The 922,746-nt window shown below is 41.5% G+C and carries 960 protein-coding genes, 1 tRNA gene, 3 other RNA genes, 6 pseudogenes, 6 riboswitches and 6 other annotated features (2 of these 982 only partly in view); of the genes and pseudogenes, 346 read left to right on the forward strand and 624 right to left on the reverse strand.

What is annotated here, in order from left to right; all coding sequences use genetic code 11:
- The 6 genes from NSQ72_RS07570 to spoVM form a co-directional block, all read left to right on the forward strand.
- Nucleotides 1–704, forward strand: the 3' portion of a protein-coding gene (locus NSQ72_RS07570) for a Stp1/IreP family PP2C-type Ser/Thr phosphatase (protein WP_029706534.1). The gene continues 67 nt to the left of window position 1, outside the view; the window shows 704 of its 771 coding nt (coding positions 68–771); the start codon falls outside the window, past its left edge; its stop codon occupies nt 702–704.
- Complete coding sequence (pknB, locus tag NSQ72_RS07575) at nt 698–2,653, forward strand: Stk1 family PASTA domain-containing Ser/Thr kinase (protein ID WP_341083717.1); 1,956 nt, start codon at nt 698–700, stop codon at nt 2,651–2,653. The genes NSQ72_RS07570 and pknB overlap by 7 nt, the downstream gene beginning before the upstream one ends.
- A gap of 12 nt (nt 2,654–2,665) precedes the next feature.
- Nucleotides 2,666–3,562 carry a ribosome small subunit-dependent GTPase A gene (gene rsgA / locus NSQ72_RS07580; RefSeq protein WP_341083719.1) on the forward strand — a complete coding sequence of 299 codons (897 nt, stop codon included), beginning with the start codon at nt 2,666–2,668 and terminating at the stop codon, nt 3,560–3,562.
- A 3-nt stretch (nt 3,563–3,565) separates the two neighbouring features.
- Nucleotides 3,566–4,216, forward strand: coding sequence for a ribulose-phosphate 3-epimerase (gene rpe / locus NSQ72_RS07585; RefSeq protein ID WP_341083720.1), 651 nt, complete (start codon nt 3,566–3,568; stop codon nt 4,214–4,216).
- A gap of 60 nt (nt 4,217–4,276) precedes the next feature.
- On the forward strand, nt 4,277–4,921 hold the full coding sequence (locus NSQ72_RS07590) for a thiamine diphosphokinase (RefSeq protein ID WP_144490560.1): 645 nt from the start codon (nt 4,277–4,279) through the stop codon (nt 4,919–4,921).
- A gap of 71 nt (nt 4,922–4,992) precedes the next feature.
- Complete coding sequence (gene spoVM, locus NSQ72_RS07595; protein WP_008354550.1) at nt 4,993–5,073, forward strand: stage V sporulation protein SpoVM; 81 nt, start codon at nt 4,993–4,995, stop codon at nt 5,071–5,073.
- Between the two features lie 69 nt (nt 5,074–5,142).
- Here spoVM and rpmB read toward each other — a convergent pair whose 3' ends face one another.
- Entirely contained in the window at nt 5,143–5,331 is a 189-nt protein-coding gene (rpmB, locus tag NSQ72_RS07600) for a 50S ribosomal protein L28 (RefSeq protein WP_003212514.1), read from the reverse strand.
- A 271-nt stretch (nt 5,332–5,602) separates the two neighbouring features.
- Between rpmB and NSQ72_RS07605 the strand changes: the two genes are divergently transcribed.
- The 130 genes from NSQ72_RS07605 to mutL all read left to right on the forward strand — a co-directional run bounded on the left by NSQ72_RS07605 (nt 5,603) and on the right by mutL (nt 147,199).
- Nucleotides 5,603–5,965, forward strand: a complete 363-nt coding sequence (locus NSQ72_RS07605) for an Asp23/Gls24 family envelope stress response protein (protein ID WP_008344871.1) — start codon at nt 5,603–5,605, stop codon at nt 5,963–5,965.
- 15 nt (nt 5,966–5,980) lie between these two features.
- The gene (locus NSQ72_RS07610) at nt 5,981–7,654 is read left to right on the forward strand and encodes a DAK2 domain-containing protein (protein ID WP_039178471.1); all 1,674 of its coding nucleotides are present in this window, start codon (nt 5,981–5,983) and stop codon (nt 7,652–7,654) included.
- A 148-nt stretch (nt 7,655–7,802) separates the two neighbouring features.
- The gene (gene sdaAB / locus NSQ72_RS07615) at nt 7,803–8,465 is read left to right on the forward strand and encodes an L-serine ammonia-lyase, iron-sulfur-dependent subunit beta (protein ID WP_024424201.1); all 663 of its coding nucleotides are present in this window, start codon (nt 7,803–7,805) and stop codon (nt 8,463–8,465) included.
- A 20-nt stretch (nt 8,466–8,485) separates the two neighbouring features.
- Nucleotides 8,486–9,388: an L-serine ammonia-lyase, iron-sulfur-dependent, subunit alpha gene (sdaAA, locus tag NSQ72_RS07620; RefSeq protein WP_024424200.1), complete on the forward strand. Its 903-nt coding sequence runs from the start codon at nt 8,486–8,488 to the stop codon at nt 9,386–9,388.
- Nucleotides 9,366–11,414 (forward strand): ATP-dependent DNA helicase RecG, encoded by a 2,049-nt coding sequence (gene recG / locus NSQ72_RS07625; RefSeq protein WP_247544208.1) that lies wholly within the window; start codon nt 9,366–9,368, stop codon nt 11,412–11,414. The genes sdaAA and recG overlap by 23 nt, the downstream gene beginning before the upstream one ends.
- 112 nt (nt 11,415–11,526) lie before the next feature.
- On the forward strand, nt 11,527–12,093 hold the full coding sequence (gene fapR / locus NSQ72_RS07630) for a transcription factor FapR (RefSeq protein ID WP_024424199.1): 567 nt from the start codon (nt 11,527–11,529) through the stop codon (nt 12,091–12,093).
- 15 nt (nt 12,094–12,108) lie between these two features.
- Nucleotides 12,109–13,107, forward strand: a complete 999-nt coding sequence (plsX, locus tag NSQ72_RS07635) for a phosphate acyltransferase PlsX (protein ID WP_024426965.1) — start codon at nt 12,109–12,111, stop codon at nt 13,105–13,107.
- A gap of 15 nt (nt 13,108–13,122) precedes the next feature.
- Complete coding sequence (gene fabD / locus NSQ72_RS07640; RefSeq protein WP_039178483.1) at nt 13,123–14,067, forward strand: ACP S-malonyltransferase; 945 nt, start codon at nt 13,123–13,125, stop codon at nt 14,065–14,067.
- The gene (gene fabG, locus NSQ72_RS07645; RefSeq protein WP_039178486.1) at nt 14,067–14,810 is read left to right on the forward strand and encodes a 3-oxoacyl-[acyl-carrier-protein] reductase; all 744 of its coding nucleotides are present in this window, start codon (nt 14,067–14,069) and stop codon (nt 14,808–14,810) included. The genes fabD and fabG overlap by 1 nt, the downstream gene beginning before the upstream one ends.
- A gap of 81 nt (nt 14,811–14,891) precedes the next feature.
- Nucleotides 14,892–15,125 (forward strand): acyl carrier protein, encoded by a 234-nt coding sequence (gene acpP, locus NSQ72_RS07650; protein ID WP_008344853.1) that lies wholly within the window; start codon nt 14,892–14,894, stop codon nt 15,123–15,125.
- 181 nt (nt 15,126–15,306) lie between these two features.
- Complete coding sequence (gene rnc / locus NSQ72_RS07655; protein WP_008344850.1) at nt 15,307–16,050, forward strand: ribonuclease III; 744 nt, start codon at nt 15,307–15,309, stop codon at nt 16,048–16,050.
- Nucleotides 16,051–16,155: 105 nt separating this feature from the next.
- The gene (smc, locus tag NSQ72_RS07660; RefSeq protein ID WP_341083724.1) at nt 16,156–19,716 is read left to right on the forward strand and encodes a chromosome segregation protein SMC; all 3,561 of its coding nucleotides are present in this window, start codon (nt 16,156–16,158) and stop codon (nt 19,714–19,716) included.
- A 21-nt stretch (nt 19,717–19,737) separates the two neighbouring features.
- Nucleotides 19,738–20,724: a signal recognition particle-docking protein FtsY gene (ftsY, locus tag NSQ72_RS07665; protein ID WP_024424194.1), complete on the forward strand. Its 987-nt coding sequence runs from the start codon at nt 19,738–19,740 to the stop codon at nt 20,722–20,724.
- A 143-nt stretch (nt 20,725–20,867) separates the two neighbouring features.
- The gene (locus tag NSQ72_RS07670; protein WP_012009935.1) at nt 20,868–21,200 is read left to right on the forward strand and encodes a putative DNA-binding protein; all 333 of its coding nucleotides are present in this window, start codon (nt 20,868–20,870) and stop codon (nt 21,198–21,200) included.
- 13 nt (nt 21,201–21,213) lie between these two features.
- Nucleotides 21,214–22,554, forward strand: coding sequence for a signal recognition particle protein (ffh, locus tag NSQ72_RS07675; RefSeq protein ID WP_024426967.1), 1,341 nt, complete (start codon nt 21,214–21,216; stop codon nt 22,552–22,554).
- A gap of 105 nt (nt 22,555–22,659) precedes the next feature.
- Nucleotides 22,660–22,932, forward strand: coding sequence for a 30S ribosomal protein S16 (gene rpsP / locus NSQ72_RS07680; RefSeq protein ID WP_008344841.1), 273 nt, complete (start codon nt 22,660–22,662; stop codon nt 22,930–22,932).
- Entirely contained in the window at nt 22,932–23,177 is a 246-nt protein-coding gene (locus tag NSQ72_RS07685; protein ID WP_024424192.1) for a KH domain-containing protein, read from the forward strand. The genes rpsP and NSQ72_RS07685 overlap by 1 nt, the downstream gene beginning before the upstream one ends.
- A gap of 103 nt (nt 23,178–23,280) precedes the next feature.
- Nucleotides 23,281–23,667: a YlqD family protein gene (locus NSQ72_RS07690; protein ID WP_024424191.1), complete on the forward strand. Its 387-nt coding sequence runs from the start codon at nt 23,281–23,283 to the stop codon at nt 23,665–23,667.
- An 8-nt stretch (nt 23,668–23,675) separates the two neighbouring features.
- On the forward strand, nt 23,676–24,200 hold the full coding sequence (gene rimM / locus NSQ72_RS07695; RefSeq protein WP_126681800.1) for a ribosome maturation factor RimM: 525 nt from the start codon (nt 23,676–23,678) through the stop codon (nt 24,198–24,200).
- Nucleotides 24,197–24,931: a tRNA (guanosine(37)-N1)-methyltransferase TrmD gene (trmD, locus tag NSQ72_RS07700; protein WP_212039814.1), complete on the forward strand. Its 735-nt coding sequence runs from the start codon at nt 24,197–24,199 to the stop codon at nt 24,929–24,931. The genes rimM and trmD overlap by 4 nt, the downstream gene beginning before the upstream one ends.
- A 137-nt stretch (nt 24,932–25,068) precedes the next feature.
- Nucleotides 25,069–25,416: a 50S ribosomal protein L19 gene (rplS, locus tag NSQ72_RS07705; RefSeq protein ID WP_008354510.1), complete on the forward strand. Its 348-nt coding sequence runs from the start codon at nt 25,069–25,071 to the stop codon at nt 25,414–25,416.
- 90 nt (nt 25,417–25,506) lie between these two features.
- Nucleotides 25,507–26,355, forward strand: coding sequence for a ribosome biogenesis GTPase YlqF (gene ylqF, locus NSQ72_RS07710; protein ID WP_024424188.1), 849 nt, complete (start codon nt 25,507–25,509; stop codon nt 26,353–26,355).
- Between the two features lie 76 nt (nt 26,356–26,431).
- A complete protein-coding gene (locus tag NSQ72_RS07715) occupies nt 26,432–27,196 on the forward strand; it encodes a ribonuclease HII (RefSeq protein ID WP_126681801.1) in 765 nt (254 codons plus the stop codon).
- Between the two features lie 26 nt (nt 27,197–27,222).
- Complete coding sequence (locus NSQ72_RS07720; protein ID WP_341083731.1) at nt 27,223–28,962, forward strand: glycosyltransferase; 1,740 nt, start codon at nt 27,223–27,225, stop codon at nt 28,960–28,962.
- Complete coding sequence (locus tag NSQ72_RS07725) at nt 28,959–29,234, forward strand: FlhB-like flagellar biosynthesis protein (protein WP_003211418.1); 276 nt, start codon at nt 28,959–28,961, stop codon at nt 29,232–29,234. Before NSQ72_RS07720 ends, NSQ72_RS07725 begins: the two co-directional genes overlap by 4 nt.
- 176 nt (nt 29,235–29,410) lie before the next feature.
- The gene (gene sucC, locus NSQ72_RS07730) at nt 29,411–30,571 is read left to right on the forward strand and encodes an ADP-forming succinate--CoA ligase subunit beta (protein WP_024426972.1); all 1,161 of its coding nucleotides are present in this window, start codon (nt 29,411–29,413) and stop codon (nt 30,569–30,571) included.
- A gap of 22 nt (nt 30,572–30,593) precedes the next feature.
- On the forward strand, nt 30,594–31,496 hold the full coding sequence (gene sucD / locus NSQ72_RS07735) for a succinate--CoA ligase subunit alpha (protein WP_007499624.1): 903 nt from the start codon (nt 30,594–30,596) through the stop codon (nt 31,494–31,496).
- Nucleotides 31,497–31,559: 63 nt separating this feature from the next.
- Entirely contained in the window at nt 31,560–32,462 is a 903-nt protein-coding gene (gene dprA, locus NSQ72_RS07740) for a DNA-processing protein DprA (protein WP_341083732.1), read from the forward strand.
- 193 nt (nt 32,463–32,655) lie between these two features.
- Nucleotides 32,656–34,731, forward strand: a complete 2,076-nt coding sequence (gene topA, locus NSQ72_RS07745; protein ID WP_058837708.1) for a type I DNA topoisomerase — start codon at nt 32,656–32,658, stop codon at nt 34,729–34,731.
- Nucleotides 34,732–34,801: 70 nt separating this feature from the next.
- The gene (gene trmFO, locus NSQ72_RS07750) at nt 34,802–36,106 is read left to right on the forward strand and encodes an FADH(2)-oxidizing methylenetetrahydrofolate--tRNA-(uracil(54)-C(5))-methyltransferase TrmFO (protein ID WP_034317774.1); all 1,305 of its coding nucleotides are present in this window, start codon (nt 34,802–34,804) and stop codon (nt 36,104–36,106) included.
- Between the two features lie 62 nt (nt 36,107–36,168).
- On the forward strand, nt 36,169–37,086 hold the full coding sequence (xerC, locus tag NSQ72_RS07755) for a tyrosine recombinase XerC (protein WP_058837707.1): 918 nt from the start codon (nt 36,169–36,171) through the stop codon (nt 37,084–37,086).
- A gap of 14 nt (nt 37,087–37,100) precedes the next feature.
- Entirely contained in the window at nt 37,101–37,646 is a 546-nt protein-coding gene (hslV, locus tag NSQ72_RS07760) for an ATP-dependent protease subunit HslV (protein ID WP_024424181.1), read from the forward strand.
- Nucleotides 37,647–37,662: 16 nt separating this feature from the next.
- Entirely contained in the window at nt 37,663–39,063 is a 1,401-nt protein-coding gene (hslU, locus tag NSQ72_RS07765) for an HslU--HslV peptidase ATPase subunit (protein WP_341083734.1), read from the forward strand.
- A 34-nt stretch (nt 39,064–39,097) separates the two neighbouring features.
- Nucleotides 39,098–39,877 carry a GTP-sensing pleiotropic transcriptional regulator CodY gene (gene codY / locus NSQ72_RS07770; RefSeq protein WP_007499612.1) on the forward strand — a complete coding sequence of 260 codons (780 nt, stop codon included), beginning with the start codon at nt 39,098–39,100 and terminating at the stop codon, nt 39,875–39,877.
- Between the two features lie 287 nt (nt 39,878–40,164).
- Nucleotides 40,165–40,554, forward strand: a complete 390-nt coding sequence (flgB, locus tag NSQ72_RS07775) for a flagellar basal body rod protein FlgB (RefSeq protein ID WP_039178512.1) — start codon at nt 40,165–40,167, stop codon at nt 40,552–40,554.
- A complete protein-coding gene (gene flgC, locus NSQ72_RS07780; protein ID WP_024424179.1) occupies nt 40,554–41,006 on the forward strand; it encodes a flagellar basal body rod protein FlgC in 453 nt (150 codons plus the stop codon). The genes flgB and flgC overlap by 1 nt, the downstream gene beginning before the upstream one ends.
- A gap of 11 nt (nt 41,007–41,017) precedes the next feature.
- Nucleotides 41,018–41,335, forward strand: a complete 318-nt coding sequence (gene fliE, locus NSQ72_RS07785; RefSeq protein WP_039178515.1) for a flagellar hook-basal body complex protein FliE — start codon at nt 41,018–41,020, stop codon at nt 41,333–41,335.
- Between the two features lie 49 nt (nt 41,336–41,384).
- A complete protein-coding gene (fliF, locus tag NSQ72_RS07790) occupies nt 41,385–42,977 on the forward strand; it encodes a flagellar basal-body MS-ring/collar protein FliF (RefSeq protein WP_039178517.1) in 1,593 nt (530 codons plus the stop codon).
- A gap of 11 nt (nt 42,978–42,988) precedes the next feature.
- On the forward strand, nt 42,989–44,005 hold the full coding sequence (gene fliG, locus NSQ72_RS07795) for a flagellar motor switch protein FliG (protein WP_039178520.1): 1,017 nt from the start codon (nt 42,989–42,991) through the stop codon (nt 44,003–44,005).
- Nucleotides 43,998–44,762, forward strand: coding sequence for a flagellar assembly protein FliH (gene fliH / locus NSQ72_RS07800; protein WP_039178522.1), 765 nt, complete (start codon nt 43,998–44,000; stop codon nt 44,760–44,762). Before fliG ends, fliH begins: the two co-directional genes overlap by 8 nt.
- Nucleotides 44,759–46,075 carry a flagellar protein export ATPase FliI gene (gene fliI, locus NSQ72_RS07805; RefSeq protein WP_024424174.1) on the forward strand — a complete coding sequence of 439 codons (1,317 nt, stop codon included), beginning with the start codon at nt 44,759–44,761 and terminating at the stop codon, nt 46,073–46,075. The genes fliH and fliI overlap by 4 nt, the downstream gene beginning before the upstream one ends.
- An 8-nt stretch (nt 46,076–46,083) precedes the next feature.
- A complete protein-coding gene (fliJ, locus tag NSQ72_RS07810) occupies nt 46,084–46,527 on the forward strand; it encodes a flagellar export protein FliJ (protein ID WP_024424173.1) in 444 nt (147 codons plus the stop codon).
- A 12-nt stretch (nt 46,528–46,539) separates the two neighbouring features.
- A complete protein-coding gene (locus NSQ72_RS07815; protein WP_126681804.1) occupies nt 46,540–47,241 on the forward strand; it encodes a MotE family protein in 702 nt (233 codons plus the stop codon).
- The gene (gene fliK / locus NSQ72_RS07820; RefSeq protein ID WP_144494942.1) at nt 47,242–48,567 is read left to right on the forward strand and encodes a flagellar hook-length control protein FliK; all 1,326 of its coding nucleotides are present in this window, start codon (nt 47,242–47,244) and stop codon (nt 48,565–48,567) included.
- Nucleotides 48,567–49,013: a flagellar hook assembly protein FlgD gene (flgD, locus tag NSQ72_RS07825; protein ID WP_039178531.1), complete on the forward strand. Its 447-nt coding sequence runs from the start codon at nt 48,567–48,569 to the stop codon at nt 49,011–49,013. Before fliK ends, flgD begins: the two co-directional genes overlap by 1 nt.
- 17 nt (nt 49,014–49,030) lie before the next feature.
- Nucleotides 49,031–49,825, forward strand: a complete 795-nt coding sequence (flgG, locus tag NSQ72_RS07830; RefSeq protein ID WP_039178534.1) for a flagellar basal body rod protein FlgG — start codon at nt 49,031–49,033, stop codon at nt 49,823–49,825.
- Nucleotides 49,826–49,862: 37 nt separating this feature from the next.
- Complete coding sequence (locus tag NSQ72_RS07835; RefSeq protein ID WP_008344794.1) at nt 49,863–50,078, forward strand: flagellar FlbD family protein; 216 nt, start codon at nt 49,863–49,865, stop codon at nt 50,076–50,078.
- Entirely contained in the window at nt 50,075–50,503 is a 429-nt protein-coding gene (gene fliL / locus NSQ72_RS07840) for a flagellar basal body-associated protein FliL (protein ID WP_024424168.1), read from the forward strand. Before NSQ72_RS07835 ends, fliL begins: the two co-directional genes overlap by 4 nt.
- A 32-nt stretch (nt 50,504–50,535) precedes the next feature.
- Complete coding sequence (gene fliM, locus NSQ72_RS07845) at nt 50,536–51,534, forward strand: flagellar motor switch protein FliM (protein ID WP_024424167.1); 999 nt, start codon at nt 50,536–50,538, stop codon at nt 51,532–51,534.
- Nucleotides 51,524–52,642 (forward strand): flagellar motor switch phosphatase FliY, encoded by a 1,119-nt coding sequence (gene fliY / locus NSQ72_RS07850; RefSeq protein ID WP_039178540.1) that lies wholly within the window; start codon nt 51,524–51,526, stop codon nt 52,640–52,642. The genes fliM and fliY overlap by 11 nt, the downstream gene beginning before the upstream one ends.
- A gap of 27 nt (nt 52,643–52,669) precedes the next feature.
- Nucleotides 52,670–53,032, forward strand: a complete 363-nt coding sequence (locus tag NSQ72_RS07855; RefSeq protein WP_007499584.1) for a response regulator — start codon at nt 52,670–52,672, stop codon at nt 53,030–53,032.
- An 18-nt stretch (nt 53,033–53,050) separates the two neighbouring features.
- Nucleotides 53,051–53,710, forward strand: coding sequence for a flagella biosynthesis regulatory protein FliZ (gene fliZ / locus NSQ72_RS07860; protein ID WP_039178546.1), 660 nt, complete (start codon nt 53,051–53,053; stop codon nt 53,708–53,710).
- Nucleotides 53,703–54,368 carry a flagellar type III secretion system pore protein FliP gene (gene fliP / locus NSQ72_RS07865; protein WP_008354479.1) on the forward strand — a complete coding sequence of 222 codons (666 nt, stop codon included), beginning with the start codon at nt 53,703–53,705 and terminating at the stop codon, nt 54,366–54,368. The genes fliZ and fliP overlap by 8 nt, the downstream gene beginning before the upstream one ends.
- Before the next feature lie 16 nt (nt 54,369–54,384).
- On the forward strand, nt 54,385–54,654 hold the full coding sequence (fliQ, locus tag NSQ72_RS07870) for a flagellar biosynthesis protein FliQ (RefSeq protein ID WP_003211206.1): 270 nt from the start codon (nt 54,385–54,387) through the stop codon (nt 54,652–54,654).
- 6 nt (nt 54,655–54,660) lie between these two features.
- Complete coding sequence (gene fliR / locus NSQ72_RS07875; RefSeq protein ID WP_024426982.1) at nt 54,661–55,440, forward strand: flagellar biosynthetic protein FliR; 780 nt, start codon at nt 54,661–54,663, stop codon at nt 55,438–55,440.
- Nucleotides 55,437–56,525, forward strand: coding sequence for a flagellar biosynthesis protein FlhB (gene flhB / locus NSQ72_RS07880; protein WP_039178554.1), 1,089 nt, complete (start codon nt 55,437–55,439; stop codon nt 56,523–56,525). Before fliR ends, flhB begins: the two co-directional genes overlap by 4 nt.
- 29 nt (nt 56,526–56,554) lie before the next feature.
- Entirely contained in the window at nt 56,555–58,588 is a 2,034-nt protein-coding gene (gene flhA, locus NSQ72_RS07885) for a flagellar biosynthesis protein FlhA (RefSeq protein WP_039178556.1), read from the forward strand.
- Entirely contained in the window at nt 58,588–59,712 is a 1,125-nt protein-coding gene (flhF, locus tag NSQ72_RS07890) for a flagellar biosynthesis protein FlhF (protein ID WP_247544190.1), read from the forward strand. Before flhA ends, flhF begins: the two co-directional genes overlap by 1 nt.
- The gene (locus NSQ72_RS07895; protein ID WP_126681809.1) at nt 59,706–60,611 is read left to right on the forward strand and encodes a MinD/ParA family protein; all 906 of its coding nucleotides are present in this window, start codon (nt 59,706–59,708) and stop codon (nt 60,609–60,611) included. Before flhF ends, NSQ72_RS07895 begins: the two co-directional genes overlap by 7 nt.
- Entirely contained in the window at nt 60,608–61,681 is a 1,074-nt protein-coding gene (locus tag NSQ72_RS07900; protein WP_039178562.1) for a protein-glutamate methylesterase/protein-glutamine glutaminase, read from the forward strand. The genes NSQ72_RS07895 and NSQ72_RS07900 overlap by 4 nt, the downstream gene beginning before the upstream one ends.
- Nucleotides 61,682–61,686: 5 nt before the next feature.
- The gene (locus NSQ72_RS07905; RefSeq protein WP_039178565.1) at nt 61,687–63,714 is read left to right on the forward strand and encodes a chemotaxis protein CheA; all 2,028 of its coding nucleotides are present in this window, start codon (nt 61,687–61,689) and stop codon (nt 63,712–63,714) included.
- A 24-nt stretch (nt 63,715–63,738) separates the two neighbouring features.
- On the forward strand, nt 63,739–64,200 hold the full coding sequence (locus NSQ72_RS07910) for a chemotaxis protein CheW (protein WP_024424157.1): 462 nt from the start codon (nt 63,739–63,741) through the stop codon (nt 64,198–64,200).
- Nucleotides 64,201–64,212: 12 nt separating this feature from the next.
- Nucleotides 64,213–64,839, forward strand: a complete 627-nt coding sequence (locus NSQ72_RS07915) for a chemotaxis protein CheC (RefSeq protein WP_024424156.1) — start codon at nt 64,213–64,215, stop codon at nt 64,837–64,839.
- Nucleotides 64,839–65,339 carry a chemotaxis protein CheD gene (locus NSQ72_RS07920; protein WP_039178568.1) on the forward strand — a complete coding sequence of 167 codons (501 nt, stop codon included), beginning with the start codon at nt 64,839–64,841 and terminating at the stop codon, nt 65,337–65,339. Before NSQ72_RS07915 ends, NSQ72_RS07920 begins: the two co-directional genes overlap by 1 nt.
- Before the next feature lie 24 nt (nt 65,340–65,363).
- Nucleotides 65,364–66,131, forward strand: a complete 768-nt coding sequence (locus tag NSQ72_RS07925) for a FliA/WhiG family RNA polymerase sigma factor (protein ID WP_024424154.1) — start codon at nt 65,364–65,366, stop codon at nt 66,129–66,131.
- A 21-nt stretch (nt 66,132–66,152) separates the two neighbouring features.
- Nucleotides 66,153–66,692, forward strand: a complete 540-nt coding sequence (locus NSQ72_RS07930; RefSeq protein WP_064498448.1) for a hypothetical protein — start codon at nt 66,153–66,155, stop codon at nt 66,690–66,692.
- A gap of 155 nt (nt 66,693–66,847) precedes the next feature.
- Entirely contained in the window at nt 66,848–67,582 is a 735-nt protein-coding gene (rpsB, locus tag NSQ72_RS07935) for a 30S ribosomal protein S2 (protein WP_024426991.1), read from the forward strand.
- A 91-nt stretch (nt 67,583–67,673) separates the two neighbouring features.
- On the forward strand, nt 67,674–68,555 hold the full coding sequence (gene tsf / locus NSQ72_RS07940; protein ID WP_034281801.1) for a translation elongation factor Ts: 882 nt from the start codon (nt 67,674–67,676) through the stop codon (nt 68,553–68,555).
- Nucleotides 68,556–68,690: 135 nt separating this feature from the next.
- Nucleotides 68,691–69,413, forward strand: a complete 723-nt coding sequence (pyrH, locus tag NSQ72_RS07945) for a UMP kinase (RefSeq protein WP_008344767.1) — start codon at nt 68,691–68,693, stop codon at nt 69,411–69,413.
- A gap of 1 nt (nt 69,414) precedes the next feature.
- Nucleotides 69,415–69,972: a ribosome recycling factor gene (gene frr / locus NSQ72_RS07950; RefSeq protein ID WP_024424150.1), complete on the forward strand. Its 558-nt coding sequence runs from the start codon at nt 69,415–69,417 to the stop codon at nt 69,970–69,972.
- 129 nt (nt 69,973–70,101) lie between these two features.
- Entirely contained in the window at nt 70,102–70,884 is a 783-nt protein-coding gene (locus NSQ72_RS07955; RefSeq protein WP_039178577.1) for an isoprenyl transferase, read from the forward strand.
- Between the two features lie 12 nt (nt 70,885–70,896).
- Complete coding sequence (locus NSQ72_RS07960) at nt 70,897–71,691, forward strand: phosphatidate cytidylyltransferase (RefSeq protein ID WP_024424148.1); 795 nt, start codon at nt 70,897–70,899, stop codon at nt 71,689–71,691.
- A gap of 39 nt (nt 71,692–71,730) precedes the next feature.
- A complete protein-coding gene (gene dxr / locus NSQ72_RS07965) occupies nt 71,731–72,882 on the forward strand; it encodes a 1-deoxy-D-xylulose-5-phosphate reductoisomerase (protein WP_039178581.1) in 1,152 nt (383 codons plus the stop codon).
- A 6-nt stretch (nt 72,883–72,888) separates the two neighbouring features.
- Nucleotides 72,889–74,154 carry an RIP metalloprotease RseP gene (gene rseP, locus NSQ72_RS07970; RefSeq protein ID WP_087975441.1) on the forward strand — a complete coding sequence of 422 codons (1,266 nt, stop codon included), beginning with the start codon at nt 72,889–72,891 and terminating at the stop codon, nt 74,152–74,154.
- Nucleotides 74,155–74,234: 80 nt separating this feature from the next.
- Nucleotides 74,235–75,932, forward strand: coding sequence for a proline--tRNA ligase (locus tag NSQ72_RS07975; RefSeq protein ID WP_341083739.1), 1,698 nt, complete (start codon nt 74,235–74,237; stop codon nt 75,930–75,932).
- 73 nt (nt 75,933–76,005) lie between these two features.
- The gene (locus NSQ72_RS07980) at nt 76,006–80,319 is read left to right on the forward strand and encodes a PolC-type DNA polymerase III (RefSeq protein ID WP_445285741.1); all 4,314 of its coding nucleotides are present in this window, start codon (nt 76,006–76,008) and stop codon (nt 80,317–80,319) included.
- Between the two features lie 424 nt (nt 80,320–80,743).
- Entirely contained in the window at nt 80,744–82,594 is a 1,851-nt protein-coding gene (locus NSQ72_RS07985) for a glycoside hydrolase family 9 protein (protein ID WP_064498451.1), read from the forward strand.
- A gap of 32 nt (nt 82,595–82,626) precedes the next feature.
- Entirely contained in the window at nt 82,627–84,732 is a 2,106-nt protein-coding gene (locus NSQ72_RS07990) for a glycoside hydrolase family 48 protein (protein WP_047202176.1), read from the forward strand.
- A 91-nt stretch (nt 84,733–84,823) separates the two neighbouring features.
- Complete coding sequence (locus tag NSQ72_RS07995) at nt 84,824–86,053, forward strand: endo-1,4-beta-xylanase (protein WP_039178603.1); 1,230 nt, start codon at nt 84,824–84,826, stop codon at nt 86,051–86,053.
- 24 nt (nt 86,054–86,077) lie between these two features.
- Entirely contained in the window at nt 86,078–87,211 is a 1,134-nt protein-coding gene (locus NSQ72_RS08000; protein ID WP_073979498.1) for a glycoside hydrolase 5 family protein, read from the forward strand.
- Between the two features lie 238 nt (nt 87,212–87,449).
- Nucleotides 87,450–87,923, forward strand: coding sequence for a ribosome maturation factor RimP (gene rimP, locus NSQ72_RS08005; protein WP_003211398.1), 474 nt, complete (start codon nt 87,450–87,452; stop codon nt 87,921–87,923).
- 32 nt (nt 87,924–87,955) lie between these two features.
- The gene (gene nusA / locus NSQ72_RS08010) at nt 87,956–89,071 is read left to right on the forward strand and encodes a transcription termination factor NusA (protein ID WP_024424140.1); all 1,116 of its coding nucleotides are present in this window, start codon (nt 87,956–87,958) and stop codon (nt 89,069–89,071) included.
- 15 nt (nt 89,072–89,086) lie between these two features.
- Nucleotides 89,087–89,371: an RNase P modulator RnpM gene (rnpM, locus tag NSQ72_RS08015; protein WP_024424139.1), complete on the forward strand. Its 285-nt coding sequence runs from the start codon at nt 89,087–89,089 to the stop codon at nt 89,369–89,371.
- Nucleotides 89,364–89,666 carry a YlxQ family RNA-binding protein gene (locus tag NSQ72_RS08020; protein ID WP_039178647.1) on the forward strand — a complete coding sequence of 101 codons (303 nt, stop codon included), beginning with the start codon at nt 89,364–89,366 and terminating at the stop codon, nt 89,664–89,666. Before rnpM ends, NSQ72_RS08020 begins: the two co-directional genes overlap by 8 nt.
- A 19-nt stretch (nt 89,667–89,685) precedes the next feature.
- Complete coding sequence (infB, locus tag NSQ72_RS08025) at nt 89,686–91,806, forward strand: translation initiation factor IF-2 (RefSeq protein WP_041084836.1); 2,121 nt, start codon at nt 89,686–89,688, stop codon at nt 91,804–91,806.
- Complete coding sequence (locus NSQ72_RS08030; protein WP_024424137.1) at nt 91,803–92,081, forward strand: DUF503 domain-containing protein; 279 nt, start codon at nt 91,803–91,805, stop codon at nt 92,079–92,081. The genes infB and NSQ72_RS08030 overlap by 4 nt, the downstream gene beginning before the upstream one ends.
- A gap of 17 nt (nt 92,082–92,098) precedes the next feature.
- The gene (rbfA, locus tag NSQ72_RS08035; RefSeq protein WP_007499525.1) at nt 92,099–92,449 is read left to right on the forward strand and encodes a 30S ribosome-binding factor RbfA; all 351 of its coding nucleotides are present in this window, start codon (nt 92,099–92,101) and stop codon (nt 92,447–92,449) included.
- Between the two features lie 68 nt (nt 92,450–92,517).
- Nucleotides 92,518–93,447 (forward strand): tRNA pseudouridine(55) synthase TruB, encoded by a 930-nt coding sequence (gene truB / locus NSQ72_RS08040; RefSeq protein ID WP_064498453.1) that lies wholly within the window; start codon nt 92,518–92,520, stop codon nt 93,445–93,447.
- Nucleotides 93,448–93,464: 17 nt separating this feature from the next.
- On the forward strand, nt 93,465–94,430 hold the full coding sequence (ribF, locus tag NSQ72_RS08045; protein ID WP_047202192.1) for a bifunctional riboflavin kinase/FAD synthetase: 966 nt from the start codon (nt 93,465–93,467) through the stop codon (nt 94,428–94,430).
- A 140-nt stretch (nt 94,431–94,570) separates the two neighbouring features.
- Entirely contained in the window at nt 94,571–94,840 is a 270-nt protein-coding gene (gene rpsO / locus NSQ72_RS08050; protein ID WP_008354438.1) for a 30S ribosomal protein S15, read from the forward strand.
- A 181-nt stretch (nt 94,841–95,021) separates the two neighbouring features.
- Nucleotides 95,022–97,139 carry a polyribonucleotide nucleotidyltransferase gene (pnp, locus tag NSQ72_RS08055; RefSeq protein ID WP_024424134.1) on the forward strand — a complete coding sequence of 706 codons (2,118 nt, stop codon included), beginning with the start codon at nt 95,022–95,024 and terminating at the stop codon, nt 97,137–97,139.
- 124 nt (nt 97,140–97,263) lie between these two features.
- Entirely contained in the window at nt 97,264–98,217 is a 954-nt protein-coding gene (locus NSQ72_RS08060; protein ID WP_341083743.1) for a polysaccharide deacetylase family protein, read from the forward strand.
- A 33-nt stretch (nt 98,218–98,250) separates the two neighbouring features.
- Entirely contained in the window at nt 98,251–99,480 is a 1,230-nt protein-coding gene (locus tag NSQ72_RS08065; RefSeq protein WP_039178666.1) for a M16 family metallopeptidase, read from the forward strand.
- 74 nt (nt 99,481–99,554) lie between these two features.
- On the forward strand, nt 99,555–100,481 hold the full coding sequence (locus NSQ72_RS08070) for an aminoglycoside phosphotransferase family protein (RefSeq protein ID WP_341083744.1): 927 nt from the start codon (nt 99,555–99,557) through the stop codon (nt 100,479–100,481).
- A gap of 66 nt (nt 100,482–100,547) precedes the next feature.
- Nucleotides 100,548–100,820 (forward strand): YlmC/YmxH family sporulation protein, encoded by a 273-nt coding sequence (locus tag NSQ72_RS08075; protein WP_024424130.1) that lies wholly within the window; start codon nt 100,548–100,550, stop codon nt 100,818–100,820.
- A gap of 122 nt (nt 100,821–100,942) precedes the next feature.
- On the forward strand, nt 100,943–101,845 hold the full coding sequence (dpaA, locus tag NSQ72_RS08080; RefSeq protein WP_039178673.1) for a dipicolinic acid synthetase subunit A: 903 nt from the start codon (nt 100,943–100,945) through the stop codon (nt 101,843–101,845).
- Nucleotides 101,842–102,435 (forward strand): dipicolinate synthase subunit B, encoded by a 594-nt coding sequence (dpaB, locus tag NSQ72_RS08085; RefSeq protein ID WP_039178677.1) that lies wholly within the window; start codon nt 101,842–101,844, stop codon nt 102,433–102,435. Before dpaA ends, dpaB begins: the two co-directional genes overlap by 4 nt.
- Before the next feature lie 139 nt (nt 102,436–102,574).
- Nucleotides 102,575–103,594, forward strand: coding sequence for an aspartate-semialdehyde dehydrogenase (gene asd, locus NSQ72_RS08090; RefSeq protein WP_024424127.1), 1,020 nt, complete (start codon nt 102,575–102,577; stop codon nt 103,592–103,594).
- A 92-nt stretch (nt 103,595–103,686) separates the two neighbouring features.
- Nucleotides 103,687–104,901, forward strand: coding sequence for an aspartate kinase (gene dapG, locus NSQ72_RS08095; RefSeq protein ID WP_341083746.1), 1,215 nt, complete (start codon nt 103,687–103,689; stop codon nt 104,899–104,901).
- A gap of 30 nt (nt 104,902–104,931) precedes the next feature.
- Complete coding sequence (gene dapA / locus NSQ72_RS08100; RefSeq protein ID WP_039178685.1) at nt 104,932–105,798, forward strand: 4-hydroxy-tetrahydrodipicolinate synthase; 867 nt, start codon at nt 104,932–104,934, stop codon at nt 105,796–105,798.
- Between the two features lie 171 nt (nt 105,799–105,969).
- Entirely contained in the window at nt 105,970–107,637 is a 1,668-nt protein-coding gene (gene rnjB, locus NSQ72_RS08105) for a ribonuclease J2 (protein ID WP_012010007.1), read from the forward strand.
- 292 nt (nt 107,638–107,929) lie between these two features.
- Nucleotides 107,930–108,658, forward strand: coding sequence for a ClpP family protease (locus NSQ72_RS08110; protein ID WP_064498475.1), 729 nt, complete (start codon nt 107,930–107,932; stop codon nt 108,656–108,658).
- The gene (locus NSQ72_RS08115; protein ID WP_008344712.1) at nt 108,655–108,891 is read left to right on the forward strand and encodes a YlzJ-like family protein; all 237 of its coding nucleotides are present in this window, start codon (nt 108,655–108,657) and stop codon (nt 108,889–108,891) included. The genes NSQ72_RS08110 and NSQ72_RS08115 overlap by 4 nt, the downstream gene beginning before the upstream one ends.
- Before the next feature lie 110 nt (nt 108,892–109,001).
- On the forward strand, nt 109,002–111,374 hold the full coding sequence (locus NSQ72_RS08120; RefSeq protein WP_341040554.1) for an FtsK/SpoIIIE family DNA translocase: 2,373 nt from the start codon (nt 109,002–109,004) through the stop codon (nt 111,372–111,374).
- Nucleotides 111,375–111,538: 164 nt separating this feature from the next.
- Entirely contained in the window at nt 111,539–112,264 is a 726-nt protein-coding gene (locus NSQ72_RS08125; RefSeq protein ID WP_039178693.1) for a GntR family transcriptional regulator, read from the forward strand.
- A 101-nt stretch (nt 112,265–112,365) separates the two neighbouring features.
- A complete protein-coding gene (locus NSQ72_RS08130) occupies nt 112,366–113,595 on the forward strand; it encodes an MFS transporter (protein ID WP_247544397.1) in 1,230 nt (409 codons plus the stop codon).
- Between the two features lie 311 nt (nt 113,596–113,906).
- Complete coding sequence (locus tag NSQ72_RS08135) at nt 113,907–117,023, forward strand: MMPL family transporter (RefSeq protein ID WP_341083747.1); 3,117 nt, start codon at nt 113,907–113,909, stop codon at nt 117,021–117,023.
- A gap of 145 nt (nt 117,024–117,168) precedes the next feature.
- Nucleotides 117,169–118,449: an EF-P 5-aminopentanol modification-associated protein YfmF gene (gene yfmF, locus NSQ72_RS08140; protein WP_341083748.1), complete on the forward strand. Its 1,281-nt coding sequence runs from the start codon at nt 117,169–117,171 to the stop codon at nt 118,447–118,449.
- Entirely contained in the window at nt 118,446–119,738 is a 1,293-nt protein-coding gene (yfmH, locus tag NSQ72_RS08145) for an EF-P 5-aminopentanol modification-associated protein YfmH (RefSeq protein WP_039178701.1), read from the forward strand. Before yfmF ends, yfmH begins: the two co-directional genes overlap by 4 nt.
- Before the next feature lie 151 nt (nt 119,739–119,889).
- Nucleotides 119,890–120,366, forward strand: coding sequence for a MarR family winged helix-turn-helix transcriptional regulator (locus NSQ72_RS08150; RefSeq protein ID WP_041084797.1), 477 nt, complete (start codon nt 119,890–119,892; stop codon nt 120,364–120,366).
- Nucleotides 120,344–123,463: an MMPL family transporter gene (locus NSQ72_RS08155; protein WP_341083749.1), complete on the forward strand. Its 3,120-nt coding sequence runs from the start codon at nt 120,344–120,346 to the stop codon at nt 123,461–123,463. Before NSQ72_RS08150 ends, NSQ72_RS08155 begins: the two co-directional genes overlap by 23 nt.
- 31 nt (nt 123,464–123,494) lie before the next feature.
- On the forward strand, nt 123,495–124,223 hold the full coding sequence (gene ymfI / locus NSQ72_RS08160) for an elongation factor P 5-aminopentanone reductase (protein WP_039178709.1): 729 nt from the start codon (nt 123,495–123,497) through the stop codon (nt 124,221–124,223).
- 73 nt (nt 124,224–124,296) lie between these two features.
- On the forward strand, nt 124,297–124,554 hold the full coding sequence (locus NSQ72_RS08165) for a DUF3243 domain-containing protein (protein WP_024424114.1): 258 nt from the start codon (nt 124,297–124,299) through the stop codon (nt 124,552–124,554).
- Between the two features lie 131 nt (nt 124,555–124,685).
- Nucleotides 124,686–125,477 carry a DUF3388 domain-containing protein gene (locus tag NSQ72_RS08170; RefSeq protein ID WP_003211480.1) on the forward strand — a complete coding sequence of 264 codons (792 nt, stop codon included), beginning with the start codon at nt 124,686–124,688 and terminating at the stop codon, nt 125,475–125,477.
- 23 nt (nt 125,478–125,500) lie between these two features.
- Complete coding sequence (locus NSQ72_RS08175; RefSeq protein WP_126681845.1) at nt 125,501–126,400, forward strand: helix-turn-helix domain-containing protein; 900 nt, start codon at nt 125,501–125,503, stop codon at nt 126,398–126,400.
- Nucleotides 126,401–126,475: 75 nt separating this feature from the next.
- The gene (gene pgsA, locus NSQ72_RS08180) at nt 126,476–127,057 is read left to right on the forward strand and encodes a CDP-diacylglycerol--glycerol-3-phosphate 3-phosphatidyltransferase (RefSeq protein ID WP_126681846.1); all 582 of its coding nucleotides are present in this window, start codon (nt 126,476–126,478) and stop codon (nt 127,055–127,057) included.
- A gap of 16 nt (nt 127,058–127,073) precedes the next feature.
- Nucleotides 127,074–128,324, forward strand: coding sequence for a competence/damage-inducible protein A (locus NSQ72_RS08185; protein ID WP_144491239.1), 1,251 nt, complete (start codon nt 127,074–127,076; stop codon nt 128,322–128,324).
- A gap of 179 nt (nt 128,325–128,503) precedes the next feature.
- On the forward strand, nt 128,504–129,547 hold the full coding sequence (gene recA, locus NSQ72_RS08190) for a recombinase RecA (protein ID WP_039178719.1): 1,044 nt from the start codon (nt 128,504–128,506) through the stop codon (nt 129,545–129,547).
- A gap of 142 nt (nt 129,548–129,689) precedes the next feature.
- Nucleotides 129,690–130,865 (forward strand): serine hydrolase domain-containing protein, encoded by a 1,176-nt coding sequence (locus tag NSQ72_RS08195; RefSeq protein WP_064498482.1) that lies wholly within the window; start codon nt 129,690–129,692, stop codon nt 130,863–130,865.
- A gap of 233 nt (nt 130,866–131,098) precedes the next feature.
- Entirely contained in the window at nt 131,099–132,661 is a 1,563-nt protein-coding gene (gene rny / locus NSQ72_RS08200; protein ID WP_003211958.1) for a ribonuclease Y, read from the forward strand.
- A 90-nt stretch (nt 132,662–132,751) separates the two neighbouring features.
- Entirely contained in the window at nt 132,752–133,546 is a 795-nt protein-coding gene (locus NSQ72_RS08205; RefSeq protein ID WP_047202212.1) for a TIGR00282 family metallophosphoesterase, read from the forward strand.
- Between the two features lie 201 nt (nt 133,547–133,747).
- A complete protein-coding gene (gene spoVS, locus NSQ72_RS08210) occupies nt 133,748–134,008 on the forward strand; it encodes a stage V sporulation protein SpoVS (protein WP_003211281.1) in 261 nt (86 codons plus the stop codon).
- A gap of 202 nt (nt 134,009–134,210) precedes the next feature.
- Nucleotides 134,211–137,255 carry an efflux RND transporter permease subunit gene (locus NSQ72_RS08215; protein ID WP_341083756.1) on the forward strand — a complete coding sequence of 1,015 codons (3,045 nt, stop codon included), beginning with the start codon at nt 134,211–134,213 and terminating at the stop codon, nt 137,253–137,255.
- 174 nt (nt 137,256–137,429) lie between these two features.
- Complete coding sequence (gene tdh, locus NSQ72_RS08220; RefSeq protein ID WP_039178727.1) at nt 137,430–138,494, forward strand: L-threonine 3-dehydrogenase; 1,065 nt, start codon at nt 137,430–137,432, stop codon at nt 138,492–138,494.
- Nucleotides 138,494–139,672 carry a glycine C-acetyltransferase gene (locus tag NSQ72_RS08225; RefSeq protein ID WP_341083758.1) on the forward strand — a complete coding sequence of 393 codons (1,179 nt, stop codon included), beginning with the start codon at nt 138,494–138,496 and terminating at the stop codon, nt 139,670–139,672. The genes tdh and NSQ72_RS08225 overlap by 1 nt, the downstream gene beginning before the upstream one ends.
- Nucleotides 139,673–139,821: 149 nt before the next feature.
- Nucleotides 139,822–141,348 carry a tRNA (N6-isopentenyl adenosine(37)-C2)-methylthiotransferase MiaB gene (miaB, locus tag NSQ72_RS08230; RefSeq protein ID WP_034281907.1) on the forward strand — a complete coding sequence of 509 codons (1,527 nt, stop codon included), beginning with the start codon at nt 139,822–139,824 and terminating at the stop codon, nt 141,346–141,348.
- Nucleotide 141,349: 1 nt separating this feature from the next.
- The gene (locus NSQ72_RS08235; RefSeq protein WP_268474329.1) at nt 141,350–141,784 is read left to right on the forward strand and encodes a RicAFT regulatory complex protein RicA family protein; all 435 of its coding nucleotides are present in this window, start codon (nt 141,350–141,352) and stop codon (nt 141,782–141,784) included.
- A 245-nt stretch (nt 141,785–142,029) separates the two neighbouring features.
- A complete protein-coding gene (gene cotE / locus NSQ72_RS08240; protein ID WP_039178732.1) occupies nt 142,030–142,575 on the forward strand; it encodes an outer spore coat protein CotE in 546 nt (181 codons plus the stop codon).
- A gap of 124 nt (nt 142,576–142,699) precedes the next feature.
- On the forward strand, nt 142,700–145,276 hold the full coding sequence (gene mutS, locus NSQ72_RS08245) for a DNA mismatch repair protein MutS (protein WP_341083759.1): 2,577 nt from the start codon (nt 142,700–142,702) through the stop codon (nt 145,274–145,276).
- Between the two features lie 21 nt (nt 145,277–145,297).
- Complete coding sequence (gene mutL / locus NSQ72_RS08250) at nt 145,298–147,199, forward strand: DNA mismatch repair endonuclease MutL (RefSeq protein ID WP_341083762.1); 1,902 nt, start codon at nt 145,298–145,300, stop codon at nt 147,197–147,199.
- 36 nt (nt 147,200–147,235) lie between these two features.
- Here the strand turns inward: mutL and bslA are convergent, their stop codons facing one another.
- Complete coding sequence (gene bslA / locus NSQ72_RS08255) at nt 147,236–147,763, reverse strand: biofilm surface layer hydrophobin BslA (RefSeq protein WP_058837651.1); 528 nt, start codon at nt 147,761–147,763, stop codon at nt 147,236–147,238.
- A 123-nt stretch (nt 147,764–147,886) separates the two neighbouring features.
- Entirely contained in the window at nt 147,887–148,291 is a 405-nt protein-coding gene (locus NSQ72_RS08260) for a hypothetical protein (protein ID WP_341083765.1), read from the reverse strand.
- A 68-nt stretch (nt 148,292–148,359) separates the two neighbouring features.
- On the opposite strand from NSQ72_RS08260, the gene NSQ72_RS08265 reads away from it, so the two are divergent.
- The 4 genes from NSQ72_RS08265 (at nt 148,360) to NSQ72_RS08280 (ending at nt 151,707) form a co-directional block, all read left to right on the forward strand.
- Nucleotides 148,360–148,617 carry a hypothetical protein gene (locus NSQ72_RS08265; protein WP_058837650.1) on the forward strand — a complete coding sequence of 86 codons (258 nt, stop codon included), beginning with the start codon at nt 148,360–148,362 and terminating at the stop codon, nt 148,615–148,617.
- Between the two features lie 244 nt (nt 148,618–148,861).
- Nucleotides 148,862–149,335, forward strand: coding sequence for a CarD family transcriptional regulator (locus tag NSQ72_RS08270; protein WP_039178750.1), 474 nt, complete (start codon nt 148,862–148,864; stop codon nt 149,333–149,335).
- 310 nt (nt 149,336–149,645) lie between these two features.
- The gene (locus tag NSQ72_RS08275) at nt 149,646–150,395 is read left to right on the forward strand and encodes a poly-gamma-glutamate hydrolase family protein (protein WP_039178752.1); all 750 of its coding nucleotides are present in this window, start codon (nt 149,646–149,648) and stop codon (nt 150,393–150,395) included.
- A gap of 163 nt (nt 150,396–150,558) precedes the next feature.
- On the forward strand, nt 150,559–151,707 hold the full coding sequence (locus NSQ72_RS08280) for a Rap family tetratricopeptide repeat protein (protein WP_099663276.1): 1,149 nt from the start codon (nt 150,559–150,561) through the stop codon (nt 151,705–151,707).
- Between the two features lie 90 nt (nt 151,708–151,797).
- On the opposite strand, the gene NSQ72_RS08285 is transcribed toward NSQ72_RS08280, so the two are convergent.
- Entirely contained in the window at nt 151,798–153,123 is a 1,326-nt protein-coding gene (locus NSQ72_RS08285) for a S8 family peptidase (RefSeq protein WP_341083768.1), read from the reverse strand.
- A gap of 584 nt (nt 153,124–153,707) precedes the next feature.
- On the opposite strand from NSQ72_RS08285, the gene NSQ72_RS08290 reads away from it, so the two are divergent.
- Together NSQ72_RS08290 and NSQ72_RS08295 are read left to right on the forward strand one after the other, a co-directional pair.
- A complete protein-coding gene (locus tag NSQ72_RS08290) occupies nt 153,708–154,442 on the forward strand; it encodes a poly-gamma-glutamate hydrolase family protein (RefSeq protein ID WP_039178760.1) in 735 nt (244 codons plus the stop codon).
- A 76-nt stretch (nt 154,443–154,518) separates the two neighbouring features.
- The gene (locus tag NSQ72_RS08295; RefSeq protein WP_039178763.1) at nt 154,519–154,968 is read left to right on the forward strand and encodes an OsmC family protein; all 450 of its coding nucleotides are present in this window, start codon (nt 154,519–154,521) and stop codon (nt 154,966–154,968) included.
- Nucleotides 154,969–155,014: 46 nt separating this feature from the next.
- Here the strand turns inward: NSQ72_RS08295 and erbB are convergent, their stop codons facing one another.
- The 3 genes from erbB to NSQ72_RS08310 form a co-directional block, all read right to left on the reverse strand.
- Nucleotides 155,015–155,383 carry an SMR family multidrug efflux transporter EbrB gene (erbB, locus tag NSQ72_RS08300; RefSeq protein WP_039178767.1) on the reverse strand — a complete coding sequence of 123 codons (369 nt, stop codon included), beginning with the start codon at nt 155,381–155,383 and terminating at the stop codon, nt 155,015–155,017.
- Nucleotides 155,384–155,398: 15 nt separating this feature from the next.
- On the reverse strand, nt 155,399–155,716 hold the full coding sequence (erbA, locus tag NSQ72_RS08305) for an SMR family multidrug efflux transporter EbrA (RefSeq protein WP_039178769.1): 318 nt from the start codon (nt 155,714–155,716) through the stop codon (nt 155,399–155,401).
- A 309-nt stretch (nt 155,717–156,025) separates the two neighbouring features.
- The gene (locus NSQ72_RS08310) at nt 156,026–156,277 is read right to left on the reverse strand and encodes a hypothetical protein (RefSeq protein WP_041084775.1); all 252 of its coding nucleotides are present in this window, start codon (nt 156,275–156,277) and stop codon (nt 156,026–156,028) included.
- A 104-nt stretch (nt 156,278–156,381) separates the two neighbouring features.
- Between NSQ72_RS08310 and NSQ72_RS08315 the strand changes: the two genes are divergently transcribed.
- From NSQ72_RS08315 to NSQ72_RS08355, 9 genes are all read left to right on the forward strand, one after another.
- On the forward strand, nt 156,382–156,783 hold the full coding sequence (locus NSQ72_RS08315; protein ID WP_039178775.1) for a YmaF family protein: 402 nt from the start codon (nt 156,382–156,384) through the stop codon (nt 156,781–156,783).
- Nucleotides 156,784–156,853: 70 nt separating this feature from the next.
- Nucleotides 156,854–157,810 (forward strand): tRNA (adenosine(37)-N6)-dimethylallyltransferase MiaA, encoded by a 957-nt coding sequence (gene miaA, locus NSQ72_RS08320; RefSeq protein ID WP_268499127.1) that lies wholly within the window; start codon nt 156,854–156,856, stop codon nt 157,808–157,810.
- Between the two features lie 25 nt (nt 157,811–157,835).
- Nucleotides 157,836–158,057 (forward strand): RNA chaperone Hfq, encoded by a 222-nt coding sequence (gene hfq / locus NSQ72_RS08325; RefSeq protein ID WP_024424088.1) that lies wholly within the window; start codon nt 157,836–157,838, stop codon nt 158,055–158,057.
- Between the two features lie 159 nt (nt 158,058–158,216).
- Nucleotides 158,217–158,537 (forward strand): YmzC family protein, encoded by a 321-nt coding sequence (locus NSQ72_RS08330; RefSeq protein ID WP_059375464.1) that lies wholly within the window; start codon nt 158,217–158,219, stop codon nt 158,535–158,537.
- Nucleotides 158,538–158,616: 79 nt separating this feature from the next.
- The gene (locus tag NSQ72_RS08335) at nt 158,617–158,829 is read left to right on the forward strand and encodes a hypothetical protein (RefSeq protein ID WP_341083771.1); all 213 of its coding nucleotides are present in this window, start codon (nt 158,617–158,619) and stop codon (nt 158,827–158,829) included.
- A gap of 265 nt (nt 158,830–159,094) precedes the next feature.
- A complete protein-coding gene (gene nrdI, locus NSQ72_RS08340) occupies nt 159,095–159,487 on the forward strand; it encodes a class Ib ribonucleoside-diphosphate reductase assembly flavoprotein NrdI (RefSeq protein WP_008360380.1) in 393 nt (130 codons plus the stop codon).
- A complete protein-coding gene (gene nrdE / locus NSQ72_RS08345; protein WP_058837641.1) occupies nt 159,447–161,549 on the forward strand; it encodes a class 1b ribonucleoside-diphosphate reductase subunit alpha in 2,103 nt (700 codons plus the stop codon). Before nrdI ends, nrdE begins: the two co-directional genes overlap by 41 nt.
- 17 nt (nt 161,550–161,566) lie before the next feature.
- Nucleotides 161,567–162,547, forward strand: a complete 981-nt coding sequence (gene nrdF / locus NSQ72_RS08350) for a class 1b ribonucleoside-diphosphate reductase subunit beta (RefSeq protein ID WP_003212452.1) — start codon at nt 161,567–161,569, stop codon at nt 162,545–162,547.
- Nucleotides 162,548–162,631: 84 nt separating this feature from the next.
- Nucleotides 162,632–163,249: a hypothetical protein gene (locus NSQ72_RS08355; RefSeq protein ID WP_341083774.1), complete on the forward strand. Its 618-nt coding sequence runs from the start codon at nt 162,632–162,634 to the stop codon at nt 163,247–163,249.
- A gap of 67 nt (nt 163,250–163,316) precedes the next feature.
- Here the strand turns inward: NSQ72_RS08355 and NSQ72_RS08360 are convergent, their stop codons facing one another.
- Complete coding sequence (locus NSQ72_RS08360) at nt 163,317–164,075, reverse strand: N-acetylmuramoyl-L-alanine amidase (protein WP_047203907.1); 759 nt, start codon at nt 164,073–164,075, stop codon at nt 163,317–163,319.
- 320 nt (nt 164,076–164,395) lie between these two features.
- Between NSQ72_RS08360 and spoVK the strand changes: the two genes are divergently transcribed.
- The 13 genes and pseudogenes from spoVK to NSQ72_RS08425 all read left to right on the forward strand — a co-directional run bounded on the left by spoVK (nt 164,396) and on the right by NSQ72_RS08425 (nt 177,274).
- The gene (spoVK, locus tag NSQ72_RS08365; protein ID WP_048239875.1) at nt 164,396–165,355 is read left to right on the forward strand and encodes a stage V sporulation protein K; all 960 of its coding nucleotides are present in this window, start codon (nt 164,396–164,398) and stop codon (nt 165,353–165,355) included.
- Nucleotides 165,356–165,476: 121 nt separating this feature from the next.
- Nucleotides 165,477–166,748, forward strand: coding sequence for a GTPase HflX (hflX, locus tag NSQ72_RS08370; protein ID WP_341083775.1), 1,272 nt, complete (start codon nt 165,477–165,479; stop codon nt 166,746–166,748).
- A 6-nt stretch (nt 166,749–166,754) separates the two neighbouring features.
- Nucleotides 166,755–168,035, forward strand: a complete 1,281-nt coding sequence (locus tag NSQ72_RS08375; RefSeq protein WP_341083777.1) for a methionine gamma-lyase family protein — start codon at nt 166,755–166,757, stop codon at nt 168,033–168,035.
- A 90-nt stretch (nt 168,036–168,125) separates the two neighbouring features.
- Nucleotides 168,126–168,536 carry a MerR family transcriptional regulator gene (locus NSQ72_RS08380; protein WP_039178801.1) on the forward strand — a complete coding sequence of 137 codons (411 nt, stop codon included), beginning with the start codon at nt 168,126–168,128 and terminating at the stop codon, nt 168,534–168,536.
- Between the two features lie 60 nt (nt 168,537–168,596).
- Nucleotides 168,597–169,931, forward strand: a complete 1,335-nt coding sequence (glnA, locus tag NSQ72_RS08385) for a type I glutamate--ammonia ligase (protein WP_007499421.1) — start codon at nt 168,597–168,599, stop codon at nt 169,929–169,931.
- Between the two features lie 217 nt (nt 169,932–170,148).
- Nucleotides 170,149–170,371 (forward strand): annotated as a pseudogene (locus NSQ72_RS08390) (hypothetical protein); the annotation flags it as partial.
- Between the two features lie 62 nt (nt 170,372–170,433).
- Nucleotides 170,434–171,309, forward strand: coding sequence for a hypothetical protein (locus NSQ72_RS08395; protein ID WP_341083778.1), 876 nt, complete (start codon nt 170,434–170,436; stop codon nt 171,307–171,309).
- Nucleotides 171,302–171,631, forward strand: a pseudogene (locus NSQ72_RS08400) (XkdF-like putative serine protease domain-containing protein); the annotation flags it as partial. The gene NSQ72_RS08395 and the pseudogene NSQ72_RS08400, both read left to right, overlap by 8 nt.
- Before the next feature lie 54 nt (nt 171,632–171,685).
- Nucleotides 171,686–171,861 (forward strand): annotated as a pseudogene (locus tag NSQ72_RS08405) (peptidoglycan-binding domain-containing protein); the annotation flags it as partial.
- Nucleotides 171,862–172,316: 455 nt separating this feature from the next.
- On the forward strand, nt 172,317–173,039 hold the full coding sequence (locus NSQ72_RS08410) for a hypothetical protein (RefSeq protein ID WP_341083780.1): 723 nt from the start codon (nt 172,317–172,319) through the stop codon (nt 173,037–173,039).
- A gap of 326 nt (nt 173,040–173,365) precedes the next feature.
- Nucleotides 173,366–174,499: a Rap family tetratricopeptide repeat protein gene (locus tag NSQ72_RS08415; protein ID WP_341083781.1), complete on the forward strand. Its 1,134-nt coding sequence runs from the start codon at nt 173,366–173,368 to the stop codon at nt 174,497–174,499.
- A 362-nt stretch (nt 174,500–174,861) separates the two neighbouring features.
- Complete coding sequence (locus tag NSQ72_RS08420) at nt 174,862–176,787, forward strand: T7SS effector LXG polymorphic toxin (protein ID WP_341083783.1); 1,926 nt, start codon at nt 174,862–174,864, stop codon at nt 176,785–176,787.
- 4 nt (nt 176,788–176,791) lie between these two features.
- On the forward strand, nt 176,792–177,274 hold the full coding sequence (locus NSQ72_RS08425; RefSeq protein ID WP_341083785.1) for an immunity protein YezG family protein: 483 nt from the start codon (nt 176,792–176,794) through the stop codon (nt 177,272–177,274).
- A 65-nt stretch (nt 177,275–177,339) separates the two neighbouring features.
- Here the strand turns inward: NSQ72_RS08425 and NSQ72_RS08430 are convergent, their stop codons facing one another.
- On the reverse strand, nt 177,340–177,801 hold the full coding sequence (locus NSQ72_RS08430) for a macro domain-containing protein (protein ID WP_341083787.1): 462 nt from the start codon (nt 177,799–177,801) through the stop codon (nt 177,340–177,342).
- Nucleotides 177,802–178,003: 202 nt separating this feature from the next.
- Here NSQ72_RS08430 and NSQ72_RS08435 point away from each other — a divergent pair, with 202 nt between their 5' ends.
- Together NSQ72_RS08435 and NSQ72_RS08440 are read left to right on the forward strand one after the other, a co-directional pair.
- On the forward strand, nt 178,004–178,546 hold the full coding sequence (locus NSQ72_RS08435; RefSeq protein WP_341083789.1) for a GNAT family N-acetyltransferase: 543 nt from the start codon (nt 178,004–178,006) through the stop codon (nt 178,544–178,546).
- Nucleotides 178,547–178,688: 142 nt separating this feature from the next.
- Nucleotides 178,689–179,270: an undecaprenyl-diphosphatase gene (locus tag NSQ72_RS08440; RefSeq protein WP_126681887.1), complete on the forward strand. Its 582-nt coding sequence runs from the start codon at nt 178,689–178,691 to the stop codon at nt 179,268–179,270.
- A gap of 52 nt (nt 179,271–179,322) precedes the next feature.
- On the opposite strand, the gene NSQ72_RS08445 is transcribed toward NSQ72_RS08440, so the two are convergent.
- Nucleotides 179,323–179,694, reverse strand: a complete 372-nt coding sequence (locus NSQ72_RS08445; protein WP_058837630.1) for an iron chaperone — start codon at nt 179,692–179,694, stop codon at nt 179,323–179,325.
- A 589-nt stretch (nt 179,695–180,283) separates the two neighbouring features.
- Between NSQ72_RS08445 and NSQ72_RS08450 the strand changes: the two genes are divergently transcribed.
- Nucleotides 180,284–181,396, forward strand: coding sequence for a response regulator aspartate phosphatase (locus tag NSQ72_RS08450; RefSeq protein ID WP_039178848.1), 1,113 nt, complete (start codon nt 180,284–180,286; stop codon nt 181,394–181,396).
- 729 nt (nt 181,397–182,125) lie between these two features.
- On the opposite strand, the gene NSQ72_RS08455 is transcribed toward NSQ72_RS08450, so the two are convergent.
- Nucleotides 182,126–182,821, reverse strand: coding sequence for a YoaK family protein (locus NSQ72_RS08455; protein WP_341083792.1), 696 nt, complete (start codon nt 182,819–182,821; stop codon nt 182,126–182,128).
- Between the two features lie 67 nt (nt 182,822–182,888).
- Nucleotides 182,889–184,721 (reverse strand): DNA ligase D, encoded by a 1,833-nt coding sequence (locus NSQ72_RS08460; protein WP_341083794.1) that lies wholly within the window; start codon nt 184,719–184,721, stop codon nt 182,889–182,891.
- Nucleotides 184,722–184,836: 115 nt separating this feature from the next.
- Between NSQ72_RS08460 and ku the strand changes: the two genes are divergently transcribed.
- The gene (ku, locus tag NSQ72_RS08465) at nt 184,837–185,685 is read left to right on the forward strand and encodes a non-homologous end joining protein Ku (protein WP_341083795.1); all 849 of its coding nucleotides are present in this window, start codon (nt 184,837–184,839) and stop codon (nt 185,683–185,685) included.
- 218 nt (nt 185,686–185,903) lie between these two features.
- Here ku and NSQ72_RS08470 read toward each other — a convergent pair whose 3' ends face one another.
- Nucleotides 185,904–186,347 carry a DUF2188 domain-containing protein gene (locus NSQ72_RS08470; RefSeq protein ID WP_058838212.1) on the reverse strand — a complete coding sequence of 148 codons (444 nt, stop codon included), beginning with the start codon at nt 186,345–186,347 and terminating at the stop codon, nt 185,904–185,906.
- Nucleotides 186,348–186,512: 165 nt separating this feature from the next.
- Here NSQ72_RS08470 and NSQ72_RS08475 point away from each other — a divergent pair, with 165 nt between their 5' ends.
- From NSQ72_RS08475 to NSQ72_RS08505, 7 genes are all read left to right on the forward strand, one after another.
- Nucleotides 186,513–186,986 carry a VOC family protein gene (locus NSQ72_RS08475; RefSeq protein ID WP_341083796.1) on the forward strand — a complete coding sequence of 158 codons (474 nt, stop codon included), beginning with the start codon at nt 186,513–186,515 and terminating at the stop codon, nt 186,984–186,986.
- A 48-nt stretch (nt 186,987–187,034) separates the two neighbouring features.
- Nucleotides 187,035–187,448: an Rrf2 family transcriptional regulator gene (locus tag NSQ72_RS08480; RefSeq protein ID WP_041109186.1), complete on the forward strand. Its 414-nt coding sequence runs from the start codon at nt 187,035–187,037 to the stop codon at nt 187,446–187,448.
- 100 nt (nt 187,449–187,548) lie between these two features.
- Nucleotides 187,549–188,400 carry an SDR family oxidoreductase gene (locus NSQ72_RS08485; protein ID WP_341083800.1) on the forward strand — a complete coding sequence of 284 codons (852 nt, stop codon included), beginning with the start codon at nt 187,549–187,551 and terminating at the stop codon, nt 188,398–188,400.
- Nucleotides 188,401–188,589: 189 nt separating this feature from the next.
- Nucleotides 188,590–189,312: a (Fe-S)-binding protein gene (locus NSQ72_RS08490; protein ID WP_039178870.1), complete on the forward strand. Its 723-nt coding sequence runs from the start codon at nt 188,590–188,592 to the stop codon at nt 189,310–189,312.
- Nucleotides 189,313–189,327: 15 nt separating this feature from the next.
- Nucleotides 189,328–190,749 (forward strand): LutB/LldF family L-lactate oxidation iron-sulfur protein, encoded by a 1,422-nt coding sequence (locus NSQ72_RS08495; RefSeq protein ID WP_341083802.1) that lies wholly within the window; start codon nt 189,328–189,330, stop codon nt 190,747–190,749.
- Nucleotides 190,749–191,471, forward strand: coding sequence for a LutC/YkgG family protein (locus tag NSQ72_RS08500; protein ID WP_106025119.1), 723 nt, complete (start codon nt 190,749–190,751; stop codon nt 191,469–191,471). The genes NSQ72_RS08495 and NSQ72_RS08500 overlap by 1 nt, the downstream gene beginning before the upstream one ends.
- Before the next feature lie 144 nt (nt 191,472–191,615).
- Entirely contained in the window at nt 191,616–192,524 is a 909-nt protein-coding gene (locus NSQ72_RS08505) for a DMT family transporter (protein WP_341083804.1), read from the forward strand.
- Nucleotides 192,525–192,536: 12 nt separating this feature from the next.
- Here the strand turns inward: NSQ72_RS08505 and NSQ72_RS08510 are convergent, their stop codons facing one another.
- Nucleotides 192,537–192,728 (reverse strand): TIGR00366 family protein, encoded by a 192-nt coding sequence (locus NSQ72_RS08510; protein ID WP_039178883.1) that lies wholly within the window; start codon nt 192,726–192,728, stop codon nt 192,537–192,539.
- 110 nt (nt 192,729–192,838) lie between these two features.
- On the opposite strand from NSQ72_RS08510, the gene NSQ72_RS08515 reads away from it, so the two are divergent.
- From NSQ72_RS08515 to NSQ72_RS08545, 7 genes are all read left to right on the forward strand, one after another.
- Nucleotides 192,839–195,055 (forward strand): RNA ligase, encoded by a 2,217-nt coding sequence (locus NSQ72_RS08515; protein ID WP_338594992.1) that lies wholly within the window; start codon nt 192,839–192,841, stop codon nt 195,053–195,055.
- A 64-nt stretch (nt 195,056–195,119) separates the two neighbouring features.
- Entirely contained in the window at nt 195,120–195,830 is a 711-nt protein-coding gene (locus NSQ72_RS08520; RefSeq protein WP_039178889.1) for a DUF421 domain-containing protein, read from the forward strand.
- A 227-nt stretch (nt 195,831–196,057) separates the two neighbouring features.
- Complete coding sequence (locus NSQ72_RS08525; protein ID WP_039178892.1) at nt 196,058–196,636, forward strand: TetR/AcrR family transcriptional regulator; 579 nt, start codon at nt 196,058–196,060, stop codon at nt 196,634–196,636.
- Between the two features lie 21 nt (nt 196,637–196,657).
- Nucleotides 196,658–199,801, forward strand: coding sequence for a bifunctional cytochrome P450/NADPH--P450 reductase (locus tag NSQ72_RS08530; protein WP_341083807.1), 3,144 nt, complete (start codon nt 196,658–196,660; stop codon nt 199,799–199,801).
- Between the two features lie 194 nt (nt 199,802–199,995).
- Entirely contained in the window at nt 199,996–200,904 is a 909-nt protein-coding gene (locus NSQ72_RS08535; protein WP_341083809.1) for a trypsin-like serine peptidase, read from the forward strand.
- 259 nt (nt 200,905–201,163) lie between these two features.
- Nucleotides 201,164–201,544, forward strand: a complete 381-nt coding sequence (locus NSQ72_RS08540; protein WP_228280000.1) for a NucA/NucB deoxyribonuclease domain-containing protein — start codon at nt 201,164–201,166, stop codon at nt 201,542–201,544.
- Between the two features lie 147 nt (nt 201,545–201,691).
- Complete coding sequence (locus tag NSQ72_RS08545) at nt 201,692–202,540, forward strand: STAS domain-containing protein (protein ID WP_039178899.1); 849 nt, start codon at nt 201,692–201,694, stop codon at nt 202,538–202,540.
- A 32-nt stretch (nt 202,541–202,572) separates the two neighbouring features.
- Here NSQ72_RS08545 and NSQ72_RS08550 read toward each other — a convergent pair whose 3' ends face one another.
- A complete protein-coding gene (locus tag NSQ72_RS08550) occupies nt 202,573–203,115 on the reverse strand; it encodes an IseA DL-endopeptidase inhibitor family protein (protein ID WP_341083810.1) in 543 nt (180 codons plus the stop codon).
- Between the two features lie 296 nt (nt 203,116–203,411).
- On the opposite strand from NSQ72_RS08550, the gene NSQ72_RS08555 reads away from it, so the two are divergent.
- Nucleotides 203,412–203,861, forward strand: coding sequence for a hypothetical protein (locus NSQ72_RS08555; RefSeq protein ID WP_107163737.1), 450 nt, complete (start codon nt 203,412–203,414; stop codon nt 203,859–203,861).
- A 45-nt stretch (nt 203,862–203,906) separates the two neighbouring features.
- Here NSQ72_RS08555 and lexA read toward each other — a convergent pair whose 3' ends face one another.
- The gene (gene lexA, locus NSQ72_RS08560) at nt 203,907–204,527 is read right to left on the reverse strand and encodes a transcriptional repressor LexA (RefSeq protein ID WP_024425129.1); all 621 of its coding nucleotides are present in this window, start codon (nt 204,525–204,527) and stop codon (nt 203,907–203,909) included.
- A 158-nt stretch (nt 204,528–204,685) separates the two neighbouring features.
- Between lexA and yneA the strand changes: the two genes are divergently transcribed.
- The 6 genes from yneA (at nt 204,686) to NSQ72_RS08590 (ending at nt 209,100) form a co-directional block, all read left to right on the forward strand.
- The gene (gene yneA / locus NSQ72_RS08565) at nt 204,686–204,997 is read left to right on the forward strand and encodes a cell division suppressor protein YneA (RefSeq protein ID WP_034283425.1); all 312 of its coding nucleotides are present in this window, start codon (nt 204,686–204,688) and stop codon (nt 204,995–204,997) included.
- A gap of 17 nt (nt 204,998–205,014) precedes the next feature.
- Nucleotides 205,015–205,662, forward strand: a complete 648-nt coding sequence (locus NSQ72_RS08570; protein WP_041085133.1) for a YneB family resolvase-like protein — start codon at nt 205,015–205,017, stop codon at nt 205,660–205,662.
- 69 nt (nt 205,663–205,731) lie between these two features.
- A complete protein-coding gene (locus NSQ72_RS08575; RefSeq protein ID WP_024425132.1) occupies nt 205,732–205,962 on the forward strand; it encodes a DUF896 domain-containing protein in 231 nt (76 codons plus the stop codon).
- A gap of 186 nt (nt 205,963–206,148) precedes the next feature.
- The gene (tkt, locus tag NSQ72_RS08580; RefSeq protein WP_039178912.1) at nt 206,149–208,152 is read left to right on the forward strand and encodes a transketolase; all 2,004 of its coding nucleotides are present in this window, start codon (nt 206,149–206,151) and stop codon (nt 208,150–208,152) included.
- Between the two features lie 198 nt (nt 208,153–208,350).
- Complete coding sequence (gene sirA / locus NSQ72_RS08585; protein WP_024425134.1) at nt 208,351–208,797, forward strand: sporulation inhibitor of replication protein SirA; 447 nt, start codon at nt 208,351–208,353, stop codon at nt 208,795–208,797.
- 84 nt (nt 208,798–208,881) lie between these two features.
- On the forward strand, nt 208,882–209,100 hold the full coding sequence (locus tag NSQ72_RS08590) for a YneF family protein (RefSeq protein WP_003212379.1): 219 nt from the start codon (nt 208,882–208,884) through the stop codon (nt 209,098–209,100).
- A 259-nt stretch (nt 209,101–209,359) separates the two neighbouring features.
- Here the strand turns inward: NSQ72_RS08590 and NSQ72_RS08595 are convergent, their stop codons facing one another.
- Nucleotides 209,360–209,533 carry an aspartyl-phosphate phosphatase Spo0E family protein gene (locus tag NSQ72_RS08595; protein ID WP_369810454.1) on the reverse strand — a complete coding sequence of 58 codons (174 nt, stop codon included), beginning with the start codon at nt 209,531–209,533 and terminating at the stop codon, nt 209,360–209,362.
- Nucleotides 209,534–209,742: 209 nt separating this feature from the next.
- On the opposite strand from NSQ72_RS08595, the gene NSQ72_RS08600 reads away from it, so the two are divergent.
- Both NSQ72_RS08600 and NSQ72_RS08605 read left to right on the forward strand, forming a co-directional pair.
- Complete coding sequence (locus NSQ72_RS08600) at nt 209,743–210,450, forward strand: cytochrome c biogenesis protein CcdA (RefSeq protein ID WP_341083811.1); 708 nt, start codon at nt 209,743–209,745, stop codon at nt 210,448–210,450.
- Between the two features lie 94 nt (nt 210,451–210,544).
- A complete protein-coding gene (locus NSQ72_RS08605; RefSeq protein WP_024425136.1) occupies nt 210,545–211,027 on the forward strand; it encodes a CcdC family protein in 483 nt (160 codons plus the stop codon).
- Between the two features lie 19 nt (nt 211,028–211,046).
- Here NSQ72_RS08605 and NSQ72_RS08610 read toward each other — a convergent pair whose 3' ends face one another.
- The 4 genes from NSQ72_RS08610 to sspO all read right to left on the reverse strand — a co-directional run bounded on the left by NSQ72_RS08610 (nt 211,047) and on the right by sspO (nt 212,551).
- On the reverse strand, nt 211,047–211,475 hold the full coding sequence (locus NSQ72_RS08610) for a DUF2621 domain-containing protein (protein ID WP_024427086.1): 429 nt from the start codon (nt 211,473–211,475) through the stop codon (nt 211,047–211,049).
- 262 nt (nt 211,476–211,737) lie between these two features.
- Nucleotides 211,738–212,139 (reverse strand): Hsp20/alpha crystallin family protein, encoded by a 402-nt coding sequence (locus NSQ72_RS08615; RefSeq protein WP_039178919.1) that lies wholly within the window; start codon nt 212,137–212,139, stop codon nt 211,738–211,740.
- 102 nt (nt 212,140–212,241) lie between these two features.
- Complete coding sequence (locus NSQ72_RS08620) at nt 212,242–212,388, reverse strand: small acid-soluble spore protein P (protein WP_003211331.1); 147 nt, start codon at nt 212,386–212,388, stop codon at nt 212,242–212,244.
- 16 nt (nt 212,389–212,404) lie between these two features.
- On the reverse strand, nt 212,405–212,551 hold the full coding sequence (gene sspO, locus NSQ72_RS08625; RefSeq protein ID WP_106025114.1) for a small acid-soluble spore protein O: 147 nt from the start codon (nt 212,549–212,551) through the stop codon (nt 212,405–212,407).
- A 220-nt stretch (nt 212,552–212,771) separates the two neighbouring features.
- Here sspO and acnA point away from each other — a divergent pair, with 220 nt between their 5' ends.
- The 7 genes from acnA to NSQ72_RS08660 all read left to right on the forward strand — a co-directional run bounded on the left by acnA (nt 212,772) and on the right by NSQ72_RS08660 (nt 217,568).
- The gene (gene acnA / locus NSQ72_RS08630; protein WP_039178925.1) at nt 212,772–215,501 is read left to right on the forward strand and encodes an aconitate hydratase AcnA; all 2,730 of its coding nucleotides are present in this window, start codon (nt 212,772–212,774) and stop codon (nt 215,499–215,501) included.
- A gap of 66 nt (nt 215,502–215,567) precedes the next feature.
- Nucleotides 215,568–216,071: a TlpA family protein disulfide reductase gene (locus NSQ72_RS08635; RefSeq protein ID WP_047203113.1), complete on the forward strand. Its 504-nt coding sequence runs from the start codon at nt 215,568–215,570 to the stop codon at nt 216,069–216,071.
- 74 nt (nt 216,072–216,145) lie between these two features.
- Nucleotides 216,146–216,271, forward strand: coding sequence for an FbpB family small basic protein (locus NSQ72_RS08640; RefSeq protein WP_003211002.1), 126 nt, complete (start codon nt 216,146–216,148; stop codon nt 216,269–216,271).
- 51 nt (nt 216,272–216,322) lie between these two features.
- The gene (locus NSQ72_RS08645; protein ID WP_008357830.1) at nt 216,323–216,466 is read left to right on the forward strand and encodes an acid-soluble spore protein N; all 144 of its coding nucleotides are present in this window, start codon (nt 216,323–216,325) and stop codon (nt 216,464–216,466) included.
- Between the two features lie 14 nt (nt 216,467–216,480).
- A complete protein-coding gene (gene tlp / locus NSQ72_RS08650) occupies nt 216,481–216,723 on the forward strand; it encodes a small acid-soluble spore protein Tlp (RefSeq protein WP_024427090.1) in 243 nt (80 codons plus the stop codon).
- Nucleotides 216,724–216,830: 107 nt separating this feature from the next.
- On the forward strand, nt 216,831–217,253 hold the full coding sequence (locus tag NSQ72_RS08655; RefSeq protein WP_024425143.1) for an acyl-CoA thioesterase: 423 nt from the start codon (nt 216,831–216,833) through the stop codon (nt 217,251–217,253).
- Nucleotides 217,254–217,256: 3 nt separating this feature from the next.
- Nucleotides 217,257–217,568 carry a hypothetical protein gene (locus NSQ72_RS08660; RefSeq protein WP_106025113.1) on the forward strand — a complete coding sequence of 104 codons (312 nt, stop codon included), beginning with the start codon at nt 217,257–217,259 and terminating at the stop codon, nt 217,566–217,568.
- A 39-nt stretch (nt 217,569–217,607) separates the two neighbouring features.
- Here NSQ72_RS08660 and NSQ72_RS08665 read toward each other — a convergent pair whose 3' ends face one another.
- Nucleotides 217,608–217,895 (reverse strand): HesB/YadR/YfhF family protein, encoded by a 288-nt coding sequence (locus tag NSQ72_RS08665; protein ID WP_024425145.1) that lies wholly within the window; start codon nt 217,893–217,895, stop codon nt 217,608–217,610.
- A 96-nt stretch (nt 217,896–217,991) separates the two neighbouring features.
- Nucleotides 217,992–218,573: a glycerol-3-phosphate 1-O-acyltransferase PlsY gene (plsY, locus tag NSQ72_RS08670; protein ID WP_024425146.1), complete on the reverse strand. Its 582-nt coding sequence runs from the start codon at nt 218,571–218,573 to the stop codon at nt 217,992–217,994.
- A gap of 154 nt (nt 218,574–218,727) precedes the next feature.
- Between plsY and NSQ72_RS08675 the strand changes: the two genes are divergently transcribed.
- The 3 genes from NSQ72_RS08675 to parC all read left to right on the forward strand — a co-directional run bounded on the left by NSQ72_RS08675 (nt 218,728) and on the right by parC (nt 223,967).
- Complete coding sequence (locus NSQ72_RS08675; protein ID WP_039178937.1) at nt 218,728–219,141, forward strand: CoA-binding protein; 414 nt, start codon at nt 218,728–218,730, stop codon at nt 219,139–219,141.
- Between the two features lie 417 nt (nt 219,142–219,558).
- The gene (parE, locus tag NSQ72_RS08680; RefSeq protein WP_039178939.1) at nt 219,559–221,526 is read left to right on the forward strand and encodes a DNA topoisomerase IV subunit B; all 1,968 of its coding nucleotides are present in this window, start codon (nt 219,559–219,561) and stop codon (nt 221,524–221,526) included.
- Between the two features lie 2 nt (nt 221,527–221,528).
- A complete protein-coding gene (parC, locus tag NSQ72_RS08685; protein WP_059375377.1) occupies nt 221,529–223,967 on the forward strand; it encodes a DNA topoisomerase IV subunit A in 2,439 nt (812 codons plus the stop codon).
- A 54-nt stretch (nt 223,968–224,021) separates the two neighbouring features.
- Here the strand turns inward: parC and NSQ72_RS08690 are convergent, their stop codons facing one another.
- The 4 genes from NSQ72_RS08690 to NSQ72_RS08705 form a co-directional block, all read right to left on the reverse strand.
- Nucleotides 224,022–224,147 carry a hypothetical protein gene (locus tag NSQ72_RS08690; protein WP_254966705.1) on the reverse strand — a complete coding sequence of 42 codons (126 nt, stop codon included), beginning with the start codon at nt 224,145–224,147 and terminating at the stop codon, nt 224,022–224,024.
- A 43-nt stretch (nt 224,148–224,190) separates the two neighbouring features.
- The gene (locus NSQ72_RS08695) at nt 224,191–224,526 is read right to left on the reverse strand and encodes a hypothetical protein (RefSeq protein WP_341083813.1); all 336 of its coding nucleotides are present in this window, start codon (nt 224,524–224,526) and stop codon (nt 224,191–224,193) included.
- Between the two features lie 194 nt (nt 224,527–224,720).
- Entirely contained in the window at nt 224,721–225,893 is a 1,173-nt protein-coding gene (locus tag NSQ72_RS08700) for an MFS transporter (protein WP_126681905.1), read from the reverse strand.
- Nucleotides 225,894–226,496: 603 nt separating this feature from the next.
- A complete protein-coding gene (locus NSQ72_RS08705) occupies nt 226,497–227,078 on the reverse strand; it encodes an NAD(P)H-dependent oxidoreductase (RefSeq protein WP_341083815.1) in 582 nt (193 codons plus the stop codon).
- A gap of 122 nt (nt 227,079–227,200) precedes the next feature.
- Between NSQ72_RS08705 and NSQ72_RS08710 the strand changes: the two genes are divergently transcribed.
- On the forward strand, nt 227,201–227,542 hold the full coding sequence (locus NSQ72_RS08710) for a winged helix-turn-helix transcriptional regulator (protein WP_064498515.1): 342 nt from the start codon (nt 227,201–227,203) through the stop codon (nt 227,540–227,542).
- A 129-nt stretch (nt 227,543–227,671) separates the two neighbouring features.
- On the opposite strand, the gene NSQ72_RS08715 is transcribed toward NSQ72_RS08710, so the two are convergent.
- From NSQ72_RS08715 to NSQ72_RS08740, 6 genes are all read right to left on the reverse strand, one after another.
- Nucleotides 227,672–227,794 carry a hypothetical protein gene (locus NSQ72_RS08715; RefSeq protein WP_341083818.1) on the reverse strand — a complete coding sequence of 41 codons (123 nt, stop codon included), beginning with the start codon at nt 227,792–227,794 and terminating at the stop codon, nt 227,672–227,674.
- Between the two features lie 36 nt (nt 227,795–227,830).
- Nucleotides 227,831–228,934, reverse strand: a complete 1,104-nt coding sequence (locus NSQ72_RS08720; RefSeq protein ID WP_341083819.1) for a threonine synthase — start codon at nt 228,932–228,934, stop codon at nt 227,831–227,833.
- A 72-nt stretch (nt 228,935–229,006) separates the two neighbouring features.
- Nucleotides 229,007–229,381 (reverse strand): RidA family protein, encoded by a 375-nt coding sequence (locus tag NSQ72_RS08725; protein WP_039178961.1) that lies wholly within the window; start codon nt 229,379–229,381, stop codon nt 229,007–229,009.
- The gene (locus tag NSQ72_RS08730) at nt 229,378–230,043 is read right to left on the reverse strand and encodes a helix-turn-helix transcriptional regulator (RefSeq protein ID WP_341083820.1); all 666 of its coding nucleotides are present in this window, start codon (nt 230,041–230,043) and stop codon (nt 229,378–229,380) included. The genes NSQ72_RS08725 and NSQ72_RS08730 overlap by 4 nt, the downstream gene beginning before the upstream one ends.
- A gap of 139 nt (nt 230,044–230,182) precedes the next feature.
- The gene (locus NSQ72_RS08735) at nt 230,183–230,863 is read right to left on the reverse strand and encodes a TetR/AcrR family transcriptional regulator (RefSeq protein WP_341083821.1); all 681 of its coding nucleotides are present in this window, start codon (nt 230,861–230,863) and stop codon (nt 230,183–230,185) included.
- A 42-nt stretch (nt 230,864–230,905) separates the two neighbouring features.
- Nucleotides 230,906–232,075: an FAD-dependent oxidoreductase gene (locus NSQ72_RS08740; RefSeq protein ID WP_039178969.1), complete on the reverse strand. Its 1,170-nt coding sequence runs from the start codon at nt 232,073–232,075 to the stop codon at nt 230,906–230,908.
- A 210-nt stretch (nt 232,076–232,285) separates the two neighbouring features.
- Between NSQ72_RS08740 and NSQ72_RS08745 the strand changes: the two genes are divergently transcribed.
- On the forward strand, nt 232,286–232,474 hold the full coding sequence (locus NSQ72_RS08745) for a hypothetical protein (protein WP_058838661.1): 189 nt from the start codon (nt 232,286–232,288) through the stop codon (nt 232,472–232,474).
- Between the two features lie 72 nt (nt 232,475–232,546).
- On the opposite strand, the gene NSQ72_RS08750 is transcribed toward NSQ72_RS08745, so the two are convergent.
- From NSQ72_RS08750 to NSQ72_RS08760, 3 genes are all read right to left on the reverse strand, one after another.
- Nucleotides 232,547–232,894, reverse strand: a complete 348-nt coding sequence (locus NSQ72_RS08750) for a DoxX family protein (protein ID WP_260563222.1) — start codon at nt 232,892–232,894, stop codon at nt 232,547–232,549.
- Between the two features lie 111 nt (nt 232,895–233,005).
- Nucleotides 233,006–233,431 (reverse strand): MarR family winged helix-turn-helix transcriptional regulator, encoded by a 426-nt coding sequence (locus NSQ72_RS08755; protein ID WP_041085171.1) that lies wholly within the window; start codon nt 233,429–233,431, stop codon nt 233,006–233,008.
- A 68-nt stretch (nt 233,432–233,499) separates the two neighbouring features.
- Nucleotides 233,500–234,072 (reverse strand): TetR/AcrR family transcriptional regulator, encoded by a 573-nt coding sequence (locus NSQ72_RS08760; RefSeq protein WP_341083823.1) that lies wholly within the window; start codon nt 234,070–234,072, stop codon nt 233,500–233,502.
- Nucleotides 234,073–234,254: 182 nt separating this feature from the next.
- Here NSQ72_RS08760 and NSQ72_RS08765 point away from each other — a divergent pair, with 182 nt between their 5' ends.
- Nucleotides 234,255–235,181: a DsbA family protein gene (locus tag NSQ72_RS08765; RefSeq protein ID WP_341083825.1), complete on the forward strand. Its 927-nt coding sequence runs from the start codon at nt 234,255–234,257 to the stop codon at nt 235,179–235,181.
- Between the two features lie 11 nt (nt 235,182–235,192).
- Complete coding sequence (locus NSQ72_RS08770) at nt 235,193–235,510, forward strand: monooxygenase (protein WP_039178985.1); 318 nt, start codon at nt 235,193–235,195, stop codon at nt 235,508–235,510.
- 47 nt (nt 235,511–235,557) lie between these two features.
- Here NSQ72_RS08770 and NSQ72_RS08775 read toward each other — a convergent pair whose 3' ends face one another.
- Nucleotides 235,558–236,505: a carbon-nitrogen hydrolase family protein gene (locus NSQ72_RS08775; protein ID WP_058838656.1), complete on the reverse strand. Its 948-nt coding sequence runs from the start codon at nt 236,503–236,505 to the stop codon at nt 235,558–235,560.
- Between the two features lie 100 nt (nt 236,506–236,605).
- Between NSQ72_RS08775 and NSQ72_RS08780 the strand changes: the two genes are divergently transcribed.
- A complete protein-coding gene (locus NSQ72_RS08780; RefSeq protein WP_341083828.1) occupies nt 236,606–237,502 on the forward strand; it encodes a LysR family transcriptional regulator in 897 nt (298 codons plus the stop codon).
- 25 nt (nt 237,503–237,527) lie between these two features.
- Here the strand turns inward: NSQ72_RS08780 and NSQ72_RS08785 are convergent, their stop codons facing one another.
- Nucleotides 237,528–238,673 (reverse strand): alpha/beta hydrolase, encoded by a 1,146-nt coding sequence (locus NSQ72_RS08785; protein ID WP_341083830.1) that lies wholly within the window; start codon nt 238,671–238,673, stop codon nt 237,528–237,530.
- A 196-nt stretch (nt 238,674–238,869) separates the two neighbouring features.
- On the opposite strand from NSQ72_RS08785, the gene NSQ72_RS08790 reads away from it, so the two are divergent.
- Nucleotides 238,870–239,637, forward strand: coding sequence for a pentapeptide repeat-containing protein (locus NSQ72_RS08790; protein ID WP_039178993.1), 768 nt, complete (start codon nt 238,870–238,872; stop codon nt 239,635–239,637).
- Between the two features lie 144 nt (nt 239,638–239,781).
- Here the strand turns inward: NSQ72_RS08790 and NSQ72_RS08795 are convergent, their stop codons facing one another.
- The 6 genes from NSQ72_RS08795 to NSQ72_RS08820 all read right to left on the reverse strand — a co-directional run bounded on the left by NSQ72_RS08795 (nt 239,782) and on the right by NSQ72_RS08820 (nt 246,133).
- On the reverse strand, nt 239,782–240,054 hold the full coding sequence (locus NSQ72_RS08795) for a DUF2651 family protein (RefSeq protein ID WP_025093220.1): 273 nt from the start codon (nt 240,052–240,054) through the stop codon (nt 239,782–239,784).
- Between the two features lie 219 nt (nt 240,055–240,273).
- Nucleotides 240,274–241,194: an alpha/beta hydrolase fold domain-containing protein gene (locus NSQ72_RS08800; RefSeq protein ID WP_039178996.1), complete on the reverse strand. Its 921-nt coding sequence runs from the start codon at nt 241,192–241,194 to the stop codon at nt 240,274–240,276.
- A 29-nt stretch (nt 241,195–241,223) separates the two neighbouring features.
- A complete protein-coding gene (locus NSQ72_RS08805) occupies nt 241,224–241,625 on the reverse strand; it encodes a MerR family transcriptional regulator (RefSeq protein WP_341083833.1) in 402 nt (133 codons plus the stop codon).
- A 157-nt stretch (nt 241,626–241,782) separates the two neighbouring features.
- Nucleotides 241,783–243,246 (reverse strand): glycoside hydrolase family 1 protein, encoded by a 1,464-nt coding sequence (locus tag NSQ72_RS08810; protein WP_180272412.1) that lies wholly within the window; start codon nt 243,244–243,246, stop codon nt 241,783–241,785.
- Nucleotides 243,247–243,270: 24 nt separating this feature from the next.
- Nucleotides 243,271–245,172: a beta-glucoside-specific PTS transporter subunit IIABC gene (locus tag NSQ72_RS08815; protein ID WP_268464504.1), complete on the reverse strand. Its 1,902-nt coding sequence runs from the start codon at nt 245,170–245,172 to the stop codon at nt 243,271–243,273.
- A 118-nt stretch (nt 245,173–245,290) separates the two neighbouring features.
- A complete protein-coding gene (locus NSQ72_RS08820; RefSeq protein WP_039179007.1) occupies nt 245,291–246,133 on the reverse strand; it encodes a PRD domain-containing protein in 843 nt (280 codons plus the stop codon).
- Nucleotides 246,134–246,476: 343 nt separating this feature from the next.
- Here NSQ72_RS08820 and NSQ72_RS08825 point away from each other — a divergent pair, with 343 nt between their 5' ends.
- Nucleotides 246,477–246,785, forward strand: a complete 309-nt coding sequence (locus NSQ72_RS08825; RefSeq protein ID WP_039179010.1) for a DUF4870 domain-containing protein — start codon at nt 246,477–246,479, stop codon at nt 246,783–246,785.
- A gap of 60 nt (nt 246,786–246,845) precedes the next feature.
- On the opposite strand, the gene NSQ72_RS08830 is transcribed toward NSQ72_RS08825, so the two are convergent.
- From NSQ72_RS08830 to NSQ72_RS08910, 17 genes are all read right to left on the reverse strand, one after another.
- A complete protein-coding gene (locus NSQ72_RS08830; protein WP_341083835.1) occupies nt 246,846–248,249 on the reverse strand; it encodes a sensor histidine kinase in 1,404 nt (467 codons plus the stop codon).
- Between the two features lie 2 nt (nt 248,250–248,251).
- Entirely contained in the window at nt 248,252–248,959 is a 708-nt protein-coding gene (locus tag NSQ72_RS08835; RefSeq protein ID WP_047203160.1) for a response regulator transcription factor, read from the reverse strand.
- 140 nt (nt 248,960–249,099) lie between these two features.
- The gene (locus tag NSQ72_RS08840) at nt 249,100–250,365 is read right to left on the reverse strand and encodes a glucuronoxylanase (RefSeq protein ID WP_039179020.1); all 1,266 of its coding nucleotides are present in this window, start codon (nt 250,363–250,365) and stop codon (nt 249,100–249,102) included.
- Between the two features lie 35 nt (nt 250,366–250,400).
- Nucleotides 250,401–251,942: a glycoside hydrolase family 43 protein gene (locus tag NSQ72_RS08845; protein WP_260776001.1), complete on the reverse strand. Its 1,542-nt coding sequence runs from the start codon at nt 251,940–251,942 to the stop codon at nt 250,401–250,403.
- A 210-nt stretch (nt 251,943–252,152) separates the two neighbouring features.
- Nucleotides 252,153–253,613, reverse strand: coding sequence for a CoA-acylating methylmalonate-semialdehyde dehydrogenase (locus tag NSQ72_RS08850; protein ID WP_341083838.1), 1,461 nt, complete (start codon nt 253,611–253,613; stop codon nt 252,153–252,155).
- A 314-nt stretch (nt 253,614–253,927) separates the two neighbouring features.
- Nucleotides 253,928–255,259 carry an alpha-glucosidase/alpha-galactosidase gene (locus NSQ72_RS08855; RefSeq protein WP_341083839.1) on the reverse strand — a complete coding sequence of 444 codons (1,332 nt, stop codon included), beginning with the start codon at nt 255,257–255,259 and terminating at the stop codon, nt 253,928–253,930.
- 31 nt (nt 255,260–255,290) lie between these two features.
- Entirely contained in the window at nt 255,291–256,121 is an 831-nt protein-coding gene (locus tag NSQ72_RS08860; protein ID WP_151284333.1) for a carbohydrate ABC transporter permease, read from the reverse strand.
- Nucleotides 256,121–257,053, reverse strand: coding sequence for a carbohydrate ABC transporter permease (locus NSQ72_RS08865; RefSeq protein WP_039183131.1), 933 nt, complete (start codon nt 257,051–257,053; stop codon nt 256,121–256,123). The genes NSQ72_RS08860 and NSQ72_RS08865 overlap by 1 nt, the downstream gene beginning before the upstream one ends.
- A gap of 30 nt (nt 257,054–257,083) precedes the next feature.
- Nucleotides 257,084–258,340, reverse strand: a complete 1,257-nt coding sequence (locus NSQ72_RS08870; RefSeq protein ID WP_039179031.1) for an ABC transporter substrate-binding protein — start codon at nt 258,338–258,340, stop codon at nt 257,084–257,086.
- Nucleotides 258,341–258,558: 218 nt separating this feature from the next.
- A complete protein-coding gene (locus tag NSQ72_RS08875) occupies nt 258,559–259,599 on the reverse strand; it encodes a LacI family DNA-binding transcriptional regulator (protein ID WP_039179034.1) in 1,041 nt (346 codons plus the stop codon).
- A 185-nt stretch (nt 259,600–259,784) separates the two neighbouring features.
- Entirely contained in the window at nt 259,785–260,477 is a 693-nt protein-coding gene (alsE, locus tag NSQ72_RS08880) for a D-allulose 6-phosphate 3-epimerase (protein WP_144490453.1), read from the reverse strand.
- A gap of 17 nt (nt 260,478–260,494) precedes the next feature.
- On the reverse strand, nt 260,495–261,757 hold the full coding sequence (locus tag NSQ72_RS08885) for a PTS ascorbate transporter subunit IIC (RefSeq protein WP_341083841.1): 1,263 nt from the start codon (nt 261,755–261,757) through the stop codon (nt 260,495–260,497).
- A gap of 25 nt (nt 261,758–261,782) precedes the next feature.
- Nucleotides 261,783–262,049 (reverse strand): PTS sugar transporter subunit IIB, encoded by a 267-nt coding sequence (locus tag NSQ72_RS08890; protein ID WP_047203175.1) that lies wholly within the window; start codon nt 262,047–262,049, stop codon nt 261,783–261,785.
- 15 nt (nt 262,050–262,064) lie between these two features.
- Nucleotides 262,065–264,137, reverse strand: a complete 2,073-nt coding sequence (locus NSQ72_RS08895; RefSeq protein WP_341085016.1) for a BglG family transcription antiterminator — start codon at nt 264,135–264,137, stop codon at nt 262,065–262,067.
- A gap of 381 nt (nt 264,138–264,518) precedes the next feature.
- Nucleotides 264,519–265,391 (reverse strand): LysR family transcriptional regulator, encoded by an 873-nt coding sequence (locus tag NSQ72_RS08900; RefSeq protein WP_341083843.1) that lies wholly within the window; start codon nt 265,389–265,391, stop codon nt 264,519–264,521.
- Between the two features lie 187 nt (nt 265,392–265,578).
- Complete coding sequence (gene tcuA / locus NSQ72_RS08905) at nt 265,579–267,066, reverse strand: FAD-dependent tricarballylate dehydrogenase TcuA (protein WP_341083844.1); 1,488 nt, start codon at nt 267,064–267,066, stop codon at nt 265,579–265,581.
- A gap of 345 nt (nt 267,067–267,411) precedes the next feature.
- The gene (locus NSQ72_RS08910) at nt 267,412–268,374 is read right to left on the reverse strand and encodes a helix-turn-helix transcriptional regulator (protein ID WP_341083845.1); all 963 of its coding nucleotides are present in this window, start codon (nt 268,372–268,374) and stop codon (nt 267,412–267,414) included.
- A 104-nt stretch (nt 268,375–268,478) separates the two neighbouring features.
- Between NSQ72_RS08910 and NSQ72_RS08915 the strand changes: the two genes are divergently transcribed.
- Nucleotides 268,479–268,958: a GyrI-like domain-containing protein gene (locus tag NSQ72_RS08915; RefSeq protein WP_341083846.1), complete on the forward strand. Its 480-nt coding sequence runs from the start codon at nt 268,479–268,481 to the stop codon at nt 268,956–268,958.
- Between the two features lie 21 nt (nt 268,959–268,979).
- Nucleotides 268,980–269,444 carry a phage tail protein gene (locus tag NSQ72_RS08920; protein WP_341083847.1) on the forward strand — a complete coding sequence of 155 codons (465 nt, stop codon included), beginning with the start codon at nt 268,980–268,982 and terminating at the stop codon, nt 269,442–269,444.
- A gap of 503 nt (nt 269,445–269,947) precedes the next feature.
- Here the strand turns inward: NSQ72_RS08920 and NSQ72_RS08925 are convergent.
- From NSQ72_RS08925 to NSQ72_RS08935, 3 genes are all read right to left on the reverse strand, one after another.
- Nucleotides 269,948–270,265 (reverse strand): hypothetical protein, encoded by a 318-nt coding sequence (locus tag NSQ72_RS08925; protein ID WP_039179063.1) that lies wholly within the window; start codon nt 270,263–270,265, stop codon nt 269,948–269,950.
- A gap of 21 nt (nt 270,266–270,286) precedes the next feature.
- Complete coding sequence (locus NSQ72_RS08930) at nt 270,287–271,840, reverse strand: ribonuclease YeeF family protein (RefSeq protein WP_445285742.1); 1,554 nt, start codon at nt 271,838–271,840, stop codon at nt 270,287–270,289.
- 375 nt (nt 271,841–272,215) lie between these two features.
- Nucleotides 272,216–272,635, reverse strand: coding sequence for a MarR family winged helix-turn-helix transcriptional regulator (locus NSQ72_RS08935; protein ID WP_044335851.1), 420 nt, complete (start codon nt 272,633–272,635; stop codon nt 272,216–272,218).
- A 170-nt stretch (nt 272,636–272,805) separates the two neighbouring features.
- Between NSQ72_RS08935 and NSQ72_RS08940 the strand changes: the two genes are divergently transcribed.
- Entirely contained in the window at nt 272,806–274,326 is a 1,521-nt protein-coding gene (locus tag NSQ72_RS08940; RefSeq protein ID WP_059377354.1) for an MDR family MFS transporter, read from the forward strand.
- A 38-nt stretch (nt 274,327–274,364) separates the two neighbouring features.
- Here NSQ72_RS08940 and NSQ72_RS08945 read toward each other — a convergent pair whose 3' ends face one another.
- The 5 genes from NSQ72_RS08945 to NSQ72_RS08965 form a co-directional block, all read right to left on the reverse strand.
- Nucleotides 274,365–275,234 (reverse strand): class II fructose-bisphosphate aldolase, encoded by an 870-nt coding sequence (locus NSQ72_RS08945; RefSeq protein WP_099663324.1) that lies wholly within the window; start codon nt 275,232–275,234, stop codon nt 274,365–274,367.
- A 2-nt stretch (nt 275,235–275,236) separates the two neighbouring features.
- A complete protein-coding gene (locus NSQ72_RS08950) occupies nt 275,237–275,695 on the reverse strand; it encodes a PTS sugar transporter subunit IIA (protein WP_024427781.1) in 459 nt (152 codons plus the stop codon).
- Between the two features lie 15 nt (nt 275,696–275,710).
- Nucleotides 275,711–277,126, reverse strand: a complete 1,416-nt coding sequence (locus NSQ72_RS08955) for a PTS fructose transporter subunit IIC (protein ID WP_039179080.1) — start codon at nt 277,124–277,126, stop codon at nt 275,711–275,713.
- 12 nt (nt 277,127–277,138) lie between these two features.
- A complete protein-coding gene (pfkB, locus tag NSQ72_RS08960) occupies nt 277,139–278,053 on the reverse strand; it encodes a 1-phosphofructokinase (protein WP_058838630.1) in 915 nt (304 codons plus the stop codon).
- A gap of 130 nt (nt 278,054–278,183) precedes the next feature.
- Complete coding sequence (locus tag NSQ72_RS08965) at nt 278,184–278,960, reverse strand: MurR/RpiR family transcriptional regulator (RefSeq protein WP_024425669.1); 777 nt, start codon at nt 278,958–278,960, stop codon at nt 278,184–278,186.
- 159 nt (nt 278,961–279,119) lie between these two features.
- Between NSQ72_RS08965 and NSQ72_RS08970 the strand changes: the two genes are divergently transcribed.
- Nucleotides 279,120–280,526, forward strand: a complete 1,407-nt coding sequence (locus NSQ72_RS08970) for a phospholipase D-like domain-containing protein (RefSeq protein WP_341083849.1) — start codon at nt 279,120–279,122, stop codon at nt 280,524–280,526.
- 7 nt (nt 280,527–280,533) lie between these two features.
- Here NSQ72_RS08970 and NSQ72_RS08975 read toward each other — a convergent pair whose 3' ends face one another.
- Genes NSQ72_RS08975 through NSQ72_RS08985 form a run of 3 tightly spaced genes read right to left on the reverse strand, consistent with a single transcriptional unit; the run spans nt 280,534 to nt 282,160 of the window.
- Nucleotides 280,534–281,019: a DMT family transporter gene (locus NSQ72_RS08975; RefSeq protein WP_144464616.1), complete on the reverse strand. Its 486-nt coding sequence runs from the start codon at nt 281,017–281,019 to the stop codon at nt 280,534–280,536.
- Nucleotides 281,020–281,040: 21 nt separating this feature from the next.
- Nucleotides 281,041–281,721 carry a Crp/Fnr family transcriptional regulator gene (locus NSQ72_RS08980; protein WP_341083851.1) on the reverse strand — a complete coding sequence of 227 codons (681 nt, stop codon included), beginning with the start codon at nt 281,719–281,721 and terminating at the stop codon, nt 281,041–281,043.
- Nucleotides 281,722–281,734: 13 nt separating this feature from the next.
- Entirely contained in the window at nt 281,735–282,160 is a 426-nt protein-coding gene (locus tag NSQ72_RS08985) for a DMT family transporter (RefSeq protein ID WP_039183136.1), read from the reverse strand.
- A gap of 212 nt (nt 282,161–282,372) precedes the next feature.
- Here NSQ72_RS08985 and NSQ72_RS08990 point away from each other — a divergent pair, with 212 nt between their 5' ends.
- Nucleotides 282,373–283,800: an aldehyde dehydrogenase family protein gene (locus NSQ72_RS08990; protein WP_041085402.1), complete on the forward strand. Its 1,428-nt coding sequence runs from the start codon at nt 282,373–282,375 to the stop codon at nt 283,798–283,800.
- Nucleotides 283,801–283,869: 69 nt separating this feature from the next.
- Here the strand turns inward: NSQ72_RS08990 and NSQ72_RS08995 are convergent, their stop codons facing one another.
- Nucleotides 283,870–284,268, reverse strand: coding sequence for a DUF3221 domain-containing protein (locus NSQ72_RS08995; protein ID WP_341085018.1), 399 nt, complete (start codon nt 284,266–284,268; stop codon nt 283,870–283,872).
- A gap of 262 nt (nt 284,269–284,530) precedes the next feature.
- Here NSQ72_RS08995 and NSQ72_RS09000 point away from each other — a divergent pair, with 262 nt between their 5' ends.
- Together NSQ72_RS09000 and cysI are read left to right on the forward strand one after the other, a co-directional pair.
- Nucleotides 284,531–286,351, forward strand: coding sequence for an assimilatory sulfite reductase (NADPH) flavoprotein subunit (locus NSQ72_RS09000; protein WP_341083852.1), 1,821 nt, complete (start codon nt 284,531–284,533; stop codon nt 286,349–286,351).
- A gap of 33 nt (nt 286,352–286,384) precedes the next feature.
- Nucleotides 286,385–288,103 (forward strand): assimilatory sulfite reductase (NADPH) hemoprotein subunit, encoded by a 1,719-nt coding sequence (gene cysI / locus NSQ72_RS09005; RefSeq protein WP_059377376.1) that lies wholly within the window; start codon nt 286,385–286,387, stop codon nt 288,101–288,103.
- Between the two features lie 29 nt (nt 288,104–288,132).
- Here the strand turns inward: cysI and NSQ72_RS09010 are convergent, their stop codons facing one another.
- The 10 genes from NSQ72_RS09010 to NSQ72_RS09055 all read right to left on the reverse strand — a co-directional run bounded on the left by NSQ72_RS09010 (nt 288,133) and on the right by NSQ72_RS09055 (nt 300,248).
- Nucleotides 288,133–290,067: an AMP-binding protein gene (locus NSQ72_RS09010; RefSeq protein WP_341083855.1), complete on the reverse strand. Its 1,935-nt coding sequence runs from the start codon at nt 290,065–290,067 to the stop codon at nt 288,133–288,135.
- Nucleotides 290,068–290,081: 14 nt separating this feature from the next.
- Nucleotides 290,082–291,605 carry an acyl-CoA carboxylase subunit beta gene (locus NSQ72_RS09015; protein WP_251180819.1) on the reverse strand — a complete coding sequence of 508 codons (1,524 nt, stop codon included), beginning with the start codon at nt 291,603–291,605 and terminating at the stop codon, nt 290,082–290,084.
- Between the two features lie 18 nt (nt 291,606–291,623).
- Nucleotides 291,624–292,406 carry an enoyl-CoA hydratase gene (locus NSQ72_RS09020; RefSeq protein ID WP_341083860.1) on the reverse strand — a complete coding sequence of 261 codons (783 nt, stop codon included), beginning with the start codon at nt 292,404–292,406 and terminating at the stop codon, nt 291,624–291,626.
- 12 nt (nt 292,407–292,418) lie between these two features.
- Nucleotides 292,419–293,327 (reverse strand): hydroxymethylglutaryl-CoA lyase, encoded by a 909-nt coding sequence (locus NSQ72_RS09025; protein WP_341083862.1) that lies wholly within the window; start codon nt 293,325–293,327, stop codon nt 292,419–292,421.
- A gap of 11 nt (nt 293,328–293,338) precedes the next feature.
- A complete protein-coding gene (locus tag NSQ72_RS09030; RefSeq protein WP_039179120.1) occupies nt 293,339–293,554 on the reverse strand; it encodes an acetyl-CoA carboxylase biotin carboxyl carrier protein subunit in 216 nt (71 codons plus the stop codon).
- On the reverse strand, nt 293,551–294,900 hold the full coding sequence (locus NSQ72_RS09035; protein WP_144495934.1) for an acetyl-CoA carboxylase biotin carboxylase subunit: 1,350 nt from the start codon (nt 294,898–294,900) through the stop codon (nt 293,551–293,553). Before NSQ72_RS09035 ends, NSQ72_RS09030 begins: the two co-directional genes overlap by 4 nt.
- An 8-nt stretch (nt 294,901–294,908) precedes the next feature.
- Nucleotides 294,909–296,543: an AMP-binding protein gene (locus tag NSQ72_RS09040; protein ID WP_341083864.1), complete on the reverse strand. Its 1,635-nt coding sequence runs from the start codon at nt 296,541–296,543 to the stop codon at nt 294,909–294,911.
- Nucleotides 296,544–296,588: 45 nt separating this feature from the next.
- A complete protein-coding gene (locus NSQ72_RS09045) occupies nt 296,589–297,731 on the reverse strand; it encodes an acyl-CoA dehydrogenase family protein (RefSeq protein WP_064498554.1) in 1,143 nt (380 codons plus the stop codon).
- A 144-nt stretch (nt 297,732–297,875) separates the two neighbouring features.
- Nucleotides 297,876–299,417, reverse strand: coding sequence for a glycoside hydrolase family 10 protein (locus NSQ72_RS09050; RefSeq protein ID WP_064498555.1), 1,542 nt, complete (start codon nt 299,415–299,417; stop codon nt 297,876–297,878).
- A 24-nt stretch (nt 299,418–299,441) separates the two neighbouring features.
- Nucleotides 299,442–300,248 carry a tyrosine-protein phosphatase gene (locus NSQ72_RS09055; protein ID WP_341083865.1) on the reverse strand — a complete coding sequence of 269 codons (807 nt, stop codon included), beginning with the start codon at nt 300,246–300,248 and terminating at the stop codon, nt 299,442–299,444.
- Between the two features lie 149 nt (nt 300,249–300,397).
- Between NSQ72_RS09055 and NSQ72_RS09060 the strand changes: the two genes are divergently transcribed.
- A complete protein-coding gene (locus NSQ72_RS09060; RefSeq protein WP_064498557.1) occupies nt 300,398–301,162 on the forward strand; it encodes a DeoR family transcriptional regulator in 765 nt (254 codons plus the stop codon).
- Nucleotides 301,163–301,176: 14 nt separating this feature from the next.
- Here NSQ72_RS09060 and NSQ72_RS09065 read toward each other — a convergent pair whose 3' ends face one another.
- On the reverse strand, nt 301,177–301,755 hold the full coding sequence (locus NSQ72_RS09065; protein WP_059377399.1) for a hypothetical protein: 579 nt from the start codon (nt 301,753–301,755) through the stop codon (nt 301,177–301,179).
- A gap of 125 nt (nt 301,756–301,880) precedes the next feature.
- Here NSQ72_RS09065 and NSQ72_RS09070 point away from each other — a divergent pair, with 125 nt between their 5' ends.
- From NSQ72_RS09070 to NSQ72_RS09095, 6 genes are all read left to right on the forward strand, one after another.
- Nucleotides 301,881–303,014 (forward strand): CdaR family transcriptional regulator, encoded by a 1,134-nt coding sequence (locus tag NSQ72_RS09070; RefSeq protein ID WP_323133065.1) that lies wholly within the window; start codon nt 301,881–301,883, stop codon nt 303,012–303,014.
- Nucleotides 303,015–303,092: 78 nt separating this feature from the next.
- A complete protein-coding gene (glcD, locus tag NSQ72_RS09075) occupies nt 303,093–304,502 on the forward strand; it encodes a glycolate oxidase subunit GlcD (protein WP_039179147.1) in 1,410 nt (469 codons plus the stop codon).
- Nucleotides 304,499–305,842, forward strand: coding sequence for a (Fe-S)-binding protein (locus tag NSQ72_RS09080; protein WP_144464602.1), 1,344 nt, complete (start codon nt 304,499–304,501; stop codon nt 305,840–305,842). Before glcD ends, NSQ72_RS09080 begins: the two co-directional genes overlap by 4 nt.
- Before the next feature lie 72 nt (nt 305,843–305,914).
- Nucleotides 305,915–307,399, forward strand: coding sequence for a spore germination protein (locus tag NSQ72_RS09085; RefSeq protein WP_106025075.1), 1,485 nt, complete (start codon nt 305,915–305,917; stop codon nt 307,397–307,399).
- Nucleotides 307,400–307,411: 12 nt separating this feature from the next.
- Nucleotides 307,412–308,512, forward strand: coding sequence for a GerAB/ArcD/ProY family transporter (locus NSQ72_RS09090; RefSeq protein ID WP_058838610.1), 1,101 nt, complete (start codon nt 307,412–307,414; stop codon nt 308,510–308,512).
- Nucleotides 308,509–309,609: a Ger(x)C family spore germination protein gene (locus NSQ72_RS09095; protein ID WP_144464600.1), complete on the forward strand. Its 1,101-nt coding sequence runs from the start codon at nt 308,509–308,511 to the stop codon at nt 309,607–309,609. The genes NSQ72_RS09090 and NSQ72_RS09095 overlap by 4 nt, the downstream gene beginning before the upstream one ends.
- Before the next feature lie 6 nt (nt 309,610–309,615).
- Here NSQ72_RS09095 and NSQ72_RS09100 read toward each other — a convergent pair whose 3' ends face one another.
- The 3 genes from NSQ72_RS09100 to NSQ72_RS09110 form a co-directional block, all read right to left on the reverse strand.
- Entirely contained in the window at nt 309,616–310,311 is a 696-nt protein-coding gene (locus NSQ72_RS09100; RefSeq protein WP_341083872.1) for a hypothetical protein, read from the reverse strand.
- Nucleotides 310,312–310,458: 147 nt separating this feature from the next.
- A complete protein-coding gene (locus tag NSQ72_RS09105) occupies nt 310,459–310,605 on the reverse strand; it encodes a hypothetical protein (protein WP_341083873.1) in 147 nt (48 codons plus the stop codon).
- Between the two features lie 141 nt (nt 310,606–310,746).
- Nucleotides 310,747–310,977, reverse strand: a complete 231-nt coding sequence (locus tag NSQ72_RS09110; protein WP_039179160.1) for an excisionase family DNA-binding protein — start codon at nt 310,975–310,977, stop codon at nt 310,747–310,749.
- Between the two features lie 324 nt (nt 310,978–311,301).
- Between NSQ72_RS09110 and NSQ72_RS09115 the strand changes: the two genes are divergently transcribed.
- On the forward strand, nt 311,302–311,904 hold the full coding sequence (locus NSQ72_RS09115; RefSeq protein WP_064498563.1) for a DedA family protein: 603 nt from the start codon (nt 311,302–311,304) through the stop codon (nt 311,902–311,904).
- Nucleotides 311,905–311,942: 38 nt separating this feature from the next.
- Here NSQ72_RS09115 and NSQ72_RS09120 read toward each other — a convergent pair whose 3' ends face one another.
- Nucleotides 311,943–312,764 (reverse strand): uroporphyrinogen-III synthase, encoded by an 822-nt coding sequence (locus tag NSQ72_RS09120; protein WP_341083874.1) that lies wholly within the window; start codon nt 312,762–312,764, stop codon nt 311,943–311,945.
- Nucleotides 312,765–312,906: 142 nt separating this feature from the next.
- Here NSQ72_RS09120 and NSQ72_RS09125 point away from each other — a divergent pair, with 142 nt between their 5' ends.
- On the forward strand, nt 312,907–313,527 hold the full coding sequence (locus tag NSQ72_RS09125) for an acetate uptake transporter (RefSeq protein WP_341083875.1): 621 nt from the start codon (nt 312,907–312,909) through the stop codon (nt 313,525–313,527).
- 38 nt (nt 313,528–313,565) lie between these two features.
- Here the strand turns inward: NSQ72_RS09125 and NSQ72_RS09130 are convergent, their stop codons facing one another.
- Complete coding sequence (locus NSQ72_RS09130) at nt 313,566–314,585, reverse strand: LLM class flavin-dependent oxidoreductase (protein WP_047203393.1); 1,020 nt, start codon at nt 314,583–314,585, stop codon at nt 313,566–313,568.
- Between the two features lie 174 nt (nt 314,586–314,759).
- On the opposite strand from NSQ72_RS09130, the gene NSQ72_RS09135 reads away from it, so the two are divergent.
- Nucleotides 314,760–323,180, forward strand: coding sequence for a hypothetical protein (locus NSQ72_RS09135; protein ID WP_341083877.1), 8,421 nt, complete (start codon nt 314,760–314,762; stop codon nt 323,178–323,180).
- A 20-nt stretch (nt 323,181–323,200) separates the two neighbouring features.
- Here NSQ72_RS09135 and NSQ72_RS09140 read toward each other — a convergent pair whose 3' ends face one another.
- The 7 genes from NSQ72_RS09140 to gltB all read right to left on the reverse strand — a co-directional run bounded on the left by NSQ72_RS09140 (nt 323,201) and on the right by gltB (nt 334,842).
- Nucleotides 323,201–323,761, reverse strand: a complete 561-nt coding sequence (locus tag NSQ72_RS09140; RefSeq protein WP_341083879.1) for a CatB-related O-acetyltransferase — start codon at nt 323,759–323,761, stop codon at nt 323,201–323,203.
- 64 nt (nt 323,762–323,825) lie between these two features.
- Nucleotides 323,826–325,193 carry an MATE family efflux transporter gene (locus NSQ72_RS09145; RefSeq protein WP_029705978.1) on the reverse strand — a complete coding sequence of 456 codons (1,368 nt, stop codon included), beginning with the start codon at nt 325,191–325,193 and terminating at the stop codon, nt 323,826–323,828.
- Between the two features lie 25 nt (nt 325,194–325,218).
- Nucleotides 325,219–326,703 carry a D-alanyl-D-alanine carboxypeptidase/D-alanyl-D-alanine endopeptidase gene (dacB, locus tag NSQ72_RS09150; protein WP_341083881.1) on the reverse strand — a complete coding sequence of 495 codons (1,485 nt, stop codon included), beginning with the start codon at nt 326,701–326,703 and terminating at the stop codon, nt 325,219–325,221.
- 126 nt (nt 326,704–326,829) lie between these two features.
- Complete coding sequence (locus tag NSQ72_RS09155; protein ID WP_144490237.1) at nt 326,830–327,804, reverse strand: pectinesterase family protein; 975 nt, start codon at nt 327,802–327,804, stop codon at nt 326,830–326,832.
- Nucleotides 327,805–327,892: 88 nt separating this feature from the next.
- Nucleotides 327,893–328,594 carry a DUF421 domain-containing protein gene (locus NSQ72_RS09160; protein WP_039179181.1) on the reverse strand — a complete coding sequence of 234 codons (702 nt, stop codon included), beginning with the start codon at nt 328,592–328,594 and terminating at the stop codon, nt 327,893–327,895.
- 175 nt (nt 328,595–328,769) lie between these two features.
- A complete protein-coding gene (gene gltD / locus NSQ72_RS09165; protein WP_039179183.1) occupies nt 328,770–330,254 on the reverse strand; it encodes a glutamate synthase small subunit in 1,485 nt (494 codons plus the stop codon).
- A 16-nt stretch (nt 330,255–330,270) separates the two neighbouring features.
- The gene (gene gltB, locus NSQ72_RS09170; RefSeq protein WP_341083883.1) at nt 330,271–334,842 is read right to left on the reverse strand and encodes a glutamate synthase large subunit; all 4,572 of its coding nucleotides are present in this window, start codon (nt 334,840–334,842) and stop codon (nt 330,271–330,273) included.
- A 152-nt stretch (nt 334,843–334,994) separates the two neighbouring features.
- Here gltB and NSQ72_RS09175 point away from each other — a divergent pair, with 152 nt between their 5' ends.
- The 3 genes from NSQ72_RS09175 to NSQ72_RS09185 all read left to right on the forward strand — a co-directional run bounded on the left by NSQ72_RS09175 (nt 334,995) and on the right by NSQ72_RS09185 (nt 339,550).
- On the forward strand, nt 334,995–335,897 hold the full coding sequence (locus NSQ72_RS09175; RefSeq protein ID WP_034280677.1) for a LysR family transcriptional regulator: 903 nt from the start codon (nt 334,995–334,997) through the stop codon (nt 335,895–335,897).
- 94 nt (nt 335,898–335,991) lie between these two features.
- Nucleotides 335,992–337,728: an ABC transporter ATP-binding protein gene (locus NSQ72_RS09180; protein WP_058837894.1), complete on the forward strand. Its 1,737-nt coding sequence runs from the start codon at nt 335,992–335,994 to the stop codon at nt 337,726–337,728.
- On the forward strand, nt 337,721–339,550 hold the full coding sequence (locus tag NSQ72_RS09185) for an ABC transporter ATP-binding protein (RefSeq protein WP_058837895.1): 1,830 nt from the start codon (nt 337,721–337,723) through the stop codon (nt 339,548–339,550). The genes NSQ72_RS09180 and NSQ72_RS09185 overlap by 8 nt, the downstream gene beginning before the upstream one ends.
- Before the next feature lie 49 nt (nt 339,551–339,599).
- Here NSQ72_RS09185 and NSQ72_RS09190 read toward each other — a convergent pair whose 3' ends face one another.
- Complete coding sequence (locus tag NSQ72_RS09190) at nt 339,600–340,427, reverse strand: MerR family transcriptional regulator (RefSeq protein ID WP_268503148.1); 828 nt, start codon at nt 340,425–340,427, stop codon at nt 339,600–339,602.
- Between the two features lie 87 nt (nt 340,428–340,514).
- On the opposite strand from NSQ72_RS09190, the gene NSQ72_RS09195 reads away from it, so the two are divergent.
- A complete protein-coding gene (locus NSQ72_RS09195; protein WP_341083890.1) occupies nt 340,515–341,078 on the forward strand; it encodes a GNAT family N-acetyltransferase in 564 nt (187 codons plus the stop codon).
- Between the two features lie 68 nt (nt 341,079–341,146).
- On the opposite strand, the gene NSQ72_RS09200 is transcribed toward NSQ72_RS09195, so the two are convergent.
- From NSQ72_RS09200 to proC (NSQ72_RS09210), 3 genes are read right to left on the reverse strand one after another with little or no spacing between them, the layout of a single operon-like run.
- Complete coding sequence (locus NSQ72_RS09200) at nt 341,147–342,415, reverse strand: glutamate-5-semialdehyde dehydrogenase (protein WP_341083892.1); 1,269 nt, start codon at nt 342,413–342,415, stop codon at nt 341,147–341,149.
- Between the two features lie 18 nt (nt 342,416–342,433).
- On the reverse strand, nt 342,434–343,552 hold the full coding sequence (gene proB / locus NSQ72_RS09205; protein WP_341083894.1) for a glutamate 5-kinase: 1,119 nt from the start codon (nt 343,550–343,552) through the stop codon (nt 342,434–342,436).
- Between the two features lie 27 nt (nt 343,553–343,579).
- Nucleotides 343,580–344,425 (reverse strand): pyrroline-5-carboxylate reductase, encoded by an 846-nt coding sequence (gene proC / locus NSQ72_RS09210; protein WP_260776092.1) that lies wholly within the window; start codon nt 344,423–344,425, stop codon nt 343,580–343,582.
- A gap of 422 nt (nt 344,426–344,847) precedes the next feature.
- On the opposite strand from proC (NSQ72_RS09210), the gene NSQ72_RS09215 reads away from it, so the two are divergent.
- Both NSQ72_RS09215 and NSQ72_RS09220 read left to right on the forward strand, forming a co-directional pair.
- Nucleotides 344,848–346,044, forward strand: a complete 1,197-nt coding sequence (locus NSQ72_RS09215; RefSeq protein WP_064497459.1) for a cytochrome P450 — start codon at nt 344,848–344,850, stop codon at nt 346,042–346,044.
- Nucleotides 346,045–346,175: 131 nt separating this feature from the next.
- On the forward strand, nt 346,176–348,218 hold the full coding sequence (locus NSQ72_RS09220; RefSeq protein ID WP_064497460.1) for a molybdopterin-dependent oxidoreductase: 2,043 nt from the start codon (nt 346,176–346,178) through the stop codon (nt 348,216–348,218).
- Between the two features lie 245 nt (nt 348,219–348,463).
- Here the strand turns inward: NSQ72_RS09220 and NSQ72_RS09225 are convergent, their stop codons facing one another.
- The 3 genes from NSQ72_RS09225 to xylA all read right to left on the reverse strand — a co-directional run bounded on the left by NSQ72_RS09225 (nt 348,464) and on the right by xylA (nt 352,110).
- Nucleotides 348,464–349,150, reverse strand: a complete 687-nt coding sequence (locus NSQ72_RS09225; protein WP_064497461.1) for a glycoside hydrolase family 11 protein — start codon at nt 349,148–349,150, stop codon at nt 348,464–348,466.
- 87 nt (nt 349,151–349,237) lie between these two features.
- On the reverse strand, nt 349,238–350,737 hold the full coding sequence (xylB, locus tag NSQ72_RS09230) for a xylulokinase (RefSeq protein WP_064497462.1): 1,500 nt from the start codon (nt 350,735–350,737) through the stop codon (nt 349,238–349,240).
- A 35-nt stretch (nt 350,738–350,772) separates the two neighbouring features.
- Nucleotides 350,773–352,110 carry a xylose isomerase gene (gene xylA / locus NSQ72_RS09235; RefSeq protein ID WP_064497463.1) on the reverse strand — a complete coding sequence of 446 codons (1,338 nt, stop codon included), beginning with the start codon at nt 352,108–352,110 and terminating at the stop codon, nt 350,773–350,775.
- 210 nt (nt 352,111–352,320) lie between these two features.
- On the opposite strand from xylA, the gene xylR reads away from it, so the two are divergent.
- On the forward strand, nt 352,321–353,481 hold the full coding sequence (gene xylR, locus NSQ72_RS09240; RefSeq protein WP_064497464.1) for a transcriptional repressor XylR: 1,161 nt from the start codon (nt 352,321–352,323) through the stop codon (nt 353,479–353,481).
- A gap of 47 nt (nt 353,482–353,528) precedes the next feature.
- Here the strand turns inward: xylR and NSQ72_RS09245 are convergent, their stop codons facing one another.
- From NSQ72_RS09245 to csaA, 3 genes are all read right to left on the reverse strand, one after another.
- The gene (locus tag NSQ72_RS09245; protein WP_064497465.1) at nt 353,529–355,136 is read right to left on the reverse strand and encodes a glycoside hydrolase family 43 protein; all 1,608 of its coding nucleotides are present in this window, start codon (nt 355,134–355,136) and stop codon (nt 353,529–353,531) included.
- Nucleotides 355,137–355,160: 24 nt separating this feature from the next.
- A complete protein-coding gene (locus tag NSQ72_RS09250; protein ID WP_039179225.1) occupies nt 355,161–356,552 on the reverse strand; it encodes an MFS transporter in 1,392 nt (463 codons plus the stop codon).
- 511 nt (nt 356,553–357,063) lie between these two features.
- The gene (gene csaA / locus NSQ72_RS09255; RefSeq protein ID WP_039179228.1) at nt 357,064–357,396 is read right to left on the reverse strand and encodes a chaperone CsaA; all 333 of its coding nucleotides are present in this window, start codon (nt 357,394–357,396) and stop codon (nt 357,064–357,066) included.
- 245 nt (nt 357,397–357,641) lie between these two features.
- Here csaA and NSQ72_RS09260 point away from each other — a divergent pair, with 245 nt between their 5' ends.
- Nucleotides 357,642–358,121: a hypothetical protein gene (locus NSQ72_RS09260; RefSeq protein WP_039179231.1), complete on the forward strand. Its 480-nt coding sequence runs from the start codon at nt 357,642–357,644 to the stop codon at nt 358,119–358,121.
- Here the strand turns inward: NSQ72_RS09260 and NSQ72_RS09265 are convergent.
- The 7 genes from NSQ72_RS09265 to NSQ72_RS09295 all read right to left on the reverse strand — a co-directional run bounded on the left by NSQ72_RS09265 (nt 358,118) and on the right by NSQ72_RS09295 (nt 364,128).
- On the reverse strand, nt 358,118–359,746 hold the full coding sequence (locus NSQ72_RS09265) for a YndJ family protein (RefSeq protein ID WP_228285945.1): 1,629 nt from the start codon (nt 359,744–359,746) through the stop codon (nt 358,118–358,120). The two genes, NSQ72_RS09260 and NSQ72_RS09265, sit on opposite strands and share 4 nt — an antisense overlap.
- Nucleotides 359,736–360,344 carry a DUF4166 domain-containing protein gene (locus NSQ72_RS09270; RefSeq protein ID WP_039179234.1) on the reverse strand — a complete coding sequence of 203 codons (609 nt, stop codon included), beginning with the start codon at nt 360,342–360,344 and terminating at the stop codon, nt 359,736–359,738. The genes NSQ72_RS09265 and NSQ72_RS09270 overlap by 11 nt, the downstream gene beginning before the upstream one ends.
- Entirely contained in the window at nt 360,307–361,188 is an 882-nt protein-coding gene (locus NSQ72_RS09275) for a hypothetical protein (RefSeq protein ID WP_064497466.1), read from the reverse strand. Before NSQ72_RS09275 ends, NSQ72_RS09270 begins: the two co-directional genes overlap by 38 nt.
- Before the next feature lie 147 nt (nt 361,189–361,335).
- On the reverse strand, nt 361,336–361,908 hold the full coding sequence (locus NSQ72_RS09280) for a TetR/AcrR family transcriptional regulator (RefSeq protein WP_058837910.1): 573 nt from the start codon (nt 361,906–361,908) through the stop codon (nt 361,336–361,338).
- 3 nt (nt 361,909–361,911) lie between these two features.
- A complete protein-coding gene (locus NSQ72_RS09285) occupies nt 361,912–362,631 on the reverse strand; it encodes an MBL fold metallo-hydrolase (protein ID WP_058837911.1) in 720 nt (239 codons plus the stop codon).
- Between the two features lie 36 nt (nt 362,632–362,667).
- Complete coding sequence (locus NSQ72_RS09290) at nt 362,668–363,141, reverse strand: GyrI-like domain-containing protein (RefSeq protein ID WP_039179246.1); 474 nt, start codon at nt 363,139–363,141, stop codon at nt 362,668–362,670.
- A 54-nt stretch (nt 363,142–363,195) separates the two neighbouring features.
- Nucleotides 363,196–364,128 carry a helix-turn-helix transcriptional regulator gene (locus tag NSQ72_RS09295; protein ID WP_341083899.1) on the reverse strand — a complete coding sequence of 311 codons (933 nt, stop codon included), beginning with the start codon at nt 364,126–364,128 and terminating at the stop codon, nt 363,196–363,198.
- A gap of 118 nt (nt 364,129–364,246) precedes the next feature.
- Here NSQ72_RS09295 and NSQ72_RS09300 point away from each other — a divergent pair, with 118 nt between their 5' ends.
- On the forward strand, nt 364,247–364,771 hold the full coding sequence (locus tag NSQ72_RS09300; protein ID WP_126681691.1) for a mother cell-specific membrane sporulation protein: 525 nt from the start codon (nt 364,247–364,249) through the stop codon (nt 364,769–364,771).
- 31 nt (nt 364,772–364,802) lie between these two features.
- Here the strand turns inward: NSQ72_RS09300 and czrA are convergent, their stop codons facing one another.
- Nucleotides 364,803–365,132, reverse strand: coding sequence for a Zn(II)-responsive metalloregulatory transcriptional repressor CzrA (gene czrA, locus NSQ72_RS09305; protein ID WP_024422670.1), 330 nt, complete (start codon nt 365,130–365,132; stop codon nt 364,803–364,805).
- Between the two features lie 186 nt (nt 365,133–365,318).
- On the opposite strand from czrA, the gene NSQ72_RS09310 reads away from it, so the two are divergent.
- Together NSQ72_RS09310 and NSQ72_RS09315 are read left to right on the forward strand one after the other, a co-directional pair.
- Nucleotides 365,319–366,644 carry an APC family permease gene (locus NSQ72_RS09310; protein WP_064497471.1) on the forward strand — a complete coding sequence of 442 codons (1,326 nt, stop codon included), beginning with the start codon at nt 365,319–365,321 and terminating at the stop codon, nt 366,642–366,644.
- Nucleotides 366,645–366,741: 97 nt separating this feature from the next.
- Complete coding sequence (locus NSQ72_RS09315) at nt 366,742–367,404, forward strand: lysozyme family protein (protein ID WP_039179260.1); 663 nt, start codon at nt 366,742–366,744, stop codon at nt 367,402–367,404.
- A gap of 34 nt (nt 367,405–367,438) precedes the next feature.
- On the opposite strand, the gene prpB is transcribed toward NSQ72_RS09315, so the two are convergent.
- The 4 genes from prpB to NSQ72_RS09335 all read right to left on the reverse strand — a co-directional run bounded on the left by prpB (nt 367,439) and on the right by NSQ72_RS09335 (nt 371,658).
- Nucleotides 367,439–368,356: a methylisocitrate lyase gene (gene prpB, locus NSQ72_RS09320; RefSeq protein ID WP_335373680.1), complete on the reverse strand. Its 918-nt coding sequence runs from the start codon at nt 368,354–368,356 to the stop codon at nt 367,439–367,441.
- Nucleotides 368,357–368,368: 12 nt separating this feature from the next.
- Nucleotides 368,369–369,805 (reverse strand): bifunctional 2-methylcitrate dehydratase/aconitate hydratase, encoded by a 1,437-nt coding sequence (locus NSQ72_RS09325; protein ID WP_047203848.1) that lies wholly within the window; start codon nt 369,803–369,805, stop codon nt 368,369–368,371.
- Between the two features lie 2 nt (nt 369,806–369,807).
- A complete protein-coding gene (gene mmgD / locus NSQ72_RS09330) occupies nt 369,808–370,950 on the reverse strand; it encodes a citrate synthase (protein WP_058837917.1) in 1,143 nt (380 codons plus the stop codon).
- Between the two features lie 168 nt (nt 370,951–371,118).
- Complete coding sequence (locus NSQ72_RS09335) at nt 371,119–371,658, reverse strand: DUF420 domain-containing protein (protein WP_024422676.1); 540 nt, start codon at nt 371,656–371,658, stop codon at nt 371,119–371,121.
- Nucleotides 371,659–371,856: 198 nt separating this feature from the next.
- Between NSQ72_RS09335 and NSQ72_RS09340 the strand changes: the two genes are divergently transcribed.
- Nucleotides 371,857–372,369 carry a hypothetical protein gene (locus NSQ72_RS09340; protein ID WP_339207724.1) on the forward strand — a complete coding sequence of 171 codons (513 nt, stop codon included), beginning with the start codon at nt 371,857–371,859 and terminating at the stop codon, nt 372,367–372,369.
- Between the two features lie 154 nt (nt 372,370–372,523).
- On the opposite strand, the gene NSQ72_RS09345 is transcribed toward NSQ72_RS09340, so the two are convergent.
- From NSQ72_RS09345 to NSQ72_RS09380, 8 genes are all read right to left on the reverse strand, one after another.
- Nucleotides 372,524–373,315: a LysM peptidoglycan-binding and 3D domain-containing protein gene (locus NSQ72_RS09345; RefSeq protein ID WP_039179273.1), complete on the reverse strand. Its 792-nt coding sequence runs from the start codon at nt 373,313–373,315 to the stop codon at nt 372,524–372,526.
- A 234-nt stretch (nt 373,316–373,549) separates the two neighbouring features.
- Complete coding sequence (recQ, locus tag NSQ72_RS09350; RefSeq protein ID WP_341083905.1) at nt 373,550–375,352, reverse strand: DNA helicase RecQ; 1,803 nt, start codon at nt 375,350–375,352, stop codon at nt 373,550–373,552.
- 133 nt (nt 375,353–375,485) lie between these two features.
- A non-coding RNA gene (gene ssrS / locus NSQ72_RS09355) (6S RNA) lies at nt 375,486–375,670 on the reverse strand.
- Nucleotides 375,671–375,802: 132 nt separating this feature from the next.
- Nucleotides 375,803–376,303, reverse strand: coding sequence for a TraR/DksA family transcriptional regulator (locus tag NSQ72_RS09360; protein WP_251180388.1), 501 nt, complete (start codon nt 376,301–376,303; stop codon nt 375,803–375,805).
- A gap of 91 nt (nt 376,304–376,394) precedes the next feature.
- Nucleotides 376,395–377,042, reverse strand: coding sequence for an SDR family oxidoreductase (locus NSQ72_RS09365; protein WP_064497474.1), 648 nt, complete (start codon nt 377,040–377,042; stop codon nt 376,395–376,397).
- Nucleotides 377,043–377,217: 175 nt separating this feature from the next.
- Nucleotides 377,218–377,556, reverse strand: a complete 339-nt coding sequence (locus NSQ72_RS09370; protein WP_024422682.1) for a PH domain-containing protein — start codon at nt 377,554–377,556, stop codon at nt 377,218–377,220.
- Nucleotides 377,557–377,835: 279 nt separating this feature from the next.
- Nucleotides 377,836–377,973, reverse strand: a complete 138-nt coding sequence (locus NSQ72_RS09375; RefSeq protein WP_075611524.1) for a DUF4025 domain-containing protein — start codon at nt 377,971–377,973, stop codon at nt 377,836–377,838.
- A 49-nt stretch (nt 377,974–378,022) separates the two neighbouring features.
- Complete coding sequence (locus NSQ72_RS09380; RefSeq protein ID WP_034280596.1) at nt 378,023–378,235, reverse strand: DUF6501 family protein; 213 nt, start codon at nt 378,233–378,235, stop codon at nt 378,023–378,025.
- 212 nt (nt 378,236–378,447) lie between these two features.
- Between NSQ72_RS09380 and NSQ72_RS09385 the strand changes: the two genes are divergently transcribed.
- The 4 genes from NSQ72_RS09385 to NSQ72_RS09400 all read left to right on the forward strand — a co-directional run bounded on the left by NSQ72_RS09385 (nt 378,448) and on the right by NSQ72_RS09400 (nt 384,024).
- Nucleotides 378,448–379,932: an aldehyde dehydrogenase family protein gene (locus NSQ72_RS09385; protein ID WP_039179283.1), complete on the forward strand. Its 1,485-nt coding sequence runs from the start codon at nt 378,448–378,450 to the stop codon at nt 379,930–379,932.
- 302 nt (nt 379,933–380,234) lie between these two features.
- Nucleotides 380,235–382,109 (forward strand): terpene cyclase/mutase family protein, encoded by a 1,875-nt coding sequence (locus NSQ72_RS09390; protein WP_341083908.1) that lies wholly within the window; start codon nt 380,235–380,237, stop codon nt 382,107–382,109.
- Nucleotides 382,102–382,923 carry a superoxide dismutase gene (locus tag NSQ72_RS09395; protein ID WP_341083911.1) on the forward strand — a complete coding sequence of 274 codons (822 nt, stop codon included), beginning with the start codon at nt 382,102–382,104 and terminating at the stop codon, nt 382,921–382,923. Before NSQ72_RS09390 ends, NSQ72_RS09395 begins: the two co-directional genes overlap by 8 nt.
- A gap of 150 nt (nt 382,924–383,073) precedes the next feature.
- A complete protein-coding gene (locus NSQ72_RS09400) occupies nt 383,074–384,024 on the forward strand; it encodes a bile acid:sodium symporter family protein (RefSeq protein ID WP_341083912.1) in 951 nt (316 codons plus the stop codon).
- Between the two features lie 34 nt (nt 384,025–384,058).
- Here the strand turns inward: NSQ72_RS09400 and odhB are convergent, their stop codons facing one another.
- The 7 genes from odhB to cdaS all read right to left on the reverse strand — a co-directional run bounded on the left by odhB (nt 384,059) and on the right by cdaS (nt 394,298).
- Complete coding sequence (gene odhB / locus NSQ72_RS09405) at nt 384,059–385,315, reverse strand: 2-oxoglutarate dehydrogenase complex dihydrolipoyllysine-residue succinyltransferase (RefSeq protein ID WP_341083913.1); 1,257 nt, start codon at nt 385,313–385,315, stop codon at nt 384,059–384,061.
- Nucleotides 385,316–385,329: 14 nt separating this feature from the next.
- The gene (gene sucA, locus NSQ72_RS09410; RefSeq protein ID WP_039179296.1) at nt 385,330–388,164 is read right to left on the reverse strand and encodes a 2-oxoglutarate dehydrogenase E1 component; all 2,835 of its coding nucleotides are present in this window, start codon (nt 388,162–388,164) and stop codon (nt 385,330–385,332) included.
- 224 nt (nt 388,165–388,388) lie between these two features.
- Nucleotides 388,389–390,305, reverse strand: a complete 1,917-nt coding sequence (locus NSQ72_RS09415) for a vWA domain-containing protein (protein ID WP_341083914.1) — start codon at nt 390,303–390,305, stop codon at nt 388,389–388,391.
- Between the two features lie 11 nt (nt 390,306–390,316).
- Nucleotides 390,317–391,195 carry an ATP-binding protein gene (locus NSQ72_RS09420; protein ID WP_126681684.1) on the reverse strand — a complete coding sequence of 293 codons (879 nt, stop codon included), beginning with the start codon at nt 391,193–391,195 and terminating at the stop codon, nt 390,317–390,319.
- Nucleotides 391,196–391,284: 89 nt separating this feature from the next.
- The gene (locus NSQ72_RS09425) at nt 391,285–391,863 is read right to left on the reverse strand and encodes a superoxide dismutase family protein (protein ID WP_039179302.1); all 579 of its coding nucleotides are present in this window, start codon (nt 391,861–391,863) and stop codon (nt 391,285–391,287) included.
- A 78-nt stretch (nt 391,864–391,941) separates the two neighbouring features.
- The gene (locus NSQ72_RS09430) at nt 391,942–393,267 is read right to left on the reverse strand and encodes a C40 family peptidase (RefSeq protein WP_341083916.1); all 1,326 of its coding nucleotides are present in this window, start codon (nt 393,265–393,267) and stop codon (nt 391,942–391,944) included.
- A 404-nt stretch (nt 393,268–393,671) separates the two neighbouring features.
- Nucleotides 393,672–394,298 carry a sporulation-specific diadenylate cyclase CdaS gene (cdaS, locus tag NSQ72_RS09435; RefSeq protein WP_039179307.1) on the reverse strand — a complete coding sequence of 209 codons (627 nt, stop codon included), beginning with the start codon at nt 394,296–394,298 and terminating at the stop codon, nt 393,672–393,674.
- 82 nt (nt 394,299–394,380) lie between these two features.
- Here cdaS and NSQ72_RS09440 point away from each other — a divergent pair, with 82 nt between their 5' ends.
- Both NSQ72_RS09440 and NSQ72_RS09445 read left to right on the forward strand, forming a co-directional pair.
- Nucleotides 394,381–394,506: a hypothetical protein gene (locus tag NSQ72_RS09440; protein WP_008359993.1), complete on the forward strand. Its 126-nt coding sequence runs from the start codon at nt 394,381–394,383 to the stop codon at nt 394,504–394,506.
- Nucleotides 394,507–394,565: 59 nt separating this feature from the next.
- Nucleotides 394,566–395,921, forward strand: a complete 1,356-nt coding sequence (locus tag NSQ72_RS09445; RefSeq protein ID WP_106025058.1) for an MATE family efflux transporter — start codon at nt 394,566–394,568, stop codon at nt 395,919–395,921.
- A gap of 118 nt (nt 395,922–396,039) precedes the next feature.
- On the opposite strand, the gene NSQ72_RS09450 is transcribed toward NSQ72_RS09445, so the two are convergent.
- The 5 genes from NSQ72_RS09450 to rarD all read right to left on the reverse strand — a co-directional run bounded on the left by NSQ72_RS09450 (nt 396,040) and on the right by rarD (nt 399,900).
- On the reverse strand, nt 396,040–397,248 hold the full coding sequence (locus NSQ72_RS09450) for an MFS transporter (RefSeq protein WP_341083920.1): 1,209 nt from the start codon (nt 397,246–397,248) through the stop codon (nt 396,040–396,042).
- Nucleotides 397,249–397,597: 349 nt separating this feature from the next.
- Entirely contained in the window at nt 397,598–398,263 is a 666-nt protein-coding gene (gene bshB2 / locus NSQ72_RS09455; protein WP_039179311.1) for a bacillithiol biosynthesis deacetylase BshB2, read from the reverse strand.
- A gap of 18 nt (nt 398,264–398,281) precedes the next feature.
- Nucleotides 398,282–398,632, reverse strand: coding sequence for a YojF family protein (locus NSQ72_RS09460; RefSeq protein ID WP_008359999.1), 351 nt, complete (start codon nt 398,630–398,632; stop codon nt 398,282–398,284).
- Nucleotides 398,629–398,910 (reverse strand): hypothetical protein, encoded by a 282-nt coding sequence (locus NSQ72_RS09465; protein ID WP_024428326.1) that lies wholly within the window; start codon nt 398,908–398,910, stop codon nt 398,629–398,631. Before NSQ72_RS09465 ends, NSQ72_RS09460 begins: the two co-directional genes overlap by 4 nt.
- A gap of 78 nt (nt 398,911–398,988) precedes the next feature.
- Nucleotides 398,989–399,900 carry an EamA family transporter RarD gene (rarD, locus tag NSQ72_RS09470; RefSeq protein ID WP_039179314.1) on the reverse strand — a complete coding sequence of 304 codons (912 nt, stop codon included), beginning with the start codon at nt 399,898–399,900 and terminating at the stop codon, nt 398,989–398,991.
- Nucleotides 399,901–399,986: 86 nt separating this feature from the next.
- On the opposite strand from rarD, the gene NSQ72_RS09475 reads away from it, so the two are divergent.
- A complete protein-coding gene (locus NSQ72_RS09475) occupies nt 399,987–400,460 on the forward strand; it encodes a spore gernimation protein GerT (RefSeq protein ID WP_039179316.1) in 474 nt (157 codons plus the stop codon).
- Between the two features lie 40 nt (nt 400,461–400,500).
- On the opposite strand, the gene NSQ72_RS09480 is transcribed toward NSQ72_RS09475, so the two are convergent.
- Nucleotides 400,501–400,719 carry a hypothetical protein gene (locus tag NSQ72_RS09480; protein WP_024422697.1) on the reverse strand — a complete coding sequence of 73 codons (219 nt, stop codon included), beginning with the start codon at nt 400,717–400,719 and terminating at the stop codon, nt 400,501–400,503.
- Nucleotides 400,720–400,794: 75 nt separating this feature from the next.
- Nucleotides 400,795–401,127 (reverse strand): winged helix-turn-helix transcriptional regulator, encoded by a 333-nt coding sequence (locus NSQ72_RS09485; RefSeq protein WP_024428324.1) that lies wholly within the window; start codon nt 401,125–401,127, stop codon nt 400,795–400,797.
- A 138-nt stretch (nt 401,128–401,265) separates the two neighbouring features.
- Here NSQ72_RS09485 and NSQ72_RS09490 point away from each other — a divergent pair, with 138 nt between their 5' ends.
- The 3 genes from NSQ72_RS09490 to NSQ72_RS09500 all read left to right on the forward strand — a co-directional run bounded on the left by NSQ72_RS09490 (nt 401,266) and on the right by NSQ72_RS09500 (nt 403,811).
- Entirely contained in the window at nt 401,266–401,883 is a 618-nt protein-coding gene (locus NSQ72_RS09490) for a nitroreductase family protein (protein ID WP_041085726.1), read from the forward strand.
- Nucleotides 401,884–402,120: 237 nt separating this feature from the next.
- Entirely contained in the window at nt 402,121–402,324 is a 204-nt protein-coding gene (locus NSQ72_RS09495) for a DUF3311 domain-containing protein (protein ID WP_024422700.1), read from the forward strand.
- Nucleotides 402,324–403,811: a sodium:solute symporter family protein gene (locus NSQ72_RS09500; RefSeq protein ID WP_039179321.1), complete on the forward strand. Its 1,488-nt coding sequence runs from the start codon at nt 402,324–402,326 to the stop codon at nt 403,809–403,811. Before NSQ72_RS09495 ends, NSQ72_RS09500 begins: the two co-directional genes overlap by 1 nt.
- A gap of 94 nt (nt 403,812–403,905) precedes the next feature.
- Here the strand turns inward: NSQ72_RS09500 and NSQ72_RS09505 are convergent, their stop codons facing one another.
- A complete protein-coding gene (locus tag NSQ72_RS09505; RefSeq protein ID WP_047203286.1) occupies nt 403,906–404,820 on the reverse strand; it encodes a class I SAM-dependent methyltransferase in 915 nt (304 codons plus the stop codon).
- A gap of 304 nt (nt 404,821–405,124) precedes the next feature.
- Nucleotides 405,125–406,510: a S41 family peptidase gene (locus NSQ72_RS09510; protein ID WP_341083922.1), complete on the reverse strand. Its 1,386-nt coding sequence runs from the start codon at nt 406,508–406,510 to the stop codon at nt 405,125–405,127.
- Nucleotides 406,511–406,660: 150 nt separating this feature from the next.
- Between NSQ72_RS09510 and NSQ72_RS09515 the strand changes: the two genes are divergently transcribed.
- Nucleotides 406,661–407,359, forward strand: a complete 699-nt coding sequence (locus tag NSQ72_RS09515; RefSeq protein WP_341083923.1) for a class I SAM-dependent methyltransferase — start codon at nt 406,661–406,663, stop codon at nt 407,357–407,359.
- Nucleotides 407,360–407,451: 92 nt separating this feature from the next.
- Nucleotides 407,452–407,703 (forward strand): hypothetical protein, encoded by a 252-nt coding sequence (locus NSQ72_RS09520; RefSeq protein ID WP_024422704.1) that lies wholly within the window; start codon nt 407,452–407,454, stop codon nt 407,701–407,703.
- A gap of 50 nt (nt 407,704–407,753) precedes the next feature.
- Here the strand turns inward: NSQ72_RS09520 and NSQ72_RS09525 are convergent, their stop codons facing one another.
- From NSQ72_RS09525 to NSQ72_RS09545, 5 genes are all read right to left on the reverse strand, one after another.
- Nucleotides 407,754–408,584: a M15 family metallopeptidase gene (locus tag NSQ72_RS09525; RefSeq protein WP_048239412.1), complete on the reverse strand. Its 831-nt coding sequence runs from the start codon at nt 408,582–408,584 to the stop codon at nt 407,754–407,756.
- A 67-nt stretch (nt 408,585–408,651) separates the two neighbouring features.
- On the reverse strand, nt 408,652–409,347 hold the full coding sequence (gene deoD, locus NSQ72_RS09530; protein WP_012010274.1) for a purine-nucleoside phosphorylase: 696 nt from the start codon (nt 409,345–409,347) through the stop codon (nt 408,652–408,654).
- A 112-nt stretch (nt 409,348–409,459) separates the two neighbouring features.
- On the reverse strand, nt 409,460–409,777 hold the full coding sequence (locus NSQ72_RS09535) for a hypothetical protein (RefSeq protein WP_039179333.1): 318 nt from the start codon (nt 409,775–409,777) through the stop codon (nt 409,460–409,462).
- A 54-nt stretch (nt 409,778–409,831) separates the two neighbouring features.
- On the reverse strand, nt 409,832–410,440 hold the full coding sequence (locus NSQ72_RS09540) for a phosphatase PAP2 family protein (RefSeq protein ID WP_341083925.1): 609 nt from the start codon (nt 410,438–410,440) through the stop codon (nt 409,832–409,834).
- Between the two features lie 48 nt (nt 410,441–410,488).
- Nucleotides 410,489–410,659 (reverse strand): YozD family protein, encoded by a 171-nt coding sequence (locus tag NSQ72_RS09545; RefSeq protein ID WP_064497481.1) that lies wholly within the window; start codon nt 410,657–410,659, stop codon nt 410,489–410,491.
- Nucleotides 410,660–410,778: 119 nt separating this feature from the next.
- Here NSQ72_RS09545 and NSQ72_RS09550 point away from each other — a divergent pair, with 119 nt between their 5' ends.
- Complete coding sequence (locus tag NSQ72_RS09550; RefSeq protein WP_255290989.1) at nt 410,779–410,913, forward strand: hypothetical protein; 135 nt, start codon at nt 410,779–410,781, stop codon at nt 410,911–410,913.
- Here the strand turns inward: NSQ72_RS09550 and NSQ72_RS09555 are convergent.
- The 7 genes from NSQ72_RS09555 to cgeC form a co-directional block, all read right to left on the reverse strand.
- Nucleotides 410,910–411,590: a hypothetical protein gene (locus NSQ72_RS09555; protein ID WP_039179337.1), complete on the reverse strand. Its 681-nt coding sequence runs from the start codon at nt 411,588–411,590 to the stop codon at nt 410,910–410,912. The genes NSQ72_RS09550 and NSQ72_RS09555 overlap by 4 nt on opposite strands.
- A 144-nt stretch (nt 411,591–411,734) precedes the next feature.
- Nucleotides 411,735–411,959, reverse strand: a complete 225-nt coding sequence (locus tag NSQ72_RS09560; RefSeq protein WP_024422709.1) for a YozE family protein — start codon at nt 411,957–411,959, stop codon at nt 411,735–411,737.
- A gap of 79 nt (nt 411,960–412,038) precedes the next feature.
- On the reverse strand, nt 412,039–412,320 hold the full coding sequence (locus NSQ72_RS09565; RefSeq protein WP_039179340.1) for a YokU family protein: 282 nt from the start codon (nt 412,318–412,320) through the stop codon (nt 412,039–412,041).
- A gap of 2 nt (nt 412,321–412,322) precedes the next feature.
- Complete coding sequence (ablA, locus tag NSQ72_RS09570; protein ID WP_341083927.1) at nt 412,323–413,723, reverse strand: lysine 2,3-aminomutase; 1,401 nt, start codon at nt 413,721–413,723, stop codon at nt 412,323–412,325.
- 117 nt (nt 413,724–413,840) lie between these two features.
- Entirely contained in the window at nt 413,841–415,217 is a 1,377-nt protein-coding gene (locus NSQ72_RS09575) for a sigma-54 interaction domain-containing protein (protein WP_059377808.1), read from the reverse strand.
- 145 nt (nt 415,218–415,362) lie between these two features.
- Complete coding sequence (locus NSQ72_RS09580) at nt 415,363–416,658, reverse strand: glycosyltransferase family 2 protein (protein ID WP_341083929.1); 1,296 nt, start codon at nt 416,656–416,658, stop codon at nt 415,363–415,365.
- Between the two features lie 17 nt (nt 416,659–416,675).
- A complete protein-coding gene (gene cgeC / locus NSQ72_RS09585; RefSeq protein WP_041085753.1) occupies nt 416,676–416,996 on the reverse strand; it encodes a spore maturation protein CgeC in 321 nt (106 codons plus the stop codon).
- Nucleotides 416,997–417,203: 207 nt separating this feature from the next.
- Here cgeC and NSQ72_RS09590 point away from each other — a divergent pair, with 207 nt between their 5' ends.
- Both NSQ72_RS09590 and NSQ72_RS09595 read left to right on the forward strand, forming a co-directional pair.
- A complete protein-coding gene (locus tag NSQ72_RS09590; protein WP_039179354.1) occupies nt 417,204–417,605 on the forward strand; it encodes a hypothetical protein in 402 nt (133 codons plus the stop codon).
- Between the two features lie 15 nt (nt 417,606–417,620).
- Complete coding sequence (locus tag NSQ72_RS09595; RefSeq protein ID WP_058838904.1) at nt 417,621–418,583, forward strand: CgeB family protein; 963 nt, start codon at nt 417,621–417,623, stop codon at nt 418,581–418,583.
- Nucleotides 418,584–418,612: 29 nt separating this feature from the next.
- On the opposite strand, the gene NSQ72_RS09600 is transcribed toward NSQ72_RS09595, so the two are convergent.
- Entirely contained in the window at nt 418,613–419,335 is a 723-nt protein-coding gene (locus tag NSQ72_RS09600) for an acylneuraminate cytidylyltransferase family protein (RefSeq protein WP_064497486.1), read from the reverse strand.
- Between the two features lie 251 nt (nt 419,336–419,586).
- Here NSQ72_RS09600 and NSQ72_RS09605 point away from each other — a divergent pair, with 251 nt between their 5' ends.
- On the forward strand, nt 419,587–420,615 hold the full coding sequence (locus NSQ72_RS09605; RefSeq protein ID WP_144464554.1) for an SDR family NAD(P)-dependent oxidoreductase: 1,029 nt from the start codon (nt 419,587–419,589) through the stop codon (nt 420,613–420,615).
- Between the two features lie 51 nt (nt 420,616–420,666).
- On the opposite strand, the gene msrB is transcribed toward NSQ72_RS09605, so the two are convergent.
- Together msrB and msrA are read right to left on the reverse strand one after the other, a co-directional pair.
- Nucleotides 420,667–421,098 (reverse strand): peptide-methionine (R)-S-oxide reductase MsrB, encoded by a 432-nt coding sequence (gene msrB, locus NSQ72_RS09610; RefSeq protein WP_024422719.1) that lies wholly within the window; start codon nt 421,096–421,098, stop codon nt 420,667–420,669.
- On the reverse strand, nt 421,098–421,631 hold the full coding sequence (gene msrA, locus NSQ72_RS09615; protein WP_024422720.1) for a peptide-methionine (S)-S-oxide reductase MsrA: 534 nt from the start codon (nt 421,629–421,631) through the stop codon (nt 421,098–421,100). Before msrA ends, msrB begins: the two co-directional genes overlap by 1 nt.
- 138 nt (nt 421,632–421,769) lie before the next feature.
- Here msrA and NSQ72_RS09620 point away from each other — a divergent pair, with 138 nt between their 5' ends.
- The 3 genes from NSQ72_RS09620 to NSQ72_RS09630 all read left to right on the forward strand — a co-directional run bounded on the left by NSQ72_RS09620 (nt 421,770) and on the right by NSQ72_RS09630 (nt 423,301).
- On the forward strand, nt 421,770–422,201 hold the full coding sequence (locus tag NSQ72_RS09620) for a MarR family transcriptional regulator (RefSeq protein ID WP_007500780.1): 432 nt from the start codon (nt 421,770–421,772) through the stop codon (nt 422,199–422,201).
- Nucleotides 422,202–422,255: 54 nt separating this feature from the next.
- Nucleotides 422,256–422,516 carry a hypothetical protein gene (locus NSQ72_RS09625; RefSeq protein WP_024422721.1) on the forward strand — a complete coding sequence of 87 codons (261 nt, stop codon included), beginning with the start codon at nt 422,256–422,258 and terminating at the stop codon, nt 422,514–422,516.
- Nucleotides 422,517–422,635: 119 nt separating this feature from the next.
- Complete coding sequence (locus tag NSQ72_RS09630) at nt 422,636–423,301, forward strand: DUF4397 domain-containing protein (RefSeq protein ID WP_099663391.1); 666 nt, start codon at nt 422,636–422,638, stop codon at nt 423,299–423,301.
- A gap of 30 nt (nt 423,302–423,331) precedes the next feature.
- On the opposite strand, the gene ypmT is transcribed toward NSQ72_RS09630, so the two are convergent.
- The 7 genes from ypmT to ilvA form a co-directional block, all read right to left on the reverse strand.
- Nucleotides 423,332–423,529, reverse strand: coding sequence for a protein YpmT (gene ypmT / locus NSQ72_RS09635; protein WP_024422723.1), 198 nt, complete (start codon nt 423,527–423,529; stop codon nt 423,332–423,334).
- Nucleotides 423,530–423,553: 24 nt separating this feature from the next.
- Nucleotides 423,554–424,120 carry a YpmS family protein gene (locus NSQ72_RS09640; protein ID WP_041085768.1) on the reverse strand — a complete coding sequence of 189 codons (567 nt, stop codon included), beginning with the start codon at nt 424,118–424,120 and terminating at the stop codon, nt 423,554–423,556.
- Between the two features lie 10 nt (nt 424,121–424,130).
- Entirely contained in the window at nt 424,131–424,892 is a 762-nt protein-coding gene (locus NSQ72_RS09645; RefSeq protein WP_058838922.1) for an SGNH/GDSL hydrolase family protein, read from the reverse strand.
- A 69-nt stretch (nt 424,893–424,961) separates the two neighbouring features.
- Nucleotides 424,962–425,552, reverse strand: coding sequence for an SCO family protein (locus NSQ72_RS09650; RefSeq protein WP_445285743.1), 591 nt, complete (start codon nt 425,550–425,552; stop codon nt 424,962–424,964).
- Nucleotides 425,553–425,575: 23 nt separating this feature from the next.
- A complete protein-coding gene (locus NSQ72_RS09655; RefSeq protein WP_024428148.1) occupies nt 425,576–426,418 on the reverse strand; it encodes a DegV family protein in 843 nt (280 codons plus the stop codon).
- A gap of 187 nt (nt 426,419–426,605) precedes the next feature.
- Nucleotides 426,606–426,857: a YpmP family protein gene (locus NSQ72_RS09660; RefSeq protein ID WP_059377786.1), complete on the reverse strand. Its 252-nt coding sequence runs from the start codon at nt 426,855–426,857 to the stop codon at nt 426,606–426,608.
- A 36-nt stretch (nt 426,858–426,893) separates the two neighbouring features.
- Nucleotides 426,894–428,162, reverse strand: a complete 1,269-nt coding sequence (gene ilvA, locus NSQ72_RS09665) for a threonine ammonia-lyase IlvA (RefSeq protein ID WP_025093104.1) — start codon at nt 428,160–428,162, stop codon at nt 426,894–426,896.
- A gap of 181 nt (nt 428,163–428,343) precedes the next feature.
- Between ilvA and NSQ72_RS09670 the strand changes: the two genes are divergently transcribed.
- Both NSQ72_RS09670 and trhA read left to right on the forward strand, forming a co-directional pair.
- A complete protein-coding gene (locus NSQ72_RS09670) occupies nt 428,344–429,297 on the forward strand; it encodes a sigma 54-interacting transcriptional regulator (RefSeq protein ID WP_341083932.1) in 954 nt (317 codons plus the stop codon).
- A gap of 14 nt (nt 429,298–429,311) precedes the next feature.
- Complete coding sequence (trhA, locus tag NSQ72_RS09675) at nt 429,312–429,950, forward strand: PAQR family membrane homeostasis protein TrhA (RefSeq protein WP_024428144.1); 639 nt, start codon at nt 429,312–429,314, stop codon at nt 429,948–429,950.
- 37 nt (nt 429,951–429,987) lie between these two features.
- On the opposite strand, the gene NSQ72_RS09680 is transcribed toward trhA, so the two are convergent.
- The 12 genes from NSQ72_RS09680 to NSQ72_RS09735 form a co-directional block, all read right to left on the reverse strand.
- Entirely contained in the window at nt 429,988–430,611 is a 624-nt protein-coding gene (locus tag NSQ72_RS09680) for a lysophospholipid acyltransferase family protein (protein ID WP_341083933.1), read from the reverse strand.
- A 19-nt stretch (nt 430,612–430,630) separates the two neighbouring features.
- A complete protein-coding gene (locus NSQ72_RS09685) occupies nt 430,631–431,116 on the reverse strand; it encodes a dihydrofolate reductase (protein WP_341083934.1) in 486 nt (161 codons plus the stop codon).
- Nucleotides 431,113–431,907 carry a thymidylate synthase gene (locus tag NSQ72_RS09690; RefSeq protein ID WP_041085780.1) on the reverse strand — a complete coding sequence of 265 codons (795 nt, stop codon included), beginning with the start codon at nt 431,905–431,907 and terminating at the stop codon, nt 431,113–431,115. Before NSQ72_RS09690 ends, NSQ72_RS09685 begins: the two co-directional genes overlap by 4 nt.
- A 103-nt stretch (nt 431,908–432,010) precedes the next feature.
- A complete protein-coding gene (locus tag NSQ72_RS09695) occupies nt 432,011–432,538 on the reverse strand; it encodes a phosphatidylglycerophosphatase A family protein (RefSeq protein ID WP_047203262.1) in 528 nt (175 codons plus the stop codon).
- Nucleotides 432,539–432,556: 18 nt separating this feature from the next.
- The gene (locus NSQ72_RS09700; protein ID WP_064497498.1) at nt 432,557–433,174 is read right to left on the reverse strand and encodes a YpjP family protein; all 618 of its coding nucleotides are present in this window, start codon (nt 433,172–433,174) and stop codon (nt 432,557–432,559) included.
- A gap of 284 nt (nt 433,175–433,458) precedes the next feature.
- Complete coding sequence (locus NSQ72_RS09705) at nt 433,459–434,247, reverse strand: class I SAM-dependent methyltransferase (RefSeq protein WP_058838894.1); 789 nt, start codon at nt 434,245–434,247, stop codon at nt 433,459–433,461.
- A gap of 66 nt (nt 434,248–434,313) precedes the next feature.
- Nucleotides 434,314–434,748 (reverse strand): BrxA/BrxB family bacilliredoxin, encoded by a 435-nt coding sequence (locus tag NSQ72_RS09710; protein ID WP_039179382.1) that lies wholly within the window; start codon nt 434,746–434,748, stop codon nt 434,314–434,316.
- Between the two features lie 81 nt (nt 434,749–434,829).
- On the reverse strand, nt 434,830–436,506 hold the full coding sequence (gene ilvD, locus NSQ72_RS09715; protein WP_024422739.1) for a dihydroxy-acid dehydratase: 1,677 nt from the start codon (nt 436,504–436,506) through the stop codon (nt 434,830–434,832).
- 307 nt (nt 436,507–436,813) lie between these two features.
- Nucleotides 436,814–437,950, reverse strand: a complete 1,137-nt coding sequence (locus NSQ72_RS09720) for a conserved virulence factor C family protein (protein ID WP_323647597.1) — start codon at nt 437,948–437,950, stop codon at nt 436,814–436,816.
- Nucleotides 437,951–437,980: 30 nt separating this feature from the next.
- Entirely contained in the window at nt 437,981–438,604 is a 624-nt protein-coding gene (locus NSQ72_RS09725) for an HD domain-containing protein (protein ID WP_341083937.1), read from the reverse strand.
- A 1-nt stretch (nt 438,605) separates the two neighbouring features.
- Nucleotides 438,606–439,088: a glutathione peroxidase gene (locus NSQ72_RS09730; RefSeq protein WP_041085791.1), complete on the reverse strand. Its 483-nt coding sequence runs from the start codon at nt 439,086–439,088 to the stop codon at nt 438,606–438,608.
- A gap of 74 nt (nt 439,089–439,162) precedes the next feature.
- Nucleotides 439,163–440,845 carry a formate--tetrahydrofolate ligase gene (locus NSQ72_RS09735; protein WP_126681669.1) on the reverse strand — a complete coding sequence of 561 codons (1,683 nt, stop codon included), beginning with the start codon at nt 440,843–440,845 and terminating at the stop codon, nt 439,163–439,165.
- Nucleotides 440,846–440,984: 139 nt separating this feature from the next.
- Here NSQ72_RS09735 and metA point away from each other — a divergent pair, with 139 nt between their 5' ends.
- Both metA and NSQ72_RS09745 read left to right on the forward strand, forming a co-directional pair.
- Entirely contained in the window at nt 440,985–441,893 is a 909-nt protein-coding gene (metA, locus tag NSQ72_RS09740; RefSeq protein WP_039179396.1) for a homoserine O-acetyltransferase MetA, read from the forward strand.
- A gap of 227 nt (nt 441,894–442,120) precedes the next feature.
- Nucleotides 442,121–443,272: a diglucosyl diacylglycerol synthase gene (locus NSQ72_RS09745; RefSeq protein ID WP_024422744.1), complete on the forward strand. Its 1,152-nt coding sequence runs from the start codon at nt 442,121–442,123 to the stop codon at nt 443,270–443,272.
- A gap of 33 nt (nt 443,273–443,305) precedes the next feature.
- On the opposite strand, the gene NSQ72_RS09750 is transcribed toward NSQ72_RS09745, so the two are convergent.
- A complete protein-coding gene (locus tag NSQ72_RS09750; protein ID WP_034280509.1) occupies nt 443,306–444,007 on the reverse strand; it encodes an AIM24 family protein in 702 nt (233 codons plus the stop codon).
- Between the two features lie 263 nt (nt 444,008–444,270).
- Here NSQ72_RS09750 and cspD point away from each other — a divergent pair, with 263 nt between their 5' ends.
- Complete coding sequence (gene cspD, locus NSQ72_RS09755) at nt 444,271–444,471, forward strand: cold-shock protein CspD (protein WP_024422747.1); 201 nt, start codon at nt 444,271–444,273, stop codon at nt 444,469–444,471.
- 51 nt (nt 444,472–444,522) lie between these two features.
- Here cspD and NSQ72_RS09760 read toward each other — a convergent pair whose 3' ends face one another.
- From NSQ72_RS09760 to NSQ72_RS09770, 3 genes are all read right to left on the reverse strand, one after another.
- Complete coding sequence (locus NSQ72_RS09760; RefSeq protein ID WP_039179402.1) at nt 444,523–444,705, reverse strand: hypothetical protein; 183 nt, start codon at nt 444,703–444,705, stop codon at nt 444,523–444,525.
- A 169-nt stretch (nt 444,706–444,874) separates the two neighbouring features.
- Nucleotides 444,875–445,057 carry a zinc-finger domain-containing protein gene (locus NSQ72_RS09765; protein ID WP_024422748.1) on the reverse strand — a complete coding sequence of 61 codons (183 nt, stop codon included), beginning with the start codon at nt 445,055–445,057 and terminating at the stop codon, nt 444,875–444,877.
- 1 nt (nt 445,058) lies between these two features.
- Entirely contained in the window at nt 445,059–445,730 is a 672-nt protein-coding gene (locus NSQ72_RS09770; RefSeq protein WP_144464540.1) for a ribonuclease H family protein, read from the reverse strand.
- A gap of 94 nt (nt 445,731–445,824) precedes the next feature.
- Between NSQ72_RS09770 and NSQ72_RS09775 the strand changes: the two genes are divergently transcribed.
- The 3 genes from NSQ72_RS09775 to NSQ72_RS09785 are packed head-to-tail and all read left to right on the forward strand — an operon-like array spanning nt 445,825 to nt 447,079.
- Entirely contained in the window at nt 445,825–446,514 is a 690-nt protein-coding gene (locus NSQ72_RS09775; RefSeq protein ID WP_059377765.1) for a queuosine precursor transporter, read from the forward strand.
- 1 nt (nt 446,515) lies between these two features.
- On the forward strand, nt 446,516–446,911 hold the full coding sequence (locus NSQ72_RS09780; RefSeq protein WP_341083939.1) for a reverse transcriptase-like protein: 396 nt from the start codon (nt 446,516–446,518) through the stop codon (nt 446,909–446,911).
- Nucleotides 446,912–446,953: 42 nt separating this feature from the next.
- On the forward strand, nt 446,954–447,079 hold the full coding sequence (locus NSQ72_RS09785) for a hypothetical protein (RefSeq protein ID WP_003215584.1): 126 nt from the start codon (nt 446,954–446,956) through the stop codon (nt 447,077–447,079).
- A 204-nt stretch (nt 447,080–447,283) separates the two neighbouring features.
- On the opposite strand, the gene NSQ72_RS09790 is transcribed toward NSQ72_RS09785, so the two are convergent.
- The 7 genes and pseudogenes from NSQ72_RS09790 to NSQ72_RS09820 all read right to left on the reverse strand — a co-directional run.
- On the reverse strand, nt 447,284–448,171 hold the full coding sequence (locus tag NSQ72_RS09790; protein WP_058837920.1) for a 5'-3' exonuclease: 888 nt from the start codon (nt 448,169–448,171) through the stop codon (nt 447,284–447,286).
- A 277-nt stretch (nt 448,172–448,448) separates the two neighbouring features.
- Nucleotides 448,449–448,712, reverse strand: a complete 264-nt coding sequence (locus tag NSQ72_RS09795) for a YpbS family protein (protein WP_041085809.1) — start codon at nt 448,710–448,712, stop codon at nt 448,449–448,451.
- A gap of 41 nt (nt 448,713–448,753) precedes the next feature.
- Complete coding sequence (locus NSQ72_RS09800) at nt 448,754–452,350, reverse strand: dynamin family protein (protein ID WP_341083940.1); 3,597 nt, start codon at nt 452,348–452,350, stop codon at nt 448,754–448,756.
- Nucleotides 452,351–452,483: 133 nt separating this feature from the next.
- Nucleotides 452,484–452,591 (reverse strand): Fur-regulated basic protein FbpC, encoded by a 108-nt coding sequence (gene fbpC / locus NSQ72_RS09805; RefSeq protein WP_306299200.1) that lies wholly within the window; start codon nt 452,589–452,591, stop codon nt 452,484–452,486.
- 64 nt (nt 452,592–452,655) lie between these two features.
- The gene (locus tag NSQ72_RS09810; protein ID WP_034623498.1) at nt 452,656–453,165 is read right to left on the reverse strand and encodes an isoprenylcysteine carboxyl methyltransferase family protein; all 510 of its coding nucleotides are present in this window, start codon (nt 453,163–453,165) and stop codon (nt 452,656–452,658) included.
- The gene (locus tag NSQ72_RS09815; RefSeq protein WP_064497504.1) at nt 453,162–454,262 is read right to left on the reverse strand and encodes a type III polyketide synthase; all 1,101 of its coding nucleotides are present in this window, start codon (nt 454,260–454,262) and stop codon (nt 453,162–453,164) included. Before NSQ72_RS09815 ends, NSQ72_RS09810 begins: the two co-directional genes overlap by 4 nt.
- A gap of 287 nt (nt 454,263–454,549) precedes the next feature.
- Nucleotides 454,550–454,893: pseudogene (locus tag NSQ72_RS09820) on the reverse strand (transposase); the annotation flags it as partial.
- Between the two features lie 424 nt (nt 454,894–455,317).
- Here NSQ72_RS09820 and NSQ72_RS09825 point away from each other — a divergent pair.
- On the forward strand, nt 455,318–456,172 hold the full coding sequence (locus NSQ72_RS09825; protein ID WP_064497505.1) for a polysaccharide deacetylase family protein: 855 nt from the start codon (nt 455,318–455,320) through the stop codon (nt 456,170–456,172).
- A 180-nt stretch (nt 456,173–456,352) separates the two neighbouring features.
- On the opposite strand, the gene pbuX is transcribed toward NSQ72_RS09825, so the two are convergent.
- The 12 genes from pbuX to NSQ72_RS09885 form a co-directional block, all read right to left on the reverse strand.
- A complete protein-coding gene (pbuX, locus tag NSQ72_RS09830; protein ID WP_247544555.1) occupies nt 456,353–457,672 on the reverse strand; it encodes a xanthine permease PbuX in 1,320 nt (439 codons plus the stop codon).
- Entirely contained in the window at nt 457,669–458,253 is a 585-nt protein-coding gene (gene xpt, locus NSQ72_RS09835; RefSeq protein ID WP_251180415.1) for a xanthine phosphoribosyltransferase, read from the reverse strand. Before xpt ends, pbuX begins: the two co-directional genes overlap by 4 nt.
- Nucleotides 458,254–458,370: 117 nt before the next feature.
- A riboswitch (purine riboswitch) is annotated at nt 458,371–458,470 on the reverse strand.
- Between the two features lie 136 nt (nt 458,471–458,606).
- On the reverse strand, nt 458,607–460,112 hold the full coding sequence (locus tag NSQ72_RS09840; protein ID WP_058837925.1) for a carboxypeptidase M32: 1,506 nt from the start codon (nt 460,110–460,112) through the stop codon (nt 458,607–458,609).
- 123 nt (nt 460,113–460,235) lie between these two features.
- Nucleotides 460,236–462,173 carry an ATP-dependent DNA helicase gene (locus NSQ72_RS09845; protein ID WP_341083942.1) on the reverse strand — a complete coding sequence of 646 codons (1,938 nt, stop codon included), beginning with the start codon at nt 462,171–462,173 and terminating at the stop codon, nt 460,236–460,238.
- Nucleotides 462,174–462,248: 75 nt separating this feature from the next.
- On the reverse strand, nt 462,249–462,446 hold the full coding sequence (locus NSQ72_RS09850; protein ID WP_024422762.1) for a hypothetical protein: 198 nt from the start codon (nt 462,444–462,446) through the stop codon (nt 462,249–462,251).
- 105 nt (nt 462,447–462,551) lie between these two features.
- A complete protein-coding gene (locus NSQ72_RS09855) occupies nt 462,552–463,706 on the reverse strand; it encodes a THUMP domain-containing class I SAM-dependent RNA methyltransferase (protein WP_039179443.1) in 1,155 nt (384 codons plus the stop codon).
- A gap of 109 nt (nt 463,707–463,815) precedes the next feature.
- An RNA gene (rnpB, locus tag NSQ72_RS09860) (RNase P RNA component class B) lies at nt 463,816–464,202 on the reverse strand.
- Nucleotides 464,203–464,262: 60 nt separating this feature from the next.
- Complete coding sequence (gene gpsB / locus NSQ72_RS09865; RefSeq protein WP_012010336.1) at nt 464,263–464,568, reverse strand: cell division regulator GpsB; 306 nt, start codon at nt 464,566–464,568, stop codon at nt 464,263–464,265.
- Between the two features lie 75 nt (nt 464,569–464,643).
- A complete protein-coding gene (locus tag NSQ72_RS09870; RefSeq protein ID WP_047203245.1) occupies nt 464,644–465,186 on the reverse strand; it encodes a DUF1273 domain-containing protein in 543 nt (180 codons plus the stop codon).
- 48 nt (nt 465,187–465,234) lie between these two features.
- Nucleotides 465,235–465,474, reverse strand: coding sequence for a CotD family spore coat protein (locus NSQ72_RS09875; RefSeq protein ID WP_073206049.1), 240 nt, complete (start codon nt 465,472–465,474; stop codon nt 465,235–465,237).
- Between the two features lie 316 nt (nt 465,475–465,790).
- Nucleotides 465,791–467,038 carry a ribonuclease H-like domain-containing protein gene (locus NSQ72_RS09880; RefSeq protein ID WP_341083946.1) on the reverse strand — a complete coding sequence of 416 codons (1,248 nt, stop codon included), beginning with the start codon at nt 467,036–467,038 and terminating at the stop codon, nt 465,791–465,793.
- 24 nt (nt 467,039–467,062) lie between these two features.
- Entirely contained in the window at nt 467,063–469,309 is a 2,247-nt protein-coding gene (locus tag NSQ72_RS09885; protein WP_341083947.1) for a DEAD/DEAH box helicase, read from the reverse strand.
- Nucleotides 469,310–469,469: 160 nt separating this feature from the next.
- On the opposite strand from NSQ72_RS09885, the gene NSQ72_RS09890 reads away from it, so the two are divergent.
- The gene (locus NSQ72_RS09890; protein WP_231730903.1) at nt 469,470–470,588 is read left to right on the forward strand and encodes an NADH-dependent flavin oxidoreductase; all 1,119 of its coding nucleotides are present in this window, start codon (nt 469,470–469,472) and stop codon (nt 470,586–470,588) included.
- Nucleotides 470,589–470,641: 53 nt separating this feature from the next.
- Here the strand turns inward: NSQ72_RS09890 and NSQ72_RS09895 are convergent, their stop codons facing one another.
- Nucleotides 470,642–471,148: a PTS sugar transporter subunit IIA gene (locus tag NSQ72_RS09895; RefSeq protein ID WP_039183169.1), complete on the reverse strand. Its 507-nt coding sequence runs from the start codon at nt 471,146–471,148 to the stop codon at nt 470,642–470,644.
- A gap of 169 nt (nt 471,149–471,317) precedes the next feature.
- Here NSQ72_RS09895 and NSQ72_RS09900 point away from each other — a divergent pair, with 169 nt between their 5' ends.
- Complete coding sequence (locus NSQ72_RS09900; RefSeq protein WP_064497513.1) at nt 471,318–471,737, forward strand: Hsp20/alpha crystallin family protein; 420 nt, start codon at nt 471,318–471,320, stop codon at nt 471,735–471,737.
- Between the two features lie 20 nt (nt 471,738–471,757).
- Here NSQ72_RS09900 and NSQ72_RS09905 read toward each other — a convergent pair whose 3' ends face one another.
- The 3 genes from NSQ72_RS09905 to NSQ72_RS09915 form a co-directional block, all read right to left on the reverse strand.
- Nucleotides 471,758–472,210: a YppG family protein gene (locus NSQ72_RS09905; protein WP_341083948.1), complete on the reverse strand. Its 453-nt coding sequence runs from the start codon at nt 472,208–472,210 to the stop codon at nt 471,758–471,760.
- 108 nt (nt 472,211–472,318) lie between these two features.
- A complete protein-coding gene (locus tag NSQ72_RS09910; protein WP_235354764.1) occupies nt 472,319–472,699 on the reverse strand; it encodes a YppE family protein in 381 nt (126 codons plus the stop codon).
- A gap of 49 nt (nt 472,700–472,748) precedes the next feature.
- Entirely contained in the window at nt 472,749–472,982 is a 234-nt protein-coding gene (locus NSQ72_RS09915; protein WP_224928722.1) for a DUF5446 family protein, read from the reverse strand.
- Between the two features lie 197 nt (nt 472,983–473,179).
- Here NSQ72_RS09915 and sspM point away from each other — a divergent pair, with 197 nt between their 5' ends.
- A complete protein-coding gene (gene sspM / locus NSQ72_RS09920; RefSeq protein ID WP_039179471.1) occupies nt 473,180–473,284 on the forward strand; it encodes an acid-soluble spore protein SspM in 105 nt (34 codons plus the stop codon).
- Nucleotides 473,285–473,308: 24 nt separating this feature from the next.
- Here the strand turns inward: sspM and NSQ72_RS09925 are convergent, their stop codons facing one another.
- Nucleotides 473,309–474,265 carry a DUF2515 domain-containing protein gene (locus NSQ72_RS09925; RefSeq protein WP_059377727.1) on the reverse strand — a complete coding sequence of 319 codons (957 nt, stop codon included), beginning with the start codon at nt 474,263–474,265 and terminating at the stop codon, nt 473,309–473,311.
- A 46-nt stretch (nt 474,266–474,311) separates the two neighbouring features.
- Here NSQ72_RS09925 and recU point away from each other — a divergent pair, with 46 nt between their 5' ends.
- The gene (recU, locus tag NSQ72_RS09930) at nt 474,312–474,947 is read left to right on the forward strand and encodes a Holliday junction resolvase RecU (protein WP_058837936.1); all 636 of its coding nucleotides are present in this window, start codon (nt 474,312–474,314) and stop codon (nt 474,945–474,947) included.
- Nucleotides 474,948–474,966: 19 nt separating this feature from the next.
- The gene (locus NSQ72_RS09935) at nt 474,967–477,681 is read left to right on the forward strand and encodes a PBP1A family penicillin-binding protein (protein WP_341083951.1); all 2,715 of its coding nucleotides are present in this window, start codon (nt 474,967–474,969) and stop codon (nt 477,679–477,681) included.
- Nucleotides 477,682–477,717: 36 nt separating this feature from the next.
- Here the strand turns inward: NSQ72_RS09935 and NSQ72_RS09940 are convergent, their stop codons facing one another.
- From NSQ72_RS09940 to NSQ72_RS10020, 17 genes are all read right to left on the reverse strand, one after another.
- Nucleotides 477,718–478,227 carry a YpoC family protein gene (locus tag NSQ72_RS09940; protein ID WP_144490268.1) on the reverse strand — a complete coding sequence of 170 codons (510 nt, stop codon included), beginning with the start codon at nt 478,225–478,227 and terminating at the stop codon, nt 477,718–477,720.
- The gene (nth, locus tag NSQ72_RS09945; protein WP_341083954.1) at nt 478,224–478,886 is read right to left on the reverse strand and encodes an endonuclease III; all 663 of its coding nucleotides are present in this window, start codon (nt 478,884–478,886) and stop codon (nt 478,224–478,226) included. The genes NSQ72_RS09940 and nth overlap by 4 nt, the downstream gene beginning before the upstream one ends.
- A 17-nt stretch (nt 478,887–478,903) precedes the next feature.
- Nucleotides 478,904–479,608 (reverse strand): DnaD domain-containing protein, encoded by a 705-nt coding sequence (locus tag NSQ72_RS09950; RefSeq protein WP_041085852.1) that lies wholly within the window; start codon nt 479,606–479,608, stop codon nt 478,904–478,906.
- Between the two features lie 99 nt (nt 479,609–479,707).
- Nucleotides 479,708–481,000: an asparagine--tRNA ligase gene (gene asnS, locus NSQ72_RS09955; protein WP_087975939.1), complete on the reverse strand. Its 1,293-nt coding sequence runs from the start codon at nt 480,998–481,000 to the stop codon at nt 479,708–479,710.
- A 115-nt stretch (nt 481,001–481,115) separates the two neighbouring features.
- Complete coding sequence (tseB, locus tag NSQ72_RS09960; protein WP_039179489.1) at nt 481,116–481,601, reverse strand: cell wall elongation/penicillin-binding protein regulator TseB; 486 nt, start codon at nt 481,599–481,601, stop codon at nt 481,116–481,118.
- Between the two features lie 12 nt (nt 481,602–481,613).
- Entirely contained in the window at nt 481,614–481,784 is a 171-nt protein-coding gene (locus NSQ72_RS09965) for a YpmA family protein (RefSeq protein ID WP_064497519.1), read from the reverse strand.
- Between the two features lie 131 nt (nt 481,785–481,915).
- Nucleotides 481,916–484,708, reverse strand: a complete 2,793-nt coding sequence (gene dinG / locus NSQ72_RS09970) for an ATP-dependent DNA helicase DinG (RefSeq protein ID WP_341083956.1) — start codon at nt 484,706–484,708, stop codon at nt 481,916–481,918.
- 114 nt (nt 484,709–484,822) lie between these two features.
- Entirely contained in the window at nt 484,823–485,206 is a 384-nt protein-coding gene (gene panD / locus NSQ72_RS09975; protein ID WP_024422780.1) for an aspartate 1-decarboxylase, read from the reverse strand.
- Entirely contained in the window at nt 485,199–486,065 is an 867-nt protein-coding gene (gene panC / locus NSQ72_RS09980; protein WP_106025043.1) for a pantoate--beta-alanine ligase, read from the reverse strand. The genes panD and panC overlap by 8 nt, the downstream gene beginning before the upstream one ends.
- Nucleotides 486,062–486,901 (reverse strand): 3-methyl-2-oxobutanoate hydroxymethyltransferase, encoded by an 840-nt coding sequence (gene panB, locus NSQ72_RS09985; protein WP_024422781.1) that lies wholly within the window; start codon nt 486,899–486,901, stop codon nt 486,062–486,064. The genes panC and panB overlap by 4 nt, the downstream gene beginning before the upstream one ends.
- A gap of 197 nt (nt 486,902–487,098) precedes the next feature.
- Nucleotides 487,099–488,082 (reverse strand): biotin--[acetyl-CoA-carboxylase] ligase, encoded by a 984-nt coding sequence (locus tag NSQ72_RS09990; protein WP_341083958.1) that lies wholly within the window; start codon nt 488,080–488,082, stop codon nt 487,099–487,101.
- Nucleotides 488,055–489,257, reverse strand: a complete 1,203-nt coding sequence (locus tag NSQ72_RS09995; protein WP_341083960.1) for a CCA tRNA nucleotidyltransferase — start codon at nt 489,255–489,257, stop codon at nt 488,055–488,057. Before NSQ72_RS09995 ends, NSQ72_RS09990 begins: the two co-directional genes overlap by 28 nt.
- A complete protein-coding gene (bshA, locus tag NSQ72_RS10000) occupies nt 489,250–490,395 on the reverse strand; it encodes an N-acetyl-alpha-D-glucosaminyl L-malate synthase BshA (RefSeq protein WP_341083961.1) in 1,146 nt (381 codons plus the stop codon). Before bshA ends, NSQ72_RS09995 begins: the two co-directional genes overlap by 8 nt.
- 2 nt (nt 490,396–490,397) lie before the next feature.
- Nucleotides 490,398–491,102 carry a bacillithiol biosynthesis deacetylase BshB1 gene (gene bshB1, locus NSQ72_RS10005; protein ID WP_341083962.1) on the reverse strand — a complete coding sequence of 235 codons (705 nt, stop codon included), beginning with the start codon at nt 491,100–491,102 and terminating at the stop codon, nt 490,398–490,400.
- The gene (gene mgsA, locus NSQ72_RS10010; RefSeq protein ID WP_034280445.1) at nt 491,089–491,508 is read right to left on the reverse strand and encodes a methylglyoxal synthase; all 420 of its coding nucleotides are present in this window, start codon (nt 491,506–491,508) and stop codon (nt 491,089–491,091) included. The genes bshB1 and mgsA overlap by 14 nt, the downstream gene beginning before the upstream one ends.
- A 17-nt stretch (nt 491,509–491,525) precedes the next feature.
- Nucleotides 491,526–492,329, reverse strand: coding sequence for a 4-hydroxy-tetrahydrodipicolinate reductase (gene dapB, locus NSQ72_RS10015; protein ID WP_039179514.1), 804 nt, complete (start codon nt 492,327–492,329; stop codon nt 491,526–491,528).
- A 5-nt stretch (nt 492,330–492,334) separates the two neighbouring features.
- Nucleotides 492,335–492,670 carry a nucleotide pyrophosphohydrolase gene (locus NSQ72_RS10020; RefSeq protein WP_024422788.1) on the reverse strand — a complete coding sequence of 112 codons (336 nt, stop codon included), beginning with the start codon at nt 492,668–492,670 and terminating at the stop codon, nt 492,335–492,337.
- Between the two features lie 137 nt (nt 492,671–492,807).
- On the opposite strand from NSQ72_RS10020, the gene NSQ72_RS10025 reads away from it, so the two are divergent.
- Nucleotides 492,808–493,680 carry a YitT family protein gene (locus NSQ72_RS10025; RefSeq protein WP_024422789.1) on the forward strand — a complete coding sequence of 291 codons (873 nt, stop codon included), beginning with the start codon at nt 492,808–492,810 and terminating at the stop codon, nt 493,678–493,680.
- Nucleotides 493,681–493,710: 30 nt separating this feature from the next.
- On the opposite strand, the gene ypjB is transcribed toward NSQ72_RS10025, so the two are convergent.
- The 36 genes from ypjB to NSQ72_RS19330 form a co-directional block, all read right to left on the reverse strand.
- Complete coding sequence (gene ypjB, locus NSQ72_RS10030; RefSeq protein ID WP_034280441.1) at nt 493,711–494,514, reverse strand: sporulation protein YpjB; 804 nt, start codon at nt 494,512–494,514, stop codon at nt 493,711–493,713.
- 65 nt (nt 494,515–494,579) lie between these two features.
- Nucleotides 494,580–495,173: a DUF1405 domain-containing protein gene (locus NSQ72_RS10035; RefSeq protein WP_039179519.1), complete on the reverse strand. Its 594-nt coding sequence runs from the start codon at nt 495,171–495,173 to the stop codon at nt 494,580–494,582.
- Between the two features lie 100 nt (nt 495,174–495,273).
- Nucleotides 495,274–496,041 (reverse strand): menaquinol-cytochrome c reductase cytochrome b/c subunit, encoded by a 768-nt coding sequence (locus NSQ72_RS10040; RefSeq protein ID WP_341083963.1) that lies wholly within the window; start codon nt 496,039–496,041, stop codon nt 495,274–495,276.
- Between the two features lie 41 nt (nt 496,042–496,082).
- Nucleotides 496,083–496,757 carry a menaquinol-cytochrome c reductase cytochrome b subunit gene (gene qcrB / locus NSQ72_RS10045; protein ID WP_003215804.1) on the reverse strand — a complete coding sequence of 225 codons (675 nt, stop codon included), beginning with the start codon at nt 496,755–496,757 and terminating at the stop codon, nt 496,083–496,085.
- Nucleotides 496,758–496,759: 2 nt separating this feature from the next.
- The gene (locus NSQ72_RS10050) at nt 496,760–497,266 is read right to left on the reverse strand and encodes a ubiquinol-cytochrome c reductase iron-sulfur subunit (protein WP_007500911.1); all 507 of its coding nucleotides are present in this window, start codon (nt 497,264–497,266) and stop codon (nt 496,760–496,762) included.
- A gap of 144 nt (nt 497,267–497,410) precedes the next feature.
- Nucleotides 497,411–497,857, reverse strand: coding sequence for a YpiF family protein (locus NSQ72_RS10055; protein ID WP_059377977.1), 447 nt, complete (start codon nt 497,855–497,857; stop codon nt 497,411–497,413).
- A 61-nt stretch (nt 497,858–497,918) separates the two neighbouring features.
- On the reverse strand, nt 497,919–498,458 hold the full coding sequence (locus NSQ72_RS10060) for a ReoY family proteolytic degradation factor (protein WP_008344562.1): 540 nt from the start codon (nt 498,456–498,458) through the stop codon (nt 497,919–497,921).
- A gap of 75 nt (nt 498,459–498,533) precedes the next feature.
- Nucleotides 498,534–499,805 (reverse strand): tetratricopeptide repeat protein, encoded by a 1,272-nt coding sequence (locus tag NSQ72_RS10065; RefSeq protein WP_330545254.1) that lies wholly within the window; start codon nt 499,803–499,805, stop codon nt 498,534–498,536.
- Nucleotides 499,806–500,085: 280 nt separating this feature from the next.
- Nucleotides 500,086–501,372 (reverse strand): 3-phosphoshikimate 1-carboxyvinyltransferase, encoded by a 1,287-nt coding sequence (aroA, locus tag NSQ72_RS10070; protein ID WP_341083964.1) that lies wholly within the window; start codon nt 501,370–501,372, stop codon nt 500,086–500,088.
- A gap of 10 nt (nt 501,373–501,382) precedes the next feature.
- The gene (locus NSQ72_RS10075; protein ID WP_144490274.1) at nt 501,383–502,498 is read right to left on the reverse strand and encodes a prephenate dehydrogenase; all 1,116 of its coding nucleotides are present in this window, start codon (nt 502,496–502,498) and stop codon (nt 501,383–501,385) included.
- Between the two features lie 115 nt (nt 502,499–502,613).
- On the reverse strand, nt 502,614–503,711 hold the full coding sequence (gene hisC, locus NSQ72_RS10080) for a histidinol-phosphate transaminase (RefSeq protein ID WP_341083965.1): 1,098 nt from the start codon (nt 503,709–503,711) through the stop codon (nt 502,614–502,616).
- Between the two features lie 11 nt (nt 503,712–503,722).
- Entirely contained in the window at nt 503,723–504,526 is an 804-nt protein-coding gene (gene trpA / locus NSQ72_RS10085) for a tryptophan synthase subunit alpha (RefSeq protein ID WP_047203219.1), read from the reverse strand.
- Nucleotides 504,519–505,721: a tryptophan synthase subunit beta gene (trpB, locus tag NSQ72_RS10090; protein ID WP_047203218.1), complete on the reverse strand. Its 1,203-nt coding sequence runs from the start codon at nt 505,719–505,721 to the stop codon at nt 504,519–504,521. The genes trpA and trpB overlap by 8 nt, the downstream gene beginning before the upstream one ends.
- Entirely contained in the window at nt 505,702–506,370 is a 669-nt protein-coding gene (locus NSQ72_RS10095) for a phosphoribosylanthranilate isomerase (protein WP_341083966.1), read from the reverse strand. The genes trpB and NSQ72_RS10095 overlap by 20 nt, the downstream gene beginning before the upstream one ends.
- Nucleotides 506,367–507,119 carry an indole-3-glycerol phosphate synthase TrpC gene (trpC, locus tag NSQ72_RS10100; RefSeq protein ID WP_064497532.1) on the reverse strand — a complete coding sequence of 251 codons (753 nt, stop codon included), beginning with the start codon at nt 507,117–507,119 and terminating at the stop codon, nt 506,367–506,369. The genes NSQ72_RS10095 and trpC overlap by 4 nt, the downstream gene beginning before the upstream one ends.
- Nucleotides 507,112–508,134, reverse strand: a complete 1,023-nt coding sequence (gene trpD, locus NSQ72_RS10105) for an anthranilate phosphoribosyltransferase (RefSeq protein WP_341083969.1) — start codon at nt 508,132–508,134, stop codon at nt 507,112–507,114. Before trpD ends, trpC begins: the two co-directional genes overlap by 8 nt.
- Nucleotides 508,106–509,653 (reverse strand): anthranilate synthase component I, encoded by a 1,548-nt coding sequence (gene trpE / locus NSQ72_RS10110; RefSeq protein WP_064497534.1) that lies wholly within the window; start codon nt 509,651–509,653, stop codon nt 508,106–508,108. The genes trpD and trpE overlap by 29 nt, the downstream gene beginning before the upstream one ends.
- 231 nt (nt 509,654–509,884) lie before the next feature.
- Complete coding sequence (gene aroH / locus NSQ72_RS10115; protein ID WP_024422804.1) at nt 509,885–510,268, reverse strand: chorismate mutase; 384 nt, start codon at nt 510,266–510,268, stop codon at nt 509,885–509,887.
- Nucleotides 510,265–511,356 (reverse strand): 3-dehydroquinate synthase, encoded by a 1,092-nt coding sequence (gene aroB, locus NSQ72_RS10120; RefSeq protein ID WP_341083970.1) that lies wholly within the window; start codon nt 511,354–511,356, stop codon nt 510,265–510,267. Before aroB ends, aroH begins: the two co-directional genes overlap by 4 nt.
- On the reverse strand, nt 511,356–512,528 hold the full coding sequence (aroC, locus tag NSQ72_RS10125; protein WP_024422806.1) for a chorismate synthase: 1,173 nt from the start codon (nt 512,526–512,528) through the stop codon (nt 511,356–511,358). Before aroC ends, aroB begins: the two co-directional genes overlap by 1 nt.
- Nucleotides 512,529–512,602: 74 nt before the next feature.
- Entirely contained in the window at nt 512,603–513,382 is a 780-nt protein-coding gene (locus NSQ72_RS10130) for a CheR family methyltransferase (protein ID WP_039179563.1), read from the reverse strand.
- 145 nt (nt 513,383–513,527) lie between these two features.
- Nucleotides 513,528–513,974: a nucleoside-diphosphate kinase gene (ndk, locus tag NSQ72_RS10135; protein ID WP_024422808.1), complete on the reverse strand. Its 447-nt coding sequence runs from the start codon at nt 513,972–513,974 to the stop codon at nt 513,528–513,530.
- A 129-nt stretch (nt 513,975–514,103) separates the two neighbouring features.
- Nucleotides 514,104–515,066, reverse strand: coding sequence for a heptaprenyl diphosphate synthase component II (gene hepT / locus NSQ72_RS10140; protein ID WP_041085904.1), 963 nt, complete (start codon nt 515,064–515,066; stop codon nt 514,104–514,106).
- A gap of 24 nt (nt 515,067–515,090) precedes the next feature.
- Complete coding sequence (locus tag NSQ72_RS10145; RefSeq protein WP_024422810.1) at nt 515,091–515,795, reverse strand: demethylmenaquinone methyltransferase; 705 nt, start codon at nt 515,793–515,795, stop codon at nt 515,091–515,093.
- A 3-nt stretch (nt 515,796–515,798) separates the two neighbouring features.
- Nucleotides 515,799–516,566 (reverse strand): heptaprenyl diphosphate synthase component 1, encoded by a 768-nt coding sequence (locus tag NSQ72_RS10150; RefSeq protein WP_041085908.1) that lies wholly within the window; start codon nt 516,564–516,566, stop codon nt 515,799–515,801.
- 115 nt (nt 516,567–516,681) lie between these two features.
- Nucleotides 516,682–516,912 carry a trp RNA-binding attenuation protein MtrB gene (gene mtrB / locus NSQ72_RS10155; protein ID WP_008344541.1) on the reverse strand — a complete coding sequence of 77 codons (231 nt, stop codon included), beginning with the start codon at nt 516,910–516,912 and terminating at the stop codon, nt 516,682–516,684.
- Nucleotides 516,913–516,936: 24 nt separating this feature from the next.
- Nucleotides 516,937–517,506, reverse strand: a complete 570-nt coding sequence (gene folE, locus NSQ72_RS10160; protein WP_003215789.1) for a GTP cyclohydrolase I FolE — start codon at nt 517,504–517,506, stop codon at nt 516,937–516,939.
- A gap of 189 nt (nt 517,507–517,695) precedes the next feature.
- Nucleotides 517,696–517,974, reverse strand: a complete 279-nt coding sequence (gene hbs / locus NSQ72_RS10165; protein ID WP_003215863.1) for a non-specific DNA-binding protein Hbs — start codon at nt 517,972–517,974, stop codon at nt 517,696–517,698.
- A gap of 374 nt (nt 517,975–518,348) precedes the next feature.
- Nucleotides 518,349–519,827 carry a stage IV sporulation protein A gene (gene spoIVA, locus NSQ72_RS10170; protein ID WP_008344534.1) on the reverse strand — a complete coding sequence of 493 codons (1,479 nt, stop codon included), beginning with the start codon at nt 519,825–519,827 and terminating at the stop codon, nt 518,349–518,351.
- Between the two features lie 204 nt (nt 519,828–520,031).
- Complete coding sequence (locus NSQ72_RS10175) at nt 520,032–520,757, reverse strand: hypothetical protein (protein WP_341083971.1); 726 nt, start codon at nt 520,755–520,757, stop codon at nt 520,032–520,034.
- A gap of 17 nt (nt 520,758–520,774) precedes the next feature.
- Nucleotides 520,775–520,978: a DUF2768 domain-containing protein gene (locus NSQ72_RS10180; RefSeq protein WP_034280421.1), complete on the reverse strand. Its 204-nt coding sequence runs from the start codon at nt 520,976–520,978 to the stop codon at nt 520,775–520,777.
- A gap of 266 nt (nt 520,979–521,244) precedes the next feature.
- Nucleotides 521,245–522,282, reverse strand: coding sequence for an NAD(P)H-dependent glycerol-3-phosphate dehydrogenase (locus NSQ72_RS10185; protein WP_058837961.1), 1,038 nt, complete (start codon nt 522,280–522,282; stop codon nt 521,245–521,247).
- A 14-nt stretch (nt 522,283–522,296) separates the two neighbouring features.
- Nucleotides 522,297–523,607 carry a ribosome biogenesis GTPase Der gene (gene der, locus NSQ72_RS10190; protein WP_041085918.1) on the reverse strand — a complete coding sequence of 437 codons (1,311 nt, stop codon included), beginning with the start codon at nt 523,605–523,607 and terminating at the stop codon, nt 522,297–522,299.
- A gap of 159 nt (nt 523,608–523,766) precedes the next feature.
- Complete coding sequence (locus tag NSQ72_RS10195; RefSeq protein WP_008344527.1) at nt 523,767–523,961, reverse strand: capping complex subunit for YIEGIA; 195 nt, start codon at nt 523,959–523,961, stop codon at nt 523,767–523,769.
- Nucleotides 523,962–523,967: 6 nt separating this feature from the next.
- Nucleotides 523,968–524,852: a YIEGIA family protein gene (locus tag NSQ72_RS10200; protein ID WP_039179575.1), complete on the reverse strand. Its 885-nt coding sequence runs from the start codon at nt 524,850–524,852 to the stop codon at nt 523,968–523,970.
- Entirely contained in the window at nt 524,849–525,451 is a 603-nt protein-coding gene (locus NSQ72_RS19330) for a YphA family membrane protein (protein ID WP_445285744.1), read from the reverse strand. Before NSQ72_RS19330 ends, NSQ72_RS10200 begins: the two co-directional genes overlap by 4 nt.
- 119 nt (nt 525,452–525,570) lie before the next feature.
- On the opposite strand from NSQ72_RS19330, the gene NSQ72_RS10210 reads away from it, so the two are divergent.
- The gene (locus NSQ72_RS10210) at nt 525,571–525,702 is read left to right on the forward strand and encodes a YpzI family protein (RefSeq protein ID WP_064497540.1); all 132 of its coding nucleotides are present in this window, start codon (nt 525,571–525,573) and stop codon (nt 525,700–525,702) included.
- A gap of 16 nt (nt 525,703–525,718) precedes the next feature.
- Here the strand turns inward: NSQ72_RS10210 and fni are convergent, their stop codons facing one another.
- The 17 genes from fni to NSQ72_RS10295 form a co-directional block, all read right to left on the reverse strand.
- Nucleotides 525,719–526,774 (reverse strand): type 2 isopentenyl-diphosphate Delta-isomerase, encoded by a 1,056-nt coding sequence (gene fni, locus NSQ72_RS10215; protein WP_341083972.1) that lies wholly within the window; start codon nt 526,772–526,774, stop codon nt 525,719–525,721.
- Nucleotides 526,775–526,788: 14 nt separating this feature from the next.
- A complete protein-coding gene (gene rpsA / locus NSQ72_RS10220) occupies nt 526,789–527,940 on the reverse strand; it encodes a 30S ribosomal protein S1 (RefSeq protein WP_041085926.1) in 1,152 nt (383 codons plus the stop codon).
- A gap of 223 nt (nt 527,941–528,163) precedes the next feature.
- Nucleotides 528,164–528,841 (reverse strand): (d)CMP kinase, encoded by a 678-nt coding sequence (cmk, locus tag NSQ72_RS10225; RefSeq protein WP_039179588.1) that lies wholly within the window; start codon nt 528,839–528,841, stop codon nt 528,164–528,166.
- Between the two features lie 71 nt (nt 528,842–528,912).
- Complete coding sequence (locus NSQ72_RS10230; RefSeq protein WP_251180432.1) at nt 528,913–529,095, reverse strand: DUF5359 family protein; 183 nt, start codon at nt 529,093–529,095, stop codon at nt 528,913–528,915.
- Nucleotides 529,096–529,158: 63 nt separating this feature from the next.
- On the reverse strand, nt 529,159–529,806 hold the full coding sequence (locus NSQ72_RS10235) for a flagellar brake protein (protein WP_341083975.1): 648 nt from the start codon (nt 529,804–529,806) through the stop codon (nt 529,159–529,161).
- 102 nt (nt 529,807–529,908) lie between these two features.
- Nucleotides 529,909–531,258 carry a germination protein YpeB gene (gene ypeB / locus NSQ72_RS10240; RefSeq protein WP_039179595.1) on the reverse strand — a complete coding sequence of 450 codons (1,350 nt, stop codon included), beginning with the start codon at nt 531,256–531,258 and terminating at the stop codon, nt 529,909–529,911.
- Between the two features lie 16 nt (nt 531,259–531,274).
- A complete protein-coding gene (sleB, locus tag NSQ72_RS10245) occupies nt 531,275–532,183 on the reverse strand; it encodes a spore cortex-lytic enzyme (protein WP_039179596.1) in 909 nt (302 codons plus the stop codon).
- A 133-nt stretch (nt 532,184–532,316) separates the two neighbouring features.
- Entirely contained in the window at nt 532,317–532,973 is a 657-nt protein-coding gene (prsW, locus tag NSQ72_RS10250; protein ID WP_024422824.1) for a glutamic-type intramembrane protease PrsW, read from the reverse strand.
- 154 nt (nt 532,974–533,127) lie between these two features.
- Nucleotides 533,128–534,099: a YpdA family putative bacillithiol disulfide reductase gene (locus tag NSQ72_RS10255; protein WP_341085021.1), complete on the reverse strand. Its 972-nt coding sequence runs from the start codon at nt 534,097–534,099 to the stop codon at nt 533,128–533,130.
- Between the two features lie 124 nt (nt 534,100–534,223).
- Nucleotides 534,224–535,498 (reverse strand): Glu/Leu/Phe/Val family dehydrogenase, encoded by a 1,275-nt coding sequence (locus tag NSQ72_RS10260; protein WP_007500982.1) that lies wholly within the window; start codon nt 535,496–535,498, stop codon nt 534,224–534,226.
- A 196-nt stretch (nt 535,499–535,694) separates the two neighbouring features.
- Nucleotides 535,695–536,273 carry a genetic competence negative regulator gene (locus NSQ72_RS10265; RefSeq protein WP_024428080.1) on the reverse strand — a complete coding sequence of 193 codons (579 nt, stop codon included), beginning with the start codon at nt 536,271–536,273 and terminating at the stop codon, nt 535,695–535,697.
- 165 nt (nt 536,274–536,438) lie between these two features.
- The gene (locus NSQ72_RS10270; RefSeq protein ID WP_341083979.1) at nt 536,439–537,227 is read right to left on the reverse strand and encodes a metallophosphoesterase; all 789 of its coding nucleotides are present in this window, start codon (nt 537,225–537,227) and stop codon (nt 536,439–536,441) included.
- A gap of 87 nt (nt 537,228–537,314) precedes the next feature.
- Entirely contained in the window at nt 537,315–537,770 is a 456-nt protein-coding gene (locus NSQ72_RS10275; protein WP_341083981.1) for a DUF2663 family protein, read from the reverse strand.
- Between the two features lie 64 nt (nt 537,771–537,834).
- On the reverse strand, nt 537,835–538,620 hold the full coding sequence (locus NSQ72_RS10280) for a LysM peptidoglycan-binding domain-containing protein (RefSeq protein ID WP_039179605.1): 786 nt from the start codon (nt 538,618–538,620) through the stop codon (nt 537,835–537,837).
- The gene (locus NSQ72_RS10285) at nt 538,565–539,206 is read right to left on the reverse strand and encodes a CPBP family intramembrane glutamic endopeptidase (protein ID WP_041109653.1); all 642 of its coding nucleotides are present in this window, start codon (nt 539,204–539,206) and stop codon (nt 538,565–538,567) included. The genes NSQ72_RS10280 and NSQ72_RS10285 overlap by 56 nt, the downstream gene beginning before the upstream one ends.
- Entirely contained in the window at nt 539,203–540,711 is a 1,509-nt protein-coding gene (locus tag NSQ72_RS10290; RefSeq protein WP_341083982.1) for a RecQ family ATP-dependent DNA helicase, read from the reverse strand. Before NSQ72_RS10290 ends, NSQ72_RS10285 begins: the two co-directional genes overlap by 4 nt.
- The gene (locus tag NSQ72_RS10295; RefSeq protein ID WP_341083984.1) at nt 540,704–541,756 is read right to left on the reverse strand and encodes a helix-turn-helix domain-containing protein; all 1,053 of its coding nucleotides are present in this window, start codon (nt 541,754–541,756) and stop codon (nt 540,704–540,706) included. The genes NSQ72_RS10290 and NSQ72_RS10295 overlap by 8 nt, the downstream gene beginning before the upstream one ends.
- A 267-nt stretch (nt 541,757–542,023) precedes the next feature.
- On the opposite strand from NSQ72_RS10295, the gene NSQ72_RS10300 reads away from it, so the two are divergent.
- The gene (locus NSQ72_RS10300; protein ID WP_003215700.1) at nt 542,024–542,272 is read left to right on the forward strand and encodes a ferredoxin; all 249 of its coding nucleotides are present in this window, start codon (nt 542,024–542,026) and stop codon (nt 542,270–542,272) included.
- 231 nt (nt 542,273–542,503) lie between these two features.
- Here NSQ72_RS10300 and NSQ72_RS10305 read toward each other — a convergent pair whose 3' ends face one another.
- The gene (locus NSQ72_RS10305; protein WP_024428075.1) at nt 542,504–543,085 is read right to left on the reverse strand and encodes an ECF transporter S component; all 582 of its coding nucleotides are present in this window, start codon (nt 543,083–543,085) and stop codon (nt 542,504–542,506) included.
- Between the two features lie 144 nt (nt 543,086–543,229).
- A riboswitch (FMN riboswitch) is annotated at nt 543,230–543,360 on the reverse strand.
- A gap of 287 nt (nt 543,361–543,647) precedes the next feature.
- Here NSQ72_RS10305 and serA point away from each other — a divergent pair.
- On the forward strand, nt 543,648–545,222 hold the full coding sequence (gene serA / locus NSQ72_RS10310; RefSeq protein WP_024422834.1) for a phosphoglycerate dehydrogenase: 1,575 nt from the start codon (nt 543,648–543,650) through the stop codon (nt 545,220–545,222).
- Nucleotides 545,223–545,257: 35 nt separating this feature from the next.
- Here serA and NSQ72_RS10315 read toward each other — a convergent pair whose 3' ends face one another.
- From NSQ72_RS10315 to NSQ72_RS10385, 15 genes are all read right to left on the reverse strand, one after another.
- Nucleotides 545,258–545,905 (reverse strand): peptidoglycan DD-metalloendopeptidase family protein, encoded by a 648-nt coding sequence (locus NSQ72_RS10315; RefSeq protein ID WP_341083985.1) that lies wholly within the window; start codon nt 545,903–545,905, stop codon nt 545,258–545,260.
- Nucleotides 545,906–546,009: 104 nt separating this feature from the next.
- Entirely contained in the window at nt 546,010–547,119 is a 1,110-nt protein-coding gene (locus NSQ72_RS10320; RefSeq protein WP_047204110.1) for a hypothetical protein, read from the reverse strand.
- Nucleotides 547,031–547,639 carry an RNA polymerase sigma factor SigX gene (gene sigX, locus NSQ72_RS10325; protein ID WP_039179611.1) on the reverse strand — a complete coding sequence of 203 codons (609 nt, stop codon included), beginning with the start codon at nt 547,637–547,639 and terminating at the stop codon, nt 547,031–547,033. The genes NSQ72_RS10320 and sigX overlap by 89 nt, the downstream gene beginning before the upstream one ends.
- Nucleotides 547,640–547,841: 202 nt before the next feature.
- Nucleotides 547,842–549,623: an ATP-binding protein gene (locus NSQ72_RS10330; protein ID WP_341083987.1), complete on the reverse strand. Its 1,782-nt coding sequence runs from the start codon at nt 549,621–549,623 to the stop codon at nt 547,842–547,844.
- Nucleotides 549,620–550,342: a response regulator transcription factor gene (locus tag NSQ72_RS10335; RefSeq protein WP_003215596.1), complete on the reverse strand. Its 723-nt coding sequence runs from the start codon at nt 550,340–550,342 to the stop codon at nt 549,620–549,622. The genes NSQ72_RS10330 and NSQ72_RS10335 overlap by 4 nt, the downstream gene beginning before the upstream one ends.
- Before the next feature lie 85 nt (nt 550,343–550,427).
- Nucleotides 550,428–551,606, reverse strand: coding sequence for a c-type cytochrome biogenesis protein CcsB (gene ccsB, locus NSQ72_RS10340; protein ID WP_039179613.1), 1,179 nt, complete (start codon nt 551,604–551,606; stop codon nt 550,428–550,430).
- The gene (gene resB / locus NSQ72_RS10345; protein ID WP_341083988.1) at nt 551,590–553,269 is read right to left on the reverse strand and encodes a cytochrome c biogenesis protein ResB; all 1,680 of its coding nucleotides are present in this window, start codon (nt 553,267–553,269) and stop codon (nt 551,590–551,592) included. Before resB ends, ccsB begins: the two co-directional genes overlap by 17 nt.
- 1 nt (nt 553,270) lies before the next feature.
- Nucleotides 553,271–553,801 (reverse strand): thiol-disulfide oxidoreductase ResA, encoded by a 531-nt coding sequence (gene resA / locus NSQ72_RS10350; RefSeq protein WP_039179621.1) that lies wholly within the window; start codon nt 553,799–553,801, stop codon nt 553,271–553,273.
- A 90-nt stretch (nt 553,802–553,891) separates the two neighbouring features.
- Nucleotides 553,892–554,626 carry a 23S rRNA pseudouridine(2605) synthase RluB gene (rluB, locus tag NSQ72_RS10355; protein WP_024422842.1) on the reverse strand — a complete coding sequence of 245 codons (735 nt, stop codon included), beginning with the start codon at nt 554,624–554,626 and terminating at the stop codon, nt 553,892–553,894.
- 135 nt (nt 554,627–554,761) lie between these two features.
- Nucleotides 554,762–555,298 (reverse strand): spore maturation protein, encoded by a 537-nt coding sequence (locus NSQ72_RS10360; protein WP_024422843.1) that lies wholly within the window; start codon nt 555,296–555,298, stop codon nt 554,762–554,764.
- A gap of 4 nt (nt 555,299–555,302) precedes the next feature.
- On the reverse strand, nt 555,303–555,890 hold the full coding sequence (locus NSQ72_RS10365) for a nucleoside recognition domain-containing protein (RefSeq protein ID WP_039179626.1): 588 nt from the start codon (nt 555,888–555,890) through the stop codon (nt 555,303–555,305).
- A complete protein-coding gene (locus tag NSQ72_RS10370) occupies nt 555,878–557,029 on the reverse strand; it encodes a D-alanyl-D-alanine carboxypeptidase family protein (RefSeq protein WP_341083989.1) in 1,152 nt (383 codons plus the stop codon). Before NSQ72_RS10370 ends, NSQ72_RS10365 begins: the two co-directional genes overlap by 13 nt.
- A 113-nt stretch (nt 557,030–557,142) precedes the next feature.
- On the reverse strand, nt 557,143–557,622 hold the full coding sequence (locus tag NSQ72_RS10375; RefSeq protein ID WP_041085975.1) for a YpuI family protein: 480 nt from the start codon (nt 557,620–557,622) through the stop codon (nt 557,143–557,145).
- Between the two features lie 113 nt (nt 557,623–557,735).
- Nucleotides 557,736–558,329, reverse strand: coding sequence for an SMC-Scp complex subunit ScpB (gene scpB / locus NSQ72_RS10380; protein ID WP_024422847.1), 594 nt, complete (start codon nt 558,327–558,329; stop codon nt 557,736–557,738).
- Nucleotides 558,319–559,077 carry a segregation/condensation protein A gene (locus tag NSQ72_RS10385; RefSeq protein WP_024422848.1) on the reverse strand — a complete coding sequence of 253 codons (759 nt, stop codon included), beginning with the start codon at nt 559,075–559,077 and terminating at the stop codon, nt 558,319–558,321. Before NSQ72_RS10385 ends, scpB begins: the two co-directional genes overlap by 11 nt.
- 209 nt (nt 559,078–559,286) lie before the next feature.
- On the opposite strand from NSQ72_RS10385, the gene NSQ72_RS10390 reads away from it, so the two are divergent.
- Both NSQ72_RS10390 and NSQ72_RS10395 read left to right on the forward strand, forming a co-directional pair.
- Entirely contained in the window at nt 559,287–559,379 is a 93-nt protein-coding gene (locus NSQ72_RS10390) for a YjcZ family sporulation protein (RefSeq protein ID WP_012010430.1), read from the forward strand.
- 90 nt (nt 559,380–559,469) lie between these two features.
- Nucleotides 559,470–559,994, forward strand: a complete 525-nt coding sequence (locus tag NSQ72_RS10395; protein ID WP_341083991.1) for a DUF309 domain-containing protein — start codon at nt 559,470–559,472, stop codon at nt 559,992–559,994.
- 24 nt (nt 559,995–560,018) lie between these two features.
- Here the strand turns inward: NSQ72_RS10395 and NSQ72_RS10400 are convergent, their stop codons facing one another.
- The 7 genes and pseudogenes from NSQ72_RS10400 to NSQ72_RS10430 all read right to left on the reverse strand — a co-directional run bounded on the left by NSQ72_RS10400 (nt 560,019) and on the right by NSQ72_RS10430 (nt 564,352).
- Nucleotides 560,019–560,372 (reverse strand): GNAT family N-acetyltransferase, encoded by a 354-nt coding sequence (locus NSQ72_RS10400; protein WP_039179637.1) that lies wholly within the window; start codon nt 560,370–560,372, stop codon nt 560,019–560,021.
- Nucleotides 560,373–560,485: 113 nt separating this feature from the next.
- Entirely contained in the window at nt 560,486–560,950 is a 465-nt protein-coding gene (gene ribH / locus NSQ72_RS10405) for a 6,7-dimethyl-8-ribityllumazine synthase (RefSeq protein WP_029706184.1), read from the reverse strand.
- Between the two features lie 47 nt (nt 560,951–560,997).
- Nucleotides 560,998–561,603: pseudogene (ribB, locus tag NSQ72_RS10410) on the reverse strand (3,4-dihydroxy-2-butanone-4-phosphate synthase); the annotation flags it as partial.
- A gap of 11 nt (nt 561,604–561,614) precedes the next feature.
- Nucleotides 561,615–562,265, reverse strand: a complete 651-nt coding sequence (ribE, locus tag NSQ72_RS10415; protein WP_039179642.1) for a riboflavin synthase — start codon at nt 562,263–562,265, stop codon at nt 561,615–561,617.
- A gap of 252 nt (nt 562,266–562,517) precedes the next feature.
- Nucleotides 562,518–562,659, reverse strand: a riboswitch (FMN riboswitch).
- Nucleotides 562,660–562,764: 105 nt separating this feature from the next.
- On the reverse strand, nt 562,765–563,109 hold the full coding sequence (locus tag NSQ72_RS10420) for a hypothetical protein (RefSeq protein WP_034623431.1): 345 nt from the start codon (nt 563,107–563,109) through the stop codon (nt 562,765–562,767).
- A 230-nt stretch (nt 563,110–563,339) separates the two neighbouring features.
- A complete protein-coding gene (locus tag NSQ72_RS10425; protein ID WP_039179646.1) occupies nt 563,340–563,576 on the reverse strand; it encodes a DUF2164 domain-containing protein in 237 nt (78 codons plus the stop codon).
- 194 nt (nt 563,577–563,770) lie between these two features.
- Complete coding sequence (locus NSQ72_RS10430) at nt 563,771–564,352, reverse strand: TetR/AcrR family transcriptional regulator (protein ID WP_106025038.1); 582 nt, start codon at nt 564,350–564,352, stop codon at nt 563,771–563,773.
- A gap of 267 nt (nt 564,353–564,619) precedes the next feature.
- Here NSQ72_RS10430 and NSQ72_RS10435 point away from each other — a divergent pair, with 267 nt between their 5' ends.
- A complete protein-coding gene (locus NSQ72_RS10435) occupies nt 564,620–565,819 on the forward strand; it encodes an MFS transporter (protein WP_341083992.1) in 1,200 nt (399 codons plus the stop codon).
- A 30-nt stretch (nt 565,820–565,849) separates the two neighbouring features.
- Here NSQ72_RS10435 and NSQ72_RS10440 read toward each other — a convergent pair whose 3' ends face one another.
- Complete coding sequence (locus NSQ72_RS10440; RefSeq protein ID WP_008359679.1) at nt 565,850–566,287, reverse strand: peptidylprolyl isomerase; 438 nt, start codon at nt 566,285–566,287, stop codon at nt 565,850–565,852.
- Nucleotides 566,288–566,608: 321 nt separating this feature from the next.
- On the opposite strand from NSQ72_RS10440, the gene NSQ72_RS10445 reads away from it, so the two are divergent.
- Nucleotides 566,609–567,493 carry a DUF1002 domain-containing protein gene (locus tag NSQ72_RS10445; protein WP_024422856.1) on the forward strand — a complete coding sequence of 295 codons (885 nt, stop codon included), beginning with the start codon at nt 566,609–566,611 and terminating at the stop codon, nt 567,491–567,493.
- 38 nt (nt 567,494–567,531) lie between these two features.
- Here the strand turns inward: NSQ72_RS10445 and lysA are convergent, their stop codons facing one another.
- The 23 genes from lysA to NSQ72_RS10560 form a co-directional block, all read right to left on the reverse strand.
- Entirely contained in the window at nt 567,532–568,857 is a 1,326-nt protein-coding gene (lysA, locus tag NSQ72_RS10450; RefSeq protein ID WP_058837980.1) for a diaminopimelate decarboxylase, read from the reverse strand.
- 115 nt (nt 568,858–568,972) lie between these two features.
- Nucleotides 568,973–570,445: a spore germination protein gene (locus NSQ72_RS10455; protein WP_047204120.1), complete on the reverse strand. Its 1,473-nt coding sequence runs from the start codon at nt 570,443–570,445 to the stop codon at nt 568,973–568,975.
- Nucleotides 570,399–571,007, reverse strand: a complete 609-nt coding sequence (locus NSQ72_RS10460; protein ID WP_024422859.1) for a stage V sporulation protein AE — start codon at nt 571,005–571,007, stop codon at nt 570,399–570,401. The genes NSQ72_RS10455 and NSQ72_RS10460 overlap by 47 nt, the downstream gene beginning before the upstream one ends.
- Before the next feature lie 6 nt (nt 571,008–571,013).
- Nucleotides 571,014–571,364, reverse strand: coding sequence for a stage V sporulation protein AE (gene spoVAE, locus NSQ72_RS10465; RefSeq protein ID WP_007501045.1), 351 nt, complete (start codon nt 571,362–571,364; stop codon nt 571,014–571,016).
- A complete protein-coding gene (gene spoVAD / locus NSQ72_RS10470) occupies nt 571,364–572,380 on the reverse strand; it encodes a stage V sporulation protein AD (RefSeq protein ID WP_039179664.1) in 1,017 nt (338 codons plus the stop codon). The genes spoVAE and spoVAD overlap by 1 nt, the downstream gene beginning before the upstream one ends.
- Before the next feature lie 12 nt (nt 572,381–572,392).
- A complete protein-coding gene (gene spoVAC / locus NSQ72_RS10475; protein WP_039179667.1) occupies nt 572,393–572,845 on the reverse strand; it encodes a stage V sporulation protein AC in 453 nt (150 codons plus the stop codon).
- Nucleotides 572,846–572,865: 20 nt separating this feature from the next.
- Complete coding sequence (locus NSQ72_RS10480) at nt 572,866–573,282, reverse strand: stage V sporulation protein AB (protein WP_039179670.1); 417 nt, start codon at nt 573,280–573,282, stop codon at nt 572,866–572,868.
- Entirely contained in the window at nt 573,272–573,892 is a 621-nt protein-coding gene (locus NSQ72_RS10485) for a stage V sporulation protein AA (RefSeq protein ID WP_144464521.1), read from the reverse strand. The genes NSQ72_RS10480 and NSQ72_RS10485 overlap by 11 nt, the downstream gene beginning before the upstream one ends.
- Nucleotides 573,893–574,006: 114 nt before the next feature.
- Complete coding sequence (gene sigF, locus NSQ72_RS10490) at nt 574,007–574,774, reverse strand: RNA polymerase sporulation sigma factor SigF (RefSeq protein ID WP_024422864.1); 768 nt, start codon at nt 574,772–574,774, stop codon at nt 574,007–574,009.
- Between the two features lie 13 nt (nt 574,775–574,787).
- Nucleotides 574,788–575,228 carry an anti-sigma F factor gene (gene spoIIAB / locus NSQ72_RS10495; protein WP_024422865.1) on the reverse strand — a complete coding sequence of 147 codons (441 nt, stop codon included), beginning with the start codon at nt 575,226–575,228 and terminating at the stop codon, nt 574,788–574,790.
- On the reverse strand, nt 575,225–575,578 hold the full coding sequence (spoIIAA, locus tag NSQ72_RS10500) for an anti-sigma F factor antagonist (RefSeq protein WP_024422866.1): 354 nt from the start codon (nt 575,576–575,578) through the stop codon (nt 575,225–575,227). Before spoIIAA ends, spoIIAB begins: the two co-directional genes overlap by 4 nt.
- Nucleotides 575,579–575,739: 161 nt before the next feature.
- Nucleotides 575,740–576,894, reverse strand: a complete 1,155-nt coding sequence (locus tag NSQ72_RS10505) for a D-alanyl-D-alanine carboxypeptidase family protein (RefSeq protein WP_445285752.1) — start codon at nt 576,892–576,894, stop codon at nt 575,740–575,742.
- 159 nt (nt 576,895–577,053) lie between these two features.
- A complete protein-coding gene (locus tag NSQ72_RS10510) occupies nt 577,054–577,866 on the reverse strand; it encodes a purine-nucleoside phosphorylase (protein ID WP_047204125.1) in 813 nt (270 codons plus the stop codon).
- Nucleotides 577,867–577,877: 11 nt separating this feature from the next.
- Complete coding sequence (gene deoB, locus NSQ72_RS10515) at nt 577,878–579,062, reverse strand: phosphopentomutase (protein ID WP_039179683.1); 1,185 nt, start codon at nt 579,060–579,062, stop codon at nt 577,878–577,880.
- Between the two features lie 153 nt (nt 579,063–579,215).
- Nucleotides 579,216–580,106 carry a site-specific tyrosine recombinase XerD gene (gene xerD / locus NSQ72_RS10520; protein WP_039179686.1) on the reverse strand — a complete coding sequence of 297 codons (891 nt, stop codon included), beginning with the start codon at nt 580,104–580,106 and terminating at the stop codon, nt 579,216–579,218.
- Between the two features lie 6 nt (nt 580,107–580,112).
- Entirely contained in the window at nt 580,113–580,340 is a 228-nt protein-coding gene (locus NSQ72_RS10525; protein ID WP_024428058.1) for a YqzK family protein, read from the reverse strand.
- Nucleotides 580,341–580,457: 117 nt separating this feature from the next.
- Complete coding sequence (gene fur / locus NSQ72_RS10530; RefSeq protein ID WP_003215577.1) at nt 580,458–580,910, reverse strand: ferric iron uptake transcriptional regulator; 453 nt, start codon at nt 580,908–580,910, stop codon at nt 580,458–580,460.
- Nucleotides 580,911–581,020: 110 nt separating this feature from the next.
- Nucleotides 581,021–581,665: a stage II sporulation protein M gene (gene spoIIM, locus NSQ72_RS10535; RefSeq protein WP_047204127.1), complete on the reverse strand. Its 645-nt coding sequence runs from the start codon at nt 581,663–581,665 to the stop codon at nt 581,021–581,023.
- A 116-nt stretch (nt 581,666–581,781) separates the two neighbouring features.
- The gene (locus NSQ72_RS10540) at nt 581,782–582,912 is read right to left on the reverse strand and encodes a S8 family peptidase (protein ID WP_082672218.1); all 1,131 of its coding nucleotides are present in this window, start codon (nt 582,910–582,912) and stop codon (nt 581,782–581,784) included.
- Nucleotides 582,913–583,023: 111 nt separating this feature from the next.
- On the reverse strand, nt 583,024–583,245 hold the full coding sequence (locus NSQ72_RS10545; RefSeq protein WP_039179694.1) for a hypothetical protein: 222 nt from the start codon (nt 583,243–583,245) through the stop codon (nt 583,024–583,026).
- A gap of 267 nt (nt 583,246–583,512) precedes the next feature.
- Nucleotides 583,513–583,965 carry a GNAT family N-acetyltransferase gene (locus tag NSQ72_RS10550; protein WP_039179697.1) on the reverse strand — a complete coding sequence of 151 codons (453 nt, stop codon included), beginning with the start codon at nt 583,963–583,965 and terminating at the stop codon, nt 583,513–583,515.
- Nucleotides 583,952–585,133: a TIGR00375 family protein gene (locus NSQ72_RS10555; RefSeq protein WP_341083997.1), complete on the reverse strand. Its 1,182-nt coding sequence runs from the start codon at nt 585,131–585,133 to the stop codon at nt 583,952–583,954. The genes NSQ72_RS10550 and NSQ72_RS10555 overlap by 14 nt, the downstream gene beginning before the upstream one ends.
- Nucleotides 585,130–585,687: an NUDIX hydrolase gene (locus NSQ72_RS10560; protein ID WP_039179704.1), complete on the reverse strand. Its 558-nt coding sequence runs from the start codon at nt 585,685–585,687 to the stop codon at nt 585,130–585,132. Before NSQ72_RS10560 ends, NSQ72_RS10555 begins: the two co-directional genes overlap by 4 nt.
- A gap of 168 nt (nt 585,688–585,855) precedes the next feature.
- Here NSQ72_RS10560 and NSQ72_RS10565 point away from each other — a divergent pair, with 168 nt between their 5' ends.
- On the forward strand, nt 585,856–586,776 hold the full coding sequence (locus tag NSQ72_RS10565) for an aldo/keto reductase (protein WP_341083999.1): 921 nt from the start codon (nt 585,856–585,858) through the stop codon (nt 586,774–586,776).
- Between the two features lie 115 nt (nt 586,777–586,891).
- Here the strand turns inward: NSQ72_RS10565 and NSQ72_RS10570 are convergent, their stop codons facing one another.
- Nucleotides 586,892–587,284, reverse strand: a complete 393-nt coding sequence (locus NSQ72_RS10570) for an LCI fold-containing protein (RefSeq protein WP_235354765.1) — start codon at nt 587,282–587,284, stop codon at nt 586,892–586,894.
- Nucleotides 587,285–587,472: 188 nt separating this feature from the next.
- Nucleotides 587,473–587,697, reverse strand: coding sequence for a YqkE family protein (locus NSQ72_RS10575; RefSeq protein ID WP_039179706.1), 225 nt, complete (start codon nt 587,695–587,697; stop codon nt 587,473–587,475).
- Between the two features lie 123 nt (nt 587,698–587,820).
- Here NSQ72_RS10575 and NSQ72_RS10580 point away from each other — a divergent pair.
- A pseudogene (locus NSQ72_RS10580) lies at nt 587,821–588,746 on the forward strand (alpha/beta hydrolase).
- A 26-nt stretch (nt 588,747–588,772) separates the two neighbouring features.
- On the opposite strand, the gene NSQ72_RS10585 reads toward NSQ72_RS10580, so the two are convergent.
- The 5 genes from NSQ72_RS10585 to NSQ72_RS10605 form a co-directional block, all read right to left on the reverse strand.
- Nucleotides 588,773–590,035, reverse strand: a complete 1,263-nt coding sequence (locus tag NSQ72_RS10585; protein WP_024428051.1) for a response regulator aspartate phosphatase — start codon at nt 590,033–590,035, stop codon at nt 588,773–588,775.
- Nucleotides 590,036–590,336: 301 nt separating this feature from the next.
- Entirely contained in the window at nt 590,337–590,576 is a 240-nt protein-coding gene (locus tag NSQ72_RS10590; RefSeq protein ID WP_024422884.1) for a YqkC family protein, read from the reverse strand.
- 12 nt (nt 590,577–590,588) lie between these two features.
- The gene (locus tag NSQ72_RS10595; RefSeq protein ID WP_047202238.1) at nt 590,589–590,915 is read right to left on the reverse strand and encodes an iron-sulfur cluster biosynthesis family protein; all 327 of its coding nucleotides are present in this window, start codon (nt 590,913–590,915) and stop codon (nt 590,589–590,591) included.
- Nucleotides 590,916–590,994: 79 nt separating this feature from the next.
- A complete protein-coding gene (locus NSQ72_RS10600; RefSeq protein WP_341084000.1) occupies nt 590,995–591,969 on the reverse strand; it encodes a GNAT family N-acetyltransferase in 975 nt (324 codons plus the stop codon).
- Nucleotides 591,966–592,445 (reverse strand): GNAT family N-acetyltransferase, encoded by a 480-nt coding sequence (locus NSQ72_RS10605; protein ID WP_024428048.1) that lies wholly within the window; start codon nt 592,443–592,445, stop codon nt 591,966–591,968. Before NSQ72_RS10605 ends, NSQ72_RS10600 begins: the two co-directional genes overlap by 4 nt.
- A gap of 273 nt (nt 592,446–592,718) precedes the next feature.
- Between NSQ72_RS10605 and NSQ72_RS10610 the strand changes: the two genes are divergently transcribed.
- From NSQ72_RS10610 to NSQ72_RS10625, 4 genes are all read left to right on the forward strand, one after another.
- On the forward strand, nt 592,719–593,168 hold the full coding sequence (locus tag NSQ72_RS10610; protein WP_064497564.1) for a YfmQ family protein: 450 nt from the start codon (nt 592,719–592,721) through the stop codon (nt 593,166–593,168).
- Nucleotides 593,169–593,320: 152 nt separating this feature from the next.
- Nucleotides 593,321–594,553 carry a DNA polymerase IV gene (locus tag NSQ72_RS10615; RefSeq protein WP_039179722.1) on the forward strand — a complete coding sequence of 411 codons (1,233 nt, stop codon included), beginning with the start codon at nt 593,321–593,323 and terminating at the stop codon, nt 594,551–594,553.
- A gap of 15 nt (nt 594,554–594,568) precedes the next feature.
- Nucleotides 594,569–594,913: a YolD-like family protein gene (locus NSQ72_RS10620; protein ID WP_047202242.1), complete on the forward strand. Its 345-nt coding sequence runs from the start codon at nt 594,569–594,571 to the stop codon at nt 594,911–594,913.
- 186 nt (nt 594,914–595,099) lie between these two features.
- On the forward strand, nt 595,100–596,335 hold the full coding sequence (locus tag NSQ72_RS10625) for an MDR family MFS transporter (protein WP_039179728.1): 1,236 nt from the start codon (nt 595,100–595,102) through the stop codon (nt 596,333–596,335).
- Between the two features lie 33 nt (nt 596,336–596,368).
- Here the strand turns inward: NSQ72_RS10625 and coaA are convergent, their stop codons facing one another.
- Nucleotides 596,369–597,328: a type I pantothenate kinase gene (coaA, locus tag NSQ72_RS10630; protein WP_039179731.1), complete on the reverse strand. Its 960-nt coding sequence runs from the start codon at nt 597,326–597,328 to the stop codon at nt 596,369–596,371.
- Between the two features lie 187 nt (nt 597,329–597,515).
- Here coaA and NSQ72_RS10635 point away from each other — a divergent pair, with 187 nt between their 5' ends.
- Complete coding sequence (locus NSQ72_RS10635) at nt 597,516–598,844, forward strand: CoA-disulfide reductase (RefSeq protein ID WP_144464509.1); 1,329 nt, start codon at nt 597,516–597,518, stop codon at nt 598,842–598,844.
- A 63-nt stretch (nt 598,845–598,907) separates the two neighbouring features.
- Here the strand turns inward: NSQ72_RS10635 and NSQ72_RS10640 are convergent, their stop codons facing one another.
- Nucleotides 598,908–599,684 (reverse strand): SDR family NAD(P)-dependent oxidoreductase, encoded by a 777-nt coding sequence (locus NSQ72_RS10640; protein WP_341084001.1) that lies wholly within the window; start codon nt 599,682–599,684, stop codon nt 598,908–598,910.
- Nucleotides 599,685–599,696: 12 nt separating this feature from the next.
- Nucleotides 599,697–600,647: an MBL fold metallo-hydrolase gene (locus tag NSQ72_RS10645; protein ID WP_341084002.1), complete on the reverse strand. Its 951-nt coding sequence runs from the start codon at nt 600,645–600,647 to the stop codon at nt 599,697–599,699.
- 166 nt (nt 600,648–600,813) lie between these two features.
- Nucleotides 600,814–601,025, forward strand: a binding site (T-box leader).
- A 41-nt stretch (nt 601,026–601,066) separates the two neighbouring features.
- On the opposite strand from NSQ72_RS10645, the gene proC (NSQ72_RS10650) reads away from it, so the two are divergent.
- Nucleotides 601,067–601,894: a pyrroline-5-carboxylate reductase gene (gene proC / locus NSQ72_RS10650; RefSeq protein ID WP_341084003.1), complete on the forward strand. Its 828-nt coding sequence runs from the start codon at nt 601,067–601,069 to the stop codon at nt 601,892–601,894.
- A gap of 34 nt (nt 601,895–601,928) precedes the next feature.
- Here proC (NSQ72_RS10650) and NSQ72_RS10655 read toward each other — a convergent pair whose 3' ends face one another.
- Both NSQ72_RS10655 and NSQ72_RS10660 read right to left on the reverse strand, forming a co-directional pair.
- Nucleotides 601,929–602,408, reverse strand: coding sequence for a DinB family protein (locus NSQ72_RS10655; protein ID WP_341084004.1), 480 nt, complete (start codon nt 602,406–602,408; stop codon nt 601,929–601,931).
- A gap of 130 nt (nt 602,409–602,538) precedes the next feature.
- Nucleotides 602,539–604,152: a M20/M25/M40 family metallo-hydrolase gene (locus NSQ72_RS10660; RefSeq protein ID WP_341084005.1), complete on the reverse strand. Its 1,614-nt coding sequence runs from the start codon at nt 604,150–604,152 to the stop codon at nt 602,539–602,541.
- 140 nt (nt 604,153–604,292) lie between these two features.
- Here NSQ72_RS10660 and namA point away from each other — a divergent pair, with 140 nt between their 5' ends.
- Nucleotides 604,293–605,309, forward strand: coding sequence for an NADPH dehydrogenase NamA (namA, locus tag NSQ72_RS10665; RefSeq protein ID WP_341084006.1), 1,017 nt, complete (start codon nt 604,293–604,295; stop codon nt 605,307–605,309).
- A gap of 120 nt (nt 605,310–605,429) precedes the next feature.
- Nucleotides 605,430–606,194, forward strand: coding sequence for an alpha/beta fold hydrolase (locus NSQ72_RS10670; protein ID WP_024422899.1), 765 nt, complete (start codon nt 605,430–605,432; stop codon nt 606,192–606,194).
- Nucleotides 606,195–606,240: 46 nt separating this feature from the next.
- Here NSQ72_RS10670 and NSQ72_RS10675 read toward each other — a convergent pair whose 3' ends face one another.
- Together NSQ72_RS10675 and rnz are read right to left on the reverse strand one after the other, a co-directional pair.
- Nucleotides 606,241–607,548 carry an aminotransferase class I/II-fold pyridoxal phosphate-dependent enzyme gene (locus NSQ72_RS10675; RefSeq protein ID WP_047202251.1) on the reverse strand — a complete coding sequence of 436 codons (1,308 nt, stop codon included), beginning with the start codon at nt 607,546–607,548 and terminating at the stop codon, nt 606,241–606,243.
- Nucleotides 607,549–607,687: 139 nt separating this feature from the next.
- The gene (gene rnz, locus NSQ72_RS10680; RefSeq protein ID WP_341084007.1) at nt 607,688–608,617 is read right to left on the reverse strand and encodes a ribonuclease Z; all 930 of its coding nucleotides are present in this window, start codon (nt 608,615–608,617) and stop codon (nt 607,688–607,690) included.
- A 221-nt stretch (nt 608,618–608,838) separates the two neighbouring features.
- Between rnz and zwf the strand changes: the two genes are divergently transcribed.
- Nucleotides 608,839–610,314 (forward strand): glucose-6-phosphate dehydrogenase, encoded by a 1,476-nt coding sequence (zwf, locus tag NSQ72_RS10685; protein WP_047202253.1) that lies wholly within the window; start codon nt 608,839–608,841, stop codon nt 610,312–610,314.
- A 47-nt stretch (nt 610,315–610,361) separates the two neighbouring features.
- Here the strand turns inward: zwf and NSQ72_RS10690 are convergent, their stop codons facing one another.
- The 10 genes from NSQ72_RS10690 to NSQ72_RS10735 form a co-directional block, all read right to left on the reverse strand.
- Nucleotides 610,362–611,084 (reverse strand): GntR family transcriptional regulator, encoded by a 723-nt coding sequence (locus NSQ72_RS10690; protein WP_047202254.1) that lies wholly within the window; start codon nt 611,082–611,084, stop codon nt 610,362–610,364.
- 190 nt (nt 611,085–611,274) lie between these two features.
- Nucleotides 611,275–612,681 carry a glycoside hydrolase family 1 protein gene (locus tag NSQ72_RS10695; protein ID WP_039179761.1) on the reverse strand — a complete coding sequence of 469 codons (1,407 nt, stop codon included), beginning with the start codon at nt 612,679–612,681 and terminating at the stop codon, nt 611,275–611,277.
- Nucleotides 612,665–614,011 (reverse strand): PTS cellobiose transporter subunit IIC, encoded by a 1,347-nt coding sequence (celB, locus tag NSQ72_RS10700; protein WP_041086060.1) that lies wholly within the window; start codon nt 614,009–614,011, stop codon nt 612,665–612,667. Before celB ends, NSQ72_RS10695 begins: the two co-directional genes overlap by 17 nt.
- Nucleotides 614,012–614,036: 25 nt before the next feature.
- Nucleotides 614,037–614,369, reverse strand: a complete 333-nt coding sequence (locus NSQ72_RS10705; RefSeq protein WP_039179767.1) for a PTS lactose/cellobiose transporter subunit IIA — start codon at nt 614,367–614,369, stop codon at nt 614,037–614,039.
- Between the two features lie 3 nt (nt 614,370–614,372).
- Nucleotides 614,373–614,684, reverse strand: a complete 312-nt coding sequence (locus NSQ72_RS10710; protein ID WP_144490299.1) for a PTS sugar transporter subunit IIB — start codon at nt 614,682–614,684, stop codon at nt 614,373–614,375.
- 134 nt (nt 614,685–614,818) lie between these two features.
- Entirely contained in the window at nt 614,819–615,604 is a 786-nt protein-coding gene (locus tag NSQ72_RS10715) for an SDR family oxidoreductase (protein ID WP_341084009.1), read from the reverse strand.
- A gap of 12 nt (nt 615,605–615,616) precedes the next feature.
- Nucleotides 615,617–616,465, reverse strand: coding sequence for a GRP family sugar transporter (locus tag NSQ72_RS10720; RefSeq protein ID WP_039183192.1), 849 nt, complete (start codon nt 616,463–616,465; stop codon nt 615,617–615,619).
- 114 nt (nt 616,466–616,579) lie between these two features.
- The gene (gndA, locus tag NSQ72_RS10725) at nt 616,580–617,989 is read right to left on the reverse strand and encodes an NADP-dependent phosphogluconate dehydrogenase (protein WP_039179776.1); all 1,410 of its coding nucleotides are present in this window, start codon (nt 617,987–617,989) and stop codon (nt 616,580–616,582) included.
- A gap of 98 nt (nt 617,990–618,087) precedes the next feature.
- The gene (locus NSQ72_RS10730) at nt 618,088–619,332 is read right to left on the reverse strand and encodes a DNA polymerase IV (protein ID WP_341084010.1); all 1,245 of its coding nucleotides are present in this window, start codon (nt 619,330–619,332) and stop codon (nt 618,088–618,090) included.
- A gap of 114 nt (nt 619,333–619,446) precedes the next feature.
- A complete protein-coding gene (locus NSQ72_RS10735; RefSeq protein WP_341084011.1) occupies nt 619,447–620,454 on the reverse strand; it encodes a carbon-nitrogen hydrolase family protein in 1,008 nt (335 codons plus the stop codon).
- A gap of 164 nt (nt 620,455–620,618) precedes the next feature.
- Between NSQ72_RS10735 and NSQ72_RS10740 the strand changes: the two genes are divergently transcribed.
- Nucleotides 620,619–620,900, forward strand: coding sequence for a hypothetical protein (locus tag NSQ72_RS10740; RefSeq protein ID WP_039179781.1), 282 nt, complete (start codon nt 620,619–620,621; stop codon nt 620,898–620,900).
- 28 nt (nt 620,901–620,928) lie between these two features.
- On the forward strand, nt 620,929–621,747 hold the full coding sequence (locus tag NSQ72_RS10745; protein WP_052773100.1) for a membrane protein insertase YidC: 819 nt from the start codon (nt 620,929–620,931) through the stop codon (nt 621,745–621,747).
- Between the two features lie 36 nt (nt 621,748–621,783).
- Here the strand turns inward: NSQ72_RS10745 and NSQ72_RS10750 are convergent, their stop codons facing one another.
- From NSQ72_RS10750 to mce, 4 genes are read right to left on the reverse strand one after another with little or no spacing between them, the layout of a single operon-like run.
- Nucleotides 621,784–622,248, reverse strand: a complete 465-nt coding sequence (locus NSQ72_RS10750) for a chemotaxis protein CheW (protein WP_039179788.1) — start codon at nt 622,246–622,248, stop codon at nt 621,784–621,786.
- A 14-nt stretch (nt 622,249–622,262) separates the two neighbouring features.
- Entirely contained in the window at nt 622,263–623,384 is a 1,122-nt protein-coding gene (locus NSQ72_RS10755; RefSeq protein WP_073979640.1) for a tripeptidase T, read from the reverse strand.
- A 16-nt stretch (nt 623,385–623,400) separates the two neighbouring features.
- Complete coding sequence (locus NSQ72_RS10760; protein ID WP_341085023.1) at nt 623,401–624,864, reverse strand: acyl-CoA carboxylase subunit beta; 1,464 nt, start codon at nt 624,862–624,864, stop codon at nt 623,401–623,403.
- Nucleotides 624,857–625,279, reverse strand: coding sequence for a methylmalonyl-CoA epimerase (gene mce, locus NSQ72_RS10765; protein WP_064497576.1), 423 nt, complete (start codon nt 625,277–625,279; stop codon nt 624,857–624,859). The genes NSQ72_RS10760 and mce overlap by 8 nt, the downstream gene beginning before the upstream one ends.
- A gap of 101 nt (nt 625,280–625,380) precedes the next feature.
- Between mce and prli42 the strand changes: the two genes are divergently transcribed.
- Nucleotides 625,381–625,473, forward strand: coding sequence for a stressosome-associated protein Prli42 (gene prli42, locus NSQ72_RS10770; protein ID WP_149126490.1), 93 nt, complete (start codon nt 625,381–625,383; stop codon nt 625,471–625,473).
- A gap of 38 nt (nt 625,474–625,511) precedes the next feature.
- On the opposite strand, the gene NSQ72_RS10775 is transcribed toward prli42, so the two are convergent.
- From NSQ72_RS10775 to NSQ72_RS10800, 6 genes are all read right to left on the reverse strand, one after another.
- The gene (locus tag NSQ72_RS10775) at nt 625,512–626,021 is read right to left on the reverse strand and encodes a L,D-transpeptidase (protein ID WP_041086088.1); all 510 of its coding nucleotides are present in this window, start codon (nt 626,019–626,021) and stop codon (nt 625,512–625,514) included.
- A gap of 52 nt (nt 626,022–626,073) precedes the next feature.
- A complete protein-coding gene (locus NSQ72_RS10780; RefSeq protein WP_024422917.1) occupies nt 626,074–627,027 on the reverse strand; it encodes an aromatic acid exporter family protein in 954 nt (317 codons plus the stop codon).
- Between the two features lie 119 nt (nt 627,028–627,146).
- Nucleotides 627,147–627,869 (reverse strand): amino acid ABC transporter ATP-binding protein, encoded by a 723-nt coding sequence (locus tag NSQ72_RS10785; RefSeq protein ID WP_064497577.1) that lies wholly within the window; start codon nt 627,867–627,869, stop codon nt 627,147–627,149.
- Nucleotides 627,862–628,518, reverse strand: a complete 657-nt coding sequence (locus tag NSQ72_RS10790) for an amino acid ABC transporter permease (protein ID WP_039179807.1) — start codon at nt 628,516–628,518, stop codon at nt 627,862–627,864. Before NSQ72_RS10790 ends, NSQ72_RS10785 begins: the two co-directional genes overlap by 8 nt.
- A 114-nt stretch (nt 628,519–628,632) precedes the next feature.
- The gene (locus tag NSQ72_RS10795) at nt 628,633–629,397 is read right to left on the reverse strand and encodes a transporter substrate-binding domain-containing protein (protein WP_064497578.1); all 765 of its coding nucleotides are present in this window, start codon (nt 629,395–629,397) and stop codon (nt 628,633–628,635) included.
- 195 nt (nt 629,398–629,592) lie between these two features.
- Nucleotides 629,593–630,030, reverse strand: a complete 438-nt coding sequence (locus NSQ72_RS10800) for a BrxA/BrxB family bacilliredoxin (RefSeq protein WP_064497579.1) — start codon at nt 630,028–630,030, stop codon at nt 629,593–629,595.
- A gap of 169 nt (nt 630,031–630,199) precedes the next feature.
- Here NSQ72_RS10800 and NSQ72_RS10805 point away from each other — a divergent pair, with 169 nt between their 5' ends.
- Complete coding sequence (locus tag NSQ72_RS10805) at nt 630,200–631,093, forward strand: YegS/Rv2252/BmrU family lipid kinase (protein ID WP_064497580.1); 894 nt, start codon at nt 630,200–630,202, stop codon at nt 631,091–631,093.
- A 14-nt stretch (nt 631,094–631,107) separates the two neighbouring features.
- Here NSQ72_RS10805 and NSQ72_RS10810 read toward each other — a convergent pair whose 3' ends face one another.
- From NSQ72_RS10810 to NSQ72_RS10850, 9 genes are all read right to left on the reverse strand, one after another.
- Complete coding sequence (locus tag NSQ72_RS10810) at nt 631,108–631,401, reverse strand: YesK family protein (RefSeq protein WP_039179818.1); 294 nt, start codon at nt 631,399–631,401, stop codon at nt 631,108–631,110.
- 66 nt (nt 631,402–631,467) lie between these two features.
- Nucleotides 631,468–632,724, reverse strand: coding sequence for a dihydrolipoamide acetyltransferase family protein (locus tag NSQ72_RS10815; protein WP_064497581.1), 1,257 nt, complete (start codon nt 632,722–632,724; stop codon nt 631,468–631,470).
- Nucleotides 632,725–632,743: 19 nt separating this feature from the next.
- Nucleotides 632,744–633,727 carry an alpha-ketoacid dehydrogenase subunit beta gene (locus NSQ72_RS10820; protein ID WP_024422925.1) on the reverse strand — a complete coding sequence of 328 codons (984 nt, stop codon included), beginning with the start codon at nt 633,725–633,727 and terminating at the stop codon, nt 632,744–632,746.
- Nucleotides 633,728–633,739: 12 nt separating this feature from the next.
- Complete coding sequence (locus tag NSQ72_RS10825; RefSeq protein ID WP_039179824.1) at nt 633,740–634,732, reverse strand: thiamine pyrophosphate-dependent dehydrogenase E1 component subunit alpha; 993 nt, start codon at nt 634,730–634,732, stop codon at nt 633,740–633,742.
- 17 nt (nt 634,733–634,749) lie between these two features.
- Complete coding sequence (gene lpdA / locus NSQ72_RS10830) at nt 634,750–636,174, reverse strand: dihydrolipoyl dehydrogenase (RefSeq protein ID WP_064497582.1); 1,425 nt, start codon at nt 636,172–636,174, stop codon at nt 634,750–634,752.
- Nucleotides 636,164–637,285: a butyrate kinase gene (gene buk / locus NSQ72_RS10835; protein WP_039179830.1), complete on the reverse strand. Its 1,122-nt coding sequence runs from the start codon at nt 637,283–637,285 to the stop codon at nt 636,164–636,166. The genes lpdA and buk overlap by 11 nt, the downstream gene beginning before the upstream one ends.
- A gap of 33 nt (nt 637,286–637,318) precedes the next feature.
- On the reverse strand, nt 637,319–638,413 hold the full coding sequence (gene bcd, locus NSQ72_RS10840; RefSeq protein WP_003215658.1) for a branched-chain amino acid dehydrogenase: 1,095 nt from the start codon (nt 638,411–638,413) through the stop codon (nt 637,319–637,321).
- A 26-nt stretch (nt 638,414–638,439) separates the two neighbouring features.
- Nucleotides 638,440–639,333 carry a phosphate butyryltransferase gene (gene yqiS / locus NSQ72_RS10845; protein WP_047202267.1) on the reverse strand — a complete coding sequence of 298 codons (894 nt, stop codon included), beginning with the start codon at nt 639,331–639,333 and terminating at the stop codon, nt 638,440–638,442.
- A gap of 123 nt (nt 639,334–639,456) precedes the next feature.
- A complete protein-coding gene (locus NSQ72_RS10850; RefSeq protein WP_047202268.1) occupies nt 639,457–641,529 on the reverse strand; it encodes a sigma-54 interaction domain-containing protein in 2,073 nt (690 codons plus the stop codon).
- A gap of 149 nt (nt 641,530–641,678) precedes the next feature.
- Here NSQ72_RS10850 and NSQ72_RS10855 point away from each other — a divergent pair, with 149 nt between their 5' ends.
- Nucleotides 641,679–641,915 (forward strand): DUF2627 domain-containing protein, encoded by a 237-nt coding sequence (locus tag NSQ72_RS10855; RefSeq protein ID WP_039179838.1) that lies wholly within the window; start codon nt 641,679–641,681, stop codon nt 641,913–641,915.
- A gap of 35 nt (nt 641,916–641,950) precedes the next feature.
- Here the strand turns inward: NSQ72_RS10855 and NSQ72_RS10860 are convergent, their stop codons facing one another.
- From NSQ72_RS10860 to NSQ72_RS11000, 29 genes are all read right to left on the reverse strand, one after another.
- Complete coding sequence (locus NSQ72_RS10860) at nt 641,951–642,688, reverse strand: glycerophosphodiester phosphodiesterase (protein ID WP_064497583.1); 738 nt, start codon at nt 642,686–642,688, stop codon at nt 641,951–641,953.
- 227 nt (nt 642,689–642,915) lie between these two features.
- Nucleotides 642,916–644,016 carry a Rap family tetratricopeptide repeat protein gene (locus NSQ72_RS10865; RefSeq protein WP_048239244.1) on the reverse strand — a complete coding sequence of 367 codons (1,101 nt, stop codon included), beginning with the start codon at nt 644,014–644,016 and terminating at the stop codon, nt 642,916–642,918.
- A gap of 456 nt (nt 644,017–644,472) precedes the next feature.
- The gene (gene spo0A / locus NSQ72_RS10870) at nt 644,473–645,276 is read right to left on the reverse strand and encodes a sporulation transcription factor Spo0A (RefSeq protein WP_024422935.1); all 804 of its coding nucleotides are present in this window, start codon (nt 645,274–645,276) and stop codon (nt 644,473–644,475) included.
- Between the two features lie 285 nt (nt 645,277–645,561).
- The gene (gene spoIVB / locus NSQ72_RS10875) at nt 645,562–646,839 is read right to left on the reverse strand and encodes a SpoIVB peptidase (protein ID WP_144491422.1); all 1,278 of its coding nucleotides are present in this window, start codon (nt 646,837–646,839) and stop codon (nt 645,562–645,564) included.
- A 199-nt stretch (nt 646,840–647,038) separates the two neighbouring features.
- A complete protein-coding gene (gene recN, locus NSQ72_RS10880) occupies nt 647,039–648,772 on the reverse strand; it encodes a DNA repair protein RecN (RefSeq protein ID WP_058838022.1) in 1,734 nt (577 codons plus the stop codon).
- A gap of 33 nt (nt 648,773–648,805) precedes the next feature.
- Entirely contained in the window at nt 648,806–649,255 is a 450-nt protein-coding gene (ahrC, locus tag NSQ72_RS10885; RefSeq protein ID WP_024422938.1) for a transcriptional regulator AhrC/ArgR, read from the reverse strand.
- A gap of 162 nt (nt 649,256–649,417) precedes the next feature.
- Nucleotides 649,418–650,272, reverse strand: a complete 855-nt coding sequence (locus NSQ72_RS10890) for a TlyA family RNA methyltransferase (RefSeq protein WP_341040596.1) — start codon at nt 650,270–650,272, stop codon at nt 649,418–649,420.
- Nucleotides 650,269–652,170: a 1-deoxy-D-xylulose-5-phosphate synthase gene (gene dxs, locus NSQ72_RS10895; protein WP_144491421.1), complete on the reverse strand. Its 1,902-nt coding sequence runs from the start codon at nt 652,168–652,170 to the stop codon at nt 650,269–650,271. The genes NSQ72_RS10890 and dxs overlap by 4 nt, the downstream gene beginning before the upstream one ends.
- A gap of 150 nt (nt 652,171–652,320) precedes the next feature.
- On the reverse strand, nt 652,321–653,217 hold the full coding sequence (locus NSQ72_RS10900; protein WP_249116555.1) for a polyprenyl synthetase family protein: 897 nt from the start codon (nt 653,215–653,217) through the stop codon (nt 652,321–652,323).
- A complete protein-coding gene (locus NSQ72_RS10905) occupies nt 653,201–653,461 on the reverse strand; it encodes an exodeoxyribonuclease VII small subunit (RefSeq protein ID WP_003215880.1) in 261 nt (86 codons plus the stop codon). Before NSQ72_RS10905 ends, NSQ72_RS10900 begins: the two co-directional genes overlap by 17 nt.
- A complete protein-coding gene (gene xseA / locus NSQ72_RS10910; RefSeq protein WP_126681606.1) occupies nt 653,458–654,804 on the reverse strand; it encodes an exodeoxyribonuclease VII large subunit in 1,347 nt (448 codons plus the stop codon). Before xseA ends, NSQ72_RS10905 begins: the two co-directional genes overlap by 4 nt.
- A 70-nt stretch (nt 654,805–654,874) precedes the next feature.
- On the reverse strand, nt 654,875–655,726 hold the full coding sequence (gene folD, locus NSQ72_RS10915; RefSeq protein ID WP_039179869.1) for a bifunctional methylenetetrahydrofolate dehydrogenase/methenyltetrahydrofolate cyclohydrolase FolD: 852 nt from the start codon (nt 655,724–655,726) through the stop codon (nt 654,875–654,877).
- A gap of 11 nt (nt 655,727–655,737) precedes the next feature.
- A complete protein-coding gene (nusB, locus tag NSQ72_RS10920; RefSeq protein ID WP_012010530.1) occupies nt 655,738–656,133 on the reverse strand; it encodes a transcription antitermination factor NusB in 396 nt (131 codons plus the stop codon).
- 210 nt (nt 656,134–656,343) lie between these two features.
- Nucleotides 656,344–656,751 carry an Asp23/Gls24 family envelope stress response protein gene (locus tag NSQ72_RS10925; RefSeq protein WP_034280262.1) on the reverse strand — a complete coding sequence of 136 codons (408 nt, stop codon included), beginning with the start codon at nt 656,749–656,751 and terminating at the stop codon, nt 656,344–656,346.
- A gap of 25 nt (nt 656,752–656,776) precedes the next feature.
- Complete coding sequence (gene accC / locus NSQ72_RS10930; protein ID WP_039179872.1) at nt 656,777–658,126, reverse strand: acetyl-CoA carboxylase biotin carboxylase subunit; 1,350 nt, start codon at nt 658,124–658,126, stop codon at nt 656,777–656,779.
- A gap of 11 nt (nt 658,127–658,137) precedes the next feature.
- Complete coding sequence (gene accB, locus NSQ72_RS10935) at nt 658,138–658,620, reverse strand: acetyl-CoA carboxylase biotin carboxyl carrier protein (RefSeq protein ID WP_039179875.1); 483 nt, start codon at nt 658,618–658,620, stop codon at nt 658,138–658,140.
- 195 nt (nt 658,621–658,815) lie between these two features.
- Nucleotides 658,816–659,448, reverse strand: coding sequence for a SpoIIIAH-like family protein (locus tag NSQ72_RS10940; RefSeq protein WP_185847121.1), 633 nt, complete (start codon nt 659,446–659,448; stop codon nt 658,816–658,818).
- The gene (gene spoIIIAG, locus NSQ72_RS10945) at nt 659,448–660,119 is read right to left on the reverse strand and encodes a stage III sporulation protein AG (protein WP_039179881.1); all 672 of its coding nucleotides are present in this window, start codon (nt 660,117–660,119) and stop codon (nt 659,448–659,450) included. Before spoIIIAG ends, NSQ72_RS10940 begins: the two co-directional genes overlap by 1 nt.
- Nucleotides 660,112–660,744, reverse strand: coding sequence for a stage III sporulation protein AF (gene spoIIIAF / locus NSQ72_RS10950; RefSeq protein WP_144490304.1), 633 nt, complete (start codon nt 660,742–660,744; stop codon nt 660,112–660,114). The genes spoIIIAG and spoIIIAF overlap by 8 nt, the downstream gene beginning before the upstream one ends.
- Before the next feature lie 14 nt (nt 660,745–660,758).
- On the reverse strand, nt 660,759–661,952 hold the full coding sequence (gene spoIIIAE / locus NSQ72_RS10955) for a stage III sporulation protein AE (protein WP_144490305.1): 1,194 nt from the start codon (nt 661,950–661,952) through the stop codon (nt 660,759–660,761).
- A gap of 19 nt (nt 661,953–661,971) precedes the next feature.
- Nucleotides 661,972–662,385, reverse strand: a complete 414-nt coding sequence (spoIIIAD, locus tag NSQ72_RS10960; RefSeq protein WP_087978339.1) for a stage III sporulation protein AD — start codon at nt 662,383–662,385, stop codon at nt 661,972–661,974.
- Nucleotides 662,382–662,588, reverse strand: coding sequence for a stage III sporulation protein AC (gene spoIIIAC / locus NSQ72_RS10965; RefSeq protein WP_003153142.1), 207 nt, complete (start codon nt 662,586–662,588; stop codon nt 662,382–662,384). Before spoIIIAC ends, spoIIIAD begins: the two co-directional genes overlap by 4 nt.
- Nucleotides 662,589–662,607: 19 nt before the next feature.
- Nucleotides 662,608–663,123: a stage III sporulation protein SpoIIIAB gene (spoIIIAB, locus tag NSQ72_RS10970; protein ID WP_064497591.1), complete on the reverse strand. Its 516-nt coding sequence runs from the start codon at nt 663,121–663,123 to the stop codon at nt 662,608–662,610.
- A complete protein-coding gene (gene spoIIIAA, locus NSQ72_RS10975; RefSeq protein ID WP_024428002.1) occupies nt 663,117–664,040 on the reverse strand; it encodes a stage III sporulation protein AA in 924 nt (307 codons plus the stop codon). The genes spoIIIAB and spoIIIAA overlap by 7 nt, the downstream gene beginning before the upstream one ends.
- Nucleotides 664,041–664,106: 66 nt before the next feature.
- On the reverse strand, nt 664,107–664,388 hold the full coding sequence (locus tag NSQ72_RS10980) for a YqhV family protein (RefSeq protein WP_039179893.1): 282 nt from the start codon (nt 664,386–664,388) through the stop codon (nt 664,107–664,109).
- 169 nt (nt 664,389–664,557) lie between these two features.
- Entirely contained in the window at nt 664,558–665,115 is a 558-nt protein-coding gene (gene efp, locus NSQ72_RS10985) for an elongation factor P (RefSeq protein ID WP_024422954.1), read from the reverse strand.
- A 25-nt stretch (nt 665,116–665,140) separates the two neighbouring features.
- A complete protein-coding gene (locus NSQ72_RS10990; RefSeq protein WP_338595114.1) occupies nt 665,141–666,205 on the reverse strand; it encodes a M24 family metallopeptidase in 1,065 nt (354 codons plus the stop codon).
- On the reverse strand, nt 666,199–666,642 hold the full coding sequence (gene aroQ / locus NSQ72_RS10995; protein ID WP_034280247.1) for a type II 3-dehydroquinate dehydratase: 444 nt from the start codon (nt 666,640–666,642) through the stop codon (nt 666,199–666,201). Before aroQ ends, NSQ72_RS10990 begins: the two co-directional genes overlap by 7 nt.
- A 108-nt stretch (nt 666,643–666,750) precedes the next feature.
- A complete protein-coding gene (locus NSQ72_RS11000; RefSeq protein WP_341084019.1) occupies nt 666,751–667,278 on the reverse strand; it encodes a YqhR family membrane protein in 528 nt (175 codons plus the stop codon).
- A gap of 223 nt (nt 667,279–667,501) precedes the next feature.
- Here NSQ72_RS11000 and NSQ72_RS11005 point away from each other — a divergent pair, with 223 nt between their 5' ends.
- Together NSQ72_RS11005 and NSQ72_RS11010 are read left to right on the forward strand one after the other, a co-directional pair.
- On the forward strand, nt 667,502–668,458 hold the full coding sequence (locus NSQ72_RS11005; protein WP_039179902.1) for a DUF1385 domain-containing protein: 957 nt from the start codon (nt 667,502–667,504) through the stop codon (nt 668,456–668,458).
- Between the two features lie 38 nt (nt 668,459–668,496).
- The gene (locus NSQ72_RS11010) at nt 668,497–668,892 is read left to right on the forward strand and encodes an SA1362 family protein (RefSeq protein WP_039179905.1); all 396 of its coding nucleotides are present in this window, start codon (nt 668,497–668,499) and stop codon (nt 668,890–668,892) included.
- Here NSQ72_RS11010 and NSQ72_RS11015 read toward each other — a convergent pair.
- From NSQ72_RS11015 to NSQ72_RS11025, 3 genes are all read right to left on the reverse strand, one after another.
- Nucleotides 668,889–669,764, reverse strand: coding sequence for a patatin-like phospholipase family protein (locus NSQ72_RS11015; RefSeq protein ID WP_047202281.1), 876 nt, complete (start codon nt 669,762–669,764; stop codon nt 668,889–668,891). The genes NSQ72_RS11010 and NSQ72_RS11015 overlap by 4 nt on opposite strands.
- 104 nt (nt 669,765–669,868) lie before the next feature.
- Complete coding sequence (mntR, locus tag NSQ72_RS11020) at nt 669,869–670,303, reverse strand: transcriptional regulator MntR (RefSeq protein ID WP_003215946.1); 435 nt, start codon at nt 670,301–670,303, stop codon at nt 669,869–669,871.
- An 85-nt stretch (nt 670,304–670,388) separates the two neighbouring features.
- Nucleotides 670,389–671,225, reverse strand: coding sequence for a lipoate--protein ligase family protein (locus tag NSQ72_RS11025; protein WP_039179911.1), 837 nt, complete (start codon nt 671,223–671,225; stop codon nt 670,389–670,391).
- A gap of 219 nt (nt 671,226–671,444) precedes the next feature.
- Here NSQ72_RS11025 and NSQ72_RS11030 point away from each other — a divergent pair, with 219 nt between their 5' ends.
- On the forward strand, nt 671,445–671,825 hold the full coding sequence (locus NSQ72_RS11030) for a rhodanese-like domain-containing protein (protein WP_039183198.1): 381 nt from the start codon (nt 671,445–671,447) through the stop codon (nt 671,823–671,825).
- Nucleotides 671,826–671,869: 44 nt separating this feature from the next.
- On the opposite strand, the gene gcvPB is transcribed toward NSQ72_RS11030, so the two are convergent.
- Genes gcvPB through gcvT form a run of 3 tightly spaced genes read right to left on the reverse strand, consistent with a single transcriptional unit; the run spans nt 671,870 to nt 675,783 of the window.
- Nucleotides 671,870–673,330 (reverse strand): aminomethyl-transferring glycine dehydrogenase subunit GcvPB, encoded by a 1,461-nt coding sequence (gene gcvPB / locus NSQ72_RS11035; RefSeq protein WP_047202283.1) that lies wholly within the window; start codon nt 673,328–673,330, stop codon nt 671,870–671,872.
- A complete protein-coding gene (gene gcvPA, locus NSQ72_RS11040) occupies nt 673,323–674,669 on the reverse strand; it encodes an aminomethyl-transferring glycine dehydrogenase subunit GcvPA (RefSeq protein WP_041086157.1) in 1,347 nt (448 codons plus the stop codon). Before gcvPA ends, gcvPB begins: the two co-directional genes overlap by 8 nt.
- Before the next feature lie 16 nt (nt 674,670–674,685).
- A complete protein-coding gene (gcvT, locus tag NSQ72_RS11045) occupies nt 674,686–675,783 on the reverse strand; it encodes a glycine cleavage system aminomethyltransferase GcvT (RefSeq protein WP_058839091.1) in 1,098 nt (365 codons plus the stop codon).
- Between the two features lie 99 nt (nt 675,784–675,882).
- A riboswitch (glycine riboswitch) is annotated at nt 675,883–675,976 on the reverse strand.
- 3 nt (nt 675,977–675,979) lie between these two features.
- Nucleotides 675,980–676,086, reverse strand: a riboswitch (glycine riboswitch).
- Between the two features lie 248 nt (nt 676,087–676,334).
- Between gcvT and NSQ72_RS11050 the strand changes: the two genes are divergently transcribed.
- The 4 genes from NSQ72_RS11050 (at nt 676,335) to sinR (ending at nt 679,533) form a co-directional block, all read left to right on the forward strand.
- The gene (locus NSQ72_RS11050; protein ID WP_058839090.1) at nt 676,335–678,005 is read left to right on the forward strand and encodes a DEAD/DEAH box helicase; all 1,671 of its coding nucleotides are present in this window, start codon (nt 676,335–676,337) and stop codon (nt 678,003–678,005) included.
- Nucleotides 678,006–678,019: 14 nt separating this feature from the next.
- Nucleotides 678,020–678,817, forward strand: coding sequence for a YqhG family protein (locus NSQ72_RS11055; RefSeq protein ID WP_341084025.1), 798 nt, complete (start codon nt 678,020–678,022; stop codon nt 678,815–678,817).
- A gap of 182 nt (nt 678,818–678,999) precedes the next feature.
- Complete coding sequence (locus tag NSQ72_RS11060) at nt 679,000–679,164, forward strand: anti-repressor SinI family protein (protein WP_073206269.1); 165 nt, start codon at nt 679,000–679,002, stop codon at nt 679,162–679,164.
- A gap of 33 nt (nt 679,165–679,197) precedes the next feature.
- Nucleotides 679,198–679,533 carry a transcriptional regulator SinR gene (sinR, locus tag NSQ72_RS11065; protein ID WP_024422969.1) on the forward strand — a complete coding sequence of 112 codons (336 nt, stop codon included), beginning with the start codon at nt 679,198–679,200 and terminating at the stop codon, nt 679,531–679,533.
- 67 nt (nt 679,534–679,600) lie between these two features.
- On the opposite strand, the gene tasA is transcribed toward sinR, so the two are convergent.
- The 3 genes from tasA to tapA are packed head-to-tail and all read right to left on the reverse strand — an operon-like array spanning nt 679,601 to nt 681,610.
- A complete protein-coding gene (gene tasA, locus NSQ72_RS11070; protein ID WP_039179929.1) occupies nt 679,601–680,401 on the reverse strand; it encodes a biofilm matrix protein TasA in 801 nt (266 codons plus the stop codon).
- A gap of 57 nt (nt 680,402–680,458) precedes the next feature.
- Complete coding sequence (gene sipW, locus NSQ72_RS11075) at nt 680,459–681,031, reverse strand: signal peptidase I SipW (protein ID WP_047202287.1); 573 nt, start codon at nt 681,029–681,031, stop codon at nt 680,459–680,461.
- 51 nt (nt 681,032–681,082) lie between these two features.
- A complete protein-coding gene (tapA, locus tag NSQ72_RS11080) occupies nt 681,083–681,610 on the reverse strand; it encodes an amyloid fiber anchoring/assembly protein TapA (RefSeq protein WP_341084027.1) in 528 nt (175 codons plus the stop codon).
- A 299-nt stretch (nt 681,611–681,909) separates the two neighbouring features.
- Here tapA and NSQ72_RS11085 point away from each other — a divergent pair, with 299 nt between their 5' ends.
- Complete coding sequence (locus NSQ72_RS11085) at nt 681,910–682,188, forward strand: DUF3889 domain-containing protein (protein ID WP_064497648.1); 279 nt, start codon at nt 681,910–681,912, stop codon at nt 682,186–682,188.
- A 33-nt stretch (nt 682,189–682,221) separates the two neighbouring features.
- On the opposite strand, the gene NSQ72_RS11090 is transcribed toward NSQ72_RS11085, so the two are convergent.
- The 9 genes from NSQ72_RS11090 to NSQ72_RS11130 all read right to left on the reverse strand — a co-directional run bounded on the left by NSQ72_RS11090 (nt 682,222) and on the right by NSQ72_RS11130 (nt 687,480).
- On the reverse strand, nt 682,222–682,416 hold the full coding sequence (locus NSQ72_RS11090) for a YqzE family protein (protein ID WP_024718846.1): 195 nt from the start codon (nt 682,414–682,416) through the stop codon (nt 682,222–682,224).
- A gap of 59 nt (nt 682,417–682,475) precedes the next feature.
- Nucleotides 682,476–682,859, reverse strand: coding sequence for a competence type IV pilus minor pilin ComGG (locus NSQ72_RS11095; RefSeq protein WP_126681600.1), 384 nt, complete (start codon nt 682,857–682,859; stop codon nt 682,476–682,478).
- Nucleotides 682,856–683,308 carry a competence type IV pilus minor pilin ComGF gene (gene comGF / locus NSQ72_RS11100; RefSeq protein ID WP_341084029.1) on the reverse strand — a complete coding sequence of 151 codons (453 nt, stop codon included), beginning with the start codon at nt 683,306–683,308 and terminating at the stop codon, nt 682,856–682,858. The genes NSQ72_RS11095 and comGF overlap by 4 nt, the downstream gene beginning before the upstream one ends.
- A complete protein-coding gene (comGE, locus tag NSQ72_RS11105) occupies nt 683,295–683,603 on the reverse strand; it encodes a competence type IV pilus minor pilin ComGE (protein ID WP_126681598.1) in 309 nt (102 codons plus the stop codon). The genes comGF and comGE overlap by 14 nt, the downstream gene beginning before the upstream one ends.
- Nucleotides 683,587–684,033, reverse strand: a complete 447-nt coding sequence (comGD, locus tag NSQ72_RS11110) for a competence type IV pilus minor pilin ComGD (protein WP_341084031.1) — start codon at nt 684,031–684,033, stop codon at nt 683,587–683,589. The genes comGE and comGD overlap by 17 nt, the downstream gene beginning before the upstream one ends.
- Nucleotides 684,026–684,319 (reverse strand): competence type IV pilus major pilin ComGC, encoded by a 294-nt coding sequence (gene comGC, locus NSQ72_RS11115; protein ID WP_024422977.1) that lies wholly within the window; start codon nt 684,317–684,319, stop codon nt 684,026–684,028. Before comGC ends, comGD begins: the two co-directional genes overlap by 8 nt.
- A 16-nt stretch (nt 684,320–684,335) precedes the next feature.
- On the reverse strand, nt 684,336–685,376 hold the full coding sequence (gene comGB, locus NSQ72_RS11120) for a competence type IV pilus assembly protein ComGB (RefSeq protein WP_039179950.1): 1,041 nt from the start codon (nt 685,374–685,376) through the stop codon (nt 684,336–684,338).
- Nucleotides 685,357–686,427: a competence type IV pilus ATPase ComGA gene (comGA, locus tag NSQ72_RS11125; RefSeq protein ID WP_084096410.1), complete on the reverse strand. Its 1,071-nt coding sequence runs from the start codon at nt 686,425–686,427 to the stop codon at nt 685,357–685,359. The genes comGB and comGA overlap by 20 nt, the downstream gene beginning before the upstream one ends.
- Nucleotides 686,428–686,604: 177 nt before the next feature.
- The gene (locus NSQ72_RS11130; RefSeq protein WP_341084033.1) at nt 686,605–687,480 is read right to left on the reverse strand and encodes an STAS domain-containing protein; all 876 of its coding nucleotides are present in this window, start codon (nt 687,478–687,480) and stop codon (nt 686,605–686,607) included.
- Nucleotides 687,481–687,578: 98 nt separating this feature from the next.
- Between NSQ72_RS11130 and NSQ72_RS11135 the strand changes: the two genes are divergently transcribed.
- Nucleotides 687,579–687,649 (forward strand) — tRNA-Gln (locus tag NSQ72_RS11135).
- A gap of 55 nt (nt 687,650–687,704) precedes the next feature.
- On the opposite strand, the gene NSQ72_RS11140 is transcribed toward NSQ72_RS11135, so the two are convergent.
- Nucleotides 687,705–688,085, reverse strand: a complete 381-nt coding sequence (locus NSQ72_RS11140) for a Spx/MgsR family RNA polymerase-binding regulatory protein (protein ID WP_007501232.1) — start codon at nt 688,083–688,085, stop codon at nt 687,705–687,707.
- Between the two features lie 214 nt (nt 688,086–688,299).
- On the opposite strand from NSQ72_RS11140, the gene NSQ72_RS11145 reads away from it, so the two are divergent.
- The gene (locus tag NSQ72_RS11145; protein ID WP_003217440.1) at nt 688,300–688,542 is read left to right on the forward strand and encodes a DUF2626 domain-containing protein; all 243 of its coding nucleotides are present in this window, start codon (nt 688,300–688,302) and stop codon (nt 688,540–688,542) included.
- 47 nt (nt 688,543–688,589) lie between these two features.
- Here NSQ72_RS11145 and NSQ72_RS11150 read toward each other — a convergent pair whose 3' ends face one another.
- Nucleotides 688,590–689,228, reverse strand: a complete 639-nt coding sequence (locus NSQ72_RS11150) for an MBL fold metallo-hydrolase (protein WP_039179959.1) — start codon at nt 689,226–689,228, stop codon at nt 688,590–688,592.
- Nucleotides 689,229–689,385: 157 nt separating this feature from the next.
- Here NSQ72_RS11150 and NSQ72_RS11155 point away from each other — a divergent pair, with 157 nt between their 5' ends.
- Complete coding sequence (locus NSQ72_RS11155) at nt 689,386–689,559, forward strand: DUF2759 domain-containing protein (RefSeq protein WP_003217333.1); 174 nt, start codon at nt 689,386–689,388, stop codon at nt 689,557–689,559.
- 24 nt (nt 689,560–689,583) lie between these two features.
- Here NSQ72_RS11155 and NSQ72_RS11160 read toward each other — a convergent pair whose 3' ends face one another.
- The 11 genes from NSQ72_RS11160 to rpmG form a co-directional block, all read right to left on the reverse strand.
- A complete protein-coding gene (locus NSQ72_RS11160; RefSeq protein WP_024427984.1) occupies nt 689,584–689,898 on the reverse strand; it encodes an MTH1187 family thiamine-binding protein in 315 nt (104 codons plus the stop codon).
- A gap of 76 nt (nt 689,899–689,974) precedes the next feature.
- Nucleotides 689,975–691,228: an MFS transporter gene (locus tag NSQ72_RS11165; RefSeq protein ID WP_047202298.1), complete on the reverse strand. Its 1,254-nt coding sequence runs from the start codon at nt 691,226–691,228 to the stop codon at nt 689,975–689,977.
- A 155-nt stretch (nt 691,229–691,383) separates the two neighbouring features.
- Nucleotides 691,384–692,508: a M14 family metallopeptidase gene (locus NSQ72_RS11170; protein ID WP_059374629.1), complete on the reverse strand. Its 1,125-nt coding sequence runs from the start codon at nt 692,506–692,508 to the stop codon at nt 691,384–691,386.
- Nucleotides 692,509–692,594: 86 nt separating this feature from the next.
- The gene (locus NSQ72_RS11175; RefSeq protein WP_039179972.1) at nt 692,595–694,514 is read right to left on the reverse strand and encodes an LTA synthase family protein; all 1,920 of its coding nucleotides are present in this window, start codon (nt 694,512–694,514) and stop codon (nt 692,595–692,597) included.
- A 213-nt stretch (nt 694,515–694,727) separates the two neighbouring features.
- Nucleotides 694,728–695,681 (reverse strand): ROK family glucokinase, encoded by a 954-nt coding sequence (locus tag NSQ72_RS11180; protein WP_039179975.1) that lies wholly within the window; start codon nt 695,679–695,681, stop codon nt 694,728–694,730.
- Between the two features lie 13 nt (nt 695,682–695,694).
- The gene (locus NSQ72_RS11185) at nt 695,695–695,898 is read right to left on the reverse strand and encodes a YqgQ family protein (protein WP_008342322.1); all 204 of its coding nucleotides are present in this window, start codon (nt 695,896–695,898) and stop codon (nt 695,695–695,697) included.
- Between the two features lie 70 nt (nt 695,899–695,968).
- Nucleotides 695,969–697,507, reverse strand: a complete 1,539-nt coding sequence (locus NSQ72_RS11190; RefSeq protein ID WP_341084037.1) for a rhomboid family intramembrane serine protease — start codon at nt 697,505–697,507, stop codon at nt 695,969–695,971.
- Nucleotides 697,508–697,593: 86 nt separating this feature from the next.
- On the reverse strand, nt 697,594–697,767 hold the full coding sequence (locus NSQ72_RS11195; protein ID WP_162473402.1) for a hypothetical protein: 174 nt from the start codon (nt 697,765–697,767) through the stop codon (nt 697,594–697,596).
- An 85-nt stretch (nt 697,768–697,852) separates the two neighbouring features.
- Entirely contained in the window at nt 697,853–698,317 is a 465-nt protein-coding gene (locus NSQ72_RS11200) for a hypothetical protein (RefSeq protein ID WP_039179980.1), read from the reverse strand.
- A 131-nt stretch (nt 698,318–698,448) separates the two neighbouring features.
- Nucleotides 698,449–699,009 (reverse strand): 5-formyltetrahydrofolate cyclo-ligase, encoded by a 561-nt coding sequence (locus NSQ72_RS11205; protein WP_099663442.1) that lies wholly within the window; start codon nt 699,007–699,009, stop codon nt 698,449–698,451.
- A gap of 48 nt (nt 699,010–699,057) precedes the next feature.
- The gene (rpmG, locus tag NSQ72_RS11210; RefSeq protein WP_008360061.1) at nt 699,058–699,207 is read right to left on the reverse strand and encodes a 50S ribosomal protein L33; all 150 of its coding nucleotides are present in this window, start codon (nt 699,205–699,207) and stop codon (nt 699,058–699,060) included.
- A 413-nt stretch (nt 699,208–699,620) separates the two neighbouring features.
- Between rpmG and NSQ72_RS11215 the strand changes: the two genes are divergently transcribed.
- Nucleotides 699,621–699,968, forward strand: a complete 348-nt coding sequence (locus tag NSQ72_RS11215; protein WP_024422989.1) for a hypothetical protein — start codon at nt 699,621–699,623, stop codon at nt 699,966–699,968.
- A complete protein-coding gene (locus tag NSQ72_RS11220) occupies nt 699,965–700,465 on the forward strand; it encodes an endolytic transglycosylase MltG (RefSeq protein ID WP_039179985.1) in 501 nt (166 codons plus the stop codon). The genes NSQ72_RS11215 and NSQ72_RS11220 overlap by 4 nt, the downstream gene beginning before the upstream one ends.
- 41 nt (nt 700,466–700,506) lie before the next feature.
- Here the strand turns inward: NSQ72_RS11220 and pstB (NSQ72_RS11225) are convergent, their stop codons facing one another.
- From pstB (NSQ72_RS11225) to NSQ72_RS11265, 9 genes are all read right to left on the reverse strand, one after another.
- Nucleotides 700,507–701,289, reverse strand: a complete 783-nt coding sequence (pstB, locus tag NSQ72_RS11225; protein ID WP_341084040.1) for a phosphate ABC transporter ATP-binding protein PstB — start codon at nt 701,287–701,289, stop codon at nt 700,507–700,509.
- A 15-nt stretch (nt 701,290–701,304) separates the two neighbouring features.
- A complete protein-coding gene (gene pstB / locus NSQ72_RS11230) occupies nt 701,305–702,117 on the reverse strand; it encodes a phosphate ABC transporter ATP-binding protein PstB (RefSeq protein WP_034280171.1) in 813 nt (270 codons plus the stop codon).
- Nucleotides 702,118–702,140: 23 nt separating this feature from the next.
- Entirely contained in the window at nt 702,141–703,025 is an 885-nt protein-coding gene (gene pstA, locus NSQ72_RS11235) for a phosphate ABC transporter permease PstA (protein WP_039179988.1), read from the reverse strand.
- On the reverse strand, nt 703,025–703,951 hold the full coding sequence (pstC, locus tag NSQ72_RS11240) for a phosphate ABC transporter permease subunit PstC (protein ID WP_047202305.1): 927 nt from the start codon (nt 703,949–703,951) through the stop codon (nt 703,025–703,027). Before pstC ends, pstA begins: the two co-directional genes overlap by 1 nt.
- 79 nt (nt 703,952–704,030) lie before the next feature.
- Nucleotides 704,031–704,948 carry a phosphate ABC transporter substrate-binding protein gene (locus NSQ72_RS11245; RefSeq protein ID WP_341084042.1) on the reverse strand — a complete coding sequence of 306 codons (918 nt, stop codon included), beginning with the start codon at nt 704,946–704,948 and terminating at the stop codon, nt 704,031–704,033.
- A gap of 214 nt (nt 704,949–705,162) precedes the next feature.
- A complete protein-coding gene (locus NSQ72_RS11250; protein WP_341084044.1) occupies nt 705,163–707,298 on the reverse strand; it encodes a peptidoglycan D,D-transpeptidase FtsI family protein in 2,136 nt (711 codons plus the stop codon).
- 122 nt (nt 707,299–707,420) lie between these two features.
- Nucleotides 707,421–708,707 (reverse strand): MFS transporter, encoded by a 1,287-nt coding sequence (locus tag NSQ72_RS11255; RefSeq protein ID WP_039179998.1) that lies wholly within the window; start codon nt 708,705–708,707, stop codon nt 707,421–707,423.
- Nucleotides 708,708–708,828: 121 nt separating this feature from the next.
- Nucleotides 708,829–709,437 carry a superoxide dismutase SodA gene (gene sodA / locus NSQ72_RS11260; protein WP_007501264.1) on the reverse strand — a complete coding sequence of 203 codons (609 nt, stop codon included), beginning with the start codon at nt 709,435–709,437 and terminating at the stop codon, nt 708,829–708,831.
- A 182-nt stretch (nt 709,438–709,619) separates the two neighbouring features.
- On the reverse strand, nt 709,620–710,105 hold the full coding sequence (locus tag NSQ72_RS11265) for a DUF456 domain-containing protein (RefSeq protein WP_039180001.1): 486 nt from the start codon (nt 710,103–710,105) through the stop codon (nt 709,620–709,622).
- Between the two features lie 144 nt (nt 710,106–710,249).
- Between NSQ72_RS11265 and NSQ72_RS11270 the strand changes: the two genes are divergently transcribed.
- The gene (locus tag NSQ72_RS11270; RefSeq protein ID WP_058839076.1) at nt 710,250–711,008 is read left to right on the forward strand and encodes a DUF1189 domain-containing protein; all 759 of its coding nucleotides are present in this window, start codon (nt 710,250–710,252) and stop codon (nt 711,006–711,008) included.
- 74 nt (nt 711,009–711,082) lie between these two features.
- On the opposite strand, the gene NSQ72_RS11275 is transcribed toward NSQ72_RS11270, so the two are convergent.
- A complete protein-coding gene (locus NSQ72_RS11275) occupies nt 711,083–711,628 on the reverse strand; it encodes a GNAT family N-acetyltransferase (RefSeq protein ID WP_064497610.1) in 546 nt (181 codons plus the stop codon).
- Between the two features lie 198 nt (nt 711,629–711,826).
- Here NSQ72_RS11275 and NSQ72_RS11280 point away from each other — a divergent pair, with 198 nt between their 5' ends.
- A complete protein-coding gene (locus NSQ72_RS11280) occupies nt 711,827–712,129 on the forward strand; it encodes a hypothetical protein (protein WP_039180007.1) in 303 nt (100 codons plus the stop codon).
- A gap of 105 nt (nt 712,130–712,234) precedes the next feature.
- Nucleotides 712,235–713,350, forward strand: a complete 1,116-nt coding sequence (gene ispG, locus NSQ72_RS11285; protein ID WP_024423001.1) for a flavodoxin-dependent (E)-4-hydroxy-3-methylbut-2-enyl-diphosphate synthase — start codon at nt 712,235–712,237, stop codon at nt 713,348–713,350.
- A 43-nt stretch (nt 713,351–713,393) separates the two neighbouring features.
- On the opposite strand, the gene NSQ72_RS11290 is transcribed toward ispG, so the two are convergent.
- Entirely contained in the window at nt 713,394–713,756 is a 363-nt protein-coding gene (locus NSQ72_RS11290; protein WP_039180010.1) for a DUF308 domain-containing protein, read from the reverse strand.
- Nucleotides 713,757–713,895: 139 nt separating this feature from the next.
- On the opposite strand from NSQ72_RS11290, the gene NSQ72_RS11295 reads away from it, so the two are divergent.
- On the forward strand, nt 713,896–714,474 hold the full coding sequence (locus tag NSQ72_RS11295; protein ID WP_106025018.1) for a 5' nucleotidase, NT5C type: 579 nt from the start codon (nt 713,896–713,898) through the stop codon (nt 714,472–714,474).
- Nucleotides 714,475–714,494: 20 nt separating this feature from the next.
- Here the strand turns inward: NSQ72_RS11295 and NSQ72_RS11300 are convergent, their stop codons facing one another.
- The 5 genes from NSQ72_RS11300 to NSQ72_RS11320 all read right to left on the reverse strand — a co-directional run bounded on the left by NSQ72_RS11300 (nt 714,495) and on the right by NSQ72_RS11320 (nt 718,608).
- A complete protein-coding gene (locus NSQ72_RS11300) occupies nt 714,495–715,412 on the reverse strand; it encodes an ROK family protein (protein ID WP_341084046.1) in 918 nt (305 codons plus the stop codon).
- A gap of 136 nt (nt 715,413–715,548) precedes the next feature.
- On the reverse strand, nt 715,549–715,977 hold the full coding sequence (locus NSQ72_RS11305; RefSeq protein WP_003217433.1) for a Fur family transcriptional regulator: 429 nt from the start codon (nt 715,975–715,977) through the stop codon (nt 715,549–715,551).
- A complete protein-coding gene (locus NSQ72_RS11310; RefSeq protein WP_024423005.1) occupies nt 715,955–716,815 on the reverse strand; it encodes a metal ABC transporter permease in 861 nt (286 codons plus the stop codon). Before NSQ72_RS11310 ends, NSQ72_RS11305 begins: the two co-directional genes overlap by 23 nt.
- Nucleotides 716,815–717,591, reverse strand: a complete 777-nt coding sequence (locus tag NSQ72_RS11315; RefSeq protein WP_341084047.1) for a metal ABC transporter ATP-binding protein — start codon at nt 717,589–717,591, stop codon at nt 716,815–716,817. The genes NSQ72_RS11310 and NSQ72_RS11315 overlap by 1 nt, the downstream gene beginning before the upstream one ends.
- 135 nt (nt 717,592–717,726) lie before the next feature.
- Complete coding sequence (locus NSQ72_RS11320; RefSeq protein WP_039180016.1) at nt 717,727–718,608, reverse strand: YitT family protein; 882 nt, start codon at nt 718,606–718,608, stop codon at nt 717,727–717,729.
- 140 nt (nt 718,609–718,748) lie between these two features.
- Here NSQ72_RS11320 and NSQ72_RS11325 point away from each other — a divergent pair, with 140 nt between their 5' ends.
- Nucleotides 718,749–719,003, forward strand: coding sequence for a DUF2624 domain-containing protein (locus NSQ72_RS11325; RefSeq protein WP_024423008.1), 255 nt, complete (start codon nt 718,749–718,751; stop codon nt 719,001–719,003).
- A gap of 49 nt (nt 719,004–719,052) precedes the next feature.
- Here NSQ72_RS11325 and NSQ72_RS11330 read toward each other — a convergent pair whose 3' ends face one another.
- Nucleotides 719,053–719,946: a deoxyribonuclease IV gene (locus NSQ72_RS11330; RefSeq protein ID WP_039180018.1), complete on the reverse strand. Its 894-nt coding sequence runs from the start codon at nt 719,944–719,946 to the stop codon at nt 719,053–719,055.
- A 9-nt stretch (nt 719,947–719,955) separates the two neighbouring features.
- Nucleotides 719,956–721,275: a DEAD/DEAH box helicase gene (locus NSQ72_RS11335; protein WP_024423009.1), complete on the reverse strand. Its 1,320-nt coding sequence runs from the start codon at nt 721,273–721,275 to the stop codon at nt 719,956–719,958.
- Between the two features lie 155 nt (nt 721,276–721,430).
- On the opposite strand from NSQ72_RS11335, the gene vrrA reads away from it, so the two are divergent.
- Both vrrA and NSQ72_RS11345 read left to right on the forward strand, forming a co-directional pair.
- On the forward strand, nt 721,431–722,135 hold the full coding sequence (gene vrrA, locus NSQ72_RS11340; protein WP_058839071.1) for a VrrA/YqfQ family protein: 705 nt from the start codon (nt 721,431–721,433) through the stop codon (nt 722,133–722,135).
- A 157-nt stretch (nt 722,136–722,292) separates the two neighbouring features.
- Complete coding sequence (locus NSQ72_RS11345; protein ID WP_341084048.1) at nt 722,293–723,237, forward strand: 4-hydroxy-3-methylbut-2-enyl diphosphate reductase; 945 nt, start codon at nt 722,293–722,295, stop codon at nt 723,235–723,237.
- Nucleotides 723,238–723,274: 37 nt separating this feature from the next.
- On the opposite strand, the gene NSQ72_RS11350 is transcribed toward NSQ72_RS11345, so the two are convergent.
- From NSQ72_RS11350 to rpsU, 25 genes are all read right to left on the reverse strand, one after another.
- Nucleotides 723,275–724,396, reverse strand: a complete 1,122-nt coding sequence (locus tag NSQ72_RS11350; RefSeq protein WP_047202316.1) for a Nif3-like dinuclear metal center hexameric protein — start codon at nt 724,394–724,396, stop codon at nt 723,275–723,277.
- Complete coding sequence (locus NSQ72_RS11355; protein ID WP_073979119.1) at nt 724,389–725,105, reverse strand: tRNA (adenine(22)-N(1))-methyltransferase; 717 nt, start codon at nt 725,103–725,105, stop codon at nt 724,389–724,391. The genes NSQ72_RS11350 and NSQ72_RS11355 overlap by 8 nt, the downstream gene beginning before the upstream one ends.
- 120 nt (nt 725,106–725,225) lie before the next feature.
- Nucleotides 725,226–725,585, reverse strand: coding sequence for a cytochrome c550 (gene cccA, locus NSQ72_RS11360; protein ID WP_034280134.1), 360 nt, complete (start codon nt 725,583–725,585; stop codon nt 725,226–725,228).
- 301 nt (nt 725,586–725,886) lie between these two features.
- Nucleotides 725,887–727,008 carry an RNA polymerase sigma factor RpoD gene (gene rpoD / locus NSQ72_RS11365; RefSeq protein ID WP_008342392.1) on the reverse strand — a complete coding sequence of 374 codons (1,122 nt, stop codon included), beginning with the start codon at nt 727,006–727,008 and terminating at the stop codon, nt 725,887–725,889.
- Between the two features lie 205 nt (nt 727,009–727,213).
- Nucleotides 727,214–729,043, reverse strand: coding sequence for a DNA primase (gene dnaG, locus NSQ72_RS11370; RefSeq protein WP_024423015.1), 1,830 nt, complete (start codon nt 729,041–729,043; stop codon nt 727,214–727,216).
- A gap of 33 nt (nt 729,044–729,076) precedes the next feature.
- Nucleotides 729,077–729,577, reverse strand: coding sequence for a YaiI/YqxD family protein (locus tag NSQ72_RS11375; RefSeq protein WP_024423016.1), 501 nt, complete (start codon nt 729,575–729,577; stop codon nt 729,077–729,079).
- A gap of 261 nt (nt 729,578–729,838) precedes the next feature.
- Nucleotides 729,839–730,660, reverse strand: a complete 822-nt coding sequence (locus tag NSQ72_RS11380) for a pyruvate, water dikinase regulatory protein (RefSeq protein WP_008342399.1) — start codon at nt 730,658–730,660, stop codon at nt 729,839–729,841.
- 25 nt (nt 730,661–730,685) lie between these two features.
- Complete coding sequence (locus NSQ72_RS11385; RefSeq protein WP_039180035.1) at nt 730,686–731,324, reverse strand: helix-turn-helix transcriptional regulator; 639 nt, start codon at nt 731,322–731,324, stop codon at nt 730,686–730,688.
- A gap of 167 nt (nt 731,325–731,491) precedes the next feature.
- Nucleotides 731,492–733,537 (reverse strand): glycine--tRNA ligase subunit beta, encoded by a 2,046-nt coding sequence (glyS, locus tag NSQ72_RS11390; RefSeq protein ID WP_341084050.1) that lies wholly within the window; start codon nt 733,535–733,537, stop codon nt 731,492–731,494.
- A complete protein-coding gene (gene glyQ, locus NSQ72_RS11395; protein ID WP_012010611.1) occupies nt 733,530–734,417 on the reverse strand; it encodes a glycine--tRNA ligase subunit alpha in 888 nt (295 codons plus the stop codon). Before glyQ ends, glyS begins: the two co-directional genes overlap by 8 nt.
- Before the next feature lie 112 nt (nt 734,418–734,529).
- Nucleotides 734,530–734,707 (reverse strand) — a binding site (T-box leader).
- A gap of 39 nt (nt 734,708–734,746) precedes the next feature.
- Complete coding sequence (gene recO / locus NSQ72_RS11400; protein WP_341084051.1) at nt 734,747–735,517, reverse strand: DNA repair protein RecO; 771 nt, start codon at nt 735,515–735,517, stop codon at nt 734,747–734,749.
- A 35-nt stretch (nt 735,518–735,552) separates the two neighbouring features.
- Complete coding sequence (locus NSQ72_RS11405) at nt 735,553–735,696, reverse strand: YqzL family protein (protein ID WP_003217288.1); 144 nt, start codon at nt 735,694–735,696, stop codon at nt 735,553–735,555.
- Nucleotides 735,697–735,844: 148 nt separating this feature from the next.
- Nucleotides 735,845–736,750: a GTPase Era gene (gene era, locus NSQ72_RS11410; RefSeq protein WP_007501305.1), complete on the reverse strand. Its 906-nt coding sequence runs from the start codon at nt 736,748–736,750 to the stop codon at nt 735,845–735,847.
- The gene (locus NSQ72_RS11415; protein ID WP_008356263.1) at nt 736,743–737,141 is read right to left on the reverse strand and encodes a cytidine deaminase; all 399 of its coding nucleotides are present in this window, start codon (nt 737,139–737,141) and stop codon (nt 736,743–736,745) included. Before NSQ72_RS11415 ends, era begins: the two co-directional genes overlap by 8 nt.
- 113 nt (nt 737,142–737,254) lie before the next feature.
- Entirely contained in the window at nt 737,255–737,641 is a 387-nt protein-coding gene (locus NSQ72_RS11420) for a diacylglycerol kinase family protein (protein ID WP_024423020.1), read from the reverse strand.
- The gene (gene ybeY / locus NSQ72_RS11425) at nt 737,619–738,098 is read right to left on the reverse strand and encodes an rRNA maturation RNase YbeY (protein WP_024423021.1); all 480 of its coding nucleotides are present in this window, start codon (nt 738,096–738,098) and stop codon (nt 737,619–737,621) included. The genes NSQ72_RS11420 and ybeY overlap by 23 nt, the downstream gene beginning before the upstream one ends.
- Complete coding sequence (locus NSQ72_RS11430) at nt 738,099–740,210, reverse strand: HD family phosphohydrolase (protein WP_445285753.1); 2,112 nt, start codon at nt 740,208–740,210, stop codon at nt 738,099–738,101.
- Between the two features lie 114 nt (nt 740,211–740,324).
- Nucleotides 740,325–741,284, reverse strand: a complete 960-nt coding sequence (locus NSQ72_RS11435) for a PhoH family protein (protein ID WP_099663454.1) — start codon at nt 741,282–741,284, stop codon at nt 740,325–740,327.
- A 3-nt stretch (nt 741,285–741,287) separates the two neighbouring features.
- The gene (gene yqfD, locus NSQ72_RS11440; protein ID WP_058839064.1) at nt 741,288–742,478 is read right to left on the reverse strand and encodes a sporulation protein YqfD; all 1,191 of its coding nucleotides are present in this window, start codon (nt 742,476–742,478) and stop codon (nt 741,288–741,290) included.
- A gap of 18 nt (nt 742,479–742,496) precedes the next feature.
- A complete protein-coding gene (yqfC, locus tag NSQ72_RS11445) occupies nt 742,497–742,778 on the reverse strand; it encodes a sporulation protein YqfC (RefSeq protein ID WP_012010618.1) in 282 nt (93 codons plus the stop codon).
- 203 nt (nt 742,779–742,981) lie between these two features.
- The gene (locus NSQ72_RS11450; protein ID WP_064497619.1) at nt 742,982–743,479 is read right to left on the reverse strand and encodes a hypothetical protein; all 498 of its coding nucleotides are present in this window, start codon (nt 743,477–743,479) and stop codon (nt 742,982–742,984) included.
- Nucleotides 743,480–743,510: 31 nt separating this feature from the next.
- The gene (gene floA, locus NSQ72_RS11455; protein WP_024423026.1) at nt 743,511–744,503 is read right to left on the reverse strand and encodes a flotillin-like protein FloA; all 993 of its coding nucleotides are present in this window, start codon (nt 744,501–744,503) and stop codon (nt 743,511–743,513) included.
- A 27-nt stretch (nt 744,504–744,530) separates the two neighbouring features.
- Nucleotides 744,531–745,844 (reverse strand): NfeD family protein, encoded by a 1,314-nt coding sequence (locus tag NSQ72_RS11460; protein WP_058839062.1) that lies wholly within the window; start codon nt 745,842–745,844, stop codon nt 744,531–744,533.
- Nucleotides 745,845–745,985: 141 nt separating this feature from the next.
- Nucleotides 745,986–746,435 (reverse strand): GatB/YqeY domain-containing protein, encoded by a 450-nt coding sequence (locus NSQ72_RS11465; protein ID WP_024423028.1) that lies wholly within the window; start codon nt 746,433–746,435, stop codon nt 745,986–745,988.
- A 14-nt stretch (nt 746,436–746,449) separates the two neighbouring features.
- The gene (gene rpsU, locus NSQ72_RS11470) at nt 746,450–746,623 is read right to left on the reverse strand and encodes a 30S ribosomal protein S21 (RefSeq protein WP_003152957.1); all 174 of its coding nucleotides are present in this window, start codon (nt 746,621–746,623) and stop codon (nt 746,450–746,452) included.
- Nucleotides 746,624–746,805: 182 nt separating this feature from the next.
- On the opposite strand from rpsU, the gene NSQ72_RS11475 reads away from it, so the two are divergent.
- The gene (locus NSQ72_RS11475; RefSeq protein ID WP_341084056.1) at nt 746,806–747,735 is read left to right on the forward strand and encodes a Na/Pi symporter; all 930 of its coding nucleotides are present in this window, start codon (nt 746,806–746,808) and stop codon (nt 747,733–747,735) included.
- A gap of 42 nt (nt 747,736–747,777) precedes the next feature.
- On the opposite strand, the gene mtaB is transcribed toward NSQ72_RS11475, so the two are convergent.
- From mtaB to gpr, 12 genes are all read right to left on the reverse strand, one after another.
- A complete protein-coding gene (gene mtaB, locus NSQ72_RS11480) occupies nt 747,778–749,136 on the reverse strand; it encodes a tRNA (N(6)-L-threonylcarbamoyladenosine(37)-C(2))-methylthiotransferase MtaB (protein WP_335373622.1) in 1,359 nt (452 codons plus the stop codon).
- On the reverse strand, nt 749,136–749,906 hold the full coding sequence (locus tag NSQ72_RS11485; RefSeq protein ID WP_024427953.1) for a 16S rRNA (uracil(1498)-N(3))-methyltransferase: 771 nt from the start codon (nt 749,904–749,906) through the stop codon (nt 749,136–749,138). Before NSQ72_RS11485 ends, mtaB begins: the two co-directional genes overlap by 1 nt.
- A gap of 23 nt (nt 749,907–749,929) precedes the next feature.
- Nucleotides 749,930–750,865, reverse strand: coding sequence for a 50S ribosomal protein L11 methyltransferase (prmA, locus tag NSQ72_RS11490; protein WP_024423032.1), 936 nt, complete (start codon nt 750,863–750,865; stop codon nt 749,930–749,932).
- Nucleotides 750,866–750,887: 22 nt separating this feature from the next.
- A complete protein-coding gene (gene dnaJ / locus NSQ72_RS11495) occupies nt 750,888–752,021 on the reverse strand; it encodes a molecular chaperone DnaJ (RefSeq protein WP_024427952.1) in 1,134 nt (377 codons plus the stop codon).
- Nucleotides 752,022–752,186: 165 nt separating this feature from the next.
- On the reverse strand, nt 752,187–754,025 hold the full coding sequence (dnaK, locus tag NSQ72_RS11500; protein ID WP_048238923.1) for a molecular chaperone DnaK: 1,839 nt from the start codon (nt 754,023–754,025) through the stop codon (nt 752,187–752,189).
- Nucleotides 754,026–754,049: 24 nt separating this feature from the next.
- Entirely contained in the window at nt 754,050–754,607 is a 558-nt protein-coding gene (gene grpE / locus NSQ72_RS11505; protein WP_341084058.1) for a nucleotide exchange factor GrpE, read from the reverse strand.
- 63 nt (nt 754,608–754,670) lie between these two features.
- Nucleotides 754,671–755,702, reverse strand: coding sequence for a heat-inducible transcriptional repressor HrcA (gene hrcA, locus NSQ72_RS11510; RefSeq protein ID WP_003217350.1), 1,032 nt, complete (start codon nt 755,700–755,702; stop codon nt 754,671–754,673).
- Nucleotides 755,703–755,783: 81 nt separating this feature from the next.
- Nucleotides 755,784–756,923 (reverse strand): radical SAM family heme chaperone HemW, encoded by a 1,140-nt coding sequence (gene hemW, locus NSQ72_RS11515; protein WP_059374594.1) that lies wholly within the window; start codon nt 756,921–756,923, stop codon nt 755,784–755,786.
- A 114-nt stretch (nt 756,924–757,037) separates the two neighbouring features.
- Complete coding sequence (lepA, locus tag NSQ72_RS11520) at nt 757,038–758,876, reverse strand: translation elongation factor 4 (protein WP_024423038.1); 1,839 nt, start codon at nt 758,874–758,876, stop codon at nt 757,038–757,040.
- 141 nt (nt 758,877–759,017) lie between these two features.
- Nucleotides 759,018–759,350 carry a YqxA family protein gene (locus NSQ72_RS11525; RefSeq protein ID WP_024427951.1) on the reverse strand — a complete coding sequence of 111 codons (333 nt, stop codon included), beginning with the start codon at nt 759,348–759,350 and terminating at the stop codon, nt 759,018–759,020.
- Between the two features lie 13 nt (nt 759,351–759,363).
- Nucleotides 759,364–760,572: a stage II sporulation protein P gene (locus NSQ72_RS11530; protein WP_339207915.1), complete on the reverse strand. Its 1,209-nt coding sequence runs from the start codon at nt 760,570–760,572 to the stop codon at nt 759,364–759,366.
- Nucleotides 760,573–760,638: 66 nt separating this feature from the next.
- Nucleotides 760,639–761,754, reverse strand: a complete 1,116-nt coding sequence (gene gpr, locus NSQ72_RS11535; protein ID WP_047201920.1) for a GPR endopeptidase — start codon at nt 761,752–761,754, stop codon at nt 760,639–760,641.
- Nucleotides 761,755–761,952: 198 nt separating this feature from the next.
- Here gpr and rpsT point away from each other — a divergent pair, with 198 nt between their 5' ends.
- Nucleotides 761,953–762,219: a 30S ribosomal protein S20 gene (gene rpsT / locus NSQ72_RS11540; RefSeq protein WP_024423042.1), complete on the forward strand. Its 267-nt coding sequence runs from the start codon at nt 761,953–761,955 to the stop codon at nt 762,217–762,219.
- A 133-nt stretch (nt 762,220–762,352) separates the two neighbouring features.
- On the opposite strand, the gene holA is transcribed toward rpsT, so the two are convergent.
- Nucleotides 762,353–763,372 carry a DNA polymerase III subunit delta gene (holA, locus tag NSQ72_RS11545; RefSeq protein WP_047201921.1) on the reverse strand — a complete coding sequence of 340 codons (1,020 nt, stop codon included), beginning with the start codon at nt 763,370–763,372 and terminating at the stop codon, nt 762,353–762,355.
- Between the two features lie 237 nt (nt 763,373–763,609).
- Here holA and NSQ72_RS11550 point away from each other — a divergent pair, with 237 nt between their 5' ends.
- Nucleotides 763,610–763,744 (forward strand): YqzM family protein, encoded by a 135-nt coding sequence (locus NSQ72_RS11550; protein WP_012010638.1) that lies wholly within the window; start codon nt 763,610–763,612, stop codon nt 763,742–763,744.
- 39 nt (nt 763,745–763,783) lie between these two features.
- On the opposite strand, the gene NSQ72_RS11555 is transcribed toward NSQ72_RS11550, so the two are convergent.
- From NSQ72_RS11555 to NSQ72_RS11565, 3 genes are all read right to left on the reverse strand, one after another.
- Nucleotides 763,784–766,111 carry a DNA internalization-related competence protein ComEC/Rec2 gene (locus NSQ72_RS11555; RefSeq protein WP_341085028.1) on the reverse strand — a complete coding sequence of 776 codons (2,328 nt, stop codon included), beginning with the start codon at nt 766,109–766,111 and terminating at the stop codon, nt 763,784–763,786.
- Nucleotides 766,104–766,673, reverse strand: coding sequence for a ComE operon protein 2 (locus NSQ72_RS11560; RefSeq protein WP_058839053.1), 570 nt, complete (start codon nt 766,671–766,673; stop codon nt 766,104–766,106). The genes NSQ72_RS11555 and NSQ72_RS11560 overlap by 8 nt, the downstream gene beginning before the upstream one ends.
- A 65-nt stretch (nt 766,674–766,738) precedes the next feature.
- Nucleotides 766,739–767,368 (reverse strand): helix-hairpin-helix domain-containing protein, encoded by a 630-nt coding sequence (locus NSQ72_RS11565; protein WP_144490329.1) that lies wholly within the window; start codon nt 767,366–767,368, stop codon nt 766,739–766,741.
- Nucleotides 767,369–767,458: 90 nt separating this feature from the next.
- On the opposite strand from NSQ72_RS11565, the gene comER reads away from it, so the two are divergent.
- Complete coding sequence (comER, locus tag NSQ72_RS11570; RefSeq protein ID WP_341084060.1) at nt 767,459–768,307, forward strand: late competence protein ComER; 849 nt, start codon at nt 767,459–767,461, stop codon at nt 768,305–768,307.
- Nucleotides 768,308–768,355: 48 nt separating this feature from the next.
- On the opposite strand, the gene NSQ72_RS11575 is transcribed toward comER, so the two are convergent.
- The 8 genes from NSQ72_RS11575 to NSQ72_RS11610 are packed head-to-tail and all read right to left on the reverse strand — an operon-like array spanning nt 768,356 to nt 773,374.
- Nucleotides 768,356–769,099, reverse strand: coding sequence for a class I SAM-dependent DNA methyltransferase (locus tag NSQ72_RS11575; RefSeq protein ID WP_341084061.1), 744 nt, complete (start codon nt 769,097–769,099; stop codon nt 768,356–768,358).
- Nucleotides 769,096–769,452: a ribosome silencing factor gene (rsfS, locus tag NSQ72_RS11580; protein WP_212043217.1), complete on the reverse strand. Its 357-nt coding sequence runs from the start codon at nt 769,450–769,452 to the stop codon at nt 769,096–769,098. The genes NSQ72_RS11575 and rsfS overlap by 4 nt, the downstream gene beginning before the upstream one ends.
- Nucleotides 769,453–769,465: 13 nt before the next feature.
- Nucleotides 769,466–770,029, reverse strand: a complete 564-nt coding sequence (gene yqeK / locus NSQ72_RS11585) for a bis(5'-nucleosyl)-tetraphosphatase (symmetrical) YqeK (protein ID WP_341084063.1) — start codon at nt 770,027–770,029, stop codon at nt 769,466–769,468.
- Nucleotides 770,019–770,588 carry a nicotinate-nucleotide adenylyltransferase gene (locus tag NSQ72_RS11590; protein ID WP_341084065.1) on the reverse strand — a complete coding sequence of 190 codons (570 nt, stop codon included), beginning with the start codon at nt 770,586–770,588 and terminating at the stop codon, nt 770,019–770,021. The genes yqeK and NSQ72_RS11590 overlap by 11 nt, the downstream gene beginning before the upstream one ends.
- A 13-nt stretch (nt 770,589–770,601) precedes the next feature.
- Complete coding sequence (gene yhbY / locus NSQ72_RS11595; RefSeq protein WP_058839047.1) at nt 770,602–770,892, reverse strand: ribosome assembly RNA-binding protein YhbY; 291 nt, start codon at nt 770,890–770,892, stop codon at nt 770,602–770,604.
- Complete coding sequence (gene aroE, locus NSQ72_RS11600; protein ID WP_039180084.1) at nt 770,886–771,728, reverse strand: shikimate dehydrogenase; 843 nt, start codon at nt 771,726–771,728, stop codon at nt 770,886–770,888. The genes yhbY and aroE overlap by 7 nt, the downstream gene beginning before the upstream one ends.
- A gap of 21 nt (nt 771,729–771,749) precedes the next feature.
- Nucleotides 771,750–772,850 (reverse strand): ribosome biogenesis GTPase YqeH, encoded by a 1,101-nt coding sequence (yqeH, locus tag NSQ72_RS11605; protein WP_047201929.1) that lies wholly within the window; start codon nt 772,848–772,850, stop codon nt 771,750–771,752.
- A 2-nt stretch (nt 772,851–772,852) separates the two neighbouring features.
- Nucleotides 772,853–773,374: a YqeG family HAD IIIA-type phosphatase gene (locus NSQ72_RS11610; protein ID WP_008356191.1), complete on the reverse strand. Its 522-nt coding sequence runs from the start codon at nt 773,372–773,374 to the stop codon at nt 772,853–772,855.
- A 361-nt stretch (nt 773,375–773,735) separates the two neighbouring features.
- Here NSQ72_RS11610 and NSQ72_RS11615 point away from each other — a divergent pair, with 361 nt between their 5' ends.
- Nucleotides 773,736–773,876, forward strand: a complete 141-nt coding sequence (locus tag NSQ72_RS11615) for a sporulation histidine kinase inhibitor Sda (protein WP_003217327.1) — start codon at nt 773,736–773,738, stop codon at nt 773,874–773,876.
- Between the two features lie 135 nt (nt 773,877–774,011).
- Here the strand turns inward: NSQ72_RS11615 and NSQ72_RS11620 are convergent, their stop codons facing one another.
- From NSQ72_RS11620 to NSQ72_RS11635, 4 genes are all read right to left on the reverse strand, one after another.
- Nucleotides 774,012–774,161 carry a hypothetical protein gene (locus NSQ72_RS11620; RefSeq protein ID WP_162842499.1) on the reverse strand — a complete coding sequence of 50 codons (150 nt, stop codon included), beginning with the start codon at nt 774,159–774,161 and terminating at the stop codon, nt 774,012–774,014.
- Nucleotides 774,162–774,239: 78 nt separating this feature from the next.
- Nucleotides 774,240–774,968: an SGNH/GDSL hydrolase family protein gene (locus tag NSQ72_RS11625; protein WP_047201979.1), complete on the reverse strand. Its 729-nt coding sequence runs from the start codon at nt 774,966–774,968 to the stop codon at nt 774,240–774,242.
- 84 nt (nt 774,969–775,052) lie between these two features.
- Entirely contained in the window at nt 775,053–775,793 is a 741-nt protein-coding gene (locus NSQ72_RS11630; RefSeq protein WP_047201930.1) for a polysaccharide deacetylase family protein, read from the reverse strand.
- 171 nt (nt 775,794–775,964) lie between these two features.
- On the reverse strand, nt 775,965–777,086 hold the full coding sequence (locus tag NSQ72_RS11635; RefSeq protein ID WP_041086294.1) for a response regulator aspartate phosphatase: 1,122 nt from the start codon (nt 777,084–777,086) through the stop codon (nt 775,965–775,967).
- 218 nt (nt 777,087–777,304) lie between these two features.
- Between NSQ72_RS11635 and sigK the strand changes: the two genes are divergently transcribed.
- Nucleotides 777,305–778,033 carry an RNA polymerase sporulation sigma factor SigK gene (sigK, locus tag NSQ72_RS11640; protein WP_034738387.1) on the forward strand — a complete coding sequence of 243 codons (729 nt, stop codon included), beginning with the start codon at nt 777,305–777,307 and terminating at the stop codon, nt 778,031–778,033.
- 598 nt (nt 778,034–778,631) lie between these two features.
- Complete coding sequence (locus NSQ72_RS11645; RefSeq protein ID WP_341084069.1) at nt 778,632–779,114, forward strand: DinB family protein; 483 nt, start codon at nt 778,632–778,634, stop codon at nt 779,112–779,114.
- Nucleotides 779,115–779,136: 22 nt separating this feature from the next.
- Here the strand turns inward: NSQ72_RS11645 and NSQ72_RS11650 are convergent, their stop codons facing one another.
- The 8 genes from NSQ72_RS11650 to NSQ72_RS11685 form a co-directional block, all read right to left on the reverse strand.
- On the reverse strand, nt 779,137–779,433 hold the full coding sequence (locus tag NSQ72_RS11650; RefSeq protein ID WP_341084071.1) for a DUF3986 family protein: 297 nt from the start codon (nt 779,431–779,433) through the stop codon (nt 779,137–779,139).
- 9 nt (nt 779,434–779,442) lie between these two features.
- Nucleotides 779,443–779,859 (reverse strand): hypothetical protein, encoded by a 417-nt coding sequence (locus NSQ72_RS11655; RefSeq protein ID WP_341084072.1) that lies wholly within the window; start codon nt 779,857–779,859, stop codon nt 779,443–779,445.
- Nucleotides 779,860–779,894: 35 nt separating this feature from the next.
- Nucleotides 779,895–780,320 (reverse strand): NUDIX hydrolase, encoded by a 426-nt coding sequence (locus tag NSQ72_RS11660; protein ID WP_341084073.1) that lies wholly within the window; start codon nt 780,318–780,320, stop codon nt 779,895–779,897.
- A 283-nt stretch (nt 780,321–780,603) separates the two neighbouring features.
- Nucleotides 780,604–780,795 carry a hypothetical protein gene (locus NSQ72_RS11665; protein ID WP_039180094.1) on the reverse strand — a complete coding sequence of 64 codons (192 nt, stop codon included), beginning with the start codon at nt 780,793–780,795 and terminating at the stop codon, nt 780,604–780,606.
- 104 nt (nt 780,796–780,899) lie between these two features.
- Nucleotides 780,900–782,303: a polysaccharide deacetylase family protein gene (locus NSQ72_RS11670; protein ID WP_268502903.1), complete on the reverse strand. Its 1,404-nt coding sequence runs from the start codon at nt 782,301–782,303 to the stop codon at nt 780,900–780,902.
- 158 nt (nt 782,304–782,461) lie between these two features.
- The gene (locus tag NSQ72_RS11675; RefSeq protein WP_341084076.1) at nt 782,462–783,016 is read right to left on the reverse strand and encodes a delta-aminolevulinic acid dehydratase; all 555 of its coding nucleotides are present in this window, start codon (nt 783,014–783,016) and stop codon (nt 782,462–782,464) included.
- Nucleotides 783,017–783,114: 98 nt separating this feature from the next.
- The gene (locus NSQ72_RS11680; RefSeq protein ID WP_341084078.1) at nt 783,115–783,597 is read right to left on the reverse strand and encodes a GNAT family N-acetyltransferase; all 483 of its coding nucleotides are present in this window, start codon (nt 783,595–783,597) and stop codon (nt 783,115–783,117) included.
- A 50-nt stretch (nt 783,598–783,647) separates the two neighbouring features.
- Nucleotides 783,648–783,926, reverse strand: a complete 279-nt coding sequence (locus NSQ72_RS11685; RefSeq protein WP_039180101.1) for a spore coat protein — start codon at nt 783,924–783,926, stop codon at nt 783,648–783,650.
- A 250-nt stretch (nt 783,927–784,176) separates the two neighbouring features.
- Between NSQ72_RS11685 and NSQ72_RS11690 the strand changes: the two genes are divergently transcribed.
- The gene (locus NSQ72_RS11690) at nt 784,177–784,389 is read left to right on the forward strand and encodes a hypothetical protein (RefSeq protein WP_039180104.1); all 213 of its coding nucleotides are present in this window, start codon (nt 784,177–784,179) and stop codon (nt 784,387–784,389) included.
- A 41-nt stretch (nt 784,390–784,430) separates the two neighbouring features.
- Here NSQ72_RS11690 and NSQ72_RS11695 read toward each other — a convergent pair whose 3' ends face one another.
- The 4 genes from NSQ72_RS11695 to NSQ72_RS11710 form a co-directional block, all read right to left on the reverse strand.
- Entirely contained in the window at nt 784,431–785,771 is a 1,341-nt protein-coding gene (locus NSQ72_RS11695; RefSeq protein ID WP_251180505.1) for a sugar porter family MFS transporter, read from the reverse strand.
- A gap of 84 nt (nt 785,772–785,855) precedes the next feature.
- A complete protein-coding gene (gene araA, locus NSQ72_RS11700; RefSeq protein WP_151284441.1) occupies nt 785,856–787,277 on the reverse strand; it encodes an L-arabinose isomerase in 1,422 nt (473 codons plus the stop codon).
- A 17-nt stretch (nt 787,278–787,294) separates the two neighbouring features.
- The gene (locus NSQ72_RS11705; RefSeq protein ID WP_341084081.1) at nt 787,295–787,999 is read right to left on the reverse strand and encodes an L-ribulose-5-phosphate 4-epimerase; all 705 of its coding nucleotides are present in this window, start codon (nt 787,997–787,999) and stop codon (nt 787,295–787,297) included.
- Entirely contained in the window at nt 787,993–789,618 is a 1,626-nt protein-coding gene (locus NSQ72_RS11710; RefSeq protein ID WP_341084084.1) for a xylulokinase, read from the reverse strand. The genes NSQ72_RS11705 and NSQ72_RS11710 overlap by 7 nt, the downstream gene beginning before the upstream one ends.
- Before the next feature lie 272 nt (nt 789,619–789,890).
- Here NSQ72_RS11710 and NSQ72_RS11715 point away from each other — a divergent pair, with 272 nt between their 5' ends.
- The gene (locus NSQ72_RS11715; RefSeq protein ID WP_341084086.1) at nt 789,891–790,979 is read left to right on the forward strand and encodes a GntR family transcriptional regulator; all 1,089 of its coding nucleotides are present in this window, start codon (nt 789,891–789,893) and stop codon (nt 790,977–790,979) included.
- 149 nt (nt 790,980–791,128) lie between these two features.
- On the opposite strand, the gene NSQ72_RS11720 is transcribed toward NSQ72_RS11715, so the two are convergent.
- From NSQ72_RS11720 to NSQ72_RS11780, 13 genes are all read right to left on the reverse strand, one after another.
- On the reverse strand, nt 791,129–791,854 hold the full coding sequence (locus NSQ72_RS11720) for a DsbA family oxidoreductase (protein WP_341084088.1): 726 nt from the start codon (nt 791,852–791,854) through the stop codon (nt 791,129–791,131).
- A 138-nt stretch (nt 791,855–791,992) separates the two neighbouring features.
- Nucleotides 791,993–792,550, reverse strand: a complete 558-nt coding sequence (hxlB, locus tag NSQ72_RS11725) for a 6-phospho-3-hexuloisomerase (RefSeq protein ID WP_144516106.1) — start codon at nt 792,548–792,550, stop codon at nt 791,993–791,995.
- Nucleotides 792,547–793,179 carry a 3-hexulose-6-phosphate synthase gene (hxlA, locus tag NSQ72_RS11730; protein WP_039180128.1) on the reverse strand — a complete coding sequence of 211 codons (633 nt, stop codon included), beginning with the start codon at nt 793,177–793,179 and terminating at the stop codon, nt 792,547–792,549. The genes hxlB and hxlA overlap by 4 nt, the downstream gene beginning before the upstream one ends.
- A 235-nt stretch (nt 793,180–793,414) precedes the next feature.
- The gene (locus NSQ72_RS11735; RefSeq protein WP_012010675.1) at nt 793,415–793,771 is read right to left on the reverse strand and encodes a winged helix-turn-helix transcriptional regulator; all 357 of its coding nucleotides are present in this window, start codon (nt 793,769–793,771) and stop codon (nt 793,415–793,417) included.
- Between the two features lie 75 nt (nt 793,772–793,846).
- A complete protein-coding gene (locus NSQ72_RS11740) occupies nt 793,847–794,716 on the reverse strand; it encodes an alpha/beta hydrolase (RefSeq protein ID WP_039180131.1) in 870 nt (289 codons plus the stop codon).
- A gap of 80 nt (nt 794,717–794,796) precedes the next feature.
- On the reverse strand, nt 794,797–794,946 hold the full coding sequence (locus NSQ72_RS11745; protein ID WP_268474087.1) for a hypothetical protein: 150 nt from the start codon (nt 794,944–794,946) through the stop codon (nt 794,797–794,799).
- Between the two features lie 18 nt (nt 794,947–794,964).
- Entirely contained in the window at nt 794,965–795,312 is a 348-nt protein-coding gene (locus NSQ72_RS11750) for a YxiJ family protein (RefSeq protein ID WP_341084092.1), read from the reverse strand.
- 66 nt (nt 795,313–795,378) lie between these two features.
- A complete protein-coding gene (locus NSQ72_RS11755) occupies nt 795,379–795,807 on the reverse strand; it encodes a hypothetical protein (RefSeq protein WP_445285745.1) in 429 nt (142 codons plus the stop codon).
- A gap of 251 nt (nt 795,808–796,058) precedes the next feature.
- Nucleotides 796,059–796,673, reverse strand: coding sequence for a hypothetical protein (locus tag NSQ72_RS11760; protein WP_341084093.1), 615 nt, complete (start codon nt 796,671–796,673; stop codon nt 796,059–796,061).
- A gap of 24 nt (nt 796,674–796,697) precedes the next feature.
- Entirely contained in the window at nt 796,698–797,081 is a 384-nt protein-coding gene (locus tag NSQ72_RS11765; RefSeq protein WP_341084094.1) for a DUF2750 domain-containing protein, read from the reverse strand.
- Nucleotides 797,082–797,134: 53 nt separating this feature from the next.
- Entirely contained in the window at nt 797,135–797,272 is a 138-nt protein-coding gene (locus NSQ72_RS11770) for a hypothetical protein (RefSeq protein WP_338591841.1), read from the reverse strand.
- A gap of 71 nt (nt 797,273–797,343) precedes the next feature.
- On the reverse strand, nt 797,344–798,003 hold the full coding sequence (locus NSQ72_RS11775; protein ID WP_341084097.1) for a hypothetical protein: 660 nt from the start codon (nt 798,001–798,003) through the stop codon (nt 797,344–797,346).
- Nucleotides 798,004–798,066: 63 nt separating this feature from the next.
- A complete protein-coding gene (locus NSQ72_RS11780; RefSeq protein WP_341084098.1) occupies nt 798,067–798,669 on the reverse strand; it encodes a TetR/AcrR family transcriptional regulator in 603 nt (200 codons plus the stop codon).
- Nucleotides 798,670–798,798: 129 nt separating this feature from the next.
- Here NSQ72_RS11780 and cyoE point away from each other — a divergent pair, with 129 nt between their 5' ends.
- Nucleotides 798,799–799,704, forward strand: coding sequence for a heme o synthase (cyoE, locus tag NSQ72_RS11785; protein WP_252049628.1), 906 nt, complete (start codon nt 798,799–798,801; stop codon nt 799,702–799,704).
- A 56-nt stretch (nt 799,705–799,760) separates the two neighbouring features.
- Here cyoE and blaBPU read toward each other — a convergent pair whose 3' ends face one another.
- The gene (blaBPU, locus tag NSQ72_RS11790; protein ID WP_341084100.1) at nt 799,761–800,549 is read right to left on the reverse strand and encodes a BPU family class D beta-lactamase; all 789 of its coding nucleotides are present in this window, start codon (nt 800,547–800,549) and stop codon (nt 799,761–799,763) included.
- 125 nt (nt 800,550–800,674) lie between these two features.
- On the reverse strand, nt 800,675–801,838 hold the full coding sequence (locus NSQ72_RS11795) for an acyl-CoA dehydrogenase family protein (protein ID WP_144516112.1): 1,164 nt from the start codon (nt 801,836–801,838) through the stop codon (nt 800,675–800,677).
- 144 nt (nt 801,839–801,982) lie between these two features.
- On the opposite strand from NSQ72_RS11795, the gene NSQ72_RS11800 reads away from it, so the two are divergent.
- From NSQ72_RS11800 to NSQ72_RS11815, 4 genes are read left to right on the forward strand one after another with little or no spacing between them, the layout of a single operon-like run.
- On the forward strand, nt 801,983–802,747 hold the full coding sequence (locus NSQ72_RS11800; RefSeq protein ID WP_059374701.1) for an amino acid ABC transporter ATP-binding protein: 765 nt from the start codon (nt 801,983–801,985) through the stop codon (nt 802,745–802,747).
- Nucleotides 802,744–803,604 carry an amino acid ABC transporter substrate-binding protein gene (locus tag NSQ72_RS11805; RefSeq protein WP_341084101.1) on the forward strand — a complete coding sequence of 287 codons (861 nt, stop codon included), beginning with the start codon at nt 802,744–802,746 and terminating at the stop codon, nt 803,602–803,604. Before NSQ72_RS11800 ends, NSQ72_RS11805 begins: the two co-directional genes overlap by 4 nt.
- Entirely contained in the window at nt 803,601–804,299 is a 699-nt protein-coding gene (locus tag NSQ72_RS11810; RefSeq protein WP_341084104.1) for an amino acid ABC transporter permease, read from the forward strand. The genes NSQ72_RS11805 and NSQ72_RS11810 overlap by 4 nt, the downstream gene beginning before the upstream one ends.
- Before the next feature lie 13 nt (nt 804,300–804,312).
- Nucleotides 804,313–805,026, forward strand: a complete 714-nt coding sequence (locus tag NSQ72_RS11815) for an amino acid ABC transporter permease (RefSeq protein ID WP_144490357.1) — start codon at nt 804,313–804,315, stop codon at nt 805,024–805,026.
- A 35-nt stretch (nt 805,027–805,061) separates the two neighbouring features.
- On the opposite strand, the gene NSQ72_RS11820 is transcribed toward NSQ72_RS11815, so the two are convergent.
- From NSQ72_RS11820 to NSQ72_RS11850, 7 genes are all read right to left on the reverse strand, one after another.
- A complete protein-coding gene (locus NSQ72_RS11820) occupies nt 805,062–805,892 on the reverse strand; it encodes a manganese catalase family protein (protein ID WP_126681547.1) in 831 nt (276 codons plus the stop codon).
- A 126-nt stretch (nt 805,893–806,018) separates the two neighbouring features.
- Entirely contained in the window at nt 806,019–807,059 is a 1,041-nt protein-coding gene (locus NSQ72_RS11825) for a 2,3-butanediol dehydrogenase (RefSeq protein WP_017358082.1), read from the reverse strand.
- Nucleotides 807,060–807,129: 70 nt separating this feature from the next.
- Complete coding sequence (locus tag NSQ72_RS11830) at nt 807,130–808,350, reverse strand: MFS transporter (RefSeq protein WP_341084109.1); 1,221 nt, start codon at nt 808,348–808,350, stop codon at nt 807,130–807,132.
- Between the two features lie 372 nt (nt 808,351–808,722).
- The gene (locus tag NSQ72_RS11835; RefSeq protein ID WP_099663569.1) at nt 808,723–809,472 is read right to left on the reverse strand and encodes an SDR family oxidoreductase; all 750 of its coding nucleotides are present in this window, start codon (nt 809,470–809,472) and stop codon (nt 808,723–808,725) included.
- Between the two features lie 44 nt (nt 809,473–809,516).
- Nucleotides 809,517–810,290: a class I SAM-dependent methyltransferase gene (locus NSQ72_RS11840; protein WP_341084110.1), complete on the reverse strand. Its 774-nt coding sequence runs from the start codon at nt 810,288–810,290 to the stop codon at nt 809,517–809,519.
- Between the two features lie 86 nt (nt 810,291–810,376).
- Nucleotides 810,377–811,591: a formaldehyde dehydrogenase, glutathione-independent gene (gene fdhA, locus NSQ72_RS11845; RefSeq protein WP_024423097.1), complete on the reverse strand. Its 1,215-nt coding sequence runs from the start codon at nt 811,589–811,591 to the stop codon at nt 810,377–810,379.
- A gap of 413 nt (nt 811,592–812,004) precedes the next feature.
- On the reverse strand, nt 812,005–812,607 hold the full coding sequence (locus NSQ72_RS11850) for a class I SAM-dependent methyltransferase (protein WP_341085030.1): 603 nt from the start codon (nt 812,605–812,607) through the stop codon (nt 812,005–812,007).
- Between the two features lie 267 nt (nt 812,608–812,874).
- On the opposite strand from NSQ72_RS11850, the gene NSQ72_RS19335 reads away from it, so the two are divergent.
- Nucleotides 812,875–813,000, forward strand: coding sequence for a YjcZ family sporulation protein (locus NSQ72_RS19335; protein ID WP_008342643.1), 126 nt, complete (start codon nt 812,875–812,877; stop codon nt 812,998–813,000).
- A gap of 43 nt (nt 813,001–813,043) precedes the next feature.
- Here the strand turns inward: NSQ72_RS19335 and NSQ72_RS11860 are convergent, their stop codons facing one another.
- The 7 genes from NSQ72_RS11860 to NSQ72_RS11890 form a co-directional block, all read right to left on the reverse strand.
- Nucleotides 813,044–813,205, reverse strand: coding sequence for a hypothetical protein (locus NSQ72_RS11860; RefSeq protein WP_155267112.1), 162 nt, complete (start codon nt 813,203–813,205; stop codon nt 813,044–813,046).
- A 160-nt stretch (nt 813,206–813,365) separates the two neighbouring features.
- Nucleotides 813,366–813,500 carry a YrzI family small protein gene (locus NSQ72_RS11865; RefSeq protein WP_064497892.1) on the reverse strand — a complete coding sequence of 45 codons (135 nt, stop codon included), beginning with the start codon at nt 813,498–813,500 and terminating at the stop codon, nt 813,366–813,368.
- Nucleotides 813,501–813,951: 451 nt separating this feature from the next.
- A complete protein-coding gene (locus NSQ72_RS11870; protein ID WP_034279976.1) occupies nt 813,952–814,182 on the reverse strand; it encodes a YrhC family protein in 231 nt (76 codons plus the stop codon).
- Nucleotides 814,183–814,254: 72 nt separating this feature from the next.
- Nucleotides 814,255–815,403: a bifunctional cystathionine gamma-lyase/homocysteine desulfhydrase gene (locus tag NSQ72_RS11875; protein WP_039180222.1), complete on the reverse strand. Its 1,149-nt coding sequence runs from the start codon at nt 815,401–815,403 to the stop codon at nt 814,255–814,257.
- A gap of 1 nt (nt 815,404) precedes the next feature.
- Complete coding sequence (locus NSQ72_RS11880) at nt 815,405–816,328, reverse strand: PLP-dependent cysteine synthase family protein (protein ID WP_144490360.1); 924 nt, start codon at nt 816,326–816,328, stop codon at nt 815,405–815,407.
- A 46-nt stretch (nt 816,329–816,374) separates the two neighbouring features.
- Nucleotides 816,375–817,070 carry a 5'-methylthioadenosine/S-adenosylhomocysteine nucleosidase gene (gene mtnN / locus NSQ72_RS11885; protein ID WP_024423101.1) on the reverse strand — a complete coding sequence of 232 codons (696 nt, stop codon included), beginning with the start codon at nt 817,068–817,070 and terminating at the stop codon, nt 816,375–816,377.
- Between the two features lie 15 nt (nt 817,071–817,085).
- Nucleotides 817,086–817,727, reverse strand: coding sequence for a class I SAM-dependent DNA methyltransferase (locus NSQ72_RS11890; RefSeq protein WP_059374690.1), 642 nt, complete (start codon nt 817,725–817,727; stop codon nt 817,086–817,088).
- 186 nt (nt 817,728–817,913) lie between these two features.
- Here NSQ72_RS11890 and NSQ72_RS11895 point away from each other — a divergent pair, with 186 nt between their 5' ends.
- A complete protein-coding gene (locus NSQ72_RS11895; protein WP_024423103.1) occupies nt 817,914–818,117 on the forward strand; it encodes a YrzA family protein in 204 nt (67 codons plus the stop codon).
- A 39-nt stretch (nt 818,118–818,156) separates the two neighbouring features.
- Here NSQ72_RS11895 and NSQ72_RS11900 read toward each other — a convergent pair whose 3' ends face one another.
- From NSQ72_RS11900 to greA, 3 genes are all read right to left on the reverse strand, one after another.
- Nucleotides 818,157–818,822 carry a YrrS family protein gene (locus tag NSQ72_RS11900; protein ID WP_106025820.1) on the reverse strand — a complete coding sequence of 222 codons (666 nt, stop codon included), beginning with the start codon at nt 818,820–818,822 and terminating at the stop codon, nt 818,157–818,159.
- A gap of 67 nt (nt 818,823–818,889) precedes the next feature.
- Nucleotides 818,890–820,632 carry a peptidoglycan D,D-transpeptidase FtsI family protein gene (locus NSQ72_RS11905; RefSeq protein WP_106025819.1) on the reverse strand — a complete coding sequence of 581 codons (1,743 nt, stop codon included), beginning with the start codon at nt 820,630–820,632 and terminating at the stop codon, nt 818,890–818,892.
- A 50-nt stretch (nt 820,633–820,682) separates the two neighbouring features.
- Nucleotides 820,683–821,156: a transcription elongation factor GreA gene (greA, locus tag NSQ72_RS11910; RefSeq protein WP_047202506.1), complete on the reverse strand. Its 474-nt coding sequence runs from the start codon at nt 821,154–821,156 to the stop codon at nt 820,683–820,685.
- 624 nt (nt 821,157–821,780) lie between these two features.
- On the opposite strand from greA, the gene NSQ72_RS11915 reads away from it, so the two are divergent.
- Nucleotides 821,781–822,131 carry an Ig-like domain-containing protein gene (locus NSQ72_RS11915; protein WP_341084115.1) on the forward strand — a complete coding sequence of 117 codons (351 nt, stop codon included), beginning with the start codon at nt 821,781–821,783 and terminating at the stop codon, nt 822,129–822,131.
- Nucleotides 822,132–822,183: 52 nt separating this feature from the next.
- Here NSQ72_RS11915 and udk read toward each other — a convergent pair whose 3' ends face one another.
- The 13 genes from udk to NSQ72_RS11980 form a co-directional block, all read right to left on the reverse strand.
- Nucleotides 822,184–822,816: a uridine kinase gene (udk, locus tag NSQ72_RS11920; protein WP_024423106.1), complete on the reverse strand. Its 633-nt coding sequence runs from the start codon at nt 822,814–822,816 to the stop codon at nt 822,184–822,186.
- Between the two features lie 7 nt (nt 822,817–822,823).
- Nucleotides 822,824–824,092, reverse strand: a complete 1,269-nt coding sequence (locus NSQ72_RS11925) for a peptidase U32 family protein (RefSeq protein WP_034661487.1) — start codon at nt 824,090–824,092, stop codon at nt 822,824–822,826.
- A gap of 20 nt (nt 824,093–824,112) precedes the next feature.
- A complete protein-coding gene (locus tag NSQ72_RS11930; RefSeq protein ID WP_339207961.1) occupies nt 824,113–825,042 on the reverse strand; it encodes a peptidase U32 family protein in 930 nt (309 codons plus the stop codon).
- Nucleotides 825,039–825,704 (reverse strand): O-methyltransferase, encoded by a 666-nt coding sequence (locus tag NSQ72_RS11935; protein WP_039180249.1) that lies wholly within the window; start codon nt 825,702–825,704, stop codon nt 825,039–825,041. Before NSQ72_RS11935 ends, NSQ72_RS11930 begins: the two co-directional genes overlap by 4 nt.
- A gap of 211 nt (nt 825,705–825,915) precedes the next feature.
- Nucleotides 825,916–826,998: an endolytic transglycosylase MltG gene (gene mltG / locus NSQ72_RS11940; protein ID WP_341084116.1), complete on the reverse strand. Its 1,083-nt coding sequence runs from the start codon at nt 826,996–826,998 to the stop codon at nt 825,916–825,918.
- 73 nt (nt 826,999–827,071) lie between these two features.
- Nucleotides 827,072–828,160 carry an acetyl-CoA C-acyltransferase gene (locus tag NSQ72_RS11945; RefSeq protein WP_247544495.1) on the reverse strand — a complete coding sequence of 363 codons (1,089 nt, stop codon included), beginning with the start codon at nt 828,158–828,160 and terminating at the stop codon, nt 827,072–827,074.
- Entirely contained in the window at nt 828,148–829,611 is a 1,464-nt protein-coding gene (locus NSQ72_RS11950) for an acyl-CoA synthetase (protein ID WP_341084118.1), read from the reverse strand. The genes NSQ72_RS11945 and NSQ72_RS11950 overlap by 13 nt, the downstream gene beginning before the upstream one ends.
- Complete coding sequence (locus NSQ72_RS11955) at nt 829,608–830,174, reverse strand: biotin transporter BioY (protein ID WP_039180258.1); 567 nt, start codon at nt 830,172–830,174, stop codon at nt 829,608–829,610. Before NSQ72_RS11955 ends, NSQ72_RS11950 begins: the two co-directional genes overlap by 4 nt.
- Before the next feature lie 154 nt (nt 830,175–830,328).
- Nucleotides 830,329–830,610: a DUF1292 domain-containing protein gene (locus NSQ72_RS11960; RefSeq protein ID WP_024423112.1), complete on the reverse strand. Its 282-nt coding sequence runs from the start codon at nt 830,608–830,610 to the stop codon at nt 830,329–830,331.
- A gap of 15 nt (nt 830,611–830,625) precedes the next feature.
- Nucleotides 830,626–831,042, reverse strand: a complete 417-nt coding sequence (gene ruvX, locus NSQ72_RS11965) for a Holliday junction resolvase RuvX (RefSeq protein WP_034279935.1) — start codon at nt 831,040–831,042, stop codon at nt 830,626–830,628.
- 3 nt (nt 831,043–831,045) lie between these two features.
- Nucleotides 831,046–831,312 carry an IreB family regulatory phosphoprotein gene (locus NSQ72_RS11970; RefSeq protein ID WP_008358522.1) on the reverse strand — a complete coding sequence of 89 codons (267 nt, stop codon included), beginning with the start codon at nt 831,310–831,312 and terminating at the stop codon, nt 831,046–831,048.
- Between the two features lie 89 nt (nt 831,313–831,401).
- Nucleotides 831,402–834,038, reverse strand: coding sequence for an alanine--tRNA ligase (gene alaS, locus NSQ72_RS11975; RefSeq protein WP_059374675.1), 2,637 nt, complete (start codon nt 834,036–834,038; stop codon nt 831,402–831,404).
- 80 nt (nt 834,039–834,118) lie between these two features.
- Nucleotides 834,119–834,326, reverse strand: a binding site (T-box leader).
- A gap of 44 nt (nt 834,327–834,370) precedes the next feature.
- Nucleotides 834,371–835,435 (reverse strand): AI-2E family transporter, encoded by a 1,065-nt coding sequence (locus NSQ72_RS11980; protein WP_059374674.1) that lies wholly within the window; start codon nt 835,433–835,435, stop codon nt 834,371–834,373.
- 230 nt (nt 835,436–835,665) lie between these two features.
- On the opposite strand from NSQ72_RS11980, the gene NSQ72_RS11985 reads away from it, so the two are divergent.
- The 4 genes from NSQ72_RS11985 (at nt 835,666) to NSQ72_RS12000 (ending at nt 838,614) form a co-directional block, all read left to right on the forward strand.
- Nucleotides 835,666–836,394: an amino acid ABC transporter ATP-binding protein gene (locus NSQ72_RS11985; protein ID WP_024423116.1), complete on the forward strand. Its 729-nt coding sequence runs from the start codon at nt 835,666–835,668 to the stop codon at nt 836,392–836,394.
- Between the two features lie 13 nt (nt 836,395–836,407).
- Nucleotides 836,408–837,217 carry a transporter substrate-binding domain-containing protein gene (locus NSQ72_RS11990; RefSeq protein WP_058839006.1) on the forward strand — a complete coding sequence of 270 codons (810 nt, stop codon included), beginning with the start codon at nt 836,408–836,410 and terminating at the stop codon, nt 837,215–837,217.
- Nucleotides 837,218–837,294: 77 nt separating this feature from the next.
- The gene (locus NSQ72_RS11995) at nt 837,295–837,948 is read left to right on the forward strand and encodes an amino acid ABC transporter permease (RefSeq protein ID WP_341084120.1); all 654 of its coding nucleotides are present in this window, start codon (nt 837,295–837,297) and stop codon (nt 837,946–837,948) included.
- Nucleotides 837,949–837,963: 15 nt separating this feature from the next.
- Nucleotides 837,964–838,614 carry an amino acid ABC transporter permease gene (locus NSQ72_RS12000; RefSeq protein ID WP_024427867.1) on the forward strand — a complete coding sequence of 217 codons (651 nt, stop codon included), beginning with the start codon at nt 837,964–837,966 and terminating at the stop codon, nt 838,612–838,614.
- Between the two features lie 84 nt (nt 838,615–838,698).
- Here NSQ72_RS12000 and NSQ72_RS12005 read toward each other — a convergent pair whose 3' ends face one another.
- From NSQ72_RS12005 to cymR, 8 genes are all read right to left on the reverse strand, one after another.
- Nucleotides 838,699–838,830: a YrzQ family protein gene (locus NSQ72_RS12005; protein ID WP_064497881.1), complete on the reverse strand. Its 132-nt coding sequence runs from the start codon at nt 838,828–838,830 to the stop codon at nt 838,699–838,701.
- Nucleotides 838,831–838,850: 20 nt separating this feature from the next.
- Entirely contained in the window at nt 838,851–839,042 is a 192-nt protein-coding gene (locus NSQ72_RS12010) for a hypothetical protein (protein WP_003216308.1), read from the reverse strand.
- 13 nt (nt 839,043–839,055) lie between these two features.
- On the reverse strand, nt 839,056–839,574 hold the full coding sequence (locus NSQ72_RS12015; RefSeq protein WP_052196552.1) for a PRC-barrel domain-containing protein: 519 nt from the start codon (nt 839,572–839,574) through the stop codon (nt 839,056–839,058).
- A 268-nt stretch (nt 839,575–839,842) separates the two neighbouring features.
- Nucleotides 839,843–842,227: an SF1B family DNA helicase RecD2 gene (gene recD2, locus NSQ72_RS12020; protein WP_024423121.1), complete on the reverse strand. Its 2,385-nt coding sequence runs from the start codon at nt 842,225–842,227 to the stop codon at nt 839,843–839,845.
- A 19-nt stretch (nt 842,228–842,246) separates the two neighbouring features.
- Nucleotides 842,247–842,900 (reverse strand): tetratricopeptide repeat protein, encoded by a 654-nt coding sequence (locus NSQ72_RS12025; RefSeq protein WP_025092425.1) that lies wholly within the window; start codon nt 842,898–842,900, stop codon nt 842,247–842,249.
- A gap of 60 nt (nt 842,901–842,960) precedes the next feature.
- The gene (gene mnmA, locus NSQ72_RS12030) at nt 842,961–844,079 is read right to left on the reverse strand and encodes a tRNA 2-thiouridine(34) synthase MnmA (protein ID WP_039180282.1); all 1,119 of its coding nucleotides are present in this window, start codon (nt 844,077–844,079) and stop codon (nt 842,961–842,963) included.
- A 94-nt stretch (nt 844,080–844,173) separates the two neighbouring features.
- On the reverse strand, nt 844,174–845,316 hold the full coding sequence (locus NSQ72_RS12035) for a cysteine desulfurase family protein (protein ID WP_144490369.1): 1,143 nt from the start codon (nt 845,314–845,316) through the stop codon (nt 844,174–844,176).
- 18 nt (nt 845,317–845,334) lie between these two features.
- Complete coding sequence (cymR, locus tag NSQ72_RS12040; RefSeq protein WP_024423125.1) at nt 845,335–845,754, reverse strand: cysteine metabolism transcriptional regulator CymR; 420 nt, start codon at nt 845,752–845,754, stop codon at nt 845,335–845,337.
- Nucleotides 845,755–845,962: 208 nt separating this feature from the next.
- Between cymR and NSQ72_RS12045 the strand changes: the two genes are divergently transcribed.
- Nucleotides 845,963–847,228 carry a replication-associated recombination protein A gene (locus NSQ72_RS12045; protein ID WP_341084122.1) on the forward strand — a complete coding sequence of 422 codons (1,266 nt, stop codon included), beginning with the start codon at nt 845,963–845,965 and terminating at the stop codon, nt 847,226–847,228.
- A gap of 34 nt (nt 847,229–847,262) precedes the next feature.
- Here the strand turns inward: NSQ72_RS12045 and NSQ72_RS12050 are convergent, their stop codons facing one another.
- The 5 genes from NSQ72_RS12050 to NSQ72_RS12070 form a co-directional block, all read right to left on the reverse strand.
- Complete coding sequence (locus NSQ72_RS12050; RefSeq protein ID WP_039180291.1) at nt 847,263–848,027, reverse strand: tRNA threonylcarbamoyladenosine dehydratase; 765 nt, start codon at nt 848,025–848,027, stop codon at nt 847,263–847,265.
- 92 nt (nt 848,028–848,119) lie between these two features.
- A non-coding RNA gene (gene ssrS / locus NSQ72_RS12055) (6S RNA) lies at nt 848,120–848,300 on the reverse strand.
- Between the two features lie 77 nt (nt 848,301–848,377).
- The gene (aspS, locus tag NSQ72_RS12060) at nt 848,378–850,156 is read right to left on the reverse strand and encodes an aspartate--tRNA ligase (protein WP_099663571.1); all 1,779 of its coding nucleotides are present in this window, start codon (nt 850,154–850,156) and stop codon (nt 848,378–848,380) included.
- Nucleotides 850,157–850,174: 18 nt separating this feature from the next.
- The gene (gene hisS / locus NSQ72_RS12065; RefSeq protein WP_024423129.1) at nt 850,175–851,449 is read right to left on the reverse strand and encodes a histidine--tRNA ligase; all 1,275 of its coding nucleotides are present in this window, start codon (nt 851,447–851,449) and stop codon (nt 850,175–850,177) included.
- Between the two features lie 73 nt (nt 851,450–851,522).
- Nucleotides 851,523–851,761, reverse strand: a binding site (T-box leader).
- Nucleotides 851,762–851,819: 58 nt separating this feature from the next.
- Nucleotides 851,820–851,990 carry a YrzK family protein gene (locus NSQ72_RS12070; RefSeq protein WP_003216250.1) on the reverse strand — a complete coding sequence of 57 codons (171 nt, stop codon included), beginning with the start codon at nt 851,988–851,990 and terminating at the stop codon, nt 851,820–851,822.
- 161 nt (nt 851,991–852,151) lie between these two features.
- Between NSQ72_RS12070 and NSQ72_RS12075 the strand changes: the two genes are divergently transcribed.
- Entirely contained in the window at nt 852,152–853,708 is a 1,557-nt protein-coding gene (locus NSQ72_RS12075; protein ID WP_445285754.1) for an SH3 domain-containing protein, read from the forward strand.
- A 98-nt stretch (nt 853,709–853,806) separates the two neighbouring features.
- Here NSQ72_RS12075 and dtd read toward each other — a convergent pair whose 3' ends face one another.
- The 8 genes from dtd to NSQ72_RS12115 all read right to left on the reverse strand — a co-directional run bounded on the left by dtd (nt 853,807) and on the right by NSQ72_RS12115 (nt 863,428).
- Nucleotides 853,807–854,250, reverse strand: a complete 444-nt coding sequence (gene dtd, locus NSQ72_RS12080) for a D-aminoacyl-tRNA deacylase (protein ID WP_059374662.1) — start codon at nt 854,248–854,250, stop codon at nt 853,807–853,809.
- Nucleotides 854,251–854,268: 18 nt separating this feature from the next.
- Nucleotides 854,269–856,479, reverse strand: coding sequence for a RelA/SpoT family protein (locus NSQ72_RS12085; RefSeq protein ID WP_024427858.1), 2,211 nt, complete (start codon nt 856,477–856,479; stop codon nt 854,269–854,271).
- Between the two features lie 142 nt (nt 856,480–856,621).
- On the reverse strand, nt 856,622–857,134 hold the full coding sequence (locus NSQ72_RS12090; protein WP_024423133.1) for an adenine phosphoribosyltransferase: 513 nt from the start codon (nt 857,132–857,134) through the stop codon (nt 856,622–856,624).
- 23 nt (nt 857,135–857,157) lie between these two features.
- Entirely contained in the window at nt 857,158–859,482 is a 2,325-nt protein-coding gene (recJ, locus tag NSQ72_RS12095) for a single-stranded-DNA-specific exonuclease RecJ (protein WP_341084124.1), read from the reverse strand.
- A gap of 81 nt (nt 859,483–859,563) precedes the next feature.
- Complete coding sequence (locus NSQ72_RS12100) at nt 859,564–859,914, reverse strand: LapA family protein (RefSeq protein ID WP_058838999.1); 351 nt, start codon at nt 859,912–859,914, stop codon at nt 859,564–859,566.
- A gap of 101 nt (nt 859,915–860,015) precedes the next feature.
- Complete coding sequence (locus tag NSQ72_RS12105; RefSeq protein ID WP_144494500.1) at nt 860,016–860,504, reverse strand: cation:proton antiporter regulatory subunit; 489 nt, start codon at nt 860,502–860,504, stop codon at nt 860,016–860,018.
- Between the two features lie 357 nt (nt 860,505–860,861).
- Nucleotides 860,862–863,090, reverse strand: a complete 2,229-nt coding sequence (secDF, locus tag NSQ72_RS12110) for a protein translocase subunit SecDF (RefSeq protein ID WP_341084126.1) — start codon at nt 863,088–863,090, stop codon at nt 860,862–860,864.
- A gap of 41 nt (nt 863,091–863,131) precedes the next feature.
- Nucleotides 863,132–863,428, reverse strand: a complete 297-nt coding sequence (locus tag NSQ72_RS12115; RefSeq protein WP_003216788.1) for a post-transcriptional regulator — start codon at nt 863,426–863,428, stop codon at nt 863,132–863,134.
- A 116-nt stretch (nt 863,429–863,544) separates the two neighbouring features.
- Here NSQ72_RS12115 and spoVB point away from each other — a divergent pair, with 116 nt between their 5' ends.
- Nucleotides 863,545–865,095, forward strand: a complete 1,551-nt coding sequence (spoVB, locus tag NSQ72_RS12120; RefSeq protein WP_058838997.1) for a stage V sporulation protein B — start codon at nt 863,545–863,547, stop codon at nt 865,093–865,095.
- A gap of 15 nt (nt 865,096–865,110) precedes the next feature.
- On the opposite strand, the gene NSQ72_RS12125 is transcribed toward spoVB, so the two are convergent.
- Nucleotides 865,111–865,773 carry a DUF421 domain-containing protein gene (locus NSQ72_RS12125; RefSeq protein ID WP_039180318.1) on the reverse strand — a complete coding sequence of 221 codons (663 nt, stop codon included), beginning with the start codon at nt 865,771–865,773 and terminating at the stop codon, nt 865,111–865,113.
- A gap of 151 nt (nt 865,774–865,924) precedes the next feature.
- Between NSQ72_RS12125 and NSQ72_RS12130 the strand changes: the two genes are divergently transcribed.
- Nucleotides 865,925–866,302 (forward strand): TIGR04086 family membrane protein, encoded by a 378-nt coding sequence (locus NSQ72_RS12130; protein WP_039180321.1) that lies wholly within the window; start codon nt 865,925–865,927, stop codon nt 866,300–866,302.
- Nucleotides 866,303–866,351: 49 nt separating this feature from the next.
- Here NSQ72_RS12130 and yajC read toward each other — a convergent pair whose 3' ends face one another.
- The 7 genes from yajC to NSQ72_RS12165 form a co-directional block, all read right to left on the reverse strand.
- Nucleotides 866,352–866,618 carry a preprotein translocase subunit YajC gene (gene yajC, locus NSQ72_RS12135; protein WP_008360993.1) on the reverse strand — a complete coding sequence of 89 codons (267 nt, stop codon included), beginning with the start codon at nt 866,616–866,618 and terminating at the stop codon, nt 866,352–866,354.
- A gap of 47 nt (nt 866,619–866,665) precedes the next feature.
- Nucleotides 866,666–867,811, reverse strand: a complete 1,146-nt coding sequence (gene tgt, locus NSQ72_RS12140; protein WP_034321314.1) for a tRNA guanosine(34) transglycosylase Tgt — start codon at nt 867,809–867,811, stop codon at nt 866,666–866,668.
- 31 nt (nt 867,812–867,842) lie between these two features.
- Complete coding sequence (queA, locus tag NSQ72_RS12145) at nt 867,843–868,871, reverse strand: tRNA preQ1(34) S-adenosylmethionine ribosyltransferase-isomerase QueA (protein ID WP_064497874.1); 1,029 nt, start codon at nt 868,869–868,871, stop codon at nt 867,843–867,845.
- A 34-nt stretch (nt 868,872–868,905) separates the two neighbouring features.
- A complete protein-coding gene (locus NSQ72_RS12150) occupies nt 868,906–869,106 on the reverse strand; it encodes a DUF2905 domain-containing protein (RefSeq protein WP_012010741.1) in 201 nt (66 codons plus the stop codon).
- On the reverse strand, nt 869,099–870,103 hold the full coding sequence (gene ruvB, locus NSQ72_RS12155; protein ID WP_047203347.1) for a Holliday junction branch migration DNA helicase RuvB: 1,005 nt from the start codon (nt 870,101–870,103) through the stop codon (nt 869,099–869,101). Before ruvB ends, NSQ72_RS12150 begins: the two co-directional genes overlap by 8 nt.
- An 11-nt stretch (nt 870,104–870,114) precedes the next feature.
- Nucleotides 870,115–870,720 (reverse strand): Holliday junction branch migration protein RuvA, encoded by a 606-nt coding sequence (gene ruvA, locus NSQ72_RS12160; RefSeq protein ID WP_024423144.1) that lies wholly within the window; start codon nt 870,718–870,720, stop codon nt 870,115–870,117.
- Nucleotides 870,721–870,868: 148 nt separating this feature from the next.
- Entirely contained in the window at nt 870,869–871,369 is a 501-nt protein-coding gene (locus NSQ72_RS12165; protein WP_073979823.1) for an intercompartmental signaling factor BofC, read from the reverse strand.
- A 238-nt stretch (nt 871,370–871,607) separates the two neighbouring features.
- Between NSQ72_RS12165 and NSQ72_RS12170 the strand changes: the two genes are divergently transcribed.
- Nucleotides 871,608–872,252 carry a protein kinase family protein gene (locus NSQ72_RS12170; RefSeq protein ID WP_341084131.1) on the forward strand — a complete coding sequence of 215 codons (645 nt, stop codon included), beginning with the start codon at nt 871,608–871,610 and terminating at the stop codon, nt 872,250–872,252.
- A gap of 34 nt (nt 872,253–872,286) precedes the next feature.
- Here NSQ72_RS12170 and NSQ72_RS12175 read toward each other — a convergent pair whose 3' ends face one another.
- Entirely contained in the window at nt 872,287–872,469 is a 183-nt protein-coding gene (locus tag NSQ72_RS12175; RefSeq protein WP_008342761.1) for a hypothetical protein, read from the reverse strand.
- A 191-nt stretch (nt 872,470–872,660) separates the two neighbouring features.
- Here NSQ72_RS12175 and NSQ72_RS12180 point away from each other — a divergent pair, with 191 nt between their 5' ends.
- The gene (locus tag NSQ72_RS12180; RefSeq protein ID WP_341084133.1) at nt 872,661–872,807 is read left to right on the forward strand and encodes a hypothetical protein; all 147 of its coding nucleotides are present in this window, start codon (nt 872,661–872,663) and stop codon (nt 872,805–872,807) included.
- A 35-nt stretch (nt 872,808–872,842) separates the two neighbouring features.
- Here the strand turns inward: NSQ72_RS12180 and thiC are convergent, their stop codons facing one another.
- On the reverse strand, nt 872,843–874,603 hold the full coding sequence (gene thiC / locus NSQ72_RS12185) for a phosphomethylpyrimidine synthase ThiC (protein WP_341084134.1): 1,761 nt from the start codon (nt 874,601–874,603) through the stop codon (nt 872,843–872,845).
- 126 nt (nt 874,604–874,729) lie between these two features.
- Nucleotides 874,730–874,838: riboswitch (TPP riboswitch) on the reverse strand.
- Between the two features lie 235 nt (nt 874,839–875,073).
- Here thiC and NSQ72_RS12190 point away from each other — a divergent pair.
- Complete coding sequence (locus tag NSQ72_RS12190) at nt 875,074–875,706, forward strand: LysE family transporter (RefSeq protein WP_073979793.1); 633 nt, start codon at nt 875,074–875,076, stop codon at nt 875,704–875,706.
- Between the two features lie 46 nt (nt 875,707–875,752).
- Here NSQ72_RS12190 and NSQ72_RS12195 read toward each other — a convergent pair whose 3' ends face one another.
- The 5 genes from NSQ72_RS12195 to nadB all read right to left on the reverse strand — a co-directional run bounded on the left by NSQ72_RS12195 (nt 875,753) and on the right by nadB (nt 881,602).
- A complete protein-coding gene (locus tag NSQ72_RS12195) occupies nt 875,753–876,370 on the reverse strand; it encodes a YhcN/YlaJ family sporulation lipoprotein (protein ID WP_039180343.1) in 618 nt (205 codons plus the stop codon).
- Nucleotides 876,371–876,704: 334 nt separating this feature from the next.
- The gene (gene safA / locus NSQ72_RS12200; protein WP_059375685.1) at nt 876,705–877,955 is read right to left on the reverse strand and encodes a SafA/ExsA family spore coat assembly protein; all 1,251 of its coding nucleotides are present in this window, start codon (nt 877,953–877,955) and stop codon (nt 876,705–876,707) included.
- Nucleotides 877,956–878,086: 131 nt separating this feature from the next.
- Nucleotides 878,087–879,196 (reverse strand): quinolinate synthase NadA, encoded by a 1,110-nt coding sequence (nadA, locus tag NSQ72_RS12205; RefSeq protein ID WP_341084135.1) that lies wholly within the window; start codon nt 879,194–879,196, stop codon nt 878,087–878,089.
- Nucleotides 879,183–880,046: a carboxylating nicotinate-nucleotide diphosphorylase gene (gene nadC / locus NSQ72_RS12210; protein ID WP_341084136.1), complete on the reverse strand. Its 864-nt coding sequence runs from the start codon at nt 880,044–880,046 to the stop codon at nt 879,183–879,185. Before nadC ends, nadA begins: the two co-directional genes overlap by 14 nt.
- Complete coding sequence (gene nadB, locus NSQ72_RS12215; RefSeq protein WP_341084138.1) at nt 880,028–881,602, reverse strand: L-aspartate oxidase; 1,575 nt, start codon at nt 881,600–881,602, stop codon at nt 880,028–880,030. The genes nadC and nadB overlap by 19 nt, the downstream gene beginning before the upstream one ends.
- A gap of 94 nt (nt 881,603–881,696) precedes the next feature.
- Between nadB and NSQ72_RS12220 the strand changes: the two genes are divergently transcribed.
- On the forward strand, nt 881,697–882,839 hold the full coding sequence (locus NSQ72_RS12220; protein ID WP_268464275.1) for an IscS subfamily cysteine desulfurase: 1,143 nt from the start codon (nt 881,697–881,699) through the stop codon (nt 882,837–882,839).
- A 3-nt stretch (nt 882,840–882,842) separates the two neighbouring features.
- Nucleotides 882,843–883,385 (forward strand): transcription repressor NadR, encoded by a 543-nt coding sequence (locus NSQ72_RS12225; protein ID WP_251219678.1) that lies wholly within the window; start codon nt 882,843–882,845, stop codon nt 883,383–883,385.
- 24 nt (nt 883,386–883,409) lie between these two features.
- Here the strand turns inward: NSQ72_RS12225 and pheA are convergent, their stop codons facing one another.
- From pheA to NSQ72_RS12325, 20 genes are all read right to left on the reverse strand, one after another.
- On the reverse strand, nt 883,410–884,288 hold the full coding sequence (gene pheA, locus NSQ72_RS12230) for a prephenate dehydratase (protein ID WP_024423155.1): 879 nt from the start codon (nt 884,286–884,288) through the stop codon (nt 883,410–883,412).
- Nucleotides 884,289–884,306: 18 nt separating this feature from the next.
- A complete protein-coding gene (locus NSQ72_RS12235; protein WP_008342790.1) occupies nt 884,307–884,750 on the reverse strand; it encodes an ACT domain-containing protein in 444 nt (147 codons plus the stop codon).
- 55 nt (nt 884,751–884,805) lie between these two features.
- The gene (gene obgE, locus NSQ72_RS12240) at nt 884,806–886,092 is read right to left on the reverse strand and encodes a GTPase ObgE (protein ID WP_039180364.1); all 1,287 of its coding nucleotides are present in this window, start codon (nt 886,090–886,092) and stop codon (nt 884,806–884,808) included.
- Nucleotides 886,093–886,113: 21 nt separating this feature from the next.
- Nucleotides 886,114–886,707: a sporulation initiation phosphotransferase B gene (locus NSQ72_RS12245; protein ID WP_024423157.1), complete on the reverse strand. Its 594-nt coding sequence runs from the start codon at nt 886,705–886,707 to the stop codon at nt 886,114–886,116.
- Between the two features lie 257 nt (nt 886,708–886,964).
- Nucleotides 886,965–887,249, reverse strand: a complete 285-nt coding sequence (rpmA, locus tag NSQ72_RS12250; RefSeq protein WP_003216586.1) for a 50S ribosomal protein L27 — start codon at nt 887,247–887,249, stop codon at nt 886,965–886,967.
- A 5-nt stretch (nt 887,250–887,254) separates the two neighbouring features.
- Entirely contained in the window at nt 887,255–887,599 is a 345-nt protein-coding gene (locus NSQ72_RS12255) for a ribosomal-processing cysteine protease Prp (protein WP_260774545.1), read from the reverse strand.
- 14 nt (nt 887,600–887,613) lie between these two features.
- Entirely contained in the window at nt 887,614–887,922 is a 309-nt protein-coding gene (rplU, locus tag NSQ72_RS12260) for a 50S ribosomal protein L21 (protein ID WP_003216781.1), read from the reverse strand.
- 12 nt (nt 887,923–887,934) lie between these two features.
- Nucleotides 887,935–888,007, reverse strand: a sequence feature (ribosomal protein L21 leader region).
- Between the two features lie 66 nt (nt 888,008–888,073).
- The gene (locus tag NSQ72_RS12265; protein ID WP_047203338.1) at nt 888,074–888,943 is read right to left on the reverse strand and encodes a M50 family metallopeptidase; all 870 of its coding nucleotides are present in this window, start codon (nt 888,941–888,943) and stop codon (nt 888,074–888,076) included.
- The gene (locus tag NSQ72_RS12270) at nt 888,936–889,727 is read right to left on the reverse strand and encodes a M23 family metallopeptidase (RefSeq protein ID WP_039180373.1); all 792 of its coding nucleotides are present in this window, start codon (nt 889,725–889,727) and stop codon (nt 888,936–888,938) included. Before NSQ72_RS12270 ends, NSQ72_RS12265 begins: the two co-directional genes overlap by 8 nt.
- Before the next feature lie 180 nt (nt 889,728–889,907).
- Nucleotides 889,908–890,711: a septum site-determining protein MinD gene (gene minD, locus NSQ72_RS12275; protein ID WP_017358134.1), complete on the reverse strand. Its 804-nt coding sequence runs from the start codon at nt 890,709–890,711 to the stop codon at nt 889,908–889,910.
- Between the two features lie 2 nt (nt 890,712–890,713).
- The gene (gene minC, locus NSQ72_RS12280; RefSeq protein WP_039180377.1) at nt 890,714–891,397 is read right to left on the reverse strand and encodes a septum site-determining protein MinC; all 684 of its coding nucleotides are present in this window, start codon (nt 891,395–891,397) and stop codon (nt 890,714–890,716) included.
- 54 nt (nt 891,398–891,451) lie between these two features.
- The gene (gene mreD, locus NSQ72_RS12285) at nt 891,452–891,970 is read right to left on the reverse strand and encodes a rod shape-determining protein MreD (RefSeq protein ID WP_341084145.1); all 519 of its coding nucleotides are present in this window, start codon (nt 891,968–891,970) and stop codon (nt 891,452–891,454) included.
- A complete protein-coding gene (gene mreC / locus NSQ72_RS12290) occupies nt 891,967–892,866 on the reverse strand; it encodes a rod shape-determining protein MreC (RefSeq protein ID WP_039180383.1) in 900 nt (299 codons plus the stop codon). Before mreC ends, mreD begins: the two co-directional genes overlap by 4 nt.
- Before the next feature lie 27 nt (nt 892,867–892,893).
- Nucleotides 892,894–893,913 (reverse strand): rod shape-determining protein, encoded by a 1,020-nt coding sequence (locus NSQ72_RS12295; protein ID WP_007501538.1) that lies wholly within the window; start codon nt 893,911–893,913, stop codon nt 892,894–892,896.
- Between the two features lie 89 nt (nt 893,914–894,002).
- Complete coding sequence (radC, locus tag NSQ72_RS12300) at nt 894,003–894,677, reverse strand: RadC family protein (RefSeq protein WP_029706175.1); 675 nt, start codon at nt 894,675–894,677, stop codon at nt 894,003–894,005.
- 47 nt (nt 894,678–894,724) lie between these two features.
- Nucleotides 894,725–895,294, reverse strand: a complete 570-nt coding sequence (locus NSQ72_RS12305) for a Maf family protein (protein ID WP_039180386.1) — start codon at nt 895,292–895,294, stop codon at nt 894,725–894,727.
- 177 nt (nt 895,295–895,471) lie between these two features.
- Nucleotides 895,472–896,488 carry an SPOR domain-containing protein gene (locus NSQ72_RS12310; protein WP_341084147.1) on the reverse strand — a complete coding sequence of 339 codons (1,017 nt, stop codon included), beginning with the start codon at nt 896,486–896,488 and terminating at the stop codon, nt 895,472–895,474.
- A 156-nt stretch (nt 896,489–896,644) separates the two neighbouring features.
- On the reverse strand, nt 896,645–897,376 hold the full coding sequence (locus NSQ72_RS12315; RefSeq protein ID WP_341084148.1) for a prepilin peptidase: 732 nt from the start codon (nt 897,374–897,376) through the stop codon (nt 896,645–896,647).
- A gap of 147 nt (nt 897,377–897,523) precedes the next feature.
- Nucleotides 897,524–898,828: a bifunctional folylpolyglutamate synthase/dihydrofolate synthase gene (locus tag NSQ72_RS12320; RefSeq protein WP_341084149.1), complete on the reverse strand. Its 1,305-nt coding sequence runs from the start codon at nt 898,826–898,828 to the stop codon at nt 897,524–897,526.
- A 65-nt stretch (nt 898,829–898,893) separates the two neighbouring features.
- Nucleotides 898,894–901,536, reverse strand: a complete 2,643-nt coding sequence (locus tag NSQ72_RS12325) for a valine--tRNA ligase (RefSeq protein WP_341084151.1) — start codon at nt 901,534–901,536, stop codon at nt 898,894–898,896.
- 59 nt (nt 901,537–901,595) lie between these two features.
- Nucleotides 901,596–901,825, reverse strand: a binding site (T-box leader).
- A 168-nt stretch (nt 901,826–901,993) separates the two neighbouring features.
- Between NSQ72_RS12325 and NSQ72_RS12330 the strand changes: the two genes are divergently transcribed.
- Nucleotides 901,994–902,182 (forward strand): hypothetical protein, encoded by a 189-nt coding sequence (locus NSQ72_RS12330; RefSeq protein WP_003216497.1) that lies wholly within the window; start codon nt 901,994–901,996, stop codon nt 902,180–902,182.
- A gap of 52 nt (nt 902,183–902,234) precedes the next feature.
- On the opposite strand, the gene ysxE is transcribed toward NSQ72_RS12330, so the two are convergent.
- The 8 genes from ysxE to hemA all read right to left on the reverse strand — a co-directional run bounded on the left by ysxE (nt 902,235) and on the right by hemA (nt 911,192).
- The gene (ysxE, locus tag NSQ72_RS12335) at nt 902,235–903,266 is read right to left on the reverse strand and encodes a spore coat protein YsxE (RefSeq protein WP_106025803.1); all 1,032 of its coding nucleotides are present in this window, start codon (nt 903,264–903,266) and stop codon (nt 902,235–902,237) included.
- A gap of 37 nt (nt 903,267–903,303) precedes the next feature.
- Nucleotides 903,304–904,608, reverse strand: a complete 1,305-nt coding sequence (locus tag NSQ72_RS12340; RefSeq protein ID WP_106025802.1) for a LysM peptidoglycan-binding domain-containing protein — start codon at nt 904,606–904,608, stop codon at nt 903,304–903,306.
- 332 nt (nt 904,609–904,940) lie between these two features.
- The gene (hemL, locus tag NSQ72_RS12345) at nt 904,941–906,233 is read right to left on the reverse strand and encodes a glutamate-1-semialdehyde 2,1-aminomutase (RefSeq protein ID WP_039180405.1); all 1,293 of its coding nucleotides are present in this window, start codon (nt 906,231–906,233) and stop codon (nt 904,941–904,943) included.
- Between the two features lie 27 nt (nt 906,234–906,260).
- Complete coding sequence (hemB, locus tag NSQ72_RS12350) at nt 906,261–907,229, reverse strand: porphobilinogen synthase (RefSeq protein ID WP_029706177.1); 969 nt, start codon at nt 907,227–907,229, stop codon at nt 906,261–906,263.
- Nucleotides 907,229–908,020: a uroporphyrinogen-III synthase gene (locus tag NSQ72_RS12355; protein ID WP_106025801.1), complete on the reverse strand. Its 792-nt coding sequence runs from the start codon at nt 908,018–908,020 to the stop codon at nt 907,229–907,231. Before NSQ72_RS12355 ends, hemB begins: the two co-directional genes overlap by 1 nt.
- Nucleotides 908,017–908,949 (reverse strand): hydroxymethylbilane synthase, encoded by a 933-nt coding sequence (hemC, locus tag NSQ72_RS12360; RefSeq protein ID WP_106025800.1) that lies wholly within the window; start codon nt 908,947–908,949, stop codon nt 908,017–908,019. The genes NSQ72_RS12355 and hemC overlap by 4 nt, the downstream gene beginning before the upstream one ends.
- A 37-nt stretch (nt 908,950–908,986) precedes the next feature.
- Nucleotides 908,987–909,817 carry a cytochrome c biogenesis protein gene (locus NSQ72_RS12365; protein ID WP_039180413.1) on the reverse strand — a complete coding sequence of 277 codons (831 nt, stop codon included), beginning with the start codon at nt 909,815–909,817 and terminating at the stop codon, nt 908,987–908,989.
- Nucleotides 909,818–909,824: 7 nt separating this feature from the next.
- Entirely contained in the window at nt 909,825–911,192 is a 1,368-nt protein-coding gene (gene hemA, locus NSQ72_RS12370) for a glutamyl-tRNA reductase (protein WP_039180415.1), read from the reverse strand.
- A gap of 242 nt (nt 911,193–911,434) precedes the next feature.
- On the opposite strand from hemA, the gene NSQ72_RS12375 reads away from it, so the two are divergent.
- Entirely contained in the window at nt 911,435–911,920 is a 486-nt protein-coding gene (locus NSQ72_RS12375) for a hypothetical protein (RefSeq protein ID WP_341084153.1), read from the forward strand.
- A 209-nt stretch (nt 911,921–912,129) separates the two neighbouring features.
- Here NSQ72_RS12375 and yihA read toward each other — a convergent pair whose 3' ends face one another.
- The 8 genes from yihA to leuC form a co-directional block, all read right to left on the reverse strand.
- Nucleotides 912,130–912,717: a ribosome biogenesis GTP-binding protein YihA/YsxC gene (gene yihA, locus NSQ72_RS12380; protein WP_024423177.1), complete on the reverse strand. Its 588-nt coding sequence runs from the start codon at nt 912,715–912,717 to the stop codon at nt 912,130–912,132.
- On the reverse strand, nt 912,714–915,038 hold the full coding sequence (lon, locus tag NSQ72_RS12385; RefSeq protein ID WP_039180421.1) for an endopeptidase La: 2,325 nt from the start codon (nt 915,036–915,038) through the stop codon (nt 912,714–912,716). The genes yihA and lon overlap by 4 nt, the downstream gene beginning before the upstream one ends.
- A gap of 171 nt (nt 915,039–915,209) precedes the next feature.
- Nucleotides 915,210–916,871, reverse strand: coding sequence for an ATP-dependent protease LonB (lonB, locus tag NSQ72_RS12390; RefSeq protein ID WP_041086484.1), 1,662 nt, complete (start codon nt 916,869–916,871; stop codon nt 915,210–915,212).
- Nucleotides 916,872–917,007: 136 nt separating this feature from the next.
- Nucleotides 917,008–918,273 (reverse strand): ATP-dependent protease ATP-binding subunit ClpX, encoded by a 1,266-nt coding sequence (gene clpX / locus NSQ72_RS12395; RefSeq protein ID WP_024423180.1) that lies wholly within the window; start codon nt 918,271–918,273, stop codon nt 917,008–917,010.
- A 251-nt stretch (nt 918,274–918,524) separates the two neighbouring features.
- Nucleotides 918,525–919,799, reverse strand: coding sequence for a trigger factor (gene tig, locus NSQ72_RS12400; RefSeq protein WP_034279803.1), 1,275 nt, complete (start codon nt 919,797–919,799; stop codon nt 918,525–918,527).
- A gap of 240 nt (nt 919,800–920,039) precedes the next feature.
- On the reverse strand, nt 920,040–921,047 hold the full coding sequence (ddcA, locus tag NSQ72_RS12405) for a DNA damage checkpoint antagonist DdcA (protein WP_064497857.1): 1,008 nt from the start codon (nt 921,045–921,047) through the stop codon (nt 920,040–920,042).
- 125 nt (nt 921,048–921,172) lie between these two features.
- Nucleotides 921,173–921,772: a 3-isopropylmalate dehydratase small subunit gene (gene leuD / locus NSQ72_RS12410; protein ID WP_047202464.1), complete on the reverse strand. Its 600-nt coding sequence runs from the start codon at nt 921,770–921,772 to the stop codon at nt 921,173–921,175.
- A gap of 13 nt (nt 921,773–921,785) precedes the next feature.
- A protein-coding gene (leuC, locus tag NSQ72_RS12415) for a 3-isopropylmalate dehydratase large subunit (RefSeq protein WP_039180431.1) crosses the window boundary here: on the reverse strand, nt 921,786–922,746 show its 3' portion. 455 nt of this gene lie beyond the right edge of the window; 961 of the gene's 1,416 nt are visible here — the last part of the coding sequence; the start codon falls outside the window, past its right edge — the gene reads right to left on this strand; it ends in the stop codon at nt 921,786–921,788.

Raw genomic sequence — 922,746 nt, forward strand, 5'->3', positions numbered from 1 at the left:
GTATTTTTGAAGCAAAAGAAGACACCCTTCTAGCTGTTGTAGCTGATGGAATGGGAGGTCATCTTGCTGGTGATGTCGCCAGCAGGATGGCCGTCTCTTCTTTAAAAGAATACTGGGAAGAAACATCTTCAATCCCAGCAAAACCAGCAGAGCAAGAAAGCTGGTTAATCTCAAAAATTAGTGACATTAATGATCAAGTATATGAACATGCGAAAAACAATGAGGAGTGCCAAGGAATGGGGACAACCATTGTTTGTGCGCTCGTTCATTTGCAAACGGTCACAATTGCCCATATTGGAGACAGCCGCTGCTACTTGCTAAGAGAAGGAGCACTGACCCAGCTAACAGATGACCATTCACTTGTAAATGAGCTTGTGAAAACAGGTGAAATTTCTAAAGAGGATGCAGAATATCATCCAAGAAAAAATGTGCTTACAAAAGCATTGGGAACAGATAAACACGTTCAAATCGATGCACATACTTTTGAAGTGGACCCAGGAGATCAAATCCTGCTTTGCTCAGATGGATTATCAAATAAAGTAGAAGAAGAGAATTTGATTCATATTTTAAACCAAACGACCGCACCAGATGAAAAAGTAACAGCATTAATCCAAACAGCGAATGACAACGGCGGTGAAGATAACATTACAGCAGTATTGTTAGAAATCTCCTCCCAGCCAGAGGAGGGTGACAGCAAGTGTTGATCGGAAAACGGATCAGCGGCCGTTATCAGATTCTTCGCGTCATAGGCGGAGGCGGAATGGCAAACGTTTATTTGGCGGAGGATATGATTTTAGATCGCGAAGTCGCGATTAAAATTTTGCGCTTTGACTTTGCAAGCGATGATGATTTTATTAGACGTTTCCGGCGCGAGGCGCAATCAGCCGCAAGCTTAGATCATTCAAATATTGTCAGCATCTACGATGTAGGGGAAGAAGATGACATTTATTATATTGTCATGGAATATGTCGAGGGGATGACGCTAAAAGAATACATACACGCCAATGGCCCGCTTCATCCGAAAGAAGCCGTTCGCATTATGGAGCAAGTCGTTGCGGCGATGGAAGAAGCCCATGCGAAACAGCTCGTCCACCGGGACATTAAGCCTCACAATATATTAATAGACAACATGGGGAATATTAAAGTCACTGATTTCGGGATTGCCATAGCACTCAGCTCAGCGACCATCACCCACACAAATTCGGTCCTAGGATCCGTGCACTATTTGTCTCCAGAACAAGCACGCGGAGGTCTTGCGACGAAAAAATCAGACATCTATTCACTTGGCATTGTGCTCTATGAACTCATTTCTGGCCGCATGCCATTTGAAGGAGAATCAGCTGTCAGTGTTGCGCTGAAGCATTTGCAATCAGAGCCGCCATCTGTGAGAAGGTGGAATCCTTCTGTTCCACAAAGCGTGGAAAACATCATTTTAAAGGCGATGGCCAAAGATCCTTTTTATCGATATGAAGATGCATCTGAAATGCAAAAAGATTTACAAACTGCTTTCGACCCTTCAAGGCTAAAAGAAAAACGCTTTGTGATCGAAGAAGATCATGAAGCAACGAAAGCGATCCCAATCATTCAAGATCATCAAGTCGATCAAGACAATGAAAAAACAGCTGTCCATCCAGTGCAAAAACCGAAGAAAAAAGAGAAACAAAAGCCGAAAAAGAAACGGAAAAAATGGCCTTGGATTGTGGCATCCATCCTATTTATTCTGACTGCTGCGACTATTTTAGCCATCACTGTGTTTCCGGGACTGCTTTTTCCAAAAGATGTGGAGGTCACTGATGTATCTGGCATGACGATTGACGAAGCCGAGGACACCTTGAAGAAAGCCGGCTTTACCGTCGCCTCTGATCCTATTGAGATCGCTGATGAAAAAATTGAAAAAGGGCTTATCGTCAAAACAGACCCGAAAATCGGCACAAAGGTAAAAGAAGGAACCGAAATTCAGCTTTATCAAAGTACGGGCAAGGAAAAGACCGAATTACCTGATGTAACAGGTGAAAAGGTCGATAAAGCAAAAGAATTATTAGAGAAAAAAGGGTTTAAGCAAGTTGTTGTGGAGGAAGTAAATGATAATGACACCGAATCTGGGATTGTCATGGAACAGAAACCTTCAGCAAGTACTGAGCTTGTGGCAGCAGATGAAGAAGTGACGTTGACGGTCAGCATAGGTCCTGCCGATATTACTTTGCGGGATTTAACGACATATAGTAAACAGGCTGCATCGAATTATTTAGAGGATAACGGATTAAAGCTTGATGAAAAAGAAGCGTATTCTGATGATGTGCCAAAAGGTGAAGTGATGAAACAGGAGCCAGGAGCTGGTACTGCTGTGAAACCAGGTGATACGGTTAAGATCACCTTCTCACTCGGACCGAAGAAAAAACCGGCTAAAACGGTGACTGAGAAGATTGCCATCCCGTATGAACCAGTAACAGAAGGGCAAGAGATGACCGTTCAGATTTCCATTGACGATGCTGAGCATAGCATTTCTGATTCATATGAAACCTTTAACATCACTGCGCCCACCGAACGGACCATTAAATTTAAGATTGAACCAGGTCAAAAAGGATACTATCAAGTGACGGTTGATGATAAAGTCGTAAGCTCTAAAACGATCGAATACCCTGAAGATGAATAAAGGAGGGACTTTATGCCTGAGGGCAAAATTATTAAAGCATTAAGCGGATTTTATTATGTGCTCGATGAATCTTTAGAAACTGGAAAAGTGATTCAGTGCAGAGCGAGAGGTATTTTTCGTAAAAACAAAATCACACCTCTTGTTGGAGATTATGTCGTGTATCAAGCAGACAACGATAAAGAAGGCTACTTATTAGAAGTAAAAGAGCGGACAAACGAACTTGTTCGTCCGCCTATTAGTAACGTCGATCAAGCGGTGCTCGTTTTCTCTGCGACAGAACCAACCTTTAGCACATCGCTTTTAGACAGATTTCTAGTGCTTGTAGAAGCAAATGATATTGAGCCGATTATCTGTATCACAAAAGTGGACTTATTGAAAACAGATGAAGAGCGTGAAAGTATTCAAGGCTATGCAGAGGACTATCAGCAAATTGGATATGAAGTTCATTTAACATCCACGATCGAGGGGGACGGAATTGAAAAGCTGACCCCGCATTTTCACAATAAGATCACTGTATTTGCTGGTCAGTCTGGTGTAGGCAAGTCCTCCCTTTTAAATGCGATGAGTCCTGACCTGGCGCTGAAAACCAATGATATTTCCTCCCATCTTGGAAGAGGGAAGCATACGACAAGACATGTCGAACTCATTCGTACAGCAGAAGGGCTTATTGCAGATACACCTGGCTTTAGCTCACTCGAATTTACCGACATCGAAGCGGAAGATTTAGGTCTTTACTTTTTAGAAATCAAAGAGCGGAGTGCGGATTGTAAGTTTAGAGGCTGCCTGCACGTGAAAGAGCCAGGCTGTGCGGTAAAAGATGCGGTCGAACAAGAGCAAATCAGAGAGTATCGCTATCAGCATTATTTAGAGTTTTTAACTGAAATCAAAGACAGAAAGCCGAGGTACTAAATCATGGTTTATATTGCCCCTTCCATTTTATCAGCAGATTTCGCCAATTTGGAGAAAGATATCCGTGATGTGGAACAAGGCGGAGCGGATTACATTCATATCGATGTGATGGACGGCCATTTTGTACCGAATATCACATTTGGGCCGAATGTTGTGGAAGCAATCAGACCGCATACAAAGCTGCCGCTCGATGTTCACTTAATGATTGAGCAGCCAGACCGGTATATCTCTGCATTCGCCAAAGCAGGTGCTGACATTATTTCTGTCCATGTAGAGGCTTGTCCACACTTGCACCGAACGATACAGCACATAAAAGAACAAGGTGTAAAAGCAGGTATCGTCTTAAACCCGCACACACCTGTTTCCCACATTGAGCATGTATTAGAGGATGTAGACCTTGTCTTATTCATGACGGTGAATCCTGGTTTTGGCGGACAGGCGTTTATTCCTTCTGTCCTCACGAAGGTAAAAGAAGTGAAGACCCTTAGCGAACAAAAGGGCTTATCAGACTTACTCATAGAAATAGACGGCGGTGTCAATGTAGAGACTGCAAAAAGCTGTAAAGAGGCGGGCGCTAATTTACTTGTGGCCGGCTCAGCGGTATACGGTAAAGACAACCGTGCAGCTGCTATTCAGGCTATTCGAGAAGCGTAAAAAAAGGAACCAAAGTCACTCTGATCTTTGGTTCTTTTTACATGGAGAGGAGCGTATATCATGCACATACATATCGTAGCCGGCGGTCCTTTTGAATACATTCCGCCCCTTGAACATGAAGCATCGCAGGATGATATTCTCTGGGTTGGTGTAGACCGGGGAACGCTTTTTTTACTAGAGCGCGGCATCATGCCTGCCAAGGCTTTTGGTGATTTTGACAGTGTGACAGAAGAAGAGCTTTGTGAGCTGAAAAAGAAATTGCCTGCCCTGAATGTATTTCAGGCTGAAAAGGATGAAACCGATTTAGAGCTTGCACTGAACTGGGCCATGTGCCAGCACCCAGCGCATATTTACATCTACGGCATTACAGGAGGAAGGGCTGATCATTTTCTAGGAAATATTCACCTTCTATATCAAGGCATTCAGCACAAGCAGAACATGACTCTTGTAGATAAACAAAATATCATTCAAATGTTTGAGCCTGGTACATACGAAATCAAAGAAGACCCGGATAAAAAATATGTGTCGTTTCTGCCCTTTGGTACATCGGTTGAAAAGCTGACATTAAAAGGTTTCAAATATCCTCTGAAAAATTGTCATATTGAGCCCGGTTCCACACTATGTATTAGTAACGAACTCATCCACTCAAATGGTACTTTTTCTTTTCATAAAGGCATATTAATAATGGTAAGAAGCAAAGATTGACCAACCTATCAATGTGGATGGCTGATTAAGCTCAATTGTGCTGCAAGCGGTACTTTTAGGAGGGGGACAAAATGAAATTTTATACAATCAAACTGCCTAGATTTCTTGGCGGCATTGTCCGTGCGATGCTTGGTTCATTTAAAAAAGATTAATGAGTAATCTCCTTTATTTCCACATAAAAACGCCTGCTACAGTTTATTGTAGCAGGCGTTTACTCTTGCTTATACACGCTCAACTTTACCAGATTTCAAAGCTCGAGCTGATACATATACTCTTTTAGGCTTACCGTCCACTAGAATACGAACTTTTTGAAGGTTCGCGCCCCATGTACGTTTTGTAGAGTTCATTGCGTGAGAACGGTTGTTCCCAGCTTTTGTTTTTCTGCCTGTAATAACGCATTTACGTGCCATTTGTTTCCCTCCTAACTGCGAAAACATCATCATATTCTTCATATACGTACTTAGAGATGCCTCAAGATACTTTAATAATTTACCACAGCTTCAAGGGGTTTGCAAGGATTGTTTACTCCTCTTTCAAGAAAAATACCTTGACATCTTGATAAAAAATCAAGGCTATAGTATAAGTAGGATTGGGTCGGATTGAATGATTTCTTTTAAAAAGAAGGGTCTTATAGTAAAATAGTGATAACTCAGGGCAATTTCTCAAAAAGGGGGAACCAATGTGTCCATTGAACTTAGAACGAAATACGGACAAATTGATATATCAAATGAAGTCATTGCAATGGTGGCAGGAGGCGCTGCGATCGATTGCTATGGTATTGTTGGCATGGCGTCCAAAAATCAAATCAAGGACGGTTTGACGGATATTCTCCGCAAAGAGAACTTCAGCCGGGGTGTTCTTGTGCGTCAAAAAGAAGACCGCATTCATATTGATATGTACATCATCGTCAGCTACGGTACAAAAATATCAGAAGTCGCACATAATGTTCAAACGAAAGTCAAATACACGATTCATCACACAATTGGACTTTCTGTTGACTCGGTCAACATTTATGTACAAGGAGTAAAAGTTACGAACCCGTAGTAAGGAGGAAATATATTGTCTATTAGAAATCTTGATGGCCGCTCATTTGCAAAAATGATTCTTGCAGGTGCTCACCATCTTTCTCAAAACGCACAAATTGTGGATGCGTTAAATGTTTTTCCAGTGCCAGACGGAGACACGGGGACAAATATGAATTTGTCGATGACTTCAGGGGCAAAAGCAGTTGAAGAAACAAATACCGATCATATTGGGAAGGTCGGCGTGGCTCTCTCGAAAGGGTTATTGATGGGCGCAAGAGGAAACTCAGGCGTGATCCTGTCACAGCTCTTTAGAGGTTTCAGTAAACATATTGAACAAAAAGAAACGATTGATGCAAAAGAATTTGCTCTTGCCTTACAGGCGGGTGTTGATACAGCATATAAAGCCGTGATGAAACCGATTGAAGGAACCATCTTAACGGTTGCAAAGGATGCAGCAAAGAAAGCGGTTGCTGTTTCAGCGGCAGAAGATCAAATTGACCGCGTTCTAGAGTTAACGATTGAGGAAGCAAGAGCATCACTTGATCGAACGCCAGATCTGCTTCCTGTCTTAAAAGAAGTGGGTGTTGTCGATAGTGGAGGTAAAGGACTTCTATGCGTATATGAAGGTTTCCTTGCTTCATTAAGAGGAGAAGAGCTTCCTCCTAAAGCTGCTTCTTTACCGACGCTAAAAGAACTTGTCAGTGCAGAGCATCATAAAAGTGCGCAAAGCCATATGAACACAGAAGATATCGAATTTGGCTATTGTACTGAATTTATGGTGAAATTTGAAGAAGACAAACAGTCCTTTGATGAGAATGCCTTCAGAGAAGACTTAAGTGAATTCGGAGATTCACTTCTTGTAGTGTCTGACGATACACTTGCGAAAGTTCATATTCATGCAGAGCAGCCGGGAGATGTTTTATCATATGCCCAGCGCTACGGCAGCTTGATTAATATGAAAATTGAGAACATGAGAGAGCAGCATAGCTCAATCGTAAACGAAGAAAGAGAACATGCACCTGCTGCACCAAAAGCACCTGCTGCTGAAAAACAGCGCTTTGGCGTCGTCAGTGTCGCAATGGGAGAAGGAATTGCTGACTTGTTCAAAAGCATCGGAGCTTCCGTCGTCATTGAAGGCGGGCAGACGATGAATCCGAGCACAGAAGACATTGTCACAGCAATAGAAAGCGTACATGCCGAAACCGTCTTTATCTTACCTAATAATTCTAATATTGTCATGGCAGCTAAACAGGCGGCAACTGTCTCAAACCGTGAGGTCGTTGTCATTCCGACGAAGACCGTTCCTCAAGGAATGTCGGCACTTCTTTCTCTCAATGAAGCAGCTTCAAATGAAGATAACGAAAGAGCGATGCTAGAAGCGATTGACCATGTGAAAAGCGGGCAAATTACCTTTGCAGTGAGAGATACCCAAATTGATGGAATCGACATTGCGAAAGGTGACTATATGGGTCTGTTCAACGGGAAAATCACCTTAACAGCGAAAAATCAATTAGATGCAGCAAAAGAACTTCTTGCCAAAATGGTGACAGAAGATGATGAGATTGTCACCATCATTAAAGGGGAAGATGCATCATCTGATGAAATGGATGCGTTACAAGCCTTTATTGAAGAAACATTTGAAGATGTAGAAGTTGAAGTCCACGATGGAAAACAGCCGCTTTATTCATATATTTTGGCGGTTGAATAACGAAAGAAGGGCAAATAAAGCCCTTCTTCTTCTTTTGCAATTTTTTACTAACCATTCCACGGTGAAATGAGTTGCGGGAAACGAATGAATCCATTAGTCTAAAGAAAGAACCAAACCATACGTGAGTGGTGATGAGAGGGGAAGACCTATGAAATTTAGAAGTGTGTTTGATATTATTGGACCTGTCATGATTGGGCCATCAAGTTCGCACACAGCGGGTGCGGCTCGTATCGGGAGAGTAGCTCGCAGCTTATTTGGAAGAGAGCCGAAACGAATTGTCGTTTCATTTTATGGTTCCTTTAAAGATACGTATAAAGGGCATGGTACAGATGTCGCCATTATCGGCGGTGTTCTTGACTTTGATACATTTGATGAACGAATCAAAACAGCGATCGATATTGCTAAAAGCAAAGAGATCGATATTGAATTTAAAGAAGAAGAGGCAGTGCCGGCGCATCCAAATACAGCAAAAGTAGAGATTTCAGATGCGAACGGAAGCCTTGAATTAATCGGCATTTCCATCGGCGGAGGTAAAATTGAAATCACAGAATTAAATGGCTTTGAGCTCAGGCTTTCAGGGAATCATCCTGCCATTCTTGTGGTTCATAACGATCGCTACGGGACGATTGCGGCAGTTGCCAATGTCTTAGCGAAATTCGCCATCAACATCGGTCATATGGAAGTGGCGCGTAAAGATGTCGGGCAAGAGGCGCTGATGACGATTGAAGTGGATCAAAATATTGACCCAGCTGTCCTATCAGAGCTTGAAACGCTGCCAAACATTATTCAAGTCACACAAATAGCAGAGTAACAACAAGGAGGTTATGAATGATGTTTAAAAACGTCAAAGAACTCGTGCAGCTAACAGAAGAACGGAATACCTCCATTTCAGAAATTATGATTGTGCAAGAAATGGAAGTGACAGGGAAGTCACGTGAAGAAATTTTCTCCCAGATGTACCGCAATCTAGAAGTGATGGAGCAGGCTGTGGAAAACGGGCTGAAGGGTGTGAAATCATTATCAGGGTTAACAGGCGGAGATGCAGTCAAACTTCAAGCCTATATCGCATCAGGCAAAACGCTGTCTGGTCATACAATATTAGATGCTGTTAGTAAGGCTGTTGCAACAAATGAAGTCAATGCTGCAATGGGAACCATTTGTGCAACGCCTACAGCAGGCTCAGCAGGTGTTGTACCAGGTACGTTATTTGCAGTAAAAGAAACATTAAAGCCAACAAAGGAACAAATGGTCAGATTCCTGTTTACTTCTGGTGCATTTGGTTTTGTTGTGGCGAATAACGCCAGCATTTCTGGTGCAGCAGGCGGCTGTCAGGCAGAGGTAGGTTCTGCATCAGGTATGGCAGCAGCAGCAATTGTCGAAATGGCAGGCGGTACACCGCAGCAATCTGCAGAAGCGATGGCGATTACACTCAAAAATATGCTTGGACTTGTTTGCGATCCAGTAGCAGGACTTGTCGAAGTGCCGTGCGTGAAACGAAATGCAATGGGTGCATCTAACGCTATGATCGCAGCAGACATGGCACTTGCCGGCATCACTAGCCGCATTCCTTGTGATGAAGTCATTGATGCGATGTACAAGATCGGTCAAACGATGCCAACAGCTCTTCGTGAAACAGCACAAGGCGGACTCGCTGCGACACCGACAGCAAGAGAGCTTGAAAAGAAGATTTTCGGAGGTGTGACCTCATCTCGTGATACAGAAACTGCAAGATAATGTCTCTGTCCTGAAGGGGATTGGAGAGGAAACCGAAAAAACACTCAATGAACTTGGAATCTACACAGTAGCCGATTTACTCGGCTACTTTCCTTATCGATATGACGACTATGAGCTTCGTAACTTAGAAGAAGTAAGGCATGACGAACGAGTCACAGTTGAAGGGAAAGTACATAGTGAGCCCGTTCTCACCTATTATGGAAAAAAACGAAGCAGGCTGACATTCAGGCTGCTTGTCGGGCGTTTTCTCATTACAGCGATTTGTTTCAATCGTCCATATTTAAAACGAAGCCTTGTGTTAGGTGATACAGTTTCCGTCACAGGCAAATGGGATAAAAACCGCCAATCTATCATGGTCCAGGAATTTAAAAAAGGAACGCACGAGCAAGATGGCAGTATAGAACCCGTTTATTCAGTAAAAGAAAATGTGACCGTGAAAATGATGAGACGCTTTGTGAAACAAGCTTTGTCACTTTATGTAGACAAAGCTGAAGATCCATTGCCAAAGAAGCTTGTTTCTGCCTATAAACTTATGTCCTATCAGGAAGCATTAAAAACCATTCATCTCCCAGAGACAAGAGACTCGCTCAAACAAGCAAGACGACGTTTTGTGTACGAAGAATTTCTCATCTTTCAGCTGAAGATGCAGGCGATTAGAAAGAAAGAACGAGAGAGAACATCAGGCATCCAGCATCCGTTTTCCAAAGAGGCTGTTTTTGAGTTTGTTCACAGCCTGCCATTTCCACTGACGAAGGCACAATCAAGAGTGCTTGATGAAATCATGTCAGACATGGCGTCTCCATATCGAATGAACCGTCTGCTTCAAGGAGATGTAGGTTCAGGGAAAACAGCTGTTGCAGCCATTGCGCTTTATGCCGCTCATTTATCAGGTTTTCAAGGTGCATTAATGGTCCCAACAGAAATTTTAGCAGAACAGCATGCGGATTCGCTTTACCAGCTGTTTGAAAAATGGGGACTGAATATCGCCCTTTTGACAAGCTCTGTGAAAGGAAAGCGCCGCAGAGAATTGCTTGAACGTCTAAAAGAAGGCGAGATTGACATTTTAGTCGGTACCCACGCACTCATCCAAGACGAAGTCGAATTTCAGCAGCTCGGTCTAGTCATCACAGATGAGCAGCACCGGTTTGGCGTAGAGCAGCGGAAAAAACTGCGAAGTAAAGGGCAGGATCCGGATGTCTTGTTTATGACTGCCACACCTATTCCGCGAACACTTGCGATCACTGTTTTTGGAGAAATGGACGTCTCCGTCATTGATGAATTGCCAGCTGGCAGAAAACAAATCGAAACGTATTGGGTGAAGCATGACATGCTTGAGAGAATTCTTGCTTTTGTGGATAAAGAGCTGAGAAAAGGCAGACAGGCATATATTATTTGTCCGCTCATTGAAGAATCAGACAAGCTGGATGTCCAAAATGCGCTTGATGTTCATAGCATGCTGACTGAAGCATACCGCGGAAAGTGGTCAATCGGCTTAATGCATGGGAAACTGGCAAGTGATGAAAAAGATCAGGTCATGAGAGCCTTTACCGCAAATGAAGTACAAATTCTCGTTTCAACCACAGTCGTTGAAGTCGGGGTCAACGTGCCGAATGCAACCATCATGGTTATTTATGATGCAGACCGCTTCGGGTTGTCTCAGCTTCATCAGCTAAGAGGCCGGGTCGGCCGAGGAGAGCATCAATCATTTTGTATTTTAATGGCTGATCCAAAGTCAGAAACGGGGAAAGAGCGGATGCGGATCATGTCCGAAACAACCGATGGCTTTGAGCTGTCTGAAAAGGACTTAGAACTAAGAGGACCCGGCGACTTCTTCGGTAAAAAACAAAGCGGGATGCCCGAATTTAAGGTAGCAGATATGGTTCACGACTATAGAGCACTGGAAACGGCTAGAAAAGATGCGGCCGACCTTGTCCAATCGGACGCCTTTTGGACTGATCCCGAATACAAAGAACTCCGGCAAACGCTGATAGATAGCGGTGTGCTGGGCGGAGATAAATTAAGCTGATCAAACGCTGGAGGAATTTTCTTGTCTTTTTGAAACAAGGATTGATTTATCATCTATGAGATTATATACTACTATTAGTACCTAGTCATAAATGTACGGATGGTGTCTGCATATGAAACTAAATAAAAAAGAACGTCAAAAGCTCCTCCAGCAAACGATCAGCTCGACTCCATTCATTACTGATGAAGAATTGGCAAGTAAATTCGGTGTCAGCATACAAACGGTTCGTCTTGATCGTTTAGAGCTGTCGATCCCTGAATTACGCGAAAGAATTAAGCATGTGGCCGAAAAGACATTAGAGGATGAAGTAAAATCACTTCCACTGGATGAAGTGATTGGAGAAATGATTGATGTAGAACTTGATGACCAAGCCATTTCCATTTTAGAAGTGAGAAAAGAGCATGTATTCAGCCGAAACCAAATTGCCAGGGGACATCATCTCTTCGCCCAGGCAAATTCGCTGGCAGTTGCCGTCATTGACGATGAATTGGCTTTGACAGCAAAAGCGAATATCAGGTTTACAAGGCAGGTGAAACAAGGCGAAAGAGTCGTCTCTAAAGCCAAAGTAGCCTCACATGATAAAGAAAAAGGAAGAACCGTAGTTGAAGTAAACAGCTATGTTGGTGAGGAAGTTGTCTTCTCAGGTGACTTCGTCATGTATCGCTCAAAACAAAAGTAAAAGGTGGCACGTAATATGAGAATTGCAGTCGATGCAATGGGGGGAGATCATGCCCCTAAAGCCATTATTGACGGTGTGCAAAAAAGCTTAACAGCATTTTCAGATATCGAGATTACACTTGTCGGCGATGAAAACAAAATCAAACCATACATAACAAACAACGATCGCATCACGATTTTAGATGCAAAAGAAGTCATTGAACCGACGGATGAACCAGTGCGTGCAGTCAGACGTAAAAAGGATTCATCTATGGTGAAAATGGCGCAGGAAGTTTCCGAGGGACGAGCAGATGCCTGCATCTCAGCAGGAAATACCGGCGCGCTCATGACAGCTGGGCTGTTTATCGTAGGCAGAATTGACGGTATTGACAGACCAGCCCTTGCCCCAACTTTGCCAACACTGGATGGCAGCGGCTTCTTATTACTAGATGTTGGTGCCAACGTTGATGCAAAACCAGAGCATCTCGTGCAATATGCCATGATGGGATCCATCTACGCAGAGCGTGTCTTCCCAAAGAGCAATCCGCGTGTTGGACTGTTAAATGTAGGAACAGAAGATAAAAAAGGCAACGATTTAACGAAAAAAACCTTTGAATTATTAAAAGCATCAGACTTGAATTTCGTAGGAAATGTAGAGTCCCGTGACTTATTAGAAGGTGTTGCTGACGTTGTTGTCACAGATGGTTTCACAGGAAATATTGCGCTTAAAACAATTGAAGGTACAGCCCTTTCTGTCTTTAAAATGCTGAAAGAAACATTAACATCCAGTTTCACAGCAAAAATAGCAGCAGGCATGATGAAGCCGAAATTGATGCAGATGAAATCTAAAATGGATTACTCTGAATATGGCGGTGCCGCTTTATTTGGTTTAAAGGCACCTGTTATTAAAGCGCACGGCTCCTCTGATGAAAATGCCATTTTCCATGCAATTCGTCAGGCACGTGATATCGTAGAAAAAGACGTTTCAGCTATCATTCATCAAGAAGTCCAAAAAGAAACGACGAAAGAGTCTTAATGGAGGTAAAGCAGCATGACTAAAATTGCATTTTTATTCCCTGGCCAAGGCTCTCAAAAAATTGGCATGGGAAAAGATTTATTTGATCAAGAAGCAGTATCTAAAGCTGTATTTGAAGAAGCAGACAATACCCTCGGGTTTGATTTATCTTCTATGATTTTTGAAGGGGATGCAGAAGAACTGACGCTCACTTATAACGCGCAGCCAGCTCTTTTAACGACAAGTATCGCCATCTTAAAGAAATTTGAAGAGAGCGGAATCAAAGCCGATTATGCAGCAGGACACAGTCTTGGCGAATACACTGCCCTCGTTGCAGCAGGCGCACTTTCGTTTAAAGATGCTGTTTATGCAGTCAGAAAGCGCGGAGAATTAATGAATGAAGCTGTTCCAGCAGGAGAAGGCGCCATGGCAGCGATTCTCGGCTTAGACAAAGCGGCACTTGTCGAAGTGACAAAAGAAGTGACAGAAAGCGGTCACCTTGTAGAGCTCGCTAACTTAAACTGTCCTGGTCAAATCGTCATCTCTGGTACAGCAAAAGGGGTAGAACTTGCTTCAGAGAGAGCGAAAGAAAAAGGCGCAAAACGTGCAATTGCTCTTGAAGTGAGCGGACCTTTCCATTCTGCATTAATGAAACCAGCTGCTGAAAAATTTACAGATGTTTTGTCAAAGCTGGATATTGCGGATGCCAAAACTCCGGTCATCTCAAATGTAACAGCAGACATCGTGACATCTCGTGATGACATTGAGACAAAGCTCATTGAACAACTGTATTCTCCAGTTCGTTTTGAAGAAAGTGTGGAACGCCTCATTGATCTAGGCGTCACAACATTTATTGAAATTGGTCCTGGCAAAGTGCTTTCAGGTCTTGTGAAAAAAGTGAATCGCCGCCTGACGACGATTTCCGTTTCAGATCAAGAAACAATTGAAGCAGCCATTCAAACACTCAAGGGGGATTCTTGATGCTTACAAATAAAACAGCCGTTGTAACAGGAGCATCACGCGGTATTGGCCGTTCCATCGCGATCGATCTAGCGAAAAGTGGTGCAAATGTTGTCGTGAACTATTCTGGAAACGAAGCAAAAGCAAATGAAGTCGTAGATGAAATCAAAGCACTCGGCCAGCAGGCATTTGCAGTTAAAGCTGATGTCTCAAATGCTGAAGAAGTACAAGCTATGATGAAACAAGCGATTGATACCTTTGGTTCAATTGACATTCTTGTGAATAATGCAGGCATCACAAAGGACAACCTGCTCATGAGAATGAAAGAGAATGAATGGGATGATGTTATTAACATAAACTTAAAAGGTGTCTTTAACTGTACAAAAGCCGTGACACGTCAAATGATGAAGCAAAGAAGCGGAAGAATCATCAATTTGGCTTCAGTCGTTGGTGTGTGTGGAAACCCTGGACAAGCAAACTATGTTGCAGCAAAAGCTGGCGTCATCGGATTAACGAAAACAACAGCAAAAGAGCTGGCAACCCGCCATATTACAGTGAATGCAGTAGCACCAGGCTTTATTTCAACAGATATGACAGACAAGCTTGATGACAATGTACAGACGGAAATGCTCAAACAAATCCCGCTCGCACGCTTTGGTGCACCTGAAGATATTAGCAATGTTGTTGTCTTTTTAGCTTCAGAAGGAGCAGGTTATATTACAGGCCAAACCATCCAAGTAGATGGCGGAATGGTCATGTCCTAAGAAATATCAAAATTTCATTAGGTTTTCTCTAGTTTTTTAAAAACGAATCAACTATAATACTTTGAGGGGAGGTGAAAGGCAATGGCAGACGTATTAGAGCGTGTATCAAAAATTATTGTAGACCGCCTTGGCGTTGATGAGGCTGACGTGAAAATGGAAGCTTCATTTAAAGAAGATTTAGGCGCTGATTCCCTTGATGTAGTTGAGCTAGTTATGGAACTTGAAGATGAGTTCGATATGGAAATTTCTGACGAAGATGCTGAAAAAATTGCAACAGTCGGTGACGCTGTGAACTACATAAATAACCAGCAATAAGCGTAACAAAGTCCCGTCTACTTTCGACGGGACTTTGAAAATTTATGTTAGTTTCAACACATTCAGCTGATCAATTGTCAGCCTTTTTCAGATGCTGGGAGCAATGTTTCCCTGCATGTAGAAAGAGAGACTCCATATAATCAGTATCCTTAAAGGCGATTACGCCTACCTGGAGGTTGCTATGCCAAAACAATATAAAGACAAACAGAAACAGAGCAAAAAACTAGAGCAATTTAGAGAATTCCAGCAGCGCATTTCTGTACACTTCAAAAATGAAAAGCTTCTATATCAAGCTTTTACCCATTCCTCTTATGTGAATGAACACCGGAAAAAGCCATACGAGGACAATGAAAGACTTGAATTTTTAGGAGATGCTGTTTTAGAATTGACCATCTCTCAATTCTTATTTGCAAAATATCCAGCGATGAGCGAGGGAGATTTAACGAAACTAAGAGCGGCGATCGTATGTGAACCGTCACTTGTATCACTAGCACATGAGCTGTCCTTCGGTGACCTTGTTCTCTTAGGAAAAGGCGAAGAAATGACAGGCGGCAGAAAACGCCCAGCCCTCTTAGCGGACGTATTCGAGGCGTTTATCGGCGCACTTTATTTAGATCAGGGACTGGAGCCAGTTGAACGGTTCTTAGAAGCGTACGTTTATCCGAAAATTAATGATGGAGCGTTCTCGCACGTCATGGACTTTAAAAGCCAGCTGCAAGAATTTGTGCAGCGCGATGGAAAAGGTGTACTTGAATACCGTATCCTGCATGAAAAAGGCCCTGCACATAACCGGGAATTTGAAGCAAATGTATCCCTTCGAGGTGAAGTGCTCGGAATCGGAAATGGACGCTCTAAAAAAGAAGCAGAACAGCACGCTGCACAGGAAGCACTTGCTAAATTGCAGAAACATCATATGAACCAATAAAATCCCCCTCGTTATTCAGGGGGATTTCACTCTGTTTTCCATCATCTTTTTTCACTTCATATGGTAAGATGATAGTACTTTAAATACATAAGGAGGATCACTCTCATGTTCCTCAAACGTTTAGACGTGATAGGATTCAAATCATTTGCACAGCGAGTGACCGTGGACTTTGTCAAAGGGGTCACAGCTGTTGTTGGACCAAACGGAAGCGGCAAAAGCAATATTACCGATGCCATCCGCTGGGTACTTGGAGAACAATCAGCGAAAAGCCTCCGCGGAGGAAAAATGGAAGACATCATTTTTGCAGGAAGTGACTCAAGGAAAAGAGTCAATCTAGCAGAAGTGACTTTAACATTAGATAATGAAGACCACTTTTTACCGATCGATTTTCACGAAGTCAGTGTGACAAGAAGGGTTTATCGGTCAGGCGAAAGTGAATTTCTCATCAACAATCAATCTGTCCGCTTAAAGGATATTATTGATCTTTTCATGGATTCAGGTCTTGGAAAGGAAGCTTTTTCAATCATCAGCCAAGGAAAGGTAGAAGAAATTCTATCAAGTAAGGCAGAAGAGAGAAGAAGCATCTTTGAAGAAGCGGCTGGTGTTTTGAAATATAAAACAAGAAAGAAAAAAGCCGAGAATAAACTGTTTGAAACGCAGGACAACTTAAACCGAGTAGAAGATATTCTGCATGAACTAGAAGATCAAGTAGAACCATTAAGAATGCAAGCCTCTATTGCAAAAGACTATTTGCAAAAAAAAGAAGAGCTTGAAAATGTCGAAATCGCCCTCACTGTCCATGACATCGAAGCACTTCATGAAAAATGGACAACACTTGGTGAAGCAGTCGAGCGCTTCAAACAAGATGAAATGAAGCAGTCTACAGATATCCAAGCAAAAGAAGCCAAAATTGAAGAGTCGAGAGACCGCATTCAAGCGCTTGACGAATCAATTAATGACCTGCAAGAAGTTCTTCTTTTCACAAGTGAAGAGTTAGAAAAACTTGAAGGAAAAAAAGAAGTGCTAAAAGAACGAAAAAAAAATGCTGCCGCAAACCAAGGCCAGCTTGAAGAAACGCTCGTTCGCTTAACTGAAAAGCAGGCGCTGCTAACCGAAAAGATTGAGCAGCAGAAAATCACGCGTGACAGCCTGCAAAAAGAAGTGCAGCAGCTAAAAGATGAAGTGAAAACAAAGCAGCATCAACTGTCGCTTCATAGCGAAGATGTGGAAGGTCAAATTGAACAGCTGAAAAGTGATTATTTTGATCTGCTCAATGAACAGGCTTCCATCCGAAATGAACGTAAATTATTAGAAGAACAGCAGCGACAAGCGGCGATGCAGCTAGAGCGGCTGACGCAAAATAACCAAAAACATATCGAAGAACGAGTGTCTGTTAAAGAAAAGAAAACAGAGGCTGAGCAGCAGCTTTCAGCACTGGAAGAAGACATTCTGGCACAAGTCAAACGTTTTAGAGAAGCAGAACAAAAGCTTGAGCAAATGAAACGTCAATACGAGAAAAAAGAAACGGCTCTTTACCAAGCCTATCAATACGTACAGCAGGCAAAATCCAAAAAAGAGATGCTTGAATCCATGCAGGAAGACTTCTCAGGCTTTTTCCAAGGAGTGAAAGAGGTCTTAAAGGCAAAAGAACGGTTAGGCGGTATTCACGGTGCTATTGCAGAGCTGATTCAAACGGATCAGCAGTATGAGACAGCGATTGAAATTGCGCTAGGTGCAGCCACGCAGCACGTCGTCACAGAAAATGAAGCTGCTGCGAGACAAGCGATTGGATACTTAAAGCAGCATTCCTTTGGACGTGCAACCTTCCTGCCAATGAACGTCATCAAAGAAAGAACCATTCAGCTCAGAGATGTCCAAACAGCAGAGCAGCACGCTGCATTTATCGGTGTAGCGAGTCACCTCGTTTCCTTTGACGAAAAGTATAAAAAGGTGATTCAGAATTTACTTGGAACTGTGCTGATCGTTAGAAACTTAAAAGGCGCCAATGAATTGGCAAAAATGCTTGGACATCGTTACCGTATCGTGACCCTTGATGGTGATGTCGTAAACCCCGGCGGTTCAATGACCGGTGGCGGCGTAAAGAAAAAGAACAACTCTCTTCTTTCAAGAAACCGGGAGATCGAAACGTTAACAAAGCAGCTCGTTGAAATGGAAGAGAAAACAACGATCCTTGAAAAAGAAACAAAAGAAACGAAACAATTGATCGGAGCAAACGAAAGCCAATTAAACGAACTGCGCCAGCGCGGCGAAACGCTTCGCGAAAAGCAGCAAGAACTCAAAGGAAAGCTATACGAACTGCAAGTTGCAGAAAAAAATATCAATGCTCATCTTGAACTCTATGATCAAGAAAAAGAAGAATTGCAGCAGCGTTCTACTGAACTTGCGGATAAGGACAAAAAGCAGGTTACTCTTGAAGCCTCTATAGGTGAAAAATTGACGGCTCTTGACCAAGAGATCAATACATTAACAAAGCGTAAGCAGACGCAAAGCTCAACGAAAGAAACCATTTCTGCCGAATTAACAGAGCTGAAAATCTCGCTTGCGAAAAAAGATCAGTCCTTAGCCAATGAACAAGAAAAGCTTTCGAGCTTAATGGCTGAATTAGAAGAGGCTGAACAGACGCTGATGGAAACAAAAGAAGATCTGTCACTCTTAACAAGTGAAATGTCATCTAGTTCAAGCGGAGCCGAACAACTGGAAGAAGCGGCGAAAGAGAAGCTGGAAAACAAAAACAAAACAACCGCACTCATTTCAGAGCGGCGTAAGCAGCGTCTTGCTCTTTCTGAAACATTAGAATTCGCTGAACGTGAACTTAAAGAACAAAAGCGTTTATACAAGCAGCTCACTACAAGCTTAAAAGATGAAGAGATTAAGCTAGGCCGTATGGAAGTCGAGCTCGATAACCTGATTGCTTATTTGAACGATGAATATGCTCTTTCGTTTGAAGGAGCAAAAGAGATGTATCAGTTGACGTTATCGCCAGATGAAGCGAGAAAACGAGTGAAGCTGATCAAACTAGCGATTGAAGAGCTTGGAACAGTAAACTTAGGCAGCATTGACGAGTATGAACGTGTCAATGAACGCTATCTCTTCTTAACAGAGCAGCGAAATGATCTGACAGAAGCGAAAAATACATTATTCCAAGTCATCGAAGAAATGGATCAAGAGATGACAAAGCGCTTCTCTGAGACATTCTCTCAAATTCGCGGGCACTTTGAATCTGTATTCCAAGCATTATTTGGCGGCGGAAGAGCTGATCTTAAGCTGACAGATCCAAATGATTTGCTCAACTCTGGCGTTGATATTGTCGCGCAGCCGCCAGGGAAAAAACTGCAAAACTTAAGCCTGCTTTCAGGCGGGGAGAGAGCCTTAACAGCGATCGCTTTACTATTCTCTATTTTAAAAGTGAGACCTGTTCCATTCTGCGTATTAGATGAGGTAGAAGCGGCGCTTGATGAAGCAAATGTTTTCCGTTTTGCGCAATATTTAAAGAAATACAGCGAGGAAACACAGTTCATTGTCATTACGCACCGCAAGGGAACAATGGAAGAAGCCGATGTGCTCTACGGTGTGACCATGCAGGAATCAGGTGTTTCTAAGCTTGTATCTGTCAAACTAGAAGAAACGAAAGAGCTTGTCCAGTAATTAAAGGAGGTTTTTGAACCAATGAGCTTTTTTAAGAAATTAAAAGAAAAATTTACGCAGCAAACCGATTCAGTATCAGAAAAGTTTAAAGATGGACTCGAAAAAACGAGAAACTCCTTCCAGGGAAAAGTAAATGAACTGATTTCTCGCTACCGCAAAGTCGATGAAGACTTTTTTGAAGAGCTCGAAGAGGTTCTGATCGGCGCTGATGTTGGTTTCACAACTGTGATGGAACTGATTGATGAGCTGAAAAAAGAAGTGAAATTAAGAAACATTCAAGACCCAAGTGAAGTACAAGCGGTGATTTCTGAAAAACTGGTTGACATCTACAATAGCGGAGAGGAACAAATTTCTGCGCTGAACATTGAAGACGGGCGTTTGAATATCATTTTGTTTGTAGGCGTCAACGGTGTTGGGAAAACAACGACTATCGGTAAGCTTGCAAACAAGCTGAAAAATGAAGGGAAATCCGTCATTTTAGCAGCAGGTGATACGTTCCGTGCCGGTGCGATCGAGCAGCTTGAAGTTTGGGGAGAGCGTTCAGGTGTTCCTGTCGTCAAACAAACAGCAGGCTCTGATCCAGCAGCGGTGATCTATGATGCCGTTCAATCAGCAAAAGCGAAAAATGCAGATGTCCTCATCTGCGATACAGCAGGAAGACTTCAAAACAAAGTCAACTTGATGAAAGAGCTGGAGAAAGTCAAGAGAGTTATTGAGCGCGAGGTTCCAGATGCACCTCATGAAGTATTGCTCGCTCTTGATGCGACAACAGGTCAAAATGCCATGGCACAAGCCAAGGAATTTTCTAAAGCGACAAATGTGACAGGGATTGCTTTAACAAAGCTTGACGGTACTGCAAAAGGCGGAATTGTTCTTGCGATTCGAAATGAGCTGAACATCCCAGTAAAGCTTGTCGGTTTAGGTGAAAAGGTGGACGATCTGCAAGAGTTTGATGCAGAATCGTATGTGTATGGATTATTCTCAGACGTAATTGATCAACAAGACTAACAAAAAAATGCCGGCAAAACTGCTGGCATTTTTATTTATACGTAGCTTCATGAAGTGACAAGATAAAAACTTGACACACAGCAGAGAACCGTGTAAACTTAGTTGATGTAAAGGGAATGAACTTAACAAAGGGGAGAGAGCCCATGACGCTTGAAAAAACAACGAGAATGAATTACTTGTTTGACTTCTATCAATCGTTGTTGACCGCAAAGCAAAAGAGCTACATGTCGCTTTACTACCTAGACGATTTTTCCCTCGGTGAAATTGCGGATGAATATGAAGTATCAAGGCAGGCTGTTTATGATAATATTAAACGGACTGAAGCGATGCTTGAACAATATGAAGAAAAGCTGCTCTTGTTTAAGAAATTTAAAGAGCGTAAAGAACTTCTCAAAAAAATGAGAGAGCTTGTAGCTGATTCTGCGCAAACGGAAGAAGCAGAAGCTTTAATTGAATCGCTTGAGAAATTAGATTAGGAGGCGGCACAGTATGGCATTTGAAGGATTAGCCGACCGACTGCAGCAGACGATTTCAAAAATCCGCGGCAAAGGAAAAGTGTCAGAGCAAGATGTAAAAGAAATGATGCGCGAGGTACGCCTTGCCCTTCTTGAAGCTGACGTCAATTTTAAAGTAGTCAAAGACTTTGTGAAAAAAGTAAGTGAGCGGGCAGTTGGACAAGAGGTCATGAAAAGCCTTACCCCTGGACAACAGGTCATTAAAGTTGTAAAAGAAGAACTCACTGAATTAATGGGCGGAGAAGAGAGTAAGATCGCTGTAGCGAAAAAATCTCCAACAGTCATTATGATGGTCGGTCTTCAAGGGGCAGGTAAAACAACCACAACTGGGAAGCTTGCCAATTTACTTCGCAAAAAACATAATCGCAAGCCGATGATGGTGGCTGCTGATATTTATAGACCAGCAGCGATCCAGCAGCTTCAAACGCTTGGGAAACAGCTTGATATGCCGGTGTTTTCATTAGGTGATCAAGTCAGCCCTGTCGAAATTGCCAAACAGGCAATTGAAAAAGCGAAAGAAGAACACCATGATTATGTCATTTTAGATACAGCAGGACGTCTTCATATCGATGAAGAATTAATGGATGAACTTCAAAAAGTAAAAGAAGTAGCGAATCCAGAAGAAATTTTCCTAGTTGTTGACTCTATGACTGGTCAAGATGCTGTCAATGTCGCAAAAAGCTTTAATGAACAGCTTGGTTTAACAGGTGTTGTTCTCACAAAACTAGACGGTGATACAAGAGGCGGTGCAGCCCTTTCTATTCGAGCTGTCACCAATACGCCGATTAAATTCGCTGCACTAGGAGAAAAGCTTGATGCGATTGAACCATTCCATCCGGAGCGGATGGCATCAAGAATTCTTGGCATGGGAGATGTGCTCACGCTGATTGAAAAAGCACAGGCAAACGTCGACCAAGATAAAGCGAAAGAGCTTGAGCAAAAAATGCGGACAATGAGCTTCACGCTCGATGATTTCCTCGAGCAGCTTGGCCAAGTTCGCAATATGGGTCCTCTTGATGAACTGATCCAAATGATGCCGGGAGCCGGTAAAATGAAAGGGCTCAAAAACGTCCAAGTGGACGAAAAGCAGCTCAATCACATCGAAGCGATCATTAAATCAATGACGACTCAGGAAAAAGAACAGCCAGAGGTCATCAATGCAAGCCGAAGAAAACGGATTGCAAAAGGAAGCGGAACATCTGTACAGGAAGTCAATCGCCTTTTAAAGCAATTTGATGAAATGAAAAAGATGATGAAGCAAATGACCAACATGTCCAAAGGAAAGAAAAAGGGCTTTAAATTACCATTTATGTAATTGGTTATACATGATAAAACCGTTGTTAAGAAAAAACACTTTACAAACCCTTTTATCATTGTTAATATACTATCTTGTTGAAATATTTTCGGAGGTGCTAGTAAAATGGCAGTAAAAATTCGTTTAAAACGTATGGGAGCAAAAAAATCTCCTTTCTATCGTATTGTTGTAGCAGATTCTCGTTCACCACGTGACGGTCGTTTCATCGAAACAGTTGGAACTTACAACCCAGTGGTATCACCAGCTGAGGTGAAAATCAACGAAGAATTAGCGCTTAAATGGCTTCAAAATGGTGCGAAACCATCTGATACAGTTCGCAACCTTTTCTCAAGCCAAGGAATTCTTGAAAAATTTCATAATGCGAAAAACAGCAAATAATGAATGAGCTGTCCTTGGAAGAATTGATTGTGTCCATCGTCGAGCCACTTGTTGATTTCCCTGAAGATATTCACGTATCTTCATTAGAAAAAGATGAGCAGGTGATTTACACACTGTCTGTCAATGCTGAAGATACCGGAAAAGTGATCGGAAAGCAGGGACGTACAGCAAAAGCGATACGAACAGTCATTTTTGCAGCAAGTGCAGAGTCTTCTAAGAAAGTTCAACTTGAGATTGCTGACTAAAAAGGGAGAGGGCTTAGGACCTCCCCTTTTTTTACACGTTTAAATCTATTTTTCGTTATACTGTAGAGGACAAATGCCTTCGGATAGGGGGACAAAAAGGAAGATGCAGATCATTCAACATGTCACCGTGATGCAAGTATTAACTGAAAGCAGTAAGGACAAACTGTTAACGACTTTTTTGGAGAAAAAAGAAAGACTAGAACGTGAATGCAATCAATTATATTTTCAACTAAAAAAACATGAAAAAGAACCACATCAGCAAGAAGCCATCCCTCAATTTCAAAAAGCGATCGATAAAAGGCAAGAGAAGATCAGGCAGATTGATTTTCAAGTAGAGCAGCTTCATATTTTGCCGCTTGGAAGTGAAATGAAAGAAACAGAAGTGGATGCACTGGTTGAAGTAAAAATAGGTGATAAATGGGATGACAAAATGCAAGATAATGTCATCGTCGTGAAAGACGGCACCATTGTGGAAATACGTCAGGGGTGATTGAGAACATGGAGCTAGAATGGTTGAATGTTGGAAAGATCGTCAATACACACGGAGTGCGCGGAGAAGTACGCGTCGTGTCAAAGACGGATTTCCCAGAAGAGCGTTACAAAAAGGGAAGCGTGCTCTATATTTTTAAACAAGGTCAAAAAGAGCCGCTGAAAGTGACTGTCGCAGCACACCGCCAGCACAAACAGTTTGATTTACTCACATTTGAAGAAATCAACTCATTAAATGAAGCAGAGCTTCTGAAAGAGTCAATCTTAAAGGTAGAAAAAGAACATCTTGGGTCATTAGACGAAGGAGAATTTTATTTTCACCAAATCATTGGCTGTGAAGTATACGATGAAGAGGACAAGCTGATCGGCCAAATCAAAGAAATCCTTACGCCAGGGGCAAATGATGTGTGGGTGGTTGGAAGAAAAGGCAAAAAAGATGCCCTCATTCCATATATTCCATCTGTCGTCAAAAACATTGATATCTCATCCAAAACTGTTCGCATTGAAATGATGGAAGGACTCATTGACGAATGAAAATCGACTTTTTAACCCTTTTTCCTGAAATGTTCGAAGGTGTGCTTCACTCATCGATCTTAAAAAAAGCACAGGAGAAAGAAGCTGTTTCATTTCATGTTGTCAATTTTAGAGAGTATTCGGATCATAAGCATAAAACAGTGGATGACTATCCGTATGGCGGCGGTGCTGGTATGGTACTGAAAGCACAGCCCGTATTTGATGCGGTAGAAGATTTAACGAAGAAAGCAAGCACGAAGCCCCGAGTTATTCTTGTCTGTCCTCAAGGGGAAAGATATACACAAAAAAAGGCAGAAGAACTTGCAAAAGAAGAGCATCTTATGTTCATTTGCGGCCACTATGAAGGCTACGATGAGCGCATCAGGGAGCATCTTGTCACAGATGAGATTTCAATCGGAGATTTCGTCCTCACAGGCGGAGAGCTGCCAGCGATGATGATTGCAGACAGTGTGGTCAGGCTTTTGCCTCATGTGCTTGGAAAAGAAGCATCTCACATCGAAGATTCATTCAGTACAGGTCTGCTTGAGCACCCGCACTATACAAGGCCAGCGGATTATAAAGGACTAAAAGTGCCGGATGTGCTCCTCTCTGGAAATCATGCCAAAATAGAAGAGTGGCGGCGCAAAGAATCATTGAAGCGAACTTATACAAGACGGCCAGATTTGATCGATTCTTGCAAAACGTTAACGAGTGAAGAAAAAAGATGGCTTTGGCAGCTTCATAATGACTAGATTGTATTGCACACGGCATAGAGGTATGGTATGATACTACTTGTGACTTGGACGGCTTGCTGATCCAAGTTTGAAAACGATGTTCCGCTGCAATGAAGAAAGAGGACATGAGCATCTGTTGGAAGGAGTTGAAAACGATGCAACATTTGATTGAAGAAATCACAAAAGAACAATTACGCACTGATCTTCCTGCGTTCCGTCCTGGTGACACTTTACGTGTACACGTTAAAGTTGTCGAGGGTACTCGTGAGCGTATCCAGATCTTTGAAGGTGTTGTAATTAAGCGTCGTGGTGGTGGAATCAGCGAAACTTTCACAGTTCGTAAGATCTCTTACGGTGTAGGCGTTGAGCGTACATTCCCTGTACACACACCAAAAATCGCTAAGATCGAAGTTGTACGTCACGGTAAGGTACGTCGTGCGAAACTTTACTACCTACGTGAACTTCGCGGTAAAGCGGCTCGTATCAAAGAAATCAGACGATAATGATATCAAAGGAAAGAGCTTGTTACCTGTAACAGGCTCTTTTTTTGTACAATGTATAAAGATAACAGGTAGAAGAGAGAAGGTGCACATATGACGATTCAATGGTTTCCAGGCCATATGGCAAAAGCAAGACGTGAAGTCACAGAAAAATTAAAGCTCATCGACATCGTATTTGAATTAACCGATGCAAGAATTCCGATGTCCTCTAGAAACCCAATGATCGAAGAAATCCTTCAAAATAAACCCAAAATCATGCTATTAAACAAAGCTGATAAAGCAGATCCTCGTATGACAAAGGAGTGGCAGGCGCATTTTGAGCAGCAAGGCGTTCGGTCACTGGCTATTAACTCTGTCGATGGACAAGGGTTAAATCAGATCATCACAACTTCAAAAGAAATTTTAAAAGAAAAGTTCGACCGCATGAAAGCGAAAGGCGTCAAACCACGTGCCATTCGAGCACTGATTATCGGGATTCCCAACGTCGGAAAATCGACCTTAATCAATCGTTTAGCGAAAAAGAACATTGCCAAAACAGGAGACCGTCCTGGTATTACGACATCACAGCAATGGGTAAAGGTAGGGAAAGAACTAGAGCTGCTCGATACCCCTGGAATCCTCTGGCCGAAGTTTGAAGATGAGCAAGTAGGACTCAGACTTGCGGTGACCGGAGCGATCAAAGATTCGATCATCAACTTACAGGATGTCGCTGTGTATGCACTTCGTTTTCTAGAAGAGAACTACCCAGAGCGATTAAAAAAACGCTATGACCTAGCGGAGATACCTGAAGATACGGTTGAGCTGTTTGATGCAATTGGCACTAAGCGCGGCTGTCTAATGAGCGGGGGATTCATAAACTATGACAAAACCACCGAAATCATTATTCGGGATATTCGAACAGAAAAATTTGGTCCCCTCACTTTTGAGAAGCCTGAAAGCTAAAAGACACGCAGCTCATGCGGGTCTTTATTTTTTGCGAAAAACTGCCGATATAAAGAAGGAGGCTGCGAAAAAGCCTATGTACACGGTGAAACAAATAAAAGAACTAATAGAAAAGCATGCAGGCGATGAGTCATACATTCGTGAGCTTGTAAAAGGTGATACGAGAAAAAGTGTCCAAAAACTCATAGAAAAGTGGCACAAAGAGAGAGAAAAGCAGCAAGCACTTCGCGTGGCATGGGATGACATGCTGCAATTTGAAAACAAAGCAAAGGCGCAGGGATACACATGTATTGCTGGAATAGATGAAGCAGGAAGAGGACCGCTCGCCGGCCCAGTTGTGGCAGCAGCCGTCATATTAAAGGAAGATACAGTCCTGCTCGGTTTAAACGACTCAAAGCAATTATCTGAGAAAAAAAGATTGGCTTATTATGATTTAATTCAAAAAGAAGCACTTGATATCGGAATCGGCATTGTTGATGCGGCTACGATTGACGAAATCAATATTTACGAAGCATCAAGACTGGCGATGGTGAGAGCTGTGGAACAGTTAACTCATACACCAGATTATCTACTCATAGATGCCATGACACTCCCGCTTTCAACTCACCAAGAGAATATCATCAAAGGAGATGCAAAAAGTGCATCCATTGCAGCAGGTGCATGTATTGCGAAGGTGACAAGGGATCAGATGATGGAAGAGTATGGGCGTAAGTATCCTGAGTATCAATTTGAAAAACATAAAGGGTACGGAACGAAAGAGCACTTGGCTGCGATTCAAACATATGGTGCGGCCCCAATCCACCGATTATCGTTTGCGCCAGTAAAATCTGTTATATCATAAATTTTAATCTAAGGAGGCTGCCTGTGATGACAAGAGTTGAGGACATACATACAGCACTGAATAGCCGGCTGAATACGGCTGAATCTGTTCCATTAAACACCGAAGGGAAGGAAAATGTTCATCGGCTGATTCTCGGTAAAGTACTAAAAATGCTTGGAGATGATACCGCCCTTGTTCAAATAGGCTCAACGAAAATAAAAGCGCAGCTGGCGGCCCAGCTTAAAGCAGACGCATTTTATTGGTTCCAATTTGAACAAGAGGGCGGCGGCAGCCTCAATAAACTAAGACCCGTTCAGCAATTTGATCAAGATCCTAAGACGTTAAAGGATGCAGCAGCCAAACTATTAGAAGGACTTTCACTGAAAAATGGGCTTGAAAACATGCTGACAGCTACAGCTTTTTTAAAGGAAAAGTCCGTCATTAACGAAGGAGAGTTAAAAACGGCAGTGAAATGGATCGAACAGCTTCAAGGAGCTGATGTGAAGAAAGGGCTCCAAGCACTCCTCTTTGCTTTAAAGAAAGATTTACCAATCCAGCAAGGGGTGCTTCAATCTATTTTAGCCGTAAAATCATCCTCTGCTCTTCATCAGGATATAACAGCGCTGCTAAATCAATTAACACAGCTTCCGAAGCACACAGATGCTACACAGACCCTTACACAAGCCGTTCGGTCAGTTGTAGATGCAGAGACAGCCGTCCATGCAGAAAAGCTCTTATCAGTCCTTATAGCAACGAGAGAAGGCGAGGCGAAGCAAGGCGGTAGTTTACCAGTAACGACACTGCTCAATCCGTCTCAGCAAAAAGAAAATAGCCATGCCCCAATCGTTCAAGAGCGTCAGCCGTCCCAAGTTCTTCAGCCAAACGTGCAGCAGCAGTCAACAAGTCCAAAAGAGCTGCAAATCCCGCTTCAGCAAATTGAGCGGATACTGGCCAGCTTGATGAAACAAGGTGCAGATGGGCAGCAAGAACCCAACGTAAAACAGCTCACAGCATTGCTGCACGGACTCCAGCAGGCAGGCACTCAGCCTGACGCAAAAGCAGCTGTAGTGCAAAAAGAGTTCCCATTCCTTTCGAAACCGGAGGCGAAAGCATTGGCTCAGGCGGTGCAGCAGACTGAACCAACATTAAGCAATAAAACTGATGTGCTCGATTTACTAATGACGATGAAAAAGGCAATCGGTGTGCGTGATGAAATTGGTATGCTGAAACTGCTTGAAAAAGGCAGCCAGGATGTCAAAAGTCAGGAGCTGCACCAATTAAAGCTTACCTTAAATGATGTGAGACAGGCTGATTTACCAGAGCACGTTAAAAAAGAAGTGGATCAATTATTTCATAGATTGAATGGACAGTTATTTGTGCAGCAGGAGAACCAAACCGTCAGTCAAATGATGGTTTCCTATCCTCTTTTCTCAAAACATAGTGTTCAAGATTTAACCTTTATACTAAAGGGACATAAGAAAAAAGATGGCTCTATTGATATTTCTCAGTGCCGCCTGATGTTTTATTTAAACATGGAAAACCTTGAAGAAACCTTAATAGACTGTACGATTCAGCAAAAGGTCATGTCCATTACTGTCGAGACAGCTCATGAACTGCAAGGAACCATTAATCCGATGATTCCGGCTGTTCGGGAGAATTTAAATGCTCTAGGATACAGTTTAACGGGAATTACAGCAAAAAAGAGACAAGAGCCAGTAGATCCGTCTCAATTTCTAGATGAACACTTTCATAAAATCAGCGAGAAAGGGCTGGACTTACGAGTATGAAGGATTCAAAACCGCTTAGAAGAGCGGTCGCTCTGCATTACGATGAAGAAAAACAAAAGGCGCCAAAAGTCGTTGCAACAGGCAGCGGCTATGTGGCAGATCATATTATTGAAGAAGCAAAAAAGTCGGGAGTCCCTATCCAGGAAGACCGTAATTTAGTCGAACTCATGCGCCACTTAACGTTAGATGAGGAAATCCCTGAAGCGTTATACGATACTGTAGCAGAAATTTTTTCGTTTATCTACAGGTTAGATCAAAAAATGAAAAAATAAGGTAAAATAAGTGATTTGACTGAAAAATTTATATTTTTAATAAAATAAAAGTTTGAATGTTTAGAAGGATTTTACGATTTTACATAGAACCCTAGACATTCTCTTTTTTATTCTTTAAAATGAAAGCGCAGTCTATTTTATAATTTTTGTTTCTACATATGTTGGGAGGATGGGAAATGAATATCCATGAGTACCAAGGAAAAGAAATCCTAAGAAAATATGGGGTTTCAGTTCCAAATGGTAAAGTAGCATTTACACCTGATGAAGCAGTGAAAGCATCAGAAGAGCTAGGGAGCTCTGTATATGTCGTAAAAGCACAGATTCATGCAGGCGGACGTGGTAAAGCAGGCGGGGTAAAAATTGCAAAAACGAAAGATGAAGTGAAAGGGTTTGCAGAGGAATTGCTCGGCAAGACACTTGTCACACATCAAACAGGGCCTGAAGGGCGCGAAATAAAACGCTTACTTATTGAAGAAGGCTGCGATATTCAAAAGGAATACTATGTTGGACTAGTTTTGGACAGAGCGACATCAAGAATTGTATTGATGGCATCTGAAGAAGGCGGTACTGAAATTGAAGAAGTAGCAGAAAAAACGCCAGAAAAAATCGTGAAAGTTGTCATCGACCCAGCGATTGGCCTGCAAGGCTATCAGGCGAGAGAAGTAGCATTTAAAATTAATATTCCAACAAAATTAGTTGGCCAAGCTGTTAAGTTTATGACAAGCCTTTACAATGCGTTTATTGAAAAAGATTGTTCAATTGCTGAGATTAATCCACTGGTTGTAACAGGCGATGGAAAAGTCATGGCACTTGATGCAAAATTAAACTTTGATAGCAATGCCTTATATAGACAAAAAGATATATTAGAATACCGTGACCTTGATGAAGAGGATCCAAAAGAAATTGAAGCATCTAAATATGACTTAAGCTACATTTCTCTAGATGGAAATATTGGCTGTATGGTCAATGGAGCAGGTCTTGCGATGTCTACAATGGATATCATCAAGCATTACGGCGGGGACCCTGCAAACTTCCTAGATGTTGGCGGCGGTGCAACAGCTGAAAAAGTAACGGAAGCATTTAAAATCATCTTATCTGATCAAAATGTAAAAGGGATTTTCGTGAACATTTTTGGTGGCATCATGAAATGTGATGTCATTGCAGAAGGTGTTGTTGAAGCGACGAAACAAGTCGGCTTAACATTACCACTTGTTGTACGTCTGGAAGGAACAAACGTTGAATTAGGGAAGAAAATCCTGAGTGATTCAGGCTTAAATATCACTTCTGCTGAGTCTATGGCTGACGGGGCAGAAAAGATTGTATCTTTAGTCAAGTAGAGCAGAAAGGCAGGGAACCTAAATGAGTGTATTTATTAATAAAAATACGAGAGTAATTGTTCAGGGGATTACCGGTTCAACCGCATTGTTCCATACAAAACAAATGATTGAGTACGGAACAAATATTGTTGGCGGTGTCACACCTGGAAAAGGTGGAACTGAAGTAGAAGGAGTTCCTGTATTTAATACTGTATCTGAAGCAGTTCAGACAACTGGAGCGAACGCTTCTGTTATCTATGTACCAGCACCATTTGCGGCAGATGCCATTTTAGAGGCTGTTGACGCAGAAGTCGATCTCGTCATTTGTATCACAGAACATATTCCAGTTCTGGACATGGTCAAAGTGAAGCGTTACATGGAAGGTAAGAAAACAAGACTTGTTGGACCAAACTGCCCAGGTGTCATCACACCTGAAGAATGTAAAATTGGTATCATGCCTGGCTACATTCATAAAAAAGGTCATGTGGGTGTTGTTTCTCGTTCTGGAACGCTTACATATGAAGCGGTACATCAGCTTTCAGAAGCTGGCGTTGGTCAATCGACAGCTGTAGGAATCGGGGGGGACCCGGTAAATGGGACAAACTTTATTGATGTGTTAAAAGCATTCAATGAAGATCCTGAAACGCATGCTGTGATTATGATCGGTGAAATCGGTGGTACGGCTGAAGAAGAAGCAGCTGAATGGGTAAAAGCAAATATGACTAAACCAGTCGTAGGCTTTATTGGCGGTAAAACGGCGCCTCCAGGAAAACGTATGGGACATGCTGGTGCCATTATTTCTGGTGGTAAAGGAACAGCTGATGAAAAGGTAAAAACAATGCGTGAATGTGGAATTGAAGTGGCAGAAACACCATCTGTCATGGGAGAAACGTTGATTAAAGTATTAAAAGAGAAGAATCTCTTCGAAGCTTGTAAAACGCATTAATGACACAAGAAGACTTGTTCTTTGACAAGTCTTCTTCTTTCTATCTTAAACTGGAGGAATGGTATGTACAACGTGTCCGAAAGAATGATTTTTCACCGCTTAAAAGGCCTCATCTCACCCTCATTACTTACAAAATGGTGGAAAGTCGATCCTGAGCTATATATAAATGAAGAAACACATCATTTTAAACAGGATCGAGCATTACAAACGATCGACTTTACCAGCTTAAAACAAGCTGAAGAAAATGAATTCCCCATTTTTCAACACATCGTTCAAGCCTATTTAAAGCAAAACATTCACATGATTCCCATCACATCACCCTTATATCCAAGCACTCTAAAAAATATTTATGATCCTCCCCCTGTGTTATTCCTAAAAGGAAACGTATCATATTTAAATGAAGAAAAAAGTTTAGGTGTAGTCGGCACGCGACTTCCATCATCTTATGGAGAAGCATGTGTGAAAAAAATTGTTGGTGACCTTGTCAAAGAAGAGTGGATGATTGTTAGTGGGCTAGCTAAAGGAATCGATGGACTTGCACATAAAGAGTGCATCAGGAAAAAAGGGAAAACGATCGGCATTATAGCCGGCGGCTTTCAGCATTTATACCCAAAAGAGCATGCGCAAATGGCTCAATACATGGGCGAGCATCATTTGCTTTTGTCAGAGCATCCGCCTTATGTCAAACCAGAAAAGTGGCATTTTCCAATGAGAAATCGTTTAATTAGTGCGTTGACGAGAGGAACCATTGTCATTCAGTGCAAAGAAAAGAGCGGTTCTCTTATTACAGCCTATCAAGCACTTGAGCAAGGAAAAGAAGTATTTGCGGTTGCCGGATCCATCTTTGATCCTAATTCCACAGGGCCGGCAAGACTCATTCAGCAGGGAGCAAAGCTTGTTCATTCTACAAAGGATATTTTAGAGGAATTCTCCTTCCGCAGCGTTCAATATACTGAACTCTCATAAAAATATCGTTTGACAAAAGACATCGGAATATTTAATAATAGTGAGGATTTAAGTTTACACTTTGTTTTTCGTGTTTATAATGATGTTCATCATAAAGAATTTTTAACGATTGCCTGTTAGATAGGTGCAATTAACATAAATATGAATTGTGAAATGTATAAAGAGAGAACACCTCTTAAGGGGGATTTTGAGTATGGCTGATTATTTAGTCATCGTTGAGTCGCCAGCAAAGGCGAAAACGATTGAGCGTTATTTAGGAAAAAAGTATAAAGTAAAGGCTTCAATGGGACACGTAAGGGATTTACCGAAAAGTCAGCTCGGTGTTGACACTGAGCATGACTTCGAACCGAGATATATTACGATTCGCGGGAAAGGCCCAGTTTTAAAGGAATTAAAAACAGCGGCGAAAAAAGCAAAGAAAGTCTTTCTTGCGGCTGACCCCGATAGAGAGGGAGAAGCGATTGCTTGGCATTTAGCACATAGCCTTGACCTTGACCTCTCTTCTGACTGCCGTGTTGTTTTTAACGAGATTACAAAAGATGCGATTAAAGATTCCTTTAAGCATCCTCGTATGATCGATATGGACTTAGTTGATGCACAGCAGGCAAGACGAATTTTAGATCGTCTCGTTGGGTATAAAATCAGTCCGATTTTATGGAAGAAAGTGAAAAAGGGCTTAAGTGCTGGCCGTGTTCAATCAGTTGCACTCCGACTCATTATTGATCGCGAGAATGAAATTAATGAATTTAAACCAGAAGAATACTGGACAATTGACGGTACATTCCTCAAAGGAAAAGAAAGCTTCGAAGCAAGTTTCTTTGGCCTCAATGGCAAAAAACATCCATTGAAAACAAAAGAAGATGTAAAAGAAATCCTTTCGAAATTAAAAGGAAACAAATTCTCTGTAGAGAAAGTAACGAAAAAAGAACGGAAACGTAATCCAGCTGTTCCGTTTACGACTTCTACTTTACAGCAAGAGGCTGCAAGAAAATTAAACTTCCGTGCAAAAAAGACGATGATGATTGCACAGCAATTATATGAAGGAATTGATCTTGGTAAAGAAGGTACAGTCGGTCTCATCACTTATATGAGAACGGACTCAACACGTATTTCAAATACGGCGATTGAAGAAGTATCTGCTTTTATTGATCAGACGTACGGCAAGAATTTCTTAAATACAACAAAACGAACGGCTAAAAAGAATGAAAACGCACAAGATGCTCACGAAGCCATCCGTCCGACTTCTACGTTAAGAAAACCGGCTGATGTCAAGCATGTGCTAAGCCGTGATCAGCTTCGCCTGTACAAATTGATTTGGGAACGATTCGTGGCAAGCCAAATGGCGCCGGCTGTTCTTGATACAATGAGTGTGGATCTTGATCATAATGGTCTTACTTTCCGTGCGAATGGAAGTAAAGTGAAATTCCCTGGGTTTATGAAGGTTTATGTAGAAGGGAAGGACGACCAGCTCGAGGAAAAGGACAAAATGCTTCCTGATCTGAAAGAAGGGGATACAGTCCTTTCAAAAGATATCGAACCTGAACAGCACTTCACACAGCCGCCTCCACGCTACACAGAGGCAAGATTGGTCAAAACACTTGAAGAGCTCGGTATAGGCCGTCCATCTACGTATGCACCAACATTAGATACGATTCAAAAGCGCGGTTATGTCGCACTTGATAATAAACGATTTACTCCGACAGAGCTTGGAGAGATTGTACTCAACTTAATCATCGAATTCTTTCCTGAAATCATTAACGTTGAATTTACAGCGAAAATGGAAAAGGAACTTGATAGTGTTGAAGAAGGTACGATTGAATGGGTTCGTATTATCGACAGCTTCTACCAAGACTTTGCAAAACGGGTAGAAAAAGCTGAAGCAGAGATGCAAGAAGTTGAGATTGAGCCGGAATACGCAGGTGTTGATTGTGAAGAGTGCGGACATCCGATGGTGTACAAAATGGGTAGATACGGCAAGTTCATGGCGTGCTCGAACTTTCCTGACTGCCGTAACACAAAACCAATTGTCAAAGATATCGGTGTCAAATGCCCGTCATGTCATGAAGGAAACATTGTTGAACGAAAATCGAAGAAACGCCGCATTTTTTACGGCTGTGATCGTTTTCCAGAGTGTGAATTCGTTTCTTGGGACAAACCAATTGAAAGAAAGTGTCCAAAATGCGAAAATATGCTTGTAGAGAAAAAGCTGAAAAAAGGCGTTCAAGTTCAATGTGTGAACTGTGATTATAAAGAGGAACAACAAAAATAGCGGTGAGCAACCTTGTTCACCTGCTTTTTTATGTCATCAAACAGAACTTACGAAATAGGAGAGTTGTCCAATGAGTCAATTTGTAAATGTGATCGGAGCCGGTTTAGCTGGAAGTGAAGCTGCATGGCAAATCGCTAAACGAGGAATTAAAGTCAATTTATATGAAATGAGACCTGTTAAACAAACGCCGGCTCACCACACAGATAAATTTGCGGAGCTTGTATGCAGCAACTCACTGCGTGCGAACGCTTTGACGAATGCAGTAGGTGTATTAAAGGAAGAAATGCGTCATTTAGATTCAGCCATTATCGCAGCGGCAGATGAAAGCTCAGTTCCTGCAGGCGGCGCGCTTGCAGTAGACCGTCATGAATTTGCAGCAAACGTGACAGATCGAGTGAAAAATCATCCGAATGTTACGGTTTTTCAAGAAGAAGTGCAAAGCATTCCAGAAGGTCCGACAATTATCGCGACTGGCCCGCTGACATCAGAAGCACTTTCAAAAGAATTAAAATCGTTAACAGGAGAAGAATATCTCTATTTCTACGATGCAGCGGCACCTATTCTAGAGAAAGATAGCATTGATATGGATAAGGTGTACTTGAAATCACGCTATGACAAAGGAGAAGCCGCATATTTAAACTGTCCAATGACAGAAGAAGAATTCGATCGTTTTTATGAGGCGCTCATTTCTGCTGAAACTGTGCCATTAAAAGAATTTGAAAAAGAAATCTTCTTTGAAGGCTGCATGCCAATTGAAGTCATGGCGAAAAGAGGAAAGAAAACGATGCTGTTTGGCCCGATGAAGCCAGTAGGACTGGAAGATCCGAAAACAGGAAAAAGACCTTACGCTGTTGTTCAATTAAGACAGGATGATGCAGCAGGTACTTTATATAACATCGTTGGCTTCCAGACACATCTAAAGTGGGGCGATCAAAAGGAAGTATTCCGTTTGATTCCAGGCCTTGAAGAAGCAGAGATTGTTCGTTACGGAGTAATGCACCGTAATACATTTATTAACTCGCCAAGCCTTTTAAGACCGACTTATCAGTTTAAAAATAGAGATGATCTATTCTTTGCCGGACAAATGACAGGCGTTGAAGGGTATGTTGAGTCTGCAGCTTCCGGACTTGTAGCAGGCATTAACGCCGCTCGTTTTGTCAAAGGAGAAGAGCTTGTGACACTTCCTGAGGAAACGGCGATAGGCAGTATGGCTTATTACATCACGTCGACAAACAAGAAAAGCTTCCAGCCGATGAATGCGAATTTTGGTTTGCTGAAAGATCTAGGTGTTCGAATTAAAAACAAACAAGAACGTTATGCAGAGTACGCTAAGCGTGCAATCGAAACTATTCAAACTATTTCGAAATCTCTGTAGTAAAACATTGCACGGAAAGCAAGATATGTGATACCATTTAAAAGCCTTAAAGAGGTGTAAAAATGACGAATAAACAGCGTCTTGTCCACTTATTCATTGAATATCTGCAAATTGAAAAAAACTATTCAGCTTTAACGATCTCAGGATATACAGAAGCCATTGAAGAGTTTGTCAGATTTATGAACATTCAAGGAATAGACGGTTTTGAAGAGGTATCCTATCAAGATACGAGAATTTATTTAACAGAAGCTTATGAAAAAGGCCTGACAAGAAGAACGATTAGTAAGAAAGTCTCTGCGCTTCGCAGCTTTTATAAATTTTTATTAAGAGAACAGCTTGTGAAAGAAAATCCTTTTTTACTCGTTAGCTTACCAAAACAGGATAAGCGGATTCCTTCATTTTTGTATGAGGAGGAACTAAAAGAGCTTTTTACAGTTTCTGATGTCAGCACACCGCTTGGGCAAAGAAATCAAGCCATTTTAGAACTTCTTTATGCAACAGGTATGAGGGTCAGTGAGTTATGTTCATTAAAAGAATCTGATCTTGATTTATCGATGGATACAGTGCTTGTTCATGGGAAAGGCAGCAAGCAGCGGTATGTTCCTTTCGGGTCATATGCTCATGAAGCGCTCATTACTTATTTAGAGGATGGAAGGCAGAAGCTGAAATCTAAGGGGAAAGACCGCGCTGATGCACATGTGTTTTTGAATCAGCGCGGGGCGCCTCTTACAGACCGAGGTGTTCGATTCATTCTCACTGAATTAATGAAAAAGGCGTCAGGTACATTACATATCCATCCTCACATGTTAAGGCACACCTTTGCCACGCATCTCTTAAACGAGGGGGCGGATTTGAGAAGTGTTCAAGAACTTCTCGGTCATTCAAATTTATCATCTACACAGGTGTACACGCATGTATCAAAAGATTCTTTAAGAAACACGTACATGTCTCATCACCCAAGGGCTTTTAAACGATCCTAAAAGGAGGTTTTTTCATGTCATCATTTCATGCAACAACCATCTTTGCCGTTCAACATAAAGGAAAAAGTGCAATGGCTGGCGACGGTCAAGTTACTTTCGGGCAGGCTGTCGTGATGAAACACACAGCAAAAAAAGTGCGCCGTCTTTTCGGAGGCAAGGTGCTTGCAGGTTTTGCAGGTTCAGTAGCAGATGCGTTTACACTCTTTGAAAAGTTTGAAACAAAGCTTGAAGAATATGGTGGCAACTTAAAGCGGGCAGCCGTAGAACTAGCGAAGGAATGGCGAAGTGATAAGATGCTAAGGCAGCTTGAGGCCATGCTCATCGTCATGAACAAAGAGAGCATCCTGCTCGTCTCTGGAACTGGAGAGGTCATCGAACCAGATGATGGGATTTTGGCCATTGGCTCAGGCGGCAACTATGCGCTTAGCGCCGGGAGAGCACTCAAAACCCATGCAGGCGATCATCTCTCAGCGAGAGAAATTGCAAAGGCCGCTCTTGAAACGGCCGGAGAAATCTGTGTCTACACGAACGATCAAATCACTTTAGAAGAGCTTGAATAGAAAGGACATGAGACGTATGGAGAAAAAGCCGTTCACCCCAAGAGAGATAGTTGAAAAGCTTGATCAATACATCATTGGTCAGCTTGATGCGAAAAAAGCAGTGGCGGTGGCTTTAAGAAACCGTTACAGAAGAAGTCTTTTAAATGATAAGCTAAAGGATGAAGTCGTTCCTAAAAATATTTTAATGATTGGCCCTACAGGTGTGGGGAAAACAGAAATTGCCCGCAGAATTGCTCGAATTTCTGGTGCGCCTTTTATTAAAGTGGAAGCGACGAAATTTACTGAAGTGGGTTATGTCGGACGTGACGTAGAGTCCATGGTGAGAGATTTAGTTGAAACAGCGATAAGACTCGTCAAAGAAGAAAAAATGAAAGATGTTCAAGAAGAAGCAGAAAAACAAGCAAATAAACGTCTTGTTCATTTACTTGTTCCTGGTAAGAAAAAAAGCCAGTCTGTGAAAAATCCTTTTGAGATGCTGTTTGGCGGTTCTGATGAAGATGACCGTGATCGAGATCATTCAAATGAAGAAGTGGAACTCGAATCGACAAGAAAGCGAATTGCTCATCAGCTGGCGATGGGAGAACTTGAAGATCATTACGTCACGATCGAAGTAGAAGAACAGCAGCCTTCCATGTTTGATATGCTTCAAGGCTCGGGTATGGAGCAAATGGGTATGAACATGCAGGATGCGCTCGGCAATCTCATGCCTAAAAAGAAAAAACGCAGAAAGCTGACTGTCAGAGAAGCAAGAAAGGCGTTAACGGCTGAGGAAGCTTCAAAACTGATTGATATGGATGAAGTCAGTCAGGAAGCGGTCTACAAAGCAGAGCAGCAAGGAATTATTTTTATCGATGAAATCGACAAAATCGCCAAAAGCGGCGGTGCATCATCTGCAGATGTTTCTCGTGAAGGGGTTCAGCGTGATATTTTACCGATTGTAGAAGGTTCAACTGTGATGACGAAATATGGTGCCGTTAAAACTGATCATGTACTTTTTGTTGCAGCAGGTGCATTTCATATGGCAAAGCCATCAGATTTGATTCCCGAGCTTCAGGGGCGCTTCCCAATTCGTGTAGAATTAGATAAATTAAGTATAGAAGACTTTGTGAAAATCTTAACGGAACCAGATAATGCATTATTAAAGCAATATAAAGCTTTACTTGAAACAGAAGGTATATCTCTTGAATTTTCTGACGATGCTATTCATAAGATTGCCGAAGTGGCTTATCATGTCAATCAGGAGACAGATAACATCGGTGCAAGAAGGCTTCATACCATACTTGAGAAGCTGCTTGAAGAGCTTTCATTTGAGGCGCCTGATATTACGATGGAGACAGTGACCATTACCCCTCAGTATGTCGAAGAGAAGCTAGGAAAGATTGCAAATAACAAAGATTTAAGTCAATTTATACTTTAACAAATGAATAAAGTAATCTAGGAGGATCATTATTATGGCGTTACTACAAAAAACAAGGATTATTAACTCAATGCTGCAAGATGCAGCGGGGAAACCAGTTAATTTCAAAGAAATGGCAGAAACACTGAGAGATGTCATTGATTCAAACATTTTCGTATTAAGCAGAAGGGGAAAGCTTCTTGGTTACTCCATTAATCAACAGATCGAAAATGCACGTATGAAAAAAATGCTTGAAGATCGTCAGTTCCCTGAAGAATATACAAAGAGTCTATTCAATGTCCCAGAAACGTCTTCAAACCTTGATATTAACAGTGAATATACAGCTTTCCCGATTGAGAACCGTGACTTATTCCAATCAGGTTTAACAACAATTGTTCCAATTATCGGCGGAGGAGATCGTTTAGGTACGTTAATCCTGTCCCGCTTACAAGATACATTCACAGATGATGATTTAATTCTTGCTGAATACGGGGCAACAGTTGTTGGAATGGAGATTCTTCGCGAGAAAGCAGAGGAAATCGAAGAAGAAGCAAGAAGTAAAGCGGTTGTCCAAATGGCGATTAGCTCTCTATCATACAGTGAGCTTGAAGCGATTGAGCACATTTTTGAAGAGCTTGATGGAAACGAAGGTCTTCTTGTCGCAAGTAAAATTGCAGACCGTGTAGGGATCACTCGTTCAGTGATCGTAAACGCATTACGTAAGTTAGAAAGTGCAGGCGTAATCGAATCTCGTTCTCTTGGAATGAAGGGAACGTACATCAAAGTGTTAAACAACAAATTTTTAATTGAACTCGAAAATTTAAAATCTCATTAATCAAAAACCCTTTTTAGCCGAAATAAATGCTGAAAAGGGTTTTTTTATGTGAAAAAATGAGGATTTGTCCGAAAAATGTCACTCTTTTTTCCAAGAAACCCCTTACAAATCTGTAGTGCTTTGAATCTAGGCCTTTATACCTATTCGTAAAATAGATATATATTACGAGTTTTTTTACATATACATCATAGACTTTAATCCTATTATTTCTTACAATGAACATATGGTTTTACAAATCTCGACATGATTAAATGGAATGAAATACATATGATTGGAGGTATATGGTTTTGGATATATTTTCTGGAACGATAAGCAACCTTGAGAATGCCTTGGGTAGAGCGAATGTTAAGCAAAAAGTCATAAGCAATAATATCGCGAATATAGACACACCGAACTACAAGTCGAAAAACGTCGCATTCCATGACATGCTAAATGACGCATCGAACAAATTAGATGCTAAAAAAACATACCAAGGTCACATTGATTTTTCAAAAACAGGGTCTAATTATTCAGTTGTTTCTAGCAACCGTACTTCATATCAAGAAAACGGAAATAATGTCGATATTGATCAAGAGATGAGTGAACTCGCTAAAAACCAAATTCAGTATAATGCTTTGGTGGAAAGAATGAGCGGGAAATTTAATTCTCTTAAAACAGTTTTGACAGGAGGTAAGTGATGTCGATTTTTTCAGGAGTGAACGCTTCGGCCTCAGCATTAACGGCACAGAGGCTCAGAATGGACGTTGTATCCTCAAACCTTGCAAATATGGATACAACAAGAGCTAAACAGGTTGATGGCAACTGGGAGCCTTATAGACGTAAACTTGTCACATTACAGCCGTCAGGTGAATCATTTTCATCTATATTGAACTCAAGTATGAATTCGAGCGGCAAATTAGGAAACGGCGTCAAAGTAACAAAGATTACAGAAGACGAAACTCCATTCAACCTTCAATATGATCCTACAAATCCCGATGCCAATGAAAATGGATATGTTCAAACACCAAATGTCGATCCATTAAAAGAAATGGTCGACCTCATCAGCAGCTCAAGATCATATGAAGCGAACGTGACTGCTCTAAATGCGAACAAAAGCATGCTGATGAAAGCTTTAGAAATAGGAAAGTAAGGTGAAAAGAATTGGTTAATGCAATATCTCCTTTCCAGCTTCAAACCGCTCAGCAAGCAAGTGAATTGACGAATGCATCGTCCTTGCAGGCGGCTGCACCTAAAAGTCAAACGAATTTCTCTGATGTGCTGAAGAATTCCATTGAGGCATTAAATCAATCACAGCTGAAATCAGACCAGTATACAAATGCGCTTGCACAAGGAAAAGATGTCAATCTCGATGAAGTCATGATTGCTTCACAAAAAGCGAGTGTCACACTCACAGCTGCGACAGAGTTTCGAAATAAAGCAGTCGAAGCGTACCAAGAGATTATGAGAATGCAGATGTAGGAGGTGCTGGTGGACAAAAAAAGACTGAATGGAATGACCGGGGGTTAAGATGAATCGTACTTTAATGCAATTAAGAACAAAAACAGTTGAGTTTTGGCGAAATCGATCAAAATTACAAAAAATACTCATGATTGGCGGCGTTGCTGCCCTAGCAATCATTATTACGGTTGTTAGCATCTTTGCTTCTTCTGAAAAAATGGTTCCGCTCTTTAGAGACTTGTCTGAGGCAGAAGCTGGACAAATCAAACAGGAACTAGATGGCAAAAACGTTAAATCGGAACTTGCAAACAATGGAACAACGATTCTCGTTCCAGAAAAGCAAGCAGACTCTTTAAAAGTAACACTCGCATCTGAAGGGCTTCCTAAGACAGGCAACATTGATTATTCCTTCTTTGCAAACAATTCAGGCTTCGGTTTAACAGATAATGAATTTGATGTTCTGAAAGTAGACGCAACTCAGACAGAACTATCCAATCTGATCAACACAATTGATGGGATTAAAGATTCAAAAGTGATGATTAACCTGCCAAAAGATTCCGTTTTTGTTGGAGAAGAGCAAAGTAATGCATCAGCATCCATTGTGCTGCAAGTTGAGCCTGGCTACACGCTTACGCCGCAGCAAGTAAAAGGCCTTTATCATCTTATTTCAAAAAGTGTGCCGAATTTAAAAACAGAAAACATTGTCATTATGGACCAAGATTCCAACTACTACGACTTAAACACCAGTTCCGATTCTTATGCAAGTGGAATGGATGCACAGCAGCAGAAAAAAGAGGAAATCGAAAAGAATCTTCAAAGAAAAATTCAGCAGCTGCTCGGAACAATGATGGGTCAAGATAAAGTGGCTGTATCGGTCACAACAGACATTGATTTTACTGAAGAAAAAAGAAAAGAAGACCTTGTAGAACCTGTTGATAAAGAAAACATGCAGGGGATTGCTGTCAGCGCTGAAAAGATTGCTGAAACATATTCAGGCAATGGAGCAGCAGCTGGAGGCACCGCTGGAACAGGTGACGATGATGTCACAAATTATCAAGGTGCCGATGGAGCGAATGGAAGCGGAGATTACGAGAAGAGTGAAGATCGTATCAATTATGAAGTCAACCGCATTCATAAAGATATCAAAGAAAGCCCTTATAAAATTAGAGATGTTGGCATTCAAGCGTTGGTCGAACCACCAACTGCAAACGATGCAAACTCTTTAACAGCTGAAAGACAAGATGATATCAAAAAGATTCTTTCAACGATCATTAGCACATCGATTGATAAAGAATACACAAATGGTCAAGCGCTCACTCAAGCAGACTTAGATAACAAAATCGTTTTATCAGTATCAAAATTAGACGGTAAACAGCAAACTGCGGCAGATAACCCTTCAAATAATATTCCAATCTGGGTTTATATTGTAGGCGGTGTGCTCCTACTTGCAATTATCGCTCTTATCATTCTTCTTGTACGTAAGCGTAGAAGAGATGAGGAAGAAGAGTTTGAGTTTGATGAACGTACACCAATCGATGTTCCTGATATCGACACTGAACCAGAAACAGAAGAAATGGTGAGAAAAAATCAGCTTGAAAAAATGGCAAAAGAAAAACCAGAAGACTTTGCTAAATTGCTACGCAGCTGGCTGTCCGAGGATTAGGAGGAATACACATGTCGAGAAAAGATCCAAATCGACTAACAGGCAGACAAAAAGCAGCAATCCTAATGATTTCCTTAGGGCTAGACGTGTCAGCATCTGTATACAAACATCTGTCTGAAGACGAAATAGAAAAATTAACATTAGAAATTTCCAATGTACGAAGTGTAGATACTGCTAAAAAAGATGAAATCATCGAAGAGTTTCACAGCATTGCCATCGCGCAGGACTACATATCGCAGGGCGGTCTTATGTACGCAAGACAAGTGCTTGAAAAAGCGCTTGGTGAGGACAAAGCGGACAGCATCTTAAACCGGTTAACATCCTCTCTTCAAGTAAAACCATTTGATTTTGCTCGAAAGGCTGAACCAGAACAAATTTTAAACTTTATCCAGCATGAGCATCCACAAACGATTGCGCTCATCCTTTCCTACCTGGATCCAGTGCAGGCTGGGCAAATTTTATCTGAATTAGGCGAGGAAGTACAAACTGAGGTTGCAAGACGTATTGCCTTAATGGACCGCACATCTCCAGAGATCATCAATGAGGTGGAACGCATTCTTGAACAAAAGCTGTCTTCAACCTTTACGCAGGACTACACGCAAACAGGCGGAGTCGAAGCGGTTGTGGAAGTGCTAAATGGTGTAGACCGTGCTACGGAGAAGACCATTTTAGACACACTTGAAATTCAAGATCCTGAACTTGCTGATGAAATTAAGAAACGTATGTTTGTCTTTGAAGATATTGTCACTCTTGACAGCAGAGCGATTCAGCGCGTCATCAGAGATGTTGAAAATGATGACTTATTGCTCGCACTCAAAGTGGCAAGCGAAGAGGTCAAAGAAATTGTCTTCCGCAACATGTCACAGCGGATGGTCGAAACATTCAAAGAAGAAATGGAGTTTATGGGGCCTGTCCGGCTTAGAGATGTCGAGGAAGCACAAACCCGTATTGTCAGCATCGTAAGACGACTTGAGGAAGCTGGAGAAATCGTCATAGCTCGAGGCGGAGGAGACGATATCATTGTCTAGGATTATCAAACATGAAACATCTGTTATTCCTGAACAAGGACGGCAAACGATTCCTTTACAGCAAGTGGAGTTTAAAAGAGAACATCACGAAGAAGAGCTTGTCAATGAAACCGAAGCATCGCAGCTTGTACTTAGTGATGCAGAAGATCAGGCGAGCCGCATCTTAGACCAAGCAAACAGTGAGCTGGAAAAAACAATGGCTGAAATCAATCAGCGCAGAACTGATTTTGAAGAAGAAAGAATACAGCTCATTGAAGAAGCGAAACAAGCAGGTTATCAAGACGGCTTTCAAAAGGGCGAAGCAGATGCAAATTTGCAGTACCAAGCTATTCTTGATCAAGCAAATGACATCGCCGGTCTTGCAAGGCAGGACTACGAAGAAAAAATTGAAAGCTCTGCTGAGCAAATTGTGGAACTTGCTTTTGAACTCGCTAAACGCGTTTGGAATGCAGCTGAGGAGACGAAAGATCAATTTTTGGCTCTTGTGAAGCAGGTCATTTCAGAAGTGAAAGAATATGACGATATTTCCATCTATGTTGACCCTGAACATTACGAGCATGTGATGGAATATAAAGACGAATTGATTAGAATCCTTCAAAAGGATACACATCTTGCCATTTACTCGGATGAAAAAGCGCCAAAAGGAACTTGTTACGTAGAAACAAGTTTTGGAAAAGTGGAAGCGAGTGTTGATACCCAATTGAATCAGCTGAAAGAAAAATTATTAGAAGTCATTGATTCAGGTGATCACAAATGAAAATGGATGTGTTAAAAGAAACGATTGAAACCGCTGATCCTTATAAACGATTTGGAAAAGTCAACCGAGTGGTTGGGCTGATGATTGAATCTAAGGGGCCGGAGAGTTCGATCGGTGACGTGTGTCTCATTCATAAAAAAGGGAGCAAGCACCATCCGATCAAAGCAGAGGTCGTAGGGTTTAGAGATGAAAACATTCTGCTCATGCCTTATGTAGAAGCATCCAATATTTCACCAGGAAGTCTTGTGGAAGCGACGGGTGAGTCGCTGAAGGTCAAAGTAGGGACTGGATTAATAGGTGAAGTCGTTGATGCCTTCGGTGATCCGCTTGATGGCAGTATGCTTCCAAAGGGACTTGCACCTGTTTCGACAGATCAATCACCCCCAAATCCGATGGACAGACCGCCTATTCGAGAAAAGATGGGTGTCGGCGTTAGAGTCATTGATAGTTTGCTCACAGTTGGCACTGGTCAAAGGATCGGGATTTTTGCCGGAAGTGGTGTTGGAAAAAGTACCTTAATGGGGATGATTGCAAAGCAGACAGAAGCAGACCTCAATGTCATTGCCCTTGTTGGAGAGCGTGGCCGTGAAGTTCGTGAGTTTATTGAAAAGGATTTAGGTGCTGAAGGACTGAAGCGATCAATTGTTGTCGTCGCAACTTCTGACCAGCCTGCACTGACGAGACTGAAAGCTGCCTATACTGCAACAGCCATTGCGGAATATTTCAGAGACAGAGGCAAAAATGTCATGTTCATGATGGATTCTGTTACGAGGGTTGCCATGGCGCAAAGGGAAATAGGTCTTGCAACTGGCGAGCCGCCAACAACAAAAGGATATACACCATCAGTGTTCGCTATACTGCCAAAATTGCTCGAACGAACTGGGACAAATCAGCTTGGTTCGATCACAGCGTTTTACACAGTTCTTGTTGATGGGGACGATATGAATGAACCGATCGCTGATACAGTGAGGGGGATCCTGGATGGCCACATTGTCCTTGATCGTGCTTTAGCCAACAAAGGACAATTTCCCGCTGTTAATATTTTGAAAAGTATCAGCCGTGTCATGAGCAATATCGCAAGTCATGATCACAAGGAAGCGGCTAACCGGTTCCGCCAGCTTTTATCCACTTATCAAAACGCTGAAGACCTCATTAATATAGGAGCATATAAAAAAGGCTCCTCCAAAGATATTGATGAGGCCATGCAGGCTTACCCTCATCTGATTTCATTTTTGAAGCAGGATGTAGAAGAGGCTGTATCTATTGAAGACAGTGTGAGTTTATTGCTCAGTTTGATGAATAGAGAGGATTGACAAAAACAGTGAGATATCAATACAAATTTCAAAAGCTCTTAGAACTGAAAGAAAGTGAAAAAGACAAGTCACTTGCAGCGTACCAACAATCCGTTTCGGCATTTGAGCAAGTCGCTGAAAAACTCTATGAAAATATGAGTAAAAAAGAGCTAATGGAAAAAAGCAAAGAAGAAAAGCTGAGAAGTGGAATGAGTGTTCAAGAAATGCGTCATTACCAGCAATTTGTGACCAACTTAGATAACACCATTCAGCATTATCAGCAGCTTGTGATCATGAAACGTCATCAAATGAATGAAAAACAATCTGATTTAACTGAAAAAAACATTGAGTTTAAAAAGTTTGAAAAAATGAAAGAAAAGCAATTTGAAAAGTTTTCCCTTGAACATAAGGCAATTGAAATGAAAGAAATGGATGATATCTCTATCAGCCAATTCATGTTTCAAGGACATTAGGAGTCGAGATGAATGCCTAAGAAGGAAAAAACAAAGGAATCAGGCGGCGGGAAATTTCAATGGATCTTGTTTATTGTCATCATCCCATTGATTGTGCTTGTGATTGTCACTGGCACGATCCTTTATATGGCAGGTTTTGATCTAAAAAAACCGCTCCAAAACATTCCGGTGATCAGCAGCTTAGTTGGTTCAGATGACACCTCAAAAACGTCATCTTCACCTAATGATCAAAGCGATGCAGAGTTGAAAGAACTGAAAAAGACTATTAAAGAGCAAAAAAATGAGCTCGAAATTGCACAAAAAGATTTGAAAACAAGTGATGAAGAGATTAAAAGACTGAATCAAAAAATCAACTCACTTGAAAAAACATCTGAAAATGATGCAAAGAATACGTCAGCCAATGACAGTTCATCGAATAACAGCTCATCAAATAATACGTCAGGTAATAACTCGGCAGCGGAGTCCTCTGATGCAGCGGCATCCTCTAATCAGCAGACAAAAGGAAAGATCGCCAGCATTTATGAAAGCATGGACCCAGGGAAATCCGCCAAAATTTTATCAGAACTAAGTGATAAAGAGGCATTAAAAATCCTTGAAGAGCTGAGCAAAAATAAACTGACAGACATATTAGCAAAACTGACACCTCAGAAGGCAGCAACGTTTACAAAAGAGCTTGCCAAAAAAGAAGAACGTGAAAATGGGGGTGGACAATAAGTGAAGCTATTGGATATTGCAGCCTTACAGCAATCTTCTCAAGGTCTCTCGGGACTAAAGGGAGGCGGCGCGGCAACTGCCAGCGGTTTGTTTAAACAATTACTTAGCGGAGCAGGCGCCCAAAGCGGTCCTGTTGATGCTGAGACAGCCGCTTCTACCTCACTTTCTATCAATGATGCGATGCAGATCATTGAAAAATGGATGCAATCACCTGAAGAAGGAATGAGCGCAGATCTACTAAGTGCGCTTCAAACACTACAAGGTCAAACACTTGAAGCAACTGATCTCAAGTCACTTGAAGAATTATTTCAAAAAATGGAATCTTCCATTTACGGTGATCAAGCTGAAAAGCCAGGTTCTGAACATAGTGAACAGCTCATACAAGTCCACTTTTTCATCTATCAATTGCTTAATCAACAGCCGCTCAGCTTTGATGCGAAACTTGTGCAGGATATTGAAGGAAAAGGTCAAGACTTCATCGACTTTCTTTCGAAAAACGGGGTAGATGAGAAACTCATTCAGCAAGTAAAAGAGCAGTTCTTCTCGCAGGGTTCAGCACCAAAACTGAATTCGATGACTCAAAGTGAGCTAAAGCACTTTAATCAGTTAATCGATCATATGATGGCGAGTGCGAAAGGATCTGACAAAGAGTGGAAAATTTCATTAGGAGAGTTGAAGGAACTGGTCTCTCCAAAACAAGAATCTACTCTCGCTTCTCCGGCAAAAGGGAATGCATCTCTTGAGTGGCTCATCAAAAAAGAAGTCGTGAAAGGACAAAGCACTGCTGCGCCAGCTTCTGAAAAAATAATGACCCACTCGCTTCTGCCAGGTCATAAGCAGTTTTTCCATCTGCAGTCAGCGGCTCCTGTTCAGCAGACACAAACGACTGATGAAAAGCCAGGAACAGTTGATCAGCAAATTCTAAACACGTGGAAGCAAATGAAATTCACGCCGTTTGGCAATTCAAGCGGACGGTTTACCGTTCGATTAAATCCTGAAAATCTTGGATTTATTACCATTCAGCTAACGAAACAAAACGGTATGTATGCGAGTAAAATTACTGCCTCGACGCAAGCAGCAAAAGAGCTGTTAGAGCATCACCTTCCGCAGCTCAAGCAGGCGCTTCCGAATATGTCGGTTCAAGTGGACCGTTTCCATATACCGCTTCAATCAAATGAGCAGCCGTTATTTGGACAGTTTAGTGAAGAAAACAAGCAGCAGCAGCCAAAAGGACAAAATTTCCAGCAGACTGATGAACAGGAAGCAGAATTCCAAGATGTTCTGGATGCTCTTGTTGGGTCAGATGAAGAAGAGGAGGAGATTTAATGGCAACAGTTGATGCTACGAATAGAACAGCCGCACAAACAGACACTTCTTCAAAAGCAGAAAAGAAAACAGATACGCTCGGCAAAGATCAATTCTTGAAAATTTTGCTCACACAGCTTCAAAACCAAGATCCGACAAATCCGCTTGATGACCGTGAGTTTGTCACGCAGCTTGCCACTTTTTCATCTTTAGAACAGCAAACCAATATGAACGATTCGATCACTAAGCTGAATCAGCTCATGTCTACATTTGTTGCACACCAAGATCCGTTTACGACGTATGTAGGCTGGATTGGTAAAGAAGTATCGGGCAAGCTGGATGATAAAGAGATATCGGGCACTGTGAAGTCTGTTAAAAACATAGACAATGAATACTTGCTTATTTTGGAAGATGGAACGAAAATCAGCCCTTGGGACGTTACAGCAGTTGGAGAAAAAACGAAGTAATTCGAGGAGGAAAATAAATGTTACGCTCACTTTACTCAGGAATTAGCGGAATGAAAAACTTCCAAACAAAATTAGATGTGGTAGCCAATAACGTAGCCAACGTCAATACACACGGATACAAAAAAAGCCGTATCACGTTTAAAGATATGGTCAGTCAAACCATTTCAAGCTCAGGTGGACCGACGAACAATTCTGGTTCGATCAACTCAAAACAAGTTGGTTTAGGATCATCTTTATCTTCTATTGATAAAATCATGAAACCAGGCTCTTCTCAAAATACAGACGAACCATATGATTTCTATATTAATGGAGATGGATTTTTCCGTATTCAAAAGCAAGGTGAAATCCTATTTACAAGAACAGGGAACTTCAAACCTGATTCAAATGGGGATTTGGCAACACCTGATGGAAACTATCTACTTGGCATGGATGGACAAAGAATCAACATTCCAAGCGACAATGTGTCAAGTGTCAGTGTTGGGCCAGATGGGACCGTTTCTGTTGTTGAGAACAACGTTTCTCGTACTGTTGGGCAAATATCACTTGTGTCATTCAGTAATGCAGGAGGATTAGATAAGATTGGGGATAACCTATATCGCCAAACGCTCAGTTCCGGTGCACCAAGTAATGCCATCGCTCCTGGAACTCAAGGAACAGGTGAACTTCAAACAGGGAAACTTGAAATGTCAAACGTTGATTTAACAGACGAGTTTACCGAAATGATTATCGCGCAGCGCGGATTCCAATCGAATGCAAAGACGATCACAACTTCTGATGAAATTCTGCAAGAGCTTGTGAATCTGAAACGATAGGAGGTAGGGGGAGCGGATGATCGCTTCTCTGCTAAATATGATTGAAGTGACAAGATTAAATGGCAAAGGATTTATGCTGAACGCTCTCCATATCGAGCAAATCGAAAGTTTTCCAGACACGACCATTACTTTGGCCAATGGAAAGAAATTCGTTGTGAAAGAAGATGAAGAGCAGCTTCAAGAGAAAATCATTTCTTTCTACAGAAAAATCCAAGTCATTTCATTGAATCAAGGAATAGAGGAATTTGAATGAAGAAGAAATTAGTCGTAGTAATGCTAATCATGATTATTGCCATCGTCGGAATTGGAGCAGGCATCTTTTTTCTGCTGAATGGGTCAGACGAAGCAAAAGCTGAAAAAGAGCCAACAGCAGATGAAGTCGTAAAAGCTTCTGTTGAAATTCCTGAGATTATCACCAATTTAAAATCTGAAGGAAATGCTGTTAAACTTGTCCTGAATATTGAAACGGACTCTGAAAAGGCAAAATCAGAGCTTGAGAAAAGAAGTTTCCAAGTAAAAGATGCTGTAATCGACATTTTATCAGACACGAATGCAGATGAACTTGATGGCAAAAAAGGCAGAGAACATTTTAAAACACAAGTCAAAAACAAAGTGAATAACTATTTGCAAGATGGCAAGGTGAAAGAAGTATATATAACCTCCTTTAATCTGCAATAGAGGCGATTAATTAACGCGACGGAGGTGAAGAAATGTCAGGAGAAGTGCTTTCCCAGAATGAGATCGACGCATTATTATCCGCCATCTCAACAGGCGAAATGGATGCAGAAGAGCTGAAAAAAGAAGAAACGACGAAAAAAGTGAAAGTGTATGACTTTAAACGTGCACTGCGCTTTTCAAAAGACCAGATTCGAAGTTTAACAAGGATTCATGATAACTTCGCTAGACTGCTCACCACGCATTTTTCAGCGCAGCTAAGATCATATATTCAAATTACTGTCAGCTCGGTTGACCAAGTACCATACGAAGAATTTATTCGTTCGATTCCTAATATGACATTATTAAACTTATTTTATGTCAGCCCGCTTGAAGGAAGAATCATGCTTGAAGTGAACCCAACAATCGGCTATGCGATGATGGACAGGCTGATGGGCGGGATTGGCATTAGTCATAATAAGACAGAATCACTTACAGAAATTGAAACAAAGATTATCTCAAACATGTTTGAGGGAGCTTTGGAAAATTACAGAGAAGCGTGGCAGTCCATAACCGACATCGAGCCTGAAATGGCAGATTTCGAGGTAAATCCCCAGTTTGTTCAAATGGTGTCACCAAACGAAACAGTTGTCGTCATTTCTCTTAATACACAGATTGGCGAGGTAAGCGGGGTTATTAACCTATGTATTCCTCACGTTGTATTAGAGCCTATTATTCCGAAGCTGTCTGTACACTACTGGATGCAGTCTGAACGAAATGAACCAAAACAGCAAGAGACAAAGGCCATTGAAAAACGGATTATGAAGGCAAAAATACCGGTAGTCGCAGAGCTGGGACAATCGGAAATGACGGTGGAAGAGTTTTTGAATTTGGAAATTGGTGATTGTATTGCCTTGGACAAACCAGTAAATGCGCCTCTTACTGTTATGGTCGGAAATAAACCGAAATTCTTGGGACAGGCCGGCCGCGTGAATCGGAAACAGGCGATTCAAATTCTAGATCACGACATAAGAGGTGAAGAAGATGGAGAATAACGGAAGTAAATTATCACAAGACGAAATCGATGCGCTCCTTAAAGGAGGCAGCAATGACGATATAGAGCCTGATACAATCCTTTCTGCAATGGAGCAAGATGCTATTGGGGAAATCGGAAATATTTCATTTGGCAGCTCTGCAACAGCACTTTCAACCCTATTAAATCAAAAAGTGGAGATTACAACTCCAACAGTTACAGTGATTCAAAAAAGTAAGCTGAATGAGGAATTTCCTCATCCGTATGTCGCTATTGAAGTGAATTATACGGAAGGCTTCAGCGCAAGTAACCTGCTTGTTATCCAGCAAACAGATGCAGCAGTCATTGCGGACTTAATGATGGGCGGAGACGGGACAAATGCTGACCCTTCTTTAAGCGAAATTCATTTAAGTGCAGTGCAAGAAGCGATGAACCAAATGATGGGTTCTGCTGCGACGTCTATGTCGACAGTCTTTAATAAAAAGATTGATATTTCTCCGCCGCGCGTCGAATTACTTGATGTGAAAGAAGGAGAAGGGACAGACCGCATTCCAGCTGAAGAAATGCTTGTCAAAGTATCCTTCAGATTAACAATAGGTGAACTGATCGATTCAAATATTATGCAGCTTTATCCTATTACATTTGCGAAGGATTTAATCGCAGAATTAACAGTCCCTGCGCAAGAAGAAGAGCCTGTTCAAGAAGCTCAAGTGAGCACACCTGAACCTCAGCCGGCAGCAACGCAAACGCAGTCTGCCCCAGCGCAGCAAGCAGCACCGCCGAAAAGACAGGCGAAGCCGGCAGCACCTGTAAATGTGGCGCCAGTCGAATTTGAAGCGTTCAGTGAGCCTCAGCATACAACAAGCCAGCTTGGAAATCTTGATATGCTGATGGACATTCCGCTTTCCATTACGGTGGAACTTGGAAGAACTCAGCGCAGTGTGAAAGAAGTTCTTGAGCTTTCAGCTGGAAGTATCATTGAACTGGACAAACTTGCTGGTGAGCCAGTAGACATTCTAGTTAACAAACGAATCGTCGCCAAAGGGGAAGTCGTTGTCATTGATGAGAACTTTGGTGTTCGTGTGACTGACATTCTAAGCCAGTCAGAAAGACTTTCTAATTTAAAATAAACAAACATACAGGGAGAGAATAAGTAAATGGCTACTAAGGTATTAATCGTAGATGATGCAGCATTCATGAGAATGATGATCAAGGATATTCTTGTAAAAAACGGATTTGATGTAGTAGGAGAAGCAGAAAACGGCGCACAAGCAGTTGAAAAATACAAAGAAACATCTCCTGATCTTGTCACAATGGATATCACAATGCCAGAAATGGACGGAATCACTGCACTAAAAGAAATTAAACAAATCGATGCTTCTGCAAAAATCATCATGTGTTCTGCAATGGGACAGCAGTCAATGGTTATTGACGCGATCCAAGCAGGCGCAAAAGACTTTATCGTGAAGCCATTCCAGGCAGACCGTGTACTTGAAGCAATTAATAAAACGTTAGGCTAAAAAAGGGTGTAAGATTTGTTGAAAAAACGTTTGATATGTATAGCAATGATCAGTTTTATGCTTTTCTTGACGATGCAGCCTGCCTCGCTGTTTGCTGAAACGAAAGATCCTGAGAATGGCACAGTGAATGACTGGCTCAAAGATGAGAAAGAAAGCAAAAAGGATACAGAGAAGAAAACCACTGACAATCAAACGAATCCGGCAGAAGAAGTTCCCTCTTCTTCTGTCTCCATTATGGATTTTGTCAAAATGATTGGTGCCTTACTATTTGTCATCCTGCTTATTTATGGATTGGTGAGATTTGTTGGTAAGCAAAACCGCTTACTCAAACCATTTCGCTATGTTGAAAATATTGGCGGAACGACAGTCGGACAAAACCGTTCAGTCCAGCTGATCAAGGTGGGCAAACGAGTATTAGTTGTCGGCGTAGCAGATTCAATCCAGCTGCTAAAAGAAATTGATGATGAACAAGAATGTGAAGCAATCGTAAAACAATATGAAGAAGCGATGGAGAGTAAGACCGATTTACCAAAAATGGTTCAAAAATTCACCTCGCAGGTAAAGAAACATGATCAGCCGACCACTTCTTCTTTTTCAGCCAATTTAAAGGCGCAGCTAGCCGAATTGAAAAAGACCCAATCAGAAGTCAGAAAGAAAGGCCCGAAACAAAATGAATGAGTTTATCGATTTATTTAATTCCAGCGGTGCAGGAAATATTAGCACATCTGTCCGTCTTCTATTACTTTTAACTGTATTTTCGGTTGCACCGGGCATTCTCATTTTAATGACGTGTTTTACACGGATTGTGATTGTTCTTTCATTTGTCAGAACATCACTTGCAACCAACTCAATGCCGCCAAACCAAGTGCTTGTTGGACTTGCTTTGTTTCTCACATTTTTTATCATGGCACCCACGTTCTCACAGATTAATAAAGAGGCGCTCACGCCGCTTTTAAATGATGACATCACGTTAAATCAGGCATATGAAAAAGCCGAAGTGCCTATTAAAGAGTTTATGAGTAAACATACAAGACAGAAAGATTTGGCTTTATTTCTTAGCTACGCAAAAATGGATACACCTGAATCGATTAAAGATATTCCATTAACGGCGATGGTTCCCGCTTTTGCCATCTCAGAATTAAAGACGGCATTTCAAATTGGTTTTATGATCTTTATTCCATTTTTAATTATTGACATGGTGGTCGCAAGTGTTCTGATGTCAATGGGGATGATGATGCTTCCGCCAGTTATGATATCACTCCCTTTCAAAATATTGTTATTTGTTTTAGTCGATGGATGGTATTTGATAGTTAAATCTTTGCTGCAAAGCTTTTAGAGTAGGTGCTTAAAACATGAGTTCAGAATTTGTCATTACGATGGCTGAAAGATCAGTGTATGTAGTATTGCTTGTGAGTGGGCCGCTTCTAGCGCTCGCACTCATTGTGGGACTGATTGTCAGTGTGTTTCAGGCGACAACCCAAATTCAAGAACAGACGCTTGCGTTTATTCCTAAGATTGTTGCAGTACTCATTGGACTCGTTGTGTTTGGTCCATGGATGCTTTCAACAATTGTGTCTTTTACGACAGAACTGTTCTCGAATTTAGATCGATTTGCAGGTTAAGCAGAGATGTCAATCATAGAATTATTCCCTGCTTTTCTTTTAGTTTTTATTCGGATCACCGCTTTTTTTGTGACAGTACCGCTTTTAGCGCATAGAACGATCCCAGCTGTACACAGAGTTGGATTCTCACTGTTTTTAGCTGTCATTAGTTTTAGCACCATAAAAGAACCGCCAGCACTTGACATCGACGGTCTTTATATGATGCTTGCGGTGAAAGAAGCAATGGTCGGTCTGCTGCTTGGGCTGATTGCATACATCATGGTGTCCGCTGTTCAAATTGCCGGCTCATTCATTGATTTTCAAATGGGTTTTGCGATTGCCAATATTATCGATCCGCAAACAGGGGCGCAGACGCCGCTGATGGGACAGTTTTTTTATACGGTCACACTGCTGTTGATGCTGGCAACAAACGCACATCACCTGCTGCTTGATGGAATCTATTACAGCTTTCAATACATTGCAGTTGATCAATACGCGCTGAATTTCGGCAGTGAATCCTTTGCTTACTTTATCGCAAAGAGCTTCAACCAAATGTTTATCATTGCCTTTCAAATCTCGGCACCTGTAGTGGCAAGTCTGTTTTTAGTCGATTTGGCACTGGGGATTGTGGCACGTACAGTTCCGCAAATGAACGTTTTTGTGGTCGGACTTCCTATTAAAATGGGTGTGAGTTTTATTATGATCATCATCTGTATGGGCGTCATCTTCGGTGTTGTCCAAAATACATTTGAAACGATTGTACTCACCATGAGGAATTTCTTAGCATTGGTCGGTGGTTCGTCATGATGACAAGGCTTAGACTAGACTTGCAATTTTTCGCAGGTGAAAAAACAGAAAAAGCAACGCCGAAAAAAAGACGGGATTCACGTAAAAAAGGACAGGTTGCCAAAAGTACCGACGTCAATACAGCCATCTCATTTCTATTAATCTTTTTATCATTCTTTTTTATTGGGCCTTTTATGAAAGAGCGGATTATCGCGCTCATTGAACGTTTTTATTCAACAACTATGCTAATGAAGGTTAGCACATCTAATATTCATCAATTATTCTTGGAATTGCTTCAGGAAACAGGGATCCTCCTTATGCCAATCCTTGGTGTTGGTATGCTGGCAGGCGTTCTCAGTAACTATTTACAAGTCGGCTTTCTCTTTTCGACAGAAGTGATTCAACCGAAATTAGAAAAGCTTGACCCAATCAAAGGATTTAAACGAATATACAGTATTCGAGCCCTCGTAGAGCTATTAAAATCCATTTTGAAAATTGGCTTTGTTGGCTTTGCGACATTTATTGCTCTTTGGATGCACTTTGATGAAATTCTGCGGCTTCCTTTATTAACAGCAGAGGAAACCCTTCATTTCGTCGCAAATATGACCTTGATTATGGGGCTGTATGCTGCTGGTGCTCTTCTGATCTTGGCAGGGCTTGATTATATGTATCAGAAATTTGATTATGAAAAAAACTTGCGGATGTCCAAACAAGACATCAAAGATGAGTATAAAAAATCAGAGGGTGACCCGCTCATCAAATCAAAGATTAAACAGCGTCAGCGGGAAATGGCCATGAGACGGATGATGCAGGAAGTCCCAAAAGCGGACGTCATCATTACAAACCCAACCCACTATGCCATTGCTTTAAAGTATGACGAAGAAAAAATGGACGCGCCCTATGTTGTAGCAAAGGGAACGGATATTTTGGCTTTGAAAATTAGAACGATTGCGAAAGAACATGATGTCATGACTGTAGAGAACAGGCCGCTTGCCCGCGCGCTCTATGATCAGGTCGACATCGACCAAGCGGTGCCAGAAGAATACTTTAAGGCTATCGCAGAAATTTTAGCTTACGTCTATAAAACGAAACAAAAGATTTTATGAATTTTTGGTTTTAAAAGGAGAGAACAGGCATGTCAGCAAGAGATTTATCTGTTTTATTCAGTGTTATTTTAATTGTGGCGATGCTGGTCATACCGTTTCCGCCCGTTTTATTAAGTATTTTAATCATTATTAATATTTCTCTTGCGCTTATCGTGCTTCTCACCACAATGAACATGCAAGAACCACTGCAATTTTCAATTTTTCCATCATTGCTTTTGCTCTTAACGCTGTTTCGTTTAGGGCTTAACATCTCTACAACACGTTCTATTCTTTCAACAGGAGATGCTGGGAAAGTTGTCGAAACGTTCGGTTCATTTGTTGTTGGAGGAAATATCCTCGTTGGTCTTGTTGTTTTCCTTATCCTGATCATCATTCAGTTTATTGTTATCACAAAAGGGGCAGAGCGTGTATCAGAGGTTGCGGCAAGATTTACACTCGATGCGATGCCAGGTAAACAAATGAGTATTGACGCAGATTTAAATGCAGGAATGCTGACAGAAAGTGAAGCAAGAAATCGCCGTGAAAAAGTAGCGAGAGAAGCAGACTTTTATGGAGCGATGGATGGTGCCAGTAAGTTCGTAAAAGGGGACGCCATCGCAGGTATTATCATCGTCATCATCAATATTATATTTGGAATCATTATCGGGATGCTTCAGCAAGGCATGTCGATTCAAGAATCAGCTTCACACTTTACCCTATTAACGGTAGGAGACGGAATCGTTTCGCAAATTCCGGCACTCCTCATTTCAACGGCGACAGGGATTGTTGTGACTAGAGCAGCTTCTAATGGAAACCTTGGGTCAGACATTACAGGTCAGCTCTTCGCATTCCCAGCCATGCTTTATGTGACAGCGGGCACGATCTTCCTTCTTGGGCTGTTTACGCCAATCGGCATACTTTTGACAGGGCCGATCGCAGGTTTACTTGCACTTGGCGCATACATGATGTCGAAAAACAAACAAGACCAAGAAGAAATTGAAGAGGTACTGGAGGAACAGGCAGAGGTAGAAGAGATGAAAAGTCCAGAAAGCGTTATTCATCTCCTGCAAATGGATGCCATTGAATTTGAATTTGGCTACGGCCTCATCCCGCTCGCTGATGCAAACCAGGGCGGTGACCTGTTAGACCGAATTGTGATGATCCGAAGGCAGCTTGCCCTCGAACTGGGTCTTGTCATTCCAGTCGTCCGGATCCGGGACAATATTGCACTGAACCCAAATGAATACCGATTGAAAATTAAAGGGAACGAAGTAGCAAAAGGGGAGCTGCTACTTGATCACTACTTAGCGATGTCCCCAACGCCTGATGATGATCCAATTGAAGGGATTGAAACAATCGAACCATCCTTTGGACTGCCGGCTAAATGGATATCCGAAGCAGAAAAAGATCAGGCTGAGATGCTAGGCTATACGGTTGTGGACCCAGCATCTGTCGTGTCTACTCACATCACAGAGAAGATTAGACAAAACACACACGAACTGCTCGGACGCCAAGAAACGAAGCAATTAATCGATCATCTGAAAGAAAGTTATCCTGTCTTAGTGGATGAGGTAACGCCAAATCCGCTGGCAGTCGGTGATATTCAAAAAGTACTGGCGAAGCTGCTGAAAGAAAAGGTCTCTATCCGAAACCTTGTCACCATTTTTGAGACGCTTGCAGACTACGGAAAATTAACGACTGATACAGATTTATTAACAGAGTATGTCAGACAGGCCCTGGCAAGACAGATTACCGCACAGTATGCAAGAGAAGATGAATCACTCAAAGTCGTGACATGCTCAGGCCGAGTAGAAAAGGTGATTGCAGACAGCGTTCAGCAAACAGAGCATGGCAACTACTTATCGTTAGATCCAGAATCCTCTGAAAGTGTGATTCAATCAGTGGCGAGAGAAATTGAACAGCTTTCGCTTCGTCAGGAAACGCCGGTTCTATTATGCTCTCCTCCTATAAGAATGTACGTGAAGCAGTTGTTAGAAAGATATTTCCCAGATTTACCGGTACTATCTTATAACGAACTAGAAGCGAATGTGGAAGTACAGAGCATCGGAGTGGTGGATATCTAATGAAAATGAAAAAAATCACAGCAAATTCTATGCAGGAGGCAACGATTCAAATCAGGCAGCAGCTTGGGAAAGATGCCGTTATTTTAAATTCCAAAACCGTTGTCAAACGCAAACTGTTTGGTTTAAAGAAACAGCAAATGGTCGAAGTGATTGCAGTGCTGGATCAAGATTTCGAAGAAAGAGCTGGTAAAGGGTTAAACCCTGTGCCGCCTCTTCCAGTGTTACCAAAAAAGGAACAAGTTCAAAAGCAGCCCGAAGAGCCATCCTTTGCTCCCAAAGCGGCGAAACCAGCGCATACTCATACTCATACTCAGCCTTTAGAATATGTGAGGAATGAACGGCATGCTGGTATTCTGCCTGAACCTCTCGTAGCAATCGATCAAAAGCTAAAGGATCAAGGTCTTGATGATGCTATTCGAGACGAATGCCTGAAAGGTCTTTTAACAAAGGGCGCGGTTAAAGAAGATCACATAGAAAAAGAACTTGAACAACTGCTGACAGATATGCTACCAGCTAAAACCTCTGATGAGCCGATGATTTCTTCAAAATACATTGTACTGTTCGGTTCAACTGGAGCTGGTAAAACGACAACGATTGCAAAGCTGGCTGCTAAAACGGCCATTCAGCAGCAAAAAAAGATCGCTTTTATTACAACTGATACGTACCGGATTGCAGCGATCGAACAGCTGAAAACATATGCTGAACTGCTGAATGCACCGCTTGAGGTTTGTTATTCGAGAGAGGATTTTGTAAAAGCTCAAGAGACCTTTAAAGAGTATGATCATATTTTCATCGATACAGCAGGCCGTAACTTTAAAGAAGAAGCGTATATCAAAGAGCTGACCGACATTATTCCATTTGATGAGAGCATTCAAAGTTTTCTCGTGATGAGTGCTACATCAAAATATCAAGACATGAAAGCCATGGTCAAGCGCTTTGAACACGTTCCAATCGATCAATTCATTTTTACAAAAGTAGATGAAACGGACACGATGGGAACCATTTTTCAAATCATTGCTGACTCTCAAATCAAACTTGGTTTTTTAACAAATGGCCAAAATGTGCCTGAGGATATTCTTGAAGGTTCTCCTCGTGAACTTACAAGGATGGTTTTACAATCATGAAGCCCGACCAAGCAGAAGGGTTAAGAAAACTAGTTCAGCAGAGTCAAATGATCACACCGGCTCCTCTTAACGTCAGCGGACAGGCAAAAACCATTGCCGTTATGAGCGGCAAAGGCGGGGTAGGTAAATCGAATTTGACACTGAATATGGCACTGTCTATCGCAAGCACAGGCAAAAGAGTGTTAGTGATCGATCTTGATTTTGGGATGGGGAATATTGATATTTTACTAGGGAAAACATCGACTAGCTCTATATTAGATGTTCTCGTTAGAAAAAAATCCTTCCAAGCAGCTATGACAAAAGGGACGGACAACCTATATTACATTTCTGGCGGAAGCGGACTTGAACAGCTCTTTTCTTTAGATAAAGATCAATGGTCGTTCTTTTTGGAAGAGATGGAAAAAATGATGCAGGGCTTCGATTGTATTTTCTTTGATATGGGTGCCGGCCTGTCAAAAGATCAGCTGCCATTTGTCTTATCAGCAGGGGAAGTAGTCGTTGTGACTACGCCAGAGCCGACATCCATCATGGATGCCTACAGCGCAATTAAACACTTAGCTATTCATCAATTTGAACGGTCTGTGCAAATCATTGTCAACCGGTGTAAAACCCCGTCAGAAGGGTCTGAAACTTACCGGAAATTAGCAGGAGTGGTCACAAGTTTTCTTCACAGAAAACTTGTATTCGCTGGCGCTGTGCCTGATGATCCTGCGGTTCCTAAAGCAGTATCAGAACAGATTCCATTTTATATGAAGCAGCCTCATTCAAGGCTGAGTAAAACCATTAAGATGCTGGCAGAAACACTATATCATCAGCAGATAAGAGAGGCACGGAGAGAACAGCATACGTTTATAGATAAGTTGTCCTCTTTTTTTAAAAGGAGGAAGGTGGACTCATGATTAGAGTGCTAGTAGTAGATGACTCGGCCTTTATGAGAAAACTCATTAGTGATTTTCTAAGTGCTGAGCAAGAAATTGAAGTCGTCGGAACGGCGCGAAATGGGGAAGATGCCTTAAAACGGATCAAGGAACTGAATCCAGATGTTGTCACATTAGATGTGGAAATGCCTGTTTTAAATGGAACAGAAGCATTAAAACAAATTCTGGCTGAACACGACCTTGCCGTAATTATGGTGTCAAGCCAGACAAAGCAAGGAAAAGATTTAACCATCCATTGCTTAGAACTCGGTGCTTTCGACTTTGTGACAAAACCTTCGGGAAGTATTTCGCTCGATTTGCACAAAGTGAGAGGGCAAATTGTAGAGCGGGTACTTGCGGCAGGACTGTCAAGGAAACGCACTGAAGAGAAGGTGTCTCCTAAGCCGGTGATAAAGCCGCCAAGTCCAGTGGCTGCACCCCGTCTGCAAACAGTAAAAGGCGCCTCACTCCGAAAGATTATTTCTATTGGAACATCTACAGGAGGGCCAAGGGCACTTCAACGAGTTGTAACGAAGCTGCCTAAGGACATAGAGGCACCTATATTGATTGTGCAGCATATGCCGGCAGGATTTACGGCATCACTTGCTGCTAGGTTAGACCATTTATCACAAATTACGATTAAAGAAGCGCAAGATGGAGACATCGCGAAAAATGGAGTGGCTTACATAGCTCCTGGTGGAATGAATATGTCACTTCATGACCAAGGGGGATCACTTGTTATCAGGCTGTCCCCTGAAGACACGGAAAGCCGGCACAAACCATCTGTTAACTATTTATTTGAATCCATCAGCAATATAAAGGGTTACGAGAAAATCGCTGTCATTATGACAGGCATGGGCAGTGACGGTACGGAAGGTGTCAAAAAAATGGTCGCAAGCGGTCATACGAAAGTCATTGCAGAAAAAGAAGAATCATGTGTTGTTTTCGGAATGCCTAAATCAGTCATTAAAGCAGGCCTTGCACATGAAACAAGGCATGTGGATGACATCGCACATGCAATTATAAGCTCCATGAAAAAAGAGAGGGCGTGAACACGTTGGATGTAAACCAATACTTAGATATCTTTTTAGATGAAAGCAGAGAACACTTACAAACTTGTAATGAAAAACTTCTTGATTTAGAAAAGAACCCAACCGACTTGCAGCTAGTGAATGATATATTCAGAGCAGCTCATACATTGAAAGGCATGAGTGCAACGATGGGCTTTGATGATATGGCTCACTTAACGCATCATTTAGAAAACATGTTTGATGCTATCCGTAATGAACAAATGATTGTCACTCCTGAGTCAATGGATACGATGTTCGAAGCACTCGATCATCTTGAAGCAATGGTTCAATCGATTGCAGAAGGAGGAGACGGGAAACGTGATGTCACTGAGATTAGTAAAAAGCTAGATGTGACAGGAAGCCATGCTGAGGCAGCTTCTAGCGTTGAAACAGCAGATGCATCAGCAGCTGCTAATGACTTAGATTATAACGAATTTGAACGAACGGTTCTTGATGAAGCGAGAGAGCAAGGCTTTAAATGCTATGAACTCAACGTGACATTAAGCGAAGCGTGCTTACTAAAAGCCGTTCGTGTCTATATGATTTTTGAAAGACTAAATGAAGCAGGCGAGGTTGTCAAAACCGTTCCGAATGCAGAGCTGTTAGAATCAGAAGATTTCGAATCAGAATTCAGCATTTCTTATCTTTCTAAACTGCCGATGGACGAAGTGCAGAAAATCGTCACGGCGATCTCAGAGGTTGAGAAGGTTGAGATCTCTGAAGTCTCCGCATTTGATGAAGCAGCTCCGGCTGAAAAACAAGAGGCGCAGCCTGAACAGAAAAAAGAAGAAGTCTCCGTTCCTGCTGCGAAAGCGCCAGCAAATGATGCACCAAAAGCAAATGGCAATAACGGTGCAGCTGCCGGCGGAACAAAAACAATTCGTGTCAACATCGACCGTCTAGATTCTCTAATGAATCTATTTGAAGAACTTGTGATTGATAGAGGCCGATTAGAACAGATTGCCAAAGAACTAGAAAATAACGAACTCACAGACACAGTCGAAAGAATGACACGTATTTCTGGAGACCTGCAATCAATCATCCTGAACATGAGAATGGTACCTGTGGAAACTGTCTTTAACAGATTCCCGCGTATGATTCGTCAATTGACGAAAGAGCTTAATAAGAAAATTGAACTTATTATTGAGGGTGCTGAGACAGAGCTTGATCGAACAGTGATCGACGAGATTGGAGATCCGCTCTTGCACTTACTTAGAAACAGTCTAGATCACGGGATTGAATCACCAGAAGAACGTGTGAAAAAAGGCAAGCCGGAAAAAGGTACGGTTCTATTAAAAGCGTATCATAGCGGAAACCATGTCTTCATTGAAGTAGAGGATGATGGAGGCGGGATTAACCGTAAAAAGGTGCTTGAAAAAGCATTAGAGCGCGGAGTTATTACAGAAAGAGAAGCAGAAACACTTGAAGATCATCAAATTGATTCATTGATCTTTGCAGCAGGATTCTCTACAGCTGACACGATTTCTGACATCTCAGGCCGCGGTGTAGGTCTTGACGTTGTGAAAAACAAGCTGGAATCACTTGGCGGATCTGTGAGTATTAACTCAACAGAGGGACAGGGCTCCCTATTCTCGATCCAGCTTCCGCTGACACTATCGATTATTTCCGTTCTTCTTGTAAAACTGGAAGAGGAAACATTTGCGATTCCGATTTCTTCTATTATTGAAACGGCTGTCATTAAGAAAAGTGACATCCTGCAAACGCATGATCGTGAAGTGATTGATTTCCGCGGATTTATCGTACCGGTCGTGTACTTGAAGAAACAATTCCACGTACCAAATGCGAATGAATTAGAGGAAGAGCTGCACATCATTGTTGTTCGTAAAGGAGACAAGCTGACAGCATTTGTGGTCGATTCATTTATTGGTCAGCAAGAGGTTGTATTGAAATCACTAGGAGATTATCTGCCAAACGTATTTGCGATATCCGGCGCAACGATCCTAGGTGACGGTCAAGTTGCACTCATCGTTGACTGTAATGCACTGATCAAGTAAAAAACAATAGAGGAGCGGTCTGAAATGAGTACAGATATCAAAACTGGCGAAAAGATGATTGTGTTTATCGTAAACAAAAAAGAATACGCCATTTCAGTATCAGAAGTAAAGTCCATTGAAAAATGGCAGCAGCCGACAAGAGTTCCTGGCGTTGCCCCTTATATATGCGGTGTTATTAATTTACGCGGTGTCGTGACACCTGTCATTGACCTGAGAGTCAGACTTGGTTCTACTGACAACGAGATTACAGATGAAACAAGAATGATCATTGTACAAGTTGGTGACATTGAAGTCGGCTGGATTGTTGATGAAGCAAATGATGTCATAACCGTCCATCAGGAAGAAGTAGAATCTTCTCCTGAATCTGCTGAAAAAGAAGGACAGTCATGGGTGACAGGTATTATTAAGCATGATCAGCGTCTTTTCAATATCATTCATGCCGGTGCTGTCCTCGACAAGAGCGTTCAAGGTGCACCTGTTCATTAAGGGGGATGTGAAATGAGCATTTTCAACGAAATTAAAGATGAACAGCTAGATATTTTAGGAGAGGTTGGGAATATCGGGGCAGGCCACGCAGCGTCTGCTCTTGCCAACCTATTGGATCGCAAAATTGATATGGCTGTTCCTTTTGTTAAGGTTCTCTCGTTTGAAGATTTAATGGATTTCTTTGGCGGTGCAGACCTTCCCGTTGCAAGCATTTTCCTGCGAATGGAAGGGGATTTAACCGGGTCAATCTTTTTCATTATGCCGTTTGAGCAAGCGGAGCAATTTGTAAGAGAGCTTGTCCAAGATCCGGCATTTGATATTGATACGATTCATGAACATGAGATGGGGACGTCAGCACTTCATGAACTGGGAAATATTTTAGCGGGCTCTTATTTATCAGCCCTTGCCGATTTAACAAAATTGCAGCTTTACCCAAGTGTTCCAGATGTCACGCTCGATATGTTCGGAGCTGTCATTAGTGAAGGGTTAATGCAATTCAGTCCTCTTGGTGATCAGGCGATTGTGATTGATACATCTATTTTTGATGATCAAAATAAGCAAGAGCTGAAAGGAAATATGTTTCTATTACCAGACTTTGAATCGTTTGAAAAACTTTTCAAAGCATTAGGTAACCTATAATGAACGTGCAAATTCCGGCAGTTGTAAAGGTTGGTATTGCGGATGTTCAGCTTGTCAAAACACCGGACCGCATTCGGACATCGGGTCTTGGTTCTTGCGTAGGGCTTGTCTTGTTTGATCAAGAGAAAAAGCTGGCAGGCCTTGTCCATGTTATGCTGCCAGACTCCTCTCTTTCAAAAGGGACGGTGGAGAACTTGGCTAAATATGCAGATACAGGTGTCAAGCATACAATTGATCTGCTCCTAAAAGCAGGCGCACGCAAACATGCGCTAAAGGCAAAACTTGCTGGCGGGGCGGAAATGTTTAAGTTTAAGTCAACCAATGATCTTATGAGAATTGGACCTAGAAACGTTTCAGCTGTGAAAGAACATCTGTCTCTTCATCATATCCCGATTATTAGTGAGGATACAGGCGGAAACAGTGGCCGTACGATTGAATTCGATCCGCTTACGGCAGAGCTTGAGATCCGTACTGTGAAGCAAGGCATTATGAAGATATAACTAAGGAAGTATAGGGGGATAAAGATGCAATCCTTAAATTACGAAGATCAGGCGCTATGGGCTAGATGGAAAGAGTGGAAAGACCCTGCTGCTGGAGATGATCTTATGCGCCGCTATATGCCGCTCGTCACATATCATGTTGGAAGAATTTCCATCGGTCTCCCGAAGTCAGTGCATAAAGAAGACTTGATCAGTCTAGGGATGCTCGGTTTATATGATGCCCTTGAAAAATTTGATCCCGGAAGAGATCTGAAGTTTGATACATATGCATCCTTCAGAATCCGCGGGGCCATCATCGACGGTCTTCGTAAAGAGGACTGGCTGCCTCGTACATCAAGAGAAAAAACAAAAAAAGTAGAAGCGGCTATTGAAAAGCTTGAACAGCGTTATTTGCGTAATGTGACGCCGACAGAGGTGGCTGAGGAACTCGGCATGAGTGAACAAGATGTTGTCACAACGATGAATGAAGGATTCTTTGCAAATCTGCTCTCAATCGATGAGAAGCTGCATGATCAAGAAGACGGAGAAAATGTCCAAGTCATGATTCGCGACGAGAAGTCTGTGACTCCAGAAGAGAAAATGCTGAAAGATGAATTAATTGAACAGCTTTCTGAAAAAATCACTGAGCTTTCAGAAAAAGAAAAGCTCGTGATCAGTCTTTTCTATAAAGAAGAACTGACATTAACGGAAATCGGTCAAGTGCTCAATTTATCTACCTCGCGCATTTCGCAAATTCATTCAAAGGCCTTGTTCAAGCTTAAGCATCTGCTTGATAAAGCCATTCAATCTTAAAGAGTTAGTGAGTGAAAAAATATGTTATGGCTGATTAGCTTCATGCTTCATGCTGCACTTATTTATTTTGTGATTATTTTATATACGAGAATGAATTCGCTGAAGGCAACAGAACAAAAACAGCGAGAACTTCTAGAAGAAACGGAAAATACCCTGGCTGCATTTTTGATGGAAGTCAAAGAAGAGAATGACAAGCTAACAAAAGTGGCAGCCGCTTCCCCTGATTTTTCTGCTGAAGAGCTGAAATCGGATCTTCAGACACCAAAGCAGCCACAACCACCAATTGAATCCCAGCAATCGGTCGAAAGTGAAGATCCCGTACCAGAGCACCTGTCGGCTCTCCTTAGTGAAGTTGAGGTGCAGGAAGAGAAGGTAAACGAACCCGTTCCACCACTTGAAACAGAGGCTTCTCTGCCTTCTGAAAGTGAAATAGAAGAAACATTCGAAAATCAAGTGAAGACCCTATATGATGAAGGGCGGTCACTAGAAGAAATAGCGAAAGAAATGAAAACTGGCAAGACAGAAATCGAGCTTTTATTAAAATTTAGCGGAAAGCTGTAAAGGATTCTTGATTGTCAGTCCATCATGTGTTATATTATTTCTTGGTGTTAAATACACACGCTTAATGATTCGTATGAAGGTGCTGCCGTGGCGCAGTTTTATGTGAACATGACTTAAGCGGAGGAAAAAAAACCATTATATTAGGAGGCAACAAAATGTCAGTTATTTCTATGAAACAATTGCTAGAAGCTGGTGTTCACTTCGGTCACCAAACTCGCCGTTGGAACCCAAAAATGAAGCGTTACATCTTTACAGAGCGTAACGGTATCTACATCATCGACCTTCAAAAAACGGTGAAAAAAGTAGAGGAAGCTTACAACTTCACGAAAAACCTTGCTGCTGACGGAGGAAAAATCCTTTTCGTTGGTACGAAAAAGCAAGCACAAGATTCAGTGAAAGAAGAAGCAATCCGTTCTGGTATGTTCTATGTGAACCAACGCTGGCTTGGTGGAACTTTAACAAACTTTGAAACAATCCAAAAACGTATTAAACGTTTAAAAGATATTGAAAAAATGCAAGAAAACGGTACATTCGAAGTTCTTCCTAAGAAAGAAGTCGTTCAACTGAAAAAAGAATTAGAGCGTCTTGAAAAATTCCTAGGCGGAATCAAAGACATGAAGAGTCTTCCGGATGCACTTTTCATTATCGACCCTCGTAAAGAGCGTATTGCAGTTGCAGAAGCTCGTAAATTGAATATCCCAATCATCGGTATCGTTGACACAAACTGTGATCCAGACGAAATTGATGTTGTGATCCCTGCAAACGATGATGCAATCCGTGCTGTAAAACTTCTAACTGCTAAAATGGCAGATGCAATTCTTGAGTCTAAACAAGGCGAAGAAGAAGCTGTTGTAGAAGAAACGACAGAAACTGAAACAACAACTGCGTAACCTATTCAAAAGGTGATAAGAGGGAAATGCCTTTTATCACCTTTTTTTCACCTAGTAATCCGTGTTTTAACATAGAAGGAGGAAATGTAAAATGGCAATTACTGCTCAATTAGTTAAAGAACTGCGTCAAAAAACTGGTGCAGGTATGATGGACTGTAAAAAAGCGTTAACAGAAACTGATGGTGACATCGAGAAAGCAATCGACCTTCTAAGAGAAAAAGGAATCGCAAAAGCTGCGAAAAAAGCAGACCGTATTGCGGCAGAAGGATTAACTCTTATCAAAACTGATGGCAACACAGGCGTCATCCTAGAAGTGAACTCTGAGACTGATTTCGTTGCGAAAAACGAAGGATTCCAAGCACTTCTTAACGAACTTGCTGATCATTTGCTTGCTGCTAAACCTGCAACAATTGAAGAAGCTCATGCTTCTAAAATGGAAAATGGTTCAACAGTTGAAGAGCATATCACATCTGCAATTGCGAAAATCGGAGAGAAAATCACTCTACGCCGTTTCTCTGTCATCACAAAAGAAGATAATGCTGCATTCGGTTCTTACCTGCACATGGGCGGACGTATCGGTGTGTTAGCTGTTCTTAACGGAACAACTGACGAAGAGCTTGCAAGAGACATCGCAATGCACGTTGCAGCTGTAAACCCTAAATACATTTCTCGTGACCAAGTGTCAGAAGAAGAAGCAAACCGTGAGCGTGAAGTATTAACTCAGCAAGCGCTTCAAGAAGGAAAGCCTGAAAACATCGTAGCTAAAATGGTAGAAGGCCGTCTAAACAAATTCTTCGAAGAAATTTGCTTACTTGACCAAGCGTTCGTTAAAAACCCAGATGAAAAAGTGAAACAAGTTGTAGCTGCGAAAAACGCAACTGTTCAAACTTATGTTCGCTATGAAGTGGGCGAAGGTATCGAAAAACGTCAAGACAACTTTGCTGAAGAAGTTATGAGCCAAGTGAAAAAATAATGTTTGAAAAGCTCTCTGGGGCTTTTTTAGGGGAGCACAAGCACTGTGTTCCCTATTTTTTAGAGGATATTGATTTACAAAAGGCAGTTTCTTACGCATAATAAGAGACGGTATAGTTTACACTTGGAGGTTATCATGAGCAAACCGAAATATAATCGCATTGTACTGAAGCTAAGTGGCGAAGCACTAGCGGGTGATGCTGGAAATGGAATTAACCCAACTGTCATTCAATCCATTGCAAAGCAAGTAAAAGAAATTGCAGAGCTTGATGTTGAAGTTGCAGTCGTTGTAGGCGGAGGAAACCTTTGGCGCGGAAAGACAGGCAGTGATCTAGGAATGGACCGTGCAACAGCAGACTACATGGGGATGCTGGCAACAGTGATGAACTCACTGGCGTTACAGGACAGCCTAGAAACGCTTGGCATTCAGTCTAGAGTGCAAACCTCTATCGAAATGAGACAGGTTGCAGAACCATACATAAGAAGAAAAGCGATCCGTCATCTTGAGAAGAAACGTGTCGTCATTTTTGCTGCTGGAACAGGTAACCCTTATTTCTCTACAGATACTACGGCAGCACTTCGTGCAGCAGAAATTGAAGCAGATGTCATTTTAATGGCGAAAAATAATGTAGATGGTGTCTACAGTGCTGATCCTCGTACAGATGCGGATGCAGTAAAATATGATAAGCTTTCATATCTTGATGTACTTAAAGAAGGGCTTGCTGTAATGGATTCTACTGCGTCCTCATTATGTATGGACAATGACATTCCATTAATTGTTTTCTCCATTATGGAAGAAGGAAATATTAAACGTGCCGTAAATGGCGAATCAATCGGAACGATCGTGAGGGGGAAATAACGTGTCAAAAGAAGTGTTGAACCAAACGAAAGAAAAAATGGAAAAAGCTGTACAAGCATACGGACGTGAGCTTGCAACTGTTCGTGCAGGCCGTGCAAATGCTTCACTGCTTGATAAAGTGACAGTTGATTATTACGGTGCACAAACACCTCTTAACCAAATTGCGTCAATCACAGTGCCAGAAGCACGTATGCTGATTATCACACCTTACGATAAAACAGCAATCGGTGATATCGAAAAAGCGATCCAAAAGTCTGATCTTGGCATCACGCCAACAAGTGACGGAAATGTGATCCGCATTGCGATTCCTGCGCTGACAGAAGAAAGACGTAAAGAGCTTGTGAAAGTAGTGAAAAAATACTCAGAAGAAGCAAAAGTAGCTGTTCGTAACGTTCGTCGTGATGCAAACGATGATTTGAAAAAGCTTGAGAAAAATGGGGAGATCACTGAAGATGAATTAAGATCATCGACAGAGGATGTCCAAAAATTGACAGATGAATATGTCGCTAAAATTGATGACGTGACGAAAGATAAAGAAAAAGAAATCATGGAAGTTTAAGAAAAAACTATGTACAATAGATAATAGTGAAAAGACCCTCTTCATGTTTACAGGGGGTTTTTTTGTTAATACTGTTGATGACTATATTATTAGCGGGAACGCAACCTTTTTGGGTGATGGAGGAATCTCATGCTCAATATACTCAAAAATTGGAAGAATCAGCAAACAGCAGCTTCCAACTTAGAAAGCCTGACAAAAGAAGACATATTAAATGGAGAAATTCCTGAACATATCGCCATTATCATGGATGGGAACGGAAGATGGGCGAAAAAACGTGCTCTTCCACGGGTAGCAGGTCATCATGAAGGAATGAAAGTCGTCAAGCGCATGACAAAGCTTGCAAATGAGCTGAATGTCAAAGTGCTGACTTTGTATGCTTTCTCTACGGAAAATTGGAAACGTCCAAAACTAGAAGTAGACTTTTTAATGAAACTTCCTGAAGAATTTTTAAACATCTACCTGCCTGAACTCATCGAGGAGAATGTCCGTGTGCGTTTAACAGGTGATCCAGACGGCCTCCCGCAGCATACGAAAAAAGCGGTAGAGAATGCAGTAAAGAGTACGGCAAATAACGACGGACTCGTTTTGAATTTTGCGCTCAACTACGGGGGGCGCACAGAAATCGTCTCCGCATGCAGACAAATTTCTGAAATGGTCAAAGAAGGTAAGCTTCAAGCAGAAGACATCACAGAAGAGATGTTTTCAGCTTATTTAATGACAGAATCTCTTCAAGATCCGGATTTGCTCATTCGCACGAGTGGAGAAATTAGATTAAGCAACTTTATGCTTTGGCAAATTGCTTACAGCGAGTTTGTCTTTACGGATGTGCTTTGGCCTGACTTTTCTGATGAGCACCTTATAGGCGCTATTGGAGAGTACCAGCGCCGCGGCCGGAGGTTCGGTGGAATTTAGAGGGTGGTGCAGATGAAACAAAGAATTTTGACGGGTGTTTTGGCAGCTGCAGTCTTTTTACTTGCTGTGATATATGGACAGATGCCATTTACCCTGCTGATTTATTTAATGGGAAGTGTCGCTCTCTTTGAGCTTTTAAGAATGAAAAAAATCTCGATTTTCAGCTTTCCTGGTATTGTCAGCTTAATATTGCTTTGGCTTTTAATGGGCGGAGACAACAGTTTCTTCCCAAACGTGGACGCATCAAAAATGCAGATTGCTTTATTCGCAGTCTTAATACTTTTAACTTATACAGTTTTGAGCAAAAACTCTTTCACATTCGATGAGGTTGCTTTTGTTGTATTAGCCACATTATATATTGGCGTTAGTTTCTATTATTTTATCCAAATTAGAGGCTTATATGGCATGAGTGCGATCTTCTTCGCAGCAGTGATTATTTGGTCTACTGACTCAGGAGCCTACTTTATTGGGAAATCTATGGGGAAACGAAAGCTTTGGCCTGAAATCAGCCCAAACAAAACAGTAGAAGGATTTATCGGCGGAATCGTCACAGCGGTCGTGTTGTCACTTGTGTTTCAGGCGGTTACAGGATTTTTGCCATCATATCTGCTTGTGATGTTTATTACTCTTTTACTCAGTATCTTTGGACAGCTTGGCGACCTAGTGGAATCTGCTTTAAAGCGTCATTATCACGTGAAGGATTCAGGGACAATTCTCCCTGGCCATGGCGGAATTTTGGACAGGTTTGACAGCTTTTTATTCGTTCTGCCGTTTTTATACTTACTGCTCGCAACGTTTGCCAGCTAACCTCATAGAAACTTATTGAACGAGAGAAGGAGTGGCAATTTGAAATATATTTCGCTATTAGGCGCAACAGGATCAATTGGAGAACAAACGTTAGATGTGATCAGGCAGCACCCGGACAAATTTAAGCTGAAAGCCATGACCTTTGGCAGAAATATAGCAAAAGCGATTCCGATCATTGAGCGCTTTCAGCCTGAATTCGTTGGCTGTGTAGACGAAGAAACCTATCGCATGCTAAAAAATCATTCATTTGCATACGGTGTGAAGCTGGCTGCTGGTGATGAAGCCAACATCGAGGCAGCGACCTATGATGCAGTGGACGTAGTGGTAAATGCACTTGTAGGAAGTGTTGGACTTGTTCCAACATTAAAGGCCATTGAACAAAAAAAGACGATTGCACTCGCAAATAAGGAAACACTTGTAACAGCTGGTCATATAGTAAAAGAGTACGCTAAAACATATGATGTACCTTTACTTCCTGTCGATAGTGAGCATTCCGCTATTTTTCAATGCCTGCAAGGTGAACAAGCTAAAAATATTGAACGCTTAATCGTGACAGCTTCAGGTGGTAGTTTCCGAGATAAAAAACGAACTGAACTTGAAGGTGTTACGGTTGAAGAAGCGCTGAACCACCCGAACTGGTCGATGGGAGCGAAAATCACCATTGATTCAGCGACGATGATGAATAAAGGGCTCGAGGTGATTGAGGCACATTGGTTGTTTGATATCCCTTATGAACAAATTGATGTGCTGCTACATAAAGAGAGCATTATCCATTCGATGGTGGAATTTCACGACAAAAGCGTCATGGCTCAGTTAGGGACACCTGACATGAGAGTGCCTATTCAATATGCACTCACATACCCTGACAGGGCGCCGTTACAAGAAGCGAAATCATTGAACCTTTGGGAGATTGGACAATTGAATTTCCAAAAAGCGGATTTTGACAGGTATCGCTGCTTACATTTTGCTTATGAATCAGGTAAAATAGGAGGGACAATGCCTGCTGTACTTAATGCAGCAAATGAAATAGCAGTCGATGCATTTCTGAAAGGCAAAGTAACGTTCCTGCAAATTGAAGAATTGATTGAAAAGGCACTAATTAGACATCATGTGATTTCAACGCCTAGTTTGCAAGATATCCATGAAGTGGACAAAGATACACGAGACTTTGTTCAATCAATCCTCACATAAGGTGGTATGTTCGTGAATACAGTGATTGCGTTTATTATTATTTTTGGAACGCTCGTTTTTTTCCACGAGCTTGGCCATTTAATTATGGCGCAGCGCGCGGGGATTTTATGCCGCGAGTTCGCAATTGGTTTTGGGCCGAAGATTTTCTCCTTTAAACGAAAGGAAACCGTTTATACCATTAGACTCCTCCCTATTGGCGGATTTGTGAAAATGGCTGGAGAAGACCCAGAAGTCATCGAAATTAAACCAGGTCATACAGTGGGGCTCTTATTCAATGAGCAAAATGAAGTAGAAAAGATCATTTTAAATGATAAAGAAAAATATCCTGATGCACTTGTCATCGAAGTGGAGCAGATCGATTTAGATCATGCCATGAGAATCTCGGGATATGAAGCTGGAAATGAAGATATTCTGACTGGCTACAATGTCAGTCAAACAAGCTTCTATATTGCAGATGGTGAAGAAATTCAAATTGCACCATACAATCGTCAATTTGGTTCAAAAACAGTTTGGCAGCGAATTAAAGCCATCGCAGCTGGACCAATTATGAACTTTATCCTGGCGTATGTGATTTTGGTTGCTTTAGGCTTTATCCAAGGGGTAACCGTTGATGATCCTGTACTCGGTAAGCTGACAAAAGATGGACGAGCGGCGGAAGCTGGACTGATGCAGGGAGATCACATCGTGTCCATTAACGGCGAGAAAATGAATTCTTGGACAGACGTCGTTCAAACAGTTCAAAAGAACCCTGAGAAAAAAATGAATGTCGTCATTGACCGAGACGGCAAAGAAAGTACTGTGCAGGTTGTACCAGAAGCTGTGAAAGCTGACGGAAAAAGCATTGGCCGTTTCGGATCATATCCGCCAACGGAAAATGGATTTTTGAAAGTCATTTCATCTTCAGGCACAACTGTCATTTCAACGGCAGGTCTGATCTTAACGAACTTGCAAAAAATTGTCACAGGACAATTTTCACTAGATATGTTAGCAGGTCCTGTTGGAATTTATGACATGACAGGAGAAGTAGCCAAACAAGGTGTGTTAACATTAATGCAGTTTGCGGCGTTCCTCAGTATCAACCTAGGCATCGTGAATTTGTTACCGATTCCTGCATTAGACGGAGGACGTTTACTATTCTTATTTGTTGAAGCCATTCGCGGTAAACCAATTAATCGTGAGAAAGAAGCACTTGTTGTCTTTATTGGTGTTGCTTTCCTCATGCTGTTAATGTTAGTGGTAACGTGGAATGACATTCAGCGGTTATTTTTATAAAAACCATTCTCTCTTGTTTCTCATTCCGGGAAACAAGAGTTTTTGTGAGAAGTCCTATTTCATAAATGAGGTGTAACGACATGAGACAATCCCTGACTTTCATTCCAACTCTTCGAGAGGTGCCGGCAGATGCTGAGGCAAAAAGCCATCAACTCTTAGTAAGAGCTGGATTTATTAGACAAAATACAAGTGGAATCTATCATTATCTGCCGCTTGCGCATAAAGTCATTCAGCATATTCAATCCATCGTCCGCAAGGAAATGGAAAAGGCAGGCGCAGCTGAGCTGTTAATGCCAGTGCTTCAGCAGGCAGAAATGTGGCAAGAGTCAGGAAGATGGTATACATACGGTCCAGAACTGATGCGTATGAAGGATCGCCATGGCCGCGAATTTGCGCTTGGTCCAACCCACGAAGAAGTGATTACATCACTAGTACGCAGTGAAGTGAAATCGTATAAGAAGCTACCTTTAACTCTATATCAAATTCAATCAAAATTCCGTGATGAACAGAGACCACGCTTTGGACTGCTGCGCGGACGTGAATTTATTATGAAGGATGCATACTCATTCCATTCTTCACCAGAAAGCCTTGACGAGACATACAACAAAATGTTTACAGCTTATTCTAATGTGTTCTCAAAAGTGGGTCTCAACTTTAGACCAGTCATTGCAGATTCTGGGGCAATGGGCGGAAAAGATACACATGAGTTCATGGCACTCTCAGAGGTCGGAGAGGATACCATCGCTTATTCTGATACTTCCTCATATGCTGCAAACATTGAAATGGCTGAGGCTGTATATCACGGAGAAGAAGCAAATCCTGTGGACTTCAAAGAGCTTGAAAAAGTCCACACGCCGCAAGCGAAAACAATTCAAGATGTGGCTGGATTTTTAGAAGTTGATCCTTCTGCATGCATGAAATCTGTTTTGTTTAAAGCAGATGATGCGTATGTTCTTATCCTTACTAGAGGCGATCATGAAGTAAATGATGTGAAAGTGAAAAACTTAGTAGGAGCACAGCTTGTCGAACTAGCATCACGCGAAGAAGTGCTAGAAGTCATTGGAACTGAGCCTGGATTTGTTGGACCTGTTAAACTGGAAGCAGAAGTCGATATTTATGCGGACCTTGCTGTGAAGGGAATGACAAATGCAGTCGCTGGTGCAAATGAAGCGGATTATCACTATGTCAATGTCAACCCTGCACGTGATGTGTCAGTGAAAGAATTCACAGATCTTCGCTTGATTCAAGAAGGAGATGTTTCTCCAGACGGGGAAGGCACCATCCAGTTTGCAAAAGGGATTGAAGTAGGACAAGTCTTTAAACTCGGCACTCGTTATTCTGAGTCAATGGATGCAACGTACCTTGATGAGAATGGACGGGCGCAGCCAATGATTATGGGCTGCTATGGCATCGGCATCTCTAGAACTCTTTCAGCGATTGTTGAACAGCATCACGATGAGAAAGGAATCATTTGGCCAGAAACAGTGGCACCATATGACCTTCACCTCCTTGCATTAAATATGAAAAACGATGCGCAAAAAGAATTGGCTGAAACGTTGTACGAGCGCTTAGAAGATGAAGGCTTTGACGTACTTTTCGATGACCGCCAGGAGCGTGCAGGAGTGAAATTTGCAGACAGTGATTTAATTGGACTGCCAATTCGCATTAGCTGCGGTAAACGTTCAGAAGAAGGTATTGTTGAAGTGAAGTTTAGAAAATCAGGTGAATCACATGAAGTATCTGTTAATGATCTGATTTCATTTATACGCCAAGCATAAAACGAACAAAAAAATGAAGGTACCTCCTGTAGAAAAGAGGTACCTTTCTGATTGAAAAAAGGAGGGTCCTGTCTTGGATGAACAATTACCGATCACACGGCGGCAATTTCATATATTACTCAATCAGATTCAAATGACAGATGATGACCTCAGTCGTTACTTTGAAGAAGGGGAAATCGTCAAATTGACGGTGCACAAGGCGTCGAAAACATGGCATTTCCTTTTTAAATTTAAGGCTCTTTTGCCTTACAAAGTATACGCCATGTTTCTCAGCAGACTGACAAATGCATTTTCTCATATTGCACAAATTACTTGTACGATTGAAGTGAGTGATCCGCACATCTCTGAAGATCTCGTACAATCGTACTGGTCACATTGTGTGGAAGAACTTCAAGGAATTTCTCCCCCAATCATCAGTTTGCTTCAGCAGCAAAAGCCATCGCTGTCTGGCCATAAAATCATCATTAAAACGAAAAGCGAAACAGAGGCACTCGCTATTAAGAAGAAGTACAGCCCGATGCTCCAGGCCGCATTTAAACAAGTAGGTTTTCCAGAACTGCAATTCGATACAGAAATTTTTGTATCAGATCAAGAGATTCAGAAGTTCAGAGAACAAAAGCTTGCTGAAGATCAAGAAAGAGCCATGCAAGCCCTCACTGAGATGGAGAAGAAAGAAAGTGAGGAGCAGGATGAAGCTCCATCAGGCCCTCTGATGATTGGCTATCAAATCAAAGACAATGAAGAAATTCGTACGCTTGACAGTATCATGGACGAGGAAAGAAGAATCACCGTTCAAGGCTACGTATTCGATGCAGAAACGCGTGAGCTGAAAAGCGGGAGAACGCTTTGTATCTTTAAGATCACTGATTATACAAATAGTATATTGATCAAAATGTTTGCAAGAGAAAAAGAAGATGCTCAGCTGATGAAATCATTGAAAAAAGGCATGTGGGTGAAAGCAAGAGGAAGCATTCAAAATGATACGTTTGTCAGAGATCTTGTCATGATCGCTAATGATGTCAATGAAATGAAACCGCAGCTGAAAGAAGATACAGCACCTGAGGGTGAAAAGCGTGTGGAGCTTCATTTACATTCACCTATGAGCCAAATGGATGCTGTCACTGGCATCGGCAGGCTTGTTGAACAAGCAAAAAAATGGGGACATGAAGCCATTGCTCTGACAGATCATGCCGTTGTACAATCCTTCCCGGATGCGTATGCAGCAAGTAAAAAGCATGGCATCAAAATGATGTACGGTGTGGAAATCAACTTAGTAGACGACGGGGTACCGATTGCATATAATCCAGAGCACCGCTTGTTAGAGGATGCGACATATGTCGTATTCGACGTAGAGACAACTGGACTTTCAGCCGTTTATGACACGATCATTGAGCTGGCAGCAGTGAAAATCAAAGGCGGGGAAATCATTGACCGCTTTGAGGCATTTGCAAATCCCCATCACCCGTTATCAGCGACAACCATCGAATTAACAGGTATCACCGATGATATGGTGAGAGATGCACCAGATGTCGTCGACGTCGTACGGGATTTCAAAGAATGGATTGGACAAGATATTCTTGTTGCGCACAATGCGAGTTTTGATATGGGCTTTTTAAATGCAGCGTATAAACGCCTCTTAAAAACAGATAAAGCGTCAAACCCTGTCATTGATACACTTGAACTTGGCCGTTTCCTTTACCCAGAATTTAAAAATCACCGGCTGAACACCCTCTGTAAAAAGTTTGATATTGAACTAACGCAGCATCACCGGGCGATTTATGATGCAGAGGCGACTGGCTATCTCATGCTGAAGATGCTAAAAGATGCGGCTGAAAAAGAGATTGCCTATCACGATCAATTGAATGAAAACATGGGGCAGTCGAATGCTTACCAGCGCTCACGTCCTTACCATGCAACTTTGATTGCTCAAAATGAGACAGGTCTTAAGAATTTATTTAAGCTTGTTTCACTTTCTCATATTCATTATTTCTACCGGGTTCCGCGGATTCCGCGCTCACAGCTTGAGAAATATCGAGAAGGTTTAATTGTTGGGTCTGCTTGTGATAAGGGTGAGGTATTTGAAGGAATGATGCAAAAGTCACCTGATGAGGTGGAAGACATTGCAGCATTTTATGACTATTTAGAGGTACATCCGCCAGAAGTGTATCAGCATCTGCTGCAGCTTGAGCTAGTTCGAGATGAACGTGCGTTAAAAGAAATCATCACAAACATTGTCAAACTTGGCGAAAAGCTGAATAAACCAGTTGTGGCGACTGGGAATGTACATTACCTGCATCCAGAAGACAAAATTTATCGTAAAATCTTAATTTCATCACAGGGTGGAGCGAATCCGCTGAACCGACATGAACTGCCAAAAGTTCATTTTAGAACGACAGATGAAATGCTCGAAGCGTTCTCCTTCCTAGGAGACGAAAAAGCGAAAGAGATCGTCGTAACAAATACGCAAAAAGTATCTAAGATGGTCGAAAGCATTAAACCTATCAAAGATGATCTTTACACACCAAAAATTGAAGGTGCAGATGAAGAAATACGGGAAATGAGCTATCAAATGGCGCGCAGTATCTACGGAGATGACCTGCCGAAAATCGTAGAAGACCGCATTGAGAAAGAATTAAAAAGTATTATCGGTCATGGTTTCGCCGTTATTTACTTAATCTCTCATAAGCTCGTAAAAAAATCACTTGATGATGGATATCTTGTTGGTTCAAGGGGATCTGTCGGATCATCTCTTGTTGCGACATTAACAGAGATTACTGAAGTAAATCCACTTGCACCTCATTATGTATGCCCAAGCTGTAAGCACTCTGAGTTCTTTAATGACGGATCTGTTGGTTCAGGCTTTGACCTTCCAGATAAAGACTGTCCTGAATGTGGAACGCCTTATAAAAAAGACGGACATGATATTCCGTTTGAAACGTTCTTAGGTTTTAAAGGAGACAAAGTCCCTGATATTGATTTGAACTTCTCAGGTGAATATCAGCCGATAGCGCATAACTATACGAAAGAGTTGTTCGGAGAAGAGTATGTATACCGAGCAGGTACGATTGGTACCGTTGCAGAAAAAACAGCATACGGTTACGTGAAAGGCTATGCAGGGGATCATAACCTTCATATGAGAGGTGCTGAAATCGACCGGCTTGTACAAGGCTGTACAGGGGTAAAACGGACAACGGGCCAGCATCCAGGCGGGATTATCGTTGTGCCGGATTATATGGACATTTACGATTTCTCACCTATTCAATACCCAGCAGATGCGACAGGTTCTGATTGGAAGACGACACATTTTGATTTCCATTCGATTCACGATAACTTGCTCAAGCTGGATATTCTTGGGCACGATGATCCAACGGTCATTCGTATGCTTCAAGATTTGAGCGGAATCGATCCAAAAACGATTCCAACAGATGACCCTGAAGTCATGAAGATTTTCCAAGGGACAGAGCCGCTAGGTGTAACAGAAGAGCAAATAGGCTGTAAAACAGGTACACTCGGTATCCCGGAATTTGGAACAAGATTTGTTCGGCAAATGCTAGAGGATACAAAACCAACGACCTTCTCAGAGCTTGTTCAGATTTCTGGACTCTCACACGGTACGGATGTATGGCTCGGAAACGCACAAGAGCTCATTCACAATAAAACGTGTGAACTAAGTGAAGTAATTGGGTGTCGTGATGATATTATGGTCTATCTCATCTATCAAGGCTTAGAGCCGTCACTTGCCTTTAAAATCATGGAATCTGTTCGTAAAGGAAAGGGGCTTCCTCCTGAATGGGAAGAAGAAATGAAGAATAATAATGTACCAAACTGGTATATTGATTCTTGTAAAAAGATCAAATACATGTTCCCTAAAGCCCACGCGGCTGCATATGTATTGATGGCTGTTCGTATTGCTTATTTCAAGGTGCATCATGCACTCCTGTACTATGCGGCTTACTTTACCGTTCGTGCGGATGACTTTGATATTGAAACGATGACAAAAGGATCGAATGCGATTCGAGCCGTTATGGATGATATTAATTCAAAAGGTTTAGATGCATCACCGAAAGAAAAGAACCTATTAACTGTGCTAGAGCTTGCGCTTGAAATGTGTGAAAGAGGCTACCACTTCAAAAAAGTGGATCTCTACCGCTCAAGTGCAACAGAGTTTATCATAGATGGAGACGGATTAATTCCGCCATTCAACTCGATCCCTGGACTCGGCACAAACGTTGCATTAAATATTGTCCGCGCGCGGCAAGATGGGGAATTCCTTTCAAAAGAAGATTTACAAAAGCGTGGAAAAGTCTCAAAGACTATTCTTGAGTATTTAGATCGTCAAGGCTGTTTAGAAGCACTTCCTGATCAAAATCAGCTTTCTTTATTCTAATGTGATGAATAAGTGCGCCCTTAAAAGGGCGTTCTTTTCTATATATACAATAATATTATTATGTTAACTAATAAAGATTTTTCACCAACTGGAATTATTTTCATATCCATTCATATATCTTGATTTAGCGTGATGTTTTAAGAGAAGAGATTGTATGTCATTCTTTCTACCCAAATAGAGCTCAAAAGAGAATTTCGCCGTCTGAAATGTTCTTAAGCGACATATGATCATTCTGGGTACAGTCAGAAGGAGAATCAAGAGAAAACTTCGATGAGCGTAAAGCTGATTGCTGTTTACTATGCTTATTTTTGAAATATATTTGATTCTTTTCAAAACTGTACAGATCACGAAACGAAGTATCAAAAGGAGGCGGTGCGTCTATTGATCAATGTTTCACTAAAAAGAAGGGGTGAGCAATAGAGAAATGGCATCTTACAACTATGTAGAGGTTTTACAAAAATCCATGCTTTTTTATGAAGCGCAGCGGTCAGGCCGGCTTCCGGAAAACAATCGTCTTAACTGGCGGGGAGATTCTGGGCTAGAGGACGGGAAGGATGTTGGGCATGATTTAACCGGCGGCTGGTATGATGCAGGAGATCATGTGAAATTTGGACTTCCGATGGCTTATTCAGCAGCCGTGCTTGCATGGACAGTATATGAATACCGGGAAGCTTATGAAGAGGCGGAGCTGCTTGATGAGATACTAGATCAAATCAAGTGGGCAACGGATTATTTTTTGAAAGCACATACGGGCCCGAATGAATTTTGGGCGCAAGTAGGTGATGGAAATGCTGATCATGCTTGGTGGGGACCAGCAGAAGTGATGCCGATGAACCGGCCAGCTTTTAAAATTGATGAACATTGTCCTGGAACAGAAGTAGCTGCCCAAACTGCGGCGGCTTTAGCAGCAGGTTCTATCATTTTTAAAGAAACAGATGCGTCTTATGCGGCAAAGCTTTTGACGCACGCCAAACAGCTATATGCATTTGCTGACAAGTATCGCGGCAAATATTCAGATTGTGTCACCAATGCGCAGCCATTTTACAACTCCTGGAGCGGCTATGTTGACGAACTGATTTGGGGCGGAATCTGGCTGTACTTGGCGACAAATGAAGAAACTTATTTAAACCAAGCATTAAAAGCGGTAGAGGAATGGCCGGAGGATTGGGATTATACGTTTACCATGTCATGGGACAATACTTTTTTTGCTTCACAAATCTTACTTGCAAGAATCACGAAAGAGAACAGATTTATAGAATCCACTGAGCGCAATCTTGATTACTGGACCACAGGCCTCGTTCAAAATGGAAAAGTAGAAAGAATCACCTATACGCCTGGTGGTTTGGCATGGCTAGATCAATGGGGTTCACTTCGTTATGCCGCCAATGCAGCATTTTTAGCCTTTGTTTATGCTGATTGGGTATCTGATCAAGAAAAGAAGAATCGATACCAATCGTTTGCGATCAAGCAAACTCACTATATGTTAGGTGATAATCCTCTGAATAGAAGCTACGTCGTTGGGTTTGGCCAGAATTCGCCGAAGCACCCGCATCATCGTACTGCACATGGCTCATGGTCTAACCAGCTGACAAACCCTCCAAATCACCGGCACACACTTTATGGAGCGCTTGTTGGAGGTCCTAATGCACAGGATCAATATGACGATGACATCTCTGATTATATATCAAACGAAGTGGCGACTGATTATAATGCCGCCTTTACTGGAAATATCGCCAAAATGGTGCAGCTCTTTGGTCAAGGCCAATCAAAGCTGCCAAATTTCCCGCCTAAAGAACAGGTGGAGGATGAGTTTTTTGTAGAGGCAGCTGTGATGCATAACGATACAACATCTACTCAAGTGAAAGCAGTGCTGTACAACAGGTCCGGCTGGCCGGCAAGAACCAGTCAAACACTCTCCTTCAGATATTACGTTAATCTGAGCGAGGTCTTTGCAAAGGGATTGACTGAAAAGGATATTCAGGTGACAGCAGCCTACAATGAAGGCGCTTCCTTATCGCCTTTAAAGGTATATGACGCATCAACCCGCGTCTATTTTGCAGAAATTGATTTTACCGGCGTAGCTATTTCTCCTAGAGGAGAATCTGAGCATAAGAAGGAAATACAATTTCGAATATCTGCTCCAAATGGATCGAATATATGGGATGCCTCAAATGATTATTCCTATCAAGGATTAACATCCACTATGCAAAAAACAACGAAGATTCCTGTCTTTGACGATGGTGCTTTAGTATTTGGCACACTTCCAGACAAATAAAAATCAACGATTTTATTGAAAGGGTGAAGGACTTGTCAAATAAAGAACGGTTTTTAACGCTTTATCATCAAATCAAAAGCGATGCGAATGGATATTTTTCACCAGAAGGAATTCCGTACCATTCAATCGAGACGCTCATTTGTGAAGCGCCTGATTACGGACATATGACAACTTCGGAAGCGTATAGCTATTGGCTATGGCTTGAGGTGCTGTACGGACATTACACAGGGGATTGGAGCAAATTAGAGGCAGCTTGGGACAATATGGAGAAGTACATCATCCCAGTCAATGAAGATGGGCATGATGAGCAGCCGCATATGAATGCTTATAATCCGTCCAGTCCAGCCACATATGCAGCAGAGAAACCATTTCCGGATCAATACCCAAGCCAATTAACCGGTGCCCGTCCTGCTGGTCAAGATCCAATTGATGGTGAATTAAAATCAACCTATGGATCGAATGAAACGTATTTAATGCACTGGCTCCTTGACGTAGATAACTGGTATGGCTATGGGAACTTGCTCAACCCATCACATACAGCCGCATATGTGAACACATTCCAGCGTGGTCCACAGGAATCTGTATGGGAGTCCATCCCTCATCCATCACAAGACGATAAATCTTTTGGTAAGCCGAATGAAGGCTTTATGAGCTTGTTCACAAAAGAAAATCAAGCTCCAGCTGCTCAGTGGCGTTATACGAATGCAACAGATGCTGATGCACGTGCGATACAAGCGATGTATTGGGCGAAGGAGCTCGGCTATAATCAGTCAGCTTATCTTGATAAAGCGAAAAAAATGGGGGATTTCCTTCGTTACGGCATGTACGATAAATATTTTCAAACGATTGGAAGCGGGAAGCAGGGGAATCCGTATCCTGGAAACGGAAAGGGTGCCTGTCATTACTTAATGGCTTGGTATACCTCTTGGGGCGGAGGACTTGGGGAGTATGCAAACTGGTCATGGCGTATTGGAGCGAGCCATTGTCATCAGGGATATCAAAATCCTGTCGCTGCTTATGCTTTATCCTCAGATAAAGGAGGCTTAAAGCCATCTTCTGCTACCGGGGCAAGCGATTGGGAAAAAACTTTAAAGAGACAGCTTGAATTTTACGTATGGCTTCAATCGAAAGAAGGAGCCATAGCAGGAGGCGCAACCAATAGCTGGAATGGAGACTATAGCGCTTATCCGGCGGGAAGAAGTACTTTTTACGATATGGCATATGAAGATGCGCCTGTTTACCTTGATCCACCATCAAATAACTGGTTTGGAATGCAGGCGTGGCCAATGGAGCGCGTAGCAGAGCTTTATTATATTTTTGTCAAAGATGGCGACAAAACATCTGAAAATGTCCAAATGGCCAAATCTGCCATAACAAAATGGGTCAACTATGCATTAGATTATATTTTTATCGGCAGCCGTCCTGTGTCGGATGAAGAGGGTTATTTCTTAGATGAGCAAGGACAGAGAATTCTAGGAGGAACAAATGTTTCGGTTGCTACAACAAGTGCGCCTGGAGAGTTTTGGCTACCTGGAAATATTGCTTGGAGCGGACAGCCTGATACTTGGAATGGATTCCAGTCTGCAACAGGAAATCCAAATTTAACAGCTGTCACAAAAGATCCAACTCAGGATACAGGCGTATTAGGGAGTCTTGCCAAAGCTTTGATTTTCTTTGCTGCAGCCACAAAGCTGGAAACAGGTGATTATACAGCGCTTGGTGCAAGAGCGAAAGATGCAGCCGCGCAGCTTCTAGAGGTTGCATGGAATTACAATGATGGCGTCGGCATAGTGACCGAGGAAGATAGAGAAGACTATGACCGTTTCTTTAGAAAAGAAGTGTATTTTCCAAATGGATGGAACGGGACATTTGGTCAAGGAAATCAGATTCCTGGAGCCAGCACCGTTCCTTCTGACCCGCAGCGAGGAGGGAATGGGGTCTATACGAGTTTTGCTGACCTTCGTCCGAAGATTAAACAAGATCCAGCGTGGTCTTCACTCGAAAGTAAATATCAGTCTTCATTTAATGAAGCTACAGGCAAATGGGAGAATGGCGCACCAGTTTTCACTTATCACCGCTTCTGGTCTCAAGTGGATATGGCCACTGCCTATGCTGAATATCATCGTCTGATCAACTAAGAGATCAAAGGTCAAATTCAAGCTGTCGGCTTCTAGCCGGCAGTTTGAATAGAAAATATTAACAATCCAATGAAGATAAGGGTGAGTTTATATGGTCAAAGAAAGAAGTTTTCTTCATCATTCATTCAATAGGGGCGAAAATGGACAGGACAGTCTGATGTGGAAAAAAGAGGCGGATGATCGAATCTCAGAGCATAGACAAAGAGATCTTGTGATCAACGTAACAAACGGTGAAAAAAAGCCAATAGCAGGTATAGAGGTTGAAATAAAGCAAATCAGACATGAATTCGCCTTTGGTTCAGCGATGAATGATCAAGTGTTATTTAATCAACAATATGCTGATTTTTTCGTGAAGTATTTTAATTGGGCTGTTTTTGAAAATGAGGCAAAATGGTATGCGAATGAGCCACAAAGAGGGAGAATCACCTACGAAAAAGCAGATGCGATGCTGAATTTTGCAGATCGACATCAGCTTCCAGTGAGAGGGCACGCTTTGTTTTGGGAGGTAGAGGATGCGAATCCAAGCTGGCTAAGGTCACTGCCAAATCATGAAGTATATGAAGCCATGAAAAACCGGCTTGAGCATGCGGGCAATCACTTTAAGGGAAGGTTCCGTCATTGGGATGTAAACAATGAAATGATGCATGGTTCATTTTTTAAAGATCGCTTTGGGAAAAATATTTGGAAGTGGATGTATGAAGAAACGAAAAAAATTGACCCTCAAGCACTATTGTTTGTGAATGATTATAATGTGATCTCATATGGTGAACACCATGCCTATAAAGCGCATATCAATGAACTGCGTCAGTTAGGCGCACCTATTGAGGCGATTGGGGTTCAAGGCCATTTTGAAGAACGGGTCGATCCAGTCATTGTCAAAGAGAGACTCGATGTGCTTGCTGAGCTAGGTCTTCCAATATGGGTCACAGAGTACGATTCGGTTCACCCTGACCCTAATCGAAGAGCGGATAACCTGGAAGCTTTATATCGCGTCGCATTTAGTCATCCAGCCGTAAAAGGAGTGCTGATGTGGGGATTTTGGGCAGGTGCCCATTGGAGAGGGGAAAATGCAGCCATCGTGAATTATGATTGGTCTTTAAATGAAGCAGGAAGACGTTATGAAAAGCTTCTAAATGAGTGGACGACCCAAAGAATTGAAAAAACAGATGCTAATGGCCATGTGAGATGTCCAGCATTTCACGGAACATATGAGGTTCGAATCGGTAAAGAAAGTAAAATGTTGAAACAGCAGACGATTGAACTTGATTCAAATGAACAAACACCGTTTCAACTAGACGTGATCCTGCCTCAAGAAGGATAGAGATAGATTGTGAGGAGAATGTAAATGAAAAAGTGGGCTCAAAGAGTATCTTGCTTCATACTTGTGGCCGCTATATGGTCCGGCTGGTTTTCGCTTACGATTAAAGCGGCCGCTTATGTGCAGACGTCTGGTACACAATTTACGCTGAACAATCAACCATTTTACTTCGCCGGCACAAATAATTACTATTTCCATTACAAATCTAAAAAAATGGTAGATGCTGTGTTCGATGATATGAAAGCAATGAATTTAAAGGTCATACGGATTTGGGGCTTTCACGACGGGGCCCCTCAAGAAAACTCAGTCTTACAATCTAGTCCAGGGGTCTATGAAGAATCGGGATTTCAAAAACTAGATTATGCCATTTATAAAGCAGGAAAGGAAGGAATAAAGCTTGTCATCCCACTAGTGAACAATTGGGATGACTTCGGCGGTATGAATCAATATGTGAAGTGGTTCGGGGCAGGATCGCATGATACCTTTTATACAGATCCTCGTATTCAAAAGGCTTACAAAAATTATGTCCGCTATGTATTAGAAAGAACCAATACGTATACAGGTGTTCAATATAAAGACGACCCAGCTATTATGACGTGGGAATTAGCCAACGAGCCGCGGATGCAGTCAGATCCAACGGGAAATGGACTAGTCAAATGGGCAGATGAAATGAGTACATGGATCAAATCGCTTGATCGTCACCACCTTGTTGCAGTAGGAGATGAAGGATTCTTTCGTATACCAGGACATGAAGATTGGTTTTACGGAGGAGGGGAAGGCGTCGATTGGGACCGTCTAACATCTCTTCCTAATATCGATTATGGAACCTATCATCTGTACCCAGATCACTGGAACAAGTCTGCTGTCTGGGGAGTGAAATGGATCGAAGACCATATCACCCGCGGAAATTCAATCGGAAAACCAGTTGTGCTAGAAGAGTTTGGCTACCAAAATCAATCAGCTCGTCCAGACGTATATCAAAGCTGGCTGTCAGCGGTAGAGCGGCTTGGAGGTGCTGGCAGTCAATTTTGGATTTTAACAAGCATTCAGGACGATGACTCGCTCTATCCGGATTATGACGGATTCCGCATCATAAAAGGGAGCAGGGAGGCAGCACTTATCAGTGAACATGCGAAAAGAATGAATGAAAAAAACCGATGATGAATGCCTGCTGAATAAGGAACTTCATTTGCATAAAAAAATTGGATATGGTATAGTTTTTATGGAAATGCTAACGATTACCGAGACAAGAGTGGGGAAACCCGCTCTTTTGTATTGAACAGGCAATTTTTGTCTCGACATTATTCATCCGTTTTCTGCTCCCCCTGCTCACATAAAGCAGGGTTTTTATGCAGAATGATTGATAAGAGCGTTTATCGAAAGCACAAGGAGGAAGAGAATGAGCAAAAAAGTAGTGGATGTCGTAAGCGAAATGGTGCAGCCAATTTTAGATGGCTTACAGCTTGAACTCGTTGATGTTGAATTTGTCAAAGAGGGTCAAAACTGGTTCCTTCGCGTGTTTATTGACTCTGATAAAGGTGTCGATATCGAAGAGTGTGCCAAAGTGAGCGAAGCCTTGAGCGAAAAGCTTGATGAGGCAGATCCGATTAGCCAAAACTACTTTCTTGAAGTGTCCTCTCCTGGAGCGGAGCGCCCATTAAAGAAAAAAGCTGATTTTGAAAAAGCACTTGGAAAAAATGTTTTCATGAAAACATATGAACCAATTGATGGTGAAAAAGCATTTGAAGGTGAGCTTACAAGCTTTGATGGTGAGATTGCAACAGTGACAGTGAAGATCAAGACAAGAAAGAAAGAGATCAATATTCCATACGAAAAAATAGCTAACGCAAGATTAGCAGTTTCGTTCAATTAACCTTTTCATTGATATAAGGGGGAACCATAAAAATGAGTAGTGAGTTGTTAGATGCCCTGACTGTTCTTGAGAAAGAGAAGGGTATTAGTAAAGAAATTATAATTGAAGCGATAGAAGCTGCACTCATTTCTGCATATAAGCGTAATTTTAATCAAGCACAAAATGTTCGTGTTGATTTAAACCGCGAAACGGGAACGATTCGTGTGTTCGCAAGAAAAGATGTTGTAGATGAAGTGTATGATTCTCGCCTTGAAATCTCTGTAGATGATGCAGCCAATATTAACCCGAATTACATGGTGGGTGACGTCGTTGAGATTGAAGTCACACCAAAAGACTTCGGACGCATTGCAGCTCAGACAGCGAAACAAGTTGTGACGCAGCGAGTGAGAGAAGCAGAGCGTGGTGTGATCTACACTGAGTTTATCGACCGCGAGGAAGACATTATGACGGGAATCGTTCAGCGAATTGACAGTAAATTCATTTACGTGTCACTTGGCAAAATCGAAGCCCTTCTTCCTGTCAATGAACAAATGCCAAATGAAGAATACAAACCACATGACCGCATTAAAGTGTTCATTACAAAAGTAGAAAAAACAACAAAAGGGCCACAAATTTATGTGTCTAGAACACATCCAGGTCTTTTAAAGCGTTTATTTGAAATTGAAGTACCAGAAATTTATGATGGTACTGTAGAGCTTAAATCGGTTGCTAGAGAAGCTGGAGACCGTTCTAAAATATCTGTTCGTACAGATGATCCTGATGTTGATCCAGTTGGCTCCTGTGTTGGACCAAAAGGTCAGCGTGTACAAGCAATTGTCAATGAGCTAAAAGGCGAAAAAATTGATATTGTCCATTGGTCTAATGACCCGGTTGAATTTGTTGCCAATGCACTGAGTCCATCAAAAGTACTTGATGTCATTGTGAATGAAGAAGACAAGGCGACAACAGTCATTGTCCCTGATTATCAGCTGTCATTAGCGATTGGTAAAAGAGGTCAAAATGCTCGTCTTGCAGCGAAGCTGACCAGCTGGAAAATTGACATTAAAAGCGAAACAGATGCAAGGGAACTCGGTATTTTCCCAAGAACTGAAGACTCTGAATCTCTTTTCTTAGAGGCTGAACCAGTTGCTGAGGAATCTGACGAATAAGAGGTGATATAAAAGGTGAAAAGCCGAAAAAAAATCCCGCTTAGAAAATGCGTCGTGACGGGAGAAATGAAACCAAAGAAAGAACTGATCCGTGTTGTTCGTTCGAAAGAAGGAGAAGTGTCTGTTGACGCTACCGGAAAAATGAACGGACGCGGGGCTTACCTTTCTCTCGATAAAGAAACCATTCTTGCGGCAAAGAACAAACGCAGTTTACAGCAGCAATTTCAGACACAGATTGACGAACACATATTTGAAGAATTACTAGAACTAGCTGAAAAGGTGAAAAAACCTAATGAATGAATCTGAATGGTATCCTTTGCTTGGTCTAGCAAATCGAGCTCGTAAAGTCGTGTCAGGAGAAGATCTGGTGATCAAAGAAATTAGACATGCGCGTGCTAAGCTGGTTCTTCTTGCAGCAGATGCCTCACCTAACACAGAAAAAAAGGTATCTGACAAATGCAAATTTTATAATGTTCCGGTTAGAAAAGTTGAAGACCGTTCCGTTCTCGGACGTTCTATTGGGAAAGAAGCTCGCGTAGTTGTCGCTGTCACTGACCAAGGCTTCGCTAAGAAGCTCATAAGCTTGCTCGATTAATTTATTTGGGGGTGAACGAATGGCTAAAGTGAGAGTATATGAATACGCAAAAGCCATAGATGTTTCAAGTAAAGATATTATAGCAGCGCTTAAGGATATGAACGTGGAAGTGAACAACCACATGGCGACGCTTGAAGACGACACTGTGAAAAAGCTAGACGCTATCTATAAAAAAGCCAAAGCAAAAGAGACAACTAACGAGAAACCCGCAGAACAAAAAAAACAATCATCTAACAAAAACAATGATAGAAAGAAGAATGACGTGCAGAATAATCAATTTAATAAAAACAAAAAAAACAACAACCAAAATAAAAACAAAAATAAACGTGGTGGAAATAACAAACCGCAGCATCAGCAAGCTAGACCTGTGAAGCCTAAAAAAGAGCTTCCTGAAAAAATTGAATTTACAAATTCAATGACTGTCGGCCAGCTGGCTGATGAGCTTGGAAAAGAAACAGCTGAAATCATCAAAAAGCTGATGATGCTTGGTGTTATGGCAACGATCAACCAAGAACTTGACAAAGATACAGTTGAATTAATCGCTTCTGAATATGGTGTTCCAGTAGAGGAAGTCATTATTTTAGAAGAAACTGAACTTGAAAAGTATGAAGTTGAAGATAAAGAAGAAGATATGCAAGTACGCCCTCCAGTTGTAACGATCATGGGACACGTTGACCACGGGAAAACAACTCTTCTTGACAGCATTCGTAAGACAAAAGTCGTCGAAGGCGAAGCAGGTGGAATCACGCAGCATATCGGTGCATACCAAATCGAAGAAAATGGCAAAAAAATTACGTTCCTTGATACACCTGGACACGCAGCATTCACAACGATGCGTGCACGTGGTGCCGAAGTAACGGATACGACAATTCTGGTTGTTGCAGCAGATGATGGTGTTATGCCTCAGACAATTGAAGCGATTAACCATGCGAAAGCGGCAGAAGTGCCAATCATTGTCGCTGTCAATAAAATTGACAAACCAACAGCAAACCCTGACCGCGTGATGCAGGAATTAACTGAGCATGGTCTTGTACCAGAAGCTTGGGGCGGGGAAACGATCTTCGTGCCACTATCTGCAAAAACAGGTGAAGGCATTGACGAATTGATCGAAATGATCCTTCTTGTCAGCGAAGTAGCAGAATTGAAAGCCAACCCAAATCGTGCGGCAAAAGGGACTGTTATCGAGGCTGAGCTTGATAAAGGAAGAGGTTCTGTTGCAACCCTTCTGGTTCAAACAGGTACACTTCATGTAGGTGACCCAATCGTCGTCGGAAATACATTTGGCCGTGTACGTGCAATGGTCAATGATATCGGCCGCCGCGTGAAAACAGCAGGACCATCTACACCTGTTGAAATCACTGGTTTAAACGATGTACCAAATGCAGGGGATCAGTTCCTCGTATTCAAAGATGAAAAAACAGCTCGTCAAGTTGGTGAGGCGCGTGCTTCTAAGCAGCTGGACGAACAGCGTTCAGACAAAGCAAAATTATCTCTAGACGACCTATTTGAGCAAATCAAACAAGGTGACGTAAAAGATATCAACTTGATCGTGAAAGCAGACGTACAAGGCTCTGCTGAAGCATTAACGGCAGCTCTTCAAAAAATTGAAGTCGAAGGCGTAAAAGTGAAAATCATCCATACGGGTGTTGGAGCGATTACGGAATCAGATATCATTTTAGCAAGTGCTTCTAATGCCATCGTGATTGGCTTTAACGTACGTCCTGATGGAAATGCGAAGAGCACAGCTGAGACTGAAAACGTTGATATCCGCTTGCACCGCATTATCTATAAAGTCATCGATGAAATTGAAGCTGCGATGAAAGGAATGCTTGACCCTGAATATGAAGAAAAAGTCATCGGTCAAGTTGAAGTTCGTCAAACGTTCAAAGTATCTAAAATCGGTACAATTGCTGGCGGCTATGTAACTGAAGGAACGATTACAAGAGATAGCGGAATCCGCTTAATCCGTGACGGCGTCGTTATTTTCGAAGGCGAAGTTGACGTGTTAAAACGATTTAAAGATGATGTGAAAGAAGTTTCACAAGGCTATGAATGTGGTATTACCATTAAGAAATACAATGATATCCGTGAAGGTGATGTTATGGAATCATTCGTTATGCAAGAAATCGAAAGAAAATGATCGGTTATACCGAATGTGAGTGTATGATCTATGATGCATCCTCACTGAAGGAAAAACGTGCGGTTCTTCAGCGTATATTGACTAGAACGCGTCATAAATTCAATGTAACCATTGCTGAAATGGATTACCAGGATACATGGCAGCGTACATCAATTGGAATCGCCGTGATTTCCTCATCTCGGGTTCAAGTGGAAAAGGAGCTTCAGCGTGTATTAAGCTTTATCGATTCTTTTCCTGAAATTGAACGAACGATCACGAAAACTGAGTGGTTTTAATTAGAGGTGATAAGATCATGAGTATGAGAGCAACCCGTGTGGGTGAGCAAATGAAAAAAGAATTGGGCGACATCCTAGGCAGAAAGCTAAAAGATCCAAGAATCGGCTTTTTGACTGTAACTGATGTCGAAGTATCCGGTGATTTGCAAATTGCCAAAGTCTACATTTCTGTTCTTGGCGACGAGAAGAAAAGAGAGGAAACCTTAAAAGGCCTTGCAAAGGCTAAAGGGTACATCCGCTCTGAAATTGGCAATCGAATCAGACTTCGCAAAACACCAGAACTTCATTTTGAATTCGACGAATCCGTAGATTACGGAAACCGAATTGAAAGCCTGATTGCTGAATTAAACACAAAAGATCACGAATAAGACGTTGAAATAAGGATAGGCGATGATCGTCTGTCCTTTTTCATCGTTTATGAAAGGAGAGAACGCGGATGATAAATGGTGTTCTTTTATTACATAAAGAAAGAGGCATGACCTCTCATGACTGTGTGTTTAAGGTAAGAAAAATCTTGCACACAAAAAAAGTCGGACATACAGGCACCCTCGACCCAGAGGTTTCAGGTGTTCTGCCTATTTGTATCGGAAGAGCAACGAAGATTGTAGAATACTTAACAGATAAATCGAAAACGTATGATGCAGAAATCACGATTGGCTTTTCTACAACAACAGAAGACCAAACAGGTGAGATCGTAGAAGAAAAAAAAGTGGAAAAACCGATCTCAGAAAAAGACATTGATGCGGCGCTGAAGCAGTTTGAAGGAACTATTGAACAAATTCCTCCCATGTTTTCTGCTGTGAAAATTGGCGGGAAAAAGCTCTATGAATATGCTAGAGAAGGCATTGAAATTGAACGGCCAAGCCGTGAAATTACCATTCACCGTATCGAGCGGACTACACCTGTCACATATGAGGATGGCAGCGTGTCATTTAGATTCACCGTACTATGCTCAAAGGGAACATATGTGAGAACTTTAGCGGTTGATATCGGTAAGAAACTAGGGTTTCCAGCCCACATGTCACATCTCATTCGTACAGGATCTGGTGATTTTACACTTGATGAATGTATCACGCTGGATGAGCTGCGAGAGATAAGTGAGGAAGGAACTGTAGATGAGCACCTTGTCCCGATCGAGCGTGCGCTCAATCATTTGCCGAAATGGGAGATAAATGATACATTAGCAAGTAAAGTGGAAAACGGTGCAGTCCTGCCAATGCCTGATGAATTTGCTCATTTCGCAGAGGAGGATCGTGTCGCTGTATTTGCTCCTTCAGGTCGTTGTCTGGCGATATATATGAAGCACCCGACCAAACAGAACCTGATGAAGCCGGCGAAGATCTTATCTCAGGACAAGCAATCTTAAAGAAAAGGTGACATCTCGTGAAGACTATACATATTTCACACCCACATACATTGAATCAAAAGGATCAAGTCCCGTCTGTCATGGCTTTAGGGTACTTTGACGGTGTTCACCTCGGGCATCAAAAAGTCATTGACGAAGCGAAAAGCATTGCGAAAAAAGAAGGATTGGCCTTAGCGGTCATGACCTTTCATCCGCATCCTTCACATGTTTTGCAAAAGGCACGGGAACCAAAAGACTTAATTACACCGCTTGAGGATAAAATTGATTTTATCAAGCAGCTGGGCGCTGACTATTTATACATCGTACAATTCAGCGAGAGCTTTGCAGCTCTATCTCCTCAAGAGTTTGTGGATCAATATTTGGATGAATTGAATGTGAAGCACGCAGTAGCGGGGTTTGATTTTACGTTTGGCCGTTTTGGTGCAGGCACAATGGAAACGTTCGATGAATACGGAAAAGGGCGTATCACGGCAACTATTGTACCTAAGCTGTCCAATCAAGACCGAAAAGTCAGCTCCACTCTCATCCGTTCCGCATTAAAAAATGGGGATGTTGAATATGTGAGCGAGCTATTAGGAAAACCTTATCAGCTTCGCGGTATTGTCATCCATGGAGACAAACGCGGACGGACGATCGGTTTTCCGACAGCTAATGTCGGCTTATCTGCTGAATACATTATTCCGCCAACAGGGGTATATGCAGTAAGAGCAGAAGTGAAAGGCAAAGAATATGACGGCGTTTGTAACGTTGGCTATAAACCAACATTCTATGAAAAGCGTCCTGATCAGCCTGCCATTGAAGTAAACCTTTTTGATTTTAACGAAGAAATCTATGGCCAGCCGATTAAATTACAATGGTTCAAGCGCATTCGCAGTGAACGAAAATTTAACGGAATCCAGGAGCTGACGGCTCAAATCAGTCAAGATAAAGAAGAAGCGATTCAGTTTTTTCAAGATCAGCTCAAACAAACAAAAAAATCATAGAAAAACTGCTCTACCATTTGCAAATTCAGCATATTTTTAGTATGATTATTCCTGTAGCTTTAAAACCACTTACTTGGCAAACCGACTTCACCGACGGTTGCGAGGTAGATGGGGCTAACATGATTTGGAGGTGAAACAGGATGGCAATTACTCAAGAGCGTAAAACGCAATTAATTAATGAGTTCAAAACACACGAATCTGATACTGGATCTCCAGAAGTTCAGATCGCTGTCCTAACAGAATCAATTAACAACTTGAACGAGCATTTACGTACTCATAAGAAAGATCACCACTCACGTCGCGGTCTTTTGAAAATGGTAGGTAGACGTCGTAATCTTCTTACGTATCTACGTAATAAAGACGTAACTCGTTACCGTGAGTTAATTAACAAACTAGGCTTACGTCGATAATCGTAAAAAGCGGGAGGATTCCCGCTTTTTTATCGTATAATCACTAATATTTTATGGTTAAAATGTTGAAAGAATGGCAAAAACCCTTCTACATACAGCTTTCACATTGATATGTGAAAATCATTTTGTTCATAATAAGAACTAACTAAAACTTTACGATAAGAGAGGAGTTTATCTCAGAATGGGACAAGAGAAACATGTCTTCACCATAGACTGGGCTGGACGTCAACTGACTGTTGAAACTGGCCAGCTTGCAAAGCAAGCAAACGGAGCGGTCCTCGTACGCTACGGAGATACGGCTGTGCTTAGCTCAGCAACAGCTTCTAAAGAACCAAAACCACTTGATTTCTTCCCGCTCACTGTGAACTACGAAGAAAGACTATACGCAGTAGGTAAAATTCCTGGCGGCTTCATTAAAAGAGAAGGCCGCCCAAGTGAAAAGGCGATCCTTGCGAGCCGCTTAATTGACAGACCAATTCGTCCGCTGTTTGCAGATGGATTTAGAAACGAAGTACAAGTTATTAGTATCGTCATGAGTGTGGATCAAGATTGCTCATCTGAAATGGCTGCAATGTTTGGCTCATCTTTAGCTTTATGTGTGTCTGACATTCCATTTGAGGGACCAATCGCCGGCGTTACAGTAGGACGAGTGGATGGAAAGCTGATCATTAACCCAAATGTGGAGCAGCTTGAGCAAAGTGACATCAATCTTGTAGTTGCTGGAACAAAAGATGCGATCAACATGGTAGAAGCTGGTGCTGATGAAGTACCGGAAGAAACAATGCTTGAAGCGATCATGTACGGTCACCAAGAAATCAAACGCTTAATTGAATTCCAAGAAGAAATTGTGAAGGCAGTCGGTAAAGAAAAAATCGATATTCCTTTATATGAAGTAGATCAAACGTTAGCAGACGAAGTAAAAGCCCTTGCTGAAGCAGACCTGCTGAAAGCGATTCAAGTACATGAGAAGCATGCGCGTGAGGATGCAATCAGTGCTGTGAAAAAAGCTGTAGTCGAGAAGTTTGAAGCAGAAGAACGTGACGAAGCAACGATTAAACAAGCAAAAGATGTATTAAACAAGCTTGTCAAAAACGAAGTTCGCCGTCTGATCACTGAAGAGAAAGTACGTCCAGATGGACGCGGTGTAGATCAAATCCGCCCACTTTCTTCAGAAGTAGGACTCCTGCCAAGAACGCACGGTTCAGGCTTATTTACAAGAGGACAAACACAGGCGCTTAGTATTTGTACATTAGGTGCACTTGGCGATGTGCAAATTCTTGATGGTCTAGGTGTTGAAGAATCAAAACGCTTCATGCATCATTACAATTTCCCGCAGTTCAGTGTTGGTGAGACAGGCCCAATGCGTGGTCCAGGCCGCCGTGAGATCGGACATGGCGCACTAGGTGAACGTGCACTAGAACCGGTGATTCCATCTGAAAAAGATTTCCCTTATACGGTTCGCCTTGTTTCAGAGGTATTAGAATCAAACGGGTCTACATCACAAGCAAGTATTTGCGCAAGCACACTTGCGATGATGGATGCGGGTGTTCCAATTAAAGCACCAGTTGCAGGGATTGCAATGGGACTTGTGAAATCAGGGGAATACTACACAGTGCTGACAGACATTCAAGGAATGGAAGATGCACTTGGAGATATGGACTTTAAAGTTGCAGGTACATCAAAAGGTGTCACAGCACTTCAAATGGACATCAAAATTGATGGTCTATCAAAAGACATCTTAGAAGAGGCTCTTCAACAAGCGAAAAAAGGAAGAATGGAAATCCTAGACAGCATGTTGTCAACGATTCCTGCTTCTAGAGGAGAATTGTCTCGTTATGCACCAAAAATCTTAACGATGACAATCAATCCGGATAAAATTCGCGATGTCATTGGACCAAGCGGTAAACAAATCAATAAAATCATTGAAGATACCGGTGTAAAAATCGATATTGAACAAGATGGTACAATCTTTATTTCTTCTACAGAAGAAGATATGAACCAAAAAGCGAAGAAAATCATTGAAGATCTTGTGAGAGAAGTTGAAGTAGGACAGCTTTACCTAGGTAAAGTCAAACGCATTGAAAAATTCGGTGCCTTCCTTGAAATCTTCAGCGGAAAAGATGGACTTGTTCATATTTCTGAGCTTGCGCTTGAGCGTGTGGGCAAAGTAGAAGATGTCGTGAAACTTGGCGATGAATTACTTGTCAAAGTCACTGAAATCGATAAACAAGGCCGTGTGAACCTTTCTCGGAAAGCTGTTTTACGTGAAGAAAAGGAAAAAGAAGAAAAGCAGTCTTAATGAGATCAAATAAAATGTGTTAGAAGCCAGGTACCCGTGCCAGGCTTCTTTCTTTTCTTGCGCTAACAATAGTTCTAGCTTGTTTCTCCCCATCATAATTTGTGGTAAAGGGGAGGGACAACCATTGAAAAAAACGTTACCATTCATTGTGTTTGTATTTTTACTGCTCGTGTCATATCAAACGATGAAGCAGCCGACTGCTGTTACATATATTGAATCAATGAAAGAGCATGCCGAGGTAGCATCTGTTTCCAAAGATATTTTATATCAGGAGATTGAATCGAAGTCTTCTGACTATGAAGTAAAGGCGCAAAATGCTAAGATTGATAAAGTGTGGAAAAAGATACCTGGCTTAAATGGACAGACAGTTGATATCGATGCCTCTTATGAAAAAATGAAGAAACAGGGGTCATTCGATGAAAAGCTGCTTGTTTTGAATGAAACAAAACCATCTATTCATTTACATGAACTTGGTGCTGAGCCCATTTATAAAGGCCATCCAGATAAAAAAATGAATGCATTCCTCATCAACGTAGCTTGGGGTGACGAGCATTTGATCAACATGTTAAAGACGCTGGAAAAGCATCAAGTCAAGGCGACCTTTTTCTTAGAAGGCAAATGGGTGAAAAAAAGCACAGAGCTTGCTAAAAAAATCGTGGCAGATGGTCATGAAATTGGAAATCATTCATACAATCACCCAGATATGCGCACACTGACAAGAGAACGAGCATTAGAGCAGATAACGAAAACAAATCGCCAAATTGAAGAATCCCTTGGGAAGAAACCAAAATGGTTTGCGCCTCCAAGCGGCAGCTTTAAAGAAGAAACAGTTAAGCTTGCCAAACAAGAAGGCATGGAAACCATTATGTGGACAGTTGACACCATCGACTGGCAAAAGCCATCACCGGCTATTTTACAAAAGCGGGTGCTTGGGAAAATTCACAATGGGGCGATGATATTAATGCATCCAACAGATGCAACGGCGAAAAGTCTTGACGCACTTATCACTCAAATCAAGGAAAGAGGATATGAATTAGGGACGGTTTCTGACCTCCTAAGTGAAAAAAGACATCCGTGATGCGATCTGTTTGTTGAATAGGAGGAGCAAAACTTGGTCAAAACGTATACTTGCCAAAACGGAGTAAGAATTGTACTCGAAAACAATCCCACTGTAAGGTCTGTCGCAATTGGCGTCTGGATTGGAACAGGCTCTAGACATGAGACACCTGAAATTAATGGGATCTCACACTTTTTAGAGCATATGTTCTTTAAAGGGACAAAGACAAGATCTGCACGTGATATCGCAGAATCCTTTGACCGCATCGGTGGTCAAGTGAATGCCTTTACATCAAAAGAATACACTTGCTACTATGCAAAGGTGCTTGATTCACATGCTGGCTACGCCCTCGATGTATTAAGCGACATGTTCTTTCACTCTGCTTTTGATGAAGAAGAGCTGAAAAAAGAAAAAAATGTGGTGTATGAAGAAATTAAAATGTATGAGGATACACCTGATGACATCGTTCATGATTTATTAAGCAAAGCCATTTATGGTGAACATTCATTAGGATATCCGATTTTAGGAACAGAGGAAACACTTTCTACCTTTAACGGAGACTCACTTAGAAAATATATGGATGAATTCTACACGCCGGACCGCGTTGTGATCTCTGTTGCAGGGAACGTAGATGAGACCTTTATTCGTGAGGTTGAAAAGCTATTCGGCTCTTATGAAGGAAAAGGGAAAAAGCAGCCTGTCGAAGCTCCAGCATTTCATTATGACAAGCTCACACGCAAAAAGGAAACGGAACAAGCGCACCTATGCCTGGGCTTTAATGGCCTTCCAGCGGGAGATAAAGGCATCTATGACTTAATCGTCTTAAATAATGTTCTTGGCGGAAGCATGAGCAGCCGATTATTCCAAGATGTAAGAGAGGACAAAGGACTTGCTTATTCCGTCTTCAGCTATCACAGTTCGTTTGCAGATAATGGAATGCTCACGATTTATGGCGGAACTGGAGCGAAGCAGCTAAACCTGCTCTCTGAGACCATCTTACAAACATTAGACGTCTTAAAGCGTGAGGGAATCACGCAGAAAGAACTAGAGAACTCTAAAGAGCAAATGAAAGGCAACCTTATGCTGAGCCTTGAAAGCACAAACAGCAAAATGAGCCGAAACGGTAAAAACGAACTGCTCCTTGGCAAACATCGGACACTCGATGAAATTATTGACGAAATCAACAGCGTCACATTAGACGGCGTGAATAACTTATCAAAACGCATCTTTACAGAAGATTACGCGCTCTCGCTTATTAGTCCGACGGGTGATCAGCCATCATAATGTAAACAACACGGCAGACTCAAAAAAAGTCTGCCGTTTTTATTGTAGGTAAAGAAGAAAGGGGTTCTGCTTTCATGGAACTTGAAAAACTGAAACAGCTGTCTCCACTTCTGACACAAACTATTTCCTTCCAACGAATGACATCTGGTTTTTCGGGAGATCGTACCTTTTTGGTTACAATATCATCTAGTGAAAAGATGGTGCTTAAGTTATCGGACATTCAAACGTATTCCCGCTTTAAAAGAAAAGCATCAGTTCAGCGGAAGTTTAAAGATCGAGGGATTCTTTGTTCTGAATTGATTGAGATTGGAATAAGTGCTGAACTAAACTGTACCTATCGTATTTTCTCCTATATTGAAGGCGAGATTGGTAGAGATTCCATCCATCTACTCACGAATGAAGAGCAGTATGAGATCGGGAGGCGGGCAGGTAGAGAGCTAAGTTTGATGCATGCATGTCATGCACCTTCTCATGTTCGTCCATGGAATGAGAAGGTCATGGCAAAACATGAACGGTATGTACATGCTTATCAATCAAGTGGCTTGTCGTTTCCCAAGGATCAGTTTGTATTAGATTTTATCAAGTCGCATGCTGATGAGGTAAAAGAGAGACCTAACCAGTTCCAGCATGATGATTTTCATTTAGGGAATATCATCATACAAGGTAATCAGTATGCCGGTGTGATTGATTTCGATCAATCCGACTGGGGCGACCCGGTTCATGACTTTTATAAATTGTCCTTATTTAGTCGAGAAAGCAGCATTCCGTTTTCAGCTGGACAATTGGATCAATACGTGAGTACGCAGTCCACAAACAATTTTTGGCTTCTTTTTTCCATCTATACAGCAATGAGCTGTTTTTCCTCTATTGTCTGGACACTTTCCTATGATCCGGGACATGTAAAAGACATGTTAAACCGAGTGGAGAGAATGCTGACAGATCATAATTACTTTCATCAACTTAAGCCTATTTGGTATACCAACTCGCATCACATAACTTGAAAAGAGCAGGACGGTCTATTTCTTCCTTTTAATGCATATATGATACGGAAGGGAAGTGATGCGATTTTGAGGCTGAGTGAACTGTCAGGAAAAGAGATCGTCGATATTAAAAGAGCGGAGCGGCTTGGCGTGCTTGGACAAACCGACCTTGAAATCAATGAACAGGACGGTCAAATTACAGCACTCATTATACCTTCCGTGAAGTGGTTTGGCTTTCGAAAACAAGGAAATGACATCCGCGTCCCGTGGAATCACATTCAAAAAATAGGATCAGATATGATCATTCTCGATGTGCCTGAAGAACTTCAGCCGCACGGAGAAAAAGAGCACCCACAATAATGGGTGCTCTTTTTCTTTTCTCTCTCTGATTCGTTCACAGGCTGAATCCTCTCCTCATATGCTGAAAGGGAGATTCAGAAAATATTACAGACTTTTTTAAATAAAGAAGGTGAACGGTCAGTATGTTGAGCGGTTTAACGGTTGCGGTGATCGGGGGAGATGCAAGGCAGCTTGAAATTATTCGCAAGTTGTCACAGCAGCATGCCAAAGTGTTTTTGGTCGGATTTGATCAGCTGGATCATGGATTTATTGGTGCTGAAAAGCTGAAAATGTCTGAACTTCCATTCGAACAAGTAGACAGTATGATCCTGCCAGTATCTGGGGCAACGGATGAAGGCGCTGTTGCTACAGTTTTTTCAAACGAGCAGGTCTTGCTGGAAGCGAAATATTTAGAAAGAACCCCTGCCCATTGTACCTTGTACTCAGGTATTTCAAATACGTACTTAGACAATCTGGCAAAGCAGGTGAACCGGAAGCTTGTGAAGCTGTTTGAGCGAGATGATATTGCCATATATAACTCTATTCCAACAGTTGAAGGGATTATCATGATGGCCATTCAGCAAACGGACTATACGATTCACGGGTCACATGTCGCTGTTCTCGGACTTGGAAGAACAGGACTCACGATTGCCCGCACATTTCGGGCACTAGGGGCAGACGTAAAAGTAGGGGCGGCAGACACGGCACATTTAGCGAGGGCCTTTGAGATGGGGCTTGATCCATTTTCAATGGACCGGTTAAAAGAAGAAGTAACGGATGTTGATATTATCATCAATACCATTCCAAGTCTTGTATTAGATTCATCTGTCATCGTCAGCATGACACCAAAGACACTCATTTTGGATATCGCCTCCCGCCCAGGCGGAACAGACTTTGACTTTGCACAAAAGCACGGAGTGAAGGCACTTCTTGCACCAGGACTCCCGGGGATTGTTGCACCAAAGACAGCAGGGCAAATCATTGCAAAAGTGCTTTCCGGGCTTTTATGTGAACTTGCGGAGGAAAAAAGGGGGATGGAATCATGACAACATTAAAAGGTAAAAGAATCGGCTTTGGTTTAACAGGTTCCCACTGTACGTATGAAGCCGTTTTTCCGCAAATCGAAGCGCTTGTAAAAGAAGGGGCAGAGGTGCGTCCAGTAGTGTCGTACACGGTGCAGAGCACGAATACGAGATTTGGAGAGGGAGCTGAGTGGATCGAGCGGATTGAGAAGCTGACTGGATTTCAAGCGATTGACTCAATCGTGAAAGCAGAGCCGCTTGGCCCTAAGCTGCCGCTTGATTGTATGGTCATTGCGCCTTTAACTGGAAACTCGATGGCGAAATTTGCAAATGCCATGACAGACAGTCCTGTTTTAATGGCTGCTAAAGCGACGATTCGAAATCATCGACCTGTCGTTTTAGGTATCTCAACAAATGATGCGTTAGGCTTAAATGGTACAAATCTGATGAGACTGATGTCGACAAAGAATATTTTCTTTATTCCGTTTGGTCAGGATGATCCATTCAAAAAACCGACCTCTATGGTGGCAAATATGGATCTGCTATCTCAAACAGTAGAAGAGGCACTCCAGCATAGACAAATTCAGCCGATTTTAATTGGACCAAACGAATAATAGATTCACTAGAAAATCATGAAAGATTCAAAAAAGATGCTTCAAGCCTTGCTTTTCTATGGTAAAATAAAATGTAAAAAGTCATAGGATGGCCATCCGAAAGAAAAGAATCATGGATGGGTCGGAAGGAGTTTTACTGATGGGAAGAGGATTGCATGTAGCTGTAGTTGGAGCGACTGGAGCTGTCGGTCAACAAATGTTAAAAACACTAGCTGACAGAGATTTTGAAATGGATACACTTACTCTACTATCCTCAAAACGTTCTGCTGGAACAAAAGTGACATTCAGAGGCCAAGAGTACACTGTTCAGGAAGCAACACCTGAAAGTTTTGAAGGAGTGAATATTGCATTATTCAGTGCTGGAGGAAATGTTTCTAAAGCGCTGGCTCCTGAAGCAGTTAAACGAGGTGCGATTGTTGTAGACAACACTAGTGCTTTTCGTATGGACGAAAACATCCCTCTTGTCGTACCAGAGGTAAACGAAAAAGATTTGCATGATCATCAAGGAATCATTGCAAACCCTAACTGTTCAACGATTCAAATGGTAGCGGCATTAGAACCGCTTCGTCAGGCGTATGGAATGAAAAAAGTCATTGTCTCTACGTATCAAGCAGTATCAGGTGCGGGACATGAGGCCATTGACGAACTATACAGCCAATCACAAGCCATTTTAAATAAAGAAGATGTAAAACCAGAAGTTATGCCTTATCAAATTGCATTTAATGCGATTCCGCAAATTGATAAATTCCAAGACAATGGCTATACATTCGAAGAAATGAAAATGATCAACGAAACGAAAAAAATCATGCATATGCCAGAGCTGGAAGTAGCGGCAACATGTGTGAGACTTCCAATTGAAACGGGACATTCAGAATCTGTCTACGTCGAACTAGAATCAAATGATGCAACAGTGGAAGACCTCAAATCAATTCTAAAAGATGCACCAGGAATTACGCTGCAAGATGATCCGTCTCAGCAAATTTATCCAATGCCTGCAGATGCTGTTGGGAAAAACGACGTATTTGTCGGCCGCATTCGGAAAGATTTGGACCGTCCAAACGGGTTCCATATGTGGATTGTATCTGATAACCTGCTTAAAGGTGCTGCATGGAATTCAGTTCAAATTGCAGAAAGCTTAAAAGCATTAAAATTAGTTTAACATTTAATGGATGTTGAGGACGAACAGAAGAGAGTTAGGCATCTTTCGCCTGCTCTCTTCTGTTACGTCAGAATGAACTTGGAGTGAAAACAGTGAAAATAATTGTCCAAAAATTTGGCGGTACATCTGTCAAAGATGATCAAGGTAGAAAAAGGGCACTCGCACATATCTTATCTGCAAAAGAGAAAGGCTATAAGTCGGTTGTCGTCGTTTCTGCAATGGGACGAAAAGGTGATCCCTATGCGACAGATACGCTGCTTGGTCTGCTTTACGGCAGCGCGCAGCATATGACAAATCGAGAAAAAGATTTGCTTGTTTCCTGCGGAGAGAATATCTCAGCTGTTGTGTTTTCAAGTATGCTGAATGAAAACGGTCTAAAGGCTGTAGCGATGACTGGAGCTCAGGCGGGCTTTGTAACAGATAAGGAGCATACAAGTGCGAAAATTATTGACATGAAGTGCGAACGTCTGGAGGCAGCACTGTCTGAACATGATGTTGTCGTTGTTGCTGGATTCCAGGGAGCCGCGAAAAATGGAGACGTGACAACAATCGGACGAGGTGGCAGTGATACGTCCGCCGCTGCTTTAGGCGCTGCATTGCAGGCAGACTTTATTGATATCTTTACAGATGTAGAAGGCGTTATGACAGCAGATCCCCGTATTGTTGAAAATGCAAAACCGCTGAGAGTCGTGACATATACGGAAATTTGCAACCTCGCATATCAAGGGGCAAAAGTCATTCACCCGAGAGCTGTCGAAATTGCGATGCAAGCAAAAGTACCAATGAGGGTCCGTTCAACATATTCTGATGATGAGGGCACACTCGTTACATCACACTACTCAGATAAAATGAGCCATGATGTGTACGACCGCCTCATTACGGGTATTGCACATGTCAATGATGTGACGCAAATCAAAGTTCCAGCAAAAGAAGGTCAGTACAGCGTACAAACAGAGGTCTTCAAAGCAATGGCAAACGCACAAATCAGTGTCGACTTCTTCAACATCACACCGAGTGAAATTGTGTATACAGTAACAGGTGCAATGACTGAAAAGGCAACGTCGATCCTAAAAGATCTTGGCTATATGCCAATTGTGACAACAAATTGTGCGAAAGTATCAGCTGTTGGCGCAGGCATTATGGGTGTACCAGGTGTCACATCTAAAATTGTATCGGCACTATCCGAGCAAAACATTCCGATTTTACAATCAGCTGACAGTCATACGACCATTTGGGTGTTAGTGAACGAAGAAAACATGAGAGCGGCCGTCAATGCCCTGCATGAAGTGTTTGAACTTTCAAGATAAATGTGATTGAATCATGATGAGGTGAAAAAAATGAATTTCGGAAATATCGCAACAGCTATGATTACACCTTTTGATAAAAAGGGCAACATTGATTTCCAAAAACTATCAATTCTCATTGATTATTTATTAAAAAACGGCAGTGACTCCTTAGTCGTTGCAGGGACAACAGGCGAATCGCCAACTTTATCGAATGAAGAAAAAGTCGCTCTTTTTCAGCAATCGGTCAAATTAGCAAATGGTCGTTGTAAAATCATTGCAGGAACAGGCAGTAATAATACAAATGCGTCTATCAAACTAACGAAAAAAGCAGAAGAAGCGGGCGTTGATGCAGTGATGCTTGTCGTACCTTATTACAACAAGCCATCACAGGAAGGCATGTATGCACACTTTAAAGCCATTGCCGAGTCTACATCTCTTCCTGTCATGCTTTACAATGTACCAGGAAGAACGGTCGCTTCATTAGCACCAGAAACAACGATTAAGCTTGCGCAAATACCTAACATTGTTGCCATCAAAGAAGCAAGTGGCGATCTTGATGCCATGACAAAAATCATTGCTGAGACGCCAGAAGATTTCGATGTATATTCAGGGGATGATAGCTTGACACTTCCGGCTGTATCTGTTGGTGCAAAAGGAGTTGTCTCTGTTGCGTCTCATATCGTAGGACTGGATATGCAGCAAATGCTGAAAAGCTATGCTTCAGGCCAAACAGCGAATGCAGCATTGATCCATCAAAAGCTGCTTCCAATCATGAAACAGCTTTTCTCAGCGCCAAATCCAACGCCTGTCAAAACAGCCCTTCAGCTGAAAGGACTAGACGTCGGATCTGTTCGTCTTCCGCTTTTGCCTTTGTCAGAAGAAGAGAGACTGGATTTAAGCAGCGTTTTAAACAGCTGATCAAAACAAAAGATTTCGTAAGCGGTCATTCTCAGATGTCCCTGAGTATGACCGTTTTTTATACATAAACACTTTCTTAAAATGTGACTTCATCTTGTTTTCTAAAATTAGATTCAGTTATAATAGCATTAAGCGATGATGGACGGGCTTGAGACTAGGAGGATAAGAATTTTGAAAAAGAAAAATACAGAGAACGTAAGAATTATTGCACTCGGAGGCGTTGGAGAAATCGGGAAAAACCTATATGTCATTGAGATTGATTCGGACATATACGTGGTAGATGCAGGCTTAATGCATCCAGAAAACGAAATGCTAGGCATTGACGTCGTCATTCCTGATATCTCTTATTTAACAGAACGTGCTGATCGGGTGAAAGCAATTTTTCTTACCCACGGACATGATGAAGCAATCGGAGGCGTATTCCATTGCTTGAGCAAATTGTCTGTACCAGTCTACGGAACGAAGCTGACCCTTGCGTTACTTCGAGAAAAATTAAAGCAGTATGGCTTCAATCAAAAAGCTGATTTGCGTGAGGTACATGCAAAATCAGTCATTACTTTTGAAACAACAAAAGTATCATTCTTTAGAACGAATCACAGTATCCCTGATTCAGTTGGGATCAGCTTCAAAACCTCTCTTGGTTCAATCGTATGCACAGGTGATTTTAAATTTGATCAAACCCCAGCGCTTAACCAAGCCTGTGACATCGGAGAGATTGCGAAAATTGGAAACAATGGCGTTTTAGCACTGCTTTCAGACAGTGCAAATGCTGAAAAACCAGGTTATACACCTTCTGAGGCGCTCGTCCAAGACGAAATCTCAAATGCGATGTACAATGCTGAAAATCGTGTGATTGTTGCTGTGTCTTCATCTAATATTAACCGCGTGCAGCAGATCATTAATGCAACCAATCAAAATGGCCGTAAGCTTGCCGTTGCAGGGAAGAATATGATGACAACCCTTCAGCTGGCGATCAAGCTTGGTTATGTGACAGCAGATGAAGAATTATTTGTACCCGTTCAAGAAGTGAAGAAAATGGCGAAAAACGATGTGGTCATCCTGACTGCTGGAAGCCACGGAGAGCCGCTTGCTGCTTTAACAAAAATGGCAAAGCAAAATCACAAACAGCTTCATATTGAAAAAGATGACACTGTTGTGATTGCATCTACACCACTTCCTGGACAAGAACTCACATACTCTAAAACAGTGGATTTCCTAACAAGAAGCGGAGCACAAGTCATTTTTGCACAAAAACGTGTGCATGTATCTGGACATGGCTGCCAAGAAGAGTTAAAGCTGATGCTGAACTTACTAAAACCGAAGTATTTAATTCCGGTGAATGGCGAATATCGTATGCAAAAAGCACATTCTCGTATTGCCGAAGAAGTAGGTATGAAACGCAGCGACATTTTCTTGATTGATAAAGGAGATGTGGTTGAGTTTAGAGGACAGAACGTCAAAATCGGTGAAAAAGTTCACCAAGGGAACATTTTAATCGATGGTCTTGGCGTTGGTGATATCGGAAACATCGTGCTACGCGATAGACGCCTGTTGTCTCAAGACGGCATCTTGATCGTTGTCATTACGCTAGATAAACAAAAGAAACAATTAATTTCTGGACCTGAAATCATCACAAGAGGATTTGTCTATGTAAGAGAATCCGAAGAGCTGATTGTGAAAGCAACAGAAATGGTCAAAGGGATTGTCAAAGAGCAAACGGAAAACTCAATTGTTGAATGGTCAACATTGAAACAATCCATGCGCGATGTTCTCAATCAATTCCTATATGAAAAAACAAAACGTAAGCCGATGATCATTCCAATTATTATGGAAGTGTGATGAGAAAAGCCCAAAGAGTATAAGCTCTTTGGGCTTTAGATTATTGACAAAGTGCTAAAATGAACTTTATTTTAGCACTTTGTCTTCTTTTTAGCGTGATAGAAAACCTTTGCAGTCTAGAAAGGACGAGCACCGAAGCGCAGGACTGCGGGCGAATGCGAGGGTTTGTCTACACGCTAAGCCCAAGGAGCATAAGCTCTTTGGGCTTTTTTGATGTAGCGTGAGGAATGCGGATGGAATATGCCCTATTTGTTCATAATAGGAGAAGAGTTTGAGGAAAGGATGGAGACAAATGGACGAAAAGAATGAACAGCAGCCTGAGCGAAAGCCAGAAGAAAAAGACAGTATTATGAGCAAAATACAGCAGCTTGGTGAAACAGCCGTTCCGCAGCTGCCGCAAGATACAAATATCCATTGCCTCACCATTATTGGACAAATTGAAGGCCATATGCAGCTTCCACCACAAAATAAAACAACCAAATACGAACATGTCATTCCACAAATCGTAGCCGTTGAACAAAACCCGAAAATAGAGGGCCTTTTGATCATTTTAAATACAGTAGGGGGAGATGTTGAAGCGGGACTCGCAATTGCAGAAATGCTTGCTTCTTTATCAAAACCAACTGTTTCGATTGTGCTTGGCGGCGGCCACTCGATAGGTGTCCCGATTGCTGTATCGTGTGACTATTCGTATATTGCCGAAACAGCCACGATGACCATTCACCCTGTGCGATTAACAGGTCTTGTCATTGGTGTTCCGCAAACCTTTGAATACTTAGATAAAATGCAGGAAAGAGTTATTAACTTTGTCACAAGCCACTCCAACATTACAGAAGAGAAGTTTAAAGAGCTCATGTTCTCCAAAGGCAATTTGACAAGAGACATCGGAACAAATGTCGTTGGTCATGAGGCAGCGGAATACGGACTCATGAATGAAGTCGGCGGTGTAGGACAAGCGATTAAAAAGTTGAATGAACTTATCGGAGAAAGGGCATCTCAAAACGAGGGGCTGATCCAATGATTTTATATACGCCTATGCCATATGAAGCCATTTACGCTGAGGAACAGGGAGAACGTAAACTCCAGCAGGTAAACATTCAAGGTGTGCCAGTGATGGTTGAAATGAAAGAAGATGAAGCAGAAATCGTTCAAGTCATGAGCACCAATCCTATGGATTTTCTCAATCAAGAGCTTGCACCAGGCAAGCGATTGAAGTTACATTTAGGCACCAATCAAACCGACTCATATGAATGATTCTATGCTATAATAAAGGGAAAACTTACAACAAGATGCAGCCAAAACCAGGCTGCTTTCTTTCTGATCTTTCGGTAGGTTATATTTTCTTTCGTAGTAAGGTGATGAGTATGGCTAAAAAGAGAAAACGGAAAACGAGAAAAAAACAAAATAAACAGCTAAAACTGAAATATGAATTAAATGGGTTAGTCTGTATTGCCATAGCGATCATTGCCATTTTACAGCTGGGCGTTGTTGGACAAACCTTTGTACATCTATTCCGATTCTTTGCAGGTGAATGGTTTATTCTCTGCCTTATCGGATTATTTCTTTTTGGTGTGACGATTTTCTGGAAAAAACAAATCCCAGATATTTTGACAAGAAGAAAAGCAGGTCTCTACTGCATCATTGCGAGTATCTTGCTTTTGTCACATGTGAAGCTTTTCCAGCATCTTTCATCTGCTGGCGTCATTGGCTCTCAAAGTGTAATTAGAAATACATTTGAGCTTTTCTTGATGGATATGAAAGGTGAAACAGGGTCATCTGATTTAGGAGGCGGCATGATCGGAGCTGTATTGTTTGCTGCTTCTTATTTCTTATTTGCGCAAGCAGGCTCGCAAATCATGGCGATTGTTCTGATGCTGATTGGAATTGTTCTGATTACAAACCGATCCCTGCAGGAAATGGTGAAAAAAGTGACGATTCCTGTATCACAATTTATGGTGAAGCAGTGGAAGGCGTTTGTTGAAGATATGAAAGGAATCAGGCAGGCGAAAAAGAGCGCGTCCTCTCAGAAAACAGGTGAAAAGAAAAAACGTTCACGCATTCAAGAACAGGACGAGGATGATCTGATCTTGATCGAAGAGGAAACGCCGTCTTCTGAGAATAGCCAGCCGATTATTTCAAGCTTTGCAGACAGAGATGACATTCTCACCCCGCCCGTTCAAAAGAAGCAGGCGGCAAAAGAGACAGAGCCTCTTCAAGAGTCTGTGCAAAGTGCACCAGTTCAATCAGATACAGCTGATGAACCAAAAGAGGCACCGCCGATGACATTTACAGAACTTGAAAACAAAGATTACGAATTGCCATCACTTGATATTTTGGCAGAGCCGCAGCATTCAGGTCAGCAAACAGATAAGAAAAATATATATGAAAATGCAAGAAAGCTTGAAAAAACATTTCAAAGCTTTGGTGTGAAAGCAAAAGTCACACAGGTTCATTTAGGTCCAGCTGTGACCAAATATGAAGTATATCCAGATGTTGGCGTGAAGGTCAGCAAAATCGTCAATCTAAGTGATGATTTAGCACTCGCCCTTGCAGCAAAGGACATTCGAATTGAGGCGCCGATTCCTGGTAAATCAGCCATCGGGATTGAAGTTCCGAATGCAGAAATCGCTATGGTTTCATTAAAAGAGGTATTAGAATCGAAGCAAAATGACCGTCCAAATGCTAAGCTCCTTATTGGCTTAGGCCGCAATATCTCGGGTGAAGCCGTGCTTGCTGAAATGAACAAAATGCCGCATTTACTTGTAGCAGGTTCGACTGGAAGCGGAAAAAGTGTGTGTATCAATGGCATTATCACAAGTATTCTCATGAGAGCGAAGCCTCATGAAGTGAAAATGATGATGATTGATCCAAAAATGGTTGAATTAAATGTGTATAACGGCATTCCGCACCTTTTGGCACCTGTCGTAACAGACCCTAAGAAAGCTTCTCAAGCACTTAAAAAAGTAGTCAGCGAAATGGAACGCCGCTATGAATTGTTTTCTCATACGGGGACAAGAAATATTGAAGGATACAATGATTACATTAAACGAATGAATCAAACAGAAGATGCCAAACAGCCAGAGCTTCCTTATATTGTTGTCATTGTAGACGAGCTTGCTGATTTAATGATGGTGGCTTCCTCTGATGTGGAAGACTCCATTACAAGACTTTCTCAAATGGCTCGTGCTGCGGGAATTCATTTGATTATCGCCACACAAAGACCTTCTGTCGATGTCATTACAGGTGTCATTAAAGCCAATATCCCGTCCCGCATCGCCTTTAGCGTATCCTCCCAAACAGATTCAAGGACGATCCTTGATATGGGGGGCGCAGAAAAGTTGCTGGGCAGAGGGGACATGCTGTTTTTACCTGTTGGTGCAAACAAGCCGGTTCGTGTGCAAGGCGCCTTTTTATCAGATGAAGAAGTGGAACATGTTGTTGATCATGTGATCACACAGCAAAAAGCCCAATACCAAGAGGAAATGATTCCAAGCGAAGAAACGCAGGATCAGCTTGCAGCTGTGGAAGATGATCTATATGATGAAGCAGTTGAACTGATCATTGGCATGCAGACGGCTTCTGTCTCTATGCTGCAAAGAAGGTTCCGCATTGGTTATACCCGGGCAGCACGTCTCATTGACGCAATGGAAGAGCGAGGCGTTGTAGGCCCATATGAAGGAAGTAAACCAAGAGAGGTTCTTCTCTCAAAAGAACAATATGACGAGCTCTCTTCATAAGTTGAAGAGAGCTTTCGTGAAAATCAGTAAACGATAGTATGATTATGTTAACTGGATGTCAGACTATTTATTTATTTGCAAAAACATGATATAGTTATGTTCAACTTATCTCGGAATAGAGATTTCTCATCTTATCATTTGCATTGATTAGACGGAGGGAAAACATGTCGACCAAAACAGACAATCGCCATTTATATTTGAAAGTGATTGACCGTATTAAAGAAGATATTCAAACAGGTGTATATGCCGAAAAAGAAAAGCTGCCTTCTGAGTTTGAGCTCTCAAAGCTTTTAGGTGTGAGCAGAGCGACACTGCGTGAAGCCCTTCGTATATTAGAAGAAGAAAAGTATTTAATAAGAAGGCATGGTGTGGGGACTTTCGTCAACTCAAGACCACTTTTTTCGACAGGCATAGAACAGCTGACAAGTGTCACGAAAATGATTGAGCAGGTCAATATGACGCCTGGTACCATCTTTTTATCCTCGCAAGAAGGGGAGCCAACAGAAAATGATGTCATTCGTTTTCAGTGTGATGAATCTGATGGGATTTTTTCAATGGAACGCGTTCGAACGGCAGATGGACAGCCAGTTGTTTATTGTTTAGATAAAATTCCAGTCAAACACCTTCCCGCTTCTTTTACACATGAAGAAGAGTCTCTTTTTGAGCTGTTTGGAAGAGAACCGCACAGTGGGATTAAATATGCAGTTGCAGACATTGAACCAATTGGCTACCACGATCAGGTTTCACCGATTCTAGATTGTGACCCTGAAACGGCGTTATTATTACTCAAACAAATGCACTATGATCAGGATGATCAGCCGGTCTTATACTCCCTCAATTATTTTCGAGCGGATAAATTCAGCTTTCATGTCATACGCAAACGATTTTAAAAAGCAGTCGCTTCCATAGGCGGCTGCTTTTTGTTTGCCATACATAATACTCGTCAAACTTGCCACACTAATACGTAACAGTATATAGAATTGGGTGAATGATGTTGGGCGAGAAAACAGTCAGTAAAAAGAATATCATTGCGTTATCATCAGTCCCTCTAATCATGACACTAGGGAACTCGATGTTAATACCTGTATTGCCAGAGATAGAAAAGAAACTCTCGATCACTTCCTTTCAAGTCTCTCTCATTATTACGGTATATTCGGTTGTAGCAATCTTATGTATTCCAATCGCCGGTTATTTATCAGACCGGATTGGGCGGAAAAAGGTACTGCTGCCGTGTCTTTTAATCGCCGGACTTGGAGGGGCTGTGGCAGCAGTCGCCTCAACAATCATGAAAGAACCGTATATGTGGATCCTTCTTGGCAGGGTCCTTCAAGGTGTCGGTTCAGCTGGAGCGGCACCTGTTGTTATGCCATTTATAGGAGATTTGTTTCATGATGATGAAGAGGTCAGTGCGGGACTTGGCGCCATTGAAACCTCTAACACAGCGGGAAAGGTCCTAAGCCCGATTATTGGGGCACTTCTTGCTTCATGGTTTTGGTATGTGCCGTTTTGGTTCATTCCGTTCTTTTCGGCCATCAGCTTTCTCATGGTACTGTTCATGGTAGAGTCGGCGAAAAAAGAGGAGGACCCGCCTACATTTAAAGAGTTTTTAAAAGCAACAAAGACCATTTTTAAGCATGAGGGACGCTGGCTTTATGCCATTTTTGCTATTGGCGGTTTTATTATGTTTCTTCTTTTTGGTGTGCTTTTTTACTTATCCGATAATCTAGAGGCGGCTTATCAAATAAAAGGTGTCAAAAAAGGGTTTCTGCTGAGTATTCCGCTCCTTTTTCTATCAATCAGTTCCTTCGTTGCTGGAAAAACGATTGGAAAAGAAAAAGGCAAAATGAGGATCTTTTTAATCGCAGGTATGGCTTTGTTATCACTTTCTTATATTTTTTTATGGTGGAATCACAGCTTTTACGTATTGTTTATCTGTTTAAGCATTGGCGGTGTTGGTATCGGTATTGTGCTGCCTGCACTTGATGCGCTGATTACAGAAGGAATTGAAAAAGAACAATGCGGTACCATTACGTCATTTTATAGCAGTATGCGTTTTATCGGTGTTGCTTTAGGACCTCCGATTTTTGCCTATCTTATGGATAAAGGGGACTCCATTGTTTTTATTCTCTCGACCATTTGCAGTCTCATTTCACTATTTTTGGTCCTCTTTTTCATCCAGCCAGATGAAGAGGATGAGAGTGAACAATTGAAAACAGTTTAAATATAGAAAAAAGACGGCATTTTGCCATCTTTTTTCTTTTTTATAAATTGACATGTAAAATTTTGATAGTTAAACTAATGTATAGTAATATCTTTTAAATTATCCCAAATTGGAGGTGTTCAAAAACATTCATTTTCTGTCTTTCTTTAGGCAGAAATTGAGCTCGCGTGCTGATGATGGAGATGTGTTTCTTCAACACGTAAGGACAATTGAATAGGTCATCCTGCCATTTGAAGGAGACGCAGTCAGCACTTCAGACACGCTCAAATACAGCAAATTGATTGATGAACTAGAAGGAGCTTGAAGCAGCTATGTTGCAAATAATTAAAGCAAGATGGATTGTATTAGTGGTGTGGATGATAACAGCTGTGATTCTGTTTATTACTGCGCCCAATTTAGAGGAATTAACAAGAGAAAAAGGGCAATTAAAGGTTCCGGAGGGGACACCAACAGCTGAGGCACTTCACCTATTGGATAAGCTATCAGATAAGAACGGGAAAAAAGATACAGGTGTGCTTGTATTCTCCGAACAACATCTGTTCCCTGCGAAAGAGCAGGAATTAAAAAAGGCTTTAGCTGCACTCATGACACATGCCCCAGAACTCCACATTGACGGAATTACTTCATATTTTCATGTAGATCCGGACATTCAAAAACAACTTTTATCAAAAGATAAAAGTACACTTCTTGTTCCATTCAAATTCGACCACTACGAAACAAAAGCTGTGAAGATTAAAGAACAAATTGAGGAAGTTTTAAAGCCCTATCATGTCTCATATGAAATAACGGGTCAAAAATTTGTGGATTCAGATGTCATTAAAAGCTCTCAACAAGGTCTGAAGAAAACTGAACTTATCACGATGATTTTTATTTTCTTTATTTTAATAATTGTTTTCAGATCGATATTGGCACCTGTTGTTCCGCTCATTACGATAGGCATTTCTTACGCTGTCAGCCGGTGTATTGTGGCTTTTCTTGTAGAATATACACAATTTCCTCTATCTAATTTTACTCAGATTTTTATGGTAGCCATTATGTTCGGTATCGGAACAGATTATTGCATCCTGCTGTTAAGCCGTTTTAAAGAGGAGATCGGTCAAGGCCGTGATGTCAAAGAGTCGATTATCGTCACGTATCAATGTGCAGGGAAGACGGTATTTTTCAGCGGCTTAGCCGTGTTAGTCGGCTTCTCAAGTATTGGATTTGCTAAATTCCAATTGTATCAATCAGCCGTTAGTGTTGCCGTTGGAGTGGGCGTTCTGCTGATTGCCCTTGTTACCATCGTTCCCTTTTTTATGTCTGTTTTCGGAAAATCTCTATTCTGGCCATCTAAAAGAGAAAACATCCGGCACCCGCAAAGTAAAATGTGGGAATGGGCTGGGCGCTTTTCATTTAGAAGGCCGCTGATCAGCTTAGGTTTAGTCGCTCTTATTACGGTGCCTCCTATTCTGATGTACGACGGCACCCTATCTTATAACAGTTTAAATGAAATTGGGAATAAGTATGAGTCAGTGTCTGCATTTAATAAGATATCAGAGCAATTTGGCTTTGGTGAAGCGCTGCCTCTGAATGTGCTTGTTGAAAGTGACAATAAGCTAGATAATCAAAAAAAGATTGTGATCATTGAAAAACTGACCCGTAAATTAAATGACATTGACGAAGTCAAAACAGTCCGCAGTGTCACGCGCCCTGTTGGAGACGGACTGAGCCAGCTTTATGTCACCTCTCAAGCGAAAGAGCTAGGAGGAGAACTTGGCAAAGGACATGAAGGAATCGGGAAAATTTCTGATGGCTTGACAGAAACAAATCTGGCCCTTCTCAAACAAAAACCAAAAATTGAAGAATCCGCTCAAGGCATTGACAAGCTGATTGATGGAACGAAAGCAATCAAAAGCGGTATCGGAGAAGTCAGGGAATCCCTTATCTCTTTAGAAGATGGGGTGAGGCGCAGTAAAGATGGCGTCGGTACGATTCGAAGTAAAATCAAAGAAGCGAAAAAGGAATTAGAGCAAGAATATCGCAGCAGTGAAACGATGATTCAAGAGCTAGAGCAAGTGGTGAAAACACTGGAACGCCATGCGAAATCGAATCAGCAGCTGATGACAACCATTAAGAAAGTAAAGAAATCTTATGAAAATCTATCATTTGAAGCACTAGAAAATCGTCTTCCAGAAGTAAAAGACATGGAAGAATATAAAGAAATCAAGAAAGTATTCAAAGAAACAAAAGGAATGCTTGATCAAGCAGGGGATCAAATGAGTGTATATGAAGAGGAAGCCTCTCACTTTAAGCAAAAGATCAAGCAGGCAGATCAAGTGATTCAAACCTTATCAAGCAAGCAAAAAGAAGTAAAACGCCAAGTGCAAGCGCTCATGGATGGGCTTGATCAAATTTATGACGGTCTTGACCAAACAAATGAGGGCCAAAAACAATTGATTAAAGAAATGCCTAAAATTGAAGATGGTGCAGAGAAGTTGACAGACGGCCAAAAAGCCATCAAAAAAGGATTTGGCCAGCTTTCATCAAAACTTACATTATTAACAGATGGATTAGATGAAAGTATTGAAGGGCTTGAGCAGGTCAAAAGCGGCTTCACCGAGGCTGACGGCTACTTAAAGCAGCTTCAGCAAGCGCCAGATGAAGAAATAACAGGCTGGTTTATTCCAGAAGAAGTGCTGAAACGCCAAGAATTTAAGCAAATCTTTCATACGTATATGTCTCCAGATCGTAAATTAACGACTTTTGAAGTCATCCTAAATGTGAATCCATATAGCAATGAAGCGATGAAAGGTGTCGCAAAAATTGAGGAAACCCTCGATCAATATTTACCTGTAAGTGGACTCAAAAATGCCAAATACGGTGTATCTGGTATCTCAAGCTTAAATGTGGACTTAAAAGAAACGTCTGACGGTGACTTTATTCGAACTGTCATCTTCATGTTAATTGGTATTTTTATAATTTTAATTATTTTATTACGGTCAATCGTTATGCCGATATACTTAACACTTTCACTGATTTTAACGTATTTTACATCGATCGGGTTAACAGAATGGATCTTTAAAACATTTTTTGGCTACGATGGTGTCAGCTGGGCTGTCCCATTTTTCAGCTTTGTTATTCTTGTGACACTCGGGATCGATTATTCCATCTTCCTCATGGATCGTTTTAATGAATGGAAGGGAGAGCATGTACAAGCATCGATGATATCAGCGATGAGAAATATGGGTTCTGTCATTATTTCTGCAGTGGCCATTTTGGCAGGTACGTTCGCCGCTATGCTGCCATCGGGAGTATTATCACTTGTTGAAATTGCAACGGTCGTACTCATTGGACTTTTATTATATGCTTTTGTTGTATTGCCGCTCTTTATTCCGGTTATGGTTCGTATTTTCGGTAAATGGAATTGGTGGCCTTTTAGAATGAAATAACAACTGGCGTCTCTGCTATGAGCAGAGGCGTTTTTATTTCCTATCCTTTCCTCTGATTGATATAATGTCTATTAAATGGCTGTTTCACGTATATATCAGCTATGTTCTAATACATAATAAATAGGATGAACAAAGGAGGTTTCTCATGACGTACTTACAAGAGAAGACACTGGACACACCTGGTCTTCATACTCATATTGTCAAAACAGAAAAATTTAAAACCGTGACAATCCTTTTTAAAATGCTTGCACCGTTATCCAAAGATGACGTCACCATGCGTTCTCTTTTCCCGCATGTGTTGTTAAGAGGAACAGAAAAGATGCCGAAAACAGGTGCATTGCGTGCTTATTTTGATGAGCTCTATGGAGCAACCGTTTCGGCAGACATGGCGAAAAAAGGTGAGAATCACATTATTACCTTCCGTCTAGAAATGGCGAATGAAAAATATCTAAAGGATCAAACTCCTTTACTAGAAAAAGGGATTGCCTTACTATCTGACCTATTATTCCACCCGTATGTTGAAGAAGGGGTGTTTAGTCAATTATATGTAGATCAAGAAAAACGCACGTTAAAACAGCGAATTCAGGCAGTCTATGATGATAAAATGCGTTATTCGAATTTAAGACTCGTGCAGGAAATGTGTAAAGGTGAACCGTATGCACTGCACGTCAATGGTGAAATGGAAGACATCGACGCAATCACCGCTCACTCGCTCTTTGAAGCTTATGAGCATGCGCTTCAATCAAACCAGCTTGATCTTTATGTAGTAGGAGATGTTGACGAACAAGACATCAGCCGAATGGTCTCCCAATACTTTAAAACAAGTGAAAGAGAACCGATCAAACAACAGACTGAATCAGCAAGACCTCAAAATGAACCAAAAGAAGTCATTGATGAAGAGGACGTAAAACAAGGCAAACTGAACATCGGCTTTCGCACACATACAACGATTGCAGATAAAGATTATCCGGCGCTGCATTTGTTTAATGGCATATTCGGCGGTTTCTCGCATTCTAAGCTATTCATCAATGTTCGTGAAAAAGCAAGTCTTGCGTACTACGCTGTGTCTAGACTTGAGAGCTTTAAAGGCTTGATGATGGTCATGTCAGGGATTGAAGTTGGCAACTACCAGCAGGCAGTAGACATCATCAAAGAACAATTTGAAGCGATGCAAAAAGGTGATTTTTCTGATGAAGCAATTGATCAAACAAAAGCAGTCGTCAAAAACCAGCTGCTTGAAACGATCGATACATCATATGGGACAGCAGAATATTTGTATCAGCATGCCGTTGTGCCAACTGGGGAAACCCTTGATTCCTTTTTGGAAGCATTAGACCGAGTGACAAAAGAGGACATCATCAAAGTGGGTCAGAAAATCGAGTGGGATACGACCTATTTTCTTAAAGGAACGGAGGGTGCTTCATGACAGTGAAAACAATTCAATTCGACCAGCTGCAAGAAACGGTCTATCACGAAAAAATGGAAAGCGGACTTGACGTCTATGTGCTGCCAAAGCAAGGGTTTAACAAAACCTATGCGACCTTTACAACAAAATATGGCTCAGTTGATAATGAATTTGTGCCGCTTGGCAAAGAAGACATGATTCGAGTGCCTGACGGAATTGCCCATTTCTTAGAGCATAAGCTGTTTGAAAAAGAGGATGGAGACGTGTTTCATACTTTTAGTAAACAAGGAGCATCCGCAAACGCTTTTACAACGTTTACGAGAACGGCTTATTTATTCTCTAGCACCTCAAATGTCGAACAAAACCTTGAGACACTCATTGATTTTGTTCAAGAGCCTTATTTTACTGAAAAAACAGTCGAAAAAGAAAAAGGTATCATTGGCCAAGAGATTAACATGTATGACGATAATCCGGACTGGCGTTTATTCTTTGGTCTGATTGAAAATTTATATCAAGAACATCCTGTGAGAATAGATATTGCTGGAACAGTAGAGAGTATTGCCCCTATTACAAAAGATCATTTGTATGAATGCTATGAAACGTTCTATCACCCGAGCAATATGCTTCTATTCGTCGTTGGTCCGGTTGATCCGAAACAAATTTTAGATCAAGTCAGAGCAAATCAGGCGAAAAAGCCATTTACAGACCAGCCGGAGATCAAACGAAAAGACATCAATGAGCCTGAAGGTGTATACCGGAAAGAATACGAACTTCCAATGAACGTACAAGGCTCTAAATGTATGTTCGGGTTGAAAACAAAGAATCCGCATAAAAAAGGAAATCAACTGCTAAAGCATGAGCTTGGGATGAACCTCATTTTAGAGACGCTGTTTGGCAAAAGCTCATTACAATATGAACAGATGTATGAAAAAGGCTTAATTGATGAAACATTCAGCTACGATTATACAGAAGAAGGCGGCTTTGGCTTCACTTCAGTTGGCGGGGATACAAATGATCCTGATCAACTCGCAAAAGTATTAAAAGAAACCCTTCTTCAAGCAAAAAGCCTCATGACAGAGGAGAAAATTGAGCTTGCACGCAAGAAAAAAATCGGCAGCTTTTTAAAAGCCATGAATTCTCCAGAATACATTGCGAACCAATTTACTCGATATGCATTCTTAGACATGAGCTTATTTGATGTCGTCACAGTGCTGGAACAAATTCAATTAGCTGATATTCAGCAAATTTTAGATGAAGAAATTGATGAAGAACGGATGTCCGTTTTCAAAGTCGTCCCAAAAACAAAATAAATGTAAAAAGACAAACTCATATCGGCAGAGTTTGTCTTTTTTATGTTCATTGAAAAAACCGCTTTATTTGCGAGGATATTCATTGACAATTGTTTTGTTCGTTAGTTAAACTCTTTAATAGTTAAACACTTAAACTAAAAAGGAGCAGCGTATGGAACAAAATAAAATTGCCCAGCTCATCCAGAGGTATGCAGATGTCTATCTCATGATGGAGAAAAAAGTATCGAGTATGATCACAGAAAAGCTTGATAAAGAGCTGACGCTTGATCAATATTACTCCCTTCGATACATCAATTTACATCCGGGGTGTACCTCAACGGACCTGGCTTATGTATGTAATGTAAACAAAAGTGCTGTAACATCCATGACCAATCGTCTTTTCACGAAAAACTATATTTTTCGTGAACATGATCAAGCTGACAGAAGAAATGTTCACCTGTACGTCACGCCAGAGGGCAAAGATGTTGTCAGCCGAATGGAGAAGCAGCTTCAAGACCTAGTTCGATCTTATTTTGAAAAGCTTGAAGAAAAAGAAATGGAATCATTTATTCAAACATATGAAAAGATCTATCAAGTGATCATCGAAGAGGAGGCACAAAGTACTAATGAGAGCAATCATAAAGGGTAGATGGCTGATCACGATCCTGTGGGTCGTATTAGCGGCAGTGTTACTCATCACCGCTCCTAATATGGCGCAATTAACAAAAGAAAAAGGGCAAATTTCTGTACCAGACGGCTATCCGTCCTCATATGCCAATCAGTTATTAAAGAAAATGTCTGAAAACGGGGATACAGAAAAATCAATCGTCATTGTCTTTCAAGAAAAGAACATTGTAAAAGAAAGAGAAACCTCTTTAAAAAAGGCAATGGACATTTTAGAAAAGGATCAAGATCTCCACATAGAGGACATCACTTCTTACTTTGAAGCCAATAAAGATATTAAAAAACAAATGCTCTCTAAAGATCAAACGACACTTCTTGTTCCAGTTACATATGACTCAAACAAAATCAAAGCGTCCGATTTTAAAGAAAGAGTCAATGAAAAGCTGAAAAGCTTAAACCTGAAATTTGAAATGACAGGGCAGCCGTTAATTGATGATGATGTTATCACAAGTTCGCAGGAAGGCTTGAAGAAAACAGAATTCATTACGATTGGGTTTATTCTCGTCGTTCTTGTTCTTGTTTTTAGATCAGCTGTGGCGCCTTTCGTTCCGTTAGTCGCAGTGGCACTGTCTTACTTGGTGAGTCAATCGATCGTGGCTTATTTAGTAAAATATGTAGACTTTCCGCTCTCGACCTTTACTCAGATCTTTATGGTCGCGATCATGTTTGGAATTGGAACGGACTACTGCATACTGCTTCTCAGCCGCTTTAAGGAAGAGATCGCACACGGTAAAGATAAAATTGAGGCAATTCTCATTACGTATAAAACAGCAGGAAAGACCGTCTTATTCAGCGGAATTGCGGTTCTAATCGGTTTTACATGTATTGGTCTGGCACAATTCCAGCTTTATAAATCAGCTGTTGCAGTAGCAGTCGGGGTTGCTGTGCTCATTGTGGCCCTTCTCACGATTGTACCGTTCTTTATGGCGGTTTTAGGAAAGGTGTTGTTTTGGCCGATTAAAGGCGATATTGCTCATCCGCAGTCAAGAATGTGGGAAACAGCAGGCCGCTTTTCATTTAAGAAACCGCTTTTCAGTTTATTAATCGTAGGAATCATTACACTTCCGCCAATTCTGATGTATAAAGGAACCCTTTCTTATAACAGCTTAGATGAAATTGGTAACAAATACGAATCGGTCAACGCATTCAATACCATTTCTGACAAGTTTGGACCGGGTGAAGCACTTCCGGCAACAGTGGTCGTGAAATCAGCTGATGTTTTAGATAACAATGAAGGGCTGATTGCCATCGAAAAACTCAGCCGTGCAATTGAACAAACAGATGGTGTCAGCAAAGTCAGAAGTGCTACCCGTCCTGTCGGTAAAGGGCTGAGTGATCTGTACGTGAAATCACAAGCCAAGGAACTGAACACAGGGCTTGATAAAAGCAATAAGGGTTTGAAAAACATTCAAGATGCACTGACAACAATGAGTCAATCCATTGAGGATCAAACGCCGCAAATCAAATCATCTGGAAAAGGCATTAACAAATTGATTTCCGGTACAGAATCTGTGCAAACAGGGATTCAAAATGTTGAAAAATCCTTAAGAAAATTACAAAACGGAATCGACCAAAATAAAAAAGGTGTAGCAGCCATTAAAAATGAAATCAAAGGTGCGAAAAAGGAATTAACGGCTCAAGTCGCACAAGTGAATCAGCAAGTTTCGCTTTATAAAAGCATTTCTAAAGAACTAAAGGCGGCGTTAGCGCAAGTGGATACATCATCCTCTGCCGCAGCAGATGTAAAAGCGTTAATCAAACAAGCAAATACACAATTTAGTACACTGGAAAAGCAAATCCCACAGGTAAAAGAAAATCAATCGTATCAAGCGATCAAAGCTTCGTACAATGAACTTTCTGCGACTTTGCAAGAAGGGGCGAAACAGGCAGACAGCTATGCCAAACAAGCGAAAGAAGCTAGAAAGCAGCTTGAAGCAGCTGATGCCTTTATCGCAAAAGCTTCAGAGCAGCAAAAAGTCTTGACGAGTCAAATCGATGAACTCATTGCTGGCTTAGATGCAGTTGAAACTGGACTGGATCAAACATCTAAAGGTCAAGGACAAATAGCTGATAATATGCCAAAGCTTGCAAATGGAGCGGGCGACATCATTAATGGTCAAAAGCAAATGAAAGAAAAGATTGGCGGCTTTGGGGATGATCTGACAAAGCTGACAGATGGCCTGAACAAAAGTGTTAATGGACTGGAGAAAATTTCGAGCGGCTTAATGGGTGCAGGTGACTACTTAGATGAACTGAAAAATGCACCAGATCAAGACATGGCCGGCTGGTTTATTCCAAAAGACGTCTTAAAAAATAAAGCATTCAAACAAGTATTTGATTCATACATGTCAGATGATCGCAAGATGACAAAAATTGATGTCATTTTAGAAAAAAATCCATATGGAAATGAAGCTCTGTCAACAATAAAACAAGTGGAAGCTTCTGTTGAAAGGGCACTTCCTGAAACAAACCTAAAAGATGCGTCATTTGGCGTTTCAGGTGTATCAAGTATGAACGCTGATCTGAAACAGCTGTCAGATCAAGATTTCAATAAGACAGTGCTTTACATGATGATTGGTATTTTCCTTATTTTGGTGATTTTGTTCCGTTCGCTTGTTATGCCGTTGTACTTGGTAGGTTCACTCATATTGACTTACTTTACAGCAATCGGTATAACAGAATTTATTTTCACCCATTTCTTCGGATATCCAGGCATTAACTGGGCTGTACCATTCTTTGGATTTGTCATATTAATGGCGCTCGGAGTCGATTATTCGATTTTCTTAATGGAGCGATTCAATGAATACAAAACAAAAGACATCCAGTTTGCCATGACCGAATCAATGAAAAATATGGGGTCTGTCATTATGTCTGCTGCTGTTATTCTGGCAGGAACATTTGCCGCAATGCTTCCATCAGGTGTACTGTCTCTCTTGCAGATTGCGACACTTGTCCTCACAGGACTTTTATTATACGCACTCGTTGTGCTACCATTGTTCGTACCTGTAATGGTGAAATTGTTCGGATCAGCCAACTGGTTCCCATTTAAACGAAAAGAATAGGTATCCCATATAGAAAGAAGGAATCAATGTGATGAGTCGTTGGGCGCTGATAACAGGTGCCAGTGGCGGGATTGGGCAGGCAGCAGCCAAAAAGCTTGCCCAAGAAGGCTGCAACCTAATGCTTCATTATCATAAAAATGAACAGGCAGCTATGCGCCTCGCCGCTCATTTGGATGAGGCATATCACATTCAGACGCATGTCGTTCAAGCAGATTTAGCTATAACGGGCGGAGCAGATGAGCTTGTCAGCCGCCTGCCGCTCTGTCCAGATATACTTGTTTTAAATAGCGGCAGGAGCCATGTCGGATTGGTAACAGACACAGAAAAAGATGTATTAGCCAGTATGGTGCAGCTTCATGTCACAAGTCCATATGAGCTTACCCAATCCCTTTTACCTGCCATGATCCAAAAGAAAGCAGGCCATATCATTGCGGTCAGCTCGATATGGGGAGAAACGGGAGCATCGTGTGAAGTGCTGTACAGCATGGTCAAAGGTGCGCAAAATGCTTTTATAAAAGGATTAGCAAAAGAGCTTGCCCCAAGTGGAATTAGAGCAAATGCTGTCTCACCAGGTGCTGTCAAAACAGACATGATGAGTAGTTTTACGCAGGAAGACATCGCAATGCTGGAAGAAGAAATCCCGCTTGGCCGGCTTGCATCGCCTGAGGAAGTTGCAGATGTCATTTGGTTTCTCGCCTCAAAACAGTCAAGTTATATCACAGGTCAAATTTTATCTGTTAATGGCGGCTGGTACTGTTAAAAAACGTGTATAATTCGCCTCTCCATGACAAAAGCTATGGCTGTAATTCATCTTTTCGAATGGAGGAATCGACATGTCTGTACTTGAGAACTGGGACCATTGGAAAAACTTTTTAGGTGATCGCTTAAATCATGCGCAGGATAAAGGTTTAGAAGATGAGACCATCAATAACCTTGCATATGAAATTGGCGGATATCTAGCTAACGAAGTTGAGGCAAAGAACGAGCAGGAAAGAGTACTTGCTGACCTTTGGAGCGTTGCATCAGAAGATGAGCAGCGTGCCATTGCAAATATGATGGTCAAGTTAGTTGAAAATAATAGCTCGCACTAAACAAAAAGAGGGGTCGTTTGTGCCTCTCTTTTTATTTTAACCGTTTCACAACATTGTGCTTTCTAAAAATGTGAAAATGCTTTATGATAAAGGAAGGTAAAAATTTGCCACAATGAAGGGGGTAATATCATTTGGCAAAGCTCGAATGGTATTTTGAATATGAGATACAGGTAAACCGTCCCGGACTTTTAGGAGACATTTCTTCTCTAATGGGGATGCTTTCAATTAATATTGTGACAATCAATGGTGTTGATGTATCAAGACGCGGAATGCTTTTACGCTGTGACCACACAGATCAAATTAAGCGGCTTGAATCAATTTTAAATACAATGGAAACGATAAAAGTAACGAAATTAAGACAGCCAAAGCTTCGTGACCGCTTAGCTGTTCGTCATGGAAGATACATACAGCGTGATGCGGATGACAAAAAGACGTTCCGTTTTGAAAGAGACGAGCTCGGTCTTCTTGTTGATTTTATGGCTGAACTCTTTAAAAAAGAAGGACATAAATTGATTGGGATTCGCGGTATGCCGCGTGTCGGAAAAACAGAATCAATTGTGGCTTCAAGTGTTTGTGCAAGCAAGAGATGGCTGTTTGTATCGTCTACTCTTTTGAAACAGACGATCCGAAGTCAGCTGATCGCAGATGAATACAGCCCAGATAACGTCTTTATTATTGATGGAATTGTGTCGACAAGAAGAGGTTCTGAGAAGCATTTGCAGCTTTTAAGGGAAATTATGAGACTGCCGGCAACAAAGGTGGTCGAGCATCCAGACATCTTTATTCAAAATTCAGAATATACAATGGATGATTTCGACTATATCATTGAATTGCGTAATAGCGCAGACGAAGAGATTACATATGAACACGCTGAAGAACCACAAGTGTTTGATCATTCTGGTTTTTCTGGCTTCGATTTTTAATATGGTAATGGTAGGTGTTTGTTTTGACTGAATTGGGAAAACGGCTCGTTGAGGCCAGAGAGGAAAAAGGGATGTCGCTGGAGGATCTTCAGACGGTTACCAAGATCCAAAAGCGCTATTTGCTAGCAATCGAACAAGGAAACTATGATATTATTCCAGGTAAATTTTACGTCAGAGCGTTTATTAAACAATATGCCGAAGCCGTTGGACTGAATCCTGAACAATTGTTCGAAGAGTTTCGTAAAGATGTTCCAAGCACGTACAATGATGAAGTATCTGATAAATTATCGAATATTAAGCCGCAAAGAGAGCTGCCAAAGCCTGCCTCGAAAGTGCTTGAACTATTGCCGACAATTTTAATTATTGGAGGCATCATTGTGGTCATCGCCATCATTTATGTGATCGTGCAGGCGGTCAATCATGATAGCGGACAGAAGAATAATCAGGCGGCCCCTCAGCAATCAGAATCTAAATATGAAGTATCTGAGGATTCATCTCTTGCAAAAGATCAAAAGAAAAAAGAAAAAGCTTCATCAGATGATAAAGAAAAATCATCTAAAAAAGAAGATTCATCAAAAGACGATGAAACGGTCTCTTTAAAGGCGACGAATACAGAAGGCTCAACGACTACGTATGAAGTATCAGGTGCAGACGAAATGGAGTTAACCATTTCTGCCTCGCAAGCTTCATGGCTGCGCGTAAGAGACGAATCTGGAAAAGTGCTGAAGATGGGTGAACTAAAAGATGGCGAATCGTTTAAAACAGACCTGTCTGATCTTTCTCAGGTCGATATCCGTCTAGGCAATGCGTCTGGAATTGATATCAAGGTAAATGACGAGACACTTAAGTACGAATTAGACCCTAAGAACACCATGACACAAAACATTGTGATTGTGAATAAAGGAAAGGAAAAGTCATCTTAAGCAAGTAGATGACTTTTCTTTTGTTCCTACTATTATATATACATAAAAATTTGCATTATTGGAGGATTGGATTTCATGTTTAACTTACCGAATAAAATAACCCTTTCTAGGATCGCCTTGATCCCTGTTTTTATGATCATTATGCTTGCACCGTTTGATTGGGGTGTCGCACGCTTTGGCGACGTCAGCATCGAAGTAACGCACCTTGTTGGAGCGATTCTGTTTATTGTCGCTTCAACAACTGACTGGATTGATGGCTACTACGCACGTAAACTTAATTTAGTGACGAACTTTGGTAAATTTTTAGATCCGCTTGCAGATAAATTGCTTGTTTCAGCTGCTTTAATTATACTTGTTCAATACCACCTCACACCTGCATGGATGGCGATTGTGATCATCAGCCGTGAATTTGCTGTAACAGGTCTAAGACTTGTATTAGCTGGAGGCGGTGAAGTAGTGGCAGCGAATATGCTTGGGAAAGTGAAGACATGGGCGCAAATCATTGCGATTTCAGCACTTTTACTGCATAACCTGCCGTTTGAACTTGTATCATTCCCGTTTGGTGATCTAGCGATGTGGGTAGCGGTGTTCTTCACTGTTGTCTCAGGCTGGGATTACTTTGCAAAAAACTGGGAAGCTTTAAAGAATTCTAACTAAAAAGGACGTGTACGCTTTGAAGTCAGAGAGAAAAGCAGAAATTATTGCAGTCGGTTCCGAACTCTTGCTAGGGCAAATTACGAATACGAATGCACAATTCATCAGCAAACAACTAGCTGAAATTGGTGTGAATGTTTATTACCACACAGCAGTTGGTGACAATCCAGAGCGTTTAAAACAGGCCATTCAGGTGGCGCAGGAAAGATCTAATTTTATTATCTTCTCAGGTGGTCTTGGACCAACCAAAGATGACTTAACAAAAGAAACAATTGCGAGTACGCTCGGTAAAGAGCTTGTACTAAATGAAGAAGCATTTGAATCGATTCAAGACTACTTTCGAAAGACCGGCCGCGATATGTCACCGAACAATCGTAAGCAGGCACTCGTTCTAGAAGGATCAGATGTGCTCGTGAACCGTTTCGGGATGGCTCCAGGTATGTTTGTTCAAGAAGACGATACGTTTTATATGCTTCTTCCTGGACCGCCAAGTGAATTGCACCCGATGTTTGAAAACGAGGCAAAGCCCCTGATTTCTGAGAAGCTTGGCTTAAAGGAAAAAATTGTGTCTGTTGTTCTGCGCTTCTTCGGAATCGGTGAATCGCAGCTTGAAACAGACCTAGAAGATTTAATTGATGCTCAAACCAACCCGACGATTGCACCACTCGCATCTGACGGTGAAGTGACGCTAAGGCTGACTGCTAAGCATGAGGATGAAAAAGAAACAGGGCGTCTGTTAAAAGAAACAGAATCGCAAATTTTAGCACGGGTAGGAGAGTACTTCTACGGATATGGGGATACATCGCTTGTCCGCGAAGCGTCCAAAGCCTTGCACGAGCACGGGAAAACAGTAGCAGCAGCAGAAAGTTTGACTGGTGGAATGTTCTCCGAATGGCTGACAGATCTCGAAGGAGCATCATCCATTTTGAACGGAAGTGTGGTTTGTTATACAAACCAAGTAAAGCAGCAGGTACTTGGCTGCCGGGAAGAAACACTGTCTTCTTATGGTGCTGTCAGCAAAGAGTGCGCTTTAGAGCTTGCTGAAGGGGTTAGAAAGCTGACCGGAAGTGATATTGGCATTAGCTTTACGGGTGTAGCAGGACCTGATACCCAAGAGGGTCAGCCTGTTGGAAAAGTGTTCATTGGACTATCGACGAAAGACCAGACGGACGTGTTTGAATGGATGTTTACGGGCAGCCGGTCGGGCATTCGAAAGCGCGCTGTGAAATATGGTCTGCATCACTTACTCAACTTATTAAAAGAGAGTTAATTTTGTTTTTTGTTAGGTTTACTCCTTTATAAAAGAGCGTTTTTTTCTAATAGAAAACACTCTTTTCTTAAAAAATCGGTCGAGAAAAAAATCGAATATGTGTTCGTTTTTTTCTTGGCAAATGACGTAAAACAAGGTATAGTATAGATAGTGGAATTGATAAAGGAGGAAACAATAGAATGAGTGATCGTCAAGCAGCCTTAGATATGGCTCTTAAACAAATAGAAAAACAGTTTGGTAAAGGCTCTATTATGAAACTAGGAGAGCAAACAGATACACGTATTTCAACAGTACCGAGTGGTTCGTTAGCACTTGATACTGCGCTTGGAATAGGCGGATATCCCCGAGGCCGTATTATCGAAGTATATGGTCCAGAGAGTTCTGGTAAAACGACAGTAGCCCTTCATGCCATTGCTGAAGTTCAGCAGCAGGGAGGACAAGCTGCATTTATTGATGCAGAGCATGCACTCGATCCAGTTTACGCTCAAAAACTAGGTGTCAACATTGATGAACTGTTACTTTCTCAGCCGGATACAGGAGAGCAAGCACTTGAAATTGCAGAAGCTCTTGTCCGCAGTGGGGCAGTTGATATTGTTGTGATTGACTCTGTAGCTGCTCTTGTACCAAAAGCAGAGATTGAAGGAGACATGGGTGATTCACACGTTGGTCTTCAAGCGCGTTTGATGTCTCAAGCACTTCGTAAACTATCAGGTGCTATCAACAAATCAAAAACAATTGCCATCTTTATTAACCAAATTCGTGAAAAAGTTGGTGTCATGTTTGGTAACCCTGAAACAACGCCTGGTGGACGTGCGCTAAAGTTCTATTCATCTGTTCGTTTAGAAGTGCGCCGTGCTGAACAGCTGAAACAAGGCAATGACATTATGGGGAATAAAACGAGAATTAAAGTGGTCAAAAACAAAGTAGCACCGCCATTCCGTATTGCGGAAGTAGACATTATGTACGGTGAAGGGATTTCAAAAGAGGGAGAAATCATCGACCTTGGAAGCGAACTAGATATCGTACAAAAGAGCGGCGCTTGGTATTCTTACCAAGAGGAACGTCTTGGACAAGGCCGTGAAAATGCGAAACAGTTCCTAAAAGAAAATAAAGATATCATGCTGATGATCCAGGAGCAAATTCGTGAACATTACGGCTTGGATACTAACGGAGTAACGCAGCAAGAATCTGAAGAGGCGCTAGAACAATTAGAATTAGAATAAAAATAAAATTAGTATGAAATGATAAAAAAGGCTGAGTGAAAAACTCAGCCTTTTTTATTTTGCAAAAAACTTTCGACAACTTTTTCAGTACCTCATCCGTCTAAAGTGTACAAAATGGCATTTATTTTGGGAGGAAAAACTAATGACAAGCCCGACCCGCAGAAGAAATGCAAAACGTAGCCGGAAACAACCAAGTCAGAAGGGAAAAATTGTGTTTGTTTTTTTAGTAGCGATGATTTGCTTAACGATGTGGAATGTGCTTCATCGAAATAGTGAAGAGAAATACCCGTTTCAAAAAACGGCAGTAGCTTTAGAAAACAGCCAGAAAAAAGAAGTCAAAAGGAAAACCGCCAAAATATCAAAGGAACAAATCAAAACAGTGGACCGCAATCACAAAATCAGCAGTTATTTAAATAAGATCGGTTTCAGCGGAACAGCCATGATTGTTAGAAATGGAGAAATCATAACAAATAAAGGTTTTGGTTATGCAGACCGTAAACGAAAAATTCGAAATAATCCATCAACATCTTTTTATGTCGGTTCGTCACAAAAAGCGCTGATTGCAACCGCCATTTTACAGCTTGAGGAAAAGGGAAAACTTCAGACAAGTGATCCGGTAAGCACGTATTTACCTCATTTCCCTAACGGACATACAATTACTTTGAAAAATCTGCTGACACATACATCGGGAATAAACGGACATATTGAAGGAAACGGTGCAATTACTCCGGACGAATTAATAAAAGACATAGAACGTCAGGGAATTAATCGTCAGCCGGGCGTATGGGGCTACAAGGATTCCAACTATTCTGTTCTTGCTTATATTGTTGCTGAAGTAAGCGGTGAGTCCTATGAACAATATATAAAGAATCATATTTTTAAACCGGCGGGAATGACGCATGCAGGCTTTTACAAAACATATGAAAAAGAACCTTATCCTGCTGTCGGGTATAAGCTGAAAGGCAGCAAAGCGGTTACACCGTATATGCCCGATCTATCTCAGCTGTATGGTGCTGGAGATATTTATATGAGTGCTATAGATATGTACAAATTTGACCAAGCCCTGATTGACGGCAAACTGTATTCGCAGAAGAGCTATAAAAAGATGTTTACGCCAGGAAGCAGCTCCACATACGGAATGGGATTTTATGTTGCTCCCGGTAGCTATTCAAGCCATGGTGTCATGCCGGGCTTCAACATTTTGAACAGCTTTAGCAAATCTGGTCAAACCATTGTTGTTTTGTTCTCAAACATTCAAAATAACATTAAACTGGGACAAGTGAACAATAAAGTATATCAGCTGCTGAATCAAGAATAATTCTGATCTGCTTTTGCAAACGCTAAGATGGCACGCTTGACAAGTATTTCCGACACAATTACAATGGGAATGTATCACTTGTTTTTCTTAACATGATTGATAACTAATTTAAACTTGACAAGGGCAGTGAGGATCTCATTCCCTGTGAAGGCCCTGTATGTTGAGACACAAAACAATGTACATGCCGACACTTTATTTGTAAAACCAAGTTCATAGCAAGAGGAGGTGAAAATATGTCGCCTACGATGTTTACGATCATCTCCATTTTGCTGAGCCTAATCTGTTTAGTTGTTGGCTACTTTGTTCGTAAAACCATTGCAGAAGCAAAAATATCCGGCGCAAGAAACATGGCCGAACAAATTGTTGAGGATGCAAAGCGTGATGCGGAAGCATTGAAGAAAGAAGCGCTCTTGGAAGCGAAAGATGAAATTCATTCGTTTCGTGTAGAGGCGGAGCAAGAAGTTCGTGAAAGACGAAATGAGCTTCAAAGACAAGAAAACCGTTTACTTCAAAAAGAGGAAAATCTTGATCGCAAAGACGAATCTTTAGATAAACGGGAGTCCCTGTTGGAGAAGAGAGATCATTCTCTGAATGAACGACAACAACATATTGAAGAGATGGAAAGCAAAGTGGATGATATGATTCGTTTGCAGAAAGCCGAGTTGGAACGCATTTCAAGTCTAACTCGAGATGAAGCGAAACAAATCATTCTGGATCAAGTTGAAAATGAGCTTTCCCACGACATTGCAGTCATGACGAAAGAATCTGAAAACCGAGCGAAAGAAGAGGCTGACAAAAAGGCGAAAAACATTCTTTCACTTGCGTTACAGCGTTGCGCAGCTGATCATGTAGCTGAAACAACGGTATCTGTAGTCAATCTTCCAAATGATGAGATGAAAGGTCGTATTATCGGACGTGAAGGACGAAATATCCGTACGTTAGAAACGTTAACTGGTATTGACTTGATCATAGATGATACACCTGAAGCTGTTATCCTATCGGGCTTTGATCCGATTAGACGTGAAACAGCGAGGATAGCTCTGGACAAGCTAGTCCAGGATGGCCGCATTCATCCTGCACGAATTGAAGAAATGGTGGAAAAATCACGCCGTGAAGTCGATGATTATATCCGCGAGATGGGTGAGCAAACGACATTCGAAGTCGGAGTTCACGGTCTGCATCCGGATCTTATCAAAATTCTCGGCCGCTTGAAATTCCGTACAAGTTATGGACAAAATGTCCTGAAGCATTCAATTGAGGTTGCACATCTTGCAGGTCTCATGGCTTCAGAGCTTGGAGAAGATGCAAAGCTTGCAAAACGAGCAGGTCTTCTGCATGACATTGGAAAAGCCATTGATCATGAAGTAGAAGGAAGCCACGTAGAAATTGGCGTTGAGCTTGCGACGAAATATAAAGAGCATCCTGTTGTTATCAACAGTATTGCCTCTCACCACGGTGACCAAGAACCGACATCTATTATCGCTGTTCTTGTTGCGGCAGCTGATGCATTATCTGCAGCACGCCCTGGTGCAAGAAGTGAGACGCTTGAAAATTACATTCGGAGACTTGAGAAATTAGAAGATATCTCTGAATCTTATGAAGGTGTTGAAAAATCGTTTGCGATACAGGCTGGACGTGAAGTACGTATAATGGTGAAGCCAGATTCAATTAATGATCTTGAAGCTCACCGTCTAGCAAGGGATATTCGTAAGCGAATTGAGGACGAGCTCGATTACCCTGGTCACATTAAAGTGACAGTCATTCGAGAAACTCGCGCAGTAGAGTATGCAAAATAGAGCGGTGCGCTTAGCGCCGCTTTATTTTTTTGTGTAAATATGCAACACTGATAAGAAGATCAATTTATAAGAGAAAGGGTTCAAAAGCGCATGAAAATATTATTTGTTGGAGATATCGTCGGTTCACCTGGCAGAGACACACTGAAAGAATACTTGCCAAAGCTGAAGAAAAAATATCAGCCGCACTTTACCATTGTCAACGGGGAAAATGCTGCTCACGGGAAAGGTCTGACTGAAAAAATCTATCATGAGCTCCTGCAAGCAGGAGCTGATGTGCTCACAATGGGCAACCATACTTGGGATAAAAGAGACATTTTCGATTTCATCGATGATGCAGCCCATATGGTCCGTCCTGCTAACTTCCCAGAAGGCACACCTGGAAAAGGTCTCACGTTTATTAAAAAACAAGGAAAAGAATTGGCTGTCATTAACCTGCAAGGACGTACATTTTTGCCGCCAATTGACTGCCCATTTCAAAAAGTAGATGAATTAATTGCGGAAGCATCCAAACGGACACCGTTTATTTTTATTGATTTTCATGGTGAAGCCACAAGTGAAAAGCAAGCAATGGGCTGGTATACAGACGGACGTGCATCATGTGTCGTTGGAACGCATACACATGTTCAAACAGCAGATAACCGCGTATTGCCAAAAGGAACTGCGTATATTTCAGATGTTGGGATGACAGGACCTTATGATGGCATTTTGGGTGTTGACCGAGAAACGATTATTAAACGATTCAAAACAAGTCTTCCAGTCCGCTTTGAAATTGCAGAAGGACGCACAACGTTAAGTGCAGTCATCGTAGAAATTGACGAACAGTCGAAAAAAGCTGTCAAAATTGATCGAATTTTGATAAATGATGACCATATTTTCTTTGAATAAATGTTCACATATTTATTTCAGAAAAATATTAATCAGAAAGAAGGAATATGCGCCCTCTATCGTGAATATAGTAAAAATGGTAGGTAGCCTGCTATTTTTGAAAAACATTTTGGGGATGGATTTTCAAAAAATAGCATCATCTAACAAAGATTGTTCTAATGAACACTCACTTATCCATTGTAAATTTAAGGGGGAGCAGAAATGGAAATTTTAAAAGTTTCAGCAAAGTCAAATCCGAATTCAGTAGCAGGAGCATTAGCGGGCGTTTTACGTGAACGCGGTGCAGCAGAAATACAAGCAATCGGCGCTGGAGCACTGAATCAGGCGGTTAAGGCTGTCGCCATTGCAAGGGGATTTGTTGCGCCAAGCGGAGTGGATTTGATATGCATTCCAGCCTTTACTGACATTCTGATCGATGGAGAAGAAAGAACAGCCATCAAATTGATTGTTGAGCCACGATAATTCTAATTTTATTATTTTCAACCTGCTTACATCATGTAAGCAGGTTGTTTTTGTTTACCGCTATACATTTCTTATATAACATATTCAGTTCGTGAAATAGATAAAAATGACATATTAGAGCTTGCATTTTTTCACCATGATGATAAATTAAGATTAAGTTGAATTTACTTCATCAAAAATAAATATTTAAGTAGGTGAAATAATGTTTGAAGCTTTTTTGAAAAGAGGAAAGCTTGTTTTGATTTTATTTTTTATCGTTCTCATTGCTGGCGGCTATTTATTCACGCAGCTTCCTAAACGAGAACTGCCAGAATTCGAGGCGAATCTCGTCACGATTTCTACCGTTTTCCCTGGTGCAGATGCAAAACAGGTGGAAAGAGACGTCACCAATAAGCTGGAATCAGCTTTATCTGATATCAATGGGGTAGAGAAAACGAGCTCGGTTTCTGCCATTGGTTTCTCAAATATTGTGCTTGAAATTGAGGATCAAGCCGACTTTCAAAAGGTGGCAAGTCAAATTAAGAATGAAACGACAAGTGCTGCGTCATCTTTTCCTGACGGAGTGATGGAGCCGGATGTAAAGGATGAGTTCGGCAGCGTACCCGTTGGTTCTTATATGATTGTGTCGAGTCAATCATCGGACTTAGCAAAGAGTCAGAAATCGCTGCGTGCATTAAAGAAAAAAGTAGAGGACATCAAAGGGGTAGACAATGTCGTTATCAAAGGCTTCAATGACAAACAAGCGATATTAAACTTAGATTCAAACAAGCTGGAGGGTGAAGGGTTCAATGTAACTGATGTCACAAATGCCATCAATCAGGAATTTGATACATCTCCACTAGGCGATATTCGGGCAGGTAAAGAGAAGGTCAAGCTGTCCATCGATACATATGACCGCTTAGATCAAGTCAAAAAAATTGAGCTTTTCTCAAAAACAAAACGAGAGCCGGTCAAAATTAGTCAGCTTGGCAGCTTAAAAGAAGTAGAAAAAGAGAAAAGTGATATTGTGTCCTATAACGGAAAGCCCGCCTATTCATTTACAGTGAATATTAAACCAGGGCTTGATATTCCTAAAATGTATGACAAAGTCAATGATGTCATTGAGAAAGAAAAGCAGCTGCCAAATGGGGTGGAGTGGGTAGACTACTATTCACAAAAAAGTGAAGTGGATGCCATTTTCAATGATTTAATAAAAGAAGCCATTGTTGCAGTCATCGCGGTCATTATCGTTACTACACTTGGACTCACGATTGGCGGGGCGTTTATCGTTTCACTCGCCATTCCGCTATCCATTACAATTGGAACCATTCCGCTGCCATTTTTACAAGTGGATCTCAATCAAATTTCGATCATCGGCTTTATCATTGCCTTAGGGATACTTGTCGATGATGCGATTGTCGTCAATGATAATATTTTAAGACAAATGAAAAAATACGAAAGTCCGCTTAAAGGAACAATTGCTGGCGTAAAAGAAGTCGCAGGGTCCATTTTGACATCAACACTTGCTGTTGTATTTGCTTTCCTGCCGCTTCTTTTCTTATCAGGTGCAAACGGTTCATTTATTCGGGCACTACCGTCTGTTCTAGTAACGACTGTGCTTGCGTCCATGGTGATTTCACTGACACTTGTGCCGGTCTATCAATATACTATGAACAGGAAAAGAAAGAACAAGAAGAGTGAAAAAGAGCCGGGCTTTCTAGGAAAACCATTAAAAAAGCTGGCGGATTTCTATGCAGACCGTGTGCTGAAAAACATTGTGAAGCGGCCGCTCGTTATTGGACTAAGTGGCTTGCTTGTTGCAACGCTTGCTTTTTTACTTATTTTCGTCACACCATTTGAATTTTTCCCTGCGGCGAATAAGAAAGAAGTGGTCGTCACGGTCACGCTTCCAAGTGAAACAACATTAGACAAAACAAATGAAACACTAAAGAAAATAGAACAAGAAATTAAGCAGCAAAAAGGCATTGAAGAAACGGCGATTTTTGCAGGCGGCGGGGTGCCGAATCTGTTTAATGAAAGTATTTCAAATGCAAGTGACCACACTGGTCAGATTGTTGTAAGAGTAGACAATGATCAGATGACAAGTAAGGCATTGATAGATCGTATGACCGAGCCTTTGCGAGAGAAATTCAAAGAGGCTGATCTCTTTATGAAAACCATTGTTCAAGGACCGCCCACTGGAGCGCCAGTAACAGTAACAGTTGCAGGTGACTCTTTCACAAAGCTCATTGATGTCAAAGAAACGCTAACAAATGAAATGAAAGACAAAGGAGCAAGCTTGATTACAGATGATGTCAATAAGCCGGTAAAAACGATCTCCTTTGAATTAAACCGTGAGCGAATGGCAGAGGATGGGCTCAGTGCTCAATTTGTCAGCAGACAGCTTGGGCTTGTGACAGAAGGGATTCCATTAGGTACCTTTAAACAAGGAACAAATGATATCGATTTAGTGGTAAAACAGGATACAGGTCCACATCAAAATGGTTTAAAGCTAAAAGAATTGAAAGTGCCTGTGAAGACAAACGAGGGTGTTATGCCTCAACTTGAGCCGCTTAGCCGATATGTAACAGAAAAAGAAACAGAGCAGTATGAAAGCATTCCACATGAAAATGGAGTTCCAACCATTACGCTAAAGGCGTATCCCGGCGCATCAGATTCGTTTAAAGACGATATGAAAGAAGTCGTTAATCAAGTGGGGAAAAGCGCGGCAGCGAAGGATTTGACCATTTCACAAGGTGGAGAAAATGAAAATCAGACCCAGTTCTTTATTGAAATTAGTCTCTTATTTGCGGTTGTCCTGCTGCTCATTTACGTGACCATCGCATTCCAGTTCAATTCATTAATGCTTCCACTGTTAGTTCTAGGAACGGTTTACTTAGCCGTATCAGGAGCCATTATCGGACTGTTTGTCACACAAACGCCATTCAGCTTTATGGCAACAATGGGAATTGTCTCATTGGCTGGTATTGTCGTTCGAAATGCGGTCGTCTTATTCGAATTTATTGAACAGCGGCGCAAGCAAGGATTTGATCAACAGACAGCCGTCATTGAAGCGGGAAGAGCAAGGATTAGACCGATACTTTTAACAGCATTTACGGCATTAGTTGCATTAATGCCTGTTGCATTAAGTCATGATCCACTCTTTAAGCCGCTGGCCATCTGCATTGTATCAGGTGTCTTTTTCTCAACGATTCTGACATTATTTATTGTGCCAGCCCTATATGTTGCCGTTTCAAAGAAACGCTGACGATGAAAGTAAATCTCCTTTCAACCGGAGATTTGCTTTTTTTTTTAGAAAATATCTAAAAAAATATGTGGGGTGTTCATTTGTCTTTATCTAGTAGACAGTGGTGTTTACGACTAAAATAAGTCGTGTTAAAATCTGATTGGGAGAAGTTTTTTAACAAAGGGGTTGTACGTCATGTGTGGAACGATGAAAGCAATTGTTAAAAAAGAAAGCGCTTACGGAGCGGTGCTGACGGAGATGCCGATTCCAGAAATCAAAGATCATGAAGTATTGATAAAGGTGAAAGCCACTTCGATATGCGGAACAGACGTGCATATTTATAATTGGGATGACTGGGCTAAGGGGCGAGTCAAAGCGCCCTACATTTTTGGTCATGAATTTACAGGGGAAGTTGTCAAAGTGGGGAAGCAGGTCTCACGAGCAAAAGTAGGGGATTTTGTATCGGCTGAGACGCATGTTGTATGTAATCAATGTTATATGTGCTTAACAGGGCAGCAGCATTTGTGCAGTGAAACGAAAATTTTAGGGGTAGACATTGATGGCTGTTTTGCTGAATATGTCAAAATACCTGAACAAAATGTGTGGCATAATCCGGCTCAAATGCCAGTTGAACTTGCCTCTATACAAGAGCCGCTAGGAAATGCTGTCCATACAGTACTGCACACACCTGTTTCAGGTAAATCTGTGGCGATTTTTGGCTGCGGACCAATCGGCTTAATGGCAATCGCTGTCGCAAAAGCTTCTGGAGCTGTTCAAGTGTTCGCCGTTGATAAAAATGAATACAGGCTCGATCTAGCCCGAAAAATGGGTGCAGATCATATCGTGGATATTGGAAAAGATGATCCAGTCGCGATGATTAAGCAGCTCACGCGGATGGAAGGGGCAGACGTAATGTGTGAGATGTCAGGTCATCCAGCTGCCATTAATCAAGCACTCGAAGCTTGTGCAAATGGAGGAAAAGTCAATATACTAAGCTTGCCAGAACGGCCAGTGACAATTGATATTACGAACCAAATTGTTTTTAGGGGATTAACTGTGCAAGGGATCACGGGGAGAAAAATGTTTGAGACGTGGCGTCAAGTATCTGAGCTGTTAAGAACGAATACCATTGATGTAAAGCCAGTTGTCACTCACACACTGCCATTTGAAGAGTTCGAAAAGGGCTTTGAACTCATGCGGAATGGTACGTGCGGAAAAGTCGTACTGATGATGCCATCATATCAAAGGGGGAAGAAATGATGAAGGAATTCACGTATTTACAAGATGAATTGGAAACAATGAAGCAGCAAGGCACCCACCAAACCTTAAAAGAGATCGACTCAAAACAATCATCCACTGTTACATTAAATGAACAATCTGTTATACAACTCTCCTCAAATAACTACTTAGGCCTCACCTCGCACCCAAGGCTGATGAAAGCAGCAAAAGAGGCGATTGATGAATTCGGAGCGGGTACAGGATCCGTACGAACCATCGCCGGCACAATGACAATGCATGAACGTCTTGAAAAAAAGCTTGCTGCATTTAAAAAGACAGAGGCAGCCCTTGTGTTCCAATCAGGCTTTACGACCAACCAAGGGGTTTTATCAAGTATCCTGACAAAAGATGATATTGTCATTTCGGATGAACTGAATCATGCATCAATTATTGATGGAATCCGATTAACCAAAGCAGATAAAAAGGTATACAGTCATTCCAATATGGAAGAGCTGGAGAAGATTTTGAAAAAATCAATGAATTATCGCGTTCGTCTCATCGTAACAGACGGTGTTTTCTCAATGGATGGTGATATAGCGCCACTTCCTGAAATCGTCAGGCTAGCAGAAGCATATGATGCATTTGTCATGGTAGACGATGCGCATGCCTCGGGTGTGCTTGGCGAGAATGGCCGCGGGACGGTCAACCATTTTAAACTCGACGGCAGAGTGCACATACAGGTCGGGACCCTTAGTAAAGCTGTCGGAGTGCTCGGCGGTTACGTAGCTGGTTCAGCGGTTTTAATTGATTATTTAAAATATAAAGCAAGACCGTTTTTATTCAGCACCTCACATCCGCCGGCTGTGACTAGAGCATGTGAAGAAGCGATTGAAGTGCTGTTAGATGAACCGGAGCGAATCGATACACTTTGGGAGAACGCCGCTTATTTTAAAGAAAAGGTCATCAGCCTTGGATTTGAAGTCGCCCCAACAGAGACACCGATTATCCCAATCATGATTGGAGACGAAGCACTTACTTTTCGTTTCTCAAAAGCTTTAATAGAACGAGGCGTGTTTGCTCAAGGCATCGCCTTCCCAACTGTAGCAAAAGGCAAGGCAAGAATTAGAGCCATCATCACAGCCGAGCACACAAAAGAAGAACTAGACCGGGCACTGACAATCATTGAAGAAGAAGCAAAAAAACTAAACATACTTGATTGAGAGAGCGCAGGCTCTCTTTTTCATTTTATGAAAAATGGTTATGACTAATAGACAATTTTCATAGAAGAACCGTATATGATTTATTTTCAATTCATCACAAAATAGTCTATACTGTAGGGTGGAACTTGGTTTGAAAGGAGTACAAATTCATGAATGAAGAGCAGAGAAAAGCGAGCGGACAAGTAAGTTCATCGGACAAAAAATCCGAGAAGGACTACAGCAAATATTTTGAAGCTGTGTACATTCCGCCTTCCTTAAAAGATGCAAAAAAACGGGGTAAAGAAGAAGTCGAATACAATCAATTTCAAATTGACGAGCAGTTTCAAGGGTTAGGGAACGGCCGCAAGTTTTATATTCGCACATATGGCTGTCAAATGAATGAGCATGACACAGAAGTGATGGCTGGTATTTTTATGGCGCTTGGCTATGAACCAACAAATTCAACGGAAGATGCAAATGTCATCTTATTAAACACTTGTGCTATTCGTGAAAATGCAGAAAATAAAGTGTTTGGAGAGCTTGGTCATTTAAAAGCATTAAAACGCGAAAAGCCAGATTTAATTTTAGGTGTATGCGGATGTATGTCACAAGAAGAATCTGTCGTGAGCCGTATTTTGAAGAAACACCCATTTGTTGATTTGATTTTCGGCACGCACAACATTCACCGCCTGCCAGAGCTGTTATCTGAATGTTACCTTTCAAAAGAAATGGTGATTGAGGTTTGGTCAAAAGAAGGCGATGTGATTGAGAACCTTCCGAGAGCCCGTCAAGGTAAAATCAAGGGCTGGGTGAATATTATGTACGGCTGTGATAAATTCTGTACATACTGTATCGTGCCTTATACGCGCGGCAAGGAAAGAAGCCGCCGCCCAGATGAAATTATTCAAGAGGTCAGACGTTTAGCAGCAGAAGGATATAAGGAAATTACCCTTCTTGGTCAAAACGTGAATGCATATGGAAAAGATTTTGAAGATATGGAATATGGTCTTGGCCACCTGATGGATGAGCTGCGAAAAATTGATATTCCGCGTATCCGTTTTACAACAAGTCACCCGCGTGATTTTGATGATCACTTAATTGAAGTGCTAGCCAAGGGCGGAAATCTTCTTGATCATATTCATCTGCCAGTTCAATCGGGAAGTTCTTCTGTGCTGAAGCTTATGGCGAGAAAATATGACCGTGAGCGCTACCTTGATCTTGTGCGCAAAATCAAAGAAGCTATGCCGAATGCTTCATTAACAACGGACATTATTGTTGGGTTCCCAAATGAAACAGATGAGCAGTTTGAAGAAACACTTTCCCTCTATCGCGAGGTTGAGTTTGATGCCGCTTATACGTTCATTTATTCTCCAAGAGAAGGAACGCCGGCAGCGAAAATGAAAGACAACGTGCCAATGCGTGTGAAAAAAGAACGTCTGCAGCGTTTAAATGCACTTGTGAATGAAATTTCTGCGAAAAAAATGAAGGAATATGAAGGGCAGATTGTCGAAGTATTAGTAGAGGGTGAAAGTAAAAACAACCCTGAGATCCTAGCCGGATATACAAGTAAAAGCAAGCTTGTGAATTTTAAAGCACCAAAAGAAGCGATTGGCAACATCGTCAAAGTGAAAATCACACAAGCCAAAACTTGGTCTCTTGACGGAGAAATGGTTGGAGAAGCTATCGAGGTGAATTAAAATGACACTTTATTCAAAGAAAGACATTGTCGAGCGCGCAAGAGAGCTCGCTAAAATGATTTCTGAAACGGAAGAAGTTGATTTCTTCAAAAAAGCAGAAGCGCAAATCAATGAAAATACAAAAATTTCAACGATCATTAATCAAATTAAGGCGCTTCAAAAACAAGCTGTGAACTTAAAGCATTACGGCAAACATGAAGCCTTAAAGCAAGTCGAAGAAAAAATCGATGCCCTGCAAGAAGAACTGGATGACATCCCAGTCATTCAAGAATTCAAAGAATCACAAATGGAAGTCAATTCCCTGCTTCAGCTTGTAGCGCACACAATTTCGAATCAAGTAACAGATGAAATCATTCTTTCAACCGGCGGTGACCTCTTATTAGGAGAAACCGGTTCAAAAGTGAAAAACTCATCACCAAGTTGCTCCATTAAATGAGAAAACCCCGCAGATGCGGGGTTTTTTGCTTTCCTATTGAAATGCACTACCCATTCTTTTTCATACTTCATCATCTCCAAACCTCCCACTCTCCAACTTTTCCAATTTTCAAGGCAAGTTTATGGGCGACCATGCATACACTGAAACAGAAATGAATTTAATTGAACATGAAGTTCAAAATCGTGACACACTAGACGAATGCCCAGCATAAGATAAAACGATCAAGAACAAGGAGGCATGCCGGAATGTCTGAATACAGAGAAATTATTACAAAAGCGGTGGTTGCAAAAGGGAGGAAATTCACCCAAAGCACACACACCATTTCTCCATCGCAAAAACCAACCAGCATCCTAGGTGGTTGGATCATTAATCATAAGTATGATGCTGAAAAGGTCGGTAAAACGGTTGAAATCGAAGGAACATTTGATATTAACGTATGGTACTCTTACGCTGACAACACGAAAACAGAAGTCGTCACAGAGCGTGTGAAGTATGTAGACATCATTAAACTGAGATATAAAGATAAAAATTTCCTTGATGATGAGCACGAAGTGATTGCGAAAGTTTTGCAGCAGCCCAATTGCTTAGAAGTGACCATTTCTCCAAATGGCAATAAAATTATCGTTCAGGCAGAGCGTGAGTTCATTGCTGAGGTAGTCGGTGAAACAAAAATTGTTGTAGAGGTCAATTCAGACTGGAAAGAAAAAGATGATCACGAGTGGGAAGAGGAAGTGGATGAGGAGTTAGAGGATATTCATCCAGAGTTCCTAGCAGGTGATCCAGAAGAGTAATAAATGACTAGGGCGCATATCCCCCTAGTTTTTTTGTGCCTGAACTAGGAGAAAAAAGGTGTTTTTTTATGCTATAATTGAAGATGGTATGAATTCGAAAGTAATATAGTGAGGGATTAGAAATATGGCAAGTTATACGCCCATGATACAGCAATATTTAAAGATCAAGGCAGATTATCAAGATGCCTTTTTATTTTTTCGCTTAGGCGATTTTTATGAGATGTTTTTTGATGATGCGAAAGAAGCGGCGCAAGAACTGGAAATTACGTTAACAAGCAGAGACGGCGGCACCATTCCAATGTGCGGTGTTCCATATCATTCTGCTTCTGCATACATAGAACAGTTGATTTCAAAAGGCTACAAGGTCGCCATTTGTGAGCAGGTGGAAGACCCTAAAACGGCAAAAGGTGTAGTCAAAAGGGAAGTTGTTCAACTGATTACACCAGGTACCGTCATGGATGGTAAAGGTTTAAGTGAAAACGAGAACAACTTCATTGCGTCTGTTACTAGCTTTCAAAATGGATACGGTCTTGCGCTGTCTGATTTATCAACAGGTGAAAACATGGCGGCTTTCATCGATCGATTAGATGAAGTCGTATCAGAAATTTATTCTGTTGGTGCAAAAGAAATTGTGGTGTCAAAGCAGCTGGATGAGGAAACAATCAAAACCCTTAAAGAACGCTGCCAAGCAACTATTTCATACGAAGATAGTGTTGAACTATTAGAGGAAGCTGAACAGCTCGTTTCCCATCTTGACGACAAGTTAAAAACGGCATTTTTAACACTATATGCCTACTTAAGAAGAACGCAAAAAAGAAGCTTGGATCACCTTCAGAAAGTTCAAGTGTTTGAGCTTGAACAAACGATGAAAATTGATCTTTACTCAAAACGAAACCTTGAATTAACAGAAACGATTCGTTCAAAAAGCAAAAAAGGCTCTTTATTATGGCTGTTAGATGAAACAAAAACAGCGATGGGCGGCAGACTGCTCAAGCAATGGATCGACCGGCCGCTCATTCGTCTTTCGCAAATTAACGAGCGCCAGGAAATGGTGCAAATTCTGATGGATCATTTCTTTGAGCGCGAGGATCTGCGCGAACGATTAAAGCAAGTATATGATCTTGAGCGTCTAGCGGGCCGCGTGGCATTTGGCAACGTGAATGCCCGTGACCTCATTCAGCTCAAGGAATCTTTAAAACAAGTACCGGATATTAAACAACTCGTTCAATCATTACCAGAGGAAATGGCAAAATCAAGAGCGAATGAGATTGATCCTTGCGGCGATCTGCTTGATTTATTAGAAGATGCACTTTATGAAAATCCGCCGATAACGATAAAAGAAGGCAATTTGATTAAAGATGGCTACAATGCAAAATTAGATGAATACCGTGATGCCAGCCGAAACGGAAAGGACTGGATTGCACGTCTCGAACAGCAGGAAAGAGAATATACCGGCATTCGCTCATTAAAAGTCGGGTTTAATAAAGTGTTTGGTTATTATATCGAAGTGACACGTGCAAATACACATCTGCTTGAGGAAGGGCGTTATGAAAGAAAACAAACGCTTGCCAATGCAGAGCGGTATATCACACCTGAATTAAAAGAAAAAGAAGCACTGATTCTTGAAGCGGAATCAAATATTAACGAATTGGAATATGAACTATTTACAGCTCTCAGGGAGCAAGTAAAAGGCTATATTCCTAGATTACAGCTGCTCGCAAAACAAATGAGTGAGCTGGATGCGCTTCAATGCTTTGCGACTGTTAGTGAAAAGCGCCGTTATATCCGTCCGGAATTCTCAGAGGATGACGTGGATGTCAAAGATGGCCGTCACCCTGTCGTTGAAAAAGTGCTGGATCACCAGGAATATGTACCGAATGACTGCCATATGGGAAAAGGCAGACAAACCTTACTCATAACTGGACCGAATATGTCAGGGAAAAGTACGTATATGAGACAAATGGCTCTCATCTCGATTCTTGCGCAGATTGGCTGCTTTGTGCCTGCGTCAAAGGCGACGCTACCAATCTTCGATCAAATCTTTACCCGTATTGGTGCAGCAGATGATTTGATTTCTGGTCAAAGTACTTTTATGGTAGAGATGCTCGAAGCAAAAAATGCGATGGTGCACGCAACGAAAAACAGCTTGATTTTATTCGATGAAATTGGACGTGGGACAAGCACCTATGATGGAATGGCGCTTGCGCAGGCGATCATTGAATTTGTTCATGATCATATTGGGGCCAAAACCCTATTTTCTACACATTACCATGAGCTGACGGTTCTTGAATCTCAATTAAGCGAGCTGAAAAATGTCCATGTGCGAGCTGAAGAGCATGAAGGCACAGTCGTTTTCTTACATCAAATCAAAGAAGGTGCAGCTGATAAAAGCTATGGTATTCATGTAGCGCAGCTAGCTGAATTGCCTGATGCCATCATCAATAGAGCCCAGACTATTTTAACGGAGCTTGAGAGCGGATCACATGACGTGACCCCGAACGTATCTGCAGCACCAAAAGTAGAAAAGACTGAAGAAAAACAGCAGCTATCTTTCTTTGAAGTAGAGGAAAAACCGCAGCCAAAAGCTGTCCTAAAACAGAAAGATCAAGCGGTCATCGATGAATTAAAATCATACAACCTAATGGATATGACGCCGCTTGAAGCTATGACAAAGCTGTATGAATTGCAAAAGAAATTATAATGTAAGGTGAGGTGAGCAGAAATGGCAAAGATTATTCAGTTATCCGATGACCTATCCAATAAGATTGCTGCAGGTGAAGTGGTCGAGCGCCCAGCTTCTGTTGTAAAGGAGCTTGTGGAAAATGCGATCGATGCAAAAAGTACAGTGATTGAAATCGATGTAGAAGAAGCAGGTCTTTCTTCTATAAGGATTATTGATAATGGTGTTGGAATCGATGCTGAAGATTGTAAGCTCGCCTTCCAGCGTCATGCAACGAGCAAAATCAAAGACGAAAATGATCTGTTCCGTGTCAGAACCCTTGGATTCAGGGGAGAGGCACTGCCAAGTATTGCATCTGTCTCTCATTTAGAAATGAAAACAAGTACTGGCGAAGGAGCTGGGACACACTTAGCTTTGCAAGGCGGGAAGATTATTTCAGAGAAAAAAACCTCTGGCCGCCGCGGCACTGAGATTGTGGTCACCAATTTATTTTACAATACGCCAGCTCGCCTGAAATATATGAAAACCGTTCATACGGAGCTTGGTAATATATCGGATGTGGTCAACCGAATTGCGCTAGCTCATCCCGAAGTATCGATCCGTTTGCGTCATCAAGGGAAAGTTCTCCTCCAAACGAATGGAAACGGAGATGTGCGTCATGTACTTGCGGCCATTTACGGAACAGCCGTGGCCAAAAAAATGCTGCCGCTCCACGTACAATCACTTGATTTTGAAGTGAAAGGGTATATTTCCTTACCAGAAGTGACGAGGGCATCACGGAATTATATGTCTTCTGTTGTAAACGGCCGATATGTCAAACATTTTCCGCTCGTGAAAGCGATCCATGAAGGATATCACACACTGCTTCCGATTGGTCGTCATCCAATTACATTTATTGAGATGAAGATGGATCCAATTTTAGTAGATGTGAACGTTCATCCTTCGAAGCTTGAAGTGAGACTAAGTAAAGAACAGGAACTTCATGAGCTGATTAAACAAGGAATTAAGGAAGTATTTCAAAAGCAGCAGCTCATTCCAAGTGCCTCAGTACCAAAAAAAGCACCAATACCAGCTGTGAAAAATGAGCAACAATCCTTAACCTTTGATGCGAAACAAGGAAACCAAAGCCAACCGGAAACACCGCTAACCTATCAGCCGGAGCCGCACGAGTCGGTCATATACGAGACAAGTTATACCGATGCATATGGGATGCCTAAACAAGAGAAGACAGAAGCATCATCACCAGTATCTTATGAAGAAGTATCATCTGAGCGTATTCATTTAGAGGAATCCGCCGCTTCATTTGAAGATGAAGAGACGGTACTATATGAAGATGTGACAGAGACGATGCCTGAAAACGAACGCGTCCCTGTGATGTATCCAATTGGGCAAATGCACGGCACATATATTTTGGCTCAAAATGAACGAGGACTTTATATCATTGACCAGCATGCAGCTCAAGAGCGAATCAAGTATGAGTATTATCGTGAGAAGGTGGGAGAGATCGAACAGGAAGTGCAAGAAATGCTCGTCCCTTTAACATTTCACTACTCTAAAAACGATATGCTGATCATTGAAGAGCATAAGGATATTCTAGCGAAAGTGGGTGTCTTCTTAGAGCCCTTTGGTTCAGGAAGCTACATCGTTCGTTCGCATCCACAGTGGTTTCCGAAAGGTGAAGAGGCTGAACTGATCGAAGAGATTATAGAGCAAGTGCTTGATGAAAAGCGTGTTGATATCAAGAAACTGAGAGAAGAAGCAGCGATTATGATGAGCTGCAAAGGCTCAATCAAAGCAAATCGTCATTTGCGTCATGATGAAATCAAAGCCTTATTAGATGAACTCCGGACAACGAAGGATCCATTCACCTGTCCGCACGGCCGGCCGATCATTATTCATCACTCCACTTATGAAATGGAGAAAATGTTTAAACGGGTGATGTGATATAAAAAAAGCGCTCTTAACAGAGCGCTTTTTTCTTTAGCATCCGCAAGGATCTGGCGGTGTGACCACAACTGGCCGTGTATTAATATCAAGCGTATCTTCTGCATAAAATGTAGAACCGATGCTGAGTGCTCGATTTTCTGCGCGGAACGTATATGTACCTGCAGCAGGAAGTACTTTATGTGAAAGCTTTAATGTATACTTGGAAATTCCAAGTAAATCCAATCTGAGCGGAATACGAACGGTTTGCCCGTTGTTCAAAATGTAGCTGTCTTTTAATGCTTTACCGTTCATAATGTCTTTCGTTGTTGCTTGGAAACCCTTTGGCAATGTGAACTCTACTGTACCAAGACTTAAAACTGAATTTGGGCTGTACGTCAGCTCAATGTCAGAATAAGACCATTCCTGCTTACTAGCTCCTGTAATTTTAGCGTAAAGCGCAGCTGGCTTTACATTGGTTGATGCTTTGCTTTCGGCTCCTTCAGCAGATGCAGAAAGTGGTACTGACAGCGCCATAACCAATGTGAGCATCCCCAGCATAAGAATCGTCCATGTTTTTTTCATTTTTTCCTTCCCCCTTGTTGAATATAGGTAAATAATAGATGATTACACCCATTATTTACCTATAATGTTACCATATTACCATATGGTATTAAATGGGATATTATACCCTTATTTTGTCATTCTTTAGTAATAGCGGGGGAATAGCGCATTTGGTTGATTCATTCCGTAAAAATGGCCAGGCATTTGCTGGTTTGTTGGCATCATCATATGCATATCTTGATAACCGTATGGATGGTGCGGCATCATCCCGTACCCACCATAATGGCCTAGATGATGGTGGTCCTTCATTGGAACATGCTTTGAAAAGGTATCATGCTGATTTGGAAACGTTGAATAGGGTGAATGATGATGTGGATGGTGCGCATTATACATATCTTTTTTGCCGCTATGATAATGGTTTGGCATATTCATATGCTCATGCATGTTTGGTGCGATCATATGCTCATGATTGGCTGTATACACATTTTCAAATGTGTGATAGGGATTTTCTTGGTGATAATGATTCATTTGGCTGTTCATATCGTTCATGTATATCTCATCCTTTATGTCAGGTTGCCATATCCTATGAGACAGATTTACTTGATGAGCCTATCCATATGAAAGAAAAAAACCGGCTTTTCAGCCGGGAAAAGGAAAAGCAGGTAAAGCGTCAAGCCTTAAATTTCGTAGCGATGTCTTCTTCTACGACGCTTTTTACATCTGCTGCAGACACTTTTAGGAAAATAACAGGGATCGTAGCTTCGAGAGGTATCCCAAAAATCGCTCTCAAACCATTTATCTTTTTTATGACAATACTTTTTTTCTTTACATGGATCCTCATGGTGATGATCGTCATGCTTTTTATGACAGTTTGAGTGGGAATGTTTGCACTTGCATTTGCACATTGTCATCCCTCCTAAATGTGACTCAATGCTAGTATATGCAAGAAAGAGTCATGAGGACTGGATGCTCTCACTTCTTTTATAAAAAAGGCTTTTTCTGAAAAAACTCAAATAAAAAGAATTGACTAGTGCTAAATTAACATGATAAAATATAAATTTTTATCCTCTGATGAAATGTGTTATAATGATATTGTGAATACTTTCGGAGGTGGCGGATTTGTTTCAAATAGGTGATAAAATTGTTTATCCAATGCATGGAGCCGGTGTGATTGAAGGAATGGAAGAAAAAGAGATTTTAGGTAAGACGCAGGAATATTTTCTGATTCAAATGCCGAATATGCAGATGATGGTCCCAAAAGGCAGAATCAATCAACTAGGTATACGTCCGGTAGCAGATCAAGCAACGCTGAAAGTTGTGATGAACAATTTTGCAGAAGAAACAAACGACGACACGCTTACTTGGAAGCAAAGATATGATGAAAATCTGAAAAAGCTAAAAACAGGTGCGATCGAAGATGGTGCAGACGTTGTTAAAGATCTGATGAGACGAAATCAGAAGAAAGCATTAAATTCAAGTGAAAAGAAGATGCTTGAAGATGCAAGAGGCATGTTAGTGAGTGAGATTTCACTTGCGCAGGGACTGTCGCAAGATGAAGTGATGACAGCTTTAGAGAATGAATTAAGAATGTAATGATGATATACAGAGACTAGCTGTAAACAGAAGAGAAGACTCCTTTGTTTACAGCTTTTTTGTTTTGAAAAAAAGAGTAATATTGGCATTTTTGTAGGTGGTTTTAACTAATATTGAAATGAGGTCATACGGTTTAGTTTTTACATGCACAACAAAAATTCAAAGACCTCTGATATACCTAGATGACATTAAAAACAGGTAAGTTTTCCTGATTCATTCAAATGAGCCGGACAACCTTTGAATTTTTTAAGCCATTGATAGTAAAATATTGCGGTAAGATGACACCTAAGAGAAAAAAGGGAGCGGTGAAATGAAAAGGTTACTAATATGTGGATTCATCTTTCTTATTCTGTGTACTCTTTTAATGGTGAAATGCACCCATTCTGTTCAAGAAAAAAAAGAGCAAAAGAAGCATTATCAAGAGGTAGAAAAGTATCAAAAAGAGCGAAAACAAGGTGATCAATACGAAAGCTTTAAACAGCTCATACGACATGAAAAAGAAGGGTACGAGATAGAATTTCACGAAAAGGGCGGAAGTGATTTACTCGTATTTTCTCCTCATGGAGGTGAGATTGAACCAGGAACAAGTGAAATTGTAGAAGCCTTTCAAGAAAGCTACTCTACGTATTTGTTCGAAGGTACAAAGCAAGACAATAACCGGGACCTGCATATCACTAGTACTAATTTTGATGAACCCGTTTTGGTTCAAATGATTAAAACGTATCCTTTTTCAATTTCCATCCACGGCTATAAAAGTGATAAAAGACACACGCTCGTTGGCGGCACAAATGAAAAAATGCAAAGAGCGGTTGTGCGAGAACTAAGAGATCGAGGATTTTCCGCAGAAATGGTACAAAAAGGCGAACGGCTTTCTGGTACAGATCCTAAAAATATAAATAATCAAAATGCAAGTGGTGAAAGTGTTCAGCTAGAAATTAGTACAGCGCAAAGAGAAGCTTTTTTTGACAATTTTGATACGAGAAAAGGAAAGAAAAAAGCATTCAGACGTTATATCAATGCGTTAAAAGAAGTACTAAGAGAATTCGACCCGTCTTCGTAAAAAAAGTTTTGATGGGCAAAAGTACTCTATTTAAACTTGGTAAAAAAGATAGGAATATGCGATTTGAACATAAAATATGTAATAACTTACAATTTGCCTTAAAAACATAAATTATGTAAAATAATAGTTATCAGTTTGATATGATAGAATGGGGCTGAAGTGGATGGCACACAAAATACCATCTTCCGAAGTAGGTGTAAAGATCAATCAATGGTACACGCATATTTGCAAATTTGAAGTTGAACAGGCAAACGGCATGAAGCGCCTTGTTGAAGAAGAAATTCATGATATGGAAGAGGATCAAGATTTACTCCTATATTATTCTCTAATGGATTTTCGCCATCAAATGATGCTTCAGCACTTAGCGCCCGTCCATGCAGGGAGTGAAACGCTTCAAGCAGTGTCCTTTCCTAAAGAAATTGACGATGCAGAAGATGAGATGACAGGCTTACTAGGCTATTATTTTCATTTTTTTCATGGAATGTATGCGTTCATCCAGCGCCGGTATATCGAGGCCATTTCATATTACAAGCATGCGGAACATCAACTGATTTTAGTGACAGATGAGATCGAAAAAGCAGAATTCTACTATAAAATCGCAGAAGTATACTATCATATGAAACAAACTTATTTCTCCATGCACTATGCTAAAAAGGCGAGAGACATCTATAAGAAACATCAGCTTTATGGAAAAAGAAGCATTCAATGTGATTTTGTCATGGCAGGTAATTGGATTGATGTCAATCAGTATCAAAAAGCGCTTCCTTATTTAGAAAAAGCGTTAAAAGTCTGTGAAGCGATGGAACAAAAAGAATGTACATCTTACTTTAAAGCAATGGCTCTTAATAACTTAGGCACTTGTCATTATAGTATGGGAACGTACCATACAGCGACTGTCTTTTTTGAACAAGCCATTTCACTTTATCAGAAAGATCAAGCATCCACGATGATCAAATCGTTGTTTTCACTTGCCCTTACTTGTTTTAAACTCGGAGATATTCAGCGGGCGGGCGAGGCCATCTCTACAGGAATGAAAGAGGCTTGTGTATTGGAAGATGAAATTTATCAGTTGAAATTCCAATTTCTACAGGCGCTCTATATAGAGAAAGACGGCTGTGAGAAATTGAGGTCGGCCCTTTTTGGTCTGAGAAATAAAAAAATGTTTGCTGATTTAGAGGAATTAGCACTTGATGCGGCTAATTATTATAAGGAACGCGACATGTACAAGGAATCCTCCACTTTTTTTGAGATTGTGATCGAAGCGCGTACGCACATTCAAAAAGGAGATGAGATGTATGAGAACGAAGCATAACATGTCAGCTGCTCAAGTAGATGAAAGACTTCACACTTAAAAATGAGACAAACAAAACCCTTTACGCATAAACGTAAAGGGCTTTTTTCTTTATTCTTTGATTGCTTTTTCTGCGTCAATTGCACCTGCTCCATAAATCATCGGATCATCCCCAGACCACTTGCTTGTATTTTCTTTTAACAGGGTTTTGACTTCATCTGGCGTTAAATCTGGTGAATGCTCTAATAGTAGAGCGCAAATACCAGCACAAATCGGTGTTGCCATCGATGTGCCAGATAACGTTGTATAATCATCGTCTACTCTGCTTGATTTGTCGAGTTTATCCAGAAAGGATCTTGGTGATCTGAGAGAAACGATGTTTACTCCTGGTGCGAGGATATCAGGCTTTGCTTCTCCGTAAACAGTAGGCCCTCTGCTTGAAAACGGTGCCACGATATCGTCACTTGATTCAGGTGTATTCCTGTCATCATAGGCTCCGACCGTAATAACTTTTTGGCTGACAGCAGGGCTTGCAATCGTCTGGCTGTTAGGACCAGAGTTACCGGCAGCGACGCATACAATAATCCCTTGATCCCAAGCCGCATTGACAGCACGCACCATTGGATCGTCCTGTTCGTCATCATAACGCTGCGCAGCTCCGCCTAGCGACATGCTGATAATATGAATCGGATCATCAGGGTGGTCTTCGTTGAACTGCATACACCATTCAACACCTTCTATAATAGTAGAAAGTGATCCAGCCCCTTGTTTATTTAACACTTTCACACCAATCAGATTTGCTTTTGGGGCAGGTCCTTTGTATAAGCCGTCTGAGGCGGATCCATCTCCCGCGACATCTCCCGCGCAGTGTGTACCGTGGCCATTATCATCATAAGGCTTTGTTTTTTGTTTGACCAAATCCACAAAATCACGAATTCTTCCATCTAAATCTTCATGCGGATAAATTCCCGTGTCAATGACAGCGACCGTAATGCCTTCCCCGGTTAAAGTTGTCCCGTTTCGGATGACTTCTTCAGCATGGCTTGCTTGTGTGGCTACGTCCAGTAGCGCATGGACTTTCCGGTCTAAATAAATTTTACGAATATGCTCACCGTTTGCTAATAGCTCCTCTAAAGCAGCAGGCGTTAAATCAGCAGCGCAGCAGTCGATATGTGAAAAATGTCGTTTTATATTTGTTTTTCTGCTTTTTTTCATTAGCTGTTTTGTGCTTTGAATCCCTGCCTCGGCTGCACCTTCCTTAAATTCAATGATCACACGAAGCTTCTTTTTCTTCTTCAGTCTGCCTTCGAAAAAACGATGAAGAAAGCATGGCGTCCATTTAAAAGGTTTATAAAGGTGAAGAACGGTCTCTCTTAAAGGCTGATCTAGTTTACTAGCATGTGTTCTGACCATTTGCACCATAGAAAATCCAAACATGTGATGCCCTCCATTCCAGCTATCCATTCTCGTACACTCTTACGTTATGTGATTGAGAACTGCTTGGTTCGGATTCTTGTCCCTTCTTTTCTTCATATTGGCGGCTTGCTTATGCCTTCCAAAAAAGAAAAGCGCTTACATTTTGTAAAATAATAGAAAAAGGTGGAAATCATGTAGAATCTGCCGATGATAGGTGGGAGAGTTCTTCTAAGAGAACCAGCGAATCAAAGGATTTTGCAGAAAAAGGAGGGGTGTAGACAGGGTCAATGCTCATATAAATGTGATGCGTGACAGATGGAAAAAATCAAATCCTTATCAAAAAAAGCCGAATTAAAGAAAACAGACTGGATAGGACTAGGTCATATTAAACATAACGTCATTTCTTTGTCATACTATTCTAACTCTGTTTTCAAAGAGGAGAGGCGTTTCTGTGTATATAAATGCAATTATCTTATTTTTGAGGAATCTCATGATCTAGAGTGTTATGATCAAACGTGAAGAGAAAATGTGGAAAAAATGATAAGAAATGATGATTCAATATAAATCATAGAAACGGCTTAGAAATCTGTTAAAGGAGAACGGGAATGAAGAAGTTTTTTGCTTTGCTTCTCCTGCTTGCGATCGGATGGGGCGTTTATTATACCATGCAAGCACAGGAACATGATGAGCCAGTGTCATCAGGTGGGGAAGACGAAAGCGGTTCAAATGATATTTATCGAAATTTTAAAGAACTGGAAGAAAACGAATCAACAAGCAGCTACAACATTACAGCCAACCCAGTGCCCGGCAGCCGCCTTCTTGTGATGTCACCTCATGGCGGGAGAATTGAAGGCGGCGTGAGCGAGATTGTCCATTTTTTTGACAACGATTTTTCGACGTATTTATTTGAAGGTCTAAGAGAGAATGCATCAGAACTTCATATTACAAGTACAAACTTTGATGAGCCAATCGGCGTCGCGCAGGCAAAAGCACATGATTACGTGTTAGCAGTGCATGGATACAAAGGCGAGGAAGGAATTGACCATACTCTCGTCGGCGGAACAGATTACGACCGTGCAGAGAAAATTGTGAGCTCATTAGAGCGGAACGGGTTTTCTGCTGAACTAGCTGTCGCACACGCAACCCTGAGCGGAACAAGCAATCATAATATTAATAATCTTACAAAAACAGGGCAAAGTGTGCAGCTTGAGATTAGCAGAAGTCAGCGTGAAGCTTTATTTGACAGTTTCGACTTTCGGAGGCGGTCGAGTACAAAAAACGAGACGTTCTATCGTTATGTCAGGGCAATTCGCACAGTGCTTGATGAAGAATATACATAAGGGCCGTGCACATGTTAAGACAAGCAGGGGAATTCTTGTTACACTATGAACAGTGATAACAAAAGGAGAGACGGATATGACGCGTCATCATTTTCATCTTCAGGCAAGCTGGCCTGGTCTGCGTAACGATGTGGGTACAATCGCATGCGAACAATTAAAAACAAAGATTTCGATTCCAAAGGAAATGGACGGTCCGGGTATTGGAACCAATCCAGATGAGATGCTCTTAGGTGCAGCGGCTACGTGTTATATCATTACACTTGCAGCCATGATGGAGCGGAGTCAATTAGAGAAAGAGGATCTATCGATGAGCTCTGAAGCTGTCGTAGATGTGACAAATGGTGTGTTTACTTATGAGGAAATCATTCATCGACCTGTCATCATCCTCAAAGAGACCGCTTCCGCACAAGATATTGAGCTGGCCCGAAAGCTTGCGCATAAAGCCGAAAGCTCATGTATGATCTCAAGAGCTGTTCAGGGTAATGTGAACATTTCCTTAGAAGAAACCATTCAAGCCGGCCGTTAAAACAAAAAAGTCATTTTCTCTTGAAATATGGAGAAAATGACTTTTTTTATGACGTCCATTCGGTTTGATCGAGTTGTGCTTCGGTTTCGTTCTTTTGCTTCTTGGACTGATTTAAGACAATCACGCCGCAGATAACAAGTGCAAGGCCAATGAAGCCTTTCGTGCTGATTGTTTCGTTAAACAGGACAAGTCCTACAAGAGCAGTGAGAGCTGTTCCAACACCAGACCATGTTGCATAGGCAGATGAGAGCTCAATGGTTTTAAGTGCTAAACTGAGGAAAGTAAAGGCGCATCCAAATCCGATCAGTACCCCGATACTCGGCAGCAGCTGCGAAAAGCCTTGAGAAAGCTTCAGCATTGTACTGCCAAAAACCTCCGTTAAAATGGCTCCTGTTAAGTAGAGCATTCCTTTCATGCTCTCTCACATCCTTTATGACATATTTAATAGTACGACCCCTGAGACAAGCATCGCCATCCCAATGACTGCTTTTTGGTTCAAGGTTTCTTTGAAAAAGAGCACGCCAAAAATAGCCGTGAGGACCGTACCAACCCCAGACCATGTTGCATAAGACATGCTAAGCGGAATAATGTTCAGTGTCAATGACAGCATATAAAAAGCAAGTGAATAGCCAGCCACAACGACAGCGCTTGGCTTCCAGCGTGTAAAACCATTAGATAATTTTAACATCGCGGCGCCAATGGCTTCAGAAAAAATGGCCACTGCCAAAAAAAGATATCCGAGGATCATCATCATCCCTCCTCTAATAGGTGTAAAATCCGATGAAGTAAACGGGTTTTTATCCTCTCTTTTCAGCGGTTCAAGCTGAAATATTTCTGAAAACCAGCATGCTCTGCCATCTGATGAAGGGTGAGCTAGCTTAACCCTTCTTTTAAAATCGTGCTGGCAGCTGCATCAAAAATTTGCTCTTTTTTGGTTTTAGACATAAAAAAAACACCTACTTTACTGAACAGTCGGTAAAGTAAATGTTAACCCATGAAAAAAGAATGTGTCAATCGATTCATTTTATGAACGGATGTTTTCACTTAAACGTCATATTTAATACCAAGGGTATGGTCCGTACGGCGGGTAAGGAGGCGGGTAAGGGTATCCATAACCATATCCTGGCGCAAGCAGAGATCCAGCAAGCAAGCCTCCAGCAAAACCACCTAAAAATGGAGGTCCAAAGAATCCAGGTCTCCCAAATCCAAATCCGGGTCTCCCAAACCCAAAACCAGGACGTCCAAATCCGAAACCAAAAGGTCTTCTCATGTCTTCTTGAATAAACGGAGGTGCGTCAAAATAATTCATAATAAAAGGCTCCTTTCTCATAAAATCACTGTAACTGACATCAGTGTATTCCAGTTGCCTACATATGTTTGGGTGAACGCCTAATATAAGGAGGAATGTTAGAAATGGGCCTGTATCCATCTGATTGGGCAAAGTGTCCGCCGCATGCTCATGCGTATAAAGCACGTACGGATGTAACAGAGGGGCATTATCATTTAATAGAAGGTATTTCTCAGCCTGTGAATGGAAGCAGTACCGACCGGCATACTCATTTTTATCGCGGGATCACCTCCTTTGAAAGAGGGCATTTCCACAGGTATTACGGTATCACAGGGCCTGCAATTCCTAGAGTGGATGGAACACATTATCACGAGATTGAGGAAGTCACCTATCCTGCCTACCTCGATTCTGTTCCCATCCCATATGGAGGTGTCGTCTATAGTCCAGATGAGAATCAGCCAACACATAAGCATCGTTTAAAAGGAAAAACATATGAAGTGGTCGGAAATGAACCGCTTGGCTGGTGATGGCCAGTATATAGGAGAGTAAGAAAAGTTATGCTATACTGTAGGCAGTTTTGTAAAAGAGAGTGATGTTATGAATAAAGCGAAGCAGCCAGTAATCGTATTAGTAGGGCCGACGGCTGTCGGCAAGACCAAATTGAGCATTGATATAGCCAAAGCATTTAATGGAGAGATTATCAGCGGGGATTCTATGCAGATTTATAAAGGGATGGATATCGGAACAGCTAAAATCACTCCCGAAGAAATGAATGGTATCCCGCACCATTTAATTGATATTAAACAGCCGGACGAATCTTTTTCGACAGCTGAATTTCAGCAGCTGGTTCGTTCGAAGATCAAAGAGATTGCCGCTAGAGGGAAAACGCCAATGATTGTCGGCGGAACAGGCCTCTATATCCAATCTGTTTTATATGATTACACATTTACGGATGAGAAAAGTGATCCTGCTTTTAGAGAAGAAATGGCGCTGTTTGAACAGCAGCACGGCGCGATTTTGCTGCACGAAAAGCTAAAGGCAGTAGATCCTGATGCGGCTAATGCTATTCATCCGAATAACGTCCGCCGCGTGATCCGGGCGCTGGAAGTGATCCATACAACAGGTCAGAAAATGTCGGAAATGCAAAACGGGCATCAAGAAGTTCCTCTTTATGATACAGCCTTCATTGGGCTGAAAATGGATCGAGAGCTTTTGTACGAGCGCATTCATCAAAGAATTGATATGATGATAGATGAGGGCTTAATTGAAGAAGTGAGAGCACTTTATCAATCAGGCTTGAAGGATTGTCAGTCTGTTCAAGCCATTGGTTATAAAGAGCTGTATGCCTATTTTCAAGGTGACTGCTCACTTGATGAAGCCATCCAGCAATTAAAGCAAAATTCCCGTAGATATGCGAAGCGTCAGTTCACGTGGTTCCGTAATAAAATGGCGGTCACTTGGTTTGATATGACACCGCCTTGCCACTTTTCAGACAAAAAAGAGGAAATTTTCGCATATATAGCAGGAAAGCTTGGACTTAAAGCGAAACTGTAGTTATCAGAATCAAGGAGGACGAAACATGAAACCGATTAATATTCAGGAGCAGTTTTTGAATCAGATCCGCAAAGACAATACATTTGTCACAGTATTCTTACTGAATGGCTTTCAGCTTCGCGGTCAAGTGAAGGGATTTGACAATTTCACGGTGCTGCTTGAAACAGAAGGAAAGCAGCAGCTTATTTATAAACACGCCATTTCTACATTTGCACCTCAAAAGAATGTAAATCTGGAATTAGAATAGGATAGGTTGTATTAAATAGCCCCATGCCTCTGCGAATAAACCGGCCGAACCCGCTACGTTTTTTGTCAGTGCAGAGGGGCTATTTTGTATGCAATGAAACTTTTCTGCCAATTTTCCGTATAATTCCTTATTGGATATTAGAAGGGTGAGGGAATTCATATGGAAAATGCAGAGCTTGAATTAAGAAGGATTAGAGTGATCCTCCTATTGATTGGAATTGTAGTCTTGTTTGGATCGTGCGCTATCTCAAACATTGAAACGAGACAAGAAAGTTGGAATAACCATTCTCATGAAAATGCAGATGGAGTTTTACCATCATCTGCTGCACTAAAAAATAATCACTTTGCTGTTGTGAAAGATGATCAAGTACATGTGTACCGATTTGATGAAAAAGAGGGAGAACTGACTCTCGTTACAACGAAATACATAGATGAATGGGATGACGAAGAATATGATGATGGTCTTGATGATGAAGAGTAAGCACGTAAATTTACAAATGAATGTGAAGCCGCTACACTATAATCATGCATCAGACATCTAGACAGAAAAGGATGAGTTCATGACACATAAAATTAAAATTAATCATTGGGAACAAACTTGTGAAGACGATTCCTGTTTCGAATATGGAACAAGTGTTTCTGTAAATGGGAAAGAATTAGTGAGAGAAGCTTCAATCGTCACTGCGCTTGAAGCGGTGCTAAAAGAATTAGGTGTTGAAGTGGAAATTACAGAAGTGTCAGAAGATTTACAGTGCGATGCCTACAAAAAATAAAACAAAAAGTCTAGTCTACTAAGCGATTTTTTTTCGTGTTATGATAGATTTCGGTTTCAGTTGAATAGGGAGTAGAGCAGTCTATTTTTAGATCCTGTTCTGCTCTATTTATTTGAACGTACGAGTTCGGCTATGAAGGTTCGGCCGGGTTGGTTGATTTTTTTCGTTTCGAACATCTATATGTTGTGTTTTGAAAAAACATAGTATACTATATATAGTGAATAGCGAAATGATCAACAATACTAAAAACTAGGTCGTGATGGAATTGATTCAAATCGTATTTGATTCAAAAACAGGAAATGTTCAACGCTTTTTGGACAAGACCCCTTTTACAGACAAACGAAAATTGACTGGAGAAGAGTTTTTGGATACGCCGTTTATTCTCGTCACCTTTACGACAGGATTTGGACAAGTCCCTAGTACCACTCAGTCTTTTTTAGAAAAAAATGCTCACCTTTTACTAGGTGTTGCGGTGAGTGGCAACAAAGTGTGGGGAGATAATTTTGCAAAAAGCGCCGATACGATTTCTAAACAATATCAAGTTCCTATTTTGCACACCTTTGAACTAAGCGGAACAAAAAGGGATGTTGAATTGTTTACACAGGAGGTAGAAAGAATTGTCACAAAATCAGGTTCCAAAGTGGATACAATTAAATAACGAAATTATGATTCAAAAAGAAGGAAAGTTTCAGTTCGATAAGGACAAAGAAGCTGTACATAGTTATTTCGTAGATTACATTAATCAAAACACGGTCTTTTTTCACAATCTAGAAGAGAAGATTGATTACTTAATAGAAAACGACTACTATGAGGAAGAATTTTTAAGACAATACAGCATGGCAGATATTAAAGAAGTCTTTGAAGCTGCATATGCCAAAAAATTTAGATTCCCATCATTTATGAGTGCATTTAAGTTTTACAATGACTATGCACTGAAAACAAATGATAAAAAGAAAATCCTTGAACGCTATGAAGACCGCATTTCAGTTGTAGCACTTTTCTTTGCGGGTGGGGATAAAGAAAAAGCACTTGAGTTTGTAGAACTGATGATCAATCAAGAGTACCAGCCAAGTACACCAACTTTCTTGAACGCTGGACGTAAAAGACGCGGTGAGCTTGTGAGCTGCTTCTTGCTTGAAGTAAATGACTCACTAAACGATATTTCAAGAGCGATTGATATTTCAATGCAGCTGTCAAAACTAGGCGGCGGCGTCAGTTTGAACCTGTCAAAACTTCGTGCAAAAGGCGAAGCAATCAAAGATGTAGAAAACGCGACAAAAGGTGTCGTCGGCGTGATGAAGCTTCTTGATAATGCATTCAGATATGCAGATCAAATGGGGCAAAGACAAGGATCAGGCAGTGCCTACCTGAATATTTTCCACAGAGATATCAATGATTTCTTAGATACGAAAAAAATCTCTGCAGATGAAGATGTTCGCGTGAAAACTCTGTCCATTGGAGTCGTCATTCCGGATAAATTTATCGAGCTTGCTAGAGAAGATAAAACAGCTTACACTTTCTATCCGCACACAGTCTATAAAGAATATGGGCAGCATCTTGATGAGATGGACATGGAAGAAATGTATGACGAGCTTGTAGAAAACCCGAAAGTTAAAAAAGAAAAAGTCAATCCGAGAAAGCTTCTTGAAAAATTGGCTGTTCTACGCTCAGAATCAGGCTATCCATATATCATGTTCCAAGATAATGTAAACAGAGAGCATGCTTTGAACCATATTTCACGAGTGAAATTCTCAAACCTTTGCTCAGAAGTGCTTCAGGCGTCAGAGGTTTCTTCTTACACGGACTATGATCAAGAAGATGAAATCGGTCTTGATATTTCTTGCAACCTTGGTTCATTAAATATCATGAATGTCATGAAAAACAAATCGATCGAAAAAACGGTTAAGCTTGCAACAGACTCACTAACGCTTGTGTCTGAAACAACAGACATTCGCAATGCACCGGCTGTTCGAAAAGCGAACAAAGCGATGAAGTCAATCGGACTTGGTGCGATGAACCTTCATGGGTATTTAGCTCAAAACCAAATTGCCTATGAAAGTGAAGAAGCAAGAGATTTCGCAAATACGTTCTTTATGATGGTGAACTATTATTCAATTAAACGCTCAAGTGAGCTTGCGAAAGAAAAAGGAGAAACATTCCATCGTTATGAAGGCTCTGGCTATGCAACTGGTGAGTACTTCAATAAATACGTGGAAACTGATTTCACACCAAAAACAGAAAAAGCAGCAGCACTATTTGAAGGCATGCACATTCCAACAAAAGAAGACTGGGCAGCACTCAAAGAATTTGTAGCGGAAAATGGCATGTATCACAGCTATCGTTTATGTATTGCACCAACAGGTTCCATTTCTTATGTTCAATCGGCAACAGCCTCTGTGATGCCAATTATGGAACGTATCGAAGAAAGAACATACGGCAACAGCAAAACCTATTACCCAATGCCGGGTCTTTCAGCGCAAAACTGGTTCTTCTATAAAGAAGCGTACGATATGGACATGTTTAAAGTGGTCGATATGATCGCAACGATTCAGCAGCACGTCGATCAAGGAATCAGCTTTACACTATTCCTGAAAGATACGATGACAACGCGTGATTTAAACCGCATCGATCTTTATGCACACCATAAAGGCATTAAGACACTTTATTATGCAAGAACGAAGGATACAGGGCAGGAAGGCTGTCTTTCTTGTGTTGTTTGATTAAAGGAGAGTTTAACGTGACAAAAATTTATGATGCAGCCAACTGGTCAAAGCACGAAGACGATTTTACACAAATGTTTTACAACCAAAATGTGAAGCAGTTCTGGCTTCCAGAAGAGATTTCCTTAAACGGAGATCTCTTAACATGGAAATATTTAGGTGAAAAAGAGCGAGATACGTATATGAAGGTACTTGCTGGACTGACTTTACTTGATACAGAACAAGGAAATACAGGGATGCCGATTGTTGCTGAACATGTGGAGGGCCATCAGCGTAAAGCTGTACTCAACTTTATGGCAATGATGGAAAATGCGGTACATGCGAAATCATACTCCAATATCTTCATGACACTCGCACCAACTGAAACGATCAGTGAAGTGTTTGAATGGGTCAAGAAGAATAAATTCCTGCAAAAGAAAGCAGATATGATTGTCAGTTTATACCGTTCGATTCAAAAGGACGATCCTATTTCTCTCTTTAAAGCAATGGTGGCTTCTGTTTATTTAGAAAGCTTCCTATTTTATAGTGGTTTTTACTACCCGCTATATTTCTATGGGCAAGGAAAGCTCATGCAAAGCGGTGAAATCATCAACTTAATTTTGCGTGATGAAGCGATTCATGGTGTGTACGTTGGATTATTAGCACAAGAAATTTACAACAAACAAACACCTGACGTGCAAAAAGAGCTGTATGATTTCTCAATTGACCTCTTGAACGAGCTTTATGAAAATGAACTTCATTACACTGAAGATATTTATGACCAAGTCAATTTATCGCATGATGTGAAAAAGTTCATTCGTTACAATGCCAATAAAGCGTTAATGAACCTTGGATTTGCCCCTTATTTTGAAGAAGAAGAGATTAACCCTATTGTATTGAACGGACTCAATACAAAAACAAAGTCGCATGACTTCTTCTCAATGAAAGGGAACGGCTACAAAAAAGCAACAGTTGAGCCGTTAAAAGATGACGACTTCTTCTTTGGAGATGAATCATAAGGAAAGCGTAAAAGTCAAAACGCATCACTCGTTTTGGCTTTTTGCCATTTCTAACAATGTATTACATACTGGAGGTTACCAAACATGGGAAAAATGGACGAAATCATTTTAGTTGCACCGCGTACGCAAGTGTTCCAAAACGAAACACTTGCGTTTAATGGTGTGAACAGTGAAGAGAAAACAATCAGCACCATTATGAAAGAAATCGAAGAGCACTTCGAGCAGATGCGAAGAGGCGATGCAGAAGAAAATCCTGACTTCAAGCAGCCGATTCCTTATGTTGTGATTAAGCGTGAGGACGAAGTATATGTATACGAAAGACTTCAAGGCGGAGGAGAGACTCGCTTACATCATAAGTTGTCTCTTGGCTTTGGGGGGCATATGAATTTCGTTGAAGGAAAAAACTTTGCTGAGATTCTAAAAGAAAATACGGATCGTGAGCTGGACGAAGAACTTTCAATTCAAGAAGAAGACAAACTTGAAATGAAAACCCTTGGATTAATCAATGACGATGACAACAGTGTCGGCCGTGTGCACATTGGACTGTTATCAGCGCTTGAACTATCTCCGGGTGCTCATGTGGAAGTAAAAGAAACAGATCAAATCTCAGGAAAATGGATGAAAACAGCCGATTTGAAAAAGCCTGAGTACTTCGATCGTCTTGAAACATGGTCTCAATTTGTCGTCAATATCCTAGCGTAAATAAATACACAACAAACCGGCTCAGTAGAAGACTTGAGCCGGTTTGTTTCGTTACAACAGCTTAAAATTATTGGAAAACGAATGCGTCATGACCGGCCTGCTTCAATCTTGCGACGAGGTCATCTGCATTTTGCTTTGTACGGAAAGCCCCGGCCTGTACTCGGAACATACCTCCGTCTAATACAACAAATGCGTCAAAGCCTTTGGATTTAAGTGTGGCTGCTAATTCATCTGCATTGGCTTTCACTTTGAAAGCTCCTGCCTGCACTTTATAAAGATTACTTGCTTTTTTTTTCAATTGAAAGGCTTCTTCTAGACCAGTCGCATGAGCGCGAGCGATGCCTTGAAGGAAGGTTGCGTTGCGGAGCTTATTAGCATCAGCTGTCGTATCAATGAAACCATTCTCTGTTAAAATAGCGGGCATAGAAGTTTCTCGAAGAACGTGGAAGTTCGCAGTTTTCTTGCCGCGGTTAGCAAAATCAACTGAGCGGACAATTTCATCATGAAGGGCGTTGCGATACGTAGTGGTCGGTGCTGAAACGCCAGGATACACATAGCTTTCAAACCCTGTGCCTCCGCCAGCATTAATATGAATAGACACGAAATAGTCAGCTCCCCAGCTGTTTGCTGCATTCGTACGCTGGGACAAAGTGACGGATTGGTCAGTTGAACGACTTAAGCGGACAGAAACCCCATCATATTCACTAATCAAAATGTCTCTCAGTAATAGCGCGATTTGAAGTGTTATATTTTTCTCCAAAAGTCCATTAGCACTGGCTCCAGAATCTGTTCCTCCGTGGCCAGGATCAATAAAAATTTTCACCATCTATTCATCACCTCGTCTTTATTTTATGAGAAAATAGAAGAATTGCCTGTACAAAATGCGGAAATCATTGAGACTCTTTTCTGCATCATTTGTGATCAAAAAGCTACATTTTTCTAAGAAAAAACAAATTGTTGGTTTGTCCGCCCAAACGGGATGAATACAATGGAAATAGCACATCATTTCCTGGGAAACCGCACAAATCCCTACAATATTCGGTATCTCGGGTCATTTTGACAGCAAACTTGGGCTTAAGCGGGCGATTGTCACGATTACAGCTCCACCCGAATAGAATAAAGAGAGAAGAGCGAGAGGTGAATACGTTGGAGCGAGCTGTCACATATAAAAACAACGGCCAAATCAATATTATACTTAACGGACAAAAGCAAGTATTGGTTGATGCAGACTCAGAGGCAGAATACCTAGAAGCCTTGCAGAAAAATGAGGCAAAACACAGCATCTTACGGGAAATAGAGCGTGAAATGAACAGCCTTGTCGGTATGGATGAAATGAAACGAAACATAAAAGAGATTTATGCTTGGATTTTTGTTAATCAAAAACGGCAGGAACAAGGGTTAAAGGTAGGAAAACAAGCGCTTCATATGATGTTCAAAGGAAATCCTGGCACAGGGAAAACCACAGTTGCAAGACTTGTCGGGAAGCTTTTCTTTGAAATGAATGTGCTCTCAAAGGGTCACTTAATCGAAGCGGAACGCGGTGATCTTGTTGGAGAATACATTGGTCATACAGCGCAAAAAACAAGGGATTTAATTAAAAAATCACTAGGCGGTATTTTGTTCATTGACGAAGCCTATTCTCTTGCACGCGGAGGAGAAAAGGATTTTGGGAAAGAGGCGATTGATACCCTTGTAAAACATATGGAGGACAAACAGCACGAATTCATTCTCATTCTTGCTGGCTACTCCAAGGAAATGGAGCATTTTCTTTCTTTAAACCCCGGCCTGCAATCAAGATTTCCAATCAATATCAGCTTTCCAGATTATACTGTCGATCAGCTCATGGATATTGCAAAACGAATGATGGCAGACAGAGAATATGTATTTACACAAGAAGCCGAATGGAAGCTGCGGGATTATTTAATGCACATTAAAAGTACCACAAGCCCGGCAAAATTCAGCAATGGCCGGTTTGTGCGAAACACCATTGAAAAGGCCATACGAACCCAGGCGATGAGACTGCTTCTTGTGGATCATTATGATAAAAAAGATTTGCTGACCATTAAAAGTCACGATCTTCAAATGAAAGAGGATACGCCTTCTTGAAATGGCGTATCCTTTTTATAAAGAGTCACTAAAATAAACCATCCGAATAGTGGTATACGTGTGATCTGTTTGGTATGATGGTACTACTGAAAACTTAAGTACAGAAAGGAAACAACTGACGTTGAATGAACATGAAATGACTGAAAAAGCGATCCTTGTCGGCTGCCAATTGCCGCATGTAACGGATGAACGCTTTCAATACTCAATGGAAGAATTAGCTTCCTTAACCAAAACGGCTGGCGGTGAAGCTGTCAGCGTGATGACGCAGAAGAGAAATAGACAAGACAGCGCAACGTATATCGGGAAAGGGAAAGTAGAAGAACTTGAGGTGCTTTGCGAAGAACTCGAATGTGATGTCATTATTTTTAACGACGAGCTTTCTCCAAGCCAGCTAAAAGCTTTGGCGACTGCTTTAAATGTAAAAATTATTGATCGTACGCAATTGATCTTAGATATCTTTGCAAAAAGAGCCCGTACAAGAGAGGGGAAGCTGCAAATAGAGCTTGCCCAGCTTCAGTATGCCCTGCCGAGACTAAGTGGACAAGGGATCAGCCTCTCAAGACAGGGAGGCGGAATTGGCGCAAGAGGTCCAGGTGAAACAAAACTCGAAACAGACAGACGCCATATTCGAAACCGCATTCACGAAATTAACGGGCAGTTATCTGCAGTCAAAGAACACCGAACAAGATACCGGGAACGCCGAAAGAAAAATGGTGTGTTCCAAATTGCCATTGTCGGGTATACGAATGCCGGAAAATCAACTTTGTTTAATCAATTAACAGAAGCAGATAGTCATGAAGAGGATCTGCTGTTTGCGACACTTGACCCAATGACACGTAAGATGACATTAGAATCTGGCTACAGTGTGCTCATTTCGGATACGGTTGGCTTTATCCAAGACCTTCCGACAACACTGATCGCCGCATTTCGTTCCACACTTGAAGAGGTGAAGGAAGCCGATTATTTGCTTCATGTCATCGACTCTTCTAATGAGGATTATGAAGGGCACGAACGAACGGTTCATGAGCTTTTAGAAGAATTAGAAGCGGACCGTATTCCAATGCTGACTGTTTATAACAAGGAAGATCAAATTAGACCAGATTTCATCCCATCTTCAAAGCATCGCCACATCTTAATCAGTGCTAGACGCAAAGAAGATGTAAAAAGGTTAAAAGCGGATATTATGGCTGAGCTGAAAAAAGCCTTTTTAAAGCCATATCATGTGAAGATTCCAGCGTATGAAGGTAAGCTCATCTCCGCATTAAAATCAGAAACACTTGTGGAATCACTAGAATTTCAAAAAGAAGCAGAGATTTACGACATCACCGGATATAGTGGTGAGGATCAGACCATCTTAGGTCAAATCAAGAAGTATATGTTGGAAAGGAATTAAATTAAGATGTTTCACACATTAAAACATGGCAGTATTTTAGAAAAAGCAGCAGCAGAAACAGAACAAGAGATTTTACACGTACATCAGCAAATTGATCAAACGAGCGAACAAAATGAGTGGCGGGTGCTTGAAAGCTATCGAAAACACAAAGTCAGTGACTCTCACTTTAATCCAACAACTGGATATGGCTACGATGATATGGGGAGAGACACGTTAGAAAAGATTTATGCGGATGTCTTCGGAGGAGAAAGCGGCCTTGTCCGTCCGCAGATCATTTCCGGCACACACGCGATTTCCATTGCTTTATTTGGTGTGCTGAGGCCTGGCGATGAATTGATCTACATGACGGGAAAACCATACGATACGCTAGAAGAAATTGTCGGGATTCGCGGGAAAGAAGGGACAGGCTCATTAAAAGACTTCCAGATTGACTACAAAGCCATTGATTTGCTTCAAGATGGATCAGTCGATTACGACAAAGTAAAAGAGTCGATTTCTTCTAAAACAAAAGTCATCGGCATTCAGCGTTCAAAAGGCTATGCGTCAAGGTCATCCTTTACAATAGAAGAAATTGAGCAAATGATTTCATTTGTGAAAGAGATTAATGAAGAGATCATTGTGTTTGTAGACAACTGTTATGGTGAATTTACTGAATTACAAGAGCCGTGTCATGTCGGAGCTGATCTCATGGCCGGTTCACTTATTAAAAACCCAGGCGGAGGTCTTGCCAAAACAGGCGGCTACATCGTTGGAAAAGAAAAATGGGTCGAAGCTTGCTCTTATCGAATGACATCTCCGGGCATCGGCAGTGAAGCGGGTGCATCGCTGTATGCGCTCCAGGAAATGTATCAAGGCTTTTTCTTGGCGCCGCATGTTGTTGCTCAAAGCTTAAAAGGCGCAGTATTTACGGCTCGTTACCTTGAGAAGCTCGGATTCCAAACAAACCCAGCGTGGAATGCGAAAAGAACGGATTTGATTCAATCTGTCGAATTTGGAGATCCTAAAAAAATGATTGCGTTTTGTCAGGCAATCCAGTATGCATCTCCGATTAACAGTCACGTCACACCACATGCAAGCTATATGCCGGGCTACGAGGATGATGTCATTATGGCAGCGGGCACATTTGTACAAGGTGCCAGTATCGAATTATCAGCCGATGGTCCGATCAGACCGCCTTATACTGCCTACGTGCAAGGCGGACTCACGTATGCCCATGTGAAAAATGCGATTTGCAGTGCTGTCGATGCCTTATTGGATCAAGGTTTTATTGAAGTGCCTGCTCAATAAAAAAACCATGTTAATATTCCTAACATGTTGTTGACACATAATATAACATGACATATAATAAATTTAAGCAAAGAGGAGGAGACAGTTGAGATGAGTGATAACATTCGCCGCTCAATGCCTTTATTCCCAATTGGGATTGTCATGCAGCTAACAGAATTATCTGCAAGACAAATTCGCTATTATGAGGAAAATGGTTTAGTATTTCCAGCAAGAAGTGATGGAAACCGCCGATTATTTTCTTTTCATGATGTTGATAAATTACTAGAAATTAAAAACCTCATCGAACAAGGTGTAAACATGGCAGGAATCAAAAAGCTTTTTGCCAAAGCTGAGGCAGAAAATCCATCGTCGGATAAAAAGACGGAGGAAAAAACCACAGCTAAGCATAACTTGTCAGATGATGAACTCAGGAAGCTACTGAAGAAGGAACTCATTCAGGCTGGACGTTTCCAACAAGGAACGACCTTTAGGCAGGGGGATATGTCAAGGTTCTTCCGTTAACCAATTAGCAAAAGCATTGCTATACACATTTTACCTTTTGTAGGGGAGGAGTTTTACGAAATGGCAAAGTACACAAGAGAAGATATCGTAAAATTAGTAAATGAGGAAAACGTAAAGTACATCCGTCTGCAATTTACAGACATTCTCGGAACGATTAAAAATGTTGAGATTCCTGTGAGCCAGTTAGAAAAAGCTCTCGATAACAAATGTATGTTTGACGGTTCATCTATTGAAGGATTCGTACGTATCGAAGAATCAGATATGTACCTATACCCAGATCTAAACACATTTGTTATTTTCCCTTGGACAGCAGAAAAAGGTAAAGTTGCACGCTTTATTTGTGACATTTATAAGCCAGACGGGACACCGTTTGATGGAGACCCGCGTAACAACTTAAAGCGTATCTTAAAGGAAATGGAAGAACTAGGATTTAGTGATTTCAACCTTGGACCTGAGCCAGAATTCTTCTTATTTAAATTAGATGAAAAAGGCGAGCCAACGCTTGAACTAAACGATAAAGGTGGATACTTTGACCTTGCACCAACAGATCTAGGTGAAAACTGCCGCCGTGATATCGTTCTAGAGCTTGAAGAAATGGGCTTTGAAATTGAAGCATCTCACCACGAAGTAGCACCAGGACAGCACGAAATTGATTTCAAATATGCAGGCGCGATCCGCTCTTGTGATGACATTCAAACATTCAAACTCGTTGTCAAAACCATTGCGAGAAAGCACGGTCTTCATGCGACATTCATGCCAAAACCATTGTTCGGTGTAAACGGATCTGGTATGCACTGTAACCTATCATTATTCAAAAATGGTAAAAACGCATTCTTTGATGAAAAAGCAGATTTACAATTAAGCGAGACTGCTAGACACTTTATCGCAGGTATCGTCAAGCACGCAACAAGCTTTACAGCAGTCACAAACCCAACGGTTAACTCATACAAGCGTCTTGTACCTGGCTATGAAGCACCTTGCTATGTAGCATGGAGTGCACAAAACCGCAGCCCATTGATCCGTATCCCTGCATCACGCGGCATCAGCACACGTGTAGAAGTGCGCAGCGTAGACCCATCTGCAAACCCATACCTTGCACTAAGCGTATTACTTGCAGCAGGTCTAGACGGAATCAAAAACAAACTAGACGCACCAGCACCAATCGACAGAAACATCTATGTCATGGACAAAGAAGAGCGCCTTGAAAACGGCATCGCTGACCTACCTGCAACACTTGCAGAAGCACTCGAGCTGCTAAAATCAAACGAAGTCATGATCAACGCACTAGGCGATCACCTATTCGAGCACTTCATCGAATCAAAAGAAATCGAATGGGATATGTTCCGCACCCAGGTACACCCATGGGAACGCGATCAGTATATGTCTCAGTATTAATAATAAAAACCCCTTGGAACCAATGGTTTCAAGGGGTTTTTGTTTTGGTCAAAAAATGAACGGAATAATATTTTTGGTCTTTGGCCAAAATATGACCAAAAAAATTTGAAGTTATGAATTTAACTCCACAATTGATGATTGCTCGGATTATGAATATGATGTGAACAAAAAATAGATGACTGGTTCAACCATGATTGGGATGCGGCGATAAAAGTTCGGGAAAAAGAATCAGTACGGAGAAAGTCATGTGCAATTGGAGGGCACGATCATTCCACTTGATGAAGAATTTGAGATACCAGGTAGCGGGGAGCGGTACATGTTTCCGAGAGATACAAAGCTGTCTCTGAAAGAGCGAGTAAACTGTTATTGCGCGGTTGGTCCTGAGGTTGATCCTAGGTTTGTCAGTCGAGGAAAAAGAAGAGATTAGAAGAAAAATTTAAAGCATAACTAATTTGAAACAAATTCTCACTCTTTTCGTATAAAGAGAAAAGGAGAGAGATAAATGCAACTTATTCTTACTATTATAAAAGATTATGGAGTAATTTTAGGATCTATATTAACAGTATTTCTTACGTCTATGTTGGTAACGCAACGAAATGAAATTAAAAAAAATCGGAAAATTATAGCTGAAAGTCTTACAGGTTCTAGTGGTGCACTTTATATTTCTATGAAAAATATATTAAATAGAAGTAAGGTATCTAGTTTATCAAGAGAATTAGATGCGTTTTTTGAGAAATATGCGAATGATCACGGTTCTATTGTTAAGTTAAAAGATAAACGTATCATCATACAATTTCTTGAATTAGAAGAGCTATATTATGATTATTTGCTAAGTGAAGATAGCAAAAAGTTAGATGAATTTATGATAAAGTTCGTTGATTTAAAAAATGCAATAGAAAAAGTATTTTATGCGGAGCACAGAGTCGTTAATAAGGATATGCACTGGCATTTAATCGTTGAAAAAACAGAAAATATTTGGTTTAAGTTGTTTTTGAAATGCTATAAATTTATAAGCCATACGATTATTTTTTCTGTAACTTTAACTAGTTTTATGATGTATTTAATTATATCGGATAAGTTGCTTAAAAATCATTTCTATGAAAATATATATGGTTTTGTTGTAGATATTTTTATGATTAGTGTTTTGTTTTTTTTACCTGTTCTATTAATTAACTTAGCAATTTTCCTAAATGATGAAGAAAAATCGAATTGGATATATAAACCTTATAAATTTTTAATCCCCAATAAGTTAGTTAGGAAATTTCCGTTTTTAAGAAGGTTCACAGAAGGTGATGAAAAAGTAATCAATGAAAAAAGAGCCACAAAAGAATATGAAAATAATTACAAAGGACGCTTTAAAATGAAAGAAGGTGAATGAATTTCCACCCAAATTGATAAATGCAAAAATCACACACGTTTCATATGTAGACAAGGCTGATGATGCACAGTGTCTTGTGTATGGTATTGTATATGAACCAAACGTAGCGGATGCACGTGGAGATTACTTGACGCCGGCGGAGAACGAAAAAGTCGCTCATGGGTTCCTGAAGGATGCACTTGAGATCGACAAGCAGCACGATTTCCACGGCGGTGTCGGGGAAGTCGTTGAATCGTACATTGCTCCGTCTGATTTTGAAATGGGCGATGAAGTTATTAAGAAAGGATCGTTGGTCCTTGTGGCAAAAGCATCTGATGAAATCTAGGAACAGATTCAGTAGGGTGAGATCACCGGATATAGGTAAGCAAGAGCGTGAGCCCTAGCGGCGGTGTACTACTACCTGGATAAAGGAGTAAAAACAACGGTGTTGATGGCTACTGTGGACCAAATACAGCAAATTCAATAAAATGATTCTAATTGATGCATGGTCTTGCTGCTGACGGTATTTATGGCCCGAAGACAAAAGCAGGTCTTCAAAAAGCATTGAATTAAATATAACCCCTGTTCTTTTTGGATATGTGATTAGTAACATCAAACAAGTAAACTTACTGTATTTAAATATCTAAAGCATTTGCACCTATAAAAAACATACATATTCCTATATATATTCATGATCTTTTTTTGTTAAAATAAGGGTTAATAAACAATATCTCAATGAAATAACTTTTTTTAACAAAAAATATTTAAAATGTTCTCTTCGCCTGTGATAATCAAATAAAATGAATAGTGATAGGGGTTGTATGTTTGCCGGAAAAAGTTTGAACATCTATTTGTTTAAATCTCTTTTGATTAATTTGACCTAATGAATATATTGTATTTTATACCATAATATTCTATAATTATATATAAATGTAGAAAATAGACCTATAAGATCGTTAAAGTGTTGATTATTAAATTACGAGTCCGGGTCGTAATTTTTTAATAATACAATTCAAAGGGGAAACAAAATGAAGAGATTTATAACAAGTTTGAAAGTCTTTGTTGCTGTCTTATTATTGTTTGCGATCACACCCATTGTAGCAACCGCAGAAGAAACTAACGATCAGGATTTAACGTTTGAAAAAGCATCGGATATTTTAACAAATAAAGACATAGAAAACTACAAGGCTTTAAGTGAAGAAGAGATCATTGATCGAAAGACAGCGATTAGTGAGGGGTATGCTGAAGGTGATGTTTTATCAAAAGAAGATACCTTATTTTTACTTACTGAATCAATTGTTGAACGTCAAGATCAAAACGGAGAGCTTTCAACTCTAGCTGGTAAATCATCAAGAAGTATTAGTACCTCAAGAAAGAAATACGGAACAAAAGTAACTTTAAAAGGCACAATGTATCAAAATATTGCGTTCGTTGCAGGAACATCATCGTTTCGTGGAAATATTAAAGCAACACGAAACAGTGGGAAGCTCAAGCAGATCACCCTACTTACTTACCATGATTCATTCGGTGTCGTAGGATGGAACGGAGGGTGGCCATCTGTTGGTAAAGTATATGGTGGAAAAGTCAGTAATAAAAAAGTTGCCAATGCCAAAACATATGCAATGGATAAAACACATCGTTACAATTCCGTTTTGCCTGTATACACCACTATGTGGACAAAAGCAGCTGTGAAAACAAAGTCAGGAAATGCCTATGATGTAGCTTCTAAAACTTGGACTAGATGGCATTAATCCTTAATGAGAGGAGATAGTAAATATGCCTTGGAATACAATTATCACTGCCGGTCTATTTGTTGTGATACCTGTAGTCATTATCACAGCAGTCGTTTACTTTATTAAAAGGAAGAACACTAAAACATCTAATAGTTGATGACTTTAAAAAGAGCCGTTCATATTAATTCGGCTCTTTTTTTATATTAGCTAGTCAAAATTGCTCCCGAATAAGGCTTTACTATATCAAAACACCCTAAATTTTGCGGTTTCTTTTCGGTGTCGAAAGATTCTTAAAATGATAATATATGTCATTATAGGGAATAGCAAGGAAGGGGTAGGGTCTTATGGAGAAAGTGCTTTCTTCTCATGTCGGGTTGAAAATCAATGAATGGTATTACCATATTCAAAGATTTAACGTACCGGACGCTGAAGCATATAAAGAAGAAATAAAATCTTTGCTCGATGATATGGAAGAAAATCAAGATTTATTATTGTATTTCACTCTCATGGAGTTCCGACATAAATTAATGTTGGATTATTTGAATCCATTGGAAAATGGAAAAGAGCGTGCCAACTTTAGAGAATTAACGATGAAGATCAAAAGGGACCAAGAGAAATTAACAGGCTTACTTGATTATTATTTTAATTTTTTTTATGGAATGTATGAATTTGAAAACTATGAATACCTCAACGCCATTACCTTCTATAAACGAGCAGAAAAAAAGCTGTCCCTTGTAAGTGATGACATTGAACGTGCCGAGTTCAATTACAAGATGGCTGAAATCTATTACCACATGAAACAAAACCACATGTCCATGCACCATATAGCCCAGGCAATAGAATGTTATCGAGAAAAAGAAACTTATACAGTTAGACAGATACAGTGTTCCTTTGTCATTGGATTAAATTATATTGATATGGGTTGCCCCGAAAAAGCGAAGCCGCATTTTGAACATGCACTAGAAAAAGCAACGGAAAGCGACACTAAAAGATTAGTAGGATCAGCGCTTTATAATTTAGCGTTAAGCTATTTCCACAATAATGAAATAGCTGCTGCAATTAAATATTTAAATGATTCGATCGATGCATTTAAAGAGCGAGGATATGAGCATTTTAACAGAATACTTGATCCTTTAAGTATGCTTGTAAGGTCATATTTTCAATCTCATGAAAACGATCTAGGCATATACGCTCTCAATCAGGGCATAGAATTGGCTGAAAAATTAAATGATGACGTGATGTTTAAAGTATTCACTTTTTACAAGGCGCTTTATGTAAAGGAAGATTATGATAAAGTGTCGAGTGATACCGAATATTTAACCGAAAGAGGAATGTATGCAATTCTTGAAGAATTATCGAAAGATGCAGCAAGGAGATATAAAACAGTAGGAGATAAAGATAAGGCGTCGAACTTCTATGAGAAGGTTCTTTACTTCCAACAATTAATTAAAAGGAGCGATTGCCTTTATGAAATTTAAGTCAGTAGTAGCAACCCTCATCATTATTGGCACTTTGAGCACGCTGGGTTATTTCGCCTTTTCACAAGACCACGAAGAAGCTATTAGAGGACACACATCAAGTATCGGTTATGATAAATTCCATTAGAAAGAATCCCTTTTCGGGGGCTTCTTTTTTATTTGAACATTATTTTTCATCGTTTTAAAATCCTTAATCTACAATCCTTTTTCTTTTCCCCGTTGCTCTATCGAATGATTCAAGGATATACAAAAATGTTTTCCCTACAGTTTTAATTGGTTAAAAAACGATAAAGTGGATTAAAGTGTCAGACTCCTTATGGTATTCTAGTAAAAGAATATTCCATAAAAGGAGTCTTTTTTATATGAAAATATTAGATGCTCCATCTTTACTGTCAGCTGTCGAACAAAGGTCAAAAGTCTATCAGGAGCTTCGAGACGAAATGCAGCATGTGAAAAAAGCATTAAAAAGTGTGTCGGGATTAGGTGATGAATTTACTGGAAAAGGTGCAGACAATATCAAAGCCTTTTATGAGGATCTTGCGCTTTACACGGACACTTATCTTGACTTTATCGATATGCAAAAAGCGTTTTTAGATGGGGTAAAAGGAAAGCTTGATGATGAATCGTTAGGCGGGAGTACATTTATTGATGAGCATTTCTTAGACGCTCAACTGAAACAAGGGATTCAGAATAATAAAGATATGGTTAAGGAACAAAAAGAAGCTCTCTCCACTATTTTTGATGACATCAGTGATCTCATAGAACTGAATCTATTTTCAAGTAAAGAGGTCAATGAACATTTAGATGATGCGAACAAAAAAAGAAAAGATGCAATTGAGGCTTTACATAAAATAGATCATGAGCTAAAAACAGAATACGCAAAATCAGAAGCGGTTGAAAAACACCTCTCCACTTTTTATGCAAAAATGATGGCTGCTACAGGAAAAGGAAAAAATGCGCAGCCCATGTATTACGATGCAAAAGCATTTCATGAGACAGATGTGTACAAGAATCATGATAAAATCGATGCACAGGTGAAAGCATTTTTAAAGGTGAAAAAAGAAGAAAAAGAGAAACGAAGAATCAAAGAATTGAAAGAAAAACTCAACGATCCTTCGTGTATATCAGAAGAGAAATACTTTGAGATTGTAGACGAAATTGGATATGAGAATCTTTCTTACGATCAAAAAATGTATTACAGCCAGCTTCTCCAGTTCAAAGCGCAGGAAGAAGCATCAGAGGGGTTCGTTGATGTTGTAAAAGGAGCAGCAGTTGGTCTATATGATGTAGCCAAAGATACAGTAGTTGGCATCTATGATCTTGTGACAGATCCTGGAGGTGCCGTTGAATCGCTCGTAACGGCTGTTTCCCATCCAATTGAAACGTCGAAAGCGATTGGAAAATCGATTTCAGACTCATTCCAAAAAGAAGTCATCGATGGTGATGCATATTCTCGATCACACTGGTTTGCCTATGCAACTGGTTCTCTAGCAGAAATCGTCTTTGGCTCTAAAGGGGCGGGTGCCATTACAAAAACGGGAACAACAGCAGCCAAAACGACGGTGAAGAAAGGCCTTGAACAAGGTGCAAAATCATTAGACAGAGTCTCTATTTCGAATCTATTGCCATACTCACTAAAGTTTCAACTGGCTGGTGGAGGGAAACTTCCTTACAATGTGTTTGATGGGGAGAATCTAAAAAATAAACTTCTTTCCATGGCAAAACACTTGGACAATCAGCCTGTATATGGTATCTCTAAGACAGGTAGAAGATTACCTGCACCAAAATCACCACCGACTGTTGTCAGTTACGGAGATCACTATGTGAAATGGAAACGCAAGAAGGTATTAAAACCAAATGTAGTTTATACAACAAAACAAGGGTACTCATACACTACCGATCACTATGGACGTATTGTCAAAGTCGAAGCAAGTGATTTAAAATACGGGGAGGTCAAAAGAAACCAATATGCCCAATCCAATTCAGGAAAGCCTGATCGCCTATTAAAAGATGACGGAGGTCATTTGATTGCATCTATTTTTAAAGGGTCTGGGGATATTGATAATCTTGTGCCGATGAGTTCACAGATTAATAGAAGTGGCGGGAAATGGTATGAGATGGAGCAACGGTGGTTGAAAGCATTGAAAACCGATCCACCTAAAACTGTGACTGTTTCAATAAAAGCATTTTATGAATCAGATTCGTTAAGGCCATCTGAATTCCTAGTCAAATACAAGATAGACGGAAGAGTTTATACAGACACAATATATAACAGACCAGGAGGATGAACAAATGGAAACAAAAGAGATGGAAAACTTATATAGAGAAATAGCTAAAAATTTAAATGAAATGATCCCAGTGGAATGGGATACAATTTGGATGTATGCAGAAATGTTAGATGACTCTGCATCTGCTCTCTTTTATTTTACGGTTCCTAATAGAGAGGAATATTTTTATTCACACAATATCCCAGATCAATACCAGGTTAGTGAAGACACATATGATAGCCTGTTGATTAACTTACAAAGAAAATTAAGACAGTTGAGGGAAGAGTATACTAAAGAACAATCAGATAAATGGACAACTGTAAAAATGAAATTTACTTATTCAGGAAAAATGTCAACAAATTTTGGTTACGAAGATGTATTTTCTTTAGGTATTGACAATATACAAAGAATCGCAGTTTGGGAATATGAAACCTTTGGATTTCTCCCTGAAGATGAAGAAGATAAAGAAGCCGTATTAAATTATATAAAAAATAAAGACGATAACTAACGCAGAATACCCTCCGAATTAAGGAGGGTATTTGTTATATATTTTTCATAAGAAACTCATTTCCATTATCTAAACCGATAAACCGTCACCTCACAATCACCCAGCACCTCTTCCATCATCTCTTCAACAATCGTCCAATCGCCGCCTGCTAATCCGCAGCCAATCCCGTATGGAATGGCGATGGACGTTTGGTTTTTCTCTTCAGGTGAATGTGTCACTGTATCCTTTAAGTGTTGAAAGCAGCTGCGTAAGGCATCATAGTCTGTTTGCTTTCTTGTTCTTCCGTATCCAACTTGGGCAAATAAGTTGGCAACTGTTTTTCCATCTTTTGTTGTAATGAGTTGAATGGAGCTTAACAAGTCATCTCCATGTTCTGTACATAACTGTTTATAATCTTTGTACACATTCGGGTATTTGCTTTTGATCTGTTTTGCTAATCCAGCGCCCATGACTCCTTTACAGTTCACCTGGTGACAGATGATGTCTTCGCTTGCCTCTAAAATGTTGCCATCCACCGTTTTGATCATATGATGTAACCCCTTTTTGATAAAATGAAAACTTATGTTCTATTATAGCGGTTGTCATCATGTTATTTAAGAGCCAAAATGTTTTTGATGGGTTTATTTGTAGACACTTCAACATGATCTGATTGTCAAAGTTGATACATGCCGTCTAGAATATGGAGAGGCTGCAAACGTGAAATCAAGCAGAAACAGTGAGGGGTAACATATGAATCTATTAGAAACGAACCGGTTAATGATTAGACCGTTTTGCGATGAAGATGCGGCAGGAATGCTTGAGTACTTGGCTCATCCAAGAGTCAATTGTTTTCTCGATGATCGAGTCTCTACATTGGAGGAAGCGGCCGCTAAGGTGCAAGAGAGAAAAGAAGATCACTCATATGTAGCAGTTTGTTTAAAAGAAAGTGGGCAGTTTATTGGTGAATTGTTTCATTTAAAAGAGGAGCCTGATACGTATTCAATTGGCTGGAATTTTAATGCAGCATATGAAGGGAAGGGATATGCGCGTGAGAGTGCTGAAGCATTCTTATCCTATTTATTTTTAGAAAAGAGAGCAAGGCGTCTTTATGCCTATGTAGAGGATGATAATGTCCGTTCACAGGTATTATGTGAGCGATTAGGCATGCGGAAAGAAGGGCTTTTTCTTGAGTTTATTTCATTTACGAACCATGAAGACGGCACACCTAAATATGAAAACACATATCAATATGCTTTGCTAAAAAAGGAATGGGTGCAACATCACTCTCGTTAAACAAGTTAGTACATGATCTTCAGGTGACAGAAAAGTGACAAACCTGTCATATGATTCCATAGTTTGTTCGTTCGATCGATGGAGGCAGACATCTCATTTCAATTATCCTTATCGTAAATCAAGTAAAAAGGGATGAAATGAGATGCGGGGATTTAATGAAGATTTATTTAGGTGGGTGAATCAGCTCAGTATTGATTATGGTTCCTTGAATCCGATATTTATTGGACTAGCTGAATATACAGTGCTGCTAGCAGCGCTCATGTGTTTGTTTGTATGGTTTCAAAATCGCAGCAGGTACAATAGGGCGATGGTCGTTTCTGCTGGACTGACCTTCATATTGGCAGAGTTACTTGGGAAAATCGCAGGGGTGTTTTATTTCAATCAGCAGCCCTTTGCAGAAATGAGCCACGTCAATCTTTTGATTCAAAAAGAAGTGAATAACTCGTTTCCGAGTGATCATACCATCTTTATTTTTTCGATTTGCCTGATCTTTTGGCTGTTTCATAAACGCCATTTTTATTGGCTGATCATTGCGTGTGCTGTTGGATTTTCAAGGATTTGGGTAGGTGTTCATTATCCATTTGATGTCTTCGCAGGAGCTGCTATAGCGTGTTTAACAGCCGCTGCGGTTGTATATTTGCCGATATTTCAAAAAAGTGTTAATTCCCTCTTGTCATGCTATGAATGGCTTGAACAGAAATTGGTAGGGAAGAGAACAAAATAACATGCAGCAGTAAAATACCCCGATCTGTTAACGGCTGAGATCGGGGTACTGTTTATTTTCGCCAAAACGTTGAACAATCCGCTTTGTCTTCGATATTAAATTCAATGATTTTTTTCAGAAGAGGATAATCAACTGGCAAGCTTTCTTTCATGCGAAACATCTTTTTTCCATGATCGTACCCAGCTTGTACAATGTCAGCTGAAAATTGATCAATTCCTTTTCCTTCTGGTGCGACAGAAATGTGATGTTTTGCGACGCTAAACCCAATAATAAATGTGCCGTGATCTGTGAACATAGGCTGATTCCAAGCAATTCTTGGCTCTAATTGAGGGAATGTGTCTTCTACCCATTGTAAGATGTCTTGAGTGCGCTGCTTCAGCTCGGGGTTACCGATGTTGCTGATATATTCTTCAAACACATGCATGATGTTTATCCTCCATTTCCATCGACCTCATAAGCCTCAGACGGGATTCGAACCCGCACTCCTTTCGTAAGCATAGGCTAGGGGCAACACGCTTCCCTACGGAATTTCACCGACAGGAATTTCACCTGTCTCAGCTCTTGTGCTTTTCGGTGCTTCTGAAACCCTTGCCTTGCGACCCGCCAGCTACAATTTGTTTTACGGCGCTCTTCCCTTCTAGAGCTACTGAGGCGTGTAAGTGATTGATCATATTATATAAAGAAACTGGATAAATGAAAAGCTGCGCTGATCATTAGTTTACTGATCTTTAGATAGTCTTTGAAATGATGCGGTATTAACCATCATAAGATTAGAAAGCCCTAACAATGGGCTTTTTTCATTTCATCTCGAGATGTTTATTTTAAAAAAGGCGGAATTTTTTCGCAAATATCATTGACTAGAAGAAAGAAACGCACTTTCATTGGAAACGGTTATTGAAGATTCAAGTGATTCATATTAAAATGATGTCAAATGGACGAATTAGCAATTGCTAATAGAAGTTCCATATTTAGTGAAATCATGTGCTGCAGCTGAAGGTGATTGGGGGTGTAGAATGAGCAAAGTTCCTGTTGCGGAATTGGCATCATTATTAAATGACTGGAACATGGAAATCAAAAAAGATCATGCAGATGAGGCAGAACGGTTATTTGCCAAAGCGAAGCAAGCAGTAGAGGAAATTGACGATGCGGATATCCTCATATACTATTCTCTTCTTGAGAAAAGACATCACATTCTTATGTACAATTTAAGAGGGCAAAAGGGCAATGTTTCAACGAAAAGTATAGAGGGTCATTATGGAAAAAAAGAAGATGACCTGTCTAATCGTCTTGCCTATTATTTCGATTTCTATGAGGGTGTGTATGAGCAGCATCAAGGTAATTATGAGGTTGCATTGCAAATGTATCAAAGTGCTGAAAAGCTCTTAGATAAAATTCCAAGTGAGATAGAACGTGCTGATTTCGATTTTAAAGTGGCATGGCTTTACTACCGGCTTAGTCATATCATGCTCTCATTAAGCTATATCCGCAGAGCGCTCCACGTCTATAAGCGGCACAAGCAGTATGAAAGAAGAACGGCCCTTTCATACTCTCTTATAGCAGCGAATCTAACAGAGATCGGCCGGTATGAAGAGGCGCTTGAGAATTATCGTCTGGCAGAAGAAGTTTTGACAAGTGAGCAGGATGATTTTATGCTGGCTCAGCTTCATCACAATGTGGCCATTTTATATTCATTTTGGAACAAACCGAAGGAATCGATACGTCATCTTGAAAAAGCACTGTCCCATCAAGAGTACTATGATTCAGATTTCTTTTTCCATTCTACGTATCTGATCAGCCGGGAACTCTGTGTGATTGGTGAAAAGCAGCGTGCAAGCCAATATATAGAGGCTGCATATGCCAGAATAAAAGATGCTTCGCATGAAGTGTTTCAGCTAAAAATAGGCATCGTACATGATCTTTACTTAACGCATGCGCCACAAAGATTTCAGCAAATTGATGAGAAATTAAGAAAGTTAGAAGAGAAGAATGAATATCATGAAGTAAAAGAGCTATCACAATTTGCAGCAAAATATTGTGAAAAGCAAGCACTTTATGAGCAGTCTGTTTTTTACTTGAACAAAAGTTTAGAAGCAGATTTACATATGAAAAGAATGGGGTTGATTTAAGATGAAAACAGGACTAAAAGTATTATTTGTTGTCGGTTTAGCAGTCGCTGCGACTGTTCTATCGCAAAACGTTGCGGGTTCATTCGAAGTTGCAGAAAAAATCATTGGTGGTTAATACCATGTATCTCTCGCCCTTGTTGATATCGTCAGCAAGGGTTTTTTGTGTTTTAATAGGCTCTTCTTATTAAACGCTGCAAGAACGTTTAATAAGAAGAATTCGCAACAAAGGGGGTGTGCAAATTTATTACCTGCTCCATTATTCTAAATAAACATAGGGCAGAGCAACAAGTTAAAAAGGTCACTTTTCTTTGCTTAATTTAATTTTTTGCAGGACTTTTCATTCAAATTTTATCAAATTGGTCTAATGTACATAGAAGGAAAAGAAAAAGCAGGAGCACCGCCCCTTTTGTCATGCATATGATGAGATAAGGTCTGATATGAAGGCAGGTGATTGTATGTATCCACGGGTTTATGGTGGTTTTCATGGAGGCGGTTTTAGCGGAGGCGGGGCACATATTGGGCCAGTTGGTTCCCATATCGGCTTTGGCGGATATTATTTGAGCCCTGGTGTATTCTCTGGCTTAGGCGGTTTTCCCGGGTACGGAGGATTCGGGACATTTTCTGGATATCCATATGGTTCTACGTTCATCATGGGGCGCCCTCCTGGATTTTATGTGAGGAGTTATTAGTGTAAGATCACAATCATTGAAATAGCCTTCTAAAGAGAGGCTATTTCAATTGGTGAAAGTGCTTCAATCCAGCTGTTATCACAATGATTCCTAGGATGATGATAGGCAGCCAAATGATGATAAACGGGTCGTAACGATCTGTGTATGCAGCAATAGCCGCACCTAGGCAGTAAAAGACAATAGATCCAATTCGCAGCAAGCTCACATGCTGAATAGGGGCTTTTCTTTTTTCCCTGTATGATATGCGCTGAGCTGCATCTTCAAATAGATTAGCGAGTGTACTCGTGAGAACAGTTGTAGAAATGCCAGCAACATTCAATTTACGAGCGGCTGCTGTCTGCATGCCCATGGCCATACTTAAAAGGATGATCAGCATAAAGTAAGCACCTTGTGTATAAGGGAAAATGGTCATGAGAGCAAATAGAAGCAAAATCATCACTTCTATGATAAAAATGCGTGTCACGGCTTTTGGCCAAAACGCTTTCTCATGCTTCCCGCCTACCACAACTGCAAGTAAAACCCCTAAAACGAATCCACTTAGAGCAATGATGGAATGCAGGGCCGTTAGCTGCAAGGAGCTTCCTGCTGCAATGCCGAGCAGCACAATATTACCTGTCATATTGGCTGTAAACACATGCCCTAGGCTTAAATAGCCAATTACATCCACAATTCCTGCGGAAAGACATAAGAAAATCAAAGCTGTATTACGAAATGAATGTGCGGTCAAAATCGTCATCCCTTTCTTCCTCTCTAATGAATAAGTGTAACGCTTCATGACCGCGGATGTCCATCTGATGAGAAGGTCACATGTGTGCAAGCTGATGTAAGACTTGTCTAAAAGCATCATCGTTCACAAGGTGCCTCATGCAGCGGAACGGATCGCCTTTTTCCTTTAAACGCTCTATGACAGCTGGCATCGTAAAAAGAGTAGGATGAAGCTCATCATGATAGAGTTCGTCCCATTCCAGCGGTGTCGCAACAAGTCCAAGCTCATTTCCTCTCGGGGAATATGGAGCGATAATTGTTTTTCCAGCATCATGCTGAATGTAGTCTAAATACAAGCGATTGCCGCGTTTTTTCTTAAGACGTTCCAGAGTAAATAGATCCGGTGCTTGCTCACATAAAAATTGGCATATAAACGCAGTGAATTGTCTTGTTTCTTCGTAAGTGAAGGCATTTTTCTTTAAAGGAATATAGACTTGAAGCCCTTTGCCTCCGCTTGTTTTAATAAAGGCTGTGAGAAAAAGTCCGTCTAAAAGCGCTTTGATTCGTTTAGCAGCTTCGATAGCTAGATGAAATTCATTTACAGATGGCGGGTCCAGATCAAAGACGATTTCTGTCGGCCGATCCGTATCTCTTGTTTCAAAAGGGATATGAAACTCCATCGCCAGCTGGTTGCCAAGCCAAAGAAGCGTACGAGGATCATTACAGACCGTGTAAGAAATATCATCAACTTCATCTGTCAAAACAAAATCCGGCGCATAATCAGGAGTTGACTTTTGATAAAAGAATTCGTCTCCACTGCCATGCGGATACCGAATTAAAGTAAGACGCCTTTCACGTAAAAAGGGCAAAAGATAGGGAGCCACTTGTCTTAAATAAAGTAAGTAATCTGCCTTGTTCAGTTGAAGGGTCGGGACAATGGGTTTCTCAGGGTGAGTGACATGTATAACAGCAGGGAGTGGATACAGCTGTTTGAGCATTTGCTGAAATGTACATGCTGATGGATCCGCATCCAGTAAAAAGGAAGAAAAACGCGGCTCTCTTAACGCCGATCCATCAAAGGATATACACGCAATGCTGGCAACGATAGAAGGAGGGATTTCATATGATGATCCTCCTGTTAACTGGCCCTTTGTCTGGAATAGCGTGCGCAGTGTTTGTTCTTCTTCTTTAGAAAATCCATGCTTGAATTGGACAACTTCGATGAGAGCCGAATCTTGATAAATGGAGCCTTGGAAATAGCCATTTTCTTTGTCAAAACGGGTTACAATGACAGATACATACCGCCAGTTTTTTATTTTCAGCCATTCTTTTGAACGAGTATTGTCATGCCATTTACTCGTCTTTTTTTTCGCTACTAACCCTTCTGCTAAATACATTGTCATCAAGTTTTTCATGTATTCAGAGTCTAGGTCTGAATGAATGACCTGCAGAAGGGAAGGGTGCTCCAGCTGAACTGATGAAGGGAGTTTTGCGTCTTGGAAAACTTGCTGCAGCTGATTTTTTCTTTCCATCAACGGTAAATCAACGAGAGGTTTCCCTTTACATCTTAATAGATCAAACGCAATGAAATGACATGGAAATCGTTCAGCCTGTCTTTGGATGGCTTCTTTGTTTTTCAGCCGGCCTCTTTGCTGAACCTTCGCAAACTCACTTTGCTGTTCACTTAGTAAAAAGACCAATTCTCCGTCAAGTGTCAGTGGTAAAAAGGGAGCAAATTCGTCTCTTAATTGTTCGCACTGATCCATCACTTCAGGAAATTGCTCATTTAGCTGTTTTCCGGTCCTGCTTTCTAAACGAATCTCGTCTTCTTCCCATACAAGAATAGCCCGAAAGCCATCATATTTTAATTCATACACCCAGTCTGCACCGGCAGGTATATCATGTGCAGGTGTTAATCGCATAGGTTTCATTGTGCATGTCACTTCCTTATATCATGTGTTCTTAGAGTGGGATGAAATTTTCAATCACATACATAAGTCTGATGAAAACATTACATAGTAAGGAGAAAAGAACGGAGGAAGCGCGATGCATACAGTATGGAAAGGCGGCATTAGTTTCGGATTGGTCAATATTCCAGTCAAGCTGTTTACCGCTACAGAGAACAAAGACATTAAATTAAGACAGCTGCATAAAGAGTGTCACACGCCGATTAACTACAAGAAAGTATGTGCCAATTGCGGTGAAGAGGTAGCGCCAGAACAAATTGTGAAGGCGTATGAATATGCGAAAAATAAATTTATTGAATTGGACGATGAAGAGCTAGAAAAACTGCGAAAAGAAAATGAAGAAAAAGCCGTTGAAATCATTGATTTTGTAAAGATTGAAGAGATAGATCCAATCTATTATGAAAGAAGTTATTTCTTATCACCGGATACCGGCGGAGCGAAAGCTTATTCATTATTAAGAAAAGCTTTAGAGGAGTCGGGGAAAATTGGTGTGGCAAAAATTATGATCCGCTCAAAGGAGCAATTAGCGATCGTTAGGTGCTATGAACATATTTTGCTGATGGAAACCATTCATTTCCCTGACGAAATTAGACAAGTATCAGATGTACCGAATATTCCCCAAGAGGAGAACATTGTCAAGAAAGAGTTAGATACAGCGCTCCTTTTAATCGAGCAGCTGACCACAACATTCGATCCAGCGGCATATCAGGATGAATACAGAGAACAGCTGATGAATTTAATTGGCGATAAAATATCTGGAGAACATACCGTTCAGCCAGAAACGACAAGTAAAAAAGATCCTGCAGCCAATGTGACAGATCTAATGGCCGCACTACAGGCTTCGATCGACCGATCAAAACCAGCCAAAGCGAAAAAAGCAGCGCCTAAGAAAAGAAAAACTCCAGCGAAAAAAGAAAAGAATGCATAAAATAAGACCGCTGATGAGCGGTCTTAAATTGTTGACAAAAGACTAAAATGATCTTTATTTTAGCCTTTTGTTTTCCTTCAGCGTGATAGAAAACCTTTGCAGTCTAGGAAGAAACGAGTACCGGAGCGGAGCGAATTTAACATTCGTGAGCACCGGCACGCAGGACTGACACCGAATGCGAGGGTTTGTCTACACGCTAAGACCGCTGACGAGCGGTCTTATTGCGGCTTTAACACGTCCTGAATCGTCCCATCTTTTCGGTGAATGACAACGGATGTTCCTTTATTAGCTGAAATCTCCTTTGCCCGGTCAATTGCTTCTTGTTTTGTTTCTTTGACCTCACTTGCTCGTTTCGCTTTCTCTGTTTGAATCGCCCAGCCTTCCGTGTGCTTCACTACATGCTGCGCATGATCCATGAGCTCTGGTCTTGCGGAGCTGCTGCCCTCAGAAGGTTTGACAGAACCATGAGATGAGAAATTTTCTACCTCTTTCTCCGTTGCGTTCTTTTTCCACTCTTTCGCTTGACTGATTGCAATGGGAATGGCTCTATTTTCCTCATAGCCTTCCTGTATCATTTTATTGGCAATCTCAAGCGCTTTTTTTCGAATGACGTTGTCTAATGATTGAAATGAAGCTGGATAATCGTTCATCGTCCAAGGCATATGAACCGCTCCTTTCTGTTATTTTATTTGAACACCTTCCCCCATCTGCAATGGGTCAAACATACAATGTCTCTCAAACTAATGTTAGGGATAAAATACATCGTTTTGCTGAGGCAGAATATCATCAACTCCTGCAGAATAGAAGGTAGAAAAGGAGTGATTTTGATGATGATGAAAGGTTTATATGAAGCACATTTACCTGTGAGTGATTTGGAGGCATCTATTGCGTTTTATGAAAAATTGGAATTGACACTTGCTCATGAAAATGAACGAGTTGCTTTTTTATGGATTGAGAAAGGAAAGAGCTGGCTTGGCCTGTGGAAAGTAGATATAAATGACTTTCCATACCATCCAGCGACTCGGCATGTTGCCTTTCAAATTACAACGTCTAGTATCGAACAGATCAAGACTTGGCTGATCGAAAGAGGCATCAGCATTCACCCAATGTTTGGTTTTTCAGAAGAAAAGCAGCCTCTAGTTCTCGATAATCCGCCGCAATTTCATGCAGCGATCTATTTTCTTGACCCAGATGAGAATCTGCTTGAATGCATTGCTCCACTTGAACTTGATACAGGAGAAGACTACGATATCATGACGTATGAGGATTGGGAACGAAAGAAAAATCCGTTTATTGATTGACAAAATCACTTATTGTAACTATATTGATTACAACGGTGGTGAAAGATTGTGAAACAAATTAGCAGCAGGTATCCGATTGCTGTTCATATTGTGTCATTTATTGCAGGTGTTCCAAAAGAGTGTACTAGTGATTTTATTGCAGAGAGCGTGAATTCAAATCCAGCCATTGTTCGAAAAATGATGGCAATGCTCAAACGGGCGGGTCTCATTGAGATTCGCCGCGGAGTAGGCGGTGCTTATTTAAAAAGAGCAGCTGAAGATATTACGCTGTTAGATGTGTATCGTGCTGTGGATGTAAGCGAGGATGAAGAATTGTTTAACTTTCATCAGCCCGTCATCGCATGCCCGATTGGTCAAGCGATGGACACGAGACTTCGGCATGAACTAAAAGAAGCACAAGCTGCACTTGAGAATCACCTAAAGCAAGTGACAATTCAGCAATTATTAACAGAGGCGGAATAAAAAAGCTCGTACATTAGAGCTTTTTTTACACCTTTGTTGTAACCATTTCGATTATAACGAATGCACATCACCGTTGAACGAAAAATGAGGAGGTCAACAAATGAAATTATTAGTAACAGGCGCAACGGGACAACTTGGATCGCTCGTCGTCAAGCATTTGCTTACAAAAGTACCGGCTGAACAAATTGCAGTCAGTGTTCGAAATCCGCAAAAAGCAGCACATTTGAAGGATGCTGGGGTGGATGTACGCCGTGGAGATTTTACTCAGCCAGACACATTGACATCAGCATTTGAGGGCATTGACCGTCTGTTGATCATTTCAACGGCAGATGGAGACCGCGTGCAGCAGCATAAAGCGGCAATCGAAGCGGCAAAAGCAGCAAATGTGAGTTTTATTGCTTATACAAGTGTTGTCAATGCAAGAGAGAGTCAGCTTGTCCTTGCAAATGACCATGCCAAAACAGAAGAAGCCATTTTGGCCTCTGGCATTCCTCATGTATTTTTAAGAAACAACTGGTATGTTGAAAACGAAAAAGATACGATTCTGGCGTCAGTCAGCGGCGCACCATTTTTAAACCCTATTGGCGAAGGAAAGGTTGGCTGGGCAACAAGAAATGACTACGCAGAAGCGGCAGCAAATGCGTTAACACTTCCAGTACATGATCAGGAGATATATGAACTGTCAGGCCCGCTTCGGACACATAGTGAACTTGCACAAATTGTCAGCAAGGTGAGCGGAAAAGAAATCAAAGTAGAAAAAATAGATGTAGATACATTTGGAGAATTTTTAGCTTCAAATGGTGTACCAAAAGAAGCAGTGCCATTTGTCAAAGGCATTCAAAGCGGCATTCGCGATGGTGCATTAGCTGTCGAAAGCCAAGATTTCGAAACATTACTAGGCCGGCCGTTAACACCTATTGAAGAAAGAATTCGTGAATTGATTTCAAAATAAACATCAAAAACGCCCTATGAAAAGGGCGTTTTTTTATTTAGTCACACAGTCCATAAGTACAAATTTTAGACAAATCACTTCGTTGAAATTTCAGAAATTTGGGATTAAAATGAAATTAAGGTCTGTTATTTAATCATCAGATGATCAGAATGATGAATCAAAATGCAGCAATAGAAGGGAAGTTCGCCGATGAAAGTCCATTTATTCGTTACTTGTTTAGTTGACACGATGCAGCCAAATGTAGGAAAGGCGACAGTGGAAGTATTGGAAAGACTCGGTGTTGAAGTGGAATTTCCAGAAGCACAAGTGTGCTGCGGACAGCCAGCCTTTAACAGCGGCTATACAAAGGAGACAATCAAAGCAGCGAAAAATATGATCAAAGCCTTTGAATCAGCTGAATATGTTGTGACACCATCAGGTTCATGTAAGGCGATGTTTTTAGAATATCCTCATCTTTTAAAAGAAGACCGAGTGTGGTCGGCCAAAGCTGAGGCACTTGCCGCAAAAACATATGAATTAACAGAGTTTATTGTTGATATATTACACGTGACAGATGTAGGGGCAAGCCTGAAAGGGAACGCAGCCTATCACACCTCCTGTCATATGACGAGACTGCTGCGTATTAAGGAGGCGCCTTTTACGCTGTTGTCAAATGTCAAAGATTTGACGATGAGACCATTGCCCCGCGCAGAAAATTGCTGCGGATTTGGAGGAACCTTTTCAGTGAAAATGACCCCTATTTCTGAGCAGATGGTTGACGAAAAAGTACAAAGCATAGAGGAGACAGGCGCTGATTATATCATTGGTGCTGACTGCGGCTGCCTGCTGAATATTGGCGGGAGGCTGAACCGTCTTGAAAAACCCATCCAAGTGATGCACATCGCAGAAGTATTAAACAGCCGCGGACTTTAAGAGGAGGAACGGCACATGAGTATGAAAATTGGAGAAAAGGCCTTTAAAGAACGGATCGGGAAAGGTTTAGAAGACGCTGTCATGAGAGGTGCTGTCTCCTCAGCACAGGAACGTCTGTATAAAAGGCGGCTGACTGCAAGCGAGGAGCTTGGCAATTGGGAAAAGTGGCGTGAGCTTGGTGAGGAAATCCGGCAGCATACGCTGACGCATCTTGATGACTACTTATATCAATTAAGTGAAAGTGTAAGTGCACGCGGAGGCCATGTCTTTTTTGCGAAAACAAAGGAAGAGGCATCAGCATATATTCAAGAGGTGGCACAGAAAAAAGCAGCCAAAAAGATCGTCAAATCAAAATCAATGGTCACAGAAGAAATCGAGATGAATCAAGCGCTTGAAGAGATCGGCTGTGAGGTAGTAGAAAGCGATCTTGGCGAATATATTCTGCAAGTGGATGACCATGAACCGCCTTCACATATTGTGGCACCTGCCCTTCATATGACGAAAGAACAAATACGGGAAGTATTTCATGAGAAGCTAGGGTATGAGATGTCAGAAACACCCGAAGAAATGACGAATTTTGTAAGAGCCATCTTGCGTGAAAAATTCCTCGAAGCTGATATTGGTGTGACCGGCTGTAATTTTGCAGTGGCCAACACAGGGTCCATCTGCCTTGTAACAAATGAAGGGAATGCAGATCTTGTCACGGCTATACCGAAGACGCATATTGCCGTTATGGGAATGGAACGGCTTGTTCCAACGATGGAGGAACTGGATGTCCTTGTGGGTCTTTTGTGCAGAAGCGCAGTCGGCCAGAAATTAACTAGTTATATTTCTGTAGTGGGACCAAAAGGAGAAGGTGAAGTGGATGGACCAGAAGAATTCCACTTGGTCATTGTGGACAATGGGCGGTCAAATATATTAGGAACGGCCTTTCAGCCTGTTCTCCAATGTATCCGGTGTGCAGCCTGCATCAATGTTTGCCCCGTTTACCGGCATGTTGGTGGACATTCGTACGGTTCGATTTATCCAGGGCCAATCGGAGCTGTTCTTTCGCCGCTTCTTGGCGGCTATGATGACTATCAAGAACTCCCCTTTGCATCAAGTTTGTGCGCAGCCTGCACGGATGCTTGTCCAGTGAAGATTCCACTTCATGAGTTATTGATTAAACATAGACAGGTGATCGTTGAAAAAGAGGGGAGAGCGGCTAAAGCTGAAATGATGGCGATGAAAATGTTTGGCATGGGGGCATCGACTCCCGGGGTGTATCAATTTGGAACAAAAGCAGCCCCAGTACTGATGAATTGTATGGCTTCAAACGGACAAATTTCAAAAGGAATAGGCCCTTTAAAGAATTGGACAGATATTCGTGATCTGCCAGCTCCAAGTAAAGAAAGATTCAGGGATTGGTTTAAGAAGAGACAAAAGGAGGACGAGTGATGAAGGGGACCATTTCTCACCGAGAGTCGTTTTTATCTCATATCCAGCATCAATTAGGCAAAAACTCTTCCCCATCTGCCTCTATTCAACGGCCGGCATGGAAGCATCAAGTCCAGTGGGAAACAAACGGACGTTTGTCTAAAGATGAATTAGTCGAGCAATTGAAAAAGCAATGTCAGCAAATTCATACAAGAGTAGTCGAAACAACACCGGAGAAAGCGCCCTCGGTATTACGATTGTTGATGACAGAATATGGTGAGGGTTCTGTGATGACATCGCGTGATCGGCGTTTTGAACAATATGGATTCCGCCCTATGTTTGACAGCTTGCAACAAGAAGGAATGTCCGTCACCTGCTGGAATACAGATCTATCAAGAGAAGAAAACATAAGGCAGGCAGAACAAGCGAAATATGCAGTTGTGTTCAGTGATTATACCCTTGCAGAATCAGGTACAGTTGTCCTTTCATCCCATCAAGGTCAAGGGAGAGCGCTGCATTTTTTGCCAATGATGTATATCGTGTGTATAGAGAAAAGCTCGATTGTTCCGCGAATGATTCATGCTGTTTCGGCTCTTAATCGCTCAGTAGAAGAGGGGGAGCAGGCGAAAGGTGCCATCCATTTCATATCAGGTCCAAGTAATTCTGCCGATATTGAAATGAATTTAGTGGTAGGGGTTCATGGTCCAGTTCAGGCCATTTATCTGTTAATAGATGATGAATGAAGGCTTTCGTAATGAAAGCTTTTTTTCATCCAACAAGCGGACGCAAGTTTAAAAAATCATCTTGCCACTAGGTGAATGGACATAGTAAGATGACGACATATAAGATGAACTGCTCATCTACTGCTGATGTAAAGGAAGCTGCTAATGGAAATCAGGACAACTGCTCAAACGAAATCAATTGCATTGCCACTTGTGATTTCGATTATTGCTATTTCGTTTTCTGCAATCATTGTGAAATGGTCAAATGCACCTGCTGCTATTTTAAGTATGTATCGAATGATCTTTGCGGCGGCTTTCATGCTGCCATTTATCCTGCCAAGAAAAAAAGAATTTCTCTCAATAAAACGCAGAGACTGGTTTTTCTTATGTATGTCAGGCTTCTTTTTAGGCCTCCATTTTGTGCTGTGGTTTGGCTCACTGAAGCTGACGACAGTGGCAAGCTCTACCATTATTATCGCTCTACAACCGATGGTGTCCTTATTAGGCGGATTCCTCATTTTCCGTGAACGAACGACGATGTCTGCTCTATTGACGATGTGTGCAGCGATTGTTGGTGCCCTCATGATAGGCTGGGGAGATATTGGTCATAGCAAGGAAGCCATCTTAGGAGATATTTTATCCTTTTTGAGTGTGATCGCTGTTGTTTGTTACTTGTTAATAGGTCAACAGGCTGTAAGAAAAATATCTCATTGGATTTATAGTTTTTGTGTATTTGGTTTTGCTGGTCTTTTTTTAATTTTATTCAATCTGCTTCAGCAAACCCCTTTTATAGGTTATCCGGCTAAAGAGTGGGGAATCTTTTTATTGCTCGCTATCATTCCCACTATGTCTCATGTCATTAATAATTGGCTTTTAACTTATGTTAATGCGACAACTATTTCAATGAGTATACTAGGAGAGCCTGTTGGGGCAACGATCCTTGCTGTATGGCTGCTTGGAGAGAAAGTCACGCTGCTCCAAATGCTTGGCGGTCTGCTTGTTCTTTTAGGTGTCTTTTTCTTTTTGATGCAGCAGCGTCAAGGAATCGTGATGAAAACAAAAAAATCCGGTTAACGCCCGGATTTTTTACTCTTTTAGATCGTTTTTTTCAATCACTTTGTTTAATCTTGCCTCGATTTTTTTCAATTCCATCCGTTTTCTTCTAATCATTCGAAATGCGAGGACAATGATTGTCACAATAAAGGCAATGAATAGAAGAGAGAACACTTGAAATAGAAGATCTCCCATGTTGAATGCCATATTCTCTCCATTAAACATACGTAAAACCTCCTTTTCTATCTATATATTACCATAATCAATAAAAGATTGAGATTTATCCATAATTTATCTATAATAGGTAAAATATCACTCATTAAAGGAGAACCAATATGAGAACTTTAGTCCTTTTACGAGGTCTCCCAGGCGTAGGTAAATCAACATGGATCAAAGAACAAGGCTTAGAGCCTTACACTTTATCAGCGGATCAAATCCGGCTGTTAACCCAGCCGCCGCAGCTATCAGTCAATGGGAAACTAGACATTTCAAGCAAGCATGACCACAAAGTTTGGTCTTTATTATTCGATTTACTCACAGCCCGTATGGAGCGCGGAGACTTTACTGTGATTGATGCGACACATATTTCAAGCAAATCAATTTCTCAATATAAGTCTTTAGCAACATCGTATCGTTATAGGGTGTATGTCGTCGATTTCACGCAGGTGCCCCTTGAGACCGCTCTTTTACAAAATCGCTCACGTGAATCTCACAAAGTGGTGCGTGAATCTGTTTTGTATCAAATGAACGAGCGGTTAAAAACAGAAAAGGTCCCGTCATGGGTGACTGTTTTGAAGCCGGAGGAATATCCGCAAGTGATGACCTATCAGCCTCGATCCTTTGATCAATATGAGGCCATTCATGTTTTCGGGGATATTCACGGTTGTTACACCGCACTTACCACTTATTTGCAAGGAGATATCAAAGAAAACGAACTTTATATCTTTGCAGGTGACCTTCTTGATAGAGGAATAGAAAACAAAGAAGTATTAGAATGGATGCTTGCCCATAGAGAATGCCGGAATGTCATCGTCATTGAAGGCAATCATGATCAGCATTTATACCGGTTTGCACATGGTGAAAAAGTCAGGAGCAATATGTTTAACAGGCATACTGCGCCTGAACTTGAAGCAGCAGATTTTGATTTAAAAGAAGTACGAAAGTTTGTTAGAACCTTTCATCAGCTTACTTATTTTACGTACCATAATCAGACATTTCTTGTTACCCACGGGGGGCTTGCTCATTTGCCAGAAGAGCTTCTGCATGTCTCAACACAGCAGCTCATTCACGGCGTAGGAGAATATTCAGATGACATTGATCACTTGTTTGTTCAAAACACGGCTGGGCTGGATGTCATCCAAATTCACGGTCATCGCAATTTATACAGACTGCCAATTCACGCAGCGGAAAGATCTTATAACCTAGAAGGTCAGGTTGAATTTGGGGGGCAGCTGCGGGTGTTGAAAATCACGGCTGAAGGGATTAAGACTCATGAAATTGACAATCCAGTCTACAGAGCTTCTGAGAAAAAACAATCAGCTGCTGTTCAGCCAGATATTTCACTGGATGATTTTTTAGCCCATTTAGATCAGCATGAATATGTACAGGAATTAAAGCTTCCGCACCATATTTCATCTTTTAATTTTACGAAAAAGGCTTTTAGTGAGCGGCAGTGGGATGATGTGAATGTGAAGGCAAGAGGTTTGTTTGTCAACATGGTTTCTAAGCAGATTGTTTCTAGAAGCTACAATAAATTTTTTAACATTGATGAGCGTCCAGAGACAAGAATGCAGCATTTAGTGAACCATCTACAATTCCCTGTCACCGTATATGATAAAGCAAATGGATACTTAGGAACTGTTGGGTATAACGAAATGGAAGATGAATTGGTGTTTACGTCCAAATCGTATACATCACATGTGAAACAAAATCAGCATGCTTCCTGGGTCGAAGAGCTATTTTATAAGACCTTCGATGACGTGCAAGCTGACTACATCAAATCATACGTCCGTGACCAGCATGTATCTCTTGTGTTTGAAGTCATTTTGCCAGAAAAAGATCCGCATATTATCACATATGAACAAGATCAACTCATTTTACTCGATATAGTGAAGCGGCAGTTAAGCTACGAAAAAGCACCATTCGCTGAAGTGAAAAGATTAAGAAAGCAGCTGGGAATATCCAGCAAGCAGGAAGTGGCTGTTTTCCATGATTGGACGTCTTTTTATAAATGGTATCAAGCGGTCTCTCATGATGACACAATTGAAGAAGAGGGATATGTCATTGAGGACGCTCGCGGCTTTATGACCAAACTCAAGCTCCCTTATTATCAATTCTGGAAGCAGATGCGCGGGATCAAGCAGCGCGTTGCAGAGAAGCGTTCCTCGCAAAAATATATGCATGCTTTGCAAACAGCGGAGCAAGCTAAGTTCTATACGTGGCTTCTTGAGCAAGAAGCAGATCATGTGAGGAATAGCTCAATTATTGAACTGCGATCACAATTTGAACAAAGCAGTACTGCCCAATTGAATAATGATGAAATAAATGCATAGTCTAACAAAGAGTCTTTTCTAAGGAAAAGGCTTTTTTTGATGCAAATGAAAGGTGGACACTTGCATGTCTGAACATATTGAAGTGATTCTTCGGACAATGTTTGCTTTTGCGATTTTATTTGGAGGAGCACGTCTTTTAGGGAAACAAACCATTGCGCAAATGAATATTTTTGATTTTATAGCAGCCATCAGCTTAGGTTCAATTGCTGCAAACCTGGCGTTTAATACAACGCTGCCGCTACAGCACACAACGATTTCCTTTGTGTCACTTGTCATGATTATTTATGTGATTTCCCTGATTGCATTAAGAAGCCGGAAGATGAGAGGGCTGATGGCTGGTAAACCAACTCTTGTCATACAAAATGGGAAAATTCTTGAAGGAAATATGAAGGGAATGAGATATACCCTTGATTATTTAAATCAGCAGCTGAGAGAAAAAGACATCTTTGACATTAGTGAAGTTGAATTTGCCATGATTGAAACAGATGGGCATATGTCAGTGAAAAAATACCCTTCGTTTGAAAATGTCACACGGAAGGACCTTCAATTATTCATGAAGGCAGAGCGTTACATGCCGATTGAAGTCATCATGGACGGGAAACTCATCCAAAAAAACATACATGAAAATCATTTAACAGAGCAATGGATAGAAGAAGAGCTTAAAAAAAGGCAGCTGTCCTTAAAGGACATTGTGTATGCTGTCCGTTCAAGTAATGGAAGCTTATATATTGATACATATGACGACCACATTCAGTCACCAATCGATCAGGAATGAATGTGTAGTGCTGATGACACCTGCATGACACACATTTGACAATCTTTATAAGTCCTTTGGATGTCATCTGACTAGGTATCATTTCTCAATTATTATTATTTTCAGAAAATGTGGTGACGGAGTAAAATAAGTGTGTTTAAGTATAAATAGATGAAATTGAAATATTAATATAATATACCGTTTGCGGAATGAACGTTCATTCCTATATTTCAAAAGGAGGGGATGAAATGCCAGCAGTGACTGATAAACAAGAACAGATCATGAAAGCTTCGCTGGAACTATTTATAGAACGAGGCTTTGATGGCACCACAATGCCGATGATTTCAAAAAGAGCAAACGTCGGAGCGGGCACCATTTACCGTTATTTCGACAGCAAGGAGGCACTCGTCAATATTTTGTACCAGCGCAGCCTCTCAGCATTTATCGAAAAAATGAACACAAACAGTCCAGATCCAAAGGTAAGTATTCGGGCGTACTTTAAGCATGTATTTTATTGCTTGGTTTTGTTTACAAAGGAGAATCCAAGCGGGCTGTATTTTTTAGAGATTGATAAACGGTCCCATTACTTAGACGAAACGAGCAAAGAGAAAATGCAGCATTTGTTACATGAGCTGTTCCTTATCTTTGAAGAAGGGAAAAAGGATGGAATTCATCCAAACCTCTCTGGCAGAACCATTTTATCGATTGTATTTGGTGCTTTTGTGCAGCTGCATAAACAAATTCTTGCAGAAGAAATAGAGCCAACAATTGAATTTTTAGAGGAGATTGAGCAATGTTTATGGCGCGCCATCAGCGTTGCATCATAAAGAGATAAAGGGAGTGGGCATATGAAGCAAACATCAATCATTCCAAAACCAAAAACATACGGACCTTTTAAAAATATTCCCCATATAAAAAAGGGGGAGCTTTCTCAAACTTTTTGGCGGCTGGCAGATGAATTAGGACCGATTTTTCAGTTTGAATTTTCAAATGCAACAAGTATTTTTGTTTCCAGCCATGAGCTTGTCCAAGAAGTATTTGATGAGAGCCGTTTTGATAAATTTATTGGGACTAGTCTCAGTAAAGTAAGAGCCTTTGCAGGAGATGGGTTATTTACGAGCTGGACAGAAGAACCGAACTGGAGAAAGGCTCATCAAATCTTGATGCCAGCATTCAGCCAGCAGGCCATGAAGGGCTATCATGAAATGATGCTCGATATTGCCACACAACTCGTGCAAAAATGGCAAAGAACAGGCCGCGATGAAGAAATTGAAGTAGCTGAGGATATGACAAAGCTGACTTTAGATACGATCGGCCTTTGCGGTTTTGATTTTCGCTTTAACAGCTTTTATAAAGAAAACCAGCATCCATTCATAGAAAGCATGTTGAAAGGCTTAAATGAAGCAATGGAGCAGTCGGGCCGATTGCCGATTGCCGATAAACTCATGATCAAAAGAAGAAAAGAATTTGATCAGCATGTCGATTTTATGAAGCAATTAGTAGATGACATTATACAGGAACGAAGAAAACAAGATAAAACAGGCGATGATTTACTGTCTCTTATGCTGCATGCAGAGGATCCTGAAACAGGTGAACGTTTATCTGATGAAAATATCCGTTATCAAATCATCACCTTCTTAATTGCAGGGCACGAAACAACAAGCGGACTGCTATCCTTTGCGATTTATTTCTTACTAAAGAATCCAGAGAAATTGAAGAAAGCTGTCCAAGAAGCAGATGAGGTGCTGCAAGGCGGATTGCCGACATTTAAACAAGTGCAAAAGCTAAGCTACACTCGTATAGTGTTAAATGAAGCCCTTCGCCTCTGGCCAACCGCGCCTACGTTCTCTCTTTATGCGAAAGAGGACACAGTAATCGGGGGAAAATATCCGATTCACAAGAATCAAAGTGTCTCTGTTCTGCTCCCTAAATTACACCGTGATCCAGCGGTATGGGGCGAGGATGCTGAAGAATTTAAACCAGAGCGGTTTACGCATCCTGAGAAAATCCCGCAGCATGCTTACAAGCCTTTTGGGAATGGACAGCGTGCATGTATCGGTATGCAGTTTGCCCTGCATGAAGCTACGATGGTTCTCGCGATGGTTCTGCATAATTTAGAGTTAATTGATCACACATCTTATGAGCTTGATTTAAAAGAATCTCTGACGATTAAACCAAACGATTTCAAAATCAAGGTGCGGCCAAGGAAACAGCAATTCTTTATGGCACCACCGAAAGAAGAACCGAAAAAAAGCAACCAATCTGGTGAGTCAAAAGTGCCGAGTCACGGTACACCGCTGCTAGTTTTGTACGGATCGAATCTTGGCACAGCAAAGCAAATAGCGAACGAATTGGCGAAAGACGGGAAAGCAAAAGGATTCGATGTGACCACTGCGCCGCTTGATGAATATACACGCCAATTGCCAGATACAGGCGCTGTCCTCATCGTGACCGCTTCATACAACGGATATCCGCCTGACAATGCGAAGCAATTTGTGGATTGGCTGGCGCAGGATGAGGAGCAGGATTTATCAAACGTGACATTTTCGGTCTTTGGATGCGGAGATCGAAACTGGGCGAGCACGTACCAGCGGATCCCCCGTCTGATTGATGAGGCCCTTGAAAGAAAAGGTGCCAAACGTGTAGCTGATTTAGGAGAAGGTGATGCAGGTGGTGATATGGATGAGGATAAAGAAATTTTCCAGAAAACTGTCTTTGAACAGCTTGCAAAAGAATTTAAGCTCACCTTCCAAGAAAAGGGGAAGGAAAAACCAAACCTATCAGTTGCTTATACGAATGAGCTAGTGGAGCGTCCTGTAGCTAAAATATATGATGCCTTTTCAGCTGTTGTATTGAAAAATGAAGAATTACAATCAGAAAAAAGCACGAGGCAGACAAGACATATTGAACTGAAATTGCCAGCTGGAAAAGCATACAAAGAAGGAGATCATATTGGGATTGTACCGAAAAATAGTGATGCACTCGTTGAGCGTGTGACCCGCCGCTTTAAACTAAATCCAGAGCAGCATATCAAGCTTTCATCTGAGAAAGAGGCAAGTCATTTACCATTAGAACAGCCGATTCCAATCAAAGAATTACTCGCCTCACATGTTGAGCTTCAAGAGCCTGCGACACGTACACAGCTAAGAGAGCTCGCAGCACATACGGTATGTCCGCCTCACCGCGTGGAGCTTGAAGAAATGGCTGGTGAAGCATATCAAGAAGCCATTTTAAAGAAACGAGTAACCATGCTTGATTTATTAGATCAATATGAAGCGTGCGAGCTGCCGTTTGTACACTTTTTGGCGCTTTTACCAGGTTTGAAACCGCGTTATTATTCGATCTCTAGCTCGCCTAAGGTAGATGAAGAAAAAGTCAGTATCACAGTAGCAGTTGTAAAAGATAAAGCGTGGAGCGGTAGAGGAGAATATGCCGGAGTTGCCTCAACCTATTTATGTGGTCTAAAAGAAGGAGAAGAAGTAGCCTGCTTCCTGCATGAAGCGCAAGACGGATTCCAGCTGCCTCCTTCATCAGAAGTGCCGATGATCATGATCGGACCAGGTACAGGAATTGCTCCATTTAGAGGATTTGTTCAGGCAAGAGAAGTGTGGCAGAAGGAAGGGAAGCAGCTAGGCGAAGCCCACTTATATTTTGGCTGCCGTCACCCTGAGGAAGATGATCTATATTTTGATGAAATGCAGCTTGCCGCGCAAAAAGGAGTTATCCATATCCATCGTGCTTATTCTCGTTACGATGATCAAAAAGTATATGTCCAGCATTTGATGAAAGAAGAAGGCGGCATGCTCATCGAATTGCTTGATCAAGGTGCCTACCTTTACGTGTGCGGAGACGGAAAAGTCATGGCCCCAGATGTAGAGGCTACACTAATCGATCTCTATCAAAACGAGAAACAATGCTCGAAGGAAACAGCTGAAAATTGGCTGACAGCCCTTGCCAATGACAATAGATATGTAAAAGATGTGTGGAGCTGACAAAAGGAAAGACCGCCAATTAGGCGGTTTTTTTCTATTCTCATAGAAAGAGATCGATAGAATGAAGGGGTGGGAAGATACAAAACACCTAATTTAAAAATGAAATATTTTGTAAAAAATAAGAATATTCTCTCATTTACTCCAATATGAAACAATCGTATCATTTTTGATATAGGACATAAAGGAGGAATATGATGAAAAAGGTGAAAATGTTACTCCCTTCTCTTCTCGTTTTTGGTGCTTTAAGTGTGCCTAGTTTTGCCCAAGCCACATCGGATTCAGTACTAACGTCTGATTATGATATGGTGACTTCTGATGGAAAAGTGATTTCTTCAAGTGATTTCCACAATGATACGAAAGCCCCCTCATCCTTTGACAAAGTGGATGATCTTTCTTCTACTGTTGGCGAAAAAGTAAAACCACTATCAAAATATTTAAAAGATTTTCAAACGAAAGTCGTCATTGGAGACGATGGTAGAACCAAAGTAGCAAATACAAGAGTGGCACCATACAATTCAATTGCTTATATTACATTTGGCGGCTCCAGCTGTACAGGGACACTCATTGCTCCTAATAAAATTTTGACAAACGGACACTGCGTGTACAATACAGCATCGAGAAGCTATAGTGAAAAAGGAACCGTATATCCAGGTATGAATGATAGTACTGCGGTGAACGGTTCAGCAAAAATGACTGAGTTCTATGTGCCAAGCGGGTATATTAATACTGGTGCAAGCCAATATGACTTTGCCGTAATCAAAACCGATACGAATATTGGCAATACGGTCGGCTACCGATCCATCCGCCAGGTGACAAACTTGACTGGGACAACCATTAAAATCTCAGGATATCCTGGTGATAAAATGAGATCGACTGGCAAGGTGTCACAATGGGAGATGTCAGGTCCTGTGACGAGAGAAGATACGAATCTAGCATACTATACGATTGATACATTCAGCGGAAATTCAGGTTCTGCCATGCTAGATCAGAACCAGCAAATCGTTGGAGTTCATAACGCTGGGTATTCAAACGGAACGATGAATGGCGGTCCAAAAGCGACAGCTGCCTTTGTTGAGTTTATAAACTATGCGAAAGCGCAATAAAAAATAGAGCTTGTTTCCTTCATAGGGGACAAGCTTTTTTGTATGAATTCATTTAATAGAGGATTCATTTTTTTAACCTGTGGATTTGAGATTGAGAGCTACATCAATTTTTTCACATGTCATTCGCGAACCACTCATACATTAAAATGTCACATTTCCTTTAAGTCAAAATCATGCTTGAAATGGATGAGGAGGTCACGCGCTTTTGAAGATGAAAAGAGGCTGGATCGCTGCTGTCGCTTTATGTTTTGTGATATGGATGGGCATGTTGTTAGGTGGATTTGGAGAGAAGCAGGCAGCAAAAGGGGCTGATCGATATGATCATGTCGTTCAATTTCCAAAGGAAAGGTACCCTGAAACAGGCAGTCATATTCAAGAAGCCATTCGAAAAGGGCATTCAGATGTGTGTACCATTGACAGGAATGGAGCAGATGCCCGCAGGCAAGAATCATTAAAAGGGATTCCGACAAAACCTGGATTTGACCGGGATGAATGGCCGATGGCGGTTTGTCTTGAGGGAGGAAAAGGCGCAAGCGTTCAATATGTCAGTCCATCTGATAATAGGGGAGCAGGCTCATGGGTCGGGCACCAAATCAGCGGATTTCCTGATGGGAAAAGAATATTATTCATTGTGAAATAAATCTGAGGAAAAGGCACCCCTCGAGCGGGTGCCTTTTTTGTTTATGGCAGAGCGTATCCGAGCTGGCAGGCAAAAAAGATTCAGTGGTACAATCAATCTATAAGGTACAAAGACTGACAAGAAGAAAATGTGAAGGGACATTTGCTTATGGATAAGAACCGTGCATTATACGATTTTTTTATGCAGCATGCAGAGAAGCTGACTGAAACATGGTATGAATCAATTGAGGACGATGATCCAGAATCGATATATCGTTCAACAGATTCCAGCATCATTGCAGAGCTAAAACGGCAGAATCAAGATTATTACCAGCACTTTATACGAGCTATTATTGAAGACAAGACATATTTACATACTGAATTTAAAAAATGGTCTGAGGATTTAGCCAGTGATCCGAAGCATTTAAATACACCATTAGATTATGTCGTAAGAGAATACATGTCTAATCAAAGAGTCGTTCTGCATTACTTAAAAGAATTTATTAAACAGCGTCAAGGTGACATTGATATTGACCGCATTTTTTATTGGTATGATTTAATTTCCGAAGCGTTTAATATTTCAATTCATGTGTTTATCCAGCAATATGTGAAAAATACAACGAAGAAGCTTGTGGCTCAAAGAGATATGATTTATGAATTGAGTTCACCGGTGATTGTTTTAAAAAGCCAGATTGCGTTGTTGCCTTTAGTAGGTGATATTGACACAGCGAGAGCAAAGATTATTTTAGAAAATACGCTAAAACAGTGCTCGCAAAAAGGGGTTCAGCATTTATGTATTGATCTATCTGGTGTTGTCATTATTGATACAATGGTGGCTCATCAAATCTTTGATCTTGTCACATCACTTCGGTTAATTGGAGTAGAGACGACCATTTCAGGAATTAGACCAGAAATTGCTCAAACAGCAGTACAGCTCGGGCTTCCTTTTAATGAATTTCGCACGGCATCATCACTTGCTCACGCGCTGGACCGCATGACTGAATTTTCTCCAATATAAAAACCAGGCCGATGAGAGGCCTGGTTTTTTATTTAGATGACAGCGTCAATTTGTGTGACTTTCCAATCTTTTTGTACTTTTTCGTACGTAACAATTCGTTTTACTTTGCGTCCATCAAGTGTTGGGACAGTAAATTCATATGTGCGGACTGTTTGTTTCTTAGAAACGAGTTTAGGTGTGGCTTTTTCCCAATTGAGCATGTTGTCTCCGTCACCGACTGGAACAGCCATTTTGCCTTTATGAACAATAAACTGATAATCTTTTAAACCATGTTTGATGGCATCTTGAGTGAACACTTGAGATAGGTAGCTGTTTAATTTTTTCTTTGTATCAAATGTTTTAGAAAGATAGTTGTACGTCATATCTTTATAGGTAAATGATTTTAATTTGTAATTAGAATGTTCTTTAACTTTGTAGCCTGACATTGCACTCCAAAAATGTTCTCTTGCATCAAGGGCAATATGTAACGCTTCTTTATTTGTCAAAGCGGCTGATTTCTTGGAAGCGGCCAATGTTGTTGTTTGTAATGAGATCATAATCATAATAGCAGTTAATAAAACAAATAATTTTTTCAAGGCAATTGCCTCCTTTTCTCAATGAAAACTTCTTATGTTACAAATGTTACAATAATTACAGTGATATTACAAGTATTAAATCTAAATGTTTTTTATTTCTTTTGTTTCTAATTATATAACGTTTGAGGGAGACAAAAAGTTTTCATTTTTTTTATTTTTCTTCTTAATGATTATTTAACCGTTCTAAAGAAGAACGAAACGTCTTTTGGAAAAATTTCTATTTAGACGTTTAACACACTTTTTTTATTTATGACATATACTGTCGTGATGAATGTCTAAAGAAAGTGGTGTTTATTATGTATCATCCGTATGAAGGTGTGTGGAATGGGTACTCATATGATAGGCAGATGCAGGGGTTTCCATCTGTTGGTATTCCTTCAGGTGGAGGGTTTCCTGGATTTCCGACTGGAGGAGGAGGTACTTGGCCAGGGCAAGGTTCAGGCGGACACTCAGCCCCGCCGGCACCGCCGCAGCATATCATTTCGCAGTATCAGCAAGCACTCTCGCAGCCACAGAGTATGCAGTCGCTTATATCTGGGCACGGTGTTGGCGGAGGCCATCAAACTGTACAATTTGCAGCGGGATGTAATAGAAGATGGACAATTGTGTTTTTGAGAAACGGTCAAGTATTTTTAATGTATATCCTTTCCTCACAGCCATTTGGCCGAACTACTGGCTTTATATGGCCGAACTTTACATTTGGTTCCTTCCCAAGTTCAAGTATTCTTGCCTATTCTTGTGCATAAGAAAAAGCCGGTTCTCATCAGCAGCTGATGAAATACCGGCTTTTTTTAATGAATATTTCGAAATACGCCAATCACTTTACCTAGTATACTCACATTCTGTAAAATAATCGGTTCCATTGATGGGTTCTCTGGCTGTAATCTAAAGTGTGTATCTTCTTTATAAAAGCGTTTCACTGTCGCTTCATCTTCCTCTGTCATGGCGACCACAATATCTCCATTGTTAGCGGTGCTTTGCTGACGCACAATGACATAGTCCTTGTCCAAAATACCTGCATCAATCATACTTTCTCCCATAATTTCAAGCATAAACACTTGTTCATCTGGTGCTGCAAAAGTCTCTGGAAGAGGGAAGTATTCTTCTACATTTTCAACAGCGGTGATAGGAAGACCGGCCGTTACTTTTCCGATGACTGGAACGTTCATTACAGCACTCTTTGGAATATTCATTTCCTCTTCATCTAGTACTTCGATCGCTCTAGGTTTTGTCGGGTCTCTTCTAATTAAGCCCTTTGTTTCTAGTCTAGCTAAATGTCCATGGACCGTTGAACTAGATGCTAGACCGACAGCTTCTCCAATTTCACGGACGGATGGGGGATAGCCCTTGCTTTTTACTTCATCTTTGATGAATTTCAGGATATCGAGTTGTCTTTTTGATAGCTTCGTCATCTTTTGCACCTCAAAACGTCAATTTTAAAGAAATTATAGCATGTTTTTCCTAACAGTACAAACATAGGTTCGAAAAAACGTTTGACAGAAACGTTTGTTCGTATTTATAATGAGTGACAGAAAGAGCGAACACATATTCTATTAGGAGAGATGACATTATGAGGTTAAAAGAATCTATTATTTTTATTGGGGTATTCTCATTCATCGTTGGCATATTTCTCTCACTTATTGCAGTCACAAGCCATAATGATACAAATCAGTATGTTAAAATAGAGGTTCAATCAGGTGATACTCTTTGGGGGTTAGCTGATCAAGTAAACGATAGCAAATCAATCGACAAAAATGCATTTATTGATTGGGTTACCGAACACAATGATCTTGCTTCAACTGAAATCCAGCCTGGCGACATTCTTGTCATACCCGTCAAAAAAGAGCATCCAGTCGTATATCAGCTTGCAACAGTACAATAGAAAGGTCGATTTTAGACATGAACGCAATCATTTATGCGAGAGTAAGCACTGTCAAAGAAGAGCAGGAAACCTCGCTGAAAAGACAAGAAGAAGAACTGCTGGCGTTAGCTGCCATGCACAAGATGAATGTGGTCAAAGTCATCAAAGAAAAAGCGAGTGGATATGATCTAGATCGTGATGGTGTGTTTGAAATGCTTGCTGCACTGAAGGAAGAGTCAATCGATGCCGTTCTGATCCAGGATGAAACACGTCTTGGAAGAGGACAAGCAAAAATTGCGCTCCTTCATTGTCTATTTAAAGAGAACGTAAAGGTATACAGCGTGTTTCATAGAGGAGAGCTTGAGCTTTCAGAAGCAGATGAAATGGTCATTGAGATTGTAGGGGTCGTTGAAGAGTACCAACGGAAAATTCATAACCTGAAAATCAAGCGGGGAATGAAAAGGGCAGTTGAGCGCGGATATCAGCCTGAACTGAATTTAAGGCAGCAGGACCATGCACCTGGCCGTGAGCGTATTGAAGTGCCGATTTCAGAAATTGTTCGATTAAGAAAAAACAATATGACATTCGCCGAAATTGCCGCAACCCTTCAGGCATTAGGTTTTGACATTTCAAAAGCAACGGTGCATAGAAGGTATCAAGAATATGAAAAAGACCTTACCACCTAAAGCGTGATTTGTTGTCAAAATGATTGATATTTAGTAGTATGTAGAGAAAATGCTTTAAAGGAGTTTGTCATGATTTCTAAAGAACAGCTTGCAAGAATAAATGAGCTTTCAAAAAAGTCGAAAGAGACCGGTTTATCAGACGCTGAAAAAACAGAACAAAAGCAGTTGAGAGAAGAGTATTTGAAAGCTTTTCGTTCTTCTATGAAAAATACACTTAAAACTGTCAAGATCGTTGATCCTGAAGGAAACGATGTCACACCAGAAAAATTAAAAAGAGAAAAAGATCAGAACCTTCATTAAGCTGTGATTTCTTGAATTTTGAAAAGATGGGAAGATTATTCTCGTCTTTTTTCATATTTGCATAACTTTTTAGGTGATCGATAAACTAAATGTGACAAAATCCTTCTTTTTCAGCGTGAAATAGTTGTGAAAAAAGGACAGTAGATTTATGATAATGGTGTACACAAGATACGGAAGGGGATTTATATGGAAACGATTGAATTGAAATCTATTGCAACAATACGTACTCTCTCCATAGACGCAATTGAAAAAGCGAATTCCGGTCACCCAGGAATGCCGATGGGTGCTGCACCAATGGCGTACGCTTTATGGACGAATCACTTAAACGTAAGTCCGCAAAATCCAAATTGGTTTAACAGAGACCGCTTTGTTTTATCTGCGGGACATGGTTCTATGCTTCTATACAGCATGCTTCATTTAAGCGGATACAATCTGAGCATCGATGATCTAAAACAATTCCGCCAATGGGGAAGCAAAACACCTGGACATCCTGAATTTGGACACACAGAAGGCGTAGATGCCACAACAGGTCCTTTAGGCCAGGGTATTGCTATGGCAGTAGGGATGGCACTTGCAGAAAGACATCTTGCGGAAACGTATAACAAAGACAACTTTCAGGTTGTAGATCACTATACATACAGCATTTGCGGAGATGGAGACTTAATGGAGGGGATTTCCTCTGAGGCTGCTTCACTTGCTGGTCATTTAGGCTTAGGCCGTTTAATCGTTCTTTACGATTCAAATGACATTTCTTTAGATGGCGACTTAGATCGTTCATTCTCTGAAAATGTGAAGAATCGTTTTGAAGCGATGAACTGGGAAGTTCTTTACGTGAAAGACGGCAACAACATCGAAGAAGTAACAGCTGCTATTGAAAAGGCGAAACAAAGCACAGACAGACCTACTTTAATCGAAGTGAAAACAACAATCGGTTTCGGTTCGCCAAACCGTGCGGGAACGTCTGGTGTGCATGGTGCACCTCTTGGTAGCGAGGAAGCTAAGCTGACGAAGGATGCTTACTCTTGGACGTTTGAAGAAGATTTCCATGTACCTTCTGAAGTGTACGATCATTTCAAAGAAGCTGTCAAAGACGCTGGTCAGAAAAAAGAAGCAGCTTGGAATGAGCTGTTTGCGCAATACGAAAAAGAATATCCAGAGCTGGCAGCACAGCTGAAGCTTGCGATTGAAGGAAAGCTTCCTGAAAATTGGGACCAAGAGGTTCCTGTTTATGAAGCAGGTTCAAGCCTTGCCTCCCGCGCTTCTTCAGGCGAAGTGTTAAATGGCATTGCAAAGCAAGTACCTTTCTTTATTGGCGGGTCTGCTGACCTTGCAGGATCAAACAAAACAACGATTAAAAACACGGATGATTTCGGAAAAAATAATTATGCCGGCAAAAACATTTGGTTCGGTGTGAGAGAATTTGCAATGGGTGCGGCGCTCAACGGTATGGCACTTCACGGCGGTCTTCGTGTATTCGGCGGAACGTTCTTTGTTTTCTCAGATTACTTAAGACCAGCGATTCGTCTTGCTGCCTTAATGGGACTTCCAGTCACATACGTCTTTACTCATGATAGTATCGCTGTTGGTGAAGATGGTCCAACACATGAACCGGTTGAACAGCTTGCTTCACTGCGTGCGATGCCTAACCTTTCCGTTATTCGCCCAGCAGATGGAAATGAAACAGCTGCAGCGTGGAAACTAGCTGTATCTTCAACGGATAAACCGACTGCACTAGTTCTTACTCGTCAAAACCTTCCAACGATTGACCAGGCACCAGAGAAGGCATATGAGGGAGTAGAAAAGGGTGGATACGTTGTGGTTGAAGCAGCTGATGCACAGCCAGAAGCACTTCTACTCGCTTCAGGATCTGAGGTTGGTTTAGCCATTGAAGCGCAAAAGGCACTTGAAAAAGAGGGTATCCGCGCATCTGTTGTCAGCCTTCCTGCATGGGATCGCTTCGATCAGCAGTCAGACGAATACAAAGAATCCGTTCTTCCTAAAGCAGTACGTGCACGTATTGCGATTGAAATGGGTGCTTCACTTGGCTGGGAGCGTTACACTGGCCTTGACGGTGACGTGATTGCAATTGATAAATTTGGCGCTTCTGCACCAGGTGAAACCATTATCGAGAAATATGGATTTACTGTCAGCAATGTAGTCAGCCGTGTGAAAGCGAAGCTGAATAAATAAACGAACTCCAAGCATCATGCTTTTTTGCTATCTGTTTGCAGAGCTTTTTCATCCGCTCTGCAAACTTTTTTCTTTTTTCTTGTTTTTTTGACAAAACTAGTTTCTTCTTGCTTCATATATAGACAATTCTTTCTTTCACATTTTTGTATAATACAAGCAATAAACGAGATTGACGAAATGTGAAAGGAAGGGATAGACATGGAACGCCATTATTATATTTATTGGATTGAGGATGAATTTGCACATCACTATTTTGGCAGGGAATCTATTTTGTTTCATTTGTTTGAGTCGTTACACTGGACGAATCGCACTGACGATGAGTTAGTTATGCTTGTGAAGCAAGTGGATTATGTGACGAAACGAATCCCTGCTTTTCATATGCACCAGCGTCTCATGAATAACTTAACGAACATTCACTATACACAAATAGGCTCGATTTACAGCGCTTCCTTACCAGATGGAAAAGGAACCGCAGCATTTATTATTAAAGACCGGTATATTCAAATGTCTGCCACTGGCAGTTATGAGGCAGAAGCGGTGTTTTTTGAAGTGCTGAGAAAAATCAGCCCTTGTTTTCTTGCGATGGACTTTAGTTCAAAGAAGCACGGGTGGCTTAATCCAGTAAAAGTGAGGAATTTTGTTTAAAAAAATAAAATTGAACGTGAAATGTTGTATAATAGCCTTTTGTTTAGTACACTTTATACGAGACAACATGAAGGAGGAAGAATTATGGATTTATGGGTTGTCATCCTTGTAGGCGTTGTTGCACTGCTTGCAGGAGTTGCACTCGGATTCTTTATTGCTCGTAAGTATATGATGAGCTATTTGAAAAAGAATCCACCGATTAATGAACAAATGCTTCGAATGATGATGATGCAAATGGGCATGAAACCGTCCCAGAAGAAAATCAATCAAATGATGAAAGCCATGAACAACCAAGCGAAATAATACGTACGATATTATGATCATAGATGGAACATGGTTATAAAGAATGGACAAGCGTTGTCCTTTCTTTATTCAATTCACCTTCATCAGACGCTTAAAACCACTGTACTTGCATGAATGAAGCAGGGAAGGTGGTTTTTATTATGGCGTCAAACAGCATGAAAAACAAAAAACCCCTATATCAGAGGTTTTCGTTTCTTTTATGGTCACACATATCAACTGTTCTACAATGGTGCGGCATGTTTGATATCATGAAGTATAATTAGTTGGCTGAGTTTGAGTGTAAGTGTCGTTGATATTGTAAGAGGAGATGATCTAGCTGCTGGCTATGTTCGATGGTCACTGTTGATGTCATCCCATTATGCAAGACAACTTTCATCAGCTCTTCTCTTTTTTCTTCGATTTGAGTTAATAATGATGTTTTTACCAAAGTCATGTTCCTTTCATGCAAATCTTGATAAAAAGAATCGATTCTATTATATCCATTTTAAGGTTTATTTTCAAATTTAAAGGATTCATTATCTTGATGTCAAATTAAATTATATAAGGTTTTAAGAGAATAGACCATCTTTATTGAGGTGATGTAAAAAAAATGAAATGATTTTGTCATCTCTTATTGTATATTTGTAAGAAGGGGGTGTTCTTTTGACAGATTTGAATTACTTTTTAGCATTTGGAGCAGGATTTCTTTCTTTTATTTCACCGTGTTGTCTTCCGCTTTATCCAGCATTTTTATCGTATATTACGGGCGTTAGTATAGATGAAGTGAAATCCGAGAAGGTGATGCTGAGAAAAAGAAGTCTGCTTCATACATTATTCTTTTTAATTGGTTTCTCTATTATATTTATTGCGATTGGGTTTGGGACATCGTTTGTCGGGAAGTTTTTTAATGATTATCATCAAGCGATTCGTCAAATTGGAGCCATCCTTATTATTTTCTTTGGTTTTATGACTCTTGGCGTATTCAAGCCCTCTTTCCTCATGGGTGAAAAGAGAATACAGTTCAAAAATCGTCCTGCTGGTTTTTTTGGATCCATTCTCATCGGAATGGGCTTTGCCGCTGGATGGACACCTTGTACTGGCCCTATTTTATCCGCTGTCATCACACTGGCGAGTAACAATCCTGAGTCGGCTGTCATGTATATGATTGCGTATATATTTGGATTTGCCGTCCCGTTTTTTATTCTCTCCTTTTTCATTACGAAAATGGGGTGGATCAGAAAGCGCCAGCAGCTCATCATGCGAGTGGGCGGGGTTATCATGATTGTGGTAGGGATTTTGCTGTTCTTTGATCTTCTCACATGGATTATCATCATGTTCTCATCATTGTTTGGCGGCTTTACAGGCTTTTGAAATCGTTTTCTACAGTCGCGGCGAATGGTTTTTTTTCGTCAATTGGAGTATATTATACATAGGCTGACCTTAAAGAATAAAGGAATGATTTGATATGATGATCTTGATCTCTTCTATAATTGCGGTATGTATGGCGGTGGCCGTCATGTTTATTCGCATTAAGTCATCTGCAAAACCTGCAACGGCAAAAAAAATTATTTTACCTCCTATTTTCATGAGCACTGGCGCACTGATGTTTTTTGTTCCAATGTTTCGGGTAACTGGAGCTGAATTTCTAGAAGCGATCACAGTGGGGATGTTTTTCTCTATATTTTTAATTAAAACATCGAAGTTTGAAATTAGAGGCAATGACATTTACTTAAAGCGGTCAAAAGCATTTGTGTTTATTCTCATTGGACTTCTTGTTCTTCGTATCGGGATGAAGACCATCCTAAGTTCTTCTATTGATTATGGCTCATTAAGCGGGATGTTTTGGATTCTTGCCTTTGGCATGATCGTGCCTTGGCGGGTTGCTATGTATTTGTCGTTTAGAAAGCTGTCTAAACAATTAGATCCGCAGCAGATTCAAATGAATTAAACCTCCTTTTTAAAGGAGGTTATTTTAATAACGATTCATATGGCGAGTGATCAATGTTTTTTTCTTGAAGGCGCTTCAATAAAAATTTATGATCACGCTTTGGTGTAGCCATAATGTAGCCGCGAATGATTAAGTCTAGATTAATGCTGGCAGCCTGTTCTTTTAATGCCAGCTCACCAATTTTACCCGCAATTTTTTCTTTGGCAACATCTCTAAACAGCTCTGGAACAGGTAATACGAGTTCATTTAACAGCTGTTTGTCCTCATCCCGCCAAAGGTGAAGGCTCTTTTGAATATATTCATCCTGCCAATCAAGCTCTGATTTCCCATCTTCCTTTGGCAATCGTTTTAAAAATTTGCGAAACATAAAAAAGCCACCGATTGCGAGTAATCCGATCATCACTGTACCCCAAAATAAAATGAACCACAAAAACCAGCCGCTTAACATGTTCTCACTCCTTATACCCCTTATCTCTCTATTTTATATTACATGAAGAGAGGATAGAAGAAAATAACAAAAATGTATGTCTATTATCTCTATAAACGCCCTTTTTCATTAATAGCCGCCCATTTACTAGAATGACCCAAACCGATTAGTAGAAATAGAATACATTATCATATAGCGACTCTACTATTTGGCCATGGTGGTTCGCAAAAGGTATGGACTTGAAACGAACGGGAAGAGAGCCCACCTATATGAAGGTGGGCTCTTAATGTTTGAAGTGCGGGATTTGAAAGGAAAATGCACCGCTTGGATGGTCGGAACATTTTTTAATTTTTATCGATATGATTTGGTTTTCATAATCTGTTGCAATGTCTTTGTCGTTTAAATAAAAAGGAAGCATCACGCTTTTTTCAATTGGCTGTTCGCCTTCACCTTTTGGCTTTTGTACTGTGTAAGTCAACGTCAGCTCATGTCCAGCGAAGGTCAGCTTTACATCAGTGATCGATAAGGTGGAGACATCGATTTCAATAATATAATCACGGCTTGTTTCATAAAGATCAATTGGGAGGTGTTCATCATACCAGGCAAATGGATCATCCATTAAAACATTGAGCCAATCATCTATTTCAAGGAAATCAGAGGAATTCGATTGCTTTTCATTCTCCATAAACACTCCTCCATCACATCTCATAATAAATCATATGATGAAAATAGAAATGTGTGAAAGACCTAAAACATCCCGTGTGGTCACGGGATGAGAGGGGAATGATTACATATCATGATGAGAATTGTGCTTTTGTCTTGTATGGTTGCGGTTTTTCACTTTTTTACTGCCTGATAACGGCTCAGGCTGACCGCCTTGATGCTCCTTAGGAGAGTTTTGACGGATGTCTTTCCCTGTGTTTTTATTCGTCATGATGTTAGGCTCCTTCTTATTGATTTTTTTTGCGTTTTTTATTGTTTTGTCTTTGTTCTTCTGTTAAAACGAGTTGATCATCTTCCGTATAGCCTGCGCCATTACCTTGGCTTTTGGCTGAGTTCATGCCGTCAATGACATGATTTGCTTTGCGTTTTGTCATGTTCTTTCACCTCATTTGTAGTATGAACCCGCTGCGCTTCGTTTATGAAGAGTAAACATTTCCTAATGATAAGTTAAACTTATTGAATTTAATAAAAGCATTGTTATTTACTTATGTATGAATTTGTTTTAAGATGAAATTGTGAGAAAATTGTGGTGAAATACGACGATTTTTCTGAGAATTGAAATTGATCTTGATCATCAAAAGGGGGATTTTGGACATGTCGAAACAGCAGCAAGTCGCTAAACAAGACGCTTTTCAATCTAGAAAAACGTTTTCGACAAATGGGAAAACGTATCACTATTATTCGTTAGAAGCACTAGAGAAACAAGGAATCGGAAATGTTTCTAAGCTGCCTTATTCCATTAAGGTGCTTTTAGAATCAGTGCTTCGCCAAGTAGACGGTAGAGTGATCAAGAAGGAACACGTTGAAAACTTGGCAAAATGGGGAACTGCCGAGGTAAAAGAAATTGATGTTCCATTTAAACCTTCTCGTGTTATTTTACAAGACTTCACGGGTGTACCAGCCGTCGTTGACCTTGCTTCTTTAAGAAAAGCAATGGCAGATGTAGGCGGGGATCCGGATAAAATTAACCCTGAAATTCCAGTTGACCTTGTTATTGACCACTCAGTACAAGTTGATAAAGCTGGAACTGAAGATGCATTAAACATTAACATGGATTTAGAATTCGAACGTAACGCAGAGCGTTATAACTTCCTTAGCTGGGCAAAGAAAGCGTTTAACAACTACCAAGCTGTTCCGCCTGCAACAGGAATTGTTCACCAAGTGAACTTAGAGTATCTTGCAAGTGTTGTTCATGCGATTGAAGAAGATGGCGAGATCATCACTTACCCAGATACATTAGTTGGAACTGACTCTCATACAACGATGATTAACGGTATCGGTGTACTTGGATGGGGCGTTGGCGGTATCGAAGCGGAAGCTGGTATGCTTGGTCAGCCTTCATACTTCCCTGTACCAGAAGTGATTGGTGCTAAATTAGTTGGAGAGCTTCCAAACGGAACGACTGCAACTGACCTTGCATTAAAAGTCACACAAGTCCTTCGTGAAAAAGGCGTAGTAAACAAGTTCGTTGAGTTCTTCGGACCTGGTGTTGCCCAATTGCCATTAGCAGATCGTGCAACAATTGCGAACATGGCGCCAGAATACGGTGCTACTTGTGGATTCTTCCCAGTAGATGAAGAAGCGCTTGCTTACCTTCGCCTTACTGGACGTGATGAAGAGCAAATTAATATCGTTGAAGAATATTCTCGTGCAAATGGCTTATTCTATACGCCAGATGCAGAAGAACCAATTTTTACTGATGTTGTGGAAATTGATCTTTCTAAAATTGAGTCAAACTTATCTGGTCCTAAACGTCCACAAGATTTGATTCCACTTTCTCAAATGAAAGAGACGTTCCATAAACACATCGAAAGCCCAGCTGGTAACCAAGGGTTTGGCTTAGATAAATCAGAGCTAGATAAACAAATCGAATTTGATCTTGCAAACGGTGAAAAAGCTGTGATGAAGACAGGTGCGATTGCGATTGCAGCGATTACGAGCTGTACGAATACATCGAACCCATACGTGTTAATTGGAGCAGGTCTTGTTGCGAAGAAAGCTAGTGAGCTCGGTATGAAAGTGCCAAACTACGTGAAAACGTCACTAGCGCCGGGTTCTAAAGTTGTAACAGGATACCTTGTGAATTCAGGACTTCTTCCATATTTAAGAGACCTCGGATTTAACATTGTAGGGTATGGCTGTACAACTTGTATCGGAAACTCAGGACCGCTTGAGAAAGAAATTGAAGATGCTGTCTCTGAAAATGATCTGCTGATCACTTCTGTTTTATCAGGTAACCGTAACTTTGAAGGTCGTATCCATCCGCTTGTGAAAGGAAACTACCTTGCATCTCCACCATTAGTTGTGGCTTATGCACTTGCTGGTACGGTGAATATTGATTTAACAAAAGATCCTATCGGTGTCGATAAAAATGGCGAAAACGTTTATTTCAATGACATTTGGCCATCAATGGACGAAATCAACAGCGTCGTTAAAAGCACTGTCACACCTGAGCTATTCCGTTCAGAGTATGAAACTGTTTTTGACAACAATGACCGCTGGAATGAAATTAAAACGACGGATGATGCATTGTACAAATGGGATGAAAATTCCACATACATTGATAACCCGCCATTCTTTGAAAACCTATCAGTTGAACCTGGTAAAGTTGAACCACTTAAAGGCTTGCGCGTAGTTGCGAAGTTCGGTGACTCTGTTACAACTGACCATATTTCTCCTGCTGGAGCGATTGGTAAGGACACACCTGCGGGCAAATACTTGCAAGAAAGAGGCGTGTCGCCTAGAGACTTTAACTCATATGGATCTCGCCGTGGTAACCACCATGTCATGATGAGAGGTACTTTTGCAAACATCCGTATTAAGAACCAAATTGCACCAGGAACAGAAGGCGGCTATACAACTTACTGGCCAACTGGTGAAGTGACATCCATTTATGATGCATGCATGCGCTATAAAGAAGATGGAACAGGTCTAGCGATCTTAGCAGGTAAAGACTACGGAATGGGTTCTTCACGTGACTGGGCTGCAAAAGGAACAAACCTTCTTGGAATTAAATTTGTTCTAGCTGAAAGCTTTGAGCGTATCCACAGAAGTAACCTTGTTTTCATGGGCGTACTTCCTTTGCAGTTTAAAGACGGAGAAAGTGCAGAAACTCATGGTCTAACAGGAACAGAAACATTTGAAGTTCATGTTGACGAAACAGTTCGTCCGCGTGATCTCGTCACTGTGAAAGCAATTGACACAGATGGCAACGAGAAAACATTTGAAGTGGTCGTTCGCTTTGACAGTGAAGTTGAAATTGACTACTATCGTCATGGCGGTATCCTTCAAATGGTACTTCGCGAAAAATTGGCAAGCAACTAATACAGCAAAGAAGAGAAGGCGATTCAACAGCTTTCTCTTCTTTTTTAAAATAGTGGAGGATCAATCATGTGGAAAAAAGGAATGGCAAGCGCTGTTTTACTTGTGTTGATTGGTTTACTTGCATGGAATTTATTTGGGCCAAAAGAGCCCGCAATCGGTCTTGAAAAAGGGGATCAAGCCCCTGATTTCGAACTAAAAACCCTTGATGGCAAAACCGCCTCGTTATCTGATTACCGAGGGAAAAAGGTGCTCGTCAATTTCTGGGCGACATGGTGTAAGCCATGCAGGACAGAAATGCCGGATCTAGACGCAATTAGGAGCGAAAATGACCAAGTTGAAGTACTAGCGGTGAATTTGACAACCACTGAAAAGAGTGTAGATCATGTGGCAGCATTCACAAAAGAATTAAAGCTGAGCTTTCCTGTTTTATTGGATCAAAAAGGCATTCAAGCAAGATATCAGGTGCTTTCATACCCAACGACCTACATATTAGATGAAAAAGGACGCATCATGTCTGTGAAGCATCAAATGCTGACAAAAAAAGAAATTGAAAAAGAGCTGGATCTATAATGATTCAGCTCTTTTTGCTTATTTTCCAAATGTTTTGGCGAAAATGTAATCATACATATATGGAGGTGAGTGGAATGAGAAGAAGAAAACGACGCACATTTGAAGAGCTTGTGCTTGAAAATAAAAAAGAATTATTAAGCAATGAGGAATTTTTAAACCAGCTCGAAGAAAAGTTGGAAGAACGATTTAGACAAAAATAAGTCATGAATTATCCGTTTTCGTTCATCCTAAAGGAGAGGGAGGGATGAATAATGGGTAGAGAGCATGATAAACAAGCGCAGTTTACACCAGACCATTTAGGGACAAAACCTGTAGCATACAAACGGAATAAAGGTAAAAAGATGCATAATAAATCAAATGAACAGCCAGATGTGATACAGACAAAGGGCGAATAAGGAGGGGAATCATCATGAATAACGAGTCATATCAATCCAATCCAGATGATCGATCTGATAATGTTGAAAAGCTGCAAGATATGATCGAGAACACGCTTGACAATATCGATGAATCTGAAGCAGCGATGTCCGTTTCGACAGAGACAGAAAAGCAAATGATCAAACAAAAAAACGAAAACCGCAAAATGAGTATTGACGCGATGCGTTCTGAGATCAAGGACGAAGAAGCAGCAAGAAAGAATGGCTATACTGAATAAACCAGGGATTCCTGGTTTATTTTATTGCCTCTTTTTAGAAGAACCATTTGGAATGTGGTAAAATGGCAGAGACAGACCTTAGGTTTTGATAGGAGAGCGATGAAAACGTGTATGTATCCAAAAAAGAAATAGAAGTCCGTTATGCAGAAACAGATCAAATGGGCATCGTATATCATGCCAATTATTTAATCTGGATGGAAGTCGGCAGAACAGCATTGATTAAAGAATTAGGGTTTTCGTATGCGCAGCTAGAAGCAGATGGTGCTCTTGCACCTGTTATAGACTTGCAGGTTCAATATAAAAAACCATTGCTGTATGGTGAAACAGCAACCGTTCATACATGGATTGAAGAATATAATGGTGTCAAAACGGTGTATGGCTATGAAATTCAAAAACCTGATGGACAAACAGCGATTACAGGGACAACCTCACATATTTGTGTAGATAAAGATACCTTTAGACCTATTCAATTTAGAAAAGCCTTTCCTGCTTGGCATAAAGTATATGAACAGTCGAAGAAGCAGGTTTAATTTATGGCTTTTGGTATTAAACGAAGCGATTTAAACGCTTGGAAAACAGCTGTCCATGAAGGAAAAGTTGCTTTTTTAACACACTACTGGCTCGATGACCGTTTTCCAAATGCCAATACCGTCACAAAAGCAGCCTGTCAGGATATGAAGCGGTTAGTTGAGTGGGGAGAAAGACATGGGCTAAAAAAAGAATGGATTCATGACCGCGAAGGGTTTCCTCATTTTGACTTGATCGGTGAGCCGCAAAAAAGAATTCTGCAAAAGGAACGGTCTTTAGGAAACATTCAAGAGTATGGGCTGTATATTGAAGTGTAAAACAAAAAAGATACCCGAGGGATGAGGTATCTTTTTTGTTTATTCATAATGAAATTCTGGTTCTTTCACGGACTCGTTATAATCAATATGCAGATCATGGTTGTCAAAGTACCAAATATCACTTTCCTCAATAAAGAAAGTAATACCTTCTATTTCAGCAGTTGCGCCGGCATTTTGAGGTTCATCTTTTGCGACGCCGAGAGAAAAGCCTTTTTGAACATTACTGCACCCGCCATATCTCACAAAAAAGCGAACTTGATCACCTTTTTCTAAATCTAATTCATCCTTGTACCAATTGAGTGCATCTTCTTTTATTGTTAATTTCAATGTGATCGCCCCTTTTTGAAGTCATGCTGTTTTTAAAATGCAGGATGCAAAAACAGCTTTCTTTACTTTTACCACATATTTAAATGGATGAAACGGCTAGAGCCATTTGATTTTCGGTTCAGTTTTGTTGAGAATTCGTTTGAGGTTGGCGATGTGTCTGTAAATCACAAAGCCAGCAAGAACGGCAACAACAATGATTAAGAATAGGTCTTTGGTGAATATGCTGTAAATGAATGTATAGATCCCAGTCAGCATAGATGATAGTGAAACATATTTACTAATGTATAAAAATAAGAAAAAAGCAGCGATCATCGTGATAAATAGGAATGGGGCGTAAAATAGCAACACACCGCCTGATGTAGCGACTGCCTTTCCCCCTTTAAATTTTGCAAAGACAGGAAAGCTGTGACCGATAACAGCAGCAACTCCTGCTAATAAGGGATGGATGTCCAGCTGCATGAAAAACGGTAAAGCTGAAGCAAGCGTCCCTTTTAGGATATCAGCAGTAATCACAATAGACCCTGCTTTTACGCCAAGTGTACGAAATGCATTCGTCGCACCCAGGTTTCCGCTGCCATGTTCACGGATATCGATACCCTTTGCAGCTTTCCCGACAATGAGACCGGATGGAATACTGCCGAGAAGATAAGCCAAAATAAACATCAAAGCAATTAACATCTGCATAACTCCTTTATATTCTCCCTCTTGTCTTACATTTTAACATGATCTTGTGAAAAACATGGGGAACTTTTTTTGAAAAAATCCAAAGCAGATGGATTCAGCTTTGTTTTTAAGCAGAAATTCGCTAAAATAGAGGAAAAGGAGTGTCTTGATGAACAATCCTACGAAAGAAGAAATCGGCCGTATATTAAAGAGCAGTAAACGAATTGCTGTTGTTGGATTATCAGATCAGCCGCACCGGACGTCTTATATGGTGTCTAAAGCGATGCAGGATGCCGGGTATGAGATTATCCCAGTGAATCCAACGATCGATGAAGCACTCGGTGTGAAAGCAGTCGCTTCTTTAAAAGACATAAAAGAGCCTGTTGATATCGTCAATGTCTTTAGACGTTCAGAGTTTTTGCCAGAGGTGGCAGAAGAGTTTCTCCAAATAGACGCACCTGTTTTTTGGGCGCAGCAAGGCATATATCACGATGAAGCGAAAAGGCTGATTGAGGAAAATGGCAAGGTCGCCATCATGGATTTATGTATCAAGGTGGCTCATGCGTTGACAAAAACTCATTAATTCGTCAAAAATCCTTGGTTTTTCAAGGATTTTTGCTTTTTTGTTGCAGAAATATATTTGCGATTCTAGAAGAAAGCGATAAAATAAGGCGACAGGGACATATCGGCGGCCTTGCATATCGAGAAAAAGAGCGATAAGATAAATATAGAACATTTGTTCTGTTTTGCTAAAACCATCATATGATTGCATTTGGCTTATGAAACAGTCTTGTTTATAATGGACTTCTAGTTCTGATTGCAGAATGTAGAATGATTCTCATAGCTGTGCAAAAGAGCATGTATTGGTCAATCCCACATGCATGGTGATGATGCAGCTTATTAAAGTGGACAGTAATGAGCAGCATGATCATCATTAAAATCTAGAGAGATCATTTGATGATTAGCCGGTTATGTTTGTTAGTGAAAGGGGATTAAGCATTTGGTTAAAAAGCAGCAAGTAGATTATAACGATGATTCTATTCAGGTGCTAGAGGGGCTTGAAGCGGTCCGTAAACGTCCAGGGATGTATATTGGATCTACGGATTCCCGCGGTCTTCATCACCTTGTCTATGAGATTGTAGACAACTCTGTCGATGAAGTGCTCGCTGGCCATGGAGATCATATCATTGTCAAAATACATAAAGATAACAGCATTTCCGTCCAAGATAAAGGGCGAGGAATGCCTACTGGTATGCATAAGCTTGGAAAACCGACACCTGAGATCATTTTAACGGTCCTGCACGCAGGCGGAAAATTTGGTCAAGGTGGATATAAAACAAGTGGTGGACTTCACGGAGTTGGGGCATCGGTTGTGAACGCGCTGTCAGAATGGCTTACTGTCACGATTGAACGGGACGGATTTATTTATCATCAGCGCTTTGAAAACGGCGGTAAACCTGTCACATCACTTGAAAAAGTCGGAAAATCGAAAAAAACGGGAACACTAATTCATTTTAAGCCGGACCCAACCATGTTCAGTGTTACGACCTATAATTTCGATACATTATCAGAACGTTTAAGAGAATCTGCCTTTTTATTAAAAGGGTTAAAAATAGAGCTGATCGATGAACGGCATGATGTACAAGAAACGTTTTATTATGAGACAGGCATTGAAGCCTTTGTTGCTTATCTAAATGAAGAAAAAGATGTTCTAAGTGAAGTCGTCTCATTTGAAGGAGAGCATCAGTCCATTGAAGTAGATTTTGCTTTTCAATTTAACGATGGCTACTCGGAGAATATCCTTTCCTTTGTCAATAACGTCAGAACAAAAGATGGCGGAACACATGAGTCTGGCGCCAAAACGGCCATGACGAGAGCCTTTAACGAATATGCACGCAAAGTGGCCCTTTTAAAAGAAAAAGACAAAAATTTAGAAGGCACTGATATTCGCGAAGGACTGTCTGCTATTATTTCTGTCAGAATTCCTGAAGAGCTGCTTCAATTTGAAGGGCAGACAAAAGGAAAGCTTGGGACAAGTGAGGCTCGTTCAGCTGTTGATGCTGTTATTTCTGAAAAACTTGCGTATTTCCTTGAAGAAAACCGGGAAACAGCCACTCTTCTTGTGAAAAAAGCGATTAAAGCGCAGCAGGCAAGAGAAGCTGCTAGAAAAGCCCGTGAAGAAGCGAGGAGCGGCAAGAAGCGGAAAAAGTCTGAAGCAACGCTGAGCGGAAAATTAACACCTGCCCAATCTAGAAACCCAGCAAGAAACGAACTATATCTAGTAGAGGGTGACTCAGCGGGCGGGTCAGCAAAACAGGGACGTGACCGTAAATTCCAAGCGGTGCTGCCTCTGCGCGGAAAGGTCATCAATACTGAAAAAGCAAAGCTTGCTGATATTTTCAAAAATGAAGAAATCAACACCATTATTCATGCAATTGGTGGAGGCGTCGGTGTCGATTTTAATGTGGAAGACATCAATTATGACAAAATCGTCATCATGACAGATGCGGATACGGATGGAGCGCATATTCAAGTGCTTCTCTTAACATTCTTCTACCGCTATATGAAGCCGCTGATTGAGCATGGCAAAGTGTTTATTGCACTTCCGCCTTTATATAAAGTCAGCAAAGGCTCAGGAAAAAAAGAGATTATTGAGTACGCATGGTCTGATGAAGAAATGGATGACGTATTGAAGAAAGTTGGAAAAGGGTACACGATTCAGCGCTACAAAGGGTTAGGTGAAATGAATGCCGACCAGCTATGGGAAACGACAATGAATCCAGAATCGAGAACACTTGTCAGGGTCAAAATTGATGATGCTGCACGTGTGGAACGACGCGTCACAACTCTAATGGGTGACAAAGTTGAACCACGCCGTAAATGGATTGAAAAGAATGTCGCCTTTGGACTTGATGAGGAAAGCAACATTCTTGAAAATGAAAACTTGTCGCTAGCTGAGGAGGTTTAAACATGGCACAACAAGAACGATTTCATGATTTACCATTAGAAGAAGTAATCGGCGACCGGTTTGGGCGCTATAGTAAATATATTATCCAAGACCGTGCGCTTCCAGATGCACGTGATGGTCTAAAACCCGTACAACGAAGAATTTTATATGCGATGTACGCAGAAGGAAATACGCAGGATAAAAACTTCCGTAAAGCCGCTAAAACAGTCGGTAACGTGATTGGTAACTACCATCCGCACGGGGACTCATCTGTTTATGAAGCGATGGTAAGAATGAGTCAGGAATGGAAAGTACGAAATGTGCTGATTGAGATGCACGGAAATAACGGGAGTATTGATGGAGATCCGCCTGCTGCCATGCGTTATACGGAAGCAAGACTGTCTGCCATTGCTTCGGAGCTTTTAAAGGACCTAGACAAGGAAACGGTCGAATTTGTTGCAAACTTTGATGATACAAGCAAAGAGCCAGTTGTATTACCAGCAATGTTCCCAAATCTTCTCGTGAATGGATCAACAGGGATTTCAGCTGGTTATGCGACAGATATCCCCCCGCATCATCTTGGAGAGGTCATTGATGGCGTCATTAAGCGAATTGAACAGCCGCATTGTACGGTTGAGGATTTAATGACAGTCATCAAAGGGCCGGATTTCCCAACGGGCGGTATCATTCAAGGTGTAGACGGTATTAAGAAAGCGTATGAAACAGGAAAAGGGAAGATCATGATTCGCGGAAAAGCGGAGATTGAAACCATCCGCGGCGGACGCCAGCAAATCGTGATCACAGAAATTCCTTACGAAGTGAATAAAGCCAACCTTGTCAAAAAGATGGACGAGTTCCGAATTGAAAGAAAAGTAGAAGGTATTTCAGAGGTCCGAGATGAAACAGACCGTACTGGGCTTCGAATCGTAGTAGAGCTGAAAAAAGAAGCAGATGCAAATGGTGTGCTGAATTTCTTATATAAAAACTCAGATCTGCAAATCCCGTATAACTTTAATATGGTAGCGATACATAATCGAAGACCTACCTTAATGACGCTCACAACTGTACTAGATGCATATATTGCCCATCAAAAAGAAGTGGTGACGAACCGCTCAGCGTACGAGCTTCGAAAAGCGAAGGAACGCCACCATATTGTCGACGGTTTAATTAAGGCACTTTCCATCTTAGATGAAGTCATTGCCACAATCCGCTCCTCTAATGATAAGCGAGATGCCAAGAACAACTTGATGGCGAAATATGATTTTACAGAAGCACAATCAGAAGCGATTGTTTCACTCCAGTTATATCGTTTAACGAATACAGATATTACGCAATTAAGAGACGAAGCAAGAGAGCTTGATGTGCGCATCGCAGAGCTTGAAGACATTTTAGCGAACGAGAAAAAGCTACTGAAGGTCATTACAAACAGCCTGAAAAAGCTCAAAAAGACATATGCTGATGAGAGAAGATCCGTCATTGAGGAAAAAATCGAAGAAATTAAGATTAACCTTGAAGTGATGATCGCATCAGAGGATGTTTACGTGACAGTCACGAAAGATGGTTACATTAAACGAACAAGCCAGCGCTCTTATGCTGCCTCTAACGGTAAAGACTTTGGCATGAAAGATACTGACCGTTTGATTCATCAGTTTGAAATGAATACAACGGATGTTCTTCTGCTGTTTACGAATAAAGGAAGCTACATTTATTGCCCTGTTCACCAGCTGCCAGATATACGCTGGAAAGACATGGGGCAGCATATTACAAACATCATTTCAATTGATCGCGAGGAATCAATCCAAAAAGCCATTCCAATAAAAGAATTTGATGAAACGTCATATCTTTTATTCTTTACGAAAGGTGGAATGGTGAAGAAAACAGAGCTTCTTCAATATAAAGCGCAGCGTTATTCGAAACCGCTTGTCGCCTTGAATCTAAAAGGTGACGATGAACTCGTAGATGTTCATGTCACAACAGGACAGCAGGAATTGTTTATTGCAACGAAAAATGGTTACGGTTTATGGTTTGATGAAGAAGAAGTAAGTGTTGTTGGACCGAGAGCGGCAGGTGTCAAAGGAATCAACTTGAAGGAAGGGGACGAGGTAGTCTCTGGCCAGATCATTGATCCGAAGAACGATGTCCTTGTGCTCACAACACAAAGAGGGGCTGTAAAGCGAATGAACCTCTCTGAATTTGATAAAACATCAAGAGCGAAACGCGGAGTTCTTATGCTGAGAGAGTTAAAGAAAAACCCGCACCGTATTGTGGCTGTGATCGCTGCAGCGCTGCACGATACACTTGAGATAGATACCGAAAAAGGCACAACAATTCCACTAGATATTTCTACTTTAAGAGCGAATGACCGCTATAGTAATGGGTCATTTATTGTAGATGAGGAAGAGCAGGGAGAAGTGACTCATGTCCTTCTGACTCCTGAACGTGCACCAGATGACAATAAATAAGCAAACGAAAACCCCCTGCGATTGCCAGGGGGTTTCTTTTTATATACAGTTCAATTAGCTCTCGTGGTTGCCAAACATGCTTGTAATGGCGTGCACTACTTCAATTCCTTGGTAAACGAAAAGAGAAAGTGAAGTGACAGAGAATAGACCTAGAATGAAAATTCTTAAGAAAAATAACATCGTGTAAAACCTCCCAATTTTTGTTTTGATTTAGATGGTTGGGTTAAACACGAGCTTGTCGGAAATAAGAAGATTGATAGAACACTGCAAGTAAATGCTTCTTTTTCCGGTCAAATCGATCAGTATGAGTGATGCGCGCAAATCCAGCTGTCATACTTCCAATAATCAGCAGTGCTGTAAATGCGGCAAATACTGCGCTCACATGTTTTTGTTTCTTTTCATCGCCCATTGTCTGGACGATTTTCATTTCATGTGATTCTTGATCGGCAACCATCTTCGCATGATGGTATACCTGAACGGAATGAGGCATTGAGAACAAATGAAAACTTGCAAGTGCTATACATAAAACACCTAATTTTAATAGCATATTTTTTTTCATTTTTCTCACCCCTTCCTGGTTATTTTCATGATCTTACCACGTTTTCAGTTATTTGAAAAGTCTTATTTTTTTACTTTCCCTCTTTAAAAAAACGATAAACATCAGGACATCTATAGGACTGTTTCACTTCATGAAAGGTTTCAATTTTATTTTTTAAATTTAAAAAAAGTGCCATGATCAAGGATCAGACACGTTTAGTGAGCTTGTAATGAATGTGGTTTTGCTACAGCTTTAGTAAAGATTCCTGCAATACATATGGCAAATAGAACAAAGATAAAGGCATGAAGCAGTCCAACTTGATTAGCAAGCAGCCCTAAAATAGGAGGGCCGGAAAGGGAGGCTGTGTAACCAGATAAGGTCACAATACTGACGCGTTTGACAGCGTACCGGCTATCATCGCCAGCTGCAGAAATGGTCAGCGGAAAGCCTAAAGATGCGCCAAGTCCCCATAAAAAGATCGATATCATACATACAACAAGTGAAATCTTTAAAATGACTAAGAATAGTCCGGCAGCTGCTGATAAAATGGCCACTCTTAGCAATAACACTCTGCCAAAGCGATCAATCAATCGTCCGCTGATCAGTCTGCCGCTAATCATGCCGCACAAAAACAAAGCATAGATGACCGTACTCATGGAATGTGAAACTTGATAGCCATCCACCATTGCAAGTGGAATCCAATCATTGGCCGAGCCTTCGACAAACGCAAGACATAAGGCAATCATCGCAAGAGATATCGTACGTTTGTTCAGCCATGCTGTTTGAGCAGGTTCAACTGTATCTGACTGCTTCTCATGCTGATCTTTTCCTGTCCCATGCGGAATAAACCGTGTACAAATCAATATGCTGAGGAAGAATAGAAGGGCAATAACGAGAAGGTGTATCAATACAGAAACCCCTAGATGGATAAAAAGAATACCAGCACCTGCTCCAATTAACGTCCCAATGCTAAAGGAAGCGTGCAATATAGGCAGAATGGTTTTCTTGATGCTGTACTCAATCTCTGTTCCTTCTAAGTTCATCGCTACATTACACATGCCAGAGCCTGCTCCAAAAAGAAAAAGACCAGAAGTGACGACAAAGATAGAAGAGAGCGTGGAACCAATGGCAAGAGTAGTGAATCCAAGGAACATCAAAAAAGCACTGATCACAATCGCCACTCGGCCGCCTTTTTTGCGGACGAATACATTTGAAAGAACAAGCCCAACAATTGAGCCAACAGATAAACCGAGTAAAATAAGTCCCATTGTTCCTGTGTTTGCTTGTAATAAATCTCTAACTTCCGGTGTCCGCGAAAACCATGTAGAAATGGAGATTCCAGACATCGTAAAGATCACAATAATTGCTTTATACCACTTTAATTCCATCTAATCCCTCACATTTAAAGATATATATATGTTATTGAACAAATCTACTCGATTATAAATGAGACTTGCTGATTCGTAAATAACAGGAGGGAGGAACGTAATGAAAAAATGTTAGTCAAAAGAAATTTCTTTTGGTGAGAGGTGAAATTGATGGATACACAATGATTAATGAGCATTTTTCAAGTGTAATGTTGGACTAGATGTTTTGACATATTAGAACGAAAAAAGCATTGATTTGGTAAACACATAATCGAACATCAACTGGAGCTATAATGAACGCTTGATACAAAGCTCATAGCATCTGGCGTTGTTGTGACAAAAACGTTGCAGTGAAATGTTTATGGCCATGAAATCGTCAGAATATCATCAAAGCATTTAGATGAATCAATTTAAAATTGATTTTTTCTTTTTTGTCTCAATAAGATAAGTATACTTAGTTTTGAGACAAAGAAAATTCGTTTGTTGTTTAAACTTCCTAGAATATATATTATGTAAACTAAGAAATGAGAATACATATTTAATTTTTCACAACCTCTACCACCTTCTCAATAAATTAGATTGGTCGTAAAGGTTGTGCCTTTCCTTATTGGCTGCAACAGTAAATTAAATACTTTGGGATATTTCGTTTAAAAATATTTTTCTCTTTTCATCTGTTGTTAAGTTAACTCTTGAAAAATGAATCCATTGGGTGGCTTCATTTTTAAGTCCCAAGTCAGCAAGAGTTCTGTTAATAAAAACGCTTTGAATCGCATTCCCACCTTCAGATTCTATATAATCCTTATCTGTTGTAGATGTTGAGATCACAGTTGTTTTTTTAATATTTGTCAATAAACCTTTTAAAGCCCCAGTGTTTTTATCTTCTAAGAATGCGAAACCTCTTAACATGACTTTATCAATAAATCCTTTTAAAATTGCAGGTAAATCCCACCACCAGACAGGAAATATAAATATTAATTCAGTTGCCTGACTTAATTTCTTTTGATAATCCTTAACTAATTGATAAGGTGTTTCGCCTTTAATAAAATACTTCAATTCTTCAGCTGAAAAAACGGGATTAAACCCATCTTTATATAAATCGATCACTTGAAATGGTTCTCTCTTTGTTTCTAGATTTTCTGTAATGGAAGTCAAAATGGCATGATTATAGCTTCCGTCCCAAGGATGTGCATAGACAATCGTTTTCATTATTCATTCACCCTTTTTTGTTATTTTCATCATATTTTGATGTACATTCATTTTATTGTATGCTATAACGTACTACAAGTACGGTAATGAAAGTGCGATACTAACCTAAAGGAGAGTGTGAAATGACGAAAGAATCCTTTACAGCTAATGTTGACCTAAAAGAAACTGGATTTGGGTACACATTATCTTTAATTGGTGGGAAATATAAGATGACGGTACTGTATGCTTTATATGCAAACAATGGTCCTATTCGCTATAATCAGTTAAAAAGAATGCTCGGAACTATCTCTTTTAAAACATTAACCAATACACTAAAAGAACTTGAAGCGGATCAATTAATTAATCGTAAAGAATATCCTCAAGTGCCTCCAAAAGTAGAATATAGTTTATCGGAAAAGGGATTATCATTGATACCTGTATTAGATGCAATTTGTTATTGGGGAGAAGAACAAATGAAAAAATAGTTAAAAGTTGAGTGAAATTGTACTTTTGGGCAAAAAAGATTGCGCATTCAGGCAAGAAAAAGAGCATCTCACTTGAGATACTCTTAGAATGATAATGAAACAGCTATTTTTCGATGAAATCTGTTGGTCTTACCCGCCAAACCCCTCCATATCATCTAAATTCATACCAATACAAGCTGCTAACTTTCTTCTAAAATCATGGAAGTCACTGTATGACCAATGTGCTTCGCAATGAGTAAAATCCAATCCCATGAAGCATTCCTCCGCTTTCAAGTTGTATTCTACGGCTTATTTTGACTTAATCCCTGCCCCGCAAAGAGGTATGACGATGGTTTCTTTTGATTCCTTTTTATATTTCAAGTAGCCGGCAAAATTGACTGCAGAGGTCACTTCCACATAAAATCCTTTCTCACTTAGTTTAGAGCGTGCATTCAATATCTCATTTTCTTCAATATCTATAAATGTACCATTGGTATCTTGTACAGCTTCTAGAATTTGTTTGGAGCGCGCCGGGGCAGCGATGGCTATCCCTTCTGCTAAGGTCCCTGTATTCGTAACAAGCGATGCTGATTCCTCCCCGTTTTGATAAGCTTTCACAAGAGGTGCACAGTTTTTCGCTTGTATGGCAATGATTTTCGGTGTTTTATGAATCAAACCATTTTCAAATAACTCTTTAAAGCCATAATATGCTCCTAGAAGGAGAGTGCCGTTTCCAACCGGAATGATTACAGCATCTGGTGCTCCTTTTATTTGTTCATAGATTTCATATGCGTATGTTTTTGTTCCCTCAAAAAAATAAGGATGATATACATGGCTTGCATAAAATACGTTTTCGTCGTCTACTGCTTTTTGGGCTGCAGCAGCAATGTCCTCGCGAGTACCACGAATTTCTTTAATCGTTGCTCCATGGGCTTTTATTTGAGCGACCTTTTTAGGTGAAGTTTCATCGCTTAAATAGATGTCACATGCAATCTCGCAACGAGCTGCATAAGCGGCAATCGCTGTTCCTGCATTCCCGCTGCTATCCGCAATGACTTTTGATACCCCTAATTCCTTTGCCTTTGTCATTAAAACAGCAGCTCCTCGATCTTTAAAGGAGAGTGTAGGCATCATATAATCAACTTTTACATAAGTATTTGGCTCATTCGGATCTAAAAGGATTAACGGAGTTTGACCTTCACCCATTGTTACAGATTCCCAAGTCTTAGAACCCTTTGAAAAGGGCATGGTTTCAACATAACGCCATAATGAGTTTGGATAGTGATCCCAAGCCGCCATATCTATTTTAGGGGTATCTTTCACCAGGTTTAATACGCCGTTACAATCACATTTCCATAGGGTTGTTGTCATCTCATATACTTTCCCACAATCGTTACAAATCAATTGATTCATCGATCATCATCCCCTTCGAATAATTTTTTATACGAAATATACTTTTTTATATATCATAGGCAAAAAAATATTCTAAATATAAGAAATAGCATCAATTTCAATTTTGAAACCGAAATGTAATTCATTCGTTGGTACAACAGTACGTGCTGGTTGGTGTTCACCGAAAAATTCAGTGTAAACCGCATCTACCTTGTCCCATAGTTCAATATCAGAAATGTATAATGTCATACGCAAAATTTTTTCTTTTTTACTTCCAGCCGCTTCTACAATCATCTCGACATTTTTAAGCGCTTGTAATGTCTCTTCTTCAATGGGACCGAATTCTTTTTCTCTCGTTTCAGGATTGATGGCAAATTGTCCTGAAACATAGACCGTGTTTTGATGAACGGTTGCGAATGCATAGTGTCCGTTGGCTTTTAGATTCCCTACCTCAAAGATGCTTTTCATTTCGTTTCCCCTTCATTCGATTTATGTTTGATCTCATCCAAATAGCTATAGACGGTGACTTTAGAAATACCTAACATAGATGCGACCTTCTCAACTGAACCTTTCATTAAAAAAATTCCCTTTTCATCCATAAACCTTATTAATTCAATTTTTTCATGGCGTTTCATGACTGGGTGAACACTGTTTTCAATGATCTGTTGAATCAATTGATCTACGATTTCTTCCACATTTTCAAGATCATCATTTGTTGTTGTTTCATTCTCTTGAACTTCAACTTTTGTAGAAAGAAAAGTATCCATAAATTGCTGCATTTGATTCAATGCTTCAACATCAAAATTGATACAGAATGCACCAATTACCTTTTGCTCGGAATCACGAATTAATGAAGTCGAAGAACGAATGGTACGGTTGTCTTCGGTTTTAAATGTATACCCAGCGAGATAATCTTCTTTAAAATCTTCTGATTGTAAAACAGTCTTTACCAAATGATCAAATGATTGACCGATTTTTCTTCCCGTGACATGATGATTGACTGTAAACATGACTGATGCTTGAGGGTTCGTTAAATCATGAATCACGACTTCACAATTTGGTCCAAACATTTTTGCAGTAGATTTTGCTAAAGGAATATAGCTCTGTAATAAATTATTTATATGTTCCATGCCTAAGCACCTCATTTGTTTATTCCAATAGATTATATAATTTTTTATATATAAAAACAATATATAGATTTTTTTATACATATTGAAAAAGTGGAGAAAATATAAAAAAGCAGCCATTGACTGCTTTTTTTGCTCCTTTCTAATTGATTTTTTGCTGGATCCCAGACAAAATGACGTCAATTCCCCACCTGAACCGTTCCATCGATACGGTATCACCTGCAAACATTTCTTCTTTCAGGCTATTGATGAAAGGAAACCGCGTTTTGTCTGCATCATGAAATGTTTTTTTTGTATCTGAAATTTGCGAAGAGCCTTGTTTCTTCCAAGAGACCTTTTCGTATGCTACGGAAGATACATATAACAGTAACAGGTCTACTCCCCATGCAGCGGATGTAGATTTGATTCCGCCTTCATGCAGTGCAGCGAGAAGATGTTCGGTCAACTGTAAAAAGTTCGTTCCTTGCGGGATGGTGGAAAGAGAAATTTCAGCAAGACCTGGCTTTTCGTATAGCAGCAGGAAATAAGTATGCAATATGTCAAATAACTGTTCTTTCCATGTGCCACCCGCTGAATTTGGATAAACCATTTGGCCGAGACCATAATCTAATACGTAAGCACTTAGTTCTTGAAAATTGTTCACGTAGACATACAAGGATGCAGGTCCTGTATCTAATGCTTTAGCCACCTTACGCATACTCATGCCCTCTAACCCTTGCTCCTTAAGAAGGTCAAAGGCAGTTTTCACAATGAGTTCACGGCTTAAAGGCTCTTTAGCCGGCTGAGACCGACGACTGATAATACGACGATTTGAATTGTTCATACTCTCTTTATAACATGTCAAAGTCAAATAGTAAATTGAGCATCAATCTCCGTTTTCTTGAAAAGAATTCATCATATCTGCAAGCTTGACCGCAGCATTTTTTGAAAAACACAGTTTTAAACTTTTTTCTGATTCATGAGCTTTCTCCGATGAATATTCGTACATCATGTCTTCGTATTCTTCTATAGCCTTTTCGATATGATGAGGATTTCGGACAATCGCAAGTGCGAGTTCCATTGCATCAAACATCGCCATGTTTACGCCCTCCCCTGCGAATGGTGACATGACATGAGCTGCATCACCGATAAGCGTTACTCCTTTATGGCGGTTCCATTTAAAACCGACAGGAAGCGTATAAATCCGTCTTGGAATGATGGCATCTTCTGCATAACGAATATAATTTTTCAGCTGATCGTCCCAATCACTAAATAACTCTAATAATTGTTCTTTTGCTTCTTTCGCTTGATGAAAAGGAATACCACAAGCCTCAATCCAGTTACGTTCTACCATAAGGCTTGCATACACTTTTATTCGTCCATCCCCGTTTAACTGACCAATCAGTCCTTTATGGTCTGCTAAAGCAAACATCTTCCCGCGTTTATTAAATGCAGCTAAATCAGGGTGATTCACCTCTACGTTGAGGATATTCAGTTCCAGCATCGTGAGTCCGGCGTATTCAATATCAATATCTGTTAACAGAGGACGCACACGAGAAAAAGCACCATCTGCTCCAATTAAAAGATCAACTGTCTCGACAACTCCGTTTTCAAAATGAAGCTCCGTCATGCCGTTTTCTAGTGAAACGCAACTTTCTAGTTTATAACCATATTTGATGTTCTCAGCATCAATTTGATCTAACAGCAGTTCGCACAAAACACCACGGTCAATTTCTGGGCGGGTGCCTTTTTGATCTGGTTCCGTTTCTTCATCTAAATAAATTTTTCCTGACTTATCAAGTAATCGGAAATCTTCTCCTTCATAGCGGGCGTTCCTTTGAAATTCCTCATAAATTCCCGCTTCTTTTAAAGCTTTTTGGCCTGTTTCTTCGTGAATATCCAGTGAGCCCCCTCTTTCAAGACTCTTGTCATGCACCTCTCGTTCATAGATGGTTGTTTGTATACCGTAATTTTGCAGTATTAAGGCGAGCGTTAACCCCCCAGGTCCTCCTCCAATGATAGCGATTTGCTTTTGATCCTTAGATAATGCCGTCATCGTATGCATCTCCTCTTCTTTATGAAAATCGTTTAAAGTCACATCTCATTTATATTATAACGAACACCGTTCGTTAAGAACAGTGTTCGTTTAAAAAAGTTTATTTTACGAGTGCTTTAATGAAAAGAAAGCACTCGCCCGTCACTATATGATACACTCCAAATATGATTCTTTTCGATTGTTTTCATTATGAGTGTAAGAGGTGTTTCGATGAATAAATTACTAGCAATGTTGATATTAGGATTGAGCTTTAGTGGTGCCGCTCTCATTCTTTCTGTCCCTTTGTTATTCAAGTCCAAACTAGAACAAGCTGAGCTCGTGTTTGCTGCTGGATCAGCGGGCGCTTTTGCAGTATTTGCTGTCTCATGCTTAGTTCTTCGAAAACAATTCAATCGCTAAAAAACCTAAACATCATCCACCATTAGAATAGTGGAGATTTGTTTAGGTTTTGTGACTTACCTTGATATGAACTTAAAGAATGTGGTACAAGCTGATCCCAATACTGAGAGCGAATAACACAAGTGCCGGGATTGCTTTTTTAAAGGGATCTTTGGCCAATACGATCAGAGTAAATGCAGCTGCCAGCATCGTGCCTCCTAACAATAAGCCTGATAATATTGCGATTGTTGGCATCCATATGCCGATCAGCATTCCAGCTGCGCCTATGAGCTCAAAGGCTCCGGTTAAAACATTAAAAAAAGCAGGTAAACCAAATCGTTTGAACTCTTCTGCCATTTTCCCTGATATAATTTTCGATCCTGTTACAAAAAAGAAAGCGGCCAATATCATTTGAAGAATAAGTATGAAAATCGTGATCACATCTTTCTAAGTTATTTGACTGAAACACTCCGTCCAAATGGACAAATTTTCAGCTGATGCAATTTATATGTCATAGCATATATCGGACATAAATAGTTCAGATTAGACATCTCAAGATTCGTAGTGTGAATGAAATAATTTGTTTAAAAGTAATTTTAATTGTTGAATCTCTTCATCGTTTAATTGCTTTGTCACCGTTTGATGTGCATCCATGACAACAGGAAGAATGGCCTTTTTGACCTCGTCCCCTTTTTCTGTTAAAAGCAGATGATGTGAGCGCCGGTCTTGTTCATTATAGATCTTTTTGACAAGCCCTTTTCGTTCCATAGACTGGATCATTCTGACGACAGTGGTTTGATTTTTATCAATTCCTTCTGCCAATTCTTTTTGAGTAGTCCCCTTTTCACTACTCAGAATACTTATAATACTCCATTGTTCAGGCGTGACCCCGTAAGGCTTTAACCTGTTCGTAAAATAATTGGTCATTTTGAGATCGGTACGATGAACGAGATAGCCTATTAAATCTTGTAAATCCATGTAAACACCCTCTATGAAATTTATATGCTATAGCATTTATATTAGTGAAGCCTTTGAAAATTGTCAAATCATCCATCTGCTTGTTTAAAATCAATCCCTGACAAGATATATGGCACTGCTGATTTGATAAACTCCTCTGATGATAAGTGCGAACTATTTTTTCTCCACTCAACAGAAGCTCCGTGAATTCCCCAACTTAAAAAAACAGCTGTGACCTTCAGAATTTGCTTTTCGACATTTGCATATTGATTGATTAACAATTGATAAAAAATAATTTCAAGCTGTTCCCTCACAATAGGAGCAAGTTCAGTTTCATATTCTACTTGGCAGCGGTTATGCAGAGATTGTTGGAAATTCGTTAGTGCTTTAAAAATATTGATAATCGTATCTTCATCAAGTTTACGATGATTGAAATTTATACTTTCTAAATTAATCGATAATACTTCTGATAGTGTTTTATCCAGCAAATCGTATTTATCCTCAAAATGATAATAAAACGTCGCGCGGTTGATCAAGACTTCTGCCGTGACATCTTTGATCGTAATATCCTTAAATTCCTTTTTCGATGAAAGTTTAATAAAAGACTCCATGATTAACTTACGCGTTCTCAGAACCCGAGGATCTGTCTTTGGCTGCGTCATCTTATCCCTCCTCCTTTTTCAACACATCTATCATTCTGTTGGATAAACAACAAATTGAAGAAATTATTGGTGTTGGTCTCACTCATTGTGTCTTAAGATTTAATTGTAAAGTAAATCATTGCTTGATTCAAACAAACTGATAGGCAATAGCGTTCCTACAAAATTTGAGGAGGAAAATGAAATTGAAAAACAATGAGATGTTTTGTGATATAGAAACAGGTGTATGTGGTGTAGGTGAAGAAGAGGATATTCAGGTTATTGATTTTCAGCAACCTAAAAAAACAATAACGCTCTATTATGTAACAGATCCGATTTGTTCGCATTGCTGGGCAATTGAACCTTTGCTGCGTCGATTTAAAGAGCAATATGGACATTATTTTCATTTCCAGACTGTGTTGGGTGGACTGTTAGAGAAATGGCATGGCGGTCCAATTGATCCTGCAAACGGAATTTACAAACCTGCTGATGTGGCTGGCCACTGGAGAGAGGTTGGAGAACATTCCCGCATGCCAATTGATGGGTCCTTAATGATTGACAATCCTGTTCAATCTTCCTACCCGCCCTCTCGCGTATTCAAAGTGATTCAAAAACATCATGATGATGCACTAGCCTATACTTTTTTACGCCGTGCGAGAGAAGCGCTATTTGCATTCAATCAAAATATATCGGATATCACGGTGTTAATTGATATCGTCAACGATCTTGGACTTAACGGAGATGTGATTGTACATGAAGCGGAGCTGCCAAGCGGCCAGGAATTATTAAATCAAGATTTTACTCTAGTTCGAGACCTTGGTGCTAGAGGTTTCCCAACGATCATCTTCGTCAACGAAGAAAATAAAGGAGTCAAAATCACGGGTGGCCGCTCATTTGAAGTCTATGTTGAAGGATTAAAGCAAGCTTTAAACACTGAAGAACTTGAACCGAAAAAACGCCCAGCTGTTTCTACCCTGCTCGAAAAAGAAAAACTTCTATTTTCTAAAGAAATTGAAGTGATGTACGATGTTGACCAATCAGATGTACGGTCTTTTATGAAGAAAGAACTTCCGCAGCAGCAGTATCAAATGAAAGAAGTGCTGGGGGAACTGTATTTTACAACTTCAACATAAGGAGAATGACGATGGCACATTTATTACAGGTGGATTTTAAGATGAAAGGCCCTTTCGGTGATGAAATGGCAAAAGAGTTTGCTGATTTAGCGAAAAGTATAAATGAGGAAGACGGATTCATATGGAAAATATGGACGGAGAATCCGGAGAAGAATGAGGCTGGCGGAATCTACTTATTCGAAACAAAAGAAGCAGCTGAAAACTATCTTGAGATGCATTCTAAAAGAATCACTAGCTTTGGAATAACAGACATCAACGCTAAAATCTTTAACATAAATGCTCATCTTACTCATATCACAAAAGGTCCATTAAAAACTCATCAAGGTTGACACACGAAAAAAAGAGCGGCTGATGGCTGCTCTTTTTTCGTGTGATTTCATCGATTCATCCACTTTACATTTTCTTTTTTCTCTTCATTCACGACGAGTTGGAAGATATCAGGTCTTGAATAATGCCCGACTACATCGAAGTCGAATTGACTAGAAGAAATATCACGCAAATCAAGATCTGCCAGCAGTATCTCTTCCTGACCATAGACAGGTTCTTTTATATATTCGCCTAAAGGACCGACTATTGCACTCCCCCCTCGGCACATCTCATCAGGAGAAGATGCTAATTCATCATAGCAGGCTAAATCTTTAGGATACATCTCTTTATTCACATATTGATTACAAGATAGAACGAAGCATCGGCCTTCTGCGGCAATATGGCGAATCGTAGATTGCCATAGTTCCCTGGAATCTGCCGTAGGGGCTATATAGATTTGGACGCCTTTTGCATACATCGCTGCTCTAGCTAATGGCATATAGTTTTCCCAGCAAATTAAAGCGCCTATTTTACCGTACGGTGTATCGAAAACCGGCAGTGTGCTGCCATCCCCCTCTCCCCATATGAGTCGCTCGGAACCTGTCGGCTTTAGTTTACGGTGCTTTCCAAGTAAGGTTCCATCTGGTCCGAAAAACAATACGGAACAATATAAAGTCCCGCGACTTGATTCGTCATCTCTTTCAATGACACCGATGACGAGGTAGACACCAGCTTTGCGGGCTGCTTCTCCTAATCTGTCAGTCGTTCTACTTGGAACTGGAACTGAATTTTCTAAGTAACGAAGCCAGTCCTTTCTTCCTTCTGGAGAACGGCTTCCTACTGTGGCGCCAAAAGCTAGTCCTCTTGGATAAGCTGGTATAAAAGCTTCAGGAAACACAACAATATTGGCTCCTTTTTCTCCGGCCTCAAGTGTTAACGAAATGGCTTTTTCAGTACTTGCTTCTTTATCCATAATGACAGAAGCAGCTTGAACAACAGCAACTTTACATGTAGACATCTTAACCCCTCCTTAATCAAAGTGTAAAAATAAATATTTATAATGTACAATATATAATGATCATAATAAGTATGCCTATTTGGAATAATGGGAGGATAACATGAACATACGGGACTTTGAAATATTTAAAACGATTGCGGATTGTGGAAGTTTTTCAAGAGCAAGTGAAAAGCTTTTTATAGCCCAGCCTTCCCTCTCTAAAACCATTCAAAAATTAGAGAAAAAACTGGGTGTCATCCTTTTCGATCGGTCAAATCGAATTTTCAAGTTAACGGATGAAGGACAGCTTGTATATGAAAAAGCGATTGCGGTACTGCAGCAAATGAATGAATTGCAAATGGAGCTGGGTGATACCGACACGCATATTCGCGGCCATTTAAAGATCGGTCTGCCGCAAATAATTGGTACCTTTTTCTTTTCGAAAGTGGCAAAAGCTTTTACTCAAAAGCATCCAGATGTGACGCTCGAAATGATTGAGGAGGGCGGCTTACATGTAGAAAAACTCGTTGAGAAAGGCGAAGTAGATGCGGCCTTTATTGTCATACCTGCCCAAAGTCATGAATTAGAAGAACAACTCATTTTTGAAGCGCCGTTTGTGGCTTGTTTACCAAAAAATCACGCTTTAAAAGATGAACAACAGCTCTCGCTTGAACAGCTTAAAGAGGATAAATGGATATTGTTTGATTCTTCATTTGCGTTAAGTCAAGTGATTTTAGAAAGCTGCCGTAAGGAACATTTTGTTCCCGATGTCGCTTACAGCACAACACAATGGGATTTGCTTTTGACATTAGTTCGTGATGAATTAGGAGTTGCGATTATTCCAAGTCCTTTAACGGACATGTATAAAGAGGACATTTGTGTAAAACCAATTAGTAGTCAATATATTCCATGGAAAATTGGCATTGTCGTGAAGAAAGGTCGATATAAAACACGTGCTTTGAAGGCTTTTTTAAAAATCGTCACGAATATATACCATGTAGAAACAAAAAAAGCCTAATTCTCAAGGCTTTTTTCATTTTAGATCACTTTCTGCTCGTTTTCTTAATCAAGTTCACACGATCGTATGATAGACTTTCCACATGTACAGGCTTTTGCAGAATGTAATGATCAAAAAATGTCCTTGTATAGTTTGTGATAAGATTCCGCATCTCCATCGCATCCCGCTTTCCTCTCAGTTCTTCGTTTACACCGGTAAACACGATGTCGCAATAATCTAAATGCGCAGCATGCTCAACAGAGAAATAATAGGTTTCCATGCTATTGTTTGCGCCAATGATCGCATTCATATGATAGTTAGGCTCAGAAAAAAGCAGCATAAAGGGTTTTTTCAGGTCGCTGTCAAGAAGACCAAATGCACCGCTATCGAGGCCGATCCCGCAGGCAAATCGGTCGTCATCCCGGCAAACAATCGCTGTCGTTGGCCCTCCGTAAGAATGTCCAATTATGCCCATGCCGGCGTCAAGCTGCAATCTGCCATTGAAGATGGAATTGAGTTCTCCGGTGTCTAGTTTGTAAAGATAATCAGCTGCATACCTTACATCCTCTGCCTGTAATTTGCTATATTTCGTTAACGGATGAAGTATTGGCAGTGTAAGGACGTTACGGCATGTCTCAATGGCAGTTTCATCGTCAGGCCGCATCGTCATCTGACCAGCCAGCGCCATCATCTCTGGATCTTCAGAAAACGCTATAACGACATCTGAAAAATCCTTTGATACATTAAACAACCGCCCATCTTTACGCTTATACATCGTGCTGTTTTGATGACCGATACTGACGACAACATACCCCATGCTTGCAAGGTCTGTACAGATCACAGTTCCCCATTCTAGAGAGCCGCCCCCGCCGCAAACATAAAATAACACTGGATAGCGTTCTTCCTTCCCGGAAAGAGCGAGGTCGTCGTAACAATGCGTTTGGATATCGATAGAGAAAAAATCCTTTTCCTTCATATACTCAGTGACAAGCGGCTGGTCATGCAGCATTTCGTATACTTCAGGAAACATGTACGTTGATGGGGTCTTCCCTTCATTGCTATCAGACGGATAGTATACAAATGCGGTCAGTTCTCTTTTTGAGTGATCAGATGCCGTGTACTCAAAATCCATCTGTGTGCGTCCGGCAGTATAACCGCCGATTGGTTCTGGGAATGCGTCATATCTTTTCATTCTTTTGTCCCCCTTATGATTTAAAGTGAGTGTGAAAGACACATTGCAAGATAAGCGCTCTCAAAATGATGACCGCTCTCTTTATGTTTCGAGCTTTATGATATAATAACTTGTCAATGCCAGCCGTTGAGTGAAACAGAAATGAACTTTTGGAAGGTATTCATCCTGGTAAAAGATTAAAAGATAGGTGATCACAATGAGAAGGCTTGAGTCTGGTATGTCAGTAGACAATGAAATATTTTCTGATATTGTCAGGTATGAACACGAAACGATAAGCGGATCGACGATTAGCAACTCGAATGTTCATTCACCTATATTTTGGAGCTGTCAGCTGCGTCATCTTGTATTTAATACGTGTGATCTGACGAATGCGAGATTTTTTGCAGGTAGTACGATTGAGCATTGTACTTTTATTCGTTCCGATTTGCGCTCTGTTGGGATTGCTAAAGGCGAGGCTGTTTTTACGAATTGCGAATTTTCCTCCTGTGATATGAGAGGAATGACATTGGAGAATGCTGTGTTTATCGACTGTACATTTTATCAATGTAGGTTTAATGACCGCATTTTACAAGCAGCGAATATTGTTCACTGCACTTTTACCGGTAAGCTAGTGGATATAACGTTTGAGGGAAATGGTAAACAAAAGCTGATCGCCAACTTTGAAAACTGCATTCTTGACGGTGTTCGCTTTACAGGCTGTGACCTGTCGCAATGTATTCCGCCAGCTTCCAAAAACCATCTATATGTTGAAAAGGTCTCCGCGCGTGTCAAACAGGCATTGCTGAAGATAAATCATGACCCTCACCTTTCTGACGAGGATCGGAAAGTACTGGTACGCAGCCTGCGCAAGCTTGAGCATATGGAACAATATATTTTTAACACGGCGCATATGGAGAAAATACATGGGGCTGATTTTGTGGAGCGATTTTTCAGTTATCTGGAATGTAACAAAGAGAACGCTTGATGCGTCCCTCTTCCTGCTAAGTCTAGGTCGTACATCAACTTCTAGTATATTTGAGTGGAATCAGTTCCCCGATTTTCACTTTGACTAATTCGCCATGTATTTCTATATGGAAAAAGCTGATTTTTGTGAATATCAGCTTTTTCGTTATGCTCTTTTATAGCGGGCATACATATAGCGAATGATTTTTGTGATGACAGAGGTACACATGCATAAAAAGGTCATCACCACGACCCAATACATATTTGACATGTCAAACCCAGTATAGGCAAATATGAAAATAGTGGAGACGGCAAATGTGATGATAAGAACGATATAAACTCGCTTAAAGATGCAGTAGCCAACAATCCCCCAAATCAAAGATAACAAAGGCAATGTAAATAAGATCAGCGCCATAGGATGAAGAAAGAAAACACTCATCATGTCACTCTCCTTTATGAACCGGTGAAGAACCGAATATGTATCATATTAATAGGAAATTCGTGCGTTGTAAACAAAAATTGGAATTTAAGGAATTTTTAATCTGAGGTGAATTGACAATCTAAATGTATTTCATGTTGAATGGAAAAAGACTGCTTTCAGTAAGCAGCCTATTTTTTCGAATATTTAAGTCAGAGCATTTTGATGTGTGAAAAAGACCTAACTATTTATCACCTGAATGATTTTTTCCTGAGCATCTTGTGCCTCAGGGATTGGCATGACGACAAACACATGCAGCATTTCTGGGTAAACAAAGGTTTTCATATTAATTCCTTGTTCTGTTAGCTTTTCATCAAGCTTTAGTGCATCTGGATATAAAATATCATGTGTTCCAATAAAATGAGTGATCTTCCCAAGATCATGAAAGTCCCCGTGAATTGGACTGATTAATGGGTCAGTTACCCTTTTATCTGCTGCCCACATTTTTGTAATGACATCTATTCCTTCTGGTGCTAGGATGGGATCTTTATCGGCATATTCAGATATAAGAGGATTGCTTAAACTCATATCAACACATGCAGATAATAAAATAATATCCTTCGGCTGCGGCAGACCTTCCATCTTTAAGAGATGCGCCAAGCCAAGTGAGATATTTCCGCCCGCTGAATCTCCCATAATCGTTAATTGATCGGTACTCTCAACCGTTTTTAGTATTTCTTTATATAGATTTAAGATTTTCGGATAAGTATCTTGGTAGCTATAATGAGGTAATTTAGGATATATAGGAGCGACCACTTTGGCATTAAGGGATTGAGCCATTTTATCCATGTACCACCAATGGAAATTAAGAGGCTGGTTTACCCAAGCGCCACCATGTATATAGAGAATCACCTTTTGCTTTTTCGACATTTGGTCATTCAATGTGAAAACCTGCATTCCTTCGAAAATTTGCTCCTTTATTTCACTCACTAATTTTACATCGTCTCCGATTGCATAAGGCTTCATATTTTCTATTTGAGATAGAAAGTTTTTGGTTTTTTCGACACTAGCAAAACTCTCTTTATTACTTTGGGACGTGAATAATGTTTCAAATTGAATACTTTCTTCAGAACGTTCTCCGTTAAAAATTTCGACACTCATTGTATTTTCTCTCCTTTAAGCAGATATGTTTATTCGTCATCCTCATTCATCACACGAAATGATTTGAGATACACTTGTACTTCTTTCTCAGGAGTCTTTAATAAGTTAGATAAAAGGTCTTGAATGAGGCGCAGGCTTTTGATTTTCTTTTCAATTTCTTCATGTTTATGTTTTACAATTCTTTTTAAAGTATCTAGTTCTATGTCTTGACTCAGCATTTCCAATATTTCTTTTATTTCCTTTAGTGAATAACCTAATGACTTGGCATCTTTGATCAATTGAATTTTCACAATATAATCTTCTGTGTATAGTCTATAACCGTTCGAACGGCGTCTCGGGACAGATAAAATGTTGTGTTCTTCATAGTAACGAATTGCGGCAGGGCTTATTCCAGTTTGTTTGGCCAGTTCACCTCTAGTCATCAACTCCATTGTTACTCCTTTTTTGTGATTTTGTTTTACTATAATTACATTATAAAGGTTGAACTATACTTCAAGGTCAAGAGATGTTTTCGTGAAAAATAAAACACCATCGCATGCAGCCGGTTAAGGCGCCCTGAGATGGTGTTTTTCATCATTCAATCTGCTTTTATAGGTCTTCTCCATTTGATGCAATTACATTTTTGTACCAGAAAAATGAGTCTTTCCGGTAACGATTCAGTGTACCATTTCCTAGGTCGTCTTGATCCACATAGATCAAACCATAGCGTTTAGTCATTTGAGATGTTCCGCAGCTGATTAAGTCAATACAGCCCCAAGGTGTGTATCCCATTAAGTCAACACCTTCTTTTACTGCTTCTTTCATCTGTTCAATATGTTTTTTCAAATAATCAATTCGATAATCATCGTGGATTTTTCCATCTTGTGTCAATGTATCTCTTGCGCCAAGTCCATTTTCACAAACAAATAAAGGCTTTTGGTATCTGTCATACAGTTTAATTAATGAAATGCGCAGACCCATTGGATCGATCGGCCAATCCCATTGTGATAATTCCAAGTGTTCATTTTTAATCGGGCTGTCAAACGTACCCGCTAGCTCAGCGGCATCTTCACGCGCTTCTGCTACGTGTGACATATAGTAGCTGATTGCAACAAAGTCAACAGTGCCCTCTTTCAAAATTTGTTCATCCTGCTCTTCAATATCCAGCTTGATTTGATTATCAGCAAAATATTTCACCATGTATGTTGGATATTCGCCTCTAGCTTGAACATCAGGATAGAACATATTCAATTGATTCGATTTGACTGCCTGCAGCTGATCCTCTGGTTTTGTTGTTTTTGCATAGGCTTCGATTTGGTTAATCATACAGCCAATTTGGACATCTGGAATGATTTCCTTCGCTGCCTTCACTGTTAATGCACTTGCCACAAATTGATGGTGAGATGCTTGGTAAGCAGCCTGTAATTTATGGTCTACTAAATCCTCTAAAATGCCAGCACCTGTATAAAGACTATTGAGGTTCATATTCATTTCATTAAATGTAATCCAATATTTCACTTTGTTTTTATATCTTTCTAAAATCGCACGTGCGTATTTTTCGAACAATGGGACAAGCTCTCTACTCATCCATCCATTATATTTCTCTGTTAAAGTAATCGGCATTTCATAATGAGACATTGTTACTAGCGGTTCAATTCCATATTTCGCACATTCATCAAATACTTTATCGTAAAAAGCCAATCCTTCTTCGTTCGGCTTGTCCTCTAAACCTGTTGGAAAGATTCTTGCCCATGAGATGGACAAACGAAAGACTTTAAATCCCATTTCTGCAAACAGTGCGATATCTTCTTCATAACGATGATAAAAATCAATTCCGCGTCTTTTTGGGAAATCAAATGCATCAGGATTTTCCTTGTATTTGTTTAGTTCAGCTGAACTAACATCGAATGTAAAGTTGTTTACTTTTCCTTGTGCATAGGGATCTTTATATGCCGCGTAGTCTGAAGTTGACAGCCCTTTCCCGCCTTCTAAATATGCGCCCTCTATTTGATTGGCAGCTGTTGCGCCACCCCATAGGAAATTATCTGAAAAACCTTTTTTTAATTCTTTCATTTCAATCATCCCTTCTATTTATGATTAATGAATGAGCATTAAGAGTTTATTTTCTCCTGCGTTGACATAAGAGTCACCTGTATGGATGACAGCTAGGTACTTCGAGGAATTAGTGACGATAATAGGTGTCACAACATTTAATTCTTTTGATTGAATTCCTTCTATATCAAATGATAATAAATGATCCCCGATGTTGATTTCATCTCCTTCTTCCACCAATACCTCAAAGAATTGACCATTTAGGCTGACGGTATCAATCCCTACATGTATTAATAATTCAATCCCATCATCTGAAACCAAACCTATTGCATGTTTAGTAGGTGTAACGGTCACTACTTTTCCGGAAAACGGTGCTTGTACCACCCCCTTATCAGGCATAATCGCTACTCCCTTGCCCATCATTTCGCTTGAGAAAACGGCATCATTGACTTCAGATAAAGGAACGACCTGACCAGTTATAGGTGCTTGTACTTTATAAGGATTTACTTGTCTGGCAGCTTGTTGATTGACTGCATTCTCTGAATCTTTAGATGACTTTCCTTGTTTTAGCGGCTGACCTTCTTCTTTTGTGGCAGGTTCTTTAAAACCAAGGAACATAGTGACAAGCAGTGAGACCAAAAAGCTCAGCGCTATTCCAATTAAAGCGAGCTGGAAATTGTTTGTGCCTTTCATAATGTAGGTTGGCAGAGATGTAATACCTGGAATTGAAAATGCTGTCGTTTTGACTGAAAATAAACCATAAAAACATCCGCCAACTGCGCCGCCAATTAATGAAGCATAGAAAGGCTTTTTCAATCTCAGTGTGACTCCATAAATGGCTGGTTCTGTGATACCAAAGAAACTCGGAAGCAATGTTGATAATGCTAAAGACCTTGTTTCTACTCGTTTTGTGCGAATGATGACTCCTAAAACGGCGCCTGCTTGTGCCATATTGGCAATAAAGTTCATCGGAAGCAGCATGACATCGTATCCAACTTTTTCAAAGCTGGCAAACGTGCTTGGGAAGAATGCGTAATGCATCCCAGTTAGCACAATTAAAGGCATGAGGCCTCCCATTAATAAACCTGCAATCGGTCCAGCAAAATGGAATAAAGAAGTGAAAAAGATCTCTAAATACTGCCCGAAAACGTTTCCAATAGGCGCTATGAAAGCTAGTGTAAGAGGCGCTGTGATCATTAAGCTCAGTACCGGTGTAAATACGATGCTTAAGGATTTTGGAATGACTTTCGTTATCCACTTATCGATAAAGCTAAGCAGCAGTACTCCTAAAATAATCGGTAAAACGGAAGAAGTATAATTATTTAATGGAATACTCAATCCTAAAAAACTAAGTGGGTCTGCTCCTTTTGCTGCCCCTTCCACCATCGTGGGATACAATAAAATCCCAGCGAGTGCCATCGCGAGAGATTCTCGTGTTTTAAATTTCTTCGCTGCAGAATAAGCAATGAGGAAAGGTAAAAAGTAAAAGACAGCATTTGAAAAGATTTGTAGTACAGCATAGGTAGAGCTTTTTTCCGTCAGCCAGCCTAAACTAACGAACAAAGCCATGATCCCTTTAATCAATCCACTACCAACAATCGCCGGCAAAATCGGTGTGAAAATTCCGCTAATGACATCGAATACGACTTCGATTGGATTCATCTTTGACGTATTTTTAGCAGGAGAAGAATCATTGCTGCTGTCACCAATCAGATGGTCTATTTCCTCATAGACTTCTGCAACTTTTGCTCCAATAATGACTTGGAATTGTCCGCTTTGGAATTGCGCTCCGAGCACTCCATCTACTGTTTTCAGTTCATCTACTTTTACCTGTTTTTCATCGTTGATATTAAATCTCAGCCTCGTAATACAATGCCAGCTTTGAGATATATTGCCTGTTCCGCCGATTAATTTGATAATTTCTTGCGCCAATTCTTTGTTGTTCATGTCTTCACCCCTTCATTTTCACAAAAAAAACCTAAACAAAATCCACCATTAGAAAGACCATTCTTCTAAATGGAGATTTGTTTAGGTTAATGCTTTTTCATAACACGCCTAAAAGAAATCATGTATTCTGTTGATGTTTCTTTGTGATTCTTTCAATATGAATGACTAGAAAAACAAGTTCGTCTTCTGTGACATTCCAATTAAATTCACGCTTTAACATTTCTTTAATAATCAAACCGCATGCATAGCTCTTCATATAACGATCCTGAATTAATTCTTTTAATGAATCATCCATCTGCTGAGGCGGTTGATTTGTTTCTTGTCTGACAATAAAATATCTCAAATGAGTGATAAACCTCGAATAATCTATCGATGATTTATCTAATACCATCTCGAAAATGTTTTGAATAATCTTAACGATTTCCTTCGTGAGATGGGTCATTTTGATCGTATCTCCCATAGACTGACCATCTATTTGAGCGTTTACAAAATGAAGGGCAATAAGTGAAGCTTCTGTATCTTCAAAGGTAACCCCCATCATTTTTTGAATAATTTTAAGTGCTTTTTTCCCAATTTGATATTCTTGAAAATATAGATGTGGAATTTCCCATACGATAGGGTTTTCATATTCCATTTTTTCTTGATGCCTTTGAATTGAAAAGGTAAGATGATCAGATAGCGAAAACAGCATGCTGGAACCTAATTTTTTATTCAACATCTCTTCGCCCATATGAATGATTTTTTCAGTTAATAAAAGGATATCAGTTGGGATAGCGGCAAGTTGAGATTCTAATGGAGACGTCTGATCAGAATAAAATGTCTTACTGACAGCGCTCTCATCAAGAGTATCACCTTTTTTCTTCTTAAAGCCTATTCCTGTACCAAAAACAACTACTTCATTTTGCGTGTCTGTTAGAGCTAATACGATATTATTGTTTAAAACTTTAACGACGGTGAACATCTTCATCCCACCTTACCTAAAACTGCTAAAAAAAGCATAAAAAAACACCAAAATCTCAGCAAACAACGTACAAATGTACAACATGTTTACCTGACTTGGTGGTGCCTGATGATATCAGTAACACTCCTGCATCGGTTACGACTTTATTGTAAACACAGGATAAACCAAAGTCAACTATTTTTTTCGGTAAGATAGATTTAAATACCTATATTATAGTATGTCGTTTATAAATTATTTTAAAAGGTAAATAAGTTTAAGGTTGCTGTAAGGTTCGGATTAATACAGGTTAAGGTTCAGGTAGTACAATGGGTTTGTAGTGAATAAATCATAGAGGTGAAACGTTTTGAGAGAAAATAAAATCTTGTCTTCATTATGTTACTTTAGTATCTTTTTTGCACCATTTTTGTTCCCAATTATCGTCTATTTCTTAGGTCAGGACGACGTGAAATATCATGCGAAAAAATCATTATGGACGCATATTATTCCTTATTTGATTTTTGGTATTGGCATCCTTGGTTCAGGTTTACTTGGTATGAAAGATATCAGCCATGCGGGGCCTTTCTTAATTGCGACATATGCAGTAACATTCCTTGTTGCTATCTACTTCTTCATTTGGAACATTGTGAAAGGCATCAAAGTGTTTTCAGAATAAATAATAGATGAAAAAACGGTTCTGTTGTTGATCAGAACCGTTTTTTTTTTTTGTATGTTTTCATGCTGGTAGTTGGATGTCAATTGTTGTTCCTTTTCCTACACTGCTACGGATCGTGATATCCCCGCCGTGCTTGACGATAATATCCTTTGCAATAGCCATCCCAAGACCAGAGCCTGCATGCGAAACTCCTGTATTCGTCCCTCTGTAATAGCGGTCAAACACTTTTTCCAGCTCTGCCTCTTCTATTCCTCTGCCGTTGTCTTGAATCGTAATATGGGTTCTTTCTTTTTGTTCAAGCTGTACAATAATCGTCACATCAGGATCATTGTGAACGAGGGCATTTAAAATCAGATTGGTGACCGCTCTTCGAATGAGGATTTTATCAATATTCAGCATGAGCTTGTCTTCATTCGTTTGAAGCTCAATCGTCTGATCGGCATATCTTGAATCGTTTAAAATATCAATTAACGTTTCCCGCAACAGTGACACAATGTTGACCAGCTCTTTATTTAGCATGACGCCGTTATTTTTCAGCCTTGTTGTTAAATTCAGATCCTCCATGACATCTTTGATATACAATGATTTATTCTCAATGATGCCCGCGTAATGTCTAATGTCCTGGTTTGAAAGAGGATACTTTTGGTCTTTCATGATTTCTGCATAGCCTTGAATAGAAGCTAGCGGCGTTTTAATATCATGAGAAATATGGCTGATCCATTCTTCCCGCATTTGCTCTAGTTTGTCTTTTTCTTTTTTGCTTGAAGCGAGCTGCTCTGATAAGTGATTGACATTATAGAAGACATCTTTATAAATTCCTTTAGCAGGCAGATTTGTCGTGTAATCGCCGTTTGCCAGCCGCTGGATGCTATGAATGGCACGGGCAAGCGGTTTTGTGAGCTGCCGGCTGAATAAGTAACCAATGAGTAACGCTATGATGGCATCAATTGATAATAAAATCATCGTCCCGATATTGAATCTTGTTACTAAGTCCTTCGTGTCAAACGAGAATAGGTACTTTCCGATGGAAGGGTCTTTAAATCCGATAAAGTAGCTGTATTCTTTGCCCTTTACTTTTTTTCCGCCAGCATAAATGGTCGATAATAATTGCTTATCTTTATATTTATGTAAGTTCACGATTTCTATCGGTGTATATTTGTTCTTTAATCCTTTAGGTGCCAGCGCATGATACACGTTTTGGCCATTTTCGTCTAAAATTTGAATCCATGCATTCTGTTGTTTTAAGGCTTTCTGCCCTTCTTTGTTTACGGTAATGCCTTGATCAGAAAAAGAGACGTATTGTTCAAATGATCTTGTGAAGGTTTCGGGCGTATTTTCCTCGTTATGCTGGCTGTTTGCCTGAAGTACGAGCCAAATCATAAATCCGAATAAGTTGATAAAGACCGTGATAATGGTCACGATAATGACAGAGACCATATACCTGCCTGTTAATCGCCATTTCATCTTTACGCATCCTTTACAACAAATTTATAACCAAGCCCTTTGACGGTGACGAGAAACTCTGGTGTTGACGGGGAATCCTCTATTTTTTCCCGTAGTCTTCGGATGTGAACCATTACCGTATTGTCAGAACCGAAGAAGTCTTCCCCCCAAACGGTTTGATAAAGCGTTTCTTTACTGATGACGCGGTTCGGATGCTGCAAGAAGTAGGTCATCAGCAGAAGCTCTTTCGGCGTGAGCTCAATGACCGCTCCATTTTTAGTCAGTTCTGCTTGCTGCTCGTTTAACTCAAACGGCCCTTTTTTGATCACGGGATCGGCTTGAGTTGACTGCAAGTATGAGATCCTTCTCAGCTGCGCTTTCACCCGGTAGGCGACTTCCTTTGGACTGAATGGTTTTGTAATGTAGTCATCTCCGCCGATGGCAAGTCCTACAATTTTGTCGGATTCTTCTCCCTTTGCTGATAAAAAGATAATCGGAACATGGGAGGTCTCTCTGATTTGTCTGCAAATATCATAGCCTTCACCGTCTGGCAGCATAATATCAAGTATGACAAGATCGGGTTGTTCTTGATGAAATTTTGCAAGCCCATCACGGGCAGTTGATGCAGTGATGACGCGATCAATGCCTTCTCTTGTTAATACAGTGTTGATTAATTCCAAGATTTCTTTTTCGTCATCGATCATTAATACTTTGCTTTGAAGCTTTGGCATACATTGATCACTCTCCTGAAGTCATTGCCATTATTATACCCAATGTAAGTACATAGTGAAAAAATCAACTTCCTATTTGCATAAAAAAAGCCAATTTTCTTTTGAAATGAGAAAATTGGCTTTTGGTGATTCAATTCATTTTAGCGTTTGACCACAAATGTTGTCACACTTTGAGCCGGGAGATGAGCCCAAAATTGATTACCTGATATATTTAAGTCTGTACCAGGCTGAAGGTTGCTGTTGCTGCTTGTGATCCATCTTGACGCTTGTGAAGCAGTTCCGTTTTGCATCACAAAGTGCTGATTGACTCCTGTATTGTTTTTGTTAATCGCGACAATGACGACCTGATTGTTTCCTTTATAGGCTGATACGAAAACATTCGGTTCAGGACTTTTCGTTGCATCAATTCTGATGTATCCTGGGCGTACAAACTTGGAGAAATGCGCCATGTTGTAACCGCGTTTGCTGATTAGACCATCTTCTTTCATAGGGCCGTAGGATCTGCGGATGTACCACCAAACATATGCCTGAAAGTCCCCTTCAACCATCGAATGGTGAATATGCTCTGAAACTCCTAATGCTTCAGGCCAGCGGTCCGCTGAATTGTTATCGCTATTCGGGTAGTAGACCTCTGTCATCCAAAGCTCCTTTCCCCCTCCCTTTTGTTTGAAAAGAGGATACGGAAGCTGACTGATTTGGGTTCCGTACAAATGGGCTCCGAGAATGTCCATGTTTCCAAGCGCCTGCGGATCGTTTAGGATAGGATCTGATATATTTTTAAGGTATTGAAAGGATTCTGGTGCGATCACGCGAGCATTAATGGAGCCAGCATTTTCTCTCATGAAACGCAGGATTTCCTGAGGAGTCCACCATGTCCATTCGTGTGCATAATCGGGCTCATTTTGTACAGATATAGCATAGAGATTGACGCCATTATTTTTCATATACGTCACAAAATCGTTCAGATGCTGAGCATATGCGGCGTATTGATTGTATCTGAGTCGCTTTGCAGATGTACCATTCCGGTTGAAGGTCTCTACCATATTGCTTGGAGGATTCCAAGGTGAAGCGATCACCAAAGCTCCATGCTCTATTGCTCTTTTGGCAGTAGCGACCTCTCTGTGCCAATTATTTCTGTTCTCATCTACAAAAATTCTTAGAATGGAAAATCCTAATTGATTCTGCCCATTGCCAAAGGCGGTTTCCCTTTGAGGTGCGGTCAAATCACCAATCCAAGCCGGATGGTTCATTCCGCCAAAGCCGCGAATCACTTGTCTTTCCGCATTGATATTAATATTGGCATCTGCTGCTGAAACCTCAGTCACGCCAGGTCCGATGAACATGACAGACAGCATGGTGAAGCAGATCAATAAAGTGCAGATTGGTTTTTTGATCATTGACATCAAATTCTTCCACTCTCCTATCATCTTGTCTTTCTTCGTTACCTTTGAGTAAACTGCCAGGAATCAAATTGAAATAGGTTTGCACCTGTTCCAGTAAAAACAAAAAATACGTTGTGTACGCCTGCTGCTCCGTTTACTGCCGTTTCTACTTCTCGCCAGTTATTTGCTCCCCCTGTGGAAGGGACATTCAGTGTTCCGACGAGTCTGCCGTCAGGACTTCCGAGGCGTACTTCTATTTTCCCGCCTGCATTTGATGCTACATTGGCTTTAAATGTTCTCGCACCGTTTGATCCGAAATCGACGTTACTGGCAGCCACCCAATCTCCGTTTTGAATGTTTGTGACATGCTGGTTATTGACCGGTCCGCCTGGAGCTGAAGATGCCTCTGTCAAAATGCGTCCATTCCATGCGAATGTTTCAGCTTCTACACGCTGATAAGGATTCAGGTTGGAAAGCTGTTTAACCCCTTCAAAATTGGCTGCGACTTCTCGAAGGGAGCCGTCAGCATTATGCACAAGTTTATTAATATGCGGAGATCTGTAGCCTTTTCCTGATCCGTATAAAGCAGAGCTGACCGTTTGGGTATGATACACGACATACCACTCGTTTTTAAAATTGAACACAGCATGATGGTTATTACCGCCTCCCCCGAAAAATGCACCCGGATTTTTCAGGAAGTGCCCTCTATACGTAAAGGGACCCATCGGACTTGAGCTCGTCATATAACCGATCTCACCAGGTGGTTTATCTGCTGGGTGGGAGCCGCCAAAGTTGATGCAATAGGAATAGTAATAGGTTCCGTTATACTTATGCATCCCCGAATCTTCAAACATAAAAGGAGCATCAATGGTTGATGCGCTGCCTACCACACTTGTCATATCAGGTCCTAGTTTTAGAACTCTTGCTGTTTTAGGATTCGCCCATTGTCCCTGCGTTGGATTAGAACCGCCTGGAACACCTCCCCCGGCATATAGATAACCAGTGCCGTCATCATCTACAAAAACGGCAGGATCAAAAAGCCATACAACTCCAGCCATCCCTGGTGTATTTGGCGTGACGAGTGCTTTTCCGATAGGATCTGTCCATGGACCGATGGGGGAGTCTGCTGTCAGAACGCCAATCCCTCCGCCGCTGTTCGCGAAATAAAGGAAAAATTTATCCTTCCCATTGATTTTTTTCACCGCTGCTGATGGAGCCCAGGAAGCACCTGCCCATTTGGCAATTCCTTTGCCGCCATTTGCTCCATTTGCCCCAGCTACTGGAATCGCGCCATGATCTGTCCAGTTCACCATATCTGCTGAAGAGATGACAAAGACCCTATTCAAATTGGCAAAAGAATTATCCTTAATCGTTCCGTTGCTGTGATATTCATAGTCATCACTCGACATATAAATGTACACTCTTCCGTTATAGGTGAGCGCAAATGGATCAGCGCCCAAGTGGTGGTCTATGAGCGGGTTGGCATTTCCTACACGTTTTGCAATTGTTGTGCTTGCCGCACTCGCATCATATACCGGTAAAAAGCTCAGTACCAAAGCAAGAATCAATAAACCAACGCCGCACTTCATCCTCGTCCTCATCGTTTCATTTCCTCCTGTTTTCATCTTCCTAATATTGGGGTTTAGGCCCAATTTCAAAATATGTTGATAGGTACTGATGAAGAATGAATATAAAGAATGATTTCTAGTGTAAATCCTTGCTGGAATCACATTGAAAACCCTTACTTTTTGACTAGAAGACAACAAAAAAATGCAGTCTCCTATGGGGAGCTGCATTTTTTCTTCTTATGATCACATATAACGAGCGGTGACCATTTTCTTTCTTGTGTAAAACTCCACTCCGTCTGTTCCATTGGCATGCAAGTCTCCGTAGAAAGAATCCTTCCAGCCGGAAAACGGGAAGAATGCCATTGGTGCGGGTACACCGATGTTTACACCGAGCATGCCCGCTTCGATGTTTTCGCGAAATTCTCTTATGCTTGATGCGCTGTCCGTATACAGGCAGGCACCATTCGCAAATTTTGATTGATTGGACAGGTCGATGGCTTCTGCTAATGAAGAAACACGGACAATTGATAAGACTGGGGCGAAAATCTCGTCCTGCCAAATTTTCATTTGATTTGTGACATGATCAAAGATCGTCGGTCCGACGAAATACCCTTCTCCATTTGTTTCGTGGTCTTGCCGGCCATCACGAATGAGGCTTGCTCCTTCTTCAATCCCTGACTGGATGTATTGAAGTGTTCGTTCTTTATGTTCCTTTCGAATGACTGGCCCAAGAAAGACCTCTTCATTAATTCCGTTTCCAATGACGAGCTCGTTTGATTCATCCACTAATTTTTGAATCAACTCATCAGCCACTTCTTCTTCCACTGCGACAACGGCTGCGGCCATGCAGCGCTCTCCTGCTGATCCGAAGGCAGCCCCGATGATTTGTTTCGTTGCCGCATCTAAATCCGCATCTTTGAGGACAATAGAGTGATTCTTTGCCCCTGCAAGAGCTTGGACACGTTTGCCATGCTCCGTTCCTTTTTTATAGACATATTCAGCGACTGGCTGAGAGCCGACAAATGATATGGCTTTGACCTTTTGATGTTCAAGCAGGCCGTTGACGACATCATGAGCTCCATTAACAATGTTGAGAACACCTTTTGGAATACCCGCTTCTTCAAACAGCTCAGCTAACCGTGCCGCAAGAATAGGAGTTCGTTCTGAAGGTTTTAAAACAAACGTATTTCCGCAGGCAATGGCAAGCGGGAACATCCAGCATGGAACCATCATTGGAAAGTTAAATGGCGTAATGCCGCCGATGACGCCAATTGGATAGCGGTACATGCCTGATTCAAGTCCAGTCGCAATATCTGGCAGCTGTTTTCCCATCATTAACGTCGGTGCGCCCGCAGCAAATTCCACACATTCAATCCCGCGCTGCACTTCTCCTTTTGCTTCTGTTACACTTTTTCCGTTTTCAATCGTTACGAGTTCAGCCAGCTCATCCCAGTTCTCAACGAGTAACTGCTGGTATTTAAATAAAATGCGTGCACGTCGGGGAACAGCCGTTTTAGACCAAGTAGTAAACGCTTCCTGTGCTGCTTGTACCGCACGTTCAACATCTGTTTTTGTTGAAAGCGGCACTTCCGCGATGATTTCGCCAGTAGCAGGGTTATACACTGCCTCTGTTTGACTTGTTTCTGCCTCAATCCATTGTCCGCCAATATAATTTTTCAACGTTTGTACATCTGTTTTGGTCATGTTCCCTCTCTCCTCTTTGTTAAAGAATGTCATGCTTTAAGGGTGTGTATGTATCGTCATTGTCTCATCTAACTGGCATTCATCTGTATACACTCTTTGTCAAATCAAACGGCAGTTTTGGTTTACGTTGTGATCATCTGGTTTGTTTGTGACATATGACACGAGAATGCCAAAAATTCATGATGTATTTTTGGTTAACTGTTGGTTAACTTCAGAAAAATCATAATATGAAAATGGCCCTCAGTCAATCTTCTTTTTGCTTCATAAGAAAAACCTGATGCGCTGTGCATCAGGTAGAGGCTGGTTCATTGATATTATTTGGTTGATGCGGCATATTGATTTGGTTCTATATAATTTGGCAGCATCTCTCCATGTGCTTCAATGAGTTCATCACATAATTTAATGGTGTCATCAATTGATAGTTCAGCGCTTGTGTGTGGATCCAGTAAAGCCGCTTGATAAATGTGTTCTTTTTTACCGCTGATTGCTGCTTCAATGGTCATCAGCTGTGAGCTGATGTTCGTTCGATTGAGTCCAGCCAATTGTTCAGGTATCTCTCCGACATAGCATGGCATGATGCCGCTTCGATCTGCCACACATGGTACTTCTACACAGGCTTTTTTAGGCAGGTTATCAATGAGCCCGCCAGTGTTCAGAACATTTCCGCCAAATTTAAAGGGAACGTTCGTTTCGATCGCTTCAATGATCCGGGAACCATATTCTTTAGAGCGGGTATGTGTGATCTGTGTGTTTCCTATAAGGTCATGCTTCATTGTATTCCAATTGTTGATTTGTTCCTCGCAGCGTCTCGGGTATTCATCAAGCGGAATGTTAAACTGACCGATTAGTTCTGGGTACTGTGATTTGATGAAATATGGATGGTATTCGGCATTGTGCTCTGAGGATTCTGTGACATAATAGCCGAATTTATCCATTAGTTCAAAACGAACCATATCATGATGCCGCGATTGCTGCTTTTCTTTTGCTCGTCTTTTGATTTCTGGATACAGGTCTTTACCATCCCGTTTTACCTCTAATAACCATGCCATATGGTTAATGCCTGCGATTTTTTCTTCAATGCCTTCATGATCCATTTCAAGAGATTCAAATAGGTCCTTTGTACACACTTGCACACTATGACAAAGACCAACTGTTTGAACCTGAGTATAACGCAGCATTGCACCTGTCAATGTGGCCATAGGGTTTGTGTAATTTAACAATAAAGCACTAGGGCAAACCTCTTCCATATCCTTTGCAAAGTCAAGCATGACAGGAATCGTTCGAAGGGAACGGAAGATACCGCCGATCCCTACCGTATCTGCAATCGTTTGTCTTAATCCATATTTTTTAGGTATTTCAAAATCAATGATTGTACTTGGCCGATAGCCTCCAACTTGGATGGCATTGATGACATATTTCGCATCCTGTAAGGCTTCTTTCCGGTTTTGATAGGACTGGATGGTCACATTTGCACCGTAATTTGCTTTTAAATGCCGTAGCATCGTTTCTGATTCTTTCAGCCGGTTGAGGTCAATATCATATAATGCGAATTCAAAGCCTTCAAGGGCGGGAACAAACAAACAATCTCCTAATATATTCTTAGCAAACACAGTACTCCCTGCACCGATAAATGTAATTTTAGACATAGACGACTCTCCTTTTTACATCCATATTGGGCTAGCCTTTGACAGAGCCTTGAGAAAGCCCTGCGATAAAATATTTTTGTAAAAGTAAAAACATCGTAACCATTGGCAGCATCGCAATGAGGGCAGCTGCACCAACGAGCTGGAGCTGATGCTGATTTTGACCAAAAAAATGGGATAAGGCGACCGTGAGTGTATGCATCTCTTTATCTTGCAAAAAGAAGATAGCAAATTGATAGTCGTTCCAAATATACACGCAGGCAATGATTAATACAGAAGCGGTAATGGGCTTTAGAAGCGGAAAAACGACAGTGAAAAAAACTCTGAGTGTCCCTGCTCCATCAATACGGGCAGCTTCTTCAAGCTCCTTTGGAATGGTCGACCGGATAAAGCCCGCGTATAAGAAAATCGTCAGCGGCAAAAAAGCAGCCACATTATTTAAAATAGCAATTTGATAGGTGTTCATCATCCCGATTTGAACGACCATTTTATAGAGAGGGACAAGGGCTGTGAGCGGCGGAATGACCATAATGGCAATAAATAAAACATAGACTGCTTTATTCAGCTTGGTGTTCCTTCTTGCGAGCGGATAGGCTGCAAGAGATCCAAATATAATGAGCAATACAGCGGAGCTGAACGTAATGATCACTGTATTCAAAAAGGACTGGCCAAGCTGAGCCTCTGTCCATGCTGTGCGGAAGTTTTCAAGGTGCAGCGCTTTCGGAAACAGCCATTTTGAACTAAAATCTCCTATCCCCTTTAATGAAGTCGTCACCAAAATATAAAATGGAATGAGGTGTAGCAATGTAATCAATAGTGCGAGGAAGGAGTACCATCTTTTCTTGCGTTTATAGGCGTTATCCATCACACCTCGGTCTCCTTTCGTTTGAAATAAATCAGCGCTGCGACACTAATGATAAGGATGATGACCGCCATGAACACCCCTTGCGTCGCTGCATAGCCTGCATCCTGACGTTTGAAATACAGATCATACATAAAGGTCGACATGGATTGCGAGGAATCTCCAGGTCCGCCGCCCGTGAGTGCCACAATGACATCAAAGAGCTTGAGCCCGCCAATGACATTCAGCACAACATTAATGGTGATCGACGGCATAAGCAGCGGCAATGTAATCCGCCTGAATTGTTGAAAGCTCGATGCGCCGTCTAATTGTGCCGCTTCGTAATAATCCTTAGGGATACTTTGAAGTCCTGCTAAATAAATGATCATCGCAATCCCGACGAATTGATAGGTGTTGACAAGCACAATGATCCATGTGTTGAATTGCGGGTTGCCGAGCGCATTTATTTGATCAAATCCAAAAAGCGTCACCACATCATTTAAGGCACCGCCTTGGTAAGCAAACACAAAATACCAAATATAGCCCATCGCAATTGGGCTGATCATGACAGGTAAATAGATGACCGTTCTTGTGATGGCTTTCATCTTTAAGCTTTGATTTAATAAGAGCGCATATCCAAGTCCGATGATATTTTGTAAAATGGTGCTCCCAATTCCGTAGAGAAGCGTGTTTTTGACAACAAGCCATGTCGCTTGATCCTGAAGCAGCCGCTCATATTGCTCAAGACCAATCCATTGATAAGTTTGTGAGAAACCGTTCCAATTCGTAAAAGAAAGCTGAATGCCGTTCAAAAAAGGATAAATGATAAAGGTACTGACGACGAGAACAGCTGGCATGTACATCCACCAAAGTGATGAATTCTGGCGTTTTTGTATCTTTTGTTTTGGTAAAGAGGTGAATGCGGCTGGCTGCTTTGCTTTTGTGATGTCATTCATTGGCTTCACTCCTGTTTCAGCATCCATCGGCTATTGTTTTTTCAGACGTTTATACTCCTCTTCCATTTTCTTTGACAACTGTTCTGGTGTGATCGAGCCTGCTAATAATTCTTGACCCGTTGTTGCCATGACCGCCCACATTCCGCTTGGTAAGTATTTTCGATCGAAATACGGTTCAATCTTCACCTGTTCGTATTGATCGTAAAATGTAGAGTAATAGTTTTTCGCTTTCACTTGTTTTAGAGCTGTTTCAGAGGATGTGCCCTCTGCGATTTTTTTGGCGTTTTCAGGCTTTGCTAAAAAATCGATGAATTGCTTTGCTTCTTTTAGATGCTTAGAATCCTTCCAAGCAGCGACAGTAAACCGTTCTCCGCCAATCCAGCTTTGTTTATCTCCTTCATGAATGGCTGGAACAGGCATCGTGCCTACTTTGATCGATGGATTCAGCTCTGTTGCTTCAGGTCCTAATGATCCTCCGACAAAGGTGAAGGCGATTTTGTTTTGAGCCATGAGTTCCGGTGCTTGAGAGAGTTTCGCTGTCAGGACATCTTTGTTTAAAAGGTCTTGATCTTTCAGATCTTTCATGAATTGTGCAAGCGGTGTATAGAGAGACCAATCAAATGATCCGTTTTCAAGTTCCTTTCCGTATTGATGTTTTTGATCGGTGATTAATAAAGGCGTCGCCAGCTCATCAAAGACTTGGGCAATATTTGAGTTATCTCCTCCTGGTATCCAGAGCGGCACAACATCTCCTTTGCTTTTTTCTTTCACTGTCAGCAAAGCCGATTTTAATTCATCAAGTGTTTTAGGGGCTTCGATCCCATATTCATTTAATAGATTGGCATTAAAGCTAAGCCCGTCTTTTGCTTGATTCAGCGGATAGGCGTACACTTTGCCATCTTGGTCCTTTAAAATCTGGTCGAGTGAAGGATCAAGCTGTTTGACCCAATCCATCTCTTTTAAATCTGCCACATACTCGCTATAGCGCAGTTTGGCCCAGCCATGTGTATCAAAAAGGTCTGGCATATCGTTTGCCCCCATTTTGACACGGATCATATCTTCATAGCTGTTGCCTGGGAAATTGGCATCGATTCGAATGTGTTGATGCTCCTTTTCAAACTCACGAATCACTTCTTCAAACGCTTTTCTTTCCCCGCTGTTGCTCATCGTTGAAAATAGCGTCAAGGTGACCTTTCCATTTGCTTCAGAAGAACCGTTATTCCCGCAAGCAGACAAAATCATGGTCAAGAAAATGGCTGCAATCAGCAGCATGATTTTTTTATTCATGGTTTCCTCCTTTTGATCACTGAAAATTCAGACGATAATCGGTAGAATTCATGCAGTTGCGGAAACAAAAGAAGTCCATTATACTGGAATTCTATTCTTTTCAAAGAGATAAGAGAGCATACCGGCAGGCTGCCTTGTTCTTATCATGATCTGGCCATCATGCTAAGCAGCTTGTTTTCTGCTTTTTTGTCTCTTTTTTGTTTGCTGAAATCGATGGTTCACCCCCTTTCATGGATGAGACATGTACTGCCTCGCTCGATGAGTGTTGTTGGCACGACGACTTTTAGAGGAAGTTTTCTTCCGTTTATTCTCTCAAGCAAAAGCTTCAGACCGACTTCCCCCATTTCTTCTGTATATACTTTGACAGTCGTAAGCGGCGGGCTTGAAAATGATGCGGCTTCAATGTCATTAAATCCAACAATGGATACATCTGAAGGAACGTGTAGACCGGCTTCATGGAGAGCGCGCATTGCCCCGATGGCCATAGAGTCACTTCCAATGAAAAAGGCCTGCGGCAGTTTTCCTTTTTTGATAGCTTGCTGCATAAGCGAATAGCCTTCTTGCATGGAATATTCACCAATGTGGATGTCTTCCATATGAAGAGCGCCCGCCTCCTGCATTCTTTTCATAAACGTCGTTTGTCTTTCGTCCTCAATCACAGCGTTGCCTTCGAAATAATGCTCCCGCTCTTTCCCGCCAATATAGCCTAGATGTGTATAACCGAGTGATTGCAGATGACGAATGGCGCGATCTGCCGCTCTGACAAAATCCACATGTACACAATCATACAAATCTTCATCCGCATAATGATTGATAAAAACAATGTGTTCCATTCGATTTGTCATTTTTTCAACCGTATCGGGGCTGATTCGTCCAATGACAATCAAGCCGTCAATATCCTTTAGCATCGCCCCTTTATCCATGCTTCTTAGGCGAAAGGTATGGAGAGTAGACAGGCCTTGTTTGGCATATTCTTTTTCAATTCCTTTTCGAATCGATGAAAAAAAGGGATCATTTAATTCTTCGTCAATGGATTGAGCGACAACGATACCGATGACTGGGGATTCAGATGGGTTTTTTTCTTCTGCTTGATCGGCTTTTCTTGCTCTCACTGGGGTATAGTTTAACTTCTTAGCAATGTCGAGGATGTTTTGTCTCGTTGCATGTGAAACGGCAAGTGTTTGATCGCCATTTAACACACGGGATACAGTGGAAACGGACACTTTTGCATCATGAGCAATATCTTTGAGTGTGGTCATAGGCAAACTCCTCATCGTTATTTGACTAAATATTTACTAAAGATATTTGAAGGATAACATATTAATAAAGCGCTTTCAATTATAGATTTGCGATTTTTATTTTGTTTTTGGGTAAGTTTTGGTGAGTAAATATCATTTTAGTAAAAATTGCGTAAAAAAGAGGATGGGTTTCATCCTCTCTTTTACTAACGCGATTCGATTGAAGCTGTTTCTTTTGAAAATATTTGCTTCATTGTTTCCCAAGCAGTGTCGAGTTGTTTATGAAGTCCAAATAAACCTGAGGTGCCGATGATGTAGATCTCATTTCCAGCCTCAGCAAGCAGCCGGAACGTGCTCTCATTACAAGAGCCGTCTACTTCAATTGAAAACGAGTATCCTCCGTGTTTTTTGATATCTTTCACCTGTTTAATTTTCTGAAGCATTTCTTTAATAAATGGCTGTCCGGCAAAGCCTGGATCGATCGTCATGATCGTCACTCGGTCTATTAAATGAATAAAGGACTCTAATGCTGCAACTGGTGTGACGGGGTTTAAAACAAAGCCAACCTCACATTTTCTTTGGTGAATATGCCGTATGATTCGAAAGGCATCTTTCTGCACGACTTCTGGGTGTAAACAAATCATCGTTGCGCCTGCATCAATACATGCATCGATTAAAAATTCCTGGGGGTGTTCAGCCATTAGATGAACATCAATCGGTAAATTTGTCAGTTTCCGAAGCTGTTCAATGAAAAAGGGTGATAACGTCAAATTCTTCACATAATGCCCATCCATCACATCGACATGGTACCGGTCTGCTCTCGTGTTGAGAAAATGAATTTGTTCACGGAAGTGCGTGAGATCCATGCACATCAATGAAGGTGAAAAAGTGGCTGTCAATCTCAGTCTCCTCCTTTTTACAGCTGAAATAAAAACTTGATCAATCCAATTAAGATTCCGATGATACCAAAGTCTGTATCTCCAAACGTTGTCCCTTCAAAGCCGAGGGTTCCGAGCACAGGTAATAAACAAGCAGGTAAAAAGGAAAGAAGCAACCCATTTACAAAGGACCCAGCGACAGCACCTCCTACCCCTCCTGTTGCATTGCCATACACTCCTGCTGTAGCACCGCAAAAAAAGTGCGGGACAAGACCAGGGACAATGACAGTTAAACCAAACAAAGGTAAAAGAAAAATGGATACGATGCCTCCTGCAAAGCTGCATAAAAAACCAATAATGACCGCATTTGGCGCAAATGGAAAAACGGTTGGCGCATCAAGTGCCGGCTTTGCTCCCTTCACGAATCGATCGGCAATCCCCTTGAAAGCAGGCACGATCTCGCCAATGGCCATCCGTACCCCTGCTAAAATAATGTACACACCAGCAGCAAACGTAATCGCCTGAATGAGAATGAAGACAGCGAAGTTCGTGCCCCCGCTAATTTGTTCTATAAAAGGAATTCCTGCAAACGGTGCAATCGCAAAGAACAGCAAAGCCATCGTAATCGAAATGGCAACAGATGTATCTCTTAGAAAACCGAGTGATTTAGGCACTTGAATGGTTTCCGTTGATTTTTCAGGAGAACCAACCCATTTGCCGATCATTACCGCAGTAAAATAACCGAAAGTACTGAAGTGTCCGAGCGCGAGATCATTGCTTCCGGTGACTTTCCTCGTAAACGGCTGAAGGATTGCGGGTGCAATGACCATAGCTGCCCCTAATATCATTGAACCAGTTGAGATGAGCAGCCACCCGTGCATACCGGCTGTCGAAAGAACGACGGCGAGCATAGCCGCCATATACAACGTGTGATGCCCAGTCAAAAAGACGTATTTAAAGGGTGTGACTCTTGCAAGTAACAAATTGACCAGCATGCCAAAAATCATAATGAGTGCTGTCTGTGTACCGAATTCCTTTTGAGCAATGGCGGCCATAGCATCTGTATTTGGCACAACCCCTTGAATGTGAAAGGCTGCTTCAAACATCTTTCGAAAAACCCCGAGTGAATCAGAGACGACTGTAGCGCCCGCCCCTAATATTAAAAAGCCCATGGTTGTTTTCAAGGTGCCTGACACAGTATCTGCGGCTGATTTTTTCTGCAAAAGTAAACCGGCTAGAGCAAATAAACCGATGAGAATGGCAGGTGTGCCCAATATATCGTTCATGATCAGTTCTATCATGATGTGAATCCCCCTTTTTCATGACTTAAATGTGTTGACGAAGGACGTCCTTAATGGCTTTCTGGTCTAACAAATTATTTAAGCCAGCCACATTTCTTGTGCCGTCATTCAGCTGGTCAATAATATCAGCTGCCCCGATATAAAGATCTGCTTGTTCATTTTTACTTGTACTGAGATCGGTATGATCCACTTCAGCTATAAGACCTAATTCTTCTAATGCTTTTTTGACATTCATTTCTACAATAAAGCTGCTTCCTAACCCGTTTCCACATACAACTAGAATTTTTTTCATTCTCTTTTTCCCCCTTTATACTTGTGAAAATTGATCAATTAATTCTTGAACCGATGCTAAATCTTCTGCTTCAATCAATTGTTTCGTCCGTTTCTCTTCACTTAATAGCATGGTCAGCTGTTTGAGTGCTTTCAAGTGGCTCATGCTGTCAATAGCGGCTAACACAATGACGAGCCGCACCTGCTTTTTGCCATCCTTTGAAAACGAAATGGGCTGTTTGAATGACATGAGTGTCATGCTCAATTTGTTCACGCCATCCTCGGGCCTTGCATGTGGAATGGCCACTTGTGGTGCAATCACAATATAAGGACCATTTCGATGAACAGACTGAATCATGGCTTCTATATAACTTGATTCAATGGCATTTTGGTCAAGTAAAGGCTGCGCCGCTTTTGTAATCGCCTCTTGCCATGTGTCTGCTGTTTGGTGGAGCTTGATGGTTTGTTCTGTTAATAAATCGTTTAACACTGGGTTCCACCCTTTCTGATAGGATACATATGTGGGATGAAGCAACTCCTGAATGTCACGAAGCAGTGCTTGTTTATTTTGTACGATGGTATGCTGCTGAATGATGTTGAATAAAGCGTTTACATGCTGCTCGTCAACCTTCGTTTCTAAGACTTTCCCGTATTGAAGTAATGTTTTTTTCTCATAGGCAGTTAAAATAGGATGAACGAGATGAACTGGTTTTCCTTTAAAAGAAATAGGTGTTGTGGACACAACGAAATCTGCATCAACGGCTGCTAATTCTTCATATGCACGCTTTGATAACAGCCCGCGTACTTCGATGTAGCCGATTAATTCGAGGAGCTGAGTTTTCAGCATGTTACTTGTGCCGATTCCTTCTCCGCAGACAATGTATACAGAACGCTTAACAATGGATGAAATTCCTTCTCTTCTCATCCAACTGCCAAAATGCATGGTGAGATATGCAACTTCATGGTCACTCAACTTTGAACAGGCCGCCTTTTCTAAATGGCAGGCAACTTTTTGAGTGATTTCAAATACTTCTGGCTGTGCTTTTTTTATAGACTCCGTCAGTTCGTTGATTATACCAATGTGATAGATGAGCCTGTAATAAGCTGGAATTAAATGCATGGTTAAGTTTTGCTCCAATGCTTTTGGTTCTTGAAAGGAAATACAAGCATATCGCTGAAAGTCAAATATCATTTGTCTAGCGATGGTGCGAATGAGATGTTCTTCTGGTTTTTTAATTGATGGAAGTTTTTGTTTTTTGGCACTGAGCCATAAGGTGCTAAGAAAATAGATCTCATCATCATGAACAATGAGACTGGCCTCTTTTTGAATCTGCGCCATGAAACGAATAGCCGCCAAGCATTCCTCTGTTTCCTGCAATGTTCGCTTTTCTTCGTTTGAAATGTGTACAGCATGCCCTAGCTTCATCCGCTTGAAGTAGAAAAAGAGATCCAAAGAGAGCTGATCCAGCATCTCATCTGCAAATTCAAGCTTAAGTTCTTGTTCTGACTGCTGGAGGAGATGGTGTACCCGTTTGGACGAAATAGGTCCCTTTAACCAAAATGACGGAAACGTTTTTTCGTTTTTTATCATTGTGCGAATGAAATGTATATAAGGTTTGAGTGCCAATCGAATGGCCCTTTCGTCTCCTGAAATCACATAGCCGCTTGCTGCCTGATAGCGGAGTGTGATCTCCTGCTTTGAAAGCGCCTCTTTTAGCTGTTTCATATCCTCGAGCAATGTATTTCGGCTCACCTTTGTCATCTTCATGAAATCATCAATTCTTAGGCAATGCTCACTGCATGCTATGGATAAAAGCAAGATAGCCCTTCGTTCCTTTTTACATGGTTCATAATCGTGACCAACAAGAATGGTATCAGCTTTTTGAATAATGATTTCTTTTTCCAGAGGATTTAAATAATAGCCAAGTTGACCTTTTCGCTGCACACCACTAAGCTGATGAGTTTCCAGCCAGCTGTTCATTCGTTTGATTTCAGCGTAAACGGTTCGAGTCGAGACTTTCATCCGATTCTGTAAATCTTCTATTGATAGATAAGATGTCGTGTGAAGCAGCATAGATAGTAAAGTCGTGCCCCTTTTGGTTAAGTACAGTTGGAATTCCTCCTTTCTTCTCTTTGCTTATAAGTCTAATCAACTCACATGCATCAAAGAAGTCCAAATGTCTTCAGCACGTGCTGTGCAGCGATTGTGTGTTCTTTTCATAAGAAAAACACACAATTTGAGTGTGCTTTCAGGCAAAGAGTTTTTTGTCTTTTTTTAAGTGTTTGAGGACCAATAAACTCAAAAAACCTTGAATGATATAAAGCCAGTCAAGGTTTTTTCACTTCTTATCATCTTTTGATTTCTTTTCCCTTGGCTACTGCCCATGCCTTGCAAGTAATTCATGGAGTGGTATCTATGACTTTACCGTTGCATTGAGTGAATGCGATTTCAAAAAAAGAATGTCTTTTAAGAACAAATACAAAAATGATGTCATAATACAGATAAAACTTGTTCTCCTCTTAGGAATTCAATAAATGCTTTAACCGTTTTAGTCTCTGTAGATTTCTGATCATACATGAGCCAAGTATCTCTAGTTAATGGCTTTTTCTTAGTATCATATATTTCCATTGTATATAGTTTATCTGAATTTCTTAAGCAAATCTCGGGTGCTATTGAGTACCCAAGCCCTTGCTTTACCATTTCTTTGCATGTCTCATGTCGGTCAACTTCCATAGCTATGTTTGGCTGCAGGACTAGATTGTCGTACATCCAATCATCGAGAATAGTCTTTAAAGAATTATCAGTCTGATATTTTATAAATGGTAACAAAGGAAGCTGTCCTATATTAATGGGATCTCTAGAGATGATTAGTAATTTTTCCTTTGTAAGCCTCTCCTTCTCTCCTTTCCATCGATGGTCTCCTCTAATTATTCCAACTTGTACAATACCTGCATCTAATAACTTCATGACATCAGTGCTCCATCCAGTTTGCACATTAAATTGAACATTGGGATACATGTTGGAAAAATCTCTAAGTAATTTAGGGAGCTTATATTGTGCGAAATTGCTGGAAACGCCAAGTCTTAAGTGTCCCTGTACCTCTTTACCTAAGTTAACGATTTCATCCTTGGTATCCTGCAGTTCCTTTAACATTCTTCGTGCATAGAAAACTAAATGCTCTCCCTCAACAGTAAAGGTAATGCCCTTATGTCTTTTGTTAAACAATTTAATCTCAAAAACTTCCTCAATCTTATTTAATCTATAAGTAATTGAGGGCTGAGATGTATACAACCTTTCCGCTGTTTTTGTTAAATTTTGTTCATTGTAAAGGATATCAAGTAAAATCCAATCTTTTTCATCCATAGTGGTCATCCTTTCTAAGTTTATTATAATTATAGATGTGTTCTTGTTAAATTGAATAATACTTTATTTTGTACATCCTACACGAACCTTATAACACGAAGTATATGTACTGATTTACATGCAGAGAGCATATCAAAATAGGTAAGAGGGACTCTTAAAGAGTCCCCCTTATCCGATAGCCCTATTTCTATGCATGTTGTTTTAGAATTGATGCAGCATTGAAACCAGCAGTTTTTCCAAATACTGAACCAGACATTAAACCTGAACCACCTGGATAGTTCTCATAGAAAATACCCCCTACCATCTCACCAGCTGCGTATAAACCCTTAATAGGTTTATTCTTAGAATTTAAGACCTCGGCATTTGTATTCACTCGAAGACCGCCAAATGCAAAGGTAACACCGCATGTTACCGGATAAGCATAATAAGGTGCTTGATCTATTGTCAGCGCCCAATTTGTTTTTGGCGGCGTTATCCCTACAGTCCCCTTTCCATCCTTAATGGAAGGATTATAGTCTCCTTCTTGCACGGACAAATTATATTCTTGTATCGTATCTTTAAACACTTCTTTACTGATTTTCATTAAGCCTGCAAGTTCTTCTAAGCTATCAGCTTGATAGAAGGTAGCTTCGTCCAAAGTATATTCATCGCGTAATAATGGATGTACTTTGGCATCAAATACTTGAAATGCTTTATGACCGGGCTGCTTGAGAATTTCTCTTCCATATTTAGCGTACGTATAATTCCTAAAATCTGCTCCTTCATCTACAAATCTCTTCCCTTCCAAATTAAACATTAAGCCAAGTGGAAAAGAGGATTTCTTGTAAATATCGCCAGGCTTGTTAAAATCACCAACCGCTGGAGCATTATAATCAGTGCCTATAGAATGGCAGCTGCTCCAATCTCCATATTTAGAAGCACCAGCTTTCACTGCCATATCCAAGCCGTCTCCAGTGTTATATTCCGTACCTCTGACAATCGCATCTTCCCATTCCTTACCCAGGAATTCGATTCTCATCTTTTTATTTGCTTCAAAACTACCACATGCAAGAATGACGGTCTTAGAATGAATTTGAACTAACTCACCGCTCTTTTCGACTACTACACCCGTTACCCCATCATCACCACTCATTAAATCAACCGTTCTGGTATCATACTCCACTTTTATTCCTAATTGATCAACACACTGATAAAGTTGTTTGATGAGGCCAACACCTTTTCCAGAAGTCTTAAGAGGTAAACCACCCCAAAAATGCCGCTTTCCTTCTTTTTCATATGACTGATTATCATAATTTAATTCAAATTTTACTCCGTTTTTATACATCCACTTAATAGTTTCAAAAGATTTTGAAATGAGATGGTGGGCTAATTTGTTATCACTTTTACCAGAAGTCACTCTCATCAAATCATTCATGAAATCATCCTCTGTATAAGGAGGCATTACAATTTGTTCTGAGTCATAATCTGTTAAATCCGGAAGCACTTCTCTTAACATATCTAGTCTGTTATAGGCTACTCGAATTGCACCATCTGTGAAATATGAATTTCCTCCACGTTTTTCCATAGGTGCCCTTTCAAGAACAAGTACATTTGCCCCTCCTTCATGCGCACTAATAGCAGCACACAAAGCCGCATTACCCCCGCCAACAACGATAACATCATATGAGTTATTCACTCAGCTACTCCTCCTTGACTTTATTTTGTAACATTAAATGTGACTGTACATTAATGTTAAAGAAGAAATAGCCATAAGTGAAATATATGTTTTTTTAATTCAATTTAAAATTTTGTTTATAACTGTTGATTACTTGCAATTATTAATAGGTTTATCTATGTAAACATTTAGCTAATTAAACACAAGGACTTTTAGATAAATTCTCTAGAGATAATGGTTCAAACTAATATCAAGGAGTTAGATCCCTCTATAATATAAAAATGCCTTCCGAGATAAGGATGAGGCACTTTCTAAAAAACCCTATTTACTTATGGTACGGTTACCATGAGGTCTAACCAGCATTGATTATGGACAATATAGGAGTAGTCTCTCTTGTAAACTTTCCAAGATTTCTACAGACATTTCCCGGACCTTGATATCATCGCCTAGGAAAAATAGCCAATTTGTTATTTCGGTTATTTCTTCTGAATGATTAACATTGATAAAAGTCTTTAAAATGGCTGTAGTTTGGTAAGGATTCGTATAAGAAATTGACATTTTGAAAGGATGGTATTTTTTGAACTGTGCAATTGCCTTTGGACCAAGTTCAAGGACAAGGTTGATTACTTCCTCCTGCTTACTTAGTTTTTCTAAAATCTTTTTCCTGCTTAATCTATTTTTTGTAGAGTATGGTTCTACATCTGTGAGATTGTCGACAGGCACAATCCGTTTCTTCTCTTCCTTTACATCAAAGCCTTCAATTAACCACAGGCTTTTTTCACGATAAAGGTTCAAAAGGTAAATAGGATAGGACTTCATCACTTTCTCCTCTCTCATGGTAATCAGTAAATATCGATCCAAAATAAGCAATTGGATTAATTTTTCTAACATGGGGTGAGGGAGATCGGACAAATCAAGCAGATCAGGATTATTCGGGTTGGTCCCTTCAAATAGCAAGAGGCGATTTAACAGAACAAGGTCATCTTGCTGGGTTTCAGAGATGAGTCCTAGTAATTTTTCAGCTAAAGACTGGCGACTCTTTAAATAAGGGAGTTGTTGGTTTCTCGTGGCCATAAAGGCAATAAAAAGAGCTTTAATCTCATTATCGGTAAAGCGAACAGTTGGCAGGACAGAATTGTTCATTACAAAATATCCCCCGTCCCTTCCGACTTCTGCGACAAGCGGCATCCCCATAGCTTCAATTTCTCTGATGTCCCTAATTGCTGTCGAACGAGAGATATGAAATTCTCTCATGATTTCAGTAATTGTAAAGTTGGAGCGGTTGTTAATATACCGCATGATGGTATTAATCCGTTCAACTTTTTTCATCTGGTCCCCCTAAACAGTATCATTTTTTGACATGGTTTAAGCCTATTATATATTTATCAAGTGAAAAAAACATTTGATCAATTTACCAAAAGGAAGTGTTGAATATGGCAGAGTATATACTAGAAGAAAAAGACAGCTTTCACGTGTTAGGTATTGGAACTGAACTTCAGAGTCATTACACAGACTATGCGGGCCTAACGAAGGAAAAAGCAGACTTTTGGCAAGCAGTCACACAAGAAGGTAAGCTAGATACCTTAAAAGCCATTGCCACAAATGACTATATTTTTATCGTAAACGAAGCGGTAAATAATAAGCTGATGCATTATGTCGGGGTCATGACAGAGGAATCGTTACCAGAAGCGGACAGAGTGATTCAATTTCCTAAAGGGGAATATCTAATCGTTAAAGGGGAAGCTAAAACCGCTGATGAATTGCATCAAACGCTTACTGGCATTGCATTCGGTCAAGTCTTGCCTGAAGCAAAGAATTTCGCCTATGTTGGTGGACCGAATGCAGTGGTAGAAATGGGACAGCGAAACGACTTATTACTTGGTGAGGTGTGGATTCCTGTTGTACGGAAATAAGAAGGATATGGAGGGATAGAAATGGCTTATATCGTTGATTTTAAACATGTGTCTACAATTGGTTTAGAGTCTTCACCTGTAGCAGAAGCACTTGCTGGCTTAAGAGCGAATGAGGCTCGCTACTTTATGAACAAATATAAGCATGAATTTACAGTAATACCTGCCAGCGAAAGTCAGGAGACCCTTGATTACGTGAACCGAGTGTTAAAAGAAGAACGTGAACTAGAGTTTGCAGCCAAACCTTTAGAAACGGCAAGTTTTCAAGTGGAAAATATCAAATGGACCTACGTTTTTTATGAGGATGGTCTTGCAATTAACGTCCTGTATACAGTGGATGACCCGAAAAAACGCGCTGTTGGTTTTAAGCTTTCTGAAGGGATGGACGTACCAAAGGAATTAGAAGGAAAATTTAAATTTGCTAGGCAGAAGTCTAAACTAGCTGGAACGATTCGTGGGTCATTCTTTAAAATTAAAGGGGAATATTGAGTTGAGAAACACTTTCTTCACTCGAATTTGTGAATCTGATTGAACAAATAAAGTAAAATAATTTCCACCTTCTAAACAGAGCAGCATTCTCTATGCATTATTAGAGGATGTTATTCTGTTTATTGTACCAATTTCATCTTCTTATGATGAATTTCGCCGTTAAAGCAATTAGTCTGCTATTTCACTGTTTAACATCTATACTTTTTTCAGATCTATATTCAAAGAAAATGAGGTGAAGTATCCCTCATTAAAAAACACTCACCATAAAAGCTGTGAGTGCCTAGTTTTGCTTGTCTCTATCATACGATGACCCACTCAGGAAAAAAGATCCCCATTTTATCGGTATGAAGGCCAATAAACACAAAAACCTTGAAAGGCATATAGCCAGTCAAGGTATGATAACAATAACATTATATTTAGAAGTATCAACTACTTCACCTACTGATTTATCTGAGAGAATATCATATTTGTTTTATATTTCTTTCTAATACAATAAGGCTATTTTAAAGTAACTCCACTCCAACTTGTTTATAAAATTTAACTTTTAGCCTCTCTTCTTCGCCCACGTTCATTACCATAGCTTTGTCATCTTTTTTTATACTTGTTACATTATTAAAATCACCTGTAAATACTATAGAATCATTAAATGTAATACTTAGACTACTCGTTTGCTTATATACATCTAAAGTTAAAATCACCTTGAAATTTTGGTCATCTTTGTAAGTATAAATTAATTCTCCATCATCTATATTGCCTGTTATACTCACCGGCTCACTTTGAAAAAGTTCTAATAGATCATATTCATCATACTTGATAAACATTCGTATTCATCCTTTTATTAATTATTTTGGTATAACTGTGATAACATCGCCTGCTTCATTTATAATTACTTTGACATCCCGTGTTTCATGAACAAACGTTCCACTTCTATTACCAGGTATCTTTTTCGTATTCATTATAGCGTCTTCAATAACTGAAGGTGGAATATTTCTTGGATCAACATATTTTTTGATGAAATCACTAAATTCTTTTGTTTGTGGTTTAAATCCTAATTCTTCAGCTTTTTTAATTGCTCTACTTGTTAAAGTAGCTTTTACTTCAGGAGTATCAGGTGCCATTCTTTCCAAAGCATGGTGAGAATACATTCTTCCATTTATTTTCCCTCCGCCTTTTGACATATTCCAACCAATTTCACCCGTACCCTTAATCCCCATTTTACCATGAAAGCCTTTCACCCCGAACGGCAAAAGCATCCCCAGAGCCGCATTCATACTCGATTCCTGCTGTTCTTTCGAGACCTTATTTCCAAACATATCGCGGCCTGTGATTGCTTCGCTGAAGCCGTTTGTGGCGGTGAGGCCGTATAAGCCTTTTTGTGATGTTTTTAGGGCGTCAAAGGATTTTTGTGATGTCTTGTAGATGTCGACTGCTCTGACTGCAGCTGATGTGGCTTGAGTCGTTTTATAGACCGCCTTTCCGCCTTTAAAAATGCGGCCTGCCCAGCCGACGATTGGGATGTAGCCTGCTGCTGCCATGCCGCCTGCTGCGACTCGCTGGCCTGCGGTGAGTTCCTCGCCCGTGATTGGATCAACGCCTGTTGCGGCACGTTTTGCATCGTTCACACCTGTCAGTTCATTGACGATATTTCCACCGTAATCGAGCGCTTTTTCATACCAAGGACGGTTGGTGAGGGCTTCTTGTTCCTTTGCGATCTCGCGGGCTTCTTCTTGTTCTTTTTTGATTTTCAGATATTCAGAAGTTTGCTTTTCAATATCGCTTTTTGCCTTGTAGATGTCGCTATTTTGATACGCTTTCTTGTCAAAATTCATAGGCGAAATCGCTTTTCCGTCATTTGTCGCATTCATCATTTCAGCGTACAATGCCATTGTAGCTTGCTGCTCTGTTTCTGACAAAGCATATTCATCTTTTAAATTTTGATCAAGCTCTCTCAGATCTTTGACCGTCTTTTTTCGTTCATCTTCCGCATCTTCTATTTTTTCATCAAAGGTTTGGCTATCAAATACCTCTAGGGAAATGAGGTCATCAATGTCTTGAAAAATGGTTTTGAGTGCCTTTTTTTGATCCTTCACAATGCTTTTGGCATTCTTGATGCCCATATGTACTGCGTTGTCTAAAAAGTGTTCTTCTACAAAGGTATCGCCGCCAAAGCTCGTATCATCAAGTGTTCCAGAAACACCTTCATGAAAGGCTTTTTGCTTATCAATGAAATTGATAAACATGTCTACATTTCCGGCGAGCTCTTTGTAGAAGCTTTTAATGTTATCGGCACCTTTTCCAGTAAAATCATCACCGAGGTTGGCAACACCTTGTAATGCCTTTTTTAAATCTACCATTTGTTCGCGGAGTTCCTGATAGTGTTTTGCCCTTGTGTCCATGGCACTTGTTAGTGCTTTTGCATCAAGTATCTTCCCCAGCAGAATTCACTCCTTCCTATTCATTGACAAGGTCAATTTTACCAATACAAAGTTTGTCATTAAATAGGCATTAAGATACAAAAACAATACTGATTATGTAAATGAACATTGTTTCAATTGAAAAGCAAACTATAGAATTCATTAGCTCCACTTTTGTCATAACAATTATAATGTAGTTTTTAGAACAATCTTTTAAATAGAACATTTTTTTGAGCTACTCCATTATAAAAAAGAGTTATAGAGCATTTTATGGTAAGGAAGATGTCACTAGTCGAGGCAATCCCTACATGAATTAGGAATGCACTTAGAAAAAGCACACCCTCATCAGTGTACTTTTTACGATTTAGACTTAAGCAATTGAAGTTCTTGCTCCATGATATCTGCTGCTTCAGTTATAAATTGAATAATTAAGTCTAATTCTTCTGGTTTGTATTCATTTGTGAGTTCCTTCGTTGATGTTGATAAGGATCGAAAGAGTTCTTTCACCTGTGATTTCCCTGCCGTTAATGGAACGATGATAACTCTTCGTTTGTCCTTTGGGTCCTTTTCTCTTTTGGCGTAGCCCGCTTTTTCAAGGCGGTCAATAAGAGCTGTGACTGCACCTGAGCTAAGGCCTGTTTTTTCACTTAGTTCTCCTGCTGTAAGGGGGCCGAGTTCATTTAATAAATCAGCTGATTTGAGATCTGTTGGAAAAAGGCCGAGTGATTGGGCGGCCGCTTGGTGGAATAAAACGGTTCGTGTGGCGAGGCGCCTCATTGTATGGATGATCTGGGTTGCGCTGTCTTCAGCCTCGTTCTTTATTGACAACTTGTTCTCCTCCCTTTAAAATCAATTTATCTTGATCATCAAGATAAATGTTCTCTTACTTTATGGTTAAGTTGATCATAGCAAAAATAAGGAGAGAACGTAAGCAGGAGGTAAATGAAATGAATCATGTGGATAAAGGCAAGGCATCCACTCGCTTTGTTGTCATCGGTTTGCTGTTAGGGATTTTTATGGCAGCGATGGACAATACCATTGTTGCAACAGCGATGGGAAGTATCGTAGCAGATTTGGGCAGTTTTGATAAATTTGCTTGGGTGACGGCTTCTTATATGGTGGCAGTAATGGCGGGAATGCCTATTTACGGAAAGCTTTCTGATATGTATGGTCGAAAGCGTTTTTTTCTGTTTGGACTTATTTTCTTTTTAATTGGATCAGCGCTGTGCGGTATCGCACAAACGATGGATCAGCTCATTATTTACCGAGCCATTCAAGGGCTTGGAGGCGGTGCCCTTCTTCCAATCGCATTTACAATTATCTTTGACATCTTCCCGCCTGAAAAGCGTGGAAAAATGTCTGGTATGTTTGGAGCTGTCTTTGGTTTATCAAGTGTACTCGGACCGCTCTTAGGTGCTATTATTACGGATTCGATCGGCTGGCATTGGGTTTTCTATATTAATGTGCCGATTGGTATTGTCAGTGTCTTCTTGATCGCCAGATATTATCAGGAATCGCTTGAACATCGTAAGCAGAAAATCGACTGGTCAGGTGCTATTACGCTTGTCGTTGCGGTTGTCAGCTTAATGTTCGCCCTTGAGCTTGGCGGTAAATCTTATGCTTGGGATTCGGTGCAAATCCTCACACTTTTTGCTGTGTTTCTTGTGTTCGGTACGATCTTCTTTATTGTTGAGCGTAAAGCTGAGGAACCGATTATCTCATTTTGGATGTTTAAAAATCGATTATTTGCGACATCTCAAATTTTGGCGTTTTTATATGGTGGGACATTCATTATTCTTGCTGTCTTTATTCCTATTTTCGTGCAGGCGGTGTACGGTGAATCTGCGACAAGTGCAGGGTTTATTTTAACACCGATGATGATTGGATCAGTCATTGGCAGTATGATTGGCGGAACGATGCAGACGAAAGTGCCTTTCAGACGTCTTATGACCATCTCTGTCATTTCATTTTTCGCTGGGATGCTGCTGCTTGCCAATATGTCACCAGATACAGCAAGACTGTGGCTCACACTCTTTATGATGATATCAGGCTTTGGGGTAGGGTTCAGCTTCTCCCTTCTGCCGTCAGCTTCAATGAATGATCTTGAGCCGCGCTACCGAGGCAGTGCAAACTCGACCAATTCATTTATGAGATCACTTGGGATGACACTCGGTGTCACGATTTTCGGGACAATTCAAACCAATGTGCTGACAAATCGTTTAGCTGATGCCTTTAGTGGAATGAAAGGAGCCCCTTCTCAAATAGGCGATCCACAGGCTATTTTCCAAGAAGGTGCCCGCTCACAAATTCCGACTGATATTTTAAATAAAGTCATCGATGCAATGTCACAAAGTATTACGTATGTATTTTTGCTTGCTTTATTCCCGATTGCACTTGCGGCGATTACAGTCATATTTATGGGAAATGCACGAGTACGTACATCAAATGAAATGAAAGAAAACGAATAATGTAAAAAAGCAGAGCAATTGCAGCTCTGCTTTTTTTCTTATTGATATAGCGGATGGGCTTTGCCCTCACTGCCAACGATTCGTATTTTCGATTGGACCATGTCTTTTGCTGCTTGTTTTGCTTTTTGTAAATACATACGCGGATCTAAGCTTTCAGGTTCATTTGAGAAATGATCACGTATGGCCTCGGAGTATGCATTTTTCAATTCAGTTGAGACATTCACCTTTGCCATACCAAGTGCAACGCATCGCTTCACATCCTCATCCGGTACAGCAGAACCACCGTGGAGAACAAGTGGTACATCGACCAGGTCCGCAATTTGTTCAATGCGGGCAAAGTCAATATCCGGCACCCCTTTATAAATGCCATGGGCAGTACCAATCGCAGGTGCTAAAGTGGGCACCCCAGTTTCTTCTACAAATTGACGGCATTCTGATGGAACGGCTTTTTCAGCATCCTTTTCATCAACAACGATATCATCTTCGACACCGCCTACCTTGCCTAATTCTGCTTCGACATTTACACCCACTTTTAAGGCAAGATCCACGACTTCTTTTGAGCGACGAACATTTTCTTCATATGAATGCATAGATGCATCGATCATAACGGATGTATATCCCGCTCTGATACAGGTGAGAATCACATCAAAGTCTGTGCAATGATCGAGGTGAAGACCGATTGGGATTTGATATTGATCAGCCGCCGCCTTCACTGTATCTGCAATCGCTTTTGCGCCAAGAGATTGAACCGTTCCAACCGTTGTTTGCAATATCACAGGTGACTTTAATTCTGCAGCAGTTTCGAGCACCCAATAGATACTGTCAAAGGAGTGCACATTGAATGCCACAATTCCGTATTTTTCTTTTTTCGCAGCCTCAAGCATTGGTGTTGTTGAAAGTAAAGGCATGATCAAACATCCTCTCTAGTTAAAATATCCGTTTCTAATACAGCCAGCATGTCTTCATTTGTTCTTGTTTCCAGCAGTTTTTGACGTTTCGTTTCATCCATTAAGCCTCGTGAAAGGGCAGAAAGAGCCTTTAAATGAGTCGTCCCTGCTTCACTTTTAGGGATCAGTAAGGATAAGAAGAAAAAGCAAGGTTTCCCATCAAAAGCGTCCCATTCAATGCCTGTTTCCGTGCGGACGATCACAAGTGCTGGTTTCGTGATGGCTTCTGTTTGTGTATGCGGAATAGCAAATCCATCTTGAAATCCAGTTGTACTCAGTGCTTCTCTTTCCGCTAAGCCTTTTTTGACATCCTCTGGTGAGGTGCAAATACCTGCTTTGTAGGCAATGTCAGCAATGGCTGCGAACACGCCAGCCTGTGAAGAAGCTGTTTCGTGAAGATTCATATAGATATGTTCCATTATTTCTCTTCCTCCCTCTTAAACTGCGGGTTTGTCTATTTTTTTACGGTAAAGTCCGTATAGAATCGCACCTACAATTGATCCGATTAGTATGGAAAGCACCCATTGGAATGCACCTGTGACAACTGGAAGGACAAGGAATCCACCATGCGGAGCTGGAACCTGTACGCCAAACAAATATGTCAATATAGCAGAGATGGCGGAACCAAACATGATAATTGGCAGGACAACGACTGGGTTTTTTGCCGCAAATGGGATGGCTCCTTCTGTAATATGTGTCGCCCCCAGAATATAGTTGATTGCCCCAGCATTTCGTTCTTGTGGCGTGAAATGTTTTCGGAAAATGGTTGTAGCAATCGCAATGATAAGTGGTGGTGTGATACATGCTGCAGACACACCTGCCATAAAGTAAAGGTTGCCTTGTGCAAGTAAAGCCGTTCCTGTAACATAGGCTGCTTTGTTAAATGGTCCGCCCATATCAAATCCACACATTGCTCCCACAATTAAGCCTAAAAGCAGCGGATTTGTGGATTGTACAGATGAGAGAAAATCCATTAAGGAATTATTTAACCCTGTGATGGGAACCAATAGCGGGGTCATGACAGCCCCAATTAAGAAAATACCGATGACAGGATAGATGAAGATCGATTTTAATCCATCAAGCGATGCTGGTAATTTTTGAAGCAAGAATTGAAGCAATAAAATGATATATCCTGCTGCAAAACCTGCGATTATACCGCCTAAGAAGCCAGCACCTCCATCATTTGCAAGGAGCCCTCCTATAAAGCCGACGACCATCCCTGGGCGTCTTGCAATTGAATCAGCGATAAATGCTGCTAAAATTGGTACCATTAAGCTAAAGCCAAGTCCGCCAATGCTTTTCAAATAGGCAGCAAACGGATGATATGTTTCGTGCTGAGGATCAGCAGAGTAGATTCCGAATAGGAAGGAAATAGCTATTAAGACCCCGCCTCCAACGACAAATGGCAGCATGTGCGATACACCGTTCATTAAGTGCTTATAAATAGTGTGTATCCATTTATTTGCCGACTTTTGTTGAGAGGATGAAGGAGCAGATGGTTTCTCTGTTCCAGAAGCTCTTCCTTTCACTTGATGAACGGGAGCATCTCCATTGATAATGCTCTGAATCAGCTCAGTCGGCGTGCGAATGCCTTTGGCTACAGGCACTTCAATCAGTGGCTTGCCGTGAAAACGGTCTGTATGCACATCTTTGTCGGCTGCCACAATGACTCCATCTGCTTCCATAATGTCTTGATCAGTTAAAGCGTTTTCAATTCCTACTTGACCATGCGTTTCGACTTTGATGTCGACCCCTAGTTGCTCAGCAGCGATTTTTAATGCTTCAGCTGCCATAAATGTGTGTGCAATGCCTGTTGGACAGCCGGTTGCAGCGACAATTTTTTTACGGCTCATGTGTATTCCCCCTTATATTTTCTGTATGTGTACTTGCTCAATCAATGAATCAATGTCATGTAAATCACTTAAGCCTTTCGAAAATGCGGTAGAGGCTCCTGTTGCAATGCCGTATCGTAAGCATTCTTCAGGTGAATGTCCTTCAAGCTGTTTACTAAGAAAAGCTGCAAGCATCGCATCTCCAGAGCAAGCTGTGTTTACTACAATGCCTGTCGGTGCGTTTCCTTTTAAGACGGCGTTTTTCGTAATGAACAAAGCCCCTTCTCCCCCGCGGGAAATAAGCACTTGCTCTGCACCCATCTCAATAAGCTTTTCTCCTGATTGAATGAGTTCTTTTTCTGACAGAGGATGTGTTTTGCCGAAAAAAGCAGCAATTTCTTCTTCATTTGGTTTTAATAAATACGGCTTGTATTGAAGCGTCTCAAGAACCGCTGCAGAGCTTGTGTCTAAAATGAACTTGACCTTCTGTTGATGGCAAATAGCTGCTACTTCTGAAAAAATGCTGGCAGGAACGCCCTTTGGCAAACTGCCTGACATGATGAGGATGCCCCCCTGCGGGATAGCTGCAATTTTCTCACGAAAGGCGTGAAGCGCTCTTTCTTCAATCGCAGGGCCCTGGTTCACGAGCTTGTATTCTTCTGTCGTATTGATAAAAACATTAATGCGTGTAATTCCCTCAACCGAGATAAAATCGGTCTGAATAGAGAGATCCTTTAAGGATTGTTCAATATAAGAGCCTGAAAACCCAGCGATAAACCCTAATGCAGTGCTGGTGAAGCCATATTTCTTTAGCATAATCGACACGTTCACGCCTTTTCCATTCGGCTGATAATCTTCATCTTCCGTACGGTTGACTGCATTTGCCCGCATTTCTTTTAATGCAATATATAGGTCAATAGCAGGATTTAAGGTGCAGGTATAAATCAATTGGTTTCACCTTCTTTCTTTTCTCTAAAGAAAGTATCTCATACGATTCAGTGAAAATGTTTTCAGAATGTGTAAAGGTTTTCATGAGAAAAAGCCTTCCAGATCAAAGTCTCGAAGGCTTTCTTATTGGTTATTTCATTCGGATCACATAGGCATCGAGTAAAATGCGGGCAATGACATGGAGAGACAGGCGGGATCTGACTTCATAATCTGGAAAGAAAGATTGTTCCCCTTTATATCCGACTAGTGTCATATCTGATATTTTGCTTAATGTAGAATCTATTCTTGTCGTGACCGTAATGGTTGTGACTTGCTTCATGCTGAGGTTTTGACACGCTTCAACAAGCTCAGCTGTTTCGCCATTTAATGAAACAAAGATGGCAAGCTCACTTTTTTCAATGTCTCGTGATTTCAGCCGAATGATATTCGGATCGTCGTGTACTTCACATGTTTTCCCAATGAGCTGTAATTTGATGGTCATCTCTTTGGCGATCATTTCTGAGAAGCCTCTGCCGAAAATATAAATTTTGTCTGCATTATGTATTTTTTGAACGGCATCTTCAATTTGTCCAATACTTTGCAGCTGGATCGTCTTTAAAACCTCTTCTTCATTTTTCCGAATCGCTAGTTTGATGTCTTCATCAATATTCTTGAGCTGGTCGCTTGCATCTGTCATTTTCTTTTCTTGTTTCAATCGATATTTAAAGGATGTATAGCCATTATAACCAATTTTTTTCATCAGTCTGACAATTGTGGCTGTCGATACATTGGCTCTTTCGCTTAAAGTGACAATGGATAAGGTGGAGATATCCTCTAAATGCTGGTGAATATAATTGAGTAAATAACGCTCTGTTTCACTTAACGTTTGATATACATCGCTTGGGATGTTAAATAATGATTCGTTCAATTCGATTCCCCCTTACTCATTTCATACTATAATTAAATGCCCAATAAAAACAAGATGATTCTTTTGTCATGTATTTAGGTGAAAGGCGAAAATGAGTGAAATTTTATTTTTGACATAAACTAAGGAAAAGTTGTGTCTATGTGAAAGGAGCTGATCCGTATGCTTCATCTTTTGTTTTATCTGATCCTTCTCTATGTCGTTTATGTCTTTTTGACCGCATTTGTTTTGTTTTATTTACCGATTCAAAAAACATGCAAAGAACATTGTATCTATAAAGCCTCTTCCATCTCAGGAGACGATCAGGGCACAAATCAAGTGATGCTTCTTGACGATGGATTTGAGTCTGGCCAGGCCAGAATTCAAATGATTCGTGAGGCAAAGAGGATGATCCGTCTTAGTTATTACTCCATTCAAAAGGGAAAAACAGCCGAATGGGTACTAGGTGCTTTGATTGAAGCAGCTGATCGAGGGGTGAAAGTTCAGCTGCTTTTAGACGGCATCTGCCACAGTTTGCGTGGACCGCTGAAGCATTTAAGGTATGCCGTGGCAAATCACCCGAACATGGCCATTCGTTTTTATGAGCCCTTTCGGTTATTTAAGCCATGGACGTGGCATAACCGCCTTCATGATAAGCTGCTGCTGGCAGATGGCCGAGTAGCTGTCATGGGCGGAAGAAATATCGGTGATAAATACTTTGCAGATCAGCCGCCGAAAGACTTTGCATTTGACCGCGATGTGCTGCTTTATAACGACAAAAAAGGAAAAGTATTAGATGAAATGGAGCAATATTTCGTTTATTTATGGAATCATAACTTTACGAAAAAAACAAAAGCCGTGTTCTCCAAGCAAAAAGCAAAAAAAGGCTTAAAACTAAGAAAGAAACTGCTTAGATCCTATCAGGAGGCAGTGCGTACGAAAGAACCTTTTGTGATGTCTTCTTTTAATTGGGCAGCAGATACCACCTCAGTAAAACAGATTGCATTCTTTACAAATCCAGTGGAGCGCTTCAATAAGCGTCCTCTTGTACTGAAAAAATTAAACGATCTTGCTCACCGGGCTAAGCGTTCTGTGCTCATACAGACGCCTTATATTATCCCGACACGACCCATGAAGGACGGCCTCACTCCATTAGCTAGCGAGATTCAAACAACAGTTGTCACGAATTCTCTGACAGCGACACCAAATCCTTTAGCTTTTGCAGGCTACTTAAGCACGAAAAAGGAACTGATGAAAACAGGCGTTCATTTGTACGAATATGAAGGTCCGTATTCCATTCATGCGAAATCGATGGTCATTGATGATTATTTAAGTATTATTGGGACATATAATTTAGATGCGAGGTCTAGTTTTTTAAATACAGAGTCGATTTTGGTCATTGATAGTGCCCCGTTTGCGCTATCACTTACTCAGGCAATCGAACGTAAAATCGCCTATAGTATTCTCGTCGCGAAGGACAAAGCAGCCTATAAAGCGGACGCCTATGGGCAGAAAAAAAAGCCTTTGATGAAAAGGCTCCTTTTAAATGGTTTATCCACGATAACCGTTTTATGGCGGCGGTTGATCTAAAGGGCAGCTACTCTTGTGGCAGCCCTTTTTCTTCTGATTGCTCTTCTTCTACTGCCTCCAATTTGGTCAATTTAAACACCAAGATCCCTGCAACAATCACAATGACACCTAATAGTTTTGCGGGCGAAAATTCCACTTTCTCTAACCCAAGCCAGCCAAGCGAATCGAACAAAAGCGCGCAGCCAAGCTGTGAAATCAGGACAATTGAGATTCCATAAGTCGGACCAAGACGTTTGATTGCTTGAACGAGGCAGATGACCACACCTACTCCAATGGCTCCGCTAATCCAGTACCACGCTTCCATATGTCTTAATTGAAACATGCCGGTTCCTTCTAGCAAAAGACCCATCAAAAGTGAAGCAATAAAGCCCATACCTAGAACGAGAGTGGTTGTTGACCAAGAGCCTGTCTGCTCATTGACCTTACTGTTAAAAATGGTTTGTAAGCTGACGAGTGCGCCAGCCGCGATGGCTAATCCTATTCCTATGATCATGTCTGAATCCCTTCATTTCTTCTATTCATAAATGTTGTGCTCTGCTATTTCTAAGAGCCCTTTCCGGTCAAGAATCGTAATCTCGCCTCTTTGCCTCTCTATCAGCCCTTTTTCACAAAATTGCTGAATCACCCGGTTAATATGCCTGTAGCTTGTACCAATTAAGCTCGCCGCATCGGTAAGACGAAGTGCGCTCGCGCTGTTATCACCTGTTAACACAGACAATAAGTAGCTTGCGAGCCTGACCTCTACAGGATATAAAAGGTGGAAGCTCAAATCGTTTGATTTCGTATAAAATTTGTTTGTAATACCTTTTAATAAAAAGGCTAATATGCGGGGGTCATCCTTCGCATGACGCATGAGCGCTTGATGAGAAATCCTTAGCATATGTACTTCTGTGACAGCCTCCACTGTATTGACCATATCTGTCTGCTGAACGTATTCAATATCTCCAATCGCTTCAAGAGGATGTTTAAAACAAAGAATAAAGGTCTTCCCTTCCTTTGTGGTGGTGAAAATCTTTAATTTCCCTTTTACTAACAAGTACAAGTGCTCCCTCTGATCTCCCTTTGAACAAATCAGCTCACCTTGCTCATAGCGCCATAAGCTGACATGTGATATGAGTTTCTGATGAAAGACGTTTTCTAATTGATGTGCCTTGAGATAAGAGGAAAATAGACATTCATCATGAAGCTCTTCCATCTGACGCCCTCCTTTATAGCTTTAAAATGATTACACCCGCGATCATCAATAGAATTCCTGCATAATGCGGCCATTTCATTTTCTTCTTCTGTACACCAAACCATCCTTTTGCATCGATTGCAAAGGTAAATGCCAGCTGTGCAATGAGTAAAGCAGCGATCGTCAGTGTGACACCGATCATTTGAATCGCAGTGACTTCATTAAAAATAATAATGGCTGCAAATGCGCCTCCTACTAAATAAAGCGGCTGCACCTTTCGATATTCTCGAACGTGTCCGTCACGTACGATCAGTAAAATGATAAGTGCGATAACAAAACCTGTCAGCTGCGTGATGGTTGCCGCCTGCCATGTCCCGATATCCTGGCTGATTCTTGCGTTTGCTACGCCTTGCAGTGTAATACAAGCGCCTCCTAATAAAGCGAAAATAACACCTTTCATTCGTTCAAATGCTCCTTCTTTTTTCAGTCTAGTTCCATTAAATGATAGATGCCCTGATGTTGAAAAGGACATATGTCCCACTTTGCGTATTATATCAGAAACTTTTTCTTTTACAGTTTCATCGTTTTAGATTTTTCACAGTGGGTACAGTTTTATATCACCTGAAAACAGAATATTGAATGGAATCACATATAAAAAGGAGACATGTCAGAATGAGAAATCAAGAGAAACATTTTATTAACGGAGAATGGATCGCATCAACAGGAAACGAAACGACGGAAGTCATCAATCCTGCTACAGAGGAAGTCATTGGCACCATTAGTTTAGGTACAAAAGAAGATTTAGATAAGGCAGTCAAAGCTGCTCGTGCGGCCTTCCCTTCTTTCTCAAAAACATCTCGAAATGAACGCGTAAAGATGCTTGAAAACATTGTGCGCGGCTACGAAAAACGTAAGGATGAACTGATAGAAGTCATGACACAAGAGCTCGGTGCACCGCTGAAAGTATCAGAAGAGGTTCATTACAAAATGGGACATGAACATTTTTCTAAAGCAGCGGAAGCACTTAAATCTTATACATTTACTGAGGACCGCGGCGGGCATACCATTATAAAAGAAGCGATTGGTGTCAGCGGATTGATTACACCTTGGAATTTCCCAACGAATCAAACATCACTTAAAATCGCAGGTGCCATTGCAGCAGGTTCACCAGTTGTCTTAAAGCCTGCGGAAATTACACCTTTTGCCGCAATGATTCTTGCAGACATCATTGATGAAGCAGGCGTACCAAAAGGAGTCTTCAACCTAGTTAACGGAACTGGTGACGTCATTGGTGACGGCATTAGCTCACACCCTGATATTGACTTTGTTTCATTTACTGGATCAGGTGCTGTCGGCTCTAAAATAATGGAGAACGCTGCAGACAATATTAAGAAAGTGGCTCTTGAGCTCGGCGGGAAATCCCCTCTTATCGTCTTAGATGATGCAGATGTGGATGAGGCAGCCGAAACAGCCGTTCATCATATTGCGATGAATACAGGCCAAGTATGTTCCGCAGCCACACGTGTACTGATTCCAGAGTCAATGAAAGACGCATTTGAAAAAGCGCTGCTGAATGCCCTGCCGAAGTTTACAGTTGGTGATCCGCGAGAAGATCACGCCACTGGCCCGCTTGTCTCCAAAAAGCAATGGGATACCGTGCAGTCTTATATTGAAAAAGGTATTGAAGAAGGTGCTAATCTGCTTGCTGGGGGAACTGGGAAGCCGGACGGACTAGACAAAGGATATTTCGCCAAGCATACTATTTTCACAAATGTGAAAAATGATATGACCATTGCGCAAGAGGAAATATTCGGACCCGTCATGAGTGTGATCACATATCAAGACCTGGATCATGCCCTTGAGATTGCCAATGATACAGTGTACGGTCTTGCTGGCTATGTGGTTGGAAAAGATGAAAAAACATTAAAATATGTAGCTGAACATATTCGTGCTGGTCAAATTACTATTAACAATGCCGAAACAGATTACTTTGCCCCGTTTGGCGGCTTTAAGCAATCTGGTATCGGAAGAGAATGGGGAGACTTCGGAATCGAGGAATATTTAGAAGTGAAAGCTGTGATGGGACTTCCAACAGCATAATTTGAGAAAGGAGAAAAACCTTAGGGTTTTTCTCCTTTTTCATGATAGAAAGAATCTGCCCCTGCTCCCCTACTTATCCATTATGATGTGATATTTTTTGACCGTTGCTTTAGGAGGAGACGATTCTTGTAATTCATCAAACCAAACCTCAATCGTTTGACCCTGTGACAGCTTTTTAGAATCTACTTTCGTTAAATCCATAACGATGAGATCATTTTTATACTTTTCAATAAGAAGATGAGTTTTCAATGAATCATCGCTTTTTAGAGGCGTTCTATTATTTATAAGAAGTAAATTTGTTTCCCCTTTACTTAGCAGTACGCCTTTTTTTGAAAAAGATGTTGTTGTTTTATTCTTATTGTATGAATCCTTTATATTGCCCTTTGGAGAATTGCACGCTGCTAATAAAATGAGAACAATCAAGAAGACAAGCCGAAAATATTTTATGTTTTTAAATTTTAGCTGCATCAATTTTCATACACCCCTTTTCAATTCCTTACGATTAACTTCTTCATTCAAAACGGCCCCATTTTTCTTAAGGTGCTTTATACAGATAAGCGATTCATCTTCAAGTTCCTTCACTTTGCAAAGGTATTAGAAATCTTAATCATGACAATCAATATTATATATTTTACTTAATGGCAAACTTTCGGTAAAGTTCAAATTGAACCTATATATATAATTCCTATCGAATTAATCTATGTTTATATTCCTTGTGAGGTGGATATCGTTGCAACTTCATGTATTGAACAGTCCGTTTAGTCAGCAGCAGGCAGAACTGCTTAATCAGCTGCTTCCGACTTTAACAGATCAGCAAAAAATTTGGCTTACCGGTTATTTATCAGCACAGGCAGCTTTAACCGGATTAGAAAATACTGCCCAAACCCCTTCTCCTTCTGCTGAAGCACCAGCGCAGCCTGTCAGCAAAGATGTGACCGTGCTTTATGGCTCGCAAACAGGCAATTCTGAAGGGTTAGCAAAAAAGACAGCGCAGCATCTTGAAGAGAAAGGTTTTCAAGTGACGCTCTCTTCTATGTCAGATTTTAAACCAAATAGTCTGAAAAAAATAAACAATTTACTGATCATTGTGAGCACACATGGTGAGGGAGATCCGCCTGATAATGCCCTTTCTTTCCATGAATATGTTCACGGCAGACGTGCACCAAAGCTCGATCATTTAAGCTTTTCTGTCCTTTCACTTGGCGACAGCTCTTACGAATTCTTCTGTCAAACAGGTAAAGAATTTGATGAGCGTTTAAAAGAGCTTGGCGGAACGCGTCTTGTCGATCGAGTGGACTGTGACCTTGATTATGATGAGCCGTTTTCTGAATGGCTTCAAGGGGTGGCATCTTCACTTAGTGAAGGCGGAGCCGTAGCAACCCAGCAGGAATCAGCAGGAGTAAACACTCAAACCGCTGCATCTGAATACTCAAGAACAAATCCTTTTTATGCTGAAGTGCTTGAAAATATCAACCTAAATGGCCGCGGCTCTAACAAAGAAACACGTCATTTGGAGCTTTCTCTTGAAGGATCAGGACTTGTTTATGAGCCAGGTGACAGCCTTGGTATTTATCCAACAAATGATCCTGCGCTTGTTGATGAACTGATCACAACATGCGGATGGAATGCAGAGGAAACCGTCACCGTTCATAAAAACGGCGACACGCTTCCTTTAAAAGAAGCACTCACCTCTCATTTTGAGATTACCGTATTAACAAAATCTCTTCTTCAAAAGATGTCGTCCTTTACAAAAAGCGAAGCCTTGCAGGCCCTTTTAGAAGAAGGAAGCGAAGAAAAATTAAAAGCGTATATAGCAGGAAGAGATTTAGTAGATGCTGCTCGTGATTTCGGTCCTTTTGCAGGAACAGCGGCAGACTTCGCTGCGATTTTAAGAAAAATTCCTGCACGCCTTTATTCCATTGCAAGCAGCCTTAAAGCAAATGAAGAAGAAGTTCATTTGACGATCGGTGCAGTGAGATATGATGCTCACGGAAGAGAACGTCAAGGTGTCTGCTCAATCTTATGTGCGGAGCGCTTAGAGCCAGGTGATAAGCTGCCTGTTTATATCCAGCACAATCAAAACTTTAAGCTTCCTGAAAACCATGATGCACCGATCATTATGGTGGGACCAGGCACAGGTATCGCCCCTTTCCGTTCATTTATGCAGGAGCGTGAGGAAGTCGGTGCAGATGGAAAGTCATGGTTGTTCTTCGGTGATCAGCACTTTGTGACGGATTTCTTATATCAAACCGAATGGCAAAAGTGGTTAAAAGATGGTGTGTTAACGAAAATGGATGTGGCTTTTTCAAGAGATTCAGAGGAAAAAGTATATGTCCAGCACCAAATGAAGAAACAAAGTAAAGAATTATTCGAATGGCTGGAACAAGGTGCCTATGTATATGTCTGCGGAGATGAAAAACATATGGCGCATGATGTTCATGATACCCTTCTATCAATCATCCAAGAAGAAGGTGCGATGAGCAAAGAGAAAGCAGAAAGCTATCTAGCCAACTTGCAGCAGCAAAAACGCTATCAGCGTGACGTATATTGATTGAATGCTTGAGAGAAAGGAGCTTTTACTTACATGGTGAAGACAGCATTAACAGCGCCGGATGGACCTCCGAGCGACGTAGAAGAAATCAAAGAAAAAAGTGATTATTTACGGGGTACATTAAAAGAAGTGATGCTTGATCCGATTTCAGCGGGTATTCCTGATGATGACAACCGCCTGATGAAGCATCACGGCAGTTATTTACAGGATGATCGTGACCTGAGAAATGAACGGCAAAAACAAAAGCTTGAGCCTGCCTATCAATTTATGCTGCGCGTCCGCCTCCCTGGCGGAATCGCCACATCCAAGCAGTGGCTAGTGATGGATGAGCTTGCTCACAAATACGGAAATGGAACGTTAAAGCTGACAACGCGCGAAACCTTTCAGCTTCACGGTATTTTAAAATGGAACATGAAAAAGACCATTCAAGACATCCACTCTACTATGCTTGATACAATCGCTGCTTGCGGCGATGTGAACCGTAATGTCATGTGTACGTCAAATCCCTATCAATCAGAAGTACACCATGACGTATACGAGCTCGCCAAAAAATTAAGTGATGACCTGCTTCCGCAAACAAGAGCATATCATGAAATTTGGCTTGATGAGGAAAAAGTAGCGGCTACGCCTGATACAGAGGTTGAGCCGATGTATGGTCCGCTTTATCTGCCAAGAAAATTCAAGATTGGTGTGGCGGTCCCTCCTGCTAACGATATCGATGTCTTTTCGCAGGATTTAGGCTTCATTGCGATTATTGAAAATGATCAATTAGTCGGCTTTAATGTCGCGATTGGCGGCGGAATGGGCATGACGCATGGTGATACAGCGACCTATCCTCAGCTTGCAAAAGTGATTGGCTTTTGTACACCGGAACAAGTTGTAGAGATTGCCAAACAAGTGATCACTATTCAACGTGACTACGGAAACCGTTCGGTGAGAAAAAATGCCCGCTTTAAATATACAGTGGACCGTCTCGGTCTTGAGAATGTAAAAGAAGAGCTTGAACGCCGCCTAGGGTTTACCCTTTTAGACGCAAGAGATTACCACTTTGATCATAACGGTGACCGCTATGGCTGGGTAAAAGGCATCAATGGCAGATGGCATTATACGATGTTTGTAGAAGGCGGCCGCATCACGGATTACGATGACTACCCGCTGATGACAGGCATTCGTGAAATCGCAAAGATTCATACAGGTGACTTCCGCTTAACAGCGAATCAAAATTTAATGATTGGAAATGTCACAACGCATAAAAAGAAACAAATCGAGCAGCTCATTCAGGAGTTCGGTTTATCAGCTGGCCAGCAGCACTCGGCACTGCGCCGCAGTTCAATGGCTTGTGTTTCTCTTCCAACATGTGGTTTAGCAATGGCAGAAGCAGAACGCTACCTCCCGCGCTTAATTGACAAAATTGAAGAGATTGTCGAAGAAAACGGCTTAAGTGATAAAGAAATCACGATTCGTATGACTGGATGTCCAAATGGATGCGCCCGTCATGCACTAGGTGAAATTGGCTTTATCGGGAAATCACCTGGCAAATACAATATGTATCTTGGCGCTGCTTTCGATGGCAGCAGATTAAGTAAACTGTACCGAGAAAATGTTGGAGAAGAAGACATTTTAAACGAGCTTGGCTCTCTTCTCCCCCGCTATGCAAAAGAACGTGAAGAGGATGAACATTTCGGTGATTTTGTGATTCGGGCAGGAATTGTAAAAGCAACAACAGATGGCACGAATTTTCATGTGCAATAAAAAAGACAGGGATCTCTCCTGTCTTTTTTTTATATACTTTGTTTCCTTTTCAAGTATTCGCAAATGCATTTGTAGACATTCGGATTATCTAAAGAAGATAGATCTGGTGAAGGCTGCTGCTCATACGCGCCTTTTAATAAACGCCGGACGATTTTTCCGTTTCTTGTTTTCGGTAAAGCTGAAATGAGATGAATTTCCTTTGGAGTGAGCGCTTTCCCCGCATATGAACCAACATGAGTTTTAAGCTCTGAAATGAGTGCTGCTTCTTCGAAAGACTGTAATCTGGCTACGACGAAACAAACAAGTGCTTCTCCCTTCACCTCATCCTTGACTCCAATCACAGCAGCCTCATGTACGGCTGGATGCCCGACAAGAATGGATTCAATTTCAGCTGGACCGACGCGTTTTCCTGCTGTATTAATGACATCATCTGATCTGCCCGTGATATGGAATGCGCCATCCTCTGATTGCATCACCCAATCACCGTGTGTCCACACCCCATCAAATCGTTTGAAATATGTGTCTTCATATCGCTCCGGATCTTTCCAAAATCCACATGTCATACCGACCCATGGCTTTTTCACAACAAGCTCCCCTACCTCATTCATCATGCGCTGTCCTGCCTCATTAAACACATCTGCCGCCATTCCTAAGATTGCCGCATTAAAAAGGATCGGTTTGATTGGACGAAGCAGCGTACTTCCTACAATACCGCCAGAAACCTCTGTTCCCCCTGAGTAATTTAAGATCGGAATATGCTTTTGACCAATTGTGTCAAAAAGCCATTGCCATGGTGCTTCATTCCACGGTTCACCTGTAGAAATGATGGCTTTGACATGCGGCAGCTCAATGTCTGCAAGGTTTTGCTGCATCGCAGATCGAACAAAAGTAGGTGAAAGTCCAAAATGGGTGACTTTTTGCTCGTGGATGAATGACCAAAGGTGCTGTTCATTTGGATAATCGGGGGCGCCGTCATATAAAACAATTGCAGCTCCATTGATCAAACCGCCAAAGACGAGAAATGGCCCCATCATCCATCCCATGTCTGTGAGCCAAAACAAGCGGTCTCCTTTTGCAACATCCATACAAAGACCAGCATCAAAAGCCGCTTTTACAGGAAAGCCTGCATGGGTATGAACAGCCCCTTTTGGTGTACCGGTTGTTCCAGACGTGTATAAGATCATAAGAGGATCTTGATTTGAAAGATAAGTCGTTTCACTCATTGGTTCTTCTTTTAACAAATCGTTTAGCTTCATGTCCTCTTTATATCCAGTAGGAGAGGAAGCGTGTACAATGACTGTTTTGACGGTCTTGGTTTTGTCGATCGCTTCTGCCGCACATTCACGCATGTTGATCGTCTTTCCCCGGCGCGTCATGCTAGAGCCTGTGACGACAATGGTTGCACCCGATGCACGAATACGTACGGCAAGAGGCTCGCTTCCATAGCCAGAAAAAACTGGGCTAAAGATGACACCAATCTTTGCAAAGGCAAGCATGACGGCAGCCGTTTCCGGAAGCATCGGCATATAAATGACCGCCACATCCCCTTTTTGAATTCCCTTCTTCAAAAAACCAGCAGCGAGACGATTGACCTTTTCCTGAAGTTCGAGAAACGTCCATCTTCTTTCTTCTCCCGCTTCATTTCTCCAAATCACGGCTGGTTGATGCTGGGTTTCTTCATCTTCTGCCCATTTGTCAACAGCCGTTTCGACCACGTTGAGCCGGCCGCCTTTAAACCAATTGGGCCACATGAATGAATCTTGGCCTAAAACGGCTTCATACGGCTCCTTCCACACGGTGCCGACCGCCTTTTCAGCTTCTCTCCAAAACCAATCGGTACGCTCGATACTAGCTTGATAGAACGCATCGTAAGTAGAAAAACCAAGTGAATGCATCCATTTGTAAAGACGTGTTTGTTTCATCATCTGCTCTTCGGGAATCCACGCTGGTTTTTGGTTCATCATGAGGCCGCCCCCCTTTAGACCGGATAAACCGGGTGTTTTCGTCTTGTAAATGTCATCTCTTTTGAGGTATAGGCTTGTAATCTATGACAAAGCTCATCTCGCAAATGGTCAAATGGGATGACACCATCGACAATCATTTCTGAGGCAAGCTCATATATATTCATATCTTCCTGGTATTCCTTGCGTTTCTCTTGTATAAATGCCGCCCTCTCTTCTACAGGCAGTTCAGCAATTTTATTCGCATAGACAGCATTTACAGCGGCTTCTGGCCCCATGACAGCAATTTGTGCTGATGGAAGTGCGAGACAGCAGTCCGGTTCAAAGGCTGGTCCTGCCATTGCATATAAACCTGCACCATATGCTTTACGAACAATGACGGATATTTTCGGAACGGTTGCCTCTGACATGGCGGAGATCATTTTCGCCCCATGCCTAATAATGCCTGCTTGTTCCACTTTTGTTCCGATCATAAACCCCGGTATATCCGCAAGAAAAAGGAGTGGAATATGAAAGGCGTCACATAGCTGAATAAACTTGGCGGCTTTGTCAGCCGAGTCATGGAATAATACGCCGCCTTTTACCCTAGGCTGGTTGGCAATAAGACCAACAGGCTGACCATTCATACGGCCAAATCCTGTGATCAGCTCTGCGGCAAATAGCTTTTTAATTTCAAAAAATGATCCTTCATCAATGAGTAAATCAATAAGCTGATACATATCAAAAGGGGTATTCTGCCCTTTAGGGATGAGATCTTGAATGGTAATCTCTGATGGTTTAGGTGCTTTTGCGGCTGTTCGTTTTGGTTTTTCTGTATAATTGGCAGGCATGTAAGTTAAATAGGTGCGAGCGATTTGAATGGCTTCTTCTTCTGTTTTTGCTAAAATATCGCCGCATCCAGAAATGCTGCAATGCATTTTCGCCCCGCCCATTTCTTCAAGTGATACTTTCTCTCCAATCACCATTTCGGCCATTCGCGGTGAGCCTAAATACATTGAGGCATTCCCTTCGACCATGACGACGATGTCACAAAAAGCAGGAATGTAAGCACCTCCGGCTGCAGAAGGACCAAATAGTAAACAAATTTGCGGAATACGTCCAGATAGCTTTACCTGGTTATAAAAAATGCGGCCTGCACCTCTTCTGCCTGGAAACATGGCGATTTGATCGGTGATTCTAGCACCCGCAGAGTCGACTAAATACAGCATCGGACAGTTGAGTTTTTCGGCTGTTTCTTGGATTCTAATGATTTTTTCTACCGTTTTGACGCCCCATGATCCTGCTTTGACGGTAGAATCATTTGCCATGACGCAAACCGTCTGCCCATTCATCCGCCCCGTCCCTGTGACAACACCATCTGCTGGTAAATGTGCATCTTGACACTCGGCAAACATGGCATCCTCAATGAAAGAATCCTCATCCAATAACAACTGAAGGCGGTCACGGACGAACAATTTTCCTTTTTCTTTGTTTTTTTGATGGTATCGCTCGGCCCCGCCTTTCAGAATCTGCTGTTTTTTGAGTTCATAATCTTCAATCATACCCATTCCCCTTTCTTGCTACCTGCCTCTGTATTGAGGCGTGCGTTTTTCTTGGAAGGCTTGAAGACCTTCCGTTCGATCTTCTGTATCAATGAGCCGTAGATAGGCTTCGTATTCCTTCGTTAGACCTGTATGCAAATCGTGATCAAGGCTTGAATGAATCGCTTGCTTCGCTTCTTTTAAGGCAAGCGGACCATTTTTGATGATTTGTTTTGCAAGAGAGATAGCATCGTTCATAAGAGAATCTGCTACAGAAATATGCTCAATCAGCCCGATTTGAATGGCTTCTTCTGCTTGTAATGATGCGCCTGTGAAAATAAGTTCTTTTGCTTTACCGAGTCCAATGAGGCGCGGAAGCCGCTGCGTCCCTCCGGCTCCTGGTATGATAGCTAGTCCTGTTTCCGGCAGGCCGAGTCTGGCTCCGGCTCGTGCGATGCGGAGATCACAAGCGAGCGCGAGCTCAAGTCCTCCACCAAGTGCGTGTCCGTTCATCACTGCAATGACAGGTACAGGAATGGATTCAATCTCCATAAAGGTTTGCTGAATTGCAAGAACAGCGCCTTTTGCTTCTGCTTCTGTCATCAATCGTCGTTCTTTTAAATCTGCACCAGCGCAAAAGACTTTTGAACCGGCTCCTGTAATGAGCAGACAGCGGATGCTTTCATCGTGTTTGATTTCTTGAATGATTTGATTGATCTCCTCGAGCATTGTAGAGGATAGGGAATTCGCTTGTTCTGGCCTGTTTAAGGTCATAATGCCGATCTGTTCATCTTGTATTGAAAAATGGACCAATGATGTCATGTTATTCATCCTTTATGAAGTAGTCTGAGAGTGAAAAGCGCGTAAACAGTGACTAGGCAGGGTTCGGTCTACTTTTGCTTCAATCCATTCTGCCGCTTGAATTAATGCAGGAAGGTGAATATTTGTCTCAATTCCTAGTTTATGAAGCATATGCACCACATCTTCTGTCGCCACGTTTCCGCTGGAGCCAGGTGCATAGGGACATCCGCCAAGCCCCCCGCTGGAGGAGTCAAATATCGTGATTCCGGCTTTTAATGCCGTATAAATATTGGCAAGAGCCATCCCCTTCGTATCATGAAAATGAAGAGCGATTTTATCAGCAGGAAAACGTTCAAGTAAAATGTCTAAGCGCCTTTCTACTTGTAGCGGATGGGCTTCACCGATGGTGTCACCGAGCGATATTTCATCAATGCCATAAGAAAGCAAAATATCCGTTAATCGCAGGACTTGATCCATTGGTACTTGTTTTTCATACGGGCAGCCAAACACGGTGGAAATATACGCGCGTGTCCTTTTTCCTGCTGCTTTTAAATCATCTGTCATTTGTTTGATGACAGGAAGTGTTTCGTGGATGGATTGATTCATATTTTTCTTGTTATGTGTTTCACTCGAAGAGATAAACATAGCGCCTGTGTCAAGATTAGCTTCAAAAAAATGAGCTAAGCCTTTTTCATTGGGAATGAGTGCTGCATAGGTGATGTCGTCTTTTTGGTTTAAGGATTGGGTGAGTTCTTTGGCATCTTTTAAGGCTGGAACCCATTTAGGATGAACAAATGATGTGACTTCAATATAAGGGAGCTGGGCTGCTGCGAGCAGATCTATCCACGTTCGCTTCTCGCTTGTGTCCAGCCAGACTGCTTCATTTTGCAGTCCGTCCCGCGGGCCGACCTCCCTGATAAGCACACTCTTTGGTAATGCCATCTGGCTCCCTCCTATTCTGTTAGTTCTAAAAGAACCTCTCCTTCATCGACAAATTCCCCCTCTGCTTTATGCACTTTGCGGATGATCCCGGCCTCTTCAGCAACGATCGGAATTTCCATTTTCATTGATTCTAAGATGGCAACCTCCTGTCCTTTTTGCACTTCATCGCCTTGTTTCACAAGAAGCTTCCACAAGTTTCCGGCCATTTGAATCGTGACAGTTTTCATGAACGGTTTCCCTCCCTTTTTTTCATGAGAAAATCGGTTGTGATGCTGCCTTGTAAGAAAGCAGAAGATCCGGCCATTTCCCTTAAAAGCGGTAAGTTGGTTTTGATCCCTTCTATTTCATATGCTTGTAATGCCCCTTTTAATCGTTCTATTGCAAGTTTTCGTGTATCACCGTAAACGATCATTTTCGCAATCATTGGATCGTAAAAAGGGGTTATAATGCTTCCCTTTGTCACACTTGACTCATGACGGATATACGGAGCTTCAGGCGTAGAAAGCCGAGTGATCGTTCCTGGTGAAGGATAAAAGGTGACGGGATCTTCCGCATAAATTCTAACCTCGATGGCATGCCCGATTTGATGAATATCCTCCTGATTAAAGGAAAGCGGCTCACATGCAGCGATTTTCAGCTGCTCCTCAACAAGGTCAATACCTGTAATTTCTTCTGTGACAGGGTGCTCTACTTGTAATCTTGTGTTCATTTCTAGGAAATAAAATTGTTGATGCTGATCGACTAAGCATTCAATCGTCCCTGCATTTTCATACCCAATCGCTTTGGCTGCTTTGACGGCCATCTCCCCCATCTGACGTCTCACCGGTTCATCGAGACAGGCGGCTGGTGCTTCTTCAATGATTTTTTGATGTCTCCGCTGGAGTGAACAGTCGCGCTCAAATAAGTGAACCCCATGACCGAAGGAATCAAAAAGGACCTGGATTTCAATGTGCCGCGCGTTTTCAATGACCTTTTCCATATACAGCGTCCCATCGTTGAAAAAGCTTTGTGCTCTTTTTTGATTCCCTTCAAAAGCCCTGTACAGCTCATCGTCATTTTGCACGAGCTGCATACCAATTCCTCCACCCCCGCTTGATGCCTTGAGCATGATCGGATAACCGAGTGACTGCGCTTGACTCACTCCTTCTTCTGCATCATGCAGCGGAGCTGAAACGCCTGGTACAATGGGGATCCCTGCTTGAGCCATCGTTTTTCTTGCTTCAATTTTATTCCCCATTCGCTGAATGACTTGTGCGGATGGCCCAATAAAGGCAATACCTTCGCTGCGACAGCGTTCTGCAAAGGCCGCATTTTCTGATAAGAGGCCATATCCTGGGTGAATAGCATCTGTATTTGTCTGCTTGGCTACCCTAATGATGGCTTCCATGTTTAAATAGCTTTCAGATACTTTCGCGCCTCCAATCAGATAGGCGCTGTCTGCTTCTTGCACATGAAGTGCATGCTGATCTGCTTCTGAATAAACGGCAACGGTGTGGATCCCGAGCCTTTTACATGTTCGAATAATTCGCCTAGCAATTTCGCCTCGATTGGCAATCAGTACTTTTTGAAACATCGCTGCCTTCACTCCTTTATTAGATCAAGCGCCTGTTTTTTCAGACGAAATTTTTGAATCTTCCCTGATGCGGTCATCGGATACTCGTCAGTGATGAAAAAATATTTAGGAATTTTGTAGCGCGCCATTTGCGACTGACAATAGCTGGTGAGTGTCTCAATCGTCACCGTTCTGCCTTGCTTAAGCCGAAGGAATGCGGCGGCTTCTTCTCCATACGTCTCGTCAGGTATACCAACAACCTGTGCATCAAGAATGTCCGGATGAGTATAAAGAACGTCCTCAATCTCTTTTGGGTATACATTCTCCCCGCCTCTAATGATCATATCTTTCAGCCGTCCTGTGATTTTCACATAGCCGTCCTCATCCATCTCTGCTAAATCTCCCGTATGAAGCCAGCCGTCCTCATCAATCACTTCATTTGTGGCTTCTTCATTTTTATAGTAGCCTTTCATCACATGATAGCCTCTTGTACACAGCTCGCCTTGTTCTCCTCTTGGTACTTCCTCCGGCGTGCCTGGAACGGTGATTTTCACTTCGATGTGAGGAAGCGCCGGGCCGACGGTTTGAACCCGTCTTTCAAATGAATCATCCGTTCTTGTTTGGGTAATGACAGGAGAGCTTTCAGTCTGTCCGTAGGCAATCGTGAGCTCCTTCAGTCCCATTTGTTCAATGACGGCTTTCATCACATGGGATGGGCAAAGAGATCCTGCCATAATGCCCGTTCGTAATGTGGACAGATCGTATTGGTGAAAATTCGGATGGTCAAGCTCTGCAATGAACATTGTCGGGACGCCGTGAAGTACGGTGCACTTCTCTTTTTCCACGGTTTGAAGGACTCGCTCTGGGTGGAAGGATTCAACCGGAATAATCGTTCCTCCTTTTGTGAGGCAAGCAAGCACGCCAAGAACGGATCCAAAGCAATGAAAGAAAGGAACGGGGATACACATTCGATCCTTTTGGGTGAGCTTCATACAATCTGCGATTTGGCTGGCATTGCAGACGATGTTTGTATGGCTGAGCATGACTCCTTTTGGATAGCCGGTTGTGCCTGAAGTATATTGCATATTAATGACGTCATCTGGCGCAAGCTCATCCATTCGTTTCTCCCACTCGTGATCCTCAGTTCTTTTAGCAGCAGCTTGAATACTGTTCCAGCTGTGCATGCCTTTTGGCGTGTGCTCGCCAATATAGACGACACTTTTTAAATAAGGAAAAGATGAGGAGGTGATCTCGCCTTGATGAGCGTTTTGAAGCTCTGGTATGAGTTCTTCCAGCATTTTGACATAGGATGTCTCTTTAAAGCCGTCCACGATAAACAGCATGCAGCTATCAGAATGCTTGAGTAAATAGGCGAGTTCCTGTGCTTGAAAATTCGTATTTACGGTGACAAGAACGGCTCCGATCGACGCGCAGGCAAATTGCAGCATGAGCCATTCAGGTACATTGGGCGCCATGATGGCGATATGATCCCCTTTTTGAACCCCTAATGCCATAAGACCTTTCCCTGTTTCCTTGACTTCTCGATAAAACGCTTCATATGAATAACGTAATGAACGTTCTGGATACACAATGGCTTCATGTGCTGGATGCTGCTCCCTTCTCTCTTTTAAAAGGGAGCCGATTGTCTGTGGATGAATCGACATGATGGCTTTCCTCCTCCATTGATAGTAAGCGTTTTCATTATCGGATTACGCTAACAGTTGTCTTGCGATGACTAGACGCTGAATTTCAGAGGTCCCTTCTCCAATTTCCATGAGCTTTGCATCTCTCACTAGCCGTTCTACACCACATTCTTTCATATAGCCTGTTCCTCCGTGAATTTGGACAGCATCAAGGCTTGCTTTTGTCGCCATTTCAGAAGCGAAAAGTTTGGCATAAGCAGCTTCTTTTGTAAACGGCTTGCCGTGATCTTTCAGCCAAGCGGCTTTCCAAACCATTTGTCTCGCGAGTTCTATTTGCATCGCCATATCTGCCAGCTTAAACTGAATGGCTTGGAAGGAAGAAAGGGTTTGCCCAAATTGCTTTCTTTCCTTTGCATGCGAGAGCGAAGCATCGAGTGCAGCTTGTGCAATGCCAACTGATAACGCAGCAATTGAAATACGTCCTCCGTCTAATGTATATAAAAATTGCTTAAAGCCTTTCGCTGGGTCTCCTAAAATATTCTGGGCTGGTACACGTACACCGTCTAAAATGATTTCTGCTGTATCTGACCCACGCACGCCCATTTTGTCATATGGATTTGTAATGGACAGCCCTTTTTGCCCTTTCTCCACAATGAAGGCGGAGATGATCGGGCGGCCGTGTTCATCATGATCCGTGACAGCGGTGACAATAATGGTTCTGGCAAAATTGGCGTTTGTGATCCAGCACTTCTCCCCGTTGATGACATATTCTTGTCCGTCTTTGACTGCTTTTGTTTTCGTCCCTTTTGCATCTGATCCTGCGTTTGGTTCTGTTAAACCGAAGGAACCAAGTGCTGTCCCAGAAGCCAGCGGGACAAGGTGGTCCATCTTTTGGTCCTCTGTACCGAAGTAATAAAGCGGGCTTGCGCCTAAGGATACGGCTGCGGCATAGCTAAGACCTGTACTGGCACACTGTTTTCCGATTTCTTCTACAGCGAGTGCATACGATATCGTATCTCCTCCTGAGCCTCCGTATTTCTCTGGAAAGGGGATGCCCATAAAGCCGAGCTCCCCCATTTTTTGAAACGTTTTGGCTGGGAATACGGCCTGTTCATCAATCGTTTGAGCGTGTGGTGCAATTTCTGCTTTGGCAAAATCTTTGACCATCTGGCGGATCATTTGTTGTTCTTTCGTTAATTCAAAATCCATCTTGCTTCCCCCTTTGTCTCTTTTCTATCATATTTATTAATCAAGCAGCTGCTTCATGCCAAGCTTGATTGAATTCAGAAAATTAAAACAAGAATAATAGAAAAAAAGCATGAACGAAGAAAATCCTCATTCATGCTTTTTTCGTTATTTTACTATTTTTGTAGAAGGCTTGCTTTCGTGATGAAGACGATTAAGAGCCGTAATCTTATAAGTATCAATCGTCTTTTGATTGATTGGTAGGTCTTTAATCGTTGTGATGGCGCCTTTTTCTTTTCTAACTGTTTGCAGCAATTCATATGTTCCTTTATTTGTCAATCGATAGACTGCATAATAGGATACGGTAGAATGTGGATCATTTTTGATTTGCAAAGCCGCACCATCCGCTGTCTTTTTCACAGATTGAATGATTGGTTTTTTAGGCGCTTTCTGATGAAGCCAAGGCATTTCTGGAATGAGAGCTGGTTTGCGGTATGACTCTTCTATCAATCGATCCTTTACATTCAAAGGGTTGCGATTGAGATCCTTTAAGCTGAAATGCATGCTTCCCTGCACGAGCTGTGACTGCCTGTTCAGCTCAATCTGCCTAAAATATTCTTCCGGGTCAGACCAAGCAGGATCACTGTTTTGATTAATTTTATACGCCGCCTGACCAATATACAGGTGAACCGGCTCCCCTTTCACCTCATTTGACCACCATTTCGTCAGCACGTCATAAGCGGCAGCTTGAAAACCGATGCTCCAGTAAATTTGCGGAGTGACATAATCAATATCGTGCTGCTGAATCCACTCTCTTGTATCAGCATACAAATCATCGTAGTTGGTCATTCCAGCAGTGGTGTTTGAACCAGTCGGGTCATCTTTTATGTTGCGCCATACCCCGAATGGACTAATACCAAATTTCACATACGGCTTTTCTTTCTTAATGGTGTCATTGATCTGTTTCACCAGCTGATTCACATTATCTCTTCGCCAATCTTCTATATGTGTAAAAGCTTTTTTTCCATATGTTTCATATGTTTCTTGATCTGGAAACGGCACACCGGCTATTTTATTTGGGTAAAAATAATCATCCATATGCACTGCATCAATATCGTAGTTTTTCACAACCTCTTCTATGCCGAGGGCAATGAAGTCCTGAGCTTCAGGGATGCCAGGGTTGTAATATAGCTGATTACCGTAGGCAATGGTCCATTCAGGATGTTGTCTTGCAGGGTGATCAGCTGATAAACGGCTGAGATCAGTATGATTCATCGTGATTCGGTAAGGATTAAACCAAGCATGAAATTCAAGGCCGCGTTTATGAGCTTCTTCTATCATAAACTCAAGCGGATCATACCCAGGATCTTTCCCTTGCGTTCCAGTCAAATACTCTGACCACGGCCCGTATGCTGAAGGATAAAAAGCATCTGCTGTTGGTTTAATTTGCATAATGACGGCATTCATATTCATCGCTTTGATCTCGTCTAACAAACGAATGAACTCTTTTTTCTGCTCTGCTACGGGCAGCCCCTTCTTTGAGGGCCAATCTAAGTTATAAACCGACGCAATCCATACCGCGCGCATTTCTCTTGTGCTCTCAAGCTTCCCTTTTGGCACTGGACGAGCTGCTAGACTGCTAGAAGGAATCAATAAGAATACAAACATTAACATCAGTGTTAGAACTGTCATACTGATCTTTTTCAGCATGTTTTGCATCACCTCATATTCAGTTTATTCCGCTTTTTGTGATGGAATGCCAGCAGATGGTGTAAGCAGAATGTTTTTCATTTGATTGAGCTGAGCTTCAGGGACTTTGCAGGCTTCAATTAAATACCGCTCTACACTCCCGTATGTCTCCAGCATTTCGTGCAGCACATCTTCAAGATAATCTTGCTGCACACCGACAAGCGGCTGAATTTGTTCTTTTGATACCCGGTATAAACTCATCCATCGGACAAATCGTTCCTGCCTTCTGACAAGCATTTGCACGCCTTCATTGGACCGCATGTATTCACTTAAAACGACAGTCGGCGGTACACCTGCTGTTAACTGAATCAGGGCAGATAAAAAACCTGTACGGTCTTTGCCGCTCGTGCAGTGAAGCATCAGCGGATAATGGCTTTGATTTGAAAGCAGTGTGAACAGCTGCCGAATCTCTTCTTTACGCTCAGTGAGCATGCTTTGATATAAATCTTTCATGATCGGTGTAAATGAGAGAGACTTCCCTTCTGTTACCAGCATACGAAACATGGTCCATTTACTCGGCATCTTACTGTCAGGCTGCATCGGAATATGGACGATTTTGTCGTGTTCCTTGATCTTTGGTGGATGTGATTTACGTTCTGAGGTTGTACGGAGGTCGCAAACGGTTTGAATTCCGAGTGTTGAGAATATCTCGATGTCTTGTTTCGTCAATCGAGATAAGTCTGCGGATCGATAAATCATTCCCTCTTTGATCACCATCCCCTCTGTTGTTTGAAGTCCCCCTACTTCTCTAAAATTCGCAAGCTTTGAAAATGGGTTGTTTGATTGATTCATAGAAGTGAAAGTCCTTTCTGGTTTCGTTCTTTTTTCTATCATACGCTTTTATATCAAAGGAGAAAAGAGAATCAATTGACCTAATCCATGTAAGAGAATTTATTGGTATAATGGAAAAAGGACATTCGGATTGATTGGAGATATGAAGCATGATAAAAACAAAACGGATTCAGCAAATTAAAGAGTATGTGTTTGACCGGGAATCTGCTTCACTTGATGAGCTTGTGGCGCATTTTGGTGTCTCAAAAAACACGATACGCCGAGATGTACAGGCATTGGTCGAGTCTGGCGTGCTCAAAAAAGTGTATGGCGGAGTGGCTGTGAACCACTCAACGTTAGTGGTGTATCAAGAGCGAAAGACCCGTCAGCTCAGTAAAAAGCAATTGATCGGTCAGGCGGCTGCCGCATTTGTGGAAAATGGAGATATGATTTTTGTTGATTCTGGTACGACAACGCTTGAGATGCTCCCCTATTTGACTGAGAAACAAGTGACCGTTGTGACCAATAATGTAGATTTCATTACACAGGCGATGCCTTATGAAAATCTCACCATCTTTTCTACTGGCGGGATGCTTGAAAGAAAAACAAATTCTTTCGTAGGCTATCAAAGTGTAGAGCGCTTAAAAGCTTACAATGTGAATAAAGCCTTTATCGCATCAACTGGTTTATCTATTGATCACGGCGTCACGAATTCGTCCCCGCTTGAAACCGATATTAAAAAGACGCTCGTTCAAAAAAGTGCCAAAACGTTTTTATTAGTGGATGATAGCAAATTCGATCATTACGCCTTGACCACGTTTTGTGATTTGCACGAGATTGATGTCATCGTGACCAATCAGGAGCCACATGAACATTATCTTCAATATGGAAAAGAGCATGATGTGCGGTTTGTCACGCCTTCTTCAAATGAATAGATCAAAAAAACGGCTCAGGAATTTGAGCCGTTTTTTGATTCATTGATTTCAAGCTGCATGACCATACGGAATAAAAATCGGTACACGGCCGAGATAACGTCAATGAAAGCCGTATCTTCGTGGATGTCCTCAAGCTCAAGAAGCTGTAAATTCACATCAAATAAGCCATCTTGTCCATTAAATTGAAGCTGAGCACCATTTAATGGCGATAGCAAGTCCTTTAAAATATTCGTGTCTTTCTTAGGACGTTTGAAACCGAATAACACGGTATACGTTTGAAACACTTCGTCCCATTCAATGGCCAAGCCATCTACTTTCACGACATCAAACCACTTTGATTCGATATAAATAAATTCTTTTTGATGTTTTTTCACATATGTAAGCGGTGTGTTTAGAAATGAGGCGTCTTCTGTTTGAATCATGTCCTCTGATTCCTTGTCTACACGCTCTATATATACATCGCCAAAGCGTGCTTCTTCTTTTATCCTCGCCCCTTCTAAAGGCCAATTGCGGCTCGCCGCTTCATCATATTCGAAGTCTGTCAGCGCTTGTCCTTCTTTCAGTAAATCTTGTAAGCGATTTTGCAGTGACATGGCTATGTCTCCTTTCTTCTCCTTCATGTGCGTTTATTATTTTAGCATAACTCAGGAAAAGAAAGATATGTCCTAGCATATGATGGTATGATAGTGTCAAAAGAAACATCTCGGAGGGGTACATTTTGCTCACAATGACACTGGCAGAAAAGATCGTAGACGAAGTGAAAAAGGTGCTGACTGAGGAAATCATCATCGCACAAACGAACGGCACCATCATTGCAGCAACAGATCCAGCGCGCATTGGACAATTTCATGAAGGAGCGTATCTGACATCTTTTGAAGGACAGAAACGAATTCTCACAAAGGATGACCAGCACCACATGAAAGGCGTCAAAGCTGGCATCAATCTGCCTATTTATTTTAAGCAGGAGGTCATCGGAGTCATTGGGATGACAGGAGATCCTGTACATGTGTCTCCTTTTGGCGAAATATTAAGAAAAATGACCGAGCTGCTCATTCATGAACATGAATTTTTTCAAGAAACCGAAACGGATGAACGTCAGCTCGAAGCGTTTGTATTCGACTGGCTTCATTTGCCAGAGACAGCGATTGATCTCACTGAAAAAGCATCGCGGCTTCAGCTTGATATCAACAAGGAGCGTGCGGTTGTCCTGATCGATTGTCAGGATGAATCGTTTATGAAACAAAATCAATACAAAGAATTAAAGGAAACGCTGCATCTCACTAGTCAGGAGATCATCGTCCGCTGGGGGCATGCCCGCTTTTTGCTTATGCTGCAAACAACAGCAGATGATCGTAAAACACTGCAGAAGCGCCTATTTCACATCCATGCCTCCCTTACGGCGCAGAGCACGCCAGGGGTTTTGATTGGGGCGGGAAAACCAGCAGCTGCTCATTTGATGAAGCAATCCTTTCAACAAGCCTTTCGTGCATTAAAAATGGCACATGCTGATACGCCGATTGTATTTGATGAAGATTTAACGCTTGAACTTTTTATGGAGGAAGTGAGTCAGGAAACAAAGGAAGTGTTTCTTGATCGAACGATCGCCCCTCTTCTCCCCTATCCTGAATTAGTGAAAACATTGCGGGTACTCATGACATCAGATTGCTCATTAAAATATACCGCAGAAGCAATGCATGTTCATATCAATACACTACATTACAGGCTAAAACGAATCCAAGATTTAACGACACTTGATCCAAAGCGCATGCAAGATGCAATGCTTTTTTATTTAGCCTTCATGCTTTTAGATCATGATCCAAAAAAACGAAGCGAACAGCCCGATATTTTGTAGAATCGTCCATAGGCATGAGGCGATTCTTTTTTTATACTGAAAGAAACGATACGTCTAATCAGTAGGAGTTGAATGCGCATGTTAAATTCTGAATTTTTAAATCAATTGAAAAAGATTGTTGGTGCGCCTTACGTACAGGACAGTAAAGCCGATCGGCTTGCCTACTCTTATGATGCAACACCAAATTTTCAGCAGATGCCAGATGTCATCGTAAGCCCGCATACGGCTGAGGAAATCCAGCAAATTGTCCGGCTCTGCGCCTCATATCATATACCGATCGTGCCAAGAGGATCAGGAACGAACCTTTGTGCAGGTACATGTCCCACACAAGGCGGACTTGTGCTGCTGTTTACAAGAATGAACCAATTAATAGAAATAGATGAAGAAAACCTGACAGCAACGGTGCAGCCTGGTTTGATCACACAGGAACTCATTCGCCAAGTAGAGGCAAAAGGGCTCTTCTATCCACCTGATCCAAGCTCTATGAAAATCTCTACATTAGGCGGAAATATTAATGAAAATTCAGGTGGTCTCCGGGGCTTAAAATATGGCGTGACAAGAGATTATGTACTTGGACTTGAAGTGGTTCTGCCAAACGGTGACATTATGAAAACAGGCGGCAAACTTGCAAAGGACGTGGCCGGGTATGATATGACCCGTTTGTTCGTAGGTTCAGAAGGAACGCTCGGGATTGTCACTGAAGCCACGCTGAAGCTTTTGCCGCTTCCAGAAACAAAACAAACGATGCTTTGCTTATATGAAAGCCTAGAGGAAGCAGCCGCTTCAGTGTCGGCGATTATTGCAGAGCGTATCATCCCCGCCACATTAGAATTTATGGATCAGCCGACCCTGGAAGTCGTTGAAGACTTTGCAAAAATCGGTTTGCCGACGGACGTTCAAGCGGTGCTGTTAATCGAACAGGACGGCCATCCTGAGGCGGTTTCCCGTGATATGCAGAGCATCGCAAAAGTGTGTAAGCAGCACGGTGCAAAAGAAGTGAATATCGCTCATTCTGAAGAAGAAGCAAATGCACTTTTAACAGCGAGACGATCCGCTTTATCTGCTCTCGCCCGGTTAAGCCCAACGACCATTTTAGAAGATGCCACAGTCCCTCGGTCTGAAATTGCCAGCATGGTGCGGGCAATCGAAGATATTGCGAAGGAGTACAAAGTGAAAATCTGCACATTCGGTCATGCAGGTGATGGCAATTTGCACCCTACTTGTGCAGCAGATGCAAGAAATGAAGAAGAAATGAAACGGGTGGAGGAAGCCTTTCAGGCCATTTTTGAAAAAGCCGTCTCACTTGGCGGCACCATTACGGGTGAACATGGTGTGGGTCTTATGAAAGCCCCTTACTTGGAACTAAAGGTCAAAAAAGAAGGCATTGCAGCAATGAAAGCGATCAAACAAGCGCTAGACCCAGAAAATATGATGAACCCTGATAAAGTGTTTGGTAAAGCCGCAAGAAAGCGGGTGGTGGTCTCATGAGTTCCTCTAAACAAACAGAGATTCAGCAATCATTTCAGCAGCAAATGGACGAAAAAGAGCTGCTCAATTGCATGCGCTGCGGCTTCTGCCTTCCTTCCTGCCCTACTTATATTGAATCTGGGCAACAAGAAACACACTCTCCCCGCGGCCGAATTGCTTTAATGAAGGCGGTGAGAGACGGCGTCATTGAGCCAGATGAAGATGTCGAGCATTCACTGAATCTTTGTCTTGGCTGCCGTGCATGTGAACCGGTCTGCCCTTCCGGCGTTAAATATGGCCGGTTACTTGAGGATGCAAGAGACATCATTCAGCAGCACAAAAAACAATCCATCCCTGTCAAACTTGTGAGACGTGCAGTATTCAAAGGACTCTTTCCTTCACAAAGCCGAATGCGGCAAGCGGCAGGACTTCTTCGATTTTATCAAACATCTGGTCTGCAAACAGCCGCCCGTAAAACTGGCATGCTGAAGGTGCTTCCACCGCACTTACGCCTGATGGAACAGGCGCTTCCAACGGTGCCGCGTCAACAAAAAAGCCGTTTGTCGGAATATAAAGCCGCTGGCCCAGCAAGTAAGCGTGTCGCCTTTTTTACTGGCTGTTTAATGGATACCGTTTTTTCCAGTACAAACGAAGCGACCATCCAGCTTTTGCAGCTGGCAGGCTGTGACGTCATCGTCCCTCCTATTCAAACGTGCTGCGGAGCGCTTCATGGTCATAGCGGAGAAAAAGAGCAAGCGAAACAGCTAGCAAAGCGGAATATTGAAGCATTTGAAAAGATAGATGCAGATGCCATAGTCATGAATGCGGGCGGTTGTGGTGCTTTTTTAAGTGATTACGATCATTTGCTTCACGATGATCCGGACTTTCAAAAACGAAGTGAAATCTTCTCAAAGAAAATCACCGATATATCAGACATTTTAGTGGAGCTGGAATTTCACCGCCGTATGCCGCTTGCTTTGCCAGAGCAGGTCATCACCTATCAAGATTCCTGTCATTTGCGGAACGGAATGGGTGTACAGCATGCGCCAAGGGTGCTGATGAAGGCCATTCAAGGCATATCATTTAAAGAAATGAAGGATTCGGGCCGGTGCTGCGGCTCAGCTGGCATTTACAACATCTTGCAGCCAAAGATGTCGATGCAAATTTTAGATCATAAAATGACAGAAGCAAGGGAAACAAAGGCTGTTGTCATCGTTACGTCTAATCCAGGTTGTCAGCTGCAAATGGCAGCAGGCATCAAACGCGCGGAGCACTCGCCGACCATGCGTGCCGTCCATCTAGCTGATTTATTATTAGAAGCTGTTCAATATGGAAAAAAAGCGTCCAGCCCATCAAGCTGAACGCTTTTTTCATGCATATCTTTAGACAATCGGTTAGATAATAGAGCCAAATCGCCGAAGGAGCTGGTCCAAATGCTGAAGAAAAACAAACAACAAAAGGACCCGAATTCAGTATTTGAAGCATTGTCACGTTCTGCTGATTTTACAAATGAGCTGTCTCGAAATGGAGATTTTCTGTATAAGATTTCCTTTTTTCGATCTTTAATTAATGGACATCTTCTACATGAACAAATTCTCCCCTCTCTCAAACAAATGCACCTGACACCTACTCTTGAAGAGCTGAAAGAACAAATTCCCATTGAGCAGGCTGTCATCACGAGCGATCTTCAAAAAGTGGAAGAAGCCCTTCACCGGGGCAGCATTGCCATTAGACTAGAGACAGATTGGGGCAAAACGCTTCTTTTGCCGATTGAAGAAAAGAAAGGCAGACAAGTTGGTCCGCCTGAGATTGAATTTGGCATTATCAGTGCACAGGAAGCATTTGTGGAGGTTTTAGATACCAATTTAAATTTGGTCAGGCGGCGGCTGCCGACGCCTAACCTGAAAGTTGAGGAAAAGACGGTTGGTACGCTCTCTCAAACAAAAGTAGCCGTGTTATATATTGAAGAAATCGCTAACCCAGAAAACATCGAAACGGTTCTTCAGCGAATTGAGGACGTTGATTATGATCAGATTTTAGATGCGAATTACCTCGCTCAAATGCTTTATGATGTGTCCAATACGATTTTTCCGTTGTTTTTGAATACAGAAAGACCCGACCGTGTGTCTTCAGGTTTATCAGAAGGGAAAATTGCCATATTAGTGGATGGCTCGCCTCATGTCTTGCTTGCCCCAACTATTTTACTTGAGTATTTTTCCACTATGGAAGACTACAATATGTCGTGGATTGCGGCTTCTTGTTTTAGGCTGTTACGCATATTTGCTGTGATATTTTCCATTTTTGCGACACCTTTATATGTCGCCGTTTTAACCTTTCATTATGAGCTGATCCCAAAGGATTTATTAGAAACCATTGTATCCTCGCGCTATCTTGTTCCATTTCCTCCGATCATTGAGGCACTATTTTTAGAGACTTCGATTGAATTACTAAGAGAAGCAGGGTCAAGGCTCCCAGCTAAAGTCGGGCAGACGCTCGGGATTGTTGGAGGGATTGTCATTGGACAGGCGGCTGTAGCAGCAGGCTTAACGAGCAATATTTTACTCATTATTGTTGCCCTGTCTGCTCTCGCCTCATTTGTCACGCCTATTTACAAAATGGGTAGTACCATTCGGCTGCTGAGATTCCCTTTTTTACTCGCAGCACAGGTTTGGGGCGCATTAGGCATTGCTGTGATGGGATCTTTTCTGCTCACCCATTTAATGAAATTAACTTCAATTGGCCGCCCATATTTAGAGCCTATTTTTCCAATGCGCCTTGCTGATTTAAAGGGCAGTCTGATTCGTCCTCAGCTCCGTTTTTTGAACAAAAGGCCGGAAAATTTACGACCGCAAAATGAAACCATCCATCGCTCTAAGCCAAAGCAAGGCCGTAAGGGGAAAAATGATTTTTATGAATAAGGAAGTGAAGGCATGAGTTCTTCTTCTGTCAAAGAGAAATTTCAAGTATCTCCTTATTTTGTGTTTTTTCTCGTCAATGCCAATCAAGTCGGTGTCAGCATTTTAAACTTTCAAACAAACCTTGTTCGTTCTATCAATAATGATGGATGGATCGCTATTTTGATTTCTGGCATGAGCGTCAATGTGATGATCTTTCTCATGTACTTGATGTTTAAAAAGGCCCCTTCGGATGAATTTGGTGAAATCACGCAATATGTATTTGGCAAATGGATTGGGCAATTATTCAACATTCTTTATATCTTATATTTTGCTTCTTTGTCGCTGACCGTCCTTATCCATTACATGGATGTGATCCATGTATGGCTGTTTAAAGAAATTCCTGGTCTTTTGTTTGCGTCTGTACTGCTGCTGCTTGTGTATTACATACATACTGGTGGCTTTAGAACCATTGCTGGATGGGCATTTTTTAGTGTTGTACTGACGTATTGGATGACGTTTATCTGTTTTTATGCCATGAAGTATAGTCACCTTCGTTTCATGTTCCCAATGTTTGATCATACATTTTCGCAAATGCTTGTGGGAGTCAAAGATGCATCCTTATCCATGTTTGGTTTTGGCACCCTGCTTGTCTATTATCCCTTTATTAAACAAGCTCAGACATCTCAAAAATTTGCTCACATGGGGGTATTATTTACGACATGCTTAAACTTGCTCACTTTTCTCGTCTCTATAGCGTATTACTCAAGTGCTCAGCTCAAATTAACAAAATGGCCGACGCTAACGTTAACGAGCATTGTGAAGCTTCCGTTTATCCAGCGCTTTGAATTTATTGAAGTGTCTCTTTGGCTACTTCTGATCATTCCTAATATCACGATTCCATTATGGGCAGCGAGCCGAATGGCAAAAAAAATGCTTCATACGAACCAGCGCGTCACGTTCATCGGGCTCAGCATCCTCATTCTGATCATGTTTTCGTTTTTTGCCAGTGCAACTTCTTTTGAAACCTTTAATCAATGGGTGGAATTTAGCGGATTCATTCTGATCTATGGATTGATTATCTGTATGGTCATTGGACTGATGCTGAAAAAAAGGAGGGGGAAAAAACGAGCATGAAACGTTATATACTTACGGGCCTCATGTTGTGTAGTCTTTTGTTAACCAGCTGTGCAGAGCCCCGCCTTTTAGATGAATTAAATATCTCTCAGGCGGCAGGATTTGATTTATTGGAAGATGGAGAAATGAAGGGCTTCTTTGTCTTCCCTGTCTTTAAAAGTCAAGAGCAAGGAAGTTATCAAATATTAAGTGCAAGGTCAAACACCATTAGCAATATTCAATTTCTTGTATCAGAAAAATCGCCTTTTCCAGTCGTCATGGGCCAGGTGCTCGTTATTTTAGTCAGTGAAAAGTTAGCAAAAGAAGTCGGCATGATCGATTTAATGAATTATATTTATCGTGATCCTATCATTGGTTCACGCCAAGTGTTTGCAATTGTAGGCGGAGAAGTGGAAGAGTTATTATACACAAAAATGAATCAAACGAACTTAAATATAGGTGTATATCTCTCTGATCTGCTCACCCAAAATATGCGAAATGGCAATGAACCTGTCACCAATCAGCATATTTTTATGAATCAGATGCTGGCAAAAGGAGTCGATGCATACCTCCCTTACATCAAGAAAACAAACAATGGCATTAAGATCACAGGAGTCGCTCTGTTTGATCATGAAAAAATGGTCAGTCATATACCTGGAAAAGACACGTTCACATTTAAAGCGATGATTGAAAATCATAAAAATGGCATCTATGAGTTTCAATTGGCAGATCAAGCAAAGACCCATGTCGTCATTGAAAATATCAAATCTCATGTGTCTTACCGAATCAAACCAACGAAAAACCTAACAAAGAAGCCTCATATCATGATTGATATCAAGCTGAAAGGCGAATTAAAAGAATTCATGAAGTCCAAAAAAATTGATAAACCTTCTATATTGAACCATGTTGAAAAAGAAGTAGAAAAACGTGTCGCTCAGCAAGGACAAGACCTTGTTCAATCCTTTAAAAAGCAAAACATAGATCCTCTTGGGCTGGGCCTTAGGTATAGATCAAAAGACAAAGCAGTGACACCAGAAAAATGGAAGAACATTTATCCTGATGCAGATGTACAAGTTAAATGCCACATGAAAATTGTTCAAACGGGAGTCAGCCAATAAAAAGGCTTATTCAAATATGTCTTGTTTGTTCTCCAAGATTTTGGACACTTTCATTTTCACTCGTGGAACATGATCTTTTTGATAATATTCATTTAAAATCTTTTCTACTTCATTTTTATCAGTTTTAAGGATTTTAGGTGAATATTGTTCCACTAGAGCCGGTCTATTTCCTTTTGCACAGTTTGCCATTGTATCTAGTGCAATTAAGCTGAAAGGTCTACCTTTGTTTAGCCAAGATTTCATTCTCTCCCAGGTTGGGTAGCTGACGGCTGCCAGCCTTCCCCACTGATCGTGAAAATGGGTGCAATTTGACTCCATCCAATCCAATATTTTATTAGAACGGAAACGGTGCAGGCAAATAAAAGCCTCTAACGGCAATTCTTTTTCACTGACAGATTTCAATTTATCTAGAGTACGTTGTAATCCCTCATCTACTGGCAAACTGCTGGCGGCTGCCCACGAAAGCGGATAAAGAAATTCTTCATCAGCTTGATCCAAAAGTTCCCTCACCCACCCAGCAGCAGAGGTACCTAACACATCAGCCGTAATTTCTAACATGCGCGATTTCACTTCGACATGATGTGTTTGATCAAACCTACTTTGAACAGCATCCAAGATTCTTTGCTGATCGTGCTGTTTCAAAGCAACGATGACATCATCCTCAAGAAACCATCTAGTGATTGAAAAGTCTAATAAAGACACCAAATCACGCCTAACGGCTTGTAATGTTGGTGCTTTTTCACTTTTGGTGATGACAACATCCTCCTCTAATTGGAAAGCCTGTCCGTCCTCTCCATAAAAATCATCGTGCAGTAAAAATTGTTTAGAAGAATGGAGAACAGCTAGGTTTTACCATTCAATAGGCCGTAATGAATAGGTAAGTAGTCTTTCGTGGCATTGACGGCATAATTCATAAGGCTGTTTCGGTTCATCAGACGCTTCTAAAATGTCCATTTCGTTTTTTTGACAGGCTTCACATAAAGTAGTTGTCCCCAAAAATTCCACTTCCTTTTCCTGCAAATGAATGATCATTCTGCTTTTATCATCTTTCATTCGAGAAAGCATGAGGTGAAATAGAGATTAATCTTTCTATCATCCGCGGCCATTGATCCATGTTGATTCAATTGAAAAGATATTCTAATCTTCATCCTTTACATCGGGGTCTTCCGGAATCGGTTCATTTAAGATCTCTTGGACGAGCTCTTTATATTGTTCGAGCTGCTTTAAATGCGTTTGAAACTGCCCTTGATAAATAAGATAAGATTCCCCGTCAAATACGTAACGGATCTTTTTTTGCTGGATCAATTTTTCAATATACGCTTCTGATACTTCCAAGTATTCAGCTGTTTCTGCGATTGTTAAATACATGTTTGTGCACCACCCGTTCGTTTCATCTAACAAATTATATCATGATCTACTGAAAAAACGGATGCATCCTATTCTCTTTTATGGTGACCATTCTTCACATAGCAAGTAGATCGTCTAGATGCCGGCAAATATGGTATGATAAAATCTGCTAGATGAGAGCTTGCCAACATAGACCTGGTGAAAAAGCCAGGTTCAGTGGTGTCTGTATGAGCCGCAAACCATGCTGGCATATATAGAAAGCATACTCATGAGAAAAGCAAAACAAGCATAGGCTCTTATAAGGATGCTTGAAGAAAATTCGTATTTAAAGGCAGAGTGAAATGAATGGGAACCTTTTTTAATGAAATTTTAACCTGGCTGACAAGCCTTGGTTATGTAGGTGTAGCACTAGGGCTGATGATTGAAATCATTCCGAGTGAAATTGTACTTGCCTATGGCGGATATATGGTGTCAACAGGCACAATAGGTTTTGTTGGAGCTGTTATTGCCGGCGTCATTGGAGGTACACTCGCCCAGTGTTTTATTTACTGGATCGGTCTGTACGGCGGAAGACCTTTTTTAACAAAGTATGGAAAGTATTTATTCATCCATGAACATCATATCGCGACTGCAGAGCGCTGGTTTGACCGGTATGGAACCGGTGTAGTGTTTACCGCACGCTTTATCCCTGTTGTCCGCCATGCCATCTCGATTCCAGCGGGTATTGCTAAGATGCCTTTTTTGAAATTTGTTTTCTTGACAGGATTAGCTGCCATTCCTTGGTCCATCTTATTTATCTATCTTGGCATGCAGCTCGGGACAAAATGGGATCATATTCAAAGTGTTGCTCATACTTATACAACCCCTATTATGGTCATTGCTATCATCCTGATTGTTCTCTACTTTGTACTCAAAAAAATTCGGACGAATCGAAAACGGACAATCTAACAAAAACGCCTTTCACTGATCTGGTGAAAGGCGTTTTTTTATGAGTGTGCTGATTGTTTTTCCATATATCGGGATAACTCTATTATCATTGCACCCATTCTCTCAAGTGATGGGGCAAGAATTCGGTCTATTCCCTCTTCTTTTAAAGCTTCAGCAGTGACTTTCCCGACAGCTACTGCCAGTACGTGCTGCTCGAATAATGCTTGCAATTCTTCTTTTCTGCCCCATTCTGCGGCTAATTTGAAAAAGGCGTGAACCTGGACAGCGGTTGTAAAGCAAACGGCATGAACTTGTCCATCTATCATTTCTTGCAGCAACGTTTCAGCTGCCTCTGGGTCAGGAGGTGTGTGCTGATATGGTAAAAGCGGCAAAACATCTGCCCCCTTGTCATGTAAAAACTGAATGAGAGCTGGTGCATTTTCACCATGAAGCTGAACCATTACACGTTTGCCTTGAAACTCCTTGTCTTCAAGTTTTGAAATTAAGTCACGAACCGTACCGTCTTCATCAGAGACCTCCGGGTGAATCCCGCGTTTTTTCAGCGCAGCAAAGGTTTTGTACCCTCTTGAAGCAATATGGGCATTTGATAGAATGTTCATAAATTCATTACCAAGCTGCAGCTCTTCGGCACTCTCAATTAATGTGTCTGTACCGATGCCTGTTGTTAAGATGACCCAGTCTGCCCCTTGTTTCACAAAGGTCTCTATGCCTGGCTTTAATTCTTCTTTTGCTAAAAATACGGTTCCTTGAAGAGAGCGAATAACGGCTTGTCCTCCTTGTTTTTCGACAAGTGTACGCATTTCTTCTGTTTTTCTCGTTCCACAAATGGCAATCGTTTTCCCAGATAAGCCTTTACTCATATTATCCCTCTTTTTCTATCACATTTGATATGTATTAAATATAGATTTATTTGGAAGACGATGCAAGTGTCTACTAAAAAAGAGCTTGACGTTTCTATCGAATTCGAGTATCTTTTGTAAGTGCAAATTGTAGGAGGTCATTATGGAAAAACAGAATGTTCAAGCAATTCGATTATCAATTGCAGACCCAACACCACTTGGTTTGTTTGGTTTAGCAATGGTGACGCTCGTTGCGTCCTCACAAAAACTAGGAATCACAGATGGCACTTCCCTTATTTTACCTTGGGCTATCTTCCTTGGAGGAATCGCGCAGCTGATCGCGTCCATACAAGATTCAAAGCATCATAATATTTTTGGAGCCACTGCTTTTGGCGCATTCGGTCTTTTCTGGATGGGCGTTGGAACGACTTGGCTCATTCAAGCCAGCGTTTTTGGGAAAACGCTTGCGGGAGCAGCAGATCCAAAACAGCTAGGCTTTGCGTTTATTGGTTATTTGATTTTCAGCTTGTTTATGACGATTGGTGCAATGGAAACACATAAAGTGTTATTTTTGATTTTCGTCTTTATTGATTTCTTATTCATTGGTCTTTCCCTTAGCACTTTTGGTGTGATGTACGATGTCACTCATACCATGGCTGGTATTGCAGAATTGATCATTTCCCTGCTTTCATTTTATGGTTCTGCAGCTGTTGTCCTTAATACACATTTTGGCCGTATTGTTCTGCCAATTGGACAACCATTTCGCATTTTTACAAAAGCATAAATAAAAAAGAACTGCTCTGTGCAGTTCTTTTTTTATGTTTAATTTTCTTGTGCCTCTTGAAAGATCTCTCCGATAATTTCATACGAACGCATTCTTTCTTGATGGTCAAACATATCCGAATTAATCATCACTTCATCAGCTTGAGTAGCTTCAATAAAGGCTTCTAATTCTGTTTTCACCTTTTCTTTATCCCCAATGATAGTCGAGCTTAATTGTTCATCCACCATCGCCTTTTCATATGGACTCCAAAGACCGTCCATGCTGTCGACAGGCGCTTTCAGTTTTCCTGGTGTATTGCGAATGAGACTTAAAAACCGCTGATAATGAGAGGTTGCCAAATATTCAGCACGCTCAGTTTGATCTGCAGCAAAAACCGTCACACCAACCATGGCATAAGGCTCTTTTAACACATCAGAAGGTCTAAATGACTGTCTGTACAATTCTAACGCGGGAATTGTATTTTTAGGTGAGAAATGTGCTGCAAAGGCAAATGGCAATCCAAGTTCTCCTGCAAGTCTGGCGCTAAAACCACTTGAACCAAGGAGCCAAATTGGAATGTCCAGGCCTTCTCCTGGAACAGCTCTAACATGTTTTTTAACCTGACCGGTCGGCTTGAAATATTGCATCAGTTCTTCAAGCTGCTCAGGGAAATCTTCTCCGTTATGAAGATTACGTCTAAGCGCTCTTGCTGTTAACTGATCCGTCCCTGGTGCTCGGCCAAGACCTAAATCAATTCTCCCCGGATACAATGTCTCAAGTGTGCCAAATTGTTCGGCAATGACAAGTGAAGAATGGTTTGGCAGCATAATCCCACCAGACCCTACTCGAATTTTTTCAGTTCCTCCAGCAATATATCCAATTAAAACGGACGTTGCAGAGCTCGCAACCCCTTCCATGTTATGGTGTTCTGCCAGCCAGTATCTATGATAGCCCCACTTCTCCGCCTTTTTTGCTAAATCCATGCTACGATCAAAAGATTCTTTAATGGTGCCTCCTTCTGTCACAGAGGATAAATTTAAAACGGAATAGGCTTTGCCCTGTAAAACTGATTGACTCATAAATGATGTCCCCATTTCTGTCAAATATCATACTATTTTTATACTTTCAACACCATAACATAAATCCATGAAAGATTTAAATAATTTGATTCGATGATTTTCGAAATGATGATTTTTTAGGTTTTACTTCCAATTTAAAAATTTGCACATAGAATGAAATATCAATTCTAGGAGATGGGCAATTTGTACAATCAATTCGAACACAAATGTCCCTTTTGCGGTAAATACCATGAACAGCCTCATTACAAAAGATCACGTCATGACCGTCCTCGAAAAAGAGACTGTCCATTCATTAAACAAGAATATATAAAACAAAATATATCTCAAGGGAATCACCCCTGCCACATTGCAAAAGGAATAAAGCAATCAAAACCAAATCAAAGAGCTGGACCAAGAGGCCTGGCAGGCCCAGCAGGCCCCCCCGGACCAACCGGACCTACTGGCGGGTTAACCGGCGCCATTCCTTTTAATCCCTCACAATCACAAGATTACGATGCAGGGCAAGTGGTCACGTTTGATGGTAGTACTTACATTGCCAATGTTGACGCTCCATCAGGAATACCTGGACTCTCCCCCGACTATACCCTTTTGGCTGCTTCTGGAGAAACTGGGCCTACGGGTCCTACTGGGATCGGATTAAGTGGTGTTGAATCCTATGATCCTGTAACGGCACCAACATATTCAGTAGGGCAAGTGGTCACTTATGGTGGGGGTACTTATCTTGTGAATTCTTCACCACCTTCAGGTACGCCAGATACGTCGCCAGATTACACACTTTTAGCAGCACCAGGTGAAACTGGCCCTGCAGGTGCTACGGGTATTACTGGTTCTACTGGTTCTACCGGGGCTACAGGTATCACTGGAGTTACTGGTCCTACTGGCGTCACAGGTAGCACTGGAGATACCGGCGCTACGGGTGCCACTGGTATTACCGGTGCTACTGGCGCAACGGGTGTCACTGGAGATACCGGTCCTACTGGCGCAACGGGTGTCACTGGAGCTACTGGTCCTACTGGCGTAACGGGTATCACTGGAGTTACTGGCTCTACCGGCGCCACGGGTATCACTGGAGTTACTGGCTCTACCGGCGCCACGGGTATCACTGGAGTTACTGGCTCTACCGGCGCCACGGGTATCACCGGAGCTACTGGTTCTACTGGCGCTACGGGCAGCACCGGAGCTACTGGTCCTACCGGCGTCACAGGTAGCACTGGAGTTACTGGCTCTACCGGCGCAACGGGTGTCACTGGAGATACCGGACCTACAGGGGCAACGGGCAGCACTGGAGATACTGGTCCTACTGGCGCAACGGGTGTCACTGGAGCTACTGGTCCTACTGGCGCTACGGGTGTCACTGGAGCTACTGGTCCTACTGGCGCTACGGGTATTACTGGAGCTACTGGACCTACTGGCGCTACGGGTATCACCGGAGCCACTGGCTCTACCGGGGCAACGGGTGTCACTGGAGCTACTGGAGCTACTGGCGCAACGGGTAGCACTGGAGATACTGGTTCTACTGGTGCTACGGGTATTACCGGAGCCACTGGTATTACTGGACCTACTGGTCCTACCGGTGCTACAGGTAGCACTGGAGTTACCGGACCTACCGGTGCGACGGGTGTCACTGGAGATACCGGTCCTACTGGCGCTACGGGTATTACTGGAGCTACTGGACCTACTGGCGCTACGGGCAGCACCGGAGATACCGGTCCTACTGGCGCTACGGGTAGCACTGGAGATACTGGTTCTACTGGTGCTACGGGTATTACCGGAGCCACTGGTCCTACCGGGGCAACTGGTGTTACTGGACCAACGGGGCCTACCGGTGCTACAGGTAGCACTGGAGTTACCGGACCTACCGGTGCGACGGGTGTCACTGGAGATACCGGTCCTACTGGCGCTACGGGTATTACTGGAGCTACTGGACCTACTGGCGCTACGGGCAGCACCGGAGATACTGGTCCTACTGGCGTAACGGGTAGCACTGGAGCTACTGGTTCTACTGGTGCTACGGGTATTACCGGAGCCACTGGTCCTACCGGGGCAACTGGTATTACTGGAGATACTGGTTCTACCGGTGCGACGGGTGTCACTGGAAATACCGGTCCTACTGGCGCTACGGGTGCCACTGGTATTACCGGTGCTACTGGAGATACGGGCGTAACGGGTATCACTGGAGTTACTGGCTCTACCGGCGCCACGGGCAGCACTGGAGATACTGGTCCTACTGGCGCAACGGGTGTCACTGGAGCTACTGGTCCTACTGGCGCAACGGGTGTCACTGGAGATACTGGTCCTACTGGCGCTACGGGTAGCACTGGAGATACTGGTCCTACTGGCGCTACAGGTGTCACTGGAGATACTGGTCCTACTGGCGTCACAGGTAGCACTGGAGATACCGGTCCTACCGGGACGACGGGTGTCACTGGAAATACCGGACCTACCGGGGCAACGGGCAACACTGGAGCTACTGGCCCTACTGGCGCTACGGGTATTACCGGGGCTACTGGCCCTACCGGCGCTACGGGTATTACCGGAGCCACTGGTCCTACCGGCGCTACGGGTATTACTGGACCAACGGGTCCTACAGGTGTCACAGGCATCACCGGAGATACTGGTCCTACTGGCGTCACAGGTAGCACTGGAGATACCGGTCCTACTGGTGCTACGGGTATTACCGGAGCCACTGGTCCTACCGGGGCAACTGGTATTACTGGAGATACTGGTTCTACCGGTGCGACGGGTGTCACTGGAAATACCGGTCCTACTGGCGCTACGGGTGCCACTGGTATTACCGGTGCTACTGGAGATACGGGCGTAACGGGTATCACTGGAGTTACTGGCTCTACCGGCGCCACGGGCAGCACTGGAGATACTGGTCCTACTGGCGCAACGGGTGTCACTGGAGATACTGGACCTACTGGCGCTACGGGTATCACCGGAGCCACTGGCTCTACCGGGGCAACGGGTGTCACTGGAGATACTGGACCTACTGGCGCTACCGGTATCACCGGAGCCACTGGCTCTACCGGGGCAACGGGTGTCACTGGAGATACTGGTCCTACTGGCGCTACGGGTAGCACTGGCGTTACCGGCCCTACTGGCGCTACGGGTCCTACCGGGGCAACGGGTGTCACTGGAGATACTGGTCCTACCGGCGCAACTGGTGTCACTGGAGATACTGGTCCTACTGGCGCTACGGGTATCACCGGAGCCACTGGCTCTACCGGGGCAACGGGTGTCACTGGAGATACTGGAGCTACTGGCGCAACGGGTGTCACTGGAGATACCGGTCCTACTGGCGCTACGGGTAGCACTGGAGCTACTGGTTCTACTGGTGCGACGGGTATTACCGGAGCCACTGGTCCTACCGGGGCAACTGGTATTACTGGACCTACTGGTCCTACCGGTGCGACGGGTAGCACTGGAGTTACTGGCTCTACCGGGGCAACGGGTGTCACTGGAGTTACTGGTCCTACTGGCGCTACGGGTAGCACTGGAGTTACTGGTCCTACTGGCGCTACGGGTATCACCGGAGCTACTGGTTCTACTGGCGCTACGGGTATCACCGGAGCTACTGGTTCTACTGGCGCTACGGGTATTACCGGAGCTACTGGTTCTACCGGTCCTACTGGCGCTACGGGTGCCACTGGTATTACCGGTGCTACTGGACTTACAGGGGCAACTGGTATTACTGGACCAACGGGTCCTACTGGCGTAACGGGTAGCACTGGAGATACTGGTCCTACTGGCGCTACGGGTATTACCGGGGCTACTGGCCCTACCGGCGCTACGGGTATTACCGGGGCTACTGGCCCTACCGGCGCTACGGGTATTACCGGAGCCACTGGTCCTACCGGCGCTACGGGTATTACTGGACCAACGGGTCCTACAGGTGTCACAGGCATCACCGGAGATACTGGTCCTACTGGCGTCACAGGTAGCACTGGAGATACCGGTCCTACTGGTGCTACGGGTATTACCGGAGCCACTGGTCCTACCGGGGCAACTGGTATTACTGGAGATACTGGTTCTACCGGTGCGACGGGTGTCACTGGAAATACCGGTCCTACTGGCGCTACGGGTGGCACTGGTATTACCGGTGCTACTGGAGATACGGGCGTAACGGGTATCACTGGAGTTACTGGCTCTACCGGCGCCACGGGCAGCACTGGAGATACTGGTCCTACTGGCGCAACGGGTGTCACTGGAGATACTGGACCTACTGGCGCTACGGGTATCACCGGAGCCACTGGCTCTACCGGGGCAACGGGTGTCACTGGAGATACTGGACCTACTGGCGCTACCGGTATCACCGGAGCCACTGGCTCTACCGGGGCAACGGGTGTCACTGGAGATACTGGTCCTACTGGCGCTACGGGTAGCACTGGCGTTACCGGCCCTACTGGCGCTACGGGTCCTACCGGGGCAACGGGTGTCACTGGAGATACTGGTCCTACCGGCGCAACTGGTGTCACTGGAGATACTGGTCCTACTGGCGCTACGGGTATCACCGGAGCCACTGGCTCTACCGGGGCAACGGGTGTCACTGGAGATACTGGAGCTACTGGCGCAACGGGTGTCACTGGAGATACCGGTCCTACTGGCGCTACGGGTAGCACTGGAGCTACTGGTTCTACTGGTGCGACGGGTATTACCGGAGCCACTGGTCCTACTGGCGTAACGGGTAGCACCGGAGCTACTGGTCCTACTGGCGTAACGGGTAGCACCGGAGCTACTGGTCCTACTGGCGTAACGGGTAGCACTGGAGATACTGGTTCTACTGGTGCGACGGGTATTACCGGAGCCACTGGTCCTACCGGGGCAACTGGTATTACTGGACCAACGGGTCCTACCGGCGCTACGGGTGTCACTGGAGATACCGGTCCTACTGGCGCTACGGGTGTCACTGGAGATACCGGCCCTACTGGCGCTACGGGTAGCACTGGAGATACTGGTTCTACTGGTGCGACGGGTATTACCGGAGCCACTGGTCCTACCGGGGCAACTGGTATTACTGGACCAACGGGTCCTACCGGCGCAACGGGTAGCACTGGAGCTACTGGTCCTACTGGCGTCACAGGTAGCACTGGAGATACCGGCCCTACCGGGACGACGGGTGTCACTGGAAATACCGGACCTACCGGGGCAACGGGCAGCACTGGAGCTACTGGCGCTACGGGTAGCACTGGCGTTACCGGCCCTACTGGCGCTACGGGTATCACCGGAGCCACTGGCTCTACCGGGGCAACGGGTGTCACTGGAGATACTGGTCCTACTGGCGCTACAGGTGTCACTGGAGCTACTGGTCCTACTGGCGTCACAGGTAGCACTGGAGATACCGGACCTACCGGGACGACGGGTGTCACTGGAAATACCGGACCTACCGGGGCAACGGGTAGCACTGGCGTTACCGGCCCTACTGGCGCTACGGGTATCACCGGAGCCACTGGCTCTACCGGGGCAACGGGTGTCACTGGAGATACTGGCCCTACTGGCGCTACGGGTGTCACTGGAGATACCGGTCCTACTGGCGCTACGGGTATTACCGGAGCCACTGGTCCTACCGGCGCTACGGGTATTACTGGTCCTACTGGTCCTACCGGTGCTACAGGTAGCACTGGAGTTACTGGCTCTACCGGGGCAACGGGTGTCACTGGAGTTACTGGTCCTACTGGCGCAACAGGTATCACCGGATCAACTGGAGATACCGGCGCTACAGGCATTACAGGTGCAACGGGCATCACCGGAGATACTGGTCCTACTGGCGCTACGGGTATCACTGGACCAACAGGTCCTACCGGTGCGACGGGTATCACTGGAGATACTGGTCCTACTGGCGTAACTGGTATCACTGGACCAACAGGTCCTACCGGTGCGACGGGTATCACTGGAGATACTGGTTCTACTGGCATCACTGGAGATACTGGTCCTACTGGCGTAACGGGTATCACTGGAGATACCGGTCCTACTGGCGCTACAGGTATCACTGGAGATACTGGTTCTACTGGCGCTACAGGTATCACTGGATCAACAGGTCCTACCGGCGCAACTGGTATTACTGGACCTACCGGTGCGACGGGTGTCACTGGAGATACCGGTCCTACCGGCGCTACGGGTAGCACTGGAGATACTGGTCCTACTGGCGCTACAGGTGTCACTGGAGATACTGGTCCTACTGGCGTCACAGGTATCACTGGAGATACCGGACCTACCGGGGCAACGGGCAGCACTGGAGCTACCGGCGCTACGGGTAGCACTGGCGTTACCGGCCCTACTGGCGCTACGGGTATCACCGGAGCCACTGGCTCTACCGGGGCAACGGGTGTCACTGGAGATACTGGACCTACTGGCGCTACAGGTGTCACTGGAGATACTGGTCCTACTGGCGTCACAGGTAGCACTGGAGATACCGGAACTACCGGGACGACGGGTGTCACTGGAAATACCGGACCTACCGGGGCAACGGGCAGCACTGGAGCTACTGGCGCTACGGGTATCACTGGCGTTACCGGCCCTACTGGCGCTACGGGTATCACCGGAGCCACTGGCTCTACCGGGGCAACGGGTGTCACTGGAGATACTGGTCCTACTGGCGCTACGGGTGTCACTGGAGATACCGGTCCTACTGGCGCTACGGGTGTCACTGGAGATACCGGTCCTACTGGCGCTACGGGTATCACCGGAGCCACTGGCTCTACCGGGGCAACGGGTGTCACTGGAGATACTGGTCCTACTGGCGCTACGGGTATTACCGGAGCCACTGGTCCTACCGGCGCTACGGGTATTACTGGTCCTACTGGTCCTACCGGTGCTACAGGTAGCACTGGAGTTACTGGCTCTACCGGGGCAACGGGTGTCACTGGAGTTACTGGTCCTACTGGCGCAACAGGTATCACCGGATCAACTGGAGATACCGGCGCTACAGGCATTACAGGTGCAACGGGCATCACCGGAGATACTGGTCCTACTGGCGTAACGGGTATCACTGGAGATACCGGTCCTACTGGCGCAACGGGTATCACTGGACCAACAGGTCCTACCGGTGCGACGGGTATCACTGGAGATACTGGTCCTACTGGCGTAACGGGTATCACTGGAGATACCGGTTCTACTGGCGCCACGGGTATCACTGGACCAACAGGTCCTACTGGTGTAACTGGTACCACTGGAGATACCGGTCCTACCGGTGCGACGGGTGTCACTGGAGATACCGGTTCTACTGGCGCCACGGGCATCACTGGAGATACTGGTTCTACTGGCGCTACAGGTATCACTGGAGATACTGGTTCTACTGGCGCTACAGGTATCACTGGATCAACAGGTCCTACCGGCGCAACTGGTATCACTGGAGATACCGGACCTACCGGTGCGACGGGTGTCACTGGAGATACCGGTTCTACTGGCGCCACGGGCATCACTGGAGATACTGGTCCTACTGGCGTAACGGGTATCACTGGATCTACTGGTCCTACCGGCGCAACTGGTATTACTGGACCAACGGGTCCTACCGGCGCTACGGGTATCACCGGAGCTACTGGAGCTACCGGCGCCACAGGCATTACAGGTGCAACTGGTTCTACCGGCGCTACGGGTATTACTGGGGCTACCGGACCTACCGGTGCCACAGGTATTACTGGAGTTACTGGACCTACTGGTGCCACTGGTATTACTGGGGCTACTGGGCCTACCGGTGCCACAGGTATCACCGGAGCTACTGGAGCTACCGGCGCCACAGGCATTACAGGTGCAACTGGTTCTACCGGCGCTACGGGTATTACTGGTTCTACCGGCGCTACGGGTATTACTGGGGCTACTGGGCCTACCGGTGCCACAGGTATCACCGGAGCTACTGGAGCTACCGGCGCCACAGGCATTACAGGTGCAACTGGTTCTACCGGCGCTACGGGTATTACTGGTTCTACCGGCGCTACGGGTATTACTGGTTCTACCGGCGCTACGGGTATTACTGGGGCTACCGGACCTACCGGTGCCACAGGTATTACTGGAGCTACTGGGTCTACCGGTGCCACAGGTATCACCGGAGCCACTGGGCCTACCGGTGCCACAGGTATCACCGGAGCTACTGGAGCTACCGGCGCCACAGGCATTACAGGTGCAACTGGTCCTACTGGCGTGACAGGTGTTACTGGTGTCACTGGGGCTACTGGAACAGGTGGTTTTACAGATACTGCACTTTATGCTGCTAATAGTTCTGGACCTACCATTGTTACTGTAGCAGGTGGAACGAATATTCCTCTGCCAAACTTTCAAAACATTACTGGTTTTACGGCAAACGGCACAAGTACTGTTTTTACCGTTCTGCAAACTGGTAAATATTATATTACGTATCAAGTCAACACCACTACAGCTCTTTTGATTAGTACACGTTTGCTTTTAAATGGAGCAACTACTATTTCTGGTTCTGTTCAATCACCTGTTATCTCAACTTCATTTATCAACAACACTATTATTGTTAGTTTAACAGCTGGAAGCACCATTTCACTGCAGTTTTTTGGGGCAGTTGTCACAGCTATTTTAGTTGGAGGAGGCGGTGCTGCAGGTGCTACCTTGACCATCATTCGGCTTAGCTAAACGAAAAAAGAAAGGCTTTTTCAGCCTTTCTTTTTTATGTCTTCTATTACATTGATACACTGTTCAATATCATCAGATTGCAAAAGGTGAAAAACAGATTGGATGATTGAAAACTCTAAATTCCACCATTCTAATAACTGCAGTTTTTCGATTATTTCGGATGAAAATCGATATTTCATGAGCTGCTGGGGATTTCCTGCGGCTATTGCATATGGAGGCACATCTTTTGTGATCACACTATTTGCTCCTATCACAGCCCCGTTGCCTATACATACTCCGGACATAATCGTCGCACCATATCCAATCCATACGTCATGTCCAATATGAACATCCCCCTTCGATTTTGGGTGTCCTTTAATATGTGCAGCTTCTTTGAAAATTTGATTAAATGGATACGTTGTGACCCAATCTATACGGTGTTCCCCGCCTAGAAAAATTTTCACTTCGTTTGCGATGGAACAAAACTTCCCAATATGTAATGTCGTTCCTTCTCCCCATGTCAGCACTTGGAAATCTGGTCCGGCATAAGAAAAGTCACCGATATTGTACGAGCTTAGTTCACTTCTTTGATTTAAAAACATAGAAGATCTGACCTCCTTAAAAGTGATAGATCTTCGTATGTATATGCTGCTTTATGCCTTCACATTATGATTGAACAAGCGATACAATTTGTTTTTTCTTCCATACCAGCTGATAGTAGCTGTATTGGAGGAGTAAGTTTACAAAGAAAGCTGCAGGGTAGCCAATCCATATTCCTTTAATGCCAAGGGATGTATAGTGCGATAGCACATAAGCGACTGGTACTTCTACAAGCCAAATGGAACAAATACTAAAGATTGTTGGCCAAAGAACTGTCCCGCTTGCTCTCATTGTGGCTGCAACAATTTGGGCCGTTCCAAAAATGAGATAGCTCCATAGTGTAATGACAACCAAACTATAGGCAATGTCTATCGTCTTAGGATCTGTTAAAAAGATAGATAAAATCTGCGGTGCAAAAATATAAACGAAAATAATGATACATCCGCCTATGGCGAAGTTAAGTCCTAACCCAATTTTAATGACATCTTTCAGTCGATTCATATTCCCTGCACCAATGAATTGTGCTGCAAAGATTGAGACCGCAATGCCAAGACTCACTGCCGGCATCTGCACATAACTCACGACTTGATTGACAACACCATAGGCAGCTGTCGCCTGTGATCCATAATCGTTGACGAAAGAAATAACGGCAATTTCTGATAAAGAAATAAGGATCATATTAATGCTTGATGGGATACTGAGCTTTAATAACGTTTTTAATAGATCCCCTTTCATCAATAAATGCTTTCTCACCGATGCATCAATACGAAGTGGATGTTTTGTCTTATATAAGTAGATATGTAGAATGATAAACGTCACAATTGTTGAAATCACTGAAGCATACGCAGCGCCATATAAGCCGAACGCCGGCAGTCCCAGCCAGCCAAATAATAAAATGGGCAGCATCAGAATATTCGTTGCCGTACTAATCATTAAGAAATAAAAAGGTGTTTTCGAATCCCCTGTTCCCCGCAAGAATGTTGTATAAACAAAATAAAGAAATAAGATCGGCATTGAGATGAATAAAATTCTGGCGTAAGCCGCACTTTCCTCCACGATATTAGCAGGTGTTCCCATGAGGTTTAAGATGTCTGTTGCGAAAAAACCTCCAATGATCGCTAAAGATACGCCAATCAAAAAAGTGAATGAAAGCGTTGTGCCAATGATTTCTTTTAATTTCTGTTCATTTTTTGCTCCATACGCCTGTCCAATAAGGATCGAGCTTCCCGATCCAATTCCAATGGAAAAAGAAACGAGCAAAAAGAAAAGCGGAAAGAATGCAGAAATGGCAGCTACTGCATCCTCTCCAATCCATCTTCCGACAAGAACAATGGACACTAACTGTCCGATCGATTGCAAAATATTGCTTAGCAAAAGCGGGATGAGAAAAATGGACATGGTTTTTACTAAAGATTGATTGTTATCTAACGTCATGATGGTTCTCCTTCTCTCTCTAAATCTAAAGATTCTCAGCTAATATGCTGACAATACGGTCTTCTATCTCTTTCCCTTTTTCGTCATCAACAAGGTGATTTAACAAGATGGAAAAAGCGAGCGTTTTTCCGCCCTGCGTGTCAATATATCCAGATAGTGTGCTGACCGTTGTTAACGACCCTGTTTTTGCACGAACTTTTTCTAGTGTAGCTGGTTCTTTCAATCTGTTCCTTAACGTGCCCCCCACCATTCGTTCACTCGCCCCTGCTAAAGGGAGCGCATGTTCATAGGTTTTAAACCATTTTTCATTTTGAATGTTTGTCAAAAATAAAGTGAACTGGTTAGCAGAGACAAGGTTAATAGTTGATATCCCCGATCCGTCACGCAAAACTGCAAGCGAAGGATCGATGCCAAACGCAGGAAGCCGTTCATTCATGACGTCCAGCCCAGCTTCAAAGCTCCCTTTGTTCTTCACTTTTTTGCCTAGTTCCTTTAGCAAAATTTCTGCATGTGTATTGTTGCTTAATTTCATCATAGGAACGAGCAGCTCTGATAATGGCATCGATGTATGGGAGGCGATTTTTTTGGCTTTTTTAGGAACTTGTTTTGCTTTCAGTGGTCCTTTTACTTGAATGCCTTCCGTCTTTAACGCTCGTTTCAATAAGTCTAAAGCATAGGCGGCCGGATCCCATAAAGCTACCCATTGTTTAGATGAGCTTGCTTTAACCGGAATGGTCCCAGTCAACGTAATCTTGTTGGTTCCGTGAGAGCGCTTAAAAGAGATTTTCTTTTTTCCGCCTTCTGGAACTGTTTTCACTTGATTGATGACTTGAGCGACATCCGTCTTCGGGATCATCTCATACTCGGCTTTCTGTCCTGCTTTTTTTCCTGGTTTTACTTCGAGAATCACGGTCCCTGCATCATAATCTTGATTCGGTGAAGCCGTGAGAGCAGAAATTTGTGCCCCGTAATATTGATCCTCATCACTCCAAGGCAGATCAATGGAGTATCTCGTGTCATCAAACCAAGTGTCATCTGCTGCAAGCTGTCCGCGAATGCTATGTATTCCGGCCTTTTTGACTTGTTTGGCAAGTGCTGCAAAATCCTTCTCTAATAAAGTCGGATCGCCGGTGCCGCGAAGATAAAGGCTGCCATGTAACGTTTTCTTTTGAATGGAACCATCCATCCAGATGTCTGTAGGGAATGTGTGTGTTTCTCCAAGTATATCAAGTGCGATGGCTGATGTGAGCAGTTTCATATTAGAAGCAGGAGTAAGACGAATATCGGCTTGATGTTCATAAAGAAGAGAGTTGTCAGAAGTATCGCGGACGCTGATGCCAGAGATCGCGCCCTCTAAATCAGGTGCTGTTCGTATGAGTTCGTCTAAAGCGGTCATCCAAGCCAGTGAATCGTCACGAGCTGTGAGCTGTTCATCTTTCGCTGAAAAAGGAAGAAATAAAATCGACAGGATACATATTTGTAAAAACATGAGCTGTGAAAAACGCTTCACGTAATCCCTCCTTATTGTAGCCGCCAAATTTAGAAGAATATGTTCATTATACACAAAAGAACGTTTGTTCTCAAAGGTTTTTTAAACAGAAAAGTCAGCTTTCTTTGACGAAAACTGACAAGCCCTTTACCTCTTTTCTGGATTCCAACCATCGGCTCCTCCAAGAACTGCTTGAACCGTGATCTGACTTGCTTCGTTATTGGTTAAAATAGTTGACCATTTTACGCGGTTTGCTGGACTGCTCCCTGCTCCTGTCGATCCAAATTCTTTATACCTGGCCGTTCTTTCGTTGTCACGGTTATCCCAGTTATGCCATCCCTCTGCTTTTATATGGTCATCCATTTTTGTATGGAGGAATGTCACAGCCGAATAAGGTCTCCACGGACGTCCTAAATAAACCGATTGCGCAGCTGCCGTTCCCTTTTTCAACGTAGAATCTATGAATACGTAGCCGTACCTTTGTGCTTCTGTTGTGGATGCTGCAGTAATATACCCATTTCCAAGGCTTTTTATTTCAGCTCTTTTAAACACAGCCGTGGCTGATCCAAAAATAAAATCGACCGTGCCCTCGATATAGCAGTTTTCATAATATTGCCGCCCTGTGCCTGTTGCATAAAGTGTATCTTGATAGCCTAACACACGTATTTGTTTGAACACAGCCCGGTCGCCAGACACATACAGCGCCACCGCCTGACCAGCATGTCTGCCAGCTGTATTTTGGAAGGTAATATTTTCTGCATAAAAATCGTTTGCACGAATCATTGTGCTTGAGCTATTGGTTGTACTCCCAGTGCTTGCATTTGTGTCATCATACGTAAGGATCGTCTTGTGCTGATCTTCTCCGACAAAAGATACGTGTGGTTTATTTTGCGGAAGCAAAATTTTTTCTCTATATACGCCATTTTTAATATAGATCGTTGCCCGCTGTTGATTGTTTGCTGGAATCGCATCAATGGCAGACTGAACGGTGCGGTATGCCCCGCTTCCCTTTTGATCAACGACAAGGACGCGGTTATGCCCTGCTTCTGCTGCTTGAAGTGAAACTGGGTCATAAAGAAATAGAGACAAGACCATGATAATCCATACGTTTCTATATTTCATCACATATCTCCTCCTCATTTTGTGAACGTTTTCATCAAACATTCTTTTTGATCCTATTCCATACACGCGCAAAAAAACACCCACGTTTTTATGTTGTGGATGTTTTTTTAGATTTTTCATATTGCATTGCATAAATTCCTTCATTTTCAATCCATTCACAAAAGAGAACGTCTCGATAAGAGGAAATATGCTGCTTTTTTAATTGATCACTCAGCCAGGATTCATCAAAGCCAGCTTCTTGTAAATCATCTTTTAAAATTTCGCCGTCAATAATAAACGTTCTAGGCAATTTGACTTCTTTTCCCTTCACGTTCACATCTTCTGCTGTGGCTGGTGCGTATTTCATTTTTGGAAGAACACTGACAGATCCGTCAGTTTCCAGTATGGCATATTCAATTTCATTCAGGGCAAAATGGCCTTTTGCGCGAACCAGTGTCTGCAGCTGATTGATATCAAGCATATTCCTCTTCAACCGGTTGTAGTGAATTTTCCCCTTATCAATCACAAGCGTAGGTCTTCCTTCTAAAAACGCACGAATGGACTTAAAGCGCTGTGAAAGCCATTCAACTGTATAAATGAGAACGCCCCATACCGCAACAGCAAATAAAATGTGCTGAATCTTGACTTCTGGGTCAAAAATGGCGTTTCCGACCATTTCGCCTAAAATAAGTGCAGAAATGAAATCAAACGGTGTGATTTGTGCAAATTGTGTTTTTCCTAATAATTTTGTAATTAAAAATAAAGCAAAAAATCCAATGAAGAGTTCAGTCAAAATATTAACGAACGGCACAAAAGTTCCTTCCTTTCTTACTGCATTTATAACAGCATATACATGAAAGGAGGGATCTAAACGTGTTCGTCATTTCCATCAATGCATCATTCTTCATCTCTATCCCAATACATAAAAAGCCATGACCACACTTCGGTCATGGCTTTTCTTTATATTGTAACACCCTTTGTTTGACCTATTTTGGCAGAACCGAACTCCCCATTAAATAACGGTCTACCTCGTGCGCCACTTGTCTGCCTTCATTAATTGCCCAGACAATCAAGCTTTGCCCGCGTCTTGCATCTCCCGCTGCAAATACGCCTTCTACATTTGTTGTATATTCCCCATACTTTGCGTCAATGCGATTGTTTTTGCTGTCCACGCCAAAGTGTTTCACAAGCGGCTGTTCAGTTCCCTCAAAACCAATTGCAATAAAGACGAGCTGAGCAGGCCATACCTTCTCTGTCCCTGGAATCTCATGAAATTCAAACTTCCCTTGTTCGTTTTTCACCTTTTCCATTTGAATGGTATGAAGCTCTTTTAATTTCCCATTTTTATCTGCCACAATTTTTGTGGTTTGAATTGAATATTGACGCGGATCTTCTCCGAATTTTGCTTGTGCTTCTTCATAAGCATAATCCAGTGAGAAGACATAAGGCTGTTCTGGCCACATGTTATCCCCTACACGTGTATCTGGAAGCTTTGGATGCTTCCCGAATTGAACAACACTTTTTGCTTTTTGGCGAAGTGCAGTTGCGACGCAGTCAGCGCCTGTATCTCCTCCGCCAATCACAATCACGTCTTTTCCTTTTGCATCAATGAAGTTTTTGTCTTTGAATCCTGAATCAAGCATACTTTTCGTTGCGAGTGTTAAATAATCCATTGCAAGGTGAATCCCTTTTGCTTCCCTGCCTTCAATTAACAGGTCACGCTGCTTTTGTGCACCTGTACAAAGGATAACCGCATCAAACTGCTCTTTCAGTTCGTCGGCAGTGATATCCACGCCGATTTCTGTGTTTGTCACAAAGTCAATGCCTTCTTGTCTTAGCAGTTTGACTCTTCGCTCGACCACTTCTTTGTCGAGCTTCATATTTGGAATCCCGTAAGTCAGCAGTCCGCCAAGGCGGTCAGAACGCTCGAACACTGTAACAGCGTGTCCTGCTTGGTTTAATTGATCAGCACTTGCAAGTCCTGCTGGTCCTGAGCCAACAATGGCAATTTTCTTCCCTGTACGGCTTGAAGGGATTCTTGGCGTGATCCATCCATTTTCAAAACCTTTATCAATGATCGTGCGTTCGATATTTTTAATCGAAACAGCTGGATCATTAATAGCGACTGTACATGAACCTTCACAAGGCGCAGGACATACTCTCCCAGTAAACTCAGGGAAATTATTTGTTTTTTGCAGTCTTTCGAGCGCTTCTTTCCATCTTCCGCGATAGACCAGGTCATTCCACTCTGGAATTAAATTGTAGATCGGGCAGCCTGACACGCCGCCCCTGATCTCCATACCAATTTGACAAAACGGTGTTCCGCAATCCATACATCTAGCGCCCTGTTTCTTCAATACGTCATCTGTATAAGGAGCTGAATATTCTTTCCAGTCATTTTGACGAGTGAGAGGGTCACGTTCATTTGGCTTTTCTCTTTTATATTCCATAAAACCTGTTGCTTTGCCCATTGTCCTCTCCCCTTTCTTAATGAGCGAGGGCTGCTTTTTGCCCGTTTGCCGTTTCTTGATTTTTCGGTTTTGAATTTGCTTCAAAGGCAAACATCACCGCTTCTTCATGACTGAGGCCCGCTTGTTTTTGTTCTTCGATGCTTTGAAGCATCATTTTGTAATTTCTCGGAATGACTTTGATGAATTGATCCTTTTCTTGCTCCCAGTCTTCAAGAAGTGCTGCTGCTTTTGAGCTGTTTGTATAATCAAGGTGTTCCTTGATCATTTGCTTCACTTCTTGTTCTTCTTCATGATCTGTGAGCTTTTCAAACATGATCATTTCCATGTTGCACATTCTTTTGAACTGTTTGGCATCCGATGTATGGATGTAAGCCACACCACCAGACATACCTGCACCAAAGTTTTTCCCAACGTCTCCTAAAATGACGACACGTCCGCCAGTCATGTATTCACAGCCGTGATCTCCGATTCCTTCAACAACCACATGTACACCTGAATTACGAACAGCAAATCGTTCACCAGCACGTCCGTTAATATAAGCTTTTCCGCTAGTTGCACCGTAAAATGCGACGTTTCCTACAATGACGTTTTCATGTCCATTTTGTACAAAATGATCAGAGGTTTTAACAGCAATTTTGCCTCCTGAGAGTCCTTTGCCGATATAGTCATTTGAATCACCTGTTAAATAGAGAGACATACCCTTTGGCACAAATGCGCCAAAGCTTTGTCCAGCTGAACCAGTGAATCTTAGTGTGATCGTATCCTCTGGCAAGCCCTCTTCCCCGTAGCGCTTAGACACTTCACTGCCAGTGATGGTTCCGGCCACACGGTTGATATTGCGAATGCTCAATGATAGATCAACTGGTGTTTGATGATTCAGCGCTTCTTGTACATAAGGAAGGATTTCATTCATATCCAGCGATTCATCAATTTTATGATTTTGCGGTGTTCTGAATGTCCGCGCTCCTTCTGGCTGATAAAGCAGTGTTTCAAGGTTTAGCTGCCCTGCTTTCCAGTGAGCTTTTGCTCGTTCACTGACCGCTAGGACGTCCGTGCGACCAATTAATTCATCCATTGATGTAAAGCCGAGTTCTGCTAAGATTTCTCTTACTTCTTCTGCAATAAACATCATGAAGTTCACAATGTGATCAGGGTTACCCATGAATTTTTTGCGAAGCTCTGGATTTTGTGTGGCAACACCGACCGGGCAAGTATCTAAATGACATGCTCTCATCATTACGCAGCCCAGCACGACAAGTGGAGCTGTCGCAAAGCCATACTCTTCTGCTCCTAAAATCGCAGCCATGACAACATCGCGGCCAGTCATTAACTTTCCGTCCGTTTCAAGAACAACTCTCTCACGAAGACCGTTTAGCACAAGGGTTTGATGCGCCTCTGCCAATCCAAGCTCCCATGGAAGTCCTGTGTGTTTAATACTCGTTTTCGGTGAAGCTCCTGTACCGCCGTCATAGCCGCTAATGACAATGACGTCTGCAGTTCCTTTTGCTACACCTGCTGCGATCGTGCCAACGCCTGCTTTAGATACAAGCTTGACACTGATGCGTGCATCACGGTTTGCGTTTTTCAAATCATGAATCAGCTGTGCCAAATCCTCGATGGAATAAATATCATGATGCGGCGGTGGTGAAATTAATCCGACACCTGGCGTAGAACCACGTACATCGGCCACCCAAGGATACACTTTATTTCCTGGAAGCTGTCCGCCTTCTCCCGGCTTTGCCCCTTGCGCCATTTTAATTTGCAATTCATCTGCATTGACTAAGTAATGACTTTTCACACCAAATCGGCCAGAAGCGATTTGTTTAATGGCGCTTCTGCGATCATCACCGTGTTCATCTACTGTAAAGCGGGCAGGATCTTCTCCGCCTTCTCCGCTGTTACTTTTACCGCCAATTCGATTCATCGCAATCGCAAGTGCCTCATGCGCTTCTTTACTTAAAGATCCAAATGACATAGCACCTGTCTTAAAGCGGCGCACGATGGATTCAGCAGATTCAACCTCTTCCAGACGAACCGGCTTTTGTTTTGGCTGAAATGCAAACAAATTTCTGAGGAAGCCGATTCTTTCTTCATCCGCTGCCTTTGTATATTGTTTAAATAGGTCGTAATCTTCATTACGGCATGCCCACTGGAGCGTATGGATCGTTTTTGGATTAAAGGCATGGTGCTCTCCATTTTTTCTCCACTGGAATTCACTGCCTGATTCAAGTGTCTGGTCAGTTGCTGCTTGGTACCCTGCTTCATGACGAAGTTTTGCCTCATGAGCAATGGTGTCAAGATCAATCCCGCCAAGCTGAGAAGCTGTTCCTGTGAAATACTCTTGAATGACGTCTTCACTAATCCCGACTGCTTCAAAGATTTGCGCGCCTCTATAGCTTTGCACAGTGGAAATCCCCACTTTGGACATGACTTTGACGACACCTTCTGTCACGCTTTTACCAAACTTTGTAACAGCTTCATCAAAGCTGATCGAAATCGCTTCGTCTGCAATCAGCTGTTTGTACGTTTCATAGACAAGGTAAGGATGGATCGCATCTGCCCCGTAGCCAATCAGTGCGGCAAAATGATGAACCTCTCTCACCTCTCCAGATTCAACGATCAGACTGACCTTTGTCCGCAGACCTTGACGCACAAGGTGCTGATGAAGTGCACTTAGCGCAAGAATTGGTGGAATCGGTACTTTTTGTTCTGTCATTTCACGATCTGAAAGGATTAATAAAGAGACACCTTCTCTAATCGCTTTTTCCGCCTCTTCAAACATCGCATCCAGTCCGCGCTTTAAATCATCGGTGAAAAGTGTATGAATTGTTTTGCTTTTAAAGGCATTATGAACAATCGTTTTCAAACCGTTAAATTGGCCGCTCGTTAAGACCGGAGTATAAAGTTTAATTCTTCGGCATGAATATTCATTCGGATGTAAAATATCGCCTTCGGCACCTAACCAAGTCATGGTTGATGTCACCAGCTGCTCACGAATGGCATCAATCGGCGGGTTCGTGACTTGTGCGAACAACTGCTTAAAATAAGAAAACAGAGACTGCGCACGATCTGATAACACAGCAAGCGGTGTATCACTTCCCATTGAACCAATTGGGTCCTTGCCTTCCTCTAGTAAAGGGATTAAATACTTTTGAATGTCTTCGTACGTATAATGGAACGCACGCTGACGCGTCAACAAATCGTCCATTATACTAGAATTTTCTGAATTTTCTTCCGAGCGATTGACGTGGACCATTTCTTCATCGAGCCATTTTTGATAAGGAAGTTCATTCGCAATGGTCGATTTCACTTCTTCGTCAGAAATAATTCGTCCTTCTTCTAAATCAATGAGCAGCATTTTGCCAGGCTCAAGACGATCTTTATACTTCACATCTTCTTCATTTGTGTCAATCACGCCGACCTCAGAAGAGAAAATGATATGATCATCATTCGTGACATAGTATCTAGCCGGTCTTAATCCGTTTCGGTCTAAGATGGCCCCGATTTGTTTACCGTCCGTAAAGGAAATCGCTGTTGGTCCATCCCATGGCTCCATGAGAGAACTATGGTATTCATAAAATGCCCGTTTCTCTTTCGACATGTGCGTGTTTTCCGTCCAAGGCTCAGGAATCAGCATCATTGCTGTATGAGCAGGTGTACGGCCTGCAAGCACAAAGAATTCAAAGGCATTGTCTAAAATGGATGAATCACTTCCGTCTGCATTCAGCACTGGCAAAATCTTGTCTAAATCGTCTCCGAAGGCTTCAGATACGAATTGTTGTTCTCTTGCTCTCATCCAATTGATGTTTCCTCTTAATGTGTTGATTTCTCCGTTGTGAATTAAGTAACGGTTTGGATGGGCTCTTTCCCATGTAGGAAATGTATTTGTACTAAATCTTGAATGAACAAGTGAAAATGCAGAAACAAATGTTTCATCCTGTAGATCAAGATAAAAAGCATCGACTTGATCTGATGTTAAAAGCCCCTTATATACGATGGTTTGACTCGACAGGCTGACAAAGTAAAATTGTTTTTCCTCTTTTGTTCCCCAGTTCTCAGCCTGTTTACGGATGACATATAATTTTCTTTCAAATGACAAACGATCTGTGATGTTGTCGTTTGCTCCGATAAAGACCTGCCTCACAACCGGACAGCTCTTCGCTGCGACAGTACCAATTTTCCCAGCATCGACAGGAACCGTTCTCCAGCCAATTAATGTTTGGCCTTCCTGTTTAATGAACCCGTTGATTTTCTGTTCGATGGCTTGACGCGTTTTTTCGTCATCATCTTTTGAAAAGAAGACCATTCCTACCCCGTAACGGCCCTTTTCTGGAAGTGCAAATTCTTTGCAGTTCTTTCTAAAGAAAGCGTCTGGCAGCTGTACCATTAAACCGGCACCATCACCTGTATACGGATCACTGCCTTGCCCGCCGCGGTGATCAAGCTGGCACAGCATTTGTAATCCCTTTTTGACGATGCTATGTGTCGCCTCCCCTTTTAAATGGGCGTACAGTCCGATTCCACATGCATCATGTTCAAATTCAGGACGGTAGAGACCTTGTGGTTGTGGTAGTTGATTATAAGTCATCGTTTCTCTCCCCCGTTTAAAAGATCCGTTTTTCACAGTAATAAAATCTCACAAACTCTGTAACTTATTTTAAGTTTTCAAATTGATATAAACAATATATAATTTAGATCAAAACAATCTCTTTTTGAGATAGATGGGTGTGAAGTGCAAAAATGGAGCTTCGTCAGTTACGTTATTTTGTAGAAGTCGCAGACCGTGAACACGTGTCAGAAGCGGCTGAAAACTTACATGTTGCCCAATCTGCCATCAGCCGGCAGATTGCGAATTTAGAAGAAGAACTTGGAGTGGCCTTATTCGAACGAGAAGGACGAAATATCAAATTAACGAAGATCGGCAGACAATTTTTAGATCATGTCAGAACTGCACTCAAAGCCATTGATTACGCAAAAGAGCAAATTGATGAATACTTAGATCCGCACAAAGGGACGGTGAATATTGGCTTTCCTACAAGTCTAGCAAGCCAAGTGCTCCCTTCTGTCATCTCCGCCTTTAAGCAGGAATATCCAGAGGTCGATTTTTTACTTCGTCAAGGATCCTATAAGTTTCTCATTGAAGCCGTTAAAAATCGTGATATCGATCTTGCCTTTTTAGGACCTGTACCGACAAACGATTCTCAAATAGAAGGAAATATTTTGTTTTCTGAAAGCATTTATGCCCTTTTACCGGTTAGCCACCCCTTTAGCGGACAAAGGAGCATTCATTTAAGTGATTTAAGAAAGGATCATTTCGTGTTATTTCCTGAAGGGTATGTGCTGAGACAAATTGCGGTTGATGCTTGCAAGCAGGCAGGCTATGAGCCTACCATTTCATCTGAAGGAGAAGATTTGGATGCCATAAAAGGTCTCGTATCGGCAGGTATGGGCGTTACCTTATTACCCGAAAGTGCCTTTTATGAAACAACACCGCGATTTACAGTGAAAATTCCGATCGATTTTCCTCAAGTGAGAAGAACGGTTGGCATTATTGCATCTAAAACGCGAGAAATGTCTCCTTCTGCCCATGATTTTTATGTGTTTGTGAAGGATTTCTTTTCTAAAATTGAACAATATAAATAATTCACTAAAACAAGACATTTCATTTGTAGAAATAATCCCTCTTTGTATATGATGGGTTACAGAACAAAAGACTATATGGAAGAAAGGTATTTGTATGAAATCAATTTTATCATTTTTAAAGCCGTATCGGCTGTCCGTTGTGTCCATTGTTATTCTCACCTTTTTAAGCAGTATGCTCCAGCTGTATTTACCGACGTTAACAGCAGATATCGTTGATGTCGGAATCGTCCAGGGAGATATTGCTTACATATGGAAGGTTGGCGGTTGGATGGTGGCTTGTTCTTTACTCGCCATTTTGCTCACCATTTGGAAATCTTACTTGTCATCAAAGACAGCACTAGGCTTCGGCCGTGATATGAGAAGACAGCTGTTTGTACATGTCGAACAATTTTCATTAGAGGAATTTCAAAAGATCGGCACGTCTTCCTTTATTACAAGATCAACAAATGATGTGAAACAAGTCCAAGATGTGACGATCATGATTTTACAAATGATGACGCGGGCTCCGCTTATGCTTGTGGGAGGAATCATTTTGGCTGTTTCCAGGGATGCTGTCCTGTCTCTTATCTTTTTAGCAGCCCTCCCCCTTCTTGGCGGATTTATTTATTTGGTGTCAAGAAAAGCCATTCCGCTATTTGGCCAGCTTCAGAAAAAAACAGACCGGCTGAATTTAATTATGCGAGAATCTCTTTCAGGCATCCGGGTCATTCGTGCATTTAACCGTGTGGATGATGAAAAGGAGCGATTCCAAGAAGCTAACACCTCCTATAAGGATACTGGCCTTAGAGTCAACCGATTAATGGCTTACTTGTTTCCATTTATGCTGATCATCATGAACTTCACGAATATCGGTATTGTCTGGCTCGGGGCAAACCGAATTGATGCCGGAGAAATGGAAGTTGGGAATCTCATTGCCTTCATTCAATATGCGATGATGATTTTAATGGCACTGATTATGCTGTCGATGAGCTTTATTATGGTTCCAAGAGCACAAGCATCAGCTAAACGTATGAATGAAGTGTTAAACATGGAACCAAAGATTAAAGACAAAGAAGTGTCTATGACTGAGCTTCACGAGCCCGCGCAATCCATTCGCTTTGAGGATGTGTCATTTTATTACTCAAATGCAGAGAAACCGGCCGTTCAAAACATCACGTTTGAAGCCAAAACTGGCGAAACAACAGCCATTATCGGAAGTACGGGTTCTGGGAAAACTACCCTTCTCCAGCTGATGACGCGCTTTTATGAAGTGACAGAAGGCCGGATTACACTAGATGGTGTAGACATTAGAGAGCTGCCACAGGAGAAACTGAGAAACCAGATGGGCTATGTCTCGCAAAAAGCTGTTTTATTCAGCGGAACCATTGCCGAGAATGTGCGCTTTGGCAATCAGGATGCAAGCGATGAAGACGTCTGGCAGGCGCTGCGAACTGCGCAGGCCGAGGAATTTGTTTTGCAAAAAGATGGCGGAATTGATGCAGAAATTGATCAGGGTGGTTCAAATCTATCGGGCGGCCAAAAGCAGCGGCTTTCCATTGCAAGGGCGCTAGTGCGAAAACCATCATTCTATTTGTTTGACGATAGCTTTTCAGCACTTGATTACAAAACAGATGCAAAGCTGCGGGCATCATTAGAAGCAGAAAAAGCACATGCAGCCCTCATCATTGTCGCTCAACGAATCAGCACAGTGAAGCATAGTGATAAAATCATTGTACTTGATGAAGGGAAAATCGCAGGTATCGGAACACACGAACAATTAATAAAGGATAATCTTGTGTACCAAGAAATTGTCGCATCACAGGAAGGTCAGGAGGTGAGCGAGGATGAGTAAGAAAATGTCTTCCGGCATGGGCCATAAAGGCGCCCACCCTAAAGGGCCAGCCGCAAAACCGAAGGAATTTAAGAAAACACTGCTTCGGTTGACAGGCTATTTAAAACCAAGAAAATTTCAGCTGATCATCGTCTTTATTGCAGCAATTGGTTCAACTGTCTTTAATGTCATTAGTCCAAAGCTGCTTGGGGATGCCACCTCTTCCCTATTTGACAGCTTTACGAATGGAACAGCTGTTCAATTTGATGTCATTTCACGAATACTTTTGCTGCTTGTCGTCCTGTACGTCGTTGCTTCTCTCTTTTCATTCGTTCAGCAATATGTCATGGCCGGTGTCTCTCAACAGACCATTGCTGAATTACGCCAGGAAGCAAATGACAAGCTCACACGTCTCCCCCTTCGTTATTTTGATAAAACAACCCACGGGGACACACTAAGCCGTGTGATGAATGATATCGATAATATTAATACATCGCTTCAGCAGGCGCTCACCCAAGTGATTACATCTGTTATTACAGTCATTGGAATTGTCGTGATGATGCTCTTCATCAGTCCGCTGCTTACGCTGCTTGTTTGTTTGACGCTGCCACTCAGCCTGTTTGCGATTCGCGGCATTACGTCATTTTCACAAAAGCATTTTAAAGCGCAACAAAAAGAGCTTGGGACGATCAATGGACATATTAATGAGATGTTCACAGGTCATCAGACAGTCCGTGCGTATGGCTACGAAAAGAAAGCGATCGATACATTTGATCAATTAAACGAAAAGCTATATGAATCCTCAAGGAAAGCGCAGTTCATTTCTGGTTTAATGATGCCAATGATGACCTTTATCGGGAACCTTGGCTATGTGGCAGTCAGTGTAGCCGGCGGGATTCTTGTCATTAACGGGAATATTCGTGTCGGGGATGTGCAGGCGTTTATCCAATACACACAGCAAATGTCTCAGCCGCTTGTGCAAGCATCAAGCGTCGCAAACTTAGTTCAATCAGCGATCGCTTCTGCTGAAAGGGTCTTTGAAATTCTTGATGAGGAAGAAGAAAGTACCGAAGAAGATGAGGCAATTGATCTTGCATCACTCTCAGGTGATGTGAGCTTTGAACAAGTTCAATTCGGATATGAAAAAGATCATCCGATTATTAAAGATTTGAATTTAGATGTGCAAGAAGGACAAACGGTTGCCATTGTCGGACCAACAGGCGCAGGAAAAACAACCATCATCAATCTTTTAATGCGTTTTTACGAATTAGATCAAGGCTCCATACGCATTGGCGATGTCAAAACAACTGATCTCAGCCGTCAGCAAGTACGAGAATTATTTGCGATGGTTCTTCAGGATACGTGGCTCTTTGAAGGAACGATTTACGACAACATTGCCTACGGCAGGCAGCACGTTTCCAAAGAGGATGTCATCAAAGCCGCCAAACATGCCTATGCGGATGATTTCATCCGTACACTTCCAGATGGATATGACACACTGTTAACAGAAGATGCCGGCAACCTGTCACAAGGTCAGCGCCAGCTGTTAACCATTGCCCGTGCCATTTTATCTGATCCAAAGATCTTGATATTAGATGAAGCAACAAGCAGTGTGGATACTCGGACAGAGATGCATATTCAAAAAGCAATGAATGAATTGATGAAAGGCAGAACGAGCTTCGTGATTGCACACAGACTTTCAACAATTAAGGATGCAGACCTCATTTTAGTTATGAAGGATGGAAGCATCATAGAAAAAGGATCGCACAGCGAACTTTTAAAACAAAAAGGCTTCTATGCAGATTTATATATGAGTCAATTTGCCGAAAATCAAGTTGGTTAACATCAAAAAAGAGGGTAAACACGCATGTCACATGCTGTCTACCCTCTTTTCAATTGTTATCTGCTCGCTTCTTCACTTTTACACTGAGCTTCGTTATATACTCTGCTTCATCTTTAGACATGAGCGAATGAAGTAAATACTCCTCAAATACATCTCCATCCAGCAACATGCCCTCTTTCTCGATTTCATCTAATAAATGCGAATAAGCAGACTCAATCTCATCATATGTTCCTTGATCATACATCACCGCATAGATCCCGCCAGGTTTTTTCACTGCCCCCGGTCCATCCATTCGGCAGAACAGTTGATCTGACTGATGATAGTGGCGCTTACGAAACTGTTCTTTTTTTAAGACAGAACCATTTGCCGCAGCCCCTTTTATGCCAACTTCCTTTAAAAATTCCCCTACAATACGCGATATTTCTTCTACAGGTGTATTTAAGTCGATCGGGTTTGATGCACTTAGTATGACTGGTTCTTCTGGCAGCTCTTGAAACAGGACCTCCCCTATTTTCACAGTTGATAATTCATGCGTTGTCTCGATCACCCGCATAAGAAAAGCTTGGATATCTTGCAGCTTTTCAATCTCTTGTTTGACCTTTTCTACTTGGTCGGCCGCTAGGCTTTGCAGTCTCTCGCGAGAAGGTTCTGTGAAATATTGTTTTAACTCTTTGATTGGAAATTGAACAGCCCGCAAGGATTGAATCGCAATAAAATGGTCAAATTGCTCAAGTGTATAGTAACGGTAGCCATTTTCATGAACACCAGCCGGCTTAAATAAATCGATTTTATCATAATACAGAAGCGTATCTTTTTTTACATCAAATAGCTTGGCAAATTCTCCAGTGAAAAACGTTTTTTGCACATCATTGATCATGATGAAGGCTCCTTTCTTGACTATGGAGTTACTCCATCCTTTATCATAACATGCAGAAACACCATTACGCAGGGAAAGGATAAGAAAATGAACAAAATAACTCAACATGAAGTGACATTAGCACATGCAAATAAAGAAGATTTCCCTTCTATGAAAAAAGAGCTTCAGAAAGCTTTTACAGCTGGCGTGATCGATGCATTCGGCGATGCGCAGGATGGACCGATTCCACCAGATGAAGTGATTGATGAATCTTTTCATTCGAATGAACACATTGTTTATCATATTATGCTAAATGGTGAAAAGGCAGGCGGCGTTGTCATCAAAATCAACCAAGAGACACATCACAACTCGGTTGATTTGCTATACATCTCATCATCCTCTCACGGCCGGGGCATTGGTCAGGCCGCATGGAAAGCCATCGAGGCGCAATATCCAGAAACAATTGTATGGGAGGTTGTGACCCCATATTTTGAAAAACGCAACATTCATTTCTATGTCAACAAGTGCGGCTTTCAAATTGTTGAATTTTATCACTTACACCATCCAGACCCAAACGCACCTCGTGAAGCAGATCAGGGCAATGAGACTCTAGCACCTGAGGAATTTGAATTTTTTAAATTTGAGAAGGTGATGAAGAAAAACGGTTCATAAGGATGATAACATGCATTATAAAGTTAAAAACACTACCTCATAAAAAGGTAGTGTTTCTTGAATCTTTTCTATCTTCTAATCTGACCGTCGCCACATAGAAGCAGCTTAGTTGTCGTGAGTGCAGGAAGTCCCATTGGCCCTCTTGCGTGGAGTTTTTGAGTAGAGATGCCGATTTCAGCTCCATAGCCAAGTGCGCCGCCGTCTGTAAAGCGAGTCGATGCGTTATGATAAACAGCCGCCGCATCGACTTCGTTTAGAAACGTGAGTGCATGTTTTTCATCTTCTGTCACGATGGCTTCTGAATGCTTTGTGCCATACTGATCGATATGGCTGATCGCTTCCTCGATTGAATCGACTACCTTCACTGCAAGATCAAGACTTAAATACTCATCTGTCCAATCTACTTCCCCAGCAGGAACCGCATCTGAAAAGTAAGACTCTGCTGCCTGATCTCCATGTACAGTGACACGGTGCTCCTGCAAAGCTTCATTTAATGAGGCTGCATTCTCTTTCAGCCAATCGCGATGAATAATCAGTGTCTCAAGTGCATTACATACAGCCGGACGATTCGTTTTCGCATTGATCACAATCTCAATGGCTTTTTTCACATTCGCGGTTTGATCAATAAAGACATGACAGTTTCCTGTCCCTGTTTCAAGCACTGGAATAGTGGATTCCTCCACCACTGTTTTAATTAAAGAAGCGCCGCCTCGCGGAATTAACACATCGATCCATTCTTTAAGTTGAAACATCGCCTGAACCGATGAACGGTCTGTTTGTTCAATCAATTGCACCGCATCACGAGGAATTGTTGTTTGATCCAATGCTTCATGAATCACACTGACAATGGCTTTGTTGGAAGAAATAGCGGAGGAACCGCCTTTTAAAATCACTGAGTTGCCTGCCTTTAAGGCAAGGCCTGCTGCATCGACAGTGACGTTCGGTCTCGCTTCATAGATCATCCCGATCACGCCGAGCGGTACTCTTCGGCTTTTCACATGTAAGCCGTTATCAAGAGTCCATTCATCCAATATTTCTCCAACAGGATCTGTTAATCTCGTCACAAGCCGCAAACTTTCAGCAAACTCATGAATTCTTTCTTCATTTAACATTAACCGATCTAAGAGTGCCTCCGAGAAGCCCTTTTCTTTCCCAGCATTTAAATCTTTTTGATTCTCCTGTAAAATGAAGCGGCTTTTTTGCTCTAACGCTTCTGCCATTTTAAGCAGCGCGTCATTCTTTTCCTCTGTCTGAAGTAAACTTAGTTTTTTTGAAACGTGCTTTGCTTTTTTCGCTTTTTCTTTGACCGATGTGACAACTTCAGCTGTCAGTGTCATGGAATTCCTCCCTTTTGGTTAACAAACTGGAATCGATAAATCTAAATGACAAACAAATGCTTCAAGATCGACGACATGAACGATTTCATCTTGTAACAAGTCACTCTTACGTGCGAGTTCATCTGACGCATAATTCACAATACCAAGCCCTATTTCTCTTTCATCTTGATCTAAAATACGGACGACATCGCCTTTTTTAAATGAACCTTTCACACTGACAATCCCATCAGAATCAAGACTTCCCTCTCGGTGCATGAGAAATTCCTGTGTTTTCTCTTGAACCACGATCTCACCTTTTGGTCCAGAATGAAAGGCAATCCACTGCTTCTTATAGTTCAGCGGCGCTACATTTTCGTCAGCGGTAAAATAAGTCCCGTCCTCTGTCCCATTGATCGCTTTGTCTAAAATGTGAGGCGTATCTGCTTTTCCTAAAAAGCCATTGATACCTGCGGCCATTGATATTTTAAAAGCATCGAGCTTTGATTTCATTCCGCCTGTACCTATGCTGCTGCCTGCGTCTCCAGCAGCTGCTTCGATGTCTTCTGTAATGTCAGTGACTTCAAGAATTCTCTTCGCATTTGGATTTGTATGAGGATTATCTTCATACAAGCCATCAATATCAGATAAAATGGCAAGGAAATCCGCATCAATTAAGCCAGCTACTTTTGCAGACAATGTATCGTTGTCTCCAAACTTCAACCGATTGATCGTCACTGTATCATTTTCGTTAATAATAGGGATGATGCCTCGATCTAATAACACATTCATTGTGTTGCGCACATTTTGATAGCGCGTTTCATCAGAAAAATCACTTCTTGTGATTAAGAGCTGTGAGGCAATATAACCGTGTGATAAAAATAAAGTAGAATATGATTCCATTAAAAGCCCTTGCCCAATTGAGGCAGATGCCTGCTTTTCCGGCAGTGTTTTCGGTCTATCGATAAATCCTAGTTTTCGGTAACCAGCTGCCACCGCACCAGATGAAACCAAAATGACTTCGTGTCCTTCATCTTTCAGTTTCACAATTTGATTGACGAGGTTTTCTAGTTTTTTCAAACTAATCTCACCTTGAAAGCTAGTAAGAGAGCTGCTTCCGATTTTCACAACAATTCGTTTTCTCTCTTTATCTGCGTACACCTTATCACTCCTGCATCTGAATTCTATTTATATAGATACTTTTTGTTTTTGCTGATTGCTTATCTCTTTTGATCGATTGGCAGCATGTTTGACAGCCTGCTTGATCGCTTCTCCTCCGCCAAAATCATCTAATGCATTCAGTCCAGCAGCAGTTGTTCCATTTGGTGACGTAATTTTCTCTCTTAGGACTGAAGGATTTTCCTCTGTTTCTTGGAGCATTTTTGCCGCACCGAGGAGTGTCTGCGCGCCAATTTGGCGAGACAATTCCTTTGATAAACCTGCCTCTTCTCCTGCTTCTTCGATTCTTTCCATTAAGAAATAAAAGTAGGCGGGCCCGCTTCCAGCAATTCCAGTAAAGATATCCATTTGCTCTTCCTGAATGGTATAGACTTCGCCCATTTCAGATAAAAGAGCCTGGCTTATGCTCATATGGTCGTTTTTCACATAACGTCCAGCAGATAAAGCAGTCGCTGATGCCCCGATCGTACTTGAGGTATTTGGCATGACCCTTATAACAGGCTGACCTTCGTGCAGCATGTCTTCAATATACGATAGCTTAACACCTGCAAGGACAGACATGATAAGCTGATCTGGCTGAATACGAGATTTTAATGATTCCAGTGCTGCTTCAGCATCCTTTGGCTTCATGGCCAGGATCAACATATCCATTTCTTCAAAAGGAAATGAATCCATTGCGGCTGTTTGAATTCCGTATTGTTTCGTTAATTCATTCAATCGAAGTTGATTTTGTCTGTTTGTTGCGTAGATTTGGCCAAGCGGCATCTGTCCTGATCGCACAATCCCTGCAATCATTCCTTCCGCCATAGAACCTGCTCCAATGAAAGCAACTTTCTTTTGATCAATGATATTGATCCTCTCCCTTGTTCGCTTTTTGTTCGCGTTTTTCACACGTTAGTTATCGTAACATGATGAGAAATCGTGTCAAGAAAGAGCCAGCGCTTTTCAAAAGTCCCGAATGCATGGCGGACAGCTTGCTGCAAGTATGTTAGCCGTGTTTTTGAAAAACAGCAATTTAGATCAAAAGAACTATGATCATTTGAATCATAGGACCCTTTCATTCGACTGGATTCCCCATTTTATTTTTGGTTTCGGTGACTTCAATTCTATTTTTTAGAAAGCGCTCTCATTTTAATCACTTTCTATTTTCCTATTTGGTGAATGTGCTTGAATCTTTCGATTAGACTATTGACATATTTTAGAAAACATGTCCGTTGAAATGATATTTTACTGGTGATACCGTGAAAGAGAAATCATGTGAAAAAGGAGCGTTCATAATGAAAGTGAAAGAAAACTATATCAATGTGATTCCAATGAAAGAAATCCGTTCTACCGATGACCTTCTTTTCCCATTCCCTATTTACAATGAGCTGCGTGCTGAAAGTGATATTAGATTTGATGAGACAAGAAAGTGCTGGGATCTCTTTCGATATGCGGATATCCAGTCTGTTCTAAAACAGCCTAAAGTGTTCTCTTCACAGCGGGGAAGAAGCACGTCTAAAACAAGTATTTTAACGATGGATCCTCCAAAACATACAAAGATGAGAGCGCTCGTGAATAAAGCATTCACTCCAAAAGCGATCAAACAATTAGAAGATAAGATCAAAGACCTGACACATGATCTATTAAATCAAGTCAAGGATCAACGTACGTTTGATATCGTGCAAGATTTAGCAGCGCCCCTGCCAGTAATGATCATCGCTGAGCTTCTCGGTGCAGAGGTGCAGGACAGAGAGCTGATTAAAAAACATTCTGATGCCCTTGTGGCAGGTGCTAAGGATGAATCAAAAGAAGCCATTCAGGCTGTTGTAGATATGCAAAAACGCGCTGAAGAGGAACTGTCCGTTTATTTTGCTCAATTGATCAAAAAACGAAAAGAAACGCCTGCGGATGACTTGATCTCGCTTCTCATTCAAGCGGAAATCGATGGAGAGCGTTTAACGGAGAATGAACTGCTTGGCTTTTGTATTCTATTACTTGTTGCAGGCAATGAGACAACGACCAATTTAATAACCAATGCCGTACGACTGCTGACAGAGCAGCCGCATATCGCTGAATCCGTTCGACAGGATCCCTCTCTTATTCCTCAATTAACTGAGGAAACGTTACGGTATTATCCGCCTGTTCAAGCCATTGGCCGAATCGCCGCAGAGGATGTTGAAATTGCTGGCGCACGCATTGAAAAGGGAGACTACCTCATCGGCTGGGTTGCTTCAGCAAATCGGGATGAACAGAAGTTTGAAGATCCAGATACGTTCCGGCTTGATCGGAAATCAAATCCGCATATGAGCTTTGGGTTTGGCATTCATTTCTGTCTCGGTGCACCGCTTGCCCGGCTTGAAAGCAACATTGCGCTTGACGTTTTACTCCATACGTTTCAAGACATCACCTGCGCTGCAGATCAGCTAAAACCTATTCAAAGCACGTTTGTGTTTGGTGTGAAAGAATTTCCTGTACAAGTCACCCGTTTTTAAAAGTCCCTTTTTCAGGGGCTTTTTTTCATTTTCTTCAATTCATCATCTCTTTCTTACCTTCCACCTCCGAACATGCTAAAATAAAGTCCATACAAAGCGATAACGGAATGCAGAAAGGAAGCCGAAAACTCATGACCGATTATACAGCAATGAAAGACGGAATTTTCAAATCAGTTTGTTCGTTAGATTGCCCGGATCAGTGCGGTCTTTTAATACATAAAGAAAATGGAAAGATCGTGAAAGTGCAGGGAGATCCGGATCACCCTGTCACACAAGGAAACATATGCAACAAAGTGCGTAATGTCACAGCCCGTTTATACGATGAAAAAAGACTGACCACTCCTTTAAAACGTGTTGGTAAAAAAGGCGAAGCACAGTTTGCACCGATTACGTGGGAAGAAGCCATTGAAACCATTCGTCAAAAATGGACAAAGCTGATCGAAGAAAAAGGGCCAGAAAGCATTCTGCCTTATAGCTTCTATGGGAACATGGGCAATCTCAACGCAGAAGGAATGGACCGCCGCTTTTTTTATCGTCTTGGTTCAAGTCAGTTAGACCGGACGATCTGTCAGTCAGCGGGAACGACTGGCTATAAATATACAATGGGTGCAAGCATTGGGACAGACCCTGAAGACACCATTCATACGAAACTATTTATCTTTTGGGGCATCAATGCCGTATCGACCAATATGCACCAAATCACCTTGGCACAAAAAGCGCGAAAGCAAGGAGCTAAGATTGTCGTGATTGATGTTCACAAGAACCAAACCGGCCGGATGGCAGATTGGTTCATTCCGCTTCGACCTGGTACTGACAGTGCGCTTGCCCTTGGCATCATGCATGTCCTTTTTAAAGAGGAACGTACAGATGATGCCTTTTTAGAGACTTACACGGTCGGCCATAATGAGCTGCGCGAGCATGTGAAGCAGTATGATCCAGACACAGTTGAGCGAATCACGGGTGTCCCTAAGGATGACATCATGACACTAGCTAGAATGTACGCTGAGACATCACCATCTCTCATTCGCATTGGGAATGGTTTGCAGCACCATGATAATGGCGGGATGAGTATTAGAACGATTTCCTGCCTCCCTGCCCTGACTGGTCAATGGCTGCACAAGGGCGGCGGCGCGATGAAATCAAACTCTTCTTTTCTTAGCTATAATGAAACAGCTCTTCAGCGGCCGGATTTATTAAAAGAACGCACACCTAGATCATTTAATATGAACCAGCTGGGAAGTGTGCTGACAAGCGCAGAGCCTTCCGTTGATTCTCTCTTTATCTACTCGTGCAACCCAGCAGTTGTAACACCTGAAGCGAATAAAGTCAGAGAAGGTTTGCTGAGAGAGGACTTATTTACAGTGGTTCATGATTTATTTCTCACAGAAACAGCGGCGTATGCAGACATTGTCCTGCCGGCGACATCTGCCTTTGAAAATGAGGATTTCTATACATCATATTGGCATCATTATATTCAAATTCAGGAGCCAGTGATAGAACGCTACGGAGAAAGCAAATCCAATACTGAAGTATTCCGCCTGCTAGCTCATGCGATGGGTTTTGAAGATCAAGCCTTCCGAGAGACAGATGCTGAGCTCATGGAACAAGCTCTTCATCATCCAGAAAATCCGCATTATGAGGACATTTCATACGAAGCATTAAAAGAAAAGAAATGGATCAAAGCAAAACGTGGAACTTTCGAGGAATTAAAGCTTCAAACCCCAAGCGGAAAAATTGAGCTTTATTCTGAACAAATGAAAAAAGACGGGTATCCAGCACTTCCAACCTATGTGCCCCTTTATCAGGAAAGCGATTATCCGCTTACCTTTATACCGGGGCCGAACCATAATTTTTTGAATTCCACCTTCTCACTTCATGAAAAGCATCAAAAGCTTGAGAAATTTCCGAAGCTGCACATGAATGAACAGGATGCAAAGGAAAGAAAGATTGAAGATGGTGACATGGTGCGTGTGCTGAACGATCGAGGAGAATGTGAGCTTGTCGTGTCAGTCGGTCACAATGTTTTATCTGGTGTTGTGGTCAGTCAAGGGTTATGGGCAGATCAAAAAGGGAAAAAACATTTAGTGAATGGGTTAACACCTGATCGATTGGCAGATATGGGCGGCGGCGCGACGTTCTTTTCTGGCAGAGTCGAAGTTGAAAAATTATCTTAGAAAAAGTAAAAGCCAGCAAAAAACTGCTGGCTTTCAGATTGTTGACAAAGGGCTAAAATAATCTTGATTTTAGCCCTTTGTCTTCTTTTCAGCGTGATAGAAAACCTTTGAAGTCTAGGAAGCTCGAGCACTGGAGCGGAGCGAATTTGACATTCGTGAGCACCAGCGCGCAGAGCTGACAACGAATGCGAGGGTTTGTCTACACGCTGAAAGCCAGCAAAAAATGCTGGCTTTTTGATCTGCTTTTATCGTCCAATAAACAGCTGGTTGGTCATCACATTCGCACTTCCGCTGCTTTGGTAGCCTTCTACAGTAAATGCCGTTTCATACATTTTACCCATTGGCATGCCTAAGCTTTCCCATTTATTAAAATGCGCACTGACGGAGACCGTTCCGCTTGTACGCTTGGTTTGACGTACACTCCAATATTGCTTGAAGGTCGCAATCCCGATAATAGAAGGCTGATTGACGCGGGTCGTTTCATAAATGTCATATGTGCCTCCATCGGCATAAAATGATCCTTTATACGCTCCTGTTGGACGATATGTGCCCCATGAATCAACAATGTAGTATTCTGCTAATGGAGATTGTGTCCAGCCATAGACACATAAATAGGAATTCCCGCCTGGGTTAAAGTTTGCGTTGTAATTGATGGAGATGTTGCCAAGCTGATGATGAGTTTTAGTGGTATCAAACTTCTTTCCTTTCCGAAATAAAGCATTTCCGATACTGTTCCAGCCTGCAGTAAATGCCCCGCCGTTATTGAGTGTCATTGAGGTGTTTCCATAATCCTTCCATAATTCATAATCGTATCCGCTATGTGTACCCATTTCATTATTATAAATCGTTTTCGCATCAGCTGGTACAGCCGTCAGTGTCAGCACAAATCCAATACACACCACAAACAAAAGCCTCAATCTTTTCAAATTCATTTTCCATCCCTCTCCTTTTTTCACTCGTATTGTTCTGTCATCCCTAAGGTGAAAAACCCATCACCTCCTTTCATGTAGCCTTCTCTGTTAGATGGAACGATACGGCTTTAACCCAGCATGGATGTCTCTTGTTTGTGTATAAATCCTTTGATACAAATGAAATAGATCAGCATATACTTCCGCATGCTGCTGCTCTGGCTCATAAACAGCAGCTTGATGGATCAATTGATTAGCACATGCTTCAAGTGACGGATACCACCCGCAGCCAACCGCAGCAAGCATGGCTGCACCTAATGCAGGCCCTTGTTCATTGTCTAACTGGATGACGTCAGCCTGAAAAATGTCTGCTTGCATTTGAAGCCATGTACGGCTTCTTGCACCGCCGCCAATGGACACAATAGAATCTATGTTTTTTCCTGCCTGCCGGAATAATGCGATAGATTCATTCAGCGAAAAGGTAATTCCTTCTAAAACAGCCCTGACAACATGTGCCCTTTCATGCCTGCTGTCTAATCCAATCAAGCTGCCGCGAATGGTCGAATCCGCATGAGGTGTTCTTTCCCCAACTAAATAGGGAGTAAAGAGCAATCCTTTCGCTCCTGGCGCAACATGAGCCGCACCTTCTAAAAGTGATTGGAACGATTCCTCAGGTGCCAGTAAGTGTTTTGCCCAGTTAAGACTATATCCCGCTGAAAGGGTGACGCCCATTGTGTAAAAAGCGTCTTTTTTTGCATGGTGAAACAAATGCAAATTCCCCTGAAGTTCCCTTTCATGATCTTCTTCGTAGGAGAGAATGACACCCGATGTGCCGATGCTGCATAACGTGCGGTCAGAGGATAAGATGCCAGCACCAATGGCTCCGCAAGCATTGTCTGCCCCGCCGGCAAAAACCTTCACGCCTTCTTTCATCCCAACATCACGTGCAATGTGCGGCAAAAGTGTACCAACCTCCGCCTCTGATGTGACAAGTGGCGGGCAAATATGAGGAGAAATATCAAATGCCTGACAAATCTCCTCACTCCACGTCTGTTCACCGATATTTAACAGCAAAGTGCCAGCCGCATCAGAATAATCAATATGGACAGCGCCTGTTAAACGAAATCTGACATAATCTTTTGGGAGTAAAAACATGTCGATTTGTTGATCAATATGTGGTTCATGTTCCTTTACCCATAGTAATTTAGGCAGTGTGAATCCTTCTAACGCCTGGTTTTTTGTGATCTTTTGCAGCCGGTCCCCCAGCTTTTTTGTCATGTGTTCACATTGTGCTGTTGTTCGTGTATCATTCCATAAAATTGCAGGACGGAGCACTTCACGAGATTCATTTAATAGAACCAACCCATGCATCTGTCCGGAAAAGCTGATGCCTTCGACTTGCCTTGAATGAACAGGCTGCTTTGCCATCAGTTCTTTCATCACAGCTATTGTCTGCTCTACCCAATCCTCAGGATGCTGCTCACAATATCCCGGTTTCTCTTGAATGAGGCGGTACGGCTTAGAGGCTTCGCAGCACACCTTTCCGCTCTCATCGACTAATATCGCTTTGACCCCGCTCGTTCCAAGGTCAATTCCCATCACATATTTCATGTTTTCACTCCTTCAAAACAGGTCCGCCCCTTCAATTAATCTTCTAACAAGTATTGATTTAAACGGGCCTTCAGCTGTTCCTCTCTTCCCGATTCGTTTCTGATCAAAGGATGTTTCAGCGCATATTCTTCTAATGTATGAAAGTTTGCCTTCCCTTCTGAAATGTCACGTCCAATCCCTTCAGAAAAGCTGCGATACCGGTGCTTTATCACATCCTCAAACACACGATCTTCTATGAGTCTATGAGCGACCCGCAGTCCCTTTGCGAATGCATCCATTCCGGCAATATGGGCATATAAAATATCTTCAAGTTCAAAGGAAGCTCTTCTCACTTTTGCATCAAAGTTGAGACCGCCAGCCCCTAGCCCGCCATTTTGCAAAATTTCATACATGGCAAGAGTTGTGGCATACAGATCGGTTGGAAATTCATCTGTATCCCACCCAAGAAGCGAATTTCCTTGGTTCGCATCAACAGAACCGAGCAGCCCATGAATTCTTGCGACACGCAATTCGTGCTCAAACGTATGGCCAGCCAGTGTCGCATGATTGGCTTCGATATTTAATTTAAAATGAGAATCTAATCCGTATTGCTTTAAAAAGGCGATGGATGTCGCTGCATCTGTGTCGTATTGATGAGTTGTTGGTTCCTTTGGCTTTGGCTCAATTAAAAATTGACCTGTGTACCCAATTTCTTTTGCATAATCAACAGCCATATGCAAGAAGGCCGCCATGTGATCAAGCTCTCTTTTCATATCTGTATTAAGCAGCGTATCGTACCCTTCTCGTCCACCCCAGAAAACATAATTTTCTGCACCAAGTTCTTTGGCGGTTTCGATGCCTTTTTTAACCTGTGCGGCCGCATAGGCAAAGACATCTGCATGACAAGATGTCGCAGCACCGTGTACAAATCTAGGATGCTTGAACATATTGGCCGTGTTCCACAGCAGCTTTACTCCGCTTTGCTTCATGTATTCTTTCATTCTTTCTAAAATGATGTCTAATTGTTGATTGGTCTCTTGAAGCGTCTCTCCCTCTGGCGCGATATCGCGGTCATGGAATGAAAAATACGGTACATCTAGTAGGTCAAAAAGCTGAAAAGCGACTTCCAATCTAGCTTTTGCTAAATCCATTCCGCTATAGGAGTCCCATGCTCTCTGCATCGTGCCAGTTCCAAACATGTCAGTTCCATCAGCGGTTAATGTATGCCAATAAGCGACTGAAAAACGCAGGTGGTCTTTCATCGTTTTTCCGCCAATCACTTCGCTTGGATTATAGTATTGAAAGGCGAGTGGATTTTTTGATTGTTTTCCTTCATATTGAATTTTGCTGATTCCTTCTAAGCTGTATAACGTTTTCATATTTGATTTAGCCATTCTTCATTCCTCCTGAGTACACTTTGTAAGTTGATTCAACAAACTAATGATCAATGTATGAGAAAATCTCTTTGAATTTTCCATATTTTTTAGTTTTTTAGAAATATTTTCGTTATAATAAAGTTAAAATCATCTTTTTTATCGAATACATACGGAAAAAACCAGCTCTTCTCAACTTAATCTAAAGACGAAACAAATGGAGTGGATAACGTGGATATCGCTGATCAGAACTTTGTAAAAAAAATAAATCAAAAACTATTATTAAAAGAAATTCTCCAGCATGCGCCCATTTCGAGAGCAAAATTATCTGAACGCACTGGATTAAATAAATCGACTGTTTCTTCTCAAGTAAGTACGTTAATGAAGGAACATCTTGTCTATGAAATCGGCCAAGGTGAGTCTAGCGGCGGGAGAAGACCGGTTTTACTGATGTTTAATAAACGTGCTGGCTGCTCCATCGGGATTGATGTTGGTGTTGATTATGTCAATGGCATATTAACAGACCTTGAAGGGGCCATTCTTTACGAAGAGCAGATCAAGCTCCCACCGAGCTCTCCTGATGTGACGATACGTAAATTAATTGAATTAATACAGCAGCTCATCACACAAATGCCCTCTTCCCCATACGGGCTCATTGGCATTGGTCTATGCATACATGGGTTAGTAGATGCAGATGAACAAATCGTGTTTACGCCTCATTCCAAATGGAAAAATGTTGATCTGAAAAAGCCGCTCCAAGACACATTCCAAGTGCCGATCTTCATTGAAAATGAAGCAAATGCCGGTGCATATGGTGAAAAAATCTTTGGTGCCGCTAAACACTATGACCATTTGATTTATGCAAGCATCGGCACTGGCATAGGGATCGGAATCATTATCAATCATCACTTATACAGAGGAGCTTTCGGCTTTTCTGGTGAAATGGGACATATGACGATTGATTTTAATGGACCAACATGCAGCTGCGGGAACCGTGGGTGCTGGGAATTGTATGCATCTGAGAAAGCCTTGTTTCAGTCTCTTCAAACAGATGGTCAGCCCATCTCCCATCAAGACCTGGAACAGCTGGCCAAGTTAAATGATATGAGAACGCTCAATGCTCTGCGCAACTTTGGTTTTTACCTTGGCGTCGGTCTCACAAACGTCCTTCATACCTTTAACCCGCAAGCCATTATTTTAAGAAACAAAGTGATCGAATCACATCAAACGGTTCTACATGTGATTGGGGAGGAGGTATCCTCGCGAATGGATACGCAATTCAGCTCACAGATAGAGCTGCTCCCCTCATCATTAGGACACAATGCACCAGTATTGGGGATGACATCTCTTGTCATAGAAGCTTTCCTGCAAGATGCCACCCTCACAACATGATCTATTTATTTTCCAATAAAGACAGCCCGTAGCGCGTTGTCTTTTTTTTATTCATCTGTTTCCTCATAGCGAAAATAGTGAAAATCAGCAGGCAGACGCTCGCCGCTCGTATCTTGACACTGCATACCGACAAACGCCCCTGTAAAAAATCCCCCACCTCTAATGAAATCATCGGATAAATGGATGGATTCAAGCGGCACATCAATTTCCTTCCACTCTTTTTGATCAAAAGAATAAGAATATTTATATGTCTCTTTCTGAACGGTCACTTTTAAATAGACATAAGTGACCTCGTCTGGAATGATGATTTTATGTGTCAATGGCTGAGAAAAGGCAAGGTTTTCACAGACAGATAGCTCAAGAGTGCGCCCAAGTTCCTCATCATATGTCACCTGAAGTGCTGTCCAGTTTTCCGTATTATAATAATTCACAAGACCAGCGGCTTGCTGAAAGTTTTCTGGGAAGAACGAAACAGCTGTCTCTGCTTCAAAATAAAAGCTTTGCCAGCGCCTTGCAACAAAAGCTTGGGTAAACTTAGACGTTAAAGATTCGTGACCGAATAACCTTAAATGCTGAGGTTTCTCCGTTAATGAACCAATCTGATCGGTAAACGGAATTCTTAATGTTTGGAAGTGTCTATTTAGTGTTGATTCTTTAAATTCATCGACTGTATGATAGGTTGGTGCAAAAACCTTTTCTTCGATCTTTGGCGCTTCAACCTCAAGCGTCCCCTCTTTTCCGCCTACAACATAAGGCCAGCCATCCTTCCATTCGAGCTTTTGTATGGCTGTTTCTCTTCCTAAAGGGCACCACCCTCTCTGTTGAAAAATAGATTCCTTGCTTGATTGAATTGGGCGGCCAGTAAGATGAGCGAGATACCATTCATTTGTATGCGTTTGAACGATTGAAGCATGCCCGCATTTTTGAAGCGGATGTTCAGGCGCATGGAAAGCACTTAAAATCGGGTTATCAGGATGAACCTCATAAGGCCCTTCAATATGCGGGGACCGGGCGATCGTTGCCGCATGCTCATACCTAGTACCTCCTTCTGCCGTTAATAAATAGTAGTAGTCACCGATATGATACAGATGCGGCGCTTCTGTCAGTTTAATCGGTGTGCCTTTAAAAATGACCTTCCTTTGACCGATGAGCTTCTTTTCAGCCACACTATATTCCTGCAAGGCAATACCTGCAAAGGAATGGTGCTTTTCCCTATGATCCCACAGCATATTTAAGACGTATTTCTTCCCGCTTTGATCATGGAATAAAGATGGATCAAACCCAGAGCTGTTGAGCCGGATCGGTTCACTCCAATCGCCGTCCACTTCGCTTGCCGTGACCAAATAATTATGACCGTCTTTAAATGGACCATCCACTACTTTGATATCTGAATAAATAAGCCAAAACTGTCCATCCGCATAGCTTAAGCACGGTGCCCATACTCCGCCAGAATCAGGATTTCCCTTCATATCCAGCTGCGAGGTTTTTTGCAAAGGACGCGCAGCAAGACGCCAATGGACGAGATCCTTTGAATGATAAATTTGCACTCCTGGAAACCACTCAAATGTAGAGACGGCCATATAATAATCTTCTCCGACACGGCAAATACTTGGGTCGGGGTTAAACCCTTTGAGCACTGGATTGGTAATCTTCATTGAACTTCCTCCTCTTTCAGAGACCTACATTTTAAAATCGTCCATATGATCGATATATACCTTGTCTCTGTTCTCAAGCTCCCGTACAACTTTTTTATGTTTTTCTTCATCTAGGTTATAAAAATTAATATCCACCATCGCTAAAATTAGTAAGCATACAGGAATCACCGTTGTCGTGATTAAAATGCCAAGTAATGCTTCTGGTGTTTGCACTTGATTCGCAATATAGCCAAAGCGATCGAGTACAAGCCCTGGCACAATCCCGCCTAATGCCATTCCAAATTTAAAGAAGAATCCGATGATGGCATAGATGAGTCCACCCATCCTTTTCCCTGTTTTATATTCGCCATATTCAACGGTTTCAGGAATGAGCGCCCACATGTAAGCACCGGCTGTAATACTTCCTGCAGCTGCAACGAGCCTGAAAATAAGTATTAAAGTGATTTGACTCGGCGGTATCACAAGTAATGCAAGAAGACCTACGATATTCAGCAATAATGAATAATTCAGCAGCTTTTTCTTTCCTAACAGCTTGTGCAGTTTTGGAATAAACGGCAGCACCATTAAAGCTGGCAGACTGCCAATGAGTCCGTACCATTTCACTAAATCTTCTCTGCCGAGGTTATAGGTCACATAATAGATCCCAACAGAGTTGCTGATCGAGTTCACGCCAAAAATAATAATAAAGAAAATGCTTAATACAACAAGCGGACGATTCACACGTAACTGGACAAAGATATCACTGAACTTAATTTTTTCCTCCGGCTTTTGAAGCGTGACACGTTCATTCGTGCTTTTAAAACAGAAAATAAGTAATGCACCGCCAAGAACGCCGAGAAAAGCCATCGTCATCTGCCAGCCGAGGGCTGTATTTCCTGTTTTATCACTCAAAAAAGTCGCAAGAAAAGGAACAAAAAAAGCAACAACTAGACCTCCGAGATTAGCAAAAAGCATACGAACAGACGTAATACTGACAACCTCTTGGTTATTTCTTGTCATTGCGGATGTTAAAGCACCATAAGGAACATTGATGAATGTGTATGTAAGCGATAAACCAACATACGTGATGTAGGCATAAACGAGTTTACCCATTTCAGAAAGATCAGGTGTTGTAAAGCAAAGGATGGCGAGTACCACAAAAGGAAACGCACCGAATAACAAGTAAGGTCTGAACCTGCCAAAACGGCTGTTCGTTCGATCCACCAATGCACCAATAAACGGATCTGCAAGCGCATCAATGGCCCGAACAACTAAAAACATCGTCCCTGCTGCTGCCGCTGATAAACCATACACATCTGTATAAAAAAATAATAGATACGTAGAGACAGTTGCATAAATTAAGTTACATGCGAAATCTCCTGAAGCATATCCCACTTTTTCAGACATACGAATCTTTTTTAAATTCTCACTTACCATGAGCTTTCTCCCTTCTTCTCTTAGCCTCTTCTAATGAACAGATGATGGAGGGCAGCAGCAGTCAATGCAATGAATATAAAGCGCTTTCAATTTGTTGTAAATGAAGCTGAACATCTAACCCTTTCAGCTTAGCCCACATACGCAGCAAATGATTTGAATGACAGAATCATCCCCTTCAATAGTCGGATCATCACTTAGAACTCATCTTAGTTTATCGACTAAACAAACTAAGATGAGTTCATTTTATAAAATCTGATCTGACTTTTCAATATTTTTCGAAAAAATAATCCAAATAATTGATTTCTTGTCATTTTTCTGCTGAAATGACGTGAAAAACTGAAGTGAATCATTTAATGGTTGCAATTCAGCTCATCCCATGCTATATTTATCAAGCGATGAGCTGAATTGTGTAAGTCGGGTAACATGTCTCCTTGAGACACACACGAATGTGGCGTGTGGTTATTCCGCCTCAATACGCAAAAGACATCTTCTCAGGAAGATGTCTTTTTTCTTATCCTATTTTTGTCCCATTTTCAACAGGCTCATCTGTTGCTAGTAATACTACGTCTTCTTTTGACGGCATGCCCCCTAATACAAGCACTTCTGATTTGAACCCTGCAATTCTTCTTGGCGGAAAATTGACGACTGCTACGATTTGCCTGCCAATGATATTCTCAGCTGTATACCGTTTTGTCAGCTGAGCACTGGATTGTTTTAGACCAATCTCTTCACCAAAATCAATCTTGAGTTTTAATGCAGGTACTCTTGCCTCTGCAAAGAATTCTGCTTCGATAATCGTCCCAACACGAATATCTAACGCTAAAAACTGTTCAATATCTGCCATCTGATTCTCTCCTCTTCATTCAAGGGTAAGTTCATTTACTAGAGACATCCATTGTTTTTTCATTGTAGCACATTCATTTCGTAAAAAAAGTGAGTCAAAAAGCCGATTCATCGCAAAATCCAACCTTTAGTTTACATAATAATTTTATTGTCTTGTATTAAATGTTTGCATCCTGAAAATGAATTCAGTAAAATGGCAAATAATCCTACTGCTTCCTCCCAAATATATTGGGGAGGGGTTAACACTTGTTTACATTATCGGATATGTGGACATTTTGCTGGTCGTTTTTCGTCATTCTTCCTATCGTTGCCATCTTGCATCAGGTTGGCCATATTATGGTCGCGTGGATGTTTGGCGCAAAGGTTTCTTTTGCTCTTGGCAGAGGCAAAAAAGTATTGAAAATAGGCGTTGTTGAAATTAGACGTATCTATTTTCTAGATGCATTTTGCCATTATGAAGAAATGAGGAAAAATAACCGATTCTCGCACATTCTTGTCTACCTAGGCGGATCATTATGCAACCTGCTTAGTGTTCTCATCCTGAATACAATGATCGCCAATGATATCCTGCCAGAACATCAATTTTTCTATCAATTTGCTTACTTCTCTGTCTACTATGTATTTTTTGCACTGCTGCCAGTCCAGTATGCAGATCATCATCCGAGTGATGGGCAAGCGATTGTGAACATCATTCGGCACGGTGAACCATGTGACATCATTGACTAACAGGATGGCTTTCGGCTGTCAATTTGATAATGAATCGTTAAAAAGGGAATACCGAATAGCTTCATTTGATGAACTGCTGTGAGACTTTTATCTGTCTCCGGCTTCATATGAAAGCTTTCTTCCATTGGCAGTTTCATGGTGATAAAAGGCGTATGCAAATACAATCCTTCGTCACCGGTACTGCCTTTTGGACATGCACTTTTTAAGAGAAAGTCTTCCTTTTCATTAAAAGGTTTTAAAATGGCGGTCATCTGAGAATATGGAAGCGGCAGCGCAATATTCATATAGCCCGCAGCTGCATCGTGATGATGAGCATAAAGTGCAAAAAAGACCTGCTCCCCTTTTTCGTTGTGACGAATCCACGCCCTGACTTTCTTTCGCTCTTCTTTAGGATGTTGAAATGTAGTCAGACGTCCCTTCATTTCATATGGGATACGAGATGTTCCTAAATAGAGCTGCCCTATTTTCTTAAACATGGGCTGAAGTAAAAAAACAAACGGCCTCACCCACCAATGAAAACAGACTGCTGATTTTAACGTAAATGCCGTCGGATTTTCATAAAACCTCCGAATCACAGGTGATACCCTTTCAGCTGAAAACGTCGTTCCATTTAAATCATCAAGTGAATCGACTAAACCGAGCTTCTCGCGATCATGCATTCTTTCCTTTTGAAAAGAGATCTTATGAAAACGGCCATGCACGCTTGATATCGGAAAGTTCTTCTGTTTCAATTGATCCTTTGGCCCTTCGATCAGCCATCCAATCAGACCTGGTAAAATCACAAAAAAGGCATTGATACTGCCATGAAACCAAATCATCTGATCAATACTGATATAGGTCACGTGCATGAGCATGCCGGCAGAATATAGAAGAGATAGCACGATCGTCGCCATTAAGATGCAGCTAGAAAACACAACCAGCCTTTTTGCCACAGTCGATCGAAACCTTGTTCTCATACAAAGAATGCCGTACAAATAGAGTGCAATGACATATAGCATAACGCTGAACGTATCAAATAGACGGGAGAAGCTAATCCCAACAGCAATCATCACAGGCGACAGCAAAATCACCCAGCCTGCCCCTTTGTATAAAGCTGTCTCTTTTTCTCTCTGTCTCCCTAATAATCCATAGAAAAGCGGGATAAAAAAAGCAGAGTAATGAAAATGAATAGCAGTCAAAAGCACGATGATTGGTGAAAAGGTCATCACCTGTATATCTGCTGTATACAGCCAAAACCAAAGCCCGCCTAAAGCGAGATACATCCATGCACCATCAATCATCAATTCATGAAGCGGAACGGTTCCCCTTTTCAGCAAACGAGTAAAGCCATATAACGCCAAAATGATCGTATACAAAAACCATCCCGATGCAAACAAAGCAGAATGATAGATAAATGCAGCCGTTGCACAAAAAGCAGCTAATGGAAGGGCTTTCATTAAAATACCGAGCAGTACTCCCGGCTTACTCTCACTCTCTTCCTTCGCAAAAAAAGCTAACACTGCAGGAAGGAAAAACAGAATCGCTATCAGTACAAAAAACTCTGCTATCGGACCTGTCATCAAACGGGCGGCGATAAAACAACACATGAAGAGAAGGCTTGATATCAAGTGCCATTTATTCATCATGAGACTCCACCCTTTCAGTAAATCGGCCTTTATATGTAAAAAGAGTGCCAAACAGTCGATTTTTCACATGCACATGAATCGTATACTCATCTGTACGCTCGTCGTAGCCTTCTGTGACATCTGACTCACCATAAAGCCATGAAGGCAGCGGCCACTCACGTCCAAACATCAACAGTTTCTGCTGGCCGGATTGAATGTGAAGGAACCCATACTTTGTTACTGTAAAATGAAGCTCTGACATAAGAAGTCGAGGCTTTCCAAAATAGTCTAGTACTTTATGACTCTTCTCATCAATGATCATATCAGCATCAAAGTGCCTTTCCTTCTTTGGGAAATAAAACGTACGGAACCAGTGCATGCCTTCCTCTCCCTTATTTGTCATAAAGGGTTTATTCACAATTCGGAAGGGAATGTTTTTTCCTCTCTCGGGGAAAAAACAGCGAAAGTGTGGACCAATTTTGAAGAAAAATCGAATGAGCCTCGTTCCGCCGCCTATTTCCTCCATAGTGCCTTCAGCGGTAAACGCACGGTTGTATCTCTCTTTTAATTTTGGATGAAGCTTATCGTAATCCTTTACTTGATGACGATGAACGACCATGTCTACCTCCCCTTTTCCGTTTGATCGAAAATACATCTATACAATCTTTTAAATTAATCATTCCTCCAATGGATAGAATCAAAAATGCACTCATCACAAGCGGCTCATGAAGTGTCGATTGTGGGGATACAATCCCGATACAAAGCATCATCAGCAGAAACACGCTTTGAAGAATGAACAGATATTTCTTTGATAGCTTAGGAATCAGCCACGATACACCTATCAGGGCATAAAATAACCGAAACCCTGTGCTATGATCAAAAGCAGAATGTGAAAATGGGATGACCGCTTGGCAAAGCCAGACGATAGCAAACAGCAAACAAATTCCATAATGGGCAAGGGTTCGCTCCAGTAACAACCGAGGGTGCGTTCCCTTTTCAAGCCACGTCTTTAGTGCGCCAAAACTAAAGGCCGTCATAAATCCCATCATCGGGCGAAAAAGAAATCGATCTGCCCACGCCCATCCTTTTCCGTCTTTCGTTTCGTAATCAAATTGAGTTTGAAACACAATTTGATCGTTCGTTTTTACATATTTCCAATAGCCGCCGCCTTCTTTGATAAAAGACAACGGGTGTGACGATTTAAATTTCAGCGAGGATGCCCGTTCATTCCGTTCATCCATCATTCTAGTTCGATATGCTCCTGTCCCTGTGACACTTACACCAAATCCAAGATGCTTTTCATACAAAAAGGTTTGGGGCTGTTCATCTTGAGGTTCATTTAATGAAATGGTTGAAAAGCGCAAATCCCACTGTTCATGAAGCTTTGGATTTTGCGTATATTCCCATACTTTCTCTAAAGGTGCATGAATGGTTGTTTCCACATAAACAGGCTTTCTTTTCATCTGCCTCTACTCCTCTATGTGAATTATTTCACATAATAAGCATACCATGTTTCACAAAACTGTCAAATCTTTATTCATTTTCTCTTAAAAAAATTCGGCCAAACGGACGCTCCTTTATGATATTGATTTGCTATAAAAAAAGACCTGTCAAATAGACAGATCTTCTTTTTGCAATACTCCTGTGATATATAGCCGAACCGCATAGCTCACACTTTCTTCAAGCTGTTCTTTTCGTTGAAATCCCTTTTTATTAGAAATATCACCGAAGCCGTGCAGTAAGCTTCTCAGTCCTCTGACGACATGCGTCATTTCCTCTTCCTTTACACCAAAGCGTGACATAATGGATTGAACAAACTGAACAAGGCGCTCTGCTGCAAGTCGTACTTCTTTTTCGTTCATATGTGAAAATGCAGCTTCATAAAGACCGGGGTGTTCTCGGACAAATTGCACATATTGTCTGGCAAAGGCTAAAACAGCTGCTTCTTTTTCCAGCCCCTCTGTGACTTGCATCCCTTCCTCACAAAGCATGGACAGCCCCCTTACTGCGAGTGCTGCCTGAATCTCATGAAGGCCGGATACGTGATTGTAAAGAGAAGGCGGTCTGATGTTCAGCCTTTTAGACAATGTAGCAATGGTCAAAGCGGAAAAGCCCTCTTCATCAACAAATGCTGCCGCTGTATCCATAATTTTTTCTTGTGTAATTCCCATTCTTGGAGACACGGTTTACTGCCCTCCTTTTTTTAGCTGGTGCTGCCTTTTACGGACGGCAGCTTGAAGCTTTTCATGAGGTTCAATCATAAGGTCACCATGTCCGGCAGCAAGACAGGATAAGCGCAGCGCTAGTAATTTTTCAGCGCTTTTTAGTGCGGTTTCTGCATCCCATGTGGCAAATGCCGGGAACGGAAAGCTCCACCGAAACTCACCAGTTACCGATAAGCCGCCTTTTGTCACAAGTGCATCACCTGCAATGACAACTCCTGACTTTTCATCGTATAAAGAAATGCTGCCAGGTGTATGGCCAGGTGTTGCAATCACTTTGAAGGGCCCAATCTCATCTCCTTCTTCGACAAGCACATCTGGTTTTGTATGAATATTTTTCATAAAACTGCCTTTGATTTTTTGCTGGGGTTCACTAGGCAGCAAGGAAAAGTCACCTTCAAAAAGGCGGGCATCACGTTTTGATAAATAGACGACTGCCTCGGGAAAAGCCTTTTTCACCTCATCTAATGCACCGATATGATCCATATGGCTATGAGTGAGAATAATCTTATGAATTGGTTTGTTCTTTTTACGGGCAAATTCGATGATCGAGTTCGCCGCCATTTTTAAAGCAGCATCAATTAAAATGAGTCCTTCCTCTTCCTCAAATACATAGCAATTTACCGGAAATAATCGCGGCATCAATGTAAGCTGGTGCAGACGGTCAAAAGTTGTTAATCTCATGATTGCCCTCCTAAAACTAATGTCGTTAGTTTTATATTAACTAATGGTATTAGTTTTAGCAAACATTTTTTCATCCACCGCAATATAAATATCAATTTGCGCTTCTTTTGGATCAATAGATCTTTCATCATACCATTCAAAATCACCTGTATAAGTGCGGTATTGTCGCTGATCCCACGTCCAAATCTTGTGCCATGCTTCAAGCACAACCTCTTCAATTGGTCCCTTTCTCGTTTGAAATCTTGCGTAGGTGGACGCAGGAATCTCTATGACATGATCTCGATGCTGCCTCGCGAACTGCCCAGCCGTGAATAAATACGAGCCATGTTCATCTTTTTCATAATCTGAATAAAGCCCTATGACTGGGGCTTGTCCCCCATGAAGCTGCTGCGCAAAAAATTCCTGCCAAAGCGGCGCAATCTTCCGCTCTTTTGTTTGCTCTATTTCGTTTGTAGTTCGAACAGACAACCCTTTGATCCATTGTTTTTCTAATGTCACGATATCGTACATACATTCTCAGCTCCTTTTCTCCCATCATATAAAAAGAAACCTGACAACTGTGTGTCAAGTTTCTAATCTCTTCATAAATTGTTTTAATTTGAGATCAAACGCTTCCTTGATGTGCTGAGGTGAAAGAATGTCGACGTCCGGTCCTAAATGGAATAGGAAACTGTGTAGCCAATCATCTTGCGGCACGGTCAATGCTGCCAAATAGGTTCCATCTGAACTGACGATCAATTCGTTCTCATCCATCCATTCCTTCACTTTGCCAACTGATGCTTCCGTTAACCTGAGCGTGAGCGTTGTGACTGAAGGTTCTTCATGCCAAGAGTCATTCCAAGGCTTCTCTTCATTTTTGATTCTTTTCGGCCTGAAATATGCTGAAATGGTGATGAGGTCTGTCATTCTTGTCAGCTTGAACAGACGAAAAGCTTTTTTCACACAACAGAACGCATACAAATACCAATGCCTTCCTTTTAAGACTAGCGTATAAGACTCCACTTTCCGTGGAAGTGTTTCACCTTTTGCATTGCGATAGGTGAACTGGATGAATTGATGCGCGGAGGCAGCGGTATGGATCAGCTGCAGCTTCTTCTCAGCCTGGCTGTCTTTCCCCCATGAGCTTAAATCAATAAAGACATGGTGCTGTTTCTCACTTTCATGAGTTTGTCGCGGAATAAGAGATTTGATTTTTTTCAGTACATGTTCACTTTCTTTAAAGGAATATGCACTCGTCATGCTTTCAAGGGCTGTTAAAATAAGTTCAATGTCATCATCGGTAAATAATTTTTTCTCTAAACGATAGTCGTCAACAAGCGAAATGCCTCCACCTGCTCCTTGTATTGTCACAACAGGAATCCCGGCTTGATTGATGGTCTCAATATCGCGATAAATCGTCCTCACACTCACTTCATGAAGTTCAGCAAGGTCTTTCGCCTGGACTTGCTTCTTGCTAATAAGCAGCATCACAATAGACAAAATACGATCGATTTTCATGCCTTTTCCTCTTTTTCATAAATGTAGGTTTTGATTTGATAAAAAAAGAAAGAATGGTAAAGATAAGGAACAGCCAGCATTCATTTACATCCCTGCACATGCAGGAGGAGGTTGCATCATGACACATCACGTGTGGCAATTATTCATAATTGGAGGCATTATGCTGATCTGCATCATCTTTCGAATGAAACGTATGAGACGCTATCAGCTTGTGCGCCCAATCAGTCTTTTGATGAGAATGTATGTATTTGGACTCACTGCCCTTATTCTCTTATTAGAAGGCTGGCAAAATCACAGCATTTTCATCTATGCCGCTATTGGTATGCTCTTTGGAAGCAGTCTGGCCGTTCATGCCTATGAGACGATCCGGATGAAAGAAGAAAATGGCCGTCTTTATGTGAAAACGAGTAAATGGATTGAAAGCTTCATTTTATGCTTATTTTTATCTAGACTTAGTTTTAAGCTGGGTGAGCTGACAAACTATTCGCTCACAAAGATTGGTGTCGTTGAACTGTATCAGCATATTGTGAGTGATGATGCTATGACCATGCTCAGCTTTTTTCTGTTAGCTGCTTACTATGTCGTTTTTTCTTATCAAATGATGAAAGCAGGTAAACGATCAGCACATATGCATCATGCGTAAAAACCTTCCTATATGAGTAGGAAGGTTTTTATTAGTCATGCTGCGCATGGTGAATCATTTGTTCAAGTACTTCCATCACATGCTGATCTTCAGGGCTGTAAAAAATCGATGTCCCTGCTCGTCTAGATTTCACGAGACGAAGGTTTTTTAAAAAACGGAGCTGATGAGAAACAGTTGATTGCATGAGATTCAGCGTTTCCGCGATATCATTGACCGAGTATTCACCTTGAGACAGCAGGTGCAGAATGCGAATACGTGTCGGATCAGATAAGGCTTTAAACGTTTGGGAGACAAGAAATAAGCTTTCTTCATCCAGCTCCATCCGTTCCTGTTCTTGATTTGTATTCAGTTCTTCCTTCATTTCGCTTCACCTTTCTTGTTAGTCAAATCACGACTTATTCTATGTATCATCATATACTAAAACGTGCGGCGTGCAAAGCGGGCACACTTTAGAAAAAAGATTTATTCAAATAGCATTGACACTTGGTAGCATTCTTTTTAAAATGAGCATTATTTATTCATTTTTTTAGAGGAGCTGATAGGCAAATTGACTGAAGAGCCAAGACTAAAACGCAGCCTGACTGTCTTTCCACTTGTTGTGATCGGGCTTGCTTATATGGATCCACTTGTCGTATTTGATTCATACGGCATTGTTGCTCAGCTGACGAAAGGACACGTAGCTGCAGCTTATATATTTACGCTGCTTGCATTACTATTGACAGCGCTTAGCTATGGGAATATGGTGAAGGCTTTTCCAAAAGCAGGATCTGCTTATACATATGCGCAAAAAAGTATTCATCCTCATGTCGGCTTCCTTGTGGGCTGGACACTTTTACTGGATTATTTATTTCTGCCTATGGTGAATTTTGCGATCGGAAGTGCTTATTTAACTGCAGCCTTTCCTGATGTACCTCATTACATTTGGATCATCATACTTGCTATCGCCATAACGACTGTCAATGTAATCGGTATTCGGCTTACAGCCAACATTACGGCGCTATTTGTGACGTTTCAGGTCATTGTCGCCGTCACCTTTGTTGGGTTTGTTATTTATGGGCTCACGCAAAACGCTGGCAGTGGAGAGTTATTGTCAGCCCGGCCTTTTTATTCAGCGAGCTTAGATCCAGCGCTTATTTTTTCAGGAGCGACCATTTTATGTTTCTCCTTTCTAGGATTTGATGCCATTTCGACGATGTCTGAGGAAACCATTAAACCCAAAAAGACGATTCCGCTTGCCATTTTCTTAACAGTTGCGATTGGAGGCGTACTGTTTACGTTGACGTCTTATTTTTTGCAGCAGGTGTTTCCAAATTTTCAGCAATTCAAACATCCTGATGCAGCCTCACTTGAAATTGCAGAATTTGTGGGCGGCGCATTTCTTCACTCGTTCTTTTTAGCCGGCACAATGGTCGCTGTCATTTCTTCCTCCTTATCGTCACATGCGAGTGCAGCAAGGCTTTTATATGCAATGGGAAGAGATCAATCGTTACCGAAGCGTTTCTTCGGGTATATTCATCCGACATTAAAAACCCCTGTTTTTAATATTTTATTAATCGGGGCTTTCTCCTTAACCGCAGTCGTTGGCGAACTTGAAGTCATTTATTCCTTTATCAGCTTCGGCGCGTTAATTGGATTTACCTTTGTGAATTTGTCTGTTTTTGCGTACTTTTTCGTCAGACAAAAACAAAGAGGTGTTCTGAATACATTGAGATATGCAGTGATCCCTCTATGCGGGACGGCGTTTTGTATTTGGCTGTTAACGAGCATCAGTACAAATGCATTAATCATTGGCATGATTTGGCTGATGATCGGTTTTATTTATTTCTGCTTCAGGCTGAAAACAAGGTCTGAATTTACGTTTGGATATGATTGATTATAAGGTTTTCACTTGGTATCCTGCTTAGGATATGTCATAATAAAAAGGCTGTACTTCCCTTTTAAAAGCGGGGCAAAACAGGGGTGAACTGACCTTGAAAAAGAAAAAAACAGGATGTTTTGCCATTTCAGGCTGTTTCACGATTTTTCTCTTTGTTTTCGTATTAGCAGCCATTGCCATCTCCTTTAATCAAAAGGAGTTAAAAAAGCTGCCGATTGATACGGAATCAATTGTTTTGTCGAGATTGGATGATTACAAACCGCTTGTAGAAACAGAGTTAAGAGATCAAGATTTAGATCAGTATACCGCGTTAATCCTCGGTATGATGTATCAAGAATCAAAAGGCAGAGGCGGAGATCCAATGCAGTCCTCTGAATCTCTTGGTTTGAAACGAAATGAAATCAATGACCCTCAGAAAAGCATTAAACAAGGAGTCCATCATTTTTCGACTATGTACAAGCATGGGAAGAAAAAAGGCGTTGATTTGGAAACCATTATTCAAAGCTATAACATGGGAATCGGCTATATTGATTTTGTTGCAAAAAACGGGGGAAAACATTCCGAGAAATTGGCAAAGCAATACTCCAAAAAGCAAGTGAAACGAAACCCCAAGGTCTATACGTGCGGCGGCAACAAAGATAACTTCCGCTATCCGTATTGCTACGGTGATTTCACTTACGCTGAAAAAGTAAAAGAAAAAACGAAAACAGTTGAAGAAAAGATGAAATTGGCTTCATCATCCACACCATCATCGTAAAAAAAGCACTTCCGTCAAGGAAGTGCTTTTCATTTTATTGCTGTTCTTTCCCAATTTCCGGAAGGATTGTTTTTGCTAAATGCTGATCCATTTCCTCATACTCATCATAATGAATCGTTTCATAAAGCTCTTTTCTCGTTTGCATATCCCCAAGTATCCCCTGCTGCGTTCCCTTTTCCATGATTTCTGTAAATAAACGCTCATACGCTTTTGCAGCGACTCTGAGTGATGACACAGGGTAAATGACCATTTGAAAGCCAAACATTGAAAATTCGTCTGCATGATAATAAGGCGTCTTACCAAACTCCGTCATATTTGCAAGGAGCGGACCTTTAATATTGTTTGACGCATGCGTGAAATCCTCTGCTGTGATGAGTGCCTCAGGGAAAATAGCGTCAGCTCCTGCTTCTACGTAAAGATTGGCCCTGCGGATGACATCCTCCATTCCATTTACGGACTTTGCATCGGTTCTCGCAATCACCAAAAGCGTTGGTGCCGCTTGTTTGATGGCTTTGATTTTTGCGACCATTTCTTCTACTGGAACGAGTGATTTCCCATTTAAATGCCCGCATTTTTTCGGCATTTGCTGATCTTCAATTTGAACAGCTGCCACCTTGCTCTCAACCATTTCTTTTGCTGCTCTTGCTGCATTTAAAACACCGCCATAGCCTGTGTCCATATCGACCAAAAGCGGCAGCTGGGAAGCTCGAATTATCTCTTTCGCTTTTTCTGCCATTTCTGTTGAATGGATCATGCCGAGATCAGGCAGCCCTTTGCTGGCACAAAAAGCGGCACCTGATAAATAGAGTCCTTGAAAGCCCATTTTTTTTGCATAGAGCGCAGACATTCCATCGTGAACGCCTGGAATTTGAAATAAAGCTGATTTGTTCATTTGTTCTTTAAAGGCTGCGGCTAAATCAGCCTGACTTGTTTCTTCATTCACGATCCACACGCTAGCTCCCCCTTATATAACGAATAGGTCCATAAATGCTGGTACTGTTGTTGTTTTTAACTGATTTGGATTTTGGCAAAGTGATACAATTTGATCTACTTGTTTTTGTGGAAATCTTGTCTTCAAATGATAGACCCACTTCTTTTCAAGCAGCGGAATGCCTTCCTGTCTTCTTCTGCGATGACCAAGCGGGTATTCAATTTCAATTCGGTCTGTCATCGTCCCGTCTTTAAAGAAGATTTGTACACAGTTTGCAATTGATCTCTTTTTCGGATCTAAATAATCCTCTGTGTAACGTTTATCCTCTTTCACAACCATTTGATCACGAAGACGATCAATTACCGGATTTTGCGCCGTTTCTTCTTCATAATGGTCAGCTGTCAGTTCACCATAAATCAGTCCTATGGCTGTAATATACTGCAAGCAATGATCACGGTCTGCCGGATTATAAAGCGGCCCTTTCTTATCAATAATCCGAATTGCTGACTCATGTGTCGTAATCTCTACCCGGTCAATTTCATCTAAACGATCTTTTACAGCGTCATGCAGCATCACAGCCGCTTCTGCAGCAGTCTGCGCATGGAACTCAGCAGGATAAGCAATTTTGAAAAGAACATTTTCTATGACGTATGATCCAAGAGGCTGGGCGAGCGTAAGTGGTTTTCCTTTCATAAGAACATCTTCAAACCCCCACTTCTCTGCACTAAGCGGCGTTTGATAGCCCATTTCCCCTTTTCGTGTCATCATTGCCAGTCTCACTCCGCGGCTTGTTGCATCCCCTGCTGCCCATGATTTCCTAGATCCTGTGTTTGGGGCGTGGCGATATGTTCTAAGCGGGGAATTATCAACAAACGCTTGTGATAACACATGCTGGACTTCTTCCTTTGTTCCGCCAAGCATTGCACATACAACTGCACTTGTTGCCACTTTGACAAATAACACATGGTCCAATCCATTTCGATTCAGACAATTTTCTAAAGCGAGCACACCTTGAATTTCATGTGCCTTGACGATTGCATGCAGTACGTCATTCATCGTTAGCGGCTCTTCTCCGTTTGCAAGGCGAGTTCTGCTGATATAATCACTTACAGCTAATATTCCGCCTAAGTTATCTGACGGATGGCCCCACTCCTGTGCAAGCCATGTGTCATTATAATCTAACCAGCGAATCATACAGCCAATATCAAAAGCCGCTTGAACAGGATCTAGCACAAACGAAGTGCCGGGAACTCTTGCTCCGTTAGGTACGACTGTTCCAGGTACGATGGGACCAAGGTGCTTCGTACATTCTGGAAAATTGAGCGCAAGCATTCCGCACCCGAGCGTGTCTATGAGCACATAACGCGCGGTTTCAATGGCCTCTTTGCTCGTAATTTCTCCGTCTACTGCATAGGCAGCAATTTCTTCTAATAGCTGATCTGTTTGATTGGCGACTGCTGTTTTGTTCATATTCATTCCCCCGTTTTTCCATCATCATTTGAAACCTTTAATCCTCTTGGCCCTAAATACCGGACTCTCGGTCTAAAAATGCGATTATGCAAATGCTGTTCAATAACATGAGCGGCTAATCCACTAGCCCTTGCAGCAAAGAAAATGGGTGTATAAAGTGAAATAGGAATTCCAAGCACGTAATAAATAGGAGCGGCGTAATAATCAAGATTCGGATAGAGGTTTTTCTGCTCTTTCATGTATGCCTCTCCTGCTACACACATGTCATATAGCGTTGTATCTCCCTTTGATTCAGTAAGCGTTTTCAATGAACGTTTTAAAAGAGCGGCTCGCGGGTCCATTTTTCTCATGTATACTCTGTGGCCAAAGCCCATCATTTTTTCTTTTGCGGCTAATTTTCGTTCAATGAGCGCAAGAAATCCTTCCGTTGTTTTTCCTTCAAGAAGCATGTGCATGACAGCTTCATTTGCTCCTCCGTGGAGGTCACCTTTTAATGAAGAGATCGCTCCAGTAAAAGCACCATACATGTCAGAATGCGTGGATGCAATGACTCTAGCTGCAAACGTTGAATTCGGCAGCTCATGTTCACTATATAATGTAAGTGTTTGGTCAAAAGCGGTGATTTCGTCTTCGGTCGGGGTGCGTCCAGTTAGCATGGATAAAAAGTTTTCAGTGTAGGATTTGGTCTGATCTGGAGAAATAGCGGCGTCTTTTGTGAGAATATGATAGCTTCCAGCAACAATGGCGGGCAGCTGGCCTAGTAATCGAACTGCACGCTTCACTTGGCACGCTTCTGATCGATCATGTAGTGCATCATCGTACCCTGCAAGAGCAGATAAGCACGTTCTCATCGCATCCATAGGGTGAGTGGTTTTTGGCAGCTTCGTTAAAATGGTTTGAATGGTTGGATGTAAGTTCGTTTGTGAGGATATATCTTGCTGAAATTGGTGATATTCCATCGTATCTGGTAATCTTCCATAAATGAGCAGATAGGCTGTTTCTAAATATGTCTTGTTTTGTGCTAGCTCAATGAGGTCGTACCCGCGAATCACAATTTCCTCTTGCTCCACATCTAAATATGATATGGACGTTTCGCTTGCCACAATGTCTTCAAGCCCCGGTTTATACTGCAATTGTTCAGTCATCATATAACCCCCGTTTCGTCCAATTGTTGATCTCCAAACGAGCAAACGGCCAAAAATGATGTGAATCTATAGATGGGAAGATACCGTGCAAGTCGGATATCCAATTTCCATTCTATCCAAAGCACTTCATCTTGTAAATAAAAGAACGTATGTCCAGTTGGACATACGTTAGCTGTAGTATGGAGAAATCATGATATAGACAATGACGCCAGTGAGACTAACATAGAGCCAAAGCGGCATCGTCCAGCGGGCAATTTTACGGTGACGCTCAACCTGCATCTGTGCGCCTCTAAATAGTGTAATCAATGCAAGTGGTACAATAATTGCTGAAAGCACAATATGTGTAATCAAAATAAAGAAGTAAATTGGACGGATGATCCCTTCTCCTCCGAAGTGTGTATCAGCTGCCATTGAATGATATGTCACATAGGAAATTAAAAAGACAAGTGTTGTTGAAAATGCAGCAAAGATAAATCGTCTATGTGCTTTAATGTTCTTTTGTTTAATCATAATGAGTGCTGAAAGTAAGAAGATAAACGTAAAGCTGTTCATCACGGCATTCAGTAAAGGAAGAAATGTAATGTCCAGATGACTAAATTTATCTGTTTTTGGCATTAAAAATAATAAAGCGATTAATCCGTTTATGGCAATTGTTAAAATGACAACAATGCCGGTGAAATTTTTCGGTTTTTGATTCTGTTCGTTCATGTTTGAAAACCTCTCTTTATTAGTTCCGACTAAGAGTATGTTATTTAACTTTCTCTATAAAGTCAATGAATTCGCTGTCTTCGTCGAATTTTAGACAAACTTGCCGATTACTGGCGTTCTAACGGCTTGAAAGATCCATCCACTTCCTTTAGAATTGGAATTTATGTGGTTTTTATGATTTCTTATATGAAAGGAGTAATGGACTTGTCAATCTTACAGGAAACAACCAAAGATGTGAAGACGTTAGAGGAAGAATTACAGCAATTGCAGTTTCAAATGTATCGAATGCAAGAAAATATGAAAGATATTTCGAAAAAAGCAAAGATCATTGGCATTGATCAGGCGAAAGAAGACGAATGGATGATTGTCTCTGCCATTGAAAGTGCGGATACATGCAAAATCATGCTCAGCGATTGTGAAAAAGCTTTTCGCGGACAATCTGATTTTTCCTTAATCGCGGAATATCCTGAAGAAGGAAAGATTCACATTGCTGATATTAAAGGCCCTCCCGATAATGGATACGGCTCAATCTGTATGAAGCATTTAAAAGAAATCGCAAGAGAGCAGAACATTCCAGTCATCACAGGTGACCTCGTCAAAAGAGATTGGAATCACGTGGACCGCTTGATTCACTTTTATGAAAAGCACCAATTTGATGTCCAAATTAATTGGGAAGAACAAAGCGGGGAAATTTATTGGGTGGACAGCTAACGCCAAAAAACCAGCGTGTGTGATAGAATATACGCTGGTTTTTGTCGAAAATGCAAATTTTTCTGAAAAATATGTGTTTTTTTGACCAAAAAAAGGGTACAATAAAAGCATCAGGCCGCCACCTGATGCTTTCTTTCAAAAAAACAATAGATTACTAGTTAAGTACTTTCACTTTGACTGATTTTACGCCCCAATTTTTTGCTTGGGATTTGCTTGGTACATGTACATCAATTTTGTTACCTTTAATTGCGCCGCCAGTATCTGCTGCGGTAGCTTCACCGTAGCCTTCAACATAAACCTTACTTCCTAATGGAATGACATTAGGATCTACTGCAATGACTTTCGCATTTGGGTTTTTGTTTAAGTTTACCCCTGTTGCAGTGATACCTGAGATGCCACCATCATTTGCTGTATAAGCCGTAGCCGTTACAGTCAATTCTTTTTGTACACTTTGACTAGCAGAAGATGATTCTGCTTTAGCTGTTTCCTTTTTAGGAGCAGCTTTTTGTGTTGTTTGCTCTTTTTGGACAGGCTCCTGTTTTTGTACAGGCTCTGAGCTTACCGGAGCTGAGCTTTGACCAGCAACACTTAGTGTTGAACCAGTCACAATTATATCTGAGTTTAAGTTATTCCAAGACTTAATATCGCTAATTGACACATTGAATTTTTGAGCGATTTTCCAGAGGCTGTCCCCCTTCTGGACTTTATACTGCTCCTGAGTTTTCTCTTTTGAAGAGATTGTCAATTTATCACCTACATAAATCATGTCTGTAGATAAATTGTTCCAACCCTTTAGGTCCTTTAGAGACACATCATTTTTTTGAGAGATTCCCCAAAGTGTATCACCTTTCTTCACAGTGATTTCCTTTGCAGAAGCTTGCTGTGCTCCAAATGCTGTTGTTGAGATTGCTGCAACAGCAACCAAGGACATAATAGTCTTCTTCATAAAGTAAATCCTCCCTTGTTAGCTTTTTATGGCGGCTAACGAGTGCTATCGTAACATATGTAAATGTCAATTCAATAACAAAACGATATGTTTTAGATTACAGTTCCTTTACATGAAACATCTCTCTCCATTGGTAAATCAGACCACAAAACAGCTCAATTACCCGCCATATCAAGGTTTTGAAAGGATCAGAAACCTCCTGTTGAAAACGTGTCCAAACGCAGCGAAAAAAATTTATTTTTCTTCTTCAACCTCTTTATTTTTCTCTTTTTCTATAAATAAACGGATTTCTTCTAGAAAAACATCCCCGTATTTCTCTCTTTTTTGAGCGCCTATTCCCTTAATATGGAGTAGTTCTTCTTCTGTTTTAGGCTGAACGGCTGACATTTCCTTCAAGGTTTGATCAGAAAATACAACAAATGGCGGAACGCCCTGCTCTCTTGCCAGCTTCATTCTCACCGCTCTCAGCTGCTCAAATAATGCATCGTTTTCTTGAATCGCCTCTCTTTTAACTGCCTGCTTTTTATACACAGCCTCTTGTCCGACTAACACTTTCTTCCCTTTATGTGTCACTTTTAATGTTGGATAAGCCCCTTCAGACATGTGCAAATACTCTTCTGCAATTAAAAATTCGATGAAATCACTGATTTGCTGGGCTGATTGCTGCTTCATTAAAGCGTATGTAGGAAGACGGTCGAAACCAAGATCAAGCACTTTTTTATTTTTAGAGCCTGCCAGTACTTGAGCAATCATCATTTTTCCAAATCGCTCGTTCATTCTAACCGTACACGATAAAACCATTTGCGCTTCTCGAGTGACCTCTTCACGCTCTCTTTCATCAAGGCAATTGCTGCATTTTTGGCAAGGAGTACTTGTTGATTGATCAAAGTAGTCCATCACAAATTGCTGCAAACATTGCTCAGTATGACAGTAATCCACCATTTGTCTTAGTTTAAGCAGTTCATGCTGATAGCGCACTTCATCTTCTGTTGACTGTTCAATGAGGAAGCGCTGCATTCGTACGCCCTGCGGCGAAAACAGTAAAATACATTCACTTTCAAGACCGTCCCTGCCTGCGCGCCCAGCTTCTTGATAGTAGCTTTCAATATCCCTTGGAATTTGATGATGAATGACAAAACGGACATTTGACTTATTAATTCCCATGCCAAATGCAGATGTAGCGACCATGACCTGGATGTCATCATTTAAAAACAGGTTTTGCTGCTCTTCTCTCACATCGTCATCTAACCCGCCATGATAAATGCCAGCTTTGATCTTTTGTTTCTTTAGCCGATTGTAAATGTTTTCAGCTTCTTTTCTTGTAGCTGTATAGATAATGCCGGACTCAAGTTTGTTTTTCTTCATATAATGTGTGATAAAGCGGTCACTATTTTCTCCTTTGACCACCTGAAAAGACAAATTCTCTCTAGCAAACCCAGTAAAAATGGTTTCTTCTTCGTTCATGCCAAGCTGTTCACATATATCTCGGTGGACCTTTTTCGTGGCTGTAGCCGTTAGCGCGACAATCACTGGCCTTTTTGTCAATTTATCTAAGCATTTTTGAATAAAGCGATAGCTTGGCCTAAAATCATGCCCCCACTCAGATATACAGTGCGCTTCATCAATTGCGATTAAAGGGATCGTTAACCGATCAAGGAGCTGAAAAAAACGTTCATTTTGTAAACGTTCAGGTGTGATATAAAGCAGCTGATATTCCCCATCTGCACATTTTTTCAGCCTTTTATTCATTTCAGCTGCAGAAAGTGTGCTGTTTAAAAAGGACGATCGTATGCCCATCTCATTTAGCGCATCGACTTGATCTTTCATTAAAGAAATTAGCGGGGATACAACGATCGTTGTTCCTTCCATCATCAGGGCAGGAATCTGGTAACAAACCGATTTCCCTCCGCCTGTCGGCATAATACAGACGGTATCCTTCTGTTTGTTTACAATCGATTCAATGGCTTGTTTCTGTCCCTGCCTAAAGGTGTCAAAGCCAAAGTATTGTTTCAGGAGTGCTTCTGCTTGTTCTAACATCCAATTCCCTCTCCGTCTTTTGTTTTGTCTATTTTAACATACATTCCTTCTTCATCCGGCGGTCTGTGCAATTTCGTTTTTTCACAAAATAAAAAGCCATTTTCCGAAATGGAAAATGGCTTGAATCATCCTAGGAAAAGCTGCGGATGCCGTAATCTAAGTAAGAAAGTTTTAAACCACCACTCCTCAAAGTGGGTGTTTGCAGAAACGTTCCTGTCTTCCTCTCTAGGAGGCATGACATTCCGGCTTCAATATAAAACTCCCTATTACAGCTTAAAGGTTAAAACTTAATTAACGTTACGCGCATCGCAGCCTTTAAACTATACTACACGAAAGTTAATTAAATTTCAAGAGATCTTTTTTCTTTGAAATACTCATTTATACAAGATTTTTGTCCACGAGTACATATGGAAACATTATTCTGAAAAAATTTAACCTTCTCATATATTGCTATTTTTCTTCCTCCACATCAACATCCTGCTCTTCCTCGAGTCTTTCATACGTATCTGAATGCATTTGATCAATTGTTTCTCTATTCGTTAAATCACGCATTTGATCGGAGAATGAACGGTCAAACTCGTTTGGATCTTGAGTCGTTTCCTCATTTTTCTTTGCACCAATTGAAAAGCGTGTATATGGAACTGCTTTTAAACGCTCATATGGGATCTCTTTTCCTGTTTTCTCACAAATCCCATATGTTCCGTCTTCCATTCGTTTCAGTGCTGCATCGATTTCACCTTCAAGCTGATCATCGACTTGATCCAGCGTTTGTTCTGTCATGCGGTCTAAATAGATGCTCCCATGATCAGCGATATGATTCCCAACACCATTTGATATCTCACTCGATTCAACGAGCATCGATTCTTCTTTCTTTTTTGATCCCTTCACATCTTCTTTTAGTTGAATCAATCTTTCGTATAAATCAGCTTGTTGTTCTTTCGTTAAGCCCACGGTCAATCACTCCTTTCTCATTACCTTCCCGCTGCAAGGGAAAAGAAAACATCAAAAAAGCCGCCGCCTATTTGGCAGCAGCTTTTGTCTCTTACAGATGGCGAAGTGCTTCTTCGATTGGTTTATCGCCTTTAATCAAGTCAAAGGACTTATTTTTCACATTCGATTCTGTTAAGCTCTCCACAAGAACAATGGCTACGTCCTCTCTTGAAATCTCGATGTTCTGATCATCTGGAATATGCTCGGCAGCTTTAATCTTTCCTGTCTTCTCCTCATGCAGCAGGGCGCCCGGGCGGACAATCGTATAGGAAAGACCAGACTGTTTTAAGTGTTCATCAGCTTTTCTTTTCGCTTCATAATAAGTTTCCATACTTCCTTGCCCTTTTCCCTGGTTCGGGTCATCGGCATTATAGGAACTGAGCATAACAAAATGCTGGATGTTTTCTTTTTTCGCTGTATCAACGAGGCGTTTTGCCCCTTCTTGATCGACCGCAATGGTCTTATCCGCACCTGTTTTTGAGCCTGAACCAGCTGCAAAGATGACAGCGTCTGCTTGTTTCACAGCATCTGTCACATCTTTTTCAAGATCACCGATGACAGGTGCTGCACCAAGTTCTTTTAGCGCATCAGCTTGTTTTTCATCTCGAATGAGAGCAAGCGGCTCATGTCCTTTTTCTTTTAAATAACGAACGACAAGTCTACCTGTATGTCCATTTGCTCCTGCAACTAACACTTTCATTGTTCATTCTCCTTTCTGTATCTGTTTCATCTTTAACCTTTTTTGCTATCATTCAAACACTTAAGCAGAAAAAAGCCCTTCCCATCAGATGGGAAAGGCTCAGAAATGTGCGATCTATGAAAATAAGAACGAAGAATGAGAAAAGTGCATATGATCTATGTAATCGCAAGATTGATCAGCAAAGATGTTTTGTCAAAATGGCTTGCACATCACTCAAATCCGTCTCTTTGGAAAAGTCGAGTTCAAATACTTTTGAGCTTGTGACAAGCAGCATACCTGTGTCCTGATCAAACACGCCAGCTTCTTGAATGGCAAAACTTTCAATTGATCGATACGGCAAGGAGACCCTGACTTTCTTCTTAGAAAATACGCGGTTATCTCCAAAGATCAGTCGTTTATTTGTAAAGCAAATTTGGTCGTGACGCAGTCTGTAAACAGCCTCAATTCTTTCCCCTTCAATCAATAAGGATTCGAATTTCTTATCATTTTGTTTACTGACAGAAAAAATACCCACGTAAACCCCCTCTTCCTGCATCAAATTCCTTTATGACAAAACGGCCACACGGCTCTGTGGGTACGTTTTATTCTCACTTATAGAATACGCTATAAATGATCGTTATTCCATTACGAATAGATTAAATTTCATTTAACTTTTTCTTTTTGATCCGATGCTCTTTCCTCTATTTATTTAGACTGTTAAAGCAGGAAAAAAGTTTCAGTTCTTTTCGAGAAAAAATGCTGAATCATTCCAATAAAAAAACAGTGATTATGACAAATCACTGTTTTTAAATGCCTATTCGTCTTTTGGTGTGTCAATCGTTCCCTCGGCATACACATCAGAAATCTGTTCAAGCGTAATCGCCATATCAGCATCTTCGTGTTCATGCCATGCATTTTGATTTTTCTGCTCATCATTTTGCTGCTTTTTCATCATCATCACCCTTTACTGTTTTTCTTAGTATGAGTGATGACCCTCAAAATCATTCAGCAGAAATATCTTCGAAATACTCTTTGTAATACCCGCCTACTTTACCCGTATTATCAACGACAAACAGGAATTCCTCTGTTTCATTTTTCACTTCATATGTGTTTCCAACCGTTAATGCCCGGTCGACCATATATTTTTTCGCGTTTGTATGTACACATTTTACTTGTTTTAACGTTTGAGCTGTTTGCCAGTTTTGATGGATCATGATTTAAAAACTCCTTTTTTCATCTATACATTTATTGTAGCCAAATTTTCGCGAAATGCAATGAGTGTTATGGATTGCTTTCAAACATGTCGTGTAATATGATAATTGTATACGTTTACATTTTTGTGCGTATACTGTTTCGTTGCATGTCCGCTTTTCTCACCTAGAACTCGCAGAAAACAATCCATATCTTTAAGGAGGTTTGTTTATTTATGAGCTCTACAACACTTCAAATTAGTTCAAAACTCGAATCTTTTCTCCAAGGGACGAAAAAACTCTACATTAACGGTCAGTTTGTCACAAGTCACGATAATAAAACCTTTGCTACTCCTAACCCAGCCACAGGCGAAACCCTTATTGATGTATATGAAGCAGGTGAAAAAGATATTGATGAGGCAGTAAAAGCTGCAAAAAAAGCCTTCCATGGTCCTTGGCGCTCAATGTCTGCCGCTGAACGCGCCCGCCTCATGTTCAAGCTTGCTGATTTAATGGAAGAAAATCAAGAAGAGCTTGCACAGCTTGAAACTTTAGATAATGGAAAACCAATCAATGAAACAACAAATGCAGATATTCCCCTCGCTATTGAGCACATGCGCTATTATGCGGGCTGGACGACAAAAATGAATGGACAAACCATTCCTGTCAGTCAAGGATATTTTAATTATACCCGCCATGAGCCGGTTGGCGTTGTAGGACAAATCATCCCATGGAACTTCCCGCTGCTCATGGCCATGTGGAAAATGGGTGCCGCACTTGCAACAGGATGCACCATCGTTTTAAAGCCAGCCGAACAAACTCCACTCTCTGCTCTTTATTTAGCAGAATTAGTGGACAAAGCCGGCTTCCCAGAAGGCGTGATTAACATTGTTCCTGGATTTGGTGAAACAGCCGGAAATGCCTTAACTGAACATCCTGATGTGAACAAACTTGCCTTCACAGGGTCAACAAGCGTTGGAAAATTAATTATGGAGAAAGCGGCTAAAACCATTAAGAGGGTCACATTAGAGCTTGGCGGAAAATCACCGAATATTATTTTACCTGATGCTGATTTAAAGAAAGCCATTCCAGGTGCTTTAAATGGCGTCATGTTTAACCAAGGTCAAGTATGCTGCGCGGGTTCCAGAGTCTTTGTTCACCGGAGCCAATATGATGAAGTGGTCGATCAAATGGCCAAATATGCAGGATCACTCAAACAAGGCGCTGGTCTTCATCAAGATACACAAATTGGACCTCTTGTAAGTAAAGAACAGCACGAACGCGTATTAGGCTATATTGAAAAAGGTAAATCCGAAGGGGCAACAGCCGTTGTCGGTGGCGATTGCCCTTATGAGGCTGGCTATTTCGTCTCCCCTACGATTTTTAAAGATGTAGAAGATGAAATGACCATTGCCAAAGAAGAAATCTTCGGACCTGTTTTATCTGCAATTCCTTACGATTCCATTGATGAAGTGGTCGAACGGGCCAACCAGTCTGAATATGGATTAGCAGCAGGACTTTGGACAGAAAACTTAAAGCATGCCCACGATATTGCTGCACGTCTTGAAGCAGGAACGATTTGGGTCAACTGCTATAATGTCTTTGATGCCGCCTCCCCGTTTGGAGGATATAAGCAATCAGGTCTTGGCAGAGAAATGGGGTCATATGCCCTTAACAACTATACAGAAGTCAAAAGTGTATGGATTAATCTCCAAGACTAATGACGTCAAGAAAGCCTTTGACCCTGTCATCGGCTCAGATCGTTGACAAAGTGCTAAAATGATTTTTATTTTAGCACTTTGTCTTCTTTTCAGCGTGATAGAAAACCTTTGCAGTCTAGGAAGGACGAGCACTGGCGCGGAGCGAATTGTGACATTCGTGAGCACCAGCGCGCAGACCTGACACCGAATGCGAGGGTTTGTCTACACGCTGAGCCGGTGACCCTGTCATCGGCTTTTTTTGTGTTTGCATGTGACAGGCCGGCTCCTGAATATAGTATGAAAGGAAAGGAGCATGGCCGCATATGCAAGATTTTCAATTGAAAGTAAACGAATTTATCGAAGAATTGCACATACAAATGCAGCGAAGACAAAGAGAAGATGGCGCCTTTGTTTTCTGCTTTGAAGGTCCTATGATGACAAATGCTTTTTTGATTATGCTGTTAAAGGCTGTCGGTGATTCGGATCAGGCTTTGGTTCATCAATTAGCAGAAGCGATACGCGAAAAACAAAATGAGGATGGGTCTTTTTCTTTGCATCATGATCAAACGGGACATGTAACTGCCACTGTGCAGGGCTATTGCGGAATGCTCGTATCAGGCAGGTTTCAACAAGATGAGCCTCATATGGAAAAAGCAGCGCAATTTATACGTTCAAAAGGCGGATTAAAGAACGTTCACTTTATGACAAAGTGGATGCTCGCCGTCAACGGCATGCACCCTTGGCCGTATTTCTATGCACCACTTTCCTTTTTACTCATCCCTACATACTTTCCGCTGCACTTTTATCATCTTAGTGCATATGCAAGAATTCACTTTGTACCAATGATGATTGCACTCAACAAACGATATACCTCTCATGAGACATTTCCAAGCTTGGCACACCTTGATGCAAACATGTCTAAGAATCCATTTGACTGGTTTATGGCAAGAGAAGAACGTTCCGCTCAACACTTTCTGACTTACATGCGATCGTATACAGCACTCGACAGCCGGCTGGACTTTTTCGGATATGAAGCAGCAAAGCGATATATGTTTGATCGCCTTGAAAAAGATGGCACGCTGTACAGCTATTTAAGTGCCAGTATTTTTATGGTCTATGCACTTATGAGTCTTGGGTACTCCCCGGGACATCATCTCATTTTAAAAGCAGTCAAAGGCATGAAAAAACTAGTCACTGTCTGTCAGGGCAGAATGTATGCAGAAAATTCCACATCCACAGTTTGGGATACAGCGCTTGTCAGTTATGCTTCTCAAAAAGCTGGCAAAAAACAAGAAGACCCAGTCATCACTAAGTCTTTCTCATACTTGCTGAACCGGCAGCAAATGAAGAAAGCAGATTGGGCGATTCATAACCGTCATGCTGCCCCGGGAGGCTTTGGTTTTTCAGATATCAACACAAATAACCCTGATTGTGATGATACGCAAATTGTCTTAAAAGCCATTCCGCGAACATACGCACCAGTTCAATGGAAACGAGGATTTCATTGGCTTCTTTCCATGCAAAACCGTGACGGCGGATTCTCTGCTTTTGAAAAAAATCAAGATCACTTCCTGCTTCGACATCTGCCGCTTGAATCTGCGGAGGATGCAGCGATCGATCCATCGACTCCCGATATTACAGGCCGCGTGCTTCATCTCATTGGTCTTGAAGAGAAAAACATGTCACCACCCGTTCACAGGCAAAAAGATCAATGTGTCAAGTGGCTCCTAGATCATCAAGAGAAAAATGGATCATGGTTTGGCAGATGGGGTGTTTGCTATATTTATGGAACGTGGGCAGCATTAACAGGACTAAAAGCGGCCGGCATCCCCTCCACCCATCCTGCTATTCAAAAAGCGTGCCGATTTTTAAAGCAGATTCAACGAGAAGATGGCAGCTTCGGAGAATCGTGTAAAAGTGCAGAGGTAAAAACGTATGTCCCCCTCCCGTTTGGCACAGTGGTTCAGACGGCTTGGGCAGCAGAGGCACTTTTACAATATGAGAAGCCAGATGACAAAGCGATTTTAAAAGCCATCTCATTTTTGATCCATCATCAGCACACGAGTGAAGCCTTGCACTATCCAGTAGGCATTGGCCTGCCAAAGCAATTTTACATCACCTATCATAGCTACCCATTTGTCTTTCCCATGATGGCTTGTTCCACATTTTTAGAAGAAATGAGGCGTAAGAATGAATAAGGAAGAGTATCGAATGCAGCTCAAAGAGTGGCTTAACTCCATTCAACCCGCGATTCAAGATGACAACATCCGTCAAAAAGTAGACCATTTATGGTTTTCAATGGATGATGAACATTCCAGTGAACAAGAGTGGTACGAACTGGCCGAACGTATTTCTGAGGACATGAAACCACAAGAAGACATGCGAGAGGTAGCAGCGGGAAATCATAAGCTACCTCCTCTCCCTTACCGGTATGATGCACTAGAACCGTTTATTTCAAAAGAGATTATGTATTTGCATCACCAGAAGCATCATCAATCATATGTTGATGGTTTGAACCAAGCTGAGCTTGCATTAAAAAATGCAAGAAGAACCAATGATTTTAAAATGATCAAGCATTGGGAAAGAGAGCTTGCCTTCAACGGTGCGGGGCACTATTTACATTGTATTTTTTGGTTTTCCATGAGTCCTTCAGGAAAACGAAAGCCCACTGGACAAATGCTTCGTCTCATTGAACAATCATTTGACAGCTATGACGCATTTAAATCTCAATTTTCAGCAGCGGCCAAACAAGTAGAGGGTGTCGGCTGGGCCATTCTCGTATGGGCGCCCAGATCCCAACGATTAGAGATTTTACAAGCAGAACGCCATCAATTTTTGTCACAATGGGACGTAATCCCTCTTTTAGCCCTTGATGTATGGGAGCACGCCTACTATCTTCAATATCTGAATGAAAAACCAAAATACGTAGATCGTTGGTGGAGTATAGTTGACTGGCGTGAGCCAGAAGCAAGGCTTAAGCAAGCACAGCAAGTGAAGTGGACCCCTTTTTAAAGACGATGCTCCATATAGGCTCATGCTTATATGGGGTGTTTTTAGTTTACATAATTAAATTATTAACACCTTTATAAAGAACGGGTTGTTTTTTCAGAAAATTCGTTTAAAATAGGAAAGATATGTGAGGAAAGTGAGATGAAGCAATGAATGAACATTCTTTTAACCATTAGTCAATTTGCAGGAAGAACCTTCGCAATCTGGGTCATTATCTTTGCATGTCTTGGATTTGCTTTTCCTGACGTATTTTCTCAGATTGGACCGTATATCCCTTTTTTACTAGGAATCATTATGTTTGGAATGGGGCTTACGTTATCAAGTGAAGATTTTAAGGAGCTTTTTCGTAAACCTCTTTATGTGCTAATCGGGGTTTTGGCGCAGTACACACTCATGCCGCTGATCGCCTTTCTATTAGCTTACGGATTACGGCTGCCATCTGAAATTGCAGTAGGCGTTATTCTTGTGGGCTGCTGCCCAGGCGGTACTGCATCCAATGTCATGACCTTTTTGGCAAAAGGCAATATGGCATTATCCGTAGCGGTCACAACTATATCGACCCTTCTTGCTCCCTTTTTAACGCCTCTTTTTATTTTTATCTTTGCAAGATCATGGTTGCCTGTATCACCGGAGGCATTATTTTTGTCGATTGTCCAAGTTGTGCTTATTCCTATTATCTTAGGGGTTATTGTTAAGGTGTTTTTCAAAAAACAAGTAAACTATGCGGTTCAAGCATTGCCGCTTGTATCTGTTGCTGGAATTGTGGTGATCATTGCAGCGGTTGTCAGTGCAAATAAAGAGCAGATTCTTCAATCTGGTTTGCTGATATTAGCCGTTGTCATTTTACATAATGGGCTCGGTCTTTTATTTGGTTACCTGATCGCAAAATGGTGCAAAATGGATATTCCTTCTCAAAGAGCGATTTCGATTGAAGTAGGCATGCAAAACTCCGGGCTTGGTGCAGCCCTTGCAACAGCACATTTCTCACCGCTCGCAGCCGTACCAAGTGCGATTTTTAGTGTGTGGCATAACTTATCTGGTTCCTGGCTTGCGACGTATTGGTCAAAACGAGGACAACCTGACAGTGAAAAGAAAAAAAGCTAGCACCTGTTAAGGTGCTAGCTTTTATAATGGAAGATTATCCTTCAAGCAATAGCTGCTCAGGATCTTCAAGCAGGTTTTTAATCGTAACAAGGAATCCAACTGCTTCTTTACCATCGACAATACGGTGGTCGTAAGAAAGAGCTAAATACATCATCGGACGGTTCTCAAAACGTTCTTCATCAATCGCCACCGGACGAAGCTGAATTTTATGCATTCCTAAAATTCCAACTTGCGGGCTGTTTAAAATCGGTGTTGAAAGCAGAGAACCAAATGTTCCGCCGTTTGTGATCGTAAATGATCCACCTTGTAACTCACTAAGAGCCAATTTGTTATCTCTTGCTTTTTTCGCAAGATGACCAATTTCTTTTTCAATCCCTGCAAATGACAATCTGTCTGCATCACGGACAACTGGTACGACAAGACCTTCGTTTGCAGCAACAGCGATGCCGATGTCATAGAATTTCTTCAAGACAAGCTCATCACCTTGAATTTCTGCGTTAAGCAGCGGATATTTCTTCAGTGCTGCTACAACTGCTTTTGTAAAGAAGGACATGAAGCCAAGCTTGACATCATTTTGTTCTAGGAAGGCATCTTTACGACGCTTTCTTAAATCCATCACAGCTGTCATATCGACTTCATTAAATGTCGTCAGCATCGCAGCCGTTTGTTGAACTTCAACTAAACGTTTTGCAATTGTTTGTCTGCGGCGTGACATTCTTTCACGTTCAACTGGCTTTCCTGGTTGTTCAGTTTGCACCGCCGCATTTGCTTTTGACGCGGCTTTCGGTGCACTTGCAGGTGCTTCATTCTTTTGATAAGAAGCGACATCCTGCTTTCGTACCCTGCCCAGCGGATCTACGGTTGGAATCTCAGATAAGTCTAATCCCTTCTCTCTCGCTAGTTTTCTAGCTGCAGGAGAAGCGATGGTTCTGCCATTACCAGCTTTCGGCTCTTCTTTCACTGCTTCTTCTTTTTGAGCAGCTGCCGGTTCTTCTTTCGAAGCTGGTGCAGAAGCTTGCTCAGGTGCTGGAGCTGCGGACTCGCTTCCGCCAGCTTCACCTGCTGCAATCGTTCCGATGACCTCTCCAACTTGTACAGTGTCACCAGAATCTTTGAGCACTTCTTTTAATACACCAGATTCTTCAGCAGTCAGTTCGACATTGACTTTATCTGTTTCAAGTTCCAGCAGGTACTCCCCCTGCTCCACATAATCGCCCGGCTGCTTTAGCCATTGAGCAATCGTTCCTTCCGAGATTGATTCCGCTAATTCAGGTACTTTAATTTCCGCCATTTTTCATTTCCCCCTTAGTTTTTGCGAGTCAAGCTATCAGATACAATTCGTTCTTGTTCTTTTTTATGCACAGTTGGATCACCCTCAGCCGTACTTGAACGTCTTCTTCGGCCGATGTAACGTACTTTTACTTTTTCAGGCGCAATTTCACGTAAATATGGCTCAATGTATCCCCAAGCTCCCATATTTTGCGGTTCTTCTTGCACCCATACGATTTCTTCTAAGTTTGTCAGCTTTGTTAAAATTCCTTTAATATCTTTGGCTGGGAACGGATATAGCTGTTCCACTCTTGCAACGTGAAGCCAATCTTTCGGCTCTTCCATTTGAGTAAAACGATCACTAATATCAATGGATACCTTCCCGCTAGATAGCACGAGACGCGATACTTTTTCGTGATCATGTACAAGACCTGGCTGTTCAAGAACTGGACGGAACTGTCCATCCGTTAATTCTTGGACTTCAGACAATGTGTTCGGGTTACGAAGCAGACTCTTCGGTGTCATAATGACAAGCGGACGAATCTCTTCACGAAGCAGCATTTTCGCCTGTCTTCTAAGAATATGGAAATATTGCGCTGCACTTGTCAGATTCGCAACTGTCCAGTTATTCTCAGCAGCTGATTGCAGGAAGCGCTCTGTTCTTCCACTTGAATGCTCAGGACCTTGTCCTTCATATCCATGAGGCAGCAGCATCACTAAACCTGATTTTTGTCCCCATTTTGCACGGCCAGCTGAGATAAATTGATCGAAATACACTTGAGCCGCATTTGCGAAGTCTCCGAATTGAGCTTCCCAAATCACTAACGTTTCAGGAGAATAGACATTATAACCATATTCAAATCCGATGACTGAGCCTTCTGACAGTGGACTGTTATGAACAGTAAACGATGCATTTGCATCACTCAGTTCATGAAGAGCAATAAATTCATCACCCGTTTGACTGTCGTGAAGCACAAGGTTTCTTTGAGCGAAAGTACCACGCTCTGAATCCTGTCCGGTCATTCGAATTGGCGTACCGTCTTTTAATATAGATGCAAATGCGAGTGCTTCCCCAAGTGACCATTCTACTTTACGGTCATCTGTAAACACTTTTGCACGTTTTTCAAGGATCCGCTTCAGCTTACCAAATACTTGGAAATCATTCGGCCAGCTGATCAATTCTTCATTCAGCTTTCGCAATACATCAAATTCTACTGATGTATCCACTGCTGGGAAGCCGTTTGATACAGGCTCTGGCAGTTCGATTTCTTGAATCGTATGCTCTTTCTTTGAAGGCACCTTTTTATAGGCTTCTTCTATTTTTGCCGTCACAGCCTGCTCGATTTCTTCACGCTGCTCTTTTGTCAAAAGACCTTCTGAGACAAGTTTATCTGCAAAGATATTCTTGACCGTTTTGTGCTTTCTGACCGCATCGTACAGCATTGGCTGAGTTGTAGAAGGCTCATCCATTTCGTTATGACCGTATCTGCGGTAGCCGATCAAGTCAATAAGGAAATCCTTCTTGAAACGTTTGCGGTATTCTACAGCTAGCTGAACAGCCGCTAAACACGCTTCTGGATCATCTGCATTGACGTGAACAATAGGAATCTCAAACCCTTTTGCAAGGTCACTTGCATATTTCGTCGAACGAGATTCATTACTTTCCGTTGTAAACCCGATCATATTGTTGGCAATAATATGGATGGTTCCTCCCACTTGATAGCCTACAAGTTGACTTAAATTTAATGTTTCTGCCACAATTCCTTCTCCAGGGAATGCTGCATCCCCATGAATTAAGATGGCTAACGCTTTTTCAACGTCTTGAACTGGATAACCTTTTTGAGTACGTGATTCCTGAGCGGCACGCGTGCTTCCTTCAATGATTGGATCAATGAACTCCAAGTGACTTGGGTTATTAGCAAGCGTGACTCTCGCACTCTTTGTATCTTCGTCTTTGATTTGACGATCAGCTCCAAGATGGTACTTAACATCCCCCGTCCATCCATAGCTGATGCCGATAGAGCCTTCTGATGGAACAAGCTCTTTATTTGGCGCATGCTGGAATTCTGAGAAAATGATCTCATATGGCTTCCCTAACACATGTGCTAATACATTTAAACGGCCTCTGTGTGCCATTCCAATGTTAATATTTGAAGTCCCTTGTGTAACGGACTCTGAAATAATTTCATCAAGTACTGGGACAAGTGCGTCTAAACCTTCTATAGAAAAGCGCTTTTGCCCAACAAATGTTTTATGAAGAAACTGCTCGAACTGCTCAACTTCTGTTAATCTCTTGAATACAGAAACTAGTTTATCTGATGGTTTTTTCTTAAATAGTTCACCAGACTCGATTGATTTTGAGAGCCAGTTTCGCTCTTCGAAGTCATGCACGTGATCAAACTCAAATGAAATGGTACGCTTATACGTATTTCTCAAATGGTTAATGGCTTCTATGCCGTTTGAAATGTGTTTTGGTGCATCCGGACTAATAATAGATATCGGTATATTCTTGACATCTTCTTCTGTTAAACCGTACTCCTTTAAAGGAAACAGTTCTTGTAATTCCTTTTCTTTGCGAAGAGGATTGACGGAAGCATTTAAATGGCCATACGTTCTGATGTCTTCTGCCAGTTTAACGACTGATGCTATCTTTTGGATTTGTTCAGAAGTAACTACGCTATTTTCTTTTTTCCCAATTTCCTCCTTCATTTCACTCGGTGGTGCACCAAGTTCATCAAATATGCCTCTTAGATCTTCATCAACACTAGTAGGATCCTGGACATACTGATCGTAGAGCTCGAGCACATAGCCGAGGTTCGGACCATGAAATTCTTCCCAACTCAACGGTTGTTTCACATCATTTTGAAACATTTTGAACACTACCCCCAACTTTGATCATCAAGTGATTGAACACTATCTCGATATAACTTCCAGAACACAATGACCAAATTTATGTAATAAAACGCTTCCAATAATATTCTACCACTGTTTTGGATTACTTTCTACATTCTTTGTTCAATTAAAGATAAAAAATTCACAGAAAAACAAAAAATTTAAATCATTCCGAAAAATAATTTGAAGAAAGGGGCAAAACCTTATGCCCCAATGCTTTTATGCAGCAATTTCTTCAGTAGTGGATATAAAACATCTGGCAATGTATCGACATCTGGTACAAAAATGCTGAACTTGCCATACATATCTTGAATGGTTTTCATCTGTGCTTCTTCTATCGGCGAATTGGATAAAAACACATTGATCACTTCAATGCCCTTTTTCCTCGCTTCAAGAACTGCTTCATGCGTATCGACAATCCCATTTTGTTCGTAGCTGAACGCAGCTGGCTCTCCGTCTGAAAAGACAATCAGAAACTTTTGCTCTTCTCTTCGCTTTAAAATCATCTTTGTCATTTGACGAATCGCATAACCATCCCGGTTATCCTCTTCTGGCTCAAGAGACATAATAGAAGGCCCTGCATCAAATAAAGAATCTTTGAACGACACGACTGTGTTGAAGTAGTTTGGCTGACTTGTTTCCGTTGCGTCGTTTGTATCTTCCCAAAACCCAACAATTTGATGTGGGACTTGTACGGATTTTAACGCTTCATGAAATAGAACAATGCCTTTTTTCGTCTCGTCCATCTTGTCAAACATGCTCGCTGAACAGTCTACTAATAAGGTGAAAACAGCATCAATCTGAGAAGACGGTGCTTGTTTTTTATAGAAAAGACGCGGATTAGACTCTGTAAAGTAGCGAATCAGCTTTTTGCTGAGACGTCCCGCATGAAGGTCCGTTTTAGGCCAAGATTTTTTATGTTCAAGAGTTTTTTGGATCATTTGTTTTAAGCGTTTTTGGTAAGGCTCAATTTCCTTCGCATGCTGCTTGTATACATTGATTTGTTCTGGCATAGGCGGATCTGGTGAAATCATGACTGGAAACGCATATTTGTTCTCTTTTCCATTTTCATGACCGTCTGCTCCGCTTTCTTCACCTTCAGCCTCTTCCAGCGCCTCAAGCTTTGAATAATCTTTTCGGTGTGTTTGCTTTGCAGAGCCTTGGACAGTTCCGAGTGCCTGATCTCCGTCATCGCCTTCTCTTGCTGCATCCTTACCAAGATCACTTTTACCGCCATGCTCTAAATCAAATTGAAGGAAGCTTTTTGATGGCGCTTCGGTTTCTCGATGCCATACTTCCATGTACTCTTGGTGAATGTCTTCATCGCCTTCTTTTTCCCGGTCGACTTTGATGTCCTCACTTAATTTAGGTTTTCTTTTTAAGTCATGGAACAGTGGTTCTTTTGCCGCTTGTTCATAGTCCAATTCAGGGAAGAAAAAGTACGTATTCAGCATGTCCTTTTCAAGCAGCTCTTCAAAGCCTTCCATCAATTCTTTGACAATAGCTGCAATGTCTGCTGTTGAACCCGCATCATACACACGTTCAAGACTTGACTCAATAAACGGAATCATCGGATTGATCTGCTCATGAAGAGGCGGAATCTCTTCGAGCGGAGAATCAGCTGTCAGCTTCACATAAATCGCACAAAAGAGTGCATCCGTTAAAATGCTTCGTTCCTGGTTAATCGTTAATTGTGTCTTAAAGTGACGCCGGTACAGCTCTCTTCTTCGTTTAAATACCTTTTTTGTTCCTGGGCGGCCATGTTTAATCCGCTCTTCAATCCGGATATCTTCAAACAGCATAAACAATTGTTTACATATATCAGGAATGGATAATGTATGCGCATAGCGAACGATCTCCTGAAATACAGTAAGATCACTATAAACGGTCCCTACTGCACGAAGGAACACATCACTTTTCAGCCCTGCTAGCATATCTTCTTGTTTACGATCATCCCAAAAATGACTGATAAAAATTTTCTTTTCAAACGGTTCATAGTAGGACTGCACACCGTATTCAAGCTCGACATCATCACTTTTTGCTAACGTTTTAGCTAAATCCGTTAATTCCATAAATAGAAATGAATCGATTCTGCTGTCATTAAATTTGATAAATTTCACAAGTCAGAACCTCACTCGAATAATGTTTGGGCGATATTTCTTACCGCTGCTTTTTCCCGGTCATCTTCCAGTTTTTCAACAATCCCTCGTTCAACGGCACGAAGCGGCGGGATGTATTGCGCAAGATCACAAGTATCTAGGAGCGCGCGGATGGATGCTGCTTCTTCACTCACCTGTCCGTTATGAGCTTGTGTAATAAGGTCTGATGAGAGCTGAACGAATTGATCAATTAACCGCTCATCCTTTAAAACAGATTGAGATTGCAGCACATCTTTCAGGATATCGCCGCCGATATATGGAACGTCAATGACAACAAATCGGTTTTTTAACGCTTCATTTAGAGGCACTGTGCCGACATACCCTTCATTGATTGCCGCAATGACGCCAAAGCCTTCCTCTGCTCGAACAACCTCACCTGTAAATGGGTTTGTCATCATTTTTCTGTAGTCGAGTACACCATTTAAAATAGGAAGTGTTTCTGGCTTCGCCATGTTAATTTCATCAATATATAAAAGATGGCCTTTTTTCATTGCTTTTGTCACAGGTCCTTCGATGAATTCAATCGAAGCCACCTGACCATCATTATGAATGGTTTTATAGCCAATCAAGCTTTCTGCATCAAGATCAACCGAGCAGTTCACACTGTGCATCGGCTGCTGAAAGAAAGCGGATAATGTTTCTGCTAGTTTTGTTTTACCTGAGCCGGTCGGCCCCTTTAAAAGAACGTTTTTTCCTAGTGCTAATGCAATCATGGCATCTTGAATGATAGAAGTATCCTGTGATTCATAGCCGCCTGTTCCAATAAGTGGACGAAATTCTTCTTCCAGCCCTTTTGCTTTTGCTTCAATCATTGCTTGAATTTCTTCTGGGAGTGATTGTTCGTTAAACATGTATGATTAATTCCTCTCTTCGATCATTTTCCTCACCAAGTATACTAAAAAAACCTTTATGCACTCAATACATAAAGGTTAGACTTCTGTTATTTTACCATTTCTTTTGTCATTGAACCGCAAGCGATGCGTTTCCCTGAGTTTCCAGAAGGGTTACTTAAGTAATCATCTGCTTCTGCATGAATGATAAAGCTTCGCCCATTTTGATCGATTAATTGATTTGGGCCTCCCTTTAACGTCACATCTGGTACGTTCACGACAACATCGATTTGTCCATCTGCCCCTACCTCTAAATTAGGCATATCTCCAGCATGGTGCCCTTTTGGATTGTCAAAACCATGTTCTCTATGGGTTGGATTAAAGTGAGCTCCTGCCGTTTCAAAATCTGGCGTTTCACATATTCCTGTTTCATGAATATGAAAACCGTGAGGACCTGGCGGCAGCCCTTTCGCCTTCACATGCAAATCCAGCCCATTTTCTGAGGATTCTCTGATTTCAATGCTTCCTATTTTTTGCCCGCTTTCGTTTATGAGTGACGTCGTGACTGGTGATTGTTTAGGTGCGGCAACTTCGCTTGTTTCTTCTGTCATTTCTTTTTTCGGCGGTGCATGACATGCTGACGCAGTAAAGACCAAACATATCATGATCATCCACACTGACTTTTTCATTTATGACTGCCCCCTTTTGTTATCAGTATGGACAATCACAGCAGCGGGCAAACAAAAAAAGCCGAAAATCGGCTTTTTTTAGAAGAAACGTTTTGCACCTAAGTAGGCTTTTTTCCAATATGGGTTGCTTAGGTTCGAGATCCCTACTCCATTGTCACTTGCATGAAGGAAATCTCCCCCGCCAAGGTATAGTCCCATATGAGAAGGGCCCGCTTTATACGTTGTAAAATAAACAAAATCTCCAACTTGTGGTGTGCTAACAGAAGTCATCATATTCCAGTAGCCTGCTGTGCTTAGTCTGGATACAGATGAAACTTTGTTAATGAGATAGTAAACAAAGCCGCTGCAGTCAAATCCTGCTGGAGTATTACCACCCCATCTGTAAGGAACGCCTGTCAGCTTTTTCCCCTCTTGGATCATTGTCGTGATCTTTGCGTTCATTGGTACATCGTTTTTGTTATTGTTGACCGGAGTTGTTGAACCGTTAGACGTAGAACCGTTCGATCCAGTTGAGCCGGAAGCTGCACCATTAATTTTTAATACTTGTCCAATTCTAAGCACATCACTTTTCAAGCTGTTGGCTGTGCGGATGGATTGAACCTGTACTTTGAATTGATTCGCAATTTTCCATAACGAATCGCCTGATTTTACAGTATAAGATGTTGTTTTCCCGCTAGAAGACTGGTTACTGTTTGAATTGCTTGGTTTAGTAGGTTTTGACTGACTTGGTTTAGATGCAGCCGTCCCTTTTACTTTTAACACTTGATTCGGATAAATCATATCAGATTTTAATCCGTTCAATGTTTTGATTTCACCAATCGACATATTTAGCGAATTCGCAATTTTCCAAAGAGAATCCCCTAATTTAACCTTGTATGTACTTGAAGACGATGAACTATTTGAGTTCGTTGTCTTATTGCTTGAGCTGGAGTTTGAAGATGAGTTTGAATTTGATGACTGGCTTCCGCTCGTCTTCGTGCTGCCAGATACCTTTAGCTTTTGACCAGGACGAATCAAGTCGCTGTTTAAGCTGTTTAGGCTTTTTAAGCTCGCAACTGACATTTTATGATTTTTTGCAATCAGCCATAAAGAATCTCCAAGCTTTACAGTGTAGCTGGAAGTCGTTGAAGCACTTGATTTCTTCGTTGCTTTTGATCCTGTTGATGAACTGGATTTCTTGCTTTTTTCGCCAGGAATTTTCAAGCTTTGTCCTACGAAAATCATTGTCGTTTTTAATTGATTAAGAGATTGAAGCTCCGAAATACTTGTATTGTACTGTTCGGCAATCTTCCAAAGTGAGTCACCGCTTTTCACCTTGATCGTCTGTGCTTCTGCCGGTGCAGCAAACACAGCTGAGCCAGCGATCGCTGAAACTGTGAGGCCGGTTACTACTTTTTTCTTCATAAAGAAATCTCCGCCTTTCGTAATTTGGTTCATTAAGACTTATGTACTAGTTTCGAGTTTAGCATTTAATGGTTCTGCTTCTCTTGCACTATTTTATCTTTATTTCTATTATATTACTCGACATGAAGACGTTGGGCAATAACAAATAGGCTAAAGCAGCCAACTCAAAATGCTAAAAAACAAAGCCATATCGTTTCTATCGGCTGTTTGTTTTATTTATAAACATTTTTTAAGGAATTTTTAAGTTGACGTTTAGAAATTTGTCAAAACAAGCACGCTGCTAGTTTCATAGTTCTATTCTACATGACAAATTTTTCTGTATCAAATGACTTTTTGCTTAATTGGCTATTTTTTCTCCACAAATAAAAAAGCATCCTTCCGAATGAAGAATGCAGCGTTCGTTTTTATTTTCTTATTTCCGGATCTTTTACGGTAAGCGGATAAAGCACGCCTTCTTTCGCAAACGACATTTTCCCCGTTTCTTCTGATACGACAAGAACAAGTGCATCGGTCATACCAGAGAGTCCGATCGCTGCCCTGTGCCTTGTGCCGAGCGACGGGCTCACTTTTTTTGATGTAAGCGGCAGCACGTTTGCAGCAGAAACAAGTGTATTTTCTTTGACTAAAAGAGCCCCATCATGAAGTGGATTTCCCGGGTAAAAAATGCTTTCTATTAAGGAAGCACTAATTTTCGCATGAAGATTTGTCCCTTTTTGAATAAAATCCTCAACCTCATCCCTTCTTTGGATCACAATGAGTGCGCCATGCTTTTGTTTTGATAAATGCTCAATGGCTAAAGAAAATTGAGCAAATCCTGGTGTGAATTCTTCCATATACGCTTGTAAATAAAACGACGAAGCCTCTGCATGCATTTCATTAAACTGATCATGCAATGATTCGAGATCACAAAGTAAGCACTGCTCTGTTTCATCAAGAGAATCAATGATGTCACTTGCATCCTTCATAATGTTCATCAAGTGTGTTCTCATTCCTGCTTTAAATATGACTTCTTCGTTCGTCCGGTGGATCATCTGACCTTTTCCCTCCTTCTTTCGCTTGTTGTTATAAAATAGCAAATTGTGCACATTCTATTTGTATGGAGGTGAGCTTAATATGACCATTCAGAAAATCATCCAATATGCTTGCAGCATTTTAGGTGTTGTCAGTCTTTCTTTTATTTATGCCCAAATGTTTAAAAAAACGAAGCCATCTAAGAAAAATAATCCGACGGAGAATTGATTTTTTTACATAGCATGATATAATTCCTCTCGTTATTTCTGTTCAGAGAGGAACTTATGATGAGAGAAACGAATAGCATTCGAGCAAAGCTGACACTATTTTTAACCATTTTGATTCCGATTTTAATCACCCAAGCAGGTCTTTCACTTATTACATTTTTAGATACGGTGATGTCTGGAAAAGTAAGTGCAGAAGACCTTGCGGGTGTTGCGATCGGTTCTAGTATTTGGACACCTGTTTATACAGGACTTGCCGGTATTTTAATGGCCGTTACTCCGATTGTGGCTCAGCTGATGGGGGCTGGGCATAAAGAAGATGTTCCCCGGGCTGTCTTTCAGGCGATCTATTTGTCCTTTCTTTTAAGTATCGCTGTGATTGTCATTGGTACGATCAGCGTTCCTTACATACTCGGAGGACTTGGACTCGAGCAATCTGTAGAGGATATTGCCCGGCATTTTCTCAGCTTTCTTGCGTTTGGCATCATCCCGCTGTTTGGTTATTCGGTGCTAAGGTCATTTATTGATGCATTAGGGAAAACACGCGTGACGATGTTCATCACGCTCACAGCACTTCCTATTAACTTTGTTTTAAATTACGTATTGATTTTTGGGAATTTTGGCTTTCCAAAGCTTGGCGGTGCGGGTGCCGGCCTTGCATCTGCAATGACGTATTGGGCGATTTTCATCATGAGTATTTGTATTGTCATTAAAGCAGAGCCATTCGCCTCATTTCGTTTGTTTCAAAAACTGCCTCGAATGAATATCTCCCGTGTAGGGCAAATACTGAAAATTGGCCTTCCTATCGGGTTTGCGATCTTTTTTGAAACGAGTATCTTTGCAGCAGTGACGCTGTTAATGGGTCACTTTGATACCATTACAATCGCCAGTCACCAAGCAGCGATGAACTTTGCTTCTATCCTATATATTTTACCGCTTAGTATCTCAATGGCGTTAACGATCGTTGTTGGGTTTGAAGCGGGGGCTAAGAGGTATAAAGACGCGCAAAGCTACAGCTATATCGGCATTGGAACGGCGGTATTATTCTCATTATGTACAGCCGCACTCATTTTGTTATTCAGACCAGAGATCGCTGGTTTATACACAGCTGAATCAGCTGTTTTACAAATGACACAGCACTTTTTAATTTACGCGATCTTTTTCCAACTGTCAGATGCGATTGCTGCACCCATTCAAGGGGCTCTGCGGGGCTATAAAGATGTGAATTATACGCTGATTGCTGCTTTTGTCTCTTACTGGGTCATCGGTCTTCCTGCCGGTTATCTCATTGGCACATATACCTCATTTGGTGCGTTTGGTTATTGGATTGGGCTGATTGCTGGGCTTGCTGCAGGTGCCATCGTCCTCTTTATCCGTCTTAAATTGATTGAAAGACGATATACACTCTCTAATACATAATCAACCGAATCCTTCTCGGTTGATTTTTTATTTGATTCACTACTCATCAGTAGATAACTTAATTGATTCGATCTTATCTTTTTACTGCTCGGAAGCAGGAGGCGTGAAAAGGTCATTGTTATTTTAATTTACGGACTTTTTTCACATATAAATAGAATGTGATGAAAAGAGAGACAATGACGATCAGAAATAAAATAACATAGCCGACATTTGAATTTCCTGCTGGTACCACTGTGATCGTTAAAATACCAATAAGCGAAATCTGACCTAATAACTTAAACGCATTGATTAAAGAGTTGACACGTCCCATAAACGCATTATCAACATAATGAAACAGATAGCTTTTTCTAAAAATTCTAATTGATGCATTTGCGTTCCCCAAAAGAAGGCTTGCTGCAATAAATGTGAATGAATGTGGAATTATGAAAATGGCCACTATTGAGGTGGCAAAAAGAATCATAAACAAGATAATTCCCGGAATATCCCCGACTTTCTTCGACATTTGATACGTGATGAAGCCAGCGCTAATTGCTCCAATTGCGTAAAAAATATTTGCGATACCAATCACTGAAGGCCCCTCATTCAAGAAATGATAAACAAAAATCGGATCCAAATAATTTGCCACAATAATGACAATGCTGGGGACAAAAGTTGTTAATAAAAGAACAAACATAACTTTACGATGAAAAAGATATTGAAGTGATGATGTGAAATTCGCCCAATATGATACACTTTTTGTAGAATGGGATTGTTCCTTAATTGAACTGCTAGATTGATAAGGCAATTTATAAATGAGGATTGATGCGATAACGTATGTGATCACATTCATAATCAATATAAGGGTCATCGATATTTGTCCGATCAAACAAGCAGCTAATCCAGAGCTAATCATTAATGCTGCTTGACCTTGAACTTCTAAACTGCTATTCACTTTGCTATATTCACTTTGATTAAACATTTCCTGAGTTAGAGCTGATAAAGTTGGATATTTTATTGAGTCATATGTCGTATTATACAAGGTCAATAAAACAACAAGTATCATATTGAGAAGATTTGAAATATCAAAGAGAATGAGAAAAATAAACAGCGTGACTGCACCAATGATCTCTAATTTAAGAAATATGCTTTTTCGAGAGTGTCTATCAACCAAGCTGCCTAAAAAGGGCGAGGAAAAGAACACAAAAGCCATCGTAACCATAGTTAAAATACCATATAATACTGACTGATTTAATTGGTCTACTAACAACCAAATAATTAAATAAGAAGTAACTCCAGTACCCACAGTAGAAATAAGGTTTGCCGCTAATAACAATCTTAGCTTGCCCATTTTAATCACTCCCTTTTTGAATAAAATGTTCCTTCTACTGAATCTCAGGATTGTCATTCCACGAAAAATGCAGACTAAACGATTAGCGACATTTTATAAAGATTTTTTATTACATCCTGCACTTTAAATGATTAATATTCAGACAATTAGGTGTATAGATAGAAATAATAGCAAATTTTATAACAAAATTCGCTTTTCAATAGGTGAAATTTACCATATCGAATATCTTCAGTCAATACATAAAATGGATGAGAAATATATTTCTAATAAAGAATTTGTTTCAATGATAGCTGTTTAGATCAAAAAAGAGAAAGAGGCTGTCAAAACATATCGACAGCCTCTTTCTTATTTAATCATTCCATTGGTACGTCCAGAAAATTTCTTCATCAAACCATTTTTGGACGACTGGTTCTTTGTTTTTCAGTTTTTGTTCCAGTTCTCTCAGCATGCCTTCTGTTTGCGTTCTATGCGCTCTCAGTGCATTTAATTTGATATCTGCAACATCTGTAATATCAATGACAATATCCGCATTTCCAAGCACTTCTTCTCTATTTTTCGTAATGGCCATGCAGTATGTGACAGGCCGGTCTTCTTTTTTCTTGCGGTATAGAGCACGAATGACAGCTTCGCCTGTGGCATCATGATCAGGGTGTACACCGTGTCCTGGATAAAACGTCACAATGAGCGTCGGTTTGACTTCATCAATGATGGATTCCATCACATCTGCCAAATACTCGTCGTCTTCAAATTCCAATGTTTTATCACGCAAGCCAAGCATACGTAAGTCTGTGATATCCATTTCTTTGCAGGCATTGATTAATTCCTGTTTTCTTAATTCCGGAAGTGTTTCACGGTTAGCATATGTTGGGCTTCCCATATTTCTGCCCATTTCCCCAAGTGTCCCGCATGCATATGTGACGGGAATTCCGCGTTTTCTGCTTTGTGCAATGAGACCTGCAACCCCAAAGGATTCATCATCGGGGTGAGGCAGCATCACTAGTACATGTTCGTTCATGACTCGTCACCCTTTCTTCTACACCTGAAATGGTGTTTCACTAATTTGTAATGAGATCGCTAGTTTCCCGTCAGGCAAGTGCCCAGCTAAAAGCAGGCGGCCTTGGTCATCAAACACATAATCGGTTAATCCTTCTGCGTAAATCCAGCCGTCTTCTGTTTTCATTCCAACACGGTATGGACCTTGTCCTTTTATTTTCGCCTGTGAATAGACGACTTTCGCGTTGCGGATATACGCCACAACCGTCATATTTTGTTCGTTTACATGAGCTGAATAAGAACCAGTTGTCGTTTCAAGATGAACGAAGACTGGACGATTTAAAAACGATTCAAGATGTGCTGTGACATCTTCCGTTTGAATTGGTTTCATGAGTGGTTCCTTCCTTCATTTTGAATTAATTCTCGCAGCTTTTTTGTATGTAAGCTGATCAGCTGCAGCTGATGATCATGCTTAAGCTCACTTTCTAAAATTCTCTCCACAGCAAGCACATACTTTTGGTGTAATGATTTCCTCGCCCTCGGATGAGTTCGTGCATCAAGTAAATCATCACATATGGCCTCGTGTAAAGAAGACATATCATCAACATCAAGCTGACGATTTTTCCATAAAGATTGATAGGCGGCTGCAAGCTCATGAGCTGACGACATATGATCACCTCTACAGTTTTGGTAACAACTTATTATGACATGATCCGCCTGCAAAAAAAAGCAAACTGCTCGTTTGGCTTAATGAGAATTCGCTGTTTTCTTCATGCGTAATTGAGAGGTGGTAAACAGTAAAATCGCCACCCAAATACAAAGAAACGTCACAATTTTAGCTGCGGATAAGTGTTCGTGATAGACAAACAGCCCTAAAAACAGCGTAATTGTCGGTGCAATGTATTGCAAAATGCCCACTTGATAAAGAGGAATTCTTTTTGCGCCTTCTGAAAATAAAAGAAGCGGCACGGCTGTAAAAACACCTGCAAAAAATAAGAGACCGAGGGACCCGAAGCTGTTAGGATTCATAGTCACAACAGGTTCTTTTAAGAAAAATAATAAGTACACTAGTGCAGCCGGTGCGAGAAGCAGCGTTTCAATCGTCAAACCAATCGCGCTCGTGAAGCTCATCCTTTTTTTAATCAGACCATAAAAACCGAAGCTAAAGGCTAATAAGAAAGCAACGACAGGAAATGACCCGTATTGAACTGTTGAAAGGATCACCCCAAATGCGGCAATGAGGATGGCAATGGTTTGTAATTTATTAAGTCGTTCTTTTAAGAAAATAATCCCTAATAGAACGGATACAAGCGGATTAATATAGTACCCTAAACTTGCTTCTAGCATAAGACCATGATTGACTGCCCAAATATATACATACCAGTTGACCGAAATTAAAATAGCAGATAAAAGTAATGAAAAAAATGCTTTACCATCCAGTATGAGACCCTTTACTGTCTGCATCGCTGGGCGGACTTGTTTTAAATACAAAAGAATACCGCACATAAACACAAATGACCATACAATTCTGTGCGCTAAAATTTCGCCTGACGAAATATGCTCCATCAGCTTCCAATATAACGGGAATAAACCCCAGAGTGTAAAAGATGCTGCCGTGTAGAGAACACCTTTTGAATGCTGTTCGTTCAATGTAACCATCCCTTTCTAAATCTAACGTATATTATAGCACGCACGCTGGCGAATGGGCATATACTAATTCAGGGCATTTAGAAAGGATGATTCGCATGTTCGACTGGAACCGATTATTCCCTTTTCAAAAGCAGTTCTCAAAAGAAGCCTTAAAGAATTCAGATCCTAAAGACGTTGAGCAGTATGTCAATCAAGTCATGGAAAGTGTATTCGGCTCCAATTATCCTGCTCAGTTCCCATTTCAGGACCCCCTATCTCAAAATCAAAAAACGAGAGAAACTGACGTTCAAAAAGAAAAAGAGCCAGAAGTCGAAGTGTTCGAGACGACTGATCATGTGTTTGTCAAAATTGAACTTGCTCGTCCAAACACAGAAAAAGTCAAAATCAAACATACAGCCAATCTGCTGTTTATTGATCATTTTCCTGAAGAAGGGGCGCAGAAAAAAGTCGTCCTCCCTGCTGCTGTGAAGCGAAAAGGAACGAAGGCGTCGTATCAAGACGGTATATTGGAAATTATGTTTTTAAAGCATGATGATCCAGGAATTTCTGAAATTGATATTCCATTATAAAAAGCCTGCTTTGGAATGGAAGCAGGCTTACTCTTTTTTCTTAATAATATGGTGGATATCCGCCGCCATAAGGTGGTGGAGCAGGCGGTGGTGGCGGGGGGTAATATGGACGGGGATAATTAAAAATCGCACTTCCTAGAAATCCGCCAAGCAGTCCGCCGACCAAAGGAGCGCCAAAACCAAAAAACAAAGGGACTCTGGATTCATATGGCGGAATGCCAGGGGCGCCGCCTCGAAAATACGGAGTATGAGGGTACATGCATTTCTCCTCCTTTGTCATGTGCCTAACATCAGCATATTCATCAAGAGTCAAAATGTTTGGGCAAACCTGAAACTAGGCTTGCTCCTTTTTGCCGTGAGAGTCTGTATACTCCCCTGCCCACCGAGATACCTCATGAAACACATCATGTAACGCATTCCCTTTTTCAGTTAAGCTGTAAATGACTTTGACAGGCGTCTCGGGCAGGACAGTCCGCTCTATAATTCCTTCTTGCTCGAGCTCTTTTAAACGCTCTGCAAGCATTTTTTGACTGATAGATGGAATCGTGTCTGTGAGGTCTTTAAAACGCTTTGGACCATCAAGCAATACATGTATAATAAGCCCATTCCACCTTTTGCCTAGGAGTAAAAAAGCTTGCTGAATGTGTGGACATAATTGGAATTCCATAAATTTCAGCCTTTCTTTTCATGATTGTTTGACAAACTAACGGTGTACAATTTAAAATATCTCTAGTTACAATAAGTAAGTTTCTCACTTTTTAGTTATTGTACCATACTATTTGCAAAAACGGGAGGAAATATCCATATGGCGACCGATCAAAAAACGATTGACATCTTAAAACAAAGAGCTTCAGTAAAAGAGTATGATACTACTCATGAAATGACAAAAGAAGAGTTAACAGAGCTTCTTGAAATCACAACAAAAGCACCTTCTGCTTGGAACCTTCAACATTGGCACTTCACTGTTTTCCATAGTGCTGAAGCAAAAGCGAAGTTACTTCCAATCGCGTACAACCAAAAGCAAGTATCACAAGCATCAGCTGTTATTGCAGTTCTAGGTGACCTTGAAGCTAACCAAAATGGCGAAAAAATCTACAGTGAGCTGGCTGAACAAGGCTTTATTACTGAAGACATTAAAGAAACATTGATGACTCAAATCAATGGCGCATATCAAAGTGAGCAATATGCACGAGAAGCAGCGTATTCAAATGCTTCATTAGCTGCTATGCAATTAATGATTGCGGCAAAAGCAATGGGCTATGATACGTGTGCAATGGGTGGCTTCAGTAAAGAAGCATACATCAAGGAATTCAATGTCAGCGGCCGCTACGACCCAGTGATGCTGATTTCTGTTGGTAAAGCAGCAAAAGAAGCTCATAAAAGCAATCGTTTCGACATCGAAGAAGTATCTGATTTCCTTTAAAAATTGGCAAGGTCTCAGCTTTTATGCTGGGGCTTTTTTATTTGTTTTAAATATTATTTCTACATACTTTCTTTCACCTTCTCCCTCTTTACATCTTCACTCTTTCTCCTTTTTAAGAATGAAAGCGTTATATTAGTATGATATTCACCAAAATGATTGTTTTTTCTGAAAATGGTCTTGTGATCTAATCTGACAACTGCTATTATTATGAAATTACAAAATATTCAGGAGGAAATCATGAACAAAAAATTGATGCTGGCACTACTTATCGCGATTCCATTCATTGGACAGCTCGCATTACTGCCATTTGCGAATCGCATTCATCCATTTGTCATCGGCCTGCCCTTTTTCCACTTCTGGCTCTTACTATGGATTGTACTCACACCAATTTGCACATTTATCATTTATAAAATGCAGCATTCAAATGGAGGAACTGACTAATGCAAGGAAATTTAACAGCTTTATTGATTACTGCAAGTATTATTTTCATCGTCGTGGTCATCGGTTTTGCCGCTGGTCGTGACAAATCATCAAGACAGTCAGTAGAAGAATGGTCTGTCGGCGGGAGAAAATTTGGCGGACTGCTTGTCTGGTTCCTCGTTGGCGCAGACTTATATACAGCTTATACCTTTTTAGGGCTTACAAGTACAGCTTATACAGCTGGAAGCGTCGCTTTTTTCGCTATTCCGTATTCAGTCCTAGCTTATTTTATTGCTTATTTCTTTTTACCGAAACTATGGACGGTAGCGAAAAGTCACAACCTTACAACACTTGCCGATTATGCACGTGAGCGGTTTGACAGCAAGCTGTTATCTAGTTTGATTGCGATTGTTGGGGTACTTATGCTGATTCCTTATATTTGTCTTCAGCTGAGCGGGATTCAAGATACGTTAACTGTCGCTGGAACGAATTATATTAATGTCAATGCAGTTGTTATCATTTCATTTATTTTAGTCGCACTATATACATTTTTCAGTGGTATTAAAGGTCCTACATATACAGCCATTATTAAGGATATTCTCGTTTGGGTGATCATGCTGTTTATGGTGGTTTCACTTCCAATTATTCATTTTAACGGCTGGACACCGATGATGAACACGTTAGCCAAAGAAGCGCCTCAGCTTCTCACAATCCCTGAAGGCGGTCCTAAGGGCATTTTATGGTTCATTACTGCTTCAGGCGTTTCTGCCCTTGCTTTGTTTATGTGGGCACACGCGGCAACTGGGGTTTTTACAGCCAAAAGCGCAGATGCCATCCGTAAAAACAGTATGTTTTTGCCTCTTTATAATATTGTATTGATTTTGGTCATCTTCCTTGGATTTATTGCCTTTTTAGTCTTACCAGAAGATACAAATCCAAGATTTGCTCTTCTTCATTTAATTCAAACATCATATGGCGGCGTGATGCAGGGGCTCGCTTATTCAACGATTGCACTGGCGTCCCTCATTCCATGCTCCATCATGGCTATTGGTGCATCGAATTTATTTGCCAATAATTTATACCGTGACTTAATTCATCCGAATGTGTCACCTAAAAGATTGACCATCATTACACGTTCGATGGTGTTTATCGTCATCGGGCTCGCTCTTTTATTCGGAATGCTGTTCCCAACTGCACTTGTCACACTTCAGCTCATTGGTGTTTCAGGAATGGTCCAAATCTTCCCTGCTATTGCCATCAGCTTATTCTGGAAAAAACAATCGAGAGAAGCAACGATTGCTGGGTTAGTCATTGGAATTATCGTCACTTTTACAGCGAATATCTCACAAGTCACGTTTGGTCTTTATGAAGGTTTTCTTGGTTTACTAGCAAACGTCGTAGTCATCTTGATTTTAAATCCATTCTTCCAAAAGAAGGTCACATCCAATTCTGTCATGAATGAACTATTTGAAAAGGATGATGAAAAAACAGAAGCGATCACAAGATAAGAAAAAGCAGTCCCCTGAGAGGACTGCTTTCATCTTGTAGACAAAGTCTACAAGATTTTTTGTATAACACAATTCCAATGTACATGCTGGAGTTTTATTTTTTTACGGCATGAATGTAATGAATGGTCTCAAAAGCTGATAGGTAATCTTCTCTATTGTTAAAATACAGTTTATTAATTTTTTCAGGTGATAAATGTTCATAAATGAGTAAATCTGATTTCTCTAACACCTTTTCGATTTCAAAGTACGAAAAACATGATTTCATCGGTTCTCCGCCTATTGAAGCCATTTTCACCATATTTTCAACTCTATTAGAGGTTCCTTTTTCTTCGAATAGTTTTTCATCTGCATAATCAAAAACGATTGAACTTCCTGATGGAACCTTGGTGAATAGATAATCTATTAAGCTTGAAACTTCCTCTTTCGTTAAATAGTAAGAAACACCCAGAAGACTAAAGAACGTCTTTTTGTTATCAAATCCTTGACCTATTAGGTTTTGATAGGACAAATTTTTGGTGAAGTCCATAGAAACAAAATGAAGATTACTTGGGATTTTTAAGTTAGCCTCGTCCAATCTTTGCTTTTTAAATTCCTGTGTAGTAGGATGATCAATTTCAAATATTTCTAAGCTGTTTTCCAATTCTGAATGTCGGAAGCTAAAAGTATCTAATCCAGCGCCAAGTATGACATATTGTCTTAATCCTAACGCTACCTCATGAAGCAATACTTTTTCGCAATACGCAGCACGTGATAAGGTTATTGGAGACAGCTGGACTTGTGTAATCCATTTTAATATTTCTTCTGTATTTCCTTCGAATTTTTGTGCGATATCTTTGTTGAAGAAATGTATGCCTTGAACCATATTTTCTTTGATGTCATTGAATTCTTTTTCAGAAATTAATTCTTTAGCTATATAATCATTAAAGATTTTAGGCGTATCAAATTGACTATGATAGGATCTAGCAAAAGCTGATATTAACGAAGTGACACTGGACTCATCTTTCTTCATACAAACACACTCCTTTATTTTAGAACAAAAAAATAGGATTCTCCTGGCCAGAAGAATCCTATTATATATTCTAAAAATAAGAAAGTAAATTATAGCATAATCACATTTTTTTGTCAAGTTTAAAACAGTCTTTTTCCATACAAATAGTAACACCTAACAGCGTTACATGGATCAAAAAAGAAAGTATACTTACTTTCATTGCCATGAATTTTAAAAGGAAGCAAACTAGACATGGAAAGAACCTGTTCAGCATAATGTTTTTATACAAACTTAAAGCAGTCCCCTGATGAGGACTGCTTTTTCTTTATTTCATTTCTTTTTTCAAGACTTCAATGGCTTTTTTCATTTGTGTATCGTTGTTCTTTAACTTATCTTGGATCTTTGTCATCAGAACGGTCGTTGTATCTCCAGTCAAAATACCGTCTGCCTTTAAATCGTTGTCTGTTTGGAAGCTTTTGACGATAGTCTGGAATGCTTGATCGTACTCACCGTTTGCTTTTGCTTTGTAGCCGAGCGCTTGGAACATTTTTTGAGCCGCTTTGACTTCATCTCCATTGTCATTTAGCTCATACGATTTTTTCGGGCTTAAGTACGGCAGCTTTGCATAACTTGGAAGAGCTGCTTTGACCTGTGGTTCGATTCCTTTTTTGTGAATCCAAGAACCGTCTGGAGTCAGCCATTTTGCAATGGTTAACTTGACACTAGAACCGTCATTATAGTTTTGCGCATTTTGGACAGTTCCTTTGCCGAACGTCTTTTCACCCACAATTTGAATGCCTGAAGACTGATGCAGAGCCGCCGCCATGATTTCAGCAGCGCTGGCTGAGCCGCCATTTACAAGAACAACTGCCGGCTGATGGACTTTGCGTTCTTTTTCAGCCTTGTACACTTGTTTCTTCCCTTTTTCTTCAACTTGCATAATGACTTTCCCTTTATCGATAAAGTCATTGCTCATTTCAATGGCTTCTGTCATAATGCCGCCTGGATTATCTCTTAGGTCAATGACAAAACCTTTTGCCCCTTTTTTCTCGAGGTCATCAATCGCTTTATCCAGCTCTTTCGATGTAGTTTCAGCAAAGGACGTAATTTGGATTTCTCCTATTTTGTCTTTTGTGAGTTTGGCATACACTGTTTCAAGCGGAATCGTGTCTCTTGTGATGGTCACATCTACATTGCCCACTCCTTGACGGTTGAGATGCAGCTGGACATCCGTTCCTTTTTGTCCTCTGATGAGAGAGACTGCTTTATTGACCGACATGCCTTTGGTGCTTTTTCCATCCACTTTTAAAATATGATCATGAGGTTTCAAACCAGCTTTTTCAGCAGGAGAGCCTTTAATCGGTGCGACAATTAAAATTTGTCCATCCTTCTCTTCTACTTGTGCACCAATTCCTTCAAATGATGAAGAAATGGTGTTGTTAAATCCTTCGGCTTCCTCCTGATCCATATATGTAGAGTATGGATCATCAAGTGATGCAATCATTCCTTGGATCGCACCATCTACTAGTTTTTGATCATCCGTTTTTTCGTAATACTCATCCTTTACCTTCGTATACGCAGCCATGAGTTTACTAAACTTCTCGTCTCCAGAGACGCTGACAGCAACTTGTTTTGTGATCACAAATGTAATCGCAGAGGACAGTGCAGCAGTCACCAGAATGGCTACCACGAACTTCATTTGTTTTTTCAAAAAAACACCACCTTTATCTCCTTTCATTATTATCAAGGACGATGCTTCATCCGTCAACCAAAGGATCAACTTCTACTTGAAAAGATAAGCCATTTGCTCCTTTATTGCATAATCTTTAGAGAGGAACAGGATAAGGAAAGAAGGGATGATATGAGTGATTATGTAGAAATGCTTGCCTATTTTGGCGTATCAGGTGCCCACCCTGGCGGAATTGAGTTAACAAAAACGATGATTGAGCATATAAAACTGCCGCCTCATGCACGTATACTGGATGCCGGATGCGGTACAGGACAGACGGCCGCCTATTTAGGAAATATAGGTTATCAGGTGGAGGCCATTGATACGCATCCATTGATGATTGAAAAGGCGAACCTGCGATTCAAGCGGGAGGAACTGCCAACCCGCGCCTTAGAGGCATCCATTGAGCAGCTGCCCTTTCCAGATCAAGCGTTCTCTCTACTCATCAGTGAATCTGTTTTAAGCTTTACCAAGCTGCCTGTTGCACTTACTGAGATCAAACGCGTCCTTGGTCCTGACAGTCAGTTGATTGCAAATGAAGCTGTGTTAAAAGCCCCTCTTACACGTGAAGAGATGGCCGTTGTTCGAGATTTTTACGGCTTTCACTCGCTCTTGTCGCTTGAAGAATGGAAGGAGCAGTTAACAGCAGCAGGCTTCCGTGACATTCAGATTCTCTCATTCGATGAACATATGGTACAGGAGGAACCAACAGAAATGGAATTATCTGAACACATACCGCCTTCTCTTTACGAGACGCTGCAAACACACTACGATCTCATTCAAGCACACCGCAAGCAGCTAAGTCACATTCTATTTGAATGCACTGTATAAAATGAGCGAATCCCCTATATGTTTTGTCCAAACTCTATGAGGTCTCTCGCATAGGATAAGAGTGAAAAGAGTTTGTCATAAGGAGGAAAAACATGGAGCGCTACTACAAGCTTTGTCAGCAGCACATGGGGAAAGTCGCTAGAATCACTGATCGAAATGGTAGAGTACATGTCGGACGCATTGAGCGTGTGACAAACCGCAAAGTTTATATTCGTCCAGTCGGCGGGTCTCGCGGGGGCTTTGGCTTTGGCTATTGGGGCGGATATTATGGCTGGGGTGCAGCGTATGGCATCGGCCTCGGGTTCATTACCGGCTTCGCACTAGCAGGATTGTTCTTTTTTTAAAAGAAGAATAAGAGAAGGCCTCCCGAATAGCTGGGAGGCCTTTTACTTGTTTAGATTTTCTTTACTTTGTTCATGTATTCTTCAAATGTTAAATCGTGATCATGCATCGCTTTTGCGGCTTCTTTTCCCACATATCGCAAATGCCACGGCTCATATTCGTATTTCGTAATGTCTTCTTTTCCTTTTGGATAACGGATGATAAAGCCATATTTATAGGCGTTTTTAGCCACCCATTTGCCATCTGGTGTTTCACCAAACTTTTCAGAGATCTCAAAGCCGGCACTTTTTGAGGAAATGTCCATGGCAAGACCTGTTTGATGTTCACTTTCCCCTGGTAAAGCGACTGCTTCTTGTGCTTTTTCTTTGCCTTTTAATTTGACCTCACTATCAAAAATGACTTTTTGACGGTCATAGGAGCGATAGCCAGATACTGCAGCAAGCTCGAAGTTTTCCTTTTTTGCACCTTTGAATAACTTCTCAAGCGCTTCCGCTGCTTCTTTGCGAATATATCGCTTTTCAATATCTTCCGAAAAAGAGAATTCTACTTTTGGCACAACGAGATCAGAAGGTTTATAGGTTCCTGGCAATGCATAATCTTTGTTGACAAGTGCTAGCACATTTTCAGGATTTTGAATGGTTTTTAGACCACTCACAACCTTGATGTCATTGAAATATTCACTCTTTAACGTCAGCTCTTGATTCGATGAATCTGCCGTATCGTTTGAGTTGTGCTGGGGAGATGAACTTGCTGCGTTTTTTTGTTCGTTTGTTTTGTTTGATTCAGATGTACCGCTTTTTTGATCCAGCAACTGGCAGCCTGATAGTGCGGCTGTCAAACCAAGAATCGATGCGATTGAGAGTATTTTGTAGCTTTTCTTCATGACATACCTTCCTTTTGCTCTTCTAAAAAATAAAGATGCGCTACGTAGTAGCACACCCTTTATACTATTATAAAACGGAGTCTAGCGCAATTAAGATCATTTCATCAAACGTTGTTTGACGCTCTTCAGCCGTTGTTTCTTCTCCTGTTAGAACATGATCACTCACTGTCAAAATGGATAACGCTTTTCGATCAAATTTTGCTGCAAGAGAATAAAGAGCGGTTGTCTCCATTTCGATCGCTAGGATACCATATTGAGCCATGAGCTCAAGTGGTTTTTCATTATAAAATTGGTCTGCTGTAAATACATTTCCGACACGTACAGCGACATTTTTTGCTTCCGCTGTGTCATATGCTTTCTTAAGCAGACCAAAATCAGCGCATGGCGCATAATCAATCGGTCCAAATGCCACACGGTTCATCTGTGAATCTGTTGATGATGTCTGCGCTAAAATGACGTCACGTACATTGACATCCCTTTTGATAGCCCCGCAAGATCCAACGCGAATTAAGTTTTGAACATCATAGCTTTGAATGAGTTCATTCACATAAATTGAAATAGATGGTACGCCCATCCCAGTGCCCTGTACAGAAACACGCTTTCCTTTATAGGTTCCAGTATAGCCATACATTCCACGCACTTCGTTATAGCACTCAACATCTTCTAAATATGTATCTGCAATATATTTCGCACGAAGCGGATCGCCTGGCAGCAATACCGTTTCTGCAATTTGTCCTTTTTCTGCTCCAATATGTACACTCATTTTTTAGCCTCCACTTACGTTTACTATGTATTTTATCCTATTTATTATAAACGATAGAGCTTAAAAAAGAAAATACCAGCTGGATCTCAAGCTGGCATCATTCATCATCTATTTAGCCTATCGTCATTAGTCGTTCACTGCGTTTCCATCCTGCCGGAGAGAGCTGATAATAGCACTTCCCCTTTTTTCTATCATCAATCACAACAATATCGCCAGTTGTGATAAACCGCGCATTGTAATCATTAGGGACTGTATCATGTACATTAAATGTCGAGAATGCTTTTTCCAGTACATCAAGGTGTGTTCTGCCGCCAATCTTTGTCCGGTACACAGGCTGATGCCCACTTGCAGCACCATATTCAGGTGTTTGATAAATGGTTAAGTGAAATGCTGAAGGTTTCTTTTGAAAAAATCTCAACGTCAATTGCATTCAAATCCCTCCCCTTTTATATAAAATTGGCTGGGATCTGTCAATTTCCTTCTTCTATTTTTGTCGAATGACAGGCAATCTTTCGTCAATCTTTTTACAAATGAGAAATAAAGCGAGCCCTATCGCAAAGCCTCCAGCGACATCTGTCAAATAATGCACGCCAATATACATCCGGCTGATGCCGATGACTAGGACGCCTAGCCCTGTGATTAAATAGACGATTTTCTGTCGTTTTTTCAGCCATGGAATCATCTCAACTAATAGATAAGCCATAAAAGGATAGATGGTGGCTGCATTCATCGAATGTCCACTCGGAAAGCTGTAATACGTTTCACCTACAAGGTGATCAAAGGCCGGACGCTCTCTAGCAAACAGCCCCTTTAATTCATGATTGATTGTTTTTTCTGTGAGATATAATAGAAAAAGCATCATGATAGAGTAGTAGCGCTTATACATAAACAATACCACACTAAAAATGAGCATGATTGGAACGAGCAGCGCGCTGATGCCAAAGTCCGTCAAAGTCAGCATGACATCATTTAAAAAAGGGCGTCTGATGCTTTCAAACCATAAGATGATCTGGTTGTCCAAATCTTGACAAGCCCCAGACACCATGAGCGCAGCAATGGCGCCAAATAAAATGAAAAGAAATAGGATGTACACGCGAAGGATTCCCCTCCCTCTCTTCAGAATCTCTTCAAAGTATAGTGCCTACCACGCCTCTTCTTCAACTATCATTGCTTTTTTCAGCATATATTCAAATGTAATGTCAGCCAGCTCAAATGTTTCAAGCTCAGCAGGTATGTACCCTCTTTTGATCAGCTCCATGTAGAAGAACTCCGCAATTTCCTCTGTATCAATCACCAAATCTGCTTCTTTCATTGCATTCCGCCTCCTTTTTTATGATGTATGAACGCCGGCTGTTTTTTATTACAGTTTGTCATAATGGCTCATTCCATACATATAAATGCAGTAAACAAAAAGAAAAGGGGCTTGAAAGAATGAAATGGTTAAGCATATTAGATGGAGAAACATTTGATCAGGTGATGGGCCGTATCTTGAGGGGATGGTTTTATGTGATTGCATTTTTCTGTGTGCCTTATTTTTTATTCGTGTTAGGACAAGTCTTTCTTTAACCAAAATGTTCGTGTAAACTTTCCAAAATAAAATCCATCATATCCTTATATTCTGGATCTTTGAAAAATTCGTAGAGAATTTTATAATCGTTATAAATATCAAGAAGCTCATCCACTATAGATACAGCGAGAAATTCAAGTGAAGCTTCGCTTTCTTGTTTCTCTTCTAGCTGCAATAGAGCCGTTTGAACCATATCTTCTTCTAACTCTTTTGAGGTTTCTCCGACGTAATGCACAAAAAGAAGCTGATGAACAAACTGATCCATCTCATATTTCCTTAGGACAAGCGTTAAATCTTCCTCTTCTGTTTCCAGCCACTCTCCGTCTTTCAGCCTCGTAAGTTCGTAAATGACATCCTCCCAGCCATCTTCAAGGTAGCGCCAAATTTCGGTCCGATGACCGATGATTTTAAATAGCTCTTTTCCGTAATCTTTTACATATACAACATCGCCAATGAGGAACTCATATTCAATGTCCAGCTTTTCTGTATCGACAATCACCCCGCTATACTCATCGTAAAGCTGAAGTGATGTTTCAAAATAAAGCACCTCATTATGATTGACCTCATATAAATAGTGCTGGTCAATTTGATGGACTTTTGTAATCGTTCCGACTGTGCCGTACATGACAACGACGACAATATCCCCTACTTGATATTTTGGTGCTTTCGCCTTCATTCTGTCTCCCCCTTGCCCGACTTTTGGTCTTAACGTATCGTATGCCGGCGCAAGGAATTCTGCATGGGCAACCACACCATGCAAAACGCCATTTTATTTCTTATAAAAAAACCGCTTCTCCCATATGGAACAAGCGGTTGTGTGTTATTTTTTTTTGACTTCTACTTCGTATTGCTCAAACGCTTCGTCAAATGTTGTCATTGAGCTTAAATAATCACCATTTAATTCTAAATAAGCACACAGCTCATGATAATCTGTGGAAGCTTTAGGAAAGCTGTGATCCTCATACGCAGCATTTGCAAAATGGCTGATTTCATCTTTCGGTTTTGGATGTCTGAACTTCATTAAATAATGGTAAAACGACTTCACCTGTTTTTCCCTCCGCGACACACTATTTTGTTGTTATATTATACAGCAATTTGATGACTTGTATAGGCGGAGGTACAACTTATGAAGAAAAGTCAAAGTAATTTCGCTTTAATAACCGCTCCATGCTCATTAATTCTTCATAGGAGATTTTTTCTGGAAGTTTTGTCTGGTCCACTAAAATTAATTGATCTTCAATCTCTTTGACCGTCTCATCCTTTTGATAAGTCATACCGCAGTGCTTGCAGGAGATGGACGGCGTTTCGATGATTTCAATTGATTGTGTGCCCGTGATCAGTTCCCAATAGACTGTTGTCTGCTCAGCATTTGCTTTGTTTTCCTCACACCAATCACATGTCAACAAGGCTATTTCTCCTCCTTCACGGTTTGTTCTTTTTTGAGCTGCGCTTGATATTTCTTCTCTTTTAATTCATCCCGTTTTTCACGTTTGTTTTTGAGTGTGTCATGCTCAGGATTTGTCTCATATGCTTCTCTACGTTTCATTCGATTTAAATTCACAGGCGTAAACGATCTTGCTTCATCCTCAAATAGTGCGGTAATACCAATTGCCGGTTCTTGTTTTTCTTCATAAATTTCATTGAAATACGCATCTGCCTGGCCTGCGACGTAATGCTCTGGTTCTGGATAAGAGGTGATGACACCTTCAAAGTTACGAAGGACGACTTTGTCAGGGCTTTGCGATAATAAATAATTTGGCTGTAAGGCAATTTTCCCTCCGCCTCCTGGCGCATCTACCACAAAGCTTGGCACTGCATAACCACTCGTATGTCCTCTTAAGCCTTCGATGATTTCAAGCCCTTTTGATACCGGCGTTCTAAAGTGGCCAATGCCCTCAGATAAATCACATTGATAAATATAATATGGTCTGACCCGAATCTTCACAAGGTCGTGCATCAGCTTCTTCATAATCGGCACACTGTCGTTAATACCTGCAAGGATGACGGCCTGATTCCCTACAGGGACACCGGCATTCACAAGACGTTCGCACGCTTCTTTTGCTTCTTTTGTAATTTCAATACTTGTGTTGAAGTGAGTATTCAGCCAAACTGGGTGATATTTTTTCAATATCTCGCACAGCTCATCTGTTATACGCTGCGGAAAGACAACCGGCGCGCGGGTTCCAATCCGAATGATCTCAACGTGCGGAATGTCACGTAAGTTTTTCAAAATGTATTCAAGCACTTGATCATTGATTAACAGCCCATCTCCGCCAGAAATTAACACGTCCCGCACCTCAGGTGTTTCTCTAATATATCCAATGGCAGCATCTAACTGCTTTTTCGGCACACCCATACCAATCTGACCGGAAAAACGTCTTCTCGTACAATAGCGGCAGTACATCGAGCACTGATTTGTCACAAGAAACAGCACGCGATCTGGATACCTGTGTGTGAGCCCCGGGACAGGTGAGTCCTCATCTTCATGCAGCGGGTCTTCCAGATCATATTTTGTTTTATGAAGCTCTTCTGCAATTGGCACAGATTGCATACGTATTGGACATCTTGGATCGTCTGGATTCATCAGTGAGGCATAGTAGGGTGTAATGTTGAGTGGAATGGTTTTGGTGGAAATCTTCACCCCTTCTCGTTCCTCTTCTGTTAAGTTTACGATTTTTTCTAAATCCTCAAGCGTTTTCACGGTATGCGTCAGCTGCCAAATCCAGTCGTTCCACTTTTCCTCAGGTACATCCTTCCATAGCTCAATGTCCTTCCAGTGACGTGCCGGTTCATACAATTTCTGATTCATATCCATTCCCCCTATCAGCATTCACTTTATACTATGCAAGTTATGTGCCAACATGGGAAAATGCCCCTATTCTTTACAAAAGGAGCTTTACCCGTCATATTCAATTGGATGCTGTGCCTAGATTTCGGCATCTGCATATTTCTTCAGTTTATATTGCAGCGTTTGTCGAGGGATTTTTAAGGCGGCGGCGGTTTTTTTAATATTCCCATTATGCTGATGTAAAGCTTCTTGAATCAATGTTTGTTCAAATGAAGACACTTGATTTTTTAAGGAGGATTCAGATGTTTCCCTTTCCAGCTTTTGCTCACGTAAATGAGCCGGAAGGTATAGAGGGGTGATCTCTTCCGCTTCCTTTGGCATCATCAACACGGCATGCTCTATCGTATGTTTTAATTCTCTAACATTCCCAGGCCAGTGGTGCGCCATAAACAATCGTTCCGTTTCTTCAGAAAGGCGTGTGACGTTTTTTGAAAACTGCTGATGATAGGTTTGAATGAAGTGGCGGGATAGCAGCGTGATATCTTGCTTTCTCTCACGAAGCGGCGGAATATGAAAAGATGACACATGCAGTCTATAAAATAAATCTTCTCTTAAAATTTGCTTTTTCACTGCTTCAAATGGGTCCATATTGAGCGCAGTAATGAGCCGAACATCCACTTGAATGGACTTTGCATCACCGATGCGGCGGACAACGCCATCCTCTAACACACGTAATAATTTCGTCTGAAGCGTGAGCGGCATCGCTTGGAGCTCATCAAGAAAAAGCGTGCCCCCATCAGCTAATTCGAAAAGTCCCTTGCGATCAATTGCGCCCGTATAGCTCCCTTTGACAGATCCAAACAATAGACTTTCAAGTAATGTTTCTGGGAGTGCTGCGCAGTTTTGCGGAATAAACACTTGGTTTTTTCGGTCAGATTCATGGACAATGGCTTGAACAAGCACTTCTTTTCCTGTCCCAGTTTCTCCGTAGACAACAACTGATGACGGATAAGCAGCTGCTTTTTTTGCCCTTTCAAGCATTTCTTTTAAAAGCGGATCATTTGTTAAAAATGAAGCAAAATCATGCATTTGTTCTACCCCAGCCACGTCATATGTTCGCTTTTTTTGATCTAAACGATTGGAAAGGGCTGACAGCTTGGATACATCTTTTGCGACTTCGACCGCACCTATTAACTCGTTATCTTCAATAATAGGCAATGTCGTGTTCACTGTTTCAATTTTTTCTCCGTTTTTATTCAAATAGGTTTGCAGCGAATGATAAATGGGCTTTCCTGTTCTCAACACATGCATAAGCGTACTTGTTTTTTCAGTTAAAGAGGGATACACATCAAGGATGTACTTGCCAATCACCTCTTCTTTTTGTAAACAGTCAAACTTAGCGGCATTATGATTGTAAAAAATCGTCATCCCTTGATCATCTACAACGTGAATGGCTTCATCGATGGCTTCTAAAATTAATTCAAACCAATCTGCTCTTTCGACAACTTTCCCCATTCTTTCCCCCTCACTTTCAGTGCCAAAAAACCGGCATCAATTGCCGAGTTTTCAGCGGCTTGATCATTTCTAAATGGTTCCCTGTCTTTTTCATGTTTCGCTTTTTCCTTTCTACTTCCTGCAAAAATTTTAAAAAGCACCCCTCTTATGAGGAGTGCTTTCGCCCGGATGTCTGATAAAGAGACATATCGAATTCTTGCAGCGATTCCCTATACAGCGGAACAATCGACTTTCCTTCCTGAAATAACGTAAATTGGGACGGGTACAGCTTAATCGGCTGATGATAAAAAGCAAACCGCTTCACTACCTCAGGATCAATACGGCAAAAGGCATGATGCACAAGTAAATAAACATCTTGTTTCCATTTAAACAGCCGCCTGTTTGGCGGACTGAATACAGGAGAAACTTTGATGATATCGCCATCCTCAAATGCCTGAAGCTGGTCATTTGAAATCGTATAGATCTCCTTTGGGTGAAACTGAAAATATTGCACGTCACGTTTTGAAGCAAACCTTCTTTTTTTCTGTTTTTCAATATAAAAGAACGTTTTCCCCTGATCTGCGGTGACGACTGTATAATTGGGTACTGCCAGCTTCTCTTTTATTTCATATTTCATCTCACATAATAGCGGAACACGGATCGCACGCCTGTTCTTTTCATTGATCCAGCGCTTTTCAATTGCATGAAGTTTCCCGTCTGCGATTTGATAATAATCCCCTTCTTTTTCAATGATCGTTCCGTCAATTAAATCATACGGCATACTCGAAAACTGATGATGAAAGGAATGGGGCGTTTTATACGTTGTATCCAGTACAGCTTTTAATGGAAAAAACGAAGCGAAATGATTCAGCCTCATCCAAAAAACAGAATCTGCATGATGCCAGTGCTTTGGCTCATCATCCCAATATTGTCCGTATTTTTCATAAATCAGTGGAAGCAAGCGGCTTCTGTGCATGACCGAACAATGGTCCACTTGAAAGGACGCATGCCCTAAGATTTGATCTGCTTCTCGAACAAAACTCATCGTTTCCACTAAATGCTGATTCACATGCACGACCCGCTGCGAGGAATACACAATATCTATATGAGGCTTCGACTGAAAAACATCCACCATTTTAAGCAAACGATCTTTATGGTACACGGTATCATCGGTTAAATAACAAATGAGCTCACCTGTTATACGGGTTAATGCTTCATTAATAAGCGTCGCATATCGTGCGGTTAACAGCCGTTTTGCCGGATGAACCGTGTGCGAATACAGCTGAATACGTTCATCACTCAAATAGGGCTGGATCTTTTGAATGGTGCCCTGTTCTGAGCCATCATCCATAATCAAAAGCTCCCAATGCGGATACGTTTGTTCTACCATACTCTTTAACACACGATCAATGAAATCTGGTTTATTGTAGCTTGTTAAAATCACCGATACTTTCATGATCATTATCCTTTTTGATTAGTTTAAAATGCCCCCCAGCTGACAATGTTCACAAAAGGAACACTCACTCTTAGCTGATTTGTCGCGTTTTTAAAGACCGCGACCGTATCAAACAATTGCACGACAACCACGTTTTGAAGTACATCTCCATTGACCAAATGAACACGCGGCACTGGAATGCCAAGCTCAAGCCATGGACGAAGTAATTCTTTGATGTCTGACACATTCTCTTCCTCACTTTCTTCTAAAAGGCGAAGAAGAAGTAAAATCAAGATGACTTCAAGCACTCCTTCCGACTCTAGTAATTCTTCGTTCCAACCATCTAATAATTGTTCAAATTCCATTCATAATCCCTCTCTCTTCACATTTAATCTTTACTAGAGTATGAGCGCCACTTCATTTAGCCTCAGCATTTGAAAACATTTTTAAAAATGTGTGAAGTGATTAATTGAAAAAAAGAATCAGGAATCAGCGTTCTGCTTATGCCAAAAAAAATGAACGGCATATACATAGGGGTGAGTTTGAATTGATGAAGAAAGGATGGGGAAAAAATGAGCGAAAAGCGTGCTGAATTAAAAAAAGAACTATTGAAAGTGTTTTTCAAACCAATTACTCATGCATTAACAGCTAATCTCGAAGAAGGAGGAGTTCAAGTGGAAGAGAAATTGAACGATTTATTAAGTGAAGTGGCAGCTGAGGCATCACCTTCAGATTCTGCTACAACACTCGATGTATCTCAGCCAGCAAGATGGATCTTTGCAAGACTCGCACCAGGAACAGTCATTAGTATTGTCACTGACTCAGGAGATTTAATTGGGCCAGTTCAATTTGTATCATTCGATGCTTCAACAGGTGTTGTATTTGTTACACAAGAAAGCTCTGTCACACCTACCGGCTCAGCAACGACTCTTTTAGATGTAGATAAAGTTGAAAGTGTTACATTCACATCTTAATGTGAGAGGGTCATCATGAAGCTTCTTTATATCAGTTCTGGCTACGGCGGAATCTATCACATGTTTGATCAATGGGTAGAAGAAAGCTTCATTGATTCCCCCTTTTCATGTGTAAAGATTGATAGAGAATCTCTACCCACTAACATGCACAAAATCCGGACATTTTCTCCGGATTTTGTTTTGATGATGATCGGTGATCATGTTCCGAAAGATGTACTTCATCAATTCAAACAAGAAAAAATCCCGATCGTTCTGTGGATGACAGAAGATCCCTTTTATGCAGATGTATCAGCTGCTTGCGCACGTGATGCTCAGCTTATCTTAACGATTGATGAAGGGATTTTGCCATTTTACAAACAATTAGGCGCCGAAAATACACACTACTTTCCCATTCCGACAAATACACGTGTTTTTCAGAAAAATGAATCGCCAGATGAGATGTGCACGTTTGACATTGCACTCATTGGCTACCCTTATCCCAACCGCATTAAGGCCATCGATACACTCTTAAAGCAAAACAAATGGCGTATTCTCGTTGCAGGTAAGGAATGGCACCGTCACTTAAATAAATCACGCAGACATTATCGTGATTTCACCCTTATAACGAATTGGCTGAGTCCTCAGCAAATGGCGGACATCTATCAGCAGACAGCGATTGTCCTGAATCCGCATAGGCCGTCTCAATTTGTATATAACAAAAATAAAGCCATGATTCAAAATATGAGCCTCAATAACAGAGCATTTGACATTGCTGCAACTGGAAGTTTTCAATTGACGGATCTACATCCGCCGCCTACTTTTTCAAGCTTTGCTTTTTACAAAGATGAGGACGATTTGATCAAACAGGTGGATTACTATGGGTCAAATGCAGGTGAAAGAAAGGCGGCCGCACTGAACAACTACGAGCAAGCCGTTCGCTGGAATACATTTGATACGATGCCGCAAAGGCTTTATGAAATCGTAAAAAGCGCCCTATAACTGGGCGCTTTTTCTTGTTGAAGGTCAGCTTATGCATGATCTTCTGCATCTCGGCGAGCCAATAAGACGTGCTCTGCCTTTTTCCGGTCCGCCTCCTGTTTCACCACAAGCGACCGCGTGTGATCCATCATATATGCTCCGACAGATCCTTCTAAAAAGGAATGAATGCATTCTTTGACATAATGAGCATGAAAAGCATATACCGCACCATTTAGCCGGCCATACGTATATGGCTGCTCATGTTTTGGCATGAAAAAGTAATGATTGTCCTTATATAAAGTAGCTTCATTGTTTTCATGCAGTGTCCAAGTTTCATTTGGGTTTTCTAACGCCTCTGTAAAAGATGCGGTGCAGTCATATCCCCCCTCCACTAAAAGCTGCAAGCACTTCTCGATATCTGCCGGCTGTCTTAGAGGAGACGATGGCTGCAGAAATAGCACAATATCAAAGGTTTTCCCCTCCCGCTCTAAATAAGCAAGCGCATGCTTCACAGCTAACAGCGACGGCGTTTGTTCTGTTACATGTGTACTTGGCAGTTCAATCACATTTGCTCCGTAGTGAGATGAAATGATTTGCGTATTGACATCCTCTGAGGAGACGATGACTTCATCTAACTCAATCATTTGCAAAAGCGGCTGAATGGTCCAATAGATAAGCGGCCGCTCTGCCAATATGCGTATATGTTCATCATGCTGGCCGTCGGTACTTCTAAATGCAGGTATCATGGCTAAAATACGATTTCCCCTATACATGTCTTCTCTTCTCCCCTCGCGCACAGCTCCCTTACCATTTTCTTCTCTGACCGAGCTGATCGCAGTACTGAAGTATTCAGGTCTCTCGTTTTTCTAGTTAATCTCTTATCTCTCCATATTCTATTAAGACGGTAAGCAGATGGTTATAATTTGTTCACCTAATTTATACATGAAGTGGTTCTTTTCCTCAAACGGATGCCGCTCTTTCACATATGATGCAAAGTAGAGAAATGAGAGTTGGGGGATTAGATATGTCCAATCAGATAGAAACGACTTTGAAGACCTTTTTTCGTGACAAAACGATATTAGTTACAGGCGGAACAGGATCCATCGGCCGGCAAATCGTGAATAAATTAACAAGCTGCTCTCCAAAAAAGGTAATCGTCTTCAGTAAAGATGACAGCAAACAATACATGATGAAAAATGAGTACACAGATCATCCAGAGGTCGTATTCGCTTTAGGAGATGTCCGGGATGCAAGCCGCGTGAGACAGCTCGTCAAAGGTGTCGATATCATTTTTCATGCAGCGGCCTTAAAACAAGTACCCACTTGTGAAGATAATCCGTTCGAAGCCGTTCAAACGAATATCATCGGCGGGCAGCACGTCATTGAAGCCGCCCTCGAACATGAAGTGAGTCATGTTGTCAACATTTCAACTGACAAAGCAGTTTCTCCGACTAATGCCATGGGTGCAACAAAATTGATTTCAGAAAAACTATTTTTCCAAGCAAACGAAAGTATTCCGAATCAAAAAACCAAGTTTTGCTCTGTACGCTTTGGCAATGTGCTTGGATCTAGAGGTTCCGTCATTCCGATCATGCTCCAGCAGCTATTAAATGAAAAACCTTTGACCGTGACTGATCCTCATATGACACGTTTTTTTATGTCCATTGAAGAAGCTGTTTCCCTCACACTTCAAGCAGCAATCATGATGAAAGGCGGCGAAACCTTCATTCTCAAGATGGAGTCCTTACAGCTTGCCGATCTCTTAAAAGCATTTCATGAATATGCCGCCCAAATCAATGCTAAATCTCCGGATATTCTCGTTGTCGGAAAAAGACCTGGCGAAAAGCTTCACGAGGAGCTCACATTCCCGCACGAAGCAGATGCACTCTTTGAACATGAACAATTTTATGCCATTTTACCGAGACCACATTTGCACCCTGCCTTTCAAAAAGTCGATTTAACGAATTACACATCAAAAGAAGCACCGCTCATTACAAAAGAAAAGCTGTTCACCATCATCGAACAATTACATCATACACATCATAAAAAATAAAAAATCGTCACACGGAAGCAAATGCTTTCCATGTGACGATTTTTAAATAGATCAATCAAATAGATGTTTCAAATCCCCGTAACCTTCTTTTTCAAGATCATCCTTTGGGATAAACTTCAAAGCGGCTGAGTTAATACAATACCGAAGACCGTTTGGCCCTGGTCCATCAGGAAAAACATGGCCAAGATGAGAATCAGCTGTTTTGCTGCGAACCTCTGTCCGCACCATTCCATGGCTCGTATCAACCTTCTCTGCTACTTCTTCCTCTTCAAGCGGTTTTGTAAAACTTGGCCAGCCGCAGTGGGCATCAAACTTATCTAAAGAAGAAAACAGCGGCTTTCCTGAAATGATATCCACATAAATACCTTCTTCTTTATGATCCCAAAATTCATTTTGAAATGGCGGCTCTGTGCCATTATTTTGCGTGACTTCATACTGCATTCGGTTTAATTCTTTTATACGCTTTTCTTTTTCGTTTGCCATTATTTATCACTCCAATGTGACTCAATAAAACCTGCTCTGCCCGAACCGACATGATATCGTTCGTAGTGCATTTTGTTTTTCTTATAATAATGCTGATGATATTCCTCTGCTGGATAAAAAGGACCTGCATCTAAAATTTCTGTCACGATTGGCTTTTTGAAAATGCCGCTTTGGCTCAGCTGCTCTTTCGATGCTTCCGCTAGCTTTCGCTGCTCGTCATGATGAACATAAATACCAGTACGGTAAGATTCTCCTCTATCACCAAATTGCCCGCCATCGTCCGTTGGGTCTATTTGCTGCCAATACAGTTCTAGCAACTTCTCATACGGGAACACGTCAGGATCAAACGTAATTTGAACCGCCTCTCTATGTCCCGTTGTATTTGTACATACTTCCTCATAGGTCGGATTCACTGTATGTCCGCCAGTATACCCTGATTCAACTTTGATAATGCCCGGCTGTTCATCAAAAGGTTTAACCATACACCAGAAGCAGCCTCCTGCAAATGTGGCTAATTCTTGTTTTTCAGACATATTAGTGCCCCCTTCATTTAAAAAATGGTATCATCATATTATAACATGATAAAAAATAATGAAAATGATACGACTTGTATACCTAAAATAAAAGAAAGCATTCTGTCGTATCTTTAAAATATAATGGGGGTTTAATGATTGGAACAAAGAAAACAAATGATGTACGAAATGGACACTTTACTGAGAACCGTATTTAAGCAGATCCGTTATGAAATTAACAGCCTGCTCGAAAACGAATTATCTCGGAATGAATTTCTTATTTTAAATCTGCTCCGTGAGCAAGGTGCAAAAAAAGTAACGGAATTCGCTTCCATTCTTGGAGTGTCAGCAAGTCATATAACCGCTGTGACTGACACACTCGTAGAAAAAGGCTGGATCACCCGTATCCGTTCAAAAGAGGACCGCCGCATTATCAAAATCCACTTAACCGATAAGGGTAAGGAAATTACTGAGCATTTTGAGAAAAAGAAAACAGAATACTTTATGGAGCGATTTGAGTCATTTGATGACGAAGAACTCAAAACGATGATCAAATTATTTAAAAAGCTGGATAAAAGTCAAAAGGATTAAGCATAGATTTTAGCGCTTAGGACATGCTACGGATAAAAAGAGGTGGAATGAACCATGACAAGCCCTTATCTTTGTCCAAACTGTAAAACAAACAGAACGCGCTTTAATCTCATTGAGCAGCTTTCAGAACCTGTCAAGCTAGATCCAGCGACAGGAGCAGTTGTTGAAAGATACGAAGGAGAGCAGCTGTCTCCTTTTCACTTGAGCTATCAAGGTCCTCAAATGAAAGTCCAGTGCGGCGTTTGCGGTTTAATTGAGGATGAAAAAACGTTCATTAAACTAGCTGAATATCATCAATATTCTTCTCCTTCTTAAATGCCGGCCTGACGGAATACGTCAGGCTTTTTTCTTTGCTTCTTTTGCCTATACAGATCGTCTTTTTCATGCATACGCTACAAAAAACACCATTGTATGAGAAAGAAGGGATTGATGACATGCAGCAGCTCTTTTATCATGACTTTCCATATCGGCCATTCACTGCCGCCTATGAGCATCTTCAAAGCAGCCCTTCATCAAAAGCCTTTATTCGATTATTTCACGCTGCACCAGATCTCAGTGAGCTCGCTGTTTATGTGAACCAGAAGCAGCTGATGAAAACAATGCCTTACAGCCATTTGACCGCTTATATGGAGTGGGATGAGGGAATGTATGAAATAGAAGTGTTCAAACTGGCTACAAATGAAAAAATTCTTCATTCTCGCATTCAATTTAAGAGCGGCGAGGTCTATACACTCTGTATCACAGGTGCTCGTGCAGGCTTTGCACTGCTGACTGAGCAGCAGACTACTTTGATCGAACAAGAAGACCTGTCAGCACTTACATTTGTACAGCTGTCTCCAGACCTTCCTTCCATAGATATATATGAACGAGACCAAGGGATCATATCGAAGGAGCTTGATTATTTAAACAGTACCCACATTCATCATTTCTCCCCGAATAAATATCATTTTGAATTGAAAGCCGCCGGCACTCAAAGTGTACTGCTTGATATCCCCAAAGTTCATTTGCAAACAAAGCGCGCATACCTGATTCTGCTTCATGGATTTGCTAACGGAGAGCCAGAACTTATGGCGAAGGTCGTCTTGTCTCGGCAAATATAAAAAAGAGCCTTTCCCAATGGAAAAGGCTCCTTACGAGACATCTTCAGCTTTTTCTTGCTTTTGAAAATCAAAAGCAAGAATCATCGTGCCTAGAAATAATGCACAGTAGGCAATATTTAAGTAAAACTGATCGATATTTTCTGCTTTTAAAGCATTGGCAGCTGTTATGCCAAAGTACGCAGCAAATAAAAACGACAGTAAACTAAAATATTGATAGACTCGCTTCATGATTTCACTCCTGACTCACACGTTCTATTGCTTTGGATGATAATATGAGAATTCAATTTCATCGTTTTGTAGATCAATTTTGTTCGCTTTGACATACATATCATTCGTCAGCGGCATTTCAGAAAGGCGCACTTCAACCGTTTTTTGATCCGGTTTTACATGAACGAATTCTGGCAGCTCATAGAACTGACCCATGTAGCTTAAAACAAAACTAATTGGAATGCTCAATTGTCCAATTGAAAAGTCATCCACTTTCAAAAGCACATCACCATTATCTTCAACAGTTGGCGTAAATGAGACGTTTGCATCAATCGTTGAAGAGAAAGCTTTAATTGCGCCTGTTACTTTCACATCTTGATCGATCGCTACATGAAAGTCTGGCATATCATTTGATCCTTGATTTTTCAAATAATCATTCACAAAACTGGTGAGCGATTCTTTTGAGCTGGATATATTAAAAGCATATTCGCTTTTCACTTCTTTGGTTGAAGCGGATTGACCGCCTGGCAGCAGCATTAAAATACCGCAGGCAATCACAATCAATAGATTGATTGCAAGTAAAATAAAAAATAAGCTTTTCCATTTTTTCATCTATTTCACCCTATTCCTTCGGCAGTCCTTCTTTTTTCACTTCGGAGAATAAACGATTTGCCATAAGAGAGTACCCCTTTTGGTTTGGGTGGAAATCATCATCTGCCAGTAATTTTTCATCAGAACCTTCTTCAAATAAATCTGCTACATTGATCATATCCGCATTGCCGTCTTTTTTGAGTTCCTTTTTGGCAGCGGCATTCCAGTCTTTGACGACTTCATCAATATCTCGCAGCTCAGACAAACTGAACTTAAAAGGATTGTACATGCTGACATACATAATTTTCGCATGGCCATTCTGTTCTCTCAGTTGAGCAAGAATGGTTTTAAAGCGCTCCTCAAAAGGACCCTGCTCTTTTTTAAAAGGAGCAAACGTCAAATTAAGCACATTTTGACGGACAACATGCATGAGATCATTCCCGCCGATTGTAAAGAAAATATAATCAGCGTCTTTCAGTCCGTCCTGCACCTTTTTTTCTTTTAATCTTTTTAACAAATCTACTGTTCTACTGCCTTTAATGGCATAGTTTTTTAATGTGACAGATTGCACGCCGTCCACCGCTTCTATCTTGTCACGGGTCATGCCTGCATAGCCTTTTTTATCTTGATCTCCGATTCCTTCTGTTAAGGAATCTCCAACCGCTGCGATGGTAATATGTTCTTTTACGTTTTGTGTGTCTTCTAGTTTATCCTTTATGCCAGCCTCTTGCGCGGAACATGCAGAAAGAACAAAAGCTAGAGACATCACAATCAAAATCAAACGAGCCTTCAAACGATGATGTCCCTCCTTTTTCTGATTAAAAAAGTGTATCATGTTTTCGCCCATTTGAACATCCTTATGCTAGCTTCGGTTCAGCGTTTTGATGTCCTTGATGATGTCATCATAAGGTGTGTTTTGCACGCCATCATAATTTTTCATCACTTTCCCTTCTTGATTAACAAGGAAAAACAGGGACTGATGAATCACTTGGTCTTCATCTTCAGGTTTTTTGACAATGGTCTTAAAGCTCTTCATTGCGAATTTTTCGATTTCTGACTGTGAATACCCCGTGAGAAAATCCCAATTTTTAAAGGACAATGGATAGGCTTTTGCAAATTCTTTTAGCTTTTTCGGTGAATCGACCTCTGGGTCCACACTAAAGGAAATGATATGCGCATCCAATTTTTCTTCTTTTAACCGTTTTTGCAGCTCTGTCATATGAGCGGTCATCGGCGGACAGATCGTTTCACAGCTTGTGAAAATAAAATCTGCTACCCATACTTTCCCCTTCAAATCTTCCAATGACACCTTTTGACCATCTTGGTTTTCAAACTCAAACGGCTCTATTTGATAATTTAACGCATCTTTGATTTGTCCATTTGAACATGAGACTAAAAGAAGCACGCTTATCATCATAAGCGCACCAAGTGAGGCTCCCCTTTTTCTATCCATGATATGCCCATCCCCTTTTTCCATCAATCGGTATAAAAAGTAAAGCCTATTGCGCCCTTTCCGGTATGACACGAAATAATCGGTGTTGTGTAGGCAATGTCAATCAATGCTTCAGGTGTGTGATCAAGCAGCGCCTTTTTTAGCTTTTCAGCGAGTTCTAATGCATCTGCATGTGCAATCCCAATGGCTTGAACTGTTTTCCCCTTCACCGCCTGTACATACTGTTTTGTCAGATGCCGGACAAGCGCAGAATAGCTTCTCACATTCGCTTCTGGCGTATATACCCCGTCTGTTAAGCTGGCAATTGGTTTGATGTGAAGAAGTGAGCCGATCAGCGCCTTTCCTCTTCCAATTCTGCCGCCTTTGACGAGATTTTCTAATGTATCGATTGTGACATATAGCTTTGTTTGAAGACGGATTTTATCTAATTCTGTGATAATGTCTTCACGGCTTGCACCCTTTTTGGCTAGTTCTGCTGCTTTGATGACTTGAAATCCTAATCCATAGGAAATAAAATTCGAATCAATCACCGTGATGTTTCCATCTACCATTTTCGAAGCGCTTTCAGCAGTTTGAACAGTACCACTCATCCCACCAGTTAAATGGATACTGATCACTTCACTTCCATCTGCCGTCAGCTTTTCATATAATTCGACGAATTGACCGATCGCAGGTTGAGACGTTTTCGGCAGTTCCTCAGCGGCCTCCATTTTTTCAATAAATTCATCTGGCTGTATATTCACTCGGTCAATATAATCAACTCCAGAAATGGAGATATTGAGCGGAATCACGTGAATGGAAAGATCATTGATTTTCTCTTGCGGAAGGTCCACAGTTGAATCTGTTACAATTTTAATTTGTTTCACTATCGTCTCATCCTTGCTGTCTTAGTCTTTACTTATGATATTACCTTATTTCCTGCACACTTGAAAACAACTGACCTAACGTTTTTGAAATTGTCACATTTTCTTCTTGTCACGAAAAAAATCCTTGCCAAACTGAGAGGCAGCCATTTCAAAATGGCTGCTTCCCCCTTTTGACAAAGATTCCTGCTTACGCATTGTGTTTCAGTGTAGGCTCCTGATAGATCTGTTCATATGTGCTCCACTTGACGTTACGTTTCACATCCTCTCTGAAAGAGTACACAGTTCTCTTTCCATTAGATACATAGACTTTTTTCAAGAAAGCTTCAAGTCTAAAGGTGAGCATGAAACGATACGTCTCATCTCCCTTTAGAACAGGGACTTCTGTTACCTTGATCTGAGCTCCATCCATCCGTCTAAAACATATTGTTTTGAGCAGCACAAACGATCAATCCTCTTTTCCAATTATCTGTTAAGCCTAAATAAATAGGTGGAATAAATCTTGATCTTTATTCACTTCAACATAGTGGAATCCTTTTTTATCCATCCGCTCAATCAGCGCGGCATAGTCATCTCTTTCTTTCAATTCGATGCCAACAAGCGCAGGGCCTTTACTTCGGTTATTCTTTTTCGTATATTCAAAGCGTGAGATATCGTCATTTGGTCCTAACACTTCATCTAAGAATTCTCGAAGTGCTCCTGCTCTTTGCGGGAAATTGACAATGAAGTAATGTTGAAGCCCTTCATAGATCATTGAACGTTCTTTGATTTCCTGCATTCTGCCGATGTCATTATTTCCTCCACTGACAATGCAGACAACATTTTTGCCTTTAATCTCCTCGCGATGGGCATCTAATGCTGCGATCGGCAATGCGCCTGCCGGTTCTGCTACAATCGCACATTGATTATACAGCTCCAAAATTGTTGTACATACTTTCCCTTCTGGTACTAGACTGATTTTATCGACAACAGACTGAAGCGATGTAAACGTCTTTTCGCCAATCCGCTGAACCGCTGCTCCGTCCACAAACTTATCAATCGAATCAAGTGTCACAACCTCGCCCTTCTCATGTGACGCATGCAGTGAAGCTGCGCCAAGCGGTTCGACTGCAATGATTTCGGTTTCTGGTGAGATATTTTTGATATATGTACCAACACCAGATAACAGACCTCCACCTCCGACACTTGCAAATAAAAAGTGAGGCTCCACTTCGATATCATTTAATATTTCGACAGCAGTCGTTCCTTGTCCTGCCATCACATCCAAATCATCAAACGGGTGGATAAATTCGCGCTTTTCTTCATCTCCACATTTTACGGCTTCATGATACGAATCATCAAACGTATCTCCGGTTAAAATAATTTCAACATATTCTTTTCCGAACAGCTCCACTTGGGATACTTTTTGCCTTGGCGTCGTAGCAGGCATAAAAATTTTCCCGTGGATGCCTAAATATTTACAAGAATAGGCAACACCCTGTGCGTGATTTCCAGCACTTGCACAGACAATGCCATTTTCTAGTTTATCTTTTGGAAGTTGGCTCATTTTATTAAAAGCGCCTCTTAATTTAAAGGAACGAACTACTTGAAGATCCTCTCTTTTTAAGTAGACATTACATTCATATCGTTCAGAAAGTCGCTCATTTTTTTGAAGTGGTGTATGAATGACTACATCCTTCAAATTTTGATGGGCTTTTAAGATGTCTTTCACTTGAATTAGCGTATTTTCTTTGAGCAACGGTTTCATGTACAAGATCCTTTCTCTTTAACCTTATTTAATTTGTCATTATAACATGAATATTCAAAAAATAAACCAATAGATCACGGATCCATCATAAATTTTATAAACTTTTTCGTTTTCCTGTACATTTGTTTTAATTGGGTGTTACAATTGAACCAATTAGAACCACAAAGAAAGGAACCACCTCATGGCCACACAATCGATCACGTCTATATATGGAGATCATCAAGACATCAAGCATGCAATTCTTCTGGCAAAACAATTTTCGAAAAACGAACAGCCAGTCTTGATAACAGGAGACACCGGCACAGGCAAAACACTATTTGCCCAAGAAATGGCGAACGCAGCAATGACACACATATATTGCCCCATCTTGAATGAAGAAATCTTACAGAAAGCCTTCACAGAAAAAAACAATCAAATTCTTTATTTAGATGAGGTCGCCGCATTAAGTATTCCTATGCAGCACAAGGTCATTCACTTTCTAGAAACCTCACCTGCAACAAAAGTAATCGCTTCTTCGTCTTTATCAATAGAGGCACTCAGGGTTTCTTCAACCTTTTTACCCGAGCTGTTTTATCGTTTGAATGTTCTTCATTTGGCCCTTCCGGCTTTAGCTGAACGAAAAACAGACATTCCTGTGTTAACAAATGCTTTCTTTCAAGAGCTGAACATGGCTCCTGACATTGATCCAAGTGTTTGGGAAGCCTTGCAGCAGTATCCATTTGAAGGAAATGTGCAAGAGCTCAAAAATATCGTTCATTACGCTGCATCCATACTCGAGGGCCACACGGTATTTTTACATCATTTACCTCCCTTTGTGTTAGCACCTCTTCCATCAGCCGTGAAAGGTAAAAAGGAAGAACACCAGCTCACACTAATGGAAAAACAAGAGTTTGTTTTCTTGCTGGAAGCCATTAAATCTCTCAATGAAAAAGGAGAAGCAGCCAGCAGACGCATCTTGTCTGAACTAAGCAAGCAAGGAGACATTCCGCTCACCCCTCAGCAGGTGAGAAACCGCTTAGATGATCTTGAGAAAAAAGCATACGTGACGAAAGGAAAAGGCAGGGCCGGAACGAAGATTACACTTGAAGGTCTTTCATTCCTGAAGTCACTTGATGGTTATATACCGGTTCAATAAAAGGAGGACATCCATTGTTTACTGTAAAAGAAGAAATTGCAAACGCCATTACACATGGCATTGGTGTTATTTTATCCATACCAGCTATTGTGTTTCTCGTCTTATTCGCTGTTCAATACGGCACCGTCACAGACATTATCAGCTTTTCGATATTTGGCGCATCCATGCTGCTGCTCTATTTAAGTTCAACCCTGCTTCATAGCATTCGGCACAAAAAAACAAAAGATATTTTTGAAATCCTCGACCACTCGGCTATTTATGTATTGATTGCTGGTACATATACACCCTTTTTACTTGGACCACTAAAAGGTGCACTCGGCTATACGCTCCTTGCGATTGTATGGGCGCTTGCTGCTGGTGGGATTGTCTTTAAAATCTTTTTTGTCAAACGCTTTATTATCGTATCTACCCTCGTCTATTTATTAATGGGCTGGATGATTATCATTGCCATCAAACCGCTTTATATCCAATTAACAGGTGCAGGATTTGGACTCTTACTGTTAGGCGGTATATTATATTCAGTCGGAACCATCTTTTATATTTGGCGGAAAATCCCCTATCACCATGCGATTTGGCACAGCTTTGTTCTCGGCGGCAGTGCATCGATGTTCTTCTGTATTTTATTCTATTGCGTAAACATTCCTGCTGCATGAAAAAAACCAGCATCCTCTATTCGGATGCTGGTTTTTTCTATGCACGCTTTTGTGCGTAATCACTGATCATGACAGGAGCTTTAATATGAATATCGACATTAACAGGACGCATTCTCTTCACAAACTTCCCCGTTAAAAGACGATCCGTTCCGCTCGTTTCAATCGGTACAAGCGGACAATCGAATTCTTCAGCAAGCGCCTCTGCAATATGACGATACTCTTCTGAAAGCAGTAGACTCTGCCCAGACATGATTCTTTCCTTTGCTTCTTCTAATAAGACCTCATCCGTTTGATTCTGGTGAATGACCGCCATTTTTTTCAGCCATTGTTTTAAAATCGGACACCGAAAGAGCTTCGGCTTTGCCATAAAAGCAACTGGCTGCTCAAGGTGGCCGATCAATAATGTCGTCGTGACTGGATTCAGCTCTTTTGTGACATAAATAACCGGGCAGTCTGGCAGCTTCTTTTGCTGATGAATGGTCATGACTGATCCTGATTGATCAATACATCCCCGGGCAAACCTTTTTGCATGCTCATGAATGAGATGCATTCGTTTCGTATAGGAAATGCGTGGATCCGTTAATTCATGATCGTACAAATGCCTCATACTTTTTAAAAAGGATACAACAACATAAATCGTTAAAAACCAATAACGAAACAACCGTACTCCTCCTACTCACTTATCCTTTTTTGTCATAGACGACAAATTCATAATTGTAGGGGTTCTTTTCGTCACGATGGCCTTTTTCGCGTGATACAATCGTCCATCCGTCTTCATTGTAATACGGGAAATAACGGTCTCCTTCAAACGCATGGTGAATGTGCGTGATATAGAGACGATCCGCATATGGCATCATCTCTTCATACAGCTTAGACCCGCCAATAATAAATAGCTCTGTCTCGCTTTCCGCAATTGCCAAAATGTCAGCAATTGAATGAACAACCTCGCATCCTTCTGCTTTAAAAGAAGAACTTGTGGTCAGCACAATGTTTCGGCGGTTAGGCAGCGCTCGTCCAATGGATTCAAAGGTTTTTCTGCCCATGACAATCGTATGACCGCCTGTGACTTTTTTAAAATACGCTAAATCTGCTGGTAAATGCCAAGGCATTTGATTATCTTGACCAATGACTCTGTCTTCTCCTGTCGCCACAATCATGGAAATCATACACTGACTTCTCCTTTAATATGCGGATGCGGATCATAGTTCTCAAGAACAAAATCATCAAACGTAAAATCAAAAATGCTCTTTACATCCCTTGTGATGCGAAGCTTAGGAAGCGTGCGTTCCTCACGCTCTAGCTGCATTTTCACCTGCGGAAGATGATTTTGGTAAATATGAGCATCTCCAAGTGTATGAATAAACTCGCCTGGCTCAAGATTTGTGACTTTAGCAATCATCATCGTTAGGAGAGCATATGAAGCGATATTAAACGGCACACCTAAAAAGATATCTGCCGATCTTTGATATAGCTGGCAGGAAAGCTTCCCGTTTGATACGTAAAATTGAAACAGACAATGACAAGGAGGCAGCGCCATTTGATCAATTTCCCCCGGATTCCAAGCACTGACGATCAGTCGTCTTGAATTCGGGTTGTGCTCAATATCATGGATCAGCTTTGTGATCTGATCCACGGTCTCGCCGTCTCCACTCGCCCATGATCTCCACTGTGCACCGTACACACGGCCAAGCTCTCCATTTTCATCTGCCCATTCGTTCCAAATCCGGACACCATTTTCTTGAAGATATTTGACATTTGTATCACCTTTTAAAAACCAAAGCAACTCATGAATGATTGATTTCAGGTGTAATTTCTTTGTTGTTAAAAGAGGAAATCCTTCCTGTAAATCAAATCTCATCTGGTAACCGAACGTGCTGATTGTACCTGTACCCGTTCTGTCACCTTTTTCATCCCCGTGCTGTAATACATGACGGCATAACTCTTTGTATTGTTTCATTTTTTTCATCCTTTATTTATGTTCTTGTTGTAGTTTACCTTATTTCTGCTTTTGTTGAAACCAAAAAAACATGCCTGCATGATGAGCAGACATGTTTTTCTTTTTATACTTGATTCACTCGTTCCTGCTCTTCATCTTTAATATCTTGGTGTGAGTGAGCAATGCGGCTTGCAGCTGCTGCGGCAAGTGCAGCGACTAGGTCATCAAGGAAAGTATGCACTTCACCTGGACGGCCCTCATCTAATTCACGAATAATACCGAATTTCTCTTTATCTAAATAACCGAAGTTGGTCAAACCGATTGATCCATATACATTGACAATGGAAAGCGGAATAATCTCATCAATTCCATATAGCGGCTCATCTGTTTCAACTAAGTGCTGTAAAGGTTCTGGCAAAAGCTTTTGTTCTGCCAGCTGATCAAGGGCAAGTCCTGTTAAAACTGCATGGACAATTTCTCTTTTATTCAGCACTTTTTCAACATTTTCAATACAGACACTAAGTGGAAGGTTTGGATGATATTTTTCTTGGAGCTTCAGCACAATGTGTGCGATATCTTCAATTTTCACTCCGCGGTCGTTTAACATTTGTTTTGTAATCTGCACCATTTCGTTCATTGTATATTTTTTCAATTGGCATGACATCTCCTTCTAGTGGCTCATCCAGCTCGGCGGGGTGTTTTTATCCCAGTAAATATTACCGAGTTCATGATGCGTCTGGAATCCATCTTCTGCTGTATGGTAATGAAAGTTAAACCAATATCCGCTGTGAGGCGGCTGATCTCTTCTGACATGGAAACGGAGCAAATCTTCTCCGGTCTTGCGGTTGTAAATGTGGAAGATTTTTTCGCCATTTCCACTTGAAGGCTGATCAGTTAAAACAACATCTTGAAATTTTTCGTCATCTTTGAAATTTGTTAAATAGTCGGTTAACACTTGTTCAATCTTCGGCTGAATCTCTTCTCTGTACTCGTCCTCAATGACAGGTGTGATTTTACGGCCAAATTTGAGAAAGGATTGATTTTCTGCATTTGACAGCACCTCTTGCTTATATTGCTCAAAGGGATCTGTCTGCTCTTTGCTTTCCTGTTGCGTTAGTTCCCAGCTGCGCATTTCATCTGATGTATCATAAACAGCTGTATAAGGCGTTTTATCAGATGAAGAAAGTTCAGAGGGCTTGTCTGTCATCAAAGCCGACGGAGGAGAGACTAAACCAAAAGTTGCAATCGTAAAGAGCACAACAAGCGTTTTTCTCATCCACATCTTCATGATATCTAATTCCTTCCATAAGTTATCATACTGCTATTCTAGCATATAATGAATTTTCAGTCATTCAATTTGGCCATCGATTTGAGACTTTCTTTTTCATAATAAAACGTTTACAATGGTAGCAAAGGCGACTAAAATTTGGGAGGAATGGGTATGCTTGAAGGGTTTTTCATTACGGCTTCCTTGCTGACGTTATTTTATTTTGTCTATATGGAGATTACAGATTAAAAGCCCTAAATAAGGGCTTTTTTAGATGATTGATAAGGAATTCAAAGAATTGTCTATTAGTGAGGGCTTTTTTCTTTCTCAATATATCCATAATGAAATTGAGCTGTTTTTCGTTTTAAAACGTGAAATTGATAGGAATCTGCTAGAAATCGGGTGCTTTTCCAATGATCTTTTAAAACTACCCTTTTTCTCGCCACTCTCAGTGCTTCTTGGACGGCTATTTCGTGGTCAAAGTGGTGCTCTGCTGCATGACGTAGCGGAGCGATACTTGCAGATTCTTGAATTGTCTCCTCAAACATCGGATCAAAATAGACGACATCAAATGAACCATCAGAGAGCTTCTTTAGCTGCTCGATACTGTCTCCACTTACAACAGATATCCGCTTCATCGCTTCATCTGCCTCTCTTATCCCTGTCTCCCATGTGTTTAGTCCTTCTCGCACTAGCAATGCTGTCATGGGATTCTTTTCGATACCAACGACCCTTCCATTCGTACCTACTCGCATGCTTGCTGTAATGGCATCTGATCCTAAGCCAAGCGTACAATCTAAAAAGGAATCGCCAGGCTGAAGCTGCGTGGCTTCGATTAAAGGATCCTTTTCTCCGCGCATGAGCCGCTTCACCCTGAACATTGCTGAGCTTGGATGAAAGAAAAACTTTTCACCATTTGGCTGATACCATTCGAATCTTTCTTTCCCCACAACAAGGACGTCTCCTCGTTTTATCGCAAGCTGCTTGACAGATTGTTTGCGCCTCTCTACATACTCGCCATGTAAATCCTCTGCAAGGGCTTTTGCTGTTTCAATCGTTTGTTCATTTGCTCTAAAGCTTGTTGTGATAAGCATGCGGTTCCTCCATCATGATCAAGAAAAAATGCCCTGATGTGATCACAGGACATTTCAACATGTGTATTAGCAATGTTTTTCAAATGCAGATAAGACGTTGTTCATGATGTCTTCCATTTCATGACCTTCAATTTCGTCACGCGGAATAAAATGAACAAGTTCATTTCCTTTTAAAAGTGCCATAGATGGAGACGATGGCTCTTCGCCTGTGAAGTATTCTCTCATTTTTGCCGTTGCTTCCCTGTCCTGGCCAGCAAAAACTGTGACAATTCGATCTGGCGTTTTTTCTGCCTTCATCACAGCTTGTGTAGCAGCTGGGCGTGCTAATCCGGCAGCGCACCCGCATACAGAATTGACAACCACAAATGTCGTTCCTTCTCTTTCTTGCATCGTTTGTTCTACTTCTTCTTCCGTTGTTAGTTCTTGAAATCCTGCACTTGTCAGCTCTTGACGCATCGGTACAACGAGCTGGCGCATATATTCTTCATATGCCATTGACATAAAAAAGCCCCCTCTATAATCCTTATGTTGTGAATAAAGGATACTATAGAGAGAGCCAATTTTCAAATGTTCGATATCAGATTAAATTTTCATGATTCCGCCTGTATTGGCTGATGTCACAAGTTTTGAATATCTAGCAAGATAACCTGTTTTTACTTTTGGCTCAAAGCCTTTCCAGTTTGCTTTTCTTCTTTCCCATTCTTCCTCTGGAACATCTACGCTTAAAATGCGCTGCTCGATATCGACAACAACATGGTCACCATTTTCAACAAAGGCAAGCGGGCCTCCCTCAGCTGCCTCTGGTGAGACGTGTCCAATAGACAATCCGCGAGAAGCGCCGGAAAAACGTCCGTCTGTAATTAAAGCAACCTTTGGTCCAAGTCCCATACCGACGATTTGTGAAGTAGGTGCAAGCATTTCAGGCATGCCAGGTCCGCCTTTAGGTCCTTCGTAGCGAATGATGACAACATGTCCTGCTTCTACTTTTCTATTAATGATGCCTTCAAGGGCTTCTTCTTGGGATTCAAATACGATCGCAGGTCCCTCATGGCGTGTGATCCCGTCTTGTACCCCGCCCGTTTTAATGATGGCTCCATCTGGCGCAAGGTTTCCAAATAAAACGGCTAAGCCGCCTTTTTCAGTAAATGGCTTGTCAATTGGATAAATGACGTTATAATCTTTTACCTCATGTCCCGCAATGTTCTCGCCAAGCGTTTTCGCAGTAACGGTCATTGTATCTAAATGAAGAGCGCCTTCTTTTTTAGACAATTCATTTAGTGCCGCTGTAACGCCGCCTGCTTCATGTAAATCCTCAATATAAACATCTGAAGCTGGAGCAAGTTTCGATAAATGAGGCACACGTTCTGCTACTTCATTGATGCGTTCAAGTGAATATTCAACACCTGCTTCATTCGCAATCGCCAATGTGTGAAGAACGGTATTGGTTGAACCACCAAGTGCCATATCTAATGCAAATGCATTATCAATTGCTTTTTCAGTGACAATATCCCGTGGTTTAATATCTTTTTTGATGAGCTCCATGAGTTGTTTTGCAGACTTCTTCGCAAATTCTCTTCGCTCTGGTGATGTCGCCAAAATTGTTCCATTTCCAGGAAGAGCAATCCCGAGTGCTTCTGCCAAACAGTTCATTGAGTTAGCTGTAAACATACCTGAACAAGATCCGCAGGTTGGACAGCCAAACTGCTCTAATTCATTTAATTCCTCTTCATTGATTTTACCTGACTGGTATGCACCAACGCCTTCAAATACAGAAGAAAGAGAAATTTTTCTGCCATCACTTGTTCTACCCGCTTCCATCGGTCCGCCGCTCACAAAAACAGTCGGGATATTCACGCGCATCGCTGCCATCATCATTCCTGGTGTGATTTTATCGCAGTTAGGAATACAAACCATTCCATCAAACCAATGAGCAGATACAACGGTTTCTACAGAGTCAGCAATGATTTCACGGCTTGGCAATGAATATCTCATCCCGATATGACCCATGGCAATTCCATCATCGACGCCAATCGTATTGAATTCAAATGGAACACCGCCAGCTTCACGAATGGCTTCTTTAACAATCTTCCCGAATTCCTGAAGATGGACATGTCCTGGGACAATATCAATATAGGAATTACATACGGCAATAAATGGCTTGCCGAAATCCTCATCCTTTACCCCCGCTGCTCTTAGTAAGCTTCGGTGAGGTGCTCTGTCGATTCCTTGTTTAATCATATTACTGCGTAGTTCTGCCATCTGTTTAAAAAGCCTCCTATACTACAAGTCTTGTTGACTGCATGATTTTGAGTTGATTTTATTTTACAAATTTTCTGTTTATTTAGCCACCTATGAATGACTGATGACTAACATGGCTGCTGAAGCAAGCGCTCAGCAAGGTTCGTGTCATAAAATCTGACCTCCAATATTCTATATTGGTACTACTATATAGAGTTTTTTCGCATATTTCAACAATATTCAAAATAATTTTTCTAAAAAAATTTTTCTGTCTATCTTTTTTAGAAAAACAAGCTGCTTTTCATTGGCAGCTTGTTCATTTTTCTCATCATTCTGATGCATTCTTTCTACTTTCTGTCATTTGCTTCCACACAGAGCCTTTCGCTTCTTCCCCATGCTCAATGCGCTCAATCGCCATTTTGACTTGAAGACTGACTTCAAACTCAGGGTCTTGCTCTGCTTCTTTTAATGCTTCTAGTGCCGTTTCGTCCCCTTCTTCATAAAGGAACATAGCTGCACGCCAGCGGACGAGCTTACTCGGGTCCTTTAATGCTGCGATCATGGCTTTTATAGCACTAGGGTCACCAAGGTCAGAAATACAGTCACCAGCCGTTCTGCGGACCGTCACTGTTTTGTCCTCGAGCCCCTTATATAAAATAGGCAGAATGGCAGGATCTTCAATCATGCCAGCATTCACAACGGCTTGTCTGCGAATAGACGTTTTTGGATCCTCCATTGCTTTCATTAAAACAGGTATATCCTTTTGCTCTGGCTGCATTTGCTCTAAATGGGCAAAACGTTTTTTCCAATCTTCCTCTTGCAGCATGTCTTCTGTTACATCATATGCTTTTCGGTTCACCTGTCTATCTACAGCTTCCTGCCCTTCTTTAACTGCCTCTGTTAATCGGGCTAAACGCTCATCATCATAGGCTGCTTGCAGCTCCTCTGTGACTTCCTGACCGATATCAGCAAATTCCCCAAAACGAACGCCGTGTTCTTTCCACACACGTTCAAACACGACATTGTCTGAGCTGCTTCTAAGCTTTAAAATGGCTGCTTGAAAACGTTCAGGCATGCCAAACCGCTCTTCTCTTTCACCGTCTGACAGTTTGACCTGCATCGGAATCCCATTAAACATTTGGACAAATACTTTCACTTCACCAAATGTGTCATCGCCTGACTGCGATCCTTCCTGAAGGCCTTCTGTTTCTTGTCCAAAGGCTTCTCTGACCTGCTGTAAAATACCCTGCCAGTCAAACTTTGCATTTCGCTCGACCGCTAAGAAATCTGCGACATGATAAACCCCTTTTACACCTTCAATGCTTAAAATACGCTTAATCATTTCTGGGGCTTCGTCTTTTTGATCCTTTTTGTAGTTGTTGCTTTTACCGCCGGCAAGTGCTTCTGTCAAAATAACCTTCATGGTATTCGGACTTGGCGTCGGTTCTATGGCTGTTATTTTCATTGATATATCCTCCTTACACACATAAAGACCCTACTCATCTGTAAGGCCGCATTCTTCTTTCCATTTCTTGATAAATAAACTCATCAATTCATGCCGCTCATCAGCAAGCTGCTTCCCTGCACGAGTGTTCATCAAGTCTTTTAATTTGAGCAGTTTTTCTTCCATATGCTTTAGCACAGAACCCTGCTGCGTGTCCTTTGTATAATGGGGCTCACCTGTTGCGCCAGCATACGTAAACACTCTAGCGATACCGCTTGCTCCTATCGCATCCAGCCTATCCGCATCTTGAACAATAGCCCCTTCTAACGTCATCGGCCTAAACTGCTTATGCCGGTGACGAAAAGACATCGTTGTAATGATGTCCATGATATAGCGGATATCCCTCGTGTCCAATTCCCACAAAAGGAGCTGGTGCTCAAGCTGCTCCTTAGTGACTTTCCATTCAATTGACAGCTTTTCATCAATGACATCATGTACAATTGCCGCCATTTCGATGATAAATAAAGAGCCGCCTTCCTGATGTGCAATACGGCCGGCAAGCTGGCGCACACGAGCAACATGAGCCGCATCGTGTCCAGTTGGTTCATCCTTCAGCCTGTCTGAAACAAAGGAGGCAGCTGCCTCCAATTGTTTTCGCTGCATGACTGTCAGCATCTTATTTGTCCAACAGAGCAATGATTGAGCTTTCTAATTCTTTTGGTGGCGTTTTTGGAGAGAACCGTTCAGTGACTTCTCCGTTTTGGTCCACGATAAATTTGGTGAAATTCCATTTCACTGTTTTTGTCCCAAGCACACCTTTCGCTTCACTTGTTAAATGCTTGAACAGCGGGTGCGCCTCTTCGCCATTAACATCTACTTTCGCAAACATAGGGAAGGTCACTCCATAATTCAAAGAACAGAATTCTTGAATGGCTTCTTCTCCTTCTGGCTCTTGGTTCATAAATTGGTTACACGGAAATCCTAAAATTTCAAGGCCCTTTTCATGATATTGATCATATAGCTCTTGTAATTGTTTAAATTGAGGAGTCAGTCCACATTTGCTTGCTGTGTTTACAATAATGAGCACTTTTCCTTTGTAATCTGCCATCGATTTTTCCTGACCGTTAATGGTCTTGACCTGAATATCATAAATTGACATCTCATAGCCTCCTAGGATTCACTTTTTCCTATCGTAACATGCTTCTTTTAGAAAATCGCTTTTTATGCTCCCGTTTAAAAGAGTCCTGTCACACTGCCGTCTTCTAATAAATCCATTTCGAGAGCCGCAGGTTTTTTAGGTAATCCAGGCATTGTCAAAATGCTTCCGGTTAAGGCCACAATAAATCCTGCTCCTACAGATGGCTTTAACTCGCGAATCGTAATGGTAAAGCCTTTAGGTCTGCCGATTAAAGCTGGATCATCCGAAAGAGAATATTGTGTTTTTGCCATACAAACCGGCAAATGAGCCCAGCCGTTTTCCTCAATGGCAGCCAGCTGCTTTCTTGCTTTGGATGTGAGCGTGACCCCATCTGCCCCGTAAACCACTTTGGCCACTTTAGATAACTTTTCTTCGATGGAATCGTTCGCTTCATACAAATAGGTAAAGTTGTTCTTTTTCTTTTCAATGAGTTCCGCTAGTTCCTCTGCAAGAGCTGTCCCGCCTTCGCCTCCTTCTTCCCATACATTCACGGCTTTAACTGGATGGCCATGTTTGCCGCACCAATCTTCTATCGCTTGAATCTCTTCTTTTGTATCCGTAATAAAACGGTTTACCGCGACAATATATGGAAGACCAAAAGCTTGCACGGTTTCAATATGCTTTTCTAAATTATGTATACCTTCTAATACGGCGTGTGCATTCTCTTCTTTGAGTTCGGTTTTCTTCATTCCGCCATGCATCTTTAATGCTCTCACTGTCGCCACAATGACAACTGCACCAGGTTTGAAATCACCAGCTCTTGTTTTAATGTGAAGGAACTTTTCTGCTCCAAGATCTGCTCCAAATCCAGCTTCTGTTACGACATAATCAGCTAATTTTGCTGCCATTTTGGTCGCAATTAAACTATTGCATCCATGTGCAATATTGGCAAAAGGACCGCCATGGACAAGTGCTGGGGTTCCTTCAATCGTTTGAACCAGGTTCGGCTTGAGTGCGTCTTTTAAAAGTAACGTCAGGACACCTTCATATCCAAGTGCTCCCACTGTGACTGGCTCGCCTTCTTGATTATAGGCAACAACAATAGAAGAAAGACGTTTTTTTAAGTCAGATAAGTCTTCTGCTAAACAGAGGATCGCCATCATTTCGGAAGCAACTGTAATGTCAAATCCGTCTTCTCTAGGATACCCATTTAACTGACCGCCAAGTCCGACAACGACTTGTCTTAATGCACGATCGTTTAAATCAAGCACTCGCTTCCATACAATGCGGCGCGTGTCGATGCCGAGTTCATTTCCGTGATGGATATGGTTATCAATAAAAGCAGATAAGGCGTTATGTGCAGATGTAATGGCATGAAAATCTCCTGTGAAATGAAGATTGATTTCTTCCATTGGCAGCACCTGTGAATATCCTCCGCCCGCTGCCCCGCCTTTAATCCCCATTGTAGGACCTAATGATGGCTCACGCATCGCAATGATCGCTTTTTTGCCAATTTTTTCGAAGGCTTGACCAAGGCCGACTGTTACCGTGGATTTCCCCTCACCTGCTGGCGTTGGGTTGATGGAAGTGACAAGAATCACGTGTCCTTCTTTTTGTTCCTTTAAACGGTCAAAAATAGTCAAAGATATTTTCGCTTTTGTGAAACCATAGCATTCTAATTCTTCGTCATGTAGTTGCAGCTTTGCTGCGATGTCTTGAATTGGTCTTAGCTTAGCCTTTTGGGCAATGTCAATATCTGATAAATGCTTTGTGATCATAACAAAACGGCCTCCTTTTTTTACAGAAACAGCATTCTTTTTTGCTCTATTTTTCATTGTAACATAATTGAAACATTGAAATATCGCCAGAAAGTTCCTATAATGAAGTGAAATTAGCTTTGGTTCAGGGGGTGGCGAGTTGCCTATTAACATACCAGTTCATCTGCCGGCAAAACAAATACTAGAGAGCGAAAATATTTTCGTCATGGATGAGACAAGGGCATTCAAGCAAGATATCCGTCCTTTGAATATCGTGATCTTAAATTTAATGCCAAAAAAAATACAAACTGAAACGCAGCTGCTGAGAATGCTCGGAAATTCTCCTTTACAAGTGTACTTTACGTTTTTGATTCCAAGTACACATACACCGAAGAATACGTCGAGAGAGCATCTAGATGAATTTTATACGACCTTTGAATCGATTCGCCATAAAAAATTTGATGGAATGATCATCACTGGCGCACCAATTGAGCACTTACCTTTTGAAGAAGTTTCTTATTGGAAAGAGCTGCAGGACATTTTGGACTGGAGTAAAACCAATGTGACATCTACCCTTCATATTTGCTGGGGTGCACAGGCAGGTTTATATCACCATTACGGGATTGAAAAAATCAAGCTTCCCGAGAAAAAATTTGGCGTATTTGAGCATATTGTGAAAGAGAAAAAAGAAAGATTAGTCAGAGGTTTTGATGAAGTATACTATGTCCCACATTCTAGGCATACAGATATTAATACAGAACAATTAAAAAACACGCCGAATTTGAAAGTCTTGAGTATGTCTGAAGAAGCAGGTGTTTGTTTAATTGTTTCAGATGATGATAAACAAGTATTTTTAACTGGACACCCTGAGTATGATACAGATACATTGATGCAGGAATATGAAAGAGATTTGTTGAAAGATGATACAGTCCAAAAACCTGTCCACTATTTTATAGAAGATGGTGACACATTAATCCCAGTAAATCGCTGGAAAGCCCATGCAACCTTGTTGTTTATGAATTGGCTTAATTATTATGTTTATCAAGAAACACCATACGTTTGGGAATAAAATAGACTGTGGTCTGATGATAAATCGTCAAAATGTGTTAAAATACAAATGGCTCTGTCTTCCATTATCAATTGAATCTGTTTGTTTTTTAAAATTAGTTTAATTCTTTCGTAACGAATGATATGCTCTAACTGTTTATATGTTATCTTTATGTATATGTAGACCTATGAGATTAATAGTTTCGTACGAAGTTTTGTTGTTGTTGATTACATTTGAGGTGAATATTCTTGAATACCAATAAAAAAATATTAATCTTGACCGCAAATTATGGAAATGGACATATGCAGGTAGCAAAAACACTGTATGATGAATGCAAATCCCAAGGATTTGAACATGTTGTAGTTTCTAATTTGTATCAAGAATCGAATCCCATTGTGTCAGAAGTGACTCAATATTTATACTTGAAGAGCTTTTCCATTGGGAAACAATTTTATCGCTTGTTTTATTACGGTGTTGATAAAATTTACAATAAACGCAAATTTAACATTTATTTAAAGATGGGAAATAAGCGTCTCGATGAATTAATTCAGTTACACAATCCAGATATCATCATTATTACATTCCCGATGATTGTTGTACCAGAATATCGAAACAAAACAGGTAAAGTGATTCCGACTTTTAATGTCATGACCGATTTTTGTCTCCATAAGATTTGGGTACATGAAAACATCGACCGATACTATGTTGCAACCGATTATGTGAAACAAAAATTAGTGGAAATCGGCACACATCCAAGCGATGTCAAAGTGACAGGTATTCCTATTAGACCACAGTTTGAAGCCGACGTGCCAAAATCGATGATCTATAAAAAATATGGATTATCATCCGACAAAAAAGTACTTCTTATCATGGCCGGTGCTCACGGTGTACTAAAAAATGTGAAGGAATTATGTGAGGCGCTGCTTCTCGACAGTGAAGTACAAATTGTTGTTGTATGCGGAAAGAACGCCGCACTGAAACAATCGCTTAGCGTTCTTGAGCAGGCACACCCAGATCAATTGAAGGCGCTTGGATATGTGGAACAAATTGATGAATTGTTCAGAGTAACAGATTGTATGATTACAAAACCAGGCGGCATTACTTTAACAGAAGCAACTGCAATCGGTGTCCCTGTCATTCTTTACAAGCCTGTCCCTGGTCAAGAAAAAGAAAATGCTCTTTTCTTTGAGGATTATGGCGCTGCCATTGTCATTAACAGACATGAAGACATTTTAGAATCTGTGACCAACTTGCTGCAGGACGAAGAAAAATTAGAAACAATGAAACAAAACATGAAAAAACTGCACTTAAAACAATCTTCTCAAACCATTTTGGAAGATATTGTCGAGCAGTCAGATCTCATCATGAATAACAAAACATATGCTCGCGCATTATCATAAAAAGGTGTCCGTCATTGACGGACACCTTTTTCTTTACCCTTGATTTCCATTTGTTGTGTATACTTCTTCAAACGGCTGAACGACAACAAAGCCGCTTCCAGTAAACTTCATTTGAATAGACTCTCCGCTTCCCCTGCCAATAAAGGTTTTAAAGGAAACATCTGTCACAAATTCAGTTTTTAAATCACCTGACCACGCAACAGTCGCATTCGGATCTGTATAAACAGAGTCACCCGGCTGAACAATGAGCGTCAGCGGCTCATAATGACTTGTGATTGCTACTAAGCCCGGCCCTTCTAATTTGACATTAAATAATCCGCCTGCAAGCATGCCTGATACCTTTTTCATCAATTTGATATCCCAGCGGACAGACGGTTCAAATGCGAGCAGATCGTTTCCATTCACAAAAATAGATTCCCCTTGGGCCAAACGGAGAATTGAGATTTTTTTGCCTTGATCTGCCACATATAATTTCCCATCACCTGTCGCCTTCATTAGTGAGGTGCCTTCTCCCGAGAGCATTTTTTTGAACATCTTTGAGACTCCGTGCTCAAAAACACCCTCACGTTCAAATTTGATTTTCCCTCGATAGGAAACCATGGAACCTGTTTTTGCCCAAATGGTGTCAGTCAAATTAATTTCTAAAAGTCTTGGTGTTTCAAGTTCGAAGACCCCTTCTCCTTTATCTTCTTGCTGCGTATTCTGAACAAATTCTTCAAGTGTATAACGATTCATGATTGCACCTCTTTCTGTATTTTTTTTATATACGGACAAGCTGCACGTTAGGTTCCGAAAAGGACGTTTTATTTTTCATTGTTATTCACCAAAAAAACAAAAAAATCAAACATTCTGCTCAAAATTTGGCTCGCCTGCTTGACGCGTTACTTTTGATGGTGTATAGTGGAACCATCATTTAACAACTGTAAAGTCGTTAGGTGATGAAAATTTTTTTTAGTATGCCCAAAAGGTGTGCTACAGTACTAGGAGGAAAAAGCAATATGCAAAACGGTAAAGTAAAATGGTTCAATAATGAAAAAGGTTTCGGCTTCATTGAAGTTGAAGGCGGAGACGATGTATTCGTTCACTTCACAGCTATCGAAGGTGACGGCTACAAGTCTTTAGAAGAAGGACAAGAAGTTTCTTTTGAAATCGTTGAAGGTAATCGTGGACCTCAAGCTGCAAACGTAACAAAACTTTAATCAACTAAATCAATGATGAAACGACAAAATAAAGAGAGGCATATGCCTCTCTTATTTGATTTTCAGCTGAATTTCAATGGCTAAAATATTTTGCTTCAGTCGTTGTTCAATTTCAGAAATATCTTTTTCGAGAAAAGGTCTTCCCTTCTTTGCTACATCTACTAGCTGCTCTAGATCGCTGTATACCTCTTGAAATGTTCGATGTAATACCGTTTCGAAATCCTTATTATTCATGCCGGCCTTCCCCTTTTCCTCTATTATCCGTCACTTAGTCAAAAAGTAACTCAACCAAAACTTTCTATAGTTATATCGGCTCATTTTTCAGAATATGTTCTTTTTTAACACATTCTATTCGTTTTTTTTCACGAGCGGATGTTTGAGTAAGGAAAACCGGGGCAGCCGCTTACTTTTTAAGCAGCGTCTGTCCGTATTCTTTTATTTTCTCTCCGACTGTGCATTGCTGAATACAAAAGGAGTGGGCGTATTTTTTGCCATATTCTTTTCGAAAGTGCTTCTTAATCAAGCAATCTGAACAATACGTGTCTTGGAGATCCGTCAATTCTTGTACTGCTGTTTTTTTATCCACATTATTCAGCTCCGTCTGCTTCTAATTTCAATTTACTTTCAATTGGGACGTCTGCAAGTATCTGCCTTGCAAGCTGATCCGCTTCTGCATTTTGTTTACGATCGATGACTTCATATGTTGGCGTAAGCCTCAGCTCCTTTAAAGCCGCTTCAATCCGGTCGAGCCATTTGTTATGTATATCATCATAACAAGGCCATTCTCCTTTTAATTGATTCATGACAACAAGTGAATCGCCTCTAATCGTGACAGAATTTCTGCTTGCCCCAAGGTCTTTCAAAGCTTTTACTGCCTCAAATAAAGCTGCATACTCCGCTTCATTATTGGTGATTCCTTGGAAGGGCTGATTTTTTCTCAAACGATAAGTATCTTCTCCGAGCTTATAGTAGACGACAACCCCAAGGCCAGAGTCGCCTGTTTCTTTGTGAAAACTTGCATCAAAATAGACCTGAAGCTGATCAGGTTCAAGCTTTAGTTCTTCATTTAGCTTTTCAAGTTCTTTAATAGACCACATCGCCCCTTTTTCATCTTCAAATGATAGGAGTGACTGTGGTTCTTTTTTGTCTATATGTTTTGCTAAAAGCAAGGCCTCTTTTAGCTCCATCCAATCTTCTTGGAAAAAAGCAATGGACCCAATCGATTTCACTTTCATTGTATAGTGCGCTCTTAATTTCATTGATCACATCGCCTTCCCGTGCTTTTAAGGTAAACGTTCGTTATGCTATAATCAAAAAGTTACATTTTACAATGAGAAAGGAAGTTCATGTCACTTGTTTAATGAAGGTATTTGGATCTTATTTGCGATCATTAATTTTATCATTGTTCTTCTATTTTATAAAGGATTTGGCAAGATGGGCCTTTTCGTCTGGATTGGCTTTGCGACGGTTGCAGCAAATTTACAAGTGGTCAAAACCGTTGAATTGTTTGGCTTAACGGCAACACTTGGGAACATTTTATATGGCAGTGTGTTCTTTGCAACGGACGTATTGAATGAAAAATATGGACAAAATGAAGCGAGGAAAGCTGTCTGGATTGGCTTTGCCACCCTTTTAACGCTAACCGTTGTCATGCAGGAGGCTTTGCTTTTCAATCCCGCTCCATCTGACATTTCTCAAACATCGCTCGAAACGATATTTGGCTTTATGCCAAGGGTCGCACTTGGCAGTCTTGCTGCTTATATCATCAGTCAAATGTTAGATGTTTATGTATATTCGTTTATTCGCCGGATATTTCCTTCCGATGGTGCGCTCTGGGTGCGCAACGCTGGAAGTACGATGATCAGCCAGCTGCTTGATACACTGATCTTCACAACCATTGCCTTTCTTGGCACCTATCCATTTCATGTATGGATCGAAATCTTCATCACGACTTATGTGATTAAATTTATCGTTGCCGCGATTGGGACACCATATGCGTATGCAGCGAAAAGAATGGTTCCGCTTGATGAAAGGGTGAAATAAATTGCCAGCTGAAATATACATTGATGGTGCTAGCGCAGGAAATCCAGGTCCTTCTGGTATCGGCATTTTCATTAAATATGATGGAAAGGCAGAATCTTTCTCGATTCCTCTCGGATCAATGAGCAATCACGAAGCAGAATTTTCCGCTCTCATTGAAGGGATGAAAATCTGCGTAGAAAAAGGACTGCGTTCCGTTTCGTTTCGAACAGATTCACAGGTAGTTGACCGTGCGGCCAATGCAGGATTTGCTAAAAATCCAGCCTTTCAGCCTTTTATAAAAGAGATGATCGAGCATCAACGGCAGTTTGATTTATTTTTCATTAAGTGGATTCCAAGCAAGGAAAATCAAGTAGCTGATCAGCTCGCTAGAAAAGCGATTCACCTTTCTAAAGGATGAATCGCTTTTTTTCGGTTATGCTAATGTATGAGGTGATACTGATTGGATAAAGAGAATAAAGGTCGTGTCACAAATGGGACAACCCCACAAGGTGATGCGCAAACAAAAGATAAGCAGCCACTATCTCAGCTCGAAAATAGAGCGAAGAAAAGCAATACAAAAAGATGACCTTAGAGATCAGCTTAGCTGATCTCTAACAAAGGGCTAAAATGATTTTTATTTTAGTCCTTTGTCTTCTTTTCAGCGTGATAGAAAACCTTTGCAGCCCTAGGAAGGGCGAGTACCGGAGCGGAGCGAATTTGACATTCGTGAGCACCGGAGCGCAGACCTGACAACGAATGCGAGGGTTTGTCTTTACGCTGAGAGATCGGCTTAGCTGATCTCTATTTTACTTAATCGATTCACCATCGGTTCAATTCCTTTGATTTGATGGTAACGCAGCATGGCAGCAGCCCGTTCTTGATTGATGTTCATCTTCGTCTCATCAATTGGACAGCTCAGCGGGACATCACATTTGATCTCTGCCAATAGACGGGAGAGCTTCAAATCTTCTAATCCTGCTTGCATTTTCTTTTGCTGTGCGGCCGTTAGTTCATGAACATTTTCTAATAATCCATCAATGGTTTGATATGTTTGAATAAATTTTAATGCTGTTTTTTCTCCGATTCCTTTGACGCCTGGGTAATTGTCACTTGAATCCCCCATAAGTGCTTTCATATCGATCAGCGCCTTTGGAGAGATGCCCATTTCCTCTTCAAATAAGGCTTTTGTATAATGTTTATAGTTCCCGATCCCTTTTTGCATCAAAGCAACAGTCACTTGTTCATTCAATATCTGCAGCAAATCTCTGTCGCCAGTTAGAACCGTCACACGTGCTTCATTCTGATAGACTGCTGCCAGCGTACCGATACAATCATCTGCCTCAAAGCCTTTTAAACCAACGTTTACAATTCCTAGCTCCTCTGTCGCTTCTTTTGCTAAATCGAATTGCGGAATGAGCTCGACAGGTGCCTCTCCTCGATTTGCTTTATAATCTTGAAACAATTCATTTCGGTATGTTTGGCTTCCCATATCCCAGCAGCAAACAATATGAGTTGGCTCAAATGTCTGAACAGCGGTTAATAAATGCTTCAAATAGCCATTTACTCCATTCGTCGGGACGCCGTGATCATTTATCATAAAATTGCGATGGACAGCCGTTGCATAGAACGATCTGAACAGAAGCGCCATGCCATCAACAAGCAGTACGTGTTTATTCATTCTTATAAACTCCCTTTTTCAAAACAATACTCCTATTCTATCACAGAACATAGAATTCGACATAAAAAAGGCGCCCTCTTCTTTTGGAAAAGAAGTGGCACCTTTGGATTATTTTTGACCGTATTGCATTTTTTTCGATTCTGCTTCTGCGTAGGATGGCATCTCTTTTTGTTTCGGGTTACGCTCATCCTGCTTTTTTGCATGCTGCTTTTTTTCCATCATCATTCCCCTTTCTCGGTTCACTTGTTAAGATGACCAAAAAAGAGAAAGTTACTCTTTACTTCTGTTTTCTTTCGACATACTCCCTGACCATATCAATCGTTACATGCTTACGCAGCGGAACAATACCGCCTCGTGCAAGCTCATTCATCTTCGAAGTAATCGCATTGATATCGTCAGTTGTAAATGGTTCGTTTTGCTCACACTTGAAAACAGCAGTCTCTATTGCCTGCTCTCTTTTTTGCTCAAGCGCAAGAAACGACTTGATATGAGCATTCTGTTTTTGTGAATGTGCGGAAATCTCTTCGTGTACGCTCGTCATTTTTTATCAACTGCTTTCTTTTTTCTATAGTCTATCATGAATCAAATGGTTTTCAACTGTTTCTTCCATTCATTTGTCTGCTTGTATACTTGTTCTATCATCGCCTGCTCTTTCGCATCTGTCGTCAAGCTCATGATAAATGTTTGTTTTTGTTCATTCAGCTGCTTGAGCGCTTCTGTTTCATATCTTTCAGTAAAGGTCTTCACCATCATATCGTATCTGCTCTGTAATTCTTCTTTTTCTTTATCTGCCCATTTCGTCGTTAATTGGAAAAGGACATCTCGAATCGCTTCAATAAACGCTGCCTTCCCGTTCTGTTCAAAGAAAGCTTTCGCTGATTTTTGCTTCTTTAAGAGCGGCTCAAACGGCGTTAGGTCCGCTTCCACTTCAATTTGTTTCAGCTCTGCATTTTTCTCATCTGGCGGCGACAGCCGGAGAGAAAAGTAAGGATCTTCTGCACACGCAGCCTGTAATCCTTTCTCCCACTCCTCTTTGAAATATTGAGTGATAAACGATTCCATTCGAATATCAAGCGCCTTTATCTCCTGTACAAATTCAAATTCATAATCCTTTAGCGCCTGTTCAAGCGCTTTTTTCAACTCTTGCCTGAAGTCCCCTTGAGATATTCCAGGATAAAAGGCTGTCTTTAACAGATCATTTGCATAAAGTGACAAGCGCTGAACAATGTGGTAAAGCTGTTCGTGTAAGTCCTTTTTCACACTTTCTGTCACTAGCTTAGATCGTTTAATATGGCTCATTTGATCAACGATCGCTTCATAGGATGTGTCTATCTTTTTCTTTTCCGCTTGCTTTTCATCTTCTGACTGATGCAGTGTCTCATGCAGCTTGTCGACTGTTCTACATAATGTACTCGCTTCAAAATACAGCAGCTCAATCGCATCTTTCGTTAATTCTTCCTCAATAAAATAGTCGAGCTGTGTTCTGAGCTGTGCATACTGGTTATAGGGCGACTGATCCTTTCCTTCGATCTCTTCCTTACTGGATACATGATGAAGGTTTGGATGCCGGATGCCTTCTTTTGTGAGCTCATTTTTCACATAGTCAAAGACAGTTTCAAGCTCTGTTTGATCCTTTGCGAGGTCAGCTGCATTGATAATAAAAAACATTTTATCCATGCTAAATGAATCTTTTACAAGCCCGAGTTTACGTAAAAATGAACGGTCTGCTTTTGAGAAAGAATGCTGGTAGTAAGTTAAATAAAGAAGGGCATCAGCATCCTTCATATATTGAAAGGCAATCTCTGTATGACGTTTATTCATACTGCTGGCGCCTGGTGTATCAACAATCGTCAGTCCTTTATCTGTTAAAGGTGTACTTAAATACACCGTCACTTCCTTCACCACACAAGAAACAGCCTCTTCTGCCACATATGGCTTTAATTCTTGCAGGGTGACATTGTGCGGCGTTTGTTTTTGAATGGACTCACGGAACTTTTCATGAGCGTTTAAAAAATGTTCAACAATGATGCGGTGATCCTGTTCAAGCTCTCTTTTTTTCAGCGTTCGTTCGAGTTTGGCTTGAAACGTATCTCCCTTTTCTTCTGTTATAGAAAAACCGAGAATTTGATCGAGCTCTTCTAATATTTCCTGCTCGGTTTTGAACACCACTTTCACACTTTCATGCGGATGGTCTTCTGTCGGCCGCGTCAGCTTATTGATCGTGGCCGTCGTTGGTGTAGGAGATGATGGCAGCACCTTTCTCCCAACTAGGGCATTGGCAAACGACGATTTCCCTGAACTAAAAGCACCGAATAAGGCGAGTGTAAATTCCTTCGCTTGCAGCCGTTTTGTTCGTTGTTCAAAGGACTTTCTTTGAGACTGAAGCGCGTTTAATGGCATTAACATTTGAGAAAGCTGCTCAAACTGGTCAATCGACTGCGCTGTCGTAATATGCTGTGATTGACGCATTTGATCAAGCTCTGTCTGCTGCTGATTTTCTTTCTCGCTTTCTTCCGCATGAGTGGACGTATGATTCTGATTTAGCTCGTCATGCTGCATCCGATGTTTTTTCACATAAAACCAATCATCTGTGATCTGCTCATTTGTTCCGTTTTGCCATATATCCCATACATGCTCAATATCTCTTCTGATTTGATCATTTTTTTCCATGCTTTGCTCGAGCGCTTGGAGCTCCTGTGCTGCCTGGGCCCACTTATCTTGTTGCTTTCCCTTTTCATTCATGAGCTGGGTTTTCAGCGTCTCGGTCATTTGTTCAATCAATGGTATTGCTTTCTGTTTGGTCTGTCTTTTCAGTGCTTCACCAGCATCTTTTGCATATTGCAAAACGTATTCATTTGAAAATGTCGCACCATGATGGATGACGTTTTCAAGCAGTGATTCTTCCACAGGTGTTTCAAATGCCATCACTTGATTTAATAGCTCTTCACCAAGCTGATGTTTCTTGACTTCTTTTTTGAGCAGCTCAGCAATATGCCAGTCCACTTCAGCTTTCATTCTTGCTTTGACATCTGCTAAGAAATCGTTCGCCCGCTTTTCTTTTTCCTGCTCAGTTTTATTTTTAGCGAACAGCAGTCCTACCTTAAAGCCAGGCGCTTTCGATTCAATATAGTCACTTGCAAGCTCTCTCATTTTAAATGGGGTTAGGTTTGCATTTTTTAAAATATTCTCGACTTCAAAAGACACTTCGTCTTCTAACTGTTTTGCTCCATTTTCAATAAAGCTGCTTTTCGCTTCAAGTTCCTTGACTTCTCTTCTTTTTTCTTGAAGCAGTGAATCAAGATCCTCTTCTTGCAGCTCTTCTTTTAATGAGTCAATATGTTCTTTTAAAACATTCTCTATTTTCTGCTCGGTATAGGCGCGAAGTGATGCTTTCGGCAATGTTTGTAATTCTTGCAGTTTCTCGATTAAACGAATCATTTCGTTTCTTGGATGCGACTCATCGGTTACAGATGTAAAGTATAGATGTTCTTCTTCAATGCCCTCTTTAAGAAGCATATCAACTACTTGATTTTTGTAGTCTTCAAACGCTGTCTCATGCTCATCATGTCGATCGACTTGATTTACGATGAAATAAAGATTTGGCACTTTCTCTTTAATGGAGCGAATGAAACGAATGTTTTCTTCTGAATGAACATGGTTGTAGTGCACGACATAAAAAAGAGCATCTGCTTGATGAAGAATAGACGCGGCAGATAAAAAATGGGTATGATCCGTTGAATCAATTCCAGGCGTATCAATCAGTGCCACCTTTTCTTCCAATCCTCTATAGTCCCCGCTAATTTCCACCATTTCAATCTGTTCCCCGTCCTTACAAAAACGCTGAACTGCTTCTTTATCATAAGAACCGCTCATTTTTGCAAAACGGCCATCTGAGGTGTGAAGCTTTACTTCACTCTCCCCTTTCCTCACGACGACCAAGTTTGCACTTGTTGGAATCGGACTCGTTGGCAGGATGTGATCATGAAGCAGATGATTCACAAGTGATGACTTTCCAGCTGAATAGTGACCGGTAAATGCGATATATACTTCTTCTTCTGCTTCCTTTTTGATAATCGATGCAAGTTTGGCTGCGCGTTCATGATCATCCCTTTTGAGAAGGCTTTGATATAAAGCACCTGTAGTTTGAACGAGCGAATCTCGAATAGACAAGTCTTCCATGACGATAAACCCCTTTGTTTTTAGAAAAGTCAGTTATGTATGTGATACCATTTTACACAAAATCAAGAGATTTTTCTTCTGATCTGAGGAAATAAAAAAAATCTGCTGCCCGATCAGTCGCAATTGACTGCGATCAGGAAGCAGATTTTTTAGAAACACCTTTTAATACGAAGCCAATTAATAGGCTGTATACACAGACCGTACCGAGTAAGAAAACCATTGTCATGTGATCACCGTCCATCCTTCGTGATTGAGAATGCTTATCATTAATGAAAGTGTATCACAATTGATAATGATTTTCAATATTAATTTAACAAATACTGATTGAGCGCTTTCTCTTCTGTTTGAATTCTCACAGCCATCATCCATGCATTTAAACATGTGAACAAAATGGCGGTAAAATAGGCATTAAATAAAAGCGGGATCAGCATAAGCTCAATCGCCACCACGACATAGTTAGGATGCTTTAACCAGCGATAAGGTCCTTTTTTCACCATCATCGCATTTGGTACAACTAAAATTTTTGTATTCCAATACGTTCCAAGAGAGCATAATGCCCAATATCGAATAACCTGTGTAGCCAGCAGGAAAACGAGCAGCACAAGAAAATAGCGCGACGGCGGCCTGTTTAACCCCCATACCTCAACCATGAGTGAGAGAAAAAAGCCCGCATGCATAGCGACCATATAAGGATAATGACTTGCACCAAATTCAATGGCACCGATCGCTTTCACTTTCTTTTCATTTCTTTTAGCCACAAGCATTTCAATAAGACGCTGACACACGAAGAAACCAATGACGAGCCAAATAATCATGATATGACCTCCTCCCATTTCATGAGCAGCAGCTCTGATGAAAATCCCGGACCAAGCGCTCCGCATAGACCCATATCTCCCGCTTCAGCGGATTGATGTTCAAGATAATGCTTGATCACATACAAAACTGTGGCAGAAGACATATTTCCGTGTTGTCTGAGTACTTCTTTTGATGAAAAAAGCTGATCTTCTTGTAAGGAAAGACTTTTAATATAGGCATCGATCACTTTTTTCCCTCCAGGATGGGCAAGAAAAACCGATAGGTCTTCTGCCGAATACCCTTGCTGCTCTAAAAATTGATCGACTTGCTCTTTTAACCAGCCGGAAATAATGGAAGGAATGTCACGGGAGAAAATAACCTGAAAGCCGTCACTTGTAAATTCCCAGCCCATCACATCCTCAGACTCTTTCATTGTGACGGATTGTGTACCAATCACTTTAGGAACTGTTTTTAGATGGGTATATTCAGATACGCCTTTTTCTCCAGTTAATAAAAGCGCTGCTGTCCCGTCTCCAAACAAAGATGTACCGATTAAATTGCTTTTTGATTGATCTTGCGGCTGAAAGGTTAAACTGCACAGTTCACAGGCGACAACCAGCACCTTTGCTTCTGGAAATGCTCTTATGTATTCGTAAGCCCGGGACAACCCCGCCGCTCCGCCCCCGCATCCTAAGCCCCAAATCGGCACTCGCTTCGTATAAGACGAAAAAGGGAGAACGTTCATCAGTTTTGCATCAAGGCTTGGTGTAGAAAGTCCGGTGCTTGAAATAAAAAACAATGCATCGATCTCTTCAAACGGAATCGGTTTTTTCAGGAATGCCTTTTCATGAAGACAGTGTATGACCGCTTCTTTTGCATGAGCCAATGCTTTTTCCAAATAGAGGTTGTTTTTCTCCTCAAAAGAGTGGTGCGTCTGATACCATTCAATTGGCTGCACAAACTGTCTGCTCTCGATTTCTCCATTTTGAAAAGCTCTGAGCAGCCGGTCGATATCTTTAAACGATCGTTTAAATTGGGATCTAGCAAAATCAGCCGCCTTTTTCTGATCCACATGATGTTGTGGCAGACTCGTTCCAACAGAAAGAATGTACGCCATCGGCTTCACCTCTTTTTTCGATTAATATCCCCTATCGAAAAAAGAATATACATGCCAAAACGTCACAATTCAGTCAAAATATTTTCCTCCGGCTAACTTTTTGTCTTGACGACAATTGATAAATATTGGATAATATAGGTGAAAACATGATGTAGTTTTCCTCCTTCACAGGTTCGTTCTAAGCCAAGCGAACCTGCTTTTTTTATGCAAAAAAACACTTCTAAAAGAGAAGTGTTCAGACCGTAGTAATTATAAAGGGTTTACGCTGGACATAGTGTTTTCCATGTCTAGTTAGCTAATTTTTTAAGATTTATGGCAGCGAGAGTAAGCATCGCTTGCATTGAAATTTTTTTAGTACACGAAGTTTCGCCCAACGCATACTATGCTTTTCTTTTGCATCCGCAAAGACGCGTTCTTTATTTCTCTCCGCTTTGCATAGTTGCTTTTATTAATTTCAGTGAGTCTTAGGTAGTTTACTTCATCTAGTCTTGCCAAATATGCGATGAATTTGCTTGGTATGATTTTGACTTTGTGTACAGTTATCTAGAAAAGAACTAGTTTTACAAACCTCTGAGCCGGACACATATTGTTTAAATCCTTCTCTAGTCGTTGTACGGTAAGAGAGAATTTGCCGATATCTTCTTTATTTTGTAGTGGTACGAGCTTTTCTCTATTGTTTTTTGAGATTAATCGCCTCTGTCTCCACTTTCCACATGAGCACCCTTTTTTCAATGAAATCGTCATTATACAACACTTTCATAAGGAATCTCCCTTTCGCTTCGAGTTAATGGTCACATCTGATGCTATCTTAGCGTATAAATATTAACGTTTCGATCATTATTCAGAATGATTTTATTTAAACATGAATGGATCACCTTTATTTGCTGATCAACACAAAGTAACAACCATAAATTTCTAATTCATTTGAATTTTCTATATAAAAAGGATTTTTTCCACTATATACATAATCAATATGTGTACCAAGAAAAACAGTGAAAAAAGAAAGAATCTACAACATGGTTCGGCTCAAAATTTAATTGACTGGAGTGATTGTAATGAAAAAGGTTTCCAAAAAAAAGACACCCTACAACATGATACTTCTCTCAAAGGTAATTGGTTTAGTGCTTCTTACACTGTTTCTCTTTTTTATCTGGGATATGTCTAAACCCCATTTGCAGGCGACAAATGGGCAAGCAAAAAATGTTGCCAGCAGTGACTTCCGTGACACAAGCATCAGTCTGAAAGCAAAAGATCAGTCTACAAGAACATTGGATACACATTTTAAGACCAATCCAAACCAACAGGCAACAAATAAAACGGTCTTTTTAACATTTGATGATGGTCCTTCTGCTACATCAAATCAGCTGTTAAATGTATTAAAAGCACATCACGTGAAGGCGACGTTCTTCATGCTTGGACCGCAAATCCAAGCACACCAATCAGCTGTGAAAAGACTTTATCAAGAAGGACATCAATTAGGTCTTCATGGCATGACGCATGATATAAACCTCTTTTATCAGAACAGCGAGTCTCCCGTAAATGAAATGAGAGAAGCTCAGCGTATTCTTGCCTCTGTTACAGGTGTCTACAGCCGTCTTGTAAGAACCCCCTATGGCAGTGTTCCAAATTTAACATATCATCAAAAAGTACGTTTAAACCAAAATGGCTTTATTTACTGGGACTGGACGATTGATAGCCTTGACTGGAGATATAAAAACTCACAATATGTTCCAGAGGTATTGAATCAATTGCAAATGTTTGAGAATAATAAACCATGGGAACCAAAAGTTATATTAATGCATGATCAACCCTCTACCACAAACTATTTAGACAGCCTGATTATACAGCTAAAAGCAAGGGGCTATACATTTGCAGTCATTAACGAAACAATGCCGCCGGTACAGCATTAATAGTGATAATCACAAAAAGCCCGTATCCAAAAGATGCGGGCTTTCAGCTTGTAGACAAACCCTTACACGCTCCTTCCTAGGATCAAAGGTTTTTTATCAAGCTAAAAAGAAGACAAAGAGCTAAAAAAAGGTCATTTTAGCTCTTTGTCCATAATCTGAATCCCTCTCCAAGAGAGGTGTTTACATAACAGATTGCTTAGGTTCTTCTACCAGGTCATGCTCGGCTTCTTTTTTAAAAGGAATCATGTGATAAATAATATGAAGCAAAATTGCGGTAAAGCTTCCGGCCACAATGCCGTTACTTGTTAATAATTTCATCGAATCTGGCAGATGCTCAAACATTTGCGGTACGACGGTAACACCTAAGCCGATTCCCACGGAGCAAGCAACGATCAGCAAGTTCTCCTGCTTTGCAAAATCCACGCGTGAGAGCATTTTAATACCGTATGCAATGACCATACCAAACATGGCAACCATTGCACCGCCAAGAACCGATTTTGGAATAATCGTCGTAAAGGCAGCGATTTTAGGAAAAAGACCAAATAACATGAGCAATGCCCCTGTTACGACAATGACTTGGTTTTTCTTGACGCCTGTTAGCTGGATCAATCCAACGTTTTGTGAGTAGGCTGTGTACGGAAAAGCATTGAAGATTCCACCTAATAACACTGCAATCCCCTCTGCTCGATAGCCTTTAGCTAAATCTTTTTCTTTTAATGAACGGTTTGTTAAATCACCTAGTGCGAAATAAACGCCTGTTGATTCAACTAATGACACAATCGCAACTAACGTCATGGTCATGATCGGTGCAAATTCAAAGGTCGGCATGCCAAAATAAAATGGCTCAATCATGCGGAAAACCTGGGCGTTTGCCACCTCAGCTGTTTCCACTTTCCCCATAAACGCAGCAACTGCTGTCCCAAGGAGGATACCGATTAAAATGGCGATCGCCTTCATAAACCCTTTCGTGAATCGATAGAGCAGTACAATGATAAATAGTACAAGGAAAGCGAGCCCTAGATTTTCAAAAGAACCATAGTCCGCACTTCCTTCTCCTCCTGCCATATTGTTCATCGCTACAGGAATGAGGGTGATACCAATAATCGTGACGACAGAGCCTGTGACAACAGGCGGGAAAAATTTCACAAGCTTCCCAAAGAAAAAAGAAAGAAGAATGACAATACACCCAGAAGCGATAATACTACCATAGATAGACGAAATTCCATACTTAGAGCCAATCGCAATCATCGGCGAAACCGCCGTAAATGTACAGCCTAATACAACAGGTAAACCGATCCCAAAGAAGCGGTTTTTCCATACTTGAAGCAATGTAGCAGCCCCGCACATGAAAATATCCGCAGAGATGAGGTAAGTCAGCTGTGCAGGCGTGAGCCCAAGCGCATCTCCAACAATGAGCGGTACAAGAACAGCACCTGCATACATTGCCAGTACATGCTGAATGCCCAGCGAGAGCGTTTTGACTTTTTTAGCGGCACTCATGATTGTACCTCCCGTACAAACGTGACTTTCCCTTCCTCAAGTGATTCAATACGTGCGAGGGACTCGACGCGGTAGCCCATTTGCACAAGTGCATTTCTTCCAGGCTGGAATGATTTTTCAATGACAATGCCAAAACCGGCTACTTTCGCCTTTGCCTGCTTTGCAATCTCTGCAAGTCCTTTCGCAGCTTCACCATTTGCTAAAAAGTCATCGATGATTAACACACAATCGTTTTCACTCAGATGCGTATTTGAGACAGCAATCGTGCTTTCTACTTTTTTTGTAAAAGAGTACACACTGGCTGTTAACAGGTTATCCGTTAATGTGAGTGATTGACGTTTTCTTGCAAACACAACAGGGACTTGAAGAGCAAGCCCAGCCATCACAGCAGGTGCGATGCCTGAAGATTCGATTGTGATGATTTTTGTAATGCCATCATGCTTAAATAATCTAGCAAACTCTTGCCCAATCTCATGCATTAACACAGGATCAATTTGATGATTTAAAAAAGCATCTACCTTTAACACTTGATTTGACAGAACGATTCCTTCGTTCTCAATTTTTTGACGTAACAATTCCATCATTTTTCCCCCTAGCATATTGGCAAACATTCGATTTTTTGCATAAAAAAAGCATTGCTGCCCATGAGGAGCAAGCAATGCGAAAACGATCCACGGATCTTCAGCTCAGACAAGAGCTGTTTCATTTTGCTCACTCATAGTCGGACCGTATCGGTGTCCGGTAGAAACTTGCGTGCCATCATCACGCGATTATATGAGTGTTATAGTGTTCAAATTATAACAAGATTTCAGACGCTTGGAAAGCACTTTTCCAGAAAAATACCGAACTTAAATAATAGATCAGAACAAAATGTTCGTTTTTAGAATATTCAAGCATCAAAAAAGCACCCTTCTCATGAAAGGGTGCCCTTCTTTTATGATAAATACAGTTTCGTATATTTATCCGTTAAGTAGTCGATTAAATATTGAACATTTAATTCTTCGCCTGTTGCATCTTGAATGATTTCAGATGGCTTTTTCCGTTTTCCATGCTGATGAACATGTTCCGTCAGCCATTCTTTTATCGGTGCAAAAGACCCATTTTGAATTAGCTCATCAAAATTTGGTAAGTCTTTAATCATTTGTTGTTTTAATTGCGCCGCATACATATAACCAAGGGCATATGAAGGGAAATAGCCAAAACTTCCATCAGACCAGTGAACATCCTGCAAGATACCGAGTGCATCATTAGGAGGCGTAATGCCAAGATACGCTTGATATTTTTCATTCCAAAGTGCAGGTAGATCTTCAACTGCTACTTCTTCATTGAAAATCGCTTTCTCAATTTCATAGCGGATGATAATGTGAAGCGGATACGTCAGTTCATCGGCTTCAATTCGAATGTAAGTCGGCTTCGATTCATTCACTGCATGCACAAAGTCTTCTAAAGAAACATCTTTAAATTGCTCAGGAGATGCTTCTTGCAGCTTTTGATAATACGTTTTCCAGAAATCTTCGTGTCTGCCGATAAAGTTCTCAAAGAAAAGAGACTGTGATTCATGGATACCCATTGAAGTGCCATCACATAAAAGCGTTCCGCTCAGTGCTTCATCAATGTTTTGCTCATAAATCGCATGACCACATTCATGAATCGTGCCAAAGATCGCCATTCGAAAATCATGCTCATCATAACGGGTCGTTACACGCACGTCACCTCTGCTTAATGTTACTGCAAATGGATGGACGGTTGTATCAAGGCGGCCTGCGTCAAAGTCATATCCTAATTCTTTTAAGAAAAAGAGGCTCAATTCCTTTTGTTTATCGATTGGAAAGCTTTTCGATAAAAATGAAGTATCCGGCTTATTTGGTGAAGCTTCGATTTTTTTCACAAGAGGAACAATGGCGTCACGAAGTGCACCAAATTTTTGATCAAGCTGTTCAACCGTCATATCTGGCTCATAGTTATTGAGCAGCACATCATAAGGCGTTTTTTTCACGCCCCAATATTGGATGAAACGCTTGTTAAAGTCAATAAGCTGTTTTAAGTATGGTGCAAAGAGTGAAAAGTCTGATTTCTCCCTTGCTTCTACCCAAACATGCTCTGCTTTTGATTGCAAAATCGAGTATTCTTTAAATTCTTCTTTCGGAATTTTACTGTTTTCATCATACTCTTTTTGTGATAATTCGAGCGCCTTCTGTGTATCTTTTGTGAGCTCATCTCGATGTTTGTTTAATTCGTGAAGAAGATCTCTCATTTCGTCAGAAGTCTTCATATTAAAAATATCACTTGATAATTGACCGATCGTTTCCGCTCTAAAATCCGCACTTTTTTTAGGCGCTTGTGTTCTAGAGTCCCAATAAAGTAAATGGAGCGCCTCTGTATAATGGGCGATTTTCCCTAGTAATTGATAAAACGCTTTCTCAGTTGCTTCAAGACTCATGCGTTTGTTCCCCCTATCAATAATATGTATGTACGTTTCAAGGCTACTTCAATGAATGTTCTTTTGTCAATGAAAAAGGAGGACACACAGCGGTATCCTCCTCCTTTACAAGTTTTCAGCTATTTAAGATGTAATGATGGGCTTCACTGGCAGAACGGATTCAATTTTACTTTGAAGTGCTGTATCTTCCTTACGATCAAAATAAATATGAATGCTTCCTGCGTCTTGGCTTGTCCGGATCAGTCTTCCGATCCCTTGGCGTAAGCGAAGTAGCATATACGGAAGGTCAACTTCAGCATGTGCATCCTTTGCTTCATTTCGTTTCGCTTCAAATACCGGATCATGCGGCGGATAAGGAAGTCCCCAGATGATCACATTCGTTAATGATTCACCTGGAATATCAAGCCCTTCCCACAGATGAACAGAGCATAACACAGACGTCTCATCAGCTTGGAACTTTTGAACAATTGTGCTGATTTCCTCGTCTCCCTCAAAATATACGTCAAACGGCAGTGATTCATTTGCTGCTTCAAGCTGTTTTCTAAAGAAATGGAGTTCATCAAATGAAGGGAAGAGAATCAGAGATCGTCCTCCATTTTCTTTCAGCTGAGTGATCACTTGCTGTGCTTTTGCCTCTTGCTCAGCGATCTGCTGAATTCCATGGAAATAAATCTTCATTTGTTCATCGTAATCATACGGCGAAGCGACACTCATTGATAAGTAATCGTTAATCCCAAGACTTTCAGCTAAATAATCAAAGGATTGATTCTCAGACAATGTAGCGGAAGAGAAAATATATGGTCTTTTTTGCGAGAAAACTTTTTCGCCAAGTACCTCTGCAACCGTCTTCGGCATCACAACAAATGTTGTATCTAATTCCTGTTTTTCCAGCCAGCTAATGGCATTTTTTTGATAAAGCGATAGAGAATACGCCATTTGTTCAATGTATTCTTCCACAACAGATAATTCGTATTGATCGATCGTATACATTTCAGATTCAAACACGAGCGCTTCTCCGATTTTTTCAAGCAAGTCACACAATTCGCTTGCAGAACGCTTCACCTCATCGACACGCCCAATTTCAAGCCGGTGCGAGCCTTTGACTTCTTTGGCATGTGTTTTTAAGAGATAAAAGAACTCATCGTTTGTTGCAAGTGCATCTTCAACAAGCTCTGCAAATTCTTCGCGTATGTCGTTTTGCAAAAGACGCTCCAAAAATGTTTCAAGCGTTGATTGCTTCACTCGGTACGTTAACGCTTTTTGAGCGGCAAACTCGAGAAGATGTCCTTCATCAAATACGACGGAGCTATGCTCAGGAAGCAGCGGAAGCTGTCCCTCACGTTTTCGGGATTCCTTCGTCCACACATGCTCCATGTAAAAATCATGTGAACAGATGATGAGATCTGTCGCTTTTCGGTAATGATCTCTTGATAAATTCAGACCGCAGCGATGACGCATATCGCACGTCAGGCAGTCCTGAAACGAGTCATAGCCAATTCGTGACCATTCATCATTTGATAACTCTGGATACTCTTTTCGATCGCCATACGGATAAAAGGTTTGCATACCGTGTGATTCATGTACAAATGAAGGCAGTGATTCATAAATATCGAGCCACTTTTCATCATCTTCACGCTGCATCGTTTTCTCTAGCTTCTTTAAGCATAAATATTGATCATGCGATTTACTTAATCTCGCATCTATTTGAATATCAAGGTGATTGGCAATTTTATAGATATCACCTTCTTGTTTAACGAGCTGTTCAATTAACGTTTCGTCTGCACATGCAATAATCGCAGGCTTCCCTGTATACCTTGCATATGTGACGGCAAATAATAGATAGACGATGGTTTTGCCTGTGCCTACCCCAGCTTCGGCAAACATCACACTTTTTTCTTTAAAGGCTCTTTCTAGCTGAAAAGCCATGAATATTTGTTCATCTCGAAGATCAAAGCCCTTTTCTGGCAAAATGTCATAAAACACATCACCAATCCAGTTGCCCAGTTCTTCGTAAAAATTGTGTTCTTTTGATAATGAAAAAGGCAAACGAGATGCTGTCACCTGCTTCAACCCCCAACTTTTGAATCATTCAGACATTCAATAGTACCATTTACGCTGGGGAAAAACAATCTTTTTTTATGAGCGCAGGCGATGTTGATAGCTTTCCTTCATTAAAAATGCATGCTCAGAACGTTCTATGTATGCCTGAGCCAGTGCCAAATCTTCGATGGCTGCCGTAAGCTGAGCAGATTGTCCACCTTCATGCCCTTCTATTTCTTGAGCAGTCGAAGCGAGTGCTTTTTGGATTAACTGAATTTGATCATAATGAATCATGACGACACCTCTTTTTTTAAAATCAAGTTCAGTTTATTCCGTCTCGCTTAGAGTTATACCTTTTCAGCACAAAAAAGCCGCACCTTCTTTCGGTGCGGCCATTTATTACGATTCAGTTGTTTGCTTTCTAGGCGGGCGTTTTCCCCAATATTGATAATAGTCTGTTTTGATAAAACCGTTAAACAGCTTTCTCTTTTTCGTCGCTTTTCTTCCGAAGCATTCTTCGAATTTTTCGTGTGACGTTAAGATGTATATGGACCAGGTATCTAGGTTCTTAAATGCTTCACCCATTCCTTGATACATTTTTTCAACTGCTGGTTTATCACTCAGTCGTTCACCGTAAGGAGGATTTCCGACAATCACACCATACTCTTCTTTTGTTTGAAAGTCTTTTACTTGCATTTGTTTAAACTCAATCAGTTCACTTAGTCCTGCTTCTTCTGCATTCATTTTTGCAATGTCTACCATACGATGGTCGATATCACTTGCAATAATGCGGAGCGGCTGGTCATAGTTTGCTTTTTCTTCTACTTCTACACGCGCTTTGTTCCATACGTCTTCGCCGATCCATTCCCATGATTCAGACGCAAAATCCCGGTTGAATCCCGGGGCAATGTTTTGTCCTATCATCGCTGCTTCAATGGCGATTGTTCCTGATCCGCAGAAAGGATCAACAAACGGACGGTCAGGTGTCCAGTTCGTTAATAGGACGAGCGCAGCTGCAAGCGTTTCTTTAATAGGTGCTCCGCCTTGATCCATGCGGTATCCACGTTTATGAAGACCTACACCAGATGTATCAAGAGTAAGCACAGCTTTATCTTTTAAAAGAGCGATCTCGATTTTATATTCAGGTCCCGTCTCTTCAAGCCATTCAGACTGAATGTTGTAGGAGGATTTCAGCTTTTGCGCGATGGCTTTTTTGACGATGCGCTGGCAGTCCGGCACACTGGCAAGCTGAGATTTCACAGATTTCCCGATGACAGGAAACGTACTATTTTTCGGTAAAAAAGCGGCCCAGTCAATCGCTTTCGTCCGTTCAAAAAGCTCATCAAATGTTTTTGCCGAAAATTCAGCAACTTGTACCTTGATCCGGTCTGCTGTACGCAGCCAAAGGTTTGCACGGCAAATCGCAAGAGCATCCCCCTTGAAAATTACTTTTCCATTGTCGACTGTGCACTCATAGCCAAGGTCTCTTACTTCTTTTGCAACAATTGCTTCAATCCCCATTGGAGCTGTTGCGATGAGTGTATAGGTTTTCATTGATTTATCACCTGTTTTCTCGTCCTTTTATGTATTCAAGATAAAAGCTCTCCATATGTTGAAATAGGAGAGCTTTGTTTTCATCATGTTTATTATAACGGATATAACGTTCTGTAAGCCATGTTTTGTTCCATCGTACTGCAAACGGCAAATGCCTCGTACTCAGGTGGTAATCATCTATCTACAGAATTCTCTGTCCTTCTCTCCGTTTGGTTCCTTTGAGAAAGTTCCCCTACCAAGTTTGGGTTTCTCGCTCGAGGGGTTTACCGCGTTCCACTCTCACCATTTCTAGTGAGACTTCGTCACTGTGGCACTTTCAAGGATACTTTGCCATATCCTAAAAAGGACGTAGGCATTTTTCCTGCCGTCAGCCTTTCCCAGGCTGCCCTGGCTTATTTTTTCGCCAGGCACGAACACTACGGGCATCTCAGCACCGTGCGAGCATGGACTTTCCTCTGCAATGCCCTAAATAGCATTACAGCGATTACCCGAACGTTAATCAATAAGCGTTATTATAAACGACAATGACATCTGACACAAGCTTTTTCAGCAAGACTCAATCATAAAGTTTGCTGCCAAAAACGTGTTTCTCAAGGTTCGATAGTCTTTTTAAAATATCAAAGTTTGTTGTATTAGACTGTGCAGGCTGTCTTTTCCCCTGTTCAACAGCTTCTTCAAGCTGTTTTGACAAGTGGAGGTTTTCTTGTTGAAGTTTTTCGATTTCTTGGTTGAAGGTCTCATAGTCTTTAATGACCATATCTAAAAATTTATCGACTTCTTCTTGTTTGTACCCTCTGACACCTGTTTTAAATTCTTTTTCTAAAATTTCTTTCGCAGAAAGCTTTACTTTATCAGCAAGCATCTTTTTCACCTCATATCGTGAATTCATAGTATATTTTTTCAGAAATACGTGACGTTGTCAAATTTTCTCTTGCTTTTAATCAAAAAACGGATCTTCCGCCTCAACCTGTGCTCTTAGATCATCCATTGTGATGTACATAATGGGGTAATCGGTATAGGCTTCTGCTTCTCTAATCATATACTTCGGCGATCCCTCATGCTCGGGATCATATAAGACGAGAAGACCATCTGTTTTTTCAATAAAAAAGCGGTTCTTTTGTTTAAATTGTGCCGGACTTTCATACGGTCTATGCGTGACACTTTCTACAAAATCGGCCTGTGAAAGAATTCCTTCGTACAATTCTTTGTTTTGCTCATTCCAGCGCTCTTCCTGTTCATAAAATGGCGTAATGACTGCAAGTTTTAACGCTGGATATTCCTCCTGAAGCTCAAACACCACTTCGGCTGTCCAGATTTCTGCCCCAAGCTGGCCTGATATGAGCACCCATTCCAGACCTTCTTCGATAAGGGCTGTCAGCCTTTTTTGAAGCTCCGCTTTTATGTATTGAAGTGCAGGCTCGTCTTGCTTGAATATCCCAAGCTCAAACGGCTTGTACCCTGTGACAGCAATAATTTTCATTTCTTCACCTGCTTTTAAAAAATGGGACTTATAAAAGTCCCATTCACTTTATCTGTTACAGCAAGGTCCACCGCAGTTAAAGTGTTGATGTGTTGTCGGGTCCACCTGAGAAAACGTATGCGGGAAGTAGTGAACATGTTTGAAATTATGGTGGTGAACATTTGTCACATGCTGCGGGTGAATATGCGGCACAATTGTTGTTGACTCGCTGTGTGTACAGCAATGATTCGTCGGATGAACAATTGGCTGTGTAACATTCGGATGGCAATGATGATGATGATGGTACATGTAGCATTCCCCTCTCCTTTATTTTCTTACATTAACAATGTATGAATCAAGAGGTGTACATGTACTAATGCATTAACCTATTTTAAAAGTTGGCAAGAAAAATATCTTTATAGTTCGAAAACACAAAAGCGACCAAAATGACCACAAGAAAAAACAAGTAGAAAAGACCCTTATACATGCTATACGCTCCTCATTCAATATCTAACGTTATTTTACAGGATTCGCGGCCTTTCTACAATAAAAGTGCTAAACATTTTTTATTTTCGGCCGAGAGCCGAACGTTGTCATTTTTTGCGCTTTCCCGGGTAATAATATTTCATTGCCCAGCTTTTCTCAATAACCGTTTTTTTCGTTTCTCAAGCTCTTCCGTGTCTCGTTCGCTTAACGATGAGAAAGATAATAAAGATTCGGTGATGGAAAGAGCTGACCTTGCATCTTTTTGGCGATGCTCTTTACACTTCGCAAGCTCTATACCTGCTTTTAATGCTAAATGGACATCACTTGATTCAAATAATGTTTCCCAAATTCGAACTGCTTCATCCCACTCTTTTAGCCGTTTATATTGTAAGGAGAGATCATAAGCCGCCTGATTGGCATGTTCAAAATCAGCACCTGTTAATTCCCGCAAATGCTTCGTAGCTTCCTGTACATCTCGATGCGCAAGATGCCACCTAGCCAGCGCGTATTTCTCATCGTGCTCCTTTACCGCATCCATAGATAGGATTTTTTTGGATAGATGGATGTAGAGGCTGATTAACGAAAGGACGTCTAATTCATTATGAGTCAAAATCCCTTCGATGAGCTTCGGATTTTGTTCCTTTAAAAAATGAAAATAGATCATCGGTGCCAAAAAACCTGGTGTGTCGCCTTCCCGGTGAACGTGCAGCTCTTCTTTTTCAACCACAGACAGCGCCATTCGTTCATATTTATGCTTCCACAATCGTCTTGAACCATGCAGAAGATCAAAGTGGCCAAACTCTGGAAGCGCAGGGATTTGATCTCGCAACAAAGTATGTCTCGTTTTCACTTGCGGCCAATCGAATGATTTTCCATTATATGTAACAAGCGATTCTACGTTCACTTCATCGAGAAAGCTTTTATAAAGAGCCGCTTCATTTCCCGGATTTGTGAGCAGGTGCTGTTTCACCACTACTTTGTCAGCAAAAACCCGCGCATGTCCAAGCAAGAAAATCATATTTCCCGTCCCGCCAGATAATCCTGTTGTTTCTGTATCAAAGAAAAACAGTTCATGCGGTTTGTAACCTTTAGCCGATAGTGAATGCTGGATGCCGCTTTTGTTCCAAGCCTCGATGATCTTTGGCAGTTCCGCAAACGAATAGAGTCCATGCTTGTCATCTAATGAATAGGTGACTTCTCGAATGAGACAAAAGGAATCCTCAAAGTGATATGGAGCTGCACCCAGTTGCTCCCATTCCTTTAAAAATGGGATTTTATCAGCCGTCACAGGCTGGGGCTTTCCTTCCACTGCTTTTTGCCGTTTTTCGTTTGGCTGGTTGTGCGATAAGTGCTTCTTCATTCTATTTAATTTCCCTTTTAGTGACATGAGTAGCTCTCTTCCTCCTTCCCCTTAAAATACAGACATCAATTCAACAATGCTGCTTTTTCCGCTCACTTCTTTCATTTCCATGCCAATGCAGGATGGACAGCCGTTCTCACAGCGGCACCGCTCTATCAGTTGAATGGCTGCACCTGCTATTTCATCGAAACGAGCTTGGACCTCTTTGCTTAAGCCAATTCCGCCAGGGTAGTGGTCATATAAAAAGACTGTCGGTTTACCGGTATGTGCCGCTTTAATTTGTGAAACAACATGAATATCTGAACGGTCACACATCACAAAGGCTGGTACAATGTGCTGAAGAACATTTGCGATGCCGAGCAGCAGCTGTTCAAGTGTTTTCTCTTCAAATCTCCGCTCTGCTTCATGTAATTCAAACCAGGCCGCACTCGTATGAATTTCTTCTTCAGGTAAGTGAATCGGACCAGAGCCGATATTTTCACCAGTGCTGAGCCGAATTTTTTTAAAAATTGTTGGCATTGCGTTGACAGTGACATCACCGTAGTGAACAGATACCGCTTCTTTCTCTGTTGTCTGATCGATTTCAAGCACCTTGAGCTGAACAGCTAAATTAGCATCTGTATAGTATTCTACATCCACTTGTTTCACATAAGCCTTCAGATGCTCGTAATCTAGCTTTTCTACTTGATACTGAACCCCTTCATGTAAATAAATCGCTTCATCATGCAGCAGTGTCATCGCACTGAATCGATCCATCTCTCCAATAATTCGGACATTCGCTACATCTGATTGATCCACAATCACTACATTTTCCTGGCTTGCAGACCTCAGGCTGATGCCATGTGCTGGGAACGATTGATCTGACCAATAATACCGGTTCCCGCTAAAATGAAGAACTCCTTCTTCATGTAAGTATTGCAAAATATCTTCTACTTCCATGTCGCCAAACTGTTCATCCGTCCGAAATGGCAGCTCGTAGGAAGCACATTTTAGATGATCCACTAAAATAATGAGATTTTCAGGATTGATTCTGGCTGCTTCAGGCGGTCTATTAAAGAAATATTCAGGGTGTCTGACAATATATTGATCAAGGGGTGAGGAGCTTGCCACCATGATAATAAGCGCCTCCTCATGACGCCTTCCAGCACGTCCTGCCTGCTGCCATGTACTCGCTACACTGCCAGGATACCCCGTCATAATGCATACCTTTAACTGACCTATATCTACCCCTAATTCTAGGGCGTTTGTGCTGACGACACCTAAAATGTCTCCTTCTCTTAACCCTTTTTCAATCACGCGCCGCTCTTTTGGCAAATAGCCTCCACGATACCCGCGAATCGATTTTGGACCGATTTCCTTTTTCACAAGCTCTTGAATGTGACTTAAAATCACTTCTACTCGTACTCTGCTTCTAGCAAAAACGATCGTTTGAATTTTTTCTTTTAAAAATGTTTTAGCCAATTGGTTGACGACAGTGGCAGCGTTTTGTCTAATATTTAATGGTTTATTCACCACTGGCGGGTTATAAAACACAAAATTCTTTTTACCGCTAGGCGCTCCGTTTCGTTCAATAAGATGCACCTTGCTCCCTGTGAGCTGCTGCGCCAGCTCTTTTGGATTCGCAATCGTTGCTGAAGTGCAAATAAACACCGGATCACTTCCGTAAAATGCGCAGATTCGCTTTAGCCTGCGAATCACATTAGCCACATGACTGCCAAACACACCTCGATATGTATGAAGCTCATCAATGACAATATACTTCAAATTCTCAAACAAGCTGACCCATTTCGTATGATGAGGCAAAATGGCTGAATGCAGCATATCTGGGTTTGTGATGACAATATGTCCTGCTTGTCTCACTCGCTGCCGAATGGCTGGTGAGGTGTCACCGTCATATGTTTCACTATGAATCGGAACATCCATCTCGTGGATGATCTCGTTAAGTTCACTCTTTTGATCCTGCGCGAGCGCTTTTGTTGGGAATAAATAAAGAGAGCGGTTTGTCTGGTCTTCTGCAATCGACTGAAGAACAGGCAGATTGTAGCAAAGCGTTTTACCTGAAGCTGTTGGTGTAACCGTTACAACATGTTCACCATCCATTACTCGTTCAAAGGCTTCTTTTTGATGAATGTACAGTTCTTTCACGCCTCGTTTTTCAAGCGCCTTTTTTAGCCTGTCGTCCACTCTTTCAGGAACGGGAGAGGTCTGTGCAGGCTTTGCTTCAATTTCATGCCAATGCTCTACCTGTTCGTCTTTCTTTAATTCTTCTATCAGTTCGTTCATTGTTTTCTTTTTCATATTGCGTCCACCTCTCATTCTAGTGTACCGAATATTTGTTTGCATGACTAGGCGGCAATTTTTTGATGTTGGGCTTATGAGCAAATACTTTGAACTGTTGTAACAGTATCCATTACACTTCTATAGTGAAATGATTTTATCAAGGAAGAAGATGATCAGAGTGAAAAACGAATTTAAGCCTTTATTTGAACCATTTACGTTTCCTGGAGGTGCCTCTATTGATGGTAGGTTAGTGGTTGCTCCAATGACACACTTTGGTTCTCATGACGATGGCACCATTTCAAAAGACGAAATTGATTTCATTACAGCTAGATCAAGTGAAATGGGTATGGTGATTACAGCATGTGCGAACGTGACTCCAGATGGGAAGGCATTTGAAGGACAGCCTTCTATCGCAAGAGATGAAGATATCCCTGGCCTGAAAAAACTGGCTTCAGCTATCCAGGCAAAAGGAACAAAAGCCATTATCCAAATTCATCACGGCGGCTCTCAGGCTCTCCCTCATTTAGTTCCAAACGGTGATGTGGTTGCGCCAAGTGATGTGTTCAAAGATGGAAAACAAATTGCACGCGCTTTAAAAGAAGAGGAAATTACTCATATTATCGATTCCTTTAAAGAAGCGGCAAGACGAGCGATTCAAGCAGGGTTTGACGGCGTGGAAATTCACGGAGCAAACGGTTATTTATTACAGCAATTTTACTCACCGCATAGCAATCAGCGTACAGACCAATGGGGAGGAAATGAAGAAAAACGTCTAGCTTTCCCTATTGCTGTTGTAGATGCAGTCAAAGAGGCCATCAAAGAACATGCAGCTAAACCGTTTATCTTTGGATACCGGTTATCTCCTGAAGAACCTGAAACACCTGGTTTAACAATGACAGAGACGTTTACATTAGTGGATGTTCTCAAAACAAAAAACCTCGATTATTTGCATATCTCTTTAATGGAGATTGGCTCTAAAGCAAGACGAGGCGCAGATTCTAATAAAACACGTATGGAACTGCTAAAAGAACGCTGCGGCGATACTCTTCCGCTTATTGGAGTAGGCAGCGTCATTACAGCTGAAGATGCTCTCCATGCTTACAATCAAGGGATTCCTCTGATTGCTGTCGCACGAGAGCTGATCGTCGACCCAGATTGGGCTAAAAAGATTAAAGAAGGCAGAGAAAAAGAGATTGAAACCGTCATTAAACGCAGCCAAAAAGACAAGTATCTCATTCCAGAAGGTTTGTGGTCTGTCATGGAAGCGAGTCAAGGCTGGGTTCCAATGGAGGATTAATATCCTCAATAAAAAAACTACCCTATTAACGGGTAGTTTTTTCTATTCATGGATTATTTCATTTTCACTGTAAAGAGCTTGGACATCTGCTTTTCTACAGAGCCTTTTGGTTCTTTATCAAGTCGTTCGACTAGGTCACCATTCATAATCACAATCGGTGTCACTGTACTTGATGCTTTCTCTTCAATCAGTTCTAAATCACACGTAATGAGAGGGTCACCGATTTTCACTTTATCCCCTTCTTTAATGTGCGCTTCAAATCCTTCACCATTTAACCCAACTGTTTCAAGCCCGATATGAATCAGAAGCTCAAGCCCCGAGAGTGTTCGAATGCCAATTGCATGTTTTGTATGGAAGAGCTGAATGATTTCACCCTCTACTGGTGACACAATCGTCCCACTTTTTGGTTTTACTGCTACGCCGTCTCCCATCATCTTTTGAGAAAAGACGGGATCTGGTACATCAGTCATATCCATTAACTCTCCATCAACTGGAGAATAAATGACTTCTTCCTTTACATCATCTTGGTTTTTTCCGAAACCGAATAATTTTTTCAGCAATGTCAATTTGCTCCCTTCAAGCTTTGCTTCCTAAATCTATTTAGTGTAAGAAACTTTACGCCTATACACCTTGCTTCATTCAACACTATTTAATCATAATTTTTTCCTCTCATCAATTGATAACCGCCTGAGCCCTTTCTGCATAGGCTGTAGATGAGAGGTGATTCGAATGAAACAAGATGGCGAAAACAAACATGAATTGCTGGCAAATGAAGATATGTTATATGAAGCGATTGAACAATTTTTTGCATCCTCCCCGTTTCACGAGATATTAAATAGTGCGGAGGCACTCATGACCACATCGCAATCACTTGCATCAATTACGACTGATGTGACAGAAGATGAACAGAATGTGTATATCGAGATTCAATTTCCAGACCATTTTGTCGAAGGAGACATTGCGCTAGAAGTAAAAGCTCAATATTTACACTTATCAGTGCAGGAAAAAATTAAAACGGATACGACTTCCTCGTATTCAAGCTTTACAAAAACCATTTTAATGCCGGCAAAAATAGATGAAACGAAAATGAAAAGTGTGTGGAAAGATCAATCGCTTCGTGTATCTGCGCCAAAGCAAACAACCCAATAGATCGATCTATTGGGTTTTAACTATGCTTTAAAAATGCTTGTAAATCCTTTCGCCAATGAGCCTACTTGATTCATTGTACTCATCATTTGGCCAGCTGTATCAAACATTTTGTTAAAATCGTATTGCCCATTCGTCTTTTTGAATTGTGACAGCACACTTTTAAACTGAGATGGCTGCTGTTTTTGCGGTCTTGGCAAAGGATAAGGGTTCATAGGCTGCTGCATGGGCATCATGCCTGGCGGCTGCATTTGCGGTGGATTCATCGCTTCAGGCGGCTGCATTTGCGGCACGTTTTCTTGGTATCCATAAGGCGGCTGATAAACAGTAGATGGTGCCTGGTTCATTCCACCTTGATATGGCGGCATGAAATAGTCTGGAGGCTGCGGAGGCTGCTGCTGCATCTCTGAATACGGAAAAGGCCTTTGCTTGAATTGATTGAATTCATAAGGCTGCTGGTTTGAATAAGGGAACATCTATCTCGCTCCTCTCGCTCTCATCACATATTGATGTCACTCATATATTATGATCAAAAGCAGAAGATGTGCCTAAAGAAGTCATAAGAAAAACGCAGCATTATGTCTTTAGCTGCGCTGTTTGATTTCTTCTATTAAAAGGTTCAGTGTGTAAACCACTGACTCAACTAAATTTTTTACACGGGGTGCGTGCTGTTTGCCAAAATAAGATTGCAGGACAACCTCTTTACCATTTTCTTTTACGGCTTCAAGCTGTTCTTGGTGTAAATATCTAGGTTTGACCTGTTGAACAAAGGAGATAGCTGCGGTGAGCCACTCTTCCATTTTCTGATCAAATGTATTAACAGCCGGCTGAATATCCGTATAAAAATCATACGATGGGTACTCCTCTTCAGCCTTTCCCTTTTGGTACTGCTCATACGCTTTTTCGATCCATATTCTCAAGTTTTGTGTATGTTCAAGTAATGTTTGATTATCCAAAGTGTTCACCTCTATGAACCATCCTATCAAACGTTTACCTATTGCTCAAATAGAAAAGCTATCCGGCGTGATATGCCGGTCTTGCCGCCAGTTTATACTCGGCTGCATGAAGCTTCACTTCACAGTCCTTTACTTCTGATTCAAGCCGGTCAATGATTTGTTCTTGCTCTTCTATTGCTGCACGTTTTGTCTGATTCACAGCAAGAGACAGCTCTGCTTCCACCGCATCAATTTTTCGCTCGATTTCCTCTAACAACTGCATAATGGATTCTTTTGATACAAATTCGCTCATCATCAGATTCCTCCTTTATCGTCTCTCGTTACATTCTCTTTTCTTTCTCACCCTCCTTCACACATGACAAAACTAGAAGCAAATCGCCAATCTAAGTGTAGATAAGCGCTATTTCTTCCTTTTCGACAGATGCTTGTCCTTCTTTGTATGATTGCGTCCGATTGTGTAAATTCTAAGGACAAAAGGAGGTAGATTTCATGAAAAAGAAGCCAGCACCAAAAGAGCAAAATCCAAAAGGGAAAGAAAACAGTACAGATCAGCTTGATAAAAAGCTCGGCGGTCCTAATCGTCCATCTACGTAAAAAAAAGCAGGCACCCCCTGCTTTTTATTTATGCAAAAAATAGTGCTCTAATGAGAAAAGAAAACGAAGCTGTCTTTTTTTATGAAAATACCAGTCCGTCAGCTCAATCTGCTTTGGCAGCGGCTCTGCCTCAAATAAAGATGGACTCAATTTCTTTTGAAACCAATCTTCCCTTTGATCGTCTAATGAATGTGTCATCACCGGATAAACCGTTCGAAGAAAAGGTGTTGACCTTCTAGCGATCCCTAAAAACGGCTCAAAATCAAACCGAGACCCAGTATGCGGAACGGTATGCATAAAATGATAAAAATCCGAAAACAAATCGGCTCGAAATAATAGTTTCGCTAGTTTTTTACCTAATGTAATGCGTTCCTTTACATTGGAAAACTTCCGTATGGTTAAGCCGTACAAATGCCCGTCCACCGTTGGAAAAACAACGGTTTGGAAATGTCCCCACTCGCTGAAAAGATATTGAATCGAGTGAAAAACATTCTTTTTCAGAAGAGGATTTTGTATAATAGGAGATTGTATAGTATATTGTTCATTTATGATGAGTGCATAAAGCAGACGCTCTGTGTCATGCTTTAGCCAAAAATGTTCCCACTCAGCGCTCATAAAACGAGACACGGAGAAATAAGGCAGCAGATGAAACAAAGGTTGACTGCATCTCTTAGACCATTCATACAAAAGAAGCTGAGGATAAGCATCCGAAAAGATCAGCCAATTCGCTCTTTCATATGCTGTGAAAAAAAGGTGCCCCTGCTGATCCGTTAAACCTGGATGGAAGAGTTCGCCCTTTAAATCTGTCATTGACCACCCTGCATTTCTTGAGACAAAGGAAGCGAGCAGCGACCATTTCATCTCTGGATGCCGGTCATAAAACCGCTTGTAAGCATTTGTCCTCGTCAGGTTGTCTTTATTTTTTGCTTTCGTTTCTCGCAAAATTTGCTGAGTGATGATGTGCTCTTTTTGGGACAACATGGTGATCTCTCCAATACAAAATGCATTAAAAGGAGGCTGAAACTTGATGATTCGGTATCCAAACGGAAAATCGTATCAGCCCATTCAACAAATTGGGACAAAAAAAAGAATCAGCGGCGAATCCTCTTATAGTAACCGCGGGATGACGCTTGAGGCTGATTTAAATGAAACGAACCAATATTATTTGGTCAACGGGATCGCAGTCATTCATAAAAAGCCTACCCCAGTTCAAATTGTGAATGTGGATTATCCAAAAAGAAGTGCTGCTGTCATTAAAGAAGCCTATTTTAAACAATCCTCCACAACAGACTATAACGGGGTGTACAAAGGCCGCTATATCGATTTTGAAGCAAAGGAAACCAAAAGCACTACCTCGTTTCCGCTCAAAAATTTCCACGACCATCAAATTGAGCATATGAAACAGGTTGAAAAACAAGGCGGCATTTGTTTCGTTATTATATCCGCTTTTGGCTCCGTTTATTATTTGCCCGCTTCAGATCTCTTTTTCTTCTGGGAGCGGCAGAAGCAAAACGGCCGTAAATCCATTAGCAAAGACGAATTAATGGAAGCTGGCCACATAATGACACTTGGATATTCGCCAAGAATTGATTATATTAAAGTAGTGGAGACACTTCATTTTTCGGATGAAAGCAAGCAGCAATTACGTTCGAAAAAGGTTTAACACGAAAGGTTGAGATGTGATGTCTGATCAATTTACAAGTCGTGAGCAGCGACGTAAAGCAAGTCAAGAAAACAATAAGAAGCAAAAGAACAAAAAAGGCAAAAAGAAAGCAGGTCTATTTAAAAAAATATTTTTATCTTTACTCGTGATCGGTCTACTTTGTTTAGTTGCCGGAATCACAACTTTTGCCGTTTTTGCATCAAGCGCTCCTTCTATTGATGATAGTAAGCTTAAAACACCATACTCTTCAAAACTTTATGATAAAGACAAGAAAGTGTTTGCAGAAGTTGGTGCAGAAAAAAGAACGTATGTCTCGATAAAAGATATACCCGATGTGGTAAAAGACGCATTTATTGCGACTGAAGATGCACGTTTTTATAAGCACCACGGGATTGACCCAATCCGTATTGGCGGTGCCCTTGTAGCAAACGTTGAGGACGGCTTTGGCGCTGAAGGCGGAAGTACAATTACACAGCAGGTTGTGAAAAACTCCCTCCTGAGCAATCAAAAGACGTTAAAACGGAAAGTACAGGAAGTATGGCTCTCGATTCAGCTTGAGCAAAAATACTCTAAAGATGAAATTTTGGAAATGTATTTAAACCGTATTTTCTTCTCTCCTTATGCTTATGGTGTTGGGAAAGCAGCTGAACAATTTTTCGGAGTCACAGATTTAAATAAACTAACCGTTGCACAGGCTGCCACTCTTGCAGGTATGCCGCAGAGTCCTTCTGCCTATAACCCAGTGAAACACCCAGAGGCAGCGGAAAAACGCCGTAATATCGTTTTAAGCCTTATGAAAAAACAAGGCTATATTTCTGAAAAAGATTATGACGTTGCAAAAGCAACCCCTGTCAGCAAAACAGTTGTTTCAGCTAGTAAATATAAGAGCCAAAACTCTAGTAAGTACTCTGCCTACATTGAAGAAGTGATGGAAGAAGTACAGAAAAAAGCTAAAGTGGATGCATCAACTGATGGATTAAAAATCTATACATCACTTGATCGAAAAGCACAGGATCACCTAGATGATATCATCAATGGAGATTCAGTTGGATTTACGAAAGGTATGCAGGCGGGTGTCACCCTGCTTGATACGAAAAATGGTGAAATACGCGCCATTGGCGGTGGACGTGATGTACCAGCCGGCGGCTTTAACTATGCGACAGATGCAAAACGCCAGCCAGGGTCCACAATTAAACCGATCTTAGATTACGGCCCAGTCATTGAAAACAAAAAATGGTCAACATATCAGCAAATCGATGATGCACCATATACGTACTCAGATGGGACACCAATTAACAACTTTGATAGAAGACATTTAGGGAAAATGTCGATGAGAAGTGCTTTGGCACAATCACGTAACATCCCTGCACTCAAAGCATTCCAAGAAGCTGGTTCAGCGAATGCCGCGCAATTTGCGAATAATTTAGGCATGGACTTACCTTCTGATATTCCAGAATCTTATTCAATTGGTGGATTTGAAGATGGTGTGTCTTCATTAAAAATGGCTGGAGCATTTAGTGCATTCGGTAATAACGGATACTATAACGAACCGCACGCTGTCACATCTGTTGAATTTAATGACGGGACAAAGCTTGACCTTACGCCGGACTCGAAAGCAGCGATGAGTGATTACACAGCATTTATGATCACAGACATGCTGAAAACTGCTGTTCAATCTGGAACTGGTACACTTGCACAAGTACCGAACGTTCAAGTAGCTGGTAAAACCGGTACAACGAACTTCAGACAAGATGATATTAATAAATACAATATCCCTTCTGGCGGTGCGAAAGATTCTTGGTTTGTCGGTTATACGCCGCAATATACAGCAGCCGTTTGGACTGGAATCGGTAATTCAAAAGATGCAGACGGTAAAATGTGGCTGACTGATTACGAGCAGCGTGTTGCCAAAATCGTCTTCCAGCGATTAATTTCTCAAATTGATGATGGAAGCGGCTCATTTGAAAAACCAGACAGTGTCGTCGAAGCTACGGTTGAAAAAGGTTCAGATCCAGCAAAATTAGCCGGACCGAATACACCAAGTGACAAAAAGACAACAGAATACTTTGTTAAAGGAACAGTTCCAACAAAAGTGTCTGACACATATGAGAAAAAAGAAGCCGATAAGCCTTCTGACTTAAAAGCGGTGTATGATGAAGAGAAAAAATCCATTACACTGACTTGGGGCTATTCTGACGACGCTGATGCTACATTTAATGTCAAGCAAGCGGTTGATAATGGCGGCTATAAAGAGATTCAAAACAGCTCTGCTAAAGAAGCGGTCATCTCTGATGTGAAGCCTGGCTCCACATATAAATTCCAAGTGACAGCCACTGTAGAGGATGTCACAAGTAAAGCGGCTTCTACCTTCCTCACCATTAAGGATGACGCTGATGAAGAAGAAAAAGCGGATGATGAGAATAAAGAAGAAGAAGAACCGCAGCAGCCTGACGACGAGCAGACAGACCAAACAGACGATAACAAAAATCAGCCACCTGGCACTGATGAGCAAAAGCCTGATGACAAAAAAGATCAAGATAAGGATAAGGATAAAGACCAAGGCGGAAATACCGAAAACGGAAATAATGGTTCTTCAGATGATGGCTCAGACAGTACAAATGGGAACAGCAACTCACAAACTGATCATAAAGATAAAAAGAAAGATGATGCGAAAGCCAACTCTCAAAGTTCCAATTCGCCATCAAATTCTACTTCTCGTAAAGAAGATGAATAATGAAAAAGCACTTGCCATAGGAGGCAAGTGCTTTTTTTAACGCTGCTGTCTGATTTTCTTAAGTGCTTCATATTTTCCATACTGCTTTTTTAATTCCGTGTATAGCTCGTCCAATTGAATAAAGCAGTGATATTGAGTAGGTTTTAACAAAATGAACTCTAAACGTTCCGTCCAATTAATCGGAACAACAGGAAATGTCTCTTGCTTGATAAGTTCCCATTCAAAGGTTTGGACACTCTCCCCTTTGATCCAGTAAAACATCGCAATCATACTGACGATTCCTTGCAGCATATCATCTTCATCACAGCGAGATTTCCTTGTTTGGAAACGAGGAAGCATTTTTTCTTTTAATTCGTTCCACAGTTCGAACATGACAGGAACAAATTCTTCTGTTTCCTGCCATGGAAGCTCGTCTGTTAAAGGTTCCGAAGATAGATCATATGCGAGCGGGTTGGCTCTCAGTATATCTACTCGATCACCTTTAAACGCTACCTTTTTCTCTTTTAGCTTTTCGACATATGAGGTGAAAACAGCTGCCCCGCTCATGCGAGCTTCACCAGTCCTTTTTTCAGCCTCTTCTGCCCTTCCCTGCACATATCAAGAAGCGGACACGATTCGCACTGCGGCCGCTGCGCCTTACAATGATATCTCCCAAAAAAGATCAGGCGGTGATGCGTCACAGACCAATCTTCTTTTGGCACCTTTTTCATCAAGGTTTGCTCTACTTCAAGCACAGAATCCTTCCAGCGGCAGATGCCTAGACGCTTGCTGACTCGTTCTACATGTGTATCTACTGCTATTGCCGGTACTCCAAAAGCGACTGAAACGACGACATTTGCTGTTTTCCGGCCAACCCCAGGAAGATTGACAAGCTCATCCCTGTCCTTTGGTACTTCACCGCCATATTCTTCAATCAGCATTTTGCTCAACTTTTGAATGTTTTTAGCCTTATTTCGATAAAGACCAATCGAGCGAATATCTTGCTGCAGTTCTTCAAGCGGTACACTTAAATAGTCTTCTGGTGTTTTATATTTTTGAAATAACGTTTTGGTGACTTTGTTTACAAGCACGTCTGTACACTGAGCGGAGAGCGCAACAGCAATCACAAGCTCAAATGGATTGGCATGAACAAGCTCACACTCCGCCTCTGGAAACATATCTCCTATAATATCTAAACACTCATTGATTTGTTTTTTTGATAACATGCCTTCTCCTTTATTGGTTATTGTTCCAGCCAATTATAAAAAGGAACTTGTCGTTTATAAGTACCCGTCTCTTCTTTTGAAGGTGGCGTTTTCTGCTGAGAACGGAAATGCTGGCTATGCTCTTTTGCTTCTTCCGCTGTTTTCAGCCCTTTCTTTTTCCACTCAAATAAAATTCGATCAATATAACGGAAATTTAATTTCCCTGATAAAACGGCTTCTCTTAGCGCTAGCCGAATCATTTCAGCATCATGATGGTCTTGATCCATCCAGATCGAAAGTGTTTCTCCTTCAAGAGGAGACAGCGGTCTGCCGAATTCATCTTCAAATAAAGCATATAAAGATTTTTCTGCCTGCACATGTTGTTTTTGAGCTTCTTTCGCCTGTTTTGTTTCTAAAAAGTCATACAGCACGCCCCATAAAGGTTCTACTGAGTAACGGTCATGCTGAATACCAGACCTGTCTTCAAATGGCTGAATTGAGATAAATCCTTTTTGAATCAGATGCTGCACCATATACGCGCACTCTTCCGCTGATATGGTCATTCCATGAGAAAGCTCTTCAAATGTTTGAAAGAAAACACCTTGTTCTTCATTCATTTTAATCTTGAGCATGACCATCATCTGTGATTCATTCAGTCCTAACTGCTCATAATGAGCAATCAGCAAATTAGGCAAACTTGTCGCCCCCATTTGCTGCATATTTATAAATTGCTGCCTATTCATCGGATACACCTCTTCATTTTAAGTATATCACGTTTTATTTCACGTGCCTCCCTAAAAAGACGTTTGAAAAAGCCTCCATTTGTTGGAGGCTTTCACGTCTTAAGGGTATAAACGGTTTAATAATCTTGGGAAAGGAATGGTTTCACGCACATGCGGCGCTCCACTAATCCAAGCAACTGTACGTTCAAGTCCAAGACCAAAACCTGAATGCGGTACAGAACCGTATTGTCTTAATTCTGTATACCATTTGTAAGTTTCCTGATCAAGCCCATGTTCTTTCAATCTTGCTTCAAGAAGCTCTAAATCATGAACACGCTCAGAACCGCCAATAATCTCTCCGTAGCCTTCTGGTGCAATCAAGTCTGCACAAAGGACAACATCTTCACGATCTGGTGCTGGCTGCATATAGAACGGTTTTAATGATGTTGGGTAATGAGTGATAAACACTGGTTTATCATAGCTTTCGGCAATCGCTGTTTCGTGAGGCGCCCCGAAATCATCTCCCCATTCGATATCATCAAAGCCTTTTTCCTGCAAGAATTTAATCGCTTCATCGTAAGTGATGCGCGGGAATGGTGCTTTGATGTTTTCTAATTTCGCTGTATCACGACCTAGTGTATGCAGCTCCACTTTACAGTTTTCAAGTACACTTTGAACAACATGAGACACATAATTTTCTTGATACTCAAGGTTTTCATTGAATTCGACAAAAGCCATCTCAGGCTCGATCATCCAAAACTCAATTAAATGACGTTTTGTTTTAGATTTTTCTGCTCTAAATGTTGGACCAAATGAGAATACTTTTCCGAGTGCCATTGCTGCAGCTTCCATGTAAAGCTGACCACTTTGAGAAAGGTACGCATCTTCATCAAAATATTTCGTAGCAAACAGTTCCGTTGTGCCCTCAGGTGCACTTCCAGTTAAAATTGGCGGATCTACTTTCACGAAACCCTCTTGATGGAAATATTCATATGTAGCACGAATAATTTCGTTACGGATTTTCATAATGGCATGCTGTTTTTTTGAACGAAGCCATAAATGACGGTGATCCATTAAGAATTCTGTTCCATGCTCTTTCGGTGTAATTGGGTAATCTGTCGCTTCATGAATCACTTCAATGGATTTCACTTGTAATTCAAAACCTAGTGGTGAACGCTCATCTTTTGTCACTTGACCTGTCACATAGACAGATGTTTCTTGTGTGACTGATTTCGCAAGCTTAAAGACTTCCTCTTCCACTTCTGCTTTTACTACGACTCCTTGAATAAAGCCTGTCCCGTCACGCAACTGCAAAAATGCAATTTTTCCGCTTGAACGTTTATTGGCAATCCATGCGCCGATGGTTACTTCTTGATCGACGTGTTTGAACACTTGATTAATTGTTGTTTTCAACATAATTCCCTCCAAAGCCAGAAAGAAACTCACCTATTTGTCAGGTGTGAATCTTTTTTCATACATTTTATTATAACCGTTCTAAATCAGCATGGTCAACGCAAGACAGGAGAAACTACGGTGTTAAATTTTTTTCCACACGTCCTGTCGAAAAGTCGACATAGCTGAAGCTATATTGATTGTTCTCATTTAAGTACGTCACTTCCCAAAGGAGTACGTCACCTTCTCTCGCTAATTTGACTTCTTTTAGCTTAGAGACCGTGTTCTCCTTTTGAACGGCTTGTACTGCTTGATTCGAGGTAATGCCTTCTTTTGCTTTTTTTGCGATCACTTTTTCTTTTTTGCTGGCAGGAACCCAAACGTAGGTCGTTTCATTCTGTTTGTTTTTCCCTTCAACAATAAATTGCTTTTCTTTCCCGACAAAGGTTTCCACTTGCTCCACTTGTACGATGTTTGCTTGTTCTTTTGCTCGTTCGATCGCGGCTTCATGCCCTTGTTCTCTTTGTCCCATGGCAATTTGATAAATCCACGTAAAGCTGATGATGCCAATGAGCAGAACGAGAGCCACTACAGATGAAATAATCCAGACTATTTTTTTCATGTCAAGCTTCCCCTATGTGCGATATATCGTGAATACCGCTTGATTTTGATCTTCTTGATCTAATGCTAATCCAAACATGAGATCTTCTCTTTTAAGCGTTCTGTTCAATACATCAACGATTTTGTATAGGTCTTCTGAATGCTTAATTTGAACAGTTGAAAGTACCTCTATTTTACTTTCCACTTCTAATTCCTCCTCGGTACGTAAATATTGTTAGTCATACTTTTCTGCACGGGAACCGATACTATTTTTACAACGGAACACAAAAACCGTTACGATAAATTAACTCCAAACCCACACCAGCTAAAGGCCGCTTATGACAGCGGCTTTTCGTTGTTAAGGTTTTCTATATACGCCTCGAGTGACTCTTTTGACATCTCGTGAACTGGCGCATGAGGGAGTGATTCTAAAAATAGTTTTCCATATGAAGCGGTTTTCACTCGGCGGTCTAAAATCAGCAATGTGCCAATGTCTTTTTCAGAGCGCAGCAAGCGTCCAGCTCCTTGCTTAAAGGTTAACACAGCTTCTGGTAAAGCGACGGCTTTAAATGGATTCTTCCCTTGTTTTTTAGCTGCATCACATTTTGCTTCAATGAGCGGAGAATCAGGCGGCCGGAACGGAAGACGTGCCATGATGACTGTAGTCAGCTCTGAGCCTGGAAAATCAACACCTTCCCAAAAGCTACCCGTACCAAGTAAAATAGCTTGTTTTGCTAATTTGAACATTTTCGTTAATTTTACGGGGCTTCCGCCTGTCAGACCTTGAGCAAAAAGGGCGGACTGCATCCCTTCTGTTTTTAGCTCTTCATAGACTGCTTTTAACATCTCATGTGAATTAAACAAAACCAATATTTTTGCATGCTGCTGCTTTTCCATAATCTTAATATATTGCGCAGCTTGCTTTACATATTCTCGTTCATCACGATTTGTAATCGGCGGCATGTCTGCCGGAACAATGACCTTGAGCTGTTTTTCAAGTTCGAAAGGTGAATCAATTTGCACAAGATGAGGGTAAAAATCTTGCAGGCCAAACCGTTCCAAGCAATAATCAAAGCGGTGATTGATCGTAAGCGTCCCTGATGTAAGGACGACACTCTTTTTGTTCATAAAGAAACGATCAGCCAAAAGCTCCCCAGTATCTAACGGCTGTGCATGCATAAAGACAGCGTTTTTGGCGCCCTTTGCATCAATTTCAATCCAAACCGTTTCATCGTTTTTCGGTTCAAAGATAAACCGGTAAAGCGTACTGCAAAAAGTATGCATAAACGACATGACTTGGTCGTATTCCTCTGCTTCAAAGGCAAAGTGTTCTATCAGCTGTTCACTTTTTTGAAGAAGCTCGTTTTTTTGCTGCTCATACAGCTTCTCACAAGCAATTAACAAGGAACAAAGTTTACTTGCCGTTTCTTTAATCCGTTTCCACTGAGCATGCTTTGAATGATGACGTACTCTATGAATGAGACGATTGATGTCGGCTTTTGGTTTTGTCCTTTTCACAAATGAATGAACGGTGCTAAAGAAAGCATCACTTTCCATTTGAAGCTGATTCAGATACTCATCCATTTCAATAAATGTGTCCGTCTGTAACCCTGCATGATGAAATCTCTTTTTCAGTTTCTTTAACAGTCCGCCTTGCAAGGAGCCAAGCTGCGTTAATTTCGCATGAAGCTGGATATAAGACGCACTATCCCCTAGTGTTTCATTGGCTGTTTTCTCAAATTGATGGGCTTCGTCTATCACATATACGTCAGCATGCTGAAAGATAGACGATGCCTCCGTTTGTGATAAAAGCAGACGATGATTCGTTAAAATTAAATCAGCTGTTTTTGCTCTTTTTTTGGCGCGCTCATAAAAGCAATACTCTTTAAAACGGCGCTTTTTTGATGTAAACGGCATATGTACACAGGAAATGCGGTCTTTTATATTGGCAGCTCCTGACGGTAAATTCAGTTCAGATAAATCACCTGTTTCTGTTACAAGGAGCCACATTAAAATTTGCGCCTTCGTTAAGACCACATCATAGTTATCATCTTCCTCATGAAGCACATGCTCAAACTTATCTAAACAAATATAATGCGCCCGGCCTTTAAAGACACAGGCAGCAAGCTCAAACGGGAGCAGTTGATTCAAGATCGGCACATCGCGCTGAAACATTTGCTGCTGCAAAAGAATGGAATAAGTACTAATAATGACAGGTTTTCCTGATTTCCTCGCTTCTAGAGCGGCTGGGATGAGGTAAGCGAGCGTTTTCCCAATACCTGGTGCCGCTTCAATTAATGCATAGGCTCGTTCATGAAACACGTCTCTCACTTTATTCATCATCGTAAGCTGGCCTTCTCTTACTTCATAGCCTTCTACCGTTTGCGGCAGCTTCTTTTTAATTTCCTCAAACAGCTGTTCATCATCTTCACCTACTGAATGTGTCGCCCTACTGATAGGATTGGGGACATCTTTTACAGAAAAAGAGCCGACTTCCACCAAAGAATCTTCCAGGCTGGCATGACTCGTTTCAAGCTGCTTAATTAAGAGTCCTATATCACTTAGGAGATAAGGGGATAATCTGCGCAGCTGCTTCAGCACATTTTGCGGTGTATGTTTTAATTGATGTAATAAAGTTAAAAATAACATGGCAGTAACTTCCGCATCACTATCCGCCCTATGCGGGTGGTCATGTGGAAGCATGAGCTCTTCACTTAATTCAGTGAGCTTATAACCTTCAAGCTCAGGATAAAGAATTCTAGAAATCTCAACTGTATCAATTGCTAGCACATCCAGCTCATTTTTCCCGCATGCTTTTAGTTCATCATTTAAAAAATTCAAATCAAAATGAACATTGTGCGCAACAAAATAAGCACCCTGTATGAGATCATACACCTCTTGGGCAATGTCCTCAAAAAACACTGCATCGTCAACCATGTGCTGCTGAATGCCTGTCAGCTGTTCAATAAATCCAGGGATTGCTTTTCCCGGGTTCACATATTTTGAATACCGTTCGACAATTTGTCCATTTTCAATGACCACCGCAGCTATTTGAATGATTTTATCACCTTTTTTAGGTGAATTCCCGGTGGTTTCAATATCAACGACAACAAACCTTTGATCGGTCATAAAATGGACACCTCAATTCCTCGTTTCACTCTGACGTGAAACACGCTCTGGACAAAACAGATGAAACAGAACAGCTTCTCTTCCTGAGACTGTTCTGTTTCTACGGAGCTTGCGTTATAAAATCGTTCTAGCAGGCTCTTGCCCAATCATTTGCTCAATTTGATTTTGTTTATTTAACACGACCACTTTTGGTGTATGTGTCTTTGCTTCTTCTTCTGACAGCATCCCATAAGCGATAATAATGACTTCATCCCCTGGCTGAACGAGTCTCGCCGCCGCCCCATTTAGACAAATGACACCGCTCTTTCTTTCGCCAGGAATAATATATGTTTCAAGTCTCGCGCCATTATGATTATTGACAATTTGTACTTTCTCATTTGCCATCATACCTGCCGCATCAAGTAAATCTTCGTCAATTGTAATACTTCCTACATAATGTAAGTTTGCTTCTGTTACCGTCGCTTTATGAAGCTTAGATGTCATAAAGGTTCTATACATGTTTTTCACCGCTTTCAGGAACATGGAAAATCACATTATCAATCAGTCTTGCCCGTGAAAATTTCACCGCAATCGCCATAATGACTTGACCTGCTAACTGTTCAAGCGGCTCAAGTTCTGGATATGAGTAGATCTCAATATAATCAATTTCCCCGCTCGTCTGAACAAGTTCCTCTTCAATCAGCTGATACACACGGCTGACATCACGTTCACCTTTTTCAACAGCTGAACGTCCTTTTGTTAATGCGCGGTATAAAGCAGGTGCTTCTTGTCTTTCTTTTTCTGACAAGTATACATTCCTTGAGCTTTTCGCTAAACCGTCTTCTTCTCTGACTGTTGGTACAGATACAAGGTGAAGATCAAAGAAGAAATCCTTGATCATCGCATCGATCACAGCGACTTGCTGTGCATCCTTTAGACCAAAGTAGACATTTGTTGGTGACACAAGATGAAACAGCTTTGTAAGCACAGTGACAACGCCGTCAAAATGTCCTGGACGTTTTTTTCCGCATAAGACATCCGTCCGCTTTTGAACCGTCATCGTAATAGATGGTTCATTTTGGTACATTTCCTTCACATCAGGTGTAAATAAAATGTCCACTCCTGCTGCTTCTGCAAGACGCTGGTCTCTTTCCATATCCCTTGGATAGGATTCAAAGTCTTCATTTGGTCCAAATTGCAAAGGATTGACAAAAATACTCATCACGACAATGTCATTTTGTCCTCTTGCCTCCTTCGCAAGCGTCAGATGTCCTTCATGAAGAAAGCCCATCGTCGGAACAAAACCGATGGAATGCTGCTTTTCTTGATGCTGCTTGATTAATTCTTTTAGCTCGTGAATATGGGTGACAACGTTCATTTTTTGATTCCCCCATATAAGCCATCAAGGACTTCTTCTTTGATATGAAACGTGTGCATGTCCTCTGGAAATGTGCGTGCTTTTACTTCTTTTGTATATTGAATGAGCGCTTCTTCTAAAACAGTATCAATTTGCGCGTATTGTTTCACAAACTTAGGTGTTCTAGACACCCCGTATCCAACCACATCATGGTAAACAAGAACTTGTCCGTCTGCCTCAGCTCCTGCACCAATTCCGATCACAGGAATCTTCAGCATGTCGGTAATTCGTTTTGTCAGTTCGCCAGGTACGCATTCCAGCACAAGTGCGATTGCACCAGCTTCCTCACATTTCAAGCTGTCTTCAATCAATTTTTGAGCACTTTCGTGGTCTTTTCCTTGCACCTTATACCCGCCAAGTACACCAACAGATTGAGGTGTGAGGCCTAAATGACTGACGACAGGAATGCCGCCTCTTGTTAGAGCTTGAATGGATTCAAATACTCCATCTCCGCCTTCTAGCTTTAAGGCATCGGCACCGCTTTCTTGCATGATGCGTGCTGCATTTTTCATTGTTTCTTCTAACGAATAATGGTAAGACATAAATGGCATATCAGTCACAACAAATGTGTCTTTTGCGCCTCTTTTCACTGCTTTGGTGTGATGGATCATATCATCCATCGTGACTTGAACTGTGGAATCTAGTCCAAGTACAACCATCCCAAGTGAATCACCAACTAAGATCATGTCGACTTCCGCTTTTTCCGCTTGCTTTGCAGCTGGATAGTCGTATGCAGTCAGCATCACAATAGGTTCATTTTGTTCTTTCATTTTGAAAAAATCTAGCTTTGTCTTCATTTGTTCCTCCTCATTCTGGAGAGGAAATGGCTTGCCTCACATCACATGCTTTGATTTCTCATGTGCGGCGAATCATCCCTCTGTCCAAGTCCCTTAGGATCAAGGCAGAAATTTATCAAATTTTTCTTCCTAACAGGTACAGTTCTTTGCAGATACTGCCCACACGAAGTATATCAAAAATGTGCCGGGTGTTCCACTCAAGTTGACTTGATCTCAATGTCTGCGGAGTAGATTTTTTGGATACCGTCCTCCGTTTCAAGCAATAAAACACCTTCTTCATTGATTCCAAGCGCCTTCCCCGTATATTGCCCATTGACGGTGCGGGCAACAATATGTTGACCGATCGTCATCGCAAACGATTCCCATAGTTGTTTAATTGGTGCAAATCCTTGCTTCATATAATCATCATATCTTTTTTCAAAGGTGGACATGATCTGTTGTATGAGAGCAGCCCGATCCACTTTTTCATTCAGTTCCATTCGCAGACTTGTGGCGACATCCTTTAGTTCATCCGGGAAGTCATCAGCTGTTTGATTCACATTTATGCCCGGTCCAATAATGACCGCATGAACCTGGTCAGCTTCTGCTTTTAATTCAGTCAGAATGCCAACGACCTTTTTCCCATTCAACAAAATATCGTTTGGCCATTTAATAGATGGAGTGAGTCCTGTTTGCTGCGCAATCGCTTCTGCGATGGCTACTGATGCCAAAAGCGTCATTTGCGGCGCTTTATAGAGCGGGATCTCAGGCCGGAGAATGAGACTCAACCAAATGCCTGTCCCATTTGGTGAATGCCACGTTCTTTGAAGGCGTCCTTTTCCGTCTGTCTGATGATCGCTGACAACGATCGTGCCGTGGGGTGCACCTTCATTTACAAGATCATGGGCAATCAGCTGAGTTGAAGCGACTTCTTTCTGAAAGTAAATATGCCTGCCGAAGCTCTCTGTTTCAAGACCAAACAGAATTTCGTCTTCACTAATTTTGTCCGGTTTACGAAGCAGACGGTATCCTTTTCTTCTGACCGCTTCTACCTCATACCCCTCTTTTCGCAAATCCTCCATATGCTTCCATACAGCCGTTCGGGAGCAGCCAAGCTCATCACAAATTTGCTGACTTGAAACAAAATCCTGGCTGGATGCTGTAAATAGTTCAATTAATCGTTTTCTAATTGCGGATCGCATGCTTTAAGCCACTCCTCTATGGCTTCTTTTCGGTTTTCTAAACGGTTTTGCAAAACAGCTTTTTTCACAAAATGAAGCTCTTCTGCAATCCATTTCCCAGACGTCTTTTGCCGAAAGGCCATTAAATCTTTTCCTGAAACAGCGAGGTCTTGGAGCTTTTTAATCGGCAGTGCATCATAAGACCGCTTCGCTGCCTCCAGCTCATCAAAGAAAATGCGGCGTTCATGTTTTAGCTGCGTGATTTTCAAACTAGATAAGAGCACGTGTTCACCAGCTTCAAACATGTTTTCCGCATCCCAGTCACAATCAACGTATTTACTAATAGCTATTGCGTCTTTCAAAAGCTTCGTTGACAGCTTCCATTCTTTTAAGAAGACCGCAGCCTCCGCTTCATCTAGTCCAAGCAAATGGATACAAGCCCCCCATACCTCTTCTAATCCATCCAGCAAGTAATATGGAAAGGATTGAAAGGATTCGTGAAGACGATCCTCTTTTAGACCTGGTAATTCTTCATATAACCTAGTTGAGATGAGCACTTGAATGGCCTGCTCACAATGACGGCCTTTTAAAAGCTTCTCCAATTCAATCTTTTTGCGCTCAACCGATATGTTGGCAAGCAGATGCTTATCTTTTTTCATAGCTTCAGCCGTCTCATCTGCCAGCTCAAAGCCAAGCTGGCTTAAAAAACGGACAGCTCTCATCATACGAAGCGCATCTTCTTGAAAGCGGCACGCAGGATCTCCGACGGTTTGAATTCGTTTCCGCTTAATATCCTGTTTACCACCTACATGATCAATGATTTCCCCGTTTATATCCATGGCCATCGCATTAATCGTTAAATCTCTTCTTAAAAGATCTTCCTTAAGCGACGTGATAAACGCCACTTCTTTCGGTCTGCGAAAATCTTCATATTCTGATTCCGTTCGAAATGTCGTGACCTCATAGCTGACACCCTCATGTAACACAATGACAGTGCCATGCTCCTTACCGACATCTACTGTTTTTTCAAATAAGGACTCAACCTTATCAGGTGTTGCATCTGTCGCAATATCGATATCGCCGATTTCCCGTCCTAATAGAACATCTCTCACCGCTCCGCCGACAAAGTAAGCCTGATGCCCATGTTCGTGCAGTGTATGTAATATAGGGATCGCATGTGTGAATGGTTCATTCATCTTCAACATCACCTTCGATCAATTCTAGGTAAAGCTTTTCATATTCACTCACAATCTTTTCAGAGGAGAATTGAGCCTGAACACTAGACTGAGCTGCCGCTGACACTTTTTCATGAAGCGCTTCGTCTTTTAGCAGAGACACTGCGTGGTTTGCTGCTCCGTCTATATCGCCGAGCGGGACAAGAAACCCCGTTTCTCCATGTGTAATGACCTCTGGAATACCTCCGACATCCGTTCCGATACAAGGGACACCGCACGCCATTGCTTCAAGAAGCACAAGCCCAAAGCTCTCCTTCTCTGAAAGAAGCAGCTTCAAATCACTTATTGAATAAAGCTCCTCAACCTTCTCTTGCTTGCCTAAAAACAACACGCGGTCTGTCAGTCCCAGTTTTTTCACAAGTTCGCATACGACCGATTTTTCAGGACCATCACCAATGAGCAGCAGCTTTGCCTGCACCTGTTCAGAAATCTTTTGAAACACATGAATCACATCATGCACCCGTTTCACTTTTCGAAAGTTTGATACATGGATGATGACCTTTTCGTTCGGTAAAAGACCATAATGTGTCTTTAGCAAATCGTGATCTTCACGCAAATACACCCGTTCATCAACAAAATTATGAATCGTATCAATCTTTTTATCTGGTTTGATGAGATCGTACGTCTGCGCAGCTAATGAATGCGACACCGCCGTCACACGATCCGATGATTCGATGGCGAACCGAATGACTTCCTTTAATGATGGATCATAGCCTAAAACCGTAATATCCGTTCCATGAAGCGTCGTAACGACTTTCACAGAGTGTCCAGTCATTTGTTTGGCTAGAAACGCACAGACAGCGTGCGGGACCGCATAATGCGCGTGAATAATATCAAGCTTTTCTCGTTTTGCGACTTCTGCCAATTTACTTGCCAGCGCAAGGTCATAAGGTGGATATTGAAAAACAGCATATTGATTCACATCCACCTCATGAAAATAAATATTCGGATATACTTTATTAAGCCTAAACGGAATGCTAGAGGTAATGAAATGAACATCGTGCCCTTTTTCAGCTAAACGTTTTCCAAGCTCCGTGGCTATAATGCCTGAGCCGCCGACACTTGGATAACAAGTAATTCCGACCTTCAGTTTTTTCATAATTACCCCCCAAGTAAGTCATCATCCAACAAAAGTGGTTTCTTTGTGATAAACCCTTCTGCATAAGCTTTGTTGACTTCTCTTCCATACATAGACTCTCTCATTTTGACAAAATCAATATAACCGTTCACAAGAGGTGTTTCTACTGAATTTGCCGATTTAACAAATTGACTTTTATACGCATGCAAGCTATCAATTTTTTGGTGCATTTCCTCAGAAATATCGATCACAAAATCTGGACGATGGTGCCCATTAATCATGTAATAATACATTTGGCTTATTTTATGCGCTGGCTGCTTGTATGAATCTTCAAATTTATGTATGCCTGCAGAAAAAGCGGCCTCTTCTACAAGTGAGCCCGCATGGCCATGATCTGGATGCCGATCTTGTTGGTACGGAGCGAAAATCAGTTTCGGTTTGTATGTTCGAATCACGCCTGCAATTTCCTTCATCGCTTCGTCATTTAGATACAGCCCTCTATCTGGCAGTGTAAGCTGGATTCTCGCTCTGACACCTAAAATAGCGGCTGCGGCTTTTGCTTCTTCTTTGCGGCTCTCTACTGTTCCATTTGAAGATAATTCAGCCTGGGTCAAGTCGCAAATCCCGACGCGCGCCCCTTTTTTTACGTATTTTGCAATCGTTCCGCCCATTCCGATCTCTACATCATCGCTATGGGCACCGAATGCAAGGATATCAAGTCGTTTCATTTGTTCCTCCGTTTTTTGCTACATCTCGAAAATCAAACGTACCTTTATTTAAATTCCTGACTAAAATTTCAGCGGTTCCCATATTGGTGGCTAATGGAATGGTATACACATCGCAAAGCCGGATGAGTGCAGATACATCCGGTTCATGCGGCTGTGCAGTTAGCGGGTCTCTAAAAAAGAGCACAAGATCCATTGCATTATCAGCAATTAAAGCACCGATCTGCTGATCTCCCCCAAGTGGTCCTGACTGGAAACGATGAATGGGAAGCCCCGTCGCTTCTTTCACTCTCAAACCTGTTGTCCCTGTTGCGTAAAGTGTATGATCTGCCAAAATATCACGGTACGCGGTGGCAAACTGTATCATGTCACTTTTTTTCTTATCGTGAGCGATTAAAGCAATGTTCATCAGGAATCCACTCCTTATTAGTCGATGATATTTTCTAAACCATAGACGAGCTGATCAATGTGCATGACCTGTTCCACTGAAAGTTTCACGCCTGACATAAAGGATGCACGGTTATAAGAATCATGACGAATGGTGAGCGTCTGTCCGTCCATTCCAAACAGCACTTCTTGATGTGCAATCATACCAGGAAGTCTGACGCTGTGCAGACGGATACCATCATAATCTGCTCCTCGTGCCCCTTCGATCAATTCTTTCTCTTCTGGATGTCCCTGCTTTTTGCTTTCTCTTACTTCTGCAATCATTTCAGCCGTTTTTAAGCCCGTACCGCTTGGGGCATCTAGTTTTTTATCATGGTGAAGCTCAATGATTTCAACGTCAGGAAAATAATTCGCGGCCATTTTGGCAAATTTCATCATTAAGACTGCACCGACAGCAAAGTTTGGCGCAATAATACAGCCTATGCCCTTTTCTTCTGTTAATTGCTGAAGCTCTTTTAGGTCATCTTCTGAAAATCCAGTTGTGCCTACGACTGGACGCACGCCATGTTCAAGTGCTTTTTTTGTATGTACTTTCCCGATTTCTGGTGTCGTCAGATCAATTAATACATCTGGTGCTGTTTCTGAAAGACACACATCAATATCCGTATAAATTGGCGCATGAGAGGTCGTATGAATCACATCAGATAATTTTTTTCCTTCATGCACGTGATCAAGTGCGGCCACCAGCTGAAAATGGCCTGTTTCTTCCGCCAGCTTCACAGCCTCTATCCCCATTCTTCCTCTTGCTCCAGCGATTACTACTTTGATGGTTTCGTTCGTCATCGTCTCTACTTCCCTTCTTTTTTCGTCCAGCGGTCTTTATCTCTTGTGTTGAATTTATGCATCACACGGTCATGTGCTTCTTCTAGTGAAATATCAAGTGAATTAGCGAGGCATGTTAACACAAACAATACATCGCCTATTTCTTCTTCCATGCTTTTTTCTGTTTCCGTTGTTTTTTTCGGCTTTTCTCCATAGTAATGGTTAACCTCTCTTGCCAGCTCTCCCAATTCTTCTGTCAGACGGGCCATCATGGCAAGCGGGCTGAAATAGCCTTCTTTAAATTGTCCTATGTAATCATCTACTTCTTGCTGCACGTGACGCAGCGTTTTTTCTTTCGTCATGAAGCTCATCCTCCTATCCATCTCTTACATGTTAGCGAAATCATAAATATTTGACAAATGTTTAAGACTCAGTTTGCTTGTTTCTCTCCCATACCATATAATATTATCGCTGTCTAAGCAAAAAAAGGAGTGATCTCTTGCTAAAAGAAATTCGTCTTAAAAATATCGTATTTATTTTAATAGGATCTGCGATTTTTTCTTTCGGTCTTGTTCATTTTAATATGCAGAACAATTTGGCGGAAGGCGGATTTACAGGTATTACACTGCTTTTATATTTTCTATTTCACATTGACCCATCTATTTCAAACCTTGTCTTAAACATTCCGATCTTTTTTATTGGCTGGAAAATGCTCGGCAGAACGATGTTTACTTATACAATTGTAGGCACAGTCAGTCTTTCTGTCTTTCTTGCCATCTTCCAGCGCTTTCAAATACATATGCCTCTCCAGCACGATTTAGCCTTAGCCGCCCTCTTTGCAGGTGTGTTTATCGGAACAGGCCTCGGGATCATCTTTAAATTCGGCGGTACAACAGGCGGTGTAGACATCATTGCAAGGCTGATCAACAAGCATTATCAGGTGGCCATGGGACGAACAATGTTCATCTTCGACGCATGCGTCATTACCATTTCTCTTACCTACTTAAATTATAAAGAAGCGATGTATACACTTGTCGCAGTATTTGTTGCTGCGAAGGTCATTGACTTCATGCAAGAAGGCGCTTACGCTGCCAAAGGCGCCATGATTATCTCTGAAAAAGATGACATCATTCAAAAGAAAATCACAGATGAAATGGAGCGCGGTGTCACCATCTTAAAAGGGGTCGGTTCCTATACAAAGCAGGAGCGCAACGTCCTTTATTGCGTCGTTCCGAAAAACGAGCTTGTCCACCTCAAAAGCGTCGTAACCTCAGTCGATCCTCATGCGTTCGTATCAGTCAGTGACGTGCATGATGTACTCGGTGAAGGCTTTACATTAGATGAACACAAAAAGCCGCTCAACCCGCATTAAAAAAGAAGCACCAGTTTTGGGCTTCTTTTTTTATGATTTAGGATAATCAGCCTGACGTTTTTGCTTCTTTTCTTTTTCAGCACGATATTTCCGAAATCCAACATACGTTAACGTTAATAAAATGATACTCCCAGTTGTTAAGATGACCCATAAAAGTGATGGATCAGCTTCATCTTCATCGACGTGAGCAAACACACTCGATAAATCCTCTTCCAGCTTCGTGAGACGTTCAAGCTTTGTCCCACTTGATGCTTTTAAAAATTCACCTTGCTCAATCACTTCCATGTGCTGCTTAATCGTCTGGAGCTTTTCAGGCGAAATATCAATGGTTAAGCTCGGATAGATCATATCGTATAAAGAAACCAGCTCATTCCAAGTTTCATAAAATGTCGTCGATTCTGGATCTTTCACTTCTTTTTTCAAAGTAGGAAAAGACCCCATAATGGGCTTCTCGAGCGAACCCCAAAGAGGCTCAGAATCCGACTGAATCGCATCAAGCAGCATTCTAAATTGAGAAGCATAACGAAGCTTTTCGCGCTCATTCAATTCTTCCTGCGGCAGCCCTTTTATCATATCTTGATAGCCAAGTGTAATTTGCCGAATCTGCGTATTCGTCAAAGTTCCACGCCAATTCTCAGCTTTAAATGTCTTTTCAACATACAATGCGACTTGTAATGCCTCATCATATTTAGCTTGTCTCGTTAATTGAAAGATGGAATCTGATAGTTCCGTTAATTCTTGCAGCGTGTTAGCAGCTGTTTCCTCACCTTTGGCAACAGCCGGATGTAATACGAGAAAAAATAATAGAATCATCGCGATTGGCTTTCGTTTCATGCAAGTCCCTCCTAGCCCTTCTCCTTACAGCGTATGAAGAAAAGGACAAGGTTAGACCAACATTGTTAAGGGAGTTCCAGCTTGACCGATTTTTTCGATAGAACGAGATAATACGAAACAAGAAGAACCGCGATACTTAACCAAAACGTCGCATAGCCGATCTCGTTTGAATAGGCAGACAGCATAGAATAACGCGGCATCATACCAAATACATAATCAATCACATCGTTATGTAAAATCCAAATTCCCGCTACCACGAGATGACGCATTTGAAAACGATAATACGGCGCAAACAATACAGCCTGAACCGCCATCGCAAAGTGAGACCCAATCAGCATGTAGCCTTCCCACGGAAAATCATCAACAGATAAAAGCACAAAGATATTCATTCCTACCGCCCATAGCCCATATTTAATCAAGGTCACAAGAGCAAGTGCTTCAAAATAAGGAGCATTTCGTTTCATCAAAAACGCAAGTAATACAAATAAAAAGAAAAAGCTGGCCGTTGGACTGTCTGGTACAAAAGCTAAAAAGACAGCCGGCGTCTCTACGAGCTGCGGAATATACCAATAGTATCCGTACACAGTGCCAAGGAAATTGATCATAAGCACCAGCACAAGCAGGTAGCGCGTCGCTAGCAAATATTGAATCCATCTCATATGTCTCTTCACTCACGATCTGTTAAAATCAGAAAAAAGCTGACAGCGCCAGCTTTTTCTCTTTTGAGTATATCCTTGTACTTGCATTTAAACAACTGAATTATTTTGATTTGACCTCAGATAAATATTTAGAGAGCTTCTCGAGTTCTTCATCACTGCCTTTAAAGACACCCTTAGGCATGTTGCCTTTTCCTTCTACAGCGATTTTAGCGATCTCCTCAGGCGAAAGACCGTTGTCAACGAGTGACGGTCCGGCTGCTCCGCCCTGCATGTTATCCCCGTGACAGGAGATACATGTCTGCTCTTGATAAATTTTATACTCTTCAGCTGAAGTATCAATTTCTGCTTCTTTCTTAATCTCACCTTGTTTTGCCGCTGCTTCCCAATCATGAGTTGCAACAGACTCCCACGTTAAATATGTTGCTGCACCGACTGCAAGGATCATCATCCCGACTGCAATTGGTCTTCTATACGGTCTGCGTTCTGAACCTGAATCAAGAAATGGTGCGAGCAAAAGTGCACCAAACGCGATTCCAGGCATAATCATCGCGCCAACGACAGTGAAGCTACCTGCAGCAAATTCATATTTTAATAACTGGTACAAAAATAGGAAATACCAGTCTGGCAGCGGAATATAGCCAGTATCTGTCGGATCAGCCATCCGCTCAAGCGGAGGCGCATGAACAACAGTTAGGACAAGAAATCCAATTAAAAAAACGGCACCTACAAGCCATTCCTTTAAAAGAAAGTTCGGCCAAAAGGCTTCTGTTTTTCCCGGATATTCGGAATAGTCTTTAGGTATGTTAGGTTTTCTTTCTGCCGGTATCCTGGAATCTCCGACAAACTTCATCCCTTTTCCCCTATGCAAAGTCATCCCCTCCTCATTGAACATTCATCAAACGCAACATTTTATAGCGGTCCAGAAATTCCTTGCTTACGAATCATAATAAAGTGGGCAGCCATCAGCCCAAATAATGCCGCTGGCAAGAAAAAGACGTGGATAGCGAAGAATCTCGTCAGCGTTTGTGCCCCTACAATGTCAGGATGACCTGCAAGCAGCGTTTTGATTTCTTTACCAATGAAAGGTGTTGCTTCTGCTATTTGCAGACCAACCTTCGTCGCAAACAGCGCCTTCATATCCCATGGTAAAAGATAACCTGTAAAACCAAGTCCAAGCATCACAAAGAAAATGAGCACACCAACAATCCAGTTCAGCTCTCTAGGCTTTTTATACGCCCCTTGGAAAAAGACCCTTAGCGTATGTAAAAACATCATCACAATGACTAAACTCGCACCCCAGTGGTGCATCCCTCTGACAATCTGGCCAAATGCCACTTCATTTTGCAAATAATAGACAGATTCCCAGGCATTTTTAATATCCGGCACGTAATACATTGTTAAAAACATGCCCGACAGGACTTGAATGACTGTCACAAAAAACGTTAAACCGCCAAAACAATACACAAAAGCGGAGAAATGATGTGCTGGATTGACGTGCTCTGGCACCTCGTGATCCGCAATATCTCTCCATATCGGTGTAATGTCGAGCCGCTCATCTACCCAATCGTAAATCTTGTTAAGCATCGTTACCCTTCCCCTTTCGGCACAGCTTTTCCAAGATAGAGGTATCCGTCCTTCACTTGCTGCTTATAATGGTCAAGCGGTGCAAGCGGTGGAGTTCCGGGTACGTTTGTACCATCCTTGTCGTACAGCCCATAATGGCACGGGCAGAAAAATTTGTTTGGATTTTTCGGATCACTGTTCCAGTTCACTGTACATCCTAAATGTTTACAGATTGGCGATAAAGCGACAATTTCATCCCCTTCTTTGTACACCCATGCTGACCTAGATTCCTTTGACTCATACCATGCATCTACTTGATCAATTTTAAAGTCAAAGCGCTTCGGTTCCTTTGTCAGTTCATCTACACTGACAACTTGAACCATATCCTGATCCTCTGTTCCTTTTAGCACAGGGTCAAGCGCAAAGCGAACCATAGGCATGAGCATTCCAGCGGCCATAAATCCCCCCACGCCGGTCAACGTGTAATTCAAAAATTGACGCCTGGACACTCCATGTCTCTTCTCGCTCATTTTTTTCTCCCCCCCTCAGGTCGTCAGCTACTTTATAACTGAATTAGAAAAAATTTCATAAAACTAGGACACCCTCATAATATATCAATCTATTCACTAGGTCAACATCCTAAAAAGCTATGTACAATGCAAATGTAAGGGTTTTTATGAAGGGTTCCATTTTTGTAACAAAAAGTTCAAAATTTGTTCTACACTGTCTTGAATGACTTTTTGCTTTAATTCAACCTTCAAATGCTCCAGCGGAACCGGCTTGAGCAAAAATAGCGATTCGCTAATCTCAGCATGCTCTTTCCACTGGTGATCAGATGTGATCAGTGCGACATGCTGAAAATGATCTTTGAGCGACTGCTTCATTGTGAATATGTCTTCTTGTTTCCGGTCACTCACTTCTAAATATGTATGTGGTGGAAAAAGAAAAACCCGCCCTTTTAATTGTCTTTCAAGTTCCTCTGCTACAAGAATAGTAAACTCTCCTAAAGACACGGTTTGTTTCATTTGATCTGCGTTAATCCCAACTAATGGAATGATAGCGGTATCAATGTAAGCCTTAGATTGCAAAAAGCGATCCGCGTCCTCTGCTTGAAACTTCATCAATTTCCCCTCTTTCATGACATAAGCCCTGCCTGTATAGGGCAAGGCTTATTCGTTCAGTTTATGACAATAGGCTTAATTCTTTTGCCAGCTTATTAAATGTTTCTTGATCATGACGGTCAAGTGCTTCATCTATCTCTTTCATGAGCCGTTCTTTTTGGAAAGTTGCGATTGAGTGCTCAAGCACTTTCTCAGCAAGATCCTTATCTTTTTCATTCTCATAAAGATCCTTTGGAATATGGGGATTTGTTTCAAGAACAGCTGCATATTCCGGCGAACGATAAGCAGAACGAAAATTCAATTGAATAAACAAATCCTGCTGTTTATTCAAACGAATATCATGAAATGACTTTTCAGCATCTGTCGTCATGATGTTTTCTTTATAAAATCTAAAGGGAACTTCATCCACACAGTGTGTTGACATGATGATTCCCCTTGGGCAAAATTCTGCTTGCTCTACAAAATGAACCTTTTCCATCAAAGAGTCGTGACTCATTAAATAATTTAATATCCAAACACACTCTCTTCGCTTTAGCTGATAATGGTTTAAGAACCACCGGATAAATTCCTTCTTTTCATTGACAGAAACAGGGGTCTGCATGTTATTCCCTCCTCTATCGTAAATTAAATTGCTATACATGAATTATTCAACAAACCAGTTCTTCATTCCTGCAAACTATAAGGAAATTTCGTCTTCAATTCTTAAAATCGTTTCTTCAATTTCTTCATTTGTGCCATCTTTCTCTAGAACTTTGCGTAATAACGGCAGTGCTTCTTTTTGTCTGCCCTCTTCTAAAAGGAACGAAGCGTATTCATATAAAAAGTCACGTTCCTCATCAAAATCAGGCAGGGCAAGCTTGAAATACTCGGCAGCTTCTTTGTATTCTTCTCGCCCGACAGAAGCAGATGCAGCATACCAATTCCATTTTGGATCATCTTCCCCAAAGCTTTTAACCTCTTTAATAACATCTAGAATTTCATCAAACAGCTCTTCATTTAAATAGATCGCCAGCAATGTTTGAACTGCTTCAATATAACCCGGATCGAGAGCAAGTGCTTCTTGAAGCAGTTTTTTCGCATCTTCTGAATCCCCATTTTTCAAATCAATCTTGGCACCATATAAATATAATTCTTTGTTATACTCATCAACTTTAATACCCTCTTTTACTACCTCTAAAGCCTCGTGATATAGTCCTTCTTCCTCATAACTTTTCGCTAAAGGCATATAAAGTGACGAATAGGATGGATCAATATCTTTCAGTTCTGTAAGCTGCTGAATGGCTGTTTTTGTTCTGCCAGCCCTCATCGCTGTAAATCCGTAGCCAAAAAGAGTGTTCGGGTCTGCTTGATCTTTTACTGCCTTTTCGTACCATTCAAGTGCATCCTCAAATTCTCCAGCTGTACTGAGTGATTCAGCAAGCCGCTGATACACATTGACACCGCCAACCTCATGCTGTTGATCTGCCACTTTGTAGAAAAAATCAGCCGCTTTTTTTGAAAGACCTTGAGAAAAATACAACTCACCTAATGCAAAATCGATGACGGCTTCATTCGGAAGTAGTTCTTTCGCTTTTAAAAGTTTTTGTTCACTGACTTCAAATAGTCCTTGCATCTGATACAAATCTGCCATTAACAATAAACTCTCTGGGTACGCATCATCATCTTCAGGAATCGTTTCTAATACTGCAATCGCCTTCTCTTCTTCATCAGAGTCAATCAGCAGCTCTGCATAAAAACACGTTAAACCTGTTTCCTCTGGATATAAATCATGTAAATCACTGATGAGATTCCGTGCTTTATCGATATCTCCCCAATCATAATATAATTGAGCCGCTTGCGCCTTTTCTTCATCATGCAAATGCTTCTCTGCTTGAGCAAGTGTTTGGAGTCCTTTTTCAGTCTCACCCGCCTCAACTAATTTTATGGCTTCTTGTAATGAACTATTCAAATCAAACCGTTCCTTTCTGTTTCCAAAAACCTAAACTATTGTTACTTCATATCATAATCGACAGGTGCACATCCAGCAAATATGTTGCTCTTTTAAAATGAACCCATTTTTGTGTTTTAAAGACTGTTTTTCATTTCATCCTATACGAAACTGATGATTTGTAAACTGCAGACACTATTTTTATCGGACAAAATGTTTTTTTTCAAGGTTTCACCTTGAGACAAGCTATGCTATATTTCTGACAAATATGCAGAAGGAAAGAAAAAGCCTGAGGACATCCTCAGACTGTTTTCGTTAAATATTCAATGTGTTCAAAGAAATTCGGGTATGAGACACGAACAGCTTCTGTATCTTCAATCTCAATTGCTTGCTGTGTCACACATGCGGCAATTCCCAGCATCATACCGATACGGTGATCTCCGTAGCTTGAGACGACTGCGCCGCCTTGAAGCGCAGTTTTACCATGAATCTTCATACCATCATCTGTTGCTTCAATATCAGCACCGAGTTTTTTAAGTTCTGATACGACTGTATCAATTCGATTGGTTTCTTTTACTTTTAACTCAGCAGCATCTTTAATGATTGTTGTTCCTTCTGCTTGGGTCGCAAGAAGCGCAATAATCGGGATTTCATCTATGAGTCTTGAAATCATGTTACCAGAAATTTCAATCCCTTTTAATGATGAAGTAGAAATGGTTAAATCACCGTACGGTTCCCCGCCTTTTGCATCTACTTCATTGATCTCAAGATTTGCTCCCATAAGTTTCAGTACATCAATAATACCTGTTCTTGTTTTGTTTAGCCCGACATTTTTTAAGACAATCCGGCTATTCGGAACGATTGACCCAGCTACAAGGAAAAATGCAGCTGAAGAAATGTCTCCAGGAACAAATATATCTGTTGCTGTTAATGTTTGGCCGCCTTCAATGGAAACACTTTGTTCATCTTCATCTAGTTTTACACCAAACATTGAGAGCATTCTTTCTGTATGATCTCTTGATTTATGTGGCTCAATTAATGTCGTTGTGCCCTCTGCTTGCAGCCCAGCTAAAAGGACAGCCGACTTAATTTGTGCACTTGCCACTGGAGACTCATAGGTTATACCTTTTAAATGACCGCCACGAATAGACAGGGGTGTATACTCGCCATTTGCTCTGCCGTCTATTTTGGCTCCTAGTTGTTTAAGCGGACCCGTCACACGTTTCATTGGTCTTTTGGCAATACTCTCATCACCAATTAGTGTACTGTGAAACTCACAACCAGCTAATATTCCCATCATTAATCGAATGGTTGTACCAGAGTTGCCAACATCGAGAATGTCAGACGGCTCCTTGAGCTCTTTAAGTCCCTTACCATGAATGACAACATCTGTCCCTTTTTGTTCAATTTCAACGCCCATCTTTCTAAAGCAATCAATCGTACTTAAACAATCAGCTCCAGGAAGAAAGTTTTTCACTACTGTGGTTCCATCAGCAATTGCACCAAACATCACTGATCTATGTGAAATAGATTTATCACCTGGGATATGAATTTCTCCATTCATAGGAGCATTTTTATGAATTTTCATGTTTGTCACCTCAGTCAGCATAAAATGTATCGTAATTCGCTCTATTTTTTATACAGATTTCTGCACGCTTGCGGTCGTCATCTGTTTGAAAACTAATGCGTAAAATCCCATTAATGTCTTCCCGCGTCTCTATAATACGGATATTTGTAATACTAATGTTTTCACTTGCTAGATGCCCTGTAATCTCCGAAATGACCCCAGGGTGATCCGGAACATCGACATACAGATCATAAAAAGAAGGAATAGCTCCTTTTTTCCTTAGAGGAAGTCCATCACGATATTCCTTTGCATCTTGAAAATAAGAGAACAATCCTTCAGCATCTTCTTGCTGTACGAAGGTCTCAATGCGGTTAATCTCTTTTTTCCATTCATGAAAACGGTCTAAAATCTTATGTTTATTGTGCAGCAGGATATCCCGCCACATTGCAGGATTACTTGAAGCAATTCGTGTGATATCACGAAAGCCTCCAGCAGCAAACCGTTTAACAAGTGGGAATTGTTCTTCAAAATGATGCGCTTGATGCACAAGGCTGGCTGCAACAATATGAGGAAAATGGCTAATGACACTTGTCACAGCATCATGTTCTTCTGGTGTCATCTCGATGAAATGAGCATTTGTCCCCTTTAACAAATCCATCAACCGATCAACAGCTTGACGGTTTGTTTCCTTTGCAGGCGTTAAAATGTAGAACGCATTTTCAAATAAAAAATCTTTTGCTGCAATAACACCTGACTTATGAGAGCCTGCCATTGGATGGCCACCAATAAATTGGTAATGCTCAGGCAGCGCTTTTTCAGCAAAATGGACGACCTTTTGCTTTGTGCTGCCGACATCAGTGATTGTGAGCTCTCTTTCAATTCCAGAGTCTGCAATATCACTAAGCATCTTTACTGTTTGCTGGACAGGTGTTGCCAAAATAATGGTCGAAGATTCTTCTAAACCCGCTAGAAACGAATCAGCTGTTGCATCAATAATTCCCAGCTTTGTTGCAGCAACCATTTGCTCTTTGGAAACATCAAATCCTACAATTTTTTTATGAGGATACTCTTTTTTAATCGAGAGTGCAATGGACCCACCGATTAAACCGAGTCCAGCGATTAATATTGTTTCGTTTGCATCGTTCATATTCATCACCTGATTTTTCGCGAAAATTAAACAACCTATTTCAACAGCTTATATGTATAGGAGGTTGGTACAATGAAAGCCATATCCTGCATTAGGATATGACTTTATGGTTATGCTACGCACGAATGCCTTGCAGTAAATCGGCAAGTGTACTTAGAATTTCTGCATTTTGCTCTTTTGTTCCGACGGTAATACGTAAAGAAGTCGGAAAACCAAGTGCTTTACCGGAACGAACAATGTAACCTTTTTTCAATAATGCATTGAACAATTCATCTGCATCTCGTTTAAAATCAATCAGCACAAAGTTTGTTTGAGATGGATAGATATATAGTCCAAAACGTTCAGCGAAATCTTGGTATTGCTTGAGACCTGCTTCATTTTTCTGTCTGCATGATTGAATGAAGTCTTGGTCTTTTATCGCTGCACGCGCAGCTGCCTGAGCGATACGGCTAGTATTAAACGGCTCTCTCGCTGGTTCAATGTCAGTAATCAGCTCTTCTGATGCAATCCCGTAGCCTACTCGAAGTGCTGCAAGTCCATACGCTTTAGAAAACGTTCGAAGTACAATGACATTTTGATAGGATTGTAATAAAGATAAACTGTCTGGAAAATCTTCTGCACGAACGTATTCAACATACGCTTCATCTAGTACAACAAGCACGTGAGCCGGCACTTCGTCTAAAAACGCCACAAGCTCAGATTCTGACAAATGATTTCCCGTCGGGTTATTTGGATTACATACCCAGACAACCTTCGTGTTTTCATCGATCGCATCCAGCATGCCCTTCAGATCGTGAGCTCCTCCGTCTAATAGAGGCACTTCTCGAATTTCAGCATGTTCAATCACTGCATTGTGACGGTATTGCGGAAAAGATGGAGATGGGATGACGGTATTTGTATGTTGATCAAGGAATGCTCTTGCAATAATTTGCACAAGTTCATCTGAGCCATTCCCGAAAATTAATTGCTTTTCACTTACTTGAAGAAATTCAGCCAGCTCCGTTCTTAAACTTGCGCTGTATCCATCTGGATAAATCGCTAAATGTTCGAGCTCGGCCTGTATCGCCTCTCTTGCATGTACGGAACATCCAAAAGGGTTTTCATTTGAAGCCAATTTCACAATTTTGTCTAATTGATATTCTTTTTTGACCTCTTCAATTGGTTTCCCAGGTTGATACGGTTTTAGCTGTTTTAATTGATCTTTGATTTGCAAAATGTTTCACCTCATTTGAATGAATAGAGGGGACTAAATGTTTTTGCATATGTTTCAAATTCTCTTAAAGCCTCTTGACGTGTATCACTTGCCAGCAATTGTTCTTGAAGCTCTTCAATTTTTTTCACAAGTGCACTGCCGACAACGACGCCGTCACTCAGTTTATTCATTGAGTCTACCTGCTCTCTTGTTGAGATGCCAAAACCGACCGCAACCGGTATGTGACTCAGCTGTTTCACTTGTTGAATAAAATCTGTAATTGACGCGTCAAAGGATTGTCTGACACCTGTTACACCAAGAGATGAAACACAATACACAAAACCTTCTGCCTGCTCTACAATGTTTACTAATCGTTCCTTGCTTGTTGGTGCAACGAGTGAAATATATGAAATGTCATGGGTTTGACAGTTCTTTTGCAGCTCGCTGCTCTCTTCAAACGGCAAGTCGGGTGTTAAGAGTCCCGAAATATGATTTTTGCGCAGTAAAGCGAAAAAGTATTCTGTGTCTAATTGTAACACAGGATTATAATACGTAAATAGAATTACAGGAATTTTTACACCGTTTTTTTTCATCTTCCCTGCTAATTCTATCGCTTTTACGATATTCATGCCATGATTTAGAGCTCTTTTGGAGGCTCTTTGAATGACAGGACCGTCCGCTAGTGGATCCGAATAAGGAACACCGAGTTCAATCGCATGTGCACCGGCTGCTTGAAGGGAGATAGCTAAATCAATCGTGATGTCTTCTGACGGATCTCCTGCTGTGATAAATGGGATGAATAATTTTTCATCTTGCTCTAATTGAAATCTAATCATTTTGTTTCCCCTCACTTTCAAGCACGTTCATTAATGTATGCACATCCTTATCGCCTCTTCCTGACAGGCAGACAAGAACGATTTCATCTTCATTCATCGTCTTGCTTACCTCAAACGCCTTGGCTAGCGCATGTGCAGATTCAATTGCTGGAAGTATTCCTTCTTTTTCAGTCAGCAGTTTTAGGGCATCTAGTGCTTCTTCATCTGTCGCACTCACATATTGAACCCGTCCGCTCGCATGTAAATAGGCGTGCTCTGGTCCAATTCCCGGATAATCTAAACCAGCGGAAATCGAATATGGCTCAATAATCTGGCCAAATTCGTCTTGGATTAAATAGGTCAAAGACCCATGGATCACACCTTTGGTTCCTTTCGTGATGGTTGCAGCATGGAGCGGCGTATCGATTCCTTTTCCAGCAGCTTCTACCCCAATGATATCTACCTCTTCATCTAAGAATGCCCGGTACATTCCAATGGCATTACTTCCGCCGCCAACACAGGCAATGACTTTATGAGGAAGTCTTCCTTCTTTTTCAAGCAACTGCTCTTTTGCTTCATCACCAATCATGCGCTGGAACTCGCTAACAATTTGAGGATACGGATGAGGGCCAACAACGGAGCCGATCATATAAAAATGATCACTGCAGTGCTGAACCCAATAGCGAATGGCTTCGTTTGTTGCATCTTTTAATGTACCATTTCCGCTTGTGACAGGTATGACTTCAGCGCCAAGCAGTTTCATTCGGAAGACATTGAGTGATTGTCTTTCCACATCTTCTTTTCCCATAAAGACCGTGCAGGATAACCCGAACTTTGCGGCCACCGTTGCAGCAGCTACTCCGTGCTGACCTGCGCCTGTTTCCGCGATGATGTTTGATTTCCCCATTTTTTTCGCAAGCAGGGCCTGCCCAAGCGCATTGTTAATTTTATGAGCACCTGTGTGGTTTAAATCTTCTCTTTTTAAATAGATCTTTGCGCCGCCGAGGTATGCTGAAATTTGGTCAGCATATGTAAGCGCAGTTGGTCTGCCTGAATAGTTTCGAAGTAGTGATACATATTCTGCTTGAAAAGCAGGATCTTCTTTTAATTCACGAAATGCCTGCTCGATTTCTGCAAGTGGCTGCATGAGCGTTTCCGGGACAAATTTCCCTCCGAATTCTCCGTATCTGCCAATTTCATTTGGATATGCGTACATCATTTAACATCCTTTCTTCGAGCGCTTCGATCTTAGCGCTGCTTTTCTTTCCGTTTTCTTCTATTCCGCTTGAAAGATCGATCGCTTCTGGACCATAGGCGAGCAGATCTACTATCGTTTCTGGTGTGATGCCGCCTGCAATTACGCAAGTCTTCTCCAGCCGTTTTGCATGTTTAACGTATAGAGGCACTGCCTCCCAAGCAAAAGCTGTTCCAGAGCCGCCTCTCATCCCTTTTACTTTCGCATCAATGAGGAAGCCATCGACAACAGGCGCAAATGACGTCATTTTTTCAAGCGTTCTTGTTACATCGGGCTCGTGATGGAACACTTTCCAAACGACAGCCCCTGTTTGTTGTTTGATTTCTTTTGCGTCATCCTGCGTTTCATCTCCATGAAGCTGTACGATATCTAAAGGTATCTGTTTTGTGATCTCGCGCACTCTTTGAATCTTTTCATTTACAAATACACCGGCAATCTTTTTCTTACACTTTGTTTGGGTGAGCCATTGTTTCACTTGATCTGGAAGGACTTGTCTTTTACTTGGAGCAAAAATAAATCCGATGGCATCTGCGTGAGATTGCGCAATACATTCCACATCTTCTTGTGATACTGCCCCGCAATATTTTACATAAGGCTTCATCCTGTTCATTCTCCAAACAATGTCTGAACGGCTTTTTCTTGTGATTGTTCTCTCATTAATGATTCTCCTACAAGGACTGCACCCGCTCCATGATTCTTCACAAAGGTTAGATCATCAAATGTTTGAATCCCGCTCTCACTCACTAGTAAGACCTCTTTTGGAACGAGGGGGGCGATCTCTTTTGTTTGTTCAACTGTTGTTGTAAATGTATTTAAATTCCGGTTGTTCACTCCAATGATTTCAGGAGTGAACAACTTTAAAATATTTTCCAGTGTATCTGCTGCATGTACTTCGACAAGGACATCAAGTCCATTCTCTTTCGCTTCAGCATAGAGCTCGTGCAGCTTTTGCGGCTCAAGTACTTCTCCAATTAATAAAATGGCATCTGCTCCTATACGTCTTGACTCTTCTACCTGTATGGAGTCAATGATGAAATCTTTTCTTAAAATTGGACGATCTACGTGTTTTTTAATGAGGGATAAGTATTCGTTTTTTCCTTGAAAGAATGGTTCATCCGTTAAAACAGATAAGCAATCAGCGTTGGATTTTTCGTAAGCTTTTGCTGTTTGTAAAGGATCAAAATTTGGTTGAATGATTCCTTTGGAAGGAGACGCCTTTTTCACCTCAGCAATTAGACCAATTGAGCGATGAGGATTCATGAGTGCTTCTTTAAATGATCGACTTTCAAAGTGTTCATCTACTGGTAACTGCAATGTTTGGACATGTTCTTTTTTGCGGGCAATGATTTGATTAAGCATAGATCTCTTCCTCTCTCGTTTTTTGTTTTAAACGAGCCAATTGTTCTTTGGCTGCGCCGTTTTTAATCGTTTCAATCGCTTTTAATGTTCCTGCCATGAGGTTTTCTGACTTCCCTGCGACATATAAAGCCGCTCCAGCATTCAGGGCTGTAATATGAAGCGGCGCCCCTACTGTTTGATGATTCAATATATTCTGAATCAATTTGGCGCTCTCTTCCGGTGATTGGACCTGAATATCTGATAAATATCCTTTTTGCAGCCCAAAGTCTTCTGGATTGAGTGTATATTCTGTCATGACATCTTTTTTGAGTTCAATCACATATGAATTTGCTGTAATCGTTAATTCATCAAGCCCATCTTCTCCGCAAACAAACAGCACATGTTCTGGCTCTAATGGCGCAAGGGCTTTTGCCATTAATTTTGCCTTTTCCTTTGAGTAGACGCCGATGATTTGCTTTTTGGCTTGCATTGGATGGCAAAGCGGGCCTAATAGATTAAATACCGTCCGGAAGCCGAGCTGCTTACGGACTGCGGCTACTTGTTTCATAGATGAATGATACAATGGTGCAAATAAAAAGCCCATGTTTTTCTCTTGTATTTGTCTTCTTGTTTCTTCCGGTGTGGATTGAATGTGAATCCCAAGACACTCTAGTACATCGGCACTCCCGCTTTTAGAAGAAACTGATCGGTTTCCGTGTTTTGCGATTTTGGCTCCAGCAGCGGAAGCGACAATGGCAGCGGCAGTTGATATATTAAAGGTGGAAAGTCCATCGCCTCCTGTGCCGCAAGTATCAACAACATCAAGCGATCGTTCCATTGGCGCCGCATTTTGCCGCATGGCTTTCACAAAACCCGTCATTTCTTCAGCGGTTTCTCCTCTATGCGCTAAAATGGAAAGACTTGCAGCGACTTCAGCATCTGTTAAAAAGCCGCTCATCATATCATGCATGAGTTTATTTGCTTCATTTTCTGATAGAAATCCTCCATTAACAAGAGCTGATAGTCGGTGATTCATCCTGCACACTCTCCTTTTCTGAGAAAATATGTTCCGCAAGCTGAATGGCTTTCAGAAGTGCTCCTGCCTTGTTGCAAGTCTCTTCCCATTCGTTTTCTGGGACAGAATCAGCCACAATGCCGGCGCCTGCTTGTATAGAAGCGGTCTGATTTTTGACGCTCATCGTACGAATGGTAATACAGGAGTCGATATTACCATCGAATCCAATATAAGCAATACAGCCGCCATACGTTTCCCTTGGCTCAGGCTCCATTTCATTTAATAATTGCATCGCTCTTATTTTCGGGGCACCTGTTAATGTGCCTGCTGGGAAAGCGGACATGAGCGCATCGACTGGATGTGTATCCCGCTTTAGCTTTCCTGTCACAATGGAGATAATGTGCATGACATGTGAAAAATTCACTACTTTTGTAAAGGTCGGTACGGACACACTGCCGTATTCTGCCACACGGCCTACATCATTTCTGGCAAGATCCACTAACATGTAATGCTCCGCTTTTTCCTTTTCATCTTCAAGCAGCTCTTTTGCTAGCTCAGCATCCTCTTCTCTTGTTCTTCCTCGTTTTCTTGTGCCTGCAATAGGATGAATTTCTAGATGCCCGTTTTTGGCATGGATTAATCGTTCTGGCGAGCTGCCGACTAAATCACGGTCTTTTAATTTCATAAAATACATATAAGGAGATGGATTCACAATCCGAAGCACGCGGTATAACTCAAATGAACTCACTGATACAGGGATATCAAATCGCTGCGAGAGGACGCCTTGGAAAATGTCACCCGCTCGAATGTATTCTTTGATTTTTTCTACGTCCTTTAAAAATTGCGCTTTTTCATAGGTTGACGTCACATGTTCAAAGGATGGCGGCTCGTTCATATTCCCTGTTAAAATCAGTTCTTTCATATCAGTCTTTGAATGGAGCTTGTGAATCATCTGTTCAAGCTGTTTTTGATTTTCTTTGTAAGCGCGTATTTTTTCGTCTTCTGCTTCATGTCCGGTTAGCTGGGTGTACTGGATAAAATGAACATGATTCGTTTCATGATCAAAGGCGATCATCGTTTGGCAGACAAATAATGTGCAATTATCTGCCAGCGATGCGTTTCGATGAGGCCTGACAGAAGGTTCAATGTTTGGAATCAGATCGTAGCTTAAGTACCCAACTGCCCCACCTGTAAATGGGATATCAATATTTGGCGCTTTGATTTGATATTGCTCTTTCATCCAATCCAGCAGTTCTTTCAGCTCTTGCTTTTGCATGACTTCCTGCCCCGAAGCGTCACGTGCAATGTATTTGTTTTGGTCATCATGCAAGGTTAAAAACGGGTGCAATCCAATGAAAGAATATCTCGACCAGCTGGAAGACTCATCTTTGCTTTCTAGCAAATACACAATATCTTGTTTGAGTTTTTCAACAATTTGAATCGGTGAGAGCGTATCGACTGTAATGGTTTCAACAATTGGGATCGTTTTGTAGGACTCACTGTCCTTTAAAAATTGGGTCAGGTTTGATTGGGAATTCATAAGCACACTCCTTAAATGGGATTAAGGAGAATGAGGGGACATATAGAGGGTTTGTATGAGTATACGAAATAAGCCTAAAAGAGGGTTGCTCTTTTAGGCAGTATGATTAAATAGAAGTATCGTATCTCTGCTCAACTCTACTCATCTCAACTACCCTAGTCTCATTCTCATCTTCTCTAAGCTTGCAATGCCGTTTACACCTGTGTGTAAACTTCGGCTGTTCATATCGTATTATAATTCCTTGTTTTTTGTCAACTGTAAATCAGGGCGAAGCGTCACAGCTTCTTCCAAGTACACATGCTGTATGTCTTCCTGCTTTGTATCTGTCTGGACAGTCATTAAGACACGAATACATTGCTTTAAACCGCCATCAATGTCTAGTTCCTGCATGCAAGTAACCGGTACATATGTCCAGCCTTCAAACTGACGAAGTGCTTTTGCCGGAAAAACGGAGTGAATATCTTGTGTAGCTGAAATCAAGATCTGCACGACACGTTCTGGATCTACTTGGTTTCTTGAAATAATCGCTTCTAACAGCTGTTTCGTTTTGTTTAACACTTCAGTTTCTGTATCTTCTATCACAGTTGTAGCCCCACGTATCCCGCGAAACATCATAGACATCCCTCCTCCCGTTTCCATTCTTCGAGCCAGTAGTGCAGCTCATCTTTTGTGAAAGACTGTAAGGTGACGTCTCCAACCTGTTTTAATAAAACAAATTGAACACTGCCGCCTCTTGCTTTTTTATCACCAATCATCCGGTCAACAAATGTTTTCGTTGAAATATCTGGTGTAACTTGTACAGGGAATCCAAGCTCTTGCATCCACTCTTTTAGTTCCAAACGATTAAGGCTGAGCCCCAGCTGCTTTTCGCTCACATACAGCGCAAACTGCATGCCGATTGCAATGGCATCTCCGTGCGTGATGGCGCCGTATCCGTATTCTGCTTCGATGGCATGCCCCAGTGTATGGCCTAAATTCAAAAATGCACGCACGCCTTGTTCTTTTTCATCTTCTTGAACAATTGACGCTTTGACTTGAATACCTTGATACAGCATGTGTGCCAGCTCACTCTTTGATAAATCCGGCAAAGAACGAATGGACATTAGTTCTGATAAAAAGTCTTCACTAGAAATCAATGCATGTTTGATGACTTCTGCAAAGCCTGATCTTCGTTCAATTTGAGATAGAGTCTCAAGCATACTAGTATCATAGATCACAGCTTTCGGCTGATGAAACGCACCGATTAAATTTTTACCGAGCGGATGGTTGATCCCTGTTTTCCCACCAACTGCACTATCATGTGCCAGCAGCGTCGTCGGAATTTGGATAAAGTCAATGCCTCTCATATAAGTGGCAGCAGCAAAGCCAGCCAAATCTCCAATCACGCCGCCTCCCAGCGCAATGATGCAGGAGGAACGATCAAGCTGAAATTGAATGGCTTTCGTATGAATATGCTCAAATTCGGCAAAGGATTTTGACTGCTCTCCGCTTGGCACAACCACTTTGTTCACAGGCCACTTCTCTTGAAGTAAGCGAACCATTTCATCACCATAAATGGCATCAACAGCTGTATCTGTGACGATTAAGAGCTTCGTATAGGAATGCCCAGTGGAAGTTATCAAGTCGACGATATTGCGTTTAATCCCATCACCGATAAATACAGGATAAGTGGCTAAAGACGTCTTAACTTCCAGTGTTTTCATTAAAATTCCCTCTGAAGCTGGCGCATTTTTTCAACATTTTCTTTAATGCGGTCGATTTGGTCAAGGCCAAACTGCTCCACAACTGCATTGGCAATTTCCCATGCCACGACTGCTTCTGCAACAACACTTGCGGCAGGAACAGCGCAGCTGTCAGAACGTTCAATACTTGCTGAGAAAGGTTCTTTTGTTTCAATGTCAACGCTTTGAAGCGGCTTATAAAGCGTTGGGATTGGTTTCATAACCCCTCTTACGACAATTGGCATACCAGTTGACATTCCGCCTTCAAGACCACCTAGGCGGTTTGTTTTTCTCGTATAGCCCTTTTCTTCATCCCAGATGATTTCATCATGGACCTCACTGCCATTTTTAGAGGCTGCCTCGAAGCCAATACCGAATTCAACCCCTTTAAAAGCGTTGATACTAAGTACAGCGCCTGCAAGCTTGCTGTCCAATTTACGGTCGTAATGAACATAGCTGCCCACCCCAACCGGCATTCCTTCAACGATGACTTCAACAATTCCGCCAATTGAATCGCCGTTTTTCTTCGCTTCATCAATTGCATCCATCATTTTCTGACCTGCTTCACTGTCATAGCATCGAACAGGTGATTCTTCTGTTACCTTTTGCAAATCTTCAATAGACTCATATGCTGTATGAGCTGCTTTCACTCCGCCAATTTCAAGAACGTGGCCAGCTACTTTAATCCCTAGATGCGCCAAGATTTGTTTGGCAACTGCGCCTGCTGCTACGCGAACAGTTGTCTCGCGGGCTGACGAGCGCTCTAATACGTTTCTCATATCACGGTGTCCGTATTTAATCGCACCATTTAAATCCGCATGTCCTGGTCTTGGACGAGAGATTTGACGCTTCATTTCACTTTCTTCTTCTTCTGTGATCGGCTCTGCCCCCATCACCTTTGTCCAGTGCTTCCAGTCGTTATTTTCAACAACAAGAGCGATTGGCGAACCTAATGTTCTCCCGTGGCGAACGCCACTTAACACTTTTGCCTGGTCTTTTTCGATCTGCATTCTTCTTCCTCGGCCATGACCCTTTTGTCTTCTAGCCAATTCATAATTGATGTCATCCTGCTCTATGTAAAGTCCTGCTGGAACTCCTTCAATAATTGTGGTTAATTGTGGACCATGTGATTCACCTGCTGTTAAGTACCTCATTGACTTAATCTCCCTTCATCGCATTAACGCTTTTAAGTAAAAATATAATAACACACTTGCTACTAAAAAGTCAGCTACATACCCTTCTTTTGATAAAAGAAAGTATCAGCAGATGTCAGTCCAAACTTTTCTGGGTGAAAAATTTGCTCTGTAGAACCAACAAATAATACGCCATTTTGTTTTAAACTACTGCTCATTTTCAAGTAAATTTCTTCTTTCGCCTCTTCAGTAAAATAAATCAGTACATTTCGGCAAACGATAAGGTCAAGCTGTTTTTCATATGGATCAGCTAAAAGATTGTGCTTCTTAAATTGAATATGCTTTCGAACCTCATTTTTCACAGTGTAAAATGAGGAATCTTCTTTTGTGAAATACTTTTGCTTGATATGATCTGGTACCTCTTGCAGAGAGCGTTCATGATATCTGCCTTTTTGAGCTGACTGCAGAACTTTATCATCAATGTCAGTTGCAATAATTTGAAAATCTTTCACAAGAGGATGGCTTGACAGCAGCATAGAGAGTGTATATGGCTCTTCTCCTGTCGAACATGCTGCGCTCCAAATCTTTAAGGTGCCGCCATTTTTCGAAAGCAGCGGCAGGATTTTTTGATCAAGTACTTCCCAGCGCTGATAGTTTCGGTAAAATTCTGACACATTAATTGTCATGCGGTCCATCGTCTCATCTAATAGTGCTCTGTCCTTTTCAAGCGCGGCCGCGAATGCTTCGAAATCTTTAAATCCTTTTTTATCATAAAGTGATGTTAATCTTCGTTTCATTTGTGCTTCTTTATATAAATTCAGATCAACCCCGGTTAGTTTTTTCCATTTTCCAACAAATACTTGATATGGATCCATCAATGTCCTCTCCTGTCTCATCTATCTTTGTCCTAGTATAGCTGTTTTTATCGAAAATTTGTATCTTCTCATACGAAATTTCGTGTAGAAAGTTCAATATAAAAAAAGCCAAAGTGCTCATTGAATGAACACCTTGGCTTGAACCTTAATAAATCCAGCTTGAGATGGTTTGATCCCAGCTTGTGAGTTCTTCTTGTTTGAAGAATAAGTTAATTTCTCTTTCAGCACTTTCTGGTGAGTCTGACCCATGAATAATGTTTTTCCCAACAGTCAATCCATAGTCTCCTCTTATTGTCCCTGGAAGCGCTTCCTTTGGATTTGTTTTGCCGATAATTTGTCTTGTTACGTCTACTACCTGTTCACCTTGCCATACCATTGCAAATACAGGTCCTGACGTAATAAAGTCAACCAATTCTCCGAAAAATGGTTTTTCTTTATGCTCTCCGTAATGTGTTTCTGCTACTTCCTTTGGAATACTCATTAGTTTTGCACCAACAAGCTGAAGCCCCTTTTTTTCGAATCTTGACACAATGTCACCGATTAATTGTCTTTCCACACCATCAGGTTTGACCATAAGAAATGTTTTGTCCATATACGTTTTCCACCCCGTCGTTATGTATGTATAGGCTTACATTGTTACAAAGTGATCGTATCATTTTTTTTTATAATAATCAATTTTTGACAAAAAATTTCACAAAAAAACCAATCAACATAACGTTGATTAGAATTTTCGTTTCCCAATATATTTTGCAATGGAGGCGAGTGACGTTCTCGCTCGTCCTCGAGGAAGTTTGTCGAGCTGTTCAAAAGCTTTTTTCAAATACATTTCACTCACTCGAATCGAGCGGTCGATCGCATCTGTTTGTTTGAGGCTTTCAATGACAGGCTTCAGCTGCTTCTCCGTCGTTTCACTATTGATCAGCTTCAATTGACCTTCTAGTGTCGGATTTTTCAGTGCATATAAAACTGGGAGTGTGACATTTCCTTGTAAAAGATCTCCTCCAACAGGCTTGCCCAGCTCTTCTTCTGTTGATGTGAAATCAAGGACATCATCAATGATCTGATAAGACATGCCGACATAGTATCCAAACCAATAGAGGGCTTTATGTGTTTTTTCATCTGTACCTGCTGCAATAGCGCCTAATTGACAGCTGCCAGCAATAAGCAAGGCTGTTTTTCGTTTGATTCTTCTTAAATATGTACGCAGGTTCTGTTCCATATTATATTTATCTTTCACTTGCTCTATTTCACCAAGACAGAGCTCAACGACCATTTTTGACAAAATTTCATGTGCCATTGGGTGATTGATTTTTGTCATGTATTCAAGTGATCTCGCAAACATATAATCCCCTGTGTACATGGCAATTCTGTTATCCCATTTTGCCTTTATCGTTGGTTTACCTCTTCTCAGCTCTGCATCATCAATCACATCATCGTGAACGAGTGATGCCATATGAATTAGCTCGAGGGCAACGGCAACATACTTTATTTTATTAATGTCATAGTCACCAAACATGCCTGAAAGGAGAACAAAAACGGGGCGGATTCGTTTTCCGCCCGCTTGCAGCAAATGAAGACCTGCTTCACTTAATAATGCATAATCAGAGCGAACTGTTTGTTCAAGCTCTTTTTCAATTATATCAATATCATGATTTAAAAAAGAGATCATTGCTTTTAGTTTCATTATCTTCACCCAAATATCGTTTATTCAAAGCTTCTTTCCGATATGTGTTGCTGCTACACCGCCTGTAAATGGATGATACGAGACATCAGACAATCCGGCCTCTTCAAACAGAGCCGCCAGCTCTTTCATGCCAGGGAATGTTTTGGCTGATTCTTGAAGCCATGAATACTCCTGATAACTTTTGGCAAACAGTTTACCAAAGAGCGGCATAATGTATTTGAAGTAGATGTAATAGCCCTGCTTAAAGCCGATCATCTCAGGCTGTGATGTCTCAAGACAAACAACCATTCCGCCGGGCTTCACTACTCGTGTCATTTCCTTTAGCACCGTTAAATAATCAGGGACGTTTCGAAGTCCAAAACCGATGGTGACATAATCAAATGAGTTGTCCTCAAAAGGAAGCTCCATCGCATTGCCGTGAAGCAATTCAATCTGTTTGTAGCCCCCAGTCTTCACCTTCGTTTCTCCAACACTTAGCATGTTTTTACTGAAATCAAGGCCTTTGACCTCGCCTTTTTCGCCAACAGCATCTGCAAGCGCAATTGTCCAATCGGCTGTCCCGCAGCATACATCTAATGCTTTAGAGCCTTTTTGCACATTCATGAGCTTCATTGTTTTATCACGCCATTTTTTATGCTGTTTAAAGCTGATGACAGAGTTCATTTGATCATAGTTTTTGTAAATTTTTTCAAACACACCGTGTACTCGCTGTTCTTTTGATTGCTGCATGACTTACCCTTCTTCCACTTTCTGATGGTACGCAGGCTCATTTTTCATATGATCCAAGCGATTTAATAGCTCTTTTTGAACGACCGGAGATGAAACAAGATGCTCCTTGATCGGCCGTTTGGCCTTTTCATAGCCTTCATTCTCAAAGTTGTCAAAACATGAATAGGCGTCCGTATAACTATCGTTCAAAAAAAGTTTTAAATGTTTGTCATTTTCTGCTTGTTTCATGAAACGTTTATAAACAAGAAAACGACTTGCAATCTCATTCCAATGCGTTAATTGAAAATGCTCAGAAATCCTTTGGAAAAGCGCAGATTCAACTGTAGCTACACTTTTGTAAAAGTGCGCTGCATCTTGTATGGACCGGTCATACAGTCTAATTTTATGTTCATTGATCTCTTTGATCGCCGTAGCGAGCGTGCGGATCATATAAATGTCTTTCATGTCAGAGAGAAGAGAATAATAGAGACCGCTGAAATAGTCTCCTGCCAGGATGGTCAGCTGACGATTTTTGAATTCGTCTTGCTTGATGGCTGCAGCAGTTGTGACTTCGTCATGGGTATCAAGGGCAATTTGCACAAGCATCGCCGTTAAAATATAATTTTCTTTTTTCTCTGCATCAATTTGAGCTTCATCAAACATTGCATGAAAAAGAAGGAGCTTATCTTCATCGATGAGTGGCGCGCGTAAATGCTTCGCCAAATAAGGATGAGAAAGCTTTTTATTTAATTTTATATTTAGATTAGATAAAATTCCGTAGATGTCTTGCAAAGATATCACCCTTGTCCCAAAAATTACAGTTTCATATGTAGACCTGCACATTGTATAGAGATTTATTATACCATATCAGCTCTCACTTTTATGCTATCAAGTGCATACAAGTTCTTTATTTCTTTGCTTCGCTTTGAATTTCACCGAAGCTTGTTTGAATGACAGCATCGCCTCTTACTTTGATCGCTGATGTATGCTCAGTAAATTGTGCAATGATCACTTCACCTTTATCGAGCTTCTCAGAATGGTGAAATCTTGTATCAGAGCCTCTTGTTAGGCCGATGACGTTTACACCATTATCAATGGCTTTAATCACCACAAAATCAGATGCTTTATTTTCACTCATTTTGTTCACCGTCCATCTATTGAATTAGTCGTTTTTAATAAAGGAAAGCACTTCTGCTCTTGCGGCTGCATCATTTGCAAACGTGCCGCGTACTGCTGAGGTCACTGTTTTAGCGCCTGGCTTTTTCACTCCGCGCATCGTCATACACATATGCTCTGCTTCAACGACAATCATCACGCCATGCGGATTAAGTGTTTCCACCATACTATCTGCAATAGTTGATGTAATGCGTTCCTGAAGCTGCGGGCGTTTTGCCACGGCTTCGACTGCTCTTGCCAGCTTGCTAAGTCCCGTTACTTTTCCGCCGCGCGGAATATAAGCAACGTGGGCTTTCCCGTAGAAAGGCACGAGGTGGTGTTCACACATTGAATGGAAAGCAATATCTTTTACAAGGACGAGTTCTTCGTGGTCTTCGCCAAAAATGGTTTTAAAATGTTCTTTTGGATCTTCATTTAATCCTGAAAACACTTCTTCATACATTTTTGCGACTCGTTTTGGGGTATCGAGAAGTCCTTCACGATCTGGATCTTCTCCGATTGCTTTTAATATATCGCGTACTGCGTGTTCGATTAATTCTTTATTTATTTCACTCATGTATTATATCCTCCAAAGGCGATTACATTTCATTCAGATTCTAGCACACTTCAGATCCTAAAAGCAAAGGAGAGCGTTCTAAACGAACCTTTTGATTCAAAAGGAAAAGCCCCTTATGAAAGGGGCTTTTCTAGACCAGTGTGAAACTGTATATGTATAACTCCTTCACAGGATCATTACACATAACGATTATTTACCTGCCACCGCGTCTTTAAGTGCTTTACCTGGTTTGAAAGCAGGTACTTTGCTTGCAGGGATTTCGATCTCTGCACCAGTTTGTGGGTTACGTCCTTTACGAGCTGAACGCTCACGTACTTCAAAGTTACCAAAACCAATAAGTTGGATTTTGTCACCATTTTTAAGTGCATCTAAAATTGTATCAAAAACAGAATCAACTGCTTTTGTCGCGTCTTTTTTAGATAACTCGCTTGCTTCAGCAACCGCGTTAATAAGTTCTGTCTTGTTCATGCCTTTCACCTCCTCCCAAAAATATGCATTCAATAGATTGTTATCATTTCTTCACAATTCATCTTCTTTCTATACCCTTTTTCAGAAAAAAAGAGCGTCTAGAAAGCGTTATACATGGCTTTTCATTAGAAAACATCTCTTTGAAGGAATGTTTGTCCAACAAAGTGAAGATTTTCTGTAAGTAGATTAACACATATGAAATACCATATCAAGCATTTTAAAGGGTAGAATCCTTATTCGTCAAGGATTAAGGGCACTTTTGCGAACGAATATTCCTAATTTCAACCTGAATCTGACTAATCTTTATACAATTGTCTTTTTATGACTCATTCAATACGCAAAAAAAGACCCCTATCAATGAGAGGTCTCACTTGCTATAAAATAATCGCAATCAAACCACCTGAACCTTCGTTGATGATTCTTTCAAGTGTTTCCTTCAGCTTATATCTTGCGTTTTCCGGCATGAGAGACAGCTTTGCTTGAATGCCTTCTCTGACAAGGGAGCTGAGGGAGCGGCCAAATATATCTGAATTCCAGATCGAAAGTGGATCATCTTCAAAGTCTTGCATTAAGTAGCGGACGAGCTCTTCACTTTGTTTTTCTGTTCCGATAATCGGTGCAAATTCGCTCTCTACATCTACTTTGATCATGTGAATAGATGGCGCTACCGCTTTTAACCTTACGCCGAATCTTGATCCCTGCCTAATGATTTCTGGCTCATCTAAACTCATATCTGACAACGCTGGCGCTGCAATCCCGTAACCAGTCTGCTTCACCATTTTTAATGCGTCTGATACTTGATCATATTCTGTCTTAGCATGAGCAAAATCTTGCATGAGCTCAAGTAGATGGTCTTTCCCTCTAATTTCTACACCAACGACTTCTTTTAAAATATGATCATATAGATCATCTGGCGCATACAGGTCAATCTCAGCAATCCCTTGACCCATTTCAATTCCTGCTAAACCCGCTCTTTCGATAAAATCAAATTCACTGAATTGACCAACGACACGGTCGACATCTCTTAATCTTTTAATATCCTTTACGGTTTCCTTCACTGAATCCTGATAGCTCTCTCTCAGCCAGTGATCTTCTTTCAGCACCATCACCCAACTTGGCAGGTTCACATTCACCTCTAGAACTGGGAATTCATATAATGCTTCACGAAGTACACTGAGTACGTCTTGCTCTCTCATACTTTCTACGCTCATGGCGAGTACTGGAATATCATACTTTTGGCTAAGTTCCTGCCGGAGCGCTTCTGTTTCAGGATGATATGGCCTCACTGAGTTGATGACCATAATAAATGGCTTTCCAACCTCTTTGAGTTCATCAATCACACGTTCTTCAGATTCAATATAATCATGTCTTGGGATTTCTCCAATGGAACCATCTGTTGTAATCACTACACCTATTGTTGAATGCTCTTGAATGACCTTGCGTGTACCAATTTCCGCTGCTTCATGAAACGGGATTGGCTCTTCATACCACGGCGTATTGATCATTCTTGGGCCATTTTCATCTTCATACCCGCGCGCACCAGGGACAGTGTATCCCACACAATCGACAAGCCTGATGTTGACATCAAGACCGTCACTCACGTGAATAGATGCTGCTTGATTCGGTACAAATTTTGGCTCTGTGGTCATAATGGTTTTTCCTGCTGCGCTTTGCGGCAATTCATCCTGTGCTCTTGCACGATCTGCCTCATTATTGATATTCGGGAGCACCACGAGCTCCATAAACTTTTTAATAAACGTAGATTTCCCTGTACGAACAGCGCCAACGACTCCTAAATATATATCGCCTCCTGTTCGTTCAGCGATATCCTTGAAAATATCGACTTTTTCCAAGTGATCCCCTCCCGGACTTGCTATCCTCGTTTTCAAATTAAATACTCTATTCTTCAATCAAACTGTGCTTGAAAGGTGTCTGGACAATATATGTGTATGACGTTGTCCTATTTGAATATGACACCTTTTTGTTTTGAGAGTATGTTTAGCCATAAAAAAACCTTTCTCCTCATTTATATGCAGAGGAAAAAGGTTCATTCTTGTTTATGACGTCTTTTTTTCTAAAAAGGCAGGCTCACCTTTTTTGTTGATGGTATATGGGACAGAAAACGCGGGTACAAATGGAGTTTCCTGCCAATATACATCTTGAATGTTTTCACCTGGTTTCAGCTTTTGCTTCGTATTCTTCAAAATATGAGCAAAATCACTGCGATAGTCCACATAGATTTCACCGTTTGATGAAATCAGTAATGGGAGGGAATTCCCTGTCACAGGACTCATGACCGCAGGCGGCGATTTTAATCCTAATTTTTTTTCATTTAACGTATATAAATTGTCTGATACGACTTTGCCGTATGGCGGATATGTATGTTCATCTTGATACATCTTGATCCTAAGACGTAATTCATTGATGGTTTGCGTCATTTTGACATCAAGCAGTTTCACAGTTGGTTTCTTTTCGACGTCTGTGAGGACATAAATATATTCGCCCCCGCCTTCATAAGATGTAGACGGTACATCGTGTAAATATCTTGGTGACAAGCGCTTAAAGTCGATGACATATTTCTGATAAACCGGCGTGTCTGCTTCTTTCGTTTCTATAGGCAGAAGACCATTTGTTGCTTTTTGAAATTCCTCAATCGCTGTCTGGACACTTTGCAGCTGCTCTTCGTATGGCACCCGGTTTTCAGCTTTGCGATTTTCTGGATACAGACATCCTGTTAATAACATAAGTGCTAACAGCGTGACACTGACTTTTGCTTTGATCATCACATTCTTCCTTTTCTTTATTCATTGACCGGCCCGCTAAAGACAACTAAAAACACAATGATACCTGATATCAGCATCAAGCTGTATGCGACGGTTGAGGCCGTTATTTTAAGAAATTTGCTTTTCAGCTTAAACCTGCTGAAATAAATGGTTACTACGGCTAAAAACATGAGCCCCATTGAACCAAGCGCAAACCACATCTTGATTAAAGCAAAACTCATCGTGCCTGTCCCCCTTTAAAACGAACGAATTGTAAGCGTTTATATTTCATTTTAAACCAAAAATAAGGTAAATACCAATCATTTTTCCAATCATTCAGAAAAAAGCGCATAAAAAAACTGAAGCAAAGAGGGGGACTCTGCTTCAGTCATTGGATCGACTATTTTCCTCATTCTGTAGAGGCAAAGCTCTATTCAAACTTCATTGCTATGTTATGCAAGTCTTCCCCTTCTTGCATCCTCTACATGCCTAAGTTCAGTCTTTCCATTTATTTTGTTTGGTTTTCAAACATGTTCACAAGGTCTTCCATCTCATGTGTTTTCACACGTGCCATTAAAGATTCTACAGCATCGTCAACCTTTTTTCCTTCAAACAGGACGCCGTAAAGAGCCTCTGTAATCGGCATGCTGACCTTGTATTCTTTAGAAAGCTGATAAGCGCCTTTTGTTGTGCGGACGCCTTCGACAACCATCCCCATTTTTTCAAGCACTTCTTCGAGCTTATATCCTTTACCGAGTAAATTCCCGCAGCGCCAGTTACGTGAATGAACACTTGTACATGTCACAATCAAATCGCCAACACCTGTTAATCCTGCAAATGTAAGGGGATTCCCTCCCATTTTTGTGCCAAGACGTGCGATTTCAGCAAGTCCTCTAGTGATAAGCGCCGCTTTTGCATTGTCACCATATCCAAGTCCGTCTGTGATACCAGCCGCAAGAGCAATGATATTTTTCAATGCGCCGCCAATCTCTACCCCAATCACATCAGGGTTGGTGTACACTCTAAAATGATTGTTCATGAACAAATCTTGAACAAATTGAGCTGCTTCAATATTTTCTGACGAGACAGTGACAGTTGTCGGATGACGCAGACCTACTTCTTCTGCATGACTTGGCCCTGATAGGACAACGACAGCTTCTCTTTTCTCAGATGGGACTTCTTGTTCAATCATTTGAGAAATTCTAAGAAGTGTATCTGGTTCGATTCCCTTACTGACATGGACAAACGGCACCTTCGAAGAAATCAGCTCATTTGCCTGCTTCAATACCTCACGAATGGCCTTTGTTGGCACAGCGACAATAATCGCCTCTGTCCCCTCTAACGCCTGCTTCATATTGGTTGTCGCCTGAATAGACGCTGGCAGTTCGACATTTGGCAAGTAATCATGATTTTCATGTTTCTCATTGATTTGATCAATGAGCTCTTGTCTATGTCCCCACATGTGTACATCATGATGATTATCAGCTAATACAAGCGCAAGAGCTGTTCCCCAGCTGCCTGCTCCAAGTACGGAAATTTTCTTCATCCTGCTCACCCTTTTTATTTTCTCGCTCTCGCAAATATTTTAATCGGTGTTCCTTCGAAACCAAATGCATCTCGAATGCGGTTTTCTAGGAAACGCTCATAAGAAAAGTGCATAAGCTCTGGATCGTTTACAAACACAACGAAGGACGGAGGCTTAATAGCCACCTGTGTTGCATAGTAAATTTTGAGGCGCTGTCCGTTATGGGTCGGCGTTGGATTCATCGCCACCGCATCCATGATGATATCATTTAAAATATTGGTTTGAACGCGCATTGCATGGTTTTCGCTCGCTGTGATAATCGACGGCATTAATGTATGAATTCTCTTTTTCGTAAGAGCAGACATAAACAAGACAGGTGCATAATCAAGGAATTGAAAATGCTCACGGATGTTTTGCTCGAATTCCTTCATCGTACGCTCATCTTTTTCAACAGCATCCCATTTGTTCACAATGATGACTACAGCTTTACCAGCTTCGTGTGCATAGCCCGCAATTCGTTTATCCTGCTCAATAATGCCTTCCTCGCCGTCAAGTACAACAGCGACAACATCAGAGCGATCAATGGCTTTTAATGCACGAAGCACACTGTATTTCTCTGTTGTTTCATATACTTTCCCTTTTTTCCTCATACCTGCTGTATCAACAATGACAAAGTCACGCTGATTGTACGTAAACATCGTATCGACAGCATCTCTTGTTGTACCAGCGATGTTGCTGACAATGACGCGGTCTTCTCCCAGCATGGCATTCACTAATGAAGATTTCCCTACATTCGGGCGGCCAATTAAGCAGAACTGAACAACTTCTTCATCATATTGCGTATCCGGTAAATTTTTAAAATGTTCTGCAACTGCATCAAGCAGATCACCAAGACCTAATCCGTGCGTTCCAGAAATCGGAAACGGCTCGCCAAATCCGAGCGCATAAAAGTCATACACGTCGCTTCTCATTTCAGGGTTGTCCAGTTTATTGACAGCAAGTACGACTGGCTTTTTCGTGCGATATAAAATTTTTGCGACTTCTTCATCCGCAGATGTCACGCCATCTCGGCCATTTACCATAAAGATAATGACATCCGCTTCGTCCATTGCGATTTCTGCCTGATGGCGAATTTGCGCCAAGAATGGCTCATCTCCAATATCAATTCCACCAGTATCTATTAAATTAAAGTCATAATTTAACCATTCAGCAGAGCTATAGATTCGATCTCTTGTTACACCAGGTGTGTCTTCTACAATCGATATTCTTTCGCCTGCGATTCGATTAAAAATTGTAGATTTTCCAACGTTGGGCCTTCCAACAATGGCTACGACAGGTTTACCCATAGTACCCTTCCTTTCAATCCAGCCGCGATTCAATATGTTCATCATCATGTTTCAACCGGGATTTAAAATTTTCATTCAGTTTTATGAAATAAACCCTTCAAACATGAAGGGTTCAACTTATATATTATATCAATTTTTAATCAGACCACAATGAATAACTTAAAAATGTTTGACAATCAAGTAAAGATCTTCTCCAATGCCGTGTGCAATTCCATCTAAAATGGCCTCTAAATTCATGGCATACATGTCGAGTTCTTCTTTATTTTCACAGAAAAAAACGGCTGTTCCGCCAATGACCCGCTCTTTATTTGTTGTCGCCACAGCCAATATAAATTGTTCAATGGTGTTCGCCATGCCCTATTACCTCACTTTCTTTTTTATGAAATCTGTCGGCATTCGAATGGCATTTTCTAAAATAGGCACCTCTTCTAATACACGGACAGCCAAATCTTCACGATACCATTGCGGTAAAATGAACACGCCAAGTGTGCCGTTATTCAGATCACGTTTTGCGAGCGGACAGAGCGATGGTTCCCCAGAATCGCGATACACGCCAAGCACGTTCGATAAATCAAATAAAATGGCTTGCCGCTGTCCAAGGTTGGCAATCGTTGTAGCAGAGTTGAAATTTTTCGGCGTCAAAATAAAGCCCATCCCATGCTCTAATATGAGCTTTTGCTTTTCAGGCAGCCCGATATTCATAATGTATATATCATTCACATAAAGCCCTGCCCCATCAAAGCGAAGTTCCCCTTTTTGAATATTGACGATATCCTTTAATTGACTGCCTGACATTAATAGCTTTGCCATGAAAAAACAAAGAATACCGACCACTGTTCCAACAACAAGCGAGAAGAAAATACAGGCTGTCGTTGTAATAAGTGCAGTGAGAATCGCAATATAATTTCGACTTTCAAAGGCAATGGCAATGCCTTCTATATATGTACTGCCTCGTGAGACAAGCTCGTACGAATCCATTTGGGTTAACGTATTTCTTTCCATATTTCTGACATCGCGAAATTGCGTGGCTGCCAAAGTGAGAAAGGTAATCGCCGTAAATTCCTCCTGAATCAGTGCAGGCATAATGATCGCACCTAATCCTGACGCAATAAAACCAAGCGCAATGTGAATCACTTGTCCATGAATATACGTAGGGTATTGCCGGTAATCGGTTCTTAACATGTAAAGTCTGGCCGCCATCCCAAAGATGACACCAATAATCACAGGAAACGTATAGTCTGTCATGTTGATTTTGCAGCCCCTTTTACTGATTTTCTTGATGAACGGGCGTTGAAGAGCTTTTCAAGCTGATCGACACCTAATAGGAAGACCGCTCCTTGCACAACGAAGGAAAGAAAAGAGAGATCCCCTATGACAATTGATGATGTGAGGCGGTGAATCGTCAGCGCATAAAGGGCTTCGCCGAGACATACTGACATCATCCATAGGGTGATTCTTTCCGTTAACGGCTGTCCATATGTCATACACATTAAGATCAGCAAGGCAAATACGACCCAATCCACCTTTATTATCGTGAACCAAACAGGGTCATATAATGCAAACATCATAAAAAAGGCATACGCGCTCACCATCGAGCCCAATTGCATAATCCTCATGAATCGATAACCAGGCCTGAATATGACGAAAGCGGCACATGCATATAAAAAAGTCATCAAGAATCCCGCATTCATGCTCATATCTAAAACGAATATCATGAAATGACTTGATATAATATGGACAAGTACACAGATACCTAGCACGCTGCGCCACAAACTTTTTTCCATGATAAATGTCACCATAATCCAAACGAACCATATAGACCAATAATAGTACAAAGCCTCCAACGCCTCATCACCTCAATTACATTATGGGAAAATCTCCAATTTTTAAACATGCGGATCGTTACCGGCTCTGTATGAAATAAACAAGAGGTGAAACCCTAATGATTGAGGAGGGATACATGATGGGAAAAGATAGACAGGAAAAGCGTTTAAAGGCGTCAAAAAGAGTGGAATCTGACCGTGATCAATCCATTCATCATAAAGGTGCAACAGCATTAGAAGGTCCAGAAAGCGCTCGAAAAAGAAATCAATAAAAAAAGGCATGTGATATCACATGCCTCTCTTACTATAGTACGTTGTGTCAACGCCTCTTTCTTTGAGCCAATGACTTGTTTCCCCTGAGATCACAACTGGAGCTTGTCTCAGTTCTTCAATCGTCTTCACGCCAAGCACTGTCATCATCATCTTGATATCTTCTTGAAGATCCATGATATCTGCGATGAGGCCGCTTTCTCCTCCACTGGTCAATGATTTTAAGAAAAATCCAGCAAGACCAGCAGCAGATGCGCCAAGAGCTAATGATTTGGTTACATCAAGAGCATCTTGGATACCTCCGGAGGCTAAAATCGTTTGATTCTGAAAGGCTGTATGTACTTCAGCAAGACTCGCTGCAGTTGGAATCCCCCATTGATCAAAATAACGAAGGGCTTTTTGGCGGCGGAGATTTTCAATCTTAGAAAAGTTCGTCCCACCAAATCCGCCTACATCAATGGCTGCAACCCCAGCATGGAATAACTTTCTTGCCGTCTCCTTGCTCATGCCAAATCCGACTTCCTTCACGACAACAGGCACACCAACAGATTGAGCAATAGCTGCAATCCGCTCAAGCGCCCCCCTGAAATCGCGATCCCCTTCAGGCATGACAATCTCTTGGATGACATTCAGGTGAATCTGGAGCATATTTGCCTCGAGCATGCTGACTGCTTCTTGAGCTTGCTTAATCGTCGCTTCACTGCCTAAATTCGCAAATACAATTCCATCCGGATTGACTTTACGAACGATTTCATATGTTCGTCTTTCTTCTTTATCTTTCAGTGCAGCCATTTGTGATCCAACTGCTACTGGGATATTGGTCTCCTTCGCTGCGATCGATAAAGAGCGGTTGATCTCATAGGTAGATTCTCCGCCCCCGCCAGTCATTGCATTGATAAAAATTGGCGAACCGAAAGTCAGTCCGCCAATTGTCGTATGTGTATCAATTTGTGATGTTGCAAGATCTGGTAAACTGGCGTGAACGAAGGAAACATCTTCTAAACCTGTTGCTGCATGCTGGCCAGTGGACAACGCATGCTCAATATGCTGTTTCTTTCTTTCTGCTCGCGTCAATTTTGATCACCAAATTATTTTAGTTTATTGAGTTTATCGCCGATCAGGTCACCAAGCTGGAATCCGCTTGTGTTTTCTTCTTTCGCCTGATATTGACGATAATCCTCTTCGATTTGTTTTTCAGGATTTTCTTCTAAATCACGAATGCTTAGTGAGATGCGCTCTTCGTCTTCATTCACATCAAGCACTTTCACTTTGACAGTCTGCCCTTCTTCAAGGACTTCTTGCGGCGTGCCGATATGTTTATGAGAGATTTGGGAAATATGCACAAGCCCTTCTACACCTGGCAGAATTTCAACAAATGCACCAAAGCTCACAAGACGTTGAACAGTTCCTTCAAGCACATCACCTTGTTTTACCTTTTCACCAATTTGGCTCCAAGGTCCTGGTAATGTTTCTTTAATAGATAGTGAGATACGTTCGTTATCACGATCAACAGCAAGTACTTTGACCTGGACTTCCTGTCCTTCTTCTACTACGTCAGATGGCTTTTCAACATGCGCATGGGATAGTTGAGAAATGTGAACTAATCCATCAATGCCGCCAATGTCAACAAATGCACCAAAATCAGTAAGCCTCTGCACTTTACCATCAATCACACTGCCTACTTCAAGCTTTTGCAGGAAGTCTTGCTTTTTGTCTAACTGCTCTTGCTCAACGACTGCACGGTGCGAGAGAATCACGCGATTTTTTTCGCGGTCAAGTTCTACCACGACAAGTGAGAGTGTTTTCCCTTTGTAATCTGTGAAGTCTTCTACATAGTGTGCTTCTACAAGAGATGCAGGAATAAATCCGCGCACACCAATGTCAACGACAAGACCACCTTTTACAACGTCTTTTACTTCAGCTTCAAATACTTCTTTTGTTTCAAACTTTTTCTCTAGGTCTTCCCAAGCGCGGTCTGCATCAACAGCACGTTTAGATAAAATCAAAGCATCGTCTTCGACCTTTGTTACTTTAAGCTCTAACTCGTCGCCATCTTTCACGACATCTGATGCTTTTTCAACGTGAAGACTTGATAATTCACTGATTGGGATGATACCAGGTTGTTTCACATTGACGATATCTACATTGACATGCTTGTCCTCAACTTTAGAAACAATCCCTTTCACTACATCTCCAACCTCTGGTACCTGAACATCGATTTGATTCATTTCCTCTGTCATTTCGATAACCTCCTTGGTCCAAACCTACACAGCTTAGTTAAAACGACTGGGCGAATATGTGTCTTAAGCATGATGAATGCCAGCCGAATATGTATTATAGAAACATTCAAATCAATATAATTGCTTGAATGATCAATAAAAATAGTATTAGTATAAACTTCTAATAAAAGACCTTGTTTGTCAAGAGATAAACCTCTAACTTATTAAAGTTTTCTAAAATTTCTTACTGTTTCTCTACGCGGTCTGCTGCATCTAAAATTTTCCCTGCCACCTCTTGAATAGAAAGGGAGGTTGTGTCAATTTCAATGGCGTCATCCGCTTTCTTTAAAGGTGAAACTTCACGCTCAGAATCAAGCTTGTCACGTCTTGCAATCTCTTCAATCAGCTGATCGTAATTGACATCGTAGCCTTTTTTCTGATTCTCTTCAAAGCGGCGTTTTGCTCTTTCTTCTACTGATGCAAGCAAGAAAATTTTCACTTCGGCATCTGGAAGTACGTGAGTGCCTATGTCTCTTCCATCCATAACGACACCACCTCGTTTGCCAAGCTCTTGCTGCCTGCGGACCATTTCTTCCCGAACAGCTCTGTGCTTTGCAACAACCGATACTTGGTTGCTTACGCGGTCTGTACGAATATCCTCTGTGACATCCGTATTGTTTAGATGGACTTTTTGACCCTCGCCTGTTGTTACAAGTTCAATGACTGTTTTTTTCAGTAATGAATCAAGTGCCTGTTCGTCTTCAAGGTCTACACCTTGATTAAGTGCCGCAAGTGTAATCGCGCGGTACATGGCACCTGTATCAATATAAATATATGATTTTTTGGCTGCGACAATTTTTGCCACAGTGCTTTTGCCTGCTGCTGCAGGACCATCAATTGCAATAGATAATTTCTTTTTCATAATACCTCTCCTTGATTGAATCTCCCTTATGAATTGTAACACGATCACCGCTCAAACGGGGGAATTTTCTATCAATCCTTCTGCTTAAACGTCTCAATCCATTCTTCAATGCTCATGTTATTCACACCCTCATACTGCACGACTTTTGACAAAAAAAGTTCTCCTTTCGTCAAATGAAGTGTGATCTGAACAGTTAGCAATAAAATAAGCTGAATGAGTACCACTTTCAATAACCATCTTTCCATTGTCTTCATACAAAAAGCCTCCACACTAGATTCTTTCCTCTCTAGTATGGAAGCTTTTTACACCCTTTATTCTTATGCTTTTTTCACACGTGTTAAAAGCTGCTGCTGGAAGCAGTATTTCATAATGTGCTGCTGGTGGTCATTTGTGATCTCTGAAAACTCCATGATCGCTCTTGTTTTGCCAGACTGTTCATCTTGATATACTCGATTCATCTCTGCAACCGCTTTAATTTTCACGGGCTCTTTTAAGGGAAGTTCAAACTCTGAGGCCACTTCTCCATAATCTTTCAATGACACGCCCTCAGGAACAGCAATCGCCACGCCGCCAGCACTTATATTCACAATAAACGTGTCAAAGGGCTCTTCGTCCGTTTGCATGATGGTGGCTTTGATCATCGTATCCACTCTCAAATATTCTCTTCGCTGAAGCCGGATCATTTTTTCTTTTGGCGGAATGGAAATAACAATCATCGGAATATCTTCTTTTCTTTTTCCAATGACTTCGCTTGTACATTTGTATGGAATTTGATTTTCGTCAAAAAAGAAGACGGTGATTTCTGTTTGCTGATTTAAGTAGATGGTGCGGCCCGTTTCTTTATCTGCTGGATAATTAATACAAATATCATCGTTATTATTTTCCAAAACCTTCGATTTTGCTGTTTTCACTTCTTTGTTCTCATTGACATATTCAATTGTGATTGCATCCCCTATTTGTAACATTCCTCATCACTCTTTTCATCTGTGAAATCGTATCCTCTCCTATATTAAACCATGTCTAAAACAAAAGGAAAAGACTTATTAGCCTTTTCCTCGCTTCCTTTTCTATAGGTCTTTATATATAGGTTCTGCATTTTTCAGTTTATCTACCCGTTCTTCTTTTCCAGTATCTGCATTAATGAACATGCGGTACGTATCGTTTTTTATCGTTCCGAGGAACTCATAGCACAGAACTTCCTCTGACATATCATTTTGCACAATCGCCAAATGAGTATCTTCGATCTTTACATGCTGATTCAATGTTTTCTGTGCTTCTTTTTGAGAGATTTTCGGTGCTTTGATGTCTCGAGTTTTATGATTCGTTAAGTAGTCCTTCGCTGAAAACCCAACAACCTCGCCATCATCCAATGCGACTTTCATGCGTATACTATCTGGATAAAGTAATACATTTTTTTGAAGAGGCACATAGGTAAATACACCGATATTATCAAATTGTGCACTTTCATCTAAATGGAACGATTCTGTGTCAAATCCGTGCTTTTTTAAAAAGCTGAGTGCTTTTTCTGATGCAGCATTCAAACTGATTTTTTGTTTTTTCACGTCACGATTCTGAAGAAGGTAGACTGGGTGCCCTCCTTTTTCAGTTAAGTCTAAGTAAAAGTTAGCATGGCTGTCTGGATCAGACATCGATAAGCTATACACGTCACGATTGGTTTTGCTGCCGCTTTTTCTCACTTTAAAATGTTGATTATGGTCGGGTGTGAATTGCTGTGCAATGCGGATCGCTTCTTTTTTTGAAATCTTATCGCCTTTTAGATGATTGTAGCCTTGTGTTTCTTTTTCTGTCGACACATTTGTAGGCCCAAGATCGACATCTGCAAACGCATCTGCATTTCTCTCGACTGTTTTCAGCCCGTCAATGATGGTGTTATCGTTCTTTCGATCGCCGTCAGCCAGCGCCATTTCAACATCCATCCATTTTAAGTTTTTATTAAGGACGAGGTGCTGCACTTGTCTAAGTTCGTTTTGGATATCTGATGCTTGATTATATAGAGCTGTAATGGTTTTGTGTGTATCTTTATTTAATGGTTCGTCTGATAAAGTTTTGACTGATGATTTGTAGCTAAAGTCTCCGACATTCGCCAGGAATTCTTCCGTTTTATTAAAAGGCATCAATGTGAGCGGGAGCTGGCTGACATTGTTATGCGCTTCTGATGACATTCTCCATACATCTGCAAGTGCTGGTGAGATGGATGTTTGGCTGTTCATCGCAAGTGTTGCGCCCAGTTTGTCATGCAGCTGATCCACCTGATACGTTAAATCGTGGAAGGCTCTTTGGTAGTTGTTCTCAGCATGAAGCAGCACGGCGTCTTTTTCTTGATGTTCTTTATAGCCCCAGTAACCTGTTGAGATGACAGCAATTCCTAAAATAGCAATCAATATTCCTCTGATCATTTATTTACACCTCTTTTTATTCGCAGAATATATGTTTCCCGATTCGTTTAATTTGTGGTCTTCCCCAAATCCATGGACTTGTTGCTGTATCAGGATTAAAGTAATAAATGGCGCTCTCAGATGGGTCCCAGCCATTGATTGCATCAAACACAGCCTTTTTTGCCGTTTCATCTGGCGTCATATAAAATTGCCCATCTGCAACAGCGGTAAACGCTAACGGTTCAAAAATGACCCCTGCGATCGTATTTGGAAAGGTCGGATTGTTCAAACGGTTTAAGATCACGGCCGCGATGGCCACCTGTCCTTCATATGGCTCACCTCTTGCTTCACTGTAAACAGCTTGCGACAAGAGCTGAATGTCATTACTAGAAAAACCACCAGGCATGTTGGCTGCTGTTTGTTTCGGTGTTTGATTTCCCTGCTGGCTGCCTGACTGATTGCCAGACTTCGCAGATGATCCACTTTGACTTTTTTGATTTTCTTTTGTACCTTGAGCTGTCTTTTTTTGCGAGCTTCTTTTCGGAGCCTTTGTTTGCTGATCAAGAGGCTTTCCGCCATAATGGGTAAACTGGTTCCCTTGCTGCAGCTGCTTTTGAACAAATTCTTTGTAGTATTTCGTCTTTTGAACTAATAAGCTTTTTGTTTTCTCGCCTACAAGTCCATCGACCTTCTTGATGCCAAATTGGCTTTGAAAGTTACGAACGGCCCAGTACGTCCCCCAGCCATAGACGCCATCAATTTTGCCATTGTAAAAACCATTGTATTGGAGACGCGCTTGCAGTTCGACTACATCTTCTCCTGTTGCGCCCCGCTGGATGACTTGGCTGGTGAAGGCTTCACTTTTACTCTCTGTCAAAAGAGAAGACGCAAGAAGAACGATTGAGAAGATAAGAACGATTTGTTTTATGAAACGAGCTTTATCCATATTTGATCCTCCTGTACTTTTGATGTTTGAATATATGTTTCTTCCGATCCCTATTTTTATACATTCAACACAGGAGAGAATTGGATGGAAAAGACAAAAAACGCCCTATCAACAAATAGGACGTTTTCAAAAATTAAATTTGCACCATTTTTACCGCACGGGCTTTTTTTGCTTTCCTTAAACCAAACCACCATAAAAAAATCATGAACGGCACCATGATATATCCCCAGTTTTTCATCCCTAATAGAATGAAATCATACAGGCCGTGAAACAGCACAGGGAGCGTTAAAGAAAGGATCAGCCATTTGCGCTGTTCTTTTTTATCAGAGAAGCGGGCTTTTCCGATATAAAATCCCATCACAACACCAAATAATGCGTGACTTGATACAGGTAATAAAGCACGGGTAAACGCATATTCGACCCCATGACCGACTAAGTAAAGAATATTTTCAAGTGTTGCAAAACCAAGTGAGACACTCGTTCCATACACAATCCCGTCATAATGTTCGTCAAACTGAGCATGCGCATAAACGCTGACCATTAAAATAAACCATTTTAATGATTCCTCTAAAAAGCCCGACGTCACAAATGAAATCAAGATAGGGTTTGTTGCGATATTTTCCTCTTGAAGGACATATTGAATAAACATGGTTGGAAACACAAGTATGACACCTAGCATAAAAGATCTGATGACCATATGAACCGGCTCATTGTCGTACTGATCTTTCAAATAAAAATAACTTAAAAGTGCGATGCCGGGAGCTAAACCTGCTGAGATGATTGCGATCATAACCAGACCTCTTTCCCTACATTATCCTTCATTATCGTACCATGATTTACCCTTTTTTTATATGACTCGGGCCCATTTTTCTAAAAATAAATTTCTATATAATCCCAATTTATAAAAAAAGAACTGAACCCCTTTGAAGGATCCAGTTCTTTTTTTATCCGTTGATTCTTTTGTTGATTTCTTCTGCAATGAGTCCGCCATGAAATCTTCCATTTTCGATGAAAATTTCATTCGCATTATTTCCAGCAGCAATGACTCCTGCAATGAAAATACCTTCAACATTCGTTTCCATCGTTTGTTCATCAAATGCTGGACGGCCTGATTCTTGATCAATCGTGACACCCATTTTTTCTAAGAAAGAATGATCTGGATGATAGCCAGTCATGGCAAATACATAGTCACTTTTCACTCGATCCGTTTGATCTTGCTGGTTTGTAAAGATCACTTCTTCTTCTGTGATTTCTATCACCTGCGCGCCAAACTCCATTTGAATCGTTCCATTACGGACAAGCGCTTCAAACTCTGGTAAAATCCAAGGTTTGATGCTGGATGAATATTCAGTTCCTCTATAAAGCACAGTGACTCTGCTTCCGCATTTCACAAGTTCTAGCGCAGCATCCACACTGGAGTTCTTCCCGCCGATCACCGTCACATCTTTATCAAAATATGGGTGCCCTTCTTTAAAATAGTGATACACGTGGGGAAGGTCTTCTCCTTTGACGTTCATATAATTTGGATGATCATAATACCCAGTCGCAATGACGACGTAATCACATGAATAATCGTCTTTTGATGTATTCACCGTAAAACGGCCATCTTGTTTCTTCACGGCGTTTACTTTTTCAAAAGCATGTACACGCAGTTTTTTTCGTCTGACGACCTCTCGGTAATAGGAAAGTGCCTGAATACGAACGGGCTTACGATTCTCAGTAATAAAAGCGACATCACCGATTTCAAGCTTTTCACTTGTACTAAAAAAGGTTTGATGTGTTGGGTAATGATAAATACTGTTCACGACATTCCCCTTTTCAATCACAAGTGCATCAATCCCAATTTGCTTGAATGCGATGGCAGCTGATAGTCCGCATGGGCCGCCTCCTATTATGATCGCTTTTTCTTGTTTCATTTGTTCCACTCCTGTCATTTCACTGCAATAACAATTGCTGGGCTGTTTGATTCTTTGTTCCATTCCATAAAAAAATCTCCTATTTAAGGATAGGAGATTTTAAGGCGCGATGCAAATCAGCCGCTTAAATCCAGCCTCTGAATCGAGAAGCTTCAGCCATTTTACGTACACCGACCATATATGCAGCAAGACGCATATCAATCCGGCGGTTTTGCGCCATTTCATAAATATTATTAAATGATTTCACCATCATATCTTCTAAACGAGTTTCAACTTCTTCTTCAGTCCAGTAGAACCCTTGGTTATTCTGAACCCATTCAAAGTAAGAAACAGTTACACCACCCGCACTCGCAAGTACGTCTGGGACAAGTAGTACACCACGATCTGAAAGAATTTTGGTTCCTTCCAGTGTCGTTGGACCATTTGCTGCTTCAACGACAATTTTGGCTTTAATGTTTGCCGCATTATCTTCTGTGATTTGGTTTTCAATGGCTGCAGGTACTAGGATATCACAATCCAGCTCAAGCAGCTCTTGGTTTGTAATTGTATCGTTAAATAATTTAGTGACGGTTCCAAAGCTGTCACGTCGGTCAAGCAAGTAGTCAATATCTAGACCATCTTCATCGTATAATCCGCCGTACGCATCTGAAATCCCTACGATTTTCGCTCCAGCATCATACATGAATTTAGCTAAGTAGCTCCCTGCATTTCCGAATCCCTGTACGACAACACGAGCCCCGTTAATGTCAATTCCTTTTTTCTTCGCCGCTTCTTTGATGCAGATCGTCACACCTTTTGCTGTTGCAGTATCACGTCCGTGTGATCCTCCAAGAACAATTGGTTTTCCTGTAATAAATCCTGGCGAGTTAAACTCATCAATTCTAGAATATTCATCCATCATCCATGCCATAATTTGAGAGTTCGTAAACACGTCTGGTGCTGGAACATCTTTTGTTGGTCCAACAATTTGACTGATGGCGCGAACATAGCCGCGGCTAAGTTTTTCAAGCTCTCTGAATGACATTTCTCTTGGATCACAGATAATACCGCCTTTTCCTCCGCCATAAGGAAGATCCACAATTCCACATTTTAAACTCATCCAAATTGAAAGCGCTTTTACTTCTTTTTCCGTAACGTTCGGGTGGAAACGAATTCCGCCTTTTGTTGGACCGACAGCATCATTGTGCTGTGCGCGGTAACCAGTGAAGATTTTCACAGATCCATCATCCATACGTACTGGAATTTTGACCGTTAATAGACGAATTGGCTCCTTCAGCAATTCATACACTTCCTGCGGATACCCTAATTTGTCTAGCGCTTTATGTATGACGGTTTGAGTTGACTTTAAAACATCTAGCTTATCTTCTGCGTTATGAGCGGCGTTTTGATCGGCTGCCATTAAAATAAACCCCCTAGAAATCTTTCATGATCTACTGCTCCCTTTCAAGCAATAGTATACACCTTCGTACTGGTAAAGCAAAGGTAAAAAGCGTTTTTTATCAAAATAAAATATCAGCGTTTATAAATATAAAAAAGGATATAAAAAAATACTGTTGTTTCATCACAACAGTATTAAATATAATAGAAAAAAGTGATTAAAAATACATTTGAATCGTTTTCACAGCATCTTCTTGCATGATCACTTTTCCATACTCTTTTAGCCGGTGAATGGTGAGTGTCGTAGGTGAACCAAACTCTGCTAAAATTGAAATGACTGTATCAGCGGATAGTTCTCCAACATCATCTAGGCTGAGATAATATTGACCTTCATAATGGTAAACTGTACCCCCTAAAAGTCCAATACGACTTAAACTATGGGACAGTTGAATCACATCTTCAAACGAGGCAAATTGATAGAGCACATGCTTGCTCTCGTCGAGCTTGACTTGCATCTCAATGTAATCTTCATCAAACTCATCATCAGCATCTTCCTGCTGACTCTTTGTGACAATGACGACCATCCCCTGCGCCTGAAGAGAAAATACTTCAACAGCAATCGGTCCATTCGCTTCAAAACCGAGCTCCTGATTCGCCTCGTTCATCATGTCTTTAAACAGCTGATGGACTTTGAACGAATCTTTCCAAAGGTCTTCTTTCGTAAGACCTCGGTCTGTCAGGTCATCTAGTGTGAGAAAAATTTTGATTTTATTATAATTCAGACGCTCCAGTCGCATAACGTTCCCTCCTGCCTCTTCTAAACACACATCATACTGTAGTATATGAGATGATGAGTCATAGGTTCTTAATTTTGTATTCAGTTTACACTGTGTCAAGACGGAAGACAAGCATGAAGCTATGCTTACGGTGACTTTTATGGAAAATATTGAGGGTTCCGCAAGTTAACGCGTTTTTAGAGGCATTAAATAGATCAGATGGGTTTCTGGTTCTGCTCCGAGACGCAAAGGAATTTTTGTTGTACCGTAGCCATTACTAATGAGAAAGAACGCACCTTTGACCTGGCCTGTTCTTCCTTTTTCATACGGTCCAAATTTCCCAATTCGGATCTGTCCCCCATGCGTATGACCGCTCAGGACAAGATCGATTCCCTCTTCTTCACTCATCAAATGATGTACATCTGGATTGTGTGATAAGAGAATATTGACATCTTCTTTCACAAACTCTGGCCGTATCGCTTCATAATCTGCTTTTTCAAGCCGAATATCATCAATTCCTCCAATTTTAATTCGCTGGCCTTCGAAATTCCATACAGCCGTTTCATTTTGCAATGTCGTGACATCGTATGCATGAAGAATCTCTTTAAACCTTTGCTGATGCAGCTCATGATCATTATTTCCCCAAACAAAATAAACCGGCGCAATTCTTGATAAACGTTTCACATTTTCTTCAATCCTTGCGTAGGGCACACCTTTTTCTGCTAAATCTCCGCCAATCATAATCACATCTGGCTCTTCCTGTCTGATTTCTGCTAATAAAGTGTCACTTATGAGACGTCTGTGTGTATCAGAAATAAAGAAAATGACAGCAGGCCGGTCTGATTGAAGTGCTTCTATTGTAAAGTAATGCTTTTTGATGTTGTTTTGTTTTGCCGTTTTCACCATTTTTGCCGTTACACACACACCTGTTGTAACAGCCGCAATGGCGGCAGTAAGTCCGATGGCATATTTCATCACAAATGGCTCCCTTACATATCTTTCTTTCATAAGACGCTTGAATGAAAAAAGACGTTTCAACTGTTAAACGTCTTTTTTTCTCATTTATTTACTTTCATAATAGAGATTAATGTCAAATTGCTTCTGCATATAGTGAAAAACCGCCTCGCGCTCTTTCCACTGATTTGATTGCGGCCATAAGTCTGTGCTCTTTTGTATAATTTCACATCGAAGCCGATGATATTCATCTTCAGCTTTTTCTTCTTTTTTCTTATAGTAATAAGAAGCATAAAAAGCAAAGACCTCAGCCATGATCCAAAACAGAAATACTTCATGACCAAGCAGTGTGGCAATCATGGCTTCCGGCTGAAGCGAGCCGCCTCCCGCATTTGCCGTGATCACAAAATAAAACAAAAGAATGGCCAGCGATAGAAGGGCTGTCCATTGCCACCTTTTGCACTGCTTGGCAAACCCCTCATATTTATGCTTTCTTTTGATCAATGTTTCCATCATCTTCTGTGTTGGCTGATCCATATATCGGCTGATTGCGTGCAATGTCATCACATACACCCTGTCCCTTTTTTCTACATATGTATGTGCCTGCTTCTTCATTCATGTCAGATGATTAGTTTTCTAGTGGAATATTCAGCACTTGACCACTGTACACGCTGTTACCTTTCAAATGATTATAGGCTCTAATTTTCTCTTCACCCGAACGGTTTTTGTAATACTTCATTGAAATTCGATACAGGTTTTCCTCTGGACCAACAGTGTGCTGCACGACACGAACTGGCTTTTCTTCCTGCTTCTTTTTCTCTTCAGCTTCTTTTCGTTTTTTCTCTTCCTGTTGCTTTTGCAGGGCTAGCTGCTGCTGTTCACGCTTTTTGGCAGCTTCAGCTCGCTCCCGCTCTTTTTCTTTCGCTGCTTGTTCACGCTCTTCTTTCTCTTTAGCAGCTTTTTCTTTTTTCTTCTGTTCAGCTTTTTCTTTCGATCGCTGTTTTTCTTCATCTTTCTTTTGCTTCTCATCATCAGACGCATCTGCTTTATCAGCGCTTGAGTCATTTTTCGTTTCGGCAAGTGCTGACGGGACTGGGTCTGTGTCAGCACTTGATGTAGAATCAATATTATATACATCTTGATTATTATTATGGTTGATTTCCTTTGACGTGTAGTAGATCAAAAGGAAGAACACCGTGACGACGATAATAGGAAAGATAATAGCCAGTGTTGTAAACAATGGATTGCGAACCTTTTTCGTGCGCTGCTTTTTATATTCATGAAAATCTTCTCGTGTAGGAAAGTGAGAGTCATCTGAAGGCTGTACTTCTTCTTCAAAAATCTTCTCAACATCATCGTCATGGATGTTTGTCAGCTGCTCCTTCTTTCTCTTCATTCTCGACATTTCTTCCATGTTCATCCCTCCCCCTATATTTCAAACGAATTTGACAAGCAAAGACTAAGTCAATGACAAAATGGGTCATGACAGGAACAAATAAATTCCCCGTCCACTCGTATAAAAGTCCTAAAAAAATACTAATGGAAACCACAAGGATAAACAAGAGTATTTTTGATAAGTAGCGAAAGTGAAGGAGCGCAAACACGATACTAGCAATCTCCAATCCAAATTGCTGCTGGACGATCCCTCGGAATAGAATTTCCTCTGAAAAGGCGATGAGCAGTGTTAACCAAACAATATGCGGGATGCTGCGGTTTTTGAACATTTTTTCATTTAATCCGCCATCATCATACATATGAGCAGGAAACACCTTCATGACAATTGCATCCACAATGATTACAAGCACAGCGCCGCCAATTCCATAAGTCAGTATCCGCGCATCTTGGATCTCCCACAGGGATGTGAAATCTGTCCAATGATCGAACATAAATATCCCTAGTAAAAAAGAAATAACCAGCATCAGCAGCTGCGTAAAATACAGCTGTTCTACGACTTGTCGATCGGTTAATTTTTCAATGATTCGGCGATGTTGTTCGATCAATGCTGCGCCTCTTTTGTCAGATGAAACATACGATCCAGCACGGTCTTCCAGTGTTTCATTTCATTCAGCTCCAATGGTTGTTCTTTTTTTTCATAATCAGACAGGTCAAGTCCGCAAGAAGAGCAGCAATTGCCAGAGGATGCGGCCTCCGTTTGATCAAGCTGTTCGTAAAAGTATGATAACAGAGATTGTCTAAAGCAGCTATGATCTGTGATCCGCTCCTTAAATTGCCACACTTTTCTCAGTTTTTCTGTTTGTCTGTCCTGCAATTTCTCTTTCAGTTTCATCAGGAGCACACGAGGCTCGTCAGACTGATACATCCTGTAATAGTGGATCAGCATTCTTGCCCGTGTCTCCTGAAGCCCTGATTCCATCAATTGTTCACGTAATTTTTTTTCATCATTTGTCTGCATTTGAGTCAGCCTGGCTAAGAAAAAATCAATTTCTGGATCATCAAAGCCCTCGGCTTGTATTAAATGCTGTTGAATGTCCGCATCCTCTTCTGTATATAAAAGAATGCTCACACTGTTTTTCCCGTCCCGTCCTGCTCTTCCAATTTCCTGCATAAATGCTTCAATTGACTGCGGCGGGCTCATATGAATAACAAATCGTATATCTGCTTTGTCAATTCCCATTCCAAAAGCACTTGTGCAACAAATGAGATCAAGCTGTCCGCTGATAAATTGCTGCTGAATAAGCATGCGGTCTCCTGCATCCATTCCGCCATGGTAATACTCTACACGCTGATGGGTTTTTTGTTTCATAAAAAGAGCCATATCTTCTGTCATTTGCCGAGTCGGGCAATAAATCAGACCGGGGCCTTGCAGGAATTCCACAAGCTCAATGGCCCGTTTCTCTTTTGCTTCTTTCGTTTCGTGCGCTTCTTTGACTAAAGCGATGTTTGGCCGGTTGACAGAATGAATATGAAAGTCCGGATGCTGCAATCTTAACGTTTGCACGGTATCTTTAAGTGTTTGTTTTGTTGCAGTTGCCGTCAGTGCTAAGGCGACAGGATGACCTAACGCTTCTCTCCATTCTCCCAGCTTTGAATATTCCGGACGGAAATCATGCCCCCATTCCGATATACAATGGGCTTCATCGACGACGAACAAACCAATATGCATCGATTTGAGCTGTTCTAGCAGTACCTCTGACATTAATGCCTCAGGGGCGACGAATAAAAATTTATATGATGGCAAATGCCGAATGATATGTCGTCTCTCCTGAAAAGACAATGTGCTGTTCAGTGCCGCCACTCGTTTTTCTCCGCGCATTTTCATTCGTTCGACTTGATCCTCCATAAGCGATAACAGCGGCGAAATAATGAGAACTAATCCATCTGTCATATAGCCGGGAATTTGATAGCAGATGGATTTCCCTCCGCCAGTAGGCAGCATGGCAACGGTATCCTTTTGATTTAGTACACTTTGAATAATGTCCTCTTGACCTGTTTTAAATGAGTCGTAACCAAAATATCGCATGAGCGTCTGATGAAGCTTATCCATTTGCTTTCACCATCCTTGTCAGAGCCAATCGTATTTGAAAATAAGTAAATGAATGTTCGAGTTTTTCTTTAATCAGCTTCATTTTATTTGTTTGAAGCTCTCTGGCTACTGTATGAATGGCCTGCTGCGCTTCTTCACTCACATACGGCTCTATTGAGAAGTTCGGTTCATGTATGGAAAGCTCGACAATATGGTCTTCGATCGTTGCCTTTTTTAATGAACGAATATGCGCAATCTGATCAATATCAAAGCCTTTTTGCACAAGTTCGAGCGTTTTGTGAGTAGAGGTTGTTAGCACGCGTTTGAATTCAAGGTCACCTACGAGCTTTTGCATGATCTGCGCCTCACCTTTTTGGGCAGCATGAATAAAATAATGAAGGACATTCCAAAAAAGCAGGTACACATACCACACATCTTCTTTTAGCCACTCTGCCATTTGCTGATACGTACGCCCGATTCTTTCATTTGACGTCAATGAATAAACAAAAATCAGCGCCTCTTGATCACTTATACGGCTAAGAAGCGTTTCTAGTTCATGATGCAGCTCTTCTGAAAGTTTATTCTTCTCGTGATGCTGTTTTAAGAAGGATTTCGTCCAGCTTTGTACGGATACATCTCTTTGTATTGGGACATATTGATACGATCCAGCCATATGGTGAGAAAGCACTTGTACAAGTAAGGAGAGCCTCATCCATAGCACCTTTGCTTTATCATGATATTTTGCACCATGAAAATAAACGGGCATCGGTTTTTCTAAAAAGTACTGGTTTAGCATACACTGTCCTGCATCTGTAACAGTGAATGTCTCCCCCGTTTTTTTGATGTAGTGCTCTTCGTCAAGTTTTATAGTAGAGCGATTCAGCTGATCCCTCGTAAACCCCGGGTAACAGCCGAAGTACTTTGAAAGCTGAAATAAACTGGCATCCTGTATTGTTTGTGATGATTTTTTTCCTTTAAAAAGGTGGTAGACAGCACTTATGGAGCGTTCGCCGTTCAATTTATATACGCTGTCCATTAACATGACATCCAAATAATGAAGAGTCATTCGCCAAAGCACCTGTCTTCCTGACAAAATTCGAATATTTTCTCCCTTTATTTTAACAGATTTCATAGAAGAAGAAATGTTTAAACTCAATTTGTGGGGGAAAGTTATGAACAAACCCTTATGTGATAAGCATTCTCAATCACTTTACAGTTGAAATGTGAAATTAAAATCATTACAATAAGGTTTGAGGAAATTGTTTTTTATCGGTGAAACTAAAAAGGTTAGACCATTTGTTCCATCGAACAATCTGGGAGGTATTTTTTTAACATGGCAAAATATACAATTGTAGACAAAGACACATGTATTGCTTGCGGCGCATGCGGTGCAGCTGCTCCAGACATTTATGATTATGATGATGAAGGCATTGCATTTGTTACGCTTGATGACAACCAAGGAACTGTAGAAGTTCCAGAAGTACTTGAAGAAGATATGCTTGACGCATTTGAAGGATGTCCAACGGATTCAATCAAAGTTGCGGACGAATCTTTCGAGGGTGACCCACTTAAGCATGAATAGTATAAAAGCCCCTTATGCAGGGGCTTTCAGCATGTAGACAAACCCTCGCATTCGTTGTCAGGTCTGCGCGCCGGTACTCACGAATGTCAAATTCGCTCCGTTCCGGTGCTCACCCTTCCTAGACTGCAAAGGTTTTCTATCACGCTGAATAGAAGACAAAGGGCTAAAATAAAAACCATTTTAGCCCTTTGTCAATAATCTAAAGCCCCTTATGCAGGGGCTTTTTTTATATTAACTATTTTGAAGTCGGCGTTTATTTTCAAACCATGGACGCATTTTCACAAAAATGAGGCTAAACACGATGGTAATGATGATGCCTTTAATAAGATTAAAAGGCAATATCCCTGCTGTTATCGTCGCCTTGAGCATATTATCCGAAAGTTGAGGTGCATTTAAAAACCATGTGTAAGCTGGCAGAAACAGGAAGTAATTTAAAATACTCATCATCACAGTCATAAGCACTGTGCCCAAGAACATAGACCATACAATTCCCTTTGCCGATTTGATTTTTTTGAAAATGAAGGCCACTGGTAAAATGAACAATACGCCTGCTGTAAAGTTCGCTACTTGATCAACAGGAACACCAGACATACTGCCATGAATGAGATAATGCAGTACATTTTTTAACGCCTCAACAGCAATACCTGCACCCGGCCCATAAATTAAAATCGCAATAATCGCTGGAATATCGCTGAAATCAATTTTCAAATATCCTGGAAGCCCAGGGAACGGGAAGTTTAATAACATTAAAACAAATGAAATACTGCTAAGCATACTGATTACGACTAAACGCTTTACTTTACTTTGATTCAATATTCTCTCTCCTTTTCGATCAAATCTTTCGAAAAGAGGATTGTTCCATTTTAGCCACAAAAAAACCGCCCTTGAAAACAGGAGCGGGGAAATTGGGCTAGACAAATAAACGTGTAAACATCAATGTTTTCAACGTTTATGAACCTCCATCTTCTCCCATCCAGACTATACTGTCGGCTTCGGAATCACACCGAATCCTGCCAAAAAGGCTCGCGGGCTTAGAGACTATGCTCATCACCGCCGGTAGGGAATTACACCCTGCCCCGAAGATTGATCATTATTCAATTCGACATCATTATATATGATATATGAGCATTTGTACAGATAAAAATCCTGAGCAAATTCATCAGTTTTAAGAAATCGTAAAAAACACAAAAATTCTAATGACAAATGCGCAAAAATTGGTTATCTTTTGTTTAAAGGTGTTCATTCTTTATAAAGACACAAAGAAATGTTCGTGTTTTCTTTTTCACTTTACTGCTTTAATTTGATTGACACAGTGAAAAGGAATATGGTAAATTATCAGATATTTATGACGTTTATTTTAGGAGGAAATCTTACGATGTTTCGAGTATTAGTCTCAGATAAGATGAGCAATGATGGTCTTCTACCACTTTTAGAATCAGATTTTGTTGAAATTGTCCAAAAAAATGTAGCAGAAGCAGAAGATGAATTACACACGTTTGATGCCTTACTTGTCAGAAGTGCCACGAAAGTAACGAAAGAGCTTTATGAAAAAATGACTTCATTAAAAATTGTCGGCCGTGCCGGTGTGGGAGTAGACAATATTGACATTGATGAAGCAACCAAGCACGGCGTCATTGTGATCAATGCACCAAACGGTAATACGATCTCGACAGCTGAGCATACGTTCGCCATGATTTCATCACTTATGCGTCATATTCCGCAAGCCAATATTTCTGTCAAATCAAAAGAATGGAACAGAGGTGCATATGTTGGTGCTGAGCTTTACGGAAAATCTCTTGGGATTGTCGGCTTAGGCAGAATCGGAAGTGAAATCGCCCAGCGTGCAAGAGCGTTTGGCATGACAGTCAACGTGTTTGACCCATTTCTCACAAAGGAACGTGCAGAAAAAATTGGCGTCAATGCGAAATCACTCGATGAAGTACTCGAAGTATCAGATATTATTACTGTACATACGCCATTAACAAAAGAAACAAGAGGACTTCTCAATAAAGAAACGATTGCAAAAACGAAAAAAGGTGTTCGCCTTGTAAACTGTGCACGCGGCGGCATTATTGACGAAGCTGACCTTCTTGAGGCACTTGAAAGCGGCCATGTCGCAGGAGCTGCACTCGATGTATTCGAGGTAGAACCTCCAACTGATAATCCGCTTGTGGATCATCCACACGTCATTGCAACTCCGCATCTTGGTGCCTCTACAAAAGAAGCACAATTAAATGTAGCAGCGCAAGTATCTGAAGAAGTCCTTCAATTTGCCAAAGGTCTTCCTGTCATGTCATCTATTAATCTACCAGCGATGACAAAAGACGAATTCAAAAAGATTCAGCCTTATCATCAGTTTGCAGGAAAACTTGGACGTCTTGTCTCTCAATCAATGAGAGAACCTGTAAAAGAAGTAGGCATTTCTTATGAAGGCTCTATTTCAAAACTCGAAACATCCTTTATCACAAAAAGTCTCCTCTCAGGCTTTTTAAAAGAGCGCGTTGATTCGACTGTGAATGAAGTAAATGCTGGAATGGTCGCAAAAGAACGCGGCATTAGCTTTAGTGAGAAAATTTCTTCCAGCGAATCTGGTTACGAAAACAGTATTTCTATTGAAGTCAAAGGTGATCTTTCAACCTTTACTCTAAAAGCGACTTACATCCCGCATCTAGGGGAACGCGTTGTTTCTATTAATGGATTTAATATTGATTTTTATCCAGATGGACACCTTGTCTACATCCAGCATACAGATGCACCTGGTGTGATTGGAAAGGTTGGACAGATTTTAGGCGACCATGATGTCAACATCGCAACAATGCAGGTAGGACGTAAAGAAAAAGGCGGCGAAGCCATTATGATGCTTTCTTTTGATAAGCATCTAGAGGATGAAATTGTGAAAAAATTAACGGAAGTACAGGATATTCTTTCTGTCCGCCTGATTGACCTTTAAAAAACAGTGATAAACCTCATGCAAAAGCATGAGGTTTATTTTTTTGAAACCATTAAACGGTCTCCTGTTCGAATGAGGTGAGTGGTCAGCTCATTGATCTTTTTCAATTGTTCCACAGTCATTTCATGCGCCTTTGCTATTGACCAAAGAGTGTCCCCTTTTTTAATGACATATGTATTTGTTTCATGTCCATTTACATGAAGAGCTGGCTCTTTGAAACGTTCCACTGCAATCATTTTGAGCGGATCTATCGCATCCTCTTTGCTGACTGACCAATTGCCACGATGTACCTCAAAATGTAAATGAGTGCCTCTAGAGGCTCCTGTGTTGCCAATGATGCCAATCGGCTCTCCCGCTTGTACTCGGTCACCCTTTTTGACAAAACGCTCGTGTAAATGAGCATAGACGGTTTCGTATCCGTTTGGATGCTGAATAAACACAACCTCTCCATATGTAGCCGATACATACGAACGCGTGACCACACCTTCACTTGCAGCAAAAATGGATTCTCCTTCTGGCGCAGCTATATCTAATCCCTTATGCGAGCCGCCCCTTGTCCCAAACAAGTCAGTGACTTCTCCTTTCACTGGCTCCACCCATTCGTTTGTCTGCTGCGCATGGGCAAATGGTGCTAAGATGAAGAACAAAAAACAGCTTGCACCTATGAAGCAATACCTTTTCATCAGTGACTCCCCTTCTTTGAGGTTCTTTTCATGACAGCTTAGTATACAGCAAGAAGGCCATTTTCTATACATAAAAAAAGAACGCAATGACTTGCTTGCGTCCTTTAACGATCTTTGATGACAACTGGATTCGGCAGAGCCGGTACCTCTATTGGTTCGTTTAATTCATATGGTCCTACTTGATCTGTTCCTACATTTTGAATGGTGACATCTGTAAAACCAAAATCTTTCGCTGTGAGCAGCAGACCTTCAATGAGTAGAATATGATCAATTGAGTCCGATAATTTCGCTGATGCTCCAAACGTGATGGTCACATGCTTACCTTTTGATGTCACTTCTTTAATGGATTCTTCTTTAATTAATGGTTCGAGCCCAGAATCACTCGTCCGTTTCATGGCCTCTACCGCCTCTTCATAAGAAGAATAATGCGTTTTTGAGGGCACCAAAAAAGTCCCGCTCTTATTTTCTAATACGTAATAAGCTTGCTTTGTTTGTTTATCAATCGATACCTTGCCGATGCTTCCACTTGCCCCTAATTGAAGCTGAGAGCCTTTGACAGATTTGACTTCCACTTGCTTATACCTGCTCCATTTCAGCGTTTCTTTTACCATATCTTTAAACCGATTGGCTTCCTTTATCGTATCAAGGGACAAATCATTTTTTAACTGAAAGACAAGTGTATTCCCTTTTTCACGAAGGTCCACCATCTCAAGATAAGATTGAAGTGGCTTTGTCATTTCAGGCAGCTGCACCTGTTCATATGTGTTCATCATATCCTGCAAATGGTCATGTTCATTTTCTTTTTCAATACTAATAGGAACCACTTGAGATGTTGATTCATCTATGTATGCAACCGTCATATATTTTTGCTTGTCTTCATGAGAAACAACGTGCGCGGTACCATTTGCCTGTTTCACCGGCTCTAATGTGGCATTCGCCTGTCCTTTGTCAGCACTTGATTCCATTTTTATCTGTTGATGCTGTTCTTGAGCAGCACGCTGAAATAAATGAGGAGAAATTAAAAACGCCATAAATAAAACCACAACGGTTGCCACCGCTGGACCGATCCATCTGACACTTTTCTTTTTCTTCCCGCTTGCCATCAGCATCTGCTGGTATATCTGCTTAGATGAACGGTTGTCCTCCACTTTTGGAAGCTGACTTAGTAACACCTTGATTCGTTCTTCGCTCCAATCGGACCTGTTCGTTTTCATTCACTAGCTCCTCCTTCAAAAGCTCCATATGTTTTCGGAGCACTTTCAGGCCTCGGTGCTGCGTTGTTTTGACTTTGCTTTCCGAGAACTTTAGCGCCTTTGCCGTCTCCATGATTGAGTAGCCCTGGATAAACCTTAAAATGATGACAGCTCTTTGATCAATCGTACAGTGATCAAGTGCGGCATAAATTTCTTTTGTATTTTCATCCTGTACAGCTAGTTCGTCTGGGAGCAAGTCTGGGTCTTTTACATCCTGCTTATCCCAATCAAACGTGCCGAGCACCCGTTGTCTAATGGTTTGCTGTTTGCGAAACCAGTCAATCGCCACATGCCTTGCAATTGAAAACAGCCATGTTTTCTCGCTGCTTCTTCCTTCAAAAGTTTTATATGAGTGAAGTACCCGAATGTAAACCTCCTGCACGAGATCCTCTGCCTGATTTTTATCTTTAACCATATAAAATAAAAACTGGTACAAATCTTGATGGTACGAATCATATATTTTTTGAAAGGTTTCATGCATAGGAAACCCCTCCGTTCACTTATTTTTGTCGAGTGACTCTTATAAAACGTTACATTACAACTTTATGACAAATATATTACAAGTTCGACAATTTGGAAAGGGCTTTTTGTTTAACTTCTCCTTAAAAATTTCAAAATAGAAAAAACACTTCATTTTCTTACGAAAAGAAGTGTTTCTCATGTAACAAGATTCTTCGTCAAGATTAGACGAGTTCCTGCTTTTTTCTCGGAATATAGAAGGTGAAGTGTGTACCTGCACCCGTTTTACTGTGAGCATGTATAGAGCCTTGATGCGCTTCGACGATGTTCTTCACAATCGCAAGGCCAAGCCCAGTACCAGAACGTCCTCTTGTTCTTGCTTTATCAGCTTTATAGAAGCGCTCGAAAATAAAGGGCAGATCCTCTTCTGGAATTCCGCTTCCCGAATCTTTCACATCCATTTTCAGCCCGTTTTCCACCGATTGAACCGAAAAGTGAACCTCTCCGCCCTTTGGTGTATGACGAATGGCATTATCAATGAGATTCGTAAACACTTGCTCAATCTTATCTGGATCGAATACAAAGTACGGTTCATCCACTTGAATGTCATACGTAAGGTCGATTTGTTTTTCTTTCGCAATTCCAAGAAACTTGCGGTAGATCTTCTCAGTCAGCTCTTCCGTATCTGTTGATTCAAGATTCAGTGTAATATGACCTGCTTCCATTCTCGCTAGATCTAGAAGATCATTTACAAGTCGTCCCATTCGAAGTGATTCATCGTAGATAATTTGAGCAATCTCTTTCTTTTCCTCTTCTGATCCTGCAATATCATCTACAATCGCCTCACTGTACCCTTGCAGCATGGCGATTGGTGTACGAAGTTCATGACTGACATTGGCAATGAAGTCTTTTCTCAGCTTATCAAGTCTTCGTTCCTCCGTCATATCACGAAGGACTGCAACTGCTCCCCTGACATCCTGCTGATTATAAAGCGGAGACATGAGAAGGACCCACGTACGCCCTTGCAGCGTAACTTCGATCATTTGCTCCTTTTCTGTGCTGACAGCTGTATGAAATAGCTCTCTCGCTTCTGGCGGCAGTTCATCTCCATCTTTGATCTTCATATTTTGCTCATAATACCACGCCTGCAAAAATCGTTCTGCAGGAGGATTGGTCATCAAGATCGTTCCATCAATATTGATGGTGATGACGCCATCGGCCATACTGCTTAAAATATTAGACAAATGTTCTTTTTCTTGATTTAAGGCGGTGATATGGAATTTAAGCTGCTTCCCCATTTGATTAAAGGCGATCGCCAGTTCTCCAATCTCATCTTGCGTTAAAATAGGAATCTTTGTATCAAATTTCCCCTTCGCCAAATCTTGTGCACCCTCTCTCATCTTTCTAAGAGGATAGGTGACACGTGTTGACAAGAAGAAAGCGAATATAGTGGTCAGTACAATCGCAATTCCAGCGGCTAAGAAGATGTATCGCGTCGTATGTTTTGTTGTTTGTTCTACAGCGAGAAGTGACTGAGAAAGAAAGACCATGCCTTTTTTTCCGTTCGCCTCATATGGAACACCGACTACAATTCGTTCATCTTTTTGATTGCCTGCATTAGGTTCTGCACGTTTACTGATTTTTTTACGATCTTTCAGTGCTTGATTTAAATCGCTGTCCGCTTCAATTTGTTTCTTTGTAATCGCAGGAAGCTTCCCGTCTTTTTCAGACGAATACCACTCTAGCCCGTCCTCTTGGATGATCGCAATACTCGTCAATTTGTCAGCGAGTTCTGATGTTATCGATCTTGCAAGCGATTGATCCTCATGGCTTTCTAAAATGACCGCTACTTTGTTCGCCATTTGTGTTAAATCAGATTTTGCTTCTTCTACATGATAATTCTCAATGAACTCTAAAAGAAGCACAGTTAAAATAGATAAAACGATCAGGACGAGGAAAAGAATGGTTAACCATAGCTTTCCTACAACACTTTTCCACAGTTTCATTCAGCGCCGACCTCAAATTTGTACCCGACACCCCATACAGTTACGATTTTTTTCGCTGCTTCTGGTGACACTTTATTCAGTTTTTCACGAAGTCGTTTGACATGGGTATCGACTGTTCGTAAGTCTCCAAAGAACTCATATTGCCATACTTCTTTTAACAGTTTTTCTCTGTCATAAACTTTATCTGGTGTTTTTGCAAGGAAATATAAAAGCTCATATTCCTTCGGCGTGAGGCTGACTTCTTTGCCATCAGCCGTCACCCTATGGGCATCATGGTCAATAGAAAGATGAGAAAACACAAGAACATCTTTTGTTGTTGTCCCAGTATTAAGATAAGACGTTTGAGACGATCTTCTGAGCAATGCCTTCACACGTAAAACAACTTCACGCGGGCTGAAAGGTTTGACGATATAGTCATCCGTTCCTGCCTCAAATCCTTGAACGCGGTTGGCCTCTTCTCCTTTTGCCGTCAGCATAATGATTGGAGTCGCTTTTTTGTCTCGAATTTGATTACACACTTCGATTCCATCTGTACCAGGCATCATTAAATCGAGCAAAATGAGGTCGTAATCGGTTTGAAGCCCTTTTTGAATCGCCTCATCTCCATTTTCCGCTTCATCGATTTCATAATTTTCACGTTCTAAATACATTTTTAAAAGGCGGCGAATTCTTGCCTCATCATCTACGACTAATATTTTCGTTTGAGTTGTGTGTTCCATTAGACAGTCCTCCTGCTTTCTCCGTTGTTACATTCATTTTAACAAAAAGCCGAATTGAATCATAAAAGTTGGCTTTTCCTTGTGATTATGCGTAGGAATGAAGCCCCGCAATGACAAGATTGACAAAGATGAGATTAAACATAATAATGGCGAAGCCGATCACAGCAAGCCAAGCAGACTTTTCACCATGCCAGCCTCGCGACAAGCGAAGATGAAGATAGGCTGCATAAAAGAGAAACGTAATCAATGCCCATACTTCCTTCGGGTCCCAGCCCCAAAACCTAGTCCATGCTATTTGCGCCCAGATCATGGCAAAGATCAGCCCGCCTAATGCAAATACAGGGAAACCAATCGAAACAGCCCGATACCCAATTTCATCGACTAAATCTAGGTTCACCTGTTTCACTAGCGGTTGAAGCAGTGCGCTCAGTCGTTTGCGAATGATCAATCGAATGAGTCCGTATATAATCAGCCCTACGCTAAATGACCATAACACTGTATTGACCTTTCTGCCTGAAAAAACAGGCGGCAGCTCAACAAACGGCTCCAAACGATCTTCCGTCACAAGCTCCCCTTTATGAGGTCCGACAAGAGCTGGCAGCTCATAGACCATCACACTTTTTTCTTTATTTTTATCGATCCAATTAAATGTCGCTTCATATCCTGTCATTCTAAAGATAGACGTGACAGCGATAAATGCAAGTGTCACCACAATCATAAACATGACAAGCTCTAAACCAAACGTCTTCTTTCCTGGCTTTGTTTGATCCACATGCTTTAATAGAAAGATGACGCCTGCCACAAAGCTGATGGCTAAAATGGCTTGACCAAGTGCTGCTGTTGTCACGTGAATATAAAGCCAATTACTTTGAAGTGAAGGGATCAGTGGTGAAATATCTGATGGGAACATACTTGCATAGGCAATAATCAATAAAGCGATTGGAAGTGTGAATAAACCAAGTACAGACACTTGATACACAAAATATAAAATGATGAATGCAAGCACCAGCATCATGCCAAAAGCCGTAGTGAACTCAAACAAATTACTGACTGGTGCATGACCAGATGCAATCCATCTTGAAATAAAATAGCCTAACTGGCTCAAAAAACCGATGATAGTAAGCGTAATGCCAATGAGTGCCGCCTTATTCCTTCGCGGTCCATCTTCTTTCTTTTTTCCTTTAATGGCACCACCAAAAAAAGGAACTGCCGCTAAATAAAATAGAAAAGCTGCAAATAACAGATTTTCACTGACTGCCGCCATCTAATCCTTCCCCCTTGCTTTTGCTGATACTTGTTGTATCAGGCAGCTCTTTTTGATCAACTGGCTGTTTGATGCCACTGCCGCTCAGTAACACGTTAAGATCGGACTTTAAGCCGAACCAGTTTTTGTTTGTATGTCCTGCCACCAATACTTTTCCATCCTTTACCGACAGCCAGATTCTTCTATGCTGCCAATACATCCCCTGCACGACACCAATCATGAAAATGATTCCGCCTACAATAAGCACCCCTAGTGTTAAATCTTTTCTAACAGTTAACCCTGTGACGTTTTTCGTTTCAACCCGATCAAACTTCATTTTATATAGATTGTTATCAGAACCCTCTACTGTCTCTTGAATGGCGACAAAGCTTTTTTCACCTTTAGGTTTTTCAGGAGAAATCATTTCAAACACGAAAGCAGGATTATTTGGATTCCTTGTTTTCGTACTTGGTGTTCCATCATCGTCAAAATAAAAATCAGGCAGATAGCTCATCACTTTGACTTTGTAACCGCTACCAAGATCATATTCTGACTTAGGCTCCAGCAGATTAATCTTCACTGTACCGAAAGATTTTTCTGTGTCTTTACGAATCAGCTGAAAGACCATTTGATCGAGTTCATTTTGTTTAAAATCCACTTGATATAATGAGAAATTGTCAAACTTAAGCGGTTCATTCACTTTGATATCGTGTTCTGTGACCTGCTTCAGCTTGGGCTTTTCACCCAATACAACTTCTCCTTCACGTTTGTATAATACGGCATCCGTTTTATAGCTTTTCACCACTTGACCGTCGCCAGCTTTTTCAATGGCATTCTCAAACACTTCTTTTTCATTTCCAGTTTCATAACGATCAATTGAAAACGCATTATTTTTCAAGAAATATTGACCATCCGTACCTGGAATCGGTGCAGTTTCACCTTCTCTGACCCATAGCGTTTCGTCTACGTACATGCCCGGGACGAACCGGAGCATCGATCCAATGAGAAAGATGATTAATCCAATGTGATTGACGTAAGGTCCCCAGCGTGAAAAACGTCCTTTTTCGGCTAAAATATACCCATTTTCTTCTCGCACGCGGTAACGCTTTTGTTTCATTACTCTGATGATGCCTTCATATGTATGCTGATCTAATGTTTTGTCTGTCTCACTAAACAGACGCTGTCTTCTCATAAAGCCTTCTTTTTTAATGACCCCTTGGTTTTTGAGTGCTCGATAAAGAGGAATAACGCGGTCGAGACTACAAATAACAAGGGAGATTCCGATTGATGCGATAAGAGCTAAAAACCACCAAGAATTATAAAGATCATGGAATCCAAGTGTATAATACAGCTTGCCAAACGATCCATATTGCTCTTCATAATACGTGGAAGCGGATGCACCTGGCGGAATAAATCGCTCCTGCGGAAAAATCGTTCCAAGCGAAGAAGCAAGCAGTGTAATGACAATCAGCCACACACCCACTTTAACCGAAGAAAAAAAGTTCCATACTTTATCAACAATCGTTTTGTTGTATGTTTGCGAGCGTCTTGCACTGCCGTCATATCTCATATCAAGCAGCTTTGAAGAGTTTTTCTCTTTAGCCGCAATGGGATTCCCGCATGATTCACATAGAACAGTACCGATTGGATTAATATGTCCACACTCGCACTTTACCTCTTTCATTCTATGACCCCTTTGGTTTAATCAAATTCATATATTCATAGACATTACGTTCTGTCATCGTTCCCTTTATGACTTTGATTACCTTGCCTTCAGGATTAATTAAAAATGTGGTTGGCAGCGGCGTAATATCATATGCCTCTGTCACTTGACGATCTTTGTCCAAGGCAACAGGAAAATTCACGCCATAGGATTCCATAAAGTTTTTCACGGCAATTTTGGATTCCGCAACATTGACTGCAACAATTTCCACACCACGATCCTTGAACACTTCATATTGATTCGCCATATAAGGAAATTCTTGTTTACACGGACCGCACCATGTACCCCAAAAATTAAGAAAGACACCTTTGCCTTTTAAGTCCTTTAATTCAATCCGATCCCCATCCACAGATTGAAGGACAAAGTTTGGCGCAATAGATCCTTCTTTGACTCGATCCTGTTTGGCAAATACTGAGTTATACATTGTATAACAAAGTGCAGCAAGCATCACGAGGAGAATGCCCGTCCGTATGAAAAACCGTCTTTTTTTCATCTGAAGTACCCCTTCCCCATAGACATTCAGGTAAATTATAGCATTCTCCTTCTTTTGATGCTTCTTCATTTTTTGAAGTTTATGTGAAAATTAAAAAGCGCTTTTCCCATGATCGGCAATTGCTCTCAGGCGCTTTACTTCATGTGGAGACAATTCTCTGCGGTCTCCTGGTCTCATACCTTCAATATGAAGGAACGAATATTGCTCCCTTTTTAGCTTTAACACATCATGGCCAATCGCTTCAAACATGCGGCGCACTTGTCTGTTTCTGCCTTCATGAATGGTTAATTGGACAATACAAGTTTGCTTTCGTTTATCAATAGAAAGCATTTTCGCACGAGCAGGTGCTGTTTTTTTATGATCTAACATGATCCCTTTTTCTAGCTTTCTAAGCAGTTCCTTTGACGGAATGCCTTTTAGCTTCGCTGCATACGTTTTATCAATTTCGTATTTCGGGTGCATGAGCTTATGGGCAAATTCCCCATCATTTGTAATCAAAATCAAACCGCTCGTATCATAATCTAACCGGCCGATTGGATAAAGGCGCTGCGGGACATCATCAAAGAAGTCTGTGACGACCTTACGTCCTTTATCATCCTCGGCAGCAGAAATGACGCCGCGCGGTTTATAAAGCATAAAGTAAACCGGTTCTTCTCTTTCAAGCTTTAAGCCATTGACTTCAATTTTATCTGAAGAGCCCACCTTCACTCCGAGCTCTGTCACTGTTTGACCATTAACGGTAACTCGTCCTTCTTTAATTAATTCTTCAGCCTTTCGTCTTGAAGCGACGCCGGCATGTGCAATTACTTTCTGTAAACGTTCCATTTGTCTTTCACCTCATGTACTATCTTACTTGCTTGACCTAAAACAAACAAGCATTCGTGGAAAAATAAGCGTTTCGTCTGTCTAATTTCAGCTAAAAAGCGATTTTCCATCCATGAAATACAAAAAAGCGCCTGATTAGGCGCCGCTAAATAACAAACTGACGATAATCACAGATGCAATGACACCAATGAGATCTGCTAACAAACCTACTTTTAGCGCATCTCCCATTTTTTTAATACCGACTGCTCCAAAATAAACCGTCAAAATGTAAAGGGTGGTGTCTGTTGACCCTTGCATGACTGCCGCGAGCTGGCCAATAAAAGAATCTGGACCATACGTCGCTATCAAGTCTGATGTCATTCCAAGTGCAGCCGTTCCTGATATCGGGCGAATAAACGCAAGCGGAACGACTTCTGGAGGGAAACCAATCGCTGTAAAGACTGGTTTTAAAAGTCCCATAACAAAATCAAGCGCACCTGACGCACGGAATATCGTAATAGCTACAAGCATGCCGACTAAATAGGGAATGATGGAAAAGGCAATTTGAATGCCCTCTTTTCCTCCCTCCACAAATGTTTCATAGGTTGGTACCTTTTTAATGGTTCCAGCAATCAAAATCCCTGCGATGATCAGTGGAATCAAAGCAAGTGACAGCCAATTAATAAATGCCACAAGATCACCCCCGCCTGCTTCTGCGATAGTGGAAATAACGATCGATGAGAATTGCACCGATTCCTGAAATGAGTGTTGCTAAAATGGTTGGTCCTACAATGTCTGTTGGCTGATCTGCCCCATAGGTCATTCTTATAGCAATGACGGTTGTTGGCACAAGTGTGATAGAGGACGTGTTGACCGCTAGAAATGTAATCATAGAACGGCTTGCCTCATTTTTTCCGCCATTTAATGCTTTCATCTGCTCCATCGCTTTAATCCCAAGTGGTGTAGCGGCATTCCCAAGACCAAAGAAATTTGCCATGAGATTGGACAAAATATACCCCATTGCAGGATGATTAGGCGGAATATCCGGGAATAGCTTTGAAATAAAGGGTCGGCACATTTTACTAAAGAAATTTAACAGCCCTGCCTCTTCGGCAATCTTCATGAGCCCGAGCCAAAAAACGAGGACACTAATCAGACCAATTGAAATAGTAACCGCTTCTTTTGAGCCCTTAAATACAGCCTCATTCACTTCATGCATCGTTCCATTAAACATCGCATAGACAAGACCGATGACAGTGAGAAATACCCAAATTAGATTGACCATGAAGATCCGCCTATAGATGTCTGAAAGACAGACTTAAACATTTCTTGAAAGCTTTTCTGAGGCATGCGGTTTCGTTTATTTTCATAAAAAATCGGTAATTGCTCGATCACCTGTCCATCTAATAAAATGGTCATTTTCCCTACAACATCCGGGATGGCTTCGGCGTTTTTTTTCCATTTCTTTTTAGGGGTGAGCATTTCTGTTTCAATTTTGACAAGTTTTTTCTCATCTTCATTTAAAAAATAGTCCACATCACGCTTGATAAACGCTTTTTTTTCGTAAAAGGTCCCTTTTAACGAAGTAAGTCTTCCTTTTTCAGCAAGCACATACGTTTTGTAGTGATCAAATGCATATTCAAACATAGAGATATGATCCTTCCAGTCATCCGGCGCATTAATGGTCACAGCGATCAGCTCAGCATCCCCTTTTGCAGCGGTGGAGACGAGTGTACGTTTTGCAAGTTTTGTATATCCTGTTTTCCCTCCAGTTGAATATTCGTATAAACCGGTGAGCAGCTTGTTTTTATTTTTCCAATAGCCTTCCATTGTTTTTGCTTTATAGAAAGTCGTACCAGCAATTTTTTGATATTGTTTATGTTTCATCGCGTATTTTGTTAGGATCGCCATGTCATAGGCTGATGAATAATGATTTTTATGATCATCGAGTCCGTGCGGATTTTGAAAATTCGTATTCTCCATTCCTAGTTCAGCTGCCTTTTGATTCATCATAAAAATAAAGCCTTCTAAGCTGCCGCCAACATGCTCTGCAATGGCAACAGCTGCATCATTTCCAGAACGCAGCATGAGCCCGTATGTCAAATCTTCTAAGCTCACCTTCTGCCCTTCCTTTAAATAAATGGATGAGCCCTCCGCTTGAATCGCACGTTTTGATACTTTGACGGTATCTTTCATTTTTCCTGATTCAATAGCTAATACAGCCGTCATGATTTTTGTAATACTGGCGATTCTTCTTTTTTCGTGCTCGTCCTTTCCAAATAGGACTCTGCCTGACTGTCCATCTATTAAAATGGCACTTCTTGCACTCACTGATAACGAAATGTCTGCTTTGGCATGTGAGGAAAAAGGCAGTAAGAGTGTAAATAGAAGAAGGACTGCTGTTCCAATTTTTAAATAGGGCATGTTCATTCACGTCCTTGTCCGTTTTGTACAAGTGTATGCTCAGCTGAAAAAGTTATGATGCCTCGTCCATAAAAAAAAGCGCCTCTACATGGAGAGGCGCTTCTTCGACTTACTTATACCATTTTCACTTGTTGATGAGAAGTCGTATATTCCAGCTCTTCTCTCATCGCTAAAAAGTCTTTTTCTAGTGAAGAAAATAATTGTTTCATATCAGCGGATACTTCATGGTGAAAAACAATGCTGCTTTTTCCTGTATAGGCCGAACGGCTGTCTTCATACCATGTATCTTTTTTCGGCGTGAAAAATTCTTCAATACATTGATGATAAATACGGTGAAGCATCTGCTGTGCGGCTTGCTGCGGAAATGTCTGCTGCTGCCCCATTTTCCTGCAAACTGCTGCTGCATCCTCGCTGTACACTGCAAGCTTCCGTAATGTACTCAATATGTCACAATAATAGGCTTCCGCTTCGGGGTTTAATCGTTTCAAGCTTGATAAGGTGGCTTCGTTCAGAAAACCATTCATTTCAATTGCAACCTTTGATAAAAAGACGCCTGCTTGATCAACTTGAGCCTTTACATTCATATGTGCCATTTGTTTCGTGTTTACCTTCCCCTCATGGCTTTGTCACCATTTTATCTGTCATCAAAAGATTTTAGACCTAAAATCTTTTTTATATTTTATCATACATTTTTCCTTCGTTTGAACTATTTTATATCTTCAAATGTTTGATTGAAGTTTTCAAAAAATAGATCAGCTTCTTCTTGCACACCATCTGCTTCCACATTCTCTGGAAGCGGTGGTAATTCATCTAACGCTTTTAAGCCAAATTGCTCTAAAAAGGTCGGGGTTGTCCCATAAAGAATTGCTCGTCCCGGGCCATCGGCACGTCCTACTTCACAGAGCAATGCTTTGGCTACTAAGCTATGAAGCACACGCTCTGATTTGACGCCTCTAATCTCCTCTACCTCACTGCGTGTAATCGGCTGTTTATAAGAAACAATGGCAAGCACCTCCAGCGCTGCCTGCGATAAACCTTTGGATGGTGTCTCGACTAATTTTTTTAAATACATGCTGTATTCTTTTTTCGTCAGCAGCATATATGAATCTGCATATTCAATGAGCTCAATCCCTCGTTCTTGTTTTTGATATTCTTCCTTTACGGAAGACATAATGTCGAGTAATACCGACTCATCTACTTCAAGAACAGACATGAGCTGTTTTCTTGTTAAGCCTTCGTCACCTGCTGCATACAGCAGCGCTTCTAAGATGGCTTTCCAATTCACGATATCAAGCGTCATGAATCGTTTCACTCCCTATGATATAAATGTCTTCAAAGTTCCCTTCCTGCTCTAGCATGATTTGATGACTTTTCATCAATTCGAGAACAGCAAGAAACGTCACGACAAGGTGTTCCTTTTGATCATGTTGAAATAGAGTCATGAAATTGGTCCGCTTTTTTGTTTTTCTTAAATGGTTCATAATCTCATTCATTTTGTCTTCAATCGGGATTTCTTGTCTTGTAATCTTTGATGGTGCTGGTTTCGTTATTTTCTTTCGGTTTAATACCTTTTGGAACGCACCTAACATATCATACACCGTTACGTGTAAATTTGTGTCCTTCGCTTCTGATTCTTTTGCAAATTCGCTTAAATCACTCGGTGGTTTTGTAAAGGCATTTTGCCTTTCTTCTTCGCGTTCCTTTAGTTCTTGTGCTGCATTTTTATACTTGCGGTATTCAATCAATTTGCCAATCAGCTCTTCTCGAGGATCCTCTTCCTCTTCGAGCAGGTCTTCATCAAACAGCTCTTCCTCTTGTTTCGGAAGAAGCATTCTGCTTTTAATACTCAGGAGGGTTGCAGCCATGACCAAATATTCACTCGCAACATCGAGCTCAAGCTCCCTCATCGTGTGGACATATAATAAATACTGCTCCGTAATTTTAGCGACGGGAATATCATAAATATCAATTTCCAACCGGTTTATTAAATGTAAAAGCAAGTCCAAAGGACCCTCGAACGAATCTATTTTCACCTGATATTCCAGCATCTTTTTCTCACCATTTCTACTGTCTTCTAAGTACCGTTTCACCGGCTAACCTTTAGTATAAGACAGGATAAAGCTCTCGTCCAATATAATTTCGGCCATGATGCCTTAGGCAAATCAAGAAAAACAGTGGATCCGCCCATACCAATAAGGGCATTTATACATAGAATACCATTGTAATCAGAACTGATGAAAAAGGAGGCCGTATCATTATGGGAGATGGCTATAACTTCGGCGGAGGATTCGCGCTTATTGTCGTGCTTTTCATCTTGCTGATCATCGTTGGCGCGGCTTGGGTTTATTAAAGAAACAGAGCGTCCTTTTCAATAAAGGGACGCTCTTTCTTCTTTTCTTTTCAATATGTTAGACTGAGAGTGGAAAAGGAGATGACTGCTGTGTATCCTGAAGCGTACGTGGCTTTTTTACACGAATTTCATACAACAAGAGATTATTTTGAGTGTCATGAAATTCTAGAGGAATATTGGAAGGAAGATCCCCCTGAGCAGCGCAAAGAATATTGGGTCGGGCTCATTCAGCTCGCTGTTGCCTTGTATCATCAAAGACGGGGAAATGGAGAAGGAGCAAAACGGCTCATTTCTAACAGTCTTCATTTGTTAGAAGCAAACCGTTCAGTATTATCGAATCTCGGTCTGGATGATGAGGCATTTCTGTTGCTTTTGCGAACGCTGAAAAAGAAGATGGATGAAGACATGCCCTATGAGAGTGTGATGCTGCCGATCAAAGATGAAGCACTTCTATCTTTATGCCAAGAAATGGCCCAAAAAGAAGGACTGCTTTTTGGACAGGAAAGCAACTTATCCCATACATTTTTAATCGAAAAACATAGACTCCGTGACCGGACAGATGTATTGCTGGAGCGAAAAAAGCAGATTGAACGTAAAAAAAGCAGAGGACTGTAGCCTCTGCTTTTACATGTGTGATATTTAATTTGATTCGCTGTGACACTTATGAAAGAAGCCTTGCGTTAATTCATTTGGAATGAGTGTTTTGGTTTTAAATATGTCTTCCACGGCTAAAACCATTTCCTTGCCGATTCCTTGATCACGATGGGATGGATTCACACTAATATGCTCGATTTGTACTTGGTCGTCTGTTTTCAACACACCAATAGCACCTACAATATCCTCGCCATCTTTCCATAGGAACAGCTGCCGATCTTCATCCATTTCATATGACTTCATCGTCTGCTGAAGCTGTTTGACGTCTTTCTCACCCGGCATAAAGGACAGGAGTCCCATGGCAATTTTTTCAAAAGACCTCTTGTAACGAATTAACATATATACCCCTCAATATTCAAATTATCCTAATTTCCAGCAAATGTCTTATGATTCATTTGCTCATCACACATTATAAACATTTTTATACCGTTTTTAAACTCTTTTTCACTAAATTAAGAGAACGTTCGATTGAGATTCGCCATTTCAATAGCAGCTGCAGCCGATTCGCTGCCTTTATTTCCAGCTTTTGTACCAGCTCTTTCAATGGCTTGTTCAATCGATTCTGTTGTCAGTACACCAAAGATAATCGGTACCCCTGTTGACATTGCACTTTGAGCAATTCCTTTAGCAGCTTCATTACAAACGTAATCATAGTGAGTCGTTGCGCCTCTGATCACGGTTCCAAGTGTGATGACTGCATCATATTTTTTGGTTTCAGCTAATTTTTTTGCCATGTACGGGATTTCAAAAGCGCCTGGTACCCACACAACATCGATATCATCACCATTTGCTCCGTGTCTGAGCAATGTGTCTTCTGCTCCATCTAACAGTTTACTTGTAATAAAATCATTGAATCTCGCTACAACGATTGCAAATTTTAGTCCTTCTGCTACTACATGACCTTGTATTGTATTCATATGTTAATCATCCTTTTTTGTGATTTTTATTTTGTTTTGATAGTCGCTGTTTGATTATTGTTTAAATATGTCTGTAATGCTTCTATTGTCAGCATCTTTAAATCATGCTGTTTTTGGATCTCCTTTAGTTCAGGGACGCGAGCCATTGATCCATCTGCATTCATAATTTCACATATGACACCCGCTGGCTCTGAGCCTGCCAGTTTAGCAAGATCAACCGCCGCCTCTGTATGACCTGGTCTTTCTAGTACGCCGCCTTCTTTTGCAATAAGCGGAAAAACATGGCCTGGACGGGCAAATTCGTCTGGTTTTGCGTCTTTATTTAACATGGCCAGCATGGTCGTGGAGCGCTCAAAAGCACTGATACCAGTCGTCGTTGTCACATGGTCGATGCTTACTGTAAATGCTGTATGGTGTGCATCTGTATTATGTTCAACCATTGGATGCAGATTCAGGTGTTCGGCGATCGACGCATCGACTGGCGTACAAATGAGGCCTCTTCCATGTAAAGCCATGAAGTTAATCACTTCAGGTGTGGCATGCTCAGCAAGTGCCACAAAGTCTCCTTCATTTTCTCTGTCTTCATCATCCACTACGATAATGATTTCTCCTTGTTTAAGGGCATTTATTGCCTCATCAACAGAATGATACATACATTCGCCTCCTAGAATCCGTGCTCTTTTAGAAATGATGGGGTCAATCGAGATGGCTGTTTATCGCCTTGCTCTTTTGTTAAAAAACGATAAATGTATTTTCCGATCATGTCACACTCTATATTCACGATATCCCCCATAGATTTAGTCGGGAAAATAGTTCCTTCAAGCGTATGAGGAATAATAGAGACTGTGACTTGTGAATCTCGCAAATCGAAAATGGTCAAGCTGACACCATCTATTGCGATCGAACCCTTTTGGGTGAGCATATCTGTGAGGGTCTTGTCCATCTTTAAATCATAGTAAATGGCATTACTCTTCTTTTCTATTCGGGTGATGACTGCCGTTCCATCAACATGGCCTGAGACAAAATGGCCGCCAAATCGTCCATTTGAGGACATGGCTCGCTCTAAATTCACTGGACTGCCTTTTGTCAGCTGATCCAGTGATGTCGATTTGACCGTCTCTGGCATCACATCTGCGGCGAACTGTCCTTTTGTAAAGCTTGTGACTGTCAGACATACTCCATTAATGGCGATACTGTCTCCGAGGTGAACATCTTCCAGCACACGGCTGCATGTAATGACAATTTCCATGGCATCTGCTGACTTTTTACTTAATGACTGAACGGTGCCAACTTCTTCAATTATCCCCGTAAACATGTGATCCTCCCTTTCTTTTCATTTGTATTTCTCACTTTTTAAAAAAGCGATGTTAGGGACATGTGATCGATTGAGCACCTTCGTCGCTTTTTATGGTCCATACAAGGTAGATGAGGGATCACCTAATAAACACTGCATGCATCTATTAACAACAAAAACATACAGAAAGCCCCGGAAAAAATTCCGGGGCTTTGGTTTTTTTGCATCAGAAATAAGACTATGATCAACAAATATTTTTCGTTCATAGCTTTCTTTATCCTTCTCCCATCCAGACTTTCACTGTCGGCTTCAGCTTTTCACTGAATCAACCGTTAATAAATTAACGGGTCACGGGCTGTAAAGCATTTGCTTTATTACCGTCGGTCGGGATTTTCACCCTGCCCCGAAGGATACAATCGATATTTAGCTGTCCTTAGGGGCTATTATAGCGATCCTTGTTGTCAAATGCAACAATCAAGATTTCTTCAAAAAAAAGCCTCCTTATAGGAAAGGAGACATGTTAATTTACGACTTTTACTACTTTTATCAGTCCATCTATTCTTTTTTCATTACTAAAGTAGGCTTTAATACGATCGCCTTTTTTCAGATCGGCCACATCATCTTCAAATTTCTTACCATTAAAAATGATTTTGGTGCCATTCTTTGCTTGACCGTAATATTCATCTCCATCAATTTTCGTAATGGTATATTCATAGATAGTGTAATCTTTATCATTATTTGTTAAGCTCTCGCCAATGGCTGTTGGCACATCTTCAATTTTCATGCCATTCATGTATAAATAACCTGCGCCTAAACAAAGCAGTAAAACAAATAAGATTGCCATTTTTAATTTAATTTTCCCCATATTTAGAACCTCCATCATCTGCACTTCGCCTATTTGTATGTTTTATTCCTTCTTTTATTGAAATAAAACCAAAAAAGCTGATTTTCATTAATGGTTACTTATATAACGATTCAGATGGCCCTTTGGTTCCACCTCTTAATCATTACATATGATACGAATATGCGTTCTTTATTAAGGGGGTCTTTTTCCTATTTATCAGTTCGTTTCACACGATACTGCAGTCTTTTCGATTATATTCTTTTTTCGAGTGCGAATAAGTCTTCCTCTAACAATTGTGACCGCTGAACAGCGATGCTGCGGCTGTCGCGAACCCCTTGATTATAATAGTAGCTTCCAAGGTTTTTTGTGATAAATTCTAGTATATTAATGGCTGCTAATTCACCAATCTCTTCTTCTCGTTCTTCGGCAAAGTAACGCTGAATGGCCATCATCATTTGATTTTTTTCTTCTTTAGTGAGTGGTTTCAAAGTCTCCCCTTCTTTCTTTCTATTTTCTTCATTTGCAGCTGGATGTGCTGGTATTCCACAAATGCGAATGTTTGTTCTCTTATCATATCATAAAAAAAGATTCTGTGCATGAATGCCCTAAAAGAAAAAGCGTATTTTGATGTAATGGATCAAAATACGCTTTTTCTCAGAAGGTGTCATAGGTGTTATCCATTTTATTTTAAAATGGATAGGATCGTCGCTACAGAATGATCTACAAATGAACGCTCTGGACGTGACTTCATGAGGACGGTAAGCCCGATGAAAGAAACGACCAGTGTCTGTGCTAAGGCTTTAGCATTCAAGCCGCTTTCGAGCTCACCTGAGCGAATGCCTTGCACGATCTTTTCTTCAAAAATAACCGAAAGATACATCTGATGCTCTCTTGTCAGAATTTCAAATTTCTCTTCGTGTGGAGCAAGTTCCACTATTGTATTAATGCAAAAACAGCCTTTACTTGGGCCATCTCCATATTCCTCTTCCACTACATCTGTCAATAATAGATGAAATGCTTCCTTTACAGATCGATTGTTTTGAAGTTTTGTTCGAATACGGGCTGCATGCTGCTTTGTATATGTGCGTAATGCAGCCTCAAATAATTCCTCTTTATCTCCAAAGGCTGCGTATAAACTTGGCCGCTGTATTCCCATTTTTGCAGTCAAATCGCTTAACGTTGTAGCTCTATACCCCTTTTCCCAAAAAAGCATCATTGCATCATTCAACGCTTTTTCCTCATCAAACTCACGCTGTCGAACCATCATCAATTCCTCTTTTCAACAATAAAATCCTTTCACGATAACAACCATCTATTTCTTTGTTTGTAAGTTTTCATTACCAATCGGTATATAATGATTGTATTTTATTCATGTAACATTGTCAATTTGTCTTTCTGATCTCCAAATCAACATAGAATAACCAAAATAAAATCTTGACTTTAAAACGTTTTGTTGGTTATTCTTAATCATAATCATTTTGTACCGATCAGTATATTATATTAAAAAGCTCAAAAAGAGGGGATGCAATGAATGGTTAAAGATAAAATGACTCACTATATGGCACTACTTTTTGCAGCAGCCTGCGGGATGGCTGTTGCAAACATATACTTCGCACAACCGTTACTAGATTCACTGGCAGCCGAGTTCGATATCACGTATTCATCCATCGGTATTGTCATTACGATTACTCAGCTTTGTTATGCGGCGGGGCTGCTACTGATCGTACCACTTGGTGATCTGTTGAATCGACGCCGGCTCATCATTGGTCAGATGCTTTTATCTGTGCTTGCCCTCATTCTAGTCGGCATCGCTCCTATCGTCACCGTCCTATTTATAGGATTAGCATTGGTCGGACTGCTCGCTGTAGTCACTCAGGTACTCGTTGCGTTTGCAGCAAGTTGGGCTGCTCCAGAAGAGCGCGGCCGTATCGTCGGCTTGGTGCAAAGTGGAATCGTCATCGGTATTCTTCTCGCCCGAACCTTTGCTGGTGTATTAACCGATTTTGCTGGCTGGAGGTCTGTATATCTTGTTTCTGCCGTCATCATGCTGATCCTAACTGGCGTATTGTTCCGAGTGCTCCCGCGTGATGACAGCAAAAGAGAGTCATTATCCTATGTTCATCTGCTTCGTTCAATATTTACATTGTTTATACAAGAACGAATCCTGCGCATCCGTGGGATTTTGGCTCTTCTGATTTTTATCGTGTTTGGTACGTTATGGACTTCACTCGTGCTGCCTCTCAGTACTGCGCCACACTCTCTTTCACATACTGCTATTGGCGCATTTGGTCTTGCTGGAGCAGCCGGAGCGTTAGGGGCTGCTCGGGCTGGCAGCCTTGCTGATCGAGGTTTTGGACAGTTCACAAGCGGTATAGCCCTTGTCCTATTATTCATTTCATGGTTTTTCATCATTTTGACTGAACATTCACTTATTGCCTTAGTCATTGGCATTATCATTCTTGACCTATCTGTGCAGGCAGTACACGTAACGAATCAGACTATGATTTTCACAGTGCGGCCTGAGGCAAGAAGCCGGCTTACGGCTGCTTACATGATTTTTTACTCCATCGGCAGTGCGACCGGTTCAATTGTTTCAACCAGCATATACGCAGCCTATGGCTGGAGCGGAGTATGTCTTTTTGGTGCCTCTATCAGCGCTTTAGCCATTTTGTATTGGATCATCACCTATCGCCTAACGAAACAAATCACATTTGACTCAGAAACAAAATAAAAAAACACCGCGATTAAGCGGTGTTTTGGATTATGCATCTACAACTTCAACTTTTTCCATGCCTTGGCCTTGCTCCATATCAAGTACAGCCTCGATACCAGATGTTACCTTGCCAAAAACAGTGTGAACACCGTTTAAGTGCGGCTGCGGGTCATGTACGATAAAGAATTGGCTGCCGCCTGTGTCTTTACCTGCATGCGCCATTGATAATGAACCTCTTTCGTGCTGATGTGGATTTCCTTCTGTTTCACATTTAATTGTGTAACCAGGACCACCCGTTCCATTACCGTTTGGGTCGCCGCCTTGGCTGACGAAACCTGGAATCACGCGGTGGAACTTCAATCCATCGTAGAAGCCTTCATTCGCTAATTTTTCAAAGTTTGCTACTGTACCTGGAGCAGCCTCTGGGTAAAGTTCAAACTCAATTTTCTTTCCATTCGTTAATTGTATGTATCCTTTTTTCGCCATTTTTCACATTCTCCTTTCAGGTTAAACAACGCTCATTATAGCACATTTTCGGTGATGTTAAACATCCCCTGCTCTTCGATTGTCATTTACCTCTTAACTGATGATTGATAAAATAGGATTGCTTGATTCTTTTTTCCTCATAAAATGATATGTGACGAAATGACATGTCTTCATTTATTGGAAAAGGAACACATCTTAAAAAGAAAATTGAAACGTCGAGTCAATTTGTTACGTCTATATGATGGAGTGCATTTCTGTACGTGTACTCAAAAGCTGAGTTTCTCTTGAAAGAGGAACGCTTTCGACTTGAAGGAGGTCAACATGTTTAAAAAAATGATGCTTGGTATGATGGCAGCGCTCCTTTTCCTAATTGGTGCGCCAAAAGTCAGCTTAGCGGATGCAGCTGTCGGCGATGTCATCGTCACACTCGGGCAAGACTTAACACCAGCTGATCGACAAAAGGTGCTTGACGAGTTGAATCCACCTGAAAATGCGACAAAAATTGAAGTAACCAATAAAGAAGAGCACGAATATTTAGGAAAGTATATCCCTCGTTCTTCTATCGGGACGAGAGCATTATCATCTTCATCTATCACCATTGAGAAATCAGGTACTGGTCTGACTGTGGATACACACAACATCAAGACCATTACAGATGAGATGTATTTAAATGCTTTAATGACAGCAGGTGTCAAGGATGCCAAGGTTGTCGTCACTGCTCCATTTGAAGTATCTGGTACAGCCGCACTGACGGGCTTACTTAAAGCGTATGAGGTGTCAAGCGACAAAGCCATTCCAGAAGATGTGAAGCAGGTGGCAAACGAAGAGCTTGTGACTACTTCTAAATTAGGTGACTCTATCGGGAAAGACAACGCTTCTGCCCTTATTGCAAAAATCAAAGATGACATTGCAAAAAACGGTGTCCCTAAAACCACCAAAGAAGTAGAAGAAAAAGTCGATCAGGCTGCTTCTGATTTGAACTTAAATCTGACGCAGGATCAAAAAGATCAGCTTGTCTCGTTATTTGATAAAATGAAAAACATCAATATTGATTGGAATCAAGTAGGGTCTCAAATTGATAAAGCAAAAGACAAGATTACAAAATTCATAGAATCAGATGAAGGGAAAAACCTTCTTCAAAAGATTTGGGATTTCTTTGTCTCCATCTGGAACGCGATCGTCTCTGTATTCACTGGAGGAAAATAATCCATGAAAAAAAGCTGCCTGTACCCCAGGCAGCTTTTTTAATTAGATGATTTCACTTTTGATTGATACGGTAAATCAAGTTTGACAATGTCCTCATAGGTTTCACGCTCAACCACAAGCTGCGCTTCCCCGTCCTCTACAAACACAACCGCTGGGCGCGGAATGCGGTTATAGTTGTTTGACATACTATAGCCGTAAGCTCCGGTACAAAAGACAGCCAATAAATCCCCTTGTGATAACTCTGGCAGATCGATATCCCAAATGAGCATATCTCCGCTTTCACAGCATTTACCGGCAATTGAAACGGTTTGATCATGCGTTTGACTCATTTTATTGGCACTTGCCGCTTCATATTTCGCTTGATATAAAGCCGGACGAATGTTGTCACTCATTCCGCCATCTACCGCAACATAATCGCGGATGCCAGGTACGTGTTTTGATGATCCGATCGTATAAAGAGTCGTCCCTGCATCTCCAACGAGAGAACGACCTGGTTCTATCCAAATCTCCGGCATATCAAACTCATAGCGGGCCACGTTCTTTTTCACAGCTTGGATTATTTTCTCGACATATTCTGTCGCAGGAAGTGGTTCATCCTCTTCTGTATAACGAATCCCAAAGCCGCCGCCTAAGTTTAACACTGTAGAAATAAAACCAAATGATTCTCTCCATTCATCCAGCTTCAAAAAGATTTTATCTGCCGCAAGGACAAAACCAGCCGTATCAAAAATTTGTGAACCGATATGACAATGAACACCTAAAAGCTCAATCACTTCTGAACGAAGCACTTGTTTCACCGCTTCATCTGCTTGTCCATTGTGAAGATCAAAGCCAAATTTTGAATCCTCTTGACCTGTCGTAATGTAATCATGCGTATGCGCTTCGACACCAGGCGTGATGCGGAGCAATACTTTCACTTTTTTTGACAGCTCTTGACCAAGCTGTTCAATGAGCTTCATTTCATAGAAATTATCCACAACTATACAGCCGATCCCATGCTCTAAAGCCATTTTTAATTCTTCTCTGCTTTTATTATTGCCATGGAAATGAATTTTTTCTACTGGGAATCCAGCGCAAATGGCTGTGTGAAGCTCACCGCCTGAGACAACATCAAGAGATAATCCTTCTTCTTTAGCAAGCTGAAACATGGCGATGGAAGAAAATGCTTTACTCGCGTATGCTACCTGCGCTGTTAATTCTTCTTCTATAAATGCTTTTTGAAAGCTTTTTGCGCGCTCCCGTATTAAAGCCACATCATATACATAAAGTGGTGTCCCATACGTTTCAGCTAAAGAAACAGCATCAACACCACCAATTTCTAAATGACCGAGTTCATTTTGTCTGCAAGTGCCGTGTAAATACAATGTCATTCCCTCTTTCTCCGCTTCGGCTGAAAAAAGGCAGCTGCGTGAGCTGCCTTTTGCCTTGTCTCAAAGTTAAAAATACAATATCACAATCTTCAGCCACTTTCAATGAGCCTTAAGAATTTGGCGGAATTTTTGATCTGTTTTGAGGGTGAACGATGCTCGGTCTTACTTTTGAGCCAGGAACAGACGTCCGAATCAGCACTTGCCACAAAGCCTTCCCATTAAATGGGAGGAACGGCCACATATAAGGCGTCTGCAATGAACGAATGGAAGTTAAATAAATGAGTAACAACGTAAAACCAATGATGAGTCCATTCAGCTTGAAGATCGCCACTAGTGCTAGGATGATGAGCCTGACAATCTTATTGGCGACACTCAGCTCATAGCTTGGCGTTGTAAAGGTACCGATCGCCGCCAGTGAAACGTATAAGATGACCTCTGGTGTAAACAAACCGACATCAATAGCGATTTGTCCAATTAAAACAGCCGCGATCAGTCCCATGGCGGTCGACAATGCGGTTGGCGTATGAATTGCTGCCATCCTTAAAAATTCCACCCCGAAATCAGCAAGGAACACTTGGAGAATCACAGGGATATGAGAAGGTTTGTTAAACCCAATATAGCTTAAATTGTCAGGCAAAAGATTCGGTTCAAGGATAAAAAGAAACCAAATCGGCAAAAGAAAGGTAGAACATAAAATGCCTAAAAAGCGTACCCATCTTAGGAATGTACCAACGGCAGGTGCCTGGCGATATTCTTCTGCATGCTGAACGTGGTGAAAAATAGTGGTTGGTGTAATGATGACGCTAGGGGATGTATCCGTAATGATGATGACATGCCCTTCTAATATGTGGTTAGCGGCGACATCTGGACGCTCGGTATAACGCACTAGCGGAAAGGGATTATATCCTTGCTTAATAATAAATTCTTCAATCGTTTTATCAGACATCGTCAGCCCATCGACCTTAATTCCTGATACTTCTTTTTCTATAATATCTACAAGATCTGGGTCTGCAATATCTTCAATATAGCAAACACAAACATCGGCTTTGGAACGTTCGCCTACTTTGAGCATTTTGTATCGCAGCTTTTCATCCCGCACTCTTCTTCGAATAAGCGCTGTATTTACAATAATGTTTTCAACAAAACCGTCTCTTGCTCCCCTGACAACCTTTTCTGTATCCGGCTCCTCAGGCATTCTGCCAGGATAACTTCTAACATCAATGATAAAGGCGTAGTTTTCACCTTCTACAACAACTGCTACAAGCCCGGACAGCACTTGATCCACCGCTTCATCCAGCGTTTCTACCTTGGAGACCTGCTGATTGACAAGGCGGTTCTCGACTACATGTGCAAGATCATCTGATTCTGGTTCGTTGTCATTGATTTCGATTAGTTCTTTTAATAAGTAGATGACATACTGTGTATCACACAATCCGTTTACATAGTAAAGCTGGATTTCCTGATCGTGTATATAAATTTTCCGAACACCAAGGTCAAAGCTGAGACCCATTCCGACATTTTCTTTGAAGTAATCTTCATTTTTCTTCGGGTCTCGGTACACGTTTACCTTGTCTTTCTTCATGGAAGCCACTCCTTTCTAATATTAATTCCACTGCTTTCATCGTGATTGGAGATCCCTTGCTCAGATCATCTTTCCGTCCCATCTTGCCAATATCTCCAATCCCGACAACTAATGGGAGATTGAGGGAGTCAAGGCAATACACTGTATCCCCGCTCATTTTATGGGGCTCCATTTCGGGAAGACCGTGTTTGTCGACACCGTATTCTGTCAGTTCACCTTCCCGGTCAATAGAGACATGGACCTTTGTCCATTCGGCTTGGTGCGTCTTGGATGCAACTGCAATCGCGCCAATAACTTCGATTTCAGGGTGGCGTGCCACATGTTTCATCGCCGTCTCGCCTGTTCCTTCTCCGGTCAGTCCAGAATCATCAAACATCACAAAGACTGGATCATACGGCGTTTTTAAAATCATCTGAACAAGTTCAGGTCCTGTCCGTTTGCTTGGATTTCCTTTTGAGCTGGAAATACATCGTCCGCCGACGTTTTTAGCGGCGAGCTCAATGGTTTTGGCAGCATATATATCTCCGTCTGTCACTAAAATGACTTTCCGTCTTTGCCCCATATTCGGTTATCCTTTCGGTTTAAAGATCAGTGCGATAATAAATGAGAATAAAATCGCAGCTGATATTCCAGCAGAGGTTAATTCAAAAATACCGATACCGATGCCGATGAATCCATGTACATCTGCCTGGTGCATTGCCCCATGAAGCAAGCTATGACCAAAGCTGACGATTGGTACGGTTGCGCCCGCACCTGCAAATTCAATAAATTTATCATAAATACCGAATCCGTCTAAAATGGTACCTGCCACAACAAAAGTAGTCATGACATGTGCCGGCGTGAGTTTGAGTACATCTAGCAAAAGCTGGCCAATGACACAAATAAGTCCGCCTGCCACAAAAGCGATAAGATAATCCATTAGCTCTCTCCTCCTGCACGCTCAAATACGACACCGTGCGCAATGGTCGGAATGGTCTCTTTTTGCTGAACCATCATTGGGCTGAGTAGCGCCCCGGTTGCGACAACGAGTACTCTTTGCAAATTCCCTGCTTTCATTTCTTGAAAAATATGACTAAATGTCACAACAGCTGAACAAGCACAGCCGCTTCCTCCAGCGAATACGTTTTGATCGGGTGTATAGATGATTAAACCGCAATCATCGTGCTTTCGCCCAAGCTGGATGCCTTCTTCTTTCAGGAGATCCTTTAAAATCGGTGAACCAATGCCTGATAAATCTCCAGTTAAAATCAAATCGTAATCATCTACTGTTCTTCCTAAGTCTTCTAAATGCTGCTTGATGGTGTCTGCCGCGGCCGGTGCCATGGCCGATCCCATATCAAATGGATCTGTAATGCCAAGATCCATGACCCTGCCTACCGTTGCACTTGTAATTTGAATTTGTGAGGGCTCTTGGCTGATAATAACGGCTCCGCTCCCTGTTACGGTACTTGTTGCTGTATCTGGCTTTTGTCCGCCGTATTCGGTCGGGTTTCGAAATTGGCGTTCTGCGGTCGCATTGTGACTGCTTGTTGCTGCGATGGCTCTATTTGCAAAGCCGCCATCAATGAGTGCTGACGCAATGGCGACCGATTCCATTGAGGTCGAGCATGCTCCAAATAAGCAGAGAAACGGGATCTTCAGCTCTCTTGCCACATAGTTTGCTGTGACGTTCTGGTTGAGTAAATCTCCAGCTAGCAACAGATCAATATCGCTTTTTTGCAAATTTGCTTTCGATAAAGCGGTTGATATCGCATCATCCATGAGCTTCCTTTCAGCCATTTCCCAGTTCTTTTGATCACAGTGCATTTCATCGTATGTTTTATCAATTAAATGTCCAATTGGACCTTCTTTTTCCTTAGGTCCTGCAGCAGTTCCTTCTGCATTGACATAAAGCTTGTGCTCAAATACCCAAGATTGTTTACCTGTTAGTTTCACCTTTCATTCCTCCTACGAAAACATCTTTTCGAAGATGTATCGAATGATCCCTACGATATATGCCGAGACGACACCGAACACAATGACGTTCCCAGCGAGCTTAAACATATTTGTGGCAACACCTAAAACAAGCCCTTCACTTTTATGCTCAAGGGCAGCACTTGTCATACTGTTAGCAAAGCCTGTTACCGGTACGGCCGATCCCGCTCCAGCAAACTGGCCGATTCTATCGTAAATACCGATACCCGTTAATAGAGAAGAAATTAAAATAAGGGTTGCCACTGTCGGGTTCCCTGCTGTCTTTTCGTTAAAATCAAAAAAGTGGATATAGAAATTCTGCAGCCCCTCACCTATCAGACAGATCAAGCCACCAACTAAAAACGCCTTGATGCAGTTGAGGACATAAGGAGGTTTGGGCTGATACGTTTTCACCTTAGATGGATAGTTCTCTTTTAAACTCGACACGTGTTGTTCCCTCCAATTTCTTAAATATAAATAAGCCAATGAAATAGTGAACCAAATATCTTTCCTAAGACGATGGCCATGAGCAGCAAAACAATTTTCCCGTCCATTCCAATTCTTTTCGTTAATATAGGAAGTACATTTAATACTTCAGTAAGTGCAGCTGCAAGCATGCCGACAAAGATGCCTGATAAAAGACCGACCGGCAGCGCCAGCCATTTGGTTAAATGCAGATGTATTTGACTTAAGGTGGCCCAGCCGCCAACAACCGCTCCGCTAATGACTGCCGCCTCGTACCCTTGTATGAAGCGCTGCGTTTTGGTTAATTGCATTAAGCGGGGAATGATGCCAAGCACTGTAAGAAATGCCACAAATCCTGCTCCGACTGTTAAACCGCCGCCAAGTCCAACGAGTACGACAAAAAGCCATTTACCGATCATGGATATCCTTCAATGTTTCTTTATTTTCATTGAGTGCGACATAATGATCGAGATCGAGCTGATATTTAAACATTTCCACTTCGAGCGGACTTGGTTCTTCATTTAAACGCTTTTTAAATACATGATTGAAAAACAAAATCATGCCAAAGCCGAGTCCAAAACTATATGGAATTTGTAATAAATACGGATGCTCAACCGTTTTCCCTGTGATCATTTCATATAGGCGGATATGAACGAGCCGCATACTGACATCCTCGTGGAAATTCATAATGGCAAGCGCCGCTCCGACAAATAATAGAAGCCATACAAACACAAATAAAACGGGAGAAAGCTGGCGTTTGCCTGTATCAATTTCAACAATGGCCTCAGAGCCGCCAACGGTTTGAATGTCGATATCCGGCCACGTTTTTTTGATCGTTTTGACGACATGCATGATATCAAGAACGGCGATGTGACGATCCTTTTTGCTGACATGATACACCGGCATTTTGCTAAGCTTTTGCACAGCAAACTCATCACCAGTGATTTGGGCGACATCCTCTAAATAAATGAGCTGATCTATTCCGGTCTTGATTCGATGGCGCAGCCGAATAAAGATTTGTCCGTCCATCCAAGTCACTTCCTATACGAGGGGTTAAAAATAGTATGTGGTGAAAAATGGTTCTCATACTGATAGAACTTGATTTACCGGTAATTACCACACAAAAAAAGCCAGCCGAATTGGCTAGCTGTCTTTTTGATCCATTTGCATTTGGATTTGCTTTAAAATTTTCTTTTCAAGCCGTGAGACTTGCACCTGTGAAATGCCAAGTCTTTCTGCAACCTCAGATTGTGTCTGGTCTTTATAATACCTTAAATACACAATGAGTTTTTCCCTTTCTTCTAATTCCTTGATCGCTTCTTTCAGAGCAATTTTGTCAAACCATCTTTCTTCAGAATGATCGGCAATTTGATCAAGCAATGTTATCGGATCCCCATCATTTTCATACACTGTTTCATGAATGGATGATGGTGAGCGGACCGCTTCTTGGGCGAGGACGACATCCTCTGGTGTGATATCAAGGTATTCGGCAATTTCTTGCACGGTCGGCATTCTTCCATGAGACTTAGACAATTCATCCCTTGCCCGCCGAATTTTATTTCCGAGTTCCTTTAATGACCGGCTCACTTTAACCGTCCCATCATCCCGAATGAATCGCTGAATTTCCCCGATGATCATTGGGACGGCGTAAGTTGAAAACTTTACATCATATGACAAATCAAATTTATCCACAGATTTCAGCAGTCCAATACAGCCAATCTGAAACAGATCATCTGGTTCATATCCCCTATTTAAAAAGCGCTGAACAACGGACCAAACAAGACGCATGTTTTTTTCTACGAGGAGGTCTCTTGCTTGCTGATCACCGTCTTGGCTTTTTTTGATGAGCTCTTTGACTTCATCATTTGACAGCTGGGCTTTTTTAGCTTGCTTTTTTACCTCCACATCCATATGAGCAGCTCCTTTAATTACAAAGCGCTTTGCTTTTTGATAGATGCTTTGTTAAACGGATGGTCGTGCCCATTTCTGGAGATGAGTCCACCATGACATCATCCATAAAATTTTCCATGATGGTAAAGCCCATTCCAGAGCGCTCTAAGTCTGGTTTTGTTGTAAATAGCGGCTGTCTTGCTTCCTCAAGATCGGTAATACCCATGCCTTCGTCACGGATGGTGAGGTAGACGACATGGTCATCTAATGTGACATGGATATGCACCTTGCCATCTGGATTCCCATCATAGCCATGGATGATGGAGTTTGTCACTGCCTCGGATACGACGGTCTTGATTTCTGTTAATTCATCTAAAGTCGGATCAAGCTGAGCGATAAACGCCGCGACTGTCACCCTCGCAAACGATTCATTTTGGCTTAATGCCGAAAAAGTTAGATTCATTTCATTTCTCATGACGCCACCCCCAATGTTTGCAAAGCCGTTTGCTCTGAAGGCTCCATACGAATGATTTTAAACAAACCAGACATATCAAATAACCGATTCACTGCTGGCGAGATGGCACAGACGACCATTTCTCCGCCAAGCTGCTTAATCTCTTTATATCTTCCTAAAATCACTCCGAGTCCAGAGCTGTCCATAAACGATAAATCAGCCAGATTCAGCACAATGTGGCGAATGTCCTCTGTTTCCAAATAATTCGTCACCTTTTGTCTCAATGTTTCTGCGGAGTGATGATCGAGCTCTCCTGTTAACCGAATGCAAAGTACGCTCTCTTTTACTTGAAAATCAATACCAAGGCTCATCTTTTTATTCCTCCTTGCTCTATTTCGGATAAAGAGTGTTTCTCTTTTATAAGAAGCAAATCCTTCACCATGACAAAACTAGTGACCATTCGTCACATTTAGATGTTCTTTTCTTTTTCCTCATAGCAAAAAGACTGCCCATTCCAGCAGCCTTTCTCCTTTTATTTCCATTTCACAAAATCAGCCATTGCTCGTTTGAAGAAAGTCCAAATGCCTGCCTTTTCCATTCCTTCTTTTGCTTCTACAGGACTTTCATGCAGCACTTTTCCATCTTTTTTCAAGACGATCGTACCAAGTTCCGTTCCTTTTGAAAATGGAGCCTTGACATCATGAGACAATTTGATTTCTTTTTTGATCTGATCCACATTTTCGCCTTTTTTCGTTAGAAGGGAGATCGGTTCAGAAGTAACGAGCTGAATATTTTTCTTTTTCCCTTTGCTCACTTTGACCTCCGCCACATCTTGCCCTCGTTTGTAAAGCGGATGAGTCGTATATTGACTAAATGCGTAGTCCAGCATTTTGACTACCTGAGCGTTTCTGTCTTTCGGGGTGCTTGCGCCGAAAACAACCGCAATGACGCGCATGTTGCCTTTTTTAGCAGATGCAGTTAAACAGTATTTCGCTTCACCTGTAAAACCGGTTTTCACCCCATCGACACCTGGATAAAATTTAATCAGACGGTTTGTGTTTACAAGCCAGAATTTTTTATCTGTGTTTTGTCGTAGATAGTCTTCGTAGACACCTGTGAATTTTGTGATTTGTTCATATTTCAACAGCTCTTTTGCCATTATTGCCATATCGTGAGCTGTGCTGTAGTGGTCTTTTTCAGGGAGCCCTGTTGGGTTTTGAAAGACTGTTGAGGTGAGGCCAAGCTCTTTCGCCTTTTTGTTCATCTGCTCTACGAACTGTTCTTCAGATCCTGCAATATGCTCTGCCATGGCAACTGAAGCATCATTTCCTGACGCAATCGCAATACCTTTCAGCATTTCTTTCACGGTCATTTCTTCTCCTGGTTCAAGGAAGATTTGCGACCCTCCCATGGACGCTGCATAGTCGCTCGTTCTGACCTTGTCTGTCATTTTCAGTTTACCGTGATCTATAGCTTCCATGATCAGAAGCATCGTCATGATTTTGGTCATACTTGCGGGTGCAAGCTTTTCATCGCTGTTTTTGTTGTAAAGCACCTTTCCCGTGTCACGTTCTATTAAGATCGCTGATTTGGCTTCGTGTGCCAATTCTGATGTTTGTTTTTCTCCTGGTTTTTCAATCTTTTCTTTTGCTGTCGCAGATGGTGAAACCATTGAGATAAGGATCATTAAAATAAACAATGCACATATATGACGTTTCAAGTGGCAGACCTCCATTATCGTAATCCTTTCTATTTTTTCCTCATACAGGCTGTTTTATTCAGAGATCGTATGATTGCAAATAAAAAAAGCCTTCTGCTTGGGTAGCAGAAGGCTTCTGGACACATGCTATGAAAGTTGTTTGACAATGTCTTTTACTAAATCAAGAAAACTTGCTTTCACTTTTTCCGTTACTTCGATCACTTCATCATGTGACAGCGGCTGATCCAAAATACCAGATGCCGCATTGGAAATGCATGAAATGCCAAGTACTTTGATTCCTGCATGACGCGCAACAATGACTTCTGGAACAGTCGACATTCCTACCGCATCTGCTCCAAGTGTTCTTAGGAAACGAACTTCAGCAGGTGTTTCATATGAAGGGCCTGTCATCCCTGCATAAACCCCTTGCTGTACAGATATACCTAAACGCTGGGCTGTTTCTGCTGCAAGTGCCAGCAATTCTTTATCGTACGGTGCAGACATATCAGGGAAACGAACGCCTTGACTGTCATTTGGGCCAATTAATGGATTGGTTCCCATCATATTGATATGATCTGTGATCAGCATGAGATCTCCTGGACGGAATGACGTATTCACTCCGCCGGCTGCATTTGTGACAATGCATGTTTCAATACCAATTTCTTTCATCACACGGACAGGAAACGTCACTTGCTTCATATCATATCCTTCATAGAAATGAAAACGTCCTTGCATCGCGCAAACGACAGTGCCTTTCAGCGTTCCGATCACGAGCTGCCCCGCATGTCCTTCTACTGTTGAAACAGGGAATCCGGGAATATCTTCATATTTAATTTTGATTGGATTTTCAATCTCATCTGCTAAAATGCCAAGCCCTGATCCTAAAATCAATCCAACTGTTGGTACATATGTCGATGCTTGTTTAATATATGCCGCCGCTTCTGAAAACTGTGCTCCCACGAGATTTCCCCCTATTTGAGTTTAGATAAAAAGCTTGTTCCGTATTTTGGCATCGCTATCTTGAAATTATCGGCAACGGTTGCCCCAAGATCAGCAAATGTTTTTGCTGTTGGCAGTTCATTTGCTTCCTGATGCTTTTTGCTGTAAGCAATGAGCGGAACGTATTCTCTTGTATGATCTGTTCCGTGATGAACCGGGTCATTTCCATGATCTGCTGTGATCACAAGAAGATCATCCTCTTTCAACAGGTCAAACACTTCAGGAAGACGTGCGTCAAATTCCTCTAATGCTTTTCCATAACCCTCTGGATCTCTTCTATGTCCGTAAAGAGCGTCAAAATCAACAAGGTTCAAAAAGCTGAGTCCTGTAAAGTCTGTTTTAAGTGTATCGACCAGCTTGTCCATTCCATCCATGTTCGATTTTGTTCTAAGAGATGATGTGATTCCTTCGCCGTCATAAATATCAGAGATTTTTCCGATCGCAATGACATCGAGCCCATCATCTTTCAGTTCATTCATGACTGTACGGTCAAATGGTTTTAACGCATAATCATGACGGTTTGGCGTTCTAACAAAAGCACCAGGCTCTCCGACAAACGGACGAGCGATAATCCGTCCAACCATATATTTTTCATCTAATGTGAGTTCACGGGCAATTTCACAAATACGGTAAAGCTCATCTAATGGCACAACTTCTTCGTGCGCAGCAATTTGCAGCACAGAATCCGCAGATGTATAAACGATTAAATCGCCTGTATTCATGTGCTCTTCGCCAAGCTCATCTAAAATTTCCGTACCAGACGCAGGTTTATTTCCAATAATACCTCGGCCAGTTTTTTCTTTTAATTCATTTAATAGTTCATCTGGGAATCCGTCTGGAAAGACTTTGAACGGTGTGTCTATGTAAAGACCCATGATTTCCCAGTGCCCTGTCATTGTGTCTTTACCATTTGATGCTTCTTGCATTTTTCCATAATACGCAAGCGGTTTTTCATCCGCTGGAATTCCTTTGATTTCTTTAATATGACTCAGCCCAAGCTTCGCCATATTCGGCATATGAAGCCCGTTCATTTTTTCAGCAATATGTCCAAGTGTATCTGCACCTACATCATTAAAATCAGCAGCATCTGGTGCTTCCCCAATCCCTACTGAATCCATTACGACGAGGAAAATGCGTTTATACTGATAATCAGGCATTAAAAAGCGCCTCCTTCAATATTCTTGTCTTTTGACCTTACAAACAGTAAGAGGTCAGACATCTCAAGTATAAACCGTTTACAAGCCAGTTGACAACCATAAACGGCGTAAAGATGAAAAAGCATGACACCCATTCATCGTGTCATGCTTTACTTATGCCCTTGGATGGAATTTGTGATACACATCTTTCAGTCTTGTTTTCGTCACATGTGTATAAATTTGTGTTGTTGAGATATCGGCATGTCCGAGCATCTCCTGTACAGCTCTTAAGTCCGCACCGTTTTCAAGCAGGTGTGTAGCAAATGAATGTCTGAGCGTATGAGGCGTCAGTTCCTTTTGAATCCCTGCTTCAATGGCTCGTTTTTTTAAGTTCTTCCAAAAGCCTTGGCGCGACATTTTTTTCCCGTGATGATTGAGAAACAAGGCATCGGACGGCTGTTTTTTTAACAGCTTGCTTCTTCCCTTTTCAATATATTCTTCAATTGCGCTTGCAGCAGCTTCACCGATTGGCACAATTCGCTCTTTTCTTCCTTTTCCAAAACAGCGGATAAAACCCATTGTGAGGTGCACATCTGCAAGAGTCAGATCCAGCATTTCACTAACGCGAATGCCGGTTGCATATAAGAGCTCAAGCATTGCTTTGTCTCGGTAGTCAAAGGGAGTGTGCTGATTTGGTGTATCAAGCAGCTTTTCGACCTCCCCTAATGATAGAACTTTCGGTAATGTTCGCTCTGTTTTTTGCGTTTCAATGTTCCATGACGGGTCATCCGTTGTCACTTTTTCCCGAAGCAGAAATTGATGAAAGGAACGGATCGAAGATAGATGCCGTACAGACGTTTTACTCGATTTCCCTTCCTCTTTTAACTGCTTTAAATAATGAATGATATGCAGGCGCGTGACATCGCTAATATCCGTCAGCTGTTCATGTGTCATTAAAAAAGACAAGTAGTTCTGCAAATCTCTTTTATAAGAAACAATGGTATTTTCAGAGAGTCCTCTCTCTACGGTCATAAAATGAATAAAGTCGGATAATTGATCGTTCAATGATTTCTACTCCCCGTTTTGATAAAAATAAATCAATCGGTCTTGCCAATTGTCTTGATTCGGCTGATCCATTTCCATCACTTTAATTGCTGCACCCTCTGGTTTATCATAACGATGGTAGCTTTCATATTCTGAATTTATCCATATCATAGCATAATAGAACAGGACGGTAAAACCTGTGAACAAGATAAATACTTTGATCACTTCGCCTGTTGTTTTGAGCCATTTTCGCATGATCTTCAAGTCCTTTCTCACCTTCTCATTACTTCAGCATATGCCAGGTAGGACAAGGAATATACAGCGAAAATGCAAAAAACCTCTTCATCTTAAATGAAAAGGTTCCAATTCGGATTATTTGCCGGATTCATCATCATGACACCGGTGGCAAATACCATGGAATGTCAATCTATGATCCTTAATTTTAAATTTCCAGTCACGTTCAATAATCTCTTCGACATCTTCTAATAAATCATCTTCTATCTCATCGACTGTTCCGCATTCCATGCAGACAAGATGGTGATGGAAGTGAGCGGCTCCTTCTTTGCGAAGATCATAACGCGAAACGCCGTCTCCAAAGTTAATTTTATCAACAACTTTCAGTTCAGTGAGCAATTCTAACGTCCGATAAACAGTAGCAAGACCAATTTCAGGAGACTTCTCTTTTACGAGGAGGTATACATCTTCTGCACTTAAATGGTCTTCTTCATTCTCAAGCAGTACTCTTACTGTGGCTTCACGCTGTGGCGTGAGCTTGTAGCTGGAAGAATGAAGCTGTTTCTTAATTCGATCAATCCTATTTTCCATTGACTTTCCCTCCTACGCCACATTACTTGATCATTATATCAAATGATGTGCTGAGAGCCAACTATAATCATTTTAAATTGATAAATAAATTGATTATTAATTAATAACAATTATAAAAGAACGCCTGCCAGCTTTTTCATGAGCATGAATGATATGTACGATTCAAAAAAAGATGAAAGTGCAGCAAGCGCTAAAATCATCAGCAGAACCGATGCATACCGGCCAAACCACTGGACGGGTGCTTGACTGATGGTTTTTTTCATGAAGAGCTGTCCAATGAGACGGATGGAAAACGCAATCGCACAGGTGCCAATCACTAAATAGGCTGGAATAAGCAGAATGTTTTGCGGAAGCACCGATACAAACGAGAGAAAAAATCCACTCAGCCCCATTTGATTCACGAGAAAACCAACAGTAAATCCAACAACAATTCCTTTTAAAAAGATCATGAGAAAGATGAGCGGCAGACCAATAATGGATATTCCCAGTATCCACATAAGGCCTAAATATTTCATATGATGCAGGAAGCTTTGTAAAAACATTTCTTTTGATTCTGCTGCTTTCTCATTCGTCAGCTGACCAAAAAATTGATTTAAATAATAGAATAAATCCTCTTTCTGGCTGAATGTCATGCTATTGACAATGATGGCACCGAAGATCACACCCATTAAAAAGAGTACAGAGACAAATAAATAAATCGAGAGATGATCTTTTACGTGCTGAAGAAGATGCTCCTTCCAAGACTTTTTCCGCATGTGTCTTCCTCCCAAATCGTAAGGTTACTAGATTCTATGAGAGAGATTACGAAACATGACAGTTTTATTGAAAGAAAAAAGAGAAAGCAGCCTGCTCACTGCTTTCTCTTTTTCATTTATCGTGCGGCTTTTTGTACGTTCACAAGCCCGGCACCGTAATAAAAAGGTTCTCCAAGTTTTGTCGCCGTTTTTGACAGTCTCTCACGCACTTCATCGTTTGTCAGATTCGGATGTTTTGATAGAATGACAGCTGCAGCGCCCGTTACATGCGGTGATGCCATTGACGTTCCGCTCATGTAGCCATATTCGTTATGAGGAATGGTGCTCAGCGTTGAAACGCCTGGTGCTGAGACTTCCAGTTCTTCGCCAACAGATGAATCAAAAGCTCTTTGCTTTTTTTGGTCAACAGAGGCAACAGCCATCACGGAGCTGTATTTAGCCGGATAGTCAATCGTATTGAGAGATCCATAACTTCCTTCATTCCCCGCAGAAGCCACAATGAGAATCCCTTTATCATACGCTCGATCTACCGCTTCTTTCAGCGCCTCAGATTCACTTGCTCCCCCCATACTAATATTGATGACATCCATGTCATTCTCAATGGCCCATTCAATCCCTTTTATGATCCAGCTATAGTAGCCGTCACCATTTTCATCTGCCACCTTAACAGCATAGATAGAGGCTTTTGGCGCAACACCAACGACACCTACCTTATTATCTAAAGCGGCAATTGTCCCTGCCACATGCGTGCCATGTTTATGCGGATCTACAAGCGGATCGGACTCTGTCGGTACAAAGCTCACCCCGCCGGTGACATGTAAATCCTCATGTTTGCCGTCGATCCCGCTGTCAAGAACTGCTACTTTGACATTCTGTCCAGCGTATCCTTGTTTATGTACCTTTTGTGCTTTGATGCTTTTGATGCCATATGGAACAGTTTGACTGCTTGTTTTTGCTTTTTGATCTTCCTCAATGAAGGTCACTTCTTTTGCTTCATTCAGTTTCTTTTTCGATGTCTCATTCAACGACACTTTCATCATATCTATTTGCTCTATGGATTCTTTCACATGCCCGCCAGCTTCTTCTACAAGCTGTTTTTGTATTTTGTCTTGAACGGAAGAAGAAAAGCCGATCATGTACTCTTTTTTTGCTTGCTCCTTTGCAGAAATATCTGACGCGCCAAACATGACCGATGCCACAAGCACACTTGCCATACAAAGCCCTGCTCCAAATGACTTGACGTTCACGATACTCACTCTCCCTTTCGTTTCTTTTTGTCATTTAACTACATTTTTAGACAAAAAGAAACGACCGTTTGTCCTATTTTTTAAAATTTTTCCATTTATTTGATCTAGTTGTCACAAAAAAGCAAAATAAAAATGCTTATGATCCTCTTGATAGTGATCATAAGCATTTCGTCCTTTATGTTTTTTCATCATGTGCTGCAAGACTTCTTGTTTTGTTTTTGTCTTCCTTTCGTGTGTGCTAAAATGCGGCATGTTTCCTCTCGACAGTTCTGGATTACGGCTGTGCTGCCTTTGGATATGCTCTCGTTTTTTCTTTGCTTTGCTTTTTCCCATTTGGCAAAACCCCTTTCGTTGACGTTATGATACACGATGTTACATAAAAAAGATAGACGTAAATACGTCTATCTCAGATTGTTGACAAAGGGCTAAAATGATCTTAATTTTAGCCCTTTGTCTTCTTTTCAGCGTGATAGAAAACCTTTGCAGTCTAGGAAGGGCGGCTACCTTTGCGGAGCGAATTTGACATTCGTGAGCACCGGAGCGCAGACCTGACAACGAATGCAAGGGTTTGTCTACACGCTGAGATAGACGTAAATACGTCTATCTTTCTGTTTTTATCATATCAAAATGCGGAATCCCATCTTCATCATAAACATCTGAGACGACCTTGAAACCAAATGATTCGTAAAATGACTTCAGGTAGGCTTGCGCCTGTATTTTGACACTTGTTTCACCTAGTTCATTAAGCTTTTCCAAAGCCTTGATGAGCAGCATCTTTCCATACCCTTTTTTCCGGCCGGCCTGCGTCACAAGAACACGGCCGATGGACGCCTCTTTGTACACGATCCCGTTTTGAAAAATTCGGCAATAAGCCACAATGGTACCATTCTCTTTTGCGATGAGATGAATTGCTTCTTGATCCCTGTGATCAATTTCAGGGTAAGGACATGTTTGTTCTACAACAAACACGTTAACTCTTTCCATAAGAATCAAGTAAAGATCCTCTTTTGACAATTGTTCAAACGTTTGACATGTCCATTTAATGTGACTCATGATTGATATCCACCTTACCGTACACTCCGCCTCCACCAGCGATTAGTCCGACTTCGCCCTTTCTTGCTTTGATGATGTAGCCCGCTGTCTTTTCTGGCAAAACGGCTTTTAGTTCTTGTTCTGTTGCTTGATGCAGAATATTCATCTCTGTGTGAAACACGGCTTTTAGCTTCTCCAGCGTTTTAGGTCCAACACCCGGAATAAACTGGAGCGGGAGCTGATGAACATAAGGAGGTCTCATTCTTTTTTCACTTTCTTGGTCAGCAAGCTCTTTTAAACGCTCACTTACTCCTTTTGTCATCCGGGTATGTCCGCATTCGTGGCACTCTTCCTGATCTGATGCGTAAGGTCTTATCCCGCATTTCTCGCAGGTCGTATGATAATACTTCCCAAGCCGCGGAGCAAGTCCATAATTTCCTGTGACAACTCTACCATCTTTTTCTTCAAGGGCTAGCTTGAATTCGGCAAAAGAGGCATGATCCATTTTGATTTTTGTATATTCTCGCGCGATTTTCCCTAAAGAATGAGCATCTGAATTCGTTAAAAAGGGATACCGGTTCAGCTCACTCAGCTGGGACGCCATTGACGTATCACAGCTAAGACCAAGCTCAACAGCATCAATAAGATCAGGATCAAATACTTCCGTTAAAGAAGTGCTGACCCCTTTGCCGTATAGACTTTTATGCGGCGTAAAAATATGAGCAGGAATAAACAATCCTCCTAGCTCCTTTACTTTGCGCTGAAGTGTTTTCCCATCAACATAGAGGCGCTGTGAACTCAAATGCACATTTTTCATATGAAGCGAAAGCCATGCGGAGAACTCAGACATTTTGTGTAGTGTAGGCATAAATGCCAGCACATGAATCGGACCCTTTGAATGGTCATCATTGATTTCTAATTCACTGCCTAAAAGCAGCACTGTCGGTCCAAATGATAGACCGCCGTCATTTAGTTCCGTGTACCGGCCTTCCTCTACACCCTCTATTAACTCTTCTAAGACTTCTGGAGATTGTGCATCTATCACACCAATCATCCCCATCCCTTTACTTTCTGCAGCTTCAATGAGAATTTGGTCAATTGTCAATGACCTTGCACCTGTAATTTTGACAGCTCTGCCTGTTCTTGTTCTGCCAATATGAATATGGATGTCGGCAAAAAATTCCTTCATTTTGTTGACTCAAGTACCTCTTGCAGTTGTAAGTATTGAATGGCATAGGCTGTTTTTGCATCGTAAATATGCTGATCTTCAATGAGGTGCAAGGCTTCTTCTAATGAAACTTCCATTACTTCGACAAATTCATCTTCATCCAGCTCTCTTTTTTCTTCAAGCGGAACTAGCTGATCTGCTAGATAAATGTGAACAATTTCATCTGCAAAACCAGGTGATGTATAAAAGGCCGTCAGCTTTTGAAGCTGCTGAGTTGTATATCCTGTTTCTTCTTCTAATTCTCTTAATGCTGTATGTGCCGGCTCTTCCCCTTTTTCTAGTTTTCCAGCCGGAATTTCAACGATGGCTCTCTCTAGTGCTTTACGGTATTGTTTGACCAAGATGATTTTATTTTCGTCTGTACGTGCAATGACAGCTACTGCACCAGGATGTTTAATGATTTCGCGTTTGCCTTGTTTTCCGTTAGGCAATTCTACATCTTCAAGTACCAAATCAATGATTTTTCCGTTGTATAATTCTTTCGACGATAATGTTTTTTCTTCAAAGTCCTTCAATTTTGTCAGCTCCTCGTTCTACTTTCACTTTTTACTTCATTTATTTTAACATAGATGATTTAAGAGAAGCGAAAAGCGAAACGCTTGCTTCAATGCGCCATTTGAAATCACCTAGCTTGAATTCCTGATTTTTTTCACTTAATGTGAAAGGATAGGAGTGTGATGGAATTGAAAAAAAGACGTATTGGCACCTCAGATCTTTTAGTGAGCGAGGCGGCACTAGGATGCATGTCTCTTGGGACTGATAAAGAAAAAGCGCTCTCTTTATTAGATGAGGCCATTGATCTCGGAATTAACTATTTGGATACAGCCGATTTATATGATTTTGGGACAAATGAGGAAATTGTTGGGGAAGCCATCAAAAATAGACGGCAAGATTTGATTTTGGCGACAAAAGGCGGCAACCGCTTTGAAAAAGGCAAACCAGGCTGGGACTGGGACCCTTCAAAGGCGTACATAAAGGAAGCAGTAAAACAAAGCCTCAAGCGGCTTCAAACAGATTATATTGATTTATATCAATTGCATGGAGGCACGATTGATGACCCCATTGATGAAACGATTGAGGCTTTTGAAGAATTAGTAGAGGAAGGCGTTATTCGCTATTATGGCATTTCATCTATCCGCCCAAATGTCATTAAAGAATATGCCAAAAAGTCCAATATCGTAAGCGTGATGATGCAATATAGCTTACTCGACCGCCGCCCGGAAGAATGGTTCTCTCTTCTTGAAGAACAAAGCATTAGCGTCGTCGCAAGAGGTCCTTTAGCGAAAGGATTATTAACTGAAAAACCACTTTCTCAAGTAAGTGCAGCGATTCAAAAAAACGGCTATCTTCAATATTCATTTGAAGAGCTCCAGCAGATCATTCCTTCTTTAAAGAAAGTCGCTTATGACCTGTCCCTCACCGAACTGTCCATTCAATATGTACTGAAACATTCTGCGGTCAGTTCCGTTGTATTTGGCGCGAGCTCGGTGGATCAGTTAAAAGAAAACATAGCAGCAGCAAATGCACGTTCTTTAAGCGACCAAGAAGTCAAAGCAGTAACTTACTATACAAAACCGTTTGTGTATGAAGCGCACCGATCCTAATAAGAAAAAATCACATCATTTGATCTCGTCAGAATGTAGAAAAACTCATGTTTTTCTACATTTTTTTTATGTTTTTCTCTATATAAAATAAGGAGGGGCTAAAAGCCCCGTTGTCTTATCTTGCACTTTCGTAATATGCATAATTTCCAGATTTGCCTTTAAAATAATATGTAATACCGAATTGGTTGAAACTATTTGCAAAAACGCCATTATTTGAATGCATACATATTCTATTAGGTTTTACTTCAAAAGAAGCATCAGCGCAACCTACAATTGACGTAGCCTTTGTACTCACATCCGCATTTGTTGCAAGAGTTTGTCCAGAAACAGGTAAAAGCAATCCTAAAGATAAAGCGACTCCAGCCATTGTTTTTCTCAATTTCACGTGAATCATCTCCATTACCAAATTTTGTAATACATCTTCATTATAAGAAGAAATATCCTCCACCAAAAGGGTCTCAATGACCATATTTTCAATAAAAAGGAATTTAAATAAATCAATACTCACCTTTTTACTTCTGTTTCAAACATAAGTTATGGGATTTCGTTTCGTTTGACTGTAAAAAACAAACATACTGTCACGATTCTGAAATGAAGTGATGTGAAGGAGGCAAAAATGCTTTTCTATTTAAGGACTCTGTGGATCTATCTCAAGGATGATGACATGAAAAAAAGGAAGCATCATTGCTCCCTTTTTTAGCTTTTATACTTTCTCCAGTCTAAATGGCTTTCATCTAGCAGCTCTGAAAAGCTTTTATTTTTTTCTTTTTCTTTCTGCTGCCGAAGGAGGTCTTGTCGTTTTTGTTCTTCTCTTTTTTCTGTTTCGACGGCAAGGTTCTGTTTCATTTGAAGAAGCTGCTGTTTGACATCGTCCTTTATGCCGTCCTTTAATTTCGCTTGATCCTGCTTGGTCTTTTTCATTGTGCCTCTCTCCTTTTGACTTAGTGTATCATCCGTTTTATTTTCTGAGCAAGAGGCACGCCCATCTACCAAGATGTGGTATGATCGTCATAGAAAAAACTCTGGAAAGGAAGAATCGGCTAGATGAAGAAATGGATTGCTATATTTGCCTTCATATTATGTCCACTCGCTTAATCGGCATTTTTTTCACCAATAAAATGATGTATATTCGAAAATTAACGAATGAAGAGCTCATCAAACGAGAATCAGATGGAGGCCATTATCATCACGAGGAATTTCAGCAGCTTAAGAAAGAGAAAGTGTGTATTCCTTCAGCATTTGGTTATAATCTACATGGCTATTTTGTACCGTATCCTCATACAACACGCACAATCGTACTTTGCCACGGTGTGACAGTCAGTTTGATTAATTCCGTTAAGTATATGAAATTATTCCAAAAGCTCGGGTGGAATGTGCTGCTTTATGATCATAGAAGACATGGGATGAGCGGCGGGAAAACCACGAGTTATGGATATTATGAAAAAGAAGATCTAGCAAAGATCGTAAAGTGGCTCAGACAAAGACTCGGAGAAAGTGCCATCATTGGAATACACGGAGAATCAATGGGTGCAGTCACGACCTTGTTATATGCCGCAAAGCCGGAAGCAAACGCCAATTTTTACATAGCAGACTGCCCTTTTGCTTCATTTGAGGACCAGCTTATGTATCGATTAAAAACAGATTTTCGCCTTTCAGGGCAATGGATTCTTCCACTAAGCGATCAAGTGTTAAAATGGCGGGACGGATACCGCATCCGGCAAGTTTCCCCTCTTGATGTGATCGATCGGGTGAAAGAACCTGTACTTTTTATTCATAGCCGCCATGACGACTATATCCCCTGTGAGCAAAGTCAGCAGTTATATGCACAAAAAAAGGGAGACAAACAGTTATTTATTGCGCCACACGGTGCGCATGCAATGTCTTTTAGCGAAAATAAGGAAGCTTATGAGCAAGAAATTCAAGCATTTTTTCAAAGATTTGAATTGAATGAAAATAAAAGAGGAGAATGAACAGCAGTTCGTCCCCTCTTTTTGAGCTAACTTATGCGATAGTCACCACTGTTGTATGGTGTCTGCCCGCAAGCTCCATATGGCTCTCTTCCGATTGCTGCTGACTCATGACCGATAATCCTGCAGTTGCTGCCAATAAAAGAACTATCAAACTCGTTTTCATATAAATGACCCCCATTTTGAATTTTTGATATGGCTTGAATTTTCCTTTCGTAAAACCGGGTAGATACTTCAAACAGTCCAAGCTCATTGTAATAATGAGCCGCATCAAGTGCCAATTCCTCAATATCTGGGTATAAGCGCTTGTCCTCGAGCAGGTCTAATGTATCGTCTATGATTGTTATGTCTGCATCAACGTACAATGCTTTTAAGAACTGAAATTTGCAGATGTAAATTTCATCTTCTAATTCACAGGCCTTCATAATACCTTGTTGATAGAGGGTTAACGACTCTTCTATTTGTTTTTGTTTAAACAGGATTTGTGTCAGCATAAATAGTGGGTCTAGAGAGCGATTAAGATGGGTTAAATTCTCCTTTTCAAACACTTCAATAGAGTCTTTCAGATAACGGCTTGCTTCCGCAAGATCGTTCATTTGATAATAACAGTTACCTAAGTTGAAAAGGGCCGAACCTATGACTCGAGGGTTTCCAATTGAGCGTGCTCGCTTTAGAGCATTTTTAAAGTAGGGCAATGCATGTTCATAGCATTTCAAATCATCATAGTTTGCACCAATGACAAATTCACAGTGGATGATTCTCAGCGTGTACGTTCTATAGGCAGAATACGTATCTAACGCTTGCAAGGCATAGTGCATCGAAAAGTGGGTTTGTTTCATGTGGTAGTAAATTTCTGCTAATTTAAAGTAAAATTCTGCTCTTTCTATATCATCTGATATGAGATTGAGCTTTTTTTCTGCTGAGCGGTAATAAGCAATGGCACTTAAGTAATTTCTCTGTTCAAATTCAAACATTCCTGTGAAAAAATGAACATAGTATTCAAGCATATCCGTTAATTTCGTTTGTGAATGTTCGATCGTTTCTAGCAAATTCTTAATCTCTTCATCATTCGAGGCTTTCTTTGCCGGTTCAAAATATTCAAGCATTACCTTGTGGCGAAAATCCATCAGCTGGTAAAACAATAACAAGTTTTGATCCTGCTCCATCTCCAGGATTTCCTGCTCGATCTCCGCCTTCAGTTTCTCTGCTTTCATCACATGAAATCCGCAAATCTGCCTATACCATTCGTTTATTTTGATTCCAACCTGAGGCGATGACAGCTTGAGCTTCAATTCACTTTAGCACCTCCCTTCTCATATACGATACATGTTGTATTCTATCACATTTCCTCGAATGGAAGAAATATGAAATGTCATTTTTCGCAAAGTTTTCGGTATCCCGCAATAAACGCTGCAAATGCCTATTTTTCGGCATTTACAGCGTTTATTTTTTTATTTCCAGCTTGCTCATTTTGTCGAATTGTTTGTTGAAAAACTGCTTTTTTCGCTTCAAAAGATCATTTTTCAGATTAGACAATCGTGCCGTTTGATGAGATGATGAACGCACGAAAAAAACCCTTTCGAAAAAGGGCTTTTATAATACATCTGTTACTTGGTCCATATTCTCTTTGATCCAATTAACAGCTAATTCGAGCGTTGGAAATTCTTCCGTTTCAAATGTGACTTCATCTTGAAGAAGCCAAACGTCCTTTTTCACCGAATCCATTCCACCTATTGACCAGTGCAAAAGGCTATAGGGATGATTGTTATTTAAAAACGACACCCATGTTTTATTTTGTGCCGTATTTTGTATCACTTTTAGCTTTTGATCCACTACATTTCCACCTTACTTTACAAGTATACCCATTCTCGGGCTGAGTATTTGTTGAGGACTTTTCAACATAAGTGTGTTGGCTTTTTCATTAAAATCAATCGTCATTTCCTCGTCAAAAAAGACCTTTTGTGCTGTGTGTATGTACAGCTTAAAGAGCTGATTATGCTTGAGCTCTTCCCATTCGCCTGTTCTTTCACCTGTGAGCCAAATCATTGGGACACCGCTTACCGCACAGCCGCACCCATCTGAATCATATCGAAGGAGCAGTTCTTTTGTTTCATGCGCTGCTTGTTGTTTTGTAAGGAACGCTGCTGCTGGTTCTGTTATATGAATATACATGCCGAACATCCTTTTTTCGTTGATTGTTACATTGTAACATATCAGTCATTAATTAAACATGTTCACGTCCTGCCAGCTCTTATGTCTGATCGTTTTTCTTTAACTGCTCTGACCAATTGTACGCTTCTTGTTCAATTTCTTTAATGAGCCCATCTTTTCCTTTCATATAACTTGCCATATCTTCAGGATATGTTTTTGCCAATTGACGCTTTTTATCGGCATAGGCTTTGGCACGATCAGGTGCAGCTTTTAAATAATCTCGGAACACCAAATGCCTTTTTACATCATCATGTCCAGCTTCATAGGCGTGAACGTGATGTGTTCGATTCAAGCCGCCTTTTCTAAAAAAACGTCTTCCCTTGAGTCCATTTTCTCCGAGCGGTTCATATCCAAGCTGACGAAACAGGTGGTTACATTCATCTAAGCGACTGATATGCTTCACCTCTAGCAATATATCAATAATTGGCTTAGCCGCCATTCCTATGACTGACGTACTGCCAATATGATGGCCATATACCCAGTTGTCGCCAACTATCTTTTTCAGCTTATCATGCTCATCTTGAAATTGTTTTGGCCAGCTCGCTTGGTATTCAATCACTTCCACTTTTCGAAGCATCAAACGTTCCATCTTTATTAACATCAGATTGTTTTCCACCTGCAAACGATCCTTCTGTTTAAACCCTAGTTTTTCATAAAGCTTGATTGCTGGTATATTTGCTTCCGCTGTTGTGAGCTCAATTGTTTTTTGATGCTGGATGATGGATTGCAGGAGCGCTGTCCCGATTCCTTGATTGACATGATGAGGGTGCACAGCTAACCGGCTGAGGATGATTCGGTCGTCATGCAGTTCATATGAAGCGATCCCTAACAAATGCCCCTCTTTTTCAAATCCTATGAAAATCTCATTTGTTTCTATTATGTCTTTCACCGTTTCTTTTAAGGGCGGTAAATCTTGATAGCCAATTTGCTCTGCCTCCCGCTGATATGCAGCCAATTGGATATGTAACAGCTCTTTTGCTTGTTCTTTATTTTTTTGATCCTGTCTAATGATCATGCTTTCGCCTCCAGCTTTTTCACAAACAGCACCCTGTCTTCATGAATGCCGTCGTAATCTGAAAAAACTGAAATGCCATCGACCGTCTTATCTCCCTTTTCTATCTGAAAACCGAGCTTTGTATGGTAAGCAATCGAGACTTTATTGACAGGAGCTGTGATGGCCTTAATCGTTGTTCTTCCTTCCTTTTCAGCCGCTTCATAAAACGCTTGATAGAGAATTTTGCCAATCTTTAATTTTCGGTGGTCTGGATGTACCCCCACAAAGTGAATATACGCTTCATCTGAATGCGATTGCGATAAAAAACCGACTAAAAAGCCGATCAGTTCACCTTTTTCAACAACGACAAAACTTGTTTGCTGAAAATGTTCGAAAAATAGCTTTGGCAATTTTGCGCGCAAATCTCTGCCTCCCCACCAGCTTTGAATGACGGATGTGACCGCATAAAAATCTGACGGCTTCACTTGACGTATCATGATGGCCTCGCCCCTTTTCATTTTTAGCTGTACCGTTTCACAAAAAATCAACTGTTTCAATAGTCTACCTGTCTGATCAATTGTTTGTAAAGGTGATGTATCAGCCTTTTTTCCTTTCAGCTTTGTTGGTTCTTCGTTCTTTTGCTGTCATCTCCTTTTAAATCTTCACACTTATTTCAAAAAGTTCACTTTTTGTGCGAAAGATCCATTCTTTTGTTATGTTAAAATTATTCATATAAGAAATGTAACAAAAGTTTATTGGAGATGATGATATTGGTTTGGATTGTTACTTCACTTGTTGTGTTTAGTCTTTTAAAGCTGCTTGTCACTTCGCTGCCTTCTGGTGTTGTTGAACGCCTTTTTAGTCGTTATGCGGTGCATGCAAAAGTAACAAGTGATCAAACAACGATGACGTTTCAAGGACGTCCACTCGATGATCAGCGAACATCTGAAATTATTCAACATTTTAATGATGCGATCTTTATTGAACGTTATTATATTTATCCTGGTGACGAAGAGCGTTTTCTTCATCCGCAGGAAGGACCAGCGCCGCTTACCATGCAAACAAAGCTTGGCAAGCATGATGTGACCCTTTATCTGTATCATTACGATGACCACGTGGATGTGGTGCGGCAGTTTACCCATAAGCCTAAGAAAAAGCTAACGGCCTATCGTTTGCGTTCTGAGCCGCTCCAAGCATCCAATAACTTGGCACATGCTTAAAATGGCTCATTTTACACAGATGAGACGAAGTGGAGACACTTCGTCTTTTTTGTATGGATTTACACTCTTCTCTTTGAATGATTTACCAGTATCAATTTCACCTTCTGGCGGTTAAAATATATACAGAACATACGTTCTAAGAGGTGAAAATGATGAATGAACGAGCCATTCTGCTTGTGGATATGCAGTCATTTTATGCGTCGGTCGAAAAAGTGGAGGCTCCCCATTTAAAGGATGTGCCGCTCATCGTCTCAGGAGATCCTGAGCGGCGGAGCGGGGTCGTACTTGCGGCCTGCCCGCTCGCTAAAAAACGGGGCGTACAAAATGCATCAAGATTATGGGAAGCACAGGAGAAATGCCCTGAAGCCGTCGTCGTACGTCCACGTATGCAGCGCTACCTTGATGTTTCTGTCATGATGACAGAACTGCTTGAACAATACACAGATCTTGTCGAACCCTATTCAATTGATGAACAGTTTCTCGATATTACAGGGAGTGTGACACTACTCGGTTCACCCCGCGAGATCGCCCAAAATATACAAACGACTATTATGAACCAGACGGGCATTTACGCACGTGTTGGCATTGGTCCTAATAAAGTGCTCGCTAAAATGGCCTGTGACCATTTTGCTAAAAAAAACACATCTGGCATCTATGAGCTTCGTGCAGACCGGGTGGCGGCTGATTTATGGCCGCTTCCGGTTGGAAAACTATTTGGCGTCGGTAAACGAATGGAGCACCATTTAAAACGAATGGGCATCAGTACCATTGGGACACTTGCTACTTATCCGTTAGACCGGCTAAAAAAGCGCTGGGGAATCAACGGGGAGCTTCTGCAGCGAACTGCTTTAGGACACGACCCTTCCCCGGTCACTCTTCACACACATGATCAGCAAAAAGCGGTTGGGCATCATATGACCCTTCCCCATGATTATGCGTCCTTTGAGGACATCAAAGTCGCCCTTCTTGAATTGAGTGAAGAAGTGGCAAGACGTGCGCGCTTTAAGCATTATGTTGGGCAAACGGTGTCTGTTGGCGTAAGAGGCGCTGATTTTTCTCATCCGACTGGATTTCATAGACAAATTAAGCTCCATTCACCCACACAGTACGGGACAGATATTGCAGATGCAGCCATTCAGCTATGTCAGCAGCACTGGGACGGCCAGCCCATTCGCAGTGTAGGCATTACTCTCTCGCAGCTGCAGCCTGACAGCCAATATCAGCTGAGTTTATTTGATCACCATTTAAAAAAAGACAGACTCAGCAAAGTATTTGATGCCATCCATATGAAGTATGGACCTGCTGCGCTCTTGCACGCTTCGTCACTAACAAGCGCAGGGCAGGCGTATCACCGCGCCGAAAAAATTGGTGGACATTACAAATAACGGAGGCGAACAGCCATGAATCCCAATAAATTAACACCTGGATACAACATCATGTGGGAATCAAGCCGAATGATGCTCCCAGAGCACCGTGAACAGCTGCTTGCTCAAAAACGGAAGAAAAAAGAATACACGCCTCCTCCGCTGAGCACTGATCAGCTAGAGGAAATGAATTTTTTGATCACACAGTCGATTACAGAGGATCAAGCGATTTGCGTGACATATGCTGCAGCAGGTATGAAACAGCAGTTTTGGGGCTGGGTGAAAGCCATTCATTATGAAACGCAGCGCATCAAAATCGTCAATGATGAAGATGTTCTCCACCTGTCCTTGCAGCAAATTGCCGCGATTGATCTTGATTAAATGGTCTTTAAGTGATCGTACGATCAGCAGATCTAAAAGACATAGAAGCATCGGCAGAAAAAAATTTGCGGGCTATTCGGAGCTCCTCTGTCATATGGTGGATGTCTCCTCCATCAAATTGTGTATTTAATTTGCACAATTTTTCATGTATGATTGGAACATCTTAACACTCAGGGGAGAAACAGCATGAAAAATAATTTACGTACTTTACATCCACTTAGTTGGACGATCATCATCGGCACCATATTCGGCCGAATGGCGACGTCCATGAGCATTCCTTTTTTGGCCGTTTATTTGACACAAGTCAAAGGGGCTTCAGCTTCTTCAGCTGGGTTAATCATTGCCGTCAGCTCCCTTATTGGGATCGTTGCGAGTTTTTACGGCGGCTATGTTTCTGACCGAATCGGCAGAAAAAAAGTCATGCTTCTATCCATCTTTGGCTGGTCATTTGTCTTTGTTGGCTTTGCGTTTGCAGATGCCATTTGGGTCTTCTTCCTCATGAACGCTTTAAATGGACTGTGCCGGGCACTGTTTGAACCGACGTCTAAAGCACTCTTATCTGATGTCACCCCATCAAGTATTCGGTTATTTGTTTTTAATTTACGGTATACGGCCATTAATATTGGTGTAATCTTCGGCCCGCTGCTTGGCTTATATCTCGGGTCATCGAAAACAACGTTTCCATTTCTTGTCGCTGCCTTTATTTATTTGTTATACGGATTAACACTGGCCTGGCAATTTCAAAAACATCCAGTTGCTGCTCCAGAAAGCACAAAACAAATCAGCGTCAAAAAAGCCCTTTCCATTATTCAAAAAGATACGGTCTTTAGCATCATCCTCATCGGCGTTACCTTATGTTCGTTCGGGTATTCGCATTTAAGCTCAACACTGCCTCAATACTTATCAGCGTCACCTATGATTGAGGATGGTCCTAAACTGTTTGGATATCTTTTGTCTTTAAATGCAGTGGTTGTCATTGTCGTACAATACCCGCTCATCATGATTGCGAAGCGCTACTCCACCATCTTGTCGCTGACCACCGGGAATATTCTCCTTGCCGGCAGTTTGTTTGCCATTGCTTTTTCACAGAGTCTCGGCATGCTTGCTTTCATCATTGTCGTGTTTACGATTGGCGAGGTTCTGCTGTTTGCGATGATGGATCTTTTTGTAGACAATATTGCAAAGCCTGAAGTGAAGGGATCTTACTTTGGTGCGATGGGATTTTCTCAGCTCGGCAGCGTCATCGGACCATTTGTCGGCGGACTGTGCATTGACTATTTTGGCGCAGCCCATCCCCTCTCCATTTTTACGGTCTTGTCGATGATCACCATTGCAGGCGTTCCATTCTTACTCATAGGATATTACCGTTTAAAAAAGCGATCGGCGGCGGCCGTAGCTGTTAAAGTAAGTGGAGATCATTAAAAAAACCGCTCTCTCGTTTGAGCGGTTTTTTCTTTATACCCGGCGGATGGCGATCTCTTCCACCTTGTGCTGATCACCTTTTTTCAAAATGAGATCAGCTCGATATTTTGTCGGCAAAATATTTTGATATAAATTAGGCCGATTCACGGTATTCCAAATCGTGCTTGCCATCTGATCTGCCTCTTCATCCGTCAAATCTTTATATTGATGAAAGAAGGATTCAGGGTCTTGGAAGGCTGTTTCCCTTAGCAAACGAAACCGTTCTTTATACCATAATTGAATTTGCGTTTCAGCGGCGTCTACATAAATCGAAAAATCAAAGAAATCTGATACAAACACACGCGGTTCATCCTTCAGATCATCCAGCGCTGGTGATTGGAGCACATTGATTCCTTCAATAATGACAATATCCGCATCCTCTACTGTTTCATACACCCCTTCAAGCCGATCATAGGTCAGATGCGAATATACCGGGGCATGCACAGTTTGTTTACCTGATTTTAATTCATTTAAAAAAGACAGCAGGGCTTTGACATCGTAGCTTTCTGGAAATCCTTTCTTTTCCATCAGCCCTCGATCCTTTAATTCTTTTTGAGGATATAAAAAGCCATCTGTTGTCACAAGACTTACCTTCAGCCCATCTCCAAGCCTCGATAAAAGCGTTTCAATGATACGAGCCGTTGTGCTTTTCCCAACAGCTACACTTCCAGCAATCCCAATTAAAAAGGGAATTTTGGCATGATGCGGGTAGTTTAAAAAGGCATTCACATGCTGGTTTTTTTGTTTTTCTGCAAAGACATGTAATGTCAGAAAACGAATAAGCGGTATGTAAATATCTCGAACTTCTTCGAGCGATAAATAGTCATTTAGCCCTTGCAGCGCTCTCGCTTCCTCTTCTGAAACAGATACCGGCATATATTCTCCAAGAGCGGCCCAGGCCTCTCTCGTATGGCGCGTGTATAACGTATTAAAATCTAGTCGCGTGTCACTCAAAGTCTTTCCCACCAATCTTCACTAAACTCGTAACCCAAAAAGACGATAATCCGATTGTAGCTTAAAATGAAGGCGCTGTCTTTATTTTTCAACTAAAGTTTGCTTCTTTTGCAAAAAAAGCATTAAAAAAAGGGATATGAGGGTAAATAAGAGTATTCAGTACGATAGATAGAAGGGAGCACACCAAATGAAATATGTGATGATTGGCGGAGATGCAGCAGGAATGAGCTGCGCTATGCAAATATATAGAGAGGATCCAAATGCACACATTGTCGCTTTTGAGAAAGGAGAGATTTTCTCATATGGACAGTGTGGACTCCCCTACTTGATCGGCGGTCTCATTGATCATCACAGAAAGCTGATCGCACGCAGTGCTGAAACTTTTCGTGAGAAATATGGAATTGACGCCAGATGCTTACACGAAGTGACCTCCATTGACCCAGAGCAAAAAACAGTGTCGGGTCATCATACAAAAACAAAAGAACCTTTTACAGAAAGCTATGACCGTCTTTTAATTGCAACAGGAGCAAGCCCTGTCACACTGGATTTAGACACTCAGCCATTAGAAGGCGTACACGTATTAAAAACCATCCCGCATGCGCTGTCCATTTTGAACCATTTAAAAAAGGACATCACACATGTCACCATCATTGGCGGTGGATATATCGGCCTTGAAATGGCTGAAAATTTAAAAGCGCTCGGAAAAAACGTACATATCATTCAGCGGGGAGCAGCACTCGGCCCGGGCTTTGACTCCGATATGGCAAAATATCTTAAAGACGAGGCTGACGCCAAGGGTATTCACGTATCACTTGGAGAAACAGTGCAGCAATTAGAAGGCAAGTCACATGTCACAGCTGTTATCACAGACAAACAAACCATTCAAACAGATATGGTCATCATGGCCATCGGCGTCACTCCGCAAACCTCCTTTTTACATCGTACCGGTATCAAGCGTCTTCAAAATGGCGCTATTGCAGTAAATCAATACATGCAAACCAATATAAAAGACATTTATGCTGCTGGTGATTGCGCGGCGACCTATCACCGCATCAAAAAATCACTGGATTATATTCCGCTTGGCACAACTGCGAATAAACAAGGGAGAATCGCAGGCTTTCATATGACAGGAACAAACCGGGCATTTCAAGGCGTGACTGGAACAGCCATCATGAAATTTATGGACGTGACAGCGGGAAGAACAGGCTTATCAGAAAAAGAAGCAAAAGCAGCGGACATTCCTTTCTCCACCATCACCATTGACAGTACGGATCACGCAGGATATTACCCAGATGCGCAGAAAATGAAAGTGAAACTAATCTACAGAAGCGATGACCATACCTTGCTTGGTGCCCAAATCATCGGCAGAAACGGTGTAGATAAACGGATCGATATCGTGGCGGCTGCCCTTTACCAGGAGCTGACTATAACAGATCTTGAAGATTTAGATATTAGCTATGCACCGCCCTTCAACAGTGTATGGGACCCGCTTCAGCAAGCGGCAAGACGGATATAGAAAGTGGCGCAATGAAGCCTTACCTCAAAAAAAGAAACCAGTTCAAAACCGGTTTCTTTTTTGTTACTTTTTCATCAACGCTTTGCGTGCTGCTTTTTCAAATAAAAATGGGAATAACTGATACAATTTGCTGCCAGCGTTCATCCACCCGGGCAGATTAATCTCTCTCTTTTTCGTCATCATGGCAGATACGACTTTGCCTGCCACCTTGTCCGCACTCAGCATCATAAAGTCAACGTTCTTCACATATTCACCGCTGCGGTCAGCGATGGTAAAGAAATCTGTTGCAATCGGTCCTGGATTGACTGTCGTCACGTGAATGCCTGAGTCTGCCAGCTCCATTCTGAGGCTGTTTGAAAATCCAAGAACGGCATGCTTTGATGCGGAATAAATGGCTGATTTTGGCGTCGCAACCTTTCCTGCCTGGGATGCGATATTGATAATATGTCCCTGCCCTCTTTGCTTCATCTCAGGGATGACCTTTTTCGTGCAGGCGATTAAGCCAAACACATTCACCTCAAACATCGACACCATTTCTTCGATGGACGCATCTTCGACGAGATCGAATACACCAAAGCCGGCATTGTTGACCAAAATATCGACCGGCCCCACTTCTTCATACGCGCGATCAATGTCCTCGAGCTGACTGACATCAAGCTGAGCGATGTGACACACCCCCCCAGCGCTCATAATTTTTTCTTTCACATCTGTAAGCTTTTCTGTTCGTCTTGCTGAAATAATGATTTCTGCGCCTTCTCCTGCTGCCAAGTACGCCATTTTTTCACCAATGCCCCCAGATGCGCCTGTAATCCAAATTCTCTTTCCTGTCAATCGCCCCATGCGTTTCACTCCTTAGTTTGCCCTGTAATAGACGATTCTGTCTTTTTGCATTTCTTCAATTTGCCCAGCCGCTAAGAGCACATCAAGCTGACCGACTGTCTCTGACATCGTTAAAAACAAGGCCTCTTCATATAGCACTGGAAATAGCTTACGGCAAAGATGAAAGGCCGTCATTTCTTTTTGTTTGAGCAGCTGATACATTGTGTTTGCCCGTTTTTCTTGTTTCTTAAATCTTTCTTCGATCAATTCATGGTGAGCCGTGATGAGCTGACCGTGTCCCGGATAAATCGTTTTGATTGGCAGACGCAATAACCGATTAAGTGATGCTTTATATTGAAGCAGTGATTTTTGACGTTCCTCACCTTCATACGGTGCTTCCATTAACGGATTTGAGGAAATGGTCGTCAAAAGCAGGTCGCCGCCAATAAAATTCCCCGTTCTTTCGTCTAGAAAGGAAAGGTGAGACTGTGCGTGTCCGGGTGTTTCCATCACAAAGAAGTGTTCATGCCCGCTTAAACGATCACCTTCTTTTATGACCTCATCTACATGTGAAGTACAAGAATATGTATAAGATTGCTTCACCATTTTTTCACACTCATTTTGTCGAAGCGGCACACCTAACTGCTGAAAAAAAGGAACCATAAAGTCCACTTGGCGCTGCTTAAACACTGGATCCTGACTAATATACGGCTCATTTAGCTGGTGCCCGATCACACGGACATGAGGTTTCATCAAATTCAATAGACCGACATGATCTGCATGATGATGGGTCAGCACCACTTGATCAATATCGTCTATCGATAAACGATGTTCCTTTAGTTGCGTGACAAAGGCATGCTCTGCCTCTTCTGTCATCGGCCCGCAATCTACTAAGGTTACGGCCTCTCCTTTTAATACATATGCATGCACATCCCCAACGGCAAACGGCGTCGGGATGGATAATTGAATGATGTCTTCTTTCACTTTTATATGTCATCTCCTGCTTTTTGACTCATGATTGTGGGACTCAGTCTTCTTACTTCATTGTATCTTGCAAAAGGCAGACTGTCATGCGGTTTAGATGGGCAATTTTTTAACTCCCCCTATTGACATAAACTTGTCCATCGTTGCATAATGAACAACAAATATATGATGCGCGATGACAAGGATTAGTAAGCAAAATAATGATGCAAGAGAGTGAGGTCCGCCGGCTGTAAGACTTCACCATCCTCTTATTTGCTGAACCTGCCCTTTGAGCTGTTAGGCAAACCTAAACGTTTCCCGCGTTAAGGGACTAGAGCTGAGTATGCATGTTTGCATGCTAATTGAGGGTGGTACCGCGAAAAACCTTTCGTCCTTTTCAGGCGAGAGGTTTTTTTATTTTCTACAAGGAGGAGCAGCTTATGAGTAAAATTGGATTTATCGGTGCAGGCTCGATGGCAGAGTCTATGATCAAAGGTTTATTAAAAAGCGGCATGATGTCGAATGAAGATATCATTGTCACAAACAAAACGAATGAAAAACGATTAGAGGAATTACAGGCGCGATATGGGGTCAAACCGGATTTCGCTCGCTCCTTTATTTATGAAGAAGCGGATATTCTCGTTTTCGCCTTAAAACCGAAGGATGCAGAAAGCGGAATTTCTGAAGTCCAGCCTCATTTACATGGCCAGCTGATCATTTCGATTTTAGCGGGTATTTCCATTGAAACGATTCAACACTATGCTGGCGGAAAGAGTGCAGTCGTTCGTGCGATGCCAAATACATCAGCGGCGATTCAGCAGTCAGCAACAGGTATTGCCGTAAGTCAAGAAGTGACTGAGGAGCAAAAGAAAAAGGCTGTCGAGCTGTTTGAAACAATCGGGCATGTCACCGTATTAGATGAATCGCAGCTAAATGCGGTGACAGCCATCGCAGGCAGCGGCCCTGCCTTCATTTATCATTTGATTGAAGGAATGGAGCGAGGTGCTTCGGAACTTGGAATTGACCAAGCAACTGCGAAATTACTCATTTGCCAAATGATTGCAGGCGCCGCCAATATGCTTCAAGACAGCGGAAAAGAACCTGCCGAACTGCGCAAAGAAATCACAAGTGAAGGCGGAACAACAGAAGCCGGCCTGAACACACTGGCTGCCTATCAATTTGAAGAGGCCGTTGTCGATTGTGTCAAAACAGCCACTAAACGCGCAGCAGAATTAAACGAAATGTTTTCAGCAAGCACGTATAAATGAATTTGAAAGCACCTGTTTTGATGCGGGTGCTTTTTCACTGCCTCATTGACATGATGGCTTTGATTTGATCCAGATGATGTTGTTCATGTAAAGCGATGGTTTCAGCTAATATTTGAACGGTCATCAGTCCTTCTTCCGGATGCAGGCCTGATTGTTCCCATATATCTTTTTCTAATAGCCTAAGCGTGTTGTATCTTCTCTCTTTCATCCGTTTGATCAATGCTTTGATCTCCTCTGCGTTATACCATTCATACGCTCTTTCTTTCACATACATTTCAGGATCATACGATTGAAAGGGCGTTTGATCATCTGATATCGCCTGCTCTATCCGCTCTGACCAGACTTCTTCTGTGTCATACAAATGACAGGCGAGCTGCTTGATTGACCATTTCCCCTCCCCTAAAGATTGATCCAGTGTGTTATCATCACAAGCCTCCACTAGCTTCTCAAGTTCACGCATACTTTCCTGAAGCGATGTGATGATGTCTGTTTTTGTTAATATCCCAGTTTCCATTTAATGTTCTTACCCCCTTCAAATAAATGTAAGTCTTCATCAATATCATACTCTATTTATCTAAGTGGAAAGATCGTTTATTTAAAAATAGAAGCCCTATCATCAAGATAGGGCTCTTCATCACATCTACTTACTTTTTCTCTAATAAAGCATGAATCGTTGATTCTAGTAATTCTGGCAAAATGCCAAAAGAGAACGGGACGTGCAGCCGCTCTGTCCATTTGTGCGGGTCCTTTCCTAATGGACCCACGTTGATGACTGGAACGTAAAGGGCTTCCTTTTCTCCTTGCGGTAAAGAATAGCCCTTTTGGTAAAGCGGCATATTGGTCGTGTAATGACCTACCTCCTGCTTTTCGAGCTGTAAGTAACTTAAATCAGACAATCCCGGGAAATATTTCACTTCCTCTACTTCAAGTCCGTACACCTCTTTTGCCTCTTCTTGAATCTTCTTGAATGTCTTCTGAATATGCGGATCTTCTGTTGAGGACACAGAAGGGTAAAATGGCGGACTATAAAATAGAACAATCAGCGGTCCTTCTTCCTTACAAAGCGTCGTCAGCTCCGAGACAATTTTCGTTGAAAAATCACGATCTCCAAGCTCACCCCGGTTGGCAAAGGCATAGTTGACAATGCGCTCAACCTCCTGTTCACCAGAGCGTTCTGCGGCCTTTTGATACAGCTCGTGATACGTGAGTACCGTAACCCGGGTGTCAATTGGTGTAAAGTGTTTGAATCGCTGAAAGTCAGCTGTTTTTTGCTGAAGATTGGCCTCGATTTGGTCTGCTGCTTGTTTCGCAGTATCATAGAGAAGGCCGTGCAGTTCTTCACTTGAACGTTTCATCATGAGCACATTAAATAAAGATACGGCTGTGTGAGGTGTTTGAACGGAATAGGCTTCTTTCAAGTCCTTTTGCATTAAGTTCGTTGGGGGCGGAGTTACTTCACCATCTACTTCCTCACAATAATCACTATTGAGCTCTAACAGCCGGTTTAGTTCAGATACCATAAAATTCGCATTTAAACCTGAGAATGGCTCTCCTACATGCGTTTCAATCCCTTTACAGAAAAATCCGGCTAATACCTTTCCTATACTGCCTGTATACATATAATGATGTTCATCCCCTGGATACTTTTCAAACATGGGCTCACTGTTCAAACACGCGGTATAGTGAAGGTCATGCTTTTCTTTAAGCTCCTTTAGTTTCGGGACAGCCTCAAGCATTCCTTGTGAATTCACTTCTTCATCAGGGACTGTGACGAGCAGGACATTTCCATCAAATGTTTCTGTCATCGCTCTTTCCAGCATAGAAAGCTGCACGGTGAGACCTGCTTTCATATCCATGGCCCCTCTCCCAAACAGCCAGTCGCCTGAAGCAAGGTCCTCTCTTGCCCTCTTTGGAAGAAGCGCACTTTTTTGCGAAAAGGATGCCATTAACTCTTCAGGCTTGCATGCCATGTTTTGAAATTCGCCGTAATCTTCTGTATCAACTACATCAAAGTGACTAAGAAGCAGCACGGTACGCCGCAGCGTACTGCGCTTCACAAGTGCCGTTAAATAATACCGGCCATCTTTCATCGGATGCAAAGCCAAATGATCAGGGTTCTGCTCAAAATAAGGCCGTTCCCTTAGCAAATAATATAAGTATTCCGCTAACGCGACTTCTCCTGTTGTACCTGATATGCTTTCATATTGCATAAGAGCTGTCAGGAGCTCCTTTAGTTCACTCTCTGTTTGCCATTTCATCCGTTCTCCCCCTTTGATGTCTCTATCTCTCCATTATACAAAAACGTGTATAAAAGCTATATTCTTTGAGCACCTTTTATGACGAAAGTTTGAATGGCTGTTATAATCGGCTATACAATTCCATGAGGAGGCGAAGGTATTTGGAAACAAAACTCTTTTCACCTTGGACATTAAAAGGTGTTACACTGAAAAACCGCATCGTGATGTCCCCGATGTGTATGTATTCATCTTATGACCGTGATGGGAAATTACAGCCTTTCCACTTCACACATTATATTTCCCGTGCACAAGGTCAGGCTGGCCTCATCATGGTGGAAGCAAGTGCTGTATCTCCTGAGGGAAGAATTAGTGATCAAGACCTCGGTATTTGGAGCGATGAGCACATTGAAGGTTTCGCTTCATTAAACGAACAAATCAAAGCATACGGAACGAAGACAGCCATCCAGCTAGCCCATGCAGGACGTAAAGCTGAACTTGATGGGGACATCCTTGCACCATCAAGCATTCCATTTGATGAAACATCTAAAACCCCTATCGAGATGTCTGTTGATCAAATCAAAGATACCGTTCAGGCGTTTCAGGATGCAGCTGTACGGGCAAAAAAAGCGGGCTTTGACATCATTGAAATTCATGGTGCACATGGCTATTTGATCAATGAATTTCTTTCACCGCTGGCGAACCACCGAACAGACGACTATGGCGGTTCACCAGAAAACCGCTATCGTTTCTTAAGAGAAGTCGTAGACGCGGTCAACGCCGTATGGGACGGACCTTTATTTGTCCGTGTGTCGGCTTCTGATTACACAACAAAAGGACTTGATATTGCAGATTATATTGGGATTGCCACTTGGCTCAAAGAGCAAGGTGTCGACTTAATCGATGTCAGCTCAGGTGCTGTCGTACAGGCGAAAATCAACACATTCCCCGGCTACCAAGTAACATTCGCTGAGAAAATAAAAGAAGGTGCCGGCATTCAAACAGCAGCTGTCGGTCTGATCACATCTGGTGTACAGGCAGAGGAGATTTTACGAAATCAGCGTGCAGATTTGATCTTTATTGGCAGAGAATTTTTACGCGATCCATACTTTCCAAAAACAGCTGCTCAAGAGCTCCGTACATCCATTGAAAGCCCGCATCAATATGATCGCGCTTGGTAAAAGCTCTTAGGAAAAAAGGTGTCTATTTTTCGAAATAGGCATCTTTTTTGTTTTTAAGAGAAACATATCTGCCTTTTGTGCCGTCTTTTAGCTAAAGAACCACTTAGAGGAGATGGAAGAATGAATTCGGCAATGATTGAAAAAATGTATCATATAGATGGACACCATTTTTATACAAAACATCGTCAAGGCAAAAGGCAAGCCACGATTATCTTTGAAGCCGGCTACGGCATTTCTAGTGATACGTGGTCGAATATGGCCCGTGATATTGACCCAGAGCTTGGGGTTTTCTTATACGACCGTTTAGGAAACGGAAAGAGCAGTGAGAGCGGTGAAGGAAGAACCTTGCATGACCTCGCTGATGATTTAGATGCGCTGCTGAAAGAAGCCAATATTCAGCCGCCATTTCTCATCGTCGCTCACTCATTCGGCTCTCTTGTCAGCCGGCTATGGGCAAGCCGAAGAGGAGATGATGTCATCGGTATGGTGCTGCTAGACCCAGCAAGTGAGGAACAAGAGCAGGTGATCCTGCCGCTTTTATCAAAGGAAGAACGCACTTCATATATGGCGCAGTTTACAGCAGAATGTACGCATGAGGACTTTCAGCAAATGCTAAGCACAATCAAAGAGGAGCAAACCCATTATGGAATGATGCCGCTTCTTGTCATTTCATCAGGTAAGAGCCGATTGTTTCACCCAGCTCATGAAGCTTGGCTCAGACTTCATAAACGTATGCTGTCTTTGTCATCCCAAAGCGGATGGATTCAGGCGCAAAACAGCTCGCACTATATTCATCATGATGAACCGCATATTGTACAGCTTGCTATCTATGATGTATGGTGCGCAGCCAAACAACCTGTCTCCTATTATCAAACTGCTAATTAAAACGAAAAACTCCTTGACCCGTTATGAGTCAAGGAGTTTCTTTTATTTATGCCGTTGGAGCAGATTGACTTTTTTTAGAAAGCAGCTTTTCAATGCTGACAAGCTGAACACATACTGTAAAGATGTCAATCGCTTGCTCTAGTTCTTCAAGAGCCGGGAATGTTGGTGCAATGCGAATGTTACGATCAAGCGGATCTTTTCCATATGGATATGTTGCACCAGCACCTGTCATTGTGACACCTGCTTCTTTAGCTTTTTGCACAACCGCTTTTGCACAATGATCAAGTGTATTTAAACTAATGAAATATCCGCCATTTGGCTTGTGCCATTCAGCAATATCTTTTCCGCCAAGTTTTTCGTCAAGAATGGAAAGAACGAGGTCAAATTTTGGCTTAATGATCGCTGCATGCTTTTTCATATGTTCCTTCAAACCTTCTGGATTTTGGAAGAAACGAAGGTGTCTTAGTTGATTGATTTTGTCTGGTCCGATCGTTTGAATCGATAATTGCTTTTGAGTAAAGCTCACATTGTCCGGGCTAGACGCCATCAGTGCAACACCTGAGCCAGGGAATGTAATTTTAGACGTAGACGCAAACATAAACACACGGTTCGGGTATCCTGCCTCTTCAACTGCTTGAAAAATATCTTTTAACGTGTCAGGTGTATCCGTTAGATGGTGGACTGCATATGCATCATCCCAAAAAATGCGGAAATCGTCTGCTTTTGTTTTCATTGAAGCTAAGCGGTCAACGACTTCATCTGAGTACGTAATGCCGTCTGGATTGCTATATTTCGGTACACACCAAATGCCTTTAATCGCTTCATCTTCTGCGACCAATTTTTCTACCTGATCCATATCAGGTCCATCAGCCTTCATATCGACCGTGATCATCTCTATGTTAAATAGCTCACAAATGGCAAAATGACGGTCATACCCTGGGCTTGGTGCAAGGAATTTTACCTTTGACAGCTCTCCCCAAGGTGTTTTGCTGTCACATACGCCGTGAGTCATCGCACGTGCAATGGTATCATGCATCATATTCAGGCTTGAGTTACCGCCGATGATGATTTGTTCTGGCTTTAAATTAAGTACATCTGCAAAAAATTTCTTCGTTTCAGGAAGGCCTGTCAAGCCGCCATAGTTTCGCACATCTGTGCCATCTTCAGCTGTCATTGCATCCTTTGATGTCACAACATCGAGCATGCCCATAGACAAATCGAGCTGTTTTGGTGAAGGCTTCCCTCTAGACATGTCTAAGTGCAAGTTTTTACTTTTGTAAGTTTCATACTCATTTTGTAGTGCCACATATAGGTCATTCAATTCTGCTTCACTTAATGCTGTAAAACCGCTCATCTTTGATTGTGCCTCCCGTATTCTTCATAGTTTGATTCGTCATTTGTTTTTTCTTCACCATTTTACCACTACCTGAAAAAGAGCGTCATCATAAATATCAAAAAAATCACACAACTTTTTTTGACGATTCATCCAATTTTTACAGGGTGCGTTCAATGGGGAAAGAAGAGAAATCATGTGCAGCTTCTGTCAGCGGGAATATATCGCGGGCTTCTTTCAACAGTTGTTTCAGTGCCTCTTCTCCTTGGTAACGTGCACTTATATGGGTCAAAATGAGCCTTTTTGCGCCTGCTTCCTCTGCTGTTTTCGCTGCTTGTTCTGTTGTGCTGTGATAATAATTGTAGGCTAAATCTGCATCTTCTTTACCGAATGTTGCTTCATGGACTAACACATCCGCATTTTTGGCAAGCCTTGTTATATTCTCGCACAAACGGGTATCTCCTGAAAATGCAACGATTCTCCCTTTTTTAGGGGGTTCCAAATAATCGGTTCCATCGATGGTTCTTCCATCTTCGAGTGTCACGGTTTCCCCATTTTTCAACTTCTGATACAAAGGTCCAGGTTTTACACCGATTTCTTTTAGGTCTTCGGCTTTTAATGAACCAGGCAGATCTTTTTCCACAACCCGGTAGCCGAAAGCTGGAATCCCGTGAGAGACTCTTCTTGCTTCTACTTGAAAGGTATCATCTTCAAATACGATCCCTTCTTCTATTTCTATAATATGCAGCGGATATGTCAAATGCGTTTGCGAGGCTGAAAGTGATGCGTTTACAAAGGCCTTGATGCCCTTTGGTCCATAGATCGTCAATTCATCCTCCCCGCCTTGAAAGGATCTGCTGCCAAGAAGTCCCGGAAGGCCATATACATGATCTCCGTGCATATGTGTGATAAATATTTTCTCGATCTTTCTCGGTTTAAGCGTTGTATGTAAGATTTGGTGCTGTGTTGCTTCTCCGCAATCAAAAAGCCACACTGCATTTCGTTCTTCTAAAAGCTTTAGCGCTGTGCAAGTGACGTTTCTTGTTTTTGCAGGAATGCCTGCACCTGTTCCTAAAAAGAGCAGTTCCATTACTTTTCCTCCTAAAGCCGGTATACAATATCTTCATTCATATAGAATACATGAAGACAAGGTAAATGTGAATTCAGCGGAATTTTTGAAAAAAGTGAAACGAGAGCAGAAAAAGTCGAATCAAATGTTTGCTTTACGAACAATGAACCTTTAAAATAAAGAAAATGTACATACATTCTCGGTTTTTACAACAATGCTACGAATAAAGTGAGGTACTTCTCGTGAATACAGAAACTAACAACCCTAAAGCAGTCATTGTCATTTTTGGCGCAACAGGAGACCTTGCCAAACGCAAGCTCTACCCTTCTATACATAGACTTTATCATAGCGGAAAGCTCGGTGATCAATTCGCTGTTGTCGGAGTTGGACGCCGTCCGTGGTCTCATGAGGACCTCAGATCTGTGGTAAAGGAATCTGTTTCTTCTGATGATGCAGAAGCGAAAACAGAAGAGTTCATTTCACATTTCTATTATCACGATTTTGACGTATCAAGCCCTGCTTCCTATCAATCACTTAACACGCTTCTAACAGGCCTTGAAGATACTTACAGTATTCCAAATAACCGCATGTTCTATTTAGCTATGGCACCGGAATTCTTCGGAACGATCGCGAAGTTCCTAAAGAGTGAGGGCGTATCAGAAACAACCGGCTGGTCACGTCTTGTCATTGAAAAGCCATTTGGGCATGATCTGCCAAGTGCGAAAACATTAAATGAAGAAATTCGTGATGCATTCACAGAAGATCAAATTTATCGTATTGACCACTATCTTGGTAAACAAATGGTTCAAAACATTGAGGTTATCCGTTTTGCGAATGCCATCTTTGAACCGCTTTGGACAAACCGCTATATCTCAAACATTCAAATAACATCCAGTGAATCATTGGGGGTTGAAGACCGGGCTCGATATTACGAAAATTCTGGTGCACTAAGAGATATGGTCCAAAACCATATGCTTCAAATGGTTGCCCTTTTAGCAATGGAGCCGCCAATTAAACTGAATACAGAGGAAATCCGCAGCGAAAAACGGAAAGTATTGCGCGCTCTTCGTCCTTTCTCTAAAGATGAGGTCGATCAATTCTTTGTCCGCGGACAGTATGATACGGGTACGATTGATGGCAGCGAGGTTCCTTCTTATCTAAAAGAGCAAAATGTTGACCCGAACTCAAACACAGAAACATTTGTGGCTGGGAAGCTGCTGATTGATAACTTTAGATGGGCCGGGGTGCCATTTTACATTCGGACAGGAAAACGGTTAGAAAAGAAATCTACTCAAATCGTGGTTCAATTTAAAGACATTCCAATGAACCTGTACTATGGTAACGGAAATGCCATGCATCCAAACCTACTTGTCATTCATATTCAGCCAGATGAAGGCATCACCCTTCACCTGAATGCTCGCAAGCTGGATGGCGGCACGTATGCGAAACCGATTAAACTCGACTACCAGACAAACTATAACGACATCATGAATACACCAGAAGCATATGAAAAACTGATTCATGACTGCTTACTAGGCGATGCAACAAACTTTGCTCACTGGGATGAAGTGGCACTTTCTTGGAACTTCGTTGATCCGATTTCTGAGAAATGGGCAGAAAACAAAACATTAAAACCAAACTATCCTGCTGGTTCTATGGGACCGAAAGAAGCTGATGAGCTTCTAGAAAAAGATGGATATCATTGGTGGAACATATAAAATCAAATGAAAAAAGAGCAGTCTCCCTTGGGGGTTCTGCTCTTTTTTTAACGTCCTGTTTTCGTGATTTCAACCGTTGAAAAGTCAAATTTATCATAGCGATGATGGCTAAATGAATATTCAAATGGCTGCCCTGCGTTTAAATAAGCAACCTGCTCGACTTCAAGCACAGGATCTGTTGGGTCACACCCTAAATACTGCTGATCCAGCTGATCTGATTTAGCCGCTCTAATTTTCTTGTGCGCTCCTGCTATTTTTAAATGAAGCTGATTTGAAATGTAGCCATAGATAGAACCCAGTAGAACCTTTTCATCTATGCCCTTAATGAGATTGACAGGCATAAACGTTTTTTCTAATACATAAGGCTCTTCATCCACAAGACGGAGCCGGATGATATCATAAACAGGTGTGGTTGAGTCAATAGATAGATGGGCTGCCACCTCTTCGCTTGGAAAATGGACATCAAAGTGAATGATTTGAGTCGTGACGTTTTTATCCGCCATGACTTTTGTGAACCCTTTATTTTCATGGCCTGATACATTGATGGCCCCTTGATTGAGCGCTGCCTTTACAATAAATGTACCGTGACCTCTTTTTCTAAAGAGCAGACCTTCTGCAACGAGAAGATCAAGCGCACGCTTCATCGTCATTCTGCTGCATTGAAATTCAGCGGCAAGCGAGTTTTCATCTGGAATGGGTTGATCTTCTGGATAATATGCTGTTCCTATTCGTTTTCTGATTTCTTCTGAAATGAGTTCGTACTTCTTCATCTCACACCACCAACTGACTTGTTTTTTCATAGCGCCTTATTTCTAGAAGGAATATGGCGTTTTTTTAGCCTTCTTCTCATTCTACACTAAGGGATGTGAGCTTAAAAGGTGCCAGCCATTTTTGTTTCATCCACTTACCGTCACATAAGAAAAATACTTGCCCTTTTCAAGAAAAGAGCAAGTATTTTGATTAAAAACCGTTATTCTTTGAAACTGATTGAAACCAGTATCCACTCTTCTTAATCGTTCGTTTCCCGTCTTTTTGAAGATCAACTGAGACAAATCCATATCGATTTTTATATGCATTTGACCAGGACCAGTTATCCATAAATGTCCACAGATGATAACCTTTCACATTGCTTCCTTCTTGAATCGCTTGATGCACCCATTTGAGGTGCTCAGATATAAAGTCAATACGGTAATCGTCATGAATCATTCCTTCTTCATCCTTAAACCGTTCTTCTCCTTCGACACCCATTCCATTTTCAGAAATAAAGCATTCGATATTATCATAGTCTGTCTGGACTTTTTTCAATATATCGTAAATGCCCTTTTCATAGATTTCCCAGCCTCGATACACATTCATTTTTCTTCCCGGCATTTCAAAAGAATCAAAGTAATGGTTCGGCATAAATGGTGCTTGAGGATGCGGCATATGCTCTTTCGCTTTCACTCTTCTTGGCTGATAATAGTTGATGCCAAGAAGATCAATCGTATTCTCTTGAATCAGCTCCAGATCCCCTTCTTCCATACTTGGCATAAAGCCTTCTTTCTTTAAGACTTCTACTAGTTTTTCCGGGAAATGTCCTTTCACCGCAGGATCTAAGAAGGAGCGGTTAAAGAAAGCATCGGCCATCTCAGCTGCTTCTACATCGCGCGGATTCTGGCTTCGCGGATACGAAGGGGTCAGGTTTAAGATGATGCCAATCTTACCCCCTTGCTGCATCTCTTTATAAGCCGCAATCGCCTTCGCATTTGATAAAAGTTCATGAAAACCGACCTGCACAGCCTTTTGGAAATCGACTTCGTTTGGATAATGAAAGCTATACATATATCCGCCTTCTACAGGAACAATCGGTTCGTTATGGGTAAACCATTTTTTCACCCGGTCACCAAATAATTGGAAGCATAATGTCGCATAGCTGACATAATCGTCGACCACCTGTCTGTTCACCCAGCCGCCTTTCTCCTGCAGGGCCATTGGCATATCGAAATGGTATAGGTTCACAAATGGCTCGATATCATGTGCAATCAGTTCATTGATCACATCATTATAAAAGGACACCGCTTCTTCATTGACTGCACCTGTTCCTTCAGGTAAAAGGCGTGACCATGAAATCGACAGCCGAAATGAATTGTGGCCAATTTCTTTCATGAGACGGATATCCTCTTTATATTTTCGATAAAATTGAGATGTCACGTTCGGCCCTACGCCATCAAAAAAACGAGTAGGCTCTTGTTCAAACCAATGATCCCAAATGTTCGGTCCCTTTCCATCACCAGGGACGCTCCCTTCCGTTTGCGTCGCAGAAGCAGAAGATCCCCACCAGAAACCTTCTGGAAATGTATATGATTGCTTGTTAGTTTCCATCGACATGTATTGAGTCTCCTTCACCTTTGATGTTTGCTGTCTTCGTATTTTCTGTTGTCGTTATTTTTTCATTTTTCACATTCATCCGGTCAATAAATTTCAGGAACGGGAACCAAATGACAAACACAATCATCAGGTTAAACAACTGAAGCAGACCGCCAGCTAGTGAATTTGTCGCCATCATTCCGCTAATAAAGATCGGTACTGTCCACGGGATATTCACGCCTGTAGGCGGCGGTACAATGCCTGATGCCATCGCAAAATAAGTAATACATGTAATGACCATTGGCGCCAAAATCCACGGAATCAGAATAAGTGGATTCATGACAATTGGTAAACCGAAGATAATCGGTTCATTGACGTTAAATAATCCTGGTCCTAAGCCGAGCTTGGCTACTTGTTTTAATTGCTTACTTTTCAGGAAAATTAAAATGGTAAACACAACAGCAAGCGTCATACCGGTTCCACCCATTCCAACCGTATAGATTTCAATAAACTGCTTGCTGATGATATTAGGAACCTCACCTGTTTTTGTATAGCTCTCTAGGTTTTGAATGGATAATGTATTCCAAATCGGATCCATGACAGAGTTGATAATAATTTGACCGTGAAGCCCAAAGAACCAAAGAATTTGTATAAAGAAAACAGCGATCAACGTCGGAATGATACCGCTTCCAAGACCGACAAGCGGCGCCTGAATTGCATGATAAATCAGATCATGCATATTTGTTTTGAAGCCTTGTGTAATGATGATATTAATTAATAAAAAGGTTGTAAGTGTCAAAGTAGCCGGGATCAGTGCAGCAAAAGACTTGGAAACAGCTGGCGGAACCCCTTGCGGCATATTGATCACAAATTTCTTCTGGACAAAATAACGATAAATTTCAGCAGATAAAAAGCCTGTGATCATTCCTAGGAACATCCCCTTTGCACCTAAACGATCGACTGGGATGACGCCTGCAATCGTTGCACCGCCTTCTTGTTCTAGTAAAAACGGAGTTAGAAGCAAGAAAGAGGCTAAAGCAATCACGCCGCCAAAGACAGCTTCTACATCATAGCTTTTTGATAAATAGTAGCCAATCCCAAATACAACAAACACACTCATAATGCTGATGGTCGCACTCGGTGCGATATTCAGTGCAGACTGGACGCCTTCCAGTACGGTTTTACTCATGATTTTATCTAAAAATGGCAAATTCATCAGCACAACCATAATGGAACCAAAGATGGTGAGCGGGAACGCAAGCATAAAGGCATCCCTTAATACGCCTAAATAGCGGTTGTTGTTCAATCTCCCAGCAATCGGAACCAAAATGGCACTTATTTTATCAAACATTGGTTTCCCCCCTTGTTTACACCCTTTATTGTTTAAGCGATTGGAATATCGGCAGGAGCTCTCCCACAAGCTCCTTGATGGTAATAGTCGACATTAAGTGATCTTCGGCGTGCATGAGCAGTAAAGAAAAGGATGTTGTTTCTCCTCCTGCCTCCTTCTGCACGAGTTGAAAATGGATGTCATGTGCATGCCGTAAATCTTCTTCCGCTTCTTTCATGAGACCAAAAGCCTTTTCTTCTAGACCTTCTCGATATTGTTTCAGAGCCTCGAGCAATTTACTGCGTGCATTCCCGCTGTGTAAGATCAATTGAAAGCTGACTTGTTCCTCCGTGAGCCCTTCGAGTGTTTTCTTTTCCATCCTTTAAGATTCCCCCATCAGTGCAAGTGCCTGTTCATACGCTTTTTGTCCATCGGCAAGCCCGTATGCCTGCATATCAATGACTTCTACCTCAATCCCGTATTTTTTTGCTTCTTTTTGCAGATCTCCTTTTAAAAAGCTCATTTGCGGTCCAATTAACACAACATCTGCATTCGCCATTTCTTTTTTTGCTTGATCTTGCCCAACTGCCCAAATTTCTGCTTCGTCCCCAATTGAATCGGCATGTGCTTTCATCTTTGTCACTAGTAAACTCGTAGACATTCCTGAACTGCATGCTAATAAAATACGTTTCATTTCTCTCACCCCATCGTTGTAATAAAAGCGCTTCCAATTATATTATATATTTTTATTTTTAAATGTCTAGACATTTAATTTTATTTGTCTGTATTTAATATAAAAAAGAGCGTATTGTACGCTCTTTTTTTATATTATCCTTTTCCTGCCTGAAAACCTGGATACTTTGTCATGCCGCCGTCTACATATAACGTTAGGCCAGTAACATAGCTTGCTTCTTTTGATGCCAGCCAGACAGCGCATGCTGCCACTTCTTCCGGCTTTCCAATATAGCCAATTGGAATCAGCTCAATCACGCCTTTTTTCAAGGCTGGATCATCGAATTTCTCCGCATTAATCGGGGTATCAATGGCGCCTGGTGCAATACTGTTTACACGGATTTTTTTAGGGGCATATTCAAGCGCCAATGTTTCTGTCAAAAGCTTGGCGCCTCCTTTACTAGCTGCATAATGCACAAAATGAGGCCAAGGAATTTGCTGATGAACCGACGACATATTAATGATCGAGCCTTCTATCCCATGATCCGTCATATACCTCAGTGCATCACGGCATCCTAGAAACATACCTGTTAAATTGGTAGACATCACTTTGTTCCAATTATCCAGCGTCATTTCGGTGGAAGGCACTTCATTTTCAATGCCTGCATTATTGATCATCACATCAAGACTGCGGAATGTATCAACAGCTTTATTAATCATTGCCTGCATATCCTCTTCCTTTGATACATCTCCCTTGATTTTCACAGCCTGTCCGCCATGTTTTTGAATATCTGCAATGGTGTCATCCGGATTTTCTTTATCAGAAAAGTAATTGATCACCACATTGGCTTTTTCTTGTCCAAATCGGCGTGCCATCGCTTGGCCAATTCCTGTACCTGCGCCTGTAATCAGAACTGTTTTTCCTTCTAAATCTGGATACATTCGTGTTACCTCCTATTTTGTAAAGCCTAGCAGCACACCGCCTGCAATAATCATCAAGCAGCCTGCAATGACAAAGCTTGTTCTAGATGCTTTCTCTTTTAATAAGTAAATGCCGCCTAGTGTTGAGATGACAATCCCTGTTTGTGACATTGAAAAGCTTACGGCTACGCCAATTAATGGAATGGCCAAAAGCAGTCCAAGATTTCCTGTTGACCAAACAAGACCGGCAATGATATTTCTAAACGTATATTTACTAAATGGATCCTGCTTTAAACTAATCGCTAAGGATGAAAGCAGCATGCCGACAGATTGAGGGACGAGTGCAGACCAGCCATCAATATCAAACCATCTTAAAATGACAACATATCCGACGTAGCCAACGGTTGAAATGAGTAGAATAATGATCCCTTTTTTAAAATTGCCTCTGCCATTCTCGCCGCCGTTCTTTTTTTGACCGAGCGATGTCATGACAACACCTGCAATGATTAGTAAAATGGCGCAGGAACCAATGAGTATGACCGTCATTGTCTGCCATTCTTTGAAGACCATGACGCCAAATAGGGTCGTGCTCACAAGCTGCATGCCCGTTGATAAAGGAACCGCTTTAGACACGCCGAGAAAAGCGACACTTGAAAGCTGATTCATTTGTCCAATACTCCAAAAGATGCCTGAAATGACGGAAACCGCAAATATAAGAGGGGTCAGCTCTGGCATTTTAATGAAAAAAGCTACAATCGAAAATAAAAACGCGCCGAGCGTAATACCGAGGGTTTGCTGATACGCATTCCCGCCTAGTTTGACACTGATGAGAACTATACTTCCCCAAAATATCGCTGGGAGAAGTGCATATAAGATGCCCACTTCTATCCCTACTTTCTTGTCTTTTTTACATAGCATCCCTCTTTTTCTCATTTTTAGCCGAAAATATGCAAACAAAAAAACCTTACCAAAGGTAAGGTTTTTCAGTCGTTCTGTTTATTTCATCCATTCAGTATGGAATACGCCTTCTTTATCTGTGCGCTCATACGTATGTGCACCGAAATAGTCACGCTGTGCTTGAATTAAATTCGCTGGAAGGACAGCTGTGCGATAGCTATCAAAGTAAGCAAGTGCACTTGAGAATGAAGGAACAGGAACTCCTTGTTCCACTGCAAGTGAAATGACTTTACGAAGTGATGATTGATAGTTTTGAGCAATATCCTTAAAGTATGGATCAAGCAATAAGTTTTTCAGTTCAGGATTACGGTCATATGCTTCTTTAATTTGTTGTAAGAAGGCTGCACGAATGATACATCCGCCGCGGAAGATCATCGCAATTTCACCGTATTTTAAATCCCAGTTATATTCATCAGACGCTGCTTTCATTTGCGCAAAGCCTTGTGCGTAAGAGCAGATTTTACTCATGAATAGGGCTTTTCTAACCGCTTCGATCAGCTCTTGTTTATTCTCAGCTGATTGCGCAGGCTCAGGACCTTGGATCAATTGACTTGCTTCCACACGCTCATCTTTCATTGCTGAAATGTAGCGCGCAAAAACAGACTCAGTAATGATTGGAAGCGGGACACCTAGATCAAGTGAGCTTTTGCTTGTCCATTTTCCAGTTCCTTTTTGACCAGCTTTATCTAAGATCACATCCACAAGCGGCTGGTTTGTTTCTTCATCCACTTTTGTGAAAATGTCAGCTGTAATTTCGATTAAATAGCTGTCAAGCTCGCCTTTGTTCCACTCTGAGAATACTTCATGAAGCTCCCCTGCTGACAATCCAGCAACATGCTTCAAGATAAAGTAGGATTCAGAGATCAATTGCATATCTCCGTACTCGATACCGTTATGAACCATTTTGACATAATGTCCTGCTCCATCTGGGCCGATATACGTTGTACAAGGCTCGCCATCTACTTTCGCAGAGATCGCTTCTAAAATTGGTTTCACTAGCTCATGCGCTTCTTTTTGACCGCCTGGCATGATGGAAGGACCTTTTAGCGCGCCTTCTTCACCGCCGGAAACACCTGTACCAATAAAGTGAATGCCACTTTCTGCAAGCTCTTGATTACGTCTTTGTGTATCCTTGTAATATGTATTTCCACCATCAATTAAAATGTCACCTTTCTCTAGGTGAGGAAGTAATGATTGAATGGTTGCATCTGTTGCTGCACCAGCTTTTACCATTAAAAGAATTTTACGCGGTGTTTCAAGCGACTGAACAAATTCTTCGATGCTGTATGTGCCAACAACGTTTTTTCCTTTTGCTTCTTGAAGAAACTCTTCTGTTTTGCTGCTAGATCTGTTATAAACGGATACGGAGAAACCGCGGCTTTCAATATTGAGGGCAAGGTTTTTCCCCATAACGGCTAGTCCAACCACACCGATTTGTTGTTTTGACATAATTCTGACGTCCCTTCTAACACACTATATTGATTACTGCTGAAATGATGTACCCTTTGAAATTACCACAACATCACCTCTTTTATCAAGTTTTCAGGCTAGTCATTTCCTCTTTCGTCCTGAAAAAAATCTTTATTAAAACTTGTCCCGCTTGTTTTACTCTCTTTTTCCTTAATGGTGATCCCTCTTTGCACCAATGGTTTTCCATATTTTTCTTCCAGTCCATCTAAAATGGTTTGGAGGGGCTCTTCTTTTGCATCTTCTGTATATGAAAATAAATCAAGCTGTTTAACGGCTGCTTTTCGTTCGACAAGGTCTGTCCCCGTCACACCTAAGAGCCTCACTGGCTGGTCATTCCAATGTTTCAGGAATAACTGCTTTGCCGCTTCAAATATGTCTTCCTTTCGATCCGTTGGATTTGTGAGCATGACACTTCGCGTGATATTTTTCCAGCTTGCATACCGAATCATGATGAGTAGCCGATTCGCCATCACTTCTTTTCTCCTTAACCTTGCACTCACAGATTGTGACAGCTTATCAATTAACGTGACAAGTTCATCTGAATCATCCGAATCATGAGGCAGAGTGGATGAATTGCCGACGGATTTAAATTCGTATATTCTTTCTGGGTCCACGATGCCGTCATGTTCACCGTTCGCCTTTTGCTTTAATCTCGGTCCATTAATGCCAAGCAATTCTTTTAGCGTATACTCATTCGCTTTCGCTAAGTCTTCTATAGTATGAATTCCGATGGTTTTCAATTTATCTGCCGTTTTTTGTCCAACCCCATGCATATCACCAGCAGGGAGCGGCCAAAGCATGTTCGGAACATCTCGTTTACGCAATATGGTGATGCCCATTGGCTTTTTCCAATTAGACGCCATTTTCGCTAAAAATTTATTCGGTGCAATGCCGATACTTGAAGGAAGCATCAGCTCCTCTACTAGCCTTGTTTGAATATCATGAGCCGTTTTTACCGCATGCTCGGCATATGGCGTATGCGTTAAATCAATGTAGCCCTCATCAATCGATACAGGTTCGACTAAATCGCTATATTCTCTAAGTATTGTAAACATCTCTTGTGAGGAGCTGCGGTACCGGTCAAAGTTCGGTGTGCGGACAATGAGTCCCGGACATAGCCGCTTCGCCTCCCACAAGGGCATCGGGGGCTTCACACCTAATGCTCTCGCCTCGTAGCTGCACGTCACAACAATCCCTTTACGCTCTTTTGCATTTCCGCTGATGGCTAAAGGTTTCCCTCGCAAAGAAGGATCATACGCCATTTCTACATTGGCATAAAAAGCATTCATGTCTATATGAAAAATAATATTTGACATTGGCATAACCCCATTTTCTTGTCTACCTAAATTTTGATCAGCTGCTTTTGATTATACATTGATTTACTTCATCTTTCCTTAAAAAAACCTTCTCTAAAAAAGAGAAGGTTTCACGTTCATTTACACTTTTTCTTCAAGTATACCATGTTGATATTGAATGTCCTCATATGTGAATACTTCATTTTTTTGAGGGTATAATTGTTTCACAACCGGAGTAGGCTGTTGATTAAAATTCATACTCAAACTTTGATTGGAGTAGTGTCCAGCCGGATCAATATAATACTTGTAATCAATGATTCTTTCTACATCAATGTCAGCGTAAGCAATTCCCTCTGTTTCAGCTGGAACCATATCACTGATCGGCTCCCCATCCGGCCCGTAAATGCACGTATGCCCGCTCTTAAATGTTTCAAAGTAATCTCTTTGCTCCTGCGTTAAACAAATCATCTCTTTCATTTCTTCCGTATATATAGATGATGTCATCAGCACAAATGTCTGTGTCGCGATGGCATAATATCTGCTTGATATTTCATCATCAAAATAACCTGGCCAAGAGGCTACATGTACCTGCTCATTTTGGGCATTCATCGCCATAAGATCTAGTGGGACTTGATGCTCCCAGCACATCAATCCGCCTAGGTTTCCAATTTCAGTTTCAAACACTGGCATCATACTGCCACTTCCATCCCCCCAAATGAGTCTTTCTGCTACAGAAGCTCTCATTTTCCGATGTTTTCCTATTAAATCTCCATTTGGATTAAACCAAAGCTGAGCTAAATAGAGAGAGCCGCCATCTTTTTCACTGCATGATATACAAACGTACGTTTCATTTCTTTTTGCTGCTTCACTGATTTTTTGAATGGCTAAGCTAGGGATTTCAACTGCATTTTTATATAATTCATGATAGAACTTTCTTGTATATTCTGGATGACCAATAAAAGCAAACCAAGGATAACCTGGTAAAAATGCTTCTGGGAATGCCACAAGCTTTGCACCATTTGAAGCTGCCTCGTCAATCAGGTCACATGATTTCTCAACGGTTGCTTCCAAATTTAAATAGACTGGTGCTGCTTGTACCGCAGCTGCTCGAAACTTTGGGTAAATACCTGTCATATTCAAAACCTCCATTTCTTTTATCCCCCTCATTATAGGATAGGAAATATGAAGTTTGGATGACATTTACTATTTTATACATAATAAGGAATTTTATTTAATGGAGAAAACACGCGGTTCTGTTAGACATTTAACCATGTGTATAGTACACTGTGAGTAATGAAATGGATGTGATAATCATGATTATTGATACATTCAATGAAGTCTTTTTCCTTGTTGAATTCTTTACGATTATTCTTCCAGCGCTGACGGCCATCGGCATTGCGTTTTTACTAAAAGACTGCCGTATGAACGAACACCTTGGTGGACATCGTTTGGAAGAGTTGGACGCATCTTGCTTGAATCGAACAGACTTTCTGTTTATCATATATGATCGCATTACAACTTGGATTAGTAAAGTCATTCGAATGAAAAGATCATCTAATGATGATGAAGACCATTCGCTTCCTCTCGCTAATTAAATTTTTTTAATCATGAGGAGGAAACGAATTGAAACGTTTATTGACTGTTTTTACGACTTTATGTTTGATGATGATTGCGTCACCTGCATTTGCAGCGAGTGCGCAAACGAATACGAGCTCTGATGGGTTTTTCCATCATTATTTTGTTCAGCCTTTTTCTGAGCTGATCATTTGGCTTGCGAACTTCTTTCATGATGATTATGGTTTATCGATTATGTTCGTCACCTTGATTGTCCGCCTGCTGATTTTCCCGCTTTTTGCGAATCAATTTAAGAAGCAAAGAGTCATGCAGGAAAAAATGGCACTGGTGAAGCCTCAGATTGACCAAATACAAAGCAAATTGAAGAAAACGAAAGAACCTGAAAAACAAAAAGAACTGCAAATGGAAATGATGAAAGTATATAAAGAGAACAATGTGAACCCGCTTGCCATGGGCTGTCTGCCGATGCTGATACAAATTCCAATTGTTCTTGGCTTTTACTCAGCAATCCGCTCAACACCTGAGATCGCAACTCATACGTTCTTATGGTTTAATTTAGGACAAACCGATTTATTGGTGGCGATTTTTGCAGGGGCTATGTATTTCTTACAATTTTATGTCACGCAAAAATATGCGAAGCAATCAGGCACTCAGACAGAGGCTGCGCTGAAGCAGGCGAAAGTGATGGGCATGATTTTCCCGATCATGATGCTGTTTCTTTCAATTAATGCACCCGCTGCTCTTCCTTTATACTGGATGACAAGCGGACTACTACTCACGATTCAAACGATTATTTTAAATGTCATGTACCAAAAATCAAAAACGAAAGCTGCGGCTAACGAACAAGCTAAACCAGCTGCTGAATAAAAATAAACCCCTTATCTCACGATAAGGGGCTTTTCATTATGCCAATTCTTCTTTCAACCGGTCTGGCAATTGATCGAGGTCCTCAATTTTCCCAAGGAACTTATTTGGGTCCACTTGTAAAATCATTTTGTTTTCTCTCTCCACAACGCCGAAGAAATATTCAGAGGCCTTCGTGTTCATATGAAATGGCTTGATCTCGCTTTGCTCGATATCGATAATATCTTTTGCATCTGAGACAAGACAGCCAATCATTTGATCGTTTACTTCAAATAGCAGCACCTTTGACTGCTCGTTTACATCAAGAGGCTTTCCGTGAAGCATCACACCTGTGTCACTGACAGGAATGACCTCTCCCCTTAATGACATCAGCCCTTTAATTTCTTTTGGAAGGTTCGATACTTCTTGTAAGTAAGGGACCTTCTCAATCGAACGAATATGCTCTACACTGATGCCAAACTCCTCTTGCCCCACCTGAAAAATAATAATCTTTTGCGCGCTCACAGAGTCTCCTGCCTTTACGATGGATTTGTCGTTTCTTCGATAATGGCGAGAACCATTTCAGCTGTTTTGACTAATTCTTCAATCGGCATTTTCTCATTTTTCGTATGAATATCTTCATATCCAACAGCTAGGTTGACAGTTGGGACGCCGTTGCCTGCAATGACGTTTGCATCACTGCCTCCGCCGCTCGTCTGCAGTTCTGAAGGACGGCCAATTTTTGCTGCCGCTTTTTTCGCCACTTCTACGACTTGATCGCCGTGTGAGAATTTGAAGCCTGGATACATGATGTCAATTTGTACATCGGCACTTCCGCCCATTTCTTTAGCGGTTTTTTCAAAGGCTTCTTTCATCTTCGCTACTTGAGCTTCCATTTTTGCTGGTTCTAAAGAGCGTGCTTCCGCCAAAATATCGACTTGATCGCACACAATATTCGTTTGTGTTCCGCCTTCAAAACGGCCGATATTCGCCGTTGTTTCTTCATCGATCCGGCCAAGTGGCATGCTGGCAATTGCTTTTGATGCAATGGTAATCGCAGACACACCTTTTTCAGGCGCGACACCTGCGTGAGCGGTTTTTCCGTAAATCGTTGCGCGTACTTTTGCCTGTGTTGGTGCAGCTACGATAATCGTACCAACCTTGCCATCTGAATCAAGGGCATAGCCGTATTTCGCTGTCATCAAATTTGGGTCTAACGCTTTTGCTCCAACAAGTCCTGATTCCTCGCCTGCTGTGATCACAAATTCAATCTTCCCGTGCGGTAAATTTTTCTCTTTCAGCACACGGATCGCTTCAAACATAGCAGCAAGTCCTGTTTTATCGTCAGCACCAAGAATGGTTGTTCCATCTGTTTTCACATAGCCGTCCTCAATGACTGGTTTTACGCCATTTCCCGGTACAACTGTATCCATATGAGAAGTGAAATAAATCGTATCTGCCTCTTGGTTCCCTTCTAATGTGCAGACAAGGTTGCCTGCACCGTGGCCTGTTGCCGCTTTTGAATCGTCTTCAACCACTTTAAGACCAAGCTGCGAGAATTTTTCTTTTAATACTTCAACAATTTTCTCTTCGTGTTTTGTTTCTGAATCAACCTGAACTAATTCTAAAAATTCGTCTAGTAAGCGTTTTTCATTGATCATGATGATGCTCCTCCTCTTATAGCGGCATGTTGCCATGCTTTTTTAACGGTCTATCTTCTTCCTTACTGCGAAGCAAATCAAATGAGCGGATCAATCGCTCTCTCGTTTCAGCTGGCATAAAAATATCGTCTATCAGACCTGCCTGGGCCGCTTTCCATACACTTGGTTTGTTTTCAGACTCGCGCGAAACAGGATGAACAATTTCGTCTGCGAACGTTTTCCCCATGACATCAATTTCGGCCTCTGGCCATGCATAAACAAAGTCAGCGCCTAAGCCCTTGCTATTCATCGCGACATAAGCACCGCCAAACGCCTTTCTTAAAATCACAGTAATTTTGGGAACGGTTGCTTCAGCATACGCATATAAAAGCTTTGCACCGTGGCGGATAATTCCTGCATGCTCAGCTTTCTCCCCTGGTAAAAAACCAGGAACGTCCACAAGGGTTAAGATCGGAATATGAAACGCATCACAAAATCGAATAAACCTGGCCGCTTTATCGGCAGCGTCAAGATCAAGGCTGCCTGCCAGCACCTTTGGCTGATTGGCAACAACACCAATGGAGGCTCCTTGTAATCTGGCAAAACCTGTGACAATATTTTTTGAGAAACAAGGCTGCGTTTCAAAGAATGAGTCTGGATCGGTTATCGCTGTCACCACTTGTTTGACATCATAGGTGCGTGATGGATTCTTTGGCAGAATTCTGCCTGGATCGGCGGAATCGTGCTTTCGTACCCCAGCGCGTGTGACAGCCTGTTGTTTCGTTTGTATGTACGTTAAAAGAGTTCGAACCGCTTTTAACACGTCCTTCTCATCTTTCCCAGTATAGTGCACATTCCCGCTTGTCTGATGCTGAACACTTGCACCGCCAAGACGGTCAGGACAGACCGTTTCTCCTGTTGCTTTTTCTATTACTTTCGGACCAGTTAAAAACATATGAGCTGTTTGCTCTGTCATAAAGACAAAATCAGTCAATGCAGGAGAATAGACTGCACCTCCAGCACATGAACCTAAAATAACGGATATTTGCGGGATTCGACCAGAGTACAGCACATTCCGTTTAAAAATCTGTCCGTATCCTTCTAATGATACCACACCCTCTTGAATTCTCGCACCACCTGAGTCTTTTAGACCGATGACCGGCATCTGATTTTTAGCGGCCAGATCCATTAAAGAGGCAATTTTCTTCGCATGCATTTCGCCTAATGAGCCCCCATATACTGTTGCATCTTGTGCATAAACACATACTGGTTTTCCATGAATGAGTCCCGTTCCAATGACGACACCGTCTCCAACATGCTCTGACAGATCGCCTGTTGCAAATGACTGAATTTCCATCAAGCTGTCCTCGTCAAGAAGTTCATGAAGCCGCTCTCGAGCCGTCAGCTTTCCTTTTTTCTTGTGAGCCGCTGCTCGTTTTTCGCCGCCGCCCATTAACGCTTTCTTCCGCCATTCAGACAAGTCATTGAACGATTCATTCATCACTATGTTTCTCTCCTTTCAAGGACTCGCACAATTCAAATAACACACCTGACGTTTCTTTAGGTGAAATAAATGCAATTTGCTTTCCGCTGGCGCCCATCTGTGCTGTTTTTTGGAGAAGCTGCACGCCAAGGTGATCGAGACGGCTAAGATCAGCCTGAATGTCACCCGACTTTAGCGCAATATGATGAAGTCCCTCTCCTCTTTTTGTTAAAAAGGTATGTAGTTTACTGCGGGCTGAGATTGGCTCAATTAATTCAATGTGCAGATCATCGAGTGAAGTGAAGGACGCTTTAATCTCCTGCTCAGGAATCTCCTGTATGTCTGAAAAATGCCAATTAAATAGCTGATGAAGCGTTTGAGATGTTTCTTTAATAGAAAAGACGGCAATGGCAATATGATCGATTTGTGTCATCCGTTCACTTCCTTTGCTGATCACTTGTCGCATATGAAAAAACCAGATAAAATAAAGACAACTGCGCTTGTCGCAAAAATCTTCGGTTATAGGGGTGCGATATGTCTCAAAAATTCATGAAATTTATGGTATTGCTTATGATTAGCCTGCTGTTAGTTTCTTCACTTTTAGCAGGAGCAGCAGCCTTTTTATAAGGATTGAATAAAAGCAGACGAGCAGGTGATTCGGGATATCAACGAATGGCCTGTTTGTCTTTGGCAAGCGTTTCAAAGGAAGCACTTGATTTTGTAATCCATACCTTTGTTCCAATTGGAAGCTGATCAAACAGTAGCTCTACATCTTGATTATGAAGTCTCACACAGCCTGCCGTGATAAATTTCCCAATCGAAGTTTCATCACTTGTTCCATGAATTCCATAGGTTCTGCCATCTGTTCCTCGTGCATCAAATCCAATCCATCTTCGTCCAAGAGGATTATTCTTCGCACCGCCTTCAATATTTTTTCTTCTGTAATAGGGATCTTTCGCTTTGATCATAATGGTAAATTCACCTTCTGGCGTTAAATCTGCTGTTTTTCCTGTAGAGGCAGGATATACTTTTTGAATTTTCCCATGATCAATAAAGGCAAGTTCATTCGTTTGTTTATTAATAATGACAAATGGGTCACCTGGCAGCGGGTTTTGTCCAAGCGGCCAGATAGGTGAAAGGGACATGGTCAGTACGGTATAAAATAAAAGACGCATAGGCTCCTCCTTTTTCATTAGATTGACCAATGAAGGAGGAACTCATGCGTCTCTATTCTTTCATCCCTTTAAAATAGCTTTTTAGTACTAAATATTGTTCCATTTCACCGAGGAAATGAAAGAGTGCCGCTCTTGCCTCAAATTCTTCTCGTGTTTGCGGGAGCGGAAGTGCGTCGAATTCTTCTTTCATATCAATGAGACGTCTTAAAAACTTATGCGCTGTGTTCCCTGGGTGAATATGTTCGCGTAAGTCTCTAATGTATTCTGCAATGATTTGTCCATGCTCCGTTGTGACGGAAATCGACGTAATTTTGGGCAGCACACGCTCAATGATTTCAAATTGCTTTTGTCTCATGTTGAAATAATGATAATACAGGTTTTCATGTCTTAATACATGGTTTTCAACATCACGATATGCGAGAGCTTTTGCTTCTTTAATCAATTGATGTGTCTCTGGTATTTCTTTTCCTGTCCAGTCTTGCTTCCCTGTCATTAAGTATTGCTCGATTTCCTCAAAAATTTTAGCAAAGTTGGCTTCAATCTGTTCGCTGTAGCGTTTGAGCTTTTTATCAACACTAGGCATATATAGGTTCATAATCAGCGCTACCCCAACACCAATAGTAATCAGCAGCAGTTCATTCCAAATGAGATGCAGGGTAATCCCGCCAGACATGTATAAATGGAGAATGATGACTGAACTTGTGACAATCCCTTCTTTAATTCGAAGCAGAACCGTTGTTGGAATAAAGACAAGCAGCATCAAACCGATCACAAAAGGATGATACCCGATCAGATCGAAAAATAAATAAGAAAATAAAATAGCAAGACTGCATGCTGCAAAGCGGGCTCCCGATGCTAAGAGGGATCTTTTCTTTGTCACCTGAATACACAGGATCGTAATAATCCCGGCAGCTGAATAATTTTGCAAGCCAAGCAATTGTGCAATATAAATAGCGATCGCTGTTCCTAATGCTGTTTTCAGCGTTCGGTAGCCGATTTTAAACATGATGTGATTCACTCTTTTCTGTCTTGTTTCCATTCACTTTTGTGAAATGGTGAACTTTTTTTACTTTCCCCATTATAATCAAAAAAAGAAGGAGATGTTAAGTCTCCTTCCCTTTTTCTTTATAATATTTTTTGTAAGAAGTCTTGCGCACGCTGTGAAGACGGTGATTCAAAAAATTGTACAGGGTTTGCATCCTCTACAATTTTCCCGTCATCCATAAAGATCACACGGTCAGCCACTTCTTTTGCAAAGCCCATTTCATGTGTGACGATGACGAGTGTCATTCCAGATTGAGCCAGCTCTTTCATGACCTCTAATACTTCCTTGACCATTTCTGGATCTAGGGCAGACGTTGGTTCGTCAAACAGCATAATGTCTGGTGTCATTGCAAGCGCACGTGCAATCGCCACACGCTGCTTTTGACCGCCGGACAAACGGTTCGGGAAATCATCTTTTTTCTCTAGAAGCCCTACCTTTTTGAGCAGGTCTTCAGCTTGCTTGATGCTGTCTTCCTTCGATTGATTCTTCACATTCATTGGCGCATACGTAATATTTTCCAGCACGGTTTTATGCGGGAACAGATGGAAATGCTGAAATACCATTCCGATGTTCTCACGCACTTTTAGTGCATTCGTTTTTGGATTGGTGATTTCGGTTTCCTTAATTGTTATTACACCGGAAGTCGGCTTTTCAAGTAAGTTAATGCAGCGAAGGAAGGTCGATTTTCCTGAACCAGATGGTCCAATAACCGCAACAACTTCCCCTTCTTTAATGGTCGTGTCGATCCCCTTTAAAACTTCGTTTTTACCAAAAGATTTTGTGAGTTTCTCTATTTTAATCATTTGATTTTAACTTCCTTTCCACCGATTTGCCGACAAAGGTGAGAACAAGCACGATGACATAATAGATAAGACCCGCAAAAATAAGCGGTTCAAGATAATTATACGTGACGGCCCCAGCTTGATAGGCTCGTCTCATGACATCACCCAGTCCGATGACTGTTACAATTGCTGATTCTTTTGTCAGTGTAATCGTTTCATTCACAAGTGCAGGTGAAATATTTTTAAACGCCTGCGGAAGCAATAAGTCCTTCATCATTTTAGCATAAGGGATGCCTAAAGCAACGGCCGCTTCTTTTTGACCTTTATCAATGGCATTAATACCCGCACGAATAATTTCAGATACGTATGCTGCCGAGTTGAGTGAAAATGCCGCTACAGCAGCCCAGTATTGATCGATTTGGAACCCAAGAAGCTGAGGCAGACCAAAATAAATAATGAGCAATTGAAGCACAAGCGGTGTGCCTCGGAAAATTGACGTATAAAAGTCTGCAATCCAAATGAGCGGTTTAAACACACTAATTTTACAAAGCGTTAATAAAATTCCTAAGATAAATCCAAGGAAAAGGGATACCACTACAATAGAAAGTGTGACCTTAAGCCCTTCTAGAATAAAGGGCATCTGAGGTATTACATCTTTAAAATCAAACATGACATTCTCCTTTTTTTTGCCTTCATACAAAACAGGAAAAAAGTTCAACACGAGTTGAACTTTTCAGCGCTTTTCTACTTGATTTTCTTGAATGACGCTGATCCTTTTCCTGACTTACTTTTCATCAGCAAACCATTTTTTAATTAATTTATCAAGTTCACCATTATCTTTCATTTCTTTTAATGATTTATTAAATTTCGCTGTTAAGTCGCTATTTTTCTTGAATGCAATGGCTGAACCTTCGTTTGAGCTGTTCAATCCAAATGCTTGGAAGTCTTTTTCCTTTTTCAAGTAACCAGCAGCTACTTTATCTTCAATAATTGCTGCATCAAAACGGCCTGCTTTGATCTCTTGAACGATATCAGAAATTTTATTACGGTCTTCAACTGTAAGGTTATATTTCTTTTGCAATCCATTTGCTTCATCTTGTTGAATAGAACCTAATTGAACGCCGACTGTTTTATCTTTTAAATCTTTCTCTGCTTTAATACCGCTAGATTTCTTTGATACAACCAAGTTTTTAGCATTGTAATAAACATCAGAGAAATCAACTTGCTTTTTACGTTTTTCTGTAGGTGTCATTCCTGCAAGGACAATATCAGCTTTGTTTGTTTTGAGGGCTGATACAAGGCTAGCAAAGTCCATATCTTGAATTTCTAGCTTGTAGCCGTTCTTTTTCGCTAGTGCTGTTGCAAGATCTACATCAAAACCGACAATTTTATCTCCGTCTTTTGATTCAAATGGCGGATAATCTGCTGATGTCGCCATCACGAGTGTCTTGTCATCTCCTGATGCGTTTGAATTATTAGAAGAAGTTCCGCATGCTGCGAGTGCAGCTGCAAGACCAGCTGTCATAAGTAATAATAACCACTTTTTCATATGATGATGCCTCCCAGTATTTAAAATCATGTATTAATTTGAATATTTATTCACTATAATGTATTTTAAACACTTTCTTTTTAAGATGCAATAGTATTTTGCTAAAATTATTTTGATTCTATTGTCTTATAAAACAAAAAGCAGACCGATCTAAAGACCGGACTGCTTTATATTTATTCATTCAAAAGTCATATGTTAGATTTCTTCGCAATGCTCATCAAAAGCGGCTTGTAGTTTTGACACGACTTCCATTGGCTCGTGCCCTTCAATTTCATGACGCTCGACCATTTTAATGATTTTTCCATCTTTTAATAAGGCAAAGGATGGTGAAGATGGCGGGAAGCCTTCAAAGTATTCACGAGCTCTTGCTGTTGCCTCTTTGTCCTGCCCAGCAAACACTGTCAGCAATTGATCTGGACGCTTATCGTAATGAACAGAATAGCCGGCAGCTGGTCTTGCAATACCGCCTGCACAGCCGCATACTGAATTCACCATAACAAGTGCCGTTCCTTTTTTAGTCAGTGCTTCGTCTACTTCTTCAGCTGACGTGAGCTCAATGTAGCCTGCCTGCTTAATTTCTTCTCTCGCTTGTTTTACAATATCATTCATAAATAAATTAAAATCAATATTCATGTCCGTCCACTCCTTTTGCGTACCAAAACCATTTTAAATCCATCATATCAAGGAAAACGCCTGCGGGCAAATGTGTTGTCTTATCCGCCGCCTCTTTTTCCGAACATCGTTTATGAGCTGTCAAATTGGGGAAAAGTGATGATAAAGAGATGAAAGGGAGAACTGCGTGATGGCACAATTCAAAAAAGCGATGCTCATTTATAATGGAAATGCTGGACAAAAAAACATGGAAAAAACACTCGGTCAAACAGTGCCTCTTCTTTCTCTACATATTGATGAACTCATTCTTAAACCAACAAAGCAGCCAAGTGATGCTTATAATTTCTGCCGTCATATTGATGAGACGGTGGAATTGCTCATCATATTAGGCGGAGATGGTACCGTGCATGAATGTATGAACGGTATTGGCGGCTTAGAAAAAAGGCCCGCTGTAGCGATATTACCAGGCGGAACTTGCAATGATTTTTCTAGAACGCTTGGTATTCCTCAACAGATGCAAAAAGCCGCTCAAATGATTGTAGACGGCAAAGAGAAAAAGGTCGACTTAATCAAAGCAGAGGATCGATACGTATTAAACTTTTGGGGAATTGGGCTGATCGCAGACACGTCCAACAACATTAACGACAAGGAAAAAGCCGTACTCGGTAAAATCAGCTACTTCACAAGTGCCCTGCGCACACTGCAGCAAACAGATCCTTTTCACGTACGGATTGAGACCGAGGAGGAAAGCTGGGAAGAGGAAGCTGTCATCGTTCTTGTCATGAATGGACATTTTATCGGTACAAATAAAATTGATTTGCCTAATGCATCCATTGATGATGGAAAAGCTGAAATCTTAATTTGCAGAAATACAAGTTTCTCTGCTTTAAAAGAAATCTTCTCAATGAACCGGGAAGAGCTGGAGGATTTCACCGGTGATCTGTCTCTCATTCAAGCGTCCAGTATTCGTATCCACACAAAAGAGGAAATGGATGCTGATACGGATGGTGAGGTTTATATGAAGGCTCCTTCTTATTTAGAAGTGTTAAAACAACATTTGACCTTTATTGTTCCAGCAGAATAAAAAAAAGCCCGACATCATTTTGATTCGGGCTTTTTTTTGATATAGCGTCTGTATAAATATTCAAGTGCATATCCGAGAAGTGTTCCAGCGAGAAGTGATATTCCTAAAAAGCTATTGGCTGCTCCTTTAAACCCACCGACAATCAGCAAACAGTAAACGATTTGAATGATTGAAACGATCGATATGATAAGCAGTAATCGTTCAGGATGATTGCGTGATTTAGAAATGTACCGTAGAAAAGCGAAGGCAATCGCTGTGATAAACATGAGACCAATCGTTAGAAAAGCAAAAAAATCTAGTCCAGACATATCATCGCTCCTTTCTCCTAGATGTGGAAATCCCCCTCTCATGCCGGGAGGGGGAAAATGATTGTTTTAATAAACAGATGTCTGCTCGTCGATGCCTTCAAGGATTTGTTTAATTCGCTGAAGGAATCTGCCGCATACAAGACCGTCTAGTACTCTGTGATCTAATGAAAGACAAAGATTGACCATGTCTCTTGCCGCAATCATTCCGTTTACTATCATTGGACGCTTCACGATCGATTCTACTTGTAAAATCGCCGCTTGCGGATAATTAATGATTCCCATTGATTGTACTGAACCAAATGATCCCGTGTTGTTGACAGTGAATGTACCGCCTTCCATATCACTTTGCTTGAGTGTTCCTTGTCTCACCTTAGACGCCAGCTCATGAATTTCTTTGGCGATGCCCTTAATGGTCTTTTCATCCGCATCCTTAATGACTGGAACAAAAAGCGCGTCATCTGTAGCGACAGCAATCGAAACATTGATCGCTTTCTTCTGCACAATTTTATCTCCAGCCCACATGCTGTTCATTTCAGGGAATTCCTTTAAGGCCTGAGCCACTGCTTTGACAAAGAACGCAAAGAACGTCAAGTTAAAGCCTTCTTTTGCTTTAAACTGATCCTTCAGCTGATTTCTTCTTGTCACTAGATTTGTCACATCGACTTCCATCATCGTCCATGCATGCGGAATTTCATGTTTGCTTCTCAGCATATTGGCCGCAATTGCCTGCCGGATCGGCGTGACTGGCAGCTCAACATCACCAGGCATGGAAGGGATGGCAGGAGCCGCTTTTGCGTGAGATGGCTGCGCAGGCTCCGGTTGAACAGCACGTTCATTGACAGGTGCTGTCTTCTCTTTAACGCCGCCGTTTTCAATGAGCTGCAGCAAATCTTTTCTAGTAATTCGGCCGCCTGCTCCCGTACCTTGAACAGCTGCTAAATCAATGCTATGCTCATCTGCTAAACGAAGAACGGCTGGAGAGTAACGTTTCTTTTGACTTTGATTCTCATTTGTTTGATCTGCTTCAGGCGCTTTGCTTTGCTCAGGTGCTGCTTCTTCTTTCTCGCTCTGCTGCTCGCTTCCTTCAACTTCAATTTCACAGAACACTTCTCCTACTTGCAGCGTTTCGCCTTCCTCAGCCGATAGCTTTGTAATCGTTCCTGTAAAAGAAGACGGGACTTCTGCGTTCACTTTATCCGTCATGACTTCCGCAATCGGATCGTATTTATTCACATGATCGCCAGGTGAAACGAGCCATTTGCTAATGGTTCCTTCTGTTACACTTTCACCTAGCTGAGGCATTTTCATTTGTTCAATTGCCACTTTGAAACCCTCCTCTTTCTTAAAACGCCGCTAGCTCTCTCATTTCAGCTTCTACCTTATCCGGGTTGACCATGAAGAATTTCTCCATTGTCGGCGCATAAGGCATTGCCGGAATATCTGGTCCTGCCAGGCGTTTGATTGGTGCGTCTAAATCAAATAAGCAATGCTCCGAAATGATTGCCGCAACCTCACTCATGATGCTGCCTTCTTTTGTATCTTCCGTTAACAGGAGCACTTTACCTGTTTTAGAAGCCGCTTCTATAATCGCTTCCTGATCAAGCGGGTACACTGTTCTCAAATCGAGAATATGAGCGGAAATACCGTCTTTTGCAAGGCGGTCTGCTGCTTGCAGCGCAAAATGCACACAAAGGCCATATGTAATGACCGTGATATCATCGCCTTCACGTTTCACATCTGCTTTTCCAATCGGAAGAGTGTAATCCTCTTCAGGCACTTCTCCCTTAATAAGGCGGTATGCACGTTTATGTTCAAAGAACAATACAGGATCTGGATCACGCACTGCAGCCTTTAAAAGACCTTTGACATCATAAGGTGTAGAAGGCATCACAATCTTCAAACCAGGCTGGTTAGCAAAAATCGCTTCGACCGATTGTGAATGATAAAGTGCCCCGTGCACTCCGCCTCCGTATGGTGCGCGGATGACCATTGGACAGCTCCAATCATTATTTGATCGGTATCTAATTTTTGCAGCCTCTGAAATGATTTGGTTGATTGCAGGCATAATGAAATCCGCAAATTGCATTTCTGCTATTGGGCGCATTCCATACATCGCTGCCCCAATACCTACACCAGCAATGGCTGATTCTGCAAGAGGTGTATCCATGACGCGCGCTTCTCCAAATTGCTCGTAAAGACCCGCTGTCGCTTTAAATACGCCGCCTTTTTTCCCGACATCCTCTCCGAGCACAAACACTTTCGGATCTCGTTCCATTTCTTCTTTCATCGCCAGTGTAATGGCGTCTATATATGACATAACAGGCATTTTTCTTCCCCCTTACTCCGCATACACGTAACGAAGTGCGCTTTCTGCCTCAGCATAAGCTGCGTTTTCCGCTTCATCAGTGGCTTCGTTTACGATTTGCATGATTTCTTTTGTCATCTCTTCTTTCATTTCAGAAGTCATGACGTTTCCTTCGATTAAATACGTTTCATATTGGATGAGCGGATCTTTCTTTCTTGCTTCGAGCACTTCTTCTTTTTCTCGATAGCTTGAGTCATCGTCATCACTTGAATGCGCAGTTAAACGGTAAGAGATTGTTTCAATCAATGTCGGGCCTTCGCCTCTAGCCGCACGGTCTCTCGCTTCTTTGACAGCGGCATATACTTCAAGCGGATCATTTCCATCTACAGTTACGCCAGGCATCCCATATCCAATCGCACGATCTGAAATGCGTTCACAGGCCACTTGTTTGTCATATGGCACGGAAATCGCGTACTTATTGTTTTCACACATGAAAATAACAGGCAGTTTATGCACAGCAGCGAAGTTAGCGCCTTCGTGAAAATCTCCTTGGTTTGATGAGCCTTCACCGAACGTGACAAAGCTGACAAAGTTTTTCTGCTCTAATCGTCCAGCAAGGGCAATTCCCACCGCGTGAGGAACCTGCGTTGTTACAGGTGAAGATCCGGTCACAATTCGATTTGCTTTTTGTCCAAAATGCCCCGGCATTTGTCTTCCGCCTGAGTTTGGATCGTCTTGTTTTGCGAAACCAGACATCATTAAATCTTTTGCTGTCATCCCAAAAGCAAGGACAACCCCCATATCACGATAGTAAGGTAAGACGTAATCTTCTTCTCTATTAAGGGCAAATGCAGCACCGACTTGCTGCGCTTCCTGCCCTTGACAAGAAATGACGAATGGAATTTTACCTGAACGGTTTAATAGCCACATCCGTTCATCGATTTTTCTTGCTAGAAGCATTGTTCTATATATATCAATTGCTTGTTCATCTGATAATCCTAATTCCTGATGACGCATGTTACTCATCATGTTTCCCTCCTTGATTAAAAATGGATCGCCTTCCCGTCAACAGCTAGGGCTGCCTCGCCAATCGCCTCTGATAAGGTCGGATGCGGGTGTATCGTCTGCCCCACTTCCCACGGGGTTGCATCAAGTACTTTGGCTAATCCAGCTTCAGATATCATATCTGTTACATGAGGACCAATCATATGAATTCCTAAAATATCATCTGTCTTTTGATCGGCAATGATTTTGACGAATCCATCAGACTCCCCGTACACAAGCGCTTTTCCAATCGCCATAAATGGGAATTTCCCTATTTTGACTTCAAAGCCCTGCTCTTTTGCCGCCTGTTCAGTGAGTCCAACACTAGCGGTTTCTGGGTGAGAGTAAACACATTTAGATACGAGCGTTTCATCGAGCGGCTTTGGATCTTTCCCAGCCATATGTTCAACAGCAATCATACCTTCGTGGGAAGCGACATGTGCCAGCTGAAGCCCGCCAATGACATCTCCTATTGCGTAAATATGCGATTCTTTCGTTTGATAATGTTCATTCACGACAATGCCTTGTTTTTCGGTTTGGATGTCCGTGTTTTCAAGACCTATGCCTTCGATATTAGGTACTCTGCCGACTGAAAGAAGGAGTTTTTCCGCTTCGAACGTCTGAATGTCTCCATCCTTTTCCGCTTGAATTGTCACGAGATTTCCCTGCTTTTCTACGCTATCTGGCAGTACCTTCGCATTTGTCACAAAGGTGATGCCTTTTTTAGATAATAGTTTTTCCATTTCTTTAGAAATGTCATGATCTTCTGTTGGTAAAATACGGTCTGCAAACTCAATCACAGTGACGTTCACACCAAAATCATTGAGCATAGACGCCCACTCGATTCCGATCACTCCGCCTCCGACAATTAGCATCGACTGCGGAAGCTCTGGCAGTTCAAGTGCATCATCTGATGTGAGGATGTGTGTTCCATCTGCTTCAAGCCCTGGCAGCACCCGCGGTCTTGAGCCTGTTGCGATGATGACCTGCTTTGGAATAAGCATTTCATTTTCCTCTCCATTTGCCATTTCTACGGAGATCGTTCCTGGCATTGGCGAAAAGATAGATGGGCCAAGAATACGGCCGATCCCTTCATATACATCAATTTTCCCTTGTTTCATTAAGTGTTTCACGCCGCCTGCTAGCTTTTCGACAATCTCAGTTTTTCTTTTTTGCACACTCGCAAATTGCAAGGCAATGCCGCCTGCCTCAACACCAAAATCAGCTGCGCGTTTGACGGTTTGATATACTTCTGCACTTCTGAGCAGCGCTTTAGACGGAATGCAGCCTTTATGAAGACATGTTCCGCCGAGCTTTTCTTTTTCTACAACTGCTGTTTTCAATCCAAGCTGTGAGGCACGGATGGCTGCTACATAGCCGCCTGTGCCTCCACCAAGAATGACGAGGTCATATTCAGTTGCCATGACTTGTCACTCCTTTCTTTTCCTGTTGATCATTTGGGTATTCTTTCGGTGATTCTTCTTCTTTTAAAATACGAAGCGCACCTTCCGCTAACGATTGCAGCTCATTTTCACCTGGATACACGACAACATCTGAAATCCAGTCAATATAGCCGCGAATACTTGATGTAATTTGTTTGCTGTACGCAAGTCCGCCTGTTAATACAATGACGTCAACTGCTCCTTTTAAAACAGCGCTAGCCGCACCAATTTCCTTGGCAATCTGATAGCACATTGCTTCATAAATGAGCGCCGCACGCTCATCACCTGCTTCAATCATGCGTTCCACTTTTACAGCGTCTGTCGTGCCAAGATAGCCCGCTAGCCCGCCTTCACCAATAATGCGTTTGAGCATTTCCTCTTGGGTATACTCACCCGAAAAACAAAGATTTACAAGATCACCTGTCGGCAAGGTTCCTGCACGCTCAGGACTGAAAGGACCTTCGCCATGCAGACCGTTATTCACATCGATGACTTTCCCTTTTTCATGAACACCAATGGTGATGCCGCCGCCCATATGAGTAATAATCATGTTTAAATCTTCGTAACTTTTTCCAAAAGAAGCCGCTGTTTTTCTTGCGACCGCTTTTTGATTTAATGCATGAAAGATGCTTTTTCTTTCGATCGTTGGCAGCCCTGAAATACGAGCAATTGGCTTTAGTTCATCCACCACAACTGGATCGACAATAAAAGCTGGGATATTCAGGCCAAGTGCGATTTCTCTCGCGATGATTCCGCCGAGATTAGATGCATGCTGGCCCGCATATCCTTCTTTTAGATCTTTCACCATTTGCTCATTGACTTCATATGTGCCTCCTTCAATCGGACGAAGGAGACCGCCACGCGCGCACACTGCATCAAACTTTGAGATATTCATCCCCTGTTCATGCAGTGTTTTCAAAATGGTTTCTTTGCGGAAAGAAAATTGATCAATGATATGAGGAAACGACTTTAATTCCTCATCTGTATGTCTAAGTGTCGTTTCAAAAATAGAACGTTCATTATGAAACACACCAATTTTTGTTGAAGTAGAGCCAGGATTAATCGTGAGAATACGCCATTCTTTTGTCAGCAAAAACAAAACCTCCGTTTCAACTCATTCTTCCAATTAGCGACGACTTAAAATATGTTGACCATTTTGCAAGAATTGACTTCTTGATTTGCGCATTCTTTCAATTCGCTCTTCAGCCAATCGGTCTGCCGCTTTATAAGTTGGAATGGCATCACGGTTTGAAATTTCAATCACACGTTCAATATTTTGATAAATGCCTTCGACTTTTTTCATCGCACGATCTGCATTATAGCCATAAAGCTCATCAGCCACGTTAATCACACCGCCTGCATTAATCACATAGTCAGGAGCATATACAATCCCCATTTCATGGATAAGGTCTCCGTGATGCGTTTCTCTTAGCTGGTTATTTGCAGCACCTGCAATCACTTTTGCTTTTAACTTAGGAATGGTTACATCGTTAATGGTTGCACCAAGTGCGCACGGTGCATAAATATCACATGCTTGATCATAAATATCGTCAGGATCGACTGCTTTTGCGCCGAAGTCTTCAACAGCTCGCTTGACAGAGTCTTTGTTGATATCTGTGACAATAAGCTGTGCGCCTTCTTCGTGCAGATGTTTACACAGATTGTAGGCCACATTTCCAACACCTTGGACAGCAATTGTTTTTCCTTCTAATGAATCTGTACCGAAAGCAGCTTTGGCAGCGGCTTTCATCCCTTTATATACACCGTAAGCAGTGACTGGAGACGGATTTCCGGATGAACCAAATGCAGGAGAGATCCCTGTGACAAAATCGGTTTCTTCATGAATGAGGTCCATGTCTTCTACCGTTGTACCGACATCTTCCGCTGTAATATAGCGGCCATTCAGCCCTTGAATGTAACGTCCAAAGGCACGGAACATTTCTTCGTTTTTGTCTTTTCTCGGGTCACCGATGATCACTGTTTTTCCGCCGCCAAGATTAAGTCCTGCTGCCGCGTTTTTATAAGTCATTCCTCTTGCTAGACGCAGTGCATCCTCAATAGCTGCTTCTTCGTTTTCATACGTCCACATTCTCGTTCCGCCTAGTGCAGGTCCAAGTGTTGTATCATGAATCGCAATAATCGCTTTTAAGCCAGACTGCTCATCCTGACAAAATACAAGCTGCTCATAATCGTATCGTTCCATATATTTAAAAAGTTCCATTGTGTTATTCCTCCTATTACTTCCGCTTAATTTGATGTACAGATGGCAAGCGCAATTGAATAAAGCTTACTTTCAGCTGAATCAGACCGGCTTGTTAAAGCAATCGGCGCCTTGGCTCCTGCCACCACAGCTCCCACCTTCGCATGTGCAAAGTAGATGAGAGATTTATAAAGAATGTTTCCTGCCTCAATTGTTGGCACAAGCAAAATATCTGCATGGCCGGCTACATCACTCGTAATATTTTTATGAGAAGCTGCCGTTTGAGAGATGGCATTATCTAAAGCAAGAGGCCCATCAATCAGGCATCCAGAAATTTGCCCCCGCCGATTCATTTGCGCAAGACTTGCCGCAGTTAAAGTTGAATCCATTGCCGGATTCACGACCTCGACCGCAGAAAGCACTGCAACCTTTGGCATGTCGTTTCCGACAGCTTGTGCTACTTGAACAGAATTGATCGTAATCTCTTTCAGCATATTTAAATCGGGCGCGATGTTCATCGCAGAATCTGTGACATAAATAAAGCGGTCAAAGCCCGGTACTTCGAATGCTGCGACATGTGATAAGACACTTGCTGTCCTGAGCCCATATTCTTTATTCAGTACCGCTTTTAAAAGAACGGCTGTCGGGACATGCCCCTTCATCAAAATATCTGCATGCTTCTCGCTCACTGCCTGCACGGCTATTTTGGCAGATTCTTCGGGAGAATCTGAATGAATAATATCTATCCAGTCCTCATCGATTTCATGCTGTTTCACTAGCTCCTTCAGGTTGCGTTTGTTCCCAACCAGGAGAAAGCGAGCGACCTTTCGCTTAATTGCCATCTTGATGGCATGAAGCACTTCTTCGTCTTCTGCATGAGCCACAGCCGCCGTTTTATTCTGCAGCTGGGCGGCTTTCATAATCAGATCGTCAAGCTTCATATATGCCCACCTTTCCTTGTGCTCGGTTCATGTTTTATATGCAAGTTCCGTGCCAGTTTGAAATGCAGTAAAATGAGGCAGTTCGCATGACATTCGTGCAATCTTTTGCAGTTTACATGCATTTTATTGCATGCTATCTTTTGCAAGTTGATATTTATCCATTTTATAGTAAAGGTTCCGTATGCTGATCCCTAACGTTTTCGCTGTTTTCGTGCGATTGAATTGATGCTTTTCAAGGGTTTGTTTAATTAGCTGCGCTTCAAATGCCTCAACAGCATCCGAAAGCGTCTCTCCCTCAAATTGACTGACAGCCAGTTCCTGCTGCTCTTTTTCTTCCTGATCTTCAGACTCCATGAAAGAAATATGCCCCTCATCAATCCATTCTTCTTGCGGGTTTAAAAAGATCATGGCTCGTCCAAGTACATTTTCAAGCTCTCTTACGTTTCCAGGCCACTTATATGATCGCAGTCTATGAAGCGCCTGTTCTGTTAACCCGCGCACGTTCCGTCCATAGTCTAAATTGATCTTTTGGATGAGACGTTTGCTTAACGAATCAATATCCTCAAGGCGCTGCCTTAGCGGCGGGATAGAGATCGGGTATCTGTTCATGCGATAATATAAGTCCTCTCTGAACTTTCCTTCCGCCATCGCTTTTTCAATATTGACATTTGTCGCCGTGATCACACGAACATCGACTGGTATGGCCTTTGTTCCGCCTACTCTTACAATTTCTTTCTCCTGCATGACGCGCAGTAGCTTCGCCTGTGTACTTGGCGTCATCTCACCAATTTCATCTAAGAAAATGCTGCCTTGATTCGCCTCTTCAAACAGTCCTTTTTTCCCGCCGCGCCTTGCACCAGAAAACGCTCCTTCTTCATAGCCAAAAAGCTCTGACTCTAAAAGGGTCTCAGATAAGGCTGCACAGTTGACCCGTACAAAGCGATTATATTTCCGGTCACTTTCATTGTGAATGGCGTGCGCAAACAGCTCTTTTCCAGTACCTGATTCTCCCCGGAGTAAAATAGTGGCTGGCGTTTTTGCGCCCAGCTTTGCCTGCTCAAGTGCCACAAGCATTTGCTCACTTTCTCCAATGATGTCTTCAAATGTGTACTTTGCTTCAAGTGTCCGGATAAGCTGCCTTGCTTTATTTAGTTCATTCGTAAGTGATTGTATTTCTGATACGTCATGAATGACGCCGACACTGCCTTTTAAGATGCCATCAACGATAACCGGCGCTACGTTGACGATCACATCTTTTTTATTCGGCCCGACTTTCATTCTGACGCCTCGAACCGGTCTTCTTGTTTCAAGTACCTTCAAATGCATGCTTTCTCCTTCAGAAATATCTGCACCTGCAGGTTTCCCCACAACTTCTTTATCTGTTAATCCAGTCATTTTCGTATAAGCTCGGTTGATCAAAATCCCTTTTCCCTGCTCATCAACAACCGAAATGGCTTCATCTGACGATTGAATGATCGCCTCCAGCATGGTTCGCACTTCTTTAAGGTTCGTTACTTCCTCCGCAAGCTCAACGGCATCTGTAATATCTTTAAAGATGGATAAAGCACCTAGCATTCTCCCCGCGTCATCAATAATTGGCAAACGCGTTGTGACAATTTGTATTTGTTGGTTCAGAAATTGTTTTTGATTAAATTCTGGCTCTCTCGATCTTAAAATGTCGGGAAGTTTTGTGTTTGGGATCACTTCTCGTATGTCGCGGCCAATCGCATCTTTTTGCGAACATCCAACCATTTTGGCCGCTGATCGATTAAACAGGACGACTTCTTCGTCCATGTTTATAAAAATCATCCCATCGTTCGTTGCATTAAAAATGCGGTCATGCTTATAGGTTTGTTCCTTTAATATTTGAATTAGCTGTTGTTTTTCTGACATTAATTCTGATATGACGTAAGCCATTGAACTTGGAACAATGACAGCATGCTCCGGCTTTTCTTCCATCAGCTCTTTCAGCACTGCTGAACTGCCCGTTGTTTCAATGATGATATCAATGTCATCTTTTATGTATTCTTTCCAATCCGTTGTCGTATCAATTCCATTCTTTTTCGCTTCTGCCATCCCCGGTGCCTCAAGATCAAGGTCGGCGATCGCAATGATTTGAATCATATTTGTTTTCAGCAATGTTTCTAGCAATGCTGATCCACCCTGTCCCGCACCGACAATCAAGACTCTCTGCATCCCGTTACCCCTTTATATGAAAAAATTTGCACACCATATTTTTCCGTTGCAAAAAATTGCACAACTCTTATATTACCACGTTTTCCTTTCTTGACAAAATATTTTTTGAATTAGACAATGGAAGTAAATGACGTTTAAGGGGACATTTGATGGGGAGAATACTTGCACTAGTGATTATTTTAATACCTGGCGCGCTTGCTGCACTTGGGATTAAGCTGCTGCGTGACACTGTTTTCGGCATCATCATTGCACCATTTCCATTTTTATGGCTGCAAGGAATTGCAGGGTTGTTATTTTTAGGGGGAGGGCTTTATGTAGTGGCTGGCTTTATTTTATATAGAGACCGTAAACGAAATAAAGTGACTGCTCGCTTTAAGCAGAGATAAAACGTGAAAAAAGACCCGCTGATGATAGCAGGTCTTTATTTCATTTCTTCTCTTATTTTCACGGCCCGGTCAGGAAAATCAGTGAAAATGCCATCGACACCTAGGGAAAACATGTTTTTCATTTGCTTTTCACTGTTTACTGTAAACGGCCTGATTACTTGCTGAGATGCATGGAGAGCTGACACAACCTCTTTGGTCACGCCTGCACCCTTAATATTTGGATGATAGCCTCTTGCTGGTACTGTTTTTATATACATCTCCGGCTGATGAATCACATCCATTGTGAGTACAGCAAGTTCAACATGCGGCATCAGTTTGTGAAAAAGAGCTAAACTGCCGTGATGAAACGATGAAACAAGTACACGGTCTTCTATTTGAAAATGCTCGATTTGCTTTTTTACTTTCTCCTCGATACCTGGATATCGATAAATGGAGTTTTTCAGTTCAATATTAATGATCAATGATGATTGCTGCGTCACTAGCTCTAATACTTCCTCTAAAAGAGGAATGGATACAGCACCGGTTTGTTCATAAAAAGAATGACTCGCATCTCCCGCTTTTAATTCTTCATATGTATGGTCTTTCACTAAACCTTTCATATTCGTTGTCCTGTTCAGTTTCTCATCGTGAATGACAGCAAGTCTGCCGTCTTTCGTCAGCTGAACATCCAGCTCAATTCCGTCAGCTCCCGAATGGAGTGCATGCTCGAAGGCTATCATGGTGTTTTCAGGATAAATGCCTTTAAAGCCTCTGTGTGCAAAAATTTTCGTCATAGGTCACCTCTAAATATGATGCTTCCTTTCATTATGACGTGTCTTTTTTCGTTTTTCCAGTTTTGAGCACATAAAAAAACCTCTTCTGATTCGCATGAAGAGGTTGACAGATAAATTCGATCACGTAATCGCTCTGATGGCTTGCTCTGTCGTCTCTGCGTCAAGAGCAAAAAGGGAAGAAACAACTGCGACTGCTGTAACAACGGTTACACCTAACAACAACTTTTTCATAAGATAACCTCCACTTTCTTTTGAAGTATTTGTGCATCGAATTTCTTTTCAAGAAAACGAATGGCATTTTGATAATCATTTCGTTCCTTGAAGTATTTCGATATTTGTTCAGACAAATCCTCAAGCTCCACATATAATCTATTTTTTTCTATGTAGTCTAATTTTTCAGAGAATACGTCTGCTGCCCCACTATTCTCGCACATCAAATCCAAAATTTCAAATTTTACTATATATTCATTATTTTGGATATCACAGCTATACAGAATACCCTCTTTAATATATTCCCTCGCCTCTTGATCTCCTAGATGCACTAAGGCGTTTGCCAGAACATATAAAGATTGGATGTAATAATGACTATTGTCACGGTGAATTTGAATGCCCATTCCTTTTTTTGCATAATGTGCGCTTTTTTCATAATCATGCTTTGCATAATAAAGAACAGCTAAATTGTGATAGCATTTCCCAATCAGCACTTCATTGTTAATGCGCTTACTTTTCTCAAGTGCTTCTTGATACTTCTCCTCTGCTTCATCGAATTGGAACAAATCAATACAATTACTTGCATGTAAAATCAAGCTGTCAATTGCCTGCGCTGTATACTCTTCATGCGCTTTAAATGTATCGATGGCTTTTTTAATATGATTAATGGATATGAAGTTTTGTTTCAGTTCGTAATAAATTGAAGCAACCTTATGGTGAAAAGTTCCTACTTCAAGGTCTTCATTCACACGTTTTAGCCGCTGTTCTGCAATTTTGTAAAAACTAATGGCTTCATCATACTTTTTCACATATGCAGCATATTGGCCTTTGTAAAAGTAAAAATAAAAATTAATAATGTCATCTGCCTTCTCATCAAGCGTTCCGACACTTTTCATAATTTGATTGGCTTTTTCAATATTTCCAAGTAACATTTCATGTCTGCCGTCAACAAGCTGATAATAAAGGAGAACTTCACGGTCTTCATCTGTATTTTTTAGCAAATTCTGAATTTTCTCTTTATAGACAGCAGATTTTTCTAAGTCATTCTGAGAAATGACCCTCGTCCACTTGCTAATTTCGTTCGCTACCTCAGCAGAGTGGATTTTCAGCTTTCCCATAACCTCACCCTCTTCTTTTCATTATTATAGCATAGTAAAAGAATGTGAAAATTATTAAATTCGACAATGGGAATATTCAGTTCAAATGGCACAATCTCTAAGAAGCCAGTGACTTTAAAACGCCAATCAATCAGGTCAATAGAAATAGAACTTTCGATCTCGTTTGCTTTAATTACCATTTCCATAAGACCTTTTCCTCTCATCCTTTTTCTTACGAATGAGCGTTTTCTTCTTCTATTTTGAAGACTTCATGATCGATTGGCGCAGCTGATTACCATTATTTTATGTCTTTTTTATTTTTTTCATGCTTTATTTTTCATTTTATTCTGAAAATAAAGCAGCCCGTTTGTCCAATTTAAACATTAAGATGATTTTATCAACCTAACCAATTTTTGACAACATGTTTCAAAATAAAAAAACGTCTCAATGAAGAAACGTTTTTTCATGAAAAATAAACTAGCTAGCTCTATGCTCTAATCTCAAACGATCAGCTACCATGGCAATAAATTCTGAATTGGTTGGTTTCGCTTTTGACATGCTGACAGTATAACCAAAGAGTGAGGAAATGGAATCAATGTTCCCTCTGCTCCAAGCGACTTCAATGGCATGACGAATCGCCCGTTCCACCCTGCTGGCGGTCGTGTTAAATTTCTTTGCAATGTCTGGGTACAACACTTTAGTAATGCTTCCGAGAAGCTCAATGTCATTGTACACCATAGAAATCGCTTCTCTTAAGTATAAATACCCTTTAATATGAGCGGGCACGCCAATCTCATGAATAATGGTCGTAATGCTCGCATCTAAGTTTTTACGTTTCGGTTCAGGTTTGTTGCGAAGAACACTGTTTTGGATTGATGAAGAGCGATGGGTAACTTGTGTGCCGTTTCCACTGACTTGACGAATATGACCTACTAGGTTTTCCATATCAAATGGCTTTAAAATGAAATAAGATGCGCCCAAATCAACTGCTTTTTTCGTGACATCTTCTTGTCCAAAGGCCGTTAGCATAATCACACTTGGCTGTTTTGTCATTTCATTGTTTTCACGGAGGCGTTCTAGTACAGCAAGACCGTCTAAATGAGGCATAATAATATCTAAGAGGAGAACGTCGGGCTCTTTATCTTTAAATAATGTCAGGCATTCCTGACCATTATACGCCACGCCAAGTACTTCCATATCTTCCTGTCCCTCAATGTACTCTGTCAAAAGGCCAACAAGCTCTCGATTGTCATCAGCTACACACACTTTAATTTTCTCCACGTTCTTTCCTCCCCAATGTCGATTCCTTTAGTCTTTTGCATTTCTCTTCTGAGTGTTCAATTCGACAAAACCATGCTATCCCCTTTAAAAAACTTTAATTTTCCGAATAATAGAGCATTATCTAGCTTTTTCTATGTTTTTCTTAAAGAATCGACGATTATTGCAATTTGACAACATGCTTTTTTCCATTTTGTCGAAAAATCTCTTTTTCCTTATTTTATAACATGATGGAAGAGAAAGAAAGGGTAGAAAAAAACTGCCGGAAGATTCGCGGCAGTTAAATGATCAGCTTGCTTTTTTGTTTTTTTGATAAAGGTCGATTCCTGCTTCGGACAGCATCCATTCAATGTGTACGCCGTACCCGCTAGTCGGATCATTGACGAATACGTGTGTGACAGCTCCAATGACTTTGCCATTTTGAATGATGGGGCTTCCGCTCATTCCTTGGACGATTCCGCCCGTTTTGCTTAAGAGCCGCTCATCTGTTACCTTCAACACCATTCCTTTAGTTGCTGGGAATTTCTGCGGTGTTGTGCTGACGATTTTAATATCAAACTTCTCCACTTTATCATGATCCACAACGGTTAAAATTTCTGCTGGGCCTTCTTTTACTTCATTTGATAAAGCGACTGGAAGTGGTTTATCTGCTACATGATTTTCAAGCTTTTCGGTTAACGTACCAAAGATACCAAAAGGGCTGTTGCGGGAGATATCTCCTATTGTTTTTCTTTCGGAAGAAAATCTCGCCAATTTTTCTCCAGGATTGCCTCCTGTACCTTTTTCAATCGATGTCACGGTTGATCTGACAATTTCGCCATTATCGACAACAATTGGTTTTTTTGTATCCATGTCAGAAATCACATGCCCAAGGGCACCATATTTTTTAGATGAAGGTTCAAAAAAGGTCATCGTGCCGATTCCTGCTGCAGAATCACGAATGTAAAGACCAATTCGATAGATGCCTTCACTTGCATCTTTTGCGGGTGTTAATGTTGTTTGAAAGGTTTTATGATCTCTCTTTATGAGCAAACGAAGGGTTTCACCCGTTTTCCCTGCTTTCTGAATAAATGGGGTGAGGTCATTCATTTTCTCCATTTTTTGACCATTGATTTCAATGATCATATCCCCTGATTGAATGCCTGCGGCTTCACCTGGTGATTTTTTGCCGTCTGCTGTTGTGATTTGATGAAAACCTACAACGAGAACTCCTACAGAGTGGAGCTTGACGCCAATGGATTGTCCTCCAGGAACGACTTTTAATTCAGGGAGAACATCAACTTTTGTTTTCTTAATAGGAAATCCTTTAAAATCATAAACAATTTCGGCTTTTCCCGCCTTTTGTCCTGTAATATCCAGCTGATTCTCTTTCTCTGAAAGGCTAAAGGCTGGCGAAGAAGCATTGGCTGACGCTTCAATCGATGTGTCAATTGAGTGCTTCTGTTTTTCAAATACAGCAACATTTGTTGGAATGCTGATGTATTCCTTCACTATGCTCATAAACCCTGTACTTATTAAAGAAACAAGGAGAATCACACCAATGGCTTTTCTCATATTTTCGGGCATTCATTTTTCACTCTCCTCGCTCCTTACCCACACCAGAACACTCATGTTTTGGCTACATCTTTACTTTTGCCTTCTTCGAGAGGATTTATAACCGGCAGCTTTAGAAAATGATTGGATAAATTGATAAAAGAAAAAGACGATTTTATGGGTATATACGCCGTCTTTTACACAACATAAAAAAAGGCAGCTGATGATTCAGCTACCCTGTTGTTTTGACATCATTTGCTTGGTGCAATAGTTCTTTTGCGTGCTGTTTTGTCAGCTCTGTGACTTCCACACCGGCAATCATCCGGCCAATTTCACTCACTTTTTCTTCATGACTTAATGGTTTGACACTCGTCAGTGTTCTGCCCGCTTTTGAGCGTTTCGAAATGAAGAGATGTGTGTCAGCCATTGCGGCTACTTGAGGCAGATGTGTAATGCAGAGCACTTGTGATCCAGATGCTACTTTGTAAATTTTTTCAGCAATGGCTTGTGCGACTCTGCCGCTGACGCCTGTATCAACTTCATCGAAGATAATGGATGTGACGTCTTGTTTGGCTGAGAAAATACTCTTCACAGCGAGCATGACACGTGAAATTTCTCCACCTGAGGCTACTTTCGATAAAGATTTCATCGGTTCGCCTGTATTTGTAGAAATGACAAATTGTGCTTGATCGATTCCATTTTTCCCGAGCTGGACAGGTTTTCCGTCTAATAGCGGACAATCGGTGCTTCCAAAAGGCGCATATCGAATAGAAAAAGCTGTGTCAAATGAAGACTTCTCCATATACAAATCCTTGAGCTCCGTTTGGATTTGCTTCGCTAGCTTTTTGGCCCATTTTTTACGCAGCTCCGAAACGTTAAGTGCTTCCAGCAGGGCATCACGGCTCATCGCATCCAGTTTATTCTTGAGCGTCTGCAGATGGCTGTCTCGATTTTGAATTTGATCTATTTCTTCTTCAATCTTCGCCGCATACTCCAAAATTTCCTCAACGGTTGAGCCGTATTTTCGTTTTAACTGCTTCATTTCATTCAGCCTGGATTCAATAAAATCAAGACGAGCCGGATCAAATTCTAATTGATCCAGCATGCTTCGCATTTGGAAAGTTGAATCCTCTAATAAGTAGTAGGAATTCGATACTTGTTCAGATAGCTTTTTCAAATCATCATTGATCTCAGACACTTGCTCAAGCTCGCTTGAGGACATGCCAACCCAATCTAGTCCTCCTTGCTCATTACGCAAAGCGTTATACGCGTTTTGGAGTGAGGAATAGATTTTCTCGTAGTTGCTGATTTGATGACGCTCTTCCTGAAGCCGCTCATCTTCTCCCGGCTCTAACTGCGCTGCCTCAATCTCCTCTAGCTGAAATTGCAGTAAATCTAAACGGTGCACCATTTCCTGCTCATTCTCGGACAGCTGTCTGAGCTTTTGAGCCGTCTTCATATATTGATCATATGCTTCTTGATACTGCAAGAGAGCTGGTGCAATTTCTTCTGCTCCAAATTGATCGAGCAAATGCAGATGATTTTCATCTTCCATAAGCAGCTGGTTATCGTGCTGACCATGTATATCAAGCAAAAGCCGTCCTACTTCACGTAAAAGTGAGATGGTGACAAGCTTTCCATTAATCCGGCAAATGCTTTTCCCGCTGTTGTTAATATCACGGCGGAGGATCATCATTTCATCTGATGCGTCAATTCCCTGCTCTTCGCATAGAGCAAATACAGGATGATCGGCTGGTACAAGAAAAAGCCCTTCCAGCTCTGCTTTTTTTTCACCGTAGCGGACAAATTCAGAGGACCCTCTTCCTCCCACGAGAAGTGAGACAGCATCAATCATGATGGATTTTCCGGCACCTGTTTCCCCCGTTAGGACCGTGAGTCCTTTTTCAAATGAAACCGTTAACTCTTCAATGATTGCAAAGTTTTTAATGGTTAGTTCTGCTAACACTCATTTGACACCTCTTTTAGTAAACCTGATTCTTTATAGAAGCTCTAAAATTTTGCTCGAAACTGTCTCTGTATCATCTGGGGTGCGGCAAATGATTAAAATGGTATCATCTCCGCAAATCGTTCCCATAATTTCTTCCCAATCTAAATTATCCATTAAAGCACCAATCGCCTGAGCATTACCCGGCATTGTTTTCAGAACAATTAAATGACTGGCAGCATCCATTTTGATAAATGCATCCATTAGGGATCGCTTCAGCTTTGACAGCGGGTTAAACCGCTGATCCGCAGGAAGACTGTATTTATATGTTCCATTGTTCGTCGGAACTTTCACTAAATGTAATTCTTTAATATCTCTAGAAACGGTCGCTTGTGTGATGTTATATCCATCGGCTTTCAAAATATCGACCAATTCATCTTGTGTTTCGATCTCTTGGCTTGCAATGATTTCTCTAATTTTAATATGCCTTTGACCTTTATTCATATTTGACCCCCCTAGGCGTTTTATTCTCAGTTTGTCTTTATGTTCTATGTTATATGATGCTCACTTCAAAAAACAAGCATTACGTGAGATCCAGCCGATTTCTTCTTTTGACCATGTAAAAAGGAATAATAGCGAGCTATTATTCCTTTTGTATCAATCATCTCATGTGTCAGCCGGCTCAGGGCTGTTTTTCTTTTCTTTCAATACAGAATGGGCTTCGTTCACGACCTTCTCAAGTTCTGAAGCAGGAAGTGCCGCATTTTCTTCTTGATCAGGATGAAGCACTAAATGAAGCAGAAATTCAATATTTCCGTCTCCACCAGTGATAGGCGAAAATGAAACATCCTTTACATCATAGCCTTCTTTAGCAGCAAATTGATTCATTTCTTCTAGTACACCGAGGTGGACAGACGGCTCGCGCACGATGCCTTTTTTCCCAACAAGCTCTCTGCCCGCTTCAAATTGAGGCTTGACGAGTGCAATACAGTCACCACCCGGAACAAGAATATGCTTTAAAGCTGGCAGAATGAGTTTAAGTGAAATAAAAGATACATCAATTGAAGCCACTTCTGGCAATCCTTCAGTAAAATCAGCTGGGACGGAATGGCGGAAATTGGTGCGCTCCATGACGATCACCCTGTCATCCTGCCTTAATTTCCACGCGAGCTGATTGTAGCCAACGTCTACAGCATATGATTTGACCGCTCCATTTTGAAGAGCACAATCCGTAAATCCGCCTGTAGATGAGCCAATATCAATCAACAATTTCCCTTCAACTGTCAGGTCAAATTCTTTGAGCGCTTTTTCGAGCTTTAACCCGCCTCGGCTTACGTATTTGAGAGGATTCCCCTTCACTGTGAGCGGAGTATCACGAGCAATTTTCTCTCCTGGTTTATCCAAACGGTTTTCATTTGAGTAAACGATTCCTGCCATGATGGCACGCTTTGCTTTCTCTCTTGTTTCCATTAGTCCTTGTTCGACTAATAAAACGTCAAGTCGTTCTTTCTTTGATGTCATGATCCAATTCCTTTTCTTGGTGCTGCGGGAAGCAGGCTACGTAAAGTCTCAGCAACCTGTGCTTTCGTCAGACCAATTTCTTCAAGCAGGGCATCAACACTTCCATGCTCAATAAATTGATCTGGGATACCCATCCGTTCTACTTTGATATGTGATGCTTTCTTGTCGTGTACATATTCTAATACACTGCTTCCAAATCCGCCTTGGAGCACAGCTTCTTCAATCGTTAAAATCGGAATCCCTTCAGAAAGAATGTCATTTAGCATCGCTTCATCAAGCGGCTTTATAAACCGGGCGTTGACAACACGAATTGATTTTCCTTCTTTTTGAAGTTCCTCAGCTGCTTGCAACGCCATTTTAATCGTCGTACCGAATGTTAAGATGACGGCATCCTTCCCTGGACGAAGAACCTCCCAAGACCCAATCGGAATGGTTTTCAGCTGTTCATCCATTTTCACGCCAAGACCATTTCCGCGCGGGAAACGCATGGCAATAGGACCTTCATCATACTGAATGGCTGTATTGACCATGTGCTGACCTTCATTTTCATCCTTCGGCATCATGAGCACCATATTCGGCATATGACGCATGAAGGCAATATCAAACACACCTTGATGCGTTTCTCCATCTGCACCGACAAGACCCGCACGGTCAATCCCGATAAATACATTGAGGTTCTGTCGGCAAATATCATGCAGCACTTGATCATAAGCTCTTTGCAGGAACGTTGAATAGATCGCTAAAAATGGCTTCATATCCTGCGTCGCAAGCCCAGCTGCCATTGTAGCTGCATGCTGCTCAGCAATTCCTACATCAAACATTCGCTCTGGAAATTCCTTTGCAAAGCCTTCAAGTTTTGAGCCAACAGGCATCGCAGGTGTGATGGCCACAATTCGCTCATCTTTACGCGCAAGCTTTCTGACTGTTTCACTGACAAGACCACTCCATGACGGGGCAGCTGCTGCTGGTTTTACAAAGTCACCTGTATCAATTTTGTATGGACCTGTACCATGCCAAGTCCCAATTTTATCGGATTCTGCCGGCTGATAGCCTTTTCCTTTTTTCGTGATGACATGCAGCAGGACAGGACCTTTTGTTTTCTTTGCATATTCAAGGTTTTCAAAAAGATCTTCATAAGAATGTCCATCGACAGGACCTAAGTAAGTGAATCCCATTTCCTCAAAGAACATACCAGACACAAGTAAATACTTGAGGCTGTCTTTAATACGCTCTGCTGTGGCAGCAACCTTTCCACCTACAGCTGGGATCCGCTTGAATAAATATTCGAGCTCGTCCTTTACCCATTGGTATTTGCCTGCTGTGCGCAGTCTGCCAAGCATTGTGTGAATCGCACCGACGTTTGGTGCAATACTCATTTCATTATCGTTTAAGATGACGATCATATCTTTCTTTTCATCACCGATATGATTCAGAGCTTCCAGCGCCATACCTCCGGTTAATGCACCATCTCCGATAATTGGCAGGATATATTCATCTGTTCCTTTAATATCACGCGCCGCCGCCATACCCATCGCGCCAGATAATGACGTTGAGCTGTGACCTGTTTCCCATACATCATGCTCGCTTTCGTTTCGTTTAGGAAATCCGCAAAGTCCTTTATATTGACGAAGTGTATCAAACTCCGCCCCTCTCCCAGTTAACAGCTTGTGAACATAAGACTGATGTCCAACATCCCAAAGGAATTTGTCTTTCGGGCTGTCAAATACTTTATGAAGGGCAACCGTAAGTTCAACGACACCCAGATTCGGACCGATATGCCCGCCAGAGTTAGCCAAGGACTCAATTAAAAACATGCGAATGTCAGCACTAAGCTCCTCTAATTCTGCTATTGACATTCCTTTTAGAAACGTTGGATTTTTTATTGATAAAAGATCCAATCAGGATCAACTCGCTTTCAACAAAATTTCTATCTACATATATAATGCCTTATTCCTATGAAAACCAAGCGGGAATAAGAGTTGTCTCATCATGATAAACTGTTTACAGTTTACCACAATTGCTCGAAGACCCTCAAATCTAGGCTGTTTTTAATGATCTCTTGAGGCGATCAGATCACATAACTCATGCAGCAATTGCTGCTCTAATTCAAGATTTGAGACAATTTCTTTTGCACGTGTGATATGCTCGTGCAGTTTTTCTTTTGCTCCTGAAAGCGTTAATAAAGAAGGATATGTCGACTTTTCATTCGCTGTATCAGAGCCGACCCGTTTTCCTATTTTTTCTTCGCTTCCTTCGAGATCTAAAATGTCATCACGGATTTGAAAAGCAATACCGATATGATAGCTGAATTCTCTTAGTTTTTCGATTTCGTCATCTGATGCACCTGCCAGCATGGCACCTGCTGTGACGCTGAATGTGAGAAGCTTTCCTGTTTTCCGGGCGTGAATGGATTCTAGTTCTGCAAGCGGGACTTGTTTTTGCTCTGCTTCCATGTCATCAAATTGACCGCCAACCATTCCTAACGCACCTGCTGACTTCACAAGTTCATCTACGATTTTGAGTTTTTGGTCAGGAGAGACACTGCTAGATAGCTGAGATGTAATCAGACGGAAGCTTTCTGTTAAAAGAGCATCGCCAGCGAGAACCGCTGTTGCTTCCCCGTATACTTTATGGTTGGTCGGCTTTCCTCTGCGAAGGTCATCATCGTCCATGCAAGGAAGGTCGTCGTGTATCAATGAATACGTATGAATCATCTCTACAGCACAGCCAACCGGTATGCCATCTTCTTCTTTTTTGCCGTAGGCATGTAATAAAGCAAGAACGAGAACAGGACGAAGTCTTTTCCCTCCAGCTTTAAGAGAGTAAAGCATCGAAGATTTTAGGTCTTCTGGAATCTTCAATTCCTGAACATATGTAAATAAATAATCTTCAATGGCCTGTTTTCGTGTTGTTAAAAAATCCTGCAAATTACTTGTCACCAGCATCTGCCTCCTTCACTGAGAAAGGAGCCAGCTCACCGTCCTCTTTTAAAATGAAATCCATCTGCTTTTCAACGTGCTGTAATTTTTCATGACAAAGCTTTGAAAGTGTCATGCCTTCTTGGAAATAATGAATGGCTTGCTCAAGTGGTACATCCCCTTCTTCGAGCTTCCCAACGATCTCCTCAAGACCTTTCATCGCTTCTTCAAATGTCATTTGTTCTTCTTTTTGTTTATTTGATTCTGTCATGATGATTGCCCCTCCTTCTCAATAACCTCACAAATCAGACGTCCATCCTTCATGGTGATAGCCAGCTGATCCTTCGTATCGACTTGGTTCACACTTTTAATCAGTTCATCGTCTTTATAGGCTAAACTGTAGCCTCTTTCCATCACTTGAAGTGGATTTAATGCATTTAGTTTACCAAGAACAGATTGGAACTGCGAATGAATTGTTTTCATTTGCACATTCATACTGCGGATGAGCTGTTCTGTTTCATTGGCATGGCGTTTTTTCGCTTGAAGCAGCTGCTCTTTTGGATGAAGCGGCTTCAACCTGTATGTCTGGCGGTCTAGTTGACTGCGTTTTTGTTCAATTTGTCTCGTCAGCTGTTTTTGAAAACGGTCAAATACCAAATCGAATTGCTGCTCTTTTTGCTCCTGCAATCGTTTTGGAAAACGGAAAGCATAAGAGGATTGCAGCGCCACAAGACGGTCTTTCGCTTGTGATGTTTGATTCTTCACGGCCCTTGTCAGCCGAATGTCGATGGATTTGATTCGTTCTATTAAGTCGGCTGTGCTTGGAACAGCGAGCTCGGCTGCTCCTGTTGGTGTGGGTGCTCTCATGTCTGCAGTAAAATCACTGATTGTAAAATCGGTTTCGTGCCCTACTGCAGAAATGATTGGAATGTCTGATGCGAAGATTGCTCTTGCGACAGCTTCTTCATTAAAGGCCCAAAGTTCTTCGATCGAACCGCCTCCTCTTCCGACAATCAAGACATCACAGAGCTGTTTTTCATTTGCTTCCTTGATCCTCTCTACGATTGAACGAGTGGCATTTTCACCTTGGACAAGCGCCGGAAGCACAATGATTTTCGCCTGCTGATAGCGCCGGTTAATCGTTGTAATGACATCCCTGACAGCCGCTCCTGTTGGGGATGTAATGACACCAACAACTTCTGGATATTCAGGAATTGGTTTTTTATAGCGCGCATCAAATAAGCCTTCACTTGCCAGCTTTTTCTTCAGCTCTTCATAAGCGAGATGAAGAGCACCAACACCATCAGGCTGCATTTCTTTTGCATATAATTGATAGTTGCCGCTTGGTTCGTATACTTGAATTCCGCCGCGTACAAACACTTTCATTCCGCTTTTTGGTGAAAAAGGCAGCTTTGCTGCGGAACGCTGGAACATGACAGCTTGCATGCGTGCGTTTTCGTCTTTTAAGGTGAAGTACACATGACCTCTTGAATGAATCTTCACATTGGATAACTCACCTTTGATCCAAATATCTTCTAAATGCGGATCAACATCAAATTTTCTTTTTATGTATTTTGTAAGGGCTGTGACCGTCACAAAGGCTTTTTCACTCATGACGTATTCCTCCTCTTCAAAAACGCACATTCATCCACCGGCAGCATGCAGGTGGATGAATGGATAAAGCTTATGCTAATGTACGTTTTGCTGATTTAACCGTATTGTGTGCAAGCATCGTAATCGTCATTGGACCGACTCCGCCAGGGACTGGTGTGATGTAAGAAGCTTTTTCTTTTGCTCCTTCAAAATCAACATCCCCAACAAGCTTCCCAGTATCCAAACGATTGACTCCTACATCGATGACAATTGCGCCTTCTTTGATTTGGTCAGCTTTAATAAAGTTTGCTCGACCGACGGCAACAACTAAAATGTCCGCTTTTAACGTGTGTTCTGAAATATTTGCCGTTCTTGAATGGCAGTAAGTAACCGTTGCGTTTTCATTTAACAGCAATTGTCCAACTGGTTTGCCGACAATATTGCTGCGCCCCACAACAACCACTTCTTTTCCAGAAAGATCGACACCCGTTTTGTTCAATAATTCAACAATACCTGCTGGTGTACAAGGAAGGAATGTATCTTCCCCAAGCAGCATTTTCCCGATATTTAATGGATGGAAACCATCTACATCTTTCTCAGGTGAAATACGTTCAATAACTGCTTTTTCAGAAATGTGTTTAGGCAGTGGAAGTTGAACAAGAATCCCGTGGAATTGATCGTTCGCATTGTACTGATCAATCAGCTGAAGCAATTCTTCTTCTGTTAAAGAAGCATCTAAATGATCAAGCTGGAAATGCATGCCCATTGCTTCTGCTGCTTTTTTCTTCCCGCGTACGTAAGAAAGTGAAGCCGGATCATCACCGATTAGAATAACGGCAAGACCAGGTGTGACTCCTTTTTGTTTTAGCTCTTCTACTTCTTTTGCTAATTGTTCACGCTTTTCTTTTGCTGTTTCTTTCCCATCGATGATTGTTGCTGTCATGTCGAATCCTCCTATTGCTGCTTTAGGTCGTTTTTAATGTTCGAAAGTACACCATTTACAAATTTCGGTGCTTTATCATCGCCGAATAATTTGGCAAGTTCAATCGCTTCATTCATTGAGACACTAACTGGGATGTCTTCTTGATACACCATCTCGTACACAGACAGCCTTAAAATGGCTCTGTCTACGTTTGCAATACGATCGAGTTTCCAATTCACTAGATGCTGTGAGATCATGTCATCAAGCTTGTCCTTTTGTTCAAGCACACCGAAAACCAGTTCCTCGAAAAAAGGATCTGATTCTTGTTCATCCAGCGCATGTGTAATGGCCTCTTTCGGATCAATATTGCTCACATCAATTTGAAATAATGTTTGTAACGCCTTTTCTCTTGCAGTTCTTCTTTTCATTATTTACTCCTTTAACCACTTTATCCGCTTGTCGTTAAGCCATACAGAGATCATAACATATTTTGACCGTGGTCGCACCAAGATCCATGCGAGCTGTGACGAAAAACGAATCAATCAACGCGTGACGTTATCAATATTCGGAAATCACCCAAAAATGGGCTTTAAAAAACCAAAGAGGCAATGCCTCCTTGGTTTCACTTGAACCCTTCTTTACATTTCTTGATCTACTTCAGCCTCAGGTGCTTTTGTATCAAATTGAATGCCAACGACATGAATGTTAATTTCATTAATCGTTAAGGCAGTCATGTTTAAAAGGGTTTGACGGATATTTTCTTGTACAGCAGTGGATACCTTTGGAATGGATAGGCCAAATTCAACCACACAATACACATCGATTGTGATGCCTTCATCAGAGACATCTACTTTTACACCTTTACGGTGATTTTTCTTACCAAAGCGTTCTGCTACATCAGCAGCGAAATTGCCGCGCATTTCGGCAATGCCTTCGACTTCTGAAGCGGCGATCCCAGCAATGACTTCAATCACTTCTGGTGCAATTTGCACTTTTCCCAATTGATCTTCATCAAGGTTCATTTCAAGCAAATTGTTTTCTGACACGATCATTCACCTCCGAAAGCTGTGATTATTTCATGATTTGGTATGTTTCTAAAAACTTCGTATTAAAATTACCACTCACAAATGTTTCATGCTCGAGCAATCTAAGGTGGAATGGAATCGTTGTGTAGACTCCTTCAATGACGAATTCTTGAAGCGCACGTTTCATTTTCGCAATCGCTTCTTCTCTCGTCTTACCATATGTGATCACTTTTGCAATCATGCTGTCATAATATGGCGGAATCACATAGCCCGGATAAGCGGCAGAATCAACACGTACTCCTAAACCGCCTGGCGGAAGATACATTTTAATTTCACCAGCTGAAGGCATGAAGTTTTTCTCTGGGTTCTCTGCATTGATACGGCATTCGATCGCCCAGCCTTCATATACGACATCCTCTTGTGTAAGAGAAAGCTTCTCACCTGATGCAACCTTGATCTGTTCTTTGATCAAGTCTACACCTGTGACCATTTCTGTCACAGGATGCTCTACTTGAATACGAGTATTCATTTCCATGAAGTAGAACTTCTCTTCATTATAATCATAAATGAATTCAACTGTTCCAGCACCTGTATATTCAACAGCTTCTGCTGCTTTTACGGCTGCTTCACCCATTTGCTCACGGATGTCTGCATTCAGTGCTGGTGATGGTGTTTCTTCAAGAAGCTTTTGCATTCTTCTTTGGATCGAGCAGTCACGCTCTCCTAAATGAATCGTATTGCCATGCTGATCTGCAAGCACTTGGATTTCCACATGTCTAAAGTCTTCAATGAACTTTTCTAAATAGACACCAGGGTTCCCAAAGTTTTGCGCCGCTTCCTGCTGCGTGATGGTGACTCCGTTAATAAGCTCTTCTTCTGTACGAGCCACACGGATTCCTTTACCGCCTCCGCCTGCAGTTGCTTTAATAATGACAGGATACCCAATACTAGCTGCTGTTGAAACAGCATCATCAAGATCTTTTACAATTCCTTGAGAACCAGGAACGATCGGGACGCCTGCACTCTTCATTGTTTCTCGCGCGACATCTTTCGTTCCCATTTTGGAAATCGCTGACGCGGTTGGTCCAACAAAGATTACATTACATTCCTCGCAAAGCTCTGCAAAGTCTGCATTTTCTGCTAAAAAGCCGTATCCTGGATGGATGGCATCTGTTCCTGTTAATTTTGCTACGCTGACGATATTCGTGACATTTAAATAACTATCTTTAGAAGCAGTTGGTCCGATGCAATATGCTTCATCAGCCATTTGTACATGCAGCGCATCGCGATCCGCTTCAGAAAATACCGCAACAGTTTCAATTCCAAGCTCTTTACAAGCGCGGATAATTCTAACTGCGATTTCTCCTCTGTTTGCAATTAATAGCTTTTTAATCATGATCGTACTCCTTACTCTGCTTTCACTAGAAAGAGGGGTTGTCCGAATTCTACAAGCTGACCGTTTTCAGCTAATACTTCGACGATTTCACCTTTTACTTCTGCTTCGATTTCATTAAACAGTTTCATCGCTTCAACGATACATACAACTGAATTTTCCTTCACCTTAGAACCTGTTGTCACGTATGGATCTGCTTCTGGTGAAGAGGAAGCATAAAATGTGCCAACCATTGGGGATGTGATTTTATGCAGATTTTCAGACGCAGTTGCCTCTTGTGCAGGGGCTTCAGTCTGAGCTGGAGCTTGTGCTGTAGGAGCTTGTTGAGCTGGAGCTGCTTGGACAGGAGCCACTGGTGCTTGTGCCGCAACTTGCTGAACGACTTCTTTATTTTTCTTCAGTTTGATTTTCGCACCTTCGTTTTCGTACGTAAATTCGTCGATTGTAGAGTCGTCAATTAATTTAATCAGTTCATGAATTTCTTCAATTTTTAACATGGATTTGCACCCCTATGTATGGATTTATCTTTTAATTATAGCCTAGTACTAAAAGTACGTACTATACACATCTTACAGGAGGATTTCAATGAATTCAACTACTATTGTGGTGAAGCGTCTCGCGAAAGCACCTTGGAAGGGGCGTCAAGCCGCATCAAAAAACGCCCTTTTCGGCAAAGGGCGCCAGTTCATTTTTTATTGATTAGTGGGCTCAAAAGTGACAGCTACGTTATCAAGACCTCTCATTTCTTTTGTGACCATATCAATAATATCGGCCGCTTGAGACTTTGATTTTTTATCAGAACGAACCGTGATGCTCACTTTATCTCCTTCAGCACTTACGAGCGCATCTTTATAGCCTTTTGTTTTGATCAAGGTCTCGAGCTGACGCTCAGTTCCTTCTGCTTCACTAAGCGCTGTCATTTGATCATATGCTTCACTTTTTTCTTGTGCCGTTGCATCGTCACTGGAGACGATTTCGTTGTATTCTTCGCGCTGCTTGCTTCGTTTATCTTCAAGCTCTAGTCTGTATGTTGTAAAAAGCTCATCGTCTGTCTGCTCTGACACAGCCTTTCCTTCTTCACCGCTTGTTTCGATACCCTCTTGTTTGCCGTTTGTTTCTTTGTCAGTGGATTTCTTATCAGCGCCTTTTTCCATTCCTTTGTCCGTTCCTTTTTCTGTTTCAACCTTTTTCTCTTCAGTCCCTTTTGATTTCGTATCTTCTACTGTCACTGCATTTTCACCCTGTGGAGACATGATATAGTACACACTTAATACGACAACTAAACTTAGCATCGTTAATAGCCAAACCGTTTGTTTTTTTAACATCATTCCGAATCCTCCTTGATTTTTTTAGGGGCAACAGCCACTCTATGGCTCGGTACATCAAGCACTCGTGTAACCGCTTCAATGATGGTTTTCTTTATTTGAACGTTGTCTACTCCTTGAGCAACAACGAGGACACCTCGAATTTCTGGCTTTTTCGTTTGAACAACGACTGGTGTTTCTTCATTCCCATTTTTGATGATGACGACTTCTTCTTCTTTTGTTTGATCGGTGACACTTCGTACACCGCCTTCTTTATCTGTTTCCTCGGTCGTTGTACTTTTATTAGATTTGTTTTTTTCAAACACTTTTAAAGACGTTGCATCTACATTGACCACAATGGATACATCCTCAACGCCGATGATGGTCTCTAAAATTTCTTTCAGCTGGTTTTCGTATTCTTGCTCCACGTCCTCAATTGAATTCTTTGGTTTACCTGAGGATGCCGGTTTGAATACTTCCTGCTCTTCTGAGGATGTTTTTTTAGCAGCAGGAACCGCAGCTTGTTGTTTGCTTGATGGCGGTGACAAGATCTGACTGACTAACATGAAAGATACGCCGATAATGAATACAAGCAGCAAGTAATGGTGCTTCGTTAATTTGGGTTTCCCTTCACCTTTTTCAGGCGGCTGGAAGAATGATTTCAGCTTTTGTTTCCAGTCCTTGTTATTCATGATCTGCTGCGTCACCTCCCTCAATGTTCAGCGCGATGTGCTCAGGACTCGTATTCCAAACATCAGCCAGCGTCTCTTTCACCCTCGTGATCTCTTTGCTAGAAGATTCAGCGCTTTCCTCCTTTTGCCTGGAGAGATCAATGTCCACCTTTGCCACCGTTTCTACAGCATCACCTGTGAGCGGGGAAAGAACTGCTTTGATGCGAAATTGATCCGCCTCCATATTCTGATCCAGATGCTCCTCATCAGCCAGCACTTCTACGTGTTTCATTTCATAGCTCTCCTTCTCCAGTGGCTCCTTTGCGCTTTTTTCTAGTTGGACAGCCATTTGCTTTAAAATATATGCACGCTGAGAGGCTTGTATTTCTTTTTTTTCTAAATTCATCTGATTTTTTATTTCTTCTGACTGCGCTTCCTCCTTCCCTTTCATCAATTCTGCAAAAATTTTGTCAGGATCTGCTCGAAATAAAGCAAAAATCGGATTGAGCATTACGACGATGAGCAGCAGACTGACGACCATTTTTGCATACTTTTGCATGCTCGAATTGGGAAGCAGAAGATCAATGACAATCGCAAATAAGATAAAGAGAATAATACTTGTGATCCATTCCGTGAGAAAGCTCAACAGGTGTCCCCTCCTTACTTCATCATCATGGTCAGATTACCCGCAGTAATGATGACGGTAATGCTTAAAAAGAACATGAGCGACACAACAGCAAGTGCGGCAAATATATACAGCACACTTTTTGAAATGACATCAAGACAGCTGATGATGGGTCCGCCCCCTAACGGCTGAAGGATCGCGGCTGCAAGCTTATATATAAGGGCTAACGAAAGTACTTTAATCGCCGGGAAGGCGGCAATTGAAATCAAAATGGCGACCCCAACTAGTCCAACTGTATTTTTAAGTAAAACAGAGGCGCTGATCACGGTATCCGTCGCATCTGTAAACATTCTGCCTAGGACAGGGATGAAGTTTCCGGTAATGAATTTGGCTGTACGAAGAGCGATTCCATCAGTAACCGCCGCAGATGCCCCCTGAACGGAAATGACGCCGAGAAAAACGGTCAAAAAAACGGCAAGCCCGCCAATTGCCACATTTCTTAATAGCTGCGCAAGCTGGGTGACCTTGTATTGTTCGGTCAGCGTACTGACAATGCTCAATATCGCTGATAAAAAGATGAGCGGAAGAACGACATATTGAATGAAAACACCGCTCGTGTTCATTAAAAATAAAATAACAGGATGAAAGAATCCGGCTGAGACAAGCCCGCCTGATGAAGCAATAAGCGCTAGTAAAAGAGGAATAAGAGCAAGAATAAAACTGGTCATCGTTTGAATGGCTTCTGTGGCATAGGAAATCGCCACATGAAAGCTGTTGAGTGCAATAATAATCAGTACCATATAAACAAGAGCATATGCGACTTTGCTGACGGTGCTTTGTTCAAAAGCATTTTGCAAAAGCTGCAAAAGCGAACAAAAGATGGTGAGTAAAATGAGAGTACCTAGGAGCTTTCCGTTTGCAATGACCTCGTGAAATAGATAATGTACAAAGGCTTTCAGCCATGTTTGGGGAGACAGCTCTTTATCGCCGTCAATCATTTCCTTCACTGTGCCCTTTTGGCTTTCTGGCAAAAAGCCGCCATACTCGTCCAAAATGGTTTCCCAAAAGTCACTGATGGACTGAAGCTCAAGTGCATCAGCCTGTCCATTCGCCACTTCCTGTGCTGCTGGCTGTTCATTAGATAAAGGTTCTTTTTCTTCTGCACCTGCATTCGGAGCAATCAGCCAAAAGAAAAGCATTAATCCCATTACAGCGGTCACCCGTTTCATTATCATCACCTCTTTTCATTTACGTCATGGACGGGATCATCCCTAAGATCGTCTCAATGATAACTGTTAAAATCGGGACTGCCATAACCAAGATGAGAATCTTTCCGCCTAGCTCTATTTTTGATGCAATGGCGCCTTGCCCAGCATCTTTCGTCAGCTGAGCGCCAAATTCCGCAATATAAGCAATACCAATGATCTTCAATATGGTTTCAACATACTTCATATTGACGCCGGCACTTGCTGCAATTTTTTCAATCATTGAGATAATGGCATAGATTTGATCAATTAAATAAAGGAAAATCACACATCCAGTAAAAACGACAAGCATAAAGGCGAAGGTTGGCTTCTGTTCTTTGACGATTAATGCTAAAAAAGTAGCGATTAAACCAAGTCCAACAATTTGTATGATTTCGATTTGTAAGCCCTCCCCTATCCTTGAAATAGAAATACGGCTTTAATCTTTTTAAACAAATCATCTACAATGGTTGCCACCATAAACAAAATGTAGATAAACCCAAGCAGCGTCACCCACTGAGCGTACTCTTTCTTCCCCATTTGGTCTAAAATCGTATGGAGAAAGGCCACGACGATGCCTACTCCGGCAATTTGAAAAATGACGTTTACATCAACGCCCATGCTCTCGACTCCCTTCCTCTCACATCAATAAAAGAATCAGTAACAATCCGCTTAAAAATCCAAGGCTTCTGACCATTTTTTCATTTTTCGCTTGGGCGATTTCTGCTTCTTTCTCCTCTGATTCCAAATGGCCTAAAGCAAGCTTGATGTACTTTTGCTGAGAAGTGACATCATGCTGGCCAAGAGTTTCCCCAAAGTGCTTCAGCGCCTCATATTCGCCTTTTTTCAAGACAGTCTTTTTCCAAACATCTTCAAGACTTTCGTTCCATGCATGACGTGCAGAAAAAGTCCCCACTTTCAGCTTTTCTGCAAATTGTTCAAACAGCTGACTCACAGGAGGACCTACCTGCGCTGCAATTTGCTCTGCCGCCCGCGCTAAAGGGGTTTGACCATACATAATTTCAGCTTCAAGAGACTGGAGAGCAAACCGCAGCTGCCGAATTTGTTTAGGTCTGTCGCTGTATCGTTTGGCAAACTCGAATCCTCCCCAAGTCGTGGCCGCGACAATGAAAATAGCGCCAATGAGCTTTAACATACGTCCACTCCCCGCCTCCATTTCATCTCTTGGCCGTCCCCGCCGTACATCCGCCCGATCGTACCCGGTCCATTGTTTCGATTTAATTCAACATATCGTTCAAACACACGAAGCTCCCATAACGGCTTAAATGAAGGACGTTTATATACATCTTCAAGTGAATAGCCATGAGCTGAGACGATGATGTTGACTCCGGCATGAATCGCTTCTAAAAGTGCCTCGACATCCTCGCTTTTTCCGATTTCATCGACAATCATGACCTCTGGGCTCATTGACCGAATCATCATCATCAACCCTTCAGCCTTTGGACACGCATCGAGTACATCAATCCGGTGGCCAAAATGGTGCTGCGGCACCCCTCTTATACAACCGGCGATTTCAGAACGCTCATCAATAATGCCTGTTTTTCTAGGAGGGATTGTCTTTGTGCCTGTACTAGCAAGACGTGCTATATCCCGGAGCAATGTGGTTTTCCCCGTTTGCGGGGGACCGATGATGAGTGTATTGTGCCAGTGTTCTTCATATAAATAAGGAAGAAAGGGAAGCGCAATCCCGATTTTTTCTTTTGCAATGCGGATATTAAATGAAGAGATATCTCTTAGCCCTTTGACAAATCCGTTTTCAACGATCACTTTTCCTGCAAGTCCTACCCGGTGTCCGCCAGATATGGTGATATAGCCCTGTTTTAGCTCTTCCTCAAGTGTGTACATGCTGTAATTGCTCAGCCTGCCTAATAGCTGAGACGCATCTTCCCAGGTGGTGTGATAAGAAAGGAAACGTGGTTTTCCTCCTTGCATCAGTTCAATAGGACGATCCGTGCGAATGCGGATTTCTTCTATTTGCGCCCATTCTGCCTCTTTCAGCAGTCTGAGTTCTTGTCCAATCGAGTGCGGGAGAATATCCAACAAACTCCGCAACGAATTCCCCTCCTTTTTTTCTTCTCTAAAATGTATGATGTGAGCCGTTAATTATGCCAAGCCGTTTCACTTATAGATCCCAACAAGAATAAACACGACACCAATGAAAATGAACACGAGCTTTGCATAGGATAGCTGCCCTGCAATTTGATAGATTCCAATCGTCATCGTGATAATAAAAATGAGCGGTCCGATGATCGCCAATATACTATTGATGACCACCGCTTTCCGTACATCATTTGTGATTAAAATGAGGATGGCTGCCGTCAGTTCAATGGCGGCGGATAAGAACCTCATGCCTGCCATTGCAGCGACCGACGGGTGTATGCCTGGGAGAAATTGTTTCATATAGAACCTCCAGCTTTTTTTACACTATATGCTTGACCAGCTGGAAGTAGTCTTGTTTTTCAGGAAGGAAGAGAGATGAATGAGAGAATTGAGAGAAGGCCAGTCTTGAGGAGTCATTTTTCAATAAAAAAAGGCTGTAAACACGAGGTTTACAGCCTTTTTTCGTTCATTACGCTCTTGAAACGTATGAGCCGTCTGATGTATTAATCACTAGTTTATCTCCTTGGTTCACAAAGAAAGGAACGTTGACGATTAAACCAGTTTCAGTTTTTGCCGGTTTTGAACCGCCTGATGTTGTGTCACCTTTAATACCAGGCTCTGTTTCTACTACTTCTAGTTCTACTGTGTTTGGAAGTTCTACTCCAAGTGTTTCAGCACCGTACATCACGATTTGAACAGACATATTTTCAAGCAAATATTTCAGCTCATCTTTAATTTGTGCTTCACTTAGTTCAAGCTGCTCATAAGAACTTGTATCCATGAAGACATGCTGATCGCCATTAGCATACAAGTATTGCATTGTTTTTGTTTCGATTTGAGCTTTCGCTACTTTTTCGCCTGCGCGGAATGTTTTTTCTTGAATGGCACCAGTACGCAGGTTACGCAGTTTCGAACGAACAAACGCTGCGCCTTTCCCTGGTTTTACGTGCTGGAAATCCACTACTCGCCAAATACCGCCGTCCACTTCAATTGTCAGGCCAGTACGAAAATCGTTTACTGAAATCATTTTGTCATCCTCCTACATTTCACCATCATAATATGATAAGTTCTTTCGGTGAGTGGGTCAATCGTTTATTGCCGTCAGCTGTCAGGACAATATCATCCTCAATTCTCACGCCGCCGACATCTGGCAAGTAAATCCCCGGCTCAACTGTGACGACCATTCCCTCTTCTAAAACGACCTCTGATCGTGAGGAAAGGCCTGGCGCTTCATGTACTTCCATACCTAGGCCGTGCCCGGTTGAATGCCCGAAGTATTGACCATAGCCGTACTTTTCAATGATGTCTCGTGTGATGCGATCAGCTTCTTTTCCTGTTAAGCCTGGCTTGATTCTATCCACACCAGCGTTTTCTGCTTCTAATACGATATGATAAATTTCCTTTAGCTTGTCGCTTGGTGTTCCGACAGCAATCGTTCTTGTCATATCAGAACAATAGCCTTTATAGTAAGCACCGAAATCGAGTGTCACTAAATCACCAGATTCAATTACCTTTTCACTCGCTCTTCCGTGCGGCAGGCTTGAACGAACACCAGAGGCAACAATCATATCGAATGAAGATCCTTCAGCACCTTCTTTTCTCATGAAAAATTCAAGCTCGTTCATGACAGCAATTTCCGTCAGGCCCGGCTTGATGTAAGTGAGAATATGATCAAAGGCGTGATCTGCAATCTTCGCAGCTTCCTCTAATATCTTAATCTCTTCACTAGACTTAATCAAGCGCAACTTTTCAACTGATTCAGAGACTGGAACAAGCTCTATATCATCTGCTTTGGCTGCGTACTGCTGATACGTGGCAAATGTCATATGGTTTTGTTCAAACCCAAGGCGTTTTACTCCAAATTCCTTCGCCGTTTGGGCAGCCGTTTCCACAATGTTTCCTTTGTGTTCAATGATGTCATAACCTTTGACTTGGTCCTTCGCTTGCTCTGTATAGCGGAAGTCCGTGATAAAAGCTGCCCGATCCTTTGAAACAACTGCAAGGCCGGCAGATCCGGTAAAGCTGGTCATGTACTGTAAATTAAAGCTGCTCGTAATGACAAGGCCATCGATCTCTAATTCACTTAAAAGTGTTCTTAGTTTTTCAAGTTTCATGATACTGCTCCCCCTTCACTGACTAAATAACGAATCGCCAATTTATACCCTTCTAAGCCAAGACCAACGATTTGCCCTTGGCATACTGGAGCAAGTACAGAATGATGGCGGAATTCCTCTCTCTTATGAACATTTGAGATATGTACTTCAATGACAGATAAAGAAATACTTGCAATGGCATCTCTCAGCGCATAGCTGTAGTGGGTAAATGCACCCGGGTTAAACACGACTCCATCGTACTGATCTTCTGCTTCGTGGAGCGCATCAATCAAATCCCCTTCGTGATTCGATTGAAAGAACGTTAATTGAATGTTTGCTCGTTCTGCAAACTGGAACAAATCTGTCTCTAAATCTGTCAGCGTCTTACTTCCATAAACAGCAGGCTCTCTTTTGCCAAGCCTATTTAAATTGGGTCCATTCAGTACAAGAAAATGAGGCATATGACCACTCCTTCACCCTAATTCAATCTATATTGAGATCTGTTTCTTTTTCCTTAGAAACCTTTCGTTTCCAAAAATATTTTATCATATGAATAGGTGATTTACACTTTATTCTGTCTTTTTCCCGAGTGCCCTCGCAAGCTTTTGACTCGTCAATTCATTATATTCAAACGAAATGCTGTACCCGACAAACATGCCATATAAAATATATAGGCAAAATGTCGTTACAATGGTGCTTTGCTGCAAGTCATGTACTTGCTTTACATCTGGGAAAATGGGATTAAATACGTAAAAAACGAGCAGCCATAAAAGCCCGCCATAAACCAGACCCATCCAAAAGCCTTTGATCCTTTTTAAAAGCCCATAATAAATAAAGGCGGCTCCAATCGATAAAATTCCTAACAGCATAATACTTATAAAAGTACCAAGTCCTCCCTTTTTCCACTCTCCAAGCACAAATGGCTGAAGCAGCATGTTAGGACTCACCTCTGAAAAATGGAACACATGGGTCAGAAACCCGATAAAGCCCCAAAAAACACCGCCTACAAAGCCTGTAGCAGCTGCTCTTGCCACAAGTGATGTCGTTTGCACGGACTGATTTTTTTCTTCTTGGTTTTTCTTTTCAACACGTTTCATTTGTGAACACCTCCAGCAAGTAGTATGTCCAAAATGTCATGAAAAAAAAGGATTTCCATGCGTGAGTGTAAAATTTTTAAAACAGGGTATACTGGCTAAAAAGAGGTAGATAGAATTCAAGTAGATAATCGACCTGTGCGCTAGTGATTTCCCCTCAAATCCTGTACAATAAAGGTATAAGGAAATGCATGTAAATTACAGGAAACAGGCAGGTTGATGAAATATGTCCAATCAAACAAAACCTCCAGCTTATGGAGGGCAGGCAGTTGTCGAAGGTGTCATGTTCGGAGGTAAGAAGAACTATGTGACAGCGATTCGGCGAAAGGACCAGTCCATTGAGTTTTTGAAGCTTCCCCGGACCTCCAATAAACGAACCGCCTTTCTCAAGAAAATCCCCTTTGTCAGGGGTGTTGCTGCACTTGTTGAAGCAAGCGCAAACGGCAGTAAGCACTTAAACTTCTCCAGTGAGCGATATGACTTAGATCCTTCTGAAGATCATACTCTTGAAAAAGAACAAAAAGGCTCGAAATTATCCATGATTTTCGGCATTGCTGTGATCGGAGTTCTCTCTCTTCTCTTTAGTAAATTTGTCTTTACCCTGGTACCTGTCTTTTTAGCAGAGCTTGTGCGTCCCATCTTTTCAGGGAATTTCGCACAAATCGCAGTGGAAACATTCTTTAAATTGGTCCTTTTATTAGGCTATATTTACTTTATTTCCATGACCCCTTTAATTAAAAGAGTATTTCAATATCATGGGGCAGAACATAAAGTCATAAACTGCTATGAACAGAACCTTGACATCACAGTGGAAAATGTCCAAAAGCAATCCCGTCTGCATTATCGATGCGGCAGCAGCTTTATTTTATTCACTGTCATTGTTGGAATGTTCGTCTATTTACTCGTACCGACAGATCCTTTATGGGTGAGAGTTCTGAACCGCTTGGCGCTCATTCCGGTTGTTCTGGGCATTTCATTTGAAGTGCTTCAGCTCACGAACAAACTCCGAGAAGTGCCTGTACTTAAAGTGCTTGGCTATCCTGGCCTTTGGCTGCAATTGCTTACAACAAAAGAACCTTCTGACGATCAAGTCGAGGTAGCCATTGCAAGTTTTAATGAACTTCTTCGTTTAGAGGAAGCATCTCTAAAACAAGCGTCAGATTCTGCTCATCAAGTGATCTAACTTATAAATCCGGTAAATTCCTTCGGAGGTGGACAGTTATGAATCGCCGAGTACATCCTGCTTTTACCATTATTTTCGCTTTAGGTGTTTTGGGATTTGTGTACTTACTCACAACGAACCCAGGCAGACTTTTTACAATGCTGCTGTCTGTTGTGATCATTGGAGCGGCCCTATTTTTCCTATTTAGATGGCTGATGAATCGAAGAACTGGAACAGAAGGCAATCTTTATCGCAAAGCAGTCAAACAATCAAAACGTCGCTACCAGCAGCCTAAACCAAAAACGAAAAGCCAGATGAAAAATCGGGTCACTCATTTGCGAAGCGTGCCGACTGACCACAAGTCTAAGCCCGTCCTTCTCAAAAAGAAAAGCCAAACACATTTGACTGTGATTGAAGGCAAGAAAAACAAAAAGAAGAATCGCGCCTTATTTTAAAATGTCCAGCTTTTTAAAAATTGCTCGGCCTTCTGTCTACCTAGATCGACGAGCGCCTTTTTCTTTTCTGTCATGAGTTGAAAATCAGTGGCAATGACGTGTTCTACAGGAATAAAAATAATATGACGTTCGTGTTTTGTGGCGATATGTCTTTCGTCATGAGCACCACGCATCGTTTCAAAAAGAGCGCCAAACAGTTCAAACGCATTGCGGATGGAGTGTTGTGGGCGTTCTTTTTCGTTTGGCGTTAATGTGACACCGACGAACGGTCTTTTTTTCTCTTCAGCAAACAGCCAAATTGGAAAATTGCTAAGCACTCCTCCATCTACAATGGTACAAATGCCTTTTGAAGACTTCAGTTTGACAGGTTCGAAAAAATAAGGCAGGCTGCAGCTCATTCGAATGGCCCTCGCCACGGAAAACCGCTCTGGATTTAGGCCATATGAAGGAAGGTCGTCTGGCAGTACGAGGATTTTTCCATTCGTTAAATCGGACGCAACAATTTTCAGCGAATCTTTTTTGAGGTCTCCAAACACGGTGACCCCTTTTCGTTTTAGCACATCAGTCAGCCATTTTTCCAGCCGGTCTCCTTTATAAAGACCAAGACGCCAGTAAATGGATACCCACCTAAGCATTTTGAACGGGATGAATTGACATCTTCTATCAAGCAATTGATGCTCATCCATTTCATCTAAAAGCTCCCGAATTTCCTGGCTTGTAAAACCTGCTGCGATGAGTGAAGCAATGATTGCTCCAGCACTTGTACCAGCAAGACGGACAAATTGAAATCCTCTCGCTTCAAGCGCTTCATAGGCACCAGCAAGCGCTGCCCCCTTAATGCCTCCACCTGAGAACACACCATCTATCTTCATCAAGGAGCCCCCTTTGATTTCACGCTAATAATAGTGTAGGAGCATTTGCTTTCAATTAGAACTTTAATCAAAAAGGACACCCATGCTAAGGGTGTCCTTTTTGATTAAGATTCTTGATTTGTTTGTTCGTTTTTCTTTTGAATCGCTTTCAGCTGAACAGATCGCTCATCGTTTTCTTCAAAAAATTGAACGAGATCGCCGATGCGGTCAATGCTATTCCAGCTGAGATGATGTTCAATGCCTTCTACATCATCATAAATTTTCTCTTCATCTACACCAATGATTCTTAAAAATTGCTCCAGCAGTTCATGTCTGTATACGAGACGTTTTCCAATTTTTTTGCCTTTCGGGGTTAAAATTAGACCACGATACTTCTCATAAATGAGGTATTCATCTTTATCTAGCTTCTGAACCATTTTTGTTACAGAGGAGGGATGGACAGCGAGTGCTTCTGCAATATCAGAGACTCTGGCATATCCTTTTTCTTCTATCAGCATATAAATTTGTTCAATGTAATCTTCCATACTAGGTGTAGTCATAAAACCCCTCCATAATGCACCTTTACTTAATAATCAACCCAATTCTACACCATCGTTCATTAAAAAACAAGGAGTGTCCATCGTCTTAACGCTTGTAATTCCAATCATCTGAGGCATATTTCGTTTTGGCGAGATGATGGACAAACGCTAATTCTTCATCTGTCAGCTCATAAGGTTCAAGCTCAATATTTAATCCTTTTTCAAATCCTCTTTTAAACGCAACACGCGCATCGTCTATCGTACAAGTTCGGTCTGAGATTTCATTGATGGCAACCGCTTTGTTTTTAAAGCTTCGCTGCATCCGCTCTCTTACCCGGTCGTTAGGATAAAGGAACAAATCGAATAATTTATCCTCATCAAGGTCAATTAAAATAGATCCATGCTGGAGGATGACACCTTTTTGTCTCGTCTGAGCACTGCCCGCTACCTTTCTGCCTTCTACAACAAGCTCGTACCAAGAAGGGGCATCAAAGCATACAGAAGATCTTGGGTTCTTTAAGCTTTCCTTTTCTTTATCTGTACGAGGAATGGCAAAATACGCATCGAGTCCCAGCTCTTTAAAGCCTTCTAAAATGCCTTCTGAAATGACACGGTACGCCTCTGTCACCGTTGCTGGCATTTCTGGATGTTCCTCTGACACAATCACGCTGTAGGTCAGCTCCTGGTCATGTAGTACTCCTCGTCCTCCGGTTGGTCTGCGGACAAATCCAAGACCATAGCGCTTGACAGCTTCTAGGTTGATTTCTTTTTCAACGTTCTGAAAATACCCAACAGATAATGTCGCCGGATCCCATCCATAAAAGCGGATAACAGGCGGAATGAGCTTCTCACTATGCCAATAAAGCAAGGCTTCGTCCATTGCCATGTTAAAGGCAGGGTCTTGGTTTCCTGAATCAATGAAACACCATTTCTCTTTTTGCATATAAAATCCCTTCTCTTTTACGTAGTCAATGTTAGATGATGGTGGTGACCACCGGTTTTCTCTCTTCATCAGTCTATCAAATAGGAACGGAATTGAAAATAATTCTTACCATTTATGATGACAAGTTTCTTATGCTTTACTATAATAGTATTTGTCTAAAACGTACCATCAGACAGGCTACTGTGCTGATGCTCAAGAAGGAGTCGAGTTGTATTGTCAATGTTCAACTATATCGTCCTCTCACTTTGTGGACTTTTTGTTCTTTATTCCATCGGCAGCTACATTTATCAGCAGCGCATTATGAAAACGCTGACGGAAGCAGAATTTATTAAAGGTTACCGCAAAGCCCAGCTCATTGATGTGAGAGAGCCAAATGAGTTTGAAGGCGGACATATTTTAGGGGCAAGAAATATCCCTCTTTCCCAACTAAAGCAGCGCAAAAATGAAATACGTCCTGACAAGCCTGTTTATCTCTATTGTCAAAATAATTTCAGAAGTGGAAAAGCAGCCCAAACTTTACGTAAAAATGGCTGCCGTGAGATTTATAATTTAAAAGGCGGCTTTAAAAAATGGGGCGGCCGCATTAAAACGAAGAACTAACAAAAAAGACTCTGGGAGCATGATTCCCCCTGAGTCTTTTTTCTTTATTTTCTTTCAAAAACGAGAACGGGATTCCGAGCGGCCTTTGTTTCGTCCATACGTTTCACGACGGTTGTATGCGGCGCTTCCTGCACCACTTCAGGATTCTCTTCTGCTTCTTTCGCAATTTGAATCATTGCTTCGATGAATGCATCAAGTGTTTCTTTTGATTCTGTTTCGGTCGGTTCAATCATGATACATTCCTCTACATTGAGCGGGAAGTAGATCGTTGGCGGATGGTAGCCGAAATCAAGTAATCGTTTGGCAATATCCAGTGTCCGCACACCTAATTTTTTCTGACGTTTACCTGAAAGGACAAATTCATGCTTACAGTGACGATCAAACGGCAAATCATAATGAGCGCTTAAGCGGCGCATCATATAGTTCGCATTTAACACGGCATTATCGGTTACAGCCTTTAAGCCGTCTGGCCCCATAGAGCGGATGTACGCATAGGCTCTGACGTTAATGCCAAAGTTGCCATAGAATGGCTTCACGCGCCCGATTGATTCCGGACGGTCATATTCAAAGTAAAAACGACCTTCCTTCTTTACAAGCACCGGCTTTGGCAAATACGGAATTAAATCTTTTTTAACGCCAACTGGACCTGAACCAGGACCTCCGCCTCCGTGTGGGCCTGTAAAGGTTTTATGAAGATTTAAGTGGACAACATCAAATCCCATATCTCCTGGTCTTGCTCTACTTAAAACCGCATTCAAGTTGGCTCCGTCATAATAAAGTTTACCGCCAGCTCCATGAACGATTTCAGCCATTTCTAAAATGTTTTCTTCAAAGAGGCCAAGTGTATTCGGGTTTGTAAGCATTAAAGCAGCTGTTTCTTCATTAACAACGCGGCGTAAATCTTCTAAATCAACAAGCCCGTTTTCATCAGATGCGACAGTAATGGTTTCAAATCCAGCGACTGTCGCAGATGCCGGGTTCGTTCCATGAGCAGAATCAGGCACAATGACTTTTGTACGCTGATGATCTCCTCTTGCTTCATGGTACGCACGGATCATCATGAGTCCCGTCCACTCGCCATGTGCTCCTGCCGCAGGCTGTAATGTCACAGCGTCCATCCCCGTAATTTCTTCAAGATGTTCACCTAGATCGTATAGTAATTCCAATGCACCTTGTACAGTGTCTGCCTCCTGTAGTGGATGGACCTGCGAGAAACCTGCAAGGCGTGCAACCTTTTCATTAATCTTTGGATTATATTTCATCGTACAAGAGCCAAGAGGATAAAATCCAGAATCGACCCCATGATTGCGTCTTGATAATGCTGTATAATGACGCATAATATCAAGCTCAGATACTTCAGGAAGCTCAGCATCCTCATCACGGATGTACGTCTCATCAAATAAAGACGGGATCTCCTGTTCAGGTACATCTAAATCAGGCAGGCTGTACCCAATTCTTCCTTCTTTAGATAATTCAAAAATAAGCGGCTGATCTTGTTTATTCATGGCGATCCCCCAATTCCTTGATAAACGTATCAATTTCTTCTTTTGTTCTCAGCTCTGTCACGGCTACAAGCATGTGCTGCTCAAGCTCTGGGTAGTCTAGCCCTAAGTCGTAGCCGCCGATGATTCCTTTTTCAAGCAATCGTTTATTGGCTTCTTTCACAGGCTCCTGTAACTTGATCACAAATTCATTAAAATGAGCCCCTTCTACATCCGCCTGCAGTCCATATTTTTCTGCCTGCGTCTTGGCATAATGGGCTTTTTGCACGTTTTGATAGGCGATGTCTTTTATGCCTGTTTTCCCTAGTGCCGTCATGGCAACAGAAGCAGCTAGCGCATTTAATGCTTGGTTCGAGCAAATATTTGACGTCGCTTTATCTCTTCGAATGTGCTGCTCACGCGCTTGAAGAGTCAGGACAAATCCACGAACACCATTTTCATCTTCTGTCTGCCCGACTAAACGACCTGGCACTTTTCTCATCAACTTTTTCGTCACAGCAAAATATCCGCAGTGAGGTCCGCCAAATGCCGCCGGGATACCGAACGGCTGCGCATCACCAACGACAATGTCTGCCCCAAGTTTACCAGGCGGCGTCAATAGCCCGAGTGCGAGGGGATTGCTAGAGACAATGAACAGGCTTTTTCCTTTATGTGCAATGGGTTCAATGTCTTTTAACGGCTCGACGACACCAAAAAAGTTTGGATATTGCACGAGAACTGCTGCTGTATCATCGCAGACGGCCTTTTCCAGTGCAGCTAAATCTGTCTGCCCTTTTTTCGCAGGCACTTCAACAACTTCAATGTTTTGTCCTTTGGCGTATGTTTTCAGCACCGCTCTTGATTCAGGGTGAACCGTTTCAGAAACCACCACTTTTTTCTTCTTTGTGTGTCCCGCAGCAAGCATTGCCGCTTCTGCTAGTGCCGTCCCGCCATCATACATTGAGGAATTGGCTAGATCCATACCTGTCAGCTCAGCAATCATTGTTTGAAATTCAAAGATCGCTTGCAATTCACCTTGCGAAATCTCCGGCTGATAAGGTGTATACGCTGTATAAAATTCAGAGCGTGAGATAACATGATCGACAATGACAGGCTGGTAATGATCATATACACCAGCACCAAGAAACGATGCATAGGAAACTGTATCCTTATTCTTTGCAGCTAGCCGGGATAATTCCCTGACAAGCGCTGTTTCAGATGCGGCTTCTTTGATGTTGTATGCTCCTTTGAATCTCACCTTCTCTGGGATATCTGAAAAAAGCTCATCAATCGACTGAACGCCGATGACATCCAGCATTTCTTTTTGATCTTGCTCTGTTTGCGGCAAATACCTGTGCTTCATCCTCTATTCCCCCTCGTTATTTGGCTCTTTTATAAAATGGTGTTGCGACGATTTTGGCTTTTAGACGTTTTTTGCGAACTTGTACTTCCACCTCTGCCCCAAGCTCCGCTTCTGAGGTTTCGATCAAAGCAAGCCCGACATTTTTCTTTAATGTTGGGGATTGAGTGCCCGTTGTGACAAACCCAACCTGCTTTTCTCCTGAAAAGACTGGATAATCTGTACGCGGAATCCCTTTTTCAATCATTTCAATGCCGACAAGCTTTCGCTTCAGTCCCTCTTCTTTTTGTTTTTTAAGTGCTGCTTTTCCGATAAAATCAGCTTCTTTATCCGTTTTGACAGCAAAACCAATTCCGCCTTCTAATGGAGAAATATCCTTTGTCAGCTCCTGGCCATAAAGCGGAAGCCTTGCTTCAAATCTCAAGGTATCACGTGCACCGAGTCCGCACGGTATTAATCCTTTTGGCTGCCCCGCTTCTAATAAAGCGGACCAAAGGTGGACCGCATCTTCTGACTGGCAGTAGATTTCAAAGCCATCTTCCCCTGTGTAACCTGTTCTAGAAACGAGCACTTCTTTATTTGCGACCTCAGCTTTTGATAAAAACGTAAAAGGTTTAAGCGATGTCACCTCTTCATCCGCCACCTCTTTGATGATGTCAGCTGCAAGAGGTCCTTGAAGCGCTAGCAAGGCGGTTTGATCAGATATATTTTTGATCAATACGTCATCCTTCTCTTGGTGCTTCAAAAGCCAATCCACGTCTTTATCGATATTTGATGCATTGATGACAAGTAAATAGTGGTTCTTTTCTTTTTGGTAGACGAGCAGGTCATCTACCGTTCCGCCATCTTCATAACACATGGCTGTATATAGTGCCTTACCGTCTGTCAGCTTAGACACATCATTGGTTAATAACCTTTGTAAAAAAGGAAGGGCATCTTGACCTTTGACGTCCACCTCACCCATGTGAGACACATCAAAAAGCCCTGCTTTTGTTCGAACAGCTTCATGTTCTTCTTTAATGGAAGAAAATTGTACAGGTAATTCCCAGCCCCCGAAGTCAATGGTTTTTGCGCCAAACGTTTCATACGCATGAAAAAGCGGTGTTCGTTTCAACATCAATCGTTTCCCCCTTTTTTTAGTGCAAATGCAAGCTGAATTTTCAGAAAAAAATCACAGCAAAAAAGGACAGAGCGCTCCCTTTTATCAAAAAGAGGTCTCTGTCCTTGCACCTGAAAGTTTACAGCACAACATCATTGTGCGTTTTCCCCTTTGGTGGTTTGCTAAAACGATCAGCAAACACTCTCCAGAGTTGCGTCCGGTAAGAGTACTTTTGCCTGAGAGATTCACTGAATCATTCAGCTTGCTCCTTCGGCGCCTGCCAGTGCAAAATAACCGCCAAGTCTCTCCCCATACCATCATCCGCTCATATTTTTCACATTTATTGGACATACTATCAAAATGGGTGACTTATTTTCTAGATCACTTATCAACATCCTACCATTAGAAATGGATGGAGAGCAACAGAAAAATCATTAACATTTTCAAAATAACCTTTCGATATCGTTCGCTTTTATTCATATATCTAGTCTTTTAGAGACCTCTTTAAAAATGAAGCGTTTAAAAACAGAACAATTTATCAGATCCTACTAGAAAGGCAGGCGACCACATTGAATATTCAAACGATTTTTGATCAGGAATGGGCAAATGAATTTCAGCAGCGGCTTTCATCAGACGGCCCCTGGGCGAACTGGGATATGTATCGATTAGCGACGCAGGTTCAAAAAGTCACAGCCATTGATTCATTCGAGGGGCTGCAAGCTCCTGCGCACCTGCCTGCATTCACACCTTTACAGCACCAGCTCGAAGTAGCCAGAAGAGTCGTAGAAGAAATGAATGGGAAAGCCATTCTAGCAGATGAAGTGGGACTAGGGAAAACCGTAGAAGCAGGACTCATTATCAAAGAATACATGATTCGTGGACTTGCCAAAAAAATTCTTATTCTCGTCCCCGCCTCCCTTGTATCTCAGTGGGTACAGGAGCTGCGGACGAAATTTTATATTGATGCTGTTGAACAAAAAAAGAGCTATGTGTGGGAGCAGTGCGACGTTGTCGTTTCTTCCATTGACACAGCCAAAAGACAGCCGCATCGAGACACGATTTTATCGATTGCCTACGATATGGTCATTATCGATGAAGCACACAAACTGAAAAACAATAAAACGAAAAACTATGAATTTGTGAGAAACCTGAATAAGAAGTTCTGTCTGCTGCTGACAGCGACACCTATTCAAAACCGGATCGGAGAAATATTTAATCTCGTTTCCCTTCTGAAGCCGGGCCACCTAGGAAATGAACATCAATTTAAAGATATCTTTGCCAAAAAGGACTTGCAGCTTGAAGACCATGACCGATTAAAACAGCTCGTCAATAAAGTGATGATTCGAAACCGAAGACAAGACACAGGCATCGAGTGGACAAAACGACATGTCAAAACGATTTCCATTGATTTTTCTCCGACAGAACAAGCATTGTATGATGAAATCTGCAAGCTGAAAGAGAATCCGTCTTATACAAAGCATATGTTTTCCATTATGACCTTGGAACGAGAATGCTGTTCAAGCCGTGAGGCAGTTTATATGACGATTAAAAAAATGCAGGAAGAAGAAAAGCATATTCTCGGCTCTTCTGCTATAGCGCAAATCATGGAGAAAATCAATCAAGTGGAGCAAAACTCAAAGGCGCTTGAAGTGGTCAAACTCATTCAACAGTTAAATGAAAAAGTCATTATTTTCACCGAATACCGCGCAACACAAATTTATTTACAATGGTTTCTACAGCAAAATGGCATTAGCTCCGTGCCATTTCGTGGCGGCTTTAAGCGGGGTAAAAAAGATTGGATGAAAGATTTATTTAGAGAACGGGCGCAAGTGTTAATTGCTACAGAAGCTGGCGGCGAAGGGATCAACCTTCAGTTTTGTAATCAAATCATTAACTACGACCTCCCGTGGAACCCGATGCGTTTAGAACAGAGAATCGGACGTATCCACCGCCTTGGCCAAGAACGAGATGTCCACATTTACAATATGGCAACAAACGGAACAGTTGAAGAGCATATTTTAAAGCTTTTATATGAAAAAATTCAGCTGTTCGAAAACGTCATAGGCGATTTAGATGATATTTTAACGAGAATTGATATTGAAGAAGTCGAAACAGAGTTGCATCAAATTCTCTTCCAGCATGAATCTGATGGAGACATGAAAAAGAAATTAACCCAATTTGCTTCTTATTTAACTGAAGCACAAACACCACTTTTAGAAAAGAGACAGCAGGGCTCATAAAGGAGAGTTGATCAATGGAGCAGCATGACATTCACACCTTTCTTCTCCGTTTTTTCAAGGCGAATCAATGCAGCATATTAGAAGAAAGTGCAGGACATATGACCGTACAGCTGACAATCGAAATGGATAAATTGATTATGAACCGTCCTTTTTATTGGCACTGGCTTGAAAAAACTGGCGGTATACCTGAACCGCGGCAATTGACTTTCATCACAGATCAAAAAAAAGCGGGTGATACGGTCAGTGGTGAATTCATCCATTTCGGCTCCCCCCGGTTATTTCAAATATTTGAGGCGGTCAAACAACAGGGCCGTTTTATCCGGCTTTATGAACGAGTCAGCCCGCTCACGAACAATCAGATCGCACTTGAGCCATGGCTTGGTCTCAATGTAAAAATTTCTTACCTTGCAGACCGGAAGAAGGATAAGCTTTTATCATTAGGACTCCATCTTATACGCGGAGAAGTCATTGAACAATTTCAAGAAAAGCTGGAAGCTCGTGAGCTGTCGTCTCAAATTCCCGATTATTGTTTTACGATGAGTACAATGATTAAGCCAGAAAGCGGAATCAAACGGCTCTACAGCCTTATGGAACGTTATGCCCATGAGGAACCGGACGACTGGGCAGTGCGAGCCGTTCAAAAATGGAAAGAAGACTCCGAACTTTTAAACCAATTTTATGAAGGGACTTCAGACACATCTGTAGAATATGAAATAGAAAGGCAAGCACTCAAAACTTTATACGAACCAAAAATCAGTCTTACGATTGAAAATGGCGGACTTTTTTACTTACAGCAAAAAAGAGGAGGTTGACCCATAGTACCCTCCCCTTTTATGTGACTTACAATTTTCGATCAGTCTAAAGCTAAGTTTGTCTGTTTGTATTGGGCGGAAACATGACGCAAGCAAACTATGAGGTCTTACCACCTATGTCTTTCCATTTCATGCGTTAAGTGCCTGAAATACATGATTCAGTATTTTAGGAGGGTATTTGTATGGAAAAGAAAACGAACAAATTAGACAGTGAATGGGTTCAATTATTACGTGAAGCTCGCAAGGCAGGACTAACAGTTGAAGAAGTCCGTCATTTCCTCAAATCAAATGAAAAGTCCTCTGAGTCTCCCCCTCTGGTAAGAAGTCATTCTATCAAACCTTTCTGAATGTGCTATAATATCGAAAGGAAGGTGATGACATTGATTGGCCAGCGTATTAAACAATACCGCAATGAAAAAGGCTACTCACTATCAGAACTGGCCGAAAAGGCTGGGGTAGCGAAGTCTTATTTAAGCTCAATAGAAAGAAACTTGCAAACAAACCCCTCCATTCAATTTCTTGAAAAAGTCTCCGCTGTTCTGGACGTCTCGGTTCATACACTTTTAAACGAAAAAGATGAAACCGAATACGATGGTCAATTAGATAGTGAATGGGAAAAACTAGTTCGAGATGCAATGACATCAGGGGTTTCGAAAAAGCAATTTCGTGAATTTTTAGATTATCAAATCTGGAGAAAAAAGCAAGAAGAGGAGTAAAGCGCACGTTTTAGCGCATACTCCTCCAATTGCTATGCAGATCTTGATATCAGCCTAAAGACTGGCTTTATTTTTTATCTTCGCTGTGTGCTTTTTCGTTTTCTTTCACGTAGCCTTTTTCATCCGTATGCTTTTTTGGATTGATCGTTAAACCATTCCACTGAGTCGCTTCGAAGGAAAGATCAATTTGAATCGCATCGCCTTGGTATTTATTTTGGATATAGTGACCAGCTTTATCCTTCGTCTGGTCATTGATAAATTCAATGGTCATTTCCACTTTATCGTAATCAAACGGATTCTTTGGAATGCCGTCATACTCTGGAGCCACTGTTCCATCAACAGTTGCTACATTAATTTTCCCACTTTCATGTAAAAACTTCTCATCGACGGCATGACGAAGCTTTTCAAATGCGGTCTGATCCTGTTTTGACGTTAATTGATGCAAGTCAAGCAGGTTTGCATGGTCTAAAATAATGTTTTTCGGATAACCATTTCCACCTTCGGCTCCAACCGTCAGAACACTCACCTGAAACTGACTGAGAAATTCTTCAGCTGTATTCTTACCGCCATTCTTCGCGGAAGATCCATCTGTAAACTGGCTATAATCAAGACTCATCAGCACTTGGTTTATCGCTAGTGATCCCTTATTATCAAAATGAAATTCTTTCTTGATCCGATCACCAGGTTTTAAGTTCGAAAGGTTGATGGCGCCGGAGTTCTCTTTAGCAGATAAATCCAGCTCTCCTGTCGAGTAGACCGCATTTGCCTTTTCAAAATCATTAAACGCCGCCCATGTTCCCCCGCCGATTAATGCAAGACCTAAAGCCCCTGATAATACACCTAAACGAATTGATTTCTTCATTGCCATGAATAATAAACCCCCTAATATTTTGTTTTATTGAAACCTGATTAGGTTACAAACGATTTAAGCTTGTTCCTCTGACATATGTACATCAGCCGTGTGTCTACGGTGTTTCGCTGCGCCCACAAAATGAATAGTTGAATAAACAAGCAGCATGACACCCGGTATAATAAGGAGCAAAGCAGTTCCAGCTGATGTCCCTGCATACGAAAGAAGCTTTCCTGCATAAGGAATGTTCACTCCCATATACTGCGCAGTCACCTGATCCGCTTTTACCAGCGTGCCGTCCTGATACATATTATTGTCACCCTTCGTCTCAAACGCTTTATTTGCATCCTTTCCTTTCACCCCAACAATTCGGTGGGTCACAAAGGACTGATCCTGCTTTGTTTGGAACGTAATAATATCTCCTTTTTTGAGCGTCTCAGGTGAGGCGACCTGCTTTACAACAATCAGTGACCCAGCTGAAAATTCTGGTTCCATCGAACCTGATAATACTTGCTTCAATTGATAACCGAAAATCTGAGGTTCTCCTCCTGTTGTTCTTGATGACAACACGACAATAATTGAGGCTATCATCACCGTGAACACCACCACATAAAGAATACTCCCAGACATCTTCATCCATTTTTTCATGACCCCTTCTCCCCTTCGCCTATCATTTCTCGATTTAAAAGACAGCTCCATTTAGGACGCCTTTTCTTGACACTTTGAGAGCACCATCTGTTTAGACCAAAAGTACGCCTTATCAGATGCGCCAAATCCTTTAGGATAAAAGATTTTAAATGCATAGATTCCATTTGTTTTTGCTTTATCTGTCGTGACAGTCGCTGTTTCTTGCGACAATAGGGACTTTATGGAGCCCTTTTCAAGAATATGACCATCTTGTAATGGCTCCTGACCATTTCCCACTTTATGTAATTCCCACTTCCATTCAGAGTACGCAATAGGCTGTCCACTATTTTTTAGTGTCATGCTCAGCCTTTGAGGTGCGCAGACTGTTCCTTCGATCATCGTTTGATCCACAAGCTCCAATTGACTTTGATCCCATTTTTTAGGCTGACAATGCTGATCTGTCTGTTCAAAGTTTTCACATGTTTTCATAACAAAATTTTTGTGCTCGACATCGTTATAAGAGGCATTCGTTGGTGTCATGAGGAAAGATGTCAACATCAAACAAATGGCACAAAAAAGGACAAAGAGCGACTGTTTCATTAATCCCTTCAACTCCTTGAACGGTTGTTCTTTAAAAAGAACGATTATATACAGTATAAGGAAATACCTATAAAACCCAAAACGTCAAATTAGTTCATTTTGTTCTTAAACAAGAACAATTGCGAGAAAATTCTTCCATTTTCTCATTCTTTCGCCATATTCAATATTTTTTTGTGTGACATTTGTACTTCTTAAAACTTACATAAAAATGTAGGATTTGGTCAGGATATGAAGAGGTGAGGTGATGTTAAGTGAAATATGGAAAAATCATAATCATGCTCAGTTTACTGCTGAGTCCTATGATGCTAGACGTCAAACCTGTGGATGCGAGAGGTTTGACTGCCGCCACAGACCAATGGGAAATGCGAGCAGTCAAAGAAGCTAAAAAAAGATACCCGCTAACGCAAGTCTTATTTAAACAAAAAGTATGGGACCGCCACCGCGATAAGGAATCTGTAAAACAGTATCATATTACGTTAAAAGACCATACAAAGGAATTTGGGGTGTTTGTCACCATTTCCTATAATCCTTACTCAAATAAGGTGAATAAAGTGATTGTTGTGGAGGAATACAACTAAAATGGCATAAAAAAACCGCCTGCTGGCGGCTTTTTACTTTCGTCGATGTCGCTGACGTTTTTTAAGCATCATGGAGAAGCCAAACGGCAGAACCCCAAATAATCGCTGTGAAAACGGCGGTTTTGTTTCCATTTTTTCTTGTTTGTGTTCCTTCCGTTCGTCTCGTGGTGTATTCATATATTTAATGATTTCCTGCGTCATATATTTTACATAGTCATTTGTTTTCAAGCAAATTCACCTCTTCTTCCTTCAAGTGTTACCAGAAAGAGGATGATTTTATACACTGGCTAATCAGGGTTTGCCCATCTCATGATTTCACCGGTCTTCCAATCCAGCATCAGCTCCCGCTCATCGGATAAGCCATCCTTTGTTTTCACCCTCACCAAAGCGAGGACACGTTTTTTCTGTTGATCGCATTTCATCTGCTTCAGTGTCACATGCCCTTCTTCTGTATCAATATAGATCTTCTGCTTTTCACAAATGCGTTTTACTGAGCTGGCAGCTTCACTCACACCCACCCTAAAAAGATGCTGTTTTTTATAAAAAGAAATCGTGAGCTCTGCACTTCTCAGCTCTTTTTGAAAGCCCATCGTTATCGCTCCTAGGATCAAGAGAAAAAATAGGATCACAGCAAGCACATGCGGATAGATAAACCCTTCCTCTCTTTTCACGATTTAGGAACCACCCCTTTATATGTGAAAAAAACGGCTTCATGAACCTTACCAGATCCATCTGTGACTTTCAGGATGGCTCTATACTGACTCGTTCTCACCTGAAATTGTTTCACCTTGTGCAATAAAGGAAGATGTCCAGCTTGATCCGTACGTTTTCGAAGCATCTCTTGATATGGCTCAATCGTTACTACTCGCCCTTGATCAGATACATACTCTAACGCATTACCTCCTTGCACCGATCGAACTGCCGTTGCACGGCTTAATTCCTCATCTAATTGCAGGACAGTCTGTTTCCACTCCATTTGTGAAAATCGGTTAATCTCTTCAAAAGGAAGGGCTTTCTCAGCTGTTGAAAAGATCAGTACACAGCCAAAAGAGAGGAATAAAAATAGCTGCAATTGCCACAAAGCCTGGACAAGGGTAAAACCTTGTTCACCGTTCCGCAAAGCATATCGTCTGCTTTTTTTGCAATTTGTATGATACACATCCCTTCTCTTTACTCCAATTGAATACATATGTGTTGTCGCCTCGCTTCTTTTTGACAGAAGATTTTTTACCTTCTATGAACGCTTCATTCATCTGTTCATGCAAGATTTGGTAAGCATCGAGTTTGGCTCTTACTTCCTTTTTCCCCATCATGATTTTTTCATAGGCCGGCATAATCACAACGGATGCAAATAGGAAGATATGACAAGCAAACAGCGTTTCAATCGTACTAAACCCTCTATTGCTTTTGAACATGGATTCGCCCGCTTCCTAAATAAATCGTGAGTTTATACGTTTGACTGCCAAATTCGACAATGAGAGATCCACCGCTGCTTGGATGTCCGTTTTCATTAAAATAGATACCTTGCCAGAATGTAGAAGTCTTGATGCTGCCCTTTTTATGCTGATCAGAAGCAATGACTTCGTTACTCTTTTGATCTATTACCTGATAAGATACATGCGGCGGTTGGATCTCAACATGCACACGTGTTTTTTTGATAAATGCAGTATATGATGCCAATTGAAAATCTTGTTTCATGAGGTTTACTTGTCTTTTGGCTTCAGCGCTTACTATTAAATTTGGGATTTTCATTCCTATGATCGACAATAGAATCGATAGAACTAGTAAGATCATTAGCTGCTCTATGAGGGTAAAACCCTTCTCATGTAAAAGTAATTTATTCATGCTTCACGTTGCCGTTTTGAATGACAATCGCTTTTCCATTAGGACAGGTTAATCCCTTTTTAACATAACCTTCTTTTTCTAACTCAGCTAAAGATGGCGTCTTCCCATCATGCTCCAATTCATACGCCATCACTTGTGTGCTGACCATTGATTTGAGCCCTTCACAGCCCTTTGCTTGAATTGCTTGGTGATGACGTGTGATATTCGGTATGGTAATGAGTAAAAGAATGGATATCACGAGCATGACAATTAACATTTCTAACAGGGTAAACCCTTTATCATTCATGTCTTTGTCCTCCTTCTTACACTTGCTCCATTAGTTGATACATTGGTAAAAGAATAGATAAATATACGATGAGTATAAGAAGTGCCGTCACACCATAGATCACCGGCTGCAGCCAAGACATCCATTTTTCAATTTTCAGCTCTGCATTCTCTAATAGAAATTGGCTGTACGTGTACATTTCTCTTGCTAGCATCCCGCTTGCTTCACCATGTTTGATGATGGCTGCAAAATGTTTTTCGAAAAAAGGACTCTCACTTACTTGATGTGCCATGCTTTCTCCTTTTCTTAACTCATCCATCATTTGTTCACCTATTTCTTGAAGAAAAGGTAAGTAGCTTTGCTGTTTAAAAGCTTGCAAACCCTCGTACATCGATAATCCAGCCTGAAGCAGTCCGCTTAGCTGAAGAGAAAAAAGGTATGTATGCATCAGCTGCATCCCTTTATATAAAAAAGGCAGCTTACTCATCACCCTCAATTTCTCAAGCGTCGACTTTTTCCTAAAAAACAAAGCATAATAGCCGGTAAGACAAATACACAGACAACTGGTGATGAGCAGAAAAGCATGAAGGAATTGAAACATTCCAAACATTCCTTGAATCAGCCAAGACATGCGGGTATCCATCGATGAGTACAAAACAGAAAATTGAGGAATGATCATATTCTGAACGAGTATCAGCACGACCAAAACCGTGAAGATGAGGAAGAGCGGGTAACGCAACATGCGTTTAAACGTGTCTAACTGCTTGACTTTTTTCTCTAAAAAACGGGCGCTTTGTTCTAAAGCACGGGCTAGACTGCCATGCTTCTCAGAAAAACATAGTATGGCGATGACTTCCCGCTGAAAATGGAGTCGCTCGAGCACCACATAAAAAGGCTCGCCTTCGTGCAGCCACTGAATACCTAGTTTTAATTGCTGCCGCTGTTGTTTTGATAACTGGATATTCACCATCACTAATGCCTCAATCAATGTATATCCAGCCTGAATTAATTGAGCCAGTTTTGATAGGCATTCAGCTTGGTCCTTTTTAGACCATACTTTAGAGGCTCGCTTCTTCATAAACCCAGCGATGGTAAGTGTTTTTTGATAAATAGCCGAGTGCCACTCCTTTACGAATTAATCTTTGCAGTGTTTCATATGACGAGTGAGCATATTCTCCTTTAGCCTCCTTGATACACTCACCAAGCTCTTTTCCGAATAGCAGTTCAAATACATTTGTTCGTCTGATCGGTCGATTTAATTTACAGTAAAGCTGACATGTTTCTCCGCAAAAAGGACAGGTGAGCTCGATTAATCGCTGGGCAGCAATCGCAACCATCGTTTGCTCAAGTTCATTCATCGTGACACCAAATTCAAGCATACGATAAAGGGCTCCTTTTGCATTTTTTGCATGGAGCGTACTCAATACTAAATGGCCTGTCAGTGCTGCTCTAATCGCCGTTCTGGCCGTTTCAGCATCTCTTATTTCTCCTAGCACAATCATATCTGGATCATGTCTTAAAATAGCGCGTAATCCTGCGGCATATGTGATGCCGGCTTTTTCATTTACTTGAACCTGCAGCACTTCTTCATTTCTTGTTTCCACAGGATCTTCAAGCGTAATAATATTTCGGTTGAAATTCTTTTTTGCAAACTGGATCAGTGAATAGAGGGTTGTTGTTTTCCCCGAATTGGTTGGACCGGTAAATAAAATAAGCCCATGCGAATGCTTCAAAAATGACAATAACCTGGCTGAAGCTTTCGGAAATAGTGACAGGTGTTTTATTTTCGGAACATGATCCTGCGGCAATATTCTAATCACTAAACTCTCATCATTTACAGTTGGTAAGGTAGACATTCGAATAAACACCTGGCCGCTTCTTAGCACCACAGCTAATGACCCATTTTGCGGTCTCCTTTTTTCCCCGATATCCATAGAAGATAAAAATTTAAAATGAGCAATGAGCCGCTCGCCGGTTTTTTTATCAATGGTTCGCTGCTGGATTAAATCTGAGTCTACGCGGAAAGATACCAACGCTTCCTTTTCTTTTGGGACAATGTGCACATCAGATGCTCTCATGCGGCATGCTTCTTCTAGCAGCTCTTGCCTTAAATATTCAATCCCATACAAGTGGATCACTCCTTTCATTGATCACATTGTAGAATGGAGGAACCTGAATGACAAAAGAGCATTTTATGATTTTCATGACTAATAAAGCATGAAAACCCTCAACTCAAGATGCATCACATCATTTTTTAGAAAAGAGCATATAAAAAAACCTGACTTTTACAAGTGCAGGTTTCTTCGTCATGATGTGGCTTCTTGCTGCTGCTCTTCAAAAATGCGAAATCCTCTTTTTTCTAAAGCTTTTGCAAGGCTGTGTTCTGTATTTACTTTTGAGAAATCAATGCCGAGTTTCACTACAGTTTGAGCGATCTCTGGGCGAATGCCTGATATAATCGTCTCAATTCCTAATAGCTTCGCACTATCGACCACTTTAAACAGCTGATAAGCAACCATCGTATCAACAACGGGAACGCCAGATATATCAATAAATAAGTGCGTTAGGCGCAGTCTTGAAGCCTGTTCTAGCACGGATTCCAAAATGATTTTAGCCCGGTACGTATCGATTTCTCCGATCAATGGCAAAATCCCGATTTCCTTTGATACTGGAATAACAGGGGCACTCAGTTCTTGAATCATCTCTCTTTGTGCATTCAGCTGACTGAGTGTCACGCGGTCATACTCTTCTGATAAACGCTCAATCATATCATCAAATGTGGCGTGAAAGTGCTGATTCCACTGACACACATCTTGCAGCGTCACTTCAAGCTCGGTTTCTTGGGTGAATGTCTCAATTCTCGAACAGAAAATGTGGCGGAAGATCTTAAATTGTCCAATGATTTCATATAACGGCACCTCATGCACTGCTCGATCACGAGCAATATCAACAGACCACTTTTTCAAATGGTTTTCTACTTTGTCTGACAGTGTCACAAGTGTTGCTGCAATGGTTTGAATAAACGCTGTGTTCTGTTCTTTCAGCTTCTTTTCTGTTCCCTCTGAAGCATGTTTAGAATATAATGAGCCTTCTTCTGTTCTTGTCTTTAGCCATTCTTCGGTCATGACAGGGGCTTCTTTTAGGATAAATTCGTATAATTGCTTTGATTTTTCATTTTTCATTTACTTCTTTCGCTCCTTTTGCACTTAAAACTCGTGACATACAATTTTTATGTATAAATGACCGTAGATGGTGAACAATATCATTACACGTTTGATATTGGGCTATAGCCAAGTGGTAAGGCAATGGACTTTGACTCCGTGATCGTTGGTTCGAACCCAGCTAGCCCAGTTCAGCACAAAAACGAAGACGGCTGAAGCATGTTTCAGCTGATCTTCGTTTTTTATTAGGAAACTGATTGATGAATCGCTTTCTTTTTTGATATTTTCATGAGTTCTCCTGGATTATAACCAACTACTAATTTATTTCCATCAATGATGATTGGTCTTCGAAGCAGTTTTGGTTTTTCAATGAGAAGCTGCAAAACCTCGTTTACTTTTAAGTCATTAATATTTAAATTTAAGCTTTTAAAAGCTTGACTTCGTGTGGCTAAAATTTCATCCATTCCTTCTGTTGTTAAAGAAAGAATCTTTTTTAATTCATCTAGAGTTGGCGTTTCTCTGAAAAGGTGACGCTCTTTAAAATCAATTTGATTCGCCTTTAACCAATGTTTTGTTTTGCGGCAAGACGTGCAGCTTGGGTATGAATAAAAAGTAATGTCACTCATTAGTCTTCCTCCTTAGGTCGTTAACCTTTTCTCTTATGGAGTAAGTACCCTCATGTTTTTCAGCATAAACACTTTTTCATCATTTTTTCAAAAAAATTTTTTCTACATTCAAAATAAATTGTTCACACGTTGTCAAAAATGTAAATGTTTACATAACAAGTGGTGATCAGCTATAATATGAATCAAAGGGGTTTTTTTAAGGGGAGGGAAAGAAATGAATCGCATGTTCCGCGTGCTTGGCTTTTGGACGGGTATTTTTGCTGTCATGTTCTATTTAGGACATATGAAAGATGCATCGCTGCTGTTCTTCGGTCAAACCGTTCTTTTTGTATTTTTATCCTACTTGAATTTATCCGAAAGAATGTATATTTACATTTTCGGAGCGTACTTGACGATTTTCTTTGCCGGATTTACATATTATTCGATTTTCATCATGGTTCCCGGTACCGGACATTAATTGAAAAAAGCATCTCTTCTAAAGAGATGCTTTTTTCATGCCTGCAATTAAAGAGAAAAACCATTAATAAACGGATTTTGCTCCTGCTCTGTCAGCACAGTCGTTTCCCCGCCATGCCCGCTTAAAACAAGAGTTGATTCTGGCAATGACAATAATTTATGATGGATTGATTGAAGCAGCACTTCCTGACTGCCGCCTACTAAATCTGTTCTCCCAATGCCGCCTTCAAATAGCGTGTCACCAGAAATAACAAAGCCCTCTTCCGCCGAATAGTAAGACACACTGCCAGGTGAATGCCCGGGTGTATGGAACATTTCTAATGTAAACGACCCAATTTGAAGCGTTCCTTCTGTCGTAATCAATTTTTCAGCTTCTTTGACCGTAATTCCATTTCCAATCAATCGAGCTGAACCGTTTAATTCAGCGTTCGTGAGCCATTCTTTTTCATTTTCGTGTACATACAGCGGCACTCCCCACTCTTCGCGTACCTCATCTGCCGCACCAATATGATCAAAATGAGCATGTGTTAATAAGACAGCAAGCGGTGTGAGCTGTTTTTCTTTTACATAGGAAATCAGCTTTTGCGCTTCGCCGCCTGGATCAAAAATTAAGCATTCTCCCTGCTCGTTTTTCCAAATATATGCGTTCGCTTGTACATAGCCTAGTGGCATTCTTCTCCAATTCATTTTCATCACCTACTTTATTGATTCTTTTTTATTATGAAGGCTATTCAATAAAAATTCAAACAATCGTCAACTGGAATCTACTCGACAAGCTTTATGAAAACGGTTAAAATGAAAAGAAAGGAAATCAAGGGGATTGATGACAAAGGGGGACTTTCACATGATGCTCGTCATTATTTTTGGTCTAGTCACGATTTTAGCTGCGCTCGGTATCTATCGCTCACTAAAAAAAGTGAACGTACTTGCCATCGCTTTTGCTGGCGCTACATTTTTGGTTTTTGGCTGGTTCACTGTCATGACCATCATCTATAGCGGTTATCCAACTGCACATTAAAAGCCTGCATATAGCAGGCTTTTTTTATTGATTTAAATGCTTATTCACGCTTTCTAATTTGCTTGTAAGCGTTGTGGTTTGATCCCGTCTGTCATCGATGCGAATATTGGTCGCTACTCGGTGCAGTCCCTTTTCAAAAGGGGCTTCATGAATGCGCTGAATGACCTCAAATAAAACGGATAATTCGCCTTCAATTAACGTATTCATCGGTGTTAATTGATATTTGATTTTTCCTTCTTGTTGAAAGCCTTCTAAAATTCTTTGTACATCTGCTACGTAAGCACTGACACTTGGTGTTTCAGTGCCTATCGGAATGATGGTGACGTCTGCTATAGCCATCGTTTTTCCCCTTTCAATCAAATTCTCATGTTTTCTCGTCCTCATTGTAACCTATCTTCAATCAATCATGCCATGCTCACGTTGCGTTTACGGCAGGTTTGTCTCGTTCTATCGTCAAATCCGCCCTCTCTACCTTTCCGATCTTTGTAAACAAAAGCAGGCATATACCTGAAACAGCTTCAATGATGCCGCCAGCCGCAATGACATACCCAGACCCAAACAGTGTTGCCATATAACCGCCAATGAGGGCGCCTAAAGGAATCATCAAGAAGGAAATCATGTTGATAATCGCGTACACTTGCGGCTGATCCTCTGCCTTTACTGACAATTGAATCATCGTATGTTCGGGTACGTTAACTGCACTAATGGCTGCTCCTAAAGCAAAAGCTGATATAAACACAAGTGGTAACAATGCGTTCATACCTGTGATGAAGAAGGCGATTCCATCAACAATCCCAGCACCTATAAAGAGCAATCCATACCGATTCACTTTTATCTTTGTTAAAACAAACCCCATCAAAAAGGCGCCTAGTGCGGTTGTGACTTTGATGAATGAATAGACGACCGGTCCACTATGTAAGTCTTCAGTTAAATAAATAACAGACAATGCTTCCCATGGTGCCGCAGCAAAGTTTGAGCAGACACAAAAAATGGCTAACGGAAACAAAATATGATGGCTTCTAACAAGTGAAAAACCTCGAATTAATCTTTTGCCATAAGATAATCCTTTTTTGGCTTTATCGATGATGGCTTCTGTTTGATATGAAATCATGAACACCAATAAAGCGGACAAAAGATAAAGAGGAATGATCACAAGCATTGTATAGCCTACGCCTACAAATGCAATCATGACACCACAAATCGTTACCGTCACAAGTCTTACGACATGACTTGCTGATTGGATGGTTGCATTCGCCTTTTGTATGAGGTCCTCATGGACAAGCTTTGGAATAATCGATACAGATGCCGGTTCGTAGGAGCCTCCCGTCGCCGAATGAAGCAGCATGCAGCCAATGATGAGGACTAATGGTGTGAAACCATAAAAGTAACTAACCACGATCACAAGAATAATCGCTCCTCGTGTTAAATCAGCAAAGCACATCCAAAATTTCAATTGATGCGGCTTCATCATAGGCGTAATAAATGGTCCAACAATCGCTTGAGGGACAAAGCTGACCGCAATAAAAAAAGCTGTCCCTATTGCTCCTTTCCCTCCTAGTACCAAAAGCCACAAGATGGTGTTGAAAGATAAACTATCCGCTGTAATTTTGCACATTTTAGAAACAAATAGATAAGTAAAATTTCTTTTCCACAGGCTTTGAGCACTCAATAGTCGACATCTCCCTAAATCATATCCTTTTTTTTACATCCATATCTTTCACAATAGCTTACAAGAAAGCCTTCGTCAATTACTTCAACATTGTTTTTATTGACCATAAGCAATTGATTGTTGCTCCAATATGAAAAAGCACCAGACAGGTGCTTTTAACACTTACACGCTTCCCATAAAAGCCGCTTTGTTTTTTCATAAATCGAATCAAATTGATCCATGGAAAGAGGATTTTTCCCTAGACCAAGCTCAACTGTATAGCCCTCATTATGAAATTGATAAATAAACCAATCGCGATAGCCTGCATAGCTGTCGAGATATTGGATCGGTTTGTAGCCGCTCACTTGTTCGAATCGTTTGACCATTTCTTTTGAGATGGCTGGCTCATGGCCAAGAAAACCCCAATAAATCTCTTCTCCTTGTGTATGAAGGGCAATCAGCCGGTCAAATCGTTTTCGCAGCGCAAGATTTGCCATCGCTTTCGCTTCTGGTTCTGTTAATGGCTCGCGCCCAGGATAATCCCGGTAGGACGGTGCCTTCGACTGATGACGATAGTACTCGATCTCCCAATAAGCAGGGAATTGATTGTTTAAATCCACCCCTCGAATATTTGCTTTCCATTCCCGGTAATCGGAATATCCACCGTTTAGCAGTGTGAATTCTTCACGATGAAGACCTAGTGACTCCGGTCCATTACGAACCAAATCCACTCCATCTGGATTGACCATTGGCACGATGGATAAAGCGGTGGTCTGCAGAATATGAACCGCTTCATAATGTCTTGCCTGAACCGGGTCAGACGCTGCTAAGCAAAGCGATTTCAACCATTTTAATAAAACAGACGTCGTGATCCATTCATTTGCATGAAATGTGGCATTGAGATGAATAGAATGTAAATGCTGAACAGGCTCTGTTCGGATTTCATAAATAGGTGTATCAAGCACTGAATGACCAATGACGCTGATATGAAGAAAAGGAAATACGGCTTTCAAGCGGCTCAGCTCTTCTTCTAATTGAGCGCTATCATATTCAAATGTTCCATTGATCCAATCATCGGATTGCTGCAGTCTATAAGGCGCAATAAATTTCTGCACATCACCGATGGAATCAAATTCATGGACTCCTTCTGGAAGTCTATATCCCGGTAAAAGAAGGTCATCAGTGCTTGTTTGATTAGATAAATGAAAAGCAGCTTTGCCAATACCAAGCTGCTTTGCCACAGCATCCCTCTCCGCTTCATCCAGCTGCCATTCAATTTTTCCAAACGACGTTGTCTTCATTTACATCCCTCCTCTCATATTATATGAGCCGTCAGGCAAAAAAAGAAAACCTCTGCTTCTAAAAATAGCAGAGGTTTTTTCATCTATTAGGACGCCTTTTTCAGCTCCGTTTCACCTTCTTTTTTGGATGGTGAATGATCCGGGCTGTTTCGATCATAAAATCTAAGGAGATCTCCGTAGATGATTTGATCAGAGAATTGAAGCTCCTGCTTCGCTTTCTCTTCATAAGACTGACACACATTTTTATCATCTGCTGGCTCGCCTGTCTCTTTATTGTAGCAAACACCATCTGTAAAAATGCTGTCCTTCGTAATAAAGCTTCCATCACGGAGTACTGTAAAGTCATTCGTATCTTTCGATAAAAGGTCATGACCAAATTGAATTTGTTTACTTGTATCAATGCCTAGAAGATTGAGTACAGTTGGACGGATATCGACCTGACCGCCTACCGTATCAATTTCTTTTGGATGTTGATCCGTTACCCCTGGAATGTGTACAACAAACGGGACTTTTTGAAGCTGTACTTCTTCAAATGGCGTAATCTCTTTATTTAAAAATTGTCCCATGGCTTCGTTATGGTTTTCAGAAATTCCGTAGTGATCCCCATATAAAACAAAAATGGAGTTATCGTATAACCCAGCTTCCTTCATCTTTTTAAAGAAAAGCTTAAGGGCTTCATCTTGATAACGCACTGTAGGGAAGTACTTGTTCAGCGTTTTACTCTTTGAATCATATTCATCAATGAGCTTATCTTCTTCATCTAAATCAAAAGGGAAATGGTTCGTTAATGTAATCAATCTCGTATAGAAAGGCTGCGGGATCGATTTCATTAATTCAGCGGACTGCTCAAAGAACGGACCATCTTTCAGTCCCCAGCCAACTGAGTTTTCTTCATTCACATCAAATGATTTAATATCAAAGAACTTATCGTAGCCAAAGCTATCGTAGATAAGGTCACGGTTCCAGAAGCTTTTGTTATTCGCATGAATAACAGAAGAGTGGTAGCCTTCATCCTTTAACAGCTCAGGTGTCGCTGTAAACTCATTACTTGGATTTGTGAAGAACACAGCCCCTCTTCCAAGTGGATAAAGAGAATTATCTACAATAAACTCTGAATCAGATGTTTTCCCTTGACCTGTTTGGTGATAAAAATTAGTAAAGTTATAGCTCTTCTTGATCAATTTGTTTAAAAACGGAGTAATTTCTTTCCCGTTTAATTTTTCATTGATCACAAAACTCTGTGTAGACTCAAGTGATACAAGAATGACATTTCGTCCTTTTGCTTGACCAAATGTCTTTTCATTACGGTCCGTTTGATTTGCGCTTACATAGTTTTCAATTTCAGTTAAGCTATTACTGTCAGCAAGGGCTCGTTGAGCAGACTGCTTCGATTGCAATACCCCATCATAAATATGGAAGTTATATAAGCTGATATTTTTCACCAGCATCTCACGGTCAAATGAGCGAGTAAGCAGTTCTGGTCTTTCTGTTTCAGCTAAACCAAGGTTAAAGAAAAATGTAGCTGCCACAAATAAGTAATATGCTGCTCGTTCTTTTCGTGAAACTGTGACATCTGTTCTAAAGGAAGGCTGTTTTTTATAGAGCCAAATTAAAATGATGATATCAACGAACATCAGTAAATCGACTGGTTCAATTAAAGAGGTAATACTTGACCCGAGGTCACCCATATTGTTTGTTTGAAATAGGACGGGGATGGTTAGAAAGTCACTATAGAATCGATAAAACACAATGTTGGCTAACAAAATGAATGTCAGGATAAAGCTTGTCACGATGATATATCGATTTCGATTTTTCTCTTTGAAAAATAAACCGATGCCGAAGATAAACAAGAGAAAGCTAAGCGGATTAATAAACAGGATAAACTCCTGCATGAAATTTTCAATTTTAATATTGAAGCTAGATTTATAGATAACATAGGTTTTGACCCACATCAGCAATGTCGCAATCAGTAAAAATGAAATCGCCTTTAATCTATTCTTTCGCATTGTAACCTCCTTGTGCTAAGCGCGCATCTAGGTCCTAGATATACCCTAATTATTGGTGCTTCTAGAAAAATAACTAAAGTATATCTTATCCTGTATATGATGGAAAATCAATGTCTTTTTCCTCATGACAAACTTATGAATATGCTAAACATCCAATTTCATGCCTATCTATCGCATTTTTTAATAAAAATGACATCATTATGACTTTTTTGTTCAAGACAGCCATTTGGTTTTTGCCATCCATGCACCGCCGATGACACCCGCATCGTTTCCGAGAGATGCAATCACCACTTCGACATCGTCTGCGCAAGGCGGGAACGCATGTTGTTTCACAACGCGTTCTACTTTACTGCGAAGAAGCTCACCTGCTTTTGAAACGCCGCCGCCAATCACAATTTTCGTTGGGTTTAAAGCACTAGCAAGATTCGCAAGAACAAGTCCAAGATGTGTCGTCACTTCTTCTACGACACGCATTGCAAGATCATCTCCGTTTTCTGCCGCTTCAAATACATTCTTTGCTGATAGCGAAGCGAGCGTGCCAAGTGAAGATGTATGCTGCTCGGTTTCTAATTTATCCTTTGCAAGCCGGACGATGCCAGTTGCAGATGCGATTGTTTCAATACAGCCTGTTCTTCCGCAGTTACAAGGTGCTCCTTGAAATGGAACGGCACAAATATGGCCAATTTCTCCGCCAGCTCCTGTCTCCCCTTGAACAACTTCACCGTTGACGATGATGCCGCCGCCAACCCCTGTTCCAAGTGTGACCATCAGGATATTTTTTGCGCCATCTCCTGCACCCTTCCACATTTCACCGAGTGCAGCAATATTCGCATCATTTTCAATGACAGATGGAAGTCCTGTCTCTGCCTCTAGGTGATCTTTCAACGGATAGTTTGTCCAGCCCAAATTCGTTGTTTTATAGACGATTCCAGATACTTTATCTACAGGTCCAGGTGCACCCATTCCGATCCCAATAAGTGCTGATTTTGGCATACTGATCTCAACCAGTTTATGGTCAATTGATTTGGCAATATCGACTGTGATCGTCTGCCCGGATTTATCCGTAGGAATCTCCCACTTATGCTGAATTTCACCATATAGATTAATGAACGCAAGCTTAATTGTCGTACCGCCAAGATCAATACCTACAAACCAATCCCCTGTCATATGCCCTCCACCTTCACATTGTTTTTCGATTTAGTTTGGCTAACTCCATTTGAAGAATCGTCATTGCGTTTGACCATTCAGTCCGGTCAATGATGCCCGATGTATACATTTCCTTCAATTCGTCTGCCATAAATTCTAATTCTACTTCACGATCTCCGAAATACACATAATTTCCAAATCTCATAAGCAGCTGCTGTACATCATATAACGTTTTCATTGTTTCCACCATTTCTTCTCATCAACAGATAGGATAAGCGTATTCATAAATGCGCTTTCAGTCAAGTCATTCAACGTGTTTGACTATTTTCGATATATTGTTTCAGCTTTAAAAATTGATCATTTTGAGGATCTTGTTTTAATGCTTTCGCTAATAGATCATCTGCTTTCGCTGTCTCTCCTTTTTCTACGAATAACAACGATAAATGATACAGTTTATTTGGATCATCTGGATCTTTTTCAAGCGACTTTTGTAAAAATTGAATAGCCTTATCAAGGCGGCCCTGCTGCGCTTCCGATAGTGCATAAATATGAAGTGCCTCAGCTGATGCATCTTTTTCGTGTACATATTCCTCTAGTCGTTCACTTGCTTCGCTATACTTTTTCTCATCAAATAAACTCGCTGCCTCACTTGTTGCCGCTGCTTCCTTTTGATTATCAGAATGAAACCCTGTATACAATCCAAAACCGCCAATCAAGAGCAAAGCAGCAGTCGCAAGAAGCATTTTGACAGGCTGCGTCTGTTTAGGAAGACGGACAGCTAATGCGGTGAAAAAACCTCCAACCAGGCCGCCAAGATGCCCTGCGTTATCAATACCTGATACAGTGAAGCCTATTCCTAGGTTAATGAGAATAATGACAATAATATTCGTCCCCATCGTCCGAAAGAAAAGCTTTCGATTTGAGATGGCTAAATATAACAGTGCCCCTAAACAGCCAAAAATCGCGCCTGATGCACCGGCTGCAATTGCTGTATTAAACACAAAGCTCGCTATGGAGCCAAAAACGCCGGAAATCAAATAGATGAGCAAAAATCTTCCTGACCCATAAATTCTCTCAACAGCCGCTCCAACGGACCAAAGAGCAAAAGTATTAAAGAGTAAGTGCGTCAAGCCAATATGTAAAAACATTGGTGTTATTAGGCGCCACCATTCACCCTCTAAAATCAGCACATTATTTTTAGCACCAAATGCTGTTAAAGTTGCCGTATTGGTACTTCCACCAGACAGCTCAAGTAAAAGAAACATCACCACTTGGACAGCGATCAGCAAGTAGGTAAAAATGGGTCTGCCATTTTGAAACACGGCCCGTTCTCGTTCACGCTGTTTTTCCTGATCATCAAATGCTTGGAGCACGTTCCTTTTAAGCTGCATTACATCCTCAGCTGTGTCTCTCTTCGCTTCTTCTACATCAACTGCAAGAGATGTATTCAGCCATTTTTGCAGTTCGTTTATATCGTTTTGAAGCGTGTCTGCATTGAGTAACACAGGAGTAACTGTCACCTTATTCTCTTTTTGCGGCTGACCATTTAAGTCTTCCCAATCATCTACTGGAACATCAGTTGTAAATTGCAGCTGCAAGAGATGAAGCGATCGTTTACGCATAGCTTCTCTCAGCTGATTGATCCGGTATGTTTGCTCCTCGATATCTCGAACGATCTCCTGTCTGAAATTCACATCTTTTCTATACAGACGAATGAGATCATAGCCTGCGTTTCGTGGTGCTTCAAAAAATATTTCATCTTCTGGGTACGGACTTTGAATCATCTCGTATCCTTTTTGTCTTAGTTCATCAACAACTCGCCAAAATAGACTATCTATGACATTCATACATTCGCGCTCCATTTTTTACATTATTATAGCAAGAATCGTTCTGATCCGCATTTCAAAACAAAAAAATCCCGGCATTTGCGGGATTAGAATGCTTGGCGAATAAATTTCGTCCGAAAATATGGGATTTTCATCAGCCATTTAATCAAAAAGTGACGTACTTGATTTTGGCCTAAAATCAAATTCATGAGCCGATAACGATTTTGCACGAGAACGAATGCAAACAGTGTGAACACAATGCTCCAAATCATTTTATTCATCATATTCCCTCCTATGTTCGTATCGTGGCTTAAATAGGATTTGTTTATGCATGAACCAACATTTTTATCGCCTAAAAGCAGGCCTTCACAATCTAATCCCTTGTTCTTTTGATTGAATATAATAAACCTCTCCGCACTCTGATTGATCATAAGAAACGTCAAATTGATGAAGGTCGATTAAATCCTTGAAAGTATGAGGCAGCTTACAATTCCGCTCTAACCCCTCCACCTTGTGCGGGAAGTAACTGTCGTATGGATTTGGTGTATGAACATATACAGCGTCTAAACCAGGGTCATGCTCGTGAATACAAATCCAAGTTTGGTATGGCTTTTCAAAGCCTTCAAGCTGTTTTAGCAGCCTATGATATAAAGCGATATGAGCTTTAATATGCTCTCTTCTTATTTTTAAGCTATTTTCCCCGACTCCAAAAAAATCAAGGTGCGTATGCGAAAAAGAGAACCACGAATCGTGGTCGAGCGTTAATTGATAAGTATTCACTTCCTCCCACATATTACGGAAGTATCTTTTCTTTCCACGGAATTTTTTCAAAACATATCCCCCCGTCAGCTAAAATGCTTTTTAATGAAGAATGTTGATCGCTATCGTTCATGTGACTTTTGATCACACACAAGACCTTCGCTCAACACAAAAAGCCCGTTCATACGTATAAGCAGCGGACTTTATTTTGGATATATGGTACCTTTCTCACTGACCATGATGGAGACCGGGATGTCGTGCGTTTCAGCCGGAATTTGCTCGGTTTGCTGTACAGTCAAACAAAGGGCAAGGGTTTCACCGTGATAATCAGCTAAGTAGCGGTCATAATAGCCGCCCCCATATCCGATACGGTAGCCTTGTCGATCAAAGCACACCCCAGGCACAATGATCAAATCGATTGATTTTTTAGATGCAGCGGCCGACGCCATAGGGTCGGGCTCCAATAGCCCAAAGTAGCGGGATATCATCTTCGTTTCTGGTGTATATTCATAAAACGTCATCTCTTTTGTTTCCGGAAAACAGGTGGGTACACATACTGTTTTCCCCTCCTGCCATGCTTTTTCAATGAGAGGCATTGTTGGTACCTCTTTTCCTCTAGACATGGTGAGGGCAATCGTATTTGCTTGTTTCCATGCTGGCAGCTGAAACAAGTGCTCATGAAGTAAAGCGGTGCTTCGCTCGAATTCCTCAGCACTCATCTGATCCAGCTTGGCTAATGTTTGAAGGCGGAGTTCCTTTTTCACACAGATCATCTCCCATCATAAAAAAACAGCAGGAAAATTCCCTGCTGCTTACTTTGTTTCACGATGTAAAGTTTGTTTTTTATCACGTGAGCAATACTTTTTGAATTCAACGCGATCTGGATTGTTTCGCTTATTCTTTTTAGTAATATAGTTACGCTCACCGCATTCAGTGCAAGCTAGAGTAATATTTACGCGCATGTTTTTCCCTCCAAACTAAAATCAATTCACATTCAGACCTAACTATAATACCACTTCTAGCTTAGGAATGCTAGAATGTTTTTTCACCAATTTCAATTTCAGTGCAATCCGTCTGAGTTCTGATCTATATCGTACGGTCATTTCATGAAAAATGGCCTGCTCCCCTATAAAACGTCAATCTTTGTCGTACTGTATACATGAGAAACCCTCTTTTATTTTGACAGCGAGCAAGATTTTCATACTCGTTTTTCATATAAAAAGAAAAAAGATGAAAAAAAGGTGATTTTTTCAGCAACTCCTTTTGAAACTAGCTTTTTTATGGTATAAAAAAGAAGGGTCGAAAACTGTCTGAAACAATCATGAAAGCCTTTTATGGTTTTCAGCATTAAAATACGAATAAAAGGTGATGAAACATGGAAATTGCAATTATCGGATTGCTTGTTGTCAGTATCGTACTGATCGCATTCTCATATTTTCAAAGAGAGCCGATTAAAGAAGTCGAGCAGGAACTTGAAACACTTCAACTATCTGCAATGCAAGAAATCTATAAACTGAAAAAGAAAATGAAGGTTCTTGAAGAAGAATTGCTTGAAACAAACATCGTCGTCCGCAAACATTCAGAAATTGATCCATCTATCGCAAGACAAATCATTTCAAAGCATCAAAATGGCATGTCTCCTGAGGCCATTGCGCGCGCTGAGCATGTATCTGTAGATGAAGTCAACATGATCATTAAAGACAACGAGAAGGTGCTTGTATGACGAAAAAAAGCATCCAAACGTTTGCGGCAGGTATGATTCTTGCAACTGGTGTTCTGGCAATCGTTTTTTTCCTCACTGGAAAAGATGAAGCGACGGCTGATACGACCACAAAAGAAACGCTCGCAGCGAAAGTAACAGACACTGACGTGAAAAACTATTTAGACTCTAAAAAAGAAGTCTCCGTCAGCCGTGAAACATATCAGCAGCTTCTTGATTATAAAGAAAAAGCACTGAAAGCAAATGAAGACGGCGATTCTAAAAATGATAAACAAACATCAGACAAGCCTAAAGGCAAATCGGTCAAATTCGTTATTAAAAACGGGATGAGCACAAGTGATGTTTCAGACATGCTTGAGAAGGACGGAATCATCAACTCGTCTAAAGATTTTAATGATTACGTGATTGACGCCGGCTACCATAAAGAAATTCGTGCAGGCAAATTCAATTTAAAAACAGGGATGACGTTCAAACAAATCGTCAAAGCCTTAACAAAATAACAATAAAACCCCCTGGCGGCGCTGACCTCCAGGGGTTTTTGTTATCCAAATCGACCAGATATATAATCATTTGTTCTTTGATCATTTGGCTCAGAGAACATCACATTCGTATCATTGATCTCAACAAGCTCCCCCATTAAGAAGAAGGCTGTTCTATCTGATACCCTGGCCGCTTGCTGCATGTTATGCGTCACAATGGCAATCGTATATTTCTCTTTTAATTTCATAATCAATTCTTCAATCTTTAATGTTGAGACAGGATCAAGCGCTGATGTTGGTTCATCCATTAATAAGATGTCTGGGCTTGTGGCAATAGCTCTTGCGATACAAAGACGCTGCTGCTGACCGCCGGAAAGACCTAATGCAGGCGCACTTAATCGATCCTTCACTTCATCCCAAAGGGCAACATCACGAAGCGCTTTTTCAGCGATTTCTTTCAATTGCTGCTTGCTCTTCACCTCGTGAATTCTTGGCCCGTAGACGACATTATCAAAGATAGATTGAGGGAATGGGTTCCCTTTTTGAAAGACCATGCCGACGTTTTTACGCAGTTCCACTAGATCGACGCGGCCTTTTAAAATATTGTCACCGTTATACATCATATCCCCGGTGATTTTCACACCTGGCACTGTTTTGACCATGAGATTTAAGGTCTTGATAAACGTTGACTTTCCGCAGCCGGACGGACCGATAATTGCTGTGACTTCATGCTCTCTTATGTCTAAATCAATATGCTTCAGTGCGTGATGCTGTCCATACCAAAGGTTCATATCATTCACACGAAACACTTCTTTTTTTGCTGTTTCAGTTGCTACTGCATTCATTAAAATTCACCCGCCTTATCCAAATCGACCATTGATATAGTCTTCTGTTTTTTGCTGCGCAGGACGTGTAAAGATACGTTCAGTGGCATCATATTCTACTAGATCACCGTTTAGGAAAAAGGCCGTATGATCAGATACACGTAACGCTTGCTGCATGTTGTGTGTCACAATGACGATCGAATAATCATTTTTCAACTCTGATAATAACTCTTCAATTTTTGCATTTGAGATCGGGTCTAGGGCAGAAGCAGGTTCATCTAATAAAAGAACGCTAGGCTTCATCGCAAGTGTACGGGCAATACAAAGGCGCTGCTGCTGACCGCCGGATAATGACAAAGCTGAGCGGTGCAGACGATCTTTGACCTCATCCCAAAGCGCCGCTTTTGTTAAGCTTTCCTCTACCGCATCATCAAGCACTGATTTTCTTTTTTCACCCGCATACTTTAACGCATGGGTAATGTTATTGTAGATTGATTTAGGAAATGGATTTGGTTTTTGGAAAACCATACCGATTTCTCTTCTTAAATTGACCACATTAATGCGGTCATCCAAAATATTGAGCCCTTCGTACATGATCGCCCCTTCACTTCTCGCACCTGGGATCAAGTCGTTCATGCGGTTAATGCTGCGTAAAAAGGTTGATTTCCCGCAGCCAGATGGACCGATTAATGCGGTAATTGCGTTCTTCTCAATTTCAAATGAAATGTGATTGACCGCTCTTTTTTCCCCATAATAAATGCTTAAATCCTGCACCTGTAAAATCTGTTCTGCTTGAAGTGGAGCCTTTTTTGCTGCAATCTCTTTTTTTTCTGCTAGCATTTGAACCATATCCCCTTCACACCTTTCTCACATTATTTTGACGTAAGCTTCTTATGAATAAATGAACCAAGCCATCTAGCTGCTAAGTTGAATACTAAAACTGAAAGCACAAGTACGGCTGATGCACCATTTGCAATGGCCTCTGCATCTGGAATGATTCCTTGTGTATTGACGTTCCATATATGAACGGCTAATGTTTCTGCCGGTCTAAAAATATTCAGCGGTGACGTATCAGAAAATGGACTCCAGTTTGTAAAATCTAGACGCGGTGTGGTGAGACCTGCTGTGAAAAGAAGCGCTGCTGCCTCACCGAAAACTCTTCCTGATGCTAAAATCGCACCGGTAATAATAGAAGGAATCGCACCTGGAATCAGGACCGTCTTCACTGTATGCCATTTCGTTACACCGAGCGCTAGTGATGCTTCCTTTTGATCCTTCGGTACAGAGCGAAGCGCGTCTTCTGTCACCCTGACCATCACTGGCAGGTTAAACACCGTGAGCGCAAGAGCTCCTCCGATGATTGTATAGCCCCAGCCTGTTAAATTGACAAACATAAGTAAACCAAACATACCAATGACAATGGAAGGAAGTGAAGACAGCACTTCAATACATGTACGAATAAAATCAGTGACTTTGTTTTGAGGCGCATATTCAGCCATGTACACTCCGCCGCCGACACCAAGTGGTACTGTGATCAGCATTGTAATAAACAAAATGTAAAACGAGTTAAACAGCTGATCCCTGATGCCGCCGCCAGAGCCAATTGCACTTGAGCGGGTTGTCAAAAAGTCAAAGTTTAATTCTTTTGCACCGTTGAAAATGATATAAGAAAACAAACCAACTAGGATCGCCGTAATAATGGCGGCACATAATCCAAAAACAATCGTGGCAAAACGATCGGTCATTTTGCTATTCATTAAATCTTCCTCCTAGACGACAAGTATCTGATAATGAGTATGAACATAAACGATACAACTAGAAGGACAAGCCCCATTGACCAAAGTGTATTGTTTTCAACACTTCCATACGTTGTGTGACCCATGTTTAACGTAATAATGGTTGTTAATGTACCAGCTGTATCCATAATGCTCTCTGGTAAATTACGTGTGTTTCCAATGACCATTTGAACGGCAAGGGCTTCTCCAAATGCTCTCGCCATCCCAAGAACGACCGCTGTCATTAATGTTGGAAGAGCTGCTGGTACAAGCACACGTCTAATCGTTTGCCATCTTGTTGCGCCAAGTGCATACGATCCCTCACGCAAGCTTTTTGGAAGGGAAGCCATTGCATCAGTTGCAATAGATGTAACGGTTGGCAGAATCATAATAGACAGGACAATCGTTCCTGCTAACACGCTATGCCCTGAGCCGCTTGACTTGAAATGTCCGATAAAGGGCACCAATACTGTAAGACCTATGAATCCGTAAACAACGGATGGAATCCCTACAAGCAATTCAATGACCGGCTGGAGAATTTTCCGGCCCCATGCAGGTGCAATTTCTGTCATAAAGATCGCTCCTGCGATGCCTAGCGGCGCTGCAATGAGTGCCGATAAAAGTGTGACGGCGATCGATCCAAAGATAAAAGGAAATGCGCCGTACTCCGGGTTTTCTGCTGTGGGGTTCCAATTGATACTGGTTAAGAACTCAATTGGGCTTACACCATTTACGATGAAAGATTGTAAACCCTTAATGCCAAGGAAGATGGTGATGGCGATGGATACTGCAATCATTAAGAATGCGCAGAATCTCACCAAAATACTTCCTCTTACTTCATCCATTTGCCTATTTTTCTTCGAGCTGATCAGCCGATCGCTCGCTTCTGTATGTTCTATCTGCTTCATCTTTTTCTACACTCCTATGAATGTCATAAAAGGAAAAGTGAAATGCTCCACTTTTCCTTCATCAGCAATTCAAGACCTCTTACTTATCTGATTGTTTGCCTGCTGCGTCTCTTTCTACTTTCATATTAGAGACTGAGATGTAGCCTTGGTCTTTAACGATTTCTTTTTGTACTTCGTCACTCATAAGGTAATCTAAGAATTGTTTTGCTAGACCTTCCGGCTCACCTTTTGTATAAGAGTGCTCGTATGCCCAAATTGTATATTTACCGCTTTCTACATTGCTTTCTTCTGGTTTCACACCATCAATGCTAAGCGGTGTAATTTTGTCATCTGTTAAATAAGAGAATGCAAGGTATCCAATCGCACCTGGTGTTTCTGCAATCAGTTTTTTCACTGTGTTTGAAGAATCTTCTGTGATTCCTTCTGCAGGTGTTGCACCATCAAGTGCATATTTCACAAATGTTGCACGAGTTCCTGAAGAATCAGGTCTGTTAACAAGCGTGATTTTTTGGTCTTTCCCGCCAAGCTCTTTCCAGTTTTTGATTTTACCAGTGAAGATTTTTTTCAATTCGTCCTTTGTGATGTCTTTGACACCCACTTCAGGGTTTACAGCTGCGGCCATTCCAACAACTGCTACTTTGTGGTCTTTTAAAGATTTTGCGTCGATTCCGTCTTTCTCTTCAGCGAATACATCTGAGTTACCAATTTGTACAGATCCTTCTGAAACTTGAGAAAGTCCTGTTCCTGAACCGCCGGCTTGTACTTGAATATCGGCTTTTGGATGTTTATCCATGAATTTTTCTGCTGCCGCAAGAACTAAAGGCTGCATCGCAGATGATCCTGAGATGGTAATGGAACCTGATGCCTCATCTTTGTTTGAAGCATTTCCTTTACTGTCTTTTGAATCTCCGCTTGAGCTGCTGTTTCCGCATGCTGTGACGAATGCTAACAATGCGATAGTAAGGAAAGTAAGCAGCCATAATTTGTTCTTTTTCATTTCAAGAATACCCCCTGAATAATTTGTCCTACGAGTAATACATTAAAGGTTCTTTATTAATTTCGTTTAAATGGAATGTTAAGGTTTTGTAAATGTCGAAGTTTTGTAGAAAAATTGCGGCGTTTTTTATGAATTTTGTCAATTTATATCGGAATTTTTGAAGAAAACGTAAAAAAACGCCCACAAAAAGTGAGCGTTTTTACCTATGAAAGGTCTAGTTATTTGTTTCTGCTTCATTTTCAATTTTGTTTTTGTTTTTCGCCTGTGTATCATTGCTTTCCTGTTTTGATTTCAGTTCAAAGTACTTGTCTAATACTTGTTCACCAATATCATTTGTAATTGGATAGCGCTGGTTGTAGTCTTGATACACCCACGGGACGACAACGGAAATAGCCACTTCTGGATTATCAGCAGGCGCGTATGCTACAAGAGTTGTGTTATACGTCGGTGTACCGCGCTTGCTTTTAATTGGACCGTCATAGAATGATTGAGCGGTTCCTGTTTTGCCAGCTGGATTATACTTTTTGTTGCCAAAGTTTGAATAGGCTGTCCCTCTTGGGTTCTGCATCACAAGCTTGAAGCCTTGCTGGACACGCTTGATTTCATCACTTGTCATGTCTAGCTTATTCAATACATCCGGTTTGACGGATTCTGTCACAGCTCCAATGCCGCGCTGCGGATCTGGCTCTCTCACTTCTTTGACAAGCTGCGGACGTAAACGATACCCGCCATTTGCAATGGTTGAAACGTATTGCGCCATTTGCAGCGGTGTAAACGTATCATACTGTCCAATCGCATAGTCAAGTAAGAGACCCGATTGTGTAGACGTTCCTCTGTAGCCCGTTGCCTCGTTTGGCAGGTCAATACCAGTTTTGACGCCAAGGCCAAATTTACTGAAATTGTAGCGGAACGTATCAAATGCTTTCGGATCAATTGGGAGCGGCTGATTCTTACGATATTCGCTTTTCCCAATGGCGATCGCTGTTTTGAACATATACACGTTAGATGAACGCTCTAGTGCTGTTAAATCATTAATGAGTCCCATATTTTGATAGGATTTCTTTGGCGGTGACTGAGCGATATAGAGAGGTTCATCATACTGGGTACTTCCAATATGAATAGCGCCTGTTTTATATCCGGTCAGTACCGTTGCCCCTTTTACAGCTGATCCCATCGCATATGAGGATGTCATCGTTCCTAATGAGTAGTCATCGAACTTGTATTTTCCGTTTTTGTTTGAAATCTGCTTACCCGCAACAGAGAGAACCTCTCCATTTCTCGGGTCCATCATGACAACAAATGCGCGATCAAGAAGCTCAGTTCCCCCTCTTTGTTTCGCACTTCTCAAGTTCTTTTCAATAATTTTTTCAACCGCTTTTTGCAGCTGAATGTCAATTGTCAGCACAAGGTCTTTCCCGCTCTTACCTTCTGTTAACACTTTAGAGCTTGTGACATTGCCCTGTTTATCAGTTGTACTCTGTTCTTTTTCCTTTTGGCCCTGCAGGACATCTTCATATTGATATTCAAGATAGCTTTTTCCTACACGGTCATTTCGGCTGTAGCCGAGTGATAGATAATGCTCAAGAAGTGACTGCGGAAGACCTTCATCACTTGAAGACACACTGCCAAGCATACTGCGGAGCAGTCCTTTATACGGATAGCTGCGTGACCAGTCTGTCGTCACATCAACACCTGGCAGCTCGTCCAAATGCTCAGAGACATAAGCAATTTCGCTCGGCTTTACATCTTCATTTTTAATAAATTGAGGTGTCAGTGCATAGCCTGCATCCATCTGCCTTTTAATGGCAAGCACTTGTAAATCTTTTTTCGTCAGTTGATTTAATTCCTTGTCTGTGATGCGTTTTAGCTGAAGCTCATATAGTTTATCATCAGAGACCTTATCGTCACCCTTTAATTCTGATTCCTTTTGAACAAGCTTTTTCGCTTCATTCGGATGCGTTAAGATCCAGAAATCTTTTTTGTCACGATCTGTGATTTTTTTCGTACTCACATGAATCATATCCGCTAATTTTGATGCCACTTTGAGCCGCTCTTCTTGTGAAGTCGTCGAGGTTCTCGTATATGTAATGGCATTTAGCGCTTTATTGCTGACAATCGTATTGTAGTTTCGATCGTAAATTTTTCCGCGCGGAGCAGATGAGCTGACATTCACATCCTCTTGTTTCTCTGCCTGCTTTTTATAATCTTCTCCATTGACAATTTGCACAAACCCGAGTCTAACGACAACGCCGGTAAAAATAATAAACGCGGCTAAAAATAATAAATTCAGCCGGATCGGAAGTGTTTTGCGCCCTTCCTTCGCGTCTTTTTTGTTTTTCTTGTTTCTCATCACATCACCTTTTCTATCAAGAAAGAAATGGCACCCCTTTTTGTGTTTAAAAGGTGCCATCATCATTTTAGCGGTTTTTCTATCATTTATCTAGAAATTTGATGTTCCATTGGTAAGAAATTTTACCTTTCTCCCTTAATAAGGTTCGTGTGAGAAACTGGCTTTTGACCGTCAGCCTCTTTCATATCAGCTGTTTTTTCTTTTAAATGAATATCTTTTACAAAATAATAAATGAGGGTATGTCCCGCCCCGAGCACAACAAGAGATGCTGGGATTCCGAGCTCATCACCTAGTAAGGTGACAGACAACAGGAACAAAATAATCGAACTAATACGGCCGGCATTTAAAAATAGCTCTCTGACCACAATATATTCAATTCTGGCCTTTCTGGCATACCTTGCATGGCCGATGACATCATATGTTAAGGATACATAAGGAACAAGCAGGAGCGGATATCCTATTGCAATCGCTACCGCATACATGAGAAGTGAAACATAGGACAAGTGGAAGACGATTAAAAACAGGGCGCCGTATAAAATCAGACCGCCAAGCATAATCGCCTTCTTCCGCCACTTTTTCTTAATCAAACGCGTAGCGAAGAAATAAGCAAAAAACGCAACACCTGAATTCACTAAACCAAACGTCCCGAGAGCAAGCTCACTGTTTGTTGCAATAAACACGAAGACACTGATTAAGAAGACAAAGACCCCTTCACGAAGCCCTTGAAAAAAGTGTGCTGATGTAATCCTACGCCAGTTCTCGTCTGCATGGCGTTCTTTCCAAATTTGTTTGATGATAAATTTGCCTTTTGACTGTCTTCTTTTGAGGAAAAAGCTCATCACAACCGCTAGTGAAAACAAAAAAAGCGATAATGTGAAAATGACTGTGTAGCCTGTATCATCCGTTAACTGAGAAATGACAATCCCCGCAATGAGAGGACCGATCATGCCGGCAGTTGAGGAAAGCACCCCGAGAAACCCATTAAAGAAGTCTCTTGTTTCAGGCTCGGTGATCTCAAAGGTGAGTACGTTAAAAGCAAGCCAGTAAAAACCATAGCCAATCCCAAGGACACTTCCCAATAAAACAAGCCGTGCGGCCGCTTGTTCTCCTGCCATTAAAACAATTAAATAAAAAGCGGCTAAAAAGATGACACCGAAACGAAGGACAAACGCCCGGTCTATTTTTTTAGCGAGCCGGCCAGCGAATAAAAACGTAATGGGCTGAAGCACCACAATGGCCAAGTTATAAATCGCAAGATCCGTGAATTTCCCAGACTGTTTCCATAAGTACACATTTACAAACGTATTTGAAAGCGCAATGGCAAGTGCGTATAACCCGCCAATCGTGAGGAGGAGCAATAAATCTCTTGTAACATCCATGTCCCCGAACATTTTCTTTAATCTGCTCATACCATTCATTCTCCTTTTCTACACAATAGTCTGTCTCATCAAAAGACAGATATGTAAAAAAAGGAGGGAAAATATAAAAAGACCTGCTTCTCTTGAAAGCAGGTCTTTTAGAATCAAATCATTATTTTGCTTCGCTGTAAAGGCGAGCTACTTCATCCCAGTTCACAACATTCCAGAATGCTGAAATGTAATCAGGACGACGGTTTTGGTAGTTTAGGTAGTAAGCATGCTCCCAAACGTCTAGTCCTAGAATTGGCGTTTTTCCTTCAGTTAAAGGAGAATCTTGGTTTGGCGTGCTTGTGATTTCAAGTTTTCCGTTGTTCACAACAAGCCATGCCCAACCAGAACCAAAGCGTCCTGCAGCTGCTGCAGCGAAATCAGATTTGAATTTTTCAAATCCGCCTAATTCTTTTTCGATTGCATCTGCAAGTTCACCAGTTGGTGCGCCGCCACCGTTTGGTGAAAGAAGCGTCCAGAATAATGAGTGGTTCGCATGTCCTCCGCCATTGTTACGTACAGCTGTACGAATGTTTTCAGGCACTGAGTTTAAGTTAGCCACTAGCTCTTCAATTGATTGATCTTCAAGAGCTGATACACCTTCGATTGCTTTGTTTAAGTTAGTTACATATGTGTTGTGGTGTTTTGTGTGGTGAATCGTCATTGTTTCCTTGTCGATATGTGGTTCTAATGCATCGTAAGCATATGGTAATTCTGGAAGTTTAAAAGCCATGGTTAATTTCCTCCTTAAAATGTATGTACTGAAATGCTTCCTTTGTAAGTCAGCAATTCACCCTACTCAAAGAGTATCAAAAGAAACAGCTTGTTTCAACGTTATTGCTCATGTTCTGAAACATTTCAGTGTTTATTTTGTATTTAGCCCTTTAGAAAAAGTTTTAAACACCCTTTTTCAACTTAGCGAAGGACATAAAATAAAAAGATGCCTAGCATCAGCGCTTGAATCAATCCTTTTGCAAAAACACCTGATACAAATCCAATTAATGAGCCTAATCCGACTTTCACACTCGTTTTCAAATCTTTTTGATGAACAAGGAGCTCTGCAATGACACTCCCGAGAAATGGACCAATAATAATTCCTGCAATGGGGATCACAAAAGGACCAGCTAATAACCCAATGGTGCTTCCCCATATAGCTGCCTTGCTGCCGCCAAAGCGCTTGACCCCAATAAGGTTTGAGACATAATCGGCCGCAAATAATACCGCGGTAAACATCGCTTGAATGAGCCAGAACGTCAGTGTAAGCGGCTCGAAGCTAAAGAAGAAACCATATAGAATAAATCCGAGTACCATAAAGACCACACTCGGAATAATTGGATAAACCAGTCCAACAAACGCAATGATAAATGCACAGCCAATCAGTATCCAATAAAGCACGTCCAAGACCCTGCCGCCTCCTTTTTATATGCTGTATACATTATGCCTCATTCCTTCTATCTTAACCAGTGATGAGGCCATACTTGTACTTGATGGATAGACATTGATACAATATGAGAAATAGAAAAGAATGTAGGAAGTGAATGGGTATTGAACGTATTTAATCTATTGTTAAAAGGAATTTATTCACCAAAAGATGTTGCCAAAGCACGTTTTACAGGGATCGGTAAAGCGATTTTATTCATTTTTATCCTTTCAATTATCGCAGCAGTTCCTCAGGGATATCACATGAGTCAAGAGATCTCGAATGCGATGTCAGGATTTCAGCACGTGATCAAAAAAGATTTACCCGACTTTTCAATTGAAAAAGGAAAGCTTCAAGCGGATCAAAGTGCACCAATAGAAAAAGAAGAAAACGGCATTACGATCATCTTTGATCCTGCTGAAAAAATAAAAGCAAGTGAACTTGAATCAAAGCAAACAGCCATTGCTTTATTAAAGGAAAAAGCAGTGATTGCGATTGATGGGCAAATGACAGATATTCCATACCAGCTCCTAGGCGGAACGCTGACAAAAGACGAACTTGCTCGCGTCACAAATCAGAACCAAGCGATTATTATCCCTGTCATCTGTGTACTGCTATATTTATCAACTGCGGCGCTCATGTTTATTAGCGCAACATTCCTTGCAATGCTTGGTACATTTATTAAACGAATGCAGCAAAAAGAGCTGTCTTTCCAAATGCTTTGGAAGCTCTCCGCTTATTCACTCACATTAACCACGGTCTTTTTCGCCATCATGAGTGCATTAAACACACCTGTTGCAAACTCATTTTTATTGAATTGGGTCATTAACTTTATCTTTTTATATCTTGTTGTAAAAGAAATACCTGCAAAAAAAAGCAAATGATCCATCCAACAAGGATTTGTCTACACAATGAAAGCTCCCCCGTCTCGGAGGAGCTTTTTATGTATGTTCATACGCTAGGACTCATCTGGATGGATGATCGCAAATAAATAATGATCCTCCCACACTCCGTTAATCTTTACTTTTTTACGATTTAGTCCCTCATTTTCAAAACCTGTCTTTTCAAGCACACGAATGGAACCCCTGTTACTCGGCTTTACTCCAGCCTCAATCCGGTGGAGATTCAACTCAAAAAAGGCATAGTCAATGATTAAACGAATGGCTTCTGTCATATATCCTTTTCCGCCCTGCCTTTGATCGAGTACATACCCGAGCCAAGCTCCTTCTATCGGACCTCTTACGACAGAACTTAAAGAGATCGTCCCAATTAAGTCACCTGTTTCATTTAAGAAGATACCATGCATGTATGATTCATCTTGTTCTCTTCTTTGCCTACTCCGCTGAATTCGTTCAATTTGACGAGGTAACGTGAAGAAATCATCTTTGATCAAAGGTGTAAATTCCTGAAAATATGAGCGATTCTCAAGTTCTAATGTTAACAGTGATTCTGCATCATTTTCTGTTAGTGTTCTCACATATATATGCTGACTAACTTTCTTCATAAAATCTCCCCCTTTCTTATTTTATCATAATCGCCATATGAGATTGCTCTCCTATTTACACCAACGACCCAAGCAGTTTTATTACAAGACATACTAGAACTAACTAGAACCATCCTTTCCAGCTTTTCTCCTCTTTTTTGGTTCTATCATTTCAGGACATGCATAGACTGAAGTAAACTCTTAAAAGCGGTGAGTAAAATGCGGCGAATTCTTTTTTTACTAATCAGTTTATTTGTCCTCTTTATTATCTTTTTTGATTTAAAAAATGGAACCATTCCTGTTGAGGAAAACCCAGCCGTTCCAGCAAGTGCCCTTCAAACAGCTGAGAAAAAGACATATAAGAACGTTACGGTAAAACAAGGTGAAACGGTCCTCTCCATCGTACATACAAGCAAGCCACTTGATGATGTCATTAAAGATTTCGAGGAGCTGAATCAAGGTGTGAAAGCGAACGAAATCAGAGCAGGCAGTACATATAAGTTTCCTGTCTATAAGAGATAAAACGTTAATTCCTTGTCATTCATACGAAGAGACTGTTACAATATGAACTGTAAAACACGACGTACACGGCAAAGAATTGCTTGTACACTAAGGAGCGATTGACAAGTGAGTGAAGTCACACATCGTACTAAAACGCGTCCCGTCAAAGTGGGACCTTTAACTATAGGTGGAAATAATGAGGTTGTCATTCAAAGTATGGCAACAACCAAAACACATGATGTCGAAGCGACAGTCGCTGAAATTAAACGTTTAGAAGAGGCAGGCTGTCAAATCGTGCGTGTCGCATGTCCAGATGAGCGTGCAGCAAATGCAATTGCGGACATTAAAAAACAAATTAACATCCCGCTTGTTGTGGATATTCATTTTGACTACAAGCTTGCACTGAAAGCGATTGAAGCAGGCGCAGACAAAATCCGAATCAATCCAGGAAACATTGGAAGAAGAGAAAAAGTTGAAGCTGTTGTCAAAGCAGCAAAAGAAAAAGGCATTCCAATTCGTATTGGGGTAAACGCTGGTTCATTAGAGAAAAAGATTCTTGATAAATACGGCTACCCAACTGCAGATGGTATGGTCGAAAGTGCACTGCATCACATTAAAATTCTAGAAGACCTAGACTTTCATGACATCATCGTCAGTATGAAAGCATCTGATGTAAACCTTGCAATTGAGGCATACGAAAAAGCGGCTAAAGCCTTTGATTATCCTCTTCATCTTGGGATTACAGAATCAGGTACGTTATTTGCAGGTACAGTCAAAAGTGCAGCTGGACTTGGCGCTATTTTGAATATGGGGATTGGGAATACACTCCGTATCTCATTAAGTGCTGACCCAGTTGAAGAAGTAAAAGTAGCACGTGAATTGTTGAAATCATTTGGTCTTGCATCAAATGCAGCAACACTAATCTCCTGCCCAACTTGTGGACGAATTGAAATTGACCTTATCAGCATTGCAAATGAAGTCGAAGAATATATTTCTAAAATCAAAGCTCCGATTAAAGTAGCAGTCCTCGGCTGTGCTGTAAATGGTCCAGGTGAAGCGCGTGAAGCAGATATCGGCATCGCAGGCGCTAGAGGCGAAGGATTATTGTTCCGTAAAGGTGAAATTGTTCGTAAAGTACCGGAAGAAACAATGGTCGAAGAACTGAAAAAAGAAATCGATAAAATCGCTGAAGAACATTATGCGAAAATGGAAGCTGAAAAAGAAAAACAAGCGAATGCTTAACAAAAAACGCCTGACGTCATTGTCAGGCGTTTTTCTGTCCTTGTTAAAAGAACGGGGTGATAAATATGCCTAGGATGACGGAAACAATTCCGATCCCGATTGACCACGCGCCAAGCGCATGTGCTCCTTTTCTTCTTGCAATATAACCAACGACGATTGCCGCTACCCCTAATAGCACCGGCAAGACAAATAATGAGATAATCGCAATCGCGAGTGCTGTATAGCCTATCCCTTTACTGCCCGAATCGTCACCTGCATGGTCACGTCCTCGTCTATCTTCTCGATCTCTTGATGCTTGATATGGCTCTGCAATTTCAGCAGCTGTTTCCTCTAAATAGCCATCATCATTACTAAAGTGTGTGTCGATTTCACGATCATTTCTTCTGAAATCCTCGTCTCTTTCCATGATCAATTCCCCCTTTTGGTTAATAGAAAGGAGCTTTTTTAGTATGAGCAAAAATGTCTGTTTCATGTTTGCTAAAACTTGCTGGAATTGTGAAATGATTATGTTACACTTTAAGAGTATAAAAATGAGGAGTGTGGGCATGTTACGTTTAGGAATTGATATTGATGGTACAGTGACGGCACAGGACACCTTTGTTCCCTATTTAAACGAGTCGTTCCAATGTGCCATGACACTAGATGATATGACAGAATATGATTTGACGAAGCTTTTAAAGATTTCTCAAGAAGAATTTTGGGGCTGGATGAATGAGCATGAGCCTCTTATTTATAAACAGGCAAAGCCTGCTGAGGGTGCTAAAGATATCCTCGACCAAATGAAGCAGCAGCACAAATTGATTTATATTACAGCAAGAAGGCAGCATCATTCAGATATCACCTACAAGTGGTTTCAAGAACATGACGTGCATTATGATGACATTGAGCTGGTTGGCGGTCATCATAAGCTGGAAGCCGTTCAAAAGCACAAGATTGATGTGTTTTTTGAAGACCATCACGGCAATGCCACAATGATTGCAAAAGAGGCAGACATCCCGGTTATACTTTTTAACTCCCCTTATAACCAGATGCCAATTGACGACAGAATTATTCGCGTAAACAACTGGCACGAAGCGTATCAATGGATCAAACAATATGAACAAAGTCTGCAAGCTGCTTATTAAGGTAGAAAAAGCCGATACATTTATTGTATCGGCTTTTTCGATGGAGCAAGCTGCCCTTCTTTCATGAGGAAATGGTACAGCGCTCCCTTCATGCCTGCTTGATTCAAGTAATAACACGTTTCCAGCTTCACCTGAATGTTCTTCCACGCAGGCAGTGTATGTAGGTGTTTCTCAATACTTGATAGTAAATCTGGTCTTGCGCTCACGCCGCCGCCAATAAGAATTTTTTCTGGATTGAGGACGGTTGCGACATTGTAAATGCCAATGGCGATTCGCTTGTACCACTGATCCACCAGTTTTTCAATGGACGGATCGTGCTTCGCCTTTTCAAAAATGTCTTGTCCGTCTATTTGTGTACTTTGCGGAATTCCTTGCTTTTCTTTATAGCTGCGAATGAGTCCAGCCGTTGAAGCGCTGCTGTTGAGTGTTGTAAATTGTCCATTGTCTGTTTCTGTCAGCATCATGCCAAATTCACCGCCGCGGAAGGAAGCCCCGCGCACAAGCTGACCACCAGCGAAAATACCACCGCCAACACCTGTGCCAAGCGTCATACAAATAAAGCTGTCACACTCTTTCGCATGGCCGCTATATTTTTCTGCGAGAGCTGCACAGTTCGCATCATTTTCCACTTCTACACGAAGAGATGTTTTCTCTTCTAAAAGTGTTTTTACATTTTGACCATTTAAGGCGATAATGGCGCCTGCAAATTCTGTAAAACCTGATTCACTGTCCACAAAGCCTGGAAGACTGATGGCGATACCCCTGACATTCTGCTTCCTTTGATAATCCCTGACCACACCCGCCATTGCTTCTAAAAACGGTTCAAGCTGCCGGCAGTTCGTCTGATAGTCACCGCTAGTGACCAGCTTTCCATCCTGATCCATTAATCCATGTTTCGTTCTCGTCCCGCCTACATCAAACACGACGTAATAAGCCACTTTTGACCCCTCCCTTTACTCCAAAAGACTCAAATTGCACGCTGTAGTACCTTGATCTCATTTTAATGAAACAGCCACTCTTTGTAAAACGTTTTCAAATGACAAAACAAAAAAGCCAGCTCCATGGCTGGCTTTTTCACGAGTGAACTTCCTTCGGTTCGCAGGAAGGACACGTTCCGTATATTTCAAATTTATGTCCGCTAATATGATAATCCTCTAAATCGGCGTCAAGCTTGTCCATAGGACAGGCATCGATTTCTTTTGTTTTCCCGCATGTAAGACAAATAAAGTGATGGTGATGATGGGAAAATGAACATTTGAAACGGAATAGTTTCTCCCCTGACAATTCCGTAGTTTCTAATATTCCAAGGTCTTCATATAGTGACAAGTTTCGATAAATTGTATCAAAGCTAAGACCCGGGTAATCTTCACTTAGTGCCGTCAGCACATTTTTAGCGGTCAAGTATTTATCAGAATCAGAAAACAATTGAAGCATATCTTCACGTTTGCTTGTATATTTGTAGCCTTTTTCCTTTAATAAATCAAGCGCTTCTTGTACGTTCATGTTGATTCCCCCTTCTGAATTTCCCAATACTAATACACCCGATTAAAATCAAAATAGACAGCATCACAATGGTTCCGCCTGGCGCTAAATCAAGATAATAGCTTAAAATCAATCCGGCTAATACCGACAATTCACCAAACAAGATCGAAAGGAAAATCGCCTGTTTAAATCCTTTGGCAATGCGGATACTTGCCGCAACAGGAAGCGTCATGAGCGCCGACACAAGCAGGGTACCAACGATACGCATCGATGCCGCAATGACAAGTGCAACGACTAAGATAAAAATAAAATGAATCCATTTTGCTGAAATACCAGAAGCCTTTGCATGCTCTTCATCAAAAGAAAGCAAAAATAATTCTTTATATAAAAGCACAACAACTAACACAACAACGAGTGAGATCCCTACAATAATCCAAAGATCGAGTCTTGACACCGCACTGACACTTCCGAATAAATAACTAAACAAATCTGTATTAAAGCCATTCGCTAGTGAAATGAAGATGACGGAGATCCCAATTCCCCCTGATAAAATAATGGGAATGGCAAGCTCCTGATAATGCTTATACACGGAGCGCAGGCGTTCAATAAACAATGAACCAGCAACAGAAAAAGCCATCCCTAAGTACAGCGGGCTTACCCCTGTCAAAAGGCCAAACTTTTTATCAAGAAATAGACTTGCGGCAATACCGGCAAGTGATACGTGGCTGAGGGCATCTGCAATAAGCGAGAGCCTTCTGACGACAATAAATACACCAAGTAAGGGCGCAATAAAACCGATCAGTAACCCTGCGATAAACGCATTTTGTAAAAATTCATAATGAAAAAATGGAAATAGCATTATTCATGTCCCCCATGATGGTGATGGTCGTGATGAATCACTTGAATGTCATGCCCGTAAAATTGGGATAGCGCCTGATCATCCATTGAATCAAACGCTTCCGCATCCCCGTGGAAATGCAGTGTCTGATTTAAACAAGCCACATGGGTGACTTTATCGGAAACGGTGCCAACGTCGTGTGTGACGAGAATTAAAGACATTCCTTTTTCTTTGTTCAATGTTTCGAGCAGCTGATAAAAGCCTTCTACTGTCCGCTGGTCTACCCCAACTGTGGGCTCATCCAAAATGAGCAGCTTTGGCTGACTGACAAGCGCACGGGCAATAAATGCGCGCTGCTGCTGACCGCCAGATAGCTCCCCGATGTTTTGATGCTTTAAATCTAGTATACCAACTGAGCGAATGGCATCTTCCACTTGCCATTTATCCTGCTTGCTCATTCGTTTAAACAAACCAATTTTCGCGGTCAATCCGCTTGCGACGACCTCATATACAGAAGCAGGGAAACCCGTATTGAAGCTATTCGCCTTTTGAGAAACAAATCCAATTTGATCCCAGTCTCTAAATTTTGAAACAGGCGTGCCAAATAGCTTTAATTCCCCTTGCTGCGGTTTAATGAGCCCAAGCAGGCATTTTAATAAGGTTGTTTTACCAGAACCATTCGGTCCAACAAGTGCTAGAAAGTTTCCTTCCTCTACTGTTAAATGAATGTGATCAATGACATTTCGCTGTCCATATGAGTACGAAATGTCCTTCATTTCAATAATTGGCTTTGCCATGAATCTTTCCACCTTTAATCAATATAAAAAGAATGATTACGATTTATACAACAAAAAGAAAATGGCTTTTGCCATTTTCTCCGTCCATACATACATTTCATTATATAAAAGAAAGATAAAAAAGTAAAATAAAAGCTAATGAATGGCTGTTTTGAACTTACCGCCTTTTGTTTCATGCGTATCCATAATCGTGATAAATGCTTGGTCATCAATTTCAAATACGATGGATTTCAGCTTTGTAATTTCAAGCCTTGTGACAACGGCGTAGATGACATCTTTTTCTTCATCTGTATAGCCGCCTTTTCCTCTCAGCTTTGTCGTTCCCCTGCCGAGTCGATGCAGAATCGCATCTGAAATTTCATCATAATGATCTGATACGATAATGACAGCTTTTGTTTCATCAAGCCCTTGAATGACAGCATCAATTGTTTTCATTGCCAAATAATATGTCATGACAGAATACATAGCCTGCTCTGGTCCGAAAACAAAGCCCGCCCAAATAAAAATGAACACATTGACGATCATAACAAACTCACCGACGGAGAAAGGGATTTTTTTCGTCAAAAGAATTCCTAAAATCTCTGTTCCATCCATTGAGCCTCCATTACGGATGACAAGTCCAACACCAAATCCAAGTAATAGCCCGCCAAATACAGTGGCTAAGATCGGCTGTGTTGTAAATGCCTCCACATGATGAAGTGAAGATTCGATCACGGCTAAGCTGACAATCCCAATCACAGTGGAAACCAGAAAGGTTTTCCCAATATGCTTGTATCCTGATATCATAAATGGAATATTTAAAATGACAACAATCGTCGCAAAATTAATAAACGGGTTATCTGTAAAGAGATAATCCAAAATTAGCGAAATTCCGATGATGCCCCCATCAATAATATTGTTTGGCACTAAAAATAATTCAATGCTGACTGCTGCACATGCAGCCCCTACTAGAATCAGGAAAATTCTCAAAATAAAATGAGGCACTGATTCCTTTCTATGCTGTTTACTATTTGCCATACGTTCTCCCTTCTACACATGTTAAATTTTCAATGAACATTTTATTCACTTTACTATTTTATCATTTCACAGAATAAAATAAAATTTTTTGCACATTTTCCGTTTTCGCCCATACATTGTTACAGAGGGGAGGAATGGAATTGATTTTAATCCAAAAAATTGTCCTGCAGCGGCTCAATCAGATCACAGCAAATGATCTGTTAAGGTATGCGAAACAGTATGGCGTCAGTTTAACGTCACATCAAGCAGCTGAGGTTGCCAAACTCATGAACGGGAAAAATATCAATATTTTTAATGATTCAGAGCGTAACCGGCTTCTTAAGCAAGTGGAAGCGATTACTTCTAAACAGACAGCACAGACTGTGAATGATTTGTTTAACCAGTTTACAAGTTAAGCAAAAAAGGGCCGCATTTAGCGGCACCTCAACATGTTTATATCCTTTTTTATTGACCTGTAATTTTGTCTAGTAAGCCTTCATCAAATTGCTTTTCTTTCAGCATCGCAATTTCGAATTTGTAAGGTGGTTTTTTGTTCTTTTTATCTTCACCTACATAAGGCGTTTCTAGAATTTTTGGCACATCTTGAAGCTGCGGATGATGCACAATATAGTTCAGTGCATCGAAACCAATTTCACCAAAACCGATATTTTCATGTCGGTCTTTTCTTGCGCCTTGTACGTTTTTACTGTCATTAATATGAAGAACTTTGATTCGGTCAATACCGACGATTCGGTCAAATTCTTCTAATACACCATCAAAGTCACTCACAATCGGGTAACCAGCATCGTGCGTGTGACACGTATCAAAGCAGACAGAAAGAGCTTCGTTATGTGTCACGCCGTCGATAATTTGGGCAAGCTCTTCAAAGCTTCTTCCACATTCTGATCCTTTTCCTGCCATTGTTTCAAGTGCAATTTGAACCTCTTGACCTTTCACAATGACTTCGTTTAAGCCTTCAATGATTTTTTGAATCCCTGCTTCTGCCCCTGCTCCAACATGCGCACCTGGGTGAAGAACAATTTGCCTTGCACCTAGCGCTTCCGTACGCTCGATCTCAGAGCGCAGGAAATCTACGCCAAGCTCAAATGTCGCGGGATTCACTGTGTTTCCAATATTGATAATATACGGAGCATGGACGACGATATCTGTCATGCCGTGCTCTTTCATATGCGCTTGTCCAGCTTCAATATTGAGGTCTTCGATTTTTTTGCGGCGCGTATTTTGCGGTGCACCTGTATAAATCATAAACGTATTCGAACCATAAGAGGCAGCTTCTTCACTCGCTGCAAGAAGCATATGTTTTCCGCTCATGGATACATGTGAACCAATCTTTAACAATGTTTCCCCCTACTTTCCATTACGCTTTGACTTTCTACGTTCCTGTCTTTTGATTTTATCCATCTCACGTGTCATTTTCTTTTTATATCCAGGTTTGACGGCTTTCGGTTTTCTCACAAGACGTTTTGCTTTTTCTTCAATTTCATTTGGTGCTTTTTTACGTCTTTGACGCTTCAGACGGTCATCTGCATCTCGCCATTCGCCATGAACAATGGTTTTGTTTTCAAACACAACGCCCATTTTCTCAATTTGAATGAGTGCATCCTCATCAGCCAGCTCATAAATGGTCATGGCAATGCCAGATGAGCCAGCACGAGCTGTTCTTCCAACGCGGTGCACATAAAAATCAAGATCAGATGGAAGTTCATAGTTAATCACGTGGCTGACGCCTTTAATGTCAATTCCGCGAGCTGCAAGATCAGATGCCACAATATAAGTGAACTCCAAATCTTCAATTTGTTTCATGACTTTTTTACGTTCGCGCGGCGTTAATCCGCCATGAAGCACACCGATTTTCATTCCTTTTTCTTGTAGGAACGATGCGATTTCATCAACAGTTGTTTTTGTATTGGCAAAAATGATCCCTAAATATGGCTGTACATTCGTCACCATTTCATGGAGCAATTTTAATTTATCACGCTGTTTAGATGGAACTAAAATATGCTGAATGTTTTCAGCTGTAATCCGTCTTGGTTCAACATGCGCATACTTTGGATTGTCCATATATTTTTTCAGGAAAGGCTTTAGTTTTTCTGGGATGGTTGCAGAGAACACAAGCATTTGCAGCTGTTCTGGCATTTGTGCACCGATACGGTCCACATCTTCTAAAAATCCCATATCCAGCATTAAATCCGCTTCATCAATGACAAGAGAGGTCGCTTTGTAAACATTCAGCGCCTGCTCATGAATGAGATCAGCAATACGTCCAGGTGTGCCGACCACCAAATGCGGCTGGTTTTTTAGCTTTTGAATTGATTTCTGCTTGTCCGTTCCGCCAATGTAAAGCTTTGCTTTGATCTCTTCTTCTGGAGAAGCATTCTTTAAAATCGTTTGAGCTTCTTTGAAAATTTGATTGGCTAATTCTCTTGTAGGCGCAGTAATCACGACTTGTACCTGCTCTTTGCTTGGATCAATTGAATGAATCAGCGGCAGTAAGTACGCATGAGTTTTTCCTGTTCCTGTTTGTGACTGGCCAATCACGCTTTCTCCTTTTAAAACAGCAGGGATGATTCTTTTTTGAATATCAGTCGGCTCATAAAAGCCTAGTTCATGAATAGCATCTATAATAAAAGGCTTTAATTCATATGTCGTAAATTTTGTTTCTTTCATGTTTTCACTCCTTAAGGCAATGCCTTTTTGCTCATCTCCTCATTATAGCTGATTTTCAGTAAAAAAACCATGTCCGCTTTTCCTACAGGAAACCAATTGATGCTTCCTTGCATAACCTATGAAGAGAAAGAGAATGCAGTAAGGGAGGTACAAGTATGTTAGGGCAAAGGCCTATGGGCGATTTTCAGCCGCGCCGCCCCTCACGCCGGCACCTTGGAAATGGCGGACAGCCCCGAATGTTTCAAAGAGGGCAGCAGCCTCCTATCCAACAGCCTTTTCAAGGGCAAGGCAATCCATTTCAGCAAATGATGCCTCGCTCCCCGTCTGTACAGGGAGGCGGTTTACCCGGGATGGGCGGAATTCCAGGAGGTGAGAGCCGTGCACTAGGCGGCGGAGCAGGAATTAAAGGCATGCTCTCTAAATTTCTTCCTGGCGCAGGAGGAGCTGGAGTCTCTGGAGGTGGTGCGGGATTACAAGGAATCCAGAGCTTCACTAATCCTGCGACCCTCTCAAGCATGTTAGGAAATGTTCAAAAAGTGCTCGGGATGGCGCAGCAATTTACGCCAATGATTCAGCAATACGGTCCTTTAGTGAGAAATTTGCCTGCAATGATTAAACTGTACAGCCAGCTTGGCAGTGCGGACGATGATGAAGGAAGTACAAATGACGATGATGCAGAAGCAACGGAGACCAGCGCGGAAACAGAAGTGCCCGAGGAAGAAGCACAAACTGATGAAATAGAAGAAAATGTTGAACCCGAAGACATCCTTGTCAAAAAAGCAGCACCACACACATCACCTGCTCCTGAAGCAAAACCGAAAAAAAGATCTGGCAGCTCTGTTCCAAAACTATATGTCTAGTGATCTTTTAACGGCGAAGTGTTCACTGCGTATAACAATCTTTGATATATACGCTTACTTTGGCTATAATGGAAGCAAGAGAATGATAAAAAGCCGTTTTTTACGGCTTTTTATATTGTTCTTCTCTAGCAGCACTTCCCTACAGGAGGACGAATAAATGAATGTAATTAAAATATCGCCGCGTGGCTATTGCTATGGCGTTGTGGATGCAATGGTCATTGCTAAAAATGCCGCACTTGATAAGAACTTGCCACGCCCCATTTATATATTAGGTATGATTGTGCACAACAAACATGTCACTGATGCCTTCGAGGAAGATGGAATCTACACACTGGACGGACCAAACCGCTTAGACATTTTAAAGCAGGTGGAAAGCGGAACAGTCATTTTCACGGCTCACGGCGTTTCTCCTGAGGTTCGTCAAATCGCAGAAGAAAAAGGCCTTGTCGCCATTGATGCGACCTGTCCTGATGTCACGAAAACCCACGAACTCATTTCAGAGAAAACAGCCGATGGCTATGACATTATTTATATTGGGAAAAAAGGGCATCCTGAGCCAGAAGGAGCTGTCGGAGTAGCCCCTGACAAGGTACATCTTGTCGAAACAGAAGCCGATATTGAGGCGCTCGATCTAACATCAGAAAAATTGCTCATAACGAACCAAACGACGATGTCTCAATGGGATGTCCACGATCTGATGGAGCTGATTAAAGAGAAATACCCTCACGTCGAGTATCATCAAGAAATTTGCCTTGCGACACAGGTGCGTCAAGAAGCTGTCTCGCAGCAAGCTGGTCAAGCCGATTTAACCATTGTTGTCGGCGATCCAAAAAGTAATAACTCCAACCGTCTCGCACAAGTGTCAATAGAGATAGCCGGAACGCAGGCTTACCGTATTGGCGATTTAAGTGAACTCAAGCTGGAATGGCTGCAGGGCGTCAAAACCGTTGCTGTTACTGCTGGTGCTTCAACACCAACACCTATTACAAAGGAAGTCATTCGTTTCTTAGAAAACTATGAACCGGATGATGAAACGACTTGGAAGATTGAACGGACCGTTCCTCTTTCTAAAATTTTACCTCGCGTCAAAACAAAGAAATAAGAAAACGTCAGAGCATATCCGCTCTGACGTTTTTTGTTTACATAAATTGAAATGGGTTTGTGTTTGATTCAGAAACAAAGAGCTGTACGTCATACTTTTTATCTGCACATAGCGATTGAAGCTTCGCCTTTACGCCCTCTTTCATAATCTTTTCAGCATAATGCCCTGGGTCCACTACGTTCAGCCCAAGCATCATGGCATCATGCGCAACATGGAAATAAAGGTCTCCTGTCACATACACATCTGCACCCATTCTTTTCGCTTGATGGATGTATTTATTTCCGTCTCCGCCAAGCACCGCCACTTTTTTCACTACAGCGTCTTGATCTCCTACAAAACGAGCACCATTCACATCTAGCTTCGTTTTCACAAATTGTGTGAAATCTCTAAGTGTCATAGGCTCATTTAGCTCTCCAATACGGCCAAGGCCTTTTTGAATAGGAGGAAGATCTGTCGTGTGTACACTATAGGCGACTTCTTCATAAGGATGTGCTTTGATCATGTCGCGAATCACTTGTTTTTCTATACTTGCTGGGAAAATGGTTTCAATCCGCACTTCTTTCACAAATTCTAATTGACCCGACTCCCCAATAAACGGCTTAGCTTCTTCTGATGGCAAAAAGCTGCCTGTCCCTTCATTTGAAAACGCACAATGGCTGTAGTTGCCGATATGTCCTGCGCCCGCATTTCCTAAAGCTGTCCGGATGGCCTCTTCAAACTCTTCAGGGACATACAAAGCAAGCTGTTTGATTGGATCCTCGTATGTCGGCACTAACACACTTGTGTCCTCAAGCTCTAAAGCCTCAGCAAGCAAGTCATTGACTCCGCCATCAGCTACGTCTAAATTCGTATGTGCCACATATACCGCAATATCATGTTTGATGCATTTTTCAATGATCCGTCCAGCCGGCTGATCTGTCGCTACATGTTTTAATGGACGAAAAATCGGCGGATGGTGCGCAATAATGAGATCCACTTTTCGCTCGATCGCCTCATCTACTACATTCTCTAATACATCTAGGGTGATCATCACATTACTTACTTTTTTATTTAATGTTCCAATCTGGAGACCAATTTTATCACCTTCCATGGCATATGCCTTTGGTGAAAATTGTTCAAACAATTGGATGATTTCATGCCCGTTTACTGTTTTAGCCAACAGTCAAAACCTCCTTTAACGTCTTTATTTTCGCATTCAGCTCTTCAAGGCGCTCTTTGTTTTCTTCTGTCCGTGCTGCCTGCTGAATTTGACTTTCTATCTTCTCCATATGCTGAAGCTCTTGCATCCACTTGCGCTGGAAGACGTCATTTTGCTCTTTCGCAAGAAACGGACCAACGAGCATGCCTGCTTCAAGTGACATTCCTTCATAAGCTTTATCTTTATCGCCTTTTTCTGCGATGATGATTTCGTATATTTTGCCGTCCTCTTCTAAAATGACTTCATCCATCAATTCATACCCCTCTTGATAAAGCCATAAACGAATATGGTGGGCATGGATATTCGGCTGAAGAATGAGCCGCTCATGGCCTGCGAGCTTATGCCTTCCATCATTTAGAATGCTTGCGATGAGTGCCCCGCCCATACCTGCAATCGTCACTGCATTCACTTCGCCTTTTTCAATGACTTCAAGGCCATTTCCTTTTCTGACCGATATCTGTTCATCTAATTCAAGTCTATGTACTTGCTGCTGCGCCGATTGGAGCGGTCCATCGGTAATCTCACCAGCAATGGCTTTCACTGCTTTTTGATGCAGGATCGCATAGCATGGCAAATAGGCATGGTCTGAGCCGATATCAGCGAAGACTGCCTCATCTGGTAAAAAGTCTGCGACTTTTTTTAATCGTTTGGATAAATTCATTTCATTCATACGTATCACTACTTTTCTTTAATGTTCATACTTGTCTATCTTATATAAATTATGGACTTTTTAAAAGTCGTTTTCAAATGAAAAAAGCTCTTCTTTTGAAAAAGAGCTTTTTGTGTAAGATTATTTAATTTTAGACACCCATTCCGCCATTTCATCGAGCTTTTCATTCGGAATCAGCCCGCCTGGCATCCCGTTGCCGCCTTCTTGAATTTTCTTCTTGATGTCAGCCACTTCAAGCTTGTCTCCAACACCTTTTAAAGCAGGACCTGCGCCGCCTTCATAGTTTTCCCCGTGACAGCTTAGACAGTTCTGTTTATACAATTCTTCCGGCGTCGCATTTGCTGTCTCTTCTTGCTTTTGCTCCTTGCCCCCTGAGGCAATTTTTTCTTCATCTTTCAGCCCCTTCATTGATAAGAAAAAAGTGAGTCCAATACCTAAAATGGCAATCAATAAAAATGGTATAAGTGGATTCCGTTTCATTTCTTTCATCCTCCCCTTTGTGAAAACCCCTTTGAGACTATGCAAACAATTCTAATTCTACTTTAATTTTACAAAAAGTAAACGAATTATGATACAAAACTTTGGTCAAGTTCACAGATTAGACAAAAATGATTCAAGATGAGAAATGAAGCCTCCAGCACATTTAGATGTATTTTTTATACATCTTTTCTCTAAGAACGTTGCAAATTCATTTGTTATTCAGTAAAATATAATCAGATTGAAAAAAGCGTTTTCATTTTTGATAAGAAAGAACGGATCTCTTTCAAGATCCGTCCGGTTTCTACTCTAAGAAGTCTTTTAATCGTTTACTTCTGCTTGGGTGTCTTAATTTACGAAGAGCTTTCGCTTCAATTTGTCGGATACGCTCTCTTGTTACGCCAAACACCTTACCAACCTCTTCTAACGTGCGTGTTCTTCCGTCGTCTAGTCCGAAACGTAGTCTCAGCACATTTTCTTCACGGTCCGTCAGCGTGTCTAATACATCTTCAAGCTGCTCTTTTAAGAGTTCGTACGCAGCGTGGTCAGATGGAGATGTCGCCTCTTGGTCTTCGATAAAATCACCAAGATGCGAGTCATCTTCTTCACCAATAGGTGTTTCTAAAGATACAGGCTCTTGCGCAATTTTAAGAATCTCTCTTACCTTTTCTGGAGTTAAATCCATGTCTTCAGCAATTTCTTCAGGCGTTGGTTCTCTGCCTAGGTCTTGCAGAAGCTGTCTTTGAACACGGATCAATTTATTAATGGTTTCCACCATATGAACCGGGATCCGGATTGTTCTCGCCTGATCGGCAATCGCACGTGTGATCGCCTGTCTAATCCACCAAGTCGCATATGTTGAGAATTTATATCCTTTGCGGTAATCAAACTTCTCAACCGCCTTCATCAGACCCATGTTTCCTTCTTGAATCAAGTCAAGGAACAGCATACCACGACCGACATAGCGTTTCGCAATGCTGACAACGAGACGAAGGTTTGCTTCCGCTAATCTTCTTTTTGATTCCTCATCGCCCTCTTCGATCTTTTGAGCGTACGTAATTTCTTCTTTAGCAGATAACAAATTGACGCGTCCGATTTCTTTTAAGTACATACGAACAGGGTCATTGATTTTGACACCTGGTGGTACGCTTAAATCATTCAGGTCAAATTCTTCTTCCGCTTTAGCCAGCTGCTGAACATTTGGGTCTTCTGTCTCTTCGTTTTCACTAATGAGCTCTACACCCTGTTCGCCTAAGTATTCATAGTATTCATCCATTTGGTCTGATTCAATTTCAAAGCTAGACATACGCTCTGCAATTTCTTCGTATGTTAAAACGCCCCGTTTTTTACCCGTTTCAGTGAGCTTATCTCTCACCTGTTCAAAGGTTAATTCAGTTTCGGTTTCGTGGGCTTGTTTATCAGCCATTATGGATCCCTCCTTCCAAAGCTTGCAACGAATTCTAAAGTAACTTGCGATTTGCTTCCGCCCTGCTTTTCTCTCTCTGTCAAACAGAAGACGAAGCAAATAGGAATAAAATAAATAATGATGAAGGCAAGATGCTTGCGGTCTTATGCTCCTCCCGTAAAGGATTCATTGCCAGCCGTAAGTCCTGTCATTAATAATAGACGTATTACTTCAGCGAACGGTTCAACTGAATAATTTCTTTTGCAAGTGTTGCCGCTTTGAAGAAATCTTTTTGCCTCTCCGCTTCTGCACGTTCTAGTTCTTTTTCCTTTATCATTGACAAATTCCGATGATTCAACACTTTTTTTACATAATCACTTAATTCAGCTTCACTTAGTTCGTCTCCGACTTGAATCATCAATATATCCGTCAGCAGCTGATTCATGACATCATCTTCTATCCGGTTCATCAGATGCTGCGGCGTTGGTTCTTTGCCTTCTTCATACAAGGCATAAATGTACGTTGCCAGCGCCCTGTGCGAATCTATATTAAATTCAATCCCGATTCTGTCAAGTACTTTGCGGATCACGTCATCGCTTTTTAACATATGAGCAAGCAGCATTCGCTCTGCATTTTCATATGCCGGCCGCAGACGCTTTCTTCTTACTTGTGTTGACAGATGTGCACGCCGTTTTTCAAGCCCGTTTTCTTCCTGCGTGCTTTTGGTTTCTTGCCGCTGCTGCTTTTCAAACAGCTCCAGTTGTTCTTTTAATGAATCAAGTGAGATCGAAAACTCCCCAGCAAGCTGTTTCATGTAAATCTCTTGCTCCAAAGAGCCGTTTAACCGGCTGATTTCTCGGAGAACCTGCTTCATATAAGTAAGACGGTCTCCTTCGTCTGATAAGTTTTTTCCTCTTCGGAAAAAATTCATCTTAAACGTCATTAATGTCACACTTGCATCTATGATGTCATTCCTAAATTTCTCGCCGCCATATTTACGAATGTAATCATCTGGATCAAGTCCATCTGGTATCATGGCAACGCGAACTTTACATCCTCTTTTTCCAAGCAAATCTGATGCTTTCATGGTCGCTTCGTATCCGGCCGTATCAGAGTCATAGCAAAGGATGATCTCTTCTACGTTCCGCCTGAGAAGCTTTACGTGCTCTTCTGTAAGAGACGTACCCATTGTTGCAACACTTTCACCGACACCTGATGTAACAGCTGAGATGACGTCTGCAAACCCTTCAAAAAGAACTGCGCGTTCGCGTTTGCGAATATGCATACGTGCGTCATGAAAGTGATAAAGCAGCTTACTTTTATGAAAAAGCGGCGTTTCAGGACTATTCATATATTTAGGCTGCTGATCACCAAGCGATCTTCCGGAAAAAGCGATGACCGTTCCATGATGATCATGAATGGGAAACATGACACGATCTCTAAAGCGGTCAAAAAAGCCTGTGCCGTTTTCACGTTGAATCAAAAGACCAGCCTTCTCCATCATCACAGGATCAAATCCTCGTTTTTCTAAAAACTTGGTCACGAAATCCCAAGAATCAAGAGCATACCCGATCTCAAACTTGGCAATTGTTTCATCCGTAAAGCCTCTGGACCGTAAATAATCGAGTGCGTTTTGACCTTCCTTTGTATTTACCAGCAAATGGTGGTAAAATTTCTTAAGAAGCTCATGGGCCTCAATCATTTTATGATCTGCTGTGTCCTCCTGCTGAGAGGAACTCATCTGAGCATTCGCCACCTGATCAGGCAGATCAATATGGTACTTATCAGCCACATGTGAAACGGCTTCAATAAATGAGTAGCCTTCCATTTGTCTGAGGAACGAAAACACATTGCCTCCTGCACCACAGCCAAAACAATGGAAGATTTGCTTATCTGCTGAAACAGAGAATGAAGGAGTATTTTCACCATGGAATGGACAAAGACCGAAGTAATTTCGACCTTGCTTTCTAAGCTGTACGTATTCTCCAATCACTTCGACAATGTCTGCGTTTTTTTGGATCTGCTCCAAAAGTTCATCTGGTATACGTTTGCTCATCCTAATAACACTCCGTCGTACATTATTCGCCTTTTAATTTAAAAATCCTTCATGATTCGACAGGATTTTTTGTAGTTGCGCCATAAATCGCTTCTTATCCTCTTCTAAAAGCTTTTTGGGACCTTTTCCGTATACACCTTTTCTTCGCTGTTTGCTGGAAACATGCCTGCGTTCCAAATCAAAATCAATTGTTTCGTTTGTGTACATTCGTCCTCTTTCAGACAGAACAATGACCTGTCTCGGAAGCAGTAAGGAGGCAAGACCAATGTCTTGGGTGACGACAATATCATGTGCGGCAGCTGAGTTGGCAATGACTAAGTCCGCTGCTTCCTTATGTGTATCTACAAACCGCCAATCTTCAAGTGGAGATCTTTTGGTTTGAAAATGCTCATATGAAGCAATGAATGTCACTGGTACTTGAAATTGAGATGCGACAGAAAGGATTTCGTCTTTTACAGGACAAGCATCTGCATCGACATAAATCGTCCTCTCTTTTTTACGTTCATTCAGGTGACTAATTCTCCATCCCTCCACCTTATTCCTGCTTTAGAGAAGCAAAAAGACCATACTTTTCCCCCATAAAGCAATCAACAGTAAAACTCATTTTGTCGAAAAGTTATGTTCAGAATCACTTGACTTCTGCCAATATTAGTTTATTCGTTCTTGACTTAACTTAAACCTAAAATCAATCATTTTATCACAATTTTTTATTATAATACAAATGCAGCAAATATGCTATTGTTTTTGTTTACCCGTTTCCCACCATAGGAAAAACCCAGGAGGAGCATCCTGAGTTTATTCGGAACCTCTTTTGGTCAGCATTTGATGGATGACATTTGCCGTTTCCTCAACTGCTTTATTCGATACATCAACGACTTGACAGTTAATACGGTCAACCACTTTTTCAAAATACTCTAGTTCCTCTTTAATCCGCTCAATGTTCGCATAAATAGCGCGATCATTTAAACCAAGAGATTTTAAACGCTCTTTGCGAATATGATTTAGTTTGTCTGGACTAATTTTCAAACCGATACATTTCTTCGGATCAACTGAAAATAACTCTTCTGGCGGATCAACTTCAGGTACAATTGGTACGTTCGCTACCTTCAGCCGTTTATGCGCCAAATATTGAGATAATGGTGTCTTGGACGTGCGTGATACACCAATGAGCACAATATCAGCCTTTAGAATACCTCTTGGGTCTCTGCCGTCATCGTATTTCACAGCGAACTCGATGGCTTCTACCTTTTTAAAATAGTCCTCATCTAATTGACGTACACGACCCGGCTCATGTTTCGCTTCATTTCCGTATGCCGTCTCCATTTTATCAATGAGTGGACCGATGATGTCATAATAAACGACACCGTTTGCTTCTGCTTCCTCGATTAAGAATTGGCGCATTTCTGGCACAACAAGAGTAAAGCAGACGATCCCATTATCTGCTTTCGCCAGTGAAATGACTTCTTTAATCGTACCAACATCTTCTACATACGGGATTCTTCTAATATTTGAATGGTCTGATGAGCCGCCATCAAATTGGCTAAGTGCCGCTTTGACCACGAGCTCTGCCGTTTCTCCTACTGAATCTGATACCACAAAAATTACGCGATTACTCATAACATCCCCTCGCAGTCTTCTGTCATTAGATTATTTCGTTCTCCGATAAGCTGACAAGTATTTTCGTCATGTTTGTTTTCGTGATTCTTCCGACCACTTCAAAGCCTTTTTCCGTATCTTTTATCACAGGAAGTGCATCTATTTGCTTTTCAATCAAGTGCTTCGCCACATCCATAATGAAATCTTCTTTGCGGCAAACGGTGATGTTCGGCATTCTTGTCATAATAATATGGACAGGGATAGATGGAAGCTCCTGTTTCCCTATACTTGCGCGAAGGAGGTCTTTTCTTGATAATACGCCTGTTAAAATAGAGTGATCGTCCACAACGAATAATGTGCCCACATCCTCTAAAAACATCGTACAAATCGCATCATAAACCGAAACATTCTCATGTATCACCACTGGAATGGATTGAAAGTCTTTCACTTGAAGTTTTTTCAGCTTATCTGCGAGAAGCTGCGTGCCTGTTTTTCCTGTGAAAAAGTAGCCGACCCTTGGTCTTGCTTCTAAAAAGCCTGACATTGTTAAAATGGCTAAATCCGGTCTGAGGGTCGCCCTTGTTAAGTTCAGCCGATCGGCGATATGCTCTCCAGTGATCGGACCATTCTCTTTGACAATCTGTAAAATCTGCTCTTGCCGTTTATTTAACTCGATTGTACTCACCACCTTTAAATAGAGAGAGCGAAATCTTTATTTTATGTATATCATTTTCATAACTCATCATATTATAGCGCATCTTTGTCCGAATGAAACAAAAATCCACTCAAAAACCGTGAATTAAATGAGTAAAAAACGATTGCCCTTCGGAAAAGGCAACCGTTCTTAGGTATTTATTTTACAATTAAATTGTTCATATTCGCAAATGATTGAATCACTTTGGCTAGTTTGACCATCTGTGCCAACCGATTTCGCTTCAGTTTTTCATCATCCGCATGAACCATTGTGTGATCGAAATAATGAACGATCGGTGTTTTTAACGTATCCAGTGCCTCAAGTGCCAAGCTGTATTGTCCTGCTGCTACATGTTCCTTGACAGCTTTCTCTACTTGCTGATACGCCTCAAACAGCTTTTGCTCATGTTCATTTTCAAACAGTTCAGGCTGAATCTCTGCGTCTTCGCCTTTTTTACTGATTGAAATGACGCGTCCCAATGCTTCAGCCGTTTCTTTAAAACTTTCTTGTTTTACACTCTCTTCAAGAACAGCTGCTTTTTTGACAACTGCATATGGCTCAATATTTTCAACATCAAGCACTGCATCAACAACATCATGGCGGATATGCTCTGCTTGAAGAACATATTTTAAACGATGCGTTAAAAATTCAATTAGAGCAGCTTCATGATCTGTTTTTACTTGAGCAAGTGCTAACAGCTCTTTAAATGAAATATTCCAATGACGGTCGAGCAGGATTTGAACGATACCACTCGCTTGTCTTCTAAGTCCATAAGGGTCTTGAGAACCTGTAGGGATCACATCGATTGAGAAGAATGAACAAATAGAGTCGAGCTTATCTGCTACTGCCACAATCGCACCAATCAAAGTAGACGGCGCCTCATCACCAGCAAAGCGCGGCATATAATGCTCGTTAATGCTTCTTGCCACTTCTTCATGCTCACCAAGAGCTCTTGCATATTTCTCACCCATAATTCCTTGTAATTCAGGGAATTCATAGACCATTTGAGTCACAAGGTCAAACTTCGAAATACTTGCTGCTCTAGCCACACGTTTTGTTGTTTCTTCATCTGCTCCGACATGCGACGCTAGACGGGTTGCAATGTCTGTCACTCTCTTCAGCTTGTCGCCGATTGTTCCAAGTTTCTCATGGAATACCACTTTATCAAGCTTTTTAATATTGTCTTCAATCACTAGTTTTTCGTCTTCTTTATAGAAGAATGCAGCATCTGATAAACGTGCGCGAAGTACTTTTTCGTTCCCTCTTGCGACATTTTCCAGCGCCTCACTGTTTCCATTTCTGACTGTAATAAAATGCGGCAATAATTCTCCTTGCTCATTTTTCACAGGGAAGTAGCGTTGATGCTCTTTCATTGTTGTCACCAATACTTCTTCCGGCAATGCAAGAAACTCCTCTTCAAAGGAACCAGACAGCACAGTTGGATATTCTACAAGATCGTTCACTTCTTCTAGAAGTTCAGGATCAACAGGAATGACCCAGCCTTTTTCTGAAGATAGCGCATTTAGCTGTTCAGTAATTAATTGTTTTCTTTTATCTGAGTCTGCAATCACAAATTGATCGCGCAAAGTTTGTTCATAAGAAGCAGGTGAGTCAATGCTGGCTGTCGTACCAAGGAAACGATGTCCTCTTGTTTCACGGCCGCTTTTCACCCCAGCAATTTCAACAGGTACAATCTCTTGTCCAAATAAACAAACAATCCATTTAATCGGACGGATATAGCGTAAATCTTCGCTTCCCCATCTCATGTTCTTTGGAAAGCTTAATGAAGCAGCGATCTCACCTAACGCTGGGAGAAGGTCTTTGACTTGCTTCCCTTCTTGAAACTTTTGGACATGGACATAATCCACTCCTTTGATCTCTTTGAAATAGAGATCATCTGTTGAAGCACCTTGGCCCCGGGCGAAGCCTTCAGCAGCTTTTGTCCAATTGCCTTCAGCATCTTGGGCAATCTTTTTAGCTGGGCCTTTTGCTTCTTCTTTGATGTCTTCTTGTTTTTCTGCGACACCTTTCACAAGTACAGCAAGACGTCTTGGTGAGTTGAATAAAGCAGTCTCTTCGAATGAAATATTTTGCGTTTCAAACCATGCTTTTACTTTCTCACCTAGCTGTTTTGTGCTCTCTGGCATGAAACGAGCCGGCATCTCTTCTAAGCCGATCTCAAGTAATACATCTTGTTTATTCATGAGAAGCCGCCTCCTCTTTTAGCATAGGGAATCCCAATTTTTCGCGTTCTTCATAATAGGTTTTGGCTACTTTTCTTGCTAACTGACGTACTCTTCCGATATAACCAGTTCGCTCAGTCACAGAAATAGCGCCCTTTGCATCGAGCAGGTTAAACGTATGAGAGCATTTGAGGACATAATCGTATGCCGGGTGAACAAGTCCTTTGTCCATTTGACTGTGTGCTTCTTTCTCATAGGTTGTAAATAGCTCGAACAGCATGTCAGTATTAGATGTTTCAAATGTATACACAGAGTGCTCATATTCAGCCATTAAGAATAAATCTCTGACCGTAAATCCGTCTGTCCATTCAAGATCGAAGACATTTTCTTTGTCCTGGATGTAAGAAGCAAGACGTTCAATACCGTATGTGATTTCAACAGAAACGGGCTTACATTCTAAGCCGCCGACTTGTTGGAAATACGTGAATTGCGTAATTTCCATCCCATCAAGCCATACTTCCCAGCCAAGTCCAGCACAGCCAAGAGATGGATTTTCCCAGTTGTCTTCCACAAAACGAATATCATGTTTCAGCGGGTCAATGCCAAGCGCCTTCAATGATTCAAGATATAGTTCTTGAATATTGTCAGGTGATGGCTTAATGATCACTTGAAATTGATGATGCTGATACAATCTATTTGGGTTTTCTCCATATCTGCCATCAGCCGGGCGTCTTGAAGGCTCTACATATGCTACCTTCCACGGCTCTGGGCCGATGCTTCTGAGGAACGTGTATGGACTCATCGTTCCGGCACCTTTTTCTGTGTCATACGCCTGCATTAATACGCAGCCTTCATTTGACCAATGCTTTTGCAGTGTCAAAATCATGTCTTGAATATTCAATGATCGCACCTCCATCTTTTCTACACCAACCGCTATGTATGGCGGGTGGGATTAGAACCTTGTAAGAGAACACAAAAACTCCCGTCTCTATGCTCGCAAGGTTCTTTGCAAACATAGGGACGAGAGTTTTTCCCGCGGTTCCACCCTATTTGCTGGTGTCGTAGCATCCAGCCGCTTTGTTTTACGCTGCTCAAGAATGCCTTTCGTTACGCCTCCATCCTTAGCTCACACCGCCCTAAGGTCGCTTTTATGGATTTTACGTAAGTACTTCTTTCTGTCAATGCAACATATTTTATCTTAGATGATCTTACAAAAAGTCATGGGAGATGTCAACTTTTGTTTTCGTCACCCATTAGCTTTTTCATGGATTCCATCTGATTCATGAATTTTTTTGATTTTAAATAGAGGCCGGAATATTCGTCATAGTAGTGATCAAGCACTTGACGAATTTCTTGTTTCGTCTGAGGCTTCACATCAACCTGACCAAGCCTTGATAAATCAAAATAATGAAACAAACGGAGCAGCCTTGCAGCTGCGGGGGATAAGGGCAGTTTATATGGATCTTTCGAAAAACAATTTTGGCAAATGAAGCCGTTATCTCTTATCGAGAAATGGAACTGCCCTTCTTTTTGACCACAGTGAACACATTGATCAAGTTCAGGCTTCATCCCCATCACTGATAACATTTTAACCTCTACGATAAATAAAATAATATCAGCATCTGTGCCTTCATTGAGATGACGCAGAGATTGAAGCAGAAGCTCAAACAAATAAGGGTTTGGCTTTTTTTCTTCTGTGCCTTTATCAATCAATTCCGTCATATATGCGGCATATGCGGTCAGAAATAATTCTTCCCGAATGGCACGCATACTTTCAATCATTTCGCCTTGCTGGAGCGTTCCAAGTCCTGTTGATGATTGGATAAGAAAGGTGCCGTATAAAAACGGCTGGCTTATGGCTGACAGGCGGCTGTTTGATTTTTTTGCGCCTCTTGCCATCACGCCAATTTTTCCATGTTCTCTAGTGAGCAGCGTGACAATTTTGTTTGTTTCGCCATAATCTGTTGTTCTAAGGACGATTCCTTCACTTTTAATGAGCATTTGTCTACACTCCGAGCGCTGGAGGGGGTCAAGAATTATAAAATTGGAAAATCAAATCGTGCTATTTCTTCTTCAAGTACATCGGGTCTTTCCAGGTTCTCCTTTTCTAACTCTTTGAAAAGCAGATACGTGTCAACGCTTCCTGTTTGTGAAAATACGTTCCATGTAAAATTCAACATAAAAACCCCACCTTTCTTTATTAGAAGCAGCAACGCTACATCCAACATATTAATTTTATCTTGACCAGGCTACCTCCATTTCATGATAAACAATTTTTACTAATCGAACCGCACCATTGTCAGATTTGCTGACAAATGCAGCGATTTTTTAATATTCGTCTTCTCTAAATCCGAAGTCACGAAGGTGAGTGGATTTATTACGCCAGTCCTTCTGAACTTTGACCCAAAGCTCTAAATACACTTTTGAGCCTAGAAGTGCTTCAATATCTCTGCGCGCTTTTTGTCCCACTTCTTTTAACAAGCTGCCTCGTTTACCAATGACGATCCCTTTTTGCGAATCACGTTCTACAACAATGGTTGCCGCGACATGGATCTTGCCATTTTCATCTGGCTTAATCGATTCAATCGCAACCGCAATACTGTGCGGAATCTCTTCTCTCGTTAAATGCAACACTTTTTCACGAATTAATTCAGAAATAATAAACCGTTCTGGATGATCTGTTACTTGATCTGCCGGATAAAATTGAGGGCCCTCTGGAAGATAACCTTCAATCTGCTGAAGAAGCGTGTCGATATTGTTTCCTTCAAGAGCTGAAATTGGCACAATTTCCTTGAATGGATAACGTGTGCGGTATTCATCAATTAAAAGGAATAGTTCATCTGGATGAATTTGGTCAATTTTATTCACGACAAGGAACACCGGTGTAGATGTTTGCTTTAGTCGTTCAATGATGAATTCATCACCTTTGCCATAGCCTTCCTGTGCGTTGATCATAAATAAGATCAGGTCGACTTCCTTCAGTGTATTTTGAGCCACCCTCATCATAAAATCACCAAGCTTATGCTTAGGTTTATGAATCCCCGGTGTATCGATAAAGATCGTTTGTGATGTGTTCGTTGTCAGGACACCTTGCACTTTGTTTCGCGTCGTTTGGGGCTTATCGCTCATGATGGCGATCTTTTGTCCAATGACACGATTAAGAAAAGTTGATTTCCCTACATTTGGTCTTCCAATAATTGATACAAATCCTGATTTGAAGCTTTCGTTAGTCATTTAAATCCTCCGGTGAAAATGCGCCTGGCAATAGTTCGTTTACTGTTGTTTCGTATATATGTCCTTTTAAGTTCGTTAGAATCACTGGCATGTCAGGTGCACATAGCTCTGAAATGACCTGTCTGCATGCGCCGCACGGCGAAACAGGACGGTCTGTATCAGCCACCACTGCTAACATTTGAAAAGATGTAATGCCTTCTGAATAGGCTTTAAAAAGTGCTGTTCTTTCCGCACAATTACACATACCATATGCTGCATTTTCAATGTTGCAGCCGCCATACACTTTTCCATCATTCGACAGTAACGCTGCACCGACTTTGAATTTAGAATAGGGTACATATGCAAAATCTCTTGCTTTGATTGCTTCTGAAATCAACTCTTGTTTGTTCATTCCTAGTTCCCACTTTCAGAAGAAATGGTACCACTGTCACATTTATATTTTACATAATTCACGTGACATTTTCACGCCCATTTCTAAAAATGTTAATAAATAGTAATATTGTTCTATTGCATGATCTTCGGTAAGAAGATGATCAACCCAATCATAACCGAAATTGCGGCGTAAACGCAAACAGCGCCTGCCGCAGCGTCCTTCGCTCTCTCTGCAAGCGGGTGCCTTTCTTCTGTCATCAGATCCACTGTATGTTCAATGGCTGTATTGACAAGTTCAAGCGCAAACATCCCCCCGCATAGAAGAAGAACAATCAGCCATTCAAATGGGTCAATGCGGAACCAAAAGCCGCAGATCACCACGATGATGGCTGCGACTGTGTGAAATCGAAAATTCCGTTCATTCAAGAAAGTTCGCCATATTCCTCTAAATGCATAGTAAAAACTCCGAAAAAAACGGGCGAGCGGCCTTCTTTTCTTACGATGATCTCGAAAGGCCATAATCATCCAAAATCTTTGTCTGTTTGGCGAACATTTCTTTTTCATCTTCCTCTGTCATATGATCATACCCGAGCAAATGAAGGAAGCCATGAATCGTTAAGAATCCAAGCTCTCTCATAAAGGAATGTCCATATTCCTCCGCCTGCTCTTTCGTTCGATCTACACTAATGATAATGTCACCAAGTACAGGCGGGATATCATCCGCTCCAATGATTTCAATCTCCCCTTCTCCTTCTTCTTCAAGTGCAAAGGAGATCACATCCGTTGGTGCGTCTTTTCCGCGGTATTCTTTATTGATTTGATGAATCTCTTCATTCGAAACAATCGTCACTGATACTTCCGCTTGATCCTTAACCTCAAGTTCGTCTGCAGCAAACTGAAGAAGCTTTTCCACTTCTTCAAGCTGCTCTTTTGATACTTGTCCTGTTTCATCTATTAAATCGATTAACAATGTCATTTACTTCACCTTCTGCTTCGGGGCATCTGGATATTCAATCCGAGAATGGAAAATCCCCTTTAATGTTGTACAAATTGTTTGGCTGATAATATTTAATTCTTTAAATGTCAGGTCACATTCACTAAATTGCCCGTCCTGCATTTTATCCGAAATAATGCCTTTGACAAGCTTTTCAATCCGCTCTGGATTTGGATTATGCATGGAACGAACCGCCGCTTCAACGCTGTCAGCCACAGAAATAATCGCTGCTTCTTTTGATTGCGGCTTTGGACCAGGGTAACGAAATTCTTCTTCTGTCACCTGATCATCACGCTCTTTTGCCTTATAGTAAAAGAACTTTAAAAGAGACTTCCCGTGATGCTGTTCTGCAATGTCGACAAGCTCTTCAGGAAACTTCTTTTCTCTCAGCATATCAGCGCCATCTGTCGTATGGGCAATAATAATATTTTTACTCAGCTGAGGAGAAAGCTTGTCATGCGGATTATCAATGTTCATTTGGTTTTCGATAAAGTATTGCGGTCTTTTCGTTTTCCCAATGTCATGATAATAAGCGCCGACCCTTGCTAAAAGACCGTTTGCACCGACTGCTTCACATGCAGCATCCGCTAAATTCGCCACCATGACACTATGATGATATGTACCTGGTGTCTCGGTTAAAATCTTTTTGAGCAGCGGATGATTTGGGTTAGATAATTCGATCAGCTTCATTGTGGAAAGAATGCCAAACATGCTCTCAAAAACAGGCATTAACCCAATGACCAAGATAGATGATGCAAACCCTGACACAATCGCCATCATGAGGTTCACACCGATTTCAAGCCCTGATGGTGAAGAGTTTTGGATCAGTGTAATGGATAAAACCACAAGTACATTCACCAGCGCCACCAAAAGCCCAGCCTGCAATATTTTTGATCTTGCATTATGTTTTCTTAAAAATAAAATACCCGCCATCCCGCTCATCAGATAATAAGCGCAGATCACATAGTTAAAGACGCCGGTTACTCCTTGATTAAACATCATACTGCCGCAAAGAGCAAATACAAGACCGGAGAAGATTGCTAACCGCTCATTAATGAGCAGTTTGATCAGCATCGTGCCAAGTGCCACTGGCACAACATAGCCTATCGTTGTATATTTCGTTTCCTGAAAGAGACTGAACACTTCCATAATAATTAAAATAATCGTAAAAATAAGCGAGTAGAGCAATAATGACTTATTCTTATGGACAACCGACTTTTTTCTCGATTCAAGGGAATGAATAATCGCTGCTAAGAACAGGCCAATTAATATGAAAAGACCACTTACAGGCTTAAATAAATTTGAGCTGTTTAATAGACCCGTGAGTTCTAATTTGCGATAAACTTCCCGGTCGATGAGCTCTCCTTCTTCAACTAAGATTTGCCCTTGCTTAATTTGCACTGGCTGAATATTGTCAGCCGCTTCCTGTCTTTTCTTCTCTGTTGCCACTGGGTCAAATACATAGTTTGGGATGATCGCAAATTCACCGATTTCTTTCGCTGCATTTAAGTATTTTGATGGAATCGAATTGTTTTCAAGCTCTGTTTTGACTTGTTTTTTCTCATCTTGTAATTTCGCTGCTGTGATTTCTTTACTCATCAGTGAATTCACCACTGTGATGATGGAATCTTTAGTAAATGAGAGATTCTCATCACTTGCCTGAAGCAGTGCTTTGATGGATTGATCCGAAACAGCTTCCTGCATATCTGTTGTGAGCTTTTCTTTGACACGCTTGACCATTTCTTGATCTGATGGCGCTTTCTCTTTATCATCAGCTGCTTTCTTCTCTTCTTTAATGGCTTCAAAGAGGGATGAGATGAGGTCTACACGATTATCAGAATACGCTTTTTTGAGCGTATATTGATCTTCTACTTGATCTGTTGCTTCTTGTTTCTTTTCTTCTGTCGCTTCTTGATCATCAACAGTTGACGGAGAATAGATGGTCTGTTCGCTCACAGAAAATAAATCTAAGTCTAGCGATTCAGGCTTTACATGGAAGAAGAGCACCACGAATAAAATGGCTGCTAAAGCAGCGTACAGCAAAACATTTAAATAACGTGAGCGCTCCATTTTCTGAGGTTCTTTTTTAGACAGCAGTCTTTTGCGCTTACTGCCTTTTTGATTCTTTCTCAAGGAAAGTACCTCCTTTTTTACTTTAAACCACGATCGAAACAAAATGACCCGATGAAGACGATCGGGTCACTCAGTTCATTTTTGCTTTTCGTATGCGCCAATGATCTTCGCCACAAGCGGGTGTCTGACCACATCTGTCTGGTCTAATTCAATAAATGAGATGCCCTTGATATCTGCAAGCATGTCCTTTGCAGCCGCAAGACCTGACTGCATACCCTTTGGCAGATCAATCTGTGTAATATCTCCTGTAATGACCATTTTAGAACCAAAGCCAAGTCTCGTCAAAAACATTTTCATTTGGGCAGGTGTTGTATTCTGCGCTTCATCTAAAATAACAAATGCATCATCAAGCGTCCGGCCTCTCATATAGGCAAGGGGCGCTATTTCAATCACGCCGCGCTCGATTAAACGTTCCGTATGATCACTGCCAAGCACATCATGCAAGGCATCATATAGTGGTCTTAAATAAGGATCTACTTTTTCCTTTAGATCGCCTGGTAAAAAGCCAAGACTCTCTCCTGCTTCAACAGCTGGTCTTGTCAGGATAATCCGTTTCACATGTCCATTTTTCAGTGAATGTACCGCATTGACGACTGCCAAATACGTCTTCCCTGTACCAGCTGGTCCAATTCCAAAGACCAGGTCATCTTTTTTCATCGCCGCAGCATATTCCCGCTGGCCGATTGTTTTCACCCTGATCGATTTTCCTTTGGCATTTTTCGTAATTTCATCTTCATACATATTTTCAAAATAATTCAGCTTGTTTTTTTGCGCCATTTTAATGGCATAGACGACATCCCGTTCAGATATCTCAATTCCTTTACGGATGAGATGTAAAAGAGATGTGATCAAACGGCTTACTGTATCTCTTGATGCTTCCTCACCAGAAACATACACTTTTTCTCCACGCGTAATAATGGAGACGTTCAGCTCGTTTTCCATTAGTTTCAGATAAGCATCTTGATTGCCAAATAAAGCAATCGCTTCGTTTGGACTATCCAATTTTTGTTGAATCTCAAGTAAATGTTCTGTCATTCTCTAGTCTCCCTGAACAATAGGTGTTGGTTGAACAATATCTTCTATTACTTGGTAAAGGATGATTAACTTAACTTTACCATTCCCTGTTGTCTCGTGCAAAACTTTTTCACTTTTCACCTCTCCTGTTTGACCTAGCTTCTCTTCTAATTCTTTTTTACCCATTTTAATCCCTGCTTGAACCGCTTCTTTATTTGTGTATTCTCGATTTATTTTCTCACTTTCGCGTGTGATTTCCTTTTCATAAGAGAATGGGAGCTGCATGTTTAAGAAATGAAGCGGATGAACTTCTGTTTCTGTTTTTGGCTGCTTAAAATCATCCTTTTTAAAAGAAAAGCCCCAAAATGGCAGTGAGCCTCCAAATGCGGAGAGCTTGTGCTTTGTCTTCATTTTACCCGTAAAGACGTCAAAAGATGTTCGAAGAGGGACAGAAACTTCAGAACGATACCACGTTTCACCATAGATTTTCGCTTTGGCTCCTACCGTTTTCTGCTGATCTTCGCTGCCAATGAGTCCAGAGACAAGCATCTGTCCTTTCTTTACATGTTCATCAACCGCGGCGAGCGGCTCCCCTTTTTCTACATACATTCTCGTGATGACAGCCTTTTTCTTGGCGACGATATGCTGAGGACTCGTGTATTTTTCTTTTTCGGGTTCATTTTTTTCCACAACTTTCATTTGAAAGGTTGTGCCGTTTAGTTCAACGCCGACCCATGTGATGCTTTGAATATTGGTTGTCAGGGATTTTTGAATTTTTTCAGGTGTTCCCATTAGAAACTGAAAACGTCCTTTTTGCACCCCAATGTCGTCTAAATGCTTTCTCATTTGATGTTCAGTTTCTGGATTGGCTCCTTTAATATCAATTTTCCATACCATGTTTGAAAGAGCCAATATCGTCACTAGAAAGCATACAATCCCAAGGGTAAATCCGATATTCTTCCTTGACCAAAGAAGTAGAAACGGAAAGCCCTTCTTTTGATGAAATGAACATGTCACGTCATGATGTCTGCGTACTTTTCTGAAGGCATGTACATCTGATAGGCGAATAAATAAGCGCACGCTGTCTTGACGGCGGCTCACTTGAAACATTGTGATCCCCTGCCTCGTGCACTCATTGATGAGCCGCTCAATGCCATTTCCTTTGATCTCCACTTCCACTCTGCCAATAAAATAGCCGAACCATTTATTCTTCACGCTTCTCCCCTCCGTCAGTTAAGAATCAATATAACGGACCTCATCGATTTTCCCTTCCAATAAAATCTCTTCTGGCAAAATCGTTTTAATCACAAAATCTTTCCCTGAAATAATGCATTGTCCCTGTTTGAGCATCAGCCTTACCTCTTGATCACTGAAAAGCAGAAGCCCTTTATGGTTCTCTATGTAAATGTGGAGTCTGCCAACCATCGTAATACGGGGAAGATCCATCATCACGTCTGGAGGGATTTCAAGTGTTCTTGTCAGCCATGCTTTAAGTCGATTTTTTCTTTTTCCCATTCAATAAGAACCCCTTCCCACCTCATGTGTATGAGATCAAACTGAAAGATGGTGAGACTGATGAGAAAGCCTCTATATCATCCTATTCCTCAGGGATTCATATCATGCTAATGAATCCCGCAAAACAGCCGTTTCAGCATTTTCTTTATGAAAAATCGTTATCAGACAAAAAAAGCCCCCTTTTTTGAAGGGGACTTTCTTCTTTATCTTTTATATGGCCGTTTCATCGTTCTGTGCGGTTTTTTCGCCCGCGGCTCTCCAAATACTTCTCCAAGGATCATTCCTTGAACAATTGTATCTTGGTTCAGCTTCTCAATGATTTTTGGCCTCACTTCAGCAGATGCAGCCTTTGGCCTTGTCAGCTCTCTTTCAAGCGATTGAAACTCTTTGTTCAACTCGTTTTTTCTTTCTTCCATTTCGGCAAGTGTAGCCGTATAGCGATCTTGTAAGGACTGAGAAGTTTTTTTCTTCATCCCGCCATGATCATGTACATCACCGAAATCGTCCAGCTGATCCGTCACGACTGGATCTGGACTTGTTTGCTTTGTTTGTTTTTGGGCCACCGGCTTACGCTGAGGAGCGGGCTTCTTTTGCTGATTCTTCTCTTCGTTCTCCTCTTGTTTGCCGATTTTCCCAAAGACGGCAGAGATGATACCGATGATAATCGCAATTAGTAGCGGATTTTCAAATAGAATGTCCAATGGGCTCCCTCCTTAAAGCGTGAGAGGATGCTTATTTGTTTTCATTATCAGATGGACCTTTTGTCATTTTACCAAATGAATCTCTCATATCCGTATCAGCATCGATATTTTTAATGTTCATGTAGTCCATGACACCAATATTGCCTTCACGTAATGCTTCAGCCATTGCAAGTGGTACTTCAGCCTCTGCTTCTACTACTTTCGCGCGCATTTCTTCAACTTTCGCACGCATCTCTTGCTCTTGTGCAACAGCCATTGCGCGGCGTTCTTCTGCTTTCGCCTGTGCAATGTTTTTGTCTGCTTCTGCTTGGTCTGTTTGCAGAATCGCCCCGATGTTTTTACCGATATCCACATCTGCGATATCAATCGAGAGAATTTCAAATGCAGTACCTGAATCTAATCCTTTACCAAGAACCGTTTGAGAAATCATATCAGGATTCTCAAGAACCTTTTTATGATTATCTGATGAACCGATTGTGGAGACAATCCCTTCACCTACACGGGCAATAATTGTTTCTTCCCCTGCACCACCGACAAGACGGTCGATGTTTGCACGAACTGTAATACGTGCTTTTGCTTTGACTTCAATCCCGTCCATCGCAACACCAGAGATAAATGGTGTTTCAATGACTTTAGGGTTTACACTCATTTGAACTGCTTCTAGTACATCACGTCCTGCTAGGTCGATGGCTGCACAGCGAGCAAAGTTCAATTCGATATTCGCGCGTTGAGCTGCAATTAATGCGTTCACAACTCTGTCCACGTTACCACCTGCAAGATAGTGGCTCTCCAGCTGGTTAATCGTCACATCAAGACCCGCTTTATGTGCTTTGATGAGCGGGTTGACCACTCGGTTTGGAATGACTCGGCGCAGTCTCATTCCTACAAGTGTAAAAATGCTCACTTTTACGCCAGCCGCTAGGGCAGAAATCCACAGCATCACCGGTACAAAGGTGAAAAAGATCGAAAGAACAATCAAACCTGCTGCGATAATCACAAATAATAGTAAAGTAGATGGATCCATTTTATTCCTCCTCTAAAATCAGTATATCTATACTTTCCTCACGACAATGCGTGAGCCTTCCGCTTTCACAATTTTTACTTGTTCATCCTTATCGATAAATGCACCTTCTGACACAACATCAATGCGCTCATCTCCGAATACGATCGTACCAGATGGACGAAGTGCGGTTGCTGTCACTGCGATTTGTCCAACAAGATCTTCTCTTGTTTCATTTGAGACATAACCGCTTTCCTTATTGGTTGAATCGGTTAAAATGAACTTTTTAAAAAATTTCATACGTTTCCCCAACACCTTTGTCAATAAAATAACTGCTATGATTGAAACAGCAGTGGCAATCAAGATGGAAATCGCCATTTCTGTAAAGCTTCCAGCTGCTAAAAATAAGCTGACAACGACACAGATCAGTCCAATGACACCTACGATTCCCCCTGGCAAAAACAATTCCAGAATGATGAGGGCAATCCCTGCTAAAAACAGGAACAACGTCTCATATCCTGCAAAACCTGCCACGAGATGACCATAAAAGAATAGAAGAAGCGCTGTCACTCCCATGGTGCCTGGTACCCCAAAGCCAGGAGAATAGAGCTCAACAATTAACCCTAAACTTGCAATGGATAAAAGGATCGGAATGACAATTGGGTGCGTAAGAAAACGCGCAACCTTTTCAGCAAAGCTCACTTCATCGTATTGAACAGAAGCGTCTGTTAATTTCAGCTTCTGAAGCAAGTCATCCATATTTTTTGCTTCACCTTCTGCATACCCGAATTGAAGCGCCCGGTCTGTGTTAAAGGTGAGCAATTCCCCTTTTGGTGCACCGGCTTCTTTTGCGTCTATATCTACATCCGCCATGGCAAGAGCATACTTTGGATCACGCCCCTGCTTTTCGGCAGCATCACTCATTTCAGCAAGCCATAGAGATTCAGATTTTTGATCGGCGGCATTGCCTTCTCCATCAATGATCGCAGCAGCCCCCATCTTTCCATTCGGGGTCATATAAATCTGATCGGCATTCAGCGCGATGAAGGCCCCGGCTGAAAGCGCTCTATGATTGACAAACGCTGTCACTGGGATATCGGAAGCGCGAATGGTATCTGCGATCTCAAGCGCTGCATCGACTGCACCACCCGGTGTATTGATGTCGAGAATAATATGCTTCGCCCGTTCCGCCTTTGCCTGCTCAAACGATCGTTCAATGAATTTAGAAAGTCCTTTTTCTACTGTATCTTCAATTGGGATAACATGAACTTTCTGATCTGCTGATTTCGCGGTCAATTGAACCCCTAATAACAAGCATATTATAAAACAACTGAAGAGAGCAATAGAAATTTTTATTTTTTTCATCTATTTGGTGATCCCTCCTCTCTTTCTTCCATTTTACTGTTCCTTTACATACGTTACAAATGTATCATAGGTTTCATTTTTATATGACAGAATCATGAAGGCATAAAAAAAGTACCCTTCTAACAATAGAAGGATACTTTTTTATTGAGACAGCTGCTCGCTGACAAGTCTGTTAATGACAGCTCCATCAGCTTTACCTTTTACTTTTGGCATAATAGCGCTCATGACTTTACCCATATCAGCCTTCGAGGAAGCACCTGTTTCAGTAATCGTTTCTTTCACGATCGTTTGCAGTTCTTCTTCAGAAAGCTGTTCAGGTAAATAAACGTCTAAGATGTCAATCTCTTTTTGAACTTTATCTACTAAATCTAAGCGATTAGCTTTCGAAAATTCATGGAGGGAGTCTTTACGTTGCTTAATCTCGCGGGAAAGGACGGTTAGTTCCTCATCGCCGGTCAAACTGTCTTTCTTAAGCTTAATTGCTTCATTTTGCAGCGAAGCCTTTACCATACGAATGACAACAAGCTTGTCTTTCTCACGGTTTTTCATCATAAGCTTCATATCAGAATTTAATTGCTCAAGAAGACTCATAAAATCCACCCTCTTTAGAATTTACGTTTTCTAGCAGCTTCAGACTTTTTCTTGCGCTTTACGCTAGGCTTTTCATAAAATTCACGCTTTCTTGCTTCTTGCAATGTTCCAGTTTTGGATACACTGCGTTTAAAGCGACGAAGAGCATCTTCAAGCGATTCGTTTTTTCTAACGACCGTTTTTGACATTCTCTTTCCCTCCCTCCGAATACACCAATCGACTGCATTAAAAAAAGATATACATGCAAAACATGTACCTAGACATTATAATATAAGCCTTGTGTGAGGTCAACTAAGTGATTTGGAAATATATTTTCGTCATGAGCAGGTAGACAAGTCCATATATTCATTGATAAGAGGAGGACTTTTCTATGATGGCGATCATTTATTTTTGTGCACTTATTTTCATTTTTTTATGGTCAATGGGCTTGCTGAGAAAAGGATTAATGGCGCTTGCGTCGTCTCGTATTGAGAAATCACTTCTTCTCTTTACAGATCACCCGGTCAAAGCATTCTTGGTCAGCATTGTGTTTACAGGGGTTCTACAAAGCAGTTCGGCATTTATGGTCATCGTCATCGGCTTTGTCAGTACAGGCATTCTCTCTTTTAAAAAATCGATCCCAATGATCCTTGGAACCAATATCGGCTCCACGTTTACGACAGAATTTATCGCTATCAAAATGGATGTCTTCATGTGGGTTTTGATCATAGCCGGTCTTGTATGCATCCTTTTTGGCAGGACATCTTTTAGACATGCAGGAAAAAGTTTATTTGGGCTCGGGATGATCTTTTTTTGCATTCAAGGCTTCTCAAAAATTGCAGGGATGATGACAAGCCAGCCTGAGACATTGCGTTTTCTTGAAATGATGCAGCATTCAGACTGGACAGCGCTGCTTTCGGGTACCATTTTCACAGCGATTGTTCATTCGAGCTCCGTCTGTATCGGTATTTTAATGGGATTTATGAATGAGGGAACTGTGGCACTTCAGGAAGGCATCAGCTTTGTGTTAGGTTCCAATATTGGGACATGTATTACGGCTGTGATGGCTGCGATATCTGGCGGCTACGCAGCACGTCAAACGGCTTATGCACACGTCGTGTTTAATGTGCTCGGTGTTCTTTTATGCCTTCCGTTTCTCGCCCTGATCACAGAGGTTGTCGCCCTTCTCGCAAGCTCACCCGCCCAGCAGATTGCGCATTTCAGTCTGCTGTTTAATGTGGCAAGCTCTCTCCTCTTCTTCCCGTTCATAAGCCCTTTTCACGCATTGATCTTGTGTCTCATGCCGAATCAGTCAAAATAAAAGAAACCGGCTTGCCCTTTTGGCTGCCGGTTTTTTTATCTATTATGAGGTCATTCTCACTTTGTTTGGCTGCACATCATCGCTGATGCGAACGAATTGTCCTTCGTTATAAGGATAGCCCGCTTTCGTAATTTTCACTTTGACCAGACGGCCGATCATGTCCTCTGTTCCTTCAAAAACAACCTTCATATAGTTATCGGTATAACCAACATAAAGATTGTGGTTTCCTTCTTGTTCTTTGAAGGATTCTTCCGGAATAATTTCTAGCACATCACCCTCATATGCAGATGCATACTCTTTCGCAAGCTGGTCAGAAAGAGCGATCAAACGGTGTACACGTTCGTTTTTCACATTTTCATCCACTTGATCTTCCATTCTTGCAGCCGGCGTACCCGTACGTTTGCTGTAAGGGAAGACGTGCAGCTCAGAGAATTGATGGTCTTTGACAAAATTGTACGTTTCCAAGAATTCTTCTTCTGTTTCCCCAGGGAATCCTACGATTACATCAGAGGTGACAGCAAGTCCTGGCAATGCTTTTTTCAGCTTTGTTAAACGCTCTGCAAAGAATTCCATCGTATATTTACGGCGCATTCTTTTTAGCACAGTATTTGAACCAGATTGAAGCGGGATGTGTAAGTGTCTGACAATTTTATCTGACTGATCCAGCACTTCAATCACTTCATCTGTAATTTGACTAGCTTCAATAGATGAAATACGGATTCGTTTTAAGCCAATAACACGTTCATCTAATGCTCTCAGAAGCTTCGCAAAGTTATAATCCTTTAAGTCTTCTCCGTATCCGCCTGTGTGAATACCTGTAAGCACAATTTCTTTATAGCCTGCATCAACAAGCTGCTGCGCTTGATTGATGACTTCTTCTGGATCGCGAGAACGAAGAAGGCCGCGTGCCCAAGGAATAATGCAGAATGTACAGAAGTTGTTACAGCCTTCTTGGATTTTTAATGAAGCGCGCGTTCTGTCTGTAAAGGCAGGAACATCAAGTTCTTCAAACACACGTGCTTTCATGATATTGCCAACCCCGTTGATCGGCTGTCTTTCTCTGCGGTATTCTTCTATATAACCTAGTAATTTATGTCTGTCCTGTGTTCCAACCACAATATCAACACCAGGAATCGCCATGATTTCTGCTGGAGATGTTTGCGCATAGCAGCCAGTTACACAAATGACACCATCCGGGTTATGACGAATGGCTCTTCTAATGACTTGGCGGCTTTTCTTATCGCCTGTATTCGTGACCGTACATGTATTAATGACATATACGTCTGCTTTTGATTCATACTCTTTTCTTTCATAGCCAGCTTCTTTAAACAGCTGCCAGATCGCCTCTGTTTCATAGTGGTTGACCTTACAGCCAAGTGTATGGAACGCTACTGTTCCCATCATGATTCACCTCTTAATAACTCTGTTTGATAAGATATAGCGGAAAGCGCGTATAAAGGAGCGGTTTCTGTTCTTAAAATGCGTGGTCCGAGCCCGCAAATGACTGCACCAAGCGTTTCAAGCTCTTCAATCTCCTTTTCTGCCAAACCGCCTTCAGGGCCAAAAACCACTAACAAGGTTTGTCCGCCTTTCATCTGTTGAAGCACAGTTTGAAAACGGCTTTGCTCTCCTTCTTTCGATGATTCTTCGTATGCAACGACACATTTATCGAATTCACCAGCTAATTGCGTCAGCTCTTTAAACGTTGATACTGAATAAACACGCGGAATGATATTCCGGTAGGACTGCTCTGCTGCTTCTTTCGCGATTTTCTCCCAGCGCTCTCGTTTTTTATGTGACTTTTTTTGGTCTAGCTTTGTAATAGAACGAGCCGCTTGAAATGGGATAAAAGCACTTGCGCCAAGCTCTGTGCCTTTTTGGATAATGAGCTCAAGCTTATCTCCTTTTGGAAGACCGCTTGCGATCGTCACCCGAATCGGAAGTTCTCTGTCCTGATTTGTCCAGCTTTCAAGGTGACAAATCACTTCTTCCTTTGTTATTGTATCAATTTTACTGAGCGCTTCAAAGCCGTCTGTTGTTAAACAAAGGATTTCCTGCCCTGCTTTCATCCGCATGACATTGGAAAGATGATGTACATCTTCACCTTTTATAACGATGGCTCCCTTTAACGTCACTTCTTCTTTCGTGAGGTCGATAAAATATCGTTGCATACGTGTCCTGACACCTACTCGCTTTATTTTTTCGCTATAATGCTGACCCAATCTTCCATTGACAGCACTTCAACAATATCAAAACCTGCTTCTTCTAATGCTGTTTTGACTTGTAATTTCTTTTGTCCAATGATGCCTGATGTAATGAAATAGCCATCTTTCTTCAATAGGTCATAGGCTTGATCTGTAAAGCGCAAAATTACTTCTGCCAGAATGTTGGCGACAATCACATCACGCTCACCTGAAATCCCATCAAGCAAGTTGTTTTGTTTGACCGTCACTTGGTCACTTACACCATTTAGTTCGATGTTTTGCTTCGCACTTTCTACCGCAACGGTGTCGAGATCAAAGGCTTGAATGTCTTTTGCACCAAGCATTGCTGCTGCCACACTTAAAATCCCAGAGCCTGTTCCAACATCAATCACCGTATCGTTTTCCTTTACATAGCGCTCAAGCGCCTGAATGCAAAGGACGGTTGTGGGATGCGTACCTGTTCCAAATGCCATTCCAGGGTCCATTTCAATAATCAGTTCATCAGAATGAACCGGTGTATATTCTTCCCACGTTGGAACGATGGTGAATTTTTCAGAAATTTTCACAGGATGATAGTATTTCTTCCATGCGGTGGCCCATTCTTCTTCATTTACTTCACAAATTGACAGTGTATTGCGTCCAAGGTCAATATCGTATAGAAGAAGATTGTTGATGGCTTCTTTGATCTCATCTACCGTTTCCATCAAAAAGCTGTTCATTGGAAGATAGGCTTTGACAATGACACCTTCATCCGGATAGTCATTCGGATCGAGCTGGTAGATCTCACCGTATACATTTTCACGTTCCTTGACTAAATCAAGCGGGTCCTCAATCACGACACCACTTGCACCTGCTTCATGCAAAATATTGGTGATCGGTTCCACCGCTTCATTTGTTGTATGGACGCTAATTTCTGACCACTTCAATACTACCAACTCCTTATCCGTCTTACTCGCCTTTAAATGCGCGTTTTACCTTATCGAAAAAGCTCATTTCTTGTTCGTCCGGTTTATTTCCGCTCACTTCAGCAAATTTTCTAATGATATCTTTTTGATTGTCTGTTAAATTTGTCGGTGTGACGACACGTACAACGATATGCTGATCGCCTTGGCCGTAGCCGCGTACATTTTTCACACCTTTTCCTTTAAGTCTAAACTTCGTGCCAGTTTGAGTGCCAGCAGGAACTTTTAATTTTACTTTTCCGTGTAATGTTGGCACTTCAATTTCGTCACCTAATGCAGCTTGGGCAAAGGTGAGCGGCATCTCGCAGTAAATGTCATCTCCATCACGTTCGAAGAATTCATGCGCACGCACATGGAATACAACGAATAGATCGCCTGGAGGTCCTCCATTTACACCTGGTTCACCTTGACCAGATACTCTGAGCTGCTGACCATCATCAACACCTGCAGGGATCGTCACGTTAATTTTCTTGCGCTTGCGCACTTTGCCAGATCCGCCGCATGTTGAACATTTATGATCAATTTGTTTCCCTGTTCCGCTACAGTAGTTACATACTCTGCGGTTGACCACTTTACCAAATGGGGTTGACTGTTCAACATTTAATTGACCAGATCCTCCGCAATGTGAACAAGTTTTCGCCTGCGTTCCGGGCTTTGCACCTGATCCATGACATGTTTCACATGATTCTTCACGAGGGATTTCAATGGTTGCTTCTTTTCCAAATGCCGCTTCTTCGAATGAAAGCGTCATTGTATATTGCAGGTCCGCTCCTTGGCGTGGTGCATTTGGATCTCTTCTTCTCGCTCCGCCGCCAAAAATACTAGAGAAGATGTCATCAAAGCCGCCGAAGCCGCCAAAGTCTCCTCCTCCACCAAAACCGCCACCGCCAAAGCCTTGGTTTGGATCGGTATGACCGAACTGGTCATAATGCGAACGCTTTTGATCATCAGAAAGGGTTTCATAGGCTTCTTTTACTTCTTTGAATTTCTCATCTGAGCCAGCTTCTTTATTAATATCAGGGTGATACTTTTTTGAAAGCTTGCGGTATGCCTTTTTGATTTCGTCCTTTGAGGCGCTCTTACTTACGCCAAGCACTTCATAGTAATCACGCTTACTCATCTCTTCACACTCCCGATTTTCTCACATAAATACGATTGTATCATTTTGATTTAACTTTTTTCAATTCCTTTCATCGTTGAAAAGAAAAAAAGTCAAAGCCAAGAGATCCTGACTTTGACTTTCTGACGAGTACGTTTCAGCAGTCTTTTTCAAAAGTAAAGGTGATTATTTTTTCTCTTGATCGTCGTTTACTTCTTCGTATTCTGCATCCACTACATTGTCATCTGCTTTTTGAGCACCTTCAGCGCCTTCTTGCTGAGCTTGTGCTTGTTTTGCAGCTTCTTCATAGAGCTTGGTCGTTAATTCTTGAACGATTGTTTGCAGCTCATCTTTTTTCGCTTTGATGTCTTCAAACTCGCCTTTTTCGATCGCAGCTTTTAGTGCATCTTTCGCGTCGTTTGCTTTTTTCACTTGCTCTTCATCGATTTTGCCTTCTAGATCTTTTAATGTTTTTTCAGTTGTAAACACTAATTGATCTGCTTCGTTGCGCACTTCGATTTCTTCTTTTTTCTTCGCATCTGCTTCAGCATTTTCTTCTGCTTCTTTAACCATTTTTTCGATCTCATCATCAGAAAGACCTGAAGAAGATTTGATTGTGATGTTTTGCTCTTTGCCTGTACCCATATCTTTCGCACGTACGTTGACAATACCGTTTTTATCGATATCAAATGATACTTCAATTTGCGGTACGCCACGTGGTGCTGGCGGGATATCAGTCAATTGGAAGCGGCCTAATGTTTTGTTATCTGCAGCCATTGGGCGCTCACCTTGCAAGACATGGATATCTACAGCTGTTTGGTTGTCAGCAGCCGTTGAGAATACTTGAGATTTACTTGTTGGAATTGTTGTATTACGTTCAATCAGCTTCGTGAACACGCCGCCCATTGTTTCAATTCCTAAAGAAAGTGGTGTTACGTCAAGAAGAACAACGTCTTTGACATCTCCTGTGATCACTCCACCTTGGATCGCTGCACCAAGTGCAACAACTTCATCAGGGTTTACACCTTTATGAGGCTCTTTGCCTGTTTCTTTTTTGATTGCTTCTTGGACTGCAGGAATACGAGTTGACCCACCTACAAGGATGACTTTATCAATCTCGCTAGCAGATAAACCAGCATCTTTCAGTGATTGACGTACAGGTGTCATTGTACGCTCTACAAGATCTGCAGAAAGCTCTTCGAATTTAGCACGCGTTAACGTTAATTCAAGGTGAAGAGGTCCTGCTTCTCCAGCTGTGATAAATGGCAGTGAAATTTGTGTAGAAGATACACCTGAAAGATCTTTTTTCGCTTTTTCAGCAGCATCTTTTAAACGCTGAAGCGCCATTTTATCTTTAGAAAGATCAATGCCATTTTCTTTTTTGAATTCAGCCACTAGGTGATCAATGATGACTTGGTCAAAATCGTCTCCACCTAGACGGTTGTCCCCAGCAGTTGAGCGCACTTCAAAGACGCCGTCTCCAAGTTCAAGAACTGACACGTCAAATGTACCGCCGCCAAGGTCGTATACAAGGATCGTTTGATCTTCATCTGTTTTATCTAAACCATACGCAAGTGCAGCTGCTGTTGGTTCGTTGATGATACGTTCCACTTCAAGACCGGCAATTTTACCAGCATCTTTTGTTGCTTGACGTTCTGCATCGTTGAAGTAAGCAGGAACAGTGATAACTGCTTTTGTTACTTCTTCGCCAAGATAGCCTTCAGCGTAAGATTTAAGGTGTTGAAGAATGATTGCAGAGATTTCCTGCGGTGTATAGTTCTTGCCTTCAACTTCTACTTTATAATCTGTACCCATATGTCTTTTAACAGACATGATTGTGTTTGGGTTTGTAATTGATTGACGTTTTGCTACTTCACCCACTTGGCGCTCTCCGTTTTTAAAAGCGACAACAGATGGTGTTGTACGTGCTCCTTCAGCGTTTGCAATGACTTTTGGCTCGCCGCCTTCAAGTACTGCAACACATGAGTTTGTTGTTCCTAAGTCAATCCCAATGATTTTACTCATATTCGATGACCTCCCATTATGTAGTTATTGATTTACTTTTACCATTGATGGACGAATAACTCGATCTTTGAGTTTATAGCCCTTTTGCAATTCTTCTACAACGATATTTGAATCATAATTTTCATCTTCAACTTGCATGACGGCTTGATGAAGGTTTGGATCGAACTCTTTGCCGACAGCTTCAATTGGTTCAACGCCTTCATTTTTCAACGCTTCTACCAGCTGGCGGTAAACCATTTGCATTCCTTCTAACAAACTTTTCGTCTGCTCATTGTCTGGATCAATTCCAAGCGCTCTTTCAAAGTTATCAAGAGCTGGGAGAAGATCACTGACAACATGTTGAGAACGATATTTTTGCACGGTCTCCACTTCAGTTCGAGCACGGCGTTTATAGTTTTCAAAATCTGCTTGAACACGCAGAATTTTGTTTTCTTTTTCATTTAGAAGCTGTTGCAATTCATCGATTTTTTCTTGGAAGGCAGACTGTTCATCATGTGTTACTTCCTCATTATCTGCTTGAACTGCTTCTTCTTGTGCTTCAACCTCTGCTTCTTGCTCAGGTGTCTGTTTTTCTTCTGACATTGTGTTCACCTCCCTCAAAAGATTCAAAAATACGAAGGGGCTATGCCCCTATCTTTTATCACCCTACTCATCATACAAATTGGAAAGTGCGTTTGACAAGTCTTTTGATACATGATGCAAGAGACTGACAACCCTGCCATAATCCATACGGGTTGGACCGATGACAGCAATGGAGCCGAGTGATTTTTGATCAATCGAATAAGTGGCTGTGATTAAGCTGCAATTCTCCATCGCTTCCAAATTGTTTTCTGAACCGATTTTAATGGTGATTCCTTGCTGATTTGGATGAAACAGCTGCATGACATCATTCTTTTGCTCAATAAGCATCATGAGTGAACGAATGCGGTCAATGTCATGAAACTCCGGCTGATTCAACATATTAATCTTCCCGCCAAAGAAAAGTTTTGATTCATTTTGAGTCGATGTAAATGTATTGCCGAGCGCATCTAAAATATGATCATAATCTTTTAAATGCGTGCGAAGAAGCATCACAACTTCTTTATACATTCTGTCCTTCAGCTGATCCATCGGGACTCCGGCTAGGCGGCTGTTTAAAATATTCATCAGCTTCTCAATATCGGAGACATCGAGATGCTCAGAGAAGGTAATGGTTTTGTTTTCAACATGTCCGCTGTCTGTAATCATGATTGCCACTGCTTTGTTCGGCTGAACAGGGACAAGCTGAATTTGCTTTAATCGATTTTCACTTAGCTTTGGACCAAGCACAATCGATGTATAGTTTGTGAGATCTGATAAAATTTCCGCCGATTTTTGAACTGTTTTTTCCAGCTCAAAAATTTTCTCCTGAAAGGCCGATTGGATGAGCACAAGCTCTTTAGACGACAGTTTTCGCGGAGAGAGCAAATGATCTACATAATAACGATATCCTTTTTCGGAAGGAATTCTTCCTGATGAAGAATGGGTCTTTTCAATAAAACCAAGTTCCTCCAAATCAGCCATTTCGTTTCTAATCGTCGCAGAGCTGAATGTAATGTCTTCTTTTTTAGAAAGAGTCCTTGATCCAACTGGCTGCGCCGAACGAATAAAGTCATTAATGATGACTTGCAGAATCAAAAGCTGACGATTTGTTAACATCATCATCACCCCTGTTAGCACTCTCTTTCAACGAGTGCTAATTGTATAAACAAAATTACCAAACTCAAATTAAAATGTCAATTATAACTCACCGAGAAACGCTTGAAATACTTCATTCCCTAACAATTTTCCTTTTCTTGTTAAACGGATCCCAATGTCATCTTTTACAATGAGGCCTTTTTCTTCTAATTCTTCAAGAACAGTGGGAAAAAGTGCTTCTGGTGCAGTACCATATTTTGCTTGGAAATCAGCACTTTTCACTCCTTCGATCTTTCGAAGACCTAAAAACATTTCTTCTTCTATTTGCTCTGCTTTTGTGACCTCATGTGTTTCCTTATACGGGAACCCTGTTTGGTCAATCAGCTCCAAATAATGTTTCACCGGCCCTGCATTCACATTTCGGACGCCATCTACATACCCGTGTGCGCCTGCACCAAAACCGAAGTAATCTTCATTGCTCCAATAGGTCAGGTTATGCTGGCTTTCAAAGCCAGGTTTAGCGTAATTGCTAATTTCGTACTGCTTTAATCCATGGCGCTCCATTTCATCCATCACAAGCTCATACATTTCAGCCTCACGTTCTTGCGGCGGTAAATGAAGTTTTCCCTTTTGCATTAAGTTGTAAAAAACGGTTTTCGGCTCGACGATGAGTGAGTAAACCGAATAATGCTCTGCACCCAGCGAGAAAGCCGTCTCAAGTGAATTCATCACATGATGCTTTTCTTGATGCGGCAAGCCAAACATGAGATCGAGGCTAATATTGTCAAATCCAACCGCTCGAGCTCGCTCAAAGGACGTAAGGACATCCTTTTTTTGATGAACTCGTCCGATTTTTTTGAGCAAATCGTCTTCAAAGGTTTGAACACCAAAACTCAGCCGATTGACACCGGCTTCTTTTAACACATGCAGCTTCTCGAGTGATAATTCATCTGGGTTCGCTTCCACTGCAAATTCAATCAGGTTTTTTGTCGGCTTTAATACACGGTGAATGCTGTTCATGAGCTTGTCTAGCTGGCTGACAGTCAGTGATGTCGGGGTTCCCCCGCCAATAAAAATCGTCTTGAGTTCCTGCTCGCCCTTTTGTTCGATCGTATGCTGCATCTCTTTTTCAAGAGCCGCTAAGTATTCATCGACTGGCTGCGTTTTAATGAAAAATTTATTGAAATCACAATAGTGGCAAATGTGCTCACAAAATGGAATGTGAATGTATGCTGCTTTCATTTGATGACACCTTCTTTACAGGTAAAGAGCCGCAGTTTATCGCTGCGGCGCCTTTGTTTGTTATCGACTATAAACGTCAAGGCGAACATTGTAAAGCAAGCAGCCTTGAGGATGTTATTTTTTCGGTGTGCTGTCATCCATCTTCAGCACGGCCATAAATGCTTCTTGCGGGACTTCAACAGAGCCCACTTGCTTCATGCGCTTTTTCCCTTCTTTTTGCTTCTCAAGAAGCTTTCTTTTCCGGGAAATGTCTCCACCATAACATTTGGCAAGTACGTTTTTACGCATCGCTTTAATGGTGGAACGAGCAACGATTTTTTGACCGATTGCTGCTTGAACTGGCACTTCAAAGTGCTGGCGTGGAATCAGTTCTTTTAGCTTTTCTACAATGATCTTGCCTCGTTCATATGCATAATCGCGGTGAACAATAAAGGAAAGGGCATCGATTTTTTCGCCATTCAGCATGATATCCATCTTCACCAGCGTCGATGGACGATAGCCAATCAGCTCATAATCAAAGGACGCGTAGCCTTTTGTGTTAGACTTTAGCTGATCAAAGAATTCGTATACGATCTCTGCCAAAGGAATTTCGTACACAATGCTCACACGGTTCGCATCAAGATACTGCATATCGATGAAATTTCCGCGCTTTCCTTGGCAAAGCTCCATCACAGAGCCTACATAATCGTTCGGCACCATCATTGTTGCTTTTACATATGGTTCTTCAATTCGCTCAATCTTTTGCGGATCAGGCAGATTGGACGGGTTATCTACGACGATTTTTTCTCCATCTGTCATATATACATCATAAATAACACTTGGCGCTGTCGTAATCAGATCAATTTTAAATTCACGTTCAATCCGTTCTTGGATGATTTCCATATGAAGCATTCCAAGGAAGCCGCAGCGGAAACCGAAGCCAAGTGCTTGGGATGTCTCTGCCTCATATTGAAGTGAAGAATCATTTAATTCAAGCTTTTCTAACGCTTCACGTAAGTCGTTGTATTTCGCTGTATCAATCGGATAAAGTCCGCAGTATACCATTGGGTTTAGCTTTCTGTATCCTGGCAGCGCTTCTTTCGCAGGGTTTTCCGCACTTGTGATCGTATCCCCTACTCGTGTATCACCGACATTTTTAATCGCAGCTGTTAAGTAGCCAACATCTCCAACTGTGAGTTCATCTGTAGGCATGGCTTTTGGTGTGAAAACGCCGACTTCAAGAACTTCAAATTCTTTCCCCGTCGCCATCATTTTAATTTTCTGACCAGGTCTGACGGTTCCTTCAACAATTCGTATGTACGCAATAACGCCGCGATACGCATCGTAAAGAGAATCAAAAATAAGGGCTTGAAGTGGTGCTTCTGGATCTCCAGCAGGTGCCGGCACCTTTTCAACGATTTGTTCTAAAATATCCTCGATTCCAATACCCGCCTTAGCAGAGGTGAGAACAGCTTCAGACGCATCCAACCCGATGACATCTTCAATTTCTTCTCTTACACGCTCAGGCTCTGCACTCGGCAGATCGATTTTATTGATAATCGGAAGAATTTCTAAGTTGTTATCAAGAGCTAAATAAACGTTCGCAAGTGTCTGTGCTTCAATTCCTTGTGCTGCATCTACTACGAGAATCGCACCCTCACAGGCAGCTAGGCTTCGAGATACCTCATAGGTGAAGTCGACATGCCCTGGTGTATCAATCAGGTGCATGATATATTCTTCTCCATCCTTCGCCTTATACTTCAGCTGGACAGAGTTTAGTTTAATCGTTATGCCGCGTTCACGCTCTAAATCCATGGAATCAAGTAATTGTTCTTTCATTTCCCGTTGAGTAATCGCCGCTGTTTTTTCCAAAATACGGTCCGCCAATGTGGATTTCCCATGGTCAATATGGGCGATAATGGAGAAATTTCGAATTCTTGATTGCCGTTCTAATCGTTTTTCTTTATCTGTCACAATCTATCACTCCTACTATAAAACGCGGGTTGCGCTAGGTTAGATTATATCAATAGGGCTGTAAAGATTCAATCGAAATCAAGAAAAGCCGCTTATCGGTCAGCGGCTTTGATTAAAAGGGTGATATCTCATGAAATTCGTTTATTTCCCATTCACCCAATCATAAAGAGAACGGGCTGCATGTGTCATACCATCAGACAGGGCTTTTCCTGCTTTGGAAAAGGCATTAAAGCCTTCTATTTCCTCGAGCTGCTTTTGTTTTTCGGCAAGATCCTTTTCTGTAACAGCCGTTCCTAAGATAGAAGCTTCCTTTTCTTCATCGTCGTTCATTTGAATGGAGAAAGCTCCTTTTAATTGCGGATCATGGTAGCCCTTCATTTGCAGCATGCCATTATTCGCTTGCTGCATTCCTAAAAAGACACCAAACAGCAAGACCAATCCTAAAATAATGGTTTTCCCAATAAATGAGCCCATACCCGTCACCACCTTAAGAGCGTTTTTTCTCACCCTTTGCTTTGCCATCCACCTTTTCCGCGTCCCAGAAAATATCGCTGAATACATCAGCTGCTGCATTGGATGCATTTCTTAATTCTTCCATATTATTATCCACTCCGCCAAATTCTAAAAGAAGGGCTTTGTCGGATAAATCTTGATTATAGATTCCATTATCACCAATTTCTCCTTTGGCAAACACACCGACACTAAGACCTTTATATTTTTTCTCCATCAAATGGTGGAACTCTGTCGCAAGCTTTAAGTTTTTCTCATAGCTTTGATTCTTCTTCCCTACAACAAACGCAATTCTCGCATATTTCTTCCCTTTGATTTCGACTGTCGTATCTTTCTTTCTTCTTGAGTCCCGGTGAATATCAATTAAATAATCGAGGTCATCATTTTTCGCTAAGGCTTCTTTCACGACTAATCTTGATTCATTATAAGACTGCGGATACTTTAATCCTTTTTTCACGAGTCTTTTTTCAATTTCCGTTTTGTCGACTGTATTGCCGATTCCTTGCTGATCAAGCGCCTTTCCAAACATGTCGCCGACAAGGGTAACATTCACTTTTGAGTGCCGTGCATTATTTGGGTTCGTTTCTCCTTTTAAAAATGGTAAATATGATTCCGTATTATGTGTGTGATAAATGTACACAGCTTTTCGTTTTCCTGTTGACCGGTCCGGTTCTTTGGCAGGCTTTTTCGGCCCATCTTCATCCAGCTTGTCCAGTTCAGCTAAATTTGCTTCTTTTTCATCTTGGATCACTTCACTCGGAGGCGGCGATTCCATTGGCATGTTGGTATAGTCTGTGCCTTCACCCGCTAAGATGATTTTTGTATCAAAATGTTCAAAGCCTGGAAGTTCTCTTCCTAGAAAACTGCGCGGGTCTTCTAAATTAATACTGGTTGCAAGCTTCAGTGACAGCCCAGAGAAATGAAATCCTTTTTGAGCTTCTGGAACTGCTGAGGCGAAATATTGGTTTTCCATGCCCATTAATGTGGCAAAAAATGCGCCAGAGAGCTCATCTGCTACACCATATAACGAGGCTTGCGGCCTCAGCTCAGGTTTTAAAGATGTTAAAGCCCCTGACATCACAAACACCACAACAAGAGAGGCAATAAATAAGAAAATGCTTTTGACTACTTTCGTTCCATTAATCGCAACGACCAACTGTCGAGGACGGCGGGGTCTTTTTTTCATGATTTACTCCCTCCAGCACGCTTTCTAGTAATTACACTATGAGCGAGCTAGAGAAAGTAGAACCGATTAATGATTATATGAACCCTTGTTATCTTGAGTGATTTTTTGATGAAGCGCTGTGTTTAATCCGTTGGCAAGTACGTTTGCCATATCATCAATGAATGTATCGACTTCTTTAGGCGTGACCATTAAATTTTGCCCGAGCGGCGCAAGTACTTCATGGATCAGCTGCCTTTTCTCTTCTTCTGGAAGGGTTCCTACGATGCCTAAGAATGATTGACGTGTTTCCTCATCTGGCAAGTCTTCTTCGTTGAGCACTTTTTTCTTCCCGAATGTCAAACCAGCCGGCACAAGAGAGCGGGATGGTCTATCATCTTTTAGTTCTCTACCAAAATGCTTTAAGACATAATCAATTGTGTCACTAGCAATCGTTACTGCATCCACCACTGTCGGAACGCCAATTGCAATTACTGGGATGCCCAATGTTTCTTTACTTAATTCTTTTCGCTTATTCCCTACACCAGAACCGGGATGGATACCTGTATCAGAAATTTGAATGGTTGTATTCACTCGTTCCACCGCACGAGCAGCAAGGGCGTCGACAGCAATGACAAAATCAGGCTTAGACCGCTCAATCACACCTTGGATAATGTCACTTGTTTCAATACCGGTCAGTCCCATCACACCTGGCGACAAAGAGGAAACTGGGCGATAGCCTTCTTGAACATTTTCCGGCTGTAATTCAAAGAGATGACGGGTCACAAGCAGGTTTTCGACTGTGAGAGGACCTAGTGCATCTGGTGTGACATTCCAGTTTCCCAGTCCTACTACAAGGCAGCTCGCATCTGCCTGAATGCCTCTGTCTTTTAAAAACTGAGCAAAATGACGGGCAAAGACTTGGACGACTTTTTCTTGCATTTCAGAGTCTTTCTCCCGAATGCCTTGCGCTTCAAACGTCAAGTAGGTCCCTGCCTTTTTGCCAGTCAGCTCCTCCCCTTCTTTCGTGATTTCTACAGTACGGATGCGGATGCCTTGCTCATCTTTTTCCTTTTCGACGATCCCTTGGATCCCGTCCTTTTTGACGACATTCGGATCGTTCTCTTGTTCTAGTATCTCTTTTGTTTCAACAGCAAGGTCTGTCCGGATTTGATAAACGCTTAAATCGAGCTTCTGTTTCTCCATAAAAAGACTCCTTCCACCAAGTAATTAACAGTAGTCTTTCCATCTCTTGAAAGAAACATTCGAGCACGTCATCAATGAAAAATACTTTACATTTATATTGCATTCTAAAGGTGTGTTTGATAGAATACAATTTGTTCTATTGTGAAGATTTAACCTTAAGACAATTGTGTTTAGGTTGTATCTTAGGAGGTGAAACACATGCCAAATATTAAATCAGCGATCAAACGTACAAAAACGAATAACGAACGCCGTGCACATAACGTAACAATCAAGTCTGCGATGCGTACTGCGATTAAACAAGTTGAAGTTTCTGTAGCTAACAACGATGCTGAGCAAGCAAAAGCTGCTCTTGCTTCTGCTGCAAAACGCATTGACAAAGCCGTTAAAACTGGTCTTGTACACAAAAACGCAGCTGCGCGTTACAAATCAAGACTTGCTAAACAAGTAAACGGACTTTCTGCATAATGCTTGCAACGCCTCAGTGATGAGGCACCTGTTTAACTGTACGTCCGTCCTGACCGGCCGAGCCTAAGGACAGACTGGCAATTATACATCTAAACAAAAACGACCCTCTTTTTAGAAGGTCGTTTTTTTATGTTCAAGCGCCTAACAATCGAAGCAGGAACAATTCTAACAGCAGCTGCTTGTCCTTTTTACCCGTTTTCATTTCATAATCAATCGTTGAAAGCTCTTTGACGATCTGCTTGAGCTCTTCTTCTGAAAACAGTCTTGCCTGATCCATAGCAAGTTTGACCCGGAATGGGTGGACTTTTAGATTTGAAGCAATTTGTTTTTGTCCATATCCTTGCTGAGCGAAGTACTTCGTCTGCAAAATCAATCGAAATTGAGTTGAAATAAGTGCTAATATTTTAATGGGTTCCTCATTTTGCTTCAAGAGGTCATAAAACATCTGCATGGCCTCAGAGCGGCGTCTGTTTACGATTTGATTAATCAGCTCGAAAATATTTTGCTCCAAGCTTCTTGCAACGAGCTGATTGACATCTGCTAACTCAATTTCTTCCCGCTCTCCAATATATGTACTTAGCTTCCGAACCTCTTGGAATAGAGAGGATAGACTTCCGCCACATAGCATCACAAGCTGTTCAGCCGCTTCAGATGTAATCATCTTTCCTTCTGTCTTCACCAGTGTAATGGTGAAATCAGTTGTTTCTTTTGGGTTTAATTCTTTCGCCTCAACAACAGCAGCTTTCTTTTTTAGCAATTTGGTGATTTTTTTACGCTCATCCAGCTTTTCATATGGTGCTAATAACACAAGAATGGTATAGGGCGCTGGCTTTTCTAAATAAGCTTCTAATACAGAAAGCTCATGCTCGATCTTTTCCTTTTTCTTCTCAGCTGTAAGAAAATAAGGATTCTTGATCACGACGAGACGTCTTTCTCCCATAAACGGAAATGTTTCTGCATCGGTCACAGCCTGTTCAAGCGGCACCTCCTCCATATCGAAGATGGAGTAATTAAAATCTTTCGTTTCCTCGTCTACTACAGCTTGTCTCAATTTAGCGGCGGTTTCTTGCAGTAAATATGTTTCTTTCCCATATAAGCAATAAACGGGATGGATATCCCCTCGTTTTAAATTGTTCCATACATCAAAGACCATCAATTGAATCCCTCTCTTTCACTTCCTCCTCTATCCTAAAGTGTGCGAAGACATTAGTAAAGAGGAAGCTGAAAGTGCCGCCTCCTCATTTATAGTAAACGTCCGGCGCAAGCTCCCGGGTCAGCCTGCTGTCAGACGATATTCACAAAATGATCATGAAAATGGAAAACGGTTACTTTACCTTCTAGCAATTCCAAATGAGTTCAAGTATACTAAAATTAGCCAGGAGGGATGAAAATGAATGAATTTGAAAAAAATGTTCAAAGCAAGCGGAATGATGTGACCGACTCAGCCGTTGGTTTTATCGTCACATTCGGATTTTTCGCCTCAATGTTTATTTTGGCAACCATTATACACCTCGTTGGATCTTAACTTCATGAAGGTTACATGACTGCCGTTTTGGCAGTTTTTTTATTGAGTTTGTAAGATATCATATGGAGGGTGAGTGTAAAACGTTCCTTCCTCATCGAGAAATTCATACGTCACGCTCCCGTCGGTATCTGTACGATACACCTTCATTTGCTGGTCCTTTAATTTCTTCAAAACTTCCTGATGTGGATGCTGATAACGATTGCGTTCACCTGCTGAAATGAGTGCATGTGAGGGCTTGAGATGCTGAAGCCATTCTTCGCTTGTTGACCCTTTACTCCCGTGATGTCCAACCTTTAAGATATCTGCCCGCAGATGAGGAAAGGCTTCTATAATGTCTCGCTCCCCTTCTTGTTCAAGGTCTCCAGTGAGCATAAACCGCTTCCCGCCTAGAGTACATGTCAAAACAAGCGAATCATTATTCTTAGTTGTCACTCGATTGCGAGACGGATGAAGAACGTCAAATATTTGCTCTCCAATCTGAAGCTGATCTCCTCTCTCTAATTCATCAATCATGATCCCTTGATCAGCTGCTTCTTTTAACAGCTCCGCATCCTCTGGACTCCGTGCAAAGCCTTTTGGAATGGCCAGCCGCTTTACTTTATTTCCCTTGATTAAACGAACTGCTTCTCCCATATGGTCTTGATCCGCATGCGTCAGAATAAGGACATCAAGTTTCGCTATTCCTTTAGAATGCAAAAACGGGATCAGCGTTTGATCACCGATCGTAGACACTTTTCGTCTTTTTTTCCACGGTTCTTCTTCAAAAGAAAGTCTGCCTCCCGTGTCCACAAGCAGGTGCCCCTTTCGATAGGGCAGCTGAATAAACAAACTATCCCCCTGTCCTACATCCAGCATCGTCACTTCCCCTTTTTCGAAAAAATTCGGGGTGAAATAGTGAACACTCAAGACACCAATGAGAAAAAGGAGCGGCACAGCATAGGACTTCACAGACGTTTTGCACTCCATCACAACTAACAGAACAATTAAGGCACTCACCTCAAGAACAATATGCCACCAAGTTGACTTCATAAAAATCAAGTTGAATCCATCAAAATCAGCCATATAGGCTGACAATTGATGACTAAGCTGGATCACCGAATCAAGCAGTTGAAACAATGTTTGTCCAAGCGGAAGATAAACGATCGTCAAAAGAAAAAAGAGTAAGGATAATGGCATGACGATCGTCGTAAAAAAAGGAACAAATATCATGTTCAAAGGAACGCTCAGTAAAGAGAATTGATGAAAATGATATAAAAGAACAGGGAGCGAAGCAAGCTGTGCAATAAAGGAAATCAGGAATAATTGCATGACCGAACTTTTTGGTTTTGATAAAATCCTCGTCGATAACAAAATAAAAAACGTCACCACGAAGGAAAGCTGAAATCCGATATCAAATAAATAAAGAGGATGAATCGCTAATAAGAGTAAAAACGTTGCACTTAATACCACAGCAGAAGGCTGTTTCAATTCTTTTGGCAGACTAGTCATCACTAAATAGATTCCTGCCATGAGACAAGCTCTTAACACAGATGGTGCAGCACCTGTCAAACAAGCATAAATAGGAAGAAAGCATAATAGAAGAATACGTGCTGTCTCTCTTGTCACACCCACACGAAGGAGACACCAAAATAAACACGCAAGAAGCGTTTGCACATGCAATCCTGAGATCGCTAGTAAATGAATAATACCGAGCATTTGATAATCTCTTAATGTGTCAGGTTCTATCAACTCACGATCGCCAAAAATAAGTGCCTGTACAATGCCAACAGAGTGTTTTGGCACATGGTCCTCTAAAAATGTCAAACCCTTTTGCCTCATCGCTTGAAGATAGTAGGAAGAACCGCCTTTTTTTGTACAGTTTTTGATCGACTGCGGCAGAAAAATAGCGTCAATGCCTTTTGTTTTTAAAAATTGATCGTATTGAAACCCGTTAGGAATGGTGGCGTGTTTTGCTGGGCGAACATCACCTGTCATGTGACAGCTCATACCAGGTTCTACCTCTTTTAATGCCTCCTTTTCACGCTCTGTTTGAATTGTATAAAAAGTGGCTAGTCGTTCATGGTCTGTCGATACAGTCGCTGAAAAACGATTGCCATCTGTTTTCGGAATGCTTTCAATCACAACGGAATCAGATAGGAATTTTTCTTGTACGGGTAGCTCCGTTTCAAGAGACTCATGAACCATAAAAATAAGTATATAGACAGCCCCGCATAGGCTGGCCATTAAAAAGAGCTGAGGCATTTTTTTCAGTAGGCTGAGAAGTAATATGATGAGAAGAAAGAGAAGGAAATATATATGAAGATGATATGCAGCCAGAGCAATTCCAACAGCTGCTGAAATTGCCCCAAACGGCAAATATTTAAACATAGGAAGTAAATAATTGATTCGCCTTCTCATGCATATCGCGAATTTCTGTTTCGCTAAGTCCTGATTCACTCAGCTTCCCAATTAAATCTGCAACAAAGGCCAATTTTTCTTGATTTTTTAAGTCGATGATCATTTCTTCTAATTCAACTTGCTCCGTTTGAACACCCGCCTGCTCGAATAAATCAACGGCATATGGATGATTTTTATAATCCTTTGCATAGTACACTGTCCGTATACCCGCTTGAATGATGGCTTTACAGCACTGTAAACAAGGAAAATGTGTGACATATATTTCAGCATCAGCTGTAGGTGCTCCAAATTTGGCACATTGTAAAATAGCATTCATTTCCGCATGGATGGTGCGAACACAGTGATGATCAATGACATAGCACCCTACATCCGCACAATGAACATCACCGGCAATGGAGCCATTATACCCCCCTGCAATGATGCGCTTGTCCCTTACGATGGTTGCCCCAACAGCTAACCGCTCACAGGTGCTTCGTAAAGCAAGCAAATGGCTTTGTGCCATAAAATATTGATTCCATGAAATTCTTTCCACGAGCTGATCCCTCCAGAATGATGGTTGATATTAAGTGTACATGCCTTTCTTCTATACCGTCAATTCTACTTCACGGTCAATTGACTTTTCAGCCGTTCAATCGTCTTTTCCCCAAAACCTGAAATGTTCCGCAAGTCTTCAATTTGTTGAAAATCCCCGTGTTCCTCTCTATAGGTAATAATAGCTTCGGCTTTAGCTGGTCCTATGCCGTTAATGGTTTGCAATTCGGATGCATCGGCCTGATTGACATTCACACCCTCACTCTTTTCAACGCCCGTTGATGCGTCGGCTGATGCTGTTTGCGTCTCTCTTTCCGCTTCCCCCTGCTTCCGAACATAAATCATCATACTATCCTCTAATTTTGCTGCTTGGTTGATTTCAATCGAATCTGCTTTGCTAGTAAAGCCTCCTGCCCTTCGAATCGCTTCTTCTACCCGAGCATCAGATTGAAACGTATAAACACCTGGCTTTCTTACAGCTCCTTTGACCTCTACAAAAATCGTCGATGGCTCTTTTTCTGTCTTTTCTTGTTTGTCTTCTAATGTGACTTGCATGTCTTTATTCCCCTTCAATACATTTGGTTCTCTGCTGCCTTCCCCTTTTCCAGTAAAAAAGAAGAAACCGATGATCATCACAACTATGAGCCCAGCTGCAATATAAAGACTGTATTTTTTTAATGGAATGAGTCGTTTCACTTACTCACGCTTCTTTCAATCATATTTTTCTACTGCTCAACATACTGTTTAGAAGATAACAGATCCTATGCGTCTAAGGAGGGAGAACGTTTGAATATAGGGTTAATCGGTACAGGAAACATGGGTACCATACTTACTGAGGCATTTATTGAATCAAAGGCAGTCAATCCCTCATCGATCACCATTACAAACCGAACCATTGAAAAAGCGTTCAATATAAAAAAGAACCATCCAGAGCTTGAAGTAACGAAGCAGCTTTCAGGGGCTGTCACGAATAAAGATTTCATTTTTGTTTGTGTCAAACCACTTGATATTTATCCACTTTTAAAAGAGCTGAGTCCTCTTTTAACGGAGCAGCAAACCATTGTCATCATTACAAGTCCGGTTCATCCTGAACAGCTTCAGGATATCGTTCCTTGTCAAACAGCCAGGCTGATTCCAAGCATTACAAACCGCGCATTATCAGGCGCATCACTTTTAACTTTTGGTTCATCCTGTAATGCCGCGACGAAAACAGCGTTAAGACAGTTGGCTTCGTGCATTTCAACACCAATCGAGATCCATCATTCGATTACAAGAGTGGCTTCCGATATTGTCAGCTGCGGTCCTGCTTTTATCAGTTTTCTCGTTCAGATGATGATTGAAGCGGCCGTAGAAGAAACGGATATTTCTAAAGAAGAAGCCACCACCTTAGCAGAAGATATGCTGGTTGGACTTGGCCGTTTGATTGAAAAAAGAGTCTATACCCTTCCGACACTGCAAGACAAAGTATGTGTGAAAGGCGGGGTCACTGGTGAAGGCATTAAAGCACTTGAAGCAGGTGTGCAAGATATGTTTCACCGCCTCTTTCAAAACACCCATGAAAAATTCGATGAAGATCTTGAAGCAGTTGCGCATCAATATCCACCAAGTGTGTTCACTGATGATCGCAGAAATTAATCATCTTTGCAACAAGCGAAAAAAGGGTTTTAAAAAACCATCGTTCTATTAAACGATGGTTTTTGGTTTCTTAGCTGAGATGAAATATCTTTCGGCAAATTCACCGGGGGCTTCATTTGTAAAATCAGCGGTCACTTCTATTTGTTCAAAACCAGCGGACTCAAGGAACGCTGCATATGTTTCAAATGGAAATGTGCGCTGTTCATGCGTCTCATCATAACGCTGATACATGTCTCCATCTTTTACAAAAAAGCTTAAATCATGAATGACCGAATACATGTCATCCCCTTTATCACTCTGCCAAATATAACTAATCTCTTCATCTTGATCTGCAAAAGTCGATCCCGGGAATACCTCTTCCATTTTATAAGGCGTATGAACATCAAAAAGTAAAACCCCATCTGCCTCTAAAAGCTGAAACATGTTTTTAAAGGTTTTTTTGACGTCATTTTCGTTTTTTAAGTAATTCAAGGAATCACAGCAAATAACGGCTGCCTGGAAGGCTTGCTCAAAGCCCGTAACCTCTCTCATATCTTGATGTAGAAATTGAATCGACTGCTTTTTCGCCTGAGCTTTTTGCTGCGCGAAGGCCAGCATTTCTTCACTGAGGTCAATTCCTGTGACCTTGTGGCCCTTTTCAGCTAACCGAAGAGAAATCTCTCCAGTTCCACAGCCTACATCGATGATGGCAGCATGCGGCTTCATATACTGCTGGATCCATTGAACCCATTCATCATAAGGTGCATGTGTCATGAGCTCGTCATACACACCTGCAAACCCTTGATAAATCATGAGTTAATGCCAAGTGAAAGCGTTTCTCTCGGCGCATCTCCCCAAAGCTTTTCTAGATTGTAATATCCTCTTTCTTCTTTGTGGAACACATGGGCAATGACATCTCCTAGGTCAATCAATACCCATCTTGCTTCATCAAAGCCTTCCAGCTTCTTTACTTCAATTCCGCTTTCCTCTGCAAGATGCTTTACTTCTCTTGCAATGGCTTGCACTTGTTTATCAGAATTCCCGTGACAAATGAGAAAATAATCTGCAACAAGTGAGATTCCTTGCATATTAAGGGCAATAATATCCTCAGCCCGTTTATCATCGCATGCTCCTGCTGCGACGTTTAAAATTGATGATGAATCCATCCAAAATTCCTCCTTAGTTGTTCTTATGCACAAGCGAGTTGTAAGTAGCAAGCGTATCTGGAAAGACTGGCTGATTCTTTTTCATTAGAAAGCTGATGGTGTTTTTTAATGATTGGATCAGTGCACGATCTAGATCATGTTCTGCTAACTCCCTTACTTCATCGACACCAGGGAAATGTCGTCCTGGTTCAATATAATCTGCGACATAAATGACTTTTTCAAGTAAAGTCATGTCTGGTCTGCCGGAAGTATGAAATTCAATGGCTGTTAACACATCGTGATCGCTAATTCCAGCTTCTTTTTTGACCAAATAGGCACCAACCGGCGCGTGCCAAAGCTCAGGCGAATATTCAAGCAATAAAGGGTTCATCTTCTCTTGCTCGATAATCCCCTTCATTTCTTCCTTTGGTCTAAATTTCGCATAATCATGAAAAATAGCGGCGATCTCTGCTTTTTTCACATCTGCACCGAACCGTTCCGCTAATGAAATGGCTGTCTCCATGACTCCAAGTGTATGTGTATATCTATGCTCTGTTAACTGCTCTTTGACACAGTTCAATGCTTCTTCACGATTCATATAAATGGTGCTCCTTTATATAACGCTCAACAGCTTTCGGAATCAAATAATCAACAGGTTTTCCCTGCTCTATTCGCTGCCTAATCAATGTCGATGATACATCAAAAGCTGGAACATCTGCAAATAAAAGAGGATATGCCGTACTTCCAACGTATCCCGGTCTTTTCATCCCAATAAAGGTGATCATTTGAAGCAAGTCATCGATCCGATGCCATTTTGGCAAATACTCGACCATGTCCGCTCCTATCATAAAAAAGAACTGATCTTCTGGATGACGCTTCTTTAACAGATCCACTGTATCTACCGTATAAGACGGACCCTCCCGCTCCATTTCAATGAGCTCGAGACGAAAATACGGATTTGACAGAATCGCCGTCTCCACCATTTTTATCCGGTGATGACTATCTGCTCGTTTCCTTCCTGTTTTATGAGGAGGCATATGGTTTGGGATAAACCAAATTTCATCAAGCCCAACTTGAATCCGCACCTCACTTGCCATCAGCAAATGCCCATTATGGGGAGGATCAAACGTACCGCCGAACAACCCTATTTTTTTCATATCGCATCCACCTTTACGGCAGCTTAATTTGTTTATTTTCCTTAGATTCTTTGTAAAGGACAATCACATTTCCGATCGTTTGAACGAGTTCAGCCTTTGCACCTTTTACAAGTGCTTGCGCAACTTCCGTTTTGTCTTCATCGCAATTTTGCAATACGCTGACCTTTAACAGTTCTCTTGCTTCAAGCGCCTCGGAAATTTGCTTGACCATATTGTCATTTACCCCGCCTTTTCCAACTTGAAAAATAGGTGATAAATGATGTGCTTGTGCACGTAAAAAACGTTTCTGCTTACCTTTTAACATGGTGTTCCTCCTAATTTCTCTATGACAATTGACTTCATTTTTCCGGCGTCAGGCGTAATGCCTGTCCACAGTTCAAAGGCTCTTACTGCTTGTCCAACAAACATGCCAACCCCATCTACTGTTTTCAAGCCTAAACCTGCTGCTTCACTTAGCAGTTTTGTTTCTATTGGATTATACACAATATCACAAACGACCGCTGTTTTTTTTGCGTTCGCTAAAGAAATCGGGGTTTCTTCAACATTCGGATACATGCCGATCGAGGTCGTATGGATGATGACATCATATTCCCCAAGTTGCTCTTCTGCTGTATTTAATGTGATTGCATGAGATGTGATTTTCCCCTCTGCACTTTCAATTAAAGCTTCAGCTTTTTCAATGGTGCGGTTCGTAATATCAAAGCTCTTCGGTGCATACTGAGCAATTGTCGTATAAATCGCTCTTGCCGCTCCGCCAGCACCAATCAAGAGAAATGACAGCTCTGATAACGGCTGATCCAGGGCTTCAAGCAATGAATGAAGAAAGCCTTCTCCATCTGTATTGTACCCAACGAGCTGATCTCCTTCGAGCCGCACCGTATTGACGGCACCGAGGCGTTCAGCTGTTACATCAATTTTGTCAAGGTACTTCATGATTTCTACCTTGTGCGGAACAGTGACGTTAATGCCGCTGATTCCTAACGCTTTCATGCCGCTAATCGCATCTTTCAGGTCATCATTTTCTACTTGAAAGCCATGATAATGTCCATCTATTCCAGCATCCTTTAGTGCTGCATTATGAATATCCGGAGACATTGAGTGGCCAACAGGGTTTCCGATTACTCCGTATAAAGGTTTCAAGGTCTCTCCCCCTTTGAACATTTAAATTAACGAACGTCTCATAAACACATGAACGCCTTTTGGCGCATAAACTTTGATTTGCTTGTCCGCATCATTTGCAGTGACCCAGCCTAAACCTGAAAAGACGATGTCCATTTTTGGCTGATCAATGGTAAAGGTATGCGGAACGAGCGGCGGGAAATCTTCTATTCCCTCTTTTGATGGCGGTGACAGCAGTTCTCCTGCATGTTTTTCATATAAATCATCTGCGTTCTCCAGCTTTGTACGGTGAATGTTCAGCTCATTTGGCATATAGCAGACAAATGACGTTCTGCCGCCTTTTACGTAATCAAATCGAGCCAGTCCGCCAAAATAAAGCGTTTGTGCTTCATTTAATTGGAACGTTCTCGGTTTCAATTCTTTTTTCGGCGTTAAAATCTTCAAGTCATTTTTACTGACATAGTGTGCCATTTGATGGCGGTTGATGATGCCCGGCGTATCGAATAAAGCAGACCCGTCATCAAGCGGAATTTCAATCGCATCAAGTGTAGTACCTGGATATTGGGAGGTAGTAATGACATTCTCTTCTCCAGATACTTCTTTGATAATTCGATTGATAAATGTTGATTTCCCAACATTCGTACAGCCGACAACATAGACATTTCTTCCCTCGCGGTAATGATCAATCGCTTCCATCACCTCAGGTACGCCCTGGCCTCTGCTTGCACTAATTAAGAAAACATCAATAGGGTTTAATCCGTTTTCCTTTGCTTCCCGTTTCATCCAATGAATCAGACGATCTTTTTTCACGGATTTCGGTAAAATATCCACTTTGTTACCGACAAGTAAAATCGGATTACCACCGACAATACGGCTCAGTCCATTGATCCAGCTTCCGTTAAAGTCAAAAATATCAACGACCTTCACAATGAGAGAATCTGTCTCTCCAATGCTGTGCAATATATTTAAAAAGTCGTCTTCTGTTAAAGAAACATCTTGAATCTCATTGTAGTTCTTTAACCTAAAACAGCGCTGACAGATCACATCTTCTTTCAATAGAGATGCTGCCGGCGCATATCCTAATTGATCTTTATCTTCCGTCTGAATGGCTACACCGCAGCCAATACAAACAACCTTTTCCATTATTACTCTTCCTCCCACTGAATGTGGCCCTTACGCTTTAAGGCACCTAAAATTCTGCGTTCAATCTGCCTGTTAAACTTTGTGAAAAATCCGTCCGAGGCAGCAACAGGAACGACCAAAATCGTATGGAAGCCATGACGATTCCCGCCAAGAACATCTGTCATGAGCTGATCCCCAATGACAACCACATCTTCTTTTTTCAACTGCATATCAGCGACTGCCTTATTAAAGGCTCTTCCCATAGGCTTTCTCGCTTTATAGATAAACGGGATATGAACCGGTTCAGAAAAAAGCTTGACCCTTTTTTCATTATTGTTCGATACAATCGTCACTTGTATCCCGTGATCTTTCATTTCTTGAAACCACTCAATTAAGCGCGGTGTCGCACTTGGACGGTCCCATTCTACTAGTGTGTTATCTAGATCAGTAATAATTCCTTTTACATTTCGTTCTTTTAATTTTTGCGGTGAAATGTGGAAAATACTTTTCACAAATTCATCCGGTAAGAAATACTTCTTTAGCACAATTTGCACCCTTTCTTCCATTGGTTTTCAGCGATTGTGTCGAATCAAATCACAATTTGTCTGTCTATCGAATACAATGAAAAAGTTTTCGACATATGATGAGGCCCTTCAACAGGTGTGGATAATTTTACACACATTATCCACCTATATTTCATCACGCTTTCATTCAATTATAAACACTCTACCCACAAGTTATCCACTTAACCATGTGGATAACAGAACGATTGTTCTTGTTTCCCATTCATGGTAGATTAAAGGTACTTCAAAGACAGTCGATCAACCTATGATGATATGTCTTTTCCTCAAATTTTATGCCAACTTTTTCAGGGGAGGTGTTTTTCCCATCATATGGGTTTCTAGTATGAAAAAGCTGTCAGATGATTTACTTATAGAATCGTATTATAAAGCAAATGAAATGAACTTAAATCGCGACTTCATTGAATTAATTGAGACAGAAATGAAAAGACGTTCGCTCGGGCATATGCTCTCTGTTTCCTCTTAATTCCATATCACAGGAACCATGCCTCCCGAGCACTCTCCTTTTTTAAACTCAGGTGACTGATATTATATCACTTGCGCTATAGGCTTACTACTATTTTCCGTAAAAAACACCCCTTCTGATGAAAGAAGAGGTGTCTTAATTGCAAGGCTGTTCATTCCAAAACCATAACCCTCCGCCTACGACTAAAATGACCACAAGGAACACAACAAGAAAAGCGTAACCGATTCCTGCTCCTTGTGCTGGATAAGGCGAACACGCAGGGTAAGGATAAGGACATCCCCACATATCAGTTACCTCCTTCTAGGAAGATATACTGTTAGACTATGCTGGATGGATGGTCTTGTTTAGGCAGATGGCCATCATTTAAAAATGTTTGATGACATCACGCTCTTTGATTTCGTTATAAATAATTCTCGCCCCTTTTGGTGTCATATGATTGCCAGAAGGGTCGATCAAGCCTGACTGAATCAGGGCATGATCACTATCTTCACCAGCTTCTCGGATGAAAGCTTTCCAGTTGTCGACAAGCGGCACCTGCTCATCCTTCGCTACTTCTCTCGTGATGTCATTATAAGAGTTTTGCCAAGCTCTTGCCCCGCCTCTCCCGGCAAAATAAGATGACTTATATCTAGAGTAATAATACAAGCCCTTTTTCCCGCCTTCTACAACAGGAACACAGGTCATGAGAATCGGGGTAATGCCTTCTTTTCTACTTTCAGAAATGAAGTAGGTTAAATTTTCTTTAAACCGTTTTTTCGTCACTCGGGGATGTTTCCCGTCTAAAATCGCCGCATCATTCGTACCGAACATGATGAGGACGTAAGTTGGTTTCTGTTTTAAAATATCCTGCTCAAAGCGAAGTTTCGCGTCTTCAGTCGTCTGCCCGCCAATGCCTGCATTCTTCACTTGAATTTGGCCGCGCTCGACGTTTTTCATGAGATTCACCCATTTTTCAGATGTTGGATAATCTCGAAAGTCCCAGTTTGATCCTCTTGTATTACTGTCACCAAATGCAATGACGCTTTCTTGTACTGGCTTTGAGCACCCAGCAGCAACACATAATAGGATAAGTAGGAAAACATACTTCTTCACAACATTCACCTCCAAAAGCCCTCTTCATATAGTAAACGACAAGACTTTTGGTTTCAATGAATGACTGTTTTTGACGAATGATTACTATTGCAGTTGAACTGGCATATATGCTTTGTCATGGTGAAGCAGCTCACTTACTTTTACAAATTCATAGCCTCTCTTCTTTAATTCAGGAATCACCTGCTTTAATGCTTCTACCGTTTGCTTGCGATTTCCCCCGCCATCATGTAAAAGGATGATATCGCCGCCTTGAATATGATCAATAATTCGGCTTGCAATTTTATGTGCGCCTGGTCTTGACCAGTCCTTCGGATCTTGCGTAAAGGACCACATGACCACATCGTACCCTTGCTTTGACAGAATGCGGAATGATTTCATTGTTAAGCGTCCACCAGGAGGGCGAAATAATAAGGGACCGCCAGGCTGGAGTGAAGCGATATGAGCCGCTGATTCTTTTAATTCCCGCTTGATCTCCTTTGACGACAACAGGTCAAAATACGTATGATTCATCGTATGATTGCCGAGTTCATTCCCTTCGTCCACAATCCGTTCTGCGATCATCGGATATGCATGGATTCGGCTCCCTATCACAAAAAAGCTCGCATTCACTTGATGCTCCTTCAGCACATCCAATATTTGATTTGTATACACTGGGTGAGGTCCATCATCAAAGGTGATTGCAATCTTTTTCCGTTCCGCTCTCATGTCCCAAAAGGCACGTCCCGTTTTTTCAAGATCGACTCGTTTTAATGTACGTGCCTCTACTTTATTAGGAACAAAAGCACATAGCAGCCATATACACATTAAGATATGCAGACCTTTCATTCGACCGCCTCCTCCACCGAACATCATTACCAATTAAATTGCCCGCTTTCTCATCAATTCATGCAAACCTCATGAGGATATCGACATCTTTTTCACATAAAAAAAGCCGGCCATACTGGCCCGCTCTTTGTGTTTCACGTTTGGTTTCTCTCTTCAACTGTCGAACGTTGCTTAGAATTCATACAGACACTCTCCTTCTTGGATTTGATTTTGAGCCCATAATAATTTCTGATAATACTGGTTGGACTTTTTGTATTGTTGAGAGGCTTCTAAGGCTGTCGCAATTTCTAGTGAGATATCCTCTATATAAGAGTATAGGCTAAGTTTTTCCAAATAATCAATGGTTTTTTGCAGTTGGTCTTCATTGATTTCCTGAACATATAAAGCATCCAGATACTCAAACATATGACAGAACAGCTGGTCTTCATGCTTCTTTGCAGCCAATTTCCCAGCTTCTAATATGCGCAGGGCATCCGCCTGTTCATTCTGTCTAAAAAGCAGCTTCGCCAGCGTATAGAGCGTATGCGGAAGCGTTGGGAGCAGCTCTTTGCGAGCAAGATCAGCGGATTCCGTTAAATATCGTTCCGCTTCCTCTCTATAGCCAAGCTCGCCATAACATTTCCCTAAATTATAGAGCGCTGAACTGTATATGCGCGGGTGATCAATTTGAGATGCGAGCTGTTTTGCCTTTTTTAAATGAGGCAGTGCCCGGTCTTTTCGTTTTAAATCTTGATAATTTCCTGAAATAACAAAGAGACATTGAATGATGCGAATGGTATACGCATCATGCTGATCGTATATTTCCAGCGCCTTTAAAATATGGTGCATGGAGACATGTGTTTGTTTCATGATATAGTAGGCTTCTGCCACTTTAAAATGAAACTCTGCCTGCTCAATATCATCAAATACCATGGACAGCTGCTTTTCTGCGACTCGATAATATTTGACGGCTTCTAAATATTCTTTTTGACTAAATTCATGCATGCCACGAAAAAATGCATGGTAATAATGCAGCATATCAGATAACTCATGATTGGAATTTTCGATTTTATCGACTAGATTAGATACTGAGAAAGGTTGGTATTTTGAAGGGTGTATATAGTCAAGCATGATTTGGTGCCGAAAACACATGAGCTGATAATAAATCAGTAAATGCTGGTCCTCTTCCATCTGTTCAATTTCCGCTTCAACTTCCGCTTTCAAGATTTCCGCATCTGGAACACTGAACTGCCGTATCATTCGATACCATTCATTAATTTTCATACCTACATGTGAAGATAGAACCTTCCCCATGTTCCGAAATGACCCCTTCCTTTTCGGTCTAATATTACATATTTTAGCACGCTTCTTGACCGCCAAGCACCGAAAAGAAACCGCAAACATAAAAAAGAGACGAACAGAAGCACGATTTTTTTGAAAAAGATGATTTTTTCATCGTACAGACACAGACAATCCCTCCTTCACATACATTTGAGGATATAGGCAGCAGCCTAAACATGGTGGAGGTGAAAATCGTGGCAGGAGTATTTACAGCGATGGGATTGATGGTCAAAGAATTGGTGTTTTTAGTGTCCTATGTCAAAAACAATGCCTTTCCACAGCCCCTTTCGGGAGATGATGAAAAAAAATACTTAGCCCTCATGGCACAGGGCGATGAACACGCAAGAAACATGCTGATTGAACATAACCTTCGGCTCGTCGCCCATATTGTAAAGAAATTTGAAAATACCGGGGAAGACGCTGAAGACCTCATCTCCATCGGGACGATCGGACTCATTAAAGCCATCGAAAGCTATTCCTCTGGAAAAGGAACAAAGCTTGCAACGTATGCAGCGCGGTGTATTGAAAATGAAATTCTCATGCACTTACGCGCGCTCAAAAAAACGAAAAAAGATGTCTCCTTGCATGACCCCATCGGTCAGGATAAAGAAGGCAATGAAATTTCATTAATCGATGTCTTAAAATCCGAAAATGAAGATGTGATCGATACCATTCAGCTCAACATGGAGCTTGAAAAAGTAAAGGAGTATATCGACATTCTCGACGGCCGAGAAAAAGAAGTCATCGTTGGTCGGTTCGGCCTTGATTTAAAGAAAGAAAAAACGCAGCGGGAAATAGCCAAGGAGCTCGGGATATCGCGGAGCTATGTGTCACGGATTGAGAAGCGGGCGCTGATGAAGATGTTTCATGAGTTTTACCGGGCGGAGAAGGAGAAACGGAAGCGGGAGAAGGGGAAGTGAAAATGAACTCTTTCCAACTTCTAAAAAAAACAGACCTTGTTGGGTCTGTTTTTTATTTCGGCAATAAGCTACTGTCTCTCTGCATTTCTTTTGATAATAGCTACCGCCTTTGCCCTCAAGAACAATGGCAAGATTTTGGTCGGTCATGAACTAAGACATGAAGGAAATCTATTCATCATGCCCCACTATTTAGAGAGCTGCAGGAAATGATGGCAAAGCGATTTGCATATAAATATTGTATTCTGCATTTATGCTTAAAAAATTTAAATACGAAAAAATAAAATATAATGCTTCATGGATTCTTGCTAATCAATTTTAAATGTTGTTATTTGATACCTGTCAGAAAGCTTAGTATAATCAATATAAGAACAAATATTCGGGGTTAGTAATCGTAGATAAACTACAACTTACCAAAAAGTGCTGCAAGAGACCCTATAAACGTAACAGTTTCCAAGGGCCATGTTATGAAAACAAGGTTGATAGTATGATTGTTTCTAAACTGACACCAGATCATGTACATTGTGTCGTTTAATTCAACAAGAATATCTTTAAGAGATAGCAGTAATTAAACAAACAATTTAACTTTGGAGTGATCATAATGATTAAGTTTTTTGAGTACAACTGGCAGGTTAGAGACGAATGGGTTAACTGGTGTAATCAACTAACAACAGAAGAGTTGCTACAAGACCGCATAGGTGGAGTAGGGAGTATTTTATACACTCTTTTTCACATTATGGATGTTGAATATAGTTGGATTCGTGGTATTCAGGGTAAAGAAGACGTGGTATTAGATTTTGATGGTTACAAGACTCTGGCGAAAGTAAAAACACTCTCAACTACTTTACGACATGAAATAGTTGAATTTTTAAAATCTCATTTAGATGGAAAACAAGATCGAATAGTAACAGTTCCTTGGGATAAAGGTGAATACACTAAAAATGAAATATTACATCATATAATTGCCCACGAAATTCACCATATCGGTCAACTTTCTGTTTGGGCAAGAGAAAAACAATTAACACCTGTATCTGCTAATTTTATCGGTAGAAAGTTAAAATCAGTACATGTTTATGAAAAGTAAGGTCAGTTAAAGATCCATTCATTTATCCCACTATGCCATTTCCTTTTAAAAAGTGCTCAAATAATCGCTGACCTTCCTCTTCAATTTGATCATCTTCAATTGGATATTCCCCAATGAATAAGCCTAAATGGTCGTATTCCTCATAACTCTTTAAGAGATTCAACCCGTAACTTTTCTGATCAAAAAACAATAACCATCTTCCTGTTTCTAAACTCTTAAAAAAGACGCCTTCATAATCATAACCTTGTTCATAATATCCTACATGTAAATGCATACTCTCATCTAAACTATGTATTCTTTCATTTGTACACACTTTCACCTTACTCCCCTAACTTTTCACATTATGCTGAAAATGAATATTCCTCAACTCAACCCAATCAACAAAGTCAGGTACCTTTTTTGTCGTTAAAAAATGTTGAATGATTTGATACGCCTGATTGCGGTCGACATAGCTGCACGATGGCACACACAATGGTGATCCAGCGACCAAATGCTCGATCGTTTCGATCTTTTCTACCTTTTGAAAAGGGACTAAAAAATCTGGATATCTGATGATAAAGAATCCATACGGTTCAGTATAAAAGAAAACTAGACTTTCGCATTCCCCATCTTCCTCTAACTCAATGGAAAATTCCCCGTTACCTTGTTTCCAATACTCTTCACTCTCCTGGAAGAAGATCTTTTTCATGAATTCTTCTCCCGGATTTTCTACTGGAGCTCCTGTGGGGCCGTAGTATAAAAACATCCATATCGCTCCTTTATGCCTATATCAATTTGGATTTAACCAATTGTTCTATTTCCCTCAAAATCATAAAAAGCTTGCGTTTGTTGGTTTAATTTTAGCATGTGATATAGCTTTGGGTTTAGCTTTTGAAAGGTTTGAGTGCTGACCCATTTTACTTCTTCAATATCATGATCCGGATCTAGAATGTTCATCTCTCCCCCGATCATTTCCGCAAAGAACGTAATGATCAGCGCATGATGCTTTTTATCTTGAAAGAATGCTTCTCGAACCGAATGAAGTTCATTTACTTTGACAGCATACCCTGTCTCTTCTTTCACTTCGCGGATGACAGCCTGCTGCAGGTGTTCACCTTTTTCCACAGCACCGCCCGGAAGTTCCCAATATCCCTTTACATTCTTGACCGTTAATATATTTTCTTCCTCGTCATAAATAATAGCTGAAACCACGTCTACTCGTTTCAAATGAATCCCCCTTAACATTCTCCATTCACACCAATAGTCGAATAGATGGCATGAACTGTTCATTTTATACACTCTTATTGTACTGTATCCTTCATACCGATTGGAGGTCATTGCTTGTGGATGATCATCATGTTACTTATTGTCCTCATACGATTTACGGGGAATTTCGTTTCTCTTTTGAGACAAATCAAAGCACCAAACGGGAAAATCATCAAACTGTTAGAACATAAAAAAAATAAAACCTCACGCAACTAGCAGGAGGTTTTTTTCCATAGGAGGAATCTTACCGTTTTTCCTCAAACAACATATATCTAATTCGCCGAATATAATGGAGCGCAATATGACCGAGACATAAAATGAGCCCAATCATCGCAAGAATATAGATGGGCAGCATCAAACCAGGTACATAGTTTATAACAAATCCCAAACTAAACACTGTCAGCATATATATGCTGATCAACCTCATCAATACCATTCGAAGCCCTCCCTTTCTATAACTTTAACATATTTTCCCTTTATCTTCATAATATGCTTTAAAAAAGATGCGAATCCATTAAGACTCGCATCTTTTTAACGTATTCAATTCACCTTTTTCGCCCGGGCTTCCTTCCACTGCTCAAGCTCCGATACTGTTAGTAACTGATATCCTTGTTTGGTCAATTCCTTGATGATCGTGACAGCTGCGTTGGCAGAGGTGTCATAGATGTCGTGCATTAAGACGGTTTCTCCGCTAGACGCATGTGAAAGAATGTAGTTTGCGACGTATTGGCTGTTGCGATATTTCCAGTCTTCAGGATCAACGTCCCAAAGCGTAACTTTCATGTTGACAGCCTCGTTGATCTGTCCGTTTGTTCCACCATATGGCGGTCTAAAGTGAGTGGGTGTGAATCCGCTAGCTTTTTCAATAATTTGCTGCGTATCTTCTACTTGTTTGATGGCTTGTTTTAATGGCAGTCTTGTGAGTAAAGGGTGGTTATAGGAATGATTTCCGATTTCATTTCCACCTTTTCTGATTTCACCTAGCATATCGGGATAATATTGAACCCTGCTGCCTAATACAAAAAATGTCGCGTGTCCTTTGTTTTCTTTTAAAGCTGTTAAGATTTTTGAAGTCGTTGATGGATTTGGTCCATCATCAAATGTAAGGGCAATGGCTTTTTGATGTGGGTTAAATATTCGCTGTTTAGGCAGTTTTACAATCTTTCTTTTTGCGATCGGTTCTTTTTTCTCGTTTTTGTTCTTTTCTTTATTGATGTATTCTGGCTTTAACATTCCTTTAAGCAGTGTTTTCTTAATCGCCAGCACTTGAGGGCCTTTCTTGTCTGGTGCAATTTGCCCTGCTGGGAAGTAGAATTCAATAAAACGATCTTTTATGGCAAAATACTGATAATGCTCTGCCTCAGGAGATGTTCCTTGTTTAAGCAAATGCTTGTTTTCAGCAAGAGAGCGATCTTTTTTTAACTCCTCAAATGTCATTTGAGAAAGTTTTTTCAGACTTTCTTTCTTTGATAAAAATAGATCATCTATCGATAAAAAATGCTGTTTCTTGAAATCAAAATTGAATATCTTCGTTTCATGTGCGCCTTTTACTCCGCCTTTCAATTCATATGTATTGAATTTGATCGCAGCAGTTTGTTTGGCATAATGAGTAATCTCGTAATCTATGTTTAATTCGTATCGATGATCTTCATCGACATCACTTGCTTCACTAAATGATGTTTTGAATTTATCGAGCGCTGTTTCTGCAAATCTTTTCATCTCTTGATCTAGCTTTTTTTGATGAAACACAGGATAGTTCACAGCATATCTCAAGTATCTCCCGTCATTCACGAGGGTCACAATTTCAACTTCTTTATAGCTCGCATCTGGTGCTACCTTCTTCTTCTCTGTCCCGCTTGCCTGCTGATTATGATAAAACGCGGCGATTCCTATGATCATCGCAAGTCCGCATAGGACGAGACTGACTTTCCATTTAATTGACACAATGATTCTCCTCTCGTGATGCCGTCATGCCTGAATGACGTGTGTTTGTAGGATAGACTTTGCATGACCCCTTTTTAGTTTGCAAATCACACAATTGTCACATTTTCGACACATTTTTTAGAGAGGAATAAAAAAGGACTGATTTCTCAGTCCTTTGATTACTTTTGCATATATAGTTGAAATAATTTCGTTTCTTCATCAATTGAACGTGCTCGATCAAATGCCGCTCTGACTGTCTTTGTATTGTTCATGAGCTCGTACATCATGGTCAGCACAAAGATAAAAGCTGCATTCCCATCAATGTAATCGTCCGGCGCCGAATAAGATGTAGCTCCTACCTCTAAAAAAGCATCTGCTAGTTTTTTCTCTCCTAGTGTGCAGCCTGTAGAAATAACATGAACTCCTTCTAAGGAAGCATACCGCTTGATTTCATCCGCTCCAAAAGCAGTATCCCTAGGCTCTTCATCTTCGTATACATCTTCCCCTAATTCAGGCATGATAAATGCTCCTTCTTCACCATGAAACGATAAAAGAAGGTAATCTATTTCTCCTCTATTTCTACCAGATAACACATGAATCAGGTCATTCGGTCTTCCGATCCAATGCATATCGACTTTCGCGCCGAAGTTTTCAAGTGCTGCACGCAGTGCAAAAGATTCCAGCTCACTATTGGGACCTGCTGCTAACGTAATGCGCATGGCCTGTTGATTCACTTCTATCTCCTCCAGTCTATGATAAAAATAAAACCATTTTTTCCTCATCTGCATATGTATCAGCCCATTTTAACGCTTTTTCTTCAACAGCGTACGACTCAAATCCAACGGAGCGATAGAGGCTTTGCTGAATGATTAGTTGTCACCACTGATAAATACACTTGCTCGATGTCCTGCTGTTCTTGCGCGAAGGAAAGAGCTTTCGTCATTAAGGCATTGCCTGCTCCCATTCCGCGAGCACTAGGTGTTACATACATGGCAGTCAGATTCGCTCGGTGCTTTAACTTCTGCAAAGTTTCTTGGATGAGCGTGACTGCCCCCACAAGCTGCCCTTGATGAAAAGCGCCAAATGTCCACATAGATTGCACCGAAGCAAAACGCGCTTTATATTTGTCCTTTGTATTGAATTGCTCTTCCTCATAGCTCATCGCAAAACCCTCTGGATTTACTCGCAGTGCTTCTAGTCTGAGTGCTGTATATTCTTCAGCATCATCTGTTGTTAACAATCGAATATTCAGAAAATCACCTCCAAAAGAATGATGGATACTTCCAATTTTATCTTGAAAAGAACTTTGGATCAAAATTTTATTCCTGAATATAAAAAGGCATCCCATAAAAGGATGCCCCTTCACTACCACTTACAGCGCTTCACCGGACGGCAGCAAGGGTTTTTGATATCACTGCCGCAATCGTATTCTTCTACAATATACTCGTTGTGAGTCGATTCAGTGACCGGATAGTAGTTTTCTATTCTTTTAATGTTTTTATTGACGTTTGTGATATGCGTTGGATGAATTTTTCTGATCGTTTGTTCATTCGTTCTTGTGTTGACAATTTGACGTGTGGGGAAAACAACCGTTTCTTCTCGGCGAGGTCCAAAGAAGAAATCATCTAATCGATTTCGGCTCATCTTAACACCCCTTCAAGTTGTCTTTCACTTACACTCTATCGTATGTTAGAGTTACCTTTCGTGATTAGATGCATGTCTATTTTTAAAGAAATCCACTTTCTATCTAGTTTTCTTTTTATTTACAAAAGGACAATTTTAACATATTATACAAATGATATATTGAGAAGATAGGTCATCCATGAAAACAACACATAAGCTCTTTTTATTCACTGTATTTTCTCTACACATCATCAAATAAGAGGTGCACGATATGATTAACACGACACAGCCATTCGAACGAAACAAGCTAGACATTGCACTAGAACTAACTCAATTACATCTGAATCAATATCAAACCAATCATCCTGATCAGCTGAGTGAAATTTACGCGAAATATTATGCGCTGATTGAAGTGCTGGATTTGTCTTCCTATGATCAATTAATTGATTTACTGCCAGATGAGCTTAAACAGACGCTTGAGTAAAAAAACCATCTATCCCGTGTGGGTAGATGGTTTTCTTAAATTTATACACGTGCAGCCATATCGGTTTCGATTTGCTCTAAGCTTCTTCCCTTTGTCTCGACTAGCACAAATCGGGTGAATAATAGTCCGATTAAGCAGATGACGCCAAATGATGAGAAAATAACTCCAAAGCTGAATTGATCTGCCAGGATAGGGAATACGAGTCCAACTGCTAACGATCCGGTCCAGTTAAAGGCAGAAGAGATACCTGCTCCGATGCCTCTGACAGATAGCGGGAAGATTTCGCCAATGATGATCCAAGTGATCGGTGCCCACGAGAAGGCATAGCACAAAATAAAGCAGCAAAGTGAAATCAATGTCACCCAGTTTAAAATTCCTTCACTGACGCCAAGTGCACCTAATGCGGCGGGAGCAAAGAAAGAAAGAGCCATTCCCGATCCCCCTACGGTGAGAATCGTTCGGCGATCGAAGCGGTCAACAAATTGTAAAAAGATCACGGTCGTGACGACAAAAATGACACCGACAATGACTGTAAAACCTGCGGCGACCTGCGGCGCAAGGCCTACATTCCGAGCGATACTCGTTGCATAATAGACAATGGAGTTCGCGCCTTGAATTTGTTGAAGGGTCGCCATTCCAACCCCAATGAAAAGAGCCATTCTGAATTTCTTTTGAAACAATTCACGAATACCCGAGCGTTCTTCTTTGGCGACTTCTAAGATTTCCTGCATTTCTGAATCGATTTCTTCACGGGAAGAACGCAGTGATCCTAATACCTCTCGTGCTTTATGAGCCATTCCGTGTTTAATCAAATATCTCGGAGATTCAGGAAGCTTCAGCATGCCAATATAAAGCACGATCGCAAATAAAGCAGCACTTCCCAGCATCCAGCGCCAGCTGTCTGGGATGGGTTCAAACACAAACGCGACAATATAGCTGAGCAATAGTCCAGTTACAATCATGAGCTGATTGAGTCCAGATAATTTCCCGCGGATTTTAGCAGGAGCGATTTCAGACATGTAAGCCGGAACCAATGATGAGGCTGTTCCTACTGCTGTCCCTAAAAAGATCCGAGCGATGGTGAGTGAAATCTCTTCTGGTGCGACAGCTGATCCGATAGCCCCGACAAAAAAGATAACGGATGAGACCAAAATGAGTTTTCTGCGGCCAAATTTATCCCCTAAGAGACCGCTTAAGATCGAGCCAATGATGGCCCCGCCCATTAATGAAGAGACAACAATTCCAAGCCATAATGGGCTGAGCTGAAATTCTTCCTGAATATGTCCTTCTGCCCCTGCAATAATACCAATATCATACCCAAATAAGATGCCTGCAAAGGACCCGAAAAAGAAGATAAATTTGCTTGACACTTTTTTCTCCAAGTGGATGACCCCCTCACTTAATTAACCGCTTTCATTTCTCCCTGTGCTTCCACTGTAAACAGTAGAAGACCTTTCACCCTTCTTCTATAAAACCACATATTCTGCATTGACAAGCTTTGCAAATTGAACAATTTGATCAACCGTTAAATTGAGAGACACGACTGTATGATGGCCTCCCCCTTGCTTAATCCATGCTTTGACGCCATCCTGAAAATTCGGTTTGATTTTCCACAATACACGCGCAACTGGTAAATGAGGTGCCGCTTCCTCCGGTTTAAAGGCTTCGACTTCTTGTATCAGCCATTTAAAATGTGTTCCAAAATCAGCTATGGAGACAACGACACCTTCGCCTGCTTTTCCATCAAATACAAGACGTGCTGGATCTTCCCGGTTTCCAATCCCAAGTGGAGACACGACAATGACAGGTTTTGTATGGGCGAGCGCTGGATCTACTTCCAGCATATGAGATTGCAGCACTGCTTCCTGCCCAGAGGTCATTTCATATGTGTAGTCCTCCATAAAGCCAGTAGATTGATGATGGCTCATCACCTTTAATAAGCGGGATAGTGCAGCCGTTTTCCAATCGCCTTCCCCAGCAAAGCCGTATCCCTTTGCCATCAGCCGCTGTACCGCAAGTCCAGGCAGCTGCTTCATCCCATGTAAATCTTCAAAGTTTGTTGTAAAGGCATGATAGCCGCCTTCATCTAAGAAACGTTTGATGGCGATCTCATATCGCGCCTGCACCTTGACACTTTTTTCCCATTCGTCAACTGAATACGTTCCATAATTCACATCATATTGCGTTAAATACTCAGCAAATAATGCATCTACCTCTTCTTCCTCTACTGCATTTACATATTCGACGAGATCGCCTATTCCAAAGTAATCAACGGTCCATCCTAATTGAATCTGCGCTTCGATTTTATCGCCTTCTGTCACGGCCACATGCCGCATGTTGTCACCAAACCGGGCTACTTTGATGTGAAAGCTCTCATGATAGGCAGCCGCAACGTCCATCCAATCAGCAATTTGCTGCTGCACTTCAGGCTTTGACCAATGACCGGTTACAATTTGGTTTTGTTTATTTAAACGTGCATTGATATAGCCATATTCTCTATCTCCATGTGCGGATTGATGAAGATTCATATAGTCCATATCAATCGTGTCCCAAGGGATCTTTTCATAAAATTGTGTGACAAGATGCAAAAGAGGTTTTTGCAAAAGGCTGGTGCCACGTATCCACATTTTCGCTGGAGAAAATGTATGCATCCACGTCATCACGCCAATGACTTCATCGCGATAATTGACCTCTTTCATTAGCTTTGTGATTTGATCGGCGCTGACAGCCAGCTCCTGCAAGATCACGGGATAAGGAAGTAAACCGCTCTCATTTAAGGCATCTGTCATCTTTTGTGCATTTGCTTTTACTTTCTGCAGTGCTTCATCACCATATAGATGCTGTGACCCAACGATAAACCAAAATTCTTTTTTCTGACTTGTTAACATAGATATCCCTCTTTTCTTTATATTGAAGGTTTTTGTCCGTAATACGCATGCTTTCCATGTTTTCTTAAGTAATGTTTATCTAAAATTCGCTGCGGCAATGGCTCCGCAAATTCGTTCAATTGCTTGGCAAAAAGGTTCATTTTGGAAACTTCATCTAAAATCACACTGTTTGTGACCGCACTTTTTGCATCCTTCCCCCATGTAAACGGACCATGCCCCTGAAGCAATACACCCGGCACCGCCATGACATCTAGGTTTCTTTTCTCAAATGTTTCGATGATCAGCCGGCCGGTTTCTACCTCATAACCGCGATTGACTTCTTCTTCTGTCAGAAAACGAGCGCACGGAACGGCGCCGTAAAATGTATCGGCATGTGTTGTGCCCATTGCTGGTAAATCAAGACCTGCCTGCGCCCAAACGGTTGCCCACATAGAATGGCTATGTGAAATGCCCCCAATTTCCTCAAAGTGTTTGTAAAGAACTGCATGTGTAGCTGTATCTGACGAAGGACTGAATTCTCCTTCCACCACTTCACCGTCAAAGTTCACCACGACCATATCTTTTGCTGATAGTTGGTCATACGCTATGCCGCTCGGCTTAATCACAAACAAACCACTGTCACGATCACATGCACTGACATTGCCCCATGTAAATTTCACAAGTCCGTATTTTGGCAAATCTAAATTTGCTTGATACACTTCTTCTTTTAAGCGATCTAGCATACCGTCGTCACTCCTTTCTTTGGCATCAGATGCGCTACTGCCGCTTCTTCAATCGGAAGCCCCTTTTGATAGCGCTTTAAAAATTCGTCAAAGCCTTTGACATCGAGTGGATCGGGCTCCATGAGTTCTTCTGATGTATGGGCAAATACTCGTTGGGTAAGAAATTCAGCCAATGTTTGCTGATGATGATGGACCATATATGAAGCAAGGACCGCCATCCCAAACGCACCACCTTCTCCCGCTGTTGAAACGACTGATACAGGTGTATTCAGTGCTGCGGCAACCATTTTTTGTCCAACGAGCGGTGTTTTAAATAATCCCCCATGTCCTAGTAAGCGGTCAATCACTACATGCTCCTGTTCCTTTAACCGGTCCATGCCTATTTTCATAGCACCAAAAGCGGAGAACAAATGGGTGCGCATGAAATTAGCGAGGTTAAAGCGGCTTTCAGGAGACCTGACAAAAAGAGGTCTTCCTTCTGGCAGTCTCGTAATATTTTCACCAGAGTAATAGCCATAGCTTAAGAGTCCGCCGCCATCTCGATCTGCTTCTAAAGCTTGCTGCAATAGGGACTCGTATAACCTTTCTGACTCCACTTGCATGCCTAGTGCTTCAAATGCCTCTCTGAATATATTCATCCAAGCGTTTAGGTCACTTGTACAGTTATTCGCATGAACCATGGCAACTGGCAGTCCATCCGGCGTCGTGACAAGATCCACTTCTGGATAGACACCTTTTAGATCCTGCTCTAGCACAATCATGGCAAAAACAGATGTCCCAACAGAAATATTCCCAGTCCGTCTTTCTACACTGTTTGTCGCCACCATTCCCGTTCCAGCGTCACCTTCCGGCGGGCAAAATGGAATGCCTGGCTGCAAATGTTTTCCTTGATCCAAAATGGCAGCTCCTGCTGTAGTTAACACGCCAGCCTCTTCGCCTGCTAAATAGACACGCGGCAAAAGGTGGCGAAGCTTCCACGGGTAGCCTTTTTCTGCAATCAATGCTTCAAATTGCTGGATCATTTCTTCATTGTAGTCCTTCGTTTCGTCATCAATTGGAAACATCCCTGATGCATCGCCAATACCAATGGCCTGCTTTCCGGTTAACAGCCAGTGAATATATCCAGACAAAGTGGTCATATATTCTAATCGGGATAGATGTTTTTCCTCTTCTAATACCGCTTGATACAAATGAGCAATACTCCATCTTTCTGGAATATGAAATTGAAATACATCTGTCAGCTTTTGACTCGCCTCGATGGTCGTTGCATTCCGCCATGTTCGGAACGGAACGAGAACCTCTCCGGTATGATCACATGCCACATAACCATGCATCATCGCTGATACCCCGATTGAGCCAATGGTTTGAATGGTCACACCATACTTTTGCTCAGCCTGTTCTTTCATCTCTCGATAGGCCACTTGCAGACCTGTAATGATATCAATTAAGTTGTACGTCCAAATTCCATCCTGGAGAAAACTTTCCCATTCATATGCACCTTGTGCAATTGGCTGAAATTCCTCATCTATTAAAATCGCTTTAATTCGTGTTGAACCAAATTCAATGCCTAAAGATGTCCGTCCTTCTTTCAAGGCTTTGGCCGTCTCTTTATGATTCAATCTACGTTCACCCCCATTTTGATAGCGGTTTCAATTTTGTTTTTCTAGATTCATTGATTCTCTGGTACAATCACAATATAATATTTGTACGTACATATGTCAATAATAAATATAGTTGTACATACATTATGTGACAAAAACCTGCATTTTTTCTGGAGGGATCATGACAGAAAATGAAAGCGCCTGTTTTTGATTCGACAACCATGTTAAAATATGTCCATACAATTTCTTCTCAATCCGAGTAGATGATCAACTGAGAAAGAAGTGAAACGATGAAAAAGAAGTACCAGATCATTATTGATGATATAAAAAGCAAAATACTCACAGGGGATTATCGGATCGGGGAGCGCATTCCAACCGAATCAAGCCTGCAAGACATGTATCAAGTAAGCAGACATACAGTTCGAAAAGCCATTTTGGAATTGTCCAGCGAAGGATTTTTGCGCAGCGAAAAAGGTTCAGGCACATTTGTGACCAATCAATTTCAAACAAAACCTGCGGGACATGCACATATGAAAACGATTGGGGTCATTACAACATACATATCCGATTACATTTTCCCTTCCATCATTCGAGGCATTGAAAGCCGATTAAACGAAGAGAACTATTCCTTGTTACTGGCAAGCACAAATAACGATGTTGAGCAGGAGAAAAAAGCGCTGGAAATGATGCTGTCTTTTGGGGTGGACGGACTTATTGTCGAGCCGACGAAAAGCAATTTATATAATCCAAACATTTCGTACTACTTATCCTTTAAAGAACAGGATGTACCGCTCATTATGATCAATGCCTATTATGAGCAGCTAGAGGTTCCTTTTCTCTGTTTAGATGATGTGAAGTCCAGCTATTTAGCCACAAAAGAGCTGATCACCTCGGGCCATCAGCAAATTGGACTTATTTCAAAAACAGATGATTTACAGGGAAAATATCGGATGAAGGGCTATATTCAAGCGCTAGGTGAAGCGAAGCTTAATTTTCTGCCTGAGCATGTGCTCTTTTTCGATACAGAATCGAAGCAGCATTTGGGGGAGCAAATCCACACATTCCTGTTGGCGCACAGACATGAATTGACCGCCCTTGTTTGCTATAACGATGAGGTGGGGTTAGAAGTCGCCAGCGTATGCAGCGAAATCGGGCTGTCCATTCCAGATGATCTCTCGATTATTGGACAGGATAATTCGTATATTGCCCAGAAAAATGCCCATGTGAAGCTGACAACACTGACCCATCCACAGGAGCAAATGGGCCGTGATGCAGCAGACTGGATGATTAAAAAAGTACAAGGGAAAAAGAATCTCCCTGATCAAACGTTTTACGAGCCTGAATTGGTTCCAGGTGAAACGATCAAACGAATAAAATGAGCCCTTACTCCAAGTGGCTCATTTTATTTTAGATTCCAGCATAAGGCGTGAATGGGTCGGATCCCTGAAATGAAATACATGTGTTTCCCCTCATCCATCATGAATCAATAAAAAATCCCCATCTTATAAAAAGATAGGGAACATATCTATTATGCCTCTTCTTTAGGGGAAGGCACCGCACATACGCCATCTGCACATGCCGCTTCAAACGCATTGTCAGCAGCTTTCTCTGCTTGAGCTGCTTCCTCTGTCCAAGCTGTTTCAAGTGCGCGCAGGAACGTATCTGCTGGCTGTGCACCTGCCACTGAATATTTGTTATTGATTAAGAAAAATGGTACGGCATTAATACCAAGCTGTCTCGCTTCTTTTTCATCTTCTCGTACATGATCTGCAAATTCCTCGCTGTCAAGAGCTTGCTCTACTTCCTTTAAGTCAAGACCTGCTTTTTCTGCAATGTCTAAAAGAGTTTGACGGTCACCAACATGCTTTCCATCTGTAAAATACGCTTGAAACAGCTCTCCCATGATGAAATCGCCTTTCCCCATTTGACCAGCATATTGCGCCAATCGATGGGCATCAAAGGTGTTTGTCAACACGAGCGGATCAAATTGAAAATCAATTCCTTTCTCTTTACCGGCCTGCTTCACCTGCTCATTCATCGCCATGGCCTGGCTGCGGCTCATGCCATATTTTTTGACGAGCATATCGTGAACGTCATGATCGACATCAACAGGTGCATGTGGATCAAGCTCAAAGCTTTTAAACTCTATCTCTACCTGTTCCTTCTCTGGAAATTGTTCTAGCGCTGTTTCCAGCTGTTTTTTTCCTATATAACAAAAAGGACAGGCGATATCTGACCAAATTTGTACTTTCATGTTCATCTTCCTTCCGTGCTGCACTTTTTCTTTAACGATGTAACAATTATAGTTACATCAAATAGATGATGTCAAGATTCTGATCTTGATTTAAATGAAAAAGCCTCTCCTTTAAGAAAGGAAAGGCTTTGAAAATACCTATTCTAAATTTGCATGGTGACCGTACATTTTATGTGTGTCGAGCTCTTTTATTTCCATTAACCTTAAAATGACCGCATCGTATGTCAGAAGAAGCGACTGCTCAAATAGTGAGCCCATTGGCTGAATGGTATGATGGTTTCCTTCCTGTTGATCCTTCGGTGCACCTGACAATAAGATGACTTCATCCGATAGATCAGCTAAAGGTGACTCAGCAGAAAGCGTGAATGCTGCCACTTTTCCGCCAATTGCTTTTGCCTTTTTTGCAAGGACGAGTAAAGACTCTGTACGGCCAGAGCCGCTCCCGACAATCAAAAGATCCTCTTCTGTAAAAGAAGGCGTATTCGTTTCACCAATTACATATGCCTTGACGCCAATATGAGTAAGTCTCATCGCAAACGATTTTCCCATCAAGCCAGATCTGCCCGCACCTGTCACAAAGACTTTTTGTGCAGATAAAATACTTGTGACCAGACGCTCTGCTTGTTCGTCTTGAATGGCAGACGAATGATCAGAAAGCTCATTTAAAATGGCTTTCACATAGTCGCTGGTCTTCATGATTGTGCGATCAGCTGTTTCATTTGTGCAGCCACTTCTGCTTTATTGTCCTGGCTTGCAATACCGCCGCCGACAATGATTAAATCAGGGTTTAATTTCACGACTTCAGGTAACGTATCAAGCTTAATTCCACCTGCAATCGCTGTTTTCGCTTGCTTGACAACTTCTTTAATCGTCATAAGATCAGCAAATGAATTTTGACCAACCGCTTGCAGGTCATAGCCTGTATGCACACAAATATAATCGACTCCAAGCGCATCCAGCTCTTTTGCACGGCCTGCGATATCTTTGATGCCAATCATATCAACTAAAATTTGTTTTCCTCTTGCTTTCGCTTCTTTCACCGCTCCTTGAATAGACATATCTTCTGCCGCTGCAAGAATGGTGACGATATCTGCTCCAGCTTCAGATGCCTGCTGCACTTCATAGCCGGCAGCATCCATAATTTTCAAATCAGCAAGTACACGTAAATTCGGAAAAGCCTGCTTGACTTCTTTTACAGCACGAAGCCCTTCGTTAATCACAACAGGTGTCCCAATTTCGACCACATCAATGGATGCTTCTACTTCTTTGATCAGCTCAATTGCCTCTGGTATATTCACTAAATCTAATGCTAATTGTAATTTCATCAACTTTCACTCCCGTTTTTCATCTCATCTTCAAGAGCTCCGCGGATGATGCATCTTGAACGATGAAATGAGTATAACAACAGGAATGACGCAATGTAAGTACGCACTTTTTTTTTACATACTATACTTTTCCGCATATGGTTACAAAAAAGATACTGTCTTTTGGGCAGTATCTCAGGGTAAAGACAAAGGGCTAAAATAAAGTTATTTTAGCCCTTTGCCTACAATCGTCTTTCTATTTATCATCTTTTAAGAAATTGCTGTCGAGATATTGTTTTCCCCAATCATACATCGCCTCTAAAATCGGCATTAAGCTTTCTCCTAGTTCTGTGAGAGAATACTCAACCTTTGGCGGGACGACAGGATAAACCTCCCGGTGCACAATGTGATCTTCCTCTAATTCTCTTAGCTGATTGACAAGCATTCTTTGCGTAATCCCAGGCATTAACGACTTTAACTCACCAAAACGTTTTGTCCCTTCTCTGCCAAGGTGCCATAAAATCAGCATTTTCCACTTACCACCGATAATATTCAGCGTCAGCTCTTTTTCGCAGTTAAACACTTTATTTTCCATTCGTGATGACAACGACATACACTCCTTTAATAACAAACCACTTAGGTTTTATCATAACTGCAACAAAATGGATTGCCTAGCATATGGTCTTCGTTATTGATTTTGTTTTTTGACAAAAGCCATCACAGCCTCCGTCATTTTTTGTGCTTCTTTTGGCGCTCTGTCTGATCCAAACCATTTGTTCAAGTCACTGTGGCTCAGCGTATGAACCCGAAAAACAAACCGAGAGCCTTTGTCATGATTCAGTTTTTCAGCAAATCTGTACACCTCAGGATTTTCCCAGCCCGTGACCAAATAGACAGGTGGTAAATTCTTTTGATTCATATAAGTGACAGGTGATGCCTTTGTCCAGTTCTTCTCTTGTTTGCCAAAGACTTTTTTGTACGATGGGATGGCTTGTATAAATTGATTGATGTTTAACGGCCCATCTAAAATCACGATGGAATTGATCGTTGTTGGCGACAGCCCCACACGTTTTAAGTAGGTCGAATCTGTGGCAACCAGCGCCGTCAAATGACCGCCCGCTGAGTGACCCATGACATTGATTTTTGATGAATCAATTTGATACTCATCCGCATGATCCTTCACCCATTTAATGGCGTTTACCGTATCATCTGCCATCTGCTCATAGTTGGCATTAGGGTGAAGCCTGTAATTCATCGAAACAAACACATATCCTTGACCTGTAAAATAATCAGCTTTAGAAGCGACTCTATTCTTATCGCCGCCTGTCCAGCCGCCGCCATGGAGATAGATCATGACTGGATGCTTCTTCTTTTTGTCTTCATCTTTGCCCTTCGGCATATACATATCGAGGGTTTGCTGTTTATTTTGTGTGTCTGCATAATGGATGTTTGTCGTCGGTTTAGGCTGGTTGAAACGGAACACAAAGAATGCGCATACCAATAAGCCAGCGATGACCGCCGCAAATAAGAGCCATTTCAAGATTCGATTCAATGTCATTGCACCTTTCTGTGTTGGGATGGGGAAGCATGAGTAGCAGATATGTAGATAAACTAGCAGCATTCAATTCGATACTAGATTCATATGGGATGTGCAAGAGCAAAACAATTGATCAAGTCGTCATATTCATTATACTCTTTAAAGTAGTGAAATTCATTGATTTGCTTTAGATGACTGATATCGAAATCAGGGATTTGCTTCTGGATTTTTCCATCTAAAAACCATGTCATTGTTTGTCCTCCAAGAGGTTATTGTATAAATGCAATAATTCGTTTTCTTGTTTCTTCATGGTATTGAACGTAGGAATGCAATAAAGGATACGATTCAAGGATATGGTAAAACGATTTGATTTGAGGGGATTGCTCTTCAAATGACTGACGTAACACGTTTAACTGTTTTTTCGGTATTCGTTTATGATCAACCACATAACTCAAACTGCCTGCAACAAGTGAAAAAAATAAATAAAAATCATCTGAGGGCATACCAGTTTCTTCTTCAAAAGAGACGATATCATCTGGATAAGCGGAATCTAACAAGTATTGATAGCGCTGCTTCAAATCATTGATTAAGCCTTGTTTATCTTGGCTCGTGTTCATGGATCCACTACACCTTTCTCTCAATGCTTTTAAGTAGGTTAAAATTTAAGAAGATTATAGTTCTTATTATTCAATATTTGTGTAATTTTGAATGAATTCATTTTTAAAATCTTCTGGAAGTTTCTGATTTCGAAATACAACAGAAATCCAACCTAATACAATCTCATCTAAAGTTCTCCACGTTTTTAGCAATTGTTTATTCATATGTTCTAATTGATGAGTCGCTAATACTCCTATCTCATAACCTCTTTCACCATAAATGATCCATTTTGCAGAAGGGGAAACCCATATCACACGTGAAGCAATATTCATCATGCTATCGTTTACACTATGTATCGGGTAATCCGTTAAGATATCAAGGTAATCACTTGGTGTGATATTTAACGGGATTTTCACGCAAGGATAATAACCAAAATCACGATAATAATTATCCATAGTCTTCTGCTCATCTAACACAGCCATTAGTATATATTCATCTCTATGGTTCAAAGCCAAATCTTTTAGTGTCTCCCAGCTATCGTCTGATAACAACCAATGGAATTCTTCGAATAAATAATGAGGGGTTTTTGTTTTCAACACTTAATCAGGGAATGTCTTCGTACTGTTAACGAGCGAATTAACAAACGATAGAACATGTTCAAGTTCTTTTGGATCGGATATAAACAAATTTTTCACTTTATGCTCCTTTCATATCTTCGGATAAGGCTATTATCAGTCATTGATTCTCCATTCCACCGGTTGGAGCATTATGCATAACTAGAAAGCATTTGAGTGTAATAGTCATTGAATGTTTTTTGATCCTTCAATAATCCTTCAAACCAGTTTGCTAAAACAGGGTGATCCATTGGTTTCCACCCTTCTTTTAATAACCTATTTTTCACAGAATCTTTTGTTGATACCATTCCTATGATACAAATTTCCATATCTCTATCTGCCCAAATCGCCCACTGCAAAGAATGCGGTAACCAGACCACTATGTACGAATTCGTTATGATATCATCTGCTATAGACTCTTTTGGATGCGTCCATAGTGCATTTACATAATCCTCACTTGAAATGTTTACATTCGCTTTCAGCCAATTATAATAACCAAATTCCTTCAAATAATATTTGGTTGGATCTGGTTGAAGGACTGCAGTCAAAAATTCTCTATCTTGTGTAACAGTTGATAACTCTTTTATGGTTGGTAAAATATCATCACTCAATGCCCAATCAAACTCTTGAAACAAAAAACAATCAAATGTCTTACGGAAGACTTGTTGTGGCAGCTTTTTATTTGTGTCAAACACATGATCTACTAAATTCTGATAGAATTTGAATTCTTTTTCTGAACGAATAAATAAGTCTTCAAGCCGTTTCAAACAACTACCTCCACTCTTGTCGAACTAGTAGTTTTTTAATTCTTCCTCTATATCTTCTTTTAATGTTTGAATTTCAATTGACACCGAATTATTTCGATTATAGAAAATGGACGGATTGAATCCATCTGCTATCATGCCCGGGAGCCACTCTTCTATAAAGTCTTCTAAATTAATCATTTCTGGCACTGTTTTTTCCCATTGATCGATTGCGCAATAAGCGGCATGATCCTTTGTCGCCCAAAAATGAAACTGCGGTACACCACGTTCATCCTCTGACATAACCCAGCCCTTCTCGTTGCTTAATGACCAAACCTCTTCTAAATCAACAATCTTTTTGATGAAATAGTTATAACGCTTTTTCGCAGATAACTGGATGGTGGTTTCTAATTCTTTCGGATGCATGGACATTGCGTCGCTCCTTATCTATTTATTTACTGTAGAAAATGGCATGATTTTAGAGATTACTTATTGAATACGACGACTCCATACGGATTATAAAACAAATCAGCTTCGGAATAAAAATCGTATTCAATAAGAGCTGGCCCGTCATCACCTAAAATAATGTTCTTTTTCTTATGTTCTTCTTCCCAAAAGCCCATTTAAAATACACTCCTTTATATTTTTGCGTTCTTGATTTCCACAAGTGTTATGCTATTCTCATTTTGTCTTATCACAATAACCGTAAACTTGTATAAACAGGTTTATTTGTATGTTTGAATAGTGCTACTTCATGATCAGTTAACCACTTAAGCTCTCGCATACGATAAGAAATTTCTTCCAAACAGGTATCGGTTTTAGCAATTAGTTTTTTAGATAATATCTTTCTTTTTTTGTCTTCAATGACAAGATAGAGAGTAAACTGCTTTAGTTCTAACTCGATCAGAGGATATGCTTTCTTTTTTTTATCGGGGCTTAGTTTTGTTTGTTTTCCTTTTATCTCAGCTTTATATTTCTTTTCTTTCATTTTTTGAAATGTCGCTTTGACGAGCTGAATGTCCCAATTTTTTAATTCACACAGATAGAGCATCGCTTTTTCCAAAGTATCAGCTAAGATCTTTTTCTTATTTGTTGCATTTTGAAATTCACTGTAACAGAAGGGTACTTCTAACTCGTAAGTATTTTTTAAAAATAAGATGTCAGGTTCATTTTTAGAAGTACTAATTAATTTGTAGTCTTTAAAAGATCCACATATAAAAACAATAGCCTCACAATATTTCGTTTGAATTCTTTTCCCTAATTCCGATAAAAACATTTCAGTTATACAAAGGGATTGGCTAGCTATGTTCCCACAATCGTCATCTGACATTAATTGGATATATTTCAAATACACTTCTTATAATCCTCCTTTCTAGAATCACTTTCTCACCACATTCAAACTAAGGAACCTTAATTTCTATTTAAAGGAAATTAATCTTTTTAAGGATTTTTCTAATAAATCATGTGGTATATGGTCTTGACTAATAAAATGAAATATTGCTATACCATTTTCCAATGAGAGAATTGTCCATGCCATTTCTTCAGGTGAAAGAGTACATGTAAGGTTCTCTTTTTCTATTAAATTCTCAATGGATTGAGAGATTTGTTTTACCGATTGTAGGATCATATTTGACCACTGACACCTTACTTCCTCATTTCTCATTGAATACAAAAGAAATTCCATATTAAGCAGGCTCCACGTCCGATTTTCTTCACAATTTTGAATAGACATTTGATTCATTTTTTCTGGAAAGTGTAAAAGAGAAGGCTGTTCTGCTAATAAAGCATTGATTTTTTTAACATGTAATTGCATTTGTTGTTCCAATAGAGCCAGAAAGATCTCTTCCTTTGAATGGAAATGCGCATAAAAGGCCCCTTTGCTAAATCCTGCATATTCTGCCAATTTATCAATGGAGACCCCATGAAAACCATACTTGGCGAAATTCTCAACTGCAGAATTTATGAGTAATTTCCGTGTTTCATATTTCCTTTCATTTTGCGTTTTTCTTTGTCTAATCATTCCTTTACCTCCTTATATTGACAATAATACCATATAGAATTAATATACCAATTAGTATATAAATTCTATATGGTATATATCTTGATGTACAGCATAAACAATTAATCGCTATGGAAAAGGAGCAAAACAATGCGAAAGATGGGGAAAAAAATTCACAAAACGAAAAGGGACATAATCGCTCAAACAGTTAAATCAGGAATTATTACATCAAATTTAATCCCAATGTGTGCTGGCTTAACCTTGGCATTATACACTTATCAAATTGACATCCTTCATAAATCTATTGAGATACTATTTGCATTTACAGGTTCAATTTTATTAATTGGTGCTGCTGGAGCTTTAAACAATTTGTATGATAGGGACATAGATTCCGTGATGAATAGAACAAAAAACAGACCTACTGTAACAGGAGAAGTCAATCTTAAAAAAGTTCTATGGCTTAGTATCTTAATGTCTATTTTAGGATTGATTTTTTTAGCATTTACAACCTATCTAGCAGCTATTATAGGATTGATTGGTTTACTTTTTTATATTTTCCCTTATACAATGTGGAGTAAAAGAAAAACCGTTTACAACACAGAAATTGGTAGCATTTCTGGGGCAATGCCGCCTCTCATTGGTTGGACGGCTATTTCACCAGACATCTCACACCCAGCTATTCTGGGGTTATTTTTCATTACAATTATTTGGCAGATGCCGCATTTTTACTCAATAGCTATTAGAAAGCAAAATGAATACAAGGCAGCAAACATTCCCATGTTACCTGTTGTAAAAGGAATGAAAAGAACATACTTGCAAACCAATCTTTATATCTTAGCAATAACCTTAAGCAGTTTTCTTTTCCGTTCTTTAAGCATAGGGCTTGTGCTTATGTCTTTTTTTCTAGGTTTTATATGGATTTGTTTAAGTATTTTAGGTTACAAGCGAATGAATTCAGAGAAGTGGGCATCATTTATGTTTGTCTACTCACTAATTTATATGACAACTCTTTATTCAACGGTCATTATCTATACTCTTACTCGTCAAATTTTTTGATTTATTCAAACCTTAGTAATGTAGATGACCATAAAAAAGTTCATATAAAAAGCATCCTAAACGGATGCTTCAATCAAATGATATTTTTTCAAAATACGATAGGTGATTTCTTTTGCTTCTAGTCCGGTGCCTTCGATATTTGTGGCGAAGATGTAGGTTTTGTTTTCATGTTTGATGAAGCCTACGTACCATCCAATGCCAGAGCCGGAGCCTGTTTTTCCGTATAGGGTGGCATGTTTCTCTTCTTCTTGTATCATCATTCGTTTGACCGTTCTCATGACAGATAGGTCAAATGGGAGACTTTCTTCATATAGCTGTTTGAGGAAATGGACTTGTTCTATTGGAGAAATGCGCAACGAATTGCTTAACCAAAATTGATCGATTCCACCAGATATGTCTTCATTGCCATAGTGAATGGCTTTCACCCAATGGCTCATGCGTTCTTCCCCGATGTCACGCGCCATGGCTTGATAGTACCAGACGACTGAATCTCTCATGCCAGAGCCCAGTGTATGATCCTTATTCCAGTTATCAATTTCTCTTTTTACTCCGTCCCAATATTTGATGTCATATTCATCTCTCACCGCGCCTGTTTGGAGGCCGATGAGGGCATTTGCCACTTTAAATGTTGATTGTGGGGCAAAGCGCTGATTCGCTCTTTTTTTGTTATACACCCATGGCGATTTTTCTTTTACTTCTTGGATCACAAATGTACCTTCCCTGTCTTTCAAGAATTCATCTACTGACCATGCTGGTGATGTTCCCTCACTTGATGACGGCTGACCGATACAAAGCGCCATCAGCATAATGGATGAAACCAACCATTTCATATGCTTTTTCTTCAAAAAAATCGCTCCTTTTCCCATGATTTGTATCGATTGTAGCATGCCTGAGCGATGAGACATAAGGTACGCTTGTCCTCTTTTCTGTCAAATAAAAAAAGCCGGTTTCATCCGGCTTTCTGATCATATTAGCTTTCTTTTTTCTCTTCAATGGCCTGCTTCGCGATTTTTGAAATCGTCATATCATCCATTGGCGGGTTATGGAGCCCAGCCCGAATATCTCGATAGTAACGCTGCAGCGGACAGCCAAGACTCAAACTTTTTGCACCGACTAAACGCATGGCTTTATCAACCACCTGCAGACTATGATTGACGACTGTATGCTTCACTGCACCGAATTCATTGATTAACAGCTCTCTTTTCTCAGGCTGCTCATACAATGTTGTCGTTGAATAGATGACGTGGCGTGCTTGCTTTAGTAGTAAATCAATTTCGCCAATCAGTGTTTGGACATTTGGCAGGTCACTAATCGTTCCGCTAATACTGTTCGGTGAATGGGTAATGGCATACTGAACAGCATAATCTCTTGCCGCTTGCGCAATCCCTAAATAGCAGGAAGGAATATGTGCAATCCAAGGGTTTAATGTACCGCCTCGAGGTCCTTTTTGCACTTCAACAAGCATGTCATCTGGGACTTCCACTTGGTCTAGGATTAAATCATGGCTTTCTGTTCCTCTCATGCCGACAACATCCCATGTTTCTTCTATAGAAACACCTTTCGTATCACGGTGAATTAAGAAGAATCCCATCGCTTCTTTTTCTTCAATCCATACGCCGACTAAAAAGTATGTGAGAGCTGGTGACATCGTTGTGAAAATTTTACGTCCATTGATCACCCAGCGATCACCTGATTTAATCGCTGTTGTTCCAGGCTTGCCGCCTCTTGTTGGGCTGCCTGTCTGCGCCTCACTCACAGCGCGGTTGACAAGGGCGCCCTTCTTCACTTCTTCCGCAAAGAATTGCAGCTGTTTCTCATTCCATAGTTTCTTTTCATAAATTTCACCTACAACTCCTTGGTGCCAGCCGATCGATAAGGCAGTTGCTCCGTCCATGCTCCCAAGCGTTTCTTGAAATAGAACCATATCTGTTACAGATTGACCTCCGCCTCCATATTCAGCGGGGAGAGACAGGGTTGTATATCCCATGTTTACTAATGATTCGATATTCTTTTTAGGAAAATAAGCGCCTTCATCATGTTTTTTTGCGTTTTGTTCGATCGTTTCACGAAGAGATTCCAGCTGATTGAGCCATGTTTTTTGAAAATCGGTATCGACAAATAATGCTTTAGACAAAATGTATCCAACTCCTCTGTTTCTCACAATCTATGATATCTCATTTTTCCAATTGGAATGAATAAAACACACTTTACTTATAGGATTTAATGTGTTAAATTTTATCAATATTAAGTACATCTGTCAAAGGAACGTGATGCTTTTATGATCTCAGCTACTAATCTACATAAATCTTATGGGCAGACCCATGTGTTAAAAGGCATTGATTTTTCCGTACAAGAAGGTGAAGTGGTCGCAATTATTGGACCGAGCGGATCAGGAAAAACAACACTTCTCCGCAGTTTAAACAGCCTCGACATTCCAGACAAAGGAAAGCTGACTGTTGGAGAAGCCACGATTCAATTTGAACGATATCATAAAAAAGATCTTTTAAAACTAAGGCAGCAATCTTCCATGGTATTTCAGCATTATCACTTGTTTCAAAATAAACGGGCACTTGAAAATATTACAGAGGGATTGATTGTGTCTCAAAACATGTCTAAGAAAGAAGCAGAAAAGGTTGGAGAGCAATTTTTAACGCGGATTGGACTGCTTCATAAAAAGGATGCATTTCCGAGTGAATTATCTGGCGGGCAGCAGCAGCGGATTGGAATTGCCCGCGCTCTTGCGATGAATCCTGCGGTGCTTTTGTTTGATGAACCAACCTCCGCACTGGACCCAGAGATGGTTGGAGAAATCCTTGAAATGATCAAAGATATTGCAAGCCAGGGGATGACGATGGTCATTGTGACGCATGAAATTTCGTTTGCAAAGGACGTAGCGGATACGGTGATCTTTATGGCAGATGGGGAAATTGTTGAAAAAGGCTCACCAGAAGATGTTCTAATGAAGCCTCAGCATGAACGAACGAAACAATTTTTATCCAGAATTCATCGCGGAATGTGGCAAGGATCGGAGGAAGACATATGAAGCAAAAGACAGCATTCATGACATCTGGTGTCCTTCTGTTTCTCCTCTCTCTGATTGGCTGCAGCAGTGTAAAAACAACAACAGATGATGGAAAACAAATTGTGAAAGTCGCACTGAGTGCAGAGGTCAATCCACCCTTTTTAGCGACAAATGACCGAAACGAACCGATTGGCTATAACATTGATTATTTAAATGAAGTGGAAAAAAGACTTCCGCACATCCATTTTGATTACATATTTGGCGAGGAAGAATCCAATTTAATTGGTGTTGGCGCGGGGAAGTTTGAAATGGCAGCTAATTGGTTTTTCAGTAACCCTGAACGCGAAAAGCGGTTTCTTTATCCTAAGGTTCCGTACGGCTATTCGATGACAGGTTTAATTGTGAATGAATCAAACCAGGATATTCAATCGCTTGACGATATGACATCTAAAAAGCTGGCTCCTGTCAGTCCTAGCGGCGGATTGCGTTCCATATTAAATCAATATAATGAAGAACATGATCCAGATATTCCGCTGACAACCATTGAGAGCCCTTCAAATGAACTCAACTTAAAGCGCGTTGAAAGCGGACGGTCTGATGCGGCGTTTATGAATATTTCAACCTTTGATACCATTCATAAGAATCTGAATCTGAAGGTCAAAGTGGGCGGGATCGTGTCAAAGGAGCCGATCTATCTTGTCTTACAGCCAAGTCAAAAACAGCTTGCAGCAGATTTGGACCGGGTTACACAAGAGATGATTGATGATGGAACATTGCCTAAGCTTGCGAAAAAGTGGTTTGGGGTTGATTTCTTTCAAGATATTGACTACATCTCAGAGCAAGGCTATCAATATGAAGAAAGGAAGGAAGCGTCATGACGTTTACAGCTGGAGATTGGCTGCGGATCTTTTTACAGGTGCTTGAACGCCTGCCACTCACTTTTCTCATTATTGTAGTGTCATTGTTTTTCGCTATCATAATAGGGCTCCTATTTGCATGCATTCGTATTAAGCAAATCCCAGTGCTGAAGCAATTGGCTGTTGTCTATTTATCTTTTACACGAAGTACGCCATTAATTGTTCAGTTATTCTTAATTTATTTTGGACTGCCTCAGCTTTTACTTGTGGCAGGAATTCAAATCAACCATTGGGATCGTGTGTTATTTGTGATGATGACGTTCTCTTTACATACGGGCGCTTATTTATCTGAAGTCTTTCGCAGTGCGTATTCATCAGTTGGGAAAGATCAGCTGGAAGCCGCCTACATTGTTGGGATGACAGATACACAGGCCTTGATCAGGATCATTATCCCGCAGGCCTTTCTCATTGCCCTGCCAAACCTCGGAAATTACACCATTGATCTTGTGAAAGACACGGCCATTGCCTTTACGATCGGGCTCATCGATATTATGGGACAGGTGAAGATCATCTTAGGAAATAACTATGGAATCGGCATGTTTGAAGTATATGTAATCATTGCGATTTTGTACTGGCTCATTTGTATGAGCATTGAACTAGTCACCATGCTGCTTGAAAAGAAATTTGTAAAAGGCCGCACCAGCCTGTCACGTTAAGGAGGCGATTTAGATGCAAACCATTGATATTCAATTTGCGATTGACCAAGTACCTCATATTCTAAAAGGCGTTCCTTTCACCTTATTAATTGCACTAGTTTCTATGGCTGTGAGTCTTGTGATCGGATCTGTTTTTGCTTTTATTCGTCTCTTTCGCATCCCTGTACTCAGGCAGTTGGTCACGCTCTACGTCTCCTTTTTTAGAGGTACGCCTCTAATTGTTCAACTGTTTGCTTTCTTTTATGGGCTTCCTTTTGTTCTAACTAGCATGAGCGGCACATTCGGGCTGACCTTTCACCCGGACATGGTCTCCCCATTAGCTGTTGCCCTCATTACCTTCAGCCTGCATTCAGCCGCCCATTTAACAGAGGTGGTCCGAAGTGCACTTCTCGCAGTAGACAAAGGGCAGCTGGAAGCGGCAAAAATTGTAGGCATGACCACAAGGCAGGCGATGCTTCGCATTATTTTGCCGCAGGCATTTGTTGTGGCCTTACCGAACCTAGGCAATCAGCTCGTTCAGCTATTAAAAGCGACATCTCTTTCGTTTACAATTGGGGTACTCGAAATCATGGGTATTTCCCGGATCATTGCAAATGACGGCTATCAGTTTTTAGAAACTTATCTCGTCTCTGCTTTGATCTATTGGCTGCTGAGCATTTTCTTTGAATTAGCTTTTGCATTATTAGAGAAACGTGTCAGCGTGTACGGCAGAACTCTCGGACGTTAAAAAGTCGATCAGGCACAAAAACCTGATCGACTTTTTTATTCACCCTTTTTTGGTGTGTTAAACAGTTCTTTTGGTGCGGGATTGAGCTTTGGTGCTGAGCCGAATACGACAGGTGCAGAAATATATCTGAACTCTCCTTTTCCATCCATGCTGCGGCCATGTGCCCATCTGCCTTCCTTGCTTTCTTCCCCTCTTGAAAAGTTAAACAAATCATAGGATACTTGCTGTTTTTCTAGTGAACGAGGGAAAGTAGTTGGTACGACGACATCCCCTTCCCGCTCTTCTAATTCCTTAATTGCCGCAACCCACATATTTTGATGATATGTATCACGAGCAATGAGGAAGGAAAGCATATCTTTGACGCCGCGGTCATCTGTCATCTCATAAAGCCTTGTGACCTGAAGTCTCCCCTGTGATTCTGCATTTAAATTGGCTCTGAAATCCGCCATTAAATTTCCGCTTGCAATGATATACTTGGCATTCCACGGATACCCTTGACTATCCGCTGCCATCGCCCCTAAGCCGGCAACAATTGCATGCTGCGGATTCATTCCGCCCATAACAGCCGCAAGTGCCGGATCACTTTGATACGCCTGTTCCTGTTCTTTTACCGGTGCTTTATCAAGTAGACGAGCGATCATTGTCGCCAGCATTTCGACATGACCAATTTCCTCTGTACCAATATCAAATAATAAATCCCTATATTTTTGGTCTGCCCGGCAATTAAAGCCTTGAAATAAATATTGCATCATCACACTAATTTCACCATATTGACCGCCTAATACTTCTTGCAGCTTTTTCGCGTAAAGCGGATCAGGCTTTGAGGGCTTTGCTTCATATTGCAATTCTTTGATGTGATAAAACATGATGTCATCTCCCTTATCATGAAACATCTTTTCAATTATCACTATTCAACCGCAGCTCTCTTTATGAAAATGATCTGATCACATAAAAAAAGAGAATGGCTTATGCCATTCCCTTTGTTATCTTACTTATTCAGCACTGACTAAAATTTTCACTTGATCTTTTTCATTGATTAAAGCATGGAAACCATCCTCGATCACATCGTCCAGCTTGATTTTTTTCGTGACGAGTGTGTCTGCAGAGAAATAGCCTTTTCTCATTAAGTTTAATACAGATGGGAATACGTCTCTGTAGCCGATAATTCCTTTCACTGTACGTTCTTTAATGACAATATCATTCGGCATAATTTCTGCGCCTTTTTCCCAAATACTTACAATGACGGTTTCACCTGAAATTCTAGTTGATTGGATTGCTTGCTTCAATACAACAGGTACACCTGTCACTTCAAAAGAAACATCGACGCCACCGTTTGTACGGCGTGCGATTTCTTGAACAACATCTTCATATTGAGAAGGATCTACAATGATCGCTCCAAGCTCTTTTGCTTTCTCTTGGCGTTCTTTTGATAATTCAACTGCATAAATATCAGTAGCACCAGCTGCTTTTAATGCTTCAATGACAAGTAAACCAATTGGTCCGCAGCCAAACACAGCCGCTGTATCCCCAGCTTGTACTTTACTAGAACGTACCGCATATAAAGCAACTGCAGAAGGCTCAACAAGCGCGCCTTGCTCATAGGAGATTTCGTCTGGTAATAAATGAAGTAATTCTTCATCAACTGATACATATTCAGAGAATCCACCGCCGCCTCCGGCAAGTCCTAAAAAGCCCATGTTTTCATCTAAGTTATAAGCACCTTGATGCCCGTGAGTTGCAAAAATAGGTTCTACAACCACTCGATCGCCTACTTTGTAATTGCTTACGCCTTCTCCTACTTCAACAACTTCCCCAGAGAACTCGTGTCCCAATGTAATTGGTGCTTTTTCTTTTGTAAGTGGATGAGGTTCATTCACAGGAATGAAGATCGGTCCGCCTAAATATTCATGTAAATCACTACCACAAATGCCGCACCATTTTACTTTCAGTTTCACTTTACCTGGAGCAACTGTTGGTTCGTCAATTTCCTCTAGTCGAATGTCCTTTTGATCGTGCCAGCGTAGTGCTTTCATTTGTAAGACTCCTTTTCTCATCAATTTAATTAACTTACTTAAATAATGATAACATAATTTTTTTAATTTTCTAAGTAGGATGCACTATTTTTTTGACAGTCAATGGACGAAAGATGACAAAACATAGCAATAGACAGATAAGAAGCATACATATACACCCAATGATGATGGACATTCTGATTGATAAAACATGAGCAAGCCCGCCGAATATTCCTGTCATGGCTATTGTCAAAATGGCTTCAATGAAAGCATAAAAGCTGGCTATCCTTCCCATCACCTCTACTGGGATATTTGTTTGATAGAACGTCATAAAACCTGTATTCGCAAAAGCTAAAAAGAAGGCTAAAACAAAAAATCCAACAGCGGCTGCAAATAGGGTGCTGGAAAATGCATATATAAGATAGCCAAACGCCACAAACAAACTGCCGACTCCAAGCATCAGCGAAACTGACAGCCTTTCGACAATGACCGAATTAAGACTTGCCCCTGCGATGATGCCTGCTCCAGCCACACTAACAAGAAGGCCATATTGGGTATCAGTCAGCATCAGTACTTCTTTTGCAAAGGCTGTTTCAAGTGAGTCAATGGCCGTAGGAAGGACCGATATCGCCGCACTAAATAATAAATATACCGCCATGATCTGGCGTGACGTCAGACTAAATCGCAGAACCAGCTTGGCATCCTCTTTTAACATTGAAAGGGAAAACCCCTTTTGGCCAGCATCTGTTTTGAGCAAATTCGGTAAACACATCGTTAACAGAGCAGATATCAAAAGGCAGAACGCATTTACATAAATTGAAAGAACAGGCGTCCCGATGAGAAAAAGCAGACCTGCTGCTGCGGGTCCAAGTAAAAATCCACCGGATTGTAATAAAGAGCGAATGGCATTAAACCGTTTTCGGTTATCGGCCGGGATGAGTCCTGTCATATACACCATCGACGCTGGATGAAACATCGCTTGTGCCATCTGTATGAAAAACACCATGACATACAGGATGAGCAGATGTCCTGAAAATAAGGCAAAAGGGATGCATGCAATGAGCAAAGCACGGGTAATATCTAAACTGATCATCACATTCCGCTGATTCAGCCTGTCAATCAAACTGCCAGACCAGCTATTGGTTAAAAGAGAAGCTGCCGGTCTTAGCAAATAAACTGCTGTTACAGCAAGTACAGAGCCCGTTTCTTGAAAAATAAGCAGATGGAGGGCAATCATATAAATCCATTCTCCTATGTTTGCGATCCCGATGGCTCCAAGCAAAATACTCATATCCCGCCAATGTTTTTTCATCATTGTCCCCCCTATTTGTCATAAAAAAAATCCCGCCCCCAAGACATTTCTGTCTTGAGGACGGGATTTACTCCGCGTTGCCACCTCAGTTCATTCATCTGTTGCCAGATGAACCTTAGCGGGTGATCATTCACCCTTCTCTGTAACGGGAGAAATTCGCTGCACCACCATCCGAGAGAATCCGGTGCAGAGCTAAGAGGCTTGGTTCCATCATGCTTCCCAGCTCCTTCTCAGCTTCACGGAGTTCTCTGTGTGGGGCAGCTATGATGTACTCTTCTCTATTAGCGCTGTGTCTTTTTTTCATCACGATCTTCAGCTGAATTGTTACATATTGTACTGCCGCTTGATCAAAGCGTCAATGTTTTTTTCATATTAATCCGCATAAATCATTTTTCTAGTCATGCCGCCATCAACAACCAAATCTGTGCCGGTCACAAATTGATTGTCTTCATCTGTTAAATAAAAACAAGCTTTCACAATATCCTTAGGGGTGCCGACTCGATTGGAAAGATGCTGCTGATGGTCAATTTCTCGAAGACTTTTCTCATCTTTCGTTTCAATCCATCCAGGGGAAATGCTATTCACCGTAATATGATCCTCACTAAAAGAAACTGCCAAGGCATGAGTAAGTGCAGAAATCCCGCCTTTTGATGCAGCATAAGCTTCCGTATGAGGCTCTGACATGGTCGCACGGGTAGATGAAATGTTCACAATGGAACCGCCTTTTGGATTCTCTTTCATATAACGCGCTGCTTCTCTAGCACATAAGAAAGTCCCTCTTACGTTTGTATGCAGGACATGATCCCACTCATCGACTGTTAATTCATAAGGTGATACTGTGCACATGACGCCTGCATTATTGATGAGAATATCAATCGTTTTACAGCGCTCCGCTGCAAACGACATTAAGCGCTGGATATCCTTCTCTTGTTTCACATCCGTTTTGATGAAATAAACTTCATAGGACTCTTTTCTCAGCTGCTCCTCCAAACGCTTCCCCTTCTCTTCATCTATATCCGCAAACACCACACGCGCCCCTTCTTTTGCATAACCGCAGGCGATCGCTTCACCAATTCCATTGGCTGCGCCTGTGATGATGACGGTTTTTCCTTTAAAATTCAGCATTTGATTGATTCCTTTCTATGACTGGTTTGAATGATTTACTTTTATCCTTTCCTGAAAAGAGCAACCCAGTCATCTACCTCTATTGATTCTATTTGATCCTCTGTCATTTTCAATCTATAATATTGCTTTATTTTTTCGTTAGCATCTAACAAATATTTTGTAACGATCTCTTCTTCCTTTAAAGTTTTCGTTGTTCGCTTGACCCATTCTTGAAAAGGGTAACGTTTTTTTCGTTCCATTGATTTTACTTCTTTTATTCCCTCTTTTAAAAACAATTCCCGCCATTGTTCTGTAGATAGACAGGAGACATGACTTGGGTCTCTCAATCGTTCTAGCTCATTGATAAATAGTGCAAGCTCTTCATCATTTGGCGAAACATTATCAATAAAGAAAAACAGACCATTTGACTTTAATACACGAGATGCCTCTTTGGCAAACTGTTCAGGGTGCGGGAAATGGTGTGCTGCAATTCGGCATGTGACCATATCAAATGTGCCATCTAAAAAAGGAAGGCTTTCTGCATCCGCTACTACATAAAAAATTTGTGGATACGCTTTTAAATGAAGTGATGTATGAGAAAGCATTTCTTTCGTTAAATCCGTCGCAAACACTTGTTTCACATATGGTGCCAGTGTTTTTGCGGTATGCCCTCCACCAGTTGCTATATCAAGAACGATCCAGCTTTCTTCTGGAGCTGCCCATTCAACAATGAGATCTAGGTCTGCTCCCTTTGCATGAGTTTGACTCGTCACATACTTTTCTGCATTTCTCCCAAATTGTTCTATAACTCTTCTTTTGGCTTGATCTGTATTCATCTGATTCCTCCCCTTTGAAATAGATTGGATTTTCCACAATAAAGAGCCGTCCCATTTTATTGAGCGGCTCCTTTCATGTTAAAAGTTTATCGAGAAAGCATCCCGTGCGGGTCAATCACAAATTTCTTCGCCACACCCGAATCAAAGTCACTATATCCTTTAGGAGCTTGATCAAGGTCAATGACGGTCGCATTGACGGCTTTGGCGATCTGTGCTCTTCCGCTTAAAATGGATTTCATTAGACTGCGATGATATTGCATAACAGGGGTTTGACCTGTCACAAAGGTATGAGCTTTCGCCCAGCCAAGTCCAATTCGCACTTTCAGAGAACCGACTTTTGCATCGGCATCCACTGCTCCTGGATCTTCTGTGACGTAAAGCCCTGGAATTCCAAGCTTGCCGCCAACTTTGGTAATATCCATAATTGTATTTAAAACGGTCGCTGGTGCTTCTCCCTGATCTCCATGACCCGACGCTTCAAAGCCGACACAATCGACAGCACAATCGACTTCTGGCTCCCCTAAAATATTCGTAATTTGTTCGCCGATTCGATCATGTTTTCGTAAATTGATCGTCTCACAGCCGAAACTTCTTGCCTGCTCCAGTCTTTGCTCATTCAGATCTCCAACAATCACAGCAGATGCGCCAAGAAGCTGAGCCGAATGGGCTGCTGCAAGACCTACTGGGCCAGCACCTGCAATATATACGGTCGAACCAGGCTTTACTCCTGCCGTATAAGCACCATGAAAACCTGTCGGGAAAATATCGGAAAGCATTGTGAGATCAAGGATTTTTTCCATCGCTTGATCTTTGTCTGGAAATTTGAGCAGCTGAAAATCTGCATATGGAACCATGACATACTCGGATTGACCGCCAACCCATCCGCCCATATCTACATATCCATAGGCAGAGCCTGGACGGTCCGGGTTTACATTTAAGCACACATGGGTCTTTTGTTCCTTACACATGACGCAGCGTCCGCATGCAATATTAAACGGAACGGACACAAGATCTCCTTTTTGAATAAATTCCACATCTCGCCCAACTTCAACGACTTCACCTGTAATTTCATGACCAAGGACAAGTCCTTCAGGTGCAGTCGTACGCCCTCTTACCATGTGCTGATCACTTCCGCAAATATTCGTCGTCACTACTTTTAAAATGACGCCATGCTCACATTTGCGCCCCACATTGGCTTTAGGTACACCCGGGCCATCTTTTAAGACCAAATCAGGGTATCCAATATCCTCAACTGCTACTTTTCCTGCTCCTTTATAAACGACACCTTTGTTTCCCGACATGATTTCATTCCTCCCTTTTGTTTAAAAATGAAGTCTCTACAATTTTCTCTATTTCTTAAGCAATTTCCTTCTTCAAACCGCACATTATGTGAAAAAGAAGGGGGTACATGTCTACGTGAGAAAGAAAAATGTGTCTTCCAATGAAATAAAAAAGAAAATATTGAAAAAAAAGCTAAACTTTTGCAGAACGGTGTCGATATAAGAAATAAGCCAGACAGGTATCCTTAATCGACAAACAAATTCCTTATATATACTATCATTCCTTACACACCTGGCTGGCGCCTACCTTACATACAAAAGGCTCTTCTGATGAAGAGCCTTTATTTATTTTTACATTCAATTGCAGAAAAAGAGGCTCCTCTGACGAAGAGCCTCTTTTTGAGTGCTTGTTCATTACCTGGGAAATATTTTCATCATTTTAAAGCTTTGATACAGATGTATGTATCATAGTGATAAACCGAGACTTCTCTAAAGTGATATGCTGAAAACAGACGGCTGATCTCTTGTTCACTGTACGATGAAAAAGATGTTGACCGTTTTTGTTCCTTTATCAGCTCCTGCTTTTGAAAAGATAAAAATACTTCACCATCCACTTGAAGGACGCGGTACACTTCCTTCATAACTTGCTCAATATCCTTCAAGTAATAGATCGTCTGCACCGTAAATAATTTATTGAATGATCTGTCTTCAAAAGGTAATTGCTCAGCCTTACCAAGCGTAATAACGGCTTTGTCCTGTTCCGCAAGCTTCTTATGTTTTCTTATTGCATATTTAATCATATGACGAGAGGCATCTACTCCATATACTTTTCCGCGGTCAAGTTTTTCTGCTACCTTTGATAAGGTGATGCCTCTTCCAGTCCCAATTTCTAAAATTCGGTCATTTTCTTGTATATTTAAGAGTTGAAGCGTCCATTCATTGATATTATGATGATTTTTTTCCATATAGCGGGCAACCCATTTTGAGAACAAGCCTTTTGGTTCTCTCATTTGTTTTCCAATCCAGCTTTGAATCAATGTTAACACCTGCTTTTCACCAGTAAATATAACTATTTACAAATTTTCTTACTTTTCATATCGGCTCTCACCTAACAAAAATTAAGACCTAGTCCTAATTTATTTGTCCTTTATAAGACGCTCCTTTTCAGAAAATGTTTCGCAGAAAGTGAAAATTTTTTGACCTGAATAGGCGTTTTCATTATTTGTGCTCAGATTGATTTCGTTTTCTGCATGAGCTGCATAATTTATAAATGTATCTTGATAAGATAAAGGTGGTGCTAGATTATGGGCTTTGGCGGTTATTCTGGAGGCTACTGCGGTGGCTACGGTGGCGGTTTTGCAGGCGGATTCGCATTGCTTGTTGTACTGTTCATTTTGTTGATCATCATTGGTGCAAGCTGGATTTGCTAACGTAAAAGGAGCAGGAAACCATGACGTTTCCTGCTCCTTTTCTTTAATACCAATAAGTCCGGTATTGATACATATAACGTCTGAGCATTTCCTCTTGCTCTCTTTGCATGCGGTATGGATTGCCATACCCGTGCTTTAAGGAATGCGGAATAGATGCATATCCGTGCCCCACAGACGGAAATCTCATATATGGTGACATCGACATTTATTGATCACCTCACAATCTCCTTTTACGGTTATCATATGTGCAGGTGATCAATGTGGAGCGTGTCTAAACCTGGTCCTTCTCCCTCGTATAACAATCAAGCATGGCAAGCATCATAAACATGTTAATCTCCTCCTTTTCACTTTTTTCATTTCCTGTTTTAGTTCATATACTTTAGTTGTTTCTGTTTCATTTCTTCATAAAATGTTTCGACTTCTTGTTCGTAAAGAACAGTTTCAATATCCTTGTATTTACGTTTGATCGTCAATGTAATAAAAAATAAATGGATTGTCATATACGCTCACCTCCCTTCAGTTCGCAGCACGCGAAATAGCCCGCAGATCTTCTTTATCAGTTGACCTGCGGGCACACAAAAATACAGCTCAAAAGACAGTGTCTTCCAACCTGCAATGGATGATACGTGTGAAATCCTCGTTTACTACTTAAACAGTTATAAAGCGTGCACCGTATAAGGCAAAGGAAGAACACGAACTCTTCCACAGGCTGATGACATGATGAAATTGTTGGTTGAATTGATCACAAGTAGATACGAATAACATATTCTTCAGCCTCCTTTACGTTTTTTTAATTACTTTGTAAGTATATCCAGCAAGCACCATTTTGTAAACCTGTTTTTAGTAATATAGATGATTTTTGTGTTTTTGACTAAATTTCTACAGTTATTCTTGTCCGATTGTCCAATACAATGAAAAAAGCCCCCTCAGGCACATGAGGAGACTTTCGAATTAATCTTCATCTAATTCTTGCAGTTTCTTTTGAAAGAAAATCGCACGTTTAACACAAACAAAAGCGGCTAATAAGAAAACACAATCTATTCCCATCATCAGCATTTTTGGAGATGCTTCGATGTGCTGGTTCGGTAAGATCGTACCAATATATAAAAAGGTGCTGACAGCAAGCAAAATAAAAGCGTACTGCTTGTAATCTGTCACTAAATCACTCCACTTTTTCTTCACTTGTTTCACCTTCCAGTTATCAATGTCTATTCATAGCTTAACATAGTGAGAGAAAGCGAGGAGCATGTAAATCTATCCATTCGCCAGCGCGCTTAGTCCTTGCTTGATATCATGTAGTAAATCATCAACATCTTCAATCCCAACGGAAATACGAATTAAACCATCTGTGATGCCAAGCTCCTCCCTGCGGTCTTTTGGAATGGACGCATGGGTCATCCGGGCAGGGACAGAAATTAAGCTTTCAACAGCTCCAAGGCTTTCTGCGATCGTAAACAGCTTTAGCTGGCTCAAAAATACATCAACATGTTCTTCTTTTCCAATATCAAAAGAGATCATTCCGCCGAAGCCAGATGCTTGCGTTTTCGCAAGTTCATGGCCAGGATGAGTACCGAGACCTGGATAATAAACACGTGTGACAGCTGGATGTTGCTTTAAAAACTCAGCGATTTTCTGTGCATTTTGTTGATGTGCTTCCATTCTTAGCCCAAGTGTTTTCATCCCTCTCATGAGAAGCCATGAATCCTGCGGTCCAAGAATTCCGCCTGTCGAGTTTTGAACAAAGTGCAGTTCTTCTCCAAGCTCTTTCGTCGCTGTGACGACAAGCCCGCCCACAACATCACTATGACCGCCTAAATATTTAGTCGCACTGTGCAGAACAATGTCCGCACCATATTCAATCGGCTTTTGGAAATACGGTGTGAAAAATGTATTATCGACAATCATCAAGATGTTGGCTTCCTTTGTCAATTCGCCGATCGCTTTTAGATCCGTCATTTTGAGTAAAGGATTGGTTGGTGATTCAATGTAAACGGCTTTTGTTTCAGGTAAAATGGCTTTTTTCACCGCTTCAGGATCACTTGTGTCAACAAAGGTTGCAGTAATGCCAATTCGGTTTAGCACCTTTGTGATGACGCGGTAGGTTCCGCCGTACACGTCATCTGTCAGGACAATATGATCCCCGCTGTTAAACAGCATCATCACCGCCGTAATGGCTGCCATTCCTGAACCAAATGCGTAGCCGTTTGCTCCTCCTTCAAGATCACGAATGACTGTTTCCAGTGCGGTTCTTGTTGGATTTGCTGTTCTGGAGTATTCATACCCCGTATGTTCGCCTGCTTTTGGCTGCTTATACGTGCTCACTTGGTAAATAGGTACAGACACGGCGCCTGTTCTTTCATCACCCGTTGTTCCGCTGTGAATCATCATTGTTTTTGGTTTCATTCTATTTTCCTCCCTCATAAATTCCTTTACTTAAATATCGCTCACTGCTGTCAGGAAAAATGGTGACAATGACTGTCCCAGGTGCTGCTTTCTTTGCTTCCTCTAAAGCGGCAAATAAAGCGGCACCAGAAGAGCTGCCGATGAGAACACCTTCTTTTTCAGCTGCTTCTTTCACCATTCGAAACGCATCATCATCACTGACAGTGTAAATCTCATCGAATAAAGCCTGCTCCATATAATCTGGGATAAATTCAAGACCAATTCCTTCCGTTCTATGCGGGCCCGGATCCCCACCATTTAAAATTGACCCTTCAGGCTCCACAACAACCGTTTTTAACGACGGATGCTGCTCTTTTAAATAGGCGGCACAACCTTGAAAAGTCCCGCCAGATCCTGCTCCTGCGACGAATACATCGATATTCTCTTTTAAGTCGGACCATAATTCCGGACCGAGCGTTCTGTAGTAAGTCAATGGATTTACTTGGTTTTTAAATTGTAAAACACAATAGGCATTGTCAAGGCTTGCCTCTAGTTCAAGGGCTCGATCAATCGCACCCTTCATGCCTTCATTTCTTGGCGTATGAATAATCTCTGCACCGAGCGCCTTCATCACCTGTTGTTTTTCTTGACTAAAATGTTCTGGTACACAAAAAATGGTCTGCAATTGATGCTTTCTTGCACTTAGGGCAAGCCCAATTCCTGTGTTTCCAGCAGTTGCTTCAATAATCGTTCCGCCTGGACGCAGTTTGCCAGATGCTAATGCTTCTCTGATGAGCATATCACCTAAACGATCTTTAATACTTCCACCTGGATTCATCATCTCAAGCTTTGCATACACCTCAACGCCTTCTGGGACGCCAATCCCTGACAGCTTTAAAAGCGGTGTGCGGCCAATTAATTCGGTAATATCCTTTATGACAGCCATATAATTCCCTTCCTTTGCATGGAAAAGAAGGGGGAAACCCCTTCTTTTATTGTGTTTGCTTTATCATACGCAAGACAAGGTCGGTTGAGTGAATCGCTGCTTGCTCAAGGAATTGATCAAAGGAGATATTGGATTCTTTCCCTGCAATATCTGATAGCGCACGAACGACAACAAATGGCGTACCAAAGAGCTGACAGACCTGTGCAACAGCTGCAGCTTCCATTTCCACCGCATATAGCTCTGGAAACTTCTCTCTTACAAACGCTACACGATCCGGATCATTCATAAATGAATCTCCTGTTGCAATCGTTCCTTTTGCCACTTGAATATGATCGATCTCTAAAGCAGATTCCTCTGCAAGCTTCACAAGCTTTTCATCCGCAATGAAAGCAGCTGGAAGTCCCGGCACTTGTCCATATTCGTAATCAAAGATGGTCACATCTACATCATGATGTCTCACATCAGTAGAGATGACAATATCACCTACATTTAATGAGTGATGGAAACCGCCAGCAGATCCTGTATTGATCACATAATCTGGCTGAAAGCGGTCAAGCAGTAATGTTGTGCTGACCGCTGCATTTACTTTTCCAATCCCTGATTTTAATAAAATCACTTCTTTATCTTCATAAACACCTGTTGTAAATTCACACCCAGCGATGTTTTCTTGTGTAGCATTCTTTAGTTGATCTCTTAAAATCGTCACTTCTTCTTCCATTGCACCTATAACTGCGATTTTCAAAACAAAAACATCCTTTCATTCCCTTTTCTTCGCTTCTACGATCCAAACAAAATCATTCATTTGATGAAAGGATGTGCTAAAACCTTCTTCTTCAAAGATTTCCTTTAGCACATCAATGGATGGATAATATTCCGTTTCTAAATCTTCTGCAAGCTGATCGAACCCTGCAGCTCTCGCTTTGTCGATTTCAGCTTGATGTGCTGCTTGATTTTGAAACATTGTATCAGCAAAGACTATTTTACCATCTGAGTGAAGGATGTTGCTATAGGTGTGAATGGCTTGTTTTTTTTCTTCATCCGTTAAATGGTGGAATGCATATGAGCTGACGATCGTATCCGGCTCAAAAGGCGGCGCTGGAAATGATAAAAAATCCCCATCATGAAGTATATTTGGTATTCCTTTTTGAAGAGCTGCTTTCTTCATAGCATCTGATGGTTCAACACCAAACACGTTTTTATCAGCTGCAAGCAGGAGCGCTGTTAGATTCCCCGTACCGCTTCCAAACTCAAGAACATATTGGCCTGAACGGCGGGTAATTTCTTTTAAAATAGCCGGATACCGGCGAAACACTTCTTTATACTGCTCGTCATGACCACTCACCGTGTCGTCATAAGAGTCAGCCCAATGATCAAATAAAGAAAGAAATTCACGTCCCATTTTCTTTCCCTCCACTTTATCTTTTTATTCCTATGCGTATAGTATGTTTTATTCCGTCGAACAGTTCCTATCCTACCACAACTTCTGTTTCTTTCCTACTAAAAAATACTGGGAGAGGTAGAAAAATATTTGCCCTTCTGAGGGAGAGAGATTAAGATGAATGAAGAGTATAGAGAGGTGAATCAAATGGATTTTCAGCTGGATTTTTTAAAGGATAAAATTGAATTTTTTGAAGCAACATCTTTAAAAGAACTTGAACAAAAGATCCAAAAACAAATTGAACATAATCAGGCGATTCTGCTGACCGTTCATTCTGTCAGTCATCAAACGACTGTGATCGATGAGCGGATTTTGTATACAGCAGTTGTTCATTTTAAAGCGAATGTCTAAACAAAAAAAGATAGCAAATATGCTATCTTTTTTTCGTGTTTATCTTAATTTTTCAACCTTCACAGGTTTCCAGCCTTTTTCATCTACCCACGTAATTTCCACGCGGTAGCGTTCACCTGTTGATTTATCACGGATGGTTCCTTTTGCATCTTGAGGACCTCCGTTATTTCCTAACCAAAGAACGGTCATTTGATCTTCTGAAATTCCTGTCGCATAGGACATCGCTTTGATCATTTCTTTCCAGTCTTTTGATTTAGAATCATAGGTCGCTGTATGTGAACCGGATTGCTCTGTTCCTACAGGCTCCCAGTCATCGTTTTCGTATGTTTTGTCTACGTCACTCGTTTTGCCACCGTCTGTTTCTTTGGCATCTTTTAACGCATCTTTATTAGGTTTTTCTTCATCATCTGTCTTCTTCGTATCGTCGTCTTGATCAGATGAATCATCTTTTTTTGCATCTGAATCATCGGATGTGTCTTTCTTTGGATCTTTCACATCTTCTTCTGAGTTTTGTTTATTTTCACTTGTTGCAGGTGCCGTTTTTGATGGTGCATCCGCTACATCTGGATCTTTCGGCTTATTAAAAATTAACAAACTCGATGCGACAACCAAAATAAGCACCACAACGATACCAATTAATATGTTAAGCACCATATTTGCCTTTCTGCGCTTATCACGATGTTCAAATCGAGAATTTCTACTCAAAATCTCTGCACTCCTTTGCCTCTGTTCCCTAAGTCGTTTCTATTCTAACATGACATGTAGGGATGTTCTATGTCTGTTTCTTTTCAATTTCATTGACCTTTTTTACAATATCATAAAACGCATCATTTGTCTTAGCCCGGCCACTTGTCTCGTCAAGGTGAACAACCACAAGGGCGTATTTTGGTTTTTCTACCGGAAAGTATCCAGCAAACCACTTATGATAAAGCGGATTCCCCTTTTTGTCTTGACCGCCGGTTTGGGCAGTACCTGATTTCCCCGCTACATCATATGGCAAATCTTGAAACCTTCTTCCGGTTCCCTTGTCAGAGGTCACCACCTGTCTTAAGAATTTTTGCAGCTTTTGAGCTGTATAGCGGTCTATGCTGCCCCCTTCAGGCCGTTTGTTTTGAAAGGACAGCATCGTTGTTCCGTTTTGATACAGCACTTTTTCTGCGATTTTCACTTCTTTTCGTTCTCCTCCTCTTGCGATCGCAGCCATCATATTCGCGATTTGCAGAGGAGTCGTTTTGACATTTTTTTGTCCTATTGCGGTTTGTGCAATGGCTTTTTTGACATGCTTGTCTCTTTTATCTCCCCACACACTGCCTGTTTCTTCACGATCAAACTGTTTGAAGTGCTGCTTATGATAGACATCCCCTTCCCAGCCAGCTCGATCTAATAGTCCAAGCTTTGCAGCCGTCTTTTCGATGATTTGATCATCTGTTTGAATGAGCCTTTCAGCAAGTGTCGCAAAGGTATAATTGCAGCTCTCTGAGAAACTGTCCGTCAGATTTAGCACTTCCTGTTTTCCTTCCGGCTCTCCATATAAATTCTTTCGACAGTCATACATGGTTTGTGGCTGGTCAAGGTTTTTTTCGATTGCTGCGGCAAGCACAGCCGTTTTAAAGACAGAGCCAGGTGCAATAGCTGTCAGCATGTAATTTCTTGCCTCATGCCGGTTTTTGCTTGTGACATTTGGGGTACTCGCCATCGCCAGCACACTGCTTTTTTCAATGTCGAGCAGAACGGCACCGCCTTTTTCAACGCCTTGTTCTTTGAGCACCTTTTCCATTTCAGCCTGCATGTCCTCATCTATTGTTGTCTGTACCTGAAGTGGATAAAAGGAATGAGCTTCTGCTGTATATTTGACGTCCATACCGAACAAAGGGTTTCCCCTTCCGTCCACATGATATAACAATTTTGTGTCTTGCTCGGGTAATAGAAATTCGTCAAAGGTGCTTTCCAGCCCAAATGTGCCGATTTCAGTACGAATGGAAAGCTCTTTTTTGTCAGGATAACGCTTTCTCAATAGTTCTGGATTCTCGCTTGTGAAACCTAATGTGTGGAGGGCAAGTCTTTTTTTGTCCTTCTCTTTCATATATACGCCGTACACACCTGAATATTTCATATCATTGATGTCTTTCAGCTTTTTTTTCGAAATGTCATCTTTTAAAATGAGCGGTTTTTTCGTTTCTGTTAACTGTTTTTTGAGTTCATTCTCTTCCATCTCAAGAATTGAGGCAGTTTGCTGCAAGCGCGGAAGATCATATTGCAGGAAAGGAAATAAGATAACCGCGGGCTGTTCTTTTGTAAGAAGTGCTTGGCCGTTTCGATCTAAAAACTCACCGCGTCCGTCTGAAATGACGACTTCTTCTGTTCGCTGTTTGACACTTTCTTGTATTAAATTGATATCAAGCTTTGAAAACGATTCTGTGAAGAACAGCTGAATTTCTGCCAGTCTCATCAGAAGACCGAGAAATAGCATAAAAATAATCGCACCTGTCCATTGAATTCTTCTTTTTTTGCGCATAAAAACACCTCGTCCCTATTGTGGACGAGGTGTTTACGTGATAAACGTGATTATGAAATTTTTACAATTTGGACGAACATTTCTCCGCCAGGTGTTTGAACGGTTACTTTGTCGTCTACTTGTTTACCTAAAAGGCTTTTTGCAATCGGTGAATCGTTTGAAATCTTGCCTTCAAACGGATCAGCTTCTGCACTTCCCACAATGGTGTAAGACTCTTCTTCGCCGTCTGGTAATTCAACGAATGTCACCGTTTTACCAAGTGAAACAACATTTGAATTTCCTTCATCTTCGATAATTTTGGCATTACGAATCATATTATCAAGCGTTGTAATACGGCCTTCTACAAACGCCTGCTCTTCTTTAGCAGAATCATATTCCGAGTTTTCAGAGAGGTCTCCAAAACTTCTAGCTATTTTAATACGCTCTACAACCTCTTTACGTTTAACCGTTTTCAAATGTTCAAGCTCTTCTTCTAATTTACGCTTTCCTTCTTCTGTCATTGGAAATACTTTCTCTTGTGCCATGAATCATTCACTCCTTCTATTAATCCTCATCATACAAACTTTCTGCACGTGAGTGACGACTGAAATATACAAGAATGAGGACATGTTCAGGCCCTCATTCCTTCTGTCCCATATTCGTAAAAGTCCATCTTACATGGCGTCCCTTTTAGATGCAACTATTATGCCTTTTATTAGACAGGACCACTCCGCAGCGGTCTAAAATCGCACAAACTGTGGAAAGGCACAGGAAGCTCCTGTACCTCGTTCGGCCATTTCGATCATATGTAGAAGAATAGCTTACCCATTCTCCAACTTCCAATACATAATATGGTCAGTGTACGATATGTCTATGCTATATTATTACAAAATTGCATTTTGATCAAGAATTGTTTGAAAATTTGTGATGATTTGTTTGTCGTTTTTTTAATATACTTTTTCAACTTCATTCTTTCGCTATGTGGTAGTGATTTCTCCATCTCTTCTTTTCTTCATTGTTTTATTATCATATCAAACCCTCAAGATTCTTTCTGAGATTGATGCTTTCATAAATGTTCACATATAATTAACAAATATTAACAAGGAAATATTTGGTTTTTGTTGAATTCTATCAATGCAAGACCAAATACATGCTAGGGAGTGTTTTAAATGAACATGAAGAAAACAATTGTTTCTGTTCTATCCATCTCTACCTTATCTTTTTCACTAATGGGCATGGCTTCGGCCAAAGAAACAGCGGATTTCACAGTCAATAGCAGCTCGTCTGGATTTCAAACATTAGATGTGATTTCAATTCAAGATTACAGTATATCTTTAAGAGTTGGTGAGCCACCCTACTCGGTCTATGATGCTGCAGCTACACGTTATTGGACAGATAACCAGAGTGTAGCTTCTGTTAGTTCTAGTGGACAAGTGACCGCTCATTCACCTGGCAAAGCCACGATCACTCTTTATAAAGGTACGTCTGTCTTAGGACAAGTTTTCGTGACTGTTTATTAATAGGATGCTGAAAAGACCTTTACACTGTAAAGGTCTTTTTCTTCGCCACCATTTACTCTGCTCGGTTTTGAAGAATGGTTTGAATTTTTGTGACCATTAAGTCTATTGCCACATGGTTTTGGCCGCCTTCTGGGATGATGATATCGGCGTATCGCTTTGTCGGTTCAATGAATTGATTATGCATCGGTCTGACAACAGATACATATTGTTCAATCACAGAATCGATCGACCGGCCTCTTTCCTTCGTATCGCGTAAAATGCGGCGGATGATGCGAAGGTCTGCATCTGTATCGACATACAGTTTAATATCCATTAAGTCTCTCAAACGTTCGTCTTCTAGTGCAAAAATGCCTTCAACGATAATGACATCCTTCGGCTCAACATGAACCGTTTCTTCTGAACGTGTGTTTAGTTTAAAATCATATATTGGTTTTTCAATGGATTCGTACCTTAGGAGCTGTTCCAAATGCTCAAACATCAGGTCATTGTCGAATGCAAGCGGATGATCATAGTTCGTGAGCAGGCGCTCTTCAAATGGCATATGACTTTGATTTTTGTAATATAAATCTTGCTGAAGCATGAGGATGGAATGTCCTTTAAATTTTTCATAGATTGAATTGGTGACGCTCGTTTTACCTGAACCCGAGCCGCCAGCAATACCAATGACAACTGGTTTACTCCTCATGTGGCTGTTATTTCCCCTTTCTCATCATGTTGCTAGGGTATACTTTTTGATCAAGCTTGAATTTGACGATTTGCAGCGGATGACGAGCGGCATCTAGTTCATTTCCTTTTTCATCCCAAATCGTCTCAATTTTGCATGTGAAATTCTCAATTTCTGGTCCGAAGAATTCGACTTCGTCGCCAGCTTTAAAGAAGTTACGCTGCTGCAATGTCACGATTTGTTCTTTTTCATCATAATGAAGAACAAGACCTGCGAAATCAAATGTGGTTTTCTTTCCATGAATGCCAAACATTTGTTCATCTGTTCCTGGTACGCCTTCGAAAAAGGCTGGTGCTGTGTCACGGTTTGCACATTTATCTAATTCATCTAACCATTCCTGCTGAATGACAAAATTGTCTGGATCAGCACAATACGCATCAATGACTTTACGATACACACTGACAACAGTGGCAACATAATGAATGGATTTCATCCGTCCTTCGATTTTTAAGCTGTCAATTCCCATTTCGATCATTTGAGGAATGGATTCAACAAGCTTCAAATCTTTTGGACTCATCGCAAATGGTGCATCTTCTTCACCAAATAATGGTGCTTCCTCAGAACCTTCTAGTTTATAAAGATCATAATCCCAGCGGCAGGACTGGCAGCACCCTCCACGGTTAGAATCTCTTGCCGTCATATGGTTACTGAGCACGCAGCGGCCAGAGTATGCGATACACATCGCACCGTGAATGAATGTTTCGATTTCAATATCGACTTTTTCTTTCATTTCTCTAATTTCTAGCGCACTTGTTTCACGTGCAAGCACCACACGCTCAAGCCCTTCTTCCTTCCAAAATTGAACAGCTTTCCAATTTGAAAGAGATTGCTGTGTGCTTAAGTGGACTTCAAGCTTCGGTGCAACACGTTTACATGTTTCGATGATCAGTGGATCAGCTACGATAATGCCTGCTACTCCAGCACCTTCAATCCCTTGAAGGTATTCCTCCAGCCCATCCATGTTTTCATTGTGGGCGAAGATATTCGTTGTCACATAAATGCGTGCGCCATATTTGTTTGCAAATGCGACGCCTTCTGCCATTTCTTCAATTGAAAAGTTATCTGCATTTGAGCGAAGTCCAAATTCTTTCCCGCCAATAAAGACAGCGTCAGCTCCGTAATGTACAGCAATTTTCAGCTTTTCCAAGTTTCCTGCGGGTGCAAGCAGTTCTGGTTTTTTTGTAATGACACGTTTCCCATCAATCATTTCAGAAATACCATCTTTCAATAATGCCATTTCCTCTGCCTCCTCTTATCTTAATAAACCGTTTCTTTAAAGAAGAATCCTGTATCAATCGAACGATTCACTGGCTGAATCTCTTCAATCCGGTTCACCCAATCCTCTTTCTGATCTTCATACGCGTCTTTGTCAGTCGTTAGTAAATCAATTGCTTTTCTATAGAGTGATGTCACCTCTGTCATATAAGAAAGTGACTTTAAAATTCCGTCAATTTTAAATGAGTCAATGCCTGCGTCAACAAACTCTTCTAACTCGTCAATCATACACACATCATTTGGACTCATAATATGTGTCCCGTTTGCATCCTCGAAAATAGGGTATTTGTTTTGACGCTCTTGGTCATGCAGGAATAGCCCTTCCTCCATATGTCTGCCTTCGACGTCCATTTGTTTGCCCTGGTATTCAAAGTAGTTGCCGATGAGCGTACGTTTCGATTGAAACATACATGTCATGCCATGAACTTGAATTTCAATCTCCACCTCAGCATTTTCTTTGATGTCGATCACACTGTCCATGTTCAGCTCTTTAGCAAGAACAGCACGCGATGCGCCTTTTCTACCCCAATAGTTACAAGTGTAATAGTTGGTTCCAGTCGTTTCTGTACTCCAGTGAAGATTCAGGTTCACCCCTGTTTCCTTTGCTGCCATGATCACGGCTGGATCTCCGAAGACGACGCCGTCCACGCTTAATGAATCGAGAAAGGTTAAATAATCTCCAAGCAGCTGCACGCGGTCATTATGAAAAATCGCATTCATTGCTACATACACTTTTTTGTGATGGGCATGTGCAAGCTCAACCGTTTGTTTCACATCTTCTCTTGAAAACTCACCTGCAAGACGAATACCGTATGTTTGTTCGCCTATTAAGAATGCATCAGCTCCTGCCTCAATTAATGGCATGACGTCTGACACGCTGCTTGGCGTCACAAGCAATTCTGGTTTCTTCATGATTGGTCACCTCTTTTTGTACTAATGGCGATCCCGTCTCCAACTGGAATAATGCACGTTTGGAAATCAGGGTTTGACATGAGCCATTGATTGTATCGATCAATTTTTCCAATTAATTGTTTTTTTCGTTTATCTTCAATTTCTTCTTCATAATTCGTTGCCACTAAGCCTTTGAATAATACATTGTCTGTAATAATCATTCCGTCATGAGCTAGCATCGGTTCAAACAATTCAAAAAAACGCTTGTACTGCCCTTTTGCGGCATCAATAAAAATCACATCATAGGGCGCCATCGTTTGGACCGTTTTAGCCGATTCCATCGCATCACCAAAAAACACGTGTATTCTTTCTTTTAACTTTAATTCTTCAATGTTCCGTGTCGCTTCTTCATAGCGCTTTGCATTTCGCTCAATCGTATAAATCTCAGCATCTGGCAGAGCTGTTGCCATTCGAATAGCGGAATAGCCAATCGCTGTCCCAACCTCAAGAATTTTCTTCGGCTTTTTCATCGAAAGAAGCTGCAGTAAAAGCTCGATGCTCACCTTTTCCATAATTGGCACATGATGCTCTTTTGCATATATCTCTAATTGAGCGATTGCATCAGGACTTGGGTGAATTAAATGTTCAATATAATCATTTATTCGATCATCTTCGATAGTCATTATCTGTCTAGCTCCTTCATGACCTGAAAAAGAAGAGTCCTGCCTATTGCAGCTCTCTTTCTCGTCAATCTTTCGTTCATCTAAGTAAAAACAACCCGATATATTTTACCACAAAGGAGTGGTAATTGCGAACCTATAAAATGGATATTCCAACGAAAAAAACTGCAGGCAATCTCGTATTGTCTACAGTCTTTTTCGATTCACTTGTACGTTAATTGCTGCCTGTGATGTATCTCGCTTTTGCTTTATTATGCTCATTTAACGTTTTCGTAAATACGACTTCTCCATTTTTCTTCGCAAGGAAGTAAACGTAATCCGTTTTCTCTGGATGCAGTGCTGCTTTCCAAGAGGATTCACCAGCATTTGCAATAGGTCCAGGCGGCAGCCCTTTGTTGTTATACGTGTTATAAGGAGATTTCACTTTTAGGTCTTTGTAATACACGCGGGATTTATGCTCACCAAGTGCATAAAGAACGGTTGGATCAGTTTGAAGCGGCATGTCCTTTTTCAACCGGTTATAGAATACACTTGAGATTTTTGCCCGATCTGTCTTTTCTGTTGCTTCCATTTCAATGAGTGATGCCATCGTTAACACATCATGTATGGACATGTTTCTCTTTTTCATGTCTTTTTCATACGTTTTCACGTATTGATCTGTTTGTTTAATCATCGTTTCAATGATCGTTTCAAGTGATTCATCCTCACGATAAAATGGATACGTAGCAGGGAATAAGTAACCCTCTAACGGATGTTTCACCTGTTTCCCATTCACTTGTGATGTCACAGTTTTCGGATATTTTTTCATTAGTGTTTGAATAAAAGCAGGATCATCCAGCTTTGCTTCAACTTCCTTCGCTGAAAAATTCGTCTGATTTGCAATAATGGCTGCAATATCAGATAGCTGTCTTCCCTCTGGAATCACAAGCTGAAAGGCGTAATCAGTCCCGCCAGATGTCAGCTTTTTGATCAGCGTGTCTGCGTCCATTGTTTGTTTCAAATGAAAATAACCCGCTTTAAAGCCGGACGCATTTTTGTATTTTGCATAATACGTGAAAATCGTGTCATTCGAAATGAGCCCATTTTCTTTTAAAATGCCCGCAATTTCGCGCACAGATGTCCCATTTGGAATATGAATATTAATCGTTTGTTTACTTTTTTGATCGACCGGTCCAAGTGCTGATTTAACATATAAAAAGCCTGATAATGCTGCAATGATGATGACAGCAAGGACAGATAACAGGACGATCCCCATTTTTCTTTTGAAGAATGGTCGTTTCTTTTGTTCTGAAAACATGCATGGCCCTCCTCACATCTAGCTTTTATAGTACATGATTCGACGGAGTTCGGCAATTCCTTGCTCATGCATGTCATGACAAAACTTGCCACAAAACGGCTAAACCAACACCGCCACCGCTTCCAATAGCAGCCATGACATAGCTTCCATTCGGTAAGGTGTGCGCTTCATAAAATAATCTCACCATCATAGCAGCTCCTGACGCGCTGTATGGATGCCCAAGGCATAGTGCACCGCCTCTTCTATTGATCCGGTCATATGGTATCCCCAGCGTGCGGGCAATAAGTGCTGCTTTCAGCGCAAATGCTTCATTGATTTCAAAAAGCGCCACTTCCTCTGCCTTGATGTTCTCTTGATGTAAAAGTTTCTTGATCGCATCAATCGGTGAAGCAGCTGGAAAATGAGGATGTATCGCTGTCACAGCACTTCCGGCATACCGCAGCATCGCCTTACATCCACTTGCTTCCGCTAACGATCTTTCCATCACAGCGACAGCAGCTGCTCCGTCTGCTTCCTTACAGCTATTGGCGGCGGTCACAGTTCCTTTCCCCGGCAAAAATACAGGTTTTGCCCGCTTGATCAGCTTTGTCATCGGTCTTATTTTAGCAGCTGCTTGATCTATACTCAGCCCGTCAACCGAAACGATTTCTTCTGCATATGTACCATGTTTGAATGCCGCTAAACTTCTTTCCCAGCTTAAAAGGGCATAGTCATCTTGTTCTTTTCTTGTAACAGAAAATGCCGACGCGGTCAGCTCTGCTGCTTCTCCCATATGTGGATCTCCTATCCACTCCGGTGAAAAGCGGGCTCTTTCTTTCATTGGTGATCTGGAAATGCTCTCAGTCCCGCCAGCGATATACATCGAGCCCTCCCCCGATTGAACCATGATGCAAGCTGTTCGGATCGCTTCAAGACCAGAGGCACATTGCCTGTCAATCGTCATACCGGGAACGTGTAAAGGAAGCCCTGCTTCTAATGAGGACAGACGGGCCATATTTCCACCGCCTCCGACGACATTGCCTAATATGACGTCATCCGGTGTCATGTCCTGAGACAAATGCCGAATAAGGGGAGCGGCTAATTGCTCTGGGCGATAATCTTTCAGCATCCCATTTTTGTCACCGAAGGGTGTTCGTTTTGCTTGTACGATCACCGCTTGCATGACAATTGCTCCTCCGCCCACCTTTTCATGCTCACGCGGGCAATTTTTCCGCCGGATGTTTCAATCATTTGATCTATCATAAGCCATTTTTTTGGTACCTTGTAGGCCGCAAGCTTTTCTTTAACAGCTTGTCGAACCACCTTTATTTGCTGCACTTGCTCCAGTATGGCAACAGGGATTTCACCCCAATATGGGTCAGGAACGCCCACCACAATCGACCGCTTCACCTCTGGCTGTTCATTTAGCACACGCTCAATTTCCTCTGGGAAAATATTCAGACCTCCATAGACGATCATGCCATTCTCACGACCGCTCATATACAGATAACCGTCTTCATCCAGCCATCCCATATCGTAAACTGTCAGCCACTCCTGCGGCGGTTTCTCCTCATGTAAGTAACCTGAAAAAGTCATTGGGCTCTTTACATAAATCCTCCCTGTTTCATTTGGCTGACAGACAGATTGATCGGGCCGCCTTACTTCTACTTGAATGGAGGAGAAAGGCCGTCCAACAGAAGAAGGTTTTTGCAGAAAGTCATTTGAAGACAAATAAGAGACAAAACTTAACTCTGATGTGCCATAAAAATCAAAAAAAGTGATATGTGGATAGTTGGAGACGAGCTGTTCTTTTGACGAGATGCTCCAATCTGCTCCCGATGACATGACAAGAAGCGGATTGTCTTCTTTAAAAGCATCGATTTGCAGTAACGTTTCTGTCATTGTTGGGACAGTATACATCACGGTGATATCACCTGTCTCTAAGGCTTGCTTCGCTTTTCCCGGCACAAATTTTTCTAAAAGTGTCACTGTGCCGCCAAAGTATAATGTACTGATGGCACCATATAAAAAGTGAGAGGATAAGAGTGTACCTAATATAAGAGCATGATCTTGATGAATGATTCCAAATGAAGCAGCTGTCATTCGAAAGCTCTCGATCCATGATTGCTGACGTCTAATAAAGGCTTTCGGTGAGCCTGTTGAACCTGACGTAAATCCCATATAAAAGACAGGGTCCTTCTCGGTATCGCAGGTGTTATATGGTCTGTCTGTGAGAAAGCTCATTCTTTCCTTCCATTCAGATAAAGAAAGAATCGGCATGTCCACGCTTCCCTGTTCAAATCTTTTCATCAATCGATCCTCTATAATGGCGAGATCCGCCTCACTTAACAAGAGCTTTTCGACACATTCTTCATGACTCCATCTCGGATCAAGCGGAACGGCTGTCCACCCTGCACAAGCAGCGCCCGCAAATATTTGCAAAAAAGAAACACCATTTGATAATAAAAAAGCGATTCTTTTTTGCTGATGAGCCGTTCCTTGTAACCACTGTGCCGCTCTCTGCACACGTTCATACCAATCTTCATATGTAATGCTTTCTTGCTCATCTATGATGGCAATCTGATCTGGTTTCATTTCTGCATGTACTGCATAGCTTTCCGTTACTCTGTTCAAACTGCTCGCCTCCCTTTAGGCAAATCCCTTTTTCGATATGACATGGCCTGAATGATTTTGACCGTAAAGACAGCACACATTCCCGCTTTGATGAAATCACCTGGAAGATAAATCAGACTAAGAAAAGCGGCCTGTGAAACCTTAATATGCATCATCATGGCTTGAAAAGGAATACCGCACATATACAAAATCACAATACTGCAAACCGCATAGATCACAAAAAGACGCAGTGCGGTTACTTTTTTCAGCCGGTTCACCCATAAGCTGATCATGAAGGCAGCAACAGGATAAGCAAGAAGAAAACCACCGCTTGGACCAAAAAAGACCCCTATCCCGCCTCTCCCACCTGACAAAAGAGGTGCGCCTGCTGCCACAATCAAAAGAAAAAGACATAAACTAATCAATGCTTGTTTTGGCTTTAACAGCCCCCCAGCAAGCAAAAGACCTGCGGTTTGCAATGTAATCGGTACAGGTGTAAATGTCAGTAAAATCGGCGGGATCAAGCCTAACATCCCGATGACTGCTGTCATTAACGCTATTTGCATCATATCTTGAATTCTCAATATCCATGCCCCTCACTCAATTTATTGTTAAAAATAGAGTAAAAGGTACAGTTCATTATGTCAACATGAAATAAATCTAAGTTAACATAATGATCGTAAAAAAAGACCTGTGAAGAAAGATCAAGAAGATCTGTTCACAGGCCTTTTATTCGTTCTATTCTTCGTCTTCTTGATCTAAGAACGTGTTTAACGTTTCTTCAATCATGTCCCACTCTTCATCAGTTTCAATCGGCTCTAGCTCGCCATCTTCACCGTCTTCGTTCGGTGTGAAGCTTGATGCATGAATTTCAATTTCCTCATTGTCTTGCTCAGAAATTGGGTAGTAAAGAACATAAGATTTGTTAAAATGGTCGCTTTCAAAAGTAAATAGTACTTCGCAAAGCTGTTCATTTCCATTATCATCAACGATTGTAATTTGCTTTTCTCCGTGTTCCATTTGATTCACCTCATTTTAATTTAAGCTGTCTAAATATCCTTGCAGGATCATAACAGCCGCCATTTTATCAATGACTTTTTTACGCTTTTGTCTGCTCACATCTGCAGAGATGAGCATTTTTTCCGCTGCCATTGTTGACAGACGCTCGTCCCAAAGCACAACAGGAACATTGTACGTGTTTTCTAGCACTTTCGCAAATGATTGGCTGGCTTCGCCTCTAGGACCGACCGTGCCGTTCATATTTTTTGGAAAGCCAAGTACAATTTTATCCGCTCCATATTCTGCAACAATCTCAGACAGGCGGCTGAGACCAAAGTCTCCGCCTGCTTCATCAATTTTAATTGTTTCAATCCCTTGCGCTGTCCATCCCATTTCATCACTGATCGCAACACCAAGGGTTTTCGTGCCTAAATCTAAGCCTAAAATTCTCATGTTTTACGCCTCTTTATGTGTCTCTAAGTACGATTTAACCAATTCCTCAATTAATTCGTCTCGTTCTAGTTTACGAATTAGGTTGCGTGCATCCTGATGTCTTGGAATATAAGCAGGGTCGCCTGACAGCAAGTATCCGACAATTTGATTGATCGGGTTGTATCCTTTTTCTTGGAGTGCGTCATGAACTGTAATGAGCACTTCATTCACATTGGTTTCAGCTGAATCATCAGAGAAGTTAAACTTCATTGTCTTATCAAATGAACTCACTGCTTCTTGCACCTCTCTTCCAACATTCTACTAGCAAGCTTTTTTCTAACCGCTCATCTAATACCATTATTCTACACTACATCGCCTGATTATAAAACGGATTTGACAGATTCTTCGACAGATGCCAGTGCTTCTTCAAGTTTTTCTGGTTGTTTTCCGCCTGCTTGTGCCATATCTGGACGTCCGCCTCCGCCTCCGCCGCAGATTTCAGCTGCCTGCTTCACAAGCTTCCCTGCATGCAGACCTTTTTCGATCACGTCTTTTGTCACTCCTGCTGAAATGTTTACTTTTCCGTTTTGAACGGCTCCCAGGACGATGACAGCTGATCCTAATTTAGCTTTCAAGTCATCAACCATTGTTCTTAAATGGTTCATGTCTTTAGCATTTACTTTTTCAGTTAATACTTTTACTCCGCCAATTTCAGTCACTTTCTCTAAAATAGAGCCTGCTTCTGCTTGGCTTAATTTCGCAAGAAGAGATTCGTTTTCTCTTTGAACCTCTTTTAAATCCGCCTGTAATGAAGCGATTCGTTTTGGAACGTCCTTCGTATTTGACTTCAGCTCATTTGCTGCCTGTTCTAAAATCGCCAGCTGGTCATTTAATTCTTCATAGGCACCTTGACCAGTCACAGCTTCAATACGGCGTGTTCCAGCACCAATACCCGACTCAGACGCAATTTTAAACAAACCGATTTCCGCAGTGTTTTGCACGTGACAGCCGCCGCATAGCTCGATGCTGTAATCGCCGACTTGGACTACGCGGACAATATCGCCATACTTTTCGCCAAACAGCGCCATTGCGCCCATTTCTTTTGCTTCAGCAATTGGCTTCAGGTCAATCGCAACCGAAATGCCTTCCCAAATCTTTTCGTTCACGATTTTTTCAATTTGAGACAATTCTTCTTTCGTCACTTGTCCAAAGTGAGAGAAATCAAAACGAAGTCTGTTTTCATTCACCAATGACCCTGCTTGGTTCACGTGGCTGCCTAATACATCTTTTAGCGCCTGATGCAGAAGGTGTGTCGCTGTATGGTTTTTCACAATACCTTTTCGAAGAGCTGATTCCACTTCTGCAGTGACTTCGAGACCTTTTTGAGCCGTACCGCTTACGACGACTCCTTCATGGACATGCTGACCGTTTGGCGCTTTTTTCACATCTTTGATCTCAATGATGGCTTCTGCACTTTTTAGTGTCCCTTTATCCGCTACTTGTCCGCCGCTTTCCGCATAGAATGGAGTTTCATCTAACAAGATTTGCACCGTGTCTCCTTCATGTGCTTCCGAGACAATTTCACCATTTTGAAGCAATTCAATGATACGGGCATCTGCTGTTAGATTTTCATAGCCAACGAAGGTGCTTTCTACTTTAATATCGCCTAGAGCGCCCCCTTGAACCTGCATACTGCCGACATCTTGTCTCGCATTTCTTGCTCGTTCACGCTGCTTCTCCATTTCCGCTTGGAAGCCTTCTCGATCAACTGTCATGTTCTCATCTTCTGCGTATTCTTCTGTTAGCTCGACAGGGAATCCATACGTATCATACAGCTTAAATACATCTTCACCTGAAATTTTTGAGCTGCCTTTGTCTCTTTCTTTTTTGATCACTTCTGACAAAATGGCTAACCCTTCGTTCAGTGTTTCGTGGAAACGTTCTTCTTCGTTTTTGATGACTTTCGCAATAAATTCTTCTTTTGCTTGTACATCTGGGTAGAAGTCTTTCATGATTTCAGCAACAACTGGCACTAAATCATACATAAACGGACGGTGGATATGGATCGTTTTTGCATAACGCACAGCACGGCGCAGCAAACGTCTTAATACATATCCGCGGCCTTCATTGGAAGGAAGCGCTCCGTCACTTACAGCAAAGGCAACTGTCCGGATGTGGTCAGCAATCACTTTGAATGCTGTATCCTTTTCCTTTGTTTCGCCATAGCTTTCTCCAGAGATCGTTTCGACTGCGCGAATAATTGGCATGAATAGGTCTGTATCGAAGTTCGTCGGCACATTTTGAATGACAGATACCATTCGTTCAAGACCCATACCTGTATCAATGTTTTTCTTCGGCAGTGGTGTGTATGATCCATCTGGATTATGGTTGAATTCAGAGAACACGAGATTCCATACTTCTAAATAACGCTCGTTTTCCCCGCCTGGATATAATTCTGGATCGTTCATGTCGTGACCGTATGATTCACCGCGGTCATAGAAAATTTCTGTATTCGGTCCGCTTGGGCCCTCGCCTATATCCCAGAAGTTGCCTTCCAGACGGATAATACGTTCTTCAGGCACACCAATTTTATCTCTCCAAAGGATATACGCTTCTTCGTCCTCTGGGTGGACTGTCACAGATAACAAATTCGGATCAAAGCCAATCCACTCGTCACTTGTGAGGAATTCCCACGCCCATTCAATGGCCTCTTCTTTAAAGTAGTCACCAATAGAGAAGTTGCCAAGCATTTCAAAGAACGTGTGATGGCGTGCTGTCTTCCCTACATTTTCAATATCATTCGTACGAATCGATTTTTGCGCGTTGCAAATACGCGGATTTTCAGGTACGACGCGACCATCAAAGTATTTCTTTAATGTTGCCACACCACTGTTGATCCATAAAAGTGTCGGATCGTCATGCGGTACAAGAGACGCACTCGGTTCTACAGCATGTCCTTTTTCTTTAAAGAAGTCTAAAAACATTTGACGTACTTGAGCTGAAGTTAAAGTTTTCATTCAAAAATCCTCCCTTATCATTCATCAATCTCCACACAAACGAAAAAACATCCCGCCCTATGCAAGCACAAAACGACTTACACAGGGACGAGATGTTCTCGCGGTACCACCCTGATTATAGACAAATTCGTCTATCACCTTCACATCCGATAACGCCGGAAGAGAGCGGCAGTGTTTATCTGCACTCGGGACTAGCTTCCGTTAAAGGTCTGATAAGGCTTTTCTCAGCAAATAAAGCCTCTCTCTGCAACAGCTTTTTAACGTACTCGGGTCCGTCATTGAATTTCAATATGTATGAATCGAAATTATTATAGACAACTCGGCTCGTCTTGTCAATGAACGCTTCGTCTCATCAGGATATATTGCACAATGATCACCCTGATAATTGCAGCTGCTGGTACGGCTAAAATCATCCCAATTAAGCCAAACAGCTCTCCTCCTGCAAGCAAGACAAGCATAATGACGACAGGATGCATATGAAGACTTCGCCCTACAATGATTGGGCTGAGGACATTACTCTCTAAAAATTGCAGCACCGCTACTGTGATTAGTACAATGATGACCGATTTCACCGAGATGGTAAACGCAATAAAGATGGCAGGAACTGCGCCAATAATCGGTCCAAAATAAGGAATCACGTTCGTTGCCCCTATCAGCATCCCAAGAACAAGCGGATACGGGATATGAAAAAGCCAGAGCACAATGGCTGCTGCACCCCCGATTAAAGAACAAACAAGCAGCTGCCCTCGAATATAATCACCAAGCGATTCATCCACTGCTTTGACAAAAGCTTTTCCCCTCTTTCTAAATGATGGCGGCGTTAAATACCATGCCGCCCGCTTCATCGTGTTCATATCCTTCACCATATAAAAAACAAGAAAAGGAATGAGTGCTGCGACTAATGCGTAATCAAATAAAACCTTACAGCTAAGAATCATCCGCTCAGCACTATTGGCTGCATATGTCTCCAATTGAACAATGAAGCGGTCCAAGCGGTCGTGAAGTCCGTCAGGCCAGTGGCTCGTATGACGATGAATATGTGATAAAGCGCCATTATAAGTTTCGGCGAGGACAGGAATTTGTTCTGACAGCTCATTTAACTGTGCGATCATCACAGGCGCTCCTTTATAAACCGCAAACCCAATCCCGCCAAAAAACAGGACATAGATGAGTAAGAGACTGACTGTTCTCGGCAGCCCTCGTGCATGAAGTCTTTCCACAATCGGATAAAGCAGATAAGAAATAAAAATGGCGATGAGAAGCGGAATGAGAACCGCCTTCAGCAATAAAAAAACAGGCATCCATAACTCGTCGAGCTGAAGTAAAATCAGCAAGGATGCAAGGACAAGCAAGATCCCTGCAGCATATATCAGAAATTGGATCGGACGTTTCTTCACCTTTTTCACCTCTTTTCTTATTGTTTAACCATCTTCTGCAATTATCCACGTAAATAAAATTTGTCCTAACTTTGTTAAAAATGAATACACATGAATCATACAGCTCCATCCAAAGTCACTATTTGCTGTAAAATCTCGTCAGAAAATATTCCATCATTTACTTCTTTTTACACAAGTTGTGCTAGAATCCACTTTAGCTTTAGCCAATGAAACACAAGAGGAGGTTCTTCATGATCACATTCGAAGAAGTCAACAAGCATTATGGCCAGTTCCATGTACTTAAGGACATTAACCTACATATTCAAAAAGGGGAGGTTGTTGTGATCATCGGTCCTTCAGGATCTGGTAAAAGCACGATGCTCAGGTGTATCAATCGTCTTGAAAGCATTGATGCGGGAAAAGTTCTCGTCAACCAAGTGTCTGTTCAGCATCCGAAGACCAACATCAATCTTGTCAGGCAAAATATCGGAATGGTCTTTCAGCATTTTCACCTCTATCCGCATAAGACGGTGCTTGAAAACATTATGCTTGCGCCGATGAAGGTCAAAAAAGTGAGCAAGGAAGAAGCAAAGGAAACAGCTGAATTTTATTTAAATAAAGTCGGCATTCCTGAAAAAGCAGACACCTACCCTTCACGACTCTCAGGCGGACAGCAGCAGCGCGTTGCCATTGCAAGAGGGCTTGCGATGAAACCAGAGGTGATGCTTTTTGACGAACCGACATCTGCACTTGATCCAGAGATGATCGGCGAGGTATTAGATGTGATGAAGCAGCTGGCCCGTGAAGGCATGACCATGGTTGTTGTCACGCATGAGATGGGCTTTGCCCGTGAAGTGGCCGACCGCATTGTCTTTATTGATGAGGGCAGAATTCTTGAAGAATCAACACCGGCTGCATTTTATGAAAAACCGCAAGAGAAACGTGCTCAATTATTTTTAAGCCGTATTTTAAATCACTAGGGGGAATGGTTTAATGAAAAAAATGAAACGTTTTGGCATGCTGCTCTTTATGACTTGCTGCATCGCCGCTTTAGCTGCTTGTGGATCTACAGAAAAAGGCTCAACTGATGCAAAACAAGGAAGCTCATTAGAAGCCATTAAGAAAGACAAAAAAATCATTTTCGGTGTAAAAAATGACACACGGCTATTCGGTCTAAAAAATCCGAGCAGCGGGGATATTGAAGGATTTGATATTGATATTGCAAAAGCCATCACAAAGGAAATACTCGGCGATGAAGGAAAAGCAGAATTTAAGGAAGTGACATCTAAAACAAGAATTCCTTTGCTTCAAAAAGGGGATATCCATGCGATTGTTGCGACCATGACAATTACAGAAGAGCGTAAAAAAGAAGTCAATTTCTCAGATGTTTACTTTGAAGCAGGACAATCACTGCTTGTGAAAAAAGGAAGCGACATTCAATCCATTGATGATCTTAAAAAAGGAACGAAGGTGCTGGCCGTGAAAGGATCTACTTCTTCTCAAAATATCCGTGAGAAAGCACCTGAAGTATCCGTATTAGAATTTGAGAACTATCAAGAGGCTTTTACAGCATTAAAATCAAATCAAGGGCAAGTGCTGACAACTGATAATGCGATCTTATTTGGTATGGCAGATGAAGATTCAAATTATGAAGTGGTCGGCGGCACCTTTACAGATGAGCCTTATGGCATTGCTGTGAAAAAAGGGGATCAAGAATTAACTGATGCGATCAATAAAGCCTTAAAAACGTTAAAAGACAATGGTGAATATGACAAAATTCTTAAAAAATGGATCAAAGAATAACATTTGATTGGTTAACATCAATGCCTCAGGTGAGCCGCTCAATGGCTCCCCTGTTGATCAGGAAGGAAGTGAACTGATTGCTGCGGTTTTCCATTCTCATTGAAAATTTTCATCTTTATTTAGAAGGCTTTAAATATACCATTGGTGCAAGTGTCATTGCTCTGATTGGAAGCTTTTTGATCGGTACACTCATTGCCATTATGAGAATTGCGCCATTTAGGCCGCTAAACTGGTTCGGAACGGCTTATGTGGAATTTATTCGGAATATTCCGTTATTATTGATCACCTTTGTTTTCTTCTTTGGTTTACCCGTGCTAGGTATTGTAGCAGATGGCTTTACTGCTGGAACGATCGCCCTTGCCATTTATACGTCTGCCTTTATTGCTGAAGCCATTCGTGCAGGGATACAAGCTGTACCGCTTGGACAAATGGAAGCAGCCCGCGCTTCAGGTCTGTCATATGGCGGGACGATGCGGTATATCATTTTGCCTCAGGCGATTAAAATCGTCATTCCCCCTCTTGGGAATCAATTTATTAACCTTGTCAAAAACTCCTCGATTTTAGGTGTCATTGCAGGGTTTGATCTCATGTATCAAGGTGACCTTATTGCATCTAGAACATTTGTGACGTTTGATGTCTACATCTTTGTTGCCATGTTCTATCTGCTATTAACCATTCCGCTTAGTCTAGGCGTTGGTTATTTAGAAAGAAGATTAGCAAGAAGCCACTAGAGAGGAGGAAATATCTTGGATTTTATAGGTGCCTACCAGCCTGATCATCTCGCCTTTTTACTTGAAGGATTTGCTGTCACCTTAAAAGTGGCTTTTATCTCCATCATTTTGAGCTTTATCATTGGATTAGTCGTCGGCACATTGCGGTTCGCTCAAATCCCGGTTTTATCAAAAGTGCTTGCGGTTGTTGTAGAAACCATTCGGAACCTGCCGCTTTTACTGATCATCTTTTTCACGTATTTTGCATTGCCTGAAATCGGCATCAAGCTAAGCATCACAGCCTCTGCCATTGCAGCTTTAACCGTGTTTGAATCCGCGATGCTGTCAGAAATTATTCGGAGCGGCCTTAAATCAATTGATAAGGGCCAGATCGAAGCAGCCAGGTCTTCTGGTTTAACCTATATTCAAACATTGAAAATGATTATTATGCCGCAGGCCCTGCGCAGAATGGTGCCGCCAATTGTCAGTCAATTCATATCTCTTTTAAAAGATACGTCGCTTGCAGTCGTCATTGCGCTTCCAGAATTATTACATCACGCACAAATATTAAACGGTCAAAGCCAATCCTATTTACTGCCGATTTTTCTATTGGCGGCTATGATGTATTTTGTCGTCAATTTCAGCTTATCCATTCTTGCAAGACGATTAGAATACAGGCAAGCGTAACACCTCAGCTTATAGACAAACACTGCGTCCTGGTCTGAAAAAAAACAAAGGGCTAAAATGAAGATCATTTTAGCCCTTTTGTGTTTACATCATTCTCATAACACGTTTTTTTAGCTTTTTCATATCCCGCTTTGATGGCATATCATATCGGCTTGCAAAGTGATATGCAAGTGCACCTGCACCAAGCGTTAATAGTGAAGAAGTCATTTTGCCCATTCGAAATTCCCCCTTAACACTTATAGTTGAATTGAACGTTCATCGTCACTAAACAGATCATCTAAGCTGCTTAGTGTCCCGTCTTCCTCCACTTGGTGTGTCGATATTTTGCCTTTTGACAGCGTCAATTCAATAAAACAGCCCCAGCAATAATATTGATTGACCCCAATTTTTCCGATGTCTTTACATTTGCAATTTGGGCAAATGAGCATAATCAGCACCTCTTTACGTTCGGTTTAGAACCAGTGCTTCCTTTTGAACGTTCATCAAGGTTCCGGCAGCCTGCAGCTGTTTCCGAATCCCTGATAGCTCTGTAAAGAAGCCGTCCGAGAGTTCATATGCTACGATTGTGCCCGAATTTGTACAAAAGTATACATCTTCCAAAATGCCTAAATTTTCACCATCAGGCGACTGCATCATTTTCTTTTTTAATTTCGAAAATAACAAGAATGGAGCAGAGGAATCCATGCCTACTCCCTCCTGGCAGCTCACATATAAACCTTTGTCTGTCAGCTGATCAAATCCAGAGAATGGAATGAGTGCACAGTCTTTCTTTTTCCCCTCTAACACATACCCTCCGCAGCTGCCTCCGGCTAAAAAGCAAATATCTTTTATGGAACCAAGCGATTGGGACAGCTCATCTGAATAGATCGTCATTCCTTCAAGTTCTCGGCATGTTCTCAAAATGTGCTCAACCACCTTTTGCGGAACAGTCTTATCGTGTGCGTTTGCTTCATGACTCATACGAAGAAATGGCTTCCATGAACGGAATGGAAGAAGTTCTTTCCACGCTAAAAGGCTTCCATATGGAAGCCTCAGATTGTTGACAAAGGGCTAAAATGATCTTGATTTTAGCCCTTTGTCTTCTTTTCAGCGTGATAGAAAACCTTTGCAGTCTAGGAAAGACGAGCATCGGAGCGGAGCGAATTTGACATTCGTGAGCACCGGAGCGCAGGATTGACAACGAATGCAAGGGTTTGTCTACACGCTAAGGCTTCCGTATGGAAGCCTTCTACTCATGCATAAAATCAAACGGAGTGATTCCCTCCATGCCAATATTTGCGTCATGTACGCTAAACGGAAGCTCTTTTTGGAGCGCTTCAAGTTCTGCATCCATGATTTGTTCGGTTTGCACAAGCCGCATCGTTAAGGACGTTTGTCTGAGGGAATCCTCATTGTTTTTCACGCCCCACTCCAGCGCTGATTCCTCGCCGCACAGTATTAAAAACTTTTTACTTCGTGTTATAGCTGTGTACAGCAGATTACGCCGAAGCATTCGGTAATAGCTCCTCACAACTGGCAGCACAACAATCGGAAATTCACTGCCTTGTGATTTGTGGATGGAGCAGCAATAGGCATGAGTAAATTGATGAAAATCCTTTTTCGTAAAGGTGATTTCATTTCCATCAAAGGAGATCACGGCCATGTCTTCTTTTTCTGTATTTTCTTTTGCATAAAAAATCGAGACAATTTCGCCGATATCGCCGTTAAAAATATTGTTCTCCGGCTGATTCACAAGCTGAAGCACCTTATCACCTGTCCGGTACACCACATCACCAAACGGGATTTCTCTGCCTTTTGGTTTTTTAGGATTCAAAATGTGCTGCAGCATTTTGTTGAGCTCATTGATGCCCGCTTTTCCTTTATACATTGGTGCGAGCACTTGAATGTCCTTTGCCGAAAACCCTTTTTGAGCAGCATTGCTGACGACTTTCTCAATGACTTCTTTCATTTGATCAGCTGAACATTGAATGAAGGACCGATCCTTTGAGCGTGCAGTAATATCCTTTGGCAGCACACCATTTTTCATATCATGGGCAAGTTCAACAATGGTTGAGCCGTCTGCCTGCCGGTAAATATCTGTCAGAGTAACAGCCGGCACAGCTTTTGAGGCAAGCAAATCCCGTAAAACTTGACCTGGTCCGACAGATGGCAGCTGATGTTCATCCCCTACCATAATGACTTGGATATGATCAGGAATGGCTTTAAACAAATGATTCGCCAGCCAAATATCCAGCATACTTGATTCATCAATGATGACAAGCTTTCCTTCAATCGGCTGTTCTTCATCATGCGAGAAGCCCTCCGAACCGTTCCAGCCTAGCAGCCGGTGAATGGTGACAGCTGGAAGCCCTGTTGATTCTGTCATCCGTTTAGCCGCCCGTCCTGTTGGTGCCGCAAGCACAAATGGGAAAGATTCATCCTTTTTATAATCACTCGGATCAAGAGATACACCGTGAAGATCACTGTAAAGCTCGACAATTCCTTTAATGACCGTCGTCTTCCCTGTACCAGGTCCGCCTGTTAAAAGCAGCATCGGGGACATGAGTGCCTTTTGAATCGCTTCCTTTTGTGTCGGTGCATACTGAACGCCTAATCGCTCCTCCAGCTCACCAAGTGCAAGGAGGAATTCTGATTCAGGAAATTGATCCGCGTATTCTGTTTGGGAGACGATTTTTTGAATGCGTTTGGCAACACTTTGCTCCGCATAAAATAAGGATGGATGATAGCAGCGGTCATCTTCAATGATCATTTCTTTTCCTTCGCCAAGTGCAATGATCTGATTGGCAACATCCATTTCAGTCACTTTGTAATCATTGCCTGTTTGGTTGAGCAGCTTGCGGGTTTCGACGATCAAATCTTTTGTTTGTATGTACGTATGACCGTCCTGTAGACTGGCTGTCTCCACTGTATATAGCAAGGCTGCGCGAATCCGCTCTGGATCATTACCTGAGATGCCTGTTCTAGCGCCGAGCTCATCCGCCTTAATAAATCCGATCCCCTCAACATCCTTAACAAGCTGATACGGATTTTCCTCGATCTTTTGCAGCGTTTCACTCTCGTACACTTGGTAAATCTTCATGCTGAGCTGCGGACCAAAGCCATATTGATTCAGGCTGATCATGATTTGTTCCAGTCCTTGATGCTCCTGAAGCGCTGCGGCCAGCTTATCCGCCTTCTTTTTGGATAAGCGCGGTACATCGTACAAAACAGCTGGGTCACGCATAATTTTATGAAGCGTCTGATTGCCAAGCTGTCCCACGATTTCTTCCGCCGTCTTTTTTCCTATCCCCTCAAATAAATCACTTGAGAGATAATGTATGATTCCTTGCTTCGTTGTCGGCACTTCCTTTTGAAAATGAGTGGCCTGAAACTGTTCACCGAATTTCGGATGGCTTGTGACTTTGCCATAAAAGGTGTAGGTTTCCTCCTCATGAAGTGCGGGGAAGTAGCCTGTGACAGATGCTGTTTTTTCCTCTAAGTTTTCCGATGTTTCAATGACTTTCACCTTTAACACCGAGTATAAATTACTTTCATTATGGAAAATAACGGCTTGAATGGTCCCCTTTAAAAACGGTTCGTCCTCAAGCTTCATTTGATCTGGATGTTCCTGCACAGGTCTTCCCTCCTTCCATCTATTCTGCCTCTTGAATCAGCTTTTGCGCATGTAGTGCAAGCATATGGTCAGGCTGCACGTCAATGGCTTTACCCAGCATCTCAAGCGCTTCGTCTTTTTTCTCTAAGTACGCATACGCAACCCCTAAATTATAAAAGGCGTCTGCATGCTGCGGATCACGCGTGATGACTTCAGTAAAAGTTGTCACCGCTTCTTCCAGCATGTGTTCATTGGCTAAGCACATGCCAAATTGGAATCTAGCTTCATTATCTTCTTCGTTTAGTTCAACGGCACGCTGAAGATACGGCATCGCAAGCTTTGGCTGCTCTAATTTGATGAGCGTCTGCCCAAGCATATAAAACAAATCACTATTTTCCATGCCCGCTTTTAGTGCTTGTTCAAAATAATCTTTCGCTTTCATAAAGTCTTCTTTTAATGTATACACATTTCCTGCCCCGTAATAGGCTGCGGCAGCAGTGTGATCAAGTTCAATTGCTTTTTGAAAAAAGTTTAAAGCACGTTCAAATTCATTGATACTTGAAAGTAAGTTCGCAAAGTTAATATATGGAACCGGATCCTTCGGGCTTTCTTCGATCGCTTTTGTAAAAGCTTCAGCTGCTTTTTCGATATTCCCTTGATTCAAGGCTTCTATGCCGATTTCGTTATGATTCATTCGCTCTCTCATCCTTTCATTAAAAAACCTCAACAGCGACGTTGAGGTTTTGAAAACATGCTACACATACGACAGCTTTTGACCATCTTTGAAGACATCGTCAATTGTACCGCCGCCAAGACATTCGTCACCATCATAAAAAACAACCGCTTGTCCCGGAGTAACAGCACGAACAGGCTCATCAAAGATAACCATCGCTTCTTGCTCACCTGTCATTTTGACCTTCACATGGTGATCTTCTTGACGGTATCTGAATTTTGCTGTGCACGTTAATTCACCGTTTTCCCCGACAATATGAGGACGAGTCCAGCTGATATTAACGGCTGAAATGCTTTCAGAGTATAAAAGTGGGTTGTGGAAGCCTTGTTCAACAAACAAGATGTTTTTCTCCAAGTCTTTCCCAACGACAAACCAAGGATCACCACTGCCGCCAATGCCAAGTCCTTGGCGCTGACCGATCGTGTAATACATCAGTCCATCGTGCTCCCCTTTTACTTCTCCGTCCATTGTCTGCATCACACCAGGCTGTGCAGGCAAATATTGACTGAGGAACGTTTTAAAGTTTCTTTCTCCAATAAAGCAGATACCTGTTGAATCTTTTTTCGTTGCTGTTGCGAGCTCTGCTTCTTTTGCCAATTCACGAACCCTTTTTTTCTCTAAATCACCGATTGGGAACATGACTTTATCAAGTTGTTCCTGAGTCAGCTGATTTAAGAAATACGTTTGGTCTTTGTTTGCATCAAGACCTCGCAGCATTTTGACTTCATCACCAGTTCTATCAACACGGGCATAGTGTCCTGTTGCCAAATAATCCGCACCAAGTGACAATGCATGCTCAAGGAATGCCTTGAACTTAATTTCTTTGTTACACATGACATCTGGGTTTGGCGTTCTGCCCGCTTTATATTCATCAAGGAAATATTGAAACACTTTGTCCCAATATTGCTTCTCGAAATTCACTGCATAATATGGGATTCCAATTTGGTTACACACGCGGATGACATCCTCATAGTCTTCCGTTGCTGTGCAAACACCATTTTCATCAGTGTCATCCCAGTTTTTCATAAATATGCCGATGACATCATAGCCTTGCTCCTTTAGCATAAGAGCGGCAACTGATGAATCGACTCCTCCGGACATACCGACCACAACTCTTGTATCTTCTGGTCTTTTTGTCATCTTCATCAACTCCAATTTCAATGAAACAACATACGCGTTTCGTTCTTCAGGTGCTTCGCTGTTTCATTTTTCACACACGAACAAAAGGAAGCATTTATTTGGCTAGGCGTTTGACAACAGCTGCTATCTTACGTGCCGCCTGCTTCACATGATCCTCTTCATTCCCAAGACCGAAGCTTATTCTGACTGAGGATGTCAGCTCTTTTGCTTCTTCGCCATACATGGCGCTTAACACGTGCGAAGGAAGGACAGATCCAGCCGTACATGCCGATCCGCTTGAAACAGCAATTCCTTCCATATCTAAATTCACAAGCAGCGATTCAATGGAGACGCCCAGGAAATGAACATTTAAAATGTGCGGCAATGTCTCTTTCGGATGTCCATTGATAGAGAAATTAAGAGATTCCTCTTCGAATACTTGCAGCATAGTTTCTTTGAGCTTACCATAATGCATCGCTTTTTCTCTTCTATTTTGCTTCGTTAATTGAACAGCTTCTGCAAGTCCAACAATTCCCGCCACATTTTCAGTGCCAGCACGGCGCTTTCGTTCTTGTTCCCCTCCGAATATTTGCGGAGAAAGTTTCACGCCTTCGTTTACATATAAAAAGCCTGTTCCCATCGGACCGTTCAGCTTATGGCCAGAAGCAGATAAAAGATCAATATGGAGATCTGCTACATCAATAGGCACTGTGCCAAACGCCTGCACTGCGTCTGTATGAAAATGAGCAGTGTGATCATGTAGAAGTTCGCCAATGGCTTTGATTGGCTGAATCACACCTGTTTCATTATTGCCGTACATGACGGTCACAAGAATCGTATCATCTCTCAATGCTTGTTTTAATTGATCAAGATGAATCAATCCCGTTTCGTCCACATCTAAATACGTCACTTCAAATCCTAGCTTCTCTAGGCGTTCACATGTATGCAGCACCGCATGATGCTCTGTTTTCACTGTGATGATATGTTTTCCTTCATGCTGTCTTGCCATGGCAACACCTGTGATCGCCAGGTTGTCCGCCTCGGTTCCACCGCTTGTGAGGATGATCTCCTGTGGTTTACAGTGTAATTCTCTTGCAATGACTTCTCTTGCTTCATCGAGCCACTTTCTTGCCTCGCGCCCATATGAATGAATACTAGAGGGATTGCCAAATATCTCTGTAAAGTACGGCATCATCTTGTCCACAATACGCTGATCCATCGGCGTTGTGGCTGCATGATCTAAATAGATTCGTTCCATTTCCGGTACACCTCTGATCTAAATATAGAACATATACGAGTCTTGATCCCCGTCATCTGTGTAGCTTGCCAAGTCTTCAAGAGTTGTATTGTCTAGTACGTCTTTTACTGCATCACGAATACGAATCCATAGTTCACGCTTTGCTGGTTCTTCGTTTTCGATGACTTCAACAGGACTAATTGGTCCTTCTAATACACGAATAATATCACCTGCTGTGATCTCGTTTGGTTCATGTGCAAGAACATAGCCGCCATACGCACCGCGGATACTTTTTACAAGACGGGCATTGCGGAGTGGTGATACAAGCTGCTCTAAATAATGCTCAGACAAATCATTGTTTTGAGCGATTGATTTTAATGATGTAGGGCCTTCGCCATGTTTTTTGGCTAATTCGATCATGATCGTCAGACCATATCTGCCTTTAGTTGATATTTTCAAGTTAAACACCTCTGCGTTTTCTATTCTATGTCATCAATTATTTTTCTGATTTCATATACGCTGATATATAGACCAAAAGCAATTATATCATACTTTCAGCCAACTTTCATTTACGGGTATTGAGCATAATAGGAGGACTCATCCCTTTTCTATTTGAAGAAATTTCGGTACTCTATACAAACAAGACATTGCTTTAGGAGAGATAATTATGAAACCTTTAGCGTACCGGATGCGCCCAAGTCATATTGAAGACATTATTGGGCAGGAGCATCTTGTTGGAGAAGGTCAAATTATTAGACGAATGGTCGAGGCAAAGCATTTATCCTCGATGATTTTATACGGACCGCCGGGCATCGGCAAAACATCGATTGCAACCGCAATTGCTGGCAGTACAAGCATTGCTTTTCGTACATTAAATGCAGTCATTCATAACAAAAAGGATATGGAGGCTGTCGCCGCTGAAGCGAAAATGAGCGGACAGGTGATCCTTATTTTAGACGAAGTCCACCGGCTTGATAAAGGAAAGCAGGATTTTCTCCTTCCTTATTTAGAAAATGGCATGATCATTTTAATTGGCGCAACGACGGCTAATCCCTATCATGCGATCAATCCCGCCATCCGAAGCCGGACACAAATATTCGAGCTGAAGCCGCTTGAAACAGAGCAAATCAAAGCTGCGTTAACAAGAGCCTTACAGGATGAGCATCGCGGGCTTGGCGGTTATGAAGTGACCGTGGACGATGAAGCGATGAATCATTTTGCCAATGGATGCGGAGGAGACGTGCGTTCTGCTTTAAATGCACTAGAACTCGCTGTCTTATCGACAAAACCTGATGAGACCGGGCATATCAAAATTACTCTTGCCGCAGCAGAAGAATGCTTACAAAAAAAGAGCTTCTCACATGACAAGAATGGTGATGCTCATTATGATGTCCTCTCGGCTTTTCAAAAATCCATTAGGGGATCTGATACAGATGCGGCGCTGCATTACCTTGCCAGACTGATCGAAGCAGGAGACCTTGAAAGCATTTCAAGAAGATTACTCGTGATGGCTTACGAGGACATTGGCTTAGCCAGTCCGCAGGCAGGCCCCCGCGTGTTAAGCGCAGTACAAACAGCAGAAAGAATCGGTTTCCCAGAAGCACGGATTCCGCTGGCGAACGCAGTGATTGAACTGTGTCTTTCTCCTAAGTCCAATTCGGCATATAAGGCGATTGATGCGGCACTTGGTGACATTCGTACAGGGAAAATTGGTGAGGTTCCAGTTCATTTAAAGGATGCACACTACAAAGGCGCCACAGCACTCGGAAGAGGTGTCGATTACTTATACCCACATGATTACGAGAACGGCTGGGTGAAGCAGCAATATTTACCTGATCCGCTGAAAAACAAGCAATACTATGTACCGAAGCAAACCGGAAAATTTGAAGGTGCATTGAAACAGGTCTATGAAAATTTAAAACGCCAAAAATAAAAAAAGCCCCCTGCATAATTAGCAGGCGGGCTGTTTATTTATCCTTCACACGTGTAATCGGAATATCCTTTAAAAGCTTCATAATGACATGACCACCCATGATCAGTCCGGCAACTGACGGAACGAACGCATTGGATGATGGCGGCATTTGCGCCTTGCGAATCTTCGCTTCATCATTTCCAACTTCTTTTCTGACATCTTCGCGAATGACAATCGGACTTTCATCAGAGAAAATAACTTCAATTCCTTTACGAATCCCTTCCTTACGCAGACGTGTTCTCACGACTTTTGCAATAGGATCGGTATGTGTTTTTGAAATATCATCAATTTTGAAGCGTGTCGGATCTGTTTTGTTCGCAGCTCCCATACTTGAAATGATGTTCACACCGCGGTTCAGACACTCTTTCATTAAATGAATTTTATAGTGAATGGTATCTGAGGCATCAATGACATAATCAAGCGGATACTCAAAAAATTGCTCGTATGTTTCCTCTGTATAAAACATTTTAAGCGCAACAACTTCACATTCTGGATTAATATCAGCGATTCTCGCCTGCATTAAGTCAACCTTTGGCTGGCCAACTGTTGATAGCAATGCTGGAAGCTGACGGTTTACATTTGTAATATCAATATCATCTTTATCAACAAGAACAATACGGCCAACGCCTGAACGAGCGAGTGCCTCTACTGCGAATGAACCAACGCCGCCCACACCAAGCACTGCAACTGTACTGTTTTTTAGTATATTTAAGCCTTCCTTGCCAATGGCAAGCTCGTTTCTTGAAAACTGATGTAACAAGTGCCTCACTCCACCTTTATTTAAAATGAATCGAAAGAATCATATCATATTCAGACTTCTCCGTCATCCTTCTCTAAAAGAAAAAAACACAAAAAAGTCCCGATGACGCCGCCAGCATTTCCTTCGTTTTGAACCCCGCACCATGCAGGTGGGTGCTTTCTTCCTGACTTTATAAGTCCTCTAATGAGGCATTTATGCAGAAAGGAAAGGCAAGCTCCCGTATAAAAAAATGTTCGGTCAAAACTAGGTAACCACCGTACGTATCAGGACTTTATTTATTGATTGATGAAAGCATATCATAGGCATATTTCTTTTTCAAGCGTTTACATACCTATAAACATGCACCTATTTTACTGTTTTACTTTTGTTTTAATCGCTAAACTCAGCTCATCAAGCTGCGCCTCGCTCACATGGCCAGGGGCATCTGTGAGAACGCAGCTCGCACTTGCCGTTTTCGGGAATGCAATCGTATCTCTTAAGTTAGAGCGGCCTGCAAGCAGCATCACTAAACGATCAAGCCCAAGCGCGATTCCGCCATGCGGAGGAACACCATGCTCGAACGCATCCAGAAGGAAGCCGAATTGTTCGTAGGCCTCTTCTTTTGAAAAACCAAGTAAGCCAAACATTTTTTCTTGAATGTCCTTTTCAAAAATACGAATAGAACCTCCGCCAAGCTCGTAGCCATTTAGCACAAGATCGTAAGCCTGTGCCTTCATATCTTCTGGGCTTGTTTCAATTAATTCAAGATCATCGCGAACTGGCATTGTGAATGGATGATGGGCAGCATAGAAGCGGCCTTCTTCTTCATCCTTTTCAAGCAGCGGCCAATCGACAACCCATAAGAAATTGAATACAGACTCATCGATCAGTTCAAGCTCTTTACCAAGTTTTAAGCGAAGCGCACCAAGTGCATCATGAACAACAGACGTCTTATCTGCGACAAAGAGTAAAAGGTCGCCTTCTTCAACTTGCAGCTGTTCTTTTAATTCAGCTTGCTTTGCATCATCAAAGAATTTAGCGATCGGACCTTTTAATTCAGTCCCTTCTGCTTTTAGCCAAGCTAGACCTTTTGCACCGTAGTTCGCTGCAAATGCACCAAGTGCATCAATGTCTTTTCTTGAATAGTTCGATGCAGCCCCTTTTACATTGATGGCTTTCACAGCTCCACCATTTTTCACAGCTCCACTAAACACTTTGAAATCGGAGTCTTTTACCGTATCTGAAATGTTAACCAGCTTCATCTCAAAACGTGTATCCGGTTTATCAGATCCATAGGAATTCATGGCTTCATCGTATGTCATACGAGGTAATGGCAATGTAAGGTCTACACCTTTGACATCTTTCATTACCTTCGCCATCATCTCTTCAGCAAGCGTCATGATGTCCTCTTGACTCATAAAGGACATTTCAATATCGACTTGTGTGAATTCCGGCTGACGGTCAGCACGCAAATCTTCATCTCTAAAGCAGCGGGCAATTTGATAATAACGGTCCATCCCAGAAACCATCAGCAATTGTTTAAATAATTGCGGAGACTGAGGCAGTGCATAAAATTCTCCCTCGTGTACACGGCTTGGAACAAGATAGTCACGCGCACCTTCTGGCGTACTTTTCGTTAAAATTGGTGTTTCAATGTCTAGAAAGCCGTTGTCGTCTAAGAAATGGCGGAATGCTTTTGTGACTTCATGTCGCATTTTCATTGTTTCAAACATTGCAGGGCGGCGAAGATCTAGGTAACGATATTTTAAACGAACATCTTCTGATACCTCGTCTGCTTGATCTGAAATCACAAATGGAGGAGTCTTCGCTTCATTTAAAACGGTGACCGTTTCGACTTGAATTTCAATTTTGCCCGTTTTTAAATTTGGGTTGATCGTTGCTTCTTCTCTTGCGACAACCGTTCCTTTAATATCAAGGACATATTCGTTACGAATTGATTCTGCTGTCTCAAGCGCCTCTTTTGATAAGTCTGGATTGAAGACAACTTGTACAATCCCTGAACGGTCGCGCAAATCAATAAAGATTAAACCGCCTAGGTCACGCCTTTTTTGAACCCATCCTTTTAATACAACTGACTGACCGATTTGGTCTTCTGTTACTTCTCCACAATAAAAAGTTCTACCAAACACAAACATTCCACTCCTTCTTTACGCTTTCTGGTGGGCCTTCAACATTTGAATCAGCTCATCAAGCTTCACTTCAATTTGTTCACCCGTAGTTGTATCTTTCACATTCACAATTTGCTGTGCAAGTTCATCTTCACCAAGAACTGCAATAAATTTGGCTTTTAAACGATCAGCTGCTTTAAATTGTCCTTTTAGTTTCTTCCCTGTATAGTCCATTTCACTTGAGATACCTTCTTTTCTCAGACGGTTTAATAATGAAACAGAATAATCCTTCGCTTCATCTCCGAGAGCAGCAATGTATAAATCAATACCATCTTGCAGAGGAAGCTCAATTCCTTCAGCATCGATCGCTGATAGGAAACGCTCAATACTCATCGCAAATCCGATCCCTGGTGATTCAGGACCGCCAATTCCTTCAACGAGTCCATCATAACGGCCGCCGCCGGCTAATGTTGTAATCGCACCAAAGCCTTCTGCATTACTCATGATCTCAAATGCTGTGTGATTGTAGTAATCAAGACCGCGCACTAAATTTGGATCGACGACATACTCAATGCCTATATCTGATAAGTATTGTTTGACCTTTTCAAAATACGTCCGTGATTCTTCATTTAAGTAATCTTGAATGGATGGAGCTGTTGTCATCAGTTCATGATCACGATCCTTTTTACAATCAAGAATACGCAGCGGATTTTGGTGTAAACGAGTTTGACAGTCGTGACAGAATTCCTCAATTCTTGGCTCAAAGTGCTTGACCAGTGCTGTGCGGTAGTCTGCACGGCTCTCTTTGTCACCAAGGCTGTTAATGACGAGTTTTAAGTTAGAAAGGCCTGCTTTCTCATACACACTCATCGCAAGTGAAATGACCTCTGCATCAATGGCAGGATCTTTGGAACCAATCGCTTCGATTCCAAATTGATAAAATTGACGATATCTTCCTGTTTGCGGACGTTCATAGCGGAACATTGGTCCGATGTAATACAGCTTAGTTGGCTGAGCCGGCTGTGCAAACAATTTATTTTCAACATAAGAACGGACGGTTGAAGCTGTTCCCTCTGGACGGAGTGTGATGCTACGTCCTTTTTTATCTTCAAATGTGTACATCTCTTTTTGAACGATATCAGTTGATTCGCCTACTCCCCGTGCAAACAGCTCTGTATGCTCAAAAATCGGTGTGCGGATTTCTTTGTATTGAAAGGCTGCACATGTATCTCTCGCAATTTGTTCAACATACTGCCAGCGTTCTGACTCTCCAGGTAAAATATCCTGTGTGCCTCTTGGAATATTAAAACTCATTTTTCGTCCTCCTACGACCATCATTCATTTTTTATGTGGACATATAAAAAACCCCCGCCTCTACTATGTGTATAGTAGGGACGAGAGTTATACCCGTGGTGCCACCCTAGTTGGAACATGATCAAGCATGTTCCCGCTCAAATCCTTAACGCAGATTCACGTTCTCCGCCTATTGACTCATTTTTCGAGCGTTCAGCAGGAAACCTACAGAGTGTTCTTTCGTGATAAATGCCATGCGGATTCGCTTTCAGCCTAAGGCGAGTCCTCTCTGCTCACGCAATTTACCCTACTATTCTCTATCATCAGTTCCACATTTTAAATTTTCAAGTGTGTTGATTTATATTATAATAAGGTCGGTGCTGCCACTCTGTCAACCCTTGCCGTGCCTCTTTTTCTTTTCCAGCTCTTCTTTTGAGGTACATCCGTATTCAGATGCGGTTTCTTCAAGGAAGCCCGGCTGATCCATTTCGTCATGCTGCCAGCGGTCGATATCACGATGTCCATTATATTGCACTCGTCCTAATTTTCTGCTTAATCTCATGTTTGTACATCCTTTTATCACATTTTTATTTAGTATAAACAGATTGATTCATTTTTATTAGGGAAACTGCAAGGAATTCATCCACTACATAACGAATTAACATTCATCGGTTTTACAAGGGAGGGGAAAACACCGTTTTGAATCTGAAAAAACACAATCAAATGATGATGCTGCTTACTTGTTTTGTTCTCATCGCGAGTTCTTTGCCTATGACACATGCTACAGCACAAACAGATCAAGCTGTGGTCGCAACAGATGAAATCAATGTGAGAACGGGCCCTGGTTTAAGCTATGGAATTGCAGCTGTTGTAAAACGCGGCGAAAGTTATCCTATTCTCACTGAACAAGGAGAATGGGTGCAGATCCAATTATCAAACGGACAAAAAGGCTGGGTCGTCTCATGGTTGATCACCACATCATCCGGCGCTCAAAAAACAGCGAAACCAAAGGCGCAAGGTCAAAGCACGGCTGGAGGCAGTACCATTACATCGACAGCTTCCGACCTTCGCATCCGGACAGGCCCTGGGACTTCCTATCAAGTGATTGGTACTTTCCCGCAAGGCGCTTCCGCTAAAAAGCTCGAGACAAGCGGCGAATGGACGAAAATTTCTTATAAACAAGCAGAAGGCTGGGTTCACTCTGATTATGTTTCAGGTGGGCAGAAAACTTCTCAATCAAGCTCCGGCGGGTCTTCTCGCTCTAACCAGACAGGCACAGTTGGCGTATCGAGCTTGAATGTGAGGCAATCCGCGTCACCAAATGCACAAGTCATCGCTTCTCTTGCCCGCAACACACAGATCACCATTTTGCGAGAGCAGAACGGTTGGTATGAAATTGAGGGGAAAGGCGTAAAAGGCTGGGTTGCAAGCTATTACATTGTCACAGGCAAAGGAGCAGGCTCTGCACCTGAAAAGAGTTCATCCTCTTCGGCTTCTGAGCAAAAAGCGTACATTGTCTATGATGGCACCAACATTCGAAAAAGCGCTTCTACCTCTGCTGGGATTGCAGAAAGAGCAACAAAAGGAGCTGCCTATCACATTGTTCGGACGCAAGGTGACTGGTACGAGGTGACACTATCGAACGGCGGGACTGGCTATGTGGCGAGCTGGGTCGTTCAAACGAAGAAAAATAGCAGCGAAGCGCCAAGACCTCAGCATGATTCATCGTCTGGAACTGGTTCTTTAAAAGGAAAAACGATTGTTCTTGACCCTGGTCATGGCGGAAAAGACAGCGGCACAATTGGCGCAGACGGTGCTTTTGAAAAGAACATCACCATCAAAACCGCCAATTTACTAGCAGGCAAATTAAGAGCTTCTGGTGCAAATGTATATTTAACTAGAAGTGACGATACATTTATCAGCCTTCAATCGAGGGTGGCGACATCTCATTACCGAAATGCAGATGCATTTATTAGTCTTCATTATGATAGTTTTATGGACCAAAGTGTTAGAGGAAGTACTGCGTATTATTATCACGCAGCAAAAGATCAGCAATTAGCGTCAAGCGTTCATTCCGAAGTCGCAAAACGCTCTCAAATCCCTGATAAGGGTGTCAAATTCGGAGATTACTTTGTTTTAAGAGAAAACAAACGCCCTTCCCTTTTATATGAACTCGGGTATTTAAGCAATCCTCAGGAGGAAGCGATCATTTATAGCGCCTCTTACCAAGAACGAGTCACAGAAGGAATGACTGAAGGATTAAAACAATATTTCCGTTAAAAAGAAAGAGGCCTCTGCGCCTCTTTTTTTGTTTGACCACAAAAGAAAAAGACTCTAAACAAACTCCCGCATGAGTTCATCTACAGTCTAAAGAGAATCTATTCTTTGCTGTCCATCAAGATCGTGACTGGTCCTGAATTGGTCAATGACACGTCCATCATCGCACCAAAACGGCCAGTTTCAACATGGATGCCTTTTTCTCTAAGGGTTTTATTGAAACATTCGTAAAGCGAATTGGCTGCATCCGGCTTGGCGGCTTTCATAAAATTCGGCCGTCTGCCCTTTCTCGTATCACCATAAAGGGTAAATTGCGACACAGACAGAACGCTTCCTTTTATGTCCAATAATGAACGATTCATTTTCCCATTTTCATCTTCAAAAATACGTAAATGTGCAAGTTTTTCAGCTAAGTAAAGCACATCTTCTTCTGTATCTTCGTGTGTGACACCAACAAGCACCATATATCCATCGCTGATGGCACCTGTGATCTCTTCTTCTACCTTCACAGACGCATTTGTCACACGCTGCACAACAAGCCTCATAGACGATATACTTCCTTTCTAATTCATGAATCGGCGAACAGAGTAAATGTCTTTGATTTGTTTAATGCGCTCGACTACTTTGTGCAAATGATTAATATTTTGGATAAAGATCGCCATATGGATCGTCGCCACTTTGTTACGATCAGACTTCCCAGAAACAGAGGAGATGTTCGTTTTGGTTTCATTAACTGCTTGAAGCACCTCATTGAGTAAGCCGCGTCTATCATATCCTAATATTTCAATTTCCACATTGTATTCTTTACGGTTTTGAGCAGGCTGCTCATGCTCCCACTCGACCGGAATTAACCGCTCCTGTGCTTCTCCTGTCTTCACGTTCGGACAGTCCTCACGGTGAACAGATACGCCACGGCCCTTCGTAATAAAACCGACAATGCTATCGCCAGGAACAGGGTTACAGCACTTAGATAAGCGGACAAGCAGGTTATCAATCCCTTTGACCCTTACGCCAGCTTCCCGTTTTTTCCCGTGATACGTCTTTGGTTCCACCGTCACTTCTTGAACGGTTTTCTCTTGCTCTTCTTGATCTCTTTGTTTTCTTTCTTTTTCCGTTAAACGATTGGCGACTTGTAGTGCAGTAATGCCGTTATATCCAACAGCTGCATACATGTCCTCTTCGTTTGAAAAATTAAATTTGTCAGCCACTTTTTGCAGGTTTTCAGCGGTCAGAATGTCTTTGACATCAAACTCAAGGTTTTTGATTTCTTTTTCTACGAGCTCTCGGCCTTTTTCGACATTTTCTTCACGGCGCTGTTTTTTGAAAAACTGTCTGATCTTGTGCTTCGCTTGGGAGGTTTGGGCAAGCTTGACCCAATCCTGACTTGGTCCGTAGCTGTGCTTTGATGTCAGAATTTCAATAATGTCACCTGTTTTTAGTTTGTGATCGAGTGTGACCATTTTGCCATTGACCTTGGCACCGATCGTTTTATTCCCAATTTCCGAGTGAATCCGGTAAGAGAAATCAATCGGAACTGAGCCCGACGGCAGTTCAATGACGTCTCCTTTTGGTGTAAACACAAACACCATATCAGAGAAGAGATCGATTTTTAACGATTCCATAAATTCTTCTGCATCTGTAGATTCGTTTTGGAATTCAAGAATTTCTCTAAACCAAGAAAGCTTCTTCTGGAAGACCGCTTCTTCCGTTGATTCTGCTGACTCTTTGCCTTCTTTATATGCCCAGTGTGCCGCAATCCCATATTCTGCAATTTCATGCATTTCCACTGTACGGATCTGAACTTCAAGCGGATCACCTTTTGGCCCAATCACCGTTGTATGAAGAGATTGGTACATGTTCGGCTTTGGCATCGCAATATAATCCTTAAATCTGCCTGGCATCGGTTTCCAGCATGTATGGATAATACCGAGCACCGCATAACAGTCTTTAATGCTGTCGACCAAAATACGAACGGCAAGCAGATCATAAATTTCATTAAACTGCTTATTTTGCAAGACCATTTTGCGATAAATGCTATAAATATGTTTTGGTCTTCCGGAAAATTCAGCCTTGATGTTCACCTCAGACACGCGGTCTTTCACTTCATTGACAACCTCGTCCAAGTATTCCTCACGTTCCGCTCGTTTACGCTTCATCAGATTCACAATTCGGTAATATTGCTGCGGATTTAAATAGCGGAGTGCTGTATCTTCAAGCTCCCACTTAATCTTTGAAATCCCTAATCTGTGGGCAAGCGGTGCAAAGATTTCAAGTGTTTCATTTGAAATTCTCCGCTGTTTTTCCTGCGGAAGATGTTTGAGCGTTCTCATGTTATGAAGACGGTCTGCCAGCTTAATCAAAATCACGCGGATATCTTGCGCCATTGCAACAAACATTTTTCGATGGTTTTCGGCCTGTTGTTCTTCTTGTGATTTATATTTAATCTTCCCGAGCTTTGTGACACCATCAACAAGCATTGCTACTTCTTCGTTAAAATGCTCTTTTAAATCCTGTAATGTCACATCTGTATCCTCAACTACATCGTGCAGGAAACCGCCTGCAATGGTTGATGGATCCATTTCAAGGTCAACAAGAATGCCCGCCACTTGAATTGGATGGATAATATAGGGCTCACCAGATTTCCGGTATTGCTCCTTGTGTGCATTTTCAGCATATTCATATGCTCGCTCTATAAATTGAATATGTTCAGCGGACAGGTATTCTCTTGCCTTGTCAATGACCTGCTGCGCCGTTAAAACTTGTTCGTTCGCCATGGAATCACCTTTTTAAATGAAAACTGTATTGTAGTTTATTATCAAGAAAAATTCGATAGATGTAAAGAGAAGAAGTCCGCTAAAAGATTTTTGATAGGAAAAAAGCACCCTTCTTACTGAGTGCTTTTTACGAAAAACTCCATTAGTATTGCATTAACGTCATGATGTCGTAGCCGTCAAGCTTCTTTCTGCCGTCCAGATACGTCAGCTCAATCAAAAATGCAATCCCTGCCACAACGCCGCCTAATTCCTCTACAAGCTTGATGGACGCTTCGATTGTTCCACCAGTTGCCAGTAAGTCATCTGTAATCAGGACACGCTGACCAGGACGAATCGCATCTTTATGAATCGTTAATACATCTTTACCATATTCCAAGCCGTAATCGACTTTAATGACTTCACGAGGAAGCTTTCCTTCTTTACGAACCGGTGCAAAACCTACACCAAGTGCGTATGCTACAGGGCAGCCAATAATGAATCCACGCGCTTCAGGTCCAACAATGAGATCAATATCTCTTTCCTTCGCGTATTCAACGATCTGATCCGTTGCATAACGGTATACTTCGCCTTTATCCATTAACGTTGTAATATCTTTAAATTGTACACCTTCCTTTGGGTAGTCAGGTACAACTGTCACATATTGTTTTAAATCCATCTTTTCCTTTTCCTCCTCGTACGTCAAAGCACAGGTGAGACTTCGCTCATCATGCTATTCAGCCATTCCTTCAGCTCTTTAGCTGAGGAATATGTTAGTGTTTGATCGAGTTCCATCAATCGTTGTTTTGCTGTATAGGACGCTGATGCCGTTAAATCTTTTTTAGGGGCATCAAGTACTATTGACAGCACACCATTCTCTATTTTAACAAAACCGAGTTCAAAAAACACCTTTGTCATAAAAATGATTGTATCTTTTGTCCAGCCTCTATGTTTGGCAAGCTCCATTCCTTGTTCTTTGATAGGAAAACTTCCCCGTTTAAACAAGAACCCATAAAACCATTTGAATTGATCACGGCTTGGGAAAGAGGACATAAAATGATCTTCTTCTCTTTGAAAAACCGTATAAATTCTGGCAGGCTTTTGATTTTCTAAAAGCTGCTTCAGCAATTGCTCATCTGCGGGAACATCCGCAAAGACCACATACTTTCCGTGTACATCAAACGTTGATACATTTTCTGCATGAACATGATGAATGGGGATATCGACGTTCTGTTTTGTTGCTTCCTCAAAACAGACAATCAAAGATTTTTCTGAATCAAGCGTCGAAACTTTCTTCTCCCAATCCTTTTTCCCGCGCAGATCAAACAGCTGCCATTCATCAACTCGTGCATCTTTTAGCATTAGCTGGGGCTTTTTCCGGTTATTCCATTCATTGACGGACATTTCTCCAATCACGGAAATGCGGCTTCCTGGAACAATTTCTTCTTTTAATTTCCCTTGGTGAAAGCCGACACAGTCAAGCAGCTTGTCTTCGTCTTTCAGAGACATTTTAATATGGTTGTGATTTGCCCCAATTGTTCGGATATCTTCAAGCTTCGCATCTTCAATCATAATGAACGGTTTTGGGTTTGACATACCAAATGGTGACAGCATCCCTGCTTCTTCAATCGCTTGAACCGTCAATTCGTCTACCTTACACACAACATCGACCCGCTGAATGGGAATAAAATCTTCTTCCGTCAATGTTTCATTGGCATATTGATTTAATCTTTCCCTTAGTAAAGCGACATCATCCGCTCGAAGTGTCATCCCTGCTGCCATCGGATGCCCACCGAAATGCGGAAGGATGTCACGGCATTTGCTTAGATGGAAGAATAGATCGAAGCCAGGAATGCTTCGGGCTGATCCTTTTGCCATTTGCGTTTCTTCATCTATTCCAAGCACAATCGCCGGACGAGAAAAAGTATCCGTCAATTTAGAGGCAACAATTCCGACAACGCCCGGATTCCAGCCAGCTTTCGCTACAACGATCGCAGACTGGTCATCGCCTGCCTCTTCCACCATTTGAATGGCTTCTTCTGTGATCGTACTGACAATCTTTTGTCGTTCTTTATTCAGTTCCTGTACAAAACGAGCGAGCTCTTCTGCTTCATCCTTATCCTCAGTCATAAGAAGGTGAACAGCTGGATCTGCCTGTTCAATTCGTCCTACAGCATTCAGCCTTGGCGCAATTTGAAAGCCGACCGTTTCCTCGTTCGCTTCTTCTAAAGTGGCTCCCGCTTCTTTCAATAACGCTTTCAGCCCCGGTCTATTCGACTGACGAAGCTGCATAAGCCCTTTTTTGGCGAGCCATCTATTCTCATCATGAAGCGGTACAAGATCCGCGATTGTCCCGATTGCTGCAAGATCTAACAGCTGAACTGGTAGCTCCCCAAGAAGTGCATGCGCCACTTTAAACGCTACACCTACACCAGCAAGTTCTTTAAAGGGATACTCACAGCCTGGCTGCTTAGGATGGACAATGGCAAGTGCCTCAGGCAGCTCCTCACTTGGTTCATGGTGATCTGTAATGATCAGGTCTAGCCCTATTTCTTTTGCAATACGTGCTTCATTTACAGCAGCAATGCCTGTATCAACCGTGATGACAAGCGATGCTCCTTGCTCCTTGATATATCGAAAAGCCTGTTCATTAGGCCCATAGCCTTCTTTAAACCGATCTGGAATATAAAAGTCTACTATCGCAGACCGCTCTTTTAATGTATGTAAAAGTACAGACGTACTTGTCACACCATCTGCATCATAGTCTCCGAAGATCACAATCGATTCCTGCTCTTCGATCGCTTTGTTGATGCGCTCTACTGCTTCTTTCATTCCTTTTAATAAGAATGGATCATGAAATTCGGCTTTTTGATCAAATAAAAAAGACCTCGCCTCTTCTACTTCTTCAAGTCCTCTTTTTACGAGAAGCGATGCAGTCAGCGCTGAAATATTCAGATTTTCAGAGAGTGATTTCACTTTTTCTTCGCTTGGATGTTCATATTCCCAGCGCATTTTGGATAATAACATAAATTCACCCCTCAACCACACTATTATACTAGAGTGGCCTGAGGGGTTTCAATTTTTATTTTATGAAATTGTGCTGGAAGATTATTTTTCCTTCCGGTCAAATGATGCTGGCTGTTCTTTTAAAGGCGTAACATGCGATTTTTTTTGAAGATCTTTGTCTGCCTTTTTCGTCGAAGTAGCAGGTGCAGCAGCTGCACGCTCAGCTTTTAATGCCTTTAGTTCACGTTTCAGTTTCACAATTTGGAAGATCCCTGCAAATGCCACAATCAGTCCGCCCATTAAAACAGAACCGATAATGACGAGGATCAGCGGCCATTCAGCCGTTCCAAATAAGTAGTCTACCTCGACAGGCCGTACATTAATCACGGCAAATACTGAGACAATTAATACGAAAATAAATGCGAGTATGATGGTCCATTGTTGTTTGTTCATCTACATATCCCCCAAGCTTTTTCTTTTATTCTTCCCTTTTCACTGCCTTTTTTAAACACAGAAAAAAAGCAGCGGAAGAAAACCTATCAGCATGGGCATCATCAGCTGCTGAGTTTTTCTTTAATCAGGTTCTTTAATTCTTTTCTTTCTCCAGAAATAACAAGGGTATCCCCTTCTTCGATGATGGTATCTGGTCCTGGATTTAAAATCTTCTCGTGTGATTTTCTCATAATGGCGATGACTGTTACTTGATAGTTTTGGCGAACATTGAGTTCACCGATGCTTCTTTGAACAGCTGGTGCATTCTTTTCAATTTTAAACCATTCAATCACTAGATCATCAATGGCTACCTCTACGGTTTCAAGCGCTTTCGGCTTATAGACCATGCCGCCTAAAATAGCCGCAATTTGTCTTGCTTCTTCATCGTTTAGCAGGATACCAGAAATCGTTTCTTCGTGGTCGTCCTCCTGAAAATGATACATTTCTCTTCTGCCGTCATTATGTGTAATGATGGCAAGCTTCTCATTATTTCTTGTGATCATTTCGGTTTTATGACCGATACCTGGCAGTTCAGTTTCCCGAACCTTCATCACAGCCCCTCCAATGAATAAAGCAAAATGCCTTAAACAGACACCCGCTTTCTATACTGATCTAAACGTAAGTCATTATAGCAAAAGACCATTTTAAGATCAATGAAACCCAAAATGTTTTTTCAATAGAAAAAGACTGCCGAGAAGGCAGTCTTAGATTGTTGAAAAAGGGCTAAAATGATATTTATTTTAGCTCTTTTTCTTCTTTTCAGCGTGATAGAAAACCTTTGCAATCTAGGAAGGACGAGTACCGGAGCGGAGCGAATTTGACATTCGTGAGCACCGGCACGCAGGACTGACAAAGAATGCGAGGGTTTGTCTACACGCTGAGACTGCCGAGAAGGCAGTCTTTCCAGATTAAATATCTTGATCTGTATCTATCTTAGCTGGTTTTTTCAGCTCGCGGCCTTTCCACATCAGCCAAATTTGTGCCGCGATATAAAGGGATGAATACACCCCTGTTAATAAGCCGACAAGTAAGGCGATGGAGAAGTTTGTAATCGACGCCGATCCGAAGATAAGCAGTGCGACAACAACGACAAGTACAGTCAGCACCGTATTGACAGATCGCGTAAAGGTTTGCTGTAAGCTTAAGTTCACAATGTACGATAGATCTTCAATGGTTTTCGGTTTGCGTTTCTTCATTTGCTCACGAACCCTGTCGAAGGTAACGATCGTATCGTTGATCGAGTACCCGATGACCGTGAGGATCGCGGCAATGAAGGTGACATCCACCTCTAGGCGCGTAATACTAAAGAAGGCCACGATAAAGAACGCATCATATAGCAGTGAAATAATTGCCGCAATCGCCATCTTATACTCAAATCGGACAGATACATATAAAATGATCCCGATGGAGGCAATGATGACGGCATATAGCGCATTACGGGCAAGTTCTTTTCCGACAGTCGGAGACACTGTACTTACGTTTGGCTCCGTTCCGTATTTATCTTTGAAGTAATCTTTCACTTCAGCAATCTTTTCTTTGTTCGGCACACCGACAAATCTCGCTGCTGCCTGATTCTCTTTTTGACCCGATAACACGACACTGTCTGTCTCAAGGTCAAGCTTTTTAAAGTCTTGCTCGACTTGTTCAGTTGACAGCTTGTGATCACTTTGAATATCAATTCTAGTTCCACTTGTAAAGTCAATTCCCGCATTCAGCTTGAAGATGGAAAGAACGATGATTCCCGCAATGGTGATAGTAGCTGAGAAAATCATAAATCCTTTACGTTTGCTGACGAAATCCCACTTATCAAATGGTGTTTTTGGCTCGGTGGTTTCTGTTGTCTCATGGATGTTCATAATGTCTTTTTGACGAACACCAAACCAGCCTTTTCTCCGGTCAAGATAGCGGCTTTCAACAAGAAGACCGAGAAGGAATCTTGATAGGAAAACAGCTGTGATAAAGCTTGTTAAAATCGAGAGGATGAGCATTGTTGCAAATCCTTTTACAGAGCTTGTCCCGAAGAAGAACAGCACTCCGCCGGCAATAATACTTGTTAAGTTAGCATCAAAGATCGTCGCAAATGATCTGCGGTTCCCTGATCTGAAAGCAGAACGGACTGATTTGCCGAGCTTCAGCTCTTCCTTGATCCGCTCATAAGTAATAATGTTGGCATCGACAGCCATCCCTACCCCTAAAATGAGTGCGGCAATTCCAGGCAGTGTCATAACCGCGCCCATCCAGTCAAACACTTGCAGCGTAATGTAGATATAAGCTGAAAGTGTGATGACAGCTATAAGACCAGGTAATCGGTAATAAAACAGCATGAATAAGAAGATAAATGCGATTCCTACTATTCCTGCGAACACTGTTTCGTTCAGTGCTTGTTCACCAAACTGTGCACTCACAGATGTGGAATATTTTTCTGTTAATTTCACTGGCAATGCCCCGGCATTTAAAATACTCGCAAGGTCTTTTGCCTCTTGGACAGTAAACTTTCCTTCTATTTGTACGTCACTGCTGTTAATCTCTTGATTCACATTTGGTGCAGATACATACTTGTGGTTTGATTTTGAGACTTCTTTTTTGAAGGAATCTCCTTTGTGGTAATCAAGCCAAATGACAAGCTGATTATTTGGTGCCATCGCTGCTACTTTTCTTGTGACGTCACCAAATTTTTTCGCATCCTTTAGTTTAACCGTCACAATTGGCTCATTCGTTTGACTGAATGATTGTTTTGCACTGTTTTCGACTAGGTCAGCCCCGTTTAGGAGTTCTTTATCATTCGTATCTCTGAAGGATAGCTGTGCTTCAGTGGAAAGAATCTCCCTTGCTCTGTTTTGATCTTTTACACCCGCAAGCTGCACGCGGATACGGTTGTTGCCTTCAATCGAAATGTTCGGCTCACTTACACCAAGCACGTTTGCTCTTCGGTTAAGAGCCTCCACTGTACTAACGAGAACACTATTTGTGATCTTGTCCTCTTTTTTCACTGGATGTACATCATACAGGACTTCAAATCCACCCTGTAAATCCAGCCCTAGCGTCATATCTTTCGCAACAGGCTTTGTCAGTAAGCCCACGCCAGTTCCGATTAACAGAACCACTAAGAAAAACGCAAGAATGCGCCCTTTTTTCATTATGTATTTCCTCCTTAAACACCTGAATCCATTAAGATGGCTTATTTTAACAGTTCATCAAGCATATTCTTGCCATCTTCACTGTCCAAAAAAGCAGACGTTTTAAACGACTGAACGGTTGCATAGTTCATAAATTCGCCTATTTTCACAGATAAGATATCTGCAACCATTTCATGAATCGGATACTCTTGTTTTTTCTTCCACTTCTTATTCTCTAAGTATGACCATAATTCCTCTAAATCTACATCTTTATAGCCCAAAACGATGAATTCTTCAAGCTTACTGAACAGAAAAGGCTTTAAATGGTCTTTGTAAATAGCAGCTGGATGTTGTGTCATTGCGTAGCTCCCCCTTTTCAGTTTTTTATCGAGAGACTTGTCATGCTTGGACGATATACACGCATATCTTATTGTATATGATTCTATGTCGTTTGAGAAGGCAGGTGATCTGTGATTTGACGAAGCAAACGTTTTTAAAGGGGACCATTATTTTAATTTTAGCAGGTTTTATCACGAGAATATTGGGTTTTGTCAATCGAATTGTCATTGCAAGGTTCATTGGAGAAGAAGGGGTCGGGCTTTATATGATGGCTGCACCTACCTTTTTTCTCGCCGTGACGCTCACGCAATTCGGACTGCCTGTCGCCATTAGTAAGCTTGTCGCAGAAGCAGAAGCCCGGGGTGACAAACAGAAAACAAAACGTATTCTGGTCATGTCCCTTGCGATAACAGGAACACTCAGCCTGATTTTCACGCCGCTCTTCTTATGGTTTGCGCCCATCATGGCAGAAAATATGCTGACAGACCCTAGAACGGTCTATCCACTGCTTGCCATTACACCCGTTGTACCAGTCATCGCCATTTCCAGTGTGTTAAGAGGCTATTTCCAAGGCAGACAGCAAATGAGTCCGCTAGCGATGTCTCAAGTTCTGGAACAGGTCGCAAGAATTTCATTAGTCGCGGTATGTACAACGGCTTTCCTTCCTTACGGGATTGAATTTGCGGCAGCAGGTGCGATGGTGTCATCTGTGATTGGAGAGATGATTTCACTTGCTTACTTACTGATCGCCTTTCGCTATAAAAAGACCATTCGTATTCGAAAACGATTTTTTAAGGCGATTCATGACGGGAAGGACACATTTAAGCAGCTGATGAGCATTGCCCTGCCAACAACAGGCAGCCGTTTTATCGGGAATATTTCGTGGTTTTTAGAGCCGATTGTTGTCGCGCAAAGTCTTGCCATTGCTGGATATGCGGCTGTTGAGGCGACAAGGCAGTACGGGGAGTTGACCGGGCTTGCTCTGACCCTTTTGACACTGCCTAGTTTTATTACGTATTCACTCTCCACTGCATTAGTTCCGGCGATCAGTGAAGGCATGGAGCAGAATAAACGCAAAACGGTTGAATACCGGCTGAAGCAGGCGATGCGCCTTTGTTTACTCAGCGGAGGCATTTCATGTATTATTCTTTTCGTTTACGCAGAAGATTTAACGCTCTTTATGTATGGTTCATCGCATGCGGCTATTTATGTGAAATTCATGGCGCCGTTTTTCCTTCTATATTATTTTCAGGGGCCCCTTCAAGCCGTACTTCAAGCACTCAATTTAGCTGGTGCGGCGATGACCAACAGCCTGATAGGTGCAATTGTAAAAACAGGGATGATTTTTGTTCTTGCTTCACAGCCTGGCTTTGGCATTATGGGCGCAGCACTTGCGATCTTAATCGGCATCATCCTTGTCACACTGCTCCATGCGGCAACTGTTGGAAAGGTGCTGCCTATTCATTTACCATTAAAGGAATATGGACTTTGCGTCCTTGTGATTATCGGTACGGGGGCTGTCAGTCTTTGGCTGAAATCTCAAGTAAACGGACTCTTTTCTGCTCCTATTGAACTTGTAACGCTCATCATTGTTACGTGCATGCTGTATGTCATTCTATTAATCTGCCTAGGACTAGTGAAACGAGAAGAGCTGCGACGCATCCCGTTCATTGGGAAGCTGTTTTAGCTCATCTATTTTAGCTCATCTCTTTTTGATCACTTCATCTTTCAAATCAATATAAAATGTTTTTTGATTAAAGCTGCAGTAAGAGATTTGCTCGATATCATGATAACCTCTTTTAGCAAGCTCATCTTTCAGCCACTGTTCATTTTGATTGATTTGCTTAAGGTGATCATGCTGCACTACACCGTCCGCAACAAGTGGAAGCTCAAGCGCTGCATGTTTGAGCTTGTTTTCTTTTTCGACGACGGCGAGTTTTCCAGACGGCTCTAAAATAGCGTAAGAGACATCCTGAATACTGTCGATGTTATTTTCTCTTAATTGAATGAGCAGGTCATCAAAATTGTATCGCTGTTTTCTCATCGCACCCTCGTCTATTTTGCCATTGATGATGAGCAAGACCGGTTTGCCGTCAAGAAAGCGCCGGACGCCTTGGAATTTCAATGAGAGATAGGCAAGTGTGATTTGAATGAAGGTTAACAGCAGGATTGGCCATACCGTATGTAACATGTGATCCTCTACTTCTTCTATGGCAAGAACCGCAATTTCTGCAATCATCATAAAAATGACTAGATCTAAAATACTCAATTCCCCAATTTCCCTTTTGCCCATTAAGCGAAAGATAAACCAAATAAGAAAATATAAAATGATGGTTCTCATGGAAATGATCAAGATGTCCTGCATATGATGTAAACCCTCCTTCTCCATCATAGCTTGTGTCAAAACACTTTATTTATGTAGAAAAGAAACGTCTGAAACATGTCTATTTTTTCTCCACTGTGAATACATTTTAGTAAAAGACAAGCTTCGGTCAATTGGAGAGGAGACAAATCACATGCAAGAAACAAAACATATTGGAAAAGGCATTTTATCCGGATTAATTGCCATTTTTGTCGTGATGGTTGTCACAAGTTTACTTGTGTCGCTCATGCTTACATTCACAAGTATGCAGGAATCATCATTTAAATGGATGATTATGATTTTGTCCTTTGTTGCCCTGTTATTAGGAGGCATCATTTCTGGCGGGAAAGCAAAGGAGCGCGGCTGGCTAATTGGTGCCATCACATCTATCATTTTTTCTCTCACTGTATTTTTATTTCAATATTTGGGGTTTGGAAAAACGTTTTCACCAGAGCAGTTCATCTATCATGGGGCATTTTTAGGCATTTGTATGCTGGGGGGAATGATTGGCGTCAATCTTCGAGGCAAATAAAAAAAGAGCGGTTCATATCGCTCTTTTTTTATTGCTATGTATCGGAGGATTAGCCTTTGTCAGCTAATTCTCTAATAGCACGGCGATCGAAAGTTAAACGGTTGTTTTCGCTTGTTTTGATGACCACTTTTGATTCATCAATTGAGTCGATTTCACCGTGTAAACCACCGATTGTGACGATTTTATCGCCTTTTGATAAAGATTGCTGCATCTGACGCACAGCTTTCTGTTGCTTTTGCTGTGGACGGATTAACAAGAAGTAAAGCACAGCAAACATGACAACAATCATAATGATTGAACCCATACCACCATCCATTCTATTTCACCCCTTTCTAAAGCATTGTAAAGCCTTTCGTTTATGCGTTAAAAGTTTTTCGCATTCGGTTTGTTAAAGCCATAACGCTCAAAAAACTCTTCTTTAAAATCACCTAAACGATCCTCACGGATAGCTTCTCTCACTTGCTCCATTAATTTTAACAGAAAATGAAGATTATGATAAGTTGTTAATCGAATTCCGAACGTTTCATTTGTTCGGATGAGATGTCTAATATAGGCGCGTGTATAGTTTTTACATGTATAGCAGTCACAGTTCTCATCGATTGGTCTAAAGTCACGCTCATATTTTGCATTTTTCACAACAAGACGGCCTTCACTAGTCATTAAGGTACCGTTTCTTGCAATTCGCGTAGGCAGTACGCAGTCAAACATATCTACACCGCGAATGGCGCCGTCAATTAAGGAATCTGGCGAGCCGACACCCATTAAGTACCTTGGTTTGTCTGCCGGTAAAAATGGTGTAGTGAACTCAAGTACACGATTCATCACATCTTTTGGTTCCCCTACAGATAAGCCTCCGATGGCGTAGCCTGGGAAATCAAGTGAAACAAGGTCTTTTGCACTTTGTTTTCGAAGCTCTTCGTATTCTCCGCCTTGGACAATTCCAAACAGCCCTTGATCCTCTGGACGCTGGTGCGCTGTTAGACAGCGCTCTGCCCATCTGCTTGTCCGCTCCACAGAACGTTTCATGTAATCGTACTCTGCAGGATATGGCGGGCATTCATCAAATGCCATCATAATATCAGAACCAAGCGCATTTTGGATCTCCATAGCTTTTTCAGGAGATAGGAACAGCTTGTCTCCGTTTAAATGATTACGGAAGTGAACGCCTTCTTCTTCAATTTTTCTAAATTCACTCAATGAGAAAACTTGGAATCCGCCTGAATCAGTTAGAATAGCTCGATCCCAGTTCATAAATTTGTGCAGACCGCCTGCTTCTTTTACGATATCGTGGCCTGGACGGAGCCATAAGTGGTACGTATTGCTTAAGATGATGCCTGCATCCATTGCCTTTAATTCTTCAGGCGCCATTGTTTTGACTGTAGCCAGTGTACCTACTGGCATAAATACAGGTGTTTCAAAAGAGCCGTGCGGTGTATGAACGCGGCCAAGACGTGCACCTGTTTGTTTGCATGATTTAATGAACTCATAACGTATCGGTAATTGCGACAAAAATGAGCCCTCCTGTCTTTGTTGTATGATGTTATTGAATCAGCATGGCATCGCCAAAGCTGAAGAATCGGTATTCCTCTTTCACAGCCTCATTGTATGCTTTTAGTACGTGCTCTCGTCCAGCTAATGCGCTGACAAGCATAATTAACGAGGATTTTGGCAGATGGAAATTTGTGATCATGCCATCAATTGCCTTGAATGTGTAGCCAGGGTAAATAAAGATCGACGTCCAGCCGCTTGAGGCTTTGAACTCACCATCGTGTGCGCTTGCAATGGTTTCAAGCGTTCTTGTTGACGTTGTGCCGACTGAAATAATCCGTCCGCCTTCTTTGCGAACGCGATTGAGCTCATCAGCTGTTTCTTCATTCATTTCATAAAACTCTGCATGCATTTCGTGTTCTTCAATACGTTCTGCACTTACCGGACGAAACGTGCCAAGCCCCACGTGCAGCGTAATAAAAGCAATGTGAACACCTTTCGCTTTCAGCGCATCCAGCAGCTCGGTTGTAAAATGGAGACCGGCCGTTGGGGCAGCAGCGGAGCCAACCTCTTTTGAATAAACGGTTTGATAGCGTTCACGGTCGTCAAGCTGCTCTTTAATATATGGAGGCAGCGGCATTTCACCAAGGGATTCAAGCACTTCATAAAAAATGCCTGTATATTGAAACTCGACTTTTCTTCCACCATGTTCCATTTCCTCTGTACATACCGCTTTGAGCCGTCCATCACCAAAAGTGATAACCGTCCCTTTTTTCACCCGTTTCGCTGGTTTTACAAGTGTTTCCCAGTTGTCTCCTTCTTCTTGCTTCAAGAGAAGCAGCTCAACTTTGGCACCTGTATCCTCTTTCATCCCAAACAATCGTGCAGGAAGAACGCGAGTATTGTTTAGAACGAGACAATCACCTTTTTGAAAATAATCGATGATTTGGGAGAATGTATCGTGTGTAATCGCACCCGTCTGTTTGTTTAAGACCATCAGTCTTGATGCATCTCTTTTTTCAAGCGGCACTTGTGCAATCAATCTTTCTGGTAAATCAAAATCAAATAGTTCTAGCTTCATTTCCTTCACCTATTCTGTAGTTAACTAGTTAACGTTATTTCATCCGTCCAAAGATATTCAGTAATATGGTTAGTACGATGCTAATGACAATACATGTAATGACAGGAAAAAAGAACGTGACATTTCCTTTTTTTACAAAAATATCACCTGGAAGCTTACCAACCAATTGAAACACTAATCCTGCGGCAAAAAGGACACCACCTAAAATCATTAATATTTTAGGGAATTCAGTCACGAATCGGAACCTCCATTTGAAAATGTTCATACGCTTCTCTTGTGACGACCCGCCCTCTTGGTGTTCTTTGCAGGAAACCAATTTGCAGTAAGTACGGTTCGTACACATCTTCAATCGTATGTGATTCTTCTCCAATTGTCGCTGAGATTGTATCAAGACCAACAGGACCGCCTCTAAATTTTTCGATCATACTTAAAAGGAGCTTATGGTCTATATGATCGAGGCCAAGCCTGTCGACTTGAAGACGCTCAAGGGCATCTTCCGCAATGTCCTCGGTAATGGTATGATTCCCAAGCACTTGCGCAAAATCTCTTACTCTTCTGAGCAAACGATTGGCAACCCTCGGTGTTCCACGGGAACGTCTCGCTATCTCTTCGGCAGAGCGAATATCGATCCCAATCTCAAACAGCTCGGCTGTTCTTGCCACAATGTGAGCTAAATCTCTTTGCTCATAGTATTCCAATCTTGCATGTACCCCAAACCTATCACGAAGCGGCGCTGTTAACAGCCCGACACGGGTCGTTGCACCTACAAGCGTAAATGGCGGTAAATCAAGCCGTACAGAGCGTGCTGTATCTCCTTTTCCAATGACAATATCTAAACAAAAATCCTCCATTGCTGGGTACAGCACTTCCTCAATTGAGCGCTGCAAGCGGTGAATTTCATCAATAAACAATACATCACCTGGCTCAAGAGACGTTAAGATGGCCGCCAAATCTCCAGGACGCTCAATGGCTGGTCCTGACGTTGTACGCAGCTGAACATTCATTTCATTGGCAATAATCGACGCAAGCGTTGTTTTCCCAAGTCCAGGAGGTCCATATAAAAGGACGTGATCAAGCGTTTCCTGCCGCATGCGGGCAGCTTCAATAAATACGCTGAGATTATCCTTTACTTTTTGCTGACCGATATATTGGCTAAGTGTCTGTGGCCGCAGACTTTGCTCAATGGCTGATTCATGGTTGTCTGCTTCAGTTGAGACGAGCCGTTCATCCATGAGACATCACCCTATTTCAACATTTTTTGTAAAGCTTTTTTCACATATTGATCGGTTGTGAGATTCTTTTCTTCTTTTAATAATGGAAGAACCTTTTTAATTTCACGATCACCGTATCCAAGGACACTCAAGGCTTCAAGCGCTTCATCTAATGCAGTTTGCTGCGTTTCAACCTGAATGTGGTCCTCGTGATTAAATAAGTTGCCAATCATTTCTGGTACCACATCTGCAAGTTTTCCTTTTAGATCCAGAATGATTTGACGTGCTGTTTTTTTGCCCACACCAGGGAATTTAATCAGGAACGCTTCATCTTCACGTTCTATCGCTGAAATGACAGCGCCAGGATCACCGGAAGCAAGAATAGCGAGTGCGCCCTTTGGCCCTATTCCTGTGACATTTAACAGTTTTGTAAACAGCGCTTTTTCTTCTCGTGTTTGAAAACCGTATAACGAAAATGCGTCTTCCTTTATGTAATGATACGTATAAATCGTTTCTTGTTTGTTTACTCGATAGATAAACGGGTTTGGGGTATAGACTTGATATCCCACTCCGCCGTTTTCAATGACAACATATTGCGGGCACACATAATCAATGGTCCCTTTTACAAACTCTATCACCGTTTTCACCTCTTTGACTGTTCTTCATTGTAACATAAATCGAGGAGAAAACCGCAATAAAAGTTAACATACGTTCGCTCAGTACATTTTTATCATGAAACCACGAAAAACAGCTTGCGGTCTTCACACCAGCAAGCTGTTACACGCTTTAAAACGATATTTCATTTCGGTAAGGCTTCATGACTTCAAGCACATGCTCAAATTCATCCTTTGTTCGAAAAGGAATGCCTTGCTCAAGCTGTTTTTCCACATGACTTTCTAAACGGGACGTATCAATTTGAAAAAAGAGATGAATAGGCTCCGCCCAGCCGTCAGGCCTTCCATGAAACGTAGAAATCACACCGTCCTCTGATAATCCGATATATCCATTTGCTTTACTTAATGGAGAGATATCATCAATTTGCTTTCTAAAAAGGGCAAAATCCTCTTTTTGTTCTACCAGCGTCCAGCCTTTATACTGCGCCCAGAATGTGTCTTTGTCTTCTAATGATGCCCGGTGTCTTTCAATACTCACATCGCCGTCTAGATAGACTTTTTCAAGCTGGACGGTGATAGAGTTTGACTGCTTTTGCAAGTGTTCTTTCCCTTCCATATCCGCAGCGAAAAAAAGCACACTTGTCATGATAAGTCCTGTAACGAAACATTTCATCTTCACTTTCACTATTTACACCTCTTTAGAACATGAGATCGATGCATGACATATGTAGTTTGACCCATTTTTCTAAACATTAACCAAATCGATGATTCAAATGTATGGTAAGAGTCTTTCGTTGTATCCTTCATTCGTAAATGTTATGTTTTATACAATCCATTGCTTTATCGAGTGACACGTTTTTTCATCATTCGTTTTTCAGCCGCATAAACTGAAACCAAAGAAGGTGAAGTCAATGTCAGATGTCAAAAGATTAGCCGAATCGATTCAGTATCATGAAGAGAAACGTTTTCATAAGCTTGCCTATAAACCAGCAGAGCTTGAACTGTGCGGCAAAGGAAGAAGTGCCTATGTCTTTTTATACAAAAAAGACGGCAAGAAAATGGCACTAAAAGTCTTTTTCCCTTCTTATCAGCATATTGCCCGCAAAGAGGCTACCATTTACGAAAAACTTTCTGGTTCGTCTTATTACCCTGAGATTTATGAGTCTGGGGATCAGTATATTTTAATGGAATATATTAAAGGCTATACATTCTATGAATGCCTTACAAAAGGAATTCCTATTAAAAAACAAATGATCAATCAAGTCGATGATGCGCTGGAGGAAGCGCGCGAGAAAGGATTGAATCCTTCTGATATTCATCTGCGCAATCTGATCTTAACAAAAGAAGGGCGGATCAGAGTCATTGACGTTGCCAGATTCACGCAAACGAAAGCATGTCATCAATGGGATGATTTAAAAGCCGCTTATACTTATTACCAAAAACCTTTTTTCCCTAAAAAAGCACCGCGTCTGTGGCTTGAAGTGATTGCTTATTTGTATAAAAAGAACTGGCTGTCCCGCGGGCAGCTTAATAATCGAAATGATTTTTCTGCATAATGAAAGCCGCTCTCTTTTGAGCGGCTTTTTGCTGTTATTCTGTTTCTACATGGATACTATTGACGTTTAATAGGTTAATGATTTCATTATTCAGCTTAAACCAATGATTGGCTTCTTCAATTTTTTTATACACATCATAGGTAGCTGGACGTTTGAGCTCGAAATCAAGCACTTCCCCATTGTTCATATGAAATGTTACCTTAAATACTTTCATCATAAGATCACCTTCCACTCTTCTTGTTCGCTGGTCAAATAGATCAGCTCTTTTCATTCATTCTCTATTCAACTCGTTTCCCCTCCTTCTTTCCATTCAAACCCAAGAAGTTTAAATTTTGTTTAAATTCACACAACATATCTATCTCTCATATCTGCAAAGAAGTATATTAGTGAAAAAGGAGGCTTCCCTTGATGAAGCAGAAAAAGAAACGAACATCTCCAGAAAGAAAAACAGTCTTTTTTAATTTAACAGATGCTCTCATTCCGAGTGTGGACATGATGGCATATGCAGCAAAGGCATTTTTTCACCTTTTGAGAAAAGCCTTTTCAGCGGTTTGATAAAACCCCGCACGGCATCGTGCGAGGTTCTTTTTTTATGGCTGATAAATTTGACTTCCTTGACTGACAAACTCCTTCGCCTTCTTTTCCATCTCTCTTTTTACTTCTTCAGATTGATTGCGGATATCATGAGAAATTTTCATACTGCAAAACTTCGGTCCGCACATCGAGCAAAAGTGAGCGGTTTTAGCGCCTTCGGCAGGCAATGTTTCATCATGGAACGCCAAGGCTCTTTCTGGATCAAGTGACAGGTTGAATTGGTCCCGCCACCTAAATTCAAACCTCGCTTTCGATAAAGCATCATCGCGCTTTTGAGCGGCAGGATGTCCTTTTGCTAGATCAGCAGCATGTGCAGCAATTTTATAGGCGATCACGCCTTCTCTCACATCTTCTTTGTTCGGCAGACCTAAATGCTCTTTTGGCGTTACATAGCACAGCATTGCTGTTCCGTACCAGCCGATCATGGCCGCACCGATCGCGGATGTAATGTGATCATAACCAGGTGCGATATCTGTTGTAAGAGGCCCTAACGTATAAAATGGTGCTTCTTTGCAAATGTCCATTTGCTTGTCCACATTTTCTTTGATTTTATCCATTGGGACATGTCCGGGCCCTTCAATCATTACCTGCACATCATGTTTCCAAGCAATCTCTGTTAACTCACCTAACGTTTCCAGCTCTGCAAACTGCGCCTCATCATTGGCATCAGCAATCGAGCCTGGTCTAAGTCCATCTCCAAGTGAAAAGGCGATATCATATTTTTTCATAATTTCACAAATGTCTTCGAAGTGAGTGTAGAGGAAATTCTCTTGATGATGAGCAAGACACCATCTTGCCATAATTGCACCGCCTCTTGAAACAATTCCGGTCACCCGATCGACAGTGAGCGGAATATATCTTAACAGCACGCCAGCATGAATCGTGAAATAGTCTACACCTTGCTCCGCTTGTTCAATTAATGTGTCCCTGTACACATCCCACGTCAAATCTTCTGCGACTCCATTCACTTTTTCAAGGGCCTGATAGATGGGAACGGTTCCTACTGGGACTGGGCAATTCCGAATGATCCATTCTCTCGTTGTATGAATATCCTTTCCAGTAGACAGATCCATCATTGTATCTGCCCCCCATCTGATCGCCCATGTCATTTTTTCAACCTCTTCATCAATGGATGACGTGACAGCTGAATTGCCAATATTCGCATTGATTTTGACATGAAAATTCCTTCCGATAATCATTGGTTCACTTTCTGGATGGTTAATATTCGAAGGAATGACGGCTCTTCCGCTCGCTACTTCCTCTCTAACGAACTCAGGGCTTAGCTCTTCTCTTATTGCGATAAACTCCATTTCAGGCGTAATGATACCTTTTTTGGCATAATGCATTTGCGTCACACATGCACCTTGTTTCGCGCGGAGCGGCTTATGATGAAAATCAGTTTGGACAGAATGGATGGACTCCTTCTCCCTTGAACGGTATCCATTATCCTCCGGTTTTACATGACGCCCTTCATAGCTTTCTGTATCTCCTCTTTCTTCAATCCATGCTACCCTAAGACGCTTTAACCCCTTTGTGACATCAATATGAACGTTCTCATCGGTGTACGGTCCACTTGTATCGTATACACGAACTGGTTCATTTTTTATATCGCCCGCCTCTGTCACAGTATGTGAGAGCGTGATCTCTCTTTTTGGCACTAAGATATCGGGTCTTGATCCTTTCTCATATACCTTATGGCTGCCGTCAAAGCTGGATAACAATGATTGGTTGGATGGGACACTTTTCTTTTCTTTCATTTGCTGTTCTCTCCTTTTCTTCTTGTCACCGGACAGGATGGAATCAGCACCAGCAAAAAACCAGGCTCTATTTAAAGAACCTGGTTTCGTCGTCAGAAATAAACATGCATATCATTGATATGATACATGCATCATCTTTAACTTCCCCACGCTGGTACGAGCCAGATCAGGTCCAAAGGGTTAAGAAGTTTATGCTTCTCTCTCAGCCCATTTACGGGCACCCCTAGTCACTTTTATTGAATTCCACATCAGTTTAGCATAGAGACATCATGAAGAAAAGAAGATTCAGGAAAATAGTTCCTTTCCCCTACAAGCGTTATGGATCATGTTGATATACAGTCTTCTATACATCATCTATCTCTCTCATTTCAATTAAATCTGAAATAATCATTGATCCTTTTCTCCTATTATGTATAATTAATCTAAACGGAGAATTTTTATACAATTTATTTAAAGGAAGTTCTAGTCGATTGCAAACATTTCTCACATTTATCGTCGTAGGATTCTCAATTGCTCTGCCTGTTGGAGCAATCACGGTTGAAATGACAAAACAGGGACTGAAAAACGGATTTTTTCATGGTTTAACTGTCGGAGCAGGCGGTATGACCATAGACTTATTACTCATCTTGGCTTTATATGCTGGATTTGCTCAGTTTTTATCTTTGCCGTTTGTTCAAATCCCGCTCTGGCTGATTGGAGCTGTATTTTTAATGATTCTCGCATACGATTCCATTAAAAATGCGGATCAAGATATTCATTTAGCAGGAGAAAAGGTCAATAAATCATTCGTGAAAACATATCGAAACGGCTTGCTCGTGGCGGTATCTCCTGGAAATCTTGTGTTCTGGGTTTCTGTTTTTGGTGCTGTACTTGCGGATGCTTATACAAAAACAGATTCATCTGAATTTATGCTGGCTGCCGGCGGTATTTTGGCAGGGATTCTCCTTCATGACATTGGTCTTCTCACACTTGTATCCTTAACAAGAAAAGTGATGAATCGGACGATGATCAAGTGGACATCCATTATTGCTGGTATTTTATTATTAGGGTTTGGCTGTTATTTCTTTTACGAATTTTATATAGGCATCAAGGTTTATTTTTAAGAAAAAGGCTAAAGTTCGTGATGAACTTTAGCCTTTTTGTGTCAAACTATCGGGTCATGCCTGTTTGTCCTGTTTCAAATTGCGTTCTTCTCATATCTCTAAAACGTGTGAATGCACCTTCATCTTTCATGACTTGGACTGCTCTTCCATCCGCATAACGAGTCGCTGCTTCTTCTATTTGTGATACGCCTTCTGACGTCAGGCGGCCATCTGATTTAATGGCAATATACACATTCTCATCCGTCACCATGACTTGAGAGTCTGCCACGTGATTCATTTTATTGACGCGGTTGGCAATTTTTCTTGAACGCTGGATGTTCTCTTGTTTATCGTAGCCTGAGAACGACATTTGGTTATGATAGTTCATATCTCCATGACTGTAGCGCCCATCTCCACCTGCAAGAGGCATTCGATCATCAGCTTGAGGACGTGTACGGTAATCAACATTCGTTGTATTCCCACCGTTCATCCCTTCCATGAGTTCAGAAACTGGTCCTTGATGATCTTGGTTATTGTCATCTGCACGGTTATTCGAATGATATCCGACCGGCTGACCTGATTGATTATGCCTTGTATCTACACCTGCATTGTCATTTGTACCACATGCTGTTAACCCAATAGGAAGAAGCACTAATGCGATTGTTTTTTGCCATTTTTGTCTCAAACGAAAAACCCCCTGTACAAATTCAATCTCATGAGCGCGAAACAGGCTCTGTTTTAGCATGTACAGTTAGGAAGAAAATCAAGCTGTCAGTTATAAACAAAAAAAGGAACGATTGAGATCGTTCCTTCTGGTATGGTGACAAAAGGCTAAAATGTTCTTGATTTTAGCCTTTTGTCTTCTTTTCAGCGTAATAGAAAACCTTTGCATTCTAGGAAGGACGAGCACAGGAGCGGAGCGAATTTGACATTCGTGAGCACCGGAGCGCAGACCTGACACCGAATGCGAGGGTTTGTCTACACGCTGAAAGGAACGATTGAGATCGTTCCTTCTGTCATTAATCCTCTTCTTCCTCCTCCGGCCTTGCAAATACGGATTGGCCTGGATATGGCTGCATATAAGGCTGAGCAGGATAAGCACCCATTTGGCCATAAGGAACAGGATTCGGATAATGTCCTGGCCAAGGCTGATGATGCTTCATGCCATCATCACATCCGCAGTCTTCCTTGCCGTATGCTGCATTTGAGACGTTTGGATAAAAGCCTTGATTTACGTTGGCATTTGCATTGGCGTTTGAATGCATATGGTGATGCCAGTGATGTCCGTCGTTTGCATGGTGCTCATGATTTTCCCCGTAGTAAGCAGGCGCTTGATACGCAGGATAATATGGATGAGCCGGGTATGGATATGGCATCATATGATGGTGATAATATGGATGGATAGGATAACATAGTCCTGATCCCGGTAAAATTGGCGATGCCGGCACCATTTGCTGCGGATATGGATACATCCCCGGCATGTAATGACCATGACCATAACCAAAATAAGGATCATATGGTTCATGATGATGGTGCTGGTGATGATGCTCGTTATTTTCAGCCACTCCTCCTACCGCTGCCCCTCCCACATTTGGCATTTGCGGGAAGTTAGGAAGGTTTGGGTAATTGCCATGCTCCATGTCTTTTCCCTCCTCTTTTTGATGCGGAATATGAATAAACGGGTCATATCCCTTTGCCACTTCATCTTTTAGATGACCTTTATTTTCATGGTGAAAATGGTCTTTGTTATCTTTATGGTCCTTATTTTCATGATGGGAATGACCCTTGTTATCTTTATGGTCTTTATTCTCATGATGAAAATGATCCTTGTGATCTTTTTTCTCGTGAACGTGATCTTTTTTCTCATAATGATCTTTTTTGGGAGGAGGCGTGAATGGCTGGTAGAGATTGGTCTGATAATAGTTCACATCGACTTGTGGAAAAACTGGCTGCTCGATCTTTGGTACTGGCGGTACATAAGGTACCGGTTCATTTGGCTTTTCCTTCGGTTTTGTATCTTGCACTTGCACGACATCTTTTGGCTTTTCTTTCACATACGGATGTTCTTTCGTTTTTGGCATTTCTTTTGCTTTGTGATGATCTGTTTTTACAGGAACACCACTAGATGGAATTTTAATCTTCATACCCGGCATGATCAAATCAGGATTACTGAGCTGAGAATTTAGTTTTTTCAATTCTTGAAAGTCGACTCCGTATTTCTTTGAAATTTTCCAAAGGGAGTCTCCTTTTTGCACAATATGAATTTTCAACGTTTTCCCCTCCTATGCAAAACGTGAACGTAACGGTTATGTCAGAAGTACAATATGTTTCAACATAAATTTATGCCTATTTACAAGCCGATATGATAAAAACTTGTTTTCTGATAGGAGGGGCTGAATCATTATTTAATGGCGAGCATTTTCTCGAGTGCAAGCAAAGCGTCTTTCGTGATGTCTTCATTGACCTGTATCAACCCGACCGGCTGACCCTTTTCAATGCTTTCAAGTGACCATAGCAAATGAGGCAGATCAATCCGGTTCATCGTCAAGCATGGACACATATCTGGGTTAAGGGATTCAATTTGTTTATCTGGGTGCTGCGCTATGATCCGTTTGACTAAATTCATCTCTGTTCCAATCGCCCACTTGCTGCCTCCTGGCGCCTGTTTGATCGTATCAATAATAAATTTCGTTGAACCTGCTAGGTCAGAAGCCCTTACGACCTCATGCGTGCATTCAGGATGGACAAGAATTTGAATGTCAAGGTCTTTTTTTCTCATTTCTTCTATATTCCGAACGGTAAATTTCTCATGTACGGAGCAATGGCCCTTCCATAAAATCATCTTGATTCGGGAAAGCGGCTGATCGGTGATGAGCTTTTCTTCTATCTGATCCCAGACAGCCATTTCTTCTAGCGGAATACCTAAATCAAAAGCCGTATTACGCCCTAGGTGCTGATCAGGGAGAAATAGAATCCGCTCTTTTTGCGTCATCGCCCACTCGAGTACTTTTTTAGCATTTGACGAAGTAACAGTCGCCCCGCCATGCTTGCCGACAAATGCTTTAATATCTGCTGTTGAATTGACATACGTAAGCGGAAGTATTGTATCTCCAAACAGATTAGTGAGCTGCTCCCATGCTCTGTCTGTTTGTTTCATGTTCGCCATATCTGCCATTGAACAGCCTGCCCTCATATCTGGCAATACGACGCTTTGATTCTTGTTTGACAGCATATCTGCCGTTTCTGCCATAAAGTGAACACCGCAGAACACAATGTATTCAGCCTCGTGATTGTCAGCAGCTATTTGTGCCAGCTGCAATGAATCTCCTGTTGCATCTGCAAATTCGATGACCTCATCCTTTTGATAATGATGACCCGGTATAAAAAGCTTTGATCCAAAAGCCCGCTTGATTTCTAACACTCGCTGCTTCATTTCATCATTAGAACGGTGTTTATATTCATCCGGCATCATGGCTGCATGTTGATTGGCTAATACATTAAGCATGGACATGAGTTGTTCCCCCTTTATGACTGAATTCCATATTCATACTAAAATCAAATGCTGGAGCAGAATGTGTGAGAAAACCAAGTGAAATCAAGTCGACTCCTGTCCCCCTGTAGCTTGGCAATGTCTCTAGCGTAATGCCCCCTGAAGCCTCTGTCAGAATGGAATCTGGCGTCATTTGTTTAAAACGTTTAACCTCGTCCGGAGAGCAGTTATCAAACATGATGACATCCGCTTTTGCATCAATGGCTTCCATTAGCTGCGTTTCTGATTCAATTTCCACTTCAATTTTCACCATATGACCGGCATAGGCTCTTGCTTTCTCTACTGCTTCACGAATAGAGCCGCATGCGGCAATATGATTATCTTTAATCATGACCCCATCTGATAAGCCAAAGCGATGATTCTTTCCACCGCCTGTCTTCACTGCGTATTTCTCTAACATACGCAAGCCGGGTGTCGTTTTTCTCGTATCACAAATCGTAATAGACGGGTCACCTAATCGCTGCACCGCCTCATGCGTTAAGGTGGCGATACCTGTCATTCGCTGCAATAGATTTAAAATGACCCGTTCTCCTTTTAATAAGTCGTTGACTGGGCCCTTTATTTTCGCCAGTACAGCGCCTGAATAAATCCAATCACCTTCCTGAAAAAACAGCTCAGTTTGAATCTGTTCATTCAACAGGCGGTACCCTATATCAATCAGTTGTGATCCTGCCAATACACCAGATTGTTTCGCAATGATAAGAGCTGTTCCTTTCTTGTCTCCAAAGATGGCATCAGCTGATACATCTCCAAAGCCAATATCCTCTGTGAAAAAATGAGTGAGCATTTGTTTTAACTGTAAACGTTCCATTTGGCACCGATCCTTTCATTTTTCATGATATGAATATGACCTTTTTCATGAACAATCTGCCTGCCCTGCCACAACGCATCGCTTCGCTCTGGATAATCCATTCGATAATGGCCGCCTCTGCTTTCTGTACGGAGTAATGCAGATTTAGCAAGGCAAACCGCTAATGCCCATTGATTGCTTAATTCGATCTGTTCATTTGTGATATTCTTCACATTAATTTGCTGAAAAGTGACATGCTGTAATGTATGAAGCAAAGTCTGCAAGCCCTTTTCATCTCTCACAATGGCTGCAAATGCAGTCATCCATTGTCTCAGCTGAGCTGTTGAAATCATCGGGACCAACCATATTTCTTGAATAGAAAAAGGTGGACTTGTTTCTTTCTGTTTAGGCAGCTGTTCAATTCTTTGTGCTGCTTTGTTGCCTAACACGAGACCTTCCAGAAGAGAATTACTCGCCAATCGATTCGCACCGTGTAAGCCAGTGCAGGCCGCTTCTCCAATGGCAAATAGCGCTGGTACAGTCGTTTCTCCATATTCATTGACGCTGATACCGCCCATTAAAAAGTGCATACCCGGGGATATTGGCAGCCTGCCGCTTGCCATATCGACACCTGCACGCTGGCACATCGCATCTATTGCTGGGAAACGAGCTGAAAAATGCGGAATATCATGGATGTTAAGATACAATTGATGGCCTAATTGCTGCTCATGAAAAATAGCTCTAGCGACCACATCTCTAGGTGCTAAATCAGCTTGTGGGTGAATACCTTTCATGATCCGCCTGCCTGTTTCATCTTCTAAATAAGCTCCCTCTCCCCTTACTGCCTCTGAAATGAGACCAACTGCTTTTCCATCGATTGTCAAAAGAGTTGGATGGAATTGAACAAATTCGAGATCCACTAATTGCGCACCTGCTCGATAGGCCATCATTAGTCCGTCTCCTGTGACAGAAGGATCATTTGTGTTTGTCTCATATAGGGAGCCGCAGCCGCCAGTTGATAAAACAACAGCATCTGCGGTCATCGTTTGTACGTGTCCTGTCTCGTCTTTCCATACAACACCCTTGCATGTCCCTTCATGAACCAATAGATCAATGACATGATGATATTCGTATAAATGAATATGTGAGCCGAGCTGACTTTTCAGATACTGTACAAGGGTTTTCCCTGTTTGATCTCCTCCTGCATGCAAGATGCGATGAGTGGTGTGTGCCCCCTCTTTGCCTAATTGCGGCTCTCCCGCTTCATCTTGATCAAATGGACAGCCATCTGCTACGAGCTGCTCCACAAGATGTTTTCCAAGTCTCACGATTTCTTGTACGGTTCTTTCATCATTGTGGTCACAGCCAGCATCTAGTGTATCTTGCACATGCTGCTCAGCTGAATCATGTGCTGAAAAGGCAGCAGCGATTCCACCTTGTGCCAGCATGGAATTACTAGATGAAAATTGTTTTTTTGTCATCATGATGACCTGGCAGTTTTTCGAGATGTTTGTTGCAAAGGAAAGCGCTGCAATGCCTGATCCCACCACAATAACTTTTTTGATTGATGACACCATTGCCCCTCCTGTCATTTACACCTGTCTTGACACATATCATTACACAACACTAAAATAAATACAAGAAAAAATTTTCACACGGGAGATGGATAGGTTGGTTTATTTAGATTACGCAGCTTCTACACCTGTTTCAGAAGAAGCACTGCATGTTTTTGAGCAGCTGAGTAAAAATTTCTACGGAAATGCAAGCAGTCTTCATGATGCTGGGGGAAAAGCAAATGACATATTGACTTACAGCAGACAATCACTCGCTGCCATGATCGAGGGTGAACCAGATGGGATCTACTTTACAAGCGGTGGAACTGAATCCAATCTCCTTGCGATTCAATCGATCATCAATGGACTACCAGCACATAAACAGCATGTCATCACAACATCAGTCGAGCACCCTTCTGTTCATCATGCAGTTAGCAGCTTAGAGCGTCTTGGCGTAAAAGTCACCATCATTGAACCGAATCAGGATGGAATCATAACAGAGGACATTCTCAAAAAAGCATTATTGCCTGAAACAGGACTCGTATCTATTCAGCATGCTAATTCAGAAACAGGGATTATCCAGCCGCTCGCTGAGTTAGCACCTCTTTTAAAAGAAAGGAACATTCTTTTTCATACAGATGCTGTGCAAACATTTGGAAAGGTACGTGTGTCCATCAAAGAACTTGGAGTCGATGCCGTGTCCATCTCAAGTCATAAAGTGTATGCTCCTAAAGGCGCTGGTGCCGTTTATATGGGCACTCATGTTCCTTGGAAACCTTTATATACAGGAGCAGTTCAGGAAAATGGCTTACGTCCAGGGACAGTGAATGTACCGTGTATCGGTGCTTTTGCTGCTGCAAGTGAACAAGCAATGCTTAGGCTGGATGAACAGCAAAAATTAGATGAACAGCTGCGTGATTATTTTCTTCAGCAGTTAAAAATCAGACAGCTGCCAGTTCGTACACTTCAGGACAATGACAATCGCCGTACGCTGCCTCATATTATTGGTTGTTTTTTTGAAGGGTTTGAAGGACAATATGTAATGTTAGCATGTAACCGGCATGGGATTTGTCTATCAACTGGAAGCGCATGTGCTTCTGGTTATCACCATCCTTCCCCTGCTGTGAAGGCATTGCGTGTATCAGATCGTGATGCCCTTCAATTTATTCGACTATCATTTGGATGGCAGTCATCAAAAGATGACATCGATCAGCTTTTGCATACATTTGACCATTTGCAAAAGGAGAAGAAGGGAGCTTAGGACGTGGAGCAAGAGAGGAAACTCATTGGCGAAGAAAGAAGAACCGCCATTTTAGAGTGGCTGAAAGAAACAGACACACCGCTTACTGGAAGCTTTTTAGCTAAAAAAGCGGCTGTCTCTCGACAAGTCATTGTACAAGATATTTCATTATTAAAAGCAAAAAATGAACCCATTATTGCCACAAGCCAAGGCTATGTGTATATGGTAGCGCAGCATGCGCCAGAAAGAGAAATTGAACAAATCATCGCCTGTAAGCATGATCCTGCTCGCACAGAAGAGGAACTGACCTTGATTGTAGACTTTGGAGTGACGGTGAAAGATGTGATCATTGAGCACCCTGTTTATGGTGAACTAACGGCCTCCATTCGCGTCAGCACACGGAAACAAGTCGCTGATTTTGTCCATCATATTTCTAACACCGGCGCGTCCTACTTGTCAGAACTAACAGACGGCGTACATTTGCATACTCTCACTTCTTACAGCCAAAAGCAGCTTGATCAAGCCATTCAAGCGCTGGATGATGCTGGGTTTTTAATAAAAGACTAAAAAAATAGTGTCCTGGTTGGGACACTATTTTTCATTCGTTAATTCATATGTTTGATAGCTGCCGAGCAGCTTGACCTCACAGCCAATCGCTTCTAATTCTTGAATCGCACCTGGGACTAGGACATCATCCATTTCTTTTTCGATATCAATAATAAATAAATAATGTCCAAGGCCTGTTTTTGTCGGACGAGATTCAATTTTTGACAAGTTAAGATTCCGCCAAGAAAAAGCAGACAGCACGCGGTGCAATGCACCTGATTGGTCATCCTTAGGCAGACTGACCACAATGGTCGTTTTTGGCTTTGATGAGAAACCAGAATTCATTGGGAACGATGCGTTAGGATCTTTATGTAAAATCACAAAGCGTGTATGGTTGTGCGGATAATCATGAATGTCTTTTTTCGCAATCGTCAAACCATACGTTTTTGCGGCAATTTCATTGGCAATAGCCCCGACAGCTTCATCTGGATGCTCACTGATGTATTTTGCTGCATAGCCTGTTGATTCCACTGGCCGGTGAGGAATATGAGGGTACTGTTTTTTCAGAAATTGATGACACTGGGCAATCGCATGAGGATGTGATTGAATGACATCTAACGTCTCCCAGCTCTCCGCTCTTGACGGATGGACAAGCAAATGCTGCCGTATCGGTGCTGTCATCTCCCCCACAATGGACAACGCTTCTTCATGAATTAAATAATCAATCGTTAAGTTCACAGATCCTTCGAGTGCATTTTCAAGTGGAACGACCGCCAAATCGACTTCGCCCTTTGACACAGCATCCATACATTGCGGAATCGTTGCATAGGCACGCTGCACTGCATCTTTTGGAAAACAAGAGCATACGGCCAAATGAGTAAATGTTGCCTCTGGTCCAAAATAACCTACAGTTAATTGCTTCATCTGCTATGATCTCTCCTTTTACGCCCCAGAACCTAGAATTTCAACTTTTTCGACAAATTCAAGCTTTCTTAATTGATTCATGACGGTATTAATATCATCTGCCATACCTGCCGTACTAATCGATAGGGTGACATTCGCTCTTCCTTGCAGCGGAATCGTTTGGTGAATGGATAACACATTACAGCCAGAGTCAGCCACAATTTGAAGCAGCCTTGACAGAGCCCCAGACCGGTCTTCAAGGTGGAAAAACAATGTGATGATCTGCTCTTTTACCATTGTATAAAATGGAAAAACAGCATCTCGGTATTTATAAAAAGCACTGCGGCTTAAATCCGCTTTTTGAACAGCATCGGCAACTGAATCCGCTTTTTTGCGATCGAGAAGCTTTTTGACTTCAAGCGTTTTTCGCATCGCATCTGGAAGTACATCCTCTCTTACTAAATAGAACGTTTCTTCTTTCACCTGTTTTCTCCCCTTTTAAAAACGGGAGAGCCCATGGTCTGGACCCTCCTGTTGATCAATCAATAAATTCGAATTCAAATTCAAGCAGACGAATGATGTCGCCATCTTTTGCACCGCGCTCACGCAAGGCATCATCGACACCCATACCGCGCAGCTGTCTAGAGAATCGTTTAACGGATTCATCTCTTGAGAAGTCTGTCATCTTAAAGAGACGCTCAAGTGCTTTACCCGTTAAGACAAATGTGCCATCAGGATCTCTAGAGATCTCAAATGGTGCATCGCCCTCATCAAATCTGTACATCACGCGGTTATCCGACAGCTCCTCTTCATTATAGAGCGGGAATTCCGGTGTTGTTTCAAGCTGATTGGCGATTTCAAATAAGAGCTCACGAAGCCCTTCTCTTGTGATCGCACTAATCGGGAACACTTTATAGTCATCCGTTAATTTTTCTTTAAATGCCGCTAGATTGTCAGCTGCATCTGGCATGTCCATTTTGTTCGCAACAATGATTTGCGGACGCTCAGTCAATCTCATATTGTACTGCTCAAGCTCTTCATTAATCGTCACGTAGTCTTCGTATGGGTCACGCCCTTCAAGTCCAGACATATCAATGACATGGACAATGACACGTGTACGCTCAATATGACGTAAAAATTGATGACCTAAGCCAACGCCTTCGTGCGCTCCTTCGATCAGTCCTGGCAGATCCGCCATAACAAAGCTTCGGTTATCGTCTGTTTCAACAACCCCGAGGTTCGGTACAAGCGTTGTAAAATGATAATCCGCAATTTTTGGTTTCGCAGAAGAAACAATCGAGAGCAGCGTTGATTTCCCGACACTTGGGAAACCAACAAGTCCGACATCTGCAAGTACTTTTAATTCTAAGATGACGTCACGTTCTTTACCTGGCTCACCGTTTTCAGACAGCTGTGGTGCAGGGTTTGCTGGTGTTGCGAAGCGTGAATTTCCACGTCCGCCACGTCCGCCTTTGGCAATCACAGCCCGCTGCCCATGCTCTGTCAAGTCAGCTAGTACTTGTTCCGTCTCTGCATCTGTCACAACCGTACCAGGCGGAACTTTGACAATCATTTCTTCCGCATTTCGGCCATGCTGGTTTTTACTCATTCCATGCTCGCCGCGGTCAGCCTTGAAATGACGCTTATAACGAAAGTCCATTAACGTTCTAAGTCCTTCGTCTACTTCAAATACAACATCTGCACCATTTCCGCCGTCGCCGCCTGCTGGGCCGCCCTTTGGTACATATTTTTCACGACGGAACGCCACCATACCGTTTCCGCCGTCACCGCCTTTAACATACACTTTAACCTGATCTACAAACATAACTTCCTCCGTTTCTCTGCATCACATATCTCGTTCTTGCCTCAAACAAAGCTCAATCATGGACTCATGAGGCGTCACATGAAATTGCGTTATACTCATACATGGATAGTTTGCGTCATGAAACGCATTTAACGCATCCAAACTTGTTAATTTTCCTTTGAAATCAAAATATAAGATCACATCATTTTCTTCATGATCTGTTTGGAACGTGACCGTTAAATGATTTTCAGTTTTTTGGCAAACTGATTGATCGAATATCGAAAACAACTCCTGTGATACCGTTAGCAGCTGCGATTCATATGCTGATAAGTCTCGGGTTTCACCAAGCACTTCATATTCTAAGGTGATAAAATGCGACTCCCAATTAAATGTTAGAAAGTAATAGGCCAATTGGGGAATTTTTAAATTTGAGAGTTTGGATTCATGCTGTGCTTCAATGACCATTTCTTCTATAATTTCAAACACGCGGTCATATTTTTCTAATGTCAAGTTGCCTTTGATCAGCTGTAATTTATTCATCCAGTCGTGTCTTGAACGACTGAGCAGATAGATCAATTCATTTGTTAATGCAACGTGAGTTAATTTTTCATTTTCTTTACTTGGTATCTCTTCCATTATCGCACTCCCAATCGTTTGGTCTCTCTTTTAGGAGTCTTATCATCAATATGTCTCCCTGAATTATAACAGAGAAGACAGCATAGAAAAACACTAGTTATGTGAGGAAAGGTTGTTTTTTCTGATCGTATAGGAGAAAATGAGGCAAAGTCAGCAAACGTTCTTTGATATTTATGGAGTGCATCTTCTTTTATCATCTTCGGTACTGCTTGTAAAAAGTGAAAAAAACTCCAGTCAATGACCGGAGTTTTTAGCAATTATTGTGCCGCAGGATATACGCTCACTTTTTTACGGTCACGACCGAAACGTTCGAATTTAACCGTTCCGTCGATTTTAGCGAAAAGAGTGTCGTCGCCTCCGCGTCCAACGTTTTCACCTGGATAGATTTTCGTTCCACGTTGACGATAAAGGATAGAACCACCAGTTACGAATTGACCATCAGCACGTTTAGCGCCTAAACGTTTAGACTCAGAGTCACGTCCGTTCTTTGTAGAACCTACCCCTTTTTTAGATGCGAAAAATTGAAGATCTAATCTAAGCATGAAGTTCACCTCCTATTTTTTGTTGATATTCTCACATAATCGTGATAATCTCGTTCAATTGTCTCTAAGGAAACGACCATGCCTTCTAAAAGCAGCTGGGCTTTTTCAAAGGATACTGGATCTGTATCAGCCGGCAGTTCAAAAGAGAAGTAGCCGCCTTCTTCACCAATATCAAGCAGTGGGTCCAATCCTGTCAGTGCAATAATTGAATTGACTGAGCCGAAAACAACAGCAGATACACCTGCACAAACGAGATCCTGACCTTTTTCAGCAAACTCGGCATGTCCAGTCATCTGAAAAGACGTAATGCTTTCATCTGCTGATGACCGAGTAATGGTTGCTTTGATCATATCACTCACACGCCTTAAGCGTTGATTTTTTCGATAACAACTTTAGTGTAAGGTTGACGATGACCTTGTTTCTTGTGGTTGTTTTTCTTCGGTTTGTACTTGAACACAGTAATTTTCTTACCGCGACCTTGTTTTTCAACTTTAGCCGTTACTGTTGCTCCAGCAACTGAAGGGTTACCCACTTTGACAGTGTCTCCGCCGACAAACAATACGTTTTCGAAAGTTACTGTTTCACCTGCTTCAGCAGCTAGTTTTTCAACATAAACAGTTTGACCTTCTTCAACTTTTACTTGTTTACCACCAGTTTCGATAATTGCGTACATCTCTGCACCTCCTAATAAACTCAGACTCGCCGAATACAGGGGGCCATAGGCTCTTTACACCTGCTCCGCGCGGTTGTAGCACGGGTGCTACATATCCATAACATTAAAAAATATATCAAACTAGACGCAGAATGTCAATGTATTTTCACCATTAGTACGGTAAAAGAAGCTCTTCCATTGAGGAGGTCGTTCTGCGATCTGAAAAATACGCATGGAGCAGTTCATTTTCATCAAGCTGACTCATCTTCACGCCATCTCTTTCAATAATAATCGGATGCTTGCAGCCCCTTTGAAATCGTGCCATCACTTCGTAAACTTTTTCCTCTGCACTTGCTCTCAGCGGAATCAGTTTTTCTACCTTTTGCTCTTTTTTACCGTAATACCGTTCTAGTAAAAAACGAACCCTGACGTAATGCCTCTGCCTGTGCTCCATCACGAGTGAATAAGCTAAAAAAGTGAGCAGCACCCAGCCATTGAATTGCAGCGGTGCAAACAAAAGTAATCCTGCTGTCAATAGACCGAAAAAGACAAGTGAGCCTTTTATGGCTAGAGCATGTGCACGTTGGAAAGGGTAAAAAATAGATAAGAGCAAAAAGAATAATTTTCCGCCATCAAGCGGCCAAATGGGCAAAAGATTGACAAGAAAAATCGCCATATTATAAAAGGTAAACATCGTAAAGACGTCATGCGAGATAAGAGAAGCCTCCATGAACAGCCACGCCATGAGCTGGAGCGGTACATGCTGAAGCGGCCCGCACAAAATGACCGCCAGCTCCTCTTTTAGCGGACGGTTTCCATGTTCCTCTACTTCAACCGTTCCGCCAAATGGCAGTAAAAAAATCCGCCGAATGCGCCAATGATAATAGCATGCAGCCGCTGCATGTCCAAGTTCATGGACACAGACGATCACAAGCAGGCAAAGCAGCGGCTTAATTTGACCTGACAGAATCGCAAACGCCATCACAATCCACAGCAGCGGATGGATGTGAATTTTCGTCAGCATGAGCAGCCATCTATTCAAAGGTCATCACCTGAATAGGATCGATAAATTGTTCATTTTGTTTAATGGCAAAGTAATACGTGCCCTTCCCTTGATCATCAAGCGAAATCTGGCCAATTTTTTCACCTTTATCAACAAAATCGTATAAGGCCACATCGGCTTTCTTTAATTGACCGTACCAGCTATAGCTGTTATCTGCATGCTGCACCACCACGGTAAGCCCTGTGTCGCTTTTCTTTTTCACCTCGACCACATAGCCTTCCTTCATACTATCAATGGCTTCAGCGGATGTTTCAACTTTGACCCCTGCTCCATTTTGCGTAAAGGATTCCTGCACTTTACCAGAGGCAGGCACAGCTAGTTCTTGATTCGCTTGTACGTCCTTTTGGCCCTCTTTTTTCTCTGTCAAAAATGCCAGCGGATGTCCGACTGTTTTTTCTATCCAGCGGTTGGCAGCAGCAAATTGAAAATCTTGCTCAAAGGTCTGAGTAATCACCGGCTTCAGCTGCTGAAACGGACCTGCCTGACCTTTAAACGAAATGGCTGCAATCAACACAAGGGACGCTGATAATAAGCATTTAAGCACAAAAGTATTCGGGTTAAATAAGGGATGACGATATTTCTTTGGCTGATGAGACGCCGGTTCATAGGAGGTCGAGCCAGAATGCTTTTCTTCCTCTGTCAGCATAACCCATGGCGGGATATCTTCTTTTTTCTTGAAAGCCGTCTTCTTAGGAGGAGCAGCTGGCTGCATCGTTTTGCGGCGCTGCGCGATTTTCTTTCGGTACTCGTCCACTCTTTTCATGAGATCACCCTTTACATACAAACAGTTTGTACATTTTATGTGACAACCTCATCTGATATGCAACAAAAAGACCGATTCTAAATCGAATCGGTCTCAGCGTGTAGACAAACTCTTGCATTCGTTGTCAGGTCTGCGCTCCAGTGCTCGTCCTTACTAGACTGTAAAGGTTTTCTATCACGATTATGCTCTTACACCAAAAAATGCTTTCAGCTTTGCAAACATTCCCTTGTTTTCTTCTTCAAAGGATTGAAGCGGAACAGATTCGCCTAGTACGCGGCGGGCAATATTGCGATAGGCAATCGATACTTTGTTTTTAGCATCCATAACAATCGGTTCACCATTGTTTGAAGCCTTAATCACATCATCATCATCTGCTACGATACCAAGTAGATCAATCGACAAGTGATGTACCACTTCATCTACATCCATTGAATCGCCATTTTTCGCCATGTGTGTACGAATACGGTTGACAATCAAACGAGGCGGTTCGATATCTTCTTGTTCTAACAAACCGATGATTCGGTCCGCATCTCTCACAGCTGAGATTTCAGGTGTCGTCACGACAATGGCCTTGTCTGCACCTGATACAGCATTTTTAAAGCCTTGCTCAATTCCAGCAGGGCAGTCAATGACAACATAATCAAAGTCTTGTTTCAATGATTGAATTAATTCTTTGATCTGTTCCGGCTCCACAGCCGTTTTATCACTTGTTTGAGCAGCAGGTAAAAGATACAAAAGGTCCTCGAAACGCTTATCTTTTACAAGCGCTTGGTGAATTTTGCATCTTCCTTCTACTACATCAACTAGATCATAAATAATGCGGTTTTCAAGCCCCATCACGACATCCAGATTCCGAAGGCCGATGTCCGTATCAACTAGACACACTTTTTTTCCTTGAATTGCTAGTGCTGTGCCTAAGTTTGCAGATGTTGTTGTTTTGCCAACGCCGCCTTTTCCTGAGGTAATCACAATAGCCTCGCCCAATTTCACATTCCTCCCTCAAGCCTTGTCAGATTAGGTCTTATATGAGCCAATTGCTGCAGGCGTTCAATGATCATATTGCCATCTATATCTAAATAAGCACATTCCATTTCATTTCCATCTTCTTTTTGGTCTGGTGCACGGTTAAAAACTTGTGCGATGCGAAGCTGTGTTGGAATCATATGAGATGCCGCAATAACAGCCTGTTTGTTGCCATTACATCCAGCATGCGCCACACCTTTTAATGCGCCAAGCACAAAAATATTTCCTCCTGCGCGAATCGTTCCGCCAGGATTGACATCTCCTATTAATAAAAGATCTCCTTCGACATACAGCACCTGTCCAGAGCGTACAATTTTTGCTACAGAAGTAATTTCAGCCTCTGCTTTTAATCGTCTCGCCTCTTCAGTTGACATGACGTCACTTTCAATGGAGTGGATCACGAGATGTTCATTTTCAGACACCGCTTCAGTCAAACGCGTCTCCTGATCCTCCGTTAAATAACGAAAACCAAGCTTAATATGCACATTGACCTTATGTCCTTCTCTTCCATCTGTATATTGCTCAAGTAAAAGAACCTCTCGCAAGCCAGAAAGAAGATCATCAAACGAACAGTCATCATTTAACTGTAATGTTAATCCGTTTTTTGTACCTTTTATCGTCACATATTGCTGTTTTTGAGTTTTCAAGATGCTCACCTCAACAACATACTCATTTCGCCTTAATTGGACAAACTCCTGCTTTTATTCGTCGATCAGTCCTTGTTTCACATTGATGAAAAAGAGCCTAAGCGGCACAACAAGTATGAGAGACGCAGCAGTATTTAAAAGAATCGTAGGAATAAAGCGTTCGATGACATACGTATTAAACGGCATAATCCCTGGTTGAATTGTCGCTTGAACGCCGTATACATAAAACTCCATGACGGAAACAGCAATAATCGACAGAAAGACGACGACTAACATATTCGTTTGCAGAACTTTAAAGGCTTTTGCTAGCAAATAGCAAAGCGCCCCAAAGCCAAACATATGAACACCAAGTATGCCTGTATATGAAATATCATATAAAAGTCCAAAGATAAATCCGTAAATCACACCATATTTTTGATTCACAAAAGCAGTCATAAATACAAGTGCAAGTAAAATGAAATGAGGAGCTAAAATTTGATTCTCTGAAACAAATGGGAGCTTCGCTAAATCGACAAAAATGCTGTCAAATACGAAGATAAACAACATGACGAAAGCAAGAAGGACACGTTTCACGAGCCTTCCTCCTTCGTCAATTCAGATGCATCTGCTGTACTTGTGCTGCGATTCACCACAATCACACGGTCTAAATTGTTGAGTTCAGCCGCTGGTTCTACGTAAATGATCTTTGTCAGGCCGTAATGGTCTGGCTCGATTTCACTCACCTTACCAATCGTCAAGCCTTGCGGGAATACGCCCCCTGCTCCAGATGTTTCAACAAGATCTCCTTTTTTGACATCCCCATCTGCATCGGATTTTAGAATATTCATAGTCAGCATTTTTTTCTTGCTGTCATAACCGTTAATGATTCCATTGAGTTCTTCTTTGCCCTTTTTCGCAAAAATTTTCGTTGAAATTCTATTATTTTGGTCAGTAGAGCTTAGCAACCTTACAGTTGAAGTAAAATTGTTGAGCTTATCACTTTCAATCTTCCCAATTAATGCGCCACTCTCATTTGTGACCGCCATATCTTTGTCAACGCCTTGTTTTTTCCCTTTATCAATCATCACAAAGCTATCCCAAAGAGATGGGTTTCTTGCGATAACAGTTGATAGAATTGGCGTGTAGTCACGAACAGAGTTCACATAGCCAAGCTGTTTGCGTAGCTTTTTGTTCTCATCTTCTAGTTCTTGAAGTTTCGCCTCATATTGGGTTTGTCCATCAAGTTTTTTTCGAAGACGCTCGTTTTCATCATATGTGTTCTTTAAATCTTGTACGTTCCCATAAATACCGGCAATAAATTGTGATGGTTTATGAAAGACACCTTGAAAAAAGCCTGTCGTATCCCCCACTAATTTTTCCGGCCATGAAGCACCTCTGCCGCTTTTCACTGAAAAACCAATCATAGCCACCAGTACGATGACACAGACAAGGAGCAACATTAATCTTTTATTCATAAAAAACTGCGGCATGTCTTACACCTCTTTAATTACGCCCGATTATCGATTATCTTTTGATTTTCCTTTGAACAAATGAATATGTTCTAGTGCTTTCCCTGTTCCGATCGCCACACAGTCAAGCGGATCTTCAGCAATAATGACTGGCATTTTCGTTTCATCGCTAATGACTTTGTCAAGATTACGCAGTAATGCACCGCCTCCTGTTAAAACAATTCCGCGGTCCATAATATCTGCTGCCAGCTCAGGCGGGGTTTTTTCAAGCGTCATTTTTACTGCATCGACAATTGTTTCCACCGTATCGCGAAGCGCTTTTGCAATCTCTTCTGCCGTAATAGAGATTGTTTTTGGCAGGCCTGTTAAAAGGTCACGTCCACGAATGTCCATCTCATCATGTACATCAGGCTGCGCAGAACCGATTTCCATTTTAATCGCTTCTGACGTACGATCACCAATCATCAGGTTATACGTTTTACGGATGTAGCTGCTGATCGCATCATCCATTTCATCACCTGCAACACGGATTGATTGTGATGTCACAATGCCGCCAAGAGAAATAATCGCTACTTCTGTTGTACCGCCGCCAATATCCACAACCATACTTCCTGTTGGCTCCCATACAGGCAGGTTAGCACCGATTGCCGCAGCAAATGGTTCTTCAATCGGATATGCGTCACGTGCACCAGCTTGTCTCGTTGCATCAATAACTGCACGCTCTTCTACAGCTGTAATGCCAGATGGCACACATACCATGACGTAAGGTTTACGAGCAAAAAGCCCTTTGCCTTTTAATGCTTGATTAATGTAATATTTCATCATTGTTGCTGTCGTCTCGTAATCTGCAATGACTCCGTCTTTCATTGGGCGTAGTGCCACAACATTACCAGGTGTACGGCCAATCATATTTCTAGCATCATTTCCGACCGCCACTATAGACTTCGTATCAGTTTCCAAAGCTACGACCGAAGGTTCTCTCACAACTATGCCTTTTCCTTTAATAAAAACAAGCGTATTCGCTGTTCCAAGATCTATTCCAAGGTCTTTTGTACCAATTCCAAACATATGTATGTATCTTCCTTTCTTAAACCAAAATTCCCTTAGGGAAAAACTCATAAACTCTATTATATCGTAAAACATTGAAAAAAAAAGTGTTACAAATACCCTTTTTCCTTCAAACTCACAAATTTTTGATCACCTATGACAAGATGATCAAGCAGCTGTATTCCAATCAGCTTTCCACATTCAAATAGTCTCTGTGTGACTTCAATATCTTCCCTGCTGGGCGTCGGATCTCCAGATGGATGGTTGTGCACACAAATAAATGAAGCAGCGGACCGTTTAAAGGCCTCTTTGAAAATTTCACGCGGGTGAACGATGGATGAGTTCAGACTTCCAATAAACACGGTATGTTTATGAAGAACTTGATTTTTTGTGTTGAGATAAAGACAAACGAAATTTTCCTGTTGTAAAAACCTCATATCTTCCATCACAAAGTTTGCCCCATCCTCTGGTGTGCGGATCACATAGCGGTTGTCCGTCGTTTGATGGTGTAATCTAGTGCCGAGTTCTAAAGCAGCTAAAAGAGAGACCGCCTTCGCCTTTCCAACTCCTCGAATCTTCGACATTTCTTCAATTGAGGCTTCTCTTATAGTGCGAAGACCGCCAAATGTTTGCAGAAGTCTTGCGGAAATTTGAAGAACTGATTCCTTTTTTGTGCCTGTCCTTAAAAGAATCGCTACAAGTTCATGGTTTGACAGACTGCCGGGACCATATTTGATCAATCGTTCTCTCGGCTTTTCATCTTGAGGAAAATGCTTTAGCAACATAGGGAAATCGTTCATGATGCCCACTCCTTTTAGATTCCTTCCTGTCATCAAAAAGGGGTGATTCCAAATGTTTCGAGCACTCTAACTGTTTTGGCAATAGGGAGACCTACAACGGAAAAATAATCACCATCTATTTTTTGAACAAACAGTGCGCCTTTTCCTTGAATGCCATAGCTTCCCGCTTTATCAAGCGGTTCTCCCGTTTCGATATAGCGGTCTATTTCATTTTGCGTAAGTGCCCAAAACGTCACTTCTGTCTGTTCATAAAATGTTTCTTTTCTATTCTCTGACTGAATCGTGACACCCGTCAAGACTTGATGTGTCTTTCCTGACAATAATTGAAGCATTGAGGCCGCTTCTTCCTTGTCTTTTGGTTTCCCAAGACATTTGCCGTCAATTGCAACAATCGTATCTGCACCAATAATCACAGCTTCGGGATATAATCTTTGAATATCACTTGCTTTTTGTTCTGCCAACCATTGGACGTTCTCTGCAGGAGAAAAGTTTCGATTTATTTCTTCTTTTAATTGACTTGCTTGAATGTCATAAGAAAACCCTGCTAGATCAAGCAATTCTTTTCTTCTAGGGGATTGAGATGCGAGAATCAATCGGTTCATGTTTGTTCATCCTTTCAGGGTTTAGCCTAAGAAGTAAGATACCCATTCATCCTATCAAATGTACATCTTACCGACAATTTACGAAAATTCATTTTTCATGTTCCTTCATCATTATGTTGGATGCAAAAGAAAAAAACTAGTCATTTTTTGACTAGTTTGGTTTCTTAAAATATGATTTTACGTATTTAATTGATCAAGCAGTGCCTGCTGAGATTTCCACCCGTTTTCAGCAGTAGGTTCATTTAACAGCTGCACCGCTTTCAGCAAACTGCTTTTAGCTGGTGCGTCCGTTGTTTTGGCACTTTCAAGCTCAGAGATCAGCTGCGTAACGTCCTTTTGATCCACATCATCTCCTGCAATGACCCTAGAGGATAATACAGATGCCTTTTCTATTAAACTAGTCAGCTCATCCGGTACTTGAAATGAGAGCTCCTTGCCTCCCCATGCCTCAAAGTGCTGATCAATCAGCTTCTTCCCAACAGCACTTGTCATGCCCTGTTCTGTCGCAAGCCCAGCAATGACATAATAGCCATCATCCATTGAGATTTTTTTCCCCGCATACCCTGCTTCTTTTAAACTGCCAACTAATTCATCTGCTCCTTTTTCAGAGGAAAACTTTCCAGCCTGTACGACATAGGTTGAAAAATGGCCAGAGGCGCTTTTTTCATCTTTATTCTCTTTTGATTCATCAGCAGTATCTGCTGGCGGAGCATCACCGCCCGCTTTCATTGATGATTGATTTCCGGACGCTGAAACGCTGATATCTCCCCCTGATGGATTCTGAGTACCATCTTGACTTAAGCTAAGTGCAAACACACCAAGGCCTGTCCCAAGAACCACTGCAAACACAATCGTTGTCATCACTCTCTTAAACGGGCCGCGGTTTTTACCGAACTTCTGATCAAAGGAGCCTTTTTTCTTTTGATAAGGTGTGACGACCTTTGGATCAGAATGATAAATATGATCAGCTGCGTCATCCCACTGGAAGTCTTCTTCTTTCGGTTTAGCCGGTTCTTCCTCAGATGCAGCTGTCTCCTGTTCTGACTGCCTTTTTTCCTCCCAATTCGAAAACGTCACTTGATCATCCTCTTGCTGTTTTGGCGGCTGGTGGTCATCTTCATGAAGCATTTCTTCTTTGCCATTAATATTGACTTTTAACCCTTGTTTTTTTGCCTGCCTTTTTTTCACTGTCATTCCCCGCTTTCTGACATTGTTTGTAAGAAAGACCTTTTTGTCCAATGAATCAGCGCGAATGTACCCGTCCTTCTTTCTGTTTCACACTTTAACATAGCGAAAAAAAAAAAGAACAAGACTTTTGTCGGCAGGGAAAAAAAGTGTTCGCCAATTTTTTCAACCGGTCGACCCTGCGAATGGGAGCATGACATGAGCTCCATAGAGATACAGCCAAAAAGAAAAAGAGATCGCAGGAACAAAGGGAATTGGTTCATCTAATTGAAATGAAAAAACCTTCGCATAGGCGATTCCAGTGATACATGAGAGGAAAAGAATGAGAAGGAATGGCTTGAAGCCAAAGCAAAACGCAAGCACACCGAACAGCTTCATATCAGCTCCGCCCATGCTATTTGGCTTGAAACGTTCTAAACTATAAAACATGAGAAAGCAAAAAAGAAGCGAAGCCGCTCCTTCCCACCAAATAAGAAGTGGTTCAAGCGTGCGGTATATGACGAAAAGAGGGAAAAAGAAGAGAAACAGCTCGTTTGGCACCCTCATATAAAGGAGATCGCTCACGACAGCAATCACAAATAAACTACAAAGAATCACAAGAAAAAGACCTTCAAACGAAATACCAGCGATTTTATACATGAGCAAAAAAAGACTGCCTGACAGCAGCTCAACCAGTGGATATAACAAAGACAGCCGAGTGCCGCAATGCTTACAAGTTCCCCTCAATAACGCATACGAAACGAGCGGGATGATCTCGTGCAGGGAAAGCGGCTGTTTACACACTGTGCAGTGAGAACGAGGAAAGAGAATAGACCGCTTAAGTGGCAGCCTTTCACCAACTAGATGAAAGAACGACCCCATGGTGATGCCTGCAAGAAACACAAAAATGCCTATCATATATCGTGACCCCTTCCGAGAATAAGATAGACCGGATTTTATCACGATCGTATTCATTGAGCACATAGCGAAAATATGATTTTACTTTCCATCTGTATATCAAAAGAAAAAAACACAAATGGCATTGAAGCCATTTGCGTTTTTGTGTTACCCGATCATACGATTTCGTATATCTGAAATAAAATAAAGAGAGCCTGTCACAATGATCACCGCTGAAGGATCATCACTTTTTTTCTGAATGAACTCAAGCACTGTACGAGGGTCATCATCATAAGACTTTGCGTCTAACTGACTGCATACATAAAGCTTTTCAGCTGATTCGGCTCTTGGAAAATCAAATGAAACAAAATGGATAGAAGAACTGACAGCTTCAAGCTTTTGAATCATTTGCTTGTACGGCTTATCTTTTAAAGCACTAAAACATATATGCACCTGTTTACTAGAAAAATGAGCTTGTACAGTTTCAATTAAACGGTCGATCCCTTCTTCATTATGAGCGCCGTCTAAATACACTGGAGGATGATCTTTGACTTTTTCAAATCTCCCAGCCCAAACTGCCTGCCGAATGCCCTCATATATTTGCTCTTCTGTCACACTAATATAGCCTTCTTGCTCCAGCCATTCAATGAGTAAAACAGCAAGGGAAGCATTTTGCCTTTGATGCGTTCCGATTAATCCTGTTTCAAGCTGCGGATACTGCTTTTTTGATGTGCGTAACGTGAAACGTTCACCTGTTTCTGTCGGCTGCTGCTCATCAAATCTACAAGTATCATGTAAGGAAATACATTCCGCATTCTTTTCTTTTGCTGTGTTTTGAATGACAGCAAGAGCTTCAGGCTGGTGAACTGCCGTGATCATTGGAATACCCTCTTTGATAATGCCCGCTTTTTCAGCTGCAATCTGTTCAAGTGTGTCACCTAAAATGGCCATATGATCATGACCAATCGACGTAATCGCTGTTAAAATAGGCACAGCAATATTTGTAGAATCAAGTCTTCCCCCAAGCCCTGTTTCCAAGAGGACAAAGTCTACTTGGTGCACATGGGCAAAATAAGCAAATGCACACGCTGTAATGATTTCAAATTCTGTTGCTGCGCCAAGCTCTGTTTGATCTAATTCGTCAACAAAAGGCTTGATTTCATTCACCAAACTCAGCCATTCTTCATCTTCTATAGGCACTCCATTCACGCTGATTCTTTCATTGAACGTTAGTATAAACGGAGAGGTGAAAGTTCCGACCGAATAGCCGGCTGCCTGCAAAACAGAACGCGTAAACGCAATGGTTGATCCTTTACCATTTGTACCTGCAACATGTACTGTTTTTATACTTTGTTCCGGATTTCCTAGTCTGTTCATCAGCCATTTCATTCGTTCAAGACCCGGTTTTACACCAAAGGCCAGTCTGCTGTGAATCCAATCAATGGCTTCATGATAGGTTGTAAACAATGTCATCTCTCATTTCATACGAAATTTTCAAAAAAGACGACTCCCTTTCATTAGGAGCCGTCTTTTCAACCTTATGCTTTCAGCTCTTCAATACGCTTTTGAACAGCTTCGCGTTTTGCGACATAATCACGTTCTTTCGCACGCTCTTCTTCTACGACACTTTCAGGCGCTTTTTTCATAAAGCCTTCGTTGCCAAGCTTTTTCTGTACTCGTTCCACTTCTTTTGTCAGCTTATAAAGCTCTTTTTGCAGACGAGCAATTTCTTCATCTAAGTTAATTAAGCCTTCAAGCGGCAGAATGAGTTCTGCTCCAGAAATAACAGCCGTCATCGCTTTATCACTAGCTGGGATATCTGTGCCAATTTCAAGAACACTTGGGTTCGTGAAGCGCTCAATATATGAACGGTTTTTCTCTAAGCGTTCCTGCACATCAGATGTAGAGGCTTTAATGTAAAGCTCTACTTGTTTGCTCATTGGTGTGTTCACTTCACTGCGAATGTTACGAACAGAGCGGATGAGTTCCACAAGCAGCTTCATATCAGCAGAAGCTTGTTCGTTGGAAAGCTCCGGCTTCACTTCAGGCCATGCCGCAACAGTAATGGACTCACCTTCATGCGGGAGATGCTGCCAGATTTCTTCTGTTAAGAACGGCATAAACGGATGTAGAAGTCTCATCGTTTGATCTAATACATACGCAAGGATCGAACGAGTCGTTTTCTTCGCTGCTTCGTCTTCTCCATAAAGCGGAAGTTTCGCCATTTCAATGTACCAATCACAGAAATCATCCCAAATGAAGTTGTATAAATGTCTGCCCACTTCACCGAATTCATACTTGTCAGCAAGCTGTGTGACACTTTCAATTGTTTCATTTAAGCGTGTTAAAATCCATTGGTCAGCAACTGATTTTTCTCCTGTTAAATCAAGCTCATCATACGTTAAACCATCCATATTCATTAAAGCAAAACGGGATGCGTTCCAAATTTTGTTCGCAAAGTTCCAAGTGGATTCAACCTTTTCAAAACTAAAACGAAGATCCTGACCTGGTGAGCTTCCAGTCGCTAAGAAATATCTTAATGAATCCGCACCGTACTTGTCGATGACCTCCATTGGATCAATTCCGTTGCCGAGCGACTTACTCATTTTACGCCCTTGTTCGTCGCGGATAAGCCCATGAATGAGGACATCTTTAAACGGTTTTTCTCCTGTGAATTCAAGACCTTGGAAGATCATGCGGGATACCCAGAAGAAAATGATGTCATAGCCAGTTACAAGCAGATTGGTTGGATAGTAGCGCTTGAAGTCTTCACTGTCTGCATCCGGCCAGCCCATTGTAGAAAACGGCCAAAGAGCTGAACTGAACCATGTATCAAGTACATCGTTATCCTGTTCCCAGTTCTCAATATCTTCTGGAGCTTCAAGTCCAACGTATACTTCTTTCGTTTCTTTATGATACCAAGCCGGAATACGGTGTCCCCACCATAGCTGACGAGAAATACACCAGTCACGGATATTTTCCATCCAATGTAAATATGTCTTTTCAAATCGGTCTGGAACAAATTGAACTTGGTCGTCACCTTTTTGCAGATGAATGGCTTCGTCTGCCAGCGGCTGCATTTTCACAAACCATTGTGTTGATAAATACGGTTCAACGACAGCTCCACTTCGCTCACTATGACCAACTGAATGCATGTGGTCCTCAATTTTGAACAAAATGCCTTCTTCTTGTAAATCCTTCACAAGCTGTTTGCGGCATTCAAAACGGTCCATTCCTTTATATTGCAGGGCATTCGCATTCATTGTGCCATCTTCATTCATGACAAGAATACGCTCTAGCCCGTGGCGGTTTCCAAGCTCAAAGTCATTCGGGTCATGAGCAGGTGTAATTTTCACAGCACCTGAACCAAACTCCATATCAACATAGTCATCACCGACGATTGGAATCTCACGGCCTGTAATTGGTAAAACCACTGTTTTTCCAATTAGATGCTGATAGCGCTCGTCATCAGGGTGTACGGCTACGGCTGTATCTCCCAGCATTGTTTCAGGTCTTGTTGTCGCAATTTCAATTGAACCCGTGCCATCTGAAAGCGGATATCTCAAGTGATAAAACGCACCTTGAACATCCTTATAAATCACTTCAATATCAGAAAGTGCCGTTTTCGTTGCTGGATCCCAGTTAATGATGTACTCTCCGCGATAAATAAGCCCTTTTTCGTACAATTGAACAAACACTTGGCGAACGGCTTTATTCAGACCTTCATCTAAAGTAAAACGTTCACGGGAGTAATCGAGACCAAGACCCATTTTCGCCCACTGGCTGCGAATAAAATCTGCATATTCTTCTTTCCACTTCCACGTTTCTTCCACAAATTTCTCTCGGCCAAGGTCATACCGGCTTACGCCTTCTTCGCGAAGCTTTGCCTCGACTTTTGCCTGAGTCGCAATACCGGCATGGTCCATACCTGGAAGCCAAAGAACGTCATAGCCCTGCATCCGTTTCATACGTGTCACGATGTCTTGGAGTGTAGAGTCCCATGCATGCCCAAGGTGCAGTTTTCCTGTCACGTTTGGTGGAGGAATGACGACTGTATATGGATCTTTCGTTTTGTCATTTTGTGCTTCGAAGAATTTCCCTTCAAGCCAGTACGTATAGCGGTCTTTTTCAATCGCATTAGGATCGTACTTTGTTGGCATTTCTTGATTATTTGTTCCCATTTGTGTAACCTCCACATTTTTTCTGCTGATGAAACATAAAAAAAGCCTTTCCATCCTTATAAAAGGACGAAAAAGCTTTTTCGCGGTACCACCTTTTTTCACGAGACACATACACGTGTCCCATACACTCTAAAGGATAACGGGGTTCTCCCGAATTTCTCTACTTGTTCATTCAAGAAATTAAGCTCACAGGCGACCTTCCAAACAAGTACATCCTAGGAAACCTCTCAGCTCTTGGCTTCCCTCTCTTTAGGGTCTTGCTCGTACTCTTCCTGATCTACGCTTACGATATATCACGTTCATCAGCACATACTCATCTTTTATTAATATTACTAAATGCCTTTTGTTTTCGTCAATCATCTTTTCCGCTTTTCTTCTTCTTTATACAAATTGGGCAGGCACCCTTCGCCCTTTTGCCCATATGATAATAACAAAATGAAGAAGGAGGGCGTTTGATTTGAAGAAGATCAATCCTTACACACTCCCCCCCTGGCTGAGACAAATTCGGGCAGTTGCCTCCCAAGTCGTTCTCCCGATTGCTATATTTCAAGGATTTCGTACGATCATTTTCCCTACAACATTTGACGTCCTCATTCTAGGTATTCTTATTTTTCTCGCCTGTGCCTTTCATCTTGATTGGTTTTAAAAAACTCATGCTTATGTACCTGTCCATATAAAGCCAACGCAGCATAACCTCGTCATTCCGCTGATGACGAGGCACTTTGTTCTTCTTCAAGCCGTCTAGCCTGCTCAATCTCATGAATCTTCATAACGGTCGGCTCAGAATTTTTCATCTGCCAATACGCTCTTAACAGCTGCTGACAGCTTTCCATTTCATCCTGTCCGCCTGCTTCATAAGCTTTTACTGTATCAAACAGCCCTTGCGGATAAGCAAGGTAGCTTAGGAACAAATGCAGTTCTTCCTCCCGAAGAGGGTTTCCTTTTTGATACGTATAAAACAAAGAAGTGCATTCAGGACAAGACGTGGGATAGGTTTTGAATGTCCGAAAGTAATAGGTCAGAAGATCATAGATGGGGGCGGCTTTTTTAGACCGCTCGAAATTGGTGAAATGTCCTGTTCCTACATCATTATACAAAAAATGATGGATCGATAGCTGTCCATGATTTAGCACAACACGCGTTGTCTCTTTGTCTTTCATTTCTTCATGCCAATCTTCTAAACGCTCAAGCGCAAATTCGCTGGCAGACATCGCCTCTGAAAAATACATAGCAGCGGTCAGCTCAAATGGCGACATATACCACGTTTGTTCTGCCCGCTCTATGAATCGTTCATACATGTCTTTCTCTGTTTCCCATTTGGTCTTGATTTGGGTGTAATGCGCTTCTATCTCTTGCTCTGTGATATCCATCATGACTTCAGTCCGCTTATGAAGTCTTGCAATCTCTTGAAATAAATATTCGTGCTTATCGTCCTGCTCTTCTCTCTTTTCATTCGTCAGCCACGGCATCAGATAGTATGCATACTGGCTTTCCCGATGACTTGAGAAAAAGGAACCGCTCTTCGTCCGATAAATCGGCACAAAGGAGCGATATCCCTTTGATTCTAGTTCAAGCATTTGTTCAGTAAATTGCATATGCCGGTTGGCTTTTACTCGCTTCAAGGCAAATACACCCTGCTTTGTATATACCTTGATGACAACAGGACTGACAGGTTCAATATATTCAGCCTCAAGTCCGTATTCGTATAAGACAGATTGGATTTCATCCACGTTCACTCACCACATTTTCTCGGTCAGTCATCGCTTGCTATGCATTGCTTTTTTGATATTCAGGAATATAAAGAATCTGCCCTTCCTCAAGCTCCGCATCAATCGATAATGAGTTTGTGCGAAGAAGCTGCTGCACATTCAATTGATATCTCTCACAAATACGATCGACCGTATCTTCTTGCTGAACTATACATATTTTCATGCGAGAAAAATCTTCCTCCTCCTGCTTAGCGAACAGCTTTGTTAAATAAAGAGAATTCTCACTGCCAGACGTTTCTCTCACGTCTTCTTCAAGCTCCTCTTCTTCTTGAGCTGACTCATATATTTTAGGTGCTTCCCGTTCATATAACCGCCCGAGCTGATATTCGTCATCCTGCTCCTCTTGCTCAGGTTCCACTTGATAAGCAGGTGATTCAAATGCCGGATATGACTGTACCGTTTCTTCCTGCTCTTCGGCAGCTTCCGGATCTTTTCTCACTTCCACTTCAAAGAATGTATCCTCCCGCTCCTCTTCTTCTAAAAGCTTAGGTGGTTCAAAAAATGGCGGTTCCTGCACGTGAGCTTCAGGGATGGATCGATAGCCAAGCGCCACAGCTTCTTCTTGGTTATTCGGCTGTTCCGGCTCTTCTTGTTCTTCTGATTCTTCCGGTTCTTCGGACACTTCCTCTACATCCCTGTTCACCAGTTCTATCTCAATTTCTTCTTCCTCTTCTTCTTGATCTTCCTGTTCTTCTTGCTCAGCACGTGTGTCATGTTGGAAAACAGGCTGCTTCTCATCATCCTCATGTTCTTCGCCTTGCAGCTCTTTTTGTTCTTCTTGTTCCGACTGCAACTGATAATCGTAAGCCATATCGCCATAATCCTCTTCAGGACGATGGACAAATTCATACGGCTCCTCTACAGGCGCTTGAGGCGTTTCCTCGTCTAACAAGCCCTCGATGGCTAAATCAGCCTGAATGGTAAGCAAACGATTCTCTGTCAGCTGGTAATCAAACGCATCAATAAACACAAACACATCATTTAAATGACTAATTTTGTTCTTCGGAATGGTGATATCGACTGGAAATTGATGCAGAAGCTCCGCCGTTCCGTCTTCTCTTACCTTTACCTCATCTGCTTCCCTGTATGTTGGAAAGGAACTCAATTCACCCAATAGCTCCTCTTGATTTATGTTGTATTCTCCTGTTAGCTCGAGTGAACCTCTAATGGAAACATAATCATTCACTTCTTGAACGAGAATATCAGGGTCGAGAGAAATTGACAGCAGCTCACTGACTTCCTGTCCGCTTTTAAAATAAATGGATTCTTCTACCGAAAACTGTAATCGATTGTTTTGAGACAAGTCGGTGTCCTCCTTTCATCTAATCCTTAAAAAATAAAATTAGATGTCAATACAGTTGTATGTGGGAGGAAGTGAAAATATGATTGGTTTTCTCCAACGCAAAAAGCCGATATGTCTCCATATCGGCTCAGCGTGTAGACAAACCCTCGCATTCGTTGTCAGTCCTGCGCTCCGGTGCTCACGAATGTCAAATTCGCTCCGCTCCGCTGCTCGTCTTTCCTAGACTGCAAAGGTTTTCTATCACGCTGAAAAAAGACAAAGGGCTAAAATCAAGATCATTTTAGCCTTTGTCAACAATCTAAAGCCGATATGTCTCCATATCGGCTTTTGTTTTATCGACGTAGTTTTTGAAAAACCTTTTCCACTGTCTCAATTGTATATTCGATGTCTTCATCTGTATGAGCTGTTGACAGGAATAGTCCTTCAAATTGAGATGGCGGGAGGAAAATGCCGTGATCGGCCATTTCCTTGTAAAATTCAGCGAATAAAGCAAGATCAGCTGTTTTCGCTTTGTCATAATTGATCACTTCTTCATTTGTAAAGAAGAATCCGATCATGGAACCTGCACGGTTAAACGTTAATGGAATTCCGTATGCTTTTGCTGCTTTCGAAATACCTTCTTCTAAACGGTCACCTTTTCGTTTAAACTCTTCATAAGACTCAGGTGTCAGCTGTTTTAGAGTTTCTAAGCCTGCTGTCATCGCAAGAGGGTTACCAGATAACGTTCCTGCTTGATAAATTGGACCACTTGGCGCAATTTGTCTCATAATATCCGCTCTTCCGCCATAAGCACCGACCGGAAGACCGCCTCCAATGACTTTACCAAGACACGTCAGATCAGGTGTGATGCCAAAATAACCTTGCGCGCAGTGATAATCCACACGGAAGCCTGTCATGACCTCATCAAAAATGAGTAATGATCCATATTGTTCCGTAATGTCTCTCAGCCCTTGCAAGAAACCTTCTTGCGGAGGGACAACCCCCATATTTCCTGCGACCGGCTCTACAATGACACCAGCGATATCGTCGCCAAATTCTTGAAAAGCAACTTGAATGCTTTCTAAATCATTGTACGGCACTGTGATCGTGTTGCTTGCAGTCCCTTCAGGAACACCAGGACTATCCGGGAGTCCAAGCGTTGCCACTCCAGAACCTGCTTTAATGAGCAAAGAATCACCGTGGCCATGATAGCAACCTTCAAATTTCACAATTTTATTTCTGCCTGTAAAACCGCGAGCTAGACGAAGTGCACTCATCGTCGCCTCTGTACCAGAGCTGACCATGCGAATAACTTCGATGGAAGGGACCCGCTCTGATACAAGTTTAGCTAATTCATTTTCAACTAACGTAGAAGCACCGAAGCTTGTCCCATTTTCCGCTACTCGCTGAATGCTTTCAACGACACGATCATTCGTATGTCCTAAAATCAGCGGTCCCCACGATAAGACATAATCGATGTATTCATTTCCATCAATATCATAGATCTTGGCGCCTTTGCCTCGTTCCATAAAAATCGGGTCTGTGTTGACTGATTTAAATGCACGTACAGGGCTGTTGACACCACCAGGCATTAAATGCTGTGCTTCTTCAAATGCTTGTTTTGATTTTTCATAGCTACGTCCCATTTCAATGTCCTCCTGTCTATCCGTTCTTTATTCTGAGAGCCATTTTGCTGCATCTTTTGCATGATACGTAATAATGAGTTCTGCTCCTGCACGTTTCATACTTGTCAGCATTTCCAGAACAAGCTCTTTTTCAGAAATCCAGCCATTTTGAGCAGCGGCTTTTACCATTGCATACTCTCCGCTCACATTGTAAGCAACAACAGGGAGTGTAAATTCATTTTTCACATCACGCATAATGTCTAAGTAAGAAAGAGATGGTTTGACAATCAAGAAGTCAGCTCCCTCTTCTACATCAGATTGCGCTTCTCTTAGAGCCTCTAAACGGTTTGCAGGGTCCATTTGATATGTTTTACGATCTCCAAACTGCGGTGTACTATGTGCTGCATCACGGAACGGACCGTAAAAAGCACTTGCATATTTCACGGCATAAGACATAACTGGTACATGAATAAAGCCTGCTTCATCAAGCGCCTCACGAATGGCGACAACAAAACCGTCCATCATATTTGAAGGCGCGATGATATCTGCACCTGCGCGCGCTTGGCTGACAGCCGTTTTCGCTAGTAGCTGAAGAGATTCATCATTTAAAATTTCTCCATCTTCAACAATTCCGCAATGTCCGTGATCTGTATATTGGCATAAGCAGGTGTCTGCAATGACCACGAGCTCTGGGAAATGCTTTTTGATCTCAAGCGTTGCTCTTTGAACAATGCCGTGATCGTGATACGCCTCACTGCCTACATGATCTTTATGATCTGGCACACCAAATACAATGATCGATTTGATGCCAAGATCAACAAGCTCTTGGACTTCTTCTTTCACAAGATCTACAGAAATGTGATACACACCTGGCATTGAAGAGACTTCTTTTCGGACATTTTCTCCCTCTACAAAAAAGATCGGATAAATGAAATCAGATGGTCTTAAAAAGGTTTCTCTGACTAATTCTCTCATTCCTGCGCTTGTCCGCAATCTGCGGTGTCTGTTAAATTTCATCAATGGTTCAACTTCCTTTCAGATAAACGGCACATCAAATCAAGCATTCCGTCTATCGTATAAGTATCTGGGGTTTCAGAAGAAATCCCGTATTGAAGCAGTGCCTCTTTTGTCAGAGGACCGATCGTCACAAAACAGGTGTCAGATGCAGCAAGCATCGCTGCATCTGCTTCCATCACATGCATAAAAGAATGAACAGTAGATGAGCTCGTAAATGTAATAAAATCAAATGATTGCTTCGTCATTGCCGTTTTAAGAGCAGCAATTCCTTCCTCATCCTTGACTGTTTCATATAAAATCCATTCTTTTACCTCAATGCCGAGCGGAACGAGGGTCTCTTTCACCACATCTCGTGATAGATGCCCTTTTGCTACAAACACACGCTCTCCTGGGAGTACATGGTCAAGTAATGCATCTGCCAGCTCTTCCGCTATAAATCGTTCTGGCACAACATCCACCTTCAAGCCGTGCTGCTCAAGATAGGCAGAGGTTTTCTCTCCTACAGCAGCTACTTTCAAATGGGATAAGCTCTTTTGGAAATGATGGTCTTTTATGTAGTTCAGAAAAAAAGACGCACCATTCACACTCGTGAAAACAAGCCATTGGCTATTTTCTAAGTCCTTTAAAAAGTCCTGCGCTTTTTCTTTTGTGAGCGTAGGCTCAAACCGAATAAGAGAGGTTAAAACCGCATGGCCGTTCAGCGCTTCAATCTTTTGCTGAAACACGCCCGCTTGACGTTCATTTCGAGTGACAAGCACCGTCTGTCCGTGAAGCGATTTGCCTATGCTCATTGAGACAGATCCTTTTTCACCTTGTCGATCAAATCCTTTGCTCCCTTATCGGCCATCTGCTTCGCACACGCTGTTCCAATCGCTTCAGGGTCAGTGCCTGTGACGGTTTCTCGAATAATCGTGTGCCCATCAGCAGATGCTACAAGACCTGTTAGTTCAATTTCATTATGCTCATTCATCGTTGCATAGCCAGCGATCGGCACCTGACAGCTTCCATCCATTTGTTTGAGGAAGGATCTTTCTGCGAGGACTGTTTTCTTCGTATATTCATTCGTAAATTGGGCGAGAAGCTGCAACAGCTCTTCATCATCCCCGCGGCACTCAATGGATAGCGCGCCTTGTCCAACCGCTGGAAGGCACGTCTCAGGAGATAAAAATTCCGACACAACCTCTTTGCTCCATCCCATTCTGGACAGACCGGCAGCCGCTAGAATAATGGCATCATACTCTTCATTTTTCAGCTTTTCCAATCTCGTATCAATGTTTCCTCGAATCCATTTAATCTCAAGATCTGGTCTTTCCTGAAGAATCTGGGCGCTGCGCCGTAAGCTGCTCGTTCCCACAATTGCACCCTTAGGCAGTTCGCTGAGACTTAGATGATCCTTCGAAATAAGGGCATCCCGCACATCTTCACGCTCAGGAATACAGCCAATCACTAAACCTTCAGGAAGAGCAGCCGGCATATCCTTCATGCTGTGCACCGCCATATCGATGTCATGATTCAACATCGCCTGCTCAATCTCTTTAACAAACAGTCCTTTTCCGCCAACCTTAGATAAAGTCACATCTAAAATCTGATCACCCTTTGTTACAATTTCTTTTATTTCAAAAGAATAAGAAGGGTTTAGTTTAGACAGCTTTTGAATGACCCATTTTGTTTGTGTAATTGCCAGCTTACTTCGTCTAGAACCTACTTTAATTGTACGCAATACGTCTTCCTCCCGACAATGCCTTTAAGACTCATCATTATTGAAACCAATGAAAGGTTGATAAGCTACCAAGCAGAAAATAATTGATCATCAGCACAAGGAATGAAGCGACATTCCAAAATGCCACGATTTTGCCCTGCATATTTCTCACCAATCTGATATATAAGTAAAAGCCATATAAAAACAGCATAATAAACGAACCAAGCACCTTTGCATCTGTCCAGTACAACGTATCATACGAAATATATGCCCAAATGATGCCAAGAATTAAACTAAGCAAAAGCATTGGCACACCAATAATGTTTAATACGTATGCCATATGATCCAGCTTTGATAAGTCTTCAATTCTCAAAAGCCATTTTCCCCATTTTTTCTTTTTCAGCAAACGATATTGAAAGAGATAAAGCAGTGAAAATGCAAAAGAAAGTGAAAAGGCACCGTAGGATAAAATCGCCATCGTAATATGAATCACGAGCAGTTCACTCGTCAGCTTCCCCGTTAGTTCTGCTGAATGGAGGTCAGATGGTGTAAAGGTGTGAATCGCCATCATGGAAAAACCGATCACATTTGTAAAAAACACAATAAATTCAACGCGCAATATTTTTGTGAGCACAAGAGAAAGTGTCACAAGCACCCACGTATAAAAATATAACCCCTCTGCTACATTCAACACAGGGAATCGGTCTGTTTCCATCATAATATAGAACATGTAGACTGTTTGCAGCAGCCAGACAATAGAAAGCAACCAGAAAGCCATTTTTCCAGCCTTCCGGTTGTGTTGAAGAAAATCTATGAAATAGAACAAGACACTTAGTGCATAGATTAAGATCGTTGCTTCATTGAGTCTCGCTACAATGGATTCCATCATCGCTTAATCACTCACTGGCAACTGTAGCAAAGCCTTGTGCCATATTTGGTTTGAACAGCTGAAATGCCCCTTGCTCCACCTGTACAGGTTCGACCTTTTGCTCTTCATCTTCAACCTGTAAATCAAAGATTTCTTTAAAAAGTAAAAGTTTTTCCTCTGCATTTGGCTCCGCGGCAATTTCTTTTGCCTTTAAGATAGGATCTTTCAGCATTTGGTTGATGATGCTTTTCGTATGTTTATTTAACAGCTTCATTTCACGGTTTGTGAGGTTTGGAAGCTTTCGCTCAATACTCTGCATCGTATCGGCTTGAATTGTGAGTGCCTTTTCTCTAAGTGCAGAAATGACTGGAACAACACCTAACGTATTCAGCCATTGCTTAAATTCTACAATTTCTGCTTCAATCAGGAGCTCAACCTGCTCAGCCACTGCACGGCGCTCTTTTAAGTTGGCAGCCACGATGCCTTCAAGGTCATCAATGTCATACAAAAAAGCACCTTCTACTTCAGAAATGGCTGGATCTAAATCACGGGGTACAGCAATATCTACCATAAATAGAGGTCTGCCCTTCCGCTTTTTATTCGCACTTTCAACCATTTCTTTTGTAATGACAAATTGTTTCGCACCCGTTGAGCTGATTAAAATGTCCGCTTCGGATAATGTTTTTTCTAATTGGTTTAAGCTCTTAGGCTCTCCTGAAAAACGACCGGCCAATTCCTTTGCCTTCTCAAACGTTCGGTTGATGACCGTTACTTGGCCAATTCCTTGCCCTTGGAGGTTTTGAGCTGCCAGTTCGCCCATTTTGCCCGCGCCAAGAATCAGGACATGCTTATCAGAAAGACGTCCAAAGATTTTTTTAGCAAGCTCAACCGCTGCATAGCTGACAGACACCGCATTAGACGCAATATCCGTTTCCGCATGAGAGCGTTTTGCAACAGTGACCGCCTGTTTAAACAAATAATTGAAAACGGTACCAATGGTCTTCTCCTCTTGAGCTACTTTAAAACTTGAGCGTACTTGACCGAGTATTTGCGTTTCACCAATGACCATGGAATCAAGTCCACAGGCCACACGGAATAAATGCTCAACCGCTCCATCGTTTTCATAAAACTTCAAATATGGAGAGACATCTTCCTTTTCTAAACCGAACCAATCGGCTAAAAATCTTTTTATATAAAACCGTCCAGTATGAAGCTGATCTACTACTGCGTAGATCTCTGTTCGATTACATGTTGAGATGACGATATTCTCTAGAATGCTTTTTTCTTCTTTAAGCTTGGACATCGCTGTTCCGAGCTCACTCGGTTCAAAGCTCAGCTGTTCCCGTATCTCAACAGGGGCTGTTTTATAATCTAAACCCACAACAAGAATATGCATAACTTCAGCTTGCACCCCCAACGCCCTGTCTAATTTATAATAATTACAATATAGAATTTATTATTTATAATGATTATAACATATATTCATTTTTAACTGGATAAAAATTGTGAACAGATTTCAAAAATGTTGTGATATAGTAGAAAAATGTTCGACACCGTTTATGCCATATCATCACTTCAAGCAATTTACCAGATTTGGCGCGTGCGGACAAATGATCTGCTTAAAAGAAGGTGACATCTTTGAAGAAGAAATCCATTTTGCTGCCGCTTACTTTACTGGCTGTAGCGCTATATGCCATTCTCTCGGGAGGTCAATTTGACATTTGGAAGGATCAAGAGAAATGGTATACACTTGTACTGCTTTTTGGCCTCGCTTTTTTATATCAAGGAAAGAAGGAGCAAGAAAGCGCTCATGTGTTTATCGGTATGCTTATGACAGGCCTTTCGCTACACTTTATTCTTCAGCCTAAATTGGACCACTGGCCAGACACATTTACAATGATTGTATTCATCGTAGGACTTGCACTCTTTGTGAAATCATCTCAGAAGAAAGAATATCGTATTGAAAGTGTTGTGCTGATCGCACTCGGTCTGTTCCTTTATTTCTTTCAGCAAATTACAAAACAGCTAAGTTCCCTTTCGATCCCTACTTCCGGCTTTGAATTGTACTGGCCTTATGTACTGATTGCTGTCAGTCTCCTCTTATTATTTTTAAATAGGAAATAACTTATACAATAAAAAAGCATCTGCTCATCGCAGATGCCTTCAGCGAGAAGACAAACCCTCGCATTCGGTGTCAGTCCTGCGTGCTGGTGCTCACGAATATCAAATTCGCTCCGCGCCAGTACTCGTCCTTTCTAGACTTCAAGGGTTTTCATCTCACGCTGAAAAGAAAACTAATGTAAAAAAGCATCTGCTCATCGCAGATGCTTTTTTTAGCCGTTTACTTTCGCAAGGATCGCATTCCAGGCTTCATCTTTTCCTTTTTTTGTTTCAGAAGAGAATAAGATGAGTTCATCTGATGGGTCAATGTCGAGCGTCTGTTTGACGACTTTCGCATGTTTTTCCCATTTGCCTTTTGGAATTTTATCCGCTTTTGTAGCGATGACGATCACGGGAACTCCGTAATATTTAAGGAATTCATACATGTTCACATCATCTACTGATGGCTTATGACGCAGGTCCACAATTTGGACAACTGCTTTTAATTCTTCACGCATTGTAATATACGTTTCGATCATTCTACCCCAGGCTTCGCGCTCTGTTTTTGATACTTTGGCAAAGCCGTAGCCCGGAACGTCCACAAAATGGAGCATATCATTAATAATGTAGAAATTAAGCGTCTGTGTCTTACCTGGTTTAGAAGACGTACGCGCTAAATTTTTACGATTAATCAATGAGTTGATGAACGAGGACTTTCCAACATTTGATCGTCCAGCAAGCGCGATTTCAGGCAGTCCGCCGCTGGGGTACTGCTCTGGTTTCACCGCACTAATGACGATATCTGATTTTGTTACTTTCATCTTCCCTCTCCTACCAACGCTTTCTCAAGCACCTCATCTAAATGTGAGACCGGAATAAAGGTTAGTCCTTCTCTCACACTTTCAGGAATATCATCAATATCCTTCTCATTGTCCTTTGGAAGAATAATGGTTTTCAATCCTGCACGATGTGCGCCTAATGCTTTTTCTTTTAGTCCGCCAATTGGAAGCACTCTTCCTCTTAACGTTATCTCTCCTGTCATACCAACCTCTTTTGATACAGGACGTCCTGTGAGTGCTGATACAAGAGCCGTCGCAATGGTGATACCAGCTGATGGCCCGTCCTTTGGAACCGCACCCTCTGGAACATGGATATGAATATCGTGCTTTTCATTAAAATTAGGATCAATGTTCAGTTCATCTGCTTTGGAACGAATATAACTGAATGCCGCCTGTGCAGATTCTCTCATGACATCACCAAGCTTACCTGTTAACAAGAGCTTGCCTTTACCAGGCGAGAGTGATACCTCAATTGATAGGGTGTCTCCGCCAACTGTCGTATACGCAAGTCCTGTAACAACCCCCACTTGGTCTGTTGTTTCAGCCTGACCATAACGGTAAAGTCTTTTTCCAAGGAATTCAGATAAGTTCTTTTCCGTCACTGTGATGCGTTTTCGGTCTTCAGCCACAATCGCTCTTGCCGCTTTTCGGCAAATGGCCGCAAGCTGACGCTCTAACCCGCGAACTCCTGCTTCTCTTGTGTAATAGCGAATCATATCATAAATCGCTGCTTCACGAAGCTGCAAGTTCCCTTTCTTTAATCCGTGCTCCTTTAGCTGCTTCGGCAGAAGGTGATCTTTCACAATCTCTGCTTTTTCAACCTCTGTATACCCTGCAATCGTGATAATCTCCATTCTATCACGAAGTGGGCCCGGAATGGTTGCTAAATTGTTGGCAGTGGCAATAAATAACACTTGTGATAAATCAAATGTCTCTTCAATATAGTGATCGCTAAAGTTGTGATTTTGCTCTGGATCCAGCACTTCAAGCATCGCAGAAGACGGATCACCTCTAAAATCAGAGGACATCTTATCAATTTCATCTAAAAGAAACACCGGATTCATTGTGCCTGCCTTGCTCATCCCGCGAATGATGCGGCCTGGCATCGCGCCTACATACGTTCTTCTATGTCCACGAATCTCAGATTCATCACGCACACCGCCAAGAGAGATACGGATAAACTTTCGGTCAAGTGATTTAGCAATCGATTTGGCAAGTGACGTTTTCCCTACCCCAGGAGGTCCTGCTAAGCAAAGAATCGGTCCTTTTAATGAATTGGTCAGCTTTTGTACAGCAAGGTATTCAAGCACACGTTCTTTGACCTTTTCCAGCCCATGATGCTCATCATCTAAAATCTCACTTGCCAGCTTTAAATCTAGACGATCTTCTGTATAGATGCCCCATGGAAGATTGATCAGCCAATCAATATAATTTCGAATGACAGAGCTCTCCGCAGAGCTTGAAGGAATTTTTTCATAACGGTTCAATTCTTTTAGTGCCGTTTCACGAACAGAATCCGGCATGCTGGACTCTTCGATTTTAGACATTAATGAACTGACTTCGCCCGTTTTTCCTTCTTTGTCACCTAGCTCCTTTTGAATGGCTTTCATTTGTTCACGCAAATAATATTCTTTTTGCGTTCGTTCCATTGAACGTTTGACGCGCTGACCAATTTTCTTTTCAATCTCCAGCACTTCTTTTTCATTGTGGATTAAGCTGATGACACGGTTCAGACGTTTTTTAACATCCACTGTTTCCAGTACTTCTTGTTTGTCCTTTAATTTAAGCGGCAGGTGAGAAGCGACGATATCTGCCATTCTCCCCGGTTCCTCAATATCCGTCACCGTTGCATATGTTTCAGCTGAGATTTTTTTTGAAATTTTTATGTACTGATCAAAGTGATCTAACAAAGTGCGCATGAGTGCTTCTGCTTCTGCGTCCTTTAAATCTTCTTCTGCCAACTCTTTAATATCGACGGACGTATAGTCCTCAAGCTCCACATATGATTCGATCTGCGCTCGATTTAAGCCCTCTACGAGTACACGAATCGTTCCATTCGGCAGCTTCAACATTTGTTTAATTTTTGTGTAGGTGCCGACTTTGAAAATTTCCTCTTCACCTGGTTCATCTATTGAAATTTCCCGCTGTGTTGCTAGAAAAATCATATGATCGTTCATCATCGCCTGTTCTAATGCTTGAACAGACTTCTCGCGTCCAACGTCCAAATGCAAGACCATTGTTGGATAAACAAGCAAGCCTCGCAATGGGAGGAGCGGAACATTCTTTTTGATTTCATCTGCCATGTTGATTGACACCTCCGTCACTAGTATGAATCATTATAATATACCTGTTTCAGTCTTGTACAATGTAAAAGACTTGAGAAATGATGATCTTACCGTAGTATACCCTTTCTTTTTATCTTGAAAAAGAAAAAAAGATCTATTTCACTAAAAAATCCCCATATGTGATGGGGATTAAACAGATTTTCTTTTCATTTCCTCTTCTAGTCCATCTTTCTTCTCGTCTGGCGGGTTGACCAAACACTGATCCAGCACCTCTTGGAAGTGCTTCACAGGCACAATGGTGACGCCTTCAATCTCTTTTAAGATCGACTGCTGGTTGTCATAAGGAATAATCACGGTTGTGGCACCAGCTTGTTTCGCCGCTTTAATCTTCGGTATCACACCGCCGATCGGCTTCACCTGACCCTGCAATCCGATTTCACCTGTCATTGCTGTCAGATGATCAATCGGGATTTGATGAATGGCAGAGAAAATCGCCGCCGCCATGGCAATCCCAGCAGACGGTCCATCAATCGGGGCACCGCCTGGGAAATTAATATGGATGTCATATTCATTTGTCCGTATGCCTAAGTTTCTCAGCACTGTTAATACATTTTCAACAGACCCTTTGGCCATACTTTTTCGTCTAATGGATTTAGACTGACTGCCAATGCTTTCTTCTTCTGCAATGCCTGTAATGTTGATACTGCCTTTTTCAAGCGCCTTACATATGTTCACTTCAATCTCAAGCAACGCGCCGCTGTTTGGTCCGTAGACAGCCAGACCATTCACTACCCCGACTTTTGGCTTTTCCGGTACTTTTTGTTCATATCTTGGTGTCAGCTGACTTGAATGAATGACCCACTCGACATCTTCGATCGTGATGTCTTTTCGGTTTTCTGTGACGGCCATTCCAGCGGCGATCTGCACCATATTGACTGCTTCACGACCATTTTTCACATAGGAGGTTAACAGGTTCAGCCCTTCATCACTTAATTCCTTTTGGATTTTTTGGACAGCCTTAGCAGCAACAATTTTTAGTTCATGCTGGTCAAGGTCCTTAAAGAAAATTTCCAAACACCTTGAGCGAATAGCCGGTGGAATTTCTTCAGGTGTTCTTGTCGTAGCACCAATCAACCGGAAATCAGCCGGAAGCCCATTTTGAAAAATATCGTGGATGTGATTCGGAATTTGGGTGTTTTCCTCACTGTAGTAGGCACTGTCTAAAAATACTTTCCGATCTTCAAGGACTTTCAGCATTTTGTTCATTTGGATCGGATGCAGTTCACCAATTTCATCAATAAACAGAACCCCGCCATGAGCATGCGTAACGGCTCCTTGTTTTGGCTGCGGAATGCCTGCCTGTCCCATCGCTCCCGCCCCTTGGTAAATCGGGTCATGCACGGAACCAATGAGTGGGTCTGCGATGCCCCGTTCATCGAATCTTGCGGTTGTGGCATCGAGCTCCACAAATACCGCATCTTTCTTAAACGGTGAATCAGCATGACGCTTCGCTTCTTCCATGACAAGACGGGCAGCGGCTGTTTTTCCAACTCCCGGTGGGCCGTAGACAATGACATGCTGAGGATTTGGTCCGCAAAGCGCTGCTTTTAGAGCACGAATGCCGTCTTCCTGCCCTACAATATCTTGAAATCCCTTTGGCCGGACTCTCTCTGATAAAGGCTCACTCAGCTTGATTGAGCGCATCTTTCTGAGTGCTTCCATTTCTTTCTTTGATTCTTTGTCTATCGTCACCTTTTGTGTGCGCTGATTTCGCAGTAAGTTCCAAAAGTACAGCCCGATGACGATACCAAAGAACAGCTGTATAAATAATACGATTCCTGTCCAGCTCAATCGGTGCTCCCTCCTTCATCTATCGTATGTATTGGTTTCTGTCTGCTAGTATTTCCTAGAGCTGGACGGAATAAACACGTCTTCCACGATAAATAAAAAACTCCTGAATCAAAATGATTCAGGAGTGAGACTTCTCTTATGCAGATGTTTTTGTATCTTTGTTGACGACTGTGCCATCTTTTAACACAAGACGCGGCGGCTCACCATCAGCAACCGTTGCTCCAGTGATGACACATTTTTCAATATCATCACGAGATGGAAGGTCAAACATCACATCAAGCATGATGCCTTCAATGATCGAGCGAAGACCACGAGCTCCTGTTTTACGCTCAATTGCTTTTTTCGCAATTTCGCTAAGAGCATCTTCTTCAAATTCAAGCTCTACATCGTCAAGCTCAAGCATTTTTGTATATTGCTTAACGAGCGCATTTTTAGGCTTCGTCAAGATTTCTACAAGTGCTTTTTCATCTAACGGCTCTAGGCTTGCAATAACCGGTAGACGACCGATGAATTCTGGAATTAAACCGAAGCGAAGCAAGTCTTCTGGCAGTACTTTTGATAGAAGGACTTCTTTTTCAAGATCTTCGACTTTATTTTCCGCACCGAATCCAATTACTTTTTGACCTAAGCGGCGTTTGATGATTTGCTCAATGCCGTCAAAGGCTCCACCACAAATAAAGAGGATATTTGTTGTATCGATTTGAATGAATTCTTGATGAGGATGCTTACGTCCACCTTGAGGCGGTACACTAGCAACTGTTCCTTCAAGAATTTTCAAAAGGGCTTGCTGGACACCTTCCCCAGATACATCACGAGTGATAGAAGGGTTTTCTGATTTTCTTGCTACTTTATCGATCTCATCGATGTAGATAATGCCTTTTTCCGCTTTTTCTACATCATAATCCGCTGCCTGGATCAGCTTTAGTAAAATATTCTCTACGTCTTCACCAACATAACCTGCTTCAGTTAATGATGTTGCATCTGCGATCGCAAATGGAACATTTAAAATACGAGCAAGTGTTTGAGCAAGTAATGTTTTACCGCTTCCTGTTGGTCCAATCATAGAAATATTACTTTTCGAAAGCTCAACATCATCAATCTTGCTGTTGGAATTGATCCGTTTGTAATGGTTATAAACCGCTACAGCTAAGGATTTTTTCGCATTGTCTTGTCCGATGACATATTCATCAAGAATCTCCCGAATTTCATGAGGCTTCGGAACATCCTTGAATTCAACTTCTTCCTCTGTGCCGAGCTCTTCTTCAACTATTTCCGTGCAAAGCTCGATACATTCATCACATATATATACGCCAGGTCCTGCGACCAGTTTACGCACTTGATCTTGCGTTTTTCCGCAAAACGAGCATTTTAATTGACCTTTTTCCTCGTTGAATTTAAACATTCTTTCACCCCTTATTCTTCTTCACTTGCCTGTAGCTAACAGTCAGCTACCTTTCTGGGTCCAGTATGTATGCATTTTACCATACTTTCCTAAAAGACGGTAACGATGTGTTTCTAACACTGCACATTGAGATATGTATGACAGAAAGATGCGACTTACACTATCGTTTCCAAAAGAAGCGATGATAAGTCAAAAATTGTACAAAACAAGGCACGAGTCACTCGCGCCCTGTTTTATTATTATGCACCATATTAACGGTTTTCTACAAGAAAATCAATTGCTTTACGAACTTTTAGATCTTCTTTCATTGCTTCAGTAGATCCGATCGCTTGTTTGATATTTTCAATTGGCATGTTGTATGCTTCAGCCATTTTTGAAAGTTCTTCTTCCACTTCTTCGTCAGACACTTGTAAGTTTTCTGCAGCAGCAATTGCTTCAAGTGTTAGGTTAGATTTTACGCGTTTAGCAGCATCTTCTTTCATTTGCTCTTTAAGCGCATCTTCATCTTGTCCAGAGAATTGGAAGTAAAGCTCAAGGTTCATTCCTTGCATTTGAAGACGTTGTTCGAATTCTTTCATCATGCGGTCTAGCTCTGTGTCAACCATCGCTTGTGGGATGTCGACTTCCGCATTTTCAGAAGCTTTCGCAACTAGCTCTTCACGAAGTTTTCCTTCTGCTTCGTTTTCTTTTGCTTCTTCAAGACGTTTCTTCGTTTTTTCAGTTAACTCAGCAAGTGTTTCTACTTCTTCATCAACATCTTTAGCGAACTCATCGTCAAGTGCTGGAAGTTCTTTTGCTTTGATTTCATGAATTTTCACTTTGAATACAGCTGGTTTACCTGCAAGGTCTTCAGCATGGTATTCTTCTGGGAATGTAACTTCTACGTCTTTTTCAGCGCCAGCTTCAAGACCAACTAATTGCTCTTCGAACCCAGGGATGAATGAACCAGAACCTACTTCAAGAGAGTAGTTCTCAGCTTTTCCGCCTTCGAATGCTTCTCCATCAACGAATCCTTCGAAATCAAGAACAACTGTATCGCCGTTTTCGATTGCGCCCTCTTCTTTGACAACAAGCTCAGCTTGACGGTTTTGCATGCCTTTAAGCTCTTCTTGTACATCTTCATCAGTAACAGCTGTGTCGTCTTTTTCTACGTTAAGACCTTTGTAGTCACCAAGTTTTACTTCAGGCTTCACTGTTACTTTTGCAGTGAAGATTAAGCTTTCGCCTTTTTCGATTTTCTCAACATCGATTTCAGGGCGGTCAACTGGCTCGATACCAGCTTCGTCGATTGCTTTTGGATATTCAACTGGAAGAAGAATATCTAATGCATCTTGATAAAGAGATTCTACACCAAAACGCTGCTCGAAAAGACCACGTGGTACTTTCCCTTTACGGAATCCAGGGATTGATACTTGCTTAACCACTTTCTTAAATGCATCATCAAGTGCTTTGTTAAATGTTTCAGCGTCAACTTCTACAGTTAGAACGCCTTCGTTACCTTCTTGTTTTTCCCATTTTACTGACATGTGTGTTTCCCTCCAAAAATCTATTCAGATTGTGCGTTGCTCCATTCTAAAGCATCATAAAGACTTCGTCCAATCAAAAACCACGCACTCCGCTAAGAAGCTTGCATTATGTATACAACATTTGACTTGATTATACATATCGTCTTTCAACCGTTGGAATCTGACAACTGCACTATATATGCACAAATACAACCATTATATTATAACATAACAAGTCCGTCTTTCAACTAAATCGACAAATTACAAATAAGAAATTTCTTCAATATCTTTCAGCATTGTGCAAGCTTCTCTCAGCTCTCGTTCGTTAAATTCATACAATAGATGCAATTCTTCGAGTTCAATCTCGATCCCATGCATTTCATAGCCGACTTTATGAAGTGCCGCTGCCCAAAGACTCGGATCTGTGTACTTAGGAAGAAATGGATACAGCACAAATAAGTGCCGGCGCCATAGCTCTTCCACGCCTTGGTAAAGGGTTGGGTTCTCATTGCCGAGCGTGTCATCGAGCATACGAAGGACTTGCTGAAGAAGCGGCATCTGCTCTGGCTTTACAGCCTCAGAAGGAATAAGTGTTAAAGAATCACCGAATTTTGTCACATGAACCGGCTTTGCCACATCATGATCTGCCAGAAGCTGCAGGATCATTGATTTGACCAAAGGGTTCCCATCAGGATTTTGTAAGATTGTATTTAATAGACCCATATGCGGTTTAATATTCCGGTCTTTCAATGAATGGATGAACTGAACCTGTTCTTCCGGCCGCTTCAGCATGTCATCTATGTTGACCTCACTTCCGGCGTCCTCATCTTCATTTAAAATCTCTTCAGGTGATTCAATCATTTTTCTACTAAATTCGAGCAGCTTGTAAAAATGCTCCGCGCTTTCTGCCGGAAGATGGTTTTCCTCGAGCACAGCCTCAATTGTCTGTTTAACTTCTTCATATTCTTTCAGCTGAATTAAGATCGTCATATACACTTGGAGCACAGTGAAATAGTGGCCATATCCTTCATGCAGCATTTTTTCACAAACACGCTTTGCATCCTGCAGCTCACCCAGCTCCAGAAAACAAATTGCCATTCCGAGGTGAATATCGGATTCTTCATCGTCATCATACGATTTTGCTTCTGAAAACAAGTGAAGCGCCTCTTGATACTGTTTATCTTTTAATGCTGCCATTCCTTTTTCAATCAGTCTTTCTTTCAGACCAGGAAACAAAATGACATTATCTTTCTTCTTGTCATGCTTCATGCTTACGTTCCTTTCGGGCGCATATTTTTTATCAGTTTACCAACGAAGATTAGTAAACACAAGTAACGAGAGGTTTTCATGCAAAAAAGAAGCCGTCACACCTCGGGCGGACAGCTTCTCGTTGCTTAAGCGCGCAGCCAGTTGCTACGCTTTTCTTCAAATGCTTGAATGTCATCTTCTAGTAGTAATGTTAATGAAATCTCATCATAACCATTTAGGAGCATTTCTCTCCAGTGAGGGTCGACTTGAAAAGGGGTGATATTCCCTTCGTGATCTTCTATCTGCTGTTTTTCAAGATCAACCGTCATCTCATACCCTTTGTTCTCATATGATGCTGCGAAGGTTTTCCACACATCATAATCAAGGCGAATCGGAAGCATCCCATTTTTAAAGCAGTTTTGATGAAATATATCTGCGAATGATGGTGCGATGACAATTTTAAAGCCATAATCATCAAGCGCCCAAGGAGCATGTTCCCTAGATGATCCGCAGCCAAAGTTTTCTCCTGCGATCAAAATCGATGCTCCTTCATAGATCGGCTGATTCAGTTCGAAATCTGGATTTGGGCTGCCATCGGCTAAATAACGCCAGTCGAAAAAGGCAAAGCGGCCATATCCTGTTCGTTCGATTCTTTTTAAAAATTGCTTCGGAATAATTTGATCTGTATCTACATTGATACGGTTAAGCACAGCGGCTTTCCCTTTATGAGTGACTAAAGGCTCCATCTATGACAACTCCTTACACGACTGTTTTCTCTTGATTAAACTTCCTGACATCGACAAATCGGCCATGTATCGCAGCCATTGCAGCCATTGCCGGGCTGACAAGATGCGTTCTCGCACCCTTCCCTTGACGCCCTTCAAAGTTACGGTTTGATGTGGACGCGCAGCGTTCGCCCTCCGGTACCACATCGTTATTCATACTAAGGCACATACTGCAGCCTGATTCTCTCCATTCAAATCCTGCTTCAAGGAAGATTTCATGAAGACCTTCTTTTTCTGCTTGCAATTTGACACTTTGAGAGCCAGGCACCACAATCGCTCTGACATGATCTGCTACTTTTTGTCCTTCAATCATAGAAGCGGCTTGGCGTAAATCAGTCATTCTTGAGTTCGTACATGAGCCGATAAAGACATGCTCAATCGTAATATCTTCTATACGCTGATGCGGATGGACTCCCATGTATTCGTAAGCACGAATCGCTTCTTTTTGATCATCTTCTTGTGCAAAGTCCTCAGGTCCTGGAATTGATGCATCCACAGGCAGTACCATTCCTGGGTTAATTCCCCACGTAACCATTGGTGAAATCTTATTTCCATCTAACACAATGGTTTTATCGTAGGTTGCACCTGGATCTGTTCTAAGTTCTTCCCATTCTTTAATAGCTGCTTCGAAATCCTCGCCCTGCGGTGCATATTTGCGGCCGCGGCAATATTCGAAGGTGACTTCATCAGGTGCAATCAATCCTGCTCTCGCACCTGCTTCAATCGACATATTACAAACAGTCATCCGCTCATCCATCGTCATGTTTCTGAATACTTCCCCAGTGTATTCAATGACATAACCTGAACCGAACTTCACGCCGTGTGCACCAATGACGGCTAAAATGACATCTTTGGCGGTTACCCCTTTTTGAAGCTTTCCGTCTACTCTAATTTCTAGCGTTTTCGGACGCTGCTGCCAAAGTGTTTGTGTAGAA

It is taken from the genome of Bacillus sp. FSL R5-0659 (assembly GCF_038008785.1).
GTDB lineage: Bacteria > Bacillota > Bacilli > Bacillales > Bacillaceae > Bacillus > Bacillus safensis.

Coding starts and splice junctions, on each gene's coding strand:
- rsgA (WP_341083719.1), top strand. CDS start 2,666: ATGCCTGAGGGCAAAATTATTAAAGCATTAAGCGGATTTTATTATGTG.
- rpe (WP_341083720.1), top strand. CDS start 3,566: ATGGTTTATATTGCCCCTTCCATTTTATCAGCAGATTTCGCCAATTTG.
- NSQ72_RS07590 (WP_144490560.1), top strand. CDS start 4,277: ATGCACATACATATCGTAGCCGGCGGTCCTTTTGAATACATTCCGCCC.
- spoVM (WP_008354550.1), top strand. CDS start 4,993: ATGAAATTTTATACAATCAAACTGCCTAGATTTCTTGGCGGCATTGTC.
- rpmB (WP_003212514.1), bottom strand. CDS start 5,331: ATGGCACGTAAATGCGTTATTACAGGCAGAAAAACAAAAGCTGGGAAC.
- sdaAB (WP_024424201.1), top strand. CDS start 7,803: ATGAAATTTAGAAGTGTGTTTGATATTATTGGACCTGTCATGATTGGG.
- sdaAA (WP_024424200.1), top strand. CDS start 8,486: ATGTTTAAAAACGTCAAAGAACTCGTGCAGCTAACAGAAGAACGGAAT.
- fapR (WP_024424199.1), top strand. CDS start 11,527: ATGAAACTAAATAAAAAAGAACGTCAAAAGCTCCTCCAGCAAACGATC.
- plsX (WP_024426965.1), top strand. CDS start 12,109: ATGAGAATTGCAGTCGATGCAATGGGGGGAGATCATGCCCCTAAAGCC.
- fabD (WP_039178483.1), top strand. CDS start 13,123: ATGACTAAAATTGCATTTTTATTCCCTGGCCAAGGCTCTCAAAAAATT.
- fabG (WP_039178486.1), top strand. CDS start 14,067: ATGCTTACAAATAAAACAGCCGTTGTAACAGGAGCATCACGCGGTATT.
- acpP (WP_008344853.1), top strand. CDS start 14,892: ATGGCAGACGTATTAGAGCGTGTATCAAAAATTATTGTAGACCGCCTT.
- rnc (WP_008344850.1), top strand. CDS start 15,307: ATGCCAAAACAATATAAAGACAAACAGAAACAGAGCAAAAAACTAGAG.
- smc (WP_341083724.1), top strand. CDS start 16,156: ATGTTCCTCAAACGTTTAGACGTGATAGGATTCAAATCATTTGCACAG.
- ftsY (WP_024424194.1), top strand. CDS start 19,738: ATGAGCTTTTTTAAGAAATTAAAAGAAAAATTTACGCAGCAAACCGAT.
- NSQ72_RS07670 (WP_012009935.1), top strand. CDS start 20,868: ATGACGCTTGAAAAAACAACGAGAATGAATTACTTGTTTGACTTCTAT.
- ffh (WP_024426967.1), top strand. CDS start 21,214: ATGGCATTTGAAGGATTAGCCGACCGACTGCAGCAGACGATTTCAAAA.
- rpsP (WP_008344841.1), top strand. CDS start 22,660: ATGGCAGTAAAAATTCGTTTAAAACGTATGGGAGCAAAAAAATCTCCT.
- NSQ72_RS07685 (WP_024424192.1), top strand. CDS start 22,932: ATGAATGAGCTGTCCTTGGAAGAATTGATTGTGTCCATCGTCGAGCCA.
- NSQ72_RS07690 (WP_024424191.1), top strand. CDS start 23,281: ATGCAGATCATTCAACATGTCACCGTGATGCAAGTATTAACTGAAAGC.
- rimM (WP_126681800.1), top strand. CDS start 23,676: ATGGAGCTAGAATGGTTGAATGTTGGAAAGATCGTCAATACACACGGA.
- trmD (WP_212039814.1), top strand. CDS start 24,197: ATGAAAATCGACTTTTTAACCCTTTTTCCTGAAATGTTCGAAGGTGTG.
- rplS (WP_008354510.1), top strand. CDS start 25,069: ATGCAACATTTGATTGAAGAAATCACAAAAGAACAATTACGCACTGAT.
- ylqF (WP_024424188.1), top strand. CDS start 25,507: ATGACGATTCAATGGTTTCCAGGCCATATGGCAAAAGCAAGACGTGAA.
- NSQ72_RS07715 (WP_126681801.1), top strand. CDS start 26,432: ATGTACACGGTGAAACAAATAAAAGAACTAATAGAAAAGCATGCAGGC.
- NSQ72_RS07720 (WP_341083731.1), top strand. CDS start 27,223: ATGACAAGAGTTGAGGACATACATACAGCACTGAATAGCCGGCTGAAT.
- NSQ72_RS07725 (WP_003211418.1), top strand. CDS start 28,959: ATGAAGGATTCAAAACCGCTTAGAAGAGCGGTCGCTCTGCATTACGAT.
- sucC (WP_024426972.1), top strand. CDS start 29,411: ATGAATATCCATGAGTACCAAGGAAAAGAAATCCTAAGAAAATATGGG.
- sucD (WP_007499624.1), top strand. CDS start 30,594: ATGAGTGTATTTATTAATAAAAATACGAGAGTAATTGTTCAGGGGATT.
- dprA (WP_341083732.1), top strand. CDS start 31,560: ATGTACAACGTGTCCGAAAGAATGATTTTTCACCGCTTAAAAGGCCTC.
- topA (WP_058837708.1), top strand. CDS start 32,656: ATGGCTGATTATTTAGTCATCGTTGAGTCGCCAGCAAAGGCGAAAACG.
- trmFO (WP_034317774.1), top strand. CDS start 34,802: ATGAGTCAATTTGTAAATGTGATCGGAGCCGGTTTAGCTGGAAGTGAA.
- xerC (WP_058837707.1), top strand. CDS start 36,169: ATGACGAATAAACAGCGTCTTGTCCACTTATTCATTGAATATCTGCAA.
- hslV (WP_024424181.1), top strand. CDS start 37,101: ATGTCATCATTTCATGCAACAACCATCTTTGCCGTTCAACATAAAGGA.
- hslU (WP_341083734.1), top strand. CDS start 37,663: ATGGAGAAAAAGCCGTTCACCCCAAGAGAGATAGTTGAAAAGCTTGAT.
- codY (WP_007499612.1), top strand. CDS start 39,098: ATGGCGTTACTACAAAAAACAAGGATTATTAACTCAATGCTGCAAGAT.
- flgC (WP_024424179.1), top strand. CDS start 40,554: ATGTCGATTTTTTCAGGAGTGAACGCTTCGGCCTCAGCATTAACGGCA.
- fliF (WP_039178517.1), top strand. CDS start 41,385: ATGAATCGTACTTTAATGCAATTAAGAACAAAAACAGTTGAGTTTTGG.
- fliG (WP_039178520.1), top strand. CDS start 42,989: ATGTCGAGAAAAGATCCAAATCGACTAACAGGCAGACAAAAAGCAGCA.
- fliI (WP_024424174.1), top strand. CDS start 44,759: ATGAAAATGGATGTGTTAAAAGAAACGATTGAAACCGCTGATCCTTAT.
- NSQ72_RS07815 (WP_126681804.1), top strand. CDS start 46,540: ATGCCTAAGAAGGAAAAAACAAAGGAATCAGGCGGCGGGAAATTTCAA.
- flgD (WP_039178531.1), top strand. CDS start 48,567: ATGGCAACAGTTGATGCTACGAATAGAACAGCCGCACAAACAGACACT.
- flgG (WP_039178534.1), top strand. CDS start 49,031: ATGTTACGCTCACTTTACTCAGGAATTAGCGGAATGAAAAACTTCCAA.
- NSQ72_RS07835 (WP_008344794.1), top strand. CDS start 49,863: ATGATTGAAGTGACAAGATTAAATGGCAAAGGATTTATGCTGAACGCT.
- fliL (WP_024424168.1), top strand. CDS start 50,075: ATGAAGAAGAAATTAGTCGTAGTAATGCTAATCATGATTATTGCCATC.
- fliM (WP_024424167.1), top strand. CDS start 50,536: ATGTCAGGAGAAGTGCTTTCCCAGAATGAGATCGACGCATTATTATCC.
- fliY (WP_039178540.1), top strand. CDS start 51,524: ATGGAGAATAACGGAAGTAAATTATCACAAGACGAAATCGATGCGCTC.
- NSQ72_RS07855 (WP_007499584.1), top strand. CDS start 52,670: ATGGCTACTAAGGTATTAATCGTAGATGATGCAGCATTCATGAGAATG.
- fliP (WP_008354479.1), top strand. CDS start 53,703: ATGAATGAGTTTATCGATTTATTTAATTCCAGCGGTGCAGGAAATATT.
- fliQ (WP_003211206.1), top strand. CDS start 54,385: ATGAGTTCAGAATTTGTCATTACGATGGCTGAAAGATCAGTGTATGTA.
- fliR (WP_024426982.1), top strand. CDS start 54,661: ATGTCAATCATAGAATTATTCCCTGCTTTTCTTTTAGTTTTTATTCGG.
- flhB (WP_039178554.1), top strand. CDS start 55,437: ATGATGACAAGGCTTAGACTAGACTTGCAATTTTTCGCAGGTGAAAAA.
- flhA (WP_039178556.1), top strand. CDS start 56,555: ATGTCAGCAAGAGATTTATCTGTTTTATTCAGTGTTATTTTAATTGTG.
- flhF (WP_247544190.1), top strand. CDS start 58,588: ATGAAAATGAAAAAAATCACAGCAAATTCTATGCAGGAGGCAACGATT.
- NSQ72_RS07900 (WP_039178562.1), top strand. CDS start 60,608: ATGATTAGAGTGCTAGTAGTAGATGACTCGGCCTTTATGAGAAAACTC.
- NSQ72_RS07910 (WP_024424157.1), top strand. CDS start 63,739: ATGAGTACAGATATCAAAACTGGCGAAAAGATGATTGTGTTTATCGTA.
- NSQ72_RS07915 (WP_024424156.1), top strand. CDS start 64,213: ATGAGCATTTTCAACGAAATTAAAGATGAACAGCTAGATATTTTAGGA.
- NSQ72_RS07920 (WP_039178568.1), top strand. CDS start 64,839: ATGAACGTGCAAATTCCGGCAGTTGTAAAGGTTGGTATTGCGGATGTT.
- NSQ72_RS07925 (WP_024424154.1), top strand. CDS start 65,364: ATGCAATCCTTAAATTACGAAGATCAGGCGCTATGGGCTAGATGGAAA.
- NSQ72_RS07930 (WP_064498448.1), top strand. CDS start 66,153: ATGTTATGGCTGATTAGCTTCATGCTTCATGCTGCACTTATTTATTTT.
- rpsB (WP_024426991.1), top strand. CDS start 66,848: ATGTCAGTTATTTCTATGAAACAATTGCTAGAAGCTGGTGTTCACTTC.
- tsf (WP_034281801.1), top strand. CDS start 67,674: ATGGCAATTACTGCTCAATTAGTTAAAGAACTGCGTCAAAAAACTGGT.
- pyrH (WP_008344767.1), top strand. CDS start 68,691: ATGAGCAAACCGAAATATAATCGCATTGTACTGAAGCTAAGTGGCGAA.
- NSQ72_RS07955 (WP_039178577.1), top strand. CDS start 70,102: ATGCTCAATATACTCAAAAATTGGAAGAATCAGCAAACAGCAGCTTCC.
- NSQ72_RS07960 (WP_024424148.1), top strand. CDS start 70,897: ATGAAACAAAGAATTTTGACGGGTGTTTTGGCAGCTGCAGTCTTTTTA.
- rseP (WP_087975441.1), top strand. CDS start 72,889: ATGTTCGTGAATACAGTGATTGCGTTTATTATTATTTTTGGAACGCTC.
- NSQ72_RS07975 (WP_341083739.1), top strand. CDS start 74,235: ATGAGACAATCCCTGACTTTCATTCCAACTCTTCGAGAGGTGCCGGCA.
- NSQ72_RS07985 (WP_064498451.1), top strand. CDS start 80,744: ATGGCATCTTACAACTATGTAGAGGTTTTACAAAAATCCATGCTTTTT.
- NSQ72_RS07995 (WP_039178603.1), top strand. CDS start 84,824: ATGGTCAAAGAAAGAAGTTTTCTTCATCATTCATTCAATAGGGGCGAA.
- NSQ72_RS08000 (WP_073979498.1), top strand. CDS start 86,078: ATGAAAAAGTGGGCTCAAAGAGTATCTTGCTTCATACTTGTGGCCGCT.
- rimP (WP_003211398.1), top strand. CDS start 87,450: ATGAGCAAAAAAGTAGTGGATGTCGTAAGCGAAATGGTGCAGCCAATT.
- nusA (WP_024424140.1), top strand. CDS start 87,956: ATGAGTAGTGAGTTGTTAGATGCCCTGACTGTTCTTGAGAAAGAGAAG.
- NSQ72_RS08020 (WP_039178647.1), top strand. CDS start 89,364: ATGAATGAATCTGAATGGTATCCTTTGCTTGGTCTAGCAAATCGAGCT.
- infB (WP_041084836.1), top strand. CDS start 89,686: ATGGCTAAAGTGAGAGTATATGAATACGCAAAAGCCATAGATGTTTCA.
- NSQ72_RS08030 (WP_024424137.1), top strand. CDS start 91,803: ATGATCGGTTATACCGAATGTGAGTGTATGATCTATGATGCATCCTCA.
- rbfA (WP_007499525.1), top strand. CDS start 92,099: ATGAGTATGAGAGCAACCCGTGTGGGTGAGCAAATGAAAAAAGAATTG.
- truB (WP_064498453.1), top strand. CDS start 92,518: ATGATAAATGGTGTTCTTTTATTACATAAAGAAAGAGGCATGACCTCT.
- rpsO (WP_008354438.1), top strand. CDS start 94,571: ATGGCAATTACTCAAGAGCGTAAAACGCAATTAATTAATGAGTTCAAA.
- pnp (WP_024424134.1), top strand. CDS start 95,022: ATGGGACAAGAGAAACATGTCTTCACCATAGACTGGGCTGGACGTCAA.
- NSQ72_RS08070 (WP_341083744.1), top strand. CDS start 99,555: ATGGAACTTGAAAAACTGAAACAGCTGTCTCCACTTCTGACACAAACT.
- dpaA (WP_039178673.1), top strand. CDS start 100,943: ATGTTGAGCGGTTTAACGGTTGCGGTGATCGGGGGAGATGCAAGGCAG.
- dpaB (WP_039178677.1), top strand. CDS start 101,842: ATGACAACATTAAAAGGTAAAAGAATCGGCTTTGGTTTAACAGGTTCC.
- asd (WP_024424127.1), top strand. CDS start 102,575: ATGGGAAGAGGATTGCATGTAGCTGTAGTTGGAGCGACTGGAGCTGTC.
- dapA (WP_039178685.1), top strand. CDS start 104,932: ATGAATTTCGGAAATATCGCAACAGCTATGATTACACCTTTTGATAAA.
- NSQ72_RS08110 (WP_064498475.1), top strand. CDS start 107,930: ATGGACGAAAAGAATGAACAGCAGCCTGAGCGAAAGCCAGAAGAAAAA.
- NSQ72_RS08115 (WP_008344712.1), top strand. CDS start 108,655: ATGATTTTATATACGCCTATGCCATATGAAGCCATTTACGCTGAGGAA.
- NSQ72_RS08120 (WP_341040554.1), top strand. CDS start 109,002: ATGGCTAAAAAGAGAAAACGGAAAACGAGAAAAAAACAAAATAAACAG.
- NSQ72_RS08125 (WP_039178693.1), top strand. CDS start 111,539: ATGTCGACCAAAACAGACAATCGCCATTTATATTTGAAAGTGATTGAC.
- NSQ72_RS08130 (WP_247544397.1), top strand. CDS start 112,366: ATGTTGGGCGAGAAAACAGTCAGTAAAAAGAATATCATTGCGTTATCA.
- NSQ72_RS08135 (WP_341083747.1), top strand. CDS start 113,907: ATGTTGCAAATAATTAAAGCAAGATGGATTGTATTAGTGGTGTGGATG.
- yfmF (WP_341083748.1), top strand. CDS start 117,169: ATGACGTACTTACAAGAGAAGACACTGGACACACCTGGTCTTCATACT.
- yfmH (WP_039178701.1), top strand. CDS start 118,446: ATGACAGTGAAAACAATTCAATTCGACCAGCTGCAAGAAACGGTCTAT.
- NSQ72_RS08150 (WP_041084797.1), top strand. CDS start 119,890: ATGGAACAAAATAAAATTGCCCAGCTCATCCAGAGGTATGCAGATGTC.
- NSQ72_RS08155 (WP_341083749.1), top strand. CDS start 120,344: ATGAGAGCAATCATAAAGGGTAGATGGCTGATCACGATCCTGTGGGTC.
- ymfI (WP_039178709.1), top strand. CDS start 123,495: ATGAGTCGTTGGGCGCTGATAACAGGTGCCAGTGGCGGGATTGGGCAG.
- NSQ72_RS08165 (WP_024424114.1), top strand. CDS start 124,297: ATGTCTGTACTTGAGAACTGGGACCATTGGAAAAACTTTTTAGGTGAT.
- pgsA (WP_126681846.1), top strand. CDS start 126,476: ATGTTTAACTTACCGAATAAAATAACCCTTTCTAGGATCGCCTTGATC.
- recA (WP_039178719.1), top strand. CDS start 128,504: ATGAGTGATCGTCAAGCAGCCTTAGATATGGCTCTTAAACAAATAGAA.
- NSQ72_RS08195 (WP_064498482.1), top strand. CDS start 129,690: ATGACAAGCCCGACCCGCAGAAGAAATGCAAAACGTAGCCGGAAACAA.
- rny (WP_003211958.1), top strand. CDS start 131,099: ATGTCGCCTACGATGTTTACGATCATCTCCATTTTGCTGAGCCTAATC.
- NSQ72_RS08205 (WP_047202212.1), top strand. CDS start 132,752: ATGAAAATATTATTTGTTGGAGATATCGTCGGTTCACCTGGCAGAGAC.
- spoVS (WP_003211281.1), top strand. CDS start 133,748: ATGGAAATTTTAAAAGTTTCAGCAAAGTCAAATCCGAATTCAGTAGCA.
- NSQ72_RS08215 (WP_341083756.1), top strand. CDS start 134,211: ATGTTTGAAGCTTTTTTGAAAAGAGGAAAGCTTGTTTTGATTTTATTT.
- tdh (WP_039178727.1), top strand. CDS start 137,430: ATGTGTGGAACGATGAAAGCAATTGTTAAAAAAGAAAGCGCTTACGGA.
- NSQ72_RS08225 (WP_341083758.1), top strand. CDS start 138,494: ATGAAGGAATTCACGTATTTACAAGATGAATTGGAAACAATGAAGCAG.
- miaB (WP_034281907.1), top strand. CDS start 139,822: ATGAATGAAGAGCAGAGAAAAGCGAGCGGACAAGTAAGTTCATCGGAC.
- NSQ72_RS08235 (WP_268474329.1), top strand. CDS start 141,350: ATGACACTTTATTCAAAGAAAGACATTGTCGAGCGCGCAAGAGAGCTC.
- cotE (WP_039178732.1), top strand. CDS start 142,030: ATGTCTGAATACAGAGAAATTATTACAAAAGCGGTGGTTGCAAAAGGG.
- mutS (WP_341083759.1), top strand. CDS start 142,700: ATGGCAAGTTATACGCCCATGATACAGCAATATTTAAAGATCAAGGCA.
- mutL (WP_341083762.1), top strand. CDS start 145,298: ATGGCAAAGATTATTCAGTTATCCGATGACCTATCCAATAAGATTGCT.
- bslA (WP_058837651.1), bottom strand. CDS start 147,763: ATGAAAAAAACATGGACGATTCTTATGCTGGGGATGCTCACATTGGTT.
- NSQ72_RS08260 (WP_341083765.1), bottom strand. CDS start 148,291: ATGAACGATATGAACAGCCAAATGAATCATTATCACCAAGAAAATCCC.
- NSQ72_RS08265 (WP_058837650.1), top strand. CDS start 148,360: ATGAAAGAAAAAAACCGGCTTTTCAGCCGGGAAAAGGAAAAGCAGGTA.
- NSQ72_RS08275 (WP_039178752.1), top strand. CDS start 149,646: ATGAAAAGGTTACTAATATGTGGATTCATCTTTCTTATTCTGTGTACT.
- NSQ72_RS08280 (WP_099663276.1), top strand. CDS start 150,559: ATGGCACACAAAATACCATCTTCCGAAGTAGGTGTAAAGATCAATCAA.
- NSQ72_RS08285 (WP_341083768.1), bottom strand. CDS start 153,123: ATGTTTGGATTTTCTATGGTGCAAATGGTCAGAACACATGCTAGTAAA.
- NSQ72_RS08290 (WP_039178760.1), top strand. CDS start 153,708: ATGAAGAAGTTTTTTGCTTTGCTTCTCCTGCTTGCGATCGGATGGGGC.
- NSQ72_RS08295 (WP_039178763.1), top strand. CDS start 154,519: ATGACGCGTCATCATTTTCATCTTCAGGCAAGCTGGCCTGGTCTGCGT.
- erbB (WP_039178767.1), bottom strand. CDS start 155,383: ATGAAAGGAATGCTCTACTTAACAGGAGCCATTTTAACGGAGGTTTTT.
- erbA (WP_039178769.1), bottom strand. CDS start 155,716: ATGATCCTCGGATATCTTTTTTTGGCAGTGGCCATTTTTTCTGAAGCC.
- NSQ72_RS08310 (WP_041084775.1), bottom strand. CDS start 156,277: ATGAATTATTTTGACGCACCTCCGTTTATTCAAGAAGACATGAGAAGA.
- NSQ72_RS08315 (WP_039178775.1), top strand. CDS start 156,382: ATGGGCCTGTATCCATCTGATTGGGCAAAGTGTCCGCCGCATGCTCAT.
- miaA (WP_268499127.1), top strand. CDS start 156,854: ATGAATAAAGCGAAGCAGCCAGTAATCGTATTAGTAGGGCCGACGGCT.
- hfq (WP_024424088.1), top strand. CDS start 157,836: ATGAAACCGATTAATATTCAGGAGCAGTTTTTGAATCAGATCCGCAAA.
- NSQ72_RS08330 (WP_059375464.1), top strand. CDS start 158,217: ATGGAAAATGCAGAGCTTGAATTAAGAAGGATTAGAGTGATCCTCCTA.
- NSQ72_RS08335 (WP_341083771.1), top strand. CDS start 158,617: ATGACACATAAAATTAAAATTAATCATTGGGAACAAACTTGTGAAGAC.
- NSQ72_RS08355 (WP_341083774.1), top strand. CDS start 162,632: ATGGGAAAAATGGACGAAATCATTTTAGTTGCACCGCGTACGCAAGTG.
- NSQ72_RS08360 (WP_047203907.1), bottom strand. CDS start 164,075: ATGGTGAAAATTTTTATTGATCCTGGCCACGGAGGAACAGATTCTGGA.
- NSQ72_RS08375 (WP_341083777.1), top strand. CDS start 166,755: ATGTTTCACACATTAAAACATGGCAGTATTTTAGAAAAAGCAGCAGCA.
- NSQ72_RS08380 (WP_039178801.1), top strand. CDS start 168,126: ATGAGTGATAACATTCGCCGCTCAATGCCTTTATTCCCAATTGGGATT.
- glnA (WP_007499421.1), top strand. CDS start 168,597: ATGGCAAAGTACACAAGAGAAGATATCGTAAAATTAGTAAATGAGGAA.
- NSQ72_RS08395 (WP_341083778.1), top strand. CDS start 170,434: ATGCAACTTATTCTTACTATTATAAAAGATTATGGAGTAATTTTAGGA.
- NSQ72_RS08410 (WP_341083780.1), top strand. CDS start 172,317: ATGAAGAGATTTATAACAAGTTTGAAAGTCTTTGTTGCTGTCTTATTA.
- NSQ72_RS08415 (WP_341083781.1), top strand. CDS start 173,366: ATGGAGAAAGTGCTTTCTTCTCATGTCGGGTTGAAAATCAATGAATGG.
- NSQ72_RS08420 (WP_341083783.1), top strand. CDS start 174,862: ATGAAAATATTAGATGCTCCATCTTTACTGTCAGCTGTCGAACAAAGG.
- NSQ72_RS08425 (WP_341083785.1), top strand. CDS start 176,792: ATGGAAACAAAAGAGATGGAAAACTTATATAGAGAAATAGCTAAAAAT.
- NSQ72_RS08430 (WP_341083787.1), bottom strand. CDS start 177,801: ATGATCAAAACGGTGGATGGCAACATTTTAGAGGCAAGCGAAGACATC.
- NSQ72_RS08435 (WP_341083789.1), top strand. CDS start 178,004: ATGAATCTATTAGAAACGAACCGGTTAATGATTAGACCGTTTTGCGAT.
- NSQ72_RS08440 (WP_126681887.1), top strand. CDS start 178,689: ATGCGGGGATTTAATGAAGATTTATTTAGGTGGGTGAATCAGCTCAGT.
- NSQ72_RS08445 (WP_058837630.1), bottom strand. CDS start 179,694: ATGCATGTGTTTGAAGAATATATCAGCAACATCGGTAACCCCGAGCTG.
- NSQ72_RS08450 (WP_039178848.1), top strand. CDS start 180,284: ATGAGCAAAGTTCCTGTTGCGGAATTGGCATCATTATTAAATGACTGG.
- NSQ72_RS08455 (WP_341083792.1), bottom strand. CDS start 182,821: ATGACGATTTTGACCGCACATTCATTTCGTAATACAGCTTTGATTTTC.
- NSQ72_RS08460 (WP_341083794.1), bottom strand. CDS start 184,721: ATGAAACCTATGCGATTAACACCTGCACATGATATACCTGCCGGTGCA.
- ku (WP_341083795.1), top strand. CDS start 184,837: ATGCATACAGTATGGAAAGGCGGCATTAGTTTCGGATTGGTCAATATT.
- NSQ72_RS08470 (WP_058838212.1), bottom strand. CDS start 186,347: ATGCCTTGGACGATGAACGATTATCCAGCTTCATTTCAATCATTAGAC.
- NSQ72_RS08475 (WP_341083796.1), top strand. CDS start 186,513: ATGATGATGAAAGGTTTATATGAAGCACATTTACCTGTGAGTGATTTG.
- NSQ72_RS08485 (WP_341083800.1), top strand. CDS start 187,549: ATGAAATTATTAGTAACAGGCGCAACGGGACAACTTGGATCGCTCGTC.
- NSQ72_RS08490 (WP_039178870.1), top strand. CDS start 188,590: ATGAAAGTCCATTTATTCGTTACTTGTTTAGTTGACACGATGCAGCCA.
- NSQ72_RS08495 (WP_341083802.1), top strand. CDS start 189,328: ATGAGTATGAAAATTGGAGAAAAGGCCTTTAAAGAACGGATCGGGAAA.
- NSQ72_RS08500 (WP_106025119.1), top strand. CDS start 190,749: ATGAAGGGGACCATTTCTCACCGAGAGTCGTTTTTATCTCATATCCAG.
- NSQ72_RS08505 (WP_341083804.1), top strand. CDS start 191,616: ATGGAAATCAGGACAACTGCTCAAACGAAATCAATTGCATTGCCACTT.
- NSQ72_RS08510 (WP_039178883.1), bottom strand. CDS start 192,728: ATGTTTAATGGAGAGAATATGGCATTCAACATGGGAGATCTTCTATTT.
- NSQ72_RS08515 (WP_338594992.1), top strand. CDS start 192,839: ATGAGAACTTTAGTCCTTTTACGAGGTCTCCCAGGCGTAGGTAAATCA.
- NSQ72_RS08520 (WP_039178889.1), top strand. CDS start 195,120: ATGTCTGAACATATTGAAGTGATTCTTCGGACAATGTTTGCTTTTGCG.
- NSQ72_RS08525 (WP_039178892.1), top strand. CDS start 196,058: ATGCCAGCAGTGACTGATAAACAAGAACAGATCATGAAAGCTTCGCTG.
- NSQ72_RS08530 (WP_341083807.1), top strand. CDS start 196,658: ATGAAGCAAACATCAATCATTCCAAAACCAAAAACATACGGACCTTTT.
- NSQ72_RS08535 (WP_341083809.1), top strand. CDS start 199,996: ATGAAAAAGGTGAAAATGTTACTCCCTTCTCTTCTCGTTTTTGGTGCT.
- NSQ72_RS08540 (WP_228280000.1), top strand. CDS start 201,164: ATGGGCATGTTGTTAGGTGGATTTGGAGAGAAGCAGGCAGCAAAAGGG.
- NSQ72_RS08545 (WP_039178899.1), top strand. CDS start 201,692: ATGGATAAGAACCGTGCATTATACGATTTTTTTATGCAGCATGCAGAG.
- NSQ72_RS08555 (WP_107163737.1), top strand. CDS start 203,412: ATGTATCATCCGTATGAAGGTGTGTGGAATGGGTACTCATATGATAGG.
- lexA (WP_024425129.1), bottom strand. CDS start 204,527: ATGACGAAGCTATCAAAAAGACAACTCGATATCCTGAAATTCATCAAA.
- yneA (WP_034283425.1), top strand. CDS start 204,686: ATGAGGTTAAAAGAATCTATTATTTTTATTGGGGTATTCTCATTCATC.
- NSQ72_RS08570 (WP_041085133.1), top strand. CDS start 205,015: ATGAACGCAATCATTTATGCGAGAGTAAGCACTGTCAAAGAAGAGCAG.
- NSQ72_RS08575 (WP_024425132.1), top strand. CDS start 205,732: ATGATTTCTAAAGAACAGCTTGCAAGAATAAATGAGCTTTCAAAAAAG.
- tkt (WP_039178912.1), top strand. CDS start 206,149: ATGGAAACGATTGAATTGAAATCTATTGCAACAATACGTACTCTCTCC.
- sirA (WP_024425134.1), top strand. CDS start 208,351: ATGGAACGCCATTATTATATTTATTGGATTGAGGATGAATTTGCACAT.
- NSQ72_RS08590 (WP_003212379.1), top strand. CDS start 208,882: ATGGATTTATGGGTTGTCATCCTTGTAGGCGTTGTTGCACTGCTTGCA.
- NSQ72_RS08595 (WP_369810454.1), bottom strand. CDS start 209,533: ATGACTTTGGTAAAAACATCATTATTAACTCAAATCGAAGAAAAAAGA.
- NSQ72_RS08605 (WP_024425136.1), top strand. CDS start 210,545: ATGATGATCTTGATCTCTTCTATAATTGCGGTATGTATGGCGGTGGCC.
- NSQ72_RS08610 (WP_024427086.1), bottom strand. CDS start 211,475: ATGTTAAGCGGCTGGTTTTTGTGGTTCATTTTATTTTGGGGTACAGTG.
- NSQ72_RS08615 (WP_039178919.1), bottom strand. CDS start 212,139: ATGGAGAATGAAAAGCAATCGAATTCCTCTGATTTCCTTGAAATAGAT.
- NSQ72_RS08620 (WP_003211331.1), bottom strand. CDS start 212,388: ATGACGAATAAAAACACAGGGAAAGACATCCGTCAAAACTCTCCTAAG.
- sspO (WP_106025114.1), bottom strand. CDS start 212,551: ATGACAAAACGCAAAGCAAATCATGTCATTGACGGCATGAACTCAGCC.
- acnA (WP_039178925.1), top strand. CDS start 212,772: ATGTCGAAACAGCAGCAAGTCGCTAAACAAGACGCTTTTCAATCTAGA.
- NSQ72_RS08635 (WP_047203113.1), top strand. CDS start 215,568: ATGTGGAAAAAAGGAATGGCAAGCGCTGTTTTACTTGTGTTGATTGGT.
- NSQ72_RS08640 (WP_003211002.1), top strand. CDS start 216,146: ATGAGAAGAAGAAAACGACGCACATTTGAAGAGCTTGTGCTTGAAAAT.
- NSQ72_RS08645 (WP_008357830.1), top strand. CDS start 216,323: ATGGGTAGAGAGCATGATAAACAAGCGCAGTTTACACCAGACCATTTA.
- tlp (WP_024427090.1), top strand. CDS start 216,481: ATGAATAACGAGTCATATCAATCCAATCCAGATGATCGATCTGATAAT.
- NSQ72_RS08660 (WP_106025113.1), top strand. CDS start 217,257: ATGGCTTTTGGTATTAAACGAAGCGATTTAAACGCTTGGAAAACAGCT.
- plsY (WP_024425146.1), bottom strand. CDS start 218,573: ATGTTAATTGCTTTGATGTTTATTTTGGCTTATCTTCTCGGCAGTATT.
- NSQ72_RS08675 (WP_039178937.1), top strand. CDS start 218,728: ATGAACAATCCTACGAAAGAAGAAATCGGCCGTATATTAAAGAGCAGT.
- parC (WP_059375377.1), top strand. CDS start 221,529: ATGGCACAACAAGAACGATTTCATGATTTACCATTAGAAGAAGTAATC.
- NSQ72_RS08690 (WP_254966705.1), bottom strand. CDS start 224,147: ATGTTATTTTTCTTAAGAATTTTCATTCTAGGTCTATTCTCTGTCACT.
- NSQ72_RS08695 (WP_341083813.1), bottom strand. CDS start 224,526: ATGAAAAAAAATATGCTATTAAAATTAGGTGTTTTATGTATAGCACTT.
- NSQ72_RS08700 (WP_126681905.1), bottom strand. CDS start 225,893: ATGGAATTAAAGTGGTATAAAGCAATTATTGTGATCTTTACGATGTCT.
- NSQ72_RS08705 (WP_341083815.1), bottom strand. CDS start 227,078: ATGAAAACGATTGTCTATGCACATCCTTGGGACGGAAGCTATAATCAT.
- NSQ72_RS08710 (WP_064498515.1), top strand. CDS start 227,201: ATGACGAAAGAATCCTTTACAGCTAATGTTGACCTAAAAGAAACTGGA.
- NSQ72_RS08715 (WP_341083818.1), bottom strand. CDS start 227,794: ATGGGATTGGATTTTACTCATTGCGAAGCACATTGGTCATACAGTGAC.
- NSQ72_RS08720 (WP_341083819.1), bottom strand. CDS start 228,934: ATGAATCAATTGATTTGTAACGATTGTGGGAAAGTATATGAGATGACA.
- NSQ72_RS08725 (WP_039178961.1), bottom strand. CDS start 229,381: ATGAAAAGCATCTTTGAGGTAGGGAATCTAAAAGCCAACGGACACTAT.
- NSQ72_RS08730 (WP_341083820.1), bottom strand. CDS start 230,043: ATGGAACATATAAATAATTTATTACAGAGCTATATTCCTTTAGCAAAA.
- NSQ72_RS08735 (WP_341083821.1), bottom strand. CDS start 230,863: ATGAACAATTCAAATCGTCGTATTATCAGTCGTCGGTCTCAGCCGGCT.
- NSQ72_RS08740 (WP_039178969.1), bottom strand. CDS start 232,075: ATGACGGCATTATCTAAGGATCAAAAGCAAATCGCTATCATTGGAGGA.
- NSQ72_RS08745 (WP_058838661.1), top strand. CDS start 232,286: ATGAATAAATTACTAGCAATGTTGATATTAGGATTGAGCTTTAGTGGT.
- NSQ72_RS08755 (WP_041085171.1), bottom strand. CDS start 233,431: ATGGATTTACAAGATTTAATAGGCTATCTCGTTCATCGTACCGATCTC.
- NSQ72_RS08760 (WP_341083823.1), bottom strand. CDS start 234,072: ATGACGCAGCCAAAGACAGATCCTCGGGTTCTGAGAACGCGTAAGTTA.
- NSQ72_RS08770 (WP_039178985.1), top strand. CDS start 235,193: ATGGCACATTTATTACAGGTGGATTTTAAGATGAAAGGCCCTTTCGGT.
- NSQ72_RS08775 (WP_058838656.1), bottom strand. CDS start 236,505: ATGTCTACATGTAAAGTTGCTGTTGTTCAAGCTGCTTCTGTCATTATG.
- NSQ72_RS08780 (WP_341083828.1), top strand. CDS start 236,606: ATGAACATACGGGACTTTGAAATATTTAAAACGATTGCGGATTGTGGA.
- NSQ72_RS08785 (WP_341083830.1), bottom strand. CDS start 238,673: ATGAAAAGATATGACGCATTCCCAGAACCAATCGGCGGTTATACTGCC.
- NSQ72_RS08790 (WP_039178993.1), top strand. CDS start 238,870: ATGAGAAGGCTTGAGTCTGGTATGTCAGTAGACAATGAAATATTTTCT.
- NSQ72_RS08795 (WP_025093220.1), bottom strand. CDS start 240,054: ATGAGTGTTTTCTTTCTTCATCCTATGGCGCTGATCTTATTTACATTG.
- NSQ72_RS08800 (WP_039178996.1), bottom strand. CDS start 241,194: ATGAGTGTCGAAATTTTTAACGGAGAACGTTCTGAAGAAAGTATTCAA.
- NSQ72_RS08805 (WP_341083833.1), bottom strand. CDS start 241,625: ATGGAGTTGATGACTAGAGGTGAACTGGCCAAACAAACTGGAATAAGC.
- NSQ72_RS08810 (WP_180272412.1), bottom strand. CDS start 243,246: ATGAAAGAATTAAAAAAAGGTTTTTCAGATAATTTCCTATGGGGTGGC.
- NSQ72_RS08815 (WP_268464504.1), bottom strand. CDS start 245,172: ATGAACAACAAAGAATTGGCGCAAGAAATTATCAAATTAATCGGCGGA.
- NSQ72_RS08820 (WP_039179007.1), bottom strand. CDS start 246,133: ATGTTCACCGTCGTTAAAGTTTTAAACAATAATATCGTATTAGCTCTA.
- NSQ72_RS08830 (WP_341083835.1), bottom strand. CDS start 248,249: ATGAAATGGCGATTAACAGGCAGGTATATGGTCTCTGTCATTATCGTG.
- NSQ72_RS08835 (WP_047203160.1), bottom strand. CDS start 248,959: ATGCCAAAGCTTCAAAGCAAAGTATTAATGATCGATGACGAAAAAGAA.
- NSQ72_RS08845 (WP_260776001.1), bottom strand. CDS start 251,942: ATGAGGACGAGGATGAAGTGCGGCGTTGGTTTATTGATTCTTGCTTTG.
- NSQ72_RS08850 (WP_341083838.1), bottom strand. CDS start 253,613: ATGACCAAAACAGATGTACAAACGTTGAAAAATTATATTGGCGGACAA.
- NSQ72_RS08855 (WP_341083839.1), bottom strand. CDS start 255,259: ATGTCTAAAATTACATTTATCGGTGCAGGGAGTACTGTGTTTGCTAAG.
- NSQ72_RS08860 (WP_151284333.1), bottom strand. CDS start 256,121: ATGGATAACGCCTATAAACGCAAGAAAAGATGGTACTCCTTCCTCGCA.
- NSQ72_RS08865 (WP_039183131.1), bottom strand. CDS start 257,053: ATGAATGACATCACAAAAGCAAAGCAGCCAGCCGCATTCACCTCTTTA.
- NSQ72_RS08870 (WP_039179031.1), bottom strand. CDS start 258,340: ATGAATAAAAAAATCATGCTGCTGATTGCAGCCATTTTCTTGACCATG.
- NSQ72_RS08875 (WP_039179034.1), bottom strand. CDS start 259,599: ATGACCACACTCAAAGATATTGCTCATGATGCAAAAGTGTCCGTTTCC.
- NSQ72_RS08885 (WP_341083841.1), bottom strand. CDS start 261,757: ATGATAGAACTGATCATGAACGATATATTGGGCACACCTGCCATTCTC.
- NSQ72_RS08890 (WP_047203175.1), bottom strand. CDS start 262,049: ATGAAAAAAATTCTAGTTGTATGTGGAAACGGGTTAGGAAGCAGCTTT.
- NSQ72_RS08900 (WP_341083843.1), bottom strand. CDS start 265,391: ATGGATGAAAAAGATTGGATTTTACTTGATATCCTTTACAATGAACAA.
- NSQ72_RS08910 (WP_341083845.1), bottom strand. CDS start 268,374: ATGAAAAAAGTTGAACGGATTAATACCATCATGCGGTATATTAACAAC.
- NSQ72_RS08915 (WP_341083846.1), top strand. CDS start 268,479: ATGGCAGAGTATATACTAGAAGAAAAAGACAGCTTTCACGTGTTAGGT.
- NSQ72_RS08920 (WP_341083847.1), top strand. CDS start 268,980: ATGGCTTATATCGTTGATTTTAAACATGTGTCTACAATTGGTTTAGAG.
- NSQ72_RS08925 (WP_039179063.1), bottom strand. CDS start 270,265: ATGTTTATCAAGTATGATGAATATGATCTATTAGAACTTTTTCAAAGT.
- NSQ72_RS08930 (WP_445285742.1), bottom strand. CDS start 271,840: ATGGACACAAGGGCAAAACACTATCAGGAACTCCGCGAACAAATGGTA.
- NSQ72_RS08935 (WP_044335851.1), bottom strand. CDS start 272,635: ATGAGGCGCCTCGCCACACGAACCGTTTTATTCCACCAAGCGGCCGCC.
- NSQ72_RS08940 (WP_059377354.1), top strand. CDS start 272,806: ATGAATCATGTGGATAAAGGCAAGGCATCCACTCGCTTTGTTGTCATC.
- NSQ72_RS08945 (WP_099663324.1), bottom strand. CDS start 275,234: ATGCCTTTACTTTCAACAACACCAATGCTTGAGGCTGCGAAAAAAGAA.
- NSQ72_RS08955 (WP_039179080.1), bottom strand. CDS start 277,126: ATGAGCCGTAAAAAAATTGTCGCTGCAACCGGCTGTCCAACAGGCATT.
- NSQ72_RS08970 (WP_341083849.1), top strand. CDS start 279,120: ATGCTTCATCTTTTGTTTTATCTGATCCTTCTCTATGTCGTTTATGTC.
- NSQ72_RS08975 (WP_144464616.1), bottom strand. CDS start 281,019: ATGATCATAGGAATAGGATTAGCCATCGCGGCTGGCGCACTCGTCAGC.
- NSQ72_RS08980 (WP_341083851.1), bottom strand. CDS start 281,721: ATGGAAGAGCTTCATGATGAATGTCTATTTTCCTCTTATCTCAAGGCA.
- NSQ72_RS08985 (WP_039183136.1), bottom strand. CDS start 282,160: ATGAAAGGTGTTATTTTCGCTTTATTAGGAGGCGCTTGTATTACACTG.
- NSQ72_RS08990 (WP_041085402.1), top strand. CDS start 282,373: ATGAGAAATCAAGAGAAACATTTTATTAACGGAGAATGGATCGCATCA.
- NSQ72_RS08995 (WP_341085018.1), bottom strand. CDS start 284,268: ATGCAGCTAAAATTTAAAAACATAAAATATTTTCGGCTTGTCTTCTTG.
- cysI (WP_059377376.1), top strand. CDS start 286,385: ATGGTGAAGACAGCATTAACAGCGCCGGATGGACCTCCGAGCGACGTA.
- NSQ72_RS09010 (WP_341083855.1), bottom strand. CDS start 290,067: ATGATGAACCAAAAACCAGCGTGGATTCCCGAAGAGCAGATGATGAAA.
- NSQ72_RS09015 (WP_251180819.1), bottom strand. CDS start 291,605: ATGATTGAAGATTATGAACTCAAAAAACAGCAGATTCTGAAAGGCGGG.
- NSQ72_RS09020 (WP_341083860.1), bottom strand. CDS start 292,406: ATGACATCATTGGTCCATTTTTCAATACAAGATGAACAGATCGGCATT.
- NSQ72_RS09025 (WP_341083862.1), bottom strand. CDS start 293,327: ATGGCATTACCAAAGAGTGTGCTTATCAGGGAGGTCGGCCCGCGGGAC.
- NSQ72_RS09030 (WP_039179120.1), bottom strand. CDS start 293,554: ATGAAAACTGTCACGATTCAAATGGCCGGAAACTTGTGGAAGCTTCTT.
- NSQ72_RS09035 (WP_144495934.1), bottom strand. CDS start 294,900: ATGTTTCAAAAAGTACTGATTGCCAATCGAGGCGAAATTGCTAGGCGA.
- NSQ72_RS09040 (WP_341083864.1), bottom strand. CDS start 296,543: ATGTCGATTCATCCACAGACAATCGGCTCCCTTTTAAAAGAGAGAAGG.
- NSQ72_RS09045 (WP_064498554.1), bottom strand. CDS start 297,731: ATGGATTTTGAATTAACGAAAGAACAACAAATGATCCGCCAGATGGTC.
- NSQ72_RS09050 (WP_064498555.1), bottom strand. CDS start 299,417: ATGCTGAAAAAGATCAGTATGACAGTTCTAACACTGATGTTAATGTTT.
- NSQ72_RS09055 (WP_341083865.1), bottom strand. CDS start 300,248: ATGAATCAATCAAACAACCCATTTTCAAAGCTTGCGAATTTTAGAGAA.
- NSQ72_RS09060 (WP_064498557.1), top strand. CDS start 300,398: ATGATAAAAACAAAACGGATTCAGCAAATTAAAGAGTATGTGTTTGAC.
- NSQ72_RS09065 (WP_059377399.1), bottom strand. CDS start 301,755: ATGTCACTGCAAAATCGCTTACAAGATTTACTGAAAGAAGGACAAGCG.
- glcD (WP_039179147.1), top strand. CDS start 303,093: ATGTTAAATTCTGAATTTTTAAATCAATTGAAAAAGATTGTTGGTGCG.
- NSQ72_RS09080 (WP_144464602.1), top strand. CDS start 304,499: ATGAGTTCCTCTAAACAAACAGAGATTCAGCAATCATTTCAGCAGCAA.
- NSQ72_RS09085 (WP_106025075.1), top strand. CDS start 305,915: ATGCTGAAGAAAAACAAACAACAAAAGGACCCGAATTCAGTATTTGAA.
- NSQ72_RS09090 (WP_058838610.1), top strand. CDS start 307,412: ATGAGTTCTTCTTCTGTCAAAGAGAAATTTCAAGTATCTCCTTATTTT.
- NSQ72_RS09095 (WP_144464600.1), top strand. CDS start 308,509: ATGAAACGTTATATACTTACGGGCCTCATGTTGTGTAGTCTTTTGTTA.
- NSQ72_RS09110 (WP_039179160.1), bottom strand. CDS start 310,977: ATGTATTTAACAATCGCAGAAACAGCTGAATACTTGGAAGTATCAGAA.
- NSQ72_RS09115 (WP_064498563.1), top strand. CDS start 311,302: ATGGGAACCTTTTTTAATGAAATTTTAACCTGGCTGACAAGCCTTGGT.
- NSQ72_RS09120 (WP_341083874.1), bottom strand. CDS start 312,764: ATGAGTAAAGGCTTATCTGGGAAAACGATTGCCATTTGTGGAACGAGA.
- NSQ72_RS09125 (WP_341083875.1), top strand. CDS start 312,907: ATGGAAAAACAGAATGTTCAAGCAATTCGATTATCAATTGCAGACCCA.
- NSQ72_RS09130 (WP_047203393.1), bottom strand. CDS start 314,585: ATGAGTCAATCAGTTTTACAGGGCAAAGCCTATTCCGTTTTAAATTTA.
- NSQ72_RS09135 (WP_341083877.1), top strand. CDS start 314,760: ATGGGCAATTTGTACAATCAATTCGAACACAAATGTCCCTTTTGCGGT.
- NSQ72_RS09140 (WP_341083879.1), bottom strand. CDS start 323,761: ATGTTTTTAAATCAAAGAAGTGAACTAAGCTCGTACAATATCGGTGAC.
- NSQ72_RS09145 (WP_029705978.1), bottom strand. CDS start 325,193: ATGACGTTAGATAACAATCAATCTTTAGTAAAAACCATGTCCATTTTT.
- NSQ72_RS09155 (WP_144490237.1), bottom strand. CDS start 327,804: ATGAAATATAGAAACGTATGGATTATCATGGTCTTGTCTCTATTTCTT.
- gltD (WP_039179183.1), bottom strand. CDS start 330,254: ATGGGCAAAGCAACAGGTTTTATGGAATATAAAAGAGAAAAGCCAAAT.
- gltB (WP_341083883.1), bottom strand. CDS start 334,842: ATGACTTATAATCAACTACCACAACCACAAGGTCTCTACCGTCCTGAA.
- NSQ72_RS09175 (WP_034280677.1), top strand. CDS start 334,995: ATGGAGCTTCGTCAGTTACGTTATTTTGTAGAAGTCGCAGACCGTGAA.
- NSQ72_RS09180 (WP_058837894.1), top strand. CDS start 335,992: ATGAAATCAATTTTATCATTTTTAAAGCCGTATCGGCTGTCCGTTGTG.
- NSQ72_RS09185 (WP_058837895.1), top strand. CDS start 337,721: ATGAGTAAGAAAATGTCTTCCGGCATGGGCCATAAAGGCGCCCACCCT.
- NSQ72_RS09190 (WP_268503148.1), bottom strand. CDS start 340,427: ATGATCAATGATGTGCAAAAAACGTTTTTCACTGGAGAATTTGCCAAG.
- NSQ72_RS09195 (WP_341083890.1), top strand. CDS start 340,515: ATGAACAAAATAACTCAACATGAAGTGACATTAGCACATGCAAATAAA.
- NSQ72_RS09200 (WP_341083892.1), bottom strand. CDS start 342,415: ATGACACTGACAGCTGAAGTTGTCACATCGGTCAAAGAAAAAGCGAAA.
- NSQ72_RS09215 (WP_064497459.1), top strand. CDS start 344,848: ATGAAAGTGAAAGAAAACTATATCAATGTGATTCCAATGAAAGAAATC.
- NSQ72_RS09220 (WP_064497460.1), top strand. CDS start 346,176: ATGACCGATTATACAGCAATGAAAGACGGAATTTTCAAATCAGTTTGT.
- NSQ72_RS09225 (WP_064497461.1), bottom strand. CDS start 349,150: ATGAATTTGAAAAGATTGAGGCTTTTGTTTGTGGTGTGTATTGGATTT.
- xylB (WP_064497462.1), bottom strand. CDS start 350,737: ATGAAATATGTGATGGGAATTGACCTTGGAACGAGCGGGGTCAAAGCG.
- xylA (WP_064497463.1), bottom strand. CDS start 352,110: ATGGCTAAATCAAATATGAAAACGTTATACAGCTTAGAAGGAATCAGC.
- NSQ72_RS09245 (WP_064497465.1), bottom strand. CDS start 355,136: ATGAAGATTACCAATCCAGTGCTCAAAGGGTTTAACCCCGACCCAAGT.
- NSQ72_RS09250 (WP_039179225.1), bottom strand. CDS start 356,552: ATGGTAAGTGAGAATTTAAAAAAGATTCGTATGTCTGAAAAAGTGGGA.
- csaA (WP_039179228.1), bottom strand. CDS start 357,396: ATGGCAGATATTGAACAGTTTTTAGCGTTAGATATTCGTGTTGGGACG.
- NSQ72_RS09265 (WP_228285945.1), bottom strand. CDS start 359,746: ATGATGAATAAATGGCACTTGATATCAAGCCTTCTCTTCATGTGTTGT.
- NSQ72_RS09270 (WP_039179234.1), bottom strand. CDS start 360,344: ATGGTCGTTCATCGTCATCAAGTAAAGGATTACGATAAGCTTCATCCA.
- NSQ72_RS09275 (WP_064497466.1), bottom strand. CDS start 361,188: ATGAAAAGAAAGCCTGTTTATGTGGAAACAACCATTCATGCACCTTTA.
- NSQ72_RS09285 (WP_058837911.1), bottom strand. CDS start 362,631: ATGAGATTAACAACTTTTGACCGTCTGCACCAGCTTACATTGATGCCG.
- NSQ72_RS09290 (WP_039179246.1), bottom strand. CDS start 363,141: ATGTACGATATCGTGACATTAGAAAAACAATGGATCAAAGGGTTGTCT.
- NSQ72_RS09295 (WP_341083899.1), bottom strand. CDS start 364,128: ATGAAAATCGATCGTATTTTGTCTATTGTGATGCTGCTTATTAGCAAG.
- NSQ72_RS09300 (WP_126681691.1), top strand. CDS start 364,247: ATGACACATCACGTGTGGCAATTATTCATAATTGGAGGCATTATGCTG.
- czrA (WP_024422670.1), bottom strand. CDS start 365,132: ATGAAGGAAGAACTGAATACAAATCAAGAACAGGAACGGATGGAGCTG.
- NSQ72_RS09325 (WP_047203848.1), bottom strand. CDS start 369,805: ATGAACAAAACAGCAGTCGCCAATCAAACAGATCAGCTATTAGAAGAA.
- mmgD (WP_058837917.1), bottom strand. CDS start 370,950: ATGACTGAACAATTGCAGTATAAACCGGGGCTTGAAGACATTGTGGCA.
- NSQ72_RS09335 (WP_024422676.1), bottom strand. CDS start 371,658: ATGAACGAACAGAATCAAAAACCGAAAAATTTCACCGGCATTGTTGTC.
- NSQ72_RS09340 (WP_339207724.1), top strand. CDS start 371,857: ATGGACTTGTCAATCTTACAGGAAACAACCAAAGATGTGAAGACGTTA.
- NSQ72_RS09345 (WP_039179273.1), bottom strand. CDS start 373,315: ATGAAGAAGACTATTATGTCCTTGGTTGCTGTTGCAGCAATCTCAACA.
- recQ (WP_341083905.1), bottom strand. CDS start 375,352: ATGTTAGAACAAGCAGAAGCACTCCTGAAACAATACTTTGGCTTTGAC.
- NSQ72_RS09365 (WP_064497474.1), bottom strand. CDS start 377,042: ATGAAAGTGTTAGTTGCAGGAGCAAATGGACATACAGGTAGACTTGTC.
- NSQ72_RS09375 (WP_075611524.1), bottom strand. CDS start 377,973: ATGAAAAAGCAGCAAAATGATGAGCAGAAAAATCAAAATGCATGGCAT.
- NSQ72_RS09380 (WP_034280596.1), bottom strand. CDS start 378,235: ATGATCCATCAAAACTGGCAAACAGCTCAAACGTTAAAACAAGTAAAA.
- NSQ72_RS09385 (WP_039179283.1), top strand. CDS start 378,448: ATGAGCTCTACAACACTTCAAATTAGTTCAAAACTCGAATCTTTTCTC.
- NSQ72_RS09390 (WP_341083908.1), top strand. CDS start 380,235: ATGCAAGATTTTCAATTGAAAGTAAACGAATTTATCGAAGAATTGCAC.
- NSQ72_RS09395 (WP_341083911.1), top strand. CDS start 382,102: ATGAATAAGGAAGAGTATCGAATGCAGCTCAAAGAGTGGCTTAACTCC.
- NSQ72_RS09400 (WP_341083912.1), top strand. CDS start 383,074: ATGAACATTCTTTTAACCATTAGTCAATTTGCAGGAAGAACCTTCGCA.
- odhB (WP_341083913.1), bottom strand. CDS start 385,315: ATGGCGGAAATTAAAGTACCTGAATTAGCGGAATCAATCTCGGAAGGA.
- sucA (WP_039179296.1), bottom strand. CDS start 388,164: ATGTTTCAAAATGATGTGAAACAACCGTTGAGTTGGGAAGAATTTCAT.
- NSQ72_RS09420 (WP_126681684.1), bottom strand. CDS start 391,195: ATGTTTAACGAACAATCACTCCCAGAAGAAATTCAAGCAATGATTGAA.
- NSQ72_RS09425 (WP_039179302.1), bottom strand. CDS start 391,863: ATGAAAAAGTCAGTGTGGATGATCATGATATGTTTGGTCTTTACTGCG.
- NSQ72_RS09430 (WP_341083916.1), bottom strand. CDS start 393,267: ATGAAGAAAAAAGTAGTAACCGGCCTCACAGTTTCAGCGATCGCTGGC.
- cdaS (WP_039179307.1), bottom strand. CDS start 394,298: ATGATCCACCGGACGAACGAAGAAGTCATATTTAAAGCAGGAATGAGA.
- NSQ72_RS09440 (WP_008359993.1), top strand. CDS start 394,381: ATGACCATTCAGAAAATCATCCAATATGCTTGCAGCATTTTAGGTGTT.
- NSQ72_RS09445 (WP_106025058.1), top strand. CDS start 394,566: ATGAGAGAAACGAATAGCATTCGAGCAAAGCTGACACTATTTTTAACC.
- NSQ72_RS09450 (WP_341083920.1), bottom strand. CDS start 397,248: ATGGGCAAGCTAAGATTGTTATTAGCGGCAAACCTTATTTCTACTGTG.
- bshB2 (WP_039179311.1), bottom strand. CDS start 398,263: ATGAACGAACATGTACTAGTGATGCTGCCTCACCCCGATGATGAATCC.
- NSQ72_RS09460 (WP_008359999.1), bottom strand. CDS start 398,632: ATGAAACCAATTCAAACGGAAGATGTCACAGCACATCTTGAATCGTTT.
- NSQ72_RS09465 (WP_024428326.1), bottom strand. CDS start 398,910: ATGTCGTCAGCTCATGAGCTTGCAGCCGCCTATCAATCTTTATGGAAA.
- rarD (WP_039179314.1), bottom strand. CDS start 399,900: ATGGTTACATTGAACGAACAGCATTCAAAAGGTGTTCTCTACACGGCA.
- NSQ72_RS09475 (WP_039179316.1), top strand. CDS start 399,987: ATGTTCGACTGGAACCGATTATTCCCTTTTCAAAAGCAGTTCTCAAAA.
- NSQ72_RS09480 (WP_024422697.1), bottom strand. CDS start 400,719: ATGTACCCTCATACTCCGTATTTTCGAGGCGGCGCCCCTGGCATTCCG.
- NSQ72_RS09485 (WP_024428324.1), bottom strand. CDS start 401,127: ATGGAATTCCAATTATGTCCACACATTCAGCAAGCTTTTTTACTCCTA.
- NSQ72_RS09490 (WP_041085726.1), top strand. CDS start 401,266: ATGGCGACCGATCAAAAAACGATTGACATCTTAAAACAAAGAGCTTCA.
- NSQ72_RS09495 (WP_024422700.1), top strand. CDS start 402,121: ATGAACAAAAAATTGATGCTGGCACTACTTATCGCGATTCCATTCATT.
- NSQ72_RS09500 (WP_039179321.1), top strand. CDS start 402,324: ATGCAAGGAAATTTAACAGCTTTATTGATTACTGCAAGTATTATTTTC.
- NSQ72_RS09505 (WP_047203286.1), bottom strand. CDS start 404,820: ATGAAGAAAGATGAGTCCAGTGTCACTTCGTTAATATCAGCTTTTGCT.
- NSQ72_RS09515 (WP_341083923.1), top strand. CDS start 406,661: ATGAGTGATTATGTAGAAATGCTTGCCTATTTTGGCGTATCAGGTGCC.
- NSQ72_RS09520 (WP_024422704.1), top strand. CDS start 407,452: ATGGAGCGCTACTACAAGCTTTGTCAGCAGCACATGGGGAAAGTCGCT.
- NSQ72_RS09525 (WP_048239412.1), bottom strand. CDS start 408,584: ATGAAGAAAAGCTACAAAATACTCTCAATCGCATCGATTCTTGGTTTG.
- deoD (WP_012010274.1), bottom strand. CDS start 409,347: ATGAGTGTACATATTGGAGCAGAAAAAGGACAAATTGCAGAAACGGTA.
- NSQ72_RS09535 (WP_039179333.1), bottom strand. CDS start 409,777: ATGCAATTGACGTTGAGATTTTTTCAAAAGAAACCTTCAGCATTTCAC.
- NSQ72_RS09545 (WP_064497481.1), bottom strand. CDS start 410,659: ATGAAAGAAGCAGATTTGGTGATTGATACAGAGGAAATTGCGGAGTTC.
- NSQ72_RS09550 (WP_255290989.1), top strand. CDS start 410,779: ATGAAATGGTTAAGCATATTAGATGGAGAAACATTTGATCAGGTGATG.
- NSQ72_RS09555 (WP_039179337.1), bottom strand. CDS start 411,590: ATGAAGGCGAAAGCACCAAAATATCAAGTAGGGGATATTGTCGTCGTT.
- ablA (WP_341083927.1), bottom strand. CDS start 413,723: ATGAATCAGAAATTGTATGAACCGGCACGTCACTGGAAGGACATTGAG.
- NSQ72_RS09575 (WP_059377808.1), bottom strand. CDS start 415,217: ATGGGGAAAGTTGTCGAAAGAGCAGATTGGTTTGAATTAATTTTAGAA.
- NSQ72_RS09580 (WP_341083929.1), bottom strand. CDS start 416,658: ATGATCATGAAAGTATCGGTGATTTTAACAAGCTACAATAAACCAGAT.
- cgeC (WP_041085753.1), bottom strand. CDS start 416,996: ATGGAATTTGAACAATTATTAGATGGTTGGAACGAAGAATTACTAGAG.
- NSQ72_RS09590 (WP_039179354.1), top strand. CDS start 417,204: ATGAGCGAAAAGCGTGCTGAATTAAAAAAAGAACTATTGAAAGTGTTT.
- NSQ72_RS09595 (WP_058838904.1), top strand. CDS start 417,621: ATGAAGCTTCTTTATATCAGTTCTGGCTACGGCGGAATCTATCACATG.
- NSQ72_RS09600 (WP_064497486.1), bottom strand. CDS start 419,335: ATGTATAGGGGAAATCGTATTTTAGCCATGATACCTGCATTTAGAAGT.
- NSQ72_RS09605 (WP_144464554.1), top strand. CDS start 419,587: ATGTCCAATCAGATAGAAACGACTTTGAAGACCTTTTTTCGTGACAAA.
- msrB (WP_024422719.1), bottom strand. CDS start 421,098: ATGGCAAACGAAAAAGAAAAGCGTATAAAAGAATTAAACCGAATGCAG.
- msrA (WP_024422720.1), bottom strand. CDS start 421,631: ATGTCTGAAAAACAAGAATTAGCCACATTTGCAGGAGGCTGCTTCTGG.
- NSQ72_RS09625 (WP_024422721.1), top strand. CDS start 422,256: ATGACAAGCCCTTATCTTTGTCCAAACTGTAAAACAAACAGAACGCGC.
- NSQ72_RS09630 (WP_099663391.1), top strand. CDS start 422,636: ATGCAGCAGCTCTTTTATCATGACTTTCCATATCGGCCATTCACTGCC.
- ypmT (WP_024422723.1), bottom strand. CDS start 423,529: ATGAAGCGAGTCTATCAATATTTTAGTTTACTGTCGTTTTTATTTGCT.
- NSQ72_RS09640 (WP_041085768.1), bottom strand. CDS start 424,120: ATGAAAAAATGGAAAAGCTTATTTTTTATTTTACTTGCAATCAATCTA.
- NSQ72_RS09650 (WP_445285743.1), bottom strand. CDS start 425,552: ATGGATAGAAAAAGGGGAGCCTCACTTGGTGCGCTTATGATGATAAGC.
- ilvA (WP_025093104.1), bottom strand. CDS start 428,162: ATGAAACCGTTGCTCAAAGAAAATACGCTAATTCAAGTGAAAGACATC.
- NSQ72_RS09670 (WP_341083932.1), top strand. CDS start 428,344: ATGGCCACACAATCGATCACGTCTATATATGGAGATCATCAAGACATC.
- NSQ72_RS09685 (WP_341083934.1), bottom strand. CDS start 431,116: ATGATTTCCATGATTGTGGCGACAGGAGAAGACAGAGTCATTGGTCAA.
- NSQ72_RS09690 (WP_041085780.1), bottom strand. CDS start 431,907: ATGAAACAATACAAAGAGTTATGCCGTCATGTATTACAGCACGGGGAT.
- NSQ72_RS09700 (WP_064497498.1), bottom strand. CDS start 433,174: ATGAAGATGTGGATGAGAAAAACGCTTGTTGTGCTCTTTACGATTGCA.
- NSQ72_RS09705 (WP_058838894.1), bottom strand. CDS start 434,247: ATGCTTATCACAACAAGCTTTAGAGCAAATGAACAAACGATTGAAACA.
- NSQ72_RS09710 (WP_039179382.1), bottom strand. CDS start 434,748: ATGTCAATGGCATATGAAGAATATATGCGCCAGCTCGTTGTACCGATG.
- ilvD (WP_024422739.1), bottom strand. CDS start 436,506: ATGGCAGAACTACGCAGTAATATGATTAAACAAGGAATCGACAGAGCA.
- NSQ72_RS09720 (WP_323647597.1), bottom strand. CDS start 437,950: ATGAAAATAACAGCCATAGAACCGACGCCAAGTCCGAATACCATGAAG.
- NSQ72_RS09725 (WP_341083937.1), bottom strand. CDS start 438,604: ATGCTGACAGTCATGCAGCGAAAACAATTGGAGGCAGCTGCCTCCTTT.
- NSQ72_RS09730 (WP_041085791.1), bottom strand. CDS start 439,088: ATGTCAATTTATGATATTCAGGTCAAGACCATTAACGGTCAGGAAAAA.
- NSQ72_RS09735 (WP_126681669.1), bottom strand. CDS start 440,845: ATGATCACAAAGCATTTATCAGATATTGACATTGCCCAAAAGGCTAAG.
- NSQ72_RS09750 (WP_034280509.1), bottom strand. CDS start 444,007: ATGAATCGTTATACACTTGAAGAATTTGTTCAGAATACGCAGCAAGAA.
- cspD (WP_024422747.1), top strand. CDS start 444,271: ATGCAAAACGGTAAAGTAAAATGGTTCAATAATGAAAAAGGTTTCGGC.
- NSQ72_RS09760 (WP_039179402.1), bottom strand. CDS start 444,705: ATGAATAATAAGGATTTCGAAACGGTATTACATCGAACATTTCAAGAG.
- NSQ72_RS09770 (WP_144464540.1), bottom strand. CDS start 445,730: ATGAAATTAAGAGCGCACTATACAATGAAAGTGAAATCGATTGGGTCC.
- NSQ72_RS09790 (WP_058837920.1), bottom strand. CDS start 448,171: ATGAATAAACACGTACTGCTTGTTGATGGCATGGCGCTTCTGTTCAGA.
- NSQ72_RS09795 (WP_041085809.1), bottom strand. CDS start 448,712: ATGACGAGCGTACACGAAGAGATTTCCGCACATTCACAAAAACAGAAT.
- NSQ72_RS09800 (WP_341083940.1), bottom strand. CDS start 452,350: ATGGAAGACTTGTCTATTCGAGATTCGCTCGTTCAAACTACAGGTGCT.
- fbpC (WP_306299200.1), bottom strand. CDS start 452,591: ATGGACGGTGATCACATGACAATGGTTTTCTTACTCGGTACGGTCTGT.
- NSQ72_RS09810 (WP_034623498.1), bottom strand. CDS start 453,165: ATGATTATTTGGCTCGTCATTGGTTTCTTCGTGTGTCAGCGTCTTATT.
- NSQ72_RS09815 (WP_064497504.1), bottom strand. CDS start 454,262: ATGGCGTACATTCTTTCTGTTGGAACGAGTCTGCCACAACATCATGTG.
- NSQ72_RS09825 (WP_064497505.1), top strand. CDS start 455,318: ATGAAAAAGGTTTCCAAAAAAAAGACACCCTACAACATGATACTTCTC.
- pbuX (WP_247544555.1), bottom strand. CDS start 457,672: ATGAGTGCCGCTAAAAAAGTCAAAACGCTCTCGCTGGGCATTCAGCAT.
- xpt (WP_251180415.1), bottom strand. CDS start 458,253: ATGGAATTGTTACGTCAAAAAATTGAGAACGAAGGAATCGTTCTGTCA.
- NSQ72_RS09840 (WP_058837925.1), bottom strand. CDS start 460,112: ATGAGTCTTGAAGCAACTGAGAAAGCGTTTTATCAATTACTAGGGAAA.
- NSQ72_RS09850 (WP_024422762.1), bottom strand. CDS start 462,446: ATGATTCATTATGATCAAATTCAGTTAATCCAAAAAGCACTCGCTTCG.
- NSQ72_RS09855 (WP_039179443.1), bottom strand. CDS start 463,706: ATGAAAACCTATACACTCATCGCAACAGCTCCAATGGGGATTGAAGCA.
- gpsB (WP_012010336.1), bottom strand. CDS start 464,568: ATGCTTGCTGATAAAGTAAAGCTTTCTGCGAAAGAAATTTTAGAAAAA.
- NSQ72_RS09870 (WP_047203245.1), bottom strand. CDS start 465,186: ATGAAAATTATTGCTGTCACAGGGTACAAGCCGTTTGAGCTTGGGATA.
- NSQ72_RS09875 (WP_073206049.1), bottom strand. CDS start 465,474: ATGTACCATCATCATCATCATTGCCATCCGAATGTTACACAGCCAATT.
- NSQ72_RS09880 (WP_341083946.1), bottom strand. CDS start 467,038: ATGTCACTAAAAGGGAAATTAAATAGAATGAAGAAGCACTTATCGCAC.
- NSQ72_RS09885 (WP_341083947.1), bottom strand. CDS start 469,309: ATGAAAAAGAAAACAATGAACGAACTGATAGAAGAATTAAAGAAAGAC.
- NSQ72_RS09900 (WP_064497513.1), top strand. CDS start 471,318: ATGAAACAAGATGGCGAAAACAAACATGAATTGCTGGCAAATGAAGAT.
- NSQ72_RS09905 (WP_341083948.1), bottom strand. CDS start 472,210: ATGTTCCCTTATTCAAACCAGCAGCCTTATGAATTCAATCAATTCAAG.
- NSQ72_RS09915 (WP_224928722.1), bottom strand. CDS start 472,982: ATGAGCGAATTTGTATCAAAAGAATCCATTATGCAGTTGTTAGAGGAA.
- sspM (WP_039179471.1), top strand. CDS start 473,180: ATGAAAAAGAAGCCAGCACCAAAAGAGCAAAATCCAAAAGGGAAAGAA.
- NSQ72_RS09925 (WP_059377727.1), bottom strand. CDS start 474,265: ATGTTGTCCCAAAAAGAGCACATCATCACTCAGCAAATTTTGCGAGAA.
- recU (WP_058837936.1), top strand. CDS start 474,312: ATGATTCGGTATCCAAACGGAAAATCGTATCAGCCCATTCAACAAATT.
- NSQ72_RS09935 (WP_341083951.1), top strand. CDS start 474,967: ATGTCTGATCAATTTACAAGTCGTGAGCAGCGACGTAAAGCAAGTCAA.
- NSQ72_RS09940 (WP_144490268.1), bottom strand. CDS start 478,227: ATGAGCGGGGCAGCTGTTTTCACCTCATATGTCGAAAAGCTAAAAGAG.
- nth (WP_341083954.1), bottom strand. CDS start 478,886: ATGTTATCAAAAAAACAAATCAATGAGTGTTTAGATATTATAGGAGAT.
- NSQ72_RS09950 (WP_041085852.1), bottom strand. CDS start 479,608: ATGAATAGGCAGCAATTTATAAATATGCAGCAAATGGGGGCGACAAGT.
- tseB (WP_039179489.1), bottom strand. CDS start 481,601: ATGAAAAAAATAGTCTGGATTATTTCATCTGTAGTGGCTCTCGTTCTG.
- dinG (WP_341083956.1), bottom strand. CDS start 484,708: ATGACCGATCAAAGGTTTGTTGTCGTTGATATTGAAACCACCGGGAAT.
- panD (WP_024422780.1), bottom strand. CDS start 485,206: ATGTATAGAACCTTTATGACATCTAAGCTTCATAAAGCGACGGTAACA.
- panC (WP_106025043.1), bottom strand. CDS start 486,065: ATGAACGTTGTCACCCATATTCACGAGCTAAAAGAATTAATCAAGCAG.
- panB (WP_024422781.1), bottom strand. CDS start 486,901: ATGAAGACAAAGCTAGATTTTTTCAAAATGAAAGAACAAAATGAACCT.
- NSQ72_RS09990 (WP_341083958.1), bottom strand. CDS start 488,082: ATGCGATCCGCAATTAGAAAACGATTAATTGAACTATTTACAGCATCC.
- NSQ72_RS09995 (WP_341083960.1), bottom strand. CDS start 489,257: ATGAATGAACCATTCACACATGCGATCCCTATATTACATACACTGCAC.
- bshA (WP_341083961.1), bottom strand. CDS start 490,395: ATGAAAAAACTGAAGGTCGGAATTACTTGTTATCCAAGTGTCGGCGGC.
- bshB1 (WP_341083962.1), bottom strand. CDS start 491,102: ATGAAACGACTTGATATCCTTGCATTCGGTGCCCATAGCGATGATGTA.
- mgsA (WP_034280445.1), bottom strand. CDS start 491,508: ATGAACATTGCTTTAATCGCTCACGATAAGAAAAAAAGTGACATGATA.
- dapB (WP_039179514.1), bottom strand. CDS start 492,329: ATGACGAACGAAACCATCAAAGTAGTAATCGCTGGAGCAAGAGGAAGA.
- NSQ72_RS10020 (WP_024422788.1), bottom strand. CDS start 492,670: ATGACGAAAGAAAAAACGCTGCGTCACGTGCAGCAAGAAGTAGATGAT.
- ypjB (WP_034280441.1), bottom strand. CDS start 494,514: ATGAAACGAAAGCCAATCGCGATGATTCTATTATTTTTTCTCGTATTA.
- NSQ72_RS10035 (WP_039179519.1), bottom strand. CDS start 495,173: ATGAGATGGATTCAATATTTGCTAGCGACGCGCTACCTGCTTGTGCTG.
- qcrB (WP_003215804.1), bottom strand. CDS start 496,757: ATGCTTAACAAGATTTACGATTGGGTAGATGAGCGGCTCGACATTACA.
- NSQ72_RS10050 (WP_007500911.1), bottom strand. CDS start 497,266: ATGAGCGAGAAGAGACATGGAGTGTCCAGGCGTCAATTTTTGAATTAC.
- NSQ72_RS10055 (WP_059377977.1), bottom strand. CDS start 497,857: ATGAAGTTTCAAGCAGAGGACGCGGATCGCTTTTTGCAATCTAAGGCT.
- NSQ72_RS10060 (WP_008344562.1), bottom strand. CDS start 498,458: ATGCAGACCCCTGTTTCTGTCAATGAAAAGAAGGAATTTATCCGGTGG.
- aroA (WP_341083964.1), bottom strand. CDS start 501,372: ATGAAAATTCATAAAAATGCTCCTATGAATGGAGAAATTCATATCCCA.
- NSQ72_RS10075 (WP_144490274.1), bottom strand. CDS start 502,498: ATGAACGATGCAAACGAAACAATATTAATCGCTGGACTCGGTTTAATC.
- trpA (WP_047203219.1), bottom strand. CDS start 504,526: ATGATTAGATTTCAATTAGAGCAAGATGAAAAATTATTCATCCCATTT.
- trpB (WP_047203218.1), bottom strand. CDS start 505,721: ATGTACGCATATCCAAATGAAATTGGCAGATACGGAGAATTCGGAGGG.
- NSQ72_RS10095 (WP_341083966.1), bottom strand. CDS start 506,370: ATGAACAGGATGAAGCCTTATGTAAAATATTGCGGGGCAGTATCACAA.
- trpC (WP_064497532.1), bottom strand. CDS start 507,119: ATGCTTAATCAAATCATTGCCCGCAAAAAAGAACATGTCCAAACATTG.
- trpD (WP_341083969.1), bottom strand. CDS start 508,134: ATGAATCACCGACTATCAGCTCTTGTTAATGGAGGATTTCTATCAGAA.
- trpE (WP_064497534.1), bottom strand. CDS start 509,653: ATGAATTCCCAATCAAACCTGACCCAATTTTTAAAGGACAGTGAGTCC.
- aroH (WP_024422804.1), bottom strand. CDS start 510,268: ATGATGTTTCGCGGGATACGTGGGGCTACAACTGTGATAGAAGATACA.
- aroB (WP_341083970.1), bottom strand. CDS start 511,356: ATGAAAACACTGGAAGTTAAGACGTCTTTAGCCACTTATCCTGTATTT.
- aroC (WP_024422806.1), bottom strand. CDS start 512,528: ATGAGGTACTTAACAGCAGGTGAATCACATGGTCCACAATTAACCACA.
- NSQ72_RS10130 (WP_039179563.1), bottom strand. CDS start 513,382: ATGGATCCATATCAAGTATTTGTTGGAAAATGGAAAAAACTAACCGGG.
- ndk (WP_024422808.1), bottom strand. CDS start 513,974: ATGGACAAAACATTTCTTATGGTCAAACCTGATGGTGTGGAAAGACAA.
- hepT (WP_041085904.1), bottom strand. CDS start 515,066: ATGAAACTAAAAGCAATGATCTCTTTTTTAAATCATGATATTGATATA.
- NSQ72_RS10145 (WP_024422810.1), bottom strand. CDS start 515,795: ATGCAGCAATCAAAAGAACAGCGAGTACACGGTGTGTTTGAAAAAATT.
- mtrB (WP_008344541.1), bottom strand. CDS start 516,912: ATGAGTGAAAATAAAGCATCTGATTTTGTGGTGATTAAAGCCATTGAT.
- folE (WP_003215789.1), bottom strand. CDS start 517,506: ATGAGTGAAATAAATAAAGAATTAATCGAACACGCAGTACGCGATATA.
- hbs (WP_003215863.1), bottom strand. CDS start 517,974: ATGAACAAGACAGAACTTATTAACGCGGTTGCTGAAGCAAGCGAGTTA.
- NSQ72_RS10175 (WP_341083971.1), bottom strand. CDS start 520,757: ATGATCAAAGCAAAAGTCAGTGTCACGCTGTTAGCACTTATGTTATTA.
- NSQ72_RS10180 (WP_034280421.1), bottom strand. CDS start 520,978: ATGAGTTTTGCTTTAATCAAGATGTGGTTTGCGCTTGGTTCAATGGGG.
- NSQ72_RS10185 (WP_058837961.1), bottom strand. CDS start 522,282: ATGAAGAAAATTTCCGTACTTGGAGCAGGCAGCTGGGGAACAGCTCTT.
- der (WP_041085918.1), bottom strand. CDS start 523,607: ATGGGTAAACCTGTCGTAGCCATTGTTGGAAGGCCCAACGTTGGAAAA.
- NSQ72_RS10195 (WP_008344527.1), bottom strand. CDS start 523,961: ATGGCGAACACCATTGAACAATTTATATTGGCTGTGGCGACAACAAAT.
- NSQ72_RS10200 (WP_039179575.1), bottom strand. CDS start 524,852: ATGACAGACTATACGTTTCCTGTGATTATTGGTGTCATCTTTGGGATG.
- NSQ72_RS10210 (WP_064497540.1), top strand. CDS start 525,571: ATGGGAAAAGATAGACAGGAAAAGCGTTTAAAGGCGTCAAAAAGAGTG.
- rpsA (WP_041085926.1), bottom strand. CDS start 527,940: ATGACAGAGGAAATGAATCAAATCGATGTTCAGGTACCAGAGGTTGGA.
- cmk (WP_039179588.1), bottom strand. CDS start 528,841: ATGAAAAAGAAATTATCTATTGCAATTGATGGTCCTGCAGCAGCAGGC.
- NSQ72_RS10230 (WP_251180432.1), bottom strand. CDS start 529,095: ATGAAGACAATGGAAAGATGGTTATTGAAAGTGGTACTCATTCAGCTT.
- NSQ72_RS10235 (WP_341083975.1), bottom strand. CDS start 529,806: ATGTTACAAATAGGGGATGCAATCACAATTGAATATGTCAATGAGAAC.
- ypeB (WP_039179595.1), bottom strand. CDS start 531,258: ATGATCAGAGGAATATTGATTGCTATTTTAGGAATTGCTGTCATCTCA.
- sleB (WP_039179596.1), bottom strand. CDS start 532,183: ATGGATAAAGCTCGTTTCATAAAACAAATCGTTCTTATCTTCTCAATC.
- prsW (WP_024422824.1), bottom strand. CDS start 532,973: ATGATCGCAATCATCTCAGCAGGTTTAGCTCCCGGCATCGCACTTTTA.
- NSQ72_RS10255 (WP_341085021.1), bottom strand. CDS start 534,099: ATGAAACAAGAAAAAGCGATCATAATAGGAGGCGGCCCATGCGGACTA.
- NSQ72_RS10260 (WP_007500982.1), bottom strand. CDS start 535,498: ATGGCAGCCGATCAAAACGCCGCTCATAACGCAGAAGATAAGCTAGAT.
- NSQ72_RS10265 (WP_024428080.1), bottom strand. CDS start 536,273: ATGCGACTGGAGCGTCTGAATTATAATAAAATCAAAATTTTTCTCACA.
- NSQ72_RS10270 (WP_341083979.1), bottom strand. CDS start 537,227: ATGAAATATGCCATCGGACTTACTGCCGCCATTGCGGCTGTTACAACA.
- NSQ72_RS10275 (WP_341083981.1), bottom strand. CDS start 537,770: ATGACATTGCACGCAATCAGCCGATATATGGATCAGCCAACACAGAAG.
- NSQ72_RS10280 (WP_039179605.1), bottom strand. CDS start 538,620: ATGGAAGAAATGTCGAGAATGAAGAGAAAGAAGGAGCAGCTGACAAAC.
- NSQ72_RS10290 (WP_341083982.1), bottom strand. CDS start 540,711: ATGGATAAGCTTCATCAGACGCTCATGCGATATTTTGGTTACGACTCA.
- NSQ72_RS10295 (WP_341083984.1), bottom strand. CDS start 541,756: ATGACTCTTCATTATTTGGATGTCATGTTAATGGACAGCGTATATAAA.
- NSQ72_RS10300 (WP_003215700.1), top strand. CDS start 542,024: ATGGCAAAATATACAATTGTAGACAAAGACACATGTATTGCTTGCGGC.
- serA (WP_024422834.1), top strand. CDS start 543,648: ATGTTTCGAGTATTAGTCTCAGATAAGATGAGCAATGATGGTCTTCTA.
- NSQ72_RS10315 (WP_341083985.1), bottom strand. CDS start 545,905: ATGAAAAGGTATTGCTTCATAGGTGCAAGCTGTTTTTTGTTCTTCATC.
- NSQ72_RS10320 (WP_047204110.1), bottom strand. CDS start 547,119: ATGAAAACGAACAGGTCCGATTGGAGCGAAGAACGAATCAAGGTGTTA.
- sigX (WP_039179611.1), bottom strand. CDS start 547,639: ATGCATGAAACCTTTCAAAAAATATATGATTCGTACCATCAAGATTTG.
- NSQ72_RS10330 (WP_341083987.1), bottom strand. CDS start 549,623: ATGAAACTGTGGAAAAGTGTTGTAGGAAAGCTATGGTTAACCATTCTT.
- NSQ72_RS10335 (WP_003215596.1), bottom strand. CDS start 550,342: ATGGAACACACAACTCAAACGAAAATATTAGTCGTAGATGATGAGGCA.
- ccsB (WP_039179613.1), bottom strand. CDS start 551,606: ATGGCGGCAGTCAGTGAAAATCTGTTATTTGCAGCTTTTCTATTTTAT.
- resB (WP_341083988.1), bottom strand. CDS start 553,269: ATGAAAGAGGTAAAGTGCGAGTGTGGACATATTAATCCAATCGGTACT.
- resA (WP_039179621.1), bottom strand. CDS start 553,801: ATGAAAAAAAGACGGTTTTTCATACGGACGGGCATTCTCCTCGTGATG.
- rluB (WP_024422842.1), bottom strand. CDS start 554,626: ATGGAACGTTTACAGAAAGTAATTGCACATGCCGGCGTCGCTTCAAGA.
- NSQ72_RS10365 (WP_039179626.1), bottom strand. CDS start 555,890: ATGGTCAATCTAATTTGGGTATTTCTCACTGTCATCGGTCTTGTCTAT.
- NSQ72_RS10370 (WP_341083989.1), bottom strand. CDS start 557,029: ATGCCCTATTTAAAAATTGGAACAGCAGTCCTTCTTCTATTTACACTC.
- NSQ72_RS10375 (WP_041085975.1), bottom strand. CDS start 557,622: ATGGCACATATGAATGTAAAGGCTCAAGTTGATCAAGCAGGCGTCTTT.
- scpB (WP_024422847.1), bottom strand. CDS start 558,329: ATGACGCTTGATATCGTGAATTGGAAAGCCATCTTAGAAGCGCTGCTG.
- NSQ72_RS10385 (WP_024422848.1), bottom strand. CDS start 559,077: ATGCTGGAATATCAGGTGAAAATAGATTCGTTCGAGGGTCCTTTGGAC.
- NSQ72_RS10390 (WP_012010430.1), top strand. CDS start 559,287: ATGGGAGATGGCTATAACTTCGGCGGAGGATTCGCGCTTATTGTCGTG.
- NSQ72_RS10400 (WP_039179637.1), bottom strand. CDS start 560,372: ATGTTAATTCGTTACAAGAGGTCTTTTGAAAAAATTGCCATGGGACTC.
- ribH (WP_029706184.1), bottom strand. CDS start 560,950: ATGAATACAATACAAGGTCATGTAGTAGCAGAAGGACTAAAATTTGCA.
- ribE (WP_039179642.1), bottom strand. CDS start 562,265: ATGTTTACGGGGATAATTGAAGAAGTTGGCACCGTTCAGTCATTAAGT.
- NSQ72_RS10420 (WP_034623431.1), bottom strand. CDS start 563,109: ATGGGGAAAATTAAATTAAAAATGGCAATCTTATTTGTTTTACTGCTT.
- NSQ72_RS10430 (WP_106025038.1), bottom strand. CDS start 564,352: ATGGTTCGACAGCGTGAGTTTGATGAGGAAAAAGCGTTGAATGATGCA.
- NSQ72_RS10435 (WP_341083992.1), top strand. CDS start 564,620: ATGGTTAAAGATAAAATGACTCACTATATGGCACTACTTTTTGCAGCA.
- NSQ72_RS10440 (WP_008359679.1), bottom strand. CDS start 566,287: ATGGCGAAAAAAGGATACATACAATTAACGAATGGAAAGAAAATTGAG.
- NSQ72_RS10445 (WP_024422856.1), top strand. CDS start 566,609: ATGTTTAAAAAAATGATGCTTGGTATGATGGCAGCGCTCCTTTTCCTA.
- NSQ72_RS10455 (WP_047204120.1), bottom strand. CDS start 570,445: ATGAAGAAAGACAAGGTAAACGTGTACCGAGACCCGAAGAAAAATGAA.
- NSQ72_RS10460 (WP_024422859.1), bottom strand. CDS start 571,007: ATGGGGCAAAGACGGAAAGTCATTTTAGTGACAGACGGAGATATATAT.
- spoVAE (WP_007501045.1), bottom strand. CDS start 571,364: ATGGATTATCTTATCGCTTTTGTGGCAGGCGGACTTATTTGTGTCATT.
- NSQ72_RS10480 (WP_039179670.1), bottom strand. CDS start 573,282: ATGATCGGTAAATGGCTTTTTGTCGTACTCGTTGGACTTGGCGGCGGT.
- NSQ72_RS10485 (WP_144464521.1), bottom strand. CDS start 573,892: ATGGACGGACAAATCTTTATTCGGCTGCGCCATCGAATCAAGACCGGA.
- sigF (WP_024422864.1), bottom strand. CDS start 574,774: ATGGATGTGGAGGTAAAAAAGCAAGCTAAAAAAGCCCAGCTGTCAAAT.
- spoIIAB (WP_024422865.1), bottom strand. CDS start 575,228: ATGAGAAATGAAATGAATCTAACTTTTTCGGCATTAAGCCAAAATGAA.
- spoIIAA (WP_024422866.1), bottom strand. CDS start 575,578: ATGAGCCTTGGTATTGATTTTCAAGTAAAAGAGAGCGTACTTTGCATT.
- NSQ72_RS10505 (WP_445285752.1), bottom strand. CDS start 576,894: ATGATCCTTATCTCAATGGTTTCACCATCTGCGACAGCAAAAGAAAAG.
- deoB (WP_039179683.1), bottom strand. CDS start 579,062: ATGCCTGATTATCAGTATAAACGCATTTTCCTCGTCGTAATGGATTCA.
- NSQ72_RS10525 (WP_024428058.1), bottom strand. CDS start 580,340: ATGCGAAAATGGCTCAAAACAACAGGCGAAGTGATCAAAGTATTTATC.
- fur (WP_003215577.1), bottom strand. CDS start 580,910: ATGGAAAATAGGATTGATCGAATTAAGAAACAGCTTCATTCTTCCAGC.
- spoIIM (WP_047204127.1), bottom strand. CDS start 581,665: ATGCGGAAAAAGTCTTGGAAGGAGCATCTTCTTCAGCACGTAAAAGAT.
- NSQ72_RS10545 (WP_039179694.1), bottom strand. CDS start 583,245: ATGGGAAAAAGCAAAGCAAAGAAAAAACGAGAGCATATCCAAAGGCAG.
- NSQ72_RS10550 (WP_039179697.1), bottom strand. CDS start 583,965: ATGAGTCACATTAAATGGACATGTCAAACGTTTGAACAATTGTCAAAA.
- NSQ72_RS10555 (WP_341083997.1), bottom strand. CDS start 585,133: ATGAAGGAATTTTTTGCCGACATCCATATTCATATTGGCAGAACAAGA.
- NSQ72_RS10575 (WP_039179706.1), bottom strand. CDS start 587,697: ATGAAAAAGACCAAGCAGGATCAAGCGAAATTAAAGGACGGCATAAAG.
- NSQ72_RS10595 (WP_047202238.1), bottom strand. CDS start 590,915: ATGTATATTCATATAACAGAACCAGCAGCAGCGTTCCTTACAAAACAA.
- NSQ72_RS10600 (WP_341084000.1), bottom strand. CDS start 591,969: ATGATCATTAGACAGGATCAAAAAAATAAAGAACAAGCAAAAGAGCTG.
- NSQ72_RS10605 (WP_024428048.1), bottom strand. CDS start 592,445: ATGATACGTCAAGTGAAGCCGTCAGATTTTTATGCGGTCACATCCGTC.
- NSQ72_RS10615 (WP_039179722.1), top strand. CDS start 593,321: ATGAATGAACGAGCCATTCTGCTTGTGGATATGCAGTCATTTTATGCG.
- NSQ72_RS10620 (WP_047202242.1), top strand. CDS start 594,569: ATGAATCCCAATAAATTAACACCTGGATACAACATCATGTGGGAATCA.
- NSQ72_RS10625 (WP_039179728.1), top strand. CDS start 595,100: ATGAAAAATAATTTACGTACTTTACATCCACTTAGTTGGACGATCATC.
- NSQ72_RS10635 (WP_144464509.1), top strand. CDS start 597,516: ATGAAATATGTGATGATTGGCGGAGATGCAGCAGGAATGAGCTGCGCT.
- NSQ72_RS10640 (WP_341084001.1), bottom strand. CDS start 599,684: ATGGGGCGATTGACAGGAAAGAGAATTTGGATTACAGGCGCATCTGGG.
- proC (WP_341084003.1), top strand. CDS start 601,067: ATGAGTAAAATTGGATTTATCGGTGCAGGCTCGATGGCAGAGTCTATG.
- NSQ72_RS10655 (WP_341084004.1), bottom strand. CDS start 602,408: ATGGAAACTGGGATATTAACAAAAACAGACATCATCACATCGCTTCAG.
- NSQ72_RS10660 (WP_341084005.1), bottom strand. CDS start 604,152: ATGAAATGGCAAACAGAGAGTGAACTAAAGGAGCTCCTGACAGCTCTT.
- NSQ72_RS10670 (WP_024422899.1), top strand. CDS start 605,430: ATGAATTCGGCAATGATTGAAAAAATGTATCATATAGATGGACACCAT.
- NSQ72_RS10675 (WP_047202251.1), bottom strand. CDS start 607,548: ATGAGCGGTTTTACAGCATTAAGTGAAGCAGAATTGAATGACCTATAT.
- rnz (WP_341084007.1), bottom strand. CDS start 608,617: ATGGAACTGCTCTTTTTAGGAACAGGTGCAGGCATTCCTGCAAAAACA.
- NSQ72_RS10690 (WP_047202254.1), bottom strand. CDS start 611,084: ATGAAGAAGTACGAACTCATTTCAGAAGAAATCAGAAAACGAATAGGA.
- NSQ72_RS10695 (WP_039179761.1), bottom strand. CDS start 612,681: ATGTCGATGGAAACTAACAAGCAATCATATACATTTCCAGAAGGTTTC.
- celB (WP_041086060.1), bottom strand. CDS start 614,011: ATGTTTGATAAAATAAGTGCCATTTTGGTTCCGATTGCTGGGAGATTG.
- NSQ72_RS10705 (WP_039179767.1), bottom strand. CDS start 614,369: ATGGAAAAGAAAACACTCGAAGGGCTCACGGAGGAACAAGTCAGCTTT.
- NSQ72_RS10710 (WP_144490299.1), bottom strand. CDS start 614,684: ATGAAACGTATTTTATTAGCATGCAGTTCAGGAATGTCTACGAGTTTA.
- NSQ72_RS10715 (WP_341084009.1), bottom strand. CDS start 615,604: ATGTATCCAGATTTAGAAGGAAAAACAGTTCTGATTACAGGCGCAGGT.
- gndA (WP_039179776.1), bottom strand. CDS start 617,989: ATGTCAAAACAACAAATCGGTGTGGTTGGACTAGCCGTTATGGGGAAA.
- NSQ72_RS10730 (WP_341084010.1), bottom strand. CDS start 619,332: ATGCCAATGTCAAATATTATTTTTCATATAGACATGAATGCTTTTTAT.
- NSQ72_RS10735 (WP_341084011.1), bottom strand. CDS start 620,454: ATGGAGGTTTTGAATATGACAGGTATTTACCCAAAGTTTCGAGCAGCT.
- NSQ72_RS10740 (WP_039179781.1), top strand. CDS start 620,619: ATGATTATTGATACATTCAATGAAGTCTTTTTCCTTGTTGAATTCTTT.
- NSQ72_RS10755 (WP_073979640.1), bottom strand. CDS start 623,384: ATGATCAATGAAAAACGCTTACTAGACGAATTTTTAGAATTAGTTCAG.
- NSQ72_RS10760 (WP_341085023.1), bottom strand. CDS start 624,864: ATGAATGAATCGTTCAATGACTTGTCTGAATGGCGGAAGAAAGCGTTA.
- mce (WP_064497576.1), bottom strand. CDS start 625,279: ATGACACAAATCGATCATATTGCCATTGCCGTCTTTTCTATTAAAGAA.
- prli42 (WP_149126490.1), top strand. CDS start 625,381: ATGTCTCAAAAATTCATGAAATTTATGGTATTGCTTATGATTAGCCTG.
- NSQ72_RS10775 (WP_041086088.1), bottom strand. CDS start 626,021: ATGCGTCTTTTATTTTATACCGTACTGACCATGTCCCTTTCACCTATC.
- NSQ72_RS10780 (WP_024422917.1), bottom strand. CDS start 627,027: ATGTTTAAAATCGGCTACCGAACGCTGAAAACAGCATTAGGAACAGCG.
- NSQ72_RS10785 (WP_064497577.1), bottom strand. CDS start 627,869: ATGATTAAAATAGAGAAACTCACAAAATCTTTTGGTAAAAACGAAGTT.
- NSQ72_RS10790 (WP_039179807.1), bottom strand. CDS start 628,518: ATGTTTGATTTTAAAGATGTAATACCTCAGATGCCCTTTATTCTAGAA.
- NSQ72_RS10795 (WP_064497578.1), bottom strand. CDS start 629,397: ATGAAAAAGTGGTTATTATTACTTATGACAGCTGGTCTTGCAGCTGCA.
- NSQ72_RS10800 (WP_064497579.1), bottom strand. CDS start 630,030: ATGAATATTGATTTTAATTTATTTATGAATGATATTGTAAAACAAGCG.
- NSQ72_RS10805 (WP_064497580.1), top strand. CDS start 630,200: ATGGCACAATTCAAAAAAGCGATGCTCATTTATAATGGAAATGCTGGA.
- NSQ72_RS10810 (WP_039179818.1), bottom strand. CDS start 631,401: ATGTCTGGACTAGATTTTTTTGCTTTTCTAACGATTGGTCTCATGTTT.
- NSQ72_RS10820 (WP_024422925.1), bottom strand. CDS start 633,727: ATGCCTGTTATGTCATATATAGACGCCATTACACTGGCGATGAAAGAA.
- NSQ72_RS10825 (WP_039179824.1), bottom strand. CDS start 634,732: ATGAGTAACATGCGTCATCAGGAATTAGGATTATCAGATGAACAAGCA.
- lpdA (WP_064497582.1), bottom strand. CDS start 636,174: ATGGCAACTGAATATGACCTCGTCATTCTTGGTGGAGGCACAGGCGGC.
- bcd (WP_003215658.1), bottom strand. CDS start 638,413: ATGGAACTTTTTAAATATATGGAACGATACGATTATGAGCAGCTTGTA.
- yqiS (WP_047202267.1), bottom strand. CDS start 639,333: ATGAAGCTTGACGATCTGATTATGAAAGCCGCCCAGCTGCAGAATAAA.
- NSQ72_RS10850 (WP_047202268.1), bottom strand. CDS start 641,529: ATGCAGAGAGTCTTGATTGTCGGTGCGGGACAGGGTGGATCAGCATTG.
- NSQ72_RS10855 (WP_039179838.1), top strand. CDS start 641,679: ATGGGGAGAATACTTGCACTAGTGATTATTTTAATACCTGGCGCGCTT.
- NSQ72_RS10860 (WP_064497583.1), bottom strand. CDS start 642,688: ATGACGAAAATTTTTGCACACAGAGGCTTTAAAGGCATTTATCCTGAA.
- NSQ72_RS10865 (WP_048239244.1), bottom strand. CDS start 644,016: ATGGGAAAGCTGAAAATCCACTCTGCTGAGGTAGCGAACGAAATTAGC.
- spoIVB (WP_144491422.1), bottom strand. CDS start 646,839: ATGCCCGAAAATATGAGAAAAGCCATTGGTGTGATTCTCCTTGTTTCT.
- ahrC (WP_024422938.1), bottom strand. CDS start 649,255: ATGAATAAAGGTCAAAGGCATATTAAAATTAGAGAAATCATTGCAAGC.
- NSQ72_RS10890 (WP_341040596.1), bottom strand. CDS start 650,272: ATGACATCAAAGAAAGAACGACTTGACGTTTTATTAGTCGAACAAGGA.
- NSQ72_RS10900 (WP_249116555.1), bottom strand. CDS start 653,217: ATGCTGGTGACAAGTAATTTGCAGGATTTTTTAACAACACGAAAACAG.
- NSQ72_RS10905 (WP_003215880.1), bottom strand. CDS start 653,461: ATGACAGAATCAAATAAACAAAAAGAAGAACAAATGACATTTGAAGAA.
- xseA (WP_126681606.1), bottom strand. CDS start 654,804: ATGAGTGAAAAAGCCTTTGTGACGGTCACAGCCCTTACAAAATACATA.
- folD (WP_039179869.1), bottom strand. CDS start 655,726: ATGACAGCAACAATCATCGATGGGAAAGAAACAGCAAAAGAAAAGCGT.
- nusB (WP_012010530.1), bottom strand. CDS start 656,133: ATGAAAAGAAGAACTGCAAGAGAAAAGGCGTTACAAACATTATTTCAA.
- accC (WP_039179872.1), bottom strand. CDS start 658,126: ATGATTAAAAAGCTATTAATTGCAAACAGAGGAGAAATCGCAGTTAGA.
- accB (WP_039179875.1), bottom strand. CDS start 658,620: ATGTTAAAAATTGAAGAAATTCATGAACTGATTAAATTAATTGACGAC.
- NSQ72_RS10940 (WP_185847121.1), bottom strand. CDS start 659,448: ATGTTAAAAAAACAAACGGTTTGGCTATTAACGATGCTAAGTTTAGTT.
- spoIIIAG (WP_039179881.1), bottom strand. CDS start 660,119: ATGAATAACAAGGACTGGAAACAAAAGCTGAAATCATTCTTCCAGCCG.
- spoIIIAE (WP_144490305.1), bottom strand. CDS start 661,952: ATGAAACGGGTGACCGCTGTAATGGGATTAATGCTTTTCTTTTGGCTG.
- spoIIIAC (WP_003153142.1), bottom strand. CDS start 662,588: ATGGGCGTTGATGTAAACGTCATTTTTCAAATTGCCGGAGTAGGCATC.
- spoIIIAB (WP_064497591.1), bottom strand. CDS start 663,123: ATGTTAAAGCTCATTGGCGCTATTTTCATTGTCGCGGCCACGACTTGG.
- NSQ72_RS10980 (WP_039179893.1), bottom strand. CDS start 664,388: ATGAAACAATTTCTCCCAGGCATACACCCGTCGGTCGCTGCAATGGCA.
- efp (WP_024422954.1), bottom strand. CDS start 665,115: ATGATTTCAGTAAACGATTTTCGTACTGGCCTGACAATTGAAGTGGAC.
- aroQ (WP_034280247.1), bottom strand. CDS start 666,642: ATGCCTCATTTTCTTGTACTGAATGGACCCAATTTAAATAGGCTTGGC.
- NSQ72_RS11000 (WP_341084019.1), bottom strand. CDS start 667,278: ATGAAACGTGTTGAAAAGAAAAACCAAGAAGAAAAAAATCAGTCCGTG.
- NSQ72_RS11005 (WP_039179902.1), top strand. CDS start 667,502: ATGTCCAATCAAACAAAACCTCCAGCTTATGGAGGGCAGGCAGTTGTC.
- NSQ72_RS11010 (WP_039179905.1), top strand. CDS start 668,497: ATGAATCGCCGAGTACATCCTGCTTTTACCATTATTTTCGCTTTAGGT.
- NSQ72_RS11015 (WP_047202281.1), bottom strand. CDS start 669,764: ATGAAGATAGATGGTGTGTTCTCAGGTGGAGGCATTAAGGGGGCAGCG.
- mntR (WP_003215946.1), bottom strand. CDS start 670,303: ATGACTACACCTAGTATGGAAGATTACATTGAACAAATTTATATGCTG.
- NSQ72_RS11025 (WP_039179911.1), bottom strand. CDS start 671,225: ATGCAAAAAGAGAAATGGTGTTTCATTGATTCAGGAAACCAAGACCCT.
- NSQ72_RS11030 (WP_039183198.1), top strand. CDS start 671,445: ATGTTCAACTATATCGTCCTCTCACTTTGTGGACTTTTTGTTCTTTAT.
- gcvPB (WP_047202283.1), bottom strand. CDS start 673,330: ATGAATAAACAAGATCAGCCGCTTATTTTTGAATTATCTAAAGAAGGA.
- gcvPA (WP_041086157.1), bottom strand. CDS start 674,669: ATGAAGCACAGGTATTTGCCGCAAACAGAGCAAGATCAAAAAGAAATG.
- gcvT (WP_058839091.1), bottom strand. CDS start 675,783: ATGTTGAAACGAACACCGCTTTTTCATGCGTATGAAACGTTTGGCGCA.
- NSQ72_RS11055 (WP_341084025.1), top strand. CDS start 678,020: ATGGAGCAGCATGACATTCACACCTTTCTTCTCCGTTTTTTCAAGGCG.
- NSQ72_RS11060 (WP_073206269.1), top strand. CDS start 679,000: ATGGAAAAGAAAACGAACAAATTAGACAGTGAATGGGTTCAATTATTA.
- tasA (WP_039179929.1), bottom strand. CDS start 680,401: ATGGCAATGAAGAAATCAATTCGTTTAGGTGTATTATCAGGGGCTTTA.
- sipW (WP_047202287.1), bottom strand. CDS start 681,031: ATGAAAAAATGGATGAAGATGTCTGGGAGTATTCTTTATGTGGTGGTG.
- tapA (WP_341084027.1), bottom strand. CDS start 681,610: ATGAAACAGTCGCTCTTTGTCCTTTTTTGTGCCATTTGTTTGATGTTG.
- NSQ72_RS11085 (WP_064497648.1), top strand. CDS start 681,910: ATGATGCTAGACGTCAAACCTGTGGATGCGAGAGGTTTGACTGCCGCC.
- comGE (WP_126681598.1), bottom strand. CDS start 683,603: ATGTTCAAAAGCAATAGAGGGTTTAGTACGATTGAAACGCTGTTTGCT.
- comGD (WP_341084031.1), bottom strand. CDS start 684,033: ATGAATAAATTACTTTTACATGAGAAGGGTTTTACCCTCATAGAGCAG.
- comGC (WP_024422977.1), bottom strand. CDS start 684,319: ATGAATGATAAAGGGTTTACCCTGTTAGAAATGTTAATTGTCATGCTC.
- comGB (WP_039179950.1), bottom strand. CDS start 685,376: ATGAAGAAGCGAGCCTCTAAAGTATGGTCTAAAAAGGACCAAGCTGAA.
- NSQ72_RS11130 (WP_341084033.1), bottom strand. CDS start 687,480: ATGAAAAATGAAAAATCAAAGCAATTATACGAATTTATCCTAAAAGAA.
- NSQ72_RS11140 (WP_007501232.1), bottom strand. CDS start 688,085: ATGAGTGACATTACTTTTTATTCATACCCAAGCTGCACGTCTTGCCGC.
- NSQ72_RS11145 (WP_003217440.1), top strand. CDS start 688,300: ATGAATCGCATGTTCCGCGTGCTTGGCTTTTGGACGGGTATTTTTGCT.
- NSQ72_RS11150 (WP_039179959.1), bottom strand. CDS start 689,228: ATGAATTGGAGAAGAATGCCACTAGGCTATGTACAAGCGAACGCATAT.
- NSQ72_RS11155 (WP_003217333.1), top strand. CDS start 689,386: ATGATGCTCGTCATTATTTTTGGTCTAGTCACGATTTTAGCTGCGCTC.
- NSQ72_RS11160 (WP_024427984.1), bottom strand. CDS start 689,898: ATGGCTATAGCAGACGTCACCATCATTCCGATAGGCACTGAAACACCA.
- NSQ72_RS11170 (WP_059374629.1), bottom strand. CDS start 692,508: ATGAAGACAACGTCGTTTGGAAAAATTGAATGGCAGCTGGATGAAGCG.
- NSQ72_RS11175 (WP_039179972.1), bottom strand. CDS start 694,514: ATGCGAAAGAATAGATTAAAGGCGATTTCATTTTTACTGATTGCGACA.
- NSQ72_RS11180 (WP_039179975.1), bottom strand. CDS start 695,681: ATGACAGGGGATTGGTTTGTAGGTATTGATCTTGGCGGTACGACAATT.
- NSQ72_RS11185 (WP_008342322.1), bottom strand. CDS start 695,898: ATGAAAACGTTATATGATGTACAGCAGCTGCTTATGAGATTTGGAAAT.
- NSQ72_RS11190 (WP_341084037.1), bottom strand. CDS start 697,507: ATGAATGTCATAGATAGTCTATTTTGGCGAGTTGTTGATGAACTAAGA.
- NSQ72_RS11195 (WP_162473402.1), bottom strand. CDS start 697,767: ATGAATAAAATGATTTGGAGCATTGTGTTCACACTGTTTGCATTCGTT.
- rpmG (WP_008360061.1), bottom strand. CDS start 699,207: ATGCGCGTAAATATTACTCTAGCTTGCACTGAATGCGGTGAGCGTAAC.
- NSQ72_RS11215 (WP_024422989.1), top strand. CDS start 699,621: ATGGAAATTGCAATTATCGGATTGCTTGTTGTCAGTATCGTACTGATC.
- NSQ72_RS11220 (WP_039179985.1), top strand. CDS start 699,965: ATGACGAAAAAAAGCATCCAAACGTTTGCGGCAGGTATGATTCTTGCA.
- pstB (WP_341084040.1), bottom strand. CDS start 701,289: ATGAATGCAGTAGCAACTGAAACAGCAAAAAAAGAAGTGTTTCGTGTG.
- pstB (WP_034280171.1), bottom strand. CDS start 702,117: ATGGTTCAAATGCTAGCAGAAAAAAAAGAGATTGCAGCAAAAAAGGCT.
- pstA (WP_039179988.1), bottom strand. CDS start 703,025: ATGAATAGCAAAATGACCGATCGTTTTGCCACGATTGTTTTTGGATTA.
- pstC (WP_047202305.1), bottom strand. CDS start 703,951: ATGAAGCAGATAGAACATACAGAAGCGAGCGATCGGCTGATCAGCTCG.
- NSQ72_RS11245 (WP_341084042.1), bottom strand. CDS start 704,948: ATGAAAAAGAACAAATTATGGCTGCTTACTTTCCTTACTATCGCATTG.
- NSQ72_RS11250 (WP_341084044.1), bottom strand. CDS start 707,298: ATGAGAAACAAGAAAAACAAAAAAGACGCGAAGGAAGGGCGCAAAACA.
- NSQ72_RS11255 (WP_039179998.1), bottom strand. CDS start 708,707: ATGAGCAGATTAAAGAAAATGTTCGGGGACATGGATGTTACAAGAGAT.
- sodA (WP_007501264.1), bottom strand. CDS start 709,437: ATGGCTTTTAAACTTCCAGAATTACCATATGCTTACGATGCATTAGAA.
- NSQ72_RS11275 (WP_064497610.1), bottom strand. CDS start 711,628: ATGAAGAAAGTTAGTCAGCATATATATGTGAGAACACTAACAGAAAAT.
- NSQ72_RS11280 (WP_039180007.1), top strand. CDS start 711,827: ATGCGGCGAATTCTTTTTTTACTAATCAGTTTATTTGTCCTCTTTATT.
- NSQ72_RS11290 (WP_039180010.1), bottom strand. CDS start 713,756: ATGGAAAGAGACGAGGATTTCAGAAGAAATGATCGTGAAATCGACACA.
- NSQ72_RS11295 (WP_106025018.1), top strand. CDS start 713,896: ATGTTACGTTTAGGAATTGATATTGATGGTACAGTGACGGCACAGGAC.
- NSQ72_RS11305 (WP_003217433.1), bottom strand. CDS start 715,977: ATGAACGTACAAGAAGCGCTTGATTTATTAAAGGAAAAAGGCTACAAA.
- NSQ72_RS11310 (WP_024423005.1), bottom strand. CDS start 716,815: ATGCTATTTCCATTTTTTCATTATGAATTTTTACAAAATGCGTTTATC.
- NSQ72_RS11315 (WP_341084047.1), bottom strand. CDS start 717,591: ATGGCAAAGCCAATTATTGAAATGAAGGACATTTCGTACTCATATGGA.
- NSQ72_RS11320 (WP_039180016.1), bottom strand. CDS start 718,608: ATGGCAAATAGTAAACAGCATAGAAAGGAATCAGTGCCTCATTTTATT.
- NSQ72_RS11335 (WP_024423009.1), bottom strand. CDS start 721,275: ATGAAAGAAACAAAATTTACGACATATGAATTAAAGCCTTTTATTATA.
- vrrA (WP_058839071.1), top strand. CDS start 721,431: ATGTTAGGGCAAAGGCCTATGGGCGATTTTCAGCCGCGCCGCCCCTCA.
- NSQ72_RS11345 (WP_341084048.1), top strand. CDS start 722,293: ATGAATGTAATTAAAATATCGCCGCGTGGCTATTGCTATGGCGTTGTG.
- NSQ72_RS11355 (WP_073979119.1), bottom strand. CDS start 725,105: ATGAATGAAATGAATTTATCCAAACGATTAAAAAAAGTCGCAGACTTT.
- cccA (WP_034280134.1), bottom strand. CDS start 725,585: ATGAAACGGAATCCACTTATACCATTTTTATTGATTGCCATTTTAGGT.
- rpoD (WP_008342392.1), bottom strand. CDS start 727,008: ATGGCTGATAAACAAGCCCACGAAACCGAAACTGAATTAACCTTTGAA.
- dnaG (WP_024423015.1), bottom strand. CDS start 729,043: ATGAGCAAACGTATACCAGATGAACTTTTGGAGCAGATCCAAAAAAAC.
- NSQ72_RS11380 (WP_008342399.1), bottom strand. CDS start 730,660: ATGAGTAATCGCGTAATTTTTGTGGTATCAGATTCAGTAGGAGAAACG.
- glyS (WP_341084050.1), bottom strand. CDS start 733,537: ATGAATAAACAAGATGTATTACTTGAGATCGGCTTAGAAGAGATGCCG.
- recO (WP_341084051.1), bottom strand. CDS start 735,517: ATGCTCATTAAAAGTGAAGGAATCGTCCTTAGAACAACAGATTATGGC.
- NSQ72_RS11405 (WP_003217288.1), bottom strand. CDS start 735,696: ATGTTGAATTTTACATGGAACGTATTTTCACAAACAGGAAGCGTTGAC.
- era (WP_007501305.1), bottom strand. CDS start 736,750: ATGACTAACGAAAGCTTCAAATCAGGATTTGTATCAATTATTGGAAGA.
- NSQ72_RS11415 (WP_008356263.1), bottom strand. CDS start 737,141: ATGAACAAACAAGAGTTGATTTCAGAAGCAATCAAAGCAAGAGATTTT.
- NSQ72_RS11420 (WP_024423020.1), bottom strand. CDS start 737,641: ATGGCCTTTCGAGATCATCGTAAGAAAAGAAGGCCGCTCGCCCGTTTT.
- ybeY (WP_024423021.1), bottom strand. CDS start 738,098: ATGACATTGTTAATCGATTTAATAGATGAAACAGGACAAGTATCAAAA.
- NSQ72_RS11435 (WP_099663454.1), bottom strand. CDS start 741,284: ATGACAGAACATTTACTTGAGATTCAACAAAAATTGGATAGTCCAAAC.
- yqfC (WP_012010618.1), bottom strand. CDS start 742,778: ATGGGAAAAAGAAAAAATCGACTTAAAGCATGGCTGACAAGAACACTT.
- floA (WP_024423026.1), bottom strand. CDS start 744,503: ATGGATCCATCTACTTTACTATTATTTGTGATTATCGCAGCAGGTTTG.
- NSQ72_RS11460 (WP_058839062.1), bottom strand. CDS start 745,844: ATGAAAAAAATAAAAATTTCTATTGCTCTCTTCAGTTGTTTTATAATA.
- NSQ72_RS11465 (WP_024423028.1), bottom strand. CDS start 746,435: ATGAGTCTTCTTGAGCAATTAAATTCTGATATGAAGCTTATGATGAAA.
- rpsU (WP_003152957.1), bottom strand. CDS start 746,623: ATGTCAAAAACGGTCGTTAGAAAAAACGAATCGCTTGAAGATGCTCTT.
- NSQ72_RS11475 (WP_341084056.1), top strand. CDS start 746,806: ATGATGGCGATCATTTATTTTTGTGCACTTATTTTCATTTTTTTATGG.
- mtaB (WP_335373622.1), bottom strand. CDS start 749,136: ATGGGAACAGTAGCGTTCCATACACTTGGCTGTAAGGTCAACCACTAT.
- NSQ72_RS11485 (WP_024427953.1), bottom strand. CDS start 749,906: ATGCAACGATATTTTATCGACCTCACGAAAGAAGAAGTGACGTTAAAG.
- dnaJ (WP_024427952.1), bottom strand. CDS start 752,021: ATGAGTAAGCGTGATTACTATGAAGTGCTTGGCGTAAGTAAGAGCGCC.
- dnaK (WP_048238923.1), bottom strand. CDS start 754,025: ATGAGTAAAATCATTGGGATTGACTTAGGAACAACAAACTCATGTGTT.
- grpE (WP_341084058.1), bottom strand. CDS start 754,607: ATGTCAGAAGAAAAACAGACACCTGAGCAAGAAGCAGAGGTTGAAGCA.
- hrcA (WP_003217350.1), bottom strand. CDS start 755,702: ATGTTAACAAATCGTCAGCTTTTGATTCTGCAAGTCATCATTAATGAC.
- hemW (WP_059374594.1), bottom strand. CDS start 756,923: ATGAAAGCAGCATACATTCACATTCCATTTTGTGAGCACATTTGCCAC.
- NSQ72_RS11525 (WP_024427951.1), bottom strand. CDS start 759,350: ATGGGCTCATTTATTGGGAAAACCATTATTTTAGGATTGGTCTTGCTG.
- NSQ72_RS11530 (WP_339207915.1), bottom strand. CDS start 760,572: ATGAAAAAAAGACCCCGCCGTCCTCGACAGTTGGTCGTTGCGATTAAT.
- gpr (WP_047201920.1), bottom strand. CDS start 761,754: ATGGAGAAACAGAAGCTCGATTTAAGCGTTTATCAAATCCGGACAGAC.
- rpsT (WP_024423042.1), top strand. CDS start 761,953: ATGCCAAATATTAAATCAGCGATCAAACGTACAAAAACGAATAACGAA.
- holA (WP_047201921.1), bottom strand. CDS start 763,372: ATGGTCTTTGATGTATGGAACAATTTAAAACGAGGGGATATCCATCCC.
- NSQ72_RS11550 (WP_012010638.1), top strand. CDS start 763,610: ATGAATGAATTTGAAAAAAATGTTCAAAGCAAGCGGAATGATGTGACC.
- NSQ72_RS11555 (WP_341085028.1), bottom strand. CDS start 766,111: ATGTTTAAATATTTGCCGTTTGGGGCAATTTCAGCAGCTGTTGGAATT.
- NSQ72_RS11575 (WP_341084061.1), bottom strand. CDS start 769,099: ATGATTTATCAAGGGTTTGCAGGTGTGTATGACGAGCTCATGACACAT.
- rsfS (WP_212043217.1), bottom strand. CDS start 769,452: ATGGATTCATCATCAATTTTAAACGTCGCAGCAGGAGCATGCGATGAT.
- yqeK (WP_341084063.1), bottom strand. CDS start 770,029: ATGAATCGTGAAGAAGCATTGAACTGTGTCAAAGAGCAGTTAACAGAG.
- NSQ72_RS11590 (WP_341084065.1), bottom strand. CDS start 770,588: ATGAAAAAAATAGGGTTGTTCGGCGGTACGTTTGATCCTCCCCATAAT.
- yhbY (WP_058839047.1), bottom strand. CDS start 770,892: ATGTTAAAAGGTAAGCAGAAACGTTTTTTACGTGCACAAGCACATCAT.
- yqeH (WP_047201929.1), bottom strand. CDS start 772,850: ATGGAAAAGGTTGTTTGTATTGGCTGCGGTGTAGCCATTCAGACGGAA.
- NSQ72_RS11615 (WP_003217327.1), top strand. CDS start 773,736: ATGAAAAAGCTGTCAGATGATTTACTTATAGAATCGTATTATAAAGCA.
- NSQ72_RS11620 (WP_162842499.1), bottom strand. CDS start 774,161: ATGTGGGGATGTCCTTATCCTTACCCTGCGTGTTCGCCTTATCCAGCA.
- NSQ72_RS11630 (WP_047201930.1), bottom strand. CDS start 775,793: ATGAAAGGTCTGCATATCTTAATGTGTATATGGCTGCTATGTGCTTTT.
- NSQ72_RS11635 (WP_041086294.1), bottom strand. CDS start 777,086: ATGGGGAAGGTTCTATCTTCACATGTAGGTATGAAAATTAATGAATGG.
- NSQ72_RS11645 (WP_341084069.1), top strand. CDS start 778,632: ATGATTAAGTTTTTTGAGTACAACTGGCAGGTTAGAGACGAATGGGTT.
- NSQ72_RS11655 (WP_341084072.1), bottom strand. CDS start 779,859: ATGTTTTTATACTACGGCCCCACAGGAGCTCCAGTAGAAAATCCGGGA.
- NSQ72_RS11665 (WP_039180094.1), bottom strand. CDS start 780,795: ATGGTATTGATGAGGTTGATCAGCATATATATGCTGACAGTGTTTAGT.
- NSQ72_RS11685 (WP_039180101.1), bottom strand. CDS start 783,926: ATGAGCCGAAATCGATTAGATGATTTCTTCTTTGGACCTCGCCGAGAA.
- NSQ72_RS11690 (WP_039180104.1), top strand. CDS start 784,177: ATGATTAACACGACACAGCCATTCGAACGAAACAAGCTAGACATTGCA.
- araA (WP_151284441.1), bottom strand. CDS start 787,277: ATGTTAACAAGTCAGAAAAAAGAATTTTGGTTTATCGTTGGGTCACAG.
- NSQ72_RS11705 (WP_341084081.1), bottom strand. CDS start 787,999: ATGCTAGATCGCTTAAAAGAAGAAGTGTATCAAGCAAATTTAGATTTG.
- NSQ72_RS11715 (WP_341084086.1), top strand. CDS start 789,891: ATGAAAAAGAAGTACCAGATCATTATTGATGATATAAAAAGCAAAATA.
- NSQ72_RS11720 (WP_341084088.1), bottom strand. CDS start 791,854: ATGAAAGTACAAATTTGGTCAGATATCGCCTGTCCTTTTTGTTATATA.
- hxlB (WP_144516106.1), bottom strand. CDS start 792,550: ATGAAGACCAGCGACTATGTGAAAGCCATTTTAAATGAGCTTTCTGAT.
- hxlA (WP_039180128.1), bottom strand. CDS start 793,179: ATGAAATTACAATTAGCATTAGATTTAGTGAATATACCAGAGGCAATT.
- NSQ72_RS11735 (WP_012010675.1), bottom strand. CDS start 793,771: ATGTCGTTGTCATCACGAATGGAAAATAAAGTGTTTAACTGCGAAAAA.
- NSQ72_RS11740 (WP_039180131.1), bottom strand. CDS start 794,716: ATGACATTGAATCGAATCTTGAAATGGCTCTTATTTGCGGCGGTCATC.
- NSQ72_RS11745 (WP_268474087.1), bottom strand. CDS start 794,946: ATGACATGGTTTTTAGATGGAAAAATCCAGAAGCAAATCCCTGATTTC.
- NSQ72_RS11750 (WP_341084092.1), bottom strand. CDS start 795,312: ATGAACACGAGCCAAGATAAACAAGGCTTAATCAATGATTTGAAGCAG.
- NSQ72_RS11765 (WP_341084094.1), bottom strand. CDS start 797,081: ATGTCCATGCATCCGAAAGAATTAGAAACCACCATCCAGTTATCTGCG.
- NSQ72_RS11770 (WP_338591841.1), bottom strand. CDS start 797,272: ATGGGCTTTTGGGAAGAAGAACATAAGAAAAAGAACATTATTTTAGGT.
- NSQ72_RS11780 (WP_341084098.1), bottom strand. CDS start 798,669: ATGATTAGACAAAGAAAAACGCAAAATGAAAGGAAATATGAAACACGG.
- cyoE (WP_252049628.1), top strand. CDS start 798,799: ATGCGAAAGATGGGGAAAAAAATTCACAAAACGAAAAGGGACATAATC.
- NSQ72_RS11800 (WP_059374701.1), top strand. CDS start 801,983: ATGATCTCAGCTACTAATCTACATAAATCTTATGGGCAGACCCATGTG.
- NSQ72_RS11805 (WP_341084101.1), top strand. CDS start 802,744: ATGAAGCAAAAGACAGCATTCATGACATCTGGTGTCCTTCTGTTTCTC.
- NSQ72_RS11810 (WP_341084104.1), top strand. CDS start 803,601: ATGACGTTTACAGCTGGAGATTGGCTGCGGATCTTTTTACAGGTGCTT.
- NSQ72_RS11815 (WP_144490357.1), top strand. CDS start 804,313: ATGCAAACCATTGATATTCAATTTGCGATTGACCAAGTACCTCATATT.
- NSQ72_RS11820 (WP_126681547.1), bottom strand. CDS start 805,892: ATGTTTTATCACATCAAAGAATTGCAATATGAAGCAAAGCCCTCAAAG.
- NSQ72_RS11825 (WP_017358082.1), bottom strand. CDS start 807,059: ATGAAAGCACTACGCTGGCACGATCAAAAGGACATTCGACTAGAGGAA.
- NSQ72_RS11830 (WP_341084109.1), bottom strand. CDS start 808,350: ATGAAAAAACATTGGCGGGATATGAGTATTTTGCTTGGAGCCATCGGG.
- NSQ72_RS11840 (WP_341084110.1), bottom strand. CDS start 810,290: ATGAATACAGATCAAGCCAAAAGAAGAGTTATAGAACAATTTGGGAGA.
- fdhA (WP_024423097.1), bottom strand. CDS start 811,591: ATGTCGGGAAACAAAGGTGTCGTTTATAAAGGAGCAGGAAAAGTAGCA.
- NSQ72_RS19335 (WP_008342643.1), top strand. CDS start 812,875: ATGGGCTTTGGCGGTTATTCTGGAGGCTACTGCGGTGGCTACGGTGGC.
- NSQ72_RS11860 (WP_155267112.1), bottom strand. CDS start 813,205: ATGTCGATGTCACCATATATGAGATTTCCGTCTGTGGGGCACGGATAT.
- NSQ72_RS11865 (WP_064497892.1), bottom strand. CDS start 813,500: ATGACAATCCATTTATTTTTTATTACATTGACGATCAAACGTAAATAC.
- NSQ72_RS11875 (WP_039180222.1), bottom strand. CDS start 815,403: ATGAAACCAAAAACAATGATGATTCACAGCGGAACAACGGGTGATGAA.
- NSQ72_RS11880 (WP_144490360.1), bottom strand. CDS start 816,328: ATGGCTGTCATAAAGGATATTACCGAATTAATTGGCCGCACACCGCTT.
- NSQ72_RS11890 (WP_059374690.1), bottom strand. CDS start 817,727: ATGGGACGTGAATTTCTTTCTTTATTTGATCATTGGGCTGACTCTTAT.
- NSQ72_RS11895 (WP_024423103.1), top strand. CDS start 817,914: ATGGATTTTCAGCTGGATTTTTTAAAGGATAAAATTGAATTTTTTGAA.
- NSQ72_RS11905 (WP_106025819.1), bottom strand. CDS start 820,632: ATGCGCAAAAAAAGAAGAATTCAATGGACAGGTGCGATTATTTTTATG.
- greA (WP_047202506.1), bottom strand. CDS start 821,156: ATGGCACAAGAGAAAGTATTTCCAATGACAGAAGAAGGAAAGCGTAAA.
- NSQ72_RS11915 (WP_341084115.1), top strand. CDS start 821,781: ATGAACATGAAGAAAACAATTGTTTCTGTTCTATCCATCTCTACCTTA.
- udk (WP_024423106.1), bottom strand. CDS start 822,816: ATGAGGAGTAAACCAGTTGTCATTGGTATTGCTGGCGGCTCGGGTTCA.
- NSQ72_RS11925 (WP_034661487.1), bottom strand. CDS start 824,092: ATGGCATTATTGAAAGATGGTATTTCTGAAATGATTGATGGGAAACGT.
- NSQ72_RS11930 (WP_339207961.1), bottom strand. CDS start 825,042: ATGAAGAAACCAGAATTGCTTGTGACGCCAAGCAGCGTGTCAGACGTC.
- NSQ72_RS11935 (WP_039180249.1), bottom strand. CDS start 825,704: ATGACTATCGAAGATGATCGAATAAATGATTATATTGAACATTTAATT.
- mltG (WP_341084116.1), bottom strand. CDS start 826,998: ATGTTTTCAGAACAAAAGAAACGACCATTCTTCAAAAGAAAAATGGGG.
- NSQ72_RS11945 (WP_247544495.1), bottom strand. CDS start 828,160: ATGCAAGCGGTGATCGTACAAGCAAAACGAACACCCTTCGGTGACAAA.
- NSQ72_RS11960 (WP_024423112.1), bottom strand. CDS start 830,610: ATGGAACACGGAGAAAAGCAAATTACAATCGTTGATGATAATGGAAAT.
- ruvX (WP_034279935.1), bottom strand. CDS start 831,042: ATGAGAATTTTAGGCTTAGATTTAGGCACGAAAACCCTTGGTGTTGCG.
- alaS (WP_059374675.1), bottom strand. CDS start 834,038: ATGAAAACTTTAACTTCAGCTCAAGTACGTCAAATGTTTTTAGACTTC.
- NSQ72_RS11985 (WP_024423116.1), top strand. CDS start 835,666: ATGATCACATTCGAAGAAGTCAACAAGCATTATGGCCAGTTCCATGTA.
- NSQ72_RS11990 (WP_058839006.1), top strand. CDS start 836,408: ATGAAAAAAATGAAACGTTTTGGCATGCTGCTCTTTATGACTTGCTGC.
- NSQ72_RS12005 (WP_064497881.1), bottom strand. CDS start 838,830: ATGGGCAAAATGACTTCTTCACTATTAACGCTTGGTGCAGGTGCACTT.
- NSQ72_RS12010 (WP_003216308.1), bottom strand. CDS start 839,042: ATGCTCATTTGCCCAAATTGCAAATGTAAAGACATCGGAAAAATTGGG.
- NSQ72_RS12015 (WP_052196552.1), bottom strand. CDS start 839,574: ATGAGTCATGAAGCAAACGCACACGATAAGACTGTTCCGCAAAAGGTG.
- NSQ72_RS12025 (WP_025092425.1), bottom strand. CDS start 842,900: ATGAATCATAACGAAATCGGCATAGAAGCCTTGAATCAAGGGAATATC.
- mnmA (WP_039180282.1), bottom strand. CDS start 844,079: ATGACAAAAAGACCAGAAGATACAAGAGTTGTGGTCGGTATGTCCGGA.
- NSQ72_RS12035 (WP_144490369.1), bottom strand. CDS start 845,316: ATGGAACGAATCTATTTAGATCATGCAGCCACAACGCCGATGGATCAG.
- NSQ72_RS12045 (WP_341084122.1), top strand. CDS start 845,963: ATGAAACCTTTAGCGTACCGGATGCGCCCAAGTCATATTGAAGACATT.
- hisS (WP_024423129.1), bottom strand. CDS start 851,449: ATGAGTTTTAATATTCCAAGAGGCACACAGGATATTTTACCTGGAGAG.
- NSQ72_RS12070 (WP_003216250.1), bottom strand. CDS start 851,990: ATGAGATTAAGCAGAAAATTAGGACGAGTGCAATATAATGGACATCGT.
- NSQ72_RS12075 (WP_445285754.1), top strand. CDS start 852,152: ATGATGATGCTGCTTACTTGTTTTGTTCTCATCGCGAGTTCTTTGCCT.
- dtd (WP_059374662.1), bottom strand. CDS start 854,250: ATGAGGCTTGTTGTGCAGCGTGTGACAAATGCGTCTGTGAAGGTAGAA.
- NSQ72_RS12085 (WP_024427858.1), bottom strand. CDS start 856,479: ATGGCGAACGAACAAGTTTTAACGGCGCAGCAGGTCATTGACAAGGCA.
- NSQ72_RS12090 (WP_024423133.1), bottom strand. CDS start 857,134: ATGGATTTAAAACAATATGTGACAGTTGTACCTGACTACCCAAAGGAA.
- recJ (WP_341084124.1), bottom strand. CDS start 859,482: ATGTTATTATCCAAAATGCGCTGGGAATATGAACATCCAAGCGAAGAA.
- NSQ72_RS12100 (WP_058838999.1), bottom strand. CDS start 859,914: ATGAACAAACAACAATGGACCATCATACTCGCATTTATTTTCGTATTA.
- NSQ72_RS12105 (WP_144494500.1), bottom strand. CDS start 860,504: ATGAAGGTTCGGGAAACTGAACTGCCAGGTATCGGTCATAAAACCGAA.
- secDF (WP_341084126.1), bottom strand. CDS start 863,090: ATGAAAAAAGGGCGCATTCTTGCGTTTTTCTTAGTGGTTCTGTTAATC.
- NSQ72_RS12115 (WP_003216788.1), bottom strand. CDS start 863,428: ATGACACAACATCCAGCTGCTATTTACAAAGACCATTTAAAGCCTTTT.
- NSQ72_RS12125 (WP_039180318.1), bottom strand. CDS start 865,773: ATGCAGGACATCTTGATCATTTCCATGAGAACCATCATTTTATATTTT.
- NSQ72_RS12130 (WP_039180321.1), top strand. CDS start 865,925: ATGCAAGAAACAAAACATATTGGAAAAGGCATTTTATCCGGATTAATT.
- yajC (WP_008360993.1), bottom strand. CDS start 866,618: ATGGATGGTGGTATGGGTTCAATCATTATGATTGTTGTCATGTTTGCT.
- queA (WP_064497874.1), bottom strand. CDS start 868,871: ATGAAGCTAGAACTATTTGATTTTGATTTACCAGAAAGATTGATTGCA.
- ruvB (WP_047203347.1), bottom strand. CDS start 870,103: ATGGATGAACGGCTCGTCTCAACTGAAGCAGACAACCATGAATCAGCC.
- NSQ72_RS12165 (WP_073979823.1), bottom strand. CDS start 871,369: ATGAAATGTTTCGTTACAGGACTTATCATGACAAGTGTGCTTTTTTTC.
- NSQ72_RS12170 (WP_341084131.1), top strand. CDS start 871,608: ATGTCAGATGTCAAAAGATTAGCCGAATCGATTCAGTATCATGAAGAG.
- NSQ72_RS12175 (WP_008342761.1), bottom strand. CDS start 872,469: ATGATGAAAGTATTTAAGGTAACATTTCATATGAACAATGGGGAAGTG.
- NSQ72_RS12180 (WP_341084133.1), top strand. CDS start 872,661: ATGAAGCAGAAAAAGAAACGAACATCTCCAGAAAGAAAAACAGTCTTT.
- thiC (WP_341084134.1), bottom strand. CDS start 874,603: ATGAAAGAAAAGAAAAGTGTCCCATCCAACCAATCATTGTTATCCAGC.
- nadA (WP_341084135.1), bottom strand. CDS start 879,196: ATGTCCATGCTTAATGTATTAGCCAATCAACATGCAGCCATGATGCCG.
- nadC (WP_341084136.1), bottom strand. CDS start 880,046: ATGGAACGTTTACAGTTAAAACAAATGCTCACTCATTTTTTCACAGAG.
- nadB (WP_341084138.1), bottom strand. CDS start 881,602: ATGGTGTCATCAATCAAAAAAGTTATTGTGGTGGGATCAGGCATTGCA.
- pheA (WP_024423155.1), bottom strand. CDS start 884,288: ATGAAGCAATTAACTGTAGGTTATTTTGGACCAGAGGCAACATTTACT.
- obgE (WP_039180364.1), bottom strand. CDS start 886,092: ATGTTTGTAGATCAGGTTAAAGTGTATGTTAAAGGCGGTGACGGCGGA.
- NSQ72_RS12245 (WP_024423157.1), bottom strand. CDS start 886,707: ATGGAAGAGATACCAAGTAAAGAAAATGAAAAATTAACTCACGTTGCA.
- rpmA (WP_003216586.1), bottom strand. CDS start 887,249: ATGCTTAGATTAGATCTTCAATTTTTCGCATCTAAAAAAGGGGTAGGT.
- NSQ72_RS12255 (WP_260774545.1), bottom strand. CDS start 887,599: ATGATCAAAGCAACCATTACTCGGTCATCAGCAGATGAAAGCATTACG.
- rplU (WP_003216781.1), bottom strand. CDS start 887,922: ATGTACGCAATTATCGAAACTGGTGGTAAACAAGTAAAAGTTGAAGAA.
- NSQ72_RS12270 (WP_039180373.1), bottom strand. CDS start 889,727: ATGAAAAGAGTGGACGAGTACCGAAAGAAAATCGCGCAGCGCCGCAAA.
- mreC (WP_039180383.1), bottom strand. CDS start 892,866: ATGCCGCAGTTTTTTATGAATAAAAGATTAATGTTGCTCCTTGTCTGT.
- NSQ72_RS12295 (WP_007501538.1), bottom strand. CDS start 893,913: ATGTTTGGAATTGGTACAAAAGACCTTGGAATAGATCTTGGAACAGCG.
- radC (WP_029706175.1), bottom strand. CDS start 894,677: ATGTTGCTAAAGCATTTTCCTCAAGATGAAAAGCCGAGAGAACGATTG.
- NSQ72_RS12305 (WP_039180386.1), bottom strand. CDS start 895,294: ATGAACCGATTGATTCTCGCATCTCAATCCCCTAGAAGAAAAGAATTG.
- NSQ72_RS12310 (WP_341084147.1), bottom strand. CDS start 896,488: ATGACAGTGAAAAAAAGGCAGGCAAAAAAACAAGGGTTAAAAGTCAAT.
- NSQ72_RS12315 (WP_341084148.1), bottom strand. CDS start 897,376: ATGATAGGCATTTTTGTGTTTCTTGCAGGCATCACCATGGGGTCGTTC.
- NSQ72_RS12320 (WP_341084149.1), bottom strand. CDS start 898,828: ATGACATTGTTTACAACCTATCATGAAGCCATTGATTGGATTCACAGC.
- NSQ72_RS12325 (WP_341084151.1), bottom strand. CDS start 901,536: ATGGGAACAAATAATCAAGAAATGCCAACAAAGTACGATCCTAATGCG.
- hemL (WP_039180405.1), bottom strand. CDS start 906,233: ATGGGACGTAGCTATGAAAAATCAAAACAAGCATTTGAAGAAGCACAG.
- hemB (WP_029706177.1), bottom strand. CDS start 907,229: ATGAAATTTAACAGACACCGCAGATTGCGGACAAGCGCAGGAATGAGA.
- NSQ72_RS12355 (WP_106025801.1), bottom strand. CDS start 908,020: ATGAGCATAGGCAAATCGCTTCACGGACAGACGGTGCTTGTCACTCGA.
- NSQ72_RS12365 (WP_039180413.1), bottom strand. CDS start 909,817: ATGATGGAATCCATTGTAGCGAGACTCAATGAAGCAACGATCTTAATC.
- hemA (WP_039180415.1), bottom strand. CDS start 911,192: ATGCATATTCTTGTTGTGGGTTTAGATTATAAAACAGCCCCTGTTGAG.
- yihA (WP_024423177.1), bottom strand. CDS start 912,717: ATGAAAGTAACAAAATCAGATATCGTCATTAGTGCGGTGAAACCAGAG.
- lon (WP_039180421.1), bottom strand. CDS start 915,038: ATGGCAGATGAAATCAAAAAGAATGTTCCGCTCCTCCCATTGCGAGGC.
- clpX (WP_024423180.1), bottom strand. CDS start 918,273: ATGTTTAAATTCAACGAGGAAAAAGGTCAATTAAAATGCTCGTTTTGC.
- tig (WP_034279803.1), bottom strand. CDS start 919,799: ATGTCAGTAAAATGGGAAAAACAAGAAGGTAACGAAGGCGTTCTAACT.
- ddcA (WP_064497857.1), bottom strand. CDS start 921,047: ATGAAGCATGACAAGAAGAAAGATAATGTCATTTTGTTTCCTGGTCTG.
- leuD (WP_047202464.1), bottom strand. CDS start 921,772: ATGGAGCCTTTAGTCACTCATAAAGGGAAAGCCGCTGTGCTTAACCGT.